Source organism: Streptomyces sp. NBC_00258, from assembly GCF_036182465.1.
GTDB lineage: Bacteria > Actinomycetota > Actinomycetes > Streptomycetales > Streptomycetaceae > Streptomyces.
This window is the reverse complement of sequence record NZ_CP108081.1, coordinates 7,633,693-8,553,283: the sequence shown is the minus strand read 5'-3', so window position 1 is coordinate 8,553,283 and position 919,591 is coordinate 7,633,693. Positions and strand designations below refer to the sequence as shown.

Sequence of the window (919,591 nt, the reverse complement as noted above, 5' to 3'; positions counted from 1 at the left end):
GCAGCGAGCCCTCCTGACCGTGGACGGGCCGCGGGTCCTCCGGACCGTGGACCGGCGGCGAGCCCTCCTGACCAGGGACAAACGAGCGCTCCTGGCTCCGAACAGCGGAGCGGCACCCTGCTCAAACGCACTTCATATGCACTCCGACCTGCGAAAACAAGGCACCCGGTGCCTGGCGCCAAGGCACCCCGTGCCTACTTTCTCGTGATCAAGAGGTTTTGCCCTTCAACCCTTTGATCGATCATCGATCAGCGAGTTACAGTCATCGGCGGGCTCCCACCAGAGCCTGCCGCCCTGTCCTGCCAAAGACCAAGGGCACCCCCGAAAACCCCTTACCGACGAGGGAACCCCCCTCCGCATCCGGAAGGCGGCGCAATGACCGACCCCACCGCAATCCAGCCGAGCGAGCTCGACCAGCTCCCGGACCGTGACCCGGAGGAGACCGCCGAATGGCAGGCCTCCCTGGACGCCGTCACCAAGGCGGCCGGGCCGCACCGTGCCGCGTACCTGATGCGCCGCACGCTGGAACGCGCCGAGGCGGGCGGTCTGGCGCTGCCCAAGCTGCTTGAGACCGACTACGTCAACACCATCCCGACCGCCGCCGAACCCGCGGTGGACGGCGACGAGGCGATGGAGCGCAGGATCACCGCGTGGAACCGCTGGAACGCGGCCGCGATGGTGACCCGGGGCGCGAAACACGGCGTGGGCGGCCACATCGCCACCTTCGCCTCCGCGGCCTGGCTCTACGAGACGGGCTTCAACCACTTCTTCAAGGGCAAGGAGGCCGACGGGTCCGGCGACCAGCTCTACATCCAGGGCCACGCCTCCCCCGGCATCTACGCCCGCGCCTTCCTCGACGGCCGGCTGAACGAGCAGCACCTCGACAACTTCCGCCAGGAGGCGGGCGGCAACGGCCTCCCGTCGTACCCGCACCCGCGGCGCCTGCCGTGGCTGTGGGAGTTCCCGACGGTGTCGATGGGCCTCGGCCCGCTGTCGGCCATCTATCAGGCGCGCTTCAACCGCTATCTGACCAACCGCGGCATCAAGGACGTGTCCCAGTCGCACGTCTGGGCGTTCCTCGGTGACGGCGAGATGGACGAGCCGGAGTCGACGGCTGCACTCGCACTCGCCTCCCGCGAGGGCCTGGACAACCTGACCTTCGTCATCAACTGCAACCTCCAGCGCCTCGACGGCCCGGTCCGCGCGAACTTCAAGATCGTGCAGGAGCTGGAGGCCCAGTTCCGCGGCGCCGGCTGGAACGTCATCAAGTCGCTGTGGGGCAACGCCTGGGACGAGCTGTTCCGGCTGGACACCACCGGCGCCCTCGTCCGCCGCCTCCGCGAGGTCCCGGACGCGCAGGTGCAGACGTACCAGACCCGTGACGCCGCCTACATCCGCCAGGACTTCTTCGGCTCCGACCCGGCGCTCGTCGAGCTGGCGAAGCTGCTGAGCGACGACAAGATCCTGGAGTGTTTCCACCTCTCGCGCGGTGGTCACGAGGCGCGCAAGGTGTACGCGGCCTACAAGGCGGCCGTCGAGCACAAGGGCGCTCCCACCGTGATCCTGGCGCAGACGGTCAAGGGCTTCACGCTCGGCGAGGGCTTCGCGTCGAAGAACGCCAACCACCAGATGAAGAAGCTGTCGACGGACGAGTTCAAGCAGATGCGTGACCTGCTCGAACTGCCCATCAAGGACAGTGACTTCGTCGACGGTGTGGTCCCCTACGGCCACCCGGGCGCCGGCTCCCCCGAGGTCCGTTACCTCCAGGAGCGCCGCGCTGCCCTCGGCGGCCCGGCCCCGGCCCGCCGTACGCACGCGGTCGCCCCGCTGCCCGCCCCCGCCGACAAGGCGTTCGCGGCCTTCGACAAGGGCTCCGGCTCGCAGAACGTGGCGACGACCATGGCCTTCGTACGCCTGGTCAAGGACCTGGTCCGCGACAAGCAGTCCGGGAAGCGCTGGGTGCCGATCGTCCCCGACGAGGCGCGCACCTTCGGTATGGAGAGCCTCTTCCCGTCCCTCGGCATCTACTCGCCGAAGGGGCAGACGTACGAGCCGGTCGACCGTGACCAGTTGATGTACTACAAGGAGGCCAAGGACGGCCAGATCCTCAACGAGGGGATCACCGAGGCCGGTTCGATGGCCGACTTCATCGCCGCGTCCACCGCGTACTCCACGCACGGCGAGACGATGATCCCGTTCTACATCTTCTACTCGATGTTCGGCTGGCAGCGCACGGCCGACCAGATGTGGCAGCTCGGCGACCAGCTCGGCCGAGGCTTCCTCGTCGGCGCGACGGCCGGCCGTACGACGCTGACGGGCGAGGGCCTGCAGCACGCGGACGGGCACTCTCCGGTCATCGCGGCGACCAACCCGGCGGCCCTGTCGTACGACCCGGCGTTCGCGTACGAGGTCGCGACGATCGTCAAGGACGGTCTGCGCCGTATGTACGGCGAGGCTGCGCCCGGCGAGGACCAGAACGTCTTCTACTACCTCACCGTCTACAACGAGCCGATCCCGCAGCCCGCGAAGCCGTCGGGTCTCGGTATCGACGAGGGCATCGTCAAGGGCCTGTACCGCTTCAACACGGCGGAGTCGGCCGGTGTCCAGGTCAACGCCGCCAACGCCTCGCGCATCCAGCTGCTGGGCTCCGGCACGGCGATCCACTGGGTCCTGGAGGCGCAGAGGCTGCTCGCCGAGGAGTGGGGCGTGGCCGCGGACGTCTGGTCCGCCACGTCCTGGACGGAGCTGCGTCGGGACGCGCTGGAGGCCGACGCGGCGCTGCTGCGCGGCGAGGACCGGGTGCCGTACGTCCGTCAGGCGCTGCAGGGTGCCGAGGGGCCCGTCCTCGCGGTCTCCGACTACATGCGGCAGGTGCCCGACCAGATCGCGCAGTGGGTCGAGCAGGACTACTCCTCGCTCGGCGCGGACGGGTTCGGCCTGTCCGACACCCGCGAGGCCGCTCGCCGGCACTTCGGTGTCGACGCGCAGTCGATCGTCGTGGCGGCGCTGGCGCAGCTTGCGCGGCGCGGTGAGGTGCCGGCCTCCGCGGTGAAGGAAGCGCGGGAACGGTACGGGTTGTAGTTGTCGTACGCCGGCTGCGGGCCGGTGGGGGTTGGTCGCGCAGTTCCCCGCGCCCCTGAAAGCGGGGCTGCGCCCCTGGATTTTGTCTTTTAGGGGCGCGGGGAACTGCGCGACCAGCCACATACGACCCGCACCCACCCACCCGGCATCATGAACACATGCGTGCTGCCCGGCTCATCAAGATGGTGTTGCTGCTCCAGTCCCGGCCGTCGATGACGGCCGCCGAGCTCGCTCGGGAGCTGGAGGTGTCGGAGCGGACGATCACCCGGGACGCGCAGGCCCTTTCGGAGGCGGGTGTCCCGGTCTACGCGGACCGCGGCCGGGCCGGCGGGTACCGGCTGATCGGCGGGTACCGGACCCGGCTCACCGGGCTCGCCAGGAGCGAGGCCGAGGCCCTGTTCCTCTCGGGTGTGCCCGGCGCGCTCCGGGAGATGGGCCTTGAGGACGCCGCCTCCGCCGCCCGGCTCAAGGTGTCCGCGGCCCTCCTCCCCTCCCTCAAGGACGCCTCCCGCGCCGCGTCCCAGCGTTTCCACCTGGACGCCCCCGCCTGGTTCGCCGAGCCCAAGACGCCCGAGCTGCTGCCCGAGGTCGCGGAGGCGGTGTGGGACGACCGTCGGATCACCGCGCGCTACCGGCGCCGGGAGACCGACGTGGAGCGCGAGTTGGAGCCGTACGGGCTCATCCTCAAGGCGGGCGTCTGGTACGTGTGCGCCCGTGTCACCGATCCCGGGTCCTTCCGCGTCTACCGCATCGACCGGTTCACGTCGGTCGAGCCCGGCGAAGAGCGCTTCAGCCGCGACGAGGGGTTCGACCTGCCGGGCTTCTGGGCGGAGCGGGCGGCCCAGTTCGCGCGCTCGCTCCTGCGGGCGACGGTCGTGGTGCGGCTCACCGAGGCGGGCGCGCGGCGGCTGAGGCGCACCGTCGATCCGCTCTCCGCGCAGGAGGCCCTGGCAGCGGCCGGCCCGCCCGACGACACGGGCCGGGTCACGGTCACGCTGCCGGTCGAGTCGTACGACGTCGCGTACACCCAGCTCCTCTCCCTCGGTCCCGAGGTGGAGGTCCTGGAGCCGTCCGAGCTCCGCGGGCGCTTCGCCGAGGCGGCGGCCCGGACGGCGGCGTACTACGACACAAAAGGCTGACGCACAGGACTGAGGACTGAGGAGTGAGCGTGACGGGTTACCGGTAGCCCGTCACATCCGCCGGCTTGCCCTGTGACTCCACCTCGATCAGGTAGCGCCACGCGTCGGGCGCCGAGCCGTCGACGTCCGTGAAGCCGTACTCCTGGGCGAGGCCGCCGCTGGAGAGCGACTGTCCGTTCCAGCGGGCCGCGTCGGGGTCGGCTGCGAGCGCGACCAGGGCCCGCCCGACATAGGTGGGCGTCTCGGAGATCGCGAAGTGCGGGACGTGCGCGCAGGCGTCCCGCCAGTTCTCCTCGGTGACCTTGAAGGCGGTGTCGAGCATCGCCTCCGAGCGCAGCCAGCCCGGGGTGAGGCAGACCGCCGTACAGCCGTGCTCCCTGAGCTCCTCCCCGAGGTCGTGGGCCATGCGGATGGGGGTCGTCTTGGCCAGGTCGTAGAAGAACGGTTTGCGGTAGCGGCGGTTGTACTCCTCCGTGCCGTCGGTGACCTCGACGAGCAGGCCGCCGGGGTTGCGGACGAGGAGCGGGAGCGCGGTGTGGCTGGTGATGATGTGCGACTCGATGCCGAGGCGCATGATCCGCAGCCCCTTGTCGAGGTCCATGTCCCACATGTCGGGCTGCTTCTCCGCCGACCAGTCGAGGAGGACGTCGCCGCCCCACATGTCGTTGACGAGGATGTCGAGGCGGCCCTGTTCGCGGTCGATGCGGTCGACGAGGGCGCGTACCTGGTCGGGCTCCAGGTGGTCCGTCGGGACCGCGATGCCCCGGCCGGTGGCGCCCGCGGCCTCGTCGACCAGTTCGGCCGTCCCCTCGATGGTCTCGGTGGTCCGGCCGACCTCGCTGACGTGCTCGCGGGTCGTGCGTCCCGTCACGTAGACCGTGGCTCCGGCGCGGCCCAGTTCCACCGCCATGGCCCGTCCGGCGCCTCGTGTGGCACCCCCGACCAGGGCGACCTTTCCTTCGAGTTGCCGGCCGTGTTCCTGGGCTTTCGTCTGTGCTGTCGTCTCCATGGTCCGAGCATCGCGCCGAATACCGACATCTGCTGTCGGACTTTCCGTGGGCATGTGCGCGCATAACGATCTGCCTGTCCCCGGGTGCGCGGGCCGGGTCGAGGCCCGATGCTTGTCCCGTGATGGACGAGACGGAGTTCTGGGAGCTGGTGGACGCGACCCGCGAGGCCGCCGAGGGCGACCCCGAGGAGCAGGCCGACCTGCTCGTGGAGCGGCTCGTCCAGTTGGACCCCGAGATGGTCCTGGACTTCGCCCGTCACTTCGAGGCCCGCTACAACCGTGCGTACATGTGGGATCTGTGGGGCGCGGCCTGGATCCTGCTCGACGGGGCCAGCGACGACGCCTTCGACTTCTTCCGCTGCTGGCTGATCGGCCAGGGCCGGGAGGTGTACGAGGCCGGCGTGCACGATCCCGACAAGCTCGCCGACCTCCTCACGGACTTCGACGACGAGGTCGACGGGGACGGTGAGGAGCTGGGTTACGCGGCGGACGAGGCGTACGAGCAGCTCACCGGCACGGTCGCCCCGGACCTCGGTATTCCGGCCGCGCCGCCCGAGCCGCTGGGCACCGCGCTGGACCTGGAGAACCAGGCGCAGCTGGCGGAGCGTTTCCCCCAGCTGTGGGACCGGTTCGCGGACTGACGGCGGGCCCACCGGCCGACTGGTGGGCGGTCACACCGCGGAACTGACGGACGCTCCCACCGGGAGAACCCGCTTCACCGGGAGAACCGTCTCACCAGGAGGAGCCGCGCGGCCCTGCCGTCCGGGTCTGGTGCGCGGGGGCGACCACGGCGGTCGGCCAGGCCGCGGCCACGGGCGAGCCGTCCTTCCGTGCGCTGTGCGGCGGAGCCGCGTTGGCCCGGTCCAGTGCGGACGCGGTGGCGGCGGACGGCCCCACCACGACGGCGGCCACCACACAGGCCACGGTCCACGGGCTGCGTGCGGCCCGTGCCCACAGCGAAGTCCCCCGGGTCTGCTGCTCCTTGCGACTGCTCATGATCCCCACCTCCGGTCAGTGCGTGCCTCGACGCTAGAAGGCGTTGCTCGGGGTGATCCGTGAGCCGGCTGTGGCGTACCTGTGAGGCGTTACGGGGAGTCGCGGGGCAGGGACGCGGGATGGGCGGGACCCGGGCGACAGGGCCCCAGGACCTAACGCCTGCCCTGGAGGTGGGCCGCGTGTTCCCTGATCTCGGGCAGCCTCGCCATCAGGGCGGCGCCCGGGCAGGCGGTCCAGTAGCCGTCGGTGTGGCCGGAGAGGGCGGTGAAGGTCCCGCGGGTGCCGGCCGGGTACTTGCTCAGGCTGTTGGTGGAGAGGAGCCGCACGTGGGCGCGCGGGTCGATGCCCACGAGGCCGAGTTTCCAGGCGGCGACGGCCGCTATGGCGTCGGTCATGGCCTTGGGGACCGGGACGCCCGCGGTGAAGGTCCCTATCGCGGCGATGCCCGTCGTGCCCACGTTGAAGCCCTGCGTGTGGGCGCCGACGACGGCGCGGTCGATGCCGCCCGCCCGGCCCTCGTAGATCGTGCCGCAGCGGTCGACGAGGAAGTTGTAGCCGATGTCGTCCCAGTGCCGGACCCCTGCCTGTCCCGCGTACAGGTACCGGATGATCTTGGGAGCGTCGGCGCAGTCGTAGCCGTTCGGCGAGTCGGTGTGGTGCACGAACACGGCCGACACGCGGCCGGCGTACCGGGTCGGCGGCCTGGTGTAGGCGGCGTCTGCCAGCCAGCGTTCCCGCGGCACGATCGGGGGCCGGGCGGCCTGGTGCCCCACGGCGGCCCGAGCCGCGACGGGACGCTTCGCCTCGCCCGGCGTCCGGTCGACCCCGACGGCGCACAGCACGAGACCGGTGACGGCGACCAGGCCGGGGACACAGGCGAGGGCGACGCGCGCGGGGCGGGGTATGCGGTCCAGGGCCGACGGACGGGGCCCGGTGTCGGCCGACGGACGGGGCCCGGTTTCGCCGTCGGCTTCGGGCCCGGTCCGCCGCAGCGTCCTTCGCCAGCGTGCGCGAACCCCCCGCAGCGCGCCACGGGCGCGGTGTGGCGGAGGGGTTCGATGGGCGCACATGGGATCCACTCTCAGGGACAGTCGGGCCGTCCGCGATGTGTGCTGTGCCACCCGGTGGAACCAACGTCCCGGTCCGAGACGTTTCTACAGGTCCACGCACGCGTGCCGGATGGCCGGTTTCCACGCGCGCGTACCTGATCACTGGGCCCTCCCGGCACGTACTAGGAGACCCAAGAGAAAGGGAGCTCCGTGGACCTGCTCGACATCCTGCTGTTGCTGGTGATCCTCGGCTATGCGGCGTCCGGCTACCGGCGCGGGCTCGTCGCGGGCTGTGTGTCCCTGGCCGGCTTCGTGGGCGGTGCCGTGATCGGCGTGTGGGTGCTGCCCTGGATGATGGACCTGGTGGAGGCGGGGACCACGGCGGCGACGGTCACCGCGGTGCTCACGGTGCTGCTGCCCGCCGCCGCGGGCCACGAGCTGGCGGGCCGGCTGGCCCTCAAGCTCCGGCGCGAACTGGACAGCGGCCCCTTGCGCACGGTCGACGGAGTGGGCGGCGCCGCGGCCAACGGGATCGCCGTGCTGCTGGTGGCATGGGTCGCCGCGAGCGTCCTCGGCGCGTCGGCCTCACCCGTGGTCACCTCGTCGATCCGTGACTCCGCGCTGCTCGGCGCGGTGCAGGACGCGATGCCGGAGACCACCCCGACCTGGTTCTCCCGGGCCACCTCGGCGCTCACAGAGGCGGGCTTCCCGCAGGTCTTCAACCCCTTCGAGAACGAGCCGGCGGCCAGCGTCGCCAAGCCCTCGGGGGACAGCGTCACCGCGGCCGCCACCCGGGCCGCCCAGCGCTCCACCGTGAAGGTCGAGGGCGCGGTCGGCACCCAGGGCCGTGAGGGCAGTGGCTTCGTGTACGCGCCGGAGCACGTGATGACCAACGCGCACGTGGTGGCGGGCATCGACGAACCGACCGTCCGCGTGGGCGGCACGGGCAAGGCGTACGAGGCGAGGGTCGTCCTCTTCGACCCGGCGAAGGACGTGGCCGTGCTCGACGTCCCGGGCCTGAAGGCGCCCGTGCTGCCCTTCGACACCAGCGCGACCCGCGGCGACGCGGCCGTGGTCGCGGGCTACCCGCAGGACGGCGGTCTCGACCTCCAGGCGGCCACCGTCGCCAACAAGATCAATGCCAGGGGCCAGAACATCTACGGCTCCGACCCGGTCACCCGCGAGATCTACTCGATCCGCTCCACGGTCCGTCCCGGCAACTCCGGCGGTCCCCTGCTGACCACCACAGGCAAGGTCTACGGCGTCGTCTTCGCCCGCTCCACGAGCGACAACGAGACGGGTTACGTGCTGACCGCCGACGAGGTCGCGGGCGATGCCCGGCGCGCGGCGAAGGCGAAGGCCGCGGTGGACACGGGCGACCTCGTCACCTCCTGACCCCCGAGCGGCCCGGCGCGGCCCGGAAGCAGGTGGACGACCAGCCAGTTGGCACGTTTTGCCACCCAGGCGAAACATGCCCCTGCCTTCCTCCGGGCGTACGCTTCCCCGCGTGAGCACCAAGTCGTCCGCAGCGACCAGGACCCCGTCGCTGACCGAGCGCCGCAAGGCGGCAACCCAGTTCGACATCGCCCGCGCCGCCGCCGAGCTCTTCACCGAGCGCGGTCCCGACGGCACCACGGCCGAGGAGATCGCCGTACGCGCCGGTGTCGCGCTGCGGACCTTCTACCGCTACTTCCGCAACAAGCAGGACGCCGTCGGCCCCCTCCTCGCGGTCGGCGGCGACCACTGGCGGGAGCGCCTGGCGGCGGCAGAGCCGGGTACCGCGCTCCCCCGGGCGCTGGAATCGGCCGTCATCGCGTCGCTGACCGTCCCCCACGAGGCCAAGGCGGAGGGACTGCGCTGGACCCGGGGCCTGCTGCGGGCGTGCGCCGAGGACCCTGCGCTGCGCGCGGTCTGGTACCGCGTGAACCAGGAGTCCGAGGACAAGCTCATCCCCCTGGTGGCCCGGCTGGCGGGCGACGACGCCGACCCGCTGGAGATCCGCCTCGCCGCCGCGGCCGCCACGGACGCGATCCGGGTCGCCCTGGAGACCTGGGCCGAGTCGGACGCGGACGTCGAGGGCCTGGGCTCACCCGCGGAGCTCGCGGTGCGCTGCCTGCGGGAACTGACGGGCGGGATACGGCTGTTGGCGGAGCCGCGGAACGTCAGAGACTCCGCCCCATGAGTACGTCGTCCACGTACTCCCCGTCCAGGTAGAACTCCCCGGGCTGGATCCCCTCGATCACGAAGCCCTCGGACTCGTAGAGCTTGCGGGCCGGGGCGTTGTGACCGAGGACGCGCAGGGTGATCCGCAGGGCGCCCTGGCTGCGGGCCTCGGCGACGACCGCGCGGATCAGCGCCCGTCCCACGCCGAAGCCGCGTGCGTCTTCGGCGACGGCGAGGCCCTGGATCTGCCGTACGTGCGCGTTCGAGACGAGCGGGGTGGGGAAACCGAGCCGTACGTAGCCGATGACGCGCCCCTCCAGCTCCGCGACCAGGTGGTCGCGGGGGCCGAAGCGCTCGTTGAAGAACGGATCGTACGGCTGCTGCTCCTGGGGTCTGACGGCGTGCTGATAGGACCAGATCGCGCGGTCGAGACGGCCCAGCGCCTCTTCGTCGTCGGGCCGGGCGGTGCGTATGGACGGCTCGGGCATGACGTCACTTTACGACCGGCGCGCGCGGCGCCGTCCGGTATACCGACCACCCTCGGCACACCGCTCCCTGGGTGGTTGGCGGAGGATGGGGCCATGGAGACTTCCCGAATCGCCGTGGCCGGCGCGTCCGGCCTCATCGGGAGCGCCCTGGTGCGCTCGCTGACCGCCGACGGGCACGAGGTGGTGCGGCTGGTGCGCCGTACGCCCCGGGCGAAGGACGAGGTCGAGTGGGACCCCGAACGGCAGTACGTCGACGCGGCGGGCCTCGTCGGCTGCGACGCCGTGGTGAACCTCGCGGGCGCCGGCATCGGCGACCACCGCTGGACGGACGAGTACAAGCGGAAGATCCGGGACAGCCGCCTACTCGGCACGGCAGCGCTGGCGGAGGCCGTCGCCTCCCTCGACCGGCCGCCACAGGTCTTCGTGAACGGCAGCGCGATGGGCATCTACGGAGACACCGGCGAGCGGGCCGTGGACGAGAGCGCGCCTCCCGCGATCGGGTTCCTGCCCTCGCTGTGCGTCGAGTGGGAGGAGGCGGCGGCTCCCGCGGAGGAGGCGGGAGTACGGACCGTCTTCGCGCGCACCGGCCTGGTGGTGGCCGCGAAGGGCGGTGCCTGGGGGCGGCTCTTCCCGCTCTTCAAGGCGGGTCTCGGCGGGCGGATGGGCGACGGGCGGCAGTACTGGAGCTACATCGCGCTGCACGACCACGTGGCCGCGCTGCGGTTTCTGATCGACTCCGAGTCGCTTTCCGGCCCCTTCAATCTGACGGCTCCGGAGCCGCTCACCAACCGGGAGATCACGGCCGCGATGGGGCGCGTGCTGCACCGGCCCACGCTCTTCGCGGTGCCCGCGCCTGTGCTGAAGCTTGTACTCGGGGAGATGGCACAGGAGGTGCTGGGGAGCCAACGGGTGCTCCCTACCAGGCTGTTGGAGTCGGGGTTCACCTTTGCGTTTCCGGGGATCGAGGAGGCGATCCGGGCGGTTCGCTAGCACTGGCGCTCCGCTCGGCTGCGGTTCATCGATCTGCGGCCCGGCTGTGGCTGAGCGCGCCCACGATGGGGGTCCCCCGCTCGATCGAAGTCGAGAGTGGGGGAGGAGCCGCGTATGGACACGGCCCCGCACCTTTTACGGGGCACGGGGCGCGGGCATAGTCCCCGGCCGGCAGGACCGGCTCATGCGACCCGCGTGCGACCGTGCCCTGTTCATGCGCGACTTCCACCGCCCGTCGGCGGCCCTACCCTCGTGCCGAACTCGGGTATTCCTGGAGCCCGTTGGGGGCATCACGTCCCCAGCAGTCACGCGACCTCGGGGAGGGGCACGTGCTAGAGCCCGCGTATCAGGCGGACGTCGTCATCGTGGGAGCCGGAGTCGCAGGACTCGCGGCCGCCCATCGACTGAACAGCGCAGGTGTAACGACCGTCGTCCTGGAGGCCGCCCCTTACGTGGGTGGCCGTATGACGACCGAGAAGGTCGACGGCTTCCGGCTCGACCGCATCGGCCAGCTCCTCTCCACGTCCTATCCCGAGCTGCGGCTGACCCCGGGCCTCGACGGGCTCGCCCTTCGGCCGTTCGCCCCCGGCGTGCTCGTCCACGCCGACGGCCGCGTCCACCGCGCGGGCGAGCCCGCAGGTGCCGGGGGCGCACGGGGCGCACTCGACGCGGCGCGCGCCCTGGTGAGCCCCCCTCGCAGGCTCAGGCAGATACCGGCGGCCGCCGTGCCGCCCGTGTCGCGGGCCTTCCCGCCGCTCGGCGGCGCCCTCGACCAGGCCCGGCTGGCCGCGGCCCTCGGACGGATCGCGACCGTCCCCGTGGACCGGCTGCTGGCCCGGCCCGAGCGGCCCGCGGGGCGCGCACTCGCGGCCCGCGGCATGCCGGCCCGTACGGTCGAGGGTTTTCTGCGCCCGCTGCTGGCCGCGCTGCTCTGCGACCCGGATCTGACGACGTCCAGCCGGTGCGCGGACCTCGCGCTGCGCGCCTTCGCCTCCGGCCGGCTGTGCGTCCCGGAGGGCGGCGCCGACACGCTGCCGGAGCTGCTGGCGGCAACCCTGCCGCCCGGGACCGTCCGCACCGGCGTGCGGGTCACGTCCGTGTCCACCACCTCCGTGACGACGGCGGAACACGGTGAACTCCGCTGCCGGGCCATCCTGGTGGCGACCGACGCCCACGCCGCCGCCGAGCTGCTGCCGGGCCTGCGGGTACCGCCGTTCCACGAGGTCACCGTGGTGCACCACACGGCCGACGAGGCACCCCTGGCAGAGCCCGCGCTGCTCCTGGACGCGGACCGCAGGGGCCCGGTGGCCCACACCGCGGTCATCAGCCAGGTCGACCCGACCCGTGCCCCCGTGGGCCGCGCCCTGATCTCGTCCACGATCCTCGGCGCACCCCCCGAGGACACGGACCGGGCCGTACGCGCCCACCTGGCCGCCCTCTACGGCACCGCCACGCATCGCTGGGAGCTGCTCGCGGTCCACCACACCCCCGACGCCGTTCCCGCGATGCCGCCCCCGCACGACCTCCGGCGCCCGGTCCGTCTCCTCGCCGGCCTGTATGTCTGCGGCGACCACCGCGACACCAGCACGGTCCAGGGCGCCCTGCACTCCGGCCACCGGGCGGCAACGGCCCTCCTGACGGACCTCGGCGTCAACTCGGCACCCACGGCGTCCCCATTAGCGGCCTCGACCGCCGCGTAGGCGAGCGAGAGCCAGGGGGTGGAGGTCCCGCCGCGGGGCAGGACCTCCTCCCCATCCACAGCCTCCCCCCGCCCCGTAAGGGGCGCGGGGAACTGCGCGACCGGCTCCCACCGGCCCGCAGCCTCGACACCACCCTCGCCGCCCCACCCGCGGAGCAACCGTCAGCCGAGCGCAGCGACCTTGTCGCGGTACCCCCTGACCGGCGGCGCGTCCTTGTACGGCTCCAGCCGCCGCTCGAAGTCCCGCACATACTCCACCGCCCGCACCGACCGCATCTCCGAGGCCTGCGTCGCGGCCTCCGCACCCAACTGGCAGGCCTGATCCAGCTCGCCGAGCCCGAGCCGCGCCGAGGCCAGGACCACCCGGCAGAAGAGCCGGCTGCGCGCATACCCGGGTGCCCGCAACTGCAGGGACCGCTCGGCGTGCTGCGCGGCCGCCCGGTACTGCTGGAGGTCGCGGTGGCAGTGCCCGAACTCGTCCGCGAGCTGCGCCTCGTCGAAGAACCGCGCCCAGTACGGCACTTCGTCGCCGGGCCGGGCGGTCTCCAGCGCCCTTTCGGCGCGCACCAGCGAGGCCGTGGCCGCCCGCACCTCGCCGAGCACACCGTGCCCCCGCGCCTCGACCGCGTACAGCAGCGCCTGGACGACCGGCGGGGCCGACGAGCCCACGCCCTGCTGGGCGACCCGGGCCAGCTGCACCGCCTCCCGGCCGTGCCCCAGATAGACAGCTTGACGGCTCATCGTCACAAGCACGTACGAGCCGTACGCCCGGTCCCCCGCCGCCTGCGACAGCCGCAGCGCCTGGACGAAGTACCGCTGGGCGAGCCCGTGCGCGGCGATGTCGTACGAGGTCCAGCCCGCCAGCCGGGTCAGATCGGACGCGGCGGCGAACAGGCGGCGCCCCGTCTGCTCCCCGTAGGTGCCGCGCAGCATCGGCTCCAGCTCGTGCTCCAAGTACCGCACGAGGGCCTGCCGGGCGTGCCCTCCACCGTACGCGTTGTCGAGCGTGCGGAACAGTTCCCCGACCGAGCGCAGCGCCGCGATGTCGCCCGCGGTCACCCGCTGCCCGGGGCCACGTTCGGTCTGCGCGCGCTGCCGGGGCACGGCCGGGCGGCCCTGTACGGGGATCCGTACGGCACCGGGGTCGCCGCGGCCCACCCGGTCGTCGGCCCGGCCGATCAGCCAGTCCCGGCTGGGCACGACGAGCCCCGCCGGAGTGAAGGCGATCTTGCGGAGCTCCGCGTGGCTTCCGGAGTCCTTGCGCCACAGTCCGCCGACGATGTCGACGGCCTCCTCGGGAGTGGCAGCGAATTCGAGCCCGGCGTACACCGGGGCGCACGCGTCGAGTCCGAGGTCCTGGGCGGTGAGACGGCGTCCCAGCCGGCGGGTGAAGACCTCGGCGATCAGCGCGGGTGTCGTGCCTCTCGGCTGCTGGCCGCGCAGCCAGCGGGTCACGGATGTCTTGTCGTATCTGAGATCGAGCCCGTGTTCGAGGCCGAGCTGGTCCACTCGGCGGGCTAGCCCCGCGTTGGAGAACCCCGCTTCTGCGATTAGTGCGGCGAGCTGACGGTTGGGGGTGCGCTGCGCGGGTCGTTCCGTCATCTGCGGTGCGAACTCCTGCCTTCCGGGCTGGGGGCCTGCGGGAACAGGCCCGGGCGAGGTCGGCCGCCGTGCCTTGAGCAGCCCTTGAAAGCCTCGTGAACGGCGCGAATGTAGCGGTCCGTAAGCACCCGATCGCACACTTCGACACGCATTCATCCGATCGTGTGAGGATTGCCCCCAGGGCTGACGAGGTTCGACCAGACGTACAGTGGCGTGAGGCTGTTATGAGCCTTACGACTCTTTCAGGGAGGCGCTTGCCGTGAGTGAGTTGCGGTTCGTCCGCATGGGTTTCGGTGCGGACGCCGTCGAGTACCAGGAGGCCTGGGACGAGCAGCGCCGTGTGCACACGGCGCGCTTCCAGGACGAGATCCCCGACACCTGTCTGCTCCTGGAGCACCCGCCGGTCTACACGGCCGGGCGGCGCACGGCGGACAGTGAGCGGCCCCTCGACGGCACGCCCGTCGTCGACGTGGACCGTGGCGGCAAGATCACCTGGCACGGGCCGGGGCAGCTGGTCGGCTACCCGATCCAGAAACTTCCTCGCCCGGTTGACGTCGTCGCCCACCTCCGCCGCCTCGAGGACGCGATGATCCGGGTCTGCGCGGAGTTCGGTGTCGAGACGAGCCGGGTGGAGGGGCGGGCCGGCGTCTGGGTCCTCGGCGACCCGGTGGCCGAACGGCCGTCCCTCGGCGGGCTCTCCCTCGACTTCGACCCCCGGCTGGCGGACGAGGAGTTCGATCCGCGGCTCAACGGGCCCGAGTACGCGCCGTCCAATGCGGGGCAGCGGCGTGAGGACCGGAAGATCTGCGCCATGGGCATCCGGGTCGCCAAGGGCGTCACGATGCACGGCTTCGCGCTGAACGTGAACCCCGACACGTCCAGCTTCGACAAGATCATTCCGTGCGGCATCCGTGACGCCGGTGTCACGTCGCTCGCCCACGAGTTGGGCCGCGACCTCACCATCGCGGAGGTCCTGCCGGTGGCCGAGCGGCATCTGCGGGATGTTCTCGGGAACGCGGAGTTGAGGCCGCGGGAGGTTGAGCGGGTAGTGGTGTAGGGCCTTTTTTCGCCCCCGCCGCCCCTACCCATTCCCGTCCCTTACTCAGGGGCTCCGCCCCCGAACCCCCGCTCCTCAAACGCCGGAGAGGCTGAATACTTCGCAGCCCGGGCCGACACACTCAGCCCGTCCGGCGTTTGAGGACGAGGCCGTTCAGGCCGACAGCGGGGGTCTGGGGGCGCAGCCCCCAGGGACGGGACGGGTAGGGGCGGCGGGGGCGAGGAAACCCCCGGGAATGCACCCCCGTTCCCGAAGGTTGCCCACCCCGGGGGCCGAGAAGCGAACGGGCGTACCCTGGTGTACGCCGAAGAATCGAAGCTACAGGGAGCCGATGTGTCCGCAGTCGCACCCGACGGACGCAAGATGCTGCGCCTGGAGGTCCGGAACGCCCAGACCCCCATCGAGCGCAAGCCCGAGTGGATCAAGACCCGGGCGAAAATGGGCCCCGAGTACACGAAGATGCAGAACCTCGTGAAGAGCGAGGGCCTGCACACGGTCTGCCAGGAAGCAGGCTGTCCCAACATCTACGAGTGCTGGGAAGACCGCGAGGCCACGTTCCTCATCGGCGGCGACCAGTGCACGAGGCGCTGCGACTTCTGCCAGATCGACACGGGCAAGCCCGAGGCGCTGGACCGCGACGAGCCCCGCCGTGTGGGCGAGTCCGTGGTCACCATGGATCTCAACTACGCGACCATCACGGGCGTCGCCCGCGACGACCTGGAGGACGGCGGCGCCTGGCTGTACGCCGAGACCGTACGCCAGATCCACGCGCAGACGGCGAACCGCGAGAGCGGCCCCACCAAGGTCGAGCTCCTCGCCCCCGACTTCAACGCGGTCCCCGAGCAGCTGGCCGAGGTCTTCTCCTCCCGGCCGGAGGTGTTCGCGCACAACGTCGAGACGGTCCCCCGTATCTTCAAGCGCATCCGCCCGGGCTTCCGCTACGAGCGCTCGCTGAAGGTCATCACGGACGCCCGTGACTACGGTCTGGTCACGAAGTCGAACCTGATCCTCGGCATGGGCGAGACCCGTGAAGAGGTCAGCGAGGCCCTGCGCCAGCTCCACGAGGCCGGCTGCGAGCTCGTCACCATCACGCAGTACCTGCGGCCCTCCGTGCGCCACCACCCCGTGGAGCGCTGGGTGAAGCCGCACGAGTTCGTCGAGCTGAAGGAGGAGGCCGACCAGATCGGCTTCTCCGGAGTCATGTCGGGCCCGCTGGTCCGCTCCTCGTACCGCGCGGGCCGCCTCTACCAGATGGCGATCGAGAAGCGGGGTTCGTACGTCGCCTCGCAGGCCGTCTGAGACGAAGCGAGAGGGGTCGCGCGGCACGTTGCGCGACCTGCGGGATGGCACGCAGTGCCACCCTCGGCGTGTGAATCCGAGCACAAGCAACTACCTGCCGGTAGTGGCCAATACGACGCGGTCCTGACCGTCCCCGCAGATGGGGGCCACCTCAGGGCCGCGTCAGTGTTTTCGGCCCGCGCATCAAGGCTTCATTGGCGTTTGACCGGTCGGTCACGCCCTGGTAACACCATTCAGTGACCCTGGTCTTACGCCACGTAGAGCCCTAGCCAGAGCCGCCATCCCGAGGGGGGACCTCCATCATGCAGACCGCGCCCGTACGAGCCACACCGATTCCGTCGTTCGGCGATGCACTCCGTGCCGTCGAGTCGCTGCTCCTGAGCAGCGGCCAGCGCACCGCCCGCCGCAACGCCTGGACCTCGGTCCTGGAGGACCGCCGTCGCGCCAAGGACCGGGTCGAGGCACAGCTCGTCCTGGAGAAGAGCCTCAGCGGCCGTCACTGAGCCGCCGACCCGGCACCGCCGTCGTCGGCGCTTCCCACGCCACGTAGACTTCACGGCATGGCGAGGAAGGAATCCGCAGCGGACGCTGCGAACCCCGGGCGACTCAAGCAGATTGCCCTGACTTACAAGATGACCCGCAAGGCCGACAAGATGATCGGTCTTGTACTCGCGGCTGTCGGAATCGGCACCCTCGGTGTCTTCCTCGCGATCGGCTTCTTGATCGGGCACCCGATCTATCTCGGCATTCTCGGCCTCCTGCTCGCCTTCCTCGCGTCGGCGATCGTCTTCGGACGCCGGGCCGAGCGTGCGGCGTTCGGTCAGATGGAGGGCCAGCCGGGTGCGGCCGCCGCGGTTCTCGACAACGTCGGGCGCGGCTGGACGACAACCCCGGCGGTGGCGATGAACCGCAGCCAGGACGTGGTCCACCGGGCCGTCGGCAAGGCCGGCATCGTCCTGGTCGCCGAGGGCAACCCGAACCGGGTGAAGAGCCTGCTGGCCGCCGAGAAGAAGAAGATGGCCCGCATCGTCGCGGACGTGCCGGTGCACGACATCCTCGTCGGCACGGGCGAGGGCCAGGTCGAGCTCAAGAAGCTCCGCACGACGATGCTGAAGCTGCCCCGCGTCCTCTCCGGCCCCCAGGTCACCGCGACCAACGACCGGCTGCGCGCGCTCGGCGACCTCATGTCGAACATGCCCCTCCCCAAGGGCCCGATGCCCAAGGGCATGCGCATGCCGCGCGGCGGCCCGAAGATGCGCTGACACACTCCCGTACGACGAAGACGCACTCCGCGTACGACGATGGGGGCGCCCGGATCACTCCGGGCGCCCCCATCGTCGTACGGACCGGGATCTCGTCGTACGGACCGGGATCTCGTCGTACGGACCGGGACCGTCAGATCCTGACCTCGACCGTGCGGGCCAGACGGTCGTGCAGTCCCCTGCCGTCGCGGTCCCAGATCAGCGCCGGGAGGGCGACGCACAGGAGGACCGTGCGCAGGAGGGCGCGGAGCGGGTTGACCGTGCCGGTGTCCAGGGCGAGGACGCGGAGGCCGAACAGGCGCTTGCCCGGGGTGAAGCCGATCGTGCCGACGGTCAGGACGCTCACGCCGAAGAAGACGGCCAGCGCCCAGTTGCCGGTCGCCTGGCCGTAGCCGTCGGTGATCAGGCCGTATGCGATCAAGAGGCACAGGCCCCAGTCGACGGCGAGGGCCGCGAGGCGCCGCCCGGGGCGGGCGATCGAGCCGGGGCCCGACTCGGGCAGACCCAGCTGCTCGCCGCGGTATCCGAAGTCGGCACCGGCTTCCTCCGCGGCCGCGCGGGGTCCGGAGAGCCACGATCCGATTGCTTGCCTGTTGTCCACCCGTCCACGGTACTGCGCCCGTTTTGGCATGCGTACAGGTGGGGTGTTCCCGGCCCGGTCCGGTTAACTTGGGCGAAACAAATGGGTCACGCTTGAGAAATCACCCGTCCCTAAGGTCGGGCTCAGCGTGTGCCACCGCACTGGCCGCACGAACGAACTACCACCCCGGTCCACAGTGAGCGGGAGTAGGAGGAGCTGGATGTTCCAGAACGCCGACGAGGCCAAGAAGTTCATCAAGGACGAAGACGTCAAGTTCGTCGACGTCCGCTTCTGCGACCTGCCGGGTGTGATGCAGCACTTCACGCTGCCGGCAGAGGCCTTCGACCCGACCGAGGAACTGGCCTTCGACGGCTCCTCCATCCGCGGCTTCCAGGCCATCCACGAGTCCGACATGGCGCTCCGCGCCGACCTGTCAACCGCGCGCGTCGACCCCTTCCGCCGCGACAAGACGGTCAACATCAACTTCTTCATCCACGACCCGATCACGGGCGAGCAGTACTCCCGTGACCCGCGCAACGTGGCGAAGAAGGCGGAGGCGTACCTCGCGTCGACCGGCATCGCCGACACCGCGTACTTCGGCCCCGAGGCCGAGTTCTACGTCTTCGACAGCGTGCGGTTCCAGACCACCGCGAACGAGTCCTTCTACCACGTCGACTCCGAGGCGGGCGCCTGGAACACCGGCGCGCTGGAGGACAACCGCGGCTACAAGGTCCGCTACAAGGGCGGTTACTTCCCGACCCCGCCGGTCGACCACTTCGCCGACCTGCGTGCCGAGATCTCCCTGGAGCTGGCCAAGTCCGGCCTCCAGGTCGAGCGCCAGCACCACGAGGTGGGCACCGCCGGCCAGGCCGAGATCAACTACAAGTTCAACACGCTGCTCGCCGCGGCCGACGACCTCCAGCTCTTCAAGTACATCGTGAAGAACGTCGCCTGGCGCAACGGCAAGACCGCGACCTTCATGCCGAAGCCGATCTTCGGTGACAACGGCTCGGGCATGCACGTCCACCAGTCGCTGTGGACGAACGGCGACCCGCTGTTCTACGACGAGGCCGGTTACGCGGGCCTGTCGGACACCGCCCGCTACTACATCGGCGGCATCCTCAAGCACGCCCCGTCGCTGCTGGCCTTCACCAACCCGACGGTGAACTCGTACCACCGTCTGGTCCCCGGCTTCGAGGCCCCGATCAACCTGGTCTACTCGCAGCGCAACCGCTCCGCGGCCATGCGTATCCCGATCACGGGCTCGAACCCGAAGGCCAAGCGCGTCGAGTTCCGCGCGCCCGACTCCTCCGGCAACCCGTACCTCGCCTTCTCGGCGCTGCTGCTCGCGGGCCTCGACGGCATCAAGAACAAGATCGAGCCGGCCGAGCCGATCGACAAGGACCTCTACGAGCTGGCTCCCGAGGAGCACGCGGGTGTCGCCCAGGTCCCGACCTCCCTCCCGGCCGTCCTGGACCGCCTCGAGGCCGACCACGAGTTCCTGCTCGCGGGCAACGTCTTCACGCCCGACCTGATCGAGACGTGGATCGACTACAAGCGCACCAACGAGATCGCTCCCCTGCAGCTGCGTCCGCACCCGCACGAGTTCGAGCTCTACTACGACGTGTGATCGACTCCGTGACCGACACGTACGCGTAGCGCGTCACGGCTGACGAACGAAGCCCTGTCACCGCCCCTCGGGCAGTGACAGGGCTTTGTCGTTCTTTGCCTGGTGGAGGACTGATCCAGATCCATTCGTGGAAATGCCCGGGTGCACACTGGAATCGGGACGAGTGCCCGATTTCGAGGTGATCGCTATGCAGAGCCGCTTCCAGGCCGACCGGGGACTGACCGCGAGGATGGGCATCACGCTGTTCCTCCTCGGGCTGCTGTACGTGGTGTTCGTGGCCGCGCTGATCGTGCTGCTGAAGTCCTGGGTGCTGGTCGTGGTGATCGCAGCGGCGCTGCTCGGCGCGCAGTACTGGTTCTCGGACCGGATCGCGCTGTACGCGATGCACGGGCGGGTCGTCGAGCGCGAGGAGTATCCGCAGCTGCACGGGGTGATCGACCGGCTCTGCGCGACCGCCGACATGCCGAAGCCCGTGGTCGCCGTCTCCGACATGGAGATGCCGAACGCCTTCGCCACCGGGCGCAACGCCGACCACGCCGCCGTCTGCGTGACGACCGGGCTGCTGCGCCGACTCGACCCCGCCGAGCTGGAGGGTGTACTCGCCCACGAGCTGTCTCACGTGGCGCACCGCGATGTCGCGGTGATCACCGTGGCCTCGTTCCTGGGAGTGCTCGCCGGGCTTGTCGTGCGCTTCACGCTCTACTCGCAGGTGTTCGGCGGGCGGGGGCGGAAGGACCAGAACACGGTCGTCGTCCTGATGACGGTGATGGCGGTGTCCGCGGCCGTCTACGCGCTCAGCTTCCTGCTCATCCGGGCCCTGTCCCGGTACCGCGAACTGGCCGCCGACCGGGCCGGGGCCATGCTCACCGGGCGTCCCTCGGCGCTGGCCTCCGCGCTGACCAAGCTGACCGGGGACATCGCGAAGATCCCCACGCGTGATCTGCGGACCGCGCAGGCCTTCAACGCCTTCTACTTCACGCCCGCGTTCGGTGCCGCGCCGGGCGGCCGGCAGCTCTTCTCCTCCCTGCTGTCGACGCACCCGAGCCTGGAGGACCGGCTTGATCAACTCGGCCGTATCTCCGGCGAGTTGGGTGAGGCGCCGGCCCCCGGGAAGGCCGGCTGAGCATGGGGTTCCTCGACATCCTCCTCGGCCGCAGCAGGCCCGTCGCGCCCGATCTCGACCAGCTCTTCGGGCTGCCGTCGGCCGCCGTGACACTGGAGGCGGCGGCCGGGTTCACGCCGACCGGGCACGGTTCGGTGTGCTTCGCGTCCGTCGAGGGGGCCGCCTTCGACGACGTACGGGAGGAAGTGCGGGAGCTGCTCGACGCGGACTCGGAGCCGCCCGTCGAGGTGAGCCGGGACGACTACGGGTACACCTGGCTGGTGTCGCGCCGGGAGCCGGACGATCTGCCCGCGCTCGTCGGTGATCTGCACGCGGTGAACAGCACGCTGGAGGGCAGCGGGTTCGGCCCGCAACTGCTGTGCTCGGTGGTCGGGTTCCACCACGGCGACGGGCGGCGGCTCGGACTCGTCTATCTCTACAAGCGCGGGACCTTCTACCCGTTCGCGCCGCTGCCCGGGGACGGCGAGCGGCGCGACAACGCGCTGGAGCTGCAGGTCAGGGCGGCACTCGGAAACGACCTGCGGGTGGAGCAGGACCTGGGCCGGTGGTTCCCGCTGTGGGGAGCGCCGGGCCTGGGCTAGGGCCTGGGCCGGCCGCTCCCCCGGACTAGTTCCGCTTCTGGCGGGTCATCCACGGGCGTTCGCGGCGGTAGCGGCGCTCCCACCTGGCCTGCTGGTCACGGCGCTGGCGGTACGCGCGGTAGTCGTTGTCGCCGCGTGCCGACGAGCCGGCCCCGCGGGGCGACGAGGAACCCGTCGACCCCTGGCCGGTGCGGCCGTAACGGAAGTGCAGGTAGAGCAGGGCTGCCCCGGCGAACCACCAGAGCGGGTTGTTGAAACCGAGGACGACCAGAGCGAGGACCGCCAAAATGATCAAGGTACCCATGATGGGTCTCCTTGTGCGTGGGTGGTGGGACCTTGAGATGTCCGACGCGGCGCTGGGGGCGGGCACCCGTCCGTCGGTGGGTTGAGAGTAGCCCTCAGGATGCCGGGTGATGCCTGTCCGACGGAAACGAATAACGCCGGAGTCGGAGGGAGAACGCTCGCAGAACTCCTGAAGTCGAACAAAATCGACGTTCGGAGCGAGAATCCAGGGGCGGGGCCGGGGACAGGACAGGGCACGGCCACGGAGCGACACAGGGGATCGGGTGAGCGGACAGGTGCGGTACATCGAGGTGGCGGAGCGGCGGGCCCGGCTGGCTGTCGGGCAGCGGCTGGCCGGGTCCGCGCGGGCGGACACACCGGAGGAGGTCGCGGAGTCGCTGGTGGCGCTGCACGGGACGGATCCCGCGAGCGTCTTCCTCGCCGTGGGCGCGCGCCTGGCGGACGCGGCGAAGACCGTGCCGGAGACGGAACGCGCACTGTACGAGGACCGGACGCTGTTGCGGATGCACGGTATGCGGCACACCGTGTTCGTGTTCCCCACCGAACTCGTTCCGGTCGTGCACGCGTCCACCGGGCTCACCGTCGCCGCGCGGGCACGGGCCGCTCTGATCAAGGACATGGCCAAGGCCGGGGCACCGGACGCGGAGTGGCTCGCGGAGGTGGAGGCGTCCGCGCTGGCCGCGCTGGCCCGGCGCGGGGAGGCCACCGCGGTGGAACTGGCCCAGGACGAGCCCCGGTTGAAGGAACAGTTCGTGTACGCGGCGGGGAAGAGCTACGAGGGCGTGCACACCGTCTCCTCGCGGCTGTGGAGGGTGCTGGGGGTCGAGGGCCGGGTCGTACGAGGACGGCCGCTGGGCTCGTGGACGTCCACGCAGTTCCGGTGGGCGGTGGCCCGGCCCTCCCCCGAACTGCCGGTCGCCGAGGCCCAGTCGGAGCTGGTGCGGCGGTGGCTCGGCGCGTGCGGGCCTGCCACGGAGGCGGACCTGAAGTGGTGGACGGGCTGGAAGGTCAGTGACGTACGGGCCGCGCTCAAGGCGGTCGGGGCGGTGACCGTGGCGGTGGACGAGGGCGTCGGGTACGTCCTCGCCGACGCCGTGGAACCGGTCGAGGCGGTCGAGCCGTGGGCCGCGCTGCTGCCCGGCCTGGATCCGACTGCCATGGGATGGCAGGAACGGGACTGGTACTGCCCGCCGGAGCTGAGGTCCGCGCTCTTCGACGGCAGCGGGAACATCGGGCCCACCGTGTGGTGGGACGGGCGGGTCGTCGGTGGGTGGGCCCAGCGGCCCGACGGCGAGATCGCCTGGCGGCTGCTGGACGACGAGGGGGTGGGCCGAGAGGCGCGGGAGGCGATCGAGGCGGAGGCCGCGCGGCTGCACGCCTGGGTGGGCCCGACCCGGGTCACACCGCGCTTCCGGACGCCGCTGGAACGGGAGTTGGCGTCAGCCTGACGACGGGAGCCGTCGCCCCGCCGGCTCGTGGCACACGTCAGGGCCATGACCCGGTGCGCCGTCCGCCCCGACAAACGGGCGGCGCACCGGGCGTGGACTCAGCGGGCGTACCTCATCAGGGCTCGGACCATGTGGCACGTGGTGTCCGACGGCGGGTGGATTCCGATGAGTTGGGCCGTGCTGCGGATCTTCTCGTTGCGGGCCTGGTTCGGTACGTACACACCCGAGTCGAGGAGGGCGATCGCGAGTCGCATCGCCTTCAGACGGCGGTTGTGCGTCACGTACCAGTCGCGGGGGCGTCCCGGTGGCAGCGGACGCTTCTCGACGGGCTCGTACGGCAGGTCGAGCAGGACCGCCCTCTTGGATGTGGACTGAGTGGGCAGCGGGCTGAGTGCGGCAGCGGGCACAGGCATCCTCCTGTCGCGGTCAGGGAACCGTCCGGCGTCTCCGGCGGCCCCCTCGAACACTACTTATAGTTTACCGGCCACCACTGACATCCAGCGAGCCCAGGACGTCCAGTAAATGGCCAGGTGGGCAAGGCAATTGGCGCCGTGTCACACATGGTTTGCGAGATGTTCGTGAGGCGGCACAAATTCGAACAGAGCCGTCCCTCGCCCTGCGTCGTTCTTGTCCCGGCGGCCGAGCTGTGGCTGACTGGCGACCCGGTTATGGGGAGGGCGCATGGGCAACTGGGTCGTGATCGTGCAGTACGACAACGACACGTACAGGACCGAGTTCATCCGTCGCGGGCTGGAGACGAAGGAACAGGCGCTGGAGGAGCTCGGCGCCGCCGTCCACACGTACGTACCGAGCAAGCATGTCGTCGAGCAGTGGCGTCAGGTGTACCGCTTCGCCGACCAGGAGTCGTACCTGGTGGTGATCAAGGGGAGGATCACCAAGTGGGAGTGCACCCTGCGCATCGCGGAGCTGACCTCGGACACGAACGTCCCGGCCGTGTCCGAGCGGGCGGACCCGGAGGGCGGCCCGGCGGAGCCGGAGGACAGCGCGGCACAGTTGGAGGACGGCGCGGCGGAGGTACCTGATGAACCGCAGGACCGGATTCCGTCCGGCTACTGACAATCACCCCTGACCAGAAGCCCTTTGGGCCATGCCGTGACGGGTGTTCCGCGTGGCGTTTCGCGTACGTTGTGCGGTATGGAGATCTGGATCAATCCGGCATGTTCGAAGTGCCGCAGTGCCATCAATCTGCTGGACGAGGAGGGGGCCGCGTACACGGTTCGGCGGTATCTGGAGGACGTGCCGAGTGAGGCCGAGATCCGGGAGGTCCTGGAGCGGCTCGGGCTGGAGCCCTGGGACATCACCCGGACCCAGGAGGCCGTGGCGAAGGAGCTGGGGATGAAGGAGTGGCCCCGGGTCCCCGGTTCGCGGGAGCGGTGGGTCGCGGCGCTGGCGGAGCATCCCCGGCTCATCCAGCGGCCGATCATCACCGCGGAGGACGGCACCGCCGTGGTGGCACGTACGGACGAGGCCGTACGTGACGCGTTGGGCCGAAGTCAAGATGAAGGTCCCTCAACTTCCGCGTGATCTACGTTACTTAGGTGACTCGTGTGAACTGCTGAGTAACTCCGTTCGGTATCTCGTACATAGCGGCGGACGGCCACCGCCAGGGGTGGCCGGGGACAGGAGCCGTTCATGTCACGCAGGAGAACTCTCGGCCCGAAGAAGAAGATCGCGCTGCTGGTGAGCGCCGCGGCCGTGGCGGGCGGCGGGGCCTTCGCCTTCGCCGCCACCTCGAACGCGAGCACCGACGCTCCGGCCGCGCAGTCCTCGGTGGTCTGCGACGGGCTGGCCACCGCGCTGGGCAACAACGAGAAGTTCATCGAGGGGCAGCGCACCGCCCCGGACGCCCAGTCCGAGGCTCGGATCGCCAACCGGGAAGCGGTGATCGCCCAGATCAAGGTCCAGCAGGAGGCCTCCGGGTGTGAGGTCGGCGAGTCCTCGCAGGCAGGAGCGCCCCAGGGGACGCCCGCCGAGTCGGCCCCGCCCGCCGCCGCAGACCCCGCGGACCCCGCCGAGCAGCCCTCGCAGAGCGCTCCCGCCGCCGGTGACACGGGCGGTGACAACGCTGTCGGCGGCCAGCAGGTCTGCAACGGTTCCACCGTCACCCTCTCCGGCGAGGACGGCGCTCCCGCCGCGTCCAGCAACCAGTTCCCGGCCGGTACGAAGCTGAAGGTCACGAACCTGGACAACAACAAGTCCACGACCGTGGAGGTCACTTCGGTCTCCGGCAGCTGCGCGCTCCTGAACAACGCGGCGTTCGAACAGGTCCGCGAGCCCGGCAAGTTCCTGATCCGCAAGGCCCTCATCGAGAAGGTGGGCTGACGGGACGGCTCCCGTCGGCGGGACCCCGCCGCGGTGACGGCTCAGGCTGCCAGGAAGCCGGCCAGTCTGCGGTTCAGCTCGGCGGGGTCCGTGTGGGGCAGTGCGTGGTGCGAGACGCCCGGCAGGACGGCCACCTCGGCGTGCGGCAACAGGGTGGCCGCACGGGCCGCCACCCGTCTCGCGTCATGGGTCCTGCTCCTCTCGGCCAGCAGGACCAGGACCGGCAGGTCGAGCGCGCGCAGGGCATCCGGCTCGGGGGCCGGACCCGTCACCGGCCGCACGAGCGGGAAGGCGCCGGCCTCCTCCTGGAGACGCAGCCAGTCGTGGTCGAGCGGGACTCCCCCGGTCTCCCACTCCAGGAAGGCGCGCAGACGGCGGGGCGAGCGCCGCAGCATCATCGACCCGGCACGCAGCAGGTACGCCGCCCTGAACCCGGAGAAGCACTTCGTCGGGTCGAGGAGGAACAGACGGCTCACCCGCTCCGGCGCGCGCAGCGCGTACTGCAGGGCGATCCAGCCGCCGTACGAGTGCCCGCCCAGGTGGATCCGGGCGGCCTGTCCCGCGCCCATGTCGTGCAGGAGCGCGCCGATGAGTTCGTCCAGCCACGCGGTGAGGTGTTCGACGGTGCGCAGTGGGCTCTCTGCATCGCGTACGCTGCGGCCCGGTTCGCCGAGCAGGTCGACGGCGTGGACCCGGTGCGTACGGGCGAGTTCGGCCGCGTTGGCGAACCAGGAGGCCGAGGTGGCACCGCCTCCGCCCGGTAACAGGAGGAGCGGGATGCCGTCGCGCGGACCGCAGACGTTGACCACCGTCTCGCCGAACGCGGTGCGGACGCTGATCTCCTCCCGGTCGGCGGGCCACTTGGCCATGACCTTGTCGTACGCCACGCTGAAGTTCATGGTCCCCTTCCCCTCCCTCTATTATCTCGCTGAACGAGATACTCACTCATCGAGATGATAGACGGGGACGCGGCGTGAAGGACCAGGGGCCCGAGATGGAGATCGTCCATCTCCTGCGCGCGGCCACCGTCGAACTCGGCCTGCACAGCGCCCGGTTCGCGAACGAGAACAACATGCACGCCACGGACGTCAGGGCACTGATCTGCCTCATGGACGCCCGCAGGGACGGGACCGAGATGACGGCGGGACGGCTGGGCGGCCTGCTCGGGCTCAACTCGGCGGGGACCACCGCCGTCGTCGACCGGCTCGAACGGCTGGGCCACGCGCGGCGGGTACGGGACGCGCGCGACCGGCGCCGGGTGCTCGTCGAGGTGGAGAAGCGGGCGGTCGAAATGGGCCAGACCTTCTTCGGCCCGCTGATCGACCGGTCCGTGGAACTGCTCCGGGGGTACGACGAGCGCGAACTGGCCGCGATCCGGGGCTTCCTCACGGGCGTACGGGAGGCGGCGTCGGGCGCGGAGCCGGATGTGTGATCCGGAGGTGCCGAGGGCGGAGGGCGCGGCGGGGTGCGTTGTCAGGCGCCGGGCACCGGGTACCAGGCGCCGAGCTCTCCGGGCTCCGGCAGTCCCTTTGCCGCGTGTCCCGTCCGGCCGCGCGGGCGAAACCCATCGCATACGAGGGTCCGGGGCGGGACGGGCGTCGGGCGGAATCCGCCGTTCGGGAGGCGGGTACGCGGGGCGCGAACGCTCTCAGCGAGTGAGTCGCAGCACAGAGGCACCAGGTAACACGGGGTTCACATTCGAGCAATGATCGGGAAATCGCCTGTTGACAGGCTTCCCGGCATCCCCCGCGGCGCCCCAGTGCCGCAGCGCCGCAGCACCCGCATTGCGCTGAGAGACCCACCCCGAAGGATGTGGCCCGTGACCTTCAAGGCTGAGTACATCTGGATCGACGGCACCGAGCCGACGGCCAAGCTCCGTTCGAAGACGAAGATACTGGCCGACGACGCCAAGGGTGCCGAGCTGCCGATCTGGGGCTTCGACGGGTCCTCCACGAACCAGGCCGAGGGTCACGCCTCCGACCGCGTGCTCAAGCCGGTCGCCGTCTTCCCGGACCCGATCCGCGGCGGCGACGACGTGCTCGTCATGTGCGAGGTCCTCAACATCGACATGACGCCGCACGAGTCCAACACGCGTGCCGCGCTCACCGAGGTCGCGGAGAAGTTCGCCGCGCAGGAGTCGATCTTCGGCATCGAGCAGGAGTACACCTTCTTCAAGGGCTCGCGCCCGCTCGGCTTCCCCGAGGGCGGCTTCCCGGCCGCGCAGGGCGGCTACTACTGCGGTGTCGGCTCGGACGAGATCTTCGGCCGTGAGATCGTCGAGGCCCACCTGGACAACTGTCTCAAGGCCGGTCTCGCCATCTCCGGCATCAACGCCGAGGTCATGCCCGGCCAGTGGGAGTTCCAGGTCGGCCCGGTCTCCCCGCTGGAGGTCTCCGACCAGCTGTGGGTGGCCCGCTGGCTGCTCTACCGCACCGCCGAGGACTTCGACGTCTCCGCGACGCTGGACCCGAAGCCGGTGAAGGGCGACTGGAACGGCGCCGGGGCGCACACCAACTTCTCCACCAAGGCGATGCGCGAGGGTTACGACGCGATCATCACCGCGTGCGAGTCGCTGGGCGAGGGCTCGAAGCCGCTCGACCACGTCAAGAACTACGGTGCCGGGATCGACGACCGGCTGACCGGTCTGCACGAGACCGCCCCGTGGAACGAGTACTCCTACGGTGTGTCCAACCGTGGTGCCTCGGTGCGGATCCCGTGGCAGGTCGAGAAGGACGGCAAGGGGTACATCGAGGACCGTCGTCCCAACGCCAACGTCGACCCGTACCTGGTGACGCGGCTGATCGTCGACACGTGCTGCTCCGCCCTCGAGAAGGCCGGGCAGGTCTGATTCGGCTGTTGTTCTTCGGAAGGGGCGCCCACCTTTGTGGTGGGCGCCCCTTCCGCGTTCCGTCAGGGGGATGTCGGGGCGTGGACGGGTGCGGGTCGAGTGTGGCTGGTCGCGCAGTTCCCCGCGCCCCTGGGTAGTTGGCGTCCGACCAGTGAGAGCAGGGTGCTGTTGGGATCGGGTCTCTGCTTCAATGGGAGCATGACCGGCTTCCAGGAGTTCATCGCGACGGGTCGTCGTGACCTTGAGCCCTTCTGGCCTTCCCGGCAGCATCATGACTTCGACCGGGTGTGTTGTCGCGCGGTGAACGCGCGGGCCCTCTAAAGCCGTACATCCCGGCCTTCGGCCAGCGCGCACGACGTACGTCCTCCGACGACCTCTCGCGCGAAAGAGCTGACCTCTCATGGCGAACACCCGTTCCTTCTCGTCCGTTGCCACCGCCCCCTCCACGGCGCCCTCCCCGGTCCCTTCCACGGGCCCGGCGCGTCATCGACTGCGTGCCGTCGACCGGGACGAGGTGGTCGACGTCACGGACCTCCTCCCGCCGGGCGCCACCTGGCTGCCCGCTCCCCCGCACACCCTGCCCACGCTGCCGGGCCGGCCGCCGATGATCGGTTACCTGGTCCTCGTGCCGGCCGACCAGCCGTCGCTCCTGCCGGTCGCCGTGCCGGACGCGGTGTCCGAGACGGACCGGACGGAGTCGCAGGGCGAGGGCGACGACTCCCTCGTACGCGTCGACACCGTGCAGCGCACGGCCGAGGTCGGCGGGCGGCCGCTGGATCTCACGTATCTGGAGTTCGAGCTGCTCTCGCATCTCGTGGCGCATCCGCACCGGGTGCACACCCGCGACCAGCTGGTCACCACGGTGTGGGGATACGGGCACGTGGGCGACGGCCGGACCGTGGACGTCCACATCGCCCGGCTGCGCCGCAAGCTCGGGTCGGAGCACCGGGCGGCGATCCAGACGGTGCGGCGCGTGGGGTACAAGTACACGCCGCCGACCGCGAGCTGAGCCCGAACCGGCACCCGTACCCGTACACGTGCCGCCCACGGGTTCGTCCGTCGGCGGAACGATTCGCCTGTCGGCAGATTCCCGTTCCGTCGCGCGGGGCCGCCGGGCAGAGTCACTCGTATGAGACTTCTGATGCTGGGTGGTACGGAGTTCGTGGGCCGGACCGTCGTGGAGGCGGCGCTCGCCCGCGGCTGGGACGTGACCGTCTTCCACCGGGGACGCCACGAACCTCCGGCGGGGGTGCGGTCCCTGCACGGCGACCGCACCGCGCCCGACGGGCTCGCGGCCCTGGCCGGGACCGGGGAGGAGTGGGATGTCGTCGTCGACACCTGGTCCGCGGCCCCGCGGGTGGTCAGTGACTCCGCGCGGCTGCTGGCGAACCGCGCACGACGGTACGTGTACGTGTCGAGCTGTTCCGTGTACGCCTGGCCGCCCGCGCCGGGATACGACGAGGACGGCCCGCTGGTGGAGGGCGCCTCGCCGGACGCGGAACAGACCGACTACGCGCGCGACAAGCGGGGCGGCGAACTGGCCGTGCTGGAAGCCTTCGGTGAGGAGCGGACGCTTCTCGTGCGGGCCGGCCTGATCCTCGGCCCGTACGAGAACATCGGGCGCCTGCCGTGGTGGCTGGACCGGGTGGCGCGCGGCGGGCCCGTCCTCGCGCCCGGTCCCCGTGAACTGCCGCTCCAGTACGTCGACGTCCGCGATCTGGCCGAGTGGACCCTCGGGGCGGTGGAGGCGGGGGCGGACGGGGCGTACAACGTCATCAGTCCGTCGGGGCACGCGACCATGGGGACGCTGCTCGACGCGTGCGTCCAGGTCACGGGAGGCACGGCTGCCGGAGGAACAGCCGCGGGAAGTCCGGCCGAGCTCCGGTGGACCGATCCCGAGGTGGTTCTCGCGGCCGGGATCGAACCGTGGATCCAGCTGCCGGTGTGGGTGCCGCCCGGCTCGGAGTCGCACGACGCGATGCACCGGGCGGATGTGTCCAGGGCGGTACGGGACGGACTGCGGTGCCGGCCGGTCGCCGAGACGGTGGCCGACACCTGGAGCTGGCTCCAGGGCATCGGCGGTACCGCTCCCCAGCGTCCCGACCGGCCGGTGGTCGGGCTCGACCCCTCGGTGGAGGCGAAGGTCCTGGACGGCTGAGCGCCGCAGGGGGTGGCGTTGGCACCACCCCCGCCGGGTGGTTCGGCCCAGTGACCGCGGCGGCGGACTCGGCGAGACTTGGGGCATGAACACGAACGGGGACAACACGAACGGGGACAACGAGCCCGTCGGTGGCAGGCTGCGCACCGCCGCGCTGGCCGGGGCGCGGGCTCTGGTGCTGGCCGTTGTGGCGCTGGCCGGGTCGATCACCCTCTTCGTCCTGTCCGTCGTGTCGATCGTCCTCGTACCGCTGGGCATCGGCATCGTCACGACACCGTGGGTGCTGGCGGGCGTACGCGGCTTCGCGAACTGGCGGCGTCTGGTGGCGGCCCAGTGGTGCGGGGTGCGGATCCCGCCCGCGTACCGGCCGGTTCCGAAGGACGCCAACCCCTGGACGCGGTGCTTCCGGCTGCTCGGCGATCCGGCGACCTGGCGGGACCTGATGTGGCTGCCGGTCGACATGATCGCGGGCTTCGTCACGGCACTGCTGCCCGCCGCGCTGCTCGCCTATCCCTTCGAGGGGTTCGCGCTCGGCGCCGGGCTGTGGCGGGTCTTCACGGACGGCACCCGCGTCGGCTGGTGGTACGGGTTCGTGCCGGTCAGCGGGCAGCTCAGCGCCCTCGCCGCGGCCGCGCTGGGCGCAGCCCTGCTCGTCACCGGTGTCTACACCGCTCCCCTGCTCCTGCGGGTCCACTTCCTGCTGACCCGGTCCGTCCTCGCGTCCGGCCAGGGCGAGCTCGCCGAGCGCGTCCGCGTGCTCACCGAGACCCGGCGCGACGCAGTCGACACCTCGGCGGCCGAACTGCGCCGCATCGAACGGGACCTGCACGACGGGGCGCAGGCCAGGCTGGTCGCGATGGGCATGGATCTCGGCACGATCGAGGCCCTCGTCGAGAAGAACCCGGCGAAGGCCAAGCAACTGCTCGCACAGGCCCGCAAGTCCTCCGCCGAGGCGCTCACGGAACTGCGTGACCTCGTACGCGGCATCCACCCGCCCGTGCTCGCGGAGCGCGGACTGGGCGACGCCGTACGGGCGTTGGCGCTGCGGCTGCCGATCAGCACGGAGGTGGACGTGGAGTTGCCGGGCCGGGCGGGGGAACCGGTGGAGGCGGCCGCGTACTTCGCCGTCAGCGAGGTCCTCACCAACGCCGTCAAGCACTCGGGGGCGGACCGGATCTGGGTCGACATCCACCACTCCCCGGAGCACGGCGGCATGCTGCGGATCGCGGTCACCGACGACGGCGGCGGGGGCGCCACGATCGGCGCGGGTTCGGGACTCTCCGGAGTCGAGCGGCGACTGGGTACATTCGACGGCGTCCTGGCCGTCAGCAGTCCCGCGGGCGGCCCCACCATGGTGACCATGGAGATCCCTTGCGAGTTGTCCTAGCCGAAGACCTGTTCCTGCTGCGCGACGGACTGGTCCGGCTGCTGGAGGCGTACGACTTCGAGATCGCCGCGGCCGTCGAGACCGGGCCCGAACTCACCCGTGCGCTGGCCGAGTTGAACCCCGACATCGCCGTCGTCGACGTACGTCTGCCGCCCTCGCACACGGACGAGGGGCTGCAGTGCGCGCTGGCGGCCCGGCGGGCGAGACCCGGGCTGCCGGTGCTGGTCCTCTCGCAGCACGTGGAGCAGCTGTACGCGCGCGAGTTGCTCGCCGACGGGATCGGCGGGGTCGGCTATCTGCTCAAGGACCGGGTGTTCGACGCCGAGCAGTTCATCGACGCCGTGCGCCGGGTCGCGACGGGCGGCACCGCGATGGATCCGCAGGTCATCCAGCAGCTGCTGACGCGGCGGCAGGCGGACGACCGGCCGCTGGGCCGGGTGACTCCACGCGAGCTGGAGGTTTTGGAACTGATGGCACAGGGCAGGTCGAATGCGGCGATCGCGGGCCAACTGGTGGTCACGGAGCGGGCGATCGCGAAGCACACGTCCAACATCTTCGCGAAGCTGGGCCTTGAGGTCTCGGACGATGACAACCGTCGCGTCCTGGCCGTTCTCGCCTATTTGGACCAGGGCCGCTGAAAGGGTCCCGAACGAGGATCGGGAAAGATCGGCAGCGGTCGTCACAAGATCCGTCAGGAGGCGGGGCCGAAGTTCCGCTTTCGCTGAATGATATTCAATAAATCCCGCACAACTGCCGTTGTTTCAGGGGCTTCTGGGCCCCTTGCGCCGGGATTGCGTCCCCGAACTCTCACCAATTTCTTGGACCACTGAACACCTCAGGAGCCCCCTCCGTATTGAACGGAGCCGCTTCACCTCCTGTCGGGCGCCTCAATGCCCCCGCAAGGAAGCCAGAGGAGTTCCATGGGACGCACAAACCGTAAACGCCGCTCCACGCTCGCCAACCGGGCGATAGCCGCATCGGCGGCTCTCGCGCTGGGTGGCGGCGGTCTGCTGGCGGCCAACATCTACGCTTCTGCGGGCGAGGGCAAGAACTCGACGCAGAACGCGCAGACAACGGCCGCCGGAGTGGCGACGATCAAATGTCCGGACGTCGGCCAGCAGCTGACCGATGTGCCGAAGGGGGCACGCGCCGGCGTCGACAAGGAGCTGGCGAAGCTCGACCAGCAGGTCACCGAGGCCTACAAGCGCCTCGCCGACACGCGCCAGGCCCAGGCGGGGGACTCCAGCTACGTCAACAACGCCATCCTCAGTCCGCTGAAGTCCAAGCGGACCGCCACGATCGACCGGATCGGCAACAACATCCAGCGCTCGGGCGGCAAGGCTCCGCAGCAGCAGGACCAGCTCGCCGAGTGTGAGGGCGTGCCGGCCGACCAGCCCGCCGCCGGCGAAGGCCAGGGCGGTGACGGTCAGGACCAGGGCCAGGACAACGGCCAGGACCAGGGCCAGGATCAGGGCGACGGTCAGGATCAGGGTCAGGACCAGGGCGACGGTCAGGACCAGGGCAACGGTGGCCAGGACGGCAACGGTCCGGTGGCTGCCGACTTCCAGGACATCACCCAGGTCCAGCCGACCGGTGGCGCGAAGGGCGTCGGTCCGAACGGGCTTCCCGCGAACGGGGACTCCGGTTCGACGGGCACGTTCACCACGAACTGTGGCACGAACGAGAACGAGAACCGCAACTCGGACAACGTGATCGTCGCTCCCGGTGTCAGCAACGGTGCGCAGCACCAGCACGACTACGTCGGCAACCAGGACAACGACGCGTTCGCGAGCGACCAGGACCTGGCGGCGGCCGACACCAGCTGCCAGAACCAGGGTGACAAGTCGTCGTACTTCTGGCCGGTGCTGCGTGTGCAGGACGGTCAGGACGACATCGACGCGAACGCCCCCGGTGGCGGTCAGGACGGCAACGTCGGCACGATCCTCCAGCCGGCCGAGGCCCAGCTGAAGTTCGTGGGCAACCAGCAGGGCGACGTGGTCGCGATGCCCTCGGCCCTTCGCATCATCACCGGTGACGCCAAGTCCTTCGTGAACGGCCTCGCCAACGCCAACACCAACTGGAGCTGCACCGGCTTCGAGGACCGTCAGCTGACGGACAAGTACCCGATCTGCCCCGAGGGCAGCTCCGTGGTGCGGACGACCAACTTCCAGAGCTGCTGGGACGGTCAGAACATCGACTCGGCCAACCACCGCACGCACGTGTCCTTCGTCCAGCAGGACGGCACCTGTGGCAACGGTTTCCAGGCCATCCCCCAGCTGCAGGTCCGTCTGGTCTACGACGTAGCGGCCCCGCAGATCCAGGGCGATCAGGTCACGAACCCGTTCGCGGTGGACTCCTTCCCGGACCAGCTGCACAAGCCGATCACCGACCACAACGACTTCATCAACTTCTTCGACGAGAACACGATGAACCAGGTGGTCGACTGCATCAACAGCGGCCAGGACTGCCAGTAAGTAGCACAGAAGCAGTAAGCAGGAGGCTGTAGGCAGGAGAAAGCCGGCGGTGGGATTACCCACCGCCGGCTTTCTCCTGCCCCCGAATTGCTTCGACCGAATACCCTCGGACCCCGCGTGGCCCGCGCGGGGCGATGCCGTCCGTCAGCTGCTGTGACCGCCGCTGTTGTGACTGCCACCGGGGTTCATGTGCTCGGAGCCTTCCTCCATGGTCCCGCCGAGCTGGCCGCGCAGTGCCGTGACCGTCTTCTGCTCGCCGACGGCGACCCACTTGCGGCCGACGAGGTAGTAGCCGCCGTAGTCCTTCGCCCCGTTCAGCCATTCGCGCTGGCCGCGGTCGGTGGCGAACGTCGCCAGGATGTACTTGCCGCCGGAGGTCTTGCAGATGGCCTGCCGGATCGTGTCCGCGTCCGTCTGCATGTCCGGCTTGCAGCCCGCCTCGCTCGCGATCTGCTCCAGGCTCCCGCTCGCGGTCTCGGGGACCTTCTTCTCCCCGCTGCCCTCGGACCCGCAGCCGGTCACCGCCAGCAGTGCCGTGACCGCCCCGGCCGTACCGACCGCGAGCCTCTTCCTCGTCAAACGCATTCGTACGTACCTCCGGGTCGGTTCCGGCCCACGCCGTTGAGAGCCCCGGTAGAGGCTCTGCCTTCGGATACGGCTCCCGCACGCCCGGCGCTCAATCGCCTCCGTGTTTACGGCATCACCGGACGCATCACAGTGACGAGCGCCACATTGATGGTCCTCCGTTATCGGACAGGGCCGGAGTACAGGGCTGCCGATGAGCGCGTAAAGCCGATGCCGTTCGCGGGCACGCTTGTGCGAGGGTGGGTCCGTGACCACCATTGATGCCGACTGGGACGAGCGCGTGACGGCCGCCTGGGCCACCTTCGACGACTACGCCGAGGCGGCGGGGGCCGACTTCCGCGCGGTGATCGACGCGCTGGTCGCCGAACTGCCCGCCGACAGCCCGGTCGGCCCGTTCGAGCGGGCCTGTGCCTGGGACTCGACGGGCCACTCGGACCGGGCCGTGCCGCTGTACCAGGAGGCGCTGGCGCGCGGGCTCGACGGCTATCGCGGCCGGCGCGCGAAGATCCAGCTCTCCAGCTCGCTGCGGAACACCGGACATCCGGAGGAGGGCGTCAAGCTGCTGACGCCGGAACTCGTCGCGCCCTCCGACGAGTTGGACGACGCCGTACGCGCCACACTCGCGCTGTGCCTGGCGAGCCTGGGCCGGGAGCGCGAGGGGCTCGCGCTCGTACTGGGCGCCCTGGCCCCTCATCTGCCGCGCTACCAGCGGTCCATGGCGAACTACGCCCGTCTGCTCGTGGAGCCGGAGGCGTAACTCCCCACGGACCCGGGGCAGTCCAGGTGACCAACCACGGATTCGCTCGTTTTGCTGAACGTGCAGTCACAGGATGTCGCCCCGCGCCCCGCACCAGACCCCCGACCCGGACCGGTCGTCGACGTCGAGCAGGCCGAGGCCGCGCTCGTCGAGCACTATCCGCGGCTCGTCCGTCTCGCCTATCTGGTGCTGCCGCCGAGCCTCGGACGCAACCGCCGGGTGCTCACCGCGCACGCGCTCACCCAGCGCGCGCTGCCCCGGGGCAGGACGTCCGGCGACGCCTCGGTCCTCCCCTCCCAGAAGACCGCCGAGGGCCGCGACGCCGATCCCGGATACGCGTACGTACGCCTCCGGGTGCTGCGTACGGCGCTGGAGGCCGGCCGGCCGCTGACGTTCCGGGCCTGGCCGAAGCGTGCGCAACTGCCGCCACTGCTCCCCCAGGTGTGGGGCCTGCGGCTCTTCCCGCGTTCGGGCGGCGCCGACGAACTCGCCCTGGATCAGCGGCTGTCGGCCCTGTCGGCCCCGGCCCGTGCCGCCTACGTCCTGCGCGGTCTGGAACGCCTTGCCGACGCGGACGTGCGCAGGGTGCTGGCCGCGGCGGGCGAGGAGGACCCGGCCGACGCACTTGACGAGGCCGACGAGATCGAGGCGAAGTACGGGCTGCTGACGTCCCCCGAGTTCGACCCGTGCTCGCTGCAGGCCAGGCCGCCGGACCTGATGCGCCGCCGCCAGCACATGAAGGCGGCGCTCGCGGCGGCCGCCGCCGTCGCGGTGTGCGGGGCGCTGCTCGGGCTGCCCGGCGACGGCTGGGGCCCCGACGGCGCGGCCGCACCCTCGTACGCGCAGAACCCCTCCGCCCAGGCCGCCCTGGATCCCGGCAAGCTGACGCTCGTTCCGGCCGCCGCCTGGCAGTCGTCCACGCGCACCGACTTCTCCGTGTGGCCCGCGCGCGGCGCCCTCACCGGTGACAGGGCGCTGCTGCGCCGCGCGCTCGCCGTCTGGGCACGCCCCGGCGAGTCCGTGCAGGTCTCGGCCACTCCCGGCACCCCGGCGGGCGCCCCGCCGGGACCGCCCCAGCTGCTGTACGCGGGCGAGGTCGACCAGAGCCGGGTCGTGCTGCTCCACGACGGACTGCGCATCGCGCGCTACGCGGAAGCGAAGGACGGCACGCAGGGCGCCGCCCTGGACTTCGCCCGGGTCGACGGTGCCACGGCGGCCGAGTCGAACGCGGTGGTCCTCGGCCGCTCCGACGGCAACGTCCGCTATCTGACGGCACCGTGGGTGCGTACGGCCGCGGTGCGCGACCTGCTGAAGTCGGCGGCCGACGCATCAGGCGGTTCCGACTCTTCCGGGGCGACGCGTCTCGGCCGGTCGGCGGACGGGGTGACCGAGCCCTTCGCCAGCCCCGCTCTGCAGACCGGTGAGTGCCGCTCCTGGAACGCGCTGGAGCTCACGGACCGTTCGGGCACCCGGCTGACGACCGACCTCGGTGAGCTGACCCCGGCCCGCCTCACCTCGGGCCGCCCCGGGCAGCCCCACGAGGCGTCGGCGGCGACCTGGTCCCCGCTCGCCTGCTCCCTGGCGGCCGTCCGCGGCCAGGGCGTGCGCACGGTGAACGCCTGGCAGTACGCCCGGCAGCCACTGCCCGACGCGGGCGGCACCGCGAACTGGCTGTGCACCCGCGCGGACACCTGGCGCGGCGGCGGCACACGGGTGCTGGCCCAGTTCCACGCCCAGGGCCAGCCGTACGGCGCGGTCGCGGCGAAGGCGGAGAACGTGGCCGCCTGCGGGGCGAAGGACTCCCACGTCCTGGCGGGTGTGCTGTGGAAGTCCGGTACGGGTGACTGGTATCTCCTCGCCGCCGGAAGCAAGGACACCGAGTCGATCCGTGCGACGGGCGGAGTCGACGGATCAACGCAGGGCAATCTCCTTGCCGTACGGGCCGAACAGGGCGCTCAGGCGGGCTTGAAGGGGACCCTGTCCGACGGCAGGTCGATCGGCGGCCTGCGCTGACGCCGTGAACACCTGGGCGCCTCCGACCCGTTCGCGGCCGGATCCGATCGGTAAGGTGTTCGTATGACAACCGGGGTACGCCGCAGGATGGGTGTCGAGGAGCGGCGGCAGCAGTTGATCGGCGTCGCCCTCGACCTGTTCAGCCGACGCTCGCCCGACGATGTCTCCATCGACGAGATAGCGGCCGCCGCGGGCATCTCGCGCCCGCTGGTCTACCACTACTTCCCCGGCAAACTCAGCCTGTACGAAGCCGCGTTGAAGCGCGCCTCGGACGATCTGGCGGAACGTTTCATCGAGCCTCAGGAGGGCCCGCTGGGGGCGCGGCTGCTGCGCGTCATGCGGCGGTACTTCGACTTCGTCGACCAGCACGGGCCCGGTTTCTCCGCCCTGATGCGCGGCGGACCGTCGGTCGGCTCCACCAACACGAACGCCCTCATCGACGGCGTACGGCAGGCCGCGTACCTCCAGATCCTGGCGCATCTGCGCATCGACCGGCCGCCCGCCCGCCTCGAACTGGTCGTCCGCTCCTGGATCTCCCTGGCCGAGTCGACCGCCCTCATCTGGCTCGACGGCCGCCGGATCCCCCGCGCCGAACTGGAAGCCCAACTGGTCCACGACTTCGCGGCCCTCGCCGCCGTCAGCGCCGCCTACGACCCCGAAATGGCCGACCTGCTACGCCACATGCTCGCGGAAGAACCGGCAGAGGGCCCGTTCACGGATTTGATCGGCCGCTTGGTCTCACTGGCGTCGTAGGCGAACGCTCAGGCGCGCCCCGTCAGGGGCGCGGGGAGCGGCGCGGTCTTCGGCTCTCAGGGGCGCGGGGAGCGGCGCAATCTTTGGCTTTCAGGGGCGCGGGGAACTGCGCGACCAGCCCCCACCCACCCGCACCCGACGAACAAACCGGGACGTCAGTCCACAAACTTCTGGTAAGACGCATCAAGGTCCCGCACCTCCGCGGACGCATGCAACGCCACACCATCAACCGGCTTCACATGCGCCCGCAGAACCTCAAGCGTCCGCTCGGTCAGCAGGAGCTTCGTCTCGTCGGACCGCCCGGCCAGCAGCGCGAGCGTGACATGGACGAGCCCATGCCCGGTCACCTCCGACCCCACGACAACATCCTCCGCGGGCCGGAACCGCGTCTTGCACGCCTCGATCTTCGCGGCAGCCGTCTCCACCACCACGGCATGCAGCGCGACGGCGAACCCCTGCCGGTCGAACGCGTCGGAGAGAGACGTCGAGTAGTCAACGGTGATCTGCGGCACGGGCACTCCTGTTCTAGGTCGACATCCTCACCCTAGCCGCAGGGCAAGCAGCGCGATGTCGTCGTCCGGCGCCCCGCCGAACCGCTCCAGAAGCGTGTCGCACAGGGCGGACACCCCGGGCGGCGCCTCGGCCGCGGCCGTGCGGAGTTCCTCCATGGAGACCGCCAGATCCGTGCCGCGGGTCTCGATGAGACCGTCGGTGACCATGAGGAGGCGGTCCGTGGGGTCGAGGAACAGCTCGACGGGCGGCTGCCGGGGCAGACCGAGGCCGAGTCCGAGCAGCGGCCCGGCGGCCTTGGCGTACTCGGCGTTGCCCGAGTCGCTGACGATCAGCGGCGGGATGTGGCCCGCGTTGGCTATCCGGGTGCGCCCGGTGGCCGGGTCCACCAGGACCAGGCAGACGGTGGCCGTGACCTCGGGGTGGTAGCGCTGCAGCATGCGGTCGAGCCGGTCGGCGAGCACCGCCGGATCGGATTCCTCGACGCAGTAGGCGCGCAGGGCATGACGCATCTCGACCATGACGGTGGCCGCTTCCAGCGAGTGCCCGACGACGTCCCCGACCGCGGTGAGCACCCCGTCGTCGGTGCGCAGCGCGGCATAGAAGTCGCCGCCGATCTCGGTCTGCCGGGACGCGGGCACATAGCGCACCACGACGTCGACGCCGGGCAGATCGGGCAGCCGGTGCGGCTGGGGCAGGAAGCTGTGCTGGAGCGTGAGCGCGACATGGCGCTCGACCTGGTACATGAACAGGGGTTCGGCGGCGAGCGCGGTGGCCTGGGCGAGGCGGCCGACCAGCTCCGCGTCGTCGGGTTCGCCCGGCCGGGGTAGACGCAGGGGCGTCGCGAAGCACACCGGTGCCCTGCCGTCCTGGGTCAGGGTGAGCACGAGGCGGGCGTCGTCCTGGACGCCCGGCCGGAAGAAGCCCATGGGCCACAGGTGCGCGGGCACGACGGTGCGGAACACCCCGGTGCGCCCCTTGCTCATCTGGTTGATCAGCCGGACGACGGCCTCCTGCGCGTGGCCGTCCGGCAGGGCGAAGGCGCTGCGGCCCTTGGAGGTGCTGTAGTACAGCTCGCCGTCCGGGCCGAGGACGAAGACGACGGCCGGGCCGCCGGTGAGCCGGGCGGCGCCCTCGGCGGACGCGTCGGCGAGTTCCGTGAGGTTGCGCGCGGTCTGGACGGTGACGATCGTCCCGGACAGCAGGGTCAGCCGGCGTACGAGCGTCTCGGCGCCGGAACGTGTCCGGGCTGCCCGCACCGCGGCCCGTACGACGGCCCGGATCTCCTCGGGTTCGGCGGGCACCGTCAGATACGCCTCGCCGCCCGAGTCCAGGCCCTCGCAACGGTCTTCGGGTGCCACGGCGGCGGCGGAGAAGTGGACGACGGGCAGCGTGGACATGGGCGGCTGCGCCTTGAGCCGGCGGCACAGTTCGAAGCCGCTCATGTCCGGCAGGCCGACGTCGATGAGGGCCACGTCGGGCAGGGATCCCGCGCGCAGCCGTACGTCGAGTTCGACGAGCGCCTCGCCCGCGGTGGCCACGGGGACGACCCGGTGACCGGCGTGGCGCAGCACGGCCCCCAGGGCATAGCGACTGGCCGGCACGTCGTCGACGATCAGCACGGTGGTGCGCGTCCTGTTGGCGTTGCCGTCCATCTGCGCGGCCCCCGGGGCACGGTGGTGGGGCGGAACAGAGTTCGAGTTCCGCCCCACCAAAATAATGCCTTGTCAGGCGGTCCGGGTGAATACGGCCACGCTGCGCCCCGGAACGGCGAAACTGCCCGATTCCGGATCGTACGCAGAGGACTTGACGGTGGAGTCCGCTCCCGTCCGCTGCACCGGATGCAGTGTGTACGCCGTCCCGGCCAGGGAGGCGATCCGCTGCTCCTGCCGCTCGGGGGTCGCGTTGAACACCACGACCAGATCACCGAGTTCCATGGTGATCACCCCGGGTGTCTCGTCCTTGCCGGACAGCGGGAACGACAGTGTCGACTGCACCTGCTCGGCGCTGCCGAGCCCGAAGACGCTCTCGCTCGTACGGATCTTCAGCAGGTCCCGGTACGCGGCGGAGGCTCCCTCGATCTGCGGGCAGCCCACCTTGAGTCCCGCGGACGTCAACAGGGGCTTGGCGTAAGCCCACTTGGACTCGTTGTCGGTCGCCATCGGCAGCCCACGCCCGAAGCCGTTGCCGTCCCGGCAGTCCCAGTGGATCGCGTTGAACCAGTCGCCGCTGTCGTACGAGTTGCGGTCGAGCGACTTGGAACGCAGCAGGTCGGTGCCCGCCTGGGACAGTGCCGGGCCCTGCGAGAGCGCGGCGGTGGCCATGGCGAGGACCTGCATCCGGGCCCGGTCGGCGGCCGAGGTGCCCTTGGGCAGCTTGAACGCGAGCGCGTCGAACAGCGACTCGTTGTCGTGCGCGTCCACGTACGCGAGGGCGTCGCCTGGTGCGTCCGCGTATCCGGCGGGCGCCCCGTTGTAGTCGACCTCGGAGCCCTTGACCTCCTTGCCTGCGGTGTCGGTGAAGGTGTACTTGGCGAGGTTGCCGGACAGCCCCACCTTGATCAGGTCCTGGTAGTGCAGGAGGCGGGCCTTCTGCTCGGCCGAAGTGCCGTTGCCGTCCGAGGAGTTGGGGTCGGTGTAGAGACCGGACGCGAAGCCCTGGACGCCCGGGTCCTCGTCGAACGGGCCGCCGCCGCGCACGGCGTCACGGGCGCGGTCGGAGAAGGTGGCAATGCCGGTTCCGGCCATGTTCTTCTGGGTGGCCTGGACGAAACGGGCGTCGTCCGCGATCTCGCCGAAGTTCCAGCCCTCCCCGTAGAGGATGATCTTCTTGCCGTCGACGCCGTCCTTCGCGACGGTGAGGGCGTCGAGGGCCTTCCTGACCGCCAGGATGTTGGCCTTCGGGTGGTGGCCCATCAGGTCGAAGCGGAAGCCGTCGACCTTGTACTCCTTGGCCCAGGTGACGATCGAGTCGACCACCAGCCTGCCCATCATGGCGTTCTCGGGCGCCGTGTTGGCACAGCAGGTGGAGGTGGCGACGCTGCCGTCGGCGAGGAGCCGCTGGTAGTAGCCGGGGACCACCTTGTCGAGCACGCTCGTGCCGGCCTGACCGCTCGCGGTGGTGTGGTTGTAGACCACGTCCATGACGACCCGCAGACCGTCCTCGTTCAGCGACTTGACCATCTTCCGGAACTCGACCGTGCGGTCCGTCCCGTCGGGGTCGGTGGCGTACGAGCCCTCCGGCACCGTGTAGTGGTACGGGTCGTAGCCCCAGTTGTACGCGTCCTTCGCGGCCGCCTTCGCCACGCACTCCTGCTGCTTCTCGGAGTCGGCGGCGTAGGAGGAGAGGTCACAGTCGACGGTCGCCTGGTCCGCCTTCTTCTCCGGGATGGTGGCGATGTCGAACGCGGGCAGGAGATGGACGTACGAAGTCCCGGACTCCGCAAGCTTCTTGAGGTGCCTGGAGCCCGCGCTGCCCTTGTCGGTGAAGGCGAGGTAGGTGCCCTTGTCCTTCGCCGGGACCGTCTTGTCGTCGACGGAGAAGTCCCGGATGTGCAGCTCCTGGATCTGCGCGTCCTTCAGCGGGACGGCCTTGGGCTTCCGCAGGCCCGACCAGCCGTTCGGGGCAAGGGACTTGGCGCCGAGGTCGACGACGAGACTGCGCTCGGAGTTCGCGGTGAGGGCGACCGAATAAGGGTCGGTGACCTTGTTGGTGACGACCTCGCGGACGCTGGGCGCCCACACCGTCACGACGTACCGATAGGCCTTGCCCTGCCAGGACTTGGGACCGGTGACGGACCAGACACCGGTTGCGTTGTCCCGCTTCATGGGTGTGAGGGTGTCGCCGATCTCCAGCTTCACGTCCTGCGCGGTGGGCGCCCAGACGGAGAGCGTCGGCCGTCCCTTGTCGAACGTCGGCCCGAGGTCCGCCTTCGTGGCGCCGTCGTACACGTCGTCGAGCACGCCCGCGATCTGTACGCCCGTGGCCGCCAGAACGGCGCCGTTGGCGGCCCGTTGGGAGGCGACGAGCTGGCCACGCAGCGCCTCGCGCACCCGGTCGCGGTCGCGCGGGTCGACGGACCAGGCCCGGTAGTCCTTGAGGTGCGGGAACCTCGCCTTCTGGGCGTCGGTGAGCGTGGCCCGGTCGAGCCGCAGCCATCGCTCGTCGTCGCTCGTGAGTGCACCGCCCTCGGCCTTGATGGATCCGTCGCGCGAGTAGAGCAACTGGGTCGACGCGGCGGCCTCGTTGCCGTTCCAGGCGACGGTGTTCCGGTCGATCCAGACCGCCTTGGAAGTCGTGAGGTCGAGCGCGGCGGCGCTGCCCGCGGGCTGCGGCAGGAGATACTTCTCCTGGCCGCTCAACAGCCACACCTCATGGCCGTTCGCCGTGAGGTCGAGCGACTGGTCGGTGGGCAGGTCCTTCTCGTCGCCCTTGTGGATGATGTAACTGAGGCTGGTGGCACCCTCGGTGAGCGGCACCTCGAAGACAGCGCCATAGGCGTCAGTCTTCACCGGCTCCAGGGGCTTCGACCAGTCCGTGGGGTCCGCGGCGCCGGTCCAGGTGTGCAGTCCCCAGCCGTCGTGGTTCCCGTCGGCGCGCTGGTAGTGCAGTACGGCCTTCGTCTTGTCCGGCGCCGGATAGTCGGCGGCCGGCCGTTCGGTGCGTACGGCCTCCTTGCCCTGCTCGACCCAGATCTCGCCGGTCCTGGTGACGTCGATCGTGCGGTCGGCGGAGACGTCCTTGTTGCCGTCCTTGTCGATGACGAGGAAGCTCACGTTCGACGCGCCCGGCTTCAGTTTCACGTAGGCGAAGGCCCCGTAGGCGTCCCGGCCGGTGAAGTCGTGCCCCTCCGGCCAGGTGGTCGCCTCGCCGTCGGCGATGTCGCCCCAGGCGTACAACCGCCAGTCGGTGTAGTCGCCGGCCTCGCGCTTGTAGTGGACGACCGCGTACTCGCGCGAGGAGGCACTCGGGATCTCCTCGGCGGGCGGGGTGCCGGTGGTGGAGGCGGCCGTCGTGCTCGCCGTACGCCCGGCGGAGTCGATCACGACCGCCTTGTAGCGCAGGGCTGTTCCGGCCGGTACGTCCTTGCCGACGACCTGGGTGACCCGGTAGGGGGCGTGGTCGGCGGAGCCGAGCGTCTTCCACTTGCCGTTGCCGACCTGGGCGGCGAGGACGACGCGGTTGAGCTGTCCGCCGTCCACGTCCGCGGAGATCTCGACGGTTCCGGTGGCGCCTTCAGCGGGGGCCTTCAGCGCGAGGGCCGGCTTGGTGGCGGGCGGTGCGAGCCTGCCCGTCGCCTTGAACACGACGGAGGAGCCGGCCGGGACGGTGACGGTGACCTTCTTGTCGGCGCCGCTCTTGAGCGAGTCGTCCGTGTCGCCGGTCCCGTAGATCCCGCGGAACGTCATGCCCGCGGAACCGGTCGCGAAGGTCGCCTCCTTCGCCTTGTCGGCGTTGTTCACGGCGACGACGTACTCGATGCCGCTCTTCGCGTCCGTCCGGGAGAAGGCGTAGACGCCGGCGCCGTCGGCCGCGTACCGCTCCGTCTGCACGCCGTCCGCGAGGGCCGGGTTGGCCTTGCGGAGCTTCGCGAGAGCACTGATCTGCTTGTAGAGCGGTGCACTCTTGTCGTACGCGTCCTCGGCATGCGTGCGGTCCGTGCCCAGCTCGTCGTCGTCCAGGTAGTCGGCCGTCTTCGAGGCGAACATGGTCTGGCGGGCGTCCTTGTCGCCGCCCGCTCCGGTGAAGCCCTGCTCGTCGCCGTAGTAGACGACCGGGTTGCCGCGCCCGAGGAACATCAGCTCGTTCGCGAGCCTGTCCTTCTTCACCAGCTCGGCGTCGGACGCGTTCGGGTTGTCCTGCTTGAGGAACGTGCCGATGCGGCCCATGTCGTGGTTGCCGAGGAAGGTGACCTGCTCGTACGCGTTGGCCTTGTCGGTCGTGTACTTGTAGTCGTCCCCGAAGACCGAGGCCAGCCGCTTCGCGCTGCCGCCCTGGGAGGCGTACGCCCGTGCCGCGTCCTGGAAGGGGAAGTCCAGCGTGGAGTCCAGGCGGCCCTCGGTGACGTACGGCGAGGTGATCGACGTGTCCGCCGAGTACACCTCGCCGAACATGAAGAAGTCGTCACGGCCCTGCTTCGCCGCGTAGGCGTCGAGGGCGGTGGCCCACTGGGTCCAGAACTCCGTGTTGACGTGCTTCACCGTGTCGATCCGGAAGCCGTCGATGTCGAAGTCCCTGACCCACCGCTGGTAGATCTTCTCCATACCGCCGACGACCTCGGGACGCTCGGTCCACAGATCGTCGAGGCCACCGAAATCGCCGTACGTGGAGTTCTCGCCGGCGAAGGTCGAGTCGCCGCGGTTGTGGTACATCGACGTGTCGCTGAGCCACGACGGCACCTTGACGTTCTTCTTCGCGGCGGGCACGACGGGCGTACGCGGGAAGGAGCCGGAGCCCACGGACGGGAAGTCCGCCTCACCGGCTGTCCCGTCCGCGTAATCGGCGTCGTCGAAGGGCTCGCCGTCCTTCGTCAGATAGGGGAAGGCGCCCTTGGAGAGGTACGAGTAGGACTTCTCCTTGTAGTCGACGACGTCGGCCGTGTGGTTGGTGATGACGTCGAAGAAGACCTTCATGCCCTTGTCGTGGGCCTTGTCGATGAGCTTTTCCAGGTCCGCGTTCGTCCCGAAGTGCGGGTCGACCTGCGTGAAGTCGGTGATCCAGTACCCGTGGTAGCCGGCCGAGGCGTCCTTGCCGGCACCCTGCACGGGCTGGTTCTTGAAGATCGGCGCCATCCAGATGGCGGTGGTGCCGAGGTCCTTGATGTAGTCGAGCTTCTTCGTCAGGCCCTTGAGGTCGCCGCCCTGGTAGAAGCCCTTGTCGGTGGGGTCGTACCCGGTGTCGAGACGGGAGCCGGTGAGGCCGCCCTCGTCGTTCGACGTGTCGCCGTTGGCGAAACGGTCGGGCAGGACGAAGTAGAACTGCTCGCGGGTCAGGTCGTTGCGGGCGGGCGTCTTGGCCAGCGCCGCGTCCGACGGGGGTGCGGGCGGGGTCGCGGCGCGCGCGGCGAGGGGCTGGACGAGCGCTGCCGCGAGAGCGGCCACGGCGACGGCCGCGATCCGTCTGCGCTGCGCGGTACGGCGCACCCGGGGCGCCGGCCATCTCGGTATCACAGGCGTGAACTCCTTGCGATTACGGCTCTTTGGGTCCGACCCCACACCGCGGCACGGCTACGTTGCCGGGCGCCGGCGTGACCGTATCGCCAACGAAAGCCTTACAGCAAGAGTCTTGAAAACCTCAGCAAGAAATTTCAGCGTCAATCTTGGCGCGTGTTGCCCCAACGCGCGTTCTCCATGCCCGGTTTGCCCGGCGTGTGGCCGAACGTCCGGCGGAAGACGTCGATGAACGCGCTGGCCGAGGACCAGCCGCAGCGGTGGGCCACCGTGGTCACGGGAGTGTTCTCGGCGAGCAGGACCAGGGCGTGGTGCAGGCGCAGTTGAGTGCGCCACTGCGGGAAGGACATGCCGAGGTCGGACTTGAAGAGCCGGGAGAGCGTGCGGTCGCTCGCGCCTACCTGGCGGCCCAGTTCGGCGAGCGTGCGGTTGTCGGCGGGGTCCGCGTGCAGGAGCGCGCACAGCGCCCTGAGCTGCTCGGTGTCCGGGGTGGGCAGATGCAGGGGCTGCTGGGGCGAGGCGCGCAACTGGTCGAGCAGGACGGCCCGCAGGCGTGCGCGTTCGGGGCTGTCGTCGTGCGGGGTGCGGGTGTAGGCGAGGATCAGCTCGCGCAGCAGCGGGGCGACGGCCAGCACCGTCGGCCGGTGCAGGTCGAGCGGGTTGTCGCTCGCGGGCAGTCCGACCAGGTGCAGTTCGAGTTCGCCGTGGGCCCGGTGGGCGTGCACGGTGCCGGCCGGTACCCAGATGGCGCGGGTGGCCGGCGCGATCCACGAGCCGGCGTCGGTGGTGACGGCCAGCACTCCGCGTCCCGCGTAGACGATCTGGTGGTCGTCGTGGCGGTGGGCGTCGATGGCCGCGCCCGGTGCCAGCCACTGGGTGCGGGTCGGCGCGATCGGCGCCCGACGGGTCTCATGGCGGATCTCATGGCGGTTTTCCTGCATTGGTTGGCACTTTATCGAAAGCGCGACAGGCCGCCCGGCGTTGAGCATGACGAGGTGCGAACGAACAGAAGCAGCAGATGGAACAGACGAAACAGATGGCACGGGCGGAACAGATCGATCACTCTGCTGTCCGTCGGGCACGCCTGCGTGGACGTCTACCAGGGCGCCGTGGCGTCCCTCGTCCCGTTCTTCGTCGCCGAACGCGCCTACACGTACGCGGCGGCCTCGGGCATCGTGCTCGCCGCGTCCCTGCTGTCGTCGGTGGCGCAGCCGGTGTTCGGGGCGCTCACCGACCGCCGCCCGATGCCCTGGCTGCTGCCGCTGAGCACGGCCCTCGGCGGTCTTGGCATCGCCCTGAGCGGTCTCGCCGGTTCGTACGCGCTGACGCTCCTGTGTGTGGCGGTGTCCGGGATCGGGGTGGCCGCCTACCATCCCGAGTCGGCCCGGGCCGCCCGGATCGTGAGCGCGGGGAGCCACCGGGCGATGGGCTGGTTCGCCCTCGGCGGCAACCTCGGCTTCGCCGCAGCACCGCTGCTGGTCACCGCGGTCGTCGCCGTCGGCGGACTGGGTCTGACACCGCTGCTCGTGGTCCCGGCCCTCGCCGGAAGTGTGCTGTGCCTGCCGGTGCTGCGCGCCCTGAGCGACAGGGCGCGCACCGGCCCCGACGCCACAGCCGCGACCGGAACCGAGGCCGGAATCGCGGTTGGAATCGGCGCCGGCACCGACGACGGGCCCTCGGACGACAGACGCTCGTTCGTGAGGCTGTCACTTGCGGTGGTCTGCCGTTCCATCACCTTCGTCGGGCTGAGCACGTTCATCGCGTTCTACGCCCGGGAACGCACGGGCGGCGGCACTACGGCGGGCACGGCCGCGCTGTTCGTCCTCTATCTCAGTGGTGCGGTGGGCAGTGTGCTGGGCGGAGTCCTGGCCGACCGCTGGGGCCGGGTCACCGTGGTGCGCGGCGCGTACCTGGTCACGGTGGCCGCCGTGGCCGGGGTCGTGTTCGTCCCCGGCCCGGCGATCTACGTGTTCGTGGCGCTGACCTCGATCGGTCTGTACGTGCCGTTCTCGCTCCAGGTGACCCTGGGCCAGGACTATCTGCCCACTCGCGTCGGCACGGCGAGCGGGATCACTCTCGGGCTGACGGTGAGCGTCGGCGGACTTGCGAGCCCGCTGATCGGCACGCTGGCCGACGCGACCTCCCTGCGTACGGCCCTGGCCCCGCTGGTCCTGATGCCCGCCCTGAGCTGGCTGCTGGCGCGCACCCTGCCCGAGCCCGTCACGGCTGTCAGCAGCTCGACTTCCCCGCGTACACGGCCAGTGCGGCATTGGAGCCGAGGGTCGCGGTGAGCTGGCCCGAACTGTTCACCGTCACCGTCGTGTTGCCCTGGACGTTGCAGTACGTGCCCGCCGCGAGCGAGGTCTGGTAGGTGCGGGTCAGTGAGGAGGACTCGTGGTTGATGGCCACGAAACCCTTGCTGCCCCGGCCGAAGGCGATGGCGTCGCCTCCGTTGTCCCACCAGTTGGTGACCGACTCGCCCCGGGTGGTGTTGCGGAAGGCGACCATCGACTGGATCTCCGGCCAGGCGTGCTGGCACTTCCAGCCGTCCTGCCAACAGGCGTTGACCGTACCCCCGTTGGGCGGTCCCGCGTCCGTGGAGGAGAACTCGTAGCCGGAGTTGATGTCGGGCGCGCCGTACGGGTACGCCAGCATGAAGACGTTCGCCAGGGTGTAGTTGGCGTTGTCCTTGTAGCTGAGCGTGGAGCCGTTGCGCTCGGTGTCGTGGTTGTCGACGAAGACGCCCGAGACGCCGCTGCTCATGTAGCCCCAGCCCTCGCCGTAGTTCTTCAGGTAGGCGAGGTTCTCGTTGTTGAAGACCCGCTTGAGGTCGAACGCGTACCGGAACTCCTGGACGTCGCCCGTGCCGGTGTACTCGGTCGGCTGGACGGCCTCGCCTGCGCCGTGGATGGCCTCCTGCTTCCAGTACACGGACGAGTTGCTCAGCCTGCCCTTGATGTTGGCGAGGTCGGCGGCCGGGATGTGCTTGGCCGCGTCGATGCGGAAGCCGTCGACGCCCAGCGAGAGCAGGTCGTTCATGTACTTCGCGATGGCCCCGCGGACGTACTCCTCGCCGGTGTCCAGGTCGGCGAGCCCGACGAGTTCGCAGTTCTGGACGTTGCCGCGGTCCTGGTAGTTGCTGATCTGCGAGGTGCAGTTGTCGAAGTCGGGCGAGGAGTACAGGCCCGGGTAGTCGTACTTCGTGTAGGACGAGCCGCCCGTACCGGTGCCGCTGCCCGCCGACATGTGGTTGATGACCGTGTCGGCGACGACCTTCACACCGGCCGCGTGGCAGGTGCCGACCATGTTCTGGAAGGCCGTGCGGTCGCCGAGCCGTCCCGCGATCTTGTAACTGACGGGCTGGTACGAGGTCCACCACTGCGAGCCCTGTATGTGCTCGGCGGGCGGCGAGACCTGGACGTATCCGTAACCGGCGGGGCCCAGACGGTTGGTGCACTCCTTGGCGACCGAGGCGAAGTTCCACTCGAAGAGGACGGCGGTGACGTCCTTGGTGCCGGGCGGGGAGGCGTACGCGCTGCCCGCGGTGCTCGCGGGGACGACGAACGCGGCCGCGGCGAGGGCGAGCGCGCCGGACAGAGCTCTCTTGGCCATGCGGGGGTCCTTCTCCATTGAAGGGAGGGCCGTTGAAGATTCTTGCTGCAAGATTCAACAGCCGTGCGGTGCGCCAGATAGTAGAAGCCCGCCTCCCGAAGCGGAAGGCGGGCTTCTGAAAATTCCGGAAAGTTCTTGCAGAACCCCCGAGTTGATGAACGGTCAGTCAGCGATCCACCACACTGTGGTGTCGGTCGGCAGCTTCGCCTCGCCGTCGTCCGTCACTGTCACCTCGCCGCTCGCGAGCAGCACCCGCCCGTGCGCCGGGACGGTCGCCGCCTCGCCGCCGGTGTTGGTCGTGCAGACGAACGCCCCGCGGCGGAAGGCGAGTACGCCCTCGGGCGCCTTCAGCCACTCGACACGGTCGCCCGCGCCGAGGTCGGCCTGCTCGCTCCGCACGGCGAGCGCGGACCGGTACAGCTCAAGGGTCGAGCCCGCGACCCCGCTCTGCGCCTCGACGCTCAACTCGCCCCAGCCGGACGGCTGGGGCAGCCAACTGCCGCCACTGCCGAACCCGTACGACGAGCCGTCCCGGGTCCACGGGATCGGCACCCGGCAGCCGTCGCGGAACCCGTCCTGGCCCGCGCCCCGGAAGTACGCCGGGTCCTGGCGCACCTCGTCAGGCAGGTCGACGACGTCCGGCAGGCCCAGTTCCTCGCCCTGGTACAGGTACGCGGACCCGGGCAGCGCGAGCATCAGCAGCGTGGCCGCCCGCGCCCGGCGCAGACCCAGGTCGCGGTCTCCGGCGGTACGGATCTGGGTGCCGAGCCCGGGCGGGTTGGCGAACCGCGTCGCGTGCCGGGTCACGTCGTGGTTGGACAGCACCCAGGTGGCGGGCGCGCCCACGGGCCGCATCGCGTCGAGGGTGCGGTCGACGCAGGAGCGCAGTTCCCCGGCGTCCCAATGGGTGCTCAGGTACTGGAAGTTGAAGGCCTGGTGCAGTTCGTCGGGGCGCACGTAGTTGGCGGTGCGCTCGATGGTCGGCGTCCACGCCTCGGCCACGAAGATGCGGTCACCGGCGTATTCGTCGAGGACGATCCGCCAGGCCCGGTAGACCTCGTGGACGCCGTCCTGGTCGAAGAACGGCATGACATCGTTGCCCAGCAGCTTCACCTGGTCGTGGGATCCGAGGTCCGGCAGACCGTCCGCCTTGACCAGCCCGTGTGCCACGTCGATCCGGAAGCCGTCGACGCCCATGTCGAGCCAGAACCGCAGGATCGAGCGGAACTCGTCGCCGACGGCCGGGTGGTCCCAGTTGAAGTCGGGCTGCTCGGGCGCGAAGAGGTGGAGATACCACTCGCCCGGAGTACCGTCCGGCTCGGTCACCCGCGTCCAGGCGGGGCCGCCGAAGATGGACTCCCAGTCGTTGGGCGGCAGTTCACCGTTCGCGCCCTTGCCCGCACGGAAGTGATAGCGCTCCCGCAGCGGCGAACCCGGCCCCTCAGCGAGGGCCCGCTTGAACCACTCGTGCTGGTCCGAGGAGTGGTTGGGCACGAGGTCCACGATGATCCGCAGGGCGAGGTCGTGGGCGTCGCGGATCAGCGCGTCGGCGTCGAGCAGGTTGCCGAACATGGGATCCACGGCCCGGTAGTCCGCCACGTCGTAGCCGGCGTCGGCCTGCGGCGAGGCGTAGAAGGGGCTGAGCCACACGGCGTCCACGCCGAGGTCGCGCAGATACGGGAGTCGGGAACGTACGCCCTCCAGGTCGCCCATGCCGTCGCCGTTGCTGTCGGCGAAGCTGCGCGGATAGACCTGGTAGATCACCGCGTCGCGCCACCAGTCGCGACGGTCGGCGACAGTGACGAGAGCGGAGGCCGGGGCCGGGTCGGCGGAGTGCTGGCTCATAACATCCTTGAGACGTAACTGAGTTCGGTCATTGAGTCGCCGTAGCGGCGCATGTCTTCTTCGTTTGTGGGACTGCTGATGCGGGACTACTGATGTGGGACTGCTGACGAGGCGGCCGCGGTGTCAGCGGGGTCGGATGGACACCGCGACCGCCACCCACGCCCCGAAAGGGGCGCGGGGAACTGCGCGACAAGCCACGACGGGCCGCCGGACGACCGACGACCCCACGGCTCGCCGCTCACGGCTAACCCTTCGTACCGCCCGCGGTAAGCCCGGTCACCAGGTTCTTCTGCACAAGGTAGAAGAACGCGGAGACCGGAATCGCCACCAACACCGCGGTGGCGGCCATGAGGTTGCGCTGCGCGTCGTGCTCGCTGACGAAGCTCTGCAGGCCGACGGCGAAGGTGTACTTCGTGTCGGACAGCATGAACGTCGAGGCGAAGGCGACCTCGCCGAACGCGGTGATGAAGCTGTAGAAGGCGGCCACGGCCAGCCCCGGCTTGGCGAGCGGCAGGATCAGCCGGAAGAACGTGCCGAAGGGCGAGAGCCCGTCGACGCGCCCGGCCTCGTCGATCTCGAAGGGGATGGTGTCGAAGTACCCCTTGAGCAGCCAGGCGCAGTACGGCACGGCGGTCGAGCAGTAGACGAGGATCAGGCCCAAGTAGTTGTCGATGAGCTGGAGTTCCGAAAGGATCTCGTACATCGGGACCATCAGCACGGCGACCGGGAACATCTGGGTGACGAGCAGGACCCACATGAACTTCTTGTAGCCGGGGAAGCGCATGCGGGAGACCGCGTAACCCGTCGTGGCCGCGACCAGGACGCCGATGACGGTCGTGCCGAGCGACACGAGGAGCGTGCTCCACATCCAGTCGAAGAACGGCGTGTGCTGCAGCACGAACGAGTAGTTGTCGAACGTCATCTTGCCGAGGATGCCCCCGGGGTGCAGGTAGTCGTCCTTGTCCGGGCCGAGGGACAGGTAGACGAGCCAGGCGATCGGGAAGAGCGCGATCAGGCTCGCGACGACGAGGATGCCGTGCGAGGTCAGGGAGCCGGCGAGGCTGCGCTCGCCGCGCCGCGGCCCCTTGCCCGCCGGGGCGGTGTCCGCGGGGTCCCGGTCCGCCGGGGCGGGGGACGTGACTGTGGTGGTGCTCATGGGGACTCCTGCCTCAGATCGCGAGCTGCTGCTCATTGCGGGCCAGCCAGCGGCGGTAGACGGAGGTGAAGACGATCAGGATGGAGAGCAGCAGCACGCCGTACGCGGCGGACTGCGCGTAGTCGCGCGGCTGCTGGCCGAAGCCCAGTTGGTAGGCCCAGGTCACGAGGATCTGCGCGTCCGGCGCGGTGTCGCCGAAGAGCAGGAAGATGATGGCGAACTGGTTGAACGTCCAGATGATGCCCAGCAGTACGACGGTGGAGCTGACCGACCGAAGCCCCGGCAGGGTCACGTGCCTGAAGCGCTGCCAAGCGTTGGCCCCGTCCATCTCGGCGGCCTCGTACAGGACGCCGTCGATGGACTGCAGGCCGCCGAGCAGCGAGACCATCATGAACGGCACACCGCACCAGGTGTTGACCATGATCGCGGCGAACCGCTGCCAGAAGGTGTCCTCCAGCCACAGCGGTGTGGGCAGATGCACCGCGTCCAGCATGGAGTTGATGACGCCGCCGTCGGCGAGCATGAAGCGCCAGCCGAAGACGGTGACGAAGGTCGGCACGGCCCACGGCAGGACCAGGATGAGCCGGTAGAAGGTCCGGCCGCGCAGCTTCTGGTTGAGCAGCAGCGCGAGGCCGAGGCCGATGACGTAGTGGAGCAGCACGCACAGGGCCGTCCACACGATCGTCCAGATGAAGTGCGACCAGAAGCGGTCGTACGCGGTGGGGCCCCACAGGATGTCGGCGTAGTTGTCCAGGCCGATGAACTTGTAGGTGGCGTCGATGTGGTTGACGCCGATCGTGCGGGCCGAGTTGAGGCTCGTGGCGTCGGTGAACGTCAGGTAGATGCCCCGCGCCAGCGGATAGAGCACCAGCACACCGAGCACGACGACGACCGGGGCGATCATCGCGTACGCGTACCAGTACCGCTGGTACGAGTGCTTCATGCGCTGGAGCGGGCCGGGGCGCGGAGCCCGCTCACCGCGGCGCTTGCCGGTCGCGCGGTCGATGACGACTGTCATGGTTCGACACCTTCTGGAAAATCAGCGGTTGGGCGCACGTTCTGGAGACACGGCCGGTGGCCGCCGGATCCGTCCCCCCTGACCCCTGTCACGCAGGGGCCCGGCGGATCCGACGGCCACACGGGTCACTTGCTGAAGTCGGGCACCAGCTTGGCGATCGCGGTCTCCGCGTTGCCCAGGCCCTTGTCCAGGGACTCCTTGCCACCGGCGATCTTGGGCAGTTCGGTGTCGAGCGGACCCCACAGCGAGCTGTACTCGGGCAGCGCCGGGCGCGGCTGGGCGGCGGAGAGCACGCCCTGGTAGCCGGCGATGCCCGGGTCGGACTTGACCTCGGTGGTGTAGGCGTCGTCGCGCGTCGGCAGCGTGGAGTTCTTCAGGGCGATCGTCTCCTGGGACTTCGCCGAGGTCATGAACTTCAGGAACTTGAGCGAGGCCTCCTGGTGGGCCTTGTCCGAGCCCGCGTACACGGAGAGGTTGTGGCCGCCGGTCGGGGCGCCCGCCTTGCCACTGGAGCCGGCCGGGACCGTGGCGATGCCGAGGTTGCCCTTGTCCTTGAAGGCCGAGCCCTTGTAGAAGTTCGTGATCTCCCACGGGCCCTGGACGATCGCGGCGACCTTGCCGTTGACGAACGCGTCCTGGATGTGGGCGTACGCGTCGGCGGTGGTGTCGGCCTTGTGCAGGCCGTTGCCGTCGAAGAGGCCCTGCCAGGTCTTGTAGGCCTTCTTGGCCTCGGGCGAGGCGACGGTGATCTTCTTGGCGTCGGCGTCGACCGTGTCGGTGCCCTCGCCGTAGAGGAACGACTGCGCGTAGTAGGCCTGGGTGGAGCCCCAGTAGCCGTCGACGCCCGTCTTCTTCTTGATGGTGCCGGCGTCGGTCTTGAGGTCGGCCCAGGTGGCGGGCGCCCCGTCGATGCCGGCCTTCTTGAAGAGCGCCTTGTTGTAGACCAGCGCGAGGGTGTCGGTGACCAGCGGCACACCGTACGTCTTGCCGTCGTACTTGGCCTGCTCGATCAGGCTGGGCTGGAACTTGGCCTGGTCCGCGAGGGCCTCGGTGCCGTCGAGCGGCAGGAAGAAGCCCTTCTTGGCGAACGCGGGGGTCCAGCCGACCTCGGAGCGCAGGATGTCCGGGGCGCCCTTGGAACCGGCGGCGGTGTCGAACTTGTTCTGCGCCTGGTCGAACGGCACGTTGACGTACTTGACCTTGATGCCCGGGTTGGCCTTCTCGAATTCCTTCGCGAGGGCCTTGTAGACCGGTGCCTCGTTGGTGGCGTTGGACGTGTCCCACCACGTGATGGTGACCGGGCCGTCCGCCTTGCCACTGTCGTCGCTGTCGCCGCCGCAGGCCGTCGCCGCGAGGGCGAGGGACGCCACCAGTGCGGTGGCCGCTATGCCACGCCGCATGAGTTCTCCTTGAGGGTGAAAGCCCGTGTGCTTGAGGGAGCGGCCCCGTCCGCCGTCCCTGCCGACTCTCCGACTGCACCGTTGCCGCCGCCGGGCGACGTGAACGTAACAGCGATGAAAGCGTTGCGAAAGACCTTGCAGCAAAAATATGCAAGCCCGACCGACAGTTACTCGGTCGTGACCTCTTCTCGACCGTCCTGAGCCTTGATTCATGGGCGTTCACCGGGCACGGGACCTCTGTGCAAGACTCTGCAAGGTCTTGCCATACCGACCCGTCACGGGGATCATCGGCCCGTCGGCGTCTTGCAGGGAACCCTCGTAGGGCCCCTTTCCCGCGGGCGCACACGGCGTACGCAACGGGCACAGACCGCAATGCCGACCAGAATCACGAGGGAACGCGATGACGCAGCAGCCCCGAGCGGGCCGATCAAGTGCCCGCACCCGTCGTTCGTTCGGTGGGCAGGGCGAGACCCGGCCGGTACAGTCCAGTCCTGTGACCACACGGCTTGCCGACATCGCAGCCCAGGCGGGGGTGAGCGAAGCGACCGTCAGCCGCGTCCTGAACGGGAAGCCGGGCGTCGCCGCGACCACCCGCCAGTCCGTTCTCGCCGCGCTCGACGTGCTGGGCTACGAGCGGCCCGTACGGCTGCGGCAGCGCAGCGAGGGGCTCGTCGGGCTGATAACCCCGGAGTTGGAGAACCCGATATTCCCGGCCCTGGCCCAGGTCATCGGCCAGGCGCTGACGCGGCAGGGCTACACGCCGGTCCTCGCGACCCAGACTCCGGGCGGCTCCACCGAGGACGAGCTGACCGAGATGCTGGTCGACCGGGGCGTCGCCGGCATCATCTTCGTCTCCGGACTGCACGCGGACACCTCCGCGGACATGCAGCGCTACGAGCAGCTGCGCGGCCAGGGTGTGCCGTTCGTCCTCGTCGACGGTTTCTCGCCAAAGGTGCAGGCGCCCTTCATCTCGCCGGACGACCGGGCGGCGATGGCGCTCGCGGTCACCCACCTCGTCTCGCTCGGTCACACCAACATCGGGCTCGCCCTGGGCCCGAAGCGGTTCGTGCCGGTCCAGCGGAAGATCGAGGGCTTCGTCCGCACGATGCAGGACCTGTTGGGCCTGGCCACGTCCGACATCGAAGAGCGTCTGGTCCAGCACTCGCTGTACACGCTGGAGGGCGGCCAGGCGGCCACCGCGGCACTCATCGACCGCGACTGCACGGCCATCGTCTGCGCGAGCGACATGATGGCGCTCGGTGCCATACGGGCCGCACGGCAGCGCGGCCTCGACGTCCCCAAGGACATCTCCGTCGTCGGTTTCGACGACTCCCCTCTGATCGCGTTCACGGACCCGCCCCTCACGACGGTCCGCAAGCCGGTCCCGGCCATGGGCCAGGCCGCGGTACGTACGTTGCTGGAGGAGATCGGCGGGACACCGGCGCCCCACAGCGAGTTCGTGTTCATGCCGGAACTGGTGGTGCGGGGTTCCACCGCTTCGGCTCCTGGGGACCGAAATCGTACGTAAGCAGTAGGGCCCGACCTACTCCGGGTGTAGAACGTGCGGGCAGGACCCACCCGAGGGATGATCGGTGGGGAAGGGCTTATCTGGCAGACTCTGTCTCTATGGGTGAGAGCACCGTGACGACACTGGAAGGCCAGGAGCAGGCCGCACACCAGCCCGTCGCGGACGAGGCGAACAGCCGCGCGGGGCAGGGTTTCCTGCGCCGCTTGCGCACGCCTCGCCGCCCCCGGCTCTGGTTCGAGATCCTGCTGATCGCGGTGAGTTACTGGACGTACTCACTGATCCGCAACGCGGTCCCCGAGCAGCGGACGAAGGCGCTGGAGAACGCCGACTGGATCTGGAAGGTCGAGCACCACCTCGGCATCGCCGTGGAGGAGTCCGTCAACCACGGCGTGAACTCGGTGACTTGGCTGATCGTCGGCATGAACTACTACTACGCGACGCTGCACTTCGTGGTGACGCTGGGCGTCCTGGTGTGGCTCTACCGCAGCCACCCGGGCCGTTACGCGGCAACGCGCATGGTCCTCTTCGCCACAACGGGTGTGGCTCTGGTCGGTTACTACCTGTATCCACTGGCCCCGCCCCGCCTGATGAACGGCAGCGACTTCATCGACACGGTCGTGGTCCACCAGACCTGGGGCTCCATGGCCTCCGGCGACCTGAAGAACATGTCGAACCAGTACGCCGCGATGCCGTCCATGCACATCGGCTGGTCCCTCTGGTGCGGCCTCACGATCTTCGCCCTGGCGTCGGTGCCGTGGGTCCGTGTCCTCGGCCTGCTCTACCCCACGGCGACCCTGGTGGTCATCGTCGCCACGGCCAACCACTTCTGGCTGGACGCGGTGGGCGGCATGATCTGCCTGGCCTTCGGCTACACGGTGGCAAGGCTCTGGTACGGATCACTGCCGTACGCCCTGCCGCAACTGGTCCCGGCGAAGCCGCCGAGGCGATCGTTGCTGCGGACGAAGGCGTAGGGAGCCGGGAGCCTACGCGGGTCCGGTGCGGCCCGGTGCGGTTGGGCAGCACCCCCAACGAGGCGCCGGGCCGTGACAATTTGCGGCCCCGCCGCGTGGGCGCGACAAACCCCCACCGCCCCGCAGCCGAAACCCGACCGCCAGCCGCCGACCACCCTCAGGCCGCGCCACCGGCCTCCCTCAGCGCGCTCACGAAGCTCCGCAGAGCCGGCGACTGCGTCGCCCCCTCCCGCACGGCAGCAAAGATCGACCGCACCGGCTCCGGCCCCCGAACCTCCCGCACCACAACGCCCGGATGCCGACTGCCCAGCCCCAGCCGCGGCACAAGACTCACTCCCAGCCCCGCCGCGACGAACCCCTGCGCGGTCGCATAGTCCCCGCTGTCCACCACGAACCGCGGCCGGAACCCGGCGGCCTCGCACGCCGAGAGCTGGGCATCGAGGCACGGCCCGGGCCACTCGCTGCCCACCCACGGCTCCTCGGCAAGGTCGGCCAGCGCGACGGTCCCCCGCCCGGCCAGCGGATGCCCCTTGGGCAGCACGGCGAGGTAGGGATCGTCGAGCAGCCGCACAAGCCGCACACCGTCGGGCCCTGCCTCCTCCGAGGGCCGGACCACGAGCGCCAGATCCGCCCGCCCCTCCTTCACGTCCGGCAGCGAGTCCTCGAAGTCGACGAGCTTCAACTCGACCTGCACGCCGGGATGTTCGGCCCGCACCCGGGCAACAGCCGGAGCCACCAGTGCGGCCCCCGCCGTGGCGAAGTACCGCACGGCGAGCCGCCCCGTACGCCCCTCCAGCAAGTCGACGAGCGCGGTCTCGGCCTCGGCGACCTGCCGCCCGATGACGTCCGCGTACTCGGTGAGCATCAGCCCGGCCGCGGTGGGCCGCACTCCGCGCCCGACCCGTTCGAGCAGAGGCGTACGAGCCTCCTTCTCCAGCACGGCGATCTGCTGGCTGACGGCGGACGGCGTATAGCCGAGCCGCGCGGCAGCCGCCGTAACGGACCCGCTGGTCACCACGGCCCGCAGCATCTGCATACGTCGCACATCAAGCATGCAGCAGAGCTTAACAGTGCATGCAAGATCCTTCACTTGTCCTTACACCACACTCTGCCTCACCGTGGACGCATGCCGCTCACATCGACCCTCCGCATGGCTGCCCTGGCCCTCCTCTGGGGCTCCGGCTTCCTGTGGATCAAACTGGCCCTGAACCACGGCCTGTCCCCCGCCCAGATCACGATCACCCGCTGCGCCCTGGGCACGGCGGTACTCCTCCTCCTGGCCCGCTCGGCAGGCCAACGCCTCCCCCGCGACCGCGCGACCTGGACCCGCCTCGCCATCGCGGCCCTCTTCTGCAACGCGATCCCCTTCGCCCTCTTCAGCATCGGCGAGCAGACGGTCGACTCGGGCATCGCGGGCGTACTGAACGCGACAACTCCCCTGTGGTCCCTGCTGCTCGGCATCCTCCTGGGCACGGACCGCGGACTGGGCCGCGTCCGCCTGACCGGCCTGTTCCTGGGCTTCGCGGGCACACTCCTGATCTTCGCCCCCTGGCAGCGCTCGGCGGGCCTGCTGACCTGGGGCGCCCTGTCGCTCCTGGCCGCCGCGGCGAGCTACGCCATCGCCTTCGCGTACATGGCCCGCAAACTCACCGACCAGGGCGCCCCGATAGCCATGTCGGCGGCCCAACTCCTGGCCGCCACAGCCTGGACGACCCTCTCCGCCCCCACCGCCGGCCCTCTGCACACCGACGCCACGGGCCTCCTGGCGCTCACCGCCCTGGGCATCCTCGGAACGGGCGTCACCTTCTACCTCAACTACCGCCTGATAGCGGACGAGGGCCCCACCAGCGCGGCAACGGTCGGCTACCTACTGCCAGTTGTCTCCGTCGCACTGGGCGCCCTGGTCCTCAACGAGTCCACAGGCCCGCGCATCTGGGCAGGCATGGCAGTGGTCCTGACCGGCGTGGCGATGACCCGCACCCGCAGGACGTCGGAAGGGGACGTGGCGGGGTGTCCGCCCGCAGCGGATGGCGCGTCCGCGCCGGGCTCCCTCTCCAAGGCCACCCAATCGCGCCAGACCGAGGACGGACACCCCGCCGCGTCCCCGCCCTCGCTCGCCGATCAGGCGCACGAACGACGACCCGCAGAATCCTGGGGCGGCCCAAACCACATCAGGGGCGCGGGGAACGGCGCGACAAGCCCCCACTGACCCGCACCCGCTGAACAACCGCCGACAACCCCCGTCCGCTCAGCGGCCCCCTACCGTTCAGCGGCCCCATAGAACATCTCCTCGACAACAGCCCGAGCCCGCCGAGTAGTACGCCGATAGTCATCGAGCATGTCCCCCACATGCCCCGGCCCATACCCCAAGTACCGCCCCACGGCAGCAAGTTCACGCCCGTCGGAGGGGAACGTATCCCCCGCCCGCCCCCGCACCAGCATCACCGCATTGCGCACCCGAGTGGCAAGAACCCAGGCCTCGTCCAGAGTCGAAGCGTCCTCGCCAGAGATCAACTCCGCCGCACAAGCCGCCGCAAGAGCCTCCCGCGTACGAGTGGTCCGCAGCCCCGGCTCCGCCCACCCGTGCCGCAACTGGAGCAACTGAACGGTCCACTCCACATCGGACAGCCCACCCCGCCCCAGCTTGGTGTGCAACGTCGGATCGGCCCCGCGAGGCATCCGCTCGGACTCCATCCGAGCCTTCAACCGCCGGATCTCCCGAACGGCATCCTCGCCGAGCCCCTCCGCCGGATACCGCAGCGGATCAACGAGCTCGATGAACCGCCGCCCCAACTCCTCGTCCCCGGCGACGACTTCGGCCCGCAGCAAGGCGTGCGCCTCCCACACGAGAGACCACCGCCGGTAATACGCCTCGTACGACTTCAACGTCCGCACCAGCGGCCCGGACTTCCCCTCGGGCCGCAGATCCGCGTCGATCAGCAACGGCGGATCGGCACTGGAAACCTCCAACAACCGCCGCATCTCCGAGACAACGGAGTTCGCGGCCCGAGAGGCTTCCTGCTCATCGACCCCTTCCCGGGGCTCGTGCACGAACAACACATCCGCATCGGACCCGTAACCCAACTCATGGCCGCCGAAGCGCCCCATGCCGATCACCGCGAACCGGGTGGGCAGGCTCTCCCCCCACCCGTCCCGCACCACGGCCCGCAAGGCGCCCGCGAGTGTCGCCGCCGTCAGATCCGAGACGGCCCCGCCGACCAGATCCACCAGCGCACCCTGGTCGGCGTTGGCCGGCGTCTCCTCGGTCCCGTAGGAGTTCACGATGTCGATGGCCGCCGTACGGAACAACTCCCGCCGCCGCACGCCACGCGCGGCGGTGACCGCGGCCTCGCCGCCACTGGCGCGCCCGACGGCCGCGAGGATCTCCTGTTCCAGATGGGCCCGGCTGCGGGGTTCGAGCCCGCCGCCGTCCCCGTCCCCGAGCAGCGCCACGGCCTCGGGCGCCCGCATCAGCAGATCGGGCGCCAGCCGCCCGGCCGACAGCACGCGGGCGAGATTCTCGGCAGCGGCCCCTTCGTCCCTCAACAGGCGCAGATACCAAGGGGTCTTGCCCAGTGCGTCGGACACCTTGCGGAAGTTGAACAACCCGGCATCGGGGTCGGCGGAGTCGGCGAACCAGCCCAACAGGACAGGCAGCAGGGTCCGTTGGATGGCGGCCTTCCGGGAAACCCCGGAGGCGAGCGCCTCCAGATGCCGCAGCGCGGCGGCGGGATCGGCGTACCCCAGCGCGACCAGCCGCTCCCGCGCCGCGTTCGTGCTCAACCGGCTCTCGCCGGGCGCGAGTTGGGCGACGGCGTCGAGCAACGGCCGGTAGAAGAGCTTCTCGTGCAGCCGCCGCACCACGGAGGCGTGCCGCTTCCACTCCCGGTTCAGCTCGGCGATGGGGTCGGTGCGCAGCCCCAACGACCGCCCGATACGCCGCAGATCGGCGTCTTCCTCGGGCACGAGATGCGTACGCCGCAGCCGGAAGAGCTGTATGCGGTGCTCCATGGAACGCAGGAACCGGTAGGCGTCCTCGAGCAGCACGGCGTCGACACGCCCCACGTACCCGCCCGCGGCCAGCGCCTTCAAGGCGTCCAGCGTGGTCCCGCTGCGCAACGACGTGTCGGCCCGCCCGTGCACCAACTGCAGCAGCTGCACGGCGAATTCGACGTCCCGCAGACCGCCGGGACCGAGCTTCAGCTCGCGCTCGATCTCGGCGACGGGGATGTTCTCGACCACCCGCCGCCGCATCTTCTGCACATCGGGGACGAAGTTCTCCCGCTCGGCGGCCTGCCAGACGAGCGGCGCGAGCGTGGCGACGTACGTCTCCCCCAGTTCGACGTCCCCGGCAACGGGCCGGGCCTTCAACAGGGCCTGGAACTCCCAGGTCTTGGCCCACCGCTGGTAGTAGGCGAGGTGGCTGCTGAGCGTCCGAACGAGCGGCCCGTTCCGTCCCTCGGGCCGAAGATTGGCGTCGACGGGCCAGATCGTCCCCTCCACCGTGGTCTCGGAACAGATCCGCATCAGATGGGAGGCCAGCCGAGTCGCGGCCCGCAGGGCCTTCCCCTCATCGGCCCCGTCGACGGCCTCCCCGACGAAGATGACATCGACGTCGGAGACGTAATTGAGCTCGTGTCCCCCGCACTTGCCCATGGCGATCACCGAGAGCCGGCACATCGCGGCGTCCTCGGGCGCGGCCGCCCGCGCGATGTCGAGCGCGGCCCGCAGGGTGGCGGTCGCGAGATCGGCGAGCTCGGCGGCGGTCTGCGCGACGTCGGTCGTCCCGCACACGTCACGCGCGGCGATGGACAGCAGGCACCGCCGGTAGGCGACCCGCAGCGTCACGGGGTCGGAGGCCTCGGCGAGCCCGCGTTCGAACTCCGCGGTGCCCGGGTGCAGGTCCTGCGGCTCGTACATCACGAGGGCCTGCCAGTCGAGCGGATGCCGCGCGAGGTGGTCGCCGAGCGCGGCGGACGCGCCGAGCACCCCGAGCAGCCGGTCGCGCAGCGGCTTGGCCGCGATCAGCGTGTCGAGCAGCTCCCGCTGGGCCGTGTGACCGTCCTGCGCCTCGACGAGCCGTACGAGCCCGAGCAGCGCCAGGTCCGGATCGGCGGTGGCTCCGAGCGCGTCGAGCAGCACCGGATCGTTCCGTATCGGCGCGAGCTCCGCGCTCTCCATGAGCCGCTCGGCGGCGGACGGATCGGTGAAACCGTGCCGCAGCAGCCGCGTGAAGGTACTGCTCCTGCGCCCCGGCGTCATCATCCCCGGCCTCCGGTTCCTCCAACGGATCAAGGTCGTACGGCCCTGAGCCTAACCGGAGAGTCCGCGGGAAGCGCCTGGACGCGGGACAGCGGTTTCAGCGCGCCAGGACCATCGTGGCCGGTCGGTGGGGGTTCACGAGAACCGTGCTGCCCGCCGTACGGCCCGGAAGCTCGATGCTGCCGCCGGGCGGCACTGCCACGAGCGCGTCCCGTCGGCCGACGGACGGCACCAGGACCCGTTCCACGGTGCCGGGGCGCGCGCTCCCCGGCAGTGACGCGTACTGCACGTCGAGGCACTGTTTCCGCAACCGTGCCAGTACGTCGGCGACGGGTGCGCCCGCCTCGACCTCCGGGAGCACCGCGTCGCGCGTGGCCCGGTCGTCCAGGCCCTCGCACGAAGGGTTGCCCGCCGGCGGTGTGGGCTGCCCGTACCGACCCCCGTGCGGCGCGGACAGCGTGAGGCGGGTGGTGTCCCCGGTGGCGACGTTCGTCGTGTCGATCCGGATGGTGTCCCGGCGGAGCCACTGCAGCGGGTGCCCGTCGAGGTCGGCCCGCACCCAGTTCGCGGTGTCGACCAGGAAGGCGGTCTCGACCGCGGTCTCGTCGAAGGGCGGCAACCGCGACACCCGGCCGCGCGAGGCCCGCTCCGCGACCGGTTCGGGCCAGTGCCTCAGCACGACCAGGAGCCTGCCGTCGGGCCGGTCGAACGCGTGCGCCCGGCCCATAGGCGCCGGGTGGGCGCCTACCGCTGCGACGGCCTCCCGGGAGGCTCCGGAGACCTGGATGCCGCCGCGGGGACCGAGCTCGAACCGCACGGTCGAGAACGCCGTGTCCTCCGCCGCCCCTGCGGTGGTGTCGGGCGCGCTGTCGCACCCCGTGGCGAGCAGTGCGGCGACGAGAGCGGTGGCACCTCCGACGAGCGTCGCGGGGTAGCGAAGTCGCGGATACGAGTGCGGGTGTGGGTAGCGGTGCGGGTGCGGGTGCGGGTGCGGGTGCGGGTGCGTACGAGCGTCATGGGTGCGCTGGTGAACATGCACAGGATGCCCCTTGCCTCTTCCGTTGCTGCTGTCGCTTCTGTCTCTTCCGACGGCCGAGGTGGCCGTCGTCTTCGAGACTGCGCCCGCCAACGGCCGTGGCCCATTCGTCATTTGGCGAATCTCCGGCCCACGGCGGCACGGAAGGGGCGTACATTCGCGACAGGCGAGAACCGGCCCCGGGAGGCCGTCATGACAGCGACCGGCACAACGGCCGAGGCCCACCTGCGGCGGATGGCGGACATCCTCGACGAGGCCCGCCACGACCTCTCGAACGCGGTACCTCCGCAGTCACTGCTGCTCGGGCTGCAGCGCCTCATCCCCTGCGACTACGCCTGCTTCTCGGAGCTGGACATCCCGACGCGGATCAACGTCAACGAGCAGGAGACCCCGTACGACAGCTCGGGCAACACGGGCGAAGACGACGGCTCGATGGACGGGTACTGGCGCTGGCGGCACCAGCATCTGCAGTGCACGTGGGTCGCGGGCCCGCACAGCAGTCCCGAGGCACACCAGATGACGGACTTCATGTCGGTGCGCGAGCTGATGAACCTGCCGATCTACACCGAGTGTCTGAGCCCGTTCAAGTGCATCGCCGCGGTCGCCCTGCCCACGGCGCCCAACCGCACCCGGGTCTTCCAGTTCATGCGCGAGGACCCGAAGCCCTTCACCGAGCACGAGATGACGACCCTGCGGCTGATGGCACCCCACCTGTACACGCTCTATCAGGAGGCCGCTCTCAGGCGCGGACCCCGTGTGCGACTGACCCGGCGCGAGCTGGACGTCCTGCGCTGCGTGGCCCGCGGCCTGGCCACCCCGCAGATCGCCGAGCAGCTCGTCGTCTCCCCGAGCACCGTGCGCAAGCACCTGGAGAACGCCTTCGGCAAGCTGGGCGTGTCGAGCCGGACCGCCGCCGTGGCCCGGATGTTCCCGGAGACGGAGGTCCTGTGACCGGCCGCCGGCTCGCCCGGTGGCCGTCGGACCGATGAGTTCCGTCGGCGGGCGGGGTCAGTCCTGGTGAGGAATCATCCAGTCATCCGCCAGGTCCAGGAGGAGAGCTCATGGAAGCACGGGCCGAGTTGGACGCCCGCTACAGCGACGAGACCGCCACCGCACGCCCCTGGTCAGAGGCCGAGGCGCTGCTCGCCGAGGCCGAGTTGTTCTGGATCTCGACCGTACGGCCCGACGGACGGCCGCATGTCACGCCGCTGCCCACCGTGTGGTCGGACGGCGCGCTGCACTTCTGCACCGGGCCCGAGGAGCGCAAGGCACGCAACCTCTCGCTGAACCCGAGCGTCGTACTGACCACAGGCACCAACACCTGGAACAAGGGGTACGACCTCGTGGTGGAGGGCGAGGCGGTCCGGGTGGCCGACGACGACAGGCTGCGGGCGCTGGCCGAGGCGTGGGAACGCAAGTACGGCAGTTTCTGGCACTTCGACGTCGCCGACGGGCACTTCCACCACGGCGCCGGAAAGGCCCTCGTTTTCTCGGTGGCGCCCGGGACCGTTTTCGGCTTCGGTAAGGGAGAACCGTTCAGCCAGACCCGCTGGCGGTTCGCCTGACATACGGCCTCACGACGAGACGCCTGCGACAACGCGTACGACAAAGGAGTCGTTACATGGACATGGCCCTAGAAGTGATCACGCTTCCCGTCACCGACATCGACCGGGCGAAGGCCTTCTACCAGGACAAGGTCGGCTTCCACGTCGACCTCGACACCGAGGTGATGCCGGGCGCCCGCGTGGTCCAGCTGACACCCCCCGGTTCCGGCTGTTCGATCGCGCTCGCCGATGGGATCCCCATCCCGACGGGAACACCGCAGCCGGGCACCTATCACGGCCTGCAACTGGTCGTGGCGGACGCCAAGGCGGCCTACGAGGAACTGACCGCCCGTGGCCTGGACGTCAGCGAACCCGTCCAGTACGCCCCGCAGGACGGCGGCACCTTCATGCACTTCACAGACCCGGACGGCAACGGCTGGGCCATCCAGGAGTTCCGGGAGCGCGCCACAAAGCCCCTGCACAAACTCATGACGGACCTGGCCGAACAGACACCGTGACGGATCCTCTTGCCGGCTGACCCCACGGCCGGGGTCGTCGGGGAAGTTCCCGGACAGTGAGTGCGCCCGCCGCCGAGCGGCCGGACCGTCGAAGCCTCTGAGGTCCCGGGCGGGGACGGCGTCCGCGCCGAACTCGGCGGCGAGCGAGCGCCACGTTCACCGCACGCACCAGCCAGGGGTCGGCGTTCGCGGAGGGCCCATCGGCCGACTTCGCGGCATGCGCCTCCGGGAACTGACCCGCCCACCTCAACACGCAGCACGCCGCCTGGACGATCACAGGCCGTCCAGAGCATTCATGATCGCCGACACGACACGGTTCCGCCGGCGATGGCTCTTGCTGCAGAAACGCCGCCTGCGCCACCGGCTCCTCGGCTGCGGCACCGGAACACCACACCACTTGCACGGCCGCGTTAGCCCCACCGGATCCCCACCCATGCCGCGACTGTAACGGGCGCCCGGATCCCCCGCATGAGGCGTCGATGACAGCAACCGGCCCAGGCCTGTAAACGCCGTGGGGCCGACGGTCAGTAGTGACCGTCGGCCCCACGTGCCGTTCTGACGAGGGAAGACCCTCTGGCCTGCCCCTACAGCACCGGCAGGTTCTTCCGCAGCTCGAAGGCGGTCACCTCGGAGCGGTACTCCTCCCACTCCTGGCGCTTGTTGCGGAGGAAGAAGTCGAAGACGTGTTCGCCGAGGGTCTCGGCGACGAGGTCGCTGCGTTCCATGAGGGTCAGGGCCTCGCCCAGGTTCTGGGGAAGCGGCTCGATGCCCATCGCGCGGCGTTCGGCGTCGGAGAGGGCCCAGACGTCGTCCTCGGCGCCCGGCGGGAGCTCGTAGCTCTCCTCGATGCCCTTGAGGCCGGCCGCGAGGAGCATCGCGTAAGCCAGGTACGGGTTCGCACCCGAGTCGAGGGAGCGGACCTCCACCCGTGCCGAGCCCGTCTTGCCGGGCTTGTACATCGGGACGCGGACGAGGGCCGAGCGGTTGTTGTGGCCCCAGCAGATGTACGAGGGAGCCTCGCCGCCGGCACCGGCGGTGCGCTCGGAGCCGCCCCAGATGCGCTTGTAGGAGTTGACCCACTGGTTCGTCACCGCCGCGATCTCCGCCGCGTGCTTCAGCAGGCCCGCGATGAAGGAGCGGCCGACCTTGGAGAGCTGGTACTCCGAGCCCGACTCGTAGAAGGCGTTGCGGTCGCCCTCGAAGAGGGAGAGGTGCGTGTGCATGCCACTGCCCGGGTGCTCCGAGAACGGCTTCGGCATGAAGGTCGCGTTCACGCCCTGCTCAAGCGCCACCTGCTTCATGACCAGGCGGAACGTCATGATGTTGTCCGCCGTCGACAGCGCGTCCGCGTAGCGGAGGTCAATCTCCTGCTGGCCCGGGGCGCCCTCGTGGTGGGAGAACTCGACCGAGATGCCCATCGACTCCAGCATGGTGATCGCCTGGCGGCGGAAGTCCATGCCGACGTTCTGCGGGGTGTGGTCGAAGTAGCCGGAGTTGTCGGCGGGCGTCGGGCGTGAGCCGTCGACCGGCTTGTCCTTCAGCAGGAAGAACTCGATCTCCGGGTGGGTGTAGAAGGTGAAGCCCAGGTCGGAGGCCTTGGCCAGGGCCCTCTTCAGCACGTACCTCGGGTCCGCGAAGGACGGCGAGCCGTCCGGCATGAGGATGTCGCAGAACATCCGGGCCGTACCGGGGGCCTCCGCACGCCACGGCAGGACCTGGAAGGTCGAGGGGTCCGGCTTGGCGATCATGTCGGACTCGTAGACGCGGGCGAAGCCCTCGATGGCCGACCCGTCGAAGCCGATGCCCTCGTCGAAGGCCTGCTCCAGCTCGGCCGGGGCCACGGCCACCGACTTGAGGAAGCCCAGCACGTCCGTGAACCACAGGCGTACGAAACGGATGTCGCGCTCTTCCAACGTACGGAGCACGAACTCCTGCTGCTTGTCCATCTTCCGCTTCCACCCAATCTTGCTGGTCAGGCCGCCTGCTCCCGTCCCAGGGAGGCGGTCGGGCACCTGCGCATCACACCACAACAGCATTTCATGCGCGTTGCGGACCTCGATCGCCCGGCCGACCTCCGCCTGAACGCCTCACGTACGGCAGGTGTACCGCTCTGACGCCCATCTTGCCTGCTGAGTGCCGCACATGTAATGGCCGACCACTGCCGTCTCTCCTCACCTTGTCGCCCCTCGTCTCTTAATTTGCATTTCAGATACCAATTTAACTACCGTGCGGGGCAGTCGAGCCCGAGGAGCCAAGATGCTGTCCGAGCAGTCCGCCGCCACCGTCCGCGCCACCCTCCCTGCCGTCGGCGCGGCCCTGGGAGAGATCAGCGACCGCTTCTACGAGGGGCTCTTCGCGGCCCACCCGGAGCTGCTGCGCGACCTCTTCAACCGCGGCAACCAGGCCTCCGGCACCCAGCGCCAGGCCCTGGCGGGCGCCTTCGCCGCCTTCGCCACGCAACTCGTCGAGCGGCCGGACGAGCGGCCCGACACGATGCTGAACCGCATCGCGCACAAGCACGCCTCCCTGGGCATCGCCCCCGAGCAGTACCCCGTCGTCCACGAGCACCTCTTCGCCGCCATCGCCGAGGTGCTGGGCGAGGCGGTCACCCCCGAGGTCGCGGCCGCCTGGACCGACGTCTACTGGCTGATGGCGAACGCGCTCATCGCCATCGAGAAGCGGCTGTACGAGGAGAGCGCGGCCACGGGCGGTGGCGGGGGATGGCGCGCCTGGGAGGTCGTCGAACGCGTCGAGGAGACCACGGACGTCGCCACCTTCCTGCTGCGTCCGGCCGACGGCTCCCCCGCACCGGACTTCCGGCCCGGCCAGTACGTCTCCGTACGCGTCGAACTGCCCGACGGGGCCCGCCAGATACGCCAGTACAGCCTGGCCGGCACCCCCGGCTCGTCCGTACGCCGGATCGGGGTGAAGCGGATCCACGGCGGTACGACACCCGAAGGCGAGGTCTCGAACCACCTCCACGCGCGCGTGCACGCAGGCAGCACGGTCGAGCTGTCCTCCCCGTACGGCGATCTCGTCCTGCGCCACGACGACGGCACCGCGGACACGCCCGTGCTCCTCGCCTCCGCCGGTATAGGTGTGACCCCGATGATCGCCATGCTGGAACAGCTCGCGGTCACCGGACACCGCGGCCCGGTGACCGTCGTGCACGCGGACCGCTCCCCCGCCGAGCACGCGCTGCGCGCCGAGCACGAGGCGTACACGGCGAAGCTCCCGGATGCCGCGGCCCACTTCTGGTACGAGCACCCGGAGCCGGGCCACCCGGCCGACCGCACGGGTCTGGTAGACCTCTCCGGAGTGGCGGTCGCGTCGGGCACACGCGCGTACCTGTGCGGTCCACTGCCCTTCATGCGCGCGGTACGCGGCCGGCTGATCGAGAAGGGGGTCGCGCCCGCCGACATCCACTACGAGGTGTTCGGACCCGACCTCTGGCTCGCACAGAGCACACAGGACTAGGGAGTCCCGGCTAGGGAGCCCGGGAGATGTCCAGCAGCAGCGGCCCGGTCGGGGAGGCGACCATGTCCGTGACGGTCAGCGGGTCGAGGGAGGCGTAGAAGGCCTCCTGGGCCCGGCGCAGGGCGCCGCGCAGGCGGCAGCCGGAGTTCAGCGGGCAGGGGGTGGAGCCCTCGCAGTCGACGACGTCGCCCTCGCCCTCAAAGGTCCGCACGACCGCTCCGACCGAGGCCGTACGCCCCTTCTCGGTGAGCGTGAGGCCGCCGCCCCGGCCGCGCCGGGCGTCGAGGAGGCCGAGGTGCTGCAGCTCGGCGACCACCTTCGCGGCGTGCGTGTACGGCACCTCCATGCCGTCCGCGACCTCGCGGGTCGTGGGCGACGCGCCGTCGGCGACCGCGAGCCGCATCAGGACGCGCAGAGCCAGGTCGGTCGATCGCAACAGCCGCATACCGGCAGCGTAAATAATGCGCATCCCAGGTTCAAATTATCGCCGGGAGCCCCGGGCATTTGGCCATTCCTCCGGCCTCCCCGCATACATCCACTTCTCCCCCACTACGATCAGCGGACCACTCGACTGTCCCTTTTCCCCAGAAGGACCACCCCATGGGTTCCGCCAAGAAGACAGAGTCCAAGTCGCGCAAGGCGCGGATAGAGGAGATGCGGCGTGCCGAGCAGGCCCGTGAGCGCCGCAGCCGGATCCTCACGATCACTGCCAGCGCGATCGTCGTCGCCGGTCTCGTCGCCGGCGGTGCCTTCCTCATCAGCTCGCAGTCGGACGACAAGGACAGCGCGTCGGGCGACTCGAAGTCGACGTCGGGGAAGTTCGTCACGGGCAAGGACGGGGTGAAGACGTGGAGCACCAAGCTCACGCAGAACCACGTCACCAAGGACGTGAAGTACCCGATGGAGCCCCCGGTCGGCGGTGACCACAACCAGGTGTGGATGAACTGCAACGGCGACGTCTACACCAAGGCGATCAAGAACGTGAACGCCGTGCACTCGCTGGAGCACGGCGCCGTCTGGGTGACGTACAACAGCAAGGCGTCGGACGCGGACGTGAAGGCGCTCTCCGAGAAGGTCAAGAAGACCCCGTACACGCTGATGAGCCCGGTCGAGGACCAGAAGGACCCGATCATGCTCTCCGCGTGGGGCAGCCAGCGTACGGTGACGAGTGCGAGCGACCCGGCCGCCGCCAAGTTCTTCGAGACGTACGTGCAGGGCAAGCAGACGCCCGAGCCGGGCGCCGCCTGCACCAACGGCCTGTCGCAGTGAGGAAGATGAAGTTCGCCGGCTGGATCTCCGGGGTCGCAGCGGCCGTCGTCGTGGCGGCCGGGGCGATCACCTACGCGGTCGCCGACGGCGACGACTCCGGCATGAAGGCCCCGGCGGCCGACTCCGCGGACGCCGGCTTCGCGCGTGACATGGCGGTGCACCACCAGCAGGCCGTCGAGATGTCGTACATCGTGCGCGACCACACCAAGAACGAAGAGGTACGCCGTCTCGCGTACGACATCGCGCAGACGCAGGCCAACCAGCGCGGCATGATGCTCGGCTGGCTGGACCTGTGGGAGCTGCCCAAGGTGTCGGCCGACGAGCCCATGTCGTGGATGGACATGAGCGGCATGCCGTCCGCCGGGGACGGCTCGCTGATGCCGGGCATGGCGACGACGGCCCAGATGGAGTCGCTGGGCAAGCTCGACGGCAAGGCCGCCGAGATCCGCTATCTGCAGCTCATGTACGCCCACCACATGGGCGGGGTGCACATGGCCAAGGGCTGTGTGGAGCGGTGCAAGGTCGGCGTCGAGCGACGGCTCGCGCAGGGGATGGTCCAGGCCCAGGAGTCGGAGATGCAGCTCATCACCGACCTGCTGAAGAAGCGCGGCGCGAAGCCACTCGCCTGAGTCGGGAGCGAAGCAGCCGGGCCGCGCGAGGCGACTCCCCGCAAGCCACGCCGGAGACACCGACGCCGGGGGCGCGACCCGACTCATGTCGGGCATCGCGCCCCAAAACCCTTGCACATACGGTTCCTTGGGCGCTTCTTGGCCCAGCCATGCCCCCGCCATTCCCCAGGCATGAACGGTTCATCGCAAGAGTGACCCCCATCCAGAGATCCATTAGGGGGTTCTCCATGAGATCCAACCGAGCCGCGGCGCGTGCCGGTGTGAGCATGGCGGCGACACTGCCTCTGCTCGCCGGCGCGCTGGCACTCGGCATACCCGCGGCCCATGCGTCGACCGACCCGGACGGCCGCGACACGCTCCAGGGCACCAAACCGCTGTGGGCCACCGCCCAGGCGGACAAGGGAGCCACGGCGGACGCCTCCCGGGTCTCGGCCCGGGTCTACCTCGCCGGCCGGGACGCGGCGGGCCTGAGCGCCTACGCCAAGGCCGTCTCCGACCCGTCGTCGCCCTCGTACGGGAAGTACCTGAGCGCAGGGCAGGCCGACGCCCGCTTCGGCGCGACCAAGGCCCAAGTGGCGAACGTGACCGCCTGGTTGAAGTCGGCGGGCCTGACCGTCACGGACACGACACGCCACTACCTCTCGGTGACGGGTGAAGTGGCCGACGCGGAGAAGGCGTTCGGCACCCAGCTGCACAACTACGCCAAGGGCAGGAAGACTTACCGGGCACCCTCCAGGACCGCCTCGACGCCCGCCGCCCTGAACGGCGCGGTGCTCACCGTCACCGGCCTGGACAACGCCCCGCACAAGGCGAACCACTCCGACACGCTGCCGCCGCCGGACGCCGTGTTCCACAACGCCGGGCCGTTCTCCTCGTACTACGGCACGAAGACCGCGACGACGCTCCCGAAGGCGTACGGCACGAAGATCCCGTACGCCGTGAAGGGCTACACCGGCAAGCAGCTGCGGGCCGCGTACGGGGCGGGCCGGGCGACCGGCAAGGGCGTGACCGTGGCGATCACGGACGCGTACGCCTCGCCGACCATCGCGGCGGACGCGGCCACCTACGCGGCGAAGCACGGCGACGCGGCGTACGGCGGCGGGCAGTTGAGCCAGGTGCTGCCGACCCAGTACACGCGGACCGAGGAGTGCGGGGCGGCGGGCTGGTACGGCGAGGAGACCCTCGACGTCGAGGCCGTGCACGCCGTCGCGCCCGCCTCGAACATCGTCTACGTGGGCGCCGAGTCCTGCTACGACGACGATCTGCTCGACTCGCTGGGCAAGATCGTCGACGGGCATCTGGCCGACATCGTCTCCAACTCGTGGGGCGACATCGAGGCCAACCAGACGCCGGACCTCGCCGCCGCCTACGACCAGGTCTTCCAGCTGGGCGCGATCGAGGGCATCGGCTTCTACTTCTCGTCCGGCGACAACGGCGACGAGGTCGCGAACACCGGTACGAAGCAGGTCGACACCCCGGCCAACTCGGCGTGGGTGACGGCGGTCGGCGGCACCTCGCTGGCCGTCGGCAAGGGCGACACGTACAAGTGGGAGACCGGCTGGGGCACGCTCAGGGCCACCCTGTCGGACGACGGCAAGAGCTGGACGGACTTCCCGGGCGCGTACACCTCCGGCGCGGGCGGCGGCACCAGCGCGACGGTCAAGCAGCCGTTCTACCAGCGGGGCGTGGTCCCGTCCGCGCTCGCGAAGGCGAACGGCAAGCAGGCCATGCGCACCGTTCCCGACATCTCCGCGATCGCCGACCCCAACACCGGGTTCCTGGTCGGGCAGTCGCAGACCTTCCCGGACGGGACGCAGAAGTACGACGAGTACCGCATCGGCGGCACCTCGCTCGCCTCGCCCGTCATCGCGGGCATCCAGGCGCTCGCCCAGCAGCAGCGCGGCGGCCACCCGATCGGCTTCGCCAACCCGGCGATCTACGACCGGTACGGCTCCAAGCTCTACCACGACGTCACGGACCGTCCAACGGGCCGCGACCTGGCCGTGGCACGCGTGGACTTCGTCAACTCGTTCGACGCGTCGGAGGGTCTGCTGACCTCCGTCCGCAGCCTCGGCAAGGACAGCTCACTGAAGGCCGTGCGGGGCTACGACGACGTCACCGGGGTGGGCTCGCCGGCCCCTGGCTATGTGACGTCATACCGTCGCTGACACGTTTCCCATGTGTTCGGCGCCCGTCCCGCGCCATCTTCTCGGCGAGGGACGGGCGCGCTCATGTGTCCAGAATCGCGTCCGCGACGTCCTGAGGACGGTCGAGCATCACAAGATGACCGGCGGGCGCGGACACACGCAACGTACCGCCGAGCCGCTCGGCAAGGACTCGCTGCCGATCGAGCCAATGACGTGAACCGCCCTCGTACGCGGCGAGCACGGTGACGGACGGCGCGTCCAGCGGAACCCGCCCCCTCAGGGAGGCCAGTTCGATGGCCTGGTCCCGGTAGCGGCCGTTCTCGGCGAGGACGGCGTGCAGGAAACGGCTGGTGGAGTAGGCACGGCGAACGAGGTCGTCCGGGGCCGGATCACGGCCACTGTGCCGCCCGACGCGAACCGCGGCGCGCCGCAGGAAGGGCCCCAGGACGCGCGGAACACCCGCGGCGGACAGCACCATGCCGCACACGCGCGTGCACGCGTCCCCGAACTCGGGGGCCCTCCTGCCCCGGGGCGCCTCCTCAATGCTGGAGTCGACGAGCACCAGCCCGGCCGTCCGCTCCGGAAACAGCCGGGCGAACGCCTCGCAGTGAAACCCGGCGAGCGAGTGCCCCACCACGGTCGCGGGCACACCGGCCCCGACCCCGGCCGCGTCGAGCACGCGCGCGATGCGCTCCGCCTCACCGGTGAGCGTGGGCCACGCGCGCGCGTGGCCGCTGAGCCCGAGCCCCGGCCGGTCGAAACGGACGACCGTGCGATGCGGGGCGAGCAGCGGAACCACGGCATCCCAGTCGAACCACGCCATCCCCAGGCCGGCGCTGAGCACGCAGACGGGCCCGGTGCCGTCGACGCGGATGTGGTGGGGAACTCCAGAGATGCGTACGAAGGTCATGGGCGGGTGTCTCCAAACCCGGCCGGGGTGCGTTCCCTGTCGCGCACGTCCGGTCCCCGAGGTGCGCCGGCTGTCCTGGGGAGAACGAGCGAGACGGCCAGCACCCCCAGCCAAACCGCGATGACGCCCACCTGAAGACGCTGGGCGACGCCCAGGCCCCAGCCGTCGTGGCCCGCCTCCAGCGCGGCGATGGCGGCCAGCGTCCAGGCGGTGGCGGCCAGTTCGAGCGTCATCAGGGCGGGGCCGGAGCGAGCCAGGGGCGCCCGGGGCGCGTACCGGCGTGCGGTGAGGGTGAGGGCCACCATGGCGACGAGGATGCCGCACAGGGCGACCGTGCTGCTCACGGAGTGCGCGGAATGGGCCACCGGCACCAGTCCCGCGCGCTCCTGCGCGGCGCACGCCGGGTCCGCGGTGGGTGCGCAGCTGAGTGGCAGGCGGGAGTCCACGGCCGTGGCCGTGCCGAAGAGGACGAGTGCGACCCAGCCGACCCTTGTCCACCGCCCCGGGGAGGGCAGCCGGAGCGATGCCAGCAGGCCTGCGGCCCACACCAGGGTGCCCGCGAGCAGGTCCGTCGTGCGGAACAGGGTGCCGTGCGGCTGGTTCCTGGCGGCCAGTTCGCTCACGTACGTGTGTGCGGGGGCGAGGCCTGTCGTCAGGACGACCTCGAGTGTCCAGGCGGTGTAGGCGAGCGCGCCGAGGGCCAGGAGGGTGGCTGTGGTCGGGCGGGGCTTGATCATTGGTGCCCATGATCGGGGTGGGGGGTTTGTTGCGCATGTTTTGTCGGGTGTGGGTTGTGTGTGGCTGGTCGCGCCGTTCCCCGCGCCCCTCGGGTTCGTGGTGGGGCGGGGACGTGCCGGGACATCCGAGCTTGCTCTGTGGGAAGTCGGGTGGGCCCGGAAACGCGGCGCTCGCACGTCCCGGCACGTCCCCTCACGCCCGGGAGACGGCTGCCGGCCCGGTGAGGGCTGAGCCCCCCAAAAAAGACAAAAACCTTGAGCTCGAGGAACTGCGCGACCGGCCTCCGACGGCCCGCGGCCGACAAACGTCCCGGTCACCCCCACCCGCCCCCCATTTCGTCGCTCTGACGATTACACTCGCCACGTGGCTCAACTACGTCTCGCCCTGAATCAGATCGACTCGACCGTCGGCGATCTCGCCGGGAACGCCGAGGCGATCGTCCGCTGGACCCGGCACTCCGCCGAGCAGGGAGCGCACCTGGTGGCGTTCCCGGAGATGGTGCTGACCGGGTATCCGGTCGAGGACCTGGCGCTGCGGTCGTCCTTCGTCGACGCGTCCCGCGCGACCCTGCACGCTCTCGCCGCCCGGCTTGCCGACGAGGGGTTCGGGGAGCTGCCGGTGGTCGTCGGCTACCTCGACCGTTCGGAGACGGCCCAGCCGAAGTACGGCCAGCCGGCGGGCGCCCCGCGCAACGCGGCAGCCGTGCTGCACCGCGGCCAGGTGGCGCTCACCTTCGCCAAGCACCACCTGCCGAACTACGGCGTCTTCGACGAGTTCCGCTACTTCGTGCCCGGAGACACCCTGCCGATCATCCGTGTGCACGGCATCGACGTGGCGCTCGCCATCTGCGAGGACCTCTGGCAGGACGGCGGCCGTGTCCCGGCCGCCCGGTCCGCCGGGGCCGGCCTGCTGCTCTCCGTCAACGCCTCGCCGTACGAGCGCGACAAGGACGACACCCGGCTCGAACTCGTACGCAAGCGTGCGCAGGAGGCCGGCTGCACGACCGCGTACCTCGCGATGATCGGCGGCCAGGACGAACTCGTCTTCGACGGGGACTCGATCGTCGTCGACAGAAACGGGGAAGTAGTGGCACGGGCGCCCCAGTTCGCGGAGGGCTGCATCGTCCTCGACCTCGAACTGCCCGCCGCGAACAGCACGACCCCCTCCGGCATCGTGGACGACGGCCTGCGCATCGACCACCTCGTCCTCTCCTCGGAGCCGCTGCCCGCATACGAGGCGGAGCTCACCGGCGGATACGCGGACCGACTCGACGACGACGAAGAGGTCTACTCCGCACTCGTGGTCGGACTACGGGCGTACGCGGCGAAGAACGGATTCCGGTCCGTGCTGATCGGCCTGTCCGGGGGCATTGACTCCGCGCTGGTCGCCGCGCTCGCCTGCGACGCGCTGGGCGCACAGAACGTGTACGGCGTGTCGATGCCGTCCAAGTACTCCTCGGACCACTCCATGGGCGACGCGGCCGAACTGGCCCGCCGCACCGGGCTCAACTTCCGGACCGTACCGATCGAGCCGATGTTCGACGCGTACATGGGGTCGCTGATGCTTGAAGGCCTGGCCGAGGAGAACCTCCAGTCGCGGCTGCGCGGCACCATGCTGATGGCCCTCTCCAACCAGGAGGGGCACATCGTGCTGGCTCCGGGCAACAAGTCCGAGCTGGCGGTGGGGTATTCGACGCTCTACGGCGACTCGGTGGGCGCGTACGGCCCGATCAAGGACGTCTACAAGACGTCGGTCTTCCGACTCGCCCAGTGGCGCAACCGCGCGGCGGCCGAACGTGGTCAGACCCCGCCGATCCCCGAGAACTCCCTCACCAAGCCCCCCAGCGCCGAGCTACGACCCGGCCAGATCGACACGGACTCGCTGCCGGACTATCCCGTCCTGGACGCAATTCTGGAGCTGTACGTGGACCGGGACACGGGCGCCGACGCGATCGTGGCCGCGGGCTTCGACCACGAACTGGTCTCGAAGACCCTGCGGATGGTCGACGCGGCGGAGTACAAGCGACGGCAGTACCCGCCGGGGACCAAGATCTCCGCGAAGGGATTCGGCAAGGACCGCCGCCTGCCGATCACCAACAGGTGGCGCGAGAACGTCTGAGCGGGAAGGGCACCGGACCGGCACCCGTCCCCGAGACGTGAGGGGACGTGCCGGGACGTGCGAGCGCCGCGCTTCCGGGCCCACCCGACTTCCCACAGAGCAAGCTCGGATGTCCCGGCACGTCCCCGCCCCACCACGAACCCGAGGGGCGCGGGGAACGGCGCGACCAGCCACACACAACCCACGGGCGACAGCCGGAGGTCACCGACGGGCGGCAGTCTCCACACGCCGCGGAACACCCCCGGCAACAACCCGCCCGGCACGGACAGTCACCCGACGACGGTCCACGACATACGCGAGTGTGGCCACGCCCAGACCCAGAACCGCGAGCCCTGCACCCGCCAGAGCAGGTGATGTCGTCCCGAACCCAGCCGCCAACGTGATCCCACCGATCCACGCACCACCGGCATTGGCAAGGTTGAACGCGGCCTGATTGGCGGACGAGGCCAGCGACGGAGCCGAGGAAGCCTTCTCCATGACCATCAGCAGAAGCGGCGAACTGGTGACGAACGCCGCCGTGCCGAGCAGCACCACAGCCAGAGCCGCACTCCAGGCCGTCCCCATCAGAACCGGGAAGAGAACCAGAACCGCCACCAGCGAGACAAGCCCCCCGAACAACGTGCCCCGCATCGAGCGGTCCGCCAGGCGGCCACCGAGCAGATTGCCGATCGTCGCGCCCACACCGAACAGCGCAAGCAGCAGGGTCACGCTGGAGTCGGCGTACCCGGCGGAGTCCGTGAGCATCGGCGTGATGTAGCTGTACGCCGAGAAGAGCGCGCCGAAGCCCGCGACGGTGGTCCCGAGGGCCAGCCAGACCGGCAGCGACTTGAGCGCGGCCAGTTCACCACGCAGCCCGGCGGCGGGAGCGTGGGATTCGTCACGCGGCAGCACCAGCGCCAGCGACGCGATGGCCACCAGCCCGATCACGCTGACGCCCAGGAACGTGGCGCGCCAGCCGAAGTTCTGGCCCACCAGCGTCGCGGCGGGCACACCCGCGATGTTCGCGACGGTCAGACCGAGGAACATCAACGAGACGGCGCGGGCCTTGCGCTCGGCGGGAACCAGGCCGGTGGCGACGACGGCTCCGACGCCGAAGAAGGCGCCGTGCGGCAGACCGCTGAGAAAACGAGCAGCAAGTAGAGAGTGGTGGTCGGGAGCGAAGGCCGAAAGCGTGTTGCCCACGACGAACAGCACCATGAGACCGATCAGAACCTTGCGGCGGGACATTCGGGCGGTCACCGCGGCGAGCAGCGGGGCGCCGATGACGACACCGATCGCGTACGCCGAGACGAGGTGGCCGGCGCTGGGGATCGAGATGCCCAGATCGTCCGCGACGTCGGGCAGCAGCCCCATCATCACGAACTCGGTGGTGCCGATGCCGAAGGCGCCCACGGCGAGGGCGAGCAGGGCCAGGGGCATGAGGGGGCCTTTCAAAGGGTGAGCGGAGTTCCGTACAGCTTATGTTCATCTACGGAACAAAGCGTCCCAGCCCCAGTATTCCCAGGGGTTACGAGCCGGTTGCCGAAAGCTTCACGCGGGCGGCGATCGGAAGATGGTCACTGCCCGTCTCCGGGAGGGTCCAGGACGTGACCGGTTCGACGCCCTTGACCATGATCTGGTCGATCCGGGCCATCGGGAACGACGCGGGCCAGCTGAACCCGAAGCCGCTGCCCGCCGCGCCCTGCGTGGAGCGCATCTGCGAGGTGACGGCGTTCAGCGCGCGGTCGTTCATCGTGCCGTTCAGGTCGCCGAGCAGCGCGACCTGCGGGAGCTTCTCGTCGGCGATGGCCTCACCGAGCGCGTCGGCGCTCTTGTCGCGCTGGCGCGCGGTGAACCCGGCCTCCATCTTCACCCGCACGGAGGGGAGATGGGCCACGTACACCGCGAGCTTCCCGTCCGGCGCGGTGACCGTGGCCCGCATCGCACGCGTCCAGCCGAGCTTGATGTCGACCGGCCCGGACCGGCTCAGCGGGTACTTGCTCCACAGGCCGACCGTGCCCTGCACGGAGTGGTACTTGTACGTCGAGTCCAGGGCCTGCTCGTACACCGGGACCGCCGAGGCCGTCAGCTCCTCCAGGGCGACCACGTCGGCACCGGACGCGGCCACGTCACGGGCCGTGCCGGCCGGGTCCGGGTTGTCGGCGTTGACGTTGTGCGTGGCGACCGTGAGATTTCCGCCACCGCCGGTCCGGTCGGCGAGCAGCCCGCCGAAGAGGTTGAGCCAGACGATCGCCGGCAGCAGCACGGCGATCAGCGCGGTCGCGGACCTGCGGACCAGTGCCAGGACGAGCAGCACCGGGATGAGGACGGCCAGCCAGGGCAGGAACGTCTCCGTGAGGCTGCCGAGGTTGCCGATGGTGTTGGGGATCCGCGCGTGCAGCCCCATGACCAGGGCGAGCACAAGGGCGAAGGCGGCGAGGACGATGCCCCGGCGCCAGATGCCCCGGTCGTTGCGGAGGGTGGAGAGCAGGCGCCGAAGCCGGGGTTCTCTGCGGTCGGACCCCTGGTCACCGCTGCCCGTCTCCGTCTTGTACGCCTGCGCCATACCGTCGCCTCACCAAGTGCCGTGCACACCATCCCTGCGGATAAGACCCTAGGGGATGATCGCGTTTGTTCTCGCCGTGCCATGACGGCCGTACGGGCACGAGGACGAAAGAGTCGACGTGAGGAGTTCCGGTTGCGGGCCCGATGGGGGCGGTCTGTGACGAAACGCGCACATTGCCGCGGGGGTTGGCGGCCCTCTGCCGGTGCGTTCAGGAGGCGGCGGGTCCCAGTCCCGCCAGGACCGTGTCCACGATCCGTTCGGGCAGGCCCTCCTCCAGCCCGGCGTCCGGGCGGATGACGGCGCGTACGAGCATGGGGCCCACGAAGAGGTCGTTGGCCAGTTCCACGTCGACGTCCGCGCGGAGTTCGCCGTTGAGCCGGCCGCGGCGCAGCACGTCGAGCGTCATCCGGCGGCGCGGTTCGATGACGGCCGAGTGGTAGACCTTCCACAGCTTGGGGCTGCTCTTCATCTGCGCGTGGACGTTGTGCATGATCGCCGAGGAGCGGTTGGCCAGACCGCGCTGCCGCAGCGATTCGAGCAGGATGATCAGGTCCTCGCGCATGGAGACGCCGGGCAGTTCCGGGTCGGGCGGTTCGGCGGTGCGCAGCACGTCGCAGAAGAGCTCCTCGCGACCGCTCCAGCGCCGGTAGATGGTGGCCTTTCCCACACCGGCGATACGGGCGACCCGCTCGATGGAGATGTCCGCGAGCGGAATGCCCTCCTCCAGCAGCTTCATGACGCCCTCGACGATCGCGTGCTCGACGGCCTCGCTGCGCGGGCGCCCTCTGACGGGTCCGCTCCCGCCGGCCGCTCCCGCCTCCTGCTCCGCGACGCCCACGTCCTCGCTCCGCTCTCGAATCCCGCTGTTCCGCCGCCCGTGTCCGGCCGGCTGCCCCGTTGATTCTCCCCGGTGCGCGGGGAGTTCGGTCGCTCGCCGTCCCGGGTGGCCGGTTCCTTGCCGTACGGCTCAGCTGTCCGCGCCCACCAGTTCCGTCTCCTTCTCCTCCGGGGCCGGTGTGCGGCCCGGCAGGAACAGGCCCACGACCACGGCGCCGACGAGGGCGACTCCCGCGCCGCACAGGGCTGTGACATGCATCGCGTGCAGGAAGGCGTCGTTGGCCGGGCCGACGAGGGCGTCTCCCCTGGGGCCGAGCTTCGCGGCGAAGCCCAGCGTCGCCTCGATGGACTCGCCCGCTGTGTGCCGGGCGGCGGCGGGCAGCTTGTCCTCGATGCCCGAGCGGTACGCGGCGGACAGCACCGAGCCGAGTACGGCGATGCCGAGGGCGCCGCCGACCTGGCGGAACGTGTTGCTGAGCGCGGAGGCGGAGCCGGCCTTCTCGCGGGGCAGGGCCTGCATGATCACGACGCTGGTGGGCGTCATGATGTGCGCCATTCCGGCGCCCATGAGGAAGAAGATGACCTCAAGGATCCAGATCGGCGTGTCCGCCTCCAGCGTGGCGAACGCGGCCAGCATGGCGGCGATGAGGAGCATGCCGCCGGTGGTGGTGGCCTTGTTGCCGAAGCGGTCCACGACGAGCCGGGCGCGCGGGGCGAAGATGAGCTGCGCGACGGCCAGCGGCAGCATCAGCAGGCCGGTCTGCAGGGGCGAGTAGCCGCGCACGCTCTGGGTGTAGAAGACGGCGAAGAAGGTGACGCCCATCAGCGCGAAGAACACGAGCGCGATGGCGCTGATCGCCGCCGAGAAGACCTTGTCCTTGAAGTAGGTGACGTCGATCGACGGGTGGCTGCTGCGCTTCTCGAACACCACGAAGCCGACGAGTACGGCGAGTCCGGCGCCGATGGTCGCGAGGACCGTGGGGTCCGTGAAGTCGGCGAGCTGGCCGCCCTTGATGATGCCGTAGACGAGCAGGACGAGCCCGACGACGGACAGTACGACGCCCACCGGGTCGATCCGGCCCGGCTTCGGGTCGCGGGAGTCGGGGACGAGCCACACCATCAGGCCCAGGGCGAGGATCACGATCGGCACGTTGATCAGGAAGACCGAGCCCCACCAGAAGTGGTCGAGGAGTACGCCTCCGGTGATCGGGCCGATGGCGATGGCGAGGCCGACGCCGCCCGCCCAGATGCCGATGGCCTTCGGCTGCTCGTCGCGCTCGAAGACGTTCATGAGGACCGCGAGGGTGGCCGGCATCACAAAGGCTGCGCCAAGGCCCATCACCGCGCGGAACGAGATGAGCTCGACCGGTGTCCCGGAGGAGGCCGCGAGCGCCGAGCCGACGCCGAAGACGAAGAGTCCGCCGAGCAGGACCTTCTTGCGTCCGAGCCGGTCGCCGAGGAGGCCCGCGGAGAAGAGCAGGCCCGCGAAGACGAGGGTGTAGGCGTTGATGGCCCACTCCAGCTCGCTCTGGGTGGCTCCCAGGCCGGTCGGGGCGGGCGTCGAGATGGTCTTGATCGCGACGTTCAGGATCGAGTTGTCCAGGACGACGATCAGCAGGCTGAGCATCAGGACGCCGAGGATCGCCCAGCGGCGCCGGTGCACGGCTTCCGGTATGCGGGTGGCAGGGACGGCGGGAGTTGTCATGCCGAAAAGCCTAGGGGAGATTCGATACGAGACCGTCTCGTATTTGAAACCCTTTACCGAGACCTTACGGGGACGTGGGGCGCGAGTGCCCCGCTCGCGGGGAGAGAGTGCCCCCTCTAGCCGTTCCCTGGCACGAGGTGCCACCATGGAGGGGATCCGGAGACGCCGTGAGGGCGCTTCGAGATGACAGAAGGAGCCGTTGCAATGACGCAGCTTTCGGCTGCCCGGGAGACCACCGACAGCAGCAGTAGGGCGCTGTACGGGGGCAAGGGCACACGCCGCATCACCGTCCGCGACATCACCACCGCCAAGGAGCGCGGCGAGAAGTGGCCGATGCTCACCGCGTACGACGCGATGACCGCGTCCGTCTTCGACGAGGCCGGTATCCCGGTCATGCTCGTCGGCGACTCGGCGGGCAACTGTCACCTCGGGTACGAGTCGACCGTGCCCGTCACCCTCGACGAGATGACCATGCTCTCGGCCGCCGTCGTACGGGGCACCTCGCGCGCCCTGATCGTCGGCGACCTGCCCTTCGGGTCCTACCAGGAGGGGCCGGTGCAGGCGCTGCGCTCGGCGACCCGGCTGGTGAAGGAGGCCGGGGTCGGAGCGGTGAAGCTGGAGGGCGGCGAGCGGTCGCACCGGCAGATCGAGCTGCTCGTGGAGTCCGGCATCCCGGTGATGGCGCACATCGGGCTCACCCCCCAGTCCGTGAACTCGATGGGGTACCGCGTCCAGGGGCGCGGCGAGGAGGCCGCCCAGCAGCTGCTGCGGGACGCCAAGGCCGTGCAGGACGCCGGAGCGTTCGCGGTCGTCCTTGAGCTGGTTCCGGCGGAGCTGGCCGCCGAGGTGACCCGGGTGCTGCACATTCCCACGGTGGGGATCGGGGCGGGGCCGGACACCGACGCGCAGGTGCTGGTCTGGACGGACATGCTCGGGCTCACCGGGGGCAAGATGCCTCGGTTCGTGAAGCAGTACGCCAATCTGCGTGAGGTCATGGGCGACGCGGCGAAGGCCTTCGCCGATGACGTCGTCGGCGGAACGTTCCCTCTGGAGGAGCACTCCGTCCACTAGTCCACTGCGGCACCAGGCAGCCCGCCGATCTTCCCCCGTCGGCGGGCTGCCCTTTTGCTCCGCAGGGGGCACGGTATTCGGCCGCGGGTCCGTCTCGGCTGGTCGCGCAGTTCCCCGCGCCCCTGGCTTTTGTCTTTCAAGGGGCGCGGGGAACTGCGCGACCAGCCACAACGCACCCGCAGCCGACATGGGACAACCGATTGTCGGTGACATATCGGCGATGTCGGTGGGATGTCGGTGGTTTGTCGGTGGGGGCTGACACCTTGGCGGCATGACGCGAATCGACAACAACCCCAGCGGCGGAAACGCCGCCGTCTCCGTACGGGGGCTGGTCAAGCACTACGGCGAGACCAAGGCACTGGACGGCGTGGACCTGGACGTCCGCGAGGGCACCGTGATGGGTGTGCTCGGACCGAACGGCGCCGGCAAGACCACCCTCGTACGCATCCTGTCCACGCTCCTCTCCCCCGACTCCGGGCAGGCGAACGTCGCCGGCTACGACGTCATACGGCAGCCGCGACAGCTGCGTCGTGTGATCGGTCTCACCGGCCAGTACGCCTCCGTCGACGAGAAGCTCCCCGGCTGGGAGAACCTCTACATGATCGGCCGGCTCCTCGACCTGCCGCGCAAGGACGCCCGCGCCCGCGCCGACGAACTGCTGGAGCGCTTCTCGCTCACCGATGCCGCCAAGCGGCCCGCGAGCACGTACTCCGGAGGTATGCGGCGGCGCCTCGACCTGGCCGCGTCGATGATCGGGCAGCCCTCCGTCCTCTTCCTCGACGAGCCCACCACCGGCCTCGACCCGCGCACCCGCAACGAGGTGTGGACCGAGATCAAGCGCATGGTCGGCGACGGTGTCACCGTCCTGCTCACCACCCAGTACATGGAGGAGGCCGAGCAGCTCGCCTCCGAGCTGACCGTCGTGGACCACGGCAAGGTCATCGCGGGCGGCGCCATCGAGGAGCTGAAGGCGAAGGTCGGCGGCCGTACTCTGCGGGTCCGCCCGGTCGATCCGCTGCAGCTGCGGCCCCTGGCCGCCGCGCTCGACGAGCTGGGCCTCACCGGCCTCGCCGCCAGCACCGTGGACACCGAACGCGGTGCCGTCCTGGTCCCGATCCTCAGCGACGAGCAGCTGACCGCCGTGGTCGGCGCGGTCGTCGCGCGCGGCATCACGCTCTCCTCCGTCACCACCGAACTGCCCAGCCTGGACGAGGTCTTCCTGTCCCTAACCGGCCACCGCGCCAGTGCCCCGCAGGACGCGACGCCCGCCCCCGACCTCGAGGAGGTCGCCGTATGAGCGCCACCACTCTTTCCACCGCCGGCCTTTCCGCCGCCGACGCCAAGGCGGACGGCCGTATCCCGCTGCGCGGCCATCTGCGCCACACCGGCGCCCTCGTCCGCCGCAACCTGCTGTGGATCCGGCAGGACCCCGAGTCGATGTTCGACGCGCTGCTGATGCCGGTCGTCTTCACCCTGCTGTTCGTGTACGTCTTCGGCGGCTCGATCGGGCAGGCCCTGGGCGGCGGTCAGGACGGGTACGTGCAGTACGTGATCCCCGGCATGATCGCGATGATGAGCATGACGCTGTCCCAGGGCGTCGGCACCGGCTTCAGCCAGGACTTCAACTCCGGTGTCATGGACCGCTTCCGGTCCCTGCCGATCGGCCGCGGTTCGGTGCTGTTCGCGAAGGTCTCCGTGGAACTCGTGCGCATGCTGTTCGCGACGACCGTGCTGATGATCGTCGCCGTCCTGGTCGGGTTCGACATCAACAGCTGGCCCGGCCTGTTCGCGGCCGTGGGCCTGGCCGCGGTGTTCGCCTCGTCGATCATGTGGGTGTTCCTCACCCTGGGCGTGATCCTGAAGAACGCACAGTCCGTGCAGGCGATGGGATTCCTCGTGTTGTTCCCGCTGCAGTTCGGCTCGTCGATCTTCGCCCCGACGGCATCGATGCCCGGCTGGCTGCAGGCGTTCACCGACTACAACCCGCTGTCCACGCTCGCCGACGCGGCCCGCGGGCTGATGGTGGGCGGTCCGGTCGCGCACGACCTGTGGGTGACCCTCGGCTGGTCGGTGGCGATCACCGCCGTGATGGCGCCGGTCGCGATCCACAAGTTCCGTACCAAGAGCTGACGTTCACGCTCACCGGACCACGGCACGTCCACGATCCGCGTCGTCAGACCAGGGCGGCGGCCTCCTGAGCGGAGAGGCCGCCGCCCTCCGCGTAGGCGGCCTCGTACGCCTCGTTGTCGAGGAGGGCGCGTACGGCCGTCTCGGCGCGCTCCCGCACATGGCGTTCGATCGGGGACCGGAAGTGGCCGGACGGCAGCAGCCCGTCGGCGGCGCCGAGACAGCGGGTGGCGTCCCGGGCCCGTTGTCCGCCGTCGACACCGGACAGCGCGAGGGCGGCGGTGGCCAGATGCGCCGACAGCATGTTCGGCGAGATCATGAGGCTCAGCGGGTCCTCCGCCCGCCGCAGGGCGCCCCGTACCTTCGTCACCGCCTCCTCGTACAGCCCCTCCACGGCGTCCAGCCAGGCCTCCACGCCGAGCACGTACGCGTCGAAGACCACGAAATGGACAGCGGCGAACTCCTCACGCATCCGGGCCATCTGGGTGCGGGCCTCGGCAAGCCGGCCGGTGCGGCCGAGCCACATCGCGAGGAAGAGCCGGGCCGCGGGCATCGCCTCGTTGCGCGCTCCGTAGCCCTGGTCCAGGACTTCGCGGAGCAGCCGCTCGCCCCGCTCGGCCTCCCCCAGGTCGATGAGCACGCTGCCGAGGCGGGTGGTGAGGATGGCCGTCTGGGCGTGGGCACCGAGGCGTTCGGCGTAGGTGATGGCCGCCCGGTAGTCCGCCGCGGCGAGTTGGTACTCACCCTTGCGTTCAAGGGCCTCGCCCCGTGCGGAGAGTGCCTCGGCGGCGCCCCAGCCGTCCCCGATGCGGACGAAGATCTCCAGCGACTCGTCCGCGTCACGGGTGGCGTCACCGGCCCAGTCGGTGCGGTTGGCAAGGATGTTGGCGCGCATCTGCAGGGAGCCGGCCAGCTCCCACTGGTATCCGAGCTCCCGGCAGGTGGCGATGCTCGCGTCGATGACCTCGCGCAGCCGGTCCATGTCGCCGGTCAGCATCACGGCGTAGAACCAGAGATAGCCGGGGTTGCGGCAGACCTGTGGGAGCCCGGGCCGGTAGGCCTCGGTGATGGCCAGCAGCTTCGCCTCGGCCTCCGGGGTCTGCCAGGTCTCCAACTCCAGGTCCATACAGGCGAGATGGAGGAGGTGGACACCGCGCCGGGCCTCGGCGAGGACCTCCGGACGCATCGGTGGCGGAGTCGCGGTGCACGGTTCGTAGAGCGGGACGGCGGGTTCGGCGGGCGGCGCGAACGGGTCCGGGCCGAGCGCCATGACCTCGCGGCACCAGTTGCGTGCCGCCGTGCGCAGGTCGCGGATCTGCCAGTACCAGGCGAGGGAGAGGACGAGGCAGAGCGCCTCCTGCTCGTCGTGTTCGGCGACGGCGCGCTGCAGTGCGGCGCGCGTGTTCTCGCCTTCGGCCTGGAGCAGTTCGATGGCCGCGCGCTGGCCGGGGCCGCGCAGCTTCGGCTCGGTGGTGCGGGCGAGTTCGCGGTAGTACGTGAGGTGCGCGCGCTCGGCGGCGGGGCGTTCGCCGGACTCGTCGAGCCGCTCCCCGGCGTACTCGGCGACGGTCTCCAGGAGCCGGTAGCGCATCTCGCCGTCGGCCCCTCCCAGGGGTGAAGGGGCCGCGACGACAAGGGACTTGTCGACGAGCGAGCCGAGCCCCTCCAGGGCGGCGGGTCCGCAGACGGCCTCGGCGGCGGCGAGGTCGCAGCCGCCGGCGAAGACGGACAGCCGCCGCAGCACGTCCCGTTCGTCCTCGTCGAGGAGGTCCCAGGACCAGTCGACGACGGCACGGAGTGTCTGCTGGCGCGGCAGGACCGTACGGCTGCCGGAGGTGAGGAGGCGGAAGCGGTTGTCGAGGCGGTCGGCGATCTGCCGCGGGGTGAGCATCCGCAGCCGGGCGGCGGCCAGTTCGATGGCCAGCGGCAGTCCGTCGAGCCGTCGGCAGATCTCGGCGGCGGCCGCCGCGGTCTCGGCGTCGGCGTCGACGCGGAAGCCGGGCCTGGCCGCGGCGCCCCGGTCGGCGAGCAGCTTCAGCGCGTAGGGCTCGGGCAGCGGTTCCACCGGACGCAGCAACTCCCCCGGTACGCCGAGGGGTTCGCGGCTCGTGGCCAGTACGGTCAGTCCGGGGCAGCGTTCCAGGAGCTGTTCGACGAGGCGGGCCGCGGCGTCCACGACGTGTTCGCAGTTGTCGAGGACGATCAGCATGCGGCGCTTGGCGCAGTGCTCGGTGAGCCGGGCGAGGGGGTCGTCGTGCCGGTCGGTGACGGCCCGCATCTCCTCGGCGCCGGCGCCGCGCAGCACGGTCTCCCGCGCTCCGACCGCTGTGAGCACGGCCTCGGGTACGGCCTCCGGGTCGTCGACGGGCGCGAGTTCGGCCAGCCACACCCCGTCGGGCACGGACGCGGCCACGCTCTCGGCGGCCTCCTGGGACAGCCGGGTCTTGCCGGCCCCGCCGGGCCCGAGCAGTGTGACGAGCCGGGCGGCCCCGAGGTCCCCGCGGATGGTCTCCAGGTCGGTGTGCCGGCCGACGAACGAGGTGAGCCTGGCGCGAAGGTTGCCGAGGGGGGCGGTGCTGTCGCGGATGCCGGGCGAGGGATCGGGCCCGGGCGGGTGCTCGTACGACGTCGGCCGGTGTCCGTTCTCACTCGTTTCCCCCCGTAGCAACTCCCCGTGCAGCGACCGCAGTTCGGGTCCCGGGTCGGTGCCGAGACGGTCGGCGAGGAGCTGTCGTACGGATTCGTAGCCCGCCAGTGCCTCCGCGGTGCGGCCCGCGTCGCGCAGGGCACGCAGGCGCAGGAGCTGGAGGGGCTCGTCCAGGGGGTGTGCGTCGCTGAGGGCGGTGAGGTCGGGGAGGTACTGCTCGGCCTGGCCGAGGGCGAGGGCCGCGGTGAGGCGGGCGCGGTGTGCGTCGAGGCGGCGGGTCTCCCAGCGGGACGACTCGGCGATGCGGTCCGGGAGGTCGGCGAGGGCGGGGCCGTGCCAGAGCGCGAGGGCGTCGTCGAGGACGACGGCCGCCTTGCCGGGGTCGCCGTCCGCGAGCGCGCGGGCGCCCTCCCCGGCGAGCCGCTCGAAGCGGTACAGGTCGATGTCGTCGGCCGCCGCGCACAGCCGGTAGCCGCCCTCCGCGGACGTGATCGCGTCCGCGCCGAGCGCCCTGCGCAGCCGGCCCACCAGGGCCTGCAAGGCACCCGTGGCGTCGGCGGGCGGGTCGGCGCCCCACACCTCGTCGACCAGCACGGCCGCGGGCACGGTCCGTCCCGGCCGCAGGGCGAGCACGGTCAGCAGGGCACGCAGCCGCGCCCCGCCGACCGGGACGGGGGTTCCGTCACCGCGGAGTGCCTGGGTGGTGCCGAGAATGCGGTAGCGCACGGGGTCCATTGTCTCCGGTGGTCTCAGCACGGGTCGCGGGGTTCCTGCGGAGTGGCGCCCGGGATGTCGGTCGTGACGAGGGCCCCGGCCTCCGCGGGGTCCTGCGATGTGCGGTTTTCTGCCAGTTCGGACCCTTTGGCCCGGGTATCGGCCGAACGCAGCGACCGCTCCCCCGGTACGGGTTCACACTGCGCCCGCGTGCCCGCGTAGAACACCTGCCACGACCTCATGGGTCCACCCTCCCCGGAACTCACAGGCGATCGCGAGACGTTTTCGGCATACGCCCGGTACGGTCGGGCACGCCCCTCAGCATGAAGCCCGCTGAGCGAACCCCAGGGAGCCCGACCCCATGACCACCGCCACCACCCGCCACAGCGACCGGCGGATCAGCCCCGTCTTCCTCGGGATCGTGGCCGTCACCGCGGTGACCGGATGGGCCACCTGGACGGGCTTCGCCGAGCAACCCGGCGTGGCCGTCTTCCTGTTCGTGACGGCGGCCTGGATCGTCTCGCTCTGTCTGCACGAGTACGCGCACGCGCGCACGGCCCTGCACAGCGGCGACATCTCGATCGGCGCGAAGGGGTATTTGACCCTCAACCCGCTCAAATACACCCACGCCCTGCTGAGCATCGTGCTGCCCGTCATCTTCGTGATGATGGGCGGTATCGGTCTGCCGGGCGGCGCGGTCTGGATCGAGCGGAACCGGATCCAGGGCCGCTGGAAGCACAGCCTGATCTCGGCGGCGGGCCCGCTGACGAACGTGCTGTTCGCGGTGGTCTGCACGGCCCCGTTCTGGCTGAACGCGCTGGACGGCGTACCGGCGGACTTCCGGTTCGCCCTCGCGTTCCTCGCGCTGCTCCAGGTCACGGCCGCGCTGCTGAACTTCCTGCCGGTGCCGGGCCTGGACGGCTACGGCATGATCGAGCCCTGGCTGTCGCACAACATCCGCCGCCAGGTGGAGCCCCTCGCGCCCTTCGGGCTGCTCCTCGTGATCGCCATCCTGTGGATCCCGGCGGTGAACGGTGTGTTCTTCGACGTGATCGACGCGCTGCTGCGCAGCCTGAACATCGACGAGTTCCAGACGTACTGCGGGCAGGACCTCTACCGCTTCTGGACGGAGACCAACGAGTACTGCTCGGTCACCCCGTGACGGACGGCGCCTGGCGGCGCGCCCTGTCCCGGCGCAGGTAGTACCAGGTCATGTTGGACGAGAGCCCCGCGAGCAGCACCCATACGATCCCCAGCCAGCTGCCCTGGACGAAGGAGACGACGGCCGCGGCGGTGGCCAGCAGGCAGACGACGAGGGCGTAGAGGGCGAGTCGGGACATGGGGTGCGGCTCCTGTCGGTCCTGTCGTTTGCTGTCCGTCCCGTCGGCGGGACTCTGCCCGGTCCCGTCGGGGGGACACTGCTGCTCCAGTGTCCCCCACGTCCGGAGCCCGCCCGCACGCACCGGGTGCGGAACCCGCCGCACGACTACACGTCGGTCAGACGCAGACCCGCGTGGGCCTTGTACCGGCGATTCACCGAGATCAGGTTCGCCACCAGCGACTCGACCTGGTGGGCGTTGCGCAGCCGCCCGGAGAAGATGCCGCGCATGCCGGGGATGCGGCCGGCCAGCGCCTGGACGATCTCGACGTCCGCGCGCTCCTCGCCGAGGACCATGACGTCCGTGTCGATCTCCGCGATCTCCGGGTCCTGGAGGAGGACCGCGGAGAGGTGGTGGAAGGCGGCGGTGACCCGCGAGTCCGGCAGCAGGGCGGCGGCCTGCTCGGCGGCGCTGCCCTCCTCGGGCTTCAGCGCGTACGCGCCCTTCTTGTCGAAGCCGAGCGGGTTGACGCAGTCGACGACGAGCTTGCCGGCCAGTTCCTCGCGCAGGGACTCCAGCGTCTTGCCGTGTCCGTCCCACGGCACGGCGACGATCACGATGTCGCTGCGGCGGGCGGTCTCGGCGTTGTCGGCGCCCTCGACGCCGTGTCCGAGTTCGTCGGCGGCGGCCTGCGCGCGCTCCGCGGCCCGCGACCCGATGATCACCTTCTGGCCGGCCCGCGCCAGCCGGTAGGCGAGGCCCTTGCCCTGCGGACCGGTGCCGCCGAGTACGCCGACGACGAGCCCGGACACGTCGGGAAGGTCCCAGGGGTCCTTCGCGGGCGCCTTCTGTGCACTGTCAGTAGAGGTCATGGGCCGACTTTACGTGCGCGGTTCCCGTCCGCGGCGCTCAGGTGAGCCCCGTCACGGGCACCCTGCGGAAGACGATCGTCTCGTACGCGCCGAAGTCGCCCGTCTCGTAGAGGAGTCCGACGGTGTCGTCGTCGACGCGGACGAGATCGGAGTACCCGGCGGGCAGCCCGTCCACGGTGTGCGCGGGCCGCCAGGTGACGCCGTCGTCGGTGCTGGCGCGGATCGTCATCAGGGCTCGGAACCCGGGATCGGCGGGGCCGGAGTACAGCAGGACGTCCGGGTCGCGGAGCTGGAGCACGCTGCCCTCGACGACCGGGCCGGTGAGGCCGGCCTGCGGACGGAAGGGCTTGACCAGGGTCTGGCCGCCGTCCCGCGAGTACGCGTCGGCGCGGGTGCCGGGGGCGGTGGAGTCGGTGCGGGTGTTGAAGTAGACGCGTCCGTCGGGGAGTTCGGTGGCCGTGGTCTCGTTCACGTTGATGTAGTTGTCGGTGTTGTCGTCGACGTACCCGATGCGCCAGGTCTCGCCGTCGTCGTCACTCAGCAGACAGTGCCCGCCGTTGTACTTGCCCTCGGTGCCGGTGTCCTTGCCGGCCGGCGGGAGGGAGTGGTTTGCGGGGACCACGACCCGGCCGGTGCCCAACTGGAGGGCGTGGCCCGGGGTGGTGGCGTACCACCGCCAGGAGTCCTTCTTCGTCTGCTTCGTGATCTCCTTCGGGCTCGACCAGGTGAGGCCCTCGTCGTCGCTGTGCTGGACCCAGACGCGGCGTCCGTCGGCGGCGCTCACCTTGCCGCGGCGGATGGCGTCCTCGGTGGCGAGGGCGGCGTTGCGGAGGTGGACGAGCAGGACGCGGCCGGTGTCGAGGACGACGGGGGCCGGGTTCCCGGAGAGCGCGTCGCCGTTCTTTGCGGCGACCTGGAGCGGGCCCCAGGTCAGGCCGCCGTCCGTGGAGCGCTTCAGCACGATGTCGATGTTCCCGAAATCGTCGCGGGAACCGACCCGGCCCTCGCAGAAGGCAAGCAGGGTTCCCCCGCCCGTGGCGACGACGGCGGGGATGCGGAAGCTCGCGTAGCCCTCCTGTCCCGCCCGGAACGGCACGGATGTCTCAGTACTGGCCATGGAACCCTCCCTTACCGACTGGGACGGACACTCTGCCCACCCCGGGCGAATTCATGGTGAACGCCACCTGACGAGTGGCCGGTTGCGGCAGGATGCGTGCGCATGGATGCCGTACGGGTCGCCCTGTTGCGCGAAGTGCTCGCCGGGACCGAGTGGCCGGGTGCCACGCGGCGGTTCGCGGGAGCGCTGCGGTCCTCCGTGCTGCCGCACGGGGGCGGACTGCTGCTGGTGGGGACGGCGGAGTACGAGCCGTGGCACCTCGCCGCGCATCTGGTGGACGAGGCCGCCTGGTCGGGCACGCCGGAACTGACGCCGACGCTCGTACGGCACGGGGCACGGCCCGGGGACCCGGCCCATCTGGCCGTCGGACTCGGCCGGATCGAGGCGGCCAGGCGGGGCGAGACGCTTCTGGTCGTGGCGCCGGACGCCCCCGGGGCCCCACTCCTGGAGCGGGTCCACGACGCGCGCCGGGCCGGAGCGACGGTCCTGGCGCTGGACTGCGGCGACCGTGAACTGCACGCGATGGCGCACGAGGCGCTCGCGGTGCCGTCGGAGCCGGACCTCGACCTGGACACCGTGCAGCACCTGGTGAGCGCGGCTGCCGGGGAGAACTCGCTGCCCTCGCCGCGCGGCAGGCGGCGGCTGCGGGACCGGCTGTCGCGGCTGGCGGACCAGTTGACGTCTCCGCCGCCGGCGCGCTGGTGACGAACGCGCCGGTACCGCCTTGCCAGTGACGCACTAGTCGGTGCCGACGTGCTGGTGACGTATCCGCCGGTGGCCTGAAGGTCCTCCGTGGTCGGAAAAGCGGTTGTCCTCGTCGGGGGCCGCGCCGGACCATGACACCTCGTGACGGAACCCGATTGCGACACCCCCGAACCTGCCCCCGGCCCGGCCCCCTCGCGCCTGCGCGCGCTGCTGCCCGATCTGGCGCCGTGGCGGACCTCCGCCGACTTCCGGCGGCTGTGGGTGGCAGGGCTCGTCACCAACTTCGGCAGCTTCCTGACGTTCGTCGCGCTGCCGGTGCAGATGAAGGAGCTGACCGGCTCCGTGGTGGCCGTCGGCGCGATCGGCGCGGTGGAACTCGTCCCGCTGATCGTGTTCGGGCTGTACGGCGGAGCGCTCGCCGATGCCCTGGACAAGCGGAAGCTGATCCTCTGGACGGAGGTGGGGCAGGGGCTGCTGAGCGGCGTGCTGCTGGTCAACGCGCTGCTGCCGGATCCCCTGGTGTGGCCGTTGTACGCCGTCGCCGCGCTCTCCTCCTCGCTCGTCGCCGTCCAGCGGCCCGCTCTGGACGCGCTGACGCCGCGCATCGTGCGGCACGAGCACCTGCCTGCGGCGGCCGCGCTCAACTCGTTGCGGTGGACGGTCGGCGGGGTCGCGGGTCCTGCGGTCGCGGGGCTCGTCGTGGCATACGCCGGGCTGGGCTGGGCCTATGCCGCGGACCTGGGGACCTTCGTGGTGTCGGTCGTGCTCGCCGTGGGTCTCGCGGCCTCGCCCGCCTCCCACGAGGCCGCGAAACCGTCACTGCGGTCGATCCTGGAGGGCGCCCAGTACGCGTGGAGCCGCAAGGAACTGCTGGGGACGTACGCCATCGACCTGGCTGCCATGTTCTTCGCGTTCCCGCTTGCCGTGCTGCCCTTCCTCGCGGACGAGCTGGACGCGGAGTGGTCGCTGGGCCTGATGTACGCGGCCCTGCCCGCCGGGTCGCTGCTGGTGAGCCTGACGAGCGGGTGGACGTCCCGGGTGCACCGGCACGGGCGGATGGTGGTGCTGGCTGCGGCGTTCTGGGGCCTCGCGATGGTGGCCGCGGGGGCCGTTCACGATGTGTGGCTGGTGCTGCTGTTCCTCATGCTGGGCGGGTGTTTCGACATGGTCAGCGGAATCTTCCGCGCGGCGATGTGGAACCAGACGATCCCGGACGAGCTGCGGGGGCGGCTGGCGGGGATCGAGCTGCTCTCGTACTCGGTGGGGCCCCAGCTGGGACAGGTACGGGCCGGCGGGATGGCCGCGTGGATCGGTGTGCGGGGCTCTGTGTGGGCCGGGGGTGTGCTGTGCGTGGCCGCGGTGGGGGCGCTCGCGTTGTGCCTCCCGAAGCTCATGACGTACGACGTGCGGACGAATGAGCATGCGGTGCGGTTGAAGGAGGCACGGGGGAAGGTTGAGGCCGGTTCTTAGGCTGCGGGCCGGTGGGGGCTGGTCGCGCGGTTCCCCGCGCCCCTAAAAGACAAAAGCCAGGGGCGCGGGGAACTGCGCGATCAGCCACGACGGACCCGCAGGTTCATGACGACCCTTCCGGCGGAGCCGTCAGTCGTCGTCCGAGTTCCGCGCGGCGGAGTCATGCCAGCGGGGGTCGTTCTCCCACTCGAGGTTCCGCTCACGGGCGATCTCCATCGCCTGCTCCGCCTCGCCGCGGGACGCGTACGGGCCGAACCGGTCCTTGCCCGGGCAGTCGGGCCCCTCTTCGACCTTCTTGTGCTCCAGGCAGTAGTACCACTCGCCCGGCTTCCCGACGGTCCGCTTCTTGAACAGGGCCATGGCTGAGGCTCCTTTCGCCAGGGACATCGTCCCCCACCACCCGCTGGTTAGACTCGCTGGCATGTCTGGCCAGTCGCTGCTCGTACCAGGGGAGCTTTCTCCCACCCGTCCCGTGCCGGGAAACATCAGGCGTCCCGAGTACGTGGGCAAGCCCGCCCCCACGCCGTACACCGGAGGGGAGGTCCAGACCCCGGAGACGGTCGAGGCGATGCGTGTCGCGGGGCGGATCGCCGCCCGGGCGATGGCCGAGGCCGCGAAGCTCATCGCGCCCGGCGTCACCACGGACGAGCTGGACCGGGTCGCCCACGACTACATGTGCGACCACGGCGCCTACCCGTCCACGCTCGGCTACCGCGGTTTCCCGAAGTCCCTGTGCACCTCCGTGAACGAGGTCATCTGTCACGGCATCCCGGACTCCACGGTCCTGCGGGACGGCGACATCATCAACCTCGACGTGACGGCGTACATCGGCGGCGTGCACGGCGACAACAACGCCACGTACCTCGTCGGTGACGTGGACGAGGAGTCGCGGCTGCTCGTCGAGCGGACCCGTGAGTCCCTCGACCGTGCCATCAAGGCCGTCAAGCCCGGCCGGCAGATCAACATCATCGGCCGGGTCATCGAGTCGTACGCGAAGCGGTTCGGGTACGGGGTCGTGCGGGACTTCACCGGGCACGGCATCAACTCGTCGTTCCACTCGGGGCTGATCATCCCGCACTACGACAGCCCGCACGCGACGACCCTGATCCAGCCGGGGATGACGTTCACGATCGAGCCGATGCTGACGCTGGGGACGCACGAGTACGACATGTGGGACGACGGGTGGACCGTCGTGACGAAGGACCGGAAGCGAACCGCCCAGTTCGAGCACACGCTGGTCGTCACGGACAGCGGGGCCGAGGTGCTGACCCTGCCGTAACCGGCCTTTTCCGCACCAAGCCGCCCGCTCGAACAGAGGGGCGGCTTTTTATGTGGATCGGGTGGGGATCCGGGGTACGGTTTTACCGACAGGGCGTCGGGAAACCTGTTGACTTAGGTAAGCCTAACCATAGAAGATAAGCCCGGCTCTCGTCTCCCTTCGGCCCCGGAGGTCTTCATGAACTCGCCGAGCACACCGTTCTCGACGCTCATCCGCACCGCGTCGCACGAGCAGCACGGGCAGGCGCACGACTCGTCGTTCATGAGCGAGTTGCTGGGCGGCAGGCTGGGCGTGGACGCGTACACGCGGTACACCGAGCAGCTGTGGTTCGTCTACCGGGCGCTTGAGGAAGGCGGGCGCGAGCTGGCCGGCGATCCCGTGGCGGGGCCGTTCCTGCGCCCCGAGCTGGTGCGGGTGGCCGCGCTGGAGCGGGACCTCGCGCATCTGCGGGGCCCGGACTGGCGCGAGAGCGTCACCGCGCTGCCCGCGACCGAGGAGTACACGGCGCGGATCACCGAGTGCGCGCGTACGTGGCCCGGTGGGTACGTGGCGCATCACTACACCCGTTACCTCGGCGACCTCTCCGGTGGCCAGGTCCTGCGGAGCAAGGCGGAGCAGACGTGGGGCTTCGCGCGCAAGGGGGACGGGGTGCGGTTCTATGTGTTCGAGGACATCGGGAACCCTGCCGCGTTCAAGCGGGGGTATCGCGAGCTGCTCGACGGTGTGCTCGCGGATGATCTGGAGAAGCAGCGGATCATCGCCGAGTGCAAGCGGGCGTTCGCGCTCAACATCGCGATCTTCGTTGCCTTGGGGGAAGAGTTCCGCATCAGTGCGTGAGCGCTCCGCCTTTTGGGCTGGGTTTCGGGTGCGGGTGCGTGAGGGCTGGTCGCGCAGTTCCCCGCGCCCCTAAAAGCAAGAAGCCGGGGGCACGGCCCGCATGAAACGTGCGGCCGTGTCTCGCCGAAGGGGCGCGGCCCCTCTTCTCAGTGCTCCAGGAACACCCTGCCGCCCAGCTCCACCCAGCCCTCCGGCTGTGGGGCTGTGAGGAGTTGGGAGCCTGTGCCCTGGATGATGTTCAGGGCTCGGCCCAGTTGGGCTGTCAGTTGGAGGGCCGCGGCGCCTGTGGCCTCGTCCTCGTGCACGCCGTCGCCGCGGCCGGGGAAGCCGCGGGCGCGGATACGGCCGGCCGCCTCGTCCTCCCAGGCCCAGGCGTAGATCCACTCGCCGGGCGGGGGCACCTCCAGCGCGTCGACCTCGGCCGCCGTGTCGTACCGGCGGAGTGTGCGAGGCTCCGGCCACTCCGGGCGGGCCTCGATCCAGCTGAACTCGCCGTCGAGGCGGGTGCCCACCACGCCCGCGGGCGTGACGAGTTCGGGTACGTCGAGCAGCCAGGCCGCGCCGACACAGGGGTATCCGGCGAAGGGCAGCCGCACACTGGGTGTGTAGATGTCGATGACCCCGCGCTCGGGATCGTCCACGAACACCGTCTCGCTGAACCCGAGTTTGGCCGCGAACGCCTGTCGTTCGTCCCGCTCCGGCAGTACGGAACCTTCCCGCACGACCCCGAGTTCGTTGCCGTACTCACCGCGCGGTCCGCAGAAGACCCGCAGCACGTCGTAATCAGTCACGCGGGCATTCAAGCACTACAGGAGTGGTGCGTACGCATCCGGCCGCCGACCCCTGATGGCAGGGGCGGCGGCCGGTCGCCGTCGGTTCGGTCAGGCCTGGGCCGTGTCCGTCGCGCGGCGGCGGCGCACCGCGAACACCACGCCCGCGCCCGCCGCGACCGTCGCCGCGGCCGCCGCGCCCAGGGCGCCGACGGGGACGTCGGAGCCGGTGGAGGCGAGGCCGCCCGTCACGCCGCCCGTGGTGGAGCCGGTCGTGCCCGCGCCGCCGGTGGTTCCGCCGGTCGTGCCTCCCGTGGTGCCGCCCGTCCCGCCGGTGGACGACGTCGGGTCGGTGTCGGGGAGTTCGGCGTCCTCGGACAGGGCCACGGAGAGGTCGACCGGGTCGAGTTCGGCGCCGGCCTGGTAGAAGCCGCCGAAGGCCTCCGCGCCCGCCTTGGTGAGGGTGGCGGTGACGTCGTCGAGGGTGATGACGTCGTTCCTGGCCGTCAGGTCGGCGGACTTGGGCTTGAGCTCGGCGAGGGTCACGTCGGCGGACTTCTTGCCGAGGCTGTCGACGTCCGCGGTCAGCTTGCCGGAGCCGCCGTCGACCTCCGCCTTGAGGTCGCTGAGGGTGAGGTCGAGGCCGTAAGTGCCGTTCGTCTCATGGCCCTTGAAGTTGACCGAGCCCTTGAAGGAGGCCTTGAGGGTGTCCTCGTCCGTGTCGTAGGTGCCGGTGGCGTCGGGGAAGGTGAAGATCCCGTTGCCGGACGCCTGCGCGGCGCCACCGGAGACGGTGATCCTGCCCTTGGCGACACCGTCCACCACGTACGTACGGAAGGACTGCTTGACGCCCCAGCCGAGGGTGCCGTCCGTGATGTCGCCCTTGGTGGCCGCCTCGGTGGGCGACGGGGTCGGGCTCGTGGTCTGCGACGGGGTGGTGGACGGGGTGCCCGAGGGGGTGGTGGACGGCGTCGTGGAAGGGGTGGGCGACGGGGTCGTGGAGCCGGAGGGCGTCGGGCTCGGCGACTCGGTCTTCTTCTCCACCACCGTCAGGGGGTCGCCGGCCGCGCCGGTGTAGCTTGCACTGCCGAAGACGTCGCCCGCCTCCTTCGTCAGTTTGGTCGCCATGTCCGTCATCGTGCGGGTGACGGTGACCTCGGCGAGCGGCACGTCCTGCTGGGTCGTGCCGCTCTTCGTCACGTCGGCGGTGACTCTTGCGGCCTTGCTGTCGAACTTCACGTCGGACAGGGCGAGTTCGAAGCCGTGCAGCTTGGAGACGATCTTCAGGCCGCCCTCGAAGCCGAGCGCCACGGTGTGGGCCTCGGAGTCGTAGGTCCCGGTGCCGTTGACGAAGGTGAACGCGCCGTTGTCCTTGGCCTGCGTGGCGCCGCCCTCGGGCGTGAAGCTGCCGGCCGCCATCCCGGTCACGTACGTGCGGTACGACTGCTTGATGCCCCAGGTCAACTCGTAGCCCTTGAGCGGTACTTCGGCGGCGGACGCGGACGTCGCGGCGAGCGCGGTGGCGCCGAGGGTGACGGCGGTCGCGCAGGCAGCGGCGAGGGCTATGGGGCGGCGGCGGTTGGCGGCCATGGTCGTGGGTCTCCTCGGTTCAGTGTGTGGGAGTCCGTCAACAGGTGGACGGATCAAGGGGGTTCAGTCCTCTTGGGGTGCGTCGGCGGCGGGCTGTGCACGACGCCTGCGGAAGATCAAGAAGGCCGCGGCCACCACGATCAGGGAAGCGGCCGCAAGGCCGATGGGCAGGACGGGGACGTCCGAATCGCTCGCGGTGGCCTCCGTCCTGGGCTCGGCCGTCTTCTGTTCGGCGGCCGCGGCCTCCGGGGTGGCCGACTCCGCGCTGCCCAGGTCGGGCAGGGCGGGCAGTTCGGCGCCGGCGGTCAGGGCGACGGCGAGGGAGACCGGGTCCATCTCCGTGCCCGCCCTGTACATCCCGCCGAAGGCCTCGGCCCCGTCGGCGGTGAGCTTCGTGGGCGCCTCGGTCACCTGGGCGAGGCCGTCCTTCGGCTTGAGGTCCTTGGCCGTGAAGGTGACCAGGGGGACCTTCTTGGCCGTGCCGTTCGCCTTGTCCGTGCCGCCCGCGCTGGTGACGTCCGCGTAGAGCGTGCCCTTTCCGTCGTCCGTGACCTTGGCCCGGAGTGCGTCGAGCGTGAGGTCGAGGCCCTGCTCGCCGGTGAAGCGGACGGCTCCGGTGAAGGTCGCGTCGAGGGTCTGCTTCTTCTCGTCGTACGTGCCCGAGCCCTTCGGGAAGCGGAAGAGTGCGCCGCCGTCCTCGGCTCCGTCGGTGAGCTTCCACTCGCCCTTGGCGATGGACCCGGTGACGTACTCGCGGAAGGTCCGGCGCACGCCCCAGTCGACGGCGCCGTCCTCGATCCGGCCGGAAGTCTCCTTCTTCGCCTTGGACTTGGACGGGGAGGGGGACGGCGTGCGCGACGGCTCGGCGGCCGCCGCGGCCCTGACGTCCGCCGAGAGGCTGACCGGGTCGAGGGCGGTACCGGCCGTGTAGTACCCGGCGAAGGACTTGGCGCCCTGGGCGGTCAGGGTGGCGGGCAGGTTGTTCAACTGGACCGCGTTGCCGCCGCCCTTCATGTCGATGCCGCCCAGGGAGAGGGAGGCGAAGGGCACCTGCGAGGACGTCGTGACCGCCCCGGTGCCCTTCGCCTTGCTGATGACGTCGACGTAGAGGGTGCCGCCGTTGCCGGAGAGGCGGACGGTGGGGCGGCTGATCGTGAGGTCGAGCTGATGCGTGCCGTCGTCCTTCTTGTGCCCGAGGAAGTGGACACCGCCGGAGAAGCCGGCGTCGAAGGCGCCCGAGGCACCGTCGTACGTCCCGGTCGCCGAGTGGAATCGGAACTGGCTGCCGCCGACCGTGGCGGCGCCTCCTGTGAGGGAGAAACCGCCGTTCGCTATCGGGCCGGTGACGTAGCTCTGGAAGGAGGATTTGATGCCCCAGTCCAGGCGGCCGCCCTGCACGGTACGGCTCGCCGCCTGGGCTTGACCGGCCGGGAGCAGCGCCACGAGTACTGCTGCGCAGAGCAGGGTCACGTACGTGCGTAGGTGCGGGCGCGAGGGCATGGAGGTCCTCCGGGACGGGCGGGATCTGGCCGGATGCGGTGGCGTCCTGGCGAGAAAGGTAAGGCTAACCTAAGCTAAGTTTTCCGATGCGGGAAGCGTCGGATGAGACAGAAGAGGGGGACTGCGGGTCGTTTGTCGGCCGCGGACCGTGGGGGCCGGTCGCGCAGTTCCCCGCGCCCCCAAGGGGCGGAGCCCCTCCGAAGGGCGCCCGTGCCCTGTCGGCGAACCGAAAGGAACCACGCGACCGTGCGACGTCTGCGTACTCGAGTGGCGGGGGCACTGCTTGCGGTGCTCGCGCTCACGGTGACGGCCTGCTCCTCGGACAGTTCGCCGGAAGGAGCGCCGGCCGCCAAGGCCGCGGCCGCCGCCGACCGTGTCGAGCCGCTGGCGGACACCCCGAAACCCCAACTCCCGGTCACCGTGCGCTCGTCCGACGGCAGGAAGGTCACCGTCAGGGACGCCGGGCGGATTGTTCCGCTGTCCGGGAGTCTCAGCGAGATCGTGTTCACGCTCGGGCTCGGGGACCGGGTCGTCGCCCGGGACATCACGGCCACCTTCGCGCAGGCGGAGAAGCTGCCGGTGGTCACCCGCAACCACGACGTCTCCGCGGAGAGCGTCCTGTCGCTCAAGCCCGATCTCGTGCTCGCCGAGACCAGCACCGGGCCCGACGAGGCCATGGACCAGATCCGCGACGCGGGTGTCCCCGTTCTCGTCGTCGACCCCGCGAAGGGCCTGGACGACGTGGGCCCGCGGATCGGGACGGTGGCCCGCGCCCTCGGCGTACCGGCCGCGGGCAAGGAGCTCACGAAGCGCTCCGAGGAGCGGATCTCCGCCGTGCGCAAGGACATTCCGAAGGAGACCGACAAGCCGCGCGTCGCCTTCCTCTACCTCCGCGGCACCGCCTCCGTCTATCTGATCGGCGGCAAGGACTCCGGGGCCACCTCGCTGCTCGAAGCGGCGGGAGCGGTGGACGGCGGCGCCGAGTCGGGTCTGGAGAAGGACTTCACGACGATCACCACGGAGGCACTCGCCGAGGCCGCCCCCGACGCGATCCTCGTCATGTCCAAGGGCCTCGAATCCGTCGGCGGCATCGACGGTCTCGTCAAGATCCCCGGTGTCGCCCAGACCCCCGCCGGAATGGAGCGCCGGGTCGTCTCGATCGAGGACGGCGTCCTCCTCAACTACGGGCCCCGCACCGACGAGGTGCTGAAGTCCCTGGTCGACCAGCTGTATGGGAACGCCAAGTGACCGTGACCGACAAGGGAGCCGCCCCCGGTTCCGGGACAGCGGCCGCGGCCCCGGAGGCGTCCCCCGCCCTCGACCGGCCTGCCGGGCCCCGTCGCGGCACGCCCTGGCTGCTCACCGTCGGGATGGCCGTCCTCCTCGGCCTCCTCACCCTGGCCTCCGCCGGGCTCGGCGCGTACGAGATATCCCCCGGTGACGTCCTGTCGTCCATCGCGCACCGGGCCGGCGTCGGCGGCGGCGAACTCGCCCGGGTACCCGAGTCCGTGCTCTGGAACGTGCGCTTCCCGCGGATCGTGCTCGCGCTGCTCGTCGGTGCCTCGCTGGGCTGCGCGGGCGCGCTGATGCAGGGCGTGTTCGGCAATCCGCTCGCCGAACCGAGCGTCATCGGCGTCTCGTTGGGCGCGGCGGTCGGTGCGGTCGCCGCGATCTCGCTCGGTCTGAACTTCCTCGGCAACTGGACCCTCCCCGCCTTCGCGTTCGTGGCGGGTCTCGGCACGGCCCTGCTGGTGTACTCGATGTCCCGCTCGGGCGGCCGTACGGAGGTCGTGACGCTGATCCTCACCGGTATCGCGGTGAACGCCTTCGCGGGTGCGCTGATCGGTCTGTTCATCTTCCTCGCGGACACCGCCGCCGTGAACCAGATCACCTTCTGGCAGCTCGGTTCGCTCTCCCAGGCCACCTGGCCGAAGGTGCTCGCCGTGCTGCCGTGCGCGGCGGCCGGTCTGGCCGTCGCGCCCTTCTACGCGAGGAAGCTGGACCTGCTGGCGCTCGGCGAGCGTCCCGCCCGGCATCTGGGCGTGGACGTCGAACGGATGCGTGTCGTGCTGATCCTGGTCGTCGCACTGCTCACGGCCGCGGCCGTGAGCGTCTCCGGTGTCATCGGTTTCGTGGGGCTCGTCGTCCCGCATCTGCTGCGTATGGCGGCGGGCCCCGGCCACCGCTTCCTCATTCCCGGCAGTGCGCTCGGCGGTGCGGTGGTGCTGCTCGCGGGCGACCTCGCGGCCCGTACCGTCGCCGAGCCGGCCGAGCTGCCGCTCGGGGTGCTCACCGCGCTCTTCGGCAGCCCGTTCTTCTTCTGGCTGCTGCGCAGGACCCGTCGCAGGCAAGGAGGCTGGGCATGAGGTGGCTCAGGCTGCCCGGTACGAGGCCCGCGTCTCCCGGCCCCATGCACCCCGGAGACGTACTCGCCGAGGCCGAGGCCCTGCACGTCCGGCTCGGTGCCCGCGAGGTGCTGGCCGGCGTGGACGTCACGGCCCGCGCGGGCGAGGTGCTGGCCCTGGTCGGGCCCAACGGGGCGGGAAAGTCCACCCTGTTGGGAGCGCTCGCCGCCGATCTCCCGGCCGCCGCAGGAGTCGTACGCGTCCACGGTCGTCCGGCGTCCGACTGGTCGGCGCAGGAACTGGCCCTGCGCCGGGCGGTGCTCCCCCAGTCCGCCGCGCTCTCCTTCCCGTTCGCGGTCGAGGAGGTCGTACGGATGGGCCGGGCGCCCTGGGCCGGACGGCCCGAGGAGGATGAGGACGACTCGGCGGTGGCCGCGGCCATGGCGGCGACCGAGGTCACGGACTTCGCGGGCCGCGCCTTCTCGGCGCTCAGCGGCGGTGAGCGGGCCCGGGTGGCGCTCGCCCGGGTGCTCGCCCAGCGCGCCCGGCTGCTGCTGCTCGACGAACCGACCGCCGCCCTGGACCTGCGCCACCAGGAACTGGTGCTCCGGGTCTGCCGCGCAAGGGCGCACGCCGGGGACGCGGTGGTCGTGGTGCTGCACGATCTGGGGCTCGCGGCGGCCTACGCGCACCGGGTGGTGATCCTGCGCGCCGGGCGTGCGGTGGCCGACGGACGGCCGGCCGAGATCTTCACCGACCGACTACTTTCGGACGTCTACCAACAGCCGGTCGAGGTCTTCCCGCATCCACGCACCGGCGAGGTCCTGGTGGCCCCGGTGAGGGGTTCTTGACCGGTCTTTGACCGTTTCGTGGGGGGTGGATTGAGTCGCCGTGATCAAGCCGTGGCCATCCATCACCAATGAGAGTCGAATCACTGGACGGGCAGCTTTCAGTCAGGTAAGCCTCAGATAAGTTAGGGCAGCCTCACCGAGACTCTGTGCCTCCCCTGTGACCCTCTTGGAGCCTGTATGCGAGCCGTCCGACTCTCCGTCACCGCCGCCGTGACCGCGGCGGCGCTGGCCGCTGTCACGGGCTGCACCGAGAAGAGCGATGCCTCGGGCGGCGACGACCGCGTCGTCAAGGTGACCGCCACGGACTCCAAGTGCGAGGTGTCGAAGACGAAGTTCCCTGCCGGGCACATCCAGATAGACGTCGAGAACAAGGGCTCCAAGGTCACCGAGGTCTATCTCCTGTTCCCGGACGACCGGATCGTCACCGAGCGCGAGAACATCGGTCCCGGCACCAAGCAGAAGGTCACCGCCGAGGTGAAGGAGGGCGACTACCGGATCGCCTGCAAGCCGGGCATGAAGGGCAAGGGCATCCGCCAGGACGTCACGGCCACCGGCAGCGGCAAGGTCGCCAAGCGCGACCCGCGCCTGGACTCCGCGGTCGCCGCCTACCGCGAGTACGCGCAGGAGCAGGCCGACGAGACCCTGCCCAGGACGAAGGTCTTCGCGCAGGCGGTCAAGGACGGCGACATCGAGGCCGCGAAGAAGGCGTACGCCGGCTCGCGCATCGGCTGGGAGCGGACCGAGCCCGTCGCCGAGTCCTTCGGTGACATCGACCCGAAGGTCGACGTGCGCGAGGACGGTCTGGAGGAGGGCCAGGACCCGGAGAAGGACTGGACCGGCTGGCACCGCCTGGAGCGCTCGCTCTGGCAGGACAAGAAGCTCACCGACCGCGACTCCGAGCTCGCCGACCAGCTGATCACCGACCTCACCGACTGGCAGAAGCGCGTCGGCAAGGCCGAGATCACCCCGACCTCGATGGCCAACGGCGCCAAGGAACTCCTCGACGAGGTCGCCACCGGCAAGGTCACCGGCGAGGAGGAGCGCTACTCGCACACCGACCTCGTCGACTTCAAGGCGAACGTCGAGGGCGCGGAGAAGTCGTACGAGCTGCTGAAGCCGGTCGCCTCGGAGAACGACGCGGCGCTGACCAAGGAGCTCGACACGCAGTTCGCGGCGCTGAACACGCTGCTCGACAAGTACCGCGAGGACAAGACCTCCTACGACTTCACCTCGTACGACAAGGTCGGCAAGGCCGACCGCAAGGAGCTCTCCGACGCGGTGAACGCGCTCGCGGAGCCCCTGTCCAAGCTCGCCGCCGCCGTCGTGAAGTAGGACGTGACGTAAGAGGGGCCCTGGCGCCATGACGGACACCACGAACACGACGGAAGCCACCGACGGGACCGACGGAGGCACGGACCGGAACGACTCGGCCGCGGACCGGAACGAGGAGACGACGGACTCCGTCTCCCGTACTCCGTCGCGGCGTTCACTGATCGGCTGGGGCGGTGCCGGGCTCGCGCTCGGGGCCGCCGCGGCCGGCGGTGCGGTGGCGATGGCCCGTGGCGGCGACGACGCGGAACCGACCGCCGCCGCCGCGGGCGCCGCGGTCGCCTTCCACGGAACGAACCAGGCGGGCATCGCCACCCCGGTGCAGGACCGGCTGCACTTCGCCGCGTTCGACGTGAAGACGACGGACCGGGCCGCGTTCGTCCAGTTGCTGAAGGACTGGACCGAGGCCGCGCGGCGGATGACCGCCGGGCACGCGGTCGGCGAGGGCGCGTACGGCGGTCTGGCCGAGGCGCCGCCGGACGACACCGGTGAGGCACTGGGCCTCAAACCGTCGCGGCTGACCCTGACGATCGGCTTCGGCCCGTCCCTGTTCGACAAGTTCGACCTCGCGGACCGGCGGCCCGAAGCCCTGGTCGACCTGCCGAAGTTCGCGGGCGACAACCTCGACGGGAACCGCAGTGGCGGCGACCTGTGCGTCCAGGCATGCGCGGACGACCCGCAGGTCGCGGTGCACGCGATCCGCAACCTCGCCCGCATCGGCTTCGGCAAGGTCGTCATCCGCTGGTCCCAACTGGGCTTCGGCAAGACGTCCTCGACGACCCCGGAGGCCCAGACCCCTCGCAATCTCATGGGGTTCAAGGACGGCACCCGCAACATCGCGGGCACGGAGACGGACCGGCTGAAGAAGTTCGTGTGGGTCGAGGAGAAGGACGGCCCGGCGTGGATGGTCGGCGGCTCGTATCTCGTGGCCCGGCGCATCCGCATGAACATCGAGACCTGGGACCGGACTTCCCTCCAGGAGCAGGAGGACATCTTCGGCCGTGACAAGGGCGAGGGCGCTCCGGTCGGGAAGGCCAAGGAGCGGGACAAGCCGTTCCTGAAGGCGATGAAACCCGACGCGCACGTACGGCTCGCGCACCCCGACACCAACGCCGGGGCCACGCTCCTGCGCCGCGGCTACTCCTTCACGGACGGCACCGACGGCCTCGGCCGCCTGGACGCGGGCCTGTTCTTCCTCGCGTACCAGCGGGACGTACGCAAGGGCTTCATCCCGGTGCAGCGGAGCCTGGCGGCCGACGCGCTCAACGAGTACATCCAGCACGTGGGTTCAGCGGTCTTCGCGGCCCCGCCGGGCGTCCGCGACAAGGACGACTGGTGGGGCCGGGCCCTGTTCTCGAAGGATTCGCAAGACTCGACGGATTCTCAGAGCTCCACGAACTCCAAGGAGGCGTAGGCCGTGTTCGCGAACTATCTGATCGGCCTGCGCGAGGGCCTGGAGGCCAGCCTCGTCGTCTGCATCCTCATCGCGTACCTGGTGAAGACGGACCGGCGGGACGCCCTGAAGCCGATCTGGATCGGCATCGCCATCGCGGTGGGTCTGGCCCTCGGCTTCGGGTGCGCGCTCGAATTCGGCTCCCAGGAGCTGACGTTCGAGGCGCAGGAGGCACTCGGCGGCTCGCTGTCGATCATCGCGGTCGGCCTGGTCACGTGGATGGTCTTCTGGATGCGGCGTACGGCCCGCCATCTGAAGGCCGACCTGCACGGCAAGCTGGACGCGGCGCTGCAGATGGGCACGGGTGCGCTGGTCGCGACCGCGTTCCTGGCCGTGGGACGCGAGGGCCTGGAGACGTCCCTGTTCGTCTGGACGTCCGTACGCGCGTCCAGCGACGGCACCGAGGGCCCGCTCATCGGCGTGCTGCTGGGCATCGCGACCGCGGTCGTGCTCGGCTACCTCTTCTACCGGGGCGCCCTGCGCATCAACCTCGCCAAGTTCTTCACGTGGACCGGCGCCATGCTGGTCGTCGTGGCCGCGGGCGTTCTCGCGTACGGCTTCCACGACCTCCAGGAGGCCGACTTCCTGCCGGGTCTGACGAACAAGGCCTTCGACATCAGCGAGACCATCCCGCCGGACAGCTGGTACGGCACGCTCCTCAAGGGCGTCTTCAACTTCCAGCCCGATCCGACGGTCCTCCAGGTCGTCGTGTGGTCCCTGTACTTGGTGCCGACCCTCGCCTTCTTCCTGGCCCCCTCACGGCCGGGCAAGGACAAGGCGAAGCCGGCGGCCGCACCGGTGCGCGAAGAGGTCTGAGAAGAGGCCCGGGAAGAGGTCCGGAAGAGGTCCGACAGGGACGTTTGGGGACATGGCGGGGCGCGCTGGATCACGGTGCGGGCGCGGTACGTGATCCCGCCGTCCACGTGCTCCCCGGCCCCGGTAGGGTTCCCCTCCGGGAAGGGGAAGGTGACGGTACCGATGAGCAGGGATCACGGCCCTCGTAGGCCTCGCAGGCTTGGCCGGAGCGCGCTGACGGCGGCATCCGTGACCGTGCTGTCGGTGACGGCGAGCGGGTGCGTGGTGGTGCACGGGGAACGGGAGATCCTCCCCGGGGCGACCAGGACCGAGGCCGCGCGTGCGCTGAAGGACTTCACCGCCGCCTACAACGAGGCCAACGGTGCCAACGACCCGTCCCTGGACGCGGACCGGGTCACGGGTGCCCTCGGGGACATCGACGGCGCGAAGCTGAAGGCCGGCGGCAAGAACCAGCCGGGCGGCAACCCCGACTACGTGCCGCTGAAGCTGAGCGACACCGAGTTCACGATCCCGAAGAAGGCGGGCTGGCCGCGCTGGTTCGTCACCGACTCGAAGGCCAACAAGGGGCGTGGCGAGGACCGTTGGCTGCTGGTGTTCACCCGGGGCGGCGCCGACGACGTGTGGCAGGTCTCGTATCTGACGATCGTCGCAGCCGAAGAGGTGCCGGACTTCACTAAGGACAAGGACGGCTGGGCGGAACCGGTCACGGCGACCGCGGCGGACCTGGCGGTCGCGCCCGGGGACCTCCCCCAGGGCTATGCGACCTACCTCAAGGACGGCGGCGACACCTTCGCCGCGGGCACCCACACCACCAAGTGGCGCTCCGACCGCACGAAGAGCGCGAGCCGCCCCGGCCTCGCGCAGCAGTACATCGACGAGCCCCTGACCTCCGGCGACTACGCCCCGGTGGCCCTGCGCACCACCACCGGCGGCGCCCTCGTCTTCTTCACCACCCGCCACTACCAGAAGCAGACAGCGGCCCAGGGCGTCCCCATCAACGTCACCAACGCCGACGTCAAGGCCCTCATGACCGGCGAACCAAAACAGTCCCTCACCCTGGAGTCCATCTCCAACCAGGCAGTACTGGACCCCGCCAAGGACGCGGCGAACCAACAGGTGGAGTTCCTGGGCAGGATTCAGGGTTTGACGGCGGCGAAGGGCGAGTAAGGGGTGCGTCCCGCCCCTTCAGGGGCGCGGGAACGACGCAGTCTTTTGGCTTTTAGGGGCGCGGCGAACTGCGCATCTTTAGGGCGCGGGCGCAGCTTTGGGGGCGCGGGGAACGGCGCAGTCTTTTAGGGGCGCGGGGAACTGCGCGACCAGCCACATGCGGCCCGCAGGCAGAGCAATCAGCGAGGCAGGGCAGGGGTCGGGGCGGCGTCAGCCCCGAAGGGGCCACGCCGCAACATGGTCCCGCTCAACCCCCGCATACCGAGCACACTCATCGGTAAGCACCTCGAGCAACGACAAAGGATCCGGCAGCCCATGCTCCGGCCCCCGCACCCACTCCACCGCCAACTCCCCCGGCAACCGAGCCGGCGGCACCAGCACATAAGACCCACGGCAGTGCCACCGCAGCCCCGGATGCTCATCCATCGTCTCCGGATGACAGTCCAGCTCACACGGCCACCACTCGTCCTCGTCCTCGGGCGTACCCCGCGTGGCGGTGAAGAAGAGCATCCGGTCACCCCCGGACACCGCGACGGGCCCGACCTCGACGCCGAGCGCGAGCAACCGCTCCAGCGCCTCCTGCCCCGCCTCCAGCGGAACGTCCAGCACGTCGTGCACCATGCCGGTCGCGGTGATGAAGTTGGCCAGCGGCTGATGCCGGGCCCACCGCTCGATCTGCGCCCGGTCGGTCGTGGACTGCGTCTGCCAGGCGAAGGACACCGGGTGCCGCGCGGGGGTGGGACACCCGACACGGTCGCAGGAACATCGGTAGGCGGAGGGGTGGGCGGCGGGCGCGAGCGGCAGCCCGGCTCCGGCGGCGGCAAGCAGCAGTTCCTCACGACCCGAGGCATCGTCCGCGGCGTCGGCCGTCGAGGGGCCTCGTCGGCCACGCAGCCACTGGGAGATCCTGCCCTGCCCGCCCGAGCGGCGGCCCATCTCTGCGCTCATCGATCCCCTCGCCCTGGCTGTTGTGCGGACAGCATGCCCTATGGTCCCACCATCCTGCGCCCTGGGGGGCCGGAGCCCACATCCGGGGTAGGTGGGACGATGCCCGACCGGGTCACCGATCGAGTGTCATTGCATACTTTGTGACGATTTGCCCGCCTACGGTGTCGGCATGGTCACACGGACTGCGCTGTCGGGTATCGCGGGTCTCACGTCGCTGGCCCTCGTGGGGCAGGGCGGGGCGATCACTCCGCTCGAATGGGGCGCCGGCCCCCTGACGGTGTCCGCACTCCCCCGCATCGTCCACACCGCCCACCGCGGCGGCGCCCGGGAGGTGCCGGAGAACAGCATGTCGGGCCTCATGGCCGCGTACGAGCGCGGTACGGCCGAGGTGCTCGACCTGGACACCCGGATGCTGCGCGACGGGACGATGGTGGTCATGCACGACGCGACCCTGAACCGCACGACCTTCATGGGCGGCCCGGTGGACGCGCTCGACCGGCGGGACTGGGAGGGGGTCCGGTTGCGCCCCGGGGACGGGCTGCCGGGGAGCTGGCGCTCCGAGCGGCCGCCGACGCTCGCCGAGGTGCTGGACCGTTTCGGCGGTCGGGTGGTGCTGATGCTGGAGGCCAAGGACCCGCGGAGCCTGTCGGCCCTCGCCGCGATGATCAGGTCACGCGGCCTGACCCGCTCGGTGCTGGTCAACTCCAACCACCCGGCGGTGGCGTGGCGGGCCCACCGCATGGGCCTGGTCTCGCAGTTGTGGCGGTCCGCACGGCAGATGCGTACGGACCGGCCCGAGCGGTGGCGGTCGTTCGTGGACGTCCTGGACGTGGACCACAAGGCCCGCGACCGCGATCTCGTACGGGCGGTCAGGTCCGGCATCCCCCGTGTGTGGGCGCACACCGTGGTGACCCCGGCACAGCGCGACCGCGCCCTCGCGCTCGGCTGCGACGGGATCATCACGGACGCGCCGGGCCGGCTGGCACGGGCGGCGGACCGGCGGGCGGGGGGTCGGCAGGCTGGGAGTCAGCGAGGGGCGAGGCCGTAGAGGGCGTACTCGACGAGCTTGTCCGTGTACTCGTACGTGATGGGGCCCGTGTACTGGAGCCAGCGCTGGGCGAGTGGCGAGACGAAGAGTTCCAGGGCGATGCGCGGGTCGACGTCGGTGCGCACGGCGCCTTGGTCCTGTGCGGCGCGCAAGCGCTTCACATACAGCTGGAGCTGCGGTTCGAGGAGCTTGCCGACGAACTCCCGGCCGACCTGTTCGTTGACGACACCCTCGGCGGCCAGTGCCCGCGACGGGGCCTCGAACCTGGGATCGAGCAGCTCGTCGACCGTGGCCCTCAGCACCAGCTTGAGGTCGGCCTCCAGGTCGCCGGTGTCGGGGATCTCGTACGTCGCCTGCTCCCCGATGACCTCCGGTCGGGCGGCCGTCTCCGCCGCCTGGGCGCTCAGATCGATGAACGCCTCCAGCAGGACGTCGGCCTTCGACGACCACCACCGGTAGATCGTCTGCTTGCCGACTCCCGCGCGGGCGGCGATGCCCTCGATGGTGGTCTTGGGGTAACCGACCTCGGTCACGAGGGCGAGGGCGGCGTCGTAGATCGCCCGGCGGGACTTCTCGCTGCGGCGGCTGGAGTCGGGGGCGGGCTTCTGCGGGGGCTGGGCGGACGTGTGAGCCATACGCCCAATTTACCAGGCAGACAAGACGCTCCGTCTCGCCGGGCGATGGTTCTCGCCCCCGCCGCCCCTACCCATTCCCGTCCCTTTTCGGGGGCCAGCCCCCGAACCCCCGCTCCTCAAACGCCGGAGGGGCTAACTATTAGCCCGTCCGGCGTTTGAGGACGAGGCCGTTCAGGCCGACAAGGGGGGTCTGGGGGCGCAGCCCCCAGGGACGGGACGGGTAGGGGCGGCGGGGGCGAAAGACAACCCGTTCGGCTCCCGACGAGAGGCCCGCTCGCGGCGCACCATGGGCACCAACTGCCCCCGCGGTACCCGCGGTCCACGTAAGGAGCCCTCCTTGCACCTTCCCCGCCGCGCCACACCCCGGCGCTACCTGATGTGCTCACCCGCACACTTCGAGGTCACGTACTCCATCAACCCCTGGATGGACCCCGCCAAGCCGGTCGACGTCCCCCTCGCCGTCGCCCAGTGGGAAGACCTCCGCGACCGCTACCGCACCCTCGGCCACACCGTCGAGGAACTCACCCCCCGCCGCGGCCTGCCGGACATGGTGTTCGCGGCGAACGGCGCGACGGTGGTCGACGGCCGGGTCCTGGGCGCCCGCTTCGCCTTCCGCGAGCGGGAGCAGGAGGCCGAGGCGCACCTGGACTGGTTCCGCACGAACGGCTTCGACCGCGTCCACGAACCGGTCCACATCAACGAGGGCGAGGGCGACTTCGCCGTCACCGCCTCGTACGTGCTCGCCGGACGCGGCTTCCGGGCCAGCCCCCTCTCGCACGGCGAGGCGCAGGAGTTCTTCGGGCGGCCGGTGATCGGGCTCGACCTGGTCGACCCCCGCTACTACCACCTGGACACCGCCCTCGCCGTACTCGACGACGCGACGGACCAGGTCATGTACCACCCGCCGGCCTTCTCCCCCGGCAGCCGCGAGGTGCTGCGCCGGCTCTTCCCGGACGCGCTCCTCGCGGGCGACGACGACGCGGCCGCGCTCGGCCTGAACGCCGTCTCCGACGGTCTGCACGTGCTGCTTCCGCAGTCCGCGACCGGCCTCTTCGACCCGCTCAGGGAACGCGGGTACGAGCCGATCGGCATGGACCTCAGCGAACTACTCAAGGGCGGCGGCAGCGTGAAGTGCTGCACGCAGGAGCTACGCGTCTGAGCTCTCGCCCTCACCCTCGGCCGGGGGCGGCCAGGCGTCGCCCCAGTCCGCGTCGCGGGCCGCCTTGTAGAGGAGGCCGTGGCGCTTCGTCACGGTCGAGCGGCGCAGTTGCTCCTCGGTCTCGCACAGGTCGAGGAGCACCTGCCCCTTGCGGATCTGCGGTCGCCGTACGACCCGGGAGGGGGCCGGGGTCACCGGGAAACGGGTGGCGGCGACATAGCTGAACTTCTCGTCCTCGTACGCCAGTGAGCCGCCCTTCACCTGCCGGTGCAGCGAGGAACGGCTGACCCGGGCCGAGAAGTGGCACCAGTCCTCGCCGGGGACGATCGGGCAGGCGGCGCTGTGCGGGCAGGGCGCGGCGATGTGGAATCCGACGCCGATGAGTCGGTCGCGGGCCTCGATGACTCGGAGGTAGCCGTCCGGTGTGCCGGGTTCGATGATCACGACGGCCTGGGCGGCGGTGGCGGCGGCGTCCACGACTTCGGTGCGGGCCTGTTCGGTGAGCTCGCCGAGGACGTACGACACCGTGACGAGATCAGTGCTCTCGATGGTGAGCGCCGCTCCGATACGAGAGCGGTGCCACTCGGCGGACTTCAACAGCGGGTTCCGCGAGGCAAGTTCACGGCCGAGGGCGAGTGCGGGTTCGGCCCAGTCGAGCACGGTCACCGGCCGCTCCTCGGGCCAGGTGGCGTTCACGGCCCAGGTCGCCGCGCCCGTTCCACCGCCCACGTCCACGTGGCGGCCCGGCGTCCACTCGGGCACGACGTCCGCGAAGGCGTCCAGCGCGGCGCGTACGGCCTCGAAGGTCGCGGGCATCCGGTACGCGGCGTACGCGGCCACGTCCGCGCGGTCGCGCAGGATCGGGGCGTCGGTCGGGGTGGTCCCCCGGTAGTTCACGATCAGCCGCTCGACGGCCTGCGCGGCCGCTTTCGTCGGCAGCCCGTCGAGCAGCCCCGCGAGGGCCACGCGCAGGGTCTCAGCTGGGGAAACAGGGGCGGTCACGGGGGAATTCTACGAGGGCCGCCGGAGTGGGTCGGGTGAGCGGTGCTCACTGACGAGAGCACCGCTCACAACATGCTCGGCACCGGCAGCCGGAAGCACCGCTCGCACACCAGAGCATCGCTCACAAACCGGAGCAGTGCCGACATTCGAGAGCACCGCTCACAAACCAGCGCACCGCTCACGCCCCCCGCACCGCCCGTGCCAGTCGTGTCGCCGCTGACGCCCGGGGGTCGCTGTCCGGGGGTCGGCGGCGCGGATGGACCGTGTTCGCCAGGAGCACCAGGAACGTGTCCGTCGACGGGTCGAGCACCAGCGACGTACCCGTGAAGCCCGTGTGGCCCGCGGCGCCGTGACCTGCGAGTTCGCCCATGAACCAGGGCTGGTCGAGGGCGAAGCCGAGGCCGGGCGGGGAGAGGAGGAGTTCGACGTAGTCGGGGCCGAGGATGCGGGCGGTGCCGTACGAGCCGCCCGCCAGCAATGTGCGGCAGAAGACCGCCAGGTCGCCCGCCGTCGAGAAGAGGCCCGCGTGGCCCGCGATTCCGCCGAGCGCCCAGGCGTTCTCGTCGTGGACCTCGCCCCGCAGCATCCCCCGGTCGGCCTTGGCCCACGGCAGCCGCTGGTCCTCGGTGGCGGCCGCGCCCGGGCAGGGTCCGAACGCGGTGGCCGTCATCCCGAGCGGCCGGGTGATGCCGTCCCGGACGAGGACGTTCAGCCGGCGCCGGGTGATCCGTTCGAGGACGTGCTGGAGGAGCAGCATGTTGAGGTCCGAGTAGGCGTACGCGCCGCCGGGTGCGGTCAGCGGCTCCTCGGCGCGCAGCAGGGCGAGCCGCGCCCTGTCGTCCCGGCAGTCGTACAGCGGAAGTTCGGGACGCAGCCCGGAGGTGTGGGTGAGCAGGTGCCGCACGGTGATGCCGTACTCGGCGGCCGCGGTGAAGTCCGGAAGGTACGCCCCGACCCGCGCGTCGATGCCGAGCGTGCCGCGCTCCAGCTGCTGCACGGCGGCCACGCTCGTGAAGAGCTTCGTGAGGGAGGCCAGGTCGAAGACGGTGTCCGCGGTCATCGGGACGCGGGCCTCGCGGGGCAGCTCGACGCCCGTGTCGGTGACGTCGTCGTACGCGGAGTACCGCACCGCCCACCCCGCCGCCTCCTCGACGGCGATGACGGGCCCGCGGCCGGCGACCAGTACGGCGCCCGCGGCCCAGGGCCGGTCCCCGTCGGTGAGCCGACGGAACTCCCGTACGAGACGGTCGAGTTCATCGGGATCCAGCCCGGCACGTTCCGGTGTGCCGGGGCGCAGTCTCGGTGCGCTCAGCTGTCCGCTCCCTTCAGGTCCGCCTGTCTCCGCCAGGGACGGCACAGTCCCACGAAGCAGCCGACGGCGACCAGTGAACACGCCAACTGGACGACGGCCATCGGGACCGCGGTGTGTTCCCCGGCGATGCCCACGAGGGGTGTGGCGAGCGCGCCGACGAGGAAGGAGGAGGTGCCGAGCAGCGCGGACGCGGTGCCCGCGGCGTGCCGGGTGCGCATGAGGGCGAGCGCGTTGGTGTTGGGCATGCACAGCGTCATCGCGGACATGAGGACGAAGAGGCCGACGGCGATCGGGACGAGGCCCACCTCGCCGAAGACGCCGCTCGCCATCAGCAGCAGCGCGGCCGAGGCGGTCGTGATGATCGCGAGGCCGACGGAGAGGACCTTGTCGAGGCTGACCCGGCCGACGAGGATCTTGCCGTTGATCTGGCCGACGGCCACGAGGCCGATGGAGTTGACGCCGAAGAGGATGCTGTAGGTCTGCGGGGAGGCGCCGTAGATTTCCTGGATCACGAACGGCGATGCGGATATGTACGCGAAGAGCGCCGCGAAGGCGAAGCCGCCCGTGAGCATGTAGCCGGTGAAGACGCGGTCGGCGAGCAGGCCGCGCATGGTGCGCAGCGCTTCGACGGTGCCGCCGCTGTGGCGGTGCTCGGGCGCGAGGGTCTCGGGCAGCATCCGCCAGACGACGACGGTCAGCACGATCCCGATGACGGTCAGGATGTAGAAGACGCCCCGCCAGTCGGTGATCCGCAGCACCTGTCCGCCGATGAGCGGCGCGATGATCGGCGCGACCCCGGAGATCAGCATGAGCGTGGAGAAGAAGCGGGCCATGTCGACGCCGTCGTAGAGGTCGCGTACGACGGCCCGTGCGATCACGATCCCGGCGGCGCCCGCGAGGCCCTGGAGCAGCCGGAAGGTGACGAGGAGTTCGATGGTGGGGGCGAACGCGCACACGGCGGTGGCGACGATGTAGACGAGCAGTCCGACGATCAGTGGCCGTCTGCGCCCCCACTTGTCGCTCATCGGGCCGACGACCAGCTGCCCGAGCGCCATGCCGGCGAGGCACGCGGTGAGGGTCAGCTGGACGGTGGCGGCGGACGCGTGGAGCGCGTCGGTGACCTCCGGGAGCGCCGGGAGGTACATGTCCATGGACAGCGGCGGTACGGCGGTGAGGCCGCCGAGGACGAGGGTGACCAGGAGTCCCACGGAGCGGCGGGCCTCCGGTGGCGGTACCGGTGCCGCCGCGGCGGCGGCCGCGGTCTCCTCGGTGACCGCGTCGGTGACGGCCCCGCCCGGTATGTGCCCCTCCGTGCCGTCCTGGTCCCGCGTGGTGCGGCCACGCTCGGACATGTGCCCCTCCCTGTTTGTGGAATACGCGACCTATGCTCTCAGCTCGTACAGGTGGTCGAGACCATCGCGTTCGAGTCGTCGGCGACGTTCGGTCGTCGGCCATCGGGTGATCGTGCTCACGGAGCGAGGGGTTGGGATGTCGGGAGAACGTGTGCGGTGGGGCGTGCTGGCGACCGGTGGGATCGCCGGGGCGTTCACGGCGGATCTGATCGATCTGCCGGACGCCGAGGTGGTCGCGGTGGCGTCGCGCACCGAGGAGTCGGCGAAGGCGTTCGCGGAGCGGTTCGGGATACCCCGGGCGTACGGCGACTGGGAGAGCCTCGCGGCGGACGAGGACGTGGATGTCGTGTACGTCGCGACTCCGCACTCGGCGCACCGGGCGGCGGCCGGGCTCTGTCTCGAGGCGGGCCGGAACGTGCTGTGCGAGAAGGCGTTCACGCTGAACGCGCGCGAGGCGGAGGAGCTGGTCGGCCTCGCGAAGGAGCGCGGGAGCTTCCTGATGGAGGCCATGTGGATGTACTGCAACCCGCTGATCCGGCAGCTGAAGGCGCTGGTCGACGAGGGGGCGATCGGCGAGGTCCGCACGGTGCAGGCCGACTTCGGCCTTTCGGGGCCTTTCCCTCCCACCCACCGGCTGCGCGATCCGGCGCAGGGCGGCGGCGCGCTGCTCGACCTGGGCGTCTATCCGGTGTCGTTCGCGCACCTGCTGCTCGGGGAGCCCTCGGAGGTGATGGCGAGAGCGGTGCTCTCCGACGAGAGCGTCGATCTCCAGACGGGAATGCTGCTCTCCTGGGAGAGCGGCGCTCTCGCTTCGTTGCACTGCTCTCTGGTGGGCGGCACGTCCACCTCCGCCTCGGTCACCGGATCCGAGGGCCGTATCGACATCCCGTCCGGCTTCTTCCACGCCGACCGCTTCGTACTGCACCGCGACGGCCGCGACCCGCAGGAGTTCACCGCGAGCGCGGCCGACGGAACCCAGGCCAGCCTCAAGCACGAGGCGGTCGAGGCAATGCGCTGCCTCCGCGCCGGCGAGACCGAGTCCCCCTTGGTCCCCCTCGACGGCACGCTGGCGGTCATGCGAACGCTCGACGCGGTACGGGACCGCGTCGGCGTCACATATCCGGGCGAGGTTTCCGGCTGAGGGGGCGCCCGGGCTTTTGGCTTTCAGGGGCGCGGGGCCGTGTCATTTGCGGCTCCGCCGCGGGGCGCGACCAGCCACGACCGGCCCGCGGCCGACGAACCACCCGCAGTCCCCCACCCCTCCCGCCGTAACCGCTACGCCGGCTTCAGCCCCTGATCCCCCACCTCGGTGACGAATGACGCGGCGGTCGTGATCGCGGCCCCGGGCGTGGTCACGGCAGCCACCGTCTTGAAGTCGACCCGGGCCGACTCCCGCCCGAGGCGGACCGTCGAATACCCCCGATGCCCGTTGTAGTGCTTCATGTGCGGGTTGGCGGCAAGGTAACCCGCCCAGTTGGCGGGCCGGGCGGCCCCGTTCTGTCCACTGCTGATCGACGTGGCGACTATCTCGGTGCCCAGCGTCCGCGACCCCGGATCGGCGAAGTCCTGCTTGATGTCGAAGGCGTACGACACATGGACGTCGCCGGTGAGCACCATCAGGTTCTCCACACCGGCCGCCTCGGCGCCCGCCAGGAGCCGCCTGCGGGAGGCGGGGTAGCCGTCCCATGCGTCCATGCTGAGGGTGGTGTTGCCGGCCGTGGCATGGTTGCGGCGGGCGAAGACGACCTGCTGCGGTACGACGTTCCACAGCGCGTTCGACCGCTTCCAGCCGTCGATCAGCCAGCGCTCCTGGGCGAGCCCCGGCAGGGTCTGCGACTCCGCGTCCGACTCGGGGGTGGGCGTCTTCCAGCCGTCGCCGTTCGCCTGGTCGGTGCGGTACTGCCGGGTGTCGAGGATGTCGAACTGCGCGAGCCGACCCCAGTTCAGACGGCGGTAGAGCCGCATGTCGGCGCCCTCGGGCCGCTGCGGGTGGCGCAGCGGCAGGTTCTCCCAGTACGAGCGGTACGCGGCGGCGCGGCGCAGCAGGAACTCCTCCGGCGGTACGTCGTTCTCGGGGATGTCGTCCGCGTAGTTGTTCTCGGTCTCGTGGTCGTCCCAGGTGACGACGAAGGGGTGCACGGCGTGTACGGCCTGCAGGTCGGGGTCGGTCTTGTAGAGGGCGTACCGCAGCCGGTAGTCCTCCAGGGTGATCGTCTCCCGGTTGAAGACGTCGGGCAGCACGCGGTCGGTGTAGTTGCGCACGCCGCCGACCGAGCTGACCGCGTACTCGTACAGGTAGTCGCCGACGTGGAAGACGACGTCGACGTCGTCCTCGGCGAGATGGCCGAACGGGGTGAAGTACCCGTCGTGGTACGCCTGGCAGGAGACCACGCCCAGCGTCAGTTCGGAGACGTCCGAGCGGGACGAGGGCGCGGTGCGGGTACGGGCGGTCTCGCTGACCCAACTGCCCACGCGGAAGCGGTAGTAGAAGACGCGGTCGGAGTCGAGGTGGCCGACCTCGACGTGTACGGAGTGGTGGAACTCGGGGTGTGCGACGGCCGCGCCGCGTCTGACGATGTGTCTGAAGCGCTCGTCGCGGGCCAACTCCCAGCGCACTATGACGCGTTGCGACGGGAGACCGGAGTCGGCCTGGAACGGGCTGGGCGCGAGCCGGGTCCACAGCACCACGGAGGTGGGCAGCGGGTCACCGGAGGCGACGCCGAGCGTGAAGGGGTTGTCGGTGATCTTCGCCGCGTCGAGTTCCGCGGCACCCGCCACACCCGCGGTCGGCAGGTTGGTGGCGAAGGCGAGCGCGGCTGCCGCGCCGGTGACGGTGAGGAAACGGCGGCGTCCGAGGTGACGGGCGGCGGCGCGGAGTTCGGGGGCGTGCTGCGACTGTTGCTGGTGGCCTGCGAGTGTCATCTGGCCTTCCCCTGACTGTTGTTGTACTAGGTATTGGAGTGATCAGATTCGACGCCGGACTGTCACGTACGCACCAGTCAGATGTCGGACAGATGAGATTCGTGTGGCGGAAGATCGCCTGTCCTCACGTACGCTGCTGGGCCATGAACGCCAAGGGAACGAAGATCGCGGTCGTGACGGGAGCGGGCTCGGGGATCGGCCGGGCCGTGGCCGTGGAGCTGCTGCGCACCGGCTGGTCGGTGGCGCTCGCGGGCCGCCGTGCGGAGCGCCTGGAGGAGACGGCGGCGCTGGCGGAGACGGCACGCGCGGGGCAGCCGGCCGCGGAAGACGGCACGTCCTTGTGTGTGCGCACCGATGTCTCGCGGCCCGACGAGGTGGCCGCGCTGTTCGCCGCCGCGCGGGACCGGTTCGGGCGGCTGGACCTCCTCTTCAACAACGCGGGCACCTTCGGTCCGGGCGGAGTGCCGTTCGAGGAGCTGCCGTACGAGGCCTGGCGTCATGTGGTCGGCACGAACCTCGACGGGGCGTTCCTGTGCGCGCAGGCGGCGTACCGGCAGATGAAGGAGCAGGATCCGCAGGGCGGCCGGATCATCAACAACGGCTCGATCTCGGCGCACACGCCCCGCCCGCAGTCGGCCGCGTACACGGCGACCAAGCACGCGCTGACGGGTCTCACGAAGTCGCTGTCGCTGGACGGGCGGCCGTACCGGATCGCCTGCGGGCAGATCGACATCGGCAACGCGGCGACGGACATGACCGAGCGGATGCAGACGGGGGCGCTGCAGGCGAACGGGGAGGTGGCGCCCGAGCCGGTGATGGATGTGGCGGACGTGGCTCGTACGGTGCGGCACATGGCGGAGTTGCCGCTTGAGGCGAATGTGCAGTTCGCGACGGTTCTCGCTACCGCGATGCCGTATGTGGGGCGGGGGTAGGCTGCCGCCGGCCGTGGGAAGGGTGCGGGTCGTACGTGGCTGGTCGCGCAGTTCCCCGCACCCCTGACGGGGCACCGCCCTACGAGTCAATCTGCACAAACGGAGGGGATACCTCCGCAGTATCTCGGCCGGTTACAGGCCTATGCTCGACACTCCTCCACCAGAACTTCACATTTGGAGCACAGGACTTCCGTGCCACACCTCTGGGGGGAGGCGGCAGCCGTTCCGGCGGCTCGGGTGGGGGGATTCCGCGTGGGACCGCGGGATTGCGACCCGGGCCGCGGAACGGCTGCCCATCAATCCGGGCGGGAGCCCGTGCGTCCGCCGTCAGCGGCCCAGGGCGTCGTCGATCTCGGTCAACTGCCCTGCGGTGAGCGGGCCTTGGGCGAGTGCGCCCGCGTTCTCCTCCGCCTGTGCGACCGAGCGGAAGCCTGGGATGGGCACGGTGAGCGGGCTGCGGGCCCACAGCCAGGCGAGGGCGCCCTGGGCGAGCGTACGGCCGCCGCTGGTGAGGACGGACCGGAGGGCGTCGACGCGCGCGAGCCACTCGGGGTCGGCGCCGCCGCCGTCGTTGAAGCCCGGGAGCCAGGCGGGCGGCCTGCTGCGGATGTCGCCCGCTTCGAGCGACTGGCCCGGCCCGCGCCTGCCGGTCAGCAACCCCATCGCCAGCGGACTGCGGTTGATGCTCGCGAGCCCCGACTCCTCGCAGAGCGCCAGCATTTCGGGTGCGTCCTGGAGGACGTTGAGGCGGTGCTGCACGGCCGCGCAGTGCTCGCCCTCGGCGAAGACCGCGGCCCGCTCCGGGTCGTCGGTGCTCCAGGCGTACGCGCGGACGAGTCCCTCGCGCACGAACTCCTCGCAGGCGTCCCGGAGTTGGGCGGCGCGCTCCGGGTCGGCGTCGGAGATGTGGAGCTGGTAGAGGTCGATGTGGTCGGTGTCCAGCCGTCGCAGTGAGGCGGTGAGCGCGCGTCGGGCGTACTCCGGTGAGTCGTCGCTGCCCACGGCGAGCCGGCGCTCCTCGTCGATGACGTTGCCCCACTTGGTCGCGACGACGACGTCGGCCCGCCGCTTGCCGAGCGCCCGCGCGAGGACACGCTCGCTGTGCCCGGTGCCGTACGCGTCCGCCGTGTCGAAGAAGGTGACGCCGAGGTCGAGGGCGCGGCGGACCGCCCGTACGGACTCGTCGTCGTCGACCTTGCCCCAGCCCAGGGGCTGTCCGTCGGGTCTCGCCCACTCGCCGCCGATGGCCCAGCAGCCGAAACCGAGGGCGCTCACCTCGATACCGCTGCGCCCCAGAGTCCTGCGCCCGTCGTCGCTCCGTGTGCTTCCGCTGCTCTCCATGCCCATGAACGCTAGGAGTTGGAGTGCGCGCGAGGGCAAGACCGCGGGGGCGGGACTGCGAGAGCAAGACCGCGACGGCAGGACTGCGACGGCGAAATCGCGGCGGTCGCTACGCCTGGCCGGTCTCGAAGCGGGAGATCCTGCCGCCGCCGTCGACGGTGAAGCTCCACCGCGTCCGCATCTCGCCCCAGGCGTCGTTGCTGTAGCGGGCGAGGAGGGCGAGGCCGCCGTCCGACTCGTTGTCGACCTCCATATGGCCGTGGGAGTCGAAGATCTCCCGCTCGGTCCACTCGTCGAGGTCGCGGTCCGAGCCGTCGTCGGACATCGTCGCGTCGGGCGTGAGGACGGCCCGGAAGGCGTCCCGGTCATGGGCGTTCACGGCGCTGACGAAGTCCCGGACGGCCGGGTTGCTCAGCTTGGCTACCTGAATCGTCATGGACGTCAGACTCACACCGCCCGGCCGCCCCCGCCACCCGAACGGCGGCGCGGGCCAGGACCCGGGCGACTGTTCGGTGCGACGGTGGGCAGGCGGCGTACGAGACAAAAGGGGCCGTTCGCGTGAGAACGGCCGCCTGGGACACCGGCTGGGACATCCGAGGAGTGAAGAGAACCGTGACCTCTTTCGACCGACGCGACCTGGGACTGCTGCTGCTCCGCCTCGGCACGGGCGGGGTGCTCGCGGCGCACGGGACGCAGAAGCTCTTCGGCTGGTTCGGCGGGGGCGGGCTCTCCGGCACCGGCCAGTTCATGGAGTCCGTGGGGTACGCGCCCGGCAGGGCGAGCGCGGCCGCGGCGGGCCTGGCGGAGGCGGGCGGCGGCACACTCCTCGCGCTCGGCCTCGCGACTCCGGCGGCCGGTGCGGCCGCGGCCGGGGCGATGGCGGGCGCGTCGGCGGTGCACGCCCCGAACGGCTTCTTCAACCAGAGCGGCGGCTACGAGCACGCCGCGTCCCTGGGTCTCGCGGCCGCGGGCCTCGCCGTCACGGGCCCCGGCCGGCTCTCCCTGGACCACGCCCTCGGCCACGCGGTCGACCGCAGCTGGATGGTGCCGGTCGCCCTGGCGGGGACGGCTGCCGCGACGCTGGCCGTGGTGGGGCTCCGCAACAAGCGGCTGCGGAGCGAAAAGGAGGGCGAGCAGGGGGAGTTGTTCGGCGAGGACAGCATGTCCTACAGCGCCTAGGACAACCTGGGACCACTTGAGACCACTTCGGACACGGTCGGTGACCGGCACCCGCCCCGGTGCGGCCGGGCTCGTGACAGGCTGATCGTCATGAGCGACGACGATCTCTGGGAGTCCATCGACCGCATCCAGGACCGGCTGGAGAGCACGCAGCCGGCCCGCCCGCCCCAAGAGGCCCTGCTCCTGCGGATGTTGAAGCTCTCGGAGGAGGTCGGCGAGGTCGCCGAGGCGGTGATCGGCGCCACCGGGCAGAACCCGCGCAAGGGCGTGTCCCACACCTGGGACGACGTCCAGTCGGAGCTGTGCGACGTGATCATCACGGCCGCGGTGGCCCTGCGGACACTGACGCCGGAGACTCGCGAGGTGTTCGCCACGCACCTTGCCCGCGTGAGGGACCGCTCGCTGGAGCCGTAGCGCTCCGCGCGGGAAACGTCGCAGCGAACCTGCGGGTCCTTCGTGGCTGGTCGCGCAGTTCCCCGCGCCCCTATTGGGGCGCTCGGCCGGTTTGCCAGGCCCAGGCGGCGATCTCCACTCGGTTCCGGGCGGAGAGCTTGAGCTGGACGCTGGTGAGGTGGGTCTTCACGGTCGAGAGGGAGACGAAGAGGGACGCGGCGATCTCGGCGTTGGTGTGGCCGAGGGCGACCAGGCGTACGACGTCCAACTCACGTTCGGTCAGGGGCTCTTGGGGCTCCAGTGGTACGGAAGCCACGGCCGGGGCGGGCGTCCGGGCGGCGGTGACGTGCTTGAGGAGGCGGACGGTGACCGACGGGGACACCAGCGAGTCGCCGACCGCCGCGGCGCGGACGGCCTCGGCGAGCAGCGTCGGCCCGGAGTCCTTGAGCAGGAAGCCGCAGGCACCGCCGTTCAGGGCGCCGTAGACGTACTCGTCGAGGTCGAAGGTGGTCACCACCACGACCCGCATCGGGTCGGCGACATCCGGTCCGGCCAGCATCCGGGTGGCCTCCAGCCCGTCCAGCTTCGGCATCCGGATGTCCAGCAGACACACGTCGGGCCGCAACCGCCGGGCCAGCGCCACGGCCTCCTCCCCGTCGCAGGCCTCGGCCACCACCGTGATGTCCGGCTGCGCGTCGAGAAAGAAACGGAATCCCGTACGGACCATGTCCTGGTCGTCGGCAATCAGGACACGGATCGGAGCACGGTCACGGTCACGGTCGTTCATGGGCGCATCTTGCCTGAGGTAGGAGAGGAGGCGCGCCCCTTAAGGGGCGCGGGGAACTGCGCAGTCTTTCAGGGGCGCGGGGCTGTGACATGTGCGCTCAGCCGCGGGGCGCGACCAGCCCCACCGGCCCGCAGCCGAACCACGCCCCTGGTCGCTCCCCCAACCGATGCGGGCCCACCCCTCAATCCGGCTGCTGAGCCGGATCGACGGTGACGGCCCGCAACAGCGGCCGACTGGCCCCGATCGCCGCGAACATCGCCCCCGCTCCAAGCACCACACACCCGGCCAGTTGCAGCGCACCCGACGTGTTGATCGTGGTGCCCCCCGCCTTGTTCAGCTGCATCGCGCCGTAGACACCGCACCCCGTCATGGTCCCGGCGAGGAGGACCAGCGGGACCACCGTCTCCCGGACCCGGGCCCGGTCCAGCACCCGCAGCGGCGTGCCGGCCAGCCGCAGCCTGCCGTACACCCGGCGGCGGTCCAGGACGTTCGCGGCGGCCGTGAGACCGGCGGAGGCGGTGGCGACGAGGAAGCTCAAGGCCATGGTCGCCAGGCTGAGGCTCCGCAGCTCGCCGGTGGCGAGGTCGTCGACGGCGGTGAAGTCCTTGTCGGTGTGGGCCGGTGTCACGGGGTTCAGCGGTGCCAGCACGGTCACGGCGGTGTCGAGCCGAGCGGGGCCGCCGGAGATCCGGGCCGTGAAGCCCGTCTTGCCCAGCAGCGGCGACTCGTCGGCCCTGTCGCCCGTACGGACCTGCACGGTGGCGGGCACCCCGGCCTCCTTCAGCAGCTCGCGGGCCCGGTCGGCGGTCTCCCGTACGGTGCCGGACGTGTGGGTTCCGGCCGTCGCTGCCACGGCGACCTGGTGCGGGTAGGTGAATCCGCCGAAGTTCAGTTGTGCCACGGAGAAGAACCCGGCCACGAAGCCCGCCAGGACCAGGCCGCTGACGGTGCGCCAGGCGCCGCGCGGGTCGTCGCTGAGCCGGCGGGCGGCCAGCAGGGTGGCGGGACGGCGGGCGAAACGGCCCATGATCCTGCCGAGCCGGTCCACGGCCCAGGGACCGACGATCCAGAACGCCCCGTAGAAGAGGATCATCAGCGCGACGACCTGGGGAGTCCTGAGGCCGCCGCCCCGGGCCGTGGTGACGACGTAGAACACGAGGCCGACGAACAGGGCCAGGCGGATCATGCGGGTGCGCCGCGGGTCGGACTGCTGGGCGACGCCCAGCGGTGAACGGACCACCTCGCGCAGCGCACTCACCGCGCTGAGCGCGGTCAGCAGGGCCACCCCGGCGACGACCGCGAGCAGGGCGGGCACCCCGACCCACAGGTCACCGGCGAACCAGGTGCCCATGCCGTACGGGAGGCGGGCCAGGGCGGGCAACAGCGCGCCGTACGCGAGGGCACCGGCGGCCGCTCCCGCCGCGCCGACGGCCGCCGCCTCGGCGCCGGTCATCGCGAGGATCTGCCGGGGCGTGGCGCCGGCCAACCGCAGTGCGGCGAGCCGCTGTTCGCGCCGGGCGGCGCCGAGCCGCCCGGCGGCGGTGGCCAGCACGATCACCGGCACGACGAGCAGGCCGACGCCCAGCAGCATGACGTCCTTGTCCTGTGCGGTGAACGCGTTCGGGGTGGTGCCGGAGAAGTCGGAGACGACGGCCCGGTCGGTCAGACCGGCGTACAGGGTCGCCTCGCCCGCGGCGTTGGACACCGCGGGGTCGGAGGGGGCACGGCCGATCACCGCGAGGAGTTCGTCGGGAGCGGCCAGTCCGGGGTCACCGACCGCCCCGTACGCCGAGGGCTTGGGGAACCGGTCGGCGAGCTGGTTCGCGGGCAGCTTGTGCGTCAGCTCGGCGAGGGCGGGCGAGAGGTAGACCTGCCCCGGCTTCGGGAAGGCGGCCACGCCCGGTGGGGCAGGCGTGGCCTTGTGGCCGGGCAGCTGGGCGAGGCTGACGACGGTGACCGGTTCGCCGCGTACGAAGGTGGTGGCCAGGGCCTGGATGGCGGTGCCGTGTCTGTCGGGGTGGGGTGTGCGCCAGTCGGTGCGGTCCGCGCGGGCGCCGGCACCCAGCCAGGCCGCGGCCAGCGCCAGCAGTACCAGGGCGCTGACCGCGGCGGCGCCGGCGGCCAGGAGGTGGGACTGCAGGCCGCGGCGGCCTGAGCGGCGGGCGAGGTGCCAGGTCAGTGGCAGAAGGGAGGGCATGGAGGGCTCCGAACGTACGGGGCGGGGCGTTGGGCGATGGCTGCGGGTCGGGGGGCTGGTCGCGCAGTTCCCCGCGCCCCTGAAAGAGGCGCTCGGGTCGGCGCGGATCAGAACGTGAGCCCGCCTCGAACGGCCCACACGGACCGAAAGGTGGGCGCGCTCCGTCAGAGCGTCACCGTGTACTGACTGTGGCCGTGCACGCGGCCGTCGCGGACCTGGAGGATGCGGTCGCAGTGGGCGGCGACTTCGGCGTCGTGGGTGACCATGACCAGGGAGGCGCCCTGTTCGCGAGTGACGAAGGTGAGCAGCCGGACGACCTCCTCGCCGGTGGACTGGTCCAGCGCGCCGGTCGGTTCGTCGGCGAAGACCACGTCCGGTTCGGCCACCAGCGCGCGGGCGATCGCCACTCGTTGGGCCTGCCCGCCGGACAGCTGCCCGGGGCGGCGCTGTTCCAGACCGTCCAGGCCGAGCGGGGCGAACCAGCGGCGGGCCCGTGCGACGGCCTGCTTGCGGGGTACGCCCTCCAGCATCAGCGGCAGGGCGATGTTCTCCTCGGCCGGCAGTTCGGGCAGCAGCTGGCCGGACTGGAAGACGAAGCCGAAGCGTCCGCGCCGCAGCGCGCTGAGCCGGTTCTCGCCCCAGTGGTCGATACGTTCGCCGCGCAGCAGGACCTGCCCGCTGTCAGGGCGGATGATCCCGGCGAGGGTGTGCAGGAGCGTGGACTTGCCGGACCCGGAGGGGCCCATGATGGCCAGCGACTCGCGCTCGCCGACCTCGACGTCGACGCCGGCGAGTGCCGTGGCGGACGCGTACTTCTTGACCAGGCCGAGCCCGGACAGGACGGTGCCCATGATCGTGTGCCGTTCCTTCTTGGTGGTTCGCGGTGGGGGTGCGCGTCTCGGCGCACTGTCCCGGTGGTTCGCGGTGGGGGTGCGCGTCTCGGCGCACTGTCCCGGTGGTTCGCGGTGGGGTGCGCGTCTCAGCGCTGTCCCGGTGGGACGTGGGTCTCAGCGCTCGAACTTCCAGGTGATCGACGTTTCACCGGCCTTGACGACGCTCACCGGGATCTCCACCCGCTTGCCGTCCGCCTCCGCCGTGCATGTGAGGGAGGCGCCGGCCACCGCCTTCAGCCCACTCGGGCAGGACACGGGCCCGATGTCCCGGCCGATCCAGGGCAGCGGCCGGTACTTGGACTGGATGCGGCCCCCGAGGATCTGGGCGCTGAGGGCCTTGTGGCCGTCCACCGTCACGGTGGAGTAGCTGTCCAGCTCCGTGGTCGACTGCGTGCCGCTGACCGCGTAGGTCACTCCCGCACCGCCACCGACGAGTGCGACGGCCGTGCCGCCGATGACGATCAAGTGCTTGCGCTGCATGGCGTTCTCCTGAGGTCGAGGTGTTCGATGTGCCTCGACTCTCGCCGCCCGACGGCACCGCGCGCCTCGGCCGAACGGCCACTGTCCACGGGTCCGTTCGCGCCCCGGTCAGCCGATCGGCCGATCCCCCGACCTCGGCCGCTCCGTACGCTCGGCGAGGTGAACCTCAAGCATCCGGTCGACGATCCCGCCGCGCCCCGCGCCCGCAGACAGAGCTGTCTGCGGGCGGCCGGCATCACCGTGCTGGTCCTGCTGTCCTTCACGGATCTGGTGATCACGGCCAACGACGGCGGCGTCCTCTGGCCGTTGTTCGTGGTGCTGCCGCTCGGTCTCGCGGCCCTGCTCTGGCCCGCCGCGCGTCAGCCCGCCTGGCTCACCCCTCAGCTGCGTACCGGCGTACCCGCGGGCGTCTCCCTGGTGATCACGGCCGTGGCCGCCCCGACCGGCCGGATGGAGGGGTTCGGGCCCGGGGAGAGCGCGATCCTGCTCTGCCTGTTGCTGGTCGCCGTCCGCGGCTGCCCGCCGCGCTGGGTGGTCGCGTGCTCCGTACTGGACGGTGTGGCCGTCGTCGTGCTGCCGCTGCGTGTGATCCGCGGCTCCCTCCGGGACGACAGCACGGCGGGCATGACCGGGGCCGTCCTGGTGCTCGTGCTGCTGGTCGCCGTCATGGCCGGGCTCGGCGGCTATCTGCGGGTTCTGGATCACCGGCGCGGTGTCGCGGTCACCGAGACCCGCCGCTCCGAACGTCTCGCCATGGCGGCCGATCTGCACGACTTCGTCGCGCACCACGTCACCGGCATCCTGGTCCAGACGCAGATGGCCCGCATGATGGCCGTCACCGAACCCGAGAACCTGGACCCGGTCCTGGCGGGCATCCAGAACGCCGCCACCGAGGCGCTCTCCTCGATGCGCCGCACGGTCGGCATCCTGCGCGAGGGCCCGCAGGACCTGACCGGTCCGGGGCCCGCCGACCGGCACCCGGCTGCCGACCTGTCGTCGCTCGCGGACCTGGTCGGGGACTTCGGCGGCTTCGTCGGCCCGAAGGCCGTGCTGCACCGCGATCCCTCGGTGCCCGCGGACCTGCCGCACGAGGTGCAGGCCGCCGCGCACCGCGTGGTCCAGGAGGCCCTGACGAACGTACGCCGTCACGCGGCCGACGCCACCGAGGTCACCGTCGGCCTGACATACGAGCACGGCACGCTGCGGGTGCTGGTGCGCGACGACGGGCGCGGTGGCACGCAGATGCCGCATGCCGCCCGTGGCGGCGGCTTCGGCATCGTCGGCCTCACCGAACGCGTCACCGCCCTCGGCGGCGAACTCCGCACCGGCCCGCGCCCGGACACCGGCTGGGAGGTCATCGCCCTGCTCCCCACAGAGGGGACGGGCACGAGGCGACTCGCCCTCTGAACCGACTCTTCCTCCGAGGCGGCCCGCGCTCAAGCTCCGAGGAAGCTCCCCGTGGGCGTCAGCCCGGCGGCAGGCAGTGGTCGTCCGGTGCGAGGCTCTGCCAGATACGACGGCCGATGTCGCTCAGCTGCCTCTGCTGGGCCTTGGTCAGCGGTTCGAAGACGTAGCGGCTCACAGCCTCCGCGTGCCCGGGGGCGGTCGCGACAACCTTGTCCCGGCCCGCGTCCGTGAGAATGGCGAGGGTGTAGCGGCCGTCGGCGGGATCGGGCGTACGGCGCACCCAGTCGCTCTTCTCCAGCCGCTTGACCAGGTGGGAGAGGCGGGACAGCGAGGTGCCCGTGCAGCCGGCGACCTCGCTCATCCGCATCGTGCGCTCCGGGGCCTCGGAGAGCATCGCCATCACCTGGTACTCGACGTGGCTGACCCCGGCGTCGCGCTGCAGCTGCGCGTCGAGCGCGCCCGGCAGCCTGACCAGCACGCCGGCCAGCGCGTGCCAGGCCTCCTTCTCGCCGTCGGTCAGCCGGCAAGGCTCCTGCGGGGTCTCCATGGCCGCCACTTTAACGTGACGGTTCAAGTGATCGGCCCGCTCCGCAAGCCCCGTCCCAGCCCCTGCCCGCGTCGTCCACGCGGGCGTACGGACCGACGCCGGCGTACGTGAAATCGCCTACGCGGACGTACGCGTGAAGCTGAGCGTCGCCGTGACGGTGGTCAGGCCGCGGAGCATGCCCATCTGGTTCCAGCCCATGCCGAACTGCGACCGGTCCACGGTGAACTCCGCGGTGAGCGTGACCGCGGAGGCGGTCGCGCCGGTGACGCGGGCGGTGACGGTCTGCGGGCGGCTGATGCCACGGGCGGTCAGCTGACCGGATATCTCGACGGTGTCGTCCTGGCGGACCGTGGCGTTGCGGACGGCGAAGACGAGGGAGGGGTGCCGCTCGACATCGAAGAAGTCGGCGCCGTGCAGGTGCTCGTCGCGCTTGCGGTTCTTGGTGTCCAGGGACGCGGCGTCCAGGGTGATCGTGCCGCGGGCGGTGCCGTCGGGCTGGACCTCGCCCTCGCCGGTGACGCCGCCGAAGGCGCCCTTCACGGTGACCATGCCCCACATCGTCTTGTGCTTGATGGCGACGGTGGTGCGGGCGGGGTCGAGCTGCCACAGGCCGGTTTCTACGGCGACGGTCATGGGACTTCTCCTGACGGTTTCGAACGACGGACTCAGTAATCCAAATTTGGATGACCCTACGCTAGCCGATTATCCAAAATTGAACAACGGGTAGACTTGGGCACTATGGCCGACTCTTCCGCCCCCGCCGACCAGCCCGGACGCGAGCCGACGGGCGGCGAGGGGCTGCCGACGGACGACGCCGGGCTGCTGCCGGCCGAGCTGCGGGCCTGGATGCGTCTGCTGGCCGCGGCCGGGGCGATCGAGCAGTCGCTGCGTTCACGCGTCAAGGACGCCATGGGGATCTCGCACGACGAGTTCCTGGTGCTGTGCCTGCTGGCCGACCAGCCCGGCTCCAGCCTGCGGATGACCCGGATCGCGGAGCTGCTGGGGCGCCCGAAGACGCGGCTGACCTATCAGGTCGCCTGTCTGCAGCACGCAGGGCTGATCAGCAAGAACTCGGCGTGCGGCGACCGGCGCGGCATCGAGGTGACGCTCACGGACAAGGCCCGCCGCCTGCTGAGCGAGTCCTCGCGCCCCCTGGCCGACGCCGTCTCCGAGGCCATCGCCCGGACGGCCTGCGCCCATCGGTACGCGCAACTGCACGACCTGCTCCCGGCACCGACGGCCCCGGACGCCGAGGGGCACACCGCCGAGAAGCCGGGGTAGCGGCGCACCGAAGGCGCCACGAACCGGTGAAGGGCTGTGGCCGCGAGGGGACGTCCCCTCGCGGCCACAGCCCTTCACCTCATGACGTACGTACCGTCAGAAGCCGGGGAACACCCGGCGCAGGTCGTCCAGAGTCAGGCCGTCCCCGGTGAGGGTCACGCCCTTGGGCGTGTTCGCGGGCAAGTGGCGGCCCGTGACGAGCCGGAGCCACCACTCGGCAGGTGTGCTGAGCACCGCGTCGGGCTCGGCCGGTTCGTCGGTGAGCGCGACCGCGTCACCCAGGTCCAGTCCGAACGACCGCTCGGGGGACGTGGTGCGGACGGCGACGCGGACGTGCCGGCCACCGAGGGCGTCCGCCTTGCCGACGAAGCCTATGAGCATGCCGACCTGGTCGAGGAGCGGCTCGGTCGCCGCCCGCGCCAGGCCAACGGTCCGGTCGAAGGCGACCTCCACGTCCCAGGAGTGGTTGGCGAACTCGCTGAGCCGCAGACCCGCGGCGGTGGCGACGTCCACGGGTGCGGGCAGGAAGCCGAGGTCGATCCGCAGGTCCTGGCGCGTCTGCGCGTCGAGGTCCTCGTAGGCGCGCACCAGTGCCTCGTTGGAGGCGACGAACCCCTCGGCGTGCTCGGCCGGGGACATCGCGTCCCAGCGGGCCCACACGGACTTGTTGAAGTCCATGTCCTTGGGCCCGGCGCCGCTCAGCGCACCCTCAAGGACGGCCAGGCCTATCTCCGCACCGCTGCCGAGGTGACTGAGCACCTGGGAGACGGTCCACTCCGATGCCCCGGAGGGCCGGTCGAGGTCGGCGGCCGCGAGGCCGTGCACGACGGTGGTGAGGTAGTCGTGTCCGCTGCGCAGAGCGTCGATGATCTGGTCGGCACGTTCGGTCATGTGCTTCAACTCCGAGGAGAATGGGGGTGTATTGGCGGCCCGGTTCGGGCCCCACTCCGCACGGGCCGGCCCGATGCATCTTCGACTTGCCGCATCTTTAACTTGAACCTTCAAGCTGGACCGTAAGCCATCCCACTTGAACCGTCAACCGACATCGGGCCTCGCGGGCGCCCGCTGGAAGAGCCGCAGCGGGACGGCCGCGGCCAGCGTCCGGTAGCCCTCCGGGTTGAGGTGCAGCCAGTCCCCGTCGTGCAGGGTGGACAGCAGCCGGCGCGGGTCCTGCGGGTCGCGGACGGCACGGTCGAAGTCGATGACCGCGTCGAACGTCCCACTCGTACGGATCCAGGAGTTGACCGCCTGCCGGGCCGACTCACGGTGCCCGGCCGGGTCGTCGTACATGGTGTTGCCGCCGAACGGCGTCAGCGTGGCCCCGTACACCCGGATGCCCTGCGCGTGCGCGCGGACCACGATCTGCTCGTACGCGGCGATCAGTTCGGCGGTGACGCCCCGCTGGGCTTCCGGGGTGGCCGCGGCGGTGCCGATGTCGTTGACCCCCTCGAAGACGATCAGCCAGGAGACTCCGCTGCGGGACAGGATGTCGCGGTCGAGGCGGGCGAGGACGTTGGGGCCGAGCCCGTCGTTGAGGACGCGGTTGCCGCCGGCGGCCTGGTTGAGGACCGCCACGTCGTCGGTCGCGGCCCGGGCGTGCAGCCGGTCCAGGAACCGGTCCGGCCAGCGGTTGTTCCCGTTGGTGGTGGAACCCCGGCCGTCGGTCAGGGAGTCACCCAGGACGGCGACGGCCGCCGTGCCGCGCCCGGAGAGCACCTCGACGTCGCTGAGCAGATACCAGTGGTTGACGGGGGTCGCCTCCGGGAGGTCCAAGTCCCTTGTGTGGTCGGCCTTCTGGAGGTACGAGGTGGTGCGCGACCCCGGGTGCGAGGTGAGCGCGAGGGAGGGCTGGCCCTCGGCGAGGTAGGCGGTCACGGTCAGGTTGGAGCCCGGCCGGAGGCCGAAGTCCAGTGCGTCCGAGACGACTTGGGCCCCGGCGGGCACGGTCGCGGAGCCGCGCCCGCCGAAGGTCACCCGCCGCAGGGTGCCGGGCTCGATCGCGGCGACGCCGGCCCGTCCGTCGAGCGGGAGCGCCACGGTCACCGCCGTGAGCGGCAGCGCGGTGTCGCCGAAGGCGTTGGAGAACCGCAGCCGCACACGCTCACCCCCGGTCGAGACACGCACGGTCTGCCGCAGGGTCGTGTCGGTCAGGACGGCACGTTCCTCGGTGAACGGCGGGGGCGGCATGTTGCCCGGCTCGGTGAGCTGCGGCATCGCGGTCCAGGTGTTGACCCAGTGCCGGGCGGCGGACGACGACGTCGGGCGGCCGGTGTCCCCTTCCGTGGCCCGGGCCCCCTCGACCAGGGCCACCAGGGCGGAGGAGGTCACGACGAGGGCGAGGATGAGGACGAGGGGGGTGAGCAGACGGGCGATCAGGCGGGCGAACGGGGCTCTTCTTCGCGTGGACGGCTTCGCGGGCACGGTGAACTCCTCCGGAGCGGCGGACGGGGTTCCTGGCGGCCGGGGACGCACCTCCGGCCGCCAGGACATGACGGGACGTGACGGGACGTCACAGAGCTACTGGCGGACCGTCACGGGGGACTACTGATGGGCCGTCACGGGTACTGCTGACGGGCCGTCACGAGTACTGCTGACGGGCCGTCAAGCAACCGTGCACGTCGTCCCATTGAGGGTGAAGGCGGTCGGAGTCGCGCTGTTGCCGCCGTGATTCGCCTGATAGCCGATGTCGACGCTCCCGTTCGGCGCGATCGTGCCGTTGTACGTGGCGTTGGTGGCGGTCACCGCCCCGCTCGCCGGGGCGTACGTGGCGCCCCAGCCGTTGGTGATGGTCTGCCCGGACGGCAGGGTGAAGGCCAGCCTCCAGCCCTCGATGCGGGCGGTGCCGGTGTTGGTGATCGTCACGGAGCCGGTCAGTCCCGTACTCCAGGCGTTGGTCGTGACGGTCACCTTGCAGGCGCCTGGCTGGGGTTGGGGCCCGGGGTCCGAGCTGTCCAGGCCGAAGAACGTGAGCACCCGGGCCGCCATGCCGTACGCGTACAGGTTGTGGCCGACGCCCTGGAGGCTGATGGCCTCGACGGGAGCCCGGTCACCGGTGGAGCCGTACCGGGTGCGGGTCCAGCCGGACTGGGGCGAGTCCGTGGCGGCCGGAGTCTGACTCACACCCAGCACATTGGTCCACTGCTTGATCTCCTCCCCGAAGTTGGGGTAGCGCAGGACGTCGTCCTCGGTGCCGTGCCACACCTGCATCCGCGGCCGGGGACCGGTGTAGCCCGGGTAGGCGGTGCGGACGAGGTTGCCCCACTCCTGCGGGGTGTGGATCACGGTGCCGCCGGAGCACGCGCTGTTCCACTCGGAGCCGTCGGTGGTGGCGAAGCAGCCGAACGGCACACCCGAGAACGCGGCGCCGGCCGCGAACACGTCGGGGTAGTCGCCGAGCAGGACGTTCGTCATCATCGCGCCGGAGGAGATGCCCGTGGCGAAGATCCGGCCGGTGTCCGCGGAGTACGTCCGCGTCACCCAGTCGACCATCGACTTGATGCCGACGGGATCGCTGCCGCCGCCCCGCCTCAGCGCCTGCGGCGAGGAGACGTCGAAGCACTTGCTGGCGCGGGTGACCGACGGGTAGACGACGATGAATCCGTAGCGGTCGGCGAGCGAGGCGTACTCGGTTCCGGAGTACATCGCCGGGCCGGATCCCGTGCAGTAGTGGACGGCCACCACGATCGCGGGGTTCGCGGTGACGCTGTCCGGCACGTACAGGTACATCTGCAGGTTGCTGGGGTTGGTGCCGAAGTTGGTGACCTCGGTGAGTGCGGCGGTGGGCGCCGCGGCTGGGGCGGCGTTCGGTGCCGCGGCGGGGGCGCCCGCGCGGGCCGGCGCCCCGGACGTGGTCGGCTCCGCGCCGGCCGAGGCCCCGGGTGCGCCGAGAAGCAGGGTCGCGAGCAGGGACACGAGCGCTCCGAAGAGCACTGCGAGCCCCGAACGCGACCGTCTCCTCACGGTGTTGCTGCTGCCAGTGGCGGACATGTCCGTCCCTTCCGGATCGCGGCTCGTGGGGAGGACGCGATGGAGTGATGGCGTGATGGAGCGACACCATGCGACGGGGCCGGTCGCATGGCATGGTCATGACTGTCGTGGAAGCGCTCCCACAGCGGGAGACCGAAACCGGCCACTGCGAACGCGCGGACCATTGCGAGTTCCCTGCCGCGAGCGTAAGTTACCGTCAAGTAACTTCATGAGGGAGTCAACATGCCCATGCTCGACCGCCAGGACGACGTCTTCGTACTCGACCTCGGGGACGGCGAGAACCGCTTCCACCCCGACTGGATCACCTCGGTCGACTCCGCGCTGGACGAGGTGGAGAAGGCGGAGGGGCCGCGCGCCCTGGTGACCGCCGCGACCGGCAAGTTCTACTCCAGCGGCCTCGACCTGGACTGGCTGTTCGCGCACTCCGACCAGCAACAGGAGTACGTCACCCGCGTCCAGGAGCTGTTCGCGCGGATGCTCTCCCTGCCCGTGATCACGGTGGCCGCCCTCCAGGGTCATACCTTCGCGGCCGGCGCGATGTTCTCGCTGGCCCACGACTTCCGTGTGATGCGCGCCGACCGCGGTTTCTGGTGTCTGCCCGAGGCCGACATCAACATCCCCTTCACACCGGGCATGTCCGCGCTGATCCAGTCCCGGCTGACGCCGCAGACCGCACACGAGGCCATGACCACGGCCCGCCGCTACGGGGGCGGCGACGCCCTCGCCGCCGCCCTCGTGGACCACGCGGTGGCCGAGGACGCCGTACGCGCGACCGCCGTTGAACTCGCCCGGGCCCAGGTGGGCAAGGCCGGCCCGACCCTCGGCACCATCAAGTCCCGTATGTACGAGCCCGTTCTCACGACCCTGCGGAACAGGGACAACCCCCTCGGCTGACCCTCGGGGCGCGGGAACCCCCTCGGACGGCCCTCGGACGGCGACTCGGACCAGGACTCAGACCGCGGCCCAGCCGTTGTCGACCGGCAGGATGACGCCGTTGATGTTGCTCGCGGCGTCCGAGGCGAGGAAGACGATGGCCGCCGCCTGCTCGTCGGCGCTCGCCGTGCGGCCGGCATTGCCCATGTGGCCCATGATCACGGACGGACCGTGGGCATCCTGGTCCAACTGGACCTGGATGCCCGTCACCGTGCCGCCCGGGGCGATGGCATTGGTCCGTACGCCCTTGTCCCGGTACATCACGGCGAGCGACTTGGTCAGACCGGCGACGCCGTGCTTCGAGACGGTGTACGCGGCGCCGGCGGCGCTGCCGCGCAGGGACGCCTCGGACGCGGTGAACACGATCGCGCCCTTGCCGTTCGCGAGCAGGTGCGGCAGCGCGGCGCGGGTGAGCAGGAAGGGCGCGGTGAGATTGATCCGCAGGACGCGCTCCCACTCGTCGTCGTCGGTCTCCCCCGCGGCGGACATCCTGTCCATGATTCCGGCGTTGTTGACCAGTACGTCGATGCCGCCGAAGGTGTCCACGGCGGTGGCGACGACCTGGTCGACGATCTGCTGCTCACTGAGGTCCCCGACCACGGTGACCACGGTGCCGCCCGCCGTGACGATCTCCTCGGCGGCCTCCTTGGCACCGTCGGCGTTGAGGTCGGCGAGGACGACACGGGCACCCTCCGCCGCGAAGCGCAGGGCGGCGGCGCGGCCGATTCCGGAGCCGGCCCCGGTGACGACGACCGACTTGCCCGACAGGCCTGTGCTGGTGCTCATGGCTGGTTCTCCCTCGGGGTGTTCCCGGACCCGGGGGTCGTGGCCCGGCGTACGTGCGCGGCGATCAGGGCGTACACACCCCTGGCCGTTTCGGCGTCCCTCTGGTCGTAGCCGTGATCGACTCCGGGGACGTCGTAGTGGTCGAGCAGCGCACCGGCCTTGCGCAGCCGCTCGGCGTACCGGACGCCCTCCGCGCGCAGGAGGTCGTGCTCCGCGGTGACGACGAAGGCCGGGGCGATGCCCGTGAGATCCGCGGTGTCCGACGGATGGGCGGGTGAGACCAGGGGGTCGGCGCGGCGGCGCGGGTCCGGCACGTACGCGGAGTCGAAGACGTCCGCCATCCAGGGGCGCAGCACCGGCTTGGCGATGGCTGCGCGCTTGTCGCGGGCGTGGGTCGCGAGGTCGAGCGGCGGATAGTGGAGGACCTGGAGCGCGATGGACGGGGCCGTGTCGTCCCGGGCCTCCAGGGCCTGGCGGGCCACCGCCGCCGCGAGGCCGCCGCCCGCGCTCTGGCCGCCCACGGTGAGCCGGTCGCCGTCCCAGCCGTGCTCCGCGCCGTGGCCGGCGACCCACCGGACGATCTCGTACGCCTGGTGGGGCGGGGCGGGAAACGGATGCTGGGGAGCGACGACGTAGTCCACGTTGACCACCGCGACGCCCGCTTCCGCGGCGAGGAAACGGCACAGGGGGTCGTCGAGTGCGATCGGCGGCAGGACATAGCCGCCGCCGTGGAAGTTGACGTGCACGGGCGGGACCGGAGTCGAGCCGGAGGCGGAGTCGGCGGCCGCGTCGATGGCGACGTCGGGCAGGTAGACGACCGCGCGGGCCGGGCCGACCGAGGTCGGGATGCTCAGCTCGCGGGTGTTCCGCGGGTACTCCGGATAGCGGCCGAGCAGGGAGGACGCGATACGTCGGTCCGCCAGGGCGGTCAGACGCTGCATCGCCCTGGCGGCCAGGGAGGCCATCGCCGGCCGGGCGAGAAAGGACATGACGGCTCCGTTCGGTGGACCCCCGCCACTATCCAGCATATGTCGGTTAACCGACAAGTGGCGGAAAGGATACGCTCACACAATGCCCGCGCGTCCCATGGATCCCCGCACCCGCCGTTCCCGCTCCGCCCTGGAAACCGCCCTGCGCGAACTCATCGCCGAGCGGGACCTCAGCCAGATCTCGGTCTCGGACATCACCAAGCGCGCGGGGGTCAACCGGTCGACGTTCTACGAGCACTACACCGACGTCCACGACCTGGCAGCCGCCGCGTGCACGACGGTCTTCGACGAGTTGGTGGCGGCCGGCCCCGCGGCGGTCCCACCGGCCACCCCCGACGGCGGCCCCCCGGACAACCCCCTGCCGGACCTCTTCGCGCACGTGGCCGAACACGCTCCCCTCTACCGGGCCCTGCTCGGCGACGACGGCAGCGCGCGGGTCATCAACCACCTGCTCCAGCGCATGACGGTGACCGCCCATATCCGCCGGAACCCGGCTCAGGACACCGGCCCGTACGAGGCCGATGGAGCCGTCCTCGCCGATGGGGCCGTACAGCCCTCCCCCCTCGCCGACGACCCGGTGGCCCCGGGCAGCACCCCGCACGATCCGGCGGCCGGGTTCGTGGCGGGTGCCGTGCTCGGCAGCGTCGTCGACTGGCTGCGCCACGGCTGCCCGGGCACCCCGGAGGAGATGGGCGCCGCCCTCTGGCCGCTGCTCATCGGAGTCGCGGCGGCGGCCGGCTGGGAGACCGAGCAGCCGGGGGCCCCGGCGGCCGGCTAGCGATGCGCCGAGGTTCGTGTTCCTCGGGAGCCGAGGTTCGTGTTCCTCAGGGATGAGAGCGGAGTAGTACCCCGGTACTACTCCGCTCCGCCGTTTTCGCATCTCCGGTGCCGCAGGCGGCCGGGATTCCCTTCCTAGCGTGAGACACGGGTCGCGCAGGCCCTCCACTCCGTCTCGACGCACTCTGCTGGGAGTAATTCCGTGGCCACCTTCCTCTACCGGCTCGGCCGGTTCTCGTTCAGGCGACGACGGCTCGTCCTGATGCTGTGGATCGCGGTCCTGGCCGCCGTCGGCATAGGCGCGGCCGGTGTGTCCTCCAGTACGTCGGACACCTTCGCCATCCCCGGCACCCAGTCCCAGAAGGCGCTGGACCTGCTGGAGAAGGAGTTCCCGCAGGCGTCGGCCGACGGGGCCACGGCACGCGTGGTGTTCGAGGCGCCGGCCGGGCAGAAGCTGACGTCCGCGGCGCACAAGGCCGAGGTCGATTCCCTGGTCGGCGACCTCAAGTCGGCGTCCCAGGTCGCGAGCGTCGCCGACCCCTACACCGGCGGCACCGTCAGCAAGGACGGCTCCGTCGCCTACGCCCAGGTGACCTACAAGGTCGCCCAGGCCGATGTCACCGACGCCGCCCGCGCCGACCTGGAGCACGTCGCCGAACAGGGCGAGCGGGCCGGTCTCGCGGTCAGCATGGGTGGCACGGCCGTCAACGAGGAGTCCCACCAGAGCGCGGCCGAGCTGATCGGCATCGTGATCGCCGCCCTGGTCATGGTCATCACCTTCGGCTCGCTGGTCGCGGCCGAACTGCCGCTGCTGACCGCGCTCTTCGGCGTCCTCGCGGCGATCTGCGGGATCACCGTGGCGACCTCGTTCATCGACCTCAGCTCCAGCACCAGCACGCTGGCGCTGATGCTGGGCCTCGCGGTGGCCATCGACTACGCCCTGTTCATCGTCTCCCGCTACCGCGGCGAACTGAAGGAGGGCCACGATCCGGAGGAGGCCGCGGGGCGCGCGCTGGGCACCGCGGGATCGGCGGTGGTGTTCGCCGGGCTGACCGTGGTCATCGCACTGGCCGGACTCAGCGTCATCGGCATCAAGATCCTCTCCGACATCGGTCTCGGCGCCGCGTTCGCGGTCGTCGTCGCCGTGGTCATCGCGCTCACCCTGCTGCCCGCGATGCTCGGTTTCGCCGGTAAGCGGATCTCGGCCGGGAAGCTCAAGACCCGCCGTATGCGGGCGATCGAGCAGGGCGAGCGCGAGCCGATGGGCGTGCGCTGGGCGCGGTTCGTCCTGCGCAACCCGGTGAAGGTGCTCGGCGTCTCGGTGGCCGGTCTGCTCCTGCTCGCCGTCCCGGCCCTGTCGCTGCAACTCGGCATGCCCGGCGACTCGACGGCCACCCCCGGCAGCACCCAGCGCATCGCCTACGACACCGTCACCGACGGCTTCGGGGCCGGCTACAACGGGCCGCTGACCGTGGTCGTCGACGCCCGCGGCAGCGACGACCCCAAGGCCGCCGCCCAGGACGCGGTCACCCTGCTCGACGATCTGCCCGACGTCGCCTCCGTCAGCCCCGTGTCGTTCAACGAGACCGGTGACGTGGCCCTGATCCGTGCCGTCCCCGGGAGCTCCCCCACCAGCGAGGACACGGTCGGCCTCGTCTCCGACATCCGCGACCGGGGCGCCGCCCTGCACGCCGACACCGGCGCCGAGCTGATGGTCACCGGCACCACCGCTCTCAACATCGACATCTCCGGCAAGCTGAACGACGCCCTGATCCCGTACCTGTGCGTGGTCGTGGGCCTCGCTCTGATCCTCCTCATGCTGGTGTTCCGCTCGATCCTCGTCCCGCTCAAGGCCGCCGCGGGCTTCCTGCTCAGCGTCCTCGCCACGCTCGGCGTCGTCGTCGCCGTCTTCCAGTGGGGCTGGCTCGCGGACGTCTTCGGCGTCGACCAGACGGGCCCGATCGTGAGCGTGCTGCCGATCTTCATGGTCGGCGTGGTGTTCGGCCTCGCGATGGACTACCAGGTCTTCCTCGTCACCCGGATGCGGGAGGAGTACGTCCACGGGGCCGAGCCGCGGGAAGCGGTGATCGCCGGCTTCCGGCACGGGGCCCGCGTCGTCACGGCCGCCGCGATCATCATGATCTCCGTGTTCGCCGGATTCCTCTTCAGCGACACCGCACTGATCAAGTCGATCGGCCTGGGCCTCGCCGTCGCCGTCTTCCTCGACGCCTTCGTCGTACGGATGACCATCGTCCCCGCGGTCATGGCCCTGCTCGGCCGCCGCGCCTGGGCGCTGCCCCGCCGACTGGACCGGATACTGCCCAACGTGGACGTCGAGGGCGAGAAACTGCGGCACCTGCTGGAGCGGGATGCCGGGAGGACCGAGGGCGCCGGTGACGGCGAGGGAGCGGGCGAGGAGATCCCCGAGCCGGTCCACACCGGCAAGGGCTGAACCGCGGCTCGTCCCGGCCGGGGCCGAGCCGCCGTTCGTCGGCAGGGCTGAGCCGTGAGCCGGTCGCCACCGCCACCGCCACCGCCACCGGCTCGGCTGTCCGCACCGGCCAGGGCTCATCCGGCGGCCGTACGATCCCCAGCAGGGCGTACGGCGCGCACCGGCCCTGCCCACCCGCTCCGCTCCTGCCCACCTGGCCCCGCCCGCCGGTCCCACTCCCCCGGGGACCGGCGGGCGGCCCCCGCAACGAGAGGCCGTCAGGACGTGACCGCACCAACCGCTCCCGCGCTCGGGCCATCGGCTCCTTCCGTCGCGCCCGAGACCCTGCTGGACGGGACGAACCGGACCTCGGACGTCACGGTCATGAAGTGGCTCATCCGGGCGCGGCATGCAGACCTGGCTCATCCGGGGGTCAGGCGCTGGGTGGTGCCGCTGCTCTGCGCCGGTATCGGCATCCCGGCCGCGCGGGACGCGGCGAACGGCATCGGACCCGCCGTACCGACGGTGCTGGCGCTGATCGTCGCGTTCTGTGTCCCGCTGCTGTGGCGGCAGCAGCGCCCCGTCCTGGTCTTCGCCCTCACCTCCGCCGTCTCCTCCGTGGCCCTCGCCCTGGACGCCGCCACGGGCTCGGAGGCCGCCCGGATCGTGGCACTGCTCAATGTGGGCCGGAACGTCAGACCCGCCCAGCTGGCGGTCTGTCTGGCGATCGCCGTCGCGCAGACGTCCCTGTCGGTCGTCGTCCGCGGCGCCGAACAGCCGAACGAGCAGTTCCTGCAGACGCCGGTGCTGGCGATCGTGCAGTCGGCCCTGGTGGCGGCGGTCGCCGCGGCGGGCCTGGTCGGCCGGGTCGTGAACGCGTACATCAGGGCCCTGCACGAACGCGCCGTCCGCCTGGAGGTGGAGCGCGACCAGCGGGCCCGCCTCGCCGCCGCCGCCGAACGCGCCCGCGTCGCCCGGGAGATGCACGACATCCTCGGCCACACCCTCGCCGTGATCGTCGGCCTCGCGGGCGGCGCCGCCGGACTCACCGAGACGAAACCGAAGCGGGGCGCCGAGACCCTGCGCATCATCGCCGACACCGGCCGCGGCGCCCTGGCGGAACTGCGCCGCCTCCTCGCCGTGATCGGCGAGGAACGCGACACGTCGGAGGACCCCCCGACGCCCGGCACAGGACACCCACACGCGGGCCCGCCCCTCGCCCCTCAGCCGGGCCTGGCCGACCTCGACCCCCTCCTGGAACGGGTCCGCGGCGCCGGCCCCACCGTCACCCTGCACACACAGGGAGCCCTCACCGACCTGGCCCCCGGCCTCCAACTGGCCGTCTACCGTGTGGTCCAGGAGTCCCTGACGAACACCCTCAAACACGCCGCGGCGACCACGACGGTCCACATCACCCTGACGACCCACGACACGTCCGTACACGTAACGGTCGAGGACACGGGCCCTTCCCGCGCCCCACGTTCCCCCGCCCCGCACGTCGAGGGCCGCGGCCTGCTCGGCATGCGCGAACGGGCGGCGCTGTACGGGGGAAGCGTCACGGCGGGCCCGACCCCCCAAGGCGGCTGGACGGTTGAAGCCCACTTCCGGACCACCACCACGCCACCCCCGCCACACACCGCACCCACGGAGAAGCGTCCCGCATGACGACTGTCCTCATCGTCGACGACCAGGCCCTGCAACGCCTCGGCTTCAGCATGCTCCTGGAGCAGCACCCCGACCTCACGGTGGTCGGCGAGGCCACCCACGGCGCGGAGGCGGTCCGCATGACGGCCGAACTGCGCCCGGACGTCGTCCTGATGGACGTCCGCATGCCAGGCATGGACGGCATCGAGGCCACCCGCCGCATCGTGGAGTCGGGCGGCCGCTCACGAGTCCTGGTCCTGACCACCTTCGACCTGGACGAATACGCGTACGCGGCCCTGCGCGCCGGAGCCAGCGGCTTCCTCCTGAAGGACGCCCTCCCCGACGAACTGACGGCAGGCATCAGAGCGGTGGCGTCCGGCGACGCGGTGATCGCCCCCGGCCTGACCCGCAAACTGATCGACGCCTTCTCCGCCCACCTCCCGGGCCACACCCCCGCCCAGGACCGCCAACTCACCGCCCTCACGGCCCGCGAACGCGAGGTCCTGACGGCCATCGCCACGGGTTGGTCCAACGCCGAGATCGCCGACCGCTTCTCGCTGGCCGAGTCCACGGTGAAGTCCCACGTGAGCCACATCCTGGCGAAGATCGGGGCACGGGACCGGGTGCAGGCGGTGATTTTCGCTTATGACATGGGGTTGGTGCGGCCGGCTTGAGGACGGGCCATGAACACGGCCAAGAGCTCCGGCCCAGCCGTACGGCCTGGTGGGAACTCTGGTTGCAGACGAGTCGGGCTGTACGCCGGGGACTGTTCTCCTGTGCGCAAGAGTGGCCTGGCTGCGCACGCCGTCTCGGGTGACATCAGGCCGTGCTCTGCACATCGCGTGGATACTCCTGAGACGTCCAGCGGCACACCTGGCACCACCGCGACCCAGCGAGATGGGCGGGCGGTCATCAGTACCCCTGCTCCGAAGCCAGCGCCGCCCTCAGCGATCCAGGCGTAAAACAGCTCGCGGAGGCAGCTTACGTCCAGCCACTCCACGAGCCGACTCAGCGCGTCGACCTCAGAGGGAAAGATCAGACCTCTCAACTAAGCAAGTGCAATCTGACTGAATCGGCCACCCGATGGCCGATTTGCCTTTCGTACATCCATGCCCAGCTGACACCCAGTCAGTCCATCGCTACACTTGCCGTTCGTCCAGCAGGAACAAAACCTGACGGTAACACCGTGCCTTCTGTGACCATTGTTGAGGTGGAGTAATTAGTGGGTGTCGAAAAGTCTGACGAAATGGTAATGGCTCTGGATGACAATTCGAGGGAAATCGGCCTGGTCAGCCGTCGACTCGCGAATAGGGTTGGCATCTGGCATCTGTGCGCCCAGGTCTTCGTGCTCGTGCGGGAAGTGGAGGGCAGCGCCTACCTGCTTTTCCAGCGCCGATCCCGCAAGAAGTCGGTATCTCCGGGTGTCATCGACATCAGCGCTTCGGGGCACGTGACAGCCGAACAGGACTCGCTGACTGCAGCTTTATCTGAACTCAAGGAAGAGCTGGGAATCGACGTCGCAGAGGAAAGGCTGACTTTCATCGGTCGACGCATCGACCTCTACTCTTCCGAAAAAGCCCTGAGCCGAATCTTTGCTGATGTTTTTATCGTGGAAATCACCCAGGCCCACCTCAAGGAGATCTGCACTGCTCCGGAAGAAGTCGAGGAAGTGTTGCTGATCAAGCCGGAATCCCTCATGGAAATGTTCTCCCCGGACGGACAAGAGCGCTTGGACGGTTTGCGCATCGAAGCAGGGAAAGAGGTCTCTCTCGAACCATGCACAGTGGCAGCCGTGGAGTTCCTGCCACGGTTCGACAATCTTTACTACAGAATTGGACGACTGGCTCAGGAGTATTCATATGACCAAGGGAATAAGGTCCTCCTCTAGACGGAGGTCGATTTGCCACTTCCAGAGGAACTGAGAAGGGTATCTCGGCACTCTCGCATGCGGTTCGCGTTGAGTTCCGCTACGACGAGGGCCAGCATTTTTCAATTGTCTTTGGCTCTCGTGTCGCTTTACTCCCTGGAAGCAATCGCGTTCTGGGGAATTTACTCGTGGTTCGACGCGTCGAATATCGGTCGCATAGTCACTGATGACGGTCGAAGTCCAAACCTGCTCTATTACTCGTTTGCGTCGCAACTTCCGCTGGGGGGCGGCGGTCAGCCCACAGGCGCCACACGGCCTCTGGCGCTCTTTCAGAGTCTCCTCAGCATTGCGCTCTTTGGTATATGGGTCTCACTCCTGGTCGCCCGAGCTATCACGCCTGCACCGAACTCGATCATCCTCTGCCCCCGTGCTGTGGTTGTCTCGGCAGACCGGAAGCTGGGGGTCATACTCGTCAACGCGACAGGTTCCACCGTAACCGACCTCACCATCCGGGCGACACTGAAGATCGGACGCCGTCATGCCTCGCATGCGGAGCTTTCACTTCCCTATCTGAAGAACTCCGTCCTGTTGGCCAAGTTGATTCCCTTGGAGCCAGACTTTCCGCCTGGTACGTCCTCCTACGACCCTTCGGAGGACGGCCTGAAAGTTTCGATTACAGGCACTCTACACGGGTCGATAGTCTCATTCTCCACCAAGTATGTGTTCACTCGAATCATCACCGCCGACTCGGACAACTTCATGGATCGACCAGAGTTCCAGAACCCGAACCTGCGAGACCTGGAATTCTGGCAGTTGTTCGTCCAACCGGTGCCAGGTGCGATATCCGTGCACGACGCCATCATGAGAGGCAGCCCGTGACGGACCCGCGCCCTTATTCGCTTATCGCGAAGTATTACGACTCGCGTGCCGATCTGGCCTCGAAACGCGCTCTGGCCCGCCAACTCCACACCTACGTGGGTTCCCAGCGGGCACGTGAAGGTTTCATCCTCGACCTGGCCTGCGGTACGGGGAATATTTCCCAGGCACTATTAGATCTGGGCTACCGCGTGCACAGTATCGACCGTTCGCCCGAGATGCTCGCCATTGCATTGTCGAAGCTGGGCGGGGGCAGATTCACGGCGGACCTCCAGGATATGCGCGGATTGCACCTTCCTACCGCAAGATATTGTGGAGCGGTGTGCGGGTCGTTTTCCCTCGGATATCTCACTGAAGAGAAACACTTTCAATCGGCGATACGACAGGTTTGCGACTCTCTGGTATCGCACGGCACCTTCTTGTTCGATATGGCCGGCCCTGAGTTCTTCACCGGGGAACGGCTTGCGGATCAACGAAAGGCGTGGGCTCGTTCGGGTGTTGTCATGAATTTCAACTGGCGGGGAGAAAAGGAATACGAGTACACCTACTCCACCCTTCGTGAAGACGGTCGACTCTCTCTGGAACGCCACCGCGGACGCTGTTGGACGCCTGACGATGTCAAGCGAAATGTAACTAATTCCGTCAGTAGTTCGCTTCTGCGTATTCTGAATTCGGAGTTGCCCGAAGACCTCGCGAGAACCGGGTTGGACTACTACGTTCTATGTGTTTCCTGAGGGGGCAAAGTGCAGAACAGCCGAGTACCCGAGGAAAGTCAATCAGTCGTGGAGTACAACAACAGGCTGGGGCGGCTCAGGGTATCGATCACACACGCCTGCCAATTACGTTGTACGTTCTGCCACAGGGAGGGAATAGAGAGCCATTGGAGTCCGAGGCATATGCCGACCGAGGTTTTCCGTGCGCTGCTCTCCGCCTTCGGCTCGATGGGGGGCCGCGAGGTCAACGTGACCGGAGGCGACCCATTGGTCCATCCCCGGGCCGGGCTCGTGCTGGAGGAGCTTCAGAACTTCGATGGGCACCGAGCATTATGCACGAACGGTCTTCTCTTGAGGCGCATATATGATCAACTGCGTCCTGACCTCATAGACGAAGTGAAGATAAGTGTTCATGCCAGCAGCGATGCCACGGGGAAAAAGCTTTTGGGCGCCGCATGGTCTTCAGCGGTTGTCGTCGATGGCCTGAAAATCCTCAGTGAGCGGAGGATCCCTTTTACCATGAACTTCTCGGTGACTTCGGAAAACGTCGCTGAACTCCCTGAGGTCCTTGAGCGGTCCAGGAGGATCGGAGCAAATGTACTCATCATCGATCTGATAAGTACGCGTTGGGATACATGCCAGGATTCTCTGAACAACGTTGACTTCGATGCTGCTGTGGAAAAAATCGCCGCGCTCTGCGGCGATCCCGTGACGATAAGGGATCGGACTGGCTGCGTGCTCACTCGCTTCACCACCCCCGAGGGAAATACTTGGACAATCAAAGACGTGCGTAACGGCGTGCTGTTCACAGGGATGTGTAATGCTTGCCGGCTGCGAACATCGTGTGGCGAGGGAGTCTTCGCACTCCGAGTGGACTCTGAGCACACCCTCCGCCCCTGCCTGCTCCGCCGTGACCTCGATCAGCCCATGGAAGCTCGGCTCGATCCCGTCGACGCCGACGACTGGCAAAGGGCCCTCGCCGAGATGATCAAAAAGATGATGTCACCCCCATATGTCCTGGAATCGCCGGAGCAGATATACGAGTGATTCTTTGTCAACCAACCTTGGTTTGAACCAAGGCGGCGGCGAGCGAGGGTACGCCAAGCAGCCGACAAAGCTACGTTGTTACTCTCCGCGCCATGCCTCATTCAGCAGCGCGGGAGATGCGCTCTCCGATCCTGTCGATCCACCCGTACATACCGGCCATCGGGCAACAGGGCGATGCGATCTGCTCCATGGCGTCGCGCGGCGACTGCGACCACATGCTCGTCGCGGAGGTGCGCCCCGAGTTCAGCGACGGCACCACACCCCGCTGGCGGGTGTGCGGCGAGTGGCTGACCAGCCACCCGTCAGCCATCGCCCACATCACCACGAACGGCTTCCAGGAACCCGCCGTACCCTGACGGACCAGTGCCGGAGCCCTGCGGACGACACCGGCCGGTACATGCCCTGATCCGGATCCGCCCTCACGATCACATCGTCTTGGGTGAGTTCGCGCAGGTTGCGGCGCGCGTCCTTGCCGGCGGCATCGCCGTCCGCCCGTCGCCACTCGGCGACTCGCCGTCGACTGGGACGACCTCAAGGAAGAGTTCGGCTTCTCCCCGGAGTAGAAGAAAGAGATCGAACAGAGCACCGCCGCGCTCCTGTCCGAAGTCCGCGCTTACCGCCTCGCCGACGTCCGCAAGTGCCAGCACATGACGCAGACGGCGGTGGCCAAGATCCTCGGCCTCACCCAGGGACGCGTCTCGGCCATCGAGAAGGGTGCGTTCAGCCGCTCCGAGGTCGACACGCTTGCTGCCTGCGTCAAAGCTCTCGGCGAAAGCTCAAGCTCGTGGCCGCCTTCGGCGACGTATCGCTTGTGCTGGGGTAAGGCAAAACGTCGCGCTCGGCACACCGACATCGCCCTCGGCACCGACACGGCCGACGAGTAGGAGACAGGGACGACGACACTTGCAGCCCGGATTCGACCCCAGGAGTCTATTTGGTCAGCAAACATACCCTCTGACCTGCGAAAATAAAGGGCGGCAGACGAGTCGGGCTGTACGCCGGGTTCTGTCTCCCGGTCGCCTCGCGGCGGCCGGGGAGACGGCCATCCATCTAGGGCCGGCGTTGCCGCCGGCCTCGTGCGGTCTACCCGCGGACTCGGGCGGGCAGCCCTCGAACGTCCGCGCAGAGCCGCTCTTCTTGCGAAGAGGCGGCTCCTCTTGACCTTGCTCCGGGTGGGGTTTACCTAGCCGCCTGAGTCGCCTCAGGCGCTGGTGGTCTCTTACACCACCGTTTCACCCTTACCTGGGACCGAGGTCCCTGGCGGTTTGCTTTCTGTGGCACTGTCCCGCGGGTCACCCCGGGTGGCCGTTAGCCACCACCCTGCCCTGTGGAGCCCGGACGTTCCTCGGGAAGCACCCCCGAAAGGGGCTCCACGCGGCCGTCCGCCCGGCTCGTCTGCCGTGTCGACCATGGTACCGGGCCCGCGGCCGGCTCCGCTCCAGCGGGCGGCTCGGCCGGCGTCCTCTGCCCCGCCGTCGCCAGCAACGAGCCCAGCAGGATCAGCGTGAACGCCGCCACCACTCCCGCCGTCAGCTCCTCGTTCAGGAACAGCACTCCCGCCGTCACCGCCACCGCCGGGTTGACGTACGTGAAGACCACCGCCCGTGTCGGACCCGCCTCCCTGATCAGTTCCAGAAAGACCACGAAGGCGAGTGCCGTGCAGATCACTCCCAGGCCGGAGAGGGACGCCAGGACCGAGGGGGACGGGACCGAGGACGGCCACGTCAGTGCCGCTGCCGGGGCGTACACCAGTGCCGACAGGAGCAGGCAGGGCGCTATCAGTTGCAGGGTCGGGACCGGCTTCAGGTAGCGGGCCATGATCAGCGGGGCCGTCGCGTAGCCCACCACCGTCACCAGCATCTCCGTCAGGGCGCGGGTGCTACCGCCTGTCAGGTGTGGGGCCGTCAGGACCGCCACGCCGGCCAGGCCCAGCGCCAGGCCGGACATGCGGCGGGCTCCCAGGCGTTCCGTGTCTCCGAAGTAGCGGGCCAGGAGTACGCCCACGATGGGTACGCCCGCGATCAGCAGGCCCGCCGTCGAACTGGAGAGGTGGCGTTCGGCGTCGGTCAGGGTCCACCAGGGGCCGATGATCTCGATGCAGGCGAAAGCCAGCATGGGGCGCCAGTGCGTGCGTACGACTCCCATCAGGTTTCCCTGGCGGATGGCGAAGGGCAGGAGCAGGGCCGCGCCCAGCGCGCATCGGGTGAAGACCACGAAGGACGGGGACAGGCCGCCGTCCATGGTCACTTTGATCATCAGGTAGGGGATGCCCCAGAGCACTCCCATCAGGGAGAAGAGAAACCAGCCGCGTGCAGTCATGCCCGCAGTCTCGGCCGGGTCAGCGGCGGGAGTCTTGAACGCTGTTGCGGTACGCCGCCGGGGTCACCCCCAGCACCCGGCGGAACCAGCGCGTCAGGTGCGCCTGGTCCGCGAAGCCGACCAGTGCGGCTGTATCGGCGGGGCGGTGGCCCTTCTCCAGCAGGCAGCGGGCCCGGTTCACGCGGTGCTGGGCCAGCCAGGCGTACGGGGGCATCCCCATGCTCGTACGGAAGGCTCGGAGCAGTTGGTAGCGGGACAGGCCCAGGTCGGCGGCCAGGTCGGAGAGGGAGGGCGGGGACAGGAGTTCGTCGGCCAGGCGGTCGCGTACGGCCTCGGCCAGGCGGCCCGCGCCCGGGATCGTGTCGCACACCGGGCGGGCCGAGGAGTGGCGGCGGGCCAGGGCTGTGAGCAGCCACGGGACGCGGGATTCCGTCTCCAACGGGTCGGGGCAGATGCTGAGTTCGGTGTGCGCGATGCGTAGGGCCTCGGCCAGCTCGGGGTCGTCGAGGACGGGTTCGCGGAAGTGCGGAACGCTCCACGTGCCCTCGGTGAGCAGGGACGTCTCGGCGTACAGGGCGCGGTAGGCGTAGCCGTCGGAAGCGGCCGGGGCGCCGGTGTGCGCCTCTCCCGGGGCGAGGACGACGATCGAGCCGGGGCCCGGCTGGATTCGGCCGCCGCGGTAGTCGATGATCTCGGAGCCGCCGACGCAGACGCCGATGGTGAACTCGGCGTGAGCGTGGGGTGCGTAGCGGTGGCGGTCGAAACGGGCGGTCAGGAGGTCGAGGGGGTCGCCGCTCCGGCCGAGGGTCGTTCTGGTCCAGACGGCCTGCTCGCGCCCACCCGCCTGCTCGCGCCCACCCGCCTGCCCGTGCCCGCTCGCCTGGCCGAGCCCGCTCACCTTCCCGTGCCCACTCGCCTTCCCGTGGCCGTGGACCCTTTCGCGCGCATCCGCCCGTTCACCGTCGTCCGTCTCCCCCATGGCGGCTCACCTCCTCAGGCGTGCAACGCCCGCGTGCCCCTTTTCCATGCCCCGGTCAGGTCAGCCCCGTCGGGAAATCTGCCGTGGATCTCCAGGATCACCATCCCGTGGGCGAAGGCCCAGGTCGCCCGGGCCAGCTCCATGTCACCGCCGCAGGCCCGGACGAGGGGTGCGGCGGCGCGGTCCTCCAGGCCGGGCGGGAGGGAGGCTCGGGGCAGCGGGCGTTCGGTGGCCAGGCAGTAGAGGTGGGGGTGTTCGAGGGCGTACGCGCGGTACGCCTCGGCGAGGGCCGGGATCGAGCCGGGGGCCCGGGCCTCGGCCGCCTCCAGGGCCGTGGCGGACTCCGCGAGCATCTGCGCGATCAGTTCGACCTCTACGGCCGACTTGTCGGGGAAGTGCTTGTAGAGGGAGGGGGCCTTGATGCCCAGGTGGTCCGCGAGGGCCCGCATGGTCAGCGCCGCGGGGCCCGACTCCTCCAGGAGGGCGCGGGCCGCCGCGACGATCGAACGGGCTCGGGGCGACAGCCCACCCTCCTTGGCACCCTGCCGGTCAACAACTGGGGTGCCCTGCCGGTCAGTCACGCTGGAAGCCCTCCTTCGTCCGCAGGCCGTAGCCGAAGGCGCGATCGTACGAGATGTGGGCGAGCCAGCCGCACAGGGCCGCGAAGGCCGGGGGCCAGGCCAGGGCCGGAGGACCGAGGGTGTAGAGGGTCATGAGGGCCAGCGGGACGAGGGCCCGGTGGGCGGTGTTGTAGTACGGGACCGCGCGGGGCTGGAGCCTTCCCTTCGCCATGCCGCGCGCGTCGCCGATGCCGACCAGGAACGTCAGGTCGGGCGCTATGAAGAGCGCGACGGCCAGCAGCCCCGCGAGCCATCCGTGGTTCACGGCTTCGAGCACTGCGAAGGCCGACCAGAAGAGGCCGTTCAGCAGCCAGGCGGTGCGGCGGGTGACCGAGAGGGCGCGGCGGCCTCGGGGGGCGGGGACCCTGCCGGCGACGTCAGTCGTGTCGGCGTGCGTGGTGTCGGCGGTGCTGGGCGCGGTGATCGTGCTCATTGTTGCCGTGTTCATTGATGCCTCCTACGGCTGGGCGGCCGTTCGGTTGGGCTGTCCGTCGGGCTGCCCGCGGACATTCGGCTAACGTCGTTAGCCACGACCGTACGGCTAACGGTGTTAGCCGTCAAGGGCTGCCCATGGCGCCCGGAGGCCCGCCGGGAAAGCCGTCCGCTTGACCTTGCCGCAACGTCAACGTTTCTACTGAGGGCATGCGGATCGGAGAACTCGCCGCGACCGTCGGCGTCACGACGCGGACCGTCCGGCACTACCACCACCTCGGGCTGCTGCCCGAACCCGAGCGGCGCTCCAACGGCTACCGCGACTACGGCCTGCGACACGCGGTCGTACTCGCCCGGATCAAACGGCTGACCGAGCTGGGGCTCGGTCTCGCCGAGGTACGGGACGCCCTCGCGGACGACGCGGGGCGCGATCTCACCGAGGTGCTCGCCGAACTCGACGACGACCTGGCGCGGCAGGAGGCGGCGATCCGGGAGCGGCGGCTGCGGTTGCGCGCCCTGCTGGACGGGGGCGGACTGCCCGCCGAGGGGCCCGTGTCTCCCGAACTTGCCGCGATCTTCGGCGAGTTGACCCGGCACCCGGAACCGGCGATGGCCGCGAAGGACCGCGAGATGATCGCCTTCCTCGAAACGGTCGCGGCCCCGGGGGACCGTGAGCGGCTGCTGTCCGCGATGCGTGCCGCCGCGGACGTGCCCGGCGTCCTGGAACGGACGCACGAGGCGTACGCGCTGCTCGACGCGCTCGTCGACGTCGACCCGGCCGACCCGCGCGTCGAGGAGGCCGCCCGCACCCTCGCCGACTGTCTCCCGGACGAGGCTCTGGAGGGCATGGGCCTCGGTCAACTCGACCTGGAAGGAACCGACATGACCGGCAACGGCAGCTTCTTCCGCGCCTTTCTCGACGACTTCGCCCCCGCGCAGGCCGCGGCGGTCCGCCGGACGATCGAGCTGCTCGTGGAGCGTGCGCGATGAGCGCGGCGGACACCGTGACGACGGCGGCCGGCGCGCCGCCGACCGGGGCCTTGCGGACCGTGCGGGCCGTGCGGGCCGTGCGGGCCATCCGGCAGCTCGTCGCCCACGAGGTGCGGCTGCTGGCGAGCATCGCCCGGTGGGTGGCCCGGCGGCCGCACGGCATCGGGCACGGACGGGCCTTCTCGTACGGACGCGGCCAGGGCGCGATGATGTTCGGCTTCGGTTTCGTGTGCGTCCTCGAAAGCGCCTGCATGGCGGTGCTCCTGCGGAACCATCCCGCCGTCCACCGGGTCGTGTTCATGCTCGACGTCTACACACTGCTCCTGGTGGTCGGCATGCACGCGGCGTCCGTGACCCGTCCGCACGTGCTGGACGACACGGGAGACGAGGCCGTCCTGCGCGTCCGCCGGGCCGTCCACGTCGACCTGCGCGTTCCGCTCGCCGCGATCGCCTCCGTACGCCGGGAGTTGGTCACCACGCACGAGAAGCGCGACGGCCGGCTCGACCTGGCCATCGGCGCGCAGACCACGATCACACTCGAACTCTCCTCCCCCGTACGGCACTTCACCTTCCTCGGGCGCCCCAAGGACGTACACCTGATCCGCTTCCACGCCGACGAACCCGAGGCGCTGGTACGGGAGATACGCACAGCTCTGGAACTTACGCGGGAGCGAACAGCACCTTCGCCGAGCCCGGGTCGGCCTGTGTGAGCCGTACCCGCAGCCGCTCCCCCAGCGGCAGCGTCGCGGGCCCCTCGCTCCTGATGCGGGCGACGACGGCGGGGGACTCCAACTGGACGGTTCCCACGGTGGGTTCGCGTTCCTGTACGTCCACGACGGTGCCGTCGAAGAGTTCGCCGACGCGGTCCTTGAGCAGGGCAGCCTCGACGATGTCGACGCACTCGCGCTCGACCGTGCCCGCGCGGCGGGTGCCCTCGGCCATCCGCTTCGGCAGATCGTCGAGGGCGGCGAGCACCCACTCCGGCGGTTCCTCCCCGGCTGCCGCCGCCAGGCACAGTTCCGAGGCACAGCGGTCGACCAGGCGCCGGAGCGGGGCCGTGCAGTGCGTGTAGGGCGCGGCAACGGCTGCATGCGTGGTGAGGTCCGGGGTGACGCCACCCCGGAAGACCGTGTAGCCCGCGCCGCGCAGCAGCGTCGTGCACTCCTGGAGGAAGGCCGCGTGGTGGGGCAGGTGCGGGTCGAGGGAACGGATCAGCTCGGCGTACGAGACGTGGTGCGGCCAGTCGATGCGCAGCGCCCGCGCGGTACGCCGCAGCCGGCCGACAGCACCGTCGGGCGCGGCCGGGAGCGTGCGCAGCACACCCGTGCCGTACCCGAGCATCAGCTCGGCCGCGGCCATGCCCGTGAGGAGGGAGATCTGCGCGTTCCACCCGTCGGCGGGAAGCGGGGCGCGGTAGGCGAGTTCGTACGTGCCGTCGCGCTCGGCGATCTCCTGCTCGGGGACGTTCAGGGAGATGCCGCCGCGGGCCACCTCCTGTCGTTCGCGGAGGAGTCCGATGTCCTTGAGGAGGACGAGCGGTTCCTCGGCGGTGCCCGCGTCGAGCTGCTTCTGCACGGACTCGTAGTCGAGCTTGGCGCGGCTGCGGACGAGGGCTCGGCGGACGTCGGTGCCCGTGGGGCGGCCGTCCGCGTCCAGGTCGATGGTCCACAGGACGGCCGGACAGGTCTGGTCGGGCAGCAGGCTCGCGACCCCCTCGCTCAGTACCGGCGGGTGGAGGGGGATCTTCCCGTCCGGGAAGTAGAGCGTCGTGACCCTGCGGTGTGCCTCCCCGTCCAGGAGACCGCCTGGTACGACGAAAGCCGCGACGTCCGCGATGGCGTACCGCACGCGGTAGCCGTCCGGGCGGCGGGACAGGTGCATCGCCTGGTCGAGGTCGGTGGACGTCGGCGGGTCGATGGTGAAGAGGGGGATGTCCGTGGCGTCGTACGCCGGAAGCGTCGGTTCACGGGCGGCCCGTTCCGCCTCGGCGAGCACCTGCGGCCCGAAGGCCTCGGGCACGTCGAGTTCGGTGCGCAGTGCGCGCAGCGCGGCCCGCAGGGGCGCCTCGGCTGCGCCGGTCACACGTATCTGGCGGCGGGGCATAGGGCGAGCGTATGGCGGGGTGGGGCGAGCGGCACCCCGTAGGCTTGCGCGTACCCCTCTCACGTACCGAACGCCGTACCGATGCCGTACCGAACGCCCCAGGGAGAACCGCCGTGCTTGTGCTGCTGCCGCCGTCCGAAGGAAAGGCTCCCTCCGGGCGGGGCGCGCCGTTGAAGCCGGAGTCGCTGTCGTTGCCGGGGCTCGCCGAAGCGCGGCAGGCGGTGTTCGAGGAACTCGTCGAACTCTGCGCGGCCGACGAGGAGAAGGCCCGCGAAGTGCTCGGACTGAGCGAGGGCCTGCGCGGCGAGGTCGCCAAGAACACGGAGCTGCGGACCGCGGGGGCGCGGCCCGCCGGGGAGATCTACACGGGGGTGTTGTACGACGCCCTGGACCTGGCCTCGCTCGACACGGCGGCCAAGCGGCGGGCCGCGCGCTCGCTGCTCGTCTTCTCGGGGCTGTGGGGTGCGGTCCGGGTGACGGACCGGATTCCTTCGTACCGCTGCTCGATGGGTGTGAAGCTGCCGGGCCTCGGGGCGCTGGGCTCGCACTGGCGGGCGCCGATGGCCTCCGTGCTCCCCGAGGTCGCCGGGAACGGGCTCGTGCTCGACCTGCGGTCCTCCGCGTACACGGCCGCGTGGAAGCCGAAGGGGGAGGTCGCGGGGCGCACGGCGAGCGTACGGGTGCTGCACGCGCCGACACGGAAGGTCGTCAGCCACTTCAACAAGGCGACCAAGGGCCGCATCGTCCGCAGCCTCATGCAGTCCGGTGCGGCGCCTTCCGGGCCCGCGGAGCTGGTGGAGGCGCTGCGCGATCTCGGGTACGTGGTGGAGACGGCGGCTCCGGCGGGAGCGGGACGGGCCTGGGCGCTGGACGTGCTGGTGGACGAGATTCACTGAGTCCGCGGGACGCCTTGCTCAGCATTCAGGCGGCTTGTCAGGCACGCGAGCCACCTGTTGCAGCATGCGCAACGGGCTTTGCGCATGCTGCGGGGCGCGGGCAGGATGAGCGCATGGTTTCGTCCCTGCCCTCCTCACCGCTGTCCTCGTCCGTGCTCGAACTGGCGCCCGTCGTCCCCGTGGTCGTCGTCGACGATGTCGCGGACGCCGTGCCGCTGGCCCGCGCGCTCGTCGCGGGCGGGCTGCCCGCGATCGAGGTGACGCTGCGGACGCCGGTGGCGCTCGACGCGATCCGGGCGATCGCCGACGGGGTCCCGGAGGCGGTGGTCGGGGCCGGCACGGTCATCTCGCCGGAACAGGTGGCCCAGTCGGTGGCCGCCGGGGCGCGCTTCCTGGTGAGCCCCGGCTGGACGGACGTACTGCTCGATGCGATGAAGGCATCCGGGGTGCCGTTCCTGCCGGGGGTCTCCACGACGTCTGAGGTCGTGGCGCTGCTGGAACGGGGCGTGAGCGACATGAAGTTCTTCCCGGCCCAGGCCGCCGGCGGTACGGCGTACCTCAAGTCCCTGGCCGGGCCGCTCCCCCAGGCCCGCTTCTGCCCGACGGGGGGCATCGGCCCCGCTGTCGCACCGGAGTACCTGGCCCTGCCCAACGTCCTGTGCGTGGGCGGCAGTTGGATGCTTCCCCCGGATGCGATCGCGGCCGGGGACTGGGCTCGGGTGGAGTCCTTGGCAAGGGAGGCCGCGAGGTTGGGGCACGCCCCGAGCTGAGGCGCGCCCCTTTCAGGGGCGCGGGGAACTGCGCGATCAACCCCCACGGCCCGCAGCCAACCAACCACCCGGGCCCAACCGCCGCTCAGCGCAACGCAGACGTCTCGTTGAGAAGACGCACACTCGCGTTGCCGTCCGCGTAATACGCCACCACCGACAGCGACGCCGCCGACAGTTCCATCCTGAACAGGGCCTCCGGCGGGGCGCCCAGGGCCAGCCGTACCAGGGTCTTGATCGGCGTGACGTGGGAGACGAGAAGTACCGTGCGGCCGGTGTGCGCCGCGAGCAACTTGTCGCGGGCCGCGCCCACCCGGTGGGCCACCGCCTCGAAACTCTCGCCGCCGCCGGTGGGTTCGGCGTCCGGGGAACTCAGCCAGGTGCTCATGTCGTCCGGGTAGCGCTCGCGGACCTCGGCGAACGTCAGCCCCTCCCAGGCCCCGAAGTCCGTCTCGCGGAGCCCGTCCTCGATCCGTACGTCCAGTCCGAGCCGGGCGGCGACGATCTCTGCGGTTTCGCGGCAGCGGGTGAGAGGGGACGAGATGACGTCCTGCACGGTCCCGCGTGCGGCGAGTGCGGTCGCGACGCGGTCGGCCTGGTGGCGGCCCGTGTCCGACAGGGCGGGGTCGCTGCCGCCGCTTCCGGAGAACCGCTTCTGGGGGGTCAGGGGGGTCTCGCCGTGCCTGAGCAGTACGAGGGTGGTGGGGGTGCCGAGGTCTGGAGGCGTGCCCCCTGCGGCGGCCGGTGCCTCGGAGGCCACGTTCCGTGCGGCTCGGATGTCGTCGGTGTGGGGGGTGGTGGCGGGGGTTGTCCGGCTGCGGGGCGGTTGTGGCTGGTCGCGCAGTTCCCCGCGCCCCTTGACGGGCGCCGCCGGCCTCGCGGCGTGACCCGCGTCCAGGTCCGCCGTCGACTGCGACGGCGACCACTGTTCGCCGCGCTTGCCCGCGTCCATGGCCTCGTTGGCCAGGCGGTCCGCGTGTTTGTTCTCGGCGCGGGGGATCCACTCGTACGTGACCTGGTCGGCCGGGAGGATGGAGCGGGCCTCGGCTGCCAGGGGGCGCATGGCGGGGTGTTTGATCTGCCAGCGGCCCGACATCTGCTCGACCACGAGCTTGGAGTCCATGCGGACCCGCACGGTGGCCGTGGGGTCGAGGTCGCGGGCCGCGCGGAGGCCCGCGACGAGGCCGCTGTACTCGGCGACGTTGTTCGTGGTGACACCGAGGTACTCCGCCGCCTCGGCCAGCGTCTCCCCCGTCGCCGCGTCGATGACCACGGCTCCGTAGCCCGCGGGCCCCGGGTTTCCCCGGGAACCCCCGTCCGCCTCGACGATCAACTCGCGCAAGCCGAAGCTCCTTACAGACCGGAACAGGCCTCGAAAGACCCCTGCAAACGCCTACAGACCCGACTCCGACGTACGGATCAGGATGCGGCGGCAGTTCTCGCAGCGCAGGACCGTGTCCGGGGAGGCCGCCTTCACGTCGTTCACCTCGGTGATGTTGAGCTCCAGGCGGCAGCCCTCGCAGCGGCGCTGGTAGAGGCGGGCCGCGCCGACGCCGCCCTGCTGCTCGCGGAGCTTCTCGTAGAGCTTGAGCAGGTCGGCGGGGACGGAGCCCGCGATGACCTCGCGCTCCTTCGTCGCCGACGCGGCCTCGCCGTCGAGCGTCTCCTGCGCGGCGTCCCGGCGGGCCGTCGCGTCGTCGATCTTCGACTGGACGGAGGAGACCCGCTCGGTCAGCTCGGCGACCCGCTCCTGCGCGGACTCGCGGCGCTCCATGATCTCCAGGACGACGTCCTCCAGGTCACCCTGGCGCTTGGCGAGGGAGGCGATCTCGCGCTGGAGGTTCTCCAGGTCCTTGGGGGACGTGACGGCGCCGGAGTCGAGGCGCTGCTGGTCGCGGGAGGCGCGCTGGCGCACCTGGTCGACGTCCTGCTCCGCCTTGGTCTGCTCGCGGGAGCAGTCGCTCTCCTCGGTCTGCGAGGCTACGAGCAGGTCGCGCAGCTGCGTGAGGTCCTTGGTCAGCGACTCGATCTCGGCGTGCTCGGGCAGCGACCTCCGCTTGTGCGCGAGCTGCTGCAGGCGGGCGTCGAGGGACTGGACGTCGAGAAGTCGGATCTGGTCGGCGGGCGCGGCGTTCAGTTGGGGGCTCCAGGTGAAGGGGAGTGGGAGTTCCACGGGTCGGTGACCGTCTTCGAGACGTGGACCCGCAGGTCCCAGCCGTGACGGTCGGAAATCTCGTCGAGCTGGGCGGCGGCCAGCTCGCACCAGGGCCACTCGGTGGCCCAGTGCGCCGCGTCGAGCAGCGCGAGGGGACTGTGTGCGCGGGCTTCCGACGCCGGGTGGTGGCGCAGGTCCGCGGTGAGGAAGGCGTCCACGCCGGCGGCGCGTACGTCGGCGAAGAGGCTGTCGCCCGAGCCGCCGCTGACCGCGACGGTCCGCACCAGCGCCTCGGGGTCGCCCGCGACGCGGATGCCCTGAGCGGTGGCGGGCAGCCGTTCGGCGGCGCGGGCGGCGAACTCGCGGACGGTCAGCGGGTGGTCCAGCTCGCAGACCCGGCCGAGGCCCCGGCGGCCGTCGGCGTCGGTGGGGTCGGGCACGAGCGGGCGTACGACGCGGAGGTCCAGGGCTCCGGCGAGGGCGTCGCTCACGCCCGGGTCGGCGCGGTCGGCGTTCGTGTGGGCGACATGCAGCGCGATGTCGCTCTTGATGAGGGTGTGCACGACGCGGCCCTTGAAGGTCGAGGCCGCGACCGTCGTCGTACCGCGCAGATAGAGCGGGTGGTGGGTGACGAGCAGGTCGGCGTCCAGCTTCACCGCCTCGTCCACGATCTCCTGGACCGGGTCGACGGCGAAGAGTACGCGGGAGACCTCCTGGTCGGGGTCTCCGCAGACCGTCCCGACCGCGTCCCAGTCCTCCGCGCTCGCGGGGGGCCAGAGAGCGTCGAGCGCGGCGATGACTTCAGACAGACGGGGCACGAACAAAAGGCTACCTGCCTTGTGTCCGTGCCCCACCGGTCGCGGGCTACTTGACCAGCTGTGACCGGGCGACCCCGCTCCAGCCCTGGCTCGAGCCGAGCTGCCGGGCCCTACTTGGCAAGGAAGCCCTTGAGGTCGTCGAGGACCTCGCCGGCCGCGGTGACGCCGAGGCCGAGGTACCAGGTCTCGTCGGGTACGTCCTTGGCCTGGCCGTCCTCGACCGCGCCGAGCTTCTTCCAGAGGGGGTTGTCCTCGGCGGTGGCGCGGTCGGTCTTCTTGGCGTCGCCGTAGACGCCGGTGAAGATCCAGTCGGCGTCGGCGTCGTCGATCCTCTCCGGGCTGATCTCCGCCGCGAGGTCGTTGATCTGCTGGTTCTTGGGGCGCGGGATGCCGACGTCCTCAAGGATCGTGCCGATGAAGGACGCCTTGGCGTAGAGGCGGATCATGCCCGGCATGTAGCGGAGCATGGTGACGGTCGGCTTGTCGGGGCCGAGTTCGTCGCCGAGGGCCTTGGCCTTCTTCTCGTACGCGGCGAGCTGGGTCCTCGCCTCGGCGGTCCTGTCCAGCGCGGCCGCGTTGAGGAGGTAGTTCTCCTTCCAGGTGAAGCCCGGGCGGATGGAGAACACGGTGGGGGCGATCTTGGAGAGCTGCGGGTAGAGCTTGGCGGCGCGCAGCTCGCTGCCGAGGATCAGGTCGGGCTTCAGGCCCGCGATCGCCTCCAGGTTGAGGGCGTTGATCGTGCCGATGTCCTTGGGGCTGCCCGCGTCCTTCTTCAGGTACGAGGGAATCCCGGCCGAGCCCTCGGTGGGCGCCCAGCCGACCGGCTGCACGCCGAGGGAGACGACGTTGTCGAGCTCGCCGACGTCGAGGACGACCACGCGCTTGGGCTCGGCCTTCAGCTCGGTCTCGCCCATGGCGTGCTCGATCGTGCGGGGGAACTCGCCGGCCTTGGCCGTGGTCCCCATCTTGGCCGTCTCCTCGGCCGCCTTCGCGAAGTCCTCGCCGCCCGTGGCGACGGACTTGCTGCCGGCGCCGTTGTCGGACTTCCCGGAGCCGGAACCCGAGTCCGAGTCGCCCGACCCGCAGGCGGCGAGCGAGAGAGCGGCCGCCACGGCGAGGGCGACGGCGGCGGAACCGCGGCGTCGAAGGGACATCAGGCACACACTCCGGTGGTTCATGGTCTGGTTCAGGCTGCCGCCCGGGCTCGGGCCCGAGCCGGCACGCGAGAGCACGGCGGGGAACTCAGGAACCCCACAGGCAACGCTCAAGCGCCACTTAGGCAGCCCTAACCATAAACCGCCCCACCCCCGCTCAGCACACCCGCCCCCGTTCCCTCAGGCGAATCAGAAACGGGCCACTCTTATGTGTGAAGCGGTCACCTGCTGGTCCCACGCCTGTGCGTGCGAAAACTAGGTTTCGTGGCCGGAGGTGACCGAACGATGACGGCCTGTGCCTCCCCCGAGGTCTCGACTTCGCTCGAGCAGGGGGGAACCCCATCGTCCGCGGCGGTGAACGAGAACGAGTGGGCCGCGGTAGCAGGGTGCGTGATCACCGTCGACGGGTCGTACGCGGCCCGCCTGGCCCGGAGCGGCGACTCCTGGTTCCCGGAGCGCTGGACACTGGACGGCCCCGAGCCCTACGCCGTGCCACTGCCCGGCAACCAGCCGGAGGAGCCCGGCACGGAAGTGCTGCCGATGGCGGACGGGCGGGTGCTCATCCACCGTCTCGTCGACGGACGGCACACGTTCTCGCTGCTGTATCCGACGGGCCCGGGGACGGGTGAGGTACTGCTCGGCGCGGTGGAATGCCCGGACGTGGGCACGGAGTTGCGGCTGCTGCCACCCGCTCCGGCCGGCACCCGTGCGTACGCCCTTGCCGTGGGCCGGGGTTCGACGGCCGTGTGGCTGGTCGCGGGCGGCGCCTTCGGGCCCGAGCATCTCGCGGAGGTACCGGGCCGCTGCTCGGGCGGGGTGTGGCTGGGCGGCAGCGACCGACTGCTCGCGCTGGACCGGGAGTTGGACGGCCGGACCAAGACGGTGGTCGTCGATCTGGAACGCGGGGGCGAGGTGTCGCCGCTGTTGCAGATCTCCGAGCGGAGCAACGACCGGCTGCTGCTCGCGGACGCCGACAGCGGGCTGCTCCTGATCCGCTCGGACGCGCCCACTCCCGGCCAGGAACGGCTCGGCTGGGGCGTATTGGGGAGCACGCTGCCGGTGCGCTTCCCGGAGTACCTGCAACTGCCGGGCCGCGCGGTCACTCCGTTCGCGATCCAGCCGGGGCAGGTACTGACGCCGGAGAGCTGCGCGGTCGCCCTGCGGATCGGCGGGCCCTCGGGCAGCTGGCTCGGCGTGTGGCGTCCCGCCGAGCGGTATCTCCATCAACTGCCCGCGCCCAATGGCTGGTTGGCGGGCTCGGGCCAATGGACCAGGGACGGGGTGCTCCATCTGCCGTACGCGACGGGGACGGTGCCGTGCGGCGTGTCACGGGTGGGAGCACCCACGGGGACGGGGGACGGGGGCCCGGGGGATCCGGACCGTACGGCTGAGGCGCGGGGGGACGCGCCACGGGGGCCGTCGGTCATGGGTCCCCCGGAGCCCGCGGCGACCCGTCCCGTACCGCTCCAACAGGCGCCACTGACGGGACGCCTGATGGCGAACGCGTTCGCGGGCCGCAGGTTGGCACAGGCCGCGGGACCGGGAGCGGGAGCGGGACGGTCAACCGGCCCGGGTGCGGGGCCGGTTGGAGCGGCGGACGGCACGGGCTGGGTCGCCGCCCGAGCCCCGGAGCCGATCCGCAGGGAGGGCACGGGCTGGACCGCGGTCGAAGGCACGGGGCCGGTGAGCGCAGGCTGGACCGCCGTCGAGGACACGGGGGAATCGGGTGCGGGCTGGACCGCCGTCGAGGACACGGGGCAGTCGGGTGCGGGCTGGACCGCCGTCGACAGCACGGGGCAGTTGGATGCGGAGGGCGCGGGCAAATCGGCCGCGGAGCACACGAGCCGTGAGACCGCCGAGAGTGCAAGCCCCGTGCCCGGTGCGGTCACCGGCCACCCGGGCGCGGAGCGCACGAACGGCGCGAGCGCCGAGGGCTCAGGCCGTGCACTCGTCGAGGGCGTCAGTGATGTAGCCGCCGGAAACCCCCTGCACATGGTCCCGGCGGACACGGAGAGCACCCTTCTCCTGGTCCCGATCGACCCGGAAAGCTCCGGCCCCATGGCCGCCGAGGGAATCGGCGAGGCTCCCGCTGAAAGCATTCGCCCAGCAGTCCGGAGGACAGTCCAGACGGCGGATCAGGCGGCGGGCCAAGCGGCGGAACAGCCGTCAGCCCAGCCGGAGATGCGGCCTGCGATTCAGGCGGCGGTTCAACCGGTGGTCCAGCCGGTGGTTCAGCCGGTGGTTCAGCCGGTGGTTCAGCCGGTGATCCCGCAAGGCGCTCCTTCTGGAATCCGGCCAACCCCGCCCTCGACCCCAGCCCCTCCCCCCGCACCGGCCCCGCTCCCGGTGAACCCATTCCAAGTCGAGCAGGTGAGTACCGAGTGCCCGCCGGCCCTCCGCGCTCTCCGGGTGAGCGCCGAAACGACGCCCCCTTCCACCCCCCTCAAAGTGACCACCGAGTAGCCCCAACCACCCCTCAGCACTGTCACACCCGCCCGTTAGACTCGCCCGCGCTGTACCGAAGGATCTTGTTGACACGGGGTGATTTTCCACATGAGCGACACGAGCACCATGGAGACGACGGCCACCGACCCGCGGGCGACGGTGGCCCAGGCAGCAGACGACGGTGGCCACGGCCGGCACCGGGGGCCCGTCTCCGCGCAGGAGGGCGAGGCGACCCCTCGCGGCCGGCACCGCAAGCCCCCCGAGCACGGCGACACGGGGGCCTGACGACCTCAGGTCCGGAGCGTCACACGGCCCCGCCCGACACTCGTCGGGCGGGGCCTTTCCGTGCGAGCGGCGCCATGACCGTTCACTCGTGCTTGAGTCCCAGCACCTCCGCCGCCGCGAACGTCTCCCCCGCCGGCCGGTCCGCGTAGTGCGGCGTGAGCAGCGCGTCGAGTTCGTCGTACGTGAAGGCGTCCTGCTTGGTGTCGAACTTGGCGGCCACCCGCGGCCGTTCGACGACCGCGACCATCCCGCCGTGCACGACCAGGAGCTGGCCGTTGACGTGTGCGGCCGCGGGCGCGGCCAAGTAGCCGACGAGCGGGGCGACATGCTCGGGAGCGAGCGGGTCGAGCCGGTCCTCGGACCCGTCATCCGCCGGTTCCTGGAAGCCCGCGAAGACGTCCGCCGTCATCCGGGTCCGGGCGCGCGGGCAGATGACGTTCGCCGTGACGCCGTACTTCGCGAGCGCCAGCGCCGTCGAGGTGGTGAGCCCGACGATTCCGCCTTTCGCGGCGGCGTAGTTGGGCTGTCCCGCGGAGCCCGCGAGGAACGCCTCCGAGGAGGTGTTCACGATCCGCCCGTACACCGGCGCGTCCGCCGCCTTGGACCGGGCCCGCCAGTGCGCGGCCGCGAAGTGGGTGGTGTTGAAGTGGCCCTTCAGATGGACCCGGATCACCGAGTCCCACTCGTCCTCGGACATCGAGAAGACCATCCGGTCGCGCAGGATGCCCGCGTTGTTGACGAGGATGTCCAGCTGTCCGAACTCGGCGACCGCCAACTCGACAAGTTCCCGGGCCTGTTGGTGGTCGGCCACGTCCCCGGTGTGCGCGACGGCGCGACCGCCCGCCGCCCGGATCCCGGCGGCGACCTCCTCGGCGGGCGTGGCGGACGCGGCGCCGGAGCCGTCCCGGCCGGGCTGTCCGAAGTCGTTGACGACGACGGCGGCACCGAGCCGGGCCAGCTCCAGCGCCTCCGCCCGGCCCAGGCCGCGGCCCGCACCCGTGACGATCGCGGACCGGCCCTCAAGTGGCAGTGACATCAAGGTCCCTTCAGCCGTCGGTAGCCAGAAGATCGGGAGGTCGGATCAGGAGGTCAGATCTCGATGCACGTACGCAGCGCCACACCCGTACGCATCTGGTCGAGCGCCTCGTTGATGTCGCTCAGCGGCACCCGGTGGGTGATCAGCCCCTCCAGGTCGATGCGCCCGGCACGCCAGAGCGCGACGGTCCGCTCGTACGACCGCAGGACATCCCCGCCGCCGTACATGGACGGCAGGATCCGCTTCTCGTCGAAGAACAGCTCGAACATGTTGAGCTGGAGGTGGTCGTCCATGGCGCCCGCGCCGACGACGACCAGCGTGCCGCCGCGGCGGGTGTTGTCGTACGCCGTGCGGGCGGTGGCGGAGCGGCCGACGACCTCGAAGACGTAGTCGAAGCCCTCGCCCGCGGTCACCGACTGCTTGACGTCGGGGAGTTCGTCGGGCGAGACGGCCCTGGTGGCGCCGAACTTCAGCGCGGCCTCGCGGCGGGAGGCGACCGGGTCCACGGCGACGATCTCGGCGGCGCCCTTCAGCCGGGCGCCCTGGATCGCGGAGATGCCGACGCCTCCGCAGCCGATGACGGCGACCGACGAACCGGCTTCCACGTCGGCGGTGTTGAGGGCGGCGCCGAGTCCGGTGGTGACGCCGCAGCCGATGAGGGCGGCGATGTCGAAGGGCACGTCGTCCGGGATCGGCACGGCGCAGCCCGCGTCGACGACGACCTCCTCGGTGAAGGTCCCGGTGCCCGCGAAGCCGAACACGTCGCCGCCGGGGCGCTTGAAGTTGGGCGTGCCCGCGTTCATGAACCCGGCGAGACACAGCTGGGTCTGGCCTCGCTTGCAGGCGGGACAGACGCCGCAGGCGGGCAGCCAGCAGACGACGACCCGGTCGCCGGGCTTGACGTTGGTGACGCCCTCGCCCACCTCGAGGATCTCGCCCGCCCCTTCGTGCCCGGGGACGAACGGCGCGGGCTGCGGCAGCACCCCGGCCATCGCGGAGAGGTCCGAGTGGCACAGGCCGGTGGCCCGCACCCGGATCCTCACCCGGCCGGGTCCGAAGCCCGTCGCCTCGACGTCGTCGAGTATCTCCAGCTTGTCCTGGCCTATCTCGTGCAGTACGGCTGCGCGCATGGTGCGGCTCCCCTCGGAAACGTACGTACGACACTCAGGTGTGCCGACACTCGGATGCGGGACTCACGGCTCGCGTGCGGGACGGCTCAAGTGCGGGGCTTGCGGCTCGGGTTCAGGGCTCAGTTGTGCTCCACGACGGTGTCGGCGAGGACCGGTGCGTCGTCCCGGTCGGCCGCGCCCACCGTCACGCGGACCGTGCCGTCCCCCTGCCACATGCGGATGCGCAGGGTCTCGCCCGGGTACACGACCCCGGCGAAGCGCGTGGCGTAGGAACGGACCCGGCCGACGTCGCCGCCGAGTGCCGTGTCCACGACGGCCTTCAGCGTCATCCCGTACGTGCACAGTCCGTGCAGGATCGGCCGGTCGAACCCGGCGAGCTTGGCGAACTCGGGGTCGGCGTGCAGCGGGTTCCAGTCGCCGGAGAGCCGGTACAGGAGCGCCTGGTCCTCACGGATCGCGCGCTCGACCGTTCTGTCGGGCTCGCCGGTCGGCGGTTCGGGGCGGGTGGAGGGGCCGCGGTCGCCGCCGAAGCCCCCTTCGCCGCGTACGAAGATCTGGGCGTCGTTCGTCCACAACGGGCCCTCGTCGTCGGCGACCTCGGTGCGCATGACGAGGATGGCGGCCTTGCCCTTGTCGTAGACGGCCGCGATCCGCCCGGTTGCGGTCGCCCGGCCCTCGACGGGGATCGGGCGGTGCAGCGTGACGGTCTGGCCGCCGTGCAGGACGTGCGCGAGGTTGACGTCGATACCCGGCATGGAGAGGCTGTTGATCACGCCCGGTGAGCCCGCGCCCGCGACGGTGGCGAAGCTCGGCAGCACGTGCAGCCGCGACTCCAGGGTGTAGCGCAGCTCGTCGGGGTCCGTGGCGGGACTGTCCTTGTCGGGGTTCGCGCCGGCGCCGAGGCCGAGGTGGTAGAGCTGGACGTCCTTGTGACCCCAGGCGATCCCGGCGGACCGGGGCTCGGCCGCGAGGGCCTGGGCAACGTCGATGGGCATGGGGCTCCTGACTGCTGGCGGGGAAGACCCCGGTGCGGCCGTCCGCACCGTCGGCCGCACCGAGGTCGACACTGAGCCGAGGAACCCGCCTGTTCTAGAACGCGTTCCAGTCCGGCGACCCCCTGTATAGCTCAGGGTCCGGCACATGTGAAGACTCCTGACGGCATGTCAGATGGGTGGCACGGACGCGGCAGTGACATTTGTCCTGCCCGAGTCCGTACATTGCGCATCTGCCCCGCCGGCCCCCGGATTCGTAGCGTCGTACCCATGACGAAGACGGGGACGAGGGCGGGGACGGGGACGATGGCCGACACGACGGAGACGGCGGAGACGGCGGCGGACACCAGGGCGGGCGGGGCCGCGGACCAGGCCGTTTCCTTCGCGGGGGTGGTCAAGGCCTTCGGTGCGGTGCGGGCCGTGGACGGTGTCGACCTGGAGATCGCGCGCGGCGAGACGGTCGCCCTGCTGGGCCGCAACGGCGCGGGCAAGTCCAGCACGATCTCGCTCCTGCTGGGCCTGAACGAGCCGGACGAGGGCGTCGTACGCCTCTTCGGCGGCACCCCGGAGGAGGCCGTACGGGCGGGACGCGTGGGCGCGATGCTCCAGGACGGCCGGCCGGTGCCGCGGGTGACGGTGGGCGAGCTGGTCGGGTTCGTGGCGGGTACGTATCCCGCGCCGATGCCCGTCGCCGAGGCGCTGGAGCTCGCGGGCATCGCGGAGCTGGCCGGGCGGCGCGTGGACCGGCTCTCCGGGGGCCAGACGCAGCGGGTGCGGTTCGCGGTCGCGCTCGTCGGGAACCCCGCGCTGATCGTGCTCGACGAGCCGACCGCGGCCTTGGACGTGGAGGCGCGGTACGCCTTCTGGGACTCGATGCGGGCGTACGCGCGGCGCGGTCACACCGTCCTCTTCTCCACCCACTACCTGGAGGAGGCGGACGCCAACGCCGACCGGATCGTCGTCATCGACCACGGGCGGATCGTGGCCGACGGCACCGGTGAGCAGCTGAAGCGGGCCGCGGGCGGCAGCCTGGTCGCCTTCGACCTGGCCGGCTCCGGGACGGACGGGCTGGCGGCCCTGCCCGGTGTGGTCTCCGTGGAGGTGCGCGGGGACCGGGCGCGGTTGCGGACCGACGACTCGGACGCGACGGTGATCGCGCTCGCCGAGCGCGGCGCGATACGCGCCCTGGAGGTCGCGCCGGCCTCGCTGGACGACGCGTTCCTCGCCCTGACCTCCTCCGACGCCCCTGCCCGTACCTTCCTGGAGACGGTGTGATGCTCGACTATCTGCGGCTCGAAGTGCGCCGGACACTGCGGGACGTCGGCTTCATGATCGGCGGTGTCCTGATGCCGACGCTGATGTATCTGCTGTTCACGAACCTCGGTGACGGCGCCGACAGCGACTGGCGGACCGTCTCGATGATCGGCATGGCCGCGTACGGCGCGATGGGCTCGGCCCTCAACACCGGCGGCGGGGTCGCCGAGGACCGGAGCATCGGCTGGCTGCGGCAGCTGCGGATCACGCCGATGAGCCCGCGCCAGGTCGTGATGGGCTGGGCGCTCACGGGTGCGGTGACCGTGCTGCCCGCGATCGTCGCGGTCCTCGTGGCGGGCGGTCTGGTCAACGGCGTACGGCTCGACGCCTGGAAGTGGGCGGTGATCGCGCTGCTGCTGTGGCTCGGCTCGATCCCCTTCACCCTGCTCGGCCTCGGCAACGGCTACCGGCTGACCGCGCAGGCCACGGGCGTGATGAACATGGTGTGCAACCTGACGCTCGCGGTGGTCGGCGGCCTGTGGTTCCCGCTGAGCCTGTTTCCCTCCTGGCTCCGGTCCCTGTCCGCCTACACGCCCACGAACCGGTTCGCGCAGCTCGGCACGTCGGTCGCCGACGGGCACGCGCCCGCCCTCGGGGCGGTGCTGGTGCTGACCGGATGGCTGCTGGCCTTCGGCTCGTACGCTGTGGTCTCGTACCGCAGGACCGCACGGACCGTCTGAAAGGGGGCTGAGGACATGTCGTGGTTGCGCAGGGTCAGCTGTCAGATGTCCGCGTGGCAGGAGTCACGGACGGAGTGGAAGGCCGACCGGGACGCGTTCGTGGTCGACCAGAAGGCCGTACGGAAGACCGGGAAGCTCCCGGAGCACCTGGGCCCGCCGCCCAGCGGTTTCGCCCTGCTCCCCTGGCTCCTGATGGGCATGGGCGCCTTCTCCAACCTCTTCCAGGGCAAGACCCCGAACCCGTGGATCGGCGGCATCGGCCTCCTCGTCTTCAACTCCCTCTACATCCATGTGGTGTTCCGGGCCTTCACCAAGGAGGCCCGCGAGGCCCGCTCCACCCGGGGCGCGCTGATCGCGCTCGGCATCGTGACCTGCCTCCTCGGCGGCCTGTACGGCGGGAGCTGGCTGCTCTTCTTCCCGCTGCTCGGCCTGGCAGCGGGCGCGATCGTCCGGGGACGGTGGCTCGGCAGGACAGGCATCGGGCTGAGCGCGCTCGCGGGAGTCGTGGCCGGATTGCGGGACGGCTGGGGCGCGGTGAACGTCGCGTACGGCACGTTCCTGTCCACCATGGTGACCGCGGCGATCCTGTCCCTGTCGGACGCCGTACGTGAACTGCGCGCGGCCCGCGAGGAGCTGGCCCGCCAGGCGGTCGAGAAGGAACGCCTTCGCTTCTCCCGTGACCTGCACGACCTCCTCGGCCACACGCTCTCCGTCATCGTCGTGAAGTCGGAGGCGGCCCGTCGGCTCGCGCCCCGCGACATGGACGCGGCCCTGGTCCAGGTCTCCGACATCGAGTCGGTGGGCCGCCAGGCCCTCACGGAGATCCGCGAGGCGGTCACCGGCTACCGCGAGGGCAGCCTCGCCGCGGATCTCGAGCGCGCGGGATCGGCCCTGCGGGCCGCCGGTATCGAACCGGTCGTCCGTCAGTCCGGGCCGCCGCTCGCCGCCCAGACCGAGGTCCTGCTCGGCTGGGTCGTCCGCGAGGCGGTCACCAACGCGGTGCGCCACAGTGGCGCGGGGCGCTGTGAGATCACGGTGGATGGTTCGGCGGAGCATGTGCGGCTGCGAGTCACGGACGACGGCCGTGGGGTGCCGCCGCCGGCCGCGCCGGAATCGGCCGTGCCCGGCATCGGCGGTACGGGTCTGAAGGGGCTGACCGAGCGGCTCGCGGCGGCCGGGGGGTCGTTGGAGGCGGGGCCCGGTGCGCGGAACGGGTTCACTGTGGCGGCGGAGCTTCCGGTGGATCCTGGGGAGCGAATGAGTGTGCCGGAGCTATCGACTGGGCGCGTGCCCAGCCGGTAGCTCCGCTGGGGTGTGATGTTCGGCTGCGGCTGGGTGGGGGTTGCTCGCGCAGTTCCCCGCGCCCCTAAAGACAAAAGGCAGGGGCGCAGCCCCGCTTTCAGGGACGCGGGGAACTGCGCGACCAGCCCCCACCGGGCCCGCAGCCATCAACGCACCCCCGGCGGAGCGCTGACGCGGCCTACTCTGAGCCCGTGAACGAGATGCCCCGGGATCACCGGCCCGCCAAGTCCATCCGCGTTCTGCTCGCCGAGGACCAGGGGATGATGCGGGGCGCCCTCGCCCTCCTCCTCGGACTGGAGGCGGACATCGAGGTCGTGGCGCAGGTCGGGACGGGGGACGCGATCGTGGGGGCGGCCCTGGAGTCGCGGCCTGACGTGGCACTGCTGGACATCGAACTGCCCGGGATCAGCGGCCTGGACGCCGCCGCGCTGCTCCGGGACGAGGTGCCCGACTGCCGGGTGCTGATCCTCACCACCTTCGGCCGGCCGGGGTATCTGCGGCGGGCCATGGAGGCGGGCGCCGCGGGGTTCCTCGTCAAGGACGGGCCCGTGGAGGAGCTGGCCGAGGCGATCCGCCGGGTGCTGACCGGCGAGACCGTCATCGACCCGGCACTCGCCGCGGCCGCGCTGGGTGCCGGGCCCAATCCGCTCACCGCCCGTGAGTGCGACGTACTGAAGGCCTCGGTGGACGGCGCGACGGTCGCCGACATCGCGTCCAAGCTCCACCTCTCCGAGTCGACCGTCCGCAACTACCTCTCGTCGGCGATCGGCAAGACGGCGACGCGGAATCGCATGGAGGCCATGCGGGAGGCTCGCCAGCAGGGGTGGTTGTAGGCGGTTCGTCGTCTGCGGGCCGTCTGTGGTTGCTCGCGCAGTTCCCCGCGCCCCTAAAGACAAAAGCCAGGGGCGCAGCCCCGCTTTTAGGGGCGCGGGGAACTGCGCGACCAGCCACAGACGGCCCGCAGCGAACCTCAACCCCGCCCCACAACCCCCCGTGGCAGCCACACCAGCATCAGCACAACACCCACAAGCAGCACACCCCCACCCGTGCGGAACACCAGCGCGTACCCCTCCGTCAGTGCCTCCGGCGAAACCCCACCCCCGGTCCGCGCCGCGGCGATCGTCGACATCACCGACAGACCGAGCGAACCCCCCATCGTGCGGGACGTGTTGATCAGCCCCGACACCAGCCCGGCATCCCCCGGCTCCGCCCCCGACGTGGCGAGCGCGGCGAGCGGCGTCGCGGAGAGCCCGGCACCGAGCATCATCAGGATCCCGGGGAACATGATCGCGGTGAGATACCCGCCGTCGGCGGTCATCGTCGACTGCCAGCCGAACCCGGCGGCGGCCACCAGCGCCCCGAGCACGGCGACGTTCCGCGCTCCCACAACCGGCATCAACCGCGGCGCGACCTTCGAGCCGAGGATCACCGCGAGCGAGCTGGGCACGAGTGCGAGTCCGGCGTCCAGTGGGGAGTAGCCGAGCACGTTCTGCGCGTACAGCGTCATGAAGAACCACATGCAGAACATCGCCGCGCCGCACAGGAACATCGCCACGTTCGCCGAGGACACGGACCTCAGCCGGAACAACTTCAGCGGCATCAGCGGTGTCTTCGTCCGCGCCTCGACGAGCACGAACAGCCCGATCAGGGCGGCCCCGGCGGCCAGCGGCACCAGGGTCGAGGCCGAGGTCCACCCCTCGGCCTCGGTCTGCACGATCCCGTACGCGAGGGTCGCGAGGCCGGCCGTCACGAGCAGGGCTCCCGGCAGGTCGATCCGCCGTCCGCCGCCGGCCCGGCTCTCGACGAGCCAGAACAGGGCGCCGGCCAGCACCACCGCGCCTATGGGCACGTTGATCAGCAGGACCCACCGCCACGACAGGCCGTCGACCAGGACCCCGCCGACGAGCCCGCCCGCCGCGCCGCCGCCCCCGCCGACGGCGGTCCAGGTCGCGATGGCCCGCGCGCGTGCCGCGCCCTCGGGTACGGCCGACGTGAGGATCGTGAGTGTCGAGGGCGCGAGCACCGCCGCACCGAGACCCTGCACGGCCCGTGCGGCCAGCAGCTGCCAGCCCTCCTGGGCGAGCCCGCCCGCGAGCGAGGCCAGCGTGAACAGCGCGAGCCCGATCAGGAACATCCGCTTGCGGCCGTACAGGTCACCGGCCCGCCCGCCGAGCAGCATGAATCCGGCGAAGGCGATCGTGTACGCGTTGACGACCCACTGGAGCCCAAGGGCGCTGAGCCCCAGGTCGGCCCGCATCGACGGCAACGCCGTATTGACGACGGACACATCGAGGACGACGAGGAACTGTCCCGCGCAGGCGAGTGCGACCACCATCCAGGTGGGCGGCGCGGAACGACCGGACACGGGTATCTCTGCGGCGGTTCTGAGCGAGGGCATGGGTGTCATGCTCGCAGCGGCCCGGTGCCCCGTACATCGGAATTTCGCTGCACGATCCGTCCGCCCCGGGACCTAGGACCCCGGCCGCCCTTCCTCATCCGCCCGGCCCCGCTCAGCCCCGCCTCAGCAGGGTCACCACCGCCGCGCCCCCGAGCCCTATGTTGTGCGCGAGCCCCACGCGCGCTCCCGTCACCTGCCGGGCCGCCGCCTCGCCCCTCAACTGCCATACGAGTTCGGCGACTTGGGCTATTCCGGTGGCGCCCAGGGGATGCCCTTTGGAGATGAGGCCGCCCGAGGGGTTCACCACCCACTGTCCGCCGTACGTCGTCGCGCCCGACTCCACGAGCTTCCCGGACTCCCCCTCCTCGCACATGCCGAGCGCCTCGTACGTCAGCAGTTCGTTGACGGAGAAGCAGTCGTGGAGTTCCACGACGTCGACGTCCTCGATGCCGAGCCCGGCCCTCTCGTACACCTGCCGGGCGGCGGCCCGTGACATCGGCTGCCCGACGACGTCGATGCACGACCCGGACGCGAACGACTCCTCCGTGTCCGTGGTCATCGCCTGCGCGACGATCTCCACGGCCCGCTCCCCCAGACCGTGCCGTTCCACGAACCGTTCCGACACGACGACGGCCGCGGCGGCCCCGTCCGAGGTGGGGGAGCACTGGAGTTTGGTCAGCGGCGCGTGCACGGTACGCGCGGCGAGGATCTCGTCGACCGAGTAGACGTCCTGGAACTGGGCGTAGGGGTTGTTCGCCGAGTGCCGGTGGTTCTTGGCTCCCACGGCCGCGAGCTGCGCCTCGGTCGTGCCGTACTTCTCCATGTGCTCGCGCGCCGCGTCCCCGAAGATCTGGGCGGTGGGCGGCGTCATCTCGAAGCCGTGCCGCGCCGCCATCACGGCGTAGTGACGCGCAACCGGCGACGTCTTGAAGTCACCACCGTCGGCACCGCCGCCCAGCGCGCCCCGCGCCATCTTCTCGAACCCCACCGCCAGTACGCAGTCGCTCGCGCCGCCCTCGACGAACTGCCGGGCGAGCATCAGCGCGGTCGAGCCGGTCGCGCAGTTGTTGTTCACGTTGTAGACGGGCACTCCGCTCAGGCCGAGTTCGTAGACGGCCCGCTGTCCGGCCGTGGAGGCCTGGAAGCAGTAGCCGACGGGCACCTGCTCCACGGCGTCGTACGAGATCCCGGCGTCCGCGAGGGCGCCCGTGCCCGCCTCCCGGACCATGTCCCAGTACTGCCAGTCCCTGGTCTCCGGCTTCTCGAACCTGGTCATGCCCACACCGACGACGTACGCCTTCATGACTCTCCCCGGTCTTCCGCTCGCTGGTCCCTCGGCAGGCCGAGGATGCGCTCCGCGACCACGTTCAGCTGCACCTGCGTCGTCCCGCCGGCGATGGTCAGACACCGGCTGAGCAGGAATCCGTGCACGGCCCGCTCCCCGGCGCCCTCACGCAACGCACCGGCCGGGCCGAGGAGTTCGAGTGCCAGCTCGGCGACCTTCTGCTGGTGCGCGGTCTGGACGAGCTTGCGTACGGAGGCACCGGCGCCCGGGTCCACGCCCGAGACCTGCCGCATGGTCGTACGGAGTCCGATGCAGCCCAGCGCGTGGGCCTCCGCGATCAGGGTTCCGACGCGTTCCCGTACGGTGTCGTCGAGGCCGGCGGAGCGGGCGACGATCGCTTCGAGGCCGGTGCCGAAGGTCAACTGGTCGGCCATGTGGACGCGTTCGTTGCCGAGGGTGTTGCGTGCGACCCGCCAGCCGTCGTCGACCGAGCCGACCACGGCGTCGGCGGGCAGCACGACGTCGTCGAAGTAGACCTCGTTGAAGAGCGATTCGCCGGTGATCTCCTTCAGGGGACGGATCTCGATGCCGTCCGTCTCCTTCATGTCGACGACGAAGTACGTGAGCCCCTTGTGCTTGGGCGCGTCCGGGTTCGTCCGGGCGAGGAGGATCCCGTAGTCCGCCCACTGGGCCGAACTCGTCCACACCTTCTGTCCGTTGACGCGCCAGCGCCCGTCCGCCGTCCGCTCGGCCCGCGTGCGGAGCGAGGCGAGGTCGGACCCGGCCCCCGGTTCCGAGAAGAGCTGGCACCACAGCACGTCCCCGCACAGCGTCGGCAGCAGATACCGCTCCTGCTGTTCCGGGGTCCCGTAGGCGATGAGCGACGGTACGACCCAGGTGGCGATCCCCAGGTCACCGACGCGCACTCCTGCTGCGGCCAGTTCCTCCTGTACGGCGAGCTGCTGGACGGGCCCGGCACCGAGTCCGTACGGCGGGGGCAGATGGGGCGCGGTATATCCCGTGGGCGCCAACTCCCTTCGTACGGCGGCCGGTTCGAGGCCGCGTACGCGCGCGATCACGGCGCGGGCCGCCACCCGGTGCCGCGCGGCCTCCGCCTCGGGAAGCTCCGTACGGAGTTCGCGTCTCGCCCCGTTCTCCGCCGCTCCGACCGCCCGCAGAAGGTGCCCGCCACCGAGCAACTGTCGTGCCACCAGGGCCCGTCGGAGGTAGAGATGTGCGTCGTGTTCCCAGGTGAAACCGATGCCGCCCAGCACCTGGACGCAGTCCTTGGCGCACGAGAGGGCCGCGTCGAGCGCGACACCTGCGGCGAGGGCTGTCACCAACTGCCGTATGCCGTCGGGTTCTTGTACGGCACGGGCCGCGTCCCACGCCAGCGCGCCGGCCCGCTCGACGCGGACCAGCATGTCGGCGCACAGGTGTTTGATCCCCTGGAACTGCCCGATGGGCCGGCCGAACTGCTCCCGCACCTTCGCGTACTCGGCCGCGGTCTCCAGCGCCCACGCGGCGGTCCCGCACGCGTCGGCGGCGAACACGGCGGCGGCGAGGTCCCGCACGAGCGCCGAGTCGACGTCGAGGACGCGGTCGGGCGGAACGCGTACCGCCGTGGCCACCACCTCGGCGGTCGCGCGCGTCGGGTCGGCGCTCTCGTGGACGCGGACGCACAACTGCGCGGCATCCACCACCATCCACAGCGTGCGGCCGCCCGGCGCCCCCACCCGCGACCCCGACCCCGATGCCGATGCCGATGCCGATGCCGATGCCGCCAGGATCAGCAGGTCCGCGTCGCCGCCGGACAGTACGGGCGGAGCCGTCCCGTCGAGCACGTACCCGTCCCCGTCCGTGTCGGCCACGGCGGTCAGCGTCCCGGGACTCAGGGCGACGGCCCCGATCCGCTCGCCCTCCGCCACGTCCCGTACCAGTTCCTCGGCCGCGGCGCCCGCCCTCGCGAGCACCAGCGAGGCGAGAGCGTTCGCCGCGTACGGCCCGGGGAGCGCCGCCCGCGCGGCCTCCTCCAGTACGACGGCGAGGTCGAGCACCGTCCCGCCGCCTCCTCCGCACTCCTCCGGGAGGTGCACCCCGAGGAATCCCTGGGCGGCGAGCGCGTCCCAGTGGGCGGGGCGTCCGCCCTGGCCGCCTGGTGCGTCGAGCAGCTTGCGCGTTTCCTCGGGTGGCACCGTCCGGGCGATCCAGCCGCGTACGGCCTCGGCCAGGTCCCGCTGTTCCCGCGTGATCCCGATCCCCATGCGGCGCAGACTAGAACACGTTCCAATCTGACGGAAGGTCAGATACCGGCGGATCCACTTCCGGCCCGCATCCGGCCCGCTTCCGATCCGCCCCTCACCCACTCCCCCGCCACTTCTCCACGTAATGAGAAAGTCAAGAATTCGTTAGCGGCTCGAAGCAACGGAATAGTTGCCTGGGCGCACGGGGTTCACCCTGCACCTACCCCGCTCTCGCCTCTGGAGGCAGCACGTAATGACCCGGACAACGACGGAACCGCGCACGCGAAGGCCCAGCGGCAGCGGAATCGTTCCGGTGCTGGCCTTCGCGGGCATCGTTGTCGCGGTGATGCAGACCCTGCTCGTGCCGGTCATCAAGGACCTGCCGGAGCTGCTGGGCACCTCGCCGAGCAACGCCACCTGGGTGATGACCTCGACCCTGCTCGCGGGCGCCGTGGCCACACCGATCATGGGGCGCCTCGGCGACCTGTTCGGCAAGCGGCGCATGCTGATCGCGAGCCTGGCCGTGATGGTCGTGGGCTCGCTGATAGCCGGCTTCACCAGCGAACTGCTCGTGATGATCGTCGGCCGTGCCCTACAGGGCTTCGCGATGGGCGCCATCCCGCTCGGCATCGGCCTGATGCGCGACGAGCTGCCGCGCGAGAAGCTCGGCTCGGCGATGGCCCTGATGAGCTCCTCGATCGGCGTCGGCGGCGGTCTGGCCCTGCCGGTCGCCGCCCTGGTCGCGCAGCACGCCGACTGGCACGCGCTGTTCTTCGGCTCCGCGGGCCTCGGCGTCCTCTCGATTCTGCTCACCCTCGTCTTCGTACCGGAATCGCCGATGCGCGCCGAGGGCACCTTCGACGTCTGGGGCGCGCTCGGCCTCTCCGCCGGTCTCGTCCTCTTCCTCCTGCCGATCACCAAGGGCAGCGACTGGGGCTGGACGTCCGGCACCACGCTCGGCCTGTTCGGCGCGGCGGCCGTCGTCCTCCTCCTGTGGGGCCTGATGGAGCTGCGCGTCAAGGCGCCGCTGGTCGACCTGCGCACCACGGCCCGCCGCGCTGTGCTCTTCACCAACCTCGCCTCGATCATGGTCGGCGTCGCCTTCTACGCCGTCTCGCTCGTCCTGCCCCAGCTCCTCCAGCTGCCCACCTCGACCGGCTACGGCCTCGGCCAGTCCATGGTCGTCGCGGGTCTGTGCGTGGCGCCGCTCGGCCTGACGATGATGTTCACGGCGCCGGTGTACGCCCGTATCTCCGCCAAGTACGGCCCCAAGGTCACCCTGATGATCGGCATGCTGGTCATCGCGGTCGGCTACGGCGCCGGACTCGGCCTGATGAGCGCCGCCTGGCAGACCATCGTCATCGCCGTCGTCCTGGGCGCGGGCATCGGCCTCGCGTACTCCTCGCTGCCCGCACTGATCATCGGCGCGGTCCCTGCGTCGGAGACCGGCGCGGCGAACGGCCTCAACACGTTGATGCGCTCGATCGGTACGTCCGTGTCCAGTGCCGTGATCGGCATGGTCCTGGCGAACACGGCCGACCAGGTGGGCGGCGTCGCGGTGCCCACGATGACGGGCTTCCGGGTGTCCTTCCTGATCGCCACGGGTGCGGTGCTGCTGGGGCTGGTGTTCGCGGCGTTCCTGCCGGGGCGGCGGGCCGCGGTGAACGCGGAGAAGCCGCATCTGGTGGCGTCCAGCGAGGACGCCGAATACGGCGAGGTCTCGGCTGAACCGGCCCCGGCCGGCCAGACCGCTCGGGCCGGTTTCCGTGGCCGCGTCCTCACCGCCGACGGTGTACCGGTCGCGCGGGCCAAGGTCACGCTGATCGACCGGCGGGGGCGGCAGGCGGGGGCGACGCTCTCCGGGGAGGACGGCGGCTATGCGCTCGCCGTGCCCGCCGGGGGTGCGTATGTGCTGGCCGCGAAGGCTCTGGGCCACGGGCCGCTGGCCTCGTCGGCCACGCATCCGGGGGACGACCGTGCGGTCGAGCTGGATCTCTCACTGCCCGGCGTGAGCGTTCCGATGGGGGCGTCGTAGTTCGTCTGCGGGTCAGTGGGGGCTGGTCGCGCAGTTCCCCGCGCCCCTGAGAGGGCGGGGCTGCGCCCCTGCCCTCTCAGGGGGCCGGTTGTGGTGCCACCATGGGGCGCCCGGACACCCGTACGACCTGGAGGAACCCCATGCCCGCCGCGCCCGAGCCGGAGATTCTCGCTGCCTTTGAGGGTGCCAAGGGGTTCATGCCCGTGGGGGAAGGGCTCGCGTTGTACGGGGCTGCCGTCGAGGCGGGGCGGCTGGGGCTGCCGCTGCTGGAGGTCGGTACCTACTGCGGGCGTTCCACGGTCCTGCTGGCCGGCGCTGCGCGTGAGGCCGGTGTCACGGCGGTCACCGTCGACCACCACCGCGGCAGCGAGGAGCAGCAGCCGGGCTGGGAGTACCACGACCCGGCGACGGTCGACCCGGAGCTGGGCGTCATGGACACGCTCCCGACCTTCCGCCGTACGCTCCACCGGGCAGGTCTGGAAGACCACGTGGTCGCCGTCGTCGGCCGCTCTCCGCAGATCGCCGCCTTCTGGAACTCCCCTCTCGGCCTCGTCTTCATCGACGGCGGCCACACCGACGAACACGCGACCGGCGACTACGAGGGCTGGGCGCCCCATGTCGCCGAGGGCGGGCTGCTGCTCATCCACGACGTGTTCCCCGACCCGGTGGACGAGTTCACCGGACAGGCGCCGTATCGCGTGTATCTGCGGGCGCTGGAGTCGGGCGCGTTCACGGAGGTCTCGGTGACGGATTCGCTGCGGGTGCTGCGGCGGACGGGCCCAGGGGTCTGAAGTCGGGGGTCTGAAGCTGAGGGGTGGTCGCGATGTCCGGCCCGAGTCGGCTTCCCGTGGCACCCGAATGCACCGTATGAAGATTGAAGTACCCTCCGCACGGGCGGAATTGGGCGGCGGCGCGCCCGGCGGCCGGAGAGGGACGGGGCGGGATGATCGGGACGGTGTTCCGGAGCGAGGACGTGCCTGCGGAGCACAGGTTCGACTACTGGCGTGAGCTGGTCCACCGGGCGATCGCACCGAGCGACATCACCAGTGACCACGCCGCCGACTTCTGGGCGGAACAGCGCCTGCTGGAGCTGGGGCCCGCGATGGTGTGGCCGGTGTCGTTGGTGCCGACGAGGTTCCGGCGGACCGAGAAGATGGTGCGGCAGTGCGACCCCGAGATGTACCACTTGTCACTGGTGCTCGGCGGTGGGCTGGGGGTCGACCACATCGGACGGGCCGACCTGTACGGCCCACGCGACCTGTGGGTGACCGACACCTCGGAGCCGTACGAGGTGCGACCGCCGCACGACGGGGACCGCCGCCTGGTCACGGGTGTGGCCGTGGACTTCCCCAAGGCACTGCTGCCCCTGTCGCCGGACCGGGTCCGGGAACTGCTGGGTCGGCGGCTGTCGGGACGGGAGGGGACCGGCTCGCTGCTGACGGAGTTCCTCATCGGTCTCGACCGGCAGGCCGACTTCCTCCAGCCGTCCGACGCACCGCGCCTGGGTACGGTCCTGATCGATCTCCTCTCGGCCTGGTTCGCCCAGGTGCTCGACGCGGAGGACGCCCTGCCGCCGGAGACCCGACACCGGGCCATGACCGCGCACATACGGGCGTTCATCCGGCAGAACCTGCACGACCCGGAGCTGACACCGCCGGTGATCGCCGCCGCGCATCACATCTCCGTCAGCTATCTGCACCGGCTCTTCCAGGAACCGGCGTCGGGCGGGGGCGAGACGGTCGCCGCCTGGATCCGCCGTCTGCGACTGGAGGGCGCCCGGCGCGACCTGACGGACCCCGCGCTGCTCGCCGTCCCGATCCACACCGTCGCCGCCCGCTGGGGTCTCCCGCGCGCCTCCGACTTCGCCCGCGCCTTTCGCACCGCGTACGGGCTCACGCCCAAGGAGTACCGGCTCCAGGCTCTTTCCTCGCCGGAGCAGACGGAGCAGGCGGAGTAGACGCAGAGCGCAGTATCTGTGGACTCGTTGCTCACGACACTCCCAGGAGCCCCACCGCATTCTGACCGGGTACGTCTCGCACACCGTTCCCGACCGGACCGAGGGGCACATCACCATGTCCAAGACCACGAAAATCATCGCGCGAGTCGCCTCAGTGGCCACCACGGCCGCCTGCGCACTGGCCTTATCCACGGCGGCCCACGCCGAAGCGGCCGCCTACAAGACTCTCGTCAATCTGAACAGCGGAAAGTGTCTGGCCGTTCCCAATTCGAGTACGGCCAACGGCACCGGCCTGATCCAGTGGACCTGCAGCGGCGACGGTGAGCAGCAGTGGCAGCTGGAAGGGGTGGAGGGCGGAAACGGCGACCGCTACCGCGTCCGGAACCTGAACAGCAACAAGTGTCTCGCCATGCCCAGCGCCAGCACGGCCAACGGCACCCAGGCCGTTCAGTGGACGTGCAACGGCGGCAGCGAGCAGATCTGGATCCACGACAGCATCAACCGCCTGCGGAACCTGAACAGCGACAGATGCCTGGCCGTCCCCAACGCCAGCACGGCCAACGGCACCGAAGCCATTCAGTGGACCTGCTCCACGAGCACGGACCAGCGGTGGCTCTGGTAGTGATCAACCGGGGTGGCCCTCTTTCGGAGGGCCACCCCTCGTTCTCGAACACGCAGAAAGGGATGAGCAGTTGACCAGGAGCAGAGCGTCAGCAACCTCCAGGGTGCGAAGACGAGCCGTCGGGCTGGCGGCCCTGGCCCTGGTGGGCGCGCCGGCCCTCACGGGCTCCTCGCTGACGGGCACGGCGTCGGCCGCCGAGAGCGCGGCGACCGCCGCGGCCGCCGAGACCCCCGTCTACGCCCGGCTCTACAACCAGGGCACCGGAAAGTGCCTCGCCGTCCCCAGCGCCAATCCGGCCAACGGGGTCGTGCTGATCCAGTGGACCTGCAGCACCAGCGCGAGCCAGTACTGGACGCTCGAACCCGTGACGAACGGCTACCGGGTGCGCAACCAGGCGACCGGCAAGTGCCTCTCCATCGGGAGTTCGAGCACTGACGGGGGTGCCAAGGCCATCCAGTGGCCGTGCAGCGCCAACACCGACCAGGTCTGGGCCCACGACGAGACCGACCGGCTGCGGAACGACAACAGCTCCCTCTGCCTGGCCATCCCCAACAGCACCACGACCAACGGAACCGAGGCCATGCAGTGGACCTGCTCGGGGAGGGACCAGCAGTGGCTCTGGTAACGGGACAGCGGCCCTCGGGAGCACCTCGGCCGATCTACCTGACGACGTTCCTCACGCTCGTCGCCGCCCTCCTCGCGGCCCTCCTCGTCTCCCCCGACAGCGCGTCCGCCGCGGGGGTCTCCGACGTGAGGACGGTCCACACGAACCAGGAGACCGAGGGCGACGGCCCCCGCGTCCCCGACATCATCAGCACCAGCGCGAACAACGCGGTCGTGGCCTGGCGGGAGGGCACGCTGCCCGGCAGGGTCGACGAGGGGTACATCCGGTACTCGTACACCACCGACGGCGGCGCGAAGTGGTCCCACCCGAAGGTGCTGGCGCAGGAGACCAGTGAGTACCTCTGGCACTACGTCACCCTCTACCAGGTGGGCGACGAGCTCTTCGCGTATCTCGGCCGCACGCCGGTCCTGGACGACAGCGAGACCGACGGCGACGGAAACAACGACAACGGTCTGCCGATCAACGACATCGTCGTCAAGCGAAGCACCGACCAGGGGCACACCTGGCAGGACTACGCCGTCGACATGCCGCTCGACGACCCGGCCACCGCGGCCGACGAGGGCCTGGGGAACCTCGCCTTCGCCGGACGTCCGCTCCAACTGGCCAACGGGGATCACGTCATGCCGTACTGGGCGTCGGGCAGGGAGAACGGGGTGCTGTACTCCACCGACCTCAAGAAGTGGGTCGCCCGCCCCGCCATCCCGGACCCGAACAAGTACATGGGCGGCGAACCGCAGCTCACCGTCTCGCAGGACGACCCGAACAAGCTGGTCATGGTCGCGCGCAGCAACTACGCCGTGTCGAAGGTCTCCGCGGTGACGGCCACCAGCGCCGACGGCGGTCTGTCCTGGACCGACTGGGCCCTGGACAGCAATGTGCCGTCCAACGACTCCAAGGTGTTCTTCACCACGGACAGCGCCGGCCGGTATCTGACCATCGCGAACACCTCCCTCGATGCCAGTGCCTACCGCAAGGTCCTGAACTACAAGGTCAAGAGCCCCGGCAAGGCATGGGGAGCCGCCAAGCTGTTCGCCGACGGCCCCGCCGACGACCCGACACCGGCCGGCACGGGCGCGGGCTGGGACACGTACCCGATGGCCGACGAGTACGCGCCCGGCAAGTTCTTCGTCGTCTGGGAGCACGACACGTCGGCCATCAAGGTGAGCAGGCTCGACATCTCCGACACGTAGGCATCCGGCCCGACAGAGGTACGTGCCGAAGGCGGGCCGGAGTCCCCGATCAGGGGCGCTCCGGCCCGCACCGCGTGGTCATCGACGCCGTCAGCAGCGTGGAGTAGGGAAACCTGCGGACCCCGGGGGCTGCCCGTAAGGTGGCAGGCGTGTCGTACGTAGGTCCTGACTTCGAACCTCCCCGTCCCCCGCGCCACCCCCTGCGCGGCCCCCTGACCGTCGCCGTCGCCGCGCTCGTGCCGGGCGCGCTGGTGGGCTGGCTGGTGTGGCAGGCCGTGGGGGACTCCGGCGGGGACGCACAGGCGTCGCCCTCGTCCGCGTCCTCCTCGTCGGGCCGGTCCGCCGCGCCGGGCTCCTCGGACGACGGCAAGGAGCAACCCGGCGACACCGGCCGGACGAGCGACAGCGAGAAGCCCGGCGGGTCGCCCTCCGCCTCGGCCCCCGCCGCCTCCGGCCCGCTCAAGGGCAAGGTCGTCGTCATCGACCCCGGTCACAACCCCGGCAACTTCCAGCACACGTCCGAGATCAACCAACAGGTGAACATCGGGACGAACTCGAAGGAGTGCGACACAACGGGTACGGCGACCAACGACGGTTACACCGAGGCGAGGTTCACCCTCGACGTCGCCCGTCGTATGCGCACCGTCCTGGAGAAGGAGGGCGCCACCGTGAAGTTCACGCAGGACGGCGACCGCTCCTGGGGCCCGTGCGTCGACGAGCGGGCCGAGATCGGGAACAAGGCCGACGCCGATGCCGTGGTGTCGATCCACGCGGACGGCGCGGGCGCCGGCAACCGCGGTTTCCATGTGATCCTGCCCGGCTCCGTACACTCCGGCGCGGCCGACACCCGGCCGATCGTGGCCTCGTCCCGCGAACTCGGCGAGCGCGTCGCGGACGGTTTCCTGCGCGTCACCGGCAGCGCCCCCTCCAACTACATCGGCGGCGGCACCGGTCTGGACGTCCGCAAAGACCTCGGCGGTCTCAATCTGTCAACGGTTCCGAAGGTCTTCATCGAGTGCGGCAACATGCGCGACAGCAAGGACGCCGCACAGCTGACCAGCAGCGCGTGGAGGCAGAAGGCGGCGCAAGGAATCTCTGAGGGAATCGTGAGTTTCCTGCACGGGTAGTGACCAGCGCACATATCCGGGCGGACACCCCTGTAGGCCTGACGATAGTGTCGTCCCTACGATGAGGGGCCACCCCCGCGCTTCACACCGCGGCCTTACGGCGACATGGTGACAGCGACGCCTCCACCGATGACGAGACGACTGACGAAGGACCTGAAGTGAATATCCGCTCCCTCACTCGAGGCGACGGCGTGGTGATCGGAGCAGCGGTTCTGCTGTTGATCGCGTCGTTCCTCGACATTTACTCGATCGACGGGGCCAGCGACAGCGCCGACATTCCCAACGCCTGGGGAAGTGGCCCTCTCCTCCTGAGCGTCACCTTCGCCGGCCTCATCGGCGCCGCGTTGATCGTCGTCGCCCGCGGCCTGCCGCAGCTGCCGAAGGTCGCCGGTCTCGACCTCGGCCCGTTCGGCATCGCCTTCACGGTGTTCGCCGCCTGGAGCGCGCTCGGGAACATCTTCGACCCGGCCGGCGGCTTCGACAACAACGGCGGTCTCACCAACTTCGGGGCGGGCACCGGCCTCATCCTCAGCCTGGTCGCCACGCTGGCCCTCGCCGGCGCCGCGGTCGCCACTCCCCTCGTACCGGCCCTCAAGGGCCCCCTCCTCCCCGCCCCCAAGCCGGCCGCCCCGCAGCCGTACGGCGGTCAGCCGCAGGGTGGTTACGGCTACCCGGGCGCCGGTGCCCCGCAGCCCGGCCAGCCCTACGGCGGTCAGCCGCAGCCGGGTCAGCCCGGTCAGCCGTTCGGTACGCAGCCCCAGCCGCAGCAGGCGCAGGCCCCGCAGGCGCAGCCGCCCGCCGGGGACTTCTCGCCGTTCTGGTTCGCCGTACCGGTGCCGCGTCCGCTGTTCTCGGAGGACGGTTCGCCGACGCCGATCGCCGAACTGGCGCCGGGCACCTGGTACCTGGCCGTCGAGCAGCGCGGCCCGAGCCTGGTGGCGCAGACGCAGGACGGCCGCCGCGGTGTTCTGCAGGACACGTCCGGGATCCAGCGCGGCTGACACACACCGCCGCCGGTTTCCGCCACGGCCCTCCACCCTCACGAGCTCTTCGACGCTCTTCCGGGTGGGGGGCCGTTCGGCGTACAGTCGCCGGGGTATCCGACATCTGACGGGCCGTCAGGAGTGGTGTGCATGCGGCTAGGACTCGCTCTCGGTTACTGGGGACGCGGTCCCTCGGCGGACCATGTGCCCCTCGCCCAGGAGGCGGAGCGGCTCGGTTACGACTCCGTGTGGACCGCCGAGTCCTGGGGCTCCGACGTCTTCACGCCGCTCACCTGGATCGCGGCGCAGACCTCAAGGATCAAGCTGGGTACGGCGATTGCCCAGATGGCCGCCCGCTCCCCCACCACGACCGCGATGCACGCGCTCACGCTCGACCATCTCTCGGGCGGGCGTGTGATGCTCGGCCTCGGTCTGTCGGGACCGCAGGTCGTCGAGGGCTGGTACGGGCGTCCGTTCCCCAGGTCGCCGCTCACCGCGACCCGGGAGTACGTCGACGTCGTACGCCAGGTCCTCAGGCGTGAGGCGCCCGTGGAGCTGGACGGGCGGTTCCACTCGCATCCGTACCGGGGCGAGGACGGGACGGGGATCGGCAAGGCGCTCAAGCCGATCACGCATCCCCTCCGTGCCGAACTGCCCATCCTCCTCGGCGCCGAGGGGCCGAAGAACATCGCGCAGACCACCCGGATCGCGGACGGCTGGCTGCCGCTGTACTGGTCGCCGATGCGGACGGACGTGTACGAGGCCTCCCTCGAAGCGGCTCCCGAGGGCTTCCTGGTCGCGCCCATGGCCCGGGCGAAGGTCTGTGACGACGTCGCCGAGGGGCTGCTGCCCGTGAAGGCGATGCTCGGCTTCTACATCGGTGGCATGGGGCACGCGGCACGCAACTTCCATGCCGACCTGATGGCACGGATGGGCTTCGAGGAGGAGGCCCGCCGTATCCAGGAGCTGTTCCTGGCGGGCCGTCGCGAGGAGGCCGTGCTCGCCGTGCCGGACGCGTTCGCCGACGAGATCTCACTCGTCGGCCCGCGCGAACGGATCGCGGAGCGGCTGGAGTTGTGGCGGAAGGGTCCCGTGACGGACCTGCTGGTGCTGTCACCGGACCGGCTCACCCTTCGCACGCTGGCAGAGCTCAACTCCTAGTGTGTCCACAGGGACCGGCAGTTCCCCGCGCGAAGGCGACTGTCAGCGAAATATGGCGATCGCCTCCAGCGTGACCTCGCGGCTGTCCGACCGCCAGCCGGTCATCTTGCCCAGGCAACGCGCCTGGAAGGTCCCGTCGTTGATCCGCTCGCCCCGCAGGCCGCCGGCGGCGCAGGTGACACGGACGTGGGCGGGCTGGCCGGGGTCCCCGTACGGGGCGCGCAGCACGATCTCCTCGGCGGAGTCCGACTCCACCAGGAAGCGGCCGCGGACCGAGACGAACTCCTCGATGTCGCTGAGCGCGAGGCCGCCCCGGCCGGCCTCCGGGCCGAGGGCCTCGGCGAGGGCACGGTTCGGGGTGACGTCCCCGGAGCGCAGGTCGGCGTGGACGATGACGTCGGCGCGCTCGAAGGCGTCCATGAGCATCCCGATCACGGAGATCGGCTCGCTCTTCTGGACGTAACTGCTGAACTTCTCCTGGCTGATGTCCCGGTTGGCCTTGACCGTCCACGGCAGCAGCCTGCCCCAGAGGCCCAGGCTGGTGTTGACGTTGGTCCGGTGCTCGACCGCCTGCTCCAGCGCCGCGCTGTAGTTGCCGATCCGGTAGAGGTCCATCACCGCCTTCTCGTCGAGGTAGAAGCAGATGCTGTACGCGGACCGCTGCCCGAGGGCCCGCCGTCTTCGCTCGCGGACGTGCCGCGCCAGCACGACACCGAGCGCCACCAGACCGGCCGCGGTGACCAGCCACACCGTCATCCAGGGCCACCACACACCCCACCACTGCGCGTCAACGACAGCCACGGATCTCCTTGAACGCCTCGGAAAGGGATGAGCCCTGCGCGTCCACCATGCGTCCGCCCGTCTTCGTGGCCGCGCGCCGCAGTGCGCCGGCGTCGGCCTCTCCGAAGTGCACGGGGTAGGTGTGGACCGCGGCGCGGGTTTCGGCCGCCCGCGCCTCGTAGCGGCGTACGAACTCCTCGTACGCGATACCGGAGTTGTTCTCGCCGTCCGTCATCAGGACGATGGACACGGCCCGTTCGGGGTCGTCGGCCACCACGGTCGAGGCCGTGCGGTAGCCGTGGTCGAGGGCGGTCCAGACGGCGGTCGCGTCGCCGTAGCCGCCGCGCGCGACGACGTCGGCGAGCGTCTTCAGGTCCTTCTGCCCGTCGACGGTGACGGTCCTCTCCTCCAGTACGCGGCCGCCGAACCGTACGACGGTGAGCCGCTCGCCCTGGTAGAAGCGCGCGAACTTGCCCGTCGCGGAGGAGTCCGCGCCGCTGAGGTCCGCGAAGGCCTCGCGCAGGGCCGCCATGCGCTCGCCGCGCATCGACCCGGAGAAGTCGAGCAGGAAGATCACCTGGTCGGGGACCCGTCGCCGGGGATCGCCGTAGTCGTCCAACAGCCGTTCCACGACACGCGGTTGGTCGGGGAAGTAGAGCGCGTTGCCGACCGGGGCGCGCAGTTGTCCGTCCCGCCGGACGGACGGGCTCACCGGCCGCCGCAGGGCCGTGCGCATGATCTTCTCCTGTACGGAGTCCCGCCCGATCCACTCCACGACCTTGTCGTAGGCGGCCCGTCGGTCCGGGTCGTCCGGGTCGAGGAGCAGCAGGGGGAAGTCGGCGAGGACCATGCCGTCCTCGGGGCGGACGATCTCCAGCTTCTCCTTCAGCCGGCCACCGGAGTTGAGGGCGAGCAGGTCGGACTCGTAGGTGATGAGGGCGTTGGCCGTGCCGGGGTGGTCGACGAAGTCGTCGAGCAGGTCGCGGGTGGAGTCGGCGGTGAGTTTCTGGCCGGAGCGGAAGCCGCGCAGCCGGTCGCAGGAGACGTCGTTCTCGCGCAGGGCGCCGCCGGTGCCCGCCGCGGCGGTCGCGACGCCGACGAGCGCGGCGAGCCCGCTGCCCGTCTGCCGTGGGTCGGCCATCCCGAAGCGTACGGTCCCGGTGGCGGCGGCATCGGCGATGTCGGCCCAACTGAGCCTGCCACCCGGTGACTTGGCGCGCAGCTCGCGGGCGACGTCCGGCCGCAGGCCGACGACGACCGGCGAGAGCATGGTCGGCGTACGCAGCAGCCGCTGGGCGGTGTCCTTGTGGCGCAGCCGGAAGGAGCGGTCGGTGGAGAGCCAGGCCAGGTCGTGCCCGCCGCTTCCCTTCCCGGTGCCGGGGGCCAGGTCGTCACCGGTGTCCGCGTCGGCCCGGTAGTCCATGTCGAGCTCGACACCGGTCTCGTCCCTCAACTCGTCGAGGAGCGGCTCCAGTACGGCGAGGTCGGGGCCGGCGAGGACGCGGAGGGTGGTCTTCTCGTCGTCGTCTCCGGTGCAGGCGGTGACGGTGACGGTCAGGGCGAGCGCCAGACACAGGGTCAGGACCCGGAGCCCGCGGCTCACTTGGGGTCCTTCTGCTGCTCAGGGCAGTCTCCGACGATCTGGATCATGCGCTCCAGGACGGACAGGCTGGGGAGGACCGCCTTGGTGTCGTCGGCCGAGGTGACGGGCGCCTGGATCCGGCGGTCGGTCAGGAACTTCGCCAGCTGGTCGCTCATCTCGTCCGCGGTGGCATCCCGCGGCCTGAAGCCCAACTCCACTGCCCGTGCCTGGAGTTCGGGGTTCCCCGTCACCAGTCGGCCGAGCCGTTCGCCGTCCTTGGTGAGGGCGACCAGCTGGGGTTCGGTGACGAAACGGGTGTCCGGGTAGAGGAGGACTCGGTCGGTGTCGGGCCCGCCCTTCGCTTTCTGGTGGCGGATCTGGTGGGCCAGGTACTGGTGCTCGTAGAAGACCGCTATCGGCGAGATGCTCTTGCCGTTCGGGGACAGGTACGTCTCGGCCATCTCGGCGGAGGGAAGGCCCTGTTCGACGAGCAGCGGCTTGATCTTCCGGGCGAGTTCCTCCGCCTCTCGCGTGCCGTTCGGAGCGTCGTTCCCGTGCCTCACGAAGGCGACGAGGCCGAGATATGTGCCGCCGGAGTTGGCCTGGCAGATGTTCGAGGTCTGGGCGAGGATCTTGTTGCCGTTCCGCACCCCGTGCTTCCTGATGCCGATGTTCTCCCAGCGTCTGCCGTCCGCGGTCAGCGTCAGGAACTTCGCCATGTTGAGCGTGTAGTAGAGCGGCTTGCCGCCGACACCGCCGTTCCGCTGGGGCTCTGCGACCCCCGCGTCCTTCAGCGTCTCGGCGTACGCCCGGTAGGTGCCCAGCACGATCGGGCTGACGAACGGCCGGTAGGTGAGCACCGGGTTGCCCGCCTTCGCCCGCTTGTTGGTGATCAGGTCCGCCGCGGGCTGTCCGGAGGGAAACACCACGTCGTATCCCTCGACGTCCTGGTTGGCGATGTCGCGGGAGCCCATGTTCGTGATGTGGACGCGGAACCCGTGTTCCATCAGGATGCGCCGGACCTCGGGGTCCTCGAAGAAGTCCCTCTTGGAGGCCATCTTGGCCTCGATCGTGACGACCCGGTCGAGCGGCATCAGCAGATGGCCGGTGGCGAGGAGCAGGACGAGGCCGACCACGGGGACCGGGAGTGTGAGAGCGAGTGTGCGGCGCAGGCGACTGCGCTCGGGTCTGTTGAGGACCAGACGGGGTTCCTCTGACACGGATCTGTTCGCGGACACCGGCGTCTCCCCCTAGCGTGGGGCAGGATCGTCGGTGACAGCGCTTACCGCCGAACCACCTCACGACGAACGGCAGTTGCAACAAAGGTTAAGCGCTGACGAACCATCACGGGGAGAGGCTGTCACCGCCCTTCGACGGCGCCTTGACCTCGAAGGATTCCAACGCGTTCGAACACAACAGGTTTCATTCGGGATTCAAGGGCAACTCGCAGAGCATGTCCTCTCGAACTCGCAGTAACGGTGCCAACCAGGCCGGCACGGTCATCGCGGTCGTCGCCGACATCATGGCCCTCATCCTTGGCCTCTGGATCCTGATGTACCTGCTGGACGCCAACCAGGGCAATGACTTCGTCCAGTTCATCCACGACGCGGCACGCTGGCTCGCCGGCTGGTCGCACGACCTGTTCACCTTCGACGAGCAGTGGGCACGGGTCGTCGCAGGGTATGGCCTCGCGGCCGTCGTGTACCTCTTCGTGGGGCACGCGATCGCCAACCGCGCCCACCGTCACTGACGTACGTACAGAGCAGGTGCGAGTACGTACCGAGCAGGTGCCCGGCCCCTACTGACAGCAGTCCGGGTCCAGGCCCGTCGGCAGGCGGTCGCCGCTGAAGACCGCGCACGTCGCCTCGTCGCCGCCCAGAGCGGCGACGGCGAGGAGGAGGGAACCGGCCGTCCAGGAGGTCAACTCTTCGGGCCAGACGGCCTGGGCGTCGAAGACGTAGCCCGTCCAGTACAGGCCGGTTCCCGGGTCCCGCAGATGCTGGATCGACTGGAGAATCTCCAGGGCCCTGTCGGACTCGCCCACGGCCCAGAGCGCCAGGGCGAGTTCGGCCGACTCCCCGCCCGTCACCCACGGGTTGGGGACGACACACCGCACGCCGAGCCCCGGGACCACGAAGCGGTCCCAGGCCCCCTCGATGCGGTCCTTCGCCTCGGCGCCGGTCAGCGCGCCGCCCAGCACCGGGTAGTACCAGTCCATCGAGTAGCGGTCCTTGTCGAGGAACCGCTCCGGGTGCCGGCGTATCGCGTGGCGCAGCGCGCCCACCGCCAACTCCCAGTCGGGCTGCGGCTCTTCGCGTTCCTCGGCGATGGCGAGCGCGCAGCGCAGCGCATGGTGGACGGACGAACTCCCGGTCAGCAGCGCGTCGTCGACGGGCGTCCCGTCGTCCTCGCGCTTCCAGCCGATCTGTCCGCCGGGCTGCTGCAGTTCGAGGACGAACTCCACCGCCGCGAACACGGTCGGCCACATCCGGTCCAGGAACGCGTCGTCGCCGGTGGCGAGGTAGTGGTGCCACACACCGACGGCGACGTACGCGCAGAAGTTGGTCTCACGGCCGCGGTCGGTGACGTCGGCGGCGTCCCCGTCGGCGTAGGCCGCGTACCAGGAACCGTCCTCGTTCTGGTGCCGGGCCAGCCAGTCGTACGCCCGCCCTGCGGCCTCGTGCTCGCCGGCCGCGTCCAGGGCCATGGCGGCCTCGGTGTGGTCCCACGGGTCGAGATGGTGCCCGCGGAACCACGGTATGGCGCCGTCCGCGCGCTGTACGGCCAGGATGCCCCGGACGGTCTGCGCGGCCTGTTCCGCGGTGAGCACTCCGGTCAGGACGAGGTGCTCGGTGCGCGGTGTCGTCACGAAGGGTCCACCGTGGCAGCGTCGACGGGCAGGTGGGGCTTGGTCGCGTACGCCACGAAGCTCTTGCCGATCAGCGGGTTCAGCGCCTGCTCGGCGACCCGGGTGGCCAGGGGTTTCTTCATGATGTCCCAGACGAGGAGCTTGTGGTACGCCCGCACCGGCAGCGCCTTGTCGTTGTCGACGCCGAACGCGCACTTCAGCCACCAGTAGGGGCTGTGCAGCGCGTGGGCGTGATGCGTGCCGTACGGCCTGAGGCCGGCCTCGCGGATCTTGCCGAGCAGTTCGTCCGCCTTGTAGATGCGGATGTGGCCGCCCTCGACCTCGTGGTACGCGTCCGAGAGCGTCCAGCAGACCTTCTCGGGCCCGTAGCGCGGGACCGTGATGGCTATCCGCCCGCCGGGCTTGAGCACGCGGACCATCTCGGCGAGCACGCCCTTGTCGTCCGGGATGTGCTCCATCACCTCGGAGATGATGACGACGTCGAACGACTCGTCGGGGAAGGGGAGTTGGAGCGCGTCGCCCTCCATGGCGGTGGCGGTCGCGCCCTCCGGTGCCTCGCCCGCCTCCTTCATCGCGGCGAACCACTTGGCGACCTCGCGGATCTCCTCGGCGTTCTGGTCCAGCGCGACGACGTGCGCGCCGCGCCGGTAGCACTCGAAGGCGTGGCGTCCCGCCCCGCACCCGAGATCCAGCACACGGTCCCCCGGGGCGAGCGGGAACCGGGAGAAGTCGACGGTCAGCACGTGGTCCTGCTTTCACGGTGAGGGGTGTCCACGGAGGCGGTGGCGGGAGCCACGTTCACGGGGGTGGCGGGCGCCACGTGCGGAGGGGTGACGGACGCCGGGGCCGGCGGGGTGGCTGACGCCAGGTCCAGAGGGGTGGCGGACGCCACGTGCGGAGGGGAGGCAGGCTCCGGGGCCGAAGCGGTGGTGGACGCCAGGCCCAGCGGGGTGGCGGGCGCCGGGGCGGGAGGGTTGGCGAGCGCCGGATCCCGTGGGGTGGCGGACGCCGCGTGCGGAGGGGTGGCGGACGCCAGGCCCGCAGGAGGAGTGGCGGACGCCGCGTGCGGAGAGATGGCAGGCGCCGGGGCCGGAGAGGTGGCGGGCGCCGGGGCCGCAGGAGTGGCGGGCGCCGGGTCTGCGGCCCTTGAGGCCGTGGAAGGGCGCCGGATCCCGGTCGCGGAGCGGCTCTGCGCCCCGGCCGTGGAGGGGCCCCCGCTCGCGATCGCCTCGCGGTAGCGGGAGACCGTGCCCTCGGCGGCCTTGGCCCAGGTGAAGCGGTGGAGGACGCGCTCCCGTCCGGCGGAGCCGAGTCGTACGCGCAGCCCGGGGTCGCCCAGCAGCCGGCTCAGCCCGGCGGCCAGCGCCCCCGCGTCGCCGGGCCTGACGGCCAGGCAGGTCTCGCCGTCGGGGCCGGTGACCTCGGGGATGGCCCCGCCGGTCGTGGCCACGAGCGGCGTACCGGTGGCCATCGCCTCGGCGGCGGGCAGCGAGAAGCCCTCGTAGAGGGAGGGCACGCAGGCGACCTCGGCGGACCGTACGAGGTCGACGAGTTCGGCGTCCGAGATGCCCTTCACGAACTCGACTGAGCCTTCGAGGCCGTAGCGCTCGATGAGCTGGGCGACCGGCCCGTCCTCGGCGCGCTTGCCGACGACGACGAGGTGCGCGGCGGGGTGCTCCGTACGGACCTTCGCGAGCGCCTCGACGAGGAAGACGAGGCCCTTGAGGGGGACGTCCGCGCTGGACGTGGTGACGATCCGGCCCGGCACCTGCGGCACGGACGGATCCGGCGAGAAGAGGTCGGTGTCGGCGCCGATGTGGACGACGTGGATGCGGTCGTCGCGTACGCCGAGGTGGTCGACGATCTCCTGGCGGGACGTGCCGGAGACGGTGAGGACGGAGGGGAGGCGGCGTGCGACGCGCTTCTGCATGCGCGTGAACGCGTACCAGCGGCGTACGGACATCCGGCGGCGCCGGCCCTCCGCGGCGTCGAGCTCCAACTGCCGGTCCACGGTGATGGGGTGGTGGATGGTGGTGACCAGCGGGGCGCCCACGTCCCCCAACAGCCCGTAACCCAGGGTCTGGTTGTCGTGCACGACGTCGAAGTCGCCGCGGCGGGCGCGGAGATGGCGGCGGGCTCGCAGGGAGAACGTCAGCGGTTCCGGGAAGCCGCCGGTCCACATCGTGCCGACTTCGAGCGCGTCGACCCAGTCGCGGTACTCGTCGCGCTTCGGCGTACGAAAGGGATCCGGGTGCCGGTACAGGTCGAGGCTGGGCAGTTCGGTGAGGGAGAGCCCGTCGAGTCCCTCGCCCTCGTCGAGCACGGGGTAGGGCTGGGAGCCGATGACCTCGACCTGGTGGCCGAGGCGGGCCAGCTCTCGCGAGAGGTGCCGTACGTAGACGCCCTGGCCGCCGCAGAACGGGTTCCCTTTATAGGTGAGGAGCGCGATGCGCAGCGGTCGGTCGGCGTCGGCGGCCGAGCCCTCTTGGAGGCCTGCCTCCATGGCCTCATGGGTCACTCTCGGCCCCCTTCTTCCAGCACGTTCCCGCGAGATTACTTCGGGACGGTAATCTAGAACAAGTTTCAGACTTGATCGTTCAGGGAGCACAGAATCTACCGGCAGGTAGCACTCCTGTGAGCGGTGGATCAGGTGATTCACGCCACGGCCGGGCTCTACTCTGCTGTCGCCCACTCGTCCCCATCGAGCCCTCTGTTGTACGAATCTTGTACGAACGTCACGGAACGGGATCCATGCCTGCGGAAGCCAAGACTTCGGCGAAGGCCGCGCAGCCGGCGGTACGGGCCGCGCAGCCGGTCACTCCCCCGCTCACCGAGCGCCAGGAGGCGCGGCGGCGGCGCATCCTGCACGCGAGCGCGCAGCTGGCGAGCCGGGGCGGGTTCGACGCGGTGCAGATGCGGGAGGTCGCGGAGTCGTCCCAGGTGGCCCTGGGCACGCTCTACCGCTACTTCCCGTCCAAGGTGCATCTGCTGGTCGCGACGATGCAGGACCAGCTCGCCCATATGCACGGGACGCTCCGCAAGAAGCCGCCGGCGGGCGACACGGCGGCGGAGCGGGTGGCCGAGACGCTGATGCGCGCCTTCCGCGCCCTCCAGCGCGAGCCGCATCTCGCCGACGCGATGGTCCGCGCCCTGACCTTCGCCGACCGCAGCGTCAGCCCGGAGGTCGACCAGGTCTCCCGCCAGACCACGGTGATCATCCTCGACGCGATGGGCCTCGACGACCCCACCCCCGCCCAGCTCTCCGCGGTCCGCGTCATCGAGCACACCTGGCACTCGGCCCTCATCACCTGGCTCTCGGGCCGCGCCTCCATCGCCCAGGTCAAGATCGACATCGAGACGGTGTGCAGGCTGATCGACCTGACGGAGGTCAGGGAGACGCGGTAGCCGGGGCGTTGGGGCAGTCGAGTCGCTGTCCGGAGAACGTGAACCGCAGGCCGTCGGGGTCCTCCTTGGACGGGGCCGTCGTGAAGACGTACAGACCCCAGTTCGCCCTCGTGAACAACCAGGTGACGCCGTCGCCCTCCGGCTTGCGGAACACCTGCTCCCACCCTCGGTCCTTCAGATCGGCCACCACCTTGGCGAGGGCAGCCGCCTTCGGCACGCCGTCCGTCGGCACGGCGGCGATCATCCGGCATCGGGCGGGCGTCCCGGCTCGGTCGACGATCCGGTCGAAGCCGCCGGCGGCGGCTGCCGCCCGCACGTTCCGCCGCACCGTGTCGCGGCTCAGCTTCGCCTCCTTCGCCGACGTGCCGGACGAGGCACTGCCCTTCGGCCGGGGCGACTTGGAGCCGCCGTCGCCGGTTCCGCCACCGCACCCCGCCAGCAGTACCGCCGCCGTCACGACACCCATCGTCAGCGCTCCTGCGCGCATCGCCGCCCCCTGCCCCACCGCCCCGGGCGACGCGCCCGCGGTCGTGAGGCGGAGTTTCCCACAGACCTCTCGGGTCACTCACCGGCGGGAAGACCAGGTGCCCCGGGCACATGGAACCGGCTCACTCCTCCGGCGGAAACACCGCCTCCCCGCTCCCCAGCACGGTGATCATGATCGCCTCCACCGGACACCCCTCCGCCGCCTCCAGGACCTTCTCGTTGGCGTCGGCCTCCGGCTCCGCCGGGTGGGACTGCATGGCCGAGTCGAGGTGGAAGGCGGTGGGGGCGAGGTGGGTGCACTGGGCCGAGCCGATGCAGAGGGAGCGGTCGACCTCGACGTGCCAGCGGTCGCCCATCGGTCAGGCCTCCCAGCCGGCGGGCAGGTGGATCATCTTGTGCTCCAGGTACTCACCGTAGCCCTCGGGACCGAACTCGCGCCCCAGGCCGGAGTTCTTGTAGCCGCCGAAGGGTCCGAGCATGTCGAGGCTGAAGGTGTTGACGGAGTACGTGCCGGTACGGACCTGGCGCGCCACGTCGATGCCACGGGCCACGTCGGCCGTCCAGACGCTGCCGCTCAGCCCGTAGTCGGAGTCGTTGGCGATCTTGACCGCCTCGGCCTCGTCGCCGTACGGGAGCAGGCAGATCACCGGCCCGAAGATCTCCTCGCGCGCGATCCGCATGGAGTTGTCGACATCGCCGAAGAGCGTCGGCTCGACGTACCAGCCGCGGTCGAGACCGGGCGGACGCCCGCCACCCGTGAGGATCTTGGCGCCCTCCTCCTGGCCGATGCGGATGTAGTCGAGGTTGCGCTGCTGCTGCCGTTGCGCGACCAGCGGGCCCACCTGGGTCGCAGGGTCGAGCGGGTCACCGACCACCAGCGCCCCCGCCGCAGCGGCGAACGCCTCCGCAAACTCGTCGTAGCGCGAGCGCGGCAGCAGGATGCGGGTCTGGGCGACACACGCCTGACCGTTGTTCATCCAGGCCGCCGAGACGATGCCCGGCACGGAGGTCTCGATGTCCGCGTCCGGCAGGACCACCGCCGCCGACTTCCCGCCCAACTCCAGTGTCACGCGCGTGAGGTTGCGTGAGGCGACCTCCATGACCCGCCTGCCCGCGGCGACCGAACCCGTGAAGGAGACCTTGTCGATTCCGGGATGCCCGACCAGGTACTCGCTCACCTCGCGGTCCGCCGGCAGGATCGAGAGCACGCCCTCCGGCAGCCCGGCCTCCTTCGCGATCTCGCCGAGTATGTAGGCGTCGAGCGGCGACTCGGGCGAGGGCTTGAGCACGACCGTGCAGCCGGTCAGCAGCGCGGGCGCGAGCTTGGCCGCCGCCACGAACTGCGGGACGTTCCAGGGGGCGACTGCCGCGACGACCCCGACCGGCTCGCGCCGCACGAGGATCTTCCCGAGCACTCCGTCGCGTGTCTCCTCGTACGTGAAGTCGCGCGCGACCGTGATCGCCGCGTCCCACACCATCATCGCGCCGAGGGCCTGCGCGAGGACGCTCCAGGAGTACGGGGAGCCGTTCTCGGAGGAGATGACGCGGGCGATCTCCTCGTGGCGTACGGCGATCGCGTCCTTGATCCGGGTGACGACCTCGATGCGCTCGTCGAGGGACATCCGCGGCCAGGGGCCCTCGTCGAACGCGGTCCGCGCGACCGCGACGGCCCGGTCGACGTCCGCCCGTGAGGCGTGCGGCACCCGGCCGATGACCTCCTCGGTGTGCGGGGAGATCACCTCGATGACGTCCTGGCCCAGGGGAGCGGCCAACTCCCCGCCGATGAACAGCTGTCCGTGTTCCACGAGCTCGGTCATGGCCGACTGCCTCTCCGCGGGACGTTTCCTGACGGTGCATCAGAAACAACAACACTGGAACTGATACCAGTTCCGGTTGGAGGAGTCCACGGACCTCACACCACTTCGACGTGCCGACCCGATGAGTGACTTGGGCTCCCATTGGAACTGGTTCTAGTTATAGTGGCCGGGAGTCGGCGACAGGGGAACCCATGGCACAGGTGACCGATCACGGCGGGGGCGTACGGTCCGTCGAGGTTCCCATCCCGGACAATCCCCTCGGAACGACGCTCGTGTATGTCGTGGACACCGACCGCGGGCCGGTGCTGATCGACACGGGCTGGGACGATCCGGCGTCCTGGGACGCGCTCGTCGAGGGGCTCGTGGCGTGCGGGACGTCCATGGCGGAGATCCACGGAGTGGTGATCACCCATCACCACCCGGACCACCACGGCCTGTCGGGCAAGGTGCGGGAGGCGTCCGGCGCCTGGATCGCGATGCACGCCGCCGACATCTCGATCGTGCGGCGGACACGCGAAACGAAGCCCGGGCGCTGGTTCACGTACATGGCCGACAAGCTGACCGCCTCGGGGGCGCCCGAGGAGCACGTGGCGCCGATGCGCACCGCCCGCTCCCGGATGTTCCCCGGCGCCTCCCCCGCGCTCCCCGACCGCGAGATCGTCCCCGGCGAACTTCTCGACCTCGCCGGCCGCCGCCTCCGCGCGATCTGGACGCCGGGCCACACTCCCGGCCATGTCTGCCTCCATCTGGAGGAGGCGCATCCGGCCCAACTCCCGGGCCACGGACGCCTGTTCTCCGGCGACCACCTCCTGCCGAGGATCACCCCGCACATCGGCCTCTACGAGGACCCGGACGACGAGACCGTCGCCGACCCGCTCGGCGACTACCTCGACTCCCTGGAACGGATCGGCCGCCTCGAACCGGCGGAGGTCCTCCCGGCCCATCTGCACGCGTTCACCGACGCGCCGTCCCGCGTAAGGGAGTTGCTCGACCACCACGAGTCCCGCCTCACCGACCTCCGCTCCCTCCTCTCCACGCCGCTCACCTCGTGGCAGCTCGCCGTCCGCATGGAGTGGAACCGCCCGTGGGACGACATCCCCTACGGATCGAGGAACATCGCCGTCTCGGAGGCGGAGGCCCATCTGCGCCGGCTGGTGAAACTGGGCCACGCGGAGGCGGTACCGGGGAGCGATCCGGTGACGTACGTGGCCGTTTGAACCTGCTCCTCGGACGCCTGGGGGCGTGTCCGACGGCTCAAGGCCGTCAGTTCTGGCGCGTCTTACCGGTGGTCTGACGCGGTGTCTTCTCGGCGGCGGTCAGGGGCAGTTCGAGGCGGGGCCCACGGAAGCGTTCGCGCAGGAGCCGGTCGTGCGTCACGACGACCAGCGTGCCGGTGTAACAGGCCAGGGCCGCCTCGATCTCCTCCACCAGGGCGGGGGCCAGGTGGTTCGTCGGTTCGTCGAGCAGGAGCAGATCGAGTGGGCCGGCCGTCACGAGCCGGGCCAGTTCGAGCTTGCGGCGCTGTCCGACGGACAGGTTCCGTACGGGAACGGCGAGGTCGGCGGCGTGGAACAGGCCGAGCGCGAGGAGGGCGTCGGCGTGCTCGTCGGGGTGCCCCGGCCTGCCGGCCGCGAACGCCGCCAGCAGCGTACGGGCGTCGAAGGCGTCGTCGGGCGCGCTCTGCTGACGCAGGAATCCGACTCGGCGCGGTCGGCGTACGACACCGGCGTCAGGCGTCAACTCCCCTGCCAGCAGTTGGAGAAGGGTGCTCTTGCCGACACCGTTGGGGCCGGTGACGAGGAGCCGGTCACCCGGGTCGAGCGTCAGGGACGGAACGTACAACCGCCCTTCGACCAGGACGTCTTCCAGGTGCGCCGAGGCCGTTGATGTTCCCTCGGCGGTCGGCGTGCCTTCGACGCGGCCCGTGAACCGCAGTGGCTGCGGAGGCGGCGGCACGGGATGTTCCGTGAGCCGTTGCAGCCGCTCGCGTGCGTTGCGGATGCGGCTCTGTGCTCCGTGCGCCCGCGAGCGTCCCCGGAAGGCGCCGGCGCCGCTGAACGCCCGCGGCCCCTTGCGGGGGATCTCGGCAAGCATCCCGATACCGGAGTCGGCCAGGTGTTCCTGTCGGGCGACCTCATCGCGCCATTGCTCGTACTCCCAGGCCCACCGGGCCCGGGCCGCCGCCTTGGCGGTGAGGAAGCCGGCGTATCCATTGCCGTAGCGCCGTACCGTGCGCTGATCCTGGTCCACTTCCAGGATGGTGTCGGTGACACGTTCCAGGAACGCCCGGTCGTGCGTGGCCACGACGACCGTGCCCCGATGACGGCGCAGATGCCCTTCGAGCCAGGCCACGGCCTCGTCGTCCAGATCGTTGGTCGGCTCGTCGAGCAGCAGCAGTTCGGGAGCCGAGGCAAGGGTCGCGGCGAGCGCGAGCCGGGAGCGCTGCCCTCCGGAGAGGGTGCTCAGCCGACGCTCCCGGTCCAGTGGCGCGTTCTCGCCGAGCCGGCGCAGGCCCACCTCGACCCGGCGATCCGCTCCGTGTCCGCCCCGCGCGTCGAACTCGGCCACCAGTGCCGCGTAGCGCTCGAACTCGGCGGTGCCGGCCGTGCCCAGGGCTGCCTCGGCGACATGAATACGGCGCTCCAGGGCGCGTAGTTCGCCCAGTACGTGATCCACGGCATCGCCCACGCGCGCCGAGCCGGGCAGATCGAGAGTCTGGCGGAGGTGGCCGGTCCCGCCCGGTGCGACGACGGTCAGGCTGCCATTGTCGACCGGCTCCTGCCCTGCCAGCAGCCGCAGGAGGGTGGACTTCCCGGAGCCGTTGTCCCCGACGATCCCGACCTTCTCGCCCGGCCGGACAGCGAGGGACACGCGGTCCAGGACGATGCGGTCGCCGTAGCGCTTGGTCACGTCGGCGAGTGCGATCTGGGACGTGGTGAGGGGGGAGACGGTGGCTGTGGTGTCGACGGGAGCACAGTGCAAGTGCGGTCCTTTGCTCGGCGAACAGGATCGTGCGGCAAGCAGCGGGAACACCGGCTGCCGACCGATGAACACGAAGCTAGACGATACGGTCCGTCTCGTCAAGCCTCCCGCAGCCGCCGCTCCAGAAGCGGCCACTCACGACCCGGGCCGGCTAGGCCAGCAACCTGCGGATCAACTCCCGCGCTTCACCGAGGAGTTCGACCTCGCTGGGGCTCATCGTCGGGTTGGCGGCCCGCTGCCCCGTCGCCCAGCCGAGACCGCCGCTCGGGCCCGTCAGGAGCGCCGGGTCGGGGCAGCCGGCCAGCAGGGCGGACAGCATCTCCTCGGCCAGGGGCGCGCGGGGATCGTCGTCGACGGCCACCTGGGCGACGATCACGGCGGACATGCTCCAGTCGCGGCCGGGCGGGCCCTCTTCGGTGTTGGCCCAGTCGATCACCATGGGCCCGGCCGGGGCGAGGAGGACGTTCTCCGGGTGCAGGTCCAGGTGCAGGACGCGTACGGCGGGGTCGGTGGAGCGGCGGGCGGGGATCGCGTGCAGGTCGCGCAGGAGCCGGGCGAGCGCCGATCCCGCCTCGCCGGCGGTGAGTTGGCCGGCGGCCACCGCCTCGACCAAGGTCGGCCCGTACAGCCGCTCCATCACGAGGTCGGTGCGCGCGTCCGCCGCCCGCACGCGCGGCACGGGATAGCCGTGACTCCGTACGTACTCCATGACGGCCGCCTCGGCCGGCGCGTCCCCGTAGCCGTCCCGGTACCGGCGCAGCACCCACGCGCCGCCACCGGGACCACCGTGATCGCCGAGGCCGTTGTGGTCGTGGTGGTCGTCGAGCGCGTAGACATCCGCCGTGCGCCCCGATCCGAGCAGGCGGCCGGCCCCCGCAGGTATCCCCATGGGCAGAAGCTACCCGGAGCTGTTCGGTCTCACAGGCGGTCCCACAGGCGGCCCTCAGGGTCTTGCTACGGGCCGGTACAGTGAGCGGGTCGTCATCACAGTCGTACGGGGGGAAGCCGGTGCAAATCCGGCGCTGACCCGCAACCGTGTGCCGCCCGGTCGCGTCAGGGGCGGTGAGCCGGACTGCCCCGTACGGACGTGACCGGCTCGCGTCACCGGAACCGCCGGTGACCGGCACCGTCGAGGCATACGGAGCCGAGCCGCCTTGGATTCCAGGCTGCCCGGCTCCCTGCAGGGAAAGGCATCCGCCGATCATGTTTGTCCGCCGCAGCGCAGCGGTACTGGCCGCCACCGCCGTGATCGGTACGGCGTTCGCGCCCGCCGCCCTCGCCGACGAGTCGCCCGGCGCGACGCCGTCCCAGGCGTTCCCCTCCGCCCTGTACGGCAGCACCGACCCCACCTACGACGGCGTCTGGCGGCAGTCGCTGGCTCTGCTCGCCCAGGACACCGTGGGGGTGAAGCCCGCGAAGCAGGCCGTCGACTGGCTCGCCGGCCAGCAGTGCGAGAGCGGGGCCTTCGCGGCTTACCGCCCCGACCCGCGCGCGAAGTGCGATGCCAAGACCAAGGTCGACACGAACAGCACCGCCGCCGCGCTGCAGGCCCTGGAGGCCCTCGACGCGAGCGACGCCGTGACCGGCGCGGCCGTGAAGTGGCTGAAGTCCGTGCAGAACAAGGACGGCGGCTGGGGCTACTTCCCGGGCACGCCCAGCGACACCAACTCGACGTCCGTCGTGATCGGGGCCCTGGACGCCGGAGACACCGACGCGAAGGACGTGCCCTCGAAGGACGACCGAACGCCGTACGACGCCCTGCTCGGCCTCTCCGTCCCCTGCGACGAGACCGGCGGCGGCGCCTTCGCCTTCCAGCCGGACAAGAAGGGCAAGCTCGCGGCGAACGCGGACGCCACGGCGGCGGGGGTGCTCGGCGTGCTCGGCGAGGGCCTGGACGCGGATCCCGACGAGGACGGTGCCGACAAGGCCTCCCCGAAGGCGTCCCAGTGCGTGGGCGGCCACCCCTTCACGGTCGAGGACGCGGCGGCCAACGGTGCCCTGTATCTCGCGGGCGCGGTCGCCAAGAACGGCTACCTGAAGTCCTCCCTCCCCGGCGCCGAGGACCAGCCCGACTACGGCAACACCGCCGACACGGTCGTCGCGCTCGCCGCCGCCGGCCGCACGGCCGACACCGGGAAGCCGCTGGCCTGGCTGGAGAAGAACTCCGGCACCTGGGCGGCGAAGAGCGGCCCGGCGGCGTACGCGCAGCTGATCTTCGCGGCGAACGCCACCGGTACGGACCCGCGTGCCTTCGGCGGCGCCGACCTCGTGAAGCAGCTCGGCGCGACCGGCCCCGCGGCGGCGTCCTCCGACGCCTCCACCGCCCCGGCCGACGACAAGAACGACAAGGACGCCGCCTCGGACGAGGACGACGGCGGGGTCAGCCTCTGGTGGATCATCGGGGTCGGCCTGGTCGGCGGCATCGGCATCGGCTTCCTCCTCAGCGGCCGTAACAAGAAGCAGCAGCCGTGACCTGCCGCCGCCTGGTTCTGCCGGTCCTGTGCCTCCTGCTCGCCGTCCTCGGCACGGCGGGGCAGGCCCAGGCGGTCGGCTACCGCTACTGGTCCTTCTGGGACCGGAACTCCACCGCCGACACGTGGGTGTACGCGACCCAGGGGCCGTCGACCGCGCGGCCATCGGACGGTGACGTCCAGGGGTTCCGTTTCTCGGTGAGCGAGGACTCCAAGGACTCGGCGAAGCCGCGCGGGGCCGCCGACTTCGCGACGATCTGCGCGAAGACGCCCGCACGGGAGGGTGCCAAGCGGGTCGGCCTGGTCCTCGACTTCGGCACGGCCGCGGACGCCCCGTCCGGCTCGACCCCGCCCCGACCCCGCACGGCCTGCGCCCGCGTCGACGAGGACGCCACGACCGCGGACGCCCTCGCCGCCGTCGCCAAGCCCCTCCGCTACGACACGAACGCGCTGCTCTGCGCCATCGCGGGCTACCCGGGCACAGGCTGCGGAGAGCCGGTCTCGGGCGACCGCCCGAGGACTTCGGCGTCACCTGGCACGGAGGCGGAGAGCAAGTCCGGCGACGGCAGCGGGGACGGCGGCCCCTCGGTGGGCCTGCTGGCCGGAATCGCCGCGGTGGCGACCCTGGGCGCGGCAGCAATCTGGCAAGCACGCCGCCGCCGCGGCTGACGGGCCCCTGCAATGACCGCCGGCAACGACGACAACCTCCAGGCCCCCGCCTCCGCAGCCACCGCGACCGCCGCTGCCACTGTGCCCACGGCACCGGGTGCGCTGTCCAAAAGAGTTCAACGCAGACTCACCGCGCCGCAGGCAACCCGCACCAACGCGATCCACCCAGGCGCCTGGTGGCTCTGGGCCCTGGGCCTGGGCACAGCCGCATCCCGCACCACGAACCCCTTGCTCCTCGCCCTCCTCATCGGCGTTGCCGGCTACGTGGTGGCGGCCCGCCGGACAGAGGCCCCCTGGGCCCACTCCTACGGCGCCTTCGTGAAACTCGCCCTCGCCGTCCTGGTCATCCGCCTGGCGTTCGCAGTCGTCCTCGGCTCCCCCATCCCCGGCACCCACACCGTCGCCACACTCCCCGAACTCCCCCTCCCCGACTGGGCAAAGGGCATCCGCATCGGAGGCCGAGTCACCGCGGAAGGCCTCGTCTTCGCCCTCTACGACGGCCTGAAACTCGCCGCGCTCCTCATCTGCGTAGGCGCGGCGAACGCCCTCGCGAACCCGGCCCGCCTCCTCAAATCCCTCCCAGGAGCCTTGTACGAGGCGGGAGTTGCCGTAGTGGTGGCCCTCACCTTCGCCCCGAACCTGATCGCGGACGTCCAACGTCTGCGCGCCGCCCGGCGCCTCCGAGGCCGCCCGGACAAGGGCCTGCGCGGCCTGCTCCAGGTCGGACTCCCGGTCCTGGAGGGCGCGTTGGAGCGGTCCGTCTCCCTGGCGGCGGCGATGGACGCACGCGGCTACGGCCGCACGGCGGACGTACCGCCCACCGTCCGCCGCATCACCGCCGCACTCACCCTCGGCGGCCTGGTCGGCGTCTGCGCCGGAACGTACGGCCTGCTCACCGCGGAGGGCGGCAGCTACGGCCTGCCCGTACTGCTCGCCGGACTGGCCGCCGCCCTCGCCGGACTGTGGCTCGGCGGCCGCCGCTCGCTGCGTACGCGCTACCGGCCGGACGCGTGGGGCGTCCGCGCATGGCTGGTCGCCGCCTCCGGCGCGGCGGTCGCGACGCTGCTGATCCTCTACGCCTCCTACTCCCCGTCCAGCTCCGCGGCCCTGCACCCCGGTGTCGTCCCGCTGACCGCGCCGACACTCCCCCTGTGGCCCGCGGCGGCGATCCTGCTCGGCCTGCTCCCCGCCTTCGTCGCCCCCGCACCCGAGAACACCCGCAAGGAATCCTCATGATCCGCTTCGAGAATGTCTCCGTGACATACGACGGAGCGGCAGGGCCGACCGTCCAGGGCATCGAACTCACCGTCCCCGAGGGCGAGTTGATGCTGCTGGTCGGACCGTCCGGGGTCGGCAAGTCGACGGTGCTCGGCGCGGTGAACGGACTGGTCCCGCACTTCACGGGCGGCACCCTGCGCGGCCGCGTGACGGTGGCGGGCCGTGACACCCGGACCCACAAGCCGCGCGAACTCGCGGACGTGGTCGGCACGGTGGGCCAGGATCCGCTGTCGCACTTCGTGACGGACACGGTCGAGGACGAACTCGCGTACGGAATGGAGTCGTTGGGCCTCGCACCCGACGTGATGCGCCGCCGCGTCGAGGAGACCCTGGACCTGCTCGGCCTCGCCGACCTGCGCGACCGTCCCATCTCCACGCTCTCCGGCGGCCAGCAGCAGCGCGTCGCGATCGGCTCGGTCCTCACCCCGCACCCCAGGGTCCTGGTCCTCGACGAACCGACCTCGGCCCTGGACCCGGCCGCCGCGGAGGAGGTCCTCGCCGTCCTCCAGCGCCTCGTCCACGACCTCGGCACGACGGTCCTCATGGCCGAGCACCGCCTGGAACGCGTCATCCAGTACGCCGACCAGGTCGCCCTCCTCCCCACCCCCGGCGCCCCTCTCGTGCTGGGCACACCGTCCGAGGTCATGGCCGTCTCCCCGGTGTACCCGCCGGTGGTGGCGCTGGGCCGGCTCGCCGGTTGGTCACCCCTGCCGCTGACGGTGCGGGACGCCCGGCGACGGGCGGGCGCACTGCGGGAGCGGCTGGAGAACAGCACGTACGAAGCGGCGGGCACGACGAGCACGTACGCGCACACCACGGCGCCCCTGCTCCCGACGGAAAGCACCCCGGCGCCCTCCCGTCACCCCCGCCCTCGCCTCTTCCGCAAACGCACCCCCGAATCCGCACCCCCACCCACAAGTCCAACCCCAACTGCCCGCCACTCGGCAGCAGTTGCGAACCTTTCCGTCCGCCGCGGCCGTACCGAGGTGCTCCACTCGGTCACGCTCACCGTCGACCCCGGCGAGACCCTCGCCCTCATGGGCCGCAACGGCGCCGGCAAGTCCACGCTGCTCTCCGCCCTCGTCGGCCTGGTCCCACCGGCGTCGGGATCCGTGCGCGTGGGCGGCGTCGAGCCCCACCGCACGGCACCCCGTGAACTCATCCGCCACGTCGGCCTCGTACCGCAGGAGCCCCGCGACCTGCTGTACGCCGACACGGTGGCCGGGGAGTGCGCGGCCGCGGACTCCGACGCCGAAGCGGAACCGGGCACCTGCCGGACCCTGGTGTCCGAGCTGCTCCCGGGCATCGAGGACGACACGCATCCGCGGGACCTCTCGGAGGGCCAGCGGCTCGCGCTCGCCCTGGCGGTCGTCCTGACGGCCCGCCCGCCCCTGCTCCTGCTCGACGAGCCGACCCGAGGCCTCGACTACGCGGCGAAGTCCCGTCTGGTCACCGTCCTGCGAGGGCTGGCGGCCGAGGGTCATGCCATCGTGCTGGCCACCCACGACGTCGAACTGGCCGCCGAACTCTCCCACCGGGTCGTCATCCTCGCCGACGGCGAACCCGTCGCCGACGGCCCGACTGCCGAGGTCGTCGTCGCCTCCCCGTCCTTCGCTCCACAGGTCACCAAGATCCTCGCTCCGCAGAAGTGGCTCACGGTCCCGCAGGTGCGCGAGGCGCTCCGCGCGGCCGAAAGAGCGGAGGAGGCCGGCTCATGAGCGAGAAGTCACACTCCCGCCCCGACCCTCGCCCCCTCCCCCAGCGCCAAGCCCGCCCCATCCGCCTGGGCCCCCGCTCCCTCGCCGCCCTCCTCCTCGTGAGCCTCGTCGGTCTGGCGGCGCTCACCTGGCCGTTCTTCAGTGGACCCACCTCACAGGTGAGTGCCCACTCCAAGGACGCGCCCTGGCTGTTCGCGGGGCTGCTCGTGCTGCTGGTCGGAGTCGTCGGGGCGACGATCTCCGAGTCGGGGCTCGGCCCCAAGGCCGTGGCCATGCTCGGCGTGCTCGCAGCGACGGGGGCCGCACTGCGGCCGATCGGAGCCGGCACCGCCGGCATCGAGCCGATGTTCTTCCTGATGGTGCTGAGCGGGAGGGTCCTCGGGCCGGGCTTCGGATTCGTACTCGGGGCGGTCACGATGTTCGCGTCGGCGCTGCTCACGGGCGGGGTCGGGCCGTGGATGCCGTTCCAGATGCTGTCCATGGGCTGGTTCACGATGGGCGCGGGCCTGCTCCCGGGCCCGGACCGGCTGCGCGGCCGGGGCGAGCTGTTGATGCTCGCCCTGTACGGGTTCCTCGCGGCCTTCGCGTACGGCACGTTCATGAACCTGGCCGGCTGGCCCTTCATGGACGCGCTGTCGTCGAACGTCGCCTTCGACCCGCACGACGACGTGGACGCCAACCTGGCCCGTTTCGTCGCGTACTGTCTGGCCACCTCCCTCGGCTGGGACCTGGGCCGGGCCGTGGTGACCGTCGTCCTGACCCTCACGCTCGGCGCGACCGTCCTCAAAGCCCTCCGACGGGCCACACGGAGGGCCGCCTTCGAGACCTCGGTCACCTTCGAGGACCCGCGTGGTGCGGCGCCCGTCACACCGTCCGGCCGCACACCGTAGACGCTTCAACCACTGCGGGTCACACCCACCGTGAGGCGGCCCACAGGACCTAGGTCACTTACGAAGCGCGGTCGTAGATCATTCCTTCTGTCATGCCCACGCCTTTATCGCCTCTGACCTGCGGATTGAGAGCCACGTCACAGAAGGACCTTTTGCGGCAGATACGACCACAACTAGCAAAAGGGGTCATTGCGGACGCCCGCCGAGCCTGTTTCTCTGGAGGAGTCGCAAGGCGCCGACGAGCCCACCCGGGCCTCGGCGCCAACGCATGCCAAGGCCTTACGGGTCACGGCGTACGAGCGACCGCCATGTCCCCGAAGGAAAAGGTTCTCTGTGTCCATCTCCACCCGCATCCGCCGTATCGCCACTCCGAAGAAGGCCCTCACCGGTGCCGCCGTGGCCGCTGCCACCGCCGGCATGGTGTTCGCGGCGGGCCCCGCCCAGGCCGCGGCTCCCGCGAAGGCTTCCCCCACCTCGGCCAAGGAGATCGCGCGGAAGATGATCCCGAACGACTCGCAGTACAAGGCGTTCAGCAAGATCGTCGAGCATGAGAGCGGCTGGAAGGTCACCGCCACCAACTCCTCCTCCGGCGCCTACGGCCTGGTCCAGGCCCTGCCGGCCTCGAAGATGGCCTCCGCCGGTTCCGACTGGAAGACGAACCCGAAGACCCAGATCAAGTGGGGCCTCGACTACATGAACGACCGCTACGGCAGCCCGACCGGCGCCTGGAACTTCTGGCAGGCCAACGGCTGGTACTGACCGGCCCGCGAGACACCCAGACGCGCCCAGGCGCACCCCCGTACGCGAAGGCGGCGGCCCCCGATCCCCGGGGCCGCCGCCTTCGCCATGCTCCGGTGGGGCACATACGGACTCTCGACAGGCCTCCGTGGTGGACTTGACCGCGCTCCACCGCACGCTTCACCGCACCGAGCCCGCCCGCCGACCGGAGGCCCCATGAGTTCCGAAGAGACAGAGAAGACGGGGGACACAGGGGAGCCAGGAAAGACGGACGAGAAGGCGGACGAAAGGACGGACACGCGAACGTCCGACCCCGCACCCAAGCCCGACCCCGAGGCGCGCGGACTGCGGCTCGCGCCCGTGCTGCTGGCCCTGACCGTGGTCAGCGGGCTGATCGACGCGGTGAGCTATCTCGGCCTCGAACACGTCTTCACGGCGAACATGACCGGCAACGTGGTCGTGCTGGGGTTCGCCGCCGCCGGCGCACCCGGCTTCTCGGTGTCGCACACGCTGACGTCGCTGGGCACCTTCCTGGTGGGCGCGGTGGCGGGCGGCCGCATCGCGGTACGCCTGGGCAAGGGATCCCGCCGGACCTGGGCCCGCCTCACGCTGGCCGCGGAGGCGGTACTGGTCGGCGCGGCCTCCGTGGTCGCCTTCGCCGCACCCGACGCGACCGCAACCGTCTACACCCTCATCGCGGTGACGGCCTTCGCGATGGGCCTGCGCAACGCGACCGTGCGCAAACTGGGCGTCCCCGACCTGACGACCACCGTCCTGACCATGACCCTGACGGGCCTCGCGAGCGACTCCCGCGCCGCGGGCGGCACCGCCCACCACTCCCCCCGCCGCACGGCATCGGTGATCGCGATGCTCGCGGGCGCCCTGCTCGGCGCTTGGCTGGTACTCCACCACGGCCTGGCCATTCCGCTGCTGGTCGCGGCGGGAGTGGTGGGGGTGCTGGCGGTCATGGCTTCGGGGCGGGAGTGAGAGGGCTCGGCTGTCCACGCCAACGCCCGTCGAAGCGGCTCCGCCCTCCGCCCCTCCCCGACACTCGAAGAACCCGGCGGGGCCCGTCCTCACCCTCGGCCCCGCCACCTTCACCACGTTCGTCAACTGGACGACAACGGCAGTGACTCACAACCGCTGAATGATCGTCCCGGTCGCCAGCGCCCCGCCCGCGCACATCGTGATGAGCGCGAACTCCTTGTCCCTGCGCTCCAGTTCATGGAGAGCCGTGGTGATGAGCCGCGCCCCCGTGGCCCCAACGGGGTGCCCGAGCGCGATCGCGCCGCCGTTGACGTTCACCTTCTCCAGGTCCTGTTCGAAGACCTGCGCCCAGCTCAACACCACTGACGCGAAGGCCTCGTTGACCTCGATGACGTCGATGTCCTTCAGCGACATCCCCGCCTTGCCGAGAACCGCCTTCGTGGCGTCGATCGGGCCGTCGAGGTGGAAGTGCGGGTCCGACCCCACCAGGGCCTGAGCCACGATCCGCGCCCGCGGGCGCAGCTTCAGCGCCCGCGCCATCCGCTTCGACGCCCACATCAGGGCAGACGCGCCGTCGGAGATCTGCGACGAGTTGCCCGCCGTGTGGACCGCCGTCGGCATGACCGGCTTCAGGCCGGCCAGGGCCTCCATGGACGTGTCGCGCAGCCCCTCGTCCCGGTCGACCAGGCGCCACATGCCCTGCCCGGCCCGCTGCTCGTCCTCGGTCGTGGGGACCTGCACGGCGAACGTCTCCCGCTTGAAGCGCTCCTCCGCCCACGCCGCCGCGGCCCGCTCCTGCGAGATGAGGCCCAGCGAGTCCACGTTCTCGCGAGTCAGCCCCCGATGACGGGCGATCCGCTCGGCGGCCTCGAACTGGTTGGGAAGGTCTACGTTCCACTCGTCAGGGGTCGGCTTCCCCGGGCCGTGCTTGGAGGCGGCTCCGAGCGGCACTCGGGACATGACCTCGACGCCACAGCTGATCCCGACGTCGATGACGCCCGCCGCGACCATGTTGGCGACCATGTGGGAGGCCTGCTGCGAGGATCCGCACTGCGCGTTCACGGTCGTCGCCGCCGTCTCGTACGGCAGGCCCATCGCGAGCCACGCGGTACGGGCGGGGTTGCCGGACTGCTCGCCGGCATGGGTGACGGCTCCGCCGACGACCTGCTCGACGCAGTCCGCCTGGATCCCCGTACGGCCGAGGAGTTCTCGGTAGGTCTCACCCAGTAGATAGGCGGGGTGCAGGTTGGCGAGCGCGCCGCCGCGCCTGCCGATGGGGGTGCGCACGGCTTCTACGATCACGGGTTCCGCGGCCATGGGGAGTTCCTCTCCTCGGGTCACCCGCGCGGCGCGGGCGTCCCGGCCCACCCGCCACGCTGAACTAGTACGCGTTCTAGTTCTGTGTGCAGTCTGCTGACCCGGCGTCCGTCACCGCAAGGGTCGTGCAGCTCCCGAAGTCGCGATCTGCACGACTTCCGCACGCAATTCGGGTTGTCGCGCCTCTTGCCACTTGTAGAACCCGTTACTACCTTCACGGCAATTCCCGGTACCTGATGGACCGTCAGAACGCGGCAGAGCGCGACCGCCAGAGCCCGACTGCCAGAACTCGACCGACAGAACCCGACCGTCGCACGACCTGGAGTTGCCGATGACCTGTCCAGCGCTGCCCGACGGGTTCGATTTCACCGACCCCGACGTGCTGCACCACCGCGTGCCCTTCCCGGAGTTCGCCGAGCTGCGTCGGACCGAACCGGTCCGCTGGATCCCCCAGCCGCCCAATCTCGCCGGTTTCGGGGACGAGGGCTACTGGGCCGTCACCCGGCACGCCGACGTCAAGTACGTGTCCACGCACCCCGAGTTGTTCTCGTCCACCCTCAACACCGCGATCATCCGCTTCAACGAGCACATCGAGCGCGACGCGATCGACGCCCAGCGGCTGATCCTGCTGAACATGGACCCGCCCGAGCACACCCGGGTCCGCCAGATCGTCCAGCGCGGCTTCACCCCGCGGGCGATCCGCGCCCTGGAGGACAACCTGCGCGGCCGCGCGGGACGGATCGTCGAGACCGCGCTGGCGAACGCGGGCCCCGGTGGTTCCTTCGACTTCGTGACCGAGGTCGCCTGCGAACTGCCCCTCCAGGCGATAGCCGAGCTGATCGGCATCCCGCAGGAGGACCGCGCCAAGATCTTCGACTGGTCCAACAAGATGATCGCGTACGACGACCCGGAGTACGCCATCACCGAGGAGGTCGGCCAGGAGTCGGCCACCGAGATCCTCGCCTACGCGATGAACATGTCCGCCGACCGCAAGCAGTGCCCGGCCAAGGACATCGTCAGCACCCTGGTCGCCGCCGAGGACGAGGGCAACCTCGGCTCGGACGAGTTCGGCTTCTTCGTGCTGATGCTGGCCGTCGCGGGCAACGAGACGACCCGAAACGCCATCACCCACGGCATGCACGCCTTCCTCACCCACGCCGACCAGTGGGACCTCTACAAGCGGGAGCGCCCGGCGACCGCCGCCGAGGAGATCGTCCGCTGGGCGACACCGGTCGTCTCCTTCCAGCGCACGGCGACCCAGGACACCGAACTGGGCGGCAAGCAGATCAGGAAGGGCGACCGCGTCGGCATCTTCTACTCCTCCGCCAACAACGACCCGGAGGTCTTCGACTCACCGGAGGTCTTCGACATCACCCGCGACCCGAACCCGCACCTCGGCTTCGGGGGCGGCGGCCCGCACTTCTGCCTCGGCAAGTCGCTGGCCACCCTGGAGATCGACCTGATCTTCAACGCGATCGCCGACGCGATGCCCGGCCTCAGGCTGGTCGGCGACCCTCGCCGGCTGCGCTCGGCATGGATCAACGGCGTCAAGGAACTGCAGGTCAGCGCCGGTTGAGCCGCCGGTGACCCGCTTCGCGGGAGGCAGGGGCATCCCCCCTACGCCCCGCCCCTGCCTCCCCCGGGTCCCGCCGGGTTGCCCCGTGCCCGAAACCGAGTGAACGTTTCCGGTCCGTTACGCGTCTTCACGGATGGCACAGCCAACTGACACCTTCGAAGACTTCGAACGGACAAGCCGAGCCGTGGTCCCAGCCGAACTGTCACTCGTCCGGCCGGAGGGCGCGACCGCCTCCCGGAAGCGGGACCTCCGCCCGGTTTGGAGGCGGCACCGCGTTCCCCTCCTCGCCACCCTGCCGACCGTGCCGCTGTACGTGGTGTGGTGGCTGTTCCTCGCCACCGGCGGCGGTGATCTCGCGGCACAGGAGGCCTGGGCCGACTTCGCGTCCCGGCACGGCGGTTCGGCGTACAGCCTGTTCTGGTACGGCGGGATGCACACCGCCAACTACAGCCTGATCTCGCCCTATCTGATGGCCGCCTTCGGCGTGCGCACGGTCACCGTCGCCGCCGGGCTCCTCGCCGCCTGGCTGGCCTCGGTCCTCATCGTCCGTACGGGGATCCGCCGGCCGCTCGGCCCGGCGCTGCTCGCCTCGCTCGCGCTGTGGTGCAACGTCGCGTCGGGGCGCACCACCTTCGCCCTCGGTGTCGCGCTCGGGCTCGCGGCCTGTGTGCTGCTGACCCGGGAGCGCCGGCTGCCGCTCGCGGTGGCGTACGCGGCGCTGGCGGCCATGGCGAGCCCGGTGGCCGGACTGTTCCTGGTCGTGGCGGGCGCCGGCCACGCCCTCGTACGGGACCGGGTGCGGGCCGCCACGCTGATCGTCCCGCCGGTCGTGGTGGTGGGCACCACCACCCTGCTGTTCCCGTTCACCGGCGAGCAGTTGATGCCGGCGGCCCGGATCTGGCCGCCCGTCGTGATCGGCCTCGTCGTACTGACCCTCGCGCCGCGCGGCTGGCGGGTGCTGCGCTGGGGTGCCGTCGTGTACGCGGCCGGGACGGTCCTCACGTATCTGATTCCCTCACCGGTCGGCACGAACGTGGAGCGGCTCGCGGAACTGTTCGCGCCGGCGGCCCTGTTGGCCGCGCTGCTGGCGGTGCCGAGCCATCGGCACACAGCGGAGCCGCAGGGGCGCGCCGGTGTCGAGGGGACGAGCGCGCGGAGGCCCGAAGGGTCGAGCACGGTCGTCCCCTCGACACCGGCTGAGGCGTCCCGGAGTCGCAGCCAGAAGAGACGCCGGATCGCGCTCGCCATGGCGCTGGTCTTCTCCGTGGGCTGGGTGGGCAAGAAGACCGTCGACGATCTGCAGGTGTCGACGGCCGTGCCGGCCTGGGCCTCCGACACGGCCAGCGTCGTGGACGCCCTGGACCGGCTCGGCGCGGACCGTACGCGCGTCGAGGTGGTCCCGGCCCGCAACCACCGCGAGGCGACCGCGCTGGCCCCGCACGTGAACCTGGCGCGCGGCTGGAACCGGCAATTGGACATGGAGCGCGGCCGGCTCTTCTACGACGGGACGTTCTCGGAGACGACGTACCGGGCCTGGCTGGACCGGTGGGCGGTCGGCTTCGTCGTACTGCCCTCGGGAAAGCCGGACGGCTTCGCGGAGGACGAGGCGCGCCTGGTCGCGCGGGGCACCGAGTGGCTGGAGCCGGTGTGGCGGGACGTGAACTGGCGGGTCTACCGCGTGCGCGGGGCGGTGCCCCTGGTGTCGAAGCCCGCCACCGTCGTGCGGGCCGACAGCGCCGCGGTCCTCGTGCACGTCCCGCGGGCCGGCTCGGTGACCGTGCGCGTCGCCTTCTCGCCCTGGCTGTACGCCGAGGGCGGCTGCCTGGAGAAGGCGGGCGAGTTCACGCGTCTGACGGTGACCGAGCCGGGCGAGTACCGGATCAGCTCGGGGTACGGTCCTTCGCCGGGGCCGGCTCCGCGGTGCTGACCTCCGCGGCCTCCGCCGTCTTCGCCGCCTCCACCGCCGGTTTCGCGAGCGGCCGCGGGCGCGGTCCCTGGAGCAGGTAGGTCAGCGCGAAGCCCGCGCCGACGACGGCCGCGCCGCCCGCCGCGTCCAGGACCCAGTGGTTGGCGGTCGCCACGATCGCGGAGACCGTGAACAGCGGGTGCAGCAGGCCGAGAGCCTTCATCCACCACTTCGGGGCGAGAATCGCGATGACGAGCCCGCACCACAGCGACCAGCCGAAGTGCAGCGAGGGCATCGCCGCGTACTGGTTGGTGAGCGCGGTCAGCGTCCCGTAGTCCGGCTGGGAGAAGTCCTGCACACCGTGCACGGTGTCGATGAAGCCGAGGCCCGGCATCAGCCGCGGCGGGGCCAGCGGGTAGAGCCAGAAGCCGACGAGCGCGAACAGCGTGGCGAAGCCGAGCGCCGCGCGGGCCCAGCGGTAGTCGGCGGGACGGCGGACGTAGAGGATGCCGAGGACACTCAGCGGCACCACGAAGTGGAACGACGTGTAGTAGAAGTCGAAGAAGCTCTGCAGCCACGGGACGTCCACCACCGCGTGGTTGACCCAGCGCTCGACGTCGATGTGCAGGAACTTCTCGATCGCGTGGATCTGCTCGCCGTGTTCCTCGGCGGTGGCACGGCCCCCCGTGTTGGTGCCGCCGGTCGCCGCGAGTCTGACCTGCTGGTACGCGGAGTAGCCGACGCGGATCAGCAGAAGTTCGAGCAGCAGGTTCGGCCGGGTGAGGACCCGGCGCAGGAACGGCAGCAGCGGCACGCGCTTCCACCTGGTGGGCACCGGCTGCGCGTACTCGGTCGGAATCGGCGAGCGGTAGTACTCCGACGTTCGGGACAGAAACGGAACCACGGTGGCCGCGGCGAGGGCGGCGAGCAGGACGACGTTGTCACGCAGCGGGTAGAGGGCCGCCATGTTCGGCAGCATCATCTTCGCCGGGAGCGTCATCACCAGGATGACGGCGACGGGCCATACGTACCGGTCGCCGGCCTTCTTGCCGACCCGGCCGACCAGCGCGAGCAGCACCCACAGCAGCTGGTGCTGCCAGGTGGTGGGCGACACGGCGACGGCGACACAGCCGGTGACCGCGACCGCGAGCAGCAACTGCCCGTCGCGGGCGTAGCGCACGGCGCGGCGCAGGCCGAGCACGGCGACGGCCGCGCCCAGCGACAGGAACAGCCCGATCTCCAGCGGGCCTTCGAGGCCGAGCCGGAGCAGCGCGCCGTGCAGCGACTGGTTGGCGAGGTCGTCGGCGGGCCGCCCGAGCCCGACTCCGGCCAGGTGGTGCACCCAGTACGTGTACGAGTCGTGCGGCATCGCCGCCCACGCGAGCGCGGTGCCCGCGGCGAAGGCGATCCCCGTGGAGGCGGCGGCCCGGCGGCGGCCGGTGAACCACAGGAGCGGCACGAAGAGGAGCACGGTCGGCTGGAGGGCCGCCGCGAGCCCGATCAGCACCCCGCTCGCCCGTTCCCCGCGCACGGCGAAGCAGCCGAGGAGCACGAGCAGCACGGGAATGATGCTGGTCTGGCCGAGGTGGAGCGTGTTGCGCACGGGCAGCGACAGCATCAGCAGGCTGATCGCGACGGGCGCGGCGAGCAGGGCCGTCCGGCGGCTCACGGGCTGCGGCAGGGCGCGCGCGGCGACCAGGCCGAGGGCCACGACGAGCAGCAGCGTGCCGAAGGTCCAGCCCCAGCCCAGGGCCTGTTCGGCCGACCGGGTGAGGGGCTTGAGGACGAGCCCGGCGAACGGTGTGCCCGTGAACTGGGTCGAGTCGTACAGCGACCCCTTCACATGGAGCACGCCGTTGGGTCCGACCCAGGTCTCCAGGTCCGTCAGCCGTTCGCCTTTCGGCGTGCTCAGGACGACGGCCACCTGCCGTACCGCCAGGACGGCGGCGACCAGCCAGAGGCCCGCGCGGACCACTCCAAGCCGTGCCTTCGCCGTCCCGGGCGCCGCCGCCCCGAAGGCATCCCCTGGTCGTCCACCGTGCTCCGCATTCGCCACGCGCCGTCGGCCCTCCCGCCCCGTTCGTCCCCGGTGTCCCATGGGTCTGGTGCGTCTGTTTCCTGTTCGAATCCTAAGAGGCTCGCACTCCCCCCGCCGTGAGACGCAGGCAACCCCCTCTTCACCTGACGTCCTTCAGTCTTTTGTCCGGATGGAGGTGTTGTACGGCCGGTGAGGCTCCCTCGCAAGTCGCCGTGAGACCTCCGCGAGTCGCCGTGAGTGGAATACAACCACCCAACCTGCCGGTAACCGGCTATATTCAGCGACGGAACTAGTTAGCGCACCTAAGTAGACAGGCGAAAGGTATACCCGTATGACCGAGCCGCAGCTCTGGCACGACGTGGACGACTACTTCACCGGTCTCCTCGCCCCGCCGGACGCCGCACTGACCGACGCGCTGAGCGACAGCGACGCCGCCGGACTGCCCCACATCAACGTCGCCCCGCCGCAGGGCAAACTGCTGCACCTCCTCGCCGTGATCCAGGGCGCGACCCGCATCCTGGAGATCGGCACGCTCGGCGGCTACAGCAGCATCTGGCTGGCCCGCGCCCTCCCGCAGGACGGCCGGCTGATCACGCTGGAGTACAGCGAACGACACGCCGAGGTGGCCCGCCGCAACCTCGCCCGGGCCGGCCTGGACAAGATCACCGAGGTCCGGGTGGGCCCGGCACTCGACTCCCTGGCGAAGCTGGCCGACGAGGGCGACGGGAACACGGCCCCCTTCGACCTGGTCTTCATCGACGCGGACAAGGTCAACAACCCGCGCTACGTGGAGTGGGCCCTCAAGCTCACCCGCCCCGGCAGCCTGATCATCCTCGACAACGTCGTCCGCGAGGGCGCCGTCACCGACGCCACCAGCGACGACCCGAGCGTGCGGGGCACCCGCGAGGCCCTCGACCTGTTCGCCACGCATCCGAAGCTGACCGCCACGGCGATCCAGACGGTGGGCTCGAAGGGGTACGACGGGTTCGCGCTGGCGCGCGTACTGCCGTAGCCCCTCCGGTGCTTCTGCGAGCCGCCTTCAGGGGTCAGACCTCGTGGTAGAAGCCCACGTTGACGCTGCGGGGCCCCGTGCGGTCGTAGATGATCAGTTCGCCGGAACCTCCGAGGGGCAGCTTCGCCGTCCCGCCGTACGGCAGGATCTGCGGGGCTGCCCCGCCGACCAGTGTGAACCGCACCTCGGACGAGGGCTCGTCGTGCGAGCCCCGCAGCCAGGTCACCTGCCAGCTCCCCTCGGGCCCGCACAGGAACTCCAGGTGCACCCGCGAGACGAACAGCCAGTCGTCGGGCGTCGCGAGGCGGCACACGCCCCGGTCCCGCCCCACCCGCAGCACGGCACCCGGCTCGCTCGGAGCGTCGGCCATCTGCATACCGGCCGTCGCGCCGGCTTCCGTACCGGACACCGTGGCCATGGTGAGTTCGAGCACGTGTGCTCCTTCGTTCCCGCGCGTTCCCGCGTTCCAATTGTCCCGCGCCAGGACGCGGTTGACGCCCCGGCGAGGTGTCGCCGCCGAATGATAATTCGCCAGGCCCCACACCGTCCGGCGCAGTCCCACACCGCTCGAAGCGGTCCCGCACCGCTCGGCGCGGTCGTACACCGTCCGGCACAATGGACGCATGACCGAGCGCAAGCCTCCTGGTGTCAGCTTCGAGTCCTGGGTCGACAAGCAGATCCGCGACGCGGAAGCCCGTGGGGAGTTCGCCGATCTCCCCGGTATGGGCAAGCCGCTGACGAGCGGTCCCGAGACGTCGTACGACGAACTGTGGTGGATCAAGCAGAAGATGATCCGCGAGGGCCTGACCGTACTGCCGCCGACGCTGGCCCTCCGCAAGGAGGCCGAGGACGCCCTTGAGGCGGTAGCCAAGGCCCCGTCGGAGCAGGCGGTGCGGCGGATCGTCACGGAGATCAACAAGAAGATCCGCGAGATGATGTTCAAGCCGCCGCCGGGCCCGCCGCTGGGCCTCAAGCCGTACGACGTCGAGGAGATCGTCCGCGAGTGGCAGGAGCGGCGCGCCGGCTGAGGCCCCGCCGAACTACTCCTCGTCGAGACCGCGCCGCCCTCTCGGGGCACGGGTGAGGCCCTGCCCCGGCACATGGCCCGGGGCAGGGCCTCGCTGCGCAAGATGCCTACGGTGTACGGGAGTTCGCGAGGGTACGTGGGTTCGCGAGGGTACGTGGGTTCGCGAAGGCACGTACGTTCACGGAGGCATGTGGGTTCAGAGCCGCAGCAGCCGTTCCGCCAGTTCCCGGTAGTCCCGTAGGACCAGCCGCAGTTGTTCGGTGTCGGCCTTGTCCTCGCCGGTGGTCTGCCAGGACGTACGGAGTGTGCGGCGGCGCTCGGTGACGGCGTCGGTGAAGCGTGCCGCGACCTCCTGGAGGACCTTGTCGGCCTCCTCGACCGAGCCGCGCGGGCCGTCGATGAAGCCGGCCACCGCGTGCTGGAGTTGGAGGGTCCACTTGTCGCCCGCGTCCGGGGACATCAGGCGTCCGCCGACTCGGGTGCCTCCGGCGGTTTCGGGGGTCGCCCTGCCGTGAGTGCCAGGGGCAGGCGTGCCTTCAGGAGCCGTGGAACCTCCCGCCGTGGTCATGTGCCGGTCGTCGTGGGCCGGTCGCGCAGTTCCCCGCGCCCCTGACGGGGCGGGTGTGCCTGAGCCGGTGCCGGGAGCGAGGACCCCTCCGGAGGTGGCGGACCTTCCGGGCGCCTCGGCCCGGTCGATGGCCTCGGTCCGACCGGGTGTCCCGGTCCGGCCGGCAGCCTCTGTACGGCCAAGTGTCCCGGTCCGGCCGGCAGCCTCGGCCCGGTCAGGTGTCCCTGTCCGGTCGGGTGTCTCGGTCGGCCCGGCGCTCTCGGCCCGGTCGGATGCCCCGGTCCGGTCGGCGGATATCCGCCGGTCCGGGGACGTCCGCCGGTCGGAGGACGTCGGCCGGTCGGGAGCACCGGTCCGGTCAGGTGCCTCGGTCCGGTCGGCAGGCGTCGGCCTGTCGTCGCGCCGTTCCGCCGGGGGCCCGGCCGTCGTGTTGTCGTCCGGCATGACTCTCAACTCCCCTTCACATGGCGCCTGTTGAGTGCCCACGGCGCGTGCAGCCGGCCGCGGGAGTTGTTGTCGGTTCGGGTGGTCTCGGGGGCTTCGTCGGTCTTCTCCCGGGGCTCGCTCTTCCCCCGGGACAGCGCCTTCTGCTCCCCGCGGACCGGGGCCGTCAGGTCCTGGAAGAGCGCGCGGGCCTCGACGAGGGCCTCGCGCAGTTCCTCCGTACCGGCCGCCGCCCCGCCCGCGCCGGAGCCGGCGGTGGGTGCGTGCGCGGCCCGGTGGACGCGCCGGAAGCCGTGGACGTGGTGCGCGTGGTGCACGGAGAGCGCGTCGAGCTGCTCGTCGTAACTGCCGCCGTCCGGGAATCCGCGGGCGCCGGCCACCTCGGCGATGAGCCGGTCCGCCTCGACGACGGCGTCGCGCGGCGAGTCGACGAACTGCTCCTGCACGGCGGTCCAGCGGACCATGTACCGCTCCCGCGCCGAGGGCTCCAGCGGCTGCTCGCGCAGCGATCCGTGCCGCTTCACCCGCTCTTCGAGTTCGTGCTCGGCGGCCTTGGAGTCGCCGTCGTGCCGGGCGACGGCCCGGTCGTACTCGGGCCCGAAGCGCCGCTTCAGACCTCGCCCGCCGCCCGCCCCGCGGGCCGCCACGGACCGGGCGACCACGGCGGCCACGAGAGCCACCGCGACCACGATCAGAAGGATGATCACGCCTGTGGACATGGAATGCCTTCCGGGTTCTGGGCCCAGTGGGCCGCTTCCCCAGCCGGGTTGCCCGCGCAGCGCTCCCCAAACAGCGCTCGCGACATCCGTGCGGCAGCGTGTCGATTACGGCGTCCCTCGTTCGACGCATGGGTGAGAGCACGAGTGAGGGGCGGCACAGGGGCGCCTCCTGATACCGAGGAGAACATCATGAGCAAGGTCGTCGCACGGATCGGCATGTCGCTCGACGGATACATCACCGGCCCCGACGCAGGGGCCGAGCACCCGCTCGGCATAGGCGGCGAACGTCTGCACCGCTGGGTGTACGGACTGCGCGCGTTCCGCGAGATGCAGGGGCAGAAGGGCGGGACGGAGGGCCGGGACAACGACGTGGTGGCCGAGTGGGTCGCCCGGTCGGGCGCGGTGGTCATGGGCCACGGCATGTTCGTCAGCGGCGAGGTGCCCTGGGGCGACGAGCCGCCGTTCCACCTGCCGGTGTACGTCGTCACCCACCACCTCCGCGAGACCGTGGTGAAGGAGGGCGGCACGAGCTACCACTTCGTCACCGAGGGCCCCGAGCACGCCCTCGCCCTGGCCCGTGAGGCCGCGGGCGACAAGGACGTCTCCCTGGCGGGCGGCGCGAACCTGATCCAGCAGTTCATCCGCGCCGGCCTCCTCGACGAACTCCTCCTCCACGTCGTCCCGGTCCTCACCTGCGCCGGCACCCGGCTCTTCGACAACCTGGGCACGGACCACATCGAGTGGGAGAAGGCCGACGTCGTCGACTCCCCCGAGGTCACCCACATCCACCTGCGGGCCCTCAAGCAGGCCACCGGGTGAGCCGGCGGTAATTCGCTTGCGGACGGCCTACGGGTCCTCGTGACAATGCCCGCCATGAAGACACGTACGCCCGGTGAGCCGGCGCCCTGGACCGTCGCCCCCGAGCCCTTCGACTCGCCGGCCGCGGTCGCCCTCTGGCGGGCGTACTACACGGAGGTCAGCGACCGCTGGTACCGGCTGCACCGCGGGCACGACACCGACCCCGCCGAGCTGAAACGCGAGATCGCCGCCGACACCGGAGCCGAATTCACCCCGCCCGGCGGGGTGTTGCTCGTCGCGCGGCACGACGGCGAGGCGGCGGGCATGGCGGGCGTACGGCTCCGCGACGCGACGACGGGCGAACTCAAGCGTGTCTTCGTACGCGGGGATCTGCGGGGCAAGGGCGGCGGTGCCGTCCTCCTCGGGGCTGCCGAGGCGGCGGCCCGGGCACTCGGGGCCGGGCGGCTGGTCCTCGACACCCGGGGCGACCTGGTGGAGGCGCGGGCGCTGTACGCCCGGCACGGCTACGCGGAGACCGAGGCGTACAACGACGGCCTGTACGCCGAGCACTGGTTCGCCAAGAGGCTCACCGCCTGAGCCGCCCGCCCATCATGGCTCGCGCGTCATCCGCCGGGGAGCCCCGGGTTCACTTCGTGAGCCACACCCTGCCGGTCGGCTTCGGCACGGTTCCGTTGTGGGGGCGTTCCTGGTTGGAGCCGCACATCTCGGCGTTGAGTTCCTCGACGAGGCTGACCAGGTCGGTGGGGCGGTCCGGGCCCCACCAGTCGCCCAGGAGCTCGGCGAGGGACTCCTCGCGGGCCTTGGACAGCTTCTCGGCCGCCTCGCGGCCCTGGTCGGTCAGGACGAGGTCGAGGCCCTCCCGTACGGCGAGCCGCCGTTCCTCGACCTGGCGGGCGGCCGCGATGACGACGTGCAGGGGCACCGCGCTGCGCTCGGCGAGGACGGCCGGCTCGGCCCAGCCGTAGCGCCTGATCCGCAGCAGGAGCCAGCTCGTGGCGGGCAGCAGGTCGTACCCGGCGCGGGCGGTGATCTTCTTGTAGATCTCGCGCCGCCCCTCACGGGTGCCGAGCACGGACAGCGCGCGGCACACCTCGTCGTACGAGGAGCGCTCCACGGGGTTGCTGGCCAGTGTCTGGGTGGCGTCGGGTGCCGTCACCGAGGCGCGCAGCCTGTCCTCGCGCAGGAACCAGGCGAGCGCGAAGCCGGCGAGGGCGACCGGGGCCGCGTACAGGAAGACGTCCGTGATGGACGTGGAGTACGCCTCGACGACGGGCGGCCGGAGTGCGGCCGGGAGGTCGGAGATGATCTTCGGGTCGGACTTCAGCGCGTCCACACCGAGGCTCGGCGGGAGGTCCTGCCCCCGGAGCGCGGAGGTCAGTTCGCTGCCCAGCCGGCTCGCGAAGACCGTGCCGAAGATGGCGACGCCGAACGAGGCACCGATGGAGCGGAAGAACGTGGCGCCGGAGGTGGCGACGCCGAGGTCCTCGTACGAGACGGCGTTCTGCACGATCAGCACGAGGACCTGCATGACCAGGCCGAGCCCCAGGCCGAACACGAGGAGGTACGAGCTCATCTCGGCCGCGGAGCTGTTCTCGTCGAGCTGGTGCAGGAGCAGCAGACCGAGCGCGGTGACGCCCGTACCGGCGATGGGAAACACCTTCCAGCGGCCCGTGCGGCTGACGATCTGGCCGGAGACGGTCGAGGAGACGAGCAGCCCGGCCACCATCGGCAGCATGTGCACGCCCGACATGGTGGGCGAGATCCCGTGGACGACCTGGAGGAAGGTCGGGAGGTACGTCATCGCGCCGAACATCGCGAAGCCGACGATGAAGCTGATCGCGGCGGCGAGGGTGAAGGTGCGGATCCGGAACAGCTTCAGGGGCAGTACGGGTTCGGCGGCCCGCTGTTCGACGGCCACGAAGGCCACGGCCAGGACGGCACCCAGCACGGCGAGGCCGACGATCTGCGCCGAGCCCCAGGCCCAGGTGCTGCCGCCGAGCGAGGCGACGAGGACCAGGCAGGTGGCGACGGCCGCGATGAGGAACGTACCGAGGTAGTCGATCGTGTGTTTCTGGGCGCGGACCGGGATGCGCAGGACGGTCGCGATGACGGCGAGCGCGACGATCCCGACGGGGAGGTTGATGTAGAAGACCCAGCGCCAGCTCAGGTGCTGGGTGAACAGCCCGCCGAGCAGCGGGCCGAGGACACTGCTCGCGCCGAAGACCGCGCCGAACAGGCCCTGGTACTTGCCCCGTTCGCGGGGCGAGACGATGTCGCCGACGATCGCCATCGACAGCACGATGAGCCCGCCGCCGCCGAGGCCCTGGAGGGCGCGGAAGGCGATCAGCTGGGGCATGTTCTGCGCCATACCGCACAGCGCGGAGCCGATCAGGAAGATCACGATGGCGGTCTGGAACAGTTTCTTGCGTCCGTACTGGTCACCGAGCTTGCCCCAGAGCGGGGTGGCGGCCGTGGAGGCGAGGAGATACGCGGTGACGACCCACGACAGGTGATCGAGACCACCCAGGTCGCTGACGATGGTCGGCAGCGCGGTCGACACGATCGTCTGGTCGAGCGCGGCCAGCAGCAGTCCGAGGAGCAGGGCCCCGATCGAGACGAGGACGCCGCCCTTCGGATGCTCCTGACCGGCGCCTGCACCGCGCGAATGATCCCGGGTGTGGCGGGCCGCCTTCGGTGTGTTCGTGCCGCTCGTGTCGTTCGCACCGTGCGCATCCTCGGCCATGAAGACCTCCCGGCCGCGAGAGTCCCGTTTCCTCTCCCATCCTGGTCCGTGTGACCGGTTATGGCCTGTTGAATGCGCTACGGAGTCCGGGATTCCGGGGGTAACCGGGAGATTGTGTGGAGGGGGTCTGCATAATCGCTGGAGTTCGTACGGGGAGGAACCCACACGTGAACGACCGGAACGGTCACATATGCCCGGAATGCGGAGCGCCCTGGGCGTCGGAGGGCTCCCCCACGTGCGACTGCGCCCGGCGGGCCGCGGACGCCCTGCTGGAGACCCGCTCCGCGGAGGCCGCAGCGGCGGAGGACTTCGACCCCCTGCGCATCCGCCCCTACGTGGACCTGGACCCGGCGACACCTGGAGCGACGGACTCGACAGGCTCCGCCCCTCCGGAGCCGCCCGGCAGCCCAACGGGCGCCCCTGCGGCTGACGGCACCGACCACGGACACGGATTCGGCGACGAGCCCGGACCCGGGTACGGGTATGGGTACGGGCATGAGCACGCGCTTGGGCACGAGTTTGGGCACAGCGCGCCACCCGAGCCGCCCACGAGCGCGACACCCGAGGCACAGGCCACCGGCCGGCCCGCCGACCTGTCCACCGACCCGGCCGCCACGGCTCAACTGCCCCGCGCGACGGCACTGCCCCGTTCCCCCGCCCCCGACACGAGCCTCTTCGAGGCGCGTCGGCCGGACCCCGCCCCCGGCTTCCCCGAGGACCCCGCCGCGGACCCCACGGAGAACACCGGCCGACGCCGCCGCTTCGCACTCGTCGGCGCCGGCGCCACCGCGGCAGTGGTCGCGGCCGCCGGGTTCGCGAGCGGACTGTTCTCGTACGACGCGCCGTCGCGGGAGAGCGCGGCCCCGGACGACATACGCGCGAGCGTGCCGGACGCGACCCTGGACGAGCCGTCGCCGTCGGACTCCGAGTCGCCCACACGGTCGCCGTCGGCGTCACCGACCGAGTCGAGCAGCGCGAGCCCCACACCGTCACCGACGCGGTCGCCCGCCTCGCCGACGCCGCCCCGCCCGACCTCCACGTCCCGCGCCCCGTCGACAGGCGCCCCCACCCCCACGACCAGCCGGCCCTCCATCCCGCCGGAGAAGGCCGAGGCCGTGACACTGCGCCCCGGCGACGAGGGCCCCGAGGTCACCGAACTCCAGCAACGCCTCCAGCAGGTGGCCCTCTTCGCGGGCAACCCCAACGGCGACTACGACAACCGAACCGAAACCGCAGTCCGCAACTACCAACTCACCCGAGGCATCGACAACGAGGACACAGGCACCTACGACAAAGAAACCCGAACCCGCCTGGAATCAGAAACACAAGAGCCGTAAACCACGGCCACCCCTGACCCCCAACAGGGCTGGCACCCCGGGCGACCGCCAACGGGGCTGGACCCCAGGCTTTCAGGGGCGCGGGGAACTGCGCACCCAGCCCCCACGCAGCCGCACCAAACGTCACGCCTCACCCCCCTCAGGGGCGCGAGGAACTGCGCGACAAGCCCCCACCCACCCGCAGACAACATCACTCCTCAGCCCCCCTCAGGGGCGCGGGGAACTGCGCGACAAGCCCCCACCGGCGCGCACCAAACACCAAACCCCAGCCAATTCAGGGGCGCGGGGAACGGCGCAACCAGCCCAAGCCGCCCCGCACCCAACACCACCCCCAGCCACTCCCCCACACACCCGACCCCAGGGTCACCCCACCCGAAGCCGAACCACCCCACCCCCCAAACCCTCAACCCGCACCTGCCGAAGATCCCGCACCACAACATCCGGCCGATGAAACCCGGCCCGGGGCCCAACCCCGACCACCCGCATCCCCGCGGAGCGCCCCGCCGAGATCCCCGCCCCAGAGTCCTCGAACACCACACACTCCTCAGGCGCAACCCCCAACTCGGCCGCCCCCTTCAAAAACCCCTCGGGATCCGGCTTGCTCGCCCCCACGGACTCGGCCGTGACCCGAACCTCCGGCAGCGAAAGCCCCGCCGCCCCCATCCGCGCGGCCGACAGCGCCACATCCGCGGACGTCACGAGCGCATGCGCCACCACCCCCCGCAACGAGGCCAGAAACTCCGCGGCCCCCGGAATCGCCACGACCCCGTCCATGTCCGCCGTCTCCTCGGCGAGCATCCGCGCGTTGTCGGCGTAGTTCTGCTCCATGGGCCGGCCGGGCAGCAGCACGGCCATCGACGCGTACCCCTGCCGCCCGTGGACGACCTTCATGGCCTCGTCCCCGTCGAGCCCGTGCCGGTCGGCCCAGCGGCGCCACACGCGCTCGACGACGGCGTCCGAGTTGACGAGGGTGCCGTCCATGTCCAGCAGCAGGGCACGGGCGGTCAGCACGGTCGAGGCCGTCATCGGCATGCTCCAAAGCGCGGAAGAGGGTCCCGTGCGGGGCCAGGGCCAGTCCATGACCCCCGGGGGGGGACAAGGCGGCCCCGCCCGCCGGTCAGGGAGTGCGGGCGGGAGCCACTTTGTTCCTCCACGGTACAAAACAAAGACCCGATCCCGCTACCACCCCAGAGGCCCCATTCCGCACGAACCCACAACAAGGCGGCCGACGGAAACCCGAAAGTCCCGCGCCACCTCTTGTTGTGTCATGCCCACGTCATTAACTTCTCACCTGACGCACATCTCCCGGAAACCGGCCACCGCGAGCATTCAGTCGCTCGCAGGTCAACTTCCCCCCACCCCAAGGGAGTTCGCATGCCGAAGATCTACGCGCGTCGACGGCTGAGTCTAGTGGCCGCCTTCGCCGGATTGATAGCCATGGTCGGGCTTTTCAACGGCCCGACCGCCTCCGCCGCGCTGCCCACCCCGGTCAGCGCCGCCACCGCCCGCACCTACCTCGCCTCGCTCACCGTGGCGACCGAGGACCGCACCGGCTACGACCGCGATCTCTTCCCGCACTGGATCACCATCAGCGGCACGTGCAACACCCGTGAGACGGTCCTGAAGCGCGACGGCACGAACGTCGTCACCAGCTCCGCCTGCGCGGCCACCAGCGGCAGCTGGTACTCCGTCTACGACGGCGCGACCTGGACCGCCGCCTCCGACCTCGACATCGACCACCTCGTCCCGCTGGCCGAGGCCTGGGACTCCGGCGCCGACAGCTGGACCACCTCCCAGCGCCAGGCCTTCGCCAACGACCTCACCCGCCCGCAGCTCATCGCCGTCACGGACAACGTGAACCAGTCGAAGAGCGACCAGGACCCGGCCGAGTGGATGCCGTCGCGCACCGCCTACGCCTGCACCTACGTACGCGCCTGGGTCCAGGTGAAGTACTACTACGACCTCTCCGTCGACTCGGCGGAGAAGAGCAAGCTCAGCTCCGTCCTCAGCGGCTGCTGATCACCAACTGATCCACAGCCGATCACCAACCGGCCGACGGACGACCGGCAGCCGACGGGCAGCCGACCGGCGGAAAAAGGCAGCAGATCGCCAGCTGACGGACAACTGACGGGCACCCGATCGGCAACTGATCAACTGCACCATGCACGGAACCTCCCCGCTCACCTCCGTCGTTCCGTACCGTACGGGGCGACGGAGGAGAGTGATCGCGTGGCGGGTCTGCGCCTGGGTCCACTGCTGAGGTACGTCGACGGCTCGTCCGCGACCGTCTGGGTCGAGGCGAGCCGCCCGTGCAACGCCGAGGTGCGCTGCCCGGACGGCGCGGGCGGTGAGTCCCGCACCTTCCAGATCGCGGGCCATCACTACGCCCTGGTCCCGGTCACCGGACTGACCCCGGGCACGGCGTCCTCGTACGAGGTACTGCTCGACGGGGCACAGGTCTGGCCGCTCCCCGACTCCCGCTTCCCGCCCTCCGTCATCCACACCCCGGTGGACGACCACGAGACCGTACGGGTCGCCTTCGGCTCCTGCCGCTGGGCCACGCCGGCCGCCGACGAGAAGGACCCCGGAGGCCCGGACGCCCTGGACACCCTCGCCGCCCGCATCGCCGCGAACCCGGACGGCGAACGCCCGGACGTCCTCCTGCTGCTGGGCGACCAGGTGTACGCGGACGAGGTCTCGGACGCCACCCGCCGCTGGCTGGAGGCCCGCCGCGGGCTGAACGAACCGCCGGGCGCCGAGGTCGCGGACTACGAGGAGTACACGCACCTCTACTACGAATCGTGGCTCGACCCCGAGATCCGCTGGCTGCTCTCCACCGTGCCCAGCTGCATGATCTTCGACGACCACGACGTCATCGACGACTGGAACACCAGCGAGGCCTGGGTCGCCGACATGCGGGCCACGCCCTGGTGGCGCGAGCGGATCCTGAGCGGCCTGATGTCGTACTGGGTCCACCAGCACCTCGGCAACCTCCCGCCAGAGCTCCTCGCCGAGGACCCCCTGTACGAAGCGGTCCGCGCCACTCCCGACGGCACGGACGCCCTGCGGACCTTCGCCGCGCGGGCCGACACCGACCCGGCCTCGGTCCGCTGGAGCTACCGCCGCGACTTCGGCCGCACCCGGCTCCTGATGGTCGACTCCCGCGCGGCCCGCGTCCTCGACGAGAAGAACCGCTCGATGCTCGACCCGGCCCAGGAGTCATGGCTGCGCGAGCAGGTGCTGGAGGAGCCGGGTTCGTACGACCATCTCCTCATCGGCACCTCCCTGCCCTGGCTGCTCCCCAACCTCGTGCACGACGCGGAGGGGTGGAACGCCGCGCTGTGCCGGGGCGAGCGCGGCGAGCGCTGGGCCCGTTTCGGGGAAAAACTGCGGCGGGCGGCGGACCTGGAGCACTGGGCGGCGTTCCCGTCGTCGTTCGACGCACTGGCGGAGCTGATCGCCGAGGCCGGCTCGGGACCGCAGGCACCGGCGACGGTGTGCGTGCTGTCCGGGGACGTGCACCACGCGTACATCGCCGAGCCGGTCTGGCGGGAGGGGCTGCAAGGACCCGACGCGCGGGTGCTCCAGCTGACCTGCTCCCCCGTGCACAACTCCATCCCGCTCTCGATAAGGCTCGGCTTCCGTTTCGGCTGGAGCGGGGTCGGCCGCGCGATCGGCCGCCGCTTCGCCCGGCACGGCAGACTCGGGCGCCCACCCGTCGACTGGCGGAAAACCGGCGGTCCTTGGTTCGGCAACCAGCTCATGACACTGACCCTGCGCGGCCGTTCGGCACGCCTGCGGCTCGACCAGGCGCGGGAGGAACGGGGCGGAGAAGCCCGCCTGCGGACGATCGTCGAATCCGAACTCAGCTGACACACGGACACGGAGAGTCACAACTCCCCCACGCGCAGGCGCTCTTCGCGCGACCCGCGACGGGGGACACTCACGGCGCCCGGCCGCCTCCCGCAATTCCCCGATTGCATACGTTTATTGCCCACGTTGCGTACGTTGCCCAAGTGCTGTCGCGTTGCCCGTGATGCACACGCTTGTTGCCCGTGGGGCTCGTGACGCATCCCACAACCGGCCCGGTCGAACCGTTCCAGGGCTCGGTTCCCGCGGCGCGCGACGGCATGATGATGCGGACCGTCCGCTTCCGGCGGACGGTGTGCTCTGCCCAGCGCCCCACCTGTCCGGGAGTCACACCTTTGTCTGCAGCGACCGCGGAGCCGACGGACCCGGCACGGACCACGGAACCAACGGGGACCACGGAACCGGCGGAGACCGCGAACTCCGGGAGAGGCCGGGCCGCGTCCGTCGCGCTGGTCGGCGCAGGCCCCCGCGGCACCAGCGTCCTGGAACGCCTCTGCGCCTCCGCGCCCGAGCTCCTCTCTCCCGGCACCCGCCTGACGGTCCATGTCGTCGACCCGTCGCCGCCGGGCCCCGGCAGGGTCTGGCGCACCGCCCAGCCGGCCGAGCTGCTGATGAACACCGTGGCCTCACAGGTCACCCTCTTCACCGACGAGAGCGTGGACTGCTCGGGCCCGATACGCCCCGGCCCGAGCCTGCACACGTGGGCCGACGGCGTACTGGGCCCGGACGACTATCCGACCCGCGCCCAGTACGGGCAGTACCTGGAGTGGGTCTTCGCCGAGGTGGTCCGCGGGGCACCGCCCGCGCTGCGGGTCCTGACACACCGGGCGCGCGCGACCCGCCTCGACGAGACGGCCGACGGCCACCAGACCCTCGCACTCGACAACGGCCGCACCCTCCCGGACCTGTCCGCGGTGGTCCTGGCCCAGGGGCACCTGCCGGCCGTGGCGGACCGGGCACAGCAGCGCCTGGCCGCGTACGCCGACCGCCACGGCCTGCGTCATGTCCCGCCCGCCAACCCGGCGGACCTCGACCTCTCCTCCGTCGCCCCCGGCGAGACCGTCCTCCTGCGGGGTCTCGGCCTCAACTTCTTCGACCACATGGCGCTGTTGACGACGGCCCGCGGCGGCCGTTTCCGGCACACCCCGGACGGCCTGCGCTACCTCCCCTCGGGCCGGGAGCCGCGCCTGCGGGCGGGCTCCCGCCGCGGCATCCCGTACCAGGCCCGCGGCGACAACGCGAAGGGCCCGTACGGGCGTCACGTGCCCCTCGTCCTCACCCCGGACGTCATCTCCCGCTTCCGCAAGCGCGCGGACTCGGGCGACGCACCGGACTTCCTCACGGAGATATGGCCGTTGGTGGCGAAGGAGGTCGAAACCGTCTACTACGAAGGGGTGTTGGGGCCTGACACCGCCCTGACACGCGGCTTCCGTGACCGCTTCCTCGCCGTTCCCCACCGTGATCCCCAAGAGGCCCCGATCCTGGACGAGTTCGGGATCGCGGAGGCCGACCGGTGGTCCTGGGACCGGATTTCACGGCCGTACGGCGGTCGGGTCTTCGCCGGTCCGGGCGACTTCAGGGAGTGGCTGCTGGACCACCTCCGCGAGGACGCCGCACAGGCCGCGCTCGGCAACGTCGAGGGTCCCCTCAAGGCGGCTCTCGACGTACTGCGCGACCTGCGCAACGAGTTGCGGCAGATCGTCGACCACGGCGGGCTCGGCGGAGCCTCGCGCCGGGAGCACCTGGACCGCTGGTACACCCCGCTCAACGCGTTCCTCTCGATCGGCCCGCCCAGGCGCCGTATCGAGGAGATGACCGCGCTGATCGAGGCGGGCGTCCTGGAGGTGCTGGGCCCGCGGCTGGAGGTGCGGGCCGAGGGCGGGGCCTGGGTGGCGCACTCCCCCGACGTGCCCGGCTCGACCGTGACGGCGACGACACTCGTCGAGGCACGCCTGCCCGAGCCGGACCTCCGCCGGACGGCCGACGAACTCCTCGCCCGGCTCCTCAAGACGGGCCAGTGCCGTCCGCACACGGTGGACGGTTACGAAACCGGAGGACTGGACGTAACACAGCGCCCCTACCGTCTGATCGACCGTCAGGGACGCCCGCACCCAAGGCGGTTCGCGATCGGAGTGCCTACGGAGGGTGTGCACTGGGTGACCGCCGCCGGAGCCCGGCCCGGTGTGGACTCGGTCACTCTGTCGGACGCCGACGCGGTGGCGCGGGCGGTTCTGCGGACGGCCGCGGACCAGGCGGGACAAGGGCGCGAGACGGATCCGGAACCCACAGCACGCGCAAAAGCTTGGCCAAAAGTTGAACTTGCAAGCATTGATTAGGCCGACCTAACGTGGAGCACTCACTCGGTTCCGTCCCCTACACCGGCCCCTTCCCGGGACCGGATTCAGACCGAAGGAGTTCCCCCACATGACCGGACGCCTCAACAGCGCCCAGCCGTACGCCATCGGCCTGTTCCGCATAGTCATCGGCCTGCTCTTCGCCTGCCACGGCGCCGTCTCGCTCCTCGGCGTCCTCGGCGGCATGGACGGCAAGGGCGCCACTGTCGAGACCGGCGCCTGGCCCAACTGGTACGCGGCCGTCATCGAGCTCGTCGGCGGCACCCTGGTCCTGCTCGGCCTCGGCACCCGCATCGCGGCGTTCATCGCGTCGGGCGCGATGGCCTACGCGTACTTCAAGGTCCACCAGCCCGAGCACCTGTGGCCGATCAGGAACAACGGCGAGGGCGCGGCCATGTACTCCTGGTCGATGCTCCTGCTGGTCTTCACCGGTTCGGGCGCGTTCGGCCTCGACCGGTTCTTCGCGGGCCGCTCGTCCTCGTCCACCGAGAAGCGCTCCTCGGAGCCGATCGCGGCCTGACACCCCGCCACCTGTACGACCGGCGCCTGCCCCTGCCGACCGGGGGCGGGCGCCGTCGTCATGACCACGGTTCGCATCGGGGTGCGCGTGCCGTCGTCCGGCGAGGGCCCGCGCCCCTCAGGGGGCGGGGAACCGCGCGACCAGCCGCGACGCGCCCGCAGACGAACACCGGGTCAGCAGACCACTCACCTCCAGCCGAACGGCACCGTGAAGCAGGCCAACCGCACGCCCGAGCCACCCTGTTCACCGTGCAGCACAACGGACGCGGCCTCACCGAACCGGAAGTTCCAGTCGTGCCGCGCACTCGCCGCACCCGCCCCACGCGAGTCCGCCGTGAAGTCGAGCCAGACCTCGTTGCCGGGGTTCACGTCGGCGGGGTCCGTGGACGGCCGGTGCTGGTAGTGCCCGCCCGCGGCGGCCGGATCGGCGCCGCACGGCTTCCGGTGCACATGCGCGCCGTACTCGTGCCCCGCCTTCAGTCCGGTCACCCGCAGCTTCACCGTCGTGGCGCCGCGCTCCGCACTGCGCTGGCCCACCTCGATCCACGAGCCGGCGGGCACGAGCCTCATGTCGTACGTGACGGCCGCCGACGGGACGAAGGCGCCGGGCGGGGCGAAACGGGCGTCGGTCCGCATCGAGTAGCCGTGCTTGCCGCCGGTGCCGCCGCCCGCCTCGACCGTGCCGCCGTCGCCGGCCGCACCGTAGGCACCACCCGCACCGTAGGCACCACCCGCACCGGTCGCGAGCGCGGCAGACGCCAACGCCAGGACGACGAGCCCCACCGCTCCCGCTCTTCCTGTCCGACCCGTTCGCCTTGTCCGCCCTGTTCGTACTGCCGCTGTTCCTGACGCCATCGCCGGTTCCGCTCCTCACACCGTTGGTCACCCCTTTCCGTTGGTACGGGACGCGGCGTCGGGCCGCCCGCCGGGAAGCGGCAGCCGGGTGAACATGATGTGGCGAACGCACGTGCCCCCTGTGGATCTCCTGTCGGACCCGAGGCGTACGCTGTATGGCTGTCACAGGCCGCTCCTGCCGCTCCCCCGCGACATCGCGGTCACGGCACGGTTCGGGCCTACGGGGGAGACACAGGGGAGTACGGGTGCTTGAGAGTGTGGGGTCGCTGTCCGGCAGCCCTTGGATCTACAGCCAATGGATCTATGCCGTGGTGGCTCTGTCGGTCCTGTTAGACGTCTTTCTGCCGGTACTGCCGAGCGGCGTCCTCGTCATCACGGCGGCGACGGCGGCCGCGGCCGGTACCGGCGCGGCGGCCGTGCACGTGCCGGACATCCCGACCGCGCACGTGCCGGACCTCCTCGCGCTGACCCTCTGCGCCGCGACGGCCTCGGTCCTCGGCGACCTGGTGGCGTACCGGCTGGCCTGGCGCGGCGGGGAGCGCCTGGACCGCGCCATCGCCCGCTCCCGCCGCCTGAGAGGTGCGCAGGAACGTCTCGGCGCGGCCCTCGCACGCGGCGGCGGCGCCCTGGTCGTCCTGGCCCGCTTCGCGCCCGCCGGCCGCTCGGTCGTCTCGCTCGGCGCGGGCGCCGCGCACCGCCGCGTACGTGAATTCCTGCCGTGGTCGATCCTCGCGGGGCTCGCCTGGGCCGCGTACAGCGTCGCCCTCGGCTACTTCGGCGGCCAGTGGCTGGGCGCGACCTGGCTCGCCACCGGCGTCTCGCTTGTGGCGCTGTTCGGGGCGGGCGCGGGGGCGGCGTTCCTGATGCGACGGCCGTCACCGGCACCTGTGCCCGTGTCGGTACCGGCGCAGGTGCAGGTGCAGGTGCCGGTGGAGGTACACCTGCCGGTGCAGGTACAGGTGCCGGAGGCGGGCCCGGGAGCCTGAGGCGTACGCGGCCTGGGCGGGCGCGCCCTCGGGTGGGCGCGCCGCCGACTGGCCGCACCGCTGGCCGGCCGCACCAGCGGCTGAGTGCACCAGCGGCTGGGTACACCGGTAGCTGCACGCGTCTCGGACGGTCCTCGTTCGGCGGGCGCCGGTCAGCCGGCCTGGCGGCTGCTGTCGGCCTGGCTGCCGGTGGCCCTCTGCCCTCGTATCTCCAGGCCGTCCAGCAGCTCGGCCGTCGCCTCGGCGATCGCGTCGACCGCGCGGTCGAAGACCTCGCGGTTGTGCGCGGCCGGGGCACGGAAGCCGGAGACCTTGCGGACGTACTGGAGGGCGGCGGCGCGGATGTCCTCGTCCGTGGCCTCTTCGGGCAGGACGGGCGGTCGGAGAGTCTTGATGCTGCGGCACATACGTCCAGTCTCGCGCGCGGCACTGACATCGCGCCCTGGGAACGGCGGCGCCCCCACGGATCGCCGACGCCTCTCCACGGATCGCGGAGGAAACAACCAGGGGCTTCGGGCCCCGCGTCAGCCTTCGCCGAGGTCCGCCCGCCAGTCGTTCGACGTGATCCAGTGGCCCTTCGGGTACTCGAACTCGGCCGTGCCGAGCAGTTCGAATCCGGCGCTGCGGCAGACCGCGTTCGATGCGAGGTGGTCCACGCTCGGAAACGCGTGAAGGTACCGGTGCTCTCCGGCCGCCCTCGCCTCTTCGACGACCGCGCGGGCCGCCGCCGCGGCGAACCCGCGCCCCTGGAACTCGGGCAGGACCCCCCATCCGGTCTCCCACACCGTCCCGCCCCGCCACTCCCGCTCCCAGAAGCCGATCGAGCCCACGGTGTCACCGGTGTCCGCCGACGTGACCCGGTACATGCGCCCCGGCCCCAGGCCGATGTAACGCCGGTGCCGGTCGATGAGCTTCTCCTCGGTCTCCGGACCGCCCAAGTGCTCCATCATCTCGGGGCTGTTGGCCCTCTGCAGAAGCCAGAAGTCGCCTTCCGCCCATGCATGCAGTCTCACCTGCGATGTCTCTGCGCTGTCCATGGTGGCCACCCTAGGACGGGGGTCCGACATCGCCAGGGGGCCGACAACGCCAGGGGGCCCGACAGGGTGCCGTGGCCGTGGCGTCGGCCGCCGCCGCGACACATTCGCGTGAAGTCCCCCAAGGAACTCGCATCCCAAAATCGAACAGGCGTAGCATTGTCGCGTGGCTACGACCTATGACTTCCCGAGTGACCTCCTGGCCGGTCAGGAGGAGCTGCATCAGGTCCGGGCCGAGCTTCTGGCCCTCCTGAAGCGGCTCCCCTGGTCGGTCGAGCCCCTGGACGGATTCAGCGACGACCACGGCTGGCGCAAGGTGGAGCGCCCCGCCTCCCCCGGCTGGACGGCCGACGAACAGGCCGAGGTGGAGAAACTCCGCGAGCGTGAGCGCGAACTCACGGTCTTCGTGACCTGCCACCGCTTCTGGGCGGAGGTCGCGGCCGCGGAGAAGGTCGACGCCCGGATGACGCTCAAGCACGTACGGGAGACGGAGGCACGCGGACGGGAGGCAGAGCCGGAGGGCCGCTCCGCCCCCTGAGACCGCGACCGGGTTCTACCGTTCACGGTTCATGGTTCATGCCCGTAGCGGATTGGTGCGCGTGGCCGCCAGCAGGTACCACGCGGTCGCCCCGGCGTGACGGTACGGGTAGTAGCCGAAGCCGAACCCGGTGTCGAGCGGGCTGCTCGCCGAGACGACACCGGAACGCTCTGGAAGCGCACGGCCGCCGACGGTCTGCCCGGCGCCGAGCAGATCCTGAGCCCGCTCGATGGAGGTGAGCAGCCGACGGGCACTCGCCTCGTCACCACGCCCGTTCCGGTCCCGCAGAGCGAGCGCGAGATGAGCGGTCCCCTCGAACCACACACCGTTGCGGTCGGGCTTGGGCTGGAACTCGGCGATCGGGGCGTCCTCGTTCGCCACCAGACTGGCGGAGCTGAAGGTGACCCCTTCGTACGTCTGCCCCGCGGGCACCGTGCTGTTCCGCCGGTCGGCGTGGTCGAGCACGGCCAGCTCGGCCGCCGCCCAGTCCAACGCCCGTGAGTACGAGCGGGAGTACGAATGGGACTCCGACCGGGAGCCGAGGGCGAGATGGGTCCAGGTCTGGGTGTCCTCGGGGATCGGGGACTTGTTGACCGTCACCCCGTCATTGGTGCCGGTGTAGAAGAAGCCCCCGGCCGGCTCCCACATCTTCTTGACGAAGGCCTCGGCCCGCGCGCGCCGCTCCCGCCACACCCGGTCGCCCGTGAGCAGAGCGAGCCGTCCGAACAGACAGACCAGATCGGTGTTGTGCTCGGTGGAGGTGAAGGGCAACTTCTCGTTGGCCCCGTTGACCCCGAACTTGTAGCCCCCGAGCGGTTCGTCGGTGCGCCCGATCCGCTCGATCCACGCGCCGATCCGCACGGCACCGTCGAGAAAACGGCGGGCCCCGGTCCGCCGGGCGAGGGCACTCAGCGCGATAGCCGCCCAGGCCATGTCACCCACGGCCGTACCCGTGAACCCGAACTGCGTACCCACGTTGGCGGTGCCGTCGGCCCGCACGAAGCCGTCCGGCTGCAGCGACCCGTCGAAAAAGGTGTACGGCCCGACGTTGTAGGCCTGCCGCAACCTGCCGTCGTCGTACACCGGGTCATGTTCCTGGGCGTAGAGCAACGCATCACCGAGCACCACGGCCCTGGCCCGCCCGTCGGCGGTACGGGTCGCCAAATGCGCCAGGACGGCCAGAGCGTTGTCATACGTGAACGCCGTGCTGAAGAGCCCCGCCTGATCGCTGTAACTCTGCGTCAGACGAACACTCCCATGATCCGGATAACCATCCATCGCAGCAGCCAGAAAGCCGTGCCCACGCCGCTGAGCGGAACTCCCGGCGGCGTGCGCCACCCCGGAGCCGGCTCCGGCGAACACCGCGGCACCGACACCGACTCCGGCACCAATGAGCGAACGACGACTGAACACCGGACCGCGCCTGCCGACCATGACTCTCCCTGGGAACGTACGGGGCGAATATACGGACGAGATTACGGGCGAACGCACGAGGCACATCCACCTTGAGAGCGCTCTCAATAGCGCGCGCTCATTGTGCTGACACACGGGGCCGGGGTCAACGCCCCTGCCACAGGAGCCTGTTGAGACAGGGGCACACACTGCAGCTACTTGGGGCGACCGGGACCTGACCCTTGAGGACGTCCCGCTCGACGCCGTCGACGCGAAGCGGAGTAGTCAGCGAGCCCTCGTACTGGCACTGGCACTGGCTACTTGTCGCGCCCATCCGGCAGGAACGCCGTAGCTCTCGCACGCCAGGGATCACCTGCCGCGGCCCAGAACCATTGGCTCCAATGCCTGAACGCGGCTGCTGAGTTCCTGGGGTCTTGTAGCCACGTCTCACGTCCCCGATCAGACCTTCTGCAGGTCACCCCAGGTTCGGAGGGATCCCAGCTGAGCGAGCCATCTCGACTGCGGCAACCCGATGCCGACCGTGGTTGACCGCACGATGTGACACACCTGCGGCACGGCCCGACTCCCGCTCGGCGACGATCAGTCGCTCGATCGGCGAGTAAGAAGGTGAGCCCCCCATGCAGCGACAAACAGCCCTAGAGGCACGAACACTCCACCGAACGCTGCGGCCTCCCAGGACCACCCGCTTCTGAAGCGCAGGACACACATCAACGCCAATGCCGCCGGAGGGCAGTAGAAGACCAGATACTTGAAGTCCAACTCACGCACTTCAGCCCCCGCCCCTCCAGATGGAGACGAAGCTTCTCACGGCACGGCGGGTTTTGAACCGACTGGCATGCGAGTGGCCCGACAGCCGCGAACCACCACAAAGACCAAAGCCCAGGCCCCCGGATTCACACCGGTCGACCTGGGCCTCGTTCATGTCCTGGGACTGGTGGGCGCGGACGGTTTCGAACCGCCGACATCCGCCTTGTAAGGGCGGCGCTCTACCGCTGAGCTACGCGCCCGGGACGAGTCGACAGCCTACATTGCCCGGGGCGGTGCCCCGCAAACCCGTTACCGGGGCGGAAGCTGGTCACATGCCTGGGCAGACCCCGGTCTCGGTGCCGACGTCGGTCCCAGTACGGATGCCAGTCCAATGCCGACCTGGCCCCGGCCCCGACCGCGAGTCCGACCGAGGCCCAGACCTCGACCCCGGTCCCGGTCCCGGTCCCGGTCCCGGTCCCGGTCCCGGAGCCAGGCGGCCACTCCCCCAGCCCTCATCGTGCGGGGGTTTACCCCACCCCCGATCCGGGAGTGGCCCGGATCCCCCGTCGAACCCCCGATCCGTACGGTCGAAGCATGTCCGGGCCGCATCGTGGGGCCGAGGGCGTTCGAATCTGGGGGAGTCCTGTCATGAGTGGTTTTCAGCGTCCTTCGAGCAAGCGGCCGGCGAGTAGTGGTGCGGGGTCCGCGGGCGGCCGGGCCGTGGGCGGAGGGCGGCGGCGTTCGCTGGTCGCTGTCGGTGTGGGTGTTGTCGCCGTCGGCGTGTTCGCCACCGGGTGCGGGGCCAGTGCGGGGGACGACAAGGACCCGGAGAAGCGTTCCTTCGCGCTCAGTGGGCGGACGCTGACCGTCGACTCCGACGACTCGTCGCTCGAACTGGTCGCCTCGGACGTAGACAAGGTCCAGGTGACGCGCTGGTTCGAGGGCCGGGTCGCGATCGGTGGGGACCCCAAGGTGACCTGGGCGATGGAGGACGACACGCTCAAGCTCCGTATGCACTGCTCGGGTGTGGTCGCCGACTGCTCGGCCAAGCACCGCATCGAGGTGCCTCGTGACGTGGCGGTCGTCGTGAGGGACGACGACGGCAGCGTAAAGGCCAGCGGTTTCAAGGACTCGCTGAACATCCACACGAAGGACGGCTCCGTACGGGTCGAGGACGTGGCCGGGGCGCTCACGCTGCGTACCGACGACGGTTCGGTCGAGGCGACCGGCGTCGACTCCCGGCGGGTGGACGTGAACACCCGGGACGGGTCGGTGCGGCTCGACCTCACCGTCGTACCGGACCGGGTCTCGGCGCGCGGGGACGACGGTTCCCTGACCATCGGGCTGCCGGACGCGACGTACCGCGTCGCCACGGGGACCGACGACGGTGCCGTGGATGTGTCCGTACCCCGTGACGAGCGGAGCTCGCATGTGGTGTCCGCCCACACGAAGGACGGGAAAGTAACCGTGCGTACCGCGAACTAACCGGCCCGTGTGTTCGTCCTTACCTGGTGGGAGAATGACACGGGGCAGGACGGATGACAGCACGGGAGAGGGAAGTGACGGCGACACCTTCGCAGCCGTACACACCGTTTGTGCCATGCGCACAGCAAGTTCCTCGCCCCCGTGCCTGGTTCGGGCCCACGGGGGCGCGTGGTGCTGGCCGTGACCTGCTGGCCCTGGTGCTTCTTCCGCTCCCGCTGCTCGCGCTCACGCTGCCCGCCGCGTTCGCCGGCGGCGGCACACGGCGATGGTTCGGCGGGCGCTCGGAGAGCCAGCGGGCCGAGGCCCAGGCGGCGAAGGACGCCGCGGCGGCCGCGTTCTACGAACTCGACACCGCGCAGCGCGATCTACGGATCTCGATCGAGACGATCACGGCCGTCGACGACTCCCCCGCCGCCCGGCGCGCGGTCTCCGACTTCGACGCGCTCGGCCGCCGCATCGACGAGGCCAGTCGTACGTACATCGGCGCGGTCGACGCCCACGACCTCGACCGCGACGATCTTGAGGCCTCCGTCGCCGCCCAAGCGCGCACCGAGCTGACGAAGGCCAAGGACGAGCTCGCCCGGGTCAAGCAGGAGCTGGACCGCTTCGAGCAGGGGCTCGGATCGCTCCTCGGCAAGGCGGAGACGCAGCTGGCCCGCCTCGCCCCGGCCGTCGAGCGCGCCCGCCAGTCCCTGCTCGCCGCGTCGAACGCACTCGATGCCGTACGGGGAACGAAGCTCAAGGCCGACGACCTCGCCGCCCGGCTCGCCGCCCTCGCTCCGGAGTTGACCAAGCTGAACCAGGGCGCGGGTCAGCACGGCGTACCGGAGACGCTGGAGCGCGCCGACCGGGTCGCGCGGGACGCCGAGGCGGTCCGCGCGGAGGCCGAGCGGCTGCCGGAGAGGGCCGCCGAGATCGACCGGCGCCTCGTCTCGCTGCGGACGCGCGCGCAGGCGCTGACCACGCGGTCCGGGCAGGTGGAGCCCGTGCTGAGCGAGCTGCGGCGGCGGTTCTCGGCCGCGTGCTGGCAGGACCTGCAGCATGTGCCCGACCAGTCCGCGGAGACCGTCCGGCAGGCCGAGCGGAAGCTCGCGGAAGCGCGGACCGCGCGGGACGAGCAGCGGTGGGCCGACGCCACGTCGCTGCTGTCCACGGTTCGGGCGCTGCTGAACACGACCGACGAGGCCGTGTCCGCGGCCGGGGACCGGTTGCGGCGGCTGAACGAGGTGTCCAAGGACCCGCAGCGGGAGATCGACCGTACGCGGTTCGCGCTCCGGGACGCGCAGCGGTTGGCGATGTCCGGACGTAATACGCCCGACCCCCAGCACGCGCGGCCGCTCGACGACTCGGTGGCCCGGCTGGAGCGGGCGATCGGGACGCTGGAGGGGCGGCACCCCGACTACTGGCATTTCCTGACCGAGCTGGAGGGTGTGCGCGGGACCGTGGGTCGGGTGGTTTCGCAGATTCGTGAGGAGCGCGGGGGCGGAGCGTGAGCGCTCCGCTCGGGGGCGGTGAATGACGTGCGGCCCGCCCACGGGACTGGTGCGTGGCATGCAGGCCGCGTGGGTGATGTGCGGACCTGCGGAGGCTGGTGCATGACATGCGGGCCCGTGGGTGACGGGCGAGCCTGCGAGGGCTGGTGCATGACATGCGGGCCGTGGGTGACGGGCGGGGCCGTGGGGGGGGGCTGGTCGCGCAGTTCCTTGCGCCCCTGCGAGGTGCTTCCTCTGGCCGGCGCCAGGCAGTCCTGCCTCAAGTGTGGCGGTCCGGCCGTCCCGGGCGGATGCTGAGGTTAGGTATGGCCTCCGCTCGCACCAGAGGAGGCGGATATGGCCACGCACGTGCTTCGTACGGCGCCGAGGCGGCGGATCAGGCTCGATGAGCATCTGCCGGTCGATCACCGTCTCAGCAAGTTCTACCGGGTCGGCGCGGGGCTGATGGGTCTCGTGCTGCTCGCCTTCGGCATCCTGGGGCTGATCGACAAGGTCGGCTTCTTCGACACCGGCGGGGACACGGTCGCCGGGCTGAACACCAACGGCGCGCTGAGCGTGCTGTCGATCTGCGTCGGACTGCTGCTCTTCGCCGGCATGGTGATCGGCGGCAACATCGCCTCGACGCTCAACATGATCCTCGGTGTCCTCTTCATCCTCAGCGGCTTCGTGAACCTCGCTCTCCTCGACACCGGCCTCAACTTCCTCGCCTTCCGCATCCAGAACGTGCTGTTCAGCTTTGTGGTCGGAGTGATGTTGATGTTCTTCGGGATGTACGGACGCGTCGGCTCGGCCCTGCCGCACGACAACCCGTACTGGCGGTCCCGCCACCCCGAGCAGGCCGCCCACGAACAGCGACTGCGGGCGAGCCTCCGGGCAAGGGCCCTGCCAGGAACCAAGGGCGACGCCGCTCTCCCGGAAGGCGAAGCCACTCCCGCTGGAGGCAAGTCCGCTCTCCCAGGTGGCGAAGCCGGGCCCATGGGAGACGGGCGGAGCACCCGCTAACCTGTGCCCATGCCTCGCTACGAGTACCGCTGCCGGACCTGCGGAGACACCTTCGAGAAGAGCCGTCCGATGGCCGAGTCGTCCGCACCCGCGGCCTGCCCGGCCGGCCACGACGACACGGTGAAGCTGCTGTCGACGGTCGCGGTCGGCGGCTCGGCCTCGGCTCCCGCGCCCCGCCCCAGCGCCGGTGGCGGGGGCGGCGGCGGTTGCTGCGGCGGGGGCTGCTGCGGCTGACCCCGTCCGAGGCCGCGGTTCCCCTGGGACCGGGATTCCTCCGAGTCCGGTTCCTGGGACCGGGCTCGCAGCGTCCGCCCGGGAGAGGGGAACCCGCACCCTGGTCCCCGCCCCTCCTCGGGACACGCCCCCTACCGGGCCGGGCCCGGCAGCCGCCTGCCCACCAACCGGCCAACCCGTCAACCGCCCAACCCGCCGACCACCTCAGGCCCTCAAATCTCAGGCCCCCAGATAACGAAGTACGGCCAGCACTCTGCGGGAGTACCCCTCGCTTCCCGTCAGTTCGAGCTTGTCGAAGATCGCGTTGATGTGTTTCTCGACTCCGCTGAGGGAGATGTGCATCCGTCGCGCGATGGCCGCGTTCGTATGTCCCTGGGCCATCTCCGCCAGCACGTCCCTCTCTCTCGTGGTGAGCCGTTCCAGGACGTCCGCGCGCCCGCTGCGGCCGAGCAGCTGACGCACCACCTCAGGGTCGAAGGCCGCCCTCCCCTGGCTCACCCGCTCCAACGCATCGAGGAATTCGTCGACCTGGACGACACGGTCCTTGAGCAGATATCCGACCCCCTCCGAGTCTCCGGTGAGCAACTCCGTCGCGTATCGCTTCTCCACGTACTGCGAGAGCACCAACACGCCCACGTCCGGCCAGCGTTCGCGAATCTCCAGGGCCGCGCGCAGTCCCTCGTCGCTGTGTGTGGGCGGCATCCGCACATCCGCCACCACCACATCGGGTCGCTCCTCGGCGACGGCCGCCAGCAACCGCTCGGCATCGCCGACCGCGGCCAGCACCTCGTGCCCCTCCTCGACCAGAAGACGTACGAGGCCTTCTCGCAGCAGAGTCGAGTCCTCGGCCAGGATCACACGCACGGCAGCTCCGCTGAGATGACGGTGGGCCCGCCCACCGGACTGAGCACACTGAACCGGCCGTCGAGGGCGTCCACCCGCCGGGCCAGCCCGAACAGCCCGCTGCCCATGGGGTTCGCGCCGCCCGATCCGTCGTCCTCGATCCGTACGCACAGCTCATGGCCGGCGTCCCAGAGATGGACGATGATCCGACGCGCCGACGCGTGCTTGACCGCGTTCGTGACGGCTTCGCAGACGACGAAGTACGCGACGGTCGCCGCCGCTTTGCCGGGCTCGGCGGACAGCTCGTACTCCACCCGTACCGGTACGGACGAGCGCTCGGCGACCGTCTCCAGGGCGGCCCGCAGACCCGCCTCGTCCAGCGTGGTCGGATAGATCCGCCAGGCCACCTCGCGCAGCTCGGCCAGCGCCTGTCCGCTCTCGTCGTGGGCCTGGCGGAGCAGCCGGTCGGCACGCTCCGCGTCCTGGCTTCGCAGGGCACGGCCGAGCAGCATGCCGAGGGCGACCAGTCGCTGTTGTACGCCGTCGTGCAGGTCCCGCTCGATGCGGCGCCGTTCGTCGTCCACGGCGTCCACCACTGCGGCGCGGCTCGCGGCCAGTTCCAGGATCCGCCGCTCCAGCTCCTCCTGGTGGCTGGGCCCGAGGAAGTGCCGGGCCAACTGCCCCTCCAGCTCGACGACCCCGAACATCCCCTGCACCGCGAGGAAGAGCAGGAACAGCCCGCCGAAAGCGACGAGAGTTATCGCCCCGGGATGCTCGATGTCCGAGAGTATCCAGCCGTACATCCAGTACGTGCCGTACGCGAGACCGAGCGCCGCCGACAGCATCACGACGCCGCCCAGAACTCCGAGCGTCCAACGGCACGCGATGTAGCGCAGGGCGCGCGCGTCCTCGTGCGCGGGAGAGACGGACACGCTCAGCCAGGTCCTGAGCCGTCTGCGCTCGAACTCCGTCAGTCTCCTCGCCCCCGCGAACACCGGTCGGAGCACGGCCTGACGGCCACGCGGCCAGGCAAGTACGGGTAACAGGGCGAGGCCGGAGAGAAGGGTGAAGAGCAGCTCGACGGCGGCCGCGGCGGCTCCCGTCATGAGCCCCACCGCGCACCGCGTCCCACGTCGTGCCACATCTCGCATGATCGCCACGCTAGCCGGGCGCCGGAGTCGCGCGCACTGAGGAAAACCGCAATTCGAAACTGCGGTCCACCGCACCGATCCTTGCGGTTGTCCTCAGGGTCTCTTCAGCTTCGGTTTTCTAGCGTGGAGGCATGACAGCCATCGCAGCCGCCGCAGCGGACAGCAGCGCACCGCAGTGGATCAACAGCCTCATGGACACGCTCGGGGCACCGGGCGCGGGCATCGCCATCGCCCTGGAGAACCTGTTTCCGCCTCTGCCCAGCGAGGTCATCCTGCCGCTCGCCGGGTTCGCGGCGAGCACCGGGCAGATGAATCTGTTCGCGGCTCTGCTCTGGACGACGGCCGGCTCCGTCATAGGCGCGCTCGCGCTGTACGGCGTGGGGGCGCTGCTCGGCCGCGACCGTACGGTGGCGATCGCGGCCCGGCTGCCACTGGTGAAGGTCTCGGACATCGAGAAGACGGAGGCGTGGTTCTCCCGCCACGGCACCAAGGCCGTGTTCTTCGGCCGGATGATCCCCATCTTCCGCAGCCTGATATCCGTGCCCGCGGGCATCGAGCGCATGCGGCTGTCCGTGTTCCTCGGCCTGACCACGCTGGGCAGCGCGATCTGGAACACCATCTTCGTCCTCGCCGGCTATCTGCTCGGCGAGAACTGGTCGGAGGTCACCGGCTATGTGTCGACGTACTCGAAGGTCGTGCTGGTAGGGGCGGTGCTCGCGGTGCTGCTCTTCGCGGGCGTACGGCTGTTCAGGCCGGGCCGGGGCGGGCGGCGCCGTGCGAAGGAGGAGACCGAAGAGAAGGAGCAGGCAGCCGCCTGAGCCGTCCAGCACCGCCACCGCTCAGGCCGCCCCTGCCTAGGCCGCCGGCCGAGCGCCCCTGCCGAGCCCGCCGGCCAACCGCCCTTACCCAGCCTGCTGTCGGCCAACCGCCTCTACCGCTCGCACCGCCTGCCTCTACCTCACCAGCCCTACCGAACCTCTCGCAGGAACTCCCGCAGGATCCGCTCGCCCGCGGCGACACCCCGTTCCGGAAGGGCCGTGATCCCGGGGGCCGTCCACCCGACGTCGGCCAGCTCGCCGTGGCCCGGGCGCCAGCCGCGGTCCGCGGCCAGGAGGAGGTCGGCGTCGAGGAGGGAGTCCCCGGCCGCGAGAGTGAGGGTCGCTCCCGTGCGGCGGGCGACCTCACGCATGGCGGCGCTCTTGGTGAGCGGCTTCGGTACGGCGTAGATCTTGCGGCCCTGGAGCGAAACCGTCCAGCCGCGGTTCTCCGCCCAGACGGCCAGTTCCTTGACCCAGTCCTCGGGGAGCAGTTCGCGCTCAACGACGAGGTACACGAAGAGGTCCTCGGCGAGGCGGTGCTTGCGTACCCAGGCCGGGTCGGCGGTGGCCTCCATGTGCTCGCGCACCTCGTCGAGCGGGGCGCACTCACGGGCGAGGCGCTCGGTCACCGAGGCGTGCCACTCGGGGTCCGTCACACCGTCCACGAGCAGGTGGCCGCCGTTGGCGCAGATCGCGTACTTCGGGGCGGGGCCCGGGAGTTGGATGCGCTGGTACTGCTTGCGGGTTCGGGTGGTGGTCGGTACGAAGTCGGCCACGTCGCCGAGTTCGGCGAGGAGTCCGGCCGCGGTCTCGGTCATGTAGGACAGCGGCTTGCTCTCGTGCACCTCGACGCTGAGCAGCCGGGGCGCCCGCGCGTCGGGCATGGTCAGGGCCAGTGCGGCCGAGGAGTAGATGAGTGTGCGGTCGAGATCGCTGGCGACCAGCACCCTGGGCGAGGAGGTGGGCAGTGAACCGGAGTTCCTCATCGGGGCGGCGTTCGTCATCAGACCGTCACCGCCTTGCCGTCGGCGCCGGTCGCTCCGCGGGTGTACTTGGGGTGGATCAACCCGACGCAGGTGTACGGGAGTTCGTCCACCTCCTCGACGGGTACGCCCCGCTGCTCGGCGAGCAGGCGTACATGGTCGAGGTCGGCGCCCGCTCCGGCCCGGGCGAGGATCTTCCAGGGGACGCGGCGCAGCAGGACGCGGGTCGCCTCGCCGACACCGGGCTTGACGAGGTTGACGTCGTGGATGCCGTACTCCTCGCTGATCCGCTCGACTGCCGCCCAGCCCTCCCAGGTCGGGCTGCGGTCGGTGGACAGGAGTTCCTTGACCTGGGCGTCAACCGCTTCGCCGACCGCGTCGAAGCGGTCGGAGACGGCGTCCAGGAAGGCGACGGAGACGTCCGCGGCGGCGAGCTCGCGGTAGAACTTCGCGCCGTGGTAGTCGTGCTCCCCGACCAGGTCGGCGCGGAGGACCGTACGGGAAATGAGGCCGGAGACCGTGGAGTTGAGGCAGGCGGAGGGGATGAGGAAGTCCTCGCGGGTGCCGTACGTGCGCACGCAGGAGCCGGGGTCGGCGAGGACCGCTATCTCCGGGTCGAAGCCGGTGATGCCGTCGGAGGCCTCGAACTCCTCGACGGCCTGGGCGAGTTCGCGGGTTATGGCGCCCTTGCCGGTCCAGCCGTCCACGAAGACGATGTCGGCCGGATCGTGGTGGGCGGCCAGCCAGCGCAGCGCGTTGGCGTCGATGCCGCGGCCGCGCACGATGGAGACGGCGTAGTGCGGGAGGTCCAGGCCGTGCCTGTGCTGGGCCCAGCGGCGCATCAGGACGCCGACGGGGGTGCCGGCGCGGGCCAGCGAGACGAGGACGGGACGCGGGGACCGCTCCGCGAGCACGGTCTCCGTGACGACGCCGACGGCCTGGGCGATACGGGTGGCCGAGACGGCGAGCGCGTTGTGGAACAGCTCCTGGTACGCGTCGCTCGGCTGGTACTCCACCGGGAGCGACTCCGCGTAGTGGGCGCCGCCGCTCTGGATGGCCTCCTCGCGCTCCTCGGTCGGCGCCTCCAGCTTCGTGTCCGAGAGATCCTGCAGCAGCCAGCCGACCTCGTCAGGTGCGTACGAGGAGAAGTCGGGGCCACGGAGGGGCTCGGGCAGCATGGATGGCCTTTCAGTGGGCGACGCGGTGGACGGCCGTTCTGGTGTGTACGAGGGGACGACGGCGAGCAGCACGCTCGGCGTGTGCGCGGAGAGCCGCGCCAGCAGGCCGTCGGGAGCGTGCAGTTCGGGCGTGTCGGCGGCGGAGTCGACCACGGCGACGACGGCGTCGAAGCCGGCGCCCGCGACGTTGTAGGCGTAGCGCTCGCCGGGGCCGTCGGCGGGGCTGTCGTGGGCGGGGAAGACGAGCCGGGTGCGGATGGCGTAGCCGGGGTCGTCGACGGCGAGCACCGGGGAGCGGGTGGTCGTGGAGTAGCGGACCTCGGCGTCGGTCAGCTTCTCCAGGGTGACGCCGAGCCGCAGCGGCGCGTACATCAGTTCCTCGAAGCCGAGGACGAGGACGCGGCGGGCGTCGGACGGGAGCGCCTCGGCGATGCGGGCCGCCATGGCGGGCAGGGCGCCCTCCAAGCGTACGCGGTGCTCGGGGGTGAAGCCGTGCCGCCCGCCGTCGGGTATCCCCGCGGGCCATCCCAGCTCGACACGGAGGGCCGGCCGGGCGAGCCCCTCCGGGGCGGCCTGCCCCTCGCGGCCCGCGGAATCGGGGACGCCGGACGACGGGGCGGCGGCGGACGACTGGGAGCCGGCGGAGGCCTGCGCCTCGGACTCGTACCGCGCGACCAGCGCCTGGCCCTTCTCCAGGACCCCCTCGGGGAGCCGTACGGTGCCGGAGGCGGCCGTCACGAGGTCCACGCGGGCGTCGATCTCGCGGGCGAAGTCCTCCAGGCGTCCGAGATCCGCGGCCGAGCGCATGTCGACCAGGGCGACTATGACGTACCGGTCGCGCGGATAGCGTTCGTGCAGGTCACGGATGGTGTTGAGGACCGTGTTGCCGGTGGAGAACTCGTCGTCGACGAGGACCAGCGGGCCGTCGCCGGCCAGCAGGTCGGGGTCCTCCGGGAGCAGCAGGTGCGAGGTGGCGTGCGAGTGGGACTCCTCGAAGCCGCCCGCCCGCGCGACGCCGTCGACCGGGCGCCGTGTCGAGTGGAGGCAGGGCGCGAGACCCACGCCGTCCGCGACGGAGTGTCCGAGCCCGGTGGCCGTCTCGGCGTACCCGAGGACGACGGCCCGGCGCGCCTCGTCCTCGCCGAGCAGGTCGCGTACGCGGAGCCCGAGCGCGAATCCGTACCCGTACACGACGGCGGGCGACTGGGGTATGTGCTTGCCGAGCACGTGCGATACGAGCAGATGGGCGCGCTTGGGGTTGCGTCGCAGCGCGAGTCCGAGCAGCTCGCCGAGCCCCTCGTCCCCGACGAGTTCGACGCCGAGCCGCTCGGCGACCCAGCATCCGGACCAGATGTCACCGTCGGCTCCGCCCGGCGTCCCGGACGGGCTCCCGGCGCCGGGGCCCGCGCCGGCCCCGGCCTTGGTCCCGGGTCGGAATCCGGTCGCGGACCAGACCCCTGCCCCGCCCCCGTCGTTCACAGCGTTGTTCATGGATTCCTTGTGTGTCAGCGAATGTCGGTGGGCGTAGAGGGGCGTCAGCCGGGGATTCCCGCGGCGAGCAGTTCCACGAAGCCGATGTCCTCGTTCGCGACGCCGAAGACCTCGGCGCGCTGGAGGGTGCGCTCGGCCCAGGCGCGGTGCGGCTTCACCTCGTTCATCTTGTTCGTGTACGCCGACCGCAGCACGCCCCCGCCGCCCCGCTCGGGCCGCAGGATGTCCTGGGCGTCGCTGAACTCCTCGTGGCTGACGACGGACAGGGCGTGCACGGGCAGGACGTGCGAGGGGTGGATGCAGGTCTTGCCCTGCAGTCCGTTGGCCCGGTCGAGGGAGATCTCCCGCAGCAGACCGTCCATGTCGTGCTCGATCAGCAGGGCGCGCAGGTCCTCGGCCTCCGGAGTGAAGGGGCTGCGCCGCAGCTGCGGCTTGAACATGCGCTCCTGGACGCGGAAGTACTCCCACACGGGCCCGGTCACCGTGAATCCGGTGCCGTCGGCCCTGCCGAGCACGTTCACCACGTCCGCGATCACGGACGCGACGATCTGCACGTCGTACGCGGTCATGTCGGGCGCCCTGCGCAGTCCGTACGCGGAGCAGAAGTCGGTGACGCCGAGCCGTAGCGCGAGCACCCGGTCGCGGTACTTGTCGACGGCCCGGAAGATCCCCGCGAGGGTCTCCGCCCGCGACTCGCGGTACAGCAGATCGGGCGATTCGAGGACCGGCATCGCGAAGAGCCGTCGCCCGCTCGCGGCCTCGGCCGCGGTGAGCGCCTCCAGGAACGGGATCCCTCGCTCCTCGGTGAACTTCGGCAGTACGAATCCGGACAACAGCCGGACGGATTCGCCGAGCCGCCGGACCAGATCGGGGATCTGCTCGGGCGCTCTGACCCGGACGAACAGCAGCGGAAGCTCGGTGTCCGGGCAGCGTTCGGCCAGGTCGGCGAATTGCCGGACCAGGTTCGCCTCGGCTTCCGGAACCTCCGCGTCGTCGATCGAGTCCTCCAGGCACAGCACCATCGAGACGACACCGCGGCCGGTCTGCTTCACGATGTCGTCGGCCAGCTTCGGCCTGGTGGCAGGGCTGTAGAGGGTGGCTCCGAGAGCCACGGCCAGCATTCTGGCCGGGGAGTCCGCGGTGAAGACGCACGGCTCCTGATGGAAGAGGCGCTCCCGCACCTCAGGGGCGATGTGCCCGAAATGACGCATGAGTCTCCCCCGGGGCGGCTAGGCGGCCTGACGATATGTGGCCGGTAATAGTACGTAGAGATCCATGTCAAGGGTTCCCACCGGGCATGAAATTCAGGTAACGCAGGCAAACACCATTGTGTCTCCCGTCCGCGGATCGGGCCGGTCGGGAAGTCACCCCCGCGTTGTCGTGACCAGGACCGAGAAGGCAGGATGACCGCATGACGCACGCGATGCTGAAGGGGTCGAACGTCCCGCTGGACGCCACTGCGGTGCGCGCCGTGCTGCGCTGGACGCCGGGACGGGGTGTCCCGGACGTGGATGCCTCCGCGCTGCTCCTCGGCCCCGACGGTCGTGTGCGGTCCGACGAGGACTTCGTCTTCTACAACCAGCCCCGGCATCCTTCGGGCAAGGTCTGGCGACTCGGCAAGAAGCGCGTGAACGAGGGTCTCGCCGAGGGGCTCACCGACACGATTCAGTCGGATCTCGTCGGCGTTGACAATGGAGTGGGACGAATTCTCCTTGTCGCTTCGGCCGACGGCGTCACCTTCGACCGGGTCAGCTCCCTGCGGATCCTGCTGTACGACGCGGTGCTCGGGGACGCCGAGCCGGTGGCGTACTTCGACATCAAGCCACAGACCGGCGAGGAGACCGCCCTGGTCTGCGGCGAACTGTACCGGCGTGGCGAGGGCTGGAAGTTCCGGGCGCTCGGCGAGGGCTATTCGAACGGCCTGCAGGGTCTGGCGTCGGACTACGGCATCTCGGTGGACGAGTCCGAGGGCGGGGACCAGTCGGCGTCCGCGCTGCCCGGCCCGCCCGCCGGTGCGCAGCCGCTGCCGCCTGAGCAGCCCACGCAGCTGCCCCCGATGCCCCAGCAGCCGTCGTACGGCTATCCACCGGCCGCCGCGGGTCCGGAGCCCACCCGGCAGCAGCCGCCCGCCGTCCAGCCCGCGTACGGCTACCCACAGCCCACCAGCCAGCCCGCCTACGGCTACCCGCAGACGGCCCCGGCCCAGCCCGCCCCGGCAACCGCCCAGTCCGGCTACGGCTACCCCCAGCCGGTGGCTCCCCTCCCGGACCCGGACTTCCGGTTGCCCCCGCAGGGCCCTCAGTTCATCGGCCGATAGGGCGGCAGCGCCCCCGCCCCCAAGGGGCGCGGGGAACTGCGCGACAAGCCACAACAAGCCCGCCGCCGCCGAACCTTCCCCGTCGAGCTCTTGGGCGCCCCGGCTGAGCCCAGTGGCAACGGTGGTCAGCGGTCGGCTTTCGTCTTGTAGCCGCGACCCCACTGGAGTCCCCAGCCGTAGAGCCGGTCGAGCTCGGCCTGGAAGCCGTACACGAACTTCACCTCGCGCCGCACCACCAGTTCGTTCTTGATGTTCTCGATCATGACCACCGCGCAGGACCTGGCCTGGGAGTGCCTCTCGTCGAGGCCGATCTCGATCCGGGGGCCGTTGCTCGGGAAGAGCGTCACGATCGCGTGCGTACGGTCGAAGGCGGGGGTCTGGTCGTAGATGTAGACGAAGACCAGGAGCCGTTTTATCTGCTCGCGGTGGTCGAGGTTGACGAAGATCGTCTCGCCCGAGCCGGAGCCGAAGCGGTCGTCACCGCTGAGTTTCACGTACGGCGCCCCGTTGAGCTCGCCAAGGAAGCCGCCCAGTGGCTGGACGACTCCCTTGGTGCCGTCCGCGAGCTCGTACATGCAGCCCAGGTCGAGGTCGACGTTGACCATGCTCTGGGTGTGTGCCTGCACCACGTCCGGCTTGAACGCCTTGAAGGGGTGGCGCAGCAGGCTCTCCCGCTGGGACCCGCCTATGTCGGAGGTGCGCATCCGCCAGGACAGGTTGATGCGGAGGTTGCCGGTGGCGGCGCCCTGTTTGGTGAGCGAGATGGTGTGGTTCCGTTTGGTCAGTTCGATGGCGTTGGTCGCCGCGCTGCCCGAGTCGAAGTCTGTCGACCGTCCGCGCCACAAGCCTTCCCAGAAGCTCATTCCCGCCCCCACGCTTCCCTGTTCACCTCGACGAATGCGCCGGGGCGGCCGCGAGGAATCCCTCGACGGCCGCCCCTCACAGAGCGTTCCTCACTCGGAGCGGTGTCACACCCCGGACGAGATCTCAGCCTTGTCGTCCGAGGCCTCAGCTTTTCCCTCTGCGGCCGCGATTGCTCGGTTGCGGCGCACGGAGGACCAGAAGGACCAGGCGATCAGGACGACACCGATGAGGCCGGTGACGATCTCGTTGACCTCGAAGCGGATCGTGATGAGCAGGATGCCGGCGAGGGCGCCGATCGCGTAGTGCGCGCCGTGCTCCAGGTAGACGTAGTCGTCGAGGGTGCCCTGGCGGACCAGGTAGACCGTGAGCGACCGGACGTACATGGCGCCGATGCCGAGGCCGAGGGCCATCAGGATGATGTCGTTCGTGATGGCGAAGGCGCCGATGACGCCGTCGAAGGAGAACGACGCGTCCAGGACCTCGAGGTACAGGAACATGAAGAAGGCGGCCTTGCCGACGAGCGCCCCTGCGGAGACCTTCTTGCCCTCGCGCTGGGCCTCCTCCTCGGCCTCGTGCTCACGCTCCTCCGCTTCCTCGAGACGGTTCTCGAAGAAGCCGGAGAGTCCACCGACGACCAGGTAGGTGATGAGTCCGGCGACGCCGGAGAGCAGCACCGTCTCCGCCTTGTCGGCGGATCCGGCGTGCAGGTGGGCCTTCGGGGCGAGGTACAGCGCGGTGATCAGCAGGATGATGAGCGCGATGCAGGCCGAGAGCATGTCGACCTTGCCGAGCTTGGCGAGCGGGCGCTCCAGCCAGCCGAGCCACTTGATGTCACGGTCCTCGAAGATGAAGTCGAGGAAGATCATCAGCAGGAACATGCCACCGAAGGCCGCGATCGACGGGTGGGCGTCGGTGACCAGTTCCTGGTAGCGGTCGGCGTCGTTCAGTGCCAGGTCGACCGCCTCGATGGGTCCGAGCGAGGCACTGATCGCGACGATCACGACGGGGAATACGAGCCGCATGCCGAAGACGGCGATCAGGATGCCGATGGTGAGGAAGATCTTCTGCCAGAAGGCACTCATCTTCTTCAGGATTCCGGCGTTGACCACCGCGTTGTCGAACGACAGCGAGATCTCGAGGATCGACAGGATCAGCACGATCCCGAACGCGGTCCATCCGTCGATCAGCACCGCTGCGACCAAGCCGAGCGCGGTGACCGCGAACGACCAGCCGAAGGTTTTCAGAACCACTGGCTACCCAATCATGAGTTGGGGGGCTACCCCCGGACGAAGTCCGGAGGGGGTTTCCCCCCGCCGTACCCGGCTTTACGAAACATTGACCACAAAGTCTAGAGGGACGACCCCTCGGACGAGAGGGCCGGGCCACCCCACCTGGAGAGTCGCAGGTCCAGAGGGTGCGGACGCCAGTGACGCGCCTTCGGCCCCACCCGCCACACTGCTTTCGGTGCACGGCGGGCGGTGGCCTCTCCTTCGGTCACCGGGGGCACCTCCCCGGACCCGGCGGCCCTACGAGACGTTGACCCCGAAGTCCAGGGCGATGCCCCGCAGACCGGACGCGTACCCCTGTCCCACCGCGCGGAACTTCCATTCGGCGCCGTAGCGGTAGACCTCGCCGAAGATCATCGCGGTCTCCGTGGAGGCGTCCTCGGAGAGGTCGTAGCGGGCGAGCTCCTGGCCGTCGGCCTGGTTGACGACCCGGATGAAGGCGTTGCTGACCTGACCGAAGGTCTGGCCCCGGTTGTCGGCGTCGTGGATCGAGACGGGAAAGACGATCTTGTCGACGTTGGCGGGCACCTTGGAGAGGTCGATCAGGAGTGACTCGTCGTCGCCGTCGCCCTCACCCGTGAGGTTGTCCCCGGTGTGCTCGACCGAGCCGTCGGGGCTCTTGAGCTGGTTGTAGAAGATGAACCACTCGTCACCGAGCACCCGCCCCGAGTTGCACAGCAGCGCGCTGGCATCGAGGTCGAAGTCTGCTCCGGTGGTCGAGCGTGCGTCCCAGCCGAGCCCGATCATCACCTGTGTGAGGTTCGGTGCGGCCTTGGAGAGGGAGACATTGCCCCCCTTGGCGAGCGTGACGCCCATGATCCTTGTCCTCCCCGGTCAAGCCATTGGGTTGTCGAGCACGTCCGGCGCCGCACTAGGAGTGTGCGACGCCGGACGGAAAAAAGGTGAAGCGGTTGAAGCTGCCCGGGGCCGGACGACGGCCCCGGGGTGGCTCAGACGTTGACGCCGAAGTCCTGCGCGATGCCGCGCAGACCTGAGGCATACCCCTGACCGATGGCACGGAACTTCCACTCCGCGCCGTGTCGGTACAGCTCGCCGAAGACCATCGCGGTCTCCGTGGAGGCGTCCTCGGAAAGGTCGTACCGGGCGATCTCCGCCTCGCCGGCCTGGTTCACGACGCGGATGAACGCGTTGCGCACCTGGCCGAACGACTGCTGGCGGTTCTCGGCGTCGTAGATCGAGACCGGGAAGACGATCTTCTCGATGTCGGCCGGGACGCCGGCGAGGTTGACCTTGATCTGCTCGTCGTCGCCCTCGCCCTCACCGGTGGTGTTGTCACCGGTGTGCTCGACCGAGCCGTCGGGGCTCTTCAGGTTGTTGAAGAACACGAAGTTGGCGTCACTGCTGACCTTGCCCTCCGCGTTCGTCAGGATGGCGCTGGCGTCCAGGTCGAAGTCGGTACCGGTGGTGGTGCGGATGTCCCACCCCAGACCGATGATGACCGCGGTCAGTCCCGGGGCCTCCTTCGACAGCGATACGTTGCCGCCCTTGCTGAGGCTGACTCCCACGAGTCCTCCCATTGGTGTCCAGGGGCGGTGCGCCCCGTAGTGCGTTGGTATCGGATCAACGTGTCGATCCTAGTGAGGGGTTCCCCACCGCCGCAGGCCCTGGGCGTGAAGAATCCCAGAGTGTCGGCATCACAGGCCGGTCACGGAGCGGGGATCATGCCGGGATCACGCCGGGATCACAGGCTGTCGAGCGCCGTCACGTACTCGTTCAGGTCACGGGCGTCGGGCAGGGCGTTGACGACGGTCCAGCGGACGATGCCCTCCTTGTCGATGACGAAGGTGCCGCGCACCGCGCAGCCCTTGTCCTCGGCGAAGACCCCGTACGCGCGCGAGACCTCGCCGTGCGGCCAGAAGTCGGACAGCAGCGGGTAGTCCAGGCCCTCCTGCTCGGCGAAGACGCGCAGGGTGTGGATGGAGTCGTTTGAGACGGCGAGCAGCTGGGTGTCGCGGTCGGAGAACTTCGGCAGGTTGTCCCGCAGGGCGCACAGTTCGCCCGTGCAGACGCCGGTGAAGGCGAAGGGGTAGAAGAGCAGCACGACGTTCTTCGCGCCGCGGAAGTCCGAGAGCCTCACGGTGGCGCCGTGGTTGTCCTTCAGCTCGAAGTCCGGGGCCTTGTCGCCGACCTCGATCGTCATGGTCCTGCATCCCTTCCATGGGCCGTTCGGGGCACCCACCCTACGCAGAGACCCCTTTTCGCCCCCGCCGCCCCTACCCATTCCCGTCCCTTTTCGAGGGCTCCGCCCCCGAGCCCCCGCTCCTCAAACGCCGGAGAGGCTGAGTCCTCAGGGGCGCGGGGAACTGCGCGACCAGCCACAACGAACCCGCAGCCGACGACGAAAGCCGAGGTACGAGGGACGAAAAACGGGGGCCCAGGGGTGCCAACCCCTGAACCCCCGCCCAACTCAGCGGAGCGTCACCGCTTTGACTTGGCCGCCTTCGGCGTAGCCAGCCGGGTCCCGCTCCAGTCCTTCCCCACGCTGATGCTCTTGGTCTGGGACAGACCCGCGGTCGTCGCGGCTTCCGCGATGTCGCTGGGCTCCACATACCCGTCTCGGCCGGTCTTCGGCGTCAGCAGCAGGACGGCGCCGCCCTCTTCGACGTACGTGGTGGCATCCACCAGCGCGTCCGTCAGGTCGCCGTCGTCGTCACGGAACCAGAGCACTACGGCGTCGGCGACGTCGTCGTACTCCTCGTCCATGAGCTCGCTGCCGATGACTTCTTCAATGGCCTCGCGGAGCTCCTGGTCGACGTCGTCGTCGAAGCCGATCTCCTGGACCACCTGCTCGGGCTGGAATCCCAGCCTGGTGGCCAGGCTCGTCCGCTCCTCCGCGTGGTCCGCGGTCGCGCTCACGGGTTGCCTCCTGATCATGTTCGGTAATGGGGTCTCCCCCTGCTCGGGCGAAGCCTGGAGCTTGGGGAAGTTCAAGCCACGCGCGTGCGCGAAGCATTGGCCGTAGTCCACACGGGCGGGGCGGATCGCGCAAGTACCCGGCCGTCGGGACCGCCGAAACGGTGACGATCCCGACCGTGTCGCCGCAACTCCAGGCAGAGAATCCTGGCCATAGGTGATGCACACCACACCGATCTGCCCCATTTGCGGATTTACGAACCCTACGAGGGTACGGGACTCGAATGGCTTTGCGGTACGCGTCACGGGTCGGGCGTATCGTTGCGATTTGCCGGGCCCGCCCTTGGGGGGACGGGACGAACGTCTCGGTTACCTCTCGGTAGAGATGACGTTTCCGCCCCCGAGGTACACGATGGGGAACGGTGCAGAGACCCAGGTAACCAGAGAGACCTCCCAAGAAAAAACCGGGAAAAACCGAGAAAAAGCGGCCCCCTGAGAGCGAAGGAACAGCGTGGCTTCCGGACCCGATCGCAACCCGATCATCATTGGCGGCCTTCCGAGTCAGGTCCCTGACTTCGATCCAGAAGAGACCCAGGAGTGGCTCGACTCCCTCGACGCCGCCGTCGACCAGCGGGGCCGGGAGCGGGCCCGCTATCTCATGCTGCGGCTGATCGAGCGGGCCCGCGAGAAGCGCGTGGCCGTGCCGGAGATGCGCAGCACGGACTACGTCAACACCATCGCCACCAAGGACGAGCCGTTCTTCCCCGGCAACGAGGAGATCGAGCGCAAGATCCTGAACGCGACCCGCTGGAACGCGGCCGTGATGGTGTCCAGGGCCCAGCGCCCCGGGATCGGCGTCGGCGGCCACATCGCCACCTTCGCGTCCTCCGCCTCCCTCTACGACGTGGGCTTCAACCACTTCTTCCGCGGCAAGGACGAGGGCGACGGCGGCGACCAGATCTTCTTCCAGGGGCACGCCTCCCCCGGCATCTACGCCCGCGCGTTCATGCTGGACCGGCTGAGCGAGCAGCAGCTCGACGCGTTCCGCCAGGAGAAGTCCAAGGCGCCCAACGGCCTGTCGTCGTACCCGCACCCGCGGTCGATGCCGGACTTCTGGGAGTTCCCGACGGTCTCGATGGGCCTCGGTCCGCTCGGCGCGATCTTCCAGGCGCGAATGAACCGCTACATGGAGGCGCGCGGTATCGCGGACACCTCCAAGTCCCACGTTTGGGCGTTTCTCGGTGACGGCGAGATGGACGAGCCGGAGTCGCTCGGCCAGCTGTCCATCGCCGCGCGCGAGGGCCTGGACAACCTCACCTTCGTCGTCAACTGCAACCTCCAGCGCCTCGACGGGCCGGTGCGCGGCAACGGCAAGATCATCCAGGAGCTGGAGTCGCAGTTCCGCGGCGCCGGCTGGAACGTCATCAAGCTGGTCTGGGACCGCAGTTGGGACCCGCTGCTCGCGCAGGACCGCGACGGCGTGCTCGTCAACCAGCTGAACACCACGCCCGACGGACAGTTCCAGACGTACGCCACCGAGACGGGCGCGTACATCCGCGATCACTTCTTCGGTCACGACCACCGGCTGCGGGCGATGGTCGAGAACATGACCGACGACCAGATCCTGCACCTGGGCCGTGGCGGCCACGACCACAAGAAGGTCTACGCGGCCTACGCGGCGGCCAAGGCGCACTCCGGCCAGCCGACCGTGATCCTCGCGCAGACGGTCAAGGGCTGGACGCTCGGCCCGAACTTCGAGGGCCGCAACGCCACGCACCAGATGAAGAAGCTGACGGTCGCCGACCTCAAGGGCTTCCGCGACCGGCTGCACCTGCCGATCTCCGACCAGGAGCTGGAGTCCGGCGCGCCGCCGTACTACCACCCGGGCCGGAACTCGGAGGAGATCCAGTACATGCACGACCGCCGCAAGGGGCTCGGCGGGTACGTCCCGACGCGCGTCGTGCGGTCGAAGCCGCTCGCACTGCCCGAGGACAAGACGTACGCGAGTGTGAAGAAGGGTTCGGGTCAGCAGTCGATCGCCACCACCATGGCGTTCGTACGGCTGCTCAAGGACCTCATGCGGGACAAGGAGATCGGCAAGCGGTTCGTGCTGATCGCGCCCGACGAGTACCGCACGTTCGGCATGGACTCGTTCTTCCCGAGTGCGAAGATCTACAACCCGCTCGGCCAGCAGTACGAGGCCGTGGACCGGGACCTGCTCCTCGCGTACAAGGAGTCGCCGACCGGGCAGATGCTGCACGACGGCATCTCAGAGGCGGGCTGCACGGCCTCGCTGATCGCGGCCGGCTCGGCGTACGCGACGCACGGCGAGCCGCTCATCCCGGTGTACGTCTTCTACTCGATGTTCGGTTTCCAGCGCACCGGCGACCAGTTCTGGCAGATGGCCGACCAGTTGTCGCGCGGCTTCGTACTGGGCGCGACCGCCGGTCGTACGACTCTGACCGGTGAGGGTCTGCAACACGCGGACGGGCACTCGCAGTTGCTCGCCTCGACGAACCCGGGCTGTGTCGCGTACGACCCGGCCTACGGGTTCGAGATCGCGCACATCGTGAAGGACGGGCTGCGGCGGATGTACGGCTCGTCCGACGAGCACCCGCACGGCGAGGACGTCTTCTACTACCTCACCGTCTACAACGAGCCGATCCAGCATCCCGCCGAGCCGGAGGGCGTGGATGTCGACGGCATCCTGAAGGGCATCCACCGCTTCGCGGAAGGCACTTCGGGCTCCATCCCGGCGCAGATCATGGCGTCCGGTGTCGCCGTGCCGTGGGCCGTCGAGGCCCAGCGGATCCTCGCCGAGGAGTGGAACGTACGGGCCGACGTCTGGTCGGCGACCTCCTGGAACGAGTTGCGGCGCGAGGCCGTCGAGGTGGAGCGGCACAACCTGCTGCACCCCGAGGAGGAGCAGCGGGTCCCCTATGTGACGCGGAAGCTGTCCGGGGCGCAGGGGCCGTTCGTGGCCGTCTCCGACTGGATGCGGTCGGTTCCGGACCAGATCGCCCGCTGGGTGCCGGGGACCTACCAGTCGCTGGGTGCCGACGGGTTCGGCTTCGCCGATACCCGGGGGGCTGCCCGGCGGTTCTTCCACATCGACGCGCAGTCGATCGTGGTGGGGGTGCTGACGGAACTCGCGCGCGAGGGCAAGGTCGACCGGTCCGTGCTGAAGCAGGCGATCGACCGTTATCAGTTGCTGGATGCGGCTGCCGCGGATCCGGGTGCCGCGGGTGGGGACGCGTAGCGCTCCGCGCCGGGTGCGATTGTTGTCTGCGGGGGCGTGGGGGCTGGTCACGCAGTTCCCCGCGCCCCTTGAGGGCCAAAGCCTGCGGTTGCCCGCGCCCCCTTTCTTCTAGGGGCGCGGGCAACTGCGCGATCGGCAACACGCGACCCGCAGTCGACTATCCACAGCATGGTCCCCCACGCCCCTGAAAAGGGGACGCGGGGGACCATGCCCACACTGTCGGCTAGAACATCCCGTTGCCGGGGCCTGCCGTGCCGGCCATCCATACGATCGCCAGGATCGTGTCTATCGCGCCCAGTACCAGCGCGACCAGCGCCGGCAGTGGGCGGGCGCCGTTCCAGCGGCGTCCCATGGCCAGCCATCCACAGACGATCGCCAGTGGGCCGAGGATGATCCCCAGCACGAAGAAACCGGCGACCGCGCAGATGACTCCGATGATTCCGAGCGTTGCGCGGTCCGGCCCGCTCCGTGACCCCGTACGGCGACGTGAGCGAGGGTGCTTGCGCGTGGTGTGACCGAAGCCCGCCATCATCAACTCCCTGGACCTCTGAGCCGGCCGAATACCGGCCGGTTCGGGCTCGGAAGCCGGGTACCCCGGTCCCTTCGGTTCAGACCCGTACTTTTTCTCCCCCGGCTTCCGTGGCGCGCTGCCCCCCTCCGGCAGCACGCCACGGCCTCACCGAACTGCCCGTTTCGTACGGATCAGTTGAGAGCACTCTGACCTGCGACACGACCGATATGAAAGTCATACGGAACGGCGTCACCCTGATAGGCGAAAGCCCCGCCGAGTGAACTCGGCGGGGCCGGGCCGGAGATGACCGGCAGAGGTGAGCGACGGGCGGACTAGATGTGTCCGACTCCCGCGCCCGCTTCCGCGTTGGCGCCCCGCTTGGTGAGGAAGGCGACGAAGATCGCCACGAAGGCGACACCGGCCGCGACGAGGCTCGCCAGGCTCATGCCGGAGATGAACGTGTCGTGCGCGACGCCCGTGATCTTCTCGGCGAGCTCGGGCGGCGTGCCCGGTGCCACCGGCGCTGCGCCGACCTGGACCGCCTCCTTGGCCTGGTCGAGCTGGACCGGGGTGAGCTGCGGAAGGCCCGCGCCCGCCCAGTTGCCCGCGAGGTCGCCGTCGACCTTGGAGGCCATCACGGCACCCAGGACCGCCGTACCGAGGCTGCCGCCGATCTGCATCGCGGCCTGCTGGAGACCGCCGGCGACACCGGAGAGCTCCATCGGCGCGTTGCCCACGATGACCTCCGTGGCACCGACCATGACCGGCGCGAGGCCGAGACCGAGGAGCGCGAACCAGATCGACATGAGCCCGCTGCTCGTGTCCGTCTCCAGCGTCGACACACCGAACATGGCGATGGCCGTGAGCGCCATGCCGCCCGCGAGCGGTATGCGCGGTCCCGTCTTGGTGATCATCGCGCCTGCCAGGGGCGATCCGACGATCATCATGCCGGTGAGCGGCAGCAGGTGCAGACCCGCGTCGATCGGGCTCATCCCGTGCACGTTCTGCAGGTAGAAGGTGACGAAGAACAGGCCGCCCATGAAGGCGATCGCCATGAGCACCATCAGGACCACACCGGCCGACAGCGCCACCGAGCGGAAGAGCCCGAGCGGGATGAGCGGCTCGGCGACCCGGTTCTCCCAGTACGCGAACAGACCGAAGCCGATCACCGAGATGGCCAGGAACGACCACGTCATTGCGTCGCCCCAGCCCCACTCCGGAGCCTTGATGAGCGCCCAGACCAGGCAGAACATGGCGCCGGACAGCAGGCCGATACCGGGGAGGTCGAACGAGCGCGGCGCGTTCTCCGCGCGGTGGTCGGTGAGGATCACCACGCCGAGGACGACCGCGATGATGCCGACCGGCACGTTGATGAAGAAGACGGACTGCCAGCTGACGTGCTCGACGAGCACACCGCCGAGGATCGGGCCGCCGGCGGTGGAGGCGCCGATGACCATGCCCCAGATGCCGATCGCCATGTTCAGCTTCTCGGCCGGGAAGGTGGCGCGCAGCAGACCGAGCGCGGCCGGCATCAGCAGTGCGCCGAACAGGCCCTGGAGCACTCGGAAGACGACCACGAAGGCGATGCTGTCGGAGAGGCCGATGGCTCCCGAGGCCGCCGCGAAGCCGACCACGCCTATCAGGAAGGTCTGCCGGTGGCCGAACCGGTCGCCGAGCTTGCCGGCCGTGATCAGCGTGACGGCGAGCGCGAGGAAGTAGCCGTTGGTGATCCACTGAACGTCCGCGAAGCTGGCGTTCAGGTCCTTCTGGATGGCCGGGTTGGCGATGGCCACGATGGTGCCGTCCAGGGCCACCATCATCACGCCCACGGCCACGGTGAACAGGGTGTACCAAGGGTGGCCGCGCAGCCCCTTGCCCGGGGTGGGACCGGAGGCGGCGGGCGGGGCCTTGTCGGCCGGGCCGGTCGTGTCGACGGTGGTCTGACTAGTCATGCATCGAGGCTAATGACAGCCACTGACAGTTGACAAACCGATTCACAAGTCGGTAACTGTCACGTCACTCACGGATAGGCTGACCTGGGCGGAACGGACACCTGCGGCGCGCCGGAGGGACAGAATCGGCCCGCAGAAGCAGAAGACGGGAACGGGAAGAGGTTCCATGGACACGGCGTCACGGCCGGGGCTGCGCGAGCTCAAGAAGCAACGCACCCGGGACGCCCTGGTGCGGGCCGCCCTGGAACTGTTCACGACCCAGGGGTACGAGCGGACGACCGTCGACGAGATCGTCGAGGCCGTCGACGTCTCGCAGCGCACGTTCTTCCGGTACTTCGCGGGCAAGGAGGACGCCGCCTTCGCCGTCCAGGAGATGGCCGAGTCGCATTTCGTCGAGGCGGTGCGCGGACGCCCTTCCGACGAGGCCCCGTTGGAGGCGCTGCGCCGGGCCGTCATGGCGAGCTGGGACACCATCGGTGAGGCCATCGAGGCCGTCATCCCGCTCGAACTGCACATGCGCGCCTTCCAGTTGATCGAGTCGACGCCCGCACTGCTCGCCGCCCACCTGCGCCGCCAGGAAGGGCTGGAGGAGGAACTCGCGCGAGTGATCGCTGAGCGTGAGGGCCTCGACGTGGACACCGACCCTCGACCCCGCGTGGCCATGGCCGTTTTCGGCGGGGTGATGCGACTGACGGGCCGGCTCTGGGGCGCGGGCGAGGACTTCAGCGTGGCGGCGATGCGTGAGCTGACCGCCTCGTATCTCGACCAGGTGGGGCCCGCGTTGGCGGAGAACTGGCATACGGGCGGCGGGAACGACCGTACGGACACTGAGTGACGACAGGCGCACACAGGGTCGAACTCCGCCGACGACAGGGCAGGTAACGCACCTACACAGGGTGACCGCACGACTCAATATGCGCCCGGTTTTACCCAATTACCCCTCATGAAACGTGATCCGTCTCACTCGGTTAACGCGAGACACTCTCGTTCTCCTAGTGTGTCCTTTCAGTGACTTCCTTCGACTCCACCCCCCAACTGAACGTCTGGCGCATGCTGCTCGCGCTGGCCGTGGTGTTCGTGATGCTCGCGACCACCGGCTGGACAGCAGTGCGCAACCACCGGGGAGCGACCACACCGCTCGCGGCGTCGCTGTCCGCCTGGGAACGCGGTCACATAGGCGGACATCGGCTGCCCGACCCGGACGAGACGACGCCCGCCCGGCTGGCCCACTTCTTCGCCTCGCTCGACGCGCGGCAGCGGGCCCGGCTCGCCGCCCGCTATCCGCTGGCGGTCGGCAACATGAACGGGGCGCCGGTACAGCTCCGCTACCGCGCCAACCACATCGCCCTCGGCCAGGCGCGCAAGGTCGAGCTCAAACGCATGCACGACGACCGGCTCTCACCGACCGGACAGCACGAGGCCGGCCGCCGGATGCATCGGTACGAGGACCTGATGAGCGGCGAGCGCCGCGTTCTCGCCTTCGACCCGAATGGTTCGGGCCGGGTCGCGGAGGTCTTCGGAGACCTGGACAAGGCCGAGCGGGTCTCGGTCGTGGTCCCCGGCGTCGACACCAACCTCCTGACCTTCCAGCGCACCAACCGGACGTACTCGGCGCCCGTCGGCATGGCGAAGTCGCTCCACAGCGCCGAGCGGGCCGCGAGCCCCGAGACTCGTACGGCCGTCATCGCCTGGGCCGACTACACGGCGCCCAGCGGGCTCGGCATGGACGCGGCCACCGGAATTCGCGCCGAGGAGGGCGCGGTCCGGCTCAACGCCCTCGTCCGGGCCCTGCCCGGACGCTCCGGCGTGGCCCTGTACTGCCACAGCTACGGCTCCGTCGTCTGCGGCGTCGCCGCGCACTCGCTGCCCTCCCGGGTCTCCGACATAGCGGTGGCGGGCAGCCCCGGTATGCGGGTCGAGAAGGCCGCGCAGCTGCACACCTCCGCACGGGTGTGGGCCGTACGGGACTCCGACGACTGGATCGAGGACGTACCGCATCTGGAGGTCGGCGGGCTCGGTCACGGGGCCGATCCGATGTCCTCGGACTTCGGCGCACGGGTGCTGTCGGCTCGGGGCGCCCAGGGACACACGGGCTATTTCGTGCCCGGCACCGACAGCCTGCGGAACTTCGCCGAGATCGGGATTGGCGCGTACCGCGCGGTGCGCTGCGCCCGCGAGGATGACGTGTGCCGGGAGGGTTTGTCCGACACGGCTGAAGTCGGACGCGCGTAGAGAACGAAGAAAGTGCGGTCTGCTCAGGGAGGGGACTACAAAGCGCATGCCGCATACGATGGCCCGCATGGGTGACGTACTGGCCGGATTTCATGCCGCCTGGGAGTTCGAGTCGGACTCCGTGCTCATCCGCTTCGAACGGGGGATCCGCACGCCGAAGCTGTTCCAGGCGCTCGGTGAGCGCCGCATCCCGCTCGACGCGATCGCGGCGGTGACGCTGACGCCCGGCAAGCGCGGAACGGTCGTCCTGCGCGCCGAGCCGAGACCTGGAGCGGATCCGCTCATGGAGGCGGCGGCGGGACAGCTCAAGGAGGGGTCCGACCCCTATCGCCTCGTGCTGCCCGCCGAGCGGGAGACGCTCGCCGAGTACTACGCGGACGAACTGCGGGCGCTGCTCGCGACCAATGACCCGGGTCCGGCCGAGCGGTACCTGGTGCGGCCGCCCGAGACGCCGCTGCAGTTCAAGGCGTACGACGGGAAGGCTTCCTTCGACGGGAAGTCCGTGCACTTCCGGTGGTTCTGGACGGGGGCGTCCTCCGCCAAGTGGAAGGCCGGCGACCAGAGTTTCGCCGTGGCCGACCTGTGTGGTGTCGAGTGGCGCTCGCCCGAGGTCTTCGAGGGGCATCTGCGGCTGCTGCGCCGTGACGCGGGGGTTTCGCAGCCGGCTCAGGCGGATCAGGATCCGGCCGCCGTCGTTTTCGGGCTGGGGTACGGGCCGGTTCATGAGTCGTTGCCGTTCGCGGCGTCGGTGCTTGCGGCGGTTCGGACGGGTGGGTCTTCGGCCCTGCCTGAAAGTCCGGGGACGGATACGGGGGCAGGGGCGCGGCGGGATCCGGCCGACATCGCCGACCGGATCCGGCATCTTGGGGAGCTTCATGAGGCCGGACTCGTCACGGATGAGGAGTTCTCCGTGAAGAAGGCCGAGTTGTTGGCCGAGCTTTGAGGGGCTGCGGGGAATCCGTCGGCTGCGGGCCCGTCGTGGCTGGTCGCGCAGTTCCCCGCGCCCCTTACGGGGCACAGCCTCTCGCCCCTCCTTCAGGAGCCGGGCTACTCGCGGCCCGCCGACGCGAACGTCATGTCTGCGTAGCGGGTGCCTGATACCTGGGGAGCGATCGCGTTCAGGACGCCCAGGTCGGCCTCCGTCAGGACGATGCGTGATGCCGCCGTGTTCTCCTCGATCCGGGTGCGCCTGCGGGTGCCCGGGATGGGGATGACCGGGAGGTCGTGGACGGACGCCTGCTGGTGAACCCAGGCCAGGGCGATCTGGCCCGCGGAGGCGTCGTGGGCCTTCGCCACCGCCCGGATCGGCTCCAGGAGGGCCGCGTTCGCCGCCGCGTTGTCGCCGGTGAAGCGGGGCTGCTGGCGGCGGAAGTCGCCGGCGGTGAGCTCCGTGTCGGCGTTCGTGAAGGAGCCGGTGAGGAAGCCCCGGCCGAGCGGGGAGTACGGCACCAGGGTCACGCCCAGTTCGCGGGCCGCCGGGACCACGCCCGCCTCGATGTCCCTGCTGAACAGCGACCACTCCGACTGGACGGCCGCGATCGGGTGCACCGCCTGCGCGGCACGGAGTTCGCCGCCCGTGACCTCGCTGAGGCCGAGCTGCTTGACCTTGCCCTCGCGGACCAGCTCGGCCATGGCGCCGACGGTCTCCTCGATGGGGACGTTCACGTCACGGCGGTGCATGTAGTAGAGGTCGATCACATCGACGCCCAGCCGCTTGAGACTCGCCTCCACGGCCTGCCGGATGTACGGCCGGTCGTTGCGGATGATCCGCTTCGTCGGCTCGTCCGGCGGGATCGTCATGGCGAACTTGGTCGCGATGACGACCTCGTCGCGGTGCGCCCGGAAGAACGGCGACAGGAACTCCTCGTTCTCCCCCTGGCCGTACGCGTCCGCCGTGTCGTACAGCGTCACGCCCAGTTCCAGCGCGCGCTCCAGCGTGGCCCGTGCCTCCTCGGCGTCCGTCGGGCCGTACGCGAAGCTCATGCCCATGCAGCCGAGGCCCTGCACTCCTACCTCGGGGCCGCCCGTACCGAGCTGTGCCTTCGCGATCCTGCTGTCCGTCATCGGGACCTCTCCGACGCCAGGGCCCGCCCGGCGTCCGCATAGAAATTGATCTTCCGGTCGAGCACCGCGAGGGTGTCCTGGAGCTCGGCGATCCGCGCCCGGACGTCCCGGCGGGTGGCTTCGAGCAGCTCGAAGCGGTCGGCGTACGTGTGATCGCCCTCGCGCACCATCTCCGCGTACCGCACCATCCCGGCGACCGGCATCCCGGTCAGCCGCAGCTTGCCGACGAGGTCGAGCCAGTCGAGGTCGCGGTTGCTGTAGCGGCGCTGGCCGGTGTGCGAGCGGTCGATGTGGGGCATCAGCCCGATCCGCTCGTACCAGCGGAGGGTGTGCGCCGTCAGGCCGGTGAAGGCGACGACCTCGCTGATCGTGTACTGGTCCTCGCCGTCCGGACGCCGGGCCGCGTGCGGCGGGCCGGCACAGGTGTCGTTCCTGGTGTCCGTGGTCTCCATCACCGTCATGGCCTCAACGCTAAAACCTTGGAGTGCACTCCAAGCAAGCGGATTCGGATGAAATTCCGACGACATCGGCCTGGGTCCGTGGCTACCGTGCCGATCATGAGTCTTGTACGTCGTGCCGTGCCCGAGGACGCCGAGGAACTGCTCCGACTGCGGCAGGTGATGATCGACTCCATGGCCGGGGCGGACACTTCCACCGACTGGCATGCCGAGTCCCTGACCACCGTACGGGGGCGGCTGGCCGATCCCGACGGGGGTTTCGCGGCCTTCGTCGTCGATCACCCCGAGCGGGTGGGGGCGCTGGGGGCGCTTGTCGCGGGGACCGTGGAGTACCGGATCGGGCGGGCCGGGAATCCGCACGGGCGGATCGGTTACGTGTTCAGTGTGGCGACCGATCCCGAGGTGCGGCGGCGGGGGTATGCGCGGGCCTGTATGGAGGCGTTGGTGGCGTGGTTCAGGGAGCGGGGAGTCGGTCAGATCGATCTGACCGCCTCGGTGGAGGCTGCGCCGCTGTATGCGTCCATGGGGTTTGTGCGTACGCCTGATCCTTTGATGCGGCTTCGGTTTTGAGCTGCGGGCCCGGTGGGGGCTTGTCGCGCAGTTCCCCGCGCCCCTAAGGGGGCGCTGCCCTGAACCGGGGTATCACCGTGGCCGTAGGCTCTTGGGCATGTCTTTGGAGAGTCTTGCGCTGATTGAAGAGTGGCCCGTTCCTACCGTGGCTGCCGCCGTTGTGCGGTCGGACGGTGTCGTTCTCGGGACCCGCGGCCCCGTCACCCAGCCGTTCGCGCTTGCCTCTGTCACCAAGCCCCTCGCCGCCTATGCCGCCCTCGTCGCGTACGAGGAGGGGGCCGTCGAGCTGGACGAGCCCGCCGGGCCCGAGGGGTCGACCGTGCGGCATCTGCTCGCGCACACCAGTGGGCTGGCGTTCGACGAGCACCGGGTGACGGCGGCGCCTGGGCTGCGGCGGCTGTACTCCAACGCCGGGTTCGAGCAGTTGGGGGATCACATCGCCAAGGCAACGGAGATTCCCTTCGGTGAGTATCTGAAGCAGGCGGTCCTCGAACCGCTCGGCATGACGTCGACGGCCCTCGACGGCTCGCCCGCGAAGGACGGGGTCTCGACCGTCGACGATCTGGTGCGGTTCGCCGCCGAGGTGCAGGCGCCACGGCTGCTCGACCCGCGGACCGTCGCCGAGGCGATGACCGTGCAGTACCCGGGGACGAAGGGCGTCCTGCCGGGGTACGGGCACCAGAACCCCAACGACTGGGGCCTCGGCTTCGAGATCCGGGACTCCAAGTCGCCCCACTGGACGGGCGGTTCGTCCTCGCCGCGGACCTTCGGACACTTCGGCCAGTCCGGCACGTTCCTGTGGATCGACCCGGACGCCCGATGGGCGGGCGGGAAGGGCACGGGGGCGGCCTGCGTGGCGCTGACGGACCGGGCGTTCGGGCCGTGGGCCGTCGAGGTGTGGCCCGCCTTCACCGACGCGGTGCTGGCCGAACTCTCCGGCGCCCGGTAAGAGGCTCCCTACGCCATCTCCCAGAACAGCAGCTCCGCCCCGTCCCGGGCCACCGCCTCCAGGTCCTTCGCGTCCGTGATGCGGGCCGCGTCCCCGGGGCTCAACACCCAGCTGTCCAGCAGGACTTCGCCGCGTACGACATGCGCGTACACGAAGGGCGCGTCCGGGACGGCGGTGCGCTCCCCCGGCGCCAGGCGGCGTACGTGGAGCATCGCGGCCGCCTCCGGGACGGCGTACGGGGTGGAGTCGGCGATGCCGTGGACGACCTCGTACGCGGGGTCGCCGCCCGGCTCAAGGGGGGCGAGCCACATCTGGACGAAGAGCAGTGGTGTGTCGCCGTCGTTGCGTTCGACGTGCCGGACCCCGCCCGCCGAACTGAGGCGCTGCACGTCACCGGGGCGTACGACCGATTCGTGGCCAACCGTGTCGCGGTGGGTCAGTTCGCCCTCGACGACCCAGGTGACGATCTCGGTGTGGCTGTGCGGGTGCTCGTCGAAGCCGGCGCCGGGCGCGAGGTGCTCCTCGTTGCAGGCGATGACCGCGCCGAAGCGGAGGTTGTCCGGGTCGTAGTGCGGGCCGAAGGAGAAGGCGTGCAGGGACTCGATCCCGGCCGCCGGGTCGCCTCCGCGGTAGCGCTCGTCGGCGCGCCGTACGTCCATCACGGACCCCACCGTAGACCCGTCGGCCGGGCCGTCCGAGACCCTCCGCCGCATACTCCCGTCCTGATAAGGCAGTCTTGTCCCGTGCCCGAACCCGAATCCAGCAACACCGAACGCGCCGCCCGCGCCGCCCATGCGCACGCCGCGACCCTGAAGCGGCTGGAGAAGTCGTCCGGCAGTCTCGCCGCACAGGCCATCGCGCGCATGGACGAGACGCTGCCGTGGTACCGGGCGATGTCCCCGGAGAACAGGTCGTGGATCGGTCTCGTCGCCCAGGCCGGTATCGCCGCGTTCAAGGAGTGGTTCCGGCATCCGGACGCTCCCCAGGCGATCTCCACGGACGTCTTCGGCACCGCGCCGCGCGAACTGACCAGGGCGATCACCCTGCGCCAGACCGTCGAGATGGTGCGGACGACGATCGAGGTCATGGAGAGCGCCATCGACGAGGTCGCCGCTCCCGGCGACGAGTCCGTGCTCCGCGAGGCGCTGCTCGTGTACGCGCGGGAGATCGCCTTCGCCACCGCCCAGGTGTACGCGCAGGCCGCCGAGGCGCGCGGTGCCTGGGACGCCCGGCTGGAGTCGCTGGTCGTGAACGCCGTCCTCTCCGGGGAGGCCGACGAAGGGGCGGTGTCCCGTGCCGCGGCGCTCGGCTGGAACTCGCCCGAGCATGTGTGCGTGGTGCTGGGCACGGCGCCCGACGGTGACAGTGAGCTGACGGTGGAGGCCATCCGGCGGGCCGCCCGGCACGCCAAGCTCCAGGTGCTGACCGGGGTGCTCGGGGACCGGCTGGTCGTCATCGCAGGTGGGAGCGACAACCCGCTCGCTGTCGCCAAGTCCCTGATCGGGCCGTACGCCGCGGGCCCCGTGGTGGCCGGTCCCGTCGTACCCGACCTGCTCGCCGCGACCCGCTCCGCGCAGGCCGCGGCCGCCGGCCTCAAGGCGTGTTTCGCCTGGCAGGACGCCCCTCGGCCGGTTCTGGCGGACGATCTGCTGCCGGAGCGCGCGATCGCCTCGGATCCCTCTGCTCGTGAACAGTTGGTGGAGGAGATCTACAGACCACTGGAGGAGGCCGGGTCCGCTCTCCTGGAGACACTGAGCGTCTATCTCGAACAGGCGAGCAGTCTCGAAGGGGCGGCCCGGATGCTCTTCGTGCACCCCAACACCGTGCGCTACCGGCTTCGACGTGTGACTGACGTCACCGGCTGGTCGCCTTCGGATGTACGTTCGGCGTTCACGCTGCGGATCGCGCTGATCCTGGGGCGTCTGGCCGATGGAGATCCCCAGCTCTAGGCTTTTGTCGGGGACCTACAATTCCCCCTCCTGTTCTTCGTCCCTGTCCCCACGGGCGGCCGTGCCCGTCCACAAGAGAGAGTGTGAGAGTGCTCGTACTCGTCGCTCCCGGCCAGGGCGCCCAGACGCCCGGCTTCCTGACTCCCTGGCTCGACCTCCCCGGTGTCCGCGGTGCCCTTGAAGCGTGGTCCGACGCCGTGGAGCTCGACCTGATCCGTTACGGCACCGAGGGGGACGCGGAGGAGATCCGTGACACCGCGGTGGCGCAGCCGCTGCTGGTCGCGGCCGGGCTGACCTCCGCGTACACACTCTTCGACGACCCGGCCGAGCTGCCGCGCAAGGTCGGCGCCGTCGCCGGACACAGCGTGGGCGAGCTGACCGCCGCCGCGCTCGCCGGGGTACTCCCGGACGAGGCCGCCGTCCGCCTCGTCCGCGTCCGCGGGCTGGCCATGGCGGAGGCGACCGCCGCCGCCGCCACCGGAATGTCGGCGCTGCTCGGCGGCGACCCGGAAGTGACGATCCCGCACCTGGAGAAGCTCGGTCTGACCCCGGCGAACGTGAACGGCGCGGGCCAGGTCGTGGCCGCCGGCACGCTGGAGGAGCTGGCCGCCCTGGAGGCCGACAAGCCCGAGGGCGTACGCCGCGTGGTGGCCCTCAAGGTCGCGGGCGCGTTCCACACGCACCACATGGCCCCGGCTGTCGACACCCTCGCCCGCGCCGCGGCCGAGCTGTCGCCTGCCGACCCGAAGCTCACGTACGTGTCCAACAAGGACGGGCAGGCCGTCGACGCCGGCTCGGAGGTCCTGGCCCGGCTGGTCGGCCAGGTCGCCAACCCGGTCCGCTGGGACCTGTGCATGGAGACCTTCAAGGAACTCGGCGTGACCGCGCTCCTCGAGGTGTGCCCCGGCGGCACCCTGACCGGTCTCGCCAAGCGCGCGCTGCCCGGCGTGAAGACGCTGGCGCTGAAGACACCCGACGACCTGGACGCGGCTCGCGAGCTCATCGCCGAGCACGCCTCCGCCTGAGCGCGTAAGGAGCCGACAGAGCATGTCGAAGATCAAGCCCAGCAAGGGCGCCCCGTACGCGCGCATCCTCGGTGTCGGCGGCTACCGCCCGGTCCGTGTCGTGCCGAACGAGGTGATCCTCGAGACGATCGACTCGTCCGACGAGTGGATCCGCTCGCGCTCCGGCATCGAGACCCGGCACTGGGCGAACGACGAGGAGACCGTCGCCGCCATGTCGATCGAGGCGTCCGGCAAGGCGATCGCCGACGCCGGGATCAGCGCCGAGCAGATCGGCGCCGTCGTCGTCTCGACCGTCTCGCACTTCAGCCAGACCCCTGCCGTCGCCACCGAGATCGCCGACAAGCTCGGCACGGCGAAGGCCGCGGCCTTCGACATCTCGGCGGGCTGCGCCGGCTTCGGCTACGGACTGACCCTCGCCAAGGGCATGGTCGTGGAAGGTTCCGCCGAGTACGTACTTGTCATCGGCGTCGAGCGGCTCTCCGACCTGACCGACCTGGAGGACCGCGCGACGGCCTTCCTGTTCGGTGACGGCGCGGGCGCGGTCGTCGTGGGCCCCTCCCAGGAACCGCACATCGGCCCGACCGTCTGGGGTTCCGAGGGCGACAAGTCCAACACGATCAAGCAGACCATCCCCTGGGACCGTTTCCGGATCGGGGACGTGTCCGAGCTGCCCCTGGACTCCAAGGGCGAGATCAAGTTTCCCGCGATCACGCAGGAAGGCCAGGCGGTGTTCCGCTGGGCCGTGTTCGAGATGGCGAAGGTCGCCAAGGAGGCGCTGGACGCCGCCGGACTCACTGCGGACGACTTGGACGTCTTCATTCCCCACCAGGCCAACGAGCGGATCATCGACTCGATGGTGAAGACTCTCAAGCTGCCGGAACACGTCACGGTCGCCCGTGACGTGCGCACCACCGGTAACACCTCGGCCGCCTCGATTCCGCTCGCGATGGAGCGGCTCCTGGCGACCGGCGAGGCGAAGAGCGGCGACACCGCGCTCGTCATCGGCTTCGGGGCGGGTCTCGTATACGCCGCGACGGTCGTTACCCTCCCCTAGGCACACCGCCCGGATCCTTCCGGGCGGGAGTACCGCCACACCCTCTGGATACACAAGAAGGAGCGCCTGACATGGCCGCCACTCAGGAAGAGATCGTCGCCGGTCTCGCCGACATCGTGAACGAGATCGCCGGCATCCCGGTCGAGGACGTCCAGCTGGAGAAGTCCTTCACCGACGACCTGGACGTCGACTCGCTGTCCATGGTCGAGGTCGTCGTCGCCGCCGAAGAGCGCTTCGACGTCAAGATCCCGGACGACGACGTCAAGAACCTCAAGACGGTCGGCGACGCGACCGAGTACATCCTCAAGCACCAGGGCTGAGCCCACCCTCACCCCCGGACGCTGCTAGCCCCGCCACCCGGCGGTGGCGCCGCTGAATCCTCGTATCCGTTGGAGAAAGAATTCCCGTGAGCCCGACCAATCGCACCGTGGTCGTCACCGGTATCGGCGCAACCACACCGCTGGGTGGCGACGCAGCCTCGACCTGGGAGGGCCTGGTCGCCGGACGTTCCGGTGTCGGCCCTCTGGAGCAGGACTGGGCCGCCGACCAGGCGGTCCGTATCGCGGCGCAGATCGCCGTGGAGCCGGGCGAGGTCATTCCGCGCCCGCAGGCCCGCCGCCTCGACCGCTCGGCGCAGTTCGCGCTGATCGCGGCCAAGGAGGCCTGGGCGGACGCCGGTTACACCGACAAGGCGGGCGAGGACGCGGCGGTCGACCCCGACCGTCTGGGCGCGGTCATCGCCTCCGGCATCGGTGGCGTCACGACCCTGCTCGACCAGTACGACGTGCTGAAGGAGAAGGGCGTACGCCGCGTCTCCCCGCACACCGTCCCCATGCTGATGCCGAACGGCCCCTCGGCCAACGTGGGTCTGCTCGTCGGCGCGCGCGCCGGTGTGCACACCCCGGTCTCCGCCTGCGCGTCGGGCGCCGAGGCCATCGGCTACGCCATCGAGATGATCCGCACCGGCCGCGCCGACGTCGTCGTCGCCGGTGGTACGGAGGCGGCGATCCACCCGCTGCCCATCGCCGCCTTCGGCAACATGATGGCGATGTCCAAGAACAACGACGACCCGCAGGGCGCCTCTCGTCCCTACGACCTCGGCCGGGACGGCTTCGTTCTCGGCGAGGGCGCCGGCGTCATCGTCCTGGAGTCGGCCGAGCACGCCGCCAAGCGCGGTGCCCGCGTGTACGCGGAGGCGGTCGGCCAGGGCATCTCGGCCGACGGCCACGACATCGTGCAGCCGGAGCCCGAAGGGCGGGGCATCGCCCACGCCCTGCAGAACCTGCTCGACAACACCGACCTGAACCCGGCGGAGATCGTGCACGTCAACGCGCACGCGACCTCCACGCCGGCCGGTGACGTGGCCGAGCTGAAGGCGCTGCGCAAGGTCTTCGGCGACGACGCCGACCACTTCGCGGTCTCCGGTACGAAGTCCATGACCGGGCATCTGCTCGGCGGGGCCGGTGGTGTGGAGTCCGTGGCCACGGTGCTGGCGCTCTACAACCGGATCGCGCCGCCGACCATCAATGTCGAGAACCTCGACCCCGAGGCCGAGGCGACCGCGGACATCGTTCGTGGTGAGGCTCGGAAGCTGCCCGTCGAGGGGCGGATCGCCGCGCTCAACGACTCGTTCGGCTTTGGTGGGCACAACGTGGTTCTGGCGTTCCGTACGGTCTGATTTCAGCCGTTTTTGTGCTTACGGTGAGTGGCCCGGGCTCCTCCTTGAGGAACCCGGGCCACTTGTCGTTCGTTGAATGTCGGCTGCCCGCCGGTGGGGGCTTGTCGCGCCGTTCCCCGCGCCCCTGAAGAGGCGCGCGCCCATCCGCAGGGGACTTGGCCGTCAGACCACCTGGTGGAGCCAGCGGACGGGTGCACCCTCGCCCGCGTAGCGGAAGGGCTCCAGTTCGTCGTCCCAGGGCTTGCCGAGGAGCTTGGTGAGTTCTGACTCCAGTTGCGTCTCGCCCTGCTGGGAGCGGGAGAGGGCGGCGCGCAGGCGGTCCTCGGGGATCAGGATGTCGCCGTGGATGCCCGTCACGGCGTGGAAGATGCCCAGCTCAGGGGTGCAGCTGTAGCGCTCTCCCTCGGCGGTGGCGCACGGTTCGGCGGTGACCTCGAAGCGCAGCATCTGCCAGCCGCGCAGCGCCGAGGCGAGCTTGGAGGCCGTGCCGACCTCGCCCTTCCAGGAGAACTCGGATCTCCAGGTGCCGGGGGACGCGGGCTGCCGGATCCAGTCGAGGCTGACTCGCGTGCCGAGCACACCCGCGACTGCCCATTCGACGTGCGGGCACAGCGCACGCGGCGCGGAGTGCACGTAGAGAACTCCACGTGTCGTCACTGGGACCTCCGGACAGAGCGGGCATCTTGTACTTTGGCGGAACGTCAGTGGCTGGGCAGCCACGTGGCGAGGCTACCGTGCGGCGGCGCAAGGAGTGTGACGTACCGTCGGTCCCAGCGCCCGGAAACACGGAGGTTTCACCCAGGGGGACGCTCCTGGGCGGGCCGCCGTTGCGTGATGAGCGAGGGGAACTGGGGATGCGGAAGCGTGGTCACGGTTCACGGGGTGTCGCCGCGGCCGCGGTGGCGGCCCTGCTGGGTGTCGCGGGACTGGCCGGATGCGACGCCAGTGGCGGAAACTCCCCCGGGCCATCGGGCACCTCCGCGCGGGCCGCGAAACCGTCGCCCAAGCCCACGCCCGCCTGGGACAGCAGCCCGGGTTCGCTGGCCGCGGTCGGCGACTCCATCACCCGCGGCTTCGACGCCTGCTCGGTGCTGACCGACTGCCCGGAGGTCTCCTGGGCGACCGGCACCGACACGAAGGTGAACAGCCTCGCGGTACGTCTCCTCGGCGCGGCCGGTGCCGCGCAGCGCAGCTGGAACTACGCGGAGACCGGCTCCCGCATGGCCGATCTGCCCGGCCAGATGGCGCAGGCCGCGACGAAGAAGCCCGAGCTGGTCACGGTCATGGCCGGCGCGAACGACGCCTGCCGCTCGTCGGTGTCCGCGATGACCTCGGTGGCGGAGTTCCGCTCCCAGTTCCAGGACGCGCTGACCACGCTGCGGGAGGCGCTGCCGAAGACGCAGGTGTACGTGTCCAGCGTGCCCGATCTGAAGCGGTTGTGGTCGGAGGGGCGGACCAACCAGCTGAGCAAGCAGATCTGGAAGCTCGGTATCTGCCCGTCGATGCTCGGTGACGCCGACGCGTTGGACTCGGCCGCGACGTTGCGCCGGGACACCGTGCAGGATCGTGTGGAGTCGTACAACTCGGTGCTGCGGGAAGTGTGCGCGAAGGACGACCGGTGCCGGTTCGATGGTGGGGCGGTGTTCGAGTACCGGTTCGGCACGAAGCAGTTGAGTCACTGGGACTGGTTCCATCCCAGCAAGAACGGGCAGGCCCGGCTTGCGGAGATGGCGTACGCGGCTGTGACTTCGCGTACGCCTCCGGCGTGAGGGGTGGTCTGGCGTTGTGGGGACCGTGCGGGTTCGTTGTGGCTGATCGCGCAGTTCCCCGCGCCCCTATGGGGCGACGGTTGCCCTCAGCCTGCAGTCAGTGAGCGAGTGGGACGCCTCGATCTCGTATGAGCCCTTCACGGGGGTCCAGGCCTTGCTCTTCTCGTCCCAGATCTCGAAGGCCCGGCTTGGGAGTTCGATGGTGACGGTGGCTGTCTCGCCTGGAAGTGCCTCCACCGTCGCGAAGCCCGCCAGCCGACGCCTCGGGCGGGTGGTGTCCGGCTCGGTGGGGGCCACGTAGATCTGGACCGTCTCGCGGCCCTTGCGTGCGCCGGAGTTGGTGATGCGGACCGTGACCGTCGTGCCCGTCACCTCGATCTCGTCGTACGTCCAGTCGGTGTAGCCGAGGCCGTGGCCGAAGGGGTACGTCGGGGTGCGGCCCTCCTTCTCCCAGGCTCGGTAGCCGATGAACACGTCCTCGGTGTAGAGGAGTTCGCCGTCGGTGGGGGTGACCTGGGTGACCGGGGCATCGGTGAAGGAGCCCCAGGTGGTGGGGAGGCGGCCGCCGGGCTCGTGGGTGCCGGTGAGGACGTCGGCCAGGGCGGCGCCGCCCTCCTGGCCCGGGAACCAGCTGAGGAGTACGGCGGACACGTCGTCGCGCCAGGGGAGTTCCACCGGGGAGCCGGAGTTGACGACCACGACGGTGTCGGGGTTGGCCGCGGCGACCGCCCGGACCAACTCGTCCTGGCGGCCGGGGAGTCGGAGGTCCTTGCGGTCGAAGCCCTCGGACTCGACGCGTTCCGTCGTGGCGACCACGACGACCGCGGTGTCGGCGGCGCGGGCGGCCTCGACGGCCTCGGCGATCAGTTCGTCGGGGTCGCGCCGGGGCTCCCGGTGGGTGAGCGTGAAGGCGACGACCTTCATGGGGACGTGCTCGGGAACGGAGACGACGTGACGCAGTGAGACCTCGTAGGTGTCACCGGCGGTCAAGTCCACCGTGGCGTGCTCGACCGGAGCGCCGAAGAACGTGACGAACGGGTCGTCCTTCTCGGCCCGTTGGTCCTCGTCGAAGTACGTCGTGCCGTCGACCGTGAGCGTGAAGGCGCCGAGTCCCTTGATTCCGAAGGTGTGGCGGCCGCTCTCGCGCGGGGTGAAGGTGCCGGTCAGTTCGACGCTGTGGAGGGTGTCGTGGGTGACGCCGTCGGGCAGGTCGTCGCCCATCCACTGGAGGTGGCCGCTCGGCGCGGAGCCCGTGCCGACGACGGTGCCGGCGGCGTCGCGGCAGACCGCGCGCAGCTCGAACCCCTTGTCGGCGGCGGCCGGTTCCTCGTTCGGGTCGGCGCCGACCGCGTACGTGAGCGCCCCCTCGGGCAGGGCGGCGGTGAGGCCGTCGAGAGGGGAGACGACCCGGGCGGGGAAGACGACGGCGGAGCCGCCGCCGAGGACGCGGGCGTCGCGGGCGGCGGCGCCGATGAGGGCGATCGACCGCCCCTCGGGGATCGGGAGGGCGCCTTCGTTGCGTACGAGCACGAAGGCGCGGCGGGCGATCTCGCGGGCCAGGGACTCGCCGTCGACGTCCTCCGGGAGTTCGGTGACCACCGGCTCGGCGCCGTCCAGGATGCCCACGCGGGCGGCCAGGCGCAGCACGTTGCGTACGGCCTCGTCGACCTTGGCCTCCGCGACCTCTCCGGCGCGGACGGCGGCGGCGAGCTTCTCGCCGTACACGGTGGTCGGGCCTGGCATCGCGACGTCCAGGCCGCCCTCGATGTCGGCGACGGTCGAGCGGGCGGCCATCCAGTCGGAGACGTTGAAGCCGTCGAAGCCCCACTCGCCGCGCAGGATCTCGTTGACCAGGTAGCGGTGTTCGGTCATCGTCGTGCCGTTGACCGAGTTGTAGGCGGTCATGATGCCCCAGGGGTGGGCGTTCTCGACGATCGCCTCGAAGGGGGCCAGGTAGAGCTCGCGCAGGGCGCGTTCGGAGACCACGTTGTTCACGGTGAAGCGGTCGGTCTCGGCGTCGTTGGCGACGAAGTGCTTGACGGTGGTGCCGACGCCGCCCTCCTGGACACCGGTCACGTATCCGGTGCCGATCCGCCCGGTGAGATACGGGTCCTCGCTGTAGGCCTCGAAGTGGCGGCCGCCGAGCGGGGAGCGGTGCAGGTTGACCGTCGGGGCGAGCAGGACGTGGACGCCCTTGCGGCGGGCCTCCTGTGCGAGGAGGGTGCCGGCGCGGCGGGCCAGGGCGGGGTCCCAGGTGGCGGCGAGCGCGGTCGGGGACGGCAGGGCGATGGACGGGTCGTCGGCGGTCCAGCGCACGCCCCGTACACCGATCGGACCGTCGGACATGACCAGCGACTTCAGGCCGATCTCCGGGAGGGCGGGCAGGGACCACATGTCCTGTCCGGCGAGCAGCCGCGTCTTCGCGTCCAGGTCGAGTTTCGCGAGCGCGGTCTCGACCACGGCCTCGCGTGCCTGGTCGGCCGGGGTGGACCGGGTTCCCTGCGTTCCCGCCATGGCGGTGCCTCCTCGTCGAAGTCCGTACCGTCCCTCCATCCTGCACGCACTACCTGTAGATCGGTAGGTTTCGTTATTCGTACGTTACTTTCGACCGCTCGGGGTCCGTGCCCATGTCGTACGGTGACGTCATGACGAGCAAGGCCCCCCGGTCGGCCAGGAGCGTGGAGCGGCGCGCGGAGATCCTCCGGGCGACGTTGGAGGTGATCGCCGAGCGCGGTTACCGGGGCGCGAGTCTGGCCGCCGTCGCGGAGCGGGTCGGGCTCACCCAGCAGGGGCTGCTGCACCACTTCCCCACCAAGGAGGCGCTGCTCGTCGCCGTGATGGCGGAGCGCGACCAGTGGGACGCGATGCCCGGCACCGGGCTTCGGCTCGATCTGCTGGGCCAGCTGGTCGAGTACAACGCGATGCGGCCCGGCATCGTGCAGACCTTCTCGGCGCTGCTCGGCGAGAGCGTCACGGAGGGGCACCCGGCCCGCGAGTTCTTCACCGAGCGGTACAGGACGGTGCGGGCGAACATGGCGCAGATACTGCGGGCCGAGTACGGGGAGCGGCTGCCGAGCGGGCTCACGCCGGAGCGGGCCGCCCCCCTCCTCGTCGCGGTGATGGACGGGCTGCAGTACCAGTGGCTGCTCGCGCCGGAATCGGTGGACATGCCTGCGGCGTTCCGGGACTTCCTCACGCTGCTGGGCGAGGGCAGCCCTGGTCCCGACTCCCCTTCCTCCCGCCCCGGGGACAGCGAGGGCTGACGGCTGTGACGACCTCCACCTCGACGAGGGCCTCCGGCCTGAAGAGGCGGGACGCCTCGAAGGTCATGCTGGTGGAGGGCGGTCCAGGGAGGATCGCCACGCCCCGCACCCGACTCGTACACCCCTCGGATCACGCGCCATGGCGCACGTCCCGTCCGTCACGCATACTGCGGCCATCCGACGACGGCCCCCACTCGCGACGGAAGGACCTGAACTACCTTGACGCACATACGTGTTCAGCTCGGTGCCCTCGGCCTGGCCCTGCTGACCGGCCTCGCGGCCCCGCCCGCCCACGCGGCGGAGAACCCCGCCGCCGCGCCCACCGTGGAGGAACGGCGACTCGACAAGGCGGCGCCCCAGGAGATCCTGGCCCGCTCCGGATTCGCCACGGTGGCACCGGAGTTCGTACGAGCACTGGGCAAGGCCCGTTCGTACCCGCAGGCCGAGCGTGTGGTCGAACGGCAGGGCGCGCGGCTGTGGCAGCGGGCGGTGGACCGCGCGCAGGGCCGGGGCCCGGCGGGCGGCGACCTGAGCCGGGACGACGACCGCCCGCTGTACTGGGCACGGCTCGGTATGACCCGTGAAGTACGCCAGTGGGAGCCGCAGTTCGGCCTCACCGAGGCCCAACGGACCCGCCTTCTCGCCTCACTTGAGCGCACTTCTCGCGGGCAGGACACCATCCGCTACCCGCACAGCAAGGGCGTCAAGCGAATCCTGGTGACCGGCTTCGACCCCTTCACGCTGGACCGGGACATCCGGATCTCGAACCCGTCCGGAGCCACGGCCCTCGCCCTCGACGGCACGGTGATCGAGACGGCGGACGGCCCGGCCCGCGTCGAGACCGCCGTCTTCCCGGTCCGCTGGCAGGACTTCGCCGACGGCACGGTGGAACGCACCCTGCGCCGGCAACTCCCCCGCGTCGACCTGTTCACGACGGTCAGCCAGGGCCGGGTGGGCCGGTTCGACGTCGAACGCACCAACGGGGCCTGGCGGGGCGGCTTCGGGGACAACGAGAACCTCTCCCGTACCGAGACGATCCCGGTCACCGACCCGGCCTCGCAGCCCCAGTGGACGTCGACGACCTTGCCGTACAAGGACATCGTGGCCGCGAGCACGGGCCGCTTCCCCGTGTACGACAACACGTCGGTGACCGAGATCCCGGCGGGCGGCACCACTCCCGTCGTACGCCCCGAAGGACCGACCGCCGGCTCGACCGCCCGCGCGGGCGGCGGTGGCGACTACCTCTCCAACGAGATCGCGTACCGCGCGACGCTCCTGCGGGACCGGCTGGGCCTCACCGCATCGCTCCCCGGCGGTCATGTCCACACGCCGGTCCTGCAGTTCGGGACGGGCAACACGGATCCGGCGAGCGGGACCGTCACCGACCCCCAGTTCATCCAGAACCGGCTCGACATCATCGCCCAGGTCCGGTCGATCCTGAAGGTGGCGGCGGACGTCACCGACTGACGCGGCCCGCCTGCTCGCCCTCGTCCTCTCCCTCGTCCTCTTCTTCGCGGGTCTCCTCGCCCATCAGATCGCGGGCCATCAAGGTGGCGCCCGCGACCGCGCCGGGCATCAGGAAGACGGCGACGAAGGGGACGAGGAAGGCGAGGGCCAGCGGCGTGCCGAAGCCCCAGATCAGCCTCTTGCGGGAGCGGAGCATGGTGAGGCGGTCGCGGAGTACGACGCCTCGGCGTTGCAGGGCGACCGCCGTCAGTTCCTCGGTGAGGAAGAAGCCGGTGACGAAGAAGCCGATCACCGGGACGACGGTCTGCCCGACGAACGGGACGAACCCGAGCGCGAAGAGCAGCACACCCCAGACCAGGGCCCTGGCCACGACCCGGAGGCTGTCCCGTGCCGAGATCAGGAGCTCGCGCCACAGGGGCAGGCCCGACTCGGGGGCCGTGCCGTCCGGGGAGACGTCCCGGTCCACCTTCTCCGAGAGGTTCTCGTAGAAGGGCTGGCCGAGAAGGAGGGTCACGGCGGTGAACGTGACCACGGAGAGGAGGAGGCCGAGGGCGAAGAGGACCGCCGTCAGGAATCCCCGGAAGAGGCCGAGCCAGGGGCTCGACCAGTCGTCGGCGAAGGGGGTCGCCCAGGTGATGAAGTCGCTGCCCCAGAGGGCGAGCGAGACGAGGGCCGCCACGTAGAGGACGAGGGTGATGAGGCCCGGGATCAGTCCGAAGCCGAACTGCTTTCCGTGGCGGGCCACCCATCGCTGTCCCCGCACCAAGTAGCCGAACCCCACGCCAAGATCATGCATGCCTGCACCATACCGGGGGCTCCACCGGTGGGTTGTGGGCGGCTCCGGGCCCTCTGTGGCTTGTCGCGCCGTTCCCCACGCCCCTGGAAGGGGCACCGGCCGGAGGGAACTTGCAAGGGAACTTGCAGACGGACTCAGGTGTTCAGCGCTGCCGCGAGGATTCGTACGCCGTGGCTGATCCTGGACTCGTTGACGTTGCCGAAGCCGAGTACCAGGGCAGGGCTGAACGCGGTCGGACCCGTCGCGCCGGCGGTGCGGTAGCGATCGAGACCGTAGACCTGGACGCCCTGGGCGGCGACGCGGTCCACCACCTCGTTCTCGGTCGGCTTCGGGGGGAGCCGCAGGAGGGCGTGGCAGCCTGCGTCCAGGCCGTCGAGCCGGCTGCCGGGGGCGTGCTCGGCGAGTTCGGTGACCAGGGTCTGGCGGCGCGCGTGGTAGATGTCGCGCATCCTGCGCAGATGCCGGTCGAAGCGCCCGGACTCGATCAGCAGCGCCAGTGCGGTCTGGTCGAGCGCGGGTACTCCGCGGCTGGTCAGGTGTTTCTCCCGTACCAACGGGTCGAGGAGTCGTGGTGGGACCAGCAGCCAGCCGATCCGGATGCCCGGCGCCAGTGTCTTGCTGACCGAACCGAGCGCGATGACCCGGTCCGGTGCGAGGCCCTGCAGCGAGCCGACCGGCTGACGGTCGTAGCGGAACTCGGCGTCGTAGTCGTCTTCGAGAACCAGTCCGTCGACCTCCTCGGCCCAGGCGATCAGGTCGCGGCGGCGCCGTGCGCTCAGGACGACTCCGGTCGGGCATTGATGAGCCGGTGTGACCAGGACGGCACGGGCTCCGGAGGCGGCCAGCGCCTCCACGTTCACACCCTCCTCGTCGACGGGTACCGCGATCGGCGAAAGGCCGGCCCTGGCGGCGAGTTCGTCGTGCTCGCGGGGGCCGGGGTCTTCCAGCGCGACCGTGTCGTGGCCGGCGTGCGCGAGCGTACCGAGGACCAGGTTGAGGCCGTGCCGGAAGCCGTTCACGATGATCGCGTCCTCGGCTTCGGCGGTGCCGGCCCGGACGCGCCGGTGGTAGCCCGCGAGGACACCGCGGAGCTGTCCGGAGCCCGAGCCCGTTTCATCGCCCATGGCGGCGGATCCCGCCCCTCGTGCGGCCTGGGTGAGCGCCCACAGCCAGTCCAGCGTCGGGAACGACGGAAGGTCCGGGATTCCGTACTCGAAGTCGACCTCGATCGGCGCCGGTCGCGTGCGGTCGTCCCGTTCCGGTCGCCGCGGCGCATCGCGTGCGGAAGTGCCCGGAGCGACCCGCGTACCGGATCCGGTCGCGGTGATCAGGTAGCCCTCCGCGGCCAGTTGGTCGTAGGACTCCACAACCAGACCACGGGACACCTGAAGTTGCCCGGCGAGGGACCGGCTGGACGGCAACCGCTCCCCCGCGGAAAGCCGGCCGGCGCGGATCGCGCCGCGCAGCTCGCGCTGGAGCTGCTGTCCGATCGGTTCGGGACTTGACCGGTCGAGGCCGATGAGCAGCTCCGGCCCGACCCCGACCCAGCGCACCGCCATCAACGCCACCCCAAGTGGTCCACTCCGCAGCCTTCCGATTGGCCCTGCAGGCAAGACCAATCTTCGTCGAGGATCGAGGTACTGGCAACGACACCAGCAGGAGGACCTGATGATCACCTCGACATTCAGCGCTCACGACGGCGGTGGGCTCCGATGACCATCGGGATTCTGCTGGCGTTGCTGGCCGCCGTCGGGTACGGCACCTCCGACTTCATCGGAGGCTTCGGCGCGGGGCGGGTCTCGCCCTGGGCCGTCGCGTTCACCGGGCAGCTGGCCGGTGCGGCGGCGATCGTCGGCGTCGGCTTGGCGATGCCCGGGACCCCGTCACCGCGGGACTTCGGCTGGGCGGCGCTGGCCGGTATCGGCGGTGCGATCGGGTCGGCCTTCCTCTATCGCGGTCTCGCCTCCGGCAGCATGGGGACCGCGGCACCGGTCTCGGCCGTCGGCGCCGCGATCCTGCCCGTCCTGGTCGGCTCCGCCCTCGGAGAGCGGCCGACCTCGCTCGTCTGGCTCGGCGTCCTCGTCGCGTTGCCCGGTATCTGGCTGGTGGCTCGCGAGGGTGGCGGAGACCCGGTGGCCGGTCGCCGGCCGGCGATGATCGACGGCGGAATCGCCGGGCTGGGCTTCGGCTGCCTGTTCGTCGCCACCGCTCAGATTCCGTCCTCCGCCGGCGTGCTGCCGCTGGCCGCGAGCCAGCTGATCGGCGCTGTCGTGATCGCCGTGATCGCCACCGTCCTCCGCCGGCCCTGGCGTTCTGGTGTCAGGCACCTGCACTGGGGCGTCGTCGCCGGCGCGCTCGGCGCGGTCGGTACCTGTCTCTACCTCGCCGCCACCCAGGCCGCCGATCTCGGCGTGACCGCGGTCCTCACCTCGCTCTTCCCGGCGATCACGGTTCTGCTGGCCGTCGTGTTCCTGAAGGAACGCATCCGCCCCACCCAGCGCCTCGGCCTCGCCACCTGCGGAGCCGCCGTCGTTCTCGTCGCCATCGGATGAAAACTCACCAAGGAGAAACTGAAATGACGTACGCACTGCCCGACACCGCACCGCAGACCGCCGCAGGCAAGGTCCTCTGGCACTTCACGATGTCCCTCGACGGCTTCGTCGCCGGCCCGAACCACTCCATGGACTGGATGGGCGGGATCGTCAACCCCCGGGCCGACATCACCCAGGAGTACATGGAGACCACCGGCGCCGTCCTCGGCGGCCGGGACGGCTTCGACGCCTTCCCCGACGCCGACTCCACCTACGACGGCGCGTGGCAGGCACCCGTGTTCATCCTCACCCACCACCCCGAGGACGCCCCGCCCACCCCGAACACGGCGTTCCTGAACTGCGGCGTGGCCGAAGCGGTCCGGATCGGCCTCGAAGCCGCCGGCGGCAAGAACCTGGAGATCCTCTCCGCCTCGGTCGGCCGGCAGGCCCTCGAACTCGGCCTCATCGACGAGATCGAACTGCACATCGCGCCCGTCCTCCTCGGTGACGGAATCCGCCTGTTCGACAACCCCGGCGGCGCCCCCGTCAGACTCCGACTGCTCAACGGCGACATCCCCACGGCCGAGATCAACGTCAGGTACCGGCCGGTCACCGACAACCAGCAGTCCTAGGCACAGCCGGACTGCTCACCGCAATCGCGGCCGCTTTCCGTAATCGGGCCGGGACCGTCCCGCGCAACAGGGGTCGGTCCCGACCGTACCGAAGGTTGAGAAACGGGCACTCGGGGGCGCGGGACTGTATCGATCTGCGGCTTCGCCGCGGGGCGCGACCAGCCACAACGCGTCCCACGGAGCGTGTCGACGACCCGGCACGTCACACGGGATGGACCGCCACCACAACCCCCCGCTCCGCCGCAGGCGACACCGCCGCGGAGACCCGTACCGCCCCGGCCCGAGCCACCTTCCCCACCCGAGACGCCGACACCAGCAGCAACGGCTGGAGCCGCTCGAGCCCGGACACCACGAACTCCTCCCCGGCGATCAGCAGGGGACGGCCCGCCTTCAGACCGGCGGCCGCCGCCTCCGTGAGGTCCGCCAGAGGCGGCAGAGCCGCCCGTACGACCCCCGCTCCCGCCGCGGCGGCCCGCTCTGCCAACGCCACCTGGAGCGGCAGCAGCGGAGCCAGCGCCGCCGTCAACGCGTCCGCGATCCGGCGTAGTTCGGGGGACGAGTCCCGCAGAACATCCGCCGCGGCCCGGATCAACGGCGCGAGCGCGAGCAGCACACCCGCGACCACCCCCGCCGCCGCGGGCAGCAACGGCGACGTGGCATCCACCAGTTCACCCAGCGCCTCCGCAGCCTCCTCCACGGCGGGCTCCACCGCGTCGAGGACAGGCAGCAGACTGTCCCCGAGCGCCGTGAGCAGCGCCTGCGCGGGCTCGCTGACCGGGTGAACGGCGAGCGGCGCCCCACTCGTCCCCAGCCGCGTCAACGTGTCCACGATCCGGTAGAAGGCCTCCTGCGCCTCCGGCGAGGCACTGGCCTCGGCCAGCTCGGCAGTCGTCTGCCGCAGCACCCGCAGCACCTCCGCCCCCGAACCGTCCCTCGGATCAAAGGTGTTGATCGCGATACGCGTGATGTTCCCCGCGGTGTCGAGCAGTTGCCCGGTGATGTCGGTCGTGTTGCGCGCGATACGTGCCACGTCATCCCTGCTGGGGAGCGACGGAATCGTTGCCATGGACTCTCCTCGCCTCAACCACAGCATGCCCGCTCCACCGACACCAGGACCCACCATCGGCGGCAACCCGTGGCACCGGTGACGCCAATGCCCTCTTGTTGCACGTGAGTCGAACAGGTAGACCTCCGCGTACCGATGTCAGGCACGTCCACAGCAACTCCAGCGGAGGTACGCGTGCGCCTACCGAGACCCGCCCTGATCGCCACGGCCACCGCCACCGCGGCGGCCGCGCTCCTGCTCAGCCCGAACGGCGCCGTGGCCGACCCCACGCCCCGGCCCGCGTCCCAGCCCGCACCCCCGGTCCGCGAGGGCTCCGGCGCCTATGACGACCGCGCCGCCGCCAGAGCCCCGGAGAGCACGACAGACCGCGCCCTCGCCGCCCCGGTCACCGAACTCACCGACGGCACCGGCACCGCCGGAGGCACCCGCGGCTACCCCCGCGAGCAGGTGCTCACCCCGGACCCCGTGAACCCGGCCGACAAGTCCATCAAGCTCGGTCTCACCCCGTACCACGCGATCGCCCCGAAGCTGAACGCCCTCCAGCGGCTCGGCGACCGGGTGAGCGTGGAGGTCGCGGGGCGCTCGGCCGGCGGCCACCGGCTCTACCTCGTCACCGTGACCGCGCCGGAGTCCACGCGGCAGGCCCGCGCCCAGGAACGTATGCGCGACCTGATCGAGAACGCGCCCTCGGCCGCCGCCAAGGACCCGTCGGTCAAGCGCACTTACAAGACGCCCGTCTTCTTCAACAACAACATCCACGGCAACGAGTGGGAGGGCACGGACGCGGCCCTCAAGCTGATCGAGAAGCTCGCCACGGCCCAGGACCGGACCACCACCGATCTCCTCGCCCGCAACCGCGTGTACTTCAACATCACCGCGAACCCGGACGGCCGTATCGCCGGCACCCGCGCCAACGCCAACGGCTTCGATCTGAACCGTGACTTCGTGACCGCCTCGCAGCCCGAGGTCCGCGCGATGCGCCGGATCGCGATCGACAAGCAGCCGGCCGTCATGGTCGACCTGCACGGGTACGTCAACGGCACGCTCATCGAGCCCACCACTCCCCCGCACGGCGAGAACTACGAGTACGACCTCTTCCTGAAGAACACCTACGCCAACGCCCTGGGCATGGAGGCCGCCGTCAACGGCCTCGGCTACACGCCCGGCAAGGACGGTGTGGAGCCCGCCCAGATCCCGTTCCGGGACCAGGAGGAGGGCTGGGACGACTGGCCGCCGATCTTCACCCCGCAGTACATGCCGTTCCACGGCGCGGTCGCGGCGCACACGGTCGAGTTCCCGATGGCGGTGAACAACGACGAGTACGACGACCTGCCCGTCGCCGAACTGCGCCGCCGCTCGGCGATCAACGTGGCCATCGCGGGCGCGGCGATGCGCGCGAGCCTCGACTACACGCAGGCCAACCGCACTTCGCTCGTCGCCGACCAGATCGAGGTCTTCCGGCGGAGTGTGACGGGTGCCGCGCAGGTGCCGGTCTCCCCGGAGACCGTCCCGGGTGTGCCGGGCATCGGCCCGGAGGACGTCTACACGACGGACTTCCCGCGCGCGTACGTGATCCCGGCGGGCGCGAAGGCACAGCGCTCGGCCACCGCCGCGGCCCGGCTCGTCGACCATCTGCTCGCCAACGACGTCCAAGTCAGGCGCGCGACAAAGGACTTCAGGCTCGCCGGGAAGACGTACGCGAAGGGGTCGTACGTCGTCGATCTGCGCCAGCCCAAACGCGGCATGGCCAATGTGATGCTGGCGGACGGGCGGGACATCAGCGACAAGGTGTCCGTGATGTACGACATCTCGGGCTGGAGTCTCGGCCGGCTGTGGGGCGCGACCGTCGACACCGTACGGACGTCGAAGCTCTCCGTGCCGGGCCGGGCGGTCCACGAGGCCGCGAACGTCGGCTATGTGGCACCTCGCGGCGCGCTCCGGCTCCGGCTCGACGACGCCCGTGAGATCGCGGCCCTCAACTCCCTTCTCGCGGACGGGGTTTCGGTACGCCGGGCGACCGACGGCAGCGCGATCGTGCCCGCCTCGGCCCGTGCGAAGGCCGTGGCCCTGGCGAAGAGGTACGACGTGGCCTTCGACGCGACGAAGGCGACCGGCACCGCCCCGCTCCACCGGGTACGGGTCGCCGCGGCCGTCACTCCGGGTGAGCTGTTCGCGCTGCGCGAGATGAACTTCGACGTGACGCCCGTCTCCACGGCGATCCTCAACGCGGGCTTCGACTGGTCGAGGACGGACGTCCTGTTCGCCTCCGCCGGTCTGAACCACGCGGGCCTCGACACGGCCGCACGCGCCGCCCTGGACGCCTTCCTGGACCGCGAGGGCCTCGTCGGCCGCGGAGCCGCCGGAGCGGCCCTCAACGCCGCCGCCGGGCTCCTCGCGGTGAAGCCCGTCGAGGGCAACGGTGACGCCAACGGCGTGGTGCGCGTGGTCAATTCGGCCGGCGGAGTGACCTCCGGCGCCCCGGACCACGGCTTCGTCTACGCGCCGCTGTGGTTCACGGACCTCGGCCCCGGGGTCCGCGTGGAGCAGTCGTACGCGGCCGGGAACCCGCTCGTGTCCGGCCACTGGCGTGCCCTGGAGGACGGCAGCGGCGGTCCGGCGCAGGCCGCGGGCCGGGCCTCGGTGGTCAGCGGTCCGCACGCCGTCCTGTTCGGCACGGAGCCTCTGTTCCGTGATCATCCGAAGGGGCAGTTCCCACAGGTCGCGCGTGCTTTGCTGACAGTGTCCTGAGGGACGTTCCCAGGAAACCGTGACACGAGGAGAGTACGGATGACACAGGAGATCCACGGCACCGTCGCCGAAGGCTTCGAGGCGGTGCGCGAGGAGTTCGCGTCCGTCGTCGCCGCCGAACGCCCGGACTACGCGGGCCAGTTGAGCGCGTACGTGCGGGGGCGGCGGGTCGTCGATCTCTGGACCGGCGAGGACACCGACGGCGACACGCTGTTCGGTGTCTTCTCGTCCACGAAGGGGGCGGCCCATCTGGTGGTCGCCCTGCTCGTGCAGGACGGCACGCTGGAGCTCGACCGGGAAGTGGCCCACTACTGGCCGGAGTTCGCCGCCGAGGGCAAGGGGGCGGTGACCCTGCGGGACCTCCTCGCGCACCGGGCGGGCGTGGTCGGGGCGGACGCGGGCTTCACGGTCGAGGAGCTGGCCGACGACCGGGTGGTCGCCGAACGCCTCGCCGCCCAGCGGCCGTTCTGGCGGCCGGGCTCTGCGTTCGGCTATCACGCGCTGGTGATCGGCGCGCTCACGGGCGAGGTCGTACGGCGTGCCACGGGCCGTACGCTCCAGGAGCTGTACGAGGAGCGGATCCGTGTGCCGTACGGGCTCGGGTTCCATCTGGGGCTGCCCGAGTCGGAGGAGCCCCGCTACCGCTCCGTCCTGCCGATGGCGCCCACCCCGCCGGAGCAGGCGCTGCTGGACGCCACCCCCAAGGGTCCGCACACCTTGGCGTCGATCGCGTTCAACGAGCACGTGCCGGGGGCCCTCCCGCTCGTGGACTTTCCCAACTCCCGTACCGTGCGCGCCCTGGGCTCGGCCTCGGCGGGCGGGGTCGCCTCCGCGCGCGGGCTCGCCGGGATGTACGCGGCGGCGATCAGCGAGGTCGACGGGCGGGGGCCGCTGCTGAAGCCGGACGCGATCGGGGAGGTGGGGCAGATCCACTCGGTCGGGTACGACCTGATCGCCCGCGCCCACAAGTCGTACGGCCTCGGGTTCCAGGCCACGGCGGACATGTGGCATCCGTTTCTGGGGGCCGGGGCGTTCGGGCACAGCGGGGCGGGGGGATCGCAGGCTTTTGCGGATCCGCGGAGTGGGCTCGCGTACGGGTACACGCGGCGGCGGATCGCCTTTCCCGGTGGGGCCGCGCCGGAGAATCAGCGGCTGGTTCGGGTGGTTCATGAGGGTGCGCTTGCGCTTGCCTAGGCGCAGGCGCCCCCTCATGAACCTGGGGTTGTGATGGGGCTGCGGGGCGGTGAGGGCTGGTCGCGCAGTTCCCCGCGCCCCTGAAAGACCGGTGGTCGGGGCCGGTTGTCGGGTGACCGTCCGCTTGGGTTGCTCGCGCAGTTCCCCGCGCCCCCAAAAAACCGGTGGCCAGGGCCGTTCGTCACGTGACCCTCAGTTGAAGAGAGACCGGTCGGTCAGGTCAGGGTGACCGTGATGTTGCCCGTGGTGGCCTTGGAGTACGGGCAGACCTGGTGGGCCTTTTCCAGGAGGGACCGGGCCTGGGTGGGGGTCAGGTTCGGGATCTCGGCGGAGATCTCGACGATGAGGCCGAAGCCGTCGGCGTTCTTGCCGATGCCGACCTTCGCGGTGACGGTCGAGCCGGAGATGTCGGCCTTCTCCTGGCGGGCGACGACGCCGAGGGCGCCCTGGAAGCAGGCGCTGTAGCCGGCGGCGAAGAGCTGCTCCGGGTTGGTGCCGGTGCCGCTGCCGCCCATTTCCTTGGGCGGGTTGACGACCACGTCGAGCGTGCCGTCATCGGTCGCGACGCGGCCGTCGCGACCGTTCTCGGCGGTGGCGACGGCGGTGTAGAGGACGTCGGTCTGCTGGATGGACATGCGGTGGCTTCCTCCTTGGTCCGCCACGACTCGCGCCCACGATTCGCGACAGTTTCGGAAAGAAGTTACCGCATGTCGGAAGTCCAGCAGAAGCCTGGATGCGGGGTCAGAGCTTGACGATCATCTTTCCGGTGTTCTCGCCGCGCAGGACGCCGAGGAATGCCTCCAGGTTGTTCTCGATGCCCTCAACGACCGTCTCGCGGTACTTGAGCTCGCCGGAAGCGACCCAGGGGCCGACCTCCTGGACGAACTGCGACTGCAGGTCGTAGTGGTCGCCGACGAGGAGGCCCTCGATACGGCCGCGGGTCGCGATGAGGCGGGCGAGGTTCTTCGGGCCGGGGGCGGGCTCCGTGTTGTTGTAGACGGAGATCATCCCGCAGATCGCGATACGGCCGTGCAGGTTGAGGGAGCCGATCGCGGCCTCCAGGTGGTCGCCGCCGACGTTGTCGAAGTAGACGTCGATGCCGTCGGGAGCTGCCTCCCTCAGCTGCTCGCTCACGGAGCCGTTCTTGTAGTTGAAGGCGGCGTCGAAGCCGTACTCCTCCACCAGGAGCTTGACCTTCTCGTCGGAGCCGGCTGAGCCGATGACGCGCGAGGCGCCCTTGAGCTTGGCGATCTGGCCGACCTGGCTGCCCACGGCTCCCGCCGCACCGGACACGAAGACCGTGTCGCCCTCCTTGAAGGAGGCGGTGCGCAGCAGGCCCGCGTACGCGGTGAGGCCCGTCATGCCGAGGACGCCGAGGTACGTGCTCAGGGGCGCGGCCTCGGGGTCGACCTTGACGGCGCTCTTGGCGTCGAACGTGGCGTGGTCGCGCCAGCCGAAGAAGTGCAGGACGCGGTCGCCGACCGCGATGCCCTCGGCGTTCGAGGCGATGACCTCGCCTACGGCGCCGCCCTGCATGACCTTGCCGAGCTCGAAGGGGGCCGTGTACGACTTCGCGGCGCTCATGCGGCCGCGCATGTACGGGTCCACGGACAGGTACTCGTTGCGCACCAGGACCTGGCCCGGGCCGGGCTGCTTCACCTCGGTCTCGACCAGGGCGAAGTCCTCGGGCTTCGGCCAGCCGACGGGGCGGCTGACGAGGTGCCATTCGCGGCTGACGGTGGGGAGCTCAGGGGTGTCGGTCATGGGGGGCGCCTTTCCGTGGGGCAGCGGCTCTAACGTCGCAAATACTTCAGTACCTGAAACAATCATGCGCCTGAATATTTCATGATGTCAAGTAACGGGGGTAGCCTGGAGTACATGTCCACGCAGAAGACTCCCCGGATCGACCCTCTGACACTCGAGGTCGTCGACCTGATCGGCACGGTGGTGGCTCGTTACCACGAGGAGTACGAGGAGGCGGCGGCGGAGCATGCGCTGACCGGGGCGCAGGCTCGGCTGCTCAGCCTGCTCTCGCTGGAGCCGTTGCCCATGCGGCGGCTGGCTCAGAAGCTGAAGTGCGAGCCGTCCAATGTGACCGGGATCGTGGATCGGCTGGAGGTGCGGGGGCTGGTCGAGCGGCGGCCCGATCCGGCGGACCGGCGGGTGAAGCTGGCCGCGGTGACGGAGGAGGGGCGGGGGGTTGCGCGGAGTCTGCGGGACTCCCTGCGGTTTGCCCGGGAGCCGCTTGCGGGGCTTTCCCGGGAGGAGCGGGTGTCTTTGCGGGGGTTGCTTCTGCGGATGCTCGACGGCTCCGGCTCCGCCGGGGTGGCTGGACCGGGCGGTTCGTAGGCCGCGGGCCGGTGGGGGCTTGTCGCGCAGTTCCCCGCGCCCCTGAAGGGGCACCTCAGGCCGAGCCGCGCCCTTTAGGGGCGCGGGGAACTGCGCGAGCAACCCACGACGACCGACAGCCGGGGAACCAGCCCAAAGCACCACCCCCAGGGGCGCGGGGAACTGCGCGAGCAAGCCAGGGCCGGCCTGCGCCCGACTAACCGGCCTTGAGCTACGAGCACCACCACAGGAAACGTGTGCACGTTTCCGTGGGGGTCGGGTCCGGGGTCGGGGCCTCCGTCGTGGGGGCCGGGTCCGGGGTGCTCGGGTTCGCGGGGGTGGTGTCGCCCGGGGTGGTCTGCCCCGGGGCGGGGGTCGAGGTTCTGGGGTCGGTCGAGCGGGACGGGTCGGCCGATTCCTTCTTGTCGCCCTCGTCCTCGTCCTTGCCCTTGTCCTTCTTGGACTTCTTCGACTCCGAGGCCGAGGGGGACGCAGACGCGTCCGGGGACCCCGCACCGGACCCGCCGGAGGAGCCGTCCTCGTCGGACGACGACGAACCGTCCGCGGAGGCCGAGGAACCGGACGACGCCTCGTCCGCCGCTGCCGCCTTCGGCTCGGAGGAGGGGGCCTCTATACCCAGCTCGGCCAGACTGAGCCCGCCCGCCGCGAGCAACAGCCCCGCACCCACGAGCAGCACCCGCTTGCGCCGCCGCCGGTGCAGCGCGGCCCGCCGGTCGCGCCGGCTCGCCCGGACCCCGCGGCCGCCCCGGCGCCGGGAACGGGACCGGCGTCCACCACCCGTCGGCTCGTCGCTCTCGGGGTCGTCGTCGAACTCGTCGACGGCGTCCTCGCGGTCCTCCAGGGAAGCCGCGTACTCCCGGCACGCTTCGGCCGATGTACCGCACCCCGGGCAAGCGAGGGCGCCATTGAGGTGCCGTTGGCACGGGTGGCAGTAGTCCATGACGCCGGAAGACTAAACTCCGCGCAGGTCACGTTCACAGTCACGGCTGTGAAAGTTCTGTGCTGAACTGCCCGTTCCGGTTGGGCCAGTTGAGGACAGGCCGGACCATTCGCCGCCTTCCAGTGCCATCGCGTCGAAACCGTTGTGCGTTCGACCCATTGACACTGCCGCCGCGGAATCCTTACTGTCTGGCCAGCATTTCGAACGTGTGACGAAATTTCGAACAGAGCCGTAGAGCCACAAGGGGCAATTTCCGTGCGCATCACCGGAATCAGCACACACGTGGTCGGGACGCCGTGGCGCAACCTGACCTATGTCCAGGTGCACACCGACGAGGGCATCACCGGAGTCGGTGAGACCCGCATGCTGGGGCACACCGACGCGCTGCTCGGCTATCTGCGGGAGGCGGAGGCCAACCACATTCTCGGTTCCGACCCCTTCGCTGTCGAGGACCTCGTGCGTCGCATGAAGTACGGCGACTACGGGCGGGCCGGCGAGATCGTGATGTCCGGCATCGCCGTGATCGAGATGGCGTGCTGGGACATCAAGGGCAAGGCCCTGGGCGTACCGGTGTGGCAGCTGCTGGGCGGCAAGGTCACCGACCGCGTGAAGGCGTACGCGAACGGCTGGTACACCACGGAGCGCACTCCGGAGGCCTACCACAAGGCCGCCCAGGAGGTCGTCGCGCGCGGGTACAAGGCGCTGAAGATCGACCCCTTCGGGACGGGGCACTTCGAGCTCGACCACGAGCAGTCGCTGTACGCGGTCTCGCTGATCGAGGCGGTCCGGGACGCGATCGGCCCCGAGGCCGAGCTGATGCTGGAGATGCACGGCCGCTTCTCGCCGGCCACGGCGATCCGCCTCGCGCGCGAGCTCGCGCCCTTCAAGCCCGCCTGGCTGGAGGAGCCGGTCCCGCCGGAGAACCTGAAGGCGCTGGAGAAGGTGGCGGCGAAGGTCGACATCCCGGTCGCGACCGGTGAGCGCATCCACGACCGCATCGAGTTCCGCGAGCTCTTCGAGAGCCAGGCCGTGGACATCATCCAGCCGGATGTCGGCCACATCGGCGGCATCTGGGAGACCCGCAAGCTGGCGGCGACCGCCGAGGCCCACTACGTACTCGTGGCGCCGCACAACGTGGGCGGCCCGGTCCTCACCGCCGCCTCGCTCCAAGTCGGCTTCACCTCGCCGAACTTCAAGATCCTGGAGCACTTCAACGACTTCGCGGACGCGGAGATCAAGAAGGTCGTGAAGGGTGCCCCGCAGGTCGTCGACGGCTACTTCGAGCTGTCGCACGAGCCGGGTCTCGGCGTCGAGCTGGACACCGACGCGGCGGCCGAGTTCCCGCAGCAGCAGGCCCGCTTCGACCTGTGGGCGGACGGCTGGGAGCAGCGCAAGCCGAAGGGCGGTGGCAAGTGACGGCGCCCGGCACCGCGGCGGGCCGAAGGGGTGGCCGCCACCCCTTCGAAGCCCCGGCACGACGCTCCGCCGTGGACTCGGCACGCCTCACCGGCACGGAGCAGTCATGAGCGCCGCGCAGGCCGTCGTGATCGAGGGCCCGGGCGAGCACCGGCTGGTCCCCCACGAGCCCGTGGCGCCCGCCTCGGGCCAAGCCCTCGTGCGGGTTCACGCGAGCGGTATCTGCGGCAGTGACCGCGAGGTGTACCAGGGCAACCGGCCCGAGGGGTACGTCCGCTATCCGCTGACGCCGGGCCACGAGTGGTCCGGCACGGTCGAGGCGGTCGGCCCCGGGGTCCCGGAGGGTCTGGTGGGCCGCAAGGTGGTCGGGGAGGGCTTCCGCAACTGCCAGGTCTGCGACCGCTGCCACGAGGGCGAGACAACGTTGTGCACGGCCGGCTACGAGGAGACGGGCTTCACCCAGCCCGGCGCCATGGCCACCACGCTCACGCTGCCCGCCAGGCTGCTGCACGTCCTGCCGGAGGACGCCGATCTGACGGCGGCCGCGCTCCTGGAGCCCGCGGCCTGCATCGCGGCGGCGGCGCTCAAGGCGAACGCGCGGCCGGGCGAGCGGGTGGCCGTCGTCGGCACCGGGACGCTCGGCATGTTCGCCGTGCAGTTCCTGAAGGCGGGCTCCCCCTCGGAGCTGCTCGTGGTCGGCACCCGCCCGGACCGCGAGGAGCTCTCGAAGACGTTCGGCGCGACCGATTTCCGTACCCGGGACCAGGAGCTGCCCGACGACTTCGACGTGGTGATCGAGACCGCCGGGTCGGCGACCGCCGCGACCACCGCCGCCTCGCTGCTGAGGCGCGGCGGCCGGCTCGTCCTCACCGGTATCCCGGCTCCGGGTGCCGAGGGACTCGACCCCACCGATCTCGTCGTACGGCAGCTGGAGGTGCACACCGTGTTCGGGGCGCCGCCGGAGGCCTGGGCGCACACGGTGCGGGTCTTCGGTGCCGGTCTCCTCGATCCCCTTCCGCTGGTCACGCACGAGCTGCCGCTGGACGAGTTCGCTCACGCCATCGAGCTGGTGGGGTCCGGCGACCCGAAGGTCGGCAAGGTGCTGCTGCGGCCTTAGGGCCCGCGGCACCGGCCCGCCCCCCGATCCGTACGCCGGTACGGAGACCTGACGCTCCGTACCGGCGTACATCCACCGCCACGAACCACGTCCGAGACATCGAACGCGAATCCCGCCAAAGCCAGCTAAGGACAGCTAGTGACCGACGCTTCTCCCAAGGCGGCCCGTCGACCCGGTGAGCAGGCGCTCGCCGCGCTCGGCCTGGGCGCGCCCGCCTTCTCCCCCGCCGACGCCTCACCGCACGCCTTCCCGGAGGGCGGCCGCTGGCGCACCGAGATCCCCTCGTGCGAGGGGCCGGAGGCGCTCGCCGTGGTCCTCAAGGAGTCCTCGCGGCTCGATGTGCCGATCCACCGGATCAGCCAGGGCAGCGGTGTCTGGATGCTGACCGACGCCGAGATCACCGAGATGGTCGAGGCCACCGAAGAGCGCGACATCGAGCTCTGCCTCTTCACGGGCCCGCGCGGCACGTGGGACATCGGCGGCTCGACCCGGACCGACTCGCGGGGCGGCGGGCTGCGCGCCCGTGGTCACGATGCGGTCGCAGGTTGTCTCGAAGACGCCATCCGTGCAACGGAGTTGGGCGTAAAGTGCCTCCTCGTGGCTGACGAAGGCGTGCTCTGGACCCTGCACCGGGCCCGGGTGACCGGGATCATCCCGGCGGACACGACGCTGAAGGTCTCGGCGCTGATAGGCCCGGTCAACCCGGCCGCGTACGCCGTGTACGAGCAACTGGGCGGGGACTCCATCAACGTGCCGAGCGATCTCACGCTCGACCACCTGACGGAGATCCGCCGGGTCAGTGCAGCCCCCATGGACATGTACATCGAGGCCCCTGACGATCTCGGCGGGTACGTGCGCATGTACGAGGTCGCCGAGCTGATCCGCCGCGGCGCCCCGCTGTACCTGAAGTTCGGCCTGTCCAAGGCTCCCGGGATCTACCCGTACGGCCACCACATGCGGGACGTGACGCTGTCCACGGCCCGGGAAAGGGTGCGGCGCGGCCGGCTCGCCCTGGACCTGCTCGCGCGGCACGGGGCGGACGGCGACATGGCGCCGCTCGGCTCCCGGCTTCCGGGCGCACTCCAACGGTTTGACATTCCCTCATAACGTTCCGAACACACCCCCTTCACAAAAGACGACGCGGCCGAACACAATCCCACACACCTCCTCTCGGTCGATCCTCGCTCCACCTGCTCGCAGCTCCAGACCGAGCCCCGTCAGAACATCAAGGAAGATGATCATGCGCAATCGCAAAGCAGCGCTTTCCGCCATAGCCGCGGCCGCCTCCCTGGCCCTCACCCTCTCCGCCTGCGGGCAGGACAGCGACGGCGGCAGTGAGGACACCAAGGGCGACGCCAAGGGCTCCACCGTCGGCATCGCGATGCCGACGAAGTCCTCCGAGCGGTGGATCGCCGACGGCGCCAACGTGGAGAAGAACCTCAAGGCCGCCGGCTACAAGACCAAGCTGGCCTACGGCGAGGACGACCCCGACACCCAGGTCTCGCAGATCGAGAACATGATCACGCAGGGCGTCTCCGCCCTGATCATCGCGGCGATCGACAACAAGTCGCTCGACAACGTTCTCCAGCAGGCCAAGGACGCCAAGATCCCGGTCATCTCCTACGACCGCCTGATCCTCAACTCGCCGAACGTCGACTACTACGCGTCGTTCGACAACGAGAAGGTCGGCGAGCTGCAGGGCACCCAGATCGTCGAGAAGCTCGGTCTGAAGGACGGCTCCAAGAAGGGCCCGTTCAACGTCGAGCTCTTCGCGGGTTCGAACGACGACAACAACACCCAGTACTTCTTCAACGGCGCGATGAAGGTCCTGCAGCCCTTCATCGACAAGAAGCAGCTGGTGGTCAAGTCGGGCCAGACGAAGCTGACCCAGGTCACCACGCTGCGCTGGGACGGCGGCACCGCCCAGAAGCGCATGGAGGAGCTCCTGACCGCGGCCTACCGGAAGGGCAAGGTCGACGCGGTGCTCTCGCCGTACGACGGCATCTCCATCGGCATCCTGTCGGCGCTGAAGTCGGACGACTACGGCAAGAGCAAGCCGATGCCGGTCGTCACCGGGCAGGACGCCGAGGTCGCCTCGCTGAAGTCGATCAAGGCGGGCGAGCAGACGGCGACCGTCTTCAAGGACACCCGTGAGCTCGCGAAGGTCGCCGCGAACATGGTCGACTCGGTGCTCAACGACAAGAAGCCCGAGATCAACGACACCAAGTCGTACAACAACGGCTCGAAGGTCGTGCCCGCGTACCTGCTGACCCCGGTGAGCGTCGACAAGACCAACTACCAGAAGGTCGTCATCGACTCCGGTTACGTCAAGGCCGACGCGGTCAACTAACCGCCACCCCCTAGGGATTGGAAGGCACGACCATGGCGGGACCCGTCCTGGAAATGCGCTCGATCGTCAAGACCTTTCCGGGCGTCAAGGCGCTCTCGGACGTCTCCCTGAGCGTCCGGCCGGGCGAGGTCCACGCCATCTGTGGTGAGAACGGCGCCGGAAAGTCGACCCTCATGAAGGTCCTCTCCGGCGTCCATCCGCACGGAACCTACGACGGGGACATCCTCTTCGAGGGCGAGTCCTGCCAGTTCAAGGACATCCGGGCGAGCGAGCAGCACGGCATTGTGATCATCCACCAGGAGCTCGCGCTGGTGCCGTACCTCTCCATCGCGGAGAACATCTTCCTCGGCAACGAGCACGCCACGCGCGGCTTCATCAGCTGGAGCGAGACGCTCAAGCACGCGACCGAACTGCTTCGGCGGGTCGGGCTGAGCGATCACCCGGAGACCCGGGTCGCCGACATCGGCGTGGGCAAGCAGCAGCTCGTCGAGATCGCGAAGGCGCTGTCGAAGAAGGTGAAGCTGCTGATCCTCGACGAGCCGACGGCGGCTCTGAACGACGAGGACAGCGGCAAGCTGCTGGAACTCATCCGGGGTCTGAAGGACCAGGGCATCACCTCGATCATCATCTCGCACAAGCTCAACGAGATCGAGGCGGTCGCCGACTCGGTGACGATCCTGCGCGACGGGCGGTCCATCGAGACCCTCGACGTGAAGGCCACGGAGACCACCGAGGACCGGATCATCAACGGCATGGTCGGGCGCGACCTCGACCACCGCTTCCCGGAGCGCACCCCGCACGACACGGAGGTGGGCGCGGCTCCGGCCCTGGAGATCCGCAACTGGACCGTCCACCACCCGATCGACCAGCAGCGCAAGGTCGTCGACGACGTGTCGATCCAGGTGCGCCGCGGGGAGATCGTCGGCATCGCCGGGCTCATGGGCGCCGGGCGCACCGAGCTCGCGATGAGCGTGTTCGGGCGCACCTACGGCCGGTACGCGAGCGGCACCGTCCTCAAGGACGGTACGGAGATCCGCACGAAGACCGTGCCCGAGGCGGTCAAGCACGGGATCGCGTACGTGACGGAGGACCGCAAGCACTACGGCCTCAACCTCATCGACACGATCAACCGCAACATCTCCCTCAGTGCCCTGGGGAAGGTGGCCAAGCGCGGTGTCGTGAACGAGCACGAGGAGCGGCAGGTCGCCGAGCGCTTCCGCAAGTCGATGAACATCAAGGCGCCGACGGTCTTCGAACCGGTGGGCAAGCTGTCGGGCGGCAACCAGCAGAAGGTCGTCCTCAGCAAGTGGATCTTCGCGGGTCCGGACGTGCTGATCCTGGACGAGCCGACCCGCGGGATCGACGTGGGCGCCAAGTTCGAGATCTACACGGTCATCGACAAACTGGCCGCCGAGGGCAAGGCGGTCGTCTTCATCTCCTCCGAGCTGCCCGAACTGCTCGGAATGTGCGACCGCATCTACACGATGGCCGCCGGACGGCTGACCGGTGAGGTCCCGCGGGCCGAGGCCACGCAGGAAGTGCTGATGCGCCAGATGACGAAGGACAAGAGGTAAGAGCGATGAGCACGAACGTGACCGCCAAGTCCCCCGCGCCGGCACCCGCCGGCAAGGGCGACTCGACCGGGGGCGACGGCCTGCTGCAGCTGATGATCGACGGTATGCGCCGCAACATGCGGCAGTACGGCATGCTGATCGCTCTCGGTCTGATCGTGGTGCTGTTCGCGGTGTGGACCGACGGCGACCTGCTGCTGCCGCGCAACGTCTCCAACCTGGTGCTGCAGAACAGCTACATCCTGATCCTCGCGATCGGCATGATGCTCGTCATCATCGCGGGCCACATCGACCTGTCGGTCGGCTCGCTCACCGCCTTCGTGGGCGCGGTGGCGGCCGTACTGATGGTCAACCACGACATCCCCTGGCCGTTGGCCGTGGTGATGTGCCTGCTCCTGGGCGCCGCCGCGGGGGCCGTGCAGGGGTTCTTCATCGCCTATCTCGGCATACCCTCGTTCATCGTCACCCTCGCGGGCATGCTGCTCTTCCGCGGTCTGACCGAGATCTTCCTGGAGGGCCAGACCATCGGCCCGTTCCCCAAGGGTCTGCAGGACGTCTCCAACGGCTTCCTTCCCGAGGTCGGCCCGGACACCAACTACCACAACCTCACGCTGCTGCTCGGCTTCGCCGTGATCGCGTTCGTGGTGCTGCAGGAGGTCCGTGACCGCAGGCGGCAGCAGGAGTTCGCGCTGGAGGTGCCGCCTGCCAAGCTCTTCCTGCTGAAGATCGTGGCCCTGGTCGCCGCCGTCCTCACGGTGACGATGATGCTCGCCAGCTACAAGGGCGCCCCGGTCGTCCTGATCATCCTCGGTGTCCTCGTCGTCGGCTTCGGCTATGTGATGCGCAACGCCGTCATCGGCCGCCACGTGTACGCGATCGGCGGCAACCTGCCCGCGGCGAAGCTGTCCGGCGTGCGGGACAAGAAGGTCACCTTCCTGGTCTTCCTCAACATGGGCATGCTGGCGGCGCTGGCCGGTCTGGTCTTCGCGGCCCGCTTCAACGCGGCCTCGCCCAAGGCCGGTGTGAACTTCGAACTCGAGGCGATCGCCGCGTCGTTCATCGGCGGAGCGTCGATGAGCGGCGGCGTGGGCACGGTCCTCGGCGCGATCATCGGTGGTGTCGTCCTCGGTGTCCTGAACAACGGCATGAACCTCGTCGGTGTCGGCAGCGACTGGCAGCAGGTCATCAAGGGCCTGGTGCTTCTCGCGGCGGTCGGCTTCGACGTGTGGAACAAGCGCAAGGTCGGTTCGTAACGTTGCCGGTGGGGCCCCGCGGGCGCACGCCCGTGGGGCCCCATTTCTCTGTGTACGGCGGCAGCAGCCAAGCTCTGGAAGACAGTTGGAAGACAGGACGACCGTGAAGGAACTTTTCGGAACGCTCGCCGACGGCACGAAGGTCCACCGCTGGTCCCTGGAGAACGGCGGCACCCGGCTGAAGGTCCTCTCGTACGGAGGAGTCGTCCAGTCCCTGGAACTCCCGGACCGCAGCGGCCGGTACGCGAACGTGTCGCTCGGTTTCGGGACGATCGAGGAGTACGAGACGTCCAGCCCGTACTTCGGCGCCGTCATCGGCCGGTACGGCAACCGCATCGCCGACGGCCGGTTCACCCTCGACGGCGAGGAACACCGACTCCCCGTCAACGACGGCGGGAACAACCTGCACGGCGGGCCCGAGGGCTTCGACAGACATGTGTGGGCCGTGGAGGAGTTCGCCTCCGGCTCCGACGTGGGCCTGGTCCTGCGCCGCACCAGCCCCGACGGCGAGATGGGCTACCCCGGCACGCTGACGACGAAGGTCACGTACACGCTCACCGGGAACGGCGACTGGCGCATCGACTACGAGGCCACCACCGACCGGGCCACGGTCGTCAACCTCACCAACCACGTGTACTGGAACCTCGCGGGCGCGGGCGGCGGCTCCGTGCACGACCACGAGCTGACGGTCGCCGCGTCCCGCTTCACACCGGTCGACGCGCGCCTCGTCCCCACCGGCGAGCTCGCCGAGGTCGCGGGCACTGCCTTCGACTTCCGTACGCCGAAGACGGTCGGCGAGGACCTCGGCCGGCCCGACCGACAGCTCGCGCACACCAAGGGCTTCGATCACAACCTGGTTCTCGACAAGGGGCTCACGGAACAGCCGGAGCACTTCGCGACCCTCCGCGAACCGGTCTCCGGCCGCGCCCTGAGGATCGCGACGACCGAGCCCGGTGTGCAGTTCTACTCCGGCAACTTCCTGGACGGCGCCCTCGTGGGCCCCGGCGGCCACGCATACGGTCCTGGCAGCGCGCTGTGCCTGGAGACCCAGCACTTTCCGGACTCGCCGAACCGCCCGGAGTTCCCGTCGACCGTGCTGCGGCCGGGCGGGACGTACCGCTCGACGACGGTCCACTCGTTCAACTTGTGATCCGTCTTCACAGCTGGTTCACAACTTCCACATCAATTCACAGTCGTTGAACAGAGACACACAGCCGCCCGTACTAAGGAGCGGCCCGCGTATCCCCGCTCGGGCCGCCCCTCAAGGACGGAGGGTCCATGGCCGACAATGTCACCTCGCTGTTCCGCACCGGCGCGCACAGCCCCTCGATGGCCGCGCTGGCACGCGAGAGCGGGGAGGCGGGTCCGGTGGACTTCTGCATCCCGTGCAATCCGTACTTTCCCTCGCCCAGGATGATGGACGAGCTGACCAACCGGCTGCGCGACATCATCACGTACTACCCGAGCAGCGCGGACACCATCACCGCCGAGCTGTGCAATCTGCTGCAACTTCCCCCGCAGTGCGTGGCAATGGGCAATGGATCCACCGAACTGATCACCTGGATCGACCACTTGCTGGTCCGGGAGTCGCTCGCCATCCCCGTCCCCACCTTCGGCCGCTGGACCGACCAGCCGCTGGAGACCGGCAAGCGCGTCGACATGTTCCCGCTCCAGGAGAGCAACGGCTTCGCGCTCGACCCGGCGCAGTACATCCAGTTCATCCGCTCCCGGGGCACCCGCGCGGCCGTCATCTGCAACCCGAACAACCCCGACGGCGGCTTCGTGCCCAAGCAGACGATCCTGGCGTTCTGCGACGCGCTCGCCGACCTCGACCTGATCGTCATCGACGAGTCGTTCCTGGAGTTCGCCGACGCGGAGAACGAGCCGAGCATCGTCGAGGAGGCGGTGATGCGCCCCAACGTCATCGTGCTGCGCAGCCTCGGCAAGAACTTCGGTCTGCACGGCGTGCGGTTCGGCTACATGGTGGCCAACCCGGGTCTGGCGGGCAAGATCCGCTCGATGCTGCCGAAGTGGAACCTGAACGCCTTCGCGGAGACCGTGGTCTTCATGCTCAAGGACTACGGGGCCGAGTACGTGGAGAGCCTGCACATGGTGCGCCGCGACCGGCTCGACATGGCCCGCCAGCTCTCCACACTGCCCGGCCTCACGGTCTACCCCTCGCAGGGCAACTTCCTCTTCGTGCGCCTCCCCGTGGGCGCCGAGGGCACCGTGGTCCGGGACCGCCTGCTCACCGAGCACCGGATCCTGGTCCGCGAGTGCGGCAACAAGATCGGCTCGTCCAGTCGCTTCCTGCGGCTCGTGGTGCGCCCCCAGACGGACGTGCGTCGCCTGGTGTCCGGCATGGAGTCGGTGCTCTACGGGACCAGGAGGGGAGCCGCCGTGCCCGAGCTGGGCACAGGGACCAGCTACAGCTCGGGTACGGCGGCGGTGGACCGGCTCGTCAGTTCGACCAGCGGGCAGGGCTATCCGGGGATCGCCGCCGCGGCCAACGGAATGGCGGGGCAGCCGCAGCCGCTCACGGCCGCCGCGAACGGAATGGTGGGGCAGCCTCAGCCGCTGACCGCTGCCGCGAACGGAATGGTGGGGCAGCCCCAGCCGCTGACCGCTGCCGCGAACGGAATGCTGGGGCAGCCCCAGCCGCTGACCGCCGCGGCCAACGGAATGGGCGGACAGGCCCAGCAGTTCACCGCCCCCGCCAACGGAATGGTCGGTCAGCCGCAGCAGTTCACCGCGGCGGCGAACGGGATACCCGGGCAGCCGCAGCCGCTCACGGCCGCCCAGACCCGGGGCACGACGGGCATGCCGGGAGGGCTGACCGCCGTGAACGCACAGGGTCAGCCGCAGGGGTTCCCGCAACCGCAGCCCCAGGCCATGCCGCAGCCGGTGCCCCAACCCGTGCCGCAGCAGGCCACCGGCTGGCCCAACACGCCGCCGAACGGCGCCGGTTGGCCGGCCGCCGCTGTCGACCGGGTCGGCTGACCACCGGACCGGTTGCCCGGGGGCCTCGCATCCCGCAACGGGGCCCTCGCCGGCCGGGAGGTCCAGGACCCTCCCGGCCCCGGCACAGGGGGGAACAGCGGGCCCGCGCTCGGAGGGGAGACGCGGGCCCGCACCCCTGACCCGTACCTTTCAGGGGCGCGGGGAACAGCGCGGTCTTTCGGCTTTCAGGGGCGCGGGGAAGGACGCAATCCTTTTAGGGGCGCGGGGAACTGCGCGACCAGCCCCCACCCACCCGCACCCGACGGACGGCCTCCCCGCGGAGCGCCATCAGTAGGCCACAGGCCACCCACTGCTCCAGTTCAGCAGGTTGATGCCGAGCTTGGGAGTGCCGTTGTCCTGACCGTCGTAGTAGTGGTAGACGATCAGGTCCCCGTCCGAGTCCGCCAGGATCGACTGACCGCCGGGACCGATGTACCGGCCGTGCGACTCCAGCACGGGCGTCCCGCCGTTGTTCGTCATCGCGACGCCGTTCTTGTCGTAGTACGGCCCGGTGACGCTGGAGGCCCGTCCGACCTTGACCTTGTACGTGGAGCCGGTGCCGGCGCAGCAGGTGTCGTACGAGGCGAACAGGTAGTAGTAGCCGCCCCGTTTGACGATCGACGGGGCCTCGACGGCCTTCGTGCCGGTCGGGCGGGAGGCGATCGAATAGCGCGTGGTGTTCGACGAGAGCTGCTTGCCGGTCGACGGGTTGATCTGGATCATCTTGAGCCCGGTCCACCAACTGCCGAAGGACAGCCACCACTTGCCGTCGTCGTCCACGAAGAGGTTCGGGTCGATGGCGTTGTAGTCGCTGGAGGTCGTGGAGGTGTAGACGGTCCCCTGGTCGCTCCAGGAGCCCGGCAGTCCGGTCGGCGAAGTCGCCAGCCCGATGGCCGACTTGTTCGAGCCGAAGGTCGAGACGGCGTAGTACATCAGGTACTTGCCGCCGCGGTACGAGATGTCGGGCGCCCACGCCTCGGTGGCGTACGACGACCACCAGCCCGGCTTGGTGCCGAAGGCGTCACCGCCGGCGCTGAAGGCGATCCGGTTGGCCGAGGTCTTGTGGGCGAGGCCGCCGCCGGTGGCGTACAGCAGGTACTGGCCCGACGAGGTGCGGATCATCGTCGGGTCGTGGACGACGGTCGAGCCGGTGACGGTGCCCGGGTTCGGGTACGCGGACGCGGTGCCCGGGACAAGTGCGAGCAGGATCGCCGCGGGGACGGCGAGCAGGGCTGTTCTGCGGGTCCTGCGGCGGCGGGTGCTGTGGGGGGTGCGGCTCACGGGGTCCTCCTGCACGTGGGGAGGGGCAGGGTTCGTTCGGGAAACCGAACGACGGTCATCACTTCGAACGGGAAAGTAGAATCGAACCCTTTGCGCGTCAACGGTTCGCGCAGCACCTCGGGCCACGGGAAACGTCGAAAATGTTTCGGCGTCCCGGGCGCCCCAGGTGTCTCACAAGCGACTTGACGCCTCGTCACTTTGCCGAACGCACAGCACCCCGACAGATTCCGTTTCTACGGTGCCATGCGCATGACAGACACATCGATCCGACGTCGAACCGTACTCATCGCCGGTGGCGCCACGGCGGCCACGCTGACCGTGGGCGCCACGGTCCCCGAAGGCCCCTCGGCCGCCGACCCCGCCTCCGCGGTCCCCGTGGCCGCCGCGGCCGTCTGCACCCTCACGAAGGAGATGACCGAAGGTCCCTACTACCTCGACGGACAGCTGGTCCGCGCCGATATCAGCGAGGACAAGACCGGTGTCCCGCTGAAACTCACGCTCACCGTCGTCGACGACGACACGTGCGCCCCGCTGGGCAACGCGCTCGTGGAGATCTGGCACTGCGACGCGCTCGGCGAGTACTCCGGGTTCGTCGGGGGCAACGGGCACGACGAGCCGGACAACGGGACGTTCCTGCGGGGCGGGGTACTGACCGGCTCCGACGGGGTCGCCCGGATCACCAGCGTCTATCCCGGCTGGTACCGGGGACGGTGCATCCACATCCACGTGAAGGTGCACACCGACGTCACGCTGACCTCCGACGGCTCCTTCGAGGGCGGTCAGGAGCTGCACACCGGGCAGCTGTTCTTCGACGAGGGCGTCACCGAGGACGTGGCGGAGGTGGCCGCGTACGCGGTCAACACTGTGCCCCGGACGACCCTCGCAGGATTCCATCTACGACGAGGGAGGCGCCGCCTCGGGCCTGCTGACCCTCGCCCCACTGGGCGGCTCGGCGGAGTCCGGCTACACGGGCACCCTGACGCTGGGCGTCGAAACGGGCTGAGTGCCGTGTGCCGCCTGCGGGCCGGTGGGGGGCGGGCCGCGCCCTTCAGGAGCGCGGGGAACTGCGCGATCAGCCCCCACCGGCCCCCAGGTCACACCCCACCCCACCGGAGGTGAACCGGTCCGCCGGCTGCCGTGCGGCGGGCCGGCTGCGGGAGACGATGTTCATGCCGCGGGCGTCCACGACCCGCATCTGGAGCGAGCCGCATCCGCAGCGGGTCCACACGGTGTGGCCGGCCGCGGTGCCGTGCCGGGACACCACCTGGAAGGGCTCGGCACGGTCGGGCCAACCGCAGTACGGGCACGCGTCGCCGTCGGGCCTGCCGTGGGCTGTGCTGGTCATCTGTCTGCAACTCCTTGTGCGGGTGGTCGGGTGGACCGTCGCGACACCTCCAGCGTGTATCGGGACCTTCGTGTACGTCCAGGTTGACTTTCTGGACCTCACCTTGAAGCGTGGGCTTCATGATTGATCTGCGTCGGCTACACGTACTGCGGGCCGTCGAGCACTACGGCACGGTGACCGCCGCCGCCCGCGCCCTGCACCTCACGACGTCCGCCGCCTCGCAGCAGGTCCGCCAGCTCGCGCGTGAGCTGGGGGTCGATCTGCTGGAGCCCCAGGGCCGCGGCGTACGGCTCACACAGGCCGCGCGGAGTCTGATCATCCACGCCGACGCGATCCAGGCCCGCTGGGAACGGGCCGAACTGGATCTGCGGGCCGACCACGGCGATCCGGCCGGACTGCTGCGGGTGAGCGGCTTCCCGATGGCGATCTCGGTGCTGCTCGCGCCCATGGCGGCCCGGCTGCGGGAACGCCACCCCCGGCTCTCCGTACGGATCCAGGAGGCGGAGGTCCCGTCGAGCTTCGACCTGCTCTTCGAGGGCGAGACCGATCTCGCGGTCGTCGAGGCGACCCCGCGCAACCCGCCGCTCGGCGACGCCCGGTTCGACCAGCAGCCGCTCCTGGACGACCCGTTCGACCTGGTCGTGCCCGACCGTCACCGGCTGGCGGGGCTGCGCCGGGTCGACCTCGCGGAGGCGGCGCGCGAGGACTGGATCGCGCCGGTCCAGGACAGCCCCTGCCGCCCGCACGTGCTGTCCGCGTGCGGCGCCGCCGGCTTCACCCCCGACGTCGTCCACCAGGCGATGGACTGGAACGTTATGGCCCACCTCGTCGCCCACGGCCTCGGCGTCGCCCTCATCCCCCGGCTCGCCCATCTGACCCCGCACCTGCCGATCACCCGCGTCCGGTGCACCGGCGACCCGCACCGCAAACTCCTCACTTGCACCCGTGCCGGCGGCCACGAACGCCCGGCTGTCGCGGCGGCGTTGGGCGAGCTGCGGTCCCTCGCACCGACGGCGGTGGCCTGACGTCGACAGGAACAGCCTTTATGGTTCCGAACTGGAGGGTCGTCGCGGTAGCGGGAAGGTGAGTTGAGCGGTGGAGGCGCTGGGGCAGGCGGAGAGTCTCGACGAACTGCTGCGGCTCGTCCGGCGGCACGGGAGCCCCGCTGAAGTGCTGAGGTGGCTCGGGCGCCGGATCGGGGCCGACGTCGCGTGGATCGGGCGCCAGGGCGCGGTCGAGACGGCGACGGCGGGGTTCCCCCGGCAGGTCGCCGACGAACTGCGTGACCAGGTGGCACGCCTGACCCACGGGCGGCTGGCCGCGGCCACGACGCAGGCCGGCGCGCTGGAGGTGCATCTGGAGGCCTTCGGCGCGGGCGAGCCGCGTCCGGTGCTGGTGACGGTCAGCGCTTCGCCGCTGCCCCGGGAGGCCGTGCTGCTGGCGTCGCAGGCCGGTGGCCTCGTAGAGCTGCTGCGGCGGGCGTCGGAGGGCGACGCCGGCTCACGCGGGTACGAGGCGAAGGCGGCGCAGCTGCGGTTCGCGGTCCTGACCGCCCTGCTGGCCGGGGACGTCACCATGGCACGGCGGATGACCACGGGTGACGTACCGCCGCTGCTGAACGCGGAGCGCGTACGGGTCCATCTCCTGCACTGCCCGCCCGCCGACCGTGACCGGCTGGCCAGGACCTACCAGGACTCGTCGGGCTACCACGGCCCGGGTCTGATGGTGAACTGCCCGGTGTTCAAGGAGCAGCTGATCTGCCCCGTCGCCGAGGACCCGGAACTCGGCGGGCGTTTCCAGCAGGGTGAGGTGCTGCGCCGGCTGGTCAGGGAGAACCCCGGGTACGCGCTGGGCGTCAGCGGGCCCCACCCGCTGGCCGCGACGGCCGAGGCCTACGGCGAGGCCGTGCACGCCCTCGCCGTCGCCCGCAACTCCCCCGACCGGCTGGCCGCCTACCGGGGACGGCCCTCGCTGGTGCACGTACTGCCCCGCCGGGCGGCCCTCGCCTGGGCGCGCGCCTACCTGGAGCCGCTGCACTCCGCCCCCAAGCCCACCGTGGACGTCATCCGCCTGGCCGTGACGTTCACCCGGTCCGGCGTGGCCCGTCTGCTGCACCTCAGCCGCACCACCGTCACGGCCCACTGCCGCCGGGCGGAGGAGGCCCTGGGCATCGACCTGGGCGAGGTACGCACCCGCGCCACGCTCGATCTGGCCCTGTCCCTCAGCCCTCTGCAGGCCGATCCCACCGAGACGGTCCAGCCGGTCGCGCCACCGCTCGGCGAACTCCTGCGCACCGCCCCCGCCACCGCGTGGGCGGAACCCTTTCTCCGCCCCCTCCACGACACCCGGCACCGCGATCTGTACCGCACCGTGGAGGCCTGGATCGACGCCAACACGGACGCCCAGCGGACGGCCGCGCAGGTGGGTCTGAGCCGCAACACGGTCCGCGCCCATCTGCGTGCCGCCGAACGCCTCCTCAACCGCGACCTGCTGACCACCGGTTCCGGTATCCACGACCTCGTCCACGCCCTGCGTGTCACGACTGCGCACCGTGCACACCCCACGGACGAATCTGGCCACCGTGCACGGTGGTCCCCGAAGCACGCCGCCTCTTAACGTGCTCACTGGAGGGGCAGTCGGCACCGACGCCCCAGCCATCCGGTGCAGCGGCGAATGGTCCACGGGGGAGACCATTCGCCGCGCCCCGAAGAGGGCGCGGTGCGCCCTCAGGGGCGCGGGGAACTGCGCGACCAGCCCCCACGCACCCGCACTCGACGAACAACCCGAGGCCTCCTACACGGCAACGGCACGCCGCTCCCCCGCATCCCCCTCCAGCACCTTCTCCCTCCGATGCGCCCGGATCGAGTACGTCAGCGCCGCAGCCCACACCACATAGACCAAGCCATAAACGACCCCACTGACCACCCCCGACGCCGCGACCCAGTCGCTCCTCAGCAACGTACGGACGTTGGTGACGACGATGACGCCACCCACCGCGGACCCCAACACCCGCGGCGGCAGCAACCGCACCAGCCACGCCGCCACCGGCGCGGCGACCATCCCGCCGAGCAGAAACGCGGCGACCCACCCCCAGTTCAGTCCCTGGGAGCCGAGCGAGAAGAGAAAGCCGAGACTCGCGGCCACGGCCACGAGGAACTCGCTCGTGTCGATGGACCCGATCACCTTGCGGGGCTCCATCCGGCCCCCGGCCAGCAACGCCGGCGTACCGACCGGCCCCCAGCCGCCTCCCCCGGTCGCGTCCAGGAACCCGGCGACCAGGCCGAGCGGCGACAGGAACCGTTTGCGCAGCGGCTTGCCGAGGTTCCCCTTGGGCAGGCCGCGGAACGTGAACCGGGACAGGACATACAGCCCGAGCCCCAGCAGGATCAGCGACATCACGGGCTCGGCGGTCCCGGTGGACAGACCGGACAGCACGGTCGCACCGAGGAAGGCCCCGACCGCCCCCGGGACGCCGATCCTGGCGACGACCTTCCAGTCCACGTTCCCGAACCGCCAGTGGGAGGCGCCGGACATCAGCGTCGTACCGATCTCGGCCAGGTGGACGGTGGCCGAGGCGGCGGCCGGGTTGGTGCCCATGGAGAGCAGCAGGGTGGTCGAGGTCACGCCGTAGGCCATGCCGAGGCTGCCGTCCACCAGCTGGGCACCGAGGCCCGCCAGGGCGAGCAGTACCAGCGTGCGCATCGTGTCCGTCCCGTCTTGTCGCGATGTCCCTCGAAAGGTGGAAGGGACGCACGGGACGGTAGGTGCCGAAGCTGAGGATTGTCTGAGCGGGAGATGAGCACACCGCACAGACACCCTCACGGGCCCCACATACGGGTGCCCCGGCCGGAGGGGACCGGGGCACCACAAACCGTCGGACGAACGGCCGTCGGGCGGACAGCCGTCGGACCAGCCGTCAGGCCAGCCGGATCACGTTCCAGGACAGCGGCTCGAGGACGGCACCCAGGGTGCCGTCCCGAAGGGTCGTCCCCTGCGCCGCGCGCGGCGCGACGCGGTCCGGCTCGGCGAGCGTGTTGCGGGCGTCCGGATCGGCGTCCGCGAGCACGCTGTGCTCGACGACCGAGGTCAGCTCCAGCCCGTTCAGGGCGACTTCGAGCGGCAGCGCCTCCGTCCGGCTGCGGTTGACCGCGAAGACGGTGACCGAGCCGTCCGCCGCGCGCACGGCGGTGGCGTGCAGCAGGTCGGTCTCCCCGTACTTCTTCGTCTCGTACGTGGGCGAGTCGACCCGTACGTCGAGGACCTCCCCGCGCCCGTACCGCGAGGCCTGCGCGAACGGGAAGAACGTCGTCTGCCGCCAGGCCGGGCCGCCCGGCTCGGTCATGATCGGCGCGATGACGTTGACGAGCTGGGCGAGGCAGGCGACGGTCACCCGGTCGGCGTGCCGCAGCAGCGCGATGAGGAGCGAGCCGAAGACGACCGCGTCCATGACGCTGTAGTTGTCCTCCAGCAGGCGGGGCGCCTCCGGCCAGTCCCGCTCGGCGGAGTTCTCGATCTCGTGCCACCGCGACATGTACCAGACGTTCCACTCGTCGAAGGAGAGGTTGATCTTCTTCTTCGACTTGAGCTTCGCGCCGATGTGGTCGCAGGTGGCGACGACGTTCTCGATGAACGACTCCATGTCCATGGCGGAGGCCAGGAAGGAGTCGACGTCGCCGTCCTGGGGCTCGTAGTAGGCGTGCAGGGAGACGTAGTCGACGAGGTCGTACGTCTCCGCCAGAACCGTCGCCTCCCACGCGGCGAAGGTCGGCATGGACTGGTTGGAGGAGCCGCAGGCGACCAGTTCGACGGAGGGGTCGATCTGCCGCATCGCGCTGGCGGTCTCGGCCGCGACCCGTCCGTACTCCTCGGCCGTCTTGTGGCCGGTCTGCCAGGGGCCGTCCATCTCGTTCCCGAGGCACCACATCTTGATGCCGAACGGGTCCTTGTCGCCGTGGGCGATCCGCTGCTCGGACAGGGCGGTGCCGGCCGGGTGGTTGGCGTACTCCTGGAGTTCCAGGGCCTCCGCCACTCCCCTGGTCCCGAGGTTGACCGCCATCATCGGCTCCGCCTGCGGGCCGATCTTCTTGAGGAAGGCGATGTACTCGGAGAGCCCGAAGCGGTTGGACTCCGTCGACCGCCAGGCGAGGTCCAGCCGGCGGGGGCGTTCCTCGGCCGGGCCGACCGAGTCCTCCCACTTGTAGCCGGAGACGAAGTTGCCCCCGGGGTAGCGGATGGCGGTGACGCCGAGTTCACGGACCAGCTCCAGTACGTCCGTACGCAGGCCCGCTTCGTCGGCCTTGGGGTGGCCTGGCTCGAAGATGCCGGTGTAGACGCAGCGGCCGAGGTGTTCCACGAACGAGCCGAAGAGACGGGGGTTGACTTCGCCGATGGTGAAGGCGGGGTCGAGGGTGAAGCGGGCCTTGTCCTGCATGGTTTCCTTGTTCGCCTTTCGGGTGGGTGGTTGTGGTTCGTTGGCGGGTGCGGGTTCGTCGTGGCTTGTCGCGCGGTTCCTCGCGCCCCTGAAAAGCGACGCTCGTCCCTCACTGGCCCGCCAGGCCCGTGTGGGCGACGCCGGCGACTATCTGGCGTTGGAAGAAGACGAAGACGACGATCAGGGGCAGGCCCGCCATCAGGCCGCCGGCCATGAGCTGGGCCCACTGGATGCCGTAGGAGTTCATGACGGTCGCGATGCCGTTCGGCATGGTCATCAGGTCGGGGTTGTTGGTCACCATGTAGGGCCACAGGAAGTTGTTCCAGGACGCGATGAAGGTGAAGATGCCGACCGCGGCCAGGGAGGGGCGGGAGAGCGGGAGCACGATGGTGAAGAAGACCCGCCAGCGGCCCGCGCCGTCGATGAAGGCGGCCTCCTCCAGTTCGCGCGGGATGCCCTGGAAGAACTTGTAGAGGATGTAGACCATCGCGGCGGGCGCGCACTGCGGAAGGATCATGCCCCAGTAGGTGTCGACCATCCCCATCTGCTGGACGGTGGTGAAGAGGGGTACACCGAGGACGGCGGGCGAGACCATCAGGCCGGTCATGACCAGGCCCAGCAGGACGTTCTTGCCGCGGAACTCCGTGCGGGCGAAGCCGTATCCGGCGAGTGCGCTGACGCTCAGCACCACGGCCGTCACGCACACCGAGACCACCAGCGAGTTCACGAACCAGTTGGTGATGTTGCCGGTCTCGAAGATCGCCGACCATGCCTGGATCGTCCAGTCCTCCGGAAGCCAGTGCGTCGGCACCTCGACGGCCTCGGTCTCCGACTTGAGCGAGGTGAACAGGGCCCAGGCCAGCGGCGCGAGGAACACCGCGGAGACGGCGGCGCCGAGGAGGGTGAGCACGATCTGGCTGGGCGTCCAGGGCTTGCGAGGCGCCTTGCCGGTCGTCTTGCGCGTCTTGACGCGCATCTGTGCGGCGGTGCTCATCGGCCGCCCTCCTCACGGTTGCGCAGCAGCCACATCCGCGCGAGGGCGACGGCCGCGATGATCACGAAGAAGATGATGGAGATCGCCGAGGCGTAGCCGACGCGGTAGCTGGTGAAGCCCTCTTCGAGGGTGTACTGCACGAACGTCCTGGTGGATCCCTCGGGTCCGGGCAGGAAGTCCATCATCACCACGGCCTGGTCGAACACCTGGAGCGAGGCGAGGATCTGCAGGGCGATGACGAGGCCGGTGATGTGCCGCAGCATCGGCAGGGTGATGTGGACCATGCGGTGCCAGGCGTTCGCCCCGTCCAGCTTGGCGGCCTCGTAGAGGTGCGCGGGGATGCCCTGGAGCGCGGCGAGGTAGAGCAGGAAGCTGAAGCCGACCGTCCACCACAGGGTGCAGACGACGACGGCGAGCATGGCGTACGACTTGTCGGTCAGCCAAGCCGTCTCGATGCCGAAGACGTGGTTGATCATTCCGGTGCCGGGGTTGAACAGCCACTGCCACAGGTTGGCTGCGACGGTGGACGGCAGCAGGAACGGGGCGAAGAAGCACAGCCGCCACAGCCATGTGACGCGTTCGATGTGGTGGGCGAGCATCGCGAGGAGGAAGGCGAGGACCGTGATGCAGGGCACGACCAGGAGCGTGAAGTACGCGCTGTGGCCCAGCGATTCCCACACCAGCGGGTCGTCCAGGGCCTCGCGGTAGTTGTCGAGGCCGATGAAGCTCGTGGCGTCGCCGGAGATGTTGGCGTCCGTGAAACTGAGGTAGAGGCCGCGCAGCAGCGGCCAGATCACGAACAGCGCGAACAGGACGAGGAACGGGGCGACGAACCAGGCGCCGTGCTGGAAGCCCTGCCTGCGGCGGAGGGTGGCGCCGGCCGCGGCGGTCCTCGCGCGCGTCGGAGTGATGACGGTCTGTGCACTGGTCGCCGTCATGCGACCGCACCTCCCTGTGCGGCGGTCCTGCCGTCCATGGGGTTCTTCATGGCGAGCAGTTCGGTGAGCGTGCTCCTCATCCGGCGGGCCGCGGTGTCCGGCTTGGCGGAGCCCGTCGTCGAGGAGACGACGACCGGGCCGACGCGCTGGGCCAGGATGCCGGTGGACCCGGCGAACCACACCTTCGGCTCGGTGGCCTGGTGGTCCATCGCCGACACGTACTCGCTCTGCGGGTTCAGCTTCCGGTAGGCGTCCGTCGACAGGGTGGGCGTGTAGGCGGGGATGTGGCCGCCGCCCGCCCACTGCTGGGCGTGCCGGACGATGTAGGCGGCGAGCCGGTGCGCGGCCTCGTTGGCGGCTCCGCCGCGGTCGGACTGGTGCGGCAGCACGAAGGCGTGCGACTCGGCGTGGGTGGCCCGCTTGCCGAAGACGGGCGGCAGCGGGGTCGCGCCGTAGTCGAGCTTCGCGCTGTCGAAGACCGGCACCGACCAGTTGCCCTCCCAGACGAAGGGGCCGCCGTTGACGAACTGTTCGGCGCCCGCGCCGCCCGCGAAGCCCGGGTTCACGTACCCGTCGGTGATGTGCCGGCGCAGGAACTCCAGTACCTGCGTGGCCTTGTCGGTGTCGAAGGTGACCTCGGCGCCGGCGTCGTCGAACCAGGTGCCGCCGAGCTGGGTGTAGAAGGCGACGAAGAACCACCACTGGAAGTTCTGGTCGCTGGACCACATGCCGATGGTCTGCAGGCCCTTCTTGGTGGCCTTCTTGGCCTCCTTGAGCACGTCGAACCACTCGTCGACGGAGGTGACCGGCACGATGCGGCCGTCGTCGCCGAGCAGGCCCGCCTTCTTCAGCACGTCCTTGCGGTAGAAGCAGAGCTGTACGTGGATGTCGAGCGGGAGGGCGTACAGCGTGCCGTCGATGACGGCGCGTTTCCACAGCTCGGGGTTGAAGTCCGCTTCCCGCACGCCGTACTTGGCGAGCAGGCCCGCGTCCCAGGGGTCCAGGAGCCGGCCCGGCGAGAAGCCGGTGACCCGGCCCAGGTGCATGACGCCGAGGTCCGGTGCGCGGTTGCCCGCCGCCGCCATGGCCAGCTTGGTGTAGAAGGGGCTCCCCCACTGGAGGGTGGAGTCCTTCACGTCGATGCCGGGGTTCGCCTCACGGAAGGCGTCCAGCATCGCGATCATGTTGTATCCGTCGCCGCCGCTGAAGAGGTTCCAGTAGCGGACGCGGGTGTCCGCACCGGAGGCGAGCGCGTCCGCTCCGGTGCCGAGGGCGGCGAATCCGAGGCTGCCCGCGACCGTCAGCCCGCTCAGTCCCGCCAGGATCTGCCTGCGATTCAGGCCAGGTCGTCCCATACCTTGCCTAACTGTTCGAAATTTCGATGAATGCTCGTAACTTCGAACGGGACCGTAGATAGGAAGCGCTTACTAGTCAATGGTTTGCGCAAAAACAGCGGCCCCCGTCCGGCGATCGGACGGGGGCTTCGGATGCTTTCCCGGATGCTCCGCGGGACGTCGGCCGTGCTGTCAGCCGGCGAACGGGGGCTGGGGCAGGCCCTTGCCCGCGCCGGGGACGACGAGCACCGAGCCGGCGAGCGGATGCGGCGCCTCCAGACCCGTACGGGCTGTCGTGATGTACAGATCGGTCAGGTCGGCACCGCCGAACGCACAGGCCGTGGGGCGCGTTACGGGCAGCTCCACGACGCGGTCCAGCTTGCCGTCCGGGGTGTAGCGGCGGACCGCGCCGCCGTCCCACAGGGCGACCCAGACACAGCCGTCGGCGTCGACGGTGAGTCCGTCGGGGAAACCGTCGCCCTCCTCGACGACCGCCAGCTCGCGCCTGTTGGTGGCCCGTCGGCCGTCGAAGTCGAAGACGTCGATCCGGCGGGTCGGTGAGTTGATGTAGTACATGAGGCGGCCGTCGGGGCTCCAGCCCGTGCCGTTGCTCACCGTCACGTCGTCGAGGACCGTCTCGACCGTGCCGTCGGGGGCGACACGGGAGAGCGTGCCGCCGCCCGGCGCCTCGTCGTAGCGCATGGTGCCCACCCACAGGGCACCGTCGGGCGCGACCGCCGCGTCGTTGGCACGGCGGCCGGGGACGACCTCCCGGTGCAGCCACCGGAAGCCGTCCGAGTCGCCCGAGGCACCCGGGCCGCCGGGGCCGTAAAGGCCCACGCCGTCACGGAGGTTGACGACCAGGCCGCCGCCCCCGCGCGGCTTGGCGGCGCCCACGTGCTGCTCGGTGGCCATGACCGTGCGACGGCCGGAGACAGGGTCGTACGTGTGGACCCGGGAGCCGAGGATGTCGATCCAGATCAGCCGTCGGGCCTCGGCGTCCCAGGTGGGGCCTTCGCCGAGGGCCGCCTCCGCGAGGACGGCCACCTCGTACGCGTGCGTCATCCCACGCTCCGGTGTCCGAGCCGCTCCGACAGCTCGGCGGCGCCCTTCGCGGAGAGCTGCTCCAGTTCGGCGCGGCGCTCGTCGCTCCAGCGGATCATCGGTACGGAGATGGAGAGCGCGGCCACGACCTGGCCCGTGCGGTCGCGCACCGGCGCGGCGACACAGCTGACGTCGGGGTTCGACTCGCGGCTCTCCACCGCGACGCCGCGGGCGCGGATCTCGGTGAGGGCCTCCCGCAGGGCGGCCGGCTCGGTGATGCTGTTCGGCGTCATCCGGACCAGGTCGGCGTCGTCGGGGATCCGCGCGGTCAGCTCGGGCTCGGACAGCGAGGCGAGCAGCATCTTGCCCACGGAGGTGCAGTGGGCGGGCAGCCGGCGGCCCGCGGCGGACACCATGCGCACCGCGTGCGTGGAGTCGACCTTGGCGATGTAGATGACATCCGTGCCCTCCAGGATCGCCACGTGCACGGTCTCGTCGCAGGTCTCCGCGACGGACCGGGCGACCTGCTGACCCTCGGCCGCGAGGTCCAGCTGCTCGGAGTAGCGGCTGCCGAGCTGGTACGGGCGCACCCCGAGCCGGTAACGTCCCGGCTGACCCGGTACGGGCGTGATGTACGAACGGGCGGCAAGTGTCGTCACCAGTTCGTGCACCGTGGTGCGCGGCAGCTGGAGCTTGCGCACGATGTCGGGGGCGGAGAGCGCGCCGTCTCCGTCGAGAAATAGCTCGAGTATGTCGAGAGCCCTGGTTACGGCAGGTACGAGGCGTCCCACAACTGGCCCCCTCCCTTGTGTTCGAAATTTCAACAGACGATCGGCATAGCGAACACAGGCTACTCATACCGATTACGGCCGGGCAATGGCCTTGCGACAACGGGTGGGCGAGCGGTTACGGGTGGGGTGGGTCGGGCAGTCGCCGGAAGGCACGCGGCGAACGGGTGGGTGGGCTGGAGAAAATCGGTCAGCGCCGGGCTCGGGGATCGCCCAGCTCGCCCCGGAGCCGCTGAGCCCGAAGCACCAGTTCCAGCTCGAAGCGGCGGTCCGGGTCATCGACCTCATCGCCCCACAGTTCACGAATCTGCCGAAGGCGATAGCGGACGGTCTGCGGATGGACCCCGAGACGCGCGGCCACCTCGGGGGCCCCGCCCCGCGTCTCCAGCCACGCCAGCAGGGTCTCCGCGAGCCGCCGCCCGTGCGTCGGCCCGCAGTGGGCGAGCGGCTCCAGACACCGCAGCGCCAGGTCGTCGATCAGTTCCTCGGGCTGCAGCAGGACCAGCGCCTCCGTGTGCTCGGTGCAGTACAGCACCTCGCCCGGCGGCAGCAGCCCCCGCTCCATGAGCCGTACCGCCGCCTCGGCCCAGCGCAGCGACTTCGCCGCGTCGGCCAGCGGGACGGGCGGGCCGATCGCGCCGGCCCACCCCGTGAGCGCCCGGTGCAGCAGTTCGGGGCGCCCGGCGGCGTCCGGCTCGGGCACGACCATGCGGGGCTGCTCGTACTCCATGTCGAGGAGCACGCCCTGTCCGACGGCAGGCGCGACGGCCTCGCGTGCGGGTCGCAGCAGCACGCCCACCGCGACCTTGTCCGGCAGCGGCCAGCCGATCCGGGCGGCCCGCTCCGAGAGCGCCTCGGCCGGATCGCCCCTGTGGTGCTCGGCGAGCAGCAGTTCCATCAACCGCCGTTGCAGACGCAGGCGTTCCCCGGCCTGCCGGGCGGCGGCCTCGGCGTATCCGCGTACGGACTGGTCGACCAGCCCGTCCAGATACTCGTAACCGGCGTCGACCAGCTCGTACATCGCGGGCGGCGGGATCTCCACGCGCGTCCCGATCTCGGCGAAACGGCGCCAGGCCAGACGTACACCGAGCCGGTAGATCGCCTGGAGCGAGTCGAGGCTGCGGCCGTGCAGGCCCTCGCCGCGGCCGAACTCCTGGAAGACCTCGGGGTGGACGCGCGGGCGGCCCTCGGCGGTCTCCAGGTGCTGGACGAACACCTCGATGGCCCGCCGGATCCCGATCAGTGCCATCGGCTCGCCGGAGTCGTCGAGCACGACGGGCAGATGGGGATATTCGTGACGTATTTCCTGGAGGATCTCCTCGGCGAGTATGGGCGCCTCGGCCATGGCGAGTGCCGCGAACTGGCGCACCTGGAGGCGCGGCACGTCGTGCCAGGCGGAGCGCACGGTGACGGGTGCCCGGCGTAGGGCCATGGTCAGCGCTCCTGGCCGGCCGTCTCATAGGTGATGAGCGGCGTGTTCGGCTGGTCGGGGGTCGCATCGAGCAGCGCGACGATACCGAGGGCGGCGCCCACGGCTAGTGCGGCGGCGGCCGCCACGGTCAACAGGGCGGCTAGCAGTCTGGGCATCGCGGGTCAGCCTCTCTGTCGGAGGTCCACCCACCCCTGTGCACCCGCGATTACGGCTCGCGGGCCCCAGCCCTCCCCCACTCTCGACTTCGCTCGACCGGGGGGACCCCCATCCGGTCCCGTCCGGCGAGCCCCCAGTCTCGACAACGCATTGACACTTCGTCAAGGGTGCGCCTACGGTTCCCGGCCCATACCGCACGTGCACCCTCCCCCACCGTGCCGGCACAGTCCGTGCCGTGTCACCACGAGCCCCCTGGAGTGCCCGGATGCGCCGTACTGCCTCACCCTTTTCACTGGTCGTCCTGGGTCTGGGCGTGTTCCTGCTCGTCCTGGCCCCCCTCCTCGCCTGGTACGTCGAGCCACGTGCTCAACGCACGCCCGTCGACATCGACTCGAAGACCGTCTTCACCGGTACGGGCAGCTATTTCGACACCGACGAGATCGAAACCGTCCGCGACAAGAAGATCACCATCACCCGCCAGGTCCGCGGCGATGTCGCCGACAGCGAGAAGAGCGGCCGGGCCGTCTGGGACGTGTCCACCTCCGTGGACACCGCCAAGTCGCTGCCCGCCGCCGACCCCCACGACTCGCTGCAGTGGACCATGGAGCGCTGGGTCACCGACCGCAAGACGAACAAGCCGGTCCACTGCTGCGACGAGGAGCCGTACTACGAGGGCGAGGCGTACCTGAAATTCCCCTTCGACGTGCAGAAACGCTCCTACATCTGGTGGGACAGCACGCTCGGCTCGACCGTCACGCTGGCGTACAAGGGCACGAAGAAGATCCAGGGGTACGAGGGCCTCCGCTTCACCGGAACCGTGCCCGCCACCAAGACCGGAACCCGGCTGGTGCCGGGCACGATCGTGGGCGAGAAGGACGGCGGCCAGGTGCTCGCCGAGGAGTGGTACTCCAACCACGGCATCGAGCTCGTGGCGGACCAGCGCACGGGCCGGATCATCTACGCGGCGATCGGGCCCCGTAAGACGCTGCGGGCCCCCGGCGGCGAGAAGGACGCCGTCGTGCTGCTCGACAGCGAGCGGATCGCCTTCACCACCGAGACCCAGAAGGAACAGGTCGATCTCGCCGACACGGACAGCGGAATGCTGCGCATGGTGGGGCAGACGCTGCCGGTCGGGACGGGTGTGGCGGGCTTCCTGCTCGCAATTGTGGGGGTCGTTTTGGTGGTACGCGGGCGTCCGCATCCCGAAACGTCCGAGAGCTCCCAGCAGCCGCTCACAATGTGATGAGACGTCAGCTGGATAAAGCCCCGAAATTGTCACTTCGGTGAGTAGCCGCATCGAACCAGCGGGCGAAAACTATCCACCCCACCCGAACACAGCCCGCCCACATCCCCGTCACAGCCGGACCGCATCACCCACACCGATCAGCCCCACAGGTTCCGTCCCACCGATCCGTACGGATTCGATCCGCGGGAGATTCAGGACTCCCGCACAGGACCACATCGAAGCCGTGGGGGATCGGCTCCACCGGAACGGGGAACTCGCGGCACATCCCGCGCCGCGAGGACCGACAGAACCGCACCACCCTCACCCCGACCTCGACCCATCCGCACCGCGCGACCTGACCGACCCGCACCGCGAGACACGACCGATCCGCACCGGGAGACCGTCACCGCCTTCGCACCGAGCCCCACCTCACCCCCCACTCCACCCTCACGCTGGTTCCGCACCCCGAGACGAGTTGGAGCACCCATGCCCCAGCACGTGCCTTCGTCGTTGCGCGCCGCCTTCCCCCGCTCCGCGCAGCGACCCCCGGCGCTTCCCCCACAGCCGCGCCGAATCGTTTTCCTCGCCCGTCGTGACTTCGGCAACGAAGCCGCGGGCGGCTCCGAACTGCTCGTCGACAGACTCGCCGAGGGCCTGACCCACCTCGGCCACCAGGTCACCCTGCTGTGCGGCGGCCCCGCCGCGTACCGCGACTACCGTGTCGTGTCGGCGGGCGGCGACCTCGGTCACTATCTGCGCGCCAGATCGGCGTTCCAGCGCCAGATCGGCGACTGCGACCTGCTCGTCGAGGTCTGCAACGGCATGCCCTACCTGGCGCCGCTGTGGCACCGCGGGCCGACCCTCTGCCTGGTCAACCACGTGCACACCGACCTGTGGCGGATGCGGTTCAACGGACCGCTGGCGCCCGCCGCCCGGCTCGGGCGAAGACTCGAACACTGGGCCCTCGCCGGCGCACAGCGCCACAACCTGCTGGTCGCCGTCTCCCCGTCGACGGCACACGCGCTGCGCGCGATCGGCGTCGAGCGCGAACGCATCCGGGTCGTCCACAACGGCGTCGAGGAGCCCGGCCCGCCGGCCGAGCGCTCCCCGGAACCGCTGTTCCTGGCGATGGGACGGCTCGTCGAGTACAAGCGGATCGATCTGCTGCTGCGGCTGTGGGAGCGGGTCCGCCCGGTCACCGGCGGCCGGCTGGTGATCGTCGGCGACGGACCCGAACGGGAGCGGCTCGAACAACTCGCGGGCCCCGGCGTCGAGTTCAGAGGCCATGTCTCCGAGGCCGAGAAACACCGGCTGCTCTGCGCCGCCTGGCTGCTGCTGCACCCCTCGGCCGTCGAGGGGTGGGGCCTGGTGGTGACGGAGGCGGCGGCCCGCGAGACCCCGGCCATCGCCTTCGACGTACCCGGCTTGCGCGACTCGATCGTGGACGGCGAGACGGGCCTGCTGGCCCGCGGCGAGTCCTCGTTCGCGGCGGCCTGGTGCACCCTCGCCCTGTCCACCCACCGTCGCACGCTCATGGGCAAGGCGGCGGGCGACCGCGCCACCCAGTTCCGATGGCACCGCACGGTCCGCCAGTTCAGAGCGGTGGCGACGGAGGCGGTGAGGAGCTGGACGCCATGACGCCCGCTCGGGGCAATCGGCCGGAACACCCGGGTACGGATACGGGCCCGGGTACAGGTACGGGTTTCAAGGACCCCTCCTTCCGCCGTTCCCTCGCCCTCTTCCGCGCCTTCCGCCATGAACAGGACGACCCCGAGGGCTGCTACTCGCTGCTCGCGCGCGACGCCGCGGACCAGGTGGAGGCGTACGACGGTCCGGTGAAGGGCCGGACCGTCGTGGACATCGGCGGCGGAGGCGGCTACTTCACGGACGAGTTCCGGCGGCGCGGCGCGCACGGCTATCTCTTCGAGCCGGACATGCGGGAGCTCGGGCCGAAGCCGCCGGAGGGCGCGGTCGTCGCCGACGGCTATCTGCTGCCGCTCGCCGACGCGGTCGCCGACGTCTGCTTCTCCTCCAACGTCCTTGAGCACGTGGCCGATCCACAGACCTTCCTCAGCGAGATGGTGCGGGTCACGAAACCCGGCGGGCTGATCTACATGTCGTTCACCAACTGGCTGTCCCCGTGGGGCGGTCACGAGTGGGCGCCCTGGCACTACCTGGGAGCCGAGCGGGCCCGCGCCCGCTACAGCCGGCGTACCGGCAGGCCCGCCAAGCACACCCTCGGCGAGAACCTCTTCGCCGTACACATCGGACCCACCCTGCGGCAGGTGCGCGCCCGGGACGACGTCACGGTCGTCTCGGCGCGTTCCCGCTACTGGCCGTTCCTCGCCCAGGCCGTCGTGAGAGCGCCGGGACTGCGCGAGTTCGCCACCTGGAACCTCCTCCTCATTCTCCGGCGGTATCCATGACCAGCACGGTCCAGGCCCCTCCCCCGGCGGCCACGCGCCCCATCGCCCCCGACCCCGGCCCACCGCAGGGGCCGCGGTCGCGGCGGTGGCTGCTGGGGTTCTGGGCCGTGGTGTTCGTGCTGTTCCTGGCCGTGGACCCGGGCCGGCAGACCTTCGACACGAAGCTCGGCGTCGCGCTCGATCCGTGGCAGTTCCTGTCCGACCTGGGCCAGCTCTGGCACGACCGGGGCGGCTTCGGCGGCATAGCGGACCAGTACGTCGGCTACGCCTTCCCGATGCTGCCGTACTACGGCCTGTGCGAGCTGATCAACCTCCCGGTGTGGCTGGCCGAGCGGCTGTGGATGTCACTCATCGTGGCGGTCGCCTTCTGGGGCGCGCTGCGGCTCGCCGAGCGGCTGGACACCGGCAGCCACGCGTCCCGGCTGCTCGGCGCGGTCGTGTACGCGCTGTGGCCGGTGTTCACGATCGTCGTCGGCTCGACCTCGGCGGCCGCGCTGCCGGGCGCCTTCCTGCCGTGGGTGCTGCTGCCGCTGACGAACGAGCGCTACACGGCCCGGGTCGCCGCCCTGCGCTCGGCGCTGGTCATCCCCTTCATGGGCGGTGTCAACGCGGCCTCGACTCTCGCCTCCCTGCTGCCGGTTGGGCTCTACCTCCTCTCCCGCCCGCGCGGCCCCAGGCAGCGCAAGCTGATCGCCTGGTGGGTGCCGGGCGTGATCCTGGCGACCGCCTGGTGGGTGGTCCCGCTGCTGATGCTGGGCATCTACGGCGAGAACTTCCTTCCGTACGTGGAGAGTTCGCAGACCACGACGGACACCATGGCGGCCACGGAGGCTCTGCGCGGCGCCGGGAACTGGGTCGCGTATCTGCACTTCGGCGAGGCCTGGCTGCCGGCCGGCTGGACGGTCGCGGCCTCGGTGATCGTGATCGTCTCGTCGGCGCTCGCGGCCGGGCTCGGTCTCGCCGGGCTGGCCCGCCGTGACCTGCCCGAGCGGCGCTGGCTCGTCCTGACCGTGCTGTCGGTCGCGCTCATCACCCTTGCCGGGTACGGCGGTTCGTTCGGCGCGCCCTTCCACGGCGTCGTCCAGGACTGGCTGGACGGCGGGCTCGTGCCCTTCCGGAACATCTACAAGTTCCAGACCGGACTGGCCCTCGCGCTGGTCTTCGGGCTGATGCACCTGGTCGGCGTCGCCTCGCAGGCGCACGGGGCCCGTCCCCTGCGCGGCCGCCGGTATGTCGCCCTGGTCGCGGCGGTCCTCGTACTCCCCGGTCTCGCCTGGCCCTACCTCAACGGGTCGATCCTGCAGCCGGGTTCGTTCCAGCAGCTTCCCAAGTACTGGCAGTCCACGGCCGACTGGCTGGAGAAGTACTCACCGGACTCCCGTGCCCTCGTCGTGCCCGCCACCGCGCACGGCATCTACACCTGGGGCTCGCCCATCGACCAGCCACTGGACGTGCTCGCCGACTCCCGCTGGGCCCAGCGGGACTACGTGCCGTTCGGCACCGCGGGCAACCGGCGCGCGATGGACGCGGTCGAGCAGTCCCTGCTGACGGGCGGCGAAGTCCCGGGCCTGGCCGACTACTTGAGCCGGGCCGGCCTCTACTACGTCGTCGTGCGCAACGATCTCGACCCCGACCAGCTCGGCTACGTACCGACCACTACCGTCAAGCGCACCCTGGAGGAGTCGGGCTACCGGCGGGTGACCGGCCTCGGTCCGGTGATGACGGGCGGGCGCATCGCGGAGAACACCCCCATACAGATAGAGGGGTTGTACCCGCGCCAGCGGGCCGTCGAGATCTACGAGCCGGCGAGCGCGGACGTGCCGCGGCCCGGGCAGGCAGGGCTGAAGGCGGTCGCCGACACGGCCGTCGTCTCCGGCGGGCCCGAGGCGCTGCTGCCGCTGTCCGCCGACCCGACCATGCGGGACCGGGCCGCCGTGCTGACCGGGGACAACCATCCCGGGCTCGGCGCCCCCGAGTTGCAGGTGCTGGGCGACGGCCTGCGCCGCGCCGACACACGGTTCGGCCTGGTCAACGCCAACACCTCGTACACGTACACCCGCAACGAACGCAATCACTCCGGCAGCTTCCAGGACGCCGGCGAGAAACCGCACCAGATCCTGCCGACCGAGGGCATCGGGCACCAGACGGTGGCCGAACTGCGCGGCGCACGCTCGGTTTCGGCGTCGTCGAGCGGCAACTGGATGTTCTATCTGCCGCAGTACGACCCGGTGAACGCCTTCGACGGCAACCCGAACACCGCGTGGGCCGAGGGCGCGGCGGGTTCGGCGGACGGGCAGTGGCTGAGGATCGGCTTCACGGACGAGACGGAGATCCCCGACTCGATCCGGGTCACCCCGCTGCCGCAGGACAGTGTGCGCTCCGCCCCGACCCGCGTGCGGGTGGAGACGGAGCGCGGCTCCGAGACGAGCACCCTCCAGGCCAACGGCATGCGCCAGCGCATCAAGGCGCCTGAGGGGCCGACGAGTTGGCTGAAGATCACCATCGTCGACTCGGCCGCCCGGCACTCCGACCTGTCCGGCGCGGGCTTCTCCGAGATCACCATTCCCGACGTCCAGGTGACCCGCATGCTGCGGCTCCCGACGGACGCCGAGCGCACCGACGCGGCCGCCGAGGTCGTCTCGCTGCACCGCGCCACCGACCCGGGCGGCTTCTCGCCGACGGGCACGGAGGCGGGGCTGCACCGCCGCTGGACCTCGGAGTCGGCGGGCACGTACGAGGTGAAGGCGAGCGCGATCCCCGTGCCGAGCGACGAGCTCGACGAGCTGCTCTACAAGGTCGCGCCCGAGCAGCGGAACCGGATCACCGCGACCGCCGACTCGACGGCCCTGCTCGGCACCGGCCTCTCGCCGCGCAACCTCACCGACGGCAGTCTGACCACCGCGTGGATCGCCGGGGACAACCCGACCATCCATCTGAGCTGGCCGGACAAGCAGGCCGTGGGCGAGATCGTGCTGGCCCCGGCGGGCGGTCTCTCCACCCGGCCGACCGAGGTGAACATCAGCTCGCCGGACGGCTCGACGATCGCGGGCGTCGACGAGAACGGTGTCGTCCGCTTCGATCCGATCACCACGGACCGGCTCGACATCACCATCACCGAGACGGCCCCGATGACCGTCCACAACCCGCTCGCCGACGAGGACCTGCAACTGCCGGTAGGCCTCACCGAGGCGTACATCCCGGCCCTGGACCAGTACCGCACCCCGCAGCCCCGGTCCGACCGCACCTTCGACGTCCCCTGCGGGCAGGGCCCGACGCTCGCCGTCGACGACGAGCTGTACGAGACCAGCGCGAAGGGCACGGTACGGGACCTCGTCGAGCGGCGGCCGATCGAGCTGACGCTCTGCCAGGAGGGGCGCGCCGACCCCGAGTTGTCCCTCGGCTCGGGCGCGCACCGGGTCGAGGCGGGCGACGCGGGACCACTCGCCGTCACCGACGTCACGCTGACCCGCGGCACGGTCACCACACCCACCGCGCTCGACCGTGAACTCGGCATACGGGACTGGCTCGGCGACCGCCGCGAGGTGAGCGTCGGCTCGGGCGCGGCCTCGTACCTGACGACGTACGAGAACTTCAACGACGGCTGGAAGGCCACGCTGAACGGCAAGAAGCTCGACCCGGTACGGCTCGACGGCTGGCAGCAGGGCTGGCGGGTCCCGGCGGGCGCGGGCGGCACGGTCGAGCTCTCGTACGAGCCGTCCACGCTGTACGAGGCCGGGCTGATCGGCGGCGGTGTCGCGGTGCTCCTGCTCGTGGGGCTCGTGCTCTTCCGGCGGAACTCGCCCAACACGGACGAGCCCTCGCCGGTTCCGCCGCCGCCCGGCCTGATCCTGGGCACGGTCGCGCTGACTCTGGTCGGAATCGTGATCGCCGGGTTCTTCGCGCTGCTGGTGCCGGTCCTTGCGCTGCTCGCGTGGCGGCGGCACGCCCTGCTGGTGCCCATCGCGTTCCTCGCGCTCGCGGGGGCCGGGATCGCCGCCGCGACCGGGGCCGGGGAGCCGGCCTCCGAGGGTGCGGGGGCATTCGGACCGACGGCCCAACTGCTGGCGCTGATCGGGCTGTTCGCCGGGCTGGTGTCGATCGGGGAGGCCTCTTACGGGGCTCGGGGCCCTGGTGGGGGTCAGGGCTTCGGGGCTTCCGGCGCTCATGGGTATCCCGGTGCTCCCGGCGCTGCTCCCGGCACGGGCACTCCCGCTGCTCCGGGGTATCCCGGTGCTCCCAGGGCGAGCGCGCTGCCGCCGCCGGCGCCGGGGACCGAGGCTCCGACCGAGCCGCTGCCTCAGCGGCGGCGGGGGGAGACCGCGGGGCCGGGTGCGGCCGAATCGACCCGGGCGCCCGAGGCACGGCACGGGATGCCCGGAGTGTCCGGGGCTGCCGAAGCACCGACGGCTCCAGGCACGGCACCGACACCCGGCACGGCTCCGGAGCAAGGAGCCGGGCCCGCGTCCGGGGAGGCCGAGGCCCCGCGCGCCCCCAGGCCGGCGTCCGGTCCGACGATCTCCGCCCGCGGGCCAGGGTCCGCGCAACCGGAGCCCGACCCGCCCACCACCCGCTTCGGCTTCCGGAAACCGAAGTTCAAGGCGACACCACCGGAGGACGCCAGGCCGGCACGACCCGAGGAGACGGGGGAAGGCGAACACACATGACCACGCTGGACCACCCGGCACGCGACGGCACGGACGGCCCCGTACGGCCGCCCGCCCGCATCCCGTTCCCCGTCGTGGACGAGGTCGCCCGGCACTGCCTCCAGGAGGAGGAGCCGGAGACCGTCCACATCGAGGTGCATCTGCCGGGCCGTCTCGACCCGGACCGGCTGCGGAGGGCGTTCACCGGGGCCCTGCACCGCCATCCCCGCATCCTGATGCGCGAGGCGCGACGGCCCTGGTACGGGCGGCGGTACGAGTGGGAGCTCACTCCGGACGCGGACGTGGAGGTCGTCCTGTTCCCGCCGCCGGACCGGGAGGCCCTGAAGCACGCCCGCGACCGGGCACTCCAGGACGCCCCGCCGCTGTCGGCGTCGCCGCCGATCCGCCTGGAGGTCGTCCTCGATCCGGAGGCCGACGACACGGTCCTCTTCGTCACCATCAACCACACCGCCCTCGACGGCCCGGCCTGTCTGCGGGTCCTCGCCACCGCCGCCGAGCTGTACGGCGGCCGGGACAACTCCCCCGCGGCACCCCCGACCCGTACGACCGCCGAGGTGCCGAGCTCCGTCGACGCACCCTCCTCCTGGGCCCCGCCCGCGCGGGTGGCGCACGGCGCGCCCGATCCCTCGCCCGGCAACGGCATGCTCGTCGCCGAGTTCGGCGTACCGCGTCGGCCCAAGGGCTCCCCGTACACCGTGAACGACCAGCTCATGGTGGCCACGGCCCTGATGATCGCCCACTGGAACCGGGAACACGGCGCCCGGCCGCGACCGTTGCGCATCACGATGCCGGTGGACGACCGCACGCGCGACACCGACATGCCGATCGGCAACGGCACTCGGCTCGTCGAAGTCCCCTTCGCACCCGCGGAGTTGGACGCCTCCGACATGGCGGGCCTGCTGCGACGCACCGCGGACCGCACCCGCGCGCTCAAGGCGCTGCCTCGGCCCCAACTCGGCCACGGGGCAGCCCTGTTGACGGCGCCCGTGGTCCCGGTGGCCTGGCGGGCCGCGTTCACCCGGGGGCTGCGGAGGGCCGCCGGACCCTGGACGTCGACCACGCTGCTGAGCAACATCGGCCGCATTCCGTACGCCCTCGACTTCGGCGAGGGGGCGGGGCGCGCGCACGCGGTGTGGTTCTCGGCGCCGGCCCGGATGCCGCGCGGTCTCACGGTCACGACGGCGTCCACCGCGGGCCGGCTGCATGTGGCGTTCCGCTGGTCCCGCAGACTCCTCAGCCACGGCGACGGCTCCCATCTCCGCGACCTCTTCGAGCACTACCTGCACGCGACGGAACACGCCACGGAGAGTGCCCCATGACCACGGCTCCGCCCCGCCGCCCGTCCGGCGGCCAACCTCCGCACGGGCTACGGGACTTCTACGAGGACCCGGCCGTGCCGGTCGCCTCCGGCGCGCCCCGCAGTCTGCGCCAGGCCCGGATGCTCGCCGCCGCGCTCGGTCCGGCCACGTCCGGCGCGCGGACGGTCCTCGACATCGGCTGCGGCGACGGCTCCGCGGCCGCCACGGCGGCACCGCTCCTGGCCGGCCATCGCATCGTCGGCATCGACTGGTCCCAGGACGCCCTCAGACGCGCCCACGCCCACCTTCCGTACGCGGTGCGCGGCGAACTCACCGACGGAGGGCTGCCGTTCAGGTCCGCCTCCGCCGACGCCGTGCTGTTCAGCGAGGTCGTCGAACACCTCGTGGACCCGGACGCGGCGCTCGACGAGATCCACCGGATCCTCCGCCCGGGAGGTCATCTCATGCTCTCCACACCGAATCTGGCCGCCTGGTACAACCGCGCCCTGCTGCTCGCCGGTGTCCAGCCGGTCTTCTCCGAGGTGAGCCTGCGCGCCATCCACGGCCGCCCCGGCAAGGAGGTCGTGGGCCATCTGCGGCTCTACACGGCCCGCGCGCTGCGGGAGTTCGTGACCGCCTCGGGCTTCGAGGTCGTACGGCTGAAGGGTGCTCCCTTCCACGGTGTGCCCCGGCCCATGCGCCCCCTGGACCGACTGGCGTGTGCCGTGCCGTCGATGTCCTCGATCCTGCTCCTGCACGCGCGAAGGACGTAGACCATGTGGTGGGGGGTGGCCGCGGCGCTGCTGGCGAACGTGCTGTACAGCACCGGATTCGTGCTGGAGAAGCGGGCGTTGGCGGCGATGCCCCAGGTGACCGTCCGGCAGCCCGCCCGGCTGCTGCGGATGGTCCTCGGCAGTCCGCTGTGGATCGGCGGCTCCCTCGCCCTGGCGTCCGGCTTCGGCGCGCAGCTCGTCGTCTACCGCACGCTGCCGATCGCCGCCGCGCAGGGCATCTTCGTCTCCGGCCTGGTGATCCTCGTCCTGCTCTCCTCGGTGCTGCTCGGCGAGGAGACCTCGGGTCGCGAGCGGTACGCCATCGGGGCGATCCTCGTCGCGCTGCTCATGGTGGTCCTGTCCCTCAAGGAGGGCTCCGACACGGTCAGCCGCAGCGCCCCCGCCCCGCTGATCCTCCTCGTCTGCGTGCCGTCGCTCGCGCTGGGCGTCTGGCTGTACGCGTCCGCCGAGCGCCGCGCCCGCCACCGGCACCGCATGCCGACCACGGGCGTCGAATACGGCGTGGCGGTGGGCCTGTTGTACGGGGTCAGCTCGCTGGCCATCAAGGGCGTGTCGAGCTACCTCACCTCAAGTGGCCTCGGCGGTGCGGTGGTCGACCTGCTCCGCTCCCCGTACCCCTATCTCCTGCTGTTCACGGGCGTGTTCGGCCTGGTGATGTCGCAGGCGGCGCTGCAGCGCTGCCGGGCCTCGCTGATCGTGCCGGTCTGCACGACGGTGACGTGTCTGTTCACCGCGGTGCTCGGCACGCTCGCGTTCGGCGAGGCGCTGCCCGAGGATCCGCTGCGGCTGGCGCTGCGCATCGGCGGTACGGCGTTGGCGGTCTCCGTACTCCTGGCGATGCCCAAGCACGACCCGCCGGCGCAGCCCGGTCCACCATCACAGCACGATCCACCGGAAGAGCTCCAACCCCCGCCCCCCACAAGGGAGTTGACCACTGATGAACCCCGACGACCCATTGCTGAAGATACTGGCGTGCCCGCTGGACAAGGGGCCGCTGCATCTCCTCGAAAAGGAGACGGACGGCCCGGAGAGTACTGAGGACGCTCTCTACAACCCGCGTCTGCGCCGCCGCTATCCGATCGTGGACGGCATCCCGCAGCTCCTCCCGTCCTCCGGCGAACAGGTGACGGACGACGAACACGAGGCACTTCTGAAACGGATGTTGACCCCATGACCCTGGCAGCCCGTCTTGCCCCCTTCGTGCCGGTGCGGCTGGTCGCCGCCGCCGCCCGGTTCGTCTATCCGCGCTTCGAGCCCGAACTGGCCCGGCTCGGCGACCTCTGCCCGCCCGGCTGTGGCACGGCGGTGGACGTCGGCGGCTGGTACGGCCCCTGGACGCGCCGTCTGTCGCAGCGGGCGCACCGCGTGGTGACGGTCGAGCCCGTCCCGCACCTGGCCCGGCTGCTGACCGCCGCGACGCCCGGGAACGTCCGGGTGGTCCGGGCCGCCGCGAGCGACCGCCGTGGCACGGCCCGGCTGTGGCTGCCGTCCGGCGACCAGGGTGACCGGGGCGTCTCGTCACTCGTCCGCCGGGACATCCACGCCCGCGCCCTGGACGTCCCCTGTCTCACCCTCGACAGTCTGAACCTCCACGACGTCGGCTTCATCAAGATCGACGTGGACGGCAACGAACTGGCGGTGCTGCGCGGGGCGACCACCCTCCTCACCCGTGACCGCCCGGCCCTGTTCATCGAACTGGAGGCCCGCATCCAGCCGATCAGGCCCGTCGTGTCGTTCCTCGCCGAGCGCGGCTACAAGGGCTGGGTCCTGCCCGACGACACCTGGCTCCCCCTGTCCTCCTTCGACCTGGAGTCCCACCAGGCCCACGCCTCGCACGTGGTCTCCCAGGGCCTGCTGCGGCGGGTGCTGGCCTTCCGGAGCCCGGGGTACGTCCGGTACGTGAACTCGGTGCTCTTCCTCCCGACGGGCCGCACCCCGGGCGACGCGCACCGCGCGGGACACGTACGCCACGATGGGACGCATGCCTCCCGCCAAGCGACCCGATAGGCCCGCCGGCCCGTTCACCCCGCTCGACTTCCAGCTGGTCCTGCTGCGCCGCATGGCCGACCACAACGCGGACCTCGTGGAGGACGCCCGCCATGCGCTGGGCGTCTCGATCGCGGACATGCGCGAGGCCAACCGCCGTTGGCAGGCGATGCGACATGTGCCGCGGGGCCGGGGAGCGGTCTCCCGCTACCGCTCGATCCTCGGCGAACCGGAGTCGGTGACGCCCCGGCAGATCGGCGACCTGTCCTGCGAGGCGCTCCTGTGGCCGGTCCCCCTCTGGCCGGACCTCCGCTTCGAGGTGCTGGTGGCCCCGAACGGCGCGGCCTGGAACGAGTGGCTGGTCCGCGCGCCGGGCGCCCCCTCCCCCGAGCTGCGCACCCTGGAGGATCTGACCCCCTGGTCCTGCGCGGTCGACGAGGCGGCCCGCGCCTTCCCGCCCGCCCGGCCGCTGGAGGGGTCGGCGCCCACACGGTGGGGGCTGGCGTTCACGGCGCCGGACGCGTCGGGCGTACCGCACGACTGCGTGGCGGAGTTCACGTACGGGCTGCTGCAGCGGATGGCGGTCACCGGGCCGCGCGGCTGACGTACAGGGCCTGGCGCCTACAGCCGTTGGCCTCCCGCTGTAGGCCTACAGCGGTTTGCCCACAGCGGTGGGCCTACAGCGGTTGACCTGTCAGCGGCGGGCCCGTCAGCGGGTGGCGGCCTTGACGATCGCCTCGGCTACGACCGGTACCGAGGCCTCGTGCAGGAAGAGGAAGAGATTGGGCTCGACGAGTTCCAGCTCCATGACGCGGGGTGCCCCGTCGTCGCCGTCCACCAGGTCCACGCGGGCGTAGAGCAGTTCGGGGGCGTCCGGCACGGCGGCCAACGCCCGTTCGGCGACGGCGAGTTCGGCGGCCGTCGGCTCCCACGGCGTCAGGTTCGGGTGCGGGACCTTGTCCGCGTCGTGAGCGGTGCCGGGTTCCAGTACGGCGCCCTTGCGGATGGCGTGGAGGAAGCGCCCGCCGTAGAACAGGAGGGCCCGTTCGCCCGCCGTGTCGATGCTCCCCATGTACGGCTGCACCATCGCGGTCAGCCCTTCCGCGTGCATCCACTCCAGGTGCCGTACGGCCCTCTCGTGGTCCTCGGGCGTGTAGCGGGCGGCGTTCCGGGCGCCCGCCCCCGAGGTGGGCTTGACGACGTACGCGCGGTCGGCGGGCAGGTCGGCCGGGTCGCCGGGGGCGAGGTACCGGGTGTCGACGACGGGCACGCCGGCGGCTGCGAGGTCGCCGAGATACCGCTTGTCGGTGTTCCAGCGGACGACGTCCACCGGGTTCGCCAGTGCCGTCAGTGCCCCGCACCGCTCGGCCCACGCCACGAACTCGGCGGCCCGCCAGCTGTAGTCCCAGGTGGAGCGGATGACGGCGAGGTCGAAGCCCTCCCAGTCGACATCGGGGTCGTCCCAGCACACGACGGCGGCTTCCGCCCCGGCCCGCTCCACCGCGTCCGCGAGAACGGGCAGGTCACGGTCGTACCCCGACTCCGCGACCTCCCGGCAGGTGACGAGTGCGATGCGGGCGGCGGTGCGTGCCACGGCGGGCTCCTCATGGGTACGTCGGCTCCGGTGATCCCGATCGCAGACTAACAACCGGCCCGGGAACCGGATCGGGCCGCTTGACCTTCACCTTTGGGGAGGCCACAGCATCGGTGGCCAGACGAGGAACGGCCGGCCCACTGACGAACGGATCGGCCGGCCAACTGCTCATGGGGGTGCGCGCATGGAGATGCTGACGATCGGGGCGTTCGCGAAGGCGTCACGGCTGTCGCCGAAGGCACTTCGGCTGTACGACGAGCTGGAGCTGCTGCGTCCCGCGCGGGTGGACCCGGAGACGGGGTACCGCTACTACGCGCCCGAGCAGTTGGAACAGGCACGCCTGGTGGCGTGGCTGCGACGGCTGGGCATGCCGCTGGCCGGGATCCGCGAGGTCCGCGCCCTGGAACCGGCGGCCGCGGCACAGGAGGTCCGCGCGTTCTGGGCGCGGATCGAGTCGGAGACGGCGACCCGCCGTGACCTGGCCGCCTTCCTCGTCGACCACCTGTCACGAACCGTCCCGGGAAACCCAGGCAAGCCGGGTGACCCGGGCAATCCGAGTAAGGACACCACCATGCTGGAACTCCGCTACTCCGCCCTGTCCGACACCGGCCTCGTACGCCCCGCCAACCAGGACACCGCGTACGCGGGCACCCGCGTCCTGGCCGTCGCCGACGGCTTCGGGTCCGGGGGCGCGCCCGCGAGCAGCGCGGCCGTCGAGGCCCTGAAGTTCCTCGACGACGAACCGCTCCCCGCCGGGAGCGTCCTCAACCTCCTGGAGGACGCGGTCCAGGGCGCCACTCAGGCCGTCCAGGAGGTGGCGGGCCCGACGAACGAGATCGGCACCACCCTCACCGCGATGGTGTGGACCGGCTCCCAACTGGCCCTGGTCCACATCGGCGACTCCCGCGCCTACCTCCTCCGCGACGGCGGCCTCTTCCGGATCACCCACGACCACACGATGGTCCAGTCGATGCTCGACGAGGGCCGCCTGACACCGGACGAGGCCACCGCCCACCCCCAGCGCGCCCTGCTCCTGAAGGCGCTGACAGGCAGCGGGCCCGCCCCGGACCTCGACGTGCGGCTGCACGACGCCCTCGTCGGCGACCGCTATCTGCTGTGCTCGGACGGGCTGTCGGCCGTCGTGCCCGAGGCCACCATCAGGGACACGCTCACGACGGCCCCCGGACCGGACGAGGCCGCACAGGCCCTCGTCAGGGTGGCGAACGACTCCGGCGGCCCGGACAACGTGAGTTGTGTGGTGGCCGACCTCGTGAACACCGGACCCCAGTAGGTTCCTCCGGCGGTCACTGGTCCGCGATGTCGAGGGTGACCTTCGACAGTGGGCAGCCCACGCAGGTCAGTACGTAGCCGTCGGCTTTCTGCCCTGGCGTGAGGCAGTTCGGCTCGTTCTGCGTGACCTCCCCGCCGCGGAGCCGCACCATGCAGTCGCCGCAGTTCCCGACCGTGCAGGAGTACGGCATCGGCAGCCCCGCGGCCAGTCCCGCGTCGAGCAGCGTCTGGCCGGGCTCGACCACGACCGTGCCGACGGGGCGCCCGTCCTCCTCGACGGTCATCGCCTGCGGCCCCGTCGCCACGGCCTGAATGTCCGCTCCGCTGGTGTAGTGCTCCAGGTGCACCAGTTCGTCCGGGACTCCGAGCCCGGTCAGCACGCCCTGCACGGCGTCCATCAGCGGCCCGGGACCGCAGGTGTAGTAGTGGGCGCCCGGGGCCGGGGAGAGACCGGTGACCCAACGGCGTACGCCGTCCGCGTCGAGCCGTCCCTCCCGGCCGGTCAGGACGTGGGTGACCGACAGCCGGTCGGGATTGTCCTTCGCCAGCCGGGTCAGCTCGTCGGCGAAGATGATCTCGTCCGCGCTGCGGCTGCTGTAGAGCAGCGCGATCCGGTCGCGGCCCGGCCGGACGGCGAGCCGAGTGCGGATCATGCTCATCATCGGCGTCACACCGCTGCCCGCCGCGACGAGCACGATCTCGTCCGGGGCGTTCAGGGCGTCCGGAGCGTCCAGGTCATCCGGGGGCTGCGGCTCGGCGTGGAAGGACCCCGACGGGCCGCGCACCGCGAGGCGGTCCCCGGCGCGCAGACTCCGGTGCACGTGGGTGGAGAACCGGCCGCCCTCGACGTGCTTGACGGTGACCTCCAGCCGGGACGAACCGGGTGCCGAGGAGGCCGAATAGGCCCGTCGCACCGGGCGGCCGTCGATGTCGGCGACGAGCGTGAAGAACTGACCGGGCCGGAAGTCGAACGAGCCCGGGCTCGCACCGGTGTCCCCCAGAACAAGGTCCTCCAGTACGAGAGTTACGGCGCTCGGTGTCTCCTTGCGCACCTCGGCGACGCGCACCTCCCGCAGCGGGTTCTCCGTCCCGCGGATCCCCGTCCCTCCGGCCTCGGTTCCTCCGGCCTCGGTTCCTCCGTCGCCGGCAGGGCGTCGGCGCAGGAAGCCACGGCGGCGCCCGCCCGCGCCGGGCCCGATGTCCTCGTTGACGTCCTCGTAGCCCTCCTTCCGCAGCCCGGAACGGTAGGCACGGTTCATCACCAGCCGCAGCAACCGGATCATCCCCGGGATCGCCCCGACTGCCTTCAACAGGAAGGCGGGTGGCCCCCCTTCCGCATCGGCCGAACCGGCGGCGAGGTGTTCTCCAGCAAGCGCCATCAGGTCCGGCACCGTGCCTCGGTCCACGTGCGCGCCGGGGGTCCACAGCCGTGAGCGCGCCACGGCGTCGTTGCCCATCACCTCGGCGTGCTCGACGTCGATGAGCAGCGCCAGGTGCGGGGACATCCCGCGCAGCGCCATCGTCTCCAGCAGCGCCGGATCGTCGGTGATCGCACCACGGCCGCGTACATGCAGCACACCGGTGCGCCCCGGAACGAGCGCGGCCAGCGAGAGCCGGTCGTCCTTCAGCAGGTTGTGGAGCGTGTCGGCTCGTCTGTTGCCCTTCCGGTCCGGGACGACGAGCGTGCGGCCGTCCAGGATCCGCGCCACCGCCTGCCGGTCCCCGCGCGGACTCGTGTCGCTCCCACCGGACGAGTCCCAGGTGGACAGCGCGAGGAACGGTGCCGCGGCCAGGAACTCGGCGACACCGGGCCGGCGCAGGGGCCCGTCGCCCGCGAACTCGGCGGCCGGCTCGGCAGGGACGGGCGGCTGCCACAGGCGGGACCGGAGAACGGCCTGTGCGCAGTGCACGTACGCCTCCGCGATGTCGACGGTCGTCTCCGCGCCCTTGCGCGCGGCCACCGAACCGTTGACGCGCAGGATCTCCCCGACGCCCGGCAGGAGGAAGAAGAGCGAGACCGGACCGTGCGGGTCGCCCGGCTCGGGCAGGGAGAACGAGATCCGGGTGGGCGAGTGGACGCGTGCGAACCCCGGCGTGCCGCCGATGAAGGTCGTCCTGCTGGTGCCGTCGGCGTCCCGGTAGCCGAAGGCCGCGATCGGACACCCGGCGAGGACGGTCCGGCAACCCTCGTCGAGGGCGCCGATCTGCTTGAGCATGACGGCCGACGCCGGGCGGCCGACGGTCGTCTCGACCTCGTCCACCGTCGTCAGCCGGCGCAAGGTGCTCAGCCGGTTCTCGCGCACCGCGGACGTGGCCTTGTTTTCCCAGGTCATGGCACTATTGTGAGCAATGGCTCAGCTCTTTGGCTACTCGCTTTTCGCGCCTTGAGGAGGACCCCGGATGTCGTCGGCCGACCGCCGTCTTCAGCCACGTCGCAAGCCCCGTCAGGTGCGCGCGGAGCTCACCCGCGACCGAATCCTCACCGCCGCTGCTCACGTTTTCGCCGAGCACGGCTACGCCGCCGGCACCACCAACCGCATCGCCGAACGCGCCCGCGTCTCCATCGGCTCGCTGTACCAGTACTTCCCGAACAAGGACGCCATCCTCGCCGAGCTGCTGGTGCGGCACATCGACCGCGGCACGTGGACGCAGGCCGACAAGCTCGACCTGTCCCCCGGGAGCCTGGAGGCGACGGTGCGGGCACTGGTCCGCGACGCGGTCGACAACCACCGAGACGATCCGCAGCTGCTGCGGATCATGATCGAGGAGGCGTCGTTCTCGCAGGAGGTGCTCGACACGATCGACCGGCACGGAAAGATCCGCGTCGGTCAGGTGCGCGGCCTCCTCGCCCGGCACCCGGACGTCCGCGTGCGGGATCTCGACACCGCGGCCGAACTGATCGTGACCACAGTGGAGATGAACACGCACATGCTCATGGCCGGCCCGCGGACCATCCCGGTCGAGACGTTCGAGAACGAACTGGTGGCCATGGTCACTCGCTATCTGCGCGGCGATCAGTAGCGAGATCTGTGGCGATGGCGAGAGTTCAGTTGCGGTAGCGAGATCGGTGGCGGTAGCGATGCGGGCGCACGCCGCTAGGAGATGTCCGGCAGCCGGCGCGGCTCGACGCGCTCCTCGACGGCCGTGTCGCCGTCGCGGGTCACGATGTACGCGCCCTTGCCCGGGACTTCGGTGACCGCTTCGACCAGCTCGGTGCCGCGGTAGACCAGGCCCACCCCGTCGTCGGTGCAGTGGGCGGTGGGAAGGGTGCCGTCCGCGACGAGGGCGTGGACCAGGGGGCGGCGGCCGGGGTCGGTGTCGTAGTGGACGCCGTTGCCGTAGGGGAGGAAGCCCAACGAGTCGGTGATCGGGCGGAGTTCGGGGCCGAAGGAGTCCGTGGTCCCGCCCCGGAACCAGCAGATCGAGCCCGCGCTGACACCGCTGAGGACGACGCCCGAGTGCCAGGCGCGGCGCAGGATGCCGTCGAGGCCGTGCACCCGCCATACCGCGAGGAGGTTCGCCACCGAGCCGCCCATGACCCAGACGACGTCCTGGTCGAGGACGGTGCCCTCGACGTCGTCGAGGTTCGGCATCGGGAAGAGGTGGAGGGGCGTGAGGTCGAAGCCCGCCACGCGTGCGGCCTCGGTCATACGGGCCGTGAAGTGTTCCGCGTCGCCTATGGCCGTACCGACGTACAGGACACGGGGGCGACGGCCGTGCGCGCCCGACAGTTCGACCGCGTGATGCACCAGGGAGTTGAACGACACCATGGTCCGGCCGACCCCGGCACGGTGGCCGCCGGAGGTGGCGACGATCGTGGGCTCTCGCCCGTTCACAGGGGAAGCAGGGGGCATGGTGCTGGACGCGCTCATGGCACCGGATCCTAACCAGGGCCGTCAGAGCGCCTGTTCGTCACCAGGGCCGTCAGAACGTCTGTTCGTCACCAGGGCCGTCAGAACGCCTGTCAGAACACGTGTTGGTCGCTACGGGCGTCACAGCCCCGGTTCGTCGTTCTCCTCCGGGTCCCAGTCCAGCAGTCGTACCCTCGCCACCGTCTGTACGTGCCTGCGCATCGCGGCGGCCGCCCGGCCCGGCTGCCGGGCGACGATCGCGTCGAAGATCGCGCGGTGCTGGGTGAGGGAACGTGTGGGGCGGCTCGGCTGGCGCAGCGACTCGTGGCGGCTCTCGGTGATCTGGTCGGCGATGGAGCGCATGAACTCGGCGAGGATCCCGCTGTGCGCGGCGGCCGTGACCGCCGCGTGGAAGAGCCGGTCGCCCTCGATTCCGTGTCCGCCGGCCTGGATCTCGTCCCGCATGTGGACGAGGGCGGAGTCCATGGCGGAGACGTCCTCGTCGGTGCGGCGCTCGGCGGCCAGTTCGGCGAGCTTGGTCTCCAGGGCCTCGCGGGCGTCGAGCACGTCGGGCAACCGGCGGCGCCGCTCCACGAGTTGCTCCATCGGTTCGGCGTCGAGGGTGTCGCGGACGAGGTAGGTCCCGCCGCCGTGGCGGACCTCGACCAGGCCCTGCACCTCCAGGACCACGATGGCCTGCTTCACCGAGGCGCGGCTGACGCCGAGGCGGGCCGCCAGGTCGCGCTCGGGCGGGAGGCGGTCACCCGCACCCAGGCCGCCCTCGGCCGCGTAACTGCGCAACCGGTCGAGGACCTGCTCGTACAGACGCGGCTTGGCCGTCATCGGGCGCAGTGCGTCGGTCATGCCCGTCCCCCTTGTCCCCTCTTGCGGGTGGTTCGTCCCCCTGCGGGCGCAGCGTAACACCGGGGGTGACCCGCGCAGTGACTGTGTGGACAAGTGGCCCAGTGGACGAGTGGCTGAGCCAATTTACGTCACTTCTCTTGACGCTCTCCACGAGCACCACCCAATGTGGTTCAGCCACTTGGCCAATCAGCCACCCTGCTCAGCACCCGCTCGACAAGGGACCCAAAGACGGGAGCCCGTATGTCCGCCGAACTGATCTCGATCCTTGTGCTCGTCGTGGTGTTCGTGATCGCCACCACCCGCTCCATCAACATGGGCGCCCTCGCCTTCGCCGCCGCCTACGGAGTCGGCGAACTGGTCGCGGACTTCGACGCCGACAAGATCTTCGCCGGATTCCCCGGCGACCTCTTCGTCGTACTCGTCGGTGTCACCTATCTGTTCGCGATCGCCCGCGCCAACGGCACCACCGACTGGCTGGTGCACGCCTCGATCCGGCTCGTGCGCGGGCGGGTCGTGCTGATCCCGTGGGTGATGTTCGTGCTGACGGGCGCGCTCACCGCGATCGGCGCGGTCAGCCCGGCCGCCGTCGCCATCGTGGCGCCCATCGCGCTGAGTTTCGCCGCGCGCTATCAGATCAGCCCGCTGCTGATGGGCGCGATGGTGGTGCACGGCGCGCAGGGCGGCGGCTTCTCCCCGATCAGCATCTACGGGACGATCGTCAACGGCATCGTCGAGCGCGAGAAGCTGCCCGGCAACGAGATCGCCCTGTTCCTCGCCTCGCTCGTCGTCAACCTCGTGATCGCGGGGGTGGTGTTCGTGCTGTTCGGCGGGCTGAAGCTGCGGAACGACGGCGACGGGGCCGCCGCGGAAGGGACCTCGGTCTCGGCGTCCGGACCGGCATCGGCGTCGGTTTCCGGGTCGGCTTCGGGGCCGACGTCGGGGCCGAAGAGCGCGGGCGCCGGCACCAGCACCGTCGTCGACGCCGACGCCGACGCGAAGGGCGCGCCCCAGGACCGGGAAGAAGAGCCCGAGGACGACACCACGCGGCTCAACCCCGCCCGTATGGCCACCCTCGCCGCTCTCGTCGCCCTGGTCGTCGCCGTGCTCGCCTTCGACCTGGACGCCGGCCTCACCTCCATCACCCTCGCCGTCCTGCTCAGCACCTGCTGGCCGGAGGACAGCCGCAACGCCGTCTCCCAGATCGCCTGGCCGACGGTCCTGCTGATCTGCGGTGTGCTGACGTACGTCGGCGTCCTGGACGAGATGGGCACGATCGACTGGGCGGGCGAGGGCGTCAGCGACATCGGCATCCCGCTGCTGTCCGCCGTCCTCCTCTGCTACATCGGCGCGCTGGTCTCCGCGTTCGCCTCGTCCGTCGGCATCATGGGGGCGCTGATCCCGCTGGCGGTGCCGTTCCTGGCGCAGGGCGAGATCGGGGCGGTCGGCATGGTGGCGGCGCTCGCGGTGTCGGCGACGGTGGTGGACGTGAGCCCGTTCTCGACGAACGGCGCGCTGGTGCTCGCGGCGGCACCCGGCGTCGACCGGGAGCGTTTCTTCCGGCAGCTGATGGTGTACGGAGGGATCGTGGTGGCCGTGGTCCCCGCGGTGGTGTGGCTCGCCCTGGTGGTCCCCGGCTGGGGGTGACACCGGCCGCGCCGGCCGTTCCGACGGGCGGCCTTCGACGAACGACTAAGGAGTACGACGCGTGTCCCCTCACTTCCCGGCTCTCTTCCCGGCCCTGACCGAGGCCCAGGCGGACCCGGACGGCCCCGGCGCGCAACGGCCCGCCCTGCGCTTCGGTGACCGCTCCCTGACCTACGGCGAGCTCGCGGCCACCGCCTCCCCCCTCGCCGCCCGCGTCGCGGAGGCGGGCCGGATCGCCGTGTGGGCCACGCCCACCCTGGAGACCGCCGTCGCCGTGGTCGCCGCGCTGCTGGCCGGCGTCCCCGCCGTACCGCTCAACCCGAAGTCGGGCGAGAGCGAGCTGGGGCACATCGTCTCGGACAGCGCCCCGACGCTGGTGCTCGCGGCGCCGGGCACCCAACTCCCGCCCGCACTGGCCGCGTTGGAACGCGTCGACATCGACGTACGCGGCACGGGGGCGGCGTCTCCTGCCACCGGCGCCCCCGCCACCGTCGGACCCTCGGGCCTCACCCCCGAAACCCCCGCCCTCGTCGTCTACACCTCCGGCACCACCGGCCCCCCGAAGGGCGCCGTCATCCCCCGCCGGGCCGTCGCCACCACCCTCGATGCCCTCGCGGACGCCTGGCAGTGGACCGGTGACGACGTCCTCGTGCACGGTCTCCCCCTCTTCCACGTGCACGGCCTGATCCTGGGCATCCTCGGCCCGCTGCGCCGCGGCGGATCCGTACGGCACCTCGGCCGTTTCGAAACGGCGGGCGTGACAAGGGAGTTGAGCGAGGGCGCCACCATGCTGTTCGGGGTGCCGACGATGTACCACCGGATCGCGGAGACCCTGCCCGACGACCCCGCGCTCGCGAAGGCCCTGGCCAGGGCGCGGCTGCTCGTGTCGGGGTCGGCGGCCCTGCCCGTGCACGACCACGAGCGGATCGCGGAGGCGACCGGGCGACGCGTCATCGAGCGGTACGGGATGACGGAGACCCTCATGAACACCAGCGTCCGCGCCGACGGTGAGCCCCGCGCGGGCACGGTCGGCGTCCCGCTGCCGGGCGTCGAACTGCGGCTGACGGAGGAGGACGGGACGACGGCCGTAGAGGCGTACGACGGGGAGACCGTCGGTGAGATCCAGGTCCGCGGACCGAATCTCTTCACCGAGTACCTGAACCGCCCCGAGGCGACCGCGGCGGCCTTCACCGAGGACGGCTGGTTCCGCACCGGCGACATGGCGGTGCGCGACCCCGACGGATACGTACGCATCGTCGGCCGGAAGGCCACCGATCTGATCAAGAGCGGCGGTTACAAGATCGGGGCGGGCGAGATCGAGAACGCCCTTCTGGAACATCCGGGTGTACGCGAGGCCGCGGTCACCGGCGAACCGGACGCCGACCTGGGCGAGCGGATCGTGGCGTGGATCGTGCCCGCGGATCCACAATCACCGCCTTCCGTCGACGAGTTGGCGGACCACGTGGCCCGCCGGCTCGCGCCCCACAAGCGGCCCCGCGTCGTCCACCACATCGACGCGCTGCCCCGCAACGACATGGGCAAGATCATGAAGCGTGCGCTGACCCATGACTGAGGCCGTGCCGCGGTACACGGCCCGCGAGGCGATCGACCTGGTCACGCCCGGGTTCACCGAACTGACCGGGCCCGGAGACCCCGTAAGCCAAGTAGGCCACGTGGGCCCTGTAAGGGAGTACGGGCCGGACGGGCCCCTGTCCTGGCAGGGTTACGAGGACTCGCGCGCCCGCGCCGCCGCCCGCACGGGTGAGGAGGAGTCGGTCGTCTGCGGTACGGCGGAGATCGGCAGGACGGCCACGGTGCTGATCTCCTTCGAGTTCGGCTTCCTCGGCGGATCGCTGGGCGAGCGTACGGGTGACCGGCTGGAGGCGGCCTACGCGTACGCGCGTGAGCACCGGCTCCCGGTCGTCTCCCTCGTCGCCACGGGCGGCAGCCGTATGCAGGAGGGTATGCGCGCGCTGGTCCAACTCCAGCGCGTGGCACGGCAGTCGACGCTCACCCGCGAGGCGGGGCTGCCGCAGATCGCGGTCCTGCGCGACCCGACGACCGGCGGCGGCTGGGCCACTCTGGGCGCGGGCGCCGATGTCGTCCTCGCCCTCCCTGGCGCCCAGGTGGGCTTCGCGGGCTCGCGCGTCCGTCCGCCCGATGCCGACCCGGCGGCCTACACGGCCGAGGCGCAGCTGGCGGCGGGAGCGGTCGACGCGGTGGTGCCACCGGCGGAGTTGCCCGAGCTGCTGGGGCTGTGGCTGCACCTGCTGAGCCGCCCGTCGGCCGAACCGGCCCCACCCCCGCCCGCCCTGGCCGACACCGACCTGCCGGCCACCGGCTGGGAGGCCGTGGGCAACGCCCGCTCCGCGCAACGCCCCCGCGCCACCGCCTACTTGGACGCACACCTCGCCCGTCGTGCGGCGATCAGCGGTGACCGCTGCGGCGGCACGGACGACGGGATGCTCTGCGGATTCGGCGTACTGAAGGACGGCGGCCGTACCGTGGCCTACGCCGTCCAGACCGGCACCGCCACCCGCCCCGCCGGCTACCGCACCGCCGCCCGGCTGATCCGGCTCGCGGACCGACTCCGTATCCCCGTACTGACGTTGGTGGACACCCCGGGTGCCGCCAACGACGCGGAGGCGGAACGGCAGGGCTCGGGCGCGGCGATCGCGGACGTGTTCGGAGCCGTGGCCGCCGCGCGGACGCCTGTCACCACGCTGCTGATCGGCGAGGGCGGCTCGGGGGGCGCGCTGGCCCTCGCCTCACCGGACAACACGTGGGCCACACCGGACAGTTACTTCTCCGTCATCGCCCCCGAGCTCGCGGCCGCCATCCTCAAGCGGCCACCGGAGGAGGTACGGGCCACGGCGGACCAGCTCCGCATCCGGCCGCAGGACCTGGTGGACCTCGGTGTCGTACGCGGAATCGTGAAGCCAGTGAAATCCCCCTCGTAGCAGACCCGTTCCAAGCACGAAGGCGCCGCCTCCCGGCCCCAGGGGGAGGCGGCGCCGTCCGCGCCCGTACGGTCCGTGCGGTTCCTACCGCACGCCCACCGCCCGGACGATCTCCTGCGTCACCGAACCACCCCGGTCGTCGCTCGCCGAGGCCCGCAGAGACACGTACTCCGCGTCGCGCGGCACGGTGACCGTCCCCTTCCAGGCGACCTCACCCGAGCCAGAACCGGATCCGGAGCCAGAGCCCGAGTCGGACAGCCGTACCGTCCGCCAAGACTTCCCGTCGTCGTAGGAGACTTCGAGCTTCCCGCCGCCGATGGTCCCGGTGGTGCCGGTGTCCGTCGCGCCCGCCACGTACGAGGAGTGGATCCCCACCGGCAGCCGGCTCCCGCCCCGCACGTTCCCCGCGAGGTCCGTGTCGACGTCGAAGCCGAGGTTGAGCAGCGGCAGTACGGTCCAGCGGTCCTCGGGTGTGGCCGCCGACCGGAACGTCCACTCGGAGTGGCCCTTGGTGGAGAGCTTCCAGCGGTCCGCGTCCAGCGTCGTGTCCGTGACGACCTTGTACGTGTGCTCGTCCGCGGGGGCTTCCGAGACATAGGCGCCGGAGCTCATCCGCCGGTCGACCAGTTCCCCGTCGAGATACACCTCGGTGAACTGGGTCATGCCGGTCTCGTCGCTCCACACGTTGCCGAAGCCGGTGTGGTCGGGCCCGGAGTCGGCCCAGCCCGGGGTGTTGAACTGCAGCTGGCCGCCCGCCCGTTGCTGCCCCCAGCCGAGCCCGGTGCCGAGCCACGGATGCCAGACCGGCCGGAACCAGTCGAGGTCCGGATGCGTGCCCCCGCGATAGCGGACGAGCCCGCTGCGCTCCTCCAGGTCCCCGGCACCGACGTTGACGGACTCGTGCCACAGCTGGCCGGGTCCGGTCGACACGTACTCGGTGCGCTCGGCCGGGAAGTCGATCCGCTCCTGGAAGCCGATGCCGATGGGGAAGGAGTCGTCGGTGAGCGAGTACCGGAACTCGCTGCCGGACACGGGCTTCACGGCATGGAACCTGGTGTCCAGCACGGCGAGTTGACCGCGCGAGGGCTCGTACGTCAGGTCCCGTGCCGGGATGCTCCCGCGATGCCCTTCCGAAAGGTCGTACGTGTAGGGCGTGTTGCGCGTCCCGTTCGTCTCGGCCTTCCGGGCCGAACGCAGTCGGGCGGCATCCGCCGTGTTCACCGTGGCGATCTGGATCGGCCGGTCGGCGTTGTCGTCGGTGCCGAACCAGGCGTTGAGCCGTCCGGGCACGTCGTCCGTGACGAACAGAGCCTCGGCGCCCGCGTCCTGGGCGGCCTGCGCGATCTCGGCGGGCTCCGCCCCCTCGCGCATCCGGACGAGAACGGCCTTGCCGCGTACGTCCCTTCCGCCGTACTCCCCGGTTCCGACATCGACGAGCGGCAGCTTGCGGCGCCCCTCGACGAGCGTGCTCCCGGGCTGGACGACGGCCTCCCCGACCCCCTTCACCTCCAGCATCGGTTTCCCGAGCCGCCACACGGTCCGGTACTCGAAGCTGCCCTTCGTCACCTTCGCCGTGGGTGCCGCGAAGACGCTGTCGTACTTGACCGGCACCTGGACCGCTCCGAACAGGTCCGAGCCGTTCGCCGCGCGGTCGTACTCCATGAGGAGCTGCCGGGTCTCGGTCCGCCGGTCGACACGGGCCGCGACCTCCCTCAACTTCCTGCCGTCCAGGGTGATTTCCCGGTCCCGGTCGAGGTCGATCTCGGGTGCGGCGAGGAAACCGAGCCCGAGCGAGTCGGCGCCACGTCTGCCGCGTACGTCGAGGAAGGTGTTCAGGCTGTACGTGCCGGGCTTCAGCCTCAGTTCCACGGTGCCGGAGTCGCCGACCGGGGCCGGGAAGGGGTCGACGCCCTCGGCGAGTCGCTGCACGACGAGGCCGGCGGCGGTCGCGTCCCCGGCACGGTCCTTGACGTGGACGGTGAGCGTGTACCGCTCCTCCTCCTTGACCAGACCGAAGGCCGTGTGCGCGATGGTCGTTCCGTCCGCGGCCGAGGCCACGATCTGCCCGCTGGTGTTGCCCACCGGAGCCTTGTCGCCATCCCCGGTCACGGTCGTGGAGGCCGTCCCGTGCGCGGGCACGGTCAGCGTGGAGTCGGCGAGCGTCGCGACCCCGTCGGGCGCTCCCCGTACGGAGAGGCTCAACTCGACGGCCGTGTCGGAGGAGTTGGTGTAGGTGACGGTCCTGGTGACCGGCTCGTTCGACTCGTAGGGCCAGCGGTGGAAGCCGAGGTCGGCGCTTCCCGTGGCGGTGACGTCGGACTTCACGGCCTCCGGCACGCTCACTCGCCCGGCCCCCAACACATAGGCGGACGCGTCGAGTTGCTTCGACGTCGACATCAGCGCGTTCTTGAGCTGCGCGCCGGTCCAGTCGGGGTGCCGCTCGGCGAGGAGTGCGGCGACGCCCGCGACATGGGGTGTCGCCATCGACGTACCGCTCATGGCGGTGTAGTCGCCGCTGCCGGCCGCGAGACGGGAGCGGGCCGCGAGGATGTCGACGCCCGGGGCGGACAGGTCGGGCTTCAGGGCGTTGTCGCCGTGCCGCGGACCCGCGCTGGTGAAGTAGGCGGCCTGGTCGGCGGAGTCGACCGCGCCGACGGTCAGCGCGGAGTCGGCGGCGCCCGGTGAGCCGATGGAGGAGGGGGCGCCGGTGTTGCCCGCGGCGACGACGAAGAGGGCGCCGGTCTCCTTCGAGAGGGTCTCGACGGCCTGGGCCATGGGGTCGGTGCCGTCGCTGGGCTCGGTCGAGCCGAGGCTCATCGAGACGACCTCGGCGCCGACGTCCCGCGCGGCCCACTCCATGCCCGCGATGATCTGCGACTCGCTGCCCGAGCCCTGATCGCTGAGGACCTTCCCGACCGCGAGCGTGGCGCCGGGCGCGACGCCCTTCTCCTTGCCGTCGGACGCGGCGCCGCTGCCGCCGACGGTCGAAGTGACGTGCGTGCCATGGCCGTTGCGGTCGGCGACCTCCTCGCCCTCGATGAAACTCCTGGTGGTGGAGACCCGCCCGTCGAGATCGGGATGGCCGACGTCCACCCCCGTGTCCAGCACGGCGACCGTGACGCCCCTGCCGGTCAGCCCCGCCTCCCACGCCTCCGGCGTACCGATCTGGGCATTGCTTTCGGCCATGTCGGCGCTGACCCGCCCGTCGAGCCAGACCTTGTCGATCCCGTCCTGCCGGGTCAGCGCCCGCCAGAACGTCCGCCCCTTGCCGGCGTCGACAGCCGCCCCGTGGACGCTGGGCAGCCCGCGCGTCCTCTCGGCGCCGCGCGGAGTCGCCACACGCGCGCCCTTCTCGTACGTGACGATCAGCGGCAGTTCGCCGGTCCTGCCGTCCGTGAGGCCCTGCCGTATCAACTCGCCGACGTCGAACAGCCGTTGGTCGAGGGTGCCCGCCCGCAGATAGGGCAGCGCCTCGTCCGGTACGACGGTGACGGCGCCGTTCACCGTCTGCGTACGGACGGCTCCGGTGGCGCCCCGCGGCCGTTCGACGGTGACCGTCTTCCGGCCGCCGCCGAGGTCGGTGACGGTCACCTTGTCTCCGGTGACGAGGGTGACCGTGCGGGCGGCGGAGGCGGCGCGGGTACGGGCCTGGGTTCCGGTGTCCCGTGCCTCGGCGTCCTGTGCCTCGGCCCCGCCCGTGGGCAGCAGCGCGAGCACGAGCCCGGCCGACGCGAGCGCCGCTCCACGTCTCGCGGATCCTCTGGTCATCCGTACCTCTCTCTTCTCGGATTCTTCGCGGGTTCTTCGGGGTTCGTTCTCGGACCGGGGTGGAGCCCGGGTGCTGCGAAGAGTCTCGGGGGGCCGGTGTTGCGGCGGCGCCGACCGGACTTGGCGGAAAGCTGCCCTGGCGGTTTTCCGCCAGAGAGCCGGTGAACGACCTGTGGAAACCGCGACACCGCCAAGTACCGTCCGTGACAATGGGTGGGTCAGCAGTCACGGACAACGGGGGTTCTGCCACAGCATGGACGGTTTAGTGGAGTTCAAGACCGACGACGGTGCCGTGATCGTCGTCGAAGGCGTCGAGGACGAGTCCGGCTCCCGGCTGGTCGCGCGCGCGGACGGCACGGTCCAGGCGGCCCGTACGTTCGAGGGCTCCCTGGACGGGGTGCGGGCGGCCGCCGAGTCGGCGCTCCGCGTCTTCCGGGACGGCTCGCTGAAGCCCGACAACGTGGAGATCGAGTTCGGGGTCAAACTGACCGCGGAGGCGGGCGCGTTGATCGCCAGGAGCGCGGTCGAGGGCCATCTCGTCGTCAAGCTCTCCTGGTCACCCGGTGGATCCGCTGGGTCCGGTGGGTCCGAAGGCCCGGCCGAGCCCGTCCCGGGCTCCCCGGAGGCCACCCCGGTCTCATGAGCAGCGCTTCCTGGCACGCGAGAATCAACTGCGGACGCGACACCGGTGCCGGCTTCCTGGTCACCGAGCGGCACGTCCTGACCTGCGCCCATGTCGTCGCGCACAGCGACACGGCCCCGGTCGCCGTGTCCTTCGCACACGGCGGCGAGGGAGAGGTGCCCGCCCGGGTGATCGCGCACGGCGGCTGGGACGGCCGCGACACCGACCCGGGCGACCTGGCCGTACTCGAACTGGACCGCCCGGTGTCGTTGAAGCCGGCGGAGTTCGCGACACCCTCGGACGCGTACGGGGACCCCCCGCGCAGGCTCCTCGCATACGGCTTCCCGAAGCGGTACGACGAGGGCACGCTCGCCGAATACCGGGCCACCGCCGACCAGTTGATCGCCGGCGAATGGGTCCAGCTGGAGGCGTGGGCCGCGCACGGCCAGCCGCTGGCCCCCGGCTTCAGCGGCGCCGCGGTGACCCTCGCCGACACCGGCCGCGTCGTGGGCATGGTCTCCGCCGCCGCCCGCAGCCCCGAGATCCGCAACGGCCGCATGCTCCCCACCCAGATCATGGCCCGCTACTGGCCCCGCCTGGGCGACCTGATCCCCACCCCGGAGTACGACCAGCCCCAGAAGGAACGGCTGCGCCGCCTGGTGGAGGCCGCGGAGGAGGGCGCCCCGTCAGGGGCGGGGGGAACTGCGCGCCCAGCCCCCACGCACCCGCAGCAGACACACAACCGCATCGCCCGCACTCCGGAGTGCAGCCCCGAAAGGCTGTACCTCGACGCGGTCGGCCCCCTGGGCCCCCCACTCCCCCCACACGGCTTCGGCTCCCTGTGGGCAGCGGCCTGGTACCTCCTCTCAGAAGTACCGGACCCGTCCGCCACCCCCCGCTTCGCAACCCGCCTCGCCGACTTCGTCGACGACACCCGGCTCCGTGCCGCACTACGAAGCTGGCCGCTCCCGCAGACCCACCGCACCCCGACACCCGCGCAGGCATCCACGACCCTCCGCCCTAGCTCCACGGCGCACACCTGGTCGCCGATCCTCGTGGAGATCGCCCCCAGCGGCTCCGGCACCCGGGACTTCCTGGTCGAGGTGTCCGCGTACAACGACCGGCACCGCCGGGTGGTCGGCTCCCGCCGCCTCCCGGTGGACCGCGTACGCCCGTACGCGCTGCAACGAATCGACGAGGCCTACCACGAACTGGAGCCAGGAGCCCGGGAGTTGATCGCCTTCGTGCTGCCGCGCCGCTGGCTCAACGCGGACGTGGCGCGCTGGAAGCGCAGCGCCGACGACGACAGCCCGCTCGGCTCCTTCGCACCGCTCGTCGTGATGGACCTGGAGCGGCGGCGCAGCGGCGGTCTTCAGCACAAGCTGAGGCAGAAGTGGCGGACCCTGGACGCGCGGCCGGCGGCCCGGCTGCACCGCATCGACTGCTGGTCCGTCGGCCAGGACCAGGTGAAACTGACCATCGACCTGCGTCGCGACGCCGACATGGTGGGCTTCGGTACGCCGCCCCGCGCGGACGGCGTCAGACGGCTGTTCCAGGCGAGCCTGAACGCGGCCGTGCCGGTGATGCTGTGGCCGCGCTCCGGCTGCCGGGGCGAGCACCAGTGCGGGCGGCCCGCGGACTGCCCGGGCTCGGAGTTCCTGGACCGCCTCGCCGAGCACCTCGCGGACCTGCCGCCCCACGAACTCCCTCAGTACGTACATGAGTTGCGCGAGACGGCGTACGCCTCCGACACCGCGGAACCGCACTGGGCGCACGACCTGGCACTGCTGTGGGAGGACCCCGAATGCCTCCCCGACCCGGTCGGCTACACGCACAACCCCGTCGGCTGAGCAGGCCGTTGAGAAGGCCGGCCAGAAGGCCGTGGAGCAGACCGTCGAGGAGGGCCGCTGAGGAGGCCGCTGGAAATGGGTTGATGAACGGCGGCCCGAAGCCGTCGACTGAAGCACGGAACGCACAACGGAACACGGAACACGTTCGGAGAGACCATGTCCCTGTGGCCCGTCTACACGGGTACGAGCGAACCGCACGACGGCATCGCCGAGCTGCCCGCGCCACCGCCCTGGCGTGCCTTCGACGGCGGCCCGGAGCTGCCGACCCCCGCCGAGGACGACGACGCCTCGGCGACCTCCCCGGACCGCCGGCACCGCGCCCGTACCTATCGCGCCACGGACCGGGCGGTGCAACTCGTCAACGCCGCCCTGTACTTGCGCCGTCCGCTCCTCGTGACGGGTCCGCCGGGCAGCGGCAAGTCGAGCCTCGCGTACGCGGTGGCAAGGGAGTTGCGGCTCGGCCCCGTCCTGCGCTGGAACATCACCAGCCGCGCCACGCTCCACGACGGGCTCTACCAGTACGATCCGCTCTCCCGCCTGTACGCGGCAGGACGCGCCGCCGCACGCGAGGTACCGCCGGACGATGAACTCCCCACCGACGGCGGGCTCCAGGACCATCTGCGCCTCGGCCCGCTCGGCACGTCGCTCCTTCCGTACGGCCGTCCGCGCGCTCTGCTGATCGACGAGATCGACAAGTGCGACCTGGACCTGCCGAACGACCTCCTCAACATTCTGGAGGAGGGCCAGTACGAGATCCCGGAGCTGGTCCGCGCCGCCCGGCACACCCCCTCCGCCAAGGTCATGGTCGACGGCACGGACGAACGGGTCGAGGTCTCGCGCGGCCGTGTCCGCTGCCGTGCCTTCCCCTTCGTGGTCCTCACCAGCAACGGCGAGCGCGAGTTCCCGCCCGCGTTCCTCCGCCGCTGTGTCCGCCTCGAACTCCACCAGCCCCGCGCGGCCCACCTGGAGAGCATCGTCCGCGCCCACCTCGGCGAACCCGACGCGCACGCACAGGACTTGATCGACCGCTTCCTGTCCCGGGGAACGGACGGCGAGCTGGCCACGGACCAACTCCTCAACGCCATCTACCTCACGGGCACGGCGGGCATCGACGCGTCGTCGCGCGACGACCTGGCGGAACAGCTGATGCCGTATCTGAGCCGTACGGGGGACGAACCGGATGCCTTCTGAGGCCGACGCCGGTGCCGACACCGGCGCCGCCCGCCTCGCCGACGTCCTCACGGAGGCCGGCAACGGCCCGACCCCGACCTCCGAAGAACTGGCCGAACTCCTCTGGCTGGCAGGCCATATGAGGGCACCCCAGACCGACGTTTCGGATTCAGGCTCGACGGCCCCCGGTCTTGGGGGCGCGGGGAACTGCGCACCCAGCCCCCACACACCCGCAGCGAAGACACCACCGCAACCCGACCATCCCCAAATCCCCGAGCAACCAGACAGCAGGGTCCCCCTGCGACTACCCGGTAGGTCCACGCCGAGGAACACGTCCCAGGCAGACGACCCGGACACCAACGGCTCATACACCTCACTCCTGGCCCCCGCCCCACCGATGCTCCCCCACCCCCTCAAACTCCAACGCGCCCTCCGCCCCCTCAAGCGAAGCACCCCCGCCCCGTTCGGACAGGAACTTGACGAGGCGGCCACCGCCCACCGGATCGCCCGGCTCGGAGCCGCGCCGCAGTGGTGGCTGCCCGTCCTGCGCCCCACGACCGAGCGCTGGCTGACGCTCCATCTCGTGCACGACACCGGTCCGACGATGCCCGTCTGGCGCCCGCTCGTCCGCGAACTGCACACGGCCCTCGCCCAGTCGGGCGTCTTCCGCACGGTGGAGCTGCACCGGCTGGAGACCGACGGCACGGTATGCCGCCCCGGCTCGCAGGAGGCGTACGCGGACGGACGTACGGTCACCCTGCTGATCAGTGACTGCATGGGCCCGCAGTGGCGGGACGGCCCGGCGGGCAGCCGCTGGTACGCCACACTGCGCCGCTGGTCCGCCAGGATGCCGGTCGCCGTGGTCCAGCCGCTCCCGGAACGCCTGTGGCGCACCACCGCACTGCCCGCCACGACCGCCCGGATCGCCGCGCCGGGGCCCGCCGCGCCCAACTCCGCGTACGACGTGGACTCGTACGCCATGGAGGACCTCCCGCGCGACGTGCTCCCGCTCCCCGTCCTTGAGGCCTCGGCGCCCTGGCTGGCGAACTGGTCGGCGCTGGTCGCGGGCGGGGGCCGACTGCCCGGCGCGGTCGGCCTGTTGGGCGCCGCCCCTCCCCTCGCACCGGTCGACGAATGGGGCCGCAGCGACGTCGAGCGGCTCTCCCCCGAGGAGCTGCTGCTCCGCTTCCGTTCCCTCGCCTCCCCGGAAGCCTTCCGGCTGGCCGGTCATCTCGCCGTCGGACGCCCCGAGTTGCCCGTGATGCGCCTGGTCCACGCGGCGATCGAGAGGAACCCCCAGCCGCAGCACCTCGCCGAGGTGATCCTCAGCGGTGCCCTGATCGCGGTCCCGGGCACGGCGGGTTCGTACGCCTTCCGCCCCGGCGTCCGGGAGCTGCTGCTGCGCACGCTGCCGCGCTCCGCGCACGGCCGTACCTCCGAACTCCTCTCGCGGGTGGGCGCGTTGATCGATGTCCGGGCGGGGGTGGCGGCCGGCGACTTCCGGGTCGCCGTTCCGGGACCCGGCAACATCACGGCGGGGGGCGAGCCGTTCGCGGCGGTACGGGAGGAGAGCGTACGGAGGCTGGGCGGGGCCCCGCCGAAACCGGCCGCCGGATTGGTGCTCGGCAGGTACCGGCTCGTACGGCGTCTGGGGCGGGGCAAGCACGTGATGGAGGCCGAGGACATCCGGTCCGGGAGGACGGTCGCGGTGTATCCGCGCCCGATCAGGCCGGAGCGGCACGAGTACTTCCTGAACGCCGCGCGCGTTCTCGCCGGTGTCCGGCACGCCAACGTGATGGACGTCCAAGACTTCGGTGTCGAGGGCGACATGGCGTACCTGGTCACGGAGTTCGTGGAGGGAGCCACGCTCGCCGAGAGTTCACGGCTGCCCTTCACGGCGTTCGTGTCCGTGGTGCGGCAGATCGCGCTGGGTCTCACGGCCCTGCATGAACAGGGAGTCGCACACGGCCGCCTCACACCGCAGAGCCTGCTGATGTCCCCGGACGGCACCGTGAGGATCACTCACTTCGAGCTGGTGCGGGACCGGAGGAACGACGAGTCGAAGGACCTGGAGGACCTCGGGCATCTGCTGGAGAGCCTGGGCACGGAGGAGGCGCCGGCGGAACTCCGGGAGTTCGAGAGGGCGTTCAGGTCACAGCTCGCCGGAGCTGTCCGTCTTCTGCTCTCTCCGGACACGGACGGACAGCAGCGAGCCGTCAAGTTCCTCATGTCCCCCTCCTTCGGCACGACCACGGCACCGGCCACGACCGCCTTCGCCGCGGACCGATACCGGTACCGCCTGCTCGGCCCGGTGCGGATCGAACGGGGCGACGACGTCCTTCCCAGCCATTCCCCCGAGGAACAGGCCGTGCTGTGCATGCTGCTCCTGCGACACGGCAGTCCGGTGACACACGTCGAGCTGACCGAGGGACTGTGGGGGCGGCATTCGCCGGGACGTGCCGGAGGGCTGTCCACCTACTCCTCGGGGCTGCGGAAGATCCTGGGTCCCGGCATTCTCACCACCACCGGGGGCGGCTACGCCCTGGACGCACCGCACCACAGTGTCGACGTGAACCGCTGCGAAGAGCTCGTCGCCGACGCGAAGTCCCGTCGCGAGGACGGTGACCCGACGACGGCCCGCGACACCGTCCAACGCGCCCTCGACCTCTGGTACGGCGAACCTCTCGACGGAGTCCCCGGCCCCGCCGCCGAGGCGACCCGCACCCGCCTGCGCGCCCTACGCCTCTCGCTCCACGTCACCCGCGCCGAACTCGACCTGGAACTGGGCCACTTCGAACAGGCGGCCACCGACCTGGACGACCTGCTCCGCGCGCACCCCAAGCACGAAGGCTTCCGCCGGCTGCACATCCTCGCCCTCAAGAACCAGGGCCGCATCGCCGAGGCCATCGAGTCGTACGAGACATACGAGGAGTTCCAGGACCGCCAGTACAGCGAGCCGAACCCCACCATGCTGGAACTCCACCGCGAGCTGCGCGCCGCCGCCGCCGACCGCCGGCGCTCCATCACCATGGAATTCACCGGCGCCGGCGACCGCAGGGAGGCCCAGAGCGCCCTCGCCGGCACCCTGACCTGGCTGCTCTCGCTCGGCGGTCTGACCTCGGACGAGTACGACATGCACGCGGTCGACAACGGCTATGTCGTGTTCACCGTGCCCGAGGCGTCCGTACTGACCGTAATGAACACGGCACTGCGCGACCTGCCCGACGTACTCCTGGAGTTGCCGAACCCGCCGAAGGTGCGGCTGACGTTCTGGCACACCGCGCTGGTTCCCGGCCCGGACGTCTCACCGGCACCGGACCGGTCGGACATCGTGTTCATCCTCTCCCCCGTCCTGTACCAGGAGCTGACGCACAGCGACCCTCCCATCGACCGGTCGCGGTTCCGCCCGTTGTACCCGGAGTCGGCCGGCGGCCCGCCCCTGGCCTGGTACTGCCCCATGAATCTCCCGGAACTCGTCCCGGATGCCGAGTCCGAGCAACGCGACCTCGTGCGCGGCCCGTTCACCACCCGCCGGACCAGCTCGATCCGCCTTCCCGAGCACGGCCGCACCGCCGTCGTCGTCCAGCCCACCGACGGCGAGCCGACGCTCCTCGACCCCGAGCGGTTCGACGCCACGAACGTGTCGGCCAACCTCGTGACGTACTACGAGATCGACCTCACCACACACCGGACCGGCCACCAGCTGTCGCTGCCCGGCTCCGGGCGGGGAAGCCCCGGGCGCGGCCACTTCGCCGCCTCCGTCGAGCTGTCCTGGCACGTCGACGACCCCGTGGCCTTCGTACGCGGCGGAACCGTCAACGTGTCCGAGCAACTCCTCGACCACTTCATCAAGGAAGCGAGCCGCATCACCCGGCGGCACCCGCTCGCCCGTGCGAGCGCGGCACAGCACGCGGTGCGCAGCGTGCTGCGCCGCTGGCCCGTGCCGGGGCTCTCCGTGGCATGCTCGATCAGTCTGACGCCCGAGGGCGAGCAGCAGCCGGACCCTCGGTCCGTCCCGCGGCCGACAGAGAGGCACATCGCACCTCCCGATCCCTCGACCACCGCCCTGGTCGACACCCCCAACGTACTCATCGGCTTCGACGGCCCCCTCGTACGCCTCTACACCCGGGCCAAGGAGGCGCAGGTCACCCAGGAACTCGCCGCGCTCCTCGCCGAACTGCGCCACCCCGACGCCGCGCTGGGCGGCGAGCCGCTGTCGCCGGGGGGCGAGCCCATGTCACCCCTGGAGGGGCGTTCGAACCCGCTCGACCTGTTGCGGGCGTTCGCCGGGCACCCCCTGGGAGCCGATCTGCGCCGCCGGCTCAACCGCATCGAGGAGCGGGCCGTCCGGACCGCGACGGCCACCCCGTTCTCCGACTCCCTGATCACCACGCTCAACGCCCTCGGCCGGCGCGTCGCCGTCGTCGCCGACAACGCGCCGAGCGCCGTCTGGATGTATCTGCAGGCCCACGGACGGCTGACCGGCCTGGTGGGCGGCGGGGTGCACGGCCGCGCCGAGGATCTGACCCGGCTGATGCCGAACCCCGACTGCCTCCTGCGGGCCCTGGACCAGCTCGGCGCGTCACCGTCGGACGCCGTGCTGGTCGGCTCGTCGGTCGCCGAGCTGACCGCCGCGAACGCCATCGGTCTCCGCTTCCTCGGCTACACCCGCTCCGAGCCGCACAAGCAGCGACTGCTCCGCGCGGGCTGCGAGCTGACCACGGCCTCATGGGCGCCCCTGATCCAGGCCCTCCCCAACACCTGAGCGCCGCCCCACGGGACCGCCCCACAAGACCACCCATCCAGCGGCACCCCACCCGGCCCACCTCAAAAGGCGACACCCCGTCAGGTCCCCCACGATGCGAAGGAGGACCGCCGCCCGGCCGAGTCCCACCGTCCGTGCTCTCGGGAGGACCCGCGATGACCGCCAGCCTGGAGCAGTTGCGCCGCTGCCATTTCGCCGTCGACATGGGGGCGGCGAGGACACGTGTCTTCGTGAAGGGCGCCGGGCTCGTCGTGGACCAGCCGAGCGTCGCCGCCGTGAACACGAAGACCGGCGCCCTGATCGCCGTCGGCGAGTTCGCGGAGAAGATGACGGGCCGCACGCCCGACTACATCCGGGTCGTACGGCCCGTCTCCGGCGGCACGGTCGTCGACATCGAGATGGCCCAGCGCATGCTGCGCCAGCTGCTCGGCGACAAGGTCCGCCGCGCCCTGCGCCGCAAGCCCCGGCTGCGGGCCGCCATCTGCACCCCGCACGACGCCGACCCGCTCGCGGAGCGCGCCGCGGTCGAGACGCTCGTCGGACTCGGGGCGCGGCGCGTCGAGCTCGTCGACACTCTCATCGCCGCCGGCGTCGGCTGTGGACTGCCCGTGGAACGGCCCGAGGCCACCATGATCATGGTGTGCGGGGCCGCCGCCACCCAGGTCGCGGTGCTGTCCCTCGGCTCGATCGTGACCGCCGCACGCATCCCCGTCGGCGGCGAGGCCATCGACCACGCGATCGTCCAGCACCTGCGCCACCAGCACGAGTTGATGCTCCCGTCACAGTCCGTACGACCGCTGCAGCTCGCCCTCTCCGGGAACGGCCTCACCGCGCACGGCCCCGCCTCCACCGAGATCCACGGCAGGGACGTGGCCACCGGACTAGCCCGTTCCGTGCAGGTCGACACGGCAGCCGTGCGCGACGCGATCCAGACCCCGCTGACCGCCGTCCTCGACGGCATCGGCAAGGTGCTGCGCGTCTGCCCGCCGGACCTGGTGGCCGACCTCGCCGACCGCGGAATCATGATGGTCGGCGGCAGCGCCCTGCTGCCGGGCCTCGACCAGATGCTGCGGCACGCGACGGGCATGCCGGTGCACATCGCCGAACGCCCCGACGTGTGCGCGGTCCTCGGCCTGGGCGCGATGCTGGAGGGCAGGATCGAGCCCCTGGCCCTCGACCCGCTGGCCACCTGAGCACCGCCCCGAACACAGGCCGTACGCACTCCGAACACACCCTTCACGCAGCTCGTACGCAGAGAGCCGGACCCTCCGCCGCCCGCATGAGCGAAGCCTCCGAACCCCCCGAGCCCGTCGAATCCGCCGAGCCGTCCACTCCCCGTGGCCCGCTCCCGCTCCCCCGCCTGCTCGAAGCCGTCCTGGGCGTCGGCGCCGACCCGGAGCTGCGTGCCACGCTCCAGCACATCGTGGACACCGCTGCCGAGCTGACCGACGCCCGGCACGCGGCGCTGGAGGCCACCGACCCCGGACACGATGGCGGTGACGGTGGCAGTGGCCCGACGGAGTTCCACACGGCCGAACCACCGGCGGCCGGGCAGGCGGCGCACAGCCGCCTGGACGTGCCGGTGCGCGTACGGGACGACGCGTACGGAAGTCTCCGCCTCACCGGGAAACGCGACGGCGGCCCCTTCACGGGCGAGGACGAGCAGCTGGTGCGGGTGCTGGCCACCCAGGCGGGCATCGCGATCGGCAACGCCCGCCTGTACGAGACGGCCCGTCAACGCGAGCGCTGGATCGAGGGCGCGGCGGCCGTGACCACGGCGCTGCTCACCGGCGAGACGGCGGCCGACGCGCTGATGACGGTCGCCGAGCGGGCCCGGATGCTCGCCGACGCCTCGGCCGGGGTGATCCTCCAGCCCACCGACGAGGGCGGCATGGAGATCGTGACGGCGTCGACTCTCGACGACCCGGCCGGTCTCGTCGGTACGACCATCGCGCCGGGCAGCGCGGTCCTTGAGCAACTCCTGGGCGGGGAGCCGGTGTTCGTCGACGACTCGGCGACCGACCCGCGCATGACGACGCAGGTACGGCACCGGTTCGGGCCGAGCATGCTGCTGCCGCTCCAGGCCGGCGGCCGGCTGATCGGCACCCTGGCCCTCCCTCGTCGGCGCGGCGACCGCCCGTACACGTCCGTCGAGCAGTTGCTGGCCACGCAGTTCGCCTCGCAGGCCGCCCTGGCGCTCGTCCTCGCGGACGCCCAGCAGCGCAGGGAGCGGCTCGCGGTCTTCGAGGACCGTGACCGGATCGCCCGTGACCTGCACGATCTGGTCGTCCAGCGGCTCTTCGCGACCGGCATGATGCTGGAGTCCACCCAGCGCCGCACCGCCGAGGAGCAGGACGCCGAGGTCCACGCGATGCTGGGCCGGGCCGTCGAGGAACTCCGGTCGACCGTCCAGGAGGTCCGTACGGCGATCTTCGCGCTGCAACAGCCGCCCGCCGACGCCCCCACCACGTTCCGCGGCAAGGTCCTCCGCGAGACGGCGAGTGCCGCTGCGGCCCTCGGCTTCCAGCCTTCCGTGCAGTTCACGGGGCCGGTCGACGCCCGGCTCCCGGACCCGGTGGCCACCCGTCTCCTCACCGCCCTCCGCGCCGCCCTCGCGGCCGCGTCCCGCCGCACCGGCACCACCCGCGTCACCGTCTCGATCGACGCGACGACGACACTCCCGGACGGCCGCCCCGGCGTACGGCTGACGGTGTTCGACGACGGCGACGGAGACGCGGAAGCGAAGACGGACAGGGACGACGAACCCGGAACCGGGACGACGGTGACATGGCAGTCCCCTCTGCGAACACACCCGTGAGCCGAACAGCCCCACCCCACCCGCACCACGACCTCACAGCTGTTACGCGTAGGAAACCTTGACGATCGCCGCACCGGGTGCCACGATTCCGGCGCCGCGATGTTTACGTAAACATCACCCCAAGTCGAGCCCCCGGCCGCGAGGTCCGACTCAACGCTTCGTTCCGATGTTTACGTAAACACCCGTCCGCGGCCGGTGGAGCGAGGAGGAGCGAAGCGATGTCTCCGACAGCGACAACGCCTCCGCCACCACTCGGCCGACAGAACCGCACCCACCACAGCCACCCCCACCCACCACCGGACCCCCGACGGCGAGCCGACACCACCCGTCCTCCGGCCCGGCACACCTCCGACGGCCGCTCAGCCACGCGCAGGCTCCAGCCATGCGCCGAGCCGCCATCCTCCGAAAGGGCAAGCTGATGCGCAGAACCCCCGCGGGCACCCGCTTCACCCCCCGGCTGCGGGCCGCCTTCGTGGCGCTCCTGATCGCCGGTACCAGCGGCACCACCGTCGCCGCCAGCCCGGCCGGCGCCGCGCCGAGCGGACACACGAGCGGCCACACGAGCGGGCTCGCCAAGGACACGACCCAGTTCAAGGGCGTGAACTGGGCGGACCCGCGCGACAACTTCGCCGACGACCCGGTCGTGCTGTCCGGCCTGTCGACGTCCGACACCTACGCCCAGACGTACACCAAGGCGAGCCGGGTGATCTCCGCGTTCCGCGCGAACCTCGGTGCCAACACGGTCCGGCTGCCCATCAACCCGTACACGGTCAACGGCCGCTACTGGAAGTCCTATCGCGGAGTCATCGACGCGGCCTCGGACAAGGGCTTCAAGGTCATCCTCTCCTACTGGGAGGGAACGGGCCCGCGCAAGGACGGCTTCATCGACGACACGGCAACCTACTGGCCCATGTGGAACACCGTGGTCAAGGCCTACAAGAGCGACAAGCGCGTCTACTTCGAGCCGATGAACGAGCCCCACGGCTACACCGACACCGAGTGGGCGGACATAGCCGCGAAGTGGCTGGACACGTACCGGCAGGTCCCCCGCAACCGGGTCTTCGTCAGTGGCGCCGGCTACAACGACCACGTCACGTCCGTCTGCGCCGACCCGCGCCTGAAGGGCACCTATCTGTCGCTGCACCACTACGGGTTCTGGAAGGACTACGCCACCTACGACCAGTGGGTGGCCGACCTCAAGGTGCGCATCGGTGACTGCGCGAAGCGGACCGTCGCGGACGAGTTCGGCTCCCCGATGACCACGGGCTTCGACTACAACAAGCCGACCCCGGACAACAACTTCATCAACTACCTGCAGGCCGTCACCGACACGTTCCGCGAGCTCAAGATGGGCTCCGTGTACTGGCCCGGTCTGCGTACGGACGACACCTACTCGCTGCAGACCCTGACCGGCAACCCCGCCCGCCCCTGGCTGACCACCACCAACCAGTCCGGCGCCGACCGCCTCGCCTGGGCCTGGGGCCGCGGCAAGCCCGTACGGCCCTAGTACGGCCCTCGCTCCGCCCACAACACACAGGCTCCGCCTCCCGACACGGGGAGGCGGAGCCTCGTGGTCCGGTGCGGCGCTGCTCATCGGTCCCGAAGCGGAACGCCGCTTCGGCGACCCCAACAGGCGCCGTCACAGCCGGGACCGCACCGAGCACGGCATCAAGCACTGGCCGGCGGCGGCGCGAGACCGGCCGCGACTTCGACGGCGATCTCGATGGCCCGGACGGCGAGTGGTGAGTGGGTACGTCCGGCCCGCCAGTGCAGGTAGATCTCGCGCGGCGGCAGGGACGGCCGTAGCTCGTGGACGTGGAGCCGGTCGTCGGACGGTACGTCGGCACCGCGGACGGCGAGCCAGGGCAGCACCGCCGATCCCAGACCGGCTCGCACCATCGACAGCAGGGTGTCGTTGACCGCACTGCGGAACACGACCTGTGGACGGGCGCCGCTGCGGGCGACCGCCTGCTCCATCGCGGGCTGGTCGCAGGTCAGCGGCCAGGCCACCATCGGCGCACCGTCGAGCAGTTGCGGCGGGACCGGACCGTCGGGGAAGGTGCCGGCGCCTGCCACCAGCAGGTACGGATCGTCGAGCAGTTTGAGGTGCTCGACGTCGCCGTCGATGCGGCCGTCGTAGAACAGCAGGTCGAGGTCACCGATCTGCGGCTGTTCCGGCTCCTCCTCGGACAGCCTGATGTCGCAGCCGGGGTGCTCGTCCCTCAGCCGGCGTACGACCGACGGCAGGATCACGTTGGACACGCTCTGGAACGTGCCGATGTCGATCCGGCCGTCTCCCGCCTTGAACCGGTCCACGGCGTGGGCCAGGGCCCCCGCCTTCGCCAGCAGTTCACGACCGTGGCCCAGGACCACGGAGCCGAGCGGGGTGAGCCGCACCGGCCTAGGACCGCCCGGCCGGTCGAACACCGCACCGCCGACGGCCCTCTCCAACGCGGCGATCTGCTGGCTCACCGTCGACTGGGTGTACCCGAGGCGGGCGGCCGCCCGGCCGAACGAGCCCTCCTCGGTGATGGCGGCCAGGGCCGCCAGATGGCGAAGTTCGACGTCGGTCACGGGCTCCACCATACGACGGCAATCGTCATAAGCGATCGAATCAATCGGAAATCATCGCTTTTCACGATCGAGTCGCAGGCTCTAGCGTGCCGGACATGACCTCACATCACTCTCACGGCGAACAACTCCTCAAGATCAACGGCGTCGAGCTCTGCGTCGAGACCTTCGGCGACCGCGCGAACCCGACGGTCGTGCTGGTCGCCGGGGCGGCCGCCTCGATGCTCTGGTGGGACGCCGAACTGTGCGAACAGATCGCCGCCCGCGGCCGGTTCGTGGTCCGCTACGACCACCGGGACACCGGCCGGTCGACCTGCTACCCGCCCGGGGAGCCGGCGTACTCGTTCAACGACCTGACCCTGGACGTGCTCGGCATCCAGGACGCCCTGGGCATCGAACGGGCCCATGTGGTCTGTCAGTCGATGTTCGGCGGGAGCGGACTCGTCCTCGGCGTGGACCATCCCGACCGGGTCGCGTCGCTGACGTTCGTCTCGACCTCGACCGGGGCCGACGACCTGCCACCGCCGAGCGGCCTGGCCATGCCGGCCGAGCCGGACTCCTCGGACGCGGCCGCTGTCGTCGAGTACGTGGTCGCCGGCGCGAGGGCGTTCGCCGGTGGCTCGCCGTACTTCGACGAGGCCGCGATCCGGGCGTTGGCCGAACGCGACGTGGCGCGCGCCAGGAGCTACGCGTCGACTCTCGTCAACCACTACGCCGTCGAGCACGAGGGGCCGGCGCGAGGCGGCTTCGGTGACATCGCGGCGCCGACGCTCGTGGTCCACGGCGACCACGACCCGTTCCTGCCGCTGCCGCACGGCGAGGCGTTGCGCGACGCGGTCCCCGGTGCGGAGCTGCTGGTCCTCAAGGGGGCCGGACACGACCTGCCGAGGCCGGTGTGGGACGACTTCGTGTCGGCCCTGGTGCGTCACACGGAAGGCGCCCGCTCATGAACCGGCCGCGGTCGGCACTCTGGCTGCCGCTCTTCGACGACCTCGCCGACCCGCGGGAGGTCGCACGCCTCGCCGCCGACGCGGAGGAGGCCGGGTGGGACGGCTGCTTCGTGTGGGATCACCTGCGCTGGCGGGAGCCGGTCCGGCAGGTCGCCGACCCGTGGATCACGCTGGCGGCGGTCGCGACGGCGACGGAGCGGCTGCGGCTCGGCCCGATGGTCTCGACGCCTGCCCGTCGACGGCCGGCCAAGGTCGCGCGGGAGACCGCGACGCTGGACCGGCTCAGCGACGGCCGCCTCACCCTCGGCGTCGGCCTCGGCAGCGACCGGTTCGGCGGCGAGCTGTCCAGGACCGGCGAGCAGCTCGACGACCGGCGGCGCGGGCAGATGCTCGACGAGTCCTTGGCGATCCTGGCCGCCGCCTGGTCCGGCGAGCCGGTGCGCCACCGCGGCGAGCACTACACCGTCGACGACATCGTGTTCCTGCCGCGGCCGGTTCAGCGGCCCGGCGTGCCGGTGTGGGCCGCCGGATTCCCGGGCAACACCAAGCCGGTCCGCCGGGCCGCCCGGCTCGACGGCTTCTTCCCGGCCAATCTCGAGCACCCGGACCAGCTCGCAGAGGTCGTCGACACCCTCACCGAACTGCGCCACGGCGAGATGGCCTCGTACGACATCGCCGTCAGTCTGCCGCTCGGTGTCGACCCCGAGCCGTACGCGAGAGCCGGCGCGACGTGGTGGCTGCCGGAGTTCGACCCGGGTGTACGTCTCGACACCGTGCGCGGCGTACTCCGCGAGGGCACAGCGGCGTAGGAACGCGGCCTCGATGTCCACCACGACTCGGAGTTCACTCGCTGCCGTTCTCGGACGGGGCCGTTGCGTCGCCCGTCAGTACCGCCGCCACGGTGGCGGGCCGTCGACTCGACCGAAGTGAGGAGTGACCGGTCGTCCGCTCCCGGCCCGACTGCCTCAGGGAGCCTGACCATCCCTCAAAGGCGCTACCCCGCCGACGAAACACCTGGTCGGATCGATTCTTCACGCGTAGCGCCTGGTGGGGCGGGTGGGACTCGAACCCACGGCCGACGGATTATGAGTCCGCTGCTCTAACCGGCTGAGCTACCGCCCCATTACGGCGCGTCGCGCACATTTGTGCGCGCCGTCTGCCGCAGCATAGCCGCTCATACGATCTCCTGCTTCGGATGGTCGACTTCGCCTGCCCTGGAGGACCCCACCTGGGGCGGAGCGGTTCCCGAGGACATGAAAAAGGACCCCGACGGGGTCCTCGTTCCCTTGCTCTCCCGACTGGACTCGAACCAGTAACCTGCCGGTTAACAGCCGGCTGCTCTGCCAATTGAGCTACGGAAGACCGAAGCTCCCCCGACTGGACTCGAACCAGTAACCTGCCGGTTAACAGCCGGCTGCTCTGCCAATTGAGCTACAGGGGATTGCCTCGTTGCATCGAACGTACCTCCCTGGGTATTCGCCAGGGGGCGTGCGCTCGCTGCGACACATACATTAGCGCAAGCAGGGGGGTGCTCCGCCAATCGGTAATCCCCGCCTGCGACCGACGCCGCCGCAAGGGACCGACTCACAAGAGAAGGGTGGCCGCCATGCGCTACCGGCTCACGTTCGTCGCCGGACTGGCCCTGGGATACGTGCTCGGCACGCGTGCCGGGCGCGAGCGCTACGAGCAGCTGAGGAAGACCGCACAGCAGGTCGCTCAGAACCCGGCGGTGCGCAACACCGCCGAGTCCGCGGCCCAGCAGGGGCGCGAGTTCGCCGGCAAGGCGTATCACGTGGTGAGCGAGAAGGTCGGTGACCGGGTCCCCGATTCGGTGGCCGAGAGGGTCCGCCACCTGCGGGAGCGCAACACGAACGGCACGCGTACCGATGACGACTGGGGCACCAGCAACACGTAACCGGTACGGCCGCCTCCGCCGGTCCGGTACGGCCGGGTCCGGTCGTACGGCAGAATTTCCGCCATGGGGATAGTCGCCGGGTTGGACAGTTCGCCCGATTTCACTCGCATCGTCGTCTGCGACGCGGACAGCGGAGCCGTGCTCAGGCAGGGGTATGCCCCGCATCCGATGGACGGCGTGTCCGAGGGCGGCCGGCCTTCGGACGTCGACCCGCAGGCCTGGCTGCTGTCCCTGGGCGAGGCCGCGGGCGGCGGGCTCCTCGAAGGCGTTCAGGCCATCGGTGTGTCCGCGCAGCAGAACGGGCTCGTGCCGGTGGACACCCAGGGCAACACGGTGCGTCCGGCGATGGTCGGCGGGGACAAGCGGGCTCAGGTCGCGGCCGCCGACCTGGTCGACGCCCTGGGCGGACGCGAGGCCTGGGCGCAGGCCGTGGGCTGCGTGCCGCAGGCGGCGCAGCCGGTCACGAAGCTGCGCTGGCTCGCGAGGAACGAACCCGATGCGGCGCTGCGCACCACGGTGCTGCTCCAGGCGCACGACTGGCTGGTGTGGCAGCTGCTCGGCCGTCCGGCACGCCGGACCACCGACCGGGGCGGGGCCTCCGGGACCGGCTACTGGTCGGCGGCGACCGGTGCGTACCGGCCCGATCTCGTGGAGCTGGCGCTCGGGCACCAGGCGCTGCTGCCCGATGTGCTGGGGCCGTGGGAGGCCGCGGGGACGACGCCCGAGGGGCTGCTGATCTCGGCGGGGACGGGCGAGACGATGGCGGCGGCGTTCGGGCTGGGCATCGGGCTCGGGGACGCGGTGGTGTCGCTCGGCGCCTCCGGTTCCGTGATGGCCGTGCACCACGAGGCGCTCGTCGACTCCTCCGGAATGATCACCTCCCTCGCGGACGCGACCGGGATGCATCTGCCGGTCGTCACCACGCTCAATGCCGTACGGGCCCTGCGCGGGGCCGCCGAACTGCTCGGCGTGCCGGACCTGGAGGCCCTGTCGGACCTGGCGATGAAGTCCACCCCGGGCTCCCACGGGCTCGTGCTGCTGCCCTATCTGGAGGGCGAGCGGACGCCCAACCTGCCGCACACGGCGGGGACGCTGGCCGGGCTGCGGCGGGAGTCGATGAAGCCCGAGCATCTGGCACGGGCCGCCTTCGAGGGCATGCTGTGCGGGCTCGCGGACGCGCTGGACGTGCTGCGCAAGCGAGGCGTGGAGGTGCGACGGATCTTCCTGCTGGGCCAGGCCGCCGAGCTGAGCGCGGTGCAGGCCTGCGCTCCCGCGCTGCTCGGTACGCAGATCGTGGTGCCGCAGCCCGCGGACTACGCGGCGATCGGCGCGGCCCGGCAGGCGGCCTGGGCGCTCGGTACCTCGCAGGGCACGATCCAGCCGGGGCTGCCGCCCGTCTGGCAGGGCGCGGCCGCGCAGATCCTGGAGCCCGGCGAGGAGCTGGCGGTGGGCCAGGCCGTGCGGCAGCAGTACGTGTCGGTACGGGACCAGACGCACCCGGGGGCTTTCCGCCCCTGAGGCCTCTCGGAGCCCGGGCGACTCGAACGGCCTACGGCTTCGGACCGAAGCCCGGTCCGCTCTTGGACCTCTCTTGGCTTAATCAGTTGAGGTAACACGGGTGGAGTGTTCGACGATAGGGGCCAAGGGCAACCAACCGCCCCGCCGCCGACTCCGAGAGACCCAGTGTGCTCATACGACTCCTGCGTACCTATCTCACGCCCTACAAGAAACCCATCGCGCTGCTCGTACTGCTGCAGTTCCTGCAGACCTGCGCCACGCTCTACCTGCCCACGCTGAACGCGGACATCATCGACAACGGTGTCGTCGACGGCGACACGGGCTACATCCTGACCTTCGGCGCCCTGATGATCGGCATCTCGCTGGCCCAGGTCGTCTGCAACATCGGGGCCGTCTACTACGGCGCCCGTACGGCCTCCGCGGTCGGCCGGGACATCCGGGCCGGCATCTTCGACCGGGTGCAGTCGTTCTCCGCGCGTGAGGTCGGCCACTTCGGGGCGCCGTCGCTGATCACCCGCACGACGAACGACGTGCAGCAGGTGCAGATGCTCACCCTGATGACGTTCACGCTGCTGGTGTCGGCGCCGATCATGTGCGTGGGCGGCATCGTCCTCGCGCTCGGGCTCGACGTACCGCTGTCCGGGGTGCTGCTCGCCGTCGTGCCGGTGCTCGGGATCTCGGTGAGTCTCATCGTGCGCCGGCTGCGGCCGCTGTTCCGCACGATGCAGGTGCGGCTCGACACGGTGAACCGGGTGCTGCGCGAGCAGATCACCGGCAACCGCGTCATCCGGGCCTTCGTGCGCGACGGCTACGAGGAGGAGCGTTTCCGGAAGGCGAACGCCGACCTCACCGAGGTGTCGCTGGGCACCGGGCGGATGCTGGCGCTGATGTTCCCCATCGTCATGACGGTGGTGAACGTGTCGTCGATCGCGGTGGTGTGGTTCGGCGCCCACCGGATCGACAGCGGCGGGATGCAGATCGGCGCGCTGACCGCGTTCCTCGCCTACCTGATGCAGATCGTCATGTCCGTGATGATGGCCACCTTCATGTTCATGATGGTGCCGCGCGCGGAGGTGTGTGCCGAGCGCATCCAGGAGGTCCTGGACACCTCCAGCAGTGTGGTCCCGCCGAAGGCACCGGTCCTGGAGCTGCGGCGGCACGGCCATCTGGAGATCCGGGGTGCCGGGTTCCGCTACCCGGGTGCCGAGGAGCCGGTACTGAGGACCATCGACCTGGTGGCCCTGCCGGGTGAGACCACCGCCGTGATCGGCTCGACCGGCAGCGGCAAGTCCACGCTCCTCGGCCTGGTCCCCCGGCTGTTCGACGCCACCGACGGCCAGGTGCTGGTGGACGGCGTCGACGTACGCACGGTCGAGCCGCGGCTGCTCGCGCGCACGGTGGGCCTCGTACCGCAGAAGCCGTACCTCTTCGCGGGCACGGTGGCGACCAACCTCCGGTACGGCAATCCGGACGCGACCGACGAGGAGCTGTGGCACGCGCTGGAGGTGGCGCAGGCCAAGGGCTTCGTGGAGGGTCTGGAGAACGGTCTCGACGCGACGATCGCGCAGGGCGGGACGAATGTGTCGGGCGGCCAGCGGCAGCGGCTCGCCATCGCCCGGACCCTTGTGCAGCGCCCCGAGATCTACCTCTTCGACGACTCCTTCTCGGCGCTCGACTACGCCACGGACGCGGCGTTGCGGAGGGCGCTCGCGCAGGAGACCGCCGAGGCGACGGTCGTGATCGTCGCCCAGCGGGTGTCGACCATCCGTGACGCCGACCGGATCGTGGTCCTCGACGAGGGCCGGGTCGTCGGCACGGGCCGCCACCACGAGCTGATGGCGGAGAACGAGACATACCGGGAGATCGTGCTCTCCCAGCTGACGGAAGCGGAGGCAGCCTGATGGCCGGGCCCATGGGGCGGATGATGGCCGGGACGGGCCCCGACCATCACTCGATGGACTTCAAGGGGTCCGGGAAGCGGCTGCTGGCGCATTTCAAGCCGGAACGCACCACTCTGTACGTGATGCTCGTCGCCGTGGTGTTCAGCGTCGGCCTGTCGGTCCTCGGGCCGAAGATCCTGGGCCGGGCCACCGACCTCGTCTTCGCCGGGGTCGTCGGACGGGAGATGCCCGCGGGGCAGACGAAGGCCGAGGCCCTCGCGGCGATGCGGGAGCGCGGCGACGGCGGCATGGCCGACATGCTCTCCGGGACGGACTTCACCCCGGGCAAGGGCATCGACTTCGGCGCGGTCGGCGAGGTGCTGCTGCTCGCTCTCGTGGCGTTCCTGGTGGCCGGTCTGCTGATGACCGTGGCGACGCGGCTGGTGAACCGGGCCGTCAACAAGACGATGTACAACATGCGCGAGGACGTGCAGACGAAGCTGTCGCGGCTGCCGCTGTCGTACTTCGACAAGCGGCAGCGCGGTGAGGTGCTCAGCCGCGCCACGAACGACATCGACAACATCGGGCAGACCCTCCAGCAGTCGATGGGCCAGCTGGTCAACTCGCTGCTGACGATCGTCGGTGTGCTGGCGATGATGTTCTGGGTGTCGTGGCTGCTCGCGCTCGTCGCGCTGGTCACCGTGCCGCTGTCGTTCGTCGTCGCCACCCGGGTGGGCAAGCGGTCGCAGCCGCACTTCGTGCAGCAGTGGCGGACCACCGGCAAGCTCAACGCGCACATCGAGGAGATGTACACCGGCCACAACCTCGTCAAGGTCTTCGGGCGGCAGGACGAGTCGGCGGCACAGTTCGCCGAGGAGAACGAGAAGCTGTACGAGGCCGGGTTCCGGGCGCAGTTCAACAGCGGGGTCATGCAGCCGCTGATGATGTTCGTGTCGAACCTGAACTATGTGCTGGTGGCCGTGGTCGGCGGTCTGCGCGTCGCGTCGGGCGCCCTCTCGATCGGTGACGTCCAGGCCTTCATCCAGTACTCCCGGCAGTTCTCCATGCCGCTCACCCAGGTCGCCTCGATGGCGAACCTCGTGCAGTCCGGGGTCGCTTCGGCGGAGCGGATCTTCGAACTGCTGGACGCGGAGGAGCAGGAGGCCGACCCGGTGACGGGCGCGCGTCCGGAGGAACTCCGGGGCCGGGTGGCGCTGGAGGGGGTCTCCTTCCGGTACGACCCGGAGAAGCCGCTCATCGAGGACCTGTCGCTGAAGGTGGAGCCGGGGCACACGGTCGCCATCGTCGGGCCGACGGGCGCCGGCAAGACCACGCTCGTGAACCTGCTGATGCGGTTCTACGAGGTCACGGGCGGGCGTATCACCCTCGACGGGGTCGACATCGCGAAGATGTCCCGGGACGAACTGCGGGCCGGGATCGGCATGGTGCTGCAGGACACCTGGCTGTTCGGCGGTTCGATCGCGGAGAACATCGCGTACGGGGCCTCCCGGGAGGTCACCCGTGGGGAGATCGAGGAGGCGGCTCGGGCCGCCCATGCCGACCGGTTCGTCCGGACGTTGCCCGACGGGTACGACACCGTCATCGACGACGAGGGGTCGGGGGTGAGTGCGGGTGAGAAGCAGCTGATCACCATCGCTCGGGCGTTCCTGTCCGATCCGGTGATCCTTGTGCTGGACGAGGCGACGAGTTCGGTGGACACCCGTACCGAGGTGCTCATCCAGAAGGCGATGGCGAAGCTCGCGCACGGGCGGACGTCGTTCGTCATCGCGCATCGTCTGTCGACGATCCGCGATGCCGACACCATTCTCGTGATGGAGAACGGGTCGATCGTGGAACAGGGCGCCCACACGGACCTGCTGGCCGCGAACGGCGCGTACGCCCGCCTGTACAAGGCCCAGTTCGCGGAGGCTGTGGTGGAGGTGGACTGAGGGGTGGCCGGGGGCGGTTGGGTTTTTTCGCCCCCGCCGCCCCTACCCATTCCCGTCACTTGCTCAGGGGCTCCGCCCCCGAACCCCCGCTCCTCAAACGCCGGAGAGGCTGGTTTTCAGTGGGGGTCTGGGGGCGTCAGCCCCCAGGGGAAGGGAACGGGTAGGGGCGGCGGGGGCGAAGAAATACCCTGTCAGTCCAGGTAGCCCCGCAGTTGGTCTGCGAAGGCGTGGTCTCGGAGTTTGTTCAACGTCTTGGATTCGATCTGGCGGATGCGCTCGCGGGTGACGCCGAAGATGCGGCCTATCTCCTCCAGCGTGCGGGGACGGCCGTCCGCCAGGCCGTAGCGGAGTTGGACCACCTTCCGCTCGCGCTCCCCGAGGGTCGAGAGGACCGCCTCCAGGTGCTCCCTCAGGAGCAGGAACGCCGCCGACTCCACAGGACTCGTCGCGTCCCCGTCCTCGATGAGGTCCCCGAGAGCCACATCGTCCTCCTCGCCCACAGGCGCGTGGAGGGACACCGGCTCCTGGGCCAGCCGCAGGACCTCGCTGACCCGTTCACTGGGGAGATCCAAATGCGCAGCGACCTCCTCCGGCGTCGGCTCGTACCCCCGCTCCTGCAGCATCCGCCGCTGCACCCGCACCACCCGGTTGATCAACTCGACCACGTGGACGGGCACCCGGATCGTCCGGGCCTGGTCGGCGAGGGCCCTGGACATGGCCTGGCGGATCCACCAGGTCGCGTACGTCGAGAACTTGTACCCACGGGCGTAGTCGAACTTCTCGACCGCCCTGATCAACCCCAGGTTTCCCTCCTGGACGAGATCGAGCATGGTCAGCCCGCGCCCCACGTACCGCTTGGCGACGGAGACGACCAGCCGGAGGTTCGCCTCGATGAGCCGGCGTTTGGCCATCCGGCCCATGACCACCAACTTGTCGAGGTCCAGGGCGAGTTGGCTGTCCAGGTCGGAAGCCAGACGCAGCCGCTCCTCGGCGAAGAGGCCGGCCTCGACCCGACGCGCCAGCTCCACCTCCTCCGCGGCGGTGAGCAGCGGGATCCGGCCGATCTCCCGCAGGTACTGGCGGAACAGGTCGGACGAGGGCCCACCGGTGTCCGTACGCCCGCGGGGCACTTCCACCGGCTCCGGCGCCTCGGTCTCCACGAGCATGACGGGCGACTCGTCGGGCTCGGCCTGCGAGCCCTCCGGATCCGCCGCCGTCTCGGGGTGGTGCGCGGCACGGCTCTGCGGCGGTACGGCCGCGATGACGTCGGAATCCGCGTCCGTGTCGCCGGTGTTGTCGGTCTGGGTGAGGGTCTGGGTCTGCACGGGGGCGACCTCCAGGAATGTCGCTGCTGAGGCGTGCGGCAGCGGGACGGGGACGACGGCCTTGCCGCTGTCCGTCCCGAACACGTTGAGCGGAACCGCGGGGACATTGGACCCGTCGCGTTCGGGTCGGCCGCGCTCCGAGGACTCAGGCACCGGAACCCAGTGTGGAGTACGACACATCGTCGCCACGAGGGGCGTGCGGTGACTTTTTGAGTCCGGTCCGTGACCGCGTGGTTACCCTCGCGGAGAACTCGCGGGCCTGTTCGTGCCCTGATCTGGCACGATCCCCGAGTGTCCGGTTCCGATTACGGGGTATACGTGACGGCCCGCCGTGACTGTGCTGCCGGTTCTGAACGGCTGCGCCACTGGGCGGCCGGCGCCGGTCTCAAGCCGGCGTACATCTCGCGGCTCGCGCCGGATGCCTTCACAGCCGATGGTCACGTCGACGGGTTCCCCGTCCTACGCCACCGAATCGGCCCGTGCACGAGAAGGCACGAGAAGTGACCGCGTGCGTGCGGGCGGACGGTTTCGCACCCGCCTCAGAGCGCGCCCGCGCCCTTCTCGCGCAGGGCCTGGTCGTACTGCTGGAGCACCCACAACTCGTTCTGTACGGCGGCCAGCTGGGCCGGGTCGCCCTGGGCGCTGGCGCGGGCGAGGGCGCCCTGGACGTCCCGGACGCGGCGCTCGACGGCGCGGCGGCGGACGGTGACCAGCTGCTCGCCCGCGTAGTGCTCGTCGACGGTCTTGCGCATGATGGCCTCGACGGCCAGCTCGGTGACCATGGCGCGGACGGCGTCGTCCGAGGCGGCCTCGCGGACGCGGACCAGGTACTCCTGCGGGTCCTGGACGCCGTACTCCGCGCCGCCCGCCTCGATGATCGTCTCGCGGACGGCCGCGTAGGGCGGGGCGGTGAACTCGTCCACGCCGTACGCGTCGAAGGCCGGGGAGACCAGCTCGGGGCGCTGGAGGGCGAGTTTGAGGAGCTCGCGCTCGGTGGCGAACACGGGGTTGCGGAGGGTCAGGGCGGGGCCGGAGGACGGCCTGGGTCCGCTGTTCTCGTAACTCTGCGGGGGGCGGCCGGTGCTTGCGGGCGCGGGGCCCTTGCCGCCGCGGTCACGGGCCCAGCGGGCCAGCTGGGCGACACGCTTGACGACGAACTGCGTGTCGAGGATGCCGAGCATGCCCGCGAGCTGGACGGCGACCTCGTGCTGGGCGCCGCTGTTCTTGATGCGGGCGACGATCGGGGCGGCCTCGTCGAGCGCGGCCGCTCGGCCCGCGGGGGTCTCCAGGTCGTACCGCAGGATGATCTGGCGCAGGGCGAACTCGAAGAGCGGGGTGCGCGGTTCGACCAGGTCGGCGACCGCCGCGTCGCCCTTCGCGAGGCGCAGCTCGCAGGGGTCCATGCCGTCAGGGGCGATCGCGATGTACGTCTCGGCGGCGAACTTCTGGTCGTCCTCGAAGGCCCGCAGGGCCGCTTTCTGCCCGGCCGAGTCGCCGTCGAAGGTGAAGATCACGCGCGCCGAGCCGTTGTCCATCAGGAGCCGTCGAAGGATCTTGATGTGGTCGCCGCCGAAGGCCGTGCCGCAGGTGGCGATGGCGGTGGTGATGCCGGCGAGGTGGCAGGCCATCACGTCCGTGTAGCCCTCGACCACGACCGCCCGGCTGCTCTTGGCGATGTCCTTCTTGGCGAGGTCGATGCCGTAGAGGACCTGGGACTTTCGGTAGATCGGCGTGTCGGGTGTGTTCAGGTACTTCGGGCCGTTGTCCGACTCGTACAGCTTTCGGGCGCCGAAGCCGACGACCTCGCCGCCGATGTCGCGGATCGGCCACATGAGGCGGCCGCGGAAGCGGTCGATGGGGCCTCGGCGGCCCTCCTGGGAGAGGCCGGAGAGGAGGATCTCCTTGTCGCTGAAGCCCTTGCCGCGGAGGTAGCGGGTGAGGTGGTCCCAGCCCTGGGGGCTGTAGCCGACGCCGAAGTGGGTGGCCGCGGCCTGGTCGAAACCGCGCTCGGCGAGGAACTTTCGGCCGGTGTCGGCCTCGGAGCCGGTGTCGAGCTGCTCGATGTAGAACTGGGCGGCGATCTTGTGGGCCTCGACCAGGCGGATGCGCTCGCCGCGCTGGTGGGAGGGGTTGTAGCCGCCCTCCTCGTACCGCAGGGTGATGCCTGCCTGGGCGGCGAGGCGCTCGACCGACTCCGAGAAGGTGAGGTGGTCGACCTTCATCACGAACGTGATGGTGTCGCCGCCCTCCTGGCAGCCGAAGCAGTGGAAGAGCCCCTTGCTCGGGCTGACCTGGAAGGAGGGCGACTTCTCGTCGTGGAAGGGGCAGAGACCCTTGAGGTTTCCGCCGCCCGCGTTGCGCAGCTGGAGGTACTCCGAGACCACGGCGTCGATCGGGACCGCGTCCCGAACAGCCTTCACGTCCTCGTCGTTGATCCTTCCAGCCACGCATGGATTCTACGGGGACGGTGTGACAGTCGAGCGCCGCCGTCGGTCATGAGACCAGACTGTCCAGCGGAACGTGCGGGTCCGCGAGTGCCTCCGTGTCCACCTGGGTCCGGTTCCGGATCAGTTGTTGGATCGGGTCCGTGACGTCCCACACATTCACGTTCATCCCGGCCAGCACCCGTCCTTCCTTCACCCAGAAGGCGATGAACTCGCGCTTGCCCGCGTCTCCCCGGATCACCACTTGGTCGTACGTGCCCGGGGGCGCCCAGCCCGAGTACTCGAGCCCTACGTCGTACTGGTCGGAGAAGAAATAGGGCACCCTGTCGTACGTCAGCTCGCGGCCCAGCATCGCGCGGGCCGCCGCCGGGCCGCCGTTCAGGGCGTTCGCCCAGTGCTCGACGCGCAGGCGGGTGTCGAACAGCGCGTGGTGGAAGGCGGCCACGTCACCGGCCGCGTAGATGTCGGGGTCGGAGGTGCGCAGCTGCTCGTCGACCGCGATGCCGCCACCCTGCGCGCGGTCGACCATCGTGAGGCCCGCGGCCTCGGCGAGCCCGGTGCGCGGGGCGGCGCCGATGGCGGCCAGGACGTCGTGCGCGGGGTGTTCCTCGCCGTCGTCCGTGCGGGCCGCCAGGACCATGCCGTCCTGGCCGGTGATCTCGGTGAGCCGGGCGCCGAAGTGGAAGCGGACGCCGTGCTCGCGGTGCAGCTCGGTGAAGAGCTGGCCGAGCTCGGGGCCGAGGACCGAGTGCAGCGGGGTCGGCCCGGGCTCGACGACGGTGACCTCGGCGCCGTACTCACGGGCGGCCGCGGCGACTTCCAGGCCGATCCAGCCCGCGCCCGCGATGACGAGGTGGCCGTTGTCCCGGCCGAGGGCGGTCAGTACGTGCTTGAGGCGCTCCGCGTGGGCGAGGCGCCGCAGGTGGTGGACGCCCGCGAGGTCCGTGCCCGGGATGTCGAGGCGGCGCGGTTCGGAGCCGGTCACCAGCAGCAGTTTGTCGTAGTGGACGAGAGTGCCGTCGTCACCGAAGCGGACGGTCCTGGCGGTCCGGTCGATGGCGTCGACGGTCTGGCCGAGGTGCAGCTCGATGTCGTTGCGCGCGTACCAGGCGGGCTCGTGGACGAAGACGCTGTCGCGCTCCTCCTTGCCGAGCAGATAGCCCTTGGACAGCGGCGGGCGTTCGTACGGGTGGTCGCGCTCGTCGCAGATCAGTATCACGCGGCCGGTGAAGCCCTCCGCCCGGAGCGTCTCGGCCGCCTTCGCGCCGGCCAGCCCGCCTCCGACGATGACGAATGTCTGATCTGCGTCGACCACTTGATGCCTCCTCGTAAGGATGTCGCCACATGCGAGCGTCCCGCACGGAGCGTGATGGGGGAAGAGGGAGTGGCCCGATCAGGCCACGCAGGGTCACGCCCTCCCCGTCCGGACGCCACAGCTACCCCGTGAGCCTCGCATGCAGTGATCGCGCGGAGGCGTCCGTCAGGGACGCGATCTGGTCGACGATCACCCGCTTGCGGGCACGGTCGTCCGGCGCCTGGTCGAACAGGGCTCGAAACTGCGGGTCCAGACCGTCCGGCGCGCGGGCGGTGAGCGCCTCCGCCAGCTCGGCGACGACGACGCGCTGGTCGGCGCGGAGCCGCTCCTGCTCGGCGCGCTGCATGACGTACCGGTCGGCGACCGCCTTGAGGACCGCGCACTCCAGTCGGGCCGCGCGCGGGACGACCAGCTCGGCCTCGTACCGAGTGAGCCGGCCCGTCCCGTACGCCGCGCGCGTGGCGCCCTCCGCGGCGAGGCAGAACCGGCCGATGAGCTGGCTGGTGGCGTCCTTCAGCCGGGCCTGCGCGACCGCGGAACCGTCGTAGCCGTGCGGCCACCACTCCTGGTCCAGGAGGCGGTCGAGGGCTTCGCCGAGCTCGGCGGGGTCGGTGTCCACCGGGACGTACCGCCCGACGGCGACCGCGAAGATCTCCTGCCGCTCGGGCTCCGCGTGCAGGCAGTTGGGGTCGATGTGGCCCGCGTGGAGGCCGTCCTCGACGTCGTGCACGGAGTACGCCACGTCGTCGGCCCAGTCCATGACCTGGGCCTCGAAGGTGGTGCGGGTTCCGGGGGCGCCCTTGCGGACCCAGTCGAAGACGGGGCGGTCGTCGTCGTAGACCCCGAATTTCGGGGACTTCGGGTCGGTCGGGTGGGCACCGCGCGGCCAGGGGTACTTGGTGGCGGCGTCCAGGGCGGCGCGGGTGAGGTTGAGGCCGACGCTGACGAGGTCGCCGCTCGCTTCGCTTGTCACGAAGCGCTTGGGTTCGATGCGGGTGAGCAGTCTGAGCGACTGCGCGTTGCCCTCGAAGCCGCCGCAGTCCTCCGCGAACTCGTTCAGAGCCTGCTCGCCGTTGTGCCCGAAGGGCGGGTGGCCCAGGTCGTGGGAGAGACAGGCCGCCTCGACGAGGTCGGGGTCGCAGCCGAGGGCGGCGCCCAGCTCGCGGCCGACCTGGGCGCACTCCAGGGAGTGGGTCAGGCGGGTGCGGGGGCTCGCGTCCCAGACCTGGCTCCGGGTGCCGGGTGTGACGACCTGGGTCTTGCCGGCGAGGCGGCGCAGGGCCGAGGAGTGCAGAACGCGGGCGCGGTCGCGCTGGAAGGCGGTGCGGCCGGGGCGTTTGTCCGGTTCCGTGGCCCAACGGTCCACTGACGTGGGGTCGTAGCCGGGGGGTGCGATGTGGTGCTCGTGCGGGGTTCGGGTGGTGTCGGTGCTGGTGCCTTCCATGTCTTGAACAGTAAGCGGAGCGGCTGACAATTGGGGCGGGAGTGTTGTGCGCCTGCGCGTCTGCCGGGGGCTGTTCGTTTGCGGGTGCAGGTTCGTCGTGGCTTGTCGCGCAGTTCCCCGCGCCCCTAGAAGAAGCCCCTCTGCCGAAGCCCGGCGCCTTAGGCCGAAGCCAGGGCTGGTGTCTCGGCGATCGCGGTCGCCAGCGCCTGGTCGTAGCGGTGCAGGATCAGGCGGGCCATTGACGGGTGGGCGCCCAGGGGGGCCGCCGCGATCCAGGGGGCTGCCGCCGCGCACTCGGTGGAGAAGCGGCCGGGGGCCGTGAAGTAGGAGGCGACGGCGACGCGGTGGCGGCCGCGGGCGGTGAGGGCGCGTACGGCTTCGGGGACGGTGGGCGCCGCGGCGGAGGCGTACGCGGGCACGACGGGGACGCCGAGCCGTCCGGCCAGGAGGCTCGCGGTGCGGCGGGTGTCGACGGCCGCGTCGGGGTCGCGGGATCCGGCGGCGGCGAGCACGACCCCGCTCGCCCGGCGCTCCGCCTCGTCCCGGGGCGCCCGCCAGCCGGCCTCCGTCAGGCGCTCGTACAGCGTCTCCACGAGCAGCGGGTGCGGGCCGAGCGGTGCGGCGACCCGGGCGTGCGCCCGCGCGGCGGCCGCGGCCTCGGGGATGTCCTGCTTGACGTGGTAGCCACGGCTGAGCAGCAGCGGTACGAGGACGGCGTCGCCGGTGCCGAGGCCCGCGAGCGTGTCGGGCAGCAGGGGCTCGTTCAGCTCGATGTGCCCCAGGTGCACGGGCACGCCGGGGCGCAGGTCGCGGATCCGGTCCAGGAGGGCCCGGACGGTGCTCAGGGCGCGCGGGTCGCGGCTGCCGTGGCCCACGAGGACGAGCGCGGGCGGGGCTGGACGCCGGGTGCCGTCGAGGGACACGAGGCTGAGCTGACTGCCGAGCTGGCTGGTGATCCGGTTCATGAGTTGCGCCGTACTGTCGAGGTGGGCGCCACGCTGCGGCTGGCCGCCGGGGCGGGGCTTGGACTCGTCGCGAGGAAAGTTCGACGCCGTCATGCACCGATGGTGCGGGTCGGAGGTTGCCGCCCCGTTGCGCGGGAATGACGGGTGTTTTCCGGGGGTTCACGGTGGGGTGTACGGGGCCTGTGAGGTGCGGTGACCTGCGACAACGGCTCCCCGAGTGAATCTGGTCACTGTGCGCGGGGCGAACCGGATCACCGTAATGGGCGTCCTCAGGGGCGAGGCCACCTGGGGAGGGACCGCCCGATGCGTCGTCCGAAGCTGCCGAAGCTGCCGCGGCCACGCCTGCCGAGACCGCGCCTGCCGCGCACCCGGACAGGGCAGCGCCGGGCCGTGCAGGCCGTGATGGCCGGGTGCGTCCTGGCGCTGCTTCCGTCGACGTGGATGTACGTGGTCACGGGCGACCGGCTGCGGACGACGGCGGACGTGCCGCGCACCGAGGTGGCGGTCGTCTTCGGGGCGGGGCTGTGGCGCGGCGAGCCGTCGCCGTATCTCGCGCACCGGCTGGACGCGGCGGCCGAGCTGTACCGGGACGGACGCGTGGAGGTGGTGCTGGTCACCGGCGACAACAGCCGCGAGGACTACGACGAGCCGGACGCCATGCGCACCTACCTCACGGAGCGTGGCGTGCCCGACGCGCGGATCGTCAGCGACTACGCGGGCTTCGACACCTGGGACTCCTGCGTACGCGCCAAGAAGATCTTCGGCGTCGACAGGGCCGTGCTGATCAGCCAGGGCTTCCACATCCGGCGGGCGGTCGCGCTCTGCCAGGAGGCGGGCGTCGCGTCGTACGGGGTCGGGGTGGACGCCGTGCACGACGTGACCTGGTACTACGGGGGCGCCCGGGAGGTGTTCGCCGCGGGCAAGGCTCTCCTGGACGCGGTCTTCGAGCCGGATCCCCACTTCCTCGGGCCCCAAGAGCCGGGCGTGGAACGGGCGTTGGCGGCTGCCGGCCGATAGTCGACGAGACGCAGATCACGCGGGCCGCCGAGTTTGACGCGCACCGATCACCCTGCCGCGTGAAACCGATTACGCAGCACTCTGTAGTCAACTGATTACGGATAGTGTCTTTTTCGGGAGTTCGGATCCGAACCGGGCTCACGAGAAAGGACACATGATGACTGGTCTGCGTACCGCCTTCGTCGCCGCCATGGCGGCCGCGTTGTTCTCGGCTCCGGCCGCCATGACGACCGCCGTGGCGGACGACGACGCGGCGGCGAAGGAGCCGGGGTGCGCCAAGCTCGGTGCCTACGGGGACGGTTGGGCCGACATCCACAACGTGTGCAACTACACGATCTCCGCCAGTGTCGAAGTCGACGGCTTCGACCCGGGCTGTATCCAGATCGGCCCCGGCGGGGTCGGACGCATCGGTCCGGACCCGGGCGACGTCCCGTACTACGCGTACGTGTGCTGAGCCTGCCACCGAACCAGCGGCTGAGTAGGTGCTGCTTCTGAGCGGGGCCGGCGGGACGTCCTCACGTCCCGCCGGTTCCGGCGGGGAGGTCCCCGTGCCTGCCGTGTAACGGGGAACGTCCCGCCGCGTAACACGGCCGACGCACGCTGGCCGGTATGCAGACCACCGCTACGCCCACCCACTGCCCGTACTGCGCGTTGCAGTGCGGCATGAATCTGACGCCCACGCCGGACGGCGCCGGCAGTCCGGTCGAGGTGACGGAGCGCCCGGACTTCCCGGTGAACCGGGGCGCCCTGTGCGGCAAGGGCCGTACGGCACCCGCGCTGCTCTCCCCCGGGGTGCGACTCACCTCGCCCCTGATCCGGAGGGCGGGGGTGCTGGAGCCGGCCGGCTGGGACGAGGCGCTCGACCGGATCGCCGAAGGGCTGTCCCGCACGCGTACGGAGCATGGCCCGGACGCGTGCGGGGTGTTCGGCGGAGGCGGGCTGACCAACGAGAAGGCGTACACGCTCGGGAAGTTCGCCCGGGTGGTGCTCGGCACCTCGCAGATCGACTACAACGGCCGCTTCTGCATGTCGTCCGCCGCGGCCGGCGGCATCAAGGCCTTCGGCCTGGACCGGGGACTGCCCTTCCCCCTGGAGGACATCCCGAAGACGGGGTGCGTCATCCTGGTCGGTTCCAACCTCGCCGAGACCATGCCGCCGGCGCTCCGCTATCTCACCGAACTGAAGGAGAACGGCGGCACGTTGGTCGTCATCGACCCGCGCCGCACCCGGACCGCCGAGCAGGCCGACCTGCACCTCGCGCCCCGCCCCGGCACTGATCTCGCCCTGGCGCTCGGACTGTTGCACCTGGTGGTGGCGGAGGGGCGTACGGACGAGGCGTACATCCAGGAGCGCACCAGCGGCTGGGAGGAGGCGCGGTCCGCCGCGATGGCGCACTGGCCGGAGTACGTGGAGCGCATCACGGGTGTCTCGGTCCCCCAACTCCGGGAGACCGTGCGGATGTTCTGCGAGCCGGAGTCCGCGATGGTGCTCACCGCGCGCGGGCCCGAGCAGCACTCCAAGGGCACCGACACCGTCGGCGCGTGGATCAACCTCTGCCTGGCGACCGGGCGTCCGGGGCGGCCCTTCTCCGGATACGGCTGCCTCACCGGGCAGGGCAACGGGCAGGGCGGTCGTGAACACGGCCAGAAAGCCGACCAGTTGCCCGGCTACCGCAAGCTCGACGATCCCGCGGCCCGCCGTCATGTGGCCGAGGTCTGGGGCGTCGACCCCGACTCGCTGCCGGGGCCCGGCCGCAGCGCGTACGAGCTGCTCGACGCCATGGGTACGGACATCCGCGCGCTGCTGCTGATGGCGTCGAACCCGGTGGTGTCCGCGCCTCGGGCCGCCCATGTCGAGGAGCGGCTGAAGTCCCTCGACTTCCTCGCGGTCGCCGACGTGGTGCTGTCCGAGACGGCCGAGCTCGCGGACGTCGTCCTGCCCGTCACCCAGTGGGCCGAGGAGGGCGGCACGACGACCAACCTTGAGGGGCGGGTCCTGCTGCGCAAGCAGGCGATCACTCCTCCGGAGGGCGTCCACAGCGATCTGTACGTGATGCACGAACTGGCCGACCGGCTGGGCGTGGAGAAGGGCTTCCCCACGGACCCGGAGGAGGTCTTCGAGGAGCTGCGCCGGGCCAGCGCGGGCGGGCCCGCCGACTACTCGGGCATCACCTATCGCCGTCTGGCGGAGGAGAACGGGGTGTTCTGGCCGTGTCCGGCGGACGGCGCGGCTGACAGCTCGGCGGACAGCTCCGGGAGTGGCTCCGCGGATGCCTCCGCCGAGGATCGGGAGGGTGGCGTCCAGGAGCCCGGAGCCCATCCCGGCACCCCGCGTCTCTTTCTCGACCGGTTCGCCACGCCTGACGGCCGTGCGCGGTTCGTCGCCGTGAACCATCGGCCGCTGGCGGAGGAGCCGGACGAGGAGTATCCGGTGCTGCTGACCACCGGGCGGGTGGTTTCGCAGTACCAGTCCGGTGCGCAGACCCGTCGGGTGGATGAGCTGAACGCCGCCGCGCCCGGCTCGTTCGTGGAGTTGCATCCTCGGCTGGCCGAGCGGGTCGGGGCCGTGGAGGGGGAGCCGCTGGCCGTGGTGTCCCGGCGGGGGCGCGCGGTCGCGCCCGCGCGGATCACCACCTCCATTCGGCCCGACACCGTGTTCATGCCGTTCCACTGGCCGGGCGAGGGGCGGGCCAACACGTTGACCAATCCGGCCCTCGACCCGACCTCGCGGATGCCGGAGTTCAAGGCCTGTGCGGTGCGGGTCGAGCGTGTGGAGCGGGTGGGCTGAGCTTGTAGCCGGCTGCGGGTTCGTCGTGGCTTGTCGCGCCCACGCGGCGGAGCCGCAAATGGACACATCCCGCGCCCCTAGAAGGGCGTCGCGTGATGCCCCGCCTCAGCGCGCCCGCCAGTCGCCCCCGTCGATGCGCCTGCCCCGCGCACGCAGCGCCGCCGCGACCGTGGGGGCGGCCACGTACACCCAGGCCCGTACGTCCGTGCCGTCCTCGCGGGTCACCTCTCTGGCCACGCGCTCGTAGAGGTTGCCGGGGTCGCCCGGGGCGTACTCCTCCAAACGGTCGAGGGCGCCGAGGAGTCGGCCGTACCGGTCGGGGTCGGCCGTGACCAGTTCCCCGCACACCACGCCGCCGGGTTCCTCGACGGCGTACGGATAGCCCGGCCCGTCGTAGAGGACCGCGCCGGTGAGCCGTCCCGGCACCTCCGAGCGCGTGCGGCCGCGCAGGAAGAGGTCGTGGTTGTGCTCGCCGGGGCGCAGGGTCCCGTAGACGAAGAAGGGCAGTCGGCCGCTCACCCGGTGGTCTCCTCTCCCCGGCGTCTCCGGGCTTGCTCTCCCCAGCCTCTCCGGGCTTGCTCCCACCGGCCTCTCCCGGCGTGCCCGGACCTTTGCAGAAACGATTCTCACCCCTCACACATCCCCCGGCAGTCCGCTATGGACATGCCAGGTCCGGGCCACCTAGAACTGTGCGAACACCCCCACCAGCACTCCCCACTCCCCCCACCACCACGCGTTTCGCGTGCCTTCCCGAGGAGTTCGATGAGTCGGACACGGCACATCCGAGGCTCGCGCCTCGCCACCGTCGGTATATCGGCGGCGGCCACCACTCTGCTGGCGGGAGCACTGGCCCCGAGCGCGGTGACGGCCGACGGACCGGCCCGGGACACCGTCCTCGGCAACGCGGCGGCGGTGCTCGCCGACCAGACCGCCCGGCTGGGCCTCACCTCCGCACAGGGCACCAAGGCCCGCGACGTGGTCGTCGACGCGGACGGCACCCAGCATGTGCGCTACGACCGGACGTACCGCCAACTGCCCGTGCTGGGCGGCGACTTCGTGGTCCACCTGACGGCGGACGGCGACTACCGGGCCGCCGACCGGGCCACCACGCGTCCGCTCTCCCTCGCGAGCGTCACGCCGTCGGTGTCCGCCCCGAAGGCCACCGACCTGGCCGCCGCGGCACTGCGTCTCGCGAACGTCGGCGAGACGCTCCGCAAGATAACCGCCAAGCCCCAGTTGGTCGTCGACGCCCTGCACGGCGCTCCGAAGCTGGCCTGGCGCACCGAGGCCGGCGGCAAGGACTCGCTCGGCAACCCCGTCGCCCGCGTGGTCCTCACCGACGCGGTGACGGGCAAGCAGATCGACGCCTGGGACAGCATCGAGACGGCGACCGGTGACGGCCGGTCCCTCTACAGCGGCAAGGTCCCGCTGGAGACGACGCGGTCCGGTTCGGCGTACCAACTCTCCGACCCCACGCGGGGAAACACGTACACGGGCGACGCCAAGAACAAGACGGACTCCTGCATCCTCATCATCTGCTACCAGCGTGCCCCCGCGCCCGTCCTCACCGACGCCGACAACCACTGGGGAACCGGGGCGACTTCGAGCCGTGCCTCGGCGGCGGTGGACGCGCAGTACGGCACCGACACCACCTGGGACTACTACAAGAAGGTCCACGGGCGCAGCGGCATCGCGGGAGACGGCAAGGGCTCGTTCAACCGGGTGCACTACGGCAGCGCGTACAACAACGCGTTCTGGGACGACAGTTGCTTCTGCATGACGTACGGGGACGGTGACGGGAAGACCTTCGGGCCGCTGGTTTCCCTGGACGTGGCCGGGCACGAGATGTCGCACGGCGTGACGTCCAAGACGGCGGCGCTGACGTACTCGGGCGAGCCCGGCGGTCTGAACGAGGCGACGTCGGACATCTTCGGCACGCTGGTGGAGTTCTACGCCAAGAACCCCGCAGACCCCGGGGACTGGCGGATCGGCGAGAAGATCGTGAAGTCCGGCTTCGGCCGCTCCGCCCTGCGCTACATGGACCAGCCCTCCAAGGACGGCAACTCCGCGGACTGCTGGACCTCCACGGTCGGTGACCTGGACGTCCACTACTCCTCGGGCGTCGCCAACCACTTCGCCTACCTGCTCGCGGAGGGCAGCGGCCCGAAGACCATCGGCGGCGTCGCCCACAACGGCACGACCTGCAACGGCGCGAAGGTGACCGGCATCGGCAAGGCCAAGCTCGGCGCGATCTGGTACCGGGCGCTGACGGTCTACATGACGTCGTCCACGAAGTACGCGGGCGCGCGGGTCGCCACGCTGAGCGCGGCGAAGGATCTGTACGGGGCGAGCAGTGCGGAGTACCGGGCGGTGGGTGCGGCCTGGTCGGCGGTGTCCGTGAACTGACACCGGGCTCGTGGAGCGGGGGCGATGTCGGCGGCCCGCGACAGCGCCGTGGGAGGCCGGGAACCCCACTCGGGCTCGGCCGAGAAACGGCGTTGCCCCCGCCCCGGCCCGACACTAAGGTCGATCAGGTGACTGCCGGGTCGGCCTTGGGCCATGCACGAGTGGGGTTCCCGGCCTCGGCGTGAGCGCGAGGCGGGCCAGAGCCCCGCCCCTTCTCCGTGTCTTTGCAGCAGGCGCCCGCCCAAGCGTGCGCCATGTCCAGAGCGCCCATGCGCGTACACGCGCCCATCGGCGCACGCATCCGAAGACCCGGAGACACCTCACTGATGTCACATGACCAGCAGCACCTGAACAGCCCCGAACTGCCCACGACCACAGCCCAGTTGAACCACGCCGTCGTCTACGCGACGGACCGGCAGCTGTCGGCCGAGTTCCTCGCCGCGGTCCTGGAGCTGAAGGTCGGCGCCCCCTTCGGGCCCTTCCTGCCCGTCGACCTCGGCAACGGCGTGACCCTGGACTACTACGAGTTCAGGGACGGGCCGATCCAGTCCCAGCACTACGCGTTCCTCGTGCCCGACACCCGCTTCGACGCCATGATCGCCCGCCTGGAGGTCCTCGGGGTCACGTACTACGCGGACCCCACCCACACCGAACCCGGCCGGACCAACGACCTGTTCGGTGGCCGCGGCGCCTACTTCGCCGACCCGGACGGACACAACATGGAGATCCTGACCCGGCCCTACGCCCGCCCCTGACGGTCAGATCACGCGGAAGAGATCGGCGGCGGCGTGGACGTCGGTGAGGTCCTCGACGGCGCGGAGGTTGTCGCACAGCGCGTCCAGGACCGAGTCGGCCTCCGCGACGCGCGGGGCGCCGATGGCCACGCCGAAGACCCGGAAGCCCAGCCGGTGCTTGGCTTCGTTCCAGCCGCGCATCCATTCCTCGGTGACGCCGCAGTCGTCGTCGGTGAGCATCACGATGTCGCCGCGCATACGGGCGGCGTCGTTGAACTCCTCCTCCAGCAAAGCACCGGCCGCCGACAGCGGCCTCTGGTAGCTGGTGCCGCCGCCGAGGAAGGTCTCCGCGAAGTCGAGGTCCTGGGCGACGTCGGCGGGCCTGTCGGCCGGAAAGCGGAAGACCTTGAGCCTGTCGGCGGCGGAGAACAGGATGCCGACGAAGTCACGCCCCGCGTGCCGGGCCTGGTCAAGCAGGGCCAGGGCGCACGCCTTGGCCCACGCCTCCCGGGTGATTCCGCCGGGCCCGGCCTCGTACATGGAGTGCGAGGTGTCCACGCACGCGATGATCGCGCCCCGGCCGGTCCTCTGCTCGCCCTGGCTGTCGTAGAGCATCAGCTCCCCGGCGGCGTAGCGCGCGGCGAACACCGCACGCAGGGCGGGCAGGCCGAGGTTGGCCAGCTCGGAGGGGATGACGCGGGAGAGGTCGTTGCCGAGGGTGACGCCGACCAGCTCGCCGGTCGCGCCCTCCACCTTGCGGGCGCGCTCGCCGTCGGCCATCTGCCGGAAGCGGCCGATCAGTTCGGCCCACTCCGCGAGCCGGCCGGTGCGCAGCCGCTCGGCGAGGCGGGCCCGCCGGTCGAACGGCATCCGCTCCAGCTCGCCGGGTCCGACGCCCCACGCCCGCATCAGCGCGGCCTCTGACCGGGCACCCTCGGCGGCCGTCGCCGCCGCGGCCCGCGCGGCCACACGGATACCGGGGGCCACCGCGGTGAGGGCCTGCGCGGCGCTCTGGGCGGCCTCCCGCGCAGCGTCTTCGACGGCTTCGGCGGCCTCGATCGCCTGTTGTACGGCGTCGGCGGCGTCCGGGGTCTGCACGGCGCCGTCCTCGTCGGCCCCGCCGGTCTCGTCGCCCTCGTCGGCCGCCTGCTGGAGCGCCTCGGCCACGGCGGTCGCCGCGCGTTCGGCGTCCTGCCGGGTCTTCCTCGCCTGCTCGGCCTTGTCCTGGGCGTTCCGGGAGCGCTCCAGCATCCGGCGGAGCGCGGCGGCCTGGGCGAGCACGGCCATGGCGGCGGCGTAGGGGTCGCCGGCCGTCTCGCGACGCAGCTCGGCGAACTCCGGCGACTCCACCAGTGACGTGACGACCTGGTGGTTGACCAGCCGGGAGGGGTCCATCTCCGCGCGCTCGCGCAACCGCGGGTTGACCTTGTAGGCGGCCAGGAACGCGTCGGTCAGGAGGTCAGTGGTGTGGTCGTACGGGCGGGCGGAGGGGCGGCCGTGGGCCTCTTCGTGGCTGCGGCCGTAGGTGTGGGCGTAGGCGTGGGCGTAGCGCCCGTTCAGCTCCTCGGCCAGTTCGCGCAGTGCGGCCGACTGCTCGTAGGTGTCGCGCCAGGTGATCCGGTCGAACCGGTCCGCGACCACGGCGGCGGTGTGCCGCTCGGGAGCGGCGGCGGACAGGCTCAGCCACTTCCCGGCCCGGCGGGCCAGCTCGTCGAGCGTGCTCGGTGTCTCACCCATGGTCGTCCTGATCCCTCATCCGCCAGTGCCCCTGGTTCCCTCGGTGCCCCCGGTGTCCTCAGTACCCGCAGCGCCCCCGGTCCTCAGAGCTGCGTCTGCACCATGCTCGCGTCCATGCCGAGGGCCTCGGTGAGGACGCGGGCGCGGACGGCGCGCTGGCGGCCGGTGACGCGGTCGATGGCGGCGGTGGAGCGGCCGGCGCCCGCCGCCTCCTCGCGCAGTTTCTCCAGCCGCTTGCCCGCCATGGCGAGCTTGTTGTGGGCCTTCTTGATGACCCACTCGCTCAGTGCCTCGCGGGACTGCCCTGCCATGGCGTCGAGTTGGGCCTCCAGCTCCTCGATGTCGTCGGCCAGGTCGAGCGCCTCCTTGGCGTCAGGGTTGACCAGTTGCAGCACCTCGCGCTCGACGGTCGGACGCTCGGCGGGCGAATCCCACAGCACGTGGGTCAGCACCGAAAGGTCGGTCTCGGCGACCTCCGGGCGGCCGTCGAGGTACGCGGACGCCTGGAGCAGGCCCACCGCCTGCCGCCAGCGGCGGTCGGAGGCGACGAGTTCCCTGCGGCGCAGGGCGGCCCGCAGCGTGCACACCGCGTCCACGATCATGTCGGGGACGTCCACGGCCGGGACGGCTTCGGTCACGGCGTGCTGCAGCGCGGACAGTTCGACGGTGGTCCGGGTCTGCGGCGCCGGGCGGCTGACGGCTGAGCGGACCAGCGCGGCGAAGTTCGAGGGGTCGGCCAGGTACCCGACCTCGATGCGCACCAGCAGCCGGTCGTAGATCGCGGCCGTGTCGTCCCCGCTGGGCAGTTCGTTGCTCGCCGTGATGGCCCCGATCAGCGGGCAGCGGATCGGCTCGCCACCGCTCTCGGGGTGGTAGATCCGCTCGTTGAGGTAGCCCAGCGTCTCGTTCAGAGCCGCCGTGGAGCACTTGAAGATCTCGTCGATGAACGCGACATGCGCGGTCGTGGCACGGCCTTCGTAGACCTGGCGGTACTCGCCCCGGGCCAGCGCGGCGACGTCGATCGGGCCGAACATCCGCGTCGGCGCGGTGAACTTCGACAGCAGGATCTCCCAGTAGGCCGCCCCCTCGAACCTGCCCGTGAGCTCCCGGGCCAGCTCGGACTTCGCCGTCCCGGGCGGGCCGAGCACCAACGAGTGCTGTCCGGCCAGCAGCGTCACCAGCAACGTCCGCACCACGTCGGCCCGCTCGTAGAAACGGTCCGACAACTCGTCGCCGATCGCCCGCAGCCTCCTGGCCGTGTCCTGCGCGTCCGGTCCATCCGATGCCGATGCCGATGCATCCGGTGTGTCCGCTGTGTCCGGCCCGTCCTGCGCGCCCATATCCAACTCCTTGCCTGTGCGGCCCCGTTGGGGATGACGAGACCGGCCGCCCTCCGCCCTTTGTCCAAGCAAGATAGAGCCGTCCGGGCCCCGAGATCATCGCGTGGCGATTTCCGATGTCTCCGGGCATACCCCTGTGGAACTCTGAGCCAATGCCCGATTCCCGGTTCCTCGGTGACACGTCCAGCAGGTCGCACGGCGCGCGCCTGGCCACGTACAGCGCCGTCTCCGCCGCTTTGGACAAGTACGGCGACGACGAACTGGACGCCCTCGTGCGCGAAGCGGCGCCGCTCGGTTCCGGCATCGGCGGGCGGTCGGCGCTCCTGGATGTCGACGGCACCCAGGTCTTCGTCAAGCGCGTGCCCCTGACCGCGGCGGACACGCTGCCGGAGAACGTCCGGTCGACCGCGAACGTCTACGGCCTGCCCGCCATCTGCCACTACGGCATCGGCGGGCCCGGTTTCGGAGCCTGGCAGGAACTGGCCGTGCACGAGATGACCACGGACTGGGTGCTCGCGAACGACTTCCAGGGCTTTCCGCTGACGTACCACTGGCGCGTGCTGCCGGACTACGCCAGCGACGCGGACGGCTCGGGCGACGCACCGGCCCTCCCCGAAGAGCTCGCCGACGTCGAGCGGGTCGTCGCGTTCTGGGAGGGCAGCCCGGAAGTGCGCCGTCGGCTGGAAGGGCTCCGAGGGGCCTCGGCGAGCCTCACCCTCTTCCTGGAGTACGTCCCGCAGACCCTCCACCAATGGCTCGGCGAACGCATCGGAGAGGGCGGCGAGTCGGCGGACCGGGCGTGCACCTGGGTGGACGAGGCCCTGCACTCGGGCACGTCCTTCATGAACTCGCGCGGGCTCATCCACTTCGACGCCCACTTCGAGAACATCCTGACCGACGGCCGACGCCTGTACTTCGCCGACTTCGGCCTGGCCCTGTCCTCCGGTTTCGGCCTCTCCCCGGAGCACACCCGCTTCTTCGAACGGCACCGGACGTACGACCGCTGCTACACGATCACCTACCTGGTGAAATGGCTGATCACCGCCGTCTACGAGTACGGGAGGGACGAGCGCGAGGAAATGATCCGCGCCTGCGCCCACGGTGCGCACCCCGCCGAACTCCCCGATGCCGCCGCGGCGATCGTGACGCGGTACGCGCCACTGGCATCGGTGTTCGCGGACTTCAGCCGCACTCTCCAGAACGAGAGCAGGCGAACCCCGTATCCGTTTGAGGAGATCCACCGGATCGGCGCCGGCCACGGCCTGTTCGTCTCCTGACCGCGCCGACTCCTGACGACTGCCCTACGACAGATCACGGCCGACCACACTGACCACGGCCGCCCACGACCGACCTACGGAGACCCATGCCGCCGAAGACGAAGATGCACGCCGACGAACTCGACATCGACGCTGCGCTCGTCGGCCGACTGGTGGCGGAGCAGTTCCCCGAGTGGGCGGAGCTGCCCGTCCGGGAGGTCCGTTCCGCCGGGACCGACAACGCCATGTACCGGCTGGGCGACGACATGGTCGTACGGCTGCCGCGACTGCCCGGCGGGGCACGGCAGGTGGACAAGGAGCAGCGGTGGCTGCCACGTCTGGCGCCGCACCTCCCGCTGGCGGTGCCGGTTCCGATCGCCAAGGGGGCGCCGGGCGAGGGGTACGCGCTGCCGTGGGGTGTGTTCCGCTGGCTCGACGGCGACAACATCTACGACGCGCCTCTCACAGGTCGGGCCGAACTCGCCGACGCGGCCGTCGAGTTGGGCCGGTTCGTCGCGGCACTGCGGAAGGTCGACGCCACCGGCGGGTCGCCGTCCTGGCGTGGCGGGCCCCTCACGGACGACGGCGAGGACGACGTCCGTGCCGCGATCAGCGACCTGGGCGCGGCCGGCACGCTGGACGCGGACCTGGCGACCGCCGCCTGGGAAGAGGCCCTGCGGCTCCCCCAGTGGGACGGCGACCCGGTCTGGCTCCACGGCGACCTCCTGCCGGGCAACCTGCTCGCCCACGGAGGCCGCCTCAGCGCGGTCATCGACTTCGGCGGCCTCGGCGTCGGCGACCCGGCGGCCGACGTACTCGCCGCCTGGGCCGTCTTCACCGCCGAGACCCGCGGCCTGTTCCGCGAGGCGGCCGACGTCGACGACGCGACCTGGGCGCGGGGACGGGGCTGGGCCCTGTGCTTCGGCCTGGTGGCGGAGCACCACTACCGGGTCACCAATCCCGTACTCGCCGCCGTGGCACACCGAGCGGTGAGGGAGGCGCTGGCCGAGTACGGAGCCGGGGCTGGAGCCGAGGGCTGAGGCTCGCTTCCGGTCAGCCCCCGTACGGCCGGACCGACTTCGCCTCCCTCAGCGCCAGCCCCCACCACGCCAGCTGGTCCAGCATCACCTTCGCCGCCGCGTCCGGTGCCGAGGGGTCCTTGTGGCGGCCCTGGTCGTCGAAGGACGCGCCCGCGTTGTGGAAGGACACCGTGTCGCGGACGGTGACGGCGTGGAGTTCGGCGAAGACCTGGCGGAGCTGTTCGACGGCTCGGAGACCGCCCGAGAGGCCGCCGTAGGAGACGAAGGCGACGGGCTTGGCGCGCCACTCGTGGAAGTGCCAGTCGATGAGGGTCTTGAGGGACGCGGGGAAGGAGTGGTTGTACTCGGGGGTGAGGACGACGAAGGCGTCGGCGGCGGCCAGGTGCGGGGTGACCTTGCCCAGCTCGGCGGTCACCTCGGCGGACGGGGAGTGGGAGAGAGCCGTCGGCAGGTGTACGTCGGCGGCGTCGACGACGTCCACCGCGAGATCGGCCCGGTCCCGGATCCGGCTCAGCAGCCACTCCGCGACGACCGGACCGAACCGGCCCTCCCGGTTGCTGCCGACGATCACGGCGATCCTCAGGGGCTCGGGAAGGGAGACGGGCGCCGGGAGGGACGCGGGCGCGGGGAGGGCGACTGGAACCTCTGTGGTGGAGTTCATGGGCCCAGCCTCATACCTCAACCAAACTTCAGGTCAAGTCGGCCGGTCGGGTGGTCGCCCGGGAGGGCCGGTCACCCGTTCACACGCGCCACCCGTTCCGTTCGGGTTCTTTTTGCGGATGTGGTGGCGACACGCCGATGACCTGCCGAAACATCCCCGGACGGCCCGCCCGAAGCCTCCGCCTGACACCCGTTCACATCGATTCTGACGCCTCATCAGGAGGCGTGTGTCCCCGACTGCCACTTTCCTCGGTAGGGCAGGGGCGTGACCGACGCAGCGGCACATGGGGGTGCCGCGGGTCGTGCCCTCTCGGAGGAGCAAGCAACGATGCGCACAGCCCGTCCGCTGACCGGTACCGCGCTCGCCGTCGCCGCGGTGGCCCTCGCCGCCGCCCCCGCGTACGGCGCCGGAACGGGGTCCATCGAGCTGTACCCGGCCACGGTCGCGCCCGGCGCCGAGGTCACGGTGAACACGGCGGCGTGCGGTGCGGCGGACGCGGTGTCGGGTGACGCCGGTGCCGTCGGCGCGGGTGCCTTCACGCTGCTGCCCAGCGCGCACGAGGGCGACGCGGTCGGGCTGTTCCGGGTGCCGCCGTCCGCCCAGCCCGGCACGTACGAGATCGTCGCGCGCTGTTCGAGCGGCAAGCGGATGACGGGCGACCTGGTGGTCACGCTCACCTCCACCGAGGAGAGCGGGCAGCAGGTCCACCCGAGAGGAAGCGTGAAGACGGGGGTCGGCGGCACACTCGGCCCCGACCCCGTGCAGACCGCGGCGGGAGTGGCGGCCCTGGCCGTCGCCGCCGCGGGCGGTACCTGGCTCCTGCATCGCCGGGCGAGAGGCGACGGGATCTGACGGACACCCTCCGCTGTCCGTCCGCCGGTACCGCCGTCCCCTCCCCCTCCGGGCCCGACGCCCCTCGTGGCCCGGAGGGGGACGCGGGACCAGGGATTCGGGAACCCCAGCCGCCCCCAGGAGAGGAGACGTACGTGCACCGGCTCGCCACCATCTCGATGGTCGCCGTCACACTCGTCTCACTCCTCTCCGGTGCCTGGCTGCTGCGCAGCGGGGCCGAGACGCATGCCCCGCCGCAGCCCTCGGCCGCGCAGGGGCGTGCGGGCGCCCATGTGGACCGGCCCGCTGCCGCCGCGCTGCCGCCCGCCCCGCCCGAACGCGTCCGTATCCCCTCGATCCGGGTGGACGCCCCCCTCCTGGGCCTCGGCCTCACCCCGCAGGGCAGCCTCGACGTGCCGCCGGCCGACCGGGCGAACCTCGCCGGCTGGTACGAGGCCGGTACCGCGCCGGGCGAGACGGGCACCGCGATCGTCGCCGGCCACGTCGACAACGCCGAAGGGCCCGCCGTCTTCTACCATCTCGGCGCCCTGGAGAAGGACAGCACCATCGAGGTCGAGCGCCGCGACGGCAGGGTCGCCCTCTTCTCGGTCGACGCGGTCGAGGCGTACGACGCGCAGGACTTCCCGGACGAGAAGGTGTATGGGGCCTCTCGGCGCCCGGAGCTGCGTGTCATCACCTGCGGCGGCGGCTATTCGGAGGCGACGGGCTACCAGGGGAACGTGGTCGTCTTCGCCCATCTGACGGGCAGCCGCTGAATCACCGGTGGATCACGCAAACCACTGCTGGTACGCCAGGTTCGCCACCAGCGCGAAGACCACCGTCAGCAGCACGATCCGGACGAACCCGCTGCCCTTCTTGAGCGCGGTGTGCGCCCCGACCATTCCGCCGACGAGGTTGAAGACGGCCATCAGGGCGGCCAGCTGCCAGTACACCGTGCCCTGCCAGGCGAACATCGCGAGCGCTCCCGCGTTCGTGCAGCAGTTGACGATCTTCGCGGTGGCGGAGGCGGTCACCAGGTCGAGGTGCAGCAGCGCGGTCAGGGCGAGCACGAGGAACGTTCCCGTGCCGGGCCCGACGAGCCCGTCGTAGAAGCCGATGCCGAGGCCCGCGAGGCCGATCGCGGCGAGGACGCGGCGCGGGGAGACGGGCGCGGTCGAGGGCGCGGTGCCGAAGGCGGGCCGCAGGATCACGAAGGCGCCGACGCCGAGCAGGACGACCATGACCACCGGCTTCAGCACGTCGGTGCTCATCCCGGCGGCGACGAGCGCACCGGCCGAGGACCCGGCGAGGGCCGCGAGGCCGATCCGTACGGCCGTGCCGACGTCCACGGGCGCCTTGCGCGCGTACGTCACCGCCGCGCCCGTGGTCCCGACGATCGCCACGGCCTTGTTGGTGCCGAGCGCGTACTGGGCGGCCGAGCCCGAGTTCGGCAGCCCGAGCAGCAGTACGGGGAGCAGCAGGAGCCCGCCGCCGCCCACCACCGCGTCGATCCAGCCCGCCGCGAGAGCGGTCAGGCACAGGACGACGACCATGGTCAGCGATATGTCGGGCATGATCGCGACCCTATGGACGAGGTAGATGTGCCGTCCACGAATCCTGTGAGCCTTGAGGATCTTCAGAGGTTCGGGGGCCGGCGGGCGGGAGGGCTCGGCTCACCGATTCCAGGCGCTCAGCCCGCCGTTTCCAAGTAGCGCAGGACCGCCAGCACCCGCCGGTTCCCCGTGTCGGAGGGCAGCAGGCCGAGCTTGGTGAAGATGTTGGCGATGTGCTTCTCGACGGCCCGTTCCGAGACGCCGAAGGACGTGGCGACGGCGTGGTTCGTACGGCCCTCGGCCATCAGCGCGAGCACCTCGCGTTCGCGGGGCGTGAGGGCGTCCAGGGCGGTGGCGCGGCGGCTCGCGCCGAAGAGCTGGGCGACGACCTCCGGGTCGAGGGCGGTGCCGCCGGCTGCGACCCGTTCCAGTGCGTCCACGAACTCCCCGATGTCGACGACCCGTTCCTTGAGCAGGTAGCCGACGCCGCCCGGGTTGGTGCCGAGGAGCTGTGCGGCGTACTTCGTCTCGACGTACTGGGAGAAGATCAGCACCCCGGTGCCGGGGTGGTCCGCGCGCAGGCGTACGGCGGCCCGCAGTCCCTCGTCGGTCTGGGTCGGCGGCAGCCGGATGTCGACGACGGCGGCGTCCGGGCGGTGCTCGGCCACGGCGGCGAGCAGCGCGTCGGCGTCCCCGACGGCCGCGGCGACCTCGACGCCCCGCAGCTGGAGGAGCTGGGCCAGCCCGTCGCGCAGCAGGGCGGAGTCCTCGGCGATGACAACGCGCATACGGCCCCCGTGATCAGTAAGGCAGCTCGACCGTGACCACCGTAGGGCCTCCCGGCGGGCTGTCGCAGGTGAGCGTGCCGTCGACGGTCCGTACGCGGGTCAGCAGACCGGTGAGCCCGGAGCCCGCGCCGATCGCCGCGCCGCCGCGTCCGCCGTCGTGGACGGTGAGCCGCAGCAGTCCGGCGCGGGCGGTCACCGTCACCGTGGCGCCGGCCGCCCCGCTGTGTTTCGCGGCGTTGGCGAGGAGTTCCGCGGCGCAGAAGTAGGCGATGGACTCGACGGCGGGCGCGGGGCGGGCCTCGATGTCCGTGACGACCTCGACGGGCATGGCGCTGTCGGCCGCGAGGGTGGCGAGGGCCGTGTCCAGGCCCTGGTCCAGTACGGGAGGGTGGATGCCCTTGACGAGGTGGCGCAGGTCGGCGATGGCCTGCTTGGCGTTGCCCTGCGCGGTGTCGACGACCGCGAGGAGCCGTTCGCGGTCGGCGTCCGCTCCGACCAGTTCCCGGATCATCGTCAGATGCATCGCGAGCCCGACGAGCCGGGCCTGTGTGCCGTCGTGCAGGTCGCGCTCGATACGGCGGAGGGTCGCCGCCGCGTCGTCCACGGCCTGGGCGCGCGTCTCCTCCAGCGTGCGGATGCGGCGCTCCGCGTCGCTCGGACCGAGCGTGGCGGCGAGCAGCGCGCGGTGCGGGGCGAGGGCGTGCCACAGCAGCCAGGGGGCGGCGGCCAGGAGGACGAGTCCCGCCACCATCGGGATCAGCCACCGCGGCCAGGAGTCGAGTTGGACGCCGAGGACTTCGAGCGACACGTGCCGTACGGAGTCGCCGTCGCGCACGGTGTGGTGGTTCCAGCGCTTGAGCAGCGGGTGCAGGGCGCTCTGGGCCCCGTACGCGTACGCGCCCAGGACCGCCACGTATCCGAGGATGGCCGTGAAGGGTGTGGCCAGCGCGCAGCCGACGGCCCGCCAGCCGGCCCGGCCGAGGAGCAGGGCCCGCCTTCTGCCGAGCACGCCCCGCGCGGGAGGCGTCGGCGGCTCCTCGATCTCCAGGTCCAACAGCCGCCGTGCCAGGGCCCGTTGGGCCGACCCGAGCGCGAGCGCGCCCCGCACTGTCAGCGCCAGCAGCCACAGGCCCAGCGTGGTCACGGACAGGGCTCCGCCGACGACCAGCCCCACGAGCGTGAGCACGAAGCCGACGAGGGCGAGCGGGAGCGCGATCAGGGCGTAGAGGAGTACGGCGAGGGCCTTCGGCGTGAAGGCGGCGATCGGACGCCTCAGGACGTCGAGCGCGAGCGCGGCGGTCAGTCGGCGCATGTCGTCAACCTATGGTCGGGCAGCACGGCAACCTAGGGTCGGGCATCGCGTGAACCTGCGGTCGGACATCCCGCGACCCTGCGGTCGGGCGAGGAGCCCGGTTCCTCCGGGGAGCCGCCCCGTCCGGCTCCCCGGGGTGATCCGGACCGCTCCACGTCCAGGAAGCGCCGCACGAGCCCTCGCTGCCACCGGCCGGCCGGCCCGACCGGCACGGCCGGCAGCGCGTACGCGACCCGCCGCCAGGCCCGCGCCGTGAACGGTTCGCGCACGACCTGCCAGGTCCGTACGGCCGTGTCGTCCCGGACGTACGGCTGCTGGGTGGTGTCCATGGGTCGCTCCCCTGTGTATCTGTCCGCGTGCGTGCGCGTGTCCGTGTGTGTCCGTGTGGGCGCGGTCCGCGCCCGGGTGCCCCGGCATCTCAAGACTTCCCTGCTCCGGGCCCGCGATCGATGGTGCTCGCACGGCACCCGGGGGTGGGGATAACCGCACCTCGGGCCCGTTCCGGGCGACCTCACCGCGCCCCCGCCCCGCCCGCCGAAAACCCTCACATCCGCGCCCCGGCCCCGCTGAGGGCAGCGTTCCCCGCGGGAAACAGTGGTGATGCGACCGGGTAACACCGGCACCGCACGCTGCGATGCATGACCTCGAATACGCGTGTGGTGGTGATCGGCGCCGGCCTCGCGGGCGTACGTCTCGCCCGCAGGCTCGGAGAGCTCGGCGTGTCCGCCGTGCTCATCGGCGACGAGGAGCACACCCCGTACAACCGGGTCCTGCTCGCGGAGGTCCTGGCCGGGCGATACGCCCCCGAGGTCATCGCGCTGCCGACACCCGAGCGGCTGACCCGTGGCCGGGCGGTGCACATCGACCGCGCGGAACGTCAGGTGCACTTCGCCGACGGCTCGGTGATCGCATACGACACGCTGGTGCTGGCCACCGGTTCGAACCCGGTCCTTCCGCCCCTGCGCGGCCTGTTCGGCCCGGACCGGCACGAACTGCCCGAAGGTGTCCACGCGTTCCGCACGATGGACGACTGCCTGGGCCTGTCCAAGGCCGTACGGCCGGACACCAGGGCCGTCGTCATCGGCGGCGGACTGCTCGGTGTCTCGGCGGCCCGCGCGCTCGCCGAGCGCGGCGCGCAGGTGATGCTGGCCCAGCAGGGCGAACGACTGATGGAACGTCAGCTCGACCCGTCGGCGTCCAAGTTGGTGCTCCGGCACCTCAAGAACCTCGGCGTCGAGGTGCACACCGAGAGCCGGGTACGCGGCGTGCGCTGCCTCGACGGGGCGGTCCGCTCGGTCGAGATGGCCGACGGGTACGCCCTCGACGCCGACCTGGTGGTACTGGCCTGCGGGGTGCACCCGCGGGTGGGCCTCGCCCGGGACGCGGGGCTCGCCGTGCACAAGGGCGTCATCGTCGACGACGAGCTGCGCACCTCCGACCCGCGCATCCGGGCGATCGGCGACTGCGCCCAGCACGACGGAAACGTCTACGGTCTCGCCGCGCCCGCCCTCGAACAGGCCGACGTCCTGGCCGAGCTGCTGGCCGGAACGGACTCGGGAACGGATTCTGCCGGGGCCCCCGCGGGCTACACCGGCACCCGCGCCCTCACCCGTCTCACCCTCGCCTCCGGCACCCCTCTGGACCTCGCCGCCTTCGGGGAGCACACACCGCTTCCCGGCGACGACGTCATCCAGCTCACCGACGCCACCCGCGGCACCTACCGCAAGGTCGTCGTCCGCGACGACCGCCTGGTCGGCGGGGTCCTCGTCGGCGAACTCGGCACCGTAGGCGCGCTCGCCCGCGCCTGGGAGGGAGCAGAGCCGCTTCCCTCCGACGGCGCCCCTCTGCTCCACCTGCTCACCAACGATGGAGGCTCCTGATGTCCACGACCGCACTTGTGGGGACCGGCCCCCGCCCCACGATCGTGCTCGTCGGCCATGGCATGGTCGGCCAGCGCTTCCTCGAAGCGCTCGCCGAGCGCGGCCTGACCGCCACGCACCGCGTGGTCGTGCTGTGCGAGGAGCCACGCCCCGCGTACGACCGCGTTCAGCTGACCTCGTACTTCTCGGGCACCTCTCCCGAGGAACTGTCCATGACGGACATGGAGTTCATCAAGGACCACGGGATCGAGCTGCACATCGGCGACCCGGCCGAGACGGTCGACCGGGCCGCGAAGCGGGTAACGGCCCGCTCCGGCCTGGCAGTCGACTACGACACGCTCGTCCTCGCCACCGGCTCGTACCCCTTCGTACCGCCGGTGCCGAACAAGGACGCCGAGGGCTGCTTCGTCTACCGCACGATCGAGGACCTCCTCGCGATCGAGGAGTACGCGAAGACCCGCACGACCGGCGCGGTGGTCGGCGGCGGTCTGCTCGGCCTGGAGGCGGCCGGCGCCCTCAAGGGCCTCGGACTCACCTCCCACATCGTGGAGTTCGCGCCGCGCCTGATGCCGGTGCAGGTCGACGACGGCGGTGGCGCGGCCCTGCTGCGCACCATCGAGGACATGGGCCTGAGCGTCCACACCGGTGTGGGCACGCAGGAGATCGTCACGGACGCCTCGGGCGCCGTGACCGGCATGAAGCTGTCCGACGGCTCCGAACTCGCCACCGACCTGGTGGTCTTCTCGGCCGGTGTCCGCCCCCGCGACCAGCTGGCCCGCGACTGCGGTCTGACGGTCGGCGAGCGCGGCGGCATCACCGTCGACGAGCAGTGCCGGACCGTGAACGACCCGCACGTGTTCGCGATCGGCGAGTGCGCACTGGCGGCGGACGGCAGGGTGTACGGCCTGGTCGCGCCCGGTTACGAGCAGGCCGAGACGGCCGCCGCGACCATCGCCACCGACGAGGCGTCCTTCACCGGCGCCGACCTGTCCACCAAGCTGAAGCTGCTCGGCGTCGACGTGGCGTCCTTCGGCGACGCGCACGGCACCTCCGAGGACTGCCTCGACGTCGTCTACTCCGACTCCCGCTCCGGCACGTACAAGAAGCTGGTCATCGGCCGGAACGGCGAACTGCTCGGCGGCATCCTGGTCGGCGACGCGGAGGCGTACGGCACGCTGCGCGCGTTCACCGGCTCGGTCCCGCCGATCTCCCCGGAGCAGCTCGTCCTCCCGGCGGGCGCCGGCGCCCCCGTCCAGCTCGGTCCGTCCTCGCTGCCGGACGAGGCGATCATCTGCTCCTGCCACAACGTCACCAAGGGCGCGATCCGCGGCGCGGTCACCGACCACCAGTGCACGACCGTGCCCGAGGTGAAGAAGTGCACCAAGGCCGGTACGGGCTGCGGCAGTTGCGTCAAGGTCCTCGGCCAGCTCGTCACCTCCGAACTGGAGGCGACCGGCGTCGAGGTCGACAAGGGCCTGTGCGGCTGCTTCTCCCAGACCCGCGAGGAGCTGTACGAGATCGTCCTCGCCCTGCGCATCACCTCCTACCGGCAACTCCTGGACCGCTACGGCCGCGAGAGCGCACGCGGCGGCGACGGCTGCGAGGTCTGCAAGCCCACGGTCGGCTCGATCATCGCCTCGCTGGCGCCCACGATCGGCGCCAACGGCTATGTCCTGGAGGGCGAGCAGGCCTCGCTCCAGGACACCAACGACCACTTCCTCGCCAACCTGCAGAAGAACGGCTCGTACTCGATCGTGCCGCGCATCCCCGGCGGCGAGATCACCCCCGAGAAGCTCATCGTGATCGGCGAGGTGGCCCGGGACTTCGGCCTCTACACGAAGATCACCGGCGGCCAGCGGATCGACATGTTCGGCGCACGCGTCGAGCAACTCCCGCTGATCTGGGCCCGGTTGGTGGACGCGGGCTTCGAGTCCGGGCACGCGTACGGAAAGTCGCTGCGGACGGTCAAGTCCTGCGTCGGGCAGACCTGGTGCCGCTACGGCGTCCAGGACTCGGTGCGCATGGCGATCGACCTGGAGCTGCGCTACCGGGGCCTGAGGTCACCGCACAAGCTCAAGTCGGCGGTGTCCGGGTGCGCCCGCGAGTGCGCCGAGGCCCAGTCGAAGGACTTCGGCATCATCGCCACCGCGAACGGCTGGAACCTGTACGTCGGCGGCAACGGCGGCGCGACCCCGCGCCACGCCGACCTGCTCGCCCAGGACCTCTCCGACGCCGAACTGATCCGCCTGATCGACCGCTTCCTGATGTTCTACATCCGCACGGCGGACCGCCTGGAGCGCACCTCGACCTGGCTGGAGCGGATCCCCGGCGGCCTCGACCACATCCGCGAGGTGGTCGTGGAGGACTCGCTGGGCATCTGCGAGGAGCTGGAGTCCCTGATGACGGCGCACGTCGCGAACTACCGCGACGAGTGGGCCGAGACCATCAACGACCCGGAGAAGCTCTCCCGCTTCGTCTCCTTCGTGAACGCTCCGGACACCCCCGACCCGGTCGTCGGCTTCGTCCCCGAGCGCGACCAAATCAAGCCCGACCTGCCGCTGCTGACCATCGGCACGCGTCCCCTGGAAGGAAGCGCCCAGCGATGACCCTCGCACCCGAGACGATCACGACGCAGGTCCAACTGCAGCTGACCGACGGCTGGTTCAGCGTCTGCGACATCTCCCTGCTGTTGCCCGGCCGTGGGGTGGCGGCGCTGCTCCCCGACGGCCACCAGGTCGCACTCTTCCTGGACCGCACTGGCCGCATGTACGCGATCGACAACCGCGACCCGTTCTCCGGCGCGGCGGTCCTCTCCCGCGGACTCACGGGCACCCACCAGGGCCGCCCGTTCGTCGCCTCACCGCTCCTCAAGCAGCGCTTCGACCTGGAGTCGGGCCAGTGCCTGGACGACGAGACGGTGCGGGTGGCGACGTACGAGGTGCGGGCGCTGTAAGCCGCCCTAGTGCCGAATTCCATCCCGCTCGCCCCGGGCTTCATCCTGATCGCACCGGATTCATCTTGACCGATCGTTTCAGAAAGGTCTAGGCTGCGGTACGTGGCCAGGACCAAGGAGTTCGATCCGGACGCCGCGCTGCAGTCGGCTCTCGAGCTGTTCTGGCGGCGCGGCTACGAGGCGACGTCGATGGCGGATCTCGTCGAGCATCTCGGCATCGGGCGCGCCAGCATCTACGCGACCTTCGGCAACAAGCACGAGCTGTACCTGAAGGCGCTCGACCGGTACGGGGAGTCGCGCGACGCGCTGACGCTGCGCGAGTTGTCGCAGGCGGGGGCCGCGTTGCCCGCCGTGCGCGCGCTGGTGCGGCGGTTCGCCGCCGAGGCGACGGACGACGCCCGCCGGAGGGCGGGCTGTTTCGTCACCAACACGGCGGCCGAGCTGGCACCTCACGACGCGGCGGCGGCCCGGCTGGTGGAGCTCAGCTGGGATCACATCGAGACGCTGATGCACTCGGCGCTCGTCCGGGCGCAGGCACAGGGGGAGCTTGCGGAGGATCGGGATCCTCGGGCCCTGGCTCGTATGTTGCTGGTGTTGATGCAAGGGCTTCGGGTGGTCGGGAAGGCCACGGCGGAGCCCGGGCGGGTTCGGGATGCGGCCGAGCAGGCTCTGACCTTGCTCGACTGATACCGCCCACGCCCGCTGTCGCCTGCGGAACGGTGGGGGCCTGTCGCGCAGTTCCTCGCACCCCTGAAGGGCGCGTTTCGGCTGCTCCCATATTGAAACGATCGGTCTAATTAGGGGGAACTTGTGGCTGTGACAATGGCACCTCCTCGCTCCGGTCGGGCTGCGTTCGTGTTGCTCGGCGGTGTGCAGGTCACCCTGATATTCACGTTGGCCGCCGTGGCTGTGCCGTTGCCCGGGATCGGGGTGGAGTTCGGGGTGCGGCGTGAGGAGTTGATCCTGCTCAGTGCGGCGTACGGGCTGACGTTCGCCGGACTGTTGCTGTTCGGGGGACGGCTCGCCGACCGGTACGGCGGGCGACGGGCGCTCACCGCGGGGCTGTTGGTGTTCGGGCTCGCGTCGGTCGCCGCCCCGCTCGCTCCCGGGTACGACGCGCTGCTCACGGCCCGGCTCGTCCAGGGTGCGGGCGCGGCCCTGATCGCGCCGGCCGCGATGGCGGTGCTGCGGACGGTGTTCCCCTCCCCCACGGCGTACGGCGGGGCGATGGCCACCTGGGGCGGTCTGTCCGTCCTCGGCGCCACGGCGGGCAATCTGCTCTCCGGCGTCATCTCCGCACTCCTGTCCTGGCGTTGGGCCTTCGCCGTACCGCTCGCCGTGACGGTGGCGGCGCTCGCGCTGGCGCCCCGGGTGCTGCCCGCGGCGGCCGGGCCCCACTCCGGGACAGGCGGGCCCGGGCACCCGGCCCGCCCCCGTCTCGATCTGCCCGGCGCGCTCTTGGCCACGGCCGGGCTGTCCTCCGCCAGTTACGGGCTCGTGCTCACCGACGCGTGGCCCTGGACGTCGGGCCGGGTGCTGACGCCGCTGGTCACCGGCGTCGTACTGCTGGCCATGTTCGTCGGAGTCGAGCGGCGGGCCCCCGATCCGCTGCTGCCGCCCGGCTTCCTGCTCGACGGGCGGCGCGCGCTCGGGCTCGCCGCGACCGCGCTCACCGCGGCCGGGACCGCCACGGTCTTCGTGCTGTTCTCGCTCCACCTTCAGGACGAACGCGGCTGGTCGGCGCTGCGGACGTCGACCGCGTTCGTACCGTTCGCCGTGGCGCTCCTCGCGTCGGGCCGGGTGGCCGGGCGGCTCATCGGCCGGTACGGGGCGCCCGTCCTCACCGGTGCCGGGCTGGCCGTCGGCGCCGTGGGCCTCGTACTCCTCGCGCTCCTCGGACTGAACGACTCGGTCCCGTACGCGTACGGGCTCCTCCCCGGCCTCGTCCTGCTGGCCGCCGGGGTCGCCGGCTCCTTCGCCGGGGCCGCGGTGCTGGCCACCGACCGGGTGCCGGCGGAACGGACCGGGCTCGCGGGCGGAGTGCACAACACGGCGATGGAGACCGGGCCGACCGTCGTCTTCGCCCTGCTGCTCGGCGTCGGCGGCGACGCGGCGAGTCTCGCGATGACCGCGGCCCTCTTCGGCACCGCCGCCCTGGCCCTGCGGCTCGCCCGCGTCTGATCCTCGCCCGCCTTCACCTCGCCCGTTCCTGTCCCCCTCCCCAACCCTGTTCCCTCGCCCAGCCCTGTTCCCTCGCCGGCCGCCGATCTTCTCGCGCACCTCTGGCGCTCGCTCACACCCGCGTTCCTCAACTCACCATGTCCGAAAGGGAGTCACTCATGAACCGCACCCGCTTCTCGCACCGCACCGTCCTCGTCACCGGGGGCGGAACCGGGATCGGGCGGGCCGTCGCGCTCGCGTTCGTCGCCGAGGGGGCCTCCGTCGTCGTGGCGGGCCGCACCCGGGCGGCGCTCGACGAGACCGTCGCCCTCGCCGAACGGGCCGGTGGCACGGCGGTCGCGCAGATCGCCGACGTGACACGCTCGGCGGATGTGGAGGCACTCGTCCGCACGGCCGTCGACCGGTTCGGCTCCCTCGACGTCGCCGTGAACAACGCGGGCGTCTTCCGCGGCGGACAGCCCGTCGCCGACCTCCCCGAGGAGGACTGGCGGACCCTGCTCGACATCAACGTCACCGGTGTACTCCTCGCCCTGCAGGCCGAGGTCCGGCAGATGCGGACCCAGCCGGGCGGCGGGGCGATCGTCAACGTCTCCTCCAACCTGGGCGCGCACAAGCAGTGGCCCAGCACCACCGCGTACGGGGCCTCCAAGGCCGCCGTGTCCGCGCTCACCGCAGGCGCCGCGCTCGATCATGTCGCCGACGGCATCCGTATCAACGCCGTGAGCCCCGGTGCCTCCGCGACCGCCATGTCCCTGCGGCCCGGCGAGACCGAGGCCGACCGTGCCGCGCGGATGAAGGAGGAGTCACCGCTCGGCCGCGTCTCGTCGACGGAGGAGGTGGCCGAGGCCGTTCTGTATCTGGCCTCGGACGCGGCGGCGTCCGTGGTCGGCACGGACCTGGTGATCGACGGGGGTGCGTCGTTGTAGGGGACGACACGCGATGACGTCGAGTGCGGGCCGCATGTGGTTGCTCGCGCAGTTCCCCGCGCCCCTTAACAGCAGGGGCTACCGCCCGTCTTCAGGGGCGCGGGGAACTGCGCGACCAGCCCCCACCGGCCCGCACATTCAGAACACCCGTTGAGCGGCGCTCTCCAGCGGTCTCGGGGGCACCGCAGGGGCACCAACGACGGGCGGCAGCCGAACCACCGCGTCAAGCCCGCCGGAGGCGGAGGAAGCCGCCCGCAGGAGGACATCCCCACCACTCGCATGGGCAAGGCGCTGAACAAGGGCCAGCCCCAGACCCGTACCGCCCTTCGGCGCGTCGGGAGCGCGCCAGAACCGGTCGAAGGCGCGCCGGCGCTGTTCCTCGGTCATGCCGGGGCCCTCGTCCGTGACATGGAGCTCGACGCGGGCCGGACCCGCCTGCCGGTGGCCGAAGCGGCGCTCGTGGGTCTCCGGCCTGCGCAGGTCGATGGCCACGGTGGAGTGGCGGGGCGCCACCCGCAGTGAGTTGGACAGCAGGTTGTCCAGGATCTGCTCGACCGCTCCGGGCAGGGCGAGCACCGGCCCGCCGTAGTCGCCGAGCAGCACGAGTTGTACGCCGTGCTGCTCGAACATCGGCGCCCAGGCCCGGTGCCGCTCCGCGCAGACCCGGTCCAGGTCCACCTGCTCACGCACCGCCGCGCTCTCGTCGAGCCGGGCCATCGCCAGCAGCCCCTCGACCATCCTGGCGAGCCGGTCGGTCTCGGTCACCGCGGCGGTCAGGTTGCCCCGGGCGTGCAGCGCGATGTCGGACTCCAGGTTCTCCAGGCGCAGCCGCAGCGCGGCGAGGGGCGTCTTGAGCTGGTGCGAGGCCTCACCCGCGAAGGCGCGCTGGGAGGCGAGGAGGTGTTCGAGGCGGGCGGCCGTACGGTTGAAGGTGGCCGCGAGACTCCGTACCTCCGGCGGTCCCTTGGTGATCGCCACCGGTGTGGACGGGCCGCCGTCGGCCAACTCGTGTGTGGCACGCTCCAGTTCACGGATGGGGCGGCCGGTCCAGCGGGCGATGGCGAAGCCGATGACCGCGACGGCGGTGAGGGCCGCGAGCCCGCCGAGGGCCAGCAGCAGCCAGACGTGGTGCACCCGCGCATGCACCATCTGCGTGGGCAGCGTGATCCACACGGCGCCCTGTTTGTACGAGCCGTGCGCGATCGGCGCCGCGACGGACAGGTACTGGACGCCGCCGATGGTGGAGGTGCGGACGTCCTGCGTGGCGGTTCCCCGCAGCGCCGCCGCGATCCCGGGACGGGTGGCGAGGCCCTGCGTCTCCGTCGCCGACAGCGTGTGCGAGCTGGTGACCAGCGCGCCCGACCGGTCGACGATCACCACCTTCCCGTCGATGCGCTCGGCGCAGCGGCTCACCCTGCCGGGCAGGTCCCGCTCGGCGCGGCCGCCCATGGAGAGGGCCAGCGACGCGTACGCGGAGACCGACTCCGCCTCGTCCTTCGCCATGTTGGTGACCCGCTCCCGCTCGCCCCGGGAGTAGACGAAGCCCAGCGGGATCTCCAGGCAGAGCAGGAGCAGCACGGCGAGACTCAGGTAACTGAGCAGGAGGCGACGTGTCACCGGAAGGCCGCCGGCCGGGCTTCGTGCGATCCGCCGTCCGGGAGGTCGTCGTACGGGCCGTTCGACCCGCTCGACCCGAACGACTCAAAAGACTCGAACGATCCGTACGAGCCGGATGAACCAGGCGAGCCGGTAGAGCCGCTCGAGCCCGTCGAGCCGGTCGATCTGCCGGGCCGCTCCCCGTACGAGCCGCCCGCCTCCCCGCTCGCCGCTCCGCCCGAGGTCCCGCCCGCCGAGGGCGGCCGGTTCTGCACGGCGAGTCTGAAACCGACCCCGCGCAGGGTCTGGATCCACGCCGAGTTCCCCAACTTCCGTCGCAGCGTGGCCACATGGACGTCCAGCGTCTTGGTCGGGCCCTGGTAGTGCGGGTCCCACACCCGGTCCAGGATCTGCTGCCGCGAGTAGACCGCTCCGGGGTCCTCGGTGAGCAGCGCGAGCAGTTCGAACTCCTTCGGCGTCAGCGAGACCGGCGCGTCCCCGACCCAGACCTGCCGGGTGCGGCGGTCGACGACGAGAGGGCCGGGGGCGGGCGGCGTCTCGTCGACCGCCTCCGGCTCGGCGTCGAGTGCTCCTCCGACGGGCCCCGCCGCCTCCCGCCGCGGCCGCCCGGGCGGGACCGGCGGCGCGAACTCGAAGGCCGGCCCGGCCTCGAAGGAGCGCGACGACTCGTCGAAACGCCGCCCGACACCGGACGACCGGTCGTAGGAGCCGTACGGGTCGTACGCGTCGGAGGACCGGGTGGCACCGGACGGCAGGTCGTACGGGTCCGGGGCACGGGTGCTCCCGGAAGAGTCGTACGGGTCCCCGGCACGGACGCCTCCAGAAGAGTCGTACGAGGTCGATGCGCGGGTGCCCCCGACGGAGTCGTACGACTCAGGCGCGCGAGTCGCTCCGGAGGGGTCGTAGGAGGACCGCGTACCGGCGCCGTCGGACGGGTCGTACGAGGACCGCGCGCGGGTGGCGTCGGTCCGGTCGTACGAGGACTGCGTGCCGCTGCCGTCGGACGGGCCGTACGAAGATCGCGTACCGGCGCCGTCGGTCCCGTCGTACGAAGACCGCGCGGCCGATGAGGCATCCTCCCCGGCGACGGCCTGCCCCGGTTCGCCCGAACCGGCAATGTCTCGCCCGGCGTTGCCCAGGTCGGGGCCGCCTCGCCCGGACCCGAACCGCCCTGCGGTGTCCCGCCGCGTGGTGTCCCGCCCGGGGGCGTCCGGCCCGTCGGAGAACGACTCGCCCGCGAACGGTTCGCCGCCGAACGACTCGCCCCTGAACGGTTTCTCGTCCCGCGGTTCCGCGGCCCGGGGCCGTGTGCCGGAGGGCGGGGCACTCGGAGAGGACCCCGACTCGTACGCCCCCTCGGAGCCGGACCGCCAGCCGGACAAGCCGGCATCCGAGAAGCCGGCACCCGAAGACCCTGCACCCGAAGCCCCGGCATCCGAGAAGCCGGCATCCGGAGATCCCGCACCGAGCGTCCCCGCAGCGGCGGTCGGCCCGTCGCCGAGCAGGCCGGCCACCCGCACGCCCGCCCCGAGGGTCCCCGTGCCGACAGGACCCGATCCGAGCGGGCCCGTGCCCGGCGCTCCCGTGCCGAACGGGCCCACCACAGGTGTCCCGCCCGGCGGCGTTGCCATCAAATCGCCCTCGGTCAGGCCTGGTTGGAGGCCGCGGCCCTGTTGGGCGCGCCGGGTGACCGCCCGTATCCGGGCCACCAGCTCGCGCAGGCTGAAAGGTTTCGCCAGATAGTCGTCCGCGCCGAGTTCCAGACCCAGAACGCGGTCGGCCTCCTCGCCGCGCGCGCTGAGGATGATGACGGGCACATCCGAGTACTGCCGGATCCCCCGGCAGACGTCGATGCCGTCCATGTCGGGCAGCCCCAGGTCGAGCAGGACGACATCGCCGTACGGCCCTCTCAGACCGGCGGCGCCGGTCGAGACGTGGTCGACCGTCAGCCCGAAGTGGCCCAGACCCTCGGCGAGCGGCTCGGCGATCGTCTCGTCGTCCTCGATGAGCAGCACTCGTACGCCCATAGGCCCTGTTCTCCCCATGAATCCGGACAGCACGAATTCCGTGCCGTGGAGGGGACACGCTACAAGAGCCGTCATGGGCACGTCGCCTATACCGGAGGTAATGTGACCGGCTGCTCAAAAACCGTCCATGGATGGCTCGTTGACGATGATCCAGCCCGGCCGGGACGAAATATGGGCCATTCCTGGTCGCGCTCTAGTGTTCCGTTAACCTTCGCCTGGCAGTCGCCTCTCTACGGTGGGAGCACGACGGGAAAGCCCTGGTCGAACCCCCTGCCGGGAGGAACCGTGAAGGCACTGCTGGACCGCGCCCGCTCGTTCAAGAGGCGCGTCGATTTCGAGAGCGGCGAATACCGGAAGCTGGCCGAAGGCCAATATCCGGAGGCATTGTTCATTACCTGCTCGGACTCGCGGGTGATACCCGCCCTGATCACAGGCGCACGGCCCGGAGAGATATTCGAGCTGCGGAACGCAGGCAATATCGTGCCACCGCACGGACGGCAGAGCGCGTCCGGCGAGGCCGCCACCATCGAGTACGCACTGGAGGTGCTCGGCGTTCAGGACATCGTCGTGTGTGGCCATTCCCACTGCGGCGCGATGGGCGCCCTGAAGTCCGGCGACGACCTGTCCGCGCTGCCAGGGGTGGACGCCTGGCTGGACCTGGCCCGCCCGGAGCTCGCGCCGTTGCTCGACGGCGCGTTCGAGGACCCGTCGATGCCGGCCGTGGCCCAGCTCAACGTCGTCAACCAGCTTGCGGCACTGCGGAGTTACCCGCTGACCAAGCCCCGGCTCGACTCGGGACGGCTACGGCTGCACGGCTGGTACTACGAGGTCGACACCGGCCAGGTGCACGAGCTGGACGAGGACGGCCTCTTCCGGGTGCACGCCGCATGAGCGGGCTGCACGCGCGCGGACGCGTACCGGCGCACGCCAGGATCCCGGACGCCTCGCCCGCCCCGGACTTCCCGGCCCCGAACGCCCCTCACCACGCCCCGACTTACCCACCGGACACCGCCCCGACGGCAACCTCCCCGATGGCCAAGTCCGCCAAGCCTGCCAAAACAGACCAGACGGCCAGGGCGGCCAGGACGGCCAAGAACGCCAAGGGGCCGAAGGCCGACCTCGCCACCGAGATCACCGCCTCCCTCGTCGTCTTCCTCGTCGCGCTCCCCCTGTGCATCGGCGTGGCCGTCGCCTCCGGTGTCCCCGCCGAGCTGGGCATCATCTCCGGGGTGATCGGCGGCCTGGTGGTCGGCGCGGCGCGCGGCAGCACGCTCCAAGTCAGCGGTCCGGCGGCCGGGTTGGCGGCCCTCGTGGCGGAGACGGTCCTTCAGTACGGCGTCGCCATGCTCGGTGTGATCGTCCTCGGCTCGGGCATCCTGCAGATCGTCCTGGGCCTGGTCCGCCTCGGCCGGATCTTCCAGGCGATCTCCCTGGCCGTCGTCCAGGGCATGCTCGCGGGCATCGGACTGCCGCTGATGTTCAGCCAGTTGTACCCGATGTCCGACTCCAAGGCCCCGGGCACCCCGATCGAGAACATGGCCGGCCTCCCCGGTCTGATCGCCGACACCGTGGCCAACCCCCAGGCGCTGATCGCCGCCGGGCTCGGCGTCGTCACCATCGTGCTCAGCTTCCTGTGGAAGAAGATGCCGGGCCCGGTCAAGAAGATCCCGGCCGCGCTCGTGGCCGTCGGGATCGGCATCGGGGTCGCCTCCATGCCTGGCGTGGACGTGAAGACGCTCCAGGTGGGCAATCTGCTCGCGTCCGTCGACGTGCCCGGCCCGACCGAGTTCGCGGGACTCGCCGACGTCGGCATCATCACGGCGATCCTCACCTTCACGGTGATCGCCTCGGCGGAGAGCCTCTTCACGGCCGCCGCCGTGGACCGTATGCACAGCGGTCCGCGCACCCGCTACAACCCCGAACTCATCGCCCAGGGCGCCGGAAACACCGTGGCGGGCCTCCTCGGAGCGCTCCCCATCACGGCGGTCGTGGCCCGCAGCTCCGCGAACGTCCAGGCGGGCGCCAAGACCCGGCTGTCCCGCACGCTGCACGGCCTGTGGCTGCTGGCCTTCGCGCTGCTCCTGCCCCAGGTCCTCGCCCTGATCCCGATCGCCGTCCTCGCGGGCGTCCTCGTACACAGCGGCTGGAAGCTCTTCGCCCCCGAGGAGTTCCCGAAGATGTGGCGCCAGGACCGGGGCGAGTTCGCGGTCATGACCCTCACCACGCTGGTCATCGTGGCGACCGCGCTCCTCGAAGGCGTCCTCTTCGGCCTCGCCGCCGGGATCGTACTGGCCGCGCTGCGCATGTCGCAGACCGTCATCAAGCAGCACCTGGAGGAGGACACCGCCAAGGTCGTCATGGCGGGCAACGCCACGTTCCTGCGGCTGCCCCAGCTGATCGAGGCCCTGGAGGCCGCCGCGGAGGCGGGCAAGCCGCGTATTCGGCTCGACCTGACGGGTGTGACCCACCTGGACCACGCCTGCCGCAACCAGGTGGAGGAGTTCGTCGCCCAGCAGCGGGGGTTCGGCCTGCGGGTGGAGCTGCTGATGCAGGGGCCGGCGAAGCCGGTCGGCACGCCTGCGCCTGTGGCGGACTTGGCTGGGGAGCAGGATCGGTCGGCCGGGACCGCACCGCCCAGGCGGCCGTACGCGTCCACGGGTGCGGGGCCGACGCAGGGGCCCGGGCCCACGGCCGAGTGGTTCTATCTCGATACGCGGCCCATGCCTGAGGAGTACGCCTCTCGTTGAGCTCCGCTCGGGTTGTTCGTACGTGCGGGTTCATTGTGGCTGGTCGCGCAGTTCCCCGCGCCCCTGGAGGGGCGCTGTCCCTCGGACGTGCTTACGCTGTGAAGCCACTCGTACGCGGAGGGAGCCAAGGCCATGAGCGGTTGGAACGCGCGGGACATCCCCGACCAGAGCGGCCGTACCGTCGTCGTCACCGGGGCGAACAGTGGGATCGGGTACGTCACCGCCCGTGAACTGGCCCGGCGGGGCGCCCGGGTGGTCCTCGCGTGCCGCAGCGAGAGCCGTGGCACAGAGGCCGCCGACCGGCTGGCCATCGAAGTGCCCGATGCGGAGGCGGAGTTCGCACCGCTCGACCTCGGGAACCTGGACTCCGTACGGGAGTTCGAGGCGGCGTACCGACGGAAGTACGGCCGTCTGGACCTGCTCGTCAACAACGCGGGCGTGATGGCGTTGCCGCAGGGCCGTACGGCGGACGGGTTCGAGACGCAGTTCGGGGTCAACCACCTCGGGCACTTCGCACTCACCGGGCTGTTGCTGCCCGCGCTCCTCGCCACGCCCGGTGCCCGCGTGGTGAGCGTGTCCAGCTTCATGCACGCGCTGGCCAACATCGACATCAACGACCTCAACAGCGAGCGGAAGTACGGGCGCTGGACGGCGTACGAGCGCTCGAAGACGGCCAATCTGCTGTTCGTGCACGAGTTGGCGCGCAGGCTCGCCGCCATCGGCTCCGATGTCGTGGCGGCGGCCGCGCACCCCGGGTACGCCGCCACCAACCTCATGACCGTGGCCCCGAGGATGGAGGGCCGCAAGGGCTCCGAACGGTTCATGGAGATCGGCAGCCGCTTCGTCGCCCAGTCCGCGGAGGCGGGTGCCCTCCCCACGCTGTACGCGGCGACGGCACCCGGTGTACGCCCTGACTCCTTCACCGGCCCCTCGATCCTCGGATTCCGCGGCTCCCCGGCGAGGTCACTGCGCGCCAAGTGGACCCTCAACGACCGGGCGGGGCAACGGCTTTGGGAGGAGTCGGAGCGGCTGACAGGCGTCACGTACGACGCGCTGAAGGTGTGATGCGGGGATGCGCGCGACGTCCGGCCCGCGGAAGGCATGACGCACGCGGGTACCGGGCACACCAGGTGGTGACGCGTACACGTCACCGCCTGGCCATGGCGCGTCCACCCCGCACTCCTAGGCTCCGGCGGTGCGCGACCCCGTCGCCGACCGGCGGACGGGGCGGTCACAGCACCCCCTTGGAGCGACAGTGGAACGTCGTACCCTTCTGCGCGCGGCCGTCCTCGGCGGTTCGTCCGCCGTCTTCGGCGGAACCCTGTGGCGCGGCGCCGCGTACGCCGCACCCGCCCAGCCCGGCGTCGGCCCGTACGGGGCACTCGGCGCGGCGGACGCGAACGGCGTCAGGCTGCCGAGCGGCTTCACCAGCCGGGTGATAGCCAGATCCGGCCAGACGGTCACCGGAACGTCCTACACCTGGCACAACGCGCCTGACGGCGGGGCCTGTTACGCCGATGGCAGCGGCTGGATCTATGTCTCCAACTCGGAGATCAACCCGTCGGGCGGCGCGAGCGCGGTGAAGTTCTCGTCGGCGGGCGCGATCACGGGCGCGTACCGCGTCCTGTCCGGCACGCGGCAGAACTGCGCGGGCGGGAAGACGCCGTGGAACACCTGGCTGTCCTGCGAGGAGGTGTCTCTCGGCTACGTCTACGAGACGGACCCGTGGGGCGTGAACGCGGCCGTGCGCCGGGACGCGATGGGCCGCTTCAAGCACGAGGCGGCGGCCGCCGACCCGGTGCGCAAGGCGGTGTACCTGACGGAGGACGAGACCAACGGCTGCCTCTACCGCTTCGTCCCCACCACGTGGGGCAACCTGTCCGCCGGCACCCTTCAGGTCATGGTCGCCGGGACCGCCACCTCCGGCTCCTTCACCTGGGCGAACGTGCCCGACCCGGACGGCTCCCCCACCACGACCCGTACGCAGGTCTCCGGCTCGAAGAAGTTCAACGGCGGCGAGGGCTGCCACTACGCCGACGACACGGTCTGGTTCACCACCAAGGGCGACAACCGCGTCTGGCAGCTCAACCTGGCCGCCAACACATACGAGTTGGCGTACGACGACTCGCTCGTGACCTCCGGCACCGCCCCGCTCACCGGCGTCGACAACATCACCGGCAGTCCCTCGGGCGACCTGTTCGTCGCGGAGGACGGCGGCAACATGGAGATCTGCGTCATCACACCGAACGACGTGATCGCCCCGTTCCTCCGCATCGACGGCCAGTCGGGCTCGGAGATCACGGGGCCCGCCTTCTCCCCCGACGGCACCCGGCTCTACTTCTCCAGCCAGCGGGGCACGAGCGGCAGTTCGTCGGGCGGCATCACGTACGAGGTGCGGGGCCCGTTCCGCTCGTAACCGCCCCTGCGCGACACCGGCAAGCACGCGGACCGGGTCCGCCCACGCATGCGCACCGGGTTTACAGATGACGGACCCATGAGCGGAGAGCTACCGTCCGGTCACGTCACGTTCGCATCACGGGTCCGTCATTCCGCCACCGCACCACCAGCCCCCCAATACTTTCGTCACCTCAAATCCGACTGATCTCCCTCCGTGATCATGCGTACGGATAACGACCCAAATCTGAGGTGCTCTCGTGAAGTTGCTCCGCAAGCCCGCCGCCGTTGCCGTCGCCGCGCTGGCGCTCACCGCCCTGTCGGCCACCACCGCCCAGGCCCACGACGGCAACCACCCGTTCAAGAACTGCACCGAGGCGTACGAGAACGGGTACTCCAACATCGCCGAGGGCGACGAGCACTACGACGACGACCTGGACCGCGACCAGGACGGCATCGGCTGCGACCAGCCCCCTTCTGACTTCGTCCCCGCGGAGGACCAGGGCAAGGACGACAACGGCACCGAGAACACCGCCTCCGACACCGGCGAGAAGAACACCGACCTGGCGGAGACCGGCGGCAGCGGCGCCACGGCGTACATCGCGGGCGGCGGCGCGGCGGTTCTGCTCGCGGGCGGCGGCGTGCTGTTCACGGTGCGCAGGCGCCGTGACGCCCGCTGACCCACCTGCTTCACACGCCGAAGAGGCGGCACCTCCGCACAGGTGCCGCCCCTTCGTCTTTCGTGCACCGGGGCCGTGATCCGTCGGTGAGGGTGGGATGGCGGACTACGACCCCGGGGTCATTCAGGCCCCCTACCGGTGATCGCTCCCCTGCGAGGAAGACGCCGCCCGCCCCGCCTCCAACCTCGCCACCGGGATCCGGAACGGTGAGCAGGAGACGTAGTCGAGGCCCACCTCGTGGAAGAAGTGGACGGACTCCGGGTCGCCGCCGTGTTCGCCGCAGACGCCGAGTTTGAGGTCGGGGCGGGTCTCGCGGCCGGCCTTCACCGCGGACTTGACCAGGGAGCCCACGCCGTCGCGGTCGATCGTCTCGAAGGGGCTGACGCCGAAGATGCCCTTCTCCAGGTAGGCGGTGAAGAAGGAGGCCTCGACGTCGTCCCGGCTGAAACCCCACACCGTCTGGGTCAGGTCGTTCGTGCCGAAGGAGAAGAACTCCGCCGCCTCCGCGATCTGACCGGCGGTCAGGGCAGCTCGCGGCAGCTCGATCATCGTGCCGATGGACAGCTTCAGGTCCGTACCGGTCGCGGCCTGGACCTCCGCGATGACCTGGTCGGCCTCCTCGCGCACGATCTCCAGCTCCTGGACCGTGCCCACCAGCGGGATCATGATCTCCGCGCGCGGGTCGGCCTTGGCGGCCTTCCGTTCGGCGACGGCCTCGGCGATGGCCCGTACCTGCATGGTGAAGAGACCGGGGATCACCAGCCCCAGGCGTACGCCGCGCAGGCCCAGCATCGGGTTCTGCTCGTGCAGGCGGTGCACGGCCTGGAGGAGCCGCAGGTCGTTCTCGTTGGCGTCCTTGCGGGACTCGGCGAGGGCGACGCGAACCGACAGCTCGGTGATGTCCGGCAGGAACTCGTGCAGCGGCGGGTCCAGGAGGCGGACGGTGACCGGGAGGCCGTCCATCGCCGAGAACAGCTCCACGAAGTCCTGCTTCTGGAGCGGCAGGAGCGCCTTCAGCGACTCCTCGCGCTCGGCCTCCGTGTCCGCGAGGATCAGGCGCTCGACCAGCTCACGACGGTCGCCGAGGAACATGTGCTCCGTACGGCACAGGCCGATGCCCTGGGCGCCGAAGCGGCGGGCGCGCAGCGCGTCCTCGGCGTTGTCCGCGTTGGCGCGCACCCGCAGGCGGCGCTTGCGGTCGGCGAACGCCATGATCCGGTGCACGGCCTCGACCAGTTCGTCGGCGTCGTTGGCGCCCGCGTGCATCCGGCCCTCGAAGTACTCCACGACGGGGGACGGGACGACCGGGACCTCGCCGAGGTACACCTTGCCGCTCGAACCGTCGATCGAGATCACGTCGCCCTCTTCGACGACATGCCCGCCGGGCACCGTCATCCGGCGCCGCTTGGTGTCGACCTCCAGCTCCTCCGCGCCGCACACACAGGTCTTGCCCATGCCGCGCGCGACCACGGCCGCGTGGGAGGTCTTGCCGCCGCGGGAGGTGAGGATGCCCTCGGCCGCGATCATGCCGTCCAGGTCGTCGGGGTTGGTCTCCCGGCGGACCAGGATGACCTTCTCGCCCGAACGCGACCACTTCACGGCCGTGTACGAGTCGAAGACCGCCTTGCCGACCGCCGCACCCGGCGAGGCGGCGATGCCCCGGCCGACCTGCGCCACCTTCGCCTCGTCGTCGAAGCGCGGGAACATCAGCTGGGCCAACTGGGCGCCGTTGACGCGCTGGAGCGCCTCGGCCTCGTCGATCAGCCCCTGGTCCACCAGCTGCGTGGCGATACGGAAGGCGGCTCCCGCCGTCCGCTTGCCCACCCGCGTCTGGAGCATCCACAGCTGCCCGCGCTCGATGGTGAACTCGATGTCGCAGAGGTCCTTGTAGTGGTTCTCCAGGGTCGCCATGATCTGCATGAGCTGGTCGTACGACTTCTTGTCGATCTGCTCCAGCTCGGCGAGCGGGACCGTGTTGCGGATGCCCGCGACCACGTCCTCGCCCTGCGCGTTCTGCAGGTAGTCGCCGTACACGCCCTGGTGGCCGCTGGCCGGGTCGCGGGTGAAGGCGACACCCGTGCCGGAGTCGGGGCCGAGGTTGCCGAAGACCATGGAACAGACGTTGACGGCCGTGCCGAGGTCGCCCGGGATGCGCTCCTGGCGGCGGTAGAGCTTGGCCCGGTCGGTGTTCCAGGAGTCGAAGACCGCGTGGATGGCGAGGTCCATCTGCTCGCGCGGGTCCTGCGGGAAGTCCCGGCCCGCCTCGGTCTTGACGATCTTCTTGAACTTGGTGACGAGCTTCTTGAGGTCGGCCGCTTCGAGGTCCGTGTCGACGGTGACCTTCTTGGCGTCCTTGGCCGCTTCCAGCGCGTCCTCGAAGAGCTCTCCCTCGACGCCGAGGACCGTCTTGCCGAACATCTGGATGAGCCTGCGGTACGAGTCCCACGCGAAGCGGTCGTCACCGGCCTGCTTGGCGAGGCCCTGCACGGACTTGTCGGAGAGGCCGATGTTCAGGACGGTGTCCATCATGCCCGGCATGGAGAACTTCGCCCCGGAACGGACCGAGACGAGGAGGGGGTCGTCGGCCTGGCCGAGCTTCTTGCCCATCTTCGCTTCGAGGGCGTCAAGGTGTGCACTCACCTCGTCACGCAGTGCCGCCGGCTCGTCGCCACTGTCGAGGTAGGTCTTGCAGGCCTCGGTGGTGATGGTGAAGCCGGGAGGGACGGGGAGGCCCAGATTGGTCATCTCGGCGAGGTTGGCACCCTTGCCACCAAGGAGATCCTTGAGGTCCTTGTTGCCCTCGGTGAAGTCGTAAACGAACTTCACGCTCTCGGCGCCGCTCTCAGCTACGTGGGGATCTTTGTTTTCCGACACGGGTCTCGACTCCTCGAGGACGCGGTGGCTGCCCTGACGACGGGGAACATACCCAGATCGAAGGCGCCTGGGTACGTCCACTTGCGCGTCATACGGCCGTAACCACTCGTCCGCCAGCAGATCGAAAGTCAAGGGGAGGTAAGCCGGACACCCCGACCGCGTTCACCTCTTGAACGAGTCAACACCCGTAGGCCCAGAATTTCGCTCACATGAGCGACGCTCGACACGCCTGAGTTCACATCGTAAATGATCAATGGGTGGCACTGAGTGCCATCCTTTGAGAAGTGCAGCCGCGCAAGATCCGCTCATCTGAGCGAAACCCCGATCAGGCGTGGCGAGAATCACGCAGTTTTCGGCGCCCGGATTTCACCATGCGGACCGCTGCACAGACGGAAACCTGACCGTCACACGCCCATGGCCAGTGACCGTCACACGCTCATGGCGAGTGCCCCTCACACGCCCATGGCGAGCAGCCGCTCCTCGACCCGCTCGGGTGCGTACAGGTGCTCCACGACCATCGCCCCCGCCCCGACCAGGCCCGCCCGCTCGCCGAGCCGTGAGGTGACCACGTCCAGGTGGGCGGTGGAGCGGGGCAGAGCCCGCTGGTAGAGGAGCTCGCGGACGCCGGTCAGGAACGCCGTCCCGGCCAGGTCTCCGGCGATCATCAGGACGCCGGGGTTGAGGAGCGTGACCACGGTCGCCAGTACGTCACCGACGTGGCGGCCGGCCTCCCTGGCGAGCGCGGCCGCGCCGGGATGTCCGGAGGCCAGCAGATCGCGCACATCTGAGCCCGACGCGGCCGGAACGCCCGTCTCCGCCAGCCTGCGCGCGACGGCGCCACCGCTCGCCACGGCCGCGAGGCACCCGAACGACCCGCATCTGCACAGCGCGTCGGCGCCCTCCGGGACCCGGATGTGCCCGATGTCCCCGGCGCCGCCGTCGATGCCCCGGTAGATCGCACCGCCGACGACCACGCCGGCCCCGATACCGGTGGAGACCTTCACCAGCACGAACGCCGAGCAGTCGGGGTGGCCGGTGCGCTGTTCCCCGTACGCCATGAGGTTGGCGTCGTTGTCGACGAGGACCGGGACGGCGCCGGTGCCCGTGTGCTCGGTGAAGGCGCGGGTGAGGCGGCCCCGTATGTCGTAGCCGTCCCAGCCGGGCATGATCGGCGGCTGGACGACCCGGCCGGTCTCGCTGTCCACGGGACCTGGCACGGCGAGTCCGATGCCGCACACCTCGTGCGCCCGGTGCCCGGCCTTCTCCAGGAGCTCCGCGAACCAGCGGCCCAGCTCGCCGAGGACCGCGTCCGGGCCCTCCTCGATCAGCAGCGACCCCGTGTGCTCGGCCAGCAGCTCACCGGTCAGGGACAGTACGGCGGCGCGGGCGTGCCGGGTGTCGAGGTCGGCGGCGAGGACGACGGCGTGTGAGTCGTCGAACTCCAGGCTGACCGAGGGGCGGCCGCCGAGCGGCGAGTCCACCGGGCCCGCGGCGCCCTCACGCAGCCAGCCGGCCCGGAACAGCCTCTCGAGCCGCTGCCCGACCGTGGCCCGCGACAGCCCGGTGACCTGCTGCAAGGCCCCGCGTGTGGTCGCGCGCCCGCTGCGCACCAGCTCCAGCAGGTCGCCGGAGCTCGCCTGGCTCCCGGTCTTCCCGGCGCGTGTGGCCATTCCGCTACTCCCTGTGGTTCCGGTCATGCGAACCCCTTGCGCTCACCAACTCTGCATTACATATTGAGTTTTGCGTGTTAAATAGACGTAACCCTACGGTAGCTACTGCCGAACTGGTCGGCCGCATGTCTTCGGGGAGACCTGAGTGGACCGCACAACCCAGCTCACCGCCCGTCGCACCGGGATCGCGGATCCCGTTCGCACCGCGACCTCACCACCGTTCTCCGGCCACGGTGAGATCGGCCCTTCCGGGGTGGCCGTATACGATCCGGTCCGCCCGGCGGGATCGCTGCACCTCAGGGCGGCCGAGGTACTGCACGGCAACTGGACCGGCACGTCCACGGTGCCCTCGCGCGGTCTGTACCCCCACCAATGGTCCTGGGACTCCGCGTTCATCGCGATCGGCCTGCGCCATCTGTCGCCGCTGCGGGCGCAGATCGAGCTGGAGACACTGCTCGACGCGCAGTGGGGCGACGGCCGGATCCCGCACATCGTGTTCAACCCCTCCGTCCCCCTCGACGCGTACTTCCCGAGCCCCGACTTCTGGCGCTCCTCGACCGCGGGGCGCACTGCGGGCGCCCCGCGCACCGTACAGACGTCGGGCATCGTGCAGCCACCGGTGCACGCGCTCGCGGCCTGGCTGGTCCACGTCTCCGACCCCGGTCTGTCCCGGGCGCGGTCCTTCCTGTCCCGGATCTACCCGCGGCTGGCGGCCTGGCACCGCTATCTGCTGCACCGCCGGGACCTGGGCGGCGGGGGCCTCGCCTCGGTGGTCCACCCCTGGGAGCAGGGCATGGACAACGCGCCGAGCTGGGACACCCCGCTCTCCCGTGTGACGCCCGCCCCGGCCCGCTCCTTCCGCCGCGCGGACCTCGACCACGGCGCCGCGGAGGACCGGCCGACGGACCTGGACTACGGACGGTACGTGCGGCTCGCGACGGACTACCGGGACGGCGGGTACGCCGACGGGGTGGGCCGGTTCGCGGTCGAGGACCCGGCCTTCAACGCGCTGCTGATCGCCTCCGAGCACGCCCTGGCGCGGATCGCGCGGGAACTGGGCGCCACGGGCACGGCCCGGCACGCGCGCGCGGAGCGGCTGACGGCGGCGCTCGTCGACCGGCTGTGGGACCCGGCCGAGGGCATGTTCTTCTGCCGGGACGTGCGCACGGACGAGCTGATCCCCGAGCGCGGCGTCTCCGGCCTCGTCCCGCTGCTGCTCCCCACGCTCCCCCGCGACACGGCCGCCACGCTCGTACGGACGCTGCAGGGGCCGCACTTCGGGCTCGGCGAGTCGACCCGGCTCGTCCCGAGCTACGACCTGACCGGGCACGCCTTCGATCCGCACCGGTACTGGCGCGGTCCGGCCTGGTTCAACACCAACTGGCTGGTGGAGCGCGGGCTCAGGCTGCACGGGGAGCACGCGCGCGCGGAGAAACTGCGGGGTGCGCTGCTGGAGACGGCGGACACCTCCGGGTTCGCGGAGTACGTGGATCCGTACACCGGCGAGGCCTGTGGAGCGCTCGGTTTCAGCTGGACCGCGGCGCTGACGCTGGACCTGATGCACGAGGCACCCGAAGCGGTGCACAGCACGACGGAAGAGTTCGGCAAGGGCGCCAAGGGAGGGGACCGGCGATGACGGACCGGCATCATCTGCTCGTGCACGGTGGGACGTTCGCGGCCGTGGGCGACGGCGGGGACATCAACGGGGTGCGCGGCGCCAGTTCGCCCCACGGGCTGTTCGTGCGCGACGCCCGGCACCTGAGCCGCTGGCAGCTGACCGTCGACGGGGCGGTGCCCGAGGCGCTGACGCCGGTCGCGGACGGCGACACGGCCCGCTGTGTGCTCGTACCCCGCGGTGGCCGGCAGGAGCCGCCCGCGTACACGATCTTCCGTGAACAGGCCGTGGCGGACGGCGCGTTCGTCGAGTCGCTGCGCGTCACCAGCAACCGTCCGGCACCGACGACGGTCCGGATCGCGGTGACCGCGGACGCCGACTTCACTGACCAGTTCGAGTTGCGCTCCGACCACCGCACGTACACGAAGATCGGCGTGGTCCGCTCCCGCCAAGTCCTCGACGACGGCGTGGAGTTCACCTACCAGCGCGGGGAGTGGCGGTCCACCACGACCGTGACCTCCGAGCCCGCGCCGGACGGCGTGGAGGAGACCGGCACGGGCGCGCGCCGCCTCGTGTGGACCCTCGAACTCCAGCCGCACGAATCGGCCGAGCTGGCCCTCCGGGTGGCGGCGCGCCCGCACGGTATGCCGCACCCGGAGGTGCCCCCCTCCCCGGCCGCCGCCAACGCCCGACTCCTCGCGCTGGAAGGGGAGTTCGCGGAGGGCGTGCCCTTCCCCACGGGCTGGCCCGAGCTGGCCGCGGCCTGTGCGCGGGGCCTGTCCGACCTGGCCGTGCTCCAGGTGCCCGCAACGGGCCCCGACGGAGAGGAACTTCGCGTCCCGGCGGCCGGAGTGCCGTGGTTCCTGACCCTGTTGGGCCGCGACGCCCTTCTCACCTCCCTCTTCGCGCTCCCCTACCGCCCTCAGCTGGCCGCCGCCACCCTGCCCGCGCTCGCCGCCGCCCAGGCGACCGAGGTCGGCATCGGCACGGTGGCCCAGCCGGGCAAGATCGTGCACGAGATGCGGCACGGGGAGCTGGCGCACTTCGGGCAGGTGCCGTACGGGCGCTACTACGGCTCGGTCGACGCGACCCCGCTCTTCCTGGTCCTCCTCGGCGCGTACGTCGAGCAGACCGGGGACGTGGCGCTGGCCCGCCGCCTTGAGTCCAACGCCCGGGCGGCGATCGGCTGGATGCTGGACCACGGCGGGCTGACCTCGCGCGGGTATCTCGTCTACCGCGCGGACGAGGGCGGCCTCGCCAACCAGAACTGGAAGGACTCCCCCGGCGCCATCTGCTCCGGCGACGGCAGCCGGCCGACCGGTCCCGTGATGGCCGCGGGCGCGCAGGGGTACGCGTACGACGCGTTGCGCCGGACCGCGCATCTGGCCCGGACGGTATGGGACGACGAGGTGTACGCGGCGTTGCTGGAGCAGGCCGCGGCGGATCTCCGTGACCGGTTCCAGCGGGACTTCTGGATGCCGGACCACTCCTTCCCGGCACTCGCCCTGGACGGCGAAGGCAACCACGTCGACGCGCTGGCGTCCGACGCCGGGCACCTGCTCTGGTCCGGGCTGCTGGACAAGGAGTACGGGGAGCTGGTCGGGCGGCGGTTGCTGGAGCCGGACTTCTTCTCCGGCTGGGGTGTCCGCACGGTCGCCTCGGGCCAGCCCGCGTACCATCCGCTGTCCTACCACCGGGGGTCGGTGTGGCCCCACGACAACGCGTTGATCACGTTGGGGCTGGCGCGGTATGGCTTGCATGACGAGGCTCGGACGGTCGCCCATGCGCTGGTCGACGCGGCGACGGCGGCAGGGCACCGGCTGCCGGAGGTTCTCGCGGGGTACGGCCGCGACACCCACGTCGAGCCGGTGCCGTACCCGCACGCGTGCGTCCGCGAATCCCGTTCGGCTGCGGCGCCGTTGGCGTTGCTCACCGCCGTGGGGGGTGCCTGAGGTCTGACGTCGAGTGCGGGTCCGCTGTGGCTGGTCGCGCAGTTCCCCGCGCCCCTTAAAAGACAAAAGCCAGGGGCGCAGCCCCGCTTGTAGGGGCGCGGGGAACTGCGCGGCCAGCCCCCACCGGCCCGCGGCCAGCTCTCAACCGCCGGAGGTGTCCTGCTCCGCGTCCTCGCTGATGCCGGCGCAGTCGTACGGGTCCTTGAGCCAGCCGTCCGGCAGGACAACCCTGTTGTTGCCGGATGTACGCCCGCGGGGCCCGTCGGCGCCGACCGGCCACGGCTGGTCCAGTTCCAACTCCTCCAGCCCCTCGGAGAGTTCGGCCAGTGACGAAGTGATCGCGAGGCGCTTCCGCATCTCGGAACCGACCGCGAAACCCTTCAGGTACCAGGCCACGTGCTTGCGGAAGTCGATGACTCCGCGCGCCTCGTCACCGATCCACTCCCCGAGGAGGGTCGCGTGGCGGACCATGACACCGGCGACCTCACGAAGAGTCGGCCGGGCATAGTCACCCCCGCGCCCCTCGAACGCGGCCACCAGATCGCCGAAGAGCCACGGACGCCCCAGGCAGCCACGGCCGACGACCACCCCGTCACAGCCGGTCTCCCGGACCATCCTCAGCGCGTCGTCCGCCGACCAGATGTCACCGTTGCCGAGTACGGGAATCTCCGGCACGTGCTCCTTGAGGCGGGCGATGGCGTCCCAGTCGGCGGTGCCGCCGTAGTGCTGGGCAGCCGTGCGGCCGTGCAGCGCGATCGACGTCACGCCCTCCTCGACGGCGATACGCCCGGCGTCGAGGTACGTGATGTGGTCGTCGTCGATGCCCTTGCGCATCTTCATCGTGACGGGGAGGTCGCCCGCCCCGGACACCGCCTCGCGGAGGATCGCCCGCAGCAGGTGCCGCTTGTACGGCAGCGCGGACCCGCCGCCCTTCCGTGTGACCTTCGGCACCGGGCAGCCGAAGTTCAGGTCGATGTGGTCGGCGAGGCCCTCCTCCGCGATCATGCGGACGGCCTTGCCGACGGTCGCGGGGTCGACCCCGTACAACTGGATCGACCGCGGGGTCTCCGACGCGTCGAAGTGGATCAGTTGCATCGTCTTCTCGTTGCGCTCGACCAGCGCCCGAGTGGTGATCATCTCGCTGACGAACAGGCCCTTGCCTCCGCTGAACTCCCTGCACAGCGTGCGGAACGGCGCGTTCGTGATCCCGGCCATGGGCGCGAGGACGACGGGCGGCTGGACGGTGTGCGGGCCGATCCGCAGGGCGGAGTTCACCGTGGATGTGGGCGTGGGCATTCCCCCATTGTCGCGTACGCCGACCGGTGCCCCGGAAGTCCCAGTCATTAGTTAGGCACACTACCGAAGTGGGCGTATTCTGGTCGGCATGCCCGAGCTCAGCCACCGGCGACGCATGCTGGTGCTCGCGATCTGCTGCATGAGCCTGCTGATCGTGAGCCTCGACGTCACCATCCTCAATGTCGCCCTGCCCGCCATGCAGAAGGACCTGGACGCGAGTCTGGCGGGCATGCAGTGGACGATCGACGCGTACACCCTGGTGCTCGCCGCGCTGCTGATGCTCGCCGGTTCGACGGCGGACCGCATCGGCCGCAAGCGGGTCTTCATGGCCGGCCTGGTCGTCTTCACGATCGGCTCGGTCCTCTGCTCGCTCGCGCCCAACCTCGAATCGCTCGTCGTCTTCCGCATGATCCAGGCGGTCGGCGGCTCGATGCTCAACCCGGTCGCGATGTCGATCATCACCAACACCTTCACGGACCCGCGCGAGCGTGCCCGCGCGATCGGGGTCTGGGGCGGCGTGGTCGGCATATCGATGGCCGCGGGCCCGCTGGTCGGCGGCCTCCTCGTGGACTCGGTCGGCTGGCGCTCGATCTTCTGGATCAACTTGCCGGTGGGCCTGGCCGCGCTCCTGCTCACACTCCGGTACGTGCCCGAGTCCCGCGCCCCGAAGGCCCGCCGCCCGGATCCGGTCGGCCAGTTCCTGGTGATCGTGCTGCTCGGCTCCCTCACGTACGCGATCATCGAGGCGCCCTCCTCCGGCGCCGGCCAGACCCTCGCCTTCGGCGGCGTCGCGCTCGCCGCGCTCGTCACGCTTCTCCGGTACGAGCCCCGCCGCGACGAACCCCTCATCGACCTGCGCTTCTTCCGCTCGGCTCCCTTCAGCGGGGCCACGGTCGTGGCGATCAGCGCGTTCGCGGCGCTCGGCGGCTTCCTCTTCCTCTCGACGCTCTACCTCCAGAACGTCCGCGGCCTGGACGCCCTCCACGCGGGCCTGTGGATGCTCCCCATGGCGGTCATGACCTTTATCTGCGCGCCCCTGTCCGGACGGCTCGTCGGCAACCGCGGTCCCCGGCTGCCGCTGCTCATCGCGGGGACGGCGATGACCGCGAGCGGTGTGCTCTTCGCCGGTTTCGAGGCCGAGACGGCGAACGTGACCCTCGTCATCGGGTACTTCCTCTTCGGCCTCGGCTTCGGTTTCGTGAACGCCCCCATCACCAACACCGCCGTCTCCGGCATGCCCCGCGCCCAGGCCGGGGTGGCCGCCGCCGTCGCCTCCACCAGCCGCCAGATCGGCCAGACGCTGGGCGTCGCCGTGATCGGCGCGGTCCTCGCCTCCGGCGTCGGTTCCTCCTCCTACCGGGACACCTTCGTCGCGGCGGCCCGCCCCGCGTGGTGGATCATCGCCGCGTGCGGTCTGGCGGTGCTGGTGCTGGGTGCCGTGACGAGCGGCCCCTGGGCCCGGCGAACGGCCGAGCGCACGGCTTTGCGACTGGAGTCGCCGGAGATCAAGGAGTCGGCGGGGGTTGTGTGAGGGTGCGGCCCGGTGGGGGCTGGTCGCGCAGTTCCCCGCGCCCCTAAAAGCGGGGCTGCGCCCCTGGCTTTTGTCTTTTAAGGGGCGCGGGGAACTGCGCGAGCAACCCCCACCGGGCCGCACCAATCACTCAACCCCGCTCCACAGCAATCGCATGGAGCTTCTCCAGCCGTTCCCGTGACTCCTCGTCCGCCGGCGCGTACGTGACCATCCGCGGCCCCTCGGCCGGACCGAGCCACAGGTCGGTGTGGACCAGGGTCAACCGTCCGACGTACTGGTTGTCGAAGAACTTGGTCTTGCTGCGGGAGCCGACGACCTCATGCCGCTCCCACACCTCACGGAATTCCTCCGACTCCGCCCGCAGCCGCTTGAGCAGCATCTTCCAGGCGGGGTCGGCGAGATGCCCGGCCATCGAGGCGCGGAACTTGGCGGCCATCAGCCGGATCGACTCGTCGAGCATCACGATCGACGAACGCCACTGCTCGTTCGTGGTGATGAGGACCATGCAGTTGCGGTCCTCGGCCGGCACCTCGTCGAGGTCGCAGAGCAGACGGCCGTACGTGCGGTTGTACGCGAGGACGTCGTACCGGCTGTTCTGGATACAGGCCGGGAGAGGCTCCAGCTGCTCCAGCGTCTGCAACAGCGCCGGAGTGATCGTCGGGCAGCGCGAGGCCGGGGTGGGGTCGACGGCGCCGGCCAGCTGGAAGAGGTGGGCGCGCTCGTTCGGGTCGAGCATCAGCGTGCGGGCGAGGGCGTCGAGGACCTGGACGGAGACCTGGATGTCCCTGGCCTGTTCGAGCCACGTGTACCAGGTGACGCCGACCGCGGAGAGGTGTGCGACCTCCTCCCGGCGCAGCCCCGGTGTGCGCCGGCGGCGGCCGCGGGGCAGGCCCACCTGCTCGGGCGTGAGGTGCTCGCGACGGTGCCGCAGGAAGGCAGCGAGCTCGTGGCGCCGGATGTCCGACTCGCGCGAGGCCCGGCTCTCCGACTCACGCACGCTCTCGGGCTCACGCGCGGGCGCGCCCGTGGCCTGGGCCTCGCGCCCCCGCACCCCGGTGGACCCGGTCGCCCCGTTCTCCCGTACCGCCGTTTCCTCGGCCATGGTCGTCATGCCTCCAGCCTGCAGCCGCCCGCACCCTGTTTCCAGGTACTCCTTGTAACAGGATAAAGAGACTCTGGTACCAGTCTGAGAGGGGGAGCACGCTCGACAGCGTGACCGAAACCCTCGCTTCCCGTACCGTCCGCTCGCCCGTCGCCCCACCCGTGCTCGGCGGGCTCGGACTGTTCACCGTGCTGCTCGGCGCGGCCCTGCCCCTCATCGACTTCTTCATCGTGAACGTCGCCCTGCCCACGATCGGCCACGACCTGGCCGCGAGCGACGCGGTCCTGGAACTCGTCGTCGCCGGATACGGAGTCGCGTACGCCGTGCTCCTCGTCCTCGGCGGGCGGCTGGGCGACATGTTCGGCCGGCGCCGGCTCTTCATCGGCGGGATGATCGCCTTCGGGCTGACCTCGCTGGCGTGCGGGCTCGCGCCGAGCGCGTGGACGCTCGTGGCGGCGCGCGTCGCGCAGGGCGCGGCGTCGGCGGCGATGCTCCCGCAGGTCCTCGCCACCATCCAGTCGGCGACCGCGGGCCCGCGCCGCGCCAAGGCGATGGGCCTGTACGGCGCAACGGCCGGGCTCTCCATGGTGGCCGGGCAGATCCTCGGCGGCGTGCTCGTCGCGGCGGACATCGCGGGCACCGGCTGGCGCGCGGTCTTCCTGGTGAACGTGCCTGTCGTGCTGGTGGGCCTCTTCCTGGCCGCCAAGGCCGTGCCCGAGACCCGCTCGCAGCACCCGGCGCCGGTGGACGGCCCCGGCACGGTCCTGCTGGCCATCGCCCTGGTGTCCCTGCTCGCCCCGCTGACCGAGGGCCGGGCGGCGGGCTGGCCCCTGTGGACGTGGCTGTCGCTCGCGGTGTTCCCGATGGCGGCGACGGCCTTCTATCTCGTCGAGCGGCGGGCGGAACGTCAGGGCCGCACCCCGCTGGTTCCGCCGAGCCTGTTCTCGAACCTCCCCCTGCGCCGGGGCCTGGTGATGATCCTCCCCTTCTCGATCGGCTTCAGCGGCTTCATGTTCGTCATCGCGGTGGCGCTTCAGCAGGGGGTCGCCCTGAGCCCGGTCCGCGCGGGCCTGACCCTGGCCCCGATGGCGGTGTCCTTCTTCGTGGTCTCGCTCCTGGGCCCGCGACTGGTGGCCCGGTGGGGCACGCGTGTGGTGACCGCGGGCGGCCTGGTCCAGGCGGTCGGCGTGGCCGTCCTCGCCCTCACGGTGTGGAGCTCCTGGCCCCACGTCGGCGGCCTGGAACTCTGGCCCGGCGTGATCATCGCGGGTGCCGGTCAGGCCCTCCAACTGCCCATCCTCTTCCGCGTCATACTCTCCGAGGTCCCCCCGGCCCGCGCCGGTGTGGGCAGCGGCGTCATGATCACCGCCCAGCAGTCCGCCCTCGCCCTGGGTGTGGCCACCCTCGGCACCCTCTTCCTCACCCTCACCCCTGGTCACGGCATGCGGGACGCCCTGGTCACGACGCTTCTCGTCCAGCTCGCCGGGGTCGCACTGACCACCGGTCTGAGCCTGCGACTGCCTCGCGCCATCGCCTGAGCCCACGGAACAGTGCGCGGAATTCGCACACAACTCACCACAGTTGTGTCCCTGTTGATGTTGTTCTTGCTGCACACTCCTTAGGGCCTGTCTGACAATTCCCGTCTGCCTCGCGGCGCCATGCACGCACTCTCGCCGCACCGGGCGCAGAGCCAAGTACGTCCAGTACGAGGCTCTACGCCCGGCGCGCCGAGAGCACTCACCTGACACCGCGAGGCCGCCCTCCGGGCGACGACGGGAATTGTCAGACAGGCCCTAGCGCGCGCAAGCGGAGCGCGACCACCAGGAGGCGTCATGCTGCAGATCAACACCAGCAAGGTGAGCCGCTGGGACCAGCACGGCCGCGAGCACATCGTCCGAGTCCAACGCTCGGGCGTGCAGCGGACGATCAGATGCGACACCTGCGGCTGGCGGAAGTCCGCCCAGTTCCTGCCCTGGCTCAAGGCCGAGGAGCATCTCGCGGAGGCACACCAGGCGACAGTGGATCCGTCGGAGGCCTGAGGGAGCACCGGCCGGGCACGGTCACAGCGCGGCGCGGCGGGGGTCCTACCCGGACCCCCGCCGCGCCGCGCCGTCCGCAGGCTGCGGACCTCGCCGTTCGCGCAGGTCGCCTGCGCACTCGTCCTCGGAATCCTCCGCCTCCCGTCACATGCCGACTACCGCCCTGGTCACCCCTGGTTCAGCGGCAGTGCGACATCCACCACCTGGCGCCCGTGCGGGAAGGAGCCCAGCGAACTCAGCTTCCCTGTCAGCAGGTTGACCCGGAACGACTTGTTGCCCGTCACCGCGTACCCGGTGTTCGTCCCGTTCCGCGCCGAACTGTAGATGTCGAAGCCGGAGTTCAGAGGCGCGTCCACGCCCAGCTTGCCCGTCGGCGCGAGGTTGCCGGCGTTGGCGGGCGACTGCACCGGCACCTGGTCCAGCGTGGTGTCGAGGTCGAAGAGGGTGGTGGCCGTCGTCGCGTCGAGGTCGTTGTTCGTGTACGCGGCCCCTGTCACGCCGAGCGCGGTGGCACCCGGGTTCGGGGGCACCGGCGGGTTGGTGAGGGTGCCGTCGACGGCGGTGGTGCCGGGAGCCGGGGCGCCCGCCGGGTCGTCGAGGTTGTGGCGGAGGTTCTGGCCGGTGTCGCTGATGACCCGGAGCCGGTTGGCGGCCGGATTGAAGTCGACGCCGAAGGCCTTGCCCTGGAGGGCCACGCCGAGCTGCGAGACCTTGGTGGCGCGGGCGCCCGCCTCGCGGATCGTGTAGATGCCACCCTGGTCCCCGACGGCGTACAGCTTCCGGTTCTGGACGCGGTAGTCGATGCCGACCAGCGTCCTGTCGCCCTTGAGCCCGTCGACCTTCCCGAGCGGCACCGCGGCCCCCGGCCGGTCGACGCGGAACAGGACGAGCTTCTGGTCCGCGGTGAGCCCGACGGCCCGCAGCCCACTGGGCGCGAGCGCCTCCGGCAGCCCGCCCCCACCACCCTTGGCCTCGACCCCGGCCCCGGCCCCGGAGCCCTCCTTCTCCGCCGACCCGCCCAACGCCCCGGCGCCAACGGCCCCGACCGTCCCGAGCGCCACCGCCATCGCCAGTACGCCCATGACTGCCTGCTTACGCATCCGAACCCCCGTAGAAGGTGCCGGCCCACCCCCTGCGGGCCGTCTGCCCCCTCCTTCGGAACCCCCCGCCCCTTGGATTGCAAAAACCCCGGTTCCATTACATCCGTTACGGACGTGACAGAACCGGGGCATTTGCTTTCAGGGGCGCGGGGAACTGCGCGACCAGCCCCCACCGACCCGCAGCTTCAAACGGCGCGACCCAGCGGAGCGATCAGCAGCCAATAAGGCGGCTGGCCAGGTACCCCTCGATCTGGTCCAGCGACACGCGCTCCTGCTTCATCGAGTCCCGCTCACGAACAGTCACCGCGTTGTCGTCGAGCGTGTCGAAGTCCACCGTCACACAGAACGGCGTACCGATCTCGTCCTGCCGCCGGTAACGACGACCGATGGCCCCGGCATCATCGAAGTCGATGTTCCAGTTCTGACGAAGCGCGGAGGCGAGCCCCTTCGCCTTCGGCGACAGCTCGGGGTTGCGCGACAGCGGAAGCACCGCGACCTTCACCGGCGAGAGCCGGGGGTCGAGCCGCAGAACGGTCCGCTTCTCCATCTTCCCCTTGGCGTTGGGCGCCTCGTCCTCGACGTACGCGTCAAGGAGGAACGCGAGCATCGCGCGCCCCACACCCGCCGCCGGCTCGATGACGTACGGAGTCCAGCGCTCGCCGGCCTCCTGGTCGAAGTAGGAGAGGTCCTGGCCGGAAGCCTTGGAGTGCGCGGAGAGGTCGTAGTCCGTGCGGTTGGCGACGCCCTCCAGCTCACCCCACTCGTTGCCGCCGAACTGGAAGCGGTACTCGATGTCGGCGGTGCGCTTGGAGTAGTGCGAGAGCTTCTCGGCCGGGTGGTCGTACCAGCGCATGTTCTCCTCGCGGAGACCGAGGCCGGTGTACCAGTTCCAGCGCTCCTGCATCCAGAACTCCTGCCACTTCTCGTCCTCGCCCGGCTTGACGAAGAACTCCATCTCCATCTGCTCGAACTCGCGGGTGCGGAAGATGAAGTTGCCGGGCGTGATCTCGTTGCGGAAGGACTTGCCCATCTGCGCGATGCCGAACGGCGGCTTGCGGCGCGAGGTCTGCTGGACCTGGGCGAAGTTGGTGAAAATACCCTGCGCGGTCTCGGGGCGCAGGTAGGCGACGGAGCCACTGTCCTGGGTGGGGCCCAGGTGCGTGGAGAGCAGGCCGGAGAACTGCTTGGGCTCGGTGAAGGTGCCCTTGTTGCCGCAGTTGGGGCAGTTGAGGTCGGCCAGGCCGTTCTCGGGGGTGCGGCCGTGCTTCGCCTCGTACGCCTCTTCAAGGTGGTCGGCGCGGTACCGCTTGTGACACGAGGTGCACTCGGTGAGCGGGTCGGAGAAAGTGGCGACGTGGCCGGAGGCCACCCAGACCTCGGTGGCCAGGATCACGGACGAGTCGATACCGACGACGTCCTCGCGCGACGTCACCATGTAGCGCCACCACTGGCGCTTGATGTTCTCCTTGAGCTCGACACCCAGCGGCCCGTAGTCCCAGGCGGCTCGCTGGCCGCCGTAGATCTCACTGCACGGGTAGACGAAGCCACGGCGCTTGCTCAGGCTGACGATGGTGTCGATCTTGTCGGCGGCCACGGTGCTCTCTTCATTACGACGACGGGCGACGAAGCAGGGTTGCTTCACAGCATTGCTTCAGAGCGAATGCTTCAGATTACCGGCGGCCCCTGCCCTCGGATCAAATCGGTTGGGGTCCTGGCCGCGCACCGTTCCCACCTCTCCCGTCACACCCCTCCCATACCGGGATGAAGCCCAGATCACAAGACGCGTTATTGACAATCGTTTCCAGACTTGTTGAAAATGGGTGTCATGAACGTACGACGACGTCTTATGTCCGGCACCGCGGCCGCCGCGGCCACCGCCCTGGGTCTCGGGCTCCTCTCCGCCTGCTCGTCCGAGTCCAACGCGGCCGACGGCAACAGCGGGAAGCTCGACGTCGTGGCGTCGTTCTACCCGTTGCAGTTCATCGCCGAGCGAATAGGCGGCGACCACGTCAGTGTGAGCACCCTGACCGAGCCCGGCCAGGAGCCGCACGACCTGGAGATCAGCGCCAAGCAGACCGCGCAGCTCCAGGAGTCGGACGTGGCCCTCTACCTGAAGAACCTCCAGCCCTCCGTCGACGACGCTGTCGCCCAGTCCGAGATCAGGACGAAGATCGACGCGGCCACCCTCACCAGCCTGGAGAAGCACGGCAACGAGGTCGGCGGCCACGCGGCCGAGCACGACGACCACGAGGGCGAGGAAGGCTCCGGCGAGGACCCGCACATCTGGCTCGACCCCGTGAAGTACGCCGAGGTCGCCGAGGGTGTGGGCAAGGCCTTCGAGAAGGCCGACCCGGACAACGCGGCGGACTACACGAAGAACACCGCGGCCCTGGTGAAGCAACTGGACGCCCTCAACACGCAGTTCGAGGACGGCCTCAAGAACACGAGGACGAAGGTCTTCATCACCACGCACGCCGCCTTCGGCTATCTCGCCGAGCGCTACGGCCTCACCGAGGAGGCCATCAACGGCCTGGACCCGGAGAGCGAGCCCAGCGCCAACCGCGTCAAGGACCTTGAGAAGATGGCCAAGGCCGACGGCGTCTCCACGGTCTTCTACGAGACCCTCGTCAGCGACAAGACCGCGAAGACCATCGCCGCGGACGCGAACCTCAAGACCGATGTGCTCGACCCGATCGAGGGCATCACGAAGAAGTCCCGCGGTGACGACTACTTCCAGGTGATGGAGTCCAACCTCAAGGCGCTGCAGTCGGCACTGGGCGCGAAATGACCAACCCCCGGAGGGTGGCGGCATGAAGGACGGCGGCATGAAGGACGAGCCAGACACCTCGACCGTCATATCCCTGCGTGGTGTGACGGCCGAGCTCGGCTCACGCCCCGTCCTGCGCGGTATCGACCTCACCGTGAACCGCGGTGAGGTCGTCGCGCTGCTCGGCGCCAACGGCTCCGGCAAGTCGACGGCCGTCCGCACGGTCATCGGCCAGGTCCCGGTCACCAGCGGCGAGATCGAGCTGTTCGGCACCCCACGGCGCCAGTTCCGCGACTGGGCGCGCGTGGGCTACGTACCGCAGCGCACGACCGCCGCCGGCGGGGTGCCCGCGACGGTGACCGAGGTGGTGTCCTCCGGGCGGCTGTCCCGCGCCCGCTTCGGTGTCCTGCGCAAGGCCGACCGCGAGGCGGTCCAGCGGGCCATCGGCCTGGTCGGCCTCGCGGACCGTGCCAAGGACTCGGTGAACGCGCTGTCCGGCGGCCAGCACCAGCGGGTACTCATCGCCCGCGCCCTCGCCGCCGGGCCCGAGCTGCTGATCATGGACGAGCCGATGGCGGGCGTGGACCTGGCCAGCCAGGAGGTCCTCGCGGAGACCTTGCGCGAGCAGGTCGCCCAGGGCGCCTCCGTCCTGCTCGTCCTGCACGAACTGGGCCCGCTGGAGCCGCTGATCAACCGCGCGGTCGTGCTGCGCGACGGCTGTGTCATGCACGACGGCCCGCCCCCGCAGGCACTCGGCCAGCACGCGCTGCCCGGCCACGACCACGTACATCCCCACGCGGCTCACGACGCCGAACCGATCCGGACGGGACTGCTGAGCTGATCGCCATGAACCTCGAAATCCTCGACTACGCCTTCATGCAGCGGGCCCTGCTCGCCGCCGTCCTCGTCGGCATCACCGCGCCCGCCGTCGGCATCTATCTCGTCCAGCGCCGCCAGGCCCTGCTGGGCGACGGCATCGGCCATGTGGCGATGACCGGCGTCGGCCTCGGCTTCCTGCTCTCCTGGTCGCCGGTGTGGATGGCGACGGCCGTCTCCGTGGTGGGCGCGGTCCTGATGGAGCTGATCCGCTGGTACGGCAAGACGCGCGGCGACATCGCGCTGGCGATGCTCTTCTACGGGGGCATGGCCGGCGGTGTGATGTTCATCAACCTCGCGCCCGGCGGCTCCAACGCCAATCTGACCTCGTACCTCTTCGGCTCGCTCTCCACGGTCTCCGAGGAGGACGTGACGGCGATCTGCCTGCTCGCGGCCTTCGTCGTCCTCGTCACGGTCGGACTGCGCCGGCAGCTGTTCGCGGTGAGCCAGGACGAGGAGTTCGCGCGGGTCACCGGGCTGCCGGTGCGCGCCCTGAACCTGCTCACGGCCGTCACCGCGGCGGTCACCGTCACGGTCGCCATGCGGGTCGTCGGCCTGCTGCTGGTCTCCGCCCTGATGGTGGTCCCGGTGGCCGCCGCGCAGCAGCTCAGCCGCAGTTTCGCCGCGACGTTCGCGATCGCGGTGGCGATCGGGGTGAGCGTGACCATCGGCGGCACGGTGACCTCGTACTACCAGGACGTGCCGCCCGGTGCGACGATCGTCCTGCTGACCATCGGCGTGTTCATCCTGCTCACGGCGTTGGCCACACCACTGGCCCGGCGCAGGGCGCGGGCCGCCGCGCAGGCCGCGGCCCAGGAGGCCGGCGATCCGGCGGAATGCGCGATTCCGGCCACGCGCACACCCACCGGAAAGGTCGGCGTCTGACTGCGCCCGGTCCGGGCTGGCACAATGGCCCGGCAAGCCGCAGACGTTTGGAGGCAACGGTGACGACCGCTGGACCGCCTGTTCGGGGCCGTTCCACCCGGCAGCGTGCCGCCGTGGCGGCGGCGCTCGACGAGGTGGACGAGTTCCGCAGCGCCCAGGACCTGCACGACATGCTCAAGCACAAGGGCGACTCCGTCGGGCTGACCACGGTGTACCGCACGCTGCAGTCTCTTGCCGACGCTGGCGAGGTCGATGTCCTGCGCACGTCGGACGGCGAATCCGTGTACCGCCGCTGTGAGAGCGGCGACCACCATCACCACCTCGTGTGCCGCGTCTGTGGCAAGGCCGTCGAGGTGGAGGGGCCGGCCGTGGAGAAGTGGGCGGAAGCGATCGCTTCGGAGCACGGCTATGTGAACGTGGCTCACACGGTGGAGATCTTCGGCACCTGTGCGGAGTGCGCTGCGCGCGCCAAGGGGTAGGGCGGCGGCGGTTCGTTTTCGGGTGCGGGCCGGTGGTGGCTTGTCGCGCAGTTCCCCGCGCCCCTAAAAACTGCGCCGTTCCCCGCGCCCCCGGCTTTTGTCTTTAGGGGCGCGGGGAACCGCGCGATCAGCCCCCACCGGGCCCGCACGTCCGAACCAAACGATCAGGCCCCTTCGGGGCGGCCCCGCATGCCCTCTTCCATTGCCAGGAGGTCCTCGTTGGGGACGGCTCCGCCGAAGCGGCGGTCGCGGGAGGCGTACTCCACGCACGCACGCCAGAGGTCGCGACGGTCGAAGTCGGGCCACAGGACGTCCTGGAAGACCATCTCGGCGTAACTGGACTGCCAGATCAGGTAGTTGGACGTGCGCTGCTCACCGCTGGGGCGCAGGAACAGATCCACGTCCGGCATGTCCGGGTAGTAGAGGTACTTCTGGATGGTCTTCTCGGTGACCTTGTCCGGATCGAGCTTCCCGGCGGCGACATCCGCGGCCAGCGCCTTCGCGGCGTCGGCGAGTTCGGCGCGACCGCCGTAGTTGACGCAGAAGTACAGCGTCATCTTGTCGTTCTTCTGCGTCTGCTCCTGGGCGATCTGGAGCTCGTGGACGACGGACTTCCACAGCTTGGGCATGCGGCCGACCCAGCGGATGCGGATGCCGAGCTCGTCCATCTCGTCGCGGCGGCGCCGGATGACGTCCTTGTTGAAGTTCATCAGGAAGCGGACCTCCTCGGGCGACCGCTTCCAGTTCTCCGTCGAGAAGGCGTACAGCGAGAGGTTCTTGACGCCCAGCTCCAGACAGCCCTTGAGGACGTCCATGACGACACCCTCGCCGACCCGGTGCCCCTCGGTGCGCGGCAGTCCGCGCTCCTTGGCCCAGCGGCCGTTCCCGTCCATCACGCAGGCCACGTGGTTCGGGATCAGCTCGCCGGGGAGCTTGGGCGAGCGGGCGCCGGACGGGTGCGGCTCCGGCGTCTTGTACTCGCGGCGCTGGCGCCCCAGGATCCCGCGTACCACCATGTGCTTCTCGTCTCCCTCTGATCTCTGTACGGCCGGTGATCTCTGTACGGCCGGCTGTTCTCTGCCGCTTACTTCTCCACGTAACGCAGCGAGCGCAGTCCGCGCTCCAGGTGCCAGTGCAGATAGGCCGACACCAGACCGCTGCCCTCCCGGACGTGCCGCGACTCGCACGCGTCCGCGGTCGCCCAGTCCCCCGTCAGCAGCGCGCCGAGGAGTTCGAGGGCCTGCGCCGAGGGTACGACGCTGCCGGGCACCCGGCAGTCGACGCAGACGGAACCTCCCGCGGCGACCGAGAAGAACCGGTTCGGTCCCGGCATGCCGCACTTCGCGCAGTCGTTGAAGCTCGGCGCGTAGCCGTTGACGGCGAGGGAGCGCAGCAGGAAGGCGTCGAGGATGAGGTGCGGCTCGTGCTCGCCCTGGGCGAGTGTCCGCAGGCCGCCGACCAGCAGCAGATACTGCTGCACGGCCGGCTCGCCCTCGTGGTCGGTGAACCGCTCGGCGGTCTCCAGCATGGCCGTCCCGGCGGTGTACCGCGCGTAGTCGGCGACGATCCCGCCACCGTACGGAGCGATCGTCTCGCTCTGCGTGCACAGCGGCAGCCCGCGCCCGATCAGCTCGCTTCCCCGCGCGAAGAACTGCACGTCGACGTGGGAGAAGGGTTCGAGCCGCGCCCCGAACTTCGACTTGGTCCGCCGGACACCCCGCGCGACGGCTCGCACCCGCCCGTGACCGCGAGTGAGCAACGTGATGATGCGGTCCGCCTCGCCCAGCTTCTGGGTGCGCAGGACGACACCGTCGTCGCGGAAGAGACTCATCGCGCGCCCCCACGGGTTCCCGGCTGGGGGTACGGGGGTCGTCCCCCGGGAGACTGCAGCATGATGCGGTCCGCCTCGCCCAGCTTCTGGGTGCGCAGGACAACGCCGTCGTCGCGGAACAGGCTCATGGGCCCATTCTCGCGTACGGAGTCAGCGGGTGTGGTCGGGGTGGCTGATCGCGTGCCAGGGCGCCATGTTCCAGGGGCTGGCCCGGTTCGCCGGGTCCAGGAGGGACTTCAGATGGGCGTCCGAGACGGCCTGCGGGGCGGGGGCGTCCGGGGTGCCCCGGAGGTTGTCCCGCCAGACCATCCTGCCGAGCAGGTAGTGCTCGGCGTACTCGTTCCAGGAGGCGTACGACCTCACCACCGCCGGCACGATGTTCTTCAGCGCGGTCCACGCGTCGGCCTCGCCGAGCATCCCGCACGCGAAGCCCCGGCGGGTGATGTCTACGTACAGACCCGCGTCCCACGCCAGCGGTTCGACGCCGAGCCGCAGCCGGGCGCGGGAGCGGTAGCCGGACCGGGCGAGGCCGTCGAGCCGGCCGGCCAGTTCGTCACGCGAGGTGATCTCCCACTGGTCGGCCAGCCAGCGCCGGGCCTTCTCGTCGTCGATGCGGGTGAACGGGTACAGGGTCGTCCGCGAGGCGTCCCGGTCACGGTTCACCGGCGCGCTGAGCGACACCATCCACAGCTGGTGCATGGTGAGCGGAACGGGGTACTTGCGCGCGGCCTTCTGCCTGCGACGTTTCCATATCGCCATGGCGCCGCACCCTATGACAGGCCCCTCCGGGCCTTTCAGGGGACCTCGCCACGGCTGCGTGCGTTGGCGTACGCGGTGGCCGCGCTGAGACGTTCCGCCGCGGTGGCTCCCCGGACGGTGTCCGGTGCGCAGTCCCACTCCTTGCCGCCGCCGTACGGCCTCAGCTGTACGTAGGGTCCCTCGTGCCCCATCACCACGCCCACCCTTCCCGTCCTCGTGTCGACGACGTACGTCCCGACCTTCGGCTTCATCCCAGCACCGCCGCGAGTCGCGCCGCCGTCCCGACGGAACACCGTCCCAATTCGACGAGCGGACAAGGGGCCTCCCGCGCCAAACTTGCCGGGTCGATCCCGAGTGTCGGCAACTTAATTCCTGCCGTTGCCAGTGCCGCGCGCAATTCCTTCACCGTTTCCTCCGCTTGTTCGACACACGCCGCCGAGTGCTGTGCGCCGTGGCCGATCCCGTCAGCCTTCACGGTGTTCCCCTTTCCAATTGGGTTTCACGCTTTTCATCTCCACGGTGACGCCTGCCGCTTAGACTTTGGAAGACCTCTACGCTCAGCAACGTCGGTGCAGTACACGGCAGTACAAGGGGGCTTGGCCATGGCCAATGGTTCGCGGCAGGCTGCTTGGGAGTTCTTCGGCACGGAGTTGAAGAGGCGCCGCGAGGATGCCGGGTTAACTCAGGCGGACTTGGGTTATCGCGTTTTTGTGTCGGGCGGCTACATCGGGCAATTCGAACAGGCCATTCGGAAACCACAGTTGGATGTGGCGAAGAGGATCGACGAGGTCCTACAAACCGATGGCTTTTTCGAGCGCCTCTGGCGAAAGCTCATCAAGGACCAGCCTTATACGGAGTACTTCGCGCACGCGGCAGAGCTGGAGCGACTGGCGACGGAAATCGCCGAGTACGCACCCACGGTGGTACCGGGGCTCCTCCAGACGCGGGAGTACGCCCGAGCGATGTTCTTGGCAGGCAATCCGCTCGCCGACGATGAGTACATCGAGGAGCTGGTCAAGGGGCGCATGGACCGGACGCGGCTGCTCAAGGACGCTACCCGGCCCATGTATTGGGTGGTCCTCCATGAGATGGCCCTGCGCATCTCAGTCGGCGGACCGGCGGTAATGACTCACCAACTGGACCACATCACAACGATGATGCAGCAGCGCATGATGATGCTGCAGGTGCTGCCGTGCGTATCTGGGGCCCACCCGGCCATGGGCAAGATGATGTGGCTCATGGAGTTCGAGGACGCCCCGCCAACCGTCTATACAGAAGGGGTGTTTTCAGGGAACTTGCTGGACGAACCGGCTGTGGTGAAGCGAACCCGTGCGTCTTACGATCTCCTCAGGGCCGCCGCGCTGTCACCGAAGGCGTCCCTGGCCCTGATCGAGTCGGCGGCAGAGGACCACAGACGATGCGCGAGTACGACCTGAGCAACGCCCCCTGGCGCAAGAGCAGTTACAGCGGCGGCGATGGCGGCGAGGCCTGCGTCGAGGTCGCCTACGACTTCATAGGCGCCGCCCGCTGGCGCAAGAGCACCTACAGCGACGACAACGGCGGCGAATGCCTCGAAGTCGCCGACGGAGTCCCCGGTGTCGTACCCGTCCGGGACAGCAAGGTCGTGGACGGGCCCGTTCTGCTGGTCGGCGCCACAGCCTGGACACACTTCATCGGAACCGTCGCGGTGTGATCGTCCCCCTTCATCTGTTGCCAGATGCTCACTCCCGTACGCCCGCCAGCTCAACTGCCCTGCGCCGCAGGGAGAGGCCGGCCGGGACGACCGCCGAGATCACGGCGAGCACCGCGCAGGCGCCCATGGCCGCTGCGAGCGTCGCCCACGGGATCTCGATGGACGTCCGTACCGAGAGCAGCTCGAGCGCGCTCCACATGCCCAACAGGTTGAGTCCGGCGACCAATGCTCCGAGCAGCCCGCCGACCGCGACCACCAACAGCGCCTCGGCGCCCACCAGTCGCAGCACCTGCCGGTCGGTGGCGCCGGCCAGCCGCAGCACAGCGAGGTCGCGGACCCGGTCGGAGGTCGCCATGACCATCGTGTTGGCCAGCGAGATGCCCGTGTAGAGGAGGGCGATCCCGAGGACCAGGAGGAAACCCGTCCGGGTCGTCCGGCTGGTCTCGGGGTAAGTCGCCCGCACCCAGGCGTCCTTGGTGAGGACCTCCCCGCCCGCCGCCCGCACCGCCTCTCGCAGACCGGCGGCCACGGTGCCCGGGTGGGCGCCGTCCACGAGGCGTACGTCGACCCGGTCGACGGGATCCGCGGGGGCGTTGCGCGGGGTGACGTAGACGCCGTTGTCGCCGGTGCCGATGGTCATGACCGCGGCGATCCTCAGAGACTTCCTCGTGCCGTCGCCGAGCCACACGTCCACCCGCTCGCCCACGGTGTGCCTCTCCCACTCCTGGTTGACGATGATCGAGTCGTCGTCCAGATCGCTCGACTTCCCTGCGGCGAGCGGGAGACGGGCCGTTGCCGCGAGTGTTTCCGGCTCGACGGCCCTGGCATCGGACCTGATGAGCGCCACTCCGTCCTCCAGGACGTACACGGCGCTCGACGAGCTCGCGGAGACGTGGACACCTGACATGGCCCGAAGCCGCTTCAGCGTCGCGCCGTCGAACCCGGAGTCGCCCGCCGGGGTGACCACGAAGTCGGCGGCCGTCTGCTCACGGGCCTCGGTGGCCTTCGCCTCGTTGAGGGTGGCGGTGGCGCCCAGCAGCGAACCCGCCAGCGCGACCGTGACCAGCACAGGCGCTGCGACGGCGGCGGTGCGGCGCACCCCGGCGGCGGCGTTCTCCCGCACCAGCATCCCGCCGGCGCCGGGCAGTCGGGCCGGCAGCCAGGCGACCAGCCGGGCCAGTGGCCGCACCAGCACCGGCGCGAGCAGCGCGACCGCGGTGATCAGCAGCATCGGCCGGCTCACATAGGTCTTGCGCTGCAGCAGTTCGCCCGGGTTGGTCACCAGGGCAAGGGCCAGCGTCACCGCTGCGGTGATCAGCAGCGCCGTGCCGAACAGCCGACGGCCCCGTGTCATCGCCCCGGTGTCCACGGACGCCTCGCGCAGCGCCTCGGCGGGACCGGTGCGCCCCGCCCGCCAGGACGCGGCCACCACACCGCACAGGGCCACGAACAGGCCCGTCCAGAAAGCAATGTGGTAGGGCCAGGTGTGGTCGCCGATGGCGAACCAGCGGGGCGCGAGGCTCTCGTCGACCGCCCACTCGGCGAGCCTCGGAGCCCCGTAGGAGCCGAGCACACAGCCGGCGGCCGAGGCGAGCACACCGACCACGAGTGCCTCGGAGACGACCATGCGGCGGATCTGCCCCGGGGTCGCCCCGGCAGTGCGCAGCAGCCCGAACTCACGGCGCCGCTGGGCCACCGCGAACGCGAAGGTCGAGGCCACCACGAACACCGACACGAACCCGGTGACACCGCCTGCGGTGCCGAACATGGCGTTCATCGCGGTGAGGGCCTCGCTGTCCCGGTCGGGGTCGGCGTCGGCGTACCGGCGCGCGTCCCCGGTGAGGACCTGGACGCCCTCGCTGCCGCGCACCGCCTCGCGCACGGCCGCCGCATCGGCGTCGACCACCAACTGGAGGCTGCGCGGCGACAGTTCGGCGGCGCGGGTGTCGGTGTAGAACACGGCGTTCTCGAAACCGAGCCCGGCCACGGTGCCGACGACGCGCACGGTGCCGGCGTCGGTCCGCACCCGGGTGCCCGGACGGGCCCAGTCACCGCTGACGACAGCCTCGTCCGCCGCCTCGGGCGCGCGTCCCGCGTCGAGCCCGTACGGCGCGAAGGCGGCGGTGGACCAGGGGTGGCCCACCAGATCGCCGGGGCCGCCCTCGGCCCTCACGGCGAACGACCGGTCCTCGACGACGGTCCCCAGGTCCCGCAGCTTCGCGACCGTGTGGTCGGGCACGGCACGCGGTTGCGCGAGCTTCTCGGTGCGGTCGCCGATCGAGGTGGGCACACTGAGGGCGTCCTGGCCCTTGACGACGACCGGCGCGGCGGCGAACCGCTCCGCCCCCCGGTCGGGTGCGTCCAGCGAGGACGCCAGGGCCAGCCCCATGTCGGCGATCAGCGCCACGCCCAGGGAGAGGGCGACGAAACTGCCGACGAAGGTGACCCAGCGGGTGCGCAGGACGCGCAGGGCGGTGCTCAGCACGGCGCGGCCTCCAGCTTGGTCATGCGCGCCGCGATGTCCTCGGCACAGGCGCCGGTCAGCTCGCCGTCGACACGGCCGTCGACGAGGAAGACGAGGCGGTCGGCGTAGGAGGCGGCGACGGGGTCGTGGGTGACCATGATGACCGTCTGGCCCTCCCGGTCGACCATGCCGCGCAGCAGGGTCAGCACCTCGCGGCTGGTCTGCGAGTCGAGCGAGCCGGTCGGCTCGTCGCCGAACAGCACCTCGGGGCGGGTGATCAGGGCGCGGGCCAGGGCGACCCGCTGCTGCTGGCCGCCGGACATCTCCGTCGGCCGGTGCCGCGCCCGGTCGCCGAGTCCGACCTGCTGGAGCACCTCGCGCACCCGGTCCTTCCTCGGGCGGCGGCCGGCGAGTCGCAGCGGCAGCGCCACGTTCTGCTCGGCGGTCAGCGACGGCAGCAGGTTGAACGCCTGGAAGACAAAGCCGATGCGCTCGCGGCGCAGCAGGGTCAGCTTGGTCTCGCTCAGCCCGGTCAGCTCCGTGTCGCCCACGGTGACCGAGCCCGATGTCGGCCGGTCGAGGCCCGCGGCACACTGCAGCAGGGTCGACTTGCCGGAACCGGACGGGCCCATCACAGCGGTGAACGTCCCCCTGGGGAAGGCGAGCGATACCTGGTCGAGGGCGGTGACGGACATGCCGCCCGCGCCGTACCGCCGGGTCACGGAGCGCAACCGGATCACGTCGTTGGTCATGTTTCCCCCACCAGCACCTGCTGCTCGGCTCATCGGTGCCTCCACGAAACCGCGGAAGGCCCTCGGGACGCAGTACGGCCCGAACGAGTCTTGGGGTAGTGCCAGGCCTACCCCCGATACGGACCCAGGGCCGATGGCACCGGACCGGTGGGGCCACTTACGTTCATGCACATGCACTCTCGGAATGTGTGGCAGGCCATGTCCCGGCCGGGCTTCCTGCTGTCGGCCTGGCCCTGGCGGTCCGCCGCGTATCTGCTCACCGGCGCGGTGACCGGCGTCGCCGCCCTGGTGGCGATCGTGACGGTGGTGACGGTCTGCGGGGCGCTCGCCATCGTCGTGGTGGGGCTTCCGCTGCTCGTCGTGGTCGCCCTCAGCGGGATCCCGGTGGCCTGGGTGGAGCGGCGCAGGCTGCGCCTGATCGACCGCGACCGGGTGTCCGGTCGGCACCAGATGCCGACCGCGCCGGGACTGTGGGCCTGGCTGACCACCCGCCTGCGCGAGCAGGCGACCTGGCGGGAGCTCGGGTACGCGTTTCTGTTCGCCGGGCTGCTGTGGCCGGTCGACGCCCTGGCGATCACGGTCGCCCTGTTCTTCCCGCTGTCCATGGTCGCCACCCCGTTGCTGATGGCGACCGTCGGCGACGGCCAAGAGGCGAAGGTGCTCAAGCAGTGGACGGTCACCACGTGGCCGACCGCGTTCGGCGTCGCCGTACTGGGCCTGCTCCTGATGGTCCTGTGCGCCTACCTGCTCGGCGTCACGGCGGGCGCCCGCGCCGAGCTGACCCGGCTGCTGATCGCCTCCCGCGAGGGCGAGCTCGGCGTCAAGGTGGTCGAACTGGCCCGCTCCCGCGTCCGGTTGGTGGATGCCTTCGAGGCCGAGCGGCGCCGAATCGAGCGCGATCTGCATGACGGCGCCCAACAGCGCCTGGTGGCCCTGACGATGATGCTCGGGCTGGCCCGCCTGGACACCCCGCCCGGCCCGCTCGCCGACCAGCTCGCCAAGGCCCACGCGGAGGCCGGCAAGGTGCTCGCGGAGCTGCGGGAGCTCATCCACGGCATCCACCCCAAGGTCCTCACGGACTACGGCCTGCAAGCCGCGGTCGCCGACGCCGCCGACCGCTGCGCGGTCCCCGTCGACGTCGACCTCGAACTGCCGGGCAGGCTGCCCCGGGCGGTCGAGTCCGCGGCGTACTTCGTGGTCTGCGAGACGCTGGCCAACGTTGCCAAGCACAGCGGGGCCGACCGCGCGCAGGTGAGCGGCGGTCATCGCGACGGACGCCTGTTCCTCGAGGTGCGCGACGACGGATGCGGCGGCGCGGACGCCTCGGCGGGCAGCGGCCTCACCGGTCTCGCGGACCGGGTGTCGGTCCTGGATGGCAGACTCTCCCTGACCAGTCCGCCGGGTGGACCGACTCTGTTGCATGTGGAGTTTCCTTGCCAGTTGACCAAGGCGGCCGACCGCTCCGCGTAGTGCTGGCCGAGGACAGCGTGCTGCTGCGGGAAGGGCTCATCGGCCTGCTCGTCCGCTGCGGCCACGAGGTGGTGGCGGCCGTCGGCGACGCGCAGGCACTGGTCACCGCGGTCGAGGAGCACGCCCCCGACATCGTGGTGACGGACGTACGCATGCCGCCCGGTTTCCAGGACGAGGGCCTGCACGCGGCAGTGCGGCTGCGGGAGAAGCGCCCCGCACTCCCGGTCCTGGTCCTCAGTCAGTACGTGCAACGGACGTACGCCGCCGAACTCCTGGACTCCGGCGACGGATCGGGCGTCGGCTATCTGCTCAAGGACCGGGTCGGCCAGGTCGAGGAGTTCGTGGAAGCGCTGCACAAGGTGGCGGACGGCGGGACGGTGGTCGACCCCGAGGTGGTGCGCCAGTTGCTGCGCCGCCGCCGCGATCCGCTGGAGCAGCTCACCCCGCGCGAACGCGAGGTGCTGGCGCTGATCGCAGAAGGCAGGTCCAACGGCGCGATCGCAAGGGAACTGGTGGTTTCCGAAGCCGCGGTCGGCAAGCACATCGGCAACATCCTCACCAAGCTGGACCTGCCTCCGACGGACAAGACCCACCGCAGGGTCCTGGCCGTCCTCACATACCTGCGGGCCTGATCCTGACCGGGCGCACCGGGCCGCCGTACGGCGTTCGTTGCCACCTGCGTGCCGCGTGCGCCCATCGATGGCGCGGAACGCCCGGCCGTGCTCGACGTGACCGCCCGGATCGTTCGGCCGACCTTGCGCAACTCCCCGTCGCCGAAGCAGGACAGCGCCGGGCACGTGCCCGTGCCGGTGTCGCGGCCCCCTCCCCCGCGCAGGGCCGCGTGCGTGCCGGCCTCGAACTGCCCGGCGCTGTCACCACCCAGCGTGCGGGGTGGGCGAGCGCGGGGCAACACTTTCGAACCTCGTCTAAAAGCGCAGGCGCGGCGGCGGTGCGGAGCGTGGTGACATGGTCGGTGGGACCACATGGCCTGGGGAGGGATCTGTGGCGGAGTCGAGGGTGCGGCTGGGGCGGGTCGATCAGCTGAACGTCGAGGTGGCTTACCGGCCGGGCACCACGATCGTCTCCCTGCTGGTCGACGCCATGGGTGGCCGTCCGCAGGGTGTGCTCCCGCACGTGCGGCGGACCGTCCGCGCCGGATTGCCGCAGGACGCCGCCCAGTTGCTGCCCTCTCTGTTCGTACCCGGGGTGTCGCCCATACCGGACTGGCTGTCGATGGAAGCGGCCGGCTCGGACCAGGAGATCCGCGAGGCGCTGGCGCTGATGCGTGACCTGCCGGCCGACACCGTGCTGGAGGGGATCGACTTCACGTTCGGCGGGCGGATACCGGACCGGTGGGAGCCCGCGCTGCGTGACCCCCGCCGGTACGCCGTGGCCTTCGCGGACGCGCTGGACGCCGTCCGGACGACGTGCGCACCGGCGCTGCGGCGGACGCGGGCCGTGTACGAGCGGGAGGCCGAGCGCGTCGGGATCGCCTCCGTGACGGGACAGCTCGGGATCGTCCTGTCCCAGCTCAACGCGTTGTGGAGGCTGGACGGCGACGATCTCGTCTACAACGGCGGCCGGATCGGCGACCATGCCCTCGGCGACCGGCGGTTCCTCCTGGTCCCCCTGCTGTCCGGCACCAACGCCTCGATCTTCAGCCTCGACGCCCGGGACAGCGTCTCGCTCGGCTACCCGGCCCGAGGTCTGGCGCTCGCATGGACCGGGCAGGAGCCCTCGCCGGAGTCCCGCGACGCGCTGAGTCACGTCGCCGGCCGGGTCCGGGCGAGAATCCTCCGGCACCTGGCCCACCGCCCGACCGTGAGCGAGACGGCCGCCCACCTCAACTGCGCCCCAGCGACAGTCACTTACCACTGCCACCAACTGGAGGACGCCGGCCTCCTCGTCCGTGAGCGCCGGGGCCAGTCCGTCAGGATGAGCCTCACCCCACGCGGCGAGGCCCTCGTCGAGCTTCTGACCTAGGGCCTGTCGGGGTGCTCAGCCCTTCACGGCCGAGCTGGCCACTCCCTGGACGAACCAGCGCTGGAAGAACGCGAAGACGATCAGGACGGGGAGCACCAGCAGCACGCCGAAGGCGAGGACCTGGCCCCAGTCCACGGGCAGCTGGCCCTGGAAGACGCTCATCTGCAGCGGCAGCGGACGCACCGAGGGGTCGGAGACCATCAGGACGGGCCAGAGGAAGGCACCCCACTGGGTGAGGAACGTCAGGATGGCCACCGACGCGAACACCGGCTTGCTCATGGGGACGATGATCGCGAAGAAGGTGCGCCAGGGTCCGGCGCCGTCGATGCGCGCGGCTTCCTCGATGCTGGGCGGGATCGCGCGGAAGAACGTGGCGAACTGGTAGATGGAGAAGGCGTGGGCGATGAAGGGGACGGCCTGGATGTAGATGGTGTTGCGCTGGTCGTTGAACATGTAGAACAGCGGCACGGCCACCGCCTCGAAGGGCACGAGCATCAGCAGCAGGACGAGGGTGAAGACGGCGTTGCGGCCTCGCCACTTCAGCCGCGAAAGCCCGTAGGCGGCCATGGAGTTGACGATCATCCCGCCGAAGACCACGACGGTGGCCAGCAGCAGCGAGATGCCCATGAAGCGCCAGAAGTAGCCGGTGGCGTCCGAGTCGAAGCTGTTCAGGACGGCACTGTAGTTGTCGAAGGAGAGGTGCGTGGGGAGGAAGCCGGACAGGCCGTTCAGCACCTCGTCGGACGGCTTGAGACTGCCGATCAACAGGTACAGGACGGGGAGGACGAAGATGAAGGCCAGCACGCTCAGGACGGCGTAGTCGAGAAAGCGGCGCAGCGGTGTGCGGGTCATGATCAGTCCTCGTTGCCGGGGCGGACGACGCGGCGCTGGATGAGGGTCAGGGCGACGACGATCAGGAAGAAGACGACCGTGATCGCGGACGCCTGACCGATGTTGTTCTGGTCGAAGGCGGTCGTGACGGCCTGGTACATCACGGTGCGGGTGGCGTCCTCGTCGAGACCGCCGCCGTGGACGAGGACGTACACCTGGTCGAAGACCCGGAAGGACAGCACCGAGGTGAGCATCGCGACGAAGACGAGGGTGCCGCGGATGCCGGGCAGGGTGATGTGGCGGAACTGCTGCCAGGGTGAGGCCCGGTCGAGCTGGGCGGCCTCGTAGAGCTCGCCGGGGATCTGCTGGAGGCCGGCGAGCAGGATGACCATCTGGAAGCCGACGCCCTGCCAGACGGACAGCACGATGATCGAGGCCATCGCGGTGGCGCCGTCGCCGAGCCAGTCGAAAGCGCCCCAGTTGCCGAAACTCACCGTGTGCAGCGCCGAGTTGAGCAGACCGTCGCCGCTGCGGGCGAGGATGAGCCGCCAGATGACCGCGACCAGGGCCATCGGGAAGACGACCGGCATGAAGAAGAAGGACCGGAACAGGCCGATCGCCTTGAGCTTGCGGTTGAGCAGGATCGCCAGGGCCAGCGCGAGGCCCGTCTGGAGTGGTACGACGACCACGGCGAAGGTCAGGTTGTTCAGCAGGGCCCGCAGGAACGGGCCGGACAGGTCGGGGTCGGTGAACAGCCGCCGGTACTGCTCCAGGCCGAAGAAGCTGGGCTCCAGCGGGGATCCGAGGCGCACGTTGTAGAAGGAGAGGACGACTGCGTAGCCGAACGGGACGCCGACGAAGGCGATCAGTCCGACGAGGGCGGGCGCGGACATCAGCAACCCGTGCAACCAGTCGCGGTTCTTGCGCCCCGGACGCCCGGAACGCACCGGACGCGTCGGCCGCGCGGGCTTGGCGAGTGTCACGGGTGGTGCCTTCTCCCGGTCGTGCGGCGCGGTGTGCGCGGGTTCGACGGATTTCACAGGTGAGTCCTGTTCCCGGCGGGGGCGGGTGCGACGGGTGCGGGCCCGCCCCGGCCGATGGGTCCTACGGGATCTCGTAGCCGGCGTTGTCGGAGAAGTCCCGGTCGATGGCACGGGCCGCCTTGGCCAGCGCGTCCTTGGGATCGGCGCCGCCGTAGACGGAGCTGAGCGCCTGGCTGAACTTCGAGGTGATCACGGGGTATCCGGCGGTCACCGGGCGGGTGACGGCGACGCAGGACTTGGTGATGTCGCTGTCGCCGCAGGGCTTGGCGAGCTGGTCGGCGAAGAGCTGGAGCGGGCCGCCCTGCTTGTAGAGCTCGTTCTCGGCGAGCGCCGACTTGGTGGCGGGCGGGGCGCCGTTGGCCGTGGTCATCGCGGTGACGTTGGTGTCGTTCAGCAGGGTGTCGAGGAACGCGCCCGCGGCCTTGGCGTTCTTGGTGTCAGCACCGATGCCCCACGCCCAGGAACCCTGGCCCGTCTTGGGGCCGTTGCCGAAGTCGGGCAGCGGCATCACGACGAGGTCGTCGCCGAGGGCCTCGCTGTAGGCCGGGTACATCCAGTGGCCGACCCAGCTCAGCGCGACCCGGCCCTTTGCGAAGGCGTTGCCGTCGGTGTTGGGGTCGACGTAGGTCTTCCAGGACTGGAAGGTCTTCAGCGCCGAGACCACGGCAGGTGTGTCGAGAGCGCCTTCCGCCTTGCCGTCCTTGAGGAGGGAGCCGCCCGCGGACCAGACGACCGGGGCGAAGCCGTAGGTGCCCCACTCGTTGGCGAAGCCGCCGGTCTCCTGGAGGTCGAGGACCTTTCCGTCGGAGTCCTTGGCCTTGAGCGCCTTGAGGGCGGCGGTGAACTCGTCCGCCGTCCAGGCGTCGGACAGGCTCGTCGGGTACTTCACCCCGGCGGCGTCCAGCAGCTTCTTGCTGCCGTACATCCCGAGCCCGGAGTCGAACATGCCCAGGCCGTAGTGCTTGCCGCCGATCTCGCCCTGCGCCTTGGCGGCGGGGGTCGCGTTGTCCATGGTCTTGGCGGAGACGTACGTGTCGATCGGGGCGAGCTTCTTGTTGTAGACGAAGTTCGCCATGGTCGGACCGTCGAACTCCATGACGTCGGGCAGCTCGGCGGCGTCGGTGGCGGTGATGGTCTTGGTGTAGTCGGTCTCGGGGATCAGCTTCAGGTCGACCTTGATCCCGCTCTGCGAGGAGTTGAAGGACTTCACCGCGTTCTGCAGCGCGGCGGCCTCGCTCTTCTGTCCCTGGTGGGCCCAGACGCTGATGGTGCCCTTGCCGCTGCCCGCCTCGGCGGAGGTGTCGGTGCCACCGCCCCCGCCGCAGGCGGCCAGCGCCGCCAGGGGCAGGACGAGGGCCAGACCCGTACAGGCTGTGCGGCGGTACCTTCTGGTCCTTGAACTCATGGTCATGCCTCCGTGCTGTGGCGAGGATTCGAAGCTGTGGCGAGGGTTCGAAGTGCGGACGTGCCGATGTGCCGATGTGCTGACGTGCTTCCAGGCGTGGGGGTGTGGGGCTCAGGGAGTCACTGCGGTCCGCGCGGGCGCGGCGGGGCGGTGGTCTCGCGCAGGACGAGGCGGATGGGCATCTCCACATGGCCGGGGTGTTCGGCAGCCGGCTCGTCCAGCTGCCGGAGCAGCAGCCGGGCGGCCTCGGCGCCCTGGCCCGCGACCGGCTGGGCGACGGTCGTCAGCCCCACCACGTCGGCGAGTTCATGATCGTCGAAGCCGACGACCGACACGTCGTCCGGCACCTTCAGCCGATGCCGCCGCAGGGCACGCAGCGCGCCCATCGCCATCTCGTCGGACTGCGCGAACACGGCGGTCGGCGGCCGGGAGGCGGCCAGCAGCTCGGTCATCGCCCGCTCGCCGCCCTCGACGGTGTAGTCGCCGTCCGCCTCCAGGGCCGGGTCGTGCCCGATCCCGGCCTCGGCCAGGACGTCGAGATACGCCCGGCGGCGCTCGATGGGCGTGGTCCAGTGCAACGGCCCGCTGGATCCGCTGATCATGCCGATCCGGCGGTGCCCGAGGTTCACCAGATGCCGTACGGCGCTCTCCGCACCGGCCCGGTCGTCGATGCCGACCACGGTGAAGCCGGGCCGGGCGCCACCGACCGTGCTGGCCAGCGGCACCCCCAGGGAACGCAGCGCCGCGGACTCGTCCTCGTCGGGGATGAGCAGCGAAAGCACCGCGTCCACCCGCTTGCGGACCGGCAGCTTGGTGAAGAAACGCTTGCGTGACTCGGGCGCGCCCAGGTTGTAGAGCAGGACGTCGTACCCGGCGGCGCTGAACACCTGCTCCGCCGCGTCGAGCACCGTGCCGAAGAACCAGCGCCCCACGTAAGGGACGACGACCCCGATGGTGAAGGTGCGGCCGCTGGCCAGGCTGGAGGCGGAGCGGGACGCGGTGTAGCCGAGCTGGGCGGCGACGGCCGCGATCCGGTCCCGCACCTCGTCGGAGACGCCTGCCCGGCCGCGCAGGGCGCGGGACACGGTGGACGCGGAGACGCTGGCGGCGCGGGCGACGTCGTTGATGCTGGCCGTCACGGCTCAGTTCCTCCCGTTGATTTCACGTCGGTGTGATCGGTGAGTGACGTGACCGTAAACCTGCCCCCGCTGTTGCGCAAGCGTTTGCGTTCATATTTACTTGGGCCGATTCTCAATAGATGCCGCTTAGGTCAATGGTCAGCGCATGCGTTTGGGCGCTGTGAGCCGACAGGAACTGTGCATGCGATACGCCCCGCCCGGCCTGTGCGTGAACGACTTCGCCCTCCTGCGCGACGAGGACGGCACGTACGCGGTGCTGCACCTGCAGGGGCCCTGGACAGCGGAGTTCGACCACCTGCGGATGGAGACCTCCTACGGCCGGGCGACCTCCACCGACCTGGTCAGCTGGCAGCCCCAGGGCACCGCCTTCGGCAACGGGCTGCCCGGACGCTTCGACCAGCAGGCCGTGTGGACCATGCACCCGTTCCGGCACGGCGGCGGAATGGCCATGTTCTACACGGGAGTGAGCGGGCTGACGGCGGACGGCTGGCCGCTGCAGTCCGTCGGCCTCGCGTACTCCGACCGCACCGACGGCACGGGCTGGCGGCGCCACGGCACCGCGCCGGTCGTCGAGGCGGACCCGCGCTGGTACCGCACCGGTGAACGCATGGGCTGGCGCGACCCGTTCGTCGTGCGCGACGACGAGGGCGAGGGCTGGGTGATGGCCGTCTGCGCGAGCGACGCCTCGCTGCCGGTGGAGGCCGGCGGCTGCGTGGCGCTGGCCACGTCCACCGACCTGGAGCACTGGACGGTCCACCCGCCGCTCGTCTCACCCGGGGACGTCGACGAGTTGGAGTGCCCGGTTCTGGAACGCCTCGACGACGGCAGCTGGCTGCTGCTCGGCTCCATCGGTGCCACCCGCGGCTTCGAGGCGTGGACCGCCCCCCGTCTGCGCGGCCCCTGGACCCGTCGCGGCCCCCTCGGTCCGACCGGCGCCTACGCCCCGCGTGTCGTCGCCGCCCCCGACGGCTCCCGCGTCGTCCTGCACACCACTCCCCGTCAGGTCGGCCTCACCGACACCGGCGACCGTTGCCGTGGCATGCTCGCCCAGCCCAAGTCCCTTGTCGTACGGAAGGATTCGGCGCCCCGACTGGAATGGTGGGCCGGCCTGAACACCTGGCTCGGCGAGGAGACGGACCGCCCCGTCCTGCACGCGGTCGGCGACATCGGCGTATCCGGCCGGCCCGTCGAGGTCACCCTGCGCACGGACGCCCCGGGTGCCGGGCGGCCCGCCCTCACCGTGGGCTGCGACGGCAAGAACCTCTGGGTCACCGGCCCCGACGGCACCCGCCTCGGCGAGACGGTCCTCACCGAACCCGCCGCCACCCTGCGCATCCTCACCGTCGGCGAGTACGTCGAGGTCTACGCCGACGGGGTCTTCGCCCTGACGGCCCTGTGCTACTCCGGGCACCCCGCCCCCTGGAGCGCCGTCACCGAAGGACGCGCCCACGCCGTCCCGGTCCGCCCGGTCCGGCTGCCGGACCCCGACCGTGACGACGCCTCGGCCGTCTGGCCCGGACCGGCACCGCGCTGACCCGCCCCCACCGCGGCCCGGCCCGGCGGGCTGGGCCGCGGCCGGACGCCGCCGCGCGCCGGTTCCCGACGAGTCCGGGCGGGTGTCGACCGCTCGGTCCTACGACATGGTTCTGCCGGCGGCGAGGGCGTGGAAGCTCAGGCCCGCGACGAGTTGCACCCCCGCCGCCGTGAGGAGCGCGGTCGGCAGCGAGTGCGTCGCGAGCGGGCCGGCGACGGCCGCGCCGAGCGCGAAGCCGGTGATCTTGAGGCTGGCGCCTGTCGTGAAGACCTGGCTGCGGAGACGTTCCGGTGACTCCCGGTGCCGGATCGCCAACAACGCGGCGAGTTGCGGTCCTTCACCCACACCCGCCGTCAGGGCCGCCGCGACGACCAGGACCGGGTGGCCGGTCGCGGACAGCACGAGCGCGACCGCCAGGATCAGCGTGCTGCCCCAGATGATCGTGTCCGGCGCGATGGCGCGGGGACGACGTGCGAGTACGGCATTGGCGGCGAGGGCCGAGACCGCCGTGCAGGACAGGAGCAGCGTGCCGTCGGCGGCCGAACCGAAGGTCCGCTCACCGAGCAGCGGGGTGCAGGTGATCAGCATGCCCAGGCCCATGCAGGAGACGACCGAGGCGAGGGTGGTCCGGGCCAGCGGTCGGGTACGGGTGATGCAGCGGATGCCGGCGGCGAGGTCGGCGGTCATGGACGCGGACGCGGTTGGCGGGGCGTTGTCCCAGTTCCGGTCCCGGACCGGGACCGGAACCGGGTCACAGTCTCGATCCCGGCCGCGGTCGCGGCCCGTGGGCAGGGTCCACGCCGCGGGCAGGGCGAAAGCGATCAGCGCGGCCGACGCCACCACGGCGGCCGGTGCTCCGAGGAGATGCGCGAGCGCTCCGGCGAGTGCCGGGCCGGCCAGACTCGCCAGGCTGAACGTCATCGCGTCGAGCGCGTTCGCACGTGGCAGCCGCTCACGGGGCACGACCCTGGGGAGCTGGGCGGTCCAGCCGCCGGACAGGGCCGGCCCGAGGAGCCCCGTGAACACGGCGATCAGGACCGTGAGTTCGAAGGGAAGGCGGCCGAGGCTCAGGAGGATCGCCACCAGGCCCGTCCCGTAGAGGGCGAGGGCCCGGGCCAGCAGGCGGCCCGGCCTCGGGGACCTGTCGAGGAGCACTCCGAGCAGCGGGCCGCCGACCGCCGCCGAGACCGTGATGCCCGCCAGCAACGCCGACGCCTCCGTGGCCGACCCTCCGACCGCGTACCCCGCCAGCAACAGCGCCGGACCGGACATCTCGTCGCCCGCCCGCGCCGCTGCCGCCCCGACGAGGAAGGACATCATCGCGTAACGCCTCTTCATCGGGATGACGTTACGTACGTAACTCAAACCTGCGCAATATGCGTTACATTCGGCCCATGGCAGCTCTTTCCGACGACTGGTCGACGCGGCACTCCGTCCTGGCCAACGCCCGGCGCACCGCGGCCCTGATCAACGTCCTGTCGGGTACGGGCGACCGGCAGCCACAGCCCAAAGACGTGGCCGAAGTGCTGCGGGAGTACGGCGAGTCGGAGCCCGTCGAACTCGCCGAGGACGACGTCGTACGGATGCGTGCGGCCGCCCTCCTCCTCCGTGAGGTCTTCGCCGCCGAGGACGTCGACGCCGCCGCGGCCGCTCTCAACCGCCTGCTGGTGGAACAGACCGGACCGTTGCGGCTCACCTCGCACGGCGGCGGTACTCCGTGGCACCCCCACCTCGACAGCCACGACGACGCCCCGTGGGACGAGTGGTTCCTGACCTCGTCGTGCCTGGCGCTGACCGTCCTTCTCTGGGACCACCAGCGCGCGCCCGGCGGCCTGTGCGCCTCGCCCGCCTGCCGGAACGTCTACATCACCTCGGGCCCGGGTCCGGCCCGCCGTTACTGCTCCCGCCGCTGCGCGACCCGTGTACGCGTCGCGGCCCACCGCCGGGGGCAGAGGGCCCCGGACACGAACTCGGGTTCCGGCAACTCGTAGCGCGCGCCCGTCAGTCGCGGACCGGGAAGTACTGCCGAGGTGTGACCCCCACGATCCGCCGGAACGCCGCCACGAACGAACTGGCGGAGGCGTAGCCCACCCGACGGGCCACCGCCTCCGTCGTCAGCCCCTCGGCGAGGAGCGGCATCGCGATCTGCATGCGCAGGCGTTCGCGCCACTGGCCGAAGGCGAGGCCCGTCTCGGCGACGAAGAGCCGGGCCAGGGTACGGGCGCTCGCGCCGACCTCCCCGCCCCAGGCCTCCAACGCGCGCCCGTCGGCGGGGTGTTGGGCGAGCGCCCGGGCCACCGCCCGCGTACGGGGATCCCGGGGCTCGGTCACGGACACGCTCGTCACCGGTACGGGACGCAGTACGTCGAGGAGGACGGCCTCGGCCCGCGACCGGGCGTCCGGGGCGAGGTCCCCGCGCACGAGGTGGTCGACGAGTGCGCGGAGCAGCGGGTCCACGCCCACCACCGTGGGCTCGGTCCATGTGATCTCCGGACACGCCTCCGGGTTCACGTACGGAGACCGCATGACGGCGTCGCCCTCCGCCTCCGTCGCATGGGCCAGCCCGGCGGGGATCCACAGCGCCAGCGACGGCGGCAGCAGCCAGGCGCCGCGCTCGCTGGTCACGCGCAGCAACCCCTTTGCGGCCCAGGCGAGTTGGTGGAACGTGTGCCAGTGCCGGCCGAACGCGCTGCCCCTCGGCATCGCGAAGTGGCCGATGAAGATCGCGGTGGCGGCCGGCTGTACGGCCGGCCGTCCATCCGGCTGTCCGTCTGGCGACATGGGTCGGCAGCGTAGCCCGTGTCGGACACCGCCGCCCCGCTCGTACCGTCGCCTCATGCCGATGAACCGAGCACACCGCAAGCTGTGCAGCTCCGAGAAGTGGGCCCTGGCGACCAGGGACCACATCCTCCCCTGGACCCTGGCCGACGTACCCCTCGGCGACGACGTACTGGAGATCGGTCCGGGCTACGGCGCGAATCTCCGGGTACTGATCGAGCAGGTCCCCCGTGTCACCGCCGTCGAGATCGACGAGGGCACGGCCGCCCTGCTGGAAGGGAAATGGGGCGACCGGGCCACGATCCTGCACGCCGACGGGGCCGCGATGCCGCTGCCGGACGAGAGCTTCTCCTCCGTCGTCTGCTTCGTGATGCTCCACCACGTGCCGACGGCCGCGCAGCAGGACCGGATCTTCGCGGAGGCGCACCGCGTGCTGCGCCCCGGCGGTGTCTTCGCCGGGTGCGACAGCCAGCCGAGCTTCCGGTTCCGGCTGCTGCACTTCCGGGACACGATGAACACGGTGGATCCGGCCGGCCTTCCGGACCGTCTCGCGAAGGCGGGCTTCGCGGACGTGTCGGTGGACCGGCACCCCGACTCCGGTGCCGTCCGTTTCCGCGCCACCCGCCCGTGAGCCCGACCGGCCGCGGACCGCTCAGCGGCCCGCCCTGCCGTAGTGCCGGGCCACCGCGTGGAAGGCCTCCTTCGGCTCCCAGTGCCAGTCCGAGTCCGGGTCGTCGGGGCGGTCCTTGATGGGCTTGACGATGGCGTACGAGGCCATGTCGAGGTCGTGGAGCGGCTTGTCGGGGCGGTGCGGAGCGTCGGCGGTGATGAACTCGAACGTCATCGCCGCGTGCAGGTTCATGGACTCGAAGACGTCGAGGAGATCGGTGAGGTACGCGGCCTGTACGCGCTCGCTGCGGACCACGTTCCCCTTGATCTCCGGGGGTGTCTTGCCGTAGTCGACGATGTTCCAGCCCATCCCGCCCTGTTCCGGGGCGCCGACGAACGTACAGGTGCCGAACTCGGTGATGGCGAGCGGTTTGCCCCAGCGCTGGAACTTCCTCAACTCACGGACGTAGTCGGCCCGTTGCGGGAAGTACGAGTAGTAGTCGATCCCCACGATGTCGAAGAGGTTCCAGTCGACGTTCTCGAAGGTCGGATCCTGCATGGCGGCGTAACTGAGCCTGCCGCGGAAGACGGACCGGCCGACCGCCGCCGCCTTCGCGGTGAACGCGGCCAGCCGCTTCTGCATCTTCGCGAGATCGAAGTTGCCCTTCTCCAGGTTGTCGATCCGCTCGAAGACGTCGACCCCCGGCACGATCCCCGGCACGAACAGCCAGAACTCGCAGCCCACGGCGAGGGTGACCCGGGCCCCCTCCTTCCGCAGCCGTTCCCCGTGCCGGCCCGCCTCCGCCAGGTGCTCCAGGATCTCCCGCTCCGGCACGTCCCCCAGCGTCGGCTGCAGCCAGACGTGCAGCCCGCGCTCGGCGACCTCGCTCGCCGTGGCGTTCAGCCGCTCGACCCCGTCCCCGGTGACCTCGACGGTGTCGGCGTGCAGGTCGTCCGCGATCGCCCGGACGTCGCCGCGCATCCTCCGCCCGCTCCACGCCGTCCCCGGGGTCTCCCCGGCCCCGACGGTGTAGACGACGCCTCGGTGCCTGAGCCCGCGCGACCCGCCGGCCGCGGCTCGCGGCGCCGGAGAGGGCGCCCGGGGCGCGGGCGTCGAGGCGGACGCCCCGGCGGCCGGCAGTCCCGCCGCCGCTCCGACCCCCATGACCGCCGCTGCCGCCATGAACCGCGCCCTGCTGATCCCTGCGTTCCTGCCCTTGCCGTTCCCCGTGTTCTCCATGCCGACAGTCTGTTGAGCCGGGGCGCTTCCGGCTGTCGGCCGATGGTCTACGACACCCCGACCAAGGGATGAGCGTCGGCCGTCGGAAGTGTCCGGAAGCTGTGTGCCGACCATGAGTTCCTGAGCGTTCACCATGTCATCAACAGAATTGTTGACACTTTTGTCGCGAGCGAATTACGTTCGCGACAACGAGACCGGCGGACATGGGAGACATCGTGAAGCACAGGGCGGTCAAGCGCAGGAGTGTCGTCTTGGGGATCGGCGCGACAGCGGGTGTCGCGGCGGCCGGCGGCTTCGCCCTGAGCGCGCAGGCGTCCGGCGAGTCGTCCGGCGAGCCCGGAGCGAAGGCGTCCGGCTCGTCCGGCGCCCTCGCCTTCGACAAGGACGCCTGCACGGAACTGACGACGACGATCACGGACGCCGCCGGTGACGAACACGAGGTGAAGTACCACTTCTACAAGGCCATCACGTACGTCACCAAGCCGGTCGACGAGAAGTACCAGAGCCTGAACGTCAGCGTTCCGGTCGAGATCGACGGCAAGGCGGTGGACACCACCGGCGCCCCGATCCTCCTCGCCAACTCAGTGGGCGGTTACATGCCGTCGTCCGTCGCGGAGGCCACCGGCGTGGGCGGCGGCGAGATGACCGGCGGCCCCGGCGGCGGGGCGACGGGCGGCGCGAACGCCAGTGCCGCTCCCGGCGCGTCGGCATCCCCGTCCGCGTCCGGCGGCACCGGCACCGGCACCGGCACCGGCTCGGGCTCGGGCTCGGGCGAGGTGCAGTCCGGCGGCAACGCGATGGTGGACGGCCAGGGCGCGATGGTCAACCTCGGCAAGCTGGCCCTGGTGACGGGGTACGTCGTCGTGGAGCCGGGCGCCCGCGGCCGCACCCTCGTCGACTCGGACGGCACGTACTACGGCACCGCCCCGGCCGCCATCGTCGACCTGAAAGCCGCGGTCCGGTACGTACGCGCCAACAAGGGCCGCATCCCCGGCAACACCGACCGGATCGTCTCCTCCGGGACCAGCGCGGGCGGTGCCATGTCCGCCCTGCTCGGCGCGTCCGGAGACAGCCCGCTCTACGACAAGTACCTCAAGGAGCTGGGCGCGGCCGACGCGAGCGACGCCGTCTTCGCCAGCGGCGACTGGTGCCCCATCACCGACCTCGAACACGCCGACATGGCGTACGAGTGGAACTGGGGCGCCAACAAGCTGAGTTCGGGCTCGCTGGTCGACCGGACCGTGTCCAGGGAACTGAGCACCGCGTTCGCCGACTACCAGGCGTCTCTCAAACTCAAGGCGAAGGGCTTCGGTACCGTCACGGCCCGCAACCTCGACAAGTACATGGTGAAGACGTATCTGGAGCCGTCGGCCACCAAGTACCTGGCCGCCCTGTCGGACTCCGACCGTGCGACCTACCTGGCCGCGAACACGTTCATCACGTGGTCCGGCGGCAGGGCGGCCTTCTCCTGGGCCGACTTCCTCACCCACGTGGGCGCCCGGAAGAAGGACACCCCGGCGTTCGACGCCTTCGACCTCTCCTCGGGCGAGAACAACCTGTTCGGCACGGGGACGACGAAGGCACGCCACTTCACGCTCTACAGCCTGCGCCACGAGGGCAGCACCAGTGCGCGGCTCCCCCGCGACCTGCCCGCGAAGCTCGACCTGATGAACCCGATGCACTTCATCGAGAAGCGCAACCCGGCCCGGTCGAAGCACTGGTGGATCCGCGTCGGCACCAAGGACAGCGACACCTCGCTCAGCGTCGTCGGCAACCTCGCGCTGAGCCTGGAGAACCTGGGCGACGACGTCGACGCCTTCATGTACTGGGACGGCGGACACGGCTCCAACGAGGACCCGGCCGACTTCATGGCCTGGATCGCCAAGGTGACGGGCTACAGGAAGCGCTCCGCGAAGTAGCGCCCCGCCCCACCCCCACAGACGCGGTGCCCGTTCCCGTCATAGGACGCACACCGCCCACCGCGGCGCCGAATCCCCCGGACAACCGGGCTCGGCGCCGCGGTGTCGTGCTCACCGGACAGCCCCGCCGGCCCCTTCACTCACTCCGCGAACCTGCGTACGTACGTCCGCTGCCACGGCGTCTCCACGGCGTGGCGGTCGTAGTTCCGTCGTACGAACTCCACGGCCTCCTCGGGCGGTACGCCGTCCAGGACGGCCAGGCAGGCCAGTGCCGTGCCGGTCCGTCCGCGACCGCCCCCGCAGGCGACCTCGACACGCTCGCCTGAGTCCACGGCCCGCCCCCAGGTCTCCGTCAGGACCTTCCGCGCGTCCGCCCTGTCCCGGGGCAGCCAGAAGTCCGGCCACTTCAACCACCGTGTGTCCCAAGGGACTTCGGGCGGCTGCTTGCCGAGGAGATAGAGGCCGTACGTCGGCCGGACTGCCGAGGGGTCGAGCCCGTGCCGCAGCCCCCGGCCCCGCACCAGCCGCCCGGACGGCAGCCGCAGGACGCCGGCCGCCCCCTCGTCCCAGCCCTCGCTCATCCGACCCCCCGTGACTCCTGCGCGGCCCGCGCCTCGATACCGCGGAAATGGTCCGCCATCGCCTTCTGTGCCCCCTCCACGTCTCCCGCTCTCAAGGCGATGACGATGTCACGATGGCGGCGGACCGTCACGTCGGGCGTCGGATCGTCCGTCCAGCCCCGCACACCGGCGACCCGACGGAACACGGTCCAGAAGGCGCCCAACAACTGGGGCACCAGGGCGTTTCCGAGTGACGCGTACAGCAACTCATGGAATTCCCGGTCGAGTTCGGGGAACGGGCGGCCCGCCCGGCCCGCCTTCTCCATCCGTTCCACCACGGCCTCCAGCCGCGCCAGCTCCGCGTCCGAGAGCGTGCCCGTGACCCGCCGGACGAGCCCCTCCTCCAGGACCTCCCTGACCTGGAGTATCTCGGCCAACGCGCCCGTGTCGTCGCCCTGTTGGGCCAGCGTGCGGAAGGTCAGGCCGTCGACGAGCGGGGTCAGTGACGCCTCGCCGACGTAGGTGCCGTAGCCGTGTCTGATCTCCACGATGTCGAGGGCCTGGAGCGCCTTGAGGGCCTCGCGGACGGAGTTGCGGCTGACGCCGAGGGACTCCATCAGTTCGGCCTCGGTGGGCAGGGGCGCGCCGGCCCGGAGCCTGCGGTCGAGGATCAGCTGCATGACCTCGCGCTGGATCTGGCTGCTCACCCGCGGCTCACGGACCGAGCGCGCCCGGGGGGCCGAGCTCCTGGGAACGGCGTCCTTGGGGCCCGCTTCCCTGGGCCCGCCGGCCCCGAGTCGGCCGTCCCCGGGCCGGCCGTCCCGGGACCGGCCGTCGCTGCTCGGGCTGTCGTTCCTGGAGTCGTCGGATACGCGCCGCTCAGACATGCGCCGCATCGTACGCGCGCGGGACATCCCACGTCCCACCTCCCGACAGGATCGGCCGTCAATCGGCGATTGACCGCCCGTCAACTCGGCGTGATTCAGGCCGACATTGGTTGCACCTCTGGAAGAAACGGCATTCGTGCGCGCTCCCTTGACCACCCCCACGCGCCCTCTTATGGTCACGCTGCACCTATGACGTAGGACGTCGTATCTCCCACCCCTTGCTGGAGGAACCGTGCGCGACGCGACCCACGCACCGGCGCTGCACCGCCGGTCGTTCATGAAGTACTCCGGCGCGCTGGGCGCCGCCGCCGCGATCAGCTCGACGCTCTCCGCCTGCTCGTCGGGACCGGAGTCCACGAACGAGACGGGCGGTGGGGGCGAGGGCGCCGACAAGACGCTCACCGCGGTCATCGGCTACGGCAACGACCAGAGCTGGGACCCGCTGATGACGGCCTCGGCCTTCGCGATGGCCGGCAACCACCACATCTACGAGGGGCTGCTGGACACCGATCCGATCAGCCGTGAGCCGTACGCGGCGCTCGCGACGGCCGTTCCGGCGGATCTCCGGGCGACGACCTGGAAGTTCACGCTGCGGGAGGGCGCGAAGTGGCACGACGGGCAGCCCGTCACCGCCGACGACGTGGTCTTCACCTATGAGCGCGTACTGGATCCGAAGACGACGACGCTCGCCAAGAACTTCTTCGCGTCCTGGCTGAAGGAGGTGAAGAAGGTCGACGAGAAGTCGGTGGAACTCATTCTCAAGTTCCCCTTCCCCGACGGCGCGCAGCGGCTCACCCTCGCCAAGATCATGCCGAAGCACGTGTTCTCGAAGGCGGGTGCGCTGGACGAGGCGACGACGGGAAAGGCGGTCGGCTCCGGCCCGTACCGGCAGGCCGCCCACCACCCGAAGTCCAACACCACCTTCGAGGCGTTCGCGGACTACAACGGCCCCCGCAAGGCCGCTTTCAAGAAGATGAACTGGCTGACGATCGTGGACGCCGCACCGCGCGTCGCGAAGATCTCGGGTTCGAGCGCGGGCGCGCAGATCTCCGACAACATTCCGTACGCCAATATCTCCCAGCTGGAAAAGGGCGGCCTGAAGGTCGAGGGCGGGGCGGGCATGAACCACCTGTTCCTCCTCTTCAACACCGCCCACAAACCCTTCGACGACGTACGGGTACGGCAGGCGCTGCACTACGCAATCGACAAGGAGAAGATGATCCAGGCCGCGCTGCGCGGTCACGGAAAGCAGGCGTCGTCGTATCTCAACGAGGGGAATCCGACGTACCGGAAGGCGAAGACCGTCTACGACTACGACCCGGACAAGGCCAAGGCGCTCCTGAAGGAGGCCGGGGTCAGCGGGCTCACGGTCAGTCTGATGGCGGTCAACGTGAGCTGGATCGTGGACTGTCTGCCGACCATCAAGGCCTCCTGGGACGCCATCGGCGTCAAGACGACCCTCGAACCGCAGGAAACGGCCGCGCTGTTCACGAAGCTCGACCAGAAGAAGGACTTCCAGGTCGTCGCCGCCGCGTCGAATCCGAACCAGTTCGGTCTCGACGCGGATCTGATCATGCATTACAACTACGGGCCCGGGAACACCTGGATGCGGTATGCCCGCTGGGAGAACAACTCCGTGGCGAAGGATCTGTTCAAGCGGATGGATCAGGCCACGCAGGAGCCGGATGCCGAGAAGAAGAAGTCGATGACGCAGGAGTACATCGACGTCGTCGCGGAGAACGCCGTCATCTATCCCGTCGTGCACAACGAGTTGATCACCGCTTGGGATTCGAAGGATCTCTCGGGTATTCGGCCTCAGCCGTACCCGGGGATAAACGTTCTCCAGGCGAAATGGGTGTAGGCGTCGTTTGGAGGCTGCGGGCCGGCTTGGGCTGAGCGCGCAGTTCCCCGCGCCCCTGAAGGGGCCAGCCGGTTTTGAGACGCGAGGAGAGAAGAATCCGTGGTCGCGATCGTCAGAATTCTTGGGCGGCGGATCGTCCTGCTCGTGCCGTTGATGCTCGGGATCATTCTGTTCGTGTTCGTTGTGATGCGGTTCTCGGACAGTGATCCGGCGTCCGCGTACTTCCAGGGCGCGAACCCGACCGAGCAGCAGCTGCACGACTTCAGGGAGCGCAACGGCCTGCTGGATCCGTTCCCGGTGCGGTACTTCGACTTCGTCGGGGACCTGATCCGGGGTGACATGGGCGTCAGCGCGCTGACGCGGGCCCCGGTCGTCGACCAGGTCACCACCGCGCTGCCGCTCACCATGCAGCTGACCTTCCTGGGCCTGGGCATCGCGGTGGTGCTGTCGCTGCTCGGCGGGGTCACCGCGGCGATCTACCGGGACCGGTTGCCGGACCAGCTGATCCGGGTCGTCTCGCTGACCGGTGTGGCGGCGCCCGGTTTCTGGCTGGCGCTACTGATGATCCAGTACCTCGCGGTGGACCTGGGCTGGTTCCCGACCAGCGGATACGTCAACCCTGCCGACTCGTTCACCGGGTGGCTGAAGACGATGACGCTGCCCGCGCTGGCACTGTCGCTGCCGGTCGCCGCGCAGCTCACCCGGATCGTCCGCACGGCCGTGGTCGAGGAGCTGGACAAGGACTACGTACGGACGGCGATCGGCAGCGGGCTGCCGCCGGTGGTCGTGGTCGGGCGGAACGTGCTGCGCAACGCCCTGATGAACCCGCTGACCGTCCTGGGTCTGCGGGTCGGCTATCTGCTCGGCGGTGCGGTCGTCATCGAGACGATCTTCAATCTGCCGGGGATGGGAAAGCTCATGATCGACGCCGTGAAGAACGGTGATCCGGCCGTCGTGCAGGGCGGTGTGCTCACGATCGCCTTCGGGTTCGTGGTCGTGAACCTCGTCATCGACATCCTCTATCTGCTGGTCAACCCGCGCCTGAGGAGTGCCGAAGCATGATGCTGATGTACCGGAAGCGGCTGGCGGAGAAACTCTCCCTGCCCGGCATCCGCCTCAGGGGCTTCAAGCGCCTCCCCCTGATCTCGCGGATCGCGGTGGTGGTCATCGGGATCGTCGTCCTCACGGCCCTGCTCGCCCCGCTGATCGCCCCGCACGACCCGCTCGACCAGGTGCCCCTGGTCGACAACGGCAACGGCGTTGGCGCGCCGTCCGGCGAGCACTGGATGGGGCAGGACAGCCTGGGCCGCGACATCCTCAGCAGGCTGATGTACGGGGCCCGTTGGTCGCTCGCCATCGGACTCGGCGCGACCGGGCTCGCGCTCGTCGTGGGGGCGCTCATCGGGGCGATCGCGGCGACCTCGCGCAAGGCGGTCGACGAGACGCTGATGCGCTGCCTCGACATCGTCATGGCCTTCCCGGGCATCGCGCTCGCCGCCGTCTTCGTCGCGGTGTTCGGCGGCAGCATCCCGATCCTCATCGGCGCGATCGCGTTCCTCTACATGCCGCCGATGGCACGGGTCGTACGGGCCAACGTGATGGACCAGTACGGCGAGGACTACGTGACGGCCGAGCGGGTCATAGGAGCGCGTACCCCGCACATCGTGTGGCGGCACGTGGCCATCAACTGTGCCGCTCCGGTCCTCGTGTTCTGCACCGTGCAGGTCGCCGAGGCGATCGTCTTCGAGGCCTCGCTGTCCTTCATCGGCGCGGGTGTGCGGCCGCCGGACCCGTCCTGGGGCAGTGTCATCGCGGACGGCAAGAACATGGTGCTGACCGGCGGCTGGTGGGCGACCGTCTTCCCCGGTCTGCTGATGCTGTTCACCGTCCTCTCGCTGAACATCCTCTCCGAGGGCGTCTCGGACGCGTGGGCCGCGCCGGCCGCGCGGGACGTCGAGGCGCGTGAGGAGGAGGACCGTCTTGAGACGCCCGAGCCCGGCAGCGGCAAGGTCCTCGAACTGCCGGGACTGACGCAGGCGGCCCAGCGGCTGCGCACCCGGGCACGCCCTCTCCCCGAGGGACGGCCGGTGCTGAGCGTGGAGAACCTGGCCATCGGATTCGATGCCCGCCACGGGGGTGTGGACATCGTCGACGGCATCAGTTTCGACGTACAGCCCGGTGAAGTCCTGGGCCTGGTGGGCGAGTCGGGCTGCGGCAAGTCGCTGACCGCACTCGCCGTGATGGGCCTGGAGCCGAAGGGCGCCCGGGTGCGCGGCCATGTGCGGTTCAACCAGCGGCAGTTGGTGGGCGAGCCGATGAGCGTACGGCGAAAACTCCTGGGCCACGAGATGGCGATGATCTACCAGGACGCGCTCTCCTCGCTGAACCCGGCGATGACAATTCGCGCCCAGCTCAAGCAAGTTGTCAGGCGGGGCGGCACGCGCACGGGCACCGAGCTCCTCGAACTGGTCGGTCTGGACCCGGAACGCACCCTGCGCAGCTACCCGCACGAGCTGTCCGGCGGCCAGCGCCAGCGCGTACTCATCGCCATGGCTCTCTCCCGCGACCCGAAGCTGATCGTCGCCGACGAACCGACGACCGCCCTCGACGTCACCGTGCAGGCGCAGATCATAGAGCTGCTGCTGCGGCTGCGCGCCGAACTCGACTTCGCCCTGATCCTCGTCTCGCACGACCTGGCCCTCATCGCGGACGTCACCGACCGGGTGGTCGTGATGTACGGCGGCCAGATCGTGGAGTCCGGCGTGACGGCCGACCTCGTCGAATCCCCCTCCCACCACTACACGCGGGGCCTGCTGGGCAGCGTCCTGTCCCTTGAGTCGGCGGCCGAGCGCATGACGCAGATCAAGGGAGTCGTACCGTCGCCCGCCGACTTCCCGGCGGGCTGCCGGTTCGCCGACCGCTGCCCGATGGCGACGGACGTGTGCCGTACGACGGCTCCCCGGCTGGCGGGCCCGCCCCGCCACCACGAGGTCGCCTGCCACCACCCGGCGATCGCCCTGACGGCGACCCCGGCCGGACCGGCCGAAGCAACGGGACCGACCGGCCCGACCGAATCAACAGGGCCGACCGAGCCGACGGAAGCGAGGCCGTGAGATGACCCAGCCTGTCGATGGCAATGAGGTGAGCCGCCCCGAGAGCCCGCCAGCGGATGGCCATGGGGTGAGCCGCCCCGAGAGCCCGCTGGTGGTGCTGTCCGACGCGCACGTCGTCCACAAGGCGCGCACCGGCGGCCTGTTCTCGCGCGACCGGGTGTACGCCCTCACCGGCGCCGATCTCACCATCGCGCCCGGCGAGACGGTGGGCGTGGTCGGGGAGTCCGGCTGCGGCAAGTCGACGCTCGCCAAGGTCCTGGTGGGGGTGCAGAGGCCGACGTCCGGCACGGTGTCCTTCCGGGGCAGCGACCTGTGGACGATGCCACCGGCCGAACGGCGGGTCACGGTGGGCGCGGGCACCGGCATGATCTTCCAGGACCCGTCGACGGCCCTGAACCGCCGTCTGACGGTACGGCAGATCCTGCGCGACCCCCTCGACGTGCACAGGCGGGGAACGGCCCGGCAACGGGAGGACCGGGTACGGGAGTTGATGTCCCTGGTGGGCCTGCCCAGGGCGCTGGCGGACGGACTCCCCGGACAACTGTCGGGCGGTCAGCGCCAACGAGTCGCCATCGCGCGGGCGTTGGCCCTCGACCCGGACCTGGTGGTCGCGGACGAGCCGACGAGCGCGCTGGACGTGTCGGTCCGCGCCCAGATCCTCAACCTCCTCCTCGACCTGAAGGAACGGCTGGGCCTGGCCCTGGTCTTCGTCTCCCACGACATCCAGACCGTACGGAGGATGAGCGACCGGGTCATCACGATGTACCTCGGCCGGATCGTCGAGGAGTCCCCGGCCGACGAGGTGACGGACCGGTCCCGGCACCCGTACACACGAGCCCTCTTCTCGGCGACCCCTGGACTGCTGGACCCGATCGACCCCATCCCGCTGGTGGGCCCCGTACCGTCGGCGACGCGCCCGCCCAGCGGCTGCCCCTTCCGCACCCGCTGCTGGAAGGCGGACTCGGTCTGTGCCGGGACGATGCCGGACTTCGCGGCCGCGTCAAGTCCCGGGCACCGGTTTCGGTGCCACCATCCTGTGGAGGACGGCCAGTCGACACGCGACCTGGTCGCCCAGGCCGTCACCACCGTTCCGGAGGCCACCGCCATGGCCGACATCGCCACAGAGAAGCAGCCCTGACGCAGTTCTGCAGCAGCCCTAGGGAGCCTTGATGACCATTCCCGCCCCGTTGACCGGTGTCGTACCGCCCGTCTGCACACCCCTGACACCGGACCGCGAGGTGGACGTCCCCTCGTTGCTGAGGCTGGTCGACCACTTGGTGGGGGGCGGGGTGGACGGCCTGTTCGTCCTGGGCTCCTCGTCAGAGGCCGCGTACTTGACGGACAGTCACCGTCGCCTGGTCGTCGAGGCGGTGGTCGGCCACGTGGCGGGCCAACTCCCGGTGCTCGCGGGGGCCATCGACATGACGACCCCGCGCGTCCTCGACCACGTCCGGTACGTCACGGACGCGGGCGCCGACGCGGTGGTCGTGACGGCTCCCTTCTACACCCGCACGCACCCGGCGGAGATCGCCCGCCACTACCGGCTGATCGCCTCGCGCTCTCCGGTACCGGTGTTCGCGTACGACCTCCCGGTGGCCGTCCATTCCAAGCTGGGCGCCGAGTCGGTGCTGGAGCTGGCGGCGGAGGGGGTGCTGGCCGGGCTCAAGGACTCCAGCGGGGACGAGGGGGGCTTCCGGTCCGTCGTGACCGGGGCGCGTGCGCATCCCGGGGTCTCCGGGTTCTCCGTCCTCACCGGGTCCGAGCTCGTCGTGGACAACGCGTTGGCGATGGGGGCGGACGGGGCGGTGCCGGGGCTCGCGAACGTCGATCCGCACGGGTACGTCCGGCTGTACCGGCTGTGCCGTGAGGGGGACTGGGAGCGGGCTCGGGCCGAGCAGGAGCGGTTGTGTTCGTTGTTCGGGATGGTGCGGGTGGGGGATGCGGGGCGGATGGGGGGCAGCTCCTCCGCCCTCGGCGCCTTCAAGGCGGCCCTGCACCTACGCGGCATCATCGCCTGCCCGGCGACTGCCGAGCCACAGGTCCCCCTGTCCCCGGAGGAGACCGAAGGGGTGGGGAAGTTCTTGGCGGGCGCGGGGTTGTTGTAGGCCTTTTCTCGCCCCCGCCGCCCCTACCCATTCCCGTCACTTACTCAGGGGCTCCGCCCCCGAACCCCCGTATCGCGCTGAACGCGCTCGTCCTCAAACGCCGGACGGGCTGAAAATCAGCCCCTCCGGCGCTTGAGGAGCGGGGGTTCGGGGGCTGGCCCCCGAAAGGGACGGGAACGGGTAGGGGCGGCGGGGGCGAAAGAAGACCCCCTACCCCCTCAGCTCGCCCACCGGCACCCGTCGGAACTCGATCCCCTCGTACATCCCCGTGGCCCCCGTCTCGTAGAGGACCCCGACCCGGTCGGACCCCAGCTGCACGAGGTCGGAGTACGCGGCCGGCCGCGTGGACAGGGTCTTCGCCTTGGTGAAGGAGTGCCCGGCGTCCGTACTGCGCCAGACCGCCATGGACTGGCGAACCGTGGGCACGGACGGCCCGGAGAAGAGCAACGGATCCCCCACCCCCCGCCCACCCCCCACCAACTGCAGAACACTGCCCTGAACCACCGGCACGTCATTGAGCGTCGGCTGGACCAGATAGGGCCGGTCGAGCGTCGCGCCCCCGTCACTGGAGTAGCTGTCGAGCCGGTTCCCCGCACTGCTCCCGTGCTGATCCCGAGAACTGAAGTACAGCCGCCCATCGGGCAGTTGGGCCACGGCACTCTCATTCGCGTTGTCGGCCCCGTCGTACGAGTCGTCCACGAACCCGACCCGCCACGTCACCCCACCGTCATCGCTGTAGATCGCGTGCGCCCCGTAGTACCTGGCCTCCTGCCCGGTGTCGGCGGAGCCGGCCGCCGGCGAGGCCGAGTGGTTGGAAGGCACGACGAGCCGCCCGGCGTACGGCCCCCGGGTCAGAGCCACCGCGTGCCCGGGCCCGGTGGCATACCACCGCCACCCCGGCAGCTTCACCGCCCCGGTGATGTCCCGGGGCGCGCTGAAGCGACGCCCGTCGTCCCGGCTCGTCTGCACGAAGACCCGCCGGCTCTGCTCGGCCGTGACCTCCCCGCGCATGATCTGCGCCTCGGTCACAGCACCGCTGTTGTAGGACGTGAGGAGGACGACCTTCCCGGTACGGGGGTCGACGACGGGCGCCGGGTTGCCGCGTGTGTCACCCTTCCCGGCCGCGACGACGGACAGCGGCCCCCAGGTACAACCGCCGTCGAAGGACCGTCTGAGGACGACGTCGATGTTCCCGGTGTCCCCGGCACCGTCGCGTCTGCCCTCGGCAAAGGCGAGCACGGCACCGGTGCGGGTGGTCACGGTGGCGGGGATGCGGTAGGTGTCGTACCCGTTCTGCCCGGCCGCGTACGGAACGGAGGAGACACACCCCCTCGACGGCCGTTCCGCGGCGGACGCGGTACCGGTGGACACCATTCCTGAGGCGAGTCCGACGGTGAGCCCCGCGACGGCGGCAAGGGCGATCGGACGAGGACGACGACGCGTGGAAGCCACGGTTTCTCCCATGAAGACACACAGAGACGGAAGCGGACACGAGACATAGGACGTGGGATGTCCCCGGAGACCAGAAACTAGTGCGCACCGAGGGACAGAGCAATGCCCGTGCAGCCAAAGGCAGTTGAGGGTGCCCGGACTCAGGCGGACTCAGGCGGACTCAGGCGGCCCCGGGTATCACAAGCCCCGACTCGTACGCCACGATCACCAGCTGCGCCCGGTCCCGCGCTCCCAACTTGCCCATGATCCGGCTGACATGGGTCTTCGCGGTCAGCGGACTGAGTCCCAACGCGTCGGCGATCTCCGTGTTGTTGAGACCGCGCGCGACCAGCGAGAGCACCTGTCGTTCCCGCTCGGACAGCTTGCTCGGCCCGCCCACCGCGGACGTCGTCGCGGTGTCCGGCGCGCGCAGAAAGCGGGCGATGAGCCGCGAGGTGGGACCGGGCGAGAGGAGTGACTCCCCCGCGGCCACCGTCCGGATGGCGTCGAGGAGTTCGGCCGGCCGGATGTCCTTCACGAGGAAACCGGACGCCCCGGCCCGCAGTGCCTCGACGATGTGCTCGTCGGTGTCGTACGTCGTCAGGACGAGCACCTTCACACCCGCGAGATCCTCGTCGGCGGCGATGAGCCGGGTCGCCTCGATCCCGTCCAGGTCGGGCATGCGGATGTCCATCACGACGAGATCGGCCCGAGCCGACCGGGCCAGCGCCACGGCCTCCCGCCCGGTCCCCGCCTCGGCGACGACCTCCATGTCCTCCGCCGACGAGACGAGCATCGCGAAGGATGCCCGTACAAGATTCTGGTCGTCGGCCAGCAATACGCGGATCGTCATCGAGCCTCGTCCCCCCTGGGCAGCGGCAGTATGGCGGTCACTTCAAAACCCTCGGCGGGCCCCGGTCCGGCGTCCAGTGTGCCGCCCACGCTACGGGCCCGCTCCCGCATCCCGACGAGCCCGAACCCCGGCGCGCCGTCGGACGGGCCCGCGGCGCCGCCCGCGTCCGCGCCCCCGCCCGTCCCGTCGTCCGTGACGCTCACCCGCAGGGCGCCGTCCGCGGTCCACAGACCGACCCGCACGGTGAGGTCCTCGCGGCCACCGTGGCGTACGGCGTTGGTGAGCGCCTCCTGCACGATCCGGTAGGCGGCGGCGCCCACGGAGGGCGGTATGCCGTCCGCGCGGACGGACAGTTCGACGTTGGCCCCGGCGACCCGGCCCGTCTCCGCGAGACCGGCCAGTCCGTCGATCCCGGGCAGCGGCCCCCGCATGTCCCCGGGCCTGGACCCGGAAATGGAAACGGCCCCCGCTCCCGGGTCTTCGCCCACTCCCACGACCGCGTCATGCGCCCGCAGCACCTCCAGCGTCGTACGCAGTTCGCTCCGGGCGGTCCGGCACGTCCCCGCGATGTCGTCCAGCGCCTGGGCGACGGCCTTGCGGTCGAGGCGCTCGGGGTCGGCGGTGAGGACGTGGGCCGCCACGGACGTCTGCACTCCGATGAGCGTGATGGTGTGGGCGAGCAGGTCGTGCAGGTCCCGGGCGATCCGCAGACGTTCCTCGGCGACGCGGCGCCTGGCCTCCTCCTCACGGGTGCGTTCGGCACGCTCGGCGCGTTCGACGATGGAGGAGACGTACTGGCGGTAGAAGCGGACGTCGATTCCGAAGAACAGGACCGCGATGATCCATCCGGAGATCCGCAGGAACTCCAGCGCTTCGCTCGGGTTGGTCAAGCCGTTGATGATCAGCGTCGGACCGAGGACGGCGACAGCGGTGAGCAGCGTGCGGCGAATCGTGCCGGTCGCCGCGACCGTGTAGAGCGCCACGAGGGTCGCGGGGATCGGTGCGGCGTGGTTGTGGTCGAGGGCGTGGTACGGGGCGACGCAGGCCGCCACTCCGAGCAGGACCAGCACCGGCCGGCGGCGCCGCCATACGAGGGGCACGTGCCCGGCGAGCAGCAGCGTCCAGCCGAGCAGGTCGGGCCGGGTCCCGTCGTCGACCACCGGGGCGACGGCGATGGCGACGGCGAGCACGGCGACGCCCACCGCGAGGACCGCGTCGTTGCGGGTGCGGTGCGGCGCGGTCAGCGGTTCACGGTTGATCGCGGCCATCACGCGCTCGACGCGACGGGACCGCCCGCCGCCGACCGCGGTCGCCGTCCTCGTCGTCGCCGCCGCGGCCGACCGGTCGCGTATCCGTGTGGTCGTTCCCGGTTCTTCCACGGCTCCATCTTCTGGTACTCGGGCGGGCACCCGGGCGCCTCTCGGGAAGGAGAGGCGCCCGGGTGAGCCCGTCGGCTCAAGGTGCCGACAAGGATGCTCGATCAGTGTGCTCAGGGTGCGCCGACGCGTTCCGGCTGCCGTGGCGGCTCGGCCGGTCCGGCCGGCTCGGGCTCCCGTGAGAGCCCGCCCGGCCACCACACCTTCCGGCGCAGGGCGACGCTGGCGCTGGTGACCAGGTACGTCCGTACGAGGAAGGTGTCCAGCAGGACGCCGACGGCGATCACGAAGCCGAGTTGGACCAGTTGCACCAGGCCCATGTTGGTCAGCACGGCGAAGGTCGCGGCGAGGACGAGACCGGCGGAGGCGATGACGCCGCCGGTGGTGCGCAGCGCGGTGAGCGCCGCCGCGGCCGGTTCCGCTCCGGCCAGGGACTCCTCCCTCATCCGGTGCATGAGGAAGATGCCGTAGTCGACGCCGAGGGCGACGAGGAACACGAAGGACAGCAGCCCGAGCCCCGGATCGGTGCCCTCGAAGCCCAGGAGCGGCCCGAACACCAGCCCGCCGATCCCGAGGGACGCGCCCCACACCGCGATCACCGCGACCACCAGAAGCAGTGGTGCGACCAGACTCCGCAGCAGCCCGACCAGGATGAGCATCACGGAGAGGAGGACGAGCGGTACGACGATCTTCGTGTCCCGGGCGTTGGTGTCCTCCAGGTCGATCTGCTGGGCGCTGGCCCCGCCGACGTAGGAGCCCTTCAGTTCGTCCCGCAGGGACTTGATGGTGGCGGTCTCCCCCGCCGACTGGGGTGCGCTCTTCGCGAAGGCGGAGATCTCGGTCCAGCCGTCTCCCGTACGCCCCTTCTCCGCGCTCTCGACTCCCGGCGTGCCGCGGACGGCCGCGAGGGTCTCGTCGGCGCGGCCCTGCGGGGTGACCACGTCGATGGGCTGGCTGCCGCGCTGCGGGTAGGCCTTGCCGAGGGTCTCCATCGCGACGACCGCCTCCGGCTTGTCGATGAAGGAGTCCTCCTGCTTGATCGGACCGGGCAGGTTGAGCGAACCGAGGGCGAGTGCGCCGAGCAGTACGGCACCGCTCGCGAGCACGGTCAGCGGCCTGCGTCCGGCGGAGCTGCCCATCGCCGAGAACAGGCTCCGCCGCTGCTTGGGCTCGCTCCCGAAAGCCGGCACGAGCGGCCAGAACACACGCCGTCCGACCAGTACGAGAATGGCGGGGAGCAGGGTCAGCATCGCGATCAGCGCGCACAGCACGCCGACCGTGCCGAGCGGGCCCATGCCCCGGCTGCTGTTGAGGTCGGCGGCGAGCAGGCACAGCAGTCCGGCGGCGACGGTGCCGGAGGAGGCGAGCACGGCGGGCCCGCAGCCGCGCAGGGCGGCGACCATGGCCTCGTACGGGCGCTCGATGCGCCGCAGTTCCTCCCGGTAGCGCGAGACGAGCAGCAGCGCGTAGTCCGTGCCCGCCCCGAACACGAGGATCGTCATCACGCCCGAGCTCTGCCCCGAGACGGTCGTGCCGAAGGCCTGGTTGAGGCCGTAGGCGACGCCCATCGACATGTAGTCGGCGATTCCGGCGACGACGAGTGGCACGAGCCACAGCACGGGGCTGCGGTAGATCAGGATCAGCAGTACGGCGACGACGGCGACGGTGGTGTAGAGCAGCGGTCCGCCGAGCGAGTCGTAGACCTTGGCGGCGTCGGTGGCCAGCGCGCCGGTGCCGCCCACCTCGACGCTCAACCCGCCTTCGCCCTGGGCGACTTCGCGGACGTCGCCCACGAGCTTGTCCCGCAGGTCCTCGTTCGTCCCGGGCTCGTTGCTGGCGACCGGGTACATCAGGGTCGTACCGTCCTTCGACGGAATCCCCTTCGGGGCGCCGCCGATCAGCTCGTGCTGCCGGCCGATCTCCGCGACCTGGCCGGCGGCGGTCTCCCGGTCGGCGGCGCTGAGCCCGCCGTCCCGGTGGTAGACGAGCACCATCTCGGTGGTGTCGCCCCCGGGCATCTGCTCCTGGATCTTCGCCACTTGCGTCGAGTCGGCACTCGCCGGCAGGTAGTCGGTGACCCGGTCGTGCTGGACGTCGGCGAGCTTCGCCGCGAACGGCCCGACGAGCGCGAGCACGGCCACCCACAGCCCGAGCACCGCCCATGGAACGGCTCGCCCGCGTCCCGTCCTCGTCGTGGTTGTCTGTCCGGCCCCCATTGACCGATCTCCCTCCGCGTGACGTCTGCTTCGGTCCCCAGACTTCCGTCGAAGACCACGGCTTTCGTCGGGCGGGAGAGCGAGGTGAGGCGTACTGCCGGGGGCGGCGAGGGGCGTGGATTACTCCCAGGGGAGTAATGCGAGCCTGTAACGGGCAGCGGTCCTGGCGCCCTTCAGGGGCGCGGGGAACTGCGCGACCAGCCCCCACCGGCCCGCAGCAATCACTCAGCCCCCGCCGGGAGGGCACCGGCCGGGAGGGCGCGAGGGGCCCGGCCCCACCCGGGGGTCACGACGGCGTCCGCGCCGCCGTGAGCAACCGCGTCACATCATCCGCACAGATCGTCAGCGCAGCGCCCACCGTCGCGAGGGTCTCGCGTTCGGCAGGCGTGTAGGGCCCGTCGGCGAGGGCGATACGAGCGCCCTGGAGGAGGATGGCCTCCCGGCCGGCGGGTGCCAGGTGGGGAGCCAGCGGGTCCAGGGCCTCATGGAGCTCTATGGCCAGACCGGGCCCGCAGGGCTCGCCGAAGATCCGGCCGGTGTCGGCCGCGAGCGCCTCGACGAGGGCCGCGAGCTGCTCCTCGGTGCAGTCGTCGAAACCGGCCGAGCGGACGGCGCTCGCGGCGGTCTCCAGGGACGTACGGGCGCAGGTGCCGCCGGCGGCCAGGACGGCGAGGGCGACGGTGTGGACGGCGTCGCGGAGCATCGCCGAGAAACGGGTCGTGGTGGGGTGGTCGAGGACGTCCGCGCTGTAGTGCCGGCCGCAGGCCGCGCACTCGACGACGGGACCTGTCTCACCGCGCGGGAGGACCGGTACGCCGAGGCAGGTGAAGCGGCGGCGGCCGGTGAGGCGCTGGTAGTTGCGGTCGCCTCCGCAGCCGGGGCAGAAGAACTCGCCGTCGCCGACGGTGGTCCACGCCGTGCGGGTTCCGAGGATGCGCGAAACGCCCATGGAGCCGGCGCGGACAAACCGGCCATTTCGTCCCCGTCCTGGCACCACGTCGCACCTCCGTAACGCCGCGGCAACATCGCCGCGTTGGCGTGATGTTAGCCACATTGTTGAGGAAGAGTCAGTACCCAGGGCGAGACCACTCTGTGACATGGCTTGATACACGCCGCGGTCCCGCCCGCCTGTGAGGCGGACGGGACCGGAGAAACGCAGGTGAACGGCCTTATCGGGTCGCGCGGTTGACCGCGGAGACCACGGCCTTCAGTGAGGCACGTGTCGTATTCGCGTCGATGCCGATTCCCCACAGCACCTTGTCGCCGATCGCGACCTCGATGTACGAGGCGGCCTGCGCGGACGCGCCCTCGCTCATCGTGTGCTCCTGGTAGTCGAGCAGCCGGGCGTCGATGCCGATGCCCTGCAGGGCATGGAAGAACGCCGAGATCGGGCCGTTTCCGGTACCGACCAGAACGGTCTCGCTGCCGTCCACCTCGGCCTCGACGGTGAGCGTGTCGACGCCGTCGCGGTCGGTCGTGGACTGGCCGTTGCTGACCTGGATACGGCCCCAGGGGTTCTGGGCGTTCGGCAGGTACTCGTCCTGGAAGACCGCCCAGATGTCCTTGCCGGTGACCTCGCCGCCCTCGGCGTCGGTCTTCGCCTGGATGATCTTCGAGAACTCGATCTGCATCCGGCGCGGCAGGTCCAGGCTGTGGTCGTTCTTCAGGACGTACGCGATACCGCCCTTGCCGGACTGCGAGTTGACCCGGATGACGGCCTCGTACGAGCGCCCGACGTCCTTCGGGTCGATCGGCAGATACGGAACGGCCCACTCGATGTCGTCGACCGTGACGCCCTTCACGGCCGCGTCGGCCTCCATGGCGTCGAAGCCCTTCTTGATGGCGTCCTGGTGGGAGCCGGAGAAGGACGTGTAGACCAGGTCGCCCACGTACGGGTGGCGCGGGTGGACCTCCATCTGGTTGCAGTACTCGGCGGTGCGCCGCACCTCGTCGATGTCCGAGAAGTCGATCTGCGGGTCCACGCCCTGCGAGAACAGGTTCATGCCCAGGGTGACCAGGTCGACGTTGCCGGTCCGCTCGCCCTGCCCGAACAGACAGCCCTCGATACGGTCGGCCCCGGCCATCAGCGCCAGCTCGGCCGCCGCGACGGCCGTACCGCGGTCGTTGTGCGGGTGAACGGACAGGCAGACGTGCTCGCGGCGGGACAGGTTGCGGGACATCCACTCGAAGCGGTCCGCGTGCGTCGACGGGGTCGAACGCTCCACCGTGGCAGGCAGGTTGAGGATGATCTCGCGGCCGGGACCGGGCTGCCAGACGTCCATGACGGCCTCGCAGACCTCCAGGGCGAAGTCCAGCTCGGTGTCCGTGAAGATCTCCGGGCTGTACTGGTAGCCGAAGGTCGTCTCGGGGCCCAGCAGCTTCTCCGCGTACTCCACGACCAGCCGGGTGCCGTCGACGGCGATCTGCTTGATGTCGTCCTTGGAGCCGCGGAAGACGACCCGGCGGAAGACCGGGGCGGTGGCGTTGTAGAGGTGGACGGTGGCGCGCCTGGCGCCCTTCAGCGACTCGACGGTCCGCTCGATCAGGTCCTCGCGGGCCTGGGTCAGTACGGAGATGGTGACGTCGTCCGGGATCGCGCCCGGCTCCTCGACGATCGAGCGCACGAACGCGAAGTCGGTCTCGCCTGAGGCGGGGAATCCGACCTCGATCTCCTTGTAGCCCATCTTCACCAGCAGGTCGAACATCTCGCGCTTGCGCGCGGGCGACATGGGGTCGATCAGGGCCTGGTTGCCGTCACGCAGGTCGGTGGAGAGCCAGCGGGGGGCGACGGTGATCCGGTTGCCCGGCCACGTACGGTCGGCGATGTCGACCTGGTCGTACGGGCGGTACTTGTGGATCGGCATGGAGGTGGGCTGCTGGCGGTTCGCCATGATGCGAGGGGCTCCTCTTGGTCCGCTTGATCCTCGGAGAGAGTCCGAGGGACGGCCGACGGCGCAACGCCGAACTCCGCGGGGAGGGGGTCGGCCTCGACTACAGGCCCTCGCCGCGGCAGCTAAGGAGAAGCAGCCCGTAACGCATGATGCTCCGCATGCTAGCCGAGCCAAGCCCCACGCGAGGGTTCGTATCAGTATGCGGGACGCCGAGGAATTGCGTCACAAAAGGTGCACAAGGTCACATTGCCGCACATCGGCATACTTCCCCTTCGGCAGCTCGGGGGCCCGTGTCCTTTTAGGGGCGCGGGGAACTGCGCGACCAGCCCCCACCGGCCCGCACCCGTAACACAACCCCCACCCCACAGCCCCTCTCATCCCTGCATTTCACCAATCATGGTTGCCTCTAGTGACAGCATCATCACGCAGTGCAATGGTGCCGACCATGACGACAAACGGGGGCCACGAGCCCGTCTTCTGCACCATCGTTCCACCGCACGTCCTCGACACCCTGGCCCAGGCCGAGGACCCGGCACTCGCAGGCAAGGCGCGCCGCACGCTGGAGCGCGACGCCCTGGAGCGCACCCACCGCCGGCTGACCACGGTCATCGGCGCGCCCACCCTGGCCCCGCCGAAGGGCGCCGCCGAGGACAAGCCGAACCGCACGATCCACGACGCGAAGCACCGGCAGGACCTGCCCGGCAAGAAGGTCCGCGGCGAGGGCGACAAGCCCGGCAAGGACGCCACGGTCAACCGCGCGTACGCCGGCCTGGGCGCGACCTTCGAGCTGTTCCAGAAGGCGTACGAACGGAACTCGATCAACGGCGAGGGGCTGCCGCTCAACGCGACCGTGCACTTCGGCGAGGAGTACAACAACGCCTTCTGGAACGGCGAGCAGATGGTCTTCGGCGACGGTGACGGCGAGATCTTCCTCGACTTCACCATCCCGGTCGACGTCATCGGCCACGAGCTGGCCCACGGCGTCACTCAGTACACGGCGAACCTCACGTACTTCGGCCAGCCGGGCGCCCTGAACGAGCACTTCTCGGACGTCTTCGGCGCGCTCATCAAGCAGTACACGCTCGGCCAGACCGCCGCCGAGGCCGACTGGCTGATCGGCGCGGGCCTGCTCGCCCCGCGTGTCACGGGCACGGCCCTGCGCTCGATGAAGGCCCCGGGCACGGCGTACGACGACGACGTGCTCGGCAAGGACCCGCAGCCCGCCACGATGGACGACTACGTGCAGACGGGCCGCGACAACGGCGGTGTCCACATCAACTCCGGCATCCCCAACCACGCCTTCTACCTCGCCGCGACCGCGCTCGGCGGCCACGCGTGGGAGCGCGCAGGGCGGATCTGGTACGACGTGCTGACCGGCGGCGAGCTGGGCTCGAAGGCCGACTTCACGGACTTCGCGACGCTGACCGTGGCCAGGGCACGCGCCTCGTTCGGCGAGGGCGACGAGCTGCAGGCCGTGACGAAGGCGTGGGAGCAGGTCGGGGTACGAACCCTGTGACCGTGACCCGCGCCGCCGTTTCGTAGTGGAGCCGTTTCGTACTAGACAGGACCCATGCGTATTCAGGTGAGGCGCACGGGCGGATTCGCGGGCATCGAGCGGTACGCCGAGGTGGAGACCTCGGGACGCGTCGACGCCCAGGAGTGGCACGCCCTGGCCGAACAGGCGATCACGTCCGGCCGGGGCACGCCCCCCATAGGGGTCCCGGACGGCTTCAGCTACCAGATCACCGTCAACGGCAGGACGGTGTACTGCGCGGACCCGCGGTTGACGGAGGAGCAGCGCAAGCTGATTTCGCGGGTACTGAAGGAGGGCGCGTAGGCGCCCTCCCACCGGGCGCCCCTTGGAAGCCGTAACTCCCAGTTCACTTCATACCGTTGACTTCGCTTACCGCCGGTACAGATGATCGCGCGCATGGCGAACACGGCGACGAACCCGATACCCCAGTTCCCGACCGGCTTCCTCTGGGGCGTGTCCACCTCGGCCCACCAGATCGAGGGCGCGGCGGACAAGCGCGACCCCTCGGTCTGGGACGCCTTCACGGCCGAACCGGGGCACATCAAGGACAACTCCACCGCGGCGGTGGCCTGCGACCACTACCACCGCTACCCGGAGGACGTCGCACTCCTGCGCGACCTCGGCGTGGACGCGTACCGCTTCTCGATCTCCTGGCCGCGCGTGAACTCCCCCGGCGGCCTGGACTTCTACGACCGCCTGGTGGACGAACTGACCGCGGCGGGCATACGTCCCGTCCCGACCCTCTTCCACTGGGATCTGCCGGTGTCGGTCGAGGAGGCGGGCGGCTGGCTGAACCGGGACACGGCCGAGCGCTTCGCCGAGTACGCCGCCCTGGTGGCCGGTCGGCTCGGTGACCGGATCAGCAAGTGGATCACCCTCAACGAGCCTGCCGAGCACACCCTGTTGGGCCATGCCCTGGGTGCCCACGCGCCCGGCAAGCAGCTCCTCTTCGACTCGCTGCCCGTCGCCCACCACCAGCTGTTGGGCCACGGCCTGGCCGTACGGGCCCTGCGTGCGGCCGGAGTCACGGACATCGGCATCGCCAACTCGCACGGCCCGACCTGGCCCGCCTCCCAGGAACCGGCCGACCTGGAGGCGGCCGGTTTCTACGACCTACTCCTCAACCGGCTCTTCTCTGACCCGGTGCTCACGGGCCAATACCCGGAAGGGCTGGGCGAGTTGATGCCCGGCGACGTCGAGGCCGACCTGAAGGTCATCTCGGAGCCCATCGACTGGTACGGCATCAACTTCTACGCCCCGACCAGAGTGGGCGCACCCCAGGGCTCCGAGATCGAGTTCGGCGGACTGACGATGCCCGCCGAACTCCCCTTCTCCGTAAGGGAGATCGAGGGCTACCCGGTCACGGACTTCGGCTGGCCGGTGGTCCCGGAGGCGCTCACGGAACTGCTGGTGGACTTCCACAAGCGGTACGGCGACCGGCTCCCGCCCGTGGTCATCACCGAGAACGGCTGCTCGTACGAGGGACTCGACGACCAGGACCGGATCGCCTACCTCGACAGCCATCTGCGGGCGCTGCACCGGGCGTTGGAGCAGGGGGTCGACGTCCGCGGCTACTTCGTGTGGTCCCTCCTCGACAACTTCGAGTGGGCCGAGGGCTACGCCCGCCGCTTCGGCCTCGTCCACGTGGACTTCGACACGCTGAAGCGAACGCCGAAGGCGTCGTACGGCTGGCTACGGGACGTGATCCGAACCCAGGGAGGGTGAACCCCCAAAAGACTGCGCAGTTCCCCGCGCCCCTAGGTTTTCAGGGGCGCGGGGAACTGCGCGATCAGCCACAGCCGGCCCGCACCCGAAATCACAACGCCACAGGGTCTGGGGCGGAGCCCCAGTTTCGGGAAGGGGTGGGGCTGGGGAAGGAGAAAGGCCTCAGAAACCGAGCTTGCGCAGCTGACGCGGATCCCGCTGCCAGTCCTTGGCGACCTTGACATGGAGGTCAAGGAAAACCGGCGTACCCAGCAACGCCTCGATCTGCTTGCGCGACTTGATCCCGACCTCCTTCAACCGCTTGCCCTTGGGACCGATGATGATCCCCTTCTGACTGGGCCGCTCGATATAGACGAACGCGTGGATGTCGAGAAGAGGCCTGTCGGCAGGCCGGTCCTCGCGGGGAAGCATCTCCTCGACGACAACGGCGATGGAGTGCGGCAACTCGTCCCGCACCCCCTCCAGCGCGGCCTCACGAATCAGCTCGGCCACCATCACCTGCTCGGGCTCGTCCGTGAGGTCACCCTCGGGATAGAGCGCGGGCCCCTCCGGAAGCAGGGGCACCAGCAGATCCGCGAGCAGATCCACCTGCTTGTCCCCGACGGCGGACACCGGCACGATCTCGGCCCACTCGAACCCGAGCTCCTTGCCGAGCTGGTCGATGGCGATGAGCTGCTCGGCGAGCGTCTTGCTGTCCACGAGGTCGGTCTTCGTGACGATCGCGATCTTCGGCGTCTTCTTGATCGACGCCAGTTCCTTCGCGATGAAACGGTCACCGGGACCGAGCTTCTCGTTCGCGGGCAGACAGAACCCGATCACGTCGACCTCGGCCCACGTGGTCCGTACGACGTCGTTCAGCCGCTGGCCGAGCAGCGTGCGCGGTTTGTGCAGCCCAGGCGTGTCCACCAGGATCAGCTGGGCGTCGGGCCGGTGCACGATGCCGCGCACCGTGTGCCGCGTCGTCTGCGGCTGGTTCGCCGTGATCGCCACCTTCTGGCCGACCAGAGCGTTCGTCAGGGTGGACTTGCCCGCGTTGGGGCGGCCCACGAAGCAGGCGAAGCCGGCGCGGTGGATGCCCTCGGACGGCTCGGATGACTGGGTACGAACGCTCATGACGCCCATTGTCCCTGATCATCGGAGCCCCGCCGCACCCCGCGGCCCCGCACACCGCCCGGCACCTTACGACACGGCCCCGGACGGCCTACGATCACGGGGTTCCGGAGCACGGCTTCCACTCTCGTCGCACGTGCCCCGGCCGCTCCTCACCCCTCACCGTCACTCGCATCCGCAGAAGGCCAGGACCCCGGCATGAAGCTCATCACCGCGATCGTCAAGCCGCACCGCCTCGACGAGGTCAAGACCGCCCTCCAGGACATCGGCGTGCACGGGCTGACCGTCACGGAGGCCAGTGGGTACGGGCGCCAGCGCGGCCACACGGAGGTGTACCGCGGTGCCGAGTACCAGGTCGACCTGGTCCCCAAGATCCGTATCGAGGTCGTCGTCGAGGACGCGGACGCCGACGCCGTCATCGAAGGGATCGTGAAGGCGGCGAAGACGGGGAAGATCGGCGACGGGAAGGTGTGGACGGTGCCGGTGGAGACGCTGGTGCGGGTACGGACGGGCGAGCGCGGTCCCGACGCCCTCTGATCCTGATCCCCACCGCCACGCCCACGATCCCCGCTCCCAGCACGACCGCCACGAGCCACGGCAGCGCGAAGAACGACGTACTCGCCGACTCGCGGGTGTCGTGCGCGCTGGCCGTCAACGTCACGTCGCCCCAGTCGAGTTGGGGAGCGCCACGCCACGGTTCGCTCAGCTTCACCCGCTGCCCGGGCAGCAGCTCCGAGGGGACCTCGGCCAGGTCGCGGGCGAGCAGCGTACGGCCGAAGAGTCCCTCGGCCTTCAGCTCCACCTTGGGGTTGAGGGTGACGTTGCCGGTGTTGTGGAGGGTGTAGGAGACGGTGGCCGTGCTGTCGCCCATGCCGGGGACCAGTGGCTGGTGGTGGGTGATGCGGACGTCCTCGACGGCGACGGCGGGCACGGTCGGCCCGCCCACCCGCAGATAGACCCGGGCCCCGACGGCCCGCTGCACGCCGACCTCGACGGCCCCCGACCCACCGTCGATCCGCTCGTCGAGAGCGACCAGCGCGCCCGGATGATCCCCGGGTTCGGCCCCCTCGGGCACCCGGATCGTGAACGGCACGGTGACCGAGCCGTGCGCGGGCACGGTCACCCGGGACTTCGAGGGTTCGGCCCAGGCGCCGACGCCCCGCTGCTTCTCCTTGCGGGTACGCACCGCGAACCCGCCGTCCCGGGCGGTGTTGTAGGCATCGGCGGCGTACAGCCGGAAGGTCAGTGGCTGCCCGGTCTTGTTGGCGACGGTGACCTTGTCCTTGAGCGTCGTCCCCGGGTCGGCGGAGAGGTGGAAGTAGGGCCGCGAGGCGAGGTCCGTCGAGACGGGGTAGACGGACCAGCTGCCGTTGTCGGCGGCGTACGCGGGCGACCCGGTCAGGCCGAGGAACAGCAACAGGAGGAGGACGAACGGCTTGCGCATGGGTGCGGACCCCCGGTGAGCGAGTCGGACGAGGCGGACGGGCGGGTGCGCGCCCGGCCACCGACGAGACGAGCCTGCTTACGGCTCTGTTGACGACCTGTGACGGCCTATGACCGTCTGCGACGGCCCGTGACGGCTGTCAGGTGAGCGTGAGCGTCAGGACGCCGGAGTACGCACCGGGCGGGGTGAACGCCGGAACGTTCAGCGACAGCCTGGCGTCGACGGTGAACTCACCACCGGTCTGGGCCCCGTTGGGGGTGGACGCCAGAGTCGCTCCGGCGCTGCCGACCGCGCCGGGCGAACCGGGCTGGCAGGTGCTCGGGCTGCCGGCCTTGGTGGCGCAGACCGGGGTCCAGCCCAGCTTGGCGGCGTCGATCTTCGCCCCGCCGGGACCGGCGAAGTCGGTGACCTTGCCGGTCAGGGACCAGCCCGCGGGTCCGCCGCGGAAGTCCTTGACGGTGACCGTCTGCAGGGAGCCGCGCGAGAAGCCGCCCTTGCCGTAGTCGACCGCCGCGAGTTCGACGGTGTCGCCGGCCTGGGTCATGGACAACGTGCCTGCCTTGACCGAGGAGTTGAGCTTCTGGCTGCCTTCGGGGAGAGGTGTGTCGTCGATGACGACGTAGGCGGCGGGACCGGCCCCCTTGTCATCGCTCCAGGCGCTCCCCTCGTACGCCACGACCCCGGTCGTAGCCTTGTCGTTGACGGCCAGGGTGCCGCTGATGGCGCCCTGCGCGTTCGCCGTGGCGGTGCCCTTGTCGGCGGTCTCGGCGGCTCCGGCCCGTCCGGCGAGGGTGACTGCGGCGCCCGGGGTGAAGTTCGTGCCGGTGACGGTCACGCTGTCACCGGGCTTCCCGGAGGCCGTACCGAGGCTGATGGCACGGTTGTTGGTCTGTCCGCCGTCCGTCGCGGTGACCGTCTCGGAGACGGGGGCGGGCGGGTTGCTGACCGTGCACGGGGTGTCCAGCTCCAGGATGTAGCTGGTGTGGATGTTGTAGTCGCCGGGCGAGAGGGTGATCGCGCCGGGTGTGGTGACCGTGAAGGTGCCGGTCATCGAGAACGACGGGAAGGCGCCCTTCCCCGGTACCGGGTCGTTCTTCTTCGGGCCCGCGACCGTGATGTCACCGGTCTGCACGCCACCGAGGGTGACCTTGCCGGTGGGCGTCATGATGTCGGCGGGCAGAGCGATGTCGACCGGGTTGCTCGCGGCGGGCTTGACCACCGTGTACGTGACGGTGACCGTGTCGCCCACCTTGGGCGCGGCGTTGTCCACCGTGATCCTGGCGGTGGTCGTGCCGTCGATCGGCGGGATGCCCGCGATGGGCGGCGGGACGCAGTGCGTGGCGAAGTCGACCTGCTGAGGCTCCGCGCTCGCGGGACAGGCGAGTGCGCCTCCCCCGGTGACCGCGAGTGCGGTCGCTCCGAGAAGTGCCGCCCAACGGTGGCGTCTTCGGGTTCCTGAACCCATGGTTGCCCCTCCTGAGGATGCGGGCGCAGCGGCTCTTCCGCGTTCTTCTGCGCCGACAGGAGGTCATTGATGTGTTGGTTGTGTGAAAAGTCAATGGAATCGCCGGACGTCAACTGATGGGCCATCAGTTTCTGTCAACTTCTGTCCAGAACAAGGGAGTTGAGCCGACTTGCCTATTTTCCGGAGCCCCGCCAGGCATGCGGCAGCGCGACGACCGGTGCCGCCGCGCGCAGGCGACACCGGTCGGTGGCTCGACTTGCTCGTGGGGGGTGCGGGAAGAGCTACTGCCCAGGACTCACTCGAACACGAACGGGCCCGGCGACTGCGCTCCCTCCGCCGTGCACGTCACGGTGATGAACCCGAAGATCACCATCTGCAGGGAGCCGCCGAACGCGTCCAGGCTGTCGCCGGGCGCTACGGTGCCGGTCAGCGGGCCGACCGAGACGCCGTCACCCGCGGCCATCGCGGGGTTCTTGGTCCCCGTGAAGGCGGTCGTACCGCCGCCCGCCTTCGCCATGGTGAGTGTGGAGGCGATCGAGTCCGCCTCAAGGGCGAGCGGGGCGGTGATCTCGGAGGAGCTGAGGGTGATGGTGGCGGAGGTGCCGGTCTGGGTGGCCGTGAGGGTGGCCTCACCGCCGCCGTAGGCGCCGCAGTCGGCGATGATCGTGGCGCTCTGGGGGACGACGGCCGCTGCACCCGGAGCGAGTGCCAGGCCGGCGGCGAGGGTGCCGGCAGCTAACGCCGCACCGATTCCGAGTCGCTTGCATCTCATTGGGGGATTCCCTTCCCTTGTACGGGAATTGCCATGTGGGGACGCTCGACGGGCGCGCCGTCGTGCGGGCACGCGTGCTTGCCGCCGGTGCCTGTTCGTGGGCCGGCGACGGTACGGGGAGTTGCGTGCGCACGGACCAGTCGCCGCGAGCGGGGGTGCGGCACGCTGCGCGGCGACGAATCTGACGGTCCGTCGGAAGAGCTGTCGTCCATTGATACGCGAGCGGCTCGGGATTGCAAGAGAAGCGGTGGGGATTCTTCCGCTGGACAGGGATGTGGCCGAAGTCGACCGGTGGGCCCGTGTCCCTTCAGGGGCGCGGGGAACTGCGCGACAAGCCACATCCGGGCCCGCACCCGACAACAAACCCCACGGGGCCCGGGGCGGAGCCCTGGTTTCGGGAAGGGGTGGGACCGGGGAAGGAAAAACGCCCGGGCCTCAGCCCGCCACCACCCGCACCCGCACCTCCCCGTCGAGCCCCGCGACCAGCACAGGCGTCCCGACCCCACCAAGATCCCGCACGACCGCCAGATCCCCGTCCGCCAAGGACTCCGCCTCGGTCACGACAGCCCCTGCCTCCAACGACTTCGCCCCGGAGGCCACGGCCATGGCCACCGCCGTCTGCAGCGCACTGAGCCGCAGAGAGGGCAGGTCAACGCTCCCCGCAACATACGTACGGCCGGTTTCGTCACGCACGGCCGCCCCCTCGGGCACACCATTGCGGGCCCGTACGGAACGGGCCAGGGTGACGATCTTGCGGTCCTCGGGATCGAGCGCGGTGCTGTCGGTCATGCCCAGAGCATACGAAGCCCGACCGGCCCCCCGCGCGGCGGTACGCGACACCGCCGCGCCGTACGCCCGGCACATCCACACTCAGGGGCGGTCGAGTCGGAGCCGCTCGGCCTTCGGCAGACCGGCGACCACCAGGTCGTACGAGTCCTCGATGAGCTCCCGGACCAACTGGTCAGGGAGCTCTCCGTCGACCGTCACCGTGTTCCAGTGGCGCTTGTTCATGTGGTAGCCGGGGATGATCAGTCCCTCGTACTCGCCGCGCAGACGCACCGCGTCGTCGGGGTCGCACTTCAGGTTCACCGTGAGCGGCCGGGCGTCCAGACGGGTCAGGGCGAACAGCTTCCCCAGCACCTTGAAGACCGAGGTCTCCGGGGTGAAGGGGAAGTCCTCGACGGTCGCGTTGAAGGACAGGCAGAACGTGCGCAGCTCCTGCGGGGTCACTCCGGCTTCTCCTCCTCGGGGGAGCCGGCCGGGCCCACGGGCTCGACCAGCACCGTGACGATCTTGTTCCGGCGGCCGGCCGAGGCCTCCGCCGTCAGCCGCAGCTCGCGCCCGTCGGGCAGTTCGACCACCGACGAGGCACTGGCGATGGGCACGCGCCCGAGCGCCTTCGCGAGGAGGCCGCCCACCGTCTCGACGTCCTCGTCGTCGTACGCCTCGAAGCCGTACAGCTCCCCGAGGTCGCCGATGTCGAGCCGTGCGGTCACCCGGTAGCGGTCGTCGCCGAGGTCCTCCACGGGCGGCAGCTCACGGTCGTACTCGTCGGTGATCTCGCCGACGATCTCCTCGAGGATGTCCTCGATGGTGACGATGCCGGCCGTGCCGCCGTACTCGTCGATGACGACGGCGACGTGGTTGCGGTCCTGCTGCATCTCACGCAGCAGATCGCCGGCGTTCTTCGTGTCCGGGACGAAGGCCGCCGGCCTCATCGCCGTCGACACGAGCTCGCTCTCGGCGTCCCGGCTGATGTGCGTCTTCCTGGCCAGGTCCTTCAGGTACACGATCCCGACGACGTCGTCCTCGCTCTCCCCCGTCACGGGGACGCGGGAGAAACCGGACCGCAGGGCCAGCGTCAGCGCCTGCCGGATCGTCTTGTAGCGCTCGATGACCACCAGGTCCGTACGCGGGACCATGACCTCCCGTACGAGCGTGTCGCCCAGCTCGAAGACGGAGTGCACCATGCGGCGCTCCTCGTCCTCGATGAGGGACTCCTTCTCCGCGAGGTCGACCATCGCCCGCAGCTCGGCCTCGGAGGCGAACGGGCCGCGCCGGAAGCCCTTGCCCGGCGTGAGCGCGTTGCCGATGAGGATCAGGAGCGGCGGGATCGGGCCCATGATCCTGGCGAGCGGAAGCAGGACGTACGCGGCCGCCGTGGCCGTGTTCAGCGGGTGCTGGCGGCCGATGGTGCGCGGGGACACGCCGACCGCCACGTACGAGACGAGGACCATCACGCCGATGGCGACGGCCAGCGCCTCCCAGGTCTCGGCGAACTCCTGCAGGCAGGCGTACGTGACGAGCGCGGCGGACGCCATCTCGCAGGCGACGCGCACCAGCAGCGCCACGTTCAGATAGCGGGTCGGGTCGGCGGCGACCTGGGCGAGCTTGGCGCTGCCGCGGCGGCCGGACCGGACGGCCTCCTCGGCGCGGAAGCTGGAGACGCGGGCGAGACCGGCCTCCGCGCAGGCGGCGAGCCAGGCGACCACGACAAGGGTGATGGCGCCTACGACGAGTTGCGGGCTCATGAGACGGTCGGGGCCGGGGACGGGCCGGTCAGGCCCTTCTCCGCACGCCAGCCGTCCACGATGGCCGCCTGGAGGCCGAACATCTCGGCCTTCTCGTCCGGCTCCTCGTGGTCGTAGCCGAGCAGATGCAGCACTCCATGGACGGTGAGGAGCTGGAGCTCCTCGTCCATGGAGTGCTGCGTGTCGGCTTCCTTGCCCTGCCGCTCGGCGACCTCGGGGCAGAGCACGATGTCGCCGAGCAGCCCCTGCGGCGGCTGCTCGTCGTCGTCCTTCGACGGCGGCCGGAGCTCGTCCATCGGGAACGACATGACATCCGTCGGACCCGGCAGGTCCATCCACTGGATGTGCAGCTGCTCCATGGCGTCGGCGTCCACGACGATCACCGAGAGCTCGGAGAGCGGGTGGATACGCATCCGCGCCAGGGCATAGCGGGCGATGTCGAGGATCGCCTGCTCGTCGACCTCGGTTCCGGACTCGTTGTTGACGTCGATCGACATGGTCGCGCTGGTCTACTTCCGCTTGTTACGGGCGCCCTTTTGGGTGCCGTTCTCCGTACCGTTCTCGCTGTCGTACTTCTCGTACGCGTCGACGATACGGCCGACCAGCTTGTGCCGTACGACGTCGTGGGACGTGAGGCGGGAGAAGTGGACGTCGTCGAGGCCCTCCAGGATGTCCTGGACCTGACGCAGACCGGACTTCGTGCCGCTCGGCAGGTCGACCTGGGTGACGTCACCCGTGATCACGATCTTCGACTCGAAGCCGAGGCGGGTGAGGAACATCTTCATCTGTTCGGGGCTCGTGTTCTGGGCCTCGTCCAGGATGATGAAGGCGTCGTTGAGCGTACGACCACGCATGTACGCGAGCGGGGCCACCTCGATGGTCCCGGCCGCCATCAGCCGCGGGATCGAGTCCGGGTCGAGCATGTCGTGCAGCGCGTCGTACAGCGGGCGCAGGTAGGGGTCGATCTTCTCGTAGAGCGTGCCGGGCAGGAAGCCGAGCCGCTCTCCCGCCTCCACCGCCGGGCGGGTGAGGATGATGCGGTTGACCTGCTTGGACTGCAGCGCCTGCACGGCCTTGGCCATGGCGAGGTAGGTCTTGCCCGTACCTGCGGGGCCGATGCCGAAGACGATGGTGTGCTTGTCGATGGCGTCGACGTACCGCTTCTGGTTGAGCGTCTTGGGGCGGATGGTGCGGCCGCGCGAGGACAGGATGTTCTGTGTGAGCACTTCGGCCGGGGTCTCCTGGCCGTCGCCCTCCCCGTTCTCGCTCGCCCTCAGCATGGCGATCGAGCGTTCCACTGCGTCCTCCGTCATCGGCTGTCCGGTGCGGAGCACCAGCATCATCTCGTCGAACAGGCGCTGGACGAGGGCCACTTCACGGGCATCGCCGACGGCGCTGATCTCATTGCCCCGGACGTGGATGTCGGCCGCCGGGAAGGCCTTCTCGATCACGCGCAGAAGGGCGTCTCCAGATCCCAGCACGGTCACCATGGGGTGCTTGGCCGGGACGGTGAACTGCGCTCGTGACTGCCCCTGCGCGGGGGTGTGAGCTGTGGGTGTCTGCGTCATGGGCCGGCTCTGTAGGCCTGCTCATCCTCCTCGGTGAGGCACGCTTGCCGGTACGGCAGCCTTGTGCTTCCAAGAGTACGACGGGGCACCGACAACGCCGTAGGACTTTTCGCCCGCACCGGTGGCCCCAGGCGAATCTGCCGGTGTCCCCGCGCGGATCCACGTCCGGCCACACGCGGATCCAGCTGCGGCCCCACAGGGATCCACCTGCGGCCTCACGCCGATCTGCCGAACCCGATCGTCGGTACCGCCCGCCGCAGGGGCCACGCCCGGCTCGACTCCGGAAGGAGGGGTTCCAGGAAGGCGTACCGGCCGAGCGCCGCCGGATCCTGATGGTCGTACGACTGCACGCGCCGCCACCATCCGGCGATCTCCGACCAGCCGGGGGCGGACAGGGACCCCCCGAACTCCTGGACCGACAGGGCGGCCGTGAGGCCCGCGAAGGCGAGCCGGTCGGCCAGCGGCCAGCCGGCCAGGGTGCCCGTGACGAACCCGGCGACGAAGACGTCCCCCGCGCCGGTGGGGTCCATGGCCTCGACCTCGATGGCCGGAACCTCGGCGGTCTCACCGGTCCGTCCGTCCACGGCGTACGCTCCCTCGGCACCGAGAGTGACGACGGCGAGCGGCACGTGCTCGGTGAGGGCGTGGGCGGCGGCGCGGGGGCACGAGGCGCCCGTGTACCGCATGGCCTCCTGGGCGTTCGGCAGGAAGGCCTCGCAGTGCGCCAGGTCGGGGAGCCCGGCGAGGTCCCAGCGGCCCGTGTCGTCCCAGCCGACGTCGGCGAAGATCCTGGTCCCCCTGCCCGCCGCCCCGGCGATCCAGGGGGCGCGGGTGCCGGGCGTGAGCGAGGCGACGGCCGCACGCGCGCGGGGCGGGCAGTCCGGGGCGGGTTCCTCCGGGGGCGGCTCGTGTCCGTGGCTGACCATCGTCCGCTCGCCCTCGTACGCCATCGAGACGGTCACCGGGGAGTGCCAGCCCGGTACCGTGCGTGACGTGGAGAGGTCGATGCGCTCGCCCTGCTCCAGGGCGTCCCAGCAGTACTCGCCGTAGTGGTCGTCGCCGAAGGCCGCCGCCAGTGACGTCCTGAGGCCGAGCCGGGCCAGCGCGGTCGCCATGTTCGCGACGCCGCCGGGGCTCGAACCCATGCCGCGGGCCCAGGACTCGGTGCCGCGGACCGGGGCGGAGTCGAGTCCGGTGAAGATGATGTCCAGGAAGACTGTGCCTGTGAGGTAGACGTCCCAGGGCGGGTCGTCCCGGGCGCGCAGCGCTGCGAGGGGGTCGACCTGGGCGGCCTGGCTGTGCCGTCCCTCTCCGTTGGACGCGGTCACGGTGCGCTCCCATGAGGTGGTGCGGATTCAAGCCAGTGTGCACCAAACACCCCACGGACCGCGGAGTGTCACGCCGGAGCCGAACGGTTTTCGCCCCCGCCGCCCCTACCCATTCCCGTCCCTTTTCGGGGGCCGGCCCCCGAACCTCCGCTCCTCAAACGCCGGAGGGGCTAATTACTAGCCCGTCCGGCGTTTGAGGACGAGGCCGTTCAGGCCGATCCCCACCCACCCACGGTCAACCCACCCACCCCGCCGGCCCTCACCCACCCAGCCCGTCCGGCGTTTGAGGACGAGCGCGGCAGCGCGATAGCGGGGCAGCGCGATAGCGGGGCAGCGCGATAGCGGGGGTCTGGGGGCGGAGCCCCCAGGGACGGGACGGGTAGGGGCGGCGGGGGCGGAGAAGAGCCCTGGCCCCCCTACGGGAACTCGTACGCCTCCACCTCCGCGAGGTACCGCGCCCGCCGCTCCTCGTCGTGGTCGAGGAAGGACGCCACGAACGAGTTGCGGGCGAGCTCGCGCAACCGGTCGGAGGACAGCCCCAACGCCTCCCGCACAGCAAGGAAGTTGTCCCCGACGTACCCACCGAAGTACGCGGGATCATCGGAGTTGACCGTGCACAACAGCCCCGCGTCGAGCATCGCCGGCAACGGATGCTCCTCCAGAACATCCACGGCCCGAAGCCGCACGTTGGACAGCGGACACAACGTCAACGGCACCCGGTCCCGCACCAGCCGGGCCACCAGCTCAGGATCCTCCAGACACCGCAGCCCGTGATCGATCCGCTCGACCCCGAGCACGTCGAGCGCCTCGGTGATGTAGGAGGGCGGCCCCTCCTCCCCCGCGTGGGCGACCCGCCGCAGCCCGAGCGCGGCAGCGGCCTCGTACACCTCACGGAACTTCACGGGCGGATGCCCGACCTCCGCGGAGTCGAGCCCGACACCGACGATCCGCCCGAGGTACGGCTTCGCGGCCTCCAGCGTCTCCATCGCGGACTCGGCGGACTCGTCCCGCAGGAAGCACATGATCAGCTGGGTGGAGATCCCGTGCACGGCCTCGCTCCGGTCGAGCGCCCGCCCGAGCCCCTCCACGACGGTCCCGATCCCGACGCCCCGGGAGATGTGGGCCTGCGGATCGAAGAAGATCTCCGCGTGCCGCACTCCTTGCTCGGCGGCCCGCGCGAGATACGCGTCGGCGAGGTCCGCGAAGTCGTCCTCGGTCCGCAGCACGGCCATGAGCTCGTAGTAGAGGTTCAGGAACGACTGCAGGTCCGAGAACTGATACGCCTTACGGAGATCGTCGGTGTCCGCGTAGGGCAGCGGGACACCGTTGCGCGCAGCGAGCGCGAAGGCCAGCTCGGGCTCCAGGGTGCCTTCGATGTGCAGGTGCAGTTCGGCTTTCGGGATGGACATCAGGGCATCGTACGGCCGTCTCAGCTGCGCTTCGGTACCGGCACCCGGAGCAGATCGTGCGCCACCGTCAGCTCCCCCTCGAAGCCGGCGGCCCGTGCCTGCCGCTCGAACTCGTCGGGGTCGTCGTACCGCTGGCTGAAGTGCGTGAGCACGAGATGCCGTACGCCCGCGTCCCGGGCCACCGCCCCCGCCTGACCTGCCGTCAGGTGGCCGTGGTCGACGGCGAGTTGCATGTCCCCGTCCAGGAACGTCGACTCGATGACGAGCATGTCGCACCCCTCCGCGAGCGCGTACACCCCGTCGCACAGCCGGGTGTCCATGACGAAGGCGAACCGCTGCCCGCGCCGCAGCTCGCTGACCTCGTCGAGCGACACGTCCCCCAGCGCGCCCTCCCGCTGGATCCGTCCCACGTCCGCCCCCTTGATCCCGTACGAGGCGAGCCGCTCGGGCAGCATCCGCCGCCCGTCGGTCTCGACGAGCCGGTAGCCGTACGACTCGACGGGGTGGGAGAGCTTACGGGCCTCCAGCACGTACGACGCCGTGGACGCGAGGACGCCGTCGGAGTCGACCGGCGCCTCGGTGAGCGGGACCGTCTCGCGGTAGGCGGTCGAGTACCGCAGCCGGTCGTAGAACCGCTGCCCGGAGCGCGGGAAGTGGGCGGTGATCTCGTGCGGCACCCGGTCGAGGTTGATCCGCTGGATCACCCCGGCGAGGCCGAGGGAGTGGTCCCCGTGGAAGTGCGTGACGCAGATCCGGTGGAGGTCGTGGGCGGCGACCCCGGCGCGCAGCATCTGCCGCTGCGTGCCCTCTCCGGGGTCGAAGAGAATGCCCTCGCCGTCCCAGCGCAGCAGATAGCCGTTGTGGTTGCGGTGCCTGGTGGGCACCTGGCTGGCGGTGCCGAGGACCACCAATTCGCGTACGGACATGTCGAGTTACCCGAGTTTCCCGAGAGGCCCTAGCCCGGGGGCCACTGCATGCCGCGGCCGCCCAGCACATGGGCGTGCGCGTGGAAGACGGTCTGCCCCGCGCCGCTGCCGGTGTTGAAGACGACGCGGTAGCTGTCGAGCTTCTCCTCGGCGGCGACCTCACCGGCCTCGCGTACGACGTCGGCGAGGATCTCCGGCTCGGCGACCGCGAGGGAGGCGGCGTCCGGGTGGTGGACCTTCGGGATCACCAGGACGTGGATGGGCGCCTGCGGGTTGATGTCCCGGAAGGCGACGGTCGTTTCGGTCTCACGGACGACGGTCGCCGGGATCTTCCCACCGACGATCTTGCAGAACAGACAGTCGTCCTGCGCTTCCCCTGCCATGCGCGGCTCCTCACGCTGGATGATCGTTGCCCGGGCATGGTACCGAGCCCGTGCCCGTAGGGGGCGTGGGGAACTGCGCGACCAGTCCCCACGCACCCGCATCCGAAGAACCGCACTCCGCCGTCCCCGGGTGCCCTACGAACCCGGCAGCAGCGGAGGCGTCCTCGGCGCGTTCTCCGTGAGCGCCGCGAGCGCGATACGGATCGCCTCGTCGAGCTGTACGTCACGGCCCGCCGCGTGGTCCTGCGGGGCCTGGACCACCTCGACGTCCGGGTCGACCCCGTGGTTCTCCACGCCCCACTCGTAACCCTCAAGCCAGAACGCGTACTTGGGCTGGGTGACGAGCGTCCCGTCGACGAGCCGGTAACGGCTGTCGATCCCGACGACGCCGCCCCACGTACGCGTACCGACGACGGGCCCGATACCGAGGGCCTTGATCGCGGCGTTGACGATGTCGCCGTCGGAGCCGGAGAACTCGTTGGCGACAGCGACGACGGGCCCGCGCGGCGCGTCCTCCGGATAGCTCGTGGGCCGCATGCCACGCGCGAGGTCCCAGCCGACGATGCGCCGGGCGAGTTTCTCGACGACCAGCTGGGAGGTGTGGCCGCCGCGGTTCTCGCGGACATCCACGACGAGGCCCTCGCGGGCGACCTCGATCCGCAGGTCGCGGTGGATCTGGGCCCAGCCGGGCGCCTGCATGTCGGGCACGTGCAGATAGCCGAGCCTGCCGCCGGACTTCTCGTGGACGTAGGCACGCCGGTCGGCCACCCACGCGTGGTAACGCAGCGGTTCCTCGTCCGAGATCGGTACGACGACGGCGTGCCGCGGATCGCCGCCGCCCGCCGGGGAGACGGTGAGCTCGACGGCCTTGCCCGCCGTGCCGACGAGCAGCGGTCCGGGTCCGGTCACCGGGTCGACGGGCCGCCCGGAGACGGCCACGATCGCGTCCCCGGCGCGCACGGCGACTCCGGGCGCGGCGAGCGGCGACTGCGCGTCGGGGTCGGAGGTCTCCGACGGCAGGATGCGGTCGATACGCCACTGTGCCGCGCCCTGCGGGCCGTCCTCGTGACGGGAGATGTCGGCCCCGAGGAGCCCCTGCCGCTCGCCGCCGCCGTATCCGCCGCGCGGCATGACGTAGGCGTGCGAGGTGCCGAGCTCTCCCTGTACCTCCCACAGCAGGTCGACCAGGTCGTCGTGGGTGGCGACCCGTCCGAGCACGGGACGGTACCGGTCCAGTACGCCGTCCCAGTCGGTGCCGCCCAGGTCGGGGCGCCAGAAGTTGTCGCGCATGAGGCGGCCGGTCTCGTCGTACATCTGCCGCCACTCGGCGGCCGGGTCGACGGTCTGGCGGATGCGTGACAGGTCGACGGTGATGTTCGTGTCGCTCTCGTCGTCGAGCGAGGCGCGCCGGTCGCTCGGTACGACCTTGAGCTTGCTGTCGGTCCACAGCAGGATCCGCTTGCCGTCGCCGGTGACCATGAAGCCGTCGGCGTCCGAGGCGAGATGCTCCATGCGCTGCTGGACGAGGTCGTAGCGCTCCAGGTCGGTCTTCGGGTCCGGGTCGTCCGGGGTGGCGCGGGAGGCGCCGAGCACGCCCCGCACGGGGTGCCGCAGCCACAGCAGCCCGTCCTTGGCGGCCCGCAGCCCGGAGTAGCGGGCGGCCTCGACGGGGAACGGCACGATGCGGTCGCCGAGTCCTTCGAGGTCGATGCGCGTTGCCGGGGAGCCCTCGCTGTCGGGTGTCTCGTCCTTGTCGGGCGCCTCGAAGGGCCGGCCGTGCCGCTGCGGCCCGAAGGGCGAGGGGGTGGTCGCGGCGAGGGTGATGAGATGCGGCCGCGAGCCCCCGACGAAGGCCAGGTCGAAGACGTGCTCGTCGTAGACGGGGTCGAAGGACCGAGCGGACAGGAACGCCAGGTGCTTCCCGTCGAGCGTGAACGCGGGCGCGTAGTCCCGGAATCTCAGCGGCGTCGCCTCGGTCACCGACAGGTCCGCGGTGTTGGCGAGCTTGAGCTGGCGCAGCGGGCGCGGGCCGGGGTGCGACCAGGCGAGCCAGGCCGAGTCGGGCGAGAAGGCGAGCCCGGAGACCTCGCCGTCCTCGCTGCGGTCGACCTCCCGGACCTCGCCGGTCTCGCGCTCGACGAGCAGTACGCGTCCGTCGTGCGAGGCGACCGCTGCGCGGCTGCCGTCGGGCGCCACCGCGAGCCCGAGCACCCGCCCGAGCTGTCCGGCGGCGAGCCGACGCGGGGTGGCTCCCGGCGCGACCCCGGTGGCGGGCGCGAACTCAAGCGCGTCATCGCCCTCGGCGTCCGTCACCCACACCACGTGCTCCTCGCCGTCCGCGCGGAAGGTGCGCGGCAGCCGGGCCCGTACGCCCTGTTCGGCGGCGAGCGCGCGGGTCGGGCCGGAGCGGTGGGTGACCCAGTGGACGGCTCCGCGCACGGCGACGGCGCTGCCGCGGCCGGTGTGGTCGGGCGCGGCGGCGCCGAACCAGCGGGCCGCGCTCACGGGATGCGGCTGCAGATCGACGCGCTGTCCGCCGAGCCGGATGTCGAGCCGCCGCGGCTCGGCCCCGTCGAGGTCGTCGAGGATCCACAGCTCACCGGCGGACGCGTACACGACGCGTGTCCCGTCGGTGGAGGCGTGCCGGGCGTAGAACCCGTCAACTGCCGTATGCCGCCGCAGATCCGATTCATCCGCGAGGGAGGAGTACACGGCCCCCACGCCTTCGTGGTCGGAGAGGAAGACGACCCGCTCCCCCACCCACGAGGGGTACTCCAGATTCCCGTCCAGCTCGGCATGCAGCCGTACGAACTCCCCGGCCTCCCCGTCGCCTTCCCGGTCGATCCACAGCTTCCCGGCCGTGCCTCCCCGGTACCGCTTCCACCAGGCGGCCTCACGGCCCATGGGAGCGGACAGCAGGAGCGTGCCGGGGCCGCCCCGGGCCACATCGCCGACAGGCCCGTACGGAAGGGTGGTTGCCGGCCCGCCGTCGAGCGGGACGGCCCGGGCCCAGCTGCGGCGCAGGCTCGCCTGGCCCTGCGTGCTGAGCGCGAGCACCTCGCCCTCCGGGGTCCAGCCGCGCACCTGGGTCTTCCAACTCCCCCAGTACGTAAGGCGTTTGGTGGAACCGCCGTCGACCGGGGCGATATGCACCTCGGGTGCCCCGTCACGGGTGGAGGTCCAGGCGACGGTCGTTCCGTCCGGGGAGATGCGGGGATGGTTCACCGGGACGTTGTCGGCGCTGACCCGCCAGGCGCGGCCGCCGTCGAGCGGAGCGACCCAGACGTCGTCCTCGGCGGTGAAGGCGATCAACTCGCCGTGCAGATGCGGGTACCGGAGATACGGGGCAGATGCGGCGGATGCAGTCTGTGTCACCCGATCACCCTATGCAGCGGTCCTGTCCGCGACCAGAGCTTTCGATCACTTGCCCTGGAAGCAGGAGCAGGTGGGGTGCGGGTACTCGGTGACGGTCCTGGTGACGGTGACGGTCGCCCCGGGCCGATCCGGCGGCGGCGTGGTCTTGTGATCGACGGGCGGTGTCCACGGATTGACGGTGCTCGGTGTACCCGCCCTGCAGTTCCCGAGCACGTCCACCCGGAACCACTCCTTGCCGCCGACCCTGGCGGTCAGATCACCCCGTACGCAGGTCCCGTTGACCTCCTGCGTCACCTTGCCCTTGATGGTGATCTCCCGCCCGTCCTTCTCCTCCCCGACACAGTCGACGGTCGCGACACTCCGCGCGCTCGGCGAGCTTCCGGCCGTCTGTCCCTTGTCCCCGTACGAGGCCGTGCAGCTGAGCCACTGGACGTCGACGCCCTGCTTCTCCAGCTCGCGGGTTCCTGTCTGGTCGGTCGTGATCGCCACGGCGGCGGCGCTGATTCCGTTGCCGGGTTCACACGCGACCGCGCCGAACACGGCCACGACCGCGACGCCGACGGCGACCGGTCCCCGCCGCCCACCCATCCGACCCCGTAAACGCCTCAATGCCCCCATAGACGGCAGCGTGCCACCCCCGAGCAAAGCTCGATAGACCGCAAACAGCCACGATTCCGCCCCCGCCGCCCCTACCCATTCCCGTCCCTTTTCGGGGTCGCCGCCCCCGAACCCCCGCTCCTCAAACGCCGGAGGGGCTGAATACTTCGCGGCCCGGGCCGACACTTCCAGCCCGTCCGGCGTTTGAGGACGAGGCAGTTCAGGCCGATGCGGGGGTCTGGGGGCGGCAGCCCCAGGGACGGGACGGGTAGGGGCGGCGGGGGCGAAGAACTGCTCGTCAGGACCAGCGGCCCGTGCGGGTCAGGAGGAGGGCCGTCGCGGCCGTGCCGGCGGTGGAGGTGCGCAGGACGCTGCGGCCCAGCCGGCAGGCCTTCGCTCCGGCCTGGGTGAAGGCCGCCAACTCCTCGGGGGACACACCGCCTTCGGGGCCCACGACGAGCACGATCCGCCCGGTGGAGGGAAGCTCGGCCGTCGCGAGCGGCTCGCTCCCGTACGCCCGGTCCTCGTGCAACACCACCCCAAGCTCCGCATTGGCGAGAAACGCGGCAACCTGCTTGGTCGTCATCGCGTCCGCGACCTGCGGAAACCGCACCCGCCGCGACTGCTTGCCCGCCTCGCGCGCGGTGGCCCGCCACTTCCCGAGCGCCTTGAGCCCCCGCTCGCCCTTCCACTGCGTGATGCAGCGGGACGCGGCCCAGGGGACGATCTCGTCGACACCGGTCTCCGTCATGGTCTCGACGGCGAGTTCACCGCGGTCGCCCTTGGGGAGGGCCTGGACGACGGTGATACGGGGAGCCGGCTCGGGCTCCTCACGGACCTCTGCGATGTCCGTCACCACGAGCCGGTCCTTGCCCTCGGCCGCCTTGACGACGCCCTCGGCCCAGCGCCCGTGCCCGTCGGTGAGGACGACGTCCTCGCCCGCCCGCAGCCGCTTCACGGACACGGCGTGCCGCCCCTCGGGGCCGTCGAGGACGAACTCGGGCCCGCCCGGGACCACGTCCACCACGAACACCGGGGCGGTCAACGGACCGAACCCCCGCCCGAGTGGGACGACAACGCTGTCTTGGCGGAGGCGAGTTCGGCCGCGAGCACCTCGACCAGCTGCCCGGCGGGCAGCTCGCGCGCGAGCCGGTGGCCCTGTCCCGCCCACAGCGCCATCCCCTGCGCGTCCCCCGCCTTGGCCGCCGCCTTGCGCAGGGGGGAGGTGAGGTGGTGGACCTCGGGGTAGGCGGCGGGCGCGTACGGCCCGTGCTCGCGCATGAAGCGGTTCATCAGACCCCGCGCGGGCCTGCCGGAGAAGGCCCGCGTCAACTCCGTACGTACGAAGAGGGGGTTGGTCAGCGCCTGCTTGTGCACGGCGTTGGCGCCGGACTCGGGGGTGGCGAGGAACGCCGTGCCGAGCTGGGCGGCGCTCGCGCCCGCGGCGAGCGCGGCGGCGATCTGGCTGCCGCGCATGATGCCGCCGGCCGCGACGATCGGGATCTGCACGGTCTCGCGGACCTGCGCGATCAGCGAGAGCAGTCCGATGCCGGAGCCGTCGGTCTCCGGGTTGTCGCGGTGGGTGCCCTGGTGGCCGCCGGCCTCGACTCCCTGCACGATCACCGCGTCGGCGCCCGCCCACTGCACGGCCTGCGCCTCCTCGGCGGTGGTCGCCGTGACCAGGGTCAGTGTGCCTGCCCGGCCCAGGGAGTCCAGGACGTCCCGGGTGGGGCAGCCGAAGTGGAAGGAGACGACCGGCACGGGGTTGTCGAGGAGTACGGCGAGTTTGGCGTCGTATCCGTCGTCGCGTCCGCTGTCGGGGTCGCCCAGTTCGGTCTCGTACCAGGAGGCCTCGCCGGCGAGCTGGTGGGCGTAGACCTCGACGGCGGCCGGGTCGGCGTACTCCGGCTGCGGCATGAACAGGTTCACGCCGAACGGGCGGCTCGTGGCGCCCCGCAACTGCTTGATCTCCTGGTACATGCCGTCGGCCGTTTTGTACCCGGCGGCGAGAAAACCGAGCCCGCCGGCTTCGGACACGGCCGCTGCGAGCTGCGGCACGGAGACGCCGCCCGCCATGGGGGCCTGCACGATCGGGAGTGGGAAGAGATCGGTCAGCGCGGAGGACATGACGGCATGTTGTCACGTCCTCCGTACAAGTCCGAATCCGGCCTTCCCCCGGGCATAAGCCACGGGAATCGACCCGCGGGAGGGTTCTTCGCCCCGCCGCCCCTGCCCTCCCCCACTCTCGGCTTCGCTCGAGCGGGGGGACCCCCATCGTCCCTTTCGGGGGCCGGCCCCCGAACCCCCGCTCCTCGAACGCCGGAGGGGCTGAAACACCCAGCCCGTCCGGCATTTGAGGACGAGGCCGTTCAGGCCGAAGAGCCCTCAGCGACCGTTGAACGCGTCCTTCAGCCTGGAGAACAGCCCCTGCTGCCCGGGTTGAAACTGACCCGTGGGCCGCTCCTCCCCCCGAAGCTGCGCGAGCTCGCGCAGCAGCCGTTCCTGCTCGGGATCGAGCTTGGTCGGCGTCATGACCTCGACATGCACGATGAGATCACCACGGCCGCCACCGCGAAGGTGGGTGATACCGCGCCCGTGCAACGGAACCGACTGCCCGGACTGGGTCCCCGGACGGATGTCGATCTCCTCCATCCCGTCGAGCGTCTCCAGCGGAACCTTCGTCCCGAGAGACGCCGCGGTCATCGGGATGGTGACCGTGCAGTGCAGGTCGTCACCGCGCCGCTGGAAGGTGGAGTGCGCGACCTCGTGGATCTCCACGTAGAGGTCACCGGCGGGACCGCCACCGGGCCCGACCTCGCCCTCGCCCGCGAGCTGGATCCGCGTGCCGTTGTCGACACCGGCGGGAATCTTCACGGTCAGGGTCCGACGCGAGCGGACCCGCCCGTCACCGGCGCACTCGGGGCACGGCGTCGGAACGACCGTCCCGAACCCCTGGCACTGCGGACACGGCCTGGACGTCATGACCTGGCCCAGGAAGGACCGCGTGACCTGGGACACCTCACCGCGCCCGCGGCACATGTCACAGGTCTGCGCGGAGGTGCCGGGCGCCGCGCCCTCGCCACTGCACGTCGTACACACGACGGCCGTGTCGACCTGGATGTCCTTCGTCGTGCCGAAGGCCGCCTCGTCGAGGTCGATCTCCAGCCGGATCATCGCGTCCTGGCCGCGCCGCGTGCGCGACCGCGGGCCCCGCTGCGACGCCGTACCGAAGAAGGCGTCCATGATGTCCGAGAAGTTCCCGAACCCGCCGGCGCCGAAGCCGCCCGCGCCCTGGCCGCCCGCCTGGGACAGCGGGTCACCGCCGAGGTCGTAGACCTGCTTCTTCTGCGGGTCCGACAACACCTCGTACGCGGCGTTGATCTCCTTGAAGCGCTCTTGCGTCTTCGGATCGGGATTGACGTCCGGATGCAGCTCGCGTGCGAGCCGCCGGAATGCCTTCTTGATCTCGTCCTGGGACGCGTCGCGGCGCACGCCGAGTACGGCGTAGTAGTCCGTGGCCACTTACGACTCCGCCAGGATCTGTCCTACGTACCGTGCCACCGCTCGTACCGCTCCCATCGTTCCGGGGTAATCCATGCGCGTCGGTCCGACCACGCCAAGTTTTGCTACTGCCTCGCCGCCCGAACCGTAGCCGACCGAGACGACGGACGTGGAGTTGAGTCCCTCATGGGCGTTCTCGTGACCGATCCGTACGGCCATGCCCGAATCATTGACCTCACCAAGGAGTTTGAGGAGAACGACCTGCTCCTCAAGGGCCTCCAGAACCGGACGGATAGTGAGGGGAAAGTCATGTCCGAAGCGGGTGAGATTGGCGGTGCCGCCGATCATCAGCCGCTCCTCGGTCTCCTCGACGAGGGTCTCCAGGAGAGTGGAGAGCACCGTCGCGACCGTACCCCGATCCTCCGCCTCGAAAGCGTCGGGGAGATCCTGCACCAGTTGCGGGACGTCCGCGAAACGGCGGCCCGCGATCCGGCTGTTGAGCCGCGCGCGTAGATCTGCCGTGGAGGCCTCCCCGAAGGGCGCCGGGCAGTCCACCATGCGCTGCTCGACCCGGCCGGTGTCCGTGATCAGTACCAGCATGACGCGGGCCGAGGCCAGCGACAGCAGCTCCACATGACGCACGGTCGAGCGCGTCAGGGACGGGTACTGCACGACGGCGACCTGCCGGGTGAGCTGCGCGAGGAGCCGGACGGTCCGCCCCACGACGTCGTCGAGATCGACGGCGCCGTCGAGGAAACTGTGGATCGCCCGCCGCTCCGGCGCGGTCATCGGCTTGACGCCCGCGAGCTTGTCGACGAAGAGGCGGTAGCCCTTGTCCGTGGGGATGCGGCCTGCGCTGGTGTGCGGCTGGGCGATGTAGCCCTCGTCCTCGAGCACGGCCATGTCGTTACGGACGGTCGCCGGGGAGACGCCCAGCCGGTGGCGCTCCGTGAGCGCCTTGGAACCGACCGGCTCCTCGGTGCCCACGTAGTCCTGGACGATGGCGCGCAGCACCTCGAGCCTGCGTTCACTGAGCATCGCGCACACCTCCAGCTGGTCTTCCCCGCGGTCTTCGATGCGGTCCTCGATCATCCTCGATCGTCTTGCCTGGCACTCAGCGTGCGCGAGTGCCAGCATCCCCGCGCCAAGTGTACGGCCGGTAGGTGCGGCCCGGGCAAGGGTGGCCCTGCGACGTCACGACGACGTGTACGGGGCTGTCCCGCTCTGTCCCGACTGCTGTCCACCGCTGTCTGCGCACTTCATCGGGCGTAGGGCTAGCGTCGGCGTATGAGGGTGACTTGGGAAGAGGCCGGGTGGGAGGAACTGGGTCCGCGTGTGGGACGCTGCCGGCTTCCGGTGTGGGACTGCACGGCCGGGCTCGTGGTGGGCGAGGGTGCGGCGCTCATGATCGACGCGGGGTCGGGGCTGCGGGAGGGCGCGCGGCTGCGTACGGAGGCGCGGCGGTTGCTCGGGGGCGGGCGGGTCACCCATCTCGCGCTCACCCACCCGCACTTCGACCACGCCTTCGGCGCGGCGGCGTTCGCGGGGGTCGAGATCTTCGGGGCGGTGGGCCTTGAGCGGGTGCTGGTCGACGAACGGGACGCCTTGCGGGCGGATGCCGTACGCAACGGCGCCGATCCTGGCGAGGCGGCCGAGGCGGCGGACCTGCTCGTCCGCCCCCGGCATCTCGTCTCCGGCGAGTGGACGCTCGACCTGGGCGGCGGCGTACAGGTCCTGCTGGCGAACGTGGGACCCGGCCACACGGCCCACGACCTGGCGATTCTCGTCCGCGGCGACCTGGGAGACCCCGGCGGCCCCAGCAGTCCCAGCGGCCCCGGGACGGGCTCGCCGGAGATCGTCTTCTGCGGTGACCTCGTCGAGGAGTCCGGCGAACCCCAGGCGGGCCCCGACGCCGTCCCCTCCCGCTGGCCCGCGGCCCTGGACCGGCTGCTGGCCCTCGGGGGCGAGGACGCGGTGTACGTGCCCGGTCACGGGGCGGCGGTCGACGCCGGGTTCGTACGGGCCCAACGGGACGCGCTGGCACGGCGTTTCGGCGTGCCGTAGGGAGTTCGTGGGGCCTGCCGCAGGAAACTCGTGCGCCTGGCGCAGGAGGCTCGTCGGCGTCTCCTGGGAGGGTTGTCGGCGTGTCGCAGGGGGGCTCGGTGCGCCGGACGGGGACCTTCTCCTATCGTCATCCGAATGCGCCAGTACTCAGCGGACCTGACCCCTCCGTGGAAGAAGCCCAAGCCCGTGCCCGAGGTGGCGGCGGAGCCGGGGCTCGTGGTCGAGGAGCCCGGGACCGGGTTCTGCGGTGCCGTGATCCGCTGCGAGGCCGGGACGGTCACGCTGGAGGACCGCTTCGGCAAGCACCGGGTGTTTCCGCTGGAGCCGCGTGGGTTCCTCCTGGAGGGGCGCGTGGTGACGCTGGTGCGCCCGTCGTCCGCACCCGTACGCCCCACTCGTACGGCTTCCGGGTCGGTTGCCGTGCCCGGGGCCCGGGCACGGGTCGCCCGGGCGGGGCGTATCTACGTCGAGGGGCGTCACGACGCGGAACTGGTCGAACGGGTCTGGGGTGACGACCTCCGGATCGAGGGTGTCGTCGTCGAGTACCTGGAGGGCATCGACGACCTGCCCGCCGTCGTCGAGGAGTTCGGTCCCGGGGCGGACGCGCGGCTGGGGGTGCTGGTCGACCATCTCGTGCCCGGCACGAAGGAGTCGCGGATCGCGGAGGCCGTGACGAGCGAGTACGCGCTTGTCGTGGGGCATCCGTACATCGACGTCTGGGAGGCCGTGAAACCGGCGGCCGTCGGCATCCCGGCGTGGCCGCGCGTGCCGCGCGGGCAGGACTGGAAGACGGGGGTCTGCCGGGCCCTGGGCTGGCCCGAGAACACGGGCGCCGCCTGGCAGCGCATCCTCGGCTCGGTCCACTCCTACCGTGACCTGGAGCCGGAGCTGCTGGGCCGCGTGGAGGAACTGATCGACTTCGTCACGGCACCGGAGTGAGCGCGGCGGCCAGAGGGCTTTTCTCGCCCCCGCCGCCCCTACCCATTCCCGTCACTACTCGGGGGCTCCGCCCCCGAACCCCCGCTGCGCAGTTCCCCGCGCCCCTTTCAGGGGCGCGGGGAACTGCGCGACCAGCCACAGCCGGCCCGCACCCGAAATCACAACGCCACGGGGCCTGGGGCGGAGCCCCAGGGGACGGGAACGGGTAGGGGCGGCGGGGGCGAGGAAAAGGCCCTCAGTCCACCAGGTCGCGTACCACCGCGTCCGCGAGCAGCCGCCCCCGCAGGGTGAGCACCGCGCTCCCGGCCTCGTACGGCCCAGGCTGAAGGAGACCGTCCGCGAGGGCCCGACGAGACGCCGCAAGGCCGTCCGCGTGGAGCAGCGCCAGCGGAACCCCCTCAAGGAGTCGCAGCTCCAGCAGGATCCGCTCCACCCGCCGGTCCTCCTCCGACAGGAGTTCCCGCCCCGCCCCGGGCGACCGCCCCGCCGCCAGGGCCCCCGCGTACGCCCCCGGATGCTTTACGTTCCACCAGCGAACACCGCCCACATGGGAGTGCGCCCCGGGCCCCGCCCCCCACCAGTCGGCCCCCCGCCAGTACAGCTCGTTGTGAAGGCAGCGCCCGGCGTCGGACGTGGCCCAGTTGGAGACCTCGTACCAGGAGAAGCCCGCCGCGGAGAGGCGGTCCTCCGCGATGAGGTACCGGTCCGCGTGCACGTCGTCGTCGGTCATGGGCACCTCCCCGCGCCGGATGCGGCGCGCGAGCTGTGTCCCCTCCTCGACGATCAGGGCGTACGCCGACACGTGGTCGGGCCCGGCACCGATCGCCGCGTCGAGCGAGGCCCGCCAGTCGTCGTCGCTCTCACCGGGTGTGCCGTAGATGAGGTCGAGGTTGACGTGGTCGAACCCGGCCGCGCGGGCCTCGGCGACACAGGCCTCGGGCCGGCCGGGCGTGTGCGTACGGTCCAGGACCTTGAGCACGTGCTGCCGCGCGCTCTGCATGCCGAACGAGACGCGGTTGAACCCGCCCTCCCGGAGCGCGGCCAGATACGCCGGGTCCACCGACTCCGGGTTCGCCTCCGTGGTGATCTCCGCATCCGCCGCGAGCCCGAACTCGTCCCGGATCGCCCCCAGCATCCGTACGAGATCGTCGGCGGGCAGCAGTGTGGGCGTACCGCCGCCGACGAAGACCGTGCGGACGGGCCGCGGGTCGTCGCCGAGGACCTTGCGGGCCAGGCGGATCTCGTCGATCAGGGTCGAGGCGTAGTTGTCGCGGGAGGCGAGCACGCCCCCCGAGCCGCGCAGCTCCGTCGCCGTGTACGTGTTGAAGTCGCAGTAGCCGCAGCGCGTCGCGCAGTACGGGACGTGGAGGTAGAACCCGAGCGGACGGTCGGCCGCGCCGGCCAGGGCGTGCGCGGGCAGCACCCCGTCGTCGGGGACGGGCTCGCCGTCGGGAAGTGCGGAAGGCATGTACTCCATTGTCCAGCACCTTCGGCACTCCCCGCCCGGACCCCTCTGGACCGCCTACTCCGCCTGCAGCACCAGCAGCGCCAGGTCGTCCTCCGGCGGCTTGCCGCCGAACTCGTGCACGAGCCGGCGGATCCGCTCGGCGATCAGCTCGGCGCTCAGGCCGGCGCACCCGGCGAGCGCGGCGGCGAGGCCGTCGTCGTCGTCGAACTGCAGGTGCCCGCTGCGGCGCTCGGTCACGCCGTCCGTGACGCACAGGAGGCTGTCGCCGGGACGCAGCTCGAAGGTTCCGCAGAGGTAGCTGGCGTCCTCGAAGACGCCGAGGAGGGTCTGCGGCTGGGCCACCTCGCCGACCGCCCCGGACGGTTGCAGGAGCAACGGCAGCGGATGCCCGGCGGAGGCGACCGTGCAGTGCACTCCGCCGTCGAAGGGCACCAGCTCGCCGTAGAGGAGGGAGAGGAAGCGGGTCTGCGGCCCCTCGTCCGCGAGCCCGGTGCCGCCCGCGGACACCAGGGCCCGGGCGGCCGCGTCGGCGGCCTCGGTCGCGTCGTCGAGGAGCAGCTGGTTGAGGCGGTCGAGGACGTCGGGCACCTCGTACCCCTCCCGGGCGAGGAGCCGGAGCCACGGCCGGGCGAGACCGATCACCACGGCCGCCTCGGGCCCTTTGCCCTGTACGTCGCCGAGGGCGAAGCACCAGCGGCCGTCCCCGGCGGGGAAGAGATCGTAGAAGTCCCCGCTGGGTCCGCCCTTGTCGCACGGCTCGTAGACGAGCGCGCTGCGTACGCCGGGGATCTCGGCGACCGCCCCGGGCAGCAGCCCGCGCTGCAGTACGCGGCTGATGGTGGCCTGGCGCGCGTACTGCCGGGCCGCGCCGATGGCGAGCGCGACCCGGCGGCTGAGGTCCTCGACGAGCCCGGTGATCTCGTCGGGGAAGCGGGTCTGCCCGGCCCGGCCGATGACCAGCGTGCCGAGCGGTCTGCCGCCCGCGATCAGCCGGAACGCGAGTGCCGATCCGCCGGTCGCCCGTGCTCCCAGCGCCTCGGCGGGCCACGGTACGGGCACGGGGCCCGCGCGGTCCGACTCGGGCGGTTCGGGCGGGTCCTTCTCCAGGAGCCGGCGCAGTTCCTCGATGCGGTTCTCGCTGCCGTGCCAGACGCGGGCGAGCCGTGGCCCGCCGACGACACCCCCGTCGGAGCGGCCCGGGGCCTCGTCCTCCAGCCACACCGCGCACCAGTCGGCGAGCCGCGGTACGAGCAGCTGCCCGGTGAGCGCGGCGACCAGGTCCTCGTCGAGCTGTCCGGCGAGCAGGTCGGAGGCCTCGGCGAGGAAGGAGAGGACGCCGCGGCTGCGCCAGTCCTGGTCCTGCATGCCGCGCCGGGGTGCGGGGGCGAGGATCTCGGCGGCCCGCTGCCCGCGCCGCAGCGCGTGTTCGCCGTCGTACGCCTCGGCCTCCTCCTCGACGGCCGCGGTCCCGTCGACGGGCAGGCGTGCCCACACGGTCTTGACGCCGGTGCGGTAGGTGATGCCCCAGGCGTCGGAGAGCGCGGAGACCAGGTGCAGGCCCCGCCCGTACTCGACGGTGTCGTACGGCTGCTCGGCCCCGTCTTCACGCACGACGCGCGCGGGGTGGTGGTCGGAGACCTCTATGACGAGGACGCCTGAATCGGGGCCGGGCCCTGGCTTGGAGCCACTGCCCGAGCCGTCGCCCGTGTCGTTGCCCGGGCCATCGCGCGAGCTGTCGTGCGAGGCGGCCGACCGTACGGCCCCCGAGTCCGCCGCGGCGGCCGCCGGGCAGTCCTCCGAGCAACGGCCGAGCCGGCACAGCAGCTCCACGTCCGTGCCGGCGTGCACCACCGCGTTCGTGACGAGTTCGCTGACCACCACCATGGCGTCGGCGACGAGCAGGTCGGTGATGAACTCGGTGCCGGGCAGGGCGAGTTCGGTCCACTCGGCGAGCGCGGTGCGGACGAACCGACGGGCGGCACCCGGCGCGAAGGGGTTGCCCGGTAAGGACGTGCGTGCCACCGCCCGCGGGCGCACTGGCGCCTCAGGAGCACGGGACATGGACTCCCGTTGCGTCGGTATGGGCCCCACTGTGCGGCTCCCTGAGCAGTTCGGACGATACGCCTCAGACGATGCGGACAGAGTGACAGACTGACCACGCCCATAAGCGCCGAGTTACCGAAGTTGGGCCACCATGAGTGAGAACAGTGCTACGCATGTGCTCGAAGACGGACAGATTCGGGCATCAGACCTGCGTCCCCTGCTCGCCGCCATGACCGCCGCCCGAGACGGCGACTTCAGCAAGGTGCCCGAATCCGGCCACGGGATGGTGGCCGAGCTGGTCACCGTGTTCAACCAGATCCTGGACCGCAGCCTGCACTTCAACTCGGAGGCGCAGCGCGTCCGCCGGGAGCTCGTACGGCACGGCCGGCTCGACGAGCGGCTCTCCGCGAGCCCGGGCCAGGGCCACTGGACGACCCGGGTCAACGACGTGAACCAACTGCTGGACGCGCTCGTCGCGCCGGCGGCCAACGCGACACGCGTGCTCGACGCGGTGGCGGGCGGCGACCTGACCCAGCGCGTCGACCTGCACGACGGCAACCGTCAGCTGCGGGGCGATCTGCGCCGGTTGGGGCGGACGGTCAACAAGATGGTCGATCAGCTGTCCCTCTTCACCGGCGAGGTGACCCGGGTGGCCCGCGAGGTCGGCACGGAGGGCCGGCTCGGTGGCCGCGCCAAGGTGACGGGCCTGTCGGGCAGTTGGCGGGACGTGACCGAGGCGGTCAACACGATGGCGTCCCGGCTGACCGCCCAGGTCCGTGACATCGCCCTGGTCACCACGGCGGTGGCGCGCGGCGACCTGACCCGCACGGTCACGGTCGAGGCGACCGGTGAGCTGCTCGAACTGAAGCTGACCGTGAACACGATGGTCGACCAGCTCTCCGCCTTCGCCGACGAGGTCACGCGAGTGGCCCGCGAGGTGGGTACGGAAGGCCAGTTGGGCGGCCGGGCGCAGGTGCGCGGTGTGTCCGGGGTCTGGAAGGACCTCACCGACAACGTCAACTTCATGGCCTCGAACCTCACTTCGCAGGTCCGCAACATCGCCCAGGTCACCACCGCCGTGGCCAACGGCGACCTGAGCCAGAAGATCACGGTCGACGCGCAGGGCGAGATCCTGGAGCTGAAGTCCACCATCAACACGATGGTCGACCAGCTCTCCGCCTTCGCCGACGAGGTCACCCGCGTCGCCCGCGAGGTGGGTACGGAAGGAAACCTGGGGGGCCGGGCCCAGGTCCGCGGGGTGTCCGGCGTCTGGAAGGACCTCACCGACAACGTCAACTTCATGGCGGACAACCTGACTTCGCAGGTCCGCAATATCGCGCTCGTCTCCACCGCCGTGGCCCAGGGCGACCTCGGCAAGAAGATCACCGTGGAGGCGAAGGGCGAGATCCTGGAGCTGAAGTCGACCATCAACACCATGGTCGACCAGCTCTCCGCCTTCGCCGACGAGGTCACCCGCGTCGCCCGCGAGGTCGGCACCGAAGGGAACCTCGGCGGTCAGGCCCAGGTCCGCGGGGTGTCCGGCGTCTGGAAAGACCTCACCGACAACGTCAACTTCATGGCCCTGAACCTGACTTCACAGGTGCGGAACATCGCCCAGGTGACGACGGCCGTGGCCAACGGCAACCTCGGCAAGAAGATCACGGTCGACGCACGCGGTGAGATCCTGGAGCTGAAGGACACCGTCAACACGATGGTGGACCAGCTGCGCGCCTTCGCCGACGAGGTGACCCGCGTGGCCCGCGAGGTCGGCACCGACGGACGGCTCGGCGGCCGCGCCCAGGTCCTCGGCGTGTCCGGCGTCTGGCGGGACCTCACCGACAACGTCAACTACATGGCGGACAACCTGACTTCACAGGTCCGCAACATCGCGCAGGTCGCGACCGCCGTGGCCCAGGGAGACCTCTCCAAGAAGATCGACGTGGACGCGCGCGGAGAGATCCTGGAGCTGAAGACCACGATCAACACGATGGTGGACACGCTGTCGTCGTTCTCGTCCGAGGTCACACGAGTGGCCCGCGAGGTGGGCTCCGAGGGCCAACTCGGCGGCCAGGCACGGGTGGAGGGCGTGTACGGCACCTGGAAGCGCCTGACGACGAACGTGAACGAGCTGGCGTCCAACCTCACCACCCAGGTCCGCGCGATCGCCGAGGTGGCGTCCGCGGTGGCCCAGGGCGACATGTCCCGCTCCATCACGGTGGAGACGCAGGGCGAGGTCGCCGAGCTGAAGGACAACATCAACCTGATGGTGGCCAACCTCCGCGAGACGACCCGCGCGAAGGACTGGCTGGAGTCGAACCTCGCCCGGCTCGCCGCCCTGATGCAGGGCCACCGGGACCTGATGGAGGTCGCCGACCTGATCCTGCGCGAGCTGACCCCGCTGGTGAACGCGCAGTACGGCGCCTTCTTCCTGGCCGACCCGGAGGAGGACGGCGCCTCGCTGCACACGGCCGTGCCCACCAAGGGACTCGCCTTCATCGCCGGATACGGCTCGGCGCAGGGTGCGACGGTCGACACGGGCAGCATGCCGGTGCACGGTCTCGTACGGCAGGCCGCGCGCGAGAAGAAGCGGATCCTGGTGGAGGAGGCCCCGCCGGACTACATCAAGATCAACAGCGGTCTGGGCGAGGCGGCGCCCGCGAGTGTCGTCATCATCCCGATCCCGTTCGAGGACAAGCTGCTCGGCGTGATCGAGCTCGCCTCGTTCTCCCGCTTCTCCGACGTGCACCTGGCGTTCTTCGACCAGTTCGTGAACACCATCGGCGTCGCGATCAACACCATCATCGCCAACTCCCGTACGGAGTCACTGCTGGGCGAGTCGCAGCGCCTGGCCGTCCAGCTCCAGGACCGCTCGGACGAACTCCAGCTGCAACAGGCCGAGTTGCAGCGCTCCAACGCCGAACTGGAAGAGAAGGCAGCGCTGTTGGCCACCAGCTCCCAGTACAAGTCGGAGTTCCTGGCGAACATGTCGCACGAACTGCGCACCCCCCTCAACTCGCTGCTGATCCTGGCCCGGCTGCTCTCCGACAACCCGGACGGTCATCTCTCCGACCAGGAGGTGCAGTTCGCGACGACGATCCACCGCTCGGGCTCCGACCTCCTCCAGCTGATCAACGACATCCTCGACCTGTCGAAGATCGAGGCAGGCCGGATGGACGTACGCCCGAAGAAGCTGCCTCTGATCAAGCTGCTCGACTACGTCCACGCCACGTTCCGGCCGCTCACACTGGACCGGGGGCTCGCCTTCGAGGTGGCGGTCGGCGAGGGCGTACCGCGCGAGATGTACTCGGACGAGCAGCGGCTCCAGCAGATCCTGCGCAATCTGCTCTCCAACGCGATCAAGTTCACCGCGGCGGGCCGGGTCGAACTGCGCGTCAGCCGCGTCAAGGACCCCGAGCACCGCTACACCCGCGAGAAGAACGACGACGTGATCGCCTTCGCGGTCTCCGACACCGGCATCGGCATCGCCCCCGAGAAACTCCCGGTGATCTTCGAGGCGTTCCAGCAGGCCGATGGCACGACGAACCGCAAGTACGGCGGCACGGGCCTCGGCCTGTCCATCAGCCGGGAGATCGCGGGCCTGCTGGGCGGCCGCATCATCGCCGAGAGCATGCCCGGCAGGGGTTCCACCTTCACCCTGTACGTGCCGGTCGTCAGCCCCGGGCACTCGGCGACCGAGCCGGGCGCCGAGGAGCAGGCCCTGACCATGCCCGAGCAGCTGTCCTCCGAGCCGTACACCGTTCACGACCAGGACGACAGCTGGCCGGCACCCACCAAACTGGAGGCGTGGAAAGCTGGGCGGGCCGGTCAAGTCCTGCCCGGGCGGCGGGTGTTGATCGTGGACGACGACATCCGCAACGTCTTCGCGCTCACCCACGTACTGGGCCGGGTCGGGATGCCCGTCCTGTACGCGGAGAACGGGCGGGAAGGCATCGAGACACTGGAGCGCAACCCCGACGTCCAGCTCGTACTGATGGACATCATGATGCCGGAGATGGACGGCTACGAGACCATCTCCGCCATCCGCCGCACCCCGCGCTGGGCCGGACTTCCCATCGTCGCCCTCACCGCCAAGGCGATGCCGGGCGACCGCGAGAAGTCCATCGCGCGCGGTGCGAACGACTACGTACCCAAGCCGGTGGACGTCGATCAACTGCTGACCGTCGTCTGTGCGCTCCTGGACCCCGAGAGCACGGATGCCGAGCAGCAGGGCCTCTCCGTGGCGACCGGCGCAGCGGAACCCGTCGGTTCCGGCGCGCCCGAGTCCGTCGTATCGGAGGAGCCCACCGTCCCGCCGGCAACCCAATGAGGCAGGCAGTCAATCACCATGAGCACTGAAGGCTCGACCGACGAGCGCGCCAGCATCCTCCTCGTGGACGACATGGAGGACAACCTGATCGCGCTGGAGGCCGTCCTGGGGTCCCTCAACGAACCGCTCGTACGCGCCCGTTCGGGCGAGGAGGCGATGAAGGCGCTGCTGCGCCAACGGTTCGCCGTCGTTCTGCTCGACATCCGGATGCCGGGCATGGACGGTTTCGAGACCGCCGCGAACATCAAGCGGCTCGACCAGACCAAGGACGTACCGATCATCTTCCTGACCGGCACGGACTCCGACGCGGGCTACGCGTTCCGCGGGTACGCGACCGGGGCCGCCGACTATCTCACCAAGCCGTTCGACCCCTGGGTGCTGCGCGCCAAGGTGACCGTCTTCCTCGATCTGCACCGCAAGAACCGGCAGTTGGAGCGGATGCTCGCCCGCGAGCAGGCGCAGTTCGACGAACTCGCCGACCGCCTGCGCGCGATAGAGACCCACATGGCGACCAGCGACCTGAAGGACGTACTCGAACTGCGCTCCCACATACGCCACATGGAGGACCTGCTCCGCGAAATGCGAAGGGGACGGGGTCTGTGACCCTTCCCCGCGCCCCTGTAAGGGGCGCGGGGACTGCGCGACCAGCCACAACGAACCCGCAGACGAACCAACACGCTCCCAGCGGAGCGCTACGCCTCGCGTGACCCGGCGTACATCTCGTCGATCAGGTGCTTGTACTCCCGCTCCACGACCGGGCGCTTCAGCTTCAGGCTCGGCGTCAGTTCGCCGTGCTCGATGTCGAGGTCGCGCGGGAGGAGCTTGAACTTCTTGATGGTCTGCCAGCGCTGGAGACCCTCGTTGAGCGTCTTGACGTAGCCGTCGATGAGCTCGACCGTCGCGGGGGCGGCGACGACCTCGGCGTACGACTTGCCCGACAGGCCGTTGTCCGCGGCCCAGCCGAGGATCGACGGCTCGTCGAGGGAGATGAGCGCGGTGCAGAAGTTCCGGTCGGCGCCGTGCACGAGGATGTTGGAGACGTACGGGCAGACGGCCTTGAACTGGCCCTCGACCTCGGCGGGCGCGATGTACTTGCCGCCCGAGGTCTTGATGAGGTCCTTCTTGCGGTCCGTGATGCGCAGATAGCCGTCGGGGGACAGCTCACCGATGTCGCCGGTGTGGAACCAGCCGTCGGACTCCAGCACCTCGGCCGTCTTCTCCGGCAGCCCGTGGTAGCCCTCCATGATGCCGGGGCCGCGCAGCAGGATCTCGCCGTCGTCCGCGATACGCACCTCGGTGCCGGGCAGCGGCTTGCCGACCGTGCCGGTGCGGTACGCCTCACCGGGGTTCACGAAGGAGGCGGCGGACGACTCCGTGAGTCCGTACCCCTCCAGGATGTGGATGCCGGCGCCCGCGAAGAAGAAGCCGATCTCGGGCGCGAGGGCCGCCGACCCGGAGACGCAGGCCCGCAGGTTGCCGCCGAAGGCCTCGCGGATCTTGGCGTAGACGAGCGCGTCGGCGACCTTGTGCTTGGCCGAGATACCGAAGGGCGCGGAGGCGGTGCCGGTGCGGCGGAAGTTGTCCTGTGTGGCCTTCGCGTACTCGCGGGAGACGCCGGCCGCCCACTGGAAGATCTTGTACTTGGCGCCACCGCCGGCCCGCGCCTTGGCCGCGACCCCGTTGTAGACCTTCTCGAAGATGCGGGGCACGGCAGCCATGTACGTCGGCTGCACGACCGGCAGGTTCTCGATGATCTTGTCGACGCGGCCGTCGACGGCGGTGACGTGCCCGACCTCGATCTGGCCGGACGTGAGCACCTTGCCGAAGACGTGCGCGAGCGGCAGCCACAGGTACTGGACGTCCTCCTGGCCGACCAGACCGGTCGCGGCGATGGCCTTCGCCATGTACGACCAGTTGTCGTGCGGCAGCCGTACGCCCTTGGGACGGCCCGTGGTGCCGGAGGTGTAGATGAGGGTGGCCAGCTGGTCCTTGGTGATCGCCCCGACCTTCTCCTTGACCAGGTCGGGGTTCTTCTCCAGGTACGCGGCGCCGCGGACCTCCAGCTCGGCGAGCGTGAGGACCCACTCGCTCGACTCGACGCCGGCCGGGTCGATCACGACGACATGGGTCAGCTCGGGCAGTTCACCGCGCTTGTCCCGGGCCTTGGCGAGCTGCGCCGCGTCCTCCGCGATCAGCACCTTGCTCTCGGAGTCGGCCAGGATGAAGGCCGACTCCTCGGCGTTCGTCTGCGGGTACACGGTCGTCGTCGCCGCGCCCGCGCACATGATGCCGAGGTCGGCGAGGATCCACTCGACGCGGGTCGAGGAGGCGAGCGCGACACGCTGCTCCGGCTGCACTCCCAGCTCGATCAGACCGGCCGCGATCGCGTAGACCCGGTCGGCCGCCTGCGCCCAGCTCAGGGACTTCCACTCGTCCGGGCCCTCGCCCGAGGCGGCCGGCACCGGGTAGCGGTACGCCTCCGCGTCCGGCGTCGCCGCCACGCGCTCCAGGAAGAGGGCCGCCACGGACGGCGGACGGTTCTCGATCAGGGTCTGTGTGTCGCTCACGACATCCTCCGGGGCCCGCGACAGTGCGTGTGGCTGGCTGATTGCGGTTGGCTCTGACAGTTGGCTCAGGGGCAGGTTGGTGCTGGTGACTCACTGGCTACTGGCTCGGTGCACTCGTTGTTTAACTCACGAGTAACCAACGAGTGGTGATCAGAGTAAAGCCCGTCCGCCCGGTGCGTAAGGGGCGGCGTGCTGTCACTTCCTACAGAGCGTGGGCGGAACGCGGCAGTCCGTTGACGCGGCGGGCCCGCCGCGCGAAAGCGCGACGGGCCCGTGATTCCGCGGCCGTCCGACGACCGGGCCGGCGGCTACTTCTTGCCCTTGCCCGAGCCGGCGCTGTCGTCGCTGGACAGAACGGCGATGAAGGCCTCTTGCGGAACCTCCACAGAGCCCACCATCTTCATCCGCTTCTTGCCTTCCTTCTGCTTCTCCAGCAGCTTCCGCTTACGCGAGATGTCACCGCCGTAGCACTTGGCGAGGACGTCCTTGCGGATGGCGCGGATGGTCTCCCGGGCGATGACCCGGGACCCGATGGCCGCCTGGATGGGGATCTCGAAGGCCTGGCGCGGGATCAGCTCGCGCAGCTTGGCGACGAGCCTTACCCCGTACGCGTAGGCCGCGTCCTTGTGCGTGACGGCGGAGAAGGCGTCGACGCGGTCGCCGTGCAGCAGGATGTCGACCTTCACCAGCGAGGCGTCCTGCTCGCCGGTGGGCTCGTAGTCCAGGGAGGCGTACCCGCGGGTCTTGGACTTCAGGTTGTCGAAGAAGTCGAAGACGATCTCGGCGAGGGGGAGCGTGTAGCGGATCTCGACCCGGTCCTCCGACAGATAGTCCATGCCGAGGAGGGTGCCGCGGCGGGTCTGGCAGAGCTCCATGATCGAGCCGATGAACTCGCTGGGAGCGAGGATCGTGGCCCGGACGACCGGCTCGAAGACCTTGTCGATCTTGCCCTCGGGGAACTCGCTCGGGTTGGTGACCGTGTGCTCCTTCCCGTCCTCCATGATCACGCGGTAGACCACGTTGGGCGCGGTGGCGATGAGTTCGAGGTTGAACTCGCGCTCCAGGCGCTCACGGATGACGTCGAGGTGCAGCAGGCCGAGGAAACCGACGCGGAAGCCGAAGCCGAGGGCTGCGGAGGTCTCCGGCTCGTAGACCAGGGCGGCGTCGTTGAGCTGGAGCTTGTCCAGCGCCTCACGCAGGTCGGGGTAGTCCGAGCCGTCCAGCGGATACAGACCCGAGAAGACCATCGGCTTGGGGTCCTTGTACCCGCCGAGGGCCTCGGTGGCGCCCTTGTCCTTGCTGGTGATCGTGTCACCGACCTTGGACTGACGGACGTCCTTCACGCCGGTGATGATGTAGCCCACCTCGCCGACGCCGATGCCGTCGGCCGGCGTCATCTCGGGGGACGAGACGCCGATCTCAAGAAGCTCGTGGGTGGCGCCGGTCGACATCATCTTGATGCGCTCACGCTTGTTGAGCTGGCCGTCGATCACACGGACGTACGTGACCACGCCCCGGTAGGAGTCGTAGACCGAGTCGAAGATCATCGCGCGGGCGGGGGCGTCCTTGACGCCGACCGGGGCCGGGACGTCGCGGACGACCCGGTCCAGGAGCGCGTCCACGCCGATGCCGGTCTTCGCCGAGACCTTGAGCACGTCCTCGGGCTGGCAGCCGATGAGGTTGGCCAGTTCCTCGGAGAACTTCTCGGGCTGGGCGGCCGGAAGGTCGATCTTGTTCAGTACGGGGATGATCTTGAGGTCGTTCTCCATCGCCAGGTAGAGGTTGGCGAGAGTCTGCGCCTCGATGCCCTGAGCCGCGTCGACGAGGAGAACGGTCCCCTCGCAGGCGGCGAGCGACCGGGACACCTCATACGTGAAGTCCACGTGCCCGGGGGTGTCGATCATGTTGAGGATGTGGGTCTTGCCCGGATCCTCGGTCGGGGCCCAGGGCAGCCGGACCGCCTGGGACTTGATCGTGATGCCGCGCTCGCGCTCGATGTCCATCCGGTCGAGGTACTGAGCGCGCATCTGCCGCTGATCGACCACACCGGTGAGCTGGAGCATCCGGTCGGCGAGCGTGGACTTGCCGTGGTCGATGTGCGCGATGATGCAGAAATTGCGGAGCAGCGCCGGGGCGGTACGGCTCGGCTCGGGCACATTGTTAGGGGTCGCGGGCACGCAGGGTCCTGTCTCTTGAGGCGCCTGTCGCCTCGGGTCGGATCGATACGTAGTCTCCATGGTCCCACGGGCGGGGGCGTGCGACCGGTTTGGGCCACTCGTGCGGTGACTGGTAGCCTGAACAGCTGTGTCTCATGCCCTCTCTGCAGGAGGCACATCCTCAAGAAACCAAACGGTGCGTGAGGCGTGTTTTCATTTCTCGTTTCTCGCGTGCCAGAACCTGAGAAGGCTCATTCGTGGCGAACATCAAGTCCCAGATCAAGCGGATCAAGACCAACGAGAAGGCTCGGCTGCGCAACAAGGCCGTCAAGTCTTCGCTGAAGACCGCGATCCGCAAGGCCCGTGAGGCTGCTGCCGCGGGTGACGTCGAGAAGGCCACGGAGGCCGCGCGCGAGGCTTCGCGCAAGCTGGACAAGGCTGTCTCGAAGGGCGTCATCCACAAGAACCAGGCCGCCAACAAGAAGTCGGCGCTTGCTTCCAAGGTCTCTTCCCTCAAGGGCTGAACTCACTTGATTTGACCGCCGGAAGGACCTGAGCGGGCCCTCTCTCATCCGCTCCCGACCGGCACCCCGACTCGTACGCGATCTGCGTTCGCCACGCGGGTACGAGTCCCCCGCACAATCCGAGGCCCCGGCCGCTTTCCCTTCCCCAGGGGGAGTGTCGGGGTCTTTGGCGTGCGTGGGGTCGACGTCTTCAGCCGTCCGGCGTTTGAGGACGAGGCCGTCCAGGCCGATCTCCCACCCACCCCGCCGGCCCGCACCACCCAGCCCGTCCGGCGTTTGAGGACGAGCGCGTTCAGCGCGATGCGGGGGCCTGGGGGCGCAGCCCCCAGAAGGGACGGGAATGGCTAGGGGCGGCGGGGGCGAGAAACGCCTGGCGGCAGCTAGCCGCGGCGCGCCCGAGCCGCCCGGGCAATGGCGACGACGGCCTTCTCGAGGGCGTACTCGGGATCGTCACCGCCACCCTTGACCCCGGCATCGGCCTCCGCGACCGCCCGAAGCGCGACCGAAACCCCGTCCGGAGTCCACCCCCGCATCTGCTGCCGCACCCGATCGATCTTCCAGGGCGGCATCCCCAGCTCCCGGGCAAGATCGGCAGGCCGCCCCCCACGAGCCGACGACAGCTTCCCGATGGCCCGCACCCCCTGCGCCAACGCACTCGTGATCATCACAGGCGCGACCCCGGTCGACAGAGACCAGCGCAGAGCCTCCAACGCCTCCGCCGCCCGCCCCTCGACCGCCCGGTCGGCCACCGTGAAGCTGGAGGCCTCGGCCCGGCCCGTGTAGTACCGGCCCACAACGGCCTCGTCGATCGTCCCCTCGATGTCCGAGACGAGCTGCGTCACGGCGGACGCCAGCTCCCGAAGATCGCTCCCGATGGAGTCGACAAGGGCCTGGCAGGCCTCAGGCGTGGCGGACCGCCCCAGCGCGCGGAACTCGCTCCGCACGAAGGCCAGCCGATCCGCGGGCTTCGTCATCTTGGGGCAGGCGACCTCCCGCGCACCCGCCTTGCGCGCGGCATCGAGCAGCCCCTTGCCCTTGGCCGCCCCCGCGTGCAACAGCACGAGCGTGATCTCCTCGGCGGGGGCGCCCAGATACGCCTTCACATCCTTGATCGTGTCGGCCGACAGATCCTGGGCGTTGCGCACCACGACGACCTTCCGCTCCGCGAAGAGCGACGGACTGGTCAGCTCGGCGAGCGTGCCCGGCTGCAACTGGTCCGACGTGAGGTCCCGTACATCCGTGTCCGCGTCGGCGGCCCGCGCGGCGACCACCACCTCCCGCACGGCGCGGTCGAGCAGGAGGTCCTCCTGGCCGACGGCGATCGTGACGGGGGCGAGCGGGTTGTCCTGTGCAGAGTTCCTGGCCATCGCGCCAAGCATCCCACGCACCACCGACAACGGACTCCGCCCGCGAGCGGGATCGCCCGCCATGGGGCGGACCGGCAGCTATGCGGTGGACCCACGACACTCAGGTGGCCTTCAGCCCTGACGGCGGCCTACGGCTCCTCGCGCCACCCGTCCCACTCCCCCGCGAACTCGTCCAGCTCCCCCGCATCGAGCCGCCCGTCCGAGTCCCGCAGGACCAGCAGCCACTGCGCGTCCTCGGCGTCGTCCTCGCCGGCCAGGGCGTCCCTTACGAGCTGCGGCTCCTCGTCGAGTGCGAACCGCTCCCCGAGCGCCTCCGCCGCCTCGTGCGCGGCATCGCGGTCGGGCAGGACCAGTACATGTCTCACATCGCTCACCCGACTATTTTCCGATACACGGACGAGACTCCGCGCCGAGGGCGGGCGGTCACCAAAACACCAGGTCAGACCTGCCAGCCCTGCCAGACCCATCGGAGCTGTCGAAGCCGTCGGAGCCGTCAGACTCGTCGGACGAGGCAGTCCGTCAGACCTTGGGCACGATCTGTACGTCCAGGTCGATCCTGATGCTCGGGCCGACCACGGCGATCCCCCTGGCGAGCATCGTCTGCCAGCTCACCGTGAAGTCGTCTCGGCGCAGCTCGGTAGTAGCCCGGCAGGCCGCCCGCACCTCGCCCTCCATGCCGTTGCCGACGCCGAGATACTCCGTGTCGAGAGTGACCGTCCGCGTCACCCCGTGCAGCGACAGCGCCCCGGTGACCGCCCACCGGTTGCCGCCCCGGTGCGCGAACCGGTCGCTGTAGAACTCCAGCGTCGGAAACCGGTCGACGTCCAGGAAGTCCGCGGACCGCAGATGGTCGTCCCGCATCTTCACGTTCGTGTCGATGGACGACGCGTCGATCACCACATGCATGGCCGACTGCTCGGCACGCTCGGCCAGCCGTATCACCCCCGCGAACGTGTTGAACCTGCCTCGCACCTTGGCCAGTCCGATGTGCCGGGCGGTGAACCCGATCGTGGAGTGCGTCGGCTCGATCTCCCAGTCCCCCGGCCGCGGCAGCGCGGGCGGCCGGGCGACGTGCAGCGTCACTTCGCCGAGCGAGGCCAGCGCGTTCTCGTCCACACTGGCGTTCGCCCGGAACGGGGCGTATCCCTCGGCCGACACCGCGAGCCGGTACTCGCCCGCCGGCACCGTCACCGTGAACGACCCGAACGGGTCCAGCCCCCCGCCGACCACTTTTCGCCCCGCCGTGTCCGTGACCACGAACTCGGCATGCGGCACCGGCTGGTTGACCGGATCCAGTACCCGGCAGGTGAGCACTCCGGCCCCGGCCGGCATCGGCACCGCGGCGACACGATCCGCCCGTTGCGCTCGGTTCGTACGGTTCCCCAGCCAGCTGCCGACCATCTGCGACCCACCCTCGCGCGACACGAACGTTGTGAAATCACCGTTGCCGAGGAGGTATTCGACCACTGATGCGACTTTCGAGGCAACAGACGACTACATCGCAGGAATCCAGCACATGTGCTGGGACTACGCACGAGTAGCCCGAATTGGCAGCTCCGTTAGTGTTTTTCCCTCAGGATTAGCCTTTCCTGACAATCGGAACGCGCTCCAGCTCGATCCCGAACCGCTCCCGATACGCCTCCAACACCTCCTCGTCCGTGGCCAGATCCGACCCCTCCTTCCCGCCGTCGGGGTTCGTGATCGTGAGCGTGCGTCCGCTGAGCGTGATGCGCCCGCCGTCCTCGGTGAGCCGCGAGCAGACAAGCGACTGAGTGAAGTGCGAGGCCGGCGAGGTGCTGTGCCACCAGGCTCCGGCCACGCAGTCCCCGAGCACCCGCGGCCGGGTCTCCAGCCGGTACTGCGACGTGCCGTCCCGCACGACGTCCAGGTCCCCGAACCGCCTGTCGTTCCCTCGCACCCCCGCCGGATCCGCCCCGGCCACGATCACCCTGAACGTGCCACCCGGATCCGCCTGCTCTCCCCGCTCCCTGAAAGCCAGCGGATAGTGGCTGTTCGCCCCGAAGCCGACGTCCACGAGCCAGTCACCCCCGTCCACCGTCCGCACCCGCAGCGCGAGATGGTCGAACGGAACCCCCAGTCGCCCCTCCTCCCCGTACACACGCGCCGCGAGCAATGTCACATCGAAGCCCAGTGCCCCGAGCAACATCCCGAACGCGCCGTTCAGTTCGTAACAGAAACCGCCCCTCCGAGAGCCCACCAACTTGTCCAGCAGCCGCTCCTCCTCCAGCACGATCTCCTCGCCGAGATGGATCGACAGGTTCTCGAACGGCACGGTCAGCAGGTGCCGCAACTGGAGCTCACGCAGTACGTCGGCGGTGGGCCAGGCGGGGTGTGCGGCGCCGATACGGCGGAGGTAGGCATCAGCCTGTGCGGGTTTCATGTCCTCAGTCTCTCGCCACCAGCAGGCGCTCACCGCCGCCTGCCACAGCGACCGCCCCGTCCTCGTCCGTACGCAGCACCTCCGCACCCCCGCCCCGCAACGCCGCCACCGTGCTCGGCGCAGGGTGTCCGTACGGGTTGTCGGCGCCGCAGGAGATCAGGGCGAGGCGCGGCGACACCCGGCGTATGAGGTCCGGATCCTGATAGGCCGACCCGTGGTGGGCGACCTTGAGCACGTCCACGCTCCCCAGGCCGGCGCCGGCAGGTGATCTCAGCAGTGCCTGTTGTGCCGGTGGTTCGAGGTCGCCGAGCATCAGCAGCGTCAGGCCCGCCGACCGTACGAGCAGGGTGACGCTCGCGTCGTTCGGGCCCTCCGGTCCCGGGGCCCGCTCCGGCGGCGGCCACAGGACCTGCCAGTCGAGCGCGCCCGTGCGACGCCGCTCCCCCGCCACCGCCCGCGTCACCGGGATCCGCCGGGCCGCCGCCTGCCGGTGGACGGACTCCGCCTGCTCCAGTGGCTCTTCGAAGCCCGTCGTCTCGATCGCGCCCACCGATCTCCCGCGCAGTACGCCAGGCAACCCGGCTACGTGGTCCGCGTGGAAGTGGGTCAGTACGACGAGCGGGATCCGTGTGATGCCGAGCGCGCGCAGGCATCGGTCGACCAATGTCGGGTCCGGTCCCGCGTCGACCACGACACCGGTGCCGTCGCCCGCCGCGAGCACCGTCGCGTCGCCCTGTCCCACGTCACACATCGCGAACCGCCAGCCGGGCGGCGGCCACCCCGTGATCACTCGGGTGAGAGGAGGCGGCTGCACCATCACGAGCAGAAGCAGCACTCCGCAGGCAGCGCTGAGCCAGGGGTGCCGCAGGAGCCTGCGGCCGACCAGCACCACCACGGCGATCACCAGAGCGAGCAGCAGCGCGCCCGTCCAGCTGCCCGGCCAGTCCACTCCTCCGCCGGGCAGCGCGGCCCCCGCCCGGGCGATGTCCGCGATCCATCCGGCGGGCCAACTCGCGCACCACGCCAGCGCCTTGGCGACCGGCATCGCCCACGGAGCCATGGCCAGGGTCCCGAAGCCCAGCACCGTGGCCGGCGCGACCGCGAACTCCACCAGCAGATTGCACGGCACCGCCACCAGGCTCACCCGAGCCGAGAGAACGGCGACCACCGGCGCACACACCGCCTGCGCGGCCCCCGCGGCCGCCAACGCCTCGGCCAACCGCGGTGGCACCCCACGCCTCCGCAGCGCGGAACTCCACCGCGGGGCCAGCGTGAGCAGGGCGCCGGTGGCGAGCACGGAGAGCAGGAACCCATAACTCCGGGCGAGCCAGGGGTCGTACAGCACGAGCACCAGAACCGCCGTGGCCAGCGCCGGGATCAGTGATCGGCGGCGACCGGTCGCGATCGCCAGCAGCGCGATCGATCCGCAGGCCGCGGCTCGCAGCACGCTCGGGTCCGGTCGGCACACGATGACGAACCCGAGCGTGAGCGCCCCACCGGCCAGGGCGGTCGCCCGCAGCGGGATGCCGAGTCGCGGTGCCAGCCCTCGGCGCTCCGCCTGCTGGGCGCGACCGGGTGGCCCGATGAGCAGGGCGAGCAGGATCGTGAAGTTGGCGCCTGACAATATCGACCAGAGGGGTTATTCGATAGCCTCGAAGCATGCCGATCGCGCCCGAATACCTGCACATGGTCTATCCCGACACGGTGTTCCACGCCCTTCTGTACGGACGCAACTCCCGCGACCCGAAGAAGAAGGGCCGTTCGGTCGCCGATCAGATCGGCTCCGGCCGCGATCTATGCGAAGCGCACAGCTGGCCAATCGCCGAGGTCTTCGACCAGGACGTTGGTCAGTCGGCATCCCGCCATGCCCGAAAGAAGCGCAAGGACTTCGAGGCTCTCCTCGCCGCCATCGAGGCAGGCAAGGGCCGCATCGTCGTCGCGTGGGAAGCGTCCCGCTACTACCGCGACATCGAGGCGTACATCCGCCTGCGCAACGCGTGCATGGAGAACGCCGTCCTGCTCTGCTACAACGGCCAGGTCTATGACCTGTCCAAGCGCGAGGACCGGAAGGCCACGGCGCAGGATGCCATCGCGGCCGAGGATGAGGCCGAGGGCATCCGCGACCGCGTGCTCCGCACCACCCGATCGCAGGCGAAGAAGGGAATGCCGCACGGCCGCATCCTGTGGGGGTACGCCCGCCGGTACGACCCGGAGACGGGCGAACTGATCGAGCAGCTCCCGCACCCGGAGCGCGCGCCGGTTGTCCTGGACATCTTCCAGCGGGTTGCGGCGGGCGAGACCGAGTACACGATCATGAAGGATTTGCAGTCCCAGGGCGAGCGGCTGCCCGGCGTCAAGTGGGACTACTACCACCTGCCGACGATGCTCCGGAACATCGGCTACAAGGGCCGCCGTGTCTTCCAGGGCGAGGACTTCGGCGACGCGGTCTGGGACGGTATCGTCCCGCCGGACCTCTTCGACGCAGTGCAGCGCATCCTCGCGAATGAGGACCGCAGCACCACCCGGGACTACTCGGTCAAGCACCTGCTGTCGGGGATCGCGCGCTGCGGCAACTGCCCGGATCATCCGCACCTGCGTGTGGGCAAGGCCCGCGGCTACCTGACGTACGGCTGCTCGGCCAAGTTCGATACGCAGATGGCAGAGACCAAGCTCGATGCCTATGTCGAGGAGGCGGTCATCAAGTGGTTGAGTTCGCGGGCCGCGGTCGCTGCGTTCCAGTCGACCGACCAGGAGAAGCGGGCCGAGCTGGCGCGTAACCGGCAGCAGGCGCTGGAGAAGCAGCTGGAGGAGGCACGGGAGCGGGCGTCGACGTTCCGGCCGGACGGCACTCCGCGGTTGTCGATCGCGTCGCTTGCTGAACTGGAGGACCGGTTGGAGCCGCAGATTCAGGCAGCGAAGGACGAAGCGGAGGAGATGCACGCGCCGCCGATCGTCCGGAGCCTGATCGGCAGCGATGACGTGGACCGGCGCTGGAACAACGAGATGACGATCGAGCAGCGGCGGGCCGTGCTGCGGTCGGTGGTGAACATCCGCCTGAACAAGGCCCGTGCGCGGGGGGTTCGAACGATCGAGCCCGGCCGCATCGAGTTCACGTTCGTTGGCGAGGAGGGGTTCGTCAGGGTCGGGTCCTCGCGCCGGCGTCCCGGGCCCTCTCCCTCTCCTGCTGGGGGAACAGGCCGATGACCTGAGCGCGGTCGTGTTCTGATTCCGGTTCGAGGGCGCCGCTGCGTTCCATCCGGACACCGGTTGCGAAGGCGTCGGACGCAAGCTTGGCGCGCTGTTCCTCGAACTGGTCGCGCATGGCTTCTCGTTCTGCGCGGAGGGTGGCAGCAAGGCGGGCCCGCTCTGCCGCAGCGTCGCGGGCGAAGCGCTGTCGTTCCATCTCCAGTGCGGCTTGGGCTGCGATGGCCCGGGTCTTCTCGTCCTGTGCTTCTCGGGAGGCCTCGGCGAGGCGGGCCCGTTCTGCTTCGGTGTCGGTGACCCATCGTCTGATGGCGACGAGGGCTATGAGCGTGAGGGCTGTGATGCTCAGGCAGGCCCCGCCGAGGGATCGCGCCAAATCGTTTCTTGCTATGCCGTAGAGGATCACTGTGATCCCTGCGGCCAGCACGGTTGCTGCGGCTACGGCGGTCGTTCGTGCACCGGCCGTGAGATCCATTGGCACCCCCGAGCTACATGTGTGCTGCCGAGCCTCCGGCGTCGTCGCCGTGATCGGTAGCACCGTCGTCTTCTAGACGCCTCAGTCGCTCGATGGTTGCGGCGAGCATCTGGCGCCCCACCTCGTCCTTGATGCCGAGTCCGTCGGCAGCTTCTTCCGGAGTGATGATGGAACGCGAGCCTACCTGTGACCGATCTGATTCGGACAGTGACGGAAGGGACTCGGGGGAAAAGATCCCAGTTCTGGTCAGCAGTTCGAGCAGATCCATTTCGATCGCTTGCGCGAGCGGCTCGATGAACTCCAGGTCAGGAACGGCTTTCCCCTTGAGCATGCGGGAGACGCTGCTCTCGGACATGCCGGTGTCGCGCGCAAGGCGCGCCTGGGATCCGTGGCCGGTATAGCCGGCACGTTGCGCTGCGGGCGCGACTACTGCGGCGAACCGCTGCGCACGGGTGGGGGCATCCGTCATGTCCAAGAACTGTAGCTCCCTAGGTAGGGAGTAGCCAGAAAATCCCTCCATCGCAAGGGTGACCATTAGGCCACCCACCTGCATTAACACTGCTCACTCCAGTGTTAGAACGCATGTTCGACCTAAAGAATCTCCCTCCCTAGCGCGCAAGCTCCCTTGCTAGGGAGGGAGATTCATGGAAGAGTCTGCCTCGTGAGCAAGGAACCCCCTGCTACCTGCACCGGGAGGAGTGAGTACGTGTTCCGTCTGAACGTCGACAAGCTGCTGGAGATGACAGAAGCCCGTGGCGACGGCAGCGGCTACAAGATCTCCCGCCGTACCGGCATCGCCGAGTCGTCCGTGTACCGGATCCTCAGCGGCGAAGCGCAGCCTGACCTGAACTCGGCTATGCGCCTCGTCGAGGCATATGACCTGGACATTCGCAAGCTGATGGAGCGCGTACAGATCGAGGCTGCGGCATGACGGCCGCTGAACGCCGCGCGCTTCTCGGCGACGTCGTCATCGCACAGATCCACGAGCGCGTCGACGAGGCGCCTGAGCCCGGCCCCGAGGTCATCGATGACCTGCGTCGGATTCTCACCCGTCCCGCCATCGCCCCGCGCGTGGACTCCAGGCCGGCCGACCGCGCCGCCTGATCCCAGATGCGCCGAAGGGCCGCCCGACTTCCCGGCCTGGCAGCCCCTCGACCGGCGCCTCAACCACCTACAGAAATCGAGGTCACCGTGACCACGGAGACTACCGCCCGACCCATCTCGCCACCGCTTCCGGTCCGGTCCATGAACCTGCCCGCAGCGTTCCGTGCGGCGGCTCGCCTGATCGTGGCGAACGGCCACCACCAGGGCGACTACTGCCCCGACCCGTTCGACCGCCGCACCAAGACCCCGCACTCGACGCGGCCCCTGTCGATCGTGGCGGCCCTGCGCTGCGTGGCCTCGCCGCACGGCGACAACCCGCACCGCGAGACGCCGCTGTCGGAGCTGGCGGTGAAGGTGCTGGCCGGTCGTCTGGAGGTGGACGGCGAGCCTGCGTGGAACGACGAGCCGTATTACCTGGAGGTGCACGTCGCCGCGTGGGGTGACGTCGAGGGGCGGACCACGGAGTCGGCTGTCGCGGTGCTTGAGGCCGCGGCGGACGCTGCGGAGGTCTCGGCATGAGCGAGCCCATCACGAACGCAGCGGAGGCAGTGCGCGAGTTGGGCGCGCTCCCGATGCCGGTGGGACCGGAGCGTCTCACGCCGCAGGAGCGGGACATGGTCCTCAGCCTGATCGGGGCCGCCAAGCCTGCGGCGTCGTCCCTGCTGGTGTCGTTCGGCGAGTCGGTCCGCAACCGGCGCGAGCACGACCACCCGAAGTGGGAGGACTTCTACTGCCTCAACCTCTCCTCGTACATGGGCGAGCGGATGGGCCCTGTGCTCCGTCGGCTGGTCGATGTTGAGGCAGAGAACGAGCAGCTGCGGACGCGTATCGCCGAGGCGGTTGCCACGGTTGCGCGCCAGGCACAGAAGATCACCAAGTTGGAGCGGATCGCTAACGCTGAGCGGGCCCGGGTCGTCGAGCTGGAGGCCGTCCGCCGTTCGGTCGACGCTCAGTTCCCGAAGGTGGCCGAGTTCCTCGCGGAGGAGCCCCCGCTGACGGTGTACCGGGCGTCGCACGACGCGATCGTCCTCGGCCGCTACCGGAACAAGGATGCGGCTCGCCTGCACTGCGACACGCTCATGCTCCGCGAGAAGCCGACGGCCGTACTCGACTGGATCGAGGACGACGAGGACGGAATCGATGAGCTGGTCGCCACGGTCGGCCGCAAGGAGATCGTCACCGGCTACATCGTGACCGCGCTGGAGATCGCCTCCGAGTATGACGCGGAGGCCGACGAGTGAGCGTCGTCGAGGGACTCTTCTGGGCTGCGGTGCTGTGGGTCATCTTCCTCGTGTTCGCCGCGGTGGACATCCCGAAGACGGTCGCGCTGTGGAAGCGAGGCCGCCGATGAGTGCCCGCGACGAGCTGATCGACGAGTACGGACGGGCCGACACCGCTCCTCTCGGAACTCTCTCGGACCTGAAGCAGAAGCTCGACGCATACCGCGCCGAGGTGCTCGCCGAGGTCACCGCCCCTGCGGATGCGGCCACTTCCTACGCCGTCCGCCCGTGCGTCTGCGACGAGACTCCGCACCCCACGTGGTGCCCGGCATCGGTCCCGACGGACGACCGGATCACCGAGATCCGCAACGGGTCCGGTGGACCGCTCACGGCTCGCGAGTTGTCGTGGCTGAAGGGCGCCGCCGCCCGGCACGAGCTGCACGTCATCGGATCCCGTGGCGGCCACTGGCCGCTGAGCGATGACCTGCCGAGGGCGCTGCTCCTCGTGTCGCAGTATCTGGCTGCCGCGATGGCTGTGATCGAGCGGGCGGGGCTCGTCGAGGAGAAGGCCACCGCTTCGGCGGCGACGGCCACTCCCGACTTCTTCGAGGTCGGCCGCACGTACACGGAGCCCGGCGACACCACCGACTGGCGGTTCCGCTGCGACGCCATCACCACCCACCCCGGCACCGGTGAGCGCACGGCCCTCGGCTGGAAGCACTTCCACGGCGAGTGGACCGAGTGCGCGTACCCCGAGAGCGACTGGGAGATCCACCAGATCGCCGACGCCCTCGGCCAGGAGGGCGGCGCCCGATGACTGCCGCGATCGACGCAATGGACGTCGAGACCCGCCGCACCTTCCTCCTGGCGGTCGTGCGGAACAAGGGATGCCTCGTCACCACCGGCCTGGCGCTGAGGATCTACGCAGCGTCGCCGTGGAAGGACATCAGCCGGAACACCGCGCGCCGCGACCTCCGGGATCTCGCCCGACGCGGGCGCCTCGTACCCGCTGAGCATCGAGGCGTCCGCTTCTACCGGCTCAGCGGGGACCCCAACTGTCCCCACCCGGTGCGCAACACCCGCCAGCTCGTCCTGGAGGCGATCCGCACAGAGGGCGGCGAGTGGACCACCGGCCGCACCAGGCGCACATGGCACCAGATCGCCGGAACGCATGTCCTCCGCGCGAGCGTCCGCCGCTACCTCGCTGCTCTTCACCGCGACGGGCACCTCGACCGGCACGGCGACGGCACTCCGCGCCGCTTCTACACACCCGCTGAGACCAGGAAGGGCGCTGCCCGATGACGACAACCGTGCAGGCCGAGGCTCCGGCCTCGGCCGCCGGCCCGGCTCCCATCACCGAGCCCGGCATCTACGACATGGACAACGAGACGTACCACTCGCACCGGTACGCGCTGTCGTCGAGCGGTGCGCGGAAGCTTCTGCCGCCCTCGTGCCCGGCGATCTTCCGGTACGAGCAGGACCACCCGCAGGCGCCGAAGAAGGTGTGGGACATCGGCAACGCCGCCCACAAGCTCGTGCTCGGCGAGGGGCCCGCGCTCCGGCTGATCGAGCACGAGATGTGGACGACGAAGGTCGCGAAGGCTGACGTGGCCGAGGCCCGCGAGGCTGGCGAGATCCCGCTGAAGCCGGTCGACTACCAGCAGGTGCACGACATGGCGGACGCGCTGCGCCGCCACCCCGTCGCCTCCCTGCTGTTCGACCCCGAGCGCGGCAAGCCGGAGCAGTCCCTGTTCTGGCGCGATGACCGCACGGGCGTCATGCGGCGGGCCCGCCTCGACTGGCTGCCGAACCCGCGCTCCGGGCGGCTGATCATCCCGGACTACAAGACGTGCCGCTCGGCGAACCCCGAGAAGCTCGCGAAGGACATCGACGAGTACGGCTACCACCAGCAGGACGACACCTACCGATCCGGCGCGAAGGCGCTCGGGATCGCGGACGACGACGCTGCGTTCGTCTTCGTCTGCCAGGAGAAGACCGCCCCGTACGTGATCACCGTCATCGAGGTGAACGCCACGTCCCGGCGGATCGGCGCCGCCCGCAACCGGCGCGCGCTGGAGACCTTCGCCGAGTGCACCGCGTCCGGCTACTGGCCCGGCTACAGCGACGACGTCGTTCCCGTCTCCCTGCCTCCCTACGCGGAGACCCGCGACACCTTGGAGTACCTGTGAATTTCCCCGTCGAGCAGCACCAGTTCGCCGTCCCGGCCGCGCCTGCCCCTGCGTTTGTCGGGCAGGGCACGGCGGTTGAGCAGTCCCGTGCAGTCGCCGAGGTGCAGGCCGCCGTGATCGTCGCCCGCCAGTTCCCGCGGAACGAGGCCCTCGCCGTCCAGAAGATGCGCACCGGCTTCGCCCAGCACACCCTCGCCGTCCGCAGCTTCTTCCGCTTCCGCCGCGGCACGTCCAACGTGTCCGGCGAGACGATCCAGTTCGCGAAGGAGCTGGCCCGCTGCTGGACGAACATCCATTACGGCGTCCATGAGTTGCGCCGCGACGACGCCAACGGCGAGTCGGAAATGCAGGCGTGGGCGTGGGACCTGGAGACCAACGAGCGCGCGTCCACGACGTTCATCGTGCCGCACACCAGGTGGACGAAGGACAACGGTGGGACCCGGCTGGAGGACCCGCGGGACGTCTACGAGAACAACAGCAACAACGGCGCCCGAAGGCTCAGGGAAATGATCTTCAGTGTGCTCCCGGACTGGTTCCGCGAGCAGGCGAAGACGATCGCCACGAACACCGTGGAGAACGGCCAGGGAGACAAGCCCCTCGCGCAGCGCACCGCGGACTGCATCGCCCACTTCGAGGCCCTCGGCGTCACCGTCGAGCAGCTGGAGGAGAACCGGTCCGGCCGCGCGTCGGGGAAGTGGACGAACCTCGACCTCGGCCAGCTGTCCATCATCTCGGAGTCGATCCGCCGAGGTGAGGTCACGGTCGACGAGGAGTTCCCGCAGCAGCGCGTGACGGCCGCCGAGATCACCCGGCAGGCCAGCGAGCACAGCAGCCCGGCAGCACCGGAGCAGGCGGCCGAGGGTGGGCAGTGGCCGGCCGCTCGTCAGCCGGGCGCGGGGGCAGAGTCGTGAGGCCGCTCCGCGCTCTGCGCCAGATCGTCGCCCCTGCGGGGAAGCACCGCCCGCGCCGCGTACAGGAGACCGTCCCGCTCGGCGTCCTCATGCGGCCCGCCGAGGCCATGGTCAACGACCTCGCCTGGTGCCCGGCCGAGAAGCGGGACACGTTGCACGCGTTCTACCGCCTCGGCGGTCGGGAGTGCTGGACGTGCCGGACCCACACCATGCACGACCCGCTCACCAGCACACCGACCAAGGGGGACTCATGACCGCCCACACCCTGCCCCACGACCCCTACATCACCGCAGTCGTGGACGCCCTCGCCGCTGCTGGCCTGGAACCCACCGACGCATGGACCTCCGAGGCCGAGATCGACCGGTACCGCACCGACGCCGACGCCGGCGTGGCCACCATGCTCAGCGCCGTCCTCATCTGGGGCGGTGACGCCCCCGGGCTCAACACCGAGGCCCACGAGGACGGCATCACCCTCGTCTGGGAGCATCCCGCCGAGCAGTGGCAGTGGGCGCCTCGCAAGGCGCACGGCGAGTTGGAGCACGAACCGGAGTTCTTGCCGACCCTCGGCCGGTACGCCGACCCGACGTCGGTCGCAGTCGCCGTGCGGGCCCTGCTCTGGGGGGACACCCCGCCGGAGGTGTACGCCCCGAACTGGTCGGGAGCGGACGCCGTTCGTACCGCGGTCACGGCGTGGGCGAGCAGCGAGTGAGTACGCCCGCACTGTTCGAGCCTGAGGTCCCGGCCGCCACCACGGCGGCCGGGCCCCGGCCCACCCCGGGAATCTCCCTCACCGTCTACGGTCTCCCCGCCCCGCAGGGCTCGAAGCGACACGTCGGCAACGGCGTCATGATCGAGTCCTCGAAGAAGGTCAAGCCGTGGCGTCAGGACGTCAAGCAAGCCGCCCTCGACGCCGTGCAGGGGCTCACCGACTGGACGCCGCTGGACGGCCCGCTCGTCGCCTCGATGGTGTTCACGTTCGCCCGGCCCAAGGGGCACTACCGCACCGGCAGGAACGCGCACCTCCTGCGTGACGCCGCACCGCCACGCCCGCACGGTATGCCCGACCTCTCGAAGATCCTCCGCTCAACCGAGGACGCCCTGAAGGGGATCGTGTGGGCGGACGACGCCCGCGTAGTCGGCTACGGCCGCCTCGGCAAGTTCTACGCGGGCACGGACGTGCCGGACGTGCTGTCGATGCCGGGCTGTGTGATCCGCGTCTGGCCGCTCGACGAGGCGGTGACCGGATGAACGTCCGCGCCGACGTCGCCGAGCTGCTCCGCGCCGGCCTTTCCGACCGAGCCATCGGCCGTGAACTCGGCGTCGACCCGATCGCCACCGTGCGCCCCGCCCGGCAGGCCCTGGGCATCCCGAAGTCCAAGCCCGGACGGAGGCCCACAGCCACCCCGGAAGACCTGTTCTGGCGCCGGGTCAAGCCGACCGACGACGACCACATGGAGTGGACGGGCCACCACGGCGCGGAGGGCACGCCCCTGCTGCGTCACGGTGGCGTCCTCCACACCGGCTACCGGCTCGCCTTCCGCATCGCCAACGGCCGAGACCCCGACGGGTACGCCCTGCCTTCCTGCGGGCGCGAGCACTGCGTGAAGCCGGGGCACCACGGAGACCGGGCGGATCGTGCGCGGGAGAAGCGCGTGGACGCCCTGTACGCCGACATCTTCGGACCGTCGGCGTGACCGGCCGCCAGCGCCGCCGCGCGCCGCCGAAGCCCGAGGCCGAGTACCGGCCGGGCCAACTCCTCGACTGGACCTCCTCCGCGCACTGGGACTACGACGGCCCGCGGCCCTGCCGCTACTGCGGATTCCCCACGCAGCTCCTCGACCGCGGCCGCCATCACGCACACAAGGTCTGCGCCGAGTCCGCCCTCGCCATCCAGGCCGCTGAAGCGGCCGACGCCTACCACCAGAACGGACAGACCCGCTCATGACCGACCACGCGTACACCACCGCCGACCTCCTCGCCGAGGCCGCGCGCCAGCACAAGACCGCCACCGAGGACCCCGACTTCTCCGGCATCGGCGAGCAGATGGAAGGCCACAAGATCCCCAGCCGGGACGACTTCCAGTGGGACCAGCTCGACGAGGACGACTTCGACAAGGCGCACCGCGCGATCGACGACCTGCTCGGCAAGGCCGCCGACGTCTCGCGATGGGCCGTCGAACTCGGCGCCGACGGGCTGGAGCCAGAAGACCACCAGTTCACCCTCAACGCCGGACCCACGCCCATCATCCGCGTGCACTTCGGGTTCGCCCCCGGGCTCGGCGACGAGGGCCGGGACGCGTTCGTCGAGGGACTCGGGGCCGCCGCCGCCCGCGAGATGAGCCTCGCTCTCGAAGAGAACCCGGAGCCCACCATCGGGGCCGAGGCCGCCGCGCACGTCCTCTTCCAGGAGCGCCTCGGCGGATGGCCCCCCAGCACCTTCGCCAGCAAGCTGCTCGACCTCTGGACGTCGGCCGACACGACGCACGCCGAGCACCTCGAGGACGCCTTCCCCGAGTACGCCGCTGCCATCGCCCTCGTGAAGAAGGGCCAGCCCGGCATCGAGCAGCTGCGCGCCATCGCCGACCGCACCTGACCACCAGACCGGCGGCCGAGCTCACGGCGCCCCTACGCCGCGGCCGCCACCCCGGGGCCCGCCACCACCCCCCAAGGCGGGCCCCGGGACCCCACACCCGGCACCACCCACGAGAAAGGCACAGCACATGCCCAAGCTCAGCCCCGCCGACGTCCCCACCGTCAAGCTCGACTCGGCCGCCGGCGCCATCGAAGTCAGCCTCACCCGCGAGATGCGCCGCGCCCTCTTCGAGAAGCCCGGCCGCGTCGTCTTCGCCATCGTCGAACTCACCTCCAAGTCCTACACCGGCCACGCCGAGCAGGAGGACAAGGACCCCGAGGTCAAGGTGCGCGTCACCTCCTGCGAGGTCGCCCGCAGCGACGAGGACGCCGCCGCCCTCGCGGACGCCAAGCGCGCGATGTGGAGGGGCCGCCAGATCGACGGAACCCTCGACGAGGTCGGTGAGGGCCCGCAGCGCCCGGACGCCGCGCTCCTCGACGTCACGTCGAGCAAGCCCACCGAGGACGAGCTGAAGGCTCACCGTGCGCGGCAGGAGCAGCGCCGCCGCGACGAGTACGTCCGCTGACCCGCCGCCCGGGGCGCACCCGAACGGCCGCCCCGGGCCCGGATCTTGCCGTATCGGTTCCGCAACATCACGAGAGAAGACCCGAGTTGAGCACCGACGAGCAGGACAGCCGCACCAGCGGCAGCGTGCCGAACGCCTTCGGCAACGCCCTGTCGTGGAAGTGGACACGCCAGATGTCCCCTTACCTGCGCCGATCCGGCCTGCCTCTGCTCCTGTGCCAGCTACGCAACTTCGCCAGCGCCTCGGGAGAGGTCGCCTTCAACGGAGACCGGAAGCCGATCCGGATCACGGACATCGCCGCCGCCTCCTGCTGCCGCGAGAAGGACGCCCGCCGCTACCTGGAGGCCGCCATGCGCGCCGGCGTCGTGCAGACCCTCGGCGAGCGCAAGCGCGGCAAGGCGACCCGGTACGTGATCGTCGTGCACCCGTTCCCGGACTGGCAGGCCGCTGAGGACTACCTGAAGTCGACCGCCCGGGACAACAGCAAGCGGCCTCCGAAGTGGTCGGAGGAGACGGATGGGCCTGACGAAAGTTCGGGCCACTCCGGCCCGAACCAGAACGGGCCACTCCGGCCCGAACTTACCGACGGTACGGAAAACGAAGTTCGGGCCACTCCGGCCCGTTGGAGTTCGGGCCACTCCGGCCCGACCGGTTCGGGCCACTCCGGCCCGAATAACCCAGGGGGGTTCCCAGGGTTCTCCCATGACGGGGCTGAGGTCGGTTTCCAACCTCAGGTAGTGGGCGCTCCCGAAGACCAGATCGATTCCCACGAACCAGACCACGACGACCCCACGACGTGGAGCCGCTGCACCGAGTGCAGCCGCCCGATCCTCCCCGACCCGCAGCGCCCCGGCCGGACCGTGCACGCCCGCTGCGAGGACGCCACCACCCGAGCCGAGAGGCACAGCGCATGACCCGGGACCCGCACACCAGCACCATCACCCCCGAAGTCGCCGACGAACTCCGCGCCATGCACGCCATCGCCCGAACCGTGAACGGCAACACGCCCCTCGACGACCCGAAGCGGCAGACCAGCATCGAGTTCACCGCCGCCCTCCAGTCGCTCATCGAGCAGGGCGTCACCGTCTACCGGCTCGCCAAAGTCCTCGGCGTCGGACACCAAGCCGTCTACGGCCGACTCGCACGCCACGGCTACCGCGCACCCTCCCCATCCCTCGCCGACCGCCAATACCGCGGCACCACCACACACAGCCCCCGCAAGCCGCCCAACACCGCCTGACCGCGCGGCATCCGGTTCCGCCCTCCTCCGCGTCATCACGCGCGCGTACATGTACGGAGAAAGATCATGACGACTCGCACCCACACCCCCGACCGCGTCACCACCAACGAGCACGGGCACGAGAGCACCACCTTCACCGTGCAGCGCGCCTGCAACGGCTGCGGGGCCTTCCTCGGTGACGTCACCGACGCCGAGATGGACCGCGCCGTCCACGGACTACCAGCCGGGGACGTGCGCGGGGAGTGCGACCACTGCCGGCCCCTCGTCGAGCTGGAGGCCGCGAGCTGCAAGACGTGGCGCCTCACCGAGCGCAGCTACCCGCGCGTCGCCCACGAGGTCGACCAGCTGCGCCCGTGGGTGTTCTCCAAGGGCTACTGGCAGGAAGTCGGCGGCACGCTCCAGGTCGTCGGCCTGCGCGTCGGGGCCGGTGAGGACCGTGTCGTGGCTCGCTTCGGTGAGTGGCTCGTCAGGCACCCCGACGGTCATTTCACCGTGCACTCCGCCCCGGCCGCCGAGGAGCAGCCCGCCGAGCCTCCCGTCGTCCTCGACGTCGAGGACGTCCCCGGAGGCGAGTACCTGTGACCGCCCGCCCTCGCTGCGGAAACGACCCCCGCGTCCAGCTCACCCCCGGCGACCGCGCGGCCGTCGCCAACTTCCGAGCCTTCCTGACCGCCCGAGCCGAGGAGAAGACGACCATGAGCGACCTCGACGCCGCCCGTGAGGCCCTCCGAGGGTTCTCGCTGCGCCCCGGGTTCGTGGACGCCGTCGAGCGGTTCGAGGCCGCGGTGCGGGCCAACGAACGCGCCGGAGCCGAAGCGTGGCTACTGGGCGCCCCCGACGTGGCGCAGCCCGAGGCGGTCTGCAAGTGCCCCACCGAGTGCGGCCACAAGACCACGCAAGCCGACCAGGCGCAGCCGTGATCTACGTCCTCGGCTTCGTCGCCCTCGTCGTCGTCACCGCCGGCCTACCGCTCGCCCACTGGCTCCGCACGCCCTGGAGGAAGCCATGACGCGCCGCTTCACACACGCCCTCGCCTGCCTCTACGCCCTCATCGCCTGCGGCCTCATCCACTGCGCCATCGTCAGCTACCAGCGCGAGGCTCTCCACTACGCGATCTTCTTCACCGCGGCCGCCGTCGCCTTCGGCACCGCGATCGTCCACCACTCGTACCTGCGCGACGAGCTGCGGCACGCGCACGCGCAGCTGGACGCCGCCACCAAGCCCCGCGCCACCACACCCGTCGAGGACGGCGTCAAGGCCGTGTTCGCCACGAGCTGGTGCTGCGACGCATGGGCCGCCACCGCTGGCGCCGACCACGACCCCGAGCACTGCACCCGGAAGGACAGCACCGCATGAGCCAGCACACCCCGGACGGACGGGCCATCGTCGCAGCCCTCAACAAGCTGACAGCCCAGGTCAAGCGCGTCGCCGACGCCAAGCGCAGCGACTTCGCCCTGACGCCCGACGCGCCCACCGTCCACGTCACCCCAGAGATGCAGCACGCGGCCGAGCGCACGTGGCAGGCCGCTGTCGACAGCGGGCAGGCCGAGGTGTGGATCGCCGCGCCCCGTCGCCCCCTGCTCGACGACGCCGAGGCGCTGTGCGCGGAAGCCACCGCCGCGATCGCGCGAGTCCGCCGGGCCCTTGACGAGCGCTGGCTCGCCGCCCCGCACGGTGCGGACGACCACGATCACCTCTGCCCCGACGACGTCCGCAACGCCCTCCGCGCAGCCCTCGACCAGCCCAAGGAGTCCTGACCATGGCCGAGTACCTCGACCACACCCGCGTAGCCCAGAAGCTCCTTGACCAGCAAGGCCAGATCAACGAACTCGCCGCCGAGGCCGAGCGCTTCAAGCAGGACCACCTCGGCGCCTGCAAGACGATCGCGGAGATGCACGCCGCCGCCACCGGCCGGACCGGCGAGGGCCCTGTCCGCGGTGTCGTCGAGGACGTGGCCGACGTCCGCACGGCACTGCTGCGCGCCGAGCAGGAGCGGGACGGGGCATACCGCGAACGCGCCCACCTCCTCGCCTGGCTCGCCACCCTCTACGCCGAACACGCAGTCCTCGCCCCCGCGATGGACATCGACGACGAGGACGGCTGGCACCTGCTCTTCCTCAACGTCGCGGGCCGCCAGCTCTCATGGCACATCTCCCCGCGCGACGCCGAGCTGTTCAAGCACGTCGAGCACGTCGACTTCGCAGACCCGCGAGCAGCGTGGGACGGCCACACCACGGACGAGAAGTACCAGCGCATCCGCACCATGCCCTGGGGCGAGATGCGCGACGCCCTCACCCCTGCGGGTCCCATCAACATGCTCAGCGACGACGAGGGCGTTCCGCTGTGCACCTGCACGTACGGCGAGCGCTGCCCCAACTGCCCGCCCGACAGCAGGGACTGACCCGTGCGCGTAGTTCGCCTCGTCATGGACGCCAAGGTCGAAGCCGTCTTCCTGCCCATCTACTTCGTGATCGGCGCCTGCTTCGGCGCGCTGATCTGCGTCTACCTCAGCCGCAGCGACCACCCCTGAGCACGACGAAGGGGCGCGCGCCACACGTCTCCCCAGACCAGCGCACGCCCCTCAGGTGCTGATCACCGTACCGCCCCCGCGCACCACAGGAGCACCCACGATGACCACCACCGCGCACCTCTCCACCGTCATCCTCCACTGGCCCGACCTCGCCGACGCCCTCGGCGGAACCAGCGCCCCAACCTGGCCCCCCGCCGGCCGCATGAGCGACTACCTCCGCGCCCTCGACCAGGCCGACACCGAGCAGCTGGCGCGCGAGCAACACGAGGCACTCGCACTGCGCATCCTCGAGCGGGACCCGAGCCAGATCGGCGAGCGCCCCATCCCGATCCGGCTCCCTGTGTACGAGACGATGCGCGTCGTCCGGGCCGCCCTCCTGCACTGCGCTGACGCCGTCGCCGAGGTTGTGCAGCGCGATCCGATCAAGCCCCCGGCGCCCCGCCGCGCTTCGTACGCCCACAATCGGGCCGAGCGCCTCGCCTGGGAGGACCACGCCCGCCGCGTCCAGGTCGCGCAGGATGATGCTGCGGACGGGCGCCGTTGGAGGTGGACCGGGATCCGGCCGGACGCGCCGTACACCGCGCTGTGGTTGCTCGGCCGAGTGCAGGGAGCGCCTGGCCCGTTCCGTCCGCTCCCGGAGGCCGAGGCGCAGCACATTGCCACCGTGGCCCGAGGGGCGGCCGATCGTGTTGAGCGGGCTCTCGATGTCGGAGAGAGGACGGCTGCTCTCGCGCTCCCGTGCCCGGAGTGTGGGGGGCTGCTGAACCTGCATGGTGGGGCCGGCGCTTCTCCGGTCGCGCGGTGCACGTCGTGCGGGCACGTCTGGTCCGAGCGGGCCGCTGTCGCCTGAGCACGACGAAGCCCCCGCCGACTCCTCCGGCGGGGGCTCGCGTATGCCCTGCTACTCCTCGGCCTGCGTCGCCCGCGGCCGATCCTTCCCCGACCCCGAGTAGCCCGCCTCGATGTCCTGCACCGTGCGCAGGGAGACCCCGAGCATCGCCGCGATCTTCCGATACGGCACAGCCTTCGGCTTCATCGCGCGCTGCTCCAGGACGAACTTCCGACGGTCGTCCCGCCACTTCTTCGCCCGCGCTGCCTGGTCGGCGAGCACCTCGCTGATCGCCCTCGCGCGCTCCTCCGGGTCAGGGATCGCCTCCACCTCGTCCATGGCGTTGATCACCCGCTGAGCCTCCTCGGTCACACCCGGCCTCATCTCGGTTGGGCGGGCCGCTTGCCATGAGTGTAGGGGGTCCCATACATTCAAGGAAGCAGCCCGGCTGCTAATGCACAACGGCCCCGTCCCGCTGAGTTGGCGCTCCGGGACGGGGCCAGGCCCACCTCAACCTTCACGAAAAGGCAGGCCCTGATGGCCAACCGTACCGATCAGCCCCCTGAGCAGCCCAGCCCGGCGAAGCAGCCGAACAGAATCATGAGCGAACCCGCCACCGTCGACGCCTGCGCCCAAGACCTGCGCACCCCCGACGAGCAGGACACCGCCGCCGGACACGCACGCGACCAACTCGCCCACACCCGCGAAGCCGCCGCCGATCAGGCCTCCGCACCCGGGAGCCGACGCTGATGGGCGACACCTTCAGCTCCGGCACCTGGCACCGCCCGGGCGAGATCAGTGGCAAAGACCCCCAGCGCGGACGCAGCCAACGTGAACTCCAGGAGCGCGCCTCCTACGACCACGAGCCACAGGTGGGATGCGGCGCACTCTTCCTCGTCTGTGTCCTCGCGATCGCCACGGCCATCGGCTTGGCGCTCTCCTGACCCACCCCGATCGGCCGCCCTCCCGCGACAATCCCCCCGCGGGAGGGCGGTCCTACGCTCTCGGAGGAGCACGTGACCACGCCCCACTTCACGGCCATCCAGCGGCGGCTCGTCATCACCGTCGCCAGCGGCGCCGTCGTGATCGCGGCGATCGGCTTCCTCGGCTCGTACGCCGCAGTACGCGAACTTGCCCTCGACAAGGGCTTCGGCGACTTCGCCATGATCTTCCCGATCGGCATCGACGCCGGGATCTTGGTCCTCTTGGCCTTGGACCTGCTCCTCACCTGGATCCGGATCCCCTTCCCGCTGCTCCGCCACACCGCGTGGCTCCTCACCACGGCCACGATCGCGTTCAACGGCGCATCCGCCTGGCCCGACCCGCTCGGCGTGGGCATGCACGCGGTCATCCCGATCCTGTTCGTCGTCGTCACCGAGGCCGCCCGACACGCGATCGGCCGGATCGCGGACATCACCGCCGACAAGCACATGGACAGCGTCCGACTGTCCCGCTGGCTCCTCGCCCCGTGGTCGACGTTCCTGCTGTGGCGCCGCATGAAGCTGTGGGAGCTGCGCTCCTACGAGCAGGTGATCGCCCTTGAGCGGCAGCGCCTCGTCGCGCGGGCCCGACTGCGCGCCGAGCACGGCTGGCGCTGGCGCTGGACGGCACCCTTCGACGACGTCATGGCCCTGCGCCTCACCCGCTACGGGCGCGCGCTCGGCGAGCCGATCACTGCCCCGAACATCGAGCGGCTCCCGGTCGCAGTCGCCGCGAACACGGCCCAGCCCGCGATCGAGACGAGCACGTTCCAAGCCGCCGCCGATCAGGCGATCGACGTTGTTCGCGAGCCCGAGACCGATGATCGCGAACAACCGAACGCCGTCGCGAACACCGAGCCGAGCCCCCCGAACAAGGTCCGCGAACAGATCGCGAACAAGGCCTCCACCAGCGCGAACACTGATCGCGAGCAGCCGGTCATGGCCGACGTCGTACGCGAACAGATCCGGCTCCACACCGAGAACTCGGCCGCCGTGCTCGGCGTGCTCGCGAACATCCCCGACGCGAACAAGGCCAGCGTCGCCGCCGCTGTTCGCCGCGAACGCAGGAAGGCAGGGCCGTACCTGTGATCCCCGAAATCGTCTTCCCGCTGGCCGCGCTCCTCGGCGCTGTCGGCCTCCGCGTCATCGCACCCCGCCGCGCGCCCGGCATGTACCTCGCGCCGGCCGCGTGCACCGTCGCTCTCCTCGCCCTCGCCACGGCCTGCGTCGTGGCCGCATTCCGATAGGACGCACCTTGAACTACGTCACGTACGGCGGCGTGACCGTCGGACTCTGCATCCTCGGCTACCAACTCGCCACCTGGTACCCCGGCTTGAAGGCCCTGAAGAAGAAGCCCCTGCCCTACCTGGCGCAGCTCCTGCCATTCCTCCTCGGCTGGGTGTACGGCTGCCTCGCCATCCTCGGCGTCGGCGGCCTGATCGGCTGGACCGCCGATACCGCGCTCTGGATCTCCAACTGGCTGGGGGACGCAGCCCTCGTGTGGGGCGTAGGAGGGACGTCCGGGCAGTCCGCGACCGGCACCGGCTACCTGCCGCTCACGCAAACCGGCGGCGGCGTCCTCCTCATCCTCACCGCCGTCATGGCGGCCTTGGTGAAGAAGTCGAAGTACGGCCGCGATCTGATGTTCGGCACGTGGTGCGGGATCTGCCTCGGCACCTCGGCCGGGGTGGCCGGGTTCGCTGCGGTGCCTCTGGCGCAGGCTGCGAACTGGCTCGGCAACCTCGTGTACGGGTCCCTCTGATGGCCGCGAGGAAGGAGCCCGTCGAGGAGCCGGAGGAGCCGTCGAGGGCGGCCGGGGCGTGCGTCCTGGTCGTCCTGGCGGGCGGCGTGACCGCCGTGGTGTTCGTCGTCTCGTCCACCGCGGGAGTGCTCGCGGTGTGGGCGGTCGGGGCCACGCTGCTGTGGCGCGCCGCCCGCCGCGTGTCCGATTCGTCCGCCACTCCCCCACCGGAGGAGGGGCACCCCTCGTGCAGCGAATGCGCAGGTCATGAGCTTGTCAGCGTGACCCCTTCTGAAAGCCAGAAGGGGATGTTGATCTACAGCTTCTCCCTGCCCGACCGACCCAACCACACCCACCTCCACATCGCTGGGGAGGTGAACGAAGCATGATCCGTCGCCTGCTCGCCGCCCTCGGCCTCGACTCGACCACGTCCTACTGCATCAACTGCGCGGGCTACTACCCGGCCTCCCACTTCCCCTGCGAGTGACCTCCCGCGCGCACACGCGTAGTTGCGTTCCGCGCGATCATGACGCATCCTGGCCCCACGTCCCGCGTGCCCGGACACAACAGGCCCACCACCGTGTGGGCCTTCGTCATGTTCGACACCCATTCGGGTCACAGAACCGTCACTGCGCCGTCACGCACCGCACACACGGCGCATGATGCCTCCCTCAGCAACACCATCCCAGGGGGGACCATGCGCACCCGCACCATCACCACTCTCGCCGCCATCGTCATGCTCGCGCTCACCGGCTGCGCTGCCGAGGACACCGGCACCAGCACCGACTCCGACCCCGCGCCCAAGGCGCCTGCGACGAGCCAGACCAGCGACACCAAGAAGGACAGCGACACGGCCACGGAAGACGCCCCGGCCGCCGAGAAGAAGCCCGAGACCGCGAGCCTGCCCAACGTCGTCGGCAAGGACCTCCAGGCCGCCCAAGACGAAGCGCAGGCCGCCGGGTTCTACGCCCTCGACGACCAGGACGCCAGCGGCCAGAACCGCTTGCAGGTCCTGGACCGCAACTGGACGGTCTGCAAGCAAGAGCCCGCCGCCGGCACGCACCCCACAGACACACCGGTGGTCCTGTACGCCGTCAAGGACACCGAGACCTGCTGACACACCCCGCTGAACTGGCCCGGCCCGCGCCCGTGCGTGGCCGGGCCTTCGCACGTCCGGAGGTGGCCCGTGTCGAACCAGCACCGCCCGGTCACCCCCGAGGACCGAGACGAGATCATCCTCCTGCACGGCGAGGGCAAGGGCCGCAACGAGATCGCCCGCCTCACCGGCCGCGCACAACGCACCGTCTCCGTCATCTGCGCCGAGGAAGGCCTCGTCTTCGACGCGTCAATGACCGAGGACGCCACCCGGCACCGCGTAGCCCAGCTCGCCGCGCTCCGCGCCGACACGGCCGTCGACCTCCACCTCGACGCGCTGAAGCTGACGCAGCAGATGTGGGAGCCCGCGACGATCTTCAACTTCGGCGGCAAGGACAACACCTACCGCGACAAGCACGTCTCTGAGCCGCCCTCCGGCGACAAGAAGAACCTCATGGCCGCGGCCGGGATCGCCCTGGAGAAGTCCCTCAAGCTCGTCCCGCCGGCCGACGACACCGGCGTCGAGGACGCTCAGTCGGTCCTCGGCCAGCTCATGGTCGGGCTGAAGGCCGCGTACGACCAGGCCAAGAGCGAGGAGGCAGGCAACGAGGAGGCGGAGGGTGAGTCTCCTTGACGCACTGCCCCTGTCCCGAAAGCAGATCATCTCCATCGTCGAGGCCGACTCGCGCATCAACGCGTGGGAAGGCTCGGTGCGGTCAGGAAAGACGATCGCCTCGCTGATCTGCTGGCTGGCCTTCGTCAGGAACGCGCCGCGCGGCGGCGAGTTGGTCATGGTGGGCCGCACCCGCGACTCGCTGTACCGGAACGTGATCCAGCCGCTCACCAACCCGGAGATCTTCGGGAAGCTGTCGAAGCAGATCAAGTACAACCCGGGCGCACCGATCGCGATCATCATGGGCCGGGTCGTGCATGTCCTCGGCGCCAACGATGCGAAGGCCGAGCCCAAAGTCAGGGGCATGACCTGCGCCGGCGCGTACGTCGATGAGGCGACGACGCTGCCCAAGCTGTTCTTCGATCAGCTCCTCGCCCGCTGCTCCGTGAAGGGCGCCAAGCTCTTCACCACGACCAACCCGGACAACCCGGCGCACTGGTTCCGTCGCGAGTACCTGAAGCGCCCGGTCGAGACGGGGCTGCGGTCCTGGCACTTCACCCTCGACGACAACCCGTACCTCGACCCGCAGTACGTCGCGTTCCTCAAGAGCACGTACACCGGTCTGTTCTACCGGCGGAACATCCTCGGGCACTGGGTCCAGGCCGAAGGCGCGATCTATGACGCCTTCGACGAGGAGCGGCACGTCGTCAAGACGCTCCCGCTCATGGCCCGTTGGCTGTGCGACGCGATCGACTACGGCACGACCAACCCGTACGCCGACCTCCTCATCGGCCTGGGCATCGACAACCGGCTGTACGTCGCCTCGGAGTACCGGTGGGACTCGCGCGTGGAGCGCAGGAAGAAGACCGACTCCGAGTACAGCCAGGCCCGCAAGCGGTGGCTTGCCGGGGTGCCGCACCCGCAGACCAACGTCCTCGGCGTGCAGCCGGAGTGGACCGTCGTCGACCCGTCCGCAGCCTCGTACATCGAGCAGCTGCACCGCGATGGCGTCCACGGCGTCACCCCAGCGGACAACAGCGTCCTCGACGGCATCCGCACCACCGGGTCGCTGATCGCGGGCGGAGTGCTCCTCATCCACGAGTCAGCGACCGGGCTGATCGAGGAGATCCCGGGCTACAGCTGGGACGACGAGGAGGCCGAGAAGGGCGAGGACGTCCCGATCAAGCAGGACGACCACAGCGTGGACGCGCTCCGGTACGGCCTGCGTACGACCGAGGCCCTGTGGCGGCCGCACATTCCGATGCTCCTGGAGGTGGCCGCGTAATGCCCCTGCCCATGGCAGACACCGTCTGGCCGCCCACCGACGAGCGTGTGCAGGCCTCGCTCGCCGACTGGGACGCCTGGTACTCGTCTGAGCCCGACCGGCTCGAACTGCGGTACACCGGCCGCGGCTTCCGCGAGGCCGTCGACCGGCCGGCGCAGCACCGCGGCGGAGTCGTCGGCCGCCTCGCCCGCTGGTTCTGGGGAAACCCCACCGAGGACGGCCAGAAGCGGGAGAAGCTCCACGTCCCGCTCGCAGGAGACATCGCACGCACCTCCGCCGAGCTGCTGTTCTCGGAGCCGCCCACGATCCAGGCCGCCGAGGGCGCGAGCGACGCAACGCAGGACGTCCTCGACGCTCTGCTGGAGGGCGGCCTCCAGCCGACGCTCCTCGAAGGCGGGGAGGTCTGCTCTGGCCTGGGCGGGGCGTACCTGCGCGTGGTGTGGGACGAGGACGTGTCCGATCGGCCATGGATCGACGCCGTAGCGGCAGATCGGGCCGTCCCGGAGTTCGCTTATGGTCGCCTGCGCGCGGTGACGTTCTGGACCGTCCTGGAGACCGAGTCGCAGGATGACCGGCGCGTGTTCCGGCACCTGGAGAGGCACGAGAAGGGCCGGATCTACCACGGCCTCTACGAGGGCTCGGGCGGATCGCTCGGCATGGCCCGCCCGCTCGCCGACCACCCCGTCACAGCGCCGCTCGCCGCGATGGTGGACGCGGAAGGGGGCCTCGACACCGGCGCCCCGAAGAACCTCACCGCCTCCTACGTGCCCAACGTGCGCCCCGCGCGCGCCTGGAGGCACATCCCCACCGCCGCGTACTGGGGACAGTCCGACTTCCAGGGCATCGAAGGCCTGATGGACGCCCTCGACGAGACTTATAGCTCGTGGATGCGCGACATCGTCAACGGCAAGGGCCGCGTCGTCGTCCCCAGCTCGATGCTCCAGTCCATGGGCCCCGGGAAGGGCGCCTCCTGGAACGAGGAGCGCCGGATCTACACGGGCCTCGACATGCTCCCGCGCCCCGGCGACCCGAATCCGCTCACGATCGTCCAGTTCGAGATCCGCGTCCAGGAGCACCGCGACACCTGCCAGGCCCTGATGGAGCAGGCCGTGCGACAGGCCGGCTACTCCGCAGGCACCTTCGGGGAGTCCGACGGGCAGGCCGTCACGGCGACCGAGGTGAAGGCCCGTAACCGGCGCTCCTTGTCCACGGCCGGCCGCAAGGGCAAGTACTGGCAGCCCGCCATCGCGGACATCACCGCGGCCTACCTCGCCGTGCTGTCCGGCTTCCGCTTCCGGATGAGCGGGCTCGACCTGACCCCGCCGAAGGTGGAGCTCCAGGACGGCGTCACCGAAGGGCCGATCGAGCTTGCGACCGCCGTTGAGCTGATCGCCCGTGCGGAGGCCGCCTCGAAGGAAACGCTCGTGACCATGGCCCATCCGGACTGGGACAAGGACCGGGTGAAGGCCGAGGTGGCGCAGATGAAGACGGAATCGGCGCTCGCCGACCCGGCCTTGACGGGTGCCGAGGGCCCCGGCCCCGGCTTCCCGCCGAAAGCCGGAGGCAGCACCGAGGAGTAGCGGGAGGCCGTCATGCCGGTGTCTCCCGCTATGGCCGAGGACCTCGCCACCGAGGTCCGGCGCCTGTACGAGGACGCCGAGAGCGCACTCCTGGAGCGCCTCGCCGCGGCCCTGGAGGCGGACATCGAGTCGCCGCTGTGGGCGGAACTCAAGCTCGCCTCCGTAGGCGACCTGCGCAGGGCCGTCGAGACCATCTCGACTGCTCTGGAGCGGGACACCACCGGCGCAGTGTCCGAGGCCCTGATCGAGGCCTACAACCGCGGCAGGCAGTCCGCCGTCGCCGAGCTCGGGGCGCTCGACATCGGCCGTGAGCTCGCCGCCCGCCGCGCGCTGCCCAACGCCGCGGCGGTCGACCGGCTCGCCGCGTCCATGGCCGAGGACACCCGCCCGCTCTACCAGCGCATCACGCGCTCCGTCGTGGACGTCTTCCGGTCCACCGTGGCCCGCGTGTCCGGCGGGACGCTACTCGGCACCATGACCCGCCGCCAGGCCAGTCAGCGGGCGTTGAACCAGTTCGCCCGCCGCGGCGTGACCGGCTTCGTCGACCGGGCCGGCCGCAACTGGGACATGGCGTCCTACGCCGAGATGGCCGTTCGTTCCGTGACCGCACGCGCCGCGATCGAAGGGCACATCGACGCTCTGGCCGAACTCCAAATCGGCCTGGTCATCGTCTCCGACGCCCCGCTCAACTGCCCTCTGTGTGAGGCCTGGGAGGGCGAGGTCCTCACACTCGGCAACACGTCCGGCCCGCACACCATTCGGGCCGAGCACGAGATCGAGGATGGTCGCTCGGTGGTCGTGCACGTCGCCGGATCCCTCCTGGAGGCCCGTGCCGCAGGCCTGTTCCACCCCAACTGCCGCCACAGCTTGGCCGCGTACCTGCCGGGCGTAACCACGAGGCCGCCGCATCACGCGACGCCAGGCACGACGTACGCGGACACGCAGCGCCAACGCGAGATCGAGCGGCACATCCGCGCGTGGAAGCGCCGCCAGGACGTGGCGATGGACGAGCAGACCCGCCGCGCGGCAGGCGCCAAGGTCCGCGCCTGGCAGGCCGCCATGCGCGAGCACGTGGCCGCACACGAGGACCTGCGCCGCAAGCCTGCGCGCGAGCAAGTCCAGACAGCCGCCACGCAGCCCGCGGCCCGCCCCGAGAACGTCGAGGTGGCCCGCCTGCGCTCCGATCCCGGGGCGCTACGGGAGATGACCGAGGAGCAGATCACCGCGGCGATGAGCTCCGGCCAGCTCACCGGCGAGGACCTCCAGCGGTTCCAGGACGAGGTGGACCGGCGCGAGACGGAGCAGCTACTCGCCCGGGCGCGCCCGTCCCTGCGGCTGGTCGAGGACCTGACCGGCTTCTCGGACGACGAGCTCGCCCGTCTCCTGCCTCACCTCAACACCGACGACGTGCTGCGCCTGGCCGCGGAGATGGACCGCAGGGACGCCGACACCCGGCTTCCGAGCGTGAACTCGCAGCTGGCTGGGATGTCGGACGAGCAGCTCGGGCAGCGGGCCCGCCATGCGAGCGGCGAGGACCTGGCGGCGATCGCCGCGGAGGCCGACCGACGCCAGCTGCTCGCCGCAGTCCTCCCTGGCGGACGCCTCGCCGCGAACATCGAGGGCGTCGACGAGGACACCCTCGGGTGGGCACTGCGCTACGCGAGCGCCGAGGACGCCGAGCGGATCGCCGCGGAGCTGGACCGGCGCCACCCGCCGGCCCCGCTGCCCCCGGCTGCGGGCGCGACCACGATCGAGGGGCAGCTCGCCGACCGGGCCGCGATGGACGCGATCCTGGAACCAGCGGGCTCGCCGGACGAATGGGCGTTCCTGGCCGACGGTCTGCCGGACCCGTACGAGGGCATGTCCTCGACGGAACGGTGGATTGCTGAGCGCGAGGCGGAGGCCGAGGCAGGCCGCGGCGCGTACACGCGCGAGCAGGTACGCGAGATGTACCGCGAGCACGTCTACGGCCAATACCTCACCGCTGAAGACGAGCTCCGCGGCGTGCTCCTGACTCGCGAGGCGTACCTCGCCGGAGTGGACCCGATCTCCTTGTTCTCCGGTCCGTCACATGTTGCCTACAGCCGCGCCTCGGAGGAGCTGAAACGGTGGTGGGCAGATCATCCGCGCACTACGCTCGTCGAGTACACGGAGATGGCCACCGGGCAGCGCAGCGAGGCCGCAGACAAGGCCCGCAAGAACCAAGGTGACCAGCAGAACAGACTCTGATCCGAGGGGTACCGGATGGGACCGCGCGAGCAGTTGGTGAGGGCACTCGGCGAGGGCGCCGAGGCCGGCCGTCGAGGCGACCGTCCAACTGCCTGCCCGTACGAGGCTGGTGACCTCCGCCGCTCGGCCTGGATCCGCGGCTACGCGAAGAACCGGCCGCTGCCCGAGTAGCCATCGACCGGTTCACCGAGGCCCGCCAGCGCGCGGGCCTTTTTTCATGCTCCGGCGCAGGCGGCCGCCTATCCCAGGGTCACTCCTTGCGGTGACGGCCAGTCGCCTTGATCCACGCGTGGGGCGCATACGCCACTTCGACCTCAGGCGGCGCCGCCTGCCGATCAAACTTCCAGACGAGAAGGGCACCACCGGGGTTAACCGAGTAGGCGTACTGCTCGGATCCATCGTCGGGGAAGGGCCTAACTTCGCCCTCGTCTTCCCATGTCTGGCCGCTCGTGCCGACCAGTACCACTTCAACCGCCATAGCCCCAATGTACGGCGGATTGGCACATTCCACCCTGCCAGCGCAGGGCACTCACCTTTCCCGGCACCCGCCGCACGGCGACCGCCGGACATCCCGAAAAGGGAGAACACCCATGCAGCACCCTTTCAAGCACCCGCTCGCCACACACCACTCGATGGAGGTGCTCGGCTCCCGCCGCAACGGCTCGCCGATCTACGCCATCGCGGGTGGCAACGGCGCGGGCGAAGGCGGCTCCGGATCCGGCGCGAGCAGCGGCGGTGACGGCGGAGCAGGCACTGGAGGCCAGGGCGGCGACGGCGGTCAAGGCTCCGGCGACGGCGGCCAGGGTTCCGGCACGTCCGGCGGCCAGGGCGGCGCGGGCTCCGGCGAAGGCGACGTCACGGACTGGAAGGCGCACTCGCGCGAGTGGGAGAAGCGCGCCAAGGCCAACGCCACGGCCGCGACCGAGCTGGAGAAGCTCAAGGCCGCGAACATGAGCGAGCAGGAGAAGGCGGTCACAGAGGCGGAAAAGGCAGGCCGCACGGCCGCCCTCTCCGAGGCCATCCCCCAGATCGCTCAGGCCCGTCTCGAAGCAGCTGCCGCGCGCGCCCACGTCGACCTCTCCGAGTTCACGGAGTTCATCGACCTCAAGAAGTTCGTCGGCGAGGACGGCCAGGTCGACGACAAGGCGATCAAGGCCGCCGTCACCAAGTTCGCCAAGCTCGCTCCGTCCGGGGCCGGCCGCTCCGGCGGCGACATGGGCGGCGGTGGCGGCTCCGGGGACCAGAGCGCCTCGCTCGACAAGCAGATCGAAGAGGCCACGAAGGCGCGGGACTTCCCCCGTGTCATCCGACTCAAGCGGCAGAAGGCTGCCGCGCAGACCACGTAAGGAGTCACCATGGCCGGCATCACCGGGATGGGAACGACCTTCAACCTCCCCAACTACACGGGCGAGCTGTTCGCCCTGACCCCGGCGGACACCCCGCTGCTGTCGGCCATCGGCGGACTCACAGGCGGCGGCATGACGACCGCGACGGAGTTCGAGTGGGAGCAGTACGACCTGCGTGACCCGGCGCAGCGCACCAAGGTGGAAGGTGCCGACGCGCCGACCGCCGAGGAGCGGGCTCGCGGGAACGTGAAGAACGTCGTGCAGATCCACCAGGAGCAGGTCTCCGTCTCCTACACGAAGCAGGCCGCGATCGGCCAGGTCGCTTCGCCTCAGTCGGCTCCGTTCAACCACAACGGCGGCGACAACCCGGTCACCAACGAGCTGGACTGGCAGATCACGCAGGCGCTGAAGCAGATGGCGCTGGACGTGAACTGGTCGTTCCTCAACGGCTCGTACGCCAACCCGACGACCAATGCGACCGCGCGGCAGACGCGAGGGCTGCTCCAGGCCATCACGACCAACCGGATCGCCAAGGGCACCAGCGTCACCGGGCTGACCTCGGCGACGGACACCATCACGGAGACCGCGACCGCCCTTGTGGACGGCGACAAGATCGTGTTCACGGCGACCGGCGCCGCGACGAGCATCATCGCGGGTCGTACCTACTACGTGGTTTCCAAGACCACGAACGCCTTCAAGGTGGCCACCAGCCTCGGTGGCACGGCGCTCACCCTGGGCACCGCGACGGGCATCGCCTACACCAAGCCGTGGGCGACCGCGCTCACCACCGACCACGTCTCCGACCTCCTCCAGCTCGCCTACGACAACGGTGGCATCAGCGAGCAGGAGACCGCGACGCTGCTCCTGAACAGCTCACAGAGGCGGGCGGTCACGGCGGCATTCGCCGGGGCGTACGGCAAGTTCCAGGAGACCAGCCGCACGGTCGGCGGTGTCGCAGTGGACACGATCATCACGGACTTCGGGACCCTGTCCGTGATGATGGACCGGCACATGCCGCAGGACGTCATCTCGGTGGTGTCCATGGAGCAGCTGATGCCGGTCTTCCTCAACATCCCCGGCAAGGGGACGTTCTTCGAGGAGCCGCTCGCCAAGACGGGGGCGAGCGACAAGTCGCAGCTGTACGGCGAGGTGGGCCTCAAGTACGGCGTCGAAAAGGCCCACGGGGTCCTGACCGGGCTGAAGGTGTGACCATGCGGACAACGTACGTACGCGGTGCCGGTTCGCACGTCGCTGAGCGGGAGCGCCCGGTCGAAGGTAGTGCCCGAGCCGAGGAGCTGGAGGCGCTGGCGGCCGATCCGGCGAGCGCCTGGCACGTCGAAGAGTCCGAGCAGGGCGAACCCGAGTCCATCGTGCTGGAAAGGCCGGCCAAGTCGGCGTCCAAGGCGGACTGGAAGGCCTACGCCCTCCAGGAAGGCATGGACGAGGAGGAGGCGGAGAAGGCCACGCGTGACGAGCTGGCCGCGAAGTACGCGGACGGAGGCGGTTCCTGATGCCTCTGGTCGGTACGAAGCTGTCCGTGGCCCTGGGCACGGTCCAGACAAACCCGTTGGACCTGGTGACCGGGCGGGCCCCGGTGGAGCTGCTCAAGGAGATCAGCCTCGGCTCAGGCACGGCAGCGCAGCAGGCGGACCGGCTGTTCACCGACCGGCGTACGCTGGCTGCCTCCGCGAGCGAGAATCTCGACCTCGCGGGCACGCTGGCGGACGCGTTCGGCGCGACGCTGACGTTCGTCAAGCTCAAGGCCATCTTGGTCATCGCGGCTGCGGCGAACACGAACAACGTCAACGTGAGTCGCGAAGGCACGAGCGGAGTGCCGGCCTTCCTGGCGGCCGGAGACGGCGTCCCGGTCCTGCCGGGCGGGGTGTTCCTCTGGATGGCCCCGGGCGCGGGCGTCACCGTGACGCCGAGCACCGGAGACCTCCTCGCGGTGGCCAACTCGGGTGCCGGAACCAGCGTCACGTACGACGTGTACCTGCTCGGCACGAGCGCGTAGGGGGGTGCCCGGTGGCCCGGAACTACGCGACGTCGGCGGACTACCAGAGCTACACCGGACAGACCCCGCCGGCGGACATCGAGGCCCGGCTCGGCCGCGCCTCGCGGTTCCTCGACAGCGACGTGTTCCGCCTGTGCTGGTACGAGGTCGACGAGGACGGCTACCCCTCGAACGCGGTGGTGCGGCAGGCCTTCGCGGACGCGGTGTGCGCGCAGGTGCAGTGGTGGGCGGAGACCGGCGACGAGCTCGGCGTGGCGGGGCGGTGGGACTCGGTGAAGCTGGGTTCTCTGTCCCTGTCGCGCGGCTCGTCATCCGGCTCCTCGTCGGGCTCCGCCTCGTCCGGCCGTGAGGTCGCCGAGACGGCGATGGAGGTGCTCCGGAGCCCGGATCTCACTCCGGAGATCTTCGTCCTTGGGCTGGTGGTCCAGTGCTGATACCCGGCTTCCTTCTCCAGCACGAGGTGACCGTGGAGCCGTACGAGGGCGACAGCGCGAACGGCCCCGTCTACGGCGCTCCCGTCGCGGTGGCGTGCTGGCTGGAGAAGAGGGCCCGTCTCGTGCGCGCGCCTGACGGGCGTCAGGTTCTGTCCGGCGCGACGTTTTGGTGTCGGCTCGATGCGGTCTCCGCCCCGCCGGAGTCCCAAGTCACGCTGGATGACGGCCGTAAGACGACCGTCATCCAGCAGATCCCGCTCGACGCTGGCGGGCTCCCGGCTCCCGAAAATTCGGAGGTGCAGCTCGTATGACGCAGTACACGCGCTTCCGCTTCGACGGCCGACAGCAGTGGACCTCCCGAGGCCGGCGCCTCGCGAGCGAGGGCCTGCGGCGCGGCCTGGAGCACGTTCTCGCCGAGTCCCGGAAGATCGTGCCGCTGGAGGAGGGCACCCTCGAACGGTCCGGCAAGGTCGACGTCGACGGCCTGGAGGGATCGGTGTCATACGACACCGTGTACGCCCGCCGCCAACACGAAGAGCTGACGTGGCGGCATCTTCCCGGCCGGACGGCGAAGTACCTGGAGAAGCCCATGGCCAGCGAACGGGACGTCGTCCTGCGGCTGATGGCGGTGGGCCTGCGGAGGTGGCTGCGTGGCTGACCTCCTCGACGGCCTGGCCCGTCACCTCGCCGCACAGAACCTGCTCACGTACGAGACCGCGGGCACCGGCGGAGACACCTTCCTGGAGTCCATGCCCGACGCCCCCGACGAGGCGGTCGCGCTGACGCTGTACGAGGCCCTGGAGCCGGACTCCAAGCTCGGCTACGACGAGCCCCGGCTCCAGGTGCGATGCCGGGGGACACGCGACCGGCGCGTCTCGCGGCAGCGCTGCCAGGACATCTACAACGAGCTCGAAGGCCTCTGCGACACCGAGCTGCCGGACGGCACCGTGCTGATCTCGTGCTTCGCCCTCCAGGGCGGCCCCGTCTCCCTCGGCATCGACGCCAAGGGCCGGCACGAGCACGTGACGAACTACCAGCTTGAGGTGCGGTCGCTTACCAAGCACCGCGTCTGACCTCAACCCCCTTCCCCTGTAGCCCGGGCGGCCTCCGCTGCGGGCATTTCGCCATGCCCCGGAGGAGAAATGGCAGAGCAGAAGTACAACGCGCGCGACGTCGAGTTCGAGATCGAGGACTTCCTGACGCCCGGCACGTGGATCGACATCGGCGGCATCAACACGTTCAGCAAGGGCCACGAGGAGGAGACGGCCGACACCACGACGTACGCCTCCGAGGGCCAGGCCGAGTCGCAGAAGATGCAGATCGCCAAGTCCCTGACGATCGAGGGCCTGCGGCTGCGCGACAGCGCAACCGGGGCGATCAACCCGGGGCAGGCCAAGGTGGAGGCCCTGTCCGAGCGGCTCGGCGAGGACAGCCTCGGCCGCGTGCGCTTCTCCCACAAGAACGACTCCACGTGGGAGGTCTGGACGGCGCACGTCAACCTGGGCGACCAGGGCGGCGGCAACAACGACAAGACCGCGTGGGCGGCGACGTTCACCCGCTCCGGCGCGCAGACCTCGGTGGCCAAGCCGTGACCGCCCGCAAGAGCACCACCAACGCGACGTGGGACGCGTTCTGGGCCGAGGCCTCCGGCGGCCGTACGGAGGTCATCCGCGGTGTCGAGGTGCAGGTGCCCAGCGATGTGCCACTGGCCATGGAGCAGCGCATCGAGGAGCTGAGCGAGTCCACGGCCAAGGAGGACCTCGCCGAGCTGCTGGCGATGCTCTTCGGAGACGACATCCTCGACACCTGGCTGGACAACGGCATGGGGATGGTCGAGCTTCAGACGGTACTGACGTGGGCCATGGCGCAGGCTGGCGGCAAGGACATGTCGTTCGCGGAGGCGCTCGAGACGGTCCGTTCCGGAGATGGCGCGGGAAAACTGCTGGGCCCGAAGGGGCCGAACAGGGCGGCGAGGAGGTCCGCACCCGCGAAGCGGTCCGCCGCTGGTGGTGGGCGGTCGAAGCGGACTACCGGCGCGAGTACGGGCTCGGCCCGCAAGACATCGCGCAGCTGACCCGGCGCACCTTCTACACCTACCTCGCGGGCCTCTCCCCGGAGGCGGTCTTTCGCAAGGTGGCGGGCGACTACGTCTCGGTCATCGACGACGACGAGCAGATCAGAGCCGCCTTGCACAGCTGATCAACGACAACTGAATAGCGCGCTCCGCGTGCTGATGGGGGGTGCCCAGTGGCCCTCTCCATCGGCGAGCTGGTTGGTTTCATCCGGGCCGACGACAGCGGGTGGCAGCGCGGCCTGGACTCCGCGCGGCTGCGGATGCGTGGCCTCCAGCGCGACGCCGACGGCTCTCTGCGCGACCTGCGCGGCCGGTTCGTCTCCGAAGGCGAAGCCGCCGGACGGGGCCTCGCCGACGGCATCCGGGCCCACGCGCAGCTGGCCGCGCCTGCGGTCAAGGCGGTCGGGGCGGCGATCGCCACGATCGGCGTGGGCCTGCCCGCCCTCGCGGCAGTTACGGCGGGCCTGATGGGCCTGGTCGCCGGAGCCGCCGCGGCGGGTATCGCCGTAAAAGCCTTCACACTCGCGGCCGGCCAGCAGTGGTCGGCCGTCCAGGACGTCGCCAAGCTCGCCGAGGAGGCACAGAAGGCTGCCGCGTCCGGGGCCGCCGACGCTGCGGAGAAGCAGAAGGCCTACACCGACGCTCTCGCGCAGCTGCCGCCCGCCACCCAGGCCACAGCGCGCGCGTTCGTCGGCCTCAAGGGCGACTTCAAGGCCTGGTCGGACGGCCTGTCGGGCACGACGATGCCCGTCTTCACCAAGGGCATCGAGATCCTCCGTGATCTGTTGCCCGCCCTGACTCCTTTCGTCAAGGCCGCGGCGTCCGCCTTCGGTGGCTTCCTCGACGAGGTGGCCGCGGGCGTGAAGAGCGCCGGGTTCAAGGAATGGGCGGCGGACATGTCGGCGGCGGCCGGTCCGGCGCTGTCCGACTTCTTGCAGGTCATCAAGAACCTCGCCATCGGGTTCGGAGGCTTGCTGCAAGCCTTCCTCCCCGCCTCGGACGGCGTGACCGGCGGCCTGGTCAGCATGTCCGAGGCCTTCGCGCAGTGGGCGACCGGCCTCAAGGACTCCGAGGGTTTTGCCCAGTTCATGGACCTGGCCCGAGAGGGCGGGGAGACGTTCGGGGTCCTCGCCCTGGCTGCGCTGGAGGTGCTGTCGGCCCTGTCGCCGCTCGTCGGCGTGACGGCGCAGCTGGCCTTGTTCCTCGCCGACATCATCAACTCGACGCCGCCGGACGTGCTGTTGGCGATCGGCACGGCGTGGGCTGCAATCGCCCTCGGGATCAAGGCGTACGCGCTGTACACGGCGATCGCGGCGGGCGTGACGCGCGCGTGGGCGATCGCGCAGGGCATCCTCAACGCGGTCATGATGCTCAACCCGGTCGCGCTGATCATCGGGCTGATCGTGGCCCTGGTCGCGATCATCATCGTCGCCTACCAGAAGAGCGAGACGTTCCGGCAGATCGTCCAGACCGTGTGGGAGGCCGTGAAGGCAGCGATCTCCACGGCGGTCGACGGGATCATGGCGGCCATCGGGTGGTTCGCTCAGCTGCCGGGCCGCATCGGCGGCTGGTTCGGCCGCGCCAAGGACGCCGCGATCGCCAAGTTCTGGGAGCTGGTCCGGTGGGTGGCTGGACTTCCAGCGCGTGTGTCCTCGGCGCTCTCCGGTCTCGCGGGCACTCTGCGCTCGCGTGCGTCGGAAGCCGGAAGCGCGATGGTCTCGGCCACCCGGCAGAAGATCAGCGACGTGGTCAGCTGGGTGCGCGGGCTGCCGGGACGGGCGAAGTCGGCCCTCGGCTCACTCGGCAGCATCCTGATGGACGCGGGGAAGAGCCTGATCCGCGGCTTCATCAACGGCGTGAAGTCGATGTTCGGCTCCGTGAAATCCACGCTCGGCGGCCTCACCAGTTCCCTGACGAGCTGGAAGGGACCCGAGGACGTCGACAAGCGGATCCTCTCCCCGGCCGGACGCCTCGTCATCCGAGGCTTCCAGAACGGCATCGACGACCAAATCCCGTCCCTCCAAGCCCAGTTGCAGGCCGTCACCCGGGGCCTCCCGGAGATGGCGCTACCGGGCTTCCCCGGAGCTGGCACGGGCGCTCTGCCGGGCGTTCCCGGCAGCGCGCCGAGCGGCGGCGGTGGCGGTGGCGAGCGCGTGGTGAAGATCCTCCTGGACGGCCCGGAGGCGATGACCCGCCTGATCAGGGACATCGTTGACGTCAAGGGCGGCGGTGACGTGCAAGTTGCGTTCGGCAGACGGTAGAAGGAGGTGCCGTCGTGTGGCCTGACCTGCGCGCGGACCTGATGATCGATGGCGTGATGACCAACATCACGCACCATCTCCGCACCAAGGGCGGCGCTCTCGTCAACAGCCGGGGGCGCCGCGCTTCGGGGGACCGGACCGACGCCGGCGACTGCCGACCGGTCCTCAACAACAAGGACGGCCTCTACTCGCCGGAGAACCCCCGCTCACCGCTGTTCGGGAAGATCGGCCGCAACACTCCGTTCCGGCTGTCCGTCAACGTGGGCACACCCGCGCTGGAGCTGCCCGGGAACATTGGCGACCACGCATCGACCCCGGACGACGCGACCCTGGACATCACGGGAGATCTGGACGTCCGGGTGGACTCCACCTTGGCGAACTGGCTGCGTCCCGCGGTCGGGACGAACGGCATCGCCGAGCTGATGGCCAAGATGTCGTTCGCCGCCGGGACGAAGTCGTGGCTGATCGGCACGCGCAACAACTCGCTGTACTTCCGCTGGTCGCAGGACGGCACGAACAACCTGGACGCGACCTCTACGGTGCCGCTGCCGGTCCCTGCGAGCGGCCGCATCGCACTGCGCGTGATCCTGGACGTCGATAACGGCGCCGGCGGCCGCACGCTCAAGTTCTACACGGCCACCAGCTTGGCCGGGCCCTGGACGCAGCTCGGCGCATCCATCGTGCAGGCCGGGACCACGAGCATCTTCAACAGCACGACTGCACTGAAGATCGGCGACGCCTCCGACATCGGGCTCACCCGGCCGTTCGGACGGGTCCACAAGGCAGAGATCCGCAACGGCATCGACGGCGCCATCGTCGCCAGCCCGGACTTCACGGCGCAGACCATCGGCGCGCCGAGCTTCGTCGACTCCTCGGGCCGCACCTGGACGATGAACGGCGGAACGCGGATCAGCAACCGTCGCACGCGCGCCGCGTACGAGATGTCCGCGCTGCCCACCCGCTGGCACGTGTCCGGGAAAGACGTGTGGGTGCCTGCCGAATCCGCCGGCATTCTGCGCCGCCTGCGCCAGGGCAAGAAGCCGCTCCAGTCGACGCTGCGCCGCCGCGTGCCGTCCTACAGCCCTACCGCGTACTGGCCGTTCGAAGAGGGCCGGGGCGCCACCCAGCCATCCAGCCCGATCGCCGGTGTGCGGTCCATGACGGTGAGCGGAGTCGAGTTCGCCTCAGACGACTCACTCGGCGGATCGGGCCCCCTGCCAGCCTGGAGCGAGGACGCCGAGGGACGCGGTCTGATCCCCACGGCGCCGACGGGTGCCTGGCACCTGGAATGCGTCATGCGTCTGGACACCATGCCGACGTCGCTGAACTCGCTGTTCGAGATCAACACGACTGGCACGGCGAAGAAGTACACCGTCCGCATCCAGACCAACAACGTGCAGGTCCGTGCGCTGGACGAGGACGGCGCCGAACTGGCGCTCATCAACATCACCGCACCCGAATTCACAGGCCGGTGGAACCGCTTCATCCTGTGGGGGCAGCAGCAGGGCGGGAACGTGCAGATGCACGTCGCGTGGATCGGCGTCGGCATCACGGGTGTCGCCTCCGACACCACGTTCGCCGGGACCGAGGGCCGTGTCTCCTCCGTGCGCGTGTTCGGCGTGCCCGGCAACCTGCGCCTCGGGCACCTGGCCGTCTTCCCCACAACCAACACCCTCGCCTTCGACCGCGCGGACGACGGCTTCGCGGGCGAGGCCACCTCACAGCGCCTGGAGCGGCTCAGGACAGAACTGAACCTGCCGATCCTGCTGTCGGGCACCCCCGAAGCCCAGCCGCTCATGGGCGCGCAGCGTCCCCAGACTCCTCTCACGCTGCTGGAGCAGTGCGAGGACGCCGACGGCGGGTTCCTCTATGAGGACCGGGACGCGCTGGCCCTGCGCTACCGGGACCGGGTGTCGATGGAGAACCAGGCCCCGGCGCTCGTGCTCGACTACGAGGCGCCCGGTCTCGCCGATCCACTGGAGCCGGTCCCTGACGACAGGCTGGCCCGCAACGACATCACCGTCCGGCGTACCAACGGAGGAGAGGGATACGCGGTCCTCGAGGAGGGAGCGCTGTCAGTCCAGGACCCGCCGGCAGGCATCGGGCCGTACGACGAGGCATACGACCTGAACCTGTTCTCCGACGACCAGACCGAGCCGATCGCCTACTGGCGACTCCATCTGGGCACGGCACCGGGACCGCGGTACACGAGCGTGCGCGTCATGGTGCACCGGGCGAAATCCCAGGTGGACCAGATCCTCGCGGTGGATGTCGGTGACAAGATCGTCATCCGCAACCCGCCAGTGTGGCTTCCGCCTGGAGACATTGAGCTGATCGTCCAGGGCTACGAGGAGACGTTCACCGAGGGCACGTGGGACATCGTCTTCAACTGTGCTCCGGGCGCGCCGTGGAACGTCGGAGTCGTGGAGGACCCGGTCTTCGGGCGAGTGGACACCGACGGCAGCGAGCTCGCGGCCGCGGTCGATGCCGACGACACCACGCTGAGCGTCTTCACCGAACTCGGCCCATGGACCACCGCCTACCCGTCACTCACGGCCAACCCTGCTTTCGAGGAGGACCTGACTGGCTGGTCGTCTTTGGGCGGCGTCCAGGTCCGGGTGCCCGCGCCGCTTCCGGTCCCGTTCGATGGGGACTGGTCGTTGTTCTTCGTACCTGACGGCGTCAGTCAGTTCCCGAACTCCGGCACTGATCAGGTACCGGTGGTCCCTGGCCGTCAATACGTGGCGTCCGGCTGGCTGCGCTGCTCCGTCACGAGGTCCGTCGCCCTGAACGTGAACTGGTTCGCGTCAGGCGGCGCCTACCAGGCCACCGACGCCAACGATGTGCCGGTCATCACGGGGGTGTGGCAGTGGTTTGAGAAGACCATCACGGCCCCCGTCGGTGCGGTCACGGCAAATCTCGCTGCCACCGTGGCGGACTTTCCACCCACCACGGACGTGTTGTGGGTGCACCAGGCGACCCTCCGGCCCGCCGGAGGCCTCCCGCAGGACTTCCCCTTCCCGATCAAGGCCAGCGGGGAGGAGATGAAGGTCTGGGCCATCACCTCGGGGGTCGTCGACACGTTCACACGGACCACGACGCCCGGATGGGGGACCCCTGACATCGGGTCGGCCTGGGTCAGCAGCGGAGGCGCAGGCGGCGACCACTTCACGCAAGGCTCGGAAGCGGCACATCAGCTGACGAACGTCGACGTCGCCCGTCTCGATCTGACGCCGGTGGCCGGTCCCGACCACGACGTGCAGGCGGATATCGCCACGGGGGCGCTCGCCGCCGGCGGCCCGCAGCTGGTCTCGGTCGTCGCCCGGGCCACGGATGACGCCAGCTTGTACATGGCGCAGCTGAGCTTCTCGACCACCCAGGTCATCACGCTGACCCTCCGCAAGCGGCTGGCCGGTGTCGAGACGCAGCTCGCCACCTACACCGTGCCCGCGCCCCTGACGCACTCCGCTTTCGCGTTCTACCGGGTGCGATTCCAGGTCATCGGGAATCAGCTGAGGGCCCGGGTGTGGTCGGCCAGCGCCCCCGATCCGCGGGGCTGGCAGGTGACGGCCACCGACGCCAGCCTCACCGCCGGCGGCAACATCGGCCTTCGCAGCGTCCGGCAGACCGCGAATTCCAACGCGAATCTGATCGCGTCGTTCGACAACGTGCAGCTGCTCAACCCGCAGAAGTTCACCGTCGAGCGCTCCGTGAACGAGGTCGCCAAATCCCACGGGGCGGGCACGGACGTGCGTCTCGCCTACCCGACGATCGTCGCTCTCTGAGGAGGTACCAGTGGCCTTCACGCTGTTCCAGCCCGGCAACCGGATTACCGCTGGTCGGCTCGAAGCGATGTGCGGGCTGTGGACGCCGTACACCCCGGTGTGGACAGCAGACTCGGGGACGACGTCGATCGGCGACGGCTCGATCGTGGGCAGGTACCAGGTGCGCGGCCCGACAGTCGAGTTCAGTCTCCGGCTCAACTGGGGCACGACGACGTCCCAGTCCGTCACCACCTCCAACTGGAGCTTCAGCCTGCCGGTTGCTCCGTACACCGGGGACGGCAACACGTGGCAACCGGTGAAGGCGTGGGTCTTCGACGCGTCGCCGGGCGCACGCTGGCAGTTGGCCGGCTACATCAACGCCAGCACGTCCACCATCACCGCCCTGACGGCCAACGCGGACGGCGGCTTCCTGGACTCCCAGGAGATGCCATCGCAGACCGCCGAGGCGGCAAGCACGACGTCCATCCAGCCCGGAAATCTCGCGTGGGCGAACGGGGACCGCCTCAACATCTGGGGCTCATACGAGGCCGCAGCCTGACCAAGGGAGACACCGTGGCGTACTCCGAGCCGATCGGCCCGTCCTATCCGCGCTACACCCTGTCGATCCGGCACCAGCCGATCCAGGGCGACTACCCGCTGACGCTCCAGATCTCCCACGCGGCCAACGACGAGTTGGATGCGGACGCGGACGCCATCATCCAGAAGGCCGTCGACACGCTGACCACGGCTGGCTTCGAGGTCCTGGAGGCCACGAAACGGTACGAGTTCCGGCAGTCCATCACGGTCACGCCTCCCGCCTGACCGTTTCCGTCCCTGCCCCCCCGAGCCGTCTGGCCGGGGCCTTTTTCATGCCCTGGAGGCACTCATGGCAACACCCCACCCGAGCGTGAGCGGCATTCTCCGGTACTTCGAGTACAGCCACCTGCCGCCAGTACTGCGCGGCGTGTCGAGCCGCTTCCACGCCCTTGCGTGGGCGCTCGTCGAGGAGGAGTTCCTCGAAGGGCCGGAACTGACCGTGGCCCTCCGCAAGCTCCTGGAGTCCAAGGACGCGGCGGTGCGGGCTGCCCTGGACAAGATGCCCGAGGAGGGCTGATGCAGCTCGTCACGCGCAAGACGCTGGGCTGGCCGGCCTCCGCCGCGCCCACCCAGGCCACCGCGAAGGGCGTGAAGGTCCACTACACCGGAGGAGCCGTCTCGACGGCGCTCCTGAAGGACCACAACCGGTGCCTCGCCCTCTGGCGGGACATCCGGGCCGCCCACCTCGCCAACGTCGCCGAGGGCTACTCCGACGTCGCGTACAACTACGCGGGCTGCGTCCACGGGCATCTCCTCGAGGGCCGTGGCATCGGCCGCCGGACCGGCGCCAACGGCAGCCAGACCCTCAACAAGGCGCACTACGCGATCCTCGGCCTCGTCGGCTCCTCCGGCCTGACCCAGCCCACGGACGAGCTGCTCGGCGCGATCCGCGACGGCATCGAGCTGCTCCGCGAGCACGGCGCCGGAACCGAGGTCAAGGGCCACAAAGACGGCTACGCGACCAGCTGCCCCGGGGGCCCGCTGTACGCGTGGGTCAAGCAGGGCGCACCTCGCCCGGGCGGGAAGCCCGTGGAGCCGAAGCCCGGCACCGGCCGCCCCGTGGTCGACCTCTCGCAGCTGCTCGCCGCGGCGAAGGCGGACCCGCCGAAGGCCGGCACCCCCGTCTCGTACGAGGGCGTGAAGGTCGTCGAGGACGCCCTCGTGAAGGAGGGACTCCTCGCGAAGTCCCTCGCGGACGGCCACTTCGGCACCGCCACGAAAGCCGCCTACGGCCTGTGGCAGATGCGCTGTGGCTGGAGCGGCAAGGACGCCGACGGCCTGCCCGGCAAGAGCAGTCTCAGCAAGCTCGGCGCCCGCCGCGGCTTCAACGTCACCGCCTGACACCGAAGGGAACCACCCATGAAGATCGCCAGTGCCGCAAAGTCGCTCCTCGCCGGTATCGCTGCCGGGTCCGCAGCTGCGATCACGGCCGTGCAGGACAACGTCCTCACCACCGGGGAGGGCGTCACCATCGCGCTCGCCGTGCTCGGGGCGTGGGGCATCACCTACGCCGTGCCCAACCGGCAGGCCAGCAACGTCCCGCACGGCCAGTAAGGAGACCCCTTGGACGCCACCACCCTCGGCAGCCTCCTGGTTGGCGTGGGCGCGGTCGTCGGCGGCGTGGTGGCGTACCTGGGGAAGCGGGGCGAGAACGCCCTCACCGGCTACTCCAGCCTGACGGAGAAGCTCCAGACGGAACGCGATCGCCTCGACTCGAAAGTGACCGAGTTGAACGCGAAGCTCGCCGAGCAGGCAGCGAGCCGCGCAGCAGACCAAGCGGAGATAGCCCGTCTCCGCGCACTCATCCCACCCGGAGGACACCCGTGACCCGGACCGAGCGGGCTCTCGCTCGCCGCTGGCGACCGCTGGCGTTGCTGTGCTGGCTGGTCGCGCTGTCCGGCGCGGTCGTCATCATCTGGGGCCGCATCGACTCCGAGACGACCGCACGTCAGGACGCGGTCGCTGAGGCGAACCGCCGAGGCGAGGCAGTCAGCACGCTCGCTACGGACGTGCGGCAGCTGCGGGCGCAGGTGAAGGGCGAGGGCGAGACGCCTGTAGCTCCCGACCCGTCGGACGCGATCAAAGATCTACCCGCACGGGCTGAGGTGCCTGTCTCGATCCCCGGCCCGAAGGGAGACCCCGGCCGGCCGGGCAGCAACGGTGAGCCCGGCGAGGACGGCGAGGACGGGACCCCCGGGACACCGGGCCAGAATGGCGAGTCGGGCACGGACGGCGTTCCAGGGCCGCAGGGCGAGCAGGGCGCACAGGGGCCACAAGGGGAGCAGGGACCGCAGGGCGAGCAAGGGCCACGCGGCGAGCAGGGTTCGCCCGGCCCGGCATGCCCGGACGGCTACAGCCTCCAGCCCCCGGCCTCCGACCCGGACGCGTTGATCTGCCGGCGGGATGGCGCGCCGGATCCGAGTGAGGATCCGACGTCTCCGCTGGCTGCCGGGTTGGATCCGCAACGTCGCGTGTACGTGTGAACAGAATGGCCCCCTCTCGCCTTCGGGCGGGAGGGGGCCTTTCGTCATGCCCGGAATCAGCGCAGTGCCTCGATGGCCTTCACGACCAGAGCACGCGCCTCGGCGCCATACACGGCCATGTCGCGAAGGCGCTCGAACGTCTTCAAGTACTGGGCAATCTCGCCTGGTTGGGTGACGCTCACCTCCGCGGACACCAACTCCACGGAGACAAGCCTGTCGTCGTAGATGTGGAACGTCTCCTCGGGCCAGTGCGCGCGCCGGGCCGTCATCGGCACGATGCCGAGCGACACCGCGGGCAAGGCGCCGGCGGTGAGGAGGTAGCCGAGCTGCGCCGCCATCGCGTCCGGCTCGGCGACCTGGCAGTACAGCACGGCCTCCTCGACAACCACGATGAACCGGTGGCCCGGCTCGTGGATGATGCGTGAGCGCTCGACGCGGGCGTGCGCGGCCTCGGCGCTGTCGTCGGGCAGGTCGTGGAAACTGGCAGCGATGCCGAGGACGGCGGTCGCGTAGCCCTCGGTCTGGAGGAGGCCGGGCACGAGGCCGCTGGAGTACAGCCGGAACAGCTCCGTGTCGCGGTAGCCGCGGACTCGGCTGTCCTGGATGTGCCTGAGGCCAGCGCGGACCTGGTGGCGCCACTGCCGGTACATGGCCTCGGCGCTGAGGGACTGCACGATGAGGTCCTGCGCCTGGCCCTCGGTACGGGTGGCCTTGCACCAGGCGCGGATGTCGTTGGCCGACGGCCCGGTGAGGGCGTTCTCGATGCGGCTCGTCTTGGAGTAGTGCCAGCCGCACTCGGCAGCCAGCGAGACGACCGTCAGGCCGGCCTCCCTGCGGATGTCGCGCAGGCGTTGGGCGACGGCTTCGCGCGCTGCCTGAGCGGATGAGGACGGCGAGACGGACATGCTGGCTGCCGACGCTTCCTGGTCAGTGAATCTGGTACTGGTCGTGCGGGACGGCGAGGGCCCAGACCGCTTCGAAGGCTTCTGAGCAGAGCTTCGCGTCTGCCACGTCCTCTGAGATCTCGTGGCCGAGACGGGCGCCGCTGCTGTCGAAGTACCCCCAGCGGATCAGCTGCTCGTCGAACAGCCAGAAGTCGTTGTCCGGCAGGACGATGCCCGATGCGAGGTGGCGAGGCAGCCAGCTCACCTGTTCACCCGCGTGGACGTTCACGACAGTGGAGGCGTGCTCGTACCGGATGTAGTCGGAGGCGGGCTCGGAGATGACGCGGGCCCGCCGGACGGAGACGCCGCGCGCGACGGTCTGGGAGACCAGGTCGACCCACGGGGCCCAGTCCGGGGAACGGGGGTCGGTGTCGAGCTGGCCGGTACGCAGCCACGCGTCGAAGTCCTCGGCCTCCTCGGGAGTCCCGTAGTGGTCGCGCAACTCCAGATGTACGGCCGAGCGCGTGCAGCCGGCCAACAGCTCAGCGATCGTCGGCGCGTTCGACGGCATCGCATGCCTCCCTGATCATCTGCACCATCCTGGCAGGGATACGGATCACTGCCTCGTCGTCAGGGATGCCGACCGCATGGCCCGGCACTTCGAACGCGGCGCATTCCGCCTCCAGTTCGGTGTCCGGCTTCCATCCCTGGAAGACGATCTCCTTCTTCTCCTGGTTGACCCACACGGTCGGGGAATCTGCGGTCTTGGTGTCGGGGTCGATCCCGATGAACCGTAGCGACATGGCTGTCTCCATCCACGTGATGTGCAGTTGTTTGCAACACCGTCAACCCATCGAGAGAGCTGGTCAAGAGCGCGAAAACGCCATCACGTGAGGCGGCGAAATCGGAATGCAAACATCTGCACATTCCTGGTGTCCGTGCACATCACGCTCCTAGCGTCGGCGGGTACGAGAAACCCCGGCGGCCGTGTCACCGGCCCCGGGCTTGGCCGACTAGTTGGAGTCGACATGGCCGACGATACGCAGACCTCGGGCAGCCCCACCACCCCTGTCGGGTACGGCTACTGCGCCTGGCACCACCGGCACGCGCGCGGCGTCCGACTGATCCGCGTGGAAGAGGCGGGCCCCGGCCCCAGCACCAGGGGCAACATGTTCGCCTGTCGCCCGTGCCGCCAGGCCTACAACCTCGTACCGCTCGCGGACCGGCCGCTGTGACGAAGCTCCCCGCAGCCCAGAACCCCCCAGCCGCCCACCCGTTACTGGCCGCGCACCCCGAGCCGCACAAGGCCCGTGAGGAATGGGCCAAGCCGCACGGGATGATGCTCCTGCCCCTGGGAACCGTCTTCGCCGCGGTCCGGATGCCCGCGCGTCTGGTGCACGCCGCCGCCGGCAGCGACGAGCACACGACGGTGAACCGACACCTCGCCAGGGATCTCCGCGGAGGCCCGGTCATCTGCGACCCGTGCGGGCGGCGTTACTACGCGCTGGTGCCCGCGGACACAGACGCGACGTGGAGCTCCCCGAACAAGGCGACCGTCCTGCTCTCGGGCGCGGAGTGCCTGGGGCTCGGGACGCGCCTGGGGGTGCCCCGCCTGGACGCGGTGCGGCCGGGTTCGGGGGTGGACTCGTACTGGTCGGTGCCTATGCGCGCGCCCACGGAGGTGTGCGACCCGGCCGACGTGGTGCGGCTGTGCTCCGCCGGCCATTTCGCGATGTGCGTCGAGGACCCAGTGTGAGCGGGACCTGGAAACCCAAGCCGCCGCCCGCCACCGGACTTAACGGTGAGCAGTACGCCGGGCGGGCCTGCTGCTGGTGCAGCAAGCCGCTGTGGCGCGGCGCCGTCAGCGCGGGCATAGCGCGGGGATCGATCGGCGCCCACTGCCTCGACATCGAGGTGTACGCCTGCTCTCCCCGCTGCCCGAAACGGCCCCGCCGCCCGAAGCTCGAACGCCCAGGAGGAGACCAGTGAAGATCTGCGGGAAGTGCGATCAGCCGCTCCAGGACGGCGAGAAGTACACGAAGCATCCCATCGCCGGGTCCAGCTACGGGGGCGACACCGTGTACCGGCATGTCGACGAGTGCAGGCCGGTACCGATCCAGACCACCCAAGACTCCGTGTACCACTGACTCCCGTCCGTCCCCGTTCCCCCGCGGGGCGGGCGGGTTCAAGCCCACGTCCGGCGTCGGTCACGCGGTCGCCGTGCCCGTCCAGATGACGGGCGACGTGGGGCCAGGCCCTGGCCGGTCATGTCCACCGGCCGGGGCCGGTCACCTCACCAGCTCGGCGAGCGGAACGTGCAGCGCGTCGGCGATGACGAGGAGGTAGTCGATGCTCGTTGCGTGGTGGGCCTGCTCGACGCGGTTGATCGTCTTGCGGTCCAGTCCGGCGAGTTCTCCGAGTCGCTCCTGTGTCAGCTTCTGGCGCTTGCGTTCGACTCGGATGGCGCCTCCGATGGCCTGTCGGCGGGTTGGCACCCAGTCGGGCAGCGGGTCGGATGGCACGGATCAACGCTGGTCGGACCGGTGATCTTTGTCTGTACCAGCGTTGGTACATTTCTGAGTGCGCTGGCACAGGAGTCCGCAAGCCCCCTTCGAATAAAACACTCGTTCGAGTGAAGCGCTTACGTGATCATTGCATATGACATTTTTTTGCCAGACGATTACCTGTATCCCCCACGCACCGGCCGCTCCGCTCCCGAGCGCGGCTTGCCATGAGCGTCCAGTCTTAGGTGACCCCCACATGGAAGAGCAGAGTCAGGCCTCGCGCCCGCGCCTGACGGAGTCGCAGCAGTCCCGAGTTGAGTTCGCGCGCCAGGACCTCGACAAGGCGCGGGCCGCCGACTTGATGGAGATGGACGGAGCCGCGCTGGTGCTCCAGATCGAGCGGCTGCGCGCGCGACTTCACGACGTACTCTCCCTGGTGGAAGAGACCTTCGAGTCGTAGGCGCCGGCCCCAGCACGGACCCTTGCTGATCAGCAACGTAGATCTCTGAGCGTCACCCACCCCTCTGGCCGATATTTGCTCCGCTCACCGCCAGGATGTGAGTGAGATCCGTCGCCTTGAACGCTTCGTCCAGCTCCGGCGTGATCCGTGAGGTGTCCCCCACCACCAGGCCCGGCAACAGTGCCCGTGCGTCCGGCTCCAGCCCGTCGGTCGCCGCCCGCAGCCCGCCTCGCAGCTCTCCGGCGAACCGCTGCGTGTCCGACGGCTGCCCGACCACTCGCGGCGGGCCGCTGCCGCGCACGCGCAGTACCGCCGCGATCCGGTCACCGTCTCCGAGCGGGGGCACGACCCGTGCCGTCACCCGCACCCTCGTGGAGGGCAGGAGGGAGAGCCAGGGCGAGCCCTGTCGCTCACGGGCCACCCGCGCACCCGGGTCCACGATCAGCAGCACCGGCGTTCGTGTTTCCGCCACCGTCCCGTCCGGCTTCTCGACCCGTCTCACCTCGGCGTTGAGCAGGACGGCGGTCGGAGCCGCGTGATTGCCCTTGATCCTCGGACGCGTCAGCCGTGGATCCGAGGTGACCTCCGCCTCGGCGGTCACCTGGGCATACTGCCGAGCCAGCTCCGGGACGGGGCCACGCCGCAGATCGGCGCCGTGCAGACCGCCGGAGGCAGCCGCCGCCGCGACACAGAGCAGCACGGCGGCGACGGAGACCTTCGGCCACGAAGGCCATCGCCCTCGCCGCGTGCCACCTTGCGGGACACCGCCTCGCTCCGGCTCCGGCTCCGGCTCCGGCTCCGGCTCCGGCTCCGGCTCCGGCTCCGGCTCCGGCTCCGGCTCCGGCTGATTGTGCGGCCGTGGCTCACCGCTCGCGCGGCTTCGTCGGGTGGCCAGCAATCCACCGGCCACGACCACGCAGACGATCACCACACCGGTGACCCACCCCGGCGGCGCGTCCAGCGCCAACGCCGCCGTCGCCCACGCCGCCAGCGCCGGCGGCACCAACCGCAGATCCGTCGGCGCCTCTTGACGGGGATGCGCGGCACCGAGCGGATTGCCGGACGTGGCGTGCACGCCCGGGCGGTGGTCGTCGGACCGCTGAGTACCGTTCCGCACTCCGGACGCCGGGGAGGCCTGCCGCGCTCCGGGCGCCGCCGGACCGTGCGTCTCCGGGCCCCTCATGGCCGTACGAGATTCTGCAGATCGGCGAACCTGCGGTCGCCTACAGGTACTTGCCTATCTCGCAAAACTGCAAAGAAGCGGCCCCCGGCGGTGTTGGAAGCACCGACCGAGGGCCTGACCGACCTACCTGACGAAACCAGGAGCCGGATTCATGGATCTTCCCATGCCGCTTGCCATGCCCGGCAAGCCCTCGAACGAGCTACGCGATCTGCTCGCGGCCGTCCTCGAAGCCATCGACCTCCCGCACCCCGCGACCGTCGGCGGCAACGAGGCACACGACCAGCTGCTCGCCGTCCGCGTCACGCACGCCCGCATCGCCCTCCGCGCCGTCCTCGACGACACCCCCGGCGACCTCGGCCCCGCCTGGAACGCCGCCTATCTGCGTGAGCGGTTGGCCGAGCACCCGATCGCCGGGTACGTCACCGCCGACCAGGCCCATGCCGCGCTCGACGCGGGCGCCACCTGGTCCGAGGCCGTCACCCTGCCCACCGGCGGTGGCCAGTGAGCACCGAGCCCCGCACCGCGATGGTGGACCTCCTCGTCGTCAAGGCCTTGGAGGTCGACGAGCCGGACTGGTGCGCCGGCCATTCCGCCGACGTCGCCGAGTTCAAGCCCGACGTCACCCACTACGGGCCCCCGGAGACGCTCGACTTCCAGGGCGAGACGCTCTGGACCGTCATGCTCGCGCAGTCCCCGTTCGCGTCCGACGCGGACGCCCGCACCATCGGCGTGTACGTCGAGTCGGGCAGCCTCGCCACCTCCCTCGACCCCGCCGGCCTGGACGCCCTGGCCGCCGCGCTCGTTGAGCACGCGGCCGTCCTGCGCCACCGTGCCCGTGTGCTCGGCTCGATGCTGGGCGGTGGCCAGTGAAGCGCCGGGACCCGCTCCTGTGGGCTGCGTTGGTCGCGGTCCTCGTCGTTCTCGCCTCGGCCGAGTACCACCTCGCGGTCGCCTGCGGCTTCGGCACGTACGTCGCCGCCGGAGTGCCGGCCGCGCTCGACATCTACGCGATCGCTGCGCTCCGGGCCCGTCGTGACGTCCTGATGGTCGTGGCCGTGCTGATCGCGGTGAACGCGGCGAGCCACCTCGTCGAGGTCGGTCTCCTGCCCGTGAACGTGCCGCTGGTCGTGTCGGTCTCGGCGATCGCTCCGCTCGTCTTGTGGCGGGTACACCGGCTCAGCGAGGCCGCGTCTGTCTCATCTGAGACAGTCCCGACTGGGGAAAATTCCCCAGTCCAGGCACCGGCTGTATCCGCCGTACCCGAGGCGTACCCGCCCGTCGAGGTACAGCGGGATACACCGCCCGTCGTGTCTGGAATTCCAGACACCGCGCTGCCCGTCCTCGGCCCGTTCCTCAGCCTCGAAGAGCTGCCCCGTACCCGCGTGTACCCCGAGGCGTATCCGCAGCCTGAGCAGGCGCAACACGGCCGCGCCGACGACGACGTACCCGCCCCGGATACGGACACGGATACACCGGATACGCTCCCGCTCCCGCCCGGATACGACCGCGCAGACGGAGCCGTCGACGAGCTCACCGTCAAGGCCCGCGCCGACTTCGAGCAGCTGCTCGCGGACGGCCGCGCACCCTCGATCCGGAACCTGCGGGATACGTACTCGATCGGCCAGCCACGCGCTCAGCGGATCCAAGCCGAGTTGGTCGGCTCGTGATCGTCGCCGCGTGCTTCGCGACCGCCGCTCTCCTCGCGCTGTTCGGCCTCTGCGCCGTCGCGCTCCACGACGTCCCGAAGATCTCCGGGACCGTCGCCCTGATCGTCACCCTGGCCGCGCTCGGCGTGGCCATGTACCGCTGAGGACCCACCGTGAACTATGTGACGTTCGGCGGCGTGACCGTCGGTCTCTGCATCCTCGGCTACCAGCTGATGGGCTGGTACCCCGGCCGCAAGCAGCTCATGAAGGACCCGGTCAAGCACGCGTCCAAGCTGCTCCCGTTCCTCGCCTCCTGGGCGTACGGGTGCCTCACCACCCTCGGGATCGGCGGCCTCATCGGCACCGCCTCCAGCTCCGTCCTGGGCCTCTCGAACTGGCTCGGCGACGCAGCCCTCGTCTGGGGTGTCGGAGAGTCCGTCGGGCAGCAGGCCGGAGCGAAGACATTCGTCCCGCTGTCCAGCCCCGGGGCGGCCCTGGTGCTCATCGCCACGTGTGTGTTCATCGCGGCCGTGAAGAAGGCCAGCGAGGACAACTCGAAGACCTTGAAGCTCGGCGCCTGGTGCGGCATCACCCTGGGCACCTCGGCGGGCGTGGCCGGGTTCGCCGCGGTGCCGCTCGCGCAGGCCGCGAACTGGTGCGGCGACAACCTGTATGCGGCCATCTGATGGGCGCGAAGAAGAAGCCGGACGTCGAGCCGGAGGAGCCGTCGAGGGCCGCGGGCGCGTGCGTCCTGATCGTCCTCGTCGGCGTCGTGACCGCCGTGGTGTTCGCCGTGTCGCGTACGGCCGGCCCGCTGTTCGTGTGGGCAGCAGGCACCGCGGCCGTGTGGTGGCACGTGCGACGGGTGCCCGAAAAGTCCGCCCCTCCCCCACCGGTAGCGGGGCGCCCCTCGTGCCGCAAATGCAAAGGTCAGGAGCCTGCCAGCGTGACCCCTTCCGAAACCCAGAAGGGGATGTGGATCTACGGCTACGACCTCGCCGAACGGCCCGGCCACTCGCACGTGCACATCGCGGCGGAGGTGAACGAGACGTGATTGAGCGCCTGTTGGCCATCCTCGGCATCAACAGCACGACGTACTACTGCACGGGCTGCGCCGGCCACTACCCGGCTTCGCACTTCCCCTGCCCCGTGCCACCCCACTAGGCACTACAGTCGTAGTTGCCCGCCGCAAGGAACGGCCCCCCGTGTAGACCTCCGGGGGGCCGTTCTGTTGCCCGCGTCGCCCGCCATCTGGACGGGCCCGGCGACCGCGTGAGAGGGGCCTACGCGGGTCCTGCGTCGGTGCCCCCAGCCCTGGGGGAACCGAAGGGGGAGACCTTCCTCCAGTCCCCCCAGATCTGGGGGAAGTGGAGGAGGGTTCCGCGCGGGCCCGGAGACGCGTACGGGCGTCCGCGCGGGTCCCGGTCCGGCCGCTTAAGCCTGGGGTGCGCGGCCGGACCGGGGGTCTACTGAGGCAGCGCCCGCCACTCTCGCCATATCTCCCGCGCCACGCCGCACCTGACGTTGCCGTAGTCGCAGTCCGCGCAGCCCACCGAGTGCTCCATGTAGGCGCGGAACGTCAGCTGCTTGGGCGTGAACTCGGCGTCGGCTTCCGCGTGCCGCAGGTGGCCGCCTGCGCTCCCCGAGCCCTGAGGCAGATCCTCGGCGCGGCTCACAGCGACTGGTCCGCGAGCGGCGCGAGGTCGTAGGCCTGGCGGCAGGAGAGGCAGGCGAAGTGACCGCGCCCGCCATGCCCGGAGCCTGCGTCGTGCAGCTGCACCAGGCGGACGCCCCGTGCGTAGCCGCTGTGCCAGGCGCAGTAGCCGAATGCGGTGGGGGTGGTCGGTGTGCCCTCGGGCTGCGTATCGTCTGCCATGGCGGTGCTCCTCGAAGCGTCGTCCACGCCCCTGGCCGGTGACACGGCGCGGGGGCTCTCTCGTTCCGGCAGCGTACGCCCACTTAGTACGTCTTGGTACGTCCTCAGACGGCCTAGGCAGATCTATGCCCGCCCGGGTGGTCCTCCTACGGTCAAAGCATGATCCACCTGGACCGGGACGCCATGACGCCGCTGTACGTGCAGCTGGCCAATGTGCTGCGCGAACGCATCCGCAGCGGTGAGATCCCGGTGGGCCGGCGCCTGCCCTCTCAGTCCGAGCTGGAGGAGGAGACGGGCGGGACCGTGTCGAGGCGGACCATCAAGAGCGCGCTGGAGGTCCTCGCGGATGAGGGCCTGGTGCAGGGCGTGCAGGGGAAGGGCGTGTTCGTCATCGCGCTCCCGGGCAAGGCGTAGGGGTCCGGACCAGTCCGGGCCCTGGCGGTGACCTGCGTTTTTCTGGGATCCCAGAAAAACCGTTCCCCGGCGCCGGGGAACAGACGGTCAGGCTGACCGTCTGATGGGTCCTCCTGGGACCCGGCAACCGTGGGGATTCGCCCACGGACCTTCTGCGAGGCGCCTCGCAGAAGGGGTGTACCAATCTGGTACACCCTTGGCGGTGACCTCCACGGTCGTAACGACCGTGGTTGAGGGGAGACGGGCGTGCGTCTCACACGTCCATCCCCGTGACCTGCGTGTCCGTCTGCGCAACGCAGGTCAGTCGTGGCGATACGGCCACAACTGAGGGGTGTCCACCGTGGTAGACACCCCTCGAACCTCAACCTTGCTTCAGGATCAGCCGTCCGCACGCTCCGTCGCGATACCCGCAGCCTGCGCGAGCGGCTCCAACGCCTCACCCGAGGCTGGGCACGACACCGTGTGCCGTAGCGCGATCCGCCGAGACGCAGACACCCGCACCTCCGCACCGCACATGCACTCCAACTCGAAGATGGACGTACGGCGCAGCTGCAGGCCCACCTTCAAGGCCGGCGGGTAGTCGTCCCGGACGACCGGCACCCACAGCGTGAGCGGCCCTTTCTGCCACTCCTCCATCTCTCCGTCGCGCCGCAGCAGTACGGGGTGCGCGTCACGGATCGACTCGATCAGCCGCTCGTCCTCGGCCTTCTTCTGCGCCTTCAGCGCTCGTGCCTTGCGTCCGTTCACGGTCACCTCCTCTTGCCCAAGTACAGCTGCACGTCCCCGCCACCGACCCCGATCTTGTCGCGGAGTACTCCGACCAGGGCGTCACCCAACTGGCCGCCGAGGTCCACACGCACGAGGGGAAGATCCGCGAGGCCGCGGCCTCGCCCGGAGATTCCAGCCCCAGCGCTGGCGCCCATGTCCATCGCCATGGACGGGGTGGGCGTCGACACGAGCGACGACATGGCCTTGTCGATGACCCCGGTGTTCGCCAGGGCGCCTTGCGCGATACCTGCGGGAATCCACTGGCCGATCTGGTCGGCCATCAGCTTCGACGGGGAGCCGATATGCAGGAAACTCTTCGCCGCGTTCACCACGTTCTCCGACACGAACGACTTGACCTTGGACCAGAGCCAGCCACCCATGCCCGAGATGCCGTTCCACAGGCCCTTGATGACGTCCTTTCCGGCACCGACCAGCAGCGAGCCCAGCTTGCCGAGCGCTGACTTGATCCGCCCGGGGAGGCCGCGCACCCACGACACCATCGACGACGCCTGCCGGATCGCGGCGTCCTTCGCCGCGCCCCACCAGGCGGACATGCGGCCCGGGAGGGTGCCGAACCAGGCGAGGGCGCCCTTGATGCTGTCGACGGCCGATCTGATGAAGTTCTTGACCGCGGTCCACACGCTCTGGACGATCGCCCGGAACGTCTCCGACTTCTGGTAGGCGATGACCACGGCCGCGGCGAGGCCCACGACGAGGGCGATTACGAGGCCGATGGGGTTCGCGGCCATGACCGCGTTGAAGATGAGCTGAGCGCCTGCCCAGATCCTCGTGGCCGCGCCCGCGAGACCCATGGCCAGTGAGTAGGCCTTCACGCCCAGGGCGAGGACGACGAACCCGGCACCGATCGCGGTGAGGACCCCCGGGGGGATCTTCGCGACGAGTTGCCCGAGCCAGTCGGCGAGCTGCTGCACCACCCCGATCAGGGGTGTCAGTGCGGACGCGACCCCGGCGAGGATCGGACCGCCCAACGTGGCCAGCGCGCCGAGCAGGGAGCCGACCACGGGCAGGAGGGAGCCGATCACCTGGAAGAACGGGCCGAGCGCTGCAGCCGCCCCTCCAGCGCCTCCGGAGAGCCCTTCGAAGAACCCTCCGAGGCCGGCGCCGATGTAGCCGAGCCCGTCCGCGAGGGCTTCGATGACGGGCTGGGCCGACTGGATCGCGGACACGAAGCCGGGCATGATCCCGGTCGCGAACTTCCCGATCCCGTCCACCAAGGGGCCGATCATCGGGGCGACCGCGGCGAACGCGGCACCGATGTGCGGGGCTACCTCGTCGAAGATCTTCCGCAGCTGAGCGGCGGCTGCGACGAACGGTTTGACCAACGGCTGGGCCAGCCTGGTCAGTTCGCTCTTGACGTGCTTTCCGAGGGCGGAGAACGCCCCGGCGACTTCCTTATTCGCGGCGAGGATTTTCGCCGCGCCAGCGATCACGATGAGCGGCAGCAGAGCCAGAGCACCGCCCGCGGCCACCGCCGCCCCGGCGGACACGAAGGCCATCACCATCGCGGCCTTGCCCACCGTCCGGAGCGCGGTCACGGCACCACGGGCGCCCCGGCCGAGGTTGTACGAGAGGCTCTGGCCCATGCCCCGGGACTCGTTGACGAACCGGCCATGCATGTCCCGCAGCTGCCCGTTCACGTCCCGGGTGAGGCCGCGCATCGTCAGCTCGGCGCGGGTCAGGGTGCGGGTGAACTGGCCATCGTCCGCACGAAGTCCGGCGGTGAGCTCACCAAGGTTGAGGGCCATGCGTCAGCCCTCCCTACGTGCCCGTGGGGCGACGCTGGGGGCCCTGAGGCGCTTCGGGTCGGTGACGTGAGTGACCGACTGGACGGCCGGCCGCGCTACGGCGGTCAGCTTGGGCGTGGCGACCTCGCTCGTGCTGCCCACGGGGTCAGCCCTCGGTGTCCGCGCGCGGGGCCTCGGCGAGAACCTCCGCGAGCCCGGGGACGAGGCCCGTGTTGCGGTCGAGACCCGCCGTCGAGAGGCCGATCATCTCCGTGGCCTGGGTGCGGGTCTTGCTGTCGTCGAGGACGGCCCGCAGGACGACACCGAGGACACGGCCGGCGGGAATGGCCTGCGCACTGCCCTCGCCGTCCATCGAGACGGACAGGCTGACTCCGGTCTGTGCCATGAATCCGTACCGGTCGCGGGACGGCCACGGATTCTCGTGGGACCGGCCGAGTTCCTCGTTCATGTGGACGCCTGCGATGGCCACGTCCCGGATCGCGGCGTGCCGTTCCTCCGACACCCTCACGAGGAGGCGGGCGGCGTCCATGACGGCCCGTACGGCGTCGAGGATCGGCTCCGCGGTGTCGTCGGCGACGAGGTCACGGATGCGGTCCGCGGTGGCCCGTGCGCGGGCGTCGAGGTCCGCCTTCTGGGCTGCGTCCAGCTTCCGCTCGGCGGCCGTGATGCGCAGCTGCGCGAGGTCGGCCAACTGGCGTTGCGCGCCGAGCTGCTCGGCGGTGACGTCGGGGTCACCGTCGCGTACGCGCTCGGCGAGGGACTCGACCAGGCCGGCCGCCTCGGTGGCCTCGCGGCTGGCCGTGTCGAGGGCCTCGCGGGCCTCGTCGGGGGTGGGGGTGTTATGCGGCATCGTTGCCAGCCTCCTGCGCCTGACGGGCGACGTGTGCGGCAGCCATCTGCCTGCGGTGGGTACTGAGTGCCTGCCATCCGGCGGTGCCGTGCAACGCGGCGTCGGCTTCGATCTGCTGCTCGCGGGCCTCGCGCTCCGGGCGGGTGGCCTCGGCTGCGGCGGTCTCCTGGGCGATGCGGCTCGCGTCAATCGCGGCGAGGAGGCCGGGCCTGCGGTGCTGGTCCTGGGATCCCATCTCGGCCCCGCTCACCGGAAGTACCGGATGCGGCCACCGTCGACGGCGTCGCCGCATGTCGCGGTGTGGTGGAAGGTGCGGCCGGCCTGGTCCTTCAGCTTCGTGACCGCGGCGAGGTGCGCGGCGTCGGGCTGGCCTACGTCCGGGTCGGTGACGGTGTAGCCGGGGGTGCGGGCCATGTAGGCGAGTACGGGTGCGTTGTCGGTGTAGGCGACGCCTGCGACGAACCAGGGGGTGTTGGGGTTGTCGAGGTTCCAGGGGCCGTCAGCCGAGTTGGCGTCCCCGATGTGGGTGATCTTCTTCATTGCCATGTGCGGGCTCCTCGAATCGGTAGCGGTCGAGGTCGCCCCGGGTGGTCACCCAGGTCCGGCCGGCTTGCCAGGCGCGGATCCGGCCGGACCCTAGGAGGGCGGTCGCCCATCGTCGGGAGCACCCGAGCAGGTCAGCGACCTCATGCGCTCCCAAGATCTCGGAAGTGTCGAGGTCGCTTCCTTCGGAGGAAGTCGGGGTGGGTGTTTCACCTGAAACACCTGAGGCGGCCCGGTGCAGGGCCATGAGGAGGGCGTGGGCGTCCGGGCTCAACTCCCCGCCGCTGTCCCGCTTCTCGGCCCTGTAGTGGCGCCACAGGATCGCGAACAGGGGCGAGGCGAGACGGGCCGGTACGCGTACGGAGCCGTCCTCGTCGAGCAATGCGGACCGATCCGCACTGCCCTCAGCCCTGGCCATCGGCCGGCCGTTCCCGTGCCGCGAGCCGCTCCATCAGCATCGCCCGCGCCATCCCCGCCACCCTGGCGCGCGCCGCCACCTCGTCCAGGCCCGTGCCGCGGCCCATCGCCCCCGCGGCCATGCTCCCGAGCCCGCACACGACTGTGATCACGTCCTCCCACGGGAGCGTGACGAGCAGCTCGTCCACGTCGTCGTCACGGCCCTCGACAGCGAGCGCGAACACGGCCCAACAGCGGTCGTACAGCTCGTCGTTCGACAGTCGCTCCTCGGTCACGGCCGCACCCCCGTCACCGTCTGCTTGGCGGCGAGGACGACGGTCTGCCCGATCAGGCCCAGCTCGTTGTCCGGCTCGGCGGTCGCGAGGAGGTTGAGGAGCGGGCCGCGCGGCTGCTCGGCGTCGGGGTCGTGAAGCCATCCGAGGGTGTCGGAGACGATCTGGAACACGTCGCCCACGTCGAGGGAGAACCGGCGGCCCTTGGCGGTACGGAAGTGCATCCGGTTGCTGTCGTACGTCGCTTCCAGGCGGTCGAGGCGGGCCGCGTACCCGGCAAGTCGGCGGGCCATCAGAGAGAGTTCCTCTGGCGGGCCTCGACCACGCGGAGACGCTCCTCGATCTGGAGTGTCTCCCGCAGGGTCAGCGTGGCGTCCAGCAGCGTCCGCGCGGCCTGCACGCGGTTACGGCCGTCGGTGTCCTTCAACGCCTCCCGGAGCGCGGTCACGGCCTCGACGGCTCCGGCGGCGAGCTGGCCGACAGCGTGCTGAAGCATCTCGGTACGGGTGTCGCGTACGTCGGCCTGGAAGTCCTCGTCCTCCATCCACCGTCGTACGGTGCGGCCGGACGCGCCGGCCTCGCGTGCTGCCTCTTCTGAGGTGGCGCCGCGGGCAAGGGCGAGGATCGCGGCGGGGCGGTTTGCAGTCATACGAGGGTCTCCTTACGCGCACGCGCGAGGCCATGGATGGGCGCGCGCGGACATCAGGGCCTGGCCTTGAAGGTGTCGGGGATGACCGCGGCTCGGGCGAAGTCGTCGATGCTGCTGACGTGGCCGTTGAGGACGGGGCAGTTGTCGTCGTGGTGGATGTTGGCCTGGATGAATCCGGTGGTGTTGTCGGTGAGGAGTTCTTCGACTTGGCCGCCGCAGCTGCCGCATTGGTAGTTGCTGACCATGGAGGCGATGAGGTGGGCGTTGCCTGCTGCGTAGTCGGTGCGTACGGGTTCCATGCGGATCTCCTGTCGATATGCGGCCTATGTCCAACAGCTGGACCGCTGGACCCCTTTTCTGGACCCGCGCGGGTGCGGTCGATTCGGCGCCTCGTGTACGAAAGATGGTTCTAATAGTTTAGTTTTCAATTACCTACGTTTTCGCTGATCAAGGGGAGTGGAGAGCCTCCGCCGGAGGCGTTCCGCTTTCGCTTCCCGGTCACCCCGTTCTCACACGCGCCCCACGGTCCACCGGGGTCCAGGGGTCCAGCGGGTCCAGCAGCCGCTTACGGGGCCTCCGAAGTCGTCTCGACGTGTCCGTCGTCGTCCTCGACGAGCCAGCCTCGGGAGAGCGCGAGTTCGTAGCCCGCGGGCACTTCCTTGCGCCACTTGCTGCTCGCCTTCTCCATGAGCTGCTCGCGCCGGAGCCCTTCGCGGATCTTCTTCACGCACCAGCGGGCCCGCAGTTCGAGCCGGGCCTCGGCGCGCGTGACCGCGGTGTGGGCTTGTACCGCGTCCTCCACCCGCTCCTCGCGCTTCGCCTGCGCCGCGGTGGCCTCCTCGCGGGAAGCGCGCTGGAGGATGGCGGTACGCAGGGTGCAGGAGACCGCCCACATCTGCTCGGCGAGCGCCCAGTCCTCCATCGTGATGCCCGTCCGGGCCCCGTCGAGGAGGGCGAGGAGGCCGGCCAACTTCGTCTTGACGAGGTTCGCGTGGACGTCGAGCGGGTCGACCTGCAACTGCCCGGTCTGCCGGAGTACGAGTTCCGTGCGGATCTTCCGCTTGATGTCGTCCGGCATGCTCATCACGGTGGTGCCGTAGATGTTCTGCGGGTGGCCGAAGTTGATCTCAGGGCGGGGAATCGGGTCCATGGGGATGTCGGGGTCGATGGCCAGGCACCAGACGAACCGTTGCGCGGTGCCGGTGATGCTGTCGCGGAGGACGACGAGGGCGTTGGTGTACTGAAATCCGACGACCATTCCGAGCGCGTAGGAGCCGCGCTTGATGAATCGGCGGCGTTCGGCGCTGGCGTTGGTCTGGCCGAGCGTCCCGGCCTGCCAGGCCGAGCGGATCGACGGCCACAGCGACGAGCCGTCTCGCGACCCGATGCGGATGAGGGCTTCGCCTTCGTCCTGGTAGAAGTACTCGTTGTGCCGGACCTGTTGGCGGACCTTGACGGTCTTCGGGTTGTTGTTCCGGTCGAGCTTGGTGAAGTCGTCTTGCTCGACCTCACCCATGAGGGCCTCGGCGATGCCCTCGCCGGAGCCGAGCGGGATCCCGTCGAGGAAGTCGCGGTCCTCCGGGGCTTCGAGGAGGTCCTCCGAGACCTCGTTGGAGGAACTCTTGTTGCTGCCGGACCCGTCGATGATGCCGACGAACAGGTTGAGTGAGGCGAGCTTCTTGACTCCGGTGTCGACCTTGATGCGGTAGTCGATCATCCCGGAGAGTCGGGCCATGGTCGCGTAGAGGACGACGTCGGCCGAGCAGCACATCGCGTGCGCGTACTGCCTGATGTTCTTGAGGACGTCCCGCTGGTCGTAGAAGGAGGCGGGGAGCTTCCCGAGGAGCGGGCCCGTGCTCTCCGTACCGCCGGTGTCACCTCCTTCCGGGTGCTCGGCGGGGTCCGGGTCCGTGGGTGCAATCAGGGCCTCATAGTCCGCCCTGCTGTGTCCCTGCGGAGTGCTGGAGACCGGCGGCCACGGTGAGCGGGGCTGCCTCATACCCGCGTTGAGCCCGGACGTGATCGCTTCCCGGGTTCGGCCCTCGGGGTGGTTCCCGGCCGCGCCGGCCGCGAAGAGCCGATCCCGGGCCTCGTCCTCGTCGATGGCGCGCACGGCGACCAACTGGCCGACGCTGAACGCGGCCTTATTGATCCGGTTGTTCTGGTCCCCGTGCGGGGCGTGCACGATCGTGTCGCACTCGGCCTGTACCGCGTTCTCCACGTAGACGGAGAGACGGTCTGTGGCCAGCGAGGGGGCCGCCCGGGGAGTCGGTACCGGCGCTACAGGGTCCGCCTCGCCGAACTTGGCCAGGCCCTCGGCGAGGCGGCTTTCGAAATCCTTCGCGGTGGTCATGCGCCCTTCCTGGTTCTGGGCAGCAGCACCTGCGGCCACTCCGTCTCGGGGTGGCGGAAGCGCCCGTCCGCGGGCCACTGGTAGCGGTAGCCAGAGGAGTGCACGGACGGGGCGAGCAGGATGTAGCCGTTGTGCTTGATCTCGATGCCGGGGAACGGGGCACCGGGCAGGCTGATGTCACCAGGGCTGCGGTAGAGCAGGTGCAGGCCGTCGCCTCCGGTGATCTGCATCGCGGTCCCGGGGAGTACCCCGAAGTGTTCTTCGACCGCGACGTACGAGCGGTGTCCGCCGTTTCGGGGGTCGATGTCGATCACGGCCCACCCGTTGAGGCGGCAGGGTGCGCCGATGTTGGCATCAGGCTCTTCGGCCCACCAACGGCGAACGGTGTCCGGGTCGGTGGTTGCTGCCCAATGGGCGTGGCAGGTGTCGACGTGGCAGCGGCAGTCTTCGGGCCGGTGCCCGTCGTAGCGGGGGTTCGGCTTGTCGTCGATGGTCTGTCGGCAGAGGAAGCAGTTCCCGTACGGGGTCTTGTTGCGACGGACGCGGAAGACCTTGATGCCGGCGAGCGCGTAGTTCAGCGCGGCCTCGGGGAGCGTCTTGGGGATGTCGATCGGGGCAAGCCCGAAGGCCCCCGCCGGGTTGGCGGGGGTCTCGGTGATGGTGCTGATGGTCATTACGCGCGGGCCTCGGTGATGGCGCGGTGTCGGCGGGTCTCGGCCTCACGGTCGGCCGCCGCGATCTCGGGGTCGCCCTCGAAGTCGTTGGCCCCGATCTCCTCGGCGAGCTCCACCACGGCTTCGAGGTACGGGACGAAGCCCTTGATCGCGTCCAGCGCCTCACGGGCCTTGGCCGGGGTGAGCGTGCCGACGGTGATTCCGTAGCGCAGCCAGATCTCTGTCTGACGGCCGTACGCCTGCGACCGGTAGTCGGTCATGACGACCTCGGCGCCGAGGAACGACGTCTCCGCGTTCTCAGAGCGGGTTCGCTGGTCGTCGATGTCCCGCAGCTCGGTCTCGACCGGCTCGGTCCGCCAGGCGCCGAGGCCCTCGTCGTGGACCAGGGTGCGCTGTTCGGTGGTGAGCGGTCCGGCGGCCGTGTCGGCGAGGAGGTTGTGCCACACCTGCATGACCTCGGCGTACGCGGCCTGCGGGTCGGCGGCGGCGTTGATAGCCGGGGCGATCCCGGCGGCCAGGTCGGCGAAGACCTTCGCGGCCTCCGGGGTGGCCTTCCCGTCGACGAACGCGGGAGCGTCCGAGTCCGAGTGCGTGTGCTCGCGGGCTCCGTCACTGAGGAGTGCGGCGACCGCCGGGTACTCCCGGGCGATGTGCCGGTCCGCAGACTCGACGGCGGCCTGCACCGCGCCCTCGACGAGGAGGGGGTGCGGGTGGCCAGTCGGCTGGAGAGCGCCGCGCATGATGTCGGTGGTCTGTGTCATTCTGGTCGTGTCCTTTCTGCTGAAGCCCTGGGTCGCTGGCGAGCGATGAGCCCGGGGCTTCGGTGTGTTCAGCTGGCTTGCTGCTGAGAGGGCATGGCGGGAGGTGTCGGGGCTGCAACCCCGGCCCTCCCGTTCTTGTGTCGCGGCTGGGCGAGGCCGAGCAGGGCGACGATCCGGCGGGCCTGTGCGTCGGTCAGAGGCCGATCCCGGTAGAGGTCGACGAGGGTGATCTGAGGGCGGCTCACGCCGACTCCCGGAGCGTTGCGATGGCCTCGGCGTAGGCGTCCAGAAGACGACCCCGAGGCGACCGCGCGCCTGTCTCCCACTGGGTGACGGCCTGCCGGGTGACGCCAATTGCTACGGCCAATTCCTCCTGGGTCAAACCGGAGGCAATTCGCAGTGCTCGGCATTCCTCCGGCTCGGGCAATTCCCGGCGAATGTGCAGGCGAGAGCGAATTCGCTCAGCGACTGTGACTGTCATGTGACCACCTTGACAGACCCAACGACAGAATGCAAGCACCCCAGATGACCCAACGACATGAGCAGGTGGGAGAAGGTGACTGTTGCGGGCTGTCACCACGTTTGCGATGCTCACCGGGTGACATCCGCCAAGAAACTTCCCGGTCTCCTGCTGCCCGGCACGAAGATCCGACTGGGCTGGGACATCAGCGAGACCGACGACCCGAACCACTTCACCTTCGCGGCGATCCCCGCCTCTGGCGAAGAACGCGTCTGGCGGATCTTCGGCGACATCTACCGGACCGAGCACGGCCTGAAGGTCACGCGCCTGGAGGTCGACACCGACCCGGACAGCCCGGTCGAGATCACGGGCACGCTCATGCGGCAGATCCCCATCGGGACCTTCCTCGACCACGTACGCAGCCGACTCTCAGCCAGCCTCCAGCTTCCAGACGCGCCAGCCGCGACCATGCCGGTCTCGGCGGGCCGCACGGAGATGACGGACGGATTCCTCCGTGACGTGGCCCTCTCCTACCTTCGGGAGACGGCCACAGGTATGCCGCAAGGTGCCACGCGGCGTCTCGCGGAGGCCTACGGCCGGCCCGAGCAGACGATCCGGACCTGGGTCTCCAGGGCGCGCAAGGAAGGTTGGCTCGGCCCCAGCGCGAAGGGTCGCGCTGGCGCCGAGCCGGGCCCGCGGCTCCAAGCCGAGAAGTAGGAACGGCCCGTGTCCACCATTGGTAGACACGGGCCGCAGTGCGTCATCTGACGCGTTGCTCACGCCTCGAACGGCACCAGGCGCCCGGGGTCGAACTTGTTGCCCTTGGACCGGTCATGCGGCAGCACGTCGTACCCCGGGACCAGCGACAGCACCACCTCCCGCCGGTCGACCGGCGACAACTCCGACCAACCCGCGGCCACATCGTCACCGGCCAGCAGACGGCGCAGCACCCGAGGCGCCCGCGACGTCAGCAACGCCCGTGATTCCTTGATCCGGCGCTCGATAATCCGGCGCCCCTCCTGGAACTCGGGGAACGTGATCTCCCGCCGCGCGAACATGCCGGCCATCAGCTTCAACTGCTGCTCGTCCTCGGCCAGCTCGGCGCGGGCCTCGTCCGTGACCTCCGTATCGGCGACCGTCCGCAGCTGCTGCAACACCTTCGGCTGGCCGAGGAGTTCGAGGATCTGCCGCTCGACCTCGTCCTCGGCGAACACGGCCTTCACCGCGGTCTTCCCGCAGCCTCCCAGGGACGGTGGGCACCAGTAGCGCTTGCCGTTGTTGCCCGACCAGCCGTGCAGCATGTGGGAGCACCGCGAGCAGCGCAGCACCCCGGTAAGCCAGCGCTGGAGGGTCAGGTCGACCGACCGGTGCCGGGCCGTGAGCCGGGCCCGTACCTGCTCCCACCGCTCCTCCGGAACGATCGGGTCCCACACGGCTTTCCCGACGATCTCGCCTCGGTACTCGCGCAGTCCGGCCACGGACGGCTTGGAGGCGATGGAGCGCACGGAGCGGTCAGACCAGGCCGCGCCCGTCACCGTGGGCACCTTCCGCCGGCGGAGGTCTGCGGCGATCGAGTTGAGGGACTCCCCCACCTCGGGGTCGACCTTCTCCAACTGCTCGTCGGTCCAGCCGTCCCAGTCCCCCAGGATGCGCGCGGTGATCTCGCGGATGATGTCGGTCTCGGCTTTGATCGGCTCGTGCCCGGCCGCGGTGAACCCGTACCCGCGGTACCCGCCCCCGGGCGGCTTGCCCTCGGCGGCCAACTCCTCGTGCTTGCGGGTGACGCGCCGTGCTGTGTCCCGGGAGGACTTGTTGGCGACCGCGACCATGACCCGCGCCATGGTCACTCCGGCGTCGTCGTCCAGGCGCAGCGAGCCCGTGACGGAGGTGACGGGGATGCGCGGGCGGCCGGACTCCACCACGTCGATCAGGTCTTCAAGGTCGCGCGGGTCGCGGGCCACACGGTCCAAGTCGTCCGCGATCAGCCCGTCGTACGTACCGTCCGCAAGTCCTTCCAGGGCCTCGCGGAATCCGGGGCGCACGGTACGGAGCGCGGTCGACCCGTCGGGGAGCTTGATCCGCCGCCGTTTGAAGGCGCTGGTGTCGTCCTCCGGGATCACGCCAATGACCTTCCAGCCGAGCCGGTCGGCGAGGGCACGGGCGTCTTCCTCTTGGCGGCCGATGCCCTTGGACAGCTCCTTGTACTTGACCTTCGCCTCTTCCACCTGCGGATCGGCGTCCTCGATGGCACGCCGATAACTGATCCGGAGGAGGAGCACGGCCCGTTGTGGAGTCATGCCCTATAGGTTACCTTCGACATGTAGGATCGCCGATTCCGTTCACCTCACGGAGTTCGTCGACAGAGCGGAAGCCGCCGTGCTGGGTGCGGTAGTCGATGATGTGCTGGGCGAGTACGGGACCGACACCGGGCAGTGTGTCCAGCTGTTCCAGCGTGGCCGTGTTGAGGCCGACCGGAGTGGCGGCGGCTCCCGCGGCGGCTCCGCCTGAGCCCGCGGCACCCGGACCGCCCGCCACACCGGGCCCGGCGACAGCCGGAGGTCCTCCGACCACCACCTGCTCACCGTCCACGAGCAGCCGCGCCCGGTTGAGTCCCTCGGTGTCCGTGCCGGGACGCACCCCGCCGGCCGCCCGGAGGGCATCGGCGACCCGGGATCCGGCCGGCAACCGCTGGATACCGGGCTCCCGCACCTTGCCGCTGACGTCCACCACGATGACGGCACCGGCAGCAGCACCAGCCGCTCCAGCTACGCCCACGGGGTCCCGTGCGGCGGCGGACGATCCCGGCGCCGCCTCCTGCCCGCCCTCGCCGTCTCCCCCGTACGAACCCACGGCCCGCACCACTTCAGGTGCCCGCACCGGCTGGGTCCGCCCCGCCCAGAAGTGCTGAGCGGCGAAGACAGCCGCGACCACGAGAACCACCGTGAGCGCGACCACACTCCTCCGCTCCAGCCCGCACCTGGACTGCAGCCACAAGGGCATCCGCTCCCGGACGGCAAGCCCGGTCCGCTCCCGCCACAGGGCACCGGCTCGGGCACCGGAATCAGCTCCAGCGCCGGCACCGGCACCGGCCTCGCCCCTCGCTCGGACTCGGGCTCCAACCGCTTCGATCTCTACGTCGACTCCAGCGCCGGTTTCAGCACCAACTTCAGCGCCGCTCTCAACACCAGTTTCGGCATCGGTACCAACATCGGTGACGACACCGCCGCGGCCACGGCTCCACCCCTCCCGCCCCGACACCACCGGCGGACCATGCCTCAACTCCCCGCGCACTCTCCTCCGTTCGGCGAAGAGTGTCTCCGCGCGCAGGCGCAGCGCCTCCGCGGAGGCTTCTCGACGCCGGGACCTGCTGCGACGGCGGTGATGGCGGTGTCGCGTACGGCTGTCGGAGACCGGGCCCCGGCCCGGTCCGCTGGTTGCTGTCGCTGTCCGTGAAGGTGATCGAAGTGCCATGCGACGAGAATCGGGCACAATTGCCGAACCACGATGATCTTGCTCAATTCCCGGGGATTACCACCCAGTTGTGGATAACTCCGCCACCCACACGAGTCAGTCCGAGCTCACCGAGGAGACTCGCCGAGGAGAAACGACCTCAGCGAGGAGAAACGACCGCCCCGAGCAGCCCGGGCCCGGTGTGCGCCCCGATCACCGCCCCGACCTCGCTCACATGCAGATCGGCCAGCCCCGGCACCCGAACACGCAACCGCTCCGCGAGCGCCGCCGCCCGCTCGGGCGCGGCGAGATGGTGGACCGCGATGTCGACCTGTGCGCTCCCCGCCCGCTCGGCCACGATCTCTTCCAGTCGGGCGATCGCCTTGCCCGCCGTCCGTACCTTCTCCAGGAGCTCGATGCGCCCGCCGTCCAGCTGCAGCAGCGGTTTCACGGCCAGCGCAGACCCGAGCAGCGCCTGCGCCGCCCCGATGCGGCCGCCCCGGCGCAGATAGTCGAGGGTGTCCACGTAGAAGTACGCGTACGTACCCGCGGCCCGTTTCTCCGCCGCGGTGACCGCCTCGTCGACCGTGCCGCCCGCCTCGGCGGACTCGGCCGCGGCCAGCGCGCAGAAGCCGAGGGCCATGGCGACCATCCCGGTGTCCACCACCCGCACGGGCACCGGCGCCTCGCGCGCGGCGAGGACAGCGGCGTCGTACGTGCCCGAGAACTCCGCTGACAGGTGCAGCGAGACGATGCCGGTCGCGCCGGACTCGGCGACCCTGCGGTAGGTCTCGGCGAACACCTCGGGGCTGGGCCGGGAGGTGGTGACGGACCGTCGTTTCTGCAGCGCCAGGGCCAGTGAACGGGCCGAGATCTCGGTGCCCTCTTCGAGTGCCTGGTCCCCGAGGACCACGGTCAGGGGCACCGCGGTGATGCCGTGGCGCTCCATCGTCCGTGGCGGCAGGTAGGCCGTTGAATCGGTGACGATCGCGACATGGCGGGACATGAGCTGGAGGTTACCTGTCAGTGAGCGTGGGCGGCAGTCCGGCCCCTCCCACCTGCGGCCGGGCAGATGGGATCAAGTAGTGCTCTCGGGGCGGGGCTTCTTCTCCCAAGGGTAGGCCTGTCGCTGCACGGGCGGGTCGATCGCGGCCCGGGTGGGCTCCTCGGCCCTGCGCGACTCGGGGCTCTCCGGCCAGGTCTGCTGGTCGGCGGGGACGGGCGGCGCCTCGGGCCACGGGGCCGGGGGCGGCGTCCGTGCCGCGGCCGGCTCCGGCGGCGTCCGCGTGGAGGCGGGACCGGGCGTCCCTGCGGACGGACCCGGCGTCCCTGCGGAGGAGCCGGGCGTCCCCACGGACGGACCGGGCGACCCGGCCGCAGACGGATCCGATGTCCCCGTGGAAGCCGGTTCCGTCGTCCAGTGCCGCAGTGCGCCCGCCTCCATGTCGATCTGGGTGCTCAGCGATTCCAGGTCGTCGTTCCCGAAGCGCTGGGCACGGTCGCGAGCCGCCCAGCGCAGGGCGTCCGCCGACTTCGTTATCTGCTCCGTGCGCTCCCTCAGCGAGGGAAGTCGCTCGGTGAGGCGGGTCCTGTCCGGCTCGCGCTCCAGTCGCTTCAGGTCGCCGTCCAGCTCGTGGCCATGAGCGCTGAGCCGCTCGAAGAGTGCCAGGGACTCCTTCAGCGACTCGTCCTCCGTCACGCCCGCGTGCAGCGCCTCCTGGGTGGCACGCATCGATGTGCGCAGGGAGAGGCGGAGTTGGGCGATCTCGCCCTGGGGTCCCGGCTGGGCGAAGGTCTTCGCCCTGAGCGTGGAGTCCTCCACCGTGCGGCGGGCCTGTGCGACGGTGCGGTCCACTCCGCGCTTGGCCGCGCCGACCACCTTCACCGTGGCATACGCCCCCAGCGCCACGAACAGCACGAAGATCAGCGCCACGATTGCGACCACGGCTTCCATGACGATCCTCTCGGGTGCTGCTTCCCGTGCCCGGCGGTGCCGGCCGGCTCTTCCACGGTAAACGGAAAAGGCAGGCCGAGGGTTCCAGCGGAACCCCCAACCTGCCCGTAGGGGACTACCCCGACCCTCTCGGGCCTCCGTCTACGCGGGAACGATGTTCACCAGCTTCGGCGCCCGCACGATCACCTTGCGGATGCCCGCCCCGTCCAGCGCGGCGACCACCTTCTCGTCGCTCAGCGCGACCTTCTCCAGTTCCTCGTCCGAGATCGACGGGGAGACCTCCAGGCGCGCCTTGACCTTGCCCTTGATCTGCACGACGCAGGTCACGGTCTCGTCCACGACGTACGCCGGGTCGGCGACCGGGAAGTCCCGGTGCACGACGGAGTCCGTGTGGCCCAGCTTGCGCCACAGCTCCTCGGCGATGTGCGGGGCCAGCGGCGCGACCAGCAGCACCAGCGACTCGGCGACCGTGCGCGAGACCGGACCGCCCACCTTGGTCAGGTGGTTGTTCAGCTCGGTGACCTTGGCGATCGCGGTGTTGAAGCGCATGCCCTCCAGGTCCTGGCGCACGCCGTCGATCGCCTTGTGCAGGGCGCGCAGCGCCTGCTCGTCCGGCTCGGTGTCGACGACGGTGACCTCACCCGTCGCCTCGTCGACGACGTTGCGCCACAGCCGCTGCAGCAGCCGGAACTGGCCCACCACCGCGCGCGTGTCCCACGGCCGCGACACGTCCAGGGGGCCCATCGCCATCTCGTACAGACGCAGCGTGTCCGCGCCGTACTCGGCGCAGATCTCGTCCGGAGTGACCGCGTTCTTCAGGGACTTGCCCATCTTGCCCAGCAGTCGGGAGACCTTCTCGCCCTGGTGGTAGTACGCGCCGTCGCGCTCCTCCACCTCGGCGGCCGGTACGGCGATGCCACGGCTGTCGCGGTACACGTAGGCCTGGATCATGCCCTGGTTGAACAGCTTGTGGAACGGCTCGACCGAGGAGACGTGCCCCAGGTCGAACAGCACCTTGGACCAGAAGCGCGCGTACAGCAGGTGCAGCACGGCGTGCTCGGCGCCGCCGACGTACAGGTCGACGCCGCCGTGCGGCTGGCCCTCGCGCGGGCCCATCCAGTACTGCTCGATCTCCGGGTCGACCAGCTTCTCGGAGTTGTGCGGGTCCAGGTAGCGCAGCTCGTACCAGCAGGAACCGGCCCAGTTGGGCATGGTGTTGGTCTCGCGGCGGTACTTGCGCGGGCCGCGGCCGTCACCCAGGTCCAGCGTGACGTCGACCCAGTCCTCGTTGCGGGACAGCGGGGTCTCCGGGGACGTGTTCGCGTCGTCCGGGTCGAAGGTGCGCGGCGAGTAGTCCTCGACCTCGGGCAGTTCCAGGGGCAGCATCGACTCGGGCAGCGGGTGGGCGATGCCGTCCTCGTCGTAGACGATCGGGAAGGGCTCGCCCCAGTAGCGCTGGCGGCTGAACAGCCAGTCGCGCAGCCGGAAGTTGACGGTGCCGTGGCCGATGCCCTTGCGCTCCATCCACTCGGTGATGCGCGCCTTGGCGTCGGCGACCCCCATGCCGTCCAGGGAGATGTCGTCGTTGGCGGAGTTGATGATCTTCGCGTCGTACGCCCCGAAGGCGTTCTCCCACGTCGACGTGTCGGTGCCGCGCCCGTCGGTCGGCTCGACGATGCAGTGGATCGGCAGCTCGAAGGCGCGCGCGAACTCGAAGTCGCGCTGGTCGCCCGCCGGGACGGCCATGATCGCGCCGGTGCCGTAGCCCATCAGGACGTAGTCGGCGATGAAGACGGGGATCTGCTCGCCGTTGACCGGGTTGGTCGCGTACGAGCCGATGAAGACGCCGGTCTTGTCCTTGGCCTCGGCCTGCCGCTCGACGTCGGACTTGGAGGCGGCCTGCGCGCGGTAGGCGGCGACGGCCTCGGCGGGGGTGGCGTGACCGCCCGTCCAGACGTCATGGGTGCCCTCGGGCCAGGCGGCCGGGGTGAACTTCTCGACCAGCGGGTGCTCGGGCGCCAGGACCATGTAGCTGGCGCCGAACAGGGTGTCGGGGCGGGTGGTGAAGACCGTGATGGCCTCGCCGTCCACGGGGAAGTCGACGCGGGCGCCCTCGGAGCGGCCGATCCAGTTGCGCTGCTGCAGCTTGATGGCCTCGGGCCAGTCCAGCGCGTCCAGGTCGTCCAGCAGGCGGTCCGCGTACGCGGTGATCCGCATGTTCCACTGGCGCAGCTTGGCCTTGAAGACGGGGAAGTTGCCGCGCTCGGAGCGGCCGTCGGCGGTGACTTCCTCGTTGGCCAGGACGGTGCCCAGCCCGGGACACCAGTTGACGGGCGCGTCGGAGGCGTACGCCAGGCGGTACTCGCTCAGGATGTCGGCGCGCTCGACGTCGGTCAGCTCGCTCCAGGAGCGTCCACCGGGTACGGCGCGCTCACCGATCTCGAACTGGGCGACCAGGTCGGCGATCGGGCGGGCCTTGTCCGCCTCGTCGTCGTACCAGGAGTTGAAGATCTGCAGGAAGATCCACTGGGTCCACTTGTAGTAGTCCGGGTCGATCGTCGCGAACGACCGGCGCCTGTCGTGACCCAGGCCCAGCCGGCGCAGCTGGATCTTCATGTTCTCGATGTTGGCCTCGGTGGACACCCGCGGGTGCGTGCCGGTCTGCACGGCGTACTGCTCGGCGGGCAGGCCGAAGGCGTCGAAGCCCAGGGTGTGCAGGACGTTGTGGCCGGTCATGCGCTGATACCGGGCGAATACATCGGTGGCGATGTAGCCCAGGGGGTGACCGACGTGCAGGCCCGCACCGGAGGGGTACGGGAACATGTCCATGACGAACTTCTTGGGCTTGGCGACCAGCGAGGGGTCTCCCGCCAGGTCACCCTTCGGGTTGGGCGCCTCGTAGGTGCCGTCGGCGTCCCAGAAGTCCTGCCAGCGTGCCTCGATCTGCTCGGCCATGGCGGCCGTGTAGCGGTGCGGCGCGGCCACCTCGGAGGCGGCAGCGTTGTTCGTCTCGCTCATGATCCTCAAAGCTCCATCGATCGTCTCTGCCAGCGGCTCAGGAAATGAAAAAACCCCTCGCACAGGAGGGGGCGCCGCGCCGATGCCGGTCGCGGTTTTCCGGCGACCGGGATTGATCAGCGCGGCTCACTAAGCAGAAGGCGTACGGCACGCATGGCGTCAGGGTACCGCAGCGGCCGAGCGGACCGCGACGCGCTTTCGGCTACGCTGCGGCACTGCGTGTCACGTCCGCGCCAGGTCGACAGAAGTTGAACAAGAGTCAAAAGTTACTTCGCGTAAGGGCCTCTAAGGGACATCACAACTCCCTCACTGCCCTTTGATAACAGCGCAATAACTCAAACCTCGTACCCCTCGGTATGGCTCGACCTAGAGTGCGGCAGCGGGACCGCTTTCCCGAACTGTTCGGAGTTGCCCCCATGAACTCTCGCCGTAACAACAGCACACTCGCCCAGCCGAGCCGATCGGTCCGGGGCGGAGTGACGGCTGCCGCTTTGCTGCTGATACCCCTAGTCGTCGTGGTCGGAGGTGACGGATTCCGTGAATTCCTCAACTTCGGCGCGGGCGTTCTGTCGCTCGTGTCCCTCACCCTCTCGGTGCTCTGGGGGCTCGTCGCGACCGACCGGGTCTTCCTCAACACACGCCAGAGGCTGATAGCCCAGGCCGTGCACAGGAGTACGGCGGTGGCCTCGGTCGGCTTCCTGCTGCTGCACATCTCGGTCAAGCTCGTGCTCGACCACACCTCGGCGATCGCGGTCGTGATCCCCTTCGGCCTCGGCGTCACCGGCACCAACGGGCTCATCGGTTTCGGCACCCTGGCCGGCCTCCTGATGGTCGTCACGGCCCTCACCGGCGCGCTGCGCAGCGCCTTCTCGTCCCCCGTGCACGTCGCCGGTCGCTGGCGCGCGTTGCACATGCTGGCCTACCCCGCCTGGTGCTCGGCCCTGATCCACGGCCTCTTCGCCGGGCGCGAGGCGCAGCCTGTCTTCGTGATCCTGTACAGCCTGGCCCTGGTCGCCGTCATGGGCGCACTGCTCCTGCGGTCGGCCCCCCTGTCGTTCAAGCGGAAGGTCGCCAGGCGCGTCCTGTCCCTGCTCGACAGCGGCAACCGGTCCTACCGCGAAGAGCCCGGGGCACGCCGTGCCGCGGACGCCTCGCTGCCCGGCGGCGGTCGGCCCGGCTTCCCGGACATGGCGGTTCCCTCGCAGCGGACGTCGTCCCCGTCCGGGTCGTACGCGTCGCCGCAGCGCTCCGCCCTCCAGGACTCGGCGTCCTTCACGGACACCGGATCCCTCACGGACACCGGCGGCTTCGCCGCCGCCTACCGGGCCGTCAACACCCCGCGCGCGCAGGACCCGCTGATGCCCGACCCCACCCAGCGCATGCAGCCGATGGACATGCAGGCCACGGAGGCGATGCCGCGCGTCGACGGCAACTCCGGCCCCCGCTGGCCGGCCCCGTCCCCGCCGCTCTACGAGGCCCCGCCGCGCCCCGCCGGGACACCGACGTACGACACCGGGACCATCCCCACATACGACGCGAACGGCATGTACGACACCGGCGCCGTCCCCACGTACGGCACAAGTGATGTGTACGACACCGGTGAGACGAACGACCCCCTCGGTACGTACAACCCGAACGACATGTACAACAGCGGTCCCGCCACTGAAACGCAGCCCGGTTCCTACGAGGCACCCAGCAACGGCGAACCCTGGAACGCGCCTTCCGGAGGCTTTTAGTGAACGAGGCCCTTCCCGACGTCCCCGAAGTCCGAGTGGTGGGCCTTCCCCAGCTCACCTCCGGTTTCGATCTCGTCGAGAGACTCGACCTGCCCATGCACCTGAAGGTGCACGGACCGCTCGAGCCGATGGGCGGAGAGCAGCTCGCGCAGCTCTCCGAACGCATCAACCTGAAGGGCCGCGGCGGCGCGGGCTTCCCGTTCCACAAGAAACTGCGGTCGGTCGCCGAGGCGGCCATCCGCCGCGGTGTACGTCCCGTGGTCGTCGTCAACGGAAGCGAGGACGAGCCCGCCTGCCGCAAGGACACGGTGATGATCAACCGTGCCCCGCACCTGATCCTGGACGGCGCCCTGCTGGTCGCCGAGGCGCTGGGCGCACGCACCCTGGTCGTCGGTGTGACCCGTGAGTCCACGCAGCGGTCGATGGAGGCGGCGCTCTCCGAGCGCGGGCTGACCAACCGGCGCGGAGCGACCATCCGCGCGCGCGTGCAGCGCAATCCGGTGCGCATGGTGACCGGAGCGGCGGCCTCCCTCGTCCGCTCCATCGACGGCGGTCCCGCGATCCCGCCCGGCCGCAAGACCAGCGCCTCGCAGAACGGTGTCGGCGGCGCGCCCACCCTGCTGTCGAACGCCGAGACGTTCGCCCAGCTGGCGATCGCCGCGCGCATCGGCGCCGAGCGCTACGGCAACACCGGCCTGTACGACGAGCCCGGCACGGTCATGCTCACCGTCTCCGGAGCGGTCGCCCGCCCGATGGTGATCGAGGCCCCCACCGGCGTACCGCTGCGGTACATCCTGCAGCTGGCCGGCGCCCCGCCGATGCCGCAGGGCGTGCTGACCGGCGGGTACCACGGCAAGTGGCTGGACTCCGCGACGGTCAACGAGGCGATCGTCTCGCGCAACTCCCTCGACGCGGTGGGCGGTGCGCTCGGAGCGGGCGCGATCCTGCCGATCAGCACGGCGACCTGCCCGCTCGGCGAGTCGCTGCGAGTGGCGCAGTGGCTGGCGGAGGAGAGCGCGGGACAGTGCGGTCCCTGCTACCTCGGACTGCCCGCCGCGGCACGCGGCATGGAGGACATCCTCAACGGCGGCGGCCCGGCCGCCCTGGAGGCACTCAAGCAGGTCGCCAACGCCGTGAAGCGGCGCGGCGCGTGCTCACACCCGGACGGCTCCGCGATGTTCCTGGAGTCGACCATCAAGGCGTTCACGGACGACCTGGCCGCGCATGTCCTCGGCAACGGCTGCGGACGGCCCGTGGAGGGCGTTCTGCCGCTCTTCGAGGGCGGCCAGCAGCCCACCGGCATCCCGGGCGGCCAGCCGGAGCAGGAGCAGGGTCCCAGCCGCCAGAAGATCTACGTCGACTGGACGCTGTGCCGCGGACACGGCCTGTGCGCGGACATTCTCCCGGAGGTCTTCCAGCTGGGCGCCGACGGCTTCCCGACCGTCGCGCAGGCGGGGGTGCCCCGGTACGCGGAGGCGAAGGCGCTGCGCGCCGTACGCCGCTGCCCGGCGCTCGCGCTGCGCCTCGAGGAGGACACCCGCGGAGCGGCTCCCCGCCAGAACCTCCCCGCCGTACGCGAGGGCGGTGGCGGTGGCCGCCGCGCCCTGGGCCGCGGCCGCTGACACACCGGCGGCCCGGGAGACCGGGCCGCCCAACCGCACACAGGAGACAGTGCAGGGGACCGGCGCAAGAGACGGCAAAAGCGAGCCAATGCAAAAGGCGGGCCATCCTTATCGGATGACCCGCCTTCATCTGCTGTGGAGCTAAGGAGATTTGAACTCCTGACCCCCTGCATGCCATGCAGGTGCTCTACCAACTGAGCTATAGCCCCTCGCGGTGTTCCACCGGGCTTCCCCGGCGGCGACGCCAACATTACCGGTCCCCCCGGTGCACCACCAAATCGTTTCCGGTACGCCCGGACAGGCCGAATGGTCACGGTGGACAGCGCCGGCTTCCGACCCGTTCACCGCGCGGGGAGGCCCGCCCCGCTGCTGCGCACCCCGGAGCCGGGCCTCTGTGGCCGTCTGAGCGGCGCTCACCGCCGCCGTGGGGACTGGCCGGTCGCCGTGCCGCGGAACCGCGTGGAGGGCGTGCCTGGGCCGTCGTCGCCCGGGCCACGACGGCGCTGGTCTTCTCCTCGCACACATCGTGTCGGGTGTCACACCGGCCCGACGGCTCGAACCGCGGCAGGGTGGCGTCGGGTTGACGTTGTCGGCCCTCTACGAAGAGGCCACTTTCACGTTGCCGGCCATGACCGGGGTCACCGTGTGGCGATACCCCGGTCGGCGTCAGGCAGTGGCGAAGGAATAGAACCGCTTGAGCGTGCAGTGCTCGTCGAGGAGTCGGCCGTAGATCGGCTCGCCCTCCAGCTCGCGGTACGTCTCGATCGGGTCGCCTTTTATGATCAGCGCCCGAGCGCACTCCTCGCACCAGTACTGGTAGTCGTGGTTGACCGGCTCCATGTCGCGCACGATGGGCGTACCACTGCCGCACCAATCGCACTTGCGCCTGTGTGCACCCATCGATCAGCTCCAGCTGTGGCCGCAGGCCGTGCACACGTAGGAAATTCCGCCGCTGTCGCCGAGAAGCAGGGCGACGTGGGCCGAACCGCAGGAAGGGCAGTCGAGGCGGGTGATCCTGTCCCGTATCACCTCGGATCCGGGAAGGTCGTCGACCTCCCCGAGGATGCTCGCAGGCATCGCCACTCCCTCCCGTCGGGCCGCCCCTTCCGGCCGTTTGATTCTGCCACGGCCGGACCAATACGGTCAGCGACGCCTTCGTACCAGTCCGGACACGGCACCCGTCGCGGCGGTCGCGGCCAGCGCGAACATGCAGACGAGAAGCGCGTCCGAAGAGGTATACGCCCCCGAGGCCCCAAGTGACTCAAGCCGATTCAAGAAGAGTGTGCCGAACACCGCGACACCGATCAGCTGACCGAGCTGGGTGACCGTGGCGAGCAGGCCGCTGGCGTCCGCCGCGTCCTCGGGGCGCACGGTGGCGAGCGCCCGCGTGAGAGTGGGACTGAAGCCGAGCGCGAGCCCTGTGCCGACGCCTGCGAACGCCACGTACAGCCAGAAGCCGGCCCCGTGGCCGTCCCGCAGCGCCAGGCCCGCGCCCGCGACGGAGACCGCTGCGAGCGCGAACCCGGCCGGGATCAGGGCGCGTTGCCAGGAGGCGGGCCACCCGCGCCAGGTCAGCCCGACCAGACCGAAGACCACGGCGGTCGGTGCGAAAGTGAGTCCCGCACGCAGCGCGCTGAAGCCGAGGCCGCCCTGGACGTGCAGGGTGAGCGCGAACAGGAAGCCTCCGTTGACCGCCATCACGGCCATGATCCGGAAGACCGCGAGCCCCATGCCGGGGTGGCGCAGCACCCTGGGCGCGATCAGTGGGGTGCCACCTCGCCGGGCGAGCCGGGACTCGTACGCGCAGAACAGGACGAAGGCGACCGCGGCGGCCGCGAGTGACAGCCAGGACCACAGGGGCCAGTCCTCCTCCTGCCCGAGCACCAGCGGCACCGTGAGCAGCGACACGGCCGCACCCAGGAGCACCAGGCCCGGCAGGTCGAGCCGGTGCGAGCGCTCCGGGGCGCGTGCGTCGTCGCGCGGCAGGACCCGTGCGCCGAGCGCCAGCAGTACGAGGCCCACGGGCACGTTCACCAGGAAGACCGGGCGCCAGCCCGTGCCGAACAGATCCGCGCTGACCAGGACCCCGCCGACCACCTGTCCGGCCGCGGCGCCGGTCGCGAGGACCGCCGAGTACAGGCCGAGGGCCCTGCCCCTGGCCTCGCCGGTGAAGTTCCGCTGGATGAGGCTGAGGACCTGCGGGATCATCACGGCCGAGCCGGCTCCCTGGATCAGCCGGAAGGCGATCAACTCGCCCGTGCCCTGGGCGAGTCCGCAGGCGAGCGAGGCCGTCGTGAACAGCGCGAGGCCGGCCAGGTAGACGCGGCGGTGGCCGAGCAGGTCGCCCAGGCGGGCGCCGGTGATCAGCAGGACGGAGTACGAGATGGCGTATCCGGCGACCACCAGCTGCAATTCGGCGCCCGAGGCGTGGAGTTCGGCACCGATGGTGAGGACCGCGACATTGACGATGAAGACGTCGAGGAGCGCCATGAACTGGGCGGCGAGGACGATCGCGAGCAGGTGGCCGGGGCGTTTGTCAGTGCCGGGAGTTTTACTTGGGGCAGGCTTTGGTCCGGGGCCTGATCCGGGTACGGAGTCCGGGCCCGCGGGGGTTGTCGTCGTCATGGCATCGAGCGTGGGGGCGGACGGGTACGGGTGCGGAGAGCCCGCTGATGCTGGTACTGACAGCACCTGGCAGGGGTTGGGTCCGGGGTCGACGATGGGGGATGTGACGACGATGGCCACGACACAGCGGCGTCGGCCGGAGCTGGCCGCCTTCCTGCGGAGCAGACGGGCGAGGGTGACACCGGCCGATGTGGGCATGCCGCCGGGTCTGCGCCGCCGCACGCCCGGGCTGCGGCGCGAGGAGGTGGCACAGCTGTCGGGGGTCGGCGTCACCTGGTACACGTGGCTGGAGCAGGGACGGCCGATCAACGCGTCACCGCAGGTGCTGGACGCCGTGGCACGCACGCTGCGGCTCGACCAGCCGGAGCGCGAGCATCTGTACGACCTGGCGGAGGTGCCGTACACGCACGGCTTCGAGTCGACCGCGCTGGCCGTGGGTCCGGAGGTCCAGGAGATAGTCGACGCCCTCGACCCGAGCCCGGCGGTGGTCTACAACGCGCGGTACGACATCCTCGCGACCAACCCTGCCTACCGGGACGTGTTCTTCGTGCCGGAGACGCGCCCGGCCGGCGGTGGCGTCCGCAACGCGCTGTGGACGCTGTTCACGGCCTCGGAGGAGGACTGCCCGCTGGTGTTCCGGGAGAGCGAGCTGCCGGTGATGGTGGCGACACTGCGGGCCGTGTACGGGAGACATGTCGGCGAGCCCGGGTGGGAGGACTTCATACGCAGGCTGTCGGAGGTCAGCGGAGACTTCGCCCGGCTGTGGCGGAACGGGGACGTGGCGCCGCCGGGACCACGCGTGAAGACGTTCCGGCACGTGGCGGTGGGCGAGTTGCGGATGACGTCGGTGTCGATGTCGGTCGACGGGATGCCGGAGTGCCGGGTCGTGGTCTACCGGCCGGCCGACGAGGAGACGAGTACGCGGGCGGCGCGGCTGAGGGAGATCCGGCGGCAGCGGAGGGCACGAAAAATCCCGCCCCCTGATGGGAACGGGATCATCGATCTGTGGAGCTGATCTGTGGAGCTAAGGAGAATTGAACTCCTGACCTCCTGCATGCCATGCAGGCGCTCTACCAACTGAGCTATAGCCCCTCGCGGTGTCCGACCCGACTTCCCGGCGGCGGAACAAGAAGAACTTTAGCCTGCGACCAGCCGGAAAGTGAAATCCGGTCCCGCGGGGCACAGAGGGCCGGACAGAAGGCCCGCCGACGTGCCCTTCGAGCGCCCCGCGACGGCTTGCGCCGGACGCCACGAGCGCCTCGAAGGAGCGGCCCGGCCGGAAGCCCGAAAGGCTTCCGGCGAAGCGCCTAGTCGTCGTCTCCCAGCACCGGCTCCGGCAGTGTCCCCGCGTTGTGTTCCAGCAGTCGCCAGCCGCGGGCGCCCTCGCCGAGGACGGACCAGCAGCAGTTGGAGAGGCCCCCGAGGCTCTCCCAGTGCTGGGACTCCAGGCCGAGGAGGCGGCCGATGGTGGTGCGGATCGTGCCGCCGTGGCTGACGACCACGAGCGTGCCGTCGTCGGGGAGCTTGTCGGCGTGCCGGAGCACCACGGGGGCCGCGCGGTCGGCGACCTCGGTCTCCAGTTCGCCGCCGCCCCGGCGCACCGGCTCGCCGCGCTTCCACGCCGCGTACTGGTCGCCGAACCGCGCGATGATCTCCTCGTGCGTCAGGCCCTGCCAGACGCCCGCGTACGTCTCGCGCAGGCCCTCGTCGTGGGTGATGTCGAGGCCGGTGAGTTCCGCCAGCTCAGCGGCCGTGTACGCCGCCCGCTTCAGGTCCGAGGCGACGATCGCGTCGGGCTTCAGGGAGGCGAGCAGCCGGGCGGCGCGGCGGGCCTGGCCCACGCCGGTCTCGGTGAGCTCGACGTCCGTCGTGCCCTGGAAGCGGCGCTCCACGTTCCACAGCGTCTGGCCGTGGCGCCACAGGATGACGCGGCGCCCCCGGCCGGCCTTCTTCCCGGCCTCGGACAGCGGCCTGCCGTCCGGCGCCGGATGCCCCGCCCCGGCGGTCACCGCAGCTCTCCGCGCAGCTCGGCGGCGTCCTCCGCGTCCTGGAGCTCGGCGTGCTCGGCGCCCTTGCCGCGCGTGGCCTTCGCGTCCGCGGGCAGGTCGAGCTCGGGGCAGTCCTTCCAGAGCCGCTCCAGCGCGTAGAACACCCGCTCCTCGCTGTGCTGGACGTGCACCACGATGTCGACGTAGTCGAGCAGGATCCAGCGGGCGTCGCGGTCGCCCTCGCGGCGCACCGGCTTCGTGCCGAGCTCCTTGTTCAGCCGCTCCTCGATCTCGTCGACGATCGACTTGACCTGGCGGTCGTTGGGCGCGGAGGCCAGCAGGAAGGCGTCCGTGATCGACAGCACGTCGCTGACGTCGTACGCGATGATGTCGTGCGCGAGCTTGTCGGCGGCCGCTTGCGCGGCGGTGGTGATGAGCTCGATAGAGCGGTCAGTGGCGGTCACTACAAGGCTTTCCGTAGACGGTCAGGAGTCCCCGAGGGGTGGGGCCTGTTCGGCGGATCATGCCGGAGACGCGGGGTCTGGCACGCGCGTCCGCGCTTGCCGGACGCCGTCGCACTCCTCCGGCCTGCTCCGCCGGGCAGGCCCCACCCCAAGGGTCTCACGGACCGCCGACAGCACCCCACGCCATTAACCGATCACGCCGCGGGCCCTCCCGGGTCCGCCGGACCACACCCGGGCACGCCCAGTGCCGGTACGGGCTGTCCGCGCCGGGTGCCTGCAGCAGTGCCCGTGCCGGTGTCTGCGCCGAGTGCCCGGCCCACCGCGCGGCCCGGGCACCCCGGAAGGCACCGCCCGTCACCCCGGTCCGTCACCCGCCCGACTGACCCGCCGAGCCACCCACCTTGTAGTCCTGGCCCAGTACGACCGACACATCCGCGTTCGACGTGGTCTTGCCCTTCTTCACCGAACTCGTCGGCAGGCCGAGCGTCTTGGCGACCTCCACCGCGTCCTCCTTCTTCGCGGCGTCGGCGTATGTGATCTGGGACACGGCCTGGGCGGCATCGGTCTCGCCGCCGTCGACGAAGGTGTAGCCGCCGTTCAGCAGGACGACCCGGGCCTGTTCGGTGGCGTCCTTGTCCCCCGTCGAGTTGCGGATGCCGACCTGGACGGCCGCGCCCTTCTCGGGGCTCTTCGCGGCGCCGCCGAGCACGTCCTTGACCACGCTGTCGCTGGCCTGCGCGCTGAGCCTGCCGTCCGTCTGGACCGGCAGCAGCGCCGTCTTGTAGTCGCCGCCCTTGGCATGGTCGGCGAGCTTGGCCAGGAACGCGCCCAGGTCCTTGTCGCTCAGCGAGGGGTCGAGGATCTGCGCGAGCGTCTGCACGGTGGTCGTCGCGGCCTGCGGGTCCGACGACAGCTTGCGCAGCACTCCCTGCATGACCTGGCCGAACCGCTCCAGCTGGGCGTTCTGCGCCTCCCCCGAGGCTCGGTACGTGGCGTACGCGACGGCCATCTTGCCGCTCAGCGTCTGCTCGTCGCCCTTCTTGACGAGGGGCGCCTCGCCCTTCTTCTTCGCGTCCGGGTCCGGCACGTCCGCGTTGGTGTCGATGTCGATGTTGCCGACGAGTTCGACGAGGTTGTTGAGGTACGGGGTGTCGAGGCGCCAGGTGCCCTCGATGTCCGTCCCGAGCACCGTGTCCATCTCGTCGCGCGTCCCGGAGGACCCGTCGTCGTCGACCGACTTGGCGAGCGTGGTCGTGGTGCCGTTGTCGTCCGTCAGGGCAAGCGAGTTGGGCAGCAGGACGGTGGTGCCCTGCTTGGTGGTGGTGTTGTTGACGAGCAGTGCCGTCGAGGTGCCGCCGCCCTTGGTGTTGTGCAGGTGGACGACGATCACGTCGCGGTTCTGGGCGCCGCCGGCGGTGGTCGTCCCGGATGCCGACTCGGACGACGTGCCCGGCAGCCTGCCGTCGTACCAGAGGTAGCCGACCCCGCCGACCGCGACCAGCGCGAGCACCACGACCAGGGCGACGACACGGCCGCGCGCCCGGCGCTTGGCCTCCTCGCGCCGCTCGGTGCGGTTCTCGGTGAACTTCAGCCAGTCGATGACGTCTTCGGAGTCCTCGGGCTGCTCCTCGACGAAGGCGAACTGCTCGGTCCGGTAGTCGCGTTCGCCTTGCGGCCCGTCGCCCTGCGGCCCGTCCTCCGGCGGCTCCGGGGCCTGGGCGGGGCGCGCCTGCTGCGGGATGTAGGCGGTCTGCTCCGCGACGTGTGCCTGCTGCTGACCGGTGTCATAGGGAGCCACAGGTTGCTGCTGACCCGTGTCATACGACACCACGGGCGACGCCTGCTGCCCCTGCTGGCCCATCGCGTACGGGTCGTACCCGTACCCCTGCCCGTATCCCTGACCCTGCTGGTCCTGGTGGCCTTGCTGCCCCTGGTACGCCTGCTGTCCCTGCTGTCCTTGCCCGTATCCCTGCGACTGCCCCCCGTAGGGGTCGTACGAGCCGTACTCCTGCTGGGCCTGAGAGGCCCCGGGAGCTTGGGGAGTCTGGGAAGGTGACGGCACCTGCCGGTACACAGGCTGCCCGAACTCGTCGTAGCCGACGAGCTCGTACTGGTCGCCCCCGTACCCAGCGTCGTATCGGTCGTTCACCGGTGCCCCTCTCGGCTCACTCGCCGCGGTACAGCTCTCGCTTGTCGATGTAGCGCACCACACCGTCCGGCACCAGATACCAGACCGGGTCGCCCTTCGCGACCCTGGCACGGCAGTCTGTGGACGAGATGGCGAGCGCGGGGACCTCGACGAGCGAGACACCGCCCTCCGGCAGACCGGTGTCGGTCAATATGTGGCCGGGCCGGGTGACCCCGATGAAGTGCGCGAGGGAGAACAGTTCTTCGGCGTCGCGCCAGGTGAGGATCTGACCGAGTGCGTCGGCGCCGGTGATGAAGAAGAGGTCCGCGTCGGGGTTCAGCACCCGCAGATCGCGCAGCGTGTCCGTGGTGTAGGTCGGGCCGCCGCGGTCGATGTCGATGCGGCTCACGGAGAACTGCGGGTTCTCGGCGGTCGCGATGACCGTCATCAGGTAGCGGTCCTCGGCCGGGGAGACCTTGCGGTCGCTCTTCTGCCACGGCTGTCCGGTCGGCACGAACACCACCTCGTCGAGGTGGAACTGCGCGGCGACCTCGCTGGCCGCCACGAGGTGCCCGTGGTGGATCGGGTCAAACGTTCCGCCCATGACACCGAGGCGGCGCTTTCCCGGGTTCGACGGACCCCTTCCGGGGCCGCGCCGTGCGCTGCGCGCCGTACCGCCCGCCGGACCGGTAGGCATGTCCTGCTCTCCCATGCGTGCAGACCCTACCGGCCCCGACGACGGGTCCGGTCGCGCGGGCGTCAGCGGTCCCGGTTGAAGCGGGTGGTGATCCACAGCAGCAGCATCAGGATGAAGAAGGCCCCGCCGCCGGTCAGGTAGGGGCTGAGGCTCTCGTGGTTGCCGCCGTGCTCCTCGCCCTCGGCGGCGAATGTGACCAACTGGGCAGCGGTGCTGTGGAAGCTCATCTTCGGCAGGACCTATCCGGTGTGGGCGGGATGCGGGATAAAGACTTCCGCACATCGTAAGCGGGGGCTGTCGCCGGTATCACTCCGACTCCGCCGTCAGGACCGCCCGGCGTCCGCCGAGAGATCCTTCCCCCCTTCTCAACCTTCCGGAACCTTCCGCGGGTCTAAGTGGTCGGGAACCTTCCGCCCGGCCTCACTCGTCCCGTTTGTAGCCGCGCAGAAGGAACCAGGCAGTCAGCACACAGCCGACGACCATCACGATCAGCACGACACGGAGGAGATTCCCCGCCCCTTGCTGTTGGGCGGCGCTCGCGGCCTCGGTGAGCCAGGGCTCGGGGAGATGCTCCATGACGTACGACTCCTTCGCTGTACTGCCCGTCCACGGTATCTCCGCCTAGGCTGGGCCCCGTCTTGGGGGCTCAGAAGGCAATCAAACGCATGGGGGACCACATGCCAGAAGAAAGCCACGAGAACGTACCGAGCAGGCAGCGCCGGCGCTTCGAGGGGATCTCCTCCCGGGCGTACGAACACCCGGCGGACCGCTCGGCCCTGGTCGCCCTGCGCAAGCTCAGCGGCTTCGACACCGTTTTCAAGGCGCTCAGCGGCCTGCTCCCGGAGCGCAGTCTGAGGCTGCTGTTCCTGTCGGACTCGGTGCGCGTCTCGGACGCCCAGTTCGCGCACCTGAACGTCATGCTGCGCGACGCCTGTTACATCCTGGACCTGGAGAAGGTCCCGCCGATGTACGTCAACCAGGACCCGCAGCCGAACGCGATGTGCATCGGTCTGGACGAGCCGATCATCGTCGTCACCACCGGCCTCGTGGAGCTGCTCGACGAGGAGGAGATGCGGGCGGTCATCGGCCACGAGGTGGGCCACGCGCTGTCCGGCCACTCCGTCTACCGCACGATCCTGCTCTTCCTGACCAGCCTCGCCCTGCGAGTGGCGTGGATCCCGCTCGGCAACCTCGCGATCATGGCGATCGTGACCGCCCTGCGTGAGTGGTTCCGCAAGTCCGAGCTGTCCGCGGACCGCGCCGGTCTCCTGGTCGGTCAGGACCTGAAGGCGTCGATGCGCGGCCTGATGAAGATCGCGGGCGGCAACCACCTGCACGAGATGAACGTGGACGCGTTCCTCGCCCAGGCCGAGGAGTACGAGGCCGGCGGCGACCTCCGCGACTCGGTGCTCAAGATCCTCAACGTCATGCCCCGCTCCCACCCCTTCACCACGGTCCGGGCGGCCGAGCTGAAGAAGTGGGCCGAGTCCCGCGACTACCAGCGGATCATGGACGGCCACTACCCGCGCCGGGACGAGGACGGGGACACCTCGGTCACGGACTCCTTCCGCCAGTCGGCGGCCAGCTACGCGACGGACGTCAAGAACTCGAAGGACCCGCTGATGAAGCTGGTCAGCGACATCGCGGGCGGCGCGGGCGACCTCGGCGGCCGGGTCCGGCGCGGCTTCGGCGGCTTCGCGACCGGCGCCGGAGGCGCGAGCAGCAGCTCCCCCACGGACCAGCCGCCCACCGACCGCCCGGACGACGAAAGCCCCAACGGAAGCAACGGCACGGTCTGAGTCCGGGCTCTCCGCGGCCCCGGAAGCCCGGGGCCGGCCCGAGCCCGGGCCGCCGCGACCCCGGAGCCGAAACCACAGCCGGGGCGGAGTCGAAAAGTCGGTCCCGGAACCGCAGCCGGGCCGGAGCCGAGGAGTCGGAGCCGGAACTACAGCTTCGGCTGGGCGCTGGCCGCCAGTGAGCCGCACAGCGACGTGGCGCTGCCCGTCGCGTACGGGTCGGTGCCGGCCGGGCCGCCCGCCTTGGCCGTCTCGCCCGCGAGCAGCGGGCGCAGATGGTTCGTCGCGTCCTCGGCGCAGGCCAGCGGCCCGGCCTGGACGTACGAGACGACCAGCTCTGTCTGGTGCATGCGCAGGTCGTCACGGTCGAACCGGAAGTGCAGCTCGCGTCGCACGGTGAACAGCGAGGCCTTGGCCTTCTCGTCCGAGCCGGTCGGCCGCAGGGCGTAGACGAAGGTGTGGTCGGCGCTGACCTCAAGGGTGTCGGAGTCGGTCTCGGCGGCCGACAGCGTGCCCTGCACCCGGATCCCGCTGTCGGCCAGCTCCGCCTGGTTGGGGTCGAAGCGGACCAGCCAGCCGGTGGGCGCGTGCCGCCCGTCCGCGGTGGGCCGCTCGAAGCTCTGGTCGAACTGGTCGAGCTGCTGCGGGTCGAGCCGTATCCGCACGGACCGGGTGGCGCCGCCGGTGAGGACGTCCGGGTCGAGCGAGGACTCGACGAGGTAGTCCTTCGCCGTGGTCAGCGCGGTGACGACCTGGCTGTCGGAGAAGTGGGCGGTGCGCCGGGAGGCGGGCAGCGTGATGCCCTCGGCGCCGATGCGGAACTGGTCGGCCGGGCTGTGCGCGTACAGCGACTCGATGTCGGTGGAGCCGGGCACGGCGTTCTGCGGCGCGAGCGGTATCACGGTCATCCGCAGCGGCTCGGGGTGCTTCGCGGCAGGCGTCTGGTACGGATGACGTACGCCCATGTAGATCGCGGTACCGAAGGCCACGGCGATCAGCAGGACGAGGATCAGCGCCTGCCGGGACAGGCCCCGCCGCATCTGTGGACGGCGGCGGACTGCCGGGGCGTGGTCGCCGATCCGCTCCTGTGCGGAGAACTCCTGGAGGCGGGCAGCCCTGACGAACGACTCGTCGAAGACGACGGATCGGTATTCTTCCTCGCCACCACCAGGAGCACCCTCGGGGGTCCCCTCAGGTGGGTCTCCAGGTCCGCCCATACATTCAGAGTAGGTCGCCAGGACCTCAGGTAAACGCCGCGGTACACGACAAGTTCTGACAGGACCTCACGGACGCCCTACGGCGTGCGCGGCACCGCCGAGACGGCTGGCTGGGAATAGTCGGCCGAGGCCGAGGGACCCACTCCGCTTCCCTGTTCGAGGCCTGTGGAGGCGGGCGCCGGGACCTGGTCCCGGCTGCCCGAGGACGCTCCCCGGTAGACCGCGGTGAAAGCGAGCGCGACCATGCCGATTCCCATCACGAGGGCGAGTATCCAGGCGACGGGACGGTGCCAGCGGGCCTGCTTCCCGTACGTCCCGGGGTGGCCGTAGCCGCCGTGCAGGACGTCGCGGTCGTCGAGGTCGTCCAGATCCGGGTCGTGGCCGAAATCAGCACGGCCGTCGGGTCCGAATCCGTCTTCGTAGAACTCGTCGTCGCCGCGTACCCCCCGGGGGTGTGTCTGGCGCGCTTCGGCCTCGGAGGCCTCGGCTCTCGCCTGGGCAGCGGCAAGGAGGCGCTCGACGGCGGTCGGTTCGTGAACCGTGGCCGCCCGTACAAAGGCCTCGTCGAAGACCACGGAGGCGAACTCTTCGTCCGCACCCCCGCGGTCGCGGTCGTCGTCGGGCTCCCAGCCGTCAGGGAACGGCGTGCCCCCCACGTCCTCCGGCACGGATCCAGAGTAGACCGGGGTGGTCAATTTGGGCAGACGGTAAGGAAATTCATCCGCCTGGCGAGACGCTTTCCGGGGAGACCCCCAAACACTCCGTGCGGGGATTTCTCGGCGAGTTCCCCGAGCGCCCCCTCGGCACGTCCCGGAGAGCCCCCCGCCGCGTTCCGGAGAGACCCCGGGCACGCCCCGGGGAGCCCCTTCAGCGGTCCTCGGGGAGCCGGCAGCCCGCTGATCAGCGGCGGATGTGCCCGTCGCCGGTGACGATGTACTTCGTGCTCGTCAGCTCCGGCAGCCCCATCGGCCCCCGCGCGTGCAGCTTCTGCGTGGAGATCCCGATCTCGGCGCCGAAGCCGAACTGGCCGCCGTCGGTGAAGCGCGTGGACGCGTTCACGGCGACCGTCGTGGAGTCGACCAGCTGGGTGAACCGGCGGGCCGCCTGCTGCGAGGTGGTGACGATCGCCTCGGTGTGCCCGGAGCTCCAGAGCCGGATGTGCGCCACGGCCTTGTCGAGCGAGTCGACGACGGCGGCGGCGATGTCGTACGACAGGTACTCGGTGTCCCAGTCCTCGGTCGTGGCCTCGACCACGGTGGCCCTGGAGTCCTTGGCGTACGCGAGGACGCGCTCGTCGGCGTGCACGGTGACACCGGCGTCCGCGAGGGCGTCGAGGGCGCGCGGCAGGAACTCGGGCGCGATGTCCTGGTGGACGAGGAGCGTCTCGGCGGCGTTGCAGACGCTGGGCCGCTGCGCCTTGGAGTTGATCAGGATGTCGATCGCCATGTCGAGGTCGGCGTGCGCGTCGACGTAGACGTGGCAGTTGCCGGTGCCGGTCTCGATGACCGGGACGATGGACTCCTGGACGACCGTCTGGATCAGGGAGGCGCCGCCGCGCGGGATGAGCACGTCGACGAGACCGCGGGCACGCATCAGCTCCCGTACGGACTCCCGGCCCTCGCCCGGCACGAGCTGTACGGCGTCGGCGGGCAGGCCCGAGCCGCCCACCGCGTCGCGCAGGACCCGTACGAGGGCGGTGTTGGACTCGTACGCGGAGGACGAGCCGCGCAGCAGCACCGCGTTGCCGGACTTCAGGCAGAGGGCGGCCGCGTCGACGGTCACGTTCGGGCGGGCCTCGTAGATGATCCCGACCACGCCGAGCGGGACGCGGACCTGGCGCAGGTCGATGCCGTTGGGCAGGGTCGAGCCGCGGACGACCTCGCCGACCGGGTCGGGCAGCGCCACCACGTCCCGTACGTCGGAGGCGATCGCGCGGATCCGCTCGGGGGTGAGCGTCAGCCGGTCGATGACCGACTCGCTGGTGCCGGCCTCACGGGCGCGCTCGACGTCCTTGGCGTTGGCCTCGACGATCTCGCTCGTACGGACCTCCAGCGCGTCCGCGATCGCGAGCAACGCGTCGTCCTTCTCGGCCCGCGGGAGCGGGGCGAGGTCGGCGGCGGCGCCCTTGGCACGGTAGGCGGCCTGGGTGACCGGGGACATCGAGTCGTACGGCGAGAGCGTGGTCATATCCCGCAGGGTAGTGCGCCCGCGAGAGGTGTTCAGCCGTTGTCCCACACCGCGAGACAGGTCCTGAAATGCCCCTAGAAAGGGTGTACGCCCACAGGTGTCGCGGGCAGCGGCCCGTATCCCTCGGCGATGCGCTGGTGGTAGGTCTCGCGGTCGATGACCTCCAGGCCGACGATCTCCCAGGGCGGCAGTTTCGCGGTCTGGCGGTGCTCGCCCCACAGGCGCAGCGCGACCGCGGCGGCGTCGTGCAGGTCGCGGGCCTCTTCCCAGTAGCGGATCTCCGCGTGGTCGTTGGCATAGCGGCTGGTCAGCAGAAAGGGATGGTCGTGGGCGAGCTGTTCAAGACCGCGCCTGACCTCCTTCAGCGGGGCCTCGGCGCCCGAGACGCTGAGCGTGACGTGCCAGAGCCTCGGCAGGTCCTGCGGCTCCTCGACCTCGTAGGTGTCGCCGGCCGCGACGCTGGTGAGGGCCCGCTCCTCGCCGGCCACCCGGGAGCCGACACCACCGCGGGACGCCGCCGCCCCAGGGCGCACTCGTCTCACGACGGCCTCCTTTACGCAATGGGTCCGCTCGGACTGAGGGGGTCTCCCTGAAACAAAGTTGAGCAGGTGGGAAGCCTCCGTGTGACGGTTTTACGGAACGTCCACCGGCGGGGGCCTTCCTTTCGGCCGTTTACGGGTGGAGCAGCACCAGATCGTCCCTGTGTACGACTTCGCGTTCGTACGCGGGACCCAGCTCGCGGGCCAGCTCGTGCGTGGAGCGGCCGATCAGCTGCGGGATCTCCTTGGCGTCGAAGTTCACCAGCCCCCGGGCGACCGCCCGGCCCGCGCTGTCGCGCAGTTCGACGGGATCGCCCGCGGTGAAGTCGCCCTCGACGGCCGCGATGCCGGCCGGCAGCAGTGACGTACGCCGCTCGACGACCGCGCGCACGGCCCCGTCGTCGAGGGTGAGGGCGCCCTGCGGGGTCGACGCGTGCTGGAGCCACAGCAGCCGGTCGGCGGAACGGCGGCCCGTGGCGTGGAAGTACGTGCCGGTGTCCCGGCCCGCGAGGGCGTCCGCGGCGTGCACCGCGCTCGTCAGCACGACGGGAATGCCGGCCGCGGCCGCGATGCGGGCCGCCTCGACCTTGGTGACCATGCCGCCGGTGCCGACGCCGGCCTTGCCCGCGCTGCCGATGTCGACGTGTGCGAGGTCGGCCGGGGTGCGCACCTCCGCTATCCGCGTCGTACCGGGCTTGCTGGGGTCGCCGTCGTACACCCCGTCCACGTCGGAGAGGAGGACCAGCAGGTCGGCGCGGACGAGGTGGGCGACGAGGGCGGCGAGCCGGTCGTTGTCGCCGAAGCGGATCTCGTCCGTGGCGACGGTGTCGTTCTCGTTGACGACCGGCAGGGCGCCCATCGCGAGGAGCTTGTCGAGGGTGCGCGAGGCGTTGCGGTGGTGGGCGCGGCGGCTCATGTCGTCGGAGGTGAGCAGCACCTGGCCGACACGGACGCCGTAGCGGGCGCAGGAGGCGGTGTAGCGGGCGACCAGGAGCCCCTGGCCGACGCTGGCGGCGGCCTGCTGGCGGGCGAGGTCCTTGGGGCGGCGGCGCAGGCCCAGCGGGGCGAGGCCCGCGGCGATGGCACCGGACGAGACGAGGACGATCTCCTTCTCACCGCCGCTGCGGCCCTTGGCGAGGACGTCCACGAGAGCGTCCACACGGTCGGCGTCGAGGCCCCCGGACGCGGTGGTCAGGGACGAGGAGCCCACCTTGACGACGATCCTGCGGGCCTCGGCCACTCCCGGCCTCGCCGCCTGCACTGCCGCCTGCCTTGCCGCTGACACGCTGTACCCCAATGTTCCGACCAGCCCGGTCTGTGCAATCTACGTGACCGAGGGTGGCCGGCGCCGCCGCGTTTCGAGTGGCGGACGGACCCGGGGGCCGTGGGAGACCCGAGTGAGGAAGACGAGAGAACCAGCTCACAGGTTCCAGTCTTTTTAGCCCGAAATACGGTGAATGATCTCACGCAAGATTGCTAGCGGGCCCGCCGAAGTCATACGGTCAGGGATCGGCTTCCCGCTCGCACGAGGATCCGCGAGAAATCGCGGGGATTCGCGAGGCATGACGAGGCCGACCCCCATGCATCCCCCCATCCGTCGCATCCCTCGCAGGAGCCCATTCCGTGCCCTCCGCCGGACTCGCCCCCCGCCGCATCGTGCAGCTCTCGGCGCTGCTCTCGATGTTCGCGCTCTTCACGGCGCAGATCGTCTCCGCTCTGTTGCCGAACGTCCCGGTGTTCATCGCCGCGAGCGCCGCCGGGCTCGCCCTCGACGTGTTCCTGCAGTACCGCGATCCCGGTCTGCTCTCACTCCTGGGCAAGGTCCGCTTCGACGTCACGGTCCGGCAGTTGCTCCGCGACATGCTGATCCTGGTGGGGCTCCTGCGGATCGAGGGCATCAACCCGACGCGCGAGCAGGCACCGCTGCTGGTCGCGCTGTGCCTCTTCTACGCACTGCACTTCGCCTGCCAGGCCGCCGCGGTCGTGGTCCGCCGCACCCGCACGCTGCCGATCGTCACCCGCAACATCGACGCGTCCGCGCTGCGCCTGAGCACGGCGCCGCCGCGCATCCTGGCCCGCCGCCCGGGCCACCGCCTGCTCACCTTCTCGATCCCGACCACGGCCGGCCTGATGGTCACCGCGGCCACCGCGGACGGGTACTGGGGCGCCATCGGCGTCGGCATCGCGCTCGTCCTGATCGGCGGCGGCACGGCCTACCTCGCCACCTGGCTGCTGCCCAAGAAGCGCGCCAAGAGCGAGCAGAAGGTCATGGAGTGGCTGGACAAGTGGCTGGCCGACTACCGGCCGACCGTCGCCATGTACTTCTCGGGCGGTACGACCTCGGCGTACCAGGCGAACATGTGGCTCTCCACGCTCTCCTCGGTCGACGCCAAGCCGCTGATCGTGCTGCGTGAGCGCTTCATGGTCCAGAAGATCGACGCCACGGACGTCCCGGTCATCTGCTTCCCGAAGGTCACGACGATGTTCTCGTTGGAGAACTCGACGCTGAAGATGATGCTGCACCCGGCCAACGCCGCGAAGACCTCGCAGGTCCTGCGCATCCCCACGGTCAAGCACGCCTTCATCAACCACGGCGAGTCCGACAAGCTGTCCTCCTGCAACCCGTACGCGAAGGCGTACGACGAGGTGTGGGTGGCCGGTCCCGCGGCGCGCGAGCGGTACGCGCTCGCCGAGGTCGGCGTCGAGGACAAGGACATCGTGGAGGTCGGCCGCCCGCAGCTGGCGCCGATCCGCCCCTACTCCGGGGCGCCCACGGGTACGTACACGACCGTGCTGTACGCCCCGACGTGGGAGGGCTGGGACGGCAACCCCGGCAACACCTCGGTGGTGCTGGCCGGCGAGAACATCGTGAAGCGGCTGCTCGCCGACGAGGGCGTACGGCTCCTCTACAAGCCGCACCCGATGACCGGTTCCGTCGACCCTCGCGCGGGCGCCGCGAACCAGCGCATCATGGCGATGATCCGCGAGGCCAGCGCCTTGCGGTCGGGCGTCCGTCCCGACGCCGGTGCCGCCGCCGAACTGACGCGCCGCACGGCCGAGTTGGACAAGCTCACGTCCACCGCCTTCCGCGAGAGCGCGGACGAGATGGAGCGGATGCTGCTCCAGGGCGCGCCGCGGGGCGACCGTGAGGCGGCCATCGTCGAGGCCACGCTGGCCTGGGAGAAGGCCTACTGGGCGTCCTTCCCCGAGTGGGAGCACCAGATCATCACGGACGCGCGGCCGGCCATCTTCGCCTGCTTCAACCAGGCGGACCTGCTGATCAGCGATGTCTCGTCGGTCGTCTCCGACTGGCTGTCGAGCGAGAAGCCGTACGCGGTCGCCAACACCTCGGGGATGTCCGAGGCGGCGTTCCGCGCGGGCTTCCCGACCGTGTCAGCGGGCGCCATCCTGACGCCCAAGGCGGGAGGTGTGCCGGCGCTGCTCGAGTCGGTCCGCCACCCGGAGAAGGACCACTTCACGGCGGCCCGTGCCGAGCTCAAGGAGCACCTGCTCGGCCCGTCCGACCCGCCGTCGCTGGCCCGCTTCGACGCGGCGATCGACGACCTCTGCACCAAGGCCGACGAGCGGCGCGTGCGCATGGAGTCCCGCCTCGCCGCGGAGATCCCCGCCCCGCGCTCCGCGAAGGAGGACGCGGCCGAGGAGGCCGCGCAGGACCCGAACGAGGCGGACGACTCCGTCAACGCGTAGCCGCTGCCGCGGGGAGCGAGTAAAAAGTGGGCCCGGATATTCTCCGGGCCCACTTTTTGCTGGGTATCTGGGTGCGTGTTCGGCTGCGGGTGGGTGGGGGCTTGTCGCGCAGTTCCCCGCGCCCCTGAAGATGGCTGGGGCCGGCGGTCACGTGCCGGTTTCCGCCGACGGTCACCTGTCGCTTTTAGGGGCGCGGGGAACTGCGCGAACGGCCCCCACCGGCCCCGCAGGGTGAATGCGGACCGTGGGGGCCTGGGGCGGAGCTCCCAGTTGCGGTCTAGAACGGGTCGAAGTCGTCGAACTCCTGGTCCGCCTCGTCCCGCTCCGCCTGCTTCTCGCGCCGCCGAGTGACGGCGGGCCGAGGCGCCTCGAAACGATGGTCCTCACCGCGGCGCCCGAGCATCTCGGCGCCGGCCATGACCGTCGGCTCCCAGTCGAAGACGACCGCGTTCTCCTCGGGGCCGATGGCGACCCCGTCCCCGTGCCGGGCGCCCGCCTTCATCAGCGAGTCCTCCACACCGAGGCGGTTGAGCCGGTCGGCGAGGTAGCCGACGGCCTCGTCGTTGCTGAAGTCGGTCTGACGGACCCAGCGCTCGGGCTTCTCACCCCGTACGCGGAAGAGTCCGTCCCCCTCCTGGACCACCGTGAAGCCGGCGTCGTCGACCGCCTTCGGGCGGATGACGATTCGGGTGGCCTCCTCCTCGGGCTTCGCAGCACGGGCCTCACCGACCAGGCCGGCGAGGGCGAAGGAGAGCTCCTTGAGGCCCGTGTGGGCCACCGCGGAGACCTCGAAGACCTGGTAGCCGCGCGCCTCCAGATCCGGGCGGACCATCTCGGCCAGGTCCTTGCCGTCCGGTACGTCGATCTTGTTGAGGACGACCAGCCGCGGCCGGTTGCCGAGACCGCCGTACTGCTTCAGCTCCTCCTCGATGATGTCGAGGTCGGAGACCGGGTCACGGTCGGACTCCAGGGTCGCCGTGTCGAGGACGTGGACGAGCACCTCGCAGCGCTCCACATGGCGCAGGAACTCCAGGCCGAGGCCCTTGCCCTGGCTCGCCCCGGGGATCAGTCCCGGCACGTCCGCGATCGTGTAGACGGTCGAACCCGCCGTCACCACACCGAGGTTGGGGACGAGGGTCGTGAACGGGTAGTCCGCGATCTTCGGCTTGGCGGCCGACAGGACCGAGATCAGCGAGGACTTGCCCGCGCTCGGGTAGCCGACGAGCGCGACGTCCGCGACCGTCTTCAGCTCCAGGACGATGTCCTGGAGGTCACCGGGCACGCCGAGCAGCGCGAAGCCGGGGGCCTTGCGGCGGGCCGAGGCCAGCGCCGCGTTGCCGAGGCCGCCCCGGCCGCCCTGTGCGGCGACGTAGGTGGTGCCCTGGCCCACCAGGTCCGCGAGTACGTTCCCCGCCTTGTCCTGGATCACCGTGCCGTCCGGGACCGGCAGGACCAGGTCCTGGCCGTCCTTGCCGGAGCGGTTGTCGCCCGCGCCGGGCTTGCCGTTGGTGGCCTTGCGGTGCGGGGAGTGGTGGTAGTCGAGGAGCGTGGTGACGGACTGGTCGACGACCAGGATCACGTCACCGCCACGGCCGCCGTTGCCACCGTCCGGGCCGCCGAGCGGCTTGAACTTCTCCCGGTGGACGGAGGCACAGCCGTGACCTCCGCTACCCGCGGCGACATGCAGCTCGACGCGGTCCACGAAGGTGGTCATGGGATGTGCCTCCAGTTACGTACGGAAATCTCTCATCGATGATCACCCGGCGGTCTTCGCCGCTCAGTGATCACTACTCAGTTAAAACACGCGAAAGGCGGACCCGCTTCCCGTACGGGAAGTGAGGTCCGCCTCGCGAAAGATCCGGTCAGGCGACCGGAACGATGTTCACGACCTTGCGGCCACGGTGAGTACCGAACTCCACCGCACCGGCGGCGAGGGCGAACAGCGTGTCGTCCTTGCCGCGGCCGACGCTCGCGCCGGGGTGGAAGTGGGTGCCGCGCTGGCGGACCAGGATCTCACCGGCGTTGACGACCTGACCGCCGAAGCGCTTCACGCCGAGCCGCTGAGCATTGGAGTCGCGACCGTTCCGGGTGGACGATGCGCCCTTCTTGTGTGCCATCTCTCCTCAGTCCCTTACTTCGCAGCCGCGGGGATCTCAGTGACCTTGATCGCCGTGTACTGCTGGCGGTGGCCCTGACGACGGCGGTAGCCGGTCTTGTTCTTGTAGCGAAGGATGTCGATCTTGACACCCTTGTGGTGATCCACGATCTCGGCCTGGACCTTGATGCCGGCAAGGACCCAGGGGTCGCTGGTCACGGCGTCGCCGTCGACAACGAGCAGGGTCGAGAGCTCGACCGTGTCGCCAACCTTGGCAGTGGAAATCTTGTCAACCTCAACGATGTCGCCGACAGCAACCTTGTGCTGGCGACCACCGCTGCGCACGATGGCGTACACGCGGATCTCTCTCTCGCTCGAAATCGGAATCCCCGCAGTCCAGCCGCCGAGGAAAGCAGGCGGCCTCTCCCGGGGCGCGAGCCACCGGGAGGAAGAGGTTTACGGGAATGCGGTGCGTCAGTGAACACACCGAGGGTCAAGGTTACGGGGCCCCGACCTGGGGGTCAAACCGGGTCGAGGGCCGCTCCTGACCAGGACCTAGGTGGTCGGCTTCTCGCCGTCGTCGGGCAGCGGCTTCACGCCCTTGCACAGGTCCGTGGTGTCCGCCGTGCCCGGGTAGGCCACCTTGGTCACCCGGTCGAAGTGGACCTTGTACATGTCGTGCACGGCGTCGTCGTCGACCTTCACGATCGACTCGTCGTTCTCGCGCAGCGCGGGGCCCGTGTAGTTGCCGGAGCCGGTGAAGCTGACCTTGTTCTTCACGCCGTCGTACATGCCGTCGATGAGGATGTACTTGGAGTGGATGATGTACGGCGTCGACAGCTTCTGGCCGGGGTTCAGCGGGTCCCGGTCGTCGTTGTAGCAGCGCACGGTCGGACCGCCGGTGGTGTGCAGCTTCTCCCACGTGCCCTTGGTGCCGCCGCTGCTCTTGGCACTGTCGGACTCCGCGTAGACGATGCTCACGGAGCAGCCCGCCTTCTTCAGCGAGACCAGCTTCTCCGCGATGGCCAGCCGTGTGATCTTGAAGATCGCCACCCGGACCTTGGTCGACTGCGTGACGCCTGCGGTGTCCTTGTACTTGCAGGTCACGTTGTTGAGGATCGAGTACACCGTGTCGGTGGCCCGGGTGTTGCCGGCCCGCGGGAAGAAGTACGCCTTGTAGAGGCCGTTGCTCACCGTGCGGTAGTTCCAGGACTCCCAGTCCTGCGCGACCATCGTGTCGAAGTAGTCCGCGTACGCGTCGTACATCGTCGGGTTGTTCGGCAGCAGCAGCGCGTCGTTGAAGAACTTGGTGTGCGCCGACGGCGTGGAGTTCGAGGTGGTCTCGACGACCACGTTCGTGGCGCCCTCGACCGCCGAGAACAGCCAGAACTTGTTGTGCATGATCGACTGCCCGAACTTCGGGTCGCCGAGGCACGACTTGTTCTCCGGGCAGGTCGCGACGTACGAACTCTGCGTACGGTCCGTGCCGAGCCCCGAGGCCAGCGTGCCGTACGCGGTGTTGGTGGGCCGGTCGCTGATGCTGGACTCGTCGAGCAGCACCTGGACGTCGACGCCGCGGTTCTTGGCCGCCACGAGCGCGTTGACGACCGAGGCCTCCCAGACGTGGTAGACCGCGACCTTGATCGTGGAGCCGGGCAGCGCGGAGTTCGTCAGCTCGATGAGCCGGGTGCGAATCACGGTCTGCTGGTCGGCCGTGCCGAGCGGGTCGTTGAAGATCGGCCCCTCGGTCCACGCCGGGTTGTCCACGGCCTGTGCGGTACCCGCCGACATGACGGCCTGTCCGCCCGCCGCGGACAGCACAGTGGCCAGCGCGACGGCCTGCCGCCCGCCCTTGACCGGCTTTACGGCACGGTGTCGCCCAGTGCCCTTCAGGCGCACGCGCGCCATTGAGATCCCCTCCCCTGACACGTGTGAACGTTCTCCCCAACGCGCACCCGTGTGTTCACGCCTATGACTGCATGAGTTTTACAGGTAGATGATCGCCCTCCAAGAGGCGGGGGGGTAATTGTGATGATCGTGATGCTCCTGAAAACATGTCAGGAACTCCCAAATCGGCCGGAACCCGCAGCAGTTCGGTTTCCCTGACGGAGCGTCGTCCGAGCAGCCGAACGCCCCCTGACCCGCGGTCGGACCACGGGCCAGGGGGCGTCTTCGGTTGCGCGGGTGCTCAGCCCTCGTCGGTGGAGGCCGTGACCGTGGACGGCGACTGCTGCTCAGCCGCCGCCGTCTTCTTCGACGTCGACTTCGCGGCCGTCTTGGCGGTCTTCGCCGTCTTCTTGGCCACGGTCTTCTTGGCGGCCGTCTTCTTGGCCGTCGTCGTCTTCTTCGCCGCGGCCTTCTTGGCGGTCGCCTTCTTGGCCGTCTTCCGGGCCGTCTTCTTGGCCGGAGCCTCTCCGTCGCCGGACGCCTCCGCGGGGGCCTCGGCAGGCGCCTCGGCGGCCTCCGTCCGGGCTTCCGCAGGAGCCTCCGCCGAAGCCGAGGGGACGACCATGACGGCCGTCTCCGCGGACGCGGTCGGAGCGGTGGCCTTACGGACCGCACGGCGGCGCGCCCGCGGCGGGGCGGCGCTGTCCGTGGCGGGCTGCGGCTCGGGCTCGGCGACCGGCTCCGTCTTGGACTCGACGGGTGCGGCGACCGGCTCGGTGACGGTCACCACGGCCTCCTCCGCGGCCTTGGGCGAACCGGCCGGCGCGGTGGCCTTGCGGGTCGCCCGACGGCGCGTACGGCCCTTGGGCGCGGCGTCCTCGACGGCGGGGGCCGCGGCCGCCGGGGCCTCGACCACCGGGTCCTCGGCGGCGGCGGGCGCGGCCTGCGCGGTGGCGGCCGGCTCCGGCTGCACGGGACGCTCGGCCTCGTCCTGCGACGTCACGGACTGGGCCGTGGGAGCCTCCGAGCGGCGCTCGGACCGACGGCTCTCGGACCTCGGCGCGCCCGCCGGGGCAGACGCCCGCCTGCCGGCACGGCGCCGCGAACGGCCACGCGTGGCCGCGGCCTCCGCCTCGGCGGCACTGCTGTAGAGGTCCTCGTCCGGTACGAACTCGGGCTCGGGCAGCGCGACCGGCTCGGCGGCCTCCGCGGCGACCTCGGCCGCCGTCTCGTCGGGCTCGGCCGTCTCCGCCTCGTGCGTGTGCTCGTGGTCGTGGTCGTGGGTCTGCTCGGCGCCGCCACGGCCACGCTTCTTGCGCTTGCCGCCGCCTCCGGCGGAGGTCGGCTGCTCCATGTGCACGATCACGCCACGGCCGTTGCAGTGGACGCAGGTCTCGGAGAACGACTCCAACAGGCCCTGGCCGACCCGCTTACGGGTCATCTGGACGAGGCCCAGCGAGGTCACCTCGGCGACCTGGTGCTTCGTACGGTCGCGTCCCAGGCACTCCAGGAGGCGGCGCAGCACCAGATCGCGGTTGGACTCCAGGACCATGTCGATGAAGTCGATGACGACGATGCCGCCGAGGTCGCGCAGCCGCAGCTGGCGCACGATCTCCTCGGCCGCCTCCAGGTTGTTCCTGGTGACCGTCTCTTCGAGGTTGCCGCCCTGACCGGTGAACTTGCCGGTGTTGACGTCGATGACGATCATCGCTTCGGTCTTGTCGATGACCAGCGAACCGCCGCTCGGCAGCCAGACCTTGCGGTCCAGCGCCTTGGCGAGCTGCTCGTCGATCCGGTACGTCGCGAAGACGTCGACCTCGGAGGTCCACCTCGACAGGCGGTCGGCCAGGTCGGGCGCCACATGGGCGACGTAACCGTGGATGGTCTCCCATGCCTCGTCGCCGCTCACGATGACCTTGGTGAAGTCCTCGTTGAAGATGTCGCGGACGACGCGGACGGTCATGTCCGGCTCGCCGTAGAGCAGCGTCGGCGCGTTCGAACCGCCGCCGCCCTTCGCCTTCTTCTGGATGTCCTCCCACTGCGCCTGCAGCCGCTCGACGTCACGGCGCAGCTCGTCCTCGCTCGCGCCCTCGGCGGCGGTGCGCACGATGACGCCCGCGTCCTCGGGGACGATCTTCTTGAGGATGGTCTTCAGACGCGCGCGCTCGGTGTCGGGCAGCTTGCGGCTGATGCCGGTCATCGAGCCCTCGGGCACGTAGACCAGGTAGCGGCCGGGGAGGGACACCTGGCTGGTGAGGCGGGCGCCCTTGTGGCCGATCGGGTCCTTGGTGACCTGCACGAGGACCGACTGGCCGGACTTGAGCGCGCTCTCGATGCGGCGGGGGCCGTTGGCCATGCCCAGCGCCTCGAAGTTGACCTCACCGGCGTACAGCACGGCGTTGCGGCCCTTGCCGATGTCGATGAAGGCGGCCTCCATCGACGGCAGCACGTTCTGGACCTTGCCCAGGTAGACGTTGCCGACGTACGAGGTCGACTGCTCCTTGTTGACGTAGTGCTCGACGAGCACGTTGTCTTCCAGGACGCCGATCTGGGTGCGCTCGCCGCTCTGGCGGACGACCATCACGCGCTCGACGGCCTCACGACGGGCCAGGAACTCGGCCTCGGTGATGATCGGAACGCGGCGGCGGCCCTGCTCGCGCCCCTCGCGGCGGCGCTGCTTCTTGGCCTCCAGACGGGTCGAGCCCTTGATGGACTGCACCTCGTCCGAGGCGTCGGACCGCTCTTCCTTCTTGCTGCGCGGCTCACGGACCTTGACGACCGTGCGCTCGGGGTCGTTGTCGCTCGTCTCGACCTCGCCGGACGAGTCACCGGCGCGACGACGACGGCGACGACGGCGACGGCTGCTGCTGGAGCCGCCCGGCTCCTCGCGCTCGTCCTCGGCGTCCTCGTCCGTCTGCTCTGCGGTGTCCTCGGTGTCCTGGGCAGCCCGCTCGGACCGCTCGGACTGCTCGGCGGCGTAGTCGTCTCCGTCTCCCGACTCGCCGTCCGCCTCGGCGGACTCGCCCCGGCGGCGACGACGGCCGCCACGACGGCGCCGACGACGCGAACCGGTCTCCTCGCCGTCGTCACCCTCGGCGGAGTCGTCGGCGGTGTCCTCCGCGGACTCCTCGTCGACGGGCTCCTCCTCGGGCTCGGGGGCCTCCGCCACGGGGGCGGCGGGCTCCTCGGCCTTCCTGCTGCGGCGACGCCTGCGCGATCCGCCCGTCTCCTCCTCGGCGACGGGGGCGGCCTCCTGGACCGGCTCCACGATGTCCTCGGGGGCCCCGGGCTCCTCGGCGGCCTCGGCAGCGGCGGCGGCCGCGGCGCGCTCCGGCGTCTGGAACATCGGCTCGGTGAACACGGGCGCCTGGAACACGGCGACCGCGGGACGCGCGGGACGCCGCGAGGAGTCCTTCTCGGTCTCCGTGCTCTTGTCGGGCGCGGGCGCGGCGAAGCCTCCGGCGGCCTTGCGCGTGGCACGGCGACGGGCGCGGCGCGGGGCGCCGTCCTCGGCGTCGGCGGTGGTGTCGGCCTCGGGGGCCCGGTCGTTCTTGGCAGCGGCCACGGGGGCCTCCCTGCGCTCGTCGCGGACATCGGCCTCGACGGGCTCGGTCGCGGTGGGGGTCTCGGCGCGCTCCGCCTCGGGCGGGGTGGCGCGGCGGGCGGGCTCGGCGGCGGCCTCGGCGGACGCCGTCACGGGCGTCTCCGCCTCGGCCTGCGGCGCACCGGTGGGCGCGGTGGCCCGACGGGTGGCCCGGCGGCGGGTACGGCCCTTGGGGGCGGCGTCCTCGGCCTCGACGGCCGGCGCCTCTTCGGCTTCGGCGGCGGCCGGGGCGGTGGTCGTGGCCACGGCGGCCTCGTCGGCCCCGGCGGTCACAGCGGCCTCGGTCTCCGTAGGCGCACCGGCGGGTGCGGTGGCACGGCGCGTGGCCCGACGGCGCGTACGGGGCGCCGGAGCAGCCTCCTCGGCCACGGGCTCGGCGGCGGGTGTCCCGGGCTCCGCATGTACGGCAGGAGCGGCGGCGACGGCCTCTTCGATCACGACGGCCTCGTCGGGCCCAGTGGTCTGAGCCGTCTCGGCGGCCTGCGGCGCACCGGCGGGAGCGGACGCACGGCGGGTGGCCCGACGGCGCGTACGCGGTGCCGGGGCAGCCTCCTCGGCTGCGGGCTCCGCCTGTACGGCAGGAGCGGCGGCCTCGGCTGCCGGCTCGTCGGTGACAGACGTCTCAGTGGCGGCCTTCTCGGCGGTCACCGCCTCAGCGGCCGCAGCCGCCTCTTCGGTCTCCTCCGGCTCCTCCGTCGCGAGATCGGTGGAGCTCACGGCCGGTATGGCCGGCGCGGTGGTCTCGGCCACGCTCTCGCCCTCGGGGTTCCCGGAGGGCGGTCCCGCGGGGCGGGACGCGGCGCGACGACGCCTGCGCGGCGGCAGGGTGTCGCTGGGGGTGCTGTTCTCGGAGCCGTTGGAGGGCTCAGCGGGTTCGGTCGGTTCGAGCATGCGGGTGGATCTCCCGTCAGGCTCCCGGGCGCCGCGGATCCGGTGACGTCCGCGGCTCGCGCGATGCGCGGTGCCGCCGTCCGGGGCGCGGGCGCCGCACGGGAGCTCTCTGTGTCCTGTCTCGCCGGTTCCGTACGCCATGTGTGCGTACGGCCTGGCGAAAGTCTTCTGGTCGGTGCGCTGCCCGACCCAGGTGGCTCCCGGATACGAGGGCGGCGCTTCGACGTTCGTCCTTACGCGGGACCTTCCTTACGCCGACGCCTTCGCGGCGGCAGCGGTCGCGGCCGTGGGTGGGGCGGCAGCCACTGCCTCGCGGTCGGGCGCGAGCGGGTCGGTCACCGTGCCGGTCTCTTCATCGAAAAGCCCCTGCGCCAGCCTGGTCACCGCTGCGGGGACCGGCGGCGCCAGGTCGGCCACAGCTCGGAGACCGGACAGGACGTCGTCAGGTCGAACGGCAGGCGTCACGTGCCGAACAACCAGCCGCAGTATCGCACAGGCCTGGTCGGTCGGCCTATCAGCCTGTGGACTGTGCGTCTCAGGCTGTGACTTTTGTGCCTCTGGTTGTGCTGTGTGCGCCTCCAGGCTCGCGACGGCGCCGCGGGCGTCGAAGGTGCGCATGCCGTTCTTCGTCCTGCGCTGGACCTCGACGGCCTCGGCCGACGTGAAGGCGTCGACCGCGCGCTCCGCGTCCTCGGGGGTCACGCCGTCGAGGCGCAGCTCCCATACGGACGCGGTGAGCCGGTCGGCGAGACCCGATGTACGGGCCTCCACGGCGTCGATGATGTCGAGCCCGAGAGGCATCGACTCGTCGAGGAGCAGGCGCAGCTTCTCGGGGTCGCGCGCGTCGGTGAGCGCGATCTCCAGGTACTCGGCCTCACTGCCCGTGCCGGTGGGTGCGGCATTGGCATACGACACCTTCGGGTGTGGGGTGAACCCCGCCGAGTACGCCATGGGCACCTCGGCGCGGCGCAGCGCACGCTCGAAGGCACGCTGGAAGTCGCGGTGGCTGGTGAACCGGAGGCGGCCGCGCTTGGTGTAACGCAGTCGGATGCGCTGCACCGCGGGTGCGGGCGGCGGGCCTTCGGGCTGTCGCTTGCCCAGTGTCGTTCAGTCCTTCGTGAGAGCGGTCGTACTGCTACCTAGAGTACGTGCCTCGGCGCCCGCCGGTTCCCGTCGGGAGCGGTCCGGCCCGGACTACAGGCCGCCGCCGGGCTTGGCCAGGGGCACCGGCTCGGGCTCGCTCCGGGGCTTGGGCAGGGCGACCGGCTCGGGTTCACGCGGCGCTCCGAAGACCATGCGGCGGATGTCGGCCCGGGTCTGCCGTGCCGTCTCACGGGCGCTCGCCAGGGCCTGCCGGGTGGTACGGCCCACGCTCCGGGCGGCCTCCGCCGCGGGCCGCCAGACGGCGTCCCGTACGAGGTGTCCGACGGGAGTGAGCACGCTCTTGTACGCCCATCGCACCGGCTCCACGAAGATCCACCGGAAGAGTCGCCCGAGGAAGCGTCCGACGGCGAGCGAGATGTACCCGGCGACGCGCCACGCGTGCCCCAGGGCTTCGCCGATCTCCCGGGCGACGACGGCGATGCCCCGGCCCAGGGGTGCGAGCACCCAGCGCCACAGGGCGACGGCGGGTACGACGAAGATCCACCGCAGGAGTGTCCCGACGACCATGGCGATCCAGGTCACTCCCACCCAGATCCCACGCCCCATCCAGGTCATGGCGGCCCACAGTCCTCCGCCGATCCATGTGATGCCGGCCCACAGACCACTCGCGACCCATACGACGCCGGTCCACACACCACTCGCGACCCATACGACTCCGGCCCAGAGGCCCAGGGAAGCCCATGTCACGCCCGCCCACACACCGCGGCCGACCCATGTGATGGCGCCCCACAGTCCCAGCACGGCCCAGGCGAAACCCCGCCCGGTCGGTGCGAGCAGCGCCCGGTACAGCCATGCGGCGGGAGTGACGACCGACACCCGCCACAGCCAGGCGCACCCGGCGCCGATCCCCCGCAGCGCCCACACCACTCCGTGTCCGACGGGCGTCAGCACGCGCTCGTACAGCCAGACGGCGGGCACGACGATCAGCACGTTCCCGAGCCAGGCCAGGGCGCGGCCCAGCGGCAGGGCCACGTACCGCCAGAGCCCCACCCACGGCCAGACGAACAGCAGCTTGCCCAGCCACGCCAGGGCGTACCCGAGGCCGGTCAGCAGCCACGCGACGACGGTCGCGATCCCCTCGACCAGCCACACGACGGCCCGCCCCACGGGCGCGAACACCCACATGACCGCCCGCCCCAGGGGCCGGAACAGCGTGTCCTTGAGGAGACGCCCGCCGACGACCAACGCGTCCCACACCATCCGTACCGGCACGACCAGCACCAGCACCACGATCCGCACCGGGATACGGATCGCGACGGCGAGGCAGCCCTCGGGAGCGGCGTCCTGCCGCGCGGGCACACCATGCGCACCATGTGCACCGGACGCCACGGGCGACTCGGGCTTCGCGGGAATCCCACGCAGCCCGGGCGACTCACGCGGCGCGGGCTGCGGCGACTTCTCCAGGTCCATATCAACGAGGACGCATCAAGGGCCCGTATGGATCCAGAACCGCAGCATTCCGCCGCGTTCGTCCTCGAACTCTCCACCGTTGGCCTCGATCACCTTGCGGGAGCCGACGTTGGTGGTGTCGCAGGTGACGAGGACCCGATCGAGCCCGAGGTCACGCGCGTGCGGCAGAACGTCCCGGAGCATGGCCGTGGCGTACCCCCTTCTGCGCGCCGTCGGCCGTACGCCGTAGCCGATGTGGCCGCCGAAGTCGCGCAGATGAGGGGTGAACCGGTGCCGTATCTGGATCCGGCCCAGATAGTCGTCCCCGTCCACGTACCAGAACCAGCTGCTCGGTACGAAGCCCTCGGGCCGCCGCCCCTCCTCCAGCTCCTCCTCACGGATCGCCGCGACATAGCGCACGAAGCCGTCCGGCTGCTGCCAGTTGTCGCCGTACACGGCGAGCTCCCGCTTGAGGGTGTCGCCGAAGTACTCCCCCTCGGCCACGTTTTCGCGCACGGCGTCGAGGAAGGCGGTCCGGAACCGGGGGTCGGGGCTGATGAGCTGCGGCATCGCCTCATTGTGGCGGGCCCGGGCGAGGTCCGGCCACGGCTTTTCCACCATGGACCGGCCGTGGACCGGAGCCTTCGCCCGACGCGGCGAGGACGCTAGTCCACGTCGATCCCGTACTCCCGGATCAGCTCCTCCAGACCGCCCCGGTATCCCTTGCCGCCGAGCACGAAGTCCCAGTCGCCGCCGGCTCGGCGGCGGAAGGAGCCCAGGACCAGCGCGGTCTCGTCGGCCCTGCCGTCGGACACGTCCAGGCGGCCCAGCTCGGCTCCCGAGGCGTCCGACAGCCGGATGCCCGCCTCGGTGAAGCCGGAGAGATCGGCTTCGGGGTTGATCTCGGGGTCGACCGCGGCGACGAGGACGAGCCTGTCGGCCCGCTCGGGCAACGTGTCGAAGGACACCCGGATCGCCGCCTTGTCCGGTGCGGCGGCGGCGAGCGCGCGGACCGCACCGTCCGGTGTCCGTGGGTTGTTGAAGAAGACGAAGTGCTCGTCGCTGAGCACCCGGTTGCCGTGGCAGACGAGCGCGCAGACGTCCAGGGCGACCTGGCCCGTCCAGAACATGCCCAGCCTGTTGTGGTCGTCCGTCCCGTCGTCGGCGTCCGGTGTACGTCCCTCCGGTGTGCGCTGGGCGGGGATCGGGCTGCCGGAGTTCCCGAGCCGCCCGCGCAGCCCGTGCCGGTGCAGGAGGTCGACCAGTTCGTTGCCCGCGACGAGTTCCAGGGGCTTGCCGTTGGCGAAGGTGTGCGAACCCGGGCCGAAGCCGGAGGTCGTGACGAGTACGCCCTTGTTGGCGCCCGCGTCCTGGACCGTGCCGAACAGGTCCCGGACGGCGGTGGGCGGCACGGTGTTGCGATAGCGCTTCACCTGCACGACGATCTTGCCGCCCCGGATCGGCGTCGGGTCCAGCGCGTCGACGTCCACACCGCCGTCGTTCGACCGCTGGGTCGTCACGGCCTGCATGCCCATGGCCCGGAACAGCTCCGCGACCAGCGACTCGAAGGCGACCGGGTCCATCTCGTACAGATCCGGCTCCTCGTCGCCCCCGTGGGTGACGACGCCGTTGCCGACGTCCTCGGGCCGCCGGCCGGGCCGTACGACCGCACGTTGGTCGGGCCGTGCCGACAGCTGCCCCCGTAACCCGTCCACCAGGCAGTCGACGGCGCTGACCTGCTCCAGGCGGAGGCCCGAGAAGACGGAGCGGGACGCCATGACCGTGGCCAGGAAGATCCGCGCCTGTCTGCCCGTCGCCGGGTCGTGGTCGTCCACGAACCCGTTGAGCGCCACCGACTCCAGCGCCCCGAACTCGTCCGCCGCGAAGAGATCGTGCAGGACGAGGAGCACGCACTGCGCGAGCACGTCCCGGTACAGCGCGCGGCGCTGGGTCGCCGGGCGGGGCGCCTCCTTGTCCTGGTCGGCGCCTGGCATGTAGCGCACCAGCTTCACCTCGGGTACGACGTCGTACCCGGGCAGCTCCCAGTTCAGCACCAGCTGCCGTGCGGGCGAGTCGTACGCGGCCGTCACCTGGCGGGGCAGGTCCTCGGGCCACGCGGACGAGGCGTAGAGGGCCGCGGAGAAGTACTCCACCACGGCCTCGGGATCACCGTCGCGGAGCCCGGCGGCCATCTCGGCGACACCGGCGTTGTGTTGACGGATCTCACTCAACCGGTCGTCGGCCCACTGCTCGTACTGCCGTTGGTAGGCGGCCAGTTGTTGCAGGCGCTGCCCCTCCGCCGCCTGCGCGGCCTGCCAGTCGCGCTCGAACCGGGCGCGCGCCTCCGCCTGTGCCTGGGCACGCCGGCCGGCACCGAGCCCCCAACCGCCCTGCGCCTGATACTGGTTCGGATCAGGCATCGGCCTCGGATACGCCAGCGGCCCGGGCGCGAAGGGCTCCACCTGCTCGGCGCGGGTGAGCTGCGCGGTCCCGAAAGCCGGAGCCCGGCACCCGGCGGCCAGCAACCCCCGCAAGGACTCGACCCGCGCGTCCAACTCCTCGGTGCGCCGCCTCGCGTCGGCCTCCCGCTGCTGCCGGTACGCGGCCTGATGCTCACGCCGGCTGCGCGCCAACTCCCTCTGCTGGTAACGCTGCTGTCTATCGGACTCCCGCTGCTGCCGCGCCCGCTCCTCCACCTGACGCTGCTGCTGCCGCTGCACCTCGGCCCAGATCCCGACCAACCCATTGGAGCGACGACTCATGCTCTACAGGCCCTCCCCCCACAACTCCGAGGCCCTGCCACCGAACCCCGACCCCACAACTGACCGTAACCAGACGACTCTAGTCCGCAATTGCCCGCCTCGCCCCCACGTCGCGCAGGCGCACGGAGTACGTGCGGGGCGACTCAGCCCGCAATCCGGTTCACCTCGTCACCTTGCACGTCACTTTCCGCGTGACCTGGTCCTTGCCGACAGCCGTGGCCGTGACCTTCCGGCCGGAGGCGACGGTCGGGGAGAGGGCCGCCCCTCGGACAGACGCGTTCCGTTCGTGGCCCTGAACTGGATCAACCATCCATGTCCGCCAGCAAGGCACGGACGCGCTCTTCGATCTCGTCCCGGATCGGCCGCACCGCGTCGACGCCCTGCCCGGCCGGGTCATCGAGTTGCCAGTCGAGGTACCGCTTGCCGGGGAAGACCGGGCAGGTGTCGCCGCAACCCATGGTGATCACGACGTCGGATGCCTGCACCGCTTCCGTGGTCAGCACCTTCGGGGTCTCGGCCGAGATGTCGATGCCGGCTTCCTCCATCGCTTCGACGACCGCCGGATTGACCGTGTCGGCGGGAACGGAGCCCGCCGAGCGGACTTCGACCCGGTCGCCCGCGAGGTGGGTGAGGAACGCGGCGGCCATCTGGGACCGACCGGCGTTGTGCACGCAGACGAAGAGGACGGAGGGGCGCGGGGTTGCGGTGCTCATGGCAGGTGCCTTCCGGGAAGCAGGTGGGCTCAGGGAGCGGACGGGGCGAGTTCGGTCTCGTCGTGACGGACGACGACGTCTGTCCCGGCGGGCGCCGGCCGGCCGAACACCGCCGCCACAAGGCCCAGGCCGACAGCGGCACCGACCAGCTGCGCGGCGATGAACGAGGCGACGGAAGCCGGAGCGATCCCGGCGAACGTGTCGCTGAAGGCCCGGCCGACCGTCACTGCCGGGTTCGCGAACGACGTGGAGGACGTGAACCAGTACGCGGCCCCGATGTACGACGCCACCGCGGCCGGTGCGAGGTGGGCGCGACCGGTCCGGGGCAGGCCGAAGACCAGCAGGACGAGCCCGGCCGTGGCCACGATCTCGCCCAGCCACAGGTGGCCGGCGGAGCGGTCGTGCGTGGACCACTTCACCAACGGTTCGGCGAACATCGCATTGGCCAGCACCGCGCCGCCGATCGCGCCCAGGGTCTGGGCAGGGACGTACACGGCTGCTTCGCGTGCGGTCGTCCCGCCGCCACTCCTCCGCCCGGTGAACCAGGCGACCAGGGTGACGGCCGGGTTGAAGTGGGCCCCGGACACCGGCCCGAACAGCGTGATCAGCACGGCCAGACCGAAGACGGTGGCCAGCGAATTCGCGAGCAACTGGACGCCGACGTCCTGTGACAGCTCAGCCGCCTGGATACCGGATCCGACCACGACCGCGACCAGCGCGGCCGTCCCGACCAGTTCGGCCACAGCACGCCGGCCGAGCGAAGCGCTCACAAGGTCACCCCGGCGGACTCGGGAGTGGTCAGGAACGCACCCAGCCGGTCCAGGACACCGGGCAGCACCCAGTAGTAGACCCAGGTCCCACGCCGCTCGCAGTCGATGAGCCCGGCCTGCCGCAGCAGCTTGAGGTGGTGGGAGATCGTCGGTTGGGACAGCTCGAAGGCGGGCGTCAGCTCACACACGCACACCTCGCCGCCGTCCCGCGAAGCGATCATCGAGAGCAGCCGTAGCCGGACCGGATCACCCAGCGCCTTGAACACCTTCGCCAGTTCAACGGCCCGGTCCTCGGCCAGCGGGGCGGAGGCCAGCCCCTGGCAGCAGGCGCCGTCCGCCTCCTGACCGATCACCTCAAGCTCTTGTTTCGACATACGTCTATGTTGACGTTTTTCGATACAAGGCGCAAGGTTGCATCAACGAACGTCAATACAAGCCGTTCCGGGGCGTGCCATACCCCGTCACCCAGGAGTGAGTCATGAGCGAACAGTCCACTGAACTGCGCGAGACCGTCCGCCGGCGGTACGCCGCAGCAGCCGTGCAGGTCACCGAGGGCGGCACCGGGTGTTGCGGCCCGCAAGCGGTCGAGGTCGACGAGAACTTCGGCTCCACGCTCTACGCCGACGCCGAGCGCGACGCCCTGCCCGCCGAAGCGGTCGCCGCCTCCCTCGGCTGTGGCAACCCCACCGCCGTCGCCGACCTCCACGAAGGCGAACGCGTCCTCGACCTCGGCTCCGGCGGCGGCATCGACGTCCTGCTCTCCGCCCGTCGCGTCGGCCCCACCGGCAAGGCGTACGGCCTCGACATGACCGACGAGATGCTCGCCCTGGCCCTCGTCAACGCGAAGAAGGCGGGCGCGACGAACGTCGAGTTCCTCAAGGGCACCATCGAGGCCATCCCGCTCCCCGCGGGCACCATCGACGTGGTGATCTCCAACTGCGTGATCAACCTGTCGACCGACAAGGCGGCGGTTTTCGCCGAGACATTCCGGGTCCTGACGCCCGGCGGCCGCATCGGCGTCTCGGACGTGGTCGCCGACAACGCCCTGACACCCCAACAGCGCTCGGAGCGCGGCAGCTACGTCGGTTGCATCGCGGGCGCCCTGTCGTTCACCGAGTACCGCGAAGGCCTGGAGGCCGCAGGGTTCGTCAACGTCGAGATCACACCCACGCACCCCGTGGCCGACGGCATGCACTCCGCCATCGTCCACGCCACCAAGCCCCGGCCTGCTCAGTAGCCGGCAGCGGGGTCCTCGACACCTCCCGCACGTTCCTCTGCAGTACGCACCGGACGCCGAACGCCCTGGGGACGGCAGCCACTTCTTCCTCGCTGCCGCCCCCGAGGGCGGCAGCGAGGCGTCCCAACACCTCACTCACGTCAGTGAGTGTGCCCGCTCGTCGCAGGGTCCTTCTTGACCGTCAGTGGGAGCAGCTTCTTGCCGGTCGGGCCGATTTGGATGGAAGTGTCCATTTGCGGGCAGGGCGCTAGAGAAATCCACTGGTGGGGGAGGCTTTGCGGAAGCGCCAGTACCCATCAATCGCCTGAGCAATTGTCAAGACCTGTGGGTTGGTGACCGCGTAGCGAGAGACGCCTTGTCGGGGTGTATCGGGCCGGGCGCTCGTCCGACCGTTGGAGCGGTGCCGAGCCGCTGCCGGTTCATCGCGCGGCCGTGGCGGGGCCGGCCGGGGGAGGGCGCCTGTGGGCGGCGGGTGAAATCACGTTCTTGCGAGATCTTCGTGCAGGGGTGAGCGGGGGTCCGGAGGCCTCTCAGCCGGCCCGGCCCAAGGTCACGGTGCGGGATCCGGATGTGAAGTCACCGAAGGACTGTTGCCAGGACGCACCGGGCCAGTAGTACCTCACACGGCCCTCGACGGGCCGGTAGTGGGCTGTGTAGAGCGTTCTCGACCCCTGCTCGTCGACGGATCGATACAGCGGCGGCTTCAGCATCGCCGCCACGTCCGCGCCCGCGGCGCGAATGGCGCGCAGCCGCTCCTGCGTCCGCAAGGCCCGCTCCTGCCCGTCGGTCACCGGCAGGTGCTGGTGATTGGCGGCGCAGGCATCCGGCGCCACCATCGGTGACATATCCGGCCCCACGAACACCGTCACCGCCTTCGCGGGATCGACAAGGGTGAGGTTCTGGGGGACGGCGACCGGCAGGGACCGCAGCCTGCCGACCGCCTCATCGACGGTGTCGCACGTCTCCAGCAGGTAGCGCACCACGATGAGAATGGCGAAGCCGCGTCCGTAGACGGAACGGCCGCCCCAGGTGAGCGAGACCGCGAGACCGGCGTCGTTCATCCCGTCCTGCAAGCCCCACAGCATGTCCTGCATCCCGATCACGGGGCGCAGGAAGCAGGAGGAGACGATGGTTCCCTCGCACTGATCGGGCCGTAGGTCATAGTTGCGCAGCAGAGTGCCGTCCTGGCCGATCTGGGTGCATGCCTGGGAGAACGGCCGCAGTGCCGCGTGGGTGAGGAAGACTTCCGCCTCGGGCCGGTCGAGCTGGCCGGCCAGGCGGTCCAGAACCGGGACCAGTTCCGGCATGTGCGCACGAAACAGCGCCCGAACACGGTCCGCCCCCTCCGGAGTCTGGCCCTCTTCGGTCAACAGGCCCTCCATCTCCTGCCACAGGACCCGGGCGTAGGCGGCCCACCGCCCGTCGCCGCCGTCGCCGACCTCGATCGCCTGGAAGGTCTTGTGCTGTTGCCGCACGGCTGCCACTCCCCCTGTGAGAATCGGACGAGGTGGGGGCAACCTAGCCAATTGCGGGGTGAATCACCAGGTGGCCGCCATCGGTGACGGCCGGGCGCTGGATCTGGTTGAAGCCGCTGAACGCGAGCGTGGCCGATTCCAAGCAGGCGATTACGTCCCGCGTCGGAGGAGCCGGAGTCAAAGTAGGCGAGCGCCGGCGGGAGCAGTTGTCAATCGATGGGGTTGGGGTTACGTGTGATCAGGCTGCGACGGCAAGCAATGGCGCGGTCTGGCCACTCGCTACGAGAAGACGGCCACGGTCTACCGCACCGGCCTGCACGACGAAGACATCTTCCTCTGGTCCGCCCGCTGAACGAACGGCCCGTTCAAGGCCGGAGGCATTCTCCTTGCGGATCGAAGCAGACGAGACCGAGGTCGCGAGCCAGCGACGCGGCGTACTGGGACACTTCCTCAGCCTTGCCGTAGGACATAAGTAGGTACACGATCGGGCCCGACGCCTCGTCAATGACCGGTGACGACGCCCATACGGCACCGCGGTCAACATCGTCCGGGTACTGCTCTACGAGCGCTTCGACGTAGGCCACGATCCGGGGTGCCGGGGGCATGCCCCCGTCCTCCGGCTCCAGATACCGCTCGTACAGCTCGTCGTAGACCGAGCCCGCTTGGTGGTTGTCGAGTGGACGTTCGCCGTCCCACACAGCAAGGTCATAGCTCACAGGCGAATCGTCGCAGGCAGCAGTTCCACCCGTGTGAGCAGGCCTCGGGAGCGAGTCAGCCGCCCAGCGATCCACAGAGAGCCCGAAGCCCCTCCCAACCGGGAGGGGCTCATGAGTGCACACATATCCACATGCTGCCTACGCAGCAGGCTCAGACCCACTCCACCTCGGAGTGGACCGTTGAAGGGCCTCCAGGCGGCGGCAGCGGCGTCCTCGGCGCATCCCCCACAGACTCCTGCCGCCTGCCCTCTGCGCCGCCAAGGGCGTTCAGCATGGCAGCTGCCTCATCCTCGCTGGCACCCGCCAGAGCATCGGCGATGCGCCGGAACGCATCGCTCACCTCAGTGCTCGTGTCCGCTGGTCGCCGCGTCCTTCTTGACCGTCAGTGGCAGCAACTTCTTCCCGCTGTTGCTTACTTGTGGCCAAGTATCCATCTGCGGGCACACCCCGCAGTCGAAGCAAGGTGTCCACCGGCAGTCCTCGACCTCTGTCTCGTCGAGGGCGTCCTGCCAGTCCTCCCAGAGCCAGTCCTTGTCGAGGCCGGAGTCCAGGTGGTCCCAGGGGAGGACCTCCTCGTAGGTCTTCTCGCGGGTCGTGTACCAGTCGACGTCCACGCCGAAGGCGGGCAGCGTCTTCTCGGCGCACTGCATCCAGCGGTCGTACGAGAAGTGCTCGCGCCAGCCGTCGAAGCGGCCGCCGTCCTCGTAGACGGCGCGGATGACGGAGCCGATGCGGCGGTCGCCGCGGGAGAGCAGGCCCTCGACGATGCCGGGCTTGCCGTCGTGGTAGCGGAAGCCGATGGAGCGGCCGTACTTCTTGTCGCCGCGGATCTTGTCGCGGAGCTTTCCGAGACGTACGTCCGTCTCCTCCGCCGACAGCTGCGGGGCCCACTGGAAGGGGGTGTGGGGCTTGGGGACGAAGCCGCCGATCGACACCGTGCAGCGGATGTCGTTCTGGCCGGAGACCTTGCGGCCCTCGGCGATCACGTTCATCGCCATGTCCGCGATCTGGAGGACGTCCTCGTCCGTCTCCGTCGGCAGGCCGCACATGAAGTAGAGCTTCACCTGGCGCCAGCCGTTGCCGTAGGCCGTGGAGACCGTACGGATCAGGTCCTCTTCCGAGACCATCTTGTTGATGACCTTGCGCATGCGCTCCGAGCCGCCCTCGGGCGCGAACGTCAGGCCCGAGCGCCGGCCGTTCCTCGTCAGTTCGTTCGCCAGGTCGACGTTGAAGGCGTCCACGCGGGTCGACGGGAGGGACAGGCCGATCTTGTCCTCCTCGTACCGGTCCGCCAGGCCCTTCGCGATGTCGCCGATCTCCGAGTGGTCCGCCGAGGAGAGGGACAGCAGGCCGACCTCCTCGAAGCCCGTCGCCTTGAGGCCCTTCTCCACCATGTCGCCGATGCCCGTGATGGAGCGCTCGCGCACCGGGCGGGTGATCATGCCCGCCTGGCAGAAACGGCAGCCGCGCGTGCAGCCGCGGAAGATCTCCACCGACATGCGCTCGTGGACCGTCTCGGCCAGCGGGACGAGGGGCTGCTTCGGGTACGGCCACTCGTCCAGGTCCATGACCGTGTGCTTCGACACCCGCCACGGGACGCCCGACTTGTTGGGGACCACGCGGGCGATCCGGCCGTCGGGGAGGTACTCGACGTCGTAGAACGCCGGGATGTAGACGCTGCCCGTCTTCGCCAGACGGAACAGGACCTCCTCGCGGCCGCCCGGGCTGCCCTCCGCCTTCCAGGCGCGGATGATGTCGGTCATGTCGAGCACGGCCTGCTCGCCGTCGCCGATGATCGCCGCGTCGATGAAGTCCGCGATCGGCTCGGGGTTGAAGGCCGCGTGACCGCCGGCCAGCACGATCGGGTCGTCGAGCGTCCGGTCCTTGGACTCCAGCGGAATGCCCGCGAGGTCCAGCGCGGTGAGCATGTTCGTGTAGCCCAGCTCCGTGGAGAAGGACAGGCCGAACACGTCGAAGGCCTTCACCGGGCGGTGGCTGTCCACCGTGAACTGCGGGACCCGATGCTCGCGCATCAGCTCCTCCAGGTCCGGCCACACGCTGTACGTGCGCTCGGCGAGGACGCCCTCACGCTCGTTCAGGACCTCGTAAAGGATCATGACACCCTGGTTGGGCAGTCCGACCTCGTACGCGTCCGGGTACATGAGTGCCCAGCGGACGTCAGTGGTCTCCCAGGGCTTGACCGTTGAGTTGAGCTCTCCGCCGACGTACTGGATCGGCTTCTGCACATGCGGGAGCAGAGCTTCGAGCTGCGGGAACACCGATGCAGCGACTTCGGCAGACATCTCGCAAACCTTTGGTGGGGTGAGATCCGACAGGGGTGACCATCCAGCCTAACGTGCCGGGAGCCACCCCCCGTCCGCCGTCCGGAGCGGAGATCGCCGGATGAGACCTCAGAACGCCGTCCCGCTCCGGATCGTCCCCCACGCCCCCGGCAGCTCGGCCTCGACGGCCTCGGCCGCCCGCTCCTCACGCCCGTACAGCACCCCGTACGTGAAGGCACTCTCTCCCGCCGCGTGCGCCTGGGTCGCGACGTCGCGCAGGGCCTCACGGGCCATGACGCTGTCCTGGTGCTCGCCGAGCAGGCTCTGGAGGGACTTCATGTCGCTCGTCAGGCTCTTCGCGGGTTTGCCGAGCGCGGGGGTGGCCGCCTCCGCCGAGTAGCGGGTGCGCTTGGCCTTCTTGCGGGCCTCGTGGATCGCGAGGTCGCGGTCCGGGCCCGGCGGAGCTTCGATGGCCTCTGCGACCAGTCCTGACAGCTTGTCGAAGTCCTTGCGTACGGCCTTGGAGATCACCCTCTCCGGGTCGCCCGAGGCGGCCTTGAGAAGCGGCGGGGTGGCGAGGAGCGTGTCCAGGGTGGTGAGCAGGTCCAGGTACCGCCTGCCGTCGAGGACCGCGATCAGCCGGCGCCGGGAGCCGGAGCGGCGGGCGTGCGACCAGGTGCGCAGCCTGGTGCGGACGGGCCCCGTGAGCTGGGCGCGCGGGAGTGCGTCGAGGGCCGCGTTCAGCCGCTCGGTCAGAACCTCCTGGTCGCGGTCGACGCCCAGCTCCCCGGCCAGCCACTTCAGCTCGTCGCGGATCGGGTCGGTGACGGCCGGCTCCAGGACCTTCCCGAACGAGCGGAAGGCGCTGCGCATCCGGCGGGTGGCGACGCGCATGCGGTGCACGGAGTCGTACACGTCGCGTCGGACGGCGGGGTCGAGCTCGATGATCGCGTCGCGCTGGGCTCGGACGTACGCGAGGACATGGTCGCCCGAAGTGACCGGAGCCGCCTCCACGACGGCCTGCTTACGGGGCGCCTGTCCCGTCTCCCCGAGGGCCCTGGCCAGCTTGGACGCCGACTTGGAGCGGGAGACGCCGGCCTTGCGGAGTTTCTTCTCGACCTTGTCGAGGAAGGCGGGGTCGCCGTCGTCGGCCAGCTCGACCTCGATCTCGGTCCATTCGGCGGTCCCGTCGCCGCCGCTGAGCCGCTCGGCGTGTACGCGGTCGACGCTGATCTCGGCGAGCAGTCCCCCGGAGGCGTCGACGAGGTGGCGGATGTCGCGGGCCGACTGCAGCCGGACGACGGGGACCAGTTCGGCGTCGCGCACCCGGGAGCGGACGAGTCCGCTGAGCGTCCGGGGCACGGTGTCGGAGAGCGGGGCGTGGATCTCGTCGCGTACGCCCTCGGAGACCGGCAGTTTCAGGTGCCAGCCCGCGTCGTCGCCCCCGGTGCGGCGGCGCAGGGTGAGCGACGCGGCGGCGAGCCGTTGGTCGGGCGTGTCGTAGTAGGTCGCGTCGAGTTCGGCGACGCCCTTGTCGATGACGGCCGAGACGCCGGAGACCCGTGTCAGGTCCGGCAGATCCGACAGTCCGGCGCTCTCATCGGCTTCGTATTTACGCTCGATCTCCCGCTTTGTGTCCGCCATGAACCGAATCTAGTCGCGAATCCGATCCATGGGCAGACCCCCAAAGTTCGCTAGGCCGACATCGGTCTTTGGACTCGGATCGACTGCAGGAGCCCCACGGCCACCCAGACGGCGAACATCGACGAGCCTCCGTACGACACGAAAGGCAGTGGCAGACCCGCCACCGGCATGATGCCTAGGGTCATGCCGACGTTCTCGAAGGACTGGAAGGCGAACCAGGCGATGATCCCGGCGGCGACGATCGTGCCGTACAGCTCGGTCGTCTCGCGGGCGATGCGGCAGGCCCGCCACAGCACGATGCCCAGCAGGACCAGGATCAGTCCGGCGCCGACGAAGCCGAGTTCCTCGCCGGCGACCGTGAAGACGAAGTCCGTCTGCTGCTCGGGCACGAACTGGCCGGTGGTCTGCGAGCCCTTGCCGAGGCCGGTCCCGAAGAGACCGCCGGAGCCGATCGCGATACGCGCCTGGTTGGTGTTGTAGCCGACGCCCGCAGGGTCGAGCTCGGGGTTGGCGAAGGCCGCGAAGCGGTTGATCTGGTACTCGTCGAGGATCTTGAGTTGCCAGACCGCGATCGCGCCGAGGGCGCCGGCGCCGAGCAGCCCGAAGACCCAGCGGTTGGAGGCGCCGGAGGCGAGCAGCACGCCGAGCACGACGATCACCATGACCATGACCGAGCCGAGGTCGGGCATGAGCATGACGATCAGTATCGGTACGGCGGCCAGGCCGAGCGCCTGCAGGACCGTGCGGTGGTCGGGGTAGGGCTTGTCGCCGGCGTCGACCCGGGCCGCGAGCAGCATCGCCATGCCCAGGATGATCGTGATCTTCACGAACTCGGAGGGCTGGAGCGAGAAGCCGCCGCCGATGACGATCCACGCGTGCGCGCCGTTGATGGTCGCGCCGAGCGGGGTCAGCACCAGCAGGATCAGGAAGACGGAGATCCCGTACAGGATCGGTACGGCCGTGCGCAGGGTGCGGTGGCCGAGCCAGACCGTGCCGATCATCAGGGCGAAGCCGATGCCCGTGTTGAGCAGATGCCGGAACAGGAAGTAGTACGGGTCGCCCTGGTTGAGCTCGGTGCGGTTGCGGGTCGCCGAGTAGACGAGGGCCGCGCCGATCAGGGAGAGCGCGATGGCCGAGAACAGTATCGGCCAGTCGAGCCTGCGGGCGAGCGAGTCGCGGGCGAACAGCCGCGACCAGCTGGAGCGTTCGGGCCCGTATCCGGAGACGGAGAATCCGTTCGCGCCGGTCATGTAAGCGTCCTCCGCCTCTTCCTCGGGCGGGCCGAGCGCCTTCGGGCGTCGCGGTTGTTGCCGGGGTCGGGGTTCGGCACGATGGCGGCCGGGTCGTCACCGGACACCGGCTGCTGCCCGCCCTCCTCGGAGGCCTGCTCCTCCTTGGCCGGGTACTTCTCGGCCTTCGGGGAGTCGATCGAACCGTCGGCCTCGATCTTCGGAAGGCTCTTCTGCGGGGTGTAGAGCAGGGCCTTCTTCTTGTCGATCGTGCCGTCCTCGGAGATGCCGTACAGCGCGTTGTAGATCTTGCGCACGGCGGGGGCCGAGGCACCGGAGCCCGTACCACCCTGGGAGATGGTCATGACGACCGTGTAGTCCTTGGTGTACGTGGTGAACCATGAGGTCGTCTGCTTGCCGTAGACCTCGGCCGTACCCGTCTTGGCGTGCAGCGGGATCTTGTCCTGCGGCCAGCCGCCGAACCGCCAGGCGGCCGAACCGCGGGTCGCGACTCCCGCGAGGGCACCGTCTATCGAGTCGCGCGTCTTCTGCGTCATCGGCAGCTTGCCGTGCGACTTCGGCTTGATCTCCTGGACCGTCTTGCCGTCGGGGCTGATGATCGCCTTGCCGACGGTCGGGTCGTAGAGGGTGCCGCCGTTGGAGATCGCCCCGTAGATCGTCGCCATCTGGATCGGGGTGACGAGCGTGTCGCCCTGGCCGATGGAGTAGTTGACGGAGTCACCGGCACGCATCCGGTTGCCTTCGAGGCAGTTCTCGTACGCGATCTGCTGGGCGTACGAGCCGCCCTTCTTGCCGTACTTGCACCAGGCGTCCTTGTTGGCCTTCCAGTAGTCGAGCTTCCACTGGCGGTCGGGGACGCGGCCGGCTACCTCGTTCGGCAGGTCGATGCCGGTCTCCTTGCCGAGGCCGAACTGGTGGGCCGTCTTGTAGAACCAGTTCTTGGCGTTCTTCTTCGGCTTGATGCCGCCGTCCCGCTTCCACTCCTCGTGGGAGAGCCGGTAGAAGACGGTGTCACAGGAGACCTCAAGGGCGCGGCCGAGGCTGATCGGGCCGTACCCCTTCGACTCGAAGTTCTTGAAGACCTGGCCGCCGATGGAGTACGAACTGGAGCATTCGTAGGGGCCGTCGAAGGAGTAACCCGCGTTGATCGCGGCGGCCGTCGGGATGACCTTGAAGACGGAGCCGGGGGCCGACTGGCCCTGGATCGCGCGGTTCAGGAGCGGGTAGTTGGAGTCCTTGCCGGTGAGCTTGGTGTAGTCCTTGCCGGAGATCCCGCCGACCCAGGCGTTCGGGTCGTACGACGGGTTGGACGCCATCGCGACGACGCGGCCGGTCTTGGCCTCCATGACGACGACCGCGCCGGAGTCGGCCTTGTAGTTCTCGCCGGTGTTGTCGTCGAATTCGTCGCGGGCGTCCTTCATCGCCTCGTTCAGCTCGTACTCCGCGACGCGCTGGACGCGGGAGTCGATGCTGGTGACGACGTTGGCGCCGGGCTGGGCCTCGTCGCTCTTGGCCTGGCCGATGACGCGGCCGAGGTTGTCGACCTCGTAGCGGGTGACGCCGGCCTTGCCGCGCAGTTCCTTGTCGTACTCGCGCTCGAGGCCCGAGCGGCCGACCTGGTCGGAGCGCAGATACGGCGAGTCGGTGTCCTTGGCCTTGGTGATCTCCTCGTCGGTGACGGGCGAGAGATAACCGAGGACCTGCGCGGTGTTGGCCTCACCGGGGGCGGCGTAGCGGCGGACGGCCTGCGGCTCGGCGGTGATGCCGGGGAAGTCCTCGGCACGCTCGCGGATCTGCAGGGCCTGCTTGGCCGTGGCCTCGTCGGTGATGGGGATCGGCTGGTAGGGCGAGCCGTTCCAGCACGGCTGCGGCGTCTTCGAGTCGCACAGCCGGACCTTGTCCATGACGTCCTTGGCCTTCATGCCGAGGACACGCGCGAGCTTGGCGAGGACGGCGTCGCCGTCGTCCTTCATCTTCAGCAGGTCGGTGCGGGACGCGGAGACCACGAGCCGGGTCTCGTTGTCGGCGATCGGCACTCCGCGGGCGTCCAGGATCGAGCCGCGCACGGCGGGGCTGACGACCTGCTGGACGTGGTTGCCGGAGGCCTCCTTGGCGTACTCGTCGCCGTTGCGGATCTGGAGGTACCAGAGGCGCCCGCCGAGGGTGCCCAGGAGCGAGAGCACGAGGATCTGGATGACGACGAGCCGGATCTGGACCCGTGGGCTCCGGCCGGTCTCCGGGATGTTGGTCACTGATCCCCCTCCCTCAGCTCATACGGTGTGCTGTCGTCGTGAGAGCCCATCCGGTGTGCAGTTGTTGTCTTGAGCACCGCTCTCACAGCCGCTTGACCCCCTTGATGCGTCCCGCACGCGCGACGCGCGCCTTGGCCGCCTTGACTCTCAGGCCGCCGCGCTGGCTGCCGATGCTCAGGCCGGTCCCGGAGGACAGCCAGCCCGCGGTGACGTCGGGTTTCTTGGCGGAGCCACCGCCGCCGCCTGCCTCCGCGAGCGGGTCGTTCTCGGCGCGCCGGGCCAGGGCCATGATCCCCGGCACGACGAACGGGGCGAGCAGCAGGTCGTACAGAGCGGCCGTGAACAGCAGGCTGCTCAGGCCCACATGGCGGGCCGCGGTGTCGCCGACGAGGGCGCCCACTCCCGCGTACAGGAGGGTGGATCCGACCGCGGCGGCGACGACCACGGCCATCGGGCCGGTGGCGGACTTGAGCTGGCCGTGATCAGGCTTGGCGAGTCCGGCGAGGTAGCCGATGACGCACAGCACGAGGGCGTAGCGCCCGGCGGCGTGGTCGGCGGGCGGGGCCAGGTCGGCGAGCAGGCCCGCGCCGAAGCCGATGAGGGCGCCGCCGACATGGCCGTAGACCAGGGCGAGGCCGAGCACGGTGAGCAGCAGCAGATCGGGCACGGCTCCCGGCAGGTGGAGCCGGGCCAGGACGCTCACCTGAACCACCAGGGCGACGACCACGAGGGTGGTGGAGAGCAGCATTCGGTTGAAGCGCATGGGATTCAGCTCCTACTTCCTACTGCTCTTGCTGCAGACCGTCGGCGGGCGCGTTCGCCGAGGGCGTGACCGTCACGGTCACGGTCGGCGTGGGCGTTGGCTCCGGTTTGGGCGGCAGCACGTCGTCACGTGGGTCCTTGCGCGGGGCCTGGACTACGACACCGACGATGTCGAGCTTGGTGAAGGACACGTACGGCGTGACGTAGAGCGTGCGGGTCAGGTCGCCGCCGGAGGGGTCCACGCGGGACACGATGCCGACCGGGACGCCCGGCACGAACGGCCTGTCGGCCTGGGATCCGAAGGTGACCAGCCGGTCACCCTTCTTGATCTTGGCCTTGCCGTTGAGCAGCTCCACGCGCAGCGGGCGGTCACCCTGGCCGGAGGCGAAGCCCAGCTCGTCGGTGGCCTCCATACGCGTGCCGACCGTGAAGTCGGGGTCGTTGGCGAGCAGCACGGTGGCGGTGTTGGGCCCCACGGTGGTGACGCGGCCGACCAGCCCGTCTCCGTTCAGGACGGTCATGTCCCGCTTGATGCCGTCGTTCGCGCCGACGTCGATGGTCACGGTCCAGGAGAAGCCCTGGGCCGCTCCTATGGCGATGACCTCGGCGCCCTTGATGCCGTACTGCCCGGCGCCGGCCGTCTTGAGGACCTTGTCGAGCTGTTTGAGGCGGCTGCGGTTACGGTCGTCGCTGCCCAGCTTCGCCTTCAACGCGGCGTTGTCGCGCTCCAGTTGGGCGATGCGGTCGTGACGGCCACCCGAGCCCTTCACTGCCTCGATCGCGTTGCCGACGGGGTCGACCGCGGACGACACCCCGTTCTCGATCGGGCCGAAGACCGTGGCGGCGGCCTGCCGGGCACCGTCGACCGGCGAATCCTTGCCGCCGCGGATGTCCACCGTGATCAAAGCGAACGCGATGGCGATCAGCAGCACCAAGAGCAGCCGGCTCTCTCGTGTGTCCCTCACGTGCGGCGGCCGTGCCTTCCTCGTCGAATACGTGTGTCGAGTGCGTGTGTCGAATACGTGTATGACTCACCCGGAAAATCCCCGGAGTGCGGACCCGGGAGTGCGGACCTGCGGGCGGCGTTATGGGGGAGCTTATGCCTGAATATCAACGATCCGCCGTACGAGAAGGGATCATCCCGTACGGCGGAATCGAAGCGTTACGTCATCTGCGCGGCTGGGCGTCCAGAACCTGCTGGAGCGCCTCGAACTCCTCGACACACTTGCCGGAGCCGAGCGCCACGCTGTCGAGCGGATCCTCCGCGATATGGATCGGCATGCCGGTCTCGCGACGCAGCCGCTCGTCGAGGCCGCGCAGCAGGGCGCCGCCACCGGTGAGCACGATCCCGCGGTCCATGACGTCGCCGGACAGCTCCGGCGGGCACTTGTCGAGGGTGGTCTTGACCGCGTCGACGATGGCGTTGACGGGCTCCTCGATCGCCTTCCGGACTTCGGCGGCCGAGATGACAACGGTCTTCGGGAGGCCGGAGACCAGGTCCCGGCCGCGGATTTCGGTGTGTTCGTCATTGTCGAGGTCGTACGCGGAACCGATCGTGATCTTGATCTGTTCGGCCGTCCGCTCACCGAGAAGGAGCGAGTACTCCTTCTTGATGTGCTGGATGATCGCGTTGTCCAGCTCGTCGCCGGCGACACGGATGGACTGTGCCGTGACGATTCCGCCGAGCGAGATGACCGCGACCTCCGTGGTGCCGCCGCCGATGTCCACCACCATGTTGCCCGTGGCCTCGTGGACCGGCAGGCCGGAACCGATGGCCGCGGCCATGGGCTCCTCGATGATGTGCACCTGGCGGGCGCCGGCCTGGGACGACGCCTCGATGACGGCACGGCGCTCGACGCCCGTGATGCCCGAGGGCACACAGACGACGACGCGAGGACGGGCGAGATAGCGCCGCTTGTGGATCTTCAGGATGAAGTAGCGGAGCATGCGCTCGGTGATCTCGAAGTCGGCGATGACACCGTCCTTCAGCGGGCGCACGGCAACGATGTTGCCCGGCGTCCGCCCGATCATCTTCTTCGCTTCCGCGCCGACCGCGAGGATGCCACCGGTGTTGGTGTTGATCGCGACGACGGACGGCTCGTTGAGTACGATCCCGCGACCCCTGACGTACACCAGCGTGTTGGCGGTCCCGAGGTCGACAGCCATGTCACGGCCGATGAACGACATTGAGTTCCCCATCAGGATTCGTCTGGCCTTCCCAAGTGGAGCTTTTGATGGCTTTTTAGGTCGGCGAGGGTGAGCGCTGTGACGTGAAGGCTTCCATCGTAGTCTCGCCTGCACGAACACCGCGCGAGGGTCTTCGCCATTGTGACCAGATGACGTGCCGCCCCGCTTCTGGAGACGGTCCATCGGGGGAACGCGTTCCCTCGATCGCCACGCATATGCCAACCGACAGCTGCCATTGTGCGCCGCCCCCAGGTCAGAAGCCCAGGTGCCTGACATGACATCAGAAGATTCTTGGCGGGGCGGGTTCTCGGTAGGGCAAATGGGTGGGTACGGGCTGAACAACAGGTGCCCGGGTGGGCCGACCGGACCGGGCTGGGCCCGGACGCCGGCCCTGACGGGCCCGGACGTGGCGGCCTGGGCGCTCATCGCGTCCGGTCCGCCACCCGTCGGCCCGCGAGTGGCGCGGGCCTCGGGGTGCGTCGGTCCTCGGTCCGTCGGTCCGTCGGTCCGTCGGGCAGCGGTCAGGCGAGGCCCGGGAAAAAGATCTTCAGCTCGCGCTCGGAGGACTCCTCGGAGTCGGAGGCGTGGATCAGGTTCTCCCGGACGATCACACCGAAGTCACCACGGATGGAGCCGGGGGCGGCGGCGATCGGGTCGGTCGGGCCCGCGAGCGCCCGTACGCCCTCGATGACGCGCTCGCCCTCGACGACCAGTGCCACGACCGGGCCGGAGGCCATGAAGGCGACCAGCGGCTCGTAGAAGGGCTTGCCCTTGTGCTCGCCGTAGTGCTGCTCCAGCGTGTCCTGGTCCAACGTGCGCAGCTCCAGCGCGGTGATCTCCCAGCCGGCCTTGCGCTCGATGCGGCTGATGATCTCGCCGGTCAGGCCGCGACGGACCGCGTCGGGCTTGAGAAGGACGAGGGTGCGCTGGCTCACGGTGGTGGCTCCTTCGGGTCACAGATGTGCGGATGACCGAGGCTACAGGGCGTGTCCGGGTGCGTGTTACGCAGCGTCAGGTGCTACGGGGTGGACCGGTCCGATACGGGCCACCCCGACTGTTTTCGCCCCCGCCGCCCCCACTGAAATTCGGCCCCTCCGGCGTTTGAGGAGCGGGGTTCGGGGGCGGAGCCCCTGAGTAAGGGACGGGAATGGGTTGGGGCGGCGGGGGCGAGGAAAACGCCTACGCCGTGTTACCCCCGGCCTCGGCCTGCGCGGCGAACCGCGCCTTCGCCTCCTCCACCTTCCGCCCGAAATGGACCGAGGCCCACCACAGGGCGGCGAAAACGGCCCCGAGGAAGAACATGGTCGGCACGACGAACCCACTCGCGATCAGCAAAACCTGCAGCGCCCAGCCCAGCTGAACGCCTCCCGGCCGCGTGATCATCCCGCAGAGCAGCAGACACAACACCATCGCGACCCCACTCACCGTCCAGACCGTGGTCATGGACAGATCGGGATCCTTCATCGCGACGAGCCCCGCGAAACCGATGACGAAGAACTCACCGATCAGCGTCGAAGCACAGAGCGTACGCACGGATCAGCCCCTCCCCAGCAGCAACCGGGCCTCGCCCACCGTGATGACGGACCCGGTCACCAGCACACCGGCCCCGGCATACTCCGCCTCTTCCTCGGCCAACGTGATCGCGGCCTCCAGTGCGTCGTCCAGCCGGGACTCGACCTGCACCCGGTCGTCCCCGAACACCTCGACGGCGATCGCGGCGAGCGAGTCCACGTCCATGGCCCGCTGGCTGGAGTTCTGCGTGACGACGACCTCGGTGAAGATCGGCTCGAAGGCCTCCAGCAGCCCCCGTACGTTCTTGTCCCCGCTCGACCCGACGACACCGATCAGCCGGCTGAAGTCGAAGACCTCACGGACACCCTCGGCGGTCGCCCGGGCCCCCGCCGGATTGTGCGCGGCGTCCAGCACGACCGTCGGCGACCGACGCACGATCTCCAGCCGCCCGGGCGAGGACACCGCCGCGAAGGCCTTGCGGACCGTGTCGATGTCGAGCGGCTCGGGCCGCTGGGACCCGACCCCGAAGAACGCCTCCACCGCGGCGAGCGCCACCGCCGCGTTGTGCGCCTGGTACGCCCCGTGCAGCGGGATGTACACCTCGTCGTACTCCCCGCCCAGCCCCCGGAGAGTCAGCAGCTGCCCGCCGACGGCGACCTGGCGGCTCACGACGCCGAACTCGAGCCCCTCGCGGGCGACTGTGGCATCGACCTCGACGGCCTTCTTGAGCATCACCTGGGCGGCGTCGACGGGCTGCTGGGCCAGGATCACCGTCGCGTCCTGCTTGACGATCCCGGCCTTCTCCTTGGCGATCTCCCCGGGGGTGGTACCGAGCCGGTCGGTGTGGTCCAGATCGATCGGCGTCACAACGGCGACATCACCGTCGATCACGTTCGTCGCGTCCCAGCTGCCTCCCATCCCCACCTCCACGACGGCCACGTCGACGGGCGCGTCCGCGAAGGCCGCGTACGCCATGCCCGTGAGGACCTCGAAGAAGGAGAGGCGGAACTCCTGCTGGGAGTCGACCATCTCGACGTACGGCTGGATGTCCCGGTACGTCTCCACGAACCGCTCGGCGGGGATCGCGGCGCCGTCCAGGCTGATCCGCTCGGTGATCGACTGGACGTGCGGCGAGGTGTACCGCCCGGTGCGCAGGTCGAAGGCGCCGAGGAGGGCCTCGACCATGCGGGCGGTCGACGTCTTGCCGTTCGTCCCCGTGATGTGGATGGAGGGATACGCGCGCTGCGGCTCCCCGAGCACGTCCATGAGCGCGGCGATGCGGCTCACGGACGGTTCCAGCTTGGTCTCGCCCCAGCGCGTGGCGAGCTCGGCCTCGACCTCACGGAGTGCCTTGTCGGTCTCCTGGTCGGACGGGCGCCCAGGAATGTCGGACTCCGGCGGCCCGCCCTGCGTGCGCAGGGTACGGCTGCCGGCCTCGATCACGGCGAGATCGGGATCGCGCCCGGTCTCCGCCTCGACGATCTCGTCGAACGGGTCGGCCGGGTCGGACTCACTGCTGTCGTGCGGGAGCTCACTCACACACCCAGTCTACGGAGCCGCACAGCTGCCGCCGTGGGAGGGCGGCCCCGTCTTGAGGGGAGGGCGCAGCCCTCTTAGCGGCGCGGGGAACTGCGCGACAAGCCACAACGGGCCCGCAGCCGAAAACGAACCGGCGGAAGCACTGGACGACGGGGCACGGGTACGCCGAGGGCCCCGGAACCACCAGGTCCCGGGGCCCTCGGCCACATACGCACGCTCACCTGCATCAGAGGCGCTACGCCGCAGGCAGCCCCTCCAGCTGGGCCTGGATACGGGCGATGTCCTCGTCCGCCTTGGCCAGCCGCACCCGGATCTTGTCCACGACATGATCCGGAGCCTTCGCGAGGAACGCCTCGTTGCCGAGCTTCGCGTTCGCCTGCGCCTTCTCCTTCTCGGCGGCGGCCAAGTCCTTGGCAAGCCGCTTGCGCTCGGCCGCCACGTCGATCGTGCCGGAGAGGTCCAGCGCGACCTGCGCCCCCGCGACCGGCAGCGTCGCCGTCGCCGCGAAGGCGTCGCCCTCGGGCTGGAGCCGCAGCAGCTGGCGGATGGCCGCCTCGTGCGGGGCGAAGGCGGTCCCGTCGAGGGTCAGCCGGGCCGGAACCCGCTGGCCGGGCTGCAGCCCCTGGTCGGCACGGAAGCGGCGGACCTCCGTGATGACCTGCTGAAGCGTCTCGATCTCCCGCTCGGCGCCGATGTCACGGAAGCCGCTGTCCTTGGGCCAGTCCGCGATCACGACGGACTCACCACCGGTGAGGGTGGTCCAGAGCGTCTCCGTGACGAACGGGACGACCGGGTGCAGCAGCCGCAGCGTGACGTCCAGGACCTCGCCGAGGACCCGCTTGCTGACGTCGGCGGCGGCACCGCCCGCCATGAACGTCGTCTTCGACAGCTCGACGTACCAGTCGAAGACCTCGTCCCACGCGAAGTGGTACAGCGCGTCGGAGAGCTTCGCGAACTGGAAGTCCTCGTAGAACGCGTCGACTTGGGAGACGGTCTTGTTGAGGCGGGAGAGGATCCAGCGGTCCGTCGCCGACATCTCGGAGGCGTCCGGGAGCGGCCCCTCGACCGTCGCGCCGTTCATCAGCGCGAACCGCGTCGCGTTCCAGATCTTGTTGGCGAAGTTCCGGGACGCCTGGACCCAGTCCTCGCCGATCGGCACGTCCGTACCGGGGTTGGCTCCGCGGGCCAGGGTGAAGCGGACGGCGTCGGAGCCGTACGCGTCCATCCAGTCGAGCGGGTCGACGACGTTGCCGAACGACTTCGACATCTTCTTGCCGCGCTCGTCGCGGACCAGACCGGTCAGGGCGATGGTCTTGAAGGGGACCTCGCCGTCCATCGCGTACAGACCGAACATCATCATCCGGGCGACCCAGAAGAAGATGATGTCGTGGCCGGTGAGCAGGACGTCGGTCGGGTAGAACTTCTTGAGGTCCGGGGTCTGTTCGGGCCAGCCGAGCGTGGAGAACGGCCACAGGCCGGACGAGAACCAGGTGTCGAGGACGTCGGTGTCCTGCCTCCAGCCCTCGGCCTCGGTGCCCGGCGGCTCCTCGTCGGGGCCGACGCAGACCGTCTCGCCGTCCGGGCCGTACCAGATCGGGATGCGGTGGCCCCACCACAGCTGACGCGAGATGTTCCAGTCGTTGAGGTTGTCGACCCAGTCGAAGTACCGCTTCGACATGTCCTCGGGGTGGATCTTCACCCGGCCGTCGCGGACCGCGTCACCGGCGGCCTGCGCGAGCGGTCCGACCTTGACCCACCACTGCAGGGACTGCCGCGGCTCGATGGTGGTCCGGCAGCGCGAGCAGTGCCCGACGCTGTGGACGTACGGACGCTTCTCGGCGACGATCCGGCCCTGCGAGCGCAGTGCGCCGACGATGGCGGAACGCGCCTCATAGCGGTCGAGTCCCTCGAAGGGGCCGTGGACGGTGATGATCGCCCGCTCGTCCATGACCGTGATCGACTCCAGGCCGTGGCGCCGGCCGATGGCGAAGTCGTTCGGGTCGTGGGCGGGGGTGACCTTGACGGCACCCGTGCCGAACTCGGGGTCGACGTGCGTGTCCGCGACGACCGGGATGGTGCGGTCGGTCAGCGGCAGCTTGATGCGCTTGCCGATGAGGTGGCGGTAGCGCTCGTCGTCGGGGTGAACGGCGACGGCGGTGTCACCGAGCATCGTCTCGGCGCGGGTGGTGGCGACGACGAGCGTCTCGTCACCCTCGCCGTACTTGATGGAGACGAGCTCGCCGTCGTCCTCCTGGTACTCCACCTCGATGTCCGAAATAGCCGTCAGACAGCGGGGACACCAGTTGATGATGCGCTCGGCGCGGTAGATCAGCTCGTCGTCGTACAGCTTCTTGAAGATGGTCTGGACGGCCTTGGACAGCCCTTCGTCCATGGTGAACCGCTCACGGTCCCAGTCCACACCGTCCCCGAGCCGGCGCATCTGTCCGAGGATCCTGCCGCCGTACTCCTCCTTCCACTGCCAGACGCGCTCGACGAACTCCTCGCGCCCGAGGTCGTGCCGCGACTTGCCCTCCTCGGCAAGCTGCTGCTCGACCTTGTTCTGCGTGGCGATACCGGCGTGGTCCATGCCGGGCAGCCACAGCGCCTCGTACCCCTGCATGCGCTTGCGCCTGGTCAGCGCGTCCATGAGCGTGTGCTGGAAGGCGTGCCCCAGGTGCAGCGACCCGGTGACGTTCGGCGGCGGAATGACGATGGTGTACGGCTGCTTCTCGCTCTTCGCGTCGGCGGCGAAGTAACCCCGCTCCACCCAGCGCTCGTACAGCTTCCCCTCTACCTCGGCCGGCGCGTACTGGGTCGGCAGTTCGGGGGCGTTGGCTGGCGTCTGCTGCTGAGCGTTCTCGGTCACGGGGTCAGTTTAGGGGTGTCACCGGCTCGCTCTGAACTCGATTACTTGGTAACGGTGAGGGCCCCGATGCTCCGCCCGCCCTTCCCTTGGGTCAGGATGTTCGGAACACATAAGCATCTGGAGGGGAACCCAGAATGAGCTACAACCAGCCGGGCCCGTACGGCGGGCAGCCTCAGCAGCCCGGACCGTACGGTCAGCCGGGTCCTTACGGCCAGCAGCCGCAGGCCCCCCAGCCCGGCTACGGATACCCGCAGCAGCAGCCTCCGCAGCAGCCGGGCTACGGGTACCCCCAGCAGGCCCCTCCCGGGGTTCCGCCGCAGCAGCCCGGCTACGGCCAGCAGCCCCCCGGCGCCCCCTACGGCGCGCCGATGCCGCCCGCTCCCGGCGGCGGCAAGAAGAAGACGGGCCTCATCATCGGCGCGGTCGCGGTCGTTGCGGCGATCGCGGTCGGCGCGTACTTCGTCGTCGGAAGCGGCAGCAGCGGCTCCTCGGACGTCGCGGACGACGGCCCCCACAAGCTGACGACTCCGGCGACGGTGCTCACGGAGTACAAGAAGAGCGAAGAGGCCGGTGGCGGCGGCTTCGACGCGAGCGACGTCAAGAAGGCCGAGAAGCACGGCGTCAAGAATGCCAAGGACGTCGATGCGGGCTACGTGGCCGGGGACGAGAGCAACCCGCTGTCGCAGAACATGATCCAATTCATGGGCGTGTACGGCGAGATCGAGGACCCGGAGAAGGTCGTCGACGCCATGTTCGCCGACCTGAAGGACGAGGCCACCAAGGACTCCGAGGACGGCCAGCTCGTCGGCAGCCCGAAGAGCTACTCGCCCAGCGGGCTGGACGGCGCGGTCCTGAAGTGCCAGGAAACCAAGCTCAAGAACGACGAGGCGTCCGGCGACGCGGCCGCCGGCCCTTCGTCGATCAGCATGCCGGTGTGCATCTGGGGTGACCACAGCACGCTCGGCGTCATCATCAACATCGACATGGCCAACGCCATGGCGGGCAAGGGCGCCGACCTCTCGGCGGCCGCCGAGCTGACAGCCAAGCTCCGCAAGGAAGTTCGCGTCAAGATCTGAGTACCCGGCAGGCACAAGGGGGCCATCGATCAACGAACCCGACGGCCCCCTTGGCCATGCTCAACCCTCAGCGCAGAGCTACCGACAGGCTCGGGCAGTCATCAGTCGTTCGCCTTGTTGCATGCCACGGTTATGTGCGTCTGGTTGGTAATCCCCAGAGAGGCCAGCTTGGCCACGCAGAACGGCTTGGTGGTCCAAGTGTCGAAACTGCACGCCGACCGCACACCCGCACCGATGGCGTAGTTCTTGGACCTCAGGTAATCGACACAGTCGATCTGATCGGCCTGGGCAGGGCTAGCCATCATCATGGGCACGACCCCAACCGCGACAGTCATACCCAGCGCCGTCAAGGCACGCTTGATCTTCACGTTCTTGCCTCCCGTTTTACTCACCGCAAGGTGGTCTGCCCTGCGGTGGGTAAATAGATCATGTGGCGTGCGCATGACACAACATAATTGAAATGCGCTTGTCTTGATCCACACGGAGAACGGCTGAAGGCGCCCGGCGGAACCCGCCAAGCGCCCTCATCCTCATGTGCCTAAAGGCGCTACGCCGTCTTCTGCTCCCCCGGCCCCCGCCCCCGCGCGTCCCGCGGGATCAGGGTCGGGTTCACGTTCGAGCGGACGGCTTCTGCCGTGATGACGACTCGGGCCACGTCCTTGCGGGACGGGACCTCGTACATCACGGACTGGAGGACTTCCTCCATGATGGCGCGCAGGCCTCGGGCGCCGGTCTGGCGGAGGATGGCCTGGTCGGCGATGGCCTCCATGGCCTCGCGCTCGAAGTCCAGCTCCACGCCGTCGAGTTCGAAGAGGCGCTGGTACTGCTTCACCAGCGCGTTGCGGGGCTCGACGAGGATCTGGAGGAGGGCCTCGCGGTCCAGGTTGTGCACCGAAGTGATGACGGGCAGACGGCCGATGAACTCCGGGATCATGCCGAACTTGACGAGGTCCTCGGGCATGACGGCCTCGAACTGGTCCTTGGACTCCATCTCGCGCTTCGAGCGGATCGTCGCGCCGAAGCCGATGCCCTTCGCGCCGGCCCGGGACTCGATCAGCTTCTCCAGCCCCGCGAAGGCACCGCCCACGATGAACAGGACGTTCGTCGTGTCGATCTGGATGAACTCCTGGTGCGGGTGCTTGCGTCCGCCCTGGGGCGGGACCGAGGCCGTGGTGCCTTCGAGAATCTTCAGCAGGGCCTGCTGCACACCCTCGCCGCTCACATCCCGCGTGATCGACGGGTTTTCGCTCTTACGAGCCACCTTGTCGATCTCGTCGATGTAGATGATGCCCGTCTCGGCCTTCTTGACGTCGTAGTCAGCGGCCTGGATGAGCTTCAGCAGGATGTTCTCGACGTCCTCACCGACATAGCCGGCCTCCGTCAGCGCCGTCGCGTCCGCGATGGCGAACGGGACGTTCAGCATGCGTGCCAGGGTCTGCGCGAGGAGCGTCTTGCCCGAGCCCGTGGGGCCCAGAAGCAGGATGTTGGACTTCGCCAACTCGATGGCGTCCTCGCGGTTCTGACCCGCGCTGTTCTCGCCGGCCTGGACCCGCTTGTAGTGGTTGTACACCGCGACCGAGAGGGCCTTCTTGGCGGACTCCTGGCCTACGACGTACCCCTCGAGGAACTCGTAGATCTCGCGAGGTTTGGGGAGTTCCTCCCAGCGGACCTCGCTCGTCTCCGCGAGCTCTTCCTCGATGATCTCGTTGCAGAGATCGATGCACTCGTCGCAGATGTACACACCAGGGCCTGCGATGAGCTTCTTGACCTGCTTCTGGCTCTTGCCACAGAACGAGCACTTGAGCAGATCGCCGCCGTCACCGATGCGTGCCACGGTGTGCTTCCCCTTCGCCTGGGAGACGCCTAGGTCCAGCGGCTCCTGGTGCTGCCTTATGTCCGACGGTACCTTGCCGAGCCCCCCGTTCGGGCCCCCCTTGGCGCGGTTCACTTTGTCGTGAACCGCGTCAAGGAGCGGCAGACGATACAGCGCTGCGTCACGCGACCGAGGCGTTGTTCATCTTCCGGGTCGAGATGATCTGGTCGATCAGGCCGTACGAGAGCGCGTCCTCGGCCGTGAGGATCTTGTCGCGCTCGATGTCCTCGCGGATCTTCTCGATCGGCGTCGTCGAGTGCTTGGCCAGCATGTCTTCCAGCTGGGCGCGCATGCGGAGGATCTCGTTCGCCGCGATTTCGAGGTCCGAGACCTGGCCTCGGCCGGTCTCGCTGTACGGCTGGTGGATCAGCACGCGTGCGTTCGGAAGTGCCATGCGCTTGCCCGGCGTACCGGCGGCCAGCAGGATCGCGGCGGCCGAGGCGGCCTGGCCCATGCATACCGTCTGGATGTCCGGCTTCACGAACTGCATAGTGTCGTAAATCGCAGTGAGTGCCGTGAAGGAGCCGCCGGGGCTGTTGATGTAGACCGAGATGTCCCGGTCGGGGTCCATCGACTCCAGGCACAGCAGCTGCGCCATGACGTCGTTGGCGGAGGCGTCGTCGATCTGCACGCCGAGGAAGATCACGCGCTCCTCGAAGAGCTTCGCGTACGGGTCGTACTCACGGACGCCCTGCGAGGTGCGCTCGACGAAGCGCGGGATGACGTAGCGGGACTCCGCGCGAGGGCCGGTGTACTCGGCCTCTGTGCGGGCGTAGAGGCCGCTGCCGGGGAAGTCGTTCACTGTGTCTCCTGGAAAGCCTGATAAGGGCTGAGGCGGTCGGCTGGGGGCTCGGAGGGGCTGGTGCCGGTCTACGCCGGCACCGAGGTCGGCTGTGTGCCGACCTATGCCGCCCCGGTGCCGCCGCCGCCAGGCATTCCGGCAGCGGTGGGCATGATGTCGTCGATGAGGCCGTACGCCTTGGCCTCGATCGGGTCGAACCAGCGGTCCCGGTCCGAGTCGCGGGTGATCTGCTCCACGGTCTGGCCGGTGTGGAAGGAGGTCAGCTCCGCCATCCGCTTCTTGGTGTGCAGCAGCCGCTCGGCGTGGATCTTGATGTCCGACGCGGAACCGGCGAGGCCGGCCGAGGGCTGGTGGATCAGGATCTCCGCGTTCGGCAGCGCGAAGCGCTTGCCCGGAGTACCCGCGCTCAGCAGGAACTGGCCCATGGAGGCCGCCATGCCCATCGCGATCGTCACCACGTCGTTCTTGATGTACTGCATGGTGTCGTAGATCGCCATGCCGGCGGTGATCGAGCCGCCGGGGCTGTTGATGTAGAGGTAGATGTCCTTCTCCGGGTCGGAGGCAAGGAGCAGCAGCTGCGCCGTGATCTTGTTGGCGATGTCGTCGTCGACCGCCTGGCCGAGGAAGATGATCCGCTCGCCGAGCAGCCGGTTGTAGACCTGGTCGCCGAGGCCACCACCGATGGGGTCGCCGGCGGCTGTGGGCATCAGATTCGTCACGTATCCACCTGCTCGTCTTACGACGGCGCCGGGCCGTCTCACGTCTTCTGCTGGGGGCGTGGGACCCCGTGTGCGCGCCGTGTCGGACGGCTCCGGGGACTCCCCTGCCCTCGTACTCATGGACCCTAACGCGCGGGTCCCTCCGGGGAATCCCGGAGAGGTGACTGTTCGCTGTGAGCGCATGTGCTCCGCTGGGTGAGCAGGGGGTACGGCGGGCTCCGCCCCGGCTTCTGGGGGCGCGGGGAACGGCGCGCTCGGCCCCCGCGGGGGCGCGGTCGCATCTGCCGCGGGATGTTCAACGGCGGGTGCGGGTTGTCCTGGGTTGCTCGCGCAGTTCCCCGCGCCCCTGGAAGGCCCTACGGGCCCCCGGGACATGTCCCGGGGGCCCGTAGTACGTACTGGTGAGGCGATCAGGCCTCGGTCTTCTCCTCGGAGGCCTCGGCGGCGTCGGCCTTGGGGGCCTCGGCGGCCGCGGGGGCCTCCTCGGACGCTTCCTCGGTCGAGTCCTCGGCAGAGGCCTCGTCCTCGTCCTCGTCGTCCAGGTCGACGAGCTCGCCGTTGGTGTCCTTCACCGTGGCGGCCTCGACCACGACGGCCAGGGCCTTGCCGCGGGCGACCTCGCCGACGAGCATCGGGACCTGGCCACCCTCGACGACCTGCTGGGCGAACTGGTCGGGGGACATGCCGGAGGAGGCGGCGCGCCGCATGAGGTGCTCGGTGAGCTCCTCCTGGTTGACGTTCAGCTTCTCCTTGTTGACGAGCTCGTCCAGGACGAACTGCGTCTTGATGCCCTTGACCGCCGCTTCCTTGGTCTCGGCGTCGAACTCCTCGGCCGTCTTGCCCTGGATCTCGAGGTACTTCTCCAGGTCCAGACCCATCTGGCCGAGCTGGTGGTGCTCCAGGTTGTGCTTGCGGGTGTTGATCTCGTCCTCGAGCAGCTTCTCGGGGACGGGCACCTCGACGAGCTCCAGCAGCTTCTCCAGGACTCGCTCCTGGGCCTGCGTGGCCTGGTCGTACTGCTTCATGTTCTCGAGGCGCTTGCGGCTGTCGTCGCGCATCTCCTCGAGGGTGTCGAACTCGGACGCGAGCTGCGCGAAGTCGTCGTCCAGCTCGGGCAGTTCGCGCTTGGCGACCTGGGTGACCTTGACGGTGACCTCGGCCTCCTTGCCGGCCGCCGAGCCGCCCTTGAGCTCGGAGGCGAAGGTGGCCTCGCCACCGGCCTCCACACCCGTCACGGCGTCGTCGATGCCGTCCAGCAGCTCACCGGAACCGATGGTGTAGGAGACGCCGCTCGCGACGCCGTCCTCCAGGACCTCGCCGTCGACCTTGGCCTCCAGGTCGAGGGTGACGACGTCGCCGTCCTCGGCGGCACGCTCGACAGGTGCGGTCGAGGCGAAGCGCTCACGCAGCTCCTCGACGGCCTTGTCGACGTCCTCCTCGCTGACCTCGACTGCGTCGACCTCGACCTCGATGCCGGAGTAGTCCGGGATCTCGATGGCCGGGCGGACGTCGACCTCGGCGGTGAAGTTCAGCGTCTCGCCGTCCTTCAGCTCCGTGATGTCGACCTCGGGCTGGCCGAGGACGTTCAGCTCGGCCTCGTTGACCGCGTCGGTGTAGAACTTCGGAAGCGCGTCGTTGACCGCTTCCTCAAGAACCGCACCGCGGCCGAACCGCTGGTCGATGACACGAGCCGGAATCTTGCCCTTCCGGAACCCCTTCACCGTGACCTGCTGGTTGATCTTCTTGTACGCCGCGTCGAGGCTGTCCTTGAGCTCCTCGAAGGGCACCTCGATGCTGAGCCGAACCCGGGTCGGGTTCAGGGTCTCCACGGCGCTCTTCACGGTTCGGTCTCCTTGGGGGCTGACTTCTTTGGGTTCTGCTGACGTTCTCCGCCGGATACGGCGGAGCCTCAGCGGATTGGCGGCCCTTGAGGGACGTAACAATGCAGACACACGGGCGCGCAGTTTGCATACTAGCCGCAGGCGGGACACGCCCCAAAAGGTGATCTTGCCGATGTCCGACACAGTGGTCCGGCACGGTGGTCGGGGTGGCGGGATTTGAACCCACGGCCTTCCGCTCCCAAAGCGGACGCGCTACCAAGCTGCGCCACACCCCGTCTGGTGCGAGACGTAGGGTACATGCCCGCAGGCGGCGCGGCTCCCGCATTTCACGGGGCACTCGGGCCCTCCGGAACGGGGTGTGCGACGAGGGGGTGCGACCCGCTACGATACTTCCGTGCCGCGCGTCACTGACCTGCGGCGCGTCCTGCGCGGGCGTAGCTCAATGGTAGAGCCCTAGTCTTCCAAACTAGCTACGCGGGTTCGATTCCCGTCGCCCGCTCTGTACGGCTCAGGGCCAGGTCGGAGATTGATTCTCCGACCTGGCCCTGACGCGTTTCCGGAGCGGGTCGCGGGTTTCAGCGTCGCGGGTTCAGTTCCGGAGGAAGGCGATCAGCTCGCCCAGGAGGCGGGCCGGGGCGTCCAGGGGGACCAGGTGGCCCGCGTCCGGGATCGGGCGGAGGCGGGCGCCCGGGATCAGGGACGCGAGTTCCTCTCCCTTGGCGGGTGGGATCCAGGTGTCCTCGGTGGCCCAGCAGACGGTGACGGGCAGGTTCAGCGTGGGATAGAGCGGTTGGATCTCGTCCGTGTGGCGCTGGTCGGCCTGGGCGATCTGGCGGTAGAACGCCGCCTGTCCCTCCGAGTCCGCCCAGGGGGCTACCAGTGCCTCCAGCGCCTCGGGCAGCAGTCCCCGATGGCTCGCGGAACTCACGTACTCGCGGACCAGGGCCTCGTGCAGCGGTGCGGGCAGTTGCTCGAAGACCGCCGCGTGCTCGGCGACCAGGCGGAAGAAGGGTGAGCCCCAGGGGGCGAGCGCGACGGGGTCGACCAGGGCGAGGCGCCGGTACTCGGCCTTGTGCAGCAGATGCGCGCGCAGTGCGACGCAGCCGCCGAAGTCGTGCGCGATCACCGACGGGTTCGACAGCCCCCAGACCTCCAGGAACTCGGCGAACACCTCGCCCTGCGCCTTGAGGGACACGTCCTGGCCGTCACTCTTCTGGGAGCTGCCGTAGCCGGGCATGTCCCAGACGTGGACCCGGTGGCCGTCGGCCGCGAGCGCCGGGGCGATGTCGTGCCACACGTACGACGAGAACGGGGTGCCGTGCAGCAGCACCACGGGCGGCCCGTCCTCCGGCCCGAGGCGGTCCCACCGGAGGGTTCCGACGGGGCTCTCCCAACTCTCACGCAACTGCCAGGTGGTCTCGGGGCTCACTTCCTCGGGCTCCTTGGGTCGAGAGGACGGCTGGGAAGAAGACGGAGAACGGATGAGAAGTCGTACGTCGGCGAGAGGGCCCGGACGTCCACCGCGTGGACCGAGCGGATTCCGTACGGCACATACAGGCCGTCACATACAGGCCGTCGCCGTCCAGGAGCTCGCGCCGGCGTGCGCTTCGAGGGGAGCAACTCTTCCGGTACGCCGTGGAGTTCGGGTTCGTCCTCGGTGACCCGGGGCGCCGTGTTCCAGGCGCTGCCGGATGCCGTGACCGCGCAACCTCCGACGGGTCGGGAGTCGCGCAGCCCCATCCCCGTCCGCTCCCCCGGTGCCGTCGTCCGCCGGGGCGTCCCGGAGCCGCTCAGAACTGGATCGAGTTGATGGTCTCCGCTACCGAGTTGAGGAACCGTTGGATGTCGTCCGCCATGCCTGTGGAGGCGAGGAAGAAACCGAAGAGCACGGCGACCACCGCCGGCCCGCCCTTGATCGATCCCCCTCGTATCAACACCACCAGGACGATCCCCAACAGAAGCACCACTGACAGCGAAATGGCCACAACTGATCACACCCTACGGTCGGTCCGCTCTCCCGGCCCGGAGGTGCAACCCCGCACACCCCCGCCAGAACCATCGTGCCACCAACCAGCCCGGCGTATGCGGCGGGTGAGCCATCCATCGGTCACGGACGCGAACGGCCGGGCGTCGCACGGCAATTCGAGCGATCCCTCTCACGGGAAATTCAGGAAGATCGTTTCCATGTCCACACACTCGTCCACACAACGTGTTCGCAGCCAATTCGAATTGTTGCCACAGGCACAGTGGCGAGACTGAAGACGGGTCACTAAAGACGAATCAACCGGACATTTCACCAGAGTCGCCCGCAGACGTTATGCACCATTTAGTCGTGACGAATCAGGACGTAACACCCGCTTGCGGTATGACGATCGACACAGGCATCCGCATGACGACTTCGCCAAATACCGGGTACCCGTACAGCGATAAGCAGGATTCGCCTCAGAGGTTTTACGAAATCACACAGACAACGCTAGGGTGCCTCAGATGTTCTACGCTGCCACGTCCCCCGCACGCGCAGCGAGGTCCAGGATCGTCTCCCCCAGCTCCTGGTGGGAGGGTCTGTGACGAACTCGCTCCGTCCGCACGGCCAGAGGGCTCCGCTCCCGTCGGCCCAGACACCGGCGCCGGGTGTACCGAGCCCGCGACCACCACGGAACCCGGGATCCCCGCAACCGGGTACCGCCACCACCGGGCCGGGCACCAAGCCCGCCAAACAGCGCGACGCGTTCTTCGACAACGCCAAGTACCTGGCGATCGTGTTCGTCGCGATGGGTCACGCCTGGGAACCGCTGACCGACCACAGCCGTGCCGCCGAGGCGCTCTACATGGTCGTCTACACCTTCCACATGCCGGCCTTCATCCTCATCTCCGGCTACTTCTCCCGCAGTTTCGACATGCGCACCGACCGGCTCCAGCGGCTGGTCACGGGCATCGCCGTGCCGTACATCCTCTTCGAGGTCGCGTACTCCCTCTTCAAGAAGTGGGCGGACGACGACCCGAGCCACCCGATCAGCCTGCTCGACCCCTGGTACCTCACGTGGTTCCTGGTCGCGCTGTTCGTGTGGCGCATGACGGTCCCGCTGTGGAAGGTCGTGCGCTGGCCCGTGCCGCTCGCGCTCGCCATCGCGATGCTCGCCTCCGTCTCGCCCGACATCGGCGACGACCTGGACCTCCAGCGGGTCCTGCAGTTCCTGCCGTTCTTCGTCGTGGGCCTGTTCATGAAGCCCGAGCACTTCCAGCTCATGCGGCGCCGCGAGGTGCGGATCCTGTCGGTGCCGGTCCTCCTGGGCGCGCTCGTCTTCGCGTACTGGGCGGGGCCGCGCATGAGCTCGGCGTGGTTCTACCACCGTGACAGCGCCCAGGAGTTGGGCGGCCCCTGGTGGGCCGGTGTCGTGATGACACTCGCCATGTTCGGCTGCTCGATGGTGCTCACCTCGTGCTTCTTCGCCTGGGTGCCGCGCCGCAAGATGTGGTTCACCGTGCTGGGCGCGGGCACGCTGTACGGCTATCTGCTGCACGGCTTCCTCGCCAAGGGCTCCCGTTTCTGGGGCTGGTACGACGAGTACACGTGGCTGAACCAGCCGCTCGGCGAGATCTTCCTCACGGTCGTCGCGGCGGCGGTCATCACCGTGCTGTGTACTCCGCCTGTGCAGCGGGCGTTCCGCTTCGCGATGGAGCCGAAGATGGAGTGGGCGTTCAAGAGGGACGCGACGGAGTTGGCCCGGGAGCGGGCCAAGTCGTAGGGCGCGCCCCGCTCGGCGCCCCTGCGGAGCGCTCCGCGCGGGAACACGTCGTTTGAACCTGCGGGTGCGTTGTGGCTGGTCGCGCAGTTCCCCGCGCCCCTTACGGGGCCTTTGCCAGGCCCAGAAGTTTGCGCATCTTCGTGTACTTCTGGGTCAGGCGGGCCCGGGTGAACTCGTCCAGGGCCGCCAGGCGGGCCGGGTTCGCGTTGTGGGCGAGGTCGGACTCCTTCACGAGGAGGGCTCCCGGGGTGGCCAGGATGCGGTCGGCGTAGGCCTCCGGGGGCTCGCCCTGCCGCTTGGTGAGGGCCAGCACGATGTCCTTCGTGCGCCGGGACAGGGCGGCCTCGCGGAGCCAGTCCTCGGAGAGCGCGTCGTCCTCGACGGAGTCGTGCAGCCAGGCGGCGGCGATCTGCTCCTCGTCGCCGCCGCGGGCCCGCACCCCGTCGGCCACGGCCAGCAGGTGCTCGGTGTACGGGCGGCCCGCCTTGTCCGTCTGGGCCGCGTGCGCGTTCCGGGCCAGGGCCTCGACCTCGGTGAGGGTCAGAAGCGGTCTCTCGGTCACTCGGCGCTCGTTCTCGTTCATGCGTCGAGTGTGCCCCGTATCGCGGCCCGCGCCGGTACGGTCGCCGCCGTCAGGCCGAGGATCACAATGGCCGCCGCGAACGAGCCGTACACCAGCGGGGGTATGTACGGTGCCTGGCCAGTGAGGCCCTTCATCATCGGGACGAGCGTGGCGAGCGCGATGGCCGTGCCGAGGGCGATGCCGGCGAGTGCGACGAGCAGCGCCTCCCAGCGGATCATGCGCATCACCTGGCGGCGGGTGGAACCGATGAGCCGCAGCGTGCCCAGCTCGCGCCGGCGGTCGAGGACCGTCATCACCAGGGTGTTGGCGGCGGCCACGGCCGCGAATCCGCCGAGGACGGCCGCCATGACGGTGTTGGCCCAAGCGTTGATCTCCCGGTCGAGGGACTGGGCGGTCGTGTAGTCCTCGCGGTCCAGGACAGTGCCCACCTTCGCGAGATCGCCGGCGTTCCCGCCCTTCGTCCAGACCTCCGTGGCGAAGGCGGAGCCGACGTGGGACGCCAGGTCGGCCTGGCCCATGGTGACCTGGGACAGTCCCATGCCGCGCTCGTACGTCGCCACGATGCGCGGGGACGTCTTCGTGCCGTCGGGCAGGCGCAGTTCCATCCGGTCGCCCACACCGGCGCCGGCGTTCGCGGCCAGTGAGGCGTCGACGGCGATCTCGCCCCGCTTCAGGGACAGGGCGCCCTTCTCGACCTTCAGGTCCTGCACCCGGGCCAGGTCCCGCGCCGAGCCCGTGACGCCCTGGGTGGAGGCCGAGTTCAGGTACCCGTTCGCCCGCACGAGCACCTCGGTCCTCAACAGGCCGACGGCGGCGGTGACTTCCGGTGCTCGGGCGGCCTCACGCACGGCGCCCGGAGCCAGGCCCCCGTCCGACGTCACGATGTGGTCGGCCACGATGCCGTCCCGCTGCTGCTCCCGGGTGACCCGCTCCTCGCTGGTGTGCATGAAGACGAGGACGGACGAGAAGGCCATCGCGAGGACGATCGGGGTGATCGCGGAGGCCAGCCGGCGGGCGTTCGTACGGGAGTTGGCTGCGGCGAGTGAGGCGGACGCCCCGGCGCCGCGCAGCGGGAGGCCGAACAGGGCGGCGCAGGCGCGTGCGACCAGTGGTCCGAGCAGCGCCACGGCCAGCATGAACAGCATGACGATGCCCAGCGCCGCGTTGGCCGCGTCCTCGCCGGTCAGCGACGCGGCGAGCCCCGCGCAGACACAGCCTCCGGCGGCCGCCGCGATCCCCAGCGGCGTACGGATCCAGCCCGGGCGCAGCCGCTCCACGGATGCCTCGGTGAGCGCCTGGCCCGGTTTGATCCGCGCCGGGCGGCGGGCGGCCGCGTACCCGGCGAGCAGCGCGGCGAGGAGGACCGCGCCGACGGCCGAGAGCAGCGGGATGTACGAGACGGACAGGTCGACGGCCTCCGGGATCGCGCCCTTGTCCTTGAGCTGTCCGAACCACCAGCCGGCCAGCGCGATCCCGGGCAGCAGGCCGGCCAGGCCGGCGAGGGGCGCGACGAGCAGGGTCTCGGTGGCGATGGAGCGGCGGATCTGACGCGGGGTCGTGCCGATGGCCCTCAACAGGGCGAACTCACGCGCGCGTTGGGCGACGGACAGCGCCACGGTACCCATCGCCGTGAAGACGGCGACCGTCGCGGCGATACCGCCGAAGGAGCCGCCGAGCGCGATGAGCGCCTCCTTCGCCTCGGCGAGGGAGGAGTCCTCGACGGTCCCGCGGTCGCCCCCGGCGTACACCTCGGCACGGTTGCCGAGAGCGTGCTCCACCTGGGACTTGAGGGTCCCGGCGGACACGCCCTCCTTCGGGAGGACGGCGATGGCGTCGACGCGGCCGGGGTGCCCGGAGACTCGTACGGCTTCGGTGTCGGTGAACCAGGCGGTGGGTGCCCCGGCCTTCATGAGCCCGGACACGCGGTAGGTGCGGGGGCCGTCGGCCGTGGTGAGGGTGACGCGGTCGCCCACCGTGCCTTTCGTGAGGACGCCCTTCGTGAGGGCGACTTCGCCTTCCCCGGGAGCGTGCCCGGACGTCAGCCGTTCGCCGGTGAAGGCGGTGGAGCCCCAGCCGTGGGCGGTGACCTGCTCACCCGTACGTGTCTGGACGGGGAAGGTCACATCCGGCACCGCCGCCCGCGCTCCCGTCACGGAACCGGCCTTCGCCACCAGGGAGTTGTCCAGCCAGGCCCGGTCCGGGACCGGCACGGCGTCGTCCTCGCGGTTGTCGCCGTGGCCGGTGACGAGGTGGGCCCGCTGGTCGGCGGCGGCGACCACGGGGGCGCCTGCGTAGCGGACGGGCGGAACCGAGGCCCGCAGCCCGGTCTCCAGGAGGATCCCGCAGGCCGAGACGATGAACGCGGCCATGGCGAGCGCGACGAACGTGCCCACGAAGGCGGCGGGCTTGAAGCGGACGGCGGCGCGGGCAAGGCCGTTGGGCACGAACATCAGGCTGCCGCTCCCGAGTAGGAGGGTACGGCGAGCGACGCCATGCGGGCGGCGATCCGGTCGGCCGGGGCACGCTCCAGGTGGTCGACGATCGAGCCGTCGGCGAGGAACAGGACGCGGTCGGACCAGGCGGCGGCCGCCGGATCGTGGGTGACCATGACGACCGTGGCGCCGAGCCCGTCAACGGCCTGCCTCAGCAGGCCGAGGACCTCGGCGGCGGTGGTCGTGTCGAGCGCGCCGGTCGGCTCGTCCGCGAAGACGACGTCGGGCCGGGTGACCAGGGCGCGGGCGATGGCGACGCGCTGCTGCTGGCCGCCGGAGAGCTGGCCGGGGCGTCGGCGCCCCAAGCCTTCGAGGCCCACCTGACCGAGGACCGCGGCCGCCCGGCGCCGGTCGGGCCGGTGACCCGCCAGGCGCATCGGCAGCACCACGTTCTGCTCGACGGTCAGGGACGGCAGCAGGTTGAACGCCTGGAAGACGAACCCGAGGCGCGAACGCCGCAGCGCCGTCAGCTTGTTCTCGTTCATGCCCGTGATGTCCGTGCCGCCGAGCCTGACCGTGCCGCCGCTCGGCCGGTCGAGGCCGGCCGCGCACTGCAGGAACGTGGACTTGCCCGAGCCGGACGGTCCCATCACGGCGGTGAAGCTGCCTCGTGGGAGCGCGAGGTCGATGCCGCGCAGGGCGTGCACGGCGGACGCGCCGCGCCCGTACTGCCGCCGCACGCCGCGCAGTTCGACGGCCCAGTCCCCCGCCGGTCCGGACGCACCCTCCGCGACGAACGACGGCCCGGTCGGGCTCTCTACGGCGTCTCCGTCCTCGTACCGCTTCCTACGCAGCCCCATGGCCGGGTCCGCCTTCCCTCATTCGTCGCCCCGCTCGTCGCAGCGCGCTCGCTGCCGATGTCTCGAAACTACGGATTCGGGACCACCCGGGACCATGAGGACGGCCGCCGAGTCCAGCTGGGGTAAACCCCACCACTCGGTCCGGCCCGGTCGGCACTCCAGATCGTTTGGTAAACTAATTACTGACGATTCCTTGACGCTCCCTTGACCAACTCCCGACCACCTACGACCAGATCCCCGACCACCACCCCCTCTACCGCTCCCTACCGCTCTCTCGACCAAGGAGGAACGGGCCCATCGGACACGCAGAGCTTCTGATCGCCATGGGCGGCGCCTTTCTGGCCGCCGCCGTTCTCGCCCGCGCGGGTGCCCGTATCGGGCTCCCCACCATTCCCCTCTTCATCCTGGCCGGAATACTGCTCGGCCCCCACACGCCCGGCATCGTGCTCGTCTCGGACCCGCACGACATGGAGATGCTCTCCGCACTCGGCCTGGTCCTGTTGCTCTTCTACCTCGGCCTCGAGTTCCACATGGACGACCTCAAGGCGGGCGGGCGCCGGATGGCTCTCGCCGGAGGGACCTACCTCGCCTTGAACGTCGGCGCCGGCCTGGGCTTCGGATTCGCCCTCGGCTGGGGCACCTCCGAAGCGCTGGTCCTCGCCGGGGTGCTGGGCATCTCCTCGTCCGCGATCGTGACGAAGGTGCTCGTGGACACGGGGCGGCTCGGCAACCCCGAGACCAAGCCGATCCTCGGCATCATCGTCGTCGAGGACGTCTTCCTCGCCCTCTACCTCGCCGCCCTCCAGCCGATCCTGTCCGGCGCGAACTCCCTCGGCGCGGCCGTCCTCGACGGCGGCAAGGCCTTCGCCTTCCTGCTGCTGCTCGCCCTCGCCGCGCGGTTCGGTACGCGGGTGGTGGGGCGGCTCTTCGACACCAAGGACGACGAGCTGCTGGTCATCTCCTTCCTCGGGGCGGCCGTGTTCATGGCGGGAGTCTCGGAGTGGTTCGGGGTCGCGGACGCGATCGGGGCGTTCATGGTCGGGCTGATGCTCGGCAGCACCTCCTCCGGGGAGCGGATACTCAAGCTGGTGCATCCGCTGCGGGACGCCTTCGGCGCGATGTTCTTCTTCGCGTTCGGGCTGTCCATCGACCCCGGTGACCTGCCCACCGTGCTCTGGCCCGTGCTGGCCGCGGTGGCGCTGACGCTCGTCATGAACGTGCTTGCGGGGCTTGGTGCGGCTCGTGTGTACGGGTTCGGGGCCGGGCCCGCCGCCAATATCTCCACGACGCTTCTTGCTCGGGGGGAGTTTGCGCTGATCCTTGCGACGATGGCTGCGGTGGCGGGGCTCGACGAGCGGCTGTCGCCGTTCATCGCGGGGTATGTGCTGGTGCTGGCTGTTCTTGGGCCGTTGGCCGCGGGGCGGTCGGGGTGGCTGGCTCGGGTGTTGCCCGGGGGGCGGGACGACGTGGAGGTCGAGCGGGACGTGGCACGGGTCGGCTGAGGCAGGGCTTTCCTTTCCCCCAACCCCACCCCTTCCCGAAACTGGGGGCTCCGCCCCCAGACCCCGGGGTGGGTGGGGATTGGGACGGATTGGTGAGTGCGGGCCCGCTGTGGCTTGTCGCGCAGTTCCCCGCGCCCCTGAAGGGGCGCCCCCGCCGTGGCCCGCGCCCCCTAGCGAGGGCCGAATCATCCACCGGCCGGAGGGGACGTGGCGGGATGTGTGGCCGCAGCATACGAGGACACCAGTTGTCGTCCACCGGGCGGCAACTGCGCCTTACGTCACCGGCTGCGGACGCACATCCCGCCACGTCCCCGCACCAGACGGACGAGCCGAAACCCCCACCCACCCAAGGGGCGCGGGGAACTGCGCGACCAGCCACAAACACACCCGCAGCCGACAACGAAGACGAAGACAAACGACTCAGACCGTCGCCGGCCCCGTCGTCGCCCCCTCGCGGCAGATCAGCAACAGCGCCCGATCGTCGTTCACGTCCTTCGCGACCGCCTCGATGAGGTGCCAGGCCGCGCCGTGGAAGCCCCCGGCCACATACCGGTCGGCCTCGCCGGTCAGGCGGTCGATGCCCTCGACGATGTCGCGTTCGGACGTCTCGACCAGACCGTCCGTGAAGAGCATCAGAACGTCCCCGGGCCGCAACGACCCCTTCACGGGGTCGAACTGAGCCCCGTCGTACACCCCAAGCAACGGCCCCTCCGCGGCCTTCTCCTCCCAGCGCCCGTTCCCCGCGCTGAGCTGAAGCCCCGGCGGATGCCCGGCGGAGAACAGTTCGTAGTCCCCCGAGTCCAGGTCCAGGACCAGATGGATCGACGTGGCGAAACCCTCGTCCCAGTCCTGCCGGAGCAGGTACCCGTTCGCCGCGGGCAGGAACGCGTGCGGGGGAAGCGAGCCCAGCAGGCCCCCGAACGCCCCGGACAACAGCAGCGCACGCGACCCCGCGTCCATCCCCTTTCCGGAGACGTCAGTCAGGACGACCTCAAGCGTGCGGCCCCCGTTCGTACGGGCCGCGACGACGAAGTCGCCGGAGAACGACTGCCCACCGGCCGGCCGCAGGGCCATCTCCCGATGCCAACCCATCGGCAGCTTCGGCAACTTGCTCTGCACCCGGATCCGCTCACGCAGGTCGAACAGCATGGTCCCGCCCCGCCGCCACGGCACACCCACCCGGCTGCGGAACTGGGCGATCAGCAGCCCGAAGAACCCGCACGCGGCCACGACCAGCACGATCCCGGGCGTCACCCGGGAAGGCCCCTCCGTGTACGGCCCGAGTTTCACGGACTCCACGATCAGCGCGGTGGCCGCCGCGGCGTACAGCCCGAGCAGACTCGACGGCCGCAGCAGCAGCCCGCCGGCGACGATCGGCAGGACCAGCAGCGCCGGCGAGCACCAGACCGAGTTCATGAGTGTGAGGCAGGCGATCACGGGAATGGTCAGCAGCAGACCGGCGAGCGCGACCCAGTCGGAGCCGTCGCCGCGGAAGTAGTCGACAGCGGATCTGCGCAGGCCGGTGCGGACCCGGTGAACCTGCTTCTTCAACCGGGCCGTGAACGTATCGGCTTCAGCGCGCCGCTCTCGTCCTGCTGCCATTAGTTCGGGACCCTATCCATCGGACCAGGTGCTTGGCACGGGAGGTCCCACTTGTCCCCCGTCCGGGGACGGAAGTCACAGGGAATTCCGACCCTCGCAGAGCGTACGGCCGGATACGGACCCGACATCGCCGGGCCGGGAGAAATACAGTCGCTCATCCCGGATTGCCCTGGTAGGCATGAGGACATGACGACAGAACTGCGCGTGCTGCGCCCGGACGACTGGGACAAGTGGTACGGGAACCTGGAGCTCGCGTTCGGCGGGGTCGCGGAATCCCCCGAGGAGAGGTCGCTGTGGAGCGACCTCACGGAGCACGACCGGTTCATCGGTGCCTGGGACGGCGACGACTGTGTGGGCACGGCCGGAGCGTTCACGTTCCGGGTCACCGTCCCGGGCGGCGCAGCCGTACAGGCGGGCGGCGTCACGATGGTGAGCGTCGCCTCGACGCACCGCAGGCGGGGTGTACTGCGGTCGATGATGCGGCGCCAGCTGGACGACGTACGGTCCTGGGGCGAGTCGCTCGCCGTGCTCACGGCGTCCGAGCCCGTCATCTACGGCCGGTTCGGCTACGGCGTGGCGACACACCAACTGCGCGCCGAGATCGACACGTCCCGGGTGCGGCTGTCGGTGCCGGAGGGCACGGACGACGTACGGCTGCGGCTCGTGGCGCCGGACGCGCCGGCCGTACGCGACGCCTGCGAGGCCGTGTACGCGCGTCACGTGGCCGCCCGGCCCGGGATGCTGGAGCGCAGGCCCGGCTGGGAGCGGCTGCCGCTGCTCGACCCGGAGAGCGACCGCAAGGGCACGTCGCCGCTGCAGTGCGTGCTCGCGGAGCGGGACGGCGAAGTGGTCGGTTACGCCCGGTACTTCAACAAGCCGGACTGGGACTCGGCCGGCCCCAACGGCACCATCGAGCTGCGCGACCTGGAGGCGCTCGACCCGGCCGCGTACGCCGCGCTGTGGCAGCACCTCTTCGGCATCGACCTGACGTCGACGGTGAAGGTGCACAGCCGTCCCATGGACGACGCCTGGCAGCACCTCGTCTCCGACGTCCGGCGGTGCGGCGTGTCGCTCAGGGACTCGCTCTACGTGCGGCTCGTCGACGTGGGCGCGGCGCTGGAGGCACGGACGTACCAGGCGCCGGTGGACGTCGTGTTCGAGGTCGAGGACGCCTTCTGCCCCTGGAACGAGGGGCGTTGGCGGCTCACGGGTGACGCGAAGGGAGCGTCCTGCGCGCGGACGGCCGACGCGGCCGATCTCACCCTGTCCGTACGGGAGTTGGGGTCGGTCTATCTCGGTGGCGTGTCCCTCGCCTCGCTCGCCGCGGCGGGGCGGGTGCGGGAGCTGCGCCAGGGCGCCCTCGCGGAGGCCTCGCTCGGCTTCTCCTCCGTGGTGGCGCCGTGGCTGCCGCACGGCTTCTGAGCCGTATCGAGCGTTACGGCCCTCATACCTGAGGGCTTCAGGCCCACCGGCTTTCAGGCTTTCTGGCAGGTCGGGCACCAGAAGAGGTTGCGGGCGGCGAGATCGGCGGTGCGGATCTCGCCGCCACAGATGAGGCAGGGCAGGTTGGCCCTGCGGTACACGTAGACCTCGCCGCCGTGGTCGTCCTTGCGCGGCGGGCGGCCCATCGCCTCCGGTTCGTGCTCCGGGCGCACGGTGTCGATGCGGTTGTTGCGGACGCCCTCGCGCATGAGCGCGACCAGGTCCGCCCAGATCGCGTCCCACTCGGCCGCCGTGATGTTCCTGCCCGCTCTGTACGGGTCGATGCCCTGCCGGAAGAGGACCTCGGCGCGGTAGACGTTGCCCACGCCCGCGATGACCTTCTGGTCCATGAGGAGTGCGGCGATCGTCGTACGGCTGCGGGAGACGCGTGCGTACGCGCGGGCCGGTTCCGCGTCCTCGCGCAGCGGGTCCGGGCCCAGGCGGGCGTGTATCGCCTGCTTCTCCGCGTCCGTGATCAGCGTGCAGGTGGTGGGGCCGCGGAGGTCGACGTACATGGTGTCGTTCGCGAGTCTCAGGCGGACCGTGTCCGTGGGTGGGGGTGCGGGGGTGGGGCCGAAGTTCACCTTGCCGAAGAGGCCGAGGTGGATGTGGATCCAGTCCTCGGACTCGAAGCGGAGGAAGAGGTGTTTGCCGTGGGCTTCCGCCGTGGTCAGTTCCGTGCCGTTCAGGAGGGCTGCGGCGTCCGTGAACTTGCCCTGGGGGCTGGTGACGTGTGCCCTGCGTCCGCCGAAGCCGGAGAGGTAGTCCTCGGCCAGCCGGTGGATGGTGTGCCCTTCGGGCACGGCGCCTCCTGGTCGGTGTGCGGTTGCCGTACGAGCTGTTCCTCTTCCCCAGCCCCGCCCCTTCCCGAAACTGGGGGCTGCGCCCCCAGACCCCCCGTACGTGCGGGTTCGTCGTGGCTGGTCGCGCAGTTCCCCGCGCCCCTTTCAGGGGCGCGGGGAACTGCGCAGCGGCGAAGAAAGCCTCTAGCCCTGCGGGTGGTGGGCCGGGATGGGCGGGAGGTCGCGCGTCGTCTCGTACGCCGCCAGCATGTCGATGCGGCGGATGTGACGCTCGTCGCCGGAGAACGGGGTGTTGAGGAAGATCTCGACGAACTTGGTCGCCTCCTCCTCGGTGTGCATCCGGGCACCGACAGCCACCACGTTGGCGTCGTTGTGCTCCCGCCCGAGCGACGCGGTCTGCTCGCTCCACGCGAGCGCGGCCCGCACCCCGGCGACCTTGTTCGCCGCGATCTGCTCCCCGTTCCCCGAGCCGCCGATCACGATGCCCAGCGAGCCCGGGTCGGCCGCCGTGCGCTCCGCGGCGCGGAGGCAGAACGGCGGGTAGTCGTCCTGGGCGTCATAGATGAGGGGCCCGCAGTCGACGGGCTCGTGCCCGGCCGCCCTGAGCCACTCGACGAGGTGGTTCTTGAGTTCGAAACCGGCATGATCGGAGCCGAGGTACACGCGCATGGTCCGAGTGTGACACGCCGGTTTCCGATCGGCCCCGTCGGGGCAGGCGCACGAAATGCGCCGCGTCGCATGGTGGAAAAGTGTGAGTAACACTACAGAACCTCAAGGAAACCTCAAGTAACGATCTGGATTCAAAGGTTCACGAATCCATTCGCCTGGGATTCACTGGACCGGCTTGTGCACCTCGTGTGCATCACCCGTACACCGCTCGTACGGGCTCCCCGTAGGAAAACCGCAGTATCTGCAACATCCGCGGTGGCTCGCAGTCCCCCACTTGAGTCCCCTCCCCTACAGTCCCCGGCGCAAAGGAACACCGTCCTATGACCTCGCAGCCGACTATGACGAAGGCCGGAAACGGCCCCGAAGGGCCCGGAGAACCCGGAGGGCCCGACGCCGGCCTCCAGGCCGGGCTCAAGAACCGTCACCTCTCGATGATCGCCATCGGCGGAGTCATCGGCGCCGGCCTGTTCGTCGGTTCCAGCTCCGGTATCGCCACCGCGGGCCCCGGCATCCTCCTGTCGTACGCCCTCGTCGGCACGATGGTCGTCCTCGTGATGCGGATGCTCGGCGAGATGTCCGCCGCGAACCCGACCTCGGGTTCGTTCTCCGCGCACGCGGACCGGGCGCTCGGCCGGTGGGCCGGGTTCTCGATCGGCTGGCTGTACTGGTTCTTCTGGGTCGTCGTGCTCGCCATCGAGGCGACCGCGGGTGCCGTGATCCTGGAGAGCTGGATCCCCGCCGTACCCCAGTGGGGCTGGGCGCTCATCGTCATGGTCGTCCTGACCGCGACGAACCTGGTCTCCGTCGGCTCGTACGGCGAGTTCGAATTCTGGTTCGCCGGGATCAAGGTCGTCGCGATCGGCGCGTTCATCGTCATCGGCGGGCTCGCGGTCTTCGGCGTGCTGCCGGGTGTCGACAGCGACACGGCAGGCCTCGGGAACCTCACCGATCACGGCGGGTTCCTGCCGAACGGGCCCGGCGCGATCCTCACCGGCATCCTGCTCGTCGTCTTCTCCTTCATGGGCAGCGAGATCGCCACCCTCGCGGCGGGCGAGTCGGAGAACCCGCAGCGCGCGGTCACCAAGTCCACCAACAGCATCATCTGGCGGATCGGCGTCTTCTACCTCGGCTCGATCTTCGTCGTGGTCACGCTGCTGCCCTGGGACTCGGACGCCATCCAGAAGGACGGTTCGTACGTCGCCGCCCTGAACTCGCTCGGCATCCCGAACGCCGGCGAGATCATGAAGTTCATCGTGCTGACGTCCGTACTGTCCTGTCTCAACTCCGGCCTCTACACGGCCTCCCGCATGGCCTTCTCGCTCGGCCAGCGCGGTGACGCACCGAAGGCCTTCGCCCGTACCACCAGCCGTGGTGTGCCGATGCCGGCGATCATCGCCTCGGTCGTCTTCGGCTTCGTGGCGGTGTTCTTCAACTACGAGTTCCCCGACTCGGTCTTCCTGTTCCTGGTCAACTCCTCCGGCGCGGTCGCCCTGTTCGTCTGGCTCGTCATCTGCCTCTCGCAGCTGCGGATGCGGAAGATCATCGAGCGCGAGACGCCGGAGAAGCTGGTCGTGCGGATGTGGCTGTACCCGTATCTGACGTACGCGACGATCGCCCTGATCGTGTTCGTCCTCGGCTACATGCTCACCGACACCGAGCACGACGGCCGCAAGACGGTGCTGCTGTCGCTTCTCGTGGCGGCCGTCGTCGTCGGCATCTCGCTGGTACTGGAGAAGGTGCGGCGCGGGAAGGCACGGGCCGAGCTCCAGGAGGAGCAGGACTCCACGGTCTAGACGGCCTCAGCTGTTTCTCTGTACGACGCCTCCGCGGGACTCTCCGCGGAGGCGTCGTCGTGTGTCGTGAGGTCGTCGAGTCTCCGGCTCGTGGGTCAGAGGGGCGTGAAGCTGCCCTTGACCTCCTCGTAGACCGGGAGTGCGCTGTCCTCTGTGTCCGGGCGGTACCAGGTGGTGATCTCGTAGTACTTGCCGTCCGCGTTGAAGCCGAGCAGCCGGGCGTGCCAGGGCAGTCCCTTGGCCGTGACCGTGTACTCCCAGACGACCGCGGGCGCGTCGCGGAACGTGGTCTCCTCCAGGCGGATCCGCTGGTAGTCGAGACCCTTGCTGGTCTCCTTCTCCGTCTTCGTCCACTGGTCCATGAGGTCACCCCGGGCCGGAGCCGCGTTGGCGAGGATCTCCTGTTTGCGGTCCGGGGAGGTGTAGTGGACCTCGGCGCCGCTCTGGACCACCCGTTCCCAGCCCTCGGGCGGGACCCACGCGTACATGCCGGCCTCCGTGCGGGAGCCCTCCGGGAGGGTGGGCGGCCGTGCGGTGCCCGCGACCGTGGGGGGCGGGGTGGACGGAGTGCCGTCGGTGGTGGCGGAGGAGGAAGAGGACGGAGAGGCCTTGTCCTTGTCGCCCGGGGATCCGCCGAGCGCCGGGATCACCAGGGCGGCGACGACACCGGCGACGAGCACACCCGCGGCGGCCACGATTCCCTTACGGTTCCGGCTCCAGGTCCGGCTCCGGCGCGGGTCGGCCGGCACCGGGAGACCGAGCGGTTCGCCCGGCGGCATCGGGGTGGACCGGGGACTTGTGGGCAGTGAGCTGGTCCCAGCCGCTCCCGCGGAGGGGATCTCGGGAGTGCCCTCGGGCGGGGCTTCGGAGGACGCGTTCTCGGGGTCGGGGGATGTGGGGCCTGTGGGAGTGGCGGGAGCGGTGGGGCCGCCCGTGCCGGTTGGGCCTGTAGGTCTGGTGGGGGTGGGCTCTGCGGGGAGCGGTTCGGGGGCGGGTTCCTCCGGAGCCGAAGCCGGAGTCGGGGCCGGAACCGGGGCGATCGGGGACGAGCCCTCGGTTGAGGCTGGGCTCGGGGCGGGCCCGGAGGCGGGACCGGCCGCCTCTTCAGATTCCGTTGCGCTCCTCAGTGTCGGTGTACGCCGTACCGGTACCGCGTCCTCCACCGGCGCCGTCAGCCTCGGATCGCCCTCACCCGTCGTCGGCGGGGTCACGGGCGGCGGGGCCAGGACGGGGATCCGCAAGAACGGAGGCGTCGGGTGCTCGGTCGGCGGCGAAGGTTCGGTCGGTGGTGCCGGGGCCGCCGCGTGGGGCTCCGATGGTGCTTGACCGGCAGCCGCCGGTACGGCTCCCGATCGTGCCCCGGACCCGGACCCGAACCCGGACGTGGGCTCGGGCCCAGCCGCGGACCCAGCCCCAGCCCCGGACTCGGACCCGGACCCGGACCCGGACCTGGACCGGGGTTCTGGAACAAGCCCTGGCGCGGGACCGGATTCAGGACCCGCCCCCGCTCCCGCTCCGGGCTCCGCCACCACTCCCGGAGCGGTCCGCTCCCCCTCCCCCAGGCCGACCGGCCGAGCTGGCTCGGTCAGTTCAGCCGGCTCGGCCGGCTCAGGTTGCCCAGGACCAACCGCCGTGCCCAGCCCGGCAGTCGTACCCGGCGGCGCGGACGCCCCCGTACTCCCGTCCGCCACCGGACCAAGAATCGCCGCCAGCTCCTCCAGGCCCGGCCGTACCGACGGGTCCTTCAGCAGCAGGGCCGACAGCACCTCCCTCAACTCCCCCGCCGCGGACGGGATCTCCGGCTCCTCGTACAGCACGGCGTGCAGGGTGGCGAGGGTGGTTGCGCGGGAGAAGGGGGAGCGGCCGCCGAGGGCCGCGCAGAGGGTGGCGCCGAGGGACCAGAGGTCGGACGGCGGGCCCTGGTGCCGGCCGGAGACCCGCTCGGGTGCCATGTAGTCGGGGGAGCCGACCAGCATCCCCGCCATCGTCAGCGCCTCGGCGTCCTGGATCGCGGCGATGCCGAAGTCGGTGAGGACGACCCGGCCCGCGCGCCGCTCGACCAGGACGTTGGCGGGCTTGATGTCCCGGTGCAGCACGCCCCCCGCGTGCACCTGGCCGAGCGCTGCGACCAGTCCGAGGCCGATCCGTGCGGTGCCGCGCGGGCTCAGCGGCCCGTCCTCCGCCAGGACCCTGTCCAGGGAGCGGCCGTCGACCAGTTCCATCACGATCCACAGCCGTTCGCCCTGGTCCACCACGTCGTACACGCGCACGACGTTGGGGTGGTCGATCCGGGCCGTGGCCCTGGCCTCGCGCAGGGTTCGTTCGCGACGGGTCCTGGCGTCCTCCTGGTCCATGCCGTCTATGCGCATCTCCTTGACGGCGACCGGTCGGTCGAGGATTTCGTCGACGGCCCGCCACACCCGCCCCATTCCCCCCTGACCAATGCTCTCGGCCAGCCGGTAACGGCCCGTCACCAGCAATCCCGGAATACCGCCCCTCGTTATTTCCGGCACCCCCATGCCCCCTCCTTCAACACCCGCCACAGAAGAACCGCAAAGAAGCACAATGGCCACAACTTCGTGCCACACCAGCATAGTGGGGAGAAATCTTGTGGTACCACTTCAAAGACTGCGAATTCAGGCGCGGTCAGGGGGATACAAGGGGGACGAACATGAGTTCTCGTCGCATGACGATCACCACGGGATCGCTGCTCACTGCATCTTTCTCGGCAGTGATGATCTTTTCCTTCTCCGCCGGTGCGGACGACGAAGGGCCGATGAGCGGCAAGGGAGGAAAGGCCGTTGACAAGGCGCCCTCGGGTGTCGAGCTGACGACGCTGCTGCCCGAGAAGATCGAGGTCGACAACAGCTCACAGGAAACGGCGATTACCGCCACGGTAAAGAACGGGGGGACGAAGGACAGCGGCGAAATCCGACTGCTTGTGGTCGGTTTTGATGGCCTCTCGGTCAAGGGTGTCGAGGGCTGTGCGGAAATCGCCGAGAAAGACCTCCCCGAAGGTTCGAACAGTGGTTTCGCATGTGCCATCGACAATCTCGCGGCCGGCAAGTCGAAGTCGTACGCCGTGGACGCGACCTTCGATCTGAAGAAGGAGGGCAAGATCTGCCTGCCCGTCCAGGACGCCGACGGCAAGAAGACGTTCTGGCAGCAGGGCCCGGTCCCGTTCGGCGCGAACAACCCGGCGCCGAACGCACCGGCCACACCGCTCCTGCTCGGCACCGACAACAGCCCGGTCACCCCGGGCAGCGACAAGGCGGGCGGTGACAAGTCCGGCGGCAAGGAACTGCCCAAGACCGGTCCGGCCGACCGGATCCTGCCGCTCGGCGCGGTCGGCGCGGCGCTGATCTCCGCGGGCGCGGCGGGCCTGTGGTGGACACAGCGGCGGCCGCAGCGGAGTGAGTCGTAGGCCTCCACTCCCCACAGCACGACAGGTACACGTACGACGCCTCCGCGCCTCTCACCGCGGAGGCGTCGTCGTGCCCGGGCAGGACTCGGGGAAAAGCTGACGGCGGATGTCAGGTAATCCGGCCAGCATGGCGACGTACAGCCGTAGAGCCGTAGAGCCGTAGAGCCGCAAAGGACACCCCGTGAGCCTGCAGGACTTCATCACCCCCGACCGTCTTGTCCTCGTGCCCGGTGACCCCGGCTTCGAGGACGAACTCGCCGGTTTCCAGACGGGGTTCGCGCAGCGTCCCGATGTCGTGTTCGCCGCGCGCTCCGCCGACGACGTGGCCGCCGCGGTCGCGTACGCCGCCTCCGAGGGGCTGCCGGTCGGTGCGCAGGCCACCGGGCACGGTCTGCCGGACGCGTCCGAGGGTGGCGTGCTGATCACGACGAAGCGCATGGACCGGGTGACGGTCGACGCCGGGGCACGCGCGGTTCGGGTGCAGGCGGGCGTCCGCTGGAGCCAGGTCGTCGCGGCCGCCGAGCCGTACGGGCTCGCCCCGTTGAACGGTTCGGCGCCGGGCGTCGGAGCCGTCGCGTACACGCTGGGCGGTGGACTCGGCATCCTGGCAAGGGAGTTCGGATACGCGGCCGACCACGTGCGCTCACTGGACGTCGTGACGGCGGACGGCCGGCTCCGGCACGTGACCCCCGACTCCGACGGTTCCGGCGACGGCGACGACTCCGAGCTGTTCTGGGGGCTGCTCGGCGGCGGCGCGAACCTGGGTGTGGTGACGGAGCTGGAGATCGGGCTCGTACCGGTGGCGCGGCTGTACGGCGGATCGCTCGCCTTCGACGGACGCGTGGTGGATCCGGTGGCGGCGCTGCGCGCGTACGAACGCTGGACGGCGACCGTCCCGGACGGTCTGACGTCGTCGTTCGCGGCCGTGCCCTGTCCGGATGTTCCGGCGCTACCGCCACATCTGCGTGGGCGGTACGTCGTGTCGGTACGGGTCGCCTACACGGGTGCCGATGGTGAGCGGCTGGTCGCACCGCTGCGCGGGATCGGCCCGGTGCTCGCGGACTCGCTGCGCGAGATGCCGTACGCCGACAGCCGCACCATCCACTCCGACCCGGACTTCCCGCACGCGTACTACGGGGACAGCGCGGTGCTGAGCCGGCTGGACGTGGCCGCGGTGGGCGAACTCCTCGCGCTGACCGGCCCGGACGCGCCCTCGATGTACGTCGTCCAGATCAACCACCTCGGCGGAGCGCTGGCCGAGCCGCGGCCGAACGCAGTACCTCATCGCGAGGGGCGTTTCCTCGTACGGGTCCTCGGCGGCGTCGACGGTCCGGCGCGGGAGCGGTTGCACCGGGCGCTCGCTGCGGTGGAGCCGTGGACGATCGGGCGGGCGCTGAACTTCGCGTACGGGGCGGGCGGGCGTACGGCGGCGGGGCTGTACGACCCCGGAACGCAACTGAGGCTCGCCGGGCTGAAGTCGGTGTACGACCCGGCGAACCTCTTCCGCAGGAACTACGACGTGTCCGTCAGCTCTCGCGCTTGACGAACTTCCAGGCGGTGGGCAGCACGCCCATCGCGAGGGCGGCCTTGAGCGCGTCGCCGAGCAGGAACGGGGTGAGGCCGGCCGCGATGGCCTGGGTCAGCGTCATGCCGGCGGCGAACGCCAGGTACGGGACGCCGATCGCGTAGATGATCGCCTCGCCCAGGAGCATCGTGCCCGCCATGCGTACGACCGAGCGGTCGGCGCCGCGGCGGGCGAGGGCGCCCACGACGGTGGCCGCGAGCAGCATGCCGAGGATGTAGCCGAAGGACACGGTGGCTCCGGAGGTGCCCTCGGCGAACCACGGGACGCCTGCCAGGCCGAGCAGCGCGTACATCGCGAGGGAGGCGAGGCCTCGGCCGGTGCCGAGCGCGGTGCCGACGAGCAGGGCCGCGAAGGTCTGGCCGGTCACCGGGACCGGGGAGCCCGGGACCGGGACCGCTATCTGGGCCGCGAGGCCCGTGAGCGCGGCGCCGCCGGCCACGAGTGCGGCGTCCCTTACACGGGAGGCGGGGAGCAGGTCGGCGATTACCTGGCCCGGGCGGGTGGGGACGACGGCGGTGGTCATGGGGGCTCCGGCGGGTGAGGGCAGTTCGGGACACGGTGACGCTATCCCAGGGGGGTTGGGGGCAGCACCGTCAGCGGTCGACAAAGGGGGGATCCCGTGCGTGGTGCACCTCTTACAAAGAGTGTGGTGTACACCTGTGGGGGCGTGATGCTGGTCACTGAGGTGGGGTGGGGTTCCCTACGGGGAGGAGGCTGACGCCATCTGTAGGGTCCCGCCAAAGGGTTCTCGCCCCCGCCGCCCCTACCCATTCCCGTCACTACTCGGGGGCTCCGCCCCCGAACCCCCGCTCCTCAAACGCCGGAGGGGCTGACTAGTAGCCCGTCCGGCGTTTGAGGACGAGGCCGTTCAGGCCGACAGCGGGGGTCTGGGGGCGCAGCCCCCAGGGACGGGACGGGTAGGGGCGGCGGGGGCGAGAAAAGACGGGCCCTGGCCGGACAGGCCGCTCACCGCCTACCCTTCACCCCATGGTCGCCCAAGCCAGGAACTTCGCGTCGCGTCGCTATGTCGACCTGCGACGCCAGGGCACGGCCACCTGTCGCCACCGCTGAGGCGGGCGCGGAGGGGATCCATCCGGCTCGCCGAGACGAGACAGACGTAACAGACGTAGACGTCGGCGCAGTGTCGGACCAGTTCCCGAGGAAACCCTCCATGCCTCTCTCCATGCCCAGTTCCTCCTTCGCACCCACTCCCGTTCTTGCCTCTCCCTCTGCCCCTCCTCCCTCCCCCGTCCCCACCCGCCGAGCCGTCGACAGCGACCGCCGCCGTACCAGCGCCAGCGCCGTCCTGCGGTCGGTGCTGGCGCACGGACCGGTCGCCCGCAGCACCATCGCCCGGCTGACCGGGCTCTCCCCGGCATCGGTCACCGACCACTGCAACCGCCTCACCGCACTCGGCCTGATCGAGGAGGCCGCCACGCTCCGCCGGTCGAACGGGGTCGGCCGCCCTCACGTACCGGTCGACCTGGACGACTCCCGGTTCGTGGTCGGCGGCGTGCACGTGGCGGTGCCGTACACGACCGTCGCCCTCCTGGACCTGCGCGGCCGTGTCGTCGCCGAACGCCGGCTGAACCACGGGGAGGGGGAGAGGGCCGGGGCCGAGCCCGCCCCGGCCCCCGCCCACGTACTGGCCAGGGCCGCCGCCGGGCTGCGCGAACTGCTCGCGGCCGCCCCCGAGCGCGTTCCCCTCGGCGTGGGCGTCGCCACCGGCGGCTGGGTGGACCGGGACTCCGGGACCATCGTCGAGCACCCCCTCCTCGGCTGGCGGGACGTACGCGCACGCGAGGTGATCCACGCGCTCACCGGCCTGCCCGTGTACGTGGACGGCCACGCACGGGCCCTGGTCAACGGAGAGCGGCTCTTCGGGCGGTCCGCCGGCGCCGGCCGCAGCGTGCTGCACCTCTTCGTCGGGAACGTCGTGGACGCAGCCTTCGCCACCCACGACGAGGTCCACCACGGGCCCCGTTCCCAGGCCGGCTCGATCGCCCATCTCCCGCTCGCGGGCGGCACGGAACGCTGCGACTGCGGCCGGACCGGCTGCCTGCAGGCCGAGTTGAGCGAGCGGACCCTGTGCAGAAGGGCGCGCGAGGCCGGGGTCGTCCGGACCTCCGACCCCATGCACGTCCTCGCCGCCGCGGCCGACGGCGACCCCGTCGCCGTACGTCTGCTGCTGCAGCGCGCCCGGATGGTCGGCCGTGCGGCGGGGCTCCTGCTCGACGTGCTCAACCCGGACACGGTCGTCGTCACGGAGATGGGCGCCGTCCACCGGGAGGACTGCCTTGCCGCTCTGCGCGAGGAGGTCGGTCCGGACCGGGCGGCGGCCGTCGTGCCGACCAGTTTTCCGGACTCGGTGCTCGCCGTGGCCGGCGGGTCGGTGGCCCTTGACGTGCTCTACCGGGATCCGCTGAGCGTGCCTCCGAGCAGGTCCTGGACCGTCTCACCGGGGCTGACTTAATTCAGAAAATCCGAATGTTGACAGGCCCCCACCAGGCCAGGAGCATCGTGTTCATGAGCTGTCGCACCTTCTGTTGCTGACGCGTTGACGCACTGACGACGATCCATCCGCGCTACTCGCCGATCCGTCCGCGGTCCTCGCCGATCCGTCAGCGTCCTTCTCCCACCACCGCCACGCCACGCCCTCCGCGTGAGCCTCCACGTGTGCCTACCCCTGCGCACCTTCCGCGTTCCCGGCTCCGCCCTGCCTGGAACTGCCCGGAACTGCCCGGAATGCCGCGCATCTGCCTGCCCCAATGAATTCAGGGAGTCCTCCCATGCCACCTCCGTCCGCCACCGGTGTCGACCGACGTCTCTTCCTCTCGTCCCTGCTCGGGGCCGCCGCCGCGGCCGGGCTCAGCGGCTGCGCGGGCAGCAGCGCCGCCGACACCGGGGTCAAGGGGTCCACGTCCGCCCCTCTGGCGGACAAGGTCCCGTCCGGTACGAGCCTGAAGATCGCCTCCTACCAGGGTGTCCAGCAGTTGCAGTTCAAGTTGGCGGGACTGTCCGACCTGCCGTTCAAGGTGGCCGACTGGCCGAACCTCGGCGCGGGACCCGATGTCATCAACGCCTTCCGCGCCAAGTCCCTGGACGTCGGCAACAACGCGGGCATCCCGCCCATCCAGGCGCACTACCAGGGCTTCGACGCGAAGATCGTCGCGATCAACGTCACCCGCAAGCCCAACTATCTCTTCGCCACCAAGCCCGGCAGCGACATCCAGGACGTCCAGGGCTTCAAGGGCAAGAAGCTCGCGTTCTCGCAGGGCCAGGCGCAGGGGGTCGTGCTGCTGCGGGCGTTGAAGCAGGCCGGGCTGGCCTACGACGACGTCGATCTGGTGCCGCTGACCAGCAACCAGTTCCTGACCGCGCTCCAGGCGGGCCAGGTGGACATCGCCCCGCTCGCCAACTCCCAGTCACCGGCGTACCTCAAGCAGTACGGGTCCAAGGGCGCCCATGTCATCACCACGGACGTCGTGGACCTGCTGAACCTGCTGTGGGCGCCCACCTCCGTGCTCGCCGACCCCGCGAAGGCCGCCGCGGTCGCCGCGTACATCCCGCGCTGGGCGAAGGGCGCGGTGTGGACGTACGAGCACCCCGACGACTGGAACGAGGAGTTCTACGTGAAGACGCAGAACCTCACGCTCGCACAGGCGCGGTCGATCACCGAGCTCGCCAACAAGCCGCTGTTCCCGCCGAGTTGGGACGAAGCGGTCAAGTGGGAGCAGGAGACCGCCGACCTGCTGGCCGAGGGCGGCTTCGTGAAGGGGTTCAAGGTCGACTCGCTCTTCGACCGGCGTTTCGAGGGCATCGCGGCGAAGTCCGTACCGGCGGAGTACCGGAGGTGAGCGCCGTGACCACGACCACTACCGCGACTACGATCGCCGCCTCGCCCCTCGCGGCCACCGTGGAGAATCCCCAGGTCCGCAGGCGTCGTCGGCTCTCCCCCGGCAAGCGGCTGCCCGCCACCCGCTTCCTCGGGCCGGCCCTGCTGCTCGCCCTGTGGGCCGCCGCCTCCGCCGCCGGGCAGCTCGACCCGGGTGCGATCCCGGCGCCCTGGACGGTGCTGGAGACCGGCGCCCAGCTGTGGACCGACGGGACACTGCCCACCGACATCCTGACCTCGCTGCAACGCGCCGGCTCCGGCTTCGCGATCGGCCTGACCGCGGGCATCGCCCTCGCACTGGCCTCCGGGCTCAGCCGGACCGGCGAGGCGCTGATCGACGGGTCGGTGCAGCTCAACCGGGCGATCCCGACACTCGGTCTGATCCCGCTGTTCATCCTCTGGCTGGGCATCGGCGAGACCTTCAAGATCGCCATCATCGCGATCGTCGTCTACATCCCGATCTACCTGAACACACACGCCGCACTGTCCGGCATCGACAGCCGTTTCGTCGAACTCGCCGAGGTCCAGGGCCTGTCGAGGTACGCCTTCATCCGGCGGATCGTCATCCCGGGCGCGCTGCCCGGCTTCTTCGTCGGGCTGCGGCTCGGGGTCACCGGTTCCTGGCTGGGCCTGGTCGTGCTGGAGCAGATCAACGCCACCAGCGGGCTCGGTTACATGATGTTCCAGGCCCAGAACTACGGCCAGACGGACGTCATCCTCGTCGGCCTGGTCGTCTACGGCATCTTCGGCCTGATCTCCGACAGCGCGGTCCGTCTGATCGAACGGAGGGTGCTGTCATGGCGCCGCACACTGAGCAGCTGATCCGGCCGGCCGTCCAACTCCGGGGCCTGACAAGGTCGTTCGACGGAAGGACCGTCCTCGACGGCATCGATCTCGACCTTCCCTCCGGACAGTTCACCGCCCTGCTCGGGCACAGCGGCTCCGGCAAGAGCACGCTGCTGCGGGCGGTCGCGGGACTCGACCACGAGGTCGCGGGAAGCGGTCAACTCACGGCTCCGTCAAGGGTGTCCGTGGTCTTCCAGGACTCCCGGCTGCTGCCCTGGCAGCGCGTCCTCGACAACGTGCTGCTCGGCCTCGACGGCAAGGAGGCCGAGCAGAAGGGCCGTGCCGCTCTCGCCGAGGTGGGCCTCGCGGGCCGCGAACGGGCCTGGCCCAACGAGCTGTCCGGCGGCGAGGCCCAGCGCGCCGCCCTGGCCCGCTCCCTCGTCCGCGAGCCCGAACTCCTGCTGGCCGACGAACCGTTCGGCGCGCTGGACGCGCTCACCCGGATCCGTATGCACACCCTGCTGCGCGAGCTGTGGGAGCGCCACCGGCCCTCCGTCCTGCTCGTCACCCACGACGTGGACGAGGCGATCGTGCTGGCCGACCGGGTGCTCGTGCTCGACGAGGGCCGCATCGGCCTCGACCTGACCATCGACCGCCCGCACCCCCGCTCGTACCGGGACCCGCTGCTCGGCGAGTACCGCGAGCGGCTCCTCGCCGCCCTCGGCGTCACGGAGCACCACGACCACCACGGGAGCGACGGGATCGACGGAATCGACGGAATCGATGGGAGCCACGGGAACGACGGGAACCACGACCGCCACAAGCACCACGAGCACGCGGAGGACCCCAAGTGACCGAGCGCAGACTGCATCTCAACGCCTTCCTGATGAACACCGGCCACCACGAGGCGTCGTGGCGGCTCCCGGAGAGCGACCCGTACGCCCATGTGGAGCTCGGCCACTACGTCCATCTGGCCCGTATCGCCGAACGCGGGACCTTCGACTCGCTCTTCCTCGCCGACGGGCCGCAGCTGTGGGGCAACCTCGCCCAGCGGCCGGCCGGCGCCCTGGAGCCGCTCACCCTGCTCACCGCGCTGGCGACGGCCACCGAGCACATCGGTCTGATCGCCACCGCCTCCACCTCCTACAACTCGCCCTACAACCTGGCCCGTAAGTTCGCCTCGCTCGACATCATCAGCGGCGGCCGGGCGGGCTGGAACATCGTCACCACGGCGGGCGCCGAGGCCGCCCGCAACTTCGGTCTCGACGCGGAGCCCGCGCACGCCGAGCGGTACGCCCGTGCCGCGGAGTTCCTCGACGTGGCCCTGAAGCTCTGGGACAGCTGGGAGGACGACGCGATCGTCGCCGACAAGGCGGCCGGCGTCTGGGGCGACGACACGAGAGTCCACCCCGCCCGGCACAAGGGCCGGTACTTCAGCGTCGAGGGCGCCCTCAACGTGCCGCGCACCCCGCAGGGTTACCCGCTGCTCGTGCAGGCGGGCTCGTCCGAGGACGGCAAGGGGTTCGCGGCCCGGTACGCGGAGGCGGTGTTCACCGCCCAGCAGACCATCGAGGACGCGCAGGCCTTCTACGCCGACCTCAAGTCCCGTACGGCAGCGGCCGGTCGGGACCCCGACCACATCAAGGTGCTGCCCGGCATCGTCCCCGTCATCGGTTCGACGGAGACCGAGGCACTGGCGGCGGAACAGGTGCTGGAGGACCACATCGTGTACGCGCACGGCGTGGGCCGTCTGGAAGCGCTGCTGCAACTGCCGCCGGGATCACTGGAGTTGGATGCCGAGCTCCCCGCCGACCTGCCTCCGGAGAGCGTCATCGAGGGCGCCAAGAGCCGCTACACGCTCGTGGTGGAGCTGGCCCGGCGTGAGCGCCTCACCGTGCGGCAGCTGATCGGGCGCCTCGGCGGCGGGCGTGGGCACCTCACCTTCGCCGGGACACCCGAGCAGGTCGCCGACGCCATCGAGAAGTGGTTCACGCGCGGGGCCGCCGACGGCTTCAACATCATGCCCGCGGTCCTGCCGTCCGGGCTCGACGCCTTCGTCGACCATGTCGTCCCGCTCCTGCGCGCCCGCGGTCTGCTCCGCGAGGAGTACGGCCCCCGGCAGACCCTCCGCGAGAGATACGGACTCCCGCGCCCCGCCAACCAGTACGTCACCGCCCCCGCACTCGCCCGAGTCTGAGCCCGATCCCGATCCCGGCCCGGACTCCGAGCCCGCGTCCGCGTCCGCGTCCGCTCCGAAAGGAACCCCATGTCCGACATCGAGATCCGCAAGGTCACCGCGAGGATCGGCGCTCAGATATCCGGCGTCGACATCTCCAGGCCGCTCGACCCCGAGACCGTCACCGCCCTCCGTGACGCCCTCAACGTCCACAAGGCCCTGGTCTTCGACGACGTGAACCTCGACGACGCGGGCCAGCAGGCCTTCGCCCGTCACTTCGGCGACCTGACCACCGCCCACCCGACCGTGCCCGCCGTGGAGGGCGCCCCGAACGTGCTGCCCGTCGACAGCGAGCGCGGCCGCGCCGCCAACAACTGGCACACCGACGTCACGTTCGTCCTCAACCCGCCGCAGGCCAGCACCCTGCGCAGCATCACGATCCCGCCGTACGGGGGCGAGACGCTGATCGCCAGTTCGGCCGCCGCCTACCGCAACCTGCCCGAACCCCTCCGGCTGCTCGCCGACACCCTGTGGGCCGAGCACACCAACGACTACGACTACGCGGTGCCCGAGGAGGAGGTGGACGAGGAACAGGCCGCGCGGCGCGCCCAGTTCACGTCCATCAAGTACCGCACCGCACACCCCGTCGTCCGCGTCCACCCGCTGACCGGTGAGCGCGGGCTGTTCATCGGCGGCTTCGCGCAGCGGATCGTCGGCCTGTCGCTGAGCGAGTCCCGCAAGGTCCTCGACCTGCTCCAGGCCTACGTCACCCGGCCCGAGAACGTCCTGCGCCACCGCTGGTCGCCGAACCAGCTCGTCCTCTTCGACAACCGCATCACCCAGCACTACGCCATCGACAACTACGACGGCCTGCCGCGCCGCCTGAACCGGGTGACGGTCGCCGGTGACGTGCCGGTCGGCATCGAGGGCAAGGAGAGCTACTCGATCGCGGGGGACGCCTCGCACTACACGTCGGTCGCCACGTACGCGACGGTCGCGTAATCGGAATCTCGCACTCAGTGTCGAGGCCGTCCACATGGTGGGCGGCCTCTCCGCGCGGGTGGAGGGGCTGCCCAGACTGTGGGCGTTTTTGCCCTCGCACGTAAGGGACCACCCGCACCCATGTCCCGTACCACCCACGACCCCGCGCCCGGCACTCCCGGCACCCCCGACGCGGACGTCTCGCTCTCGCACGGCCTCAAGCAGCGCCATCTGTCGATGATCGCCCTCGGCGGGGTGATCGGCGCGGGCCTGTTCGTCGGCTCCGGCGCGGGCATCGCGGCCGCCGGCCCGTCGATCGTCGTCGCGTACGCCGTCTCCGGTCTGCTCGTCATGCTGGTGATGCGGATGCTCGGCGAGATGTCGGCCGCGTATCCGTCGTCGGGTTCCTTCTCGGCGCACGCCGAGCGGGCGATCGGGCCGTGGGCGGGGTTCACCGCCGGCTGGTCGTTCTGGGTGCTGCTCTGCACGGCCGTCGGCCTGGAGGGCATCGGCGCCGCGAAGATCGTGACGGGCTGGCTGCCGGGTACGCCGGAGTGGGCCTGGGTGGCTCTCTTCATGGTCGCCTTCTGTGCCGCGAACCTGGCCGCGGTGAAGAACTTCGGCGAGTTCGAGTTCTGGTTCGCCGCGCTGAAGGTGGGCGCGATCACGCTGTTCCTGGTGCTCGGCGTGCTGGCGATCGCCGGTGTTCTGCCGGGCACGGACTCCCCCGGCCTCACGAACCTCACCGGCGAGGGGGGCTTCCTGCCGAACGGCAGCGAGGGGCTCGTCATCGGGCTGCTCGCCTCCGTGTTCGCGTACGGCGGTCTGGAGACGGTCACCATCGCGGCGGCCGAGTCGCAGGACCCGGTACGAGGTGTCGCGAGCGCCGTGCGCACCGCGATGTGGCGCATCGCGCTCTTCTACATCGGCTCGATGGCGGTCATCGTCACGCTCGTCCCGTGGGACTCGAAGGCGGTCGTCGAGAAGGGCCCGTACGTCGCCGCCCTCGACCACCTGGGCATCCCGGGCGCGGGCCAACTGATGAACGTGGTGGTGCTGGTCGCCCTGCTCTCGGCGATGAACGCCAACATCTACGGCTCCTCGCGCATCGCGTACTCGCTGGTGGAGCGGGGCCAGGGCCCGAAGGCTCTCGGCCGGGTGTCGGGAGGCGTCCCGCGGACCGCGGTCCTCGCCTCCTCCGTGTTCGGCTTCGTCTGCGTCCTGCTGAGCTACTGGCGCCCCGACGACGTCTTCCCCTGGCTGCTGAACATGATCGGCGCGGTGATCCTGGTCGTCTGGATCTTCATCGCGGTCTCCCAGCTCCGCCTGCGCCGCGCCCTGGAACGCGAGGCCCCGGAGAAACTGGCCGTACGCATGTGGGCGTTCCCCGTACTGACCTGGGTGGCCCTGGCAGGCATGCTGGCGATCTTCATCCTGATGGCCCGGGAGCCGGACACGCGGGTGCAGTTGTACTCGACGGGCGGGATGACGCTGTTCCTGGCGGCGGTGGGGTACGGCCGGCAGCGGGCCCGGGCCCGGAGGTGATCAAGGGGCGGAGGACTCGGCCCGATATCGGGCGAGTGTCTCCCGGTGGTACGTGACGAACGGGTGATCGGAGCCGAGGGTCCGTTCACGCGCTTCGATGACCCGCCGCACGATGTCGATGGCCTCGCTCCGGCGCCCCAGTCCGTTCGCGATCACCCCGGTGAGACTCAGAGCCGAGAGCGACAGATGGTGTTCGGGTCCCATGAGGCGGATCCGATCGGCCAGCATCCGGCGAGCCACCGGTTCCGCCTCCTCGAAACGCCTCATCGCGCAGAAGCCGTAGGCCTGCATGTGGCGTGCCAGGACGGTGGTGAGGTGGTCTTCCGGCAGAACGCGCTCGCACGCGACGAGGAGCGCGGCCGTCTCCGTCTCGAACTCTTCCTCCTTGCCGAGATCCGCCAGCACCTCGGGCAGGGAGGTCCAGGTGAACAGCGTCTCCGGTGAGTCCTCCCCCAGCGCCTCACGAAGGCCGGCGATCGCCCGGCGAAGCCACTTCTCGGCCTCCTCTCTCCGGTCGAGCCCGATGAGCGGCCGGTGGAGGCCGAAGGCACTGCGCAGCGTGTCCGGAGCGTCGGGGCCGAACAGGCGCTCGCGCCGGGCGAGTACCCCTCGGTGCATCGCCTCGGACTCCTCGTAGCGCCCCAGGCGGAACAGCGCCCGGCCCATCACGTCCTGAACGTCCAGGGTCACACCGTGATCCACGCCCAGCAACCTGCCGACCCGCTCGACGACGGAGAGCGCCAGCGCATGGGCCGCCGCGTGGTCGCCCGCCTCGTACACCTGCCGCACGACCCTCGTCGCCAGCTCCGCCGACCGCTGCACGGGCGCCCTGTCCAACAGTCGCGAGGCGTGCGGCGCCAGCAGCACGAGCTGCCGCAGCGCCGCCGGCGACTGCTCGTCCCGCGGGGGCAGTGCGGCCTCCAGCAACTCGGCCGCCACCGCGCCGAAGGCATCGCGCCGGCTTTCCGGCACCGCCGTGGCGACGCTGTCCAGCAGCACCCCGTGCACCCGCACGGACCGCGCGCCGTCCGCCTCGACCAGTTCGGCCAGCGAGTGATCGAGCAGTCCTCTGAGTGCCGGTTCCAACTGCTCCGCCCGCAAGACCGGTTCCAGCTCGTCGAGCGTGGCCTCTCCCCTGGCTGCCGCCGCCAGCAGACTCAGCGGCACCGGCTCCGCCGCCCAGTACGACATGAGCCGCAGCAGCGTGGTCGCCTCCGGCAGACCCTGTGCGGTGAGGCTGTCCAGGGACAACTGCCAGGTTCCGCTGACCAGATGGCGTGACGAACCCCCGCCGTACCCCGCGGCGCCCCGGTCGACGATCGCCGTCGACTCCTCCCCGAGCCTGCGGTCGTACTCGTCCATGGACCACGACTCCAGTAGCTGGTGGGCGAGATGGGAGCCGGCGAGAGTGAGCGCGAGCGGCAGGCCGCCCAAGCGGGCGGCCACCTTCCGGGCCGCCGTCAGATCCCCCGCGTCCGGCGCGAGGTCGCACAACACCTGCGCCGCGTCCTCCAGTGGCAGGACACCGAGGCCGTGCCGCGTCACGCCCGGCACGTGCCACAGCCTGGACGTGGCGTGACGCGTGGTGACGAGGACCGTGCCCTGTGGGCTGGTGCGCAGCCAGGCCCCGTCCTCCAGGACCGTCGGTTCGTCGGCGTTGTCGAGAACCAGCAGCCAGGGGTCGGCGGAGTGGTCGAGGTAGTGCCAGACCAGGTCGGCCGCGGCCCGCTGACCCGCAGCCGCCGCGGCCAGTTCGCCGGCCGTCGCGCCCCGGTCTCCCGCGACCGCGAGCATCCCGGCCCGCAGGGACATCCGCTCGGACGCGTTGATCCAGAAGCCGACGCGACCGTGTGCGCGTACGGCCTGGGCGAACAGCCAGTACGCCAGCGCGGTCTTGCCGCAGCCACCCATGCCGTGCACGACGTGCGCCCCGCCGCCGGGACCGGCGACGGCCGCGCCGAGGATCTCGCGCAGTTCCTCGCGGTTGCGCAGCACACCGGGCGGGCGGCCCACCAGCGGTACGCGGACGGAGTCGGGGCCGGCCGGTGCGGACGCCGCCACGGCCGGCACAAGCCGGCGTTCGAAGAGAGGTCCACCGGTGCCGTAGTGGTGGTGGTGCTCCTCTATGTACTGGTCGCCGGACGTCTGGAAGATCCGGCCCTGGCCGGAGGCGCGGGCGCCGAGTTCGCTCATGCGTCCGGTCGCTCGGGTCGCTCAGTGATGTGCTGGTCGCGGCCCGCCTGGTAGACGCGGCCGCTGCCGGAGACCTCGGCACGCAGTCTGACCTCGACCGAGGGGCTCTGCTCGGGCAGTTGAGGGCTCAACTCCGCGAGGATGTGGCGCAGTTCGTCGGCGACCTCGGGGCGGGCGACCAGCAGCCGGCGGACTCTCGCCTGCCACTCGGCGGTCAGTTCGGCCTCGGTGTCCGTGTCGCCCGACTGCTGCGCGAGCAGCAGGTCCTCGCGGGTGGCCTCCAGTTCCCCGCCGACGGACTCGGCACGGTCCGGCTGGAAGCGCTGCCAGACGGCGACCAGGCCGTCGCGCGCCGACTCCCAGGTCTGGGTGGCCATCAGCGTCACCATCGTCGTACCCACCGTCCTGGCGAGGTCGGCGATCTCCGGTCCCATGGCCTCCCTTTCGACGACCACCGATAGTAGAGCGCCCGGCTCCGACAGCGCACTCCCCATCGGCGGGCCCTAGCGAACCCCGTCACCCTCTTGCTGCTAGCGTGCACTTGCAAGTAGCTTGCAATAAGAGGTCGGAGAGGACCTGGCATGGCCGTCTACACACTTCCCGAACTGCCGTACGACTACTCCGCGCTCGCACCCGTGATCAGCCCCGAGATCATCGAGCTGCACCACGACAAGCACCACGCGGCGTATGTGAAGGGGGCGAACGACACCCTGGACCAGCTCGCCGAGGCGCGGGACAAGGAGTCGTGGGGGTCGATCAACGGGCTGGAGAAGAACCTCGCCTTCCACCTCTCCGGGCACATCCTGCACAGCATCTACTGGCACAACATGACGGGCGAGGGCGGCGGTGAGCCCCTCGCCTCGGACGGTGTGGGCGAGCTCGCCGACGCGATCACCGAGTCCTTCGGATCCTTCGCCGCGTTCAAGGCCCAGCTGACCAAGGCCTCCGCGACCACCCAGGGCTCCGGCTGGGGCGTGCTCGCGTACGAGCCTCTCAGTGGCCGTCTGGTCGTCGAGCAGATCTACGACCACCAGGGCAACGTCGGCCAGGGCTCGGTGCCGATCCTGGTCTTCGACGCCTGGGAGCACGCCTTCTACCTCCAGTACCGGAACCAGAAGGTCGACTTCATCGACGCCATGTGGCAGGTCGTCAACTGGCAGGACGTGGCACGTCGTTACGAGGCCGCCAAGTCCCGCGCCGACGTGTTGCTGCTCGCCCCCTGAACAACCAGCCGAACCCGCCCCGAGGGCGGCCGAAGCGCCCTGCCTCGTGATCGTCTTCTCAACCTTCGCGCGGGCAGGCGGAAAGAGGGGAGAGCCCCCGCGAGGACGTGACTCGCGGGGGTTCTCCTCGTCTCCGGCGGGGGTTTTCCTCAGCACCGGGGTCCACCGATCGGTGGACGGCAGGTTCAACCGAGTACCTCTGCCGGACAACTGCCCTGCGCGGCCAGGCTTTTGGGTATGAACTCATTCACTGTGCGCATGGCTCGCTGGAGTGCCCTGCACCCATGGCGGGCCATCATCGGCTGGCTCGTGTTCGTCGTGCTCTGCCTGGGCCTCGGCAGCGCCGTCGGCGTCAACAGCGCGAAGACCGCCGACTACCGGGTCGGCGAGGCCGGCCGGGCCGAAGCCATGGCCGCCGAGGGGCAGTTGGAGCGCAGGTCCACCGAGCAGGTGATGATCTCCGCCCGGCCGGGCGCCCTGGGCGAGACCGCCGCGAGAACCGCCGTCGAGGCCGCCGCGAAGGACCTGACCACCCGGTTCGAGCGGCTGCCCGAAGTGGAGGGCGTGGCCGAGCCGGTGCTGTCCGGAGACGGCGGGACCCTCCTGGTCGAGGCGGCCCTGAAGGGCGAGGAGCGCGACGCGAAGGACAAGGTCGACGCGCTGGTCGCGCAGACCGGGGCCGTGCAGAAGGCGAACCCCGGTCTGCTCCTGGAGGAGACCGGAAGTCCCTCCATCAGCAAGGGCGTCGACAAGCAGCGCGGCGAGGATCTGGCGCTCTCCGAGGCGATCACCCTTCCCGTCACGCTGATCACCCTGCTGATCGTGTTCGGTTCGGTGACCATGGCCGGGGTGCCGCTGCTGCTCGCGCTGTCGTCGATCGCGGCGGCCGTCGGACTGTCGATGGTGGTCTCGCACATCTCCCCGGACACCGGCGTCGGCACCAACCTCATCCTGATGATCGGCCTCGCGGTCGGCGTCGACTACACGCTCTTCTACCTCAAGCGCGAACGCGAGGAACGGGCCCGCAGCCAGGGGAAGTTGAGCTCAGAAGCGCTGGTGGAACTGGCCGCGGCGACCTCGGGCCGGGCGGTCGTGGTCTCCGGGCTCGCGGTCGTGGTCTCCACGGCGACGCTGTACCTGGCCTCCGACGTGATCTTCTCCTCGCTGGCCACCGGCACCATCGTGGTCGTCCTGGTGGCGGTGCTCAGCTCCCTGACCGTGCTGCCCGCGCTGCTGGTCAAGCTCGGCAGGCGGGCCGAGCGCAGGGAACGCCGGCGCGCGGAGCGCGGGAAGCCCGTACGACGCCGGACGCGCGGCGAGAGCGGCGGGCGGGTGTGGGCCGCGCTGCTGCGGCCCGCGAACCGGCATCCGGTGGCCACCCTGTGCGTCGCCGTCCTCGCCCTGCTCGCGCTCGCCGCACCACTGGCCGGCCTGAAGATCACGGAGATGAGCCGGGACACCCACTCCCGCGAGATCCCCGCCATGCAGGTGTACGACCGGCTCAACGAGGCCTTCCCCGAGCGCCGGGTCACCCACGACGTCGTCGTACGCGCCGACGCCGGCCGTTCCGGCGAGGTGACGGCCGCCCTGTCGAAGCTGGCCGAACTCGCCCACACCGACCCGCTGTTCACCGACACGGAGCGCATCCGCACCTCGGACGACCGCCGCGTCAGCGTCCTCGAACTGAAGGTGCCCCACCTCGGCAACTCCGACGAGGCCTACGACTCGCTGGACCACCTGCGGGACGAGTACGTGCCCGCCACCGTCGGCGGGATCGAGGGCGCCGAGTACGGCGTGAGCGGCGACGTCGCCCGCTACAGCGACTATCCGGCGCACCAGAACAGCAAACTGCCCCTGGTACTGGGCGCGTTGCTCCTGGTGACGTTCGCGATGACCCTGTACGCGTTCCGCTCGGTGGTGCTGGCCCTGCTCGGTGTCGTACTGAACCTGCTCTCCGCGGCGGCGGCGCTGGGGCTGCTCGTCCTGGTCTTCCAGGGCAGTTGGGCCGAGGGTCCGCTCAACTTCGACTCCACCGGGTCGATCGGATCCCGCGTGCCCCTGTTCCTCTTCGTGATCCTCTTCGGGCTCTCGATGGACTACCAGGTGTTCGTGGTGAGCCGGATCAGGGAGGCCGTGCTGGGCGGCGTACCGACGCGGCAGGCCGTGCTCGACGGGATCCGCAGCTCGGCGAGCGTGGTGACCAGCGCGGCGGCGGTGATGACGACCGTCTTCACGAGCTTCGTCTTTCTCCACATCATCGAGATGAAGCAGATCGGGTTCGTGCTCGCGGTGGCCGTGCTGCTCGACGCCTTCGTCATCCGGGTGCTGATCCTGCCCGCGGCGATGCTGCTGCTCGGCGAGGCGAGCTGGTGGCCCTCGCGCGGGGTGCGCCGGCCCGTACGGGAAAACCGGGAGGCCTCCGCGGTGGCGGCGGACGTACGTTGATCCGTATGACCACTTCCGCCGGGCAGGCCACCGATCCCTTCTGGGCCGCCACGTTCCGTCGCTGGAACGCGGTGTGCTGGGTGCTGTTCGCCGCGATGGCGGTCGGGCTCGCCGCGATGGACCGGCCCGGCGGGGGCAAGTACTGGGCGCTCGGACTGCTGGGGTTCCTGGTGCTGTGCTACGCGGTGGTCGACCGGTTCCCGGACAACCCCGTGCTGCGCCCGCACACGTATCTGCTGGTGCTGGTGGCCGTGCTCGGGGTGTTCGCGTACATGCGCGGTTCCTTCGGGTCGCTGTTCATGGTGACGCTGCCGCACTTCTGGATGTTCAGCCGTACGCCCCGGGCCTCGCTCCTCTTCCTGGGGCTGGCCACCGGGTCGACGCTGACCGGGAGTTGGCTGCGGCTCGGGAACTCCCCGGAGTTCTTCGGGGAGACACTGGTCCCGGTGGTGATCGTGGTGGCGGTCGGGATGCTGATCGGTCTGTGGGTGCACTCCGTCGTCGCCCAGAGTCATGAACGGGCCGGGCTGATCGTCGAGTTGGAGCAGGCACAGGCCGAGCTGTCCGAGGCGCACCAGCGTCAGGGGGCGGCCGACGAGAGGGAGCGGATGGCACGCGACATCCATGACACGCTCGCACAGGGCTTCGCCTCGATCATCGTGCTCGCGGAGGCGGCACGCGCCGGTCTCGACAGCGAACCGGCTCGCAGCGCACAGCAGTTGCGGTCGATACAGCAGTTGCGCTCGATCGAGTCCACGGCGCGGGAGAACCTCGCCGAGGCGCGGGAGCTGGTCGGTTCGGCCCAGCAGCAGGGGCAGGTGGCCGCGGGTTCGGTGGCGCAGACGCTGCGCCGGATCCTGGACCGGTTCGCGGAGGACACCGGGCTCGCGGTCGACGCGGACCTGGCGGACATCGAGTGCGACCAGCCGACCCGGATCGCGCTGCTGCGCTGCACCCAGGAGTCGCTGGCCAATGTGCGCAAGCACGCACGGGCGTCCACGGTCGGTGTGGTGCTGGCCCGGCAGCCGTACGGGGTGGAACTGGAGGTCACGGACGACGGGGCCGGGTTCGTGGTCGGAGACTCGGCGGGGTTCGGGCTCGACGGGATGCGCAAGCGGCTGGCGGAGCTGGGCGGGGAGCTGACGGTGACGAGTTCGGTGGGGGACGGGACGCGGGTCCTGGCGACGATTTCGACGGACGGAGCGGATGTCCCGGCCCCCGTGACGACGGTCCCGGGGGACGCGGCTGTCGGCGACCGCGGGTGCGTGGGGGCTGGTCGCGCGGTTCCCCGCGCCCCTGGAGGTTGGGCTGAGCCCCTGCTCCTCGGGGGCGCGGGGAACCGCGCGGCCGGCCACGGAAAACCCGCACCGGCCAGGGACCCGGCGGAGGGGGCGGCCCCCGCGGCCGGGCTCGCCGAAGGCGAGGCAACGGCATGACCGGCCGGACGCTGCGGATCGTCGTGGTCGACGACCACACGGTGATGCGGGCCGGTGTCGTGGCCCTGCTCGCCGCCGAGCCGAGCATCGAGATCGTCGGGGAGGCGGGCGACGGACGGGCGGCGCTCGACCTCGTCGCCGCGCACGAACCCGATGTCGCGCTGGTGGATCTGCGGATGCCGGTGCTGGACGGGGTGGCGACGACGACCGAGATCGTGGCGGCCCACCCCCGTACCCGGGTCCTGATCCTCACGACGTACGACACCGACGCGGAGATCGAGCGCGGGGTGGAGGCGGGCGCCATCGGCTATCTGCTCAAGGACACCACGCGCGAACAGCTCGTCGACGCGATCCACGCGGCGGCGCGGGGCGAGACGGTTCTCGCCCCGCGGGTGGCCGAGAAGCTGGTCGCCCGCATGCGCCGGCCCGCCCATCCGCCGCTGACCGCCCGCGAGGCCGATGTCCTGAACGCCGTCGCGGACGGTCTCACCAATGCCGAGATCGGTGCCCGTCTGGTCATCGCCGAGGCCACCGTGAAGACCCACCTCCTGCGCCTGTTCGCCAAGCTGGACGTGAACGACCGGACGCGGGCGGTGGTGGTGGCGATGGAGCGGGGACTGTTGCGAAGGGCTTCCGGTACGGGGGGCTCCGGGTGATGGTTACGGGATGCGCAAGCGAAGCTGCTTCACCTGCAAGAGCCTCGAAGAAGAGCACCGCTTCCTGGAAACCCAGGAAGCGGCCTGGCTCAAGAAGCACACGGGCCAGAAGAACGTGGACACGTTCATGGTGTGCATGGCGCCCCTGGACGACAAGGGCAAGCAGTGCCGCAACCTGCGGACCTCCTTCACCGAGAAGCCGTTCAGGGAGCCCCTGCGCCTGCCGGAACCGAGCTGAGCGGAACTGAGCCCGCCGCTGTCGGCTCCCCCGGTCAGAGGTTGCTGAAGTCCGGGCCCTTGGTCCGCGTGCGCTTGATCTCGTAGAAGCCCGGGATCGAGGCGACCATCAGCGTGCCGTCCCACAGCCTGCCGGCCTCGTCGCCCTTGGGGGCCGGGGTCACGACCGGGCCGAAGAAGGCAATCTGCTCGCCGTCGGAGCCGGGGACCGCGATCACGGGGGTGCCGACCTCCTGGCCGACCTTGTCTATGCCCTCCTTGTGGGAGGCGCGCAGCTGGGGCTCGTACGGGGTGTCGTCCCAGTGGTCCATGAGGGACTCGGGCAGGCCGACGTCCTTCAGGGCTGCGGCGACGATCTCCTTGCCGGGGCCCTCGCCCTGGTTGTGGATGCGGGTGCCGAGCGCGGTGTAAAGGTCTCCGAGCACCTCGGGGCCGTGCTCCTCCTGGGCCGCGATGACGACGCGGACCGGGCCCCACGCCTTCGTGCTGAGCAGCTCGCGGTACTCCTCGGGCAGCTCGTCCAGCTTCGGCTCGTTCAGTACCGCGAGGCTCATCAGATGCCAGCGGACCTCGATGTCCCGGACCTTCTCCACCTCCAGGACCCACCGCGAGGTCATCCACGCCCAGGGGCAGAGCGGGTCGAACCAGAAGTCGACGGGGGTCTTGCCGGCGGTCTGCGCGGTCTGCTCGGACATGCTTCTCCTCGGTACGGATCCGGGTACGGGTCTCAGGGGGTCCTCGGTCGTCTCCCTCAGCCCCAACGCAACCGGTCACCTGTGCCATTCCCGGGTGTCCCGGGTCAGGGGCACATGGCAGGATCGGTGCTGTTCACGCGTACCCAGACGCGTACCCGACGCGTATCCATGACCCCACGAGGGAGTGCCGCCCGTGCCCGGTGAGAATCTGTCCCGCGACGAGGCCCGCGAGCGGGCCGCACTGCTGTCCGTCGAGGGGTACGAGGTGTCCCTGGACCTGCGCTCCGCCGTCGGCGGGACGGACGCCGGGCCGCGCACATTCCGGTCGGTCACGACGATCCGCTTCCGCAGCGCCGAGCCGGGCGCCACGACCTTCGCGGACCTGATCGCCCCGAGCGTCACGGCCCTCTCGCTGAACGGCAGGGACCTCGACCCGGGCGCGGTCTTCGACGGCTCGCGCATCCTCCTGGAGGACCTCGCCGAGGACAACGAACTCGTCGTCGACGCCCAGTGCGCCTACAGCCGCACCGGCGAGGGCATGCACCGCTTCGTCGACCCCGAGGACGGCGAGGTCTACCTCTACACGCAGTACGAGCCGGCCGACTCCCGCCGTGTCTTCGCGAACTTCGAGCAGCCGGACCTCAAGGCACCCTTCCGCTTCGAGGTGCGGGCCCCCGAGGGCTGGGTGGTGTGGAGCAACGGCGTCGGTGAACTGGCCGACGGGGTCTGGAAGTTCGCCGAGACCAAGCCCATCTCGACGTACATCACGGCGTTCGTCGCGGGCCCGTACCACTACGTGACGGACTCCTACGAGCGTGTCTTCGAGGACGGTACGCGCCTGGAGATCCCGCTCGGTGCGATGTGCCGCAAGGGCCTCGCCCGGCACTTCGACTCCGAAGACGTCTTCCTCGTCACCAAGCAGGGGCTGGACTTCTTCCACGACCACTTCGACTACCCGTACCCGTTCGGGAAGTACGACCAGGCGTTCGTGCCGGAGTACAACCTCGGCGCGATGGAGAACCCGGGGCTCGTCACCTTCCGCGAGGAGTTCATCTTCCGCGGCAGGGTGACGCAGGCGTCGTACGAGCGCCGGGCGAACGTGATCCTGCACGAGATGGCCCACATGTGGTTCGGCGACCTGGTGACCATGGTGTGGTGGGACGACCTGTGGCTCAAGGAGTCCTTCGCGGACTTCATGGGCACGTTCTCGATGGTCGAGGCGACCCGCTTCACGAACGGCTGGATCACCTTCGCCAACAACCGCAAGTCATGGGCGTACCGCGCCGACCAGCTGCCCTCCACGCACCCGATCACGGCCGACATCCGTGACCTGGAGGACGCCAAGCTCAACTTCGACGGGATCACGTACGCCAAGGGCGCCTCCGTCCTCAAGCAGTTGGTGGCCTACGTCGGGCGGGACGCGTTCCTTGAGGGTGCCCGCCGCTACTTCAAGCGGCACGCGTACGGGAACACGCGGCTCGGTGATCTGCTGTCGGTCCTGGAGGAGACCAGCGGGCGTGACATGGCCACCTGGTCGCGGTCCTGGCTGCAGACCGCCGGGGTCAACTCCCTCACCCCGCAGGTGATTCTGAGCGCGGAGGGGCGCGTCACCGAGCTGGCGATCCTCCAGGAGGCGGCCGAGTCGCATCCCGAACTGCGGCCGCACCGGGTGGCGGTGGGCCTGTACCGGCGGTCGCCCGACGGGGTGGTGGAGCGGTACGCGCGTGCCGAGGTCGACGTCGAGGGTCCGCGTACGGTCGTCGGGGAACTGGTGGGCACGGAGGCTCCCGACCTGGTGCTCGTGAACGACGACGACCTGACGTACTGCAAGATCCGGTTCGACGAGGGCTCGTTGGCGGCCCTGCGGGACGGTCTCGGCGACATCACCGACCCGCTGGCCCGCGCCCTGTGCTGGTCCGCGCTGTGGAACCTGACCCGCGACGCACTCATGCCCGCCCGGGACTTCATCGACCTGGTCCTGCGCTTCGCGGGCCGCGAGACCGACATCGGCGTGCTCCAGATGCTGCACGCGTGGGCGAACTCCGCGCTCACCCACTACGCGGCGCCCGGGTGGCGCGGCGAGGGCGGACGGCTGCTCGCCGAGGGCGCGCTGCGCGAGCTGCGGCTGACCGAGCCCGGCAGCCAGCACCAGCTGACGTGGGCGCGGTTCTTCGCGGCGGTCGCGTCCGACGAGGCCGATCTCCAGCTGCTCCAGGGCCTGTTGGAGGGCACTGCGAAGATCGACGGCCTTGAGGTGGACCAGGAGCTGCGCTGGGCGTTCCTCGAACCGCTCGCCGCGCACGGGGTCGCGGACGAGGGTGTCATCGCCGCCGAGCTGGCGCGGGACGACACGGCGTCGGGCAAGCGGCATCAGGTGCGGTGTCTGGCCGCGCGGCCCTCCGCGGCGGTCAAGGCGCAGGCGTGGGCGTCCGTCGTCGAGTCGGACTCGCTGTCCAACGCGCTGGTCGAGGCGACGATCGCGGGCTTCGCCCAGTCGTCGCACCGGGAGCTGACCGCTCCGTACGCGTCGAAGTACTTCGAGGTGATCGAGCGGGTGTGGGGTGAGCGGTCGATCCAGATCGGGATGGATGTGGTGAAGGGGTTGTTCCCTTCGCTGCAGGATTCCCAGGGGACCCTGGACTCGTCGGATGCGTGGCTTGCCGCCCATGGGGCGGCTGCGCCTGCGTTGAGGAGGCTGGTGTTGGAGGCTCGGGATGATCTGGCGCGGGCCCTGCGGGCGCAGGCGTGTGACGGGGCGGGTGCCGTCGGCGACTGAGGGGGCCGGAGGTTCGTGGTCGGGTGCGGGTGGGTGGGGGCTGGTCGCGCAGTTCCCCGCGCCCCCAGCGGCTGCGCCCCCAAAGGCTGCGCCCCCCTAACGGGGCTGGTGGCTCGCGCGGTTGACTTCTGGCCCGTCCATAACAGTTACGGAATGCGGGTAATCGGTGCCGTGACCCCCGTACGGACCAGGGGGTTTCGGCAGTCGAACGCTTGCACTTTAGGGCGAGCTTGTCCGGGTTTGTCGACGGGCGTGTAACAGCGGTTAGCAGGGTGATCGGGGGCGGGAAATCCTCGGGGCATGAACCACAACACCCCGCTCTCCCCCCGGCCCCTCCGCCACCTGTCCGACGTCCAGCTCCGTGTCCTGACCACCGCGCAGTTGCGCTCGCAGGGTGTGGGCACCGCCGACATCAACGCGCAGTGCCGGCCGGGCGGCACCTGGCAGCAGCTTCTGCCGGGCGTGTTCCTGCTCCGCCCGGGCCCGGCCACCAGCGAGGAGCGGCTGCACGCGGTTCTCCTGTACGCGGCCCGCTCGCCCGCCGCGGAACCGTCGGTCCCCGCCCAGCCCGGCGCAGGTGAGCCGCACGCCCCGCAGCGGTACGCCGACGCGATGATCACCGGCCTGGCGGCGCTGGCCCTGCACCGCTTCTCCTCGGCGCCCCCGCTTCTGTCGCTGGACCGCATCGACGTCCTCGTCCCGCGCCTGCGCCGGCTGCGTTCGACGGGCTGCGTCCGCATCGTCCGTACGCCGGGCATGCCGGAGCCCCAGCAGATCACCGGCATCCCGGTGGCCCCCGTCCCGCGCGCCCTGGCCGACGCGGTGGCCGACCTCACGGACGCGGGTGTCGTACGCCGGCTGCTCACCGAGGCCGTACGCGGCGGGCACTGCGAACCGGCCGCCGTGGTCAAGGAGTTGACGCAGGCCCGGCTGCTGAGCCGTCCGCACGTCGTGGACGCCGTCGACTCGCTGCTCGCCGAGGGGAGGGCCATCGCGGAGGACCGCCTCTACCGCCTGGTCCACGAGCACGGTCTGCCGGACCCGGTCTGGAACGTGGACCTCCGGCTGCCCGGCGGCCCGCACCTCGGCGGCCTCGACGCGTACTGGCCCGACCACGCCGTCGCCCTCGAACTCGACACCCGCGCGCCCCGCCAGGACGACGACGCCATGTGGTCCGAGTACGCCCGCAAGCGCGAGCACCTGGAGCGGCTCGGCATCACGGTCGTCCACATCACCCCGAAGAAGCTGCGGGACTCGATGGAACAGCAGGCAACGGTCGTACGTACGGCCCTGATGGCTTCAGCGGACCGCGACCCGGCTGCGTATGTAGTGGTGCTGCCCCGGTAGTGACGGACCGGGACGGCGTCAGGAGGGGAGTGAAGGGGCGGGCCCCCCGGGAGACCGGGGGTCCGCCCCTTCACGCGCGGTTCGGGGCGGCGGCCTCCAGCTCGGCGATGTTGCCCGACATGATCGTCCGCACGTGCTCGGTGATGTGCTCCGCGGGCCAGTCCCACCAGGCCACCGCGAGGAGCCGGTCGATCTCGTCGTCGCTGAAGCGGGTGCGGATGAGCCGGGCCGGGTTGCCGCCGACGATGCCGTAGTCGGGCACGTCCGTGGTGACCACTGCGCCGGTGCCGATGATCGCGCCGTGTCCGATCCGTACACCGGGCATCACCGTCGTGCCGTGGCCGAACCAGACGTCGTTGCCGACGACCGTGTCACCCCTGTTCGGCAGACCGGTGAGCAGGTCGAAGTGCTCGGCCCAGGAACCGCCCATGGTGGGGAACGGGAAGGTCGAGGGGCCGTCCATCCGGTGGTTGGCGCCGTTCATGATGAACCGCACCCCCGTGCCCAGCGCGCAGAACCTCCCGATGACCAGCTTCTCCGGCCCGTAGTGATAGAGGACGTTGCGCGTCTCGAACGCGGTCGGGTCGTCCGGGTCGTCGTAGTAGGAGTACTCCCCGACCTCGATCAGCGGGGACTTCACCAACGGCCTGAGCAGCACCACCCGCGGCTGCTCGGGCATCGGGTGGAGCACCGTGGGGTCGGCGGGCAGTGGCATGTCGAGCGGCTCCTTGGGCGTCGGGGGCGCGGGCGGGCGGCAGCGCCCGGGCCCTCATGATCCCGCTGCGGGGCCCGCCGGGACATCGAATTACCGCCTGGGGCGACGCGAGGCGCCGGGGTGGCGCGAGTGCGGTCCGCTGAACTCAGTCACCGGCGACCGCCAGGACGAGTTGGCTCACCGCCGAGAAGCCGCCGCACTTCGCCTCGATGCGGAACAGGCCCGGCCACGGGAGCCGTACGTCGGCGCGCAGGCGGCCGTCGCGGCGGGACAGGCGCGGGCGGTCGATCTCCAGGTTCTCGGAGACGTCGATGACCTGGAGTTCGACGGCGACCGGGTTGTCCACCAGCTCGACCTCGACCGGGCACGGTTCGCGTGCCGTCGCCACGTCCGGTACGTACAAACCCAGTTCCGTCGCGCCGAGGGGCGGGCCCAGCGGGCGTTCGGTCAGGACCGAGCCCGTGAACGCGACCGCCTCCTCGCTGCGGGCGAGGGCGCCATGGCTCTGGGGAAGGTAGAAGGGGCGCAGCCCGACCGGTGTCGCCGCCTCCCGGTACACCGTTCCGTCGCCGCGGCGGTCGAGCCGGGTGTCGCCGTCCGGGACGTACTCGTGCAGTTCCGCCGTGCCGTCCGCGAGGGTCAGGCTCTGCGGGGTGCGCTGGCCGACGCCCACCACAGCGCGCAGTTGGGGGAGGGTGCCGTCGTCCGACCCGGTCAGCTTCTCCCTGCGGTCGAGCGACTGCCGGGCCAACTCCCCGTCTCCGCCCAGGGATTCGGCGTCGGCCGGTGTGAAGTGGCGGAAGTTCCCGCCGGGTTCCTCCACACAGCGGTAGCCGGGCAGCAGCTCGTACAGGCCGGGCAGGGTGCGGGCCAGGGCACGCAGTCGGCGGCGGGGCAGCGGCAGCGGGGTGCCGCTGCCCGGACCGAGCAGGCCCGCGGCCTGGACCGAACCCTGGAACGGGGTGCCCAGGGTGATCAGGGTGCGGACGTCGCGGGCCCCGCCCAGCGCGGTCATGAAGAAGCGGGCGACCAGGCCGCCCATGGAGTGGGCCACGAGGGTGAGCCGGGCGTCCCGGCTGCCGTGCGGATGGGCACGCCAGGCCCGCAGGTGGTCGTCCGCCGTCTCCGCCAGGCGGGCGGCGGCGTGCTCGGTCGACAGGCGCCAGTCGTACGCGAACTCCCGTACCGCGTCGGGGTGGACCGACAGGCGCCGGATGCCCGCCAGGAGCTTGGTGTACGGCTCGAAGCCCCGCAGCACGGGCGCGAAGGCGGGGAAGCGGAGCAGTCTGGTCGCGTGGATGCGGCCGGTCACGCCCGCGCGTTCCTCGTCCGTCACATGGAGGGCCGAGAGCGAACCGCCGGACGCCCAGGCGCTGCCGTACCGGCGGAGGTCCGAGCCGCCCCACAGGACGCGGCCGGTCGCGGTCTCCACCAGTTCGCTGCCCATGATCCCGGGCAGGACGAGGACCGCGTCGCGATGGCCCGGTCCGGTCGGCACGGATGGCGCCGATTGCGCAAGGTGCGCAGATGGCACCCATGGCGCAGATGACTTCGCTGCCACGCTTCCCCCGAGCTCTCAATCCACGTGCGCTGCAGGATAGTTCGCAGGCTGCGGGATTGCGCCGGATCGTCCGGGCCGGTCTGCGTACGCCCTCGGATAACCGTTTCCCGGCAGGAGTGACGGCATGTCAGGGTCGCTCGATGACTGTTTCCCGTTGTGAGTTGTTGCGCTGGCAGTTCGAGCTGACGTGGTCGTTGTTCGAGTACCACCTGGAGCGGCTGGAGGACGAGGACTTCCTGTGGGAGCCCGGGCCGCTCTGCTGGACGGTGCGTCCGGATGCCGATGGGAGGTGGGTGGCGGACTGGGCGGAGACCGAGCCCGACCCGATACCGGTTCCGACGATCGGGTGGGTGAGCTGGCACATCGGGTGGTGGTGGAGTGTGACCGTCGATCACGCCCAGGGGCGGGTGCCCCGGGAGCGGACCGAGATCGTGTGGCCGGGCGAGGGGAAGGCGGCCGTCGAGTGGCTGCGCGGTCTGCGCGGGGAGTGGCTGGCGGTGCTGGAGCGGCTCACGGACGCCGAGTTGGACGCCATCGCCCCGTTTCCGTGGCAGAACGATCCGGAGCACACCGTCGCCCACATGGCCGGCTGGGTGAACTCCGAGCTCATGAAGAACGCCGCCGAGATCGGGCAGCTCCGCCTGCTGCGGGCCGCGTCCGGAGCCTGAGCGCGAGCCCGAGGACTTTCGGCTGTGCCGGGTCCTGAGCGGTTCCCGGGAACGGGCAAGCGGCCCTGTGCGCGCTCACCCGGCCCACCGTCCGTCCGGTTACTCGGCGCAGAACTCCGCCTCGATCACCGCGTCGCTGTCCCCCGACCAGTCGCCGTTGAAGTTGAAGGCGAGGGAGTGGCGGCCGTCCGCCGTCGTGACGGCCTCCGAGTTCGAGCCGTGGATGCCGCCGCCGTGGCCCCAGACGACGACACCGCAGCTCAGTTTGCGTTCCATGAGACCGAGGCCGTAGCCGGCGTTCGGGATCGCGTCGACCTTGATGGTGGTCTTCATCTCGGTGAGCTGCTTCTTCGGCAGCAGCTTGCCCCGCAGCAGCGCCGAGTAGAAGCGGTTGAGGTCGCCCGAGTCGGAGATCATCTCGCCCGCCGCGGAGGCGAGGGACGGGTTGAGCTCCGTGACGTCGTAGGTCGGGCCGGTCGCCGTCTCGGCGAGCTTGCCGTAGGCCCGGCTGCTGGGCCGGGGCACGTGCGGGTTCGTGCCGGGGACCGTAGTGGCGCGCAGGCCGAGCGGCTCGATGATGCGCTGCCCGACCTCGTCCCCGTACGTGTGGCCCGTGGCCTTCTCGATCACCATTCCGGCGAGTACGTAGTTGGTGTTGGAGTAGTTCCAGGAGGTGCCCGGCTCGAAGTCCGGCTTGTGGGCCGTGGCGACCTTCACGAGCTGCGCGGGCGACAGCCGGTCGAAGCGGTGCTCGAAGAAGCCGTCCTTCAGGAAGTAGGTCCGGCCGAAGTCCTCGTCGTCGGTGTAGTTGAAGATCCCGCTGGTGTGGTTCAGGAGCTGGCGGAGCGTGATCCGGCTGCCGTCGTGGCCGTTGCCGCGGACCACGCCCGGCAGCCACTTCTCCACCTTGTCGTCGAGCGAGAGCCGTCCCTCCGCCTCCAGTTGGAGCAGCACCGTCGACACGAACGTCTTGGTGATGCTGCCGACGCGGTAGCGGTCGTGGGCGGAGCGCGGCTTGTTCGTCCTGAGGTTGCCGACGCCCGAAGTTCCCTTCCAGGTCCCGTACTTGTCCTTCGCCTGCCCGGCCGCACCGGGGACACCGTCCTGCACGGCGGCGTCCATCGCCCGCTGGGTCGCGGCGTGGTCTCTGAGCGGGGCCGGGGACGGGGATGAGGCCGAGGAGGAAGCCGGGGCGGCCATGGCCACCGGAGCCGTGAGCGAGGCCGCGACCAGTGCGGCCGCGCTCGTCAGTCCGAGGCGCAGCGTGCGGGATGCAGTCATGTGTCGTCGTGTCCCATCCGTCGTGTCCGTCGTGGTGCACCGACGGGAGGGACCGGGTGGCCTGTCGTACGGGTTGCCTGCGACTGCGGCGGTTGAGCGGGTTTCGGCCCTTCTGGAACAGCTCGGCCCGCCTGCCTGTATGGCTCAGGCCTGCTGGCCCTGCCCCTGCCCCTGCCCGCGGCCCTTGAGGAGGCTCAGGCCCGCCCCGAGGGAGACGACGCCCATGCCGACGGCGGTCAGCACGCCCTGCGAGCCGTCCACGACGAAGGGCGCGGCCGCGGCGACGACGAGGTTGAACAGGAACAGGAACCACAGGACCGGCTTCGAGGAGAGCAGCGCCTTCATGGGAGTTTCCTTCCGGGTGGGGAGCTGGGAACTCCCGCGATCGACTGAGATCAACGATCCCGGGATCCGCCCGCCGCCACGAGGGAGTGCCCTCCCGAACCGGAGGTGTAGCGGGCTACACCACGGGCGGTGCCGGCCGCGGCCGTGACGGAGAGGCAGGGGCTCGTCGCGGGGAGGCGCCCGCAGGCCGGCAGGGAGGCCGCCGCAGGTCAGCGACGAGGTGCCCGCAGGTCAAGGGAAGGTGTCCGCTGATCAAAGGAAGGTGGCCACGCGTCCGCACGTGCGCCCGTTCGCCTACTCTGATCGCCATGCGGAAGACAGTCCGGGAGGCCGCGCGGGCCACACGCCGGCTCGCGCCTGCCGCCGTGCTGTCCTTCGGCTCGTACCTCTTCATCACGGTCCTGCTGATCGGGGCCATCGGCGCGGTCAGCGTGGTCGCCATCGGGCTGCTGCCCGAGACGGTGCTGCTGGTGCGCCGGATCGCCGGGGCCAAGCGGCGCATGGTGGCCGCGTGGACGGGCCAGGAGATCCCCGAGGCCTACCAGCCCGTCGAGGGCACGGTGCGCGAGCGGGTGCGAACGGTCGTCCGCGATCCGGGCACGTTCACCGATCTGCGCTGGATGGTCGCCTACTACGGCTACGGCTGCCTGCCGTATCTGGCGATCCCGCTGTGGCCGCTGGGCCTGCTCGTCGACGGTGTGTGGTGCGGGCTGCTGCGCCGCGAGGCCGTCGTGCTGCCGTTGATCGGCCGGCTCGTGGACCTGGACGCCAAGTGGTCGACCGCCCTGCTCAAGCCCTCCCCCAAGGCGGAGCTCGCCGTGCGGGTCGAGGAGCTGACCGAGACCCGGGCCGGCGCGATCGCCGCGCACGGCGCCGAACTGCGGCGCATCGAGCGGGACCTGCACGACGGCACACAGGCCCGGCTGGTCTCCCTGTCGATGCGGATCGGGCTGGCCAAGCGGGCGTACGACCGTGATCCCGAGGCCGCGCGCAGGCTCCTCGACGACGCCCAGGACCAGGCCGAGGAGGCCCTGACCGAACTGCGGCACGTCGTACGGGGCATCCACCCGCCGATCCTCACCGACCGTGGACTGGCCGGCGCGGTCCGGGCGCTCGCCGCGAGCAGCGGCCTGGACGTGGCCGTGACCGTGGACGGCCTGGAGGACGCCGACAGCGAGCGGGACGGGGCGCGGGCCCCGGCGGCGGTCGAGGCCGCCGCGTACTTCGTCGTCGCCGAGTCGCTGACGAACTCCGCCAAGCACAGCGGTGCGGAGCGGGCCGAGGTCCGGCTCGCCCGTACCGGCAAGGGGCTGCGGGTGACCGTACGCGACGAGGGCCGGGGCGGTGTCGACGAGGCGGGAGGCTCCGGGCTGCTCGGTATGCAACGCCGGGTCGCCGCGCTCGACGGGACCCTGCGGCTGACCAGCCCCCTCGGGGGCCCGACCGTGATCGAAGTGGAGCTGCCGTGCGTGTGGTGATCGCCGAGGACAACGCCCTGTTGCGGGAGGGGCTCGTCCTGCTGCTCACCTCCTCCGGACACGAGGTGGTGGCCGTCGCGGGCAGCGGGCCCGAGGTGCTGCCCGCGCTGCTCGAACACCGCCCCGATGTCGCCGTGCTCGACGTCCGGATGCCGCCCGGCTTCCGCGACGAGGGTCTGCGCGCGGCGCTCGCGGCGCGCAAGGAGATCCCCGGGCTGCCGGTGCTCGTGCTCTCGCAGTACGTCGAGGAGTCGTACGCCGCGGAGTTGCTCGGCGGTGGGGCGAGCGGGGTCGGTTATCTGCTCAAGGACCGGGTGGGGCGGGTCGACGAGTTCCTGGACGCGCTCGACCGCGTCGCGTCCGGGGGGACCGCGTTGGACCCCGAGGTGGTGTCGGAGCTGCTTGTGCGGCGGCGGGATTCACCGCTCGATTCGCTCACGCCTCGTGAGCGGGAGGTTCTTCAGCTGATGGCTGAAGGGCATGACAACACGACTATCGCCAAGGCTCTCGTCGTGACCGAGCGGTCTGTCAGCAAGCACATTGGGAATGTGTTCTTGAAGCTGGGGTTGCCGCCGAGTGACAGTGGGCATCGGCGGGTGCTTGCGGTGTTGGCCTACTTGAACAACTCGTGAGTGGCGTGGGGTGGGTTGTGTTGTCTTGAAGGTGCGGGTGCGTCGTGGCTTGTCGCGCAGTTCCCCGCGCCCTTGAAGGGGCGCCCTCCGAAGGGCGTGACAGCCTCAGCCCTTCCTCAGTACCAGCTCTGTGTTGCGGTCTCCCGGTTCGCCGGTCAAGTCCGTTCGGGCGCCCGGGGCGTTGAAGGAGAGTTCTCGGTAGAGGGCGGCGAGGCCTGTCTGGGTGAGGTCGGCGAAGTCCGTTCCGTGCGGGGCGCCGGACTCGATGAGCGTGGTGAACAGGGAGACCGTGCCGTCGTGGTTGTCGACGATCTCGATCACCCGGGCGAGCTGCGGGAAGTCGATGTGGGAGGCGGTGGAGACCTCCCAGAAGGAGCGGCCGTCCGGGGCGGAGTGCGGGGTGATCTTGTTCTTGTGGCTGTGCCCGTTCACCCAGGCCAGCACCGAGCGGTACGTGCCGAGGAGGGCGAGCACCTCGTCACCGCCGTGCCGCCGCTCGCCCGGGTGGGCCGGGTCCTCGCGGAGGTTGCGCATCGACTTGCTGGTGTGGTGGCTGAACACGATCACGTGTTCCTTGTTCTTCTCGGCCGCCTTCAGCGTGCGCTCCAGCCACCGCAGTTGGGCGGTGCCGAGCGAACCCTCGTAGTGGCCGCCCGGGTCGGTGCTGTCGAGGCTGACACCGAGCAGGCCGTCGGCGATGCGGAAGGTGTAGTACTGCGTCTTCGCGGCGAGGTTCGCCTGCGAGTAGCCGTGCCCGACGGGTCCCGCTCCGGTGTGCGCGGGGTCGAGGTGCGCCTGGAGGTACTCGGCGGGGGTGAAGGGTGCGCGGCCCTCGTCCGGGGTGACCGAACGCATCCTCCGTGCCTGGGACTTGAGCATCGCCTTGAAGGCCGCGCCCTTGGGGTCGCCGCCCTTCTTGACGTTGTTCCAGATGGCGACGCCCTCCGACTCGTCGAGGGTCATCAGCTTCTTGCCGCCGACCGCGAAGTCGGTGAAGAAGGAGTCGCCGGGCGCGTAGCAGCCGCCGGGCAGGGAGTCGTGGTTGCCGACCGTGGAGTACCAGGGCAGGTTGAGGCCGGGGCTGCGCAGTTCGCGGATGGCGGCGGCGAGGAAGCCGTCGATACGGGGGAAGCCGAGCTGCTTGTCGGCGTCGCGCAGGGCCGCGTCGGGCTGCCAGTACAGCTTGAGGTCGCTGTTCTGGACGCCCTCGTAGCGGTTCGGGTCACCGGAGTTGGGGGTGATCCGGCCGCCGCTCATCACCTTCAGGAACCAGTCCAGTTCCGTCTTGGCGTTGTTGTCGGTGTTGTCGCCGGTGGTCATCACGAAGTGCAGCGGCGAGCCGGTGACGGGGGCGCCGCGCAGCGCGTTGACCCGCTCGACGAGCGAGACCGCGCCCGGCACGGACAGGGCCTCCTGGGGGCGCCAGGCGCTGGCGGTCTGGGCGCGCAGGTACTCGTAGCGCAGCGGGTGCTGTACGTCGACCAGGTGCAGGTCGGTGAACTGTACGAACGCGGCGAGCGCGGTGCGCCGTTCGCCCCGGCCGGCCTTGGGCGCGGCCAGATCGCCGCGGACGACGCGCGACCAGGCGGGCCCGTCGCCGAGCCGCCGGTACCCGGAGCCGCCGCGCGGGACCGCGACCGTCGAGAGGGTGGTGCCGCGGGTGTACGGAGCCAGCGGCGCGGCGGGCGCCGGGCGGGAGACTGCGAGGGGCTGCCCCTGGGTCGTGGCGGTGTGCGCGGCGGCCTCGCCGGAACCGGGCCGCAGCGCGAGGCCGATGCCCGCGGAGAGGGACACCGCCCCGGTTGCGGCCAGGAAGGCGCGGCGGTCACGAACAGTGGCGGTGGCGACAGAGCGTATGCGCGACATGGCGCGATCTCCCCGGGTCCGAACGCGTCAGCAGTGGTCGCGGGCGGTTCGCTCACGCGAACTTCCCGCTCATACTGGATCGTTGGCACTGGGGGTGACCTGCGCGTTAACTGGACAGCAACGGGCAACGCCGATCACCGTACGTGGATCTTGGACTACCCTCCGCGTCCACCGAGTCCTGGCCGAACCGAGGGGAGGCGGTCACTCCATGTTCACCTGGCTGGGTACAGAACCTAAACGCTCCGCTGGAGGTGCGGTCATGAACCTGCGGGTCCGCTTCGGCTGATCGCGCAGTTCCCCGCGCCCCTTACGGGGCGCGGTACAGCACCGCCGCCCCGAGGCGGCCTAGTTGCCGGAGGTCCTTCGGCGCTCGGGGATTCCCGTCACACGCCCCACCACCGGCCGGTCCCGCCACAGCGCCAGGCCGACGTCGACGAGGCCCACCCGGTCCAGCGCGGGCACCTCGGCGAGAGGGTGCCAGGCCGCCAGGTCGGTGGAGCCGTCGGTCTCGTGGCGCAGTTCGCCGCCGGTGACGCCGACCTCGTAGACGATCCGCAGGCCCTGGAAGTCGGCGGCGGGGCCGAGGCGGCGCGCATAGGTGCGCCGGACGGAGTCGACGCCCAGCAGCGCGAGGGGTTCGACCGTGTATCCGGTCTCCTCCCGGGCCTCCCGGATCACGGTGTCGTACGGGTCCTCGCCGTGATCCATGCCGCCGCCGGGCAGCGTCCACGGCCTGGTGCCGTTCTTCTCCACCAGGCGCGCGAGGAGTATCCGATCGTCCCGTACGCATACGGCGTAGGCCGCCACCCTCAACTCCTTGTGCATGCGCCGACGTTATTACGGGAGGGGCGGGTTCGCCGGTGAGTATTCGGGCGGCGACCAGCGCAGCGGGCTCGCCCCGGGCGTGTCCACGACGGCCTCGACGGTGAAGCGGACGGTGCGGGTGCCGTCGGGGGCGAACTCGGTGCGGGCCGTGCCGGAGAGCTGGAGGGCGGCACCCGTCTCCCAGTCGAGGAAGAGGAGTCCGGCGCGTGGGTCCGCGGCGAGGTTGCCGAGGGTGAGGAACATGGAGTTGCCGGGGTAGTCGCGCCAGCTCAGCTCGGTCGGCGAAGTGACGTGCACGAAGCCGGGGTTGCCGCCGCGGTGACTGGCGTCGGCGCCGTCCCCGTGCACGGTGGCCAGGAAGAAGGTGTCGGCGGCGCGGACGAACTCCCGCTGGGCCACGCCGAGTTCGCCGCCGCGCAGCGGCTCGCCCGGGGTGCGCGCGACCGTCTCGTACGACTCTCGTTTCTGGAGGTACTTGGGGCAGTTGGAGAAGACCTGGTCGGCCTCGACCGCCAGGCCGCGGGTGGTGGGCCTGGAGCGGCCGTTGAGCCGCATGCGGCGGCGGGTGCGCGGGTCGAGCGCGATGGTGCCGACCGGGGTCCCCGCGACGGCGAGCGCCGAGGTGAGCGGGTCGCCCGCTCGCGGTCCGCCCGCGACCGAGATCTGCCGTGATCCGGTGGCCCGTACGAACCCGGCCTCACCGGTGACCGGGGAGGCCCACACCCGGCCGGTGTCCGGGTCGGCGGCGCCGAGCACGAGCATCGGCTGGAGTTCCAGGAAGGCGGCGGCCACCGGTCGCAGCCCCTCCCCGATCGACCGTCCGACGTGGTCGGCCATGTCACGCACGCCGACCCGGTCCTGCACGGCACGCGAGCCGGAGTGGTAGGTCATGTTGCCCTCCTCTATCGGTCCGGGCTAGAAGAATCCGCAGGTCGGGGCCTCGCCCGACGGGGCCGGTGCCCCCTCGGCGCCGTGGGCCGTGCAGATCTCCAGGCGGGTGCCGTCCGGGTCGTGGAAGAAGATGCCCCCGGACGCGGCGCCCTCGCGATGGGCCACGACGCCCTCGTGGGCGAAGTCCACGCCATGGGCGCGCAGCGCCGTCTCGTACGCCCTGACCTGCTCGACCGTGTCGACCTCCAGGGCCAGGTGGTGCAGCCCCGCGCCGGTCGCCCCGTATCCGTGGTCGGCCTGCTGCCACAGCGTGAGTACGGGGCGGCCGTCCTCGCCGAGGAACGCGTACCGCCGGTCCTCCTCCTTGCCCTCGACGATCACCGTGAAGCCGAGGACGTCCCGGTAGAAGGCGAGCGAGCGGTCGAGGTCCGTGACGTTGAGGCCGATGTGGCCGGTGCGTAGTGCGGTGGTCGTCGACATGACACTCCCCTTGCGTCGGGCCCGGCGCGAGCTAACCGTTGTAAGTGACTTTAAGGGTTAGAATCGGTGAGCGTCAACCGGTCACATACCCTTGACCGGTTAGCAGGGGCCGACCGGTCAACGCCGGCCGGGGAAGCAGGGAGCCGCCAGATGTCCGTCGCCGCCCGGGATCCACGCCCGCTCACCGGGGAACCGCTCTCGCTGGACCTGCTCAACACGCGGTGGATGGACGAGGGCGTGATCCAGGACCTGCTGACGGACACCGACGGACTCGCGGTGTGGCTGGGCGCCAACGCGCTGGACTTCACTGCCGACGAGGCGACCCTGCGCCACGCGCTGACGGCACGGGACGCACTGCGGGCCGCCGTGGACGGATCCCTGACGGAGGGCGCGGGCCGCGTCGACGCCGTGCTCGCGCACGGGCGGATCCGGGCGACCCTGACGACCGAGGGGCCGGGCGAGGAGGCCGAGTTCCGCGACCCGTCCTGGGGGCCCGCCTGGCTCGCCGCGCGTGACTACCTGGAACTGCTGAACACCGCCCCCGACCGCATCCGGCGCTGCGCCCACGAGGCGTGCGTCCTGCACTTCTTCGACACCTCGCGGAACGGCACCCGCCGCTGGTGCTCGATGGCCGCCTGTGGCAACCGCGCGAAGGCGTCCCGCCACTACGCGCGCACGCGAGAGGGCTGAGCCCTCCGGGAATGTCCGGCCATACGCTGCTATGCCCGTGGTGGCGTATGGCGGAAGTACGCCATGCTCACTTCACGCCACGGTCAACCCTCCCCAAACATCCATCACTTGGGTAAAGCTGAGCGGTCATCCGGGTTCACATACCGGACTGGGGCGATCGTTCCGATCGTCAACGGACTTTCCTTTACCTACAAGGATGCTGATGACCCCCAACCCTCAGCGAGCTCCGATCACCGGCGCGAGACGCGCGGCGCGCATAGCCGTGGCCGCCGGGCTCGTGGCCGCACTCTCCGCGGCGGGGCCGATACCCATGGCCTTCTCCGCGGACGATCCGGGTACTCCCGTCGACACATCGGTCAAGTCCGCGAGCGGCAAGCTCGGTTCGGACGACGCCGACCTCCTCGCCGAGGCCGAGGCCGGCGGCGACAAGAACGTCACGATGATGGTCGCCACCGCGCCGGGCCAGACCGAGCAGGTCGCGGACCAGCTGGACGCGGTGAAGGGCGGCTCCGTGGGCCGTACCTACGACAAGCTCGGCTACGTCCGCGCCACCGTCCCGACCGCCAAGGCCGACGCGGCCATCAAGGCGGCCTCCAAGCTCTCCTCCGTGCACGGCATCGACCTGCGCCAGGAGATCGCGCTGGACGACCCGACGCCGTCCGCCGACACCGCCAAGGGCACCAAGAAGGCCCCGACGGCCGGCGCCTACCCGGCGCCCGGCAAGAACACCCCCGCCGAGAACCCGTACAACCCGTCCTTCGAGACGGGTGCCGTCGACTTCGTGAAGAAGAACCCGAAGGCGGACGGCCGGGGCATCACCATCGGCGTCCTCGACTCCGGTGTGGACCTGGCGCACCCGGCGCTGCAGAAGACCACCACCGGCGAGCGCAAGATCGTCGACTGGGTGACGTCCACCGACCCGATCATCGACGGCGACGCGTCCTGGCGCGCGATGCTGACCTCCGTGTCCGGGCCCACGTTCGCCTTCAGCGGCAAGACCTGGACCGCGCCCGCGGGCAGCTACCAGGTGAACCTCTTCCGCGAGTCCGCGACCGCCGGCGGCGACGCGGCCGGCGACGTGAACCGCGACGGCGACACCACCGACGCCTGGGGTGTCCTGTACGACGCAGCGGCCGGCACGGTCCGTGTCGACTCCAACGGCAACAGCGACTTCACCGACGACGCGCCGATGAAGCCGTACAAGGACGGGTACCAGATCGGCTACTTCGGTACCGACAACCCGGCCACCGACGTGGTCGAGCGGCAGCCGTTCGTCGTGGAGATCCGCAAGGACGTCCCGATGGACCCGCTGGGCGGCGACTGGGTCGGCCAGAAGCGCGACTTCGTCAACATCGGCCTGATAGCGAGCGAGCACGGCACGCACGTCGCCGGCATCACCGCCGCGAACGGGCTGTTCGGCGGCAAGATGAACGGTGCCGCGCCCGGTGCGAAGGTCGTCTCCTCCCGCGCCTGCCTCTTCGGCCCCAGCTGCACCAACGTCGCGCTCACCGAGGGCATGATCGACCTCGTCGCCAACCGCGGCGTCGACATCGTCAACATGTCCATCGGCGGCCTCCCGGCGCTGAACGACGGCAACACCGCGCGCGCCGAGCTCTACACCCGCCTGATCGACACCTACGGTGTCGAGCTGGTCATCTCGGCCGGCAACTCGGGCCCCGGCGCCAACACGATCGGCGACCCCGGCCTGGCCGACAAGGTCATCTCGGTCGGCGCGTCCATCTCCAAGGAGACCTGGGCCTCCAACTACGGCTCGGCCGTCGAGAAGAAGTACGCGATGCTGCCCTTCTCCTCGCGCGGCCCGCGTGAGGACGGCGGCTTCACGCCGACGCTGACCGCGCCCGGTGCCTCCATCAACACCACGCAGACCTGGCTGCCCGGCGGCCCGGTCGCCGAGGCGGGCTACTCCCTGCCGGCCGGCTACTCGATGCTCCAGGGCACCTCGATGGCGTCCCCGCAGGCCGCGGGCGCCTCCGCGCTGCTGCTGAGCGCCGCGAAGCAGAAGAACATCGACCTGACGCCCGCCAAGCTGCGCACCGCGCTCACCTCGACCGCGGACCACATCAGCGGCACGCAGGCGTACGCGGAGGGCGCGGGCCTCGTCAACATCCCCGACGCCTGGGACTCGATCCGTGACGGCGCCACCGCCCACGAGTACACGGTGAAGGCCCCGGTCGACACCGCGATCGACTTCGCGCTCAAGACCCCGGGCTTCGGCACGGGCCTCTACGACCGCGAGGGCGGCCTCAAGGTCGGCCAGAAGAAGACGTACGACGTCACCATCACCCGTACGACGGGCGCCGACCGTGCCATCCGGCACGAGCTGCACCTGGAGAACAACCGCGACGACACGTTCAGGATCGTCAGCAGCGACGAGGTGTCCCTGCCGCTGAACAAGCCGGTCACTGTGAAGGTCGCGGCCAAGGCCGAGAACTCCGGTCTCAGCAGCGCGATCCTGGAGGTCGACGACCCGAGGACCGAGGGCATCGACAAGCAGGTCCTCACCACGGTCGTGGTCTCCGCCCCGCTGAAGTACACCTACTCGGCGTCCGGCAAGGTCCAGCGCAACGAAAGCAAGTCGTACTTCGTGACCGTCCCCGAGGGCGCCAAGGCCCTTGAGGTCGCGATCGGCGGGCTGAAGGACAAGAGCCAGACCCGGTTCATCGCCATCCACCCGTACGGCGTTCCGGTCGACAACACCTCGACGCCGTTCTGCTACAACAACTACCTCGACGGCAACGGCTGCAAGCCCGACGTGCGTTCGTACGCCGACCCGCAGCCCGGCGTCTGGGAGATCGAGGTCGAGTCGCGCCGTACGTCGCCGGTGCTCGACAACCCGTACAAGCTGAACGTCGAGGTGCTCGGCGCCGACTTCGACCCGGCGGTCGTGACCGTCCCCGAGGCCAAGGTCGGCACGCCGGCCCCGGTCTCCTGGAAGGTGACGAACAAGCTCGTCCCGGTCGACGGTTCGCTGAAGGGCGGCCCGCTCGGCTCCTCCAAGAACGCTCGGCCGACCATCGCCAACGGCGCCACGGACACCACCACGGTGGACGTGCCCGCGGGCGCCGGTTCGCTCGACGTCACCATCGGCAACGTCTCGGACGCCGCGGCGGACCTCGACCTGACCGTCTACGACGCTCAGGGCAACCAGGTCGGCCAGTCCGCGGACGGCGACTCCGAGGAGTCCGTCTCCGTCCCGTCGCCCGCCGCCGGCACGTACACCATCGAGGTCGTCGGCTACGCGATCCCGGCGGGCTCCACGGCGTACGACTACCTCGACGTGTACTTCGCGCCTTCGCTCGGCGAGGTCCAGGTCGACTCGACGCCCGTGAAGCTCGGCACCGGGGCCACCGCCTCCGTCGAGGCCAAGGTCGTCGCGAACGCGGCGCCGCCGGAGGGCCGGACGTTCTTCGGGCGCGCGCAGCTCGTGAACGCCCGGGGCACGGTCGCCGGTACCGGCAGTGTGCTGATCGAGAAGGTCACGCCGTAGCTTTCGTGACGCTCTGAAGGCCTTGCACTCTCTGGTACGAGATCTGTACGAGAAGGGCGGGCGTCCGGTCCACCGGGCGCCCGCCCTTCTCGTCGTCCGCCGGCCCTATCCCCCGTTCGGGCCCGCGCACTTCATCCCCCGCGCTCCCGGCAGCGCGTCCACGATGCCCTCGCGGGCGTCGGCGACACCTCCGCCGGTCTCCCAGTCCTGCCGGTCCTGCGGGTGCACCGGCACCCGGACCAGGGTGTACGTGCCGACCTTCAGGTCCGCCCTGGCACTGTCGAGCAGCGTGACGGTGATCGTCGGATGCTCTGCCACGGACTGTTCGGGCCGGTAGTAGCGCTTCACCTTCAGGACGACGCGTACGTTCCCGTCGTCGGTGGGCGTGATGCTCTGCACGGTCCCCTCGACGAGGACCTTGGAGCACGCGAGGTGCATCTCGGGCGAGTACAGCGACGAGTCGCCCCCGCTGTCCTCCTGCTTCGCGGCCGACGAGTCGGCGCCCCCGTCGGCGGCGCCCCCCTGTACCCCGAGCCACACCATTCCGCCGAGCATCGCCGTGCCCGCGCCCACCACGAGGGTGCCGAGAGCCACACCCGCGTAACGCCGGTACCAGGGCGGCTGGGACGGCCTGCCCGGTTTGGGCGCCCTGATCGACCTAGGTTTCCTGAGCGACTTCGGTTTCCTGAGCGGCCTGGGTGTCCTGCGCGGCTTCGGTTCCCCGAGCGGTACGGATGCCGGGGACGGCTCGGCTTCGGGCCGCCCGCCTTCCGCCACCGGTGTCCGCGTACTCGCTGACTCCGTACTCGCTTCCTCCGTACCCGGTGTCTCCGCGGCCAGCGTGTCGCCCATGAGCCGCAGCTGGTCCCTGAGCAGGGCGATGTCCGCGAGCGCGGACCGGTGCTCCACCTGGAACTCCGCGTCGTCCCGGGCGTCCTCGGGGAGGGGTTCGTCCGTGAGCGCGGCCATCAGCGCGTCCATTCCTTCGTACTCGGCCACGTCACACCACCTCGTCCTCGTGCAGGCGGGCGCGCAGCGCGCGGACCGCCGTGTGCAGCCTGCTCTTGACCGTGCCCTCCGGGATGCCGAGCTCCTCGGCGATGCCGCGGACGGGCAGGTCGGCGTAGAAGCGCAGCACGAGGATCTGCCGCTGGGCGTCCGGCAGTTCGTCCAGGCCCTGGGCCACCGCGAGCGACATCACCTTGGTGTCGTCGCCCGAGTCGCCCTCGATGTGCGGCGACTGCCTCAGCGAGGCCAGCCGCTCACCGATCCGCTCCTGGCGGCGCCTGGCGCGATGCCAGTCCATCGCCAGGTTCGAGGCGACGACCGCCGCCCACGCCGACACGTCACGGGGTGCCTCCGCCCCGCTGGCCGCGCGCTCCAGGAGCCGCAGCCGGACCTGCTGTACCCCGTCCGGCAGGTCCGCCTGCGGCACCCCGCCGAGCGCGAGCACGGCTCGCACCCGACGCTCCTGGGCCGCGTCCAGGGGGTCGTCGAGCGTCCCCCCGGCGCTCTCCCCGCCCCCCAGGACGCGGCGGGCTTTTCTGCGCAGCACAGCCACCCCTCCCCTCGCCGCGTTTTCTCTAGGACGCCGCTGGTGCGGGAAACGTTCGGCCCCATCGGGGAGATCTTTTCGGCCCGATTGCGGAAATCGTTTCGGCTCGATCGGGGAGATCTTTACGGACTCCCACCCTCCACATTTCCCACTTATCGACTTCACACCGTCTCCACTGCCACCATGTGCCGCATGACGCACATCACCAAAGGTGCCAACACCCCTGTTCCCGCAGCTCTGTTGCGTGTGGCGGTCTGTCGGCGGAGCGTTCCGGGGGCTCCGTCCGTGGATGCCTCGGCGCTGCTTCTCGACGCCCTGGGCAAGGTACGCGGCGACGCCGACCTGGTCTTCTACAACCAGCCCGCGCACCCCTCCGGGGCCGTACGCCACGCGGGCACGGCCGACGGCGGCGGACAGCTCGCCGAGTGGCTCGAGCTGGACCTGCCGCGCATCGAACCCGACGTGCAGCGGGTGGTGATCGCCGGGTCGTGCGACGGCGGGGCCTTCGGTGCCGTGCCCGGGCTGAATGTGCAGGCGCTCACCGGGGACGGCACCGTCGTCGCCCGCTACGACGTGACCGACGCGACCGAGGAAACGGCCTTCGTGCTCGGCGAGTTCTACCGCAGGAACGGCACGTGGAAGTTCCGCGCGGTGGGCCAGGGCTACGCGTCCGGTCTCGCGGGCCTCGCGACCGACTTCGGGACAGCGGTGGAGGACCCGACACCGCCCCCGCCCCCGATACCGGCGCCCATACCGGCACCGGTCCCGCCACCGACACCGACCGCGCCGCCCGGGTACGACGTACGGGACGCGGTGCCGCCGCACCCCGGCCCGGCGCCGCGGGCACCGGCGGCGGCCGTCTCCTTCGGGCCCGGCTTCCAGCCGTTCGTGCAGCGCGGCCGCGGCAACGGGGTGGTCTCCGTCGGTGTGCCCATCCCGCCGGGGCCCGTGATCGTCGAGGCCTGGCACGAGGGCGACGGCTACTTCGGCATGCACACCCTCAACCGCCGCAACAAGGACGACGACCTCCTCTACAACAGCACCCTGCGCGACTTCCGGGGCCGCACCCTCGTCCACCCGCCGGAGGGCATCCCGCTGCGGCTGCGGGTGGAGGCCGACAACGACTGGACGGTCATGGTCCAGCCGCTCTCGGTGGCCCGCCGGCTGGACTCCCCGCTCCAGGGGTACGGCCCGGAGGTGGTGGCGTACACGGGCACCGCGGCCGACATCGACGTGGAGTTCGCCGGTGACGAGGACGGCGGCGGCTACTTCGCGCTCAAGAGCCAGGAGCTCGCGAACCTGCGGAACCCGGACGAGTACGACCTGCTCGTCAACGAGACCGACGCGCTGCGCCAGACCGTGCCCGTCCCGGCCGGCCCCCTCCTGCTCCTGATCGAGGCCGACGGCCCCTGGCAGCTCACCGCCCGCCCCCTGCCCGTGCTCGACCAGGCAGCGGCACAGTCCTCCGGCGACTACACCGGCCGGGGCAAGAGCACGGTCACGCTGGTCAACCCGGCCCCGGGCCGTCCTTCGATCCTGGAGTACGCGATCTCGGACGAGGGCTCGTTCATGGGGTACGAGGTCAAGCTGCTCGACGAGTACGACGACGAGGCGAAGTTCCTGCGCGGCCAGTTCCACGGCCGCCGAGGCCGCACCCTCCTGTTCCGCAAGGGCGAGCCCGAGGCCAGGCTGCGGATCGAGGACGCAGGCGACTGGAGTTTTCGGCTGCTGCCGGTCGAGCAGGCGCAGCCGCTGGCGGGCTCGGTGGAGGGCGTGGGCAGCACGGTGCTCGGCTACACCGGCCCGCCCGCCCTGGTCCACCTGCGCCGGACCACGGACGACGACGGCTGGCTGGACAGCTCCACGGTGCAGCCCCACGGCAAGGGCGTGGTCTGCGCGGACACCTCGGGGCGCCGTCGGCCGGTGACCGGCCCGCTGTGGGTGTCGGAGGCCGGGTACTGCTACCTCCTGGTCCAGGCGGACGACCGGACCGGCTGGCGGCTCGACCCGGCTCCACTCGAGACGGCTCCCGTCTTCGGACAGCAGGCCGGACCGGTGTCCGGGCAGGGCTATGGAGTCGTACGTCACACGGGTCCGGAAACCGAGATGATGCTCACCCACGAGGGCCGCGGCATGCTCGACCAGCTGGTGGTCTGGGAACTCGACGAACGTCTGCGGCCCGTACGCCGGATCGCCCCGGCCTCGGGGCTGCAGCGGCTGCCCGGGGGGTTCCTCCAGATCAGGACCAACGGAAACTGGACGATCGAGAACGGCGGCTGACCGGCCCTTCGCGGGGTCCCCCCGGCCCGTCCCAGTCCTCGGTCCCCGAGGTCAAAGGATTGGACAGGCGGGCCGGGGTGAGACGCATGATGGAAACACTGGCCAGTTATGCACAGGCAAAAGGAGTCGCTGTGAAGGTAGGAATCGTCGGAGCCACCGGTCAGGTCGGCACGGTCATGCTCAAGATCCTCGCTGAGCGGGACTTCCCGATGGAGACGCTGCGGCTGTTCGCCTCGGCACGTTCGGCCGGTTCGACGATCGACTACAAGGACACGGCCGTGACCGTGGAGGACGCCTCCACCGCCGACTACAGCGGCCTGGACATCGTCCTGTTCTCCGCGGGCGGCGCCACCTCCAAGGCCCTCGCCGAGAAGGTCGCCTCCCAGGGTGCCGTCGTGATCGACAACTCGTCCGCGTGGCGCAGGGACCCGGAGGTCCCCCTCGTGGTCTCCGAGGTGAACCCGCACGCGATCGCCGACCGCCCCAAGGGCATCATCGCCAACCCGAACTGCACGACGATGGCCGCGATGCCGGTGCTCAAGCCGCTCCACGAGGAGGCGGGCCTCGAAGCACTGGTCGTCGCGACGTACCAGGCCGTGTCCGGGTCGGGGCTCGCGGGCGTGGCGGAGCTGCACGGTCAGGTGCAGAAGGTCGTGGCGGACGCGGACAAGCTGACCCACGACGGTTCGGCGGTCGACTTCCCCGAGCCGGGCGTCTACAAGCGGCCCATCGCCTTCAACGTGCTGCCGCTCGCCGGATCGATCGTCGACGACGGCCTGAACGAGACCGACGAGGAGCAGAAGCTCCGCAACGAGTCCCGCAAGATCCTGGAGATCCCGGCCCTCAAGGTCTCCGGCACGTGTGTCCGTGTCCCCGTCTTCTCGGGCCACTCGCTCCAGGTCAACGCCCGCTTCGCGCGTCCGCTGTCCGTGGAGCGCGCGACGGAGCTGCTGGCGGGTGCCCCGGGTGTGGCGCTCTCGGAGATCCCGACGCCCCTCCAGGCGGCGGGCCAGGACCCCTCCTTCGTCGGCCGCATCCGCCAGGACGAGACCGTCGAGCACGGCCTCGCCCTCTTCGTCTCGAACGACAACCTCCGCAAGGGCGCCGCACTGAACGCGGTCCAGATCGCGGAGCTGGTGGCGGCGGAACTCGGCTGATCCGAGTGCCGGTCAGGCGGTGCCCGGGGACTGTGCTTCCCGGGCGAGCTTGTCCGTCACGTCCACGGTGTCACCGGCGGCCGGCTCCTCGATGTCGGCCTCGGTACCGAAGTCGCTGAACCTGAGCGTGGTGGTGCTGGTGACCTGCCGGCTCTTCTGTCCCTCCCCGGACTGGGGACGCAGGGTGAGCCGGACGGTCTCCTGGCGCAGACGGCCCTCGTCGTCGAGCCACATGTCGAGCGGCAGTGACGACGTGCCCAGCTGCTCCCGCAGCTGCTGCGCCTTCGCCCGGTCGCCCTCGGCCAGCGCCGCCACGTCGACCTTGACGCGGTAGTGCGTGGTGCGCGCCCCGTCGATCGTCTCCGTCCCGACCTTGGTGACGTCCCGGTCGTCGACGCCCTTGGTGTACGCGAACGACTCGGCCGGGTCGCTGACCTGCCCGCCCGCACCGCCCGAGCCGTTCAGCCGGGCCGGGTCGATCTTCATCCAGGTCTTGTTCCCGGGCAGCTGGAGCTGCTTGCGCTGCTCGGCGGGCGGCTTCTGGTAGACGACACCGTCGAGGACCCGCTGCTCGACCTTCTGGCCCTGGGCGGTCAGCGTCATACGGCTGTCACCGTCCTCCAGGTCCATCACGCCGGCACCGCGCACCGTCACGGACTCGCCGGCCGCGGCCGCCTTGGTGTCGACGGTCATCCTCGCCGTGTCCGCCGCGGCCGTCTTGCGATGGGCCGCCCGCACCACCTGGGACTCGGACGCCCCGGTCGTCGCCTTGTCCTTCTTCGACGGTGATTCCGCCTTGTCCTCGCCGTCGGAGCAGGCGGCCAGTCCCGCGGTGAGCACCAGCGCCACGGCGGTGGCGCCTAAAGCACGTGTTCCCGTTCCCGCCATCGGAATGTTTCCCCTCAACTCGGGTCATAGACGGTCTACTTGACCCGAACCGGGTTCCCAGTCCGTCCCGTACCACTCCCCTGCTCCTCGCCCCCGCCGGTGTCCGGCGGTCAGGGGCGGCGCACCTCGTAGAGGAAACAGCCGTACTCGACGGCCCTGACGTGCACCAACGCCACCGCCGGATCGGCGAAGGCCTCCTCGAAGGCCGCGTCCAGCGCCTCGTCGGCCGACTCCGGGATCTCCAGAAGACGTCCGCCGAGGATGTGTCCGTCGGCGGAGTACCGGCGGACGGTACGCACGGCGCCCGGCCGGGCGAAGGGGTACCTGGCGGTGTCCGGGCCCGGGCACTCCGCGGCGTGGACGAAGACGGGGCCCTGCTCGTCGTACGCGCCGGGCTCGGCCCCGGTGTCCGCGGCCCACCGCCGCAACGGTGCGTACGAGACGAGAGCGATCCGCTCCCCGGTTCGGCTGCGCCGCAGACAGCACCGCAGCGGGCTTCCGCCCTCCTCCTCCACGAACGGGACACAGGCCCGGTCCGCGTCATCGACATCTCGGAGTTCCTTCAGCGCGGCCGGTTCGACGGCCCGTGCGGTGTACGTCGTCATGCGTCCAGCGTCCCGCCGCGCACCCCACCTCACCGGCGGGAAACGGACATCGCATTCCCCGCATCAGCCGTGGAAGGATGGCGCAACCCACACATAACGAGGAGATGACCGCGTGCCTGGCACAAACCTGACCCGCGAAGAGGCGCAGCAGCGGGCGAAGCTGCTCACCGTTGACTCGTACGAGATCGATCTCGACCTCTCCGGCGCGCAGGGCGAGGGAGGCACCTACCGGTCCGTGACCACCGTGCGCTTCGACTCGGCCGAGACCGGCGCCGAGTCGTTCATCGACCTGGTGGCCCCGGCCGTCCACGAAGTCACCCTCAACGGCGACTCCCTCGACCCGGCCGAGGTCTTCAAGGACTCACGGATCGCGCTGCCCGGGATCCTGGAGGGCCGCAACATCCTGCGGGTCGTCGCCGACTGCGCGTACACCAACACCGGTGAGGGCCTGCACCGGTTCGTCGACCCGGTCGACCAGCAGGCCTATCTCTACACGCAGTTCGAGGTACCGGACGCCCGCCGTGTCTTCGCGAGCTTCGAGCAGCCGGACCTGAAGGCCACCTTCCAGTTCACCGTGAAGGCGCCCACCGGCTGGACCGTCATCTCCAACTCGCCGACGCCGGAGCCCAAGGACGACATCTGGGTCTTCGAGCCGACGCCCCGTATCTCCACGTACATCACGGCGCTCATCCTGGGCCCGTACCACTCGGTGCACAGCGTGTACGAGAAGGACGGGCAGTCGGTCCCGCTCGGGATCTACTGCCGGCCCTCGCTCGCCGAGTTCCTCGACTCGGACGCGATCTTCGAGGTGACGCGGCAGGGCTTCGAGTGGTTCCAGGAGAAGTTCGACTACGCGTACCCGTTCAAGAAGTACGACCAGCTGTTCGTGCCGGAGTTCAACGCGGGCGCGATGGAGAACGCGGGCGCGGTCACCATCCGCGACCAGTACGTGTTCCGCTCGAAGGTCACGGACGCCGCCTACGAGGTGCGGGCCGCCACGATCCTGCACGAGCTGGCGCACATGTGGTTCGGCGACCTGGTCACCATGGAGTGGTGGAACGACCTGTGGCTGAACGAGTCGTTCGCCACCTACGCCGAGGCCGCGTGCCAGGCGTACGCCCCGCAGTCGCGCTGGCCGCACTCCTGGACCACGTTCGCCAACTCCATGAAGACGTGGGCGTACCGGCAGGACCAGCTGCCGTCCACGCACCCGATCATGGCCGAGATCAACGACCTCGACGACGTGCTGGTCAACTTCGACGGCATCACGTACGCCAAGGGCGCGAGCGTCCTCAAGCAGCTCGTCGCCTACGTCGGTGAGGACGAGTTCTTCCAGGGCGTGCAGGCCTACTTCAAGCGGCACGCGTTCGGCAACACGCGCCTGTCCGACCTGCTGGGCGCCCTGGAGGAGACCTCGGGCCGGGACCTGAAGACCTGGTCGAAGGCGTGGCTGGAGACGGCCGGCATCAACGTCCTGCGCCCGGAGATCGAGACGGACGCGAACGGCGTCATCACCGCCTTCGCCGTCCGCCAGGAGGCTCCCGCACTGCCCGCAGGCGCCAAGGGCGAGTCGACGCTGCGTCCGCACCGCATCGCCGTCGGCCTGTACGACCTCGACGACAGCAGCGGCAAGCTGCTGCGGGACGACGAGAACGGCCGTATCGAGCTGGACGTCGACGGCGAACTGACCGCCGTGCCCGAGCTGGTGGGCAGGCGCCGCCCGGCGGTGATCCTCCTCAACGACGACGACCTCTCGTACGCGAAGGTCCGTCTCGACGAGCAGTCCCTGGCCTTCGTCACCGAGCACCTCGGCGACTTCGAGTCGTCCCTGCCGCGTGCCCTGTGCTGGGCCTCGGCCTGGGACATGACGCGTGACGCCGAGCTGGCGACCCGCGACTACCTGTCCCTGGTCCTGTCCGGTATCGGCAAGGAGTCGGACATCGGCGTCGTGCAGTCGCTGCACCGGCAGGTGAAGCTGGCGATCGAGCTGTACGCCGACCCGACCGCGCGCGAGGCACTGCTGACCCGCTGGACGGACGCCACGCTGGCCCACCTGAAGTCCGCCGCGGGCGGCAGCGACCACCAGCTGGCCTGGGCGCGCGCCTTCGCGGCGACGGCCCGTACGCCGGAGCAGCTGGACCTCCTGGAGGGCCTGCTCGACGGCCGGGAGACCATCGAGGGTCTGGCCGTCGACACCGAGCTGCGCTGGGCGTTCGTGCAGCAGCTCGCGGCGGTGGGCCGGTTCGACGAGGCGGAGATCGCGGGCGAGTACGAGCGCGACAGGACGGCCGCCGGTGAGCGCCACGCGGCGTCCGCCCGCTCGGCCCGCCCGACGGAGGAGGCGAAGTCGGAGGCCTGGGCGTCGGTCGTCGAGTCCGACAAGCTGCCGAACGCCGTGCAGGAGGCCGTGATCGGCGGCTTCGTCCAGACCGGCCAGCGCGAGCTGCTCGCCCCGTACACGGACAAGTACTTCGCGGCGGTCAAGGACGTCTGGGACTCCCGCTCGCACGAGATGGCCCAGCAGATCGTGGTGGGCCTCTACCCGTCGGTCCAGGTCTCCGAGGAGACGCTCCGCAAGACGGACGAGTGGCTGGCCTCCGCCGAGCCCGGCCCGGCGCTGCGCCGGCTGATCTCGGAGTCCCGCGCGGGCGTCGAGCGCGCGCTCAGGGCCCAGGCGGCGGACGCGGCGGCAACCAGCCGGTAGGCCGTACGTGAATGGGGCGCCCGGCGTGTGCTGTGCCGGGCGCCCTTTTCATGCGCTCACGAGCGAGCCGACGCGTTTCATGCGCCGACCAGCTGCCGGGCCAGGTGCAGCATCGTGCGGATGTGCAGCGCGGTCTGCCGGTGCACCGGCACCCAGCGCGCGACGAAGGTGGTCTCCAGCTCCTGGCTCCAGTCGCGTACGAGGGTGTCGAGGGCCTCGGGCGGTTCGTCGAGGGCGCTGCGCATCATCGCGGCCGCGCGCAGGGGTATGCGGCGGGCGGCTATGCCGAGGGAGACGGAGTTGCCGACGGTGGTGGCGAGTTCGGCGTCGCCGAGGCCGTGGGCGTCGTGGGTGTTCCAGGTGTCCACCACGCCGGGGCCGATGTCCATGAGTTCGCGCGCGGCGGTGTGGAACGGCAGCCGGCGCTCGTCCGTGGGCGGCCGGTCGGCGAGCGCGCCGAGCACCTTCTCCAGCTGTTTGGCGCGGCTGAGCAGGATCTCGGCGGCCCGGGAGATCTCCCGCTGCGGCCGGGTGACGGGGCTCGGGTCGCTCACTCCGGCCACGCTCCAGAAGGGTGCCTCGACGACGGCCGAGACCGTCCCGTGCCGCATCGCGTACATCCAGGTCGCCTGGGAGGTGTAGCCGGAGGGGTCGCGTTCGTCGCCGGGGCTGCCGTCGGGCAGGACGAGCACGCCGGGGCTGTCGACGAACCAGCCCATGCCGTCGAACGGCCGGTACTCCAGCGGGATGCCGAGCTCCGCCGCCACGGAACGGAAGGCGCGCGGCGCTCCGGGCACGGGGCGGGTCAACTGCAGGAACGATCCTCCTACTTCGACGCCGTGCAGGGAGAACTGGATCAGGGGCCGCAGTTCGTCGAGGAGCCGGGTCAGCGCGCGGGACTCGGGCATCGCCGTGTGCGGGTCACTCTCCACGGGCGGGAACTCGGGCTGGCTGATGAACGCGGGCCGGTAGAAGCCGCGGTAGTAGCCGTCCAGGGTCGGCGCGGAGGCCGGGTGTTCGGCGAACCTGCGCTCGCCGAGGGTCGTGCCGTCCGGGTCCAGGCAGAGCAGGAAGTGCCAGGTGCAGCCGAGTTCGTCCAGCACTCGGGGGTCGCGTACGAAGTCCTCGGCGAGGGTGAGCGACGAGGCGCCGCCGACCGGTTCGTTGGCGTGGGCGCCGGCCACGGTCAGTATCTGGTGCTCGCCGTGGCCTGCGGAGAGCAGCCACAGGGGGCGGCCGGCCCGGGACGTTCCGACCGTGCGCAGGCGCAGGGTGCCGGGCCGCTCCGCGACCATCGCCCGCGCCCGGTGCGCCAGCTCGTCGACGGTGGGGTACGGGTTTCCCCGGCTGCGGGCGGCCTCTGGCCTCACGCCAACTCCTCACCTCGGTACGGCCGTTGAGCGCTCCGAACGGGCGGTCCGGGGGTCCGGGGAGCGCGCCCCGTCAAGGCTCGATGTGCCGGGTCAGGGTGTCAAGGGGCCCTTGGGGCGGTCGCGACGGAGATCAACTCCTGTGAATATGCCGGGTGCCTTTTCGCCCCCGCCGCCCTTACCCTCCCCCACTCTCGGCTTCGCTCGAGCGGGGGGACCCCCAGCGTCCCTTACTCAGGGGCTCCGCCCCCGAACCCCCGCTCCTCGAACGCCGGAGAGGCTGAATGGCTGCCTGTCCTACGTCGGGTGCGGGGGGTGTGTGGCTGGGCGCGCAGTTCCCCGCGCCCCTGAAAAGCGGGGCTGCGCCCGTTTCCAGCCCGCCCGGCGTTCGTGAGGGCGCCGTTTCGCGGAGTTTGATGTGTGCTACGTCTCATCCGCGGGTTGTTATGCCGGGCCGGCGGCTGGTGTCTCCATGCCGAGTCCACAACACGAGGAGACATGATGAACGGGAACGTCGAGGTGGTCGTCGTCGGGGGAGGGTACGGAGGCGTGGCGGCGGCCAACAGCCTGGCTCGGCGCGATGGTGTGTCGGTGACGCTGGTCAATCCGCGTCCGGAGTTCGTCTCGCGGATCCGTCTGCACCAGCTCGTGACCGGCTCCGACGACGCGGTCGAGGGCTTCGGTGAGGTCCTGGGCGGGAACGTCCGGCTGGTGGTCGACACCGCGACCCGGATCGACTCGGCCGGGCGCCGGGTGTCGCTGGCGGGCGGTGGCTTGCTCTCCTACGACTACCTCGTCTACGCGGTGGGCAGCGGCGGCGCCGATCCCGGCGTACCCGGTGCGACGGAGTTCGCCTACCGGGTGTCGGACTTCGAGGGGGCGCAGCGACTGCGGTCGGCGCTGGATGCGGCGCCCGCGTCGGCTCCGGTGACCGTGGTCGGGGCCGGCCCGACCGGCCTGGAGACCGCCGCCGAGCTGGCGGAGGCGGGCCGCAGGGTCACCCTGGTCTGCGGCGACGTGCTCGGCCCCTCTCTGCACGCCCGGGTCCGCCGCCCGGTCGCCCGCCGGCTCGCCGAGCTGGGTGTGACCGTCCTCGAAGGTCCCCGTGCGCGGGTGAGGGAAGTGACGCGGGACGCCGTTCAGCTCGACGACGGCCGCGAGCTGCCCAGCGCGGTGACGATCTGGACCGCGGGATTCACTGTCCCGGACCTGGCCGCCCGCAGCGGCCTGCGCACCGACACCAACGGCCGCCTGCTCACCGACGCGACCCTGACCAGCGTGGACGACGTGCGCATCGTCGCCGCCGGGGACGCGGCGGTCATGACGGACCAGCCGTTCCGGATGAGCTGCCAGGCCGCCGTGCAGCTGGGCCCGGCGGCCGCCGACACGGTCCTGCGCCGGATCGCGGGGAGGACACCCGCTCGCGTCCGGATGTTCTTCGCCGGGCAGTGCCTCAGCCTCGGCCGAAACGAGGGCGTCACCCAGTTCTCGTACCCGAACGACAAGGTCAACGCGCTCCGCGTCAGCGGACGGCCCGGTGCCGGCGTCAAGGAGATCGCCTGCCGGTTCACCCTCGGCAAGTTGGTGTCCGGGGCACGCAGGGCCGGTTCCCGCGGATCCCGCAGCGACAGCACCGACCGCCCGGAGACGCCTCGGCCGGAACAACCCACGGCGCCGCCCGACACCCGGCGCGCGGCCTAGCCGCCCACATCCCCTTCTTGGGCCGCACCGACCGGTTCGGCCCAAGAAGGACCGAGGGGCGTGACCACGAGAGAGTGAAGCGCACGACATGAACGACCACGTCACCGACCCTGCGACCGAGGCCTTCGTCGCCCACCGCAACCTGCTGTTCACCGTCGCCTACGAGATGCTCGGATCGGCGGCGGACGCCGAGGACGTCCTCCAGGAGGCCTGGCTGCGGTGGGCCAAGGTCGACCTGGCGCAGGTGCGGGACCAGCGCGCCTACCTGGTGCGGATCACGACCCGGCAGGCACTCAACCGGCTGCGCACCGCCAAACGGCGCAAGGAGGCCTACGTCGGGCCCTGGCTGCCCGAGCCCCTGCTCACCGCGCCGGACGTGGCCGAGGACGTCGAACTGTCCGAGAACCTGTCGCTGGCACTCATGTTCATCCTCGAGACCCTCTCACCGACCGAACGCGCCGTCTTCGTCCTGCGTGAGGTTTTCGACTTCGGCCACGACGAGATCGCGGAGACGATCGGCAAGAGCCCGGCCGCCACACGTCAGATCGCCTACCGCGCCCGCCGGCACGTCGACGCCCGCCGGCCGCGGACACCGGGTTCACTGGAAGAAGCCCGGGCAGCGTTGACCTCGTTCCGGTCCGCGCTCGAGACCGGGGACCTGCAGGGACTGCTCGACGTACTCGCCCCGGACGTCGTCTTCGTCAGCGACGGCGGCGGCCTCAAGCTCGCGGCCCTACGGCCCGTCGTCGGCGCCGACAAGGTGCTCCGCTACATGGCCGGCAGTGTCGAAAAGGCCGGCGGCACCTTCACCAGTGAGTCCATGACGGTCAACGGCAACCCCGCGCTCGTCCTGCGCGTGGACGGCGTGATCGACGGCGTGCTGGCCTTCCTCGTGGAGAACACCCGCGTCACCGGCCTCTACTACGTCCGCAACCCCGAAAAGCTCACCCGCATCGAGTCCGAAACCCCCCTCACCTCCCGCTGACCGTGCCCCGCACCTCGGCCGGCCGAGGTGCGCGACAGCGCAGGCGCCGCGGGACAAGCCGCCTGCCGCCGCCGGCGGAACCGTCTCACCGGGTGCCGTGTCCTCCTTCGCGGGAGGTGGTTCCACGCCGCGGAGCCGCCTGTGAAGGGGGATGGCCATGGGGCAGATACGCGAGGGGGCACAGTTGGGCGCTTGGGCCGTGGCAGGGGTCGTCGGCCTGGCGGTGTTGTACGTGGTCGGGGTGTTCGCCTTCGGCGGTGCGGGGTGGATCACCGCCCCGTTCCGCGGTGAGGCGGACGAGCGCGACAACACCGTCGGCTCGGGCGAGTTCCGTCAGGCCACGTACGAGGAGTTCTTCGATCTGTGCGAGGCCGTGCAGAACGCCGAAGGAACGATCCAGGTGCTCCAGGAGGAGCGGAAGGCCGCTTCGGAGACCCGCACGACACAGATCGACCAGTCGGTCACCGCGCTGAGGGCCACACGGATCGAGTCGGTCAACGACTACAACTCGAAGGCCGCCCAGGAGCACCGCGCGCCCTTCCGTGACAAGGACCTGCCGTACCGGCTGGATGCCGACGCCAAGCGCACGACATGCACCAACTGATCTCCGTCTCGTCCCAGGGAAGAGGGCAGCACCGCATGAGGAAGTTCGTACGCATGGCCCTGGCATCCGTCGTCGCGCTCGTCGTGGGCCTCGCCCTGACGTCCTGCACCGACTCCAGCCAGGACAAGGAGAACAAGGCCAAGCAGGAAGGCTACGACCACCTGGTGGCCCAGCAGCCGGCGGGCCGCATGGAGTACTCGCCGACCCGCGAAGCGATCAACCAGTGGGTCAGGACGTGGGGGAAGCGGGGCAAGCTCTCGTACGTCTACATCCAGAACGCCAAAGGCGAGTACGGGTACTTCATCATGAAGGGCCTGCCGGTGCCGCGCTGCAAGATGCTCACCCCGACGGAGAAGGTGGAGCACTCCGACAGCGGTGTCGCGGTCCTCGCGCAGCCCGGCATGGACGGCACGTACACGACGGGGTCCACCTGCAACGCCTACTACGGCTTCGACGCCACGACGGGCGCGTACATGGAGTTCACGGTCGGCACCAACCAGTCGTTCTTCCTGTTCGACAAGCCCATGACGATGCCGGAGTACGCCAGCGCCAAGCAGTTGGGGCCGACATCGGTGAAGGACGTCAAGAAATAACCTCGGGCGGTCCGGGGCCGGTTGGAGGAGTTCCGGCCCCGGTGTCCCGTCGAGCGGCGTGGTCGGGGCGGGAAAGGGCGGGGCGAGGAACCGTCACCCGGGACGGCGGGCCGTCAACGCGTCCGCTTCGGCCTGCAGGGCGTCGAGAACACGCGCCACCGCCGGCGCCCCCTCACCCCCGCGCCGCACCGCTGCCACCACATGCCGCCGGGGCCGGTCGGAGTCGAGGGCCCGCATCACCACGCCGTCCTCTCTCCCCGCCACGGCCATCCGGGGTACCAGCGCAACCCCCATCCCCGCCCCCACCATGGCGAGGATGGCGGTCCACCCGGCCGCCGAGTGCCCCTGACGAGGGGCGAATCCGGCTGCCTCGCACGCCCCCCGCGTGATGTCGGACCACGGCCCGCTCCCCCCGAAGATCCACGCCTCCCCCGCCAGATCGGCGAGCCGTACCTCCGCCGCCCCCGCCAGCGCGTGACCGACTGGCAGCGCGACATCCAGCGGATCGGCGAGCAACGGCACCCGGGTGAACCGCCCGCCCCCCGCACCGGGCACGGCCCGCGCCGTGAGCGACAGTGCGAGATCCACCTCACCGGCCCCCAGCAACTCGTACGCCTCCCCCGCCTCGGCCTCCCGCACCTGCACCCGGACCCCCGGCCGCGCCACACGCAGGGCCCGCACGACGGGTACGACGAGCGCGGGCACGGCCGTGGAGAAGGCGCCCACCCGCACCTCCCCGGCATCCCCGTGCGCGTACGCCGCCAACTCCGCGTCCGCCCGCTCCAGTTGCTCGAACACCGCCTCCGCGTGCCGCAGGACGAGATGCGCCGCGCCGGTGAGCCGTACCCGCCGCCCCTGTGCCTCCAGCAGCGGCACACCGAGCTGCTTGGCGAGGTTGGTCAGCTGCTGGGAGACGGCCGAGGGGGTCAGCAGGAGGGCCTCCGCCGTCGCCGTGACGGTGCCGCGCTCACGCAACGTACGCAGAATGATCAGCTTCTTGATGTCCCACTTGTCGTGCTCGGCCATGGACGGCAACCTATCCGGCGCTCCCGTCCGCCCCTCCTATCCGGCACTGAGGACGACCCCGCCGAGGATCAGCGCCATGCAGAGCAGCTGCGCGGGACTCGTCTCCTCGCCGAGGACCACGTACGACAGCGCCGCCACACACACTGGCTGGAGGTAGTAGACCGCCCCGGCCCTGGCCGCGCCGATCAGCGCGATCGCCCTGCTCCAGGCGAAGAAGGCGAGCGCGGAGGAGAAGACGCCGATGTAGAGGATCGGTCCGACGGTCGACGGCGTCGGGTCGAAGGGGCCCTGCACGGCCAGACTCACCGCGTACGCCGGGAGCAGCATCGCCGTCCCGAGCACGAACGCCGAGAAGAGGAACGCGAGTCCGTCGATCTCCCGCGGCCTGTGACGCAGGAGCGCGCTGTACGAGGCGAAGCACGCGGCCGCCCCCGCCATCCAGAGGTCCCCGGCCCCGAAGTCGAGCGAGGGCCTCCCGCCGCTCATGAGCAGCAGGACCCCGGCGCAGGCGATCAGCATGCCCACGACCCGGCGCACTCCGAGACGTACGCCGCCGACGCGTTCGTACACCGCCATCAGGACCGGCGACGCGGCCATGATCATGCCCATGGTGCCTGCGGAGGTGGAGAGGGCCGCCTGGTTGACGAGGGTGTTGTACGCGGTGATGCCGAGGAGGGAGGCGAGGAGGAGGAAACCGAGGTGGCGGCGGAGTACGTGCCGTTGCCGCCAGGCCGCCCGGGCCCCGAACGGGGCGAGGGCCGCGAGCGCCACGATCCAGCGCCAGAAGGCCTGTTGGACGGGCGGGACGCTGTCGTGCAGGGCACGGGAGGTGACGAAACTGCCGGACCAGACGACGGTGGCGACCGCGGCGAGCGCGATGCCGAGACCGAGCCCGAGGCGGGGTCCGGGACCGAGGCCGGGGCCGACGCCCTTTCGCTCTGCTCGGTCCGCGTCCGGCGAACTGTGCGTACGGGTGGTCGGGTCCAGGACTCCCACGGTGTATCCCACGCCTCTCTTCCCGTCGGCCGGGAACTCGGTCGATGTGGATCTACCGTCACAGGGGTTAAACCATCACGTCCATCGAATCTTTTCGACGATTCCTTTCAGCTGAGCTGAACGTTTGCGCCGTAGACGCGGGACGCGCCCCGAGCTGGCCGAACACCGTCGCCCCGAATGCGAGGGCCATGCCCGCCAGCTGCACGGGACCCAGCGCCTGGCCGAGCGCCGCCCAGCCGATGACGGCCGCCGTGAGCGGGGAGAGCGGGCCGAGGAAGGTGACCTGCGTGGCGGTGAGCCGGCCGATGCCACGGAACCAGAGCCAGTACGCGATCGCCGTGTTGGCCAGCGCCAGATAGAGGTAGCCGCCGACCGCCCTGCCGTCGAGCGCGGGCGGCGCGCCCTCCACGAGCAGTGCGACGGGAGCTATCAGCAGCCCGCCCGCGGTCAGTTGCCAGCCGGTGAGGGCCAGCGGGCCCACCCCCTCGGGGCGCCCCCACCTCTTCGTCAGCACGGTGCCCGCGGACATCGACGCGGTAGCGGCGACGGCGGCGAGCAGACCCACGGCGTCCAGCGCACCTGCCGCCTTCAGCACGACCAGGCTCACACCGAGGGCCGCCGCCATGCCGGTGAGGAGCGTACGGAGGGTCGGGCGTTCGCCGAGCAGGGCCGCCGCGAGGCCCACGACGAAGAGCGGGCCGACGGAACCGACGACCGCGGCCATCCCGCCCGGCAGCCGGTACGCGGAGAGGAAGAGGAGCGGGAAGAAGGCACCGATGTTCAGTGCGCCCAGGGCCGCCGCCTTCCACCACCAGACCCCGCGGGGCAGTGCGCGGGCGAGGGCGAGCAGGACGAGCCCGGCGGGCAGGGCGCGCATCAGCCCGGTGAACAGGGGGCGGTCGGCCGGGAGGAACTCCGTGGTGACGGCGTAGGTGCTGCCCCAGGAGACGGGGGCCAGGGCGGTGAGCGCGATGACGGTGCGGCGGTTCATGACCGGCTCCATGAGGGAGGTGGCTCGACGGAAGTAGCTTGGGAGTAATTAGCTTAGCGCTAAGCTACTTATCGTCAAGCCACCTTCTTGCAGCCGAGTGACAGGGTGCGGATACTCGCCCCATGAGCACATCCAAGGCCGCCAGGACCCCCGCGGACCCCGTCGACGCGATCATCGACCAGTGGGCCGCCGTCCGGCCCGACCTGGACACCGCCGCGATGGAGGTCTTCGGGCGCGTCTTCCGGCTCTCGCGGGCGATGGGCGACCGGATGGAGAAGACGTACGCGCGCCTCGGCATCTCGCGCGGCGAGTTCGACGTGCTCGCCACCCTGCGGCGGTCCGGCGCCCCGTACGCCCTCTCGCCCCGCCAGCTCTCGGCGACGCTAATGCTGACCACGGGAGGCATGACCGGCCGCCTCGACAAGCTGGAACGGGCCGGTCTGCTCCGCAGGTCCCCGGACCCCCACGACCGCCGCGCCCTCCAAGTGACGCTCACGGACAAGGGGTTGGCGCTCGTCGACGAGGCGGTCGGGGCCGGTCTCGCCGTCCAGACGGAGGCGCTGTCGTCCCTCGACGAGGAACAGGCCGGCCAACTGGCCGACCTGTTGCGTCAGTTGCTGACCGGCACGGAGCGGACGAGTCGCCAGTAGGAATCCGTCAGGTCTTCCGGTCCGTGCTCGCCGGAAGCGTCAGCCCGAGCAGGACCGGGACGAGCCCGGTACGGAGGACCACGCCGGACACCCACGGCACAGCCGGGTCCGCTCGGCGCGGGCCGACTTTATTCGGTTGCCGCTCCCCGTCTCCGCCCCTCACCATGGGCGGGAAACCGGGAGCTGCCCGGTGCTCCACGAGAGGAGGCACGACCGTGACCACGACTGTCGTCGGCCTGCCCGCAGACCGCCTCTCTCTCAACTCATGGAGCACCTCCAGCGATGTCTCACGACGATCTCTCGCAACACCCCCAGCACCCGGCATTTCCTGACGGCTTCATCGCCGACCCTTACCGCGACGTCCCGCCGCCGGACGACCTGGGCGACGTCGACGACCGGTTCGTCTTCGAATTCCGCGCCTATGACGACCTCGAGGACGGCCGGCGCTGGTCGACCTGGCTCAGCGTCGAACCCCTCTGCCGAGGCCCCGAGCCGCTCCCGGACTGGGTGGTGACCTCGCAGGGCGCGATCGACACGGAGCTCGGCGTCCTCAAGACCGGCAAGGAGGCCGACGTCCACCTCATCGAGCGCGCCGACCCGCTCGACCCCGCCGCCGGCGTGGTCATGGCGGCCAAGCGGTACCGCTCTCCCGAGCACCGGACCTTCCACCGCTCCGCGTCCTACACCGAGGGCCGCTCGATGAAGCGCTCACGTGACGAGCGGGCCGTCAAGCGGAAGAGCACCTTCGGCCGGCAGGTCGCGGCCGGCGAGTGGGCGGTGTCCGAGTGGGGTGCGCTGGTGCGGCTCTGGAACCTCGGGCTGCCGGTTCCCTACCCGGTCCAGATCGACGGCACCGAGATCCTGATGGAGTGGATCACCGTCGTCGACGAGGACGGCTCCGTCGGAACCGCACCCCGGCTCGCCCAGACCCGGCCCTCACCCGAGCTGCTGGCAGCGTACTTCGAGCAGCTCACCGATGCGCTCGCGACGATGGTGCAGAACGGCCTCGTGCACGGCGACCTCTCGGCGTACAACATCCTGGCGGCGGGCGAGCGGCTGGTCGTCATCGACCTGCCACAGATCGTCGACCTGGTCGGCAACCTCAACGGGATGACCTTCCTCCAGCGCGACTGCGCCAACATCTGCGGCTGGTTCCGCTCGCGGGGCCTCGACGTCGACGAGCACGCGCTGTTCGCGGAGCTGATGGCGCACGCCTTCTGAACCGGGCGGCCGGCTATGGCCGACGACAATGCCAGAGACCCGCGCCCCTCACGGGGCGCGGTCAGTCCTGCCCCATCGATGCCGTCAGTGCCGCTTCGAGTTCCTCGGTGGTCGGTTCCTCCGCCGCCCAGGCCGCGTAGCCGTCCGGGCGGACCAGGAGTGTCGTACGGCGGTCGCTCGCCCAACTCGCCACGGTGAGGCGGTCCTTGCGGGTGTCGGTGTCGGGGTCCGTGGGTGTGCCGGACGGGGTGATCAGTACGAACCTGCCGCCTCGCAGGGCCTCGTACAGGCGGCCGTCCCGAAGGGTCACGTCCGGGACGCGCTTGCCGACCAGGGAGTGGGCGCCGCGTGGGGCCGGGTAGGCGTAGCCGATGCCGGTGATCTGGCCGATCATGCGGGTGCGGGCCGGGCGGGTGTGATCCAGGAACGTGGTGAGCAGGGTGCGGGCCGCGAGCGTCCAGGGCCGGTTGGCCATCGCGAGCCGTACGATTCCGCCGCTGCTGCGGAGGACGGACTTTCCGACCGGGTGGCGTTCGGACTGGTAGGTGTCCAACAGGTCGGCGTGGGCGTGGCCGTTGAGTGTCGCCGCCAGCTTCCAGCTCAGGTTGGCGGCGTCCTGGAGACCGGTGTTCATGCCCTGGCCGCCGGCCGGGGTGTGCACGTGCGCGGCGTCCCCGGCCAGGAACACGCGGCCCACCCGGTACGCGGGAGCCTGTCGTTCGTCGCTGTGGAAGCGGGACATCCAGCGGGCGTCGCGCATGCCGTAGTCGCGGCCGAGGGCGAGCCGGGTGATCTCCTTGACCTCGTCGAGGTCGAGGGGCGCGTCGTCGGCGACATCGCGTCGGCGGTCCCAGCCGATCACCCGGTAGTAACCGTCCCCGAAGGGCGCGAGGAACGCGAACGCGTCTCCGACCGCGTTCACGGTCAGCAGCGTCTCCGGCTCCTCGGCCAGCCGGACATCGGCGAGGACGACGGAACGGATCGCCGAACGCCCGGGGAAGGGCAGCCCCACCGCCTCCCGCACGGCACTGCGCATCCCGTCCGTCCCGACGACGTACGCCGCCCGCAGTTCCTGCAGTTCCCGCGCTCCCCCGTCGGCCCCCTCGGTCCCGGCGGCCGCGCGCACCCGGAGGGTGACCCCGTCCGCGTCCTGGACCAGCCCGGTCACCTCGGTCTCGTACGCGAACCGCACCCCGGCCTCCACCGCCCGCCGCTCCAACGCCCGCTCCACCTCGTACTGCGGCAGCACGAGCAGGTGGTTGAAGCGTGAGGGGAGGGTGGTCAGGTCGACGGTCAGGCGGGAGAAGAGCCGGAGCCGGTCGAGCGTCTGCCCCTTGCTCTCCAACTCGTCGGCGAGGCCACGGGCGTCGAGTTGCTCCAGCGTGCGGGCGTGCAGGACGAACGCGCGGGAGAGGTTGCTGGTCCTGTGCGGGCGCTTCTCGACGAGGGTGACGGGGACGCCGGCGGTGGCGAGGTCGCCGGCCAGCAGCAGACCGGTGGGACCCGCGCCCACGACGATGACGTCGCGGGAAGCGGCGACGGCGGTACGGGGGGTGCCGTTCTTGTCGGTCGTACTGGTCATGGCGGCCTCCTGGTGCCAACGGTTGTTGGTCAAGGGCTGTCGGCGAACACCGGGCGGCCCGGTTGCCAACACTCGTAGGCCAACACTTGTAGGCCAACGCCCGTTTGCCACCATAGGACGACACCTCTGGCCCGTCAACAGCCGTTGGCCTACGCTTGTTGGCATGACCGACACCGACTCCCCCACCCAGCACGCGCAGCCCGCCCGGCCCGCACAGTCCCCTCAGCCCGCCCGCCGCTCCGACGCCACCCGCGCCACGATCCTCACCGCCGCGCGCGAGCGCTTCGCCGCCGACGGGTACGAGCGCGCGACCATCCGCGCCATCGCCCGCGACGCGAAGATCGACCCCTCGATGGTGATGCGCTACTACGGCAACAAGGAGGGCCTGTTCGCGGCGGCCGTCGACATCGATCTGCGGCTGCCGGTGCCGGAGAAGGTGCCGAAGGAGGAGGTCGGCCGGATCTTCGTCGAGCACTTCGTGGCGCTGTGGGAGAAGAACGAGGTGCTCACGGCGTTGCTGCGGGTCGGGGTCACCAACACCGCCGGGGCCGAGCGCATGCAGGGCATCTTCAAGGAGCAGTTGGTGCCGGTCGCCCTGCGCGTGTGCCCCGATCCCGAGCAGGTCCCGGCCCGCGCCGCGCTCGTCGCGTCACAGATGCTGGGCATGGCGCTGACGCGGTACGTCCTGCGCCTGCCGCCCGCCGTTGACCTGCCCCGCGAGGAGATCGTGGCCTGGCTGGCGCCGACCGTCCAGCGCTATCTGACGGCCCCGCACCCGGGCCCCTCCCGCTGAAGCCGCCGCGGACCACGGTGCCGGCACCGAATCCGGTCGCGCCCGGCTCGGCCCGGTCCGGTCCGGCCGGAAACACGTCGAGGGCACCGTCCTCGTGCACGTACGACGACTGCCGTACGTACGCGAGGACGGTGCCCTCGAAACGGAAAACCTCAATGGCGGCCGGGGCCGGCCGAGGTCAGGAAGCCTTCACGGCCGCCTTCGTCTTGGCCTTGCCCTTCGCCTTCGGGTGACGGTCCGTCGACCCGTCGAGAACCCAGACCAGACCGGCGATCAGCAGGAACAGCCCGATCGGCGCCACGACAAAGAGCCCCAGCGTCTCGATGACGCTCAGGCCCGGGCCGGGGTCGTCGCCGTCGTCAGGCGTCACCGCGAGCGCGGGGGACGACATCAGCAGCATCATCAGCGTCGTACCGGCAGCCAGGGCGCCGGCGCGCAGGGCGTTCTTCTTGTCCACGGTGCAAACGTAGCGAACACCTAATCCGGCCGCGCGCCCGGGGGTGCCGTACGAGGCGGAGCGCCTCCCGGGTCCAGCGCGGATTCTGCCGGGTCCGGCCCGCATCCGCCCACCGCCCGGCCCTCACGCACCACGTCGATGAGGGCGTGCAGCCGGGGTGAGGCAGCGAGTTCCTCCAGGGTGACGGGGCGGCCCTCGGCGTCGGCGACGGGCAGGCGCCAGTTCGGGTACTGGTCCCAGGTGCCGGGCAGGTTCTGCGGGCGGCGGTCGCCGACGGTGTCCGGGAGCCAGATGCCGATCATGCGGGCGGGCGTGCGCAGCAGGAACCGGTGCAGGGCCTGGATCTGCGCCTCCTCCGAGTCCTCCGACTGCCCGCCGGCGGCCCCTTGGAGCAGCCCTAGCCGGGCGAGCAGCGCCAGCCACTCCCCCACGTCGGCGGCCGCCTCGGCCCGCTCCTCCTCCACGGGGCGGGTCAACAGGCCCAGCCGGTCGCGGAGTTCGACATGGTCGCCGGTGAGCCGGGACGCGGTGGGCGGCAGATCGTGGGTGGTGGCGGTGGCGAGGCAGTCGGCGCGCCAGCCTTCGGGGGGCAACGGCAGCCCCGTACCGTCCCAGTCGCGTTCGAACCACAGCACCGAGGTGCCGAGCACGCCGTGCTCGTGCAGTTTCTCCCGGACGCCCGGCTCGACGGTGCCGAGGTCCTCGCCGATCACCAGCGCCCCGGCGCGGTACGCCTCCAGCGCGAGGATCGCGAGCATGGCCTCGGCGTCGTATCGGACATACGTTCCCTCGGTGGCCGGGCGGCCCTGCGGGATCCACCAGAGGCGGAAGAGGCCCATGACGTGGTCGATGCGGAGGGCGCCGGCGTACCGGAAGAGGGCGCGCAGGAGGCGACGGTAGGGGGCGTAGCCGGACTCGGCGAGACGGTCCGGGCGCCACGGCGGCAGCCCCCAGTCCTGGCCCTGCACGCTGAACGCGTCCGGGGGTGCGCCGACCGACATGCCCGCCGCGAAGTACTCCTGCTGCGCCCAGGCGTCGGCGCCGCCGGGGTGGACGCCCACCGCGAGGTCGTGCACGAGTCCCACCCCCATGCCCGCGTCGCGCGCGCTGCGCTGGGCGGTGGCGAGCTGGGCGTCCGTCAGCCAGGCGAGGCGGCTGTGGAAGTCGACACGGTCCATCAACTCGCCCCGGGCGCGGGCGGTTTCTGCCGAGCGGGGGTCGCGCAGGGCGGCCGGCCACTTCTGCCAGTCGGAGCCGTACACCTCGGCGAGCGCGCACCAGGTGGCGTGGTCCTCCAGCGCCTCGCCCTCCTCGGCGAGGAAGTCGCAGTAGGCGGCGCGGCGTCCGGGTCCGAGCGGCACGTCCCGTACCAGTTCCAGGGCCTCGCGCTTCAGCTCCCACACGGCGTCGCGGTCGATCAACGCGCCTTTGTCCAGCACGGATTCGCGCTGCCGCCCGGCCCGCTCCAGGAGCGTACGGACGCGGTCACGGTCACCCTCGCCGGCGTACGCGAACTCGGGGACGTCCTCGACGCGCAGGTAGACGGGGTCGGGGTAGCGGCGGGAGGAGGGCCGGTACGGCGACGGGTCGGTGGGCGCGCCCGGCACGGCCGCGTGCATCGGGTTGACCTGCACGAACCCCGCCCCGAGCGCCCGTCCCGCCCAGGCCGTCAGCTCGGCGAGGTCCCCGAGGTCGCCCATGCCCCAGGAGCGCCGGGACAGCAGGGAGTAGACCTGCACGAGCAGCCCGTACGTACGCCCCGGTGCCGCGGGCAGGCGCCTCGGCGCGACGACCAGATGGGCGCGGGCGGTCCGTCCGTCGGGGGCGGTGGCCTCCAACTCATGGACACCCAGGGGCAGTTGCTCGGCGGAGGCGCGCACCTCCCCCTGCTCGGTAAGGATCCGCAACCGGGTCCCGGCGGGCAGCGCGGCGAGGGCGGAGGCGAGCGAGGAGTCCCCCGGGGATCCGGGCGGGGCGGCCGGATCGGCCGGGTCCTGGCCACCCGGCGCGGGCTCGGATCCACCGGACCCGGCGGAAGCGCCGGAACTGCTGGAACCGCCGACCTCGGACGCACGGGTCACGGACGGTGATCCGCCCGGCGCGGCCGCATCCTCGTCCGGCGCGGGCCGGTTCTCGCTTGCCCCGGACCGGTCCTCGCCTGCCACGGGCGGGTTCTCATCCGGCGCGGGCGGGCCCTCGCTCGGCGCGCGCTCGCCTTCGTCCGCCCCCGGGGCGGATTCGCGCGCCCCGGGGCCATGGTCACTCCCGGCGGTCGCCGCCGACCCGCTCCAGCACACCAGGGTCGGGGGGAGCAGCCGTTCCCGTAGCTCCGTCTCGCGCGCCGTGAGCGCCGTGCGGACGGCGTCCGGTGTGCCGGCGGCGACGCCCAGTGCGGCGAGGACTGCGACGACCGCGGCGTCCGAGGCCGCGACCGTGCGCCCCGGGGACGGGCTGAAGGAGGTGGCGACGCCGTGCAGCGCGGCGAGCCGGGAGAGCGGCATCAGACCCCCGATGGGTCCAGGCCCGCGGCGGCACCCATGGAGGTGGGCTCGCTCGTCAGGGGGGCGGCGTCGGCGAGGGGCGGTTCGCTGGTGAGGGGGGCGGCGTCGGGCAGCGGCGGTTCGCTGGTGAGGGGCGTCTCCGCGCAGGATCCTTCGGCGCTGAAGACACAGAAGTGCGGGTCGGGGTCGGCGGGCAGTTCCGCCGGGCGTTTGGAGAGGGCCGAGAGCAGAAGCTGTGCTGATGCGGCCACGGGGGCCTCCTTGATCGTCACGAGTGGTCGTTCTGCGGTCAGGGCAGCCCTACCCAGTGGGCGGGCGCGCAGACGTGACAGCCCGGACAACGTGCCCTTGTTCACATTCTGTCCCTGGATGTGCCGGGTGACCAAGAGGGCCTGGACGACCACCGTCCGCGATCGAGCCCTCTTTTCGCGGGCCCCGTCTCCTGCGCCCTCTTCCCCCGAGGTGCTCTTCTCACGAGGGCTGGCCGGGGCGCGGCCGAAGCTTTTCACCGCTCACTATTCACTCGCTACATATATTGAGTACATAATGATCGCCATGAGCACCCGCCACATCCTGCTGGGGCTGCTCGCCGGAGGGCCGAGCCATGGCTACGACCTCAAGCGACGCCATGACGAACGCTTCCCGCAAGCCCGCCCGCTGGCCTACGGCCAGGTCTATACGACGTTGCAGCGCCTGGTCCGCGACGGCTTGGCCGAGGTCGACGGGACCGGCTCGGACGGTGGTCCCGAGCGAACCCTGTACCGGTCCACCGACGAGGGGGCGAAAGAACTCGTCGGCTGGACGGGCGAGATCACCCCGCCCGCCCCCTTCGTGACCAACGAGATCTTCGCCAAGGTCGTGTGTTCGATCCTCGCCTCGGCCGACCCCGCCGACTACCTGCTCGCCCAGCGCGCCGCGCACATGGCGCGCATGCGGGAGCTCACGGCGGTCAAGACGGCGCACGGCGCCGATCTCGCGACGGTCCTCTCGGCCGACTACGCCCTCAACCACCTGGACGCCGATCTGCGCTGGATGACCACCACCGCGGCCCGGCTCACCACTTTGACCGCGGAGGTCGACTCAGCATGAGCAGCACGCCCATGAGCAGCACGCCCATGAGCAGTACGCACCGGACCGTGCCGATCCTGGCCGCGCGGGGGATCGCCAAGACGCACGGCAGGACCAGGGCGCTGCGCGGCGCCTCGGTCGAGCTGCGCGAGGGCGAGATCCTCGCCGTCACCGGCGCGAGCGGCAGCGGCAAGTCCACCCTGCTGCACTGCCTGGCCGGAATCGTCCGCCCCGACGAGGGCTCGGTCGTCTACGCCGAGCAGCGCCTCGACCAGCTGACGGAGAAGCGGCTGAGCGAACTGCGGCGTACGGAGTTCGGGGTGGTGTTCCAGTTCGGGCAGCTGATCCCCGAGTTGACCGCGCTCGACAACGTCGCGCTGCCGCTGCTGCTCGCGGGGACCGCCCGCAAGGAGGCCCACGAGCGGGCGGGCGAGTGGCTGGAGCGGTTCGGCGTACGCGGTCAGGGGGAGCTGCGCCCCGGCGAGATGAGCGGTGGGCAGGCCCAACGGGTGTCGCTGGCACGGGCGTTGGTGACCGGCCCGCGCGTCGTCTTCGCGGACGAGCCCACCGGCGCGCTGGACTCGTTCGCGAGCGAGGGCGTTCTGTCGGCGCTGGCGCACACCGCGCGGGAGTCCGGCACCGCCGTGCTGCTCATCACGCACGACGCCCAGGTCGCGGCGTACGCGGACCGTGAGGTGGAGCTGCGGGACGGAGCCGTCGTCTCCGGGGCGGACGTCGTCGTGGAGATGTCCCGATGAGGGCCGACCTGCGGCTCGCGCTGCTGCTGACGCGGGGCTCGGACCGGCGGGAGTGGTGGCGGGTGATGCTGACGGCGGTGGGGGCCGCGCTGGCCACCGGCTTCGGGCTCGCGGCGGTCGCGGTCGCCTCGGTGCGCGGACAGGTGTCCTCCTCGTACTTTCACGGCCTCCTGAACCAGCCGGGGCAGCGCGCCGGGGTGGTTGTCGCGCTGCTGCTCCTGTGGGTGCCGGTGCTCGGCTTCCTCGGCCAGTGCGCACGCATCGGCGCCGTGCACCGCGACCGCAGGCTGGCCGGACTGCGCCTGGCCGGGGCGACGCCGATGCAGGTGCGGCGCATCGCGGCCCTGGAGTCCGGCCTCGCCTGTCTGCTGGGGTCGGGTGTCGCCGCGGTGCTCTGCGTGCTCCTCATGCTGGGCATGCTGCAGCAGCCGCTTCCGCTGCAGACCTGGGGCGGCTTCGCCCTGGTGACGCTCGCCGTGCCGCTCCTCGCCGTGCTGGTAAGTGTGGTCGCGCTGCGCCGCGTCGTGGCCTCGCCGCTCGGCTGGGTGCGCCGGGTGCGGCCGGGCCACGGCCGGGTCGCGACCCTCACTCTTGTGGTACCGACGGTGCTGGTGGGTCTGGCCGCCCTGCTGATCGTCATGCGGACCACCGGGCCGGGGGCCACCTCGTTCCCCCTGCTGGTGTTCTCCGCGGTGGCGCTGACCGGTGCGGGCTCGGTGGCGGTTGCCGGGATCACCGCGCGGGCCACCGGCAGGCGGCTCGCCGCCCGGACCGAGAACCCCGCGGTCCTGATCGCCGCCGAACGGCTCCGGGCCGACCCGTGGGCAACCGCGCGCACCAACGCGGCCGTACTCCTGGTGGCCGTCGTGGGCGTGGGCTTCGTGGGCGTACGCCAGATGTTCCTCGACTCCGTGCATCACCCGCGGGAGGGCCTGCCCTACAGCCCCGAGGACGTGGCGTTCTACACCACCGGCGTCAACCTGGCGGGCGCCGCCGTCCTGCTGGCGCTGCTGATCAGCCTGGGCGGTCTTGCCGTGGGCACCGCCGAGTCGCTCGCCACCCGGCGCCGGGGCCTCGCCGCACAGGCCGCGGCGGGCGTACCGCAGAAGGTGCTCGGCCAGGCACTGTTGCTCGAGACCGCGCTGCCACTGGCCCCGGCGATGCTGCTCGCGGGCTTCGGCGGCACGGCGGTGTACGTCGCGTACGGAAAGGCCGTGCACGCTGCGACCATCCCGGTGCTGATGCCGCTGCTCGTGCCGGTGGCCGTCTACGCGGCCTGTCTCCTCGCCGCCGCCACTTCTCTGCCGCTGCTGCGCCGTTCGGTGCATCCGGCGGAGCTGCGCTTCGCGTAGCCGCGCCGGCCCGGGCCACCCGGCGCACGACAGACCTCCGGTCCTCCGGGAGGCGCGAGGGGACTTCCCGGAGGGCCGGGAAAGGCGGCGGCCCGGCCCGCACGAAAGAAGCGGACCGGCCCGCGCGACGCAGGACGGACCGGCCCGCACAAGGCAAGACGAAGGCCCGGATCGTCAGGCGGAAATGCCGTCGATCCGGGCCATCGCGTCCTCCGCGCCGTACGGCTGCAGGTATGGCAGCCAGCGCGGGTCCCTATGCCCGGTTCCGATGATGCGCCAAGCGAGCCCCGTCGGCGGGGCCGGTTTATGGCGCAGGCGCCAGCCGATCTCGACCAGGTGACGGTCGGCCTTGACGTGGTTGCAGCGGCGGCAGGACGCCACCACGTTGTCCCAGACGTGCTGACCCCCGCGGCTGCGCGGGATGACGTGGTCGACGCTGGTTGCGACGCCACCGCAATACATGCACCGGCCGCCGTCGCGGGCGAAGAGCGCCCGACGGGTCAGCGGAACGGGCCCCCGGTAAGGGACCCGTACGAACCTTTTCAGCCGGACCACGCTGGGTGCGGGGACAGTAACGGTTGCACTATGCATAAAGGCGCCGGATTCCTCGAGGCAGACAGCCTTGTTCTCGAGGACGAGGACGAGCGCGCGGCGGAGCGGTACGACACCGAGGGGCTCGTACGACGCGTTGAGGACCAGGACATGCGGCACGGATGGCCTCCTTGTACGCCGGCGGCGCGTGGCTCGCGCCGGGACGATCTGTAGTCAGTCTCCCCTCATGCCTGGTGGAAGCGCCACCATGTCCCGGTAACGGGCTGGGAGTGTTTTCGACCACATCTTGTTCATCCCCAGGTGAGCACAGTCTCTCCCTCGAACATTGCAACGATCCACACATGGTGCCCCGTTAGTGTGGTGGTTCTGCCCGTCGGTGCCCCTATCCCGATGTCCCTGCCGCGGGCGGACCGCTACGCCTGGAGGTACCTGCCGTGTTCTTGTCCGTCCTGTCGGCCGCCGATCCCACCGAGGAACCGACGTCGCCATCGCTCCAGGACGCCCAGGAAAGCGCGACCAACGCCGCGAGCTGGGTCGAGCAGAACTGGTCCACATGGCTCAGCATCGGCCTGCGGGTGCTGCTGATCCTGGTGATAGCGGCCGTGCTGAGAGTGGTCATACGGCGGACCATCACGAAGTTCATAGACCGCATGAACCGTACGGCCCAGGCGGTCGACGGGACGGCGCTCGGCGGCCTCCTGGTCAATGTCGAGCGCCGCCGTCAGCGCTCCCAGGCCATCGGTTCGGTGCTCCGTTCGGTCGCGTCCTTCGCGATCATGAGCACGGCCGCGCTGATGATCCTCGGCACGTTCGAGATCAACCTGGCCCCGCTGCTGGCCTCCGCGGGTGTGGCGGGCGTGGCCATCGGTTTCGGCGCCCGCAACCTGGTCACGGACTTCCTCTCCGGCGTCTTCATGATCCTGGAGGACCAGTACGGCGTGGGCGACACGGTCGACGCGGGAGTCGCCTCCGGCGAGGTCATCGAGGTGGGCCTGCGCGTCACCAAGCTCCGCGGCGACAACGGCGAGATCTGGTACGTCCGCAACGGCGAGGTCAAGCGCATCGGCAACCTCTCCCAGGGCTGGGCCACGGCCGGCGTCGACGTCACGGTCCACCCCTCGGAGGACCTGGACCGGGTGAAGACCCTCCTCAACCAGGTCGGCGAGGACATGAGCAAGGCCGAGCCCTGGAACGAACGTCTCTGGGGCCCCATCGAGGTCCTCGGCCTCGACAGCGTCCTTCTCGACTCGATGGTCGTCCACGTGTCCGCGAAGACGATGCCCGGCAAGGCGCTCAGCGTGGAACGCGAACTGCGCTGGCGCATCAAGCACGCCCTCGACGGGGCCGGCATCCGCATCGTCGGCGGCCTCCCCGCCCAGCAGGACGAGGACACCGCCCCCGACCCGACGGCAGGGATGGCGGCCCCCTCGGCCTACTCCAACTCCGCGTCCCCCCAGTCGCAGACGGCGTCCCCGATAGCACCGGCGGCGGTTCCGACGAATGTGACGAAGTAGGGGCGAGAGCTTTCTCATACGCGCACGGGCCTCTGCGGGGCGGTATCCGGGTCACTCCGGGTGCCGCCCCGCAGCCGGTGGGATTCCGGTGGGCGGCCCTTTTTGCCTATCCCCAGACGTGCGCGTACATCGCCTCGTACCGCGTGTACATCAGACCCAGTTCTCGCGGCTTGTTCCGCACGTCCAGGAACTCGAGGACGAGCGAGAACAAGTGCTCCACGACCTGTCGGTGCTGCTCCGGGGTCAGGTGGTCCGGGTCCTTCCAGCCGTCGAGGCGCATGTCGGGGAACAGGTCCAGGAGGACGAGCTTGTGCCAGTAGAAGCTGCTGCACTCGCCCCTGCGGACGACCAGCCACTCCGTGAAGCCACGCAGCAGCCCGCCCGACCTTCCGACGTCGATCCCCGTGAGGAACATGGCCGTCGGGTAGTAGGTGCCGTCCAGGCCGTACCCCTCGGGGTGTTCGCCGATCTTCTCGACAAGCCGCTTGTCGTCCACCAGTCCCCCAGAACCCGAAGTCGAAGTCGAAGTCGAAGTCGAAGTCGATGATGTGGTGCCCGGTCCACCGGGCCTTGCACGAGGCAGCCGCCTCCGCTCCCCAGCGACTCACACGAGTCGCCCGAGTATCACGCTCCCCTCTTCTCCTCCCCAGAGGTAACGACTTCGTTTCCCGGCAGTGGCCGGTATTGACGCTTCCCCCACCCCGGGCCTACCTTCCTCCCACCGATAGGAAAGTTTCCTAACAGTGCTTCCGCAGTGGACTTCCCGGTGGCACCACTGGGAAGCTGGGCAGCCGAAAGGCAGGTGTCGACACTCATGGCAGGAACCGCCGGTACGCCGGGCACCCCTCGCGTCCTGCGCGCCATGAACGACCGTGCCGCGCTCGATCTCCTGCTGGAGCACGGGCCGTTGTCCCGGACGCGGATCGGCAAGCTGACCGGCCTGTCGAAGCCGACCGCTTCGCAGCTGCTGGCCCGGCTGGAGGCGGCGGGGCTCGTCCTCGTCACCGGCACCAGCGAGGGCCGGCCGGGGCCCAACGCACAGCTGTACGCGGTGAACCCCGCCGCCGCCTATGCCGGCGGGCTCGACGTGACGCCCGAGCGGATCCTCGCCGCCGTCGCCGATGTGACGGGGCGGACGGTGGGAGAGTACGAACTGCTCACCCCCGGCCGTCGCGCGGGCCAGACCGTCGTACGGCAGGTCACCGACGCCCTCGACGGCGCGGTGAAGGCGGCGGGACTGGTCCGGGCCGACATCCAGCGGCTCGTCATCGGCACCCCCGGAGCCTTCGACCCCAACACGGGTCGGCTGCGCTACGCCTCCCACCTCCCCGGGTGGCACTCCCCCGCCCTGCTCGACGAGCTCGCGGCCGCACTGCCGATGCCCGTCGAGTACGAGAACGACGTCAACCTCGTCGCCATAGCCGAGCAGCGGCTCGGTGCGGCCCGGGGCCACGAGGACTTCGTGCTGCTGTGGAACGAGGGCGGTCTCGGCGCGGCCCTCGTGCTCGGCGGACGCCTGCACCGCGGCTGGACCGGCGGCGCGGGCGAGGTCGGCTTCCTCCCCGTACCCGGCGCGCCGCTCGTCCGGCACGTCGCCAAGACCAACAGCGGCGGCTACCAGGAGCTGGCAGGCTCCCAGGCCATCCCGAAACTCGCCCGCGAACTCGGCATCCAGCCCCTGCCCAACGGGCCGTACGCCGAGGTCGCCGCCGCGCTCGTCGAGCAGGCGGCGGACATCAACGCGGGGGCCCACCGGCAGCTCCTGGAGACGTACGCGACGGGGCTCGCCACCGGTCTCGCCTCGCTCGTCTCCGTCCTCGACCCCGAACTCGTCGTCCTCAGCGGGGCCTCGCTCACCAGGGGCGGCGAACTGCTGCGCGCCCTGGTGCAGGCCGAGCTGGAGGAGCTGGCCGCACCCCGGCCGCGCCTCGTGGTCGGCGACGTCGACGAACACCCCGTGCTGCGCGGCGCGTTGGAGAGCGCGCTCGCGGCCACCCGCGACGAGGCCTTCGACACCTCGCGCTGAGCAGGACCCCGCACGCCTCCCCCCGCACATCTCCGTACACATCCCGTCCCACACCACCCCGTCCCGCCCCAGGGAGACCTCGCCATGCCCAAAATGCCCAGGAAAGCGGTGCTCGCCGCCGCCTCGATAGCCCTTCTCACCACCGCGTGCACCGGCCAGTCGGACACCGGCGCCACGGACGACCCGAACGCCTCGACCACGATCACGTTCTGGCACGGCTGGAGCGCTCCCGCCGAGGTCAAGGCCATCCAGGCGAACATCGACCGCTTCGAGAAGGAACACCCCAACATCAAGGTGAAGGTCGTCGGCAACATCAACGACGACAAGCTCAACCAGGCGCTGCGCGCGGGTGGTTCCAAGGGCCCCGACGTGGTGTCGTCGTTCACCACGTCCAACATCGGCAAGTTCTGTTCGTCCGGCGCCTTCGCCGACCTCAAGCCGTTCATCGAGAAGTCGAAGCTCGACCTCGACAAGATCATTCCGAAGCCGATGCTGGAGTACACCCAGTTCGAGGGCACGCGCTGCGCGATGCCGCTGCTGGGCGACGCGTACGGCCTCTACTACAACAAGGACGCCTTCGAGAAGGCCGGCATCAAGGCGCCGCCGAAGACGTGGTCCGAGTTCGCCGAGGTCGCCAAGAAGCTGACGAAGACCAAGGGCGACTCGTACCAGCAGCTCGGCTTCATGCCGAACTACCACGGCTACGAGACGGTCGTGGACCACTACATGTCGCAGTGGGACCACGCCTACTTCGACAAGGACGGCAAGTCCAGCATCGCCGAGGACCCGGCGTTCGCCGAGATGTTCACGTACCAGAAGAAGCTCGTCGACAGCCTCGGCGGCTTCCAGAAGCTGGAGAAGTACCGCAACACCTTCGGTGACGAATGGGGCGCCAAGCACCCCTTCCAGACCGGCCAGGTGGCCATGCAGCTCGACGGCGAGTGGCGGCTCGGCATGGCCAAGGACGCGGGCGTGAAGTTCGACATCGGCACGGCTCCGATGCCCGTCGCCGACGACGAGGCCGACGAGTACGGCAAGGGCTTCCTCTCCGGCACGATCATGGGGATCGCGCCGCAGAGCAAGAAGCAGAACGCGGCCTGGGAGCTGGTGAAGTACATGACGACCGACACCGAGGCCGTCGTCGCCTTCGCCAACGCCATCCACAACGTGCCGTCCACGTTCGCCGCGCTGAAGTCGCCCGACCTGACGGTCGACCCGGGCTTCAAGACCTTCCTGGACATCGCGCAGAACCCGCACTCGAACACCCCGCCGGCCTCCGTCAACGGCTCGACGTACCAGACGACCCTGCAGGACTTCGGCTACCAGTACGAGTCCGGCAAGGCGAAGGATCTCAAGGCCGGTCTGAAGAAGACGGCCGACCAGATCGACCGTGACATCGAGCAGGCGAAGTAGCCCTCGATGTCCACGCTCACTCTGCGTTCGAAGCGCCGCAGGTCGGCGCTTCGGACGGCCGCGTTCATGTCGCCGTGGCTGATCGGCTTCAGCGTCTTCTTCGCGTATCCGCTGATCTCGACCGTGTACTTCTCGTTCATGAAGTACGACGGCTTCGGTGTCCCCGAGTTCAGGGGTCTTGAGAACTGGAACTACGTCTTCAACGACTACCCCATGTTCTGGCCCGCGCTGCGCAACACCCTGTGGCTGGTGCTCGTCATGGTCACCCTGCGGGTCGCCTTCGGCCTGGGCATCGGCCTGTTGATCACGAAGATCAAGACGGGCACGGGTGTGTTCCGCACCCTCTTCTACCTGCCCTACCTGGCGCCGCCCGTCGCGGCGACGCTGGCCTTCGTCTTCCTGCTCAACCCGGGTACGGGGCCGGTCAACTCGGTCCTCGGTGACCTCGGACTGCCGACGCCCGGCTGGTTCACGGACGCCGCGTGGTCCAAGCCCGCCCTCACCATGCTGGCCCTGTGGGGCGTCGGCGACCTGATGGTCATCTTCATGGCCGCGCTCCTCGACGTACCGAAGGAGCAGTACGAGGCCGCCGAGCTGGACGGCGCGTCCGCCTGGCACCGGTTCCGGTTCGTGACGCTGCCGAACATCTCACCGATCGTCATGTTCGCGGTGGTCACCGGTGTGATCCAGACGATGCAGTACTACACGCAGCCGCTGGTCGCGGGGAAGGTCGCCTCCGGGATCATCGGCGGCTCGGGCCAGCAGTTCGAACCGGGATACCCCGACAAGTCGACGCTCACCCTGCCGCAGCTCGTCTACAACCTCGGCTTCCAGCGCTTCGACTACGGCTCCGCGTGCGTGGTCGCGCTGGTGCTGTTCGCCCTGTCCATGGTGTTCACCGCGTTCCTGATGCGGCGCCGGGGCGGTCTCATCCAGGCAGGTGACTGATCCATGACCCAAGTACTCGACAAGCCCGTGGAGTTGGGGACGCCGCCGGTCACACCCGCGGAGCGGACCGCCCGCCGCAGGGCGCTCCTCGAATGGATCGCCGTGCACGCGCTCGGCGTCGCGGCGGCACTGTTCTTCGTCCTGCCCTTCGTGTTCGTCGTCCTCACCTCCCTGATGAGCGACAACCAGACCCTCACCAGGGACCTGATCCCGGACACCTGGGAGTGGGGCAACTACGCGAAGGTCTTCGACACGCCCGGCTTCCTCACCTGGTGGAAGAACACCCTTCTGTACGCGGGTGGCGGCACCGTCCTGACGGTGGTGTCCAGCATTCCGGTGGCGTACGCGCTCGCCAAGTTCCGCTTCCGTGGCCGGAACCTGTCGTTGATGCTGGTCATCTCCATGATGATGCTGCCGCCGCAGGTCATCATCATCCCGATGTACCTGTTCTGGGCGAAGCAACTGGATCTGTCGGGCACCCTGTGGCCACTGATCATCCCGATGGCGTTCGGGGACGCGTTCTCCATCTTCCTGCTGCGGCAGTTCCTGATGACGATCCCGAACGAGTACATCGACGCGGCGAAGGTCGACGGCTGCGGTGACTTCAGGACCCTGCTGAAGGTCGTCCTGCCGATGGCCAAGCCGGGCATCGCCGCCGTCGCGCTCTTCCAGTTCTTCTACGCCTGGAACGACTACTTCGGACCGCAGATCTACGCGTCCGAGAATCCCGGCGCCTGGACCCTGAGCTACGGCCTGGAGTCCTTCAAGGGCGCGCACCACACCGACTGGAATCTGACGATGGCCGCGACCGTCCTGGTCATGGCCCCCGTGATCCTCGTGTTCTTCTTCGCGCAGAAGGCGTTCGTCGAGGGCGTCACGCTCACCGGAGTGAAGGGCTGACATGAAACTCGCAGTAGTGGGCGGGGGCTCCACCTACACCCCTGAACTCATCGACGGATTCGCGAGGCTGAGGGACACCCTGCCCATAGAGGAGCTGGTGCTCGTCGACCCCGCTCTCGACCGTCTCGAACTCGTCGGCGGTCTTGCCCGGCGCATCTTCGCCAAGCAGGGGCACCCCGGCCGCGTCACCACGACCGACGATCTCGACGCGGGTGTCGAGGGCGCCGACGCGGTGCTGCTCCAGCTCCGCGTCGGCGGGCAGGCCGCCCGCAACGAGGACGAGACCTGGCCGTTGGAGTGCGGCTGCGTCGGCCAGGAGACGACCGGAGCCGGCGGCCTCGCCAAGGCGCTGCGTACGGTCCCGGTGGTGCTCGACATCGCCGAGCGCGTACGGCGTGCCAACCCGGACGCCTGGATCATCGACTTCACCAACCCCGTCGGCATCGTGACCCGCGCCCTGCTCCAGGCCGGTCACAAGGTGGTCGGACTGTGCAACGTGGCGATCGGATTCCAGCGGAAGTTCGCCGGAATGCTGGGGGTCACCCCCGGCGATGTGCACCTGGACCATGTGGGCCTCAACCACCTCACCTGGGAGACCGGTGTGCGTCTCGGCGGCCCCGAGGGCGAGAACGTCCTGCCCAAGCTGCTCGCCGAGCACGGCGACACCCTCGCCGACACCCTGCGCCTGCCGCACGAGATCCTCGACCGGCTGGGCGTCGTCCCGTCCTACTACCTGCGCTACTTCTACGCGCACGACGAGGTCGTACGAGAACTGGGTACGAAGCCGTCGCGGGCCGCGGAAGTGGCGGAGATGGAGCGGGAGTTGCTGAAGATGTACGGCGACCCGGAGCTGGACGAGAAGCCGGCGCTGCTCGCCAAGAGGGGCGGGGCCTACTACTCCGAGGCGGCCGTCGACCTCGCCGCCTCGCTGCTCGGCGCGGGCGGAAGCACCTACCAGGTGGTGAACACATACAACCGCGGGACGCTGCCGTTCCTGCCCGACGACGCCGTGATCGAGGTGCAGGCCGCGGTCGGGCACTCGGGGGCGACCCCGCTGCCGGTGGCCCCGGTGGACCCGCTGTACGCGGGGCTGATGGCGAACGTCACCGCGTACGAGGACCTGGCCCTGGAGGCCGCGCTGCGCGGCGGGCGCGAGCGGGTGTTCCGGGCGCTGCTCGCCCATCCCCTGGTGGGCCAGTACGCGTACGCCGAGGGCCTCACCGACCGGCTGATCGCGCACAACCGGGAGCACCTCGCGTGGGCGTGACCGCAACTGTCCTCGCCGTCGACGCGGGGAACAGCAAGACCGACGTCGCGGTCGTGGCCGACGACGGAAGCGTGCTCGCCACGGCACGCGCCGGCGGGTTCCGGCCGCCCGTCGTCGGCATCCGGGAGGCGGTCGACACGGTCGCGGGCGCCGTCGGCCGGGCCTTCGCCGCGGCGGGCGTCGACTCCGTGAACCATGTCTCGGCGTGTCTGGCCAACGCGGATCTGCCCGTGGAGGAGGAGCAGTTGGCGGCCGCGCTGCACGCGCGCGCGTGGGGGACGACGGTGGAGGTCCGCAACGACACCTTCGCGATCCTGCGGGCCGGTGTGGAGGAGCCGCGCGGTGTGGCCGTGGTGTGCGGCGCGGGCATCAACTGCGTGGGCATGCGGCCCGACGGCCGGGTCGCCCGGTTCCCCGCCCTGGGGCGTATCTCCGGTGACTGGGGCGGGGGCTGGGGTCTCTCCGAGGAGGCGCTGTGGCACGGGGCACGGGCCGAGGACGGGCGGGGCGGTCCGACCGCGCTGGCCCGCACCCTCCCCGCGCACTTCGGCCTGGGCTCCATGTACGAGTTGATCGAGGCCCTGCACCTGGAACACATCGAGCACGCGCGGCGCCACGAGCTGACGCCGGTCCTTTTCGCCACTGCGGCGGACGGCGACCCCGTGGCCCGCGCGCTCGTCGACCGGCTCGCGGACGAGGTCACGTCCATGTCGGTCGTCGCCCTGACCCGTCTCGACCTGCTCGACGAGGAGACCCCGGTCCTGCTCGGCGGGGGCGTCCTGGCCGCCCGCCACCCCCAACTCGACGACCGGATAAGGGAACTGCTGGCCGAGCGCGCCCCCAAGGCCGTACCCCGCGTCGTCACCGCTCGGCCGGTCCTCGGATCCGCCCTCCTCGGACTCGACCACGAGGGTGCCCCGGCCCTGGCGCACGCCCGCGTGCGGGAGTTTTACGAGAGGGTCTGAGCGCGCCGGGAACCGAACAGTTCGGGTTGGCGTATTCATGGGCAGGGGTGGTACGGGATCTTCGCCGTGCTGCGATCCGGGCAAGGCCTTGCTGCAATCGGAACAAGATCGCGTCAAGGCCTGTGCGGATGTCAGTCCCGGCGGCGATACTTGCGGCCGTGTACCTCTGCCCTCGCTTCCTGGCGCCCGGGCGGAGGTGACCGGCCTATGACCATGGGGGAGGTCGAGTGACATATCAGCAGAAGGGTGGTGCGGCGCCACCGGGGGCGCCCGCGCCCACGATGCCCGCGGTTCCGCCGCAGGCCCCGCCGCCCGGGCCGCAGGTCCGCTCCGCCGTGCCCGACACCGGGCCCCCACGCCGTACGGCGTGGGCCGAGGGCGTCGACCAGCTGCGTGCCGCGGCGACCACCGAGCCCGGGCGGCTGCGCATCATCGGCGCGGTGCTCGCGCTCCTCGTCGTCGCGTTCGGGGCGGTCACCGCCTGGCAGATGACGGATCGTTCGGCCGCGGCGGACGACGTGCTGCACAGCAGCCAGCCGCTGAGCGCCGACGCGGCGGACATCTACCGCTCCCTCGCCGACGCCAACACGGCCGCGTCCAGCGGCTTCCTCGCGGGCGGTCAGGAGACTGAGGAGTCCCGCGAGCGGTACGAGAAGGACATCCGGGTCGCCGCGGACAAGCTGGTGACCGCGGCGGCCAACTCCGAGCCGGGCTCCACCTCGGAGAAGACCATCACCAAGCTGAACACGATGCTTCCGGAGTACAAGGGCCTGGTGGAGCGCGCCCGGGCCAACAACCGCCAGGGCTTCCCCCTCGGCGGCGCCTACCTCCGGTACGCGAACTCGAAGATGCAGGTGATGCTCGAAGACGCCGAGCGTCTCTACACGGTGGAGAACCAGCGCCTGCGCTCCGACTACGACGACGCGACGCCCTACCCGTGGATCGCGATCGGCGCCGGAGTCCTCGCCATCGGCGGCCTCGCCTGGGCCCAGCACCGCAACTACCGCCGTACGAACCGCGTGCTGAACCACGGCCTGGTCGCCGCCACGGCCGCCTCCACGGTCGTCCTGCTGTGGCTGGTCGTCGGCCACAGCGTCGCCCGCGCCGGCCTGAACGACTCGTACGACAACGCGGTCCGCTCGCTGAACACGCTGAACGACGCCCGGATCGCCTCGCTCAAGGCCCGGGGCAACGAGAACCTCACGCTGGTCGCCCGCGGTGCGGAGACCAGGACCGTGGGCGCGGAGACCGTGGACGCGTACGACTACGACTTCGAGCAGCAGATGAAGGACCTCACCGTAAAGCTGGCGGCCGCCGAGGACCTCGCCGACAACAGCGCGGGCGAGAAGCCGGTCCAGGCCGCCACGGCCAACATGAAGGTCTGGAAGGAACGGCACAAGGAAGCCCGCGCGGAGGACACGCTGGGCAACTACCAGGGCGCGCTCGACAAGGTGATCGGCACCAAGGACAAGAAGCCGACGGGCGAGTGCTTCGACAAGGTCGACACGGCCCTGGAGACGGCGATAGGCCGCGAGGAGACCGAGTTCAAGCAGGCCGCCGGAGACGGCCGGGGCGCGATGAACGGCCTGGTGGTGGGCGCCGCGGTCCTCGCGGTGCTGGCCGCGGCCGGCGCGGTGCTCGGCATCGGGCGCAGGCTGTCGGAGTACCGGTGAGAGGGGGCATGACGATGAACGCACGGCGTTTGCGGACCAGTCTGAGGGGCTGGGGCGGGGTGGGTGCGATGGCGGTCGTCTGCGCCCTCGCGGCGGTGTTCGCTCTCCTGCTGCCGGTGACCCAGAGCCGCGAGGACGGCGGCACGGGTGTCGACGGCCAGGGTGTGGCCCGGGGTGAGCAGGCGAGGGCCGAGGAGTGCGTGGACCCCGAGGACCAGAGCCTGGCACCGGACTCCGGCCCCCAGGACGGCGCGACGGTCCAGAAGATCAAGCAGGACGGCTATCTGACGGTCGGCGTCGACCAGAACAGCTACCGCTTCGGCTACCGCGACCCGAACAGCACGTCGAAGACCGCCACGTTGGAGGGCTTCGACATCGACCTGGTGCATGCGATCGCGGACGAGATCCTCGGCAAGAAGGACGCCGAGGTCCGCTTCAAGGCCATCCCGACCAGCGAGCGCATCCCGGCGATCCAGGACGGGAAGGTCGACATGGTGGTGCGCACCATGACGATCAACTGCGACCGGCTGGAGGACGTCGCCTTCTCGTCCCCCTACTTCGAGACCGGCCAGCAGGTGCTCGCCCCGAAGAAGTCGGACGTCACCGGGTACGACAAGTCGCTGGCGGGCAAGCGGATCTGCACGGCGAAGGGCTCCACCGCCTTCGACGCACTGACGGCGGGCAAGCAGGACGGCCGCCTCGTCGCGTCCGCCGACTTCGAGAAGCGCACCGTGCCGAACCAACTCGACTGCCTGGTGCGGCTGCAGCTCGGTGAGGTCGACGCCGTGGTCACCGACGGCGCGCTCGCCGCGAGCCAGGCCGCACAGGACCCGACGGTCCAGCTCAAGGGCGAGCCGTTCACGGACGAGTACTACGGCGTGGCGATGAAGAAGGACGCAACCGATCTGATACGCCGGGTCAACCAGATCCTGGTGGACTACCGCAAGGCCGACTGGCAGAAGTCGTACGACACCTGGCTCGCCGGGACGCTCGGCAAGGGCGACGGACCGCCCGCGGTCCAGTACAAGTAGCCGGAGTGTTCCAGTAGTTCTTCATCGAGACGAAGCAAGCACCGCAAGCACCACGAAACGAGGGGTGATCGATGGGCGTCACGGGACCCTCCGGGCCGGTGATGGACCGGGACGAGGTGGACCGTGCGCTGGCGCGGCTCGGCGCGGAGCACGAGGCCATCGAGACCTCGCTCCTCGCCCTGCAGGACCACGCGGGCCGCAGACTCCTCGAAGGCGCCGAGCTCACTGGTACGACCAAGGAGCGCTGGGGTGCCGCCGAGGCGTCGATCTCCCTGCTGTGGGCGTACTTCGACGCGTACGCCGACGCGTTGCGCTCCGCACGGGAGATCCGTTCTCGCAGACGCTGGTCGAACCGCGAGGACCTCGTGGAGCTGACGGAGCTGCTGCGCGGCGAGAGCGTCACGGTCGCCGGCAGCGCGTCCGCCACGGCCGCCGCGCCCACGATGGCGGGCACGGGCAAGCTCAGCGAGCGCTTCTCGCTCGCCGAACTCGTGGAGCGCATGAACGAGTTGTACGCGACCTCGCTGGACATGGTCGTGACGGCCGACGCCGTGTGGTCTGCGCTGCCCGCCCGGATCGATTTACTGGCCGCGGAGTTGCAGCGCACCCGCCAGCTCGCGCACTCCGTGGGCGTACGGCCCGGTGAGCACCCCTCGGGCGACGACCTGGAGCGGATCACCCGCACCCTGACCTCGCTGCGCGAGCGGGTGGTGTCCGATCCGCTGGACTTCTGGCTGCCCGCGCAGGGCAGTTCGGCGCCGGGCGGCGGACGCCCCGACACCACGCGCTACGACCGCGAGGCGCGCGCACTGGAGGAGGTGCGGCGCGAGATCGACGCCGTGCTCACCGTGCGGCAGGACGCGGAGGCGCGGCTGGTGCGGCTGCGGGACGTGCTGAGCCGCGCGGACCGCACGCTCGCCGAGGCGCGGAGTGCCCGCGGCGAGGTCCTCGCGAAGATCGCCGCGTCCGAGGTGCCCGCGGTGAGCGGCCCGCCGACCGCGCTGCAGGAACAGCTGGCGACGGCCGCCGAGTACCGCAGGCACGCCCAGTGGCACCGCCTCTCGCCGCTCCTGGAGTCCCTGGAGGCGAAGGCCGACGACGAACTGCTGCGCGCCCGCGAGTCGTTGACCGCGGTCACCGCGCCGCTCGCGGTCCGCGCGGAGCTGCGCGGCCGTCTCGACGCGTACAAGGCGAAGGTCGCCCGGCACGGCTTCGCCGAGGACCCGCTGCTGGTGGAGAGGTACGACGCGGCGCGCCGCATGCTGTGGAGCGCGCCCTGCGACCTGCGTGTGGCGGAACAGGCGGTGCTGCGCTACCAGCACGCGGCCGCCGAAGTGCTGGTACCCAGGGTCCCCGGGCACGGCGGACCACAGGACCGGAGGGGGGAATCGTGAGCGAACAGAACGTCAACGCCGAAGCGAGTGGGCAGAGTCCGCAGCAACCGTGTCAGCGGCCCGGCTGCTCGGGGTCGTACGAGGACGTGGGCGGCGGCGAGCTGTACTGCGACACCTGCGGTCTGGCCCCGGTCGTCTCGTCGACCGGCATGGTGGGCTCACCGCCGACCGGGATCACCGGGGGCGGCAGGAGCGGTTCGCGGAGTTCGCGCAGCGCCAGTTCGCGCTCCAGCTCCCGCGCCTCCTCACGCGCCTCGTCGCGGTCGTCCCAGTCGCGGCGCTCGGTGTCGGGCCGTCTCTCGCGCTCGGTGTCGGGCCGCACCACGGGCCGTTCGGTGTCGGTGCGCAGCTCCGGCTCGACCGCCGGGTCCTCGGGGCGCGGCCGGCTCGGCGTCGGCCTGGTGCAGGTCCCGGACGTGCCGCGGCCCGACCCGCGCGTGATGATCCAGGAGAACCCCGAGGTCCCCGAGCGCAAGCGGTTCTGCTCGCGCTCCGACTGCGGTGCGCCGGTGGGGCGTTCGCGCGGCGAGCGGTCCGGCCGCACGGAGGGTTTCTGCACCAAGTGCGGCCACCCGTACTCGTTCGTGCCGAAGCTGCAGACCGGCGACATCGTGCACGGCCAGTACGAGGTCGTGGGCTGCCTCGCGCACGGCGGGCTCGGCTGGGTCTATCTCGCCGTCGACCGTGCGGTGTCCGACCGCTGGGTGGTCCTCAAGGGCCTCCTCGACACGGGCGACCAGGACGCGATGGAGGCCGCGATCTCCGAGCGCCGCTTCCTCGCCGAGATCGAGCACTCCAACATCGTGCGGATCTACAACTTCGTGGAGCACCTCGACCAGCGGACGGGTTCGCTGGACGGGTACATCGTCATGGAGTACGTCGGCGGCAAGTCCCTCAAGGAGATCGCCAACGGCCGCCGCACGGCGACCGGCAAACGCGACCCGCTGCCGGTGGAACAGGCCTGCGCGTACGGCATCGAGGCGCTCGAGGCCCTCGGCCATCTGCACAGCCGCAACCTCCTGTACTGCGACTTCAAGGTCGACAACGCGATACAGACCGAGGACCAGCTCAAGCTGATCGACATGGGCGCGGTGCGCAGGATGGACGACGACGAGTCGGCCATCTACGGCACGGTCGGCTACCAGGCGCCGGAGGTCGCCGACGTCGGCCCGTCGGTCGCCTCGGACCTCTACACGGTCGCCCGCACGCTGGCGGTCCTGACCTTCGACTTCCAGGGCTACACGAACGTGTTCGTGGACTCCCTGCCCGACCCCGACAACATCGAGGTCTTCCGCACGTACGAGTCCTTCTACCGGCTCCTCGTGCGCGCCACCGACCCCGACCCGGCCCGCCGGTTCGCCTCCGCGCAGGAGATGGCCGAGCAGCTCACGGGTGTGCTGCGCGAGGTCGTCTCCGTGCAGACGGGGCGCGCCCGTCCCTCGCTGTCCACCCTGTTCGGACCCGAACTGAAGGTCACGGACACGGAGTTGTTCAGCTCACTGGCCGGCGACGTGTCGCGACTTGGCGTGCGGATCGATCCCGTACGGGGGAAGAAGGGCGCGCCCGCGCTGACGGCCGGGGCGAACGGAACGAGCGGCACGAACGGGGCGGGGGCTGCCGGCGGAGCGAGCGGGACCGCAGGGGCGAACGGCACGCCGTTCCTCCCGCCGGCCTCCGCGGCCGCTCGGGCCTCCCTCCTCAAGCCGCTGAACACCGCCGCCGCGGCCCTCGCGCTGCCGGTGCCGCGGGTGGACCCGGGCGACCCGAACGCCGGGTTCCTGGCCGGGCTGATGACGTCCGCACCGGCCGAGCTGATCACCGCGCTGCACGCCGCGCCCGCCGGTTCCCTGGAGCTGCGGCTGCGCGAGCTGCGGGCGCGCCTGGAGATGGGCGAGCTCGACCAGGCGACCAGGACGCTCGAAGCCCTGGAAGCGGACCATCCCGACGACTGGCGGGTGGTCTGGTACCGGGGCGTGGCGGCGCTCGCGACCGGCGACCACGAGGTCGCGGCGGTGTCCTTCGACGCGATCTACGACGCGTTCCCCGGCGAGCCGGCGCCCAAGCTGGCCCTCGGCGTGTGCGCGGAGGTCCTCGGACAGCTGGACAACGCCGCCGAGTACTACCGCCTGGTGTGGACCACCGACCCCAGCTATGTGAGCACCGCGTTCGGCCTGGCCCGCGTCCAGCTGGCGGCGGGCGACCGCCGTGGCTCCGTACGGACGCTGGAGTCGGTGCCGGAGGCGTCGATCCACTACACGGCGGCCCGGGTCGCCGCCGTCCGGGCACGGCTGCGCCAGCGGCTGGCCGAGACGGCGCCGCCCCCACCGGGCCCACCGGCTCTGGGTACGTCCGGTACGGCGGTGCCCGCAGCGGGCGTACCCGGTACGGGAGTTCCCGGGCCGGCGCTGTCCGGTGCGGGGATTCCCGACGCCCCGTTCCTGGACGACCTGACCTCGGCCGCGGCCCAGGTCGAGGCGCTGGACGGGTACGGTCTGGACGCGGTGCGCCGCGAGCAGTTGTCCACAGAGGTCCTTGGTTGCGCCCTGGACTGGGTACTCTCCGGTAGCCAGGGTTCCGCCCCGCCGAGCACTGGGTCGCGGACCGTACTGCTCGGCAGCGACCTGGACGAGCGGGGCCTGCGCTTCGGTCTGGAGCGCTCGTACCGGACACTGGCCCGGCTCGCCCAGCGTGGCGAGGAGAGGATCGATCTGGTGGAGCGCGCCAACCGCTACCGCCCCCGGACGTGGGTGTAATTGATGTCGCAGATGCCTCAACTGGCCGCCTGCCCCAGCTGCGAGGAGCCGCTGGAGTCGGGGGACCGTTTCTGCGGTGCGTGCGGGTACGACCTGACCGCCGTACCCGCGCCACCGGACGACAACCCCACGGTCGCCGTCAACGGAGCTGCGCCACGGCCCCCTTCGGCGGCGGCGTCCGTGGACTGGCCGGTCGCCCCCGAGGTGGACACCTCGGACACACCCGCGCCCGTGGTCCTGCCGACGGACATCGACGGCCGCGAGTCGGCGGGCTCCGACAGCCCGGGCGTACGGTTCGACCGGCCCGCGCAGCCGCCGTCGCCCCCCGCCGCACCACCGCCGCTGCCCTCCCCCGCGCAGGCGCCACAGGCCGCCGCCCCACCTGCCGCGCAGGCGTCCACGGAGCCGGACGAGTACCCGCTCGCCGCGCCGCTGCCTCCCGAGGTGCCGCCCGCCGATCCGCGTACGGCCGACCTCCCGACGCCCGCCGCGGGCCTGAAGGTCTGTGTGGCCTGCCGCGCGGGCCAGGTCGACCGGGACGGCTACTGCGAGAACTGCGGGCACGCGCAGCCGCGCGAGCGCGACCACATGGAGCAGGAGCTGGGCACGGTGGCCGCGGTCAGCGACCGGGGTCTGCGCCACCACCGCAACGAGGACGCGTTCACGGTGTCCTCGACCGCGCTGTCCGACGGCTCGCCCGCGGTCGTCGCGATCGTGTGCGACGGCGTCTCCTCGGCGACCCGCCCCGACGAGGCCTCCCTGGCCGCCTCCCGCGCGGCCAACGAGTCCCTCCTGGCCGCCCTGCCGCGCGGCACGCACCCGCAGCAGGCGATGCACGACGCGATCCTCGCGGCCTCGGAGGCGGTCAACTCCCTGGCGGACCGCAGCGCTCCGGCCCACGAGCACCAGCCGCACGTGAACGCGCCCGCCTGCACCATCGTCGGCTCCGTCGTCACCCCAAGCCTGCTGATCGTCGGCTGGGTCGGCGACAGCCGCGCCTACTGGGTGCCCGTGGACCGGTCGTCACCCCCGGCCCGGCTCACCGAGGACGACTCCTGGGCCGCCCAGATGGTCGCCGCGGGCCTGATGAGCGAGGCCGAGGCGTACGCGGACGAGCGCGCCCACGCCATCACGGGCTGGCTCGGGGCGGACGCGTACGAACTGGAGCCGCACACCGCTTCCTTCAAGCCGGACCGGCCGGGTGTAGTGGTGGTGTGCACCGACGGACTGTGGAACTACGCGGAGGCGGCGGAGGAAATGGCCGAGGTCATCCCGCCCGACGCCGCGGACCGGCCGCTGCACAGCGCCCAGGTCCTGGTGGGCCACGCGCTGGACGGCGGGGGCCACGACAACGTAACAGTGGCCGTCGTGCCGTTCCCCGCCCCGCCGCAGGGGGCAGGATCGGCCTGAGGCCGAAGCGGTACTGAACGGCATCGGCCTCGGAGGGGCCAGGACCGGAGGGGACCGGTCCGCCCACCGACATCACCCACACCTCGTGGGAGTCCTGAGGGGGAGCAGAGAAGGCATGGCCAATTTCTCGAAGTCGAACGTGCCGCAGTTCTCGGTGGAGGTGTACCAGAACGAGTACCTGCCGGAGGGCGGCCGCGAGGTCAACGCGATCGTCACGGTGACCTCGACCGGCGGCGGCACGGTGGGCAGTGCCGTGGCGGCACCCCACCTCTACACACCGGGAGAGGGCCCGGACGCGGCCGTGGCGATCATGGTCGACTGTTCGGGGTCCATGGACTACCCGCCGACGAAGATGCGGGGCGCCAGGGACGCGACGGCCGCCGCGATCGACGCGGTGCGCGACGGCGTGCACTTCGCGGTGATCGGCGGGACGCACGTGGCCAAGGAGGTCTACCCGGGCGGCGGCCGGCTCGCCGTCGCCGACGCGCAGACCCGCGACCAGGCCAAGCAGGCGCTGCGCAAGCTGAGCGCGGGCGGCGGCACGGCGATCGGCACCTGGCTGCGGCTGGCCGACCGGCTGCTGTCCTCGGCGGACGTCGCCATCCGGCACGGCATCGTGCTCACCGACGGCCGCAACGAACACGAGTCGCCCGAGGACCTCAAGGCCGCGCTGGACGCCTGCGCGGGCCGGTTCACCGCGGACGCGCGGGGCGTCGGCACGGACTGGGAGGTCAAGGAGGTCACCGGGATCGCGTCCGCGCTGCTCGGCACCTCCGACATCGTCGCCGACCCGGCGGGCCTGTCCGCCGACTTCACGCAGATGATGGAGACGGCCATGGGCAAGGAGGTCGCGGACGTGGCGCTGCGGCTGTGGACCCCGGTCGGCACGTCGATCAAGTTCGTGAAGCAGGTCGCGCCCACGGTCGAGGAACTGACCGACCGCCGCACGGAGGCGGGCCCGCGTGCCGGGGACTACCCCACCGGCTCCTGGGGGGACGAGTCACGTGACTACCACGTGTGCGTCGAGGTCCCCGAGGCCGACCTCGGCCAGGAGATGCTGGCCGCCCGTGTCTCCCTGGTGATCCCGCAGGGCGACGGCACCGCCCAGACGCTGGGCGCCCAGGGTCTCGTACGGGCCGTGTGGACCGACGACATGGCGGCGTCCACGTCGATCAACCCGCAGGTCGCGCACTACACGGGTCAGGCGGAACTGGCACAAGTCATCCAACAGGGCCTGGATGCCCGCAAAGCAGGAGATGTCGACGGCGCAACGGCCAAGCTGGGCCGCGCCGTTCAGCTCGCCAGTGCCTCCGGAAACGCGGATACGGCGAAACTGCTTTCGAAGGTGGTGGACGTGGTCGACGCCGCGGCAGGTACTGTGCGATTGAAGGCGAAGGTCGCGGAGGCCGACGAGATGACTCTCGAGACACGGTCCACAAAGACTGTTCGTGTAAAGAAGTAGAGCAGTACGCACTCGGCAGCGAGCGCGGCAACAAGCAGGCAGTAACCAGCAGTACGCAAGCGGTTTGCACGATTTGCGGCCCTCTCGGGCCGGAACAGGAGAGGGGGAAGCGCCGACATGCCGACCTGCCCGAACGGACACCAGTCGGGTTCCGACGACTGGTGCGAGGTCTGCGGTCACCGCATGGCCGGTGCCGTGCCCCCGCCACCTCCACCGCCGCCCCCGGCGGCCGGCTACGGCTATCCGCCGCCCGGTTCGCCTCCGCCTCCCGGTCAGGGCGGCCGCCCGCATCTCTCCGCGGTGCCCGACGCGCCCTCGGCCGAGCTCTGCCCGCAGTGCCGTACTCCGCGTGAGGGCGGGGCGCCGTTCTGCGAGGAGTGCCGGTGGAACTTCCTGACGAACACCGCGACCTCGTACACCCCGGCCGCGCCGCGCCCTCCGGGGCCCGGCGGCGGTCCTGGTGGTCCCGGTGGGCAGAACCCGGCGCTGCGCTTCCAGCAGCAGCCGCCCGGACAGCCCACCGGCGGGTACGACTACCAGGGCTCGCGGCCCTCGCAGATGAACCGGCCCGCCGAGCCGATCCCGCCGTTCGGCGAGAACCCCTCGGGCTTCCCCGGTGATCCGTCACGACCGGTTCCGCCACCGCCCGGCCCTGGCGGCACGGGACCCGGGATGCCCGGCGGCTTCGGCGGTCCCGGTGGTCCTCCCGGCGGACCCAACGGACCTGGCGGACCCAACGGACCTGGCGGACCCAACGGTCCCGGTGGACCTGGTGGCCAGGGTGGGCCTGGTGGCCCCGGCGGCCCGAACGGTCTCGGCGGGCCCGGCGGCCCTGGTGGCCCCGGCGGTCCGAACGGGCCCGGTGGCGGCCCGGGCGGCGGCTACAGCGGTCCCGGTGCTCCGCAGGGGTACCAGCAGTCAGGTCCGCCCGCTCCGCCCGCGTACCCGCAGGAGACCGGGCACCCTCAGGGTCCCGGCGGACCCGGTGGTCCTGGTGGTCCGGGCGGGCAGTCCTTCGGTGGCGGTGAGGACGACTGGGTGCTCCCGCCCCCGTCGACCGGTACGCCCGGCGGTCCTGGTGGCCCCGGCGGTCCTCCCGGCCCGGGCGGTGGCTACGGCTACCCGCAGCCCGGCTCAACGCAGGCGCCCCCCGGCTACCAGCAGCAGCCGCTGTCGTGGAGCATCACGATCGGACCCGACCGTGAGTACTTCATGGCGATGATGCAGCGCTCGGGACCGGAGGCCGCGGGCCTGAACCTGCCCGCGTACTCGCCCGAGCAGCAGCGTCCGCTCACCGGCAACCAGATCACCATCGGCCGCCGCCGTCACTCCACGGGCGAGTCCCCGGACATCGACCTGGCGGTGCCGCCGGAGGACCCGGGCGTCTCGCACCAGCACGCGGTGCTCGTCCAGCAGCCCGACGGCAGCTGGGCGGTCGTCGACCAGAACTCCACGAACGGCACCACGGTCAACGGCGCCGAGGAGCCCATCCAGCCCTTCGTCCCCGTACCGCTGCAGGACGGCGACCGGGTGCACGTGGGCGCGTGGACGACGATCACGATCCGACGGGGCTAGGCGGAACCGGGCCCCGTGAGCGCGCGGGGCCGTGACCATGTGCGGCTCCGCCGCGGGGCATGGCCGGCCCGCAGCCGACGAACCGCACAACCGGCGGAGTTCACGGCAGCGGCCAGGCGTACGGCCCCGCGGGGTCGTCCAGCCACGCCCACGCGCGGCCGCCGTCGACCGTGATCCCGTACCGCTGCCGCGGCGGCTGCCCCTCGCGCTCCCAGATCCCGTACGCCTCGTGCGGGTCGAGGCTGTCCGCGGTCAGGGTCAGCAGGAAGTGGAACAGCTCGTGGCTCCTGATCCGGCGCGGCAGCCCCGACAGGTCCACGTCCGGGAGTTCGGGCCCGGGCAGGCCGCCGCCGCGCAGGGGTACGAAATAGGCGGGCGTGTGCAGGAAGCGGCCCTCGGCGTACCCGGAGTCGCGTACCCGCAGCGCGATGAGGCCGGTGGCGAACGGCGCCAGGATCCGGGCGCCCGGGGCGCACTGGGGCAGCCAGGCGCGGGGGATCGAGCTCAGCGTGCAGGTCGCGATGATCCGGTCGAAGGGGGTTCGCTCCGGGCAGCCGCGCGCCCCGTCACCGGTGACGACGGTGGGGTGGTGGCCGGCGAGGGCCAGGTGCCGCCGGGCGGAGTCGGTGATCTCCGGGTCGAGGTCGACCGTGGTGACCTGCTGGTCGCCCAGCCGGTGGGACAGCAGGGCCGCGTTGTAGCCGGTGCCCGCGCCGATCTCCAGGACCGCGTCGCCGTCCCGTACCTCCAGCTCGGCCAGCATCTTCGCCATCAGGGAGGGCTGGCTGCTCGACGACAGCAGCTCGCCGTCGCGCACCCGGGTGGCCAGCGGGGCGTCCGCGTACGCGCCGCGCACCCAGTTCTCGCGCCTGCGCGGGCTGGGATCCTCGCCCCACCGGCGCTCGTAGCCGCCGCCGAGCGCGCCGACGTAGTAGTACGGCACGAAGAGGTGGCGCGGGACGCTCTCGAAGGCCTCCCGCCAGACCGGGTCGGCGTCCCAGGCCCCGCTCGCCTCGATCTCGCTCACCAGCGCCGCCCGCGCCGTGGCGGCGAGGTCGTCGAGACCGGGGTCGATCGCATGCGCGCCCATACCTCCACTGTGCTGCCGGACGGGCCGGGAGGCGAGCGCCGGGAACGACGGATCCGGAATCAATCCTTCGACGATCCGGAACCGGCCCTTCGATTCGGGAGGTCCTAAGCCTTGAGTCCTCGGTCACCCCGTCTGAGACCATGGACAGCGTGCTGCATTTGCCGGGGGACGACCCCCGGCCCCCCGGCCGAGACGACCAGGGGCTGACCGGAGCGACCTTTGTGAGGGCCAACTGACGTGAAAGAGATTCCGCGCGGCACGCTTCAGGAGCAGACCTTCTACGAGCAGGTCGGCGGCGAGGAGACCTTCCGGCGACTGGTGCACCGGTTCTACGAGGGCGTCGCCGAGGACCCGCTGCTGCGGCCCATGTATCCCGAGGAGGACCTGGGCCCGGCCGAGGAGCGCTTCACCCTGTTCCTGATCCAGTACTGGGGCGGCCCGACCACCTACAGCGAGAACCGCGGTCACCCCCGGCTGCGGATGCGGCACGCCCCGTTCGCGGTCGACCGCGCGGCGCACGACGCCTGGCTGAAGCACATGCGGGTCGCCGTCGACGAGCTCGGTCTCTCCGAGGAGCACGAGCACACTCTGTGGAACTACCTGACGTACGCGGCGGCGTCGATGGTGAACACGGAGGGCTGAGCGCCGGCGGGCTGACCACCGTCGGGCCGGACGCCGTCGCCGCCTCCGCCCGACGCGCGCATTCCGGTCGCGGGTCGCCGGATTCCGGTCACGATCCGGTCAAAGTCGGCTCTCAAGCGCTTACCCCGGGGCCGTCACGTCTGACAACATCGCCCGAAGATCCGGAGTGACGGGGATTCCGGGATACGGCGGGGGGCCGGGTGACGGGGTTCGTTTTTTCGCGCGTGCGGGCACATCGACTGCTGCTGACCGCCGCGCTGCTGACCGTCGTGCTCACCACGGCGGTCCTGGCGACCCTCACCGCGTACTCCGGCGCGATCGGTGACGCCGCCCTGCGCCACTCGCTCCTCGACACCTCACGGGGTGCCGGGCGCGGGGAGAGCGCGGCGGCCACGACGCTGATCGTCAAGGCCGACGTGCCCCCGCAGGAACGCGCCGCCGCCGACAAGTCCGTACGGAAGGGCGCGCGGCGCACCTTCGACGGGCTGCCGGTGACGCTGCGGACGCTGACGCGGTCGGGGCCGTACGCGCTGCCGAGGTCGCTGCAGCCCGCCGCCGAACGCTCGGGCGATCCGGACCTCACACACTTCGCGGCACTCGACCGGACCCAGGTCCGGATGATCTCCGGCCGCCTGCCCGGCGCCCCGGGCGACAGCCGCGAGATCGAGGTGGCCCTTCCCGAGGCCGCCGCGCGGGAACTCGCGCTGAAGGCGGGCGCACGACTGACGCTCGTCGACCGGTTCGGCGGGCCCAAGGTGCGGATCCAGGTGACCGGCGTCTACCGGCCCGCGCGCGTCACCTCCCCCTACTGGCAGTTGGAGGACCTGCGCGGACGCGGGGTCAGCAGGCTGGACTTCACGACGTACGGGCCGCTGCTCGCCGATCCGGCGGTGCTCGCGGCGGCGACGGGCAGCGGACAGACGGGCCGGACGGACCGGACGGCCGTGACGGTGAGCGCCGGGCAGACCGGCTGGCTGGCGTCCGCCGACTTCTCCACGCTGACGACCGGGCGGATCGACACCCTGCGGGACGCGGCACGCTCCGGACCTCGTTCACTGCTCAAGTCCCCCGCGCTGCACGGCACCACGGCCGTCACGACATCGTTGCCGGAGGAACTGGACCGGGTCGAACGGTCGTTGCTTGTCTCCCGTTCGACGCTGCTGATCGTGGCGCTCCAGCTCTCGCTGCTCGCCGGGTACGCGCTGCTGCTCGTGGCCCGGCTGCTGAGCGTCGAACGGGCCGGTGAGACACGGCTGTTGCGGGCGCGTGGCGCCACGCGCGGGCGGGTGGCGTGGCTCGCCGCGCTGGAGGCGCTGCTGCTGGCCATCCCGGCCGCCGTGTGCGCGCCGCTGCTCGCCGGGCCTTTGACGCGGCTGCTGGCCGGGCAGGGCGCGCTGTCGCGGATCGGGCTGCGGCTGGACACCTCGGTGACGGCCGGCGCTGTGTGGGTGGTGGCGGCCGGGGTGGCCCTCGGGTGCGCGCTGGCGGTGACCGTGCCCGCGCTGACCGGGGGTTCGGGAGGCGGCCGGGCCCGGGCACTGCCCGCGCCGGTACGGGCCGGTGCGGATGTGGGGCTGCTGGTGATCGCGGCCGTCGCGTACTGGCAGTTGAGCCGGCAGAACTCCGGTGCCGTCACGGACGACCGTTCGGGCACGCTCGGCATCGACCCGCTCCTCGTCTCCGCACCCGCGCTCGCCCTGCTCGCCGGAACCGTACTCACCCTGCGTCTGCTGCCGCCCGTCGCCCGCCTCGCCGAGCGGCGCGCGGCGAGCGGCAGGGGGCTGCCGACGGCGCTCGCGGGCTGGCAGTTCAGCCGCCGCCCGATGCGCGGCGCCGGGCCCGTCCTGCTGCTCGTTCTCGCCATCGCCATGGGCATGCTCGCGATCGGCCAGGGCGCGTCGTGGGACGGCTCGCAGGACGACCAGGCGGACTTCAGGGCCGGCACCTCCGTACGTGTGACGGGCTCCGGCGAGAGCGGGCTGGGGCAGGCCGGGATCTACTCGGCGGTCGACGGTGTGAGCGGGACGGCTCCCGCGGTGCGTACGACGCTGCCGTTGTCCGGGAACCGGACGGCGACGGTGCTGGCCCTCGACACGGCGGACTCCGGGGGCGAGGACGGTTTGCTGATGCGCGGGGATCTGGCACAGGAGCCGGTGGGGCGGATGCTGGCCGGGCTCGCGCCGAAGGGGGCCGCGTCGCCCGGCGCGGTGCTGCCGAAGGGGAGTACGCGGCTGGGGCTGATGTTGCGGATCCGAGCGGAGGCCGCGCCGGTGAAGCAGGGGTCGGACACTTCGGACTCGGACGCTGAGGAGTCGGGGTCGGAAGCGGCGGGGTCCGGCTCGGACCCGGCGGCGTTCCGCTCCGAGATGTCGGCGGACGTGGCGGTGACGCTGGAGGACCGGTACGGCACTCCGTACCGCGTTCCCGTCGGTGAACTGCCCGCCGACGGACGGGCCCACCGGCTCACCCTGGACCTGTCGAAGGCGGCCGAGGCCCCGGCCGGCCGGGCCGCCGAACCGCTGGCGCTGACCGGACTGCAGTTGGACATGCTCCAGCCGACGGGGCGCGCCGAGCGCCACCTGCTCTCCGTCGAGGAGTTGACGGCCACGGGAGCCGACGGGGCCGAGCAACGTCTTGAACAGCCCGCGTCCTGGCTGGCGAAGTCCCGCAGCAACAGCAGCACGGCGGACCCCGAGGCGGACTCCAGCCCGACGGCGGCGACCGTGAGGTCCGAGAAGCCGCTGACGGTCGGCTACGGCACCGGCTACGTACCCGGCGAATACGCCTGGGAGGTCTCGTCGTTGACGATCCGGCTGCGGGTGGACCGGCCCGCCGTGCCCGAGGTCGCCGCGGTGGCGACGGACGGCTATCTGAAGGCCGCGGGCGCGCGTACGGGGCAACGGGTGGACGTGGCCTTCGACGGCTCGGCCGTACCGGTGCGGATCGTGGGGCACGTACGGTCGCTGCCGACCACACAGGACTCCGGTGGCGGGGACCCCTCCGGCGGGGCGCTGCTGGTCGATCTCCGGTCCGTGAACCGGGTGTTGGAGCAGCGGTACGGGGAGAGTGTCGCGCCCGGCGAGTGGTGGCTGCGGACCGAGCCGGGAGCGGCGGCGCGGGTGGCCACGGAGTTGCGCGAGCGGCCCGATGTCGAGCCGTCGCAGGTGGTCGTGCGCGACGAGGTCGCCGAGGAGTTGCGGGACGACCCCTTCGGGGCCGGGCCCGAGGCGGCGTTCGCGGCGGCGTCCGTGGTCGCGGCGGCGCTGGCCGCGGTCGGCTTCGCCGTGAGCACGGCGGGGTCGTTGCGGGCGCGCAGCGGTGAGTTCGCGCTGCTGCGTGCGCTGGGGGCGCCGCGGCGTCAGCTCGCGCGGCTGGTCGCCGCCGAGCAGGGCGTGCTGATGGCGCTGGCGTTGGTGGTGGGTGTGGCGCTGGGGGCGGTTCTTGCGCGGGCGGTGATCCCGTTGATCGTGCTGACGTCGGGGGCGAGCCGGCCGGTCCCGGAGGTACTGGTGGAACTCCCGCTCGACCAGGTCGTGTTCCTGCTGGCCGCCGTGGTGGTCGCTCCGCTGGCCGTCACCGCCGTGCTGGCGCTGCGGCGGGAGGACACCGCTCCCTCGCTGCGGTCGATGAAGTCGCTCAACGGGCAGGACGGTGGGTGAGATGGGGCGTGATTCCGGCTCCGACGGGCGTCCGGGCTTCCGGCGGCGGGACCACTCCGTCGCCCCCTGGATCCGTACCCGTCTGCGCACTGCCCCCGGCGCCGCGGTCGCCCTCGCGCTCCTGGTGATGGCCACCGCCTGTCTGGCCGCGGCCTTCCCCCGGGCCGTCGAACGCTACGAGGACGCGGGCCTGCGTCAGGCAGTCGTGGACGCGACGGCACCCAGGACCTCCCTGCAGGTGTCCGCCCCGCAGCCCGGCAACTACATCCCGCAGTCCGAACGGGAGACGGCCCTGCGTCCGGAAAGCATGCGCAAGTCGTACGAGCGGGTGCTGAACGTGGTGGAGCGGCCGCTCGCCGTCGACTCCGCGCAGTCCGTGTACGGCGTCCGCAACATCAACAACCTCGAAGCGGCGGAGACCTGGCTGCCGATGCCGAGCGGGCTGCCCGCACAGATGTCGCTCGCCGCGCAGAGCGGACTCGCCGAGCACTCCAGGCCGAGCGCGGGCCGCCTTCCGCGCGCGAAGGAGCCGGTGACCGCCGGGACCCGGGAGGTGGAGGCCGCGGTCACCACGGAGACGGCCAGGCGCCTCAACATCAAGGTGGGTTCGGTGATCCACGTGCCAGGGGTGCAGCGTGCCCCGCTCGCCGTGCGCGTCACCGGCATCGTCGTCCCGCGTGACCCCGAGGGCGCGTACTGGACCACGCAGCCCCTTCTGCGCACTCCGTCCCTGATCCGGCCGCCCACGCAGGGCGGTGAGCCCGAGGCCTACTGGCTGGGCGCCCTGCTGCTGTCCCCGGACGCGGCCCCGGTGCTCCTCGGCACCCCGGGCGAACCCGCACGCTACTGGCTGCTCACCCCGGACCCCGCCGCGCTCACCGCGCACGAACTGTCCCGGCTGGGCAGCGCCGTCGCCTCGCTGGAATCGGGCCCGGGTCTGGTGAAGGTCCGCGAGTCCACGGACGCGGACACCGGTGTGAGCACCGACCTCGACGAGGTGCTCGCCTCCTACGCCGAACTCCGTTCCGGCGTACGGCCCCTGGTCTCCGTCGCCGCCTTCGGCACCGGTGCGGTCGCGGTCGTCGTCCTCCTGATGGCGGGCCGCCTCACCGCCGACCGCCGCCGCACCGAACTCGCCCTCCTGCGTGCCCGTGGCGCCTCGCTGCGCGGGCTCACGAGGCGGCTGCTCACCGAGACGGCGGTGGTCGCGCTGCCCGCGGGCGCGCTCGGCCTCGCGGGCGCGCTGCTCGTCGTCCCGTACGGCCGCGCGTCGTACGCCGTCGGGGCGGCCCTCGCGGTCACCCTCCTCGCCTGCGCCGCGCTGCCCCTGCGCGCCCTGGCCGCCCACCGGGTCGTGGGGGTGCACGGCGCCCGCGAGGACCTCGCGTCCGTACGGCCCTCGCGGCGCCGCACGATCGCCGAACTCACGCTGCTCGTGCTGGCGTCGGCGGCGGTGCTCGCGCTGCGCGGCAGGGGGACGTCGGGCACCTCCGACGAGGCGCTCGACTCCGGCACCTCCGGCGACCTGGGCAGCTCCGGCGACCAACTCGTCGCGATGGCCCCGGTGTTGATCGGTGTCGTCGCCGCGCTCGTCCTGGTCCGGCTCTATCCGCTGCCGCTGCGCTGGCTGGCCCGTCCCGCCGGGCGGATGCGCGGCGCGATCGGCCATCTGTCGCTGGCCCGCGCGGGCCGTACCTCCGTCTCCACGGTGCTCCCGCTGCTCGCCCTGCTGACGGCGCTCACCACCGCCGCGTTCGGGGGTTCGGTCCTCGCGGGCGTCGCGGACGCGCGGGACCGGGCGGCGGTGCTCAACCTCGGCGCGGACGCCCGCGTCGAGGCGGAGGGCGCCCTGCCCGCCGCCCTGCCGGAGCGGGTCCGCTCGGCACCCGGCGTACGGGAGGTCACTCCCCTGAGCATCGCGTACGAGGCCAAGCCGGGAGCCGGCGTGGAGTCGGTACCCCTGGCCGGAGTGGACCCCGAGGGGTACGCACGGCTGGCGGGACGGACGGGTCTCGGGGCGTTCCCGGCGGACGAGTTGAAGGCTTCACCGGTCGGCGGTACGGCGAAGTCCGGCACCGGCAGCCGCCCTTCGCCGTCCGGCGCCGACGGCTCGGCGAAGGCCGGCGGCAGCGGCTCGGCGAAGACCCCGCTTCCCGCGCTCGCCTCCTCCGCCGTCGCCGACCGGTACGGCACCCATCCCTTCTCGCTGCGGCTGTCGGACGGCAGCGACGTCACCGTCCGCATCACCCTCGTACGCGACCTGACCCCGGCTCTGCCGGGCACGGACTTCCTCATCGTGGACCGGGCCGGCCTCAGCACGATTGCCGCGCGCCCCACCACGCTCCTGGTGACGGGCGACCAGGTGAGCGGCGGCGCCCTCCGCAAGGCCGTCGCCGCCGGTACGGGTGCCGATGCGGGCGCCACCGCCCGTGCCGACGTACGCCTGCGTTCGGAGGAGCGGGCACGTTACGTCGACTCACCTCTCCAGTCCGGCGCGGAACGCGTCTACGCGGTCGCGGTGGCTGCGGGCTCCGGATACGCCGTACTCGCGCTGCTGCTCGCCCTGGTGCGCGCCGCGCCCGAGCGTGCCGCCCTGCTGGCCCGGCTGCGCACGATGGGCCTCACCCGGAGCCAAGGGCGCCGACTGCTCGTACTGGAGGCGTTGCCCCAGGCGCTCCTCGCCGCGGTGGGCGGCGTCCTGACCGGCTGGGCGGCGGTCCGTCTCCTGGCCCCTGGCATCGACCTCACCTCCATCGCCCTCGCCACCCCCGGCGGAGCACCCCCGACCGGCACCGCCGCGCTCCACACGGACCCGGCGTCCCTCTTCCTGCCCGCCCTGACCGTCCTCCTCCTGGCCACCGGAATCGCAGCCGGCCAGGCATGGTGGACGGGCCGACGCGGATCGGTGCGGGAGCTGAGGGCGGGGGACAGCCGATGACTCGCGGCAACGGCGGGCATGTGCCCGTCACGACGGACGGCAGCGGCGGATGTGCGCCGTCCACGACGACCGGCACCGGCGCCAGCACCGGCACGCTCGCCACGACGGCCGGGACCCGCGCAGACGTGCCCGCCACGACGGCCGGGACCGGCGCAGACGTGCCCATCGCGACCACCGGCTTCGGCGGAAGCGCGCCCCCCACGACAACTGGCACCGGCGGAGACGTGCTCTCCATGACGATCACCACGGGAGTCGCCCGATGACCACCACCGAACCCACCGGCCCCAGCTTCGCCGACCTGGCCGAACGTGCCGCCGCCCGTCGCGACCGGCCCGCCTACGGTCACGACGCCCTGATCACCTGCGACCGGCTGGTCCGGATCTTCTCCGCGGACGGCGTCGAGGTGCAGGCGCTTCAGGGCCTCGATCTCCTCGTCCGGGAGGGCGAGTTGATGGCGTTGGTGGGTGCGTCGGGCAGTGGCAAGTCGACCCTGATGAACATCCTGGCCGGCCTGGACACCCCCACCGCGGGTGCCGCCCGGGTCTCGGGCCACGACCTGCTGACCATGAACGCGAAGGACCGGCTCCGCTACCGCCGCGACACCGTCGGCTTCGTCTGGCAGCAGACGGCCCGCAATCTCCTGCCCTATCTGACGGCCGCCCAGAACGTCACCCTGCCGATGCAGCTCACCGGCGCCCGCAGGAACCGTCGCGCTCAGTCCGAACGCGCCCTGGAACTACTGGATTTGCTGGGCGTCGCCGACTGCCGGGCCCGCCGCCCGTACCAGATGTCCGGCGGCCAGCAGCAGCGCGTGGCCATCGCCGTCGCCCTGGCCAACTCCCCCGCCGTGCTCCTCGCCGACGAGCCCACCGGTGAACTCGACTCGCACACCGCCGAGCAGATCTTCGCCGCCTTCCGCACCGCGAACGAACACCTCGGCACCACCGTCGTCATCGTCACGCACGACCAGGCGGTCGCCGGCGAGGTCCGCCGCACGGTCGCCATCCGCGACGGCCGCACCTCCACGGAGGTCCTGCGCCGCACCGAGGTCGACGCCACGACCGGCCACGAGACGGTGGTGGCCCGCGAGTACGCGATGCTCGACCGCGCGGGCCGGCTGCAGCTCCCCGCCGAGTACACCGAGGCCCTCGGCATGCGCGACCGCGTCGCCCTGGAACTGGAACCGGACCACATCGGCGTGTGGCCGGACGACAGCGAACACGGCTGACGAGGGCACTCGGCCGACAAGTGAACCCGGCCGGCACTCGCCGTCGCCGATCCTGAGAATGCCGCCGGTCCTGGAAATCCAGGGACGCTCAGCGGACGCTGACGCCCAACGCCCCAAGTCCCGCCCTGCGTACGGCGATCGACCCGTACGGCGTACGCAGCCTGAGCCAAGCGCCCGCCGAGAGCAGCCGCAGTACGGCGCCATCGCGTACGGCCGCGGTCGCGGTCATGTCCGTGCTCGCGACCGGGCGCGCGGGCCGCAGGAATCCCAGCGACTGGGCGGCGTGCGCGGCCCGCACGGGAAGCTCGGTGTCGCCGACCGGCCGGGACCAGATCTCCCGCCCGATCTGGTCGAGCGCGGTCCTCGTACGCCCTTCGGGTGCCAACTCGTCGATGCGCGAACGGAATTCGGCGACCGCCCCGGCCACCATCGTCCGCACCGCGTCGGGCCCGGGCAGTCCCGGCTCGGGCCGCCAGCCCCCGCGGGGCGGCAGCACCCCGGCCCACGGCGGGCCGGTGACGGCGGCGGGCACGGCCGCGGTGGCCGCCGGCTCGTCGAGGGACTCCAGGAGTTCACCGGCCGAGACGGTCACGTCGAGCGAGAGGTCGAGACCGTTCTCGTACGGCTTGTCGAGGCGTGCCGTACGGATCGCGAGCACCTCGAACGACGGTGGCCGGCCGAACACCGCGAGCGTCGTCCCCGACGCCTGCAGCCGCACCGCGGCCGCACGGTCGTAGTGGATCAGCCTGGCCAGGAAGGCGGCGAGGTCCGCCGCCTCCCCCTCGTCGGCGAGGTGCAGGGCCGTCATGCCGCGACGGCCCCCGCAGGGTCGTCCTCGTCGTCCGCGTACTCCTCGAGGAACTCCCGCTCCTCGGCGGTGAGGCGACGCGGCCGCTGCGCCTCGAAGTCGAACGGCACTATGACCGTCTGCGCCCGGACGTACACCTGGTCCGGATCCTTGACCTCGTAGGCGACGGTGAACGACGCCGCCCTTATCCGCGTGACCCACAGCTCGATGTCCACCGGCTGGTGCCGGTGGACCAACTGCTGCTTGTAGTCGATCTCATGGCGTGCCACCACGGACCCCTGCTGGAAATCCTTGTCCGGGCGGAACAGGAAGTCGATGCGCGCCTCCTCCAGATAGCGGAGGAAGACCACGTTGTTGATGTGGCCGTACGCGTCCATGTCCGCCCAGCGCAGCGGGCAGCGGTAGATGTGCCGCAAGAGATCAGCCCCGGGTCAGCTTCTTGTAGGTGGCGCGGTGCGGACGCGCGGCGTCCGGTCCGAGCCGCTCTACCTTGTTCTTCTCGTACGACTCGAAGTTGCCCTCGAACCAGTACCACTTCGACTCACCCTCGTAGGCGAGGATGTGCGTCGCGACCCGGTCCAGGAACCAGCGGTCGTGGGAGATGACCACGGCCGCACCGGGGAACTCCAGCAGCGCGTTCTCGAGCGACGACAGGGTCTCGACGTCGAGGTCGTTGGTGGGCTCGTCGAGGAGCAGCAGGTTGCCGCCCTCCTTGAGGGTGAGAGCCAGGTTCAGACGGTTGCGCTCACCACCGGAGAGGACACCGGCGGGCTTCTGCTGGTCCGGGCCCTTGAAGCCGAAGGCGGACACATAGGCCCGCGACGGCATCTCGACCTGACCGACGTTGATGTAGTCGAGCTCGTCGGAGACGACGGCCCACAGCGACTTCTTGGGGTCGATGTTGGCGCGACTCTGGTCGACGTAGCTGATCTTGACGGTGTCGCCGACCTTGATCGCACCGGAGTCAGGGGTCTCAAGGCCCTGGATCATCTTGAAGAGGGTGGTCTTGCCGGCGCCGTTGGGACCGATGACCCCGACGATCCCGTTGCGCGGCAGCGTGAAGCTCAAGTCATCGATGAGGACCTTGTCGCCGTACGCCTTGGAAAGGTTCTGGACCTCGACGACGATGGACCCCAGACGCGGGCCCGGCGGGATCTGGATCTCCTCGAAGTCCAGCTTCCGCATCTTGTCGGCCTCGGCTGCCATCTCCTCGTAACGGGCCAGGCGCGCCTTGGACTTGGTCTGACGGCCCTTGGCGTTGGACCGGACCCACTCCAGCTCTTCCTTGAGCCGCTTCTGCCGCTTCTCGTCCTTGCGGCCCTCCACCTTGAGACGGGTGGACTTCTTGTCGAGGTACGTGGAGTAGTTGCCCTCGTAGGCGATCGCACGGCCGCGGTCCAGCTCGAGGATCCACTCGGCGACGTTGTTCAGGAAGTACCGGTCGTGAGTGACGGCGATGACGCAGCCCGCGTACTTCGAGAGGTGCTGCTCCAGCCAGTTCACCGACTCGGCGTCGAGATGGTTGGTGGGCTCGTCGAGAAGGAGCAGGTCCGGAGCCTCGATCAGCAGCTTGCAGAGCGCGACGCGACGCTTCTCGCCACCGGAGAGGTTGACGACCGGCCAGTCGCCGGGCGGGCAGCCCAGCGCGTCCATGGCCTGCTCCAGCTGCGCGTCGAGGTCCCAGGCGTTGGAGTGGTCCAGGTCTTCCTGGAGCTTGCCCATCTCGTCCATCAGCGCGTCCGAGTAGTCGGTCGCCATCAGCTCGGCGACCTCGTTGAAGCGCTTGAGCTTGCCCATGAGCTCGGCGGCACCGTCCTGGACGTTCTCCAGAACCGTCTTGGTCTCGTCCAGCTTCGGCTCCTGCATGAGGATGCCGACGCTGTAACCGGGAGACAGGAACGCGTCACCGTTGGACGGCTGCTCAAGGCCCGCCATGATCTTGAGAACGGTGGACTTACCGGCACCGTTCGGCCCGACCACACCGATCTTCGCGCCTGGCAGGAAGTTCAGGGTGACGTCATCAAGAATCACCTTGTCGCCGTGCGCCTTGCGCGTCTTGCGCATGGTGTAAATGAACTCAGCCAAGAGAAACCGTCCGGACGCTTGAAATCGGCAGTGGGCAGATACACCCCATCTTGCCGTACCGCCACCCCTCGAAGGAAACCCGTTCCGGCCGGGGGCCGGTTACCGGACGCCACCCCGCCACTCCCGTAACGGCTCTGTCACTCACCGTTTCCATACGTCGGGATCCGTCGCCATCCGTCGCCGCGAACCTGCCCTGCCCTCATGGGCGTAGGACTTAAGCCTGAGGCTTTCGGGTCGTGCGGCCGAGGTGTTCCGGCGGGGGTGCGGGTGGGATGGGTGCATGAGTGATCCTTTTGTGCCGCCCGAGGCCGCTGTTCGCGATCGTCTGGCCCGGGAGAGGAACGTCTGGCTGTGCACCGTGCGTCCGGACGGGTCTCCCCATGTGACGCCGGTCTGGTTCGTCTTCCTGCGGGACCGCTGGTGGATCGGTGTGGACGGGACCTCGGTCAAGGTCCGCAACGTCGAGAAGTTCTCGCGGGTCTCGCTGGCGCTGGAGGACGGCGTGTCACCCGTCGTGGCCGAGGGGGAGGCGGTGCTGCACCGCGGACAGTTCCCAGAGGAGATCACGGAGGCCTTCGCCGTGAAGTACGGATGGGACGTCTCCGCCCCGCGGACACCGGACGGAGAGCGCGTGCTGCTCGAAGTTTCCGTGCGGCGCTGGCTGCTGGCCGGTGTGGCTCAGTGATCGCCGCGCGGCTCCGGCCCGCCGGGCGGGCCGGAGCCGCGTGCGCATGGGACGGGACGCGCAAGGAGTCAGCGAGCGGTTACCCACTGTCCAGTTGTCAAGGTGCCGTCTTCTTCGTCCCCGCAACCCTTCAGCCCTGCTCGGAGGTCTTCTTCTTGCGGACGAAGAGCACCGCCGCGCCGCCGATCACGACCAGGCCGATCGCGATCCCGGCTATCACCGGGGTGGAGCTGGAGGCGCCGGTCTCGGCGAGGTCGACCGTGGTGGCGGAGGTGCCGCCCACCGTGGCCGGGCTGGGGTCGTTCAGCGTCTGGGTCGTCTCGCCGGCGGTGCTGCCCTGCGTCCGGCAGTCGAGTACGCCCTTGAACCGCTTCTCGTAGCCGTTCGGCCCCTTGATCGTGAAGTCGTACGCCTGGTCCTCCTGCAGCGGGACCGTCACGGTCTGTGACTCGCCTGCCGCGATGGTGTGCTCGACGCCCATCAGCTCGAAGGTGAACGCCTTGTCGCCCTCGTTGGCCGCCGTGATGTCCACGCCACCCTCGGCGCAGTTCTTCTCGGCGGACAGCGCGGGTATCGCGCCGGTCTTCGCCCAGTTCGCGGTGGCCGTAGCCGAGACCGTCGACTCGCTGGAGCCGGCGAGGATCTGGGTCTGGCTCCTGCTCTCGGAGGCGAAGGCCCGGCCGACCGGGACGGTGGTCGAGGCCTGCACCGTCAGCGCGGCCGAACCGTCCGCGGTGTCCTCGGGGACGTCGAAGAACAACTCGCCGCCGTCGACCGCGGACGTGATCTCATTGCCGTCCTTGTCGACGACCAGCACTCCGCTGGTGGCGTCGGCGGGCGGTGTCACCGTCACGCTGTCCGCGTTGGTGTGCACGGTGACCGGGCCGAGCAGCTCACCGGCGTGGCCGGAGACCGCGGGCGGGTCCAGGGTCAGCGAGGCCTCGGGCTCCGCGAGGTTGCGCGCGTTGCGCTGCAGATAGTCGGCGAGCTTCTCCGCCTGCGGGTCGACGGCGTCCACGTCGGCACCGTCCGAGTACCGCCAGATCGCGACCTGCGTGCCGGCCGCCGCGTCCTGCTCGGTGAGGCCGCTCGCGCCCGCCCTGGTGGCCAGCGCGGCGAGGTCGTTCACCTGCGGGTAGGAGTTCTGCAGGATCCAGCGGATGCGGCCCGCGTCGGGGTTGCCGTTCAGTGACGTGCCGCTCCAGGGCGTCTCCTGGTACTTGGCGTCCATCTGTGTCGGGTTGTGGAGGTCGACGCAGTAGGTCTGCAGGGTGCCGCCGTTGTCGACGGACATCTCGAACAGTCCCGCGGGCACCTGCTTGTCCTCGCCGTTCTCGTGGATGACGGCGGTTCCGGACGTCTTCAGCTCGCCTATGGTGGCGGTCGCGCCGCCCCGGCTCAGGGGAAGTTCGTCGGCGGTGGCCGTGCCCGCGGCCGTCAGGGCGCTCACGGCGACGAGTCCGGACACCAGCGCCGCCGCGCCGAGACGGGCGGCGACCCGTCCGCGCACGGACGACGCAGAGAACGAAGAAAGCACAGAATTCCCCTTCGAGCAGGACCCGTTGACGTGGGGGGTTACGGTCCCACCAGCAGAATCAGAAGCCCCGAGAGCTATGCCCGGCATCCTAAGGACGGGGCGCACCTCTCTCCCCGGTCATGACATCGGACAAGCGATCCGACTCGGAATCGTTATCGCCTGGATGAGGCGTGAGCTGGGCTTATCGACAAATCCATGGGGACCGTTCGGAATACATTCGCCGATAAGCCGCACTTCGGTCAGACGTTGAATCCAGTACCTGGTGTGTACCTGATGTCACGTCACCAGAGCCGGTTGCTGTTGCTGTTGCTGTTGCTGTTCAGCGGTCTCGGCCGCCTGAGTCGTCGGCCCCGTCTCCCAGTTGGGCTCCGGCCTGGCCGGTGTCTCCGACGGTGTCTCGCCCTTGTGGGCGCGCCGGAACGCCGCGGTGCCGCGCGCCAGATCGTGGCCGATCGCCGTGGCCTCGATGTCCGCGCCCGTCCACGACTGTCCGTCGCGCAGCTCGGAGCGGACCTTCAGCCTCCCCCGCACCACGAGCGGCTCGCCCACCGAGACGGACGCCTGCACGTTCGTCGCGAGTGCCCGATTGGCCCACACCGTGAAGAAGTTGGTGTGCCCGTCCGTCCAGGCGTTCTTCTCCCGGTCCCAGTACCTCTGCGTCACCGCCAGCCGGAACCTCGCCGACGGGCCCGTCGCCGTCTCCCGGAACACCGGCTGCGTCGCCACGTTCCCCACCACACACACCGTCGTCTCGTTCATCGCGGAATCCCTCCCTGCCCACGCCTACGGGCTCGTCCCGTACGGCTGCGTCCGGTGCGGCGACCGCGATGTGCTCGCGTCGTTGATCGCCGCGGTTCCAGACTGCCTCCGCCGGCCCGAGCCCGCTGAGCGCTGTGGGCCACCGCCCGGTTGTGGACAACTCCGCCACCCGAACGAGAGCTTCCCCCCGCCGAGGGCATGCCCGACAGTTCCCTCCCCCTGCCTCCGGCCGGGAGGTGCCCCGGCCTCGCGAACTGTCGGACAGGCCTAGACGCCGACGCCCGTAACCCGCAGGTACTGCTCCCGCACCTCCCGATACCGCAGCAGCTCCGCCGCCAGCGGATCGAGGACCCGGGCCCGGCCGCACCCCGACGCCGCCTCCCGCAACCGTCGTTCCGCCTCCAGCCCGTACCGCCGGGCCGGCCCGCGTGCCGCCAGCCGGCAGGCCCACTCGACGCCCGGTCCGCCCACGATGCCGATCACCATCAGCAGCACCGGCACCCCGAGATTCGGCGACATGAAGCCGACGACCTGCCCCAGCAGCCAGAGCCCGCCGATGGCCTGGAGGATCGTCATGGCCGCCTGGGCCAGTACGGCGACCGGCCACCAGCCGGGCCTCGGCGGCCGCCCGACCGGCGCACCGGCTCGTACGGCCAGCTCGTCGAGCGCCTCGCACAACCCCTGTGACCCTCGTACGGCCGCCTCGCGCACCGCCTGGGCCCAGGGCGTGGGCAGTCCGCCCGCCGCCTGCTCGGCGACCGTACGGACCGCCTGCTCGACGCGCTGCCGTGCCGTGGCCTCCTCGTCGGCGTGGGTCCGTACGGCCAGGCGTCCGGTCGGTGGTTCGCGCCGGTCCTGGTACCAGCGCCACAGGCGCAGCCAGGGCGTGCCGCACGCGCGGTTGGCGTTGCGTCGCCACGCGCGCTCGGCCGCCTCGCCCGCCGCCGTGGCGCCGACCGCGTCCGCCAGCCGGTCGGCGAACTCGTCGCGCGCCTCCTCGGTGAGGCCTGCCTGCCGCCGGTTCGCGTAGACAGGCCACAGACGGGCCGCCGCCGCGTCGACATCGGCGGAGATCCGGCGCGCCGCGGCTCCCCGCTCGGCCACGAAGTGACCGAGTACCTCGCGCAGTTCCGGGACGCCGTCCCCGGTGAGCGCGGACAGCGAGAGGACGGTCGCGCCCGGCTCGCCGTACTCGCCGAGTGCGATCCCGTCCTCGTCGAGCAGCCGCCGCAGGTCGTCGAGGACCTGGTCGGCGGCCTCCCCGGGCAGCCGGTCGATCTGGTTGAGGACCACGAAGGTGACCTCCGCGTGTCCCGCCATGGGGCGCAGATAGCGCTCGTGCAGCACGGCGTCGGCGTACTTCTCCGGGTCGACGACCCAGATGACGGCGTCGACGAGCGCCAGGATGCGGTCCACCTGCTCGCGGTGCTGGACGGCCGCGGAGTCGTGGTCGGGCAGGTCCACCAGGACGAGCCCGCGCAACTGCGCCTCGGCCTCCGCGCTCTGCAGCGGGCGCCGTCGCAGCCGCCCCGGGATGCCGAGCCGGTCGATGAGGCTCGCCGCGCCGTCGCTCCAACTGCACGCGATGGGCGCGGCGGTGGTCGGCCTGCGTACCCCGGTCTCCGAAATGGCCACTCCGGCGAGCGCGTTGAAGAGCTGCGACTTGCCGCTTCCGGTGGCGCCCGCGATGGCGACCACGGTGTGCTGTCCGGACAGCCTGCGCCGCGCGGTGGCCTCGTCCAGGACCTGCCCCGCCTCGGCGAGCGTCCTGCTGTCGAGCCGGGTGCGGGAGAGCCCCACCAGTTCACGCAGCGCGTCGAGGCGGGACCGTAGCGAACCGTCGTACGCGAGCGGGGTCACCACGGGCGGCCTGCTGTCCACGACTGCCTCCTTCACGGGCCGGGCCTGTCCCTCCGCCGTGGCGGACACGCGACGCGCGATCAGCCCGTCGTCCCAGGAGACGCCGGAGTCCGCGGCGTCGGCGCCGGTCGTGCCGTCCGCGCGGCCCTTGTTGCCGATGCCATCGGTGCCGTCGATGCCGTCCGTGTCGTCCCCGGAAGCGTGCTTCTCGGGGTAGTCGTCGATCTCCACGCGCACGAGCCCGAACATGCGGCTCTCCGAACGGACACCTCCCTTGACGGTGTCCTTCTTGCCGGAATGCCTCTTGCCGAAGTCCTTCTTGTCGAAGTCCTTCCCGCTGGGGTCCTTCTTGCCGGGGTCCTTCATGGGGGCGTCTTTGCCGTCGGTCACGAAATCGTCCTCCACGCGCGTGTGCCCACTGCCCTCACGCCCTTCGTCGTCTCCGGGGTGATCGGCGTGATCCGTGTGGTCCGTGACGGCGGTCACCACGATCACCTCTCCTTCTGCAGTACGGACAGCGCGGCGATGAGTTCGGCCTGGGGTTCGGGGTGTACGTCGAGTGCGTCGAGCGGCGCGAGCCGCCGCTCCCGTTCGGTGTGCAGGGTCTTGTCGAGGTAGTCGCTGAGCAGCCGCCCGCCCTTGTCGCGCAGCCGCAGAGCGCCGTGGGCTCCGATCCGCTCGGCGAGTCCTTCGCCCGCGGACCGCGCCCGACGGCCGCCCAGCAGCGCGGTGGCGACCAGCGCCGCCACCACCTCGGGGTCCGGCGCGACGCTCTTCTCAAGGGCACGCACCTCCTCCTCGGCGTACTCCTCGAGGATCCGCCGCCAGCGCCGTACGGCCATCCCGATGCGGTGCTCGGCGCTCTCCAGCGCCGGATCACGGTCCGTCAGCCCCGGCGCGGCCGCGCCGGGTTCGCGGCGCCAGGCCTCGTCGATGCGCTCGTCGGCGGCGGTGACGGCGCACAGCAGCAGCGCGGCCAGGCTCTCGGCGAGCGCGTCGAGCAGTTCGCCGGCGCTGCAGTCCAGCGGATAGCTGCGCCACCGCTTGAGCGCGTCCCCGGCGAGCACGGCCCCGGCCTGCAATCGGCCCCGTACGCGCGTGTGCTCGCTGTCGTACGCCCCGTCGACGGCCGCGGTGAGCCGGAGGGCGGCGGCGTACTGTGCGGCCGCCGCACCGGCCAGCTCGGGCATCCGTGTCTTCAGCGAGTCGAGGACCCCGTACGCCGTGCGTGCCATCGCCTGCTGTCGGGCTCCCGGATCCTCCACCTGCTCCGTGAGCCAGGCGAGCAGGGGCGCCACCGCGGTGGCCGGAAGCAGCCCCCCACCCCATGCCGACTCGGGCAACTCGGGCACGGTGAAGCGGGGTACGTCGCCGAGCCCCGCCTTGGTGAGGAGCGCGCCGTACTGACGCGACACCTCCGAAACGACCTGGTGGGGCACCCGGTCGAGGACCGTGACGAGCGTCGCGTCGTGTTCCTTCGCGGTACGCAGCAGATGCCACGGCACCGCATCCGCGTACCGGGCGGCCGTGGTGACCATCACCCAGATGTCGGCCGCGCAGATCAGTTCGGCGGCGAGCACCCTGTTGTCGGCCACGAGGGAGTCGATGTCGGGCGCGTCGAGGAGGGCGAGCCCGCGCGGGAGGGTGTCGGCGGTCTCGATGCGCAGCACGCGCCCGTCGTCCTCGCCCGGCAGCAGTGGATCGTCCCCGGCGTCCTGTTGGGGCACCCACACGCGTGTGAGGTCGGGCAGTACGCGCATACCGCTGAACCAGTGATGGTCCTCCGGGTGGCACACGAGCACCGGAGTGCGCGTCGTGGGCCGCAGTACCCCGGCTTCACTGACCCGGCGTCCCACAAGGGAGTTGACCAGTGTGGACTTGCCCGCCCCGGTCGATCCTCCGATCACGGCGAGCAAGGGTGCTTCGGGTTCTCTCAACCGGGGCACGAGATAGTCGTCGAGTTGCGCGAGCAGTTCGTCGCGGTTGGCACGCGCGCGTGGAGCCCCCGCCAGGGGCAGCGGGAAGCGTGCGGCGGCGACACGGTCGCGCAGGGCGGAAAGTGCGTCGAGCAGCTGAGGCCGTACGTCCAAGGTCACCACATGCGAAGAATGCCCAATTTTGGAGGCTTTCTGAAGCATATGAGCATGTCTGCGCGCCGATCGGACATACGAGGCGGAAGGGACGCATGGGGCGCAGGCATAACGAGTGCACAACACCCGGGGCGTGAGACGCCAAAAGCGATGCACGATTCGCACCTGCCTGCGATTATCAGGACCGCTTCACCGAACCTCCACATCGAGCCACGGAGGCGAAGCACCAAGGACAGGGACCCGGGCGCTCTATCCTTGTCCCCGGCAAGGTCACGGACCCGCCCACACCCGGGCACCAGCACCACAGGCCACCACACCCGGCCCCCGTAGCTCAGTGGATAGAGCAGGCGCCTTCTAAGCGCTTGGCCGCAGGTTCGAGTCCTGCCGGGGGCGCCTATCCCCGCCCTCCCCTCCGGGAGGGCTTTTTTGCTGGTCGGGGCTTGCTTCGGCAGGCGGTCGCAGCGGACACGCGCGACGTTCTCCGGCCCCTCCCGGCCTGCGCCGAGCACCTTGAGCGCCTCAGGAGCGCCCGAACCGGGCGTCATTCACCGTTCGGGATCCGAAAACTGTCCGAAAATGAATCCGGTGTCACACCACTGCTCGACCGGTCACAACGTGGGCGAGAACGGGCACACCCGCCCTTGACCAGCCCATGGTCCCTCCATGGACCACCAGTCGGAAACGAGCCACACCGCGGTCACCCGGTGTTGGCCCGCGGCGGAAACGATGCGGCGGATCGTTCGATCCCCTCCCAGAGGCCACAACTGCGGACATGGCCTCTCCCGCCCGACGAAACGACGGCCCACCCATGAAGCGACGCCCCATGAGACGAACCATGAAACGCCTCTCCCCCGGTCTCACTCCCGCCCTCGGCCTCGCCCTGTGCGCCCTCCTCTCCGGCGCGCTGCCCGCCCACGCCGCGGGCCACTCGACCGGCCATTCGAACAGCGGCTCGGCCGGCAACTCGGCCGACGGGCACAGCGACAGCTACGGGACGAAGGCCTCGTACGCACCGGGGCAGAACCCGCGGACGTACCGAGCCGCGCCCCGGGGGTTCGAGCCGGTGTTCACGGAGAACGTCTCCCGGCACGGGTCCCGCGCCGCGACCGACAGCGAGGACGGTGACCTCATCCTCAAGCTGTGGGACCGGGCGGCGAGCGAGGGGCAGCTGACCGAGGCGGGCAGGGAGTTCGGGCCCCAGGTCCAGGCTCTGCTCGACGCCATGGCCAAGGTCGGGTACGGAAACCTGAGCGGGCGTGGCAGGCAGGAGATCCAGGACACCGCCGTACGCATGGAGAAGCGGCTCCCGGGACTCTTCGCGCACATCGCCGAGGACGGCGAGCCGATCGACGTCGTCAGCTCCGGGCAGGGGCGCGCGGTGGACAGCGCGGGCGAGTTCGCGACCGCGCTCACCAAGGCCGACCCGGCGCTGAAGCCGCTGATCGGGCCCGCCCGCGCGGACGAGGACCTGCTGTACTTCCACAAGGCGGCCGGGGGCGCCGCCTACCGCGACTACATCGACAACGACAAGCGGCTCGCGGACACGCTCAAGAGCGTCACCGACCAGCCGGCCACCCACCGCGCCGCCGTGAACGTACTGAAGAAGATCTTCAAGCCGGCGTTCGTCGCACGGATCTCCGCGGGTGAGTTCTCCGCCGTCGGCAGCGACGTCGACGCGGCCGAGGCGGTCTACAACCTCTACGGCATCGCCCCCGCGATGAGCGCCGAGAGCCCGGGCGGCCGCGGCTGGCACATGGACCGGTACATCGCGCCGCGCGACGCCGCCTGGTTCGGATATCTGAGCGACGCCGAGGACTTCTACGAGAAGGGCCCCGGCTTCGCCGACAGCGACATCACCTACAAGATGGCCGGCGTCCTGCTCGACGACTTCTTCAAGAAGGCCGAGGCCAAGCGGGCCGGCACCAGCGACCTCGGCGCGGAACTGCGCTTCACCCACGCCGAGGAGATCATCCCGCTGGCCGCGCTGATGGGTCTGCCGGGCAGTACGAAGCCGGTGACCGCCCAGCGCCCGTACACCTACGCCGGCAACCCCTGGCGCGGCGCGTCCGTGGCGCCGATGGCCGCGAACATCCAGTGGGACGTGTTCCGCAAGGGCCACACCTACCTCGTACGGATGCTCTACAACGAGAAGGAGACCGCGTTCAGGCAGGGCTGCCGCCCGGTGTCCAAGGGCAGCACGTTCTACGAGCTGAACGAACTGGAGCGCTGCTTCGGGCGTAAGCACCCGACGTCCTGAGCGCCGGGCGAGCCCCACTAATCTGTCGGCCATGAACGCAGCGGGGGACATGGTCGACGGGCGGTTCGAGCTGATCGAGCGGCTCGGCAGTGGCGGCATGGGGACGGTGTGGCGGGCCCGCGACAGCGTCCTGCACCGCGAGGTCGCCCTCAAGGCCGTACGGCACGACGCGGCGGCCTCCGCCTCCGTCCGCGAGCGGGTGCTGCGCGAGGCGCGGGCACTCGCCCGGATCAGCCACCCGAACGTGGTGATGATCCACCACATCGTCGACGACGACCCGCACCCCTGGCTCGTCATGGAACTGGTGGACGGCGTCTCGCTCCAGGCGCGGCTGGACGACGGCCCGTTGACCCCCTCGGAGGCCGCCCGTCTCGGCCGTCAGGTGCTCGCCGCCCTGCGCGCGGCGGTCGCCGCCGGTATCCAGCACCGGGACGTCAAACCGGCCAACATCCTGCTGCGCACCGACGGTTCCGCCGTGCTCACCGACTTCGGCATCGCGGCCCTCCAGGGGTCGACCGCGCTGACGGCGACCGGCGAACTCATCGGCTCCCCCGAGTACATCGCCCCCGAGCGGATCCGCGGCAACGACGACGACCCGGCCTCAGACCTCTGGTCCCTGGGGCTCGTCCTGTACGTCTGCGTGGAGGGCATCAGCCCGCTGCGCCGCGGCACCACCCTGGGCACCCTCGCCGCCGTCCTCGACGAGGCCGTACCGCCGCCGGTGCGCTCCGGCCCGCTCTCGCCCGTGCTCCAGGCCCTGCTCGTACGGGATCCGGCGGCCCGCCCCGACGCGGCGCGGCTGGACGCGATGCTGGCGCAGGTCGAGTCGGGTACGACTCCGGACTGGGCGCTGCCGACGGCGACGGCCCCGCTGCCGCCCGGCCCGACGACAGCGCCGACACACGTCCTGCGCGCACCGCCCGCGTCCGGCGCCACGATTCCCGGCGGTCCCGTGCCCGGGCCCGGCAGCACGGTTCCCGGCGGTCCCGTGCCCGCCGAACCGGCCGAGCCGGTCGGCGAACACCCGACGCGCGTCCAGAACGTACAGAACGTCCCTCTGCGGGGGCGCAGAGGGCGCCCGGCTCTCATCGCCACCGTCGCCGTCGTCGTGGCCGCCCTCGCCACCGCCGCGACCGCCCTCGTCCTCAACCTCCGCGAGTCGGACGGCGAGGACGGCAAGGCCAAGGGCGGCGGCGTTTCGGCGTCCGGCACCGCGACCTCCCCGTCCGCGAAGAAGACGCCCACGCCCGCATCGACACCCGCGCCGTCGAAGGAGGCCTCGCAGCCGGCCGCGTCCCCGTCCAAGGAGTCGACCACCCCGCCCGCCACCGACGGCCGGTGGATCGCCCAGTTGTTCTCCGAACCGGTCGGCTCCGGAACCGCCGCGCGGGACCAACGGCTCGCGGCCGTCCGCAAGTCCGTCCCCGAGGCGGTCTACGTCCGCAGCGACGACTACGCCTCGCTCCGCCCGGGCTTCTGGGTCATCTACGCCCCGGGCCCCTTCACCGACGGCCGCGCCGCCCTGAGCTTCTGCGCGGAACGCGGCAGGACCACGCCGACCACCTGCGTCGGCCGTTACCTGAGCACGGCGTCGGCGGACTACAGCCTCCAGTGCAGTCCCCCGGCCGCGAGCCCGAAGGGCCGCTGCACACGCCAGTGAGCCGGGTCCGACCCTGACGCAACCCTGAGACGCCCCCGATGTCATCCCCGAGATGTGTCAGAAGTCTTTGACAGGTCCTGGAGACAGCTGTCAGCCTTTTCTGACAGGTACGAAGGAAAGGGGCGCGATGCCCGATCCGGAACCAACCGGCGACGAGCTGCTGAAGGTGCTCTCCGCGCTGGGCAATCCGCATCGCCTGCGGATCGTCGCGGCCCTCATGGAGCGCCGGAACTACGTCAGCGCGCTGGCTCGGGAGATCGGTATGGGCCGCCCGCTGCTGCACATGCACCTGCAGCGGCTGGAGGCGGCCGGACTGGTCGTCGGCACGCTCGAACTCTCGGAGGACGGCAAGGCGATGAAGTACTTCGAAGTCGCCCCGTTCTGCTACCGACTGACGCCGCACGTCATCGCACGGGCGGCCACGACGATCACCGAGCCGACGGACAAGACGAACAAGGCGGATCAGCCCGCGCAGACCACGCAGAGCGCCAAGACCGCGAAGACCGCGAAAGAGGAAGCCAAGTGAAGGAGCAACTGGTGACGACCGCCGCGAGCGCCGACGAACTGGGGGTCCTGGTCGGCGCCGTCGGCGCGGCCGGGCTCTTCTCCCTGCTGATCGTGATCGTCTGGCAGGTCGCCGCCACCTGGCGCGCCCGGATGCTGGCCGCCCGCGAGCAGCAGTACAAGGAGCTGGCCGCGAAGTACGCCCAACTCCTCGAGGACACCGTGGAGTTGCAGCGACGCACGGTCGAGGAGCAGCGGCAGACCCTCGACGAGCTGACGCAGACGCGACTGTCGGTCAACTCGATGGAGAAGATGATGCGCGAGATCGAGTAGCGGGCGGCGCCAAAAGCCCCGCCACCGAACCACCGCACTGCCGAACCACCGCACGACCGCGCGTACGGCCGGGAGCGCCAACTCCCGGCCGTACCGAAGCGGAACGACATCCCTGACACACATCCCGAACGCCACGGCAGGTCGTGACACCTGTTGCGCCGTGGTGCGGGCCCACGTGCGCCCCGGGCCGGTCATGGACCGGCCCAGAGCCGGTACATGACCGGCGGCGCGCTCCACACGAAGGAGACTACTCATGCGTGCGCTGCTCCAGCGCGCCACCGGTGCGCCCGGCGGCCGGCGCGGCAAATGGCTCGTCCTCGCGGCCTGGCTGATCCTGGCCGTCGCACTCGGCCCGCTCGCCGGAAAGCTCGGCGACGTCGAGGACTCCAGCGCCAACGCCTTCCTGCCGGGCGGCTCCGAGTCCGCGCGGGTCAACACGGAACTGGAGAAGTTCCGTACGGACCCGATCATGCCGGCGGTCGTCATCTACACGAACGACGCCGGCACCGGCGATGGCGATGGCGATGGCGATGGCGATGGCGCGATGAACGCCAAGGCCGCCGCGGACCGCACCGCCTTCGCCCCGTTCGTACCCAGGGGCGAGGAGGTCTCGCAGCCGATCCCCTCCGACGACGGCAAGGCCCTGATGACCGTCGTCCCCCTGGACTCGGAGGACGAAGTCACCGACAAGGTCGACGAGTTGCGCGCGGTGGCGGCGGCGAACGCCCCGCCCGGCGTGGACGTCGAGGTGGGCGGCCCGGCCGCCTCCCTCACCGACTCGGTCGCGGTGTTCGACACCCTCGACTCGACCCTGATGATCGCCACCGGCCTGGTCGTGGCCGCCCTGCTGCTCATCACCTACCGCAGCCCGGTCCTCTGGCTCTTCCCGATCCTCGCGGTCGGCTTCGCCGCCGTCCTCACCCAGGCCGGCACCTATCTGCTCGCCAAGTACGCCGATCTGCCGGTCGATCCGCAGAGTTCGGGCGTTCTCATGGTGCTCGTCTTCGGCGTCGGCACGGACTACGCGCTCCTGCTGATCGCCCGCTACCGTGAGGAGTTGCACCGCCACGAGGACCGGCACACGGCGATGCGGATCGCCCTGCGCCGCTCGGGCCCGGCCGTCCTCGCCTCGGCCGGCACCATCGCGGCCGGCCTCGCCTGTCTCGCCTTCGCCGACATCAACTCCTCACGCTCGCTGGGCCTCGTGGGCGCGGTCGGCGTCGTCTGCGCCTTCCTGGCGATGGTGACGGTGCTTCCGGCCCTGCTGGTCGTCGCGGGCCGCTGGGTCTTCTGGCCCTTCGTCCCACGCCACGGCACGCCCGCCCGCAAGCCCCGCACCGTCTGGGCCCGGATCGGGAACGCGGTCGCCCGGCGCCCCCGCTGGTCCTGGCTGATGTCCGCCGCCGTCACGGGCGTACTCGCCCTCAGCGCGGCCGGGATCAACCTGGGCCTCACCCAGGCCGAGATGTTCCAGGACAAGCCCGGGTCGGTCGTCGCCCAGGAGAGGATCTCCGCCCACTACCCGTCGGGTGCCTCGGACCCGGCCACGATCGTCACCGCCCCCGAACGGACCGCCGAGGTACGCGAGTCGGCGCGGACGGTGCCCGGTGTCGCCCGCGTCGAGACCGGCGACCGTACGCCGGACGGCCGGCTCGCCACGCTGGACGTGGTGCTGAAGGACGCCCCCGACAGCCGGGCCGCCAAGGACACCGTCGACGCCCTGCGCGACGCGGTGCACCGGCAGGACGCCCTGGTGGGCGGCACCACCGCGGAGGCACTGGACACCCAGCGGGCCGCCGACCGCGACCTCACCACGGTCATCCCGATCGTGCTGCTGGTCGTCCTCGCCGTACTCGTGTGGCTGCTGCGTGCCCTCGTCGCCCCGCTGCTGCTCCTGGCCACCGTCGTGCTGTCGTACTTCGCGGCACTGGGCGCCTCGAACCTGCTCTTCGAGCACGTCCTGGACTTCGCGGGCGTCGACTGGTCGATCCCGCTCATGGGCTTCGTCTTCCTGGTCGCCCTCGGCATCGACTACAACATCTTCCTCATGCACCGGGTGAAGGAGGAGACCGCCCGCCTCGGTCACACCCGAGGTGTCCTGGAGGGACTGACCAGTACCGGAGGCGTGATCACCTCCGCGGGCATCGTCCTCGCCGCCACGTTCGCGGTGTTCGCCGGGCTGCCCCTGGTGACGATGGCCCAGATGGGCGTCATCGTCGGCATCGGCGTCCTCCTGGACACCTTCCTCGTCCGTACGGTCCTGGTGCCGGCCCTCGCCCTCGACCTGGGCCGCTGGTTCTGGTGGCCCGGCCGCCTGTTCCGTGAGCCGGGCCCGGACCGCCACCAGGAACCGAACAAGGAGGACACTCATATGCTTTATCACCCCATATGAAGGAGCTTGGTGGATGATGCCCCGGTGAGCACCGTTACCCCCTGTGGGCCCTCGCGTTGAACGGGCAGTGCGGTCGCGTCGGAGCAGCCGCGCTCACCGAAATCGAAGGAGTGAACGTGATGTCTCGCATCGCGAAGGCAGCCGGTGTGGCTCTCGGCACGAGTGCCGTTGTGATCAGTGGCGCCGGTCTGGCCATGGCGGACGCGGGCGCCGAGGGCAAGGCCGTCGGCTCGCCCGGCGTCCTGTCGGGCAACGTCGTCCAGGTCCCGGTCCACGTGCCGGTCAACGTCTGCGGCAACACCGTGAACGTCATCGCGCTGCTGAACCCGACGTTCGGCAACGAGTGCGCGAACGTCGACGACGGCCCGAAGGGTCACCCCGGCCCCAAGGGACACGGCCCCAAGGGCTACGGCCACTGAGTCACCGCACTCACGCGAAGGGCCCCCGGCGGTACACACCACCGGGGGCCTTTCCCTGTTCACCTGTCACGCGCCGCCGGTCACACGTAACCGGCAGACCGGACGTGCAGACCGGACGTACCGATGGATCAGCTGCGCCGGTGGATCAGACGTACCGGCACATCAGACGTACCGGTAGATCCGGCTGTGGTCCTCCAACTCGTCCGGCGTCACGCCCCACGGCGGCATCTCCTCGTGCCGTGCCACCACGCGTCCCCGCTGCCGGTCCCCGAGTTCCGGCGGCGACGCGGGCAGATACCGGGTCCCCTGGTGCCGCTTCTGCCAGCGCGTCCAGAGCAGGTCCACGAACGAGTGGTGCAGCCAGAAGACGGGGTCGTTGACCGAGGCCCCGCCGAGCATGTGCCCGCCGACCCAGCGGTGCACGCGATTGTGGTTGCGCCAGGCGTCGTTGCCCTGCCCGGTCCCCCACCCTTCGAGCTTGTTCCGGAAGCCGCGGGAGGAGGTGGAATCCCAGGGGGTCGTGTCGTACACCGGGTCCTTGAGGGCCCGCGCGAGCTCGTTCGCGGTCGGGAGGGCGAGCGGATCGTGGGGCCGGCCGAGGTCACGCATGAGGTACTCGCCGTCGGTCATCGACTCCCTGACGACCCACTTCTTGTGCTGGTAGGCGAACGGCCCGGTCGTCACCTGCCGGTCGGAGCGACGCCCGTTGCCCCCCAGCAGGTCCTCCCCCCACAGCGAGGCGGCGGGCGTCCGGTCCTTCGTCCAGTCCCAGTACGGCACGGACACCCCGGAGTCGACCCGCCGCAGCGCCCGCTCCAGCTCCAGCAGGAACCGCCGGTGCCAGGGCAGGAAGGAGGGCGCCATATGGGCCGTACGCAGCCCGCCGTCGCCGTCCGACACGTAGTGGTCGATGTGCATGCGGACGAACTCGTCGTACTCGCCGGTGCGTTTGATCTCCAGGAACGCGCCGACCAGCCTGCGCCTCTCGGCCCGTGTCAGCGCGCTCACGTTCTTACGCGTGTACGCCATGCCCGTGCCCCTCCCCCCGCTCCGCCCCCGTGGCGGCCGCGCGCAGCCGCAGTGTGCCGCCCAGTTCGTCGACGGCCCCGCGGGCGGCGGCGAGCGGCGTCGGATACGACTGGTAGTGGTCGACCATGGTCAGATAGCCGCCGTCGGCCCGCCGCATGAGGTGCAGCGGCCTCTCGTCCACGGTGACCCTCCACTGCCCGGCGGGGCCCGGGCCCGCGGCACCGGTTCGCCGGACACCACTCGCCGCGCCTTCGATGTCCGTGGCATCCCTGACGTCCGTGGCGTCCTTGACCCCGCGGATTCGTCGTCCGCGGTACATCTCGTCGAACCCGGACGCGAGACCGGTCTCGGACTCCGCTTCGAAGTCGGCCTCGGACTCGGCCGGTTCGCCGGACGCGGGCGGCTCGGTACGCGACGGGCGCGAGGCCGCGAGGAGCGGAGCCAGGGCGGCGGCGACGGCCGCGACGAGCAGCCCTCTCAGGACATCCCGCCGCGTACCGTTCACCGCTCCCACCCGCACTCCTCCATGAACTGTTCGGTCTGTACGGCCGGTTGGCCGGGTCGGCCCGTGGTGTCTACAGCCCGGGCGCGAGGCCCAGGGTCGCCCCCGGCGCCGCCTGCAGGACCGGGGCGAGAAGACCGACCTCGGGCAGCTTCGGGGCCGGGAGACCGAGCTTGTCCGCCTGGGGCGCGGTCAGCGGGGCGTCCAGCGAGGCGCCCGGCGTCAGGGCGCGCAGGTCGGACGTGGGCGTGCTGGCGGCGACGTGGTCGAAGGTGTCCCCGAGAACGCGCGGCACCGGCGTACGCAGGTCGAGGGAGGGCAGGTCGCTGGTGACCGGCAGCTGCGGGACGGCCCGGTCCGGCAGCAGCCGGCCCTCGACGTACCGCGGCCCGTCGGGGTTGCCCGGCGTGGGCAGCGGCAGGGAGCCGCCGATCCTGGGCATCTCCATGTTCAGCGAGTTCTCCACACCGTCCAGCGGTACGGCGACCGGGATCCCGTCGGCCGCGACGGCGGGCGTCGCGACGGCGGCCGCCACACAGGTGACGACGGCGGCAAGAGTTCCTCGGGTGGTCGACTTCATCTCAGGTACGGGCCTTTCGGGATTCGGGGGGCTGCGTCCGAAACGCGTAACGACCCGGCCAACGACAACAGATCAAAATTCCCCCGGTGGATGCAATTGTCAGCTCGTCCAGAAGTCCCACCAACGCGTCAACACGAGTATTCCGATGATCCCCAGATGCAGGACCGGCGGCACCCAGGTGAATTCGGCGAGGAATCCCTTCACCCAGCCGGGTGCGGGCAGGAACTCATTTCGTACGTTGAACGACGTGACATACCAGAACATGACGGCGGTGGCGATCCAGGCGAGGCAGCACCACAGGCACAGCGCGTTGATGCTGTACAGCGACTCGTACTGCAGCCACGTCACGAACCCGACGCCGAACAGCGTGCCCGCGTCGAGCGTCAGCCAGTACCGGCGCGGGAACGCCGCACCGGCCAGCAGGCTCACGCCGACGCAGATCACGATGCCGTACGCGACCAGACCGAGCATCGGGTTGGGGAAGCCGAAGGCGGAGGCCTGGTCGCTCTTCATGATGTTGCCGCAGGAGACGACCGGGTTCAGGCTGCAGCCGGGGGTGAAGTCCGGGTCCTCCAGCAGCTTGAACTTGTCGATGGTGATGACCCAGGAGGCCAGCAGTCCGGCCGCGCCCGTGATCACCAGCAGCAGGGCGAACGCGCGGCCGGCGCCCGCGGTGCGCATCGTCAGCCGCGCAGGCTGCGCGCCGGGAGGAGGGCGTGCGCCGCGCTGTTCAGGGTCTTCTCGTCGCCGGCGAAGGCGGCCAGCGCCTCCGGTGCGACGGGCTTGCCCGGCTCGGCCTCGGGCCAGGGGCGGGTGGTGAACAGGAAGTAGGCGTAGCCGCGCTCGCCGACCGCGGCGAGCCACTCCGGCGGCACGGAGCACTGGGCGTTGAGGTGGGCCATGGTGACGACGGCCTGGCCGGCCTCGACGAGGAGACCGACGGGGAAGCTGGGCTGCCGGGTGCCGTCGACGATCTCGTCGCCGATGGGCAGGCCGCTGCGCTGCAGCAGCTGCTCGACGGCGGCCGTGGAACCCTCGGGGCCGCCCTCGCCGTCACCGAGCGAGTAGGCCAGCAGGAAGGGCATGTCACCGTCGGGGTGTTCGCCGCTCCACGCCATGACGACGAGCGTGCCGAGGTCGGCGGCACGGAAAGGACGCGTTTCGCTTGATGTTGAGGTCACCGCGGAACCGTATCGACGCGCCGGAATGCGTCCGCTCCGTTTCTCACTCGCCCGGGGGATTTCCGGCTGGGTCTCCACACGAACGGGGGACGGCGTCGAACGGCCGGAAAGAACAATAGGAACGGCACGGATAATCGGAGAACAGAACGAAGGGCCGGTTCCGCGTGATGCGGAACCGGCCCTTCGTCACTTCCGGAAGTTGCGTCCGATGCCGCGTCCGGAGTTACGTCCGGAGTTGCGTCCGAAGTCACTTCTGGAGGGGAAGACCACCCAGGAGGCCCGTGGGACCCTCCGCCGAGTTGAGGGCCTTCGTCGCGCCGTCGACGGTGTTCAGCACCGAGTCCTTGTTCTGCGTGTCGAGCGCGTTCGACTGCGACTGCAGGGGCATGGCGTCCGCGGCGTCCACCGGCTCGGTGGTGAGCGCGCCGAGCGCCGAGTCGAGGCCGCCGTTGAGACTGGAGGGCGTGAGGTCGGCGGCAAAGGCGGGCGCTGCGGCAGCAGCGATGACCAGGGACCCGGCGACGACGGCGGCGGCCTTCAGGGACTTCATCGTGTTCCTTTCGTCGGCAACTCGCGTCGCCGGAGGGAAATTTCGCTGAACTGCGCCCTGCCCAACGATCCCCGTTCTGGACGGAAACTCCGTTCGCCGAAATTTCCTGGAAGCCACCCAATTGAAGGGTGTGTCAAATCGTCAAATGGGATCCCTCATATGAAAACAGCCGTCGGGCCGGCCCGGATGACGGACCGGCCCGACGGCCGGGATGTGCGACTGCTTCGCGTCAGCCACCGTTCCCCGTTCTCAGGAGGGCAGTGGTCCGCGGATCGTTCAGGACGGCAGCAGGCCGCCGGTGGGCAGCGGCAGGGCGCCCGTCGGCAGGGGCAGCTTGGGCAGACCCGGCAGGTTCGCCGCGGGCAGGCCGCCGCCCAGGACCGTGGCGACGACGACGTTGACGAGGCCCGTCACGACGGCCAGCGCGGCCGCAGCGACACCGGCGACGTCACCGCTGGTGGCAGCCTTGACCAGGGAGTCGACCGCGGCCTGCAGGGCCTTGAGCGCGTCGGCCTTGAGGTCGAGCGGCGCCTCGGCGACCGCACGCTCGGCGTCCTTCGGCAGCGGCAGCGCCGGGGCCGCCGGAAGCTTCGGCACCTCCGGCAGCGCGGCCGGCGGGGCGACCGGCGTGACGGGGGTGACCGGCGTGGCCGGAGCGGCAGGCTTGGCCGGTGTCGCGGGAGTGGCCGGCGCGCTCGGCACGACCGGCGACGTCGCGCTGTCGGGCGTCGCGGGCTTGGCCGGCGCCGTCGGAACGGCGGGCATGGTCGGGGCGGCCGGGGTGGGCGGTGCGGTCGGCACGGCCTGGTCCCGCTCGGCCTTGACGGGCGGGGTCACCGCGCCGGCGGCCGGGGCGGCCGCGGAGGCCTTGGCGATGGCGGCCTTCACCGCGTCGGCGAGCTTGGCCGCGTCGGCGGCGGGAAGCTGGCCGTTGTCGGCCTTGAGCACGGCGTTGAGCAGGTCGGTGACCGGAGTGAGCACTCCGCCGACGTCGCCGAGGCTCTTGACCTGCGCCAGCAGAGCGTCCGCTCCGGGCACCGGCGCCTCGGCCGCTATCGAACGGGCGTCGCGGGTCGAGTCGTGGTCGGCGGCCACGGCGGCCGGTCCGGCGATCCCGAGCAGAAGCGTGGCGCAGAGTGCGGGAGCCGCGATACGCCGTGCGGGCAGAGCACGCATGGAGGGGTCCTTTCGGTGGTGCGTACGGATCTTGTGCTCACCGTGGAATCGGTGAGCACCTCCTGCAACCGAACAACTGCTCTCCGTAGCGGCCCGGGCGGGCCGCCGCGTCCGTTGTCCCTGGTGAGGCGCCATGCCCGGGTGTCCCCCGGGCACTTGGCACCCCTCCGCCCATTCGGGGCAACGCGGACCGGCCGCCCTCCCTGCGGGAGGACGGCCGGTCAAGGGCTGCGCAGCGACGTCAGTCGTTGGCGCACTCGTTGCCGAACGCCGGGTTCAGCAGCGCGATGACGTTCACGGTGTTGCCGCAGACGTTGACCGGCACGTGGACCGGGACCTGGACCAGGTTGCCCGACAGGACGCCCGGGGAGTGGGCGGCGAAGCCGTGCGCGTCACTGTCGGCGGCGGCGACGCCACCGGTGCCTGCCATGGCGGCGGCGGCAACGGAGGTAAGGACCAGGCCCTTCGCGATACGCGACATGGAGAGGTGCTCCTTGGGATTGACACAACAATCCGGGCGGGGTGCCCGGCTCTGGAATCAACGCGCGGCACTGGCGCGGGTTGTGCCACCAAATGGGTGAAGTCCCGGAGCGAGTACCGGGCGGAGGCCGGGCCCAGGACGGAGTCTCCGCCCGACACGGCGTCAACCAGTGTATGCAGCATGATTACGACACACTTGACGGGTTTCACCGATAAATACGGATAGCAGCTACAGTTGCGTTCCTCCTCAGGCCGCTTGAAACAGACGGGGAGTCATGGCGGCACTCAGGTGATGTCCACAGCTTGTCCGTCCGCAGGGTCAGAACCTCCTCTCGAAAATCCCCCCGAAAGGGCAACGCCGGTCATGCGCAATTCCCTGGGTCCTCTGCTGCGCCGTGGGATGGTGGGTGTCTTTTCCCTCGCCTCGCTGTGGGCACCGGGCGGACCGGCGGCGGCCGCGCCTGCCATGCCCACGACGTCGACAGCGCCGGCCGCCGAGGCCGAGAGCCTCGCCTTCACACAGCGGTACCGCGCGCTCCAGCACGGCGGGATCGTCAGGGCCGCCAACTCGTCCATCACCTGCAGGAGGCCCGTCGAGCGGGCGGCGGCGTCCTGTCCCGCCGCACGCGAGGGCCGGGCCGCCGCGAACGACGACAACGACGACTTCGAGATGTTCTACATCGACGTCGACAACGACCCGAACACCTACAACTCCAGCCGCGCCGAGGTCCGTCCGCCGGCCGGCGCCCGGGTCTCGTACGCGCGGCTGTACTGGGGCGGCAACCTCCGGGTCGGTGAGCAGAAGCCGCCCAAGGACAACGGGCGGGTGCTGATCGCCGAGCCGGGCGGCCAGTACAAGGAGGTGCTCGCCGACACGGTCGTCGGGCACCGGGTCGCGCACGGCGCGGACGCCTTCCAGGCCTCGGCGGACGTCACCCGTCTGGTGCGCTCCAGCGGCGCGGGCGCCTACACCGTGGCGCAGGTCAACGTGGCGATGGGCCACTCGGCGGCCGGGGCGTGGGGCGGCTGGACGCTGATGGTGGCGTACGAGAAGGAGTCGGAGCCGCTGCGGCACCTGGCGATGTGGGACGGCTTCGACCCACTGGGCGCGGGCAGGGAGCAGACGGTCCGGCTGCCCGGCACGAAGTTCCCCAAGGGGGCCGAAGGGCGTGCGGGGCTCGTCGCCTACAACGGTGACCGCGGGCGGACCGGCGGCTCGCTCACCCTGTCCGCGGGCGGCCTGACGACCCGTCTGGCCAACGGCGTGAACCCCCGTGACGACGTACTGAACTCGACCATCAGCGAGCCCGGCCGGACGGCCCCGGGACGCACGCCCGCGTATCCGAACACGCTCGGGTACGACTCCGACGTCTTCGAGCTCGACAAGGGGCTGCGGCACGGCGGTGACCGTCTCGACTTCCGCCTGGTGTCGCCGCGCGACACGGCCTGGGCCGGAGCGCTGTTCGTCGCCGTCGACGCGAAGCGCTGACGCCTTCTCCTCTTCCCCGTGAGTTCCCCAGTGACCTCCCCCTGAGCCCCTCCGAGCGCCATCCGTGAGCGAGGAACGCACGCATGCAACTGTCACCGCCCGGCCCTCGGCCGCGGGTCCTGCACGTCTCCCAGCCCGTCGACGGCGGGGTGGCCCGCGTGATCACGGATCTCGTACGGGCCCAGCTGGCCGCCGGGACCGAGGTCACCGTCGCCTGTCCGGCGGGCGGCTCACTCGCCGCGGCGGCCGAGACACTGGGCTGCGGCGTACGGACCTGGCACGCGACCCGTTCGCCCGGGCCGTGGCTCGCGCAGGAGGTACGGAGTCTGCGCCAGGTCGTGCGGGAGGTCGACCCCGACCTGGTGCACGCGCACAGTGCCAAGGCGGGACTCGCGGCGCGGCTCGCCGTGCGCGGGCGGGTGCCGACCGTGTTCCAGCCGCACGCCTGGTCGTTCGAGGCGGCCGGCGGGGTCACGGGGCTGCTCGCCCTCAACTGGGAGCGGCTGGGTGCGCGTTGGGCCTCCCGCGTGGTGTGCGTCAGCGAGGCGGAGCGACGGACCGGGCGGCGGTCCGGGATCGCCGGCCGGTTCACCGTGATCCCCAACGGGGTCGATCCGGAGCGCTTCCACCCGGCGTCGGTCGGAACCGTACGGGCCGCGATTCCGCTGCTCGACGGGATCGATCCGGCGGCGCCCCTCGTGGTCTGCGTCGGTCGGCTGTGCCGGCAGAAGGGGCAGGACGTCCTGCTCGACGCCTGGCGCGAGGTGTCCCGACGGGTGCCGGAGGCGCGGCTCGTGCTGGTGGGCGACGGCCCGGACGCGCAGGCGCTGCGGGCCACCGCTCCCTCGTCGGTGCTGTTCGCCGGGGCCGTCACCGAGGCCGTGCCCTGGTACCAGGCCGCCGATCTGGTGGTCCTGCCGTCCCGTTGGGAGGGCATGGCGCTGGCCCCGCTGGAGGCCATGGCCTGCGGGCGGCCGGTCGTGATCACCGACGTGGACGGGGCGCGCGAGAGTCTGCCGCCGGGTCAGGGGCCGCGCTGTCTGGTGCCGCCGGACCGGCCGGACGAACTGGCCGCGGCCGTAGCCGAGCTGCTGCTCGACCCGCTGCTGCGCGAGTCGCTCGGCCATCAGGGGCGCCGGTACGTAACGACCACGCACGACATCGGGCGCACGGCCGAGGCCGTCGCCCAGGTGTACCGCGAGCTGATCGGCACCCGGCCGACGAGGTCGACGCGGCCGAGAGGACGGAACACGGGCGTGGAAGCCACCGAGTGCAGGGAGTCCATCCACACGTGACTGCGGAAAGTACCGTTCCCTCCCCCGGTGGCCGGCCGCGGGCGACGGACCACGGATTCTCGCCCGTCTCGGTCATCCCGCCGCGCGAGGCCCACGGCGGCTTCAGATTCCCCAGCGGCGGACGGCCGTTCGTACGGCGTGCCTCGCGGCTGCCGCTGCCGGCCGCGGACGTCTGCGCGGCACTGCTCGGCGGCGGCCTGGTGCTGCCCTGGACGCATCCGCTTCCGCTCGTCCTGCTGGTGCTCGCGGTGCTGTGGCTGAACGCGCACGGGTCGCTGTACCGCGCCGCTCCCGTCCCCGCGGTCCTGGACGAACTGCCCGCCGTCTGCGGCCGGATCGCGGTGGGCTGGTGCGCGCTCGCGGCCCTGCTCGCGGCGTACTCCCCGGACCACGCGCTGTCCGCCCGCACCCTGGTCCTCGGCTGCGCGGTGCAGTCGGCGGCGAGCTGCGCGGGCCGCGGCGCTGTGCACGGGCGGCGGCGCCGGGCGCTGCTGCGACGGCCGCGCTCGGCCCTCGTGGTCGGCCGGGCCGCGACGGCACAGCGCGTGGCGGCCGCCTTCCTGCGCCACCCGGGCTGCGGGGTACGGCCGGTGGGCGTCGTCTCCGACGAGACGTCCGGCGGCGAGGGACTGCCGGTCCTGACCACGGGCGAGGAGGTCCAGCGGGCGCTCATCCAGAACGGCGTGCAGGACGTGCTCGTCGTGGGCCCCGCCGCGCGCGCCGAACAGGGGCCGCTGCTGCGGGCGCTGGGCGAGTCGGGCTGCGCGGTGTGGGAGGTGGACGCGGACTCTCCGGCGTACGAGAGAGCGGACCGGCTCGCGGGGTTCGCCTGCCGGCGGCTGCCGGTGGGGCGGCGGTACGGGAGCGCCGGGAAGCGGCTGCTGGACGTGCTGGTGTCCGGGGTGCTGCTGCTGATGGTCAGTCCGGTGCTGCTGGTGTGCGCGGTCGTGCTGCGGATCGGCGACGGGCCCGGGGTGGTGTTCCGGCAGGAGCGGATCGGCAAGGACGGGCGGCCGTTCACGCTGCTGAAGTTCCGTACGCACCGGCCGGTCGACGCGCACGAGGCGGCGACGCGGTGGAGCGTGGCGAACGAGCACGAGATGAGCTGGTTCTGCCGTTTCCTGCGCCGGTCCTCGCTGGACGAGCTGCTCCAGCTGTGGAACGTCTTCTGGGGCGACATGAGCCTGGTCGGCCCGCGGCCCGAACGGCCCTACTTCGTGGGCCAGTTCAGTCAGACGTACCCCGGTTACGCGGCCCGTCACCGGATGCGGACCGGGATCACCGGGCTCGCGCAGATCCACGGGCTGCGCGGTGACACCTCGATCGAGGACCGCTGCCGGTTCGACAACGCGTACATCGACAACTGGTCGCTCTGGCAGGACGTGTGCATCCTGCTGCGCACCGCCGCCTCACTCGTGCGCCCGACGGGGAGCTGACCGCGTGACCCAGCTGCTGACCGCTCCTCCTCCCACGACCGCCGTGTCGGTGCCGCGCCGCTTCCTTCCCGTGCTGCCCGTGGTGGCCCTCGTCGCCATGATGGCGCTGCCGGTCTCCGGGGGCGGTGACGGAGGAGGCGGCACCGTCGCCGACGCCGTGTCGGGTCTGGTCGTGCTGTTCTGCGCGATCCGTCTCGTACGCGACCGCCGGCGCCCCCTGTCCCGTACCGCTGCAGTCGTACTCGCCCTGCCCGTCGTCGGGATCGCGCTCGCGGCGGCGGGGGCGGCCTCGCCGGGGGCGGGGATCACCGGGCTCGTGCGCTATCTGCAGATCTTCGTGCTCGTGCCCGCGGCGGTCATGCTGCTGATCCGCGACCGCCGGGACGCGCGGCTGGTCGCCTGGTCGCTGATCGGGCTCGCGCTGTGGCAGGGGGCGATCGGGGTCCATCAGTACGCGACCGGCACCGGGGCCTCGTACATGGGCGAGGAGATCCGGGCGGTCGGCACGTTCGGGGCGGCGGACGTCATGGGGATGGCGACCGTGGTGTCCTTCGGCGTGGTGTGCTCGCTCGGGCTGGCGCTCGGGGCGGGACCGGGCCGACAGCGGACGGTGGCGGCTCTGTGCTCACTCGCCCTGTTGCTGCCGCTCGCGCTGTCGTTCAGCCGGGGCGCGTGGATCGCGACGGCCGTGACGTGCGGGGCCCAGCTGGCGCTCGCCGGGATGCGGCGGGCGGTGAAGGTGTTCGCGGTGGTGGCGGCCGCGTCGGTGATTCTCGTGGGCGGGCTCGGGGTGGGCACCGCGATGCTCCAGGAGCGGATCAGCAGCATCACGCAGGTCGCGGACGCGCCGGACCAGTCGGTGACGGACCGTTACACGATGTGGGCGGCCGCGGTCGACATGTGGCGCGACCAGCCGCTGACCGGCGTCGGGCTGAAGGGCTTCCCCGACCATCGCGACGGGCACGCCTCGCTCGCGCTGTCGTCGGGCAGCGACACGGAGGGCGCGGGCGCCGGCTTCAAGCGCCAGCCGCTCCTGTCGCCGCACAACATGTACTTGCTGATCCTCAGCGAGCAGGGGCTGCTGGGGCTGCTCGCGCTGGCCGGGAGCTGGCTGGCCCTGCTGGTGTGCGGGCTGCGCAGGCTCTTTCGCGCACGGCGGCAGGCGCCGCACGGCCTCGACTGCGCGCTGGTCGCGTGCGGGCTGCTGACCTGGCAGCTCGTCGACTTCGCGTACGCCGACATCGGCGGCCCCTCGACCGCGCTGACCGCGGTCCTCTTCGGGCTCGGCGCCTGGTGGGCGCTGGCCTCCGAGGAGGCCGGGGAGCGATGACGGTGACGCCCTCCCGGGCGGAGGGGGAGGACGCGGTGGTCCGGACCGGGGGTCGTGGGGGGCCGGGGCCGGGGTCGGGGGCTGGGGATCGTCTTGGGTCGGGGTCGGGGTCGGGGTCGGGGGCCGGGGGCACGGGGCTCGGTGCGTCGCCCGCGCCCGAGGGCTCTCCCGGCGAGAGGGTTGCGCCCGAGGGACGCGGCACGGAGGCCAAAGCCGGGAACCCGATCACGTTGCCCGCGGCCCGGGTCGCACCCGTCGATGCCGTGCCGCCCGACGAAGTCGCCCCGCCCACCCGCGGGTTCCTCGCCAAGGCCACGCTCGTCACCGCCGTTCTCTCCATCGCCGGTGCCCTGCTCGGTCTGGGCCGGGACCAGGCGCTCGCGCACCTCTTCGGGGCCGGGACCGAGACGGACGCCTTCCTGGTGGCCTGGACGGTGCCGGAGGTCGCGGCGACGCTGCTGATCGAGGACGGGATGGCCTTCGTGCTGGTCCCGGCGTTCAGCCTGGCGGTGGCCCGGCGGGCGCGCGGGTCAGGCACCGGCGCCGACCCCGTCCGCGCGCTCGTCGCTTCGACACTGCCGCGCCTCGCACTGGCCTTCGTGGCGGTCGCGGCACTGCTGATGGCCGGGGCGCCCTACCTGGTCGCGGGCCTCGCGCCCGGACTGCCCGACCCCGGGCTCGCCGTCGACTGCACGCGGCTGACCGCGACCTGCGTCCTGAGCTTCGGGCTCGCCGGATACTGCAGCGCGGCCCTGCGGGCGCACCGACGCTTCCTGGCGCCCGCGGCCATCTACGTCGCCTACAACACCGGCATCATCACGGCGATGTTCGTCCTCGGCGGCCGCTGGGGCGTGCGGTCGGCGGCCGTCGGCGTCGCGCTGGGCGGCTGTCTGATGGTGGCGGCGCAGGCGCCCTCCCTCGCCCGGCAGCTCTTCGGCCGCCGCCGGTCCGCCCCGGAGGCCGAAGCCGCCGCCGCACAGGGCCAGTCACCCCTCGACGGCCCCGAGGTCACCAAGGCCACCCAAGTCACCGAGGCCGCCACCGAGGCCACCGACGGCCCGGCCCCCTCGGTGAAGCACTCGGTCGAACTCGCCCTCATCGCACCGGTGCTCATGTTCGCCCTGTGCCGTCAGTCCCAGGTCCTCATCGAGCGCTTCCTCGCCTCGACCCTCCCCTCCGGAGCCATCTCGCATCTGAACTACGCGCAGAAGGTGGCCCAGATCCCGATGACACTGTCGCTGATGCTGTGCACCGTCACCTTCCCGGTGCTGGCGCAGGCTCTCGCCGAGGGCGACACCGAGCGGGCCCGCTCCCGTGTGGAGCGCGATGTCGCGGTCGCCTCGTGCATGGTGCTGCTGGGCGCCGCCGCGGTGTTCGCGTGCGCACCGCAGATCATCCAACTCCTTTTCCAGCGTGGCGCGTTCACCGCCCAGGACACGGCGGCGACGGCCACCGTCATGCGCGTCTACTCCGTCGGGCTGCTCGGGCACACGCTGGTGGGCGCGCTGGTGCGGACGTACTTCTCGGCCGGCCGGCCCACCTGGTACCCGCTGGCCGCGATGGCGGCGGGCATCGTCGCCACCTCCTGGATCGGCGCGGGGACCGTCGATGCCTGGGGCGTGCGCGGGATCGCCGCCGCCAACGCGATCGGGATCACCGTCACCGCGGCCCTGCTGCTGTCCGGCATGGGCGAGCGGCGCAGCGTACCGATCCGCACCCGCCGGGTCGTCCACGAACTCTCCAAGCCGGTCCGGGCCGCCGTGTGCGCGGCCATCGCGGGGGCCTTCTGCGCGAGCCGCGTGGACTCCCCCGAACTCTCCCTGGCCGCCGGCGGTCTGACCGTGACCGTCGTCTACGTCCTGCTGCTCCGGGTGCTCGGCGTCGAGGCCGTCGCACCCGCCTTCCGTACCGCCCTCCGCTCCGTCACACGAAGGCTGCCGCATGTCCGTTTCCGCTGACACCCCCGACCTGACCCGTACCGACCCGCGCCCGGCCGCGCCCCTCTGGGTGGCGATGTACCACTCGGTGGGCGACTGCTCGGACGACCCGTACCGCATCACGGTCTCGCCCGACCGGCTGGACCGGCAGCTCGGCTGGCTGCGCCGCCGGGGCCTGCGCGGGGTGAGCATGGCCGACCTGCTCGCGGCCCGCGCCCGGGATGAGGGGCGGGACCTCGTGGGGCTGACCTTCGACGATGGGTACGCGGACTTCACCGACAACGCCCTTCCGGTGCTGCGGCGCTGGGACTGCGGCGCCACCGTCTTCGTGCTCCCCGGCAGGCTGGGCGGCACGAACGAATGGGACCCGCTCGGCCCGCGCAAGCCGCTCCTCACCGCCGACGGCATCCGCGAACTGGCGGACACCGAAGGCCTGGAGATCGCCTCGCACGGCCTCACCCACGTCGACCTCACCGAGGCGGACGACGCCCTGCTCGGCGCGGAGGTCGGCGGCAGCCGGGCCCTGCTCTCCGAGCTGACGGGCCGCGAGGTCCTCGGCTTCTGCTACCCGTACGGGACCGTCGACCAGCGGGTCGCCGACGTGGTGCGCGCGGCCGGCTACGACTACGCGTGCGCGATCGACCCCGGGTCGCTGACCGGACCGTTCGCCCTCCCCCGGGTCCACATCGGCGAGAACGACACCTCCTGGCGGCTGCTGCTGAAGTACCGCCTCAACCGGCTCCGCCGCCGCCCGGTGCCCCTCACGCCGCCGGAGCCCGTGCCGACCTCGGTGTCCCTGCCGTCCCCCGCGTCCGGGGAGTCCCCGGTGAAGGAGACCCCGTGAAGGCCCTGCACGTCATCACCGGCCTCGGCGTGGGCGGGGCCGAGCAGCAACTGCGCCTACTGGTCCGCCACCTGCCGGTCGACTGCGACGTCGTGACCCTCACCAACCCGGGCGCGGTCGCCGAGGACCTCACCGCGGACGGCGTACGCGTCATGCACCTCGGCATGCACGGCAACCGGGACCTGTCGGCGCTGCCCCGCCTCGTCCGCGAGATCCGCGGCGGCCGGTACGACGTGGTCCACACGCATCTCTACCGGGCCTGCGTGTACGGCAGGATCGCCGCGCGCCTCGCGGGTGTACGGGCCGTGGTGGCCACCGAGCACTCGCTGGGCGACTCGCAGATGGAGGGCCGCCGACTCACCCCGGGCGTCCGCGGGCTCTACCTGGCCAGCGAGCGCCTCGGGCGCGCCACGGTCGCCGTGTCGCCCACGGTCGCCGAGCGCCTGCGCCGCTGGGGCGTGCCCGGGCCGCGCATCGAGGTCGTACCGAACGGCATCGACGTGGAGCGTTTCCGCTTCGACGCGGCCCGGCGCGAGAGCACCCGGCGACGCCTCGGGCTGCCGCAGGACGCGTACGTCGTCGGGGGCGTCGGACGTCTGACGGCCGCCAAGCGCTTCGAGGTGCTGGTGCGAGCGCTGGCCGAACTCCCCGACGACGTATGGCTGTTGCTGGTCGGCGGCGGTCCGGAGGAGAACGTACTGCGGCGTACGGCGCAGGCCGCGGGTGTCGCCGACCGGGTGCTGTTCACCGGCGAGCGCCCCAACACCGATGCCTCACAAGGTGGTTCGGGTCTCGATCTGCCCTCCCTGATAGGAGCCATGGACACGCTCGCCTCGCCCTGCGCGGAGGAGGCGTTCGGTCTCGCCGTCGTGGAGGCCCTCGCGGCCGGCCTGCCCGTCCTCTACGTCTCCTGCCCGGCCGTCGACGACCTGCCGCCGGGCGCGGCCCCGTTCGCCCGGCGCGTCCAGGGCGGCGCGGACTCGTTCGTACGGGCCCTGCGGCAGGTCCGCGCTCAGGGCCCGCGGCCACGCTCCGCGCCCGAGGCGGCCCACCACTACAGCATCGCCCGCAGTGCCGACCGGCTCATGGACATCTACACGGCCGCAACTCTGGGAGTGAGTTCCGCATGACCGAAAACCCCACTCGTACAACCGGCCGGCCGGTGACGGCACTTGTCCGCGCCAAGGGGCTGCCGCCCTGGTCCCTGCTGGCCGCGGGCGCCGTCCTGGGCGGCCTGCTCGGCGGCGCGTACGGCGAGCTGAGGACGCCGCAGTACTCGGCCACCAGCTATGTCATCGCCGTCCCGACGGAGAAGTCGGACCCGGCGGCGGCGCTCGGCTTCGCCCAGGCGTACGGCCGGGTCGCCACGCAGCTCGCGGTGCTGGGGGACGCCCAGGTGTGGGCGGGCGTACCGGTGGCGACGCTGCGCGAGAGCGTGCAGACGGCGACCTCGCCGGACGCCCCGATGGTCGCCGTGACCGCCACCTCCGCGCGCCCGGACCTCGCCGCGGACATGGCCAACGCCGTGTCGCGCTCGCTGACCCGGCACGCGAACTCCGCCGAGGACAGCACCCATGTGGAGCTGCTGCAGTTCTCCCGCGCGATGAAGCCCACCGAGGCGTCGTCGGCGTCCTCGACGGTGACCGGGCTGGTCGGCGCGAGCGCGGGCGGGCTGCTCGGCGGGCTGGTGATGCTGGTCAGGCCGCGCCGGTCCTCGGACGTCTCGCCCACCCCCTCGGTGCCCGGCCCGGCCACCGCCGCCGACGTCCACGGACAGCTGTGAGTGGCACGGTGACCGGTGCCGCGACCGGCGCGGCGCGGACCGAACTGTGCACGGACGAGCGGGAGTTCGGCCGCTTGGCCGAGGACTGGGGGCGGCTGTACCGGCGGTGCGGCGCGGCGACCCCGTTCCAGAGCCACGCCTGGCTGCACTCCTGGTGGCTCTCGTACGGCAGACCCGGCCGGCTCCGGCTCGTCCTCGTCCGCGAGGGCGGTGAGCTGGTCGCCGCCGCCCCGCTGATGCTCGTACGGCAGCCGTGGCCGGCCCTGGTGCCGCTCGGCGGGTCGATCTCCGACTTCGGGGATGTGCTCATCGAGGACGGCGAGCGGGCGGACCGGGCGGCCGCCGCCCTCGCCGAGGGGCTCGCCACGGCCGCCCGCACCGCGCTGATCGACTTCCGCGAGGTACGGCCCGGCGGCGCGGTGGAGCGGGTCTACGCTAGCTGGCGCGGGCCACGACGGCGGGTGCGGGACTCCCTGTGCCTGGAGCTGCCCGGCGCGTCGATGGACGATCTGATCGGACGGCTCGCGACGGCCAAGGCCCAGCAGCGGGTCCGCGCCAAGCTGCGCAAACTCACCTCGCTGGGGGTCGAACGGCGTGCCGTACGCCCCGACGAGGTGGGCGCGGCCCTGCGCCGGCTCCTCGAACTGCACCGGCTCCAGTGGCAGGGCCGCAAGGTGACCGCCGAGCATCTGCAGGAGCGGTTCGCCGAGCATCTGGTCCGGTCGGTGGGGCCGATGGTCGACGCCGGTGACGCGGTCGTGACCGAGTTCCGGCTGGGCGACACCGTGATGGCGGTCGATCTGACGCTGCTGTCACGGCAGTTGGCGGGCGGCTATCTGTACGGCGCCCATCCTCAGCTGCGCGAGCGGAAGGCGGACGTGGCGACGATGCTGCTGCACGCCTGCGCCCAGCACACCGAGGCGGGCGGCCGCCGGGTGCTGAGCCTGCTGCGCGGCAACGAGCCCTACAAGCACCACTGGCGGCCCCAGCCCGTCGTCAACCAGCGCTTCCTGCTCGCCCAGCGGCGGACAGCCCCGCTGATGTCGGCGGCCGTGTGCGACGTGGCCGCGCGCAGCCGGGGCAAGGAACTGCTCGACCGCTTCCACGGCTGGAGGGAACGCGGTGGCGGCAGGCCGTGACCGACCCGCCGCCACCGCCCCGTCGGCGGACGCCAGCTCAGCGGTGGCGCGACCACCAGTCGAAGCGCAGGCAGAGCTTCCCGCCGAGCCAGTACTCGACCCAGTCGCCCAGCTCCAGCGGCGAACAGTTGGGCGGGTGCACCGGTGTCGGCTTGGGCACCGGGGTCGGTGCGGTCGGCTTCGGCGTCGGGTCGGTGGGCTTGGGCAGCGGTGTCGTGTCGGTGCGGCCGAAGAGCGCCGCCCGGTAGATCTCGGACGCCTTGGGGTTGTCCCCGCACTGCCACACGCCGTGCGGGCAGTAGTCGGTGAGCGTGTTGTACAGCGGCTTGTGCTCGTCCATCCACGCGAGCATGCGCTTCATGTACGTCGGGTTGTCGCCGTTGCGGAAGAGCCCCCATTCCGGATAGGAAATCGGCTTTCCGTGGGCCTTCGCGAAGTCGACGTGCGCCTGAAGCCCGTAGGGCTCCGACACGGCCTCGTCGAATGACTGGCCCCGCGGCTGGTCGTACGAATCCATGCCGATGATGTCGACCGTGTCGTCGCCCGGATAGCACTGGGTCCAGGGAATGGCGTCCCGGCCGCGGTTCGGCGCGAAGTCGAACCGGAATTTCTGCCCCGGCACCGCCCGCATGGTGGTGACGATTCTGTTCCAGTACTTCTTCCAGGCCTCCGGGTCCGGGCCGCAGCGATGGGTGTACGTCATGCCGTTCATTTCCCAGCCGAGCACGATGACGGTGTCGGGCGCGTCCAGGTCGACGAGCCGCTCGGCGAGCCTGCGGAAGTGGTGGTCGAAGTTTCCGGCCGCGCCGCGGCGCAGCTCGAAGCGGACCTGCGCGTCGGAGACGTTCTCCTCGTTGCGCTCCAGCATGGGGACGTTGAGGACGAAGAGCCGGTCGTCCTCGTCCGCCCGCCAGTCCGCCCACGTGTCGAGGAAGCCGGGCAGGCCCTCGATGTTGCTCCAGCGGTCGCCGGGCAGATACGTGTGCGCCACGCGCAGGTCGGCGCCGCCCAGCCAGCGGCTGAGCTCGGAGATCCGGGCCACGCCACGGGGGCCGTAGTCCAGGTAGGCGCCGAAGGCGGGGCCCCCGGGTTCCTTCGAGGGTGTCGCGGTCGGCGTGGCCGGGGCGGTCGTCGCGGGCGCGGCCGGGGTGACGGGCTGCGCCGGTGCCACGGGCGCCACGACGGCGGTGGGAACGGTCGGCGTCGGGGCCGGGGGGTCCCCCACCCCCGCGCCCACGGCGTACCCCGGCCCCGAGGCGAGGGCGGCCGACGCGACGAGTCCGGCGGTGAGTGCGGCGGTGGCGTACGCCAGCCGTCTGGTTCGGGTCCGTTGCAGTGGGGCCATGTCCGCTCCTCGCGTTCCTTTTCCACCGTCCACTGACACCCAGTCACATAAATGTGCAATGCGCCAACCGGGCCGGGCAATCGGGAATATCCCGGATCACCCGCACGAGTGAGACATCAGAAGAGACCTCAAGGAAATATGCCCATGTCGCCCTTCGACACCCGCGTCCCCGCCGTACTTCTGCGAATCGACCGGAATCCCTTTCACCACGGAACGCTGGGAGCCGTACGCTCCCTCGGCCGGGCCGGAATCGACGTGCACGTGGTCGCCGATTCCACCGGAAGTCCGGTGCGCAGATCGCGCTTTGTCCACCGGATGCATCCGCCGCCCGCACCCGACGCCTCACCCGCCGACATCGCGCTGGCATTGCGCCGAGTGGCGGCCCGGGTGTCCCGTCCCGCCGTACTGATCCCATTGGATGACGCGAGCGCGGTCGCGGTGGACCGGATGCGGGACGCTCTCGCACCCCGCTATCTGCTTCCCCTCTCCCCGGCCGGTCTCGCCGAACGCGTCGCGGACAAGGCGGAGCTGGCCGCCGTGTGCGAGACCGCGGGCATCCCGCACCCGCCGACGCTGATGCCCGACACCCCGGCACAGGCGACCGCGGCCGTCCGGCGGTTGGGGCTGCCCGTGGTCGCGAAGTGGAGCCGCCCCTGGCTGCTGCCCGCGGGTACGGACCTGCGCAGCACGGCGGTGCTGCGCTCGGCGCAGGAGGCCCACACGCTGTGCCGCCGCGCCGAGGAGGCGGGCAGCAGACTGCTGCTTCAGGCGTTCCTGCCGCCGGCGCCCGACCAGGACTGGTTCTTCCACGGGTACGCGGACCGGTCGGGGGCGGTGTGCGGCGGCGGCCCCGGCCGCAAACTGCACGCCTGGCCGCGTGGGGCGGGGCTTACCGCGGTGGGCCGCTGGACCCCGAACCCCGCCGTGCAGGCGCTGGCGGAACGACTGGTGTCGGCGCTCGGCTACCGCGGCATCTTCGACCTGGACTTCCGCCGCGACCACGCCACGGGCGCGTACCACCTGCTCGACTTCAATCCGCGGCCCGGCGCCCAGTTCCGGCTCTTCGCGGACGGGGCGGGGCTCGACGTGGTGCGTGCGCTGCACCTGGATCTGACCCACCGTCCGCTGCCGCCGTCCGCCCCGCTTCCCGGCCGGACCTTCGTGGCGGAGAACTACGCGCCGCTCGCCGCGCTCGGCTCCGGCACCGAACGGGCCTGGCACGCCCGGGACGACCTCGCGCCCGGTGCCGCCCTGTGGGCGCTGTGGTCCCGCCATGTGGGCCGCCGTGTGCTGCACCGCGCCCGCCGGGCCACCGCCGCACCGGCCGTCGGCACGAGGGTCGTCCGGCAGACGGCCCACCATGACGCCAACCCCCTGTCCGACGACGAGAAAGCGAGCAGTTGCTGATGTACGACCTGCTGGTGGTGGGGGCCGGTCCCTACGGTCTGTCCATCGCCTCCCACGCCGCGGCGGCCGGGCTGAGCCTGCGTGTGTTCGGCCGGCCGATGGCGTCCTGGCGTGACCACATGCCCCGCGGCATGTTCCTCAAGTCCGAGCCGTGGGCGTCCAGCCTCTCGGACCCCGAGGGCCGTCTGCGCCTGGACACCTACTGCGCGGAACAGGGGGTACGGGCCCGGCACGGGGAGCCCGTCCCGGTGGAGATGTTCGCCTCGTACGGACTGTGGTTCGCGCGGCACGCGGTCCCCGAGGTCGACGAGCGCATGGTGACCGGTGTCCACCCCTGTCCGGGCGGTTTCGAGGCGGTCGTCGAGGACGGCAGGAGTGTCCGCGCGCGAACGGTCGTACTGGCGGTCGGTGTCCTGCCCTTCACCGAAGTACCCGCTGTTCTCGGCGAGTTGGGCCCCGAGCACGTCTCGCACAGCAGCGACCACGGTGATCTCGCCCGCTTCCGCGGCAAGGACGTGACCGTCATCGGCGGCGGCCAGGCGGCCCTGGAGACGGCGGCCCTGCTCGCCGAACAGGGCACCCGCGTCCGGGTGATCGCCCGCGCCGGCGGACTCCGGTGGAACGACGTGCCCCCGCCCTGGGACCGCCCCTGGTGGCAGTCGGCCCGCGCCCCGCACACCGGCCTGGGCTGCGGCTGGCGCAACTGGTTCTACGCCGAACGCCCCGACGCCTTCCGCGCTCTCCCCGAATCCACCCGCACCCGCATCGCCGCCACTGCACTGGGCCCCGCGGGAGCCTGGTGGGTCCGCGACCGGGTCGAACCGGCCGTCGAGCTGCTGCTGGGCCACGAGGTCGCGGCTGCCTACACGGCCCAGGGCGCCGTACGCCTCGAAACACTGGGCCGCTCGGGCGAGTTGACCTCCCTGGACACCGAACACGTCATCGCGGCCACGGGGTTCAGGGCGACCCGCGACCGTCTGGGCCTGCTGGCCGAGGACGTACGCGGGACCCTGGCCGCGTCACCCGACGGATCCCCTTGCGTGGGCCGGGAGTTCGAGTCCTCCTGCCCCGGCCTCTTCCTGGCGGGCCTGGTCACGGCCTCCGGCTTCGGCCCGGCCATGCGCTTCGTGCACGGCGCCTCTTTCACGGCCCGGACTCTCGTACGAGGGGTACGGCGCCGGCTGCGTACGGGGCCGGCCCGGCTGCCCGTGCCCGGCGCCCGGGAGCGGCGCGGGGTGCTCGGGCGGCGGGTCACTGACGGTGCGGGTGCCGGGCGCGAGGCGTCCGGCACCCGATGAGTCACCACTGACGGGACGCGACCCGGCTTCGCCGGTACAGCACCGCTCCACCGATCAGCAGACCCGCGCTCGCGACCGAGGCCGCCAGCAGTCCGTCGCTGCCGGTGTGCGCGAGCTGCGGCGCCCTGGTCCCCGGCCCCGGAGGGGCCATGGCAGGCGGCACGGTCGCCGGCGGACCCACGACCGGAGGAGTCGTGGTCGGCGGAGTCGCGGCAGGCGGGGTCCTGGTCGGCGGTGCGGTGGTGGGCGGCGCCGTCGTCGGCGGGTTGACCGTCGGCGGCGTGCTGGTGGGCGGAGTCGTGACAGGCGGAGTCGTGACAGGCGGGGTGGTGACAGGCGGAGTCCTGGTCGGTGGCGCGGGGGTGGGCGGTGCGGTGGTGGGAGGAGTGCCCGGCGGCTTCGTGGGCGGCGTGGTCGGGGGCTTCGTGGTCGGGGGCCTGGTCGGCGGGGTGTCGTCGCCGTAACCCTCCGGTCCATGGCTCTGCGGGCCGCTGTGATGGGGTCCGCTGTGGTGGGGTCCGCTGTGGTGGGGGCCGTTGTGACGAGGGCCGTTGTGGTTCCCACACTTGTTGCCGAACGCCGGGTTCAGCAGCGCGACCACGTCCACGGTGTTGCCGCACGCGTTCACCGGCACGTCCACCGGCACCTCGGCGTTGTTGCCCGACGCGACGCCGGGCGAGTTGTGCGTCCCGCCGTGCGCGGCGGAGCCACCGCCGTGGTGGCCGGAACCGCCACCGTGCCCGGGACCGCCGTGGTGGCCCGAGCCGTGGCGCCCGGAGCCGTCACCGTGGTGCGAGCCGTAGCCGTGGTCCGAGCCATGACCGCGGTCCGAACCGTAACCGTCGTCCGAGCCATAGCCGTAGTCCGAGCCATAGGCGTGGTCCGAGCCATAGCCGTGGTCCGAGCCATAGCCGGACGGCGGGGCATGCCTGGGTGGGTCCGGCTTCCTGTGCTTGCCCGTGCCCGGGGTACTGGCGCAGGAGTTGCCGAACGTCGGGTTGAGGCCGGCCGCCGCGTCCACGGAGTTGCCGCACGCGTTGACCGGGACGTTCACGGGTGCCTGCACACTGTTGCCGGACAGCAGGCCGGGCGAGTCCGCTGCGACCCCGTTCGCGTTCGTGTCGGCGAACGCCTGGGGGGTGTACAGGGACATGAAGCTCGTCGCGGCGGCGGCCGCGACCATTCCCCTGCTCAGGGTCTGTCGCAATCTCGTTGTCTTCTCTGCTCGTAGAAGTGGGAAAGCCGGCCTTGGCGCCGAAAGGCGGTCCAAGGCCGGCGTGACACAGCCGGTCGGCTGGTGCGTTACGACGTCAGTCGTTGACGCACTCGTTGCCGAACGCCGGGTTCAGCAGGCCGATCACGTTGATCGAGTTGCCGCACACGTTGACGGGAACGTGGACGGGAACCTGGACCACGTTGCCCGAGAGGACACCCGGCGAGCCCACGGCGGCACCGTGCGCCTCGGAGTCGGCGAAGGCCGGGGCGGCCATTCCCATGGCCATGATCGCGCCGGCTACGACGACGGCACTCTTCTTGTGCTTCACGTACTTCCCTTTCTCTGCGGTCATGCCCCTATGACGGCCGAAACCGGACGAGCCCAGCCTGAACGGCTCGCACCATGACCTGCGGGCTGTAGAACGAGGGGAAGGGGGCCGAAGAAACTACAGAAAGTGCGGTTCCCCGGTAATTCACCCGAACGCTCCGCGTGGATTCGGCAGGGGAAACGTCACTGCCATAAGGAAAGACCAGCGGAAGAACCGACAGAAAACAAAAACAGAAAATAGTGCCAAAGAGCCCGGGCGCCCCCTGCGCGAAGAGCGAAGGGGACACCCGGGCATCCTTTGTGACGGTGGATCAGCTGCGGTCGGCGCCGTTGCCCGAGAGCACCGGGATGTTGGAGAGGACGTGCGACAGCGGCTCGTCGCCCTTCGCCTGGGTCGAGTTCTCGGCGCACTGCTGGTTCTGCGGGGCCGACAGGATCGGCACGTCCTGGAGGACGGTGACCGGGACCAGGATGCCGACGAGCGAACCCGCGTTGACCTTGGCCGGCAGGCCGACACAGAGCTTGTTCAGCGAGCCCTGGACCAGCGAGGCCTGGGGGCTCAGGTCGCCGCCCGTCTTGGCGTTTCCGTACGCCTGCTCGGCGTGGTTGCCGTTGGCCGTGGTGACGCCGTCGTCGTTCCCGATGGCAAGCGCCTGGGGGGCTGCCGCCGCCGAGACGCCGACGACAGAAGCGGCGACCGCCGCCGTGGCCATTGCCTTCTTGAGCATTTCTCCGGTCCTTTCCTGGCAGAGACACATGTTCCTGCTTTCACATCAACCGGAGGCGGCGCCATTGGTTTCTTACTGTCACCCGGTTGGCCCGTTCGACACCCCGGAATTCACGGAATCCCTCGCGCGCGTGCACCGTACAAACGGGCCTCCCAAATGGGCCATCGGAGTGAATCGGAGCAACTATGCGGGCCGGGGGCAGTTGTCCAGGTCGCTCCGGTGGACGGGGTTACTTCAGAAGGGACCAGCAAGTGATCAAGAAGGTTATGGCTGCCGCGGCGGTCGCCGCTTCCGTCGCCGGTGTTTCGGCTGCCGCCGCGCCCCAGGCGATGGCCATTGGCAACGACGGTGGCGTCACCACCGCCAACGGCAATCACGCCGCGCAGATCTACGGCAACCAGGCGACGTACGGGAACATGAGCCCGCAGATGGCGCTCATCCAGGGCTCGCTGAACAAGCCCTGCATCGGCCTGCCGGCCAAGGCCAACCTGGCCTCGCTCATCGGCTTGGTGCCGATCACCGTCGCCCAGGACGTGCCGATCCTGTCGGCCCCGCAGAACCAGCAGTGCACCGAGAACTCCACCCAGGCCAAGGGCGACGAGCCGCTGTCGCACATCCTCTCCAACATCCCGGTGCTCTCCGGCAACGGCGCCGACCGCAGCTGATCTGCCGCACCTCGCAGCGGGCCTCCGGTCTCACGGCGGCCCGCTGCCCCTCTCACGTCTTACGGCGGCGCGCGCAACTTCGGTCCCGAGGAACCCTGTGGGCCAATCGGGGCAAACCCCGCAACCGCACCGTCCACCGCACTGTTGATCATTATGCGGCTCCGTAACGGGGCCATTCTCCGAAAGGGAACGAACATGAAGAAGCTGATGGCGACCGCGGCCATTGCCGCCTCTGTCGCCGGTCTGTCGGCCGCCGGCGCGCCCCAGGCGCTGGCCATCGGCAACGACGACGGCGTCACCACCGCCAACGGCAACGGTTCCGTCCAGAAGTACGGCAACCAGGCGACGCACGGCAAGATGAGCCCCCAGCTCTCGCTCGTGCAGGGCACGCTGAACAAGCCGTGTGTGGGTCTGCCGGTCAAGGCCAACCTGGCCTCGCTCATCGGCGTCGTGCCGATCACCGTCCTGCAGGACGTGCCGATCCTGTCGGCCCCGCAGAACCAGCAGTGCACCGAGAACTCCACCCAGGCCAAGGGCGACGAGCCGCTGTCGCACATCCTGGACAACATCCCGGTGCTCTCGGGCAACGGCGCCGACCGCAGCTGATCTCCGCAGCGGCACGAACAGCGGGTCACCCCTCGTGGGTGGCCCGCTGTTCCCATGCCCGGCCCCGGCAGCCCGTCCGGCCCCGGCCGCCGTGCTGCGGTCTCAGTCTCCGTACAGCTCCTCGATCTCCTTGGCGAACGCGGCGGTCACGGCGTGACGCTTGATCTTCAGGGACGGGGTGAGCAGCCCGTTCTCCTCGGTGAACTCGCCTTCCACCAGGGCGAATTCGCGGATCGACTCGGCGCGGGAGACGGCCTGGTTCGCGTGGTCGACGACCTTCTGTACATCGGCGCGTATGCGGGGGTCGTGAACGAGCTCGGAGACCGGGGTGTCCGCCGGCATCCCGCGGACGTAGAGCCAGTGGGTGAGATCCTCCCGGTCCAGGGTGATCAGGGCGGCGACATAGGGGCGGTTGTCGCCGACGACGACGCACTGGCCGACCGGGGGGCGGCTGCGGAGACGGTCCTCCAGAACGGCCGGGGAAACGTTCTTGCCGCCGGAGGTGACGAGGATGTCCTTCTTGCGCCCGGTGATGGTGAGGTAGCCGTCCTCGTCGAGGGCTCCGAGGTCGCCGGTCGCGAACCACTCGTCGGTCAGGGCGGCGTCGGTGGCGGCCGGGTTGTTCCAGTAGGCGCCGAAGACGATGCCGCCCTTGATGAGGACCTCGCCGTCGTCGGCGATCCGGATCGCCGTGCCGGGGACGGGGAGGCCGACCGTTCCGGGGCGGGGGTCGAGGGGCGGGACGATCGTCGCCGCGGCGGTGGTCTCGGTCAGGCCGTAGCCCTCGTAGACGATGATGCCGGCGGCGTAGAAGAAGAGGTTGAGGTCGCGGTCGAGCGGGGAGCCGCCACTGATGGCGTAGCGCGTGCGGCCGCCGAGTTCCCTGCGGATGCGGCGGTAGACCAGCAGGTCGTACAGGGCCCAGGCCGCGTACAGACCGGGCCCCGGGCCCTTGCCGCGGCCGAGGAACCGGTCGAGGTGCGCCTCGCCGAAGCGGACCGCGATGCGGTGCGCACGGTCGAAGGAGGCTGCGCGGCCTATCCGTTCGGCGGTGGCGCGGCCGGTGCCGTGGATCTTCTCGAAGAGGTACGGCACGCCGACCAGGAAGGTGGGCCGGAACTCCCGTAGCGCCGGGCGGAGTTCGTCGGGCTTGATGCTCGGGCAGTGGCCCAGTTCGATACGGGCCATCAGACAGGCGATCTGGAGGGTGCGGCCCAGGATGTGGGCGAGCGGGAGGAAGAGGAGCGTCGAGGCGATCTGGCTGGTGACCTCCTTGAAGACGGGGTGCAGCAGCTCGACCGTGTTCGCGGCCTCGGCGTGCAGGTTGGCGTGGGTGAGGACGCAGCCCTTGGGCCGGCCCGTGGTGCCCGAGGTGTAGCAGATCGTCGCGACGGTGTCGGGGGTCAGCGCGGCACGCCGCCTGGTGACCTCCTCCTCGGCGATGCCGCCGCCCAGGACGGTCAGGTCGGAGATCGCTCCCCCGTCGATCTGCCACACGCGCGGCGGATCCGGGTGGTCGGCCGTGCCGGCCGCGACTGCCGCAGCGTTCTCGGGGGTCTCGACGACAACAAAACGGGCGTCCGAGTCGCGGACGATCCACTCGATCTGCTCGGGTGAGGACGTGGCGTACACGGGCACGCTCCGGCCGCCCGCCGCCCAGATCGCGAAGTCGAGCAGCGTCCACTCGTAGCGCGTACGGGACATGACCGCGACTCGGCCGCCCGGTTCGAGGCCCGCCGCGACCAACCCCTTGGCGACGGCGGTGACTTCGCCGGCGAAGTCGGCGGCGGTCACCGGCTGCCAGGTGCCGCGCTCCCTGCGGCGGAGGACCACGGCGTCCGGAGCCTCGGCCGCGTTGGTGAAGGGCAGATCGGCGATGCTGCCGGTGGCTGCCTTCGCGGCGAGGGCCGGCATCCGTGCCTCACGGACGGCTCCGTGGTGGTCCCTGGTGATCTCGACCGTGGTGCGGTCCGCCAGATCGGTGCGCTTCTTCGCCTGCTTCAGGTCCTTGCGTACGCCCATGACGGCTCCCGGTTTCGCGGCTCGCGTTGCGCGGTGGCGCGTACTTACTTCCGGGTCAACTTACTCATGCGTAGGGTATTTTCAACCCGCTTCGGGATTTCCCCTCGTCGGGCGGAGCACCCCAGCAGCTCACGGGCGGGCCTCAGACGGCGACCCGCTCCCGCCCGGTCTCCGGCTCCAGGACCTTGCGGGTGACGCGCTCCGCCATGGCGGCCACCAGGGTGCGCGGGCGGCGTGGGGTGAGGTGGGCGCCCAGGGCGTTGCCGAGGCCCGGGGTGACGTAGGCGCGGTCGCGGTCGAGGGCGCGCAGGGCGGCTCGTACGACGGGTTCCGAGGTGGTGAAGGAGCCCGTGACCGCGGCCTTGCGGGTGCCGATCGCGTCGAAGAAGCCGGTCTCCACCGGGCCCGGACAGAGGGCTGTGACCTTGATGCCGCGACCGCGGTACTCCTGACGCAGGGCCAGGGAGAAGTTCAGGACGAACACCTTGGTGGCGCTGTAGACCGCGAAGTACGGGCCGGGCTGGTAGCCCGCCGTGGAGCCGACGTTCAGGACCGCGCCCGAGCCGCGCTCCAGCATGCCGGGGACAAGGGCGTGGGTGAGGTCGACCAGGGCGACGACGTTGACCATCATCTCGTCGTGGTCGCGGGACGGGTCGATGTCCTCGAAACGGCCGCAGGTACCGAACCCGGCGTTGTTGACCAGCAGGTCTACGGCGAGACCCCGGGCGGCGAGGGCGTCCGTGACGCGTCGGGCCGCGTCCGGTTCGGCGAGGTCCTGGGGCAGCACGTACGCCCGGACACCGTGGCGTACGCGGAGCCGGTCGGCCACCTCTTCGAGGCGACCTTCGGAACGGGCCACGAGGACCACGTCGTGGCCACGCGCGGCGAGCTGGTCGGCGAACTCAGCGCCGAGCCCGGAGGAGGCGCCGGTGACGAGAGCGAGAGTCATGGTGGTTCCCTTCGCTTCTGGATGCACTACCTACTACAAGAGAGTAGCCGATTTACAAAGAACCGCAACAGCAATGTCGCAGATAAAAGAGAACCCGCCACCAGCACGTATCGTTTGACCAAACGATCCGTGTCCCCTCAGGAGGTCCCCATGGCCGAACCCGCCGTCCGGCGGCTGCGTGCCGACGCAGAGCGCAGTGTGCGCGTGATCCTGGAGGCGGCCGAGCAGGTGCTCGCCGCCGACCCCGGCGCGTCCATGGAGCAGATCGCGGAGGCGGCGGGGGTGGCGCGGACGACGGTGCACCGACGGTTCGCCAGCCGGAAGGCACTGATCGAGGCGCTCGCCGAGTCGGCCGTACGTCAGCTCGCGGAGGCCGTCGAGGACGGCCGCCCCGACACCGCGCCGCCACTGGTCTCCCTGCACCGCATCACGGCCAACGTCCTGCGGATCAAGGGGGCTTGGAGCTATGCGCTGAGCCGCCCGGACGACGAGGGCAGCACCGCGGCGGCCGGCTGGGAGCAGGTCGGCGCCCGCTGCCTCGAACTCCTCGGGCGTGCGCGGGACGAGGGCCTGCTCGACGCGTCGGTGGACCTGGAGTGGACGCGGCGCGTCTACTACGCCCTCATCGGGGAGGCCCTGCACGGGCCCCAGATCCAACAGGACCCGGATGCGCTGGCCACGCTCGTCGTCGATACGTTGCTGCACGGCGCGGGGCGACGGTCCGGCGCCAACTGACCTCCTTTCGAAGGGAACCCCGTGCGCCCCCACCGCCTTCGGTCCGTCTTCGTCACCGCCGCCGTGGTCACCGCCGCGGCCGTCTCCGGCACGGCGTCCGCCGCTGCCCATGCTCCGGCCGCCACACCCGTCCCCGAATCCGCCACCGCCACCGCCGCCCCCTCCTCCGGTCTCGGCGCCCTCACCGAGTTGTTCGCCGAGCGGCTGCTGTTGGCCGACAAGGTGGCGGCGGCCAAGTACGGCACCGAGATGCCCATCGACGACCCGGTGCGTGAGCGGCAGATCCTGGACGACGTCGCCGCGCGGGCGGCCGGACTCGGGCTCGACCCCGACTCCGTGACCGCCGTCCTCCGCGACCAGATCGAGGCGAACAAGCTGGTCCAGCGCGGCCTGTACGCGCGTTGGGACGCCCACCCCGACGAGCGGCCCACCGAGCGCCCCGACCTGGCCAAGGAGGTCCGCCCAGCACTCGACCTGATCACCACCCGGCTCCTGGCCGCACTCCGGGAGACGGTCCCGGTACGCGCCGACGCCTCCTGCGGCCCGCGTCTGTACGCCGCGGCCGCGCTGTCCGCGTACGAACACCGACTGGACGTACTCCATCTGAAGGGCCTCGGGCGGTCGCTGCCGTCGGTCTGCGGTTCAGCCTGATTCGACGTCAGTTCCGGCTGGTTCGTCCCCCGTTCGGCCCACCTCGGGCGTCAAGCTCGGCTTGACGTGGGCCGATGAACGGGACATGACGTCGACGCACTCCCCCACGTACCCGAGGCCCCGTCCGCCCTCCTCTCCCCCCTCTCCCTCCTCCGTGTCGCTGCTGCCCGGACCGGGGCAGCGGGCGGTGTGGGCGGACCGGGCCCGGATGGCGATGTGGCTCGGGCCCGCGCTCGTGGTGGCGTACGCCGGATTCCAACGGCGGTGGATGTCCGACGACGCCTACATCTACGTACGGACCGTGCGGCAGGTGCTTGCAGGCAACGGGCCCGTGTTCAACGCGGGTGAGCGGGTCGAGTCGTCCACCGGGACCCTGTGGCAGTGGCTGCTTGTGGCGGCCGGGACGGCGGGGGTGGATCCGGTGTCGGCGGCGGTGCTCGGGGGGCTGCTGCTGACAGCGGCCGGGTTCGCGCTCGCGGGGCTCGGGGCGCTGCGGACGTATGGCGGGCGGGCGGCCGTGCCGCTGGGGTCGCTGGTGCTGCTCGGGCTGCCGCCCGTATGGGACTTCGCCACCTCGGGTCTTGAGACGGGGCTCGCGACGTGCTGGATCGCGGGGGCGTGGCTGGCGCTGATCAAGCGGCCCTCCGCCCTCCTGACCTCGGCGGTCATCGGGCTCGGGCCGCTCGTACGGCCCGACCTGGGGCTCGTGTCGGTCGTCTTCCTCGGCGCGCAGTGGCTGCTCGTGCGGCCGTCGTGGCGGGGCACTCTCGCGGGCGCGGGGGCGGCGGGCGCGCTGCCTGCCGCGTACGAGGTGTTCCGGGCCGGGTACTACGGGCATCTGGTGCCGCTGCCCGCCGTGACGAAGGAGGCCTCGCAGAGTCTGTGGTGGCGGGGCCTCGGGTATCTCGGGGACTTCGCGCATCCCTATCTGCTGTGGGTGCCCGCGCTGTTCGTGGTGGCCGCGGTGCTGCCCGCGCGCGGCGGGCTCGCCGAACGCGGGGTCGCCCGGCTCGTCCCCGTGCTCGCGCCCGTCGTCGCCGGGCTGCTGTGCTGGCTGTACGTCATCAAGGTCGGCGGTGACTTCATGCACGGGCGGATGCTGCTGCCGGGGCTGCTGCTGATGCTGCTGCCCGTCTTCGTGGTGCCGGTGACGCGGGTGGGCGTGCTGGCGGCGGTCGGGGTCGGCCTGTGGGCGGTGGTGTGCGCGGGGTGGCTGCGGATTCCGTACGGCGGCCAGATCGGTGCGGCGGGGATCGCGGACGAGCGCGGGGTGTACGTCCGCCACAACGCCGATCCGCATCCGGTGCGGCACACCTTCGTGGGGGCACCGCATCACTTGGAGTACGCACGGAAGGTGTGGGCGGCACGGTACTCCGGGGCGCCGGCGCTGCTGTTCGGCAAGGAGGGGCGGGTTGCCGCGCCGGTGGGTGCGGGTGCGCCTTCCATGACGGCCAGTTATGTGGTGCTGGGGCTCAACGGGTCGCTCGTGCCCCTGGACGGGGCCGCGCTCGATCCGATCGGGCTGGCCTATCCGCTTGCCGCGCATTCCGAGCGGGTCGGGGGCGGGCGGGTCGGGCACGACAAGCGGCTGCCGGCCGCGTGGCTCGCGGCGGACCGGGGCGTGCCCGGGGCTCTGCCCGCCCGGACCGACCCTGCCCAGGTGGCCGCTGCCCGGCGCGCCCTGCGCTGCGGTGCGCTTGCCGAGTTGAACTCGGCGACTCGGGGGGCGCTGACCCCGGGTCGCTTTCTCCGCAACGCGACCGGGGCCTGGGAGCGGACGACATTCCGCTTCCCGAACGACCCCGTGCGCGCGGAGAAGAAACTGTGCGGCTGAGTGGGGGCTGGTCGCGCAGTTCCCGCGCCCCTAAAAGACTGCGCCGTTCCCCGCGCCCCTAGGTGGGCGGGGGATTGAGGTCACATCGAACCGTGCGGCCCGGTGGGGGCTGAGCGCGCAGTTCCTCGCGCCCCTAAAAGACTGCGCCGTTCCCCGCGCCCCTGGGTGGGCGGGGGATTGAGGTCACATCGAACCGTGCGGCCCGGTGGGGGCTGAGCGCGCAGTTCCCCGCGCCCCTAAAAGCCGAAAGACTGCGCAGTTCCCCGCGCCCCTGGCGGGGCGCGGCCCCACCGGGCGGCAGTCGCCCCCCGGCGCAAGGGGTCGTGTCGGGGTTTCCGATCGCAGCACGACCTCCCGAGGGTGAGTTGATGGCCCGGGATGACACAGCTGCGATCGGATGCCCCGTCGCGGCCCCGACCCGACGACAGACGGCAGGCGCGTCTTTCAGGGGCGCGAGGAACGGCGCGACCAGCCCCACCCAACCCGCACCCGCGAACTACCCCAGATCAGTAGCCCGGTCGATCGTCTCGGCAAGCTGCCGTATCGGCTTGCTCTCCGTGGTGGAGGCCAACTCGTCAGCACGTTCGGCGAGTTCACTCAATGAAGGCGGCACCGGCAGGGCGTCCACGCGGTCGCCACCCGAGCGGAGCGAGTCCGCGAAGTACGCCGCTATCGCGGTGACTTGGAGGCCACTGCGCCCAGTCTCCGCAGCCCACAGGTTCCGGTCGAGCGAGTCGGTCTCGATCTGGCCCGTCTCCTCGTGCGGGACACGGGACTTCGGGTCGAGCCACCGCACGGTCGCCGTGGCGACGTGACCCGACGCGCCCGGCTTGACTCGCACGGCGTACAGGGCCGTGACCGTATGGCCGGGACCGATCTCGCCGCCGTCCACACGGTCGTCGCGGAAGTCCTCGTCGGCGACCTGGCGGTTGTCGTAACCGATCAGCCGGAACCGGTCGACGGTCTCGGGGTCGAAGGAGACCTGCGCCTTGGCGTCACGGGCGGTGAGGTCGATGTTCCGCGGGAGCTGGTCGACGAAGACCGTACGGGCGTCCTCGGCATTGGACACGTACGTGGTGTGGCCGTCGCCCTTGTCGGCGAGGCGTTCCATCAGGGCGTCGCCGTAGTCGCTGCCCACGCCGACGCCGAAGAGCGTGATGCCGTGCGCGCGGCGGGCGTCGGCGACGCGGTCGAGGATCGCGTCGGCGTCGGTCTCGCCGGTGTTGGCGAGGGCGTCGGAGAGCAGCACGACCCGGTTGGTGGCGCCCTCGCGCAGGCCGTCCACGGCGGTGCGGTACCCGGTGGTGACGCCCGCGCCGAGGTTGGTCGAATCCGTGGGCTCAAGCGTGTCGATCGCGTCGTGGACCCGGCCGCGGTGGTCGCCCAGGCGGGTCATCGGGAGCACGGTCCTGGCCTCGTCGCTGAAGGAGACGAGTGCGACCGCGTCGTCGTCGCGCAGCCGTTCCGTCATCACGCCCAGGGACTCCTTGACCAGGTCGAGCCGCCCCGGTTCGGCCATGGAGCCGGAGACGTCGATGACGAAGGTGAGGGCGGCGGGCGGGCGTTCACCGGCGTCCTCGGCCTCGCGGGTGGCGAGCCCGACCCTGAGGAAGCGCCAGTCCCGGTTCTCCTGACCGAACGTGTCGGAGTTGGCGTCCTCCTCCCCGCGTGAACCGTCCGGGGCGGCCGTGCGGGCGCCGTCCACCGTGACAGTGAAGCCGTTGCCGTCCGGGCGCTCGTAGTTCTGGCCGAAGCTGTTGATGAACTCCTCGGGGCGGATGGTCGACGGGTCGGGCCTGCGGCCTTCCTCAAGGGTGCGGCGCGCGTAGCCGTACGAGGCGGTGTCGACGTCCAGGGCGAAGGTGGAGAGGTAGTCGGCGGGCGGCGCGCTCTCTCGGAGTTCGCCCTTCCGGTCGCCCTCGGCGGTGCCGTCGTCGGTACCCGAGGGGCCGGTCGGCTGGACGGGGCCGGGGGCCGGGAAGCCGTTGTCGTCCTTGGCCCTGCTGCCGCCCCCGTCGTACGAACTCTCGCCGCTGCCGCCGCTGCAGGCCGTGAGCAGAAGTCCCGCGGCCACGCTCCCGGCGACGAGCGCGGCGCGCAGGCGGCGGCGCCGCCCCGGCCGGACCCACCGTTCCTGACGGCCTTCGCTGCCCTGCCCGCCCTGCCCGCCCGGCTCGTCCCACCGTGCCTGATGCCGTCCAATGCGCCTCATGCGTGCCCCCTCGGATGACCTCTTTGAGTCGACGTCTGTGACTGTGACGTCGGAGGAGGCCGGAAGGAGCGGGCCAGGGTGTTGCGGATGAATCTCAATGCGGCCACGGTGGGCGGCAGTTGAGACCGGTGGGAGACCCTCCGGAGACCTGGGGGTGTCCGGAGGGCCCCAACAGCGGCGCTACGAGGCAGCGACTACTGGGCGGCAACTGCGCGGCAGCCACGCGCCGGCTACGACACGACGTCCTTGCGGGCGAACCCGCGGAAGGCCAGGGCGAACAGCACCATCGCGTAGGTGAGGGACAGAGACGTGCCCTGGATCATGTCGCTCCAGTCGAGCTGCGGCTGGACGGCGTCGAGCCAGGCGTACTGCCAGTGCGCGGGCACGAAGTGGCGCCAGTCGCCGAGCGCCGTCACCTCGTCGAGGACGTTGCCGATGATCGTCAGCCCCACCGCTCCGCCGACCGCTCCCAGCGGGGCGTCCGTCCTGGTCGAAAGCCAGAACGCCAGGGCCGCGGTGATCAGTTGGGACACGAGGATGTACGCGACGACGATCAGCAGGCGCAGGGCGGCGGTCCCGACGGGCAGCGTGCCACCGACGGGCAGCTGAAGTGGCCCCCAGCCGTAGGCCGCCGTACCGACGGCGAGCGCGACGAGCGGCAGCAGCACCAGCGCGGCCAGGCTGAGTCCGAAGGCGACGGCCAGCTTGGACCACAGCAGACGGGCCCGGGGCACCGGCGCCGCGAGCAGATAGCGCAGCGACGACCAGCTCGCCTCCGAGGCGACCGTGTCCCCGAAGAACAGCGCCACCGGGATGACGAGCAGGAAGCCCGCGGAGGCGAAGAGGTTCACGGCGGCGAAGTTCGCCCCGGACGCGGTCGCGGTGTCCATCAGGTTGACCCGCTGGGCGGCGTTGCCGCCGCCGCCCGGGTCGCCGACCTGGAAGGCGATCAGCAGGATGAAGGGCAGGGCGAACAGCAGCCCGCCCATGACCATCGTGCGGCGCCGCTTCAGCTGCCGGACCAGTTCGACCCTCAGGGGCAGCGTGCGGCCCGCGCGGTAGCCGTCGGCGACCTCGACAGGCCGGGCGGAGCCGGCCCCGGCACGCTCCTCGGCGCGTTCCTCGCGCTCCTCCGCGCGGTCGGCCAGCGTGCTCATGCGGACTCTCCGATCAGGGTGAGGAAGGCGTCTTCGAGACGGCGGTGGGGGCCCACGGACTCCACGGGTACGTCCATCCGTACGAGCTCGGCGACCAGGCGCCGTGCGCTTCCGTCCTCGTCGAGCCGGACCAGGAGTCCGTCGTCGGTGCGGACGGCCGAGACCACGCCCGGCAGCGCGGCGACCTTCTCGACGACGGGCTCGTCCGTCGGCGTGGCCGTGCCCACCAGCAGCGTGTCGCCCGAGCCGATGATCTCCGCCACCGGGCCCGCCTGGACCAGCTTCCCGTGGTCCATGACCACGAGGTGGGTGCAGGTCTGCTCGACCTCGGCGAGGAGGTGGCTGGAGACGATCACCGTACGGCCGGCAGCCGCGTAGCGGATCATGACGTCGCGCATCTCGCGGATCTGCGGCGGGTCGAGGCCGTTGGTCGGTTCGTCGAGGATGAGCAGGTCCGGCAGGCCGAGCATGGCCTGGGCGATGGCGAGGCGCTGGCGCATGCCCTGGGAGTAGGTCCGTACCGCGCGGGACAGCGCGCCGCCGAGCCCCGCGATCTTCAGCGCCTCTTCCAGATGCGCGTCCTCGGGCGGGCGGCCCGTCGCCCGCCAGTACAGTTCGAGGTTCTCCTGGCCGGAGAGGTGCGGCAGGAAACCCGCTCCCTCGACGAAGGCCCCGACGCGTGACAGCACCGGTGCGCCCGGCCGGATCACATGGCCGAAGACGCGGATCTCTCCGGCGTCCGGCTTGATCAGACCCATCAGCATGCGCAGCGTCGTGGTCTTGCCGGCGCCGTTCGGCCCCAGCAGGCCCAGGACCTGGCCCTTCTCCACGCGGAAGGTGAGGTCCCGCACGGCGTAGCGGTCCGCCGACTTGGCGTATCGCTTGCTCAGGTCGGTGATCTGGAGCGGGACTTCGGCCTGTGCGGGGTCCGGTGCGGGCGTCGCGGTGCGGCGCCGTCCGCTGAGCAGCAGGGCCAGCGCGAGCCCGGCACCGGCGAGCGGCAGCCACCACACCCAGGCGGGCAGCGCCGCCGCGGCGGTGTCCCCGCCGAGCGGCGTGGGCACGGTCAGGCCGCTCTTCTGGGAGACGGTGTACGTCGCCGGGGCCGTCGGTGAGGCGTAGCCGAGGTCCGTCGAGGCGAGGACCAGGCGCAGCCGGTGGCCGTCGTCCACCTCGTGGTCGATCGCCGGCAGGGTGATCCGTACGTCCTTGCCGGCCTTGGCGCCCTCCACGCGGACGGGCTCGACCAGCTGCGAGGGCAGCACCGGCTGGGCGCCGCCCGGACCGACGTCGTACACCTTCGCGAAGAGCACCGCGTCCTCGCTGGTCGACTTGACGTGGACCGTCACCGTCGGCGAGCCGGTGATCTGCAGATCCTCCCGCAGGGGCGCCGACTCGAACGAGGCGAACTGGCCGGGGAAGTCGAGGGACACCCCGACCCCGAGCGAGGACAGCTGGGACAGGCCACCGCCGCCGAGGCCGGGCAGGGCCGAGATGGCGGGCGGACTGGAGCCCGCCGGGTTGTCGAAACGCTGCTCGCGGCCGGTCAGGGCGATCGAGCGCCCCCCGCTCGTCAGGCCGGGGTAGGTCTCCTCGGTCGCACTGCCCAGCCGCGGCTCTCCGTCGCCGGAGCCCAGGCCGAGGGTCCGGGTGACGCGGAAGGCGGGGCCGGTGTCGACGCCCTTCTCGTCCTTCAGGTAGCGGTCGAACCACGTCTGGGTACGGGCCTGGACACGGCTCGCCTCCATGTCGCCGCCGTCGTGCCCGCCCGCGATCCAGTCGACGTCCACGGGGGCGCCGTTGGCTCGGATCGCCTTGGCCGCGGTGTCGGCCTGGTCGAGCGGGAAGAGCGAGTCGGTCTGGCCCTGCGTGAGGAGCGTGGGGACCTTGATGCGGTCACCGACGGCGGCGGGGCTGCGCTCCTGAAGGAGCTTCGTCGCCGCCGCGTCCGGTGTGCCGGACTCCGCGACCCGGTCGTACATCTCGCACAGCTGCTTCTCGAACCTGTCGCAGCCGCCGCCGGTGTTGATGAAGATGCCCGCCCACAGCTTCTTGAAGACGCCGTTCGGGAACAGCGCGTCCGCGAGGTTCCAGTACGTGATCGCCGGGGCGATGGCGTCCACGCGGTCGTCGGTCCCGGCGGTGAGCAGGGAGACCGCGCCGCCGTAGGAAGCGCCCGCCATGCCCACGCGGGGGTCGCCGGTCTTGTCGAGCTGGACCTCGGGCCGCTCGGCCAGCCAGTCGATCAGCTTGGAGGCGTCGGCGACCTCGCCCTTGGGGTCGTTCAGCCCGATCTTCCCCGTGGATCCGCCGAAGCCGCGGGCCGACCACGTCAGGACCGCGTAGCCATCGCGTGCGAGGTCCTCCGCCTGGGTGCGTACGTCCTTCTTGCTGCCGCCGAAGCCGTGCGCGAGCAGGACGGCGGGCCGGCGTCCGGAGGCGTCGCCGGTGAAGTACGACGTGTTGATTCTCACCCCGTCGCCCGTACTGATGAACTGGTCTGAGCGGTGTACCGCGGGCGCCCCGTCGGAGGCGACGGCGCTCCACGTGCCGGCGCCGGCGAGCACCACGACGGCGGCCCCGGCGGCGATCCACCGTCGAGGCCGCCGCAGTGCGGGCAGTCGAAGATCCATGCGTCAACAGTACGGGCCGTACCTGTCGGCCCCAGACAGCTTCCAGGCTGAACCCCCACCCCTCCCACGGGAGTACGGAACCCCCTCCGGGTACCGCGTCCGTGGTACCCGGAGGAGAGTTCGGGCGGCTCTGTCCGTGGCCGGGTACGGGTGCTCAGTGGTTGCGCGGGAATCCGAGGTCGACGCCCGTCGGTGCCTCCGACGGGTCCGGCCAGCGGGTCGTGACGACCTTGCCGCGGGTGTAGAAGTGCGTGCCGTCGTTGCCGTAGATGTGGTGGTCCCCGAAGAGGGAGTCCTTCCAGCCACCGAAGGAGTGGTAGCCCACCGGCACCGGGATCGGCACGTTCACGCCGACCATGCCGGCCTCGATCTCCAGCTGGAAGCGGCGGGCGGCGCCGCCGTCCCGGGTGAAGATCGCGGTGCCGTTGCCGAAGGGCGACCCGTTGATCAGGGCCACGCCCTCCTCGTACGTGTCGACGCGCAGCACGCACAGCACCGGGCCGAAGATCTCGTCGCGGTAGGCGTCCGAGGCCGTGGGCACCTTGTCCAGGAGCGAGAGGCCGATCCAGTGGCCGTCCTCGTGGCCCTCGACCGTGTAGCCGGTGCCGTCGAGAACGACCTCGGAGCCCTGGGCGGCCGCGCCCGTCACGTACGAGGCGACCTTGTCGCGGTGGGCCGCCGTGATCAGCGGGCCCATCTCGGAGGCCGGGTCGTTGCCGGGGCCGATCTTGATCTTCTCGGCGCGCTCGCGGATCTTCTCCACCAGCTCGTCGCCGACCGCACCGACCGCGACGACGGCCGAGATGGCCATGCAGCGCTCGCCCGCCGAGCCGTAGGCCGCCGAGACGGCCGCGTCCGCCGCCGCGTCCAGGTCGGCGTCCGGGAGGACCAGCATGTGGTTCTTGGCGCCGCCGAGCGCTTGGACGCGCTTGCCGTTCGCGGAGGCGGTGGTGTGGATGTAGCGGGCGATCGGGGTCGAGCCGACGAAGGAGACCGCCTTGACGTCCGGGTGCTCCAGGAGGCGGTCGACGGCCACCTTGTCGCCGTGCACGACGTTCAGCACGCCGTCCGGCAGCCCGGCCTCCGCGAACAGCTCCGCGAGGCGGACGGACGCCGACGGGTCCTTCTCGCTCGGCTTCAGCACGAAGGTGTTGCCGCACGCGATGGCCAGCGGGAACATCCACATCGGCACCATGGCCGGGAAGTTGAACGGCGTGATGCCGGCCACGACACCGAGCGGCTGGCGGATCGAGGCGACGTCGACCCGGGAGGCCACCTCGGTCGACAGCTCGCCCTTCAGCTGGACGGTGATCCCGCACGCCAGGTCGACGATCTCCAGGCCGCGCGCGACCTCGCCGAGCGCGTCCGAGTGCACCTTGCCGTGCTCGGCGGTGATCAGCTCGGCGATCTCGTCGCGGTGGGCGTCGAGCAGCGCGCGGAACTTGAAGAGGATCGTGGACCGCTTGGCGAGCGAGGCGGTGCCCCAGGTCGCGTAGGCGTCCTTCGCGGCGGCGATCGCCGCGTCGACCTCGTCGACGGTCGCGAAGGCGACCTTGGTCGTCACGGCGCCGGTCGCCGGGTCGGTCACCGGCCCGTACGTACCCGACGCGCCCTCGACGGACTTGCCGCCGATCCAGTGGTTGACGATCTTCGTCATGACCGAGTGCTCCTTCACAGATGGCGGCGTCGGGTGGAGACGTGCCGTTCGTACAGCTCACGGGCCTTGACCGCCGACGGTCGGGTCGCGGTCTCGGCCACAGGAACATCCCACCAGGCCTGCGCCGGAGGCGCGCCCGACACTGTGTCTGCCGTTTGGGTCTCCACGTAGACACAAGTGGGAGTGTCGTCGGCCCGGGCCTCGGCGAGGGCCGCCCGCAGGTCGCGGACGGTCTTCGCGCGCAGGACCCGCATGCCCAGGCTGGCCGCGTTGGCGGCCAGGTCGACGGGCAGCGGGCGCCCCGTGTACGTGCCGTCCTCGGACCGGTGGCGGTAGGCGGTGGCGAACCGCTCGCCGCCGACCGTCTCGGAGAGGCCGCCGATGGACGCGTACCCGTGGTTCTGCAGGATCACGACCTTGATCGCGATGCCCTCCTGGACGGCGGTGACGATCTCCGTCGGCATCATCAGGTACGTGCCGTCGCCGACCAGCGCCCAGACGGGACGGTCGGGCGCCGCGAGCCGTACGCCGATGGCGGCCGGGATCTCGTAGCCCATGCAGGAGTAGCCGTACTCGACGTGGTACTGGTCGCGGGAGCGGGCGCGCCAGAGTTTGTGCAGGTCGCCGGGGAGGGAGCCGGCCGCGTTGATGAGGATGTCGTCCCCGGTGACGATCTCGTCGAGGAGGCCGAGGACCTGCGGCTGGGTGGGCCGGATGTCCGGGTCCTCCGACTCGTACGCCGCGTCGACGCGGTACTCCCAGCGCTCCTTGTCGTCCGTGTACTCGGTGACGTACGCGGGTTCGGCGCGGTGGCCGTGCAGCGCGAGCGCCTCCGTGAGGGACTCCAGGGCCGTGCGGGCGTCCGCGATCAGCGGCTGTCCGGAGAGCTTGTGTCCGTCGAGGGACGCGATGTTGACGTTCAGGAAGCGCACGCCCTGGGCGGCGAAGAGGGTGCCGGAGGCGGTGGTGAAGTCGGTGTAGCGGGTGCCGACGCCGATCACCAGGTCCGCGGTGCGGGCGAGTTCGCAGGCGGTCGCGGTGCCGGTGTGCCCGACGCCGCCGACGTCCGCCGGATGGTCCCAGATCAGTGAGCCCTTGCCGGCCTGTGTGGAGGCGACCGGGATACGGGTGAGGTCGGCGAACTCCTTGAGCGCGTCCTCGGCCTCGCTGTGGTGGACCCCGCCGCCCGCGACGATCAAGGGACGCCGGGCGTCCCGAACAGCCCTGACGGCGGCGGCCAGTTCCTCCGGGTCGGCGACCGGGCGGCGGACCGTCCAGACGCGCTCGGCGAAGAACTCCTCGGGCCAGTCGAAGGCTTCCGCCTGCACGTCCTGCGGCAGGGCGAGCGTGACGGCACCCGTCTCGACCGGGTCGGTGAGCACCCGCATCGCCTGGAGGGCGGCCGGGATCAGGGCCTCGGGGCGGGTGATCCGGTCGAAGTACTTCGACACCGGGCGCAGACAGTCGTTGACCGACACATCGCCCGCGTACGGGACTTCGAGCTGTTGGAGGACCGGGTCGGCGGGGCGGGTCGCGAAGACGTCCCCGGGCAGCAGGAGCACCGGCAGGTGGTTGATCGTGGCGAGGGCGGCGCCGGTGACGAGGTTGGTGGCGCCGGGGCCGATGGAGGTCGTGACCGCCTGGACGGAGAGGCGGTTGGACTGACGCGCGTAGCCGACGGCCGCGTGGACCATGGACTGTTCGTTGCGGCCCTGGTGGTACGGCATCTCGTCGCCGTACTCCAGGAGCGCCTGCCCGAGCCCGGCGACGTTGCCGTGCCCGAAGATGCCCCAGGTGGAGTCGACCAGGCGGCGTCGCACGCCGTCGCGTTCCGTGTACTGGGCGGCGAGGAACCGCACCAGTGCCTGCGCGACCGTCAGCCTTGTCGTCGTTGACGTCGGCTCTGTCATCGGTAGCCCTCTGCGCTTTCTTCGTGTCCCGGGTGGAAGCAGATCCGCCACGTCATACGTCTGAACGGGCCTTACGTCTCTATGGCCCGTCCGCCAATGTGCGGCCGTGCACACCCGATGACGGGGACCTCCGGCGCGGGGCCGTAGCGGGCGGGGAGTCGTCGCTCGCACTTCGCTCCTGCCAGGGCGAAGCGGCTTCCCGCGCCGGAGGCGATCAGGACCCGGGCGTCACGGGGAGCGCGCGCGAAGTCGGTGACTCCGTCGAACACACCATCCCTGCCCGGGAGTTCGAACACTTTGTCCTCTTTATTCCCCTCTGTGCGCACAGTACAACCGCCGCCGGAGAGGTACGTCTCGTCGGTCATGCCGGCTCCCCCTCACAGCAGTCCGACGGCTGTGTCGACCGCGGCCCCGACATCGCCGTCGGCCGGGTAGAGCAGCGAGCGTCCGACCACCAGCCCCTGGACGGTGGGCAGTTGAAGGGCACCGCGCCATTTCTCGTACGCGCCCTCCTGGTCGGCGCCGACGTCTCCGCCGAGCAGGACGGCCGGGAGGGTGGAGGTCTCCATGACGCGGGCCATGTCGTCCGGATTCTCCGTGACGGGGACCTTCAGCCAGGTGTACGCCGAACTGCCGCCCAGGCCGCTCGCGATGGCGATGGACCTCGTCACGGCGTCGGCGCCCAGGTCGTTGCGGAGGGTGCCGGTGGTCGGGTCGCGGCGGCTGAGGAACGGCTCGACGAACACGGGGAGCCGGCGCTCGGCCATGTCGTCCACGGCACGGGCCGTCGACTCCAGGGTGGTGAGCGAGCCCGGGTCGTCGTAGTCGATCCGCAGCAGCAGCTTGCCCGCGTCGAAGCGGAGCCGCTCGATGTCCCGCGGGCGGTGTCCGGTGAACCGGTCGTCCAACTCCCAGGCCGCGCCCGCGAGTCCGCCCCGGTTCATCGAGCCCATGACCACCTTGTGGTCCAGCGCGCCGAGCAGCAGCAGGTCGTCGAGGATGTCGGCGGTCGCGAGCACGCCGTCGACGCCCGGCCGGGAGAGGGCGAGGCAGAGCCGTTCGAGCAGGTCGATCCGGTTGGCCATGGCCAGCCTGCGGTCACCCACGGAGAGGGATCCGCGGGCGGGGTGGTCGGCGGCGACGATCATCAGCAGCCCGGACTCGCCGAGGAGCGACCGCCGGGGCCGCCGTGCGGCGGCCTCCTCGACGGCCTCGGGGCGCTGGGCCCGGATCCGGACCAGCTCCGAGATGTCGATGCCCGTCGGGGCGCCGCCCGCGGAGCCGTACGCCCCCGCGGCACCTCCTTCGCGCCGACCGGTCCCCGCGTATCCCGCCTTCACAGCACCGCCCCCGCCTTCAGGGCCTGCTCGACCTCCGACGGGGTGGGCATGGCGGAGGAGCACTCCAGGCGGGACGCGACGATGGCGCCGGCGGCGTTGGCGTGCCGCATGATCCGCTCCAGGTCCCAGCCCGCGAGGAGGCCGTGGCAGAGGGAGCCGCCGAACGCGTCGCCCGCGCCCAGGCCGTTGAGGACCGTCACCGGGAGGGGCGGGACCTCCGCCGACTCACCCTTCCGGTTCACGGCCAGGACGCCCTTGGGGCCCTGCTTGACCACGGCCAGTTCCACACCCGCGTCCAGGAGGGCACGGGCGGCCGCGTGGGGCTCGCGCACGCCCGTGGCGACCTCCACCTCGTCGAGGTTGCCGACGGCGACGGTGGTGTGGCGCAGGGCCTCGGCGTAGAAGGGCCGGGCGGCTTCGGGATCGCTCCAGGCTGTGTCTTTCCAAAATGCGGGCCGCCAGTCCAGATCGAAGACCGTGGTGCCGGACTTGGCGCGGTGGGCGAGGGCGGCGAGCGTCGCCGTGCGGCTGGGCTCCTCGCTCAGGCCCGTACCCGTGACCCAGAAGATCCGGGTGTCGCGGATGGCGTCCAGATCCAGTTCGTGGGCGTCGATCTCCAGGTCGGGCGCCTTGGGCAGCCGGTAGAAGTACAGCGGGAAGTCGTCCGGCGGGAACACCTCGCAGAAGGTGACCGGCGTCGGCAGCCCTGGCACCGGCGTCACCCAGCGGTCGTCGACCCCGAAGTCCCGCAGCGCCTCGTGCAGATACGCCCCGAAGGGATCGTCACCGGTCCGCGTCACCACCGCCGTACGCCGCCCGAGCCGAGCCGCCGCCACAGCCACGTTGGTCGCCGAACCGCCGAGGAACTTCCCGAAGGAGGTCACCTGCGGGAGCGGCACCCCGGTCTGCAGCGGATAGAGGTCCACGCCGATCCGCCCCATGGTGACGAGGTCGTACGCACTGGACTCCGCGGACTCGGCCATCGAGTTCCCTTCGTATCGGTTGACCCAAGGTCTAGCGGCGCTCACAGAGCCCTGTCAATTGGTTGTCCGGACATTCGGACCAGGCCTTGACACCTCTCCCCGACGGACCTGAAGCTGACGCTCATGACGTCGTTGCCACCTCAGTCATCGCCTCAGTCCTCACTGTCGCGCATCCGGATCGGCTCGGCCCCCGACTCCTGGGGCGTGTGGTTCCCCGACGACCCCCAACAGGTCCCCTGGCAGCGCTTCCTCGACGAGGTCGCCGAGTCCGGATACGAGTGGATCGAGCTGGGCCCGTACGGCTATCTGCCGAGCGAGCCGGCCGTCCTCGCGGACGAGACCGCCCGCCGGAACCTGCGGGTGTCGGCCGGCACGGTCTTCACCGGGCTGCACCGCGGCCCGGACGTGTGGGACGCCACGTGGGCCCATGTCTCGGACATCGCCGCGCTCACCCAGGCGATGGGCGCCGAGCACCTGGTCGTCATCCCGTCCTTCTGGCGGGACGACAAGACCGGCGAGGTCCTGGAGCCCGACACGCTCACGCCCGAGCAGTGGCGCCACCTCACCACGCAGACCGAGCGGCTCGGGCACGAGGTGCGCGAGCGCTACGGGCTGAAAATCGTCGTCCACCCGCACGCGGACACACACATCGACAGTGAGGAGAACGTGGCGCGCTTCCTCGACGGCACGGACTCGTCGCTGGTGTCGCTGTGTCTCGACACCGGGCACTACGCCTACTGCGGCGGCGACAGCGTCAAGCTCATCGAGACGTACGGGGAGCGGATCGGGTACCTCCACCTCAAGCAGGTGGATCCCGAGATCCTGGCCGACGTGCGGGCGAACGAGATTCCGTTCGGGCCGGCCGTGGCGCGTGGCGTGATGTGCGAACCGCCGGCCGGGGTGCCCGCGCTGGAGCCGGTGCTGGCCGCTGCGCAGAAGCTGGACGTGGAGTTGTTCGCCATCGTCGAGCAGGACATGTATCCGTGCGAGCCGGACAAGCCGTTGCCCATTGCTCAGCGCACGCGGGCGTTCCTGAGGTCCTGCGGAGCGTGAATCGGCTGCGGGCCGGTGGGGGCTTGTCGCGCAGTTCCCCGCGCCCCTAAAGGGGCGCGATGCGTCAGCCGTGTCACAAAAGACCCCTTCCTGTCACACATGTCGCGTGTACGCGGGTCTTGCGTCACACCCGGGCGACAGGCGCTACCCGGCGGTCACGCTGTGTCGTTGAGCGGACACAGGCTTTGTGATCGCCAGCGCAGTGCCCGGCTCCCCCGACGGCCGCCCCTCGGCCGCCGCTGTGGCGCGCGCAGGGAGGTGCAACTCATGACCGACCGAAGGCTCTGGTCGTACAAGGAGATCGCGGCGCACATCAAGGTGCAGCCGGACACCGTGCGGTCCTACCGCAAGCACGGGCTGCTGCCCCCGCCCGACCACGTGGAGAGCGGCAAGCCCTACTGGTACGCCGACACGGTCCGCGCCTGGGTCGCCTCGCGGCCCGGCAACAGAGGCCGCAGAGACGGCTGATCAGCTCCCGGCACGCCAACCACGACAACTGGGCCCCCGCACGGCAGACGTGCGGGGGTCCTCTTCATGTCGGCCCGGGGAGTGAGCGGTTCACGCCCACGGCTCGATGATCGTCACTCCCGCCCCCGGCGCCGTTCCCATCGCCGCCAGCGCGGCGGGGGCCTCGTCCAGCGGAATCGTGGACGTCACCAGGAGGTCGGGGCGCAGCAACCCCGCCCGTACGGACTCCAGCATCGGCGGGTAGGCGTGGGCGGGCATGCCGTGGCTGCCGAGGAGTTCGAGTTCGAGGCCGATCACGCGGGACATCGGCAGTGTCGGGTCCTGGGGGAGCAGGCCGACCTGGACGTGCCGGCCCCGGCGGCGCAGGCTGCCGACCGAGGCCGCGCAGGTGGCCGGCGAGCCGAGAGCGTCCAGGGAGAGATGGGCGCCGCCGCCCGTCAGTTCACGGACGGCCTCCGCCGTCTCCTCGGGCCGGGCGTCCCGGGACACCGCCACGCACTCCGCCGCCCCGAACCGCCGTGCCAGCTCCAGCGCCCGGGGCGAGAGGTCGACCGCGACGACCCGTGCGCCGGCCGCCGCCGCGATCATCACGGCGGACAGCCCCACACCGCCGCAGCCGTACACGGCCACCCACTCCCCCGGCGCCACCCGCCCCTGCGCGACGACCGCGCGGAACGCCGTGGCGAACCGGCAGCCCAACGAGGCCGCCGTCCCGAAGGACAACTCGTCCGCGACGGCGACCAGGTTGACGTCTGCGTGGTCCAGGGCCACGAACTCGGCGAACGACCCCCAGTGCGTGAACCCCGGCTGGGTCTGGCGCTCGCACACCTGCTGGTCGCCCGCCGCGCAGGAGGCGCAGCTGCCGCAGGCGCAGACGAAGGGCACCGTGACCCGGTCGCCGGGGCGCCGGCCGGTCACCAGGGCGCCCACCGCCTCGACGGTTCCGGCGAGTTCGTGTCCGGGCACGTGCGGCAGCGTGATGTCCGGGTCGTGGCCCTGCCAGCCGTGCCAGTCGCTCCGGCAGAGGCCGGTGGCCTCCACGCGCACCACAACGCCGTGCGGTGCGGGGGTCGGGTCCGGGACGGTTCGCAGTTCGGCCGGCTTTCCGTATTGCTCGAACACCACTGCCCTCATGTGTTTTACCCCTCCGCCGTCGGCCCCTGGATCACTGTTCCCGGTCGAACGCTAGACGCCCCGCGGGGAGCACCGATTTTGCCTGCGCGTCCGTGGGGGCTTGTCGCGCAGTTCCCCGCGCCCCTGAAGGGCGCGGGCCCGCATATGCCAGAAAGGCGCATAACAACCACTTGCCATAAAGTGCGGACAAATCTTCCGAGCCGCACTTCCGAGCCCGAGGGACCTGTCGTGACCCAGCCCCCGCCGCCCGGCGCACCCCGAGCCCGCATCCCCGGCCCTCAGCAGCCCCCGCCCTCCTCTCCCCGGACGCGCACCGGCCTGTGGCGGCGGTGCCTGTGGGGCGGACTCGCACTCTGGGCGCTCAGCGCGCTCGTCACGTACGCGACCGGGAACACCACCCTGCTGCCGACGCTGATCCTGCTCGGCAGCTTCCTGGTCCCGGTCGTCTTCGTGCTGTGGGCGTACGAGCACCACGGCCGCGACCTGGGCGTGAACGTGATCCTCGGCTGCTTCCTGACCGGTGGCGTGCTGGGGGTGCTCGGCGCCTCGGTGATGGAGTACTACCTGCTCCATCCGTCGCTGTGGATGTTCGTCGGGGTCGGCCTCATCGAGGAGGCGGTGAAGGCGGCCGCGCTGATGTTCGTGCTGCGCCGGCAGACCCGTATCCGCGGACTGCGGGCCGGGCTCGTGCTCGGGGCGTCGGTCGGTTTCGGGTTCGCGGCACTGGAGAGCGCGGGGTACGCGTTCAACGCGGCCGTCTCGACCGAGGGCATCGATCTGCGGGCGCTGCTGGAGACCGAGATCCTGCGGGGCGTGCCGGCCCCCTTCGGGCACGGCCTGTGGACGGCGATCACGGGCGCGGTCCTGCTCGCGCACCGCCGCCCGAGCGGGCAGTTCGCGTTCACCGCCCCGGTCGTCGGCACGTACGTCGGTGTCGCGCTCCTGCACACCCTGTGGGACTCGACACACGGCATCGCCCTCTGGCTGGTGGCGCGGCTGACGGGCGCGGGGCTGGATACGTCACTGTTCGGACCGGGCTACCTGCCTGCCGTGACGGACCAGCAGAAACATCTCTTCACGCTGTTCTCGGTCGGTGGCATGGTCGCCGTGTCGCTGATGGGCATCGCCTGGGTGCGGTCACTGGCACGTCGCGACCCCTCTTGGAGAAATACCCCCTAGGGGTACAGTGTGGATAGTGTGAGGCCCTCGTGGGCCACGCACGCCCCACACGTCTCGACGAGGAGCAACGACATGACCGCCCAGACCGACACCCCGGGCTCCCTCACCACCGTCTACCAGGTGAGCGGGATGAGCTGCGGACACTGCGAAGGCTCGGTGTCCGGTGAGATCTCCGAGATCGCCGGTGTCACCTCGGTGAAGGCCGTCGCCTCCACCGGCGAGGTGACCGTGGTCTCCGCCGCCCCGCTCGACGAGGAGGCCGTGCGCGCCGCCGTCGACGAGGCCGGCTTCGAGCTCGTCGGCAAGGCCTGAAACCGGCGGGAACCGGAGCACGGAGATGACCGGCACCACCGCAGCGACTCCGATAGCCGGGGCCACGGAGGTCGAGCTGACGATCGGCGGGATGACCTGCGCCTCCTGCGCGGCCCGCGTCGAGAAGAAGCTCAACCGCATGGACGGTGTCACCGCCACGGTGAACTACGCGACGGAGAAGGCGAAGGTCTCGTACGCGCGGGGGGTGCTGGTCACCGATCTGATCGCCACGGTGGTGAAGACGGGGTACACGGCCGAGGAGCCTCCCCCGCCGAGGACCGAGCCGCCGGAGGCCGACGCAGCGCAGCCCGCCCGGGATCCCGAACTGGCCGCGCTGCGCGAGCGTCTCACCGTCTCCGTCCTCCTCTCCGTCCCCGTCGTCCTGCTGTCGATGGTCCCGGCGCTGCAGTTCGACAACTGGCAGTGGCTCGCGCTCACCCTGGCCGCGCCCGTCGTCGTATGGGGCGGACTGCCGTTCCACCGGGCGGCGTTCACGAACGCCCGGCACGGCGCGGCCACCATGGACACCCTCATCTCCATCGGCACGCTGGCCGCGTTCGGCTGGTCCCTGTGGGCGCTGTTCTTCGGCGACGCGGGGATGGAGGGCATGCGGGACGAGGGCTTCACCCTCACCGTCTCCCGTACTGAGGGCTCGTCGGCCATCTACCTCGAAGTCGCCGCCGGGGTGGTCGCCCTCATCCTCCTCGGCCGCTATCTGGAGGCCCGTTCCAAGCGCCGAGCGGGTGCCGCCCTGCGGGCCCTCATGGAACTGGGCGCGAAGGACGTGACCGTCGTACGGGACGGCCGCGAAGTCCGCGTTCCGGTGGCCTCTCTGGCCGTGGGCGACCGTTTCGTCGTACGGCCCGGTGAGAAGGTCGCCACGGACGGCACGGTCGTCGAGGGTTCCTCGGCGGTCGACGCGTCCATGCTGACCGGCGAGTCGGTGCCGGTGGACGTGAAGGTGGGTTCGGCCGTCACGGGCGCGACCGTGAACGCGGGCGGGCGGCTCGTCGTCGAGGCGACCCGGGTCGGCGCGGACACCCGGCTGGCGCGGATGGCACGGCTCGTGGAGGACGCGCAGAACGGCAAGGCCCAGGTGCAGCGCCTCGCCGACCGGATCTCCGGCGTCTTCGTACCCGTCGTGCTGCTGATCGCGGCCGGCACGTTCGGCGGCTGGCTCGGCGTCACCGGTGACACGGCCGCCGCGTTCACCGCCGCCGTCGCCGTGCTGATCATCGCCTGCCCGTGCGCGCTCGGCCTCGCCACCCCGACGGCACTCATGGTCGGCACCGGCCGCGGCGCCCAGCTCGGCATCCTCATCAAGGGCCCCGAGGTCCTGGAGTCCACCCGCCGCGTCGACACGGTCGTCCTGGACAAGACCGGCACGGTCACCACCGGCCGCATGACCCTCCAGGAGGTGTACGCGGCCGACGGCACCGACGAGGAGCGCGTACTGCGGCTCGCGGGGGCCCTGGAGCACGCTTCCGAGCATCCGGTGGCCCGGGCGGTCGCCGAGGGCGCTCAGGCCCGTACAGGCCCTCTGGCGGCCGTGGACGGCTTCGAGAACGTGGCCGGGCTCGGCGTACGCGGCACGGTCGAGGGCCACGAGGTCCTCGTCGGGCGGGCCCGCCTCCTCGAAGATGCCGGGATCGCGCTGCCGGACGAACTGGCCGCGCTCAAGACCCGGGCCGAGGAGGACGGGCGTACCGCCGTGGCCGTCGCCTGGGACGGCGTGGCACGCGGTGTCGTCACCGTCGCCGACGCGGTCAAGGAGACCAGCGCGGAGGCGGTACGCGCCCTGCGCGCCCTGGGCCTGCGGCCGGTGCTGCTGACCGGGGACAACCGGACCGTCGCCGAGTCCGTGGCCCGCGCGGTCGGCATCGACGCCGCCGACGTCATCGCCGAGGTGCTGCCGCGGGACAAGGTCGACGTGATCGAGCGGCTGCGGAGCGAGGGGCGGACGGTGGCGATGGTCGGCGACGGCGTCAACGACGCGGCCGCCCTCGCCACCGCCGATCTGGGTCTCGCCATGGGCACCGGGACGGACGCGGCGATCGAGGCGAGCGACCTGACACTCGTACGAGGGGATCTTCGGGTGGCCGCGGACGCCATCCGGCTGTCGCGGAAGACCCTCTCCACGATCAGGGGGAACCTCGTCTGGGCCTTCGGCTACAACGTGGCGGCGCTGCCGCTCGCCGCGGCCGGACTGCTGAACCCGATGATCGCGGGCGCGGCCATGGCCTTCTCCTCGGTGTTCGTGGTGACGAACAGCCTGCGGCTCAGGGCATTTTCATGACGAAGAGGTAAGAGTCCCCCTAGAGTCCGGCACACGCCTTCACATAAGCTCTTCACAAGGCTCGCGCATCATCCTTACGCTTGGGTTCCGGTAGCGATATCGGAGCGCTTGCGCATCTTCAGGACATACGCAAGAGACGCAGATCACAGTGATGTGAACGTAACCATCGAAGGGGTTCGTGAGTCTAGATTGACGATGTCAGAGACGTCTTGGGGGGCGTATCTGACATCTGGGGACGTCTTGGGGGACGTTCTCGGAATTGCGTTGCCGGGACACGTACAGCGGGGAGCTTTGAGCGGCCCTCCCGTACGTACGGGTCCCGGCAGACCGCAGCACGGCAGTCCAACCAGTTTTGCTCGTTTTGCTCGCAGCGACTCAGGCGCTGCCTTCAGACGCCCGGCCGGATCCCGTGGGGGGAATCCGCACCGGGACATGGGAAGGCGCCCCGATCTACGGCCCGTGGGGGGACCGTAGCGGGGCGCCTTCTGTTATCCGTACGACTTGTGCAGCTTGTGCAACTTGTACAGCTGAAGAGGGGGCGTCCCTGGTCAGGGACGCCCCCTCTTCTTTCAGGGCGCGGGGAGCTGGGCGACCAGCCCCCGCGGACCTGCAGACGAACGAACTGCCTAGCGCTCTTCGACAGGAACGAAGTCCCGCTCGACCACGCCGGTGTAGATCTGGCGCGGGCGGCCGATGCGCGAACCCGGCTCCTTGATCATCTCGTGCCACTGGGCGATCCAGCCCGGGAGGCGGCCGAGGGCGAACAGGACCGTGAACATCTCGGTCGGGAAGCCCATGGCCCGGTAGATCAGGCCGGTGTAGAAGTCCACGTTCGGGTAGAGGTTGCGCGAGACGAAGTAGTCGTCGGAGAGCGCGTGCTCCTCCAGCTTGAGCGCGATGTCCAGCAGCTCGTCGGACTTGCCGAGGGCCGAGAGGACGTCGTGCGCCGCCGCCTTGATGATCTTGGCGCGCGGGTCGAAGGACTTGTACACCCGGTGGCCGAAGCCCATCAGGCGGACGCCGTCCTCCTTGTTCTTCACCTTGCGGATGAAGGAGTCGACGTCGCCGCCGTTGGCCTTGATGCCTTCCAGCATCTCCAGGACCGACTGGTTGGCGCCGCCGTGCAGCGGGCCCCAGAGGGCGCTGATGCCGGCCGAGATCGAGGCGAACATGTTCGCCTGCGACGAGCCCACCAGACGGACGGTGGAGGTCGAACAGTTCTGCTCGTGGTCCGCGTGCAGGATGAGCAGCTTGTCGAGCGCGGAGACGACGACCGGGTCCAGGTCGTACTCCTGGGCGGGGACCGAGAAGGTCATGCGCAGGAAGTTCTCGACGTACCCGAGGTCGTTGCGCGGGTAGACGAAGGGGTGACCGATGGACTTCTTGTACGCGTACGCCGCGATCGTCGGAAGCTTGGCGAGAAGGCGGATCGTCGAGAGGTGACGCTGCTTCTCGTCGAACGGGTTGTGGCTGTCCTGGTAGAACGTCGACAGGGCGCTGACCACCGACGACAGCATCGCCATCGGGTGGGCGTCGCGCGGGAAGCCCTGGTAGAAGCGCTTGACGTCCTCGTGCAGCAGGGTGTGCTGCGTGATCTCGTTCTTGAAGACGGAGAGCTCGTCGACCGTGGGCAGCTCGCCGTTGATCAGCAGGGAGGCCACCTCAAGGAAGGTGGAGCGCTCGGCCAGCTGCTCGATCGGGTAGCCGCGGTAGCGGAGGATGCCCTGCTCACCGTCGAGGTAGGTGATGGCGGATTTATAGGCGGCGGTGTTTCCATACCCGCTGTCCAGCGTCACCAGACCGGTCTGGGCGCGGAGCTTCCCGATGTCGAAGCCCTTGTCGCCGACGGTGCTGTCGATCACCGGGTAGGTGTACTCGCCGTCGCCGTGCCGCAGTACTACAGAGTTGTCGCTCACGTCATCCCTCACCGACGTTGTGCCTCTTCTTCGAGGTGCCCTGACTGTCTCTACCATCCCCCATTTGGCGCAGGAGAGTGCACTCGGGGTCGACCATTGGGCCTATTGGCGGCACTCAGTGCCGCCAACCTGTTCATCCTGCCCGGTTCCTCCTTCTTCCGAAAGTGCCGTGTGACGTTTCCGACTCGTTTGATCGATCATTTTTTGTCTGCGGGTTGGGTGGGGCTGGTCGCGCCGTTCCTCGCGCCCCTAAAAGATGCGCCTGCCGTTCGTCGTCGGGTCGGGGCCGCGACGGGGCATCCGATCGCAGCTGTGTCATCCCCTGTTCATTGGGCGCCCACGGGAGGTCGTGCTGCGATCGGAAACCCCGACACGACCCCTTGCGCCGGGGAGCGACTGCCGCCCGGTGGGGCCACTTGCCAGAGGGGCTGCGCCCCCTTTGGGGGCGCGGGGAACTGCGCGATCAGCCCACGGCGGCCGGCAGCTGACGAACGGCGGCACGCCCTCATCCTCAGGGGCGCGGGGAACGGCGCAGTCTTTTGGCTTTAGGGGCGCGGGGAACTGCGCAATCTTTTAGGGGCGCGGCCAGCCCTCGCCGGGGTCGGGGTCGGGGGCGGGGTCAGTTCGGGAGGCGGGCTCCGGACAGGCGGTGGTCCAAAGACGTGCAGCGGCGGCCGGCGGACACCGTGCGAACGGCCTGGCCGAGGGCCTTGCGGGAGCCGACCAGCACTACGAGCTGCTTGGCGCGAGTGACGGCCGTATACAGAAGGTTGCGCTGGAGCATCATCCAGGCGCCCGTGGTGACGGGGATGACGACGGCGGGATACTCACTGCCCTGGGAGCGGTGGATCGTCACCGCGTACGCGTGGGCCAGCTCGTCGAGCTCGTCGAACTCGTACGGGACCTCCTCGTCCTCGTCCGTCAGGACCGTGAGGCGCTGGTCGTCGAGGTTGAGGGAAGTCACCACCCCCACCGTGCCGTTGAAGACGCCGTTCTCGCCCTTCTCGTAGTTGTTGCGGATCTGGGTGACCTTGTCGCCAACACGGAAGACGCGGCCGCCGAACCGCTTCTCGGGGAGGTCGGGGCGGGCCGGCGTGATGGCCTGCTGGAGCAGGCCGTTGAGGGTGCCGGCGCCTGCCGGGCCTCGGTGCATGGGCGCCAGGACCTGGACGTCACGCCGGGGATCCAGGCCGAACTTGGCCGGAATGCGCCGCGCGGCCACATCCACCGTCAGCCGCCCCGCCTCCTCCGTGTCGTCCTCGACGAAGAGGAAGAAGTCCTTGAGCCCGTCCGTGATCGGATGCCGGCCCTCGTTGATCCGGTGAGCGTTCGTCACCACCCCTGACTGCTGGGCCTGCCGGAACACCCGGGTGAGACGGACCGCCGGGACCGGCCCACCCTCGGCGAGCAGATCCCGCAGCACCTCGCCCGCCCCCACGCTCGGCAACTGGTCGACGTCCCCGACGAAGAGCAGGTGCGCCCCCGGAGGGATCGCCTTCACCAGCTTGTTGGCGAGTAGGAGGTCCAGCATGGACGCCTCGTCCACTACCACCAGGTCCGCGTCCAGCGGGCGGTCCTTGTCGTACGCCGCGTCACCGCCCGGCTTCAGCTCAAGGAGCCGGTGCACGGTGGAGGCGTCGGCGCCGGTCAGTTCGGCAAGTCGTTTGGCGGCGCGGCCCGTCGGCGCGGCCAGCACGACCTTCGCCTTCTTCGCCCTGGCCAGCTCCACGATCGAACGGACCGTGAAGGACTTGCCACAGCCGGGCCCGCCCGTGAGCACCGCGACCTTCTCGGTGAGGGCGAGCCGGACCGCCTCCTCCTGCTCGGGGGCCAGCTCCACCCCCGTACGGTCCTTGAGCCAGGCAAGTGCCTTGTCCCAGGCCACGTTCCGGAAGCCCGGCATGCGGTCCTCGTCCGTACGCAGGAGGCGCAACAGCTGCGCCGAGAGGGACAGTTCGGCCCGGTGGAAGGGGACCAGGTAGATGGCGGTGACCGGATCGCCGCCGTCCAGGCCGGGCACGCGCTCCCGCACGACACCCGGCTCCTCGCCCTCCTCGGTCGGAGCCGCCAGCTCCGCGAGGCACTCGATGACCAGGCCCGTGTCCACCTGGAGCAGTTTCACCGCGTCCGCGATCAGCTGCTCCTCCGGGAGGAAACAGTGGCCCTGGTCCGTCGACTGCGAAAGGGCGTACTGCAGGCCCGCCTTGACGCGCTCCGGGCTGTCGTGCGGGATGCCCACGGACTGGGCGATCTTGTCGGCGGTGAGGAACCCGATGCCCCAGACGTCCGACGCGAGGCGGTACGGCTGGTTCTTCACGACCGAGATCGACGCGTCGCCGTACTTCTTGTAGATGCGGACCGCGATCGACGTCGACACCTCGACGGTCTGGAGGAAGAGCATGACCTCCTTGATCGCCTTCTGCTCCTCCCAGGCCTCGGCGATCTTCTTGGTCCGCTTCGGGCCGAGACCGGGAACCTCGATGAGCCGCTTCGGCTCCTCCTCGATGATCTGCAGCGTGTCCAGCCCGAAGTGCTGCGTGATGCGGTCGGCGAAGATCGGCCCGATGCCCTTCACCAGACCGGAACCGAGATAGCGGCGGATGCCCTGGACGGTGGCGGGCAGCACGGTCGTGTAGTTCTCGACGGTGAACTGCTTCCCGTACTGCTGATGGGAGCCCCAACGGCCCTCCATCCGCAGGGACTCCCCCACCTGGGCGCCGAGCAGCGCCCCGACGACCGTGAGGAGATCACCGCCACCTCGACCCGTGTCCACCCGGGCCACCGTGTAGCCGTTCTCCTCATTGGCGTACGTGATCCGCTCCAGCACGCCCTCCAGAACCGCCAGGTTCCGCTCCCCGTTCCCCGCCCCTTGCTTGGACATGATCCGACGCTACCCCCCACCTCTGACAGCGGGGGCGCCCATTCATGGCGTCCATGGCATCCGCGGCCCGGCGGGGGCTGACCGCGCAGTTCCCCGCGCCCCTAAAGGGGCCCGCCCCCACCCTCCGCCAGTCGCCCTCCGGCCGAAGGGGTCGTGTCGGGGTTTCCGATCGCAGCACGACCTCCCGAGGGCACCCAATCGGCCCGGGATGACACAGCTGCGATCGGATGCCCCGTCGCGGCCCCGACCCGACGACGAACGGCAGGCGCATCTTTCAGGGGCGCGAGGAACTGCGCGACAAGCCCCCACCCACCCGCAGACACCACACACACCCCACCCACCCCACCCCCCTTCATCACGATCCGGTCTCAGGCACTTGTTAACTTCCATGTAATCGATTCCAATCCTCCCTGTAGGCGCATGTAATCGATTCCACAAGGAGGTGGAGCGTCGATGGCGAGCATCAAGGACGTCGCCGCCGAGGCAGGCGTATCCGTCGCCACGGTCTCGCGCGTCCTGAACGACCACCCCTCGGTCAGCGCAGCGGCACGCGCCCAGGTGCTGGCCGCGGTCGAGACGCTGGGCTACCGCCCGAACGCCGTCGCCCGCTCCCTGCGCACCGACCAGACCCGCACCCTCGGCCTGGTCATCAGTGACGTGCTCAACCCGTACTTCACCGAACTGGCCCGCTCCGTCGAGGAGGAGGCCCGCGCCCTCGGCTACAGCGTGATCATCGGAAACGCCGACGAGCGGCCCGAGTTGCAGGACCACCACGTCCGTACGCTCCTCGACCGCCGTATCGACGGCCTCCTGGTCTCCCCCACGGACGGCGGCTCCCCGCTGATGCTGGACGCCGCGCGCGCGGGGACCCCGATGGTCTTCGTGGACCGCTGGATCCCGGGCATGGACGTGCCCGTCGTCCGGGCGGACGGACGCACCGCCATCCACGACCTGGTCACCCACCTGCACCGCCTCGGCCACCGCAGGCTCGCCATCATCGCGGGCCCGGCGGCCACCACGACCGGCAGCGAGCGCGTGGCGGCCTTCCGGGACGCCCTCCAGGAGTACGGGCTCCCGCTGCCCGACGCCTACATAGGGCAGGGCGACTTCCAGGCGGCCAGCGGTCGCCGGGTCACCGAGGAGTTCCTCGACCTCCCCGAACCGCCCGAGGTCGTCTTCGCGGCCGACAACCTGATGGCCCTGGGCGCCCTGGACGCCATCCGCGCGCGCGGGATGCGGGTTCCCGACGACATCGCGCTCGCGGCGTTCGACGACATCGCCTGGTTCGTGCACACCGATCCGCCGATCACGGCGATCGCCCAGCCCACCCCCGAGCTGGGCCGCGCCGCCGTACGCGCCCTCGTCGACCGCATCGAGGGCCGGCCCCCGCACTCCGTCACCCTCCCCGCCCGTCTCGTCGTCCGCCGCTCGTGCGGCGAGCCGGGCGGCGAGCCCCCGTACCCGCACACGTCCCCGCAAAGGAGCAACACGTGAGCAGTCCCGACGAGTTGCTGCGTATCGAAGGCATACGCAAGACCTTCCCCGGTGTGGTCGCGCTCGACAGCGTCGACTTCGATCTGCGCCGCGGCGAGGTGCACGTGCTGCTCGGTGAGAACGGCGCCGGCAAGAGCACGCTCATCAAGATGCTGTCCGGCGCCTACCGGCCCGACGCCGGGAAGATCGTGGTCGACGGCAAGAAGGTCCGTATCCATGGTGCGCAGGACGCCGAGCGCCTCGGGATCGCGACCATCTACCAGGAGTTCAACCTGGTCCCCGATCTGACGGTCGCCGAGAACATCTTCCTGGGCCGCCAGCCGCGTCGCTTCGGGATGATCGACCGCAGGACGATGGAGGCCGACGCCGCCGTGCTCCTGGAGCGGGTCGGTGTGAACGTGTCCCCGCGCGCGCGGGTGCGTGAACTCGGTATCGCGCGTCTGCAGATGGTCGAGATCGCCAAGGCGCTGAGCCTGGACGCACGCGTCCTGATCATGGACGAGCCGACCGCGGTGCTCACCTCCGGAGAGGTCGAGAAGCTCTTCCGGATCGTGCGGCAGCTGCGCGAGGACGGCGTCGGCGTCGTCTTCATCACGCACCACCTGGAGGAGATCGCCGCCCTGGGAGACCGGGTCACGGTCCTCCGGGACGGCCGGAGCATCGGCCAGGTGCCCGCCGACACGCCCGAGGACGAGCTCGTACGCCTCATGGTGGGCCGCTCCATCGAGCTGCAGTATCCGCGCGAACGGGCCGACACCGGGACCGCGTTGCTCACCGTGGAGGGGCTCACCAGGGACGGTGTCTTCCACGACGTGAGTTTCGAGGTGCGGGCCGGTGAGGTCGTCGGCATCGCGGGGCTCGTGGGAGCGGGACGTACCGAGGTCGTACGAGCGGTCTTCGGGGCCGATCCGTACGACAAGGGGTCCGTGGCCGTGGCCGGCGAGCGGCTGCCGCGCCACGACGTGAGCGCGGCCATGACCGCGGGCATCGGGCTCGTCCCCGAGGACCGCAAGGGCCAGGGCCTCCTGCTCGACGCCTCCGTCGAGGAGAACCTCGGGCTCGTCACCCTGCGGGCGGCGACCCGCGGCGGGCTCGTCGACCTCAAGGGGCAGCGGACGGCCGCCGCGAGGATCGCCGAGCAGCTCGGCGTACGGATGGCCGGGCTCGGCCAGCACGTGCGCACGCTCTCCGGCGGCAACCAGCAGAAGGTCGTCATCGGCAAGTGGCTGCTCGCCGACACCAAGGTGCTGATCCTCGACGAGCCGACGCGCGGCATCGACGTCGGCGCCAAGGTCGAGATCTACCAGCTGATCAACGAACTCACCGCCGCCGGCCATGCCGTCCTGATGATCTCCAGCGATCTGCCCGAGGTGCTCGGCATGAGCGACCGGGTGCTGGTGATGGCCCAGGGCCGGATCGCCGGTGAACTCTCCGCCGACGACGCGACCCAGGACTCCGTGATGGCACTCGCCGTCAGCACACCCACGACACCCGTTACGACCGTTACCACCGACTCCGTTACCGCTGTGGAGGGCCCCGATGGCCACTGACACGCTCAAGAGCACACCGGGCGCGAGTGGCGCCTCGGGCGGCCTGCGCCGGCTCCTGCTCGACAACGGCGCGCTCACCGCGCTCATCATCCTCGTCATCGCGATGTCGGCCCTGTCGGGCGACTTCCTGACGACGGACAACCTGCTGAACATCGGCGTCCAGGCGGCCGTGACGGCCATCCTCGCCTTCGGTGTGACCTTCGTGATCGTCTCGGCGGGCATCGACCTGTCGGTCGGTTCCGTCGCCGCCCTGTCCGCCACCGTCCTTGCCTGGACGGCGACTTCGGAGGGCGTACCGGTCTGGATCGCGGTGATCCTCGCGATCGCCACCGGCATAGCCTGCGGCCTGGTCAACGGCGTCCTGATCTCGTACGGGAAGCTGCCGCCGTTCATCGCGACGCTCGCCATGCTGTCGGTGGGCCGCGGTCTGTCCCTGGTGATCTCGCAGGGCAGCCCGATCGCCTTCCCGGAGTCGGTCTCGCACCTCGGTGACACGCTGGGCGGCTGGCTGCCGGTGCCGGTCCTCGTGATGATCGTCATGGGGCTGATCACGGCCCTGATCCTGGGGCGTACGTACATCGGGCGTTCCATGTACGCGATCGGCGGCAACGAGGAGGCGGCCCGCCTCTCCGGTCTGCGGGTGAAGAGGCAGAAGCTCGTCATCTACGCGCTGTCCGGGCTGTTCGCGGCCGCCGCGGGCATCGTGCTCGCCTCGCGGCTCTCCTCCGCGCAGCCGCAGGCCGCGCAGGGCTACGAGCTGGACGCGATCGCCGCGGTCGTCATCGGCGGCGCCTCCCTCGCGGGCGGTACGGGCAAGGCGTCCGGCACCCTGATCGGCGCGCTGATCCTCGCGGTGCTGCGCAACGGCCTCAACCTCCTCTCCGTGTCGGCGTTCTGGCAGCAGGTCGTCATCGGTGTGGTCATCGCGCTGGCGGTGCTCCTCGACACCGTGCGCCGCAAGGCCGGGGCGACTCCGGTCACCGCCGGCGCCGGGGGCTCGTCGGGCCTCAAGGGGCCACAGGCCATCAAGTACGGGCTCGCCGTGGTCCTCGTGGCGGCGATCGTGGGCGGGCTGTCCCTGTTCAACAACGGCTCGTCCTCGTCGAACCCGAAGGTCGGCCTGTCCCTCTCCACCCTGAACAACCCCTTCTTCGTACAGATCAAGGAGGGCGCGCAGGCGGAGGCGAAGAAGCTCGGCGCCGACCTGACCGTCACGGACGCGCAGAACGACGCCTCTCAGCAGGCCAACCAGCTGCAGAACTTCACCAGCGAGGGCGTCGACTCGATCATCGTCAACCCGGTGGACTCGGACGCGGCGGGCCCGTCGGTGCGCTCCGCGAACAAGGCCGACATCCCCGTCGTCGGCGTCGACCGTGGCGTCAACAAGGCGGAGACGGCCGCGCTCGTGGCCTCCGACAACGTCGAGGGCGGCAAGCTGGGCGCCAAGGCGCTCGCCGAGAAGCTGGGCGGCAAGGGCAAGATCGTCATCCTTCAGGGTCTGGCCGGTACGTCCGCGAGCCGTGAGCGCGGCGCGGGCTTCGCGGAGGGCCTGAAGGCCTACCCGGGCATCGACGTCGTGGCCAAGCAGCCGGCCGACTTCGACCGCACCAAGGGCCTCGACGTGATGACGAACCTGCTCCAGGCCCACCCGGACGTCCAGGGCGTCTTCGCCGAGAACGACGAGATGGCGCTCGGCGCGGTCAAGGCGCTCGGCTCCAAGGCCGGCAAGTCCGTCCAGGTCATCGGCTTCGACGGCACGCCCGACGGTCTGAAGGCTGTCAAGGAGGGCACGATGTACGCCTCCGTGGCGCAGCAGCCGAAGGAACTCGGCAGGATCGCGGTGGAGAACGCGCTGCGTGCCGCCGACGACAAGGAGGTCGACAAGACGGTGAAGGTTCCGGTGAAGGTGGTCACGGCGAAGAACGTGGACGAGTTCACCGGCTGACCCCGACCGATGTCGAGGGGCGGGTGGACGGCGGCTGCCGTCCACCCGCCCTCAACTCACCCCCACAGGGAGACTGTTCATGTACGACTACGACCTGCTGGTCGTGGGATCGGCCAACGCCGACCTCGTCATCGGTGTCGAGCGGCGGCCGGGCGCCGGGGAGACCGTCCTCGGCTCCGACCTGGCCCTCCACCCGGGCGGCAAGGGCGCCAACCAGGCGGTGGCCGCCGCCCGGCTCGGGGCGCGCACGGGACTGCTGGCCCGGGTCGGCGACGACGCGCACGGCCGGCTGCTGCTCGACTCGCAGCGGGCAGCGGGGGTCGACACGGCCGGGGTCCTCGTCGGCGGGGCGCCCACCGGGGTCGCGCTGATCACCGTGGACCCGTCCGGCGACAACAGCATCGTCGTGTCGCCGGGCGCGAACGGCCGCCTCACCCCGGACGACGTCCACGCGGCCTCGGCCCTGCTCGCGGCCTCCCGGGTGGTCTCGGCCCAGCTGGAGATCCCGCTGGAGACGGTCGTGGAGGTCGTACGCGGCCTGCCGACCGGCACCCGTTTCGTACTGAACCCGTCCCCGCCGCGGGAGTTGCCCGAGGAGGTGCTCGCGGCCTGCGACCCGCTGATCGTGAACGAGCACGAGGCGCGGGTGGTGCTCGGCGCCGACGCGGGCAGGACGCCCGAGGAGTGGGCCCGGGCGCTCCTCGCGCTCGGTCCGCGCTCGGTGGTCGTCACCCTGGGCGAGGAGGGCGCGCTGGTCGCCGACGCCTCCGGTACGGCCCGGGTGCCGTCCGTGAAGGTGAACGCCGTGGACACGACCGGCGCGGGCGACTCCTTCACCGCGGCGCTGGCCTGGCGCCTCGGCGCCGGGGAGTCCCTCGCGGACTCGGCGGCGTACGCGGCCCGCGTGGGCGCCGTCGCCGTCACCCGCGAGGGCGCGCAGGCGTCCTTCCCCACAGCAGAAGAGGTCGCCGCACTGTGAAGAAGGCCGGAATCCTGAACCGTCATCTCGCCGGGGCGATAGCCGAGCTGGGCCACGGTGACGGCGTACTGATCTGCGACGCGGGCATGCCCATCCCGGCCGGGCCGAGGGTGGTGGACCTGGCTTTCCGTGCCGGGGTGCCGTCCTTCGAGGAGGTCCTTGAAGGCCTGCTGGAGGAACTGGTCGTGGAGAGTGCCACGGCGGCGAAGGAGGTGCGGGAGGCGAACCCGGAGGCGTCCGCGCTGCTGGCCGACCGCTTCCCCTACGCGCTGACCCATGTCTCCCACGAGGACCTGAAGATCCTCTCGGCCGACGCCCGCCTGATCGTGCGGACCGGCGAGGCCCGCCCGTACGCAAATGTGCTGCTGCACTGCGGGGTCTTCTTCTGAGCCCCGGGGCACGAGTGCCCGGACAAGCTTCGAGGGAGCCCGGTCCGTCGACCGGGCCCCCTCGGTTTCCCCTCCCCCAAACCAGAACCCCCGCGATCCCCCCGGATCCCCCTCCAGAAGTCCTGATGCCAAGTACGACCCACGGAGGGCGGGGAGGGTTGCACGGTCTCTTGAGATTTTTTTGAGGTTCGACCGGACGTCCGATTCGAGGTCCGGTGGCACCTGGCCGGCCGGGACGGCCGAGGTCTCAGTCGCCCTCGGCGCGGACGCGGTCGGCGATGCCCAGGGTCAGCTTCTCCGCCTGGTCCTCCAGGTTCCACTTGCCGTCCTGGTAGGCGTGGTTGCTCACCCAGTACACGAGGACGCCGTCGCGCAGTGATCTCGTGAGGACCCCCAGCGACCAGTCGTTGCCGCCGTCGTGCCAGACGACCCGGCCTTCGGGGCTCTCGCGGACGGCCCAGCCGTATCCGTACCAGCCGTCGTCGGAGTCGGGCACCCGCACGCGGGGCGTGAACAGCTTCTGCCTGGCCCGCTCCGGCAGGACCGCGTCACCCGAGAGGGCCCGGTGCCAGCGGAACATGTCCTCGGCGGTGGAGAGCATTCCGCCGTTGCCTCGCAGGTTCCAGTACGGCCCGTCGGCGGCCCAGGGATGGTCGAGGGGCCTGCCCTTGCTGCGCCCCTTGCTGTCGTACTCCACCGCGACCAGGTGCCGCGGCCACCGGGGCAGTACGTATCCGGTCCGCTCCATCCCGGCAGGACCGAACAGCTGCCGGGCGAGGAACGCCTCGTAGCCCTCCCCGGACGCCTCCTCGACGATCGCGGCGAGCAGGCTGTACCCCGTGTTGGAGTAGTGGAACTCCTTCCCCGGGGCCGACTGCGGCTTCGACGCCAGGGCCTGGCGCACCATCTCGTCGCGGGAGACCGGGTCGTAGTCGTCGCCGAGCCCTTCGACCAGGCCCGATGTGTGCGTGAGCAACTGCTCGATGGTGATGTCCTTTTTGTCCTCGGGGACCGGGCCGAGGAACCGGCTGATCCGGTCGCTCACCCGCAGCCGTCCCATCACCTCCAGCTTCAGGATCGCGGCGGCGGTGAACTGCTTCGTGATCGACATGACGTCGTAGACCGTGCGGCAGCTCGCGGGGGTGCGCGCGGCGCGGTCCGCCGTTCCGAAGCCTCCGCAGTAGACGAGTTCGTCGCCGCGTGCTGCGATCACGGTCCCGCCGGGACCGGCCGGGACGGTCCGGCGGAGGAAGTCGGCGACCGACTCCCCGTCGCGCGCCTTCGCGGCGGGCCCGGCGGCCGACCGCTCCTCGGCGGGCCCTTTGGCGGGCCCGGCGGCGCGCTCTTCGGCGCACGCGCCCAGCGTCAGCAGGGTCGCCAGGGCGGTGACGGCAGCGGCAGTACGGCGGCAGCGGGGCTGACCCATATGAACCATGACCTCCAACATCGGGAATCCGCACCGAGGTTGACCGCCGCCGTCGCCGTTCCTCAAGCTGTCAGGGTGTTCGAGCTTGTGCGAACCCGTGTACGTCCAGCTCACCAGGGGGGACCACCGTCATGACCACCGCACCGCCCAGCCCGCCGGACACCGACGCGGCCGCCTTCGTGGCGGCACTTCGGCGCCTCAAGGCGTGGTCGGGCCTCAGCTATCGCCGGCTGGAGCGCCGGGCGGCGGAGGCGGGCCACTGTCTGCCGTACTCCACGGCGGCGACCATGCTCGGCCGGGAACGGCTGCCCCGCGAGGAACTGGTCGCCGCGTTCGTCGCGGCGTGCGGAGTCCGGGGCACCGAGGCGGAGGCATGGCTGGACGCCCGCACCGACATCGCGTGCGGGCCGACGCCTGCGTCTGTGCCGGTGCCTAAGCCTGCGGACGCCACGCCTGCGTCCGTGCCTGCGGTCGCCGCAGCCGCGTACACCAGGCCCCGGCGCACGCGGTGGACACTCGTCGCCGCGGCGGCGCTCGTCACCGCGCTCCTCGGCGGGGCGACGGTGTCCGGCGTCTTCACCGACGACGAAGAGGTGCACGAGACGCGGACGTCGGTCCGCCTGTGACGGGGTCACGGGCGGACCGACGTCCGCGGTCCGGGGGGGGCGTACGGAACGCTGCGGCCGTTTCTCAGGCCGCGTGTTCCACGAACCGTGCCGCCGTCTCCGCCAGCACCTCGCGGCCGTCCCTGGCCCACAAACCGTCGTTGAACAGCTCGACCTCGATGGGGCCGGTGTAGCCGGCCGCCTCGACGTACGCCTTCCACTCGCGCATGTCGATCGCGCCGTCGCCGATCTGGCCCCGGCCGTTCAGGACGCCCTCGGGCAACGGGGTCGTCCAGTCGGCGAGTTGGAAGGTGTGGATGCGGCCGCCCGCACCCGCGCGGGCGATCTGCGCGGGGGCCTGGTCGTCCCACCAGATGTGGTACGTGTCGACCGCGACGCCGACCTGGTTCGCGGGGAAGCGTTCCGCGAGGTCGAGGGCCTGGGTCAGAGTGGAGACCGCACAGCGGTCGGAGGCGTACATCGGGTGGAGCGGCTCGATGGCCAGCCGGACACCGTTGGCGGCCGCGTACGGGCCCAACTCCCCCAGGGCGTCGGCGATGCGCTCCCTCGCCCCGTGGAGGTCCTTCGAGCCCGCCGGGAGGCCGCCGGACACCAGCACGAGCGTGTCCGTGCCCAGGGTGGCCGCCTCGTCGATGGCGCGGCGGTTGTCGGCCAGGGCCTCGGCTCGCTCGGCCGGGTCGATGGCCGTGAAGAAGCCGCCGCGGCAGAGGGTGGTGACGGCCAGACCGGCGTCGCGGACCAGCTTGGCCGTCTCCTCCAGGCCGTACGCCTCGACCGGCGCACGCCACAGGCCGACACCCGGGACGCCCAACTCCAGGCAGGCGTCGACCAGTTCGGGCATCGACAGCTGCTTGACCGTCATCTGGTTGATGGAGAAGCGGGAGAGGTCGCCGAGAGGGCTCGTGCTCACTGGTTCACTCCGTACAGGGAGAGCAGGTTCTTCATACGGGCCTCGGCGAGTGCCGGGTCCGGGAACAGGCCCAGGCCGTCGGCGAGTTCGTACGCGCGGGCGAAGTGCGGGAGCGAGCGGGACGACTGGAGGCCGCCGACCATCGTGAAGTGCTCCTGGTGGCCCGCGAGCCAGGCGAGGAAGACGACGCCCGTCTTGTAGAAGCGGGTCGGGGTCTGGAAGAGGTGGCGGGACAACTCGACGGTGGGGTCGAGGAGTTCACGGAAGCCGCCCGTGTTTCCGGTGTCCAGGACGCGTACGGCCTCGGCCGCCAGCGGCCCCAGCGGGTCGAAGATGCCGAGCAGGGCGTGGCTGAAGCCCTGGTCGTCTCCCGCGATCAGTTCGGGGTAGTTGAAGTCGTCGCCGGTGTAGCAGCGCACCCCGTCGGGAAGCTTGCGGCGCAGGTCGATCTCGCGCTGGGCGTCGAGGAGGGAGACCTTGATGCCGTCGACCTTGTCGGGGTGGGCGGCGATGACCTCCAGGAAGGTGTTGGTGGCGGCATCGAGGTCGGTGCTGCCCCAGTAGCCCTCAAGGGCCGGGTCGAACATCGGGCCCAGCCAGTGCAGGACCACCGGCTCGGCGGCCTGGCGCAGCAGGTGGCCGTAGACCTCCAGGTAGTCCTCGGGGCCCTTGGCGATGGCGGCCAGCGCCCGCGAGGCCATGAGGATGGACCGCGAGCCGGACTCCTCCACGAGGGCCAGCTGCTCCTCGTACGCGGCCCGCACCTCGTCCAGGCTGTACGGGTAGCCGACCTCGGTGACCGGCAGCTGGTCGGTGCCGACGCCGCAGGCGATCAGACCGCCGACCGCCTTGGCCTCGGCCGACGAACGGCGGATCAGCTCGGCCGCGCCCGCCCAGTCGAGGCCCATCCCGCGCTGGGCGGTGTCCATGGCCTCCGCGACACCGAGCCCGTGGGACCACAGATGGCGGCGGAAGGCGAGGGTGGCGTCCCAGTCGACGGCGGCGGGCGAGTCCGGGGTGGTGTCGGCGTACGGGTCGGCGACCACGTGGGCCGCCGAGTAGACCGTACGGGAGGAGAAGGGGGCGCCGGTGGTGAGGGGCAGGGGTTCGGAGCGTGGGGTGTAGGCGCGCAGCACGCCGTCCGCATTGGGTAGTTGGATCTGCCCGTTCGTCACAGCGCGATCTCCGGTACGTCGAAACGGCGGCCCTCGGCCGAGGACTTCAGGCCCAGTTCGGCGAGCTGGACGCCGCGGGCGCCGGCCAGCAGGTCCCAGTGGTAGGGCGCGTCGGCGTAGACGTGCTTGAGGAAGAGCTCCCACTGGGCCTTGAAGCCGTTGTCGAACTCGGCGTTGTCGGGGATCTCCTGCCACTGGTCGCGGAAGGAGTAGGTGGCCGGGATGTCGGGGTTCCAGACCGGCTTGGGCGTCGAACTGCGGTGCTGGACACGGCAGTTGCGCAGCCCGGCGACGGCCGATCCCTCGGTGCCGTCGACCTGGAACTCGACGAGTTCGTCGCGGTTGACGCGGACGGCCCAGGAGGAGTTGATCTGGGCGATGGCTCCGCCTTCGAGTTCGAAGACCCCGTAGGCGGCGTCGTCGGCCGTGGCGTCGTACGGCTTGTCCTGCTCGTCCCAGCGCTGCGGGATGTGCGTGGCGGTCAGGGCCTGTACGGACTTCACGCGGCCGAACAGCTCGTGGAGGACGTACTCCCAGTGCGGGAACATGTCGACAACGATGCCACCGCCGTCCTCGGAGCGGTAATTCCAGGACGGGCGCTGGGCCGTCTGCCAGTCGCCCTCGAAGACCCAGTAGCCGAACTCTCCGCGGATGGAGAGGATGCGGCCGAAGAAGCCGCCGTCGATGAGCCGCTTCAGCTTGAGCAGGCCCGGGAGGAAGAGCTTGTCCTGGACCACGCCGTGCTTGATGCCGGCGGCGGTGGCCAGGCGGGCCAGCTCCAGGGCGCCGTCGAGACCGGTCGCCGTCGGCTTCTCGGTGTAGATGTGCTTGCCCGCGGCGATCGCCTTCTGGAGCGCCTCCTCTCGGGCCGAGGTCACCTGGGCGTCGAAGTAGATCTCGACGGTCGGGTCGGCGAGGACCGCGTCGACGTCCGTGGAGATGTTCTCCGGGTCCAGGCCGTGCTGCTCCGCGAGCGCCTTCAGGGCGTGCTCGCGGCGGCCGACGAGGACCGGCTCGGGCCACAGCACGGTGCCGTCGCCGAGGTCGAGACCGCCCTGTTCGCGCAGGGCGAGGATCGAGCGGACGAGATGCTGGCGGTAGCCCATGCGTCCCGTCACACCGTTCATCGCGATGCGCACCGTCTTGCGTGTCACGTGATTCCCTTCGTACGCGTCCCGCGCCGCGTACGCCCCACAGGTGGACCCCGGTACGTCCGGTGCACCCTGGTGAACTGGTGAGCGTCACAGCAAGCGCTTTCTATATGTAGAGAAGCTAGCCTCTGAGGAGCGGTCTGGACAAGACCGTGACGGGGATGAGTTGTTCGAGGGGGCGAACAACTGGGGGTTTCGGCCATAGGGTCTGCACGGAACCGTGCCCGTACGCCCGTGCGTGCAGGGGCTTGAGCGCCCATGTGTGCAGGGGCCCGGAACGGTGCACGAAGACGTACTACGAGATGCGCGACCGGAGGACGACGAAGATGACGGTGACCCTGGCGGACGTGGCGGCCCGCGCGCAGGTCTCGCCCGCGACGGTGTCGCGCGTGCTGAACGGGAACTATCCCGTGGCCGCCTCCACCCGTGAGCGGGTGCTGCGGGCCGTGGATGAGCTGGACTACGTACTGAACGGCCCCGCGAGCGCGCTCGCCGCGGCGACGTCCGACCTGGTCGGGATCCTGGTCAACGACATCGCCGACCCGTTCTTCGGGATCATGGCGGGGGCGATCCAGGGCGAGATCGGGGGGCCGGGGGGCCGGGCCGGCGGGGAGCGGCTCGCTGTTGTGTGCAACACCGGCGGTTCCCCCGAGCGGGAGCTCACGTACCTCACGCTTCTCCAGCGTCAGCGGGCCGCGGCGGTCGTGCTGACCGGTGGGGCCGTGGAGAACACCGCGCACGCGGAGGCCGTGGCGACGAAGCTGCGCAAGCTCGCGGCGGCGGGGACGCGGGTCGTGCTGTGCGGGCGGCCGCCGGCGCCGGCCGACACCGACGCGGTCGCTCTTACCTTCGACAATCGGGGTGGGGGGCGGCGGCTCACCGAGCATCTGATCGAGCTCGGGCATCGGCGGATGGGGTACATCGCGGGGCCGGAGGAGCGGACGACGACTCGGCATCGGCTTGAGGGGCATCGGGACGCGCTTGCGGCGCACGGCATTCCGGACGAGCCTGCTCGGACCGTGCACGGGCGGTACGACCGGCGGGCCGGGTACGAGGCGACGCTTGAACTGCTGCGTCGTGATCCGGAGTTGACGGCTGTTGTCGCTGCGAATGACACGGTTGCGCTTGGGGCGTGTGCGGCGCTGCGGGACTCCGGGTTGCGGATTCCGGATGACGTGTCCGTCGTGGGGTTCGATGATCTTCCCTTCAGTATTGATGCGGTGCCTGCGTTGACGACTGTGCGGTTGCCGTTGGCGGAGGCGGGGACTCGGGCGGGGCGGATTGCCATGGGGCGGGAGGAGGCGCCGCCTGGGGGGATTGCCACGATTCGGGGGGAGTTGATGGTGCGGGGGTCTACTGGCGCGCCCAAGAACTCCTGAGGCTCGGTGCGTCGGGTGCGGGTTGGGTGTGGCTTGTCGCGCAGTTCCCCGCGCCCCTAAAAGACGCGCCAGCCGTCTGTCGTCGGGTCGGGGCCGCGACGGGGCATCCGATCGCAGCTGTGTCATCCCGGGCCGATTGGGTGCCCTCGGGAGGTCGTGCTGCGATCGGAAACCCCGACACGACCCCTTGCGCCGGGGGGCGGCTGCCGCCGAGTGGGGCCGCGCCCCGTCAGGGGCGCGGGGAACTGCGCAGTCTTTTGGCTTTTAGGGGCGCGGGGAACTGCGCGATCGGCCCCCACCGGGCCGGCAGCCGACGAACGACCGCAGGCCCCACCCCCCAGGGGCGCGGGGAACTGCGCGGTCAGCCCCCGCCGGGCCGCGGTCAGGGCTCAGCCCGCCCGTGGAGGTACTACAGCGCGTCCAAGCGAACCCGTTGGCCCGGGCTGAGGTGGAGCCCGGCCGACGCGATGTTCTCCTCCAGGTGGGAGAGGCGGGCCGTGCCCGGGATGGGCAGGACGACCGGTGAGTGGCCGAGGAGCCAGGCGAGGGCGACCTGCGTGGGCGTGGCGTCGAGTTCGGCCGCGACCGCCGCGACCTCGGCCTCGTCCCCCGAGGAACCCCACGCCACGGTCCGCCACGGCAGGAATGCGATCCCCGCCGCCGCGCAGGCATCCAGCACCGGCTCATGCTCGCGGTCGAGCAGGTTGTAGCGGTTCTGGACGCTCGCGATGTCGACGATCGCCCGTGCCTGGTCGAGTTCGTCGACCGTGACCTCGGACAGTCCGATCCTGCCCACCTTGCCCTCGTCCCGAAGGTCCCGCAGCGCGCCGAGTTGGTCCGCGAGCGGCGTCGCCGGGTCGATGCGGTGCAGTTGGAGCAGTTCGATGCGCTCCACTCGCAGGCGGCGCAGGGCCCTGTCGACCTGGGACCGCAGAACCTCCGGTCGGCCGTTCAGTTCCCACTCGCCCGAGGCCGCCGACCGTTCGAGGCCGATCTTGGTGGTGACGAGCAGCCCGTCCGCGTACGGGTACAGGGCCTCGGCCAGGAGCTCCTCGTTGGCTCCCCCGCCGTACATGTACGCCGTGTCGATCAGTGTCACTCCGAGTTCGACGGCCCGCCGGGCCACCGCGATTGCTGCCTCGCGGGCGTCGGCCGGCTCGGTGGGCAGGTGCATGGCCCCGAATCCGAGCCGCCCCACCTCCAGGTCCCCGCCGATGCGGAACGTGCTCGATGTGGTCGTCGGCATCTACGAATCTCCCCCTCGATCGAACGGCCACGCTAACAGCGCCCGCAGACCGGAAAAACCCGTGCGCGCGGCGGACACAGCGGGCATAATCTCTGACTGAGTCAGCTATCCAGCCCGGTGTGCGAACCCCAAGGCAGGTGTCAAAGGCAGGTGCCGGACGTCATGATTCAAGAGATCCGTGCTTTCAACCGCTTCTACACGAACCTCATCGGCGCACTCGACTACAGCCGCCAGCTCCACGCCCCGTACACGCTCACGGAGTCCCGTGTGCTGTACGAACTCGCCCACTCGCCCCGTACGGACGCGGCCGACCTCCGCGGTGAACTCTGTCTGGACTCCGGGTACTTGAGCCGCCTGCTCGCGAAGTTCGAGAAGGACGGGCTGATCGAGCGGGCGCCGTCGGAGAAGGACACCCGGCGGCGCCGGATCACGCTCACGGCCCGTGGCCGGGAGACCGCCGATCTGCTGAACGAGCGCTCGCGGGAGGCCGTCGGCTCGCTGCTCTCCACCGTGCCTCCGGAGGACCGGCCGCGGCTCGCCGATGCCATGCGGGACATCCGCGAGATCCTTTCGGACGCGCGCCGGCGGCCGCCGCGTCGGGAGGACGTGCTGCTGCGTGAGCCGGGGCCCGGCGACCTCGGCTGGGTCGTGCAGCGCAACGCCGCGCTCTATGCGTCCGAGTACGGCTTCAACACGGACTACGAGGGCCTGGTCGCCCGGATCGTCGCCGACTTCGCCGAGGACCACGACCCGCACCTGGAGCGGGTGTGGATCGCGGAGCTGGACGGTCGTCCGGTGGGCTGCGTGATGTGCGTACGTGACGAGGCACCCGGCGCCGCCCGGCTGCGCCTCCTGCTCGTCGAACCGGACGCGCGCGGTCTCGGAATCGGCGATCAACTGGTGGGCGCCTGCGTCGAGTTCGCCCGCGGCGTCGGCTACCGGGAGATGGTCCTGTGGACGAATGACGTCCTGTCCTCTGCCCGTCGCATCTACCAGCGCCACGGCTTCGTCCTCGTCGACGAAAAGCCCCACCGCTCCTTCGGCACCGACCTCAACGGCCAGGACTGGCGCCTGGATCTGCACGGCGCCGGCTGAGCTGAGTTGAGCTGAGACCTGGCCGGGCGTTGTGTGGGGGCGCCCCCTGACGGGGCGCCCCCTCAGGGGCGCGGGGAACTGCGCGACCAGCCCCCACCGGCCCGCAGCCGACCAACCAGCTGCCCCCGACGGAGTCACACGTGCGGGCGTCGCCCTTTCTCCTGCTTCGGGAAAGACTGGCGGCCGCCAGGAAGCGTCGGCTTCGGCAGAGTCGCCACCTCCTCCTTCGCCCGTTCCAGTTGCTCCGCCGTGTCGTCCGGGAGGCGGGGCGCGCGGGGGCGGGTGCTGGAGAAGCGGAACGCTGACGTGAGGTCGCCGAAGGTCTCGCGGCGCCAGTCGCTGATGTTCGGTTCCTCCACGCCCGTGAAGCTCTCCAGGAACTGGAGGGCCGAGGTGTGGTCGAAGGCCTCCGATGCCACCCAACCGCCCACTGTCCAGGGTGAGATGACTATCGCCGGGACGCGGAAGCCGCCGCCGATCGGCAGGCCCTGGACGAACTCGTCCGCCGTGCCCGCGTGGGGAGTCGGCGGGGGCACGTGGTCGAACAGGCCGTCGTTCTCGTCGTAGTTGAGGATGAAGGCGGTCTTCCGCCACACCTTGGGGTTGGAGGCGATGGCCTCGATCTTCGATGCCACGAAGTCCGCGCCCGCGGCCGGCAGATAGTCCGGGTGCTCGGACTGGAAGCTCGTCGGCATGATCCAACTGACCGTCGGCAGGCGGTCGTTGCGGGCGTCGTCCTCGAAGGTGCCCTCGGGCTGGGGGCGTACGCCGCGCTCGTAGAGGTCCGAGCCCGGCTGCGCGTTCTTGAAGGACGCGAACTGCTCCAGCATGTTGCAGCCGTAGTCGTCGTCCTGCTGGTACACCTTCCAGCTGATCCCGGCCGCCTGGAGCCGCTCCGCGTACGTCGTCCAGCGGTACGGAGTCGGCGCCACGTTGCTGAGGATCGGGCCGCCCTGCTGCCCGCCGGGGTCGATCGTGCCCGTCATCCACATCAGACGGTTCGGCCAGGTCGGGCCGAACACCGAGCAGTAGTAGTTGTCGCAGATGGTGAAGGTCTCGGCGAGGGCGAACTGGAAGGGGATGTCCTCGCGGGTGTAGTAGCCCATCACGTACGGGCCGTTGACGCCGTCCGCCTTGCGGTGGGCCGGCAGCCAGCGGTCCATCCTGCCGTTGTTCCAGGCCTCGTGCTGGACCGACCAGGCGTGGCTGGTGGACGGTATCGCCTGCGCGCTCGACGTGCGTGTGTCGAGGTGGAAGGGCAGCAGATAGCCCTTCGGGTTCTCGGCGTCGGGCTGGTAGAAGACCGAACGGCCGTTGTCGAGCTTCAGCGCGTGCGGGTCCGCGAAGCCGCGCACCCCGGACAGCGTGCCGAAGTAGTGATCGAAGGAACGGTTCTCCTGCATCAGCATCACGACATGCTCGATGTCACGGAGCGAGCCGCGCCGCGGCGGTCCGGCCGCGACGGCCTTCTGCACGCTGGGCGGAAGGAGAGTGAGGGCCGCGGCGCCGCCCACCGCGCCGGCGGCGGAACCGAGGAGTCTACGACGAGTCAACTCGGGCATGATTGCCCCTTCTTGAGCCAATGAGCTCTGCGGAGTGGCGTGGGCCCGTGACGGAGAGCAGCGGGCCGCCGATCACTCTCCGCCCGGTTCGGCATGGCACATCAGGGGCACCCGGTGAACAAGTGAGAAACGGGTGGAAAGGGGTTGGCCAAGCCATGACATGCCAGGTCGGGGCATTGCCCGGCCGTTGCCGGGACTTGGCAGACGGATGGGCCGTACATGGGTCGAGGGCTTCGAGGCGCCACCTGGATTCGATCTCCGGAACCGTGCGGCACGCGGGAGTGACAGAAGACGATCGGCGGGTAGTGTCCGACTCATGAAGCTGGCCTTCTCCACCCTCGGCGTTCCCGGACTCCCGATCAGCGACGTGGTGCTCCTCGCCGCCACGCACGGCTATCACGGCGTCGAGCTGCGCACGCATCCCGAGGAGCCGGTCCACCCCGGCATGGACCTCACCGAACGGGCCGACGTGGCGGCCGAGTTCAAGGCCGCGGGCATCGAGATCCTGGGCCTCGCCGGGTACGCGCGCGTCGCGGCGCCGGGAGACGACGGCCCCGTGATCGCCGAGATCCGCGAGCTCCTCGAACTGGCCCGGGACCTCGGCGCCCCCTTCATCCGTGTCTTCCCCGGCGGCGGCCCCGACCAGAGCCCCGAGGAGGCCGACGCCACGGCCGCCCGGCGCCTGGGCACGGCCGCCGAGTACGCCGCCGACCTTGGCGTACGGATCCTCCTTGAGACCCACGACTCGCACCGCACGGGCGCCGACGCGATCCGCGTCCTCGGCCTCGTCGGCCACCGCCAGGCCGGCGCCCTGTGGGACGTCATGCACACCTGGCTCGGCGGCGAGCAGCCCCCGTCCACTTTCGCCGCGCTCTCCCCCCACCTCGGCTACATCCAGGTCAAGGACATCGCCTCCGCCGACGACACCACCCCGCTGCCGCTCGGCACGGGCGTCCTCCCCCTCACCGAGTGCGTCGAACTCCTCTCCCGCGAGGGCTGGGACGGCTGGCTGTGCTGGGAGTACGAGAAGCGCTGGTACGAGGCCGCGGCCCCGCTTGAGGGGTTGCTGGGAGCCGGGCGGGAGCATCTGTCGCGGTTGCTGAACGAGTCGGCGTAGGGCGGCGCCGCCTCGACCGGCACGCCGGGGCGCCCATAGGGGTGCCTACCGTGTGAGCACCCTCGCCCATACCGTCTTGCCGATCACTCTGCCTCTCAGCTCCCAGCTCTCCGCCAGGGCCGCCACGAGGGGCAGGCCCCGGCCCGACTCCGCCTCCAGGGGCGGCACTTGGAGTTCCGGGAGACGGGGCGACGCGTCGGATACCTCGATCTCCACCGCCTTCTCGCCGTCGTAGGTGAGGGCCACCTCGAAGAAGCGGTCGGGGACGCGGGCGTGGCGTACCGCGTTCGTCGACAGCTCCGAGACGATCAGTTCGATCGCCTCGGCCGCGCCTGTCGGGATCCGCCATTCCGTGAGTACGGACCTGGCCCCTCGGCGGGCCTCCGGTACGGAGCGGGTCACCGGTGTGAGCCTGCGTCGCCAGGTCCGGACTCGGAGGTCGCGGACGTCTCGGAAGTCTCGGAGGTTTACTCCGTCACTTTCTGTGTTCACATGAACACTTTCGGCCCTGGTGGCTACCGTCACCAGTGACCGAGCGTCGACGCCTCCGGCGGGCAACTGGGCCTGGGTGGGTGTTGATTGGCGTTGAGGCGTGTTGAGCACGGTGGCCGTGTGAAGGGGGAGGTTCGCGATGGCGCAACCCAAGAAGAACTCGTCGTCACCTGCCGCGCAGTATTTCGCGGAGGTGCTGCGGATGCTGCGCACGAAGGTGGGGTTGTCGCAGAACGAGTTGGGCGAACGGATGGCTTATACGGGGGCCGCCGTGAGCGCCGTGGAGACCTGCGCGAAACCGGCGACCGATGAGTTCATCGAGGCCGCGGAGAAGGCGCTGGATGCGGGTGGATTGATCGCGGCCGCGGCCAAGTATTTGCGACTGGAGCGCTATCCGGCCCACTTTCAAGGCATGGTCCAGCTGGAGCAGGATGCGCTGACGGTCTCCTCGTACTGCGTCCAGCTGATCCACGGGTTGTTGCAGACCGAGGCATACGCCTGTGCTCTGTATGACCACGCCGTTCCTCCGGTCGACCCCGAGGAGATCGAGCATCACGTTGCGGCCCGCATGGAGCGCAAGGCGCTGTTCGACCGCAAGCCTGTGGCAATGATCAGCATGGTGCTGGAAGAGGCCGCGTTGCGGCGGCACATCGGCGGTGCGAGCGTGATGGGGCGACAGTACGAATACCTCGTCGAATGCGCCACGCGCCCCAACCTGGCGCTGCAGGTGATGCCCATGGGGCGGGCCGGACATGCGTGCCTGGCCGGTCCGATGACGGTCATCGAGACCCCAGAGGAGGTCACTCTGGTCTACTTGGAGGGGCAAGGAAACAGCCACTTGGTCTCCAAGCCCGACGAAGTGGGAGTACTCGCGCGGCGTTATGCGATGATCCGAACACAGGCCCTCAACCCCGAGGAGTCCGTGATTGTGATCGAGCAGCTGGCGGGTGAACTGTGAGCAACTTGACCTGGTTCAAGAGCAGTTACAGCGACAACACCGGCGGCGAGTGCGTCGAAACCGCCTTCACTTGGTTCAAGAGCAGCTACAGCGACTCCAGTGGCGGCGAATGCGTAGAGGTGGCCACCACCTCCGCCATCCACATCCGTGACTCCAAAGACATCGCACGCCCCTCCCTTCACGTCTCCCCCGCCGCCTGGGGCGTCTTCATAGCCGAGGTAAGGAACAGCCCGCAGTCCTGATGCTGATCCGCGAAGCCCTCCGCACTCTCCGTCTCACCTGGCGGCCCCTCTACCTGTTCACGCTCCTCGTCACCGGCCTCGCCACCCTCGTGGGAAGCGCCGTCGTGGGGGCCGGGTTCCTCCTGTCGTGGGGGACGTTCGAGGAGGTGCGGAGGAGCGCGGACCAGGATGTCGCCTACGAGGACCCCATCGCGGCGTACATCGACGGGACGATGGAGAACCTGCAACAGGTCGGCGCGGGCGTCACGGTGCTGCTGCTGGCCCTCGCCGCGGCCGTCCTCGCCGTGCTGCAGACCGCGTACACCGTGGCCTTCGAGCACACGTCGGAGGAGGGTCAACAGACCCTGACCGTCCGTGTGTTGTGGGCGCGCATGCGTCCGCACATCGGCGTCGCCTACTGGGTGCAGTGGCGGATCTGGCTGCGCGTCGGCGTGGTCGGATTCCTGGCGCTCGCGGCCTCGGTCGTCGCGGACTCGGGGGTCGTGCCGGGGGTCGAGCGGACGAGTGTGGGTGAGACCGCGACCTGGCAGTACCGGCTCGTGGGCGGGGTTCTGCCGATCACCGTCGCGGCGCTCGGCCTGCTGGTGTACTTCCGCCACTGCGTGGCCACCGCCGCGCTGGTGACCGAGAACTCCTCTTCCAAGGCGGCGGTCCGACGTGCCTGGGCGCTGACGAAGAGAGCGCCCTGGAAGACGTACGGCATCGGTCTGCTGCTCGCGGCCGCCGTCGCACTCGCCTTCGTCGTCCTGCGGTACGCGGCGGCTCCCGCCGCGCACGTGCTGGGCCTCGGCATGTTGTGGCTGAGCGACGACAACCCGTACATCACAGGGGTGCTGGTGCTGATCACGCCGACGGCGGTGGCCCTGCTCCTGCTGCCGTTGGTGGTTCTGCCGCTCGTGTGCTCGGTGGTCGCCGTGCTGTACCGGGACCTCAGGGCTCGGGAGCCTCGCGTCGTCGCGCCCGTGGCGTGACGCCGGCATCGGCCCACAACGACCGCAATCGAGCGGCCCAAAACAGCACCACACCAACCCCGTTGTGCACTCCCGTGCCCGCCCGTACCAATTTCCGGGAATCGGTGGAATCAGGGGAACCCATCCTCGCCACCCCCCGTCCAACCGGCATGCTGCCGGATGAGTCACCGCAGTGCGGTGTCGGCCTCGCTGCTGGCTGCGATCGCTGACTTACCCTCTCCGCCGCCTGCGGCCGGCAGCACGCCGTCATCGGCGCGCCCCCCTCCAACAGCGCCGATGGCGGCCCCTCGTGTGTCAGGCACTCCGTACGTGGGCCAGCAACTGCCGGACGTGTCGGGTCGCGGGGTGGTCGGGCCCCAGGTGGCGTTCGCTGTCGGTCAGGGTGTGCGCGAACAACTGCGCGCCCATCTCCCCGTTGCCCGCCTTGTGGTGGGTGTGGGCGAGGTTGCCTCGGGAGAGGAGCGTGTACGGATGGCCGGGGCCCAGCGTGCGTTCACGGTCGGACAGGGTCCGCTCGTGGAGGGGAATGGCCTGGTCCGGCGCGTCCGTCAGTTCGTGGGCTCGGGCCAGATTGTCCCGGCATTGCAGGGTGAGCGGGTTGTCGAGGCCGAGGACACGCTCACGGCCGGCCAGGGCGTCTTCGTAGAGCGGGATTGCGCGGGCCGGGTCGCCGGCCGCCTCGTGGCCGCCCGCGAGGTTGTTCCGGAAGGTGAGGGTGTCGGGGTGGTCGGGCCCCAGGACGCGTTCCCCGTCGGCCAGGATCTGTTCGAACAGCCGCACGGCGCGATCCGCGTGTCCCGCCTGCTGGCAGGCACCTCCGAGGTTGCTACGGGCGCGCAGGGTGTCGGGATGGCCGGCGCCCAGCGTGCGTTCACGGTCGGACAGGGTGCGCTCGAACTCCGACACCAGGTCGTCGGCGGGTGGTGGTTCCTCCACCGGACGGTTCTCCACCGGACGGTCGTCCAGCGGCCGGTCCCCGTCCGCCCGGTGCGTGGGTAACCCCTCCGCCGAACGGTCCTCCGCCGCCCGTTGCAGCTCCTCGCGGAGCGCGTTCATGGTCTCGGCGCATTCCGTGCGTGGCACTTCGGACATGGCGTCCGTCCCCTCGTCTGCCGGTCTTCTGCCCTTCGTCTGCCGCCGGTTCAAGCGTACGGCGAGGGTCCCGGAGGACCCTCGCCGTAAGAGCTCAAGCGGGGTGTATCCGCCGTGTCGGCTGTCCGCGCTATTGACTGGCAGAAATTTCCCGGATATCCGTGACTCCTTGGAAGTTTCCTTCATACTCGCCCCTCCACGGGCCCATCGGGCCCTCTCCGGAAGGAGCGCACGTGCACACCTCCAGACGTACGCTGCTCGCGGCGACCGCGGGCGCGGCGGCGGTTGTCGCCGTCGGCGGTCCGGCGTCGGCCGAGGACGACGACACCGCCAGGCACGACGACAAGAGGCTCCGGGCCCTGATCTCCCGTATGACGCTCGAAGAGAAGGTCGGGCAGCTCTTCGTGATGCGGGTCTACGGGCACTCGGCGACCGCGCCCGACCAGGCCGACATCGACGCCAACCTCAAGGAGATCGGCGTACGGACGGCCGCCGAACTGATCGCGAAGTACCGGGTCGGCGGGATCATCTACTTCGGGTGGGCGCACAACACCCGTGACCCGCACCAGATCGCGGACCTGAGCAACGGCATCCAGAAGGCCTCGCTGGCACAGTCCCGCGGGCTGCCCGTCCTCATCTCCACCGACCAGGAGCACGGCATCGTCGCCCGGGTGGGCAAGCCCGCGACGCTCTTCCCTGGTGCGATGGCCCTCGGGGCCGGCGGCTCGCGCACGGACGCCCGTACGGCGGGGCGGATCGGCGGTGCCGAACTGCGTGCGATGGGCGTCCGGCAGGACTACGCGCCGGTCGCCGACGTAAACGTCAACCCGGCCAACCCGGTCATCGGCGTACGGTCCTTCGGCGCCGACCCCCAGGCGGTGGCGGGCATGGTCGCCGCGCAGGTGAAGGGGTATCAGAGCGCCGGGGTCGCCGCCACGTCCAAGCACTTCCCGGGGCACGGGGACACCGAGACCGACAGCCACTACGGCTTCCCCGTCATCGAGCACACCGAGGCGCAGTGGGCCGAACTCGACGCGCCGCCGTTCCGCGCTGCCATCGCCGCCGGGATCGACTCGATCATGACCGCGCACATCATGGTCCCGGCGCTCGATCCGTCCGGCGATCCGGCGACCCTCTCCCGGCCCATCCTCACCGGCATCCTGCGCGAGCGGCTCGGCTACGACGGGGTCGTGGTGACGGACTCGCTGGGCATGGAGGGCGTTCGGACCAAGTACGGGGACGACCGGGTGCCCGTGCTCGCGCTCAAGGCCGGCGTCGACCAGCTGCTCAACCCGCCGAAGCTGGACGTCGCCTGGAACGCGGTCCTCCAGGCCGTCCGCGGTGGCGAGCTGACGGAGGCGCGCCTCGACGAATCGATCCTGCGGGTGCTGCGGCTGAAGGCCAAGCTGGGGCTGATCAAGGATCCGTACGTCACTCGGCGCGGAGTGGACCGGGTCGTCGGGATCCCGTCGCATCTCAAGGCCGCCGATCGCATCGCCGAGCGGACCACAACTCTGCTGGTCAACTCCGGGGGTCTGCTGCCGCTTTCTCGTCGTACGCATCGGAAGGTGCTCGTCGTCGGGGCCGATCCCGCCTCGCCGTCCGGGACCACCGGGCCCCCCACGACCGTGCTCGGCGCCGCGCTGACCGAGCTGGGCTTCACGGCGACGGTCCTCTCCACCGGCACGGCTCCCACCGACGCGACCATCGCGAAGGCCGTCGCGGCGGCCCAGGACGTGGACGCGGTGCTCGTGGGGACGTACAACGTCACCGCCGCCTCCAGTCAGCGGACGCTCGTGAACCAGCTGCTCGCCACGGGCCGTCCGGTGGTCGCGCTCGCCATCCGCAATCCGTACGACGTGGCCCAACTGCCCGATGTGAAGGCCTACTTGGCGGCGTACTCCTGGACGGACGTCGAGCTGCGCGCCGCAGTGCGCGTGCTCGCGGGGCGCGCCGACCCGGTGGGCGAGCTGCCGGTGCCGGTGCAGAAGGCGGACAAGCCGACGGAGGTGCTGTACCCCGTCGGGCACGGTCTGAGGTACTAGGGCCGGCCTACTGGGCCTGACGTACGGGACCTACGCCGCACACCCGGCGCACCGCCCCCAACTGACGCAAAGCACCCCGTACGCCTGGCGGGGCCCGCGGCGACGGGTCACGCTGGGCGGGGGATCGGGGGAAAGGCCATGCGCGATGTACGGGGCGTGGGAGCACGTCGTACGGGGATGGTGTGCGCGCTGCTGATGCTGGTGGCGGCGCTCATGGGATGCCAGCAGTCGTCCGGGACCGAGGAGCGCAGGCTGGACGAGACGACTCCGGCTCCGACGCGGGCCTCGGGATACGGGGTGGTGTTCCTCGCCATCGACGAGTGCAGTTCGTTCGGGCGCGAGTCGTTCACCGAAGTGCCGTGCACCAGCGAGAAGGCGGCGGCACGGGTGGTCGCGCGGCACGACGGGAAGGTCGGCGAGGGGCCGCCCTGCCCCGCCACCACGGACTTCGTGCTGCACATCAGCGAGCAGAAGCCCTCGGCCGACGAGGACGGCGACGGCGCGGTCCCGCAGGGCTACGCCTGTATGCGCAATCTCGAGGCCCCGCACCCGGGCGACCCGGGCGGCGGCGGAGGCCCCCGCACCATCGTGGGCGACTGTGTCTACAGCGCGGGCGAGGGCGAGGTCCGTGAGACGTCGTGCGACAGCACGGGCAAGAAGGCGCCGGAGTTCAAGGTGACCGCGGCGGTGGAGAAGCGCACCGGCTGCCCGCCCTCGACGGCGTTGTACGTCCAGCTGGGCGGGCCGAAGCCGGTGGGCTGCGCCCGCCCGGTGTAGCCCCGGGGTTTCCCCGAGGACTCCACCGGACGGGCGCGGCAGGGCTGTGGCGTCGGCCGGTTACGGCCTGAGCTGGCGCTCCACCTTGCGCTTGTCGAGCTTCGAGTCGTACTTGGCCAGCGGCTTCGCCTTGTCCGGGTTCGCCTGGACCGCGGCGGAGGCGACGCCCGCCCACTCCAGGATCCGGGCCGTGGCGAGGGCCTTCTGGTCGGCGACGAGACCCGCGACGTTGGCGCCGTGGTTCATGCCGGGGGCCGTGAAGACGTACGAGTCACGCGCACCCTTGCCCAGGCGGAACGGCTCGGCACCCCACGGGTCGTTCTGGCCGTACACGAACAGCATCTGGTTCGCGTTGCGCTTCACCCACGCGTCGACGTCGTGCATGACGCCGGGCTGGAACTTCATGGAGATGTCGCGCGGCACGAAGTTCCGCGGCGGCTGGTAGCCGTACCGGATCAGCTTCTTCTCGATGTGCGGGAAGCCGATGGTCGGCGCGCCGAGCTGCGTACCCGCCTGGTAGTAGTACGGCGTGTACGGCTCCAGGCCCTGGTCCGTGTAGAAGGAGAAGCCGGAGATCGTGTCGACCGACGTCCAGATCTCCTCGTCGGTCGCGGTCTTCGCGTTCGCCGGGATCGATTCGCAGTCGGCGAGGGTGCTGTACTGCCAGAAGCCCCAGACGTAGTCGAGGACGACCGCCTCGTAGGCCTTGTCCAGGCTGCCGACGGTGTTGAAGGTGTAGCCCTCGGCGGCGGCCACCTCCTTGTACTTCTTCTCCAGGGCCGTACGGCGGACGAGTGCCTCGCGCTGCACCGCGTTCAGCCGGGTGCGGCACTCCTTGGTGCCGACCTTCGCGAAGAACCGGTCGTACGCCGAGTCCTCCTTGTTCACCACGTCGTTGGGGGCGACGTACGCGACGACGCCGTCCATGTCACGCGGGTAGAAGCGCTCGAAGTAGGTGGCGGTCATGCCGCCCTTCGAGCCGCCGGTGGAGACCCACTTCTTGTCGTAGACCGGCTTGAGGGCCTTGAAGATGCGGTGCTGGTCGCTGGCGGCCTGCCAGATGTCCAGCTTGGTCCAGTCGGCCGGCGCGGGCCGGGACGGAGTGAAGTAGCGGTACTCCATCGAGACCTGGTTGCCGTCCACGATCTGGGTCGGCTCGCGGCGACTCGGGGTCGTGGAGACGTTGTAGCCGCCGGTGTAGAAGACCGTCGGGCGGGACGTGTCCTTGTGCAGCACGGTGATCCGCTGCTGGAAGGTGCCCTTGGACGGCTTCCGGTGGTCGACGGGCTGGGTGTAGTTGAGGACGAAGAAGCGATAGCCCGTGTAGGGCTTCTCCTCGATCAGGCTCATGCCCGGTATCGCGAGGAGCCGGTCCTTGATGTCCGCGGCGTCGTCGGTGACGACGTTCGTGCCGGTGGCGTCCGGCTGGGCGGCGGTGGCCGCCCCGGCCGTGCTCACAGTGCCTATCAGCACCACGAGTGACAACAGCCATCTGAGCGTCTTGCGCATGCGTTCTCCCCTGAATACGCAGATGTCCGCCGGAACCTAGCGGAGCAACTGCTGTCGCACCAGGGGATGTTGGGTGCATTACGGACAGGATGGCACGAAGATCGCGTAACTCGGCCGGGGAGAGTCCGCTCGGCGGAGAATCCAGCCGGCAGAGAATCCGGTCAGCAGAGAATCCAGCCCGTGCTCACCGAGCCCGAGCCGACGGCGCCCTTGATCCACACGCAGCGGTTGCCGGCGTGCACCTTCACCGGGCCCGCGTACTTCTTGAACATCCCGTCGTTGGGGACGGCCTGGTTCCCCCAGGCCCGCACGCTCACCATCATGTACTTGCGGGCGCCCACCTTCTTGGGACGGGTCACCGCGCAGACGTAGCCGCGCTTCTTGTAGACCTGCACGTATCCGGTGGAGAAGGTCACCGTGCGCACCTTCCGCCCGGGGCACGGGCTCGCCGCGGACGCCTCACCCACCCCGGGGCCCGCGAGCGCCAGCAGCCCCGACGCGGTCACCAGGGCAGTACCGAGCGCCAGGCGTCGGCGTATCACGCCCATGTCCACTGGTGTCCCTTCCACGGCCCGCAGCAATCGGCGTACTGATGTACGGACGCATGACGTACGGCGAATGGTTGCGCGGAAAGGGCTACCGGGTCACCTCGGCGTACTGACGGTCGCGGCCTCGTCCTGGTCGGGCTCCCCCACGAACGTCCGCCACAGTTCCGCGTACCGGCCGTCCCGTGCGAGCAGTTCGTCGTGCGTGCCGTCCTCCGCGACCCGCCCGTCGGCCATGACCACGACCCGGTCCGCGCGCGCCGCCGTGGTCAGGCGGTGGGCGACCACCAGCGTGGTGCGGCGGCCCGCGATGCGGTCGGTGGCCTGGTTGACCTGGGCCTCGGTGGCCAGGTCGAGGGCGGCGGTGGCCTCGTCGAGGAGCAGGATGTCCGGGTCGACGAGTTCCGCGCGGGCCAGCGCGATCAGCTGCCGTTGCCCGGCGGAGAGGTTGCGGCCGCGCTCGGCGACCTCGTGGAGGTAGCCGCCGTCCAGCGTGGCGATCATGTCGTGCGCGCCGACCGTGCGGGCCGCCGCCTCCACCTCGGCGTCGCTCGCGTCCGGACGGCCGTACGCGATGGCGTCCCGGACCGTGCCCAGGAACAGGTACGCCTCTTGCGGGACGACGCCCAGACGGTGGCGGTACGACGTGATGTCGAGGGAGCGCAGGTCGGTGCCGTCGACCGTGACCCGGCCGCCGGTCGGGTCGTAGAAGCGGGCCACGAGCTTGACGAGAGTCGACTTTCCGGCGCCCGTCTCGCCGACGAACGCGACGGTCTGCCCGGCCGGGATGCTCAGGGAGACCTCGCTGAGGGCCTCTTCTGCTTCGTCGGCGGAGCCGTACGCGAAGTCCACGTCCTCGAAGGCGATCTCGCCCCGCAGGGACAGGACTTCGAGCGGCTCGTCGGCGGCCTTCGTCGACGTCGGCTCCTGGAGCAGCTCCTGGATCCGGCCGAGCGAGACGGTCGCCTGCTGGTAGCCGTCGAAGACCTGCGAGAGCTGCTGCACGGGGGCGAAGAACAGGTCGATGTAGAGGAGGTACGCCACCAGCGCACCCGTGGTGAGGGTGCCCGCGTCGACCCGGCCCGCGCCCACGATGAGCACCGCGGCCGCCGCGACCGACGACAGCAGCTGCACGAACGGGAAGTAGATCGAGATCAGCCACTGGCCGCGGATACGGGCCTGGCGGTAGCTGTCGCTGCGCTCCGCGAACCGCTTGCCGCCGGCGCCCTCGCGGCGGAACGCCTGGAGGATCCGCAGCCCGGACACCGACTCCTGGAGGTCCGCGTTCACCACGGACACCCGCTCACGGGCGAGTTCGTACGCCTTCACGCTGGACCGGCGGAAGAAGAACGTGCCGATGATCAGCGGCGGCAGCGTCAGGAAGACGACCACGGCAAGGCCCACGTCGATCACCAGCAGGGCGACCATGATGCCGAAGAAGGTGACGACCGAGACGAACGCGGTGACCAGGCCCGTCTGGAGGAACGTGGACAGCGCGTCCACGTCCGTCGTCATCCGGGTCATGATCCGGCCGGTCAACTCGCGCTCGTAGTAGTCGAGTCCGAGGCGCTGGAGCTGGGCGAAGATCTTCAGACGCAGTGAGTACAGGACGCGCTCGCCGGTGCGTCCGGTCATGCGGATCTCGCCGGTCTGCGCCACCCACTGGACGATGACGGTCACCAGGGCGAGGGCGGACGCGGCCCAGACGGCGCCGAGGGCGACCTCGGAGACACCCTGGTCGATGCCGTGCCGGATCAGGACCGGCAGGAGCAGACCCATGCCCGCGTCCACGGCGACCAGGCCGAGGCTGACGAGCAGCGGAAGCCCGAAGCCGCGCAGCAGACGCTTCAGGCCGTACGACTCCTCCGGCGTGACCGCGCGTGCCTCGTCGATCTCGGGAATGTCGGTGGCCGGGGGCAACGCGTCGACCTGGGCGAGGAGTTCGGGGGTCGCGGGCGATCCGTCGAGGGCGGTGTCCTTGGGCTCGCGGTCCCCCGTCCACAGGTGTGGGGTCACGCCCCGCTCGGCGTCGAACTCGGCGTCCAGTTCGTCCCGGACGGAGGTGTCCTCCTGCGGACAGGTCGGCCGGGCGTGACCGGGTGAAACGCCGCCCAGCTCGTCCGGGTCGGTGAGCAGACGCCGGTACAGCGGTGAGCGTTCGGTCAGCTCACGGTGCGTGCCGATGTCGGCGAGGCGGCCCTCGTCGAGGACCGCGATGCGGTCGGCGAGGTTCAGGGTGGAGCGGCGGTGGGCGATGAGGAGCGTGGTGCGGTCGGCCATGACCTGCTTGAGGGCCTCGTGGATCTCGTGCTCCACGCGGGCGTCCACGGCCGAGGTGGCGTCGTCCAGGACCAGCAGGCGGGGGTCGGTGAGGATCGCGCGGGCCAGGGCCACGCGCTGGCGCTGGCCGCCGGAGAGGGTGAGGCCGTGCTCGCCGACCGTGGTGTCGTAGCCGTCGGGCAGGGCGGCGATGAAACGGTCCGCCTGGGCGGCCCGGGCCGCCTTCTCGACCTCTTCCTGCGTGGCCTCGGGGCGGCCGTACGCGATGTTGGCGCGGACGGTGTCGGAGAAGAGGAAGGAGTCCTCGGGGACGAGGCCGATCGCGGCCCGCAGCGAGTCGAGGGTCAGCTCGCGCGCGTCGTGGCCGCCGATGAGGACCGCGCCCCTGGTCACGTCGTAGAAGCGGGGCAGCAGCAGGGAGACCGTGGACTTGCCGGAACCCGAGGAGCCGACGACCGCGAGGGTCTCGCCCGCGCGGATCTCGAACGAGAGGCCGTCCAGGACCGGGCGGCTGTCCTCGTAGGCGAACGACACGTCGTCGAACTCGACGGTCGCGGGGGCGTCTGCGGGCAGCGGTTTCGTGCCGTCCTTGATCGACGGCTCCGTGTCGATCAGCTCCAGGACGCGTTCGGCGCCGGCGCGGGCCTGCTGGCCGACCGTGAGGACCATCGCGAGCATCCGGACGGGGCCGACGAGCTGGGCGAGGTAGGCGGAGAAGGCCACGAAGGTGCCGAGGGTGATCTGGCCCTTGACCGCCAGCCAGCCTCCGAGGGCCAGCATGGCCACCTGGCCGAGGGCCGGGACCGCCTGGAGCGCGGGGGTGTACTTGGAGTTCAGGCGGATCGTGCGCAGACGGCCCGCGAAGAGCTTGCGGCCGATCTCGCGCAGCTTGCCGGTCTCCTGGTCCTCCTGGCCGAAGCCCTTGACCACGCGTACGCCACTGACCGCGCCGTCCACGACACCGGCCACGGCGGCCGCCTGCGCCTGGGCGTACCAGGTGGCGGGGTGGAGCTTGGAGCGGCTGCGCTTGGCGATGACCCACAGGGCCGGGGCGACGGCGAGGGCGACCAGGGTGAGCGGCAGCGACAGCCAGGCCATGATCACGAGGGAGATCAGGAAGAGCAGTACGTTCCCGACCGTCATCGGGAGCATGAACAGCAGGCCCTGGATGAGCTGGAGGTCGCTGGTCGCGCGGCCCACCACCTGGCCGGTCGACAGCTCGTCCTGGCGCCGGCCGTCGAGTCGCGTGATCGTCTCGTACATGTCCGTGCGCAGGTCGTGCTGGACGTCGAGCGCGAGACGGCCGCCGTAGTAGCGGCGGATGTAGGTGAGGACGTAGACGACGACCCCGGCGCCGATGAGCATGGCGGCCCAGGGGGCCATGCCCCGCGTGTGGTCCCCGACGACGTCGTCGATGATCACCTTGGTGACCAGCGGGACCAGTGCCATGACGGCCATGCCCACGAGCGAGGCGCCCAGCGCCAGCACGACGTCCTTCGGGTACCGCCAGGCGTACCCGGCCAGCCGTCGTGCCCATCCCCGCTGCGTCGCCACGAGTGCCTTCCATCCGTCCAGTCGATCCTGATCGTCCGGAAGGCACCAACGCGGACGGGAGGGGATTTCATCCCTCCGCAACAATCGGGGCGGTAATGGGGCGGTGGTCGTGCTGGTAGCCGGGGGCAGTCCGGGCAGCGGTCAGAGGCGGACCCGGAGGGAGTAGAAGCGGGTGATCTGGACCGGGTTCTGGTTGTCGTCGCTGACCAGAAGCAGGTTCAGACGGCCGTGGCTGCCGCCCGTGACGGCGAGCCCCTCGATGTTGTCGAGGAGCGGGTTGGGCTGGGGCTGCTTGGCCTGGGCGCCGAGTGAAGGACAGTTCACGAGGTCGGCGAGCGGGGTCTTGCGGACGAGGCGTACACCGCTCCGGCCGGTCAGCGTGTCGATGCCGGACGTGTCCGTGGCGCGGCGCAGATCGGCGAGGTAGAGGCGGACCGTGTTGCCGACGCCCGCGGTGAAGCCGCGTTCCAGGACGAGGAGGCGGCCGTCGGGGGTGGCCGTGGTCTCGGAGACGTTCAGACCGGCGTCGGTGCGGTAGCCGTACTGGGCGTCTAGAGCGAAGTGGCCCCGCTGCCGCTCCCAGGTCTGGAAGCGGACGATGCCCGTGGTGTCCCCCGCGAGGGAGCCCTCCATACCGGCCAGCAGGGTGCGGCGGCCGGGCAGGAAGGTCAGGCCCTCGAAGGTCTGGTTCGACGTGGCCCGGCCCGCGGGGGCGACCCTGAGCGCGTCCGGTACGGGGAGGCGGTCGAGGATGCGGCCGTCGCGGGCGTAACGGCGTATGGAGGGCTCGGTCTCGGAGGCCACCAGCCGGGTGCCGTCGCGGTCCACGGCCAGGCCCTCGGAGTCGAGCGCGGCACCGGTCTCGTCGGCGAGCGGGACGACGGAGGCGGGCCGGAGGGTCTTGCGGTCCAGGGTGAAGAGGGCGGACCTGTCGGAGACCGCGGCGATCCTGCCGTCGCGGTCCACGGCGAGCGCGGAGAAGTTGCCGACGAACGTGCCCTCGTACGTCGTCTTGTCGAGCGCGTCGGAGAAGCTCTCGATGGAGACGGAGGGTGAACAGGCGTTGCCGCGCCGGGTGTTGGCGGGCTGGGCGTCGGCGGGTGCTGCCGCGGTGAGGCAGGTGGCTGCCGCCAGGGCGGCCGTGACGGTGGCGAGGAGTGGTCTCAGGCGCATGGCGTCACGGTAGGCGGGCGTGGGTTGAGGGGGAGGGTACTGGCCGTTAATTCCAGGGAGTCGGCGGGGCGGTGGGCCTGAGGGACGGGGAGTCCTCGGGACCGGGGGGCCGGAGCCCGCGCGGGCGGCCGGAGCCCGCGCGACCTCCGGCGGGGCTCTCGCCCTCAGTCCTGGTAGACCTTGTTGTTGCCCGCGCCGCCGGAGAGCGTGTCGTTGCCCTGGCCGCCGTGGATCACGTCGTCGCCGGTGTTGCCGAAGATCGTGTCGTCGCCCCCCAGGCCGTACAGGGTGTCGTTGCCCCTGCCGCCGTAGAGGGTGTCGTTGCCGGAGGAGCCGCGCACGATGTCGTTGCCGTCGTCGCCGTACAGCGTGGTGTAGCCGAGGTCGTCCTCGCCGGTCACCGTGAGGGTGTCGTTCCCGGCACCGCCGCTGCAGTGGTACTCGCAGCCGGTGAGGATGGTGTCGTTGCCGGCGTCGCCGAAGGAGCCCTTGACCCAGACGCCGTCGATGCCTTCGAGGTGGTCGTCGCCGTCCCCGCCCTCGAGGACGTTCGCCCCCTTGCCCCGGATGACGTCGTCGCCCGGGCCGCCGGAGAGGGTGCCCTGCGTGAAGACGTCGTCTCCGACCGTCACGGTGTCGTCGCCGTCACCGAGGTCGACGTCGTAGATGTCCGAGTCGTCGGACCCCAGGGGCTCGGGCTCCACGCACTCGACGACGGTGCGGTCGGTCGCCGAGGGGTACGTGCACGCGTCCGTGGTGATGGTGATCTCGAACTTGTCCCGGAAGGTGACGAGGTAGTCGCCGCCGAACTCGTCCGGGTCGACGTCGATCGCCTTGGTGGAGATCCGCAGGTCGTTCACCTGTCCGGCGGCGGCCCGGTACCGGATGGCGCCGTCATAGCGCTCGACGGTGGCCGTGGAGGCCGTGTCCGCGCCGGTGTCCGCCTGGGCGACGGGCGCGGCGAGTACGGCGCCTCCCAGAGCCAGGACGAGGGTGGAGGTGGCGGCGATGCTTCGTAAAACGCGCATGCGAAAGAGACCCTTCGTGGAGTGCGTGCTGAACGGAGTCGACGGCGAGGGCGCCGGTGATGTCGTCGGGGCCCTCGCCGCGATCGGCGATCGGACGGCCGGTGCGGCCTGCGTGGTCCGTACGGTCCGTACGGGCCGTGTGGTCTGTGACGGGTGTGGCGGGTGTTGTTTCCGATCACCCATTCAGACAGCGGACCGGGGGTGAGGGTTGCACCGGAGAATCGCTTCTTTTCGCCGAACTCCGCAGGTCAGCGGGGGTTACTAGCACTCCTTGGTGAGCTCTTGCGGAAGCCCGGGTGAACGTTCTCCCTCATCGTGGAGGCGCCCTGATGCCGGATCATCGTCTTGACGAGTTTCGCGACCATGGCAGGCGGGACACCGGTCGTGTCGATCAACTCCGCCTCCCCGCGCAGCCAGAGCAGCGCCTCGTCGTAGTCGTGGAGATGGTCCAGGCGCCGCCGGCGGGAGCCGATGCTCTCCGGGTCCGTGTCGTTCTGGATGCGTTCGACGAGCGTGTTGTGGTCGGCGTGGAGGACGAAGTGACGTAAGGGGATGCCCGCTTGGACCAGTCCCGTGCGGATCTCACGCCAGTACGGCTTCTCCAGCACGGTCTGCGGCACGACCAGCGTGCCGCCCACATGGTCGAGCACCTGACGCGCGGTCTCCACCACGAGACCGCGCCACGGCGGGAATTCCTGGAAGTCGCGGGCCGGCTTCCCCAGGACGTGCCAGAGCATGTAGCCGACCTGTTCGGTGTCCAGGAGCCTGGAGTCCGGCAGGAGGGTGGTGAGTTGCCTGGCGGTGGTGGTCTTGCCCACGCCGAAGGTGCCGTTGAGCCAGATGATCATGAAGCGGGTACCGCCGGGAAGGCCTCCTGCGGGTCGGTCGTCGGCGTGTAACGCTTCGCTCTGGTCGGCACGAGATCCTTGTGGATGGCTTTGGCCACGGCCTGGATCGTCGTCACGCCGTAGTTCATGGTGCTGTTGCCGTGGGTCAGGATCGAGATCGTGTAGTCGTGGCCCGCGCCCTTGAAGGTGCCCACGCTGTGGACCCGCCAGCCGTGCGTGGAGCGGGACAGCCAGCCGTTCTTCACATGGACGGCGACGGAGGAGGGCGCTCCCGCCGGAGTGCCCCAGCGCTGCGAGGAGACGACCCTGCCCATGAGCTTGAGTACGTAGGCCCGGGAGTTGTCGCTCAGCACCGTGTTCCTGGCGGTGAGCAGCGCGAGGAGCTTCTGCTCGTCCTGGACCGTGATCTGGGTGAGGCCCCAGTAACCGTTCGCCCCCGGCTTGGTCCGGGTCATGCCGGCCGCGGCGAGGAAGCCCTTCACCTTCGTCGTGCCCAGCTGGTTCCAGAGCTTGGTGGTGGCCGCGTTGTCCGACTTGGTGATCATGGCGGTGGCCAGATCGGACTCCCGCTGGGTGAGATGGCGGTTGGTCTTCTTGGCGTCCCAGAGAAGCGTGGCGAGGACGGTCACCTTGACGACGCTGGCCGAGTCGTAGGCCTGGGTCGGTCTCAGCGTGCAGGTGGTGTCGGTGCTCCGGTCGTGGAGGCCGACGGCCACGGTGCCCCTGCGGTTCGCGAGGGCCGTGGTGATGTCCTTCTGCAGTTTGGTGGCCAGGGCCGGCTGGGCGGACGTGCACGTCGCCTGCGGTGTGGCCGCGGTCGCTGGTGTCACGGCCACGGTGAGCGGCACTAGGACCCCGGCGCCGAGGCCCGCGCAGAACACACGGGTACGCCGGGATATCCGGTGAGTCATCGAGTCATTCCATCCCCTTGGGTACATGCGAGCGCGCCTGGGCACACCCGCCTCTCTCGACTCACCGGGATGGCTGGGGGTTGTACGCGTGTACGCGTCTTCCTGGAAAGGAAGTCGGGCGGCCTTGGGACACGGAGGGGGCGACCGTGACGCCCTGAAGTGGGGACGCCCGAGGCGGCGCCGAAGAGCGAATGCCGGATCCCCCCTCGTGCGACAGCGGTCGCGGCCACTGGGGCTACTTCTGGGTGACCCGCTCGGCGATCCCCTTCTTGATCGTCACCTCCACCGTGAGGTTGCCTGCCTCGGCGGCCGCGTCCAGTTCATCGGCGGTGCACTTCTCCGCCTCCGAGGTCTCGGGGTCACCGCAGATGTCGCCGCCCGCGATCTCCGTGTCCTCGGCAACCCAGAAGGCCCGCTCCCCGACCAGCAGCTTGCCCGGCGCCAGAAACGTCAATGTGCCCGAGAACGTACCGTCCGAACCGGCCGGCGGCTCCGAGGCGTCGGCGCCACCGGAGGCCGCGGGAGAACCGGCAGAGGCCGAGGCGCTGGGAGAGTCCGAGGCACCAGCAGGTGAGGAGGAGGCACCCGATCCGGCCGCGGCGTCGGGGTCGCACGCGGTGAGGAACAGTCCCGTGGCGGCCAGGAATCCGACGGCAGCGAGCGTACGGAAGCGGGTGCGGCTGAGCGACATGTCGGGGTGCCCTTTCGGCGTCATGGCTTGTTGATCTCAACCCGTCAAACGCCTTACGCAGCAAGCCGGTTCATCGGCAGCCACTCCTGTTGCGCAGCCGGCATGAACCGCCGGTAACTGTTACCGGGCGCCCACCCCTGTGACCGTCCAGCCCTGTTGCCGGTCAGCGTTCTCTGTGACCGCCCGCCCCTTTACGTGTTCATACGCTTCCATGGGACCACCCTTCCTCCACTCACAGCCGGGCCCCAGGTTCAGCACAGCCCGCGCCCACACCGCTTTCGCACGATGCACGCGTGACATCTGCCACCGATCCGTACCCCCACGCCCCCGAGGTCGCCCAGGCCTCCCCCGCAGCAGACCGGGCCGCCTCCTCCCCGCCCCCCGCCGAGACCGGCGCGCGGCCCGGGAAGCCACCCCGCTGGTCGCTCCCCGCGCTGGTCGCGATCATGGTCCTGGCCGGGGTGCTGTACTCCTGGAACCTCTCCTCGTCCAGCCTGAACAGCTTCTACAGCGCCGCCGTGCTCAGCGGCACACAGAGCTGGAAGGCGTGGTTCTTCGGGTCGCTGGACGCGGGGAACTTCCTCACCGTCGACAAGCCGCCCGTCGTGCTGATGGTGATGGGGCTGTCCTGCCGGGTCTTCGGGTACGGCACCTGGCAGATGATGCTGCCGCTGGTCGCCTCCGCCCTCGGCACGATCTGGATCCTGCACGCGTCGGTCAAGCGGGTCTGGGGGCACGGCGCCGCGGCCGTCGCCGCGCTCGTCCTCGCGCTCACCCCGATCACCGTCGCCATCAACCGCGACAACAACCCGGACACTCTGCTCGTCTTCCTGATGGTCGCGGGCGCCGCCCTGGCCCTGCGCGCCGTCCACAACGGCAGGCTGCTGCCGCTCGTCGGCTCGGCCGTCTGCTTCGGCCTCGCCTTCAACACCAAGATGCTCCAGGGGTACATCGCCCTGCCCGCCGTCTTCGCGGTCTACCTGTACGCGGCCCGGGGCGGCTTGCTGCGCCGGATACGCAACCTCGCGGTCGCCGCGGTCGCCCTCGCCGTCTCCAGCTTCTGGTGGGCGGCGGCCGTGTCGCTGGTCCCCGCCGCCGACCGGCCCTACATCGGCGGCTCGACGGACGGCACCGCCTGGAACCTGATCATGGGCTACAACGGCCTGGGCCGCGTCCTCGGCGGCGAGGGCAACGGCGGCGGTGGAGGCGGTGGCGGAGGCGGCTTCTCCGGGACCGCCGGGATCGGCCGGATGTTCAACGAGGTGCTCGGCGGCCAGATCTCCTGGCTGCTCCCCTTCACCACCATCGCACTCGTCGGCGGCCTCGTACTGCGCGGCCGCGCCCCCCGTACGGATCTCACGCGGGCCGCACTGGTCCTGTGGGGCGGCTGGACCGCCCTGCACTACCTCACCTTCAGCCTCGCCGAAGGCACGATGCACCCGTACTACACGACCGCCCTCGCCCCCGGCATCGCGGCACTGTGCGGAGGCGGCGGGCTGATGCTCCTGCACGCCTTCCGCACCGACAGGAAGTGGCTGTGGGTCCTGCCCGTCGCGTTCGCCGCCACCGGCATCTGGGCCGTGGTGCTGCTGCGGCGCGCCTCCGGCTGGAACTCGTGGCTGTGGCCGACCGTCGCCGTCGTGATGGTCCTGGCGATCGTCGGACTCCTCCTCTTCCGGTCGGGCCGGCGCGTGCGGCTGCTCGCCGTCGCCCTGACCGCGGCCGTCGCAGCCTCCCTCGCCGGACCGACCGCGTACGCGGCCTCGGTGACCGCGAGTTCGGGCGGCGGCATGAGCGGTACGAACCCGACGGCCGGCCCCACCACGGGTGGCGGCATGGGCGGTGGCCCCGGCGGCGGTGGCGGTGGCGGCCGGGGCGGCTTCCCCGGCGGCCGCCAGGCACCGGGCGGCCAGCAGCAGGGCGGTCAGCAGGCGGGCGGTGAGGCCCCGGGCGGCGGCCAGACCGGCACCCCGCCGAACGGCACCTCCGGCACCGGCGAACAGGGCGGCGACGCCACCTCCCGCCCCGGTGGCACGGGCGGCGGCGGTGGCATGGGCGGCGGTCCCGGCGGCGCCGACAGCGCGATGGTCACGTACCTGGAGAAGCACCGCGACGGCGCCAAGTGGCTGGTGGCGGTGTCCAGTTCGCAGAGCGCGGCCCAGCTGATCGTCAGCACGAAGCAGCCCGTCATCTCGATGTGGGGCTGGTCCGGCAGCGACAAGGCCATGACCCTCGCCAAGCTGAAGGAGCTCGTGAAGAAGGGCGAGCTGCACTACATCGTGCTCGGCGGCGGCATGGGCGGCGGCGACAGTGCAAGCTCCGAGGTGACCGCGTGGGTCCAGGAACACGCGACGGCCGTGAAGGCGAGCGAGTACGGCAATGCGTCGTCCGAGTCCTCCGCGGACTCCGACAGCTCTGACAGCTCTGACAGCTCCAACTCCCAGGCGCTCTACCGCCTGGACGCCGCGGACGTCAATTAGGGCGAACCCTCCCCCGACCGGGGAGAACCCTCGCGTCGCGCAGCCCCTGGACCGGGAACGGCCAGGGGTTGCGTCGTATGCGAGAACGTCACACAAACGCCTCCTTCCGGTTACACGAGTGACCCCATGTCCATGTCACGCTCCCGATTGACCGAAGTGTCAACACGCGTAGAACGCGGGCCCGTTGAGCAGGATCCCGCATCCCGGCGCGTGTCCGTTCCCGGGAAAGGGCACCCCCATGTCCGTTGCGCACAAAGGCAGTTGGAAGGCGCTGGCGGTAGGCGTTTCCGCCGTCCTCGTCGGCCTCACGCTCCCGACGGTCGCCGCGCCCCCCGCCGCGGCGACGACCACCGCGTACGACGACACCTACTACGCGGGCGCGATCGGCAAGACCGGCACGGCCCTCACGAGCTCGCTGCACTCGATCATCAGCGACCAGACCACGATCTCGTACTCCGCGGTCTGGAACGCGCTCAAGGTCACCGACCAGGACCCGAACAACAGCAGCAACGTGGTCCTGCTGTACTCCGGCATCTCCCGGAGCAAGACGCTCAACGGCGGCAACACCGGCAACTGGAACCGCGAGCACGTGTGGGCCCAGTCCCACGGCGACTTCGGCACCTCGGCCGGCCCCGGCACGGACCTGCACCACCTGCGCCCCGAGGACGTCCAGGTCAACAGCATCCGCGGCAACAAGGACTTCGACACGGGCGGCAGCAGCTTCACCAACAGCGGCGGCAGCCTCACCGACTCGAACTCCTTCGAGCCCCGCAGTGCCGTCAAGGGCGACGTGGCCCGCATGATCCTCTACATGGCCGTCCGCTACGAGGGCGACGACGCCTGGGAGGACCTGGAGCCCAACGACGCCGTCACCAACGGCAGCGTCCCGTACCACGGCCGCCTCTCGGTCCTGAAGCAGTGGAACGAGGCGGACCCGCCCAGCGCCTCCGAAGAGCGCCGCAACGAGCTCATCTACTCGGACTACCAGGGCAACCGGAACCCGTTCATCGACCACCCCGAATGGGTCGAGGCGATCTGGTAGACCGACGGTGACCCGCGCTGAACTCCCTGTGACAGAAAGGGAGTTCAGCGCCACACCTGTCCCCTCGGTTACGAACCCATGACATTGGGGCGTACAACCGGGGGCGCTCGGATCGAGTCGAACTCACTGAACGCGAGATTCCGCGTGCAGAACCGACCGACTCGAAAGGCTCACGTATGTCCCGAGCACACCGCCGAACTCGTACCGCGCTCACCGCACCCCTGGCAGCCGCGGTGCTGCTCGCCGGAGGATTCGGCGCCATGGCCCTCACCGGGGGCTCGGCGCAGGCGGCCACCGGGTCCGCGGACGCGCAGGACGACTTCAACGGCGACGGATACGCCGACCTGGTCGTGTCGGCCCCGGACGCCACGATCTCCAGCAAGACCAAGGCGGGCTACGTGGCCGTCACGTACGGCTCCGCCAATGGCGTCTCCGCCGCCAACAAGAAGCTCATCAGCCGCTCCACCAGCGGCGTTCCCGGCTCCGCCGTCGCGAGCGAGCGCTTCGGGACCAACTTCACCAAGGGTGACCTCGACGGCGACGGCTTCAGCGACCTGGTGATCTCGGGCGGCAAGGCCGGCTCCGTCATCCTGTGGGGCTCCGCCTCCGGACTCACCGGCGGCACGACCATAGCCGGGTACGGGCAGTCCCCCACGACCGGCGACTTCGACGGCGACGGCAAGACGGACCTCGCCCTGTTCGAGCAGGTGACCTCCTTCGGCGACGAAGCCCCCAGCAGCGCCGCCGCCGTGTGGAAGGGCCCGATCTCGCGGACCGGCACGCCCACCGCCGTCCTGCCCGTCCTGGACAAGTCCCTGTGGTGGGGCTACGACGCCGACGACGCCTCCTGCGCCACCAACGGCGGCTGCGAGGAGGACGCCGACTCCATCAGCGGCCCCTACACCTCCACCGAGACCGGTGACGTCAACGGTGACGGCAAGGACGACATCGTTGTCTGGGATTACAAGGGCGACGGCGTCTACGGCAACCGCCTGCTCCTCGGTGGCGGCAGCACGGGCTTCAAGAGCGGCTGGGTCCCCGGTGAGGCCGCCGGCAACAGGACGGGCACCGGCGTCGGGGACGTCAACAACGACGGCTTCGACGACGTCGTGGTCGGCAACGACTGGGGCAGCGGCACCGTCAAGGTCGCTCTCGGTTCGGCCACCGGCCTGTCCTCGGACCGCGTCCAGACCTTCAACCAGGACAGCCCCGGGTTCCCCGGAGTCGAGGAAGAGGAGGACGAGATCGGCGCGTCGGTCTCGGTCGCGGACGTCACGGGTGACGGCTACGCCGACATCGCGCTCGGCATCCCGGGCGAGGACATCGGCGACATCTACGACGCCGGCTCGATCGCCCTGGTCCCCGGCAGCGCCTCCGGCGCCACGGGCGCCGGAACGAAGACCTTCCATCAGGACACCGCCGGTATCCCCGGAGTCGCCGAGAACAGCGACGAGTTCGGTGTGAGCACCGCTCTCCTGGACCTCAACGGCGACGGCCACGCCGACCTCGCGGCCGGTTCCACGGCCGAGAACGAGCAGAACGGCGCGGTCTGGGTGCTGAACGGCACGGCGAGCGGCCTCACCGCCACGTCGTCGTTCGCGTTCGGCGCCGGTGACCTCGGCGCACCCGCCACCGGTGTGCACTTCGGCGCGTTCCTGCGCTGACCGATCGATCCACAGCACTGCGGTGGGGCGGCCTGGTGCCGCCCCACCGTCATGTCCGGAACAGGCCCGGGCGGTGGCCCGCCGGGGGATGTCAGTCCAGATGCGTAGGCGCGAACATCCGCAGCAGTGCCGGCAGCACGACCACCGAAGGGCCGGGCGTGGCAAGGGACTTGGCGAGGTCGTCGGCGAGGGTGTCCGGGGTGGTCCGTACGCCTGGTACGCCGAAGGACTCCGCGAGCGCCACGTAGTCGGGGCGGGACAGTTCCGTCGCCGTGGACTGGCCGAAGGCGTCGGTCATGTACTCGCGCAGGATGCCGTAGCCGCCGTCGTCGACGATGAGCCAGGTCACGTCGAGGTTGTGCTGCCTGGCGGTGGCCAGTTCGGCGATGGAGTACAGCGCGCCGCCGTCGCCGGAGACCGCGAGGACGGGGTGGGTCGGGTCGGCGACCGCGCCGCCGATGGCCGCCGGAAAGGCGTAGCCGAGGCCGCCGGCGCCCTGGGCGGAGTGCATGGTGTTCGGCCGGCGGGCATCGAAGGCGGACCAGGCCCAGTAGGCGAGGATCGTCATGTCCCAGAAGCTGGCCGATCGGTCGGGCAGGGCCTCGCGGACGGCGGCCAACACCAGCTGCTCCAGGGTCAGTTCCTGGGAGTCGATGCGCTCGCGGACGAGGTCGAGCACGGTCCGTACGCGGTCCGCGGCCGCCGCGTCCTCCCGTACGGGCACGGTTTCGAGGAGCGCCGACAGGGCGAGGCGGGCGTCCGCGTGGATGCCGAGGGCCGGGTGGTTGGACTCCAGTTTGCCGAGGTCGGCCTCGATCTGGATGACGCGGCCGCGGGGCTTGAACGTGTAGTAGTTCGAGGAGAGTTCGCCCAGGCCCGAGCCGACGACGAGCAGGACGTCGGCGTCCTCCAGGAAGTCCGTGGTGTGCCGGTCCTCCAGCCAGGACTGGAGGGAGAGCGGGTGGTTCCAGGGGAAGGCGCCCTTGCCGCCGAAGGTGGTGACGACGGGCGCGTTCAGCCGCTCGGCGAGCTGACGCAGCTTGCCGGACGCGTCGGACCGTACGACCCCGCCGCCCGCGATGATCGCCGGGCGGGCCGCCTTCGAGAGCAGGTCGGCGGCCACGGCGGTCAGTTCGGGGCGGGGCGGGAGGTCGTGGGGCGCGGCGTCCGCGGCCGTGACGACGGGCAGTGACGTCTCGGCGAGCAGCACGTCCTGCGGGATCTCCACCCACACCGGGCCGTGCGGGGCGGTCAGTGCCGACTCCCAGGCCTCGGCGATCGCGGACGGGATCTGCGACTGCGTACGGACCGTGTGGACGGACTTCACGACGCCCCTGAACGAGGCCTGCTGGTCCGGGAGTTCATGCAGATAGCCGTGCCGTCCGCCGCCGAGTCCCGCGCTCGGGATCTGACTGCTGATGGCGAGGACGGGCGCACTCGCTGCGGCCGCCTCCTGGAGCGCGGCCAGCGAGGTCAGCGCGCCGGGGCCGGTCGACAGGAGCAGCGGGGCGGCCTCGCCGGTGATCCGGCCGTACGCGTCCGCCGCGAACCCGGCGTTGTTCTCGACCCGCAGGCCGATGTATGCGAGGTCGGAGCGGCGCAGCGCGTCGAACATGCCGAGGGCGTGCTGGCCGGGCAGGCCGAAGACGGTGGTCGCGCCGAGACCGGTGAGGGTCTCCACGACGAGGTCTCCGCCGTTGCGTCCGGGCGGCGGGTTGAGTGCGGCCTCCGTCTGCGCGGCGGTCGGGCGGAGCACCAGGTCGTGGTCGTGGGTCACTTGGCGTCGGTCTCCTCGGGCGCCTGCGCGGTCTTCTCGCGGGCCTGCGCGATCTGGCGGGACATGATGGTCGTGAGCTCGTACGCCGTGTGGGAAGCGGCGACGGAGGTGATCTCGGCGTGATCGTACGCGGGGGCGACCTCCACGACGTCGGCGGAGACCAGGTGGCAGGAGGCGAGGCCGCGCAGGATCTCCAGGAGTTCGCGGGAGGTCATGCCGCCGGCCTCGGGAGTGCCGGTGCCGGGCGCGTGGGCCGGGTCGAGGCAGTCGATGTCGATGGAGATGTAGAGCGGACGGTCGCCGATGCGCTGGCGCAGCTGGTCGGCGACCTCGTCGGCGCCGCGCCGGTAGATGTCGGCGGAGGTGACGATGCCGAAGCCGAGCTTCTCGTCGTCGGTGAGGTCCTGCCGGCCGTAGAGCGGGCCGCGCGTGCCGACGTGGGAGAGGGCCTCCGTGTCCAGGATGCCCTCCTCGACGGCCCGGCGGAACGGGGTGCCGTGGGTGTACTCCGCGCCGAAGTACGTGTCCCAGGTGTCGAGGTGCGCGTCGAAGTGGAGCAGCGCGACCGGACCGTGCTTCTTGGCGACCGAGCGCAGCAGCGGCAGCGCGATGGTGTGGTCGCCGCCGAGGGTCATCAACCGGGCGCCGGTGCCGAGGAGTTCGTCGGCGGCACCCTCGATGGTGTCGACGGCCTCGTTGATGTTGAACGGGTTCGCGGCGATGTCGCCGGCGTCCGCGACCTGGGCGAGGGCGAAGGGCGAGGCGTCCTGGGCCGGGTTGTACGGCCGCAGGAGCCGGCTCGCCTCGCGGATCGCGTTGCCGCCGAAGCGGGCCCCGGGCCGGTACGAGACGCCCGCGTCGAACGGCACACCGACGACGGCGACGTCGGTGGTGCCGACCTCGTCGAGCCGGGGCAGCCGGGCGAAGGTCGCGGGGCCCGCGAACCGCGGCACGCGGGACGAGTCGACGGGGCCGCGGGGCGTCTCGTAACTGCTCATGGGGGTAATGCCTTCTTTCCTGCGATTCACACGCTTCATCGCGTATGTGCTGCTTCTCCGACTCTACTGGTGAGCCGGAACCGATTCGGACACGGGTTCGGAGCCGCGGCCCGCGAGCCGCTCGCGCCAGGCTGCGAGGACCGCCGGGTCGGTGGCGGGAGTGGCCAGCGAGACGATCACGTAGACGGCCAGGGAGGAGAGGAGCCCGTAGTAGATGGGTTCGTTGGCGAGGATTCCGTAGGACGCCATGAGGCCGATCACCGCGAGGCCGCCGACCGCGACGGCGGCGAGGGCGCCCTGGGCGGTGCCGCGCTTCCAGAGCAGACCGCCGAGGATGGGCACGAGGAGACCGCCGACGAGCAGGTTGTAGGCGACGGTCAGTGCCTCGACGACGTTGTTGAGCGCGATCGCCGTACAGATCACCGCGACGCCCATGATGAGGATGAAGGCGCGGTTGCCCCTGACCTCGTCGCGCTCCTCGTCGGGGGCGCCTGAGGCACCGGCGACGGCTCCGCGCAGCCGCGACCAGATGTCGTTGTTGGCGACGGTCGCGCAGGCGATGAGGGCTCCGGAGGACGTGGACATCACGGCGGCGAGGGCGGCAGCGAGGACCAACCCCCGTACACCCATGGGCAGTTCGTCCTTGACGATGGTCGCGAAGGCGTCGTCGGCGCTGCCGAGCTTCGGGTAGAGCACCTTGGCCGCGGTGCCGATGACGGCACCGGCGAGCGCGTAGACCAGGCAGTACGTGCCCGCGACGGTGCCGCCCCACTTGGCGGTGCGGTCGCTCCCCGCGGTGAACACGCGCTGCCAGATGTCCTGCCCGATCAGCATGCCGAACGTGTAGATCAGCACGTACGTGAAGATCGTCTCTCCGCCGATGCCCAGCGGGTCGAAGTACTCGGTGGGCAGCTGCGCCTTCATCTCACTGAACCCGCCGGCCTTGACGACGGCGATGGGGAGCAGGAGCAGCAGCACACCGATGGTCTTGACGACGAACTGCACCATGTCGGTGAGGGTGATCGACCACATGCCGCCGAGCGTCGAGTACGCGACGACGATCGAGCCGCCGAGGATGATCGCGACCGTGCGGTTCATGTCGAAGAGGACGTCGAAGATCGTGGCGTACGCGATGGTCGACGTGACCGCGAGCATGAGGGTGTACGCCCACATGACGACGCCGGAGATGACTCCGGCCCGGCCGCCGTACCGGAGATCCAGCATCTCGGAGACCGTGTAGACCTTCAGGCGGGCGATGCGGGCCGAGAAGAAGACGGAGAGGGCGAGGAGACCGAGGCCGATGGTGAAGACCATCCAGGCGCCGGAGAGCCCGTACTGGTAGCCGAGGCCGACGCCGCCGATGGTGGACGCGCCGCCGAGGACGATGGCGGCCATGGTGCCGGAGTACATCGTCGGGCCGAGCCGCCGTCCGGCGACCAGGAACTCGCTCTTGGACTTGGCGCGGCGCATGCCCCACCAGCCCACGGCCAGCATGCCGACCAGATAGACGACGATCACTGTGTAGTCGACGGCCATTGGGGGCTCCTCTTCGCGCGTTCGGTGGCGTGTCGTGCGGGTGGGTGATGGGGGTTCGCCGGTGGCTGACCGCTCGCGTCGTCGCACGGCGCCGCCGGGTGACGTCTTCGTACGACGTCCTCGGCATGGCGTCGTCACGTGACATTCGCGTGGCGTGTTCGCGGGGACATCCGCCCGTACCCGCGGCCTCCGGTGGGGACGACCCTAGGTGGCCGGAAAGCAACGAAGAAGTGTACGTTTCATCCACGCTCACCGGATCTGATGGAGGAAACGTCCACCATGCCGGACTCTGCCGTTCCGGGCCCCGCCCCCGCTGTCCCACCCACACCTCCCGTCCCTCTCGCCGCGCTGCTGGCCCGGGAGGACCTCGGTCTGCGGCAGATCGCGGGGCCGCGGGATTCGGCCACGGTGATCCACTGGGCGCACACCTCGGAGATGGCGGACCCGTACCCGTATCTGCTCGGCGGCGAGCTGCTGCTCACGGCGGGGGTGCACGTGCCGGAGGCGGCGGGCTCGGGCACCTACTTCGACGACTACGTCTCCCGAATCGTCGAGGCGGGCGGCGCCGCCCTCGGCTTCGGTGTGGCCCCGGTGCACGACACGGTCCCGCGCGCCCTGGTCGTGGCCTGCGACGACTACGGGCTGCCGCTGGTGGAGGTCCCGCCCCGCACGACCTTCTCCGGCGTGGCCCGGGCGGTCTGGCAGCTCATGGCCCAGGCCCGCCACACCGAACTGCGCCGCGTCACGGAGGCCCAGCAGAGCCTGGCCGCCGCCGCGGCCCGCCCGGACCCCGTCCCGTCGGTCCTGCGGCAACTCGCCCAGCGGGTGGGAGGCCGGGCCGCGCTGTACGCCCCGGACGGCGGGGAGGTGGCTTCGGCGGGGCGGGTGCCGGGGGTGGGCGCGGGCGGGAGTTTGGACGGGGGTGCGGGTTCGGGCTCCGGCTCCAGCTCCGGCTCGGAGGTGAGCGAGGCGCTGGCGGGGCTGGTGGCGGTGGTGCGGCCGGCTACGGGGAACGGTTCCGGAGCCGGGGGCGTGAGCGCGGGCGGCGGCCCCACCCCCTCCTCCGCCAGTGACACCGCCGCAGGTGTCCACCTCGCCGCGTACGCCCTCGGCACCGGGCAGGGTTTCGTGCTGGGCGTGGCCGCCCCGCGCCGCGATCCCGGCGACCACACGATCGCGTCCGTGGGCGCGGTGCTCCTCTCCCTCCTCACCGGGGAGCACCAGAGCAGCACGGGTGCCGCCCGCTCCTCGGCCCTGGTGCGGCTGCTGCTCGGCGCCGCTCCGGAGGAGGTCGCGCCGCTGCTGGGCGGGGGTGAGCGCTGGGTGGTGGTGCACGCGCGGCCGGACGGTCCGGCGCCGGACGCCGTCACCGCGTCCGCGCTGGGGGCGGCGCTCGGTTCGGCGCTGGTGGACGTGGACGGTGACGTCGTACGGGTCCTCGTGGCCGCGGGCCGCCGTGAACTCGCCGTCCAGCCGGGCTGGACGTGCGGAGCGAGTGCCCCGGTCGGCCCGCACGAGTGGGCGTCCGCGGACACGCAGGCGGCGCGTGCCCTGTCCCGCGCGAGGGCGACCCGCACTCGCCTGGTCCGCCACGGCGAACACCCGGGCCTCGCCGGCCTGGTCCCGCCGGACGAGGCCGCCGCCCATGCCCGTACGGTGCTCGCCCCCATCACCGCGAACCCCGCTCTCACGGAGACCCTCCGCACCTGGCTCTCCCTGCACGGCAGTTGGGACCGTACGGCGGTCGCCCTCTCCGTCCACCGCAACACGGTCCGCCAGCGCATCGCCCGCTGCGCGACCCTGCTGTCCACGGACCTGGACGACCCGGACGTCCGCATGGAGCTGTGGTTCGCCCTGCGGCAGGCGTAAGGCGTTCTTCGCCCCCGCCGCCCTTACCCTCCCCCACTCTCGGCTTCGCTCGAGCGGGGGGACCCCCATCGTCCCTTACTCAGGGGCTCCGCCCCCGAACCCCCGCTCCTCAAACGCCGGAGGGGCTGGGTGGGTGGGGCTGATGACGGTGAATGGCTAACCGTGCGCGGACGGGCAGCCGTGCGCGGACGGGGTGAAAAGCAGGGGCGCAGCCCCGCTTTTCAGGGGCGCGGGGAACTGCGCGACCAGCCACACACCACCCGCACCCGGCACACAACCCCGCCCACCCCACTCCACCGCGCCCCAAACCCCGAGTGACCCATGTCCCACGGTTCGATACACCGGCGCCACCCAGCGGAGCGCACCGGCAGAATGGGGGGCATGCCGATACCCGGGACCCCCAGCCGCGCCGACCTTGTCGACCACCTCGTACGGACGCGTATCGCGGGCGACGTAGCCACCCCCCGCGAGAACAACCTCTCCCACTACCGCAAGCTGGCGAACGGCGACCGCAACTACTGGCTCGGCCTGGAGCTCGGCGACCGCTGGACCGACGAGCAGGACGTCCTGGCGGTCATGGCCGAGCGGTGTGGCGTGAACGACGACCCGGAGTACCGCTACGGCCAGGACACCATCGACCCGGACCTGACGGTCGACGCCCTGGAGCGGATGGCGGGCCGGCTGCGCAAGGCGGCCGCGGGCAAGCAGCGGGTGCTGTTCGCGACGGGCCACCCGGGCGGCCTCCTCGACGTGCACCGCGCCACCGCCGCCGCCCTGCGCTCCGCCGGCTGCGAGATCGTCGTGATCCCGGACGGCCTGACCACGGACGAGGGATACGTCTTCCAGTTCGCGGACGTCGCGGTCCTGGAGCACGGCGCGACGCTGTGGCACACGCACTCGGGCGAGCCGATGCGCGCGATCCTGAAGGCCCTGGAGGGCGAGGGCCGCCCGCTGCCCGACCTGGTCGTCGCCGACCACGGCTGGGCGGGCTGCGCGGGCCAGCTGGGCGTCGACTCCATGGGCTACGCGGACTGCAACGACCCGGCCCTGTTCCTCGCGGAGTCCGAGGGCACGGTCCAGGTGACCATCCCCATGGACGACCACGTCACGAGCCCCCGGTACTACGACCCGATGACGGCATACCTGCTGGACGCGGCGGGCCTCACGAACACCGATTCGGACACCGACACCGACACCAGCACCGGCTGAGTTCTCTCCGTCCGCGCCCGGCAGGCACCGTCGGCCCCCGTCACCGCGGAATCCGTACAACGCCCTCCTGGATCACCGTGACCGCCAGCCGCCCGTCCTGCGTGTAGATGCGGGCCTGACCGAGGCCCCGCCCGCCGGAGGCGGACGGCGACTCCTGGTCGTACAGCAGCCATTCGTCGGCGCGGAACGGCCGGTGGAACCACATCGCGTGGTCCAGGGAGGCCCCGACGACGTCTCCCGTGACCCAGCCGCCGCGCCCGTGGGCGAGCAGCACGGAGTCGAGGAGCGTCATGTCGGAGACGTACGTGGCGAGGCAGACATGCAGCAGTGGGTCGTCCGCGAGCTTGCCGTTGGCGCGGAACCACACCTGGGAGCGCGGCTCGCGGGCCTCCCCGACGCTTGCGAACGGCGGCGCGTCGACATAGCGGAGGTCGACGGCCTCGCGTGCCTCCAACAGCCGGTCCACGACACCCTGTTCGCGGTACAGGTCCGCGTACCGCGGCAGCAGCTCGGCCGCCGTCGGCAGGGTCTCCGGATCGGGCGCGGCCGGCATGTCGGCCTGGTGCTCCATGCCCTCCTCGTACGTCTGGAAGGACGCGGAGAGATGGAAGATCGGCTGCCCGTGCTGGACGGCGACCACCCGGCGGGTCGTGAAGGACCGGCCGTCGCGGATCCGGTCGACGGTGTAGACGATCGGCGCGCCCGGGTCCCCGGCGCGCAGGAAGTACGCGTGCAGGGAGTGGGCGAACCGGTCGTCGGGGACCGTGCGGCCCGCGGCGACCAGTGCCTGCGCGGCGACCTGCCCGCCGAAGACGCGGGGGACGACGGCGAACCGGGACTGGCCGCGGAAAATGTCCTGCTCGATCTGCTCCAGGTCGAGCAGATCGAGCAGGGCTTCAAGTGCCTTACTCATGCTTCGGTTGTACCGTGCGGTAATTTCGCGGACCTTACAGACCCATGTCCTTGGCGATGATCGACTTCATGATCTCGCTGGTCCCGCCGTAGATGCGGTTGACGCGGTTGTCCGCGTACAGCCGGGCGATCGGGTACTCGTTCATGAAGCCGTAGCCGCCGTGCAGCTGGAGGCAGCGGTCGATGACGCGGTGCGCGACCTCGGTGCAGAAGAGCTTCGCCGACGCGGCCTCGGCCGGCGACAGTTCGCCCGCGTCGAGGGCCTCCAGGGAGCGGTCGGCGACCGCCTGCGCGGCGTCCACCTCGGCCTGGCAGGCGGCCAGTTCGAACTTGGTGTTCTGGAAGTGCGAGACCGGCTTGCCGAAGACAGTGCGCTCAAGCACGTACTCCTTGGCGAACCGGACGGCCGCCGCGGCCTGCGCGTACGCGCCGAAGGCGATGCCCCAGCGCTCGGAGGGCAGGTTGCCACCGAGGTAGTAGAAGCCCTTGTTCTCCTCGCCGAGGAGGTCCTCGACGGGCACCTTCACGTCGACGAACGCCAGCTCGGCGGTGTCGGAGGTCTTCAGGCCGAGCTTGTCGAGCTTGCGGCCGATGGAGTAGCCCTCGGCCTTCGTGTCCACGGCGAACAGGGAGATGCCGTGGCGGCGGTCCTCGGCGCTGGGCGCGTCGGTGCGGGCGCAGACGATGACGCGGTCGGCGTGCACGCCACCGGTGATGAAGGTCTTGGAGCCGTTGAGGACGTAGTGCGAGCCGTCCTCGGAGAGCTTCGCGGTGGTCTTCATGCCCGCGAGGTCGGAGCCGGTGCCCGGCTCGGTCATCGCCAGCGCCCACATCTCCTCGCCGGAGACGAACTTCGGCAGGAAGCGCTTCTTCTGCTCGTCGGTGGCGAGCGCCTTGATGTAGGGCAGGCCAAGGAGCACGTGCACACCGGAGCCGCCGAAGGAGACACCCGCGCGGGCGGTCTCCTCGTACATCACGGCCTCGAACTTGTACGAGTCGATGCCGGCGCCGCCGAACTCCTCGTCCACGCGGATACCGAAGACACCCAGCTCGGCGAGCTTGTAGTAGAAGTCGCGCGGCGCCTGGCCGGCTGCGAACCACTCGTCGTAGACGGGAACGACCTCGGCCTCGATGAAGGCCCGGAGGGTCTCCCGGAACGCCTCGTGGTCCTCGTTGAACACCGTACGGCGCACCGCCGCACCTCCTTGCGCCTAAGCCGGCGCCGCTCTCGCGTACGTGGTCGCTCGCCGTGGGGGTGCCTCAATTGATGGTTGCGGTTCCACGGCTAAGCGCTTGCTCATTCACCGTACCGGCGAGTAGGCGGCAGCGTCCAGAGGAGCACCCGCGTAACGCTCGTCACGCCGACGCGGCGGCCGCGAAGGCACCCCTGGCCATTCGGTGCAGCAGTTCCGCCGTGCCCGCGCGGCCCGGGAGGGAGCCGGGGCGGCCCAGGTGGGGGGTGGAGTTCAGCAGTCCGAACACCGAGTGCACCGCCGAGCGGGCCGCCGGTTCCGCCAGCTCCGGGTAGACCTCCCGGACCACCTCCACCCACAGCTCGACGTACTGCCGCTGCAGCTGCCGCACCAGCTTGCGGTCGCTGTCCCGGAGGCGGTCCAGCTCGCGGTCGTGCAGGGTGATCAAGGGGCGGTCGTCGAGCGCGAAGTCGATGTGCCCCTCGATGAGCGAGTCGAGGAGCGCCTCGGGATTCCCGTCGGACTCCGACAGACGGCGCTTGCCGCCGGTCAGCAGCTGTCCGCTGATCCCCACCAGCAGCTCGGCGAGCATCGCGTCCTTGCCCGGGAAGTGCCGGTACAGGCCGGGGCCGCTGATGCCGACCGCCGCCCCTATCTCGTCGACCCCGACACCGTGGAAACCGCGCTCGGCGAAGAGCCGCGCGGCCTCCTTGAGGATCTGCTCGCGGCGGGTGGGGGCGTCGGTTCTCGTGGCCATGGACGCAATTCTAGACAGGGAGGTTAGCGCTCGTTAACCTGAAGGAAACGCGTTAACGCTCATTAACTTGGTTCATGGGCGGCGACGGCCTGGTTCATGGACCGGTGACCACCGGGTGAGGGGACCGCAGAATGCACGAGGCACCGGAGCTGACGACCGCGGCAGACCCCGCGGCGGAGGCCTGGCGGGCCAACGAGGAGGCGCACCGCACGCTCGTCGACGAGCTGCGGCGCAAGCTGGCCGCGGCCCGTCTCGGCGGCGGTGAGCGGGCCCGCGCCCGGCACACCGCCCGCGGCAAGCTGCTGCCGCGCGACCGCGTGGACACACTCCTCGATCCCGGCTCACCCTTCCTGGAGCTGGCCCCGCTGGCGGCCGACGGACTGTACGAGGGGCAGGCCCCGGCCGCGGGCGTCATCGCCGGGATCGGCCGGGTGAGCGGCCGCGAGTGCGTGGTGATCGCCAACGACGCCACGGTCAAGGGCGGCACGTACTACCCGATGACGGTGAAGAAGCACCTGCGCGCCCAGGAGGTGGCCCTGGAGAACCGCCTCCCCTGTGTGTACCTGGTGGACTCGGGCGGCGCCTTCCTCCCCATGCAGGACGAGGTCTTCCCCGACCGCGAGCACTTCGGGCGGATCTTCTACAACCAGGCCCGGATGTCGGGGGCCGGGATCCCGCAGATCGCGGCCGTCCTCGGCTCGTGCACGGCCGGCGGGGCGTACGTCCCGGCGATGAGCGACGAGGCCGTGATCGTGCGGAACCAGGGCACGATCTTCCTCGGCGGCCCGCCCCTGGTGAAGGCCGCGACGGGCGAGGTCGTCACGGCGGAGGAGCTGGGCGGCGGCGAGGTCCACTCCCGGGTCTCCGGCGTCACGGACCACCTCGCGGAGGACGACGCGCACGCGCTGCGGATCGTACGGACCATCGTCTCCACCCTCCCCGACCGCGGCCCCCTCCCCTGGTCCGTCGCACAGGGCATCGAGCCGAAGGTGGACCCGGCCGGGCTGTACGGCGCGGTGCCGGTGGACTCGCGCACCCCCTATGACGTGCGCGAGGTCATCGCGCGCATGGTCGACGGCTCGCGGTTCGCGGAGTTCAAGTCGGAGTTCGGGCAGACCCTCGTCACCGGCTTCGCCCGGATCCACGGCCACCCGGTCGGCATCGTCGCGAACAACGGCATCCTGTTCTCCGAGTCCGCCCAGAAGGGCGCCCACTTCATCGAGCTGTGCGACCAGCGCGGCATCCCGCTGGTGTTCCTGCAGAACATCTCGGGCTTCATGGTGGGCCGCCAGTACGAGGCCGGGGGCATCGCCAAGCACGGCGCCAAGATGGTGACCGCGGTGGCCTGCACCCGCGTCCCGAAGCTGACGGTGGTGGTCGGCGGGTCGTACGGCGCGGGCAACTACTCGATGTGCGGCCGGGCGTACTCCCCGCGCTTCCTGTGGATGTGGCCGAACGCCAAGATCTCGGTCATGGGCGGCGAACAGGCCGCGTCCGTCCTCGCGACCGTCAAGCGCGACCAGTTGGAGGGGCGCGGCGAGTCCTGGCCGGCGGAGGACGAAGAGGCCTTCAAGGACCCGATCCGCACGCAGTACGAGACCCAGGGCAACGCCTACTACGCCACGGCCCGGCTCTGGGACGACGGTGTGATCGACCCGATGGAGACCCGGCAGGTGCTGGGACTTGCCCTGACGGCTTGCGCGAACGCCCCGCTGGGTGACCCCCAGTTCGGCGTCTTCCGGATGTGAGGGGACAGACGTGAGGGGACGAACGACGATGTTCGACACGGTACTTGTGGCCAACCGGGGCGAGATCGCCGTACGGGTCATCCGTACGCTCCGGTCGCTGGGCGTCCGCTCGGTGGCCGTCTTCTCGGACGCGGACGCCGACGCCCGGCACGTGCGCGAGGCGGACACGGCGGTCCGGATCGGTCCGGCGCCCGCCGCCGAGAGCTATCTGTCGGCGGAACGGCTGCTGGAGGCGGCTGCCCGGACGGGCGCGCAGGCGGTGCACCCGGGCTACGGCTTCCTCGCGGAGAACGCCGACTTCGCGCGGGCGTGCGCCGACGCGGGACTCGTCTTCATCGGGCCTCCCGCCGACGCCATCTCGCTCATGGGCGACAAGATCCGCGCCAAGGAGACGGTGAAGGCGGCGGGGGTTCCGGTGGTGCCGGGATCCTCGGGCAGCGGACTGTCCGATGCCGAACTGGCCGAGGCCGCCCGGGAGATCGGGATGCCCGTGCTGCTGAAGCCCTCGGCGGGCGGTGGCGGCAAGGGGATGCGGCTCGTGCGGGACGCCTCCGTGCTGGCGGACGAGATCGCCGCCGCGCGCCGGGAGGCGCGGGCCTCCTTCGGTGACGACACGCTCCTCGTCGAGCGATGGGTCGACCGGCCGCGGCACATCGAGATCCAGGTCCTGGCGGACGGCCACGGGAACGTCGTGCATCTCGGCGAGCGCGAGTGCTCCCTCCAGCGCCGGCACCAGAAGATCATCGAGGAGGCGCCGAGCGTGCTCCTGGACGAGAAGACCCGCGCCGCGATGGGCGAGGCGGCCGTCCAGGCGGCCCGCTCGTGCGGGTACTCGGGGGCGGGCACGGTCGAGTTCATCGTGCCGGGCGTCGACCCGTCCTCGTACTACTTCATGGAGATGAACACGCGTCTCCAGGTCGAGCATCCGGTGACCGAGATGATCACGGGGATCGATCTCGTGGAATGGCAGTTGCGGGTGGCGGCGGGCGAGCGGCTCGCGTTCGCCCAGGACGACGTCACCCTCACCGGGCATGCCGTCGAGGCCCGGATCTGTGCGGAGGATCCGGCGCGGGGGTTCCTGCCGTCCGGCGGTACGGTCCTGCGGTTGCACGAGCCCCAGGGTGACGGCGTCCGCACGGACTCGGGGCTGTCCGAGGGCACGGAGGTCGGGTCGTTGTACGACCCGATGCTGTCCAAGGTGATCGCGTACGGGCCGGACCGGGCGACCGCGCTGCGGCGGCTTCGCGGGGCGTTGGCGGGGACGGTGACGCTGGGGGTGCAGACGAACGCGGGGTTCCTCCGGAGGTTGCTCGGTCATCCTGCGGTTGTTGCTGGTGAGTTGGACACGGGGTTGGTTGAGCGGGAGGTCGAGGGGCTGGTCTCGACCGGGGTTCCGCCGGAGGTGTACGTGGTGGGTGGGTTGCTGCGACAGGCGGCGCTCTTCCCCAACCCCGCCCCTTCCCGAAGCTGGGGGCTGCGCCCCCAGACCCCCCTTCGGCCTGAACGGCCTCGTCCTCAAACGCCGGACGGGCTGAGTGGTACCGAGTCGGGCTGGGTCGATCCGTTCTCCGTGCCCAGTGGGTGGCGGCTCGGCGGGGAGCACGCCTGGACCGTGCACCATCTCCGCGTACCCGGCCACGACCCCGTGGCCGTCCGCGTGCGGGGCACGGCGGAGGGCGCGGAGTTCCGGCTCGACGGCGTTGACGGCGCAGCCGAACCCGTCGACGAGCCTGGTGGCGCAGCCGCCATCTCTTGGGGATCCGGGGGCTTGCCCCCGGTTTCGGGAAGGGGTGGGGCTGGGGAAGAGAACCGCCTGTCTCAGCCCCCCACCATCACCCTCCACCTCGACGGCATCACCCACACCTTCCACCACGCCGACACCTGGCTGGGCCGCGACGGTGACGCGTGGAACCTCCTGGACCACGACCCCGTCGCCGCATCCCTCACCGGCGCGGCACACGCGGGCGCGGACTCCCTCACCGCCCCCATGCCCGGCACGGTGACCGTCGTGAAGGTCGCCGTCGGGGACGAAGTGACGGCCGGGCAGAGCCTGCTGGTGGTGGAGGCGATGAAGATGGAGCACGTCATCTCCGCCCCGCACGCCGGCACCGTCACCGAGCTGGACGTCACCCCGGGCACGACGGTCGCCATGGACCAGATCCTGGCCGTGGTCGCGCCGGGAGAGGAAGCGCAGGAGGAGGAGAAGGCATGACCACCCCCGAGCTCGGGCTGCCCATGCCCGTACCGGCCGAGGGGCTCCCGGCCCACGTCCGCATCCACGAGGTCGGCGCCCGCGACGGACTGCAGAACGAGAAGTCGACCGTCCCGACGGAGACCAAGGCGGAGTTCGTACGGCGGCTGGCCGACGCGGGCCTCGGCACCATCGAGGCGACGAGCTTCGTCCACCCCAGGTGGGTGCCCCAACTGGCCGATGCGGAGCAGCTGTTCCCCCTGGTGCGCGACCTCGGCGACCTCTCGGGCACGGCCCTCCCCGTCCTCGTACCGAACGAACGGGGCCTGGACCGGGCCCTGGCTCTCGGCGCGACCCGTATCGCGGTCTTCGCCAGTGCCACGGAGTCCTTCGCCAAGGCCAATCTCAACCGGAGCGTGGACGAGGCGCTGGCGATGTTCGAGCCGGTGGTCCGGCGGGCCAAGGACCAGGACGCCCATGTGCGCGGCTACTTGTCGATGTGCTTCGGCGATCCGTGGGAGGGACCGGTGCCCGTCCCCCAGGTCGTACGGGTCTGCCGTGCGCTCCTCGACATGGGCTGCGACGAGCTGAGCCTGGGCGACACGATCGGCGTGGCGACACCCGGGCATGTGAGCCGACTCCTCACCGCGCTCAACGAAGAGGGCGTGCCCACGGCCTCCCTCGGCGTGCACTTCCACGACACGTACGGCCAGGCGCTCTCCAACACCCTGGCCGCGCTCCAGCACGGCGTCACGACGGTGGACGCGTCCGCGGGCGGCCTCGGCGGCTGTCCGTACGCGAAGAGCGCCACCGGCAACCTCGCCACCGAAGACCTCGTGTGGATGCTGACGGGCCTCGGCATCGACACCGGGGTCGACCTCGACCGTCTCACCGCCACCAGCGTGTGGATGGCCGACCAACTGGGCCGACCCAGCCCGTCCCGCACCGTCCGCGCCCTCTCCCACCAGGAGTGATCCCCATGCCTCTCGACCACCGCCTCTCCCCCGAACTCGACGAACTCCGCCGTACGGTGGCCGACTTCGCGCACGACGTCGTGGCGCCGAAGATCGGCGACTTCTACGAGCGCCACGAGTTCCCGTACGAGATCGTCCGTGAGATGGGCCGCATGGGCCTGTTCGGGCTGCCGTTCCCGGAGGAGTACGGGGGCATGGGCGGCGACTACATGGCTCTCGGCATCGTGCTGGAGGAGCTGGCACGCGTCGACTCGTCGGTGGCCATCACCCTGGAGGCGGGCGTCTCCCTCGGCGCCATGCCGATCCACCTCTTCGGCACCGACGCCCAGAAGGCCGAGTGGCTTCCCCGTCTCTGCTCGGGCGAGATCCTCGGTGCCTTCGGTCTCACCGAGCCGGACGGCGGTTCGGACGCGGGCGCGACCCGTACGACGGCCCGCCTGGACGAGGCGACGGACGAGTGGGTGATCAATGGCACCAAGTGCTTCATCACCAACTCGGGGACGGACATCACGGGCCTGGTCACGGTGACGGCGGTGACCGGCCGCACCCCGGAGGGCAAGCCGCTGATCTCCTCGATCATCGTGCCGTCCGGCACCCCCGGCTTCACGGTGGCGGCCCCGTACTCGAAGGTCGGCTGGAACGCCTCGGACACCCGCGAGTTGTCCTTCGCGGACGTCCGCGTCCCCGCCGCGAACCTGCTCGGCTCCGAGGGCCGCGGCTACGCGCAGTTCCTCCGCATCCTGGACGAGGGCCGCATCGCGATCGCAGCCCTCGCGACCGGCCTCGCCCAGGGCTGCGTGGACGAGTCGGTGAAGTACGCGAAGGAGCGCCACGCCTTCGGCCGCCCGATCGGCGCGAACCAGGCGATCCAGTTCAAGATCGCGGACATGGAGATGAAGGCCCACACGGCCCGCCTCGCCTGGCGCGACGCGGCCTCCCGACTGGTGGCGGGCGAGCCCTTCAAGAAGGAGGCGGCCCTGGCCAAGCTCCACTCCTCCACCATCGCCGTCGACAACGCCCGCGACGCCACCCAGATCCACGGCGGCTACGGCTTCATGAACGAGTACCCGGTCGCCCGCATGTGGCGCGACTCCAAGATCCTGGAAATCGGCGAGGGCACGAGCGAGGTCCAGCGGATGCTGATCGCGCGGGAGTTGGGGTTGGTGGGCTGACTCACCGGCCGGCTCACCGGCTGAGCCGGTGGCCGAGTCGCCGGCCGAGCCGGTGGCCGAAAAGCGCACCCCCGGACCTCTAGGCTCAGGGGGCGCACAGGCCGCTCACAAGGGCTTATGCGGGCCACCTTCGGCATCTCCGCAGGTGAGACCCACCCCCTGGACATGTGATGAGGTTAGGCTAACCTACCTTCCGCACTGTCCGGTGGGTCATCCGCCCTGTTCGAAAGCAGCCACGCCATGTCCAACGCCCGTGTCACCCACCTCACCCGCCGCGGCATCCTCGCCGCCGGTGGCGCCCTCGGCCTCGGTGCCGCGCTCGCCGCCTGCGGTGACGAAGACTCGAAGAGCGGTGGCTCGGGGGACGCGACGAAAAGCGCCGCCGCGTCAGGCCCGTGGAGCTTCGAGGACGACCGCGGCACGACGGTGAAGCTGGACAGGATCCCGGCCAGCATCGTCGCCTTCACCGGCGTCGCCGCCGCCCTGTACGACTACGGCATCGAGGTCAAGGGCGTCTTCGGCCCGACGAAGACCAAGGACGGCAAGGCTGATGTCCAGGCCGGCGACATGGACATCAGCAAGGTGACGGTCCTCGGCAACACATGGGGCGAGTTCAACATCGAGAAGTACGCGGGGCTCGCCCCCGACGTGCTGCTCTCCACGATGTTCGACGACGCCGGCACCCTCTGGTACGTCCCCGCGGAGTCCAAGGACAAGATCCTCAAGCTCGCCCCGAGCGTCGGCATCTCCGTCTACGACCGCCAGCTGCCCAAGCCGCTGGAGCGCATGCTCGCGCTCGCCGAGTCACTGGGCGCCGATGTGAAGGCCGCCAAGACCGTCGAGGCGAAGAAGAACTTCGAGACGGCCGCCGAGCGTCTGCGCAAGGCAGCCAAGGCCCGCCCGGAGATCAAGGTCCTCATCGGCTCCGCGAGCCAGGACATCTTCTACGTCTCCGGCTCGAACCTCTCCATCGACCTGGAGTACTTCAAGGCCCTCGGCGTGAACCTCGTCGAGCCCTCCGCCAAGGCCCTGAAGGCCAGCGGCGGTTGGTTCGAGAACCTGAGCTGGGAGAACGTCGACAAGTACCCGGCGGACATCATCATGATGGACGACCGCACCGCGACCATCCAGCCGGCCGACATCACCGAGGCCACCTGGAAGAAGCTCCCCGCGGTCAAGGCCGACCAGGTCATCCCCCGCACCCCGGAGCCGATCCTCTCCTACGACAAGTGCACCCCCATGCTCAACACCCTCGCCGAGGCAATAGAGAAGGCCAAGAAGGTCGCCTGATCCGTTCGGTTCGAGGTGCGCCCCGTCAGGGGCGCGGGGAACTGCGCGACCAGCCCCCACCGGCCCGCACCCGGACACAACACAGAACCACCCGCCCCCTGACGCAACTCAGGAGCAAACCCATGCCGACGGCAGTAGCCGCCCCGTTCCGTTTCTTCACCCTTCAGGTCACACGGACGAGGCGGCTCAGCCCGTCCCTCGTCCGCGTCACCTTCACCGGCCCGGACATCCACGCCTTCGCCTCCGACGGCCAGGACCAGAGCCTCTCGCTCTTCCTCCCCCGCCCGGGCCAGCAGACCCCCGTCATGCCGATGGAGTACGGCGAAGGCTGGCGCCAGGCCTGGATCGACACCCCCGAAGACGTCCGCGCTGTCATGCGCTCGTACACCCTGCGCGCCCTGCGCCAGGACACGAACGGCGCCACCACCGAGATCGACATCGACTTCGTGCTGCACGGCACGGAACCCGGCGCGGCCACCCTCGCGGGCCCCGCCTCCCGCTGGGCCGCGGACGCCGGGGCCGGTGACCGGGCCGTCCTGCTCGGCCCGTCCGTCGCCGACAACACGGCGATCCGGTTCCGCCCGCCCGCCGACGCCGACCTGATCGTCATCTGGGCCGACGAGACGGCACTGCCCGCCGCCTCGGCCATCCTGGAGAGCCTGCCCGCCGGGACCAAGGCCCGCGTCTGGCTGGAGGTCCCGCACGCCGGCGACCGCGTCGAGCCCACCACATCCGCGGACGCGGAGATCACCTGGCTCGTACGCGACGAGATGCGCGACGGGGTACGCGACGAAGCGCGCGCCGCGATACCGGACAACGCACAGGGCGAGCCCTCCACTCAGACACACGCCGAAGCAACCCCCCTCGCCCTGGAAGCCATCCGCACCGCCCAACTCCCCTCCGCCCAGGCCCCCTACGCCTGGATCGCGGGCGAGTCCGGCTGCGTGAAGGCGCTGCGGCGCCACCTCGTGCGGGAGCGCGAGATCGACCGCAGGCGGGTCACCTTCGTCGGCTACTGGCGGCGTGGACTGAGCGAGGAGCAGCTGCGCGAGCAAGCCGAGTGACGGGAGATGTGACGAGAGATGTGACGAGAGGGAGGCATGGGTCACAGCGTGACGGGTGAGGCGGACACACATAGGAAGTTAGGTTAGGCTTACCTAAGTTAAGCGCCGCCCCCCCCACTTCTCTTACGCGCCCGTTTCTCTCCTGTCCCCGGAGGACTCCCCCATGCGCTCGCACCTGCTCAATGACACGACCGCGGAGCGGTATCGCCGTTCCGTGACCGAAGGAATAGAGCGGGTGGCGGCCAAACTCGCCACCACCGACCGTCCGTTCACAGGCGTCACGGTCGACGCCCTCGCCCCCCGGATCGAGCAGATCGACCTCGACAAGCCGCTGCACGACACGACCGCGGTGCTGGACGAGCTGGAGGACGTCTACCTCCGGGACGCCGTCTACTTCCACCACCCCCGCTATCTCGCGCACCTCAACTGCCCGGTGGTCATACCCGCCGTGCTCGGCGAGGCGGTCCTCTCCGCCGTCAACTCCTCCCTCGACACATGGGACCAGTCGGCCGGCGGCACCCTCATCGAGCGCAAGCTGATCGACTGGACCAACGACCGCATCGGGTTCGGGCCCTCCGCCGACGGCGTGTTCACCTCCGGCGGTTCGCAGTCCAACCTCCAGGCGCTGCTGCTCGCCCGCGAGGAGGCCAAGAGCGACTCGCACGCCAAACTGCGGATCTTCGCCTCCGAGGTGAGCCACTTCAGCGTCAAGAAGTCGGCGAAACTCCTCGGCCTCAGCCAGGACTCGGTGGTCTCGATCCCCGTGGGCAACGACAAGCGCATGCAGACGGTCGCGCTCGCCCGAGAGCTGGAGCGCTGCAAGCGGGACGGCCTGGTCCCGATGGCCGTCGTCGCGACCGCGGGCACCACCGACTTCGGCTCCATCGACCCGCTGCCCGAGATCGCCGAGCTGTGCGAGCAGTTCGGTGCCTGGATGCACGTCGACGCCGCGTACGGCTGCGGACTGCTCGCGTCCCGGAAGAACCGGCACCGCATCGACGGCATCGAGCGCGCCGACTCCGTGACCGTGGACTACCACAAGTCCTTCTTCCAGCCGGTGAGTTCGTCCGCCGTCCTGGTCCGCGACGCGGCCACCCTGAGCCACGCGACCTACCACGCGGAGTACCTCAACCCGCGCCGCATGGTGCAGGAGCGCATACCCAACCAGGTCGACAAGTCCCTCCAGACCACCCGCCGCTTCGACGCCCTCAAGCTGTGGATGACGCTGCGCGTGATGGGCGCCGACGGCATCGGCCAGCTCTTCGACGAGGTCTGCGACCTGGCCGGGGAGGGCTGGGAGCTGCTCGCCGCCGACCCGCGCTACGACGTCGTGGTCGAGCCGTCGCTCTCCACCCTCGTCTTCCGCTACATCCCGGCGGCCGTCACCGACCCGGCCGAGATCGACCGCGCCAACCTGTACGCCCGCAAGGCCCTGTTCGCCTCCGGCGACGCGGTGGTCGCGGGTACGAAGGTCGGCGGCCGCCACTTCCTCAAGTTCACCCTGCTCAACCCCGAGACCACGACGGACGACATCTCCGCCGTGCTCGACCTGATCGCCGGCCACGCCGAGCAGTACCTGGGAGAGTCCCTTGACCGCGCTTCCTGAATCCGCGCTTCCTGGATCCGCCGGGAAGATCCACGACTTCATCGGCATCGGGCTCGGCCCCTTCAACCTCGGCCTCGCCTGCCTCACCGAGCCGATCGACGAACTCGACGGTGTCTTCCTTGAGTCCAAGCCGGACTTCGAATGGCACTCCGGGATGTTCCTGGAGGGCGCACACCTCCAGACCCCGTTCATGTCGGACCTGGTCACCCTGGCCGACCCGACGTCCCCGTACTCCTTCCTCAACTACCTGAAGGACTCGGGCCGTCTGTACTCGTTCTACATCCGCGAGAACTTCTACCCGCTGCGCGTCGAGTACGACGACTACTGCCGCTGGGCCGCCTCGAAACTCACCAGCGTCCGTTTCAGCACGACGGTCGCGGAGGTCTCGTACGCCGATGACGTGTACGTCGTCCGCACGACGGCCGGTGACGAGTTCCGCGCCCGGCACCTCGTCCTGGGCACCGGCACTCCCCCGTACGTCCCGGAGGCCTGCGCGGAACTCGGCGGGGACTTCATCCACAACTCCCGCTACCAGCAGCACAAGCGGGAGCTGCAGGCCAAGAAGTCGATCACGCTGGTCGGCAGCGGGCAGTCCGCGGCCGAGATCTACTACGACCTGCTGAGCGAGATCGACGTCCACGGCTACCGGCTGAACTGGGTCACCCGCTCGCCGCGCTTCTTCCCGCTCGAATACACCAAGCTGACGCTGGAGATGACCTCCCCGGAGTACATCGACTACTTCCACGCGCTGCCCGAGCGGACCCGCTACCGCCTCCAGACGGAGCAGAAGGGCCTGTTCAAGGGCATCGACGGCGAGCTGATCGACTCGATCTTCGACCTGCTCTACCAGAAGAACCTCGGCGGCCCGGTCCCCACCCGCCTGCTCACCAACTCCGCCCTCAGCACGGCGAGTTACGAGAACGGCACGTACACCCTGGGTCTGCGCCAGGAGGAGCAGGGCAAGGACTACGAGCTGCACTCCGAGGGTCTGGTGCTGGCGACCGGCTACAAGTACGTGGAGCCCGAGTTCCTGAAGCCCGTCCGCGACCGCATCGTCTACGACGAGCAGGGCAACCACGACGTGGCCCGCAACTACGCCATCGACACGACCGGCCGCGGCATCTTCCTGCAGAACGCCGGTGTCCACACCCACTCGATCACCTCACCCGACCTGGGCATGGGCGCCTACCGCAACGCCTACATCATCCGGGAACTGCTCGGCACCGAGTACTACCCGGTGGAGAAGTCCATCGCGTTCCAGGAGTTCGCCGTATGAGCGCCGCCGGAACCGGCAACACCGTGGGCTCCCTGAGCCTGCGCCCCCTCGACCCCCTCAAGGACGCCGAGCTCCTGCACTCCTGGGTGACGCATCCCAAGGCCGCCTTCTGGATGATGCAGGAGGCGAGACTCCAGGACGTGGAGCGGGAGTACATGGCCATCGCGGCCCATGAGCACCATCACGCGTATCTCGGGTTCCACGACGGCCGGCCCGCGTTCCTGATGGAGAAGTACGACCCCCGGTACATCGAGCTGGTCGGGCTGTACGAGCCCGAGCCCGGTGACGTCGGCATGCACTTCCTGGTCGCCCCCACCGACCGGCCCGTGCACGGCTTCACCCGGGCCGTCATCACCACGGTGATGGACGAGCTGTTCGCCGACCCGCGCACGCGGCGGGTCGTCGTCGAGCCGGATGTCACCAACAAGGCAGTACACGCGCTGAACGAGGCCGTCGGCTTCGTCCCGGCGCGCGAGATCGACAAGCTGGAGAAGCGCGCGCTGCTGTCCTTCTGCACGCGCGAGCAGTTCCTGGCCACCCGAGGAGTTTCCCTGTGACCCTGTCCGACGCCGTGGCACATCTGTCCCCCCACCGCTGGGCGCGGGCCAACCGCCTCCTCATCCGCAAGGCCCTCGCCGAGTTCACCCACGAACGGCTGATCACGCCGGAGCCGATCGACGGCGGCGAGGGCAGCAACGCGGGCAACGAGGGCAAGAACCCCGAGTACGCCGTCCGCAGTGACGACGGGCTGACCAGCTACCGGTTCACCGCCGCCCGCCGCGCCCTCGACCACTGGCAGGTCGACGCCGAGTCGATCACCCGCCACCGGGACGGCGGCGAACTCCCCCTGCACGCGCTGGACTTCTTCATCGAGCTGAAGGGCGCGCTCGGCCTGAGCGACGAGGTTCTCCCGGTGTACCTGGAGGAGATCTCCTCGACCCTCGCCGGCACCTCCTACAAGCTCACGAAGCCCCAGCTCACCTCCGCCGAGCTCGCGAGAAGCGGCTTCCAGGAGATCGAGACGGGCATGACCGAGGGCCACCCCTGCTTCGTCGCCAACAACGGGCGACTGGGCTTCGGTGTCCACGAGTACCTCTCGTACGCGCCGGAGACGGCCAGCCCCGTACGGCTGGTCTGGCTGGCCGCGCACCGCTCGCGGGCCGCCTTCACCGCGGGCGTGGGCATCGAGTACGAGTCGTTCCTGCGCGACGAGCTGGGCGAGGAGACCGTCGCGCGGTTCAACGACACCCTGCGCGCCCAGGAGTTGGACCCGGCGGACTTCCTCTTCATCCCGGTCCACCCCTGGCAGTGGTGGAACAAGCTCACGGTCACCTTCGCCGCCGAGGTCGCCCAGAAGCACCTGGTGTGCCTGGGCGAGGGCGACGACGAGTACCTGGCCCAGCAGTCGATCCGGACGTTCTTCAACAAGAGCGCCCCCGAGAAGCACTATGTGAAGACCGCCCTGTCGGTCATCAACATGGGCTTCATGCGCGGCCTGTCCGCCGCCTACATGGAGGCGACCCCGGCCATCAACGACTGGCTCGCGCAACTCATCGACAACGACCCGGTGTTGAAGTCGACGGGCCTGTCGATCATCCGCGAGCGGGCGGCCGTCGGCTACCGGCACCTGGAGTACGAGGCCGCCACCGACCGCTACTCCCCGTACCGGAAGATGCTCGCCGCCCTGTGGCGCGAGAGCCCGGTCTCCTCGCTCCGGGACGGCGAGTCGCTGGCCACCATGGCCTCGCTCGTGCACGTCGACCACGAGGGCGCGTCGATCGCCGCCACGCTGGTCGAGCGGTCGGGGCTGACACCGGTGGAGTGGCTGCGCCGCTATCTGCGGGCCTACTTCACACCGCTGCTGCACAGCTTCTACGCGTACGACCTGGTGTTCATGCCGCACGGCGAGAACGTCATCCTCGTACTCAAGGACGGTGTCGTCGAGCGGGCGATCTACAAGGACATCGCCGAGGAGATCGCCGTCATGGACCCGGACGCGGTGCTCCCGCCGACGGTCGAACGGCTGCGCGTCGACGTGCCCGAGGACAAGAAACTCCTGTCGATCTTCACGGACGTCTTCGACTGCTTCTTCCGCTTCCTCGCCGCGAACCTGGCGAGCGAGGGCGTCCTGGAGGAGGACGACTTCTGGCGGACGGTCGCCGACTGCGTACACGAGTACCAGGCGGCCACGCCCGAACTCGCGGACAAGTTCAAGCAGTACGACATGTTCGCGCCCGAGTTCTCGCTGTCCTGCCTGAACCGACTCCAGCTGCGCAACAACAAGCAGATGGTGGATCTCGCCGATCCCGCCGGAGCCCTCCAGCTCGTCGGGAACCTGAAGAACCCCATCGCCGGGCTGTAGGCACCGACTTACAGCTCCCACAAGCAGGCGGGCGTCCCCAAGTACGGTCCCAGGGGGCGCCCGCCGCCGTGTTCAGCTGCCTGGCCTCAACCAGCCGGGCCTCAACCAGCCGGGTTCAACTACTCGGCGGGCCAGGGGACTTGCGACGACCGGTAGTAGCCGGTCCCCATCGCGTCCCAGCGCGGCGCCTGTGCCGCGAGCCGCACCTTGTACGTGTCCCAGTCGTGCGTGGCCGCGGGCGACCAGCCGAGCTCGGCCACCCCGGGCAGCCGCGGGAACGCCATGTAGTCGAGGTTCGCCGAGGTGGAGAGGGTCTCCGTCCACAGCGGTGCCTCGACACCCCGGACCGCCGAACCGGGCACGCCCGCAAGGTAGTTGCCGGGATCCCAGTCGTACGACCGCTTGACCTCCACCAGGCCGGCCCAGTCGAGGCCGAGCGGGGTGTCCGCGTTGTACTTCATGTCGAGGTACACCCGGTCGGCGGGCGACAGGACCAGCCCGGTCCCGTTCCGCGCGGCCGCCGCGACCTGCTCCTTCTCGGCGGCGTTCGTGTCGTCGAGCCCCCAGTACTGGGCCAGCGCGCCCTTCGCGGGGCTCGCCCCGGTCAGCTGGTGCCAGCCCATGACCTTCTTCCCGTACTTGGCGACGACCGGCTGGACCTTGGTCATGAACTCCACGAAGTCCTCGTGGGGCGTCGAGTGCGCCTCGTCCCCGCCGATGTGGATGTACCTGCCGGGCGTGATGGCGGCCAGCTCACGGATCACGTCGTCCACGAAGTCGTACGTCACCGGCTTGTCGACGCACAGCGAGCTGAAGCCGACCTCGGTACCGGTGTAGAGCGGCGGCGCGACCCCGTCGCAGTTCAGCTCCGCGTACGAGGCGAGCGCCGCGTTGGTGTGGCCGGGCATGTCGATCTCGGGCACGACTTCGAGGTATCGCGAGGTGGCGTACCGGACGATCTCCTTGTACTGGGCCTTCGTGTAGAAGCCGCCGGGCCCGCCGCCGACCTGCGTGGACCCGCCGTACGTCGCGAGCCGCGGCCAGGAGTCGATCGCGATCCGCCAGCCCTGGTCGTCGCTGAGGTGGAGGTGCAGCGTGTTGACCTTGTAGAGCGCCAACTGGTCGATGTAGCGCTTGACCTGATCGACGCCGAAGAAGTGCCGGGAGACGTCCAGCATCGCGCCGCGGTAGCCGTAGCGGGGCGTGTCGGTGATGGTGCCGCCGGCGACCGCCCAGGGTCCGGGCTGTACGGAGTCCTTCTCGACCGCGGCCGGCAGGAGCTGGCGCAGGGTCTGCACGCCGTGGAAGAGCCCGGCGGGCTCCCGGGCCGTGATGGTGACGGCGCCCTTGCCGCTCTGCAGCCGGTAGCCCTCCGCGCCGAGCGCGGAGTCCTTGCGGCTGAGCTGGAGCCGGATGCCGTCGCGGCCGCCGCCGTCCGTGACCGGCAGCCGGTAGCCGGTCGACGGGCGCAGGACATCGGCCAGATACGAGCCGATGCGCCGGGCCTCCCGCGAGTCGTCCACACGAATGCGCGTATCACCGGTGATCCGGTACGGGGATCCGCCCGCGTCGACAGAGGCGGGGGCCGGGATCACCTGGCCGAGCGGAGTAGCGGTTCGGCCGGCGGCGGACGGTGCCGCGCCGACGACGGAGATACCTGCAGCCACCACGAGCAGCAGCGTACCGAGGAGTCGGGGCGTTCTGTGCTGTCTCACATGCGCTCCCTTCGAATGGGTATAGACCACTCTCCCGCACAGCCGGTGAAACAATCCCCCTCATGGCGGAAATCATCCAACGGGACGGCACGTGGACCTTCGACGGCGACGCCCTGCGGCTCGTGCCAGGCCGTGACAAGAACGTGGGCCTGCTGCGCAAGACGTTGGGCGAACTCGCGGTCCCGCTGGGCGCGTTGGCGGGGATCTCGTTCGAACAGGGCAAGAAGTCCGGACGGCTCAGGCTGCGGCTGCGCGACGGCGCCGACCCGCTGCTGCACGCGACAGGCGGCAGACTCACGGACTCCTCCGACCCCTACCAGATGACCGTCGACTCGGACCGCTACGGCGTCGCCGAGTACTTCGTGGACGAGATCCGCAACGCGCTGCTCCTGGACGAGGTGCCGGCCACCGCCGTCGACCGCTATCTGCTGCCGGGGCCCGCGGTGCCCCTGTCGGTCTCGGCGGGCGACGGCACCGCGAGCTTCGACGGGGAGAACATCCGCCTGGAGTGGAACTGGAAGACGGAGGAGGCCAAGTCGGCGGCCGGCGCCCGCACGCTCGCCCTGGCCGACATCCAGTCCGTGGAGTGGCACCCCGCGGTCGGACTGGAGAACGGCTTCCTGCGCTTCACCGTCCGGGGCGCGCCCACGAAGGCCCCGCCGAAGTACGACCCCAACTCCGTGGATCTGTGGGGCTTCAAGAAGGACCCCCTGATGGCCCTGGTCGCGGCGGCGGTACAGGCCCGCCTCCCGCACCCGTCGGCCCCGTCCACCACGGACACCCCGCCCAGGCAACTCTCCGCCGCCCCGGAGCCGCCCCCGGAGGCCGACCACGACGCCCTCCTGCGCCGCCTCCGCGAACTCGGCGACCTCCACAAGTCCGGCGTCCTCACGGACGAGGAATTCACCCTGGCCAAGCAGGCGGTACTGAGGGGCATGTAGCCCTGCAAAGAAGGCGCCCGCGCCCTGTCCGGGGGCGCGGGCGCCTTCTTCAGGGGCGCGGGGGGCCATCAAGGGGCGCGGGGAACTGCGCAATCTTTCAGGGGCGCGGGGAACTGCGCGACCAGCCCCCACTCACCCGCACCCGCACCCGCCGAACCACGACCAGGTCACCGAACCCGCCGCGCCACAGTGAAGTGGTCAACCTCCTCACCCGTCTCGGCGATCCCCCGCACCTTCAGCGTCGCAAGCCGCCCCCGAGACGCCGGCGTCACATCCACCCGCAAGAACGAGTAGTCGAGATACCGCACCCGAGACCACGCGACCGTCTCGTTGACCTTGCCATCCTTCGTGTTGATGAAGGAGGCGACGGACTCGACCTCGTTCTCGTGCCCCTCGTAGGACAGCGGCGCGGTGAACGCGTACAGACTGCGACCGGCCGCACCCGCCGTCACGTACACCACACCGTCCGTCTCGGGATACGCCGTACCGCCGATCGGAAGCTTCTTGGCGACCTTGCCCGCCTTGATGACGTCCGTGCGCTCGTACTGGTGGTTGTGGCCGTTGATGACCAGGTCGACCGTGTACTTCTCGAACAGCGGCACCCACTCCTGCCGCACACCCCCCTCCGAGGCGTGCGAGGTGGAGGTGCAGTAGGCGCAGTGGTGGAAGAAGACGACGACGAAGTCGACGTCCTTCGAGGCGCGGTACTTCTTCAGCTGCGCCTCCAGCCACTTGGTCTGCGTACCGCCGGAGATCCCCAGGTTGGCGGGGATCTCGAACGAGATGTCGTTGGCGTCGAGCGAGATGACCGCGGTGTTGCCGTAGACGAAGGAGTAGACGCCCGGCAGGTTCTTCTTGTCGGGCCCGTTGTCCGGAAGGTTCCAGCGGGCCTCTTCGCCGCCGTAGCCGTTGGGCGAGTACCAGGCCTCCATGTCGTGGTTGCCGTAGGCCGGCATCCACGGGACGGACTTGGCGACCGACTCGGTCTGGGCGAGGAACTGGTCCCAGACACGCGAGTCGAAACCGGTGTCCGAGGCCTGGCCGGAACCGGCCGGGTCGGCGTAGGCGATGTCACCGGCGTGCAGGTGGAAGGCCGGGTTCTGGCCGAGCAGCAGGCTGTTGTTGGCGAGGCCGTGATAGCTGACGCCCTCGTCGCCGAAGGCGGTGAAGGTGAACGGCTCCTTGTGCGCGGGGGCGGTGGTGAAGGTGCCGAGCGTGCCCAGCAGGTGCGCCTCGGCCGGGTCGAAGCCCGCGTGGCCGACTCCGTAGTAGTACGTCCGGCCGGGCCGCAGGTGGGTGAGCTTGGCGTGCACGTAGTACTGGGTGTGGTTGCCGCTCGCGCCGACGCCTGCCGGGGTGAAGAGGGTGCGGACCTCGGCGTCGATCTTGTGGGAGAGGTCCCAGGGGTGGGCGCCGATGCGGACGAAGGGCTTCTTCACCGCGACCGGGACCTGCCAGGAGACGGTGATCTCCGTACGGGGGTCGTTGCCCCAGGCGAGGTGGCGGCCGAAGGGGGCGACGAGCGCGCCGTCGACCTTCTCGGCGTTGGTGTACGTCTGCGTCGGTACGGAGGTCCGCGTCGCGGCCTGTGCGACGGTGCCGGGCACGAAGGCCCCGCCCGCGACGGCGCCCAGCGTGACGGCGCCGCCCCTGATCATCGTGCGCCGCGAGAATCTGGCGCGGAGGTATTCGTGCTGCTCAGCCATGTTCATTCGCGCGGCGAGCTTCTCCGGTACGCCCATGCGTGGAGTGTCCATGGCCGAAAAGGTGCTCCTGGCAACCATCGCACCGCGGGCCACAGGATGAACAGGCCCCGAACAGCCTCCCATGAGAGTTTCAACAGGCACTTGCCCGAAATCGGGCAGGATTCTTGCGATTGCCAGCGCTTTACCTCAGGATCGACGGGTGCACGACGAACTTGTTGATCATCTGACGCGTTCCTCGCCCCTCAGCCGGGGCGAGGCACTGCGGGTGGTCCAGGACGTCCTCGCCTACTTCGACGAGGCGACCGACGACTACGTCCGTCGCCGCCATCGCGAGCTCCAGGCTCAGGGACTGGTGAACTCGACGATCTTCGAACGGATCGCGGCGGACCTGAAGTACCGCGCGGTCGCACCGCCCGAGCTCACGCTCAGACAGCTGCGCCGCATCGTCTACGGCTGACCGCGGGACGAACGGCCTGCCGGAACAGCGTGAGACCGGCCGGGCGAAGCAGCACCACAGAGCCGAACCGAACGACTGAGGGGACAGAGAAACCGTATGTGCGGAATCGTGGGATACATCGGCAGGCGTGATGTGGCACCGCTCCTCCTCGAAGGCCTGCAGCGCCTCGAGTACCGCGGCTACGACTCGGCGGGCATCGTCGTGACGTCTCCGAAGACGGCCGGCCTGAAGATGGTCAAGGCCAAGGGCCGCGTCCGTGACCTGGAGGCCCGCGTCCCCAAGCGCTTCGCCGGCACCACGGGCATCGCCCACACCCGCTGGGCCACCCACGGCGCCCCGTCCGACGTGAACGCGCACCCGCACATGTCGGCCGACAACAAGGTCGCCGTCGTCCACAACGGCATCATCGACAACGCCTCCGACCTGCGGAAGAAGCTGGAGGCCGACGGCGTCGAGTTCCTCTCCGAGACCGACACCGAGGTCCTCACCCACCTGATCGCCCGCTCCCAGGCCGAGAAGCTGGAGGACAAGGTCCGCGAGACCCTCCGGGTCGTCGAGGGCACGTACGGCATCGCCGTGATGCACGCCGACTTCGCGGACCGCATCGTGGTGGCCCGAAACGGCTCCCCGGTCGTCCTCGGCATCGGCGAGAAGGAGATGTTCGTCGCCTCGGACATCGCCGCGCTCGTGACGCACACCCGCCAGATCGTCACCCTTGACGACGGCGAGATGGCGACGCTGAAGGCCGACGACTTCCGTACGTACACGACCGAGGGCACGCGCACCACGGCCGAGCCGACCACCGTGGAGTGGGAGGCCGCCTCGTACGACATGGGCGGCCACGACACGTACATGCACAAGGAGATCCACGAGCAGGCCGACGCCGTGGACCGCGTGCTGCGCGGCCGGATCGACGACCGGTTCTCGACCGTGCACCTGGGCGGCCTGAACCTGGACGCCCGCGAGGCGCGCCAGATCCGCCGCGTGAAGATCCTCGGCTGCGGCACCTCGTACCACGCGGGCATGATCGGCGCGCAGATGATAGAGGAGCTGGCCCGTATCCCCGCGGACGCCGAGCCCGCCTCGGAGTTCCGCTACCGCAACGCGGTCGTCGACCCCGACACGCTGTACGTCGCGGTGTCCCAGTCCGGTGAGACGTACGACGTCCTGGCGGCCGTGCAGGAGCTGAAGCGCAAGGGCGCGCGGGTCCTGGGCATCGTGAACGTGGTCGGTTCGGCCATCGCCCGCGAGGCCGACGGCGGCATGTACGTGCACGCCGGCCCCGAGGTGTGCGTGGTCTCCACCAAGTGCTTCACCAACACCACGGTCGCCTTCGCGCTGCTCGCGCTGCACCTGGGCCGCACCCGTGACCTGTCGGTCTCCGACGGCAAGCGGATCATCGAGGGCCTGCGCAAGCTGCCCGGCCAGATCACCGAGATCCTCGACCAGGAGGACGAGATCAAGAAGCTCGCCGAGCAGTACGCCGAAGCGCGCTCGATGCTCTTCATCGGCCGGGTCCGCGGCTATCCGGTGGCCCGGGAGGCCTCGCTGAAGCTCAAGGAGGTCTCGTACATCCACGCCGAGGCCTACCCCGCCTCGGAGTTGAAGCACGGCCCGCTCGCGCTGATCGAGCCCGCGCTGCCGACCGTGGCGATCGTCCCGAACGACGACCTCCTGGAGAAGAACCGCGCGGCCCTGGAGGAGATCAAGGCCCGCAGCGGCAAGATCCTCGCCGTGGCCCACGAGTGCCAGGAGAAGGCCGACCAGACCATCGTCGTCCCGAAGAACGAGGACGAACTCGACCCCATCCTGATGGGCATCCCCCTCCAACTCCTCGCCTACCACACGGCATTGGCCCTGGGCAGGGACATCGACAAGCCGAGGAACCTGGCGAAGTCGGTCACGGTGGAGTAAGCCCGCCCCTTTAGGACTCCGTTGGGAAAGTCGTGATTCGAGCGGGGCTGTGTCGTTCGTCTTGCTGATGGTTATGGTCGTTGGCGGGATGGGGGAGCGGGATGTCGCTGGAGTCGCGGTCGGATGATGGGGTGCCTGAGCTGACGGCCCGGGTGGTGCGGGCCTCGTTCCCCAAGGGGACCTTGGCCATCCGGATCCGGGAAGTCCTCGGTGAGCTGTTCACGGACGAGGATTTCTCCGGGGCCTTTCCTGATCGGGGCCGGCCCGCGATCTCGCCAGGGGCTCTGGCGCTGGTGTCGGTGCTGCAGTATGCCGAGGGACTGTCCGACCGTCAGGCCGCTGACCAGGTGCGAGCGCGCATGGACTGGAAGTTCTTGTTGGGGCTGGAGCTGGATGATCCGGGGTTCGACTTCACCGTCCTGGGAGACTTCCGCTCCCGTTTGATCGCGCACGGGCTGGAAGAGCGGGTCCTGGAGGTGGTGCTGGCCAGGCTGTCGGACGCCGCACTGCTGCGGGCCGGCGGTCGGCAGCGGACCGATTCCACGCACGTGCTGGCCGCGGTGCGCACGCTGAACCGCATGGAGTTCGTCGGCGAGACACTGCGGGCGGCGCTGGAGGCGCTGGCCGCGGCCGCCCCGGACTGGCTGACGCCGTTGATCAGCCCCGGCTGGGTGGAGCGCTACGGGGCCAGGGTCGACAACTACCGCTTCCCCAAGGGGGAGGACGTCCGCCGGGAATGGGCCGAGCAGGTCGGCCGGGACGGGTTCGCTCTCCTGGACGCCATCGATCGGCCGGCCGCTCCGGCCTGGCTGCGCGAGGTCCCCGCGGTGCGCATCCTGCGCCGGGCCTGGGCGGAGCAGTATCACCGGGATGGACAGGGGGTGCGCTGGCGGGAGGGCAAGGACCTCCCGCCGGCCAGAGACCGGCTGTCCTCGCCGTATGACACGGACGCCCACTACGGCATCAAGCGCGGGTCGGGCTGGTGCGGTTACAAGGTCCACCTGAGTGAGACCTGCGAGCCGGACGCACCGCATCTGATCACGAACGTGGAGACCACGAATGCCACCGTCAACGACACCGAGGTCACCGCGACAATCCACCAGCGTCTGGCCGAGCGGGAATTGACACCGCGCGAGCATGTGGTGGACGCCGGATATGTCACCGCCGCCCACATCCTGGCCGCCCGCGAGGACCACGGCATCGACCTGGTCGGCCCCGTCGGGATCGACACCCACCACAGCGGACAGGACGCGCAGGCGCCGGACCTGACCCAGGCCGCCTTCACGACGGACTGGGAGGCCAGGAAGGTCATCTGCCCCCAGGGTGCGTCCAGTGTCAGCTGGTCCCAGCAGCGCAAGGCCAGTGGGACCCCGCTCGTCCGGGTGCACTTCGCGCTCGCCGACTGCGACGCATGCCCGCTGAGACCGCGGTGCACCAAGGCAGCCAATGGCAAGTGGGGCCGCAGCCTGACCCTGCTGCCCCGCGAGCAACAGCAGATCCTCGAAGAACGACGCACCGAGCAGCACACCGACGCGTGGAAGGAACGCTACGACGTGCGCGCCGGGGTGGAGGGCACCATCTCCCAGGCCGTCCGCCGCACCCACCTACGACGCACTCCCTACCGAGGCCAGAGCAAAACCCACCTCGCGAACGTCCTCTCCGTCACCGCCCTCAACATCACCCGCGCCGACGCCTGGCTGAACGACACCCCGCTCGGCACCACTCGCGCCTCCCACCTCGCACGCCTCACCCTCACGGCATGACCCGCTCCCGAGAGCCGCTTTGTGGATTTCCCAACGGAGTCCTTTAGGGGCGCGGGGAACTGCGCGAGCAACCCCCACTCACCCGCAGAGGCCGAACAAGAGGACGGACCCGCCGTGTTGCCACCAGAACACGGGGGTCCGTCCACGGGCCGGGGCCGCCCAAAACCCCGGCAGGCTGCCATTTAGCCGGTTGCCGTCACGCCCCGGCCGGCAGCACGACGCGGCATGGCCGTAGGCCAGTGAGCCAGCGCCGCAGTCGCGGCATACCAGGCGGCCAGCCCGCCGACGACCGCGAACCACCCGCCCACCTTGGCAAGCCCCGCGGAGTCACCGAACCGCGCGACGGCGAGCAGCACCATCGCCACGAACAACAGCCCGTACGCACCCCTGGTGAGCGGCGCCGCAGCGGACGCCCCCAGCGTCAGACTCAGCGCGACAAGCGCGAAGAGCAGCAGGAACAGCCCCGCCGCATTGTCGGAGACCTGCGCGTCGACGCCGACGCCCCAGGTGAACCAGAACGCCCCGAGCCCGGCGAACGCCGTCCCCGTGAACGCGTCGCGGTCGCGGAAGGCCATGAGACCGGCGGCGAAGAGTGCGACGCCACCGACATAGATGGCGAGAGAGACGGAGTCGGCTGCCGTGACGCCGTCGATCACTTCGGTGTGACCGAGGCCGAAGGCCAGCAGCGTGAGTCCGAGCGCGAGATGGCCGAGGGTCCAGGTGGTACTTCCCGCAGAGACGTCGTTGTCCACGGCGGGCTCCCTTCGTGCATGTGCTGTTGTGCGGTGACCGGTATATGCCCTTCACAAGCGCACAAACACATCTACGCGCGAGTAGATTTACCCGACACGTAAAGGAAGTTGACCTCTCCCACGGCTCATCTCACCTGGGACAACGCCGAGTTGCGAAACGACAACTCCGAAGACGTTCGAACAGAGGTCGAAACAGAGGCGATCGGCGGTCGGTCGGGGAACGGCCGGAGGCCGATCAGGGGATGACGACCACGGGGCGCTGCGCGCGCTTCGCGAGCCGGCCGGCGACCGAGCCGAAGATGCGCCCGACGATGCCGTGGGTCGATCCGACGACGATCGCGTCCGCCTCGTACTCCCGCCCCACCTCTTCGAGTTCGTGGCAGATGTCGCCGCCGCGCTCGACGAGGATCCAGGGGACCTCGGCCAGATACTCCGCGCAGGCGAGTTCGAGCCCGAGCACCTCGGTGCGGTGATCGGGGACGTCGACGAAGACCGGGGGCTCGCAGCCCGCCCACACCGTGGTGGGCAGCCGGTTTGCGACGTGGACGATGATCAGGCCCGAGCCGGAGCGGCAGGCCATGCCGATCGCGTACGCGAGGGCGCGCTCACTGGACGTCGATCCGTCGAAGCCGACGACGACGCCGTGCTTGAAGGCGGGATCGCAGGACTGACGTGGCTCTTCCGCCGCCAAGGGCTCGGCCGCCGTGGGATCGGCGACGGGGCGCTTGCGGTCCGCGGGTTCGAATTCGTGACCGGCCATGAGTGTCTCGGCGTTCGGATCCTCGTGGGTGGGACGACAGGTGCTACGGAGCTGTGTCCGGGAATCATCTTCCCAACCCCATACCCCCAAGGGTACGGCGGCACGCCTCCTCTGCCCAGATCCCGCTCTCGCCGCGGGAGGGTTCCAGGGAGCATGCACGAGAGGACGCCCGTAACGCAATGGTTGCTGCCCCGTACAGGCGGTTTGCACAGCGTTCACCCAGGCGGGAAGCCACCGGTGGGGGCGTGCCCCTTCAGGGGCAAGGGGAACCGCGCGGTCAACCACGACGCACCCGCGGCCGACCCACGACCCCCGACACCCCGCAGGGCTTCCGAGGACCCTCTGGGAAGCCCCCCGTGACCGCCCGGTCGAACACGCGTTGAACCCCTGTAAGCCACCGCCCCAGGGAGCCCCACCGTGTCCGGACGACCCTCGACCGCGCCCCAGCCGCCCTCCAGGACGTCCGCCGCACGGGCCGCCGCCCAGGACACGGCGAGCGACGTGGTCCGCTGGGCGGCCTTCAGCTGCGTCCTGGTTCCGGTCGTCCTCGTCGGGTACGGGGCCTCCCTGGCGGGCGCCGCCGGCACGGCCCTCGGCCTGGCCGCGGTGACGGGGGCGTGCCGGGTGCTGCTGCGCCGGTCCGAGCGGGGCGCGGCACGGCTGCGCACGGAGGAGCCGGCAGCGCATCATGTGCCCCGCGGCAGGGTCGGTGCGGGAGCCCACCGGGGCGGTCGGCATGCCGGTGGAAATACGCCGGTTGACTGACCGGTTTCCGCGCACGGGCCCGTTGCTTTTCAGCCAACTTCTGGACACCGCGCACCCCTTGGCCGACCAGGGCCCCAACCCCCGTTCGACCTGCACTGAAAGGGTCCAGTAGGGTGCCCGCACCCTACTGGGACCGGCCACGCGGGCCAGGCGCACTTCCCTGCACGGCCCACGAGTGCAACGCTTCGTGATCGAATGCTTCACGCCAAGTTGCCATGTCGACAATCTGCCGAGTGCTGAACTGGCCACCTCGGCACCACGGGACACAGTAGATTCGATCTTGACGTCTTACGGCGGGGGACTCGTGCAGGACCGAGGGGAAACGTGCAGGAGCGACACAACCGAGGAGCCGCGACCACCGAGGGGGGCTTAGCAGTATGAGCCACGACTCCACTGCCGCGCCGGAAGCCGCGGCCCGGAAACTTTCCGGGCGACGCCGCAAGGAGATCGTCGCGGTGCTGCTGTTCAGCGGCGGCCCCATCTTCGAGAGTTCCATACCGCTTTCGGTGTTCGGGATTGACCGCCAGGACGCCGGCGTGCCGCGCTACCGACTACTGGTGTGCGCCGGCGAGGAAGGCCCACTGCGGACCACAGGAGGCCTGGAACTCACCGCGCCCAATGGGCTGGAGGCGATCTCCCGGGCAGGCACGGTCGTCGTGCCGGCCTGGCGGTCGATCACCTCACCACCACCGGAGGAGGCGCTCGACGCACTGCGCCGGGCCCATGAGGAGGGTGCCCGCATAGTCGGGCTGTGCACCGGCGCCTTCGTACTCGCGGCGGCCGGACTGCTGGACGGCCGTCCCGCGACGACACACTGGATGTACGCGCCGACGCTGGCCAAGCGCTATCCGTCGGTGCACGTCGATCCCCGCGAGCTGTTCGTGGACGACGGCGACGTACTCACGTCGGCGGGCACGGCGGCGGGGATCGACCTCTGTCTGCACATAGTGCGGACGGACCACGGAAACGAGGCAGCCGGAGCGCTGGCCCGCCGTCTGGTGGTCCCGCCCCGGCGCAGTGGCGGTCAGGAGCGCTATCTCGACAGGTCTTTACCAGAGGAGATCGGCGCCGACCCGCTCGCGGAGGTCGTCGCCTGGGCGCTGGAGCACCTCCACGAACAGTTCGACGTGGAGACGCTGGCGGCACGCGCGTACATGAGCAGGCGTACGTTCGACCGCCGGTTCCGCTCGCTCACCGGGAGCGCTCCCCTGCAGTGGCTGATCACGCAGCGGGTGCTCCAGGCGCAGCGGCTCCTGGAGACGTCCGACTACTCGGTGGACGAGGTGGCGGGCCGTTGCGGCTTCCGCTCCCCGGTGGCCCTGCGTGGCCATTTCCGCCGGCAGCTCGGCTCGTCCCCCGCCGCCTACCGGGCCGCCTACCGGGCCCGCCGGCCGCAGGGCGACAAGCCGTCGGACTCGGACGGTTCCGGCGCGCCGCCACCGCCACCGCTGCAGCAGCAGCAGGAGGCACCCGTGCCGTTCCAGACCCGGCGTACGGCGGCCGCGCACGCGGTCGGCCCGGCGACGTCGTCCCTCTCCACCGAGGGACGGGCCGGCACGGAGATGTACGCGGGGGGCCGGGCGAGCCTGCCCGGGCAGCGGAGCGCGCCCTAGCCGTGTCAGAGCGCTGCGCGCCGGCCCCGGACCGTTGTGGTCCGGGGCCGGCGCGGTTTTTGTCCGTCATCGGTGCCGACTGCCGAGGTCCCGGGCCTGCCCGGGCGCGGGAGCGGGCCGTAGGGTGAGCCCATGAACGATCGCATGGTGTGGATCGACTGCGAGATGACCGGTCTCTCGCTGTCGGACGACGCGCTCATCGAGGTGGCCGCGCTGGTGACCGACTCGGAGCTGAACGTACTCGGCGAGGGGGTGGACATCGTGATCCGCCCGCCGGACGCCTCGCTGGAGACGATGCCGGACGTGGTGCGCCAGATGCACACGTCCTCCGGCCTCCTCTCCGAGCTGGCCGGTGGCACGACCCTGGCGGACGCGGAGGAGCAGGTCCTCACCTATATCCGTGAGCACGTCAAGGATCCGGGCAAGGCCCCGCTGTGCGGGAACTCGGTCGGCACGGACCGCGGCTTCCTCCTGCGTGACATGGCGACCCTCGAGGAGTACCTCCACTACCGCATCGTGGACGTCTCCTCCGTCAAGGAACTGGCCCGTCGCTGGTACCCCCGGGCGTACTTCAACAGCCCGGAGAAGAACGGCAACCACCGCGCGCTCGCCGACATCCGCGAATCCATCGCGGAGCTCCGCTACTACCGCGAGGCGATCTTCGTCCCGCAGCCCGGCCCCGACTCGGACACGGCTCGCAGCATCGCCTCGAAGCACGTCCTACCTGCGGGATAGCCCCCACCGAAACGCGGGCGCGAGCACCCCTTCGGACCCTGTACACTTTTTCTCGGCCGGTCGGTGAACCACTCGGAGAACCATCCGGTCATGGTGGGTGTAGCTCAGCTGGTAGAGCACCTGGTTGTGGTCCAGGATGCCGCGGGTTCAAGTCCCGTCACTCACCCTGAAGGTCTGAGGGCCGATCCGCGAAAGCGGATCGGCCCTCAGGCGTTTCCCGCACCACCGGCCACCGGCTTGGCAGTTGGGACACCCGGTGGCCGCCCGTGGCTCCTTCCCGACCGCCCCTACGACGAGGCCCGTGCCACCAGTTCCGTGGGAAGAACCAGCTGCCGCCGCTCCAGCCCGCGGGACACCGCGGGGCGGCGGTCCGCGATCTCGTCGATCAGGAGGTCGAGCATCGCGCGGCCCATGTCCTCGATCGGCTGGCGCACGCTCGTCAGGGGCGGGTCCATGTGGCGGGCGATGGCCGAGTCGTCGTAGCCGACGAGGGCCACGTCGTCGGGTATACGGCGGCCCTCCTCGCGCAGGACCTGGCGGGCACCGGCCGCCATCACGTCCGAGCCCGCGAAGACCGCGTCCAGCGTCGGGCAGACGGAGAGCAGCTCCTTCATCGCCCGGCGGCCGCCCTCCTCCGTGAAGTCGCCGGGGACGATGAGGCGGTCGTCGACCTCTCGTCCCGCCTCGCGCAGCGCCTCGCGGTAGCCGTCGACACGGCGCTGGGCACCGAACACGTCGAGGCGTCCCGCCAGGTGGGCTATGGTCTGCCGGCCCTGGGCGATCAGGTGTTCCACGGCGAACCGGCCGCCGCCGAAGTTGTCCGAGTCCACCGACGGCAGCGTCTCGTCGGCCGAGCGCCGGCCGCTGATCACCGCCGGGATCTCCAGCTGGGCCAGCAGGTCGGGCAGCGGGTCGTCCGCGTGGACCGAGACCAGCAGGACCCCGTCCACCCGGTGCGCCGCCAGGTACTGGGCCAGCCGGCGCCGCTCCCGGTCGCTGCCCGCGAAGATCAGCAGGAGCTGCAGCTCGGTGTCGGAGAGCGCCGCGCCCACGCCCCGCAGCATGTCGGAGAAGTACGGCTCGGCGAAGAAGCGGGTCTCGGGCTCGGGGACGACCAGCGCGATCGCGTCCGTACGGTTGGCGGCGAGGGCACGGGCCGCCGTGTTGGGCACGTATCCCAGCTCCGCGACCGCCGCCTCCACGGCCGCGCGGGTGGCGTCGCTGACCCGCGGGGAGCCGTTGATCACGCGGGAGACCGTGCCGCGGCCCACACCGGCACGTGCGGCGACCTCTTCGAGGGTCGGCCGTCCGCCGCTCCGGCTACGTGCTCCGTGGACTGCCATGGTCCGCCTCCCGTCCGGCACGGCTCTCACCGTGCTTGGCCTGGAATGTAACAGTCGTGATCGGGACCGGGCTCCCGGAGTCGGGGCCTCCGCACTCCGGCCGTACTCCCCCGGTGCCCCGGCCCACACCGCGGCCGTACTCGTTCAGCACCCCGGCCGCACCTCCCCGGCACTCCGTCGTGAGGCCCGCCCGGCGCCCGGAACGCCGCCCCCGGGGCCCGCCCGGGGGTCCGCCCCGAAGCCGTGCCACGTCCACGACACGTCCGCACCGCGTCCGCGGCGATGCCACTCCGAGGCCGATCCGGAGCCTTCCCGAGGCCGTCCCGAAACCGTCGGAGACCTACTCTCCCGAACCCAACCTCCGTTAGCTAACAGCCCGATAACTGAAGACATATCTCTATGCCCTCTCCCTTGACACCCCCGCGCCGAGCGACGAACCTTCAACACATCACCTGTGGGAGCGCTCCCACAGTACCTGACACATACACATCCCGCACGTTCCCCGCCCGAGCCGCAGCGTGAACTAACGGGCCCAACAATGCAGTTGGCCGGGGGGTCGGCACGTCAGGCAACAGGAGGACGCAATGCGCACGAGTACCCGCGGGTCCCGCAGGCTGATGACCCTCACGGTCGTCGCCGCGCTGACGACGGGGCTGCTCGCCGGCTGCGCCGAGGACTCGGACGACGGCTCGTCGAACTCGGACGGCGGTAGCGGCGGTGGCAAGACCACACTCACCATCGGCACCTTCGGTGTCTTCGGCTACAAGCAGGCCGGCCTCTACGACGAGTACATGAAGAAGAACCCGGACATCACCATCAAGGAGAACGTCACGACCCGTACCGACGTGTACTGGCCGAAGACGCTCACCCGTCTGCAGGCCGGTTCCGGTACCGACGACATCCAGGCGATCGAGATCGGCAACATCGCCGAGGCGGTGCAGACGCAGGCCGACAAGTTCGTCGACCTCGGCAAGGACGTCGACAAGTCCCAGTGGCTGGACTGGAAGACGGCGCAGGCCACCACCAAGGACGGCAAGACCATCGGGCTCGGCACCGACATCGGCCCGATGGCGGTCTGCTACCGCAAGGACCTCTTCAAGGCGGCAGGTCTGGAGACGGACCGCACCAAGCTCGCCGAGCAGTGGAAGGGCGACTGGTCCAAGTACGTCGACGTCGGCAAGGAGTACATGAAGAAGGCGCCGAAGGGCACCAAGTTCGTGGACTCGGCCTCCTCGGTCTACAACGCGGCGCTCGGTGGCGAGAGCCAGCGCTACTACGACGAGGACGGCAACGTCATCTGGGACAAGTCCACAGGCGTGAAGAAGGCCTGGGACGCCTCGATGGAGGTGGCGACCAGTGACATGTCGGCGAAGCTGAAGCAGTTCGACAAGCCGTGGGACCAGGCCTTCGCCAACGCCAAGTTCGCGACGGTGGCCTGCCCCGCCTGGATGATCGGCTACATCCAGGAGAAGTCCGGTGACGCCGGCAAGGGCAAGTGGGACATCGCGGCGGCACCCACCGCGGCCAACTGGGGCGGCGCCTTCGTCGGTGTGCCCACGGCGGGCAAGCACCAGAAGGAGGCCATCGCGCTGGCGAAGTGGCTGACCGCCCCCGAGCAGCAGGCGAAGGTCTTCGCCAAGCAGGCGAGCTTCCCGTCGATCCCGGCGGCGTACCCGAGTCTGAAGCCGCAGGCCGCCACGACGGCGTTCTTCTCGAACGCGCCGATCACGCAGATCTTCTCCGACTCGGCGAAGACCATTCCGACGCAGATCTTCGGCGTCAAGGACCAGCCGATCGGCACCGCCATCACGGACATCGGCATCCTTCAGGTCGAGCAGAAGGGCAAGACCCCGGCCCAGGGCTGGGACGCGGCCAACAAGGAGATCAAGGACGTGCTCGGCCAGTGACCAGCTCCAAGCAGGCTCTCGCGCAATCCGCGTCGAGCGCCGACGCCGCGCCCGGCTCCCAGCCGGGCGCGGCGCGCCGTGCTCACGGTCGCGGTACACCGCCCCCGGGCCCCGACTCCTGGCGCAGCCGGCTGTACCGCTGGGACATGAAGGCGTCGCCGTACGCGTTCATCGCCCCCTTCTTCATCTTCTTCGGCGCCTTCGGGCTGATCCCGCTGCTCTACACGGCCTGGTACTCGCTGCACAACGTGCAGCTGTCCAACCTGGACCAGCAGACCTGGGTGGGCCTGGACAACTACCGGAACCTGATCTCCTCGGACTTCTTCTGGACCGCGCTGAAGAACACCTTCACCATCGGTGTCATCTCGACCGTGCCGCAGCTGATCATGGCGCTCGGCATCGCCCACCTGCTCAACTACAAGCTGCGCGGCTCGACCGTGTGGCGGGTCGTGATGCTCACCCCGTACGCCACCTCGGTGGCGGCGGCGACCCTGGTGTTCGTGCTGCTGTACTCGTGGGACGGCGGCATGATCAACTGGCTGCTGGACTTCGTCGGGGTCGACCCGGTCAACTGGCGTGAATCCACCTGGGGTTCACAGTTCGCCGTCTCCTCCATCGTGATCTGGCGGTGGACCGGCTACAACGCCCTGATCTACCTCGCGGCGATGCAGGCCATCCCCGCCGACCTGTACGAGTCGGCGGCCCTGGACGGCGCCGGCCGCTGGCAGCAGTTCCGCCATGTGACGATCCCGATGCTGCGGCCGACGATCCTGTTCACGGTGGTCGTCTCCACGATCGGCGCGACGCAGCTCTTCGGTGAACCGCTGCTGTTCGGCGGGGCCAGCGGCTCCAAGGGCGGCTCCGAGCACCAGTACCAGACGCTCGGTCTCTACATGTACGACCAGGGCTGGATCATCGGCAACCTCGGCAAGGCGTCCGCCATCGCCTGGACGATGTTCCTGATCCTGCTGATCGTCGCCGCGGTCAACCTGCTGATCACCCGACGGCTGAGGAAGTCACAATGACCACACGTGAACTGACACCTCCTCAGGTGATGGATGCGGCGGAGAAGGAGAACAGGGCCGGCCCCGGGCGCCGCCGGTTTCTCGGCGCGGGCAAACAACTGCACGCGGGGCCCGTCACGTATGTCGTCCTGGCCGTCTTCGCCCTCGTCTCGCTGGCGCCGCTGCTGTGGACGGTGGTCGCGGCCTCGCGCACCAACCAGCGGCTCGCCGAGACGCCCCCGCCGCTGTGGATCGGCGGGAACCTCTTCAAGAACCTGGAGGCGGCGTGGGAGCAGGGCGGACTCGGCACCGCGATGCTCAACAGCACGATCGTCGCCACGACCATCACCGTCGGCACGGTCCTGTTCTCCACGCTCGCCGGGTTCGCCTTCGCCAAGCTGCGGTTCAAGTTCTCCAACGTCCTGCTGCTGCTGACCATCGGCACGATGATGATCCCGCCGCAACTGGCGGTCGTGCCCCTGTACCTGTGGATGAGCGAGCTGGGCTGGTCCAACCAGCTGCAGACGGTCATCCTGCCCACCCTGGTCAGCGCCTTCGGTACGTTCTTCATGCGGCAGTACCTGGTACAGGCGCTGCCCAGCGAGCTGATCGAGGCGGCGCGGGTCGACGGCGCGAGCAGTCTGCGCGTCGTGTGGCACGTGGTCTTCCCGGCGGCGCGGCCCGCGATGGCCGTGCTCGGGCTGCTGACGTTCGTGATGGCCTGGAACGACTTCCTGTGGCCGATCATCGCGCTCAACCAGCAGAACCCCACCGTGCAGGTCGCCCTCAACTCGCTCGGCACCGGCTACGTCCCCGACCAGGCGGTGATCATGGCGGGCGCGCTCCTCGGCACCCTGCCGCTGCTCATCGCCTTCCTGCTGTTCGGCAAGCAGATCGTGGGCGGGATCATGCAGGGCGCGATCAAGGGCTGAACCGCCGCACCTGGCTCCGCCCGACGGAGCCGGCCCTTGCGGTGCCCGGCCAGACGCTGGCCGAAGGGGCCGAGCCGCTGCTGCCTCGGCCCCTCCTCCCCCCTCCGACCCCATATCCCCAGGTCTCCTACGACCTTTCCTCCCATGGGAGCGCTTCCATGCCTGAGCCCGCAACGCCCGTGACCTTCCCGCCCGCCTTTCTCTGGGGCGCGGCCACCTCCGCGTACCAGATCGAGGGGGCGGTGCGGGAGGACGGCCGTACGCCCTCGATCTGGGACACCTTCAGTCACACGCCCGGCAAGACGGCGGGCGGCGAGAACGGCGACATCGCCAACGACCACTACCACCTGTACCGCGACGACGTGGCCCTCATGGCGGAGCTGGGCCTCACCGCGTACCGCTTCTCCGTGTCGTGGTCCCGGGTGCAGCCGACGGGCCGCGGTCCCGCCGTCCAGCGCGGCCTGGACTTCTACCGCCGTCTGGTCGACGAGCTGCTCTCCCACAACATCAAGCCCGCGCTCACCCTCTACCACTGGGACCTCCCCCAGGAGCTGGAGGACGCGGGCGGCTGGCCCGAGCGCGACACGGCGCTGCGGTTCGCCGAGTACGCGCAGATCGTCGGAGAGGCGCTGGGTGACCGCGTCGAGCAGTGGATCACGCTCAACGAGCCCTGGTGCAGCGCGTTCCTGGGGTACGGATCAGGGGTGCACGCTCCTGGACGTACGGATCCGGAGGCGTCCCTGCGTGCCGCGCACCACCTCAACCTGGCGCACGGGCTCGGGACTTCGGCGCTGCGCACCGCGATGCCGGCCCGCAACAGCATCGCGGTGAGCCTCAACTCCTCGGTGGTCAGGCCGCGTTCGCAGGACCCGGCGGACCTGGTGGCGGTCCGGCGCATCGACGACCTGGCCAACGGCGTCTTCCACGGGCCGATGCTGCACGGCGCGTACCCGGAGACCCTGCTGGCCGACACGTCGTCGGTCACGGACTGGTCGTACGTCCTGGACGGCGATCTCGCCCTGATCAACCAGCCGTTGGACGCGCTCGGCCTCAACTACTACACGCCGACGCTGGTCGGCGCCGCCGAGAACGCCCCGAACGGTCCGCGCGCGGACGGCCACGGGGCGAGCGACCACTCGCCGTGGCCGGGCGTGGACGACGTGATGTTCCATCAGACCCCGGGCGAGCGTACGGAGATGGGCTGGACCATCGACCCGACGGGCCTGCACGAGCTGATCATGCGCTACACGGCGGAGGCCCCCGGGCTTCCCCTCTACGTCACCGAGAACGGCGCCGCGTACGACGACAAGCCCGACCCGGACGGACGCGTCCACGACCCGGAGCGCATCGCCTACCTCCACGGCCATCTGTCGGCCGTACGCCGGGCGATCACCGACGGCGCGGACGTCCGCGGCTACTACCTGTGGTCCCTCATGGACAACTTCGAGTGGGCGTACGGCTACGGCAAGCGCTTCGGCGCGGTGTACGTGGACTACGCGACCCAGGCCCGTACCCCGAAGTCGAGCGCCCTCTGGTACGGCGAGGCGGCCCGGACGGGAGCGCTTCCGTCGGTGAACACGACCGAATAACCCTTCCCCGAGGGGGGACACGGGCGGGGGACGGGGCGCGGCACTGTGAGGGGAGTGCCGCGCCCCTCCGCGAACCCCGGCCGGGTGGGGGGGAAGGCCGACCGGGGCGCTGACCCCCGTGCGGAGATGGCTGGTTGGGCTTCCTGTACCGGCCCGCTTCCACCGGGCTACTCGTATTGGGCTACTGGCTACTTGTAGGCGGCGAGGGCCTTCGAGAAGGCGTGGGGGTCCTGGAGGATCGAGCTGCAGGTCGCGTCGGCCGAGGGCTTGGTGCCGCCGGGGCACTGCTTGTCGCGGGTGGCGGACCACATGGAGAGCCAGCCGATCCCCTTCGACCTGGCGAAGTCCACGAGCTGGGTGGCGTCGTCGACCTTGAAGATCTCCGTGACCACGTCGTTGACGCCGATCATCGGGGTGACGGCGACCGCCTTCCATGCGGCGGACTCGGACAGGCCCAGAACTCCCTTGATCTGCGCCTGGGTAGCCGTCGCGGCCTGTTCGGCGTAGGTGCCCATGTCACCGCTGTACGCCGGCCCGTAGTCCATCGCCATGATGTTGACCGTGTCGATGCCGACGCCGTTCGACTTGGCGTCGGCGAGGAGGTTCACGCCGTCCTGGGTGAGCCCCTCGGGCATGACGGGGAGAGTGAACGAGACGTCCAGGTCCGGGTGTTCGGCCTGGAGCGTGGCTATCGCCTTCGCCCGGCGGGTGTTCGCCGCGGTGTCGGGGAGCGCGCCGCCCTCGACGTCGAAGTCGACCTTCGTGAGCTTGTACGCGTCCACGGCCTTCTCGTACGCCGCCGCGAGGGCGTCCGCCGACGAGCAGTTCAGGGCCAGTTCCGAGCCGGCCGCGCCGCCGAAGGAGACACGGACGTCGCCGCCCTTGGCGCGCAGGGCGCCGATCTGCGCGGCGACCGCGTCAGTGCCGAGGTCCGTCACGCCGCCCCACTTGGGGGTGCAGCCGCCGCCGTCCGTGACGAAGGCGAGGTTGTAGTCCTTCACACCGGTGGCCGTCGCGGCGGCGACCAGGTCGAAGGCGGGGTAGAGGGAGGTGTCGACATAGGGCGCGAAGCCGGCGGTGGCCGCCGTGCCGCCGCCGGTGGACTCGGAGGGCGAGGCGGTGGGGCCCGAGGTCCGGGTGGGGGTGGCCGTGGGAGTCGCGGTGGGTTTCGGTGTCGTGGTCTCCGTCGGGCGGCCGGTCGGTTCCGGGGTCGCCCCGTCGTCCACCGAGCACTTGGCGTCGTCGACGAGACAGCCGGTGGGGCTGCCTGAGCCGTTCACCACGAAGCCGACCGTCACCGACTCGCCCTTGGCCAGCCCGTCCTTGTCCCAGGCGGGAGGCTTCACGGTGACGTGCCGGCCGCTCACACTCGACTCGCCGTTCCACAGCGAGCTCAGCTTGGCCCCGGACGGCAGGTCGAACTCCAGCGTCCAGTCCGTCTTCGCCGCGCCGGTGTCGTTGGTGACGACGTACTGCGCGGTGTAGCCGGTCGACCAGTCGCTGGTCCTGGTGTAGACGGCGCCCACCCCGGCCGCCTGCGCCGTACCGGAGAACACGAGGGCTCCACCGCCGACCACGGCCGCGGCGACCACGCCTCCGATCGCCTTGTTCCTGCCACTGACCGTGTGCCGGTGCGTGCTCATGGCGTGCCTGCCTTCGCTGTTCCGCGAGTCCCCGAGGGGGTCACGGGAGGGGGGTGGGGTGCGGCAGCACGCTAGCGAGCCGGAAACGGGCAAACGGCCTGATCCGGACGGGGGTTGGGGATCTTAGGGTGCGCTTAAGGAAGGGATCGGGACCGGTTAAAGGTCGAGACCAATTTGGCCGATCGGCGTCGGCGCACAGAGCCCCGGTGACCTCGCCGCTCCGGCTCCCGGCCGTCCAGCTGGATCCAGATCCTGACCTCGGTCCCGCCCAGGACGGAGCGCCCGATCCGTACGTCCCCGCCCGTCGACTCCGCGAGCCGGCGCACGATGTCGAGCCCGAGCCCGGTCGAGCCGTCGCTGCCGGATCCGCCGCCCCGCGCCATCGCCGCCTCGGGGTCGGTGATGCCCGGGCCCGCGTCCGAGACGAGCACGATGACGGCGTCCTCGCCGTTGTGCACGTCGACCGCGAAGGCCGTGCCCTCGGCCGTGTGCCGGAACACGTTCCCGAGCAGCGCGTCGAGCGAGGCCACCAGGTCCGCGCGGGCCACGGGTATCCGTACCGGCCGGTCGACCCCGGCCACCCGCACCTTGCGCCCCTCGTCCTCCGCGAGCGCCGACCAGAAGTCCATCCGCTCCCGGACGACCTCGGCCGCGTCGCACCCGGCGCCCACGCCTATCGCCGCGGTCTGCGGCTTGGCGTCCCGGGCGGTCCGGATGATCGTGTCGACCTCGCGCTCCAGCTGCGCGACGGCGGCCCGCGTCTGCTCGGCGGCGGGCCCGTCCCCCAGCGAGGCCGCGTTCAGCCGCAGCACCGTCAGCGGCGTACGCAGCCGGTGCGAGAGGTCGGCCGCCAACTCCCGCTCGTTCGCCAGCAGTTGGACGACCTGGTCGGCCATCGAGTTGAAGGCGACCGCCGCGAGCCGCAGTTCGGTCGGCCCCTCCTCGGGCACCCGGGCGCCCAGCTTCCCCTCCCCCAGCTCGTGCGCGCTCTCCACCAGTCGCTGCGCCGGCTGCACCATCCGTACGCCGAGCCGGTCCGCCACCGCGACCGAGCCGACGATGAGCGCGATGCCGACCCCGGCGAGCACGGCCCAGGCCGTGGCCACGCCGTTGGTGACCTCCGACTCGGGCACGTACACCTCGACGACGGCGATCTCGCCCGAGCTCAGCGCGACGGGCTGGAGCAGTGTGGAGCCGCCGGGGACCTCGGTGGTGGAGGCCCGGCCCAGCTTCCGGGTCGTGGCGATGTCCTTGCCGACGGCGCGCTGACGGCCGAGGTCGACCGCCTCCGCACCGTCGCTCGCGGGTATGTGGACGGCCATCCCCGCGTCCGAGCCCGCCGAGGCGACGACCTTCTCCAGCTGTGCCCGGTCGGTGGTGATGGAGAGCGCGGGGGCGATGGCCGCGGCCTCCCGCTCGGCGTTCGAGAACGCGCGGTCCCTTGCCATCTCCCTGATGACGAGCCCGAGCGGCACCGCGAAGGACACCACGACCATGGTGGTCACCGCCACACAGACCTTGACCAGTGCCCACCTCATCGCGGCGGCTCCGCTCCCGACGGTCCCGGCGGCTCCAGCTTCACACCCACTCCGCGCAGGGTGTGCAGATAGCGCGGGCGGGCCGCCGTCTCGCCCAGCTTCCGTCGCAGCCAGGACAGATGGACGTCGATGGTCTGGTCGTCCCCGTACGACTGCTGCCACACCTCGGCGAGCAGTTCCTTGCGGGCCACGACGACCCCGGGCCGTCCGGCGAGGAAGGCCAGCAGGTCGAACTCGCGCCGGGTCAGATCGAGTCGTACGCCGTCCAGCTCGGCCTGGCGGCGCAGCGGGTCGATGGACAGACCGCCGACGCGGATCTCCGGCGACGGCGGGGCCTCCCCGGCCGAGGACCGGGCGCGGCGCAGCACCGCCGCCATGCGTGCCGCCAGGTGCTCGACCGAGAACGGCTTGGTCAGGTAGTCGTCCGCGCCGTCGTTCAGCAGCCGCACGATCTCGGTCTCGTCGTCCCGCGCGGTCGCGACGATCACGGGCACGTCGGTGATGCCGCGCAGCATCTTCAGCGCCTCCGACCCGTCCAGGTCGGGCAGGCCGAGATCCAGGATCACGACGTCGAAACGGAAATGGGCGACCTCGCGCAGCGCCTCAAGTGCCGTACCGACGCTGCGCACCGTGTGTGCGGCGTCGGTCAGATGCCGGATGAGGGCCGAGCGCACGAACTGGTCGTCCTCGACCACGAGCACACTTGCCATGGCCCGCACCGTACGCCATACGGGGTGGGCCGGTCCGGGGCCTGTGGACAACCGCCCGGGCAGCACCGACAGGGGACATGTGTGGGGCGCGTGGGGCAGTATGGCCCACGATGCTCAGAGGACTCGTACACGGATTGGCTTGGTCGCTCGCCACGGGCGCGGCGGTCACGCTGTCGTGGTGGGGTGTCCACACGGTGATGGCGGGGACGGCGTACGACCCGCCGCGCGCGCTGCCGATCACGGCGGACGGGGCGACCGAGCAGGGCGCGAAACCGCTTGCCTCCTCGACGAGTCGGCCCGAGTCCGGGCCCGAGCCGTCGAAGAGCCGTTCGTCGAGTGCGGGCCGTTCGCCCTCGGCCCCGGCTTCGTCCTCGCCCCCTTCCTCGCCCTCGCCCTCGAAGTCGGCGGGTGCGGGGGGTGCCGATCCTGGCGCGGGTGCCTCCGGTGTGGTGAAGAGTTACGACACCGACGGGGGCCGGGTCGTGTTCGACCTCGGTAAGTCGTACGCGTCGCTGGTGTCCGCGACGCCGGCGTCCGGGTGGTCGATGCAGGTGTGGAAGACCGAGACGTGGATTCGGGTGGAGTTCTCGGCCGGGGCGGACCGGGTTTCGGTGTTCTGTACGTGGCACGACTCCGCGCCGCGGGTCTCTGTCAACGACTACTGAGCGCCGCGGGCGCTGGGCTTGTGGTTGTCTGCGGGTACGTGAGGGCTGGTCGCGCAGTTCCCCGCATCCCTTAAGAGCATCCGTCACCCTGAGCCAAAACAGTCGACGGGACGTTCCTACCGAAAAACCGACGGCGGGGGTGCCGGTGAGGCGACTGCCGCCGCGTCCGTCACCGGGGTCGCTCCGCCGGTGAAGTCCCGCAGTGCTCTGCCGTGTTCGACTCTTGCCGGGTGGGGGTCGGAGGCGGCGCGGCGGGTCAGTTCGGGTACGGGGAGGGGCAGGGCCGAGCCGATCAGGACGGCGTTGCCGAAGCGTTTGCCTCGCAGGACCGTCGGGTCGGCGATGAGGGCGAGTTCGGGGAAGACGCCTGCGGCGGTGGCGATCTGGCCGCGCAGGTGCGCGAGGGGCGGGCCGTCGGCGAGGTTGGCGGCGTACAGGCCACCGGCGTTGACGACCCGGCGTACGTCGGTGAGGAACTCGCCCGACGTCAGATGCGCGGGGGTCCGTGCCCCGCTGAACACGTCCGCGATCACCAGGTCCGCCCAGCCGTCCGGCACCTTGGCGAGCCCTTCGCGCGCGTCGACGGACCGTACGCGGATCCGGGCGTTCGGGTCCAACGGCAGTTCCCGGCGGACCAGTTGGACGAGCGCGGCGTCGCGTTCGACGACCTGCTGGGTGGAGCGGGGCCGGGTGGCGGCCACGTACCGGGCGAGGGTGAAGGCACCACCGCCGAGGTGCACGACCTGCACGGGCTTGCCGGGCGGGGCGACGAGATCGATGACGTGCCCGAGCCGGCGCTGGTACTCGAAGTTCAGATACGAGGGGTCGTCGAGGTCCACATGCGACTGCGGAGCCCCGTCGATGAGCAGCGTCCAGGCCCGCCCCCGGTCCCGGTCGGGCATGAGCTCGGCAAGCCCCCCGTCCACGCTCTCGACGACGGCCGAGGCAGCAACACGTCTGTCACCGCCCCGCTTGTCGTCCGCCCGCTGCTTCTTAGCCCTCGCCATCCACCCATTATCGACCCGAGCGCGTCACCCAGCCCAGCGAGGGCTCGCCCCATGAGGGGCGCGGGGCTGTGACATTGTGCGGCTCCGCCGCGTGGGCGCGACCAGCCCGATCGACCCGCAGACAAATACGGACCGCAAGCCCCACGAACCCCCCGCCCAACCTCAACGGCAGTTGTCCGCCGCCT

808 protein-coding genes, 10 tRNA genes, 1 other RNA gene and 10 pseudogenes (2 of these 829 running past the window's edge) are annotated in these 919,591 nt (G+C 70.6%); 438 read left to right on the top strand and 391 right to left on the bottom strand.

What is annotated here, in order from left to right; translation table 11 throughout:
* The 3 genes from OG718_RS38165 to OG718_RS38155 all read left to right on the top strand — a co-directional run.
* Positions 1-17, top strand: the final stretch of a protein-coding gene (locus tag OG718_RS38165) for a GntR family transcriptional regulator (protein WP_143631160.1). The gene continues 622 nt to the left of window position 1, outside the view; 17 of the gene's 639 nt are visible here — the last part of the coding sequence; its start codon lies beyond the left edge, outside the window; it ends in the stop codon at positions 15-17.
* A 358-nt stretch (positions 18-375) separates the two neighbouring features.
* The gene (gene aceE, locus OG718_RS38160; RefSeq protein ID WP_328846360.1) at positions 376-3,081 is read left to right on the top strand and encodes a pyruvate dehydrogenase (acetyl-transferring), homodimeric type; all 2,706 of its coding nucleotides are present in this window, start codon (positions 376-378) and stop codon (positions 3,079-3,081) included.
* Between the two features lie 158 nt (positions 3,082-3,239).
* On the top strand, positions 3,240-4,220 hold the full coding sequence (locus OG718_RS38155) for a helix-turn-helix transcriptional regulator (protein ID WP_328846359.1): 981 nt from the start codon (positions 3,240-3,242) through the stop codon (positions 4,218-4,220).
* A 37-nt stretch (positions 4,221-4,257) separates the two neighbouring features.
* On the opposite strand, the gene OG718_RS38150 is transcribed toward OG718_RS38155, so the two are convergent.
* A complete protein-coding gene (locus tag OG718_RS38150; protein ID WP_328846358.1) occupies positions 4,258-5,229 on the bottom strand; it encodes an SDR family oxidoreductase in 972 nt (323 codons plus the stop codon).
* 122 nt (positions 5,230-5,351) lie between these two features.
* Between OG718_RS38150 and OG718_RS38145 the strand changes: the two genes are divergently transcribed.
* A complete protein-coding gene (locus OG718_RS38145; protein WP_306943698.1) occupies positions 5,352-5,870 on the top strand; it encodes a DUF4240 domain-containing protein in 519 nt (172 codons plus the stop codon).
* Between the two features lie 91 nt (positions 5,871-5,961).
* On the opposite strand, the gene OG718_RS38140 is transcribed toward OG718_RS38145, so the two are convergent.
* A complete protein-coding gene (locus OG718_RS38140; RefSeq protein ID WP_306940440.1) occupies positions 5,962-6,225 on the bottom strand; it encodes a hypothetical protein in 264 nt (87 codons plus the stop codon).
* A gap of 152 nt (positions 6,226-6,377) precedes the next feature.
* The gene (locus tag OG718_RS38135; RefSeq protein ID WP_328846357.1) at positions 6,378-7,295 is read right to left on the bottom strand and encodes a peptidoglycan recognition protein family protein; all 918 of its coding nucleotides are present in this window, start codon (positions 7,293-7,295) and stop codon (positions 6,378-6,380) included.
* A gap of 189 nt (positions 7,296-7,484) precedes the next feature.
* Here OG718_RS38135 and OG718_RS38130 point away from each other — a divergent pair, with 189 nt between their 5' ends.
* The gene (locus tag OG718_RS38130) at positions 7,485-8,669 is read left to right on the top strand and encodes a MarP family serine protease (RefSeq protein ID WP_143631168.1); all 1,185 of its coding nucleotides are present in this window, start codon (positions 7,485-7,487) and stop codon (positions 8,667-8,669) included.
* Positions 8,670-8,781: 112 nt separating this feature from the next.
* The gene (locus OG718_RS38125) at positions 8,782-9,456 is read left to right on the top strand and encodes a TetR family transcriptional regulator (RefSeq protein ID WP_328846356.1); all 675 of its coding nucleotides are present in this window, start codon (positions 8,782-8,784) and stop codon (positions 9,454-9,456) included.
* Here OG718_RS38125 and OG718_RS38120 read toward each other — a convergent pair.
* Positions 9,437-9,925, bottom strand: a complete 489-nt coding sequence (locus OG718_RS38120; RefSeq protein ID WP_143631173.1) for a GNAT family N-acetyltransferase — start codon at positions 9,923-9,925, stop codon at positions 9,437-9,439. The two genes, OG718_RS38125 and OG718_RS38120, sit on opposite strands and share 20 nt — an antisense overlap.
* Positions 9,926-10,018: 93 nt before the next feature.
* On the opposite strand from OG718_RS38120, the gene OG718_RS38115 reads away from it, so the two are divergent.
* Both OG718_RS38115 and OG718_RS38110 read left to right on the top strand, forming a co-directional pair.
* Positions 10,019-10,915 (top strand): TIGR01777 family oxidoreductase, encoded by an 897-nt coding sequence (locus OG718_RS38115; protein ID WP_328846355.1) that lies wholly within the window; start codon positions 10,019-10,021, stop codon positions 10,913-10,915.
* Positions 10,916-11,244: 329 nt separating this feature from the next.
* Positions 11,245-12,615, top strand: coding sequence for an NAD(P)/FAD-dependent oxidoreductase (locus OG718_RS38110; RefSeq protein ID WP_328846354.1), 1,371 nt, complete (start codon positions 11,245-11,247; stop codon positions 12,613-12,615).
* 161 nt (positions 12,616-12,776) lie between these two features.
* Here the strand turns inward: OG718_RS38110 and OG718_RS38105 are convergent, their stop codons facing one another.
* A complete protein-coding gene (locus OG718_RS38105) occupies positions 12,777-14,216 on the bottom strand; it encodes a regulator (protein ID WP_143631179.1) in 1,440 nt (479 codons plus the stop codon).
* 259 nt (positions 14,217-14,475) lie between these two features.
* Between OG718_RS38105 and lipB the strand changes: the two genes are divergently transcribed.
* The 4 genes from lipB to OG718_RS38085 all read left to right on the top strand — a co-directional run bounded on the left by lipB (position 14,476) and on the right by OG718_RS38085 (position 17,834).
* On the top strand, positions 14,476-15,273 hold the full coding sequence (gene lipB, locus OG718_RS38100) for a lipoyl(octanoyl) transferase LipB (protein ID WP_143631181.1): 798 nt from the start codon (positions 14,476-14,478) through the stop codon (positions 15,271-15,273).
* 333 nt (positions 15,274-15,606) lie between these two features.
* Positions 15,607-16,572, top strand: a complete 966-nt coding sequence (lipA, locus tag OG718_RS38095; RefSeq protein ID WP_143631183.1) for a lipoyl synthase — start codon at positions 15,607-15,609, stop codon at positions 16,570-16,572.
* Positions 16,573-16,874: 302 nt separating this feature from the next.
* Positions 16,875-17,075, top strand: coding sequence for an SCO2195 family GlnR-regulated protein (locus OG718_RS38090; protein WP_143631185.1), 201 nt, complete (start codon positions 16,875-16,877; stop codon positions 17,073-17,075).
* A 57-nt stretch (positions 17,076-17,132) separates the two neighbouring features.
* Complete coding sequence (locus OG718_RS38085; protein WP_055611121.1) at positions 17,133-17,834, top strand: DUF4191 domain-containing protein; 702 nt, start codon at positions 17,133-17,135, stop codon at positions 17,832-17,834.
* A gap of 133 nt (positions 17,835-17,967) precedes the next feature.
* Here OG718_RS38085 and OG718_RS38080 read toward each other — a convergent pair whose 3' ends face one another.
* Entirely contained in the window at positions 17,968-18,435 is a 468-nt protein-coding gene (locus OG718_RS38080; RefSeq protein ID WP_143631187.1) for an RDD family protein, read from the bottom strand.
* Positions 18,436-18,634: 199 nt separating this feature from the next.
* Between OG718_RS38080 and glnA (OG718_RS38075) the strand changes: the two genes are divergently transcribed.
* From glnA (OG718_RS38075) to pspAB, 3 genes are all read left to right on the top strand, one after another.
* On the top strand, positions 18,635-20,044 hold the full coding sequence (glnA, locus tag OG718_RS38075; protein WP_143631189.1) for a type I glutamate--ammonia ligase: 1,410 nt from the start codon (positions 18,635-18,637) through the stop codon (positions 20,042-20,044).
* A gap of 187 nt (positions 20,045-20,231) precedes the next feature.
* Positions 20,232-21,167, top strand: coding sequence for a zinc metalloprotease HtpX (gene htpX / locus OG718_RS38070; RefSeq protein ID WP_143631191.1), 936 nt, complete (start codon positions 20,232-20,234; stop codon positions 21,165-21,167).
* Positions 21,168-21,169: 2 nt separating this feature from the next.
* The gene (gene pspAB / locus OG718_RS38065) at positions 21,170-21,748 is read left to right on the top strand and encodes a PspA-associated protein PspAB (protein WP_143631193.1); all 579 of its coding nucleotides are present in this window, start codon (positions 21,170-21,172) and stop codon (positions 21,746-21,748) included.
* Positions 21,749-21,773: 25 nt separating this feature from the next.
* Here the strand turns inward: pspAB and OG718_RS38060 are convergent, their stop codons facing one another.
* Positions 21,774-22,052 carry a hypothetical protein gene (locus tag OG718_RS38060; RefSeq protein ID WP_143631196.1) on the bottom strand — a complete coding sequence of 93 codons (279 nt, stop codon included), beginning with the start codon at positions 22,050-22,052 and terminating at the stop codon, positions 21,774-21,776.
* Positions 22,053-22,314: 262 nt separating this feature from the next.
* Between OG718_RS38060 and OG718_RS38055 the strand changes: the two genes are divergently transcribed.
* Positions 22,315-23,499, top strand: coding sequence for a winged helix DNA-binding domain-containing protein (locus OG718_RS38055; protein ID WP_328846353.1), 1,185 nt, complete (start codon positions 22,315-22,317; stop codon positions 23,497-23,499).
* Between the two features lie 98 nt (positions 23,500-23,597).
* Here OG718_RS38055 and OG718_RS38050 read toward each other — a convergent pair whose 3' ends face one another.
* Positions 23,598-23,906 (bottom strand): hypothetical protein, encoded by a 309-nt coding sequence (locus OG718_RS38050; protein ID WP_143631201.1) that lies wholly within the window; start codon positions 23,904-23,906, stop codon positions 23,598-23,600.
* 274 nt (positions 23,907-24,180) lie between these two features.
* Between OG718_RS38050 and OG718_RS38045 the strand changes: the two genes are divergently transcribed.
* The 3 genes from OG718_RS38045 (at position 24,181) to OG718_RS38035 (ending at position 25,842) form a co-directional block, all read left to right on the top strand.
* Positions 24,181-24,576 carry a hypothetical protein gene (locus OG718_RS38045; RefSeq protein ID WP_328846352.1) on the top strand — a complete coding sequence of 132 codons (396 nt, stop codon included), beginning with the start codon at positions 24,181-24,183 and terminating at the stop codon, positions 24,574-24,576.
* 78 nt (positions 24,577-24,654) lie between these two features.
* Positions 24,655-25,044, top strand: a complete 390-nt coding sequence (locus OG718_RS38040) for an arsenate reductase family protein (RefSeq protein WP_328846351.1) — start codon at positions 24,655-24,657, stop codon at positions 25,042-25,044.
* Between the two features lie 108 nt (positions 25,045-25,152).
* Positions 25,153-25,842, top strand: coding sequence for a hypothetical protein (locus OG718_RS38035; RefSeq protein ID WP_306940430.1), 690 nt, complete (start codon positions 25,153-25,155; stop codon positions 25,840-25,842).
* A gap of 41 nt (positions 25,843-25,883) precedes the next feature.
* Here OG718_RS38035 and OG718_RS38030 read toward each other — a convergent pair whose 3' ends face one another.
* Positions 25,884-26,741, bottom strand: a complete 858-nt coding sequence (locus OG718_RS38030; RefSeq protein ID WP_328846350.1) for an alpha/beta fold hydrolase — start codon at positions 26,739-26,741, stop codon at positions 25,884-25,886.
* 95 nt (positions 26,742-26,836) lie between these two features.
* Between OG718_RS38030 and OG718_RS38025 the strand changes: the two genes are divergently transcribed.
* The 7 genes from OG718_RS38025 (at position 26,837) to OG718_RS37995 (ending at position 34,709) form a co-directional block, all read left to right on the top strand.
* Complete coding sequence (locus tag OG718_RS38025) at positions 26,837-27,274, top strand: MarR family transcriptional regulator (protein ID WP_328847904.1); 438 nt, start codon at positions 26,837-26,839, stop codon at positions 27,272-27,274.
* Between the two features lie 387 nt (positions 27,275-27,661).
* Positions 27,662-28,690, top strand: coding sequence for a glutamine synthetase (gene glnII / locus OG718_RS38020; RefSeq protein ID WP_143631211.1), 1,029 nt, complete (start codon positions 27,662-27,664; stop codon positions 28,688-28,690).
* 400 nt (positions 28,691-29,090) lie between these two features.
* A complete protein-coding gene (locus tag OG718_RS38015; RefSeq protein ID WP_143631212.1) occupies positions 29,091-29,699 on the top strand; it encodes a winged helix-turn-helix domain-containing protein in 609 nt (202 codons plus the stop codon).
* A gap of 120 nt (positions 29,700-29,819) precedes the next feature.
* Positions 29,820-30,848, top strand: coding sequence for an NAD-dependent epimerase/dehydratase family protein (locus OG718_RS38010; RefSeq protein WP_186000961.1), 1,029 nt, complete (start codon positions 29,820-29,822; stop codon positions 30,846-30,848).
* 85 nt (positions 30,849-30,933) lie between these two features.
* Positions 30,934-32,235 (top strand): sensor histidine kinase, encoded by a 1,302-nt coding sequence (locus OG718_RS38005; protein ID WP_143631214.1) that lies wholly within the window; start codon positions 30,934-30,936, stop codon positions 32,233-32,235.
* Positions 32,220-32,873 carry a response regulator transcription factor gene (locus OG718_RS38000; protein ID WP_143631216.1) on the top strand — a complete coding sequence of 218 codons (654 nt, stop codon included), beginning with the start codon at positions 32,220-32,222 and terminating at the stop codon, positions 32,871-32,873. The genes OG718_RS38005 and OG718_RS38000 overlap by 16 nt, the downstream gene beginning before the upstream one ends.
* 282 nt (positions 32,874-33,155) lie before the next feature.
* Positions 33,156-34,709 (top strand): DUF1996 domain-containing protein, encoded by a 1,554-nt coding sequence (locus OG718_RS37995; protein ID WP_143631218.1) that lies wholly within the window; start codon positions 33,156-33,158, stop codon positions 34,707-34,709.
* 144 nt (positions 34,710-34,853) lie between these two features.
* Here OG718_RS37995 and OG718_RS37990 read toward each other — a convergent pair whose 3' ends face one another.
* On the bottom strand, positions 34,854-35,294 hold the full coding sequence (locus tag OG718_RS37990) for a hypothetical protein (RefSeq protein ID WP_328846349.1): 441 nt from the start codon (positions 35,292-35,294) through the stop codon (positions 34,854-34,856).
* A gap of 256 nt (positions 35,295-35,550) precedes the next feature.
* On the opposite strand from OG718_RS37990, the gene OG718_RS37985 reads away from it, so the two are divergent.
* The 3 genes from OG718_RS37985 (at position 35,551) to OG718_RS37975 (ending at position 38,817) form a co-directional block, all read left to right on the top strand.
* Positions 35,551-36,051: a tetratricopeptide repeat protein gene (locus tag OG718_RS37985; protein WP_306943695.1), complete on the top strand. Its 501-nt coding sequence runs from the start codon at positions 35,551-35,553 to the stop codon at positions 36,049-36,051.
* A gap of 60 nt (positions 36,052-36,111) precedes the next feature.
* Complete coding sequence (locus OG718_RS37980; protein WP_328846348.1) at positions 36,112-38,064, top strand: hypothetical protein; 1,953 nt, start codon at positions 36,112-36,114, stop codon at positions 38,062-38,064.
* Positions 38,065-38,127: 63 nt separating this feature from the next.
* Complete coding sequence (locus OG718_RS37975) at positions 38,128-38,817, top strand: TetR/AcrR family transcriptional regulator (RefSeq protein ID WP_143631222.1); 690 nt, start codon at positions 38,128-38,130, stop codon at positions 38,815-38,817.
* A gap of 155 nt (positions 38,818-38,972) precedes the next feature.
* Here OG718_RS37975 and OG718_RS37970 read toward each other — a convergent pair whose 3' ends face one another.
* The 4 genes from OG718_RS37970 to OG718_RS37955 all read right to left on the bottom strand — a co-directional run bounded on the left by OG718_RS37970 (position 38,973) and on the right by OG718_RS37955 (position 47,437).
* Complete coding sequence (locus OG718_RS37970) at positions 38,973-39,329, bottom strand: 5-carboxymethyl-2-hydroxymuconate Delta-isomerase (protein WP_328846347.1); 357 nt, start codon at positions 39,327-39,329, stop codon at positions 38,973-38,975.
* 27 nt (positions 39,330-39,356) lie between these two features.
* Complete coding sequence (locus OG718_RS37965) at positions 39,357-40,982, bottom strand: fused response regulator/phosphatase (RefSeq protein ID WP_306940422.1); 1,626 nt, start codon at positions 40,980-40,982, stop codon at positions 39,357-39,359.
* 72 nt (positions 40,983-41,054) lie between these two features.
* On the bottom strand, positions 41,055-46,496 hold the full coding sequence (pulA, locus tag OG718_RS37960; protein ID WP_328846346.1) for a pullulanase-type alpha-1,6-glucosidase: 5,442 nt from the start codon (positions 46,494-46,496) through the stop codon (positions 41,055-41,057).
* 143 nt (positions 46,497-46,639) lie between these two features.
* Positions 46,640-47,437 (bottom strand): AraC family transcriptional regulator, encoded by a 798-nt coding sequence (locus tag OG718_RS37955; protein ID WP_328846345.1) that lies wholly within the window; start codon positions 47,435-47,437, stop codon positions 46,640-46,642.
* A 147-nt stretch (positions 47,438-47,584) separates the two neighbouring features.
* On the opposite strand from OG718_RS37955, the gene OG718_RS37950 reads away from it, so the two are divergent.
* Positions 47,585-48,787 (top strand): MFS transporter, encoded by a 1,203-nt coding sequence (locus OG718_RS37950; protein WP_443055212.1) that lies wholly within the window; start codon positions 47,585-47,587, stop codon positions 48,785-48,787.
* Here the strand turns inward: OG718_RS37950 and OG718_RS37945 are convergent.
* The 5 genes from OG718_RS37945 to OG718_RS37925 all read right to left on the bottom strand — a co-directional run bounded on the left by OG718_RS37945 (position 48,726) and on the right by OG718_RS37925 (position 55,527).
* Positions 48,726-50,108: an alpha-amylase gene (locus OG718_RS37945; RefSeq protein ID WP_143631236.1), complete on the bottom strand. Its 1,383-nt coding sequence runs from the start codon at positions 50,106-50,108 to the stop codon at positions 48,726-48,728. The two genes, OG718_RS37950 and OG718_RS37945, sit on opposite strands and share 62 nt — an antisense overlap.
* A 162-nt stretch (positions 50,109-50,270) precedes the next feature.
* Complete coding sequence (locus OG718_RS37940; protein WP_328846344.1) at positions 50,271-51,953, bottom strand: glycoside hydrolase family 13 protein; 1,683 nt, start codon at positions 51,951-51,953, stop codon at positions 50,271-50,273.
* Between the two features lie 244 nt (positions 51,954-52,197).
* Positions 52,198-53,109, bottom strand: a complete 912-nt coding sequence (locus OG718_RS37935; RefSeq protein WP_306940416.1) for a sugar ABC transporter permease — start codon at positions 53,107-53,109, stop codon at positions 52,198-52,200.
* A gap of 13 nt (positions 53,110-53,122) precedes the next feature.
* Positions 53,123-54,127, bottom strand: a complete 1,005-nt coding sequence (locus tag OG718_RS37930) for a carbohydrate ABC transporter permease (RefSeq protein ID WP_189838267.1) — start codon at positions 54,125-54,127, stop codon at positions 53,123-53,125.
* A 125-nt stretch (positions 54,128-54,252) separates the two neighbouring features.
* Entirely contained in the window at positions 54,253-55,527 is a 1,275-nt protein-coding gene (locus OG718_RS37925; RefSeq protein ID WP_328846343.1) for an extracellular solute-binding protein, read from the bottom strand.
* A 493-nt stretch (positions 55,528-56,020) separates the two neighbouring features.
* Here OG718_RS37925 and OG718_RS37920 point away from each other — a divergent pair, with 493 nt between their 5' ends.
* Both OG718_RS37920 and OG718_RS37915 read left to right on the top strand, forming a co-directional pair.
* Positions 56,021-57,055, top strand: coding sequence for a LacI family DNA-binding transcriptional regulator (locus OG718_RS37920; protein ID WP_306940414.1), 1,035 nt, complete (start codon positions 56,021-56,023; stop codon positions 57,053-57,055).
* Positions 57,056-57,153: 98 nt separating this feature from the next.
* A complete protein-coding gene (locus tag OG718_RS37915) occupies positions 57,154-58,026 on the top strand; it encodes a phosphatase PAP2 family protein (RefSeq protein ID WP_328846342.1) in 873 nt (290 codons plus the stop codon).
* A 157-nt stretch (positions 58,027-58,183) separates the two neighbouring features.
* Here the strand turns inward: OG718_RS37915 and OG718_RS37910 are convergent, their stop codons facing one another.
* The gene (locus OG718_RS37910) at positions 58,184-59,080 is read right to left on the bottom strand and encodes a LysR family transcriptional regulator (RefSeq protein WP_328846341.1); all 897 of its coding nucleotides are present in this window, start codon (positions 59,078-59,080) and stop codon (positions 58,184-58,186) included.
* A gap of 72 nt (positions 59,081-59,152) precedes the next feature.
* Between OG718_RS37910 and OG718_RS37905 the strand changes: the two genes are divergently transcribed.
* A complete protein-coding gene (locus tag OG718_RS37905) occupies positions 59,153-60,235 on the top strand; it encodes a DMT family transporter (protein WP_328846340.1) in 1,083 nt (360 codons plus the stop codon).
* 50 nt (positions 60,236-60,285) lie between these two features.
* Here the strand turns inward: OG718_RS37905 and OG718_RS37900 are convergent, their stop codons facing one another.
* Both OG718_RS37900 and OG718_RS37895 read right to left on the bottom strand, forming a co-directional pair.
* Positions 60,286-63,291 carry a bifunctional [glutamine synthetase] adenylyltransferase/[glutamine synthetase]-adenylyl-L-tyrosine phosphorylase gene (locus OG718_RS37900; RefSeq protein WP_143631254.1) on the bottom strand — a complete coding sequence of 1,002 codons (3,006 nt, stop codon included), beginning with the start codon at positions 63,289-63,291 and terminating at the stop codon, positions 60,286-60,288.
* 94 nt (positions 63,292-63,385) lie between these two features.
* Positions 63,386-64,327 (bottom strand): hypothetical protein, encoded by a 942-nt coding sequence (locus OG718_RS37895; protein WP_328846339.1) that lies wholly within the window; start codon positions 64,325-64,327, stop codon positions 63,386-63,388.
* Positions 64,328-64,516: 189 nt separating this feature from the next.
* Here OG718_RS37895 and OG718_RS37890 point away from each other — a divergent pair, with 189 nt between their 5' ends.
* From OG718_RS37890 to OG718_RS37880, 3 genes are all read left to right on the top strand, one after another.
* Positions 64,517-65,275: a response regulator transcription factor gene (locus OG718_RS37890; RefSeq protein ID WP_328846338.1), complete on the top strand. Its 759-nt coding sequence runs from the start codon at positions 64,517-64,519 to the stop codon at positions 65,273-65,275.
* 110 nt (positions 65,276-65,385) lie between these two features.
* Positions 65,386-65,889 carry a pyridoxamine 5'-phosphate oxidase family protein gene (locus tag OG718_RS37885; protein ID WP_143631258.1) on the top strand — a complete coding sequence of 168 codons (504 nt, stop codon included), beginning with the start codon at positions 65,386-65,388 and terminating at the stop codon, positions 65,887-65,889.
* A gap of 56 nt (positions 65,890-65,945) precedes the next feature.
* Positions 65,946-66,386, top strand: coding sequence for a VOC family protein (locus tag OG718_RS37880; RefSeq protein WP_143631260.1), 441 nt, complete (start codon positions 65,946-65,948; stop codon positions 66,384-66,386).
* A gap of 584 nt (positions 66,387-66,970) precedes the next feature.
* Here OG718_RS37880 and glnA (OG718_RS37875) read toward each other — a convergent pair.
* Complete coding sequence (glnA, locus tag OG718_RS37875) at positions 66,971-68,332, bottom strand: type I glutamate--ammonia ligase (protein ID WP_055611155.1); 1,362 nt, start codon at positions 68,330-68,332, stop codon at positions 66,971-66,973.
* A 310-nt stretch (positions 68,333-68,642) separates the two neighbouring features.
* Here glnA (OG718_RS37875) and OG718_RS37870 point away from each other — a divergent pair, with 310 nt between their 5' ends.
* Positions 68,643-69,863 carry a globin domain-containing protein gene (locus OG718_RS37870; RefSeq protein ID WP_143631262.1) on the top strand — a complete coding sequence of 407 codons (1,221 nt, stop codon included), beginning with the start codon at positions 68,643-68,645 and terminating at the stop codon, positions 69,861-69,863.
* Positions 69,864-69,873: 10 nt separating this feature from the next.
* Here the strand turns inward: OG718_RS37870 and OG718_RS37865 are convergent, their stop codons facing one another.
* Positions 69,874-70,308: an RrF2 family transcriptional regulator gene (locus OG718_RS37865; protein WP_143631264.1), complete on the bottom strand. Its 435-nt coding sequence runs from the start codon at positions 70,306-70,308 to the stop codon at positions 69,874-69,876.
* A gap of 155 nt (positions 70,309-70,463) precedes the next feature.
* Between OG718_RS37865 and OG718_RS37860 the strand changes: the two genes are divergently transcribed.
* The 3 genes from OG718_RS37860 (at position 70,464) to OG718_RS37850 (ending at position 73,929) form a co-directional block, all read left to right on the top strand.
* On the top strand, positions 70,464-71,132 hold the full coding sequence (locus tag OG718_RS37860) for a DUF3105 domain-containing protein (RefSeq protein ID WP_143631266.1): 669 nt from the start codon (positions 70,464-70,466) through the stop codon (positions 71,130-71,132).
* 5 nt (positions 71,133-71,137) lie between these two features.
* Positions 71,138-71,761, top strand: coding sequence for a DUF305 domain-containing protein (locus OG718_RS37855; RefSeq protein WP_143632810.1), 624 nt, complete (start codon positions 71,138-71,140; stop codon positions 71,759-71,761).
* A 227-nt stretch (positions 71,762-71,988) separates the two neighbouring features.
* Positions 71,989-73,929 (top strand): S53 family peptidase, encoded by a 1,941-nt coding sequence (locus tag OG718_RS37850; RefSeq protein ID WP_328846337.1) that lies wholly within the window; start codon positions 71,989-71,991, stop codon positions 73,927-73,929.
* A 61-nt stretch (positions 73,930-73,990) separates the two neighbouring features.
* Here OG718_RS37850 and OG718_RS37845 read toward each other — a convergent pair whose 3' ends face one another.
* Entirely contained in the window at positions 73,991-74,818 is an 828-nt protein-coding gene (locus OG718_RS37845; RefSeq protein WP_328846336.1) for an alpha/beta hydrolase, read from the bottom strand.
* Positions 74,815-75,555, bottom strand: coding sequence for a DUF998 domain-containing protein (locus OG718_RS37840; protein ID WP_328846335.1), 741 nt, complete (start codon positions 75,553-75,555; stop codon positions 74,815-74,817). The genes OG718_RS37845 and OG718_RS37840 overlap by 4 nt, the downstream gene beginning before the upstream one ends.
* 364 nt (positions 75,556-75,919) lie before the next feature.
* On the opposite strand from OG718_RS37840, the gene OG718_RS37835 reads away from it, so the two are divergent.
* A complete protein-coding gene (locus OG718_RS37835) occupies positions 75,920-77,674 on the top strand; it encodes an NAD+ synthase (RefSeq protein ID WP_328846334.1) in 1,755 nt (584 codons plus the stop codon).
* A 201-nt stretch (positions 77,675-77,875) separates the two neighbouring features.
* Here OG718_RS37835 and OG718_RS37830 read toward each other — a convergent pair whose 3' ends face one another.
* The 4 genes from OG718_RS37830 to OG718_RS37815 all read right to left on the bottom strand — a co-directional run bounded on the left by OG718_RS37830 (position 77,876) and on the right by OG718_RS37815 (position 82,761).
* A complete protein-coding gene (locus OG718_RS37830) occupies positions 77,876-79,093 on the bottom strand; it encodes an MFS transporter (protein WP_328846333.1) in 1,218 nt (405 codons plus the stop codon).
* 88 nt (positions 79,094-79,181) lie between these two features.
* On the bottom strand, positions 79,182-80,219 hold the full coding sequence (locus OG718_RS37825; protein ID WP_143631278.1) for an endonuclease/exonuclease/phosphatase family protein: 1,038 nt from the start codon (positions 80,217-80,219) through the stop codon (positions 79,182-79,184).
* Positions 80,220-80,427: 208 nt separating this feature from the next.
* Positions 80,428-81,057, bottom strand: coding sequence for a TetR/AcrR family transcriptional regulator (locus OG718_RS37820; RefSeq protein ID WP_328846332.1), 630 nt, complete (start codon positions 81,055-81,057; stop codon positions 80,428-80,430).
* A 129-nt stretch (positions 81,058-81,186) separates the two neighbouring features.
* A complete protein-coding gene (locus OG718_RS37815) occupies positions 81,187-82,761 on the bottom strand; it encodes an MFS transporter (RefSeq protein WP_328846331.1) in 1,575 nt (524 codons plus the stop codon).
* 204 nt (positions 82,762-82,965) lie between these two features.
* On the opposite strand from OG718_RS37815, the gene panB reads away from it, so the two are divergent.
* The 3 genes from panB to OG718_RS37800 all read left to right on the top strand — a co-directional run bounded on the left by panB (position 82,966) and on the right by OG718_RS37800 (position 85,962).
* Positions 82,966-83,832, top strand: a complete 867-nt coding sequence (panB, locus tag OG718_RS37810; RefSeq protein ID WP_143631282.1) for a 3-methyl-2-oxobutanoate hydroxymethyltransferase — start codon at positions 82,966-82,968, stop codon at positions 83,830-83,832.
* A gap of 271 nt (positions 83,833-84,103) precedes the next feature.
* Complete coding sequence (locus OG718_RS37805; RefSeq protein ID WP_143631284.1) at positions 84,104-85,129, top strand: ATP-binding cassette domain-containing protein; 1,026 nt, start codon at positions 84,104-84,106, stop codon at positions 85,127-85,129.
* Positions 85,126-85,962, top strand: a complete 837-nt coding sequence (locus OG718_RS37800) for an ABC transporter permease (RefSeq protein WP_143631286.1) — start codon at positions 85,126-85,128, stop codon at positions 85,960-85,962. The genes OG718_RS37805 and OG718_RS37800 overlap by 4 nt, the downstream gene beginning before the upstream one ends.
* 43 nt (positions 85,963-86,005) lie before the next feature.
* Here the strand turns inward: OG718_RS37800 and OG718_RS37795 are convergent, their stop codons facing one another.
* Positions 86,006-89,341, bottom strand: coding sequence for an AfsR/SARP family transcriptional regulator (locus OG718_RS37795; RefSeq protein WP_328847902.1), 3,336 nt, complete (start codon positions 89,339-89,341; stop codon positions 86,006-86,008).
* Positions 89,342-89,681: 340 nt separating this feature from the next.
* Between OG718_RS37795 and OG718_RS37790 the strand changes: the two genes are divergently transcribed.
* Positions 89,682-90,482, top strand: a complete 801-nt coding sequence (locus tag OG718_RS37790) for a site-2 protease family protein (protein ID WP_328846330.1) — start codon at positions 89,682-89,684, stop codon at positions 90,480-90,482.
* Here OG718_RS37790 and OG718_RS37785 read toward each other — a convergent pair.
* The 3 genes from OG718_RS37785 to OG718_RS37775 form a co-directional block, all read right to left on the bottom strand.
* The gene (locus OG718_RS37785) at positions 90,472-90,660 is read right to left on the bottom strand and encodes a hypothetical protein (protein ID WP_143631290.1); all 189 of its coding nucleotides are present in this window, start codon (positions 90,658-90,660) and stop codon (positions 90,472-90,474) included. The two genes, OG718_RS37790 and OG718_RS37785, sit on opposite strands and share 11 nt — an antisense overlap.
* A 146-nt stretch (positions 90,661-90,806) precedes the next feature.
* Entirely contained in the window at positions 90,807-91,511 is a 705-nt protein-coding gene (npdG, locus tag OG718_RS37780; RefSeq protein ID WP_143631292.1) for an NADPH-dependent F420 reductase, read from the bottom strand.
* A gap of 37 nt (positions 91,512-91,548) precedes the next feature.
* Positions 91,549-92,628 carry a sialidase family protein gene (locus OG718_RS37775; protein ID WP_328846329.1) on the bottom strand — a complete coding sequence of 360 codons (1,080 nt, stop codon included), beginning with the start codon at positions 92,626-92,628 and terminating at the stop codon, positions 91,549-91,551.
* A gap of 102 nt (positions 92,629-92,730) precedes the next feature.
* Between OG718_RS37775 and OG718_RS37770 the strand changes: the two genes are divergently transcribed.
* A complete protein-coding gene (locus OG718_RS37770; RefSeq protein ID WP_143631296.1) occupies positions 92,731-93,333 on the top strand; it encodes a hypothetical protein in 603 nt (200 codons plus the stop codon).
* A 141-nt stretch (positions 93,334-93,474) separates the two neighbouring features.
* On the top strand, positions 93,475-94,803 hold the full coding sequence (locus OG718_RS37765; RefSeq protein WP_328846328.1) for an MFS transporter: 1,329 nt from the start codon (positions 93,475-93,477) through the stop codon (positions 94,801-94,803).
* A 129-nt stretch (positions 94,804-94,932) separates the two neighbouring features.
* On the opposite strand, the gene OG718_RS37760 is transcribed toward OG718_RS37765, so the two are convergent.
* Complete coding sequence (locus OG718_RS37760; protein WP_143631298.1) at positions 94,933-95,163, bottom strand: hypothetical protein; 231 nt, start codon at positions 95,161-95,163, stop codon at positions 94,933-94,935.
* A 61-nt stretch (positions 95,164-95,224) separates the two neighbouring features.
* On the opposite strand from OG718_RS37760, the gene map reads away from it, so the two are divergent.
* Together map and OG718_RS37750 are read left to right on the top strand one after the other, a co-directional pair.
* Complete coding sequence (gene map / locus OG718_RS37755; protein ID WP_143631300.1) at positions 95,225-96,082, top strand: type I methionyl aminopeptidase; 858 nt, start codon at positions 95,225-95,227, stop codon at positions 96,080-96,082.
* 177 nt (positions 96,083-96,259) lie between these two features.
* Entirely contained in the window at positions 96,260-96,919 is a 660-nt protein-coding gene (locus OG718_RS37750) for a biliverdin-producing heme oxygenase (protein ID WP_328846327.1), read from the top strand.
* 146 nt (positions 96,920-97,065) lie between these two features.
* Here the strand turns inward: OG718_RS37750 and OG718_RS37745 are convergent, their stop codons facing one another.
* From OG718_RS37745 to OG718_RS37735, 3 genes are all read right to left on the bottom strand, one after another.
* Entirely contained in the window at positions 97,066-97,710 is a 645-nt protein-coding gene (locus OG718_RS37745) for a PhzF family phenazine biosynthesis protein (protein WP_328846326.1), read from the bottom strand.
* 90 nt (positions 97,711-97,800) lie between these two features.
* A complete protein-coding gene (locus OG718_RS37740) occupies positions 97,801-99,279 on the bottom strand; it encodes an HtaA domain-containing protein (protein ID WP_328846325.1) in 1,479 nt (492 codons plus the stop codon).
* Positions 99,280-99,342: 63 nt separating this feature from the next.
* On the bottom strand, positions 99,343-100,779 hold the full coding sequence (locus OG718_RS37735) for an HtaA domain-containing protein (protein ID WP_143631307.1): 1,437 nt from the start codon (positions 100,777-100,779) through the stop codon (positions 99,343-99,345).
* Positions 100,780-101,025: 246 nt separating this feature from the next.
* Here OG718_RS37735 and OG718_RS37730 point away from each other — a divergent pair, with 246 nt between their 5' ends.
* From OG718_RS37730 to OG718_RS37700, 7 genes are all read left to right on the top strand, one after another.
* On the top strand, positions 101,026-102,027 hold the full coding sequence (locus OG718_RS37730; RefSeq protein ID WP_143631309.1) for a heme/hemin ABC transporter substrate-binding protein: 1,002 nt from the start codon (positions 101,026-101,028) through the stop codon (positions 102,025-102,027).
* Positions 102,028-102,029: 2 nt separating this feature from the next.
* Positions 102,030-103,145, top strand: coding sequence for a FecCD family ABC transporter permease (locus tag OG718_RS37725; protein ID WP_143632819.1), 1,116 nt, complete (start codon positions 102,030-102,032; stop codon positions 103,143-103,145).
* A complete protein-coding gene (locus tag OG718_RS37720) occupies positions 103,142-103,975 on the top strand; it encodes a heme ABC transporter ATP-binding protein (protein ID WP_328846324.1) in 834 nt (277 codons plus the stop codon). The genes OG718_RS37725 and OG718_RS37720 overlap by 4 nt, the downstream gene beginning before the upstream one ends.
* 177 nt (positions 103,976-104,152) lie before the next feature.
* Positions 104,153-105,307 carry an iron uptake system protein EfeO gene (gene efeO / locus OG718_RS37715; protein ID WP_328846323.1) on the top strand — a complete coding sequence of 385 codons (1,155 nt, stop codon included), beginning with the start codon at positions 104,153-104,155 and terminating at the stop codon, positions 105,305-105,307.
* Between the two features lie 28 nt (positions 105,308-105,335).
* Positions 105,336-106,718: an iron uptake transporter deferrochelatase/peroxidase subunit gene (gene efeB / locus OG718_RS37710; RefSeq protein WP_328846322.1), complete on the top strand. Its 1,383-nt coding sequence runs from the start codon at positions 105,336-105,338 to the stop codon at positions 106,716-106,718.
* A 3-nt stretch (positions 106,719-106,721) separates the two neighbouring features.
* Positions 106,722-107,573, top strand: a complete 852-nt coding sequence (efeU, locus tag OG718_RS37705) for an iron uptake transporter permease EfeU (RefSeq protein WP_328846321.1) — start codon at positions 106,722-106,724, stop codon at positions 107,571-107,573.
* A gap of 162 nt (positions 107,574-107,735) precedes the next feature.
* Positions 107,736-108,740 carry a hypothetical protein gene (locus OG718_RS37700; protein ID WP_143631320.1) on the top strand — a complete coding sequence of 335 codons (1,005 nt, stop codon included), beginning with the start codon at positions 107,736-107,738 and terminating at the stop codon, positions 108,738-108,740.
* A gap of 210 nt (positions 108,741-108,950) precedes the next feature.
* On the opposite strand, the gene OG718_RS37695 is transcribed toward OG718_RS37700, so the two are convergent.
* Positions 108,951-109,688 (bottom strand): bifunctional DNA primase/polymerase, encoded by a 738-nt coding sequence (locus OG718_RS37695; RefSeq protein ID WP_143631323.1) that lies wholly within the window; start codon positions 109,686-109,688, stop codon positions 108,951-108,953.
* Between the two features lie 169 nt (positions 109,689-109,857).
* On the opposite strand from OG718_RS37695, the gene OG718_RS37690 reads away from it, so the two are divergent.
* On the top strand, positions 109,858-110,736 hold the full coding sequence (locus OG718_RS37690) for a glycerophosphodiester phosphodiesterase (RefSeq protein ID WP_328846320.1): 879 nt from the start codon (positions 109,858-109,860) through the stop codon (positions 110,734-110,736).
* Here OG718_RS37690 and OG718_RS37685 read toward each other — a convergent pair.
* Complete coding sequence (locus OG718_RS37685) at positions 110,715-111,371, bottom strand: TetR/AcrR family transcriptional regulator (RefSeq protein ID WP_328846319.1); 657 nt, start codon at positions 111,369-111,371, stop codon at positions 110,715-110,717. The genes OG718_RS37690 and OG718_RS37685 overlap by 22 nt on opposite strands.
* A gap of 286 nt (positions 111,372-111,657) precedes the next feature.
* On the opposite strand from OG718_RS37685, the gene ddaH reads away from it, so the two are divergent.
* A complete protein-coding gene (gene ddaH / locus OG718_RS37680; protein ID WP_143631332.1) occupies positions 111,658-112,530 on the top strand; it encodes a dimethylargininase in 873 nt (290 codons plus the stop codon).
* Here the strand turns inward: ddaH and OG718_RS37675 are convergent.
* The 3 genes from OG718_RS37675 to OG718_RS37665 form a co-directional block, all read right to left on the bottom strand.
* Positions 112,519-113,532, bottom strand: a complete 1,014-nt coding sequence (locus OG718_RS37675) for a small ribosomal subunit Rsm22 family protein (protein WP_328846318.1) — start codon at positions 113,530-113,532, stop codon at positions 112,519-112,521. The genes ddaH and OG718_RS37675 overlap by 12 nt on opposite strands.
* Before the next feature lie 178 nt (positions 113,533-113,710).
* Positions 113,711-114,889, bottom strand: a complete 1,179-nt coding sequence (locus OG718_RS37670) for a serine hydrolase domain-containing protein (RefSeq protein WP_328846317.1) — start codon at positions 114,887-114,889, stop codon at positions 113,711-113,713.
* Entirely contained in the window at positions 114,841-116,196 is a 1,356-nt protein-coding gene (locus OG718_RS37665) for a Bcr/CflA family multidrug efflux MFS transporter (protein WP_306940385.1), read from the bottom strand. Before OG718_RS37665 ends, OG718_RS37670 begins: the two co-directional genes overlap by 49 nt.
* A 136-nt stretch (positions 116,197-116,332) precedes the next feature.
* On the opposite strand from OG718_RS37665, the gene OG718_RS37660 reads away from it, so the two are divergent.
* Entirely contained in the window at positions 116,333-117,337 is a 1,005-nt protein-coding gene (locus OG718_RS37660; RefSeq protein WP_143631342.1) for a Gfo/Idh/MocA family protein, read from the top strand.
* A 134-nt stretch (positions 117,338-117,471) separates the two neighbouring features.
* Here OG718_RS37660 and OG718_RS37655 read toward each other — a convergent pair whose 3' ends face one another.
* Positions 117,472-119,118, bottom strand: coding sequence for an alkaline phosphatase D family protein (locus tag OG718_RS37655; RefSeq protein ID WP_143631344.1), 1,647 nt, complete (start codon positions 119,116-119,118; stop codon positions 117,472-117,474).
* A 143-nt stretch (positions 119,119-119,261) separates the two neighbouring features.
* Here OG718_RS37655 and OG718_RS37650 point away from each other — a divergent pair, with 143 nt between their 5' ends.
* Entirely contained in the window at positions 119,262-120,050 is a 789-nt protein-coding gene (locus OG718_RS37650) for an SDR family oxidoreductase (RefSeq protein WP_328846316.1), read from the top strand.
* A 327-nt stretch (positions 120,051-120,377) separates the two neighbouring features.
* Here OG718_RS37650 and OG718_RS37645 read toward each other — a convergent pair whose 3' ends face one another.
* Positions 120,378-121,391, bottom strand: a complete 1,014-nt coding sequence (locus OG718_RS37645) for an aldo/keto reductase (protein ID WP_328846315.1) — start codon at positions 121,389-121,391, stop codon at positions 120,378-120,380.
* Between the two features lie 109 nt (positions 121,392-121,500).
* On the bottom strand, positions 121,501-121,827 hold the full coding sequence (locus OG718_RS37640) for a hypothetical protein (protein WP_055615677.1): 327 nt from the start codon (positions 121,825-121,827) through the stop codon (positions 121,501-121,503).
* Positions 121,828-122,003: 176 nt separating this feature from the next.
* Here OG718_RS37640 and OG718_RS37635 point away from each other — a divergent pair, with 176 nt between their 5' ends.
* The gene (locus OG718_RS37635; RefSeq protein WP_143631352.1) at positions 122,004-122,570 is read left to right on the top strand and encodes a DoxX family membrane protein; all 567 of its coding nucleotides are present in this window, start codon (positions 122,004-122,006) and stop codon (positions 122,568-122,570) included.
* Between the two features lie 90 nt (positions 122,571-122,660).
* Complete coding sequence (locus OG718_RS37630; RefSeq protein ID WP_143631355.1) at positions 122,661-122,984, top strand: MazG-like family protein; 324 nt, start codon at positions 122,661-122,663, stop codon at positions 122,982-122,984.
* 70 nt (positions 122,985-123,054) lie between these two features.
* Here OG718_RS37630 and OG718_RS37625 read toward each other — a convergent pair whose 3' ends face one another.
* The 4 genes from OG718_RS37625 to OG718_RS37610 form a co-directional block, all read right to left on the bottom strand.
* Positions 123,055-123,750 carry a response regulator gene (locus OG718_RS37625; RefSeq protein ID WP_306940379.1) on the bottom strand — a complete coding sequence of 232 codons (696 nt, stop codon included), beginning with the start codon at positions 123,748-123,750 and terminating at the stop codon, positions 123,055-123,057.
* A gap of 181 nt (positions 123,751-123,931) precedes the next feature.
* A complete protein-coding gene (locus tag OG718_RS37620) occupies positions 123,932-125,947 on the bottom strand; it encodes an FtsX-like permease family protein (RefSeq protein ID WP_328846314.1) in 2,016 nt (671 codons plus the stop codon).
* A gap of 164 nt (positions 125,948-126,111) precedes the next feature.
* On the bottom strand, positions 126,112-126,798 hold the full coding sequence (locus OG718_RS37615) for an ABC transporter ATP-binding protein (RefSeq protein ID WP_328846313.1): 687 nt from the start codon (positions 126,796-126,798) through the stop codon (positions 126,112-126,114).
* Positions 126,799-126,954: 156 nt separating this feature from the next.
* Positions 126,955-127,320, bottom strand: a complete 366-nt coding sequence (locus tag OG718_RS37610; protein WP_328846312.1) for a DUF4333 domain-containing protein — start codon at positions 127,318-127,320, stop codon at positions 126,955-126,957.
* A gap of 159 nt (positions 127,321-127,479) precedes the next feature.
* Here OG718_RS37610 and OG718_RS37605 point away from each other — a divergent pair, with 159 nt between their 5' ends.
* Entirely contained in the window at positions 127,480-128,727 is a 1,248-nt protein-coding gene (locus OG718_RS37605; protein ID WP_328846311.1) for a sensor histidine kinase, read from the top strand.
* A gap of 58 nt (positions 128,728-128,785) precedes the next feature.
* On the opposite strand, the gene OG718_RS37600 is transcribed toward OG718_RS37605, so the two are convergent.
* Together OG718_RS37600 and OG718_RS37595 are read right to left on the bottom strand one after the other, a co-directional pair.
* Entirely contained in the window at positions 128,786-129,274 is a 489-nt protein-coding gene (locus tag OG718_RS37600; protein WP_143631374.1) for a MarR family winged helix-turn-helix transcriptional regulator, read from the bottom strand.
* A 117-nt stretch (positions 129,275-129,391) separates the two neighbouring features.
* The gene (locus OG718_RS37595) at positions 129,392-129,907 is read right to left on the bottom strand and encodes a YceI family protein (RefSeq protein WP_143631378.1); all 516 of its coding nucleotides are present in this window, start codon (positions 129,905-129,907) and stop codon (positions 129,392-129,394) included.
* Positions 129,908-130,012: 105 nt separating this feature from the next.
* On the opposite strand from OG718_RS37595, the gene OG718_RS37590 reads away from it, so the two are divergent.
* A complete protein-coding gene (locus OG718_RS37590; RefSeq protein ID WP_143631380.1) occupies positions 130,013-130,555 on the top strand; it encodes a MarR family winged helix-turn-helix transcriptional regulator in 543 nt (180 codons plus the stop codon).
* A gap of 96 nt (positions 130,556-130,651) precedes the next feature.
* Here the strand turns inward: OG718_RS37590 and OG718_RS37585 are convergent, their stop codons facing one another.
* From OG718_RS37585 to OG718_RS37575, 3 genes are all read right to left on the bottom strand, one after another.
* Positions 130,652-131,446, bottom strand: coding sequence for a maleylpyruvate isomerase family mycothiol-dependent enzyme (locus tag OG718_RS37585; RefSeq protein ID WP_143631382.1), 795 nt, complete (start codon positions 131,444-131,446; stop codon positions 130,652-130,654).
* Between the two features lie 144 nt (positions 131,447-131,590).
* A complete protein-coding gene (locus tag OG718_RS37580; protein ID WP_328847901.1) occupies positions 131,591-132,919 on the bottom strand; it encodes an SGNH/GDSL hydrolase family protein in 1,329 nt (442 codons plus the stop codon).
* Between the two features lie 237 nt (positions 132,920-133,156).
* Positions 133,157-134,542 (bottom strand): extracellular catalytic domain type 1 short-chain-length polyhydroxyalkanoate depolymerase, encoded by a 1,386-nt coding sequence (locus OG718_RS37575; protein ID WP_328846310.1) that lies wholly within the window; start codon positions 134,540-134,542, stop codon positions 133,157-133,159.
* 222 nt (positions 134,543-134,764) lie between these two features.
* On the opposite strand from OG718_RS37575, the gene OG718_RS37570 reads away from it, so the two are divergent.
* Positions 134,765-135,436, top strand: coding sequence for an enoyl-CoA hydratase-related protein (locus OG718_RS37570; RefSeq protein WP_306940371.1), 672 nt, complete (start codon positions 134,765-134,767; stop codon positions 135,434-135,436).
* A 57-nt stretch (positions 135,437-135,493) separates the two neighbouring features.
* Here the strand turns inward: OG718_RS37570 and OG718_RS37565 are convergent, their stop codons facing one another.
* The gene (locus OG718_RS37565; RefSeq protein ID WP_328846309.1) at positions 135,494-136,261 is read right to left on the bottom strand and encodes an SDR family NAD(P)-dependent oxidoreductase; all 768 of its coding nucleotides are present in this window, start codon (positions 136,259-136,261) and stop codon (positions 135,494-135,496) included.
* Complete coding sequence (locus OG718_RS37560) at positions 136,258-137,250, bottom strand: alpha/beta hydrolase fold domain-containing protein (protein ID WP_328846308.1); 993 nt, start codon at positions 137,248-137,250, stop codon at positions 136,258-136,260. The genes OG718_RS37565 and OG718_RS37560 overlap by 4 nt, the downstream gene beginning before the upstream one ends.
* Positions 137,251-137,332: 82 nt before the next feature.
* On the opposite strand from OG718_RS37560, the gene OG718_RS37555 reads away from it, so the two are divergent.
* From OG718_RS37555 to OG718_RS37515, 9 genes are all read left to right on the top strand, one after another.
* A complete protein-coding gene (locus tag OG718_RS37555) occupies positions 137,333-138,028 on the top strand; it encodes a TetR/AcrR family transcriptional regulator (RefSeq protein WP_328846307.1) in 696 nt (231 codons plus the stop codon).
* Between the two features lie 201 nt (positions 138,029-138,229).
* On the top strand, positions 138,230-140,479 hold the full coding sequence (locus OG718_RS37550) for an MMPL family transporter (RefSeq protein WP_328846306.1): 2,250 nt from the start codon (positions 138,230-138,232) through the stop codon (positions 140,477-140,479).
* Positions 140,480-140,743: 264 nt separating this feature from the next.
* Positions 140,744-142,123, top strand: coding sequence for a sensor histidine kinase (locus tag OG718_RS37545; RefSeq protein WP_328846305.1), 1,380 nt, complete (start codon positions 140,744-140,746; stop codon positions 142,121-142,123).
* On the top strand, positions 142,120-142,776 hold the full coding sequence (locus OG718_RS37540) for a response regulator (RefSeq protein WP_143631399.1): 657 nt from the start codon (positions 142,120-142,122) through the stop codon (positions 142,774-142,776). Before OG718_RS37545 ends, OG718_RS37540 begins: the two co-directional genes overlap by 4 nt.
* 548 nt (positions 142,777-143,324) lie before the next feature.
* Positions 143,325-143,990, top strand: coding sequence for an NUDIX hydrolase (locus OG718_RS37535; protein WP_143631401.1), 666 nt, complete (start codon positions 143,325-143,327; stop codon positions 143,988-143,990).
* Between the two features lie 120 nt (positions 143,991-144,110).
* Positions 144,111-144,848, top strand: coding sequence for a hypothetical protein (locus tag OG718_RS37530; RefSeq protein WP_186000963.1), 738 nt, complete (start codon positions 144,111-144,113; stop codon positions 144,846-144,848).
* Positions 144,845-145,579: a class I SAM-dependent DNA methyltransferase gene (locus OG718_RS37525; protein ID WP_186000964.1), complete on the top strand. Its 735-nt coding sequence runs from the start codon at positions 144,845-144,847 to the stop codon at positions 145,577-145,579. The genes OG718_RS37530 and OG718_RS37525 overlap by 4 nt, the downstream gene beginning before the upstream one ends.
* Before the next feature lie 48 nt (positions 145,580-145,627).
* Positions 145,628-146,605: a radical SAM protein gene (locus OG718_RS37520; RefSeq protein ID WP_186000965.1), complete on the top strand. Its 978-nt coding sequence runs from the start codon at positions 145,628-145,630 to the stop codon at positions 146,603-146,605.
* A gap of 92 nt (positions 146,606-146,697) precedes the next feature.
* Positions 146,698-146,961: a hypothetical protein gene (locus OG718_RS37515; protein ID WP_143631409.1), complete on the top strand. Its 264-nt coding sequence runs from the start codon at positions 146,698-146,700 to the stop codon at positions 146,959-146,961.
* Positions 146,962-147,030: 69 nt separating this feature from the next.
* Here the strand turns inward: OG718_RS37515 and OG718_RS37510 are convergent, their stop codons facing one another.
* Positions 147,031-147,252, bottom strand: a complete 222-nt coding sequence (locus OG718_RS37510; protein WP_143631411.1) for a hypothetical protein — start codon at positions 147,250-147,252, stop codon at positions 147,031-147,033.
* On the opposite strand from OG718_RS37510, the gene OG718_RS37505 reads away from it, so the two are divergent.
* Entirely contained in the window at positions 147,253-147,489 is a 237-nt protein-coding gene (locus tag OG718_RS37505) for a helix-turn-helix domain-containing protein (RefSeq protein WP_260694808.1), read from the top strand. It abuts the gene before it with no gap.
* A 94-nt stretch (positions 147,490-147,583) separates the two neighbouring features.
* Here the strand turns inward: OG718_RS37505 and rnpB are convergent.
* The 5 genes and pseudogenes from rnpB to OG718_RS37475 form a co-directional block, all read right to left on the bottom strand.
* Positions 147,584-147,999: RNase P RNA component class A (gene rnpB, locus OG718_RS37500), an RNA gene on the bottom strand.
* 142 nt (positions 148,000-148,141) lie between these two features.
* Positions 148,142-148,861 (bottom strand): annotated as a pseudogene (locus tag OG718_RS54470) (DMT family transporter); the annotation flags it as partial.
* An 82-nt stretch (positions 148,862-148,943) separates the two neighbouring features.
* Complete coding sequence (locus tag OG718_RS37485) at positions 148,944-149,903, bottom strand: helix-turn-helix transcriptional regulator (protein WP_328846302.1); 960 nt, start codon at positions 149,901-149,903, stop codon at positions 148,944-148,946.
* A 14-nt stretch (positions 149,904-149,917) separates the two neighbouring features.
* Positions 149,918-150,427 carry a TetR/AcrR family transcriptional regulator gene (locus OG718_RS37480; RefSeq protein WP_328847900.1) on the bottom strand — a complete coding sequence of 170 codons (510 nt, stop codon included), beginning with the start codon at positions 150,425-150,427 and terminating at the stop codon, positions 149,918-149,920.
* Positions 150,428-150,476: 49 nt separating this feature from the next.
* Positions 150,477-150,971: a DUF4260 family protein gene (locus OG718_RS37475; RefSeq protein ID WP_328846301.1), complete on the bottom strand. Its 495-nt coding sequence runs from the start codon at positions 150,969-150,971 to the stop codon at positions 150,477-150,479.
* Between the two features lie 194 nt (positions 150,972-151,165).
* Between OG718_RS37475 and OG718_RS37470 the strand changes: the two genes are divergently transcribed.
* Positions 151,166-151,945: a MerR family transcriptional regulator gene (locus OG718_RS37470; RefSeq protein WP_143631417.1), complete on the top strand. Its 780-nt coding sequence runs from the start codon at positions 151,166-151,168 to the stop codon at positions 151,943-151,945.
* Positions 151,942-152,655, top strand: coding sequence for a hypothetical protein (locus OG718_RS37465; protein ID WP_328846300.1), 714 nt, complete (start codon positions 151,942-151,944; stop codon positions 152,653-152,655). Before OG718_RS37470 ends, OG718_RS37465 begins: the two co-directional genes overlap by 4 nt.
* Here the strand turns inward: OG718_RS37465 and OG718_RS37460 are convergent.
* The gene (locus OG718_RS37460; protein WP_328846299.1) at positions 152,606-154,048 is read right to left on the bottom strand and encodes an RNB domain-containing ribonuclease; all 1,443 of its coding nucleotides are present in this window, start codon (positions 154,046-154,048) and stop codon (positions 152,606-152,608) included. The two genes, OG718_RS37465 and OG718_RS37460, sit on opposite strands and share 50 nt — an antisense overlap.
* A 113-nt stretch (positions 154,049-154,161) precedes the next feature.
* Here OG718_RS37460 and yaaA point away from each other — a divergent pair, with 113 nt between their 5' ends.
* Together yaaA and eda are read left to right on the top strand one after the other, a co-directional pair.
* Positions 154,162-154,944, top strand: coding sequence for a peroxide stress protein YaaA (gene yaaA, locus OG718_RS37455; RefSeq protein WP_328846298.1), 783 nt, complete (start codon positions 154,162-154,164; stop codon positions 154,942-154,944).
* 113 nt (positions 154,945-155,057) lie between these two features.
* Positions 155,058-155,714 (top strand): bifunctional 4-hydroxy-2-oxoglutarate aldolase/2-dehydro-3-deoxy-phosphogluconate aldolase, encoded by a 657-nt coding sequence (eda, locus tag OG718_RS37450; protein WP_143631425.1) that lies wholly within the window; start codon positions 155,058-155,060, stop codon positions 155,712-155,714.
* An 85-nt stretch (positions 155,715-155,799) separates the two neighbouring features.
* On the opposite strand, the gene OG718_RS37445 is transcribed toward eda, so the two are convergent.
* The 4 genes from OG718_RS37445 to OG718_RS37430 form a co-directional block, all read right to left on the bottom strand.
* Positions 155,800-157,053 carry a bifunctional RNase H/acid phosphatase gene (locus tag OG718_RS37445; protein ID WP_328846297.1) on the bottom strand — a complete coding sequence of 418 codons (1,254 nt, stop codon included), beginning with the start codon at positions 157,051-157,053 and terminating at the stop codon, positions 155,800-155,802.
* A gap of 51 nt (positions 157,054-157,104) precedes the next feature.
* Positions 157,105-157,848: a zinc ribbon domain-containing protein gene (locus tag OG718_RS37440; RefSeq protein WP_186001015.1), complete on the bottom strand. Its 744-nt coding sequence runs from the start codon at positions 157,846-157,848 to the stop codon at positions 157,105-157,107.
* The gene (locus tag OG718_RS37435; protein WP_328846296.1) at positions 157,845-158,684 is read right to left on the bottom strand and encodes a Nif3-like dinuclear metal center hexameric protein; all 840 of its coding nucleotides are present in this window, start codon (positions 158,682-158,684) and stop codon (positions 157,845-157,847) included. Before OG718_RS37435 ends, OG718_RS37440 begins: the two co-directional genes overlap by 4 nt.
* A gap of 110 nt (positions 158,685-158,794) precedes the next feature.
* Positions 158,795-159,838: an ABC transporter substrate-binding protein gene (locus OG718_RS37430; RefSeq protein WP_328846295.1), complete on the bottom strand. Its 1,044-nt coding sequence runs from the start codon at positions 159,836-159,838 to the stop codon at positions 158,795-158,797.
* A 285-nt stretch (positions 159,839-160,123) separates the two neighbouring features.
* Between OG718_RS37430 and OG718_RS37425 the strand changes: the two are divergent.
* Positions 160,124-161,341: pseudogene (locus tag OG718_RS37425) on the top strand (hypothetical protein); the annotation flags it as partial.
* Between the two features lie 1,050 nt (positions 161,342-162,391).
* Positions 162,392-162,568 carry a hypothetical protein gene (locus OG718_RS37420; protein WP_328846294.1) on the top strand — a complete coding sequence of 59 codons (177 nt, stop codon included), beginning with the start codon at positions 162,392-162,394 and terminating at the stop codon, positions 162,566-162,568.
* A gap of 82 nt (positions 162,569-162,650) precedes the next feature.
* Here the strand turns inward: OG718_RS37420 and OG718_RS37415 are convergent, their stop codons facing one another.
* From OG718_RS37415 to OG718_RS37405, 3 genes are all read right to left on the bottom strand, one after another.
* Positions 162,651-163,604, bottom strand: coding sequence for a 3-oxoacyl-ACP reductase (locus tag OG718_RS37415; protein ID WP_328846293.1), 954 nt, complete (start codon positions 163,602-163,604; stop codon positions 162,651-162,653).
* 53 nt (positions 163,605-163,657) lie between these two features.
* On the bottom strand, positions 163,658-164,734 hold the full coding sequence (locus OG718_RS37410) for a Zn-dependent alcohol dehydrogenase (RefSeq protein WP_328846292.1): 1,077 nt from the start codon (positions 164,732-164,734) through the stop codon (positions 163,658-163,660).
* Between the two features lie 119 nt (positions 164,735-164,853).
* Positions 164,854-165,729, bottom strand: a complete 876-nt coding sequence (locus OG718_RS37405) for a MaoC/PaaZ C-terminal domain-containing protein (protein WP_328846291.1) — start codon at positions 165,727-165,729, stop codon at positions 164,854-164,856.
* Positions 165,730-166,032: 303 nt separating this feature from the next.
* Between OG718_RS37405 and OG718_RS37400 the strand changes: the two genes are divergently transcribed.
* The 4 genes from OG718_RS37400 (at position 166,033) to OG718_RS37385 (ending at position 169,855) form a co-directional block, all read left to right on the top strand.
* A complete protein-coding gene (locus OG718_RS37400; RefSeq protein WP_443055369.1) occupies positions 166,033-167,001 on the top strand; it encodes an ABC transporter ATP-binding protein in 969 nt (322 codons plus the stop codon).
* Positions 167,001-167,720, top strand: coding sequence for an ABC transporter permease (locus OG718_RS37395; protein WP_328846289.1), 720 nt, complete (start codon positions 167,001-167,003; stop codon positions 167,718-167,720). The genes OG718_RS37400 and OG718_RS37395 overlap by 1 nt, the downstream gene beginning before the upstream one ends.
* A gap of 15 nt (positions 167,721-167,735) precedes the next feature.
* Positions 167,736-169,022 carry a sensor histidine kinase gene (locus OG718_RS37390; RefSeq protein WP_443055211.1) on the top strand — a complete coding sequence of 429 codons (1,287 nt, stop codon included), beginning with the start codon at positions 167,736-167,738 and terminating at the stop codon, positions 169,020-169,022.
* A gap of 200 nt (positions 169,023-169,222) precedes the next feature.
* Positions 169,223-169,855, top strand: coding sequence for a response regulator transcription factor (locus tag OG718_RS37385; protein WP_143632831.1), 633 nt, complete (start codon positions 169,223-169,225; stop codon positions 169,853-169,855).
* 137 nt (positions 169,856-169,992) lie between these two features.
* Here OG718_RS37385 and OG718_RS37380 read toward each other — a convergent pair whose 3' ends face one another.
* From OG718_RS37380 to OG718_RS37370, 3 genes are all read right to left on the bottom strand, one after another.
* On the bottom strand, positions 169,993-171,429 hold the full coding sequence (locus tag OG718_RS37380; RefSeq protein WP_143631450.1) for a DHA2 family efflux MFS transporter permease subunit: 1,437 nt from the start codon (positions 171,427-171,429) through the stop codon (positions 169,993-169,995).
* Between the two features lie 103 nt (positions 171,430-171,532).
* Positions 171,533-172,723, bottom strand: a complete 1,191-nt coding sequence (locus OG718_RS37375; protein WP_328846286.1) for a lipid-transfer protein — start codon at positions 172,721-172,723, stop codon at positions 171,533-171,535.
* Entirely contained in the window at positions 172,720-174,969 is a 2,250-nt protein-coding gene (locus OG718_RS37370) for an acyl-CoA dehydrogenase (protein ID WP_328846285.1), read from the bottom strand. Before OG718_RS37370 ends, OG718_RS37375 begins: the two co-directional genes overlap by 4 nt.
* 232 nt (positions 174,970-175,201) lie before the next feature.
* Between OG718_RS37370 and OG718_RS37365 the strand changes: the two genes are divergently transcribed.
* The 9 genes from OG718_RS37365 (at position 175,202) to OG718_RS37325 (ending at position 184,648) form a co-directional block, all read left to right on the top strand.
* Positions 175,202-176,983 carry an MFS transporter gene (locus OG718_RS37365; protein WP_328846284.1) on the top strand — a complete coding sequence of 594 codons (1,782 nt, stop codon included), beginning with the start codon at positions 175,202-175,204 and terminating at the stop codon, positions 176,981-176,983.
* Positions 176,984-177,123: 140 nt separating this feature from the next.
* Entirely contained in the window at positions 177,124-177,774 is a 651-nt protein-coding gene (locus OG718_RS37360) for a class I SAM-dependent methyltransferase (protein WP_143632833.1), read from the top strand.
* Positions 177,775-177,926: 152 nt separating this feature from the next.
* The gene (locus OG718_RS37355; RefSeq protein WP_328846283.1) at positions 177,927-178,940 is read left to right on the top strand and encodes an AraC family transcriptional regulator; all 1,014 of its coding nucleotides are present in this window, start codon (positions 177,927-177,929) and stop codon (positions 178,938-178,940) included.
* Positions 178,941-179,055: 115 nt separating this feature from the next.
* On the top strand, positions 179,056-179,562 hold the full coding sequence (locus OG718_RS37350; RefSeq protein WP_143631464.1) for an RICIN domain-containing protein: 507 nt from the start codon (positions 179,056-179,058) through the stop codon (positions 179,560-179,562).
* Positions 179,563-179,665: 103 nt separating this feature from the next.
* Positions 179,666-180,187: an RICIN domain-containing protein gene (locus OG718_RS37345; protein WP_260694813.1), complete on the top strand. Its 522-nt coding sequence runs from the start codon at positions 179,666-179,668 to the stop codon at positions 180,185-180,187.
* The gene (locus tag OG718_RS37340) at positions 180,175-181,377 is read left to right on the top strand and encodes a sialidase family protein (protein ID WP_186000966.1); all 1,203 of its coding nucleotides are present in this window, start codon (positions 180,175-180,177) and stop codon (positions 181,375-181,377) included. Before OG718_RS37345 ends, OG718_RS37340 begins: the two co-directional genes overlap by 13 nt.
* A 149-nt stretch (positions 181,378-181,526) precedes the next feature.
* On the top strand, positions 181,527-182,504 hold the full coding sequence (locus OG718_RS37335; protein WP_328846282.1) for an N-acetylmuramoyl-L-alanine amidase: 978 nt from the start codon (positions 181,527-181,529) through the stop codon (positions 182,502-182,504).
* Positions 182,505-182,662: 158 nt separating this feature from the next.
* On the top strand, positions 182,663-183,505 hold the full coding sequence (locus tag OG718_RS37330; protein ID WP_328846281.1) for a hypothetical protein: 843 nt from the start codon (positions 182,663-182,665) through the stop codon (positions 183,503-183,505).
* 132 nt (positions 183,506-183,637) lie between these two features.
* Positions 183,638-184,648: an LLM class F420-dependent oxidoreductase gene (locus tag OG718_RS37325; protein WP_143631477.1), complete on the top strand. Its 1,011-nt coding sequence runs from the start codon at positions 183,638-183,640 to the stop codon at positions 184,646-184,648.
* 42 nt (positions 184,649-184,690) lie between these two features.
* On the opposite strand, the gene OG718_RS37320 is transcribed toward OG718_RS37325, so the two are convergent.
* Genes OG718_RS37320 through OG718_RS37310 form a run of 3 tightly spaced genes read right to left on the bottom strand, consistent with a single transcriptional unit; the run spans position 184,691 to position 188,248 of the window.
* Positions 184,691-185,449: a hypothetical protein gene (locus OG718_RS37320; RefSeq protein ID WP_328846280.1), complete on the bottom strand. Its 759-nt coding sequence runs from the start codon at positions 185,447-185,449 to the stop codon at positions 184,691-184,693.
* Entirely contained in the window at positions 185,436-187,031 is a 1,596-nt protein-coding gene (locus OG718_RS37315; protein WP_328846279.1) for a vWA domain-containing protein, read from the bottom strand. The genes OG718_RS37320 and OG718_RS37315 overlap by 14 nt, the downstream gene beginning before the upstream one ends.
* Entirely contained in the window at positions 187,028-188,248 is a 1,221-nt protein-coding gene (locus tag OG718_RS37310; RefSeq protein ID WP_328846278.1) for a hypothetical protein, read from the bottom strand. The genes OG718_RS37315 and OG718_RS37310 overlap by 4 nt, the downstream gene beginning before the upstream one ends.
* A 215-nt stretch (positions 188,249-188,463) precedes the next feature.
* On the opposite strand from OG718_RS37310, the gene OG718_RS37305 reads away from it, so the two are divergent.
* A complete protein-coding gene (locus OG718_RS37305) occupies positions 188,464-188,760 on the top strand; it encodes a hypothetical protein (RefSeq protein WP_055617873.1) in 297 nt (98 codons plus the stop codon).
* A 48-nt stretch (positions 188,761-188,808) separates the two neighbouring features.
* On the opposite strand, the gene OG718_RS37300 is transcribed toward OG718_RS37305, so the two are convergent.
* From OG718_RS37300 to OG718_RS37290, 3 genes are read right to left on the bottom strand one after another with little or no spacing between them, the layout of a single operon-like run.
* A complete protein-coding gene (locus OG718_RS37300) occupies positions 188,809-189,879 on the bottom strand; it encodes a prenyltransferase (RefSeq protein ID WP_143631487.1) in 1,071 nt (356 codons plus the stop codon).
* Positions 189,876-190,622 carry a class I SAM-dependent methyltransferase gene (locus tag OG718_RS37295; protein ID WP_143631490.1) on the bottom strand — a complete coding sequence of 249 codons (747 nt, stop codon included), beginning with the start codon at positions 190,620-190,622 and terminating at the stop codon, positions 189,876-189,878. Before OG718_RS37295 ends, OG718_RS37300 begins: the two co-directional genes overlap by 4 nt.
* Complete coding sequence (locus OG718_RS37290) at positions 190,616-192,397, bottom strand: glycosyltransferase family 4 protein (protein ID WP_328846277.1); 1,782 nt, start codon at positions 192,395-192,397, stop codon at positions 190,616-190,618. The genes OG718_RS37295 and OG718_RS37290 overlap by 7 nt, the downstream gene beginning before the upstream one ends.
* 233 nt (positions 192,398-192,630) lie before the next feature.
* On the opposite strand from OG718_RS37290, the gene OG718_RS37285 reads away from it, so the two are divergent.
* Positions 192,631-193,284, top strand: a complete 654-nt coding sequence (locus OG718_RS37285; protein ID WP_143631492.1) for a TetR family transcriptional regulator — start codon at positions 192,631-192,633, stop codon at positions 193,282-193,284.
* On the opposite strand, the gene OG718_RS37280 is transcribed toward OG718_RS37285, so the two are convergent.
* The 3 genes from OG718_RS37280 to OG718_RS37270 form a co-directional block, all read right to left on the bottom strand.
* Complete coding sequence (locus OG718_RS37280; protein WP_328846276.1) at positions 193,268-193,750, bottom strand: hypothetical protein; 483 nt, start codon at positions 193,748-193,750, stop codon at positions 193,268-193,270. The two genes, OG718_RS37285 and OG718_RS37280, sit on opposite strands and share 17 nt — an antisense overlap.
* Before the next feature lie 142 nt (positions 193,751-193,892).
* Positions 193,893-194,126 (bottom strand): ferredoxin, encoded by a 234-nt coding sequence (locus tag OG718_RS37275; protein WP_143631499.1) that lies wholly within the window; start codon positions 194,124-194,126, stop codon positions 193,893-193,895.
* A 3-nt stretch (positions 194,127-194,129) separates the two neighbouring features.
* The gene (locus tag OG718_RS37270; RefSeq protein WP_143631502.1) at positions 194,130-195,587 is read right to left on the bottom strand and encodes an aldehyde dehydrogenase; all 1,458 of its coding nucleotides are present in this window, start codon (positions 195,585-195,587) and stop codon (positions 194,130-194,132) included.
* A gap of 191 nt (positions 195,588-195,778) precedes the next feature.
* Here OG718_RS37270 and OG718_RS37265 point away from each other — a divergent pair, with 191 nt between their 5' ends.
* Entirely contained in the window at positions 195,779-196,804 is a 1,026-nt protein-coding gene (locus OG718_RS37265) for an MBL fold metallo-hydrolase (RefSeq protein WP_328846275.1), read from the top strand.
* A 46-nt stretch (positions 196,805-196,850) separates the two neighbouring features.
* Here OG718_RS37265 and abc-f read toward each other — a convergent pair whose 3' ends face one another.
* Both abc-f and OG718_RS37255 read right to left on the bottom strand, forming a co-directional pair.
* Positions 196,851-198,569 carry a ribosomal protection-like ABC-F family protein gene (gene abc-f, locus OG718_RS37260; protein ID WP_260694816.1) on the bottom strand — a complete coding sequence of 573 codons (1,719 nt, stop codon included), beginning with the start codon at positions 198,567-198,569 and terminating at the stop codon, positions 196,851-196,853.
* Positions 198,570-198,720: 151 nt separating this feature from the next.
* On the bottom strand, positions 198,721-199,458 hold the full coding sequence (locus OG718_RS37255) for a phosphotransferase (RefSeq protein WP_328846274.1): 738 nt from the start codon (positions 199,456-199,458) through the stop codon (positions 198,721-198,723).
* A gap of 314 nt (positions 199,459-199,772) precedes the next feature.
* Between OG718_RS37255 and OG718_RS37250 the strand changes: the two genes are divergently transcribed.
* From OG718_RS37250 to OG718_RS37215, 8 genes are all read left to right on the top strand, one after another.
* Complete coding sequence (locus tag OG718_RS37250; protein ID WP_328846273.1) at positions 199,773-201,041, top strand: prenyltransferase/squalene oxidase repeat-containing protein; 1,269 nt, start codon at positions 199,773-199,775, stop codon at positions 201,039-201,041.
* Positions 201,038-201,709 (top strand): SCO2322 family protein, encoded by a 672-nt coding sequence (locus OG718_RS37245; RefSeq protein ID WP_328846272.1) that lies wholly within the window; start codon positions 201,038-201,040, stop codon positions 201,707-201,709. Before OG718_RS37250 ends, OG718_RS37245 begins: the two co-directional genes overlap by 4 nt.
* 12 nt (positions 201,710-201,721) lie before the next feature.
* Positions 201,722-202,945: an energy-coupling factor transporter transmembrane component T gene (locus tag OG718_RS37240; protein WP_328846271.1), complete on the top strand. Its 1,224-nt coding sequence runs from the start codon at positions 201,722-201,724 to the stop codon at positions 202,943-202,945.
* On the top strand, positions 202,942-204,705 hold the full coding sequence (locus tag OG718_RS37235) for an ABC transporter ATP-binding protein (RefSeq protein WP_328846270.1): 1,764 nt from the start codon (positions 202,942-202,944) through the stop codon (positions 204,703-204,705). The genes OG718_RS37240 and OG718_RS37235 overlap by 4 nt, the downstream gene beginning before the upstream one ends.
* The gene (locus OG718_RS37230; protein ID WP_328846269.1) at positions 204,702-205,595 is read left to right on the top strand and encodes an ECF transporter S component; all 894 of its coding nucleotides are present in this window, start codon (positions 204,702-204,704) and stop codon (positions 205,593-205,595) included. Before OG718_RS37235 ends, OG718_RS37230 begins: the two co-directional genes overlap by 4 nt.
* Positions 205,596-205,928: 333 nt before the next feature.
* Positions 205,929-206,354 (top strand): transglycosylase SLT domain-containing protein, encoded by a 426-nt coding sequence (locus tag OG718_RS37225; RefSeq protein ID WP_143631527.1) that lies wholly within the window; start codon positions 205,929-205,931, stop codon positions 206,352-206,354.
* Between the two features lie 195 nt (positions 206,355-206,549).
* Positions 206,550-207,320, top strand: a complete 771-nt coding sequence (locus tag OG718_RS37220; RefSeq protein ID WP_328846268.1) for a YoaK family protein — start codon at positions 206,550-206,552, stop codon at positions 207,318-207,320.
* A 10-nt stretch (positions 207,321-207,330) separates the two neighbouring features.
* The gene (locus OG718_RS37215) at positions 207,331-207,480 is read left to right on the top strand and encodes a DUF397 domain-containing protein (protein WP_328847899.1); all 150 of its coding nucleotides are present in this window, start codon (positions 207,331-207,333) and stop codon (positions 207,478-207,480) included.
* On the opposite strand, the gene OG718_RS37210 is transcribed toward OG718_RS37215, so the two are convergent.
* Positions 207,468-208,637, bottom strand: coding sequence for a steroid 3-ketoacyl-CoA thiolase (locus OG718_RS37210; RefSeq protein ID WP_055618278.1), 1,170 nt, complete (start codon positions 208,635-208,637; stop codon positions 207,468-207,470). The genes OG718_RS37215 and OG718_RS37210 overlap by 13 nt on opposite strands.
* 331 nt (positions 208,638-208,968) lie before the next feature.
* On the opposite strand from OG718_RS37210, the gene OG718_RS37205 reads away from it, so the two are divergent.
* Both OG718_RS37205 and OG718_RS37200 read left to right on the top strand, forming a co-directional pair.
* Entirely contained in the window at positions 208,969-210,213 is a 1,245-nt protein-coding gene (locus OG718_RS37205; protein WP_143631535.1) for a cytochrome P450, read from the top strand.
* A 184-nt stretch (positions 210,214-210,397) separates the two neighbouring features.
* Complete coding sequence (locus tag OG718_RS37200) at positions 210,398-212,140, top strand: hypothetical protein (RefSeq protein ID WP_143631538.1); 1,743 nt, start codon at positions 210,398-210,400, stop codon at positions 212,138-212,140.
* On the opposite strand, the gene OG718_RS37195 is transcribed toward OG718_RS37200, so the two are convergent.
* Positions 212,094-214,175, bottom strand: a complete 2,082-nt coding sequence (locus OG718_RS37195; RefSeq protein WP_328846267.1) for a bifunctional glycosyltransferase 87/phosphatase PAP2 family protein — start codon at positions 214,173-214,175, stop codon at positions 212,094-212,096. The two genes, OG718_RS37200 and OG718_RS37195, sit on opposite strands and share 47 nt — an antisense overlap.
* A gap of 313 nt (positions 214,176-214,488) precedes the next feature.
* Between OG718_RS37195 and OG718_RS37190 the strand changes: the two genes are divergently transcribed.
* Positions 214,489-215,169, top strand: a complete 681-nt coding sequence (locus OG718_RS37190; protein WP_143631543.1) for an O-methyltransferase — start codon at positions 214,489-214,491, stop codon at positions 215,167-215,169.
* 34 nt (positions 215,170-215,203) lie between these two features.
* On the opposite strand, the gene OG718_RS37185 is transcribed toward OG718_RS37190, so the two are convergent.
* Positions 215,204-215,602 (bottom strand): hypothetical protein, encoded by a 399-nt coding sequence (locus tag OG718_RS37185; RefSeq protein ID WP_143631546.1) that lies wholly within the window; start codon positions 215,600-215,602, stop codon positions 215,204-215,206.
* 190 nt (positions 215,603-215,792) lie between these two features.
* Here OG718_RS37185 and OG718_RS37180 point away from each other — a divergent pair, with 190 nt between their 5' ends.
* A complete protein-coding gene (locus OG718_RS37180; protein ID WP_143631548.1) occupies positions 215,793-216,197 on the top strand; it encodes a J-domain-containing protein in 405 nt (134 codons plus the stop codon).
* A gap of 195 nt (positions 216,198-216,392) precedes the next feature.
* Here OG718_RS37180 and OG718_RS54465 read toward each other — a convergent pair whose 3' ends face one another.
* Positions 216,393-216,656, bottom strand: a complete 264-nt coding sequence (locus OG718_RS54465; protein ID WP_443055208.1) for a hypothetical protein — start codon at positions 216,654-216,656, stop codon at positions 216,393-216,395.
* A 557-nt stretch (positions 216,657-217,213) separates the two neighbouring features.
* The gene (locus OG718_RS37170) at positions 217,214-217,927 is read right to left on the bottom strand and encodes a hypothetical protein (RefSeq protein ID WP_328846266.1); all 714 of its coding nucleotides are present in this window, start codon (positions 217,925-217,927) and stop codon (positions 217,214-217,216) included.
* 189 nt (positions 217,928-218,116) lie between these two features.
* Between OG718_RS37170 and OG718_RS37165 the strand changes: the two genes are divergently transcribed.
* Together OG718_RS37165 and OG718_RS37160 are read left to right on the top strand one after the other, a co-directional pair.
* Positions 218,117-218,746, top strand: coding sequence for a dihydrofolate reductase family protein (locus OG718_RS37165; RefSeq protein ID WP_328846265.1), 630 nt, complete (start codon positions 218,117-218,119; stop codon positions 218,744-218,746).
* Between the two features lie 54 nt (positions 218,747-218,800).
* On the top strand, positions 218,801-219,322 hold the full coding sequence (locus OG718_RS37160; RefSeq protein ID WP_328846264.1) for a GNAT family N-acetyltransferase: 522 nt from the start codon (positions 218,801-218,803) through the stop codon (positions 219,320-219,322).
* A 49-nt stretch (positions 219,323-219,371) separates the two neighbouring features.
* On the opposite strand, the gene OG718_RS37155 is transcribed toward OG718_RS37160, so the two are convergent.
* Entirely contained in the window at positions 219,372-221,489 is a 2,118-nt protein-coding gene (locus OG718_RS37155; protein ID WP_306940314.1) for an MDR family MFS transporter, read from the bottom strand.
* Positions 221,490-221,656: 167 nt separating this feature from the next.
* Between OG718_RS37155 and OG718_RS37150 the strand changes: the two genes are divergently transcribed.
* Entirely contained in the window at positions 221,657-222,826 is a 1,170-nt protein-coding gene (locus OG718_RS37150; protein ID WP_328846263.1) for a peptidoglycan-binding domain-containing protein, read from the top strand.
* Positions 222,827-223,189: 363 nt separating this feature from the next.
* Here OG718_RS37150 and OG718_RS37145 read toward each other — a convergent pair whose 3' ends face one another.
* The gene (locus OG718_RS37145) at positions 223,190-223,858 is read right to left on the bottom strand and encodes an HAD family hydrolase (RefSeq protein WP_328846262.1); all 669 of its coding nucleotides are present in this window, start codon (positions 223,856-223,858) and stop codon (positions 223,190-223,192) included.
* A gap of 342 nt (positions 223,859-224,200) precedes the next feature.
* Here OG718_RS37145 and OG718_RS37140 point away from each other — a divergent pair, with 342 nt between their 5' ends.
* The 4 genes from OG718_RS37140 to OG718_RS37125 all read left to right on the top strand — a co-directional run bounded on the left by OG718_RS37140 (position 224,201) and on the right by OG718_RS37125 (position 229,570).
* The gene (locus tag OG718_RS37140; protein ID WP_143631570.1) at positions 224,201-224,845 is read left to right on the top strand and encodes an HNH endonuclease family protein; all 645 of its coding nucleotides are present in this window, start codon (positions 224,201-224,203) and stop codon (positions 224,843-224,845) included.
* Between the two features lie 210 nt (positions 224,846-225,055).
* Positions 225,056-226,699, top strand: coding sequence for an alkaline phosphatase D family protein (locus tag OG718_RS37135; protein ID WP_328846261.1), 1,644 nt, complete (start codon positions 225,056-225,058; stop codon positions 226,697-226,699).
* 263 nt (positions 226,700-226,962) lie between these two features.
* Positions 226,963-229,032: an FAD/NAD(P)-binding protein gene (locus tag OG718_RS37130; protein ID WP_443055368.1), complete on the top strand. Its 2,070-nt coding sequence runs from the start codon at positions 226,963-226,965 to the stop codon at positions 229,030-229,032.
* A gap of 88 nt (positions 229,033-229,120) precedes the next feature.
* A complete protein-coding gene (locus OG718_RS37125) occupies positions 229,121-229,570 on the top strand; it encodes a DoxX family protein (protein WP_143631575.1) in 450 nt (149 codons plus the stop codon).
* Positions 229,571-229,755: 185 nt separating this feature from the next.
* Here the strand turns inward: OG718_RS37125 and OG718_RS37120 are convergent, their stop codons facing one another.
* On the bottom strand, positions 229,756-230,352 hold the full coding sequence (locus OG718_RS37120) for a superoxide dismutase family protein (protein WP_328846260.1): 597 nt from the start codon (positions 230,350-230,352) through the stop codon (positions 229,756-229,758).
* Positions 230,353-230,669: 317 nt separating this feature from the next.
* Here OG718_RS37120 and OG718_RS37115 point away from each other — a divergent pair, with 317 nt between their 5' ends.
* Entirely contained in the window at positions 230,670-231,410 is a 741-nt protein-coding gene (locus tag OG718_RS37115; RefSeq protein WP_328846259.1) for a DedA family protein, read from the top strand.
* 152 nt (positions 231,411-231,562) lie between these two features.
* Here OG718_RS37115 and OG718_RS37110 read toward each other — a convergent pair whose 3' ends face one another.
* Together OG718_RS37110 and OG718_RS37105 are read right to left on the bottom strand one after the other, a co-directional pair.
* The gene (locus OG718_RS37110; RefSeq protein ID WP_143631582.1) at positions 231,563-231,817 is read right to left on the bottom strand and encodes a DUF2277 domain-containing protein; all 255 of its coding nucleotides are present in this window, start codon (positions 231,815-231,817) and stop codon (positions 231,563-231,565) included.
* Positions 231,818-231,934: 117 nt separating this feature from the next.
* Positions 231,935-232,447, bottom strand: coding sequence for a GNAT family N-acetyltransferase (locus OG718_RS37105; protein WP_306940309.1), 513 nt, complete (start codon positions 232,445-232,447; stop codon positions 231,935-231,937).
* Between the two features lie 163 nt (positions 232,448-232,610).
* Here OG718_RS37105 and OG718_RS37100 point away from each other — a divergent pair, with 163 nt between their 5' ends.
* Entirely contained in the window at positions 232,611-232,982 is a 372-nt protein-coding gene (locus OG718_RS37100; RefSeq protein ID WP_143631588.1) for a hypothetical protein, read from the top strand.
* A gap of 36 nt (positions 232,983-233,018) precedes the next feature.
* On the opposite strand, the gene OG718_RS37095 is transcribed toward OG718_RS37100, so the two are convergent.
* Positions 233,019-234,416 (bottom strand): Tat pathway signal sequence domain protein, encoded by a 1,398-nt coding sequence (locus OG718_RS37095; protein WP_143631591.1) that lies wholly within the window; start codon positions 234,414-234,416, stop codon positions 233,019-233,021.
* Positions 234,417-235,327: 911 nt separating this feature from the next.
* Positions 235,328-235,402 (bottom strand) — tRNA-Val (locus OG718_RS37090).
* A 388-nt stretch (positions 235,403-235,790) separates the two neighbouring features.
* Between OG718_RS37090 and OG718_RS37085 the strand changes: the two genes are divergently transcribed.
* The 4 genes from OG718_RS37085 to OG718_RS37070 all read left to right on the top strand — a co-directional run bounded on the left by OG718_RS37085 (position 235,791) and on the right by OG718_RS37070 (position 239,356).
* The gene (locus OG718_RS37085) at positions 235,791-236,627 is read left to right on the top strand and encodes a DUF4097 family beta strand repeat-containing protein (RefSeq protein WP_328846258.1); all 837 of its coding nucleotides are present in this window, start codon (positions 235,791-235,793) and stop codon (positions 236,625-236,627) included.
* A 74-nt stretch (positions 236,628-236,701) separates the two neighbouring features.
* Positions 236,702-238,120, top strand: coding sequence for a hypothetical protein (locus tag OG718_RS37080; RefSeq protein WP_328846257.1), 1,419 nt, complete (start codon positions 236,702-236,704; stop codon positions 238,118-238,120).
* 336 nt (positions 238,121-238,456) lie between these two features.
* A complete protein-coding gene (locus OG718_RS37075; RefSeq protein ID WP_306940306.1) occupies positions 238,457-239,122 on the top strand; it encodes a DUF4383 domain-containing protein in 666 nt (221 codons plus the stop codon).
* A gap of 9 nt (positions 239,123-239,131) precedes the next feature.
* Positions 239,132-239,356: an FmdB family zinc ribbon protein gene (locus OG718_RS37070; RefSeq protein WP_055616513.1), complete on the top strand. Its 225-nt coding sequence runs from the start codon at positions 239,132-239,134 to the stop codon at positions 239,354-239,356.
* Between the two features lie 219 nt (positions 239,357-239,575).
* Here OG718_RS37070 and OG718_RS37065 read toward each other — a convergent pair whose 3' ends face one another.
* Both OG718_RS37065 and OG718_RS37060 read right to left on the bottom strand, forming a co-directional pair.
* Positions 239,576-240,220, bottom strand: coding sequence for a response regulator transcription factor (locus tag OG718_RS37065; RefSeq protein WP_328846256.1), 645 nt, complete (start codon positions 240,218-240,220; stop codon positions 239,576-239,578).
* On the bottom strand, positions 240,211-241,305 hold the full coding sequence (locus OG718_RS37060; RefSeq protein ID WP_328846255.1) for a sensor histidine kinase: 1,095 nt from the start codon (positions 241,303-241,305) through the stop codon (positions 240,211-240,213). The genes OG718_RS37065 and OG718_RS37060 overlap by 10 nt, the downstream gene beginning before the upstream one ends.
* A gap of 176 nt (positions 241,306-241,481) precedes the next feature.
* Here OG718_RS37060 and OG718_RS37055 point away from each other — a divergent pair, with 176 nt between their 5' ends.
* The gene (locus OG718_RS37055) at positions 241,482-242,168 is read left to right on the top strand and encodes a DedA family protein (RefSeq protein WP_143631604.1); all 687 of its coding nucleotides are present in this window, start codon (positions 241,482-241,484) and stop codon (positions 242,166-242,168) included.
* Positions 242,169-242,317: 149 nt separating this feature from the next.
* Here the strand turns inward: OG718_RS37055 and OG718_RS37050 are convergent, their stop codons facing one another.
* Genes OG718_RS37050 through OG718_RS37040 form a run of 3 tightly spaced genes read right to left on the bottom strand, consistent with a single transcriptional unit; the run spans position 242,318 to position 247,031 of the window.
* Positions 242,318-243,172 (bottom strand): HAD family hydrolase, encoded by an 855-nt coding sequence (locus OG718_RS37050; protein WP_328846254.1) that lies wholly within the window; start codon positions 243,170-243,172, stop codon positions 242,318-242,320.
* Positions 243,172-245,820, bottom strand: a complete 2,649-nt coding sequence (locus OG718_RS37045; RefSeq protein ID WP_328846253.1) for a phosphoribosyltransferase — start codon at positions 245,818-245,820, stop codon at positions 243,172-243,174. Before OG718_RS37045 ends, OG718_RS37050 begins: the two co-directional genes overlap by 1 nt.
* A gap of 44 nt (positions 245,821-245,864) precedes the next feature.
* Positions 245,865-247,031: an HpcH/HpaI aldolase/citrate lyase family protein gene (locus OG718_RS37040; RefSeq protein WP_143631608.1), complete on the bottom strand. Its 1,167-nt coding sequence runs from the start codon at positions 247,029-247,031 to the stop codon at positions 245,865-245,867.
* 200 nt (positions 247,032-247,231) lie between these two features.
* Between OG718_RS37040 and OG718_RS37035 the strand changes: the two genes are divergently transcribed.
* Positions 247,232-248,137, top strand: a complete 906-nt coding sequence (locus tag OG718_RS37035) for a TerD family protein (protein ID WP_143631611.1) — start codon at positions 247,232-247,234, stop codon at positions 248,135-248,137.
* A gap of 125 nt (positions 248,138-248,262) precedes the next feature.
* Here the strand turns inward: OG718_RS37035 and OG718_RS37030 are convergent, their stop codons facing one another.
* The 6 genes from OG718_RS37030 to OG718_RS37005 all read right to left on the bottom strand — a co-directional run bounded on the left by OG718_RS37030 (position 248,263) and on the right by OG718_RS37005 (position 253,164).
* Positions 248,263-249,000, bottom strand: coding sequence for a TerD family protein (locus tag OG718_RS37030; RefSeq protein ID WP_143631613.1), 738 nt, complete (start codon positions 248,998-249,000; stop codon positions 248,263-248,265).
* 105 nt (positions 249,001-249,105) lie between these two features.
* Positions 249,106-250,251 (bottom strand): DUF475 domain-containing protein, encoded by a 1,146-nt coding sequence (locus OG718_RS37025; RefSeq protein WP_143631616.1) that lies wholly within the window; start codon positions 250,249-250,251, stop codon positions 249,106-249,108.
* A 276-nt stretch (positions 250,252-250,527) separates the two neighbouring features.
* A complete protein-coding gene (locus tag OG718_RS37020) occupies positions 250,528-251,103 on the bottom strand; it encodes a TerD family protein (protein WP_055617906.1) in 576 nt (191 codons plus the stop codon).
* A gap of 134 nt (positions 251,104-251,237) precedes the next feature.
* Positions 251,238-251,813, bottom strand: coding sequence for a TerD family protein (locus tag OG718_RS37015; protein ID WP_055617911.1), 576 nt, complete (start codon positions 251,811-251,813; stop codon positions 251,238-251,240).
* Positions 251,814-251,989: 176 nt separating this feature from the next.
* A complete protein-coding gene (locus OG718_RS37010) occupies positions 251,990-252,448 on the bottom strand; it encodes a peroxiredoxin (RefSeq protein WP_143631619.1) in 459 nt (152 codons plus the stop codon).
* Positions 252,449-252,726: 278 nt separating this feature from the next.
* Positions 252,727-253,164, bottom strand: coding sequence for a DUF3052 domain-containing protein (locus OG718_RS37005; RefSeq protein ID WP_055611766.1), 438 nt, complete (start codon positions 253,162-253,164; stop codon positions 252,727-252,729).
* 508 nt (positions 253,165-253,672) lie between these two features.
* Between OG718_RS37005 and aceE (OG718_RS37000) the strand changes: the two genes are divergently transcribed.
* A complete protein-coding gene (aceE, locus tag OG718_RS37000; protein WP_143631622.1) occupies positions 253,673-256,420 on the top strand; it encodes a pyruvate dehydrogenase (acetyl-transferring), homodimeric type in 2,748 nt (915 codons plus the stop codon).
* 223 nt (positions 256,421-256,643) lie between these two features.
* On the opposite strand, the gene OG718_RS36995 is transcribed toward aceE (OG718_RS37000), so the two are convergent.
* Entirely contained in the window at positions 256,644-256,952 is a 309-nt protein-coding gene (locus OG718_RS36995; RefSeq protein WP_143631626.1) for a small hydrophobic protein, read from the bottom strand.
* Between the two features lie 311 nt (positions 256,953-257,263).
* Positions 257,264-258,883, bottom strand: coding sequence for an MFS transporter (locus OG718_RS36990; RefSeq protein WP_143631628.1), 1,620 nt, complete (start codon positions 258,881-258,883; stop codon positions 257,264-257,266).
* A 166-nt stretch (positions 258,884-259,049) separates the two neighbouring features.
* Between OG718_RS36990 and OG718_RS36985 the strand changes: the two genes are divergently transcribed.
* The 3 genes from OG718_RS36985 to OG718_RS36975 all read left to right on the top strand — a co-directional run bounded on the left by OG718_RS36985 (position 259,050) and on the right by OG718_RS36975 (position 262,058).
* Positions 259,050-259,718, top strand: a complete 669-nt coding sequence (locus OG718_RS36985) for a TetR family transcriptional regulator (RefSeq protein WP_306940297.1) — start codon at positions 259,050-259,052, stop codon at positions 259,716-259,718.
* Positions 259,719-259,891: 173 nt separating this feature from the next.
* Positions 259,892-261,115, top strand: a complete 1,224-nt coding sequence (locus OG718_RS36980; protein ID WP_328846252.1) for an alpha/beta hydrolase — start codon at positions 259,892-259,894, stop codon at positions 261,113-261,115.
* 58 nt (positions 261,116-261,173) lie between these two features.
* Positions 261,174-262,058, top strand: a complete 885-nt coding sequence (locus tag OG718_RS36975; protein WP_143632845.1) for a DUF4429 domain-containing protein — start codon at positions 261,174-261,176, stop codon at positions 262,056-262,058.
* A gap of 104 nt (positions 262,059-262,162) precedes the next feature.
* Here the strand turns inward: OG718_RS36975 and OG718_RS36970 are convergent, their stop codons facing one another.
* Both OG718_RS36970 and OG718_RS36965 read right to left on the bottom strand, forming a co-directional pair.
* The gene (locus OG718_RS36970) at positions 262,163-263,179 is read right to left on the bottom strand and encodes an aldo/keto reductase (protein ID WP_143631635.1); all 1,017 of its coding nucleotides are present in this window, start codon (positions 263,177-263,179) and stop codon (positions 262,163-262,165) included.
* Positions 263,176-263,640, bottom strand: coding sequence for a MerR family transcriptional regulator (locus OG718_RS36965; RefSeq protein WP_143631637.1), 465 nt, complete (start codon positions 263,638-263,640; stop codon positions 263,176-263,178). The genes OG718_RS36970 and OG718_RS36965 overlap by 4 nt, the downstream gene beginning before the upstream one ends.
* A gap of 96 nt (positions 263,641-263,736) precedes the next feature.
* Between OG718_RS36965 and OG718_RS36960 the strand changes: the two genes are divergently transcribed.
* Positions 263,737-264,207: a GNAT family N-acetyltransferase gene (locus tag OG718_RS36960; protein ID WP_143631641.1), complete on the top strand. Its 471-nt coding sequence runs from the start codon at positions 263,737-263,739 to the stop codon at positions 264,205-264,207.
* Positions 264,208-264,304: 97 nt separating this feature from the next.
* Entirely contained in the window at positions 264,305-265,156 is an 852-nt protein-coding gene (locus OG718_RS36955; RefSeq protein ID WP_328846251.1) for a serine hydrolase domain-containing protein, read from the top strand.
* Between the two features lie 8 nt (positions 265,157-265,164).
* On the opposite strand, the gene OG718_RS36950 is transcribed toward OG718_RS36955, so the two are convergent.
* Complete coding sequence (locus OG718_RS36950) at positions 265,165-265,818, bottom strand: pirin family protein (protein WP_143631646.1); 654 nt, start codon at positions 265,816-265,818, stop codon at positions 265,165-265,167.
* A gap of 81 nt (positions 265,819-265,899) precedes the next feature.
* On the opposite strand from OG718_RS36950, the gene fasR reads away from it, so the two are divergent.
* The 5 genes from fasR (at position 265,900) to OG718_RS36925 (ending at position 270,862) form a co-directional block, all read left to right on the top strand.
* Positions 265,900-267,105, top strand: coding sequence for a fatty acid biosynthesis transcriptional regulator FasR (fasR, locus tag OG718_RS36945; RefSeq protein WP_055611755.1), 1,206 nt, complete (start codon positions 265,900-265,902; stop codon positions 267,103-267,105).
* A gap of 89 nt (positions 267,106-267,194) precedes the next feature.
* The gene (locus OG718_RS36940; protein WP_328846250.1) at positions 267,195-268,130 is read left to right on the top strand and encodes an ACP S-malonyltransferase; all 936 of its coding nucleotides are present in this window, start codon (positions 267,195-267,197) and stop codon (positions 268,128-268,130) included.
* A gap of 22 nt (positions 268,131-268,152) precedes the next feature.
* The gene (locus OG718_RS36935; protein ID WP_143631651.1) at positions 268,153-269,184 is read left to right on the top strand and encodes a ketoacyl-ACP synthase III; all 1,032 of its coding nucleotides are present in this window, start codon (positions 268,153-268,155) and stop codon (positions 269,182-269,184) included.
* A gap of 71 nt (positions 269,185-269,255) precedes the next feature.
* On the top strand, positions 269,256-269,504 hold the full coding sequence (locus tag OG718_RS36930; RefSeq protein WP_055611752.1) for an acyl carrier protein: 249 nt from the start codon (positions 269,256-269,258) through the stop codon (positions 269,502-269,504).
* Positions 269,505-269,590: 86 nt separating this feature from the next.
* Complete coding sequence (locus OG718_RS36925; RefSeq protein WP_143631654.1) at positions 269,591-270,862, top strand: beta-ketoacyl-[acyl-carrier-protein] synthase family protein; 1,272 nt, start codon at positions 269,591-269,593, stop codon at positions 270,860-270,862.
* Positions 270,863-271,024: 162 nt separating this feature from the next.
* Here OG718_RS36925 and OG718_RS36920 read toward each other — a convergent pair whose 3' ends face one another.
* Complete coding sequence (locus OG718_RS36920) at positions 271,025-271,519, bottom strand: DUF3145 domain-containing protein (protein WP_143631657.1); 495 nt, start codon at positions 271,517-271,519, stop codon at positions 271,025-271,027.
* A gap of 197 nt (positions 271,520-271,716) precedes the next feature.
* On the opposite strand from OG718_RS36920, the gene OG718_RS36915 reads away from it, so the two are divergent.
* Positions 271,717-272,631 carry an SGNH/GDSL hydrolase family protein gene (locus tag OG718_RS36915; protein WP_143631659.1) on the top strand — a complete coding sequence of 305 codons (915 nt, stop codon included), beginning with the start codon at positions 271,717-271,719 and terminating at the stop codon, positions 272,629-272,631.
* Between the two features lie 66 nt (positions 272,632-272,697).
* Here the strand turns inward: OG718_RS36915 and OG718_RS36910 are convergent, their stop codons facing one another.
* A complete protein-coding gene (locus OG718_RS36910; RefSeq protein WP_328846249.1) occupies positions 272,698-275,145 on the bottom strand; it encodes a glycoside hydrolase family 3 protein in 2,448 nt (815 codons plus the stop codon).
* Positions 275,146-275,258: 113 nt separating this feature from the next.
* Between OG718_RS36910 and OG718_RS36905 the strand changes: the two genes are divergently transcribed.
* Both OG718_RS36905 and OG718_RS36900 read left to right on the top strand, forming a co-directional pair.
* Positions 275,259-275,894, top strand: coding sequence for a TetR/AcrR family transcriptional regulator (locus tag OG718_RS36905; protein WP_143631664.1), 636 nt, complete (start codon positions 275,259-275,261; stop codon positions 275,892-275,894).
* A gap of 219 nt (positions 275,895-276,113) precedes the next feature.
* Positions 276,114-277,361, top strand: a complete 1,248-nt coding sequence (locus tag OG718_RS36900; protein ID WP_143631667.1) for a pyroglutamyl-peptidase I family protein — start codon at positions 276,114-276,116, stop codon at positions 277,359-277,361.
* On the opposite strand, the gene OG718_RS36895 is transcribed toward OG718_RS36900, so the two are convergent.
* Both OG718_RS36895 and pdxR read right to left on the bottom strand, forming a co-directional pair.
* Positions 277,351-278,157: an EI24 domain-containing protein gene (locus tag OG718_RS36895; protein ID WP_328846248.1), complete on the bottom strand. Its 807-nt coding sequence runs from the start codon at positions 278,155-278,157 to the stop codon at positions 277,351-277,353. The genes OG718_RS36900 and OG718_RS36895 overlap by 11 nt on opposite strands.
* A 134-nt stretch (positions 278,158-278,291) precedes the next feature.
* Complete coding sequence (gene pdxR, locus OG718_RS36890) at positions 278,292-279,716, bottom strand: MocR-like pyridoxine biosynthesis transcription factor PdxR (RefSeq protein ID WP_328846247.1); 1,425 nt, start codon at positions 279,714-279,716, stop codon at positions 278,292-278,294.
* Between the two features lie 153 nt (positions 279,717-279,869).
* On the opposite strand from pdxR, the gene OG718_RS36885 reads away from it, so the two are divergent.
* Both OG718_RS36885 and OG718_RS36880 read left to right on the top strand, forming a co-directional pair.
* Positions 279,870-280,709, top strand: coding sequence for a DMT family transporter (locus OG718_RS36885; RefSeq protein ID WP_328846246.1), 840 nt, complete (start codon positions 279,870-279,872; stop codon positions 280,707-280,709).
* A gap of 23 nt (positions 280,710-280,732) precedes the next feature.
* Complete coding sequence (locus OG718_RS36880; protein ID WP_328846245.1) at positions 280,733-281,320, top strand: dihydrofolate reductase family protein; 588 nt, start codon at positions 280,733-280,735, stop codon at positions 281,318-281,320.
* Positions 281,321-281,522: 202 nt separating this feature from the next.
* Here OG718_RS36880 and OG718_RS36875 read toward each other — a convergent pair whose 3' ends face one another.
* Entirely contained in the window at positions 281,523-282,386 is an 864-nt protein-coding gene (locus OG718_RS36875; protein ID WP_143631679.1) for a hypothetical protein, read from the bottom strand.
* Between the two features lie 174 nt (positions 282,387-282,560).
* On the opposite strand from OG718_RS36875, the gene OG718_RS36870 reads away from it, so the two are divergent.
* Both OG718_RS36870 and OG718_RS36865 read left to right on the top strand, forming a co-directional pair.
* Positions 282,561-285,134, top strand: a complete 2,574-nt coding sequence (locus tag OG718_RS36870) for a M14 family zinc carboxypeptidase (RefSeq protein WP_328846244.1) — start codon at positions 282,561-282,563, stop codon at positions 285,132-285,134.
* Positions 285,135-285,173: 39 nt separating this feature from the next.
* Positions 285,174-286,328, top strand: a complete 1,155-nt coding sequence (locus OG718_RS36865) for a serine hydrolase domain-containing protein (protein ID WP_328846243.1) — start codon at positions 285,174-285,176, stop codon at positions 286,326-286,328.
* A 215-nt stretch (positions 286,329-286,543) separates the two neighbouring features.
* On the opposite strand, the gene OG718_RS36860 is transcribed toward OG718_RS36865, so the two are convergent.
* Positions 286,544-286,963: an organic hydroperoxide resistance protein gene (locus OG718_RS36860; RefSeq protein WP_328846242.1), complete on the bottom strand. Its 420-nt coding sequence runs from the start codon at positions 286,961-286,963 to the stop codon at positions 286,544-286,546.
* A gap of 106 nt (positions 286,964-287,069) precedes the next feature.
* Positions 287,070-288,092, bottom strand: coding sequence for an NADP-dependent oxidoreductase (locus tag OG718_RS36855; protein WP_186000971.1), 1,023 nt, complete (start codon positions 288,090-288,092; stop codon positions 287,070-287,072).
* Positions 288,093-288,206: 114 nt separating this feature from the next.
* On the opposite strand from OG718_RS36855, the gene OG718_RS36850 reads away from it, so the two are divergent.
* Complete coding sequence (locus tag OG718_RS36850) at positions 288,207-288,677, top strand: MarR family winged helix-turn-helix transcriptional regulator (protein WP_143631691.1); 471 nt, start codon at positions 288,207-288,209, stop codon at positions 288,675-288,677.
* A 211-nt stretch (positions 288,678-288,888) separates the two neighbouring features.
* Here the strand turns inward: OG718_RS36850 and OG718_RS36845 are convergent, their stop codons facing one another.
* Positions 288,889-289,617, bottom strand: coding sequence for an SCO2400 family protein (locus OG718_RS36845; protein WP_328846241.1), 729 nt, complete (start codon positions 289,615-289,617; stop codon positions 288,889-288,891).
* 255 nt (positions 289,618-289,872) lie between these two features.
* Here OG718_RS36845 and OG718_RS36840 point away from each other — a divergent pair, with 255 nt between their 5' ends.
* From OG718_RS36840 to OG718_RS36805, 8 genes are all read left to right on the top strand, one after another.
* Positions 289,873-291,033 (top strand): mandelate racemase/muconate lactonizing enzyme family protein, encoded by a 1,161-nt coding sequence (locus OG718_RS36840; protein ID WP_143631699.1) that lies wholly within the window; start codon positions 289,873-289,875, stop codon positions 291,031-291,033.
* 106 nt (positions 291,034-291,139) lie between these two features.
* Positions 291,140-292,150 carry a zinc-dependent alcohol dehydrogenase gene (locus tag OG718_RS36835; RefSeq protein ID WP_143631702.1) on the top strand — a complete coding sequence of 337 codons (1,011 nt, stop codon included), beginning with the start codon at positions 291,140-291,142 and terminating at the stop codon, positions 292,148-292,150.
* Between the two features lie 138 nt (positions 292,151-292,288).
* Positions 292,289-293,257 (top strand): hypothetical protein, encoded by a 969-nt coding sequence (locus OG718_RS36830; protein ID WP_328846240.1) that lies wholly within the window; start codon positions 292,289-292,291, stop codon positions 293,255-293,257.
* A gap of 133 nt (positions 293,258-293,390) precedes the next feature.
* Positions 293,391-294,500, top strand: coding sequence for a multiple monosaccharide ABC transporter substrate-binding protein (chvE, locus tag OG718_RS36825; protein ID WP_186000973.1), 1,110 nt, complete (start codon positions 293,391-293,393; stop codon positions 294,498-294,500).
* A gap of 32 nt (positions 294,501-294,532) precedes the next feature.
* Positions 294,533-296,074 (top strand): multiple monosaccharide ABC transporter ATP-binding protein, encoded by a 1,542-nt coding sequence (mmsA, locus tag OG718_RS36820; protein WP_143631710.1) that lies wholly within the window; start codon positions 294,533-294,535, stop codon positions 296,072-296,074.
* Positions 296,075-296,079: 5 nt separating this feature from the next.
* Positions 296,080-297,324 carry a multiple monosaccharide ABC transporter permease gene (mmsB, locus tag OG718_RS36815; RefSeq protein WP_055617378.1) on the top strand — a complete coding sequence of 415 codons (1,245 nt, stop codon included), beginning with the start codon at positions 296,080-296,082 and terminating at the stop codon, positions 297,322-297,324.
* Positions 297,230-298,474: an aldose epimerase family protein gene (locus OG718_RS36810; protein WP_443055205.1), complete on the top strand. Its 1,245-nt coding sequence runs from the start codon at positions 297,230-297,232 to the stop codon at positions 298,472-298,474. Before mmsB ends, OG718_RS36810 begins: the two co-directional genes overlap by 95 nt.
* A 128-nt stretch (positions 298,475-298,602) precedes the next feature.
* Positions 298,603-300,324: an aminotransferase class I/II-fold pyridoxal phosphate-dependent enzyme gene (locus tag OG718_RS36805; protein WP_328846238.1), complete on the top strand. Its 1,722-nt coding sequence runs from the start codon at positions 298,603-298,605 to the stop codon at positions 300,322-300,324.
* A gap of 288 nt (positions 300,325-300,612) precedes the next feature.
* Here the strand turns inward: OG718_RS36805 and OG718_RS36800 are convergent, their stop codons facing one another.
* Entirely contained in the window at positions 300,613-301,605 is a 993-nt protein-coding gene (locus tag OG718_RS36800; RefSeq protein ID WP_143631719.1) for an arabinan endo-1,5-alpha-L-arabinosidase, read from the bottom strand.
* 249 nt (positions 301,606-301,854) lie between these two features.
* Between OG718_RS36800 and OG718_RS36795 the strand changes: the two are divergent.
* A pseudogene (locus OG718_RS36795) lies at positions 301,855-302,608 on the top strand (intradiol ring-cleavage dioxygenase).
* Between the two features lie 69 nt (positions 302,609-302,677).
* Here OG718_RS36795 and OG718_RS36790 read toward each other — a convergent pair.
* A complete protein-coding gene (locus tag OG718_RS36790; RefSeq protein WP_143631725.1) occupies positions 302,678-302,950 on the bottom strand; it encodes a hypothetical protein in 273 nt (90 codons plus the stop codon).
* A gap of 119 nt (positions 302,951-303,069) precedes the next feature.
* Here OG718_RS36790 and OG718_RS36785 point away from each other — a divergent pair, with 119 nt between their 5' ends.
* Positions 303,070-303,975 (top strand): LysR family transcriptional regulator, encoded by a 906-nt coding sequence (locus OG718_RS36785; protein WP_143631729.1) that lies wholly within the window; start codon positions 303,070-303,072, stop codon positions 303,973-303,975.
* 70 nt (positions 303,976-304,045) lie between these two features.
* Positions 304,046-305,566, top strand: coding sequence for a helix-turn-helix domain-containing protein (locus OG718_RS36780; RefSeq protein WP_328846237.1), 1,521 nt, complete (start codon positions 304,046-304,048; stop codon positions 305,564-305,566).
* A gap of 177 nt (positions 305,567-305,743) precedes the next feature.
* Here the strand turns inward: OG718_RS36780 and OG718_RS36775 are convergent, their stop codons facing one another.
* From OG718_RS36775 to OG718_RS36735, 9 genes are all read right to left on the bottom strand, one after another.
* Positions 305,744-306,652 carry a sulfite exporter TauE/SafE family protein gene (locus OG718_RS36775; protein ID WP_143631735.1) on the bottom strand — a complete coding sequence of 303 codons (909 nt, stop codon included), beginning with the start codon at positions 306,650-306,652 and terminating at the stop codon, positions 305,744-305,746.
* A gap of 214 nt (positions 306,653-306,866) precedes the next feature.
* Entirely contained in the window at positions 306,867-308,381 is a 1,515-nt protein-coding gene (gene arfA, locus OG718_RS36770) for an arabinosylfuranosidase ArfA (RefSeq protein ID WP_328846236.1), read from the bottom strand.
* A 109-nt stretch (positions 308,382-308,490) separates the two neighbouring features.
* A complete protein-coding gene (locus OG718_RS36765; RefSeq protein WP_328846235.1) occupies positions 308,491-309,375 on the bottom strand; it encodes a carbohydrate ABC transporter permease in 885 nt (294 codons plus the stop codon).
* Complete coding sequence (locus tag OG718_RS36760) at positions 309,372-310,313, bottom strand: carbohydrate ABC transporter permease (RefSeq protein ID WP_143631744.1); 942 nt, start codon at positions 310,311-310,313, stop codon at positions 309,372-309,374. The genes OG718_RS36765 and OG718_RS36760 overlap by 4 nt, the downstream gene beginning before the upstream one ends.
* Positions 310,310-311,668: an extracellular solute-binding protein gene (locus OG718_RS36755; RefSeq protein ID WP_328846234.1), complete on the bottom strand. Its 1,359-nt coding sequence runs from the start codon at positions 311,666-311,668 to the stop codon at positions 310,310-310,312. The genes OG718_RS36760 and OG718_RS36755 overlap by 4 nt, the downstream gene beginning before the upstream one ends.
* Positions 311,669-311,839: 171 nt before the next feature.
* Positions 311,840-312,712, bottom strand: a complete 873-nt coding sequence (locus tag OG718_RS36750; protein ID WP_328846233.1) for an SMP-30/gluconolactonase/LRE family protein — start codon at positions 312,710-312,712, stop codon at positions 311,840-311,842.
* Positions 312,709-313,482 (bottom strand): IclR family transcriptional regulator, encoded by a 774-nt coding sequence (locus OG718_RS36745; protein WP_328846232.1) that lies wholly within the window; start codon positions 313,480-313,482, stop codon positions 312,709-312,711. The genes OG718_RS36750 and OG718_RS36745 overlap by 4 nt, the downstream gene beginning before the upstream one ends.
* Before the next feature lie 187 nt (positions 313,483-313,669).
* Positions 313,670-314,911 carry a PucR family transcriptional regulator gene (locus OG718_RS36740; protein ID WP_143631757.1) on the bottom strand — a complete coding sequence of 414 codons (1,242 nt, stop codon included), beginning with the start codon at positions 314,909-314,911 and terminating at the stop codon, positions 313,670-313,672.
* A gap of 2 nt (positions 314,912-314,913) precedes the next feature.
* On the bottom strand, positions 314,914-315,066 hold the full coding sequence (locus tag OG718_RS36735) for a hypothetical protein (protein WP_186000974.1): 153 nt from the start codon (positions 315,064-315,066) through the stop codon (positions 314,914-314,916).
* A 266-nt stretch (positions 315,067-315,332) separates the two neighbouring features.
* Between OG718_RS36735 and OG718_RS36730 the strand changes: the two genes are divergently transcribed.
* From OG718_RS36730 to OG718_RS36685, 10 genes are all read left to right on the top strand, one after another.
* Positions 315,333-316,310 (top strand): DUF3068 domain-containing protein, encoded by a 978-nt coding sequence (locus OG718_RS36730; protein WP_328846231.1) that lies wholly within the window; start codon positions 315,333-315,335, stop codon positions 316,308-316,310.
* 468 nt (positions 316,311-316,778) lie between these two features.
* Complete coding sequence (locus OG718_RS36725; RefSeq protein ID WP_269652941.1) at positions 316,779-317,930, top strand: glycosyltransferase family 4 protein; 1,152 nt, start codon at positions 316,779-316,781, stop codon at positions 317,928-317,930.
* Positions 317,927-318,718, top strand: a complete 792-nt coding sequence (locus OG718_RS36720; RefSeq protein ID WP_143631766.1) for a class I SAM-dependent methyltransferase — start codon at positions 317,927-317,929, stop codon at positions 318,716-318,718. The genes OG718_RS36725 and OG718_RS36720 overlap by 4 nt, the downstream gene beginning before the upstream one ends.
* A complete protein-coding gene (locus OG718_RS36715; RefSeq protein ID WP_328846230.1) occupies positions 318,715-323,382 on the top strand; it encodes an alpha-(1->3)-arabinofuranosyltransferase in 4,668 nt (1,555 codons plus the stop codon). Before OG718_RS36720 ends, OG718_RS36715 begins: the two co-directional genes overlap by 4 nt.
* A complete protein-coding gene (locus tag OG718_RS36710; protein WP_328846229.1) occupies positions 323,379-324,701 on the top strand; it encodes a condensation protein in 1,323 nt (440 codons plus the stop codon). Before OG718_RS36715 ends, OG718_RS36710 begins: the two co-directional genes overlap by 4 nt.
* Positions 324,698-325,453: a class I SAM-dependent methyltransferase gene (locus OG718_RS36705; RefSeq protein ID WP_143631775.1), complete on the top strand. Its 756-nt coding sequence runs from the start codon at positions 324,698-324,700 to the stop codon at positions 325,451-325,453. The genes OG718_RS36710 and OG718_RS36705 overlap by 4 nt, the downstream gene beginning before the upstream one ends.
* Positions 325,454-325,468: 15 nt before the next feature.
* Complete coding sequence (locus tag OG718_RS36700; RefSeq protein ID WP_328847897.1) at positions 325,469-326,512, top strand: hypothetical protein; 1,044 nt, start codon at positions 325,469-325,471, stop codon at positions 326,510-326,512.
* Positions 326,412-326,648, top strand: a complete 237-nt coding sequence (locus OG718_RS36695) for a Trm112 family protein (RefSeq protein ID WP_143631778.1) — start codon at positions 326,412-326,414, stop codon at positions 326,646-326,648. Before OG718_RS36700 ends, OG718_RS36695 begins: the two co-directional genes overlap by 101 nt.
* The gene (locus OG718_RS36690; RefSeq protein WP_143631781.1) at positions 326,645-327,481 is read left to right on the top strand and encodes an FkbM family methyltransferase; all 837 of its coding nucleotides are present in this window, start codon (positions 326,645-326,647) and stop codon (positions 327,479-327,481) included. The genes OG718_RS36695 and OG718_RS36690 overlap by 4 nt, the downstream gene beginning before the upstream one ends.
* A complete protein-coding gene (locus OG718_RS36685) occupies positions 327,447-328,064 on the top strand; it encodes a hypothetical protein (protein ID WP_328846228.1) in 618 nt (205 codons plus the stop codon). The genes OG718_RS36690 and OG718_RS36685 overlap by 35 nt, the downstream gene beginning before the upstream one ends.
* Positions 328,065-328,169: 105 nt before the next feature.
* Here the strand turns inward: OG718_RS36685 and OG718_RS36680 are convergent, their stop codons facing one another.
* Positions 328,170-329,054, bottom strand: coding sequence for an ATP-grasp domain-containing protein (locus OG718_RS36680; protein WP_443055203.1), 885 nt, complete (start codon positions 329,052-329,054; stop codon positions 328,170-328,172).
* 184 nt (positions 329,055-329,238) lie between these two features.
* Here OG718_RS36680 and OG718_RS36675 point away from each other — a divergent pair, with 184 nt between their 5' ends.
* Positions 329,239-330,345, top strand: a complete 1,107-nt coding sequence (locus OG718_RS36675; protein ID WP_328846227.1) for a MerR family transcriptional regulator — start codon at positions 329,239-329,241, stop codon at positions 330,343-330,345.
* A gap of 13 nt (positions 330,346-330,358) precedes the next feature.
* Here OG718_RS36675 and OG718_RS36670 read toward each other — a convergent pair whose 3' ends face one another.
* A complete protein-coding gene (locus OG718_RS36670; RefSeq protein ID WP_328846226.1) occupies positions 330,359-332,677 on the bottom strand; it encodes a 2Fe-2S iron-sulfur cluster-binding protein in 2,319 nt (772 codons plus the stop codon).
* 67 nt (positions 332,678-332,744) lie between these two features.
* Here OG718_RS36670 and OG718_RS36665 point away from each other — a divergent pair, with 67 nt between their 5' ends.
* On the top strand, positions 332,745-333,365 hold the full coding sequence (locus tag OG718_RS36665) for a TetR/AcrR family transcriptional regulator (RefSeq protein WP_306940262.1): 621 nt from the start codon (positions 332,745-332,747) through the stop codon (positions 333,363-333,365).
* Positions 333,366-333,439: 74 nt separating this feature from the next.
* Here OG718_RS36665 and OG718_RS36660 read toward each other — a convergent pair whose 3' ends face one another.
* Positions 333,440-334,216, bottom strand: coding sequence for a Type 1 glutamine amidotransferase-like domain-containing protein (locus OG718_RS36660; RefSeq protein ID WP_398935421.1), 777 nt, complete (start codon positions 334,214-334,216; stop codon positions 333,440-333,442).
* A gap of 120 nt (positions 334,217-334,336) precedes the next feature.
* Positions 334,337-335,059 (bottom strand): FadR/GntR family transcriptional regulator, encoded by a 723-nt coding sequence (locus OG718_RS36655; protein ID WP_143631795.1) that lies wholly within the window; start codon positions 335,057-335,059, stop codon positions 334,337-334,339.
* 240 nt (positions 335,060-335,299) lie between these two features.
* On the opposite strand from OG718_RS36655, the gene OG718_RS36650 reads away from it, so the two are divergent.
* The 3 genes from OG718_RS36650 to OG718_RS36640 all read left to right on the top strand — a co-directional run bounded on the left by OG718_RS36650 (position 335,300) and on the right by OG718_RS36640 (position 339,663).
* Positions 335,300-336,703, top strand: coding sequence for an SLC13 family permease (locus OG718_RS36650; protein ID WP_328846225.1), 1,404 nt, complete (start codon positions 335,300-335,302; stop codon positions 336,701-336,703).
* 61 nt (positions 336,704-336,764) lie between these two features.
* On the top strand, positions 336,765-338,276 hold the full coding sequence (locus OG718_RS36645; RefSeq protein ID WP_143631800.1) for an acyl-CoA synthetase: 1,512 nt from the start codon (positions 336,765-336,767) through the stop codon (positions 338,274-338,276).
* On the top strand, positions 338,269-339,663 hold the full coding sequence (locus OG718_RS36640; protein ID WP_143631803.1) for a carboxyl transferase domain-containing protein: 1,395 nt from the start codon (positions 338,269-338,271) through the stop codon (positions 339,661-339,663). Before OG718_RS36645 ends, OG718_RS36640 begins: the two co-directional genes overlap by 8 nt.
* 84 nt (positions 339,664-339,747) lie before the next feature.
* Here the strand turns inward: OG718_RS36640 and OG718_RS36635 are convergent, their stop codons facing one another.
* The gene (locus tag OG718_RS36635; protein ID WP_328846224.1) at positions 339,748-343,431 is read right to left on the bottom strand and encodes a S8 family serine peptidase; all 3,684 of its coding nucleotides are present in this window, start codon (positions 343,429-343,431) and stop codon (positions 339,748-339,750) included.
* 253 nt (positions 343,432-343,684) lie between these two features.
* Here OG718_RS36635 and OG718_RS36630 point away from each other — a divergent pair, with 253 nt between their 5' ends.
* From OG718_RS36630 to OG718_RS36600, 7 genes are all read left to right on the top strand, one after another.
* Complete coding sequence (locus OG718_RS36630) at positions 343,685-344,074, top strand: CU044_2847 family protein (protein WP_143631808.1); 390 nt, start codon at positions 343,685-343,687, stop codon at positions 344,072-344,074.
* Entirely contained in the window at positions 344,071-345,903 is a 1,833-nt protein-coding gene (locus tag OG718_RS36625; protein ID WP_328846223.1) for a VMAP-C domain-containing protein, read from the top strand. The genes OG718_RS36630 and OG718_RS36625 overlap by 4 nt, the downstream gene beginning before the upstream one ends.
* Before the next feature lie 156 nt (positions 345,904-346,059).
* Positions 346,060-347,094, top strand: a complete 1,035-nt coding sequence (locus OG718_RS36620; RefSeq protein WP_143631813.1) for an AAA family ATPase — start codon at positions 346,060-346,062, stop codon at positions 347,092-347,094.
* A complete protein-coding gene (locus tag OG718_RS36615; RefSeq protein ID WP_328846222.1) occupies positions 347,084-351,838 on the top strand; it encodes an SAV_2336 N-terminal domain-related protein in 4,755 nt (1,584 codons plus the stop codon). The genes OG718_RS36620 and OG718_RS36615 overlap by 11 nt, the downstream gene beginning before the upstream one ends.
* A gap of 155 nt (positions 351,839-351,993) precedes the next feature.
* Entirely contained in the window at positions 351,994-353,031 is a 1,038-nt protein-coding gene (locus tag OG718_RS36610; protein ID WP_143631819.1) for a rod shape-determining protein, read from the top strand.
* Between the two features lie 86 nt (positions 353,032-353,117).
* A complete protein-coding gene (locus OG718_RS36605) occupies positions 353,118-354,656 on the top strand; it encodes a GAF domain-containing protein (RefSeq protein ID WP_328846221.1) in 1,539 nt (512 codons plus the stop codon).
* A 418-nt stretch (positions 354,657-355,074) separates the two neighbouring features.
* Entirely contained in the window at positions 355,075-356,163 is a 1,089-nt protein-coding gene (locus OG718_RS36600) for a glycoside hydrolase family 5 protein (RefSeq protein ID WP_143632854.1), read from the top strand.
* A gap of 161 nt (positions 356,164-356,324) precedes the next feature.
* On the opposite strand, the gene OG718_RS36595 is transcribed toward OG718_RS36600, so the two are convergent.
* A complete protein-coding gene (locus OG718_RS36595; RefSeq protein ID WP_328846220.1) occupies positions 356,325-357,230 on the bottom strand; it encodes a LysR family transcriptional regulator in 906 nt (301 codons plus the stop codon).
* Between the two features lie 95 nt (positions 357,231-357,325).
* Here OG718_RS36595 and OG718_RS36590 point away from each other — a divergent pair, with 95 nt between their 5' ends.
* On the top strand, positions 357,326-358,177 hold the full coding sequence (locus OG718_RS36590; RefSeq protein WP_143631827.1) for an alpha/beta fold hydrolase: 852 nt from the start codon (positions 357,326-357,328) through the stop codon (positions 358,175-358,177).
* Entirely contained in the window at positions 358,174-358,986 is an 813-nt protein-coding gene (locus OG718_RS36585; protein WP_328846219.1) for an LLM class flavin-dependent oxidoreductase, read from the top strand. Before OG718_RS36590 ends, OG718_RS36585 begins: the two co-directional genes overlap by 4 nt.
* Positions 358,987-359,222: 236 nt before the next feature.
* Here the strand turns inward: OG718_RS36585 and OG718_RS36580 are convergent.
* From OG718_RS36580 to OG718_RS36570, 3 genes are all read right to left on the bottom strand, one after another.
* A tRNA-Ile gene (locus OG718_RS36580) sits at positions 359,223-359,299 on the bottom strand.
* Positions 359,300-359,466: 167 nt separating this feature from the next.
* Positions 359,467-359,539 (bottom strand) — tRNA-Asn (locus tag OG718_RS36575).
* A 6-nt stretch (positions 359,540-359,545) separates the two neighbouring features.
* Positions 359,546-359,618 (bottom strand) — tRNA-Asn (locus OG718_RS36570).
* Positions 359,619-359,783: 165 nt separating this feature from the next.
* On the opposite strand from OG718_RS36570, the gene OG718_RS36565 reads away from it, so the two are divergent.
* From OG718_RS36565 to OG718_RS36550, 4 genes are all read left to right on the top strand, one after another.
* Positions 359,784-360,092: a YtxH domain-containing protein gene (locus OG718_RS36565; protein ID WP_143631832.1), complete on the top strand. Its 309-nt coding sequence runs from the start codon at positions 359,784-359,786 to the stop codon at positions 360,090-360,092.
* Positions 360,093-360,155: 63 nt separating this feature from the next.
* Entirely contained in the window at positions 360,156-361,610 is a 1,455-nt protein-coding gene (locus OG718_RS36560) for an FGGY family carbohydrate kinase (RefSeq protein ID WP_143631835.1), read from the top strand.
* A 167-nt stretch (positions 361,611-361,777) separates the two neighbouring features.
* Positions 361,778-363,511 (top strand): ABC transporter ATP-binding protein, encoded by a 1,734-nt coding sequence (locus tag OG718_RS36555; protein ID WP_328846218.1) that lies wholly within the window; start codon positions 361,778-361,780, stop codon positions 363,509-363,511.
* Positions 363,511-365,439, top strand: coding sequence for an ABC transporter ATP-binding protein (locus OG718_RS36550; protein WP_328846217.1), 1,929 nt, complete (start codon positions 363,511-363,513; stop codon positions 365,437-365,439). The genes OG718_RS36555 and OG718_RS36550 overlap by 1 nt, the downstream gene beginning before the upstream one ends.
* A gap of 191 nt (positions 365,440-365,630) precedes the next feature.
* Here the strand turns inward: OG718_RS36550 and OG718_RS36545 are convergent, their stop codons facing one another.
* From OG718_RS36545 to OG718_RS36525, 5 genes are all read right to left on the bottom strand, one after another.
* Positions 365,631-366,917 (bottom strand): RNA polymerase sigma factor, encoded by a 1,287-nt coding sequence (locus OG718_RS36545; RefSeq protein WP_306940248.1) that lies wholly within the window; start codon positions 366,915-366,917, stop codon positions 365,631-365,633.
* A 386-nt stretch (positions 366,918-367,303) separates the two neighbouring features.
* A complete protein-coding gene (gene dnaG / locus OG718_RS36540; RefSeq protein ID WP_143631846.1) occupies positions 367,304-369,211 on the bottom strand; it encodes a DNA primase in 1,908 nt (635 codons plus the stop codon).
* A 46-nt stretch (positions 369,212-369,257) separates the two neighbouring features.
* On the bottom strand, positions 369,258-370,523 hold the full coding sequence (locus OG718_RS36535; protein ID WP_306940246.1) for an NAD(P)/FAD-dependent oxidoreductase: 1,266 nt from the start codon (positions 370,521-370,523) through the stop codon (positions 369,258-369,260).
* A 121-nt stretch (positions 370,524-370,644) separates the two neighbouring features.
* Positions 370,645-371,967 carry a deoxyguanosinetriphosphate triphosphohydrolase gene (locus OG718_RS36530; protein ID WP_328846216.1) on the bottom strand — a complete coding sequence of 441 codons (1,323 nt, stop codon included), beginning with the start codon at positions 371,965-371,967 and terminating at the stop codon, positions 370,645-370,647.
* Between the two features lie 158 nt (positions 371,968-372,125).
* Positions 372,126-373,025: a sirohydrochlorin chelatase gene (locus tag OG718_RS36525; RefSeq protein ID WP_328846215.1), complete on the bottom strand. Its 900-nt coding sequence runs from the start codon at positions 373,023-373,025 to the stop codon at positions 372,126-372,128.
* 210 nt (positions 373,026-373,235) lie between these two features.
* Here OG718_RS36525 and OG718_RS36520 point away from each other — a divergent pair, with 210 nt between their 5' ends.
* The 3 genes from OG718_RS36520 (at position 373,236) to OG718_RS36510 (ending at position 376,736) form a co-directional block, all read left to right on the top strand.
* Positions 373,236-373,949: a SanA/YdcF family protein gene (locus OG718_RS36520; RefSeq protein WP_186000977.1), complete on the top strand. Its 714-nt coding sequence runs from the start codon at positions 373,236-373,238 to the stop codon at positions 373,947-373,949.
* 157 nt (positions 373,950-374,106) lie between these two features.
* Positions 374,107-374,403: a hypothetical protein gene (locus OG718_RS36515; RefSeq protein ID WP_328846214.1), complete on the top strand. Its 297-nt coding sequence runs from the start codon at positions 374,107-374,109 to the stop codon at positions 374,401-374,403.
* 155 nt (positions 374,404-374,558) lie between these two features.
* The gene (locus tag OG718_RS36510; protein WP_328846213.1) at positions 374,559-376,736 is read left to right on the top strand and encodes a molybdopterin oxidoreductase family protein; all 2,178 of its coding nucleotides are present in this window, start codon (positions 374,559-374,561) and stop codon (positions 376,734-376,736) included.
* Positions 376,737-376,841: 105 nt separating this feature from the next.
* Here the strand turns inward: OG718_RS36510 and OG718_RS36505 are convergent, their stop codons facing one another.
* Positions 376,842-377,255: a gamma-glutamylcyclotransferase family protein gene (locus OG718_RS36505; RefSeq protein WP_306940241.1), complete on the bottom strand. Its 414-nt coding sequence runs from the start codon at positions 377,253-377,255 to the stop codon at positions 376,842-376,844.
* 243 nt (positions 377,256-377,498) lie between these two features.
* On the opposite strand from OG718_RS36505, the gene OG718_RS36500 reads away from it, so the two are divergent.
* Positions 377,499-379,142, top strand: coding sequence for a M4 family metallopeptidase (locus OG718_RS36500; RefSeq protein ID WP_328846212.1), 1,644 nt, complete (start codon positions 377,499-377,501; stop codon positions 379,140-379,142).
* A 326-nt stretch (positions 379,143-379,468) separates the two neighbouring features.
* Positions 379,469-379,897, top strand: a complete 429-nt coding sequence (locus OG718_RS36495) for a VOC family protein (protein WP_328846211.1) — start codon at positions 379,469-379,471, stop codon at positions 379,895-379,897.
* A 3-nt stretch (positions 379,898-379,900) separates the two neighbouring features.
* Here OG718_RS36495 and OG718_RS36490 read toward each other — a convergent pair whose 3' ends face one another.
* Together OG718_RS36490 and OG718_RS36485 are read right to left on the bottom strand one after the other, a co-directional pair.
* On the bottom strand, positions 379,901-381,613 hold the full coding sequence (locus OG718_RS36490) for a VWA domain-containing protein (RefSeq protein WP_328846210.1): 1,713 nt from the start codon (positions 381,611-381,613) through the stop codon (positions 379,901-379,903).
* An 83-nt stretch (positions 381,614-381,696) separates the two neighbouring features.
* Entirely contained in the window at positions 381,697-382,953 is a 1,257-nt protein-coding gene (locus tag OG718_RS36485) for an AAA family ATPase (protein WP_328846209.1), read from the bottom strand.
* A 152-nt stretch (positions 382,954-383,105) separates the two neighbouring features.
* Between OG718_RS36485 and OG718_RS36480 the strand changes: the two genes are divergently transcribed.
* On the top strand, positions 383,106-384,230 hold the full coding sequence (locus tag OG718_RS36480; protein ID WP_143631875.1) for a protein kinase family protein: 1,125 nt from the start codon (positions 383,106-383,108) through the stop codon (positions 384,228-384,230).
* Positions 384,231-384,316: 86 nt separating this feature from the next.
* Positions 384,317-385,249 carry an aminoglycoside phosphotransferase family protein gene (locus OG718_RS36475; RefSeq protein WP_328846208.1) on the top strand — a complete coding sequence of 311 codons (933 nt, stop codon included), beginning with the start codon at positions 384,317-384,319 and terminating at the stop codon, positions 385,247-385,249.
* Between the two features lie 13 nt (positions 385,250-385,262).
* Here OG718_RS36475 and OG718_RS36470 read toward each other — a convergent pair whose 3' ends face one another.
* Positions 385,263-385,910, bottom strand: a complete 648-nt coding sequence (locus OG718_RS36470; RefSeq protein WP_143631881.1) for an NADPH-dependent FMN reductase — start codon at positions 385,908-385,910, stop codon at positions 385,263-385,265.
* A 327-nt stretch (positions 385,911-386,237) separates the two neighbouring features.
* Here OG718_RS36470 and OG718_RS36465 point away from each other — a divergent pair, with 327 nt between their 5' ends.
* A complete protein-coding gene (locus OG718_RS36465) occupies positions 386,238-386,762 on the top strand; it encodes a hypothetical protein (RefSeq protein WP_143631884.1) in 525 nt (174 codons plus the stop codon).
* 158 nt (positions 386,763-386,920) lie between these two features.
* Complete coding sequence (locus OG718_RS36460; RefSeq protein ID WP_328847895.1) at positions 386,921-387,517, top strand: class F sortase; 597 nt, start codon at positions 386,921-386,923, stop codon at positions 387,515-387,517.
* Positions 387,518-387,529: 12 nt separating this feature from the next.
* Here OG718_RS36460 and OG718_RS36455 read toward each other — a convergent pair whose 3' ends face one another.
* From OG718_RS36455 to OG718_RS36440, 4 genes are all read right to left on the bottom strand, one after another.
* Complete coding sequence (locus OG718_RS36455) at positions 387,530-388,315, bottom strand: sulfite exporter TauE/SafE family protein (protein WP_143631886.1); 786 nt, start codon at positions 388,313-388,315, stop codon at positions 387,530-387,532.
* Between the two features lie 116 nt (positions 388,316-388,431).
* Complete coding sequence (locus tag OG718_RS36450) at positions 388,432-389,082, bottom strand: response regulator transcription factor (protein ID WP_143631889.1); 651 nt, start codon at positions 389,080-389,082, stop codon at positions 388,432-388,434.
* Positions 389,083-389,095: 13 nt separating this feature from the next.
* Entirely contained in the window at positions 389,096-390,394 is a 1,299-nt protein-coding gene (locus OG718_RS36445; RefSeq protein ID WP_328846207.1) for a sensor histidine kinase, read from the bottom strand.
* A 32-nt stretch (positions 390,395-390,426) separates the two neighbouring features.
* On the bottom strand, positions 390,427-390,723 hold the full coding sequence (locus tag OG718_RS36440; protein WP_328846206.1) for a hypothetical protein: 297 nt from the start codon (positions 390,721-390,723) through the stop codon (positions 390,427-390,429).
* A 309-nt stretch (positions 390,724-391,032) separates the two neighbouring features.
* Here OG718_RS36440 and OG718_RS36435 point away from each other — a divergent pair, with 309 nt between their 5' ends.
* The 6 genes from OG718_RS36435 (at position 391,033) to OG718_RS36410 (ending at position 398,334) form a co-directional block, all read left to right on the top strand.
* The gene (locus OG718_RS36435; protein ID WP_328846205.1) at positions 391,033-392,274 is read left to right on the top strand and encodes an NAD(P)/FAD-dependent oxidoreductase; all 1,242 of its coding nucleotides are present in this window, start codon (positions 391,033-391,035) and stop codon (positions 392,272-392,274) included.
* Positions 392,274-394,880 (top strand): nitrite reductase large subunit NirB, encoded by a 2,607-nt coding sequence (gene nirB / locus OG718_RS36430; protein WP_306940227.1) that lies wholly within the window; start codon positions 392,274-392,276, stop codon positions 394,878-394,880. Before OG718_RS36435 ends, nirB begins: the two co-directional genes overlap by 1 nt.
* Positions 394,877-395,227: a nitrite reductase small subunit NirD gene (nirD, locus tag OG718_RS36425; RefSeq protein WP_328846204.1), complete on the top strand. Its 351-nt coding sequence runs from the start codon at positions 394,877-394,879 to the stop codon at positions 395,225-395,227. Before nirB ends, nirD begins: the two co-directional genes overlap by 4 nt.
* Positions 395,228-395,329: 102 nt before the next feature.
* Complete coding sequence (locus tag OG718_RS36420; RefSeq protein WP_143631903.1) at positions 395,330-395,914, top strand: TetR/AcrR family transcriptional regulator; 585 nt, start codon at positions 395,330-395,332, stop codon at positions 395,912-395,914.
* A gap of 135 nt (positions 395,915-396,049) precedes the next feature.
* On the top strand, positions 396,050-397,408 hold the full coding sequence (locus OG718_RS36415) for an MFS transporter (protein WP_328846203.1): 1,359 nt from the start codon (positions 396,050-396,052) through the stop codon (positions 397,406-397,408).
* 158 nt (positions 397,409-397,566) lie between these two features.
* Positions 397,567-398,334 (top strand): SDR family NAD(P)-dependent oxidoreductase, encoded by a 768-nt coding sequence (locus tag OG718_RS36410; protein ID WP_328846202.1) that lies wholly within the window; start codon positions 397,567-397,569, stop codon positions 398,332-398,334.
* A 138-nt stretch (positions 398,335-398,472) separates the two neighbouring features.
* On the opposite strand, the gene OG718_RS36405 is transcribed toward OG718_RS36410, so the two are convergent.
* The 3 genes and pseudogenes from OG718_RS36405 to OG718_RS36395 all read right to left on the bottom strand — a co-directional run.
* Complete coding sequence (locus tag OG718_RS36405; RefSeq protein ID WP_328846201.1) at positions 398,473-399,951, bottom strand: sensor histidine kinase; 1,479 nt, start codon at positions 399,949-399,951, stop codon at positions 398,473-398,475.
* A gap of 239 nt (positions 399,952-400,190) precedes the next feature.
* Positions 400,191-400,481, bottom strand: a pseudogene (locus OG718_RS36400) (winged helix-turn-helix domain-containing protein); the annotation flags it as partial.
* A 1,148-nt stretch (positions 400,482-401,629) separates the two neighbouring features.
* Positions 401,630-401,978: pseudogene (locus OG718_RS36395) on the bottom strand (response regulator transcription factor); the annotation flags it as partial.
* A gap of 285 nt (positions 401,979-402,263) precedes the next feature.
* Between OG718_RS36395 and OG718_RS36390 the strand changes: the two are divergent.
* From OG718_RS36390 to OG718_RS36370, 5 genes are all read left to right on the top strand, one after another.
* Positions 402,264-402,869, top strand: a complete 606-nt coding sequence (locus OG718_RS36390; RefSeq protein WP_306940221.1) for a carbonic anhydrase — start codon at positions 402,264-402,266, stop codon at positions 402,867-402,869.
* Positions 402,866-404,725, top strand: coding sequence for a SulP family inorganic anion transporter (locus OG718_RS36385; protein WP_328846200.1), 1,860 nt, complete (start codon positions 402,866-402,868; stop codon positions 404,723-404,725). The genes OG718_RS36390 and OG718_RS36385 overlap by 4 nt, the downstream gene beginning before the upstream one ends.
* A gap of 132 nt (positions 404,726-404,857) precedes the next feature.
* Entirely contained in the window at positions 404,858-405,790 is a 933-nt protein-coding gene (locus OG718_RS36380) for an oxidoreductase (protein WP_328846199.1), read from the top strand.
* A gap of 190 nt (positions 405,791-405,980) precedes the next feature.
* On the top strand, positions 405,981-407,141 hold the full coding sequence (locus tag OG718_RS36375; RefSeq protein WP_328846198.1) for an alkaline phosphatase PhoX: 1,161 nt from the start codon (positions 405,981-405,983) through the stop codon (positions 407,139-407,141).
* A 238-nt stretch (positions 407,142-407,379) separates the two neighbouring features.
* A complete protein-coding gene (locus tag OG718_RS36370; RefSeq protein ID WP_306940215.1) occupies positions 407,380-407,799 on the top strand; it encodes an LPXTG cell wall anchor domain-containing protein in 420 nt (139 codons plus the stop codon).
* A gap of 132 nt (positions 407,800-407,931) precedes the next feature.
* Here OG718_RS36370 and ppdK read toward each other — a convergent pair whose 3' ends face one another.
* Together ppdK and OG718_RS36360 are read right to left on the bottom strand one after the other, a co-directional pair.
* Positions 407,932-410,673, bottom strand: a complete 2,742-nt coding sequence (ppdK, locus tag OG718_RS36365; protein WP_328846197.1) for a pyruvate, phosphate dikinase — start codon at positions 410,671-410,673, stop codon at positions 407,932-407,934.
* Positions 410,674-411,125: 452 nt separating this feature from the next.
* Positions 411,126-412,343, bottom strand: coding sequence for an ROK family protein (locus tag OG718_RS36360; RefSeq protein ID WP_143631952.1), 1,218 nt, complete (start codon positions 412,341-412,343; stop codon positions 411,126-411,128).
* A 145-nt stretch (positions 412,344-412,488) separates the two neighbouring features.
* On the opposite strand from OG718_RS36360, the gene OG718_RS36355 reads away from it, so the two are divergent.
* Together OG718_RS36355 and OG718_RS36350 are read left to right on the top strand one after the other, a co-directional pair.
* Positions 412,489-413,979 carry an MGH1-like glycoside hydrolase domain-containing protein gene (locus tag OG718_RS36355; protein WP_443055202.1) on the top strand — a complete coding sequence of 497 codons (1,491 nt, stop codon included), beginning with the start codon at positions 412,489-412,491 and terminating at the stop codon, positions 413,977-413,979.
* Positions 413,976-415,910, top strand: a complete 1,935-nt coding sequence (locus tag OG718_RS36350) for an amylo-alpha-1,6-glucosidase (protein ID WP_328846196.1) — start codon at positions 413,976-413,978, stop codon at positions 415,908-415,910. The genes OG718_RS36355 and OG718_RS36350 overlap by 4 nt, the downstream gene beginning before the upstream one ends.
* 141 nt (positions 415,911-416,051) lie before the next feature.
* On the opposite strand, the gene dusB is transcribed toward OG718_RS36350, so the two are convergent.
* On the bottom strand, positions 416,052-417,206 hold the full coding sequence (gene dusB, locus OG718_RS36345) for a tRNA dihydrouridine synthase DusB (RefSeq protein WP_328846195.1): 1,155 nt from the start codon (positions 417,204-417,206) through the stop codon (positions 416,052-416,054).
* 88 nt (positions 417,207-417,294) lie between these two features.
* Here dusB and OG718_RS36340 point away from each other — a divergent pair, with 88 nt between their 5' ends.
* The gene (locus OG718_RS36340) at positions 417,295-418,737 is read left to right on the top strand and encodes an MFS transporter (protein ID WP_143631959.1); all 1,443 of its coding nucleotides are present in this window, start codon (positions 417,295-417,297) and stop codon (positions 418,735-418,737) included.
* Between the two features lie 130 nt (positions 418,738-418,867).
* Here the strand turns inward: OG718_RS36340 and OG718_RS36335 are convergent, their stop codons facing one another.
* Positions 418,868-419,848, bottom strand: a complete 981-nt coding sequence (locus tag OG718_RS36335) for a helix-turn-helix transcriptional regulator (protein ID WP_328846194.1) — start codon at positions 419,846-419,848, stop codon at positions 418,868-418,870.
* A gap of 101 nt (positions 419,849-419,949) precedes the next feature.
* On the opposite strand from OG718_RS36335, the gene OG718_RS36330 reads away from it, so the two are divergent.
* Together OG718_RS36330 and OG718_RS36325 are read left to right on the top strand one after the other, a co-directional pair.
* Complete coding sequence (locus OG718_RS36330; protein WP_143631961.1) at positions 419,950-421,377, top strand: MFS transporter; 1,428 nt, start codon at positions 419,950-419,952, stop codon at positions 421,375-421,377.
* 294 nt (positions 421,378-421,671) lie between these two features.
* The gene (locus OG718_RS36325; protein WP_328846193.1) at positions 421,672-421,878 is read left to right on the top strand and encodes a hypothetical protein; all 207 of its coding nucleotides are present in this window, start codon (positions 421,672-421,674) and stop codon (positions 421,876-421,878) included.
* 167 nt (positions 421,879-422,045) lie between these two features.
* On the opposite strand, the gene OG718_RS36320 is transcribed toward OG718_RS36325, so the two are convergent.
* Together OG718_RS36320 and OG718_RS36315 are read right to left on the bottom strand one after the other, a co-directional pair.
* Complete coding sequence (locus OG718_RS36320; RefSeq protein WP_328846192.1) at positions 422,046-422,978, bottom strand: DUF4394 domain-containing protein; 933 nt, start codon at positions 422,976-422,978, stop codon at positions 422,046-422,048.
* 211 nt (positions 422,979-423,189) lie between these two features.
* Complete coding sequence (locus OG718_RS36315) at positions 423,190-424,572, bottom strand: glycine--tRNA ligase (protein ID WP_328846191.1); 1,383 nt, start codon at positions 424,570-424,572, stop codon at positions 423,190-423,192.
* Positions 424,573-424,803: 231 nt separating this feature from the next.
* Here OG718_RS36315 and OG718_RS36310 point away from each other — a divergent pair, with 231 nt between their 5' ends.
* From OG718_RS36310 to OG718_RS36295, 4 genes are read left to right on the top strand one after another with little or no spacing between them, the layout of a single operon-like run.
* Complete coding sequence (locus tag OG718_RS36310; RefSeq protein WP_328846190.1) at positions 424,804-425,766, top strand: metal ABC transporter substrate-binding protein; 963 nt, start codon at positions 424,804-424,806, stop codon at positions 425,764-425,766.
* A gap of 37 nt (positions 425,767-425,803) precedes the next feature.
* Positions 425,804-426,586, top strand: coding sequence for a metal ABC transporter ATP-binding protein (locus OG718_RS36305; RefSeq protein WP_143631969.1), 783 nt, complete (start codon positions 425,804-425,806; stop codon positions 426,584-426,586).
* A gap of 5 nt (positions 426,587-426,591) precedes the next feature.
* A complete protein-coding gene (locus OG718_RS36300; protein ID WP_143631971.1) occupies positions 426,592-427,506 on the top strand; it encodes a metal ABC transporter permease in 915 nt (304 codons plus the stop codon).
* A 59-nt stretch (positions 427,507-427,565) separates the two neighbouring features.
* Complete coding sequence (locus OG718_RS36295; protein WP_143631973.1) at positions 427,566-427,985, top strand: Fur family transcriptional regulator; 420 nt, start codon at positions 427,566-427,568, stop codon at positions 427,983-427,985.
* 164 nt (positions 427,986-428,149) lie between these two features.
* Here OG718_RS36295 and OG718_RS36290 read toward each other — a convergent pair whose 3' ends face one another.
* The 5 genes from OG718_RS36290 to OG718_RS36270 all read right to left on the bottom strand — a co-directional run bounded on the left by OG718_RS36290 (position 428,150) and on the right by OG718_RS36270 (position 430,826).
* Positions 428,150-429,001 (bottom strand): isoprenyl transferase, encoded by an 852-nt coding sequence (locus OG718_RS36290; RefSeq protein WP_143631975.1) that lies wholly within the window; start codon positions 428,999-429,001, stop codon positions 428,150-428,152.
* A gap of 68 nt (positions 429,002-429,069) precedes the next feature.
* Positions 429,070-429,816: a DNA repair protein RecO gene (gene recO, locus OG718_RS36285; RefSeq protein WP_143631977.1), complete on the bottom strand. Its 747-nt coding sequence runs from the start codon at positions 429,814-429,816 to the stop codon at positions 429,070-429,072.
* Positions 429,813-429,944, bottom strand: a complete 132-nt coding sequence (locus tag OG718_RS36280; protein ID WP_313904861.1) for a hypothetical protein — start codon at positions 429,942-429,944, stop codon at positions 429,813-429,815. Before OG718_RS36280 ends, recO begins: the two co-directional genes overlap by 4 nt.
* 22 nt (positions 429,945-429,966) lie before the next feature.
* The gene (locus OG718_RS36275; protein WP_260694825.1) at positions 429,967-430,575 is read right to left on the bottom strand and encodes a DUF1266 domain-containing protein; all 609 of its coding nucleotides are present in this window, start codon (positions 430,573-430,575) and stop codon (positions 429,967-429,969) included.
* A 35-nt stretch (positions 430,576-430,610) separates the two neighbouring features.
* Complete coding sequence (locus OG718_RS36270; protein WP_055613418.1) at positions 430,611-430,826, bottom strand: hypothetical protein; 216 nt, start codon at positions 430,824-430,826, stop codon at positions 430,611-430,613.
* A gap of 351 nt (positions 430,827-431,177) precedes the next feature.
* Between OG718_RS36270 and OG718_RS36260 the strand changes: the two genes are divergently transcribed.
* Both OG718_RS36260 and OG718_RS36255 read left to right on the top strand, forming a co-directional pair.
* Positions 431,178-432,011 (top strand): helix-turn-helix domain-containing protein, encoded by an 834-nt coding sequence (locus OG718_RS36260; protein WP_143631978.1) that lies wholly within the window; start codon positions 431,178-431,180, stop codon positions 432,009-432,011.
* Positions 431,993-432,268: a DUF397 domain-containing protein gene (locus OG718_RS36255; protein WP_143631980.1), complete on the top strand. Its 276-nt coding sequence runs from the start codon at positions 431,993-431,995 to the stop codon at positions 432,266-432,268. Before OG718_RS36260 ends, OG718_RS36255 begins: the two co-directional genes overlap by 19 nt.
* Before the next feature lie 28 nt (positions 432,269-432,296).
* On the opposite strand, the gene OG718_RS36250 is transcribed toward OG718_RS36255, so the two are convergent.
* The gene (locus OG718_RS36250) at positions 432,297-434,753 is read right to left on the bottom strand and encodes an FtsX-like permease family protein (RefSeq protein ID WP_328846189.1); all 2,457 of its coding nucleotides are present in this window, start codon (positions 434,751-434,753) and stop codon (positions 432,297-432,299) included.
* The gene (locus OG718_RS36245; protein ID WP_328846188.1) at positions 434,747-435,484 is read right to left on the bottom strand and encodes an ABC transporter ATP-binding protein; all 738 of its coding nucleotides are present in this window, start codon (positions 435,482-435,484) and stop codon (positions 434,747-434,749) included. The genes OG718_RS36250 and OG718_RS36245 overlap by 7 nt, the downstream gene beginning before the upstream one ends.
* A gap of 198 nt (positions 435,485-435,682) precedes the next feature.
* Between OG718_RS36245 and OG718_RS36240 the strand changes: the two genes are divergently transcribed.
* The 3 genes from OG718_RS36240 to OG718_RS36230 all read left to right on the top strand — a co-directional run bounded on the left by OG718_RS36240 (position 435,683) and on the right by OG718_RS36230 (position 438,937).
* Positions 435,683-436,954 (top strand): sensor histidine kinase, encoded by a 1,272-nt coding sequence (locus OG718_RS36240; protein WP_328847892.1) that lies wholly within the window; start codon positions 435,683-435,685, stop codon positions 436,952-436,954.
* A complete protein-coding gene (locus OG718_RS36235; RefSeq protein ID WP_328847891.1) occupies positions 436,954-437,586 on the top strand; it encodes a response regulator transcription factor in 633 nt (210 codons plus the stop codon). The genes OG718_RS36240 and OG718_RS36235 overlap by 1 nt, the downstream gene beginning before the upstream one ends.
* A gap of 370 nt (positions 437,587-437,956) precedes the next feature.
* Positions 437,957-438,937, top strand: coding sequence for a winged helix-turn-helix domain-containing protein (locus OG718_RS36230; RefSeq protein WP_328846187.1), 981 nt, complete (start codon positions 437,957-437,959; stop codon positions 438,935-438,937).
* Positions 438,938-438,952: 15 nt separating this feature from the next.
* Here OG718_RS36230 and OG718_RS36225 read toward each other — a convergent pair whose 3' ends face one another.
* The 4 genes from OG718_RS36225 to OG718_RS36210 all read right to left on the bottom strand — a co-directional run bounded on the left by OG718_RS36225 (position 438,953) and on the right by OG718_RS36210 (position 443,355).
* Positions 438,953-439,789 (bottom strand): carbohydrate ABC transporter permease, encoded by an 837-nt coding sequence (locus OG718_RS36225; protein ID WP_143631986.1) that lies wholly within the window; start codon positions 439,787-439,789, stop codon positions 438,953-438,955.
* Between the two features lie 2 nt (positions 439,790-439,791).
* A complete protein-coding gene (locus OG718_RS36220; RefSeq protein WP_143631988.1) occupies positions 439,792-440,808 on the bottom strand; it encodes a carbohydrate ABC transporter permease in 1,017 nt (338 codons plus the stop codon).
* Positions 440,809-440,872: 64 nt separating this feature from the next.
* Complete coding sequence (locus OG718_RS36215) at positions 440,873-442,216, bottom strand: ABC transporter substrate-binding protein (RefSeq protein ID WP_143631990.1); 1,344 nt, start codon at positions 442,214-442,216, stop codon at positions 440,873-440,875.
* Positions 442,217-442,335: 119 nt separating this feature from the next.
* A complete protein-coding gene (locus OG718_RS36210) occupies positions 442,336-443,355 on the bottom strand; it encodes a LacI family DNA-binding transcriptional regulator (protein WP_328846186.1) in 1,020 nt (339 codons plus the stop codon).
* 181 nt (positions 443,356-443,536) lie between these two features.
* Between OG718_RS36210 and OG718_RS36205 the strand changes: the two genes are divergently transcribed.
* Entirely contained in the window at positions 443,537-444,889 is a 1,353-nt protein-coding gene (locus OG718_RS36205) for a mucin-1 (protein ID WP_328846185.1), read from the top strand.
* 99 nt (positions 444,890-444,988) lie between these two features.
* On the opposite strand, the gene OG718_RS36200 is transcribed toward OG718_RS36205, so the two are convergent.
* Entirely contained in the window at positions 444,989-446,227 is a 1,239-nt protein-coding gene (locus tag OG718_RS36200; RefSeq protein ID WP_328846184.1) for an MFS transporter, read from the bottom strand.
* A gap of 56 nt (positions 446,228-446,283) precedes the next feature.
* On the opposite strand from OG718_RS36200, the gene OG718_RS36195 reads away from it, so the two are divergent.
* Positions 446,284-446,880, top strand: a complete 597-nt coding sequence (locus tag OG718_RS36195) for a CGNR zinc finger domain-containing protein (protein ID WP_143631997.1) — start codon at positions 446,284-446,286, stop codon at positions 446,878-446,880.
* 10 nt (positions 446,881-446,890) lie between these two features.
* On the opposite strand, the gene OG718_RS36190 is transcribed toward OG718_RS36195, so the two are convergent.
* Positions 446,891-447,670 (bottom strand): AraC family transcriptional regulator, encoded by a 780-nt coding sequence (locus OG718_RS36190; protein WP_143631999.1) that lies wholly within the window; start codon positions 447,668-447,670, stop codon positions 446,891-446,893.
* Between the two features lie 55 nt (positions 447,671-447,725).
* On the opposite strand from OG718_RS36190, the gene OG718_RS36185 reads away from it, so the two are divergent.
* Positions 447,726-448,298 (top strand): class I SAM-dependent methyltransferase, encoded by a 573-nt coding sequence (locus tag OG718_RS36185; protein WP_143632001.1) that lies wholly within the window; start codon positions 447,726-447,728, stop codon positions 448,296-448,298.
* A gap of 21 nt (positions 448,299-448,319) precedes the next feature.
* On the opposite strand, the gene OG718_RS36180 is transcribed toward OG718_RS36185, so the two are convergent.
* Complete coding sequence (locus OG718_RS36180) at positions 448,320-449,516, bottom strand: abortive phage infection protein (protein ID WP_328846183.1); 1,197 nt, start codon at positions 449,514-449,516, stop codon at positions 448,320-448,322.
* A gap of 203 nt (positions 449,517-449,719) precedes the next feature.
* Between OG718_RS36180 and OG718_RS36175 the strand changes: the two genes are divergently transcribed.
* On the top strand, positions 449,720-451,435 hold the full coding sequence (locus OG718_RS36175; RefSeq protein WP_328846182.1) for a subtype B tannase: 1,716 nt from the start codon (positions 449,720-449,722) through the stop codon (positions 451,433-451,435).
* Positions 451,436-451,575: 140 nt separating this feature from the next.
* Here OG718_RS36175 and OG718_RS36170 read toward each other — a convergent pair whose 3' ends face one another.
* Positions 451,576-452,016 carry a protein-tyrosine phosphatase family protein gene (locus OG718_RS36170; RefSeq protein WP_143632005.1) on the bottom strand — a complete coding sequence of 147 codons (441 nt, stop codon included), beginning with the start codon at positions 452,014-452,016 and terminating at the stop codon, positions 451,576-451,578.
* Positions 452,013-452,675 carry a FadR/GntR family transcriptional regulator gene (locus tag OG718_RS36165; RefSeq protein WP_443055366.1) on the bottom strand — a complete coding sequence of 221 codons (663 nt, stop codon included), beginning with the start codon at positions 452,673-452,675 and terminating at the stop codon, positions 452,013-452,015. The genes OG718_RS36170 and OG718_RS36165 overlap by 4 nt, the downstream gene beginning before the upstream one ends.
* 439 nt (positions 452,676-453,114) lie before the next feature.
* On the opposite strand from OG718_RS36165, the gene OG718_RS36160 reads away from it, so the two are divergent.
* The 5 genes from OG718_RS36160 to OG718_RS36140 all read left to right on the top strand — a co-directional run bounded on the left by OG718_RS36160 (position 453,115) and on the right by OG718_RS36140 (position 459,961).
* The gene (locus OG718_RS36160) at positions 453,115-454,743 is read left to right on the top strand and encodes an ABC transporter substrate-binding protein (RefSeq protein ID WP_143632008.1); all 1,629 of its coding nucleotides are present in this window, start codon (positions 453,115-453,117) and stop codon (positions 454,741-454,743) included.
* 99 nt (positions 454,744-454,842) lie between these two features.
* On the top strand, positions 454,843-455,805 hold the full coding sequence (locus OG718_RS36155; RefSeq protein ID WP_328846180.1) for an ABC transporter permease: 963 nt from the start codon (positions 454,843-454,845) through the stop codon (positions 455,803-455,805).
* Positions 455,805-457,856, top strand: a complete 2,052-nt coding sequence (locus OG718_RS36150) for a dipeptide/oligopeptide/nickel ABC transporter permease/ATP-binding protein (RefSeq protein ID WP_328847889.1) — start codon at positions 455,805-455,807, stop codon at positions 457,854-457,856. The genes OG718_RS36155 and OG718_RS36150 overlap by 1 nt, the downstream gene beginning before the upstream one ends.
* 67 nt (positions 457,857-457,923) lie before the next feature.
* Complete coding sequence (locus tag OG718_RS36145; RefSeq protein WP_328846179.1) at positions 457,924-458,994, top strand: ABC transporter ATP-binding protein; 1,071 nt, start codon at positions 457,924-457,926, stop codon at positions 458,992-458,994.
* 31 nt (positions 458,995-459,025) lie between these two features.
* Positions 459,026-459,961 carry a dihydrodipicolinate synthase family protein gene (locus OG718_RS36140; protein ID WP_328846178.1) on the top strand — a complete coding sequence of 312 codons (936 nt, stop codon included), beginning with the start codon at positions 459,026-459,028 and terminating at the stop codon, positions 459,959-459,961.
* A gap of 210 nt (positions 459,962-460,171) precedes the next feature.
* Here OG718_RS36140 and OG718_RS36135 read toward each other — a convergent pair whose 3' ends face one another.
* From OG718_RS36135 to leuA, 6 genes are all read right to left on the bottom strand, one after another.
* Complete coding sequence (locus OG718_RS36135; RefSeq protein ID WP_328847888.1) at positions 460,172-461,335, bottom strand: sialidase family protein; 1,164 nt, start codon at positions 461,333-461,335, stop codon at positions 460,172-460,174.
* Between the two features lie 238 nt (positions 461,336-461,573).
* On the bottom strand, positions 461,574-462,245 hold the full coding sequence (locus tag OG718_RS36130; protein ID WP_143632018.1) for a response regulator: 672 nt from the start codon (positions 462,243-462,245) through the stop codon (positions 461,574-461,576).
* On the bottom strand, positions 462,242-463,513 hold the full coding sequence (locus OG718_RS36125; protein WP_328847887.1) for a sensor histidine kinase: 1,272 nt from the start codon (positions 463,511-463,513) through the stop codon (positions 462,242-462,244). Before OG718_RS36125 ends, OG718_RS36130 begins: the two co-directional genes overlap by 4 nt.
* 221 nt (positions 463,514-463,734) lie before the next feature.
* Positions 463,735-465,837 (bottom strand): MMPL family transporter, encoded by a 2,103-nt coding sequence (locus tag OG718_RS36120; RefSeq protein WP_143632020.1) that lies wholly within the window; start codon positions 465,835-465,837, stop codon positions 463,735-463,737.
* Positions 465,838-466,123: 286 nt separating this feature from the next.
* Complete coding sequence (locus OG718_RS36115) at positions 466,124-466,834, bottom strand: TerB family tellurite resistance protein (RefSeq protein ID WP_143632021.1); 711 nt, start codon at positions 466,832-466,834, stop codon at positions 466,124-466,126.
* Between the two features lie 172 nt (positions 466,835-467,006).
* Entirely contained in the window at positions 467,007-468,728 is a 1,722-nt protein-coding gene (leuA, locus tag OG718_RS36110; protein WP_328846177.1) for a 2-isopropylmalate synthase, read from the bottom strand.
* Between the two features lie 445 nt (positions 468,729-469,173).
* Here leuA and OG718_RS36105 point away from each other — a divergent pair, with 445 nt between their 5' ends.
* From OG718_RS36105 to OG718_RS36095, 3 genes are all read left to right on the top strand, one after another.
* On the top strand, positions 469,174-470,244 hold the full coding sequence (locus tag OG718_RS36105; RefSeq protein ID WP_328846176.1) for a M4 family metallopeptidase: 1,071 nt from the start codon (positions 469,174-469,176) through the stop codon (positions 470,242-470,244).
* A 54-nt stretch (positions 470,245-470,298) separates the two neighbouring features.
* Positions 470,299-470,565 carry a protealysin inhibitor emfourin gene (locus OG718_RS36100; protein WP_143632025.1) on the top strand — a complete coding sequence of 89 codons (267 nt, stop codon included), beginning with the start codon at positions 470,299-470,301 and terminating at the stop codon, positions 470,563-470,565.
* Positions 470,566-470,658: 93 nt separating this feature from the next.
* Entirely contained in the window at positions 470,659-471,987 is a 1,329-nt protein-coding gene (locus OG718_RS36095) for a GH1 family beta-glucosidase (protein ID WP_328846175.1), read from the top strand.
* A gap of 162 nt (positions 471,988-472,149) precedes the next feature.
* Here OG718_RS36095 and era read toward each other — a convergent pair whose 3' ends face one another.
* Positions 472,150-473,109: a GTPase Era gene (gene era, locus OG718_RS36090; RefSeq protein WP_186000982.1), complete on the bottom strand. Its 960-nt coding sequence runs from the start codon at positions 473,107-473,109 to the stop codon at positions 472,150-472,152.
* 186 nt (positions 473,110-473,295) lie between these two features.
* Between era and OG718_RS36085 the strand changes: the two genes are divergently transcribed.
* Positions 473,296-473,634 (top strand): P-II family nitrogen regulator, encoded by a 339-nt coding sequence (locus tag OG718_RS36085; protein WP_143632029.1) that lies wholly within the window; start codon positions 473,296-473,298, stop codon positions 473,632-473,634.
* On the opposite strand, the pseudogene OG718_RS36080 reads toward OG718_RS36085, so the two are convergent.
* The 18 genes and pseudogenes from OG718_RS36080 to hrcA form a co-directional block, all read right to left on the bottom strand.
* A pseudogene (locus OG718_RS36080) lies at positions 473,531-474,541 on the bottom strand (WxL protein peptidoglycan domain-containing protein); the annotation flags it as partial. The gene OG718_RS36085 and the pseudogene OG718_RS36080 sit on opposite strands and share 104 nt — an antisense overlap.
* Positions 474,542-474,680: 139 nt before the next feature.
* Positions 474,681-476,006, bottom strand: coding sequence for a beta-xylosidase (locus OG718_RS36075; RefSeq protein ID WP_143632031.1), 1,326 nt, complete (start codon positions 476,004-476,006; stop codon positions 474,681-474,683).
* A 295-nt stretch (positions 476,007-476,301) separates the two neighbouring features.
* Positions 476,302-476,778 (bottom strand): hypothetical protein, encoded by a 477-nt coding sequence (locus OG718_RS36070; RefSeq protein ID WP_143632032.1) that lies wholly within the window; start codon positions 476,776-476,778, stop codon positions 476,302-476,304.
* Positions 476,779-477,213: 435 nt separating this feature from the next.
* Positions 477,214-477,567: a cytidine deaminase gene (locus tag OG718_RS36065; RefSeq protein ID WP_143632034.1), complete on the bottom strand. Its 354-nt coding sequence runs from the start codon at positions 477,565-477,567 to the stop codon at positions 477,214-477,216.
* Positions 477,568-477,648: 81 nt separating this feature from the next.
* Complete coding sequence (locus OG718_RS36060) at positions 477,649-478,008, bottom strand: MmcQ/YjbR family DNA-binding protein (RefSeq protein WP_143632035.1); 360 nt, start codon at positions 478,006-478,008, stop codon at positions 477,649-477,651.
* Entirely contained in the window at positions 478,005-479,309 is a 1,305-nt protein-coding gene (locus OG718_RS36055) for a hemolysin family protein (RefSeq protein WP_143632037.1), read from the bottom strand. The genes OG718_RS36060 and OG718_RS36055 overlap by 4 nt, the downstream gene beginning before the upstream one ends.
* Positions 479,306-479,806: an rRNA maturation RNase YbeY gene (gene ybeY, locus OG718_RS36050; protein ID WP_055612361.1), complete on the bottom strand. Its 501-nt coding sequence runs from the start codon at positions 479,804-479,806 to the stop codon at positions 479,306-479,308. Before ybeY ends, OG718_RS36055 begins: the two co-directional genes overlap by 4 nt.
* A gap of 12 nt (positions 479,807-479,818) precedes the next feature.
* Entirely contained in the window at positions 479,819-480,877 is a 1,059-nt protein-coding gene (locus OG718_RS36045) for a PhoH family protein (protein WP_143632038.1), read from the bottom strand.
* 215 nt (positions 480,878-481,092) lie between these two features.
* The gene (locus tag OG718_RS36040; protein ID WP_328846174.1) at positions 481,093-482,205 is read right to left on the bottom strand and encodes a carbohydrate kinase family protein; all 1,113 of its coding nucleotides are present in this window, start codon (positions 482,203-482,205) and stop codon (positions 481,093-481,095) included.
* 416 nt (positions 482,206-482,621) lie between these two features.
* Entirely contained in the window at positions 482,622-483,614 is a 993-nt protein-coding gene (locus OG718_RS36035) for an adenosine deaminase (RefSeq protein WP_143632041.1), read from the bottom strand.
* Between the two features lie 20 nt (positions 483,615-483,634).
* The gene (locus tag OG718_RS36030; protein ID WP_328846173.1) at positions 483,635-484,540 is read right to left on the bottom strand and encodes a ribonuclease Z; all 906 of its coding nucleotides are present in this window, start codon (positions 484,538-484,540) and stop codon (positions 483,635-483,637) included.
* A gap of 29 nt (positions 484,541-484,569) precedes the next feature.
* Positions 484,570-484,923, bottom strand: coding sequence for a histidine triad nucleotide-binding protein (locus OG718_RS36025; RefSeq protein WP_143632045.1), 354 nt, complete (start codon positions 484,921-484,923; stop codon positions 484,570-484,572).
* A gap of 135 nt (positions 484,924-485,058) precedes the next feature.
* A complete protein-coding gene (locus OG718_RS36020; RefSeq protein ID WP_328846172.1) occupies positions 485,059-488,298 on the bottom strand; it encodes a S41 family peptidase in 3,240 nt (1,079 codons plus the stop codon).
* Between the two features lie 45 nt (positions 488,299-488,343).
* Entirely contained in the window at positions 488,344-488,886 is a 543-nt protein-coding gene (locus OG718_RS36015) for a hypothetical protein (RefSeq protein WP_306940184.1), read from the bottom strand.
* Between the two features lie 307 nt (positions 488,887-489,193).
* The gene (locus OG718_RS36010; protein ID WP_143632051.1) at positions 489,194-489,940 is read right to left on the bottom strand and encodes a 16S rRNA (uracil(1498)-N(3))-methyltransferase; all 747 of its coding nucleotides are present in this window, start codon (positions 489,938-489,940) and stop codon (positions 489,194-489,196) included.
* Positions 489,937-491,022 (bottom strand): nitronate monooxygenase, encoded by a 1,086-nt coding sequence (locus OG718_RS36005; RefSeq protein WP_328846171.1) that lies wholly within the window; start codon positions 491,020-491,022, stop codon positions 489,937-489,939. Before OG718_RS36005 ends, OG718_RS36010 begins: the two co-directional genes overlap by 4 nt.
* A gap of 258 nt (positions 491,023-491,280) precedes the next feature.
* Entirely contained in the window at positions 491,281-492,417 is a 1,137-nt protein-coding gene (gene dnaJ / locus OG718_RS36000; protein WP_143632055.1) for a molecular chaperone DnaJ, read from the bottom strand.
* Positions 492,418-493,434 carry a heat-inducible transcriptional repressor HrcA gene (hrcA, locus tag OG718_RS35995; protein ID WP_143632883.1) on the bottom strand — a complete coding sequence of 339 codons (1,017 nt, stop codon included), beginning with the start codon at positions 493,432-493,434 and terminating at the stop codon, positions 492,418-492,420.
* Between the two features lie 249 nt (positions 493,435-493,683).
* Here hrcA and OG718_RS35990 point away from each other — a divergent pair, with 249 nt between their 5' ends.
* Complete coding sequence (locus tag OG718_RS35990; protein WP_328846170.1) at positions 493,684-494,460, top strand: MBL fold metallo-hydrolase; 777 nt, start codon at positions 493,684-493,686, stop codon at positions 494,458-494,460.
* A 135-nt stretch (positions 494,461-494,595) separates the two neighbouring features.
* A complete protein-coding gene (locus OG718_RS35985) occupies positions 494,596-495,399 on the top strand; it encodes a DUF3097 domain-containing protein (protein WP_143632059.1) in 804 nt (267 codons plus the stop codon).
* 235 nt (positions 495,400-495,634) lie between these two features.
* On the opposite strand, the gene hemW is transcribed toward OG718_RS35985, so the two are convergent.
* Entirely contained in the window at positions 495,635-496,867 is a 1,233-nt protein-coding gene (hemW, locus tag OG718_RS35980; protein WP_328846169.1) for a radical SAM family heme chaperone HemW, read from the bottom strand.
* Positions 496,868-496,921: 54 nt separating this feature from the next.
* Entirely contained in the window at positions 496,922-498,928 is a 2,007-nt protein-coding gene (locus OG718_RS35975) for an ATP-binding SpoIIE family protein phosphatase (RefSeq protein ID WP_260694829.1), read from the bottom strand.
* Positions 498,929-499,061: 133 nt separating this feature from the next.
* On the opposite strand from OG718_RS35975, the gene OG718_RS35970 reads away from it, so the two are divergent.
* Together OG718_RS35970 and OG718_RS35965 are read left to right on the top strand one after the other, a co-directional pair.
* Positions 499,062-503,237: a HAMP domain-containing protein gene (locus OG718_RS35970; protein WP_328846168.1), complete on the top strand. Its 4,176-nt coding sequence runs from the start codon at positions 499,062-499,064 to the stop codon at positions 503,235-503,237.
* Between the two features lie 18 nt (positions 503,238-503,255).
* On the top strand, positions 503,256-503,840 hold the full coding sequence (locus OG718_RS35965; protein WP_306940175.1) for a response regulator: 585 nt from the start codon (positions 503,256-503,258) through the stop codon (positions 503,838-503,840).
* 89 nt (positions 503,841-503,929) lie between these two features.
* Here the strand turns inward: OG718_RS35965 and OG718_RS35960 are convergent, their stop codons facing one another.
* Both OG718_RS35960 and lepA read right to left on the bottom strand, forming a co-directional pair.
* Positions 503,930-505,804 carry an AMP-dependent synthetase/ligase gene (locus OG718_RS35960; RefSeq protein WP_143632067.1) on the bottom strand — a complete coding sequence of 625 codons (1,875 nt, stop codon included), beginning with the start codon at positions 505,802-505,804 and terminating at the stop codon, positions 503,930-503,932.
* Between the two features lie 308 nt (positions 505,805-506,112).
* Positions 506,113-507,981: a translation elongation factor 4 gene (gene lepA / locus OG718_RS35955; protein WP_143632069.1), complete on the bottom strand. Its 1,869-nt coding sequence runs from the start codon at positions 507,979-507,981 to the stop codon at positions 506,113-506,115.
* Between the two features lie 236 nt (positions 507,982-508,217).
* On the opposite strand from lepA, the gene rpsT reads away from it, so the two are divergent.
* Positions 508,218-508,484, top strand: coding sequence for a 30S ribosomal protein S20 (rpsT, locus tag OG718_RS35950; protein WP_143632071.1), 267 nt, complete (start codon positions 508,218-508,220; stop codon positions 508,482-508,484).
* 380 nt (positions 508,485-508,864) lie between these two features.
* Here the strand turns inward: rpsT and holA are convergent, their stop codons facing one another.
* The 5 genes and pseudogenes from holA to OG718_RS35925 form a co-directional block, all read right to left on the bottom strand.
* Complete coding sequence (gene holA, locus OG718_RS35945; protein WP_186000985.1) at positions 508,865-509,851, bottom strand: DNA polymerase III subunit delta; 987 nt, start codon at positions 509,849-509,851, stop codon at positions 508,865-508,867.
* Positions 509,852-509,979: 128 nt separating this feature from the next.
* Complete coding sequence (locus OG718_RS35940; protein WP_143632075.1) at positions 509,980-510,225, bottom strand: hypothetical protein; 246 nt, start codon at positions 510,223-510,225, stop codon at positions 509,980-509,982.
* Positions 510,226-510,370: 145 nt separating this feature from the next.
* The gene (locus OG718_RS35935) at positions 510,371-511,252 is read right to left on the bottom strand and encodes a YceI family protein (protein WP_143632885.1); all 882 of its coding nucleotides are present in this window, start codon (positions 511,250-511,252) and stop codon (positions 510,371-510,373) included.
* Positions 511,253-511,430: 178 nt separating this feature from the next.
* Entirely contained in the window at positions 511,431-512,252 is an 822-nt protein-coding gene (locus OG718_RS35930; RefSeq protein WP_328846167.1) for an arylamine N-acetyltransferase family protein, read from the bottom strand.
* Between the two features lie 4 nt (positions 512,253-512,256).
* Positions 512,257-513,876, bottom strand: a pseudogene (locus OG718_RS35925) (ComEC/Rec2 family competence protein); the annotation flags it as partial.
* A 35-nt stretch (positions 513,877-513,911) separates the two neighbouring features.
* Between OG718_RS35925 and OG718_RS35920 the strand changes: the two are divergent.
* Positions 513,912-515,456, top strand: coding sequence for a recombinase family protein (locus tag OG718_RS35920; RefSeq protein ID WP_328846166.1), 1,545 nt, complete (start codon positions 513,912-513,914; stop codon positions 515,454-515,456).
* Here the strand turns inward: OG718_RS35920 and OG718_RS35915 are convergent.
* The gene (locus tag OG718_RS35915; RefSeq protein ID WP_328846165.1) at positions 515,389-515,832 is read right to left on the bottom strand and encodes a hypothetical protein; all 444 of its coding nucleotides are present in this window, start codon (positions 515,830-515,832) and stop codon (positions 515,389-515,391) included. The genes OG718_RS35920 and OG718_RS35915 overlap by 68 nt on opposite strands.
* 112 nt (positions 515,833-515,944) lie before the next feature.
* On the bottom strand, positions 515,945-516,400 hold the full coding sequence (locus tag OG718_RS35910) for a helix-turn-helix domain-containing protein (RefSeq protein WP_328846164.1): 456 nt from the start codon (positions 516,398-516,400) through the stop codon (positions 515,945-515,947).
* A 237-nt stretch (positions 516,401-516,637) separates the two neighbouring features.
* On the opposite strand from OG718_RS35910, the gene OG718_RS35905 reads away from it, so the two are divergent.
* From OG718_RS35905 to OG718_RS35790, 24 genes are all read left to right on the top strand, one after another.
* Positions 516,638-516,862 carry a helix-turn-helix domain-containing protein gene (locus tag OG718_RS35905; protein ID WP_328846163.1) on the top strand — a complete coding sequence of 75 codons (225 nt, stop codon included), beginning with the start codon at positions 516,638-516,640 and terminating at the stop codon, positions 516,860-516,862.
* A complete protein-coding gene (locus OG718_RS35900) occupies positions 516,859-517,035 on the top strand; it encodes a hypothetical protein (protein WP_328846162.1) in 177 nt (58 codons plus the stop codon). The genes OG718_RS35905 and OG718_RS35900 overlap by 4 nt, the downstream gene beginning before the upstream one ends.
* A 141-nt stretch (positions 517,036-517,176) precedes the next feature.
* Positions 517,177-517,554: a DUF6197 family protein gene (locus OG718_RS35895; protein WP_328846161.1), complete on the top strand. Its 378-nt coding sequence runs from the start codon at positions 517,177-517,179 to the stop codon at positions 517,552-517,554.
* Positions 517,551-518,276, top strand: coding sequence for a hypothetical protein (locus OG718_RS35890; protein ID WP_328846160.1), 726 nt, complete (start codon positions 517,551-517,553; stop codon positions 518,274-518,276). The genes OG718_RS35895 and OG718_RS35890 overlap by 4 nt, the downstream gene beginning before the upstream one ends.
* Before the next feature lie 106 nt (positions 518,277-518,382).
* Entirely contained in the window at positions 518,383-519,072 is a 690-nt protein-coding gene (locus OG718_RS35885) for a hypothetical protein (protein ID WP_328846159.1), read from the top strand.
* Positions 519,069-519,557 (top strand): hypothetical protein, encoded by a 489-nt coding sequence (locus tag OG718_RS35880; RefSeq protein WP_328846158.1) that lies wholly within the window; start codon positions 519,069-519,071, stop codon positions 519,555-519,557. Before OG718_RS35885 ends, OG718_RS35880 begins: the two co-directional genes overlap by 4 nt.
* Positions 519,554-520,444 carry a PD-(D/E)XK nuclease-like domain-containing protein gene (locus tag OG718_RS35875; protein ID WP_328846157.1) on the top strand — a complete coding sequence of 297 codons (891 nt, stop codon included), beginning with the start codon at positions 519,554-519,556 and terminating at the stop codon, positions 520,442-520,444. Before OG718_RS35880 ends, OG718_RS35875 begins: the two co-directional genes overlap by 4 nt.
* Positions 520,441-521,355: a hypothetical protein gene (locus OG718_RS35870; protein WP_328846156.1), complete on the top strand. Its 915-nt coding sequence runs from the start codon at positions 520,441-520,443 to the stop codon at positions 521,353-521,355. The genes OG718_RS35875 and OG718_RS35870 overlap by 4 nt, the downstream gene beginning before the upstream one ends.
* Entirely contained in the window at positions 521,352-521,609 is a 258-nt protein-coding gene (locus tag OG718_RS35865; RefSeq protein WP_328846155.1) for a hypothetical protein, read from the top strand. Before OG718_RS35870 ends, OG718_RS35865 begins: the two co-directional genes overlap by 4 nt.
* Entirely contained in the window at positions 521,606-522,064 is a 459-nt protein-coding gene (locus tag OG718_RS35860) for a hypothetical protein (protein WP_328846154.1), read from the top strand. Before OG718_RS35865 ends, OG718_RS35860 begins: the two co-directional genes overlap by 4 nt.
* Positions 522,061-522,603 carry a RusA family crossover junction endodeoxyribonuclease gene (locus tag OG718_RS35855; RefSeq protein ID WP_328846153.1) on the top strand — a complete coding sequence of 181 codons (543 nt, stop codon included), beginning with the start codon at positions 522,061-522,063 and terminating at the stop codon, positions 522,601-522,603. Before OG718_RS35860 ends, OG718_RS35855 begins: the two co-directional genes overlap by 4 nt.
* Positions 522,600-523,049, top strand: coding sequence for a hypothetical protein (locus OG718_RS35850; protein WP_328846152.1), 450 nt, complete (start codon positions 522,600-522,602; stop codon positions 523,047-523,049). The genes OG718_RS35855 and OG718_RS35850 overlap by 4 nt, the downstream gene beginning before the upstream one ends.
* The gene (locus OG718_RS35845; protein ID WP_328846151.1) at positions 523,046-523,300 is read left to right on the top strand and encodes a hypothetical protein; all 255 of its coding nucleotides are present in this window, start codon (positions 523,046-523,048) and stop codon (positions 523,298-523,300) included. The genes OG718_RS35850 and OG718_RS35845 overlap by 4 nt, the downstream gene beginning before the upstream one ends.
* A complete protein-coding gene (locus OG718_RS35840; protein ID WP_328846150.1) occupies positions 523,297-523,947 on the top strand; it encodes a hypothetical protein in 651 nt (216 codons plus the stop codon). The genes OG718_RS35845 and OG718_RS35840 overlap by 4 nt, the downstream gene beginning before the upstream one ends.
* Positions 523,948-524,074: 127 nt before the next feature.
* Entirely contained in the window at positions 524,075-524,512 is a 438-nt protein-coding gene (locus tag OG718_RS35835) for a hypothetical protein (protein ID WP_328846149.1), read from the top strand.
* A gap of 86 nt (positions 524,513-524,598) precedes the next feature.
* Complete coding sequence (locus tag OG718_RS35830) at positions 524,599-525,426, top strand: hypothetical protein (protein WP_328846148.1); 828 nt, start codon at positions 524,599-524,601, stop codon at positions 525,424-525,426.
* Complete coding sequence (locus OG718_RS35825; protein ID WP_328846147.1) at positions 525,423-525,752, top strand: hypothetical protein; 330 nt, start codon at positions 525,423-525,425, stop codon at positions 525,750-525,752. The genes OG718_RS35830 and OG718_RS35825 overlap by 4 nt, the downstream gene beginning before the upstream one ends.
* Positions 525,753-525,818: 66 nt before the next feature.
* Positions 525,819-526,334: a hypothetical protein gene (locus tag OG718_RS35820; RefSeq protein WP_328846146.1), complete on the top strand. Its 516-nt coding sequence runs from the start codon at positions 525,819-525,821 to the stop codon at positions 526,332-526,334.
* The gene (locus OG718_RS35815; RefSeq protein ID WP_328846145.1) at positions 526,331-526,672 is read left to right on the top strand and encodes a hypothetical protein; all 342 of its coding nucleotides are present in this window, start codon (positions 526,331-526,333) and stop codon (positions 526,670-526,672) included. The genes OG718_RS35820 and OG718_RS35815 overlap by 4 nt, the downstream gene beginning before the upstream one ends.
* Positions 526,673-526,757: 85 nt before the next feature.
* Positions 526,758-527,108 carry a hypothetical protein gene (locus OG718_RS35810; RefSeq protein ID WP_328846144.1) on the top strand — a complete coding sequence of 117 codons (351 nt, stop codon included), beginning with the start codon at positions 526,758-526,760 and terminating at the stop codon, positions 527,106-527,108.
* A complete protein-coding gene (locus tag OG718_RS35805) occupies positions 527,105-527,509 on the top strand; it encodes a hypothetical protein (protein WP_328846143.1) in 405 nt (134 codons plus the stop codon). Before OG718_RS35810 ends, OG718_RS35805 begins: the two co-directional genes overlap by 4 nt.
* A gap of 2 nt (positions 527,510-527,511) precedes the next feature.
* Positions 527,512-528,153, top strand: coding sequence for a hypothetical protein (locus OG718_RS35800; protein WP_328846142.1), 642 nt, complete (start codon positions 527,512-527,514; stop codon positions 528,151-528,153).
* 3 nt (positions 528,154-528,156) lie between these two features.
* The gene (locus OG718_RS35795; protein WP_328846141.1) at positions 528,157-528,282 is read left to right on the top strand and encodes a hypothetical protein; all 126 of its coding nucleotides are present in this window, start codon (positions 528,157-528,159) and stop codon (positions 528,280-528,282) included.
* Between the two features lie 100 nt (positions 528,283-528,382).
* Positions 528,383-529,132: a hypothetical protein gene (locus OG718_RS35790; protein WP_328846140.1), complete on the top strand. Its 750-nt coding sequence runs from the start codon at positions 528,383-528,385 to the stop codon at positions 529,130-529,132.
* 51 nt (positions 529,133-529,183) lie between these two features.
* Here the strand turns inward: OG718_RS35790 and OG718_RS35785 are convergent, their stop codons facing one another.
* On the bottom strand, positions 529,184-529,483 hold the full coding sequence (locus tag OG718_RS35785; RefSeq protein WP_328846139.1) for a hypothetical protein: 300 nt from the start codon (positions 529,481-529,483) through the stop codon (positions 529,184-529,186).
* 228 nt (positions 529,484-529,711) lie between these two features.
* On the opposite strand from OG718_RS35785, the gene OG718_RS35780 reads away from it, so the two are divergent.
* From OG718_RS35780 to OG718_RS35725, 12 genes are all read left to right on the top strand, one after another.
* Positions 529,712-529,861 (top strand): hypothetical protein, encoded by a 150-nt coding sequence (locus OG718_RS35780; RefSeq protein WP_328846138.1) that lies wholly within the window; start codon positions 529,712-529,714, stop codon positions 529,859-529,861.
* A complete protein-coding gene (locus OG718_RS35775) occupies positions 529,861-530,055 on the top strand; it encodes a hypothetical protein (protein ID WP_328846137.1) in 195 nt (64 codons plus the stop codon). The genes OG718_RS35780 and OG718_RS35775 overlap by 1 nt, the downstream gene beginning before the upstream one ends.
* 72 nt (positions 530,056-530,127) lie before the next feature.
* Entirely contained in the window at positions 530,128-531,180 is a 1,053-nt protein-coding gene (locus tag OG718_RS35770) for a DUF2637 domain-containing protein (RefSeq protein WP_328846136.1), read from the top strand.
* Positions 531,177-531,338, top strand: a complete 162-nt coding sequence (locus tag OG718_RS35765; protein ID WP_328846135.1) for a hypothetical protein — start codon at positions 531,177-531,179, stop codon at positions 531,336-531,338. The genes OG718_RS35770 and OG718_RS35765 overlap by 4 nt, the downstream gene beginning before the upstream one ends.
* Before the next feature lie 8 nt (positions 531,339-531,346).
* The gene (locus tag OG718_RS35760) at positions 531,347-531,853 is read left to right on the top strand and encodes a hypothetical protein (protein WP_328846134.1); all 507 of its coding nucleotides are present in this window, start codon (positions 531,347-531,349) and stop codon (positions 531,851-531,853) included.
* Positions 531,853-532,221: a hypothetical protein gene (locus tag OG718_RS35755; RefSeq protein WP_328846133.1), complete on the top strand. Its 369-nt coding sequence runs from the start codon at positions 531,853-531,855 to the stop codon at positions 532,219-532,221. Before OG718_RS35760 ends, OG718_RS35755 begins: the two co-directional genes overlap by 1 nt.
* 308 nt (positions 532,222-532,529) lie before the next feature.
* On the top strand, positions 532,530-532,949 hold the full coding sequence (locus OG718_RS35750; RefSeq protein ID WP_328846132.1) for a PASTA domain-containing protein: 420 nt from the start codon (positions 532,530-532,532) through the stop codon (positions 532,947-532,949).
* Between the two features lie 69 nt (positions 532,950-533,018).
* Positions 533,019-533,561 carry a helix-turn-helix domain-containing protein gene (locus OG718_RS35745; protein ID WP_328846131.1) on the top strand — a complete coding sequence of 181 codons (543 nt, stop codon included), beginning with the start codon at positions 533,019-533,021 and terminating at the stop codon, positions 533,559-533,561.
* Entirely contained in the window at positions 533,548-534,825 is a 1,278-nt protein-coding gene (locus tag OG718_RS35740; RefSeq protein ID WP_328846129.1) for a PBSX family phage terminase large subunit, read from the top strand. The genes OG718_RS35745 and OG718_RS35740 overlap by 14 nt, the downstream gene beginning before the upstream one ends.
* Before the next feature lie 11 nt (positions 534,826-534,836).
* Positions 534,837-536,405: a capsid protein gene (locus OG718_RS35735; RefSeq protein WP_328846128.1), complete on the top strand. Its 1,569-nt coding sequence runs from the start codon at positions 534,837-534,839 to the stop codon at positions 536,403-536,405.
* A gap of 12 nt (positions 536,406-536,417) precedes the next feature.
* Positions 536,418-538,634 (top strand): phage minor capsid protein, encoded by a 2,217-nt coding sequence (locus OG718_RS35730; protein WP_328846127.1) that lies wholly within the window; start codon positions 536,418-536,420, stop codon positions 538,632-538,634.
* 15 nt (positions 538,635-538,649) lie between these two features.
* Positions 538,650-538,805, top strand: coding sequence for an Rmf/CrpP fold protein (locus OG718_RS35725; protein WP_328846126.1), 156 nt, complete (start codon positions 538,650-538,652; stop codon positions 538,803-538,805).
* A 79-nt stretch (positions 538,806-538,884) separates the two neighbouring features.
* On the opposite strand, the gene OG718_RS35720 is transcribed toward OG718_RS35725, so the two are convergent.
* Positions 538,885-539,112 carry a hypothetical protein gene (locus OG718_RS35720; RefSeq protein ID WP_328846125.1) on the bottom strand — a complete coding sequence of 76 codons (228 nt, stop codon included), beginning with the start codon at positions 539,110-539,112 and terminating at the stop codon, positions 538,885-538,887.
* A 112-nt stretch (positions 539,113-539,224) separates the two neighbouring features.
* On the opposite strand from OG718_RS35720, the gene OG718_RS35715 reads away from it, so the two are divergent.
* The 19 genes from OG718_RS35715 (at position 539,225) to OG718_RS35625 (ending at position 553,607) form a co-directional block, all read left to right on the top strand.
* Positions 539,225-539,980 carry a hypothetical protein gene (locus OG718_RS35715; RefSeq protein WP_328846124.1) on the top strand — a complete coding sequence of 252 codons (756 nt, stop codon included), beginning with the start codon at positions 539,225-539,227 and terminating at the stop codon, positions 539,978-539,980.
* 9 nt (positions 539,981-539,989) lie between these two features.
* The gene (locus OG718_RS35710; protein ID WP_328846123.1) at positions 539,990-541,189 is read left to right on the top strand and encodes an SU10 major capsid protein; all 1,200 of its coding nucleotides are present in this window, start codon (positions 539,990-539,992) and stop codon (positions 541,187-541,189) included.
* Positions 541,190-541,191: 2 nt separating this feature from the next.
* On the top strand, positions 541,192-541,491 hold the full coding sequence (locus tag OG718_RS35705; protein WP_328846122.1) for a hypothetical protein: 300 nt from the start codon (positions 541,192-541,194) through the stop codon (positions 541,489-541,491).
* Positions 541,491-541,994 (top strand): hypothetical protein, encoded by a 504-nt coding sequence (locus tag OG718_RS35700; protein WP_328846121.1) that lies wholly within the window; start codon positions 541,491-541,493, stop codon positions 541,992-541,994. The genes OG718_RS35705 and OG718_RS35700 overlap by 1 nt, the downstream gene beginning before the upstream one ends.
* Positions 541,995-542,005: 11 nt before the next feature.
* Positions 542,006-542,428 carry a hypothetical protein gene (locus tag OG718_RS35695; RefSeq protein ID WP_328846120.1) on the top strand — a complete coding sequence of 141 codons (423 nt, stop codon included), beginning with the start codon at positions 542,006-542,008 and terminating at the stop codon, positions 542,426-542,428.
* The gene (locus OG718_RS35690; protein WP_328846119.1) at positions 542,422-542,739 is read left to right on the top strand and encodes a hypothetical protein; all 318 of its coding nucleotides are present in this window, start codon (positions 542,422-542,424) and stop codon (positions 542,737-542,739) included. Before OG718_RS35695 ends, OG718_RS35690 begins: the two co-directional genes overlap by 7 nt.
* Complete coding sequence (locus OG718_RS35685; protein ID WP_328846118.1) at positions 542,736-543,086, top strand: minor capsid protein; 351 nt, start codon at positions 542,736-542,738, stop codon at positions 543,084-543,086. The genes OG718_RS35690 and OG718_RS35685 overlap by 4 nt, the downstream gene beginning before the upstream one ends.
* Positions 543,079-543,501, top strand: coding sequence for a minor capsid protein (locus OG718_RS35680; RefSeq protein ID WP_328846117.1), 423 nt, complete (start codon positions 543,079-543,081; stop codon positions 543,499-543,501). Before OG718_RS35685 ends, OG718_RS35680 begins: the two co-directional genes overlap by 8 nt.
* A gap of 69 nt (positions 543,502-543,570) precedes the next feature.
* Positions 543,571-544,020, top strand: a complete 450-nt coding sequence (locus OG718_RS35675) for a phage tail tube protein (RefSeq protein ID WP_328846116.1) — start codon at positions 543,571-543,573, stop codon at positions 544,018-544,020.
* Entirely contained in the window at positions 544,017-544,502 is a 486-nt protein-coding gene (locus OG718_RS35670; protein WP_328846115.1) for a hypothetical protein, read from the top strand. Before OG718_RS35675 ends, OG718_RS35670 begins: the two co-directional genes overlap by 4 nt.
* A gap of 173 nt (positions 544,503-544,675) precedes the next feature.
* Entirely contained in the window at positions 544,676-546,763 is a 2,088-nt protein-coding gene (locus OG718_RS35665; protein WP_328846114.1) for a phage tail protein, read from the top strand.
* Between the two features lie 14 nt (positions 546,764-546,777).
* A complete protein-coding gene (locus OG718_RS35660; protein ID WP_328846113.1) occupies positions 546,778-550,548 on the top strand; it encodes a hypothetical protein in 3,771 nt (1,256 codons plus the stop codon).
* 10 nt (positions 550,549-550,558) lie between these two features.
* Positions 550,559-551,086, top strand: coding sequence for a hypothetical protein (locus OG718_RS35655; RefSeq protein WP_328846112.1), 528 nt, complete (start codon positions 550,559-550,561; stop codon positions 551,084-551,086).
* A 14-nt stretch (positions 551,087-551,100) separates the two neighbouring features.
* Complete coding sequence (locus OG718_RS35650) at positions 551,101-551,349, top strand: hypothetical protein (protein ID WP_328846111.1); 249 nt, start codon at positions 551,101-551,103, stop codon at positions 551,347-551,349.
* A 64-nt stretch (positions 551,350-551,413) separates the two neighbouring features.
* Positions 551,414-551,641, top strand: coding sequence for a hypothetical protein (locus tag OG718_RS35645; RefSeq protein ID WP_328846110.1), 228 nt, complete (start codon positions 551,414-551,416; stop codon positions 551,639-551,641).
* On the top strand, positions 551,641-552,465 hold the full coding sequence (locus OG718_RS35640; protein WP_328846109.1) for an N-acetylmuramoyl-L-alanine amidase: 825 nt from the start codon (positions 551,641-551,643) through the stop codon (positions 552,463-552,465). The genes OG718_RS35645 and OG718_RS35640 overlap by 1 nt, the downstream gene beginning before the upstream one ends.
* An 18-nt stretch (positions 552,466-552,483) precedes the next feature.
* Positions 552,484-552,678: a hypothetical protein gene (locus tag OG718_RS35635; RefSeq protein WP_328846108.1), complete on the top strand. Its 195-nt coding sequence runs from the start codon at positions 552,484-552,486 to the stop codon at positions 552,676-552,678.
* A gap of 9 nt (positions 552,679-552,687) precedes the next feature.
* On the top strand, positions 552,688-552,951 hold the full coding sequence (locus OG718_RS35630; protein ID WP_328846107.1) for a hypothetical protein: 264 nt from the start codon (positions 552,688-552,690) through the stop codon (positions 552,949-552,951).
* A complete protein-coding gene (locus OG718_RS35625) occupies positions 552,948-553,607 on the top strand; it encodes a collagen-like protein (protein ID WP_328846106.1) in 660 nt (219 codons plus the stop codon). Before OG718_RS35630 ends, OG718_RS35625 begins: the two co-directional genes overlap by 4 nt.
* 56 nt (positions 553,608-553,663) lie before the next feature.
* On the opposite strand, the gene OG718_RS35620 is transcribed toward OG718_RS35625, so the two are convergent.
* The 3 genes from OG718_RS35620 to OG718_RS35610 are packed head-to-tail and all read right to left on the bottom strand — an operon-like array spanning position 553,664 to position 555,294.
* A complete protein-coding gene (locus OG718_RS35620) occupies positions 553,664-554,512 on the bottom strand; it encodes a helix-turn-helix domain-containing protein (protein ID WP_328846105.1) in 849 nt (282 codons plus the stop codon).
* Positions 554,513-554,534: 22 nt separating this feature from the next.
* The gene (locus tag OG718_RS35615; RefSeq protein ID WP_328846104.1) at positions 554,535-555,062 is read right to left on the bottom strand and encodes a DUF6879 family protein; all 528 of its coding nucleotides are present in this window, start codon (positions 555,060-555,062) and stop codon (positions 554,535-554,537) included.
* Positions 555,034-555,294 carry a hypothetical protein gene (locus OG718_RS35610; protein WP_328846103.1) on the bottom strand — a complete coding sequence of 87 codons (261 nt, stop codon included), beginning with the start codon at positions 555,292-555,294 and terminating at the stop codon, positions 555,034-555,036. Before OG718_RS35610 ends, OG718_RS35615 begins: the two co-directional genes overlap by 29 nt.
* 225 nt (positions 555,295-555,519) lie before the next feature.
* On the opposite strand from OG718_RS35610, the gene OG718_RS35605 reads away from it, so the two are divergent.
* The 3 genes from OG718_RS35605 to OG718_RS35595 all read left to right on the top strand — a co-directional run bounded on the left by OG718_RS35605 (position 555,520) and on the right by OG718_RS35595 (position 556,638).
* Complete coding sequence (locus tag OG718_RS35605; protein WP_328846102.1) at positions 555,520-555,726, top strand: hypothetical protein; 207 nt, start codon at positions 555,520-555,522, stop codon at positions 555,724-555,726.
* Positions 555,723-556,247: a hypothetical protein gene (locus tag OG718_RS35600; protein ID WP_328846101.1), complete on the top strand. Its 525-nt coding sequence runs from the start codon at positions 555,723-555,725 to the stop codon at positions 556,245-556,247. The genes OG718_RS35605 and OG718_RS35600 overlap by 4 nt, the downstream gene beginning before the upstream one ends.
* A 229-nt stretch (positions 556,248-556,476) precedes the next feature.
* On the top strand, positions 556,477-556,638 hold the full coding sequence (locus OG718_RS35595; RefSeq protein ID WP_328846100.1) for a hypothetical protein: 162 nt from the start codon (positions 556,477-556,479) through the stop codon (positions 556,636-556,638).
* 141 nt (positions 556,639-556,779) lie between these two features.
* Here the strand turns inward: OG718_RS35595 and OG718_RS35590 are convergent, their stop codons facing one another.
* Positions 556,780-557,013: a helix-turn-helix domain-containing protein gene (locus OG718_RS35590; protein ID WP_328846099.1), complete on the bottom strand. Its 234-nt coding sequence runs from the start codon at positions 557,011-557,013 to the stop codon at positions 556,780-556,782.
* Between the two features lie 238 nt (positions 557,014-557,251).
* On the opposite strand from OG718_RS35590, the gene OG718_RS35585 reads away from it, so the two are divergent.
* Positions 557,252-557,455 (top strand): hypothetical protein, encoded by a 204-nt coding sequence (locus tag OG718_RS35585; protein ID WP_328846098.1) that lies wholly within the window; start codon positions 557,252-557,254, stop codon positions 557,453-557,455.
* Positions 557,456-557,528: 73 nt separating this feature from the next.
* Here OG718_RS35585 and OG718_RS35580 read toward each other — a convergent pair.
* Positions 557,529-558,530 (bottom strand): annotated as a pseudogene (locus OG718_RS35580) (ComEC/Rec2 family competence protein); the annotation flags it as partial.
* A 259-nt stretch (positions 558,531-558,789) separates the two neighbouring features.
* Here OG718_RS35580 and OG718_RS35575 point away from each other — a divergent pair.
* Genes OG718_RS35575 through OG718_RS35550 form a run of 6 tightly spaced genes read left to right on the top strand, consistent with a single transcriptional unit; the run spans position 558,790 to position 561,338 of the window.
* A complete protein-coding gene (locus OG718_RS35575; RefSeq protein WP_328846097.1) occupies positions 558,790-559,143 on the top strand; it encodes a hypothetical protein in 354 nt (117 codons plus the stop codon).
* Entirely contained in the window at positions 559,140-559,508 is a 369-nt protein-coding gene (locus OG718_RS35570) for a DUF6907 domain-containing protein (protein WP_328846096.1), read from the top strand. The genes OG718_RS35575 and OG718_RS35570 overlap by 4 nt, the downstream gene beginning before the upstream one ends.
* Complete coding sequence (locus OG718_RS35565) at positions 559,505-560,305, top strand: hypothetical protein (protein WP_328846095.1); 801 nt, start codon at positions 559,505-559,507, stop codon at positions 560,303-560,305. The genes OG718_RS35570 and OG718_RS35565 overlap by 4 nt, the downstream gene beginning before the upstream one ends.
* The gene (locus OG718_RS35560; RefSeq protein ID WP_328846094.1) at positions 560,302-560,448 is read left to right on the top strand and encodes a hypothetical protein; all 147 of its coding nucleotides are present in this window, start codon (positions 560,302-560,304) and stop codon (positions 560,446-560,448) included. The genes OG718_RS35565 and OG718_RS35560 overlap by 4 nt, the downstream gene beginning before the upstream one ends.
* A 9-nt stretch (positions 560,449-560,457) precedes the next feature.
* Complete coding sequence (locus OG718_RS35555) at positions 560,458-560,970, top strand: hypothetical protein (protein WP_328846093.1); 513 nt, start codon at positions 560,458-560,460, stop codon at positions 560,968-560,970.
* On the top strand, positions 560,970-561,338 hold the full coding sequence (locus OG718_RS35550) for a hypothetical protein (protein ID WP_328846092.1): 369 nt from the start codon (positions 560,970-560,972) through the stop codon (positions 561,336-561,338). Before OG718_RS35555 ends, OG718_RS35550 begins: the two co-directional genes overlap by 1 nt.
* Positions 561,339-561,750: 412 nt before the next feature.
* On the opposite strand, the gene OG718_RS35545 is transcribed toward OG718_RS35550, so the two are convergent.
* Together OG718_RS35545 and OG718_RS35540 are read right to left on the bottom strand one after the other, a co-directional pair.
* On the bottom strand, positions 561,751-561,960 hold the full coding sequence (locus OG718_RS35545) for a hypothetical protein (protein WP_328846091.1): 210 nt from the start codon (positions 561,958-561,960) through the stop codon (positions 561,751-561,753).
* A complete protein-coding gene (locus OG718_RS35540; protein WP_328846090.1) occupies positions 561,957-562,160 on the bottom strand; it encodes a hypothetical protein in 204 nt (67 codons plus the stop codon). The genes OG718_RS35545 and OG718_RS35540 overlap by 4 nt, the downstream gene beginning before the upstream one ends.
* Before the next feature lie 159 nt (positions 562,161-562,319).
* On the opposite strand from OG718_RS35540, the gene OG718_RS35535 reads away from it, so the two are divergent.
* Positions 562,320-562,574: a GntR family transcriptional regulator gene (locus OG718_RS35535; protein WP_328846089.1), complete on the top strand. Its 255-nt coding sequence runs from the start codon at positions 562,320-562,322 to the stop codon at positions 562,572-562,574.
* A gap of 378 nt (positions 562,575-562,952) precedes the next feature.
* On the opposite strand, the gene OG718_RS35530 is transcribed toward OG718_RS35535, so the two are convergent.
* From OG718_RS35530 to OG718_RS54455, 15 genes are all read right to left on the bottom strand, one after another.
* Positions 562,953-563,321, bottom strand: a complete 369-nt coding sequence (locus tag OG718_RS35530; RefSeq protein WP_328846088.1) for a hypothetical protein — start codon at positions 563,319-563,321, stop codon at positions 562,953-562,955.
* A gap of 2 nt (positions 563,322-563,323) precedes the next feature.
* Complete coding sequence (locus tag OG718_RS35525; RefSeq protein ID WP_328846087.1) at positions 563,324-565,108, bottom strand: hypothetical protein; 1,785 nt, start codon at positions 565,106-565,108, stop codon at positions 563,324-563,326.
* Between the two features lie 145 nt (positions 565,109-565,253).
* Positions 565,254-565,958: a hypothetical protein gene (locus tag OG718_RS35520; protein ID WP_328846086.1), complete on the bottom strand. Its 705-nt coding sequence runs from the start codon at positions 565,956-565,958 to the stop codon at positions 565,254-565,256.
* A complete protein-coding gene (locus tag OG718_RS35515) occupies positions 565,948-566,193 on the bottom strand; it encodes a hypothetical protein (protein WP_328846085.1) in 246 nt (81 codons plus the stop codon). The genes OG718_RS35520 and OG718_RS35515 overlap by 11 nt, the downstream gene beginning before the upstream one ends.
* An 11-nt stretch (positions 566,194-566,204) precedes the next feature.
* Positions 566,205-566,504: a hypothetical protein gene (locus tag OG718_RS35510; protein WP_328846084.1), complete on the bottom strand. Its 300-nt coding sequence runs from the start codon at positions 566,502-566,504 to the stop codon at positions 566,205-566,207.
* Positions 566,458-566,748 carry a helix-turn-helix domain-containing protein gene (locus OG718_RS54460; protein WP_443055365.1) on the bottom strand — a complete coding sequence of 97 codons (291 nt, stop codon included), beginning with the start codon at positions 566,746-566,748 and terminating at the stop codon, positions 566,458-566,460. The genes OG718_RS35510 and OG718_RS54460 overlap by 47 nt, the downstream gene beginning before the upstream one ends.
* Before the next feature lie 157 nt (positions 566,749-566,905).
* Positions 566,906-567,193 (bottom strand): hypothetical protein, encoded by a 288-nt coding sequence (locus OG718_RS35505; RefSeq protein WP_328846083.1) that lies wholly within the window; start codon positions 567,191-567,193, stop codon positions 566,906-566,908.
* Positions 567,190-567,483 (bottom strand): hypothetical protein, encoded by a 294-nt coding sequence (locus OG718_RS35500; RefSeq protein ID WP_328846082.1) that lies wholly within the window; start codon positions 567,481-567,483, stop codon positions 567,190-567,192. Before OG718_RS35500 ends, OG718_RS35505 begins: the two co-directional genes overlap by 4 nt.
* Entirely contained in the window at positions 567,483-567,839 is a 357-nt protein-coding gene (locus OG718_RS35495; protein ID WP_328846081.1) for a hypothetical protein, read from the bottom strand. The genes OG718_RS35500 and OG718_RS35495 overlap by 1 nt, the downstream gene beginning before the upstream one ends.
* A 53-nt stretch (positions 567,840-567,892) precedes the next feature.
* Entirely contained in the window at positions 567,893-568,138 is a 246-nt protein-coding gene (locus tag OG718_RS35490; RefSeq protein ID WP_328846080.1) for a hypothetical protein, read from the bottom strand.
* 266 nt (positions 568,139-568,404) lie between these two features.
* A complete protein-coding gene (locus OG718_RS35485) occupies positions 568,405-570,192 on the bottom strand; it encodes a hypothetical protein (protein WP_328846079.1) in 1,788 nt (595 codons plus the stop codon).
* Positions 570,189-570,866: a bifunctional DNA primase/polymerase gene (locus tag OG718_RS35480; protein ID WP_328846078.1), complete on the bottom strand. Its 678-nt coding sequence runs from the start codon at positions 570,864-570,866 to the stop codon at positions 570,189-570,191. Before OG718_RS35480 ends, OG718_RS35485 begins: the two co-directional genes overlap by 4 nt.
* Complete coding sequence (locus tag OG718_RS35475; RefSeq protein ID WP_328846077.1) at positions 570,866-571,627, bottom strand: hypothetical protein; 762 nt, start codon at positions 571,625-571,627, stop codon at positions 570,866-570,868. Before OG718_RS35475 ends, OG718_RS35480 begins: the two co-directional genes overlap by 1 nt.
* A gap of 68 nt (positions 571,628-571,695) precedes the next feature.
* A complete protein-coding gene (locus OG718_RS35470; protein ID WP_328846076.1) occupies positions 571,696-571,872 on the bottom strand; it encodes a hypothetical protein in 177 nt (58 codons plus the stop codon).
* Entirely contained in the window at positions 571,869-572,108 is a 240-nt protein-coding gene (locus OG718_RS54455; protein ID WP_406488988.1) for a helix-turn-helix transcriptional regulator, read from the bottom strand. The genes OG718_RS35470 and OG718_RS54455 overlap by 4 nt, the downstream gene beginning before the upstream one ends.
* A 117-nt stretch (positions 572,109-572,225) precedes the next feature.
* Between OG718_RS54455 and OG718_RS35465 the strand changes: the two genes are divergently transcribed.
* Positions 572,226-572,804, top strand: coding sequence for a hypothetical protein (locus OG718_RS35465; RefSeq protein ID WP_328846075.1), 579 nt, complete (start codon positions 572,226-572,228; stop codon positions 572,802-572,804).
* A gap of 59 nt (positions 572,805-572,863) precedes the next feature.
* Here OG718_RS35465 and OG718_RS35460 read toward each other — a convergent pair whose 3' ends face one another.
* The 5 genes from OG718_RS35460 to leuS all read right to left on the bottom strand — a co-directional run bounded on the left by OG718_RS35460 (position 572,864) and on the right by leuS (position 580,509).
* Positions 572,864-574,384 (bottom strand): recombinase family protein, encoded by a 1,521-nt coding sequence (locus OG718_RS35460; protein ID WP_328846074.1) that lies wholly within the window; start codon positions 574,382-574,384, stop codon positions 572,864-572,866.
* A gap of 10 nt (positions 574,385-574,394) precedes the next feature.
* Entirely contained in the window at positions 574,395-575,558 is a 1,164-nt protein-coding gene (locus OG718_RS35455; protein ID WP_328846073.1) for a ComEA family DNA-binding protein, read from the bottom strand.
* A 139-nt stretch (positions 575,559-575,697) separates the two neighbouring features.
* On the bottom strand, positions 575,698-576,543 hold the full coding sequence (locus tag OG718_RS35450; RefSeq protein ID WP_143632081.1) for a DegV family protein: 846 nt from the start codon (positions 576,541-576,543) through the stop codon (positions 575,698-575,700).
* 72 nt (positions 576,544-576,615) lie between these two features.
* Entirely contained in the window at positions 576,616-577,491 is an 876-nt protein-coding gene (locus OG718_RS35445) for a hypothetical protein (RefSeq protein WP_328846072.1), read from the bottom strand.
* 141 nt (positions 577,492-577,632) lie between these two features.
* The gene (leuS, locus tag OG718_RS35440; protein WP_328846071.1) at positions 577,633-580,509 is read right to left on the bottom strand and encodes a leucine--tRNA ligase; all 2,877 of its coding nucleotides are present in this window, start codon (positions 580,507-580,509) and stop codon (positions 577,633-577,635) included.
* Between the two features lie 416 nt (positions 580,510-580,925).
* Here leuS and OG718_RS35435 point away from each other — a divergent pair, with 416 nt between their 5' ends.
* Positions 580,926-582,245 carry a cytochrome b/b6 domain-containing protein gene (locus OG718_RS35435; protein ID WP_328846070.1) on the top strand — a complete coding sequence of 440 codons (1,320 nt, stop codon included), beginning with the start codon at positions 580,926-580,928 and terminating at the stop codon, positions 582,243-582,245.
* Positions 582,245-583,867, top strand: a complete 1,623-nt coding sequence (locus OG718_RS35430) for an NADH-quinone oxidoreductase subunit NuoF family protein (RefSeq protein WP_143632085.1) — start codon at positions 582,245-582,247, stop codon at positions 583,865-583,867. Before OG718_RS35435 ends, OG718_RS35430 begins: the two co-directional genes overlap by 1 nt.
* A gap of 136 nt (positions 583,868-584,003) precedes the next feature.
* Here the strand turns inward: OG718_RS35430 and OG718_RS35425 are convergent.
* From OG718_RS35425 to OG718_RS35410, 4 genes are all read right to left on the bottom strand, one after another.
* Positions 584,004-584,076, bottom strand: a tRNA-Ala gene (locus OG718_RS35425).
* A gap of 457 nt (positions 584,077-584,533) precedes the next feature.
* Positions 584,534-584,767 (bottom strand): hypothetical protein, encoded by a 234-nt coding sequence (locus tag OG718_RS35420; RefSeq protein WP_010986886.1) that lies wholly within the window; start codon positions 584,765-584,767, stop codon positions 584,534-584,536.
* 3 nt (positions 584,768-584,770) lie between these two features.
* Positions 584,771-584,944, bottom strand: a complete 174-nt coding sequence (locus OG718_RS35415) for a hypothetical protein (RefSeq protein WP_186000988.1) — start codon at positions 584,942-584,944, stop codon at positions 584,771-584,773.
* 66 nt (positions 584,945-585,010) lie between these two features.
* A complete protein-coding gene (locus OG718_RS35410; protein ID WP_328846069.1) occupies positions 585,011-586,492 on the bottom strand; it encodes an MFS transporter in 1,482 nt (493 codons plus the stop codon).
* Positions 586,493-586,586: 94 nt separating this feature from the next.
* Here OG718_RS35410 and OG718_RS35405 point away from each other — a divergent pair, with 94 nt between their 5' ends.
* Positions 586,587-587,507, top strand: a complete 921-nt coding sequence (locus OG718_RS35405; RefSeq protein WP_328846068.1) for a helix-turn-helix transcriptional regulator — start codon at positions 586,587-586,589, stop codon at positions 587,505-587,507.
* Between the two features lie 4 nt (positions 587,508-587,511).
* On the opposite strand, the gene OG718_RS35400 is transcribed toward OG718_RS35405, so the two are convergent.
* The 7 genes from OG718_RS35400 to OG718_RS35370 form a co-directional block, all read right to left on the bottom strand.
* A tRNA-Ala gene (locus OG718_RS35400) sits at positions 587,512-587,584 on the bottom strand.
* A 215-nt stretch (positions 587,585-587,799) separates the two neighbouring features.
* Positions 587,800-588,459, bottom strand: a complete 660-nt coding sequence (locus tag OG718_RS35395; protein WP_143632893.1) for a histidine phosphatase family protein — start codon at positions 588,457-588,459, stop codon at positions 587,800-587,802.
* A gap of 38 nt (positions 588,460-588,497) precedes the next feature.
* Positions 588,498-588,944 carry a ribosome silencing factor gene (gene rsfS, locus OG718_RS35390; RefSeq protein WP_143632088.1) on the bottom strand — a complete coding sequence of 149 codons (447 nt, stop codon included), beginning with the start codon at positions 588,942-588,944 and terminating at the stop codon, positions 588,498-588,500.
* A 367-nt stretch (positions 588,945-589,311) separates the two neighbouring features.
* The gene (locus tag OG718_RS35385; protein WP_143632089.1) at positions 589,312-591,093 is read right to left on the bottom strand and encodes an LCP family protein; all 1,782 of its coding nucleotides are present in this window, start codon (positions 591,091-591,093) and stop codon (positions 589,312-589,314) included.
* A 16-nt stretch (positions 591,094-591,109) separates the two neighbouring features.
* Positions 591,110-591,784, bottom strand: coding sequence for a nicotinate-nucleotide adenylyltransferase (gene nadD, locus OG718_RS35380; RefSeq protein WP_143632091.1), 675 nt, complete (start codon positions 591,782-591,784; stop codon positions 591,110-591,112).
* 47 nt (positions 591,785-591,831) lie between these two features.
* Positions 591,832-591,996 (bottom strand): hypothetical protein, encoded by a 165-nt coding sequence (locus OG718_RS35375; RefSeq protein WP_186000990.1) that lies wholly within the window; start codon positions 591,994-591,996, stop codon positions 591,832-591,834.
* Between the two features lie 193 nt (positions 591,997-592,189).
* Positions 592,190-592,345 (bottom strand): hypothetical protein, encoded by a 156-nt coding sequence (locus OG718_RS35370; RefSeq protein WP_186000991.1) that lies wholly within the window; start codon positions 592,343-592,345, stop codon positions 592,190-592,192.
* A 101-nt stretch (positions 592,346-592,446) separates the two neighbouring features.
* On the opposite strand from OG718_RS35370, the gene OG718_RS35365 reads away from it, so the two are divergent.
* On the top strand, positions 592,447-593,568 hold the full coding sequence (locus tag OG718_RS35365; RefSeq protein ID WP_373466257.1) for a M48 family metallopeptidase: 1,122 nt from the start codon (positions 592,447-592,449) through the stop codon (positions 593,566-593,568).
* A gap of 146 nt (positions 593,569-593,714) precedes the next feature.
* Here the strand turns inward: OG718_RS35365 and OG718_RS35360 are convergent, their stop codons facing one another.
* From OG718_RS35360 to proB, 5 genes are all read right to left on the bottom strand, one after another.
* On the bottom strand, positions 593,715-594,782 hold the full coding sequence (locus tag OG718_RS35360) for an SCO2583 family membrane protein (RefSeq protein WP_143632094.1): 1,068 nt from the start codon (positions 594,780-594,782) through the stop codon (positions 593,715-593,717).
* Positions 594,783-594,859: 77 nt separating this feature from the next.
* Entirely contained in the window at positions 594,860-595,450 is a 591-nt protein-coding gene (locus OG718_RS35355; protein WP_443055196.1) for an SCO2584 family spore wall biosynthesis protein, read from the bottom strand.
* A 232-nt stretch (positions 595,451-595,682) separates the two neighbouring features.
* Complete coding sequence (locus OG718_RS35350) at positions 595,683-596,969, bottom strand: glutamate-5-semialdehyde dehydrogenase (RefSeq protein WP_143632098.1); 1,287 nt, start codon at positions 596,967-596,969, stop codon at positions 595,683-595,685.
* A gap of 74 nt (positions 596,970-597,043) precedes the next feature.
* Positions 597,044-597,502: a hypothetical protein gene (locus tag OG718_RS35345; RefSeq protein ID WP_055610583.1), complete on the bottom strand. Its 459-nt coding sequence runs from the start codon at positions 597,500-597,502 to the stop codon at positions 597,044-597,046.
* A 139-nt stretch (positions 597,503-597,641) separates the two neighbouring features.
* Positions 597,642-598,748 carry a glutamate 5-kinase gene (proB, locus tag OG718_RS35340; protein ID WP_306943649.1) on the bottom strand — a complete coding sequence of 369 codons (1,107 nt, stop codon included), beginning with the start codon at positions 598,746-598,748 and terminating at the stop codon, positions 597,642-597,644.
* Positions 598,749-599,131: 383 nt separating this feature from the next.
* Here proB and OG718_RS35335 point away from each other — a divergent pair, with 383 nt between their 5' ends.
* Positions 599,132-601,216 (top strand): hypothetical protein, encoded by a 2,085-nt coding sequence (locus OG718_RS35335; RefSeq protein WP_328846066.1) that lies wholly within the window; start codon positions 599,132-599,134, stop codon positions 601,214-601,216.
* 277 nt (positions 601,217-601,493) lie between these two features.
* On the opposite strand, the gene obgE is transcribed toward OG718_RS35335, so the two are convergent.
* From obgE to OG718_RS35275, 12 genes are all read right to left on the bottom strand, one after another.
* Positions 601,494-602,930, bottom strand: coding sequence for a GTPase ObgE (gene obgE, locus OG718_RS35330; protein WP_143632101.1), 1,437 nt, complete (start codon positions 602,928-602,930; stop codon positions 601,494-601,496).
* A 148-nt stretch (positions 602,931-603,078) separates the two neighbouring features.
* Complete coding sequence (rpmA, locus tag OG718_RS35325; RefSeq protein ID WP_006374707.1) at positions 603,079-603,333, bottom strand: 50S ribosomal protein L27; 255 nt, start codon at positions 603,331-603,333, stop codon at positions 603,079-603,081.
* Positions 603,334-603,347: 14 nt separating this feature from the next.
* Positions 603,348-603,668, bottom strand: coding sequence for a 50S ribosomal protein L21 (gene rplU / locus OG718_RS35320; RefSeq protein WP_006374708.1), 321 nt, complete (start codon positions 603,666-603,668; stop codon positions 603,348-603,350).
* A 198-nt stretch (positions 603,669-603,866) separates the two neighbouring features.
* Positions 603,867-605,219, bottom strand: a complete 1,353-nt coding sequence (locus OG718_RS35315; RefSeq protein ID WP_143632102.1) for a phospholipase D-like domain-containing protein — start codon at positions 605,217-605,219, stop codon at positions 603,867-603,869.
* Positions 605,220-605,499: 280 nt separating this feature from the next.
* Complete coding sequence (locus OG718_RS35310) at positions 605,500-609,693, bottom strand: Rne/Rng family ribonuclease (RefSeq protein WP_328846065.1); 4,194 nt, start codon at positions 609,691-609,693, stop codon at positions 605,500-605,502.
* 249 nt (positions 609,694-609,942) lie between these two features.
* A complete protein-coding gene (locus OG718_RS35305; RefSeq protein WP_143632106.1) occupies positions 609,943-610,752 on the bottom strand; it encodes a TIGR03936 family radical SAM-associated protein in 810 nt (269 codons plus the stop codon).
* 135 nt (positions 610,753-610,887) lie between these two features.
* Positions 610,888-612,156, bottom strand: a complete 1,269-nt coding sequence (locus OG718_RS35300; protein ID WP_443055195.1) for a hypothetical protein — start codon at positions 612,154-612,156, stop codon at positions 610,888-610,890.
* A 126-nt stretch (positions 612,157-612,282) separates the two neighbouring features.
* Complete coding sequence (locus OG718_RS35295; RefSeq protein ID WP_328846064.1) at positions 612,283-612,816, bottom strand: GNAT family N-acetyltransferase; 534 nt, start codon at positions 612,814-612,816, stop codon at positions 612,283-612,285.
* A gap of 95 nt (positions 612,817-612,911) precedes the next feature.
* Positions 612,912-615,008 (bottom strand): restriction endonuclease, encoded by a 2,097-nt coding sequence (locus OG718_RS35290; protein ID WP_328846063.1) that lies wholly within the window; start codon positions 615,006-615,008, stop codon positions 612,912-612,914.
* A gap of 302 nt (positions 615,009-615,310) precedes the next feature.
* On the bottom strand, positions 615,311-615,721 hold the full coding sequence (locus OG718_RS35285) for an arsenate reductase ArsC (RefSeq protein ID WP_143632110.1): 411 nt from the start codon (positions 615,719-615,721) through the stop codon (positions 615,311-615,313).
* 29 nt (positions 615,722-615,750) lie between these two features.
* Positions 615,751-616,491, bottom strand: a complete 741-nt coding sequence (locus OG718_RS35280; RefSeq protein WP_328846062.1) for an MIP/aquaporin family protein — start codon at positions 616,489-616,491, stop codon at positions 615,751-615,753.
* The gene (locus tag OG718_RS35275) at positions 616,488-616,865 is read right to left on the bottom strand and encodes an ArsR/SmtB family transcription factor (RefSeq protein WP_143632114.1); all 378 of its coding nucleotides are present in this window, start codon (positions 616,863-616,865) and stop codon (positions 616,488-616,490) included. The genes OG718_RS35280 and OG718_RS35275 overlap by 4 nt, the downstream gene beginning before the upstream one ends.
* 104 nt (positions 616,866-616,969) lie before the next feature.
* On the opposite strand from OG718_RS35275, the gene arsM reads away from it, so the two are divergent.
* Positions 616,970-617,728: an arsenite methyltransferase gene (arsM, locus tag OG718_RS35270; protein ID WP_143632116.1), complete on the top strand. Its 759-nt coding sequence runs from the start codon at positions 616,970-616,972 to the stop codon at positions 617,726-617,728.
* 530 nt (positions 617,729-618,258) lie between these two features.
* Here arsM and OG718_RS35265 read toward each other — a convergent pair.
* From OG718_RS35265 to OG718_RS35205, 13 genes are all read right to left on the bottom strand, one after another.
* Entirely contained in the window at positions 618,259-619,203 is a 945-nt protein-coding gene (locus OG718_RS35265) for a C45 family peptidase (protein ID WP_328846061.1), read from the bottom strand.
* A gap of 365 nt (positions 619,204-619,568) precedes the next feature.
* Positions 619,569-619,919: a hypothetical protein gene (locus OG718_RS35260; protein ID WP_328846060.1), complete on the bottom strand. Its 351-nt coding sequence runs from the start codon at positions 619,917-619,919 to the stop codon at positions 619,569-619,571.
* A gap of 341 nt (positions 619,920-620,260) precedes the next feature.
* Positions 620,261-622,222, bottom strand: a complete 1,962-nt coding sequence (locus tag OG718_RS35255) for a TIGR03960 family B12-binding radical SAM protein (protein WP_328846059.1) — start codon at positions 622,220-622,222, stop codon at positions 620,261-620,263.
* Positions 622,223-622,330: 108 nt separating this feature from the next.
* On the bottom strand, positions 622,331-623,845 hold the full coding sequence (locus tag OG718_RS35250) for a CYTH and CHAD domain-containing protein (RefSeq protein ID WP_143632122.1): 1,515 nt from the start codon (positions 623,843-623,845) through the stop codon (positions 622,331-622,333).
* Between the two features lie 50 nt (positions 623,846-623,895).
* On the bottom strand, positions 623,896-625,095 hold the full coding sequence (gene rodA / locus OG718_RS35245; protein ID WP_143632124.1) for a rod shape-determining protein RodA: 1,200 nt from the start codon (positions 625,093-625,095) through the stop codon (positions 623,896-623,898).
* Positions 625,092-627,347: a penicillin-binding protein 2 gene (gene mrdA, locus OG718_RS35240; RefSeq protein ID WP_143632126.1), complete on the bottom strand. Its 2,256-nt coding sequence runs from the start codon at positions 627,345-627,347 to the stop codon at positions 625,092-625,094. The genes rodA and mrdA overlap by 4 nt, the downstream gene beginning before the upstream one ends.
* A gap of 82 nt (positions 627,348-627,429) precedes the next feature.
* Positions 627,430-628,110, bottom strand: a complete 681-nt coding sequence (gene mreD / locus OG718_RS35235; RefSeq protein ID WP_143632128.1) for a rod shape-determining protein MreD — start codon at positions 628,108-628,110, stop codon at positions 627,430-627,432.
* Between the two features lie 19 nt (positions 628,111-628,129).
* A complete protein-coding gene (gene mreC, locus OG718_RS35230) occupies positions 628,130-629,074 on the bottom strand; it encodes a rod shape-determining protein MreC (protein WP_055610598.1) in 945 nt (314 codons plus the stop codon).
* A 202-nt stretch (positions 629,075-629,276) separates the two neighbouring features.
* Positions 629,277-630,296, bottom strand: coding sequence for a rod shape-determining protein (locus tag OG718_RS35225; protein WP_037747701.1), 1,020 nt, complete (start codon positions 630,294-630,296; stop codon positions 629,277-629,279).
* A 521-nt stretch (positions 630,297-630,817) separates the two neighbouring features.
* Positions 630,818-631,231, bottom strand: coding sequence for a nucleoside-diphosphate kinase (gene ndk / locus OG718_RS35220; RefSeq protein ID WP_143632132.1), 414 nt, complete (start codon positions 631,229-631,231; stop codon positions 630,818-630,820).
* A 244-nt stretch (positions 631,232-631,475) separates the two neighbouring features.
* Positions 631,476-631,829, bottom strand: a complete 354-nt coding sequence (locus OG718_RS35215; RefSeq protein WP_143632134.1) for a DUF4233 domain-containing protein — start codon at positions 631,827-631,829, stop codon at positions 631,476-631,478.
* A gap of 3 nt (positions 631,830-631,832) precedes the next feature.
* Positions 631,833-633,347, bottom strand: coding sequence for a bifunctional tetrahydrofolate synthase/dihydrofolate synthase (folC, locus tag OG718_RS35210; RefSeq protein WP_143632136.1), 1,515 nt, complete (start codon positions 633,345-633,347; stop codon positions 631,833-631,835).
* A 235-nt stretch (positions 633,348-633,582) separates the two neighbouring features.
* Positions 633,583-636,213, bottom strand: coding sequence for a valine--tRNA ligase (locus tag OG718_RS35205; protein ID WP_143632138.1), 2,631 nt, complete (start codon positions 636,211-636,213; stop codon positions 633,583-633,585).
* A 134-nt stretch (positions 636,214-636,347) separates the two neighbouring features.
* Here OG718_RS35205 and OG718_RS35200 point away from each other — a divergent pair, with 134 nt between their 5' ends.
* Positions 636,348-637,289 (top strand): hypothetical protein, encoded by a 942-nt coding sequence (locus OG718_RS35200; protein WP_143632140.1) that lies wholly within the window; start codon positions 636,348-636,350, stop codon positions 637,287-637,289.
* Between the two features lie 101 nt (positions 637,290-637,390).
* Here the strand turns inward: OG718_RS35200 and OG718_RS35195 are convergent, their stop codons facing one another.
* From OG718_RS35195 to OG718_RS35170, 6 genes are all read right to left on the bottom strand, one after another.
* Positions 637,391-637,657: a hypothetical protein gene (locus OG718_RS35195; RefSeq protein ID WP_143632142.1), complete on the bottom strand. Its 267-nt coding sequence runs from the start codon at positions 637,655-637,657 to the stop codon at positions 637,391-637,393.
* 179 nt (positions 637,658-637,836) lie between these two features.
* On the bottom strand, positions 637,837-639,123 hold the full coding sequence (gene clpX / locus OG718_RS35190; protein ID WP_143632143.1) for an ATP-dependent Clp protease ATP-binding subunit ClpX: 1,287 nt from the start codon (positions 639,121-639,123) through the stop codon (positions 637,837-637,839).
* Positions 639,124-639,283: 160 nt separating this feature from the next.
* The gene (locus OG718_RS35185) at positions 639,284-639,964 is read right to left on the bottom strand and encodes an ATP-dependent Clp protease proteolytic subunit (protein WP_143632144.1); all 681 of its coding nucleotides are present in this window, start codon (positions 639,962-639,964) and stop codon (positions 639,284-639,286) included.
* Between the two features lie 101 nt (positions 639,965-640,065).
* Positions 640,066-640,671: an ATP-dependent Clp protease proteolytic subunit gene (locus OG718_RS35180; RefSeq protein WP_186001018.1), complete on the bottom strand. Its 606-nt coding sequence runs from the start codon at positions 640,669-640,671 to the stop codon at positions 640,066-640,068.
* Positions 640,672-641,093: 422 nt separating this feature from the next.
* Entirely contained in the window at positions 641,094-642,524 is a 1,431-nt protein-coding gene (gene tig / locus OG718_RS35175; RefSeq protein ID WP_143632147.1) for a trigger factor, read from the bottom strand.
* A gap of 198 nt (positions 642,525-642,722) precedes the next feature.
* A tRNA-Pro gene (locus OG718_RS35170) sits at positions 642,723-642,799 on the bottom strand.
* A gap of 153 nt (positions 642,800-642,952) precedes the next feature.
* Here OG718_RS35170 and OG718_RS35165 point away from each other — a divergent pair.
* A tRNA-Gly gene (locus OG718_RS35165) sits at positions 642,953-643,023 on the top strand.
* 90 nt (positions 643,024-643,113) lie between these two features.
* Here the strand turns inward: OG718_RS35165 and OG718_RS35160 are convergent.
* Positions 643,114-643,953, bottom strand: coding sequence for an alpha/beta fold hydrolase (locus tag OG718_RS35160; protein ID WP_260694832.1), 840 nt, complete (start codon positions 643,951-643,953; stop codon positions 643,114-643,116).
* A 361-nt stretch (positions 643,954-644,314) separates the two neighbouring features.
* Positions 644,315-644,509, bottom strand: coding sequence for a hypothetical protein (locus OG718_RS35155; RefSeq protein WP_055611884.1), 195 nt, complete (start codon positions 644,507-644,509; stop codon positions 644,315-644,317).
* Between the two features lie 579 nt (positions 644,510-645,088).
* Between OG718_RS35155 and OG718_RS35150 the strand changes: the two genes are divergently transcribed.
* Positions 645,089-646,270: an acyltransferase family protein gene (locus OG718_RS35150; RefSeq protein WP_143632149.1), complete on the top strand. Its 1,182-nt coding sequence runs from the start codon at positions 645,089-645,091 to the stop codon at positions 646,268-646,270.
* Positions 646,271-646,370: 100 nt separating this feature from the next.
* Here the strand turns inward: OG718_RS35150 and OG718_RS35145 are convergent, their stop codons facing one another.
* The 3 genes from OG718_RS35145 to OG718_RS35135 are packed head-to-tail and all read right to left on the bottom strand — an operon-like array spanning position 646,371 to position 650,145.
* Entirely contained in the window at positions 646,371-646,853 is a 483-nt protein-coding gene (locus OG718_RS35145) for an HD domain-containing protein (RefSeq protein WP_186000994.1), read from the bottom strand.
* Positions 646,850-649,303, bottom strand: a complete 2,454-nt coding sequence (locus OG718_RS35140; RefSeq protein WP_328846058.1) for an ABC transporter permease — start codon at positions 649,301-649,303, stop codon at positions 646,850-646,852. The genes OG718_RS35145 and OG718_RS35140 overlap by 4 nt, the downstream gene beginning before the upstream one ends.
* Entirely contained in the window at positions 649,303-650,145 is an 843-nt protein-coding gene (locus tag OG718_RS35135) for an ABC transporter ATP-binding protein (RefSeq protein WP_328846057.1), read from the bottom strand. Before OG718_RS35135 ends, OG718_RS35140 begins: the two co-directional genes overlap by 1 nt.
* A gap of 323 nt (positions 650,146-650,468) precedes the next feature.
* Here OG718_RS35135 and OG718_RS35130 point away from each other — a divergent pair, with 323 nt between their 5' ends.
* A complete protein-coding gene (locus OG718_RS35130) occupies positions 650,469-651,647 on the top strand; it encodes a cation:proton antiporter (protein ID WP_143632154.1) in 1,179 nt (392 codons plus the stop codon).
* Between the two features lie 420 nt (positions 651,648-652,067).
* On the opposite strand, the gene OG718_RS35125 is transcribed toward OG718_RS35130, so the two are convergent.
* The gene (locus OG718_RS35125; protein ID WP_143632155.1) at positions 652,068-653,249 is read right to left on the bottom strand and encodes a PP2C family protein-serine/threonine phosphatase; all 1,182 of its coding nucleotides are present in this window, start codon (positions 653,247-653,249) and stop codon (positions 652,068-652,070) included.
* Between the two features lie 186 nt (positions 653,250-653,435).
* On the opposite strand from OG718_RS35125, the gene OG718_RS35120 reads away from it, so the two are divergent.
* On the top strand, positions 653,436-654,671 hold the full coding sequence (locus tag OG718_RS35120) for a GNAT family N-acetyltransferase (protein ID WP_328846056.1): 1,236 nt from the start codon (positions 653,436-653,438) through the stop codon (positions 654,669-654,671).
* 53 nt (positions 654,672-654,724) lie between these two features.
* On the opposite strand, the gene OG718_RS35115 is transcribed toward OG718_RS35120, so the two are convergent.
* Both OG718_RS35115 and OG718_RS35110 read right to left on the bottom strand, forming a co-directional pair.
* Positions 654,725-655,534: an Fpg/Nei family DNA glycosylase gene (locus tag OG718_RS35115; RefSeq protein ID WP_328846055.1), complete on the bottom strand. Its 810-nt coding sequence runs from the start codon at positions 655,532-655,534 to the stop codon at positions 654,725-654,727.
* 183 nt (positions 655,535-655,717) lie between these two features.
* Positions 655,718-656,203, bottom strand: coding sequence for a ribose-5-phosphate isomerase (locus OG718_RS35110; protein ID WP_143632160.1), 486 nt, complete (start codon positions 656,201-656,203; stop codon positions 655,718-655,720).
* A gap of 320 nt (positions 656,204-656,523) precedes the next feature.
* On the opposite strand from OG718_RS35110, the gene OG718_RS35105 reads away from it, so the two are divergent.
* Entirely contained in the window at positions 656,524-657,996 is a 1,473-nt protein-coding gene (locus OG718_RS35105) for an amino acid permease (protein ID WP_143632161.1), read from the top strand.
* A gap of 95 nt (positions 657,997-658,091) precedes the next feature.
* Here OG718_RS35105 and OG718_RS35100 read toward each other — a convergent pair whose 3' ends face one another.
* Entirely contained in the window at positions 658,092-660,425 is a 2,334-nt protein-coding gene (locus tag OG718_RS35100; protein WP_443055363.1) for a protein kinase domain-containing protein, read from the bottom strand.
* A 242-nt stretch (positions 660,426-660,667) separates the two neighbouring features.
* On the opposite strand from OG718_RS35100, the gene OG718_RS35095 reads away from it, so the two are divergent.
* Entirely contained in the window at positions 660,668-661,420 is a 753-nt protein-coding gene (locus OG718_RS35095; protein WP_306943644.1) for a hypothetical protein, read from the top strand.
* Between the two features lie 187 nt (positions 661,421-661,607).
* Positions 661,608-662,963, top strand: a complete 1,356-nt coding sequence (locus OG718_RS35090; RefSeq protein WP_328847886.1) for an FAD-binding oxidoreductase — start codon at positions 661,608-661,610, stop codon at positions 662,961-662,963.
* Here OG718_RS35090 and OG718_RS35085 read toward each other — a convergent pair.
* Positions 662,947-663,528: a biotin transporter BioY gene (locus OG718_RS35085; RefSeq protein WP_328846053.1), complete on the bottom strand. Its 582-nt coding sequence runs from the start codon at positions 663,526-663,528 to the stop codon at positions 662,947-662,949. The two genes, OG718_RS35090 and OG718_RS35085, sit on opposite strands and share 17 nt — an antisense overlap.
* Before the next feature lie 660 nt (positions 663,529-664,188).
* On the opposite strand from OG718_RS35085, the gene OG718_RS35080 reads away from it, so the two are divergent.
* From OG718_RS35080 to OG718_RS35050, 7 genes are all read left to right on the top strand, one after another.
* Positions 664,189-665,478: an ROK family transcriptional regulator gene (locus tag OG718_RS35080; protein ID WP_143632906.1), complete on the top strand. Its 1,290-nt coding sequence runs from the start codon at positions 664,189-664,191 to the stop codon at positions 665,476-665,478.
* A 316-nt stretch (positions 665,479-665,794) separates the two neighbouring features.
* Positions 665,795-666,862: an ABC transporter substrate-binding protein gene (locus OG718_RS35075; RefSeq protein ID WP_143632168.1), complete on the top strand. Its 1,068-nt coding sequence runs from the start codon at positions 665,795-665,797 to the stop codon at positions 666,860-666,862.
* Entirely contained in the window at positions 666,859-667,722 is an 864-nt protein-coding gene (locus OG718_RS35070) for an ABC transporter permease (protein ID WP_186000995.1), read from the top strand. Before OG718_RS35075 ends, OG718_RS35070 begins: the two co-directional genes overlap by 4 nt.
* Positions 667,698-668,540, top strand: a complete 843-nt coding sequence (locus OG718_RS35065) for an ABC transporter ATP-binding protein (RefSeq protein WP_328846052.1) — start codon at positions 667,698-667,700, stop codon at positions 668,538-668,540. The genes OG718_RS35070 and OG718_RS35065 overlap by 25 nt, the downstream gene beginning before the upstream one ends.
* A complete protein-coding gene (locus OG718_RS35060; protein ID WP_328846051.1) occupies positions 668,537-669,883 on the top strand; it encodes an LLM class flavin-dependent oxidoreductase in 1,347 nt (448 codons plus the stop codon). Before OG718_RS35065 ends, OG718_RS35060 begins: the two co-directional genes overlap by 4 nt.
* 69 nt (positions 669,884-669,952) lie before the next feature.
* The gene (locus OG718_RS35055) at positions 669,953-670,864 is read left to right on the top strand and encodes a TauD/TfdA dioxygenase family protein (RefSeq protein WP_328846050.1); all 912 of its coding nucleotides are present in this window, start codon (positions 669,953-669,955) and stop codon (positions 670,862-670,864) included.
* A 120-nt stretch (positions 670,865-670,984) separates the two neighbouring features.
* Positions 670,985-672,388 carry an amino acid permease gene (locus tag OG718_RS35050; protein ID WP_143632173.1) on the top strand — a complete coding sequence of 468 codons (1,404 nt, stop codon included), beginning with the start codon at positions 670,985-670,987 and terminating at the stop codon, positions 672,386-672,388.
* Here OG718_RS35050 and OG718_RS35045 read toward each other — a convergent pair whose 3' ends face one another.
* Together OG718_RS35045 and OG718_RS35040 are read right to left on the bottom strand one after the other, a co-directional pair.
* Positions 672,389-674,581, bottom strand: coding sequence for a tetratricopeptide repeat protein (locus tag OG718_RS35045; RefSeq protein WP_143632175.1), 2,193 nt, complete (start codon positions 674,579-674,581; stop codon positions 672,389-672,391).
* Complete coding sequence (locus OG718_RS35040) at positions 674,578-675,015, bottom strand: hypothetical protein (RefSeq protein ID WP_143632177.1); 438 nt, start codon at positions 675,013-675,015, stop codon at positions 674,578-674,580. Before OG718_RS35040 ends, OG718_RS35045 begins: the two co-directional genes overlap by 4 nt.
* A gap of 147 nt (positions 675,016-675,162) precedes the next feature.
* Between OG718_RS35040 and OG718_RS35035 the strand changes: the two genes are divergently transcribed.
* From OG718_RS35035 to OG718_RS35015, 5 genes and pseudogenes are all read left to right on the top strand, one after another.
* Positions 675,163-675,804 carry a superoxide dismutase gene (locus OG718_RS35035; RefSeq protein WP_143632179.1) on the top strand — a complete coding sequence of 214 codons (642 nt, stop codon included), beginning with the start codon at positions 675,163-675,165 and terminating at the stop codon, positions 675,802-675,804.
* A gap of 237 nt (positions 675,805-676,041) precedes the next feature.
* Positions 676,042-678,249: an MMPL family transporter gene (locus OG718_RS35030; protein ID WP_328846049.1), complete on the top strand. Its 2,208-nt coding sequence runs from the start codon at positions 676,042-676,044 to the stop codon at positions 678,247-678,249.
* Between the two features lie 5 nt (positions 678,250-678,254).
* A pseudogene (locus OG718_RS35025) lies at positions 678,255-679,451 on the top strand (sensor histidine kinase); the annotation flags it as partial.
* A 230-nt stretch (positions 679,452-679,681) separates the two neighbouring features.
* Positions 679,682-680,341, top strand: coding sequence for a response regulator (locus tag OG718_RS35020; protein WP_143632185.1), 660 nt, complete (start codon positions 679,682-679,684; stop codon positions 680,339-680,341).
* Between the two features lie 10 nt (positions 680,342-680,351).
* Positions 680,352-680,579: a hypothetical protein gene (locus tag OG718_RS35015; RefSeq protein WP_143632187.1), complete on the top strand. Its 228-nt coding sequence runs from the start codon at positions 680,352-680,354 to the stop codon at positions 680,577-680,579.
* Between the two features lie 34 nt (positions 680,580-680,613).
* On the opposite strand, the gene OG718_RS35010 is transcribed toward OG718_RS35015, so the two are convergent.
* Positions 680,614-681,273 (bottom strand): mycothiol-dependent nitroreductase Rv2466c family protein, encoded by a 660-nt coding sequence (locus OG718_RS35010; protein ID WP_143632188.1) that lies wholly within the window; start codon positions 681,271-681,273, stop codon positions 680,614-680,616.
* A 193-nt stretch (positions 681,274-681,466) separates the two neighbouring features.
* On the opposite strand from OG718_RS35010, the gene pepN (OG718_RS35005) reads away from it, so the two are divergent.
* Together pepN (OG718_RS35005) and OG718_RS35000 are read left to right on the top strand one after the other, a co-directional pair.
* Positions 681,467-684,049: an aminopeptidase N gene (gene pepN, locus OG718_RS35005; protein ID WP_328846048.1), complete on the top strand. Its 2,583-nt coding sequence runs from the start codon at positions 681,467-681,469 to the stop codon at positions 684,047-684,049.
* 300 nt (positions 684,050-684,349) lie between these two features.
* Positions 684,350-685,396 (top strand): hypothetical protein, encoded by a 1,047-nt coding sequence (locus OG718_RS35000; protein WP_306940130.1) that lies wholly within the window; start codon positions 684,350-684,352, stop codon positions 685,394-685,396.
* A 70-nt stretch (positions 685,397-685,466) separates the two neighbouring features.
* Here the strand turns inward: OG718_RS35000 and OG718_RS34995 are convergent, their stop codons facing one another.
* Positions 685,467-686,111 (bottom strand): CatB-related O-acetyltransferase, encoded by a 645-nt coding sequence (locus OG718_RS34995; protein WP_143632194.1) that lies wholly within the window; start codon positions 686,109-686,111, stop codon positions 685,467-685,469.
* Between the two features lie 145 nt (positions 686,112-686,256).
* Complete coding sequence (locus OG718_RS34990; RefSeq protein WP_328846047.1) at positions 686,257-687,609, bottom strand: esterase/lipase family protein; 1,353 nt, start codon at positions 687,607-687,609, stop codon at positions 686,257-686,259.
* Positions 687,610-687,812: 203 nt separating this feature from the next.
* Here OG718_RS34990 and OG718_RS34985 point away from each other — a divergent pair, with 203 nt between their 5' ends.
* The gene (locus OG718_RS34985; RefSeq protein ID WP_306940128.1) at positions 687,813-688,340 is read left to right on the top strand and encodes a DinB family protein; all 528 of its coding nucleotides are present in this window, start codon (positions 687,813-687,815) and stop codon (positions 688,338-688,340) included.
* Between the two features lie 99 nt (positions 688,341-688,439).
* Here OG718_RS34985 and OG718_RS34980 read toward each other — a convergent pair whose 3' ends face one another.
* Entirely contained in the window at positions 688,440-689,621 is a 1,182-nt protein-coding gene (locus OG718_RS34980; RefSeq protein ID WP_328846046.1) for a serine hydrolase domain-containing protein, read from the bottom strand.
* 144 nt (positions 689,622-689,765) lie between these two features.
* The gene (locus OG718_RS34975) at positions 689,766-689,966 is read right to left on the bottom strand and encodes a hypothetical protein (protein WP_143632200.1); all 201 of its coding nucleotides are present in this window, start codon (positions 689,964-689,966) and stop codon (positions 689,766-689,768) included.
* Positions 689,967-690,274: 308 nt separating this feature from the next.
* On the opposite strand from OG718_RS34975, the gene OG718_RS34970 reads away from it, so the two are divergent.
* Together OG718_RS34970 and OG718_RS34965 are read left to right on the top strand one after the other, a co-directional pair.
* Positions 690,275-691,444 (top strand): sensor histidine kinase, encoded by a 1,170-nt coding sequence (locus OG718_RS34970; RefSeq protein ID WP_328846045.1) that lies wholly within the window; start codon positions 690,275-690,277, stop codon positions 691,442-691,444.
* Positions 691,432-692,076 (top strand): response regulator transcription factor, encoded by a 645-nt coding sequence (locus OG718_RS34965; RefSeq protein WP_143632204.1) that lies wholly within the window; start codon positions 691,432-691,434, stop codon positions 692,074-692,076. The genes OG718_RS34970 and OG718_RS34965 overlap by 13 nt, the downstream gene beginning before the upstream one ends.
* Positions 692,077-692,181: 105 nt before the next feature.
* On the opposite strand, the gene OG718_RS34960 is transcribed toward OG718_RS34965, so the two are convergent.
* The 4 genes from OG718_RS34960 to OG718_RS34945 form a co-directional block, all read right to left on the bottom strand.
* A complete protein-coding gene (locus OG718_RS34960) occupies positions 692,182-693,942 on the bottom strand; it encodes a TIGR03767 family metallophosphoesterase (RefSeq protein WP_143632206.1) in 1,761 nt (586 codons plus the stop codon).
* 345 nt (positions 693,943-694,287) lie between these two features.
* A complete protein-coding gene (locus OG718_RS34955; protein ID WP_328846044.1) occupies positions 694,288-694,767 on the bottom strand; it encodes an NUDIX hydrolase in 480 nt (159 codons plus the stop codon).
* Positions 694,768-694,779: 12 nt separating this feature from the next.
* On the bottom strand, positions 694,780-695,658 hold the full coding sequence (locus OG718_RS34950; RefSeq protein ID WP_328846043.1) for a pyridoxamine 5'-phosphate oxidase family protein: 879 nt from the start codon (positions 695,656-695,658) through the stop codon (positions 694,780-694,782).
* 24 nt (positions 695,659-695,682) lie between these two features.
* The gene (locus OG718_RS34945; RefSeq protein WP_328846042.1) at positions 695,683-696,138 is read right to left on the bottom strand and encodes a VOC family protein; all 456 of its coding nucleotides are present in this window, start codon (positions 696,136-696,138) and stop codon (positions 695,683-695,685) included.
* Positions 696,139-696,288: 150 nt separating this feature from the next.
* On the opposite strand from OG718_RS34945, the gene OG718_RS34940 reads away from it, so the two are divergent.
* Together OG718_RS34940 and OG718_RS34935 are read left to right on the top strand one after the other, a co-directional pair.
* The gene (locus tag OG718_RS34940; RefSeq protein WP_328846041.1) at positions 696,289-696,828 is read left to right on the top strand and encodes a CGNR zinc finger domain-containing protein; all 540 of its coding nucleotides are present in this window, start codon (positions 696,289-696,291) and stop codon (positions 696,826-696,828) included.
* 202 nt (positions 696,829-697,030) lie between these two features.
* Positions 697,031-700,336 carry a S8 family serine peptidase gene (locus OG718_RS34935; protein WP_328846040.1) on the top strand — a complete coding sequence of 1,102 codons (3,306 nt, stop codon included), beginning with the start codon at positions 697,031-697,033 and terminating at the stop codon, positions 700,334-700,336.
* A 105-nt stretch (positions 700,337-700,441) separates the two neighbouring features.
* Here the strand turns inward: OG718_RS34935 and OG718_RS34930 are convergent, their stop codons facing one another.
* Complete coding sequence (locus OG718_RS34930) at positions 700,442-701,335, bottom strand: hypothetical protein (RefSeq protein WP_328846039.1); 894 nt, start codon at positions 701,333-701,335, stop codon at positions 700,442-700,444.
* A 1-nt stretch (position 701,336) separates the two neighbouring features.
* The gene (locus OG718_RS34925; protein ID WP_373466252.1) at positions 701,337-701,897 is read right to left on the bottom strand and encodes an RNA polymerase sigma factor; all 561 of its coding nucleotides are present in this window, start codon (positions 701,895-701,897) and stop codon (positions 701,337-701,339) included.
* A 186-nt stretch (positions 701,898-702,083) separates the two neighbouring features.
* Between OG718_RS34925 and OG718_RS34920 the strand changes: the two genes are divergently transcribed.
* Both OG718_RS34920 and OG718_RS34915 read left to right on the top strand, forming a co-directional pair.
* Positions 702,084-704,171: a TerD family protein gene (locus OG718_RS34920; protein ID WP_328846038.1), complete on the top strand. Its 2,088-nt coding sequence runs from the start codon at positions 702,084-702,086 to the stop codon at positions 704,169-704,171.
* 131 nt (positions 704,172-704,302) lie between these two features.
* Positions 704,303-705,328 carry an aspartate-semialdehyde dehydrogenase gene (locus OG718_RS34915; protein ID WP_143632221.1) on the top strand — a complete coding sequence of 342 codons (1,026 nt, stop codon included), beginning with the start codon at positions 704,303-704,305 and terminating at the stop codon, positions 705,326-705,328.
* Positions 705,329-705,340: 12 nt separating this feature from the next.
* Here the strand turns inward: OG718_RS34915 and OG718_RS34910 are convergent, their stop codons facing one another.
* Both OG718_RS34910 and OG718_RS34905 read right to left on the bottom strand, forming a co-directional pair.
* Entirely contained in the window at positions 705,341-706,216 is an 876-nt protein-coding gene (locus tag OG718_RS34910; protein ID WP_328846037.1) for a DUF7537 family lipoprotein, read from the bottom strand.
* Between the two features lie 110 nt (positions 706,217-706,326).
* A complete protein-coding gene (locus OG718_RS34905) occupies positions 706,327-706,821 on the bottom strand; it encodes a DUF1203 domain-containing protein (protein ID WP_143632225.1) in 495 nt (164 codons plus the stop codon).
* 112 nt (positions 706,822-706,933) lie between these two features.
* Here OG718_RS34905 and pepN (OG718_RS34900) point away from each other — a divergent pair, with 112 nt between their 5' ends.
* A complete protein-coding gene (gene pepN, locus OG718_RS34900; protein ID WP_328846036.1) occupies positions 706,934-709,525 on the top strand; it encodes an aminopeptidase N in 2,592 nt (863 codons plus the stop codon).
* 77 nt (positions 709,526-709,602) lie between these two features.
* On the opposite strand, the gene OG718_RS34895 is transcribed toward pepN (OG718_RS34900), so the two are convergent.
* Positions 709,603-710,895, bottom strand: a complete 1,293-nt coding sequence (locus OG718_RS34895; RefSeq protein ID WP_260694835.1) for a M14 family zinc carboxypeptidase — start codon at positions 710,893-710,895, stop codon at positions 709,603-709,605.
* Positions 710,896-711,396: 501 nt separating this feature from the next.
* Here OG718_RS34895 and OG718_RS34890 point away from each other — a divergent pair.
* The 4 genes from OG718_RS34890 to OG718_RS34875 all read left to right on the top strand — a co-directional run bounded on the left by OG718_RS34890 (position 711,397) and on the right by OG718_RS34875 (position 714,778).
* Entirely contained in the window at positions 711,397-712,596 is a 1,200-nt protein-coding gene (locus OG718_RS34890; protein WP_328847885.1) for an NAD(P)/FAD-dependent oxidoreductase, read from the top strand.
* An 88-nt stretch (positions 712,597-712,684) separates the two neighbouring features.
* Entirely contained in the window at positions 712,685-713,581 is an 897-nt protein-coding gene (locus tag OG718_RS34885; RefSeq protein WP_328846035.1) for an RNA polymerase sigma-70 factor, read from the top strand.
* Positions 713,582-713,732: 151 nt separating this feature from the next.
* Entirely contained in the window at positions 713,733-714,185 is a 453-nt protein-coding gene (locus tag OG718_RS34880; protein ID WP_328846034.1) for a hypothetical protein, read from the top strand.
* 35 nt (positions 714,186-714,220) lie between these two features.
* Positions 714,221-714,778 carry a hypothetical protein gene (locus tag OG718_RS34875; RefSeq protein ID WP_306940112.1) on the top strand — a complete coding sequence of 186 codons (558 nt, stop codon included), beginning with the start codon at positions 714,221-714,223 and terminating at the stop codon, positions 714,776-714,778.
* Between the two features lie 93 nt (positions 714,779-714,871).
* On the opposite strand, the gene OG718_RS34870 is transcribed toward OG718_RS34875, so the two are convergent.
* From OG718_RS34870 to OG718_RS34860, 3 genes are all read right to left on the bottom strand, one after another.
* On the bottom strand, positions 714,872-715,804 hold the full coding sequence (locus tag OG718_RS34870) for a LysR family transcriptional regulator (protein WP_328846033.1): 933 nt from the start codon (positions 715,802-715,804) through the stop codon (positions 714,872-714,874).
* Between the two features lie 36 nt (positions 715,805-715,840).
* On the bottom strand, positions 715,841-716,683 hold the full coding sequence (locus OG718_RS34865) for a DMT family transporter (RefSeq protein WP_328847884.1): 843 nt from the start codon (positions 716,681-716,683) through the stop codon (positions 715,841-715,843).
* A gap of 184 nt (positions 716,684-716,867) precedes the next feature.
* Positions 716,868-717,791, bottom strand: a complete 924-nt coding sequence (locus OG718_RS34860; protein ID WP_328846032.1) for an EamA family transporter — start codon at positions 717,789-717,791, stop codon at positions 716,868-716,870.
* A gap of 122 nt (positions 717,792-717,913) precedes the next feature.
* On the opposite strand from OG718_RS34860, the gene OG718_RS34855 reads away from it, so the two are divergent.
* Positions 717,914-718,441: a MarR family winged helix-turn-helix transcriptional regulator gene (locus OG718_RS34855; protein WP_143632238.1), complete on the top strand. Its 528-nt coding sequence runs from the start codon at positions 717,914-717,916 to the stop codon at positions 718,439-718,441.
* Between the two features lie 282 nt (positions 718,442-718,723).
* The gene (locus OG718_RS34850) at positions 718,724-719,662 is read left to right on the top strand and encodes a serine protein kinase RIO (RefSeq protein WP_328846031.1); all 939 of its coding nucleotides are present in this window, start codon (positions 718,724-718,726) and stop codon (positions 719,660-719,662) included.
* Positions 719,663-719,723: 61 nt separating this feature from the next.
* Here OG718_RS34850 and OG718_RS34845 read toward each other — a convergent pair whose 3' ends face one another.
* The gene (locus OG718_RS34845) at positions 719,724-721,244 is read right to left on the bottom strand and encodes an FAD-dependent monooxygenase (protein ID WP_328846030.1); all 1,521 of its coding nucleotides are present in this window, start codon (positions 721,242-721,244) and stop codon (positions 719,724-719,726) included.
* 163 nt (positions 721,245-721,407) lie between these two features.
* On the opposite strand from OG718_RS34845, the gene OG718_RS34840 reads away from it, so the two are divergent.
* Positions 721,408-722,037 carry a TetR/AcrR family transcriptional regulator gene (locus tag OG718_RS34840; protein ID WP_143632242.1) on the top strand — a complete coding sequence of 210 codons (630 nt, stop codon included), beginning with the start codon at positions 721,408-721,410 and terminating at the stop codon, positions 722,035-722,037.
* Positions 722,038-722,215: 178 nt separating this feature from the next.
* Here the strand turns inward: OG718_RS34840 and OG718_RS34835 are convergent, their stop codons facing one another.
* The 3 genes from OG718_RS34835 to OG718_RS34825 are packed head-to-tail and all read right to left on the bottom strand — an operon-like array spanning position 722,216 to position 725,246.
* Positions 722,216-722,494 (bottom strand): hypothetical protein, encoded by a 279-nt coding sequence (locus OG718_RS34835; RefSeq protein WP_328846029.1) that lies wholly within the window; start codon positions 722,492-722,494, stop codon positions 722,216-722,218.
* Positions 722,495-722,514: 20 nt separating this feature from the next.
* Positions 722,515-724,995, bottom strand: coding sequence for a 4-alpha-glucanotransferase (gene malQ / locus OG718_RS34830; RefSeq protein ID WP_328846028.1), 2,481 nt, complete (start codon positions 724,993-724,995; stop codon positions 722,515-722,517).
* Positions 724,995-725,246, bottom strand: coding sequence for a hypothetical protein (locus tag OG718_RS34825; protein ID WP_143632245.1), 252 nt, complete (start codon positions 725,244-725,246; stop codon positions 724,995-724,997). The genes malQ and OG718_RS34825 overlap by 1 nt, the downstream gene beginning before the upstream one ends.
* 304 nt (positions 725,247-725,550) lie before the next feature.
* On the opposite strand from OG718_RS34825, the gene OG718_RS34820 reads away from it, so the two are divergent.
* Genes OG718_RS34820 through OG718_RS34810 form a run of 3 tightly spaced genes read left to right on the top strand, consistent with a single transcriptional unit; the run spans position 725,551 to position 728,173 of the window.
* Positions 725,551-726,084, top strand: coding sequence for a PadR family transcriptional regulator (locus OG718_RS34820; protein ID WP_143632246.1), 534 nt, complete (start codon positions 725,551-725,553; stop codon positions 726,082-726,084).
* The gene (locus OG718_RS34815; RefSeq protein WP_328846027.1) at positions 726,081-726,821 is read left to right on the top strand and encodes an ABC transporter ATP-binding protein; all 741 of its coding nucleotides are present in this window, start codon (positions 726,081-726,083) and stop codon (positions 726,819-726,821) included. Before OG718_RS34820 ends, OG718_RS34815 begins: the two co-directional genes overlap by 4 nt.
* The gene (locus OG718_RS34810; protein WP_328846026.1) at positions 726,818-728,173 is read left to right on the top strand and encodes an ABC transporter permease; all 1,356 of its coding nucleotides are present in this window, start codon (positions 726,818-726,820) and stop codon (positions 728,171-728,173) included. The genes OG718_RS34815 and OG718_RS34810 overlap by 4 nt, the downstream gene beginning before the upstream one ends.
* Positions 728,174-728,347: 174 nt before the next feature.
* Here OG718_RS34810 and OG718_RS34805 read toward each other — a convergent pair whose 3' ends face one another.
* Positions 728,348-728,884, bottom strand: a complete 537-nt coding sequence (locus tag OG718_RS34805; RefSeq protein WP_055611422.1) for an HNH endonuclease — start codon at positions 728,882-728,884, stop codon at positions 728,348-728,350.
* A gap of 275 nt (positions 728,885-729,159) precedes the next feature.
* Here OG718_RS34805 and OG718_RS34800 point away from each other — a divergent pair, with 275 nt between their 5' ends.
* Positions 729,160-730,239, top strand: a complete 1,080-nt coding sequence (locus tag OG718_RS34800; RefSeq protein ID WP_143632250.1) for a mechanosensitive ion channel family protein — start codon at positions 729,160-729,162, stop codon at positions 730,237-730,239.
* A 106-nt stretch (positions 730,240-730,345) separates the two neighbouring features.
* Here OG718_RS34800 and OG718_RS34795 read toward each other — a convergent pair whose 3' ends face one another.
* Entirely contained in the window at positions 730,346-730,735 is a 390-nt protein-coding gene (locus OG718_RS34795) for a hypothetical protein (protein WP_143632251.1), read from the bottom strand.
* 318 nt (positions 730,736-731,053) lie between these two features.
* On the opposite strand from OG718_RS34795, the gene OG718_RS34790 reads away from it, so the two are divergent.
* From OG718_RS34790 to OG718_RS34730, 13 genes are all read left to right on the top strand, one after another.
* Positions 731,054-732,265: an ROK family transcriptional regulator gene (locus OG718_RS34790; protein ID WP_143632253.1), complete on the top strand. Its 1,212-nt coding sequence runs from the start codon at positions 731,054-731,056 to the stop codon at positions 732,263-732,265.
* 84 nt (positions 732,266-732,349) lie between these two features.
* Positions 732,350-733,678 carry an ABC transporter substrate-binding protein gene (locus OG718_RS34785; protein ID WP_328846025.1) on the top strand — a complete coding sequence of 443 codons (1,329 nt, stop codon included), beginning with the start codon at positions 732,350-732,352 and terminating at the stop codon, positions 733,676-733,678.
* 6 nt (positions 733,679-733,684) lie between these two features.
* A complete protein-coding gene (locus OG718_RS34780; protein ID WP_143632256.1) occupies positions 733,685-734,626 on the top strand; it encodes a carbohydrate ABC transporter permease in 942 nt (313 codons plus the stop codon).
* 3 nt (positions 734,627-734,629) lie between these two features.
* Positions 734,630-735,526 (top strand): carbohydrate ABC transporter permease, encoded by an 897-nt coding sequence (locus OG718_RS34775; RefSeq protein ID WP_143632257.1) that lies wholly within the window; start codon positions 734,630-734,632, stop codon positions 735,524-735,526.
* Position 735,527: 1 nt separating this feature from the next.
* Entirely contained in the window at positions 735,528-736,793 is a 1,266-nt protein-coding gene (locus tag OG718_RS34770; protein WP_328846024.1) for a 6-phospho-beta-glucosidase, read from the top strand.
* On the top strand, positions 736,784-737,758 hold the full coding sequence (locus tag OG718_RS34765) for an N-acetylglucosamine kinase (protein ID WP_328846023.1): 975 nt from the start codon (positions 736,784-736,786) through the stop codon (positions 737,756-737,758). Before OG718_RS34770 ends, OG718_RS34765 begins: the two co-directional genes overlap by 10 nt.
* 227 nt (positions 737,759-737,985) lie before the next feature.
* Positions 737,986-739,431 (top strand): hypothetical protein, encoded by a 1,446-nt coding sequence (locus OG718_RS34760; RefSeq protein ID WP_373466251.1) that lies wholly within the window; start codon positions 737,986-737,988, stop codon positions 739,429-739,431.
* 14 nt (positions 739,432-739,445) lie between these two features.
* Positions 739,446-740,462: a glutamate ABC transporter substrate-binding protein gene (locus tag OG718_RS34755; RefSeq protein ID WP_143632262.1), complete on the top strand. Its 1,017-nt coding sequence runs from the start codon at positions 739,446-739,448 to the stop codon at positions 740,460-740,462.
* A gap of 71 nt (positions 740,463-740,533) precedes the next feature.
* Complete coding sequence (locus OG718_RS34750) at positions 740,534-741,856, top strand: hypothetical protein (protein WP_143632264.1); 1,323 nt, start codon at positions 740,534-740,536, stop codon at positions 741,854-741,856.
* A 149-nt stretch (positions 741,857-742,005) separates the two neighbouring features.
* Positions 742,006-744,609 carry a serine/threonine-protein kinase gene (locus OG718_RS34745; RefSeq protein ID WP_373466398.1) on the top strand — a complete coding sequence of 868 codons (2,604 nt, stop codon included), beginning with the start codon at positions 742,006-742,008 and terminating at the stop codon, positions 744,607-744,609.
* The gene (locus tag OG718_RS34740) at positions 744,610-746,019 is read left to right on the top strand and encodes a PP2C family serine/threonine-protein phosphatase (protein ID WP_186000998.1); all 1,410 of its coding nucleotides are present in this window, start codon (positions 744,610-744,612) and stop codon (positions 746,017-746,019) included.
* 115 nt (positions 746,020-746,134) lie between these two features.
* Positions 746,135-747,481, top strand: a complete 1,347-nt coding sequence (locus OG718_RS34735; RefSeq protein ID WP_143632268.1) for a vWA domain-containing protein — start codon at positions 746,135-746,137, stop codon at positions 747,479-747,481.
* A gap of 117 nt (positions 747,482-747,598) precedes the next feature.
* Complete coding sequence (locus OG718_RS34730; protein ID WP_328846022.1) at positions 747,599-749,056, top strand: FHA domain-containing protein; 1,458 nt, start codon at positions 747,599-747,601, stop codon at positions 749,054-749,056.
* A gap of 100 nt (positions 749,057-749,156) precedes the next feature.
* Here OG718_RS34730 and OG718_RS34725 read toward each other — a convergent pair whose 3' ends face one another.
* Entirely contained in the window at positions 749,157-750,146 is a 990-nt protein-coding gene (locus OG718_RS34725) for a methyltransferase domain-containing protein (RefSeq protein ID WP_328846021.1), read from the bottom strand.
* Positions 750,147-750,383: 237 nt separating this feature from the next.
* On the opposite strand from OG718_RS34725, the gene OG718_RS34720 reads away from it, so the two are divergent.
* The 5 genes from OG718_RS34720 (at position 750,384) to OG718_RS34700 (ending at position 758,613) form a co-directional block, all read left to right on the top strand.
* Positions 750,384-750,788: a globin gene (locus OG718_RS34720; protein ID WP_055611684.1), complete on the top strand. Its 405-nt coding sequence runs from the start codon at positions 750,384-750,386 to the stop codon at positions 750,786-750,788.
* A gap of 224 nt (positions 750,789-751,012) precedes the next feature.
* Complete coding sequence (locus OG718_RS34715) at positions 751,013-754,447, top strand: ABC transporter permease (RefSeq protein WP_328846020.1); 3,435 nt, start codon at positions 751,013-751,015, stop codon at positions 754,445-754,447.
* Position 754,448: 1 nt separating this feature from the next.
* The gene (locus OG718_RS34710) at positions 754,449-757,385 is read left to right on the top strand and encodes an ABC transporter permease (RefSeq protein WP_328846019.1); all 2,937 of its coding nucleotides are present in this window, start codon (positions 754,449-754,451) and stop codon (positions 757,383-757,385) included.
* Complete coding sequence (locus OG718_RS34705; RefSeq protein WP_328846018.1) at positions 757,382-757,648, top strand: hypothetical protein; 267 nt, start codon at positions 757,382-757,384, stop codon at positions 757,646-757,648. The genes OG718_RS34710 and OG718_RS34705 overlap by 4 nt, the downstream gene beginning before the upstream one ends.
* Positions 757,645-758,613, top strand: a complete 969-nt coding sequence (locus OG718_RS34700) for an ABC transporter ATP-binding protein (RefSeq protein WP_143632277.1) — start codon at positions 757,645-757,647, stop codon at positions 758,611-758,613. Before OG718_RS34705 ends, OG718_RS34700 begins: the two co-directional genes overlap by 4 nt.
* 88 nt (positions 758,614-758,701) lie before the next feature.
* Here OG718_RS34700 and OG718_RS34695 read toward each other — a convergent pair whose 3' ends face one another.
* Genes OG718_RS34695 through ettA form a run of 3 tightly spaced genes read right to left on the bottom strand, consistent with a single transcriptional unit; the run spans position 758,702 to position 761,506 of the window.
* Positions 758,702-759,421: a hypothetical protein gene (locus tag OG718_RS34695; protein WP_306940090.1), complete on the bottom strand. Its 720-nt coding sequence runs from the start codon at positions 759,419-759,421 to the stop codon at positions 758,702-758,704.
* Positions 759,418-759,837, bottom strand: coding sequence for an acyl-CoA thioesterase (locus tag OG718_RS34690; protein WP_143632281.1), 420 nt, complete (start codon positions 759,835-759,837; stop codon positions 759,418-759,420). The genes OG718_RS34695 and OG718_RS34690 overlap by 4 nt, the downstream gene beginning before the upstream one ends.
* A gap of 4 nt (positions 759,838-759,841) precedes the next feature.
* The gene (gene ettA, locus OG718_RS34685) at positions 759,842-761,506 is read right to left on the bottom strand and encodes an energy-dependent translational throttle protein EttA (protein ID WP_143632283.1); all 1,665 of its coding nucleotides are present in this window, start codon (positions 761,504-761,506) and stop codon (positions 759,842-759,844) included.
* Between the two features lie 280 nt (positions 761,507-761,786).
* Here ettA and OG718_RS34680 point away from each other — a divergent pair, with 280 nt between their 5' ends.
* Positions 761,787-762,191, top strand: coding sequence for a pyridoxamine 5'-phosphate oxidase family protein (locus tag OG718_RS34680; protein WP_143632284.1), 405 nt, complete (start codon positions 761,787-761,789; stop codon positions 762,189-762,191).
* 130 nt (positions 762,192-762,321) lie between these two features.
* On the opposite strand, the gene OG718_RS34675 is transcribed toward OG718_RS34680, so the two are convergent.
* The 4 genes from OG718_RS34675 to OG718_RS34660 all read right to left on the bottom strand — a co-directional run bounded on the left by OG718_RS34675 (position 762,322) and on the right by OG718_RS34660 (position 768,446).
* Positions 762,322-763,728, bottom strand: coding sequence for a TQXA domain-containing protein (locus tag OG718_RS34675; protein WP_328846017.1), 1,407 nt, complete (start codon positions 763,726-763,728; stop codon positions 762,322-762,324).
* Positions 763,729-764,004: 276 nt separating this feature from the next.
* Positions 764,005-764,487, bottom strand: a complete 483-nt coding sequence (locus tag OG718_RS34670; RefSeq protein WP_328846016.1) for a single-stranded DNA-binding protein — start codon at positions 764,485-764,487, stop codon at positions 764,005-764,007.
* Positions 764,488-764,754: 267 nt separating this feature from the next.
* Positions 764,755-766,833, bottom strand: a complete 2,079-nt coding sequence (locus tag OG718_RS34665) for a YfjP family GTPase (protein ID WP_328847883.1) — start codon at positions 766,831-766,833, stop codon at positions 764,755-764,757.
* Positions 766,834-766,838: 5 nt separating this feature from the next.
* Complete coding sequence (locus tag OG718_RS34660) at positions 766,839-768,446, bottom strand: dynamin family protein (RefSeq protein WP_328846015.1); 1,608 nt, start codon at positions 768,444-768,446, stop codon at positions 766,839-766,841.
* A gap of 311 nt (positions 768,447-768,757) precedes the next feature.
* Between OG718_RS34660 and OG718_RS34655 the strand changes: the two genes are divergently transcribed.
* The 7 genes from OG718_RS34655 to OG718_RS34625 all read left to right on the top strand — a co-directional run bounded on the left by OG718_RS34655 (position 768,758) and on the right by OG718_RS34625 (position 776,002).
* Positions 768,758-768,830 (top strand) — tRNA-Arg (locus OG718_RS34655).
* A 430-nt stretch (positions 768,831-769,260) separates the two neighbouring features.
* A complete protein-coding gene (locus OG718_RS34650) occupies positions 769,261-770,694 on the top strand; it encodes a histidine-type phosphatase (protein WP_443055190.1) in 1,434 nt (477 codons plus the stop codon).
* Between the two features lie 31 nt (positions 770,695-770,725).
* Positions 770,726-772,354 (top strand): protein kinase domain-containing protein, encoded by a 1,629-nt coding sequence (locus tag OG718_RS34645; protein WP_328846014.1) that lies wholly within the window; start codon positions 770,726-770,728, stop codon positions 772,352-772,354.
* Positions 772,355-772,481: 127 nt separating this feature from the next.
* A complete protein-coding gene (locus tag OG718_RS34640; protein WP_328846013.1) occupies positions 772,482-772,880 on the top strand; it encodes an ArsR/SmtB family transcription factor in 399 nt (132 codons plus the stop codon).
* Positions 772,877-773,191: a hypothetical protein gene (locus OG718_RS34635; RefSeq protein WP_186001002.1), complete on the top strand. Its 315-nt coding sequence runs from the start codon at positions 772,877-772,879 to the stop codon at positions 773,189-773,191. Before OG718_RS34640 ends, OG718_RS34635 begins: the two co-directional genes overlap by 4 nt.
* A gap of 253 nt (positions 773,192-773,444) precedes the next feature.
* The gene (locus OG718_RS34630; protein ID WP_328846012.1) at positions 773,445-775,583 is read left to right on the top strand and encodes an MMPL family transporter; all 2,139 of its coding nucleotides are present in this window, start codon (positions 773,445-773,447) and stop codon (positions 775,581-775,583) included.
* A gap of 119 nt (positions 775,584-775,702) precedes the next feature.
* Positions 775,703-776,002, top strand: a complete 300-nt coding sequence (locus OG718_RS34625; protein ID WP_143632297.1) for a chaplin — start codon at positions 775,703-775,705, stop codon at positions 776,000-776,002.
* A 162-nt stretch (positions 776,003-776,164) separates the two neighbouring features.
* Here the strand turns inward: OG718_RS34625 and OG718_RS34620 are convergent, their stop codons facing one another.
* The 8 genes from OG718_RS34620 to OG718_RS34585 form a co-directional block, all read right to left on the bottom strand.
* Positions 776,165-777,031 (bottom strand): tyrosinase family protein, encoded by an 867-nt coding sequence (locus OG718_RS34620; protein ID WP_328846011.1) that lies wholly within the window; start codon positions 777,029-777,031, stop codon positions 776,165-776,167.
* Positions 777,015-777,545, bottom strand: a complete 531-nt coding sequence (locus OG718_RS34615; protein ID WP_328846010.1) for a tyrosinase family oxidase copper chaperone — start codon at positions 777,543-777,545, stop codon at positions 777,015-777,017. Before OG718_RS34615 ends, OG718_RS34620 begins: the two co-directional genes overlap by 17 nt.
* 61 nt (positions 777,546-777,606) lie before the next feature.
* On the bottom strand, positions 777,607-778,113 hold the full coding sequence (locus OG718_RS34610) for a hypothetical protein (RefSeq protein ID WP_143632303.1): 507 nt from the start codon (positions 778,111-778,113) through the stop codon (positions 777,607-777,609).
* 99 nt (positions 778,114-778,212) lie between these two features.
* Positions 778,213-778,794: a vitamin K epoxide reductase family protein gene (locus OG718_RS34605; RefSeq protein WP_328846009.1), complete on the bottom strand. Its 582-nt coding sequence runs from the start codon at positions 778,792-778,794 to the stop codon at positions 778,213-778,215.
* Between the two features lie 2 nt (positions 778,795-778,796).
* A complete protein-coding gene (locus tag OG718_RS34600; RefSeq protein ID WP_143632307.1) occupies positions 778,797-779,294 on the bottom strand; it encodes a DUF5949 family protein in 498 nt (165 codons plus the stop codon).
* 247 nt (positions 779,295-779,541) lie between these two features.
* Positions 779,542-779,844, bottom strand: a complete 303-nt coding sequence (locus OG718_RS34595; RefSeq protein ID WP_143632308.1) for a hypothetical protein — start codon at positions 779,842-779,844, stop codon at positions 779,542-779,544.
* 276 nt (positions 779,845-780,120) lie between these two features.
* On the bottom strand, positions 780,121-781,020 hold the full coding sequence (locus OG718_RS34590) for a hypothetical protein (RefSeq protein ID WP_143632310.1): 900 nt from the start codon (positions 781,018-781,020) through the stop codon (positions 780,121-780,123).
* Between the two features lie 241 nt (positions 781,021-781,261).
* A complete protein-coding gene (locus OG718_RS34585; protein ID WP_055618009.1) occupies positions 781,262-781,501 on the bottom strand; it encodes a chaplin in 240 nt (79 codons plus the stop codon).
* A 363-nt stretch (positions 781,502-781,864) separates the two neighbouring features.
* Between OG718_RS34585 and OG718_RS34580 the strand changes: the two genes are divergently transcribed.
* The 9 genes from OG718_RS34580 (at position 781,865) to OG718_RS34540 (ending at position 792,753) form a co-directional block, all read left to right on the top strand.
* A complete protein-coding gene (locus tag OG718_RS34580) occupies positions 781,865-782,989 on the top strand; it encodes a DUF3344 domain-containing protein (RefSeq protein ID WP_186001003.1) in 1,125 nt (374 codons plus the stop codon).
* A gap of 83 nt (positions 782,990-783,072) precedes the next feature.
* Complete coding sequence (locus OG718_RS34575; protein ID WP_328846008.1) at positions 783,073-784,284, top strand: glycosyltransferase; 1,212 nt, start codon at positions 783,073-783,075, stop codon at positions 784,282-784,284.
* The gene (locus OG718_RS34570) at positions 784,281-785,720 is read left to right on the top strand and encodes an exopolysaccharide biosynthesis polyprenyl glycosylphosphotransferase (RefSeq protein WP_328846007.1); all 1,440 of its coding nucleotides are present in this window, start codon (positions 784,281-784,283) and stop codon (positions 785,718-785,720) included. Before OG718_RS34575 ends, OG718_RS34570 begins: the two co-directional genes overlap by 4 nt.
* 4 nt (positions 785,721-785,724) lie before the next feature.
* Positions 785,725-787,050 carry an O-antigen ligase family protein gene (locus tag OG718_RS34565; RefSeq protein ID WP_443055189.1) on the top strand — a complete coding sequence of 442 codons (1,326 nt, stop codon included), beginning with the start codon at positions 785,725-785,727 and terminating at the stop codon, positions 787,048-787,050.
* Positions 787,047-789,008, top strand: coding sequence for a murein biosynthesis integral membrane protein MurJ (gene murJ / locus OG718_RS34560; RefSeq protein WP_443055188.1), 1,962 nt, complete (start codon positions 787,047-787,049; stop codon positions 789,006-789,008). The genes OG718_RS34565 and murJ overlap by 4 nt, the downstream gene beginning before the upstream one ends.
* A complete protein-coding gene (locus tag OG718_RS34555; RefSeq protein WP_328846005.1) occupies positions 788,992-789,831 on the top strand; it encodes a polysaccharide deacetylase family protein in 840 nt (279 codons plus the stop codon). Before murJ ends, OG718_RS34555 begins: the two co-directional genes overlap by 17 nt.
* Positions 789,828-790,961 (top strand): glycosyltransferase, encoded by a 1,134-nt coding sequence (locus OG718_RS34550; RefSeq protein ID WP_143632316.1) that lies wholly within the window; start codon positions 789,828-789,830, stop codon positions 790,959-790,961. The genes OG718_RS34555 and OG718_RS34550 overlap by 4 nt, the downstream gene beginning before the upstream one ends.
* On the top strand, positions 790,958-791,614 hold the full coding sequence (locus tag OG718_RS34545) for a lipopolysaccharide biosynthesis protein (protein WP_306940069.1): 657 nt from the start codon (positions 790,958-790,960) through the stop codon (positions 791,612-791,614). Before OG718_RS34550 ends, OG718_RS34545 begins: the two co-directional genes overlap by 4 nt.
* Complete coding sequence (locus tag OG718_RS34540; RefSeq protein ID WP_328846004.1) at positions 791,611-792,753, top strand: GNAT family N-acetyltransferase; 1,143 nt, start codon at positions 791,611-791,613, stop codon at positions 792,751-792,753. Before OG718_RS34545 ends, OG718_RS34540 begins: the two co-directional genes overlap by 4 nt.
* A gap of 37 nt (positions 792,754-792,790) precedes the next feature.
* Here the strand turns inward: OG718_RS34540 and OG718_RS34535 are convergent, their stop codons facing one another.
* Positions 792,791-794,098 carry a glycoside hydrolase family 26 protein gene (locus OG718_RS34535; RefSeq protein WP_328846003.1) on the bottom strand — a complete coding sequence of 436 codons (1,308 nt, stop codon included), beginning with the start codon at positions 794,096-794,098 and terminating at the stop codon, positions 792,791-792,793.
* Positions 794,099-794,242: 144 nt separating this feature from the next.
* Here OG718_RS34535 and OG718_RS34530 point away from each other — a divergent pair, with 144 nt between their 5' ends.
* Both OG718_RS34530 and OG718_RS34525 read left to right on the top strand, forming a co-directional pair.
* Complete coding sequence (locus OG718_RS34530; protein WP_143632322.1) at positions 794,243-795,505, top strand: carboxylate--amine ligase; 1,263 nt, start codon at positions 794,243-794,245, stop codon at positions 795,503-795,505.
* Positions 795,505-796,803, top strand: a complete 1,299-nt coding sequence (locus tag OG718_RS34525; protein ID WP_328846002.1) for an NAD(P)-binding domain-containing protein — start codon at positions 795,505-795,507, stop codon at positions 796,801-796,803. Before OG718_RS34530 ends, OG718_RS34525 begins: the two co-directional genes overlap by 1 nt.
* Before the next feature lies 1 nt (position 796,804).
* Here the strand turns inward: OG718_RS34525 and OG718_RS34520 are convergent, their stop codons facing one another.
* The 3 genes from OG718_RS34520 to OG718_RS34510 all read right to left on the bottom strand — a co-directional run bounded on the left by OG718_RS34520 (position 796,805) and on the right by OG718_RS34510 (position 799,074).
* Positions 796,805-798,010, bottom strand: a complete 1,206-nt coding sequence (locus tag OG718_RS34520) for a chaplin (RefSeq protein ID WP_328846001.1) — start codon at positions 798,008-798,010, stop codon at positions 796,805-796,807.
* Between the two features lie 103 nt (positions 798,011-798,113).
* Complete coding sequence (locus tag OG718_RS34515; protein WP_143632326.1) at positions 798,114-798,371, bottom strand: chaplin; 258 nt, start codon at positions 798,369-798,371, stop codon at positions 798,114-798,116.
* A 286-nt stretch (positions 798,372-798,657) separates the two neighbouring features.
* Positions 798,658-799,074 carry a rodlin gene (locus OG718_RS34510; RefSeq protein ID WP_328846000.1) on the bottom strand — a complete coding sequence of 139 codons (417 nt, stop codon included), beginning with the start codon at positions 799,072-799,074 and terminating at the stop codon, positions 798,658-798,660.
* Positions 799,075-799,325: 251 nt separating this feature from the next.
* Here OG718_RS34510 and OG718_RS34505 point away from each other — a divergent pair, with 251 nt between their 5' ends.
* Positions 799,326-799,739 carry a rodlin gene (locus tag OG718_RS34505; RefSeq protein WP_143632330.1) on the top strand — a complete coding sequence of 138 codons (414 nt, stop codon included), beginning with the start codon at positions 799,326-799,328 and terminating at the stop codon, positions 799,737-799,739.
* Positions 799,740-799,934: 195 nt separating this feature from the next.
* A complete protein-coding gene (locus OG718_RS34500; RefSeq protein ID WP_143632332.1) occupies positions 799,935-800,345 on the top strand; it encodes a rodlin in 411 nt (136 codons plus the stop codon).
* 102 nt (positions 800,346-800,447) lie between these two features.
* Here the strand turns inward: OG718_RS34500 and OG718_RS34495 are convergent, their stop codons facing one another.
* Together OG718_RS34495 and OG718_RS34490 are read right to left on the bottom strand one after the other, a co-directional pair.
* Complete coding sequence (locus tag OG718_RS34495; protein ID WP_328845999.1) at positions 800,448-802,367, bottom strand: AMP-dependent synthetase/ligase; 1,920 nt, start codon at positions 802,365-802,367, stop codon at positions 800,448-800,450.
* Positions 802,368-802,509: 142 nt separating this feature from the next.
* Complete coding sequence (locus OG718_RS34490; protein ID WP_143632336.1) at positions 802,510-803,316, bottom strand: SDR family NAD(P)-dependent oxidoreductase; 807 nt, start codon at positions 803,314-803,316, stop codon at positions 802,510-802,512.
* A 150-nt stretch (positions 803,317-803,466) separates the two neighbouring features.
* Here OG718_RS34490 and OG718_RS34485 point away from each other — a divergent pair, with 150 nt between their 5' ends.
* The 3 genes from OG718_RS34485 to OG718_RS34475 all read left to right on the top strand — a co-directional run bounded on the left by OG718_RS34485 (position 803,467) and on the right by OG718_RS34475 (position 806,536).
* The gene (locus OG718_RS34485; RefSeq protein WP_328845998.1) at positions 803,467-804,051 is read left to right on the top strand and encodes a TetR/AcrR family transcriptional regulator; all 585 of its coding nucleotides are present in this window, start codon (positions 803,467-803,469) and stop codon (positions 804,049-804,051) included.
* Between the two features lie 21 nt (positions 804,052-804,072).
* Positions 804,073-804,702 (top strand): chorismate mutase, encoded by a 630-nt coding sequence (locus tag OG718_RS34480; protein WP_143632340.1) that lies wholly within the window; start codon positions 804,073-804,075, stop codon positions 804,700-804,702.
* Positions 804,703-804,856: 154 nt separating this feature from the next.
* Positions 804,857-806,536, top strand: a complete 1,680-nt coding sequence (locus OG718_RS34475; RefSeq protein ID WP_328845997.1) for a hypothetical protein — start codon at positions 804,857-804,859, stop codon at positions 806,534-806,536.
* Between the two features lie 496 nt (positions 806,537-807,032).
* On the opposite strand, the gene OG718_RS34470 is transcribed toward OG718_RS34475, so the two are convergent.
* From OG718_RS34470 to iolC, 8 genes and pseudogenes are all read right to left on the bottom strand, one after another.
* The gene (locus OG718_RS34470; protein ID WP_328845996.1) at positions 807,033-808,748 is read right to left on the bottom strand and encodes a vWA domain-containing protein; all 1,716 of its coding nucleotides are present in this window, start codon (positions 808,746-808,748) and stop codon (positions 807,033-807,035) included.
* Positions 808,749-808,978: 230 nt separating this feature from the next.
* Complete coding sequence (locus OG718_RS34465; protein ID WP_143632348.1) at positions 808,979-809,905, bottom strand: ABC transporter permease; 927 nt, start codon at positions 809,903-809,905, stop codon at positions 808,979-808,981.
* Positions 809,902-812,538 carry a CocE/NonD family hydrolase gene (locus tag OG718_RS34460; RefSeq protein WP_143632350.1) on the bottom strand — a complete coding sequence of 879 codons (2,637 nt, stop codon included), beginning with the start codon at positions 812,536-812,538 and terminating at the stop codon, positions 809,902-809,904. The genes OG718_RS34465 and OG718_RS34460 overlap by 4 nt, the downstream gene beginning before the upstream one ends.
* A gap of 154 nt (positions 812,539-812,692) precedes the next feature.
* Positions 812,693-814,195, bottom strand: a complete 1,503-nt coding sequence (gene mmsA, locus OG718_RS34455) for a CoA-acylating methylmalonate-semialdehyde dehydrogenase (protein WP_328845995.1) — start codon at positions 814,193-814,195, stop codon at positions 812,693-812,695.
* Between the two features lie 14 nt (positions 814,196-814,209).
* Positions 814,210-816,105 carry a 3D-(3,5/4)-trihydroxycyclohexane-1,2-dione acylhydrolase (decyclizing) gene (gene iolD / locus OG718_RS34450; protein ID WP_328845994.1) on the bottom strand — a complete coding sequence of 632 codons (1,896 nt, stop codon included), beginning with the start codon at positions 816,103-816,105 and terminating at the stop codon, positions 814,210-814,212.
* 119 nt (positions 816,106-816,224) lie between these two features.
* Positions 816,225-816,443, bottom strand: a pseudogene (locus tag OG718_RS34445) (5-deoxy-glucuronate isomerase); the annotation flags it as partial.
* A gap of 39 nt (positions 816,444-816,482) precedes the next feature.
* The gene (locus OG718_RS34440) at positions 816,483-817,361 is read right to left on the bottom strand and encodes a Cgl0159 family (beta/alpha)8-fold protein (RefSeq protein WP_328847881.1); all 879 of its coding nucleotides are present in this window, start codon (positions 817,359-817,361) and stop codon (positions 816,483-816,485) included.
* 80 nt (positions 817,362-817,441) lie between these two features.
* A complete protein-coding gene (iolC, locus tag OG718_RS34435; protein ID WP_143632356.1) occupies positions 817,442-818,428 on the bottom strand; it encodes a 5-dehydro-2-deoxygluconokinase in 987 nt (328 codons plus the stop codon).
* A 123-nt stretch (positions 818,429-818,551) separates the two neighbouring features.
* Here iolC and OG718_RS34430 point away from each other — a divergent pair, with 123 nt between their 5' ends.
* Positions 818,552-819,481 (top strand): sugar phosphate isomerase/epimerase family protein, encoded by a 930-nt coding sequence (locus OG718_RS34430; RefSeq protein ID WP_328845993.1) that lies wholly within the window; start codon positions 818,552-818,554, stop codon positions 819,479-819,481.
* A gap of 267 nt (positions 819,482-819,748) precedes the next feature.
* Positions 819,749-819,949: a helix-turn-helix transcriptional regulator gene (locus OG718_RS34425; RefSeq protein WP_055615575.1), complete on the top strand. Its 201-nt coding sequence runs from the start codon at positions 819,749-819,751 to the stop codon at positions 819,947-819,949.
* A gap of 90 nt (positions 819,950-820,039) precedes the next feature.
* On the opposite strand, the gene OG718_RS34420 is transcribed toward OG718_RS34425, so the two are convergent.
* The gene (locus OG718_RS34420) at positions 820,040-821,083 is read right to left on the bottom strand and encodes a zinc-dependent alcohol dehydrogenase family protein (RefSeq protein ID WP_143632360.1); all 1,044 of its coding nucleotides are present in this window, start codon (positions 821,081-821,083) and stop codon (positions 820,040-820,042) included.
* A 228-nt stretch (positions 821,084-821,311) separates the two neighbouring features.
* Between OG718_RS34420 and OG718_RS34415 the strand changes: the two genes are divergently transcribed.
* From OG718_RS34415 to OG718_RS34405, 3 genes are all read left to right on the top strand, one after another.
* Positions 821,312-822,262: a PrsW family intramembrane metalloprotease gene (locus tag OG718_RS34415; protein WP_328845992.1), complete on the top strand. Its 951-nt coding sequence runs from the start codon at positions 821,312-821,314 to the stop codon at positions 822,260-822,262.
* Between the two features lie 72 nt (positions 822,263-822,334).
* Complete coding sequence (locus OG718_RS34410) at positions 822,335-822,574, top strand: heavy-metal-associated domain-containing protein (RefSeq protein ID WP_055615572.1); 240 nt, start codon at positions 822,335-822,337, stop codon at positions 822,572-822,574.
* A gap of 25 nt (positions 822,575-822,599) precedes the next feature.
* Complete coding sequence (locus OG718_RS34405) at positions 822,600-824,870, top strand: heavy metal translocating P-type ATPase (RefSeq protein WP_328845991.1); 2,271 nt, start codon at positions 822,600-822,602, stop codon at positions 824,868-824,870.
* Positions 824,871-825,496: 626 nt separating this feature from the next.
* Here the strand turns inward: OG718_RS34405 and OG718_RS34400 are convergent.
* Positions 825,497-826,786 (bottom strand): citrate synthase, encoded by a 1,290-nt coding sequence (locus OG718_RS34400; protein WP_143632365.1) that lies wholly within the window; start codon positions 826,784-826,786, stop codon positions 825,497-825,499.
* A gap of 619 nt (positions 826,787-827,405) precedes the next feature.
* Positions 827,406-829,667 (bottom strand): SF1B family DNA helicase RecD2, encoded by a 2,262-nt coding sequence (recD2, locus tag OG718_RS34395; RefSeq protein ID WP_143632367.1) that lies wholly within the window; start codon positions 829,665-829,667, stop codon positions 827,406-827,408.
* Between the two features lie 453 nt (positions 829,668-830,120).
* On the opposite strand from recD2, the gene OG718_RS34390 reads away from it, so the two are divergent.
* From OG718_RS34390 to rbsD, 5 genes are all read left to right on the top strand, one after another.
* Entirely contained in the window at positions 830,121-831,161 is a 1,041-nt protein-coding gene (locus tag OG718_RS34390) for a LacI family DNA-binding transcriptional regulator (RefSeq protein ID WP_328845990.1), read from the top strand.
* Positions 831,158-832,711, top strand: a complete 1,554-nt coding sequence (locus tag OG718_RS34385) for a sugar ABC transporter ATP-binding protein (RefSeq protein ID WP_328845989.1) — start codon at positions 831,158-831,160, stop codon at positions 832,709-832,711. The genes OG718_RS34390 and OG718_RS34385 overlap by 4 nt, the downstream gene beginning before the upstream one ends.
* The gene (locus tag OG718_RS34380) at positions 832,701-834,656 is read left to right on the top strand and encodes an ABC transporter permease/substrate-binding protein (RefSeq protein ID WP_143632373.1); all 1,956 of its coding nucleotides are present in this window, start codon (positions 832,701-832,703) and stop codon (positions 834,654-834,656) included. Before OG718_RS34385 ends, OG718_RS34380 begins: the two co-directional genes overlap by 11 nt.
* A gap of 79 nt (positions 834,657-834,735) precedes the next feature.
* Complete coding sequence (locus OG718_RS34375) at positions 834,736-835,635, top strand: ribokinase (RefSeq protein WP_143632374.1); 900 nt, start codon at positions 834,736-834,738, stop codon at positions 835,633-835,635.
* Positions 835,632-836,024, top strand: coding sequence for a D-ribose pyranase (gene rbsD / locus OG718_RS34370; RefSeq protein ID WP_143632375.1), 393 nt, complete (start codon positions 835,632-835,634; stop codon positions 836,022-836,024). The genes OG718_RS34375 and rbsD overlap by 4 nt, the downstream gene beginning before the upstream one ends.
* A 247-nt stretch (positions 836,025-836,271) precedes the next feature.
* Here the strand turns inward: rbsD and OG718_RS34365 are convergent, their stop codons facing one another.
* Entirely contained in the window at positions 836,272-837,450 is a 1,179-nt protein-coding gene (locus OG718_RS34365) for a serine hydrolase domain-containing protein (protein WP_328845988.1), read from the bottom strand.
* Between the two features lie 131 nt (positions 837,451-837,581).
* On the opposite strand from OG718_RS34365, the gene OG718_RS34360 reads away from it, so the two are divergent.
* A complete protein-coding gene (locus OG718_RS34360; RefSeq protein ID WP_143632377.1) occupies positions 837,582-838,076 on the top strand; it encodes a hypothetical protein in 495 nt (164 codons plus the stop codon).
* A gap of 64 nt (positions 838,077-838,140) precedes the next feature.
* Here OG718_RS34360 and OG718_RS34355 read toward each other — a convergent pair whose 3' ends face one another.
* From OG718_RS34355 to OG718_RS34345, 3 genes are read right to left on the bottom strand one after another with little or no spacing between them, the layout of a single operon-like run.
* The gene (locus OG718_RS34355) at positions 838,141-838,938 is read right to left on the bottom strand and encodes a sugar phosphate isomerase/epimerase family protein (protein ID WP_143632947.1); all 798 of its coding nucleotides are present in this window, start codon (positions 838,936-838,938) and stop codon (positions 838,141-838,143) included.
* Positions 838,939-838,982: 44 nt separating this feature from the next.
* Positions 838,983-840,161: a dihydrodipicolinate synthase family protein gene (locus OG718_RS34350; protein WP_260694841.1), complete on the bottom strand. Its 1,179-nt coding sequence runs from the start codon at positions 840,159-840,161 to the stop codon at positions 838,983-838,985.
* Positions 840,158-841,315 carry a Gfo/Idh/MocA family protein gene (locus OG718_RS34345; protein ID WP_143632378.1) on the bottom strand — a complete coding sequence of 386 codons (1,158 nt, stop codon included), beginning with the start codon at positions 841,313-841,315 and terminating at the stop codon, positions 840,158-840,160. The genes OG718_RS34350 and OG718_RS34345 overlap by 4 nt, the downstream gene beginning before the upstream one ends.
* Positions 841,316-841,638: 323 nt before the next feature.
* Here OG718_RS34345 and OG718_RS34340 point away from each other — a divergent pair, with 323 nt between their 5' ends.
* Positions 841,639-842,691, top strand: a complete 1,053-nt coding sequence (locus OG718_RS34340; protein WP_143632380.1) for a LacI family DNA-binding transcriptional regulator — start codon at positions 841,639-841,641, stop codon at positions 842,689-842,691.
* A gap of 409 nt (positions 842,692-843,100) precedes the next feature.
* Here the strand turns inward: OG718_RS34340 and OG718_RS34335 are convergent, their stop codons facing one another.
* On the bottom strand, positions 843,101-843,937 hold the full coding sequence (locus OG718_RS34335; protein ID WP_143632382.1) for an aldo/keto reductase: 837 nt from the start codon (positions 843,935-843,937) through the stop codon (positions 843,101-843,103).
* Between the two features lie 162 nt (positions 843,938-844,099).
* On the opposite strand from OG718_RS34335, the gene OG718_RS34330 reads away from it, so the two are divergent.
* Complete coding sequence (locus OG718_RS34330; protein WP_328845987.1) at positions 844,100-845,032, top strand: bifunctional helix-turn-helix transcriptional regulator/GNAT family N-acetyltransferase; 933 nt, start codon at positions 844,100-844,102, stop codon at positions 845,030-845,032.
* A 134-nt stretch (positions 845,033-845,166) separates the two neighbouring features.
* Here the strand turns inward: OG718_RS34330 and OG718_RS34325 are convergent, their stop codons facing one another.
* Positions 845,167-846,594 carry an alkaline phosphatase family protein gene (locus OG718_RS34325; RefSeq protein WP_328845986.1) on the bottom strand — a complete coding sequence of 476 codons (1,428 nt, stop codon included), beginning with the start codon at positions 846,592-846,594 and terminating at the stop codon, positions 845,167-845,169.
* Between the two features lie 316 nt (positions 846,595-846,910).
* On the opposite strand from OG718_RS34325, the gene OG718_RS34320 reads away from it, so the two are divergent.
* On the top strand, positions 846,911-847,711 hold the full coding sequence (locus OG718_RS34320; protein WP_143632386.1) for a sugar phosphate isomerase/epimerase family protein: 801 nt from the start codon (positions 846,911-846,913) through the stop codon (positions 847,709-847,711).
* A 45-nt stretch (positions 847,712-847,756) separates the two neighbouring features.
* On the opposite strand, the gene OG718_RS34315 is transcribed toward OG718_RS34320, so the two are convergent.
* Complete coding sequence (locus tag OG718_RS34315; RefSeq protein WP_186001006.1) at positions 847,757-848,113, bottom strand: ATP-binding protein; 357 nt, start codon at positions 848,111-848,113, stop codon at positions 847,757-847,759.
* A 229-nt stretch (positions 848,114-848,342) separates the two neighbouring features.
* Here OG718_RS34315 and OG718_RS34310 point away from each other — a divergent pair, with 229 nt between their 5' ends.
* The 3 genes from OG718_RS34310 to OG718_RS34300 are packed head-to-tail and all read left to right on the top strand — an operon-like array spanning position 848,343 to position 850,374.
* Positions 848,343-849,161, top strand: coding sequence for a helix-turn-helix domain-containing protein (locus OG718_RS34310; RefSeq protein WP_328845985.1), 819 nt, complete (start codon positions 848,343-848,345; stop codon positions 849,159-849,161).
* Entirely contained in the window at positions 849,158-849,403 is a 246-nt protein-coding gene (locus OG718_RS34305) for a DUF397 domain-containing protein (RefSeq protein ID WP_328845984.1), read from the top strand. The genes OG718_RS34310 and OG718_RS34305 overlap by 4 nt, the downstream gene beginning before the upstream one ends.
* Positions 849,403-850,374 carry a hypothetical protein gene (locus OG718_RS34300; protein WP_328845983.1) on the top strand — a complete coding sequence of 324 codons (972 nt, stop codon included), beginning with the start codon at positions 849,403-849,405 and terminating at the stop codon, positions 850,372-850,374. The genes OG718_RS34305 and OG718_RS34300 overlap by 1 nt, the downstream gene beginning before the upstream one ends.
* Before the next feature lie 294 nt (positions 850,375-850,668).
* Here OG718_RS34300 and OG718_RS34295 read toward each other — a convergent pair whose 3' ends face one another.
* Entirely contained in the window at positions 850,669-851,466 is a 798-nt protein-coding gene (locus OG718_RS34295; RefSeq protein ID WP_328845982.1) for a tetratricopeptide repeat protein, read from the bottom strand.
* A gap of 233 nt (positions 851,467-851,699) precedes the next feature.
* On the opposite strand from OG718_RS34295, the gene OG718_RS34290 reads away from it, so the two are divergent.
* Together OG718_RS34290 and OG718_RS34285 are read left to right on the top strand one after the other, a co-directional pair.
* Positions 851,700-853,511 carry a glycoside hydrolase family 3 protein gene (locus OG718_RS34290; RefSeq protein ID WP_143632394.1) on the top strand — a complete coding sequence of 604 codons (1,812 nt, stop codon included), beginning with the start codon at positions 851,700-851,702 and terminating at the stop codon, positions 853,509-853,511.
* Positions 853,512-853,649: 138 nt separating this feature from the next.
* Complete coding sequence (locus tag OG718_RS34285; RefSeq protein ID WP_260694842.1) at positions 853,650-854,288, top strand: hypothetical protein; 639 nt, start codon at positions 853,650-853,652, stop codon at positions 854,286-854,288.
* A 60-nt stretch (positions 854,289-854,348) separates the two neighbouring features.
* Here the strand turns inward: OG718_RS34285 and OG718_RS34280 are convergent, their stop codons facing one another.
* The 8 genes from OG718_RS34280 to OG718_RS34245 all read right to left on the bottom strand — a co-directional run bounded on the left by OG718_RS34280 (position 854,349) and on the right by OG718_RS34245 (position 864,851).
* On the bottom strand, positions 854,349-855,797 hold the full coding sequence (locus tag OG718_RS34280) for a S28 family serine protease (RefSeq protein WP_306939978.1): 1,449 nt from the start codon (positions 855,795-855,797) through the stop codon (positions 854,349-854,351).
* Between the two features lie 161 nt (positions 855,798-855,958).
* Entirely contained in the window at positions 855,959-856,351 is a 393-nt protein-coding gene (locus tag OG718_RS34275; RefSeq protein WP_143632952.1) for a hypothetical protein, read from the bottom strand.
* A 90-nt stretch (positions 856,352-856,441) separates the two neighbouring features.
* The gene (locus OG718_RS34270; protein WP_328845981.1) at positions 856,442-860,176 is read right to left on the bottom strand and encodes an ABC transporter ATP-binding protein; all 3,735 of its coding nucleotides are present in this window, start codon (positions 860,174-860,176) and stop codon (positions 856,442-856,444) included.
* 141 nt (positions 860,177-860,317) lie between these two features.
* On the bottom strand, positions 860,318-861,349 hold the full coding sequence (locus tag OG718_RS34265; RefSeq protein ID WP_328845980.1) for an esterase-like activity of phytase family protein: 1,032 nt from the start codon (positions 861,347-861,349) through the stop codon (positions 860,318-860,320).
* 164 nt (positions 861,350-861,513) lie between these two features.
* Positions 861,514-862,377 carry a calcium-binding protein gene (locus tag OG718_RS34260; RefSeq protein WP_143632400.1) on the bottom strand — a complete coding sequence of 288 codons (864 nt, stop codon included), beginning with the start codon at positions 862,375-862,377 and terminating at the stop codon, positions 861,514-861,516.
* A gap of 248 nt (positions 862,378-862,625) precedes the next feature.
* Complete coding sequence (locus tag OG718_RS34255) at positions 862,626-863,225, bottom strand: AAA family ATPase (RefSeq protein ID WP_143632402.1); 600 nt, start codon at positions 863,223-863,225, stop codon at positions 862,626-862,628.
* Entirely contained in the window at positions 863,222-864,136 is a 915-nt protein-coding gene (locus OG718_RS34250; protein WP_143632404.1) for a serine hydrolase, read from the bottom strand. Before OG718_RS34250 ends, OG718_RS34255 begins: the two co-directional genes overlap by 4 nt.
* Positions 864,137-864,371: 235 nt before the next feature.
* Entirely contained in the window at positions 864,372-864,851 is a 480-nt protein-coding gene (locus OG718_RS34245; RefSeq protein ID WP_328845979.1) for a hypothetical protein, read from the bottom strand.
* 269 nt (positions 864,852-865,120) lie between these two features.
* Here OG718_RS34245 and OG718_RS34240 point away from each other — a divergent pair, with 269 nt between their 5' ends.
* The 3 genes from OG718_RS34240 to OG718_RS34230 all read left to right on the top strand — a co-directional run bounded on the left by OG718_RS34240 (position 865,121) and on the right by OG718_RS34230 (position 870,013).
* Positions 865,121-867,307 carry an ArnT family glycosyltransferase gene (locus tag OG718_RS34240; RefSeq protein WP_328845978.1) on the top strand — a complete coding sequence of 729 codons (2,187 nt, stop codon included), beginning with the start codon at positions 865,121-865,123 and terminating at the stop codon, positions 867,305-867,307.
* 238 nt (positions 867,308-867,545) lie between these two features.
* Positions 867,546-868,349, top strand: coding sequence for an endonuclease I family protein (locus tag OG718_RS34235; RefSeq protein ID WP_328845977.1), 804 nt, complete (start codon positions 867,546-867,548; stop codon positions 868,347-868,349).
* A gap of 176 nt (positions 868,350-868,525) precedes the next feature.
* A complete protein-coding gene (locus tag OG718_RS34230) occupies positions 868,526-870,013 on the top strand; it encodes an FG-GAP and VCBS repeat-containing protein (protein ID WP_328845976.1) in 1,488 nt (495 codons plus the stop codon).
* 91 nt (positions 870,014-870,104) lie between these two features.
* On the opposite strand, the gene OG718_RS34225 is transcribed toward OG718_RS34230, so the two are convergent.
* From OG718_RS34225 to OG718_RS34215, 3 genes are all read right to left on the bottom strand, one after another.
* Positions 870,105-871,790, bottom strand: a complete 1,686-nt coding sequence (locus OG718_RS34225; RefSeq protein WP_328845975.1) for a thiamine pyrophosphate-binding protein — start codon at positions 871,788-871,790, stop codon at positions 870,105-870,107.
* A complete protein-coding gene (gene speB / locus OG718_RS34220; RefSeq protein WP_306939960.1) occupies positions 871,787-872,788 on the bottom strand; it encodes an agmatinase in 1,002 nt (333 codons plus the stop codon). Before speB ends, OG718_RS34225 begins: the two co-directional genes overlap by 4 nt.
* 63 nt (positions 872,789-872,851) lie before the next feature.
* Positions 872,852-874,324: a sodium:solute symporter gene (locus OG718_RS34215; RefSeq protein ID WP_143632425.1), complete on the bottom strand. Its 1,473-nt coding sequence runs from the start codon at positions 874,322-874,324 to the stop codon at positions 872,852-872,854.
* A 261-nt stretch (positions 874,325-874,585) separates the two neighbouring features.
* On the opposite strand from OG718_RS34215, the gene OG718_RS34210 reads away from it, so the two are divergent.
* The gene (locus OG718_RS34210) at positions 874,586-876,193 is read left to right on the top strand and encodes a PucR family transcriptional regulator (protein ID WP_328845974.1); all 1,608 of its coding nucleotides are present in this window, start codon (positions 874,586-874,588) and stop codon (positions 876,191-876,193) included.
* A gap of 381 nt (positions 876,194-876,574) precedes the next feature.
* The gene (locus OG718_RS34205) at positions 876,575-877,402 is read left to right on the top strand and encodes a phosphatase (protein WP_143632429.1); all 828 of its coding nucleotides are present in this window, start codon (positions 876,575-876,577) and stop codon (positions 877,400-877,402) included.
* A 40-nt stretch (positions 877,403-877,442) separates the two neighbouring features.
* Here OG718_RS34205 and tesB read toward each other — a convergent pair whose 3' ends face one another.
* The 3 genes from tesB to OG718_RS34190 all read right to left on the bottom strand — a co-directional run bounded on the left by tesB (position 877,443) and on the right by OG718_RS34190 (position 880,264).
* On the bottom strand, positions 877,443-878,315 hold the full coding sequence (tesB, locus tag OG718_RS34200; RefSeq protein ID WP_306939953.1) for an acyl-CoA thioesterase II: 873 nt from the start codon (positions 878,313-878,315) through the stop codon (positions 877,443-877,445).
* A 34-nt stretch (positions 878,316-878,349) separates the two neighbouring features.
* Positions 878,350-879,507: an acyl-CoA dehydrogenase family protein gene (locus OG718_RS34195; RefSeq protein ID WP_143632432.1), complete on the bottom strand. Its 1,158-nt coding sequence runs from the start codon at positions 879,505-879,507 to the stop codon at positions 878,350-878,352.
* A 163-nt stretch (positions 879,508-879,670) separates the two neighbouring features.
* Positions 879,671-880,264: an SACE_7040 family transcriptional regulator gene (locus OG718_RS34190; RefSeq protein ID WP_143632433.1), complete on the bottom strand. Its 594-nt coding sequence runs from the start codon at positions 880,262-880,264 to the stop codon at positions 879,671-879,673.
* 131 nt (positions 880,265-880,395) lie between these two features.
* On the opposite strand from OG718_RS34190, the gene OG718_RS34185 reads away from it, so the two are divergent.
* From OG718_RS34185 to OG718_RS34140, 10 genes are all read left to right on the top strand, one after another.
* The gene (locus tag OG718_RS34185; RefSeq protein WP_328845973.1) at positions 880,396-882,012 is read left to right on the top strand and encodes a carboxyl transferase domain-containing protein; all 1,617 of its coding nucleotides are present in this window, start codon (positions 880,396-880,398) and stop codon (positions 882,010-882,012) included.
* A 28-nt stretch (positions 882,013-882,040) separates the two neighbouring features.
* On the top strand, positions 882,041-884,224 hold the full coding sequence (locus OG718_RS34180) for an acetyl/propionyl/methylcrotonyl-CoA carboxylase subunit alpha (protein ID WP_328845972.1): 2,184 nt from the start codon (positions 882,041-882,043) through the stop codon (positions 884,222-884,224).
* Entirely contained in the window at positions 884,221-885,177 is a 957-nt protein-coding gene (locus OG718_RS34175; protein WP_143632437.1) for a hydroxymethylglutaryl-CoA lyase, read from the top strand. Before OG718_RS34180 ends, OG718_RS34175 begins: the two co-directional genes overlap by 4 nt.
* Positions 885,178-885,182: 5 nt before the next feature.
* Positions 885,183-886,349 carry an acyl-CoA dehydrogenase family protein gene (locus tag OG718_RS34170; protein WP_143632439.1) on the top strand — a complete coding sequence of 389 codons (1,167 nt, stop codon included), beginning with the start codon at positions 885,183-885,185 and terminating at the stop codon, positions 886,347-886,349.
* Between the two features lie 240 nt (positions 886,350-886,589).
* The gene (locus OG718_RS34165) at positions 886,590-887,639 is read left to right on the top strand and encodes an ABC transporter substrate-binding protein (RefSeq protein ID WP_328845971.1); all 1,050 of its coding nucleotides are present in this window, start codon (positions 886,590-886,592) and stop codon (positions 887,637-887,639) included.
* Between the two features lie 122 nt (positions 887,640-887,761).
* Positions 887,762-888,703, top strand: a complete 942-nt coding sequence (locus OG718_RS34160; RefSeq protein WP_328845970.1) for a siderophore-interacting protein — start codon at positions 887,762-887,764, stop codon at positions 888,701-888,703.
* A gap of 163 nt (positions 888,704-888,866) precedes the next feature.
* Complete coding sequence (gene desA, locus OG718_RS34155) at positions 888,867-890,309, top strand: lysine decarboxylase DesA (protein WP_306939938.1); 1,443 nt, start codon at positions 888,867-888,869, stop codon at positions 890,307-890,309.
* The gene (locus OG718_RS34150) at positions 890,293-891,585 is read left to right on the top strand and encodes a lysine N(6)-hydroxylase/L-ornithine N(5)-oxygenase family protein (RefSeq protein WP_260694843.1); all 1,293 of its coding nucleotides are present in this window, start codon (positions 890,293-890,295) and stop codon (positions 891,583-891,585) included. The genes desA and OG718_RS34150 overlap by 17 nt, the downstream gene beginning before the upstream one ends.
* On the top strand, positions 891,582-892,142 hold the full coding sequence (locus OG718_RS34145; protein WP_328845969.1) for a GNAT family N-acetyltransferase: 561 nt from the start codon (positions 891,582-891,584) through the stop codon (positions 892,140-892,142). Before OG718_RS34150 ends, OG718_RS34145 begins: the two co-directional genes overlap by 4 nt.
* Positions 892,139-893,947: an IucA/IucC family protein gene (locus OG718_RS34140; protein ID WP_328845968.1), complete on the top strand. Its 1,809-nt coding sequence runs from the start codon at positions 892,139-892,141 to the stop codon at positions 893,945-893,947. The genes OG718_RS34145 and OG718_RS34140 overlap by 4 nt, the downstream gene beginning before the upstream one ends.
* A gap of 119 nt (positions 893,948-894,066) precedes the next feature.
* On the opposite strand, the gene OG718_RS34135 is transcribed toward OG718_RS34140, so the two are convergent.
* Positions 894,067-895,662: a beta-N-acetylhexosaminidase gene (locus OG718_RS34135; RefSeq protein ID WP_328845967.1), complete on the bottom strand. Its 1,596-nt coding sequence runs from the start codon at positions 895,660-895,662 to the stop codon at positions 894,067-894,069.
* Positions 895,663-895,724: 62 nt separating this feature from the next.
* Here OG718_RS34135 and OG718_RS34130 point away from each other — a divergent pair, with 62 nt between their 5' ends.
* A complete protein-coding gene (locus OG718_RS34130) occupies positions 895,725-896,603 on the top strand; it encodes a DUF4429 domain-containing protein (RefSeq protein WP_328845966.1) in 879 nt (292 codons plus the stop codon).
* Positions 896,604-896,770: 167 nt separating this feature from the next.
* Here the strand turns inward: OG718_RS34130 and OG718_RS34125 are convergent, their stop codons facing one another.
* Positions 896,771-898,360: a purple acid phosphatase family protein gene (locus OG718_RS34125; RefSeq protein ID WP_328845965.1), complete on the bottom strand. Its 1,590-nt coding sequence runs from the start codon at positions 898,358-898,360 to the stop codon at positions 896,771-896,773.
* Between the two features lie 148 nt (positions 898,361-898,508).
* Here OG718_RS34125 and OG718_RS34120 point away from each other — a divergent pair, with 148 nt between their 5' ends.
* The 3 genes from OG718_RS34120 to OG718_RS34110 all read left to right on the top strand — a co-directional run bounded on the left by OG718_RS34120 (position 898,509) and on the right by OG718_RS34110 (position 902,443).
* Entirely contained in the window at positions 898,509-898,766 is a 258-nt protein-coding gene (locus OG718_RS34120) for a hypothetical protein (protein WP_143632453.1), read from the top strand.
* Positions 898,767-898,862: 96 nt separating this feature from the next.
* Positions 898,863-900,680, top strand: a complete 1,818-nt coding sequence (glmS, locus tag OG718_RS34115) for a glutamine--fructose-6-phosphate transaminase (isomerizing) (RefSeq protein WP_143632455.1) — start codon at positions 898,863-898,865, stop codon at positions 900,678-900,680.
* Between the two features lie 101 nt (positions 900,681-900,781).
* Positions 900,782-902,443 carry an IS1182 family transposase gene (locus OG718_RS34110; RefSeq protein WP_443055186.1) on the top strand — a complete coding sequence of 554 codons (1,662 nt, stop codon included), beginning with the start codon at positions 900,782-900,784 and terminating at the stop codon, positions 902,441-902,443.
* A 182-nt stretch (positions 902,444-902,625) separates the two neighbouring features.
* On the opposite strand, the gene OG718_RS34105 is transcribed toward OG718_RS34110, so the two are convergent.
* Positions 902,626-903,195 carry an acetate uptake transporter gene (locus OG718_RS34105; protein ID WP_328845963.1) on the bottom strand — a complete coding sequence of 190 codons (570 nt, stop codon included), beginning with the start codon at positions 903,193-903,195 and terminating at the stop codon, positions 902,626-902,628.
* A 235-nt stretch (positions 903,196-903,430) separates the two neighbouring features.
* Positions 903,431-903,955 carry a universal stress protein gene (locus OG718_RS34100; RefSeq protein ID WP_055616056.1) on the bottom strand — a complete coding sequence of 175 codons (525 nt, stop codon included), beginning with the start codon at positions 903,953-903,955 and terminating at the stop codon, positions 903,431-903,433.
* Between the two features lie 417 nt (positions 903,956-904,372).
* On the opposite strand from OG718_RS34100, the gene OG718_RS34095 reads away from it, so the two are divergent.
* From OG718_RS34095 to OG718_RS34080, 4 genes are all read left to right on the top strand, one after another.
* Complete coding sequence (locus tag OG718_RS34095; protein WP_373466245.1) at positions 904,373-904,720, top strand: hypothetical protein; 348 nt, start codon at positions 904,373-904,375, stop codon at positions 904,718-904,720.
* Positions 904,721-905,097: 377 nt separating this feature from the next.
* A complete protein-coding gene (locus tag OG718_RS34090) occupies positions 905,098-906,333 on the top strand; it encodes a helix-turn-helix domain-containing protein (RefSeq protein WP_328845962.1) in 1,236 nt (411 codons plus the stop codon).
* 132 nt (positions 906,334-906,465) lie between these two features.
* Complete coding sequence (gene orn / locus OG718_RS34085) at positions 906,466-907,068, top strand: oligoribonuclease (protein ID WP_143632460.1); 603 nt, start codon at positions 906,466-906,468, stop codon at positions 907,066-907,068.
* Positions 907,069-907,161: 93 nt separating this feature from the next.
* A tRNA-His gene (locus tag OG718_RS34080) sits at positions 907,162-907,234 on the top strand.
* 121 nt (positions 907,235-907,355) lie between these two features.
* On the opposite strand, the gene OG718_RS34075 is transcribed toward OG718_RS34080, so the two are convergent.
* A complete protein-coding gene (locus OG718_RS34075; protein ID WP_143632462.1) occupies positions 907,356-908,411 on the bottom strand; it encodes a LacI family DNA-binding transcriptional regulator in 1,056 nt (351 codons plus the stop codon).
* A 584-nt stretch (positions 908,412-908,995) separates the two neighbouring features.
* Between OG718_RS34075 and OG718_RS34070 the strand changes: the two genes are divergently transcribed.
* From OG718_RS34070 to OG718_RS34055, 4 genes are all read left to right on the top strand, one after another.
* The gene (locus OG718_RS34070) at positions 908,996-910,318 is read left to right on the top strand and encodes an ABC transporter substrate-binding protein (protein WP_143632464.1); all 1,323 of its coding nucleotides are present in this window, start codon (positions 908,996-908,998) and stop codon (positions 910,316-910,318) included.
* Positions 910,315-911,343, top strand: coding sequence for a carbohydrate ABC transporter permease (locus OG718_RS34065; protein ID WP_143632466.1), 1,029 nt, complete (start codon positions 910,315-910,317; stop codon positions 911,341-911,343). The genes OG718_RS34070 and OG718_RS34065 overlap by 4 nt, the downstream gene beginning before the upstream one ends.
* Positions 911,340-912,254: a carbohydrate ABC transporter permease gene (locus OG718_RS34060; RefSeq protein WP_143632468.1), complete on the top strand. Its 915-nt coding sequence runs from the start codon at positions 911,340-911,342 to the stop codon at positions 912,252-912,254. The genes OG718_RS34065 and OG718_RS34060 overlap by 4 nt, the downstream gene beginning before the upstream one ends.
* Before the next feature lie 158 nt (positions 912,255-912,412).
* Positions 912,413-913,843, top strand: coding sequence for a GH1 family beta-glucosidase (locus OG718_RS34055; RefSeq protein ID WP_143632470.1), 1,431 nt, complete (start codon positions 912,413-912,415; stop codon positions 913,841-913,843).
* 188 nt (positions 913,844-914,031) lie between these two features.
* Here the strand turns inward: OG718_RS34055 and OG718_RS34050 are convergent, their stop codons facing one another.
* The 3 genes from OG718_RS34050 to OG718_RS34040 form a co-directional block, all read right to left on the bottom strand.
* Entirely contained in the window at positions 914,032-915,486 is a 1,455-nt protein-coding gene (locus OG718_RS34050) for a glycoside hydrolase family 18 protein (protein WP_328845961.1), read from the bottom strand.
* 134 nt (positions 915,487-915,620) lie between these two features.
* The gene (locus tag OG718_RS34045) at positions 915,621-917,024 is read right to left on the bottom strand and encodes a sensor histidine kinase (protein WP_306939921.1); all 1,404 of its coding nucleotides are present in this window, start codon (positions 917,022-917,024) and stop codon (positions 915,621-915,623) included.
* Positions 917,021-917,734, bottom strand: coding sequence for a response regulator transcription factor (locus tag OG718_RS34040; protein ID WP_143632476.1), 714 nt, complete (start codon positions 917,732-917,734; stop codon positions 917,021-917,023). The genes OG718_RS34045 and OG718_RS34040 overlap by 4 nt, the downstream gene beginning before the upstream one ends.
* A gap of 110 nt (positions 917,735-917,844) precedes the next feature.
* Between OG718_RS34040 and OG718_RS34035 the strand changes: the two genes are divergently transcribed.
* A complete protein-coding gene (locus OG718_RS34035; protein WP_328845960.1) occupies positions 917,845-918,399 on the top strand; it encodes a hypothetical protein in 555 nt (184 codons plus the stop codon).
* Positions 918,400-918,515: 116 nt separating this feature from the next.
* On the opposite strand, the gene OG718_RS34030 is transcribed toward OG718_RS34035, so the two are convergent.
* Both OG718_RS34030 and OG718_RS34025 read right to left on the bottom strand, forming a co-directional pair.
* The gene (locus tag OG718_RS34030; RefSeq protein WP_186001007.1) at positions 918,516-919,406 is read right to left on the bottom strand and encodes a spermidine synthase; all 891 of its coding nucleotides are present in this window, start codon (positions 919,404-919,406) and stop codon (positions 918,516-918,518) included.
* Between the two features lie 162 nt (positions 919,407-919,568).
* Positions 919,569-919,591, bottom strand: the final stretch of a protein-coding gene (locus OG718_RS34025; RefSeq protein ID WP_186001008.1) for a hypothetical protein. It continues 346 nt past the right edge of the window; 23 of the gene's 369 nt are visible here — the last part of the coding sequence; its start codon lies beyond the right edge, outside the window — the gene reads right to left on this strand; its stop codon occupies positions 919,569-919,571.

What these genes read in the sequence shown, in the direction of transcription:
- aceE (WP_328846360.1), top strand. Translation starts at nt 376, where the DNA reads ATGACCGACCCCACCGCAATCCAGCCGAGCGAGCTCGACCAGCTCCCG.
- OG718_RS38155 (WP_328846359.1), top strand. Translation starts at nt 3,240, where the DNA reads ATGCGTGCTGCCCGGCTCATCAAGATGGTGTTGCTGCTCCAGTCCCGG.
- OG718_RS38150 (WP_328846358.1), bottom strand. Translation starts at nt 5,229, where the DNA reads ATGGAGACGACAGCACAGACGAAAGCCCAGGAACACGGCCGGCAACTC.
- OG718_RS38145 (WP_306943698.1), top strand. Translation starts at nt 5,352, where the DNA reads ATGGACGAGACGGAGTTCTGGGAGCTGGTGGACGCGACCCGCGAGGCC.
- OG718_RS38140 (WP_306940440.1), bottom strand. Translation starts at nt 6,225, where the DNA reads ATGAGCAGTCGCAAGGAGCAGCAGACCCGGGGGACTTCGCTGTGGGCA.
- OG718_RS38135 (WP_328846357.1), bottom strand. Translation starts at nt 7,295, where the DNA reads ATGTGCGCCCATCGAACCCCTCCGCCACACCGCGCCCGTGGCGCGCTG.
- OG718_RS38120 (WP_143631173.1), bottom strand. Translation starts at nt 9,925, where the DNA reads ATGCCCGAGCCGTCCATACGCACCGCCCGGCCCGACGACGAAGAGGCG.
- OG718_RS38115 (WP_328846355.1), top strand. Translation starts at nt 10,019, where the DNA reads ATGGAGACTTCCCGAATCGCCGTGGCCGGCGCGTCCGGCCTCATCGGG.
- OG718_RS38105 (WP_143631179.1), bottom strand. Translation starts at nt 14,216, where the DNA reads ATGACGGAACGACCCGCGCAGCGCACCCCCAACCGTCAGCTCGCCGCA.
- OG718_RS38090 (WP_143631185.1), top strand. Translation starts at nt 16,875, where the DNA reads ATGCAGACCGCGCCCGTACGAGCCACACCGATTCCGTCGTTCGGCGAT.
- OG718_RS38085 (WP_055611121.1), top strand. Translation starts at nt 17,133, where the DNA reads ATGGCGAGGAAGGAATCCGCAGCGGACGCTGCGAACCCCGGGCGACTC.
- glnA (WP_143631189.1), top strand. Translation starts at nt 18,635, where the DNA reads ATGTTCCAGAACGCCGACGAGGCCAAGAAGTTCATCAAGGACGAAGAC.
- htpX (WP_143631191.1), top strand. Translation starts at nt 20,232, where the DNA reads ATGCAGAGCCGCTTCCAGGCCGACCGGGGACTGACCGCGAGGATGGGC.
- pspAB (WP_143631193.1), top strand. Translation starts at nt 21,170, where the DNA reads ATGGGGTTCCTCGACATCCTCCTCGGCCGCAGCAGGCCCGTCGCGCCC.
- OG718_RS38060 (WP_143631196.1), bottom strand. Translation starts at nt 22,052, where the DNA reads ATGGGTACCTTGATCATTTTGGCGGTCCTCGCTCTGGTCGTCCTCGGT.
- OG718_RS38045 (WP_328846352.1), top strand. Translation starts at nt 24,181, where the DNA reads ATGGGCAACTGGGTCGTGATCGTGCAGTACGACAACGACACGTACAGG.
- OG718_RS38040 (WP_328846351.1), top strand. Translation starts at nt 24,655, where the DNA reads ATGGAGATCTGGATCAATCCGGCATGTTCGAAGTGCCGCAGTGCCATC.
- OG718_RS38035 (WP_306940430.1), top strand. Translation starts at nt 25,153, where the DNA reads ATGTCACGCAGGAGAACTCTCGGCCCGAAGAAGAAGATCGCGCTGCTG.
- OG718_RS38030 (WP_328846350.1), bottom strand. Translation starts at nt 26,741, where the DNA reads ATGAACTTCAGCGTGGCGTACGACAAGGTCATGGCCAAGTGGCCCGCC.
- OG718_RS38025 (WP_328847904.1), top strand. Translation starts at nt 26,837, where the DNA reads ATGGAGATCGTCCATCTCCTGCGCGCGGCCACCGTCGAACTCGGCCTG.
- OG718_RS38015 (WP_143631212.1), top strand. Translation starts at nt 29,091, where the DNA reads ATGGCGAACACCCGTTCCTTCTCGTCCGTTGCCACCGCCCCCTCCACG.
- OG718_RS38010 (WP_186000961.1), top strand. Translation starts at nt 29,820, where the DNA reads ATGAGACTTCTGATGCTGGGTGGTACGGAGTTCGTGGGCCGGACCGTC.
- OG718_RS38005 (WP_143631214.1), top strand. Translation starts at nt 30,934, where the DNA reads ATGAACACGAACGGGGACAACACGAACGGGGACAACGAGCCCGTCGGT.
- OG718_RS37995 (WP_143631218.1), top strand. Translation starts at nt 33,156, where the DNA reads ATGGGACGCACAAACCGTAAACGCCGCTCCACGCTCGCCAACCGGGCG.
- OG718_RS37990 (WP_328846349.1), bottom strand. Translation starts at nt 35,294, where the DNA reads ATGCGTTTGACGAGGAAGAGGCTCGCGGTCGGTACGGCCGGGGCGGTC.
- OG718_RS37975 (WP_143631222.1), top strand. Translation starts at nt 38,128, where the DNA reads ATGACAACCGGGGTACGCCGCAGGATGGGTGTCGAGGAGCGGCGGCAG.
- OG718_RS37965 (WP_306940422.1), bottom strand. Translation starts at nt 40,982, where the DNA reads ATGGACGGCAACGCCAACAGGACGCGCACCACCGTGCTGATCGTCGAC.
- OG718_RS37955 (WP_328846345.1), bottom strand. Translation starts at nt 47,437, where the DNA reads ATGCAGGAAAACCGCCATGAGATCCGCCATGAGACCCGTCGGGCGCCG.
- OG718_RS37945 (WP_143631236.1), bottom strand. Translation starts at nt 50,108, where the DNA reads ATGGCCAAGAGAGCTCTGTCCGGCGCGCTCGCCCTCGCCGCGGCCGCG.
- OG718_RS37940 (WP_328846344.1), bottom strand. Translation starts at nt 51,953, where the DNA reads ATGAGCCAGCACTCCGCCGACCCGGCCCCGGCCTCCGCTCTCGTCACT.
- OG718_RS37935 (WP_306940416.1), bottom strand. Translation starts at nt 53,109, where the DNA reads ATGAGCACCACCACAGTCACGTCCCCCGCCCCGGCGGACCGGGACCCC.
- OG718_RS37930 (WP_189838267.1), bottom strand. Translation starts at nt 54,127, where the DNA reads ATGACAGTCGTCATCGACCGCGCGACCGGCAAGCGCCGCGGTGAGCGG.
- OG718_RS37925 (WP_328846343.1), bottom strand. Translation starts at nt 55,527, where the DNA reads ATGCGGCGTGGCATAGCGGCCACCGCACTGGTGGCGTCCCTCGCCCTC.
- OG718_RS37915 (WP_328846342.1), top strand. Translation starts at nt 57,154, where the DNA reads ATGGGTGAGAGCACCGTGACGACACTGGAAGGCCAGGAGCAGGCCGCA.
- OG718_RS37910 (WP_328846341.1), bottom strand. Translation starts at nt 59,080, where the DNA reads ATGCTTGATGTGCGACGTATGCAGATGCTGCGGGCCGTGGTGACCAGC.
- OG718_RS37905 (WP_328846340.1), top strand. Translation starts at nt 59,153, where the DNA reads ATGCCGCTCACATCGACCCTCCGCATGGCTGCCCTGGCCCTCCTCTGG.
- OG718_RS37900 (WP_143631254.1), bottom strand. Translation starts at nt 63,291, where the DNA reads ATGATGACGCCGGGGCGCAGGAGCAGTACCTTCACGCGGCTGCTGCGG.
- OG718_RS37890 (WP_328846338.1), top strand. Translation starts at nt 64,517, where the DNA reads ATGACAGCGACCGGCACAACGGCCGAGGCCCACCTGCGGCGGATGGCG.
- OG718_RS37885 (WP_143631258.1), top strand. Translation starts at nt 65,386, where the DNA reads ATGGAAGCACGGGCCGAGTTGGACGCCCGCTACAGCGACGAGACCGCC.
- OG718_RS37880 (WP_143631260.1), top strand. Translation starts at nt 65,946, where the DNA reads ATGGACATGGCCCTAGAAGTGATCACGCTTCCCGTCACCGACATCGAC.
- glnA (WP_055611155.1), bottom strand. Translation starts at nt 68,332, where the DNA reads ATGGACAAGCAGCAGGAGTTCGTGCTCCGTACGTTGGAAGAGCGCGAC.
- OG718_RS37870 (WP_143631262.1), top strand. Translation starts at nt 68,643, where the DNA reads ATGCTGTCCGAGCAGTCCGCCGCCACCGTCCGCGCCACCCTCCCTGCC.
- OG718_RS37865 (WP_143631264.1), bottom strand. Translation starts at nt 70,308, where the DNA reads ATGCGGCTGTTGCGATCGACCGACCTGGCTCTGCGCGTCCTGATGCGG.
- OG718_RS37860 (WP_143631266.1), top strand. Translation starts at nt 70,464, where the DNA reads ATGGGTTCCGCCAAGAAGACAGAGTCCAAGTCGCGCAAGGCGCGGATA.
- OG718_RS37855 (WP_143632810.1), top strand. Translation starts at nt 71,138, where the DNA reads ATGAAGTTCGCCGGCTGGATCTCCGGGGTCGCAGCGGCCGTCGTCGTG.
- OG718_RS37850 (WP_328846337.1), top strand. Translation starts at nt 71,989, where the DNA reads ATGAGATCCAACCGAGCCGCGGCGCGTGCCGGTGTGAGCATGGCGGCG.
- OG718_RS37845 (WP_328846336.1), bottom strand. Translation starts at nt 74,818, where the DNA reads ATGACCTTCGTACGCATCTCTGGAGTTCCCCACCACATCCGCGTCGAC.
- OG718_RS37840 (WP_328846335.1), bottom strand. Translation starts at nt 75,555, where the DNA reads ATGATCAAGCCCCGCCCGACCACAGCCACCCTCCTGGCCCTCGGCGCG.
- OG718_RS37830 (WP_328846333.1), bottom strand. Translation starts at nt 79,093, where the DNA reads ATGCCCCTGGCCCTGCTCGCCCTCGCCGTGGGCGCCTTCGGCATCGGC.
- OG718_RS37825 (WP_143631278.1), bottom strand. Translation starts at nt 80,219, where the DNA reads ATGGCGCAGGCGTACAAGACGGAGACGGGCAGCGGTGACCAGGGGTCC.
- OG718_RS37815 (WP_328846331.1), bottom strand. Translation starts at nt 82,761, where the DNA reads ATGACAACTCCCGCCGTCCCTGCCACCCGCATACCGGAAGCCGTGCAC.
- panB (WP_143631282.1), top strand. Translation starts at nt 82,966, where the DNA reads ATGACGCAGCTTTCGGCTGCCCGGGAGACCACCGACAGCAGCAGTAGG.
- OG718_RS37805 (WP_143631284.1), top strand. Translation starts at nt 84,104, where the DNA reads ATGACGCGAATCGACAACAACCCCAGCGGCGGAAACGCCGCCGTCTCC.
- OG718_RS37800 (WP_143631286.1), top strand. Translation starts at nt 85,126, where the DNA reads ATGAGCGCCACCACTCTTTCCACCGCCGGCCTTTCCGCCGCCGACGCC.
- OG718_RS37795 (WP_328847902.1), bottom strand. Translation starts at nt 89,341, where the DNA reads ATGGACCCCGTGCGCTACCGCATTCTCGGCACCACCCAGGCACTCCGC.
- OG718_RS37790 (WP_328846330.1), top strand. Translation starts at nt 89,682, where the DNA reads ATGACCACCGCCACCACCCGCCACAGCGACCGGCGGATCAGCCCCGTC.
- OG718_RS37785 (WP_143631290.1), bottom strand. Translation starts at nt 90,660, where the DNA reads ATGTCCCGACTCGCCCTCTACGCCCTCGTCGTCTGCCTGCTGGCCACC.
- npdG (WP_143631292.1), bottom strand. Translation starts at nt 91,511, where the DNA reads ATGACCTCTACTGACAGTGCACAGAAGGCGCCCGCGAAGGACCCCTGG.
- OG718_RS37775 (WP_328846329.1), bottom strand. Translation starts at nt 92,628, where the DNA reads ATGGCCAGTACTGAGACATCCGTGCCGTTCCGGGCGGGACAGGAGGGC.
- OG718_RS37770 (WP_143631296.1), top strand. Translation starts at nt 92,731, where the DNA reads ATGGATGCCGTACGGGTCGCCCTGTTGCGCGAAGTGCTCGCCGGGACC.
- OG718_RS37760 (WP_143631298.1), bottom strand. Translation starts at nt 95,163, where the DNA reads ATGGCCCTGTTCAAGAAGCGGACCGTCGGGAAGCCGGGCGAGTGGTAC.
- map (WP_143631300.1), top strand. Translation starts at nt 95,225, where the DNA reads ATGTCTGGCCAGTCGCTGCTCGTACCAGGGGAGCTTTCTCCCACCCGT.
- OG718_RS37750 (WP_328846327.1), top strand. Translation starts at nt 96,260, where the DNA reads ATGAACTCGCCGAGCACACCGTTCTCGACGCTCATCCGCACCGCGTCG.
- OG718_RS37740 (WP_328846325.1), bottom strand. Translation starts at nt 99,279, where the DNA reads ATGGCCGCCAACCGCCGCCGCCCCATAGCCCTCGCCGCTGCCTGCGCG.
- OG718_RS37735 (WP_143631307.1), bottom strand. Translation starts at nt 100,779, where the DNA reads ATGCCCTCGCGCCCGCACCTACGCACGTACGTGACCCTGCTCTGCGCA.
- OG718_RS37720 (WP_328846324.1), top strand. Translation starts at nt 103,142, where the DNA reads ATGAGGTGGCTCAGGCTGCCCGGTACGAGGCCCGCGTCTCCCGGCCCC.
- efeO (WP_328846323.1), top strand. Translation starts at nt 104,153, where the DNA reads ATGCGAGCCGTCCGACTCTCCGTCACCGCCGCCGTGACCGCGGCGGCG.
- efeB (WP_328846322.1), top strand. Translation starts at nt 105,336, where the DNA reads ATGACGGACACCACGAACACGACGGAAGCCACCGACGGGACCGACGGA.
- OG718_RS37700 (WP_143631320.1), top strand. Translation starts at nt 107,736, where the DNA reads ATGAGCAGGGATCACGGCCCTCGTAGGCCTCGCAGGCTTGGCCGGAGC.
- OG718_RS37695 (WP_143631323.1), bottom strand. Translation starts at nt 109,688, where the DNA reads ATGAGCGCAGAGATGGGCCGCCGCTCGGGCGGGCAGGGCAGGATCTCC.
- OG718_RS37690 (WP_328846320.1), top strand. Translation starts at nt 109,858, where the DNA reads ATGGTCACACGGACTGCGCTGTCGGGTATCGCGGGTCTCACGTCGCTG.
- OG718_RS37685 (WP_328846319.1), bottom strand. Translation starts at nt 111,371, where the DNA reads ATGGCTCACACGTCCGCCCAGCCCCCGCAGAAGCCCGCCCCCGACTCC.
- ddaH (WP_143631332.1), top strand. Translation starts at nt 111,658, where the DNA reads ATGGGCACCAACTGCCCCCGCGGTACCCGCGGTCCACGTAAGGAGCCC.
- OG718_RS37665 (WP_306940385.1), bottom strand. Translation starts at nt 116,196, where the DNA reads ATGTCCGAGCGTGGCCGCACCACGCGGGACCAGGACGGCACGGAGGGG.
- OG718_RS37660 (WP_143631342.1), top strand. Translation starts at nt 116,333, where the DNA reads ATGTCGGGAGAACGTGTGCGGTGGGGCGTGCTGGCGACCGGTGGGATC.
- OG718_RS37655 (WP_143631344.1), bottom strand. Translation starts at nt 119,118, where the DNA reads ATGACACTCGCAGGCCACCAGCAACAGTCGCAGCACGCCCCCGAACTC.
- OG718_RS37650 (WP_328846316.1), top strand. Translation starts at nt 119,262, where the DNA reads ATGAACGCCAAGGGAACGAAGATCGCGGTCGTGACGGGAGCGGGCTCG.
- OG718_RS37645 (WP_328846315.1), bottom strand. Translation starts at nt 121,391, where the DNA reads ATGGAGAGCAGCGGAAGCACACGGAGCGACGACGGGCGCAGGACTCTG.
- OG718_RS37640 (WP_055615677.1), bottom strand. Translation starts at nt 121,827, where the DNA reads ATGACGATTCAGGTAGCCAAGCTGAGCAACCCGGCCGTCCGGGACTTC.
- OG718_RS37630 (WP_143631355.1), top strand. Translation starts at nt 122,661, where the DNA reads ATGAGCGACGACGATCTCTGGGAGTCCATCGACCGCATCCAGGACCGG.
- OG718_RS37625 (WP_306940379.1), bottom strand. Translation starts at nt 123,750, where the DNA reads ATGAACGACCGTGACCGTGACCGTGCTCCGATCCGTGTCCTGATTGCC.
- OG718_RS37620 (WP_328846314.1), bottom strand. Translation starts at nt 125,947, where the DNA reads ATGCCCTCCCTTCTGCCACTGACCTGGCACCTCGCCCGCCGCTCAGGC.
- OG718_RS37615 (WP_328846313.1), bottom strand. Translation starts at nt 126,798, where the DNA reads ATGGGCACCGTCCTGTCCGGGCTCGGCCTGGTCAAGAAGTACGCGTCC.
- OG718_RS37610 (WP_328846312.1), bottom strand. Translation starts at nt 127,320, where the DNA reads ATGCAGCGCAAGCACTTGATCGTCATCGGCGGCACGGCCGTCGCACTC.
- OG718_RS37600 (WP_143631374.1), bottom strand. Translation starts at nt 129,274, where the DNA reads ATGGAGACCCCGCAGGAGCCTTGCCGGCTGACCGACGGCGAGAAGGAG.
- OG718_RS37595 (WP_143631378.1), bottom strand. Translation starts at nt 129,907, where the DNA reads ATGACCGTCGCCGTAGAAACCGGCCTGTGGCAGCTCGACCCCGCCCGC.
- OG718_RS37590 (WP_143631380.1), top strand. Translation starts at nt 130,013, where the DNA reads ATGGCCGACTCTTCCGCCCCCGCCGACCAGCCCGGACGCGAGCCGACG.
- OG718_RS37585 (WP_143631382.1), bottom strand. Translation starts at nt 131,446, where the DNA reads ATGACCGAACGTGCCGACCAGATCATCGACGCTCTGCGCAGCGGACAC.
- OG718_RS37575 (WP_328846310.1), bottom strand. Translation starts at nt 134,542, where the DNA reads ATGTCCGCCACTGGCAGCAGCAACACCGTGAGGAGACGGTCGCGTTCG.
- OG718_RS37570 (WP_306940371.1), top strand. Translation starts at nt 134,765, where the DNA reads ATGCCCATGCTCGACCGCCAGGACGACGTCTTCGTACTCGACCTCGGG.
- OG718_RS37565 (WP_328846309.1), bottom strand. Translation starts at nt 136,261, where the DNA reads ATGAGCACCAGCACAGGCCTGTCGGGCAAGTCGGTCGTCGTCACCGGG.
- OG718_RS37560 (WP_328846308.1), bottom strand. Translation starts at nt 137,250, where the DNA reads ATGTCCTTTCTCGCCCGGCCGGCGATGGCCTCCCTGGCCGCCAGGGCG.
- OG718_RS37555 (WP_328846307.1), top strand. Translation starts at nt 137,333, where the DNA reads ATGCCCGCGCGTCCCATGGATCCCCGCACCCGCCGTTCCCGCTCCGCC.
- OG718_RS37540 (WP_143631399.1), top strand. Translation starts at nt 142,120, where the DNA reads ATGACGACTGTCCTCATCGTCGACGACCAGGCCCTGCAACGCCTCGGC.
- OG718_RS37515 (WP_143631409.1), top strand. Translation starts at nt 146,698, where the DNA reads ATGCCTCATTCAGCAGCGCGGGAGATGCGCTCTCCGATCCTGTCGATC.
- OG718_RS37505 (WP_260694808.1), top strand. Translation starts at nt 147,253, where the DNA reads ATGACGCAGACGGCGGTGGCCAAGATCCTCGGCCTCACCCAGGGACGC.
- OG718_RS37485 (WP_328846302.1), bottom strand. Translation starts at nt 149,903, where the DNA reads ATGGGGGAGACGGACGACGGTGAACGGGCGGATGCGCGCGAAAGGGTC.
- OG718_RS37475 (WP_328846301.1), bottom strand. Translation starts at nt 150,971, where the DNA reads ATGAACACGGCAACAATGAGCACGATCACCGCGCCCAGCACCGCCGAC.
- OG718_RS37470 (WP_143631417.1), top strand. Translation starts at nt 151,166, where the DNA reads ATGCGGATCGGAGAACTCGCCGCGACCGTCGGCGTCACGACGCGGACC.
- OG718_RS37465 (WP_328846300.1), top strand. Translation starts at nt 151,942, where the DNA reads ATGAGCGCGGCGGACACCGTGACGACGGCGGCCGGCGCGCCGCCGACC.
- OG718_RS37460 (WP_328846299.1), bottom strand. Translation starts at nt 154,048, where the DNA reads ATGCCCCGCCGCCAGATACGTGTGACCGGCGCAGCCGAGGCGCCCCTG.
- eda (WP_143631425.1), top strand. Translation starts at nt 155,058, where the DNA reads ATGGTTTCGTCCCTGCCCTCCTCACCGCTGTCCTCGTCCGTGCTCGAA.
- OG718_RS37430 (WP_328846295.1), bottom strand. Translation starts at nt 159,838, where the DNA reads ATGTCCCTTCGACGCCGCGGTTCCGCCGCCGTCGCCCTCGCCGTGGCG.
- OG718_RS37420 (WP_328846294.1), top strand. Translation starts at nt 162,392, where the DNA reads ATGAGCGACACGAGCACCATGGAGACGACGGCCACCGACCCGCGGGCG.
- OG718_RS37415 (WP_328846293.1), bottom strand. Translation starts at nt 163,604, where the DNA reads ATGTCACTGCCACTTGAGGGCCGGTCCGCGATCGTCACGGGTGCGGGC.
- OG718_RS37410 (WP_328846292.1), bottom strand. Translation starts at nt 164,734, where the DNA reads ATGCGCGCAGCCGTACTGCACGAGATAGGCCAGGACAAGCTGGAGATA.
- OG718_RS37405 (WP_328846291.1), bottom strand. Translation starts at nt 165,729, where the DNA reads ATGCCCATCGACGTTGCCCAGGCCCTCGCGGCCGAGCCCCGGTCCGCC.
- OG718_RS37400 (WP_443055369.1), top strand. Translation starts at nt 166,033, where the DNA reads ATGGCCGACACGACGGAGACGGCGGAGACGGCGGCGGACACCAGGGCG.
- OG718_RS37395 (WP_328846289.1), top strand. Translation starts at nt 167,001, where the DNA reads ATGCTCGACTATCTGCGGCTCGAAGTGCGCCGGACACTGCGGGACGTC.
- OG718_RS37390 (WP_443055211.1), top strand. Translation starts at nt 167,736, where the DNA reads ATGTCGTGGTTGCGCAGGGTCAGCTGTCAGATGTCCGCGTGGCAGGAG.
- OG718_RS37385 (WP_143632831.1), top strand. Translation starts at nt 169,223, where the DNA reads ATGCCCCGGGATCACCGGCCCGCCAAGTCCATCCGCGTTCTGCTCGCC.
- OG718_RS37380 (WP_143631450.1), bottom strand. Translation starts at nt 171,429, where the DNA reads ATGACACCCATGCCCTCGCTCAGAACCGCCGCAGAGATACCCGTGTCC.
- OG718_RS37375 (WP_328846286.1), bottom strand. Translation starts at nt 172,723, where the DNA reads ATGAAGGCGTACGTCGTCGGTGTGGGCATGACCAGGTTCGAGAAGCCG.
- OG718_RS37370 (WP_328846285.1), bottom strand. Translation starts at nt 174,969, where the DNA reads ATGGGGATCGGGATCACGCGGGAACAGCGGGACCTGGCCGAGGCCGTA.
- OG718_RS37365 (WP_328846284.1), top strand. Translation starts at nt 175,202, where the DNA reads ATGACCCGGACAACGACGGAACCGCGCACGCGAAGGCCCAGCGGCAGC.
- OG718_RS37360 (WP_143632833.1), top strand. Translation starts at nt 177,124, where the DNA reads ATGCCCGCCGCGCCCGAGCCGGAGATTCTCGCTGCCTTTGAGGGTGCC.
- OG718_RS37355 (WP_328846283.1), top strand. Translation starts at nt 177,927, where the DNA reads ATGATCGGGACGGTGTTCCGGAGCGAGGACGTGCCTGCGGAGCACAGG.
- OG718_RS37350 (WP_143631464.1), top strand. Translation starts at nt 179,056, where the DNA reads ATGTCCAAGACCACGAAAATCATCGCGCGAGTCGCCTCAGTGGCCACC.
- OG718_RS37325 (WP_143631477.1), top strand. Translation starts at nt 183,638, where the DNA reads ATGCGGCTAGGACTCGCTCTCGGTTACTGGGGACGCGGTCCCTCGGCG.
- OG718_RS37305 (WP_055617873.1), top strand. Translation starts at nt 188,464, where the DNA reads ATGTCCTCTCGAACTCGCAGTAACGGTGCCAACCAGGCCGGCACGGTC.
- OG718_RS37285 (WP_143631492.1), top strand. Translation starts at nt 192,631, where the DNA reads ATGCCTGCGGAAGCCAAGACTTCGGCGAAGGCCGCGCAGCCGGCGGTA.
- OG718_RS37280 (WP_328846276.1), bottom strand. Translation starts at nt 193,750, where the DNA reads ATGGGTGTCGTGACGGCGGCGGTACTGCTGGCGGGGTGCGGTGGCGGA.
- OG718_RS37275 (WP_143631499.1), bottom strand. Translation starts at nt 194,126, where the DNA reads ATGGGCGACCGCTGGCACGTCGAGGTCGACCGCTCCCTCTGCATCGGC.
- OG718_RS37270 (WP_143631502.1), bottom strand. Translation starts at nt 195,587, where the DNA reads ATGACCGAGCTCGTGGAACACGGACAGCTGTTCATCGGCGGGGAGTTG.
- OG718_RS37265 (WP_328846275.1), top strand. Translation starts at nt 195,779, where the DNA reads ATGGCACAGGTGACCGATCACGGCGGGGGCGTACGGTCCGTCGAGGTT.
- OG718_RS37255 (WP_328846274.1), bottom strand. Translation starts at nt 199,458, where the DNA reads ATGGGGATACCTGCGGGGGCCGGCCGCCTGCTCGGATCGGGGCGCACG.
- OG718_RS37250 (WP_328846273.1), top strand. Translation starts at nt 199,773, where the DNA reads ATGTTTGTCCGCCGCAGCGCAGCGGTACTGGCCGCCACCGCCGTGATC.
- OG718_RS37240 (WP_328846271.1), top strand. Translation starts at nt 201,722, where the DNA reads ATGACCGCCGGCAACGACGACAACCTCCAGGCCCCCGCCTCCGCAGCC.
- OG718_RS37235 (WP_328846270.1), top strand. Translation starts at nt 202,942, where the DNA reads ATGATCCGCTTCGAGAATGTCTCCGTGACATACGACGGAGCGGCAGGG.
- OG718_RS37230 (WP_328846269.1), top strand. Translation starts at nt 204,702, where the DNA reads ATGAGCGAGAAGTCACACTCCCGCCCCGACCCTCGCCCCCTCCCCCAG.
- OG718_RS37220 (WP_328846268.1), top strand. Translation starts at nt 206,550, where the DNA reads ATGAGTTCCGAAGAGACAGAGAAGACGGGGGACACAGGGGAGCCAGGA.
- OG718_RS37210 (WP_055618278.1), bottom strand. Translation starts at nt 208,637, where the DNA reads ATGGCCGCGGAACCCGTGATCGTAGAAGCCGTGCGCACCCCCATCGGC.
- OG718_RS37205 (WP_143631535.1), top strand. Translation starts at nt 208,969, where the DNA reads ATGACCTGTCCAGCGCTGCCCGACGGGTTCGATTTCACCGACCCCGAC.
- OG718_RS37190 (WP_143631543.1), top strand. Translation starts at nt 214,489, where the DNA reads ATGACCGAGCCGCAGCTCTGGCACGACGTGGACGACTACTTCACCGGT.
- OG718_RS37180 (WP_143631548.1), top strand. Translation starts at nt 215,793, where the DNA reads ATGACCGAGCGCAAGCCTCCTGGTGTCAGCTTCGAGTCCTGGGTCGAC.
- OG718_RS54465 (WP_443055208.1), bottom strand. Translation starts at nt 216,656, where the DNA reads ATGTCCCCGGACGCGGGCGACAAGTGGACCCTCCAACTCCAGCACGCG.
- OG718_RS37170 (WP_328846266.1), bottom strand. Translation starts at nt 217,927, where the DNA reads ATGTCCACAGGCGTGATCATCCTTCTGATCGTGGTCGCGGTGGCTCTC.
- OG718_RS37165 (WP_328846265.1), top strand. Translation starts at nt 218,117, where the DNA reads ATGAGCAAGGTCGTCGCACGGATCGGCATGTCGCTCGACGGATACATC.
- OG718_RS37160 (WP_328846264.1), top strand. Translation starts at nt 218,801, where the DNA reads ATGAAGACACGTACGCCCGGTGAGCCGGCGCCCTGGACCGTCGCCCCC.
- OG718_RS37155 (WP_306940314.1), bottom strand. Translation starts at nt 221,489, where the DNA reads ATGGCCGAGGATGCGCACGGTGCGAACGACACGAGCGGCACGAACACA.
- OG718_RS37145 (WP_328846262.1), bottom strand. Translation starts at nt 223,858, where the DNA reads ATGCCGATGACGGCCTCGACCGTGCTGACCGCCCGTGCCCTGCTGCTG.
- OG718_RS37140 (WP_143631570.1), top strand. Translation starts at nt 224,201, where the DNA reads ATGCCGAAGATCTACGCGCGTCGACGGCTGAGTCTAGTGGCCGCCTTC.
- OG718_RS37130 (WP_443055368.1), top strand. Translation starts at nt 226,963, where the DNA reads ATGCGGACCGTCCGCTTCCGGCGGACGGTGTGCTCTGCCCAGCGCCCC.
- OG718_RS37125 (WP_143631575.1), top strand. Translation starts at nt 229,121, where the DNA reads ATGACCGGACGCCTCAACAGCGCCCAGCCGTACGCCATCGGCCTGTTC.
- OG718_RS37110 (WP_143631582.1), bottom strand. Translation starts at nt 231,817, where the DNA reads ATGTGCCGCAGCATCAAGACTCTCCGACCGCCCGTCCTGCCCGAAGAG.
- OG718_RS37105 (WP_306940309.1), bottom strand. Translation starts at nt 232,447, where the DNA reads ATGGACAGCGCAGAGACATCGCAGGTGAGACTGCATGCATGGGCGGAA.
- OG718_RS37095 (WP_143631591.1), bottom strand. Translation starts at nt 234,416, where the DNA reads ATGGTCGGCAGGCGCGGTCCGGTGTTCAGTCGTCGTTCGCTCATTGGT.
- OG718_RS37085 (WP_328846258.1), top strand. Translation starts at nt 235,791, where the DNA reads ATGAGTGGTTTTCAGCGTCCTTCGAGCAAGCGGCCGGCGAGTAGTGGT.
- OG718_RS37075 (WP_306940306.1), top strand. Translation starts at nt 238,457, where the DNA reads ATGGCCACGCACGTGCTTCGTACGGCGCCGAGGCGGCGGATCAGGCTC.
- OG718_RS37070 (WP_055616513.1), top strand. Translation starts at nt 239,132, where the DNA reads ATGCCTCGCTACGAGTACCGCTGCCGGACCTGCGGAGACACCTTCGAG.
- OG718_RS37060 (WP_328846255.1), bottom strand. Translation starts at nt 241,305, where the DNA reads ATGACGGGAGCCGCCGCGGCCGCCGTCGAGCTGCTCTTCACCCTTCTC.
- OG718_RS37055 (WP_143631604.1), top strand. Translation starts at nt 241,482, where the DNA reads ATGACAGCCATCGCAGCCGCCGCAGCGGACAGCAGCGCACCGCAGTGG.
- OG718_RS37050 (WP_328846254.1), bottom strand. Translation starts at nt 243,172, where the DNA reads ATGACGAACGCCGCCCCGATGAGGAACTCCGGTTCACTGCCCACCTCC.
- OG718_RS37045 (WP_328846253.1), bottom strand. Translation starts at nt 245,820, where the DNA reads ATGAACAACGCTGTGAACGACGGGGGCGGGGCAGGGGTCTGGTCCGCG.
- OG718_RS37040 (WP_143631608.1), bottom strand. Translation starts at nt 247,031, where the DNA reads ATGCGTCATTTCGGGCACATCGCCCCTGAGGTGCGGGAGCGCCTCTTC.
- OG718_RS37035 (WP_143631611.1), top strand. Translation starts at nt 247,232, where the DNA reads ATGACGCACGCGATGCTGAAGGGGTCGAACGTCCCGCTGGACGCCACT.
- OG718_RS37030 (WP_143631613.1), bottom strand. Translation starts at nt 249,000, where the DNA reads ATGAGCTTCTGGGAAGGCTTGTGGCGCGGACGGTCGACAGACTTCGAC.
- OG718_RS37020 (WP_055617906.1), bottom strand. Translation starts at nt 251,103, where the DNA reads ATGGGCGTCACGCTCGCCAAGGGGGGCAATGTCTCCCTCTCCAAGGCC.
- OG718_RS37010 (WP_143631619.1), bottom strand. Translation starts at nt 252,448, where the DNA reads ATGACGATCGAGGTCGGCGACAAGGCCCCGGACTTCGAGCTGAAGGAC.
- OG718_RS36995 (WP_143631626.1), bottom strand. Translation starts at nt 256,952, where the DNA reads ATGATGGCGGGCTTCGGTCACACCACGCGCAAGCACCCTCGCTCACGT.
- OG718_RS36990 (WP_143631628.1), bottom strand. Translation starts at nt 258,883, where the DNA reads ATGACTAGTCAGACCACCGTCGACACGACCGGCCCGGCCGACAAGGCC.
- OG718_RS36985 (WP_306940297.1), top strand. Translation starts at nt 259,050, where the DNA reads ATGGACACGGCGTCACGGCCGGGGCTGCGCGAGCTCAAGAAGCAACGC.
- OG718_RS36975 (WP_143632845.1), top strand. Translation starts at nt 261,174, where the DNA reads ATGGCCCGCATGGGTGACGTACTGGCCGGATTTCATGCCGCCTGGGAG.
- OG718_RS36970 (WP_143631635.1), bottom strand. Translation starts at nt 263,179, where the DNA reads ATGACGGACAGCAGGATCGCGAAGGCACAGCTCGGTACGGGCGGCCCC.
- OG718_RS36965 (WP_143631637.1), bottom strand. Translation starts at nt 263,640, where the DNA reads ATGACGGTGATGGAGACCACGGACACCAGGAACGACACCTGTGCCGGC.
- OG718_RS36960 (WP_143631641.1), top strand. Translation starts at nt 263,737, where the DNA reads ATGAGTCTTGTACGTCGTGCCGTGCCCGAGGACGCCGAGGAACTGCTC.
- OG718_RS36955 (WP_328846251.1), top strand. Translation starts at nt 264,305, where the DNA reads ATGTCTTTGGAGAGTCTTGCGCTGATTGAAGAGTGGCCCGTTCCTACC.
- OG718_RS36935 (WP_143631651.1), top strand. Translation starts at nt 268,153, where the DNA reads ATGTCGAAGATCAAGCCCAGCAAGGGCGCCCCGTACGCGCGCATCCTC.
- OG718_RS36930 (WP_055611752.1), top strand. Translation starts at nt 269,256, where the DNA reads ATGGCCGCCACTCAGGAAGAGATCGTCGCCGGTCTCGCCGACATCGTG.
- OG718_RS36915 (WP_143631659.1), top strand. Translation starts at nt 271,717, where the DNA reads ATGCGGAAGCGTGGTCACGGTTCACGGGGTGTCGCCGCGGCCGCGGTG.
- OG718_RS36910 (WP_328846249.1), bottom strand. Translation starts at nt 275,145, where the DNA reads ATGGCGGGAACGCAGGGAACCCGGTCCACCCCGGCCGACCAGGCACGC.
- OG718_RS36905 (WP_143631664.1), top strand. Translation starts at nt 275,259, where the DNA reads ATGTCGTACGGTGACGTCATGACGAGCAAGGCCCCCCGGTCGGCCAGG.
- OG718_RS36895 (WP_328846248.1), bottom strand. Translation starts at nt 278,157, where the DNA reads ATGCATGATCTTGGCGTGGGGTTCGGCTACTTGGTGCGGGGACAGCGA.
- pdxR (WP_328846247.1), bottom strand. Translation starts at nt 279,716, where the DNA reads ATGGCGGTGCGCTGGGTCGGGGTCGGGCCGGAGCTGCTCATCGGCCTC.
- OG718_RS36885 (WP_328846246.1), top strand. Translation starts at nt 279,870, where the DNA reads ATGACCATCGGGATTCTGCTGGCGTTGCTGGCCGCCGTCGGGTACGGC.
- OG718_RS36880 (WP_328846245.1), top strand. Translation starts at nt 280,733, where the DNA reads ATGACGTACGCACTGCCCGACACCGCACCGCAGACCGCCGCAGGCAAG.
- OG718_RS36875 (WP_143631679.1), bottom strand. Translation starts at nt 282,386, where the DNA reads ATGGCAACGATTCCGTCGCTCCCCAGCAGGGATGACGTGGCACGTATC.
- OG718_RS36865 (WP_328846243.1), top strand. Translation starts at nt 285,174, where the DNA reads ATGACACAGGAGATCCACGGCACCGTCGCCGAAGGCTTCGAGGCGGTG.
- OG718_RS36860 (WP_328846242.1), bottom strand. Translation starts at nt 286,963, where the DNA reads ATGTCCATCCAGCAGACCGACGTCCTCTACACCGCCGTCGCCACCGCC.
- OG718_RS36855 (WP_186000971.1), bottom strand. Translation starts at nt 288,092, where the DNA reads ATGACCGACACCCCTGAGCTCCCCACCGTCAGCCGCGAATGGCACCTC.
- OG718_RS36850 (WP_143631691.1), top strand. Translation starts at nt 288,207, where the DNA reads ATGTCCACGCAGAAGACTCCCCGGATCGACCCTCTGACACTCGAGGTC.
- OG718_RS36845 (WP_328846241.1), bottom strand. Translation starts at nt 289,617, where the DNA reads ATGGACTACTGCCACCCGTGCCAACGGCACCTCAATGGCGCCCTCGCT.
- OG718_RS36835 (WP_143631702.1), top strand. Translation starts at nt 291,140, where the DNA reads ATGAGCGCCGCGCAGGCCGTCGTGATCGAGGGCCCGGGCGAGCACCGG.
- chvE (WP_186000973.1), top strand. Translation starts at nt 293,391, where the DNA reads ATGCGCAATCGCAAAGCAGCGCTTTCCGCCATAGCCGCGGCCGCCTCC.
- mmsA (WP_143631710.1), top strand. Translation starts at nt 294,533, where the DNA reads ATGGCGGGACCCGTCCTGGAAATGCGCTCGATCGTCAAGACCTTTCCG.
- mmsB (WP_055617378.1), top strand. Translation starts at nt 296,080, where the DNA reads ATGAGCACGAACGTGACCGCCAAGTCCCCCGCGCCGGCACCCGCCGGC.
- OG718_RS36805 (WP_328846238.1), top strand. Translation starts at nt 298,603, where the DNA reads ATGGCCGACAATGTCACCTCGCTGTTCCGCACCGGCGCGCACAGCCCC.
- OG718_RS36790 (WP_143631725.1), bottom strand. Translation starts at nt 302,950, where the DNA reads ATGACCAGCACAGCCCACGGCAGGCCCGACGGCGACGCGTGCCCGTAC.
- OG718_RS36785 (WP_143631729.1), top strand. Translation starts at nt 303,070, where the DNA reads ATGATTGATCTGCGTCGGCTACACGTACTGCGGGCCGTCGAGCACTAC.
- OG718_RS36775 (WP_143631735.1), bottom strand. Translation starts at nt 306,652, where the DNA reads ATGCGCACGCTGGTACTGCTCGCCCTGGCGGGCCTCGGTGCCCAGCTG.
- arfA (WP_328846236.1), bottom strand. Translation starts at nt 308,381, where the DNA reads ATGCAGGACAAGGCCCGCTTCACCCTCGACCCCGCCTTCACCATCGGC.
- OG718_RS36765 (WP_328846235.1), bottom strand. Translation starts at nt 309,375, where the DNA reads ATGAGCACCGCCGCACAGATGCGCGTCAAGACGCGCAAGACGACCGGC.
- OG718_RS36760 (WP_143631744.1), bottom strand. Translation starts at nt 310,313, where the DNA reads ATGACGGCGACCAGTGCACAGACCGTCATCACTCCGACGCGCGCGAGG.
- OG718_RS36755 (WP_328846234.1), bottom strand. Translation starts at nt 311,668, where the DNA reads ATGGGACGACCTGGCCTGAATCGCAGGCAGATCCTGGCGGGACTGAGC.
- OG718_RS36750 (WP_328846233.1), bottom strand. Translation starts at nt 312,712, where the DNA reads ATGACGCACGCGTACGAGGTGGCCGTCCTCGCGGAGGCGGCCCTCGGC.
- OG718_RS36740 (WP_143631757.1), bottom strand. Translation starts at nt 314,911, where the DNA reads ATGGCCCTACGCCGGGCACCCGTCACCGTGCGCTCCGCCTGGCACGAC.
- OG718_RS36735 (WP_186000974.1), bottom strand. Translation starts at nt 315,066, where the DNA reads ATGCCCAGACTGCTAGCCGCCCTGTTGACCGTGGCGGCCGCCGCCGCA.
- OG718_RS36730 (WP_328846231.1), top strand. Translation starts at nt 315,333, where the DNA reads ATGCGCCGTACTGCCTCACCCTTTTCACTGGTCGTCCTGGGTCTGGGC.
- OG718_RS36725 (WP_269652941.1), top strand. Translation starts at nt 316,779, where the DNA reads ATGCCCCAGCACGTGCCTTCGTCGTTGCGCGCCGCCTTCCCCCGCTCC.
- OG718_RS36720 (WP_143631766.1), top strand. Translation starts at nt 317,927, where the DNA reads ATGACGCCCGCTCGGGGCAATCGGCCGGAACACCCGGGTACGGATACG.
- OG718_RS36715 (WP_328846230.1), top strand. Translation starts at nt 318,715, where the DNA reads ATGACCAGCACGGTCCAGGCCCCTCCCCCGGCGGCCACGCGCCCCATC.
- OG718_RS36710 (WP_328846229.1), top strand. Translation starts at nt 323,379, where the DNA reads ATGACCACGCTGGACCACCCGGCACGCGACGGCACGGACGGCCCCGTA.
- OG718_RS36705 (WP_143631775.1), top strand. Translation starts at nt 324,698, where the DNA reads ATGACCACGGCTCCGCCCCGCCGCCCGTCCGGCGGCCAACCTCCGCAC.
- OG718_RS36695 (WP_143631778.1), top strand. Translation starts at nt 326,412, where the DNA reads ATGAACCCCGACGACCCATTGCTGAAGATACTGGCGTGCCCGCTGGAC.
- OG718_RS36690 (WP_143631781.1), top strand. Translation starts at nt 326,645, where the DNA reads ATGACCCTGGCAGCCCGTCTTGCCCCCTTCGTGCCGGTGCGGCTGGTC.
- OG718_RS36685 (WP_328846228.1), top strand. Translation starts at nt 327,447, where the DNA reads ATGGGACGCATGCCTCCCGCCAAGCGACCCGATAGGCCCGCCGGCCCG.
- OG718_RS36675 (WP_328846227.1), top strand. Translation starts at nt 329,239, where the DNA reads ATGGAGATGCTGACGATCGGGGCGTTCGCGAAGGCGTCACGGCTGTCG.
- OG718_RS36670 (WP_328846226.1), bottom strand. Translation starts at nt 332,677, where the DNA reads ATGACCTGGGAAAACAAGGCCACGTCCGCGGTGCGCGAGAACCGGCTG.
- OG718_RS36665 (WP_306940262.1), top strand. Translation starts at nt 332,745, where the DNA reads ATGTCGTCGGCCGACCGCCGTCTTCAGCCACGTCGCAAGCCCCGTCAG.
- OG718_RS36660 (WP_398935421.1), bottom strand. Translation starts at nt 334,216, where the DNA reads ATGAGCGCGTCCAGCACCATGCCCCCTGCTTCCCCTGTGAACGGGCGA.
- OG718_RS36655 (WP_143631795.1), bottom strand. Translation starts at nt 335,059, where the DNA reads ATGACCGACGCACTGCGCCCGATGACGGCCAAGCCGCGTCTGTACGAG.
- OG718_RS36650 (WP_328846225.1), top strand. Translation starts at nt 335,300, where the DNA reads ATGTCCGCCGAACTGATCTCGATCCTTGTGCTCGTCGTGGTGTTCGTG.
- OG718_RS36640 (WP_143631803.1), top strand. Translation starts at nt 338,269, where the DNA reads ATGACTGAGGCCGTGCCGCGGTACACGGCCCGCGAGGCGATCGACCTG.
- OG718_RS36635 (WP_328846224.1), bottom strand. Translation starts at nt 343,431, where the DNA reads ATGACCAGAGGATCCGCGAGACGTGGAGCGGCGCTCGCGTCGGCCGGG.
- OG718_RS36630 (WP_143631808.1), top strand. Translation starts at nt 343,685, where the DNA reads ATGGACGGTTTAGTGGAGTTCAAGACCGACGACGGTGCCGTGATCGTC.
- OG718_RS36625 (WP_328846223.1), top strand. Translation starts at nt 344,071, where the DNA reads ATGAGCAGCGCTTCCTGGCACGCGAGAATCAACTGCGGACGCGACACC.
- OG718_RS36620 (WP_143631813.1), top strand. Translation starts at nt 346,060, where the DNA reads ATGTCCCTGTGGCCCGTCTACACGGGTACGAGCGAACCGCACGACGGC.
- OG718_RS36615 (WP_328846222.1), top strand. Translation starts at nt 347,084, where the DNA reads ATGCCTTCTGAGGCCGACGCCGGTGCCGACACCGGCGCCGCCCGCCTC.
- OG718_RS36610 (WP_143631819.1), top strand. Translation starts at nt 351,994, where the DNA reads ATGACCGCCAGCCTGGAGCAGTTGCGCCGCTGCCATTTCGCCGTCGAC.
- OG718_RS36605 (WP_328846221.1), top strand. Translation starts at nt 353,118, where the DNA reads ATGAGCGAAGCCTCCGAACCCCCCGAGCCCGTCGAATCCGCCGAGCCG.
- OG718_RS36600 (WP_143632854.1), top strand. Translation starts at nt 355,075, where the DNA reads ATGCGCAGAACCCCCGCGGGCACCCGCTTCACCCCCCGGCTGCGGGCC.
- OG718_RS36590 (WP_143631827.1), top strand. Translation starts at nt 357,326, where the DNA reads ATGACCTCACATCACTCTCACGGCGAACAACTCCTCAAGATCAACGGC.
- OG718_RS36585 (WP_328846219.1), top strand. Translation starts at nt 358,174, where the DNA reads ATGAACCGGCCGCGGTCGGCACTCTGGCTGCCGCTCTTCGACGACCTC.
- OG718_RS36565 (WP_143631832.1), top strand. Translation starts at nt 359,784, where the DNA reads ATGCGCTACCGGCTCACGTTCGTCGCCGGACTGGCCCTGGGATACGTG.
- OG718_RS36560 (WP_143631835.1), top strand. Translation starts at nt 360,156, where the DNA reads ATGGGGATAGTCGCCGGGTTGGACAGTTCGCCCGATTTCACTCGCATC.
- OG718_RS36550 (WP_328846217.1), top strand. Translation starts at nt 363,511, where the DNA reads ATGGCCGGGCCCATGGGGCGGATGATGGCCGGGACGGGCCCCGACCAT.
- OG718_RS36530 (WP_328846216.1), bottom strand. Translation starts at nt 371,967, where the DNA reads ATGGAAGGCACCAGCACCGACACCACCCGAACCCCGCACGAGCACCAC.
- OG718_RS36525 (WP_328846215.1), bottom strand. Translation starts at nt 373,025, where the DNA reads ATGACGGCGTCGAACTTTCCTCGCGACGAGTCCAAGCCCCGCCCCGGC.
- OG718_RS36520 (WP_186000977.1), top strand. Translation starts at nt 373,236, where the DNA reads ATGCGTCGTCCGAAGCTGCCGAAGCTGCCGCGGCCACGCCTGCCGAGA.
- OG718_RS36515 (WP_328846214.1), top strand. Translation starts at nt 374,107, where the DNA reads ATGACTGGTCTGCGTACCGCCTTCGTCGCCGCCATGGCGGCCGCGTTG.
- OG718_RS36510 (WP_328846213.1), top strand. Translation starts at nt 374,559, where the DNA reads ATGCAGACCACCGCTACGCCCACCCACTGCCCGTACTGCGCGTTGCAG.
- OG718_RS36500 (WP_328846212.1), top strand. Translation starts at nt 377,499, where the DNA reads ATGAGTCGGACACGGCACATCCGAGGCTCGCGCCTCGCCACCGTCGGT.
- OG718_RS36495 (WP_328846211.1), top strand. Translation starts at nt 379,469, where the DNA reads ATGTCACATGACCAGCAGCACCTGAACAGCCCCGAACTGCCCACGACC.
- OG718_RS36490 (WP_328846210.1), bottom strand. Translation starts at nt 381,613, where the DNA reads ATGGGTGAGACACCGAGCACGCTCGACGAGCTGGCCCGCCGGGCCGGG.
- OG718_RS36485 (WP_328846209.1), bottom strand. Translation starts at nt 382,953, where the DNA reads ATGGGCGCGCAGGACGGGCCGGACACAGCGGACACACCGGATGCATCG.
- OG718_RS36480 (WP_143631875.1), top strand. Translation starts at nt 383,106, where the DNA reads ATGCCCGATTCCCGGTTCCTCGGTGACACGTCCAGCAGGTCGCACGGC.
- OG718_RS36475 (WP_328846208.1), top strand. Translation starts at nt 384,317, where the DNA reads ATGCCGCCGAAGACGAAGATGCACGCCGACGAACTCGACATCGACGCT.
- OG718_RS36470 (WP_143631881.1), bottom strand. Translation starts at nt 385,910, where the DNA reads ATGAACTCCACCACAGAGGTTCCAGTCGCCCTCCCCGCGCCCGCGTCC.
- OG718_RS36465 (WP_143631884.1), top strand. Translation starts at nt 386,238, where the DNA reads ATGCGCACAGCCCGTCCGCTGACCGGTACCGCGCTCGCCGTCGCCGCG.
- OG718_RS36460 (WP_328847895.1), top strand. Translation starts at nt 386,921, where the DNA reads ATGGTCGCCGTCACACTCGTCTCACTCCTCTCCGGTGCCTGGCTGCTG.
- OG718_RS36455 (WP_143631886.1), bottom strand. Translation starts at nt 388,315, where the DNA reads ATGCCCGACATATCGCTGACCATGGTCGTCGTCCTGTGCCTGACCGCT.
- OG718_RS36450 (WP_143631889.1), bottom strand. Translation starts at nt 389,082, where the DNA reads ATGCGCGTTGTCATCGCCGAGGACTCCGCCCTGCTGCGCGACGGGCTG.
- OG718_RS36445 (WP_328846207.1), bottom strand. Translation starts at nt 390,394, where the DNA reads ATGCGCCGACTGACCGCCGCGCTCGCGCTCGACGTCCTGAGGCGTCCG.
- OG718_RS36440 (WP_328846206.1), bottom strand. Translation starts at nt 390,723, where the DNA reads ATGGACACCACCCAGCAGCCGTACGTCCGGGACGACACGGCCGTACGG.
- OG718_RS36435 (WP_328846205.1), top strand. Translation starts at nt 391,033, where the DNA reads ATGACCTCGAATACGCGTGTGGTGGTGATCGGCGCCGGCCTCGCGGGC.
- nirB (WP_306940227.1), top strand. Translation starts at nt 392,274, where the DNA reads ATGTCCACGACCGCACTTGTGGGGACCGGCCCCCGCCCCACGATCGTG.
- nirD (WP_328846204.1), top strand. Translation starts at nt 394,877, where the DNA reads ATGACCCTCGCACCCGAGACGATCACGACGCAGGTCCAACTGCAGCTG.
- OG718_RS36415 (WP_328846203.1), top strand. Translation starts at nt 396,050, where the DNA reads ATGGCACCTCCTCGCTCCGGTCGGGCTGCGTTCGTGTTGCTCGGCGGT.
- OG718_RS36410 (WP_328846202.1), top strand. Translation starts at nt 397,567, where the DNA reads ATGAACCGCACCCGCTTCTCGCACCGCACCGTCCTCGTCACCGGGGGC.
- OG718_RS36385 (WP_328846200.1), top strand. Translation starts at nt 402,866, where the DNA reads ATGAGCGGGCTGCACGCGCGCGGACGCGTACCGGCGCACGCCAGGATC.
- OG718_RS36380 (WP_328846199.1), top strand. Translation starts at nt 404,858, where the DNA reads ATGAGCGGTTGGAACGCGCGGGACATCCCCGACCAGAGCGGCCGTACC.
- OG718_RS36360 (WP_143631952.1), bottom strand. Translation starts at nt 412,343, where the DNA reads ATGGCCACACGCGCCGGGAAGACCGGGAGCCAGGCGAGCTCCGGCGAC.
- OG718_RS36350 (WP_328846196.1), top strand. Translation starts at nt 413,976, where the DNA reads ATGACGGACCGGCATCATCTGCTCGTGCACGGTGGGACGTTCGCGGCC.
- dusB (WP_328846195.1), bottom strand. Translation starts at nt 417,206, where the DNA reads ATGCCCACGCCCACATCCACGGTGAACTCCGCCCTGCGGATCGGCCCG.
- OG718_RS36340 (WP_143631959.1), top strand. Translation starts at nt 417,295, where the DNA reads ATGCCCGAGCTCAGCCACCGGCGACGCATGCTGGTGCTCGCGATCTGC.
- OG718_RS36335 (WP_328846194.1), bottom strand. Translation starts at nt 419,848, where the DNA reads ATGACGACCATGGCCGAGGAAACGGCGGTACGGGAGAACGGGGCGACC.
- OG718_RS36325 (WP_328846193.1), top strand. Translation starts at nt 421,672, where the DNA reads ATGCTGCAGATCAACACCAGCAAGGTGAGCCGCTGGGACCAGCACGGC.
- OG718_RS36320 (WP_328846192.1), bottom strand. Translation starts at nt 422,978, where the DNA reads ATGCGTAAGCAGGCAGTCATGGGCGTACTGGCGATGGCGGTGGCGCTC.
- OG718_RS36310 (WP_328846190.1), top strand. Translation starts at nt 424,804, where the DNA reads ATGAACGTACGACGACGTCTTATGTCCGGCACCGCGGCCGCCGCGGCC.
- OG718_RS36305 (WP_143631969.1), top strand. Translation starts at nt 425,804, where the DNA reads ATGAAGGACGAGCCAGACACCTCGACCGTCATATCCCTGCGTGGTGTG.
- OG718_RS36300 (WP_143631971.1), top strand. Translation starts at nt 426,592, where the DNA reads ATGAACCTCGAAATCCTCGACTACGCCTTCATGCAGCGGGCCCTGCTC.
- OG718_RS36290 (WP_143631975.1), bottom strand. Translation starts at nt 429,001, where the DNA reads ATGGTGGTACGCGGGATCCTGGGGCGCCAGCGCCGCGAGTACAAGACG.
- recO (WP_143631977.1), bottom strand. Translation starts at nt 429,816, where the DNA reads ATGAGTCTCTTCCGCGACGACGGTGTCGTCCTGCGCACCCAGAAGCTG.
- OG718_RS36280 (WP_313904861.1), bottom strand. Translation starts at nt 429,944, where the DNA reads ATGAGCCTGTTCCGCGACGACGGCGTTGTCCTGCGCACCCAGAAGCTG.
- OG718_RS36275 (WP_260694825.1), bottom strand. Translation starts at nt 430,575, where the DNA reads ATGGCGATATGGAAACGTCGCAGGCAGAAGGCCGCGCGCAAGTACCCC.
- OG718_RS36270 (WP_055613418.1), bottom strand. Translation starts at nt 430,826, where the DNA reads ATGAAGCCGAAGGTCGGGACGTACGTCGTCGACACGAGGACGGGAAGG.
- OG718_RS36260 (WP_143631978.1), top strand. Translation starts at nt 431,178, where the DNA reads ATGGCCAATGGTTCGCGGCAGGCTGCTTGGGAGTTCTTCGGCACGGAG.
- OG718_RS36255 (WP_143631980.1), top strand. Translation starts at nt 431,993, where the DNA reads ATGCGCGAGTACGACCTGAGCAACGCCCCCTGGCGCAAGAGCAGTTAC.
- OG718_RS36245 (WP_328846188.1), bottom strand. Translation starts at nt 435,484, where the DNA reads ATGACCAACGACGTGATCCGGTTGCGCTCCGTGACCCGGCGGTACGGC.
- OG718_RS36240 (WP_328847892.1), top strand. Translation starts at nt 435,683, where the DNA reads ATGTCCCGGCCGGGCTTCCTGCTGTCGGCCTGGCCCTGGCGGTCCGCC.
- OG718_RS36225 (WP_143631986.1), bottom strand. Translation starts at nt 439,789, where the DNA reads ATGACCCGCACACCGCTGCGCCGCTTTCTCGACTACGCCGTCCTGAGC.
- OG718_RS36215 (WP_143631990.1), bottom strand. Translation starts at nt 442,216, where the DNA reads ATGAGTTCAAGGACCAGAAGGTACCGCCGCACAGCCTGTACGGGTCTG.
- OG718_RS36205 (WP_328846185.1), top strand. Translation starts at nt 443,537, where the DNA reads ATGCGATACGCCCCGCCCGGCCTGTGCGTGAACGACTTCGCCCTCCTG.
- OG718_RS36200 (WP_328846184.1), bottom strand. Translation starts at nt 446,227, where the DNA reads ATGAAGAGGCGTTACGCGATGATGTCCTTCCTCGTCGGGGCGGCAGCG.
- OG718_RS36195 (WP_143631997.1), top strand. Translation starts at nt 446,284, where the DNA reads ATGGCAGCTCTTTCCGACGACTGGTCGACGCGGCACTCCGTCCTGGCC.
- OG718_RS36190 (WP_143631999.1), bottom strand. Translation starts at nt 447,670, where the DNA reads ATGTCGCCAGACGGACAGCCGGATGGACGGCCGGCCGTACAGCCGGCC.
- OG718_RS36185 (WP_143632001.1), top strand. Translation starts at nt 447,726, where the DNA reads ATGCCGATGAACCGAGCACACCGCAAGCTGTGCAGCTCCGAGAAGTGG.
- OG718_RS36180 (WP_328846183.1), bottom strand. Translation starts at nt 449,516, where the DNA reads ATGGAGAACACGGGGAACGGCAAGGGCAGGAACGCAGGGATCAGCAGG.
- OG718_RS36175 (WP_328846182.1), top strand. Translation starts at nt 449,720, where the DNA reads ATGGGAGACATCGTGAAGCACAGGGCGGTCAAGCGCAGGAGTGTCGTC.
- OG718_RS36170 (WP_143632005.1), bottom strand. Translation starts at nt 452,016, where the DNA reads ATGAGCGAGGGCTGGGACGAGGGGGCGGCCGGCGTCCTGCGGCTGCCG.
- OG718_RS36165 (WP_443055366.1), bottom strand. Translation starts at nt 452,675, where the DNA reads ATGCAGCTGATCCTCGACCGCAGGCTCCGGGCCGGCGCGCCCCTGCCC.
- OG718_RS36150 (WP_328847889.1), top strand. Translation starts at nt 455,805, where the DNA reads ATGCTGATGTACCGGAAGCGGCTGGCGGAGAAACTCTCCCTGCCCGGC.
- OG718_RS36140 (WP_328846178.1), top strand. Translation starts at nt 459,026, where the DNA reads ATGACCATTCCCGCCCCGTTGACCGGTGTCGTACCGCCCGTCTGCACA.
- OG718_RS36135 (WP_328847888.1), bottom strand. Translation starts at nt 461,335, where the DNA reads ATGGTGTCCACCGGTACCGCGTCCGCCGCGGAACGGCCGTCGAGGGGG.
- OG718_RS36130 (WP_143632018.1), bottom strand. Translation starts at nt 462,245, where the DNA reads ATGACGATCCGCGTATTGCTGGCCGACGACCAGAATCTTGTACGGGCA.
- OG718_RS36125 (WP_328847887.1), bottom strand. Translation starts at nt 463,513, where the DNA reads ATGGCCGCGATCAACCGTGAACCGCTGACCGCGCCGCACCGCACCCGC.
- OG718_RS36120 (WP_143632020.1), bottom strand. Translation starts at nt 465,837, where the DNA reads ATGGGGGCCGGACAGACAACCACGACGAGGACGGGACGCGGGCGAGCC.
- leuA (WP_328846177.1), bottom strand. Translation starts at nt 468,728, where the DNA reads ATGGCGAACCGCCAGCAGCCCACCTCCATGCCGATCCACAAGTACCGC.
- OG718_RS36105 (WP_328846176.1), top strand. Translation starts at nt 469,174, where the DNA reads ATGACGACAAACGGGGGCCACGAGCCCGTCTTCTGCACCATCGTTCCA.
- OG718_RS36100 (WP_143632025.1), top strand. Translation starts at nt 470,299, where the DNA reads ATGCGTATTCAGGTGAGGCGCACGGGCGGATTCGCGGGCATCGAGCGG.
- OG718_RS36095 (WP_328846175.1), top strand. Translation starts at nt 470,659, where the DNA reads ATGGCGAACACGGCGACGAACCCGATACCCCAGTTCCCGACCGGCTTC.
- era (WP_186000982.1), bottom strand. Translation starts at nt 473,109, where the DNA reads ATGGGCGTCATGAGCGTTCGTACCCAGTCATCCGAGCCGTCCGAGGGC.
- OG718_RS36085 (WP_143632029.1), top strand. Translation starts at nt 473,296, where the DNA reads ATGAAGCTCATCACCGCGATCGTCAAGCCGCACCGCCTCGACGAGGTC.
- OG718_RS36075 (WP_143632031.1), bottom strand. Translation starts at nt 476,006, where the DNA reads ATGGGTTCAGGAACCCGAAGACGCCACCGTTGGGCGGCACTTCTCGGA.
- OG718_RS36070 (WP_143632032.1), bottom strand. Translation starts at nt 476,778, where the DNA reads ATGAGATGCAAGCGACTCGGAATCGGTGCGGCGTTAGCTGCCGGCACC.
- OG718_RS36065 (WP_143632034.1), bottom strand. Translation starts at nt 477,567, where the DNA reads ATGACCGACAGCACCGCGCTCGATCCCGAGGACCGCAAGATCGTCACC.
- OG718_RS36055 (WP_143632037.1), bottom strand. Translation starts at nt 479,309, where the DNA reads ATGAGCCCGCAACTCGTCGTAGGCGCCATCACCCTTGTCGTGGTCGCC.
- ybeY (WP_055612361.1), bottom strand. Translation starts at nt 479,806, where the DNA reads ATGTCGATCGACGTCAACAACGAGTCCGGAACCGAGGTCGACGAGCAG.
- OG718_RS36045 (WP_143632038.1), bottom strand. Translation starts at nt 480,877, where the DNA reads ATGACGCAGACACCCACAGCTCACACCCCCGCGCAGGGGCAGTCACGA.
- OG718_RS36035 (WP_143632041.1), bottom strand. Translation starts at nt 483,614, where the DNA reads ATGTCCATCCCGAAAGCCGAACTGCACCTGCACATCGAAGGCACCCTG.
- OG718_RS36030 (WP_328846173.1), bottom strand. Translation starts at nt 484,540, where the DNA reads ATGTCCGTACGCGAATTGGTGGTCCTCGGCACCGCCAGCCAGGTGCCC.
- OG718_RS36025 (WP_143632045.1), bottom strand. Translation starts at nt 484,923, where the DNA reads ATGGCAGGGGAAGCGCAGGACGACTGTCTGTTCTGCAAGATCGTCGGT.
- OG718_RS36015 (WP_306940184.1), bottom strand. Translation starts at nt 488,886, where the DNA reads ATGGGTGGGCGGCGGGGACCGGTCGCCGTCGGCGTCGCGGTCGTGGCC.
- OG718_RS36005 (WP_328846171.1), bottom strand. Translation starts at nt 491,022, where the DNA reads ATGTCCTCCGCGCTGACCGATCTCTTCCCACTCCCGATCGTGCAGGCC.
- hrcA (WP_143632883.1), bottom strand. Translation starts at nt 493,434, where the DNA reads ATGCTCAGTGAACGCAGGCTCGAGGTGCTGCGCGCCATCGTCCAGGAC.
- OG718_RS35990 (WP_328846170.1), top strand. Translation starts at nt 493,684, where the DNA reads ATGAGGGTGACTTGGGAAGAGGCCGGGTGGGAGGAACTGGGTCCGCGT.
- OG718_RS35985 (WP_143632059.1), top strand. Translation starts at nt 494,596, where the DNA reads ATGCGCCAGTACTCAGCGGACCTGACCCCTCCGTGGAAGAAGCCCAAG.
- hemW (WP_328846169.1), bottom strand. Translation starts at nt 496,867, where the DNA reads ATGCCTTCCGCACTTCCCGACGGCGAGCCCGTCCCCGACGACGGGGTG.
- OG718_RS35975 (WP_260694829.1), bottom strand. Translation starts at nt 498,928, where the DNA reads ATGTCCCGTGCTCCTGAGGCGCCAGTGCGCCCGCGGGCGGTGGCACGC.
- OG718_RS35970 (WP_328846168.1), top strand. Translation starts at nt 499,062, where the DNA reads ATGAGTGAGAACAGTGCTACGCATGTGCTCGAAGACGGACAGATTCGG.
- OG718_RS35965 (WP_306940175.1), top strand. Translation starts at nt 503,256, where the DNA reads ATGAGCACTGAAGGCTCGACCGACGAGCGCGCCAGCATCCTCCTCGTG.
- holA (WP_186000985.1), bottom strand. Translation starts at nt 509,851, where the DNA reads ATGGCCAGGAACTCTGCACAGGACAACCCGCTCGCCCCCGTCACGATC.
- OG718_RS35935 (WP_143632885.1), bottom strand. Translation starts at nt 511,252, where the DNA reads ATGGTCGGCAGCTGGCTGGGGAACCGTACGAACCGAGCGCAACGGGCG.
- OG718_RS35930 (WP_328846167.1), bottom strand. Translation starts at nt 512,252, where the DNA reads ATGAAACCCGCACAGGCTGATGCCTACCTCCGCCGTATCGGCGCCGCA.
- OG718_RS35920 (WP_328846166.1), top strand. Translation starts at nt 513,912, where the DNA reads ATGCCGATCGCGCCCGAATACCTGCACATGGTCTATCCCGACACGGTG.
- OG718_RS35910 (WP_328846164.1), bottom strand. Translation starts at nt 516,400, where the DNA reads ATGACGGATGCCCCCACCCGTGCGCAGCGGTTCGCCGCAGTAGTCGCG.
- OG718_RS35900 (WP_328846162.1), top strand. Translation starts at nt 516,859, where the DNA reads ATGACGGCCGCTGAACGCCGCGCGCTTCTCGGCGACGTCGTCATCGCA.
- OG718_RS35895 (WP_328846161.1), top strand. Translation starts at nt 517,177, where the DNA reads ATGAACCTGCCCGCAGCGTTCCGTGCGGCGGCTCGCCTGATCGTGGCG.
- OG718_RS35890 (WP_328846160.1), top strand. Translation starts at nt 517,551, where the DNA reads ATGAGCGAGCCCATCACGAACGCAGCGGAGGCAGTGCGCGAGTTGGGC.
- OG718_RS35885 (WP_328846159.1), top strand. Translation starts at nt 518,383, where the DNA reads ATGAGTGCCCGCGACGAGCTGATCGACGAGTACGGACGGGCCGACACC.
- OG718_RS35880 (WP_328846158.1), top strand. Translation starts at nt 519,069, where the DNA reads ATGACTGCCGCGATCGACGCAATGGACGTCGAGACCCGCCGCACCTTC.
- OG718_RS35875 (WP_328846157.1), top strand. Translation starts at nt 519,554, where the DNA reads ATGACGACAACCGTGCAGGCCGAGGCTCCGGCCTCGGCCGCCGGCCCG.
- OG718_RS35860 (WP_328846154.1), top strand. Translation starts at nt 521,606, where the DNA reads ATGACCGCCCACACCCTGCCCCACGACCCCTACATCACCGCAGTCGTG.
- OG718_RS35850 (WP_328846152.1), top strand. Translation starts at nt 522,600, where the DNA reads ATGAACGTCCGCGCCGACGTCGCCGAGCTGCTCCGCGCCGGCCTTTCC.
- OG718_RS35840 (WP_328846150.1), top strand. Translation starts at nt 523,297, where the DNA reads ATGACCGACCACGCGTACACCACCGCCGACCTCCTCGCCGAGGCCGCG.
- OG718_RS35835 (WP_328846149.1), top strand. Translation starts at nt 524,075, where the DNA reads ATGCCCAAGCTCAGCCCCGCCGACGTCCCCACCGTCAAGCTCGACTCG.
- OG718_RS35825 (WP_328846147.1), top strand. Translation starts at nt 525,423, where the DNA reads ATGACCCGGGACCCGCACACCAGCACCATCACCCCCGAAGTCGCCGAC.
- OG718_RS35820 (WP_328846146.1), top strand. Translation starts at nt 525,819, where the DNA reads ATGACGACTCGCACCCACACCCCCGACCGCGTCACCACCAACGAGCAC.
- OG718_RS35810 (WP_328846144.1), top strand. Translation starts at nt 526,758, where the DNA reads ATGACGCGCCGCTTCACACACGCCCTCGCCTGCCTCTACGCCCTCATC.
- OG718_RS35805 (WP_328846143.1), top strand. Translation starts at nt 527,105, where the DNA reads ATGAGCCAGCACACCCCGGACGGACGGGCCATCGTCGCAGCCCTCAAC.
- OG718_RS35800 (WP_328846142.1), top strand. Translation starts at nt 527,512, where the DNA reads ATGGCCGAGTACCTCGACCACACCCGCGTAGCCCAGAAGCTCCTTGAC.
- OG718_RS35790 (WP_328846140.1), top strand. Translation starts at nt 528,383, where the DNA reads ATGACCACCACCGCGCACCTCTCCACCGTCATCCTCCACTGGCCCGAC.
- OG718_RS35780 (WP_328846138.1), top strand. Translation starts at nt 529,712, where the DNA reads ATGAGCGAACCCGCCACCGTCGACGCCTGCGCCCAAGACCTGCGCACC.
- OG718_RS35775 (WP_328846137.1), top strand. Translation starts at nt 529,861, where the DNA reads ATGGGCGACACCTTCAGCTCCGGCACCTGGCACCGCCCGGGCGAGATC.
- OG718_RS35755 (WP_328846133.1), top strand. Translation starts at nt 531,853, where the DNA reads ATGGCCGCGAGGAAGGAGCCCGTCGAGGAGCCGGAGGAGCCGTCGAGG.
- OG718_RS35750 (WP_328846132.1), top strand. Translation starts at nt 532,530, where the DNA reads ATGCGCACCCGCACCATCACCACTCTCGCCGCCATCGTCATGCTCGCG.
- OG718_RS35735 (WP_328846128.1), top strand. Translation starts at nt 534,837, where the DNA reads ATGGCAGACACCGTCTGGCCGCCCACCGACGAGCGTGTGCAGGCCTCG.
- OG718_RS35730 (WP_328846127.1), top strand. Translation starts at nt 536,418, where the DNA reads ATGCCGGTGTCTCCCGCTATGGCCGAGGACCTCGCCACCGAGGTCCGG.
- OG718_RS35725 (WP_328846126.1), top strand. Translation starts at nt 538,650, where the DNA reads ATGGGACCGCGCGAGCAGTTGGTGAGGGCACTCGGCGAGGGCGCCGAG.
- OG718_RS35720 (WP_328846125.1), bottom strand. Translation starts at nt 539,112, where the DNA reads ATGGCGGTTGAAGTGGTACTGGTCGGCACGAGCGGCCAGACATGGGAA.
- OG718_RS35715 (WP_328846124.1), top strand. Translation starts at nt 539,225, where the DNA reads ATGCAGCACCCTTTCAAGCACCCGCTCGCCACACACCACTCGATGGAG.
- OG718_RS35710 (WP_328846123.1), top strand. Translation starts at nt 539,990, where the DNA reads ATGGCCGGCATCACCGGGATGGGAACGACCTTCAACCTCCCCAACTAC.
- OG718_RS35705 (WP_328846122.1), top strand. Translation starts at nt 541,192, where the DNA reads ATGCGGACAACGTACGTACGCGGTGCCGGTTCGCACGTCGCTGAGCGG.
- OG718_RS35700 (WP_328846121.1), top strand. Translation starts at nt 541,491, where the DNA reads ATGCCTCTGGTCGGTACGAAGCTGTCCGTGGCCCTGGGCACGGTCCAG.
- OG718_RS35685 (WP_328846118.1), top strand. Translation starts at nt 542,736, where the DNA reads ATGACGCAGTACACGCGCTTCCGCTTCGACGGCCGACAGCAGTGGACC.
- OG718_RS35675 (WP_328846116.1), top strand. Translation starts at nt 543,571, where the DNA reads ATGGCAGAGCAGAAGTACAACGCGCGCGACGTCGAGTTCGAGATCGAG.
- OG718_RS35645 (WP_328846110.1), top strand. Translation starts at nt 551,414, where the DNA reads ATGGCAACACCCCACCCGAGCGTGAGCGGCATTCTCCGGTACTTCGAG.
- OG718_RS35640 (WP_328846109.1), top strand. Translation starts at nt 551,641, where the DNA reads ATGCAGCTCGTCACGCGCAAGACGCTGGGCTGGCCGGCCTCCGCCGCG.
- OG718_RS35635 (WP_328846108.1), top strand. Translation starts at nt 552,484, where the DNA reads ATGAAGATCGCCAGTGCCGCAAAGTCGCTCCTCGCCGGTATCGCTGCC.
- OG718_RS35620 (WP_328846105.1), bottom strand. Translation starts at nt 554,512, where the DNA reads ATGTCCGTCTCGCCGTCCTCATCCGCTCAGGCAGCGCGCGAAGCCGTC.
- OG718_RS35615 (WP_328846104.1), bottom strand. Translation starts at nt 555,062, where the DNA reads ATGCCGTCGAACGCGCCGACGATCGCTGAGCTGTTGGCCGGCTGCACG.
- OG718_RS35610 (WP_328846103.1), bottom strand. Translation starts at nt 555,294, where the DNA reads ATGTCGCTACGGTTCATCGGGATCGACCCCGACACCAAGACCGCAGAT.
- OG718_RS35605 (WP_328846102.1), top strand. Translation starts at nt 555,520, where the DNA reads ATGGCCGACGATACGCAGACCTCGGGCAGCCCCACCACCCCTGTCGGG.
- OG718_RS35585 (WP_328846098.1), top strand. Translation starts at nt 557,252, where the DNA reads ATGGAAGAGCAGAGTCAGGCCTCGCGCCCGCGCCTGACGGAGTCGCAG.
- OG718_RS35575 (WP_328846097.1), top strand. Translation starts at nt 558,790, where the DNA reads ATGGATCTTCCCATGCCGCTTGCCATGCCCGGCAAGCCCTCGAACGAG.
- OG718_RS35550 (WP_328846092.1), top strand. Translation starts at nt 560,970, where the DNA reads ATGGGCGCGAAGAAGAAGCCGGACGTCGAGCCGGAGGAGCCGTCGAGG.
- OG718_RS35540 (WP_328846090.1), bottom strand. Translation starts at nt 562,160, where the DNA reads ATGGCAGACGATACGCAGCCCGAGGGCACACCGACCACCCCCACCGCA.
- OG718_RS35535 (WP_328846089.1), top strand. Translation starts at nt 562,320, where the DNA reads ATGATCCACCTGGACCGGGACGCCATGACGCCGCTGTACGTGCAGCTG.
- OG718_RS35525 (WP_328846087.1), bottom strand. Translation starts at nt 565,108, where the DNA reads ATGGCCCTCAACCTTGGTGAGCTCACCGCCGGACTTCGTGCGGACGAT.
- OG718_RS35520 (WP_328846086.1), bottom strand. Translation starts at nt 565,958, where the DNA reads ATGCCGCATAACACCCCCACCCCCGACGAGGCCCGCGAGGCCCTCGAC.
- OG718_RS35515 (WP_328846085.1), bottom strand. Translation starts at nt 566,193, where the DNA reads ATGGGATCCCAGGACCAGCACCGCAGGCCCGGCCTCCTCGCCGCGATT.
- OG718_RS35510 (WP_328846084.1), bottom strand. Translation starts at nt 566,504, where the DNA reads ATGGCAATGAAGAAGATCACCCACATCGGGGACGCCAACTCGGCTGAC.
- OG718_RS54460 (WP_443055365.1), bottom strand. Translation starts at nt 566,748, where the DNA reads ATGGCCCTGCACCGGGCCGCCTCAGGTGTTTCAGGTGAAACACCCACC.
- OG718_RS35500 (WP_328846082.1), bottom strand. Translation starts at nt 567,483, where the DNA reads ATGGCCCGCCGACTTGCCGGGTACGCGGCCCGCCTCGACCGCCTGGAA.
- OG718_RS35495 (WP_328846081.1), bottom strand. Translation starts at nt 567,839, where the DNA reads ATGACTGCAAACCGCCCCGCCGCGATCCTCGCCCTTGCCCGCGGCGCC.
- OG718_RS35490 (WP_328846080.1), bottom strand. Translation starts at nt 568,138, where the DNA reads ATGGAACCCGTACGCACCGACTACGCAGCAGGCAACGCCCACCTCATC.
- OG718_RS35485 (WP_328846079.1), bottom strand. Translation starts at nt 570,192, where the DNA reads ATGACCACCGCGAAGGATTTCGAAAGCCGCCTCGCCGAGGGCCTGGCC.
- OG718_RS35480 (WP_328846078.1), bottom strand. Translation starts at nt 570,866, where the DNA reads ATGACCATCAGCACCATCACCGAGACCCCCGCCAACCCGGCGGGGGCC.
- OG718_RS35475 (WP_328846077.1), bottom strand. Translation starts at nt 571,627, where the DNA reads ATGACACAGACCACCGACATCATGCGCGGCGCTCTCCAGCCGACTGGC.
- OG718_RS54455 (WP_406488988.1), bottom strand. Translation starts at nt 572,108, where the DNA reads ATGACAGTCACAGTCGCTGAGCGAATTCGCTCTCGCCTGCACATTCGC.
- OG718_RS35460 (WP_328846074.1), bottom strand. Translation starts at nt 574,384, where the DNA reads ATGACTCCACAACGGGCCGTGCTCCTCCTCCGGATCAGTTATCGGCGT.
- OG718_RS35455 (WP_328846073.1), bottom strand. Translation starts at nt 575,558, where the DNA reads ATGGCACTTCGATCACCTTCACGGACAGCGACAGCAACCAGCGGACCG.
- OG718_RS35450 (WP_143632081.1), bottom strand. Translation starts at nt 576,543, where the DNA reads ATGTCCCGCCATGTCGCGATCGTCACCGATTCAACGGCCTACCTGCCG.
- OG718_RS35445 (WP_328846072.1), bottom strand. Translation starts at nt 577,491, where the DNA reads ATGGAAGCCGTGGTCGCAATCGTGGCGCTGATCTTCGTGCTGTTCGTG.
- leuS (WP_328846071.1), bottom strand. Translation starts at nt 580,509, where the DNA reads ATGAGCGAGACGAACAACGCTGCCGCCTCCGAGGTGGCCGCGCCGCAC.
- OG718_RS35435 (WP_328846070.1), top strand. Translation starts at nt 580,926, where the DNA reads ATGAACTCTCGCCGTAACAACAGCACACTCGCCCAGCCGAGCCGATCG.
- OG718_RS35420 (WP_010986886.1), bottom strand. Translation starts at nt 584,767, where the DNA reads ATGGGTGCACACAGGCGCAAGTGCGATTGGTGCGGCAGTGGTACGCCC.
- OG718_RS35415 (WP_186000988.1), bottom strand. Translation starts at nt 584,944, where the DNA reads ATGCCTGCGAGCATCCTCGGGGAGGTCGACGACCTTCCCGGATCCGAG.
- OG718_RS35410 (WP_328846069.1), bottom strand. Translation starts at nt 586,492, where the DNA reads ATGACGACGACAACCCCCGCGGGCCCGGACTCCGTACCCGGATCAGGC.
- OG718_RS35405 (WP_328846068.1), top strand. Translation starts at nt 586,587, where the DNA reads ATGGGGGATGTGACGACGATGGCCACGACACAGCGGCGTCGGCCGGAG.
- nadD (WP_143632091.1), bottom strand. Translation starts at nt 591,784, where the DNA reads ATGGGAGAGCAGGACATGCCTACCGGTCCGGCGGGCGGTACGGCGCGC.
- OG718_RS35375 (WP_186000990.1), bottom strand. Translation starts at nt 591,996, where the DNA reads ATGAGCTTCCACAGCACCGCTGCCCAGTTGGTCACATTCGCCGCCGAG.
- OG718_RS35370 (WP_186000991.1), bottom strand. Translation starts at nt 592,345, where the DNA reads ATGGAGCATCTCCCCGAGCCCTGGCTCACCGAGGCCGCGAGCGCCGCC.
- OG718_RS35365 (WP_373466257.1), top strand. Translation starts at nt 592,447, where the DNA reads ATGCCAGAAGAAAGCCACGAGAACGTACCGAGCAGGCAGCGCCGGCGC.
- OG718_RS35360 (WP_143632094.1), bottom strand. Translation starts at nt 594,782, where the DNA reads ATGGGCGGACCTGGAGACCCACCTGAGGGGACCCCCGAGGGTGCTCCT.
- OG718_RS35350 (WP_143632098.1), bottom strand. Translation starts at nt 596,969, where the DNA reads ATGACCACGCTCTCGCCGTACGACTCGATGTCCCCGGTCACCCAGGCC.
- obgE (WP_143632101.1), bottom strand. Translation starts at nt 602,930, where the DNA reads ATGACCACCTTCGTGGACCGCGTCGAGCTGCATGTCGCCGCGGGTAGC.
- rpmA (WP_006374707.1), bottom strand. Translation starts at nt 603,333, where the DNA reads ATGGCACACAAGAAGGGCGCATCGTCCACCCGGAACGGTCGCGACTCC.
- OG718_RS35315 (WP_143632102.1), bottom strand. Translation starts at nt 605,219, where the DNA reads ATGGCGCGCGTGCGCCTGAAGGGCACTGGGCGACACCGTGCCGTAAAG.
- OG718_RS35310 (WP_328846065.1), bottom strand. Translation starts at nt 609,693, where the DNA reads ATGCTCGAACCGACCGAACCCGCTGAGCCCTCCAACGGCTCCGAGAAC.
- OG718_RS35295 (WP_328846064.1), bottom strand. Translation starts at nt 612,816, where the DNA reads ATGCCGCAGCTCATCAGCCCCGACCCCCGGTTCCGGACCGCCTTCCTC.
- OG718_RS35290 (WP_328846063.1), bottom strand. Translation starts at nt 615,008, where the DNA reads ATGAGTCGTCGCTCCAATGGGTTGGTCGGGATCTGGGCCGAGGTGCAG.
- OG718_RS35285 (WP_143632110.1), bottom strand. Translation starts at nt 615,721, where the DNA reads ATGAGCACCGCAACCCCGCGCCCCTCCGTCCTCTTCGTCTGCGTGCAC.
- OG718_RS35275 (WP_143632114.1), bottom strand. Translation starts at nt 616,865, where the DNA reads ATGTCGAAACAAGAGCTTGAGGTGATCGGTCAGGAGGCGGACGGCGCC.
- arsM (WP_143632116.1), top strand. Translation starts at nt 616,970, where the DNA reads ATGAGCGAACAGTCCACTGAACTGCGCGAGACCGTCCGCCGGCGGTAC.
- OG718_RS35255 (WP_328846059.1), bottom strand. Translation starts at nt 622,222, where the DNA reads ATGTCTGCCGAAGTCGCTGCATCGGTGTTCCCGCAGCTCGAAGCTCTG.
- OG718_RS35250 (WP_143632122.1), bottom strand. Translation starts at nt 623,845, where the DNA reads ATGGCGGACACAAAGCGGGAGATCGAGCGTAAATACGAAGCCGATGAG.
- rodA (WP_143632124.1), bottom strand. Translation starts at nt 625,095, where the DNA reads ATGACCGGCGCGAACGGATTCTCCGTCTCCGGATACGGGCCCGAACGC.
- mreD (WP_143632128.1), bottom strand. Translation starts at nt 628,110, where the DNA reads ATGCGCTTCAACCGAATGCTGCTCTCCACCACCCTCGTGGTCGTCGCC.
- OG718_RS35225 (WP_037747701.1), bottom strand. Translation starts at nt 630,296, where the DNA reads ATGTCGTTCATCGGCCGTGACATGGCTGTCGACCTCGGGACCGCCAAC.
- OG718_RS35200 (WP_143632140.1), top strand. Translation starts at nt 636,348, where the DNA reads ATGAGCTACAACCAGCCGGGCCCGTACGGCGGGCAGCCTCAGCAGCCC.
- OG718_RS35180 (WP_186001018.1), bottom strand. Translation starts at nt 640,671, where the DNA reads ATGCCCACAGCCGCCGGCGACCCCATCGGTGGTGGCCTCGGCGACCAG.
- OG718_RS35145 (WP_186000994.1), bottom strand. Translation starts at nt 646,853, where the DNA reads ATGAACGAGAACGAGCGCCGAGTGACCGAGAGACCGCTTCTGACCCTC.
- OG718_RS35140 (WP_328846058.1), bottom strand. Translation starts at nt 649,303, where the DNA reads ATGTTCGTGCCCAACGGCCTTGCCCGCGCCGCCGTCCGCTTCAAGCCC.
- OG718_RS35135 (WP_328846057.1), bottom strand. Translation starts at nt 650,145, where the DNA reads ATGGGGCTGCGTAGGAAGCGGTACGAGGACGGAGACGCCGTAGAGAGC.
- OG718_RS35130 (WP_143632154.1), top strand. Translation starts at nt 650,469, where the DNA reads ATGGGCGGCGCCTTTCTGGCCGCCGCCGTTCTCGCCCGCGCGGGTGCC.
- OG718_RS35125 (WP_143632155.1), bottom strand. Translation starts at nt 653,249, where the DNA reads ATGGCAGCAGGACGAGAGCGGCGCGCTGAAGCCGATACGTTCACGGCC.
- OG718_RS35120 (WP_328846056.1), top strand. Translation starts at nt 653,436, where the DNA reads ATGACGACAGAACTGCGCGTGCTGCGCCCGGACGACTGGGACAAGTGG.
- OG718_RS35110 (WP_143632160.1), bottom strand. Translation starts at nt 656,203, where the DNA reads ATGCGCGTGTACCTCGGCTCCGATCATGCCGGTTTCGAACTCAAGAAC.
- OG718_RS35105 (WP_143632161.1), top strand. Translation starts at nt 656,524, where the DNA reads ATGACCTCGCAGCCGACTATGACGAAGGCCGGAAACGGCCCCGAAGGG.
- OG718_RS35100 (WP_443055363.1), bottom strand. Translation starts at nt 660,425, where the DNA reads ATGGGGCGGGTGTGGCGGGCCGTCGACGAAATCCTCGACCGACCGGTC.
- OG718_RS35095 (WP_306943644.1), top strand. Translation starts at nt 660,668, where the DNA reads ATGAGTTCTCGTCGCATGACGATCACCACGGGATCGCTGCTCACTGCA.
- OG718_RS35085 (WP_328846053.1), bottom strand. Translation starts at nt 663,528, where the DNA reads ATGACCACCGCCGTCGTCCCCACCCGCCCGGGCCAGGTAATCGCCGAC.
- OG718_RS35080 (WP_143632906.1), top strand. Translation starts at nt 664,189, where the DNA reads ATGCCCAGTTCCTCCTTCGCACCCACTCCCGTTCTTGCCTCTCCCTCT.
- OG718_RS35075 (WP_143632168.1), top strand. Translation starts at nt 665,795, where the DNA reads ATGCCACCTCCGTCCGCCACCGGTGTCGACCGACGTCTCTTCCTCTCG.
- OG718_RS35065 (WP_328846052.1), top strand. Translation starts at nt 667,698, where the DNA reads ATGGCGCCGCACACTGAGCAGCTGATCCGGCCGGCCGTCCAACTCCGG.
- OG718_RS35055 (WP_328846050.1), top strand. Translation starts at nt 669,953, where the DNA reads ATGTCCGACATCGAGATCCGCAAGGTCACCGCGAGGATCGGCGCTCAG.
- OG718_RS35050 (WP_143632173.1), top strand. Translation starts at nt 670,985, where the DNA reads ATGTCCCGTACCACCCACGACCCCGCGCCCGGCACTCCCGGCACCCCC.
- OG718_RS35045 (WP_143632175.1), bottom strand. Translation starts at nt 674,581, where the DNA reads ATGAGCGAACTCGGCGCCCGCGCCTCCGGCCAGGGCCGGATCTTCCAG.
- OG718_RS35040 (WP_143632177.1), bottom strand. Translation starts at nt 675,015, where the DNA reads ATGGGACCGGAGATCGCCGACCTCGCCAGGACGGTGGGTACGACGATG.
- OG718_RS35035 (WP_143632179.1), top strand. Translation starts at nt 675,163, where the DNA reads ATGGCCGTCTACACACTTCCCGAACTGCCGTACGACTACTCCGCGCTC.
- OG718_RS35030 (WP_328846049.1), top strand. Translation starts at nt 676,042, where the DNA reads ATGAACTCATTCACTGTGCGCATGGCTCGCTGGAGTGCCCTGCACCCA.
- OG718_RS35020 (WP_143632185.1), top strand. Translation starts at nt 679,682, where the DNA reads ATGACCGGCCGGACGCTGCGGATCGTCGTGGTCGACGACCACACGGTG.
- OG718_RS35015 (WP_143632187.1), top strand. Translation starts at nt 680,352, where the DNA reads ATGCGCAAGCGAAGCTGCTTCACCTGCAAGAGCCTCGAAGAAGAGCAC.
- OG718_RS35010 (WP_143632188.1), bottom strand. Translation starts at nt 681,273, where the DNA reads ATGTCCGAGCAGACCGCGCAGACCGCCGGCAAGACCCCCGTCGACTTC.
- OG718_RS35000 (WP_306940130.1), top strand. Translation starts at nt 684,350, where the DNA reads ATGAACCACAACACCCCGCTCTCCCCCCGGCCCCTCCGCCACCTGTCC.
- OG718_RS34995 (WP_143632194.1), bottom strand. Translation starts at nt 686,111, where the DNA reads ATGCCACTGCCCGCCGACCCCACGGTGCTCCACCCGATGCCCGAGCAG.
- OG718_RS34985 (WP_306940128.1), top strand. Translation starts at nt 687,813, where the DNA reads ATGACTGTTTCCCGTTGTGAGTTGTTGCGCTGGCAGTTCGAGCTGACG.
- OG718_RS34980 (WP_328846046.1), bottom strand. Translation starts at nt 689,621, where the DNA reads ATGACTGCATCCCGCACGCTGCGCCTCGGACTGACGAGCGCGGCCGCA.
- OG718_RS34975 (WP_143632200.1), bottom strand. Translation starts at nt 689,966, where the DNA reads ATGAAGGCGCTGCTCTCCTCGAAGCCGGTCCTGTGGTTCCTGTTCCTG.
- OG718_RS34970 (WP_328846045.1), top strand. Translation starts at nt 690,275, where the DNA reads ATGCGGAAGACAGTCCGGGAGGCCGCGCGGGCCACACGCCGGCTCGCG.
- OG718_RS34960 (WP_143632206.1), bottom strand. Translation starts at nt 693,942, where the DNA reads ATGTCGCGCATACGCTCTGTCGCCACCGCCACTGTTCGTGACCGCCGC.
- OG718_RS34955 (WP_328846044.1), bottom strand. Translation starts at nt 694,767, where the DNA reads ATGCACAAGGAGTTGAGGGTGGCGGCCTACGCCGTATGCGTACGGGAC.
- OG718_RS34950 (WP_328846043.1), bottom strand. Translation starts at nt 695,658, where the DNA reads ATGACCTACCACTCCGGCTCGCGTGCCGTGCAGGACCGGGTCGGCGTG.
- OG718_RS34945 (WP_328846042.1), bottom strand. Translation starts at nt 696,138, where the DNA reads ATGTCGACGACCACCGCACTACGCACCGGCCACATCGGCCTCAACGTC.
- OG718_RS34940 (WP_328846041.1), top strand. Translation starts at nt 696,289, where the DNA reads ATGTCCGTCGCCGCCCGGGATCCACGCCCGCTCACCGGGGAACCGCTC.
- OG718_RS34935 (WP_328846040.1), top strand. Translation starts at nt 697,031, where the DNA reads ATGACCCCCAACCCTCAGCGAGCTCCGATCACCGGCGCGAGACGCGCG.
- OG718_RS34920 (WP_328846038.1), top strand. Translation starts at nt 702,084, where the DNA reads ATGACGCACATCACCAAAGGTGCCAACACCCCTGTTCCCGCAGCTCTG.
- OG718_RS34910 (WP_328846037.1), bottom strand. Translation starts at nt 706,216, where the DNA reads ATGGCGGGAACGGGAACACGTGCTTTAGGCGCCACCGCCGTGGCGCTG.
- OG718_RS34905 (WP_143632225.1), bottom strand. Translation starts at nt 706,821, where the DNA reads ATGACGACGTACACCGCACGGGCCGTCGAACCGGCCGCGCTGAAGGAA.
- OG718_RS34890 (WP_328847885.1), top strand. Translation starts at nt 711,397, where the DNA reads ATGAACGGGAACGTCGAGGTGGTCGTCGTCGGGGGAGGGTACGGAGGC.
- OG718_RS34885 (WP_328846035.1), top strand. Translation starts at nt 712,685, where the DNA reads ATGAACGACCACGTCACCGACCCTGCGACCGAGGCCTTCGTCGCCCAC.
- OG718_RS34880 (WP_328846034.1), top strand. Translation starts at nt 713,733, where the DNA reads ATGGCCATGGGGCAGATACGCGAGGGGGCACAGTTGGGCGCTTGGGCC.
- OG718_RS34875 (WP_306940112.1), top strand. Translation starts at nt 714,221, where the DNA reads ATGAGGAAGTTCGTACGCATGGCCCTGGCATCCGTCGTCGCGCTCGTC.
- OG718_RS34870 (WP_328846033.1), bottom strand. Translation starts at nt 715,804, where the DNA reads ATGGCCGAGCACGACAAGTGGGACATCAAGAAGCTGATCATTCTGCGT.
- OG718_RS34860 (WP_328846032.1), bottom strand. Translation starts at nt 717,791, where the DNA reads ATGAACCGCCGCACCGTCATCGCGCTCACCGCCCTGGCCCCCGTCTCC.
- OG718_RS34855 (WP_143632238.1), top strand. Translation starts at nt 717,914, where the DNA reads ATGAGCACATCCAAGGCCGCCAGGACCCCCGCGGACCCCGTCGACGCG.
- OG718_RS34850 (WP_328846031.1), top strand. Translation starts at nt 718,724, where the DNA reads ATGTCTCACGACGATCTCTCGCAACACCCCCAGCACCCGGCATTTCCT.
- OG718_RS34845 (WP_328846030.1), bottom strand. Translation starts at nt 721,244, where the DNA reads ATGACCAGTACGACCGACAAGAACGGCACCCCCCGTACCGCCGTCGCC.
- OG718_RS34840 (WP_143632242.1), top strand. Translation starts at nt 721,408, where the DNA reads ATGACCGACACCGACTCCCCCACCCAGCACGCGCAGCCCGCCCGGCCC.
- malQ (WP_328846028.1), bottom strand. Translation starts at nt 724,995, where the DNA reads ATGCCGCTCTCCCGGCTCGCCGCGCTGCACGGCGTCGCCACCTCCTTC.
- OG718_RS34820 (WP_143632246.1), top strand. Translation starts at nt 725,551, where the DNA reads ATGAGCACCCGCCACATCCTGCTGGGGCTGCTCGCCGGAGGGCCGAGC.
- OG718_RS34815 (WP_328846027.1), top strand. Translation starts at nt 726,081, where the DNA reads ATGAGCAGCACGCCCATGAGCAGCACGCCCATGAGCAGTACGCACCGG.
- OG718_RS34810 (WP_328846026.1), top strand. Translation starts at nt 726,818, where the DNA reads ATGAGGGCCGACCTGCGGCTCGCGCTGCTGCTGACGCGGGGCTCGGAC.
- OG718_RS34790 (WP_143632253.1), top strand. Translation starts at nt 731,054, where the DNA reads ATGGCAGGAACCGCCGGTACGCCGGGCACCCCTCGCGTCCTGCGCGCC.
- OG718_RS34785 (WP_328846025.1), top strand. Translation starts at nt 732,350, where the DNA reads ATGCCCAAAATGCCCAGGAAAGCGGTGCTCGCCGCCGCCTCGATAGCC.
- OG718_RS34780 (WP_143632256.1), top strand. Translation starts at nt 733,685, where the DNA reads ATGTCCACGCTCACTCTGCGTTCGAAGCGCCGCAGGTCGGCGCTTCGG.
- OG718_RS34775 (WP_143632257.1), top strand. Translation starts at nt 734,630, where the DNA reads ATGACCCAAGTACTCGACAAGCCCGTGGAGTTGGGGACGCCGCCGGTC.
- OG718_RS34770 (WP_328846024.1), top strand. Translation starts at nt 735,528, where the DNA reads ATGAAACTCGCAGTAGTGGGCGGGGGCTCCACCTACACCCCTGAACTC.
- OG718_RS34755 (WP_143632262.1), top strand. Translation starts at nt 739,446, where the DNA reads ATGAACGCACGGCGTTTGCGGACCAGTCTGAGGGGCTGGGGCGGGGTG.
- OG718_RS34750 (WP_143632264.1), top strand. Translation starts at nt 740,534, where the DNA reads ATGGGCGTCACGGGACCCTCCGGGCCGGTGATGGACCGGGACGAGGTG.
- OG718_RS34745 (WP_373466398.1), top strand. Translation starts at nt 742,006, where the DNA reads ATGGTGGGCTCACCGCCGACCGGGATCACCGGGGGCGGCAGGAGCGGT.
- OG718_RS34735 (WP_143632268.1), top strand. Translation starts at nt 746,135, where the DNA reads ATGGCCAATTTCTCGAAGTCGAACGTGCCGCAGTTCTCGGTGGAGGTG.
- OG718_RS34730 (WP_328846022.1), top strand. Translation starts at nt 747,599, where the DNA reads ATGCCGACCTGCCCGAACGGACACCAGTCGGGTTCCGACGACTGGTGC.
- OG718_RS34725 (WP_328846021.1), bottom strand. Translation starts at nt 750,146, where the DNA reads ATGGGCGCGCATGCGATCGACCCCGGTCTCGACGACCTCGCCGCCACG.
- OG718_RS34710 (WP_328846019.1), top strand. Translation starts at nt 754,449, where the DNA reads ATGGGGCGTGATTCCGGCTCCGACGGGCGTCCGGGCTTCCGGCGGCGG.
- OG718_RS34705 (WP_328846018.1), top strand. Translation starts at nt 757,382, where the DNA reads ATGACTCGCGGCAACGGCGGGCATGTGCCCGTCACGACGGACGGCAGC.
- OG718_RS34700 (WP_143632277.1), top strand. Translation starts at nt 757,645, where the DNA reads ATGACCACCACCGAACCCACCGGCCCCAGCTTCGCCGACCTGGCCGAA.
- OG718_RS34695 (WP_306940090.1), bottom strand. Translation starts at nt 759,421, where the DNA reads ATGACGGCCCTGCACCTCGCCGACGAGGGGGAGGCGGCGGACCTCGCC.
- OG718_RS34680 (WP_143632284.1), top strand. Translation starts at nt 761,787, where the DNA reads ATGAGTGATCCTTTTGTGCCGCCCGAGGCCGCTGTTCGCGATCGTCTG.
- OG718_RS34670 (WP_328846016.1), bottom strand. Translation starts at nt 764,487, where the DNA reads ATGAACGAGACGACGGTGTGTGTGGTGGGGAACGTGGCGACGCAGCCG.
- OG718_RS34650 (WP_443055190.1), top strand. Translation starts at nt 769,261, where the DNA reads ATGAGACGAACCATGAAACGCCTCTCCCCCGGTCTCACTCCCGCCCTC.
- OG718_RS34645 (WP_328846014.1), top strand. Translation starts at nt 770,726, where the DNA reads ATGAACGCAGCGGGGGACATGGTCGACGGGCGGTTCGAGCTGATCGAG.
- OG718_RS34640 (WP_328846013.1), top strand. Translation starts at nt 772,482, where the DNA reads ATGCCCGATCCGGAACCAACCGGCGACGAGCTGCTGAAGGTGCTCTCC.
- OG718_RS34630 (WP_328846012.1), top strand. Translation starts at nt 773,445, where the DNA reads ATGCGTGCGCTGCTCCAGCGCGCCACCGGTGCGCCCGGCGGCCGGCGC.
- OG718_RS34625 (WP_143632297.1), top strand. Translation starts at nt 775,703, where the DNA reads ATGTCTCGCATCGCGAAGGCAGCCGGTGTGGCTCTCGGCACGAGTGCC.
- OG718_RS34620 (WP_328846011.1), bottom strand. Translation starts at nt 777,031, where the DNA reads ATGGCGTACACGCGTAAGAACGTGAGCGCGCTGACACGGGCCGAGAGG.
- OG718_RS34610 (WP_143632303.1), bottom strand. Translation starts at nt 778,113, where the DNA reads ATGAAGTCGACCACCCGAGGAACTCTTGCCGCCGTCGTCACCTGTGTG.
- OG718_RS34605 (WP_328846009.1), bottom strand. Translation starts at nt 778,794, where the DNA reads ATGCGCACCGCGGGCGCCGGCCGCGCGTTCGCCCTGCTGCTGGTGATC.
- OG718_RS34595 (WP_143632308.1), bottom strand. Translation starts at nt 779,844, where the DNA reads ATGAAGTCCCTGAAGGCCGCCGCCGTCGTCGCCGGGTCCCTGGTCATC.
- OG718_RS34590 (WP_143632310.1), bottom strand. Translation starts at nt 781,020, where the DNA reads ATGCGTGCTCTGCCCGCACGGCGTATCGCGGCTCCCGCACTCTGCGCC.
- OG718_RS34585 (WP_055618009.1), bottom strand. Translation starts at nt 781,501, where the DNA reads ATGTCGCGTATCGCGAAGGGCCTGGTCCTTACCTCCGTTGCCGCCGCC.
- OG718_RS34580 (WP_186001003.1), top strand. Translation starts at nt 781,865, where the DNA reads ATGCGCAATTCCCTGGGTCCTCTGCTGCGCCGTGGGATGGTGGGTGTC.
- OG718_RS34575 (WP_328846008.1), top strand. Translation starts at nt 783,073, where the DNA reads ATGCAACTGTCACCGCCCGGCCCTCGGCCGCGGGTCCTGCACGTCTCC.
- murJ (WP_443055188.1), top strand. Translation starts at nt 787,047, where the DNA reads ATGACGGTGACGCCCTCCCGGGCGGAGGGGGAGGACGCGGTGGTCCGG.
- OG718_RS34555 (WP_328846005.1), top strand. Translation starts at nt 788,992, where the DNA reads ATGTCCGTTTCCGCTGACACCCCCGACCTGACCCGTACCGACCCGCGC.
- OG718_RS34545 (WP_306940069.1), top strand. Translation starts at nt 790,958, where the DNA reads ATGACCGAAAACCCCACTCGTACAACCGGCCGGCCGGTGACGGCACTT.
- OG718_RS34535 (WP_328846003.1), bottom strand. Translation starts at nt 794,098, where the DNA reads ATGGCCCCACTGCAACGGACCCGAACCAGACGGCTGGCGTACGCCACC.
- OG718_RS34530 (WP_143632322.1), top strand. Translation starts at nt 794,243, where the DNA reads ATGTCGCCCTTCGACACCCGCGTCCCCGCCGTACTTCTGCGAATCGAC.
- OG718_RS34525 (WP_328846002.1), top strand. Translation starts at nt 795,505, where the DNA reads ATGTACGACCTGCTGGTGGTGGGGGCCGGTCCCTACGGTCTGTCCATC.
- OG718_RS34515 (WP_143632326.1), bottom strand. Translation starts at nt 798,371, where the DNA reads ATGACCGCAGAGAAAGGGAAGTACGTGAAGCACAAGAAGAGTGCCGTC.
- OG718_RS34510 (WP_328846000.1), bottom strand. Translation starts at nt 799,074, where the DNA reads ATGCTCAAGAAGGCAATGGCCACGGCGGCGGTCGCCGCTTCTGTCGTC.
- OG718_RS34500 (WP_143632332.1), top strand. Translation starts at nt 799,935, where the DNA reads ATGAAGAAGCTGATGGCGACCGCGGCCATTGCCGCCTCTGTCGCCGGT.
- OG718_RS34495 (WP_328845999.1), bottom strand. Translation starts at nt 802,367, where the DNA reads ATGGGCGTACGCAAGGACCTGAAGCAGGCGAAGAAGCGCACCGATCTG.
- OG718_RS34490 (WP_143632336.1), bottom strand. Translation starts at nt 803,316, where the DNA reads ATGACTCTCGCTCTCGTCACCGGCGCCTCCTCCGGGCTCGGCGCTGAG.
- OG718_RS34485 (WP_328845998.1), top strand. Translation starts at nt 803,467, where the DNA reads ATGGCCGAACCCGCCGTCCGGCGGCTGCGTGCCGACGCAGAGCGCAGT.
- OG718_RS34470 (WP_328845996.1), bottom strand. Translation starts at nt 808,748, where the DNA reads ATGAGGCGCATTGGACGGCATCAGGCACGGTGGGACGAGCCGGGCGGG.
- OG718_RS34465 (WP_143632348.1), bottom strand. Translation starts at nt 809,905, where the DNA reads ATGAGCACGCTGGCCGACCGCGCGGAGGAGCGCGAGGAACGCGCCGAG.
- OG718_RS34460 (WP_143632350.1), bottom strand. Translation starts at nt 812,538, where the DNA reads ATGGATCTTCGACTGCCCGCACTGCGGCGGCCTCGACGGTGGATCGCC.
- mmsA (WP_328845995.1), bottom strand. Translation starts at nt 814,195, where the DNA reads ATGACGAAGATCGTCAACCACTGGATCGGCGGCAAGTCCGTCGAGGGC.
- iolD (WP_328845994.1), bottom strand. Translation starts at nt 816,105, where the DNA reads ATGACAGAGCCGACGTCAACGACGACAAGGCTGACGGTCGCGCAGGCA.
- iolC (WP_143632356.1), bottom strand. Translation starts at nt 818,428, where the DNA reads ATGGCCGAGTCCGCGGAGTCCAGTGCGTACGACCTCGTCACCATGGGG.
- OG718_RS34430 (WP_328845993.1), top strand. Translation starts at nt 818,552, where the DNA reads ATGACGTCGTTGCCACCTCAGTCATCGCCTCAGTCCTCACTGTCGCGC.
- OG718_RS34425 (WP_055615575.1), top strand. Translation starts at nt 819,749, where the DNA reads ATGACCGACCGAAGGCTCTGGTCGTACAAGGAGATCGCGGCGCACATC.
- OG718_RS34420 (WP_143632360.1), bottom strand. Translation starts at nt 821,083, where the DNA reads ATGAGGGCAGTGGTGTTCGAGCAATACGGAAAGCCGGCCGAACTGCGA.
- OG718_RS34410 (WP_055615572.1), top strand. Translation starts at nt 822,335, where the DNA reads ATGACCGCCCAGACCGACACCCCGGGCTCCCTCACCACCGTCTACCAG.
- OG718_RS34405 (WP_328845991.1), top strand. Translation starts at nt 822,600, where the DNA reads ATGACCGGCACCACCGCAGCGACTCCGATAGCCGGGGCCACGGAGGTC.
- recD2 (WP_143632367.1), bottom strand. Translation starts at nt 829,667, where the DNA reads ATGTCCAAGCAAGGGGCGGGGAACGGGGAGCGGAACCTGGCGGTTCTG.
- OG718_RS34390 (WP_328845990.1), top strand. Translation starts at nt 830,121, where the DNA reads ATGGCGAGCATCAAGGACGTCGCCGCCGAGGCAGGCGTATCCGTCGCC.
- OG718_RS34380 (WP_143632373.1), top strand. Translation starts at nt 832,701, where the DNA reads ATGGCCACTGACACGCTCAAGAGCACACCGGGCGCGAGTGGCGCCTCG.
- OG718_RS34375 (WP_143632374.1), top strand. Translation starts at nt 834,736, where the DNA reads ATGTACGACTACGACCTGCTGGTCGTGGGATCGGCCAACGCCGACCTC.
- OG718_RS34365 (WP_328845988.1), bottom strand. Translation starts at nt 837,450, where the DNA reads ATGGGTCAGCCCCGCTGCCGCCGTACTGCCGCTGCCGTCACCGCCCTG.
- OG718_RS34360 (WP_143632377.1), top strand. Translation starts at nt 837,582, where the DNA reads ATGACCACCGCACCGCCCAGCCCGCCGGACACCGACGCGGCCGCCTTC.
- OG718_RS34355 (WP_143632947.1), bottom strand. Translation starts at nt 838,938, where the DNA reads ATGACGGTCAAGCAGCTGTCGATGCCCGAACTGGTCGACGCCTGCCTG.
- OG718_RS34340 (WP_143632380.1), top strand. Translation starts at nt 841,639, where the DNA reads ATGACGGTGACCCTGGCGGACGTGGCGGCCCGCGCGCAGGTCTCGCCC.
- OG718_RS34335 (WP_143632382.1), bottom strand. Translation starts at nt 843,937, where the DNA reads ATGCCGACGACCACATCGAGCACGTTCCGCATCGGCGGGGACCTGGAG.
- OG718_RS34330 (WP_328845987.1), top strand. Translation starts at nt 844,100, where the DNA reads ATGATTCAAGAGATCCGTGCTTTCAACCGCTTCTACACGAACCTCATC.
- OG718_RS34325 (WP_328845986.1), bottom strand. Translation starts at nt 846,594, where the DNA reads ATGCCCGAGTTGACTCGTCGTAGACTCCTCGGTTCCGCCGCCGGCGCG.
- OG718_RS34320 (WP_143632386.1), top strand. Translation starts at nt 846,911, where the DNA reads ATGAAGCTGGCCTTCTCCACCCTCGGCGTTCCCGGACTCCCGATCAGC.
- OG718_RS34310 (WP_328845985.1), top strand. Translation starts at nt 848,343, where the DNA reads ATGGCGCAACCCAAGAAGAACTCGTCGTCACCTGCCGCGCAGTATTTC.
- OG718_RS34300 (WP_328845983.1), top strand. Translation starts at nt 849,403, where the DNA reads ATGCTGATCCGCGAAGCCCTCCGCACTCTCCGTCTCACCTGGCGGCCC.
- OG718_RS34295 (WP_328845982.1), bottom strand. Translation starts at nt 851,466, where the DNA reads ATGTCCGAAGTGCCACGCACGGAATGCGCCGAGACCATGAACGCGCTC.
- OG718_RS34285 (WP_260694842.1), top strand. Translation starts at nt 853,650, where the DNA reads ATGCGCGATGTACGGGGCGTGGGAGCACGTCGTACGGGGATGGTGTGC.
- OG718_RS34280 (WP_306939978.1), bottom strand. Translation starts at nt 855,797, where the DNA reads ATGCGCAAGACGCTCAGATGGCTGTTGTCACTCGTGGTGCTGATAGGC.
- OG718_RS34265 (WP_328845980.1), bottom strand. Translation starts at nt 861,349, where the DNA reads ATGCGCCTGAGACCACTCCTCGCCACCGTCACGGCCGCCCTGGCGGCA.
- OG718_RS34260 (WP_143632400.1), bottom strand. Translation starts at nt 862,377, where the DNA reads ATGCGCGTTTTACGAAGCATCGCCGCCACCTCCACCCTCGTCCTGGCT.
- OG718_RS34255 (WP_143632402.1), bottom strand. Translation starts at nt 863,225, where the DNA reads ATGATCATCTGGCTCAACGGCACCTTCGGCGTGGGCAAGACCACCACC.
- OG718_RS34250 (WP_143632404.1), bottom strand. Translation starts at nt 864,136, where the DNA reads ATGACTCACCGGATATCCCGGCGTACCCGTGTGTTCTGCGCGGGCCTC.
- OG718_RS34245 (WP_328845979.1), bottom strand. Translation starts at nt 864,851, where the DNA reads ATGACGCCGAAAGGGCACCCCGACATGTCGCTCAGCCGCACCCGCTTC.
- OG718_RS34235 (WP_328845977.1), top strand. Translation starts at nt 867,546, where the DNA reads ATGTCCGTTGCGCACAAAGGCAGTTGGAAGGCGCTGGCGGTAGGCGTT.
- OG718_RS34230 (WP_328845976.1), top strand. Translation starts at nt 868,526, where the DNA reads ATGTCCCGAGCACACCGCCGAACTCGTACCGCGCTCACCGCACCCCTG.
- speB (WP_306939960.1), bottom strand. Translation starts at nt 872,788, where the DNA reads ATGAGCAGTTACGAGACGCCCCGCGGCCCCGTCGACTCGTCCCGCGTG.
- OG718_RS34215 (WP_143632425.1), bottom strand. Translation starts at nt 874,324, where the DNA reads ATGGCCGTCGACTACACAGTGATCGTCGTCTATCTGGTCGGCATGCTG.
- OG718_RS34210 (WP_328845974.1), top strand. Translation starts at nt 874,586, where the DNA reads ATGGAGGAAACGTCCACCATGCCGGACTCTGCCGTTCCGGGCCCCGCC.
- OG718_RS34205 (WP_143632429.1), top strand. Translation starts at nt 876,575, where the DNA reads ATGCCGATACCCGGGACCCCCAGCCGCGCCGACCTTGTCGACCACCTC.
- tesB (WP_306939953.1), bottom strand. Translation starts at nt 878,315, where the DNA reads ATGAGTAAGGCACTTGAAGCCCTGCTCGATCTGCTCGACCTGGAGCAG.
- OG718_RS34190 (WP_143632433.1), bottom strand. Translation starts at nt 880,264, where the DNA reads ATGGCCACGAGAACCGACGCCCCCACCCGCCGCGAGCAGATCCTCAAG.
- OG718_RS34185 (WP_328845973.1), top strand. Translation starts at nt 880,396, where the DNA reads ATGCACGAGGCACCGGAGCTGACGACCGCGGCAGACCCCGCGGCGGAG.
- OG718_RS34180 (WP_328845972.1), top strand. Translation starts at nt 882,041, where the DNA reads ATGTTCGACACGGTACTTGTGGCCAACCGGGGCGAGATCGCCGTACGG.
- OG718_RS34175 (WP_143632437.1), top strand. Translation starts at nt 884,221, where the DNA reads ATGACCACCCCCGAGCTCGGGCTGCCCATGCCCGTACCGGCCGAGGGG.
- OG718_RS34170 (WP_143632439.1), top strand. Translation starts at nt 885,183, where the DNA reads ATGCCTCTCGACCACCGCCTCTCCCCCGAACTCGACGAACTCCGCCGT.
- OG718_RS34165 (WP_328845971.1), top strand. Translation starts at nt 886,590, where the DNA reads ATGTCCAACGCCCGTGTCACCCACCTCACCCGCCGCGGCATCCTCGCC.
- OG718_RS34160 (WP_328845970.1), top strand. Translation starts at nt 887,762, where the DNA reads ATGCCGACGGCAGTAGCCGCCCCGTTCCGTTTCTTCACCCTTCAGGTC.
- desA (WP_306939938.1), top strand. Translation starts at nt 888,867, where the DNA reads ATGCGCTCGCACCTGCTCAATGACACGACCGCGGAGCGGTATCGCCGT.
- OG718_RS34145 (WP_328845969.1), top strand. Translation starts at nt 891,582, where the DNA reads ATGAGCGCCGCCGGAACCGGCAACACCGTGGGCTCCCTGAGCCTGCGC.
- OG718_RS34130 (WP_328845966.1), top strand. Translation starts at nt 895,725, where the DNA reads ATGGCGGAAATCATCCAACGGGACGGCACGTGGACCTTCGACGGCGAC.
- OG718_RS34125 (WP_328845965.1), bottom strand. Translation starts at nt 898,360, where the DNA reads ATGGACACTCCACGCATGGGCGTACCGGAGAAGCTCGCCGCGCGAATG.
- glmS (WP_143632455.1), top strand. Translation starts at nt 898,863, where the DNA reads ATGTGCGGAATCGTGGGATACATCGGCAGGCGTGATGTGGCACCGCTC.
- OG718_RS34110 (WP_443055186.1), top strand. Translation starts at nt 900,782, where the DNA reads ATGTCGCTGGAGTCGCGGTCGGATGATGGGGTGCCTGAGCTGACGGCC.
- OG718_RS34100 (WP_055616056.1), bottom strand. Translation starts at nt 903,955, where the DNA reads ATGGCCGGTCACGAATTCGAACCCGCGGACCGCAAGCGCCCCGTCGCC.
- OG718_RS34090 (WP_328845962.1), top strand. Translation starts at nt 905,098, where the DNA reads ATGAGCCACGACTCCACTGCCGCGCCGGAAGCCGCGGCCCGGAAACTT.
- orn (WP_143632460.1), top strand. Translation starts at nt 906,466, where the DNA reads ATGAACGATCGCATGGTGTGGATCGACTGCGAGATGACCGGTCTCTCG.
- OG718_RS34075 (WP_143632462.1), bottom strand. Translation starts at nt 908,411, where the DNA reads ATGGCAGTCCACGGAGCACGTAGCCGGAGCGGCGGACGGCCGACCCTC.
- OG718_RS34070 (WP_143632464.1), top strand. Translation starts at nt 908,996, where the DNA reads ATGCGCACGAGTACCCGCGGGTCCCGCAGGCTGATGACCCTCACGGTC.
- OG718_RS34060 (WP_143632468.1), top strand. Translation starts at nt 911,340, where the DNA reads ATGACCACACGTGAACTGACACCTCCTCAGGTGATGGATGCGGCGGAG.
- OG718_RS34055 (WP_143632470.1), top strand. Translation starts at nt 912,413, where the DNA reads ATGCCTGAGCCCGCAACGCCCGTGACCTTCCCGCCCGCCTTTCTCTGG.
- OG718_RS34050 (WP_328845961.1), bottom strand. Translation starts at nt 915,486, where the DNA reads ATGAGCACGCACCGGCACACGGTCAGTGGCAGGAACAAGGCGATCGGA.
- OG718_RS34045 (WP_306939921.1), bottom strand. Translation starts at nt 917,024, where the DNA reads ATGAGGTGGGCACTGGTCAAGGTCTGTGTGGCGGTGACCACCATGGTC.
- OG718_RS34040 (WP_143632476.1), bottom strand. Translation starts at nt 917,734, where the DNA reads ATGGCAAGTGTGCTCGTGGTCGAGGACGACCAGTTCGTGCGCTCGGCC.
- OG718_RS34035 (WP_328845960.1), top strand. Translation starts at nt 917,845, where the DNA reads ATGCTCAGAGGACTCGTACACGGATTGGCTTGGTCGCTCGCCACGGGC.
- OG718_RS34030 (WP_186001007.1), bottom strand. Translation starts at nt 919,406, where the DNA reads ATGGCGAGGGCTAAGAAGCAGCGGGCGGACGACAAGCGGGGCGGTGAC.